Consider the following 922,746-nt stretch of genomic DNA (forward strand, 5'->3'; position numbering starts at 1 on the left):
GTCGTCTTGCCCGCGCCGTTGCGGCCGACCAGGCCGATGCGGTCCCCGGCGGCGACGCGGAAGCTCGCCGACTCGATCAGGATGCGCGCGCCCGCGCGCAGTTCGATGTCATTGGCGGCGATCATGGCGAAGCTACTCCCGGAACGGTACGTGCCGTACGTGCTGGATGCCGACACGACCGACCGGAGGGGGGCCATGCTGCAGGATTCAAGCAATTCTAACGGGCCGTGCAAACGCGTTCTGCGACGGAATGCCCGGTGGCCGGATCCAGGGGGTCCGGCTCGCGCGCGGGCACGGCCAGCAGGCCGACCCCGTCCCCCGCCGCGGCCAGCCGGAGCGCCGTCCCCGGGCGCTGCCAGCGGCGGCCGTCGGGACTGAAACCCTCCAACCGGTCGCCGTCGCCGTCGGCGCAGACGCGCTGGACCACCACCCAGCCGCCGAGGTGCACCGGCGCGTCGAGACCGGACGCGGCGTAGGAGCAGCCGGGCGGCGGCAGCGTCGAGGTGCGGATGGTGCCGTCGCCCGTGTTGTAGGTCATCACCAGCTCGGAGGTCATCACCAGGAACGTTTCTCCCGCGCCCAGCGGCACCAGCAGCAGCGGCGTCCTGGCTTGCACCCCCGGCAGGAACCGGTGCCAGCGGACGGCCGCCGGCTCCGGCAGCATCCCGGTCAGCATGCCGTCGTCCCAGACCGCGACGGTGGTGCCGGCCACCGGCACCAGCCGGCGCGGCAGGACGCCGGCCCTGCGGTAGCTCCACGCGGCCAGCCCGCTGCGCCGGTCGTACGCCTGCACCTCGCCCCCGGGCCCGGTCCGCAGCGCGTCCGCGGCGACGGCCCGCGCCCGCGGGTCGGACGACGCCGCGACGGTGTCACCGAACGGCGCCGGCCGATGCTCCCTCGCTGCCGCGCCCAGCAGCGCAAGCCCCACGACCAGCAGGGCCGACAGGGCTTTGACGGCGGAACGCATGCACGTCACCGTAAGCGCTGGGGCCACTCACAGCGTGACAGCACGACCACGGCGCGTGTCCGTGTCGCACGCTGCCCGGCCCCGGCGGCCGAGCGCCCCCCGCGATCCGGAACACAGGGCTGCTCGGCGCCCGGACGGGCGGGACGACGAGGTGGGAGGGCGCCGTCCGCCCGGCGCGGAGCCAGGGGCGCGGAGGCCGCGTCGCGGCCCGTCCCGCGGCAGGTGGGTCGCTCGGGGGCCTGCGGATCCGTCCCGGCCGGGGGCTACCGCCCGCGGGGGGCGTACATGATGAGGCCGACGCCGACGAGGCAGACCAGGGCGCCGATGACGTCGAAGCGGTCGGGGCGGTAGTGGTCGAAGACCATGCCCCAGGCCAGGGAGCCGGCCACGAAGACGCCGCCGTAGGCGGCCAGGATGCGGCCGAAGTGGGAGTCGGGCTGGAGGGTGGCGACGAAGCCGTACGCGCCGAGGGCGATGACCCCCGCGCCGATCCAGGCCCAGCCGCGGTGCTCACGCACGCCCTGCCACACCAGCCACGCCCCGCCGATCTCCAGGACGGCGGCGAGCAGGAACAGCGGGACAGAGCGTGCGATCGTCATGAGGCAGCAGCCTAGGCAGTCCGCGACCCGGAATCCGCACCGGACGCGGCCCGGCCCTGGGCCAGGACGCGGAGCCTGGAGCGCACCGACCTGAGCCACGGCAGGCGGGTCCGGGCGAAGGCCTTGGCGCGGGCCGTGGCCCGCGCGGCCGCCGCCACCGGGACCACCGCCGTCGTCGAGCCGAGCAGCAGCCGCTCGTTGCGCGTCGGGTCCGGGCGCCAGCGCTGCTTGTACGGCTCGTCGCCGCGCAGCAGGCTCAGCTCCGCGCAGCCGGTGCGGACGGCCTGGGCGAGCGACTCGCCGAACAGCATCCCGGCGATGTCGACCCGCTCCCGTGCCTCGGGGTGCACGCCGTAGACGTAGAGCGCGGCCATGGCGTGGCTCTGCAGCATCAGGTCGCAGGCGATCAGCCGTCCGTCGAGCCGGTACTCCCGCAGCGTGGCCCGCCCGCTCGCGGCCATGCCGGTGGCCGCCGCGCGCAGGTGCCTGGCGAAGCGTTCGCGCATGTGCTCGGGCGTCGCGCCGCGCTCGCGCCACTGCAGGGCGTGCAGCGCGAGCATCCGGTCGACGGCCTCGGGCGCCTCCCACGGCGGCACGCTGCGCACCTCGACGCCCGCCGCGGCGAGCTTGCGGAGCTTCACCTTGGTGCGCTGCGCGGTCCGGCCCGGCAGTCGCGTCAGCAGCTCCTCCATCGGGACCCCGGGCAGGTGCTGGACCAGCGACGCGGGCAGCTGCCGCCGCGCGCGCGGCCAGTGCGGGGCCAGCCGGTGGACCGCCGCGTCCGCGCGGACCTCGCCGAGGTCGAGCCGGGAGAAGGGCGCACGCAGCTCCTCGGCCAGCGCGGCGGCGAGCGCGGCGGCGGCCTCGTCCAGGTGGTCGGCGTCGAGCAGCACGTCGTGGAAGTCGGTCAGCTCCGCGCCGAGCGGGCGCAGGGCCACGCCGTCCCGGTACAGCGGGGCGAGCGCGATCAGCCTCCCGTCCCGACGGACCGTCACCAGCCGCAGCCGGCCCGGCCGCCCGTAGCTGTGCCACCAGGAGGAGAGCCAGGCGTGGCACTGGAAGGGCGTCGCCCCCGGGCTGTGCTCCTGGAGCTCGTCCCACTCCTCCGCGAGGACGTCCAGGGCACGCTCGTCGCGCAGCACCACCGTCTCCACGGCCGGGGGCGCCCCGGCCGCGCCGGACGCCTCGGACCGGACGACCGTGGTCATGCGCCCGCCCCGGCCTTCTCGCGCTGCTGCTCGGGCAGGGGCGCACCGTCGGCGCGCTCGCGGCCGGCCGGCTCCTCGCGCTCGCGCGCGGTGCGACCGGTGCCGCCGGCGCCCGGCCGGGCCAGCAGGGCGAGGCTGCCGAGCAGCACGCCCGCCGCTCCGCCGACGGCGACGTCGAGGCTGCGGGAGGGGGTGGACGCCGTGGCCGGCGCGGCGGCCTGGGCGAAGGCCATCATCCGCACATGCGTCTGCTTCGTCGTCGCGTTGCCGAAGGCGACCAGCGAGCGGGCCACCGCGTTGGCCTCCCTCGCCGCCGCCCCGGCGCCGGTCGCGGTTCCGGTGATCTGGATCATCGGCGCGTCCGGCGAGGTCTGCGCCTGGACCTGCGCGGTCAGCTCCCTGACCGGGACGCCGGTCTCGGCCGCCGCGGCGGCCAGGATCTCCGGCTGCGCCACGACCCGGCCGTACGCCTGGGCGAAGCTGACCGCGGTCGCGCTGTCCGCGCCCTGGTCGGCCACCACCATCACGTAGGCGTCCGCCTGGTACTGCGGCGTGGCCACGAGGGCGTAGCCGCCGCCCGCCACGGCGCCCGCGGGCACCGCCACCAGCAGCGGCCACCACTTGCGCAGGGCCGCCCGCAGGACGGTGCTGCGCCGTTCCGCCGACGCGGACGAGGGGGCCGCGGGTGCTGCGTGTGCGGGCGCGCTCTGCTTCTCGCTATCGGGCACGGGTCATCTCCTTCGGGTGTGCCGCGCGTTGACGTCGGGACAGTTCGGTCACGACGGGCGGTGACGGCTGGGTCAGTTCCGCGTAGATCGAGGCGACGCGCGGGGCGATCCTGGCGATGTCGTAACGGGCCGGGAAGGGCAGCGGGTCGGCGGGGAGGCTGTCGTCGCCGGCCGCCAGCGCGGCCAGGGCGGCGGCGTAGGCCTCGGGCTCCGGCGCGGTCCTGGCGGTGCCGCGCCGGGCCAGGGCCCGCAGCTCCCTCGTCGGAAGCTCCGCCAGGGCCGGTCCGGACGACCAGAGCACCGGCAGTCCTGAGGCCAGGCCCTCGATCAGGGCCAGTCCGAAGGTCTCCCCGGCCGACGGGGCGGCCAGCACGTCCATCGCGCCCAGCAGGGCGGGGACGTCCTCCCTCTCCCCGGTGAAGTGCACGCGCTCCGACACGCCGCGCTCGCGCGCCCGCGCCTCCAGCGCCGCCCGCTCGGGTCCTGCGCCGACGATCAGCAGGTGGGGCGGGCCCCCCGGGACGGCCGGAGTGGCGAGCGGCGGCAGGGCGAGGGCGTCGACGAGGACGTCGAACCGCTTGCCGGGCACCAGGCGGCCGACCGCGCCGACCACGAAGGCGTCCTCGGGCAGCCCGGCCAGGCCCAACTCCCTCCGCGGCCGGGTGGGCGCCCGGTAGGCGGCGGGCTCGATGCCGTTGGGCACCACCCTGATCCGCTCGGCGGGCACGCCCCAGCCGCGCAGCTGGGCGGCGACCGCCTCGGAGACGGCGATCGTCGCCCGGCCGAGCCGCTCGGTGGCCAGGTAGAGCCGCCGCACGCCCGGCCCGGTGCGCCGGCCCTCCAGCACGCCGGGCTGGAGCGAGTGCTCGGTCGCGACCACGGCCCGCACCCCGGCGAGCCTGGCCGCGATCCTGCCGTAGACGCAGGCCCGGTAGAGGTGACAGTGCACCAGGTCGTAGCGCCCGGCGCGGATCAGCCTGACCAGCCGCGGCAGCGCGGCCAGGTCCCTGTTGCCGCGCATGCCGAGCTCGTGCACCCGCACGCCGTCCGCCCGCAGCCCCTCGGCCACCGCGCCCGCCTCGCACAGCGCGACGACCTCGCACTCCACCGAGGTGGGCAGATGCCGCAGCAGCAGCCGCAGTTGCTGTTCGGCGCCACCCGCGTGCAGACCGGTGACGACGTGCAGCACCCGGAGCCGGGTCTGCCGCGACCCGGTGGCCCGGACCGGCGGCTCGGACCCGCCGGGCGGCACGGGCGGGTTCACGATCTCCACCCCCGCAGCGTGTGCCGGAGGCGCTTGGCCCGCAGGCGCAGTCCACCGTCGCGCTCGCCGACGTAGCAGCGCGGCAGCGCCCAGCGGCTGGGCGTGGCCGGGTGGGCGATGCCCACGCCGTAGTCGTATCCGGACCCGCCGACGGCCGCCTCGGCCGCGGCGTCCAGGGCCCCGTAGGGGTAGCAGAAGCCGGTCACCGGCGCGTCGACCACCGCTTCCAGCAGTTCCTTGCTGCGCCTGGTCTCCAGGGCCAGATCCTCCTCGGACAGGCCGACCATCCGCCGGTGGCTGAGCGAGTGCGAGCCGATCTCGACCCCGGCGGAGGCCAGTTGGCGCACCTGGGCGATGGTCAGCAGCGGCTTGCGCGGTCCGTCGGCGTCCCAGGCGTTGTGGCCGCCCATCCGGCCGGCCACGATGTAGGCGGTCGCGTTGAAGCCGTGGCGCAGCAGCACCGGCAGCACCTCCCGGGGGAAGTCCGCATAGCCGTCGTCGAAGGTCAGCCCGACCAGTCCGGCGGCGCTGCCGCGCTCGTGGGCGAGCAGCAGTTCGCGCATGGAGACCCCGCGCCTGCCGGTCCGGCGCAGCCACTCCATCTGCCGGGCGAAGCGCTGGGGGCTCACCGTCACCAGGTACGGGTCGTCCGGTTCGACGTCGACCGAGTGGTACATCAGCGTCCACGGCGCCCTGCCGGTGAACGTCCCGTCCGGACGGGCCGCGTGGGCCACGTCGGGCGGCCCGGCCTGGGCCGCCGTGTCCGCTGCTCCGTCCGGCGTCGCCTGCTGCGTGAGTCTGACCAACTCGCCCGGCGCACTGCGCTCACCCTGGAGCGGTTCAGCAGCCATCGGCTTCTCCCGTCGCCTGTTCGTTCGTTGCGCCGCGCTGACTGATGACGGCCGACCGGGCGGCCAGGCGGCCGTGCAGTCCGGCGAGCACGTCGCTCACTCCTGGCGCGCGCAGCGCTCCGGCCAGGGCGAGGAAGGAGAGGAGTCCGGCGGCCGTGCCCGCGAGCAGCGACGGCAACGGCCCGATCGCGTCGATCCCGGGGATGCCCGCCGCCAGCCAGGCCGGGACGGCCGCGCCGGTCGCGGCGAGCAGCAGCTGGGCCTGACCGCCGAGGACCGCACGGACCCGGACCGGGATGCCGCGGGTGCGGAGTGCGAGCAGCAGCAGCATCGCGGTCACGCTGATGCCGACCGCGTTCCCCGCCGCCAGGCCCAGGGCGCCGACGAAGGGCGTGCTGCCCGCCGCGACGACCACGGTCACCAGCAGTCCCAGCCCCATGGCGCCGATCGGGTACCAGTCGGTCCGGTCCAGCGGCCTGGCCGCGCCGTCCCGGCCGAAGCCGACCGCGGGCCGGGCGGCGAGGAAGGGCCTGATCAGGGCGCCGACCAGCCCCTGGGCCAGCAGGCCGAGGCAGTAGACGCGCATCAACTGGGCCGTGGCCGCGGTGTCGGCGCCGGTGAACTCGCCGCGCTGGAAAAGGACCGCCACCAGCTGCGGGGCGCAGGCGAACAGCACGACCGTCCCGGCCAGCACCACCGCGCCCACGAAGCCGAGATCCTTCTCGACGCGCAGGCGCGCGCCCCTGGTGTCGCCCTCGGCGAGCGCCCTGGCGATCAGCGGGAAGGTCACCGTGCAGACCAGGATCCCGATGATCATCACGTTCTGGGCGACCTTCTCGGCGTAGTTGAGGTGCGAGATGGTGCCCGGCGGAAGGCTGGAGCCGATGAAGCGCTCGACGAAGACCTGCGCCTGCCGGGTCAGCGTGAACAGCACGACCGGCAGCAGCGCCACCGGACTGAGCACCGGAGCTCCGGCCCGGCCGCGCTGGCGCCCGGCCTGACGCACGGTCGGTCGAGTGTCCTTCAGCCCGGTGACGTGGCGGGCGAACGGCGGCAGCAGCACCGCGGTCATCAGCAGGCTGCCCAACGCCACTCCCCCGGCCGCCGCCCGCACGCCCAGGCTGCCGTGCAGCAGCAGCATCACGCCGAGGATCCCGGAGTTGTAGGCGATGTAGACGGCCCCCGGCCCGGTGAAACGGTGGTGCGCGCGCAGACCGGCGCTGAAGTAGCCGGTGAGGCCGAAGGGCAGCACGGTGACGGCGGTCAGCCGGGTGCAGACGACGGCGAGCTGAGGGTCGGCGAGTCCTGGCGCCAGCAGACGCACCAGCAGCGGTGCACCCAGCGCGGTCAGCGCCGCCAGCAGGGCCAGCCCGAGCGCGAGCGGCGGCAGCGTGGCCGCGACCAGCGCCCGGACCGGGTCGTCCGGCCCCTCCGGCTCCCGGTCCGCACGTCCGCGGGCCGCGAGAGCCGCGCTGAAGGCGGGGACGGTCAGGAAGGCCATCCCGTCCTCGATCAGCAGCGGGGCTGCGGTCTCGGGGACGGTCCAGGAGACCAGGAAGGCGTCGGTCGCCGAGCCCGCGCCGTAGAAGCGGGCCAGCAGCAGGTCGCGCACCAGCCCGAGGACCGAACCGCCCGCGCTGAACAGCGCGGTGACCCCGAAGGCCTTGGCGACGAAGCCATGGGCGGGCGCGGCCGATGCGGCGGCTCCGGAAGAGACGGCGGGCGCCTCCCTCCGGGGTGGGACGTTCTCGGTGGCCAGAGTCACAGCGCGGAGGCCTCCCGCCGGGACGACTCCGTACGCGGGGCCGGGATCGTCAGCAGCCCGGTGCGCGCGAGCGCGCTGGCGCACAGGCCGAGCACCACGGAGATCAGCACCGTCGTCGTGCCGCCGATGTCGGCGTAGAGGAAGTCCACCGTCTGCCAGACCAGCAGCCCGACCACGACCGGTGTCCGCCACGCGCCGAGGGCGGTACCGAGCAGCAGCGTGGCGAAGGCGGTGAGGCCGAGCAGGCCCTGCTCGCTCAGCACCAACATGTACATGTTGTGCGGCGAGAGCAGCGGTTCGCGCGAGAAGCCCGCGCCCGCACCGGCCGTGTCGCTGCCGGAGGAGAGCCGCAGCGGCGCGTGGGCGTCGCGGTAGACGGGGAACTCCTTGGGTCCGACCCCCGTGAGCGGATGCTCGCGCCAGATCCTTCCGGCGGTGGTCCACAGGTCGTAGCGGTCGGTGACGGAGTGGTCCGCCGCGCCGGTGACCGAGCCGATGCTGGTCAGCCGGGCGGTCACCGATCCCTCGCCGCCCGAGCCCGCTCCCGCGCCGACCGTCCCGGCCGCCGTCAGCCCGCCCAGCGCCACCACGCCGACGGCGGCGAGCACCACCCCGACCCGCAGCAGCAGCCGCACGTCGGTCAGCAGCAGCACGACGGTGGCGGCGACGGCGGTGGCGATCCAGCTGCCCCGGCTGAACGAGAGCGCCAGCGGCGCGGCCAGGGCCGCGGTCGCCAGCGCCCACCCGCGCATCGCCCCGGTCCGCCGCTCCCTGCGCGCCTCCAGGGCCAGGCCCAGCGAGGCCAGCAGGCCGAAGCTGACGACGACGGACATCGCCATCACGTCCTGGGCCCCGAAGGTGCCGACCGCCCGCTGCGAGCCGCCCGCGAAGGAGGCGCCGGTGCCGGTGACGTACTGGTAGACGCCGACCGTGCCCTCCAGCAGCGCGGCCGCCGCGAACGCCGCCAGCAGCATCCGCAGGTCGCGCCGGTCGCGCACGGCGTACAGCACGGCCGAGGGCACGATGACGAAGATCTGCACGAATCGGACGAAGCCGGAGAGGCTCTGCTGCGGGTCCATCGAGGCCGCGGTCGCCACGCCGACGGCGACCAGCACCCCGGCGAAGAGCAGGGCGGTGGTGGGCGAGAGGGCCGCGCCGGTCCTGGGCGTGCGGGTGCGCCGCCAGAGCGCGAGCGGCAGGGTGACCGCCACCAGCACGAGCGAGCCGACGTCCGCCGGAGTGACGTGCACCGCGGCGGTCACGTCCTGGTCGCCCAGCGGCACGCAGACCAGCAGCACCGTCAGCGCGGCCAGATGCGCCGGCCGCGCGAAGGCCCGAAGGGCCGTCAGGAGCCGGCCCAGGGGGCCGGCTGCGGCCGTCCCGACCCACCCGGCGCGTCCCTCCGGCCTCTCGCCAGGCTCGTCCTGCTCGGGCCCGCCCTGTCCGGGCCTGCCCTGTCCCAGTCGTGGGGACACCCCGTCAACTCCCGTCGGTCCGCAGCACCGCGAGCACCGTGCGGAGCAGGATCTTGACGTCCTGCCACAGGCTCCAGCTGTCGATGTAGTAGTTGTCGAACCGCGTCCTGTCCTCGATGGACGTGTCCCCGCGCAACCCGTTGACCTGGGCGAAGCCCGTCAGTCCGACCGGCACGCGGTGACGCTCGCGGTAGCGCGGGTAGGCCTGCGCGAAACGCATCACGAAGTACGGACGCTCGGGGCGCGGACCCACCAGGCTCATCTCGCCGCGGAGCACGTTCCACAGCTGCGGCAGCTCGTCCAGCGAGGTGCGACGCAGGAAGCGCCCGACCGGCCCGAGCCGGTCGTCGTGGGCGATGTTCCAGCGGGTCGCCGCCTCGTGCTCGTCGACCGGGCGCAGGGTGCGGAACTTCAGCACCGTGAACGTCAGCCCGTCCAGGCCGACCCGCTCCTGACGGAAGATCACCCCAGGCCCGCCCTCCAGCCGCACCGCGACGGCGCAGAGCAGCAGCACCGGCGAGAGCAGCAGCAGGCCGGCGCCGGCGAAGCAGGCGTCGCCCGCACGCTTCACCGCCCAGCTGGGCCGGTTCATCGGGTTGCTGCCGAGTCGCAGACAGGGGAAGCCCCAGAGGTGGTCGCCGACGGCGGTGCGCCGGCCGTTGTGCTCGAACGCCCCGTAGTCGGGGAAGCCCGGCACGAACCAGACGTCGCAGCCGAAGTCGGTGCTGGTGCGCAGCATCTGCGCGGTCCGCTCGTCGTCCACCCCGCCGCTGGTCAGGATGACGTCCCTGATCCCGCGCCGGGGCAGCTCGCGGACCAGGACGCCGGGCCCCCCGAGCACCGGCACGGAGAAGTCCGCGGGCAGGAAGATCGGGTCGGGGTCGATGAAGCCGACCGGCCGCAGTCCGTACTCGGGGTGCTCCAGCAGCGCGGCGGCGATGCGCTGTCCCACGTGGCCGGCCCCGGCGATCAGGGTGGGACGGGGCGCGCGGCGGCGGTTGGCGCGCACGGCGGAGTAGACGAGGGCGCGGCCGATCCCGTCCAGGGTGAGGTGGCAGGCGAGCAGGGCGACCAGGACCCTGATGTCGGCCGGGATCGAGGTCGGCAGCGCGAAGGGCAGCAGAAAGGTCTGCAGGCAGCGTTCCAGGGTGAGCGCGAAGGAGATCGCGATGGTCGCCCGGCCCGCCAGCCCCGGCAGTTCGTCCAGGACGGAGGGGGCCAGCCGCAGCCGGTACTGCCCTCCCGAGGAGTACATCAGCACCATGACGGGCAGCAGGCCGCAGGCCGCCCGCAGCGCGACGGCCGGGCCGCCGGGAAGCACCACGGCGAGTGCGCCGAGCGCGGCCACCACGTCGACACCGAGCAGGGAGGCGGGGATTCCGGTGCCGCCGCGGACGGCGGGGGTGTTCGCGGCGGAGGACAGGCCGGAGGCGTGCGCCCGGGCGGGGGCGAGGCCGACCGCCCGCACGCCCGTGGGCAGTTCCTCGTTGTCGATGGTGGTCATCCGCGCACGTACTCCCCAGATGGAGGTAGCACCTGCCGCCGCGGTCGGCACCGATGCCGTCTCACGGGGAAAGGAATGAAGCAGGCAAATAGGACATTACAGAATTTCTGCTGGGATTTTCACTGGATCGGGCGGTGTCACACTCCGGTGACCATTAGTCAGACTTTCCGGCCCGATGATCATTTGTTGCGACCGGAGCGGCGGGCGCGGGAATCCGCCGCGACTGGATCACCGCGTCGTAGGTCTGTGCCATCAACATCCGTGTGGCGCGCAGGTCGTGACGCTCCATGGTGCGCACGCGGGAACGACGTCCGAGCTCCGCGCAGAGCTCCTGGTCGGCGAGAAGACGCATCAGCGAGGTCGCGAGCGTCCGGGTGTCGCCGACCGGAACCGGGAATTGCTGATCGCCCAGGCACTCCCGCGCCCCGGCGACATCGGTCAGCACCACCGGCCGCCCGCAGGCCATCGCCTCCAGCGGCGACAGCGCCATGCCCTCCCACCGGGAGGGCAGCACCATCAGGTCGCCCGCCGCGTACCAGGGACGCGGGTCGTCCACCCGCCCGGCGAAGACCACGCTCTCCGGCACCGGCAGCGCCGCCGCCTGCTCCTCCAGCGCGCCCCGGTCGGGCCCGTCGCCGACCAGCGCGAGCCGCGCGTGCGGCAGTTCGGCCAGCACCTCGCCCCAGGCCCGCAGCAGCAGATCCTGCCCCTTCTGCCGGCACAGCCGTCCGACGCAGACCGCCAGCGGGGCGTGCTGGGACAGGCCCAGCGAGGCGCGTGCCTTCGGTCGCGGCAGCAGCCGCGCCGGGTCGAAGCGGTCCAGGTCGACGCCGTTCGGCACCAGCGCCCAGCGCCCGCCGAGGCCCGCGGCCTGCCCGCGGGCGCGCTCCGCCGCGCTGACGCAGACCAGCCGGTCGCTCCAGCGGGTCGCCCAGCGCTCCCACCGCTCGATCATCCGTGCGGACGGCCCGCCGACCGCCTCGAACGACCACGCGTGCGGCTGGAACACGGTCGCGATCCGCCCGCGGATCGCGAGTCGGCCCGCGAGGCCCGCCTTGGAGCTGTGCAGGTGCACCAGGTCCGGCCGGGTCTCGGCGAGGATCCGCCGCAGCTCCGTCACCTCGTGCGGCAGCCCGGGCCCCGGCGCGCGGTCCGCGCCCCACGGCGCGATCCTGGCTCCGCCGGCGCCGGCGTCCCGCGACAACCGCCCGCCCTCCGGACACGGACACGCGACCACCACCTCGTGCCCGTCCCCGACCTGACCCCGCGCCAGGTCGGCCACGACCTGGGCGACGCCGCCGTCTACAGGCTGCGATACGTGAAGAATGGTCAAGGATTCACAACTGGGCACGTCGCGCAACCTATGTCGGTGGGCGGGGCGCACGAGACTCGCGCTCACCCGCGCGGTGGATTCTTCTACCTGCTTGGGTGAGCCTGCGTCACCCCGACCCTCCCCCGACCGTTGGACCAACCGGGATCGCACAGTTGCGGTCCTCGCCTCCCGACGACGCGCCAGTGGCACCACCCCAGGGGCGCGAGGAACTGCGCGAGGAACCACCGGCGTGCGGATGGCCCTGCTCGTTCGGCGCGCCATCTGCGTGGGTGGCTTGTCGCGCAGTTCCTCGCGCCCCTGATGGTGCAACTGCACGAGCGCGCCACCTCAGTCGTCCAGCCGATGCGACAGGTGGAGGTCCCGCTCCGTGTGGCCGTCCTCCAGGCGGAGGGCCGTCGCCACCGGCGGGTAGCCCGCGGCGATGACGGTGTACTCGCCCGGCTCCAGGTCGGTGAAGCGGAACGCGCCGTCCTCCCCCGTCGTCGCGGCGGCGACCACCGCGCCGGCCGCGTCGAGGAGGGTGACCCTGGCCTCCGCCACCGGACGGCCCAGCGTGGTCCTGACCGTGCCGCGCAGCGTCCCGCTGCCGGCGAGGGTGACGTCCTGGCGGTTCTCGCCGCTCGGCGCGACGTCCACGGCGAGCGCCGTCGGCCGGTAGGCCCGCGCGCTGACCGTCAGCGTGTAGACGCCGGAGACCAGGTCGCGGAACGCGTACGCGCCGTCCACGTCCGCCTGCGCCGCGGCGACGACCTCGCCGTGGAGGTCCGTCAGCGTCACCGACGCGCCCGACACGGGCGCGCCCTCCGCGCTGCGGATCGCACCGGCCAGCCGGCCCGTGCCGCCGAGCACGACGTCCAGTTCGACCGGGCGGCCGCCCACCGTCACCGTGACCGCCTGCGGCTGGTGACCGGGGGCCGCCGCGATCAGGACGTAGTTGCCGCTGCGGGGCGCGGCCAGCGCCCAACGGCCGTCCCCGCCGCTGCCGGTCCGTGCGATCTGCCGGCCCTCCAGGTCCACCAGGGTCAGCACCGCGCGCGGCACGCCCGCACGGTCCGCCTGGAGCACCGCCCCCGTCACCGGCGTCCCGTTCGAGCCGTTCGGACCGTTCGAACCCTGCGCCACCTGGTGCAACGGCTGTTGCGGGATGGGCGACTCGGTGAAGTCCTCCGGTCCGTGATGGCCGACCAACGGTTTCTCCTTCAGCACGAAACCCAACAGGAAGCCCAGCGCCAGCACCGGCGCCAGACAAAGGAAGACCCGCGGCATCGCCGTCGCGAACGCGTCCACGTACCCGGCGCGCAGCGGCGCGGGCAGGGCGCGGACGAGGGCCGGGGTGATCGAGTCGTTGCGCGGCAGGCCGCGCTGCGCGAGCTGGTGCGCGAAGCGTGAGGCGAAGAGCGTGCCGAAGACCGCCGCGCCGATCGAACCGCCGATCTGCCGCAGGTAGTTGTTGGCCGAGGTGGCCGCGCCGATGTCGCCGGGGGCGACGGAGTTCTGCACGGCCAGGACCAGCACCGGCAGCACCAGGCCGACTCCGAGGCCCAGGACCGCCATCGCCGCGCTCTGCTCCAGGTAGGAACTGCCGGCGTCCAGGCGGCCCAGCAGCGCCATGCCGACCGTCGCCAGGGCGCCGCCGACGATCGGGTAGGGCTTGTAACGGCCGGTGCGGCTGATCAGTTGGCCGGTGCCGATGGAGGCCAGCACGATGCCGGCCATCATCGGCAGCATCTTCAGCCCCGAGTCGGTGGCGCTGGCCCCGTCGACCATCTGCAGGAAGCTGGGCAGATAGCTGGCCGCGCCGAACAGCGCGACGCCGACGACCACGCCGATCAGGCCGGCCACGGTGAAGACGCCGTCACGGAAGAGCCGCAGCGGGACGACGGGCGCGACGCCACGACGCTCGACCAGGAGCTCGACCGGCGCGAAGAGCGCCAGCGCCAGCACCGCGCCGCCGATCAGCCCGAGGATCACCGGCGAGCCCCAGGCGTACCGGCTGCCGCCCCAACTGGTCGCCAGCACCAGGCAGGTCCCGACGACGGCGAGCAGCAGCGCGCCGAGCCAGTCCAGCCTGGCCCGCTCCCGGTTCGCCCGGTCGGGCCGGGGCAGGACCAGGGTGACCACCAGCAGCGCCAGCGCGCCCACCGGCAGGTTGACCCAGAAGCACCAGCGCCACCCGGGTCCGTCGGTGAACCAGCCGCCCAGCAGCGGGCCGGCGACGGAGGAGAGTCCGAAGACGGCCCCGATCAGGCCCATGTACCGGCCGCGCTCACGCGGCGACACGACGTCGGCGATGATCGCCTGCACGCCGATCATCAGCCCGCCGCCGCCGATGCCCTGGATCGCCCGGTAGGCGATCAGCTCGACCATGCTGTGGGCGAAGCCCGCCAGCGCGGAGCCGATCAGGAAGACCACGATGGCGAACTGGAAGACGGGCTTGCGCCCGAGCAGGTCGCCGAGCCTGCCGTAGAGGGGGAGGCCGACGGTGGAGGCCAGCAGGTAGGCGGTGACCACCCAAGACATCCGGCTGAGGCCGTGCAGTTCGCCGACGATGCGCGGCAGGGCGGTGGCCACGATCGTCTGGTCGAGCGCGGCCAGCAGGAGGGCCAGCATCAAACCGGCGAAGACCAGCCGGATCCGCACCGAGGCGGCTCCCCCTGTCCCGGTGGCCCTCGCCCCCACCGCCGTTGCGGCGGTGGGGAGTTCCGGTGCGTCGACCGCTTCGGGCGGGGCCGTGTCCATCACTGGCATGGCCGGGATCCTTGCAGGCTGCACCCATCGGCGCGGACCGGTCCGATCATCGCAACGGCCGCGCCGATCGGGCTTCACCTGCGGAGATGTGACGCCATGTCGACATTGTCGGGCGTCAATCCCCCGCCAGAATCACCCGGAGGGGCGAGTCAGACCGCGGTGGCGGCCAGCTTGTCGAGCACCGCGTCGTGGATCCGGTTCAGGCCCTTGGGGGCGAAAGTGCGCTCGAAGAACCCGCCGATGCCGCCCGCGCCCTGCCAGGTGGTCTCGATCACGACCTTGGACCTGCCCTCCCCCGCCGGAGTGACCGTCCAGGTGATCACCATCGAGGAGTTGGCGTCCGTCTCGACCAGGCGCCCGGGGGTCGGCTCGGTCACGGTGAACAGGCAGTCGCGCACCCGCTTCTCGGTGGCCTGCAGCTTCCAGTGCACGACGGTGCCCGCGCCACGGCCGCCCTGACGCACCTCGTACTCGCTGTACTGGGCCGGCAGCAGGGTGGGGCGGACCTTCTCGTAGTCGGCGACGGCGTCGAAGACCTGCTCGGGCGAGGCGTCCAGGACTCGCTCGGTGACGGCGTAGACCTGACCCATGACGTGCTCCTTGGCTGATTGGACGGTGCGGATGACGACCGCGGACGTTCCCCCGGGGTCCAGCCAACCACATGCGGCCTCTGGCGGGCCGCGCGAGCCCGGTGCCATGGTGTGGTCATGACCGAACCACGTGTACTGACCGTCCGCCCCAAGCCCGACGAGTACGCGTGGACCTTCGGCGGAGCCCCGCCGGTGGCCCGCGTGGCGCCGGGGACGGTGCTGGACCTGACCACGGAGGACTGCTTCGCCGGCCGGGTCACCTCCGAGCGGACCCTGGTGTCCGAGGTCTGCGAGTTCCCCTTCCTCAATCCGCAGACCGGCCCGTTCTGGATCGAGGGGGCGGAGCCGGGGGACACGGTGGCGGTCCACTTCGTCTCGGTGGAGCCGAGCCGCGACTGGGCCGCGTCGACGACGGTTCCCCTGTTCGGCGCACTGACCTCCACACACGCCACCGCGTCGCTGCAGGAGCCGCTGCCTGAGCGGGTCTGGATCTGGGAACTCGACCGCGCCGCACGCCTGTGCCGCTTCACCGCCAGGGACAGCGAGCTCGTGCTCGACCTGCCGATGGCCCCGATGCACGGGACGGTCGGCGTGGCCCCCGCCAACCTGGAGGTCCGCTCCGCCCTGGTCCCCGACGCCCACGGCGGCAACCTGGACACCCCGGAGATGCGCGCGGGGGTGACCTGCTACCTGGGCGTCAACGTCGAGGGCGCGCTGCTGAGCCTCGGTGACGGGCACGCCCGCCAGGGCGAGGGCGAGACCTGCGGGGTGGCGGTGGAGTGCGCGATGCACACGGTGGTGGTCGTCGAACTGCTCAAGGGCCTGGCCACCCCCTGGCCGAGGATCGAGTCCGACACCCACCTGATCTCGACCGGCTCCGCCCGCCCGCTCGAGGACGCCTTCCGGATCGCCCAACTCGACCTGGTGCAGTGGCTGGTGCGCGACTACGGCTTCTCCGCCATGGACGCCTACCAGTACCTCTCGCAGGCCGTGGAGTCCCCGCTGGCCAATGTCTGCGACACCAACTACACCTCGGTGGCGAAGGTGCGGAAGGAGTGGCTCCCCGGGGGCCGGACCACGTACCGCGGTCTGCACGACCGGCTGCGGGGAACAGCGGCATCATGGCTCGCATGACCGAACCACTGATCCCTCTCAGCCAGGACGAGGTCCTGGACGTCGTCGACGACCAGGACCGTGTCGTCGGTCGGGCCAGGCGCGCCGAGGTGATGGCCGAGGGGCTGCTCCACCGGTGCGTCTTCGTCCTGGCCACCGACCCGGACGGCCGGATCTTCGTGCACCGCCGCACCCCGGAGAAGATCGTCTTCCCGTCCCTGTACGACGTCTTCGTCGGCGGCGTCGTCGGCACGGGCGAGTCCTACGACGAGGCCGCGAAGCGGGAGGCGGAGGAAGAGCTGGGGGTGACCGGGATCGAGCCCGAGCACCTGTTCACCTTCCGCTACGAGAGCGCCGAGCACCGCTGGTTCTCCGCCGTGTACCGGGCCCGCACCCCGGTCGAGGTGAACCCGCAGGCGGAGGAGGTCTCCTGGCACGCGTTTCTGACGGAGCAGCAGCTGACGGAAGCGCTGCCCGACTGGGAGGTGGTGCCCGACGGCCTGGAGGCGTGGCGCAGGCTCGCCGCCTGGCGGAACGCCATGGCCGAGCCGCTCGGCCGCCCTGCCGCGTCTGCGGCCGTCGCCGACCTGGGCTGGCGCTATCTGCTGGGCACGCTGCGCACGGCCGTCCCGGTCTCCTCGCTGGCCCGGGCGGCCGAGGTCGCCGCCCGCGCCGTCGCCGTCTGCGGCCAGGACGCCGACCGGAACCTGCGGGTGGACCTGCGGCCCGACCAGGTGGTGCTCACCCTGCAGTCCGCGGACCAGGCCGACGTCACGGTGCGCGACGCCGAGCTGGCGGCGCGGATCAGCTCCGCACTGCGGGAGTCGGGGCTCACGCCCGGCTGGGAGGGCGTGCGGTCGGTGCAGATGCTGGAACTCGCCATCGACGCCCTGGACATCCCCGCGATCCGTCCCTTCTGGAAGGCCGTCCTCGGCTACGCCGACGAACCCGGCCGCACCGACCCGACGGACGCGGTGGTCGACCCGCTCGGGCAGGGGCCGGCGATCTGGTTCCAACAGATGGACGAGCCCCGCCACCAGCGCAACCGGATCCACTTCGACATCTGCGTCCCGCACGACGAGGCCCCGCGCCGGATCGCGGCCGCCCTCGCGGCCGGAGGCCGCCTTCTCGACGAGACCCCGGCCCCCGCGTTCTGGATCCTGGCCGACGCCGAGGGCAACGAGGCCTGCATCACCACCTGGCAGGGCCGCGACTGACGTTCAGTGGGATCCGAGCGCGTCGACGAAGGTCCTCGCCGCGCCGGTGAGGGTCCCGGCCCACAGCGCCTCGGTGCGGTGCAGCAGACCGGGGTCGGCGAGCGGGACCGCGGCGACGTCCGGCGGCAGCGGCGTGCCCGCGGGGACGGCGGCGAGGCCGAGGCCGGCGGCCACGCAGGCCGTCACGGACCGGAGGTCGGGACCGGTGAGGGTCAACGTCGCGGGGAAGGCCTCGGATCCGGTCGCGGCCCGGAGCTCGGCCAGGGGGACGGCCGCCTCCGGGGCGTCGAGCCAGCGGGCGTCGCTCAGCGCGGCGAGCGGGACGCGGTCCCGGCGTGCCAGCGGATGGCCGGCGGGCAGCAGGACGCCGAGTCCGCGTTCGGCGATACGGGTGGCCGAGACCGGCGCGGAGGCCGGCAGCGCGAGCGGGTCGCTGGGCGCGGCCAGGCCGTCGACCACGGCGACGTCTGCCTCTCCCGAAGCCACGGCCGCGACCGCCGCGGCTCGGCCGAGGACGGCGACGGCGATGTCGGCGCGCGGCAGTTCACGGCGGGTCAGGGCCAGGGCCCGCGCCGTGCCTTCCGGGACCGCAAGGGCCGTCACCGCCAGTCGGAGGCGGCCGCGCGCGGACCGGCCCAGCCTGGCGACGTCGGCACGGGCCGCGTCCAGGCGGAGCAGGATGCCGGGGGCGTGCTCCAGGAGTCGCGCGCCCGCCTCGGTAGGGACGACCGGGCGGCGCAGCAGCAGCGGGGTGCGCAGGTCCTGCTCCAGCGCGGCGATCTGCTGGGAGATCGCGGACTGGGTGTAGCCCAGCTCCCTCGCCGCCGCCGAGAAGGAGGCGAGCCCGGCGACGGCCACGAAGGTGCGCAGGTGCTGGGGATCCATCCCATCAGTATCTCTGATGGAGACTGCACTCATCATCGTTGGACGTGAACGAGGGCCCGGGACCAGCATGGAGGACATGACGACGCACCCCGCTCTCCCCGCGCCCCGGATCGCCCTGGTCGGCGACCGCTCCCCGCAGGTCCGCTCGCACCGCCGCATCCCGCGGCTCGCCGCGGCACTGCTGGAGCGCGACTCGCTCCCGCTCGACCTGTACTGGATCGGTACCGACGAGATCGACTCGCCGGAGGACCTGCACGGCTTCGACGGAATCTGGCTGCTGCCCGGCAGCCCCTACCGCTCCGAGGCGGGCGCGTTGCACGCGGTGCGTGCCGCGCGCGAGCACGGCACCCCGTTCCTCGGCACCTGCGGCGGCTTCCAGCACGCGCTGCTGGAGTACGCCCGGGACGTCTGCGGGCTGCCCGAGGCCGCGCACGCCGAGAACGACCCCGAGGCGGAGCGCCCGCTGATCGCACCGCTGGCCTGCTCACTGGTCGGCCACGAGCTGCCGATCGCCGTCGTGCCCGGCACCCTCGCGGAGCGGCTGCTCGGCGCGGAGCGCACCGTCGAGCGCTACCACTGCTCCTACGGCCTGCACCCCGACTTCCCCGCCCTGCTCACGGCCCACGGCCTGGTCTTCAGCGGCCACGACGCCGAGGGCGCGCCGCGCGTCGCCGAGCTGCCGGCCGAGCGGCACCCGTTCTTCCTGGCGTCCCTCTTCCAGCCGGAGCTCGCGGGCGACGGCTCCCGCCCGCACCCCTTCGTCCGCGGCTTCGCCGAGGCGGCCACCCATTGCTACCCGGGGGTAGCGCGGGTACAGTGACGCCACCACCTCTGTCGGCGTTGGGAGCCGCCGCGACGGAGGGTTCGGTTTCTTTTACGCTGAGCCTGCGCCCTCGGCGTCCTCTCTTCCTTTCTCACGGTCCTCAGTCGCGCCGTGTGCTTTCTCCCTCATCCGCCGTCGCGTCGGAGCGGACCGACGACACGGCGGACTCCCCTCGACGAGGACTCACGCCATGACTGAATCCACGCCCCTGTCCGCCGTCCCCTTCGCCACCGTCGCCGTCGTCGGCCTGGGCACCATGGGCGCCGGGATCGCCGAGCTCGCCGCCCGCAGCGGGCGGCAGGTGATCGGCATCGAGGCCACCCCCGCCGAGGCGCACGCCGCCCGGACCAGGATCGAGGAGGCCACCGCGCACTCGGTCGCCCGCGGCCGGCTGACCAAGGCCGAGCGCCAGGAGCTGCTCTCCCGACTGCAGGTCACCCACGAGCTCACCGCCGCCGCAGAGGCGGAACTCGTGATCGAGGAGGTCCCGGAGAACCTGGAGCTCAAGCGCGAGATCTTCGCCGAGCTGGACAAGATCTGCCCGCCGGAGACCGTGCTGGCCACCGGCACCACCGCCCTGTCGGTGACCCGGATCGCCGCCGCGACCACGCGCCCGGAGCGGGTGCTCGGCCTGCACTTCTTCAACCCGGCCCCGGTCATGCAGCTGGTCGAGGTGGTCCGCACCGTGCTGACCGGCCCCCAGGCCGCCGAGGACGCCGCCGCGTTCGCACGGTCGCTCGGCAAGAGTCCGGTCGCCGCCGGGGACCGGGCCGGGTTCATCGTGAACGGGCTGCTGTTCGCCTACCTGAACCAGGCCGCCGCGATGTTCGAGTCGCGCTACGCCAGCCGCGAGGACATCGACGCCGCCATGCGCTTCGGCTGCGGTCTGCCGATGGGCCCCCTCGCCCTGCTGGACCTGATCGGCATCGACACCGCCAAGACCGTGCTGGAGGCCATGTACGCGCAGTCGCACGACCGGCTGCACGCGCCCGCCCCGATCCTCGGCCAGTTCGCCGCGGCCGGCCTGCTGGGCCGCAAGAGCGGGCGCGGCTTCTACAGCTACGCCGCCCCCGGCTCCTCCCAGGTCGTCGCCGAGGAGGGCGCGAGCGCCAAGGTGCGCGTCGCGGGCCGCGAGATCCGCAGCGTCGGCGTCTGCGGCTCGGGCACCATGGCCAACGGCATCGCCGAGGTCTTCGCCAAGGCGGGCTACACGGTCACCCAGGTCGCCCGCAGCCAGGAGAAGGCGGACCGGTCCAAGGCCGCGATCCAGAAGTCCCTGGACCGCATGGTGAGCAAGGGCCGCCTCTCCGCGGAGGACCGCGACGCCACCCTGGCCAGGGTCACCCCGAGCGGCGCCTACGAGGACCTGCACAGCGTCGACCTGGTGCTGGAGGCCGTCGCCGAGGACCTGGCCGTCAAGCGCGAGCTGTTCGCCACGCTGGACAAGATCTGCAAGCCGGGCGCGGTGCTCGCCACGACCACCTCCTCGCTGCCGGTGATCCAGTGCGCGACCGCCACCGGCCGCCCGCAGGACGTGATCGGGATGCACTTCTTCAACCCGGCCCCGGCGATGAAGCTGGTCGAGGTCGTCTCCACGGTGCTGACCGCCGAGGACGTCACCGCGACCGTGCTCGACCTGTGCGCCACGGTGCGCAAGCACCCGGTGGAGTGCGGCGACCGCGCCGGGTTCATCGTGAACGCACTGCTCTTCCCGTACCTGAACGACGCCGTCCGGATGATCGAGGAGCACTACGCCTCGGTCGACGACGTGGACACCGCGATGAAGCTCGGCTGCGGCTACCCGATGGGCCCGTTCGAGCTGCTGGACGTGGTCGGCCTGGACGTCTCGCTGACGATCGAGAAGGTGCTGCACGCCGAGTTCCGCGAGCCCGGCCTGGCGCCCGCGCCGCTGCTCGAGCACCTGGTGACCGCGGGCTGCCTGGGTCGCAAGACCGGCCGCGGCTTCCGCGACCACGCGCGGCGATGAGGCCGGGTAGCCTTCCGGTCATGACCACGGAAGAGCAGCTGCTGGAGCAGGTGGCCGGCGCGGGCGCGTCCGGAGCCGAAGGACCGGCCGGTGGCCCGGCGCGCCGGGCCACCGCCCAGCGACAGCTGATGCGTCAGGAACTGGCCTCCGCGGCGATGGAGCTCTTCGCCGGCCAGGGCTACGAGGAGACCACGGTCGACCAGATCGCGGCCGCCGCGGGCGTGGCCCGGCGCACCTTCTTCCGGTACTTCCGGTCCAAGGAGGAGGCGATCTTCCCGGACCACGACGACACCCTGGTCCGGGTGGCCGACCTGCTGGCCAGCGCGGAGCCCGCCGAGCACCCGCTGGACGTGGTCTGCCGGGGCATCAAGGAGGTGCTGCGGATGTACGCGGCCACCCCCTCGGTCTCGGTGGCCCGCTACCGGCTGATCCGCCAGGTGCCGACGCTGCGCGAGCGCGAGATCGCCGTGGTCGCCCGATACGAGCGGCTGTTCACCCGCTACCTGCTCGGGCGGTTCGACACCGACCAGGGCGACGACGCGATGCTGGCCGAGGTCTCGGCCGCGGCCGTGGTCGCCGCCCACAACCACGTGCTGCGGCGCTGGCTGCGGGCCGGCGGCCGGGGCGAGGTGGAGACCCAGTTGGACCATGCGTTCGAGGCGATCCGCCGCACCTTCTGGGGCGACCTGACCACCAAGCGCTCGGCACTCCCACTGGCACCCAGTGCCAGCAGCTCGGGGGAGATCGTCATCGCCGTCACCCGGACGGACGCGCCCCTCGACGAGGTCATGGCCAGCATCCGCACCGCGCTGACCCGGCCGGACGAGTCGTAATCGCAGGTCAGCACCGCCGAAAACCTTCATATGCAAGAGCCCCTCGCCCCATTCGGCGAGGGGCTCTTGTGTCGTGTTGCGACGTGATGACGCTCACGTGACACTCGATGCAATTGGTGGCACGCAGTGTCTTTACGAGTGGCACAGGGTGCCAGTACGTTGTTACCCACTGGTCGCGGCGCCGCGGCTCCCCACCCCGGCGCGCCGCATCCACAGCCCGCGCGCCACCCCTGCACAGGCTGCAAGCTCGAACCGAAGACCACGCTTCACCCGCTCCACCGCAGCGACTGAACCGACCGGTGTCCGCTCCCGGTACCCCCTCGTCATCACGTCCACAGACGCACCCTGCATCCCTCAGCAGGTACGCCGCCGGAGGCCAGCCATGAAGGAAATCCTCGACGCGATCCTCAACCCGGGGACCAGCGCCGCCGAATACGCAGCGCTGAAGCTCCCCGAGTCGTACCGGGCGATCACGCTCCACAAGGACGAGCAGGACATGTTCGCCGGCCAGGAGAGCCGCGACAAGGACCCGCGCAAGTCCCTGCACCTGGACGAGATCGCCCTGCCCGAGCTCGGCCCGGGCGAGGCCCTGGTCGCGGTGATGGCGAGCGCGGTCAACTACAACACCGTGTGGAGCTCGATCTTCGAGCCGGTCTCCACCTTCGGATTCCTGGAGCGCTATGGACGCCTCTCGCCCGAAACGGCGCGCCACGACCAGCCCTTCCACGTCCTCGGCTCCGACCTGGCGGGCGTGGTGCTGCGCACCGGGCCGGGCGTGCACGCATGGAAGCCCGGCGACAAGGTGGTCGCCCACTGTCTCAGCGTCGAGCTGGAGAGCGCCGACGGCCACAACGACACCATGCTGGACCCCGAGCAGCGCATCTGGGGCTTCGAGACCAACTACGGCGGCCTGGCCGAGATCGCGCTGGTCAAGTCCAACCAGCTGATGCCCAAGCCGGAGCACCTCACCTGGGAGGAGGCCGCCTCCCCCGGCCTGGTGAACTCCACCGCCTACCGGCAGCTGGTCTCCCGCAACGGCGCCGGCATGAAGCAGGGCGACAACGTGCTGATCTGGGGCGCCTCCGGCGGCCTCGGCTCCTACGCCACCCAGTACGCGCTGGCCGGCGGCGCCAACCCGATCTGCGTCGTCTCCAGCCCCGCCAAGGCGAAGATCTGCGAGGAGATGGGCGCCGAGGCGATCATCGACCGCTCCGCCGAGGGCTACACGTTCTGGAAGGACGAGCACAACCAGGACCCGCGCGAGTGGAAGCGCTTCGGCGGCAAGATCCGCGAGCTGACCGGCGGCGAGGACGTCGACATCGTCTTCGAGCACCCGGGCCGGGAGACCTTCGGCGCGTCCGTCTACGTCACCCGTAAGGGCGGCACCGTCGTGACCTGCGCCTCCACCTCCGGCTACATGCACCAGTACGACAACCGCTACCTGTGGATGTCGCTCAAGCGCATCGTCGGCTCGCACTTCGCCAACTACCGCGAGGCCTGGGAGGCCAACCGCCTCATCGCCAAGGGCAAGATCCACCCGACGCTGTCGAAGACCTACACCCTCGCCGAGACCGGCCAGGCCTCGCTCGACGTGCACCAGAACAAGCACCAGGGCAAGGTCGGCGTCCTCTGCCTCGCGCCCGAGGAGGGTCTCGGCGTCACCAACCCGGAGCTGCGCGCCAAGCACCTGCCCGCCATCAACCGCTTCCGCGGCGAATAACAAGGGCGGCTCGGGGACATGACGACTCATCGGGACCGGCCGTGGCTGATGCGGACCTACGCGGGGCACTCCTCCGCGGCCGCGTCGAACGAGCTGTACCGGAAGAACCTGGCGAAGGGTCAGACGGGCCTCTCCGTCGCCTTCGACCTGCCGACGCAGACGGGCTACAACCCCGACCACGTCCTCGCCCGCGGCGAGGTCGGCCGGGTCGGGGTGCCGGTCAGCCATGTGGGTGACATGCGGGCCCTGTTCGAGGGCATCCCGCTGGAGCGCACCAACACCTCGATGACCATCAACGCCACGGCCATGTGGCTGCTGGCGATGTACCAGGTGGTCGCCGAGGAGCAGGGCGCGGACATCGCCAAGCTCACCGGGACGACGCAGAACGACATCGTCAAGGAGTACCTGTCGCGCGGGACGCACGTCTTCCCGCCCGGCCCCTCCGTCCGGCTGACCACGGACATGATCGCCTACACGGTCGCCAACATCCCCAAGTGGAACCCGATCAACATCTGCAGCTACCACCTGCAGGAGGCCGGGGCCACGCCGGTGCAGGAGCTGGCCTTCGCGATGTGCACGGCGATCGCCGTGCTCGACGCGGTCCGCGACAGCGGGCAGGTCAAGCCGGAGCAGATGGGCGAGGTCGTCGCCCGGATCTCCTTCTTCGTCAACGCCGGCGTGCGCTTCGTCGAGGAGATGTGCAAGCTGCGCGCCTTCTCCCAGCTCTGGGAGAAGGTCACGCTGGAGCGCTACGGCGTCACCGACGCCAAGCAGCGCCGGTTCCGCTACGGCGTCCAGGTGAACTCCCTCGGCCTGACCGAGGCGCAGCCGGAGAACAACGTCCAGCGCATCGTGCTGGAGATGCTCGCCGTCACCCTCTCCAAGGACGCCCGCGCCCGCGCCGTGCAGCTGCCCGCCTGGAACGAGGCGCTGGGCCTGCCCCGGCCCTGGGACCAGCAGTGGTCGCTGCGGATCCAGCAGGTGCTGGCCTTCGAGTCGGACCTGCTGGAGTACGGGGACCTGTTCACCGGCAGCGTCGTGGTCGAGGGCAAGGTCGCCGAGCTGGTCGAGGGCGCCGAGGCGGAGATCGCCAAGGTGCTCGGGATGGGCGGGGCGATCCCGGCCGTCGAGTCCGGCTACATGAAGGCGGCCCTGGTCGCCTCGCACGCCGAGCGCCGGGGCCGGATCGAGTCCGGTGAGGACAAGGTCGTCGGCGTCAACTGCTACGAGACCACCGAGCCGAGCCCGCTGACGGCCGACCTGGACACCGCGATCATGGTCGTGGACGGGGACGCCGAGCGCGCCGTCGTCGAGGCCTTCGCGGGCTGGCTGGCCGAGCGGGACGAGGCCGCCGCGCAGGCGGCGCTGGCGGAGCTCAGGGCGCAGGCGCAGACCGACGTCAACCTCATGCCGGCCACCCTCGCCTGCGTCCGCGCGGGCGTGACCACCGGCGAGTGGGCGCAGGCGCTGCGCGACGTCTTCGGCGAGTACCGGGCGCCCACCGGCGTCGGCGGCGCGCCGATCACCGGCGTGATCGACCCGGACTCCGGCAGCGAGCTGCTGACGGTCCGTGCGGCGGTGGACCGGACGGCGCAGGAGCTGGGCAGCGGCAAGCTGCGGCTGCTGGTCGGCAAGCCCGGCCTCGACGGCCACTCCAACGGCGCCGAGCAGATCGCCGTCCGGGCCCGCGACGCCGGCTTCGAGGTGGTCTACCAGGGCATCCGGCTGACGCCCGAGCAGATCACCGCCGCGGCCGTGGCCGAGGACGTGCACTGCGTGGGCCTGTCGATCCTCTCCGGCGCGCACGCCGAACTGGTCCCCGACGTGCTCCGCCGCCTGCGCCGCGCGGGCGTGGAGGACGTGCCGGTCGTCGTCGGCGGGATCATCCCGGCCGCCGACGAGCAGGTGCTGCTTGCCCAGGGCGTGGCGGCGGTGTTCACTCCGAAGGACTTCGGGATCACCGCGATCATCGGCCGTATCGTCGACGAGATCCGTCTGGCCCACGGGCTGGACCCGATCTTCGCCAAGACTGCCCCCACCACGGACATCAAGGAAGAGACCCTCGCCTCATGAGCAACGTCAACCGGCTCCGTCCGCGCCGTTCCTGCCTGGCGGTGCCGGGCTCCAACCCGCGCTTCCTGGAGAAGGCCCAGGGCCTGCCGGCCGACCAGGTCTTCCTGGACCTGGAGGACGCCTGCGCGCCGCTGGCCAAGGAGGGCGCCCGCCACACCATCGTCGACTTCCTGAACAAGGGCGACTGGACCGGCAAGACCCGGGTCGTCCGGGTGAACGACTGGACCACCCACTGGACCTACCGCGACGTGGTCACCGTCGTCGAGGGCGCGGGCCAGAACCTGGACTGCATCATGCTGCCCAAGGTCCAGGACGCCCAGCAGATCGTCGCGCTGGACCTGCTGCTGACCCAGATCGAGAAGACCATGGGCTTCGAGGTCGGCAAGATCGGCATCGAGGCGCAGATCGAGAACGCCAAGGGCCTGATCAACGTCGACGCGATCGCCGAGGCATCGCCGCGCCTGGAGACCATCATCTTCGGCCCGGCCGACTTCATGGCCTCCATCAACATGAAGTCCCTGGTCGTCGGCGAGCAGCCGCCCGGCTACCCGGCCGACGCCTACCACTACATCCTGATGCGCATCCTGATGGCCGCCCGCGCCAACGACCTGCAGGCCATCGACGGCCCCTACCTGCAGATCAAGAACGTCGACGGCTACCGCGAGGTCGCCGGCCGCAGCGCCGCGCTGGGCTTCGACGGCAAGTGGGTGCTGCACCCCGGCCAGGTCGACGCCGCCAACGAGGTCTACTCCCCCTCCCAGGAGGACTACGACCACGCCGAGCTGATCCTGGACGCCTACGACTGGTGCACCAGCGAGGCCGGCGGCAAGAAGGGCTCCGCGATGCTCGGCGACGAGATGATCGACGAGGCCTCCCGCAAGATGGCCCTGGTCATCTCCGGCAAGGGCCGCGCCGCCGGCATGCAGCGCACCACCAAGTTCGAAATTCCGGAGGCGTAAGGCCATGCAGTTCGGACGCACCTACGAGGAGTTCGAGGTCGGCGCGGTCTACAAGCACTGGCCGGGAAAGACGGTCACCGAGTACGACGACCACCTCTTCTGCCTGCTCACCATGAACCACCACCCGCTGCACATGGACGCGAACTACGCGACCACCACCGTGCAGGGCAAGAACGTCGTGGTCGGCAACTACATCTACTCGCTGCTGCTCGGCATGAGCGTGGAGGACGTCTCCGGCAAGGCCCTGGCCAACCTCGAGATCGAGTCGCTCAAGCACGTGGCGCCGACGTTCCACGGCGACACGATCTACGGCCAGACCGAGGTCCTCGACAAGCACATGACCTCCAAGCCGGACCGGGGCATCGTCCACGTCGAGACCAAGGGCTACAACCAGGACGGCACCCTGGTCTGCGTCTTCCGCCGCAAGGTCATGGTCCCCACCGAGCAGTACCTCAAGGAGCGCGGCGGAGACCAGCCCGGCCGCCCCGAGCTGCGCGAGCAGCCGTAACACTCCCCCACAGTGCTCGGGCGCTCCACGGTGTATGCCACGCCCGTGGAGCGCCCGGACCGGCCGGACAGAAGAGAAGGACACGACCCATGGGACGCCTCGCCCAGACCGAAGGTCTCAACGAGATCCAGCAGGAGATCCTCGCGACCGTTCGCAGCTTTGTCGACAAGGAGATCATTCCGGTCGCCACCGAGCTGGAGCACCGCGACGAGTACCCGTCCGACATCGTCGAGGGCCTCAAGGAGATGGGGATCTTCGGCCTGATGATCCCGGAGGAGTACGGCGGCCTCGGCGAGTCGCTGCTCACCTACGCGCTCACCGTGGAGGAGATCGCGCGCGGCTGGATGTCGGTGTCCGGCATCATCAACACCCACTTCATCGTGGCCTACATGATCAACGCCCACGGCACGCAGGAGCAGAAGGACTACTTCCTCCCGCGCATGGCCACCGGCGAGATCCGCGGCGCCTTCTCCATGTCCGAGCCGGGCCTCGGCTCCGACGTCTCCGCGATCTCCACCAAGGGCGTCAAGGACGAGAGCGGCGAGTTCTACGTCCTCAACGGCCAGAAGATGTGGCTGACCAACGGCGGCACGTCCTCCGTGATCGCCTGCCTGGTCAGGACGGACGAGGGCCACGCCTCGCCGTACAAGAACCTCACCACCTTCCTGATCGAGAAGACGCCCGGCTTCGGCCCGAACGAGACGGTCAAGGGCCTGACCGTCCCCGGCAAGATCGAGAAGATGGGCTACAAGGGCGTCGACACCACCGAGCTGGTGCTCGAGGACGTCAGGCTGCCCGCCGACCGGATCCTGGGCGGCGTCCCCGGCCGCGGCTTCTACCAGATGATGGACGGCGTCGAGGTCGGCCGGGTCAACGTCGCCGCGCGTGGCTGCGGCGTCGCGCAGCGCGCGTTCGAGCTGGGCATCCGCTACGCGCAGCAGCGGCAGACCTTCGGCAAGAAGATCGCCGAGCACCAGGCGATCCAGTTCAAGCTGGCCGAGATGGCCACCAAGGTCGAGGCCGCCCACCAGATGATGGTGATGGCGGCCCGCAAGAAGGACTCCGGGCAGCGCAACGACCTGGAGGCCGGCATGGCGAAGTACCTGGCCTCCGAGTACTGCAAGGAGGTCGTCGAGGACTCCTTCCGGATCCACGGCGGCTACGGCTTCTCCAAGGAGTACGAGATCGAGCGCCTCTACCGCGAGGCCCCGATGCTGCTCATCGGTGAAGGAACTGCGGAGATCCAGAAGATGATCGTCGGTCGTCGTCTGCTGGAGGACTACAAGCTCGCCGAGTAGCAGGCCTGGGGAGGCAGCGCATCGGCGCGGATGGGGGCGTGGTCCTAAGGGCTCACGCCCCCATTTTCGAGCGTCCGACCATATGTTTCCCCGTCTGAGGGCTTTGTCACCGTTCGCCCACAGCCCTTGGCCTGGGGCCCTCGACCGGCTTACCGTTGCGAGACAGAGAGAAACGCGGGAAAGCCCCACGCGGGTTCCCGGAGCTTGCTACGGCCCCACCCGCTGCCGATAGCATCCCCCCGGATAGATAGTCGTCACCGGCTCACGTCGTCAGACTCGGGCCGTCGTCGGCACCGTCGTCCCCGAACCCCTCGACTCCGCGACCTCGTCGGTCGCGACAAAGGTCTTCGATGCCCCTTCGTCCGTCCCAACCGACCGACGCCCGCCCGCGTGTGACGCTGGCCCGCGGCGCGTCCCCCTGGCTCGTCCCCACCGTGCTCACCGCTGCCGCGTGCACCGCCCTCACCCGGCGCAACGGCAGATGGGCACTGGCGGCGGTACCGGCCTCCGCGCTCAGCGCCGGGATGCTCTGGTTCTTCCGCGACCCCGAGCGCGAGATCAGCGAGGGTCGGGTGATCTCCCCCGCCGACGGCGTCGTTCAGAGCATCGACGCCTGGCCGGACGGCCGCACCCGCGTGGCGATCTTCATGAGCCCGCTGAACGTGCACGTCAACCGGGCCCCGCTGGACGGCGTGGTGCGCTCCGTCGAGCACGTGCCGGGCGGCTACGTCCCGGCGTTCAACAAGGACAGCGACCGCAACGAGCGGGTCGTCTGGCACTTCGACACCGAGCTCGGCGACATCGAGATGGTGCAGATCGCGGGCGCGGTGGCCCGCCGCATCGTCCCCTACGTCACCAGCGGCACCAAGGTCGACCGCGGCGAGCGCGTCGGCCTGATCCGCTTCGGCTCGCGGGTCGACACCTACCTCCCCGAGGGCGTCGAGCCCGGCGTGGTGGTGGGCCAGAAGACGACGGCAGGGGTGACTCGCCTTGACCGTGACTGAGCCCGAGGCCTACGCCGAGGAGGACGAGGAGCAGGAGCGCGTCGCGCGCCGGCTCCGCTGGGCCCGCGACCGCGAGCTCCGTCGTCCGCTCTCCCCGCAGCACCTCTCCACGGCCGACCTCTTCACGCTCGGCAACGCGGTCTGCGGCTTCCTGGCGATCTACTGCACCACCACCGGCGTGCTGATCCCGCACCTGACCGGCGTCGCCACCACCGGCGACCGGCGCAGCGCGGCGGCCGCGGTGACGCTGCTGCTGATCGGCTCGATGTGCGACCTGTTCGACGGACTGGTCGCCCGCAAGCTGCGCAGCTCGGCGCTGGGCGCGGAGCTGGACAACCTGGCCGACCTGATCAGCTTCGGCATCGCCCCGGCGTACTTCGTCGTGGTCTGGGGCATGACAGCGGGCGGCGCGCACCAGCGCGTCGGCGCGGGCATCGCCATCGTGGTGCTGCTGGCCGTGGTGCTGCGGCTGGCCCGCTTCTCCTGCACGGCCGCCCGTCCTGGCGTCTTCCAGGGGATGCCCTCCCCGATGGGCGCGCTGACGGTCATCTCGATCGTGCTGCTCGACCCGCCGTTCCTGCTGGGCGCGCTCGGCATCGTGGCGGTCTCGGCGCTCATGGTGAGCCAGGTCGAGTACCCGAAGCCGCAGGGCAAGCTGGCCACGGCCACGCTCTGCTGGATCGTGGTCTCGATGGGCTGCCTGACCGCGTGGGCCACCGGCCTGCCCGGCGGCGTCACGCTGCTGCAGGTCGGCGCGAGCCTCCAGGTCGCGCTGGCGCTGATGGCGCCGCTCATGGTCATCCGCCGCAAGGTCGGCGACGTCCGCGCCAAGCGCGCGGAGGCCCGGAGCGCGAACTGATCCGCTGACCCGGCTCTGCACGGAAGGGCCCCCGACCGCCTGGCGGTCGGGGGCCCTTCCGCGTTCCCGCAGGCCCGCCGCGCGGCCTCCGCGCCCCGTTGCGCGCGTCCCGCCGCCGTCCCCGGCGTCCCACGATCCCCGGGATCCCACAGCGTCCCCCGGCCCGTCCGCGTCCCCCGCGCCGGCCGGGGGTGTCCCTCACCGCAGGCCGCGGGGAAGGGACGTCCCGGCGCGTCCCGTGAGGTCGGGGGACTGTCGACCGGGCCGCCCCACCCGATCAAGAGTTGTCCCCGTCGGAGCCGCAGGTCGGCCCGGCGGATCCGTCACCGGATCGAGAGATCGACGACTCACGGGAGACACATCGTGATCAAGCGAGGCATAGCGGCGCTGGTCCTGGCGGCCGGCGCGGCGCTGGGCGGCCTGGCCGTCGCCCCGGCCGCCGAGGCGGCCCCGGCGGGCTGCAACCCGGGCGCCCTCTGCGCCTACTGGCTCACCAACTACACGAACGGTGCCGGGCACTCGGTCCAGCAGGTCTACCAGAACAACGACGACCTGACCATGTACGCCAACTTCTACAGCTCGGCGCACGGTTCGCTGTTCAACAACGGCAACAGCTGCAACGTCGACGTCTACCCCGGCAAGAACCACGGCGGCGGCGTCATGCACCTGGACCGCGGCACCGGCTGGGTCGACGTCTCCCCCGACAACCTGCCGCACATCGAGTCCAACTACTGGTGCACGTACTGACGCGCGCCGACGCCTCGATGCGGGTCAGGACCGGCGTCGCCCTCGGCGCGCTGTTCCTGGGTCTGGGTGCTGCCGGATGTTCCTCGTCCGGCAGCACCACCCCGGCCGACACCGGCGCGCAGCAGGCGCGGCCGCTCGACGGCGTCACCTACTACGACCCCGCGCAACGTGCCCTGCTGCACGACGCGACGGAGCGGCGCGTCGCCCAGTGCATGCGGACGCGCGGCTTCGGCTACCGACCGCAGCCCCTGGCTGCCTCCGACCACACGGCCGACGGCAACCCCTACGGGTTGCTCACCCCGGCACAGGCCAGGAACGACGGCTTCGGCCTCACCAGCTCCGCGCTGGACGCCCGGCCGTTCGTCGACGCCAACGCGGCCGCCGACGGCGGCCAGGCCTGGAAGGACGCGCTGGACGGCACCGCCGCGCACCGCGTCTACCTGGCGATGCCGGGAGGCCGGCAGTTCTTCTACAACGCGGACGCCTGCAGCACCCAGGCGGTCGCCCAGGTCTACGGCGCGGACTACTACCGCCTGTACGAGACCATGGAGGTCCTCGCCGGCCAGGTCGTCACGACGGTCCAGGCCGACGACGGGGTCCACGCCGCGGAGAGCCGCTGGCGGTCCTGCATGGCGGCGGCCGGTGAGCGATCCGCCGATCTGGACGCCCCCCTGTCCGCGGTGACCGCGCAGCTCCACACCGCGCTCGCCTCCGGCGACCGGGCCAGGGTCCACGCCGTGGCCGGCCGGGAACTGTCCCTCGCCGAGACGGACGCCGGCTGCCAGGAGACCTCCGGTCTGGCCGCCGCCGTGGCGACGGCCCAGGCCCGCGCGGAGCAACCGGTCCGCCGGTCCCACGCCGCCGACCTCGCGGCCCTGCGGGCCCTGCAGCGCACGGCCCTCTCCTCGGCCGCCCGCACGGGGTGACCGTTGCGCGCCCTGCATGGAAAGAGTTCTTTCGAAAGAACTCTTTCCATGCAGGGCGCTTCGGGCTACGCTCAGGGGTGTGAGCCAGAAACCGCCACCCGAGCAGCTCCGGTCCGTCCGTGACCCGCGGAGCCTGCGGGCACTCGCGCATCCCACGCGGATCGCGCTCCTGGAGGCACTCGCCGTGCACGGGACGCTGACGGCGACGGAGGCGGCCGAGATCGTCGGCGGGAACGCCTCCAACGCCTCCTACCACCTGCGCACGCTCGCCTCGCACGACTACGTCGCGCCGGCGGAGGGCGGCGCGGGACGCGAGCGCCCGTGGCGGCTCGCGGGCGCGGGAATGACGTTCTCCGAGGACGACGAGGATCCCGCCGTCGCCCAGGCGGCGCGGGCGCTGTCCGAGGTGTTCGCCGAGCGCTGGTCCGAGCGGCGCCGCCTTTACCACGAGACCCGCGACAGCCATCCGGAGGCCGTGCGCCAGGTCTCCGGCGACAGCCAGGCCATGCTCTTCGTGACGCCCGCGGAGATGGAGCAGGTCAAGGACGAGATCCTCGGGATCCTGCTGCGCTACCAGAACCGCGTCGAGGACCCTGCCGCCCGCCCCGCGGGGTCGACCCCCTTCGAACTCGTCCTCTCCACCGTGCCCTTCGACGTCGTCCCCGCCTCCGAAGCGGACACCGCCCGGGACTGACCGAACCTCCGCACGCCCCACCACGCGCTCCGGCAGCGCGTTCACTGTCATGCCCATGATCTCATTGCCCACAGGAGCAACCGTGCGCACCCTGCTCGCCCGACCCCGCATGCGTCTGTACTTCCTCGGCACCACCCTCAGCACCGTCGGTGACTACGCGCTCTGGCTCGCCTCCGGCGTCTGGGTCAAGGAGCTCACCGGCTCCACCGCGCAGGCGGGCCTGTGCATGCTGAGCCTGATCCTCGGCACGCTGCTCTCCCCCGTCACCGGCTTCGTGGTCGACCGGCTGCGCCGCAAACCGCTGCTGCTGACGACCAACGCGGTCACCGGCCTGATCGTGCTGACGCTGACCCAGGTGCACGGCCCGGGCCAGGTGTGGCTCATCTACGCGGTGATGTTCGTGAACGGCGTCGCCGTCTCGCTCAACGACTCGGCGATCACCGCGCTGCTGCCCGCCATGGTCGAACCGGAGCAGCTCGGCGCCGCGAACGGCCTGTCCCAGGCGCTCGGCCAGGGGCAGCGGCTGATCACCCCCGCCCTCGGGCTCGGGCTGCTGGCCGCCTTCGGCGGCGGGGCGGTGGCGGTGGTCGACGCCGCGTCCTTCGCGGCCGGACTGCTCTGCTGGGCGTTCGTCAGGGTCGACGACCCACGTCCCGAGCCCAGCGGACTGAGCCGGCGCGCGGAGACCACGGCCGGCTTCCGGTTCCTGCTGCGCACGCCCGCCCTGCGGCAGCTGAGCCTCGCGCTCTTCGTCGGCCTCTTCGTCGCGGGCATGTTCGAAACCCTCGCCCTGGCCGTCGCGACGGTCGGCCTGCACCGGCCGCCCACCTGGCTCGGCGTCATGGTGACCGTGATGGGCGTCTCCGGCATCCTCGCCGGCCTGCTGGTCGGCTCGCTGATCAAGCCCCTCGGCCCGGGACGCCTGGCCGCCCTCGGCCTCGCCCTCAGCGGGGCCGGCGCTCTGGCCCTGGCCGTGCCGCTCACCGCCGTCGTACTGCTGGGCTCCCTGCTGCTGGGCTTCGCCCTGCCCTGCATCATCGTCGGCTCCATGACGGCGGTTCAGCTCACCACCCCGAAGGAACTGCTGGGCCGCGTCTCCGGCGCCGACATCTTCCTCACCACGACGGGCCAGGCCCTCGGCATGGCCACCGGCTCCGCGCTGATCTCCGTCGTCTTCTACCGCGACCTCGCCTACGCGGCGACGGCGCTCCTCGCCCTCAGCGCCCTCTACCTGCTCACCCGCCGCGAACAGCGGCCGCAGCGCGCCGAGGCCGGCAGCCGACGCATGACGTCCGCGTCGCGCCCCGCCTGACCGGGCGACCGGGCGACCGGGCGACCGGGCGACCGGGCGACCGGGTCAGCCCAGTGGGGGAAGGGCCTCCAGGGCGTGGCGGCCGAGTTCGTCGAGGCCCTCGATGGTCGCGGAGAGGGACTCCGGCGTGAGGACCTGGAAGACGTGCTCGTCGATCGCCTTCGCGTGGCGGCGGGCGGCCTCGGCGAGCTTGGAGGCGCCGAGGCCGGTGATGGTCACGACCTGGATGCGGCGGTCGGCGCGCGAGCGTTCGCGCAGGACCAGCCCCTGGTCGACCATGCGGTCGACCAGGCGGGTGGCTCCGCCGCTGGTGAGGACGGCGTCGCGGGAGAGGTCGCCCATGGTCGCCCCCTCCGGCGCCGCCGCCAGGCGGAGCAGGACCTCGAACATCGGGTGCGAGATGCCGCTCTCCCGCTCCATCGCCGCGCCGAGCAGGCGCTCGAGCCGGGCCGCTGCGGTCAGCAGCACGCCGAAGGCCTGCACTCGTTCGTCGGCGACGGCCTCGGCGGCGGTCCTTATGCCGACAGCGGTCATCTCGCGGCTCCTTCCCCAGGGGATCAGCCACACGTTACCCGCCCCAGGGCCCCCGCCAGGCCTTTCGGTCCAGGTGGCCGACTGCTATCGACCGACGGTGAAGCGGCGGCCGAGGTGCGCGGGCCGCTCGATCTCGTCGACGAGGGCGACCGCGTAGTCCTCCGCGGTGATGTGGCTGCGGCCCTCCGCGTCGACGACCAACTGCTCGGTGCCGGTGCGGTAGACGCCGCTGCGCTCGCCAGGCTCGATCGTGCCGGCGGGGCTGAGGACCGTCCAGGAGACGTCGTCGACGGAGTTGTAGAACGCCTGGGCGTCGCCGTGGGCGTGCATGATCTGCAGCAGCCACTCGGGCAGGCCGGGGGTGTCCCAGACCCTGACGCCGGGCGCGACCTCCAGGCTGCCGGCGCCGCCCACCGCGAGCAGGCGCGGCGCGTTCGCGCCGAGGCCGCGCAGGGCCTCGACCAGGGAGCGGGCCGCAGGCTCGACGGTGGCCTCGTGCCCCGGTCCGTCGCCACCGCCGACGGCGCTGACCAGCACGTCCTGGCCGACGGCGGCCTCGGCGACGGAGGCCGGGTCGAGCACGTCCCCGGCCTGCAGGGCGACGCCCTCGGGGCCGGTCCAGCTCGCGGGGTCACGGACCACGGCGGTGACCTGGTGGCCGCGGGAAAGGGCCTCGGCGACGATGCGGCTTCCGATGGTGCCCTTGGCTCCGATGACGGCGATCTTGGCCATGAGAGGTGCCTCTTCCATGCGTGCGGGAGAGCGGGGTTACCGCCTTGCACCTCTCGAAACATCTGACTGCTCAGAGAATATTCCGGGGCGCGGCACACGGATCGGATCATCCGTGCGCCGCGCCCCGGAGGGTGCTGCTGGGTACTGCCGCGCTACCGCGCTATCCCACGCCGTCCCGCGTCACTGCCCGTTGTCGCACAGTTCGGCCAGCGGCATGCTGTAGATGCCGCGCCCGTGCGTCGCCGCGTAGACGCGGCCGTCCGGGCCGACCGTGATCTGGTCGACGGAGACGGCCGGCAGCTCGCCGATCGCCTTCCACTTGCTGCGTCCGGGCGCCCGGTAGACGGCGCCGAGATCGGTGCCGACCAGCAGGCCGCCGGTCGAGGTGACGGCCAGCGAGTCGACCGGCACGTCCGGCAGGTTCGCCGAGATGTCCGTCCAGGTCGCGCCCGAGTCGTGGCTCTCGAAGACGTGGCCGATGCCCGCACCAGGGCCCTCGTTCCAGTCGCGGGAGAAGCCGCTGAACGTCATGTAGACGTGCGCGCTGTTCGCCGGGTCGATCTTGACGTCGCTGATGTACCGGTTCGGCAGGTTGGCCGGCAGGGTCAGCTGCGACCAGCCGGTGCCGTCGGCGTTGCCGACCGCCAGGCCGTGGGTGAAGCCCTGCGAGTTGCACGGGCCGCACCAGCCGGCGTAGACCTTGCCGCCCGAGGAGGCGACGGCGGTCGCGGTGTGCCCCGCGCCCAGGTCGAACGCGCTGGTCCAGGCGCTGGACGAGCGGATCGCGAAGCCCTGGTTCTGGATCCAGACGTGCTGACCGCCGGCCACCCAGGTGTTCGGGTTCTTGATGTCGGCGGAGAACGGCGCGATGAAGCGCGCCGCGGAGTTGGCGTTGTCCGGCGGCGGCACGTCGAACGTGGTCGGCGCGCCGAGGCCGTTGTTGGCCGCACAGTCCTGGGTGACGTTGATCTCCAGGTAGACGTACTCCTGGGCCTCGTTGCAGCCGTTCGTCGGGTCGACCAGCGTCATGCCGCCGTCGCCGCCGAAGTTGGAGCCCATCACCGTGTCGACGCTCTTGGAGCCGTAACCCCGCAGCACCGACTGGCCGTTGTCCTGCAGACCACCGGTGACGACGACGCCCTTGCCGGTCGGCTCCTTGCCCACGCCGACCGAGTAGTACTGCAGCGAGTCGATCGTGCCGTCGTTCAGCGAGGTCCAGTCGGTGGCGTGGCCCAGCGAGTTGGCCGCGCCGTCGACCGGACGGCGGTAGACGCCGCCGTCGTTGGCCGCGAAGACGTAGCTCTGGCCCTTGTAGCTGCCGACCGCCAGGCCGTGCTGGTCCGGGTGGGTGGTCTGCGGGCAGGTGCCGCTCTGGGAGAGCGGGTCGATGCTCCAGCAGGCCAGCGGGAAGTTCCAGTACGGGCCGGGGGTGGTCCAGGTGGCGCCGCCGTCGGCTGACTCGAAGACCTCCTCCAGACCGGCGTAGACGTGGTCGTGGTTGGCCGGGTCGACCGTCAGCGACTCGTCGTACCAGGACTGCCCGCCGGGGTTGTCCAGCACCGAGCCGGAGCCCGCCAGCTTGGCCTTGTCCGCCACCAGGGTCCACGGCCCGAACGGCGAACCGCTCTTGGACACGTAGATGCCGCCGAGGCCGCCGCCCGCCGCCAGCGAGTTCGGCGACTGCACGACCGCGTAGTAGCGCTGGTGGTCGGCCGAGGGCGCGAAGGTGACGGTGCCGACGTCGCCCGCGTCGGTGGGCAGGTCGCCCATCGAGGTGAGCAGCTGCCAGCTCCCGCCGACCTTGGTGTAGTAGCCGTTGTAGGTGCCGCCGGAGCGCCAGCCCGCCGCGACGACCACACGGCTCGGGTCGGCCGGGTCGAAGGCGATGTCGCTGACGATGTTCTCGTAGGCGGCGTTCGGGTCGTTCGCCAGCGGGTGGCCGGGCAGGTAGTCCGGGCTCGGCGCGAACTCCAGCGTCCAGGGGCCGCCCAGGTGGGTGGTCGAGTGCGACCACAGACCCTCGGTGGTGGCCGCGTAGACCTTGTCGCCGGAGAAGCGCAGCGCGTGGATGCTGGTGCTCTGCAGCTCGTCGCCGCCGATGCGGGTGCGCGGGGAGAAGCGGCCGTGCGCCGGGTCCGCGAGCATGTAGACGCCGCTGCCGAGGTAGGCGTCGGCATTGGTGTTCGCCTCGCCGGTGCCGAGCCAGAGACGGCCCTTGGCGTCCAGCGCGAGGGCGCCGGTGGCCTGGGCGGAGAGCTGGTCGCTGATCGACTTCCACTTGCCGCCGTTGGAGCTGGAGCGCCAGACGCCGCCACCGGCCGTGCCGGCGTAGACGTTGCCGTTCGCGTCCGCGACGACCGCAGCGGTACGGCCGGTCACCAGGCCCATGCCGGCGGTGGAGTTGGAGTTGTAGTCGCGGTAACGCGCGTCGTCGGAGTTGTAGGGCAGCTTGGTCGCCTGCTGCCACTCGCCGCCGGTGCGCTGCAGGTTCTGCATGGACGCCCAGGCCGCGCCGTAGGCGCCGGGGGCGACGATGCCGGGCGACTGGCGCTCCTCGGCGCGCTGGTCGGCGCCCTCGGCGATGGAGTCGGACTCGCCGGTGTCACCGTCGTCGCCGCCGGTGCTCACGAGAGCGTGCTTCCCACCGCTCATCATGTGGCGGTGGTGGATCGGCATGGCGACGGCGGGAGTTGTGGCCACCAGTCCGCCTGCGGCGGCGATGGCGATGGCTATGAGTACGAGACGCCGACTGCCGCGGTGCGGGCTTGTCAACAGGTCCTCCCCGGAGTTTCTGGGTGTACGCCGGATGTGTCGCTGTGTGCACGACCTTCTGGTGCGCAGGCCGCGAGTGACTTGACCACACTGGGGAGGGTGGCAGCTAGTGCCATGGCATTGGGTTTACCCAACCGTTACACCGGCCCCACACATGCTCTTCCGCACCGGGCGGACGGGGCGTCAGCCGTCGGCCAGGCGTTCGCTCACAGGCCGTACAGTGCCCGGGCGTTGCCGCCGCCGACGAGCGCGGCGACCCTGGCCGCCTCCGCGGGCACGGGCAGGGCCTCGGCCAGCCAGGCGTCGATCGCGTCGGTGAAGGCGGCCGCGCCGACCAGGAAGAGCTCCGGCAGACCGTAGGCGTCGCTGGAGAACAACAGCTTGGCGAAGGGCGCGAGTTCGAGTGTCTCCGCCAGCACCCGGCGCGCCCCGGTCCCGACATGACCGAGTGTCAGTCCGAGGTCGACATGGACCGTCGGGAAGGCCTGGGCCAGCCACGCGGCCTGCCGGTGGTAGGGCCAGCAGTGCAGCAGCACCAGCGGCGTGCCGAGCGGCTCGGCCGCGCGGACGAATCCGGTGAGCACCGAGGGGTCCGCCCGGTGCAGGGTCAGGTCGGGATCGCCGAAGCCGGTGTGCAGCTGCAGCGGCAGGCCGAGCTCCAGCGCCTCCCACAGCAGATGGCGCAGCAGCACCGGGTGGTCCAGCCGCCCGGCGCCCGCGGCCAGGTACTCCCCCGCCGCCCGGGCGGTCTCCGCGGCGGAGGGCCGGGCCGGATCGAAGTCCAGGCCGTGGCGGTAGGCGACGACCGACTTGAGCCCGACCGCATGCCGCGCCGCGTGCCGCAGCGCCTGACCGACCGTCGCGGCCCAGCCCGCCGCCGTCGCACCCGGCGTCGCCCGCTCGGCGACGCGCTCGATCCTGACGATCTCGTACACCTCGGCCCCGGCGGACCCGCCGAGCTCCGCGAGCGGCAGCAGCGGGGCCCGGGCGGCCTCGGTGAGGCCCGTGTCCACCAGGCAGGCCGCAGCGGCGCAGCAGGCGCCGGGTGGCCTCGGCCGCGCCGAGTTCCCTCCGGCGCTCCAGATAGGCCTCGGCGGACGCGAAGGCGGGCAGGTCGAGCTCCGGCGCGCACCAGCGCCGAACCGCGAGCCCGAGCGCGGAGTCCCAGGGCGTGGCGCCCGGCGCGGGCGGCCGGTCGGACTCGGTGAGCAGCGAGGCGAACGCGGTCGGCGTCAGCTCCTCGGCGACCACGCTGTGGCAGTGCTGGTCGACCAGCCGGAGCGGGCCGTCCTCGCGGGCCGCCGGCATCAGTAGCGCCAGCGGGTGGCCGCGATGACGTCCTCGGCCGGCCGGCCGCCCAGCGCGGCCTGCTCCGCCGCACGGACCGCGGCGACGGCCTCGAAGAGGACGTCGCCGAGCGCGTCGCGCAGCACGGTGGAGGCGCGGAAGGCGGTGAGCGCCTGGTCGAGATCGGTCGGCAGCCGGCGGGGCTGTCGCGGCTCGGGAAGCAGCGCCGGATCGCCCTGGACGGGGGCGGGGAGCACGGCCCGCGCGTCGATCCCGGCCAGCCCCGCCGCGATCACGCCGCCGACGGCGAGGTAGGGGTTGGCGGCCTGGTCGAAGCACTTGACCTCGGCGTTGGCCGCCGCGTCCGGGCCCTGGATCAGCCGCAGCGCGGCCTCGCGGTTCTCCACGCCCCAGCAGTGGTAGGCGCCGGCCCAGTGGGAGGGCACCAGCCGCAGGTAGCTGGCGACACCGGGCGCGCCGAGGGCGAGCAGGGCCGGCAGTTCGGCCAGGACGCCCGCCAGGAAGGCCTCGCCGTCGGCCTCCGGCAGGGCCAGCAGATTACGGCCCTCCCGCCAGGCGGACAGGTGGAGATGGCCGCCGTTGCCGACGCCGCCGGGCGCGAACGCCGGGGCGAAGGAGGCCCGCAGCCCGTGCTGCGCCGAGACGGCCCGGATGGTGGCGCGGACCAGCACCGCCTCGTCGGCCGCGGCCACCGGGTCGGTCGCCGCCACGGACACCTCGAACTGGCCGGGCGCGTACTCGGGGTGCAGCTGCTGCACGCTCAGGCCGCAGGCCTCCAGGGCGAGCAGCAGGTCGCGGAGGTAGTCGGAGAGGTCGGTGAGGCGGTGCAGGCCGTAGGCGGGGCCCTGGGTGGGGTACCGGCCGTCCTCGGCCCGTTGCACGATCCACTCGGTCTCGAAGGCGGCGCGGAAGGTGATCCCCCGCTCCGCCGCACGCGCCGTCATCTCCGCGGCGAAGCGCCGCTGGCAGGCCGGATGCGGCGTGCCGTCCTGCCGGAACCGGTCGGCCGGGGCGAAGGCCCATCCCGGCTGGGCGGGCAGTGGCACGGCGCGCTCCAGCGCGGGAAAGAGCCGCAGGTCCCCGTCCGGACCGCCGAGGTAGCGGCTGGTGGTGGTCGCGTCGTCGACCAGGAACACGTCGAAGACCGGCGACATGCCGATCCCCTCGACCGCCGCGTCGGCCAGCCGACGCAGCGGGACGCCCTTGACCCTGGCGATCCCCGCGTTGTCCACGTAGGTCAGCGCGACCGCGACGACGCCCTCCCCGCTCAGCCGTGCCGCGGTGAGCCGCGCCTCGGCGCGGGTCTCGTCCCGCGCCCGCCGCTGCTGCTCGTCCACCGGACCCTCCTTCGTGGGCGTCGGCGTCCCCTCGTCGAGACCTGTGGTCAGGCCCCGCCGTCGTGCACGCTGAAGGCGCTGCGCCGGGCGGCGCGCGCCACTCCAGGATCGGGGTGCGCGGACGCCACGGCCGCCAGGACATGCCCGGCACGCGGATGGCCCACCTGCCGCGCGAGCGCGAAGAGCCGTCCTGGATCGCCGTCGGCCGCGCCCTGGACGTGGCGGACCAGCATCCCGGTGTCGCCGTGCTCGAGCACCGCCGCACCCGTGTCGACCCAGAGCCAGGCGGCGTCCTGCCGGTCCAGCACGTCCGCGGGCAGCACGCCCTCGTCGCTCTGCTCGGCGAGCCAGAGCAGCGCGTAGGGGCGCAGCATGGGCTCGTCCAGGACGTGGCGGACGGCGGGCTCGGCCGGGTGCCCGGCGACCCGCAGCGCCTCGAAGGCCAGACCGCGCAGCAGGGCGTCCTCGCCGCGGGCCACGTCGAGCAGGTCGGCGACGGCGCGGTCCACCTGACGGGCCGCCAGCCAGGCCCGGTACTCGGCGCGGGCCGGGCCCGGCGAGTAGCCGGCGCAGGCGGCCAGCAGCTCGAACGCGGACTGCTCGATGTGCCCGGCCGCGGTCTGCGCGACGGTGCAGATCTCCTCGAGCTTGGCCCGCACCGCCCAGTGGCCCAGCGGCGTCAGCTCGACGCTCTCCTCGACCTCCTCGCCGTCGACGCCCTTCCCCGCAGGTCTGCGCACCAGCGCGCCGACGGCCGCGAAGCCGTCCAGCATCCAGCGCAGCACCGCGGCGATCTCGCCCGGCGTCGGCGGCAGCGAGGCGTCCGCGTCGGCGCGGACGGCGGAGACCGCGAGCGCCGCGTGCGGCACCGGCGAGCCGAGCGTCGGGTGCAGCCCGGCGTGCCACTGCTCCTCCATGCCGCGCCGCAGCAGCTCCAGCAGCTCGGGCTCGGCGACCGGACCGGCCACCAGGTGCAGGAAGGAGAGGAGTTGCGGGGCGTGGTCGACGGCCTGCCCGGCGAGCTGGGTCAGCGCGCGGTCGGGCACGGAGACCAGCAGCGTCCAGGCGTCGAACAGCGCCGCCCAGCCGCGCAGCACGGCCTCGTCGTCGTGCTCCCAGGCGTGCAGGCGCCAGCCGGGGCCGGCGCCGCCGCCCCGCAGTTCGATCAGGCCGGTCAGCCTGGCCCGCTCCCAGGCCGCGACGGCCTGGTCGAAGGTCAGCGCGAGGGCCTTGCCGGCGGCCTCGGCGTCGGCAGGCAGCAGGTCGCCCCGGCGGTCGACGGCCGGCAGTTCGCCCGCCCAGCGGGCGATCCGGACGGCGTCCGCGAGCAGACGCCTCGCCGGCGGGGCGAGGCGACCCAGCCCGGGGAGATCGGCGGGCGGCGTGCGGCGCGGCTGACCCTTGGGGCGGGGCAGCCTGGCCACGGGGGCGGCAGGGGCATCACGGTCGCGCGGATTCCGGGACGTCACGCGGTGCAGTCTTCCCCGTCGCACGGCAACTTGTCACATCCTCAGGCGTGGCGCAGGTCAGCTGTGCCCTGAGGGACGGAAGAGACAGCCGGAGGCGCGGCGCCTCACCGCAGTGGGCCCGTTGCACCACCTGAGGGGCGCGGGGAACCGCGCGACAAGCCACCGGCGTGCGGATGGTCCTCGATGGACACGGCCATCCGCGGAGGGTGCTTTCTCGCGCGGTTCCCCGCGCCCCTGGGGGAGTGCAACTGAGCGGCTGCTTCTGCCTTCAGAGCAGAGGTGTCAGGAACCTCCGGAGGAGGTCTTCGTAGGTGTGGGGGTCGGCGTTCCAGAGGGCTTCGTGCTCCGTGCCGGGGAACTCGCGGAAGAGGATCAGATCGTCCCGGCGGGAGGCCAACCCGCGGGCCGGCGCGATCGGCGCCACCGTGTCGTCCGGGCTGTGGAGCAGCAGCGTGGGGACGGAGAGGCCGTCGCCGGAGGCCAGCTGGTCGAAGGCCGCCGTGTCCACGTCCGTGCGGCCCTCCGCCGCACGCATGCCGAGCTCCGCGAGGGCATGCGGGACGCCGCGGCGGGTGGCCTGGCGGCGCACCGTGCTGCGCCAGTCCAGCACCGGCGAGTCCAGCACCAGCCCGCGGACCGCCTCCCGCCACGCGGACCGCTCCGCGGCCTGGAGGGCCATCGTCGCGCCGATGCCCCAGCCGTAGAGCAGGACCCTGGTCGCGCCCGAGTCGACCGCCAGGCGGATCGCCGCCTCCACGTCACGCCACTCGGTCTCGCCGAAGTGGCCCATGCCGTCCGGCGACGGCGGCGCACCCGGGTCGTTGCGGTAGCTGACGCTCAGCACCGGCATCTTGAACTGCTGGAAGACCGGCAGCAACGGCAGCACCTGGCCGCGGTCCGCGCCCGCGCCGTGCACCGCGATGACCCACGGTTCGCGCAACCCGGACAGGTACCACGCGGGCATCGGACCGAGCTCGCCCCTGACCGTGGTCTCGGAGAAGTCCAGGCCCAGCGCCGACGTCGGGTCGCCGCGCAGGACCCACGGCGTGAGCACCACCGTCTCGCCGGTCGGGGGCGGCGTGGATCCTCCGGACTCGAGGACCCTGACGACCGTCTGCGAGGTCGTGGAGACGACGTCGCCGACCACGACATGGCCGTCCGCGCCCCACTCCAGCGCCCAGCGGCCCGGCCGCTGGGTCTCCGGGGTGCGGGTCAGTTCGATCAGATCCGGTGCGACGGAGTGGACCCTGAGCCCGCCGGCCGAGGCCGGCGCGGCGCCACTGCGCCGGACGGAGATCTCGGAGACCACCCGACCCGCCACCAGCGCGACCGCCCCCACCCCGACGGCGGAGACGGTGGCCACAGCGGCTGCCTTGCCCCAACGCATGTCGCTCCCTGATGCCCGGTCGTCTGCTCGGTCCGACGTTCTCTCCATCTCAGTACCCGCCAAGGGCCTCCGCCACCTGAACGGGGCCGGACGGGGCGGGCAACCGCCACGCCCGGAGTCGACGAAGTGTCCGGAAACTCGGGTCCCGGCTTGACACTGTGTGCATTGCCGCAGCTCCCGGCCGCGGATAGCGTGCCCGCACCGAGCACGTCCGAGCATGGAAGCAGGTCTCCTGTGGGCACGTCCGCCACCGCCAACGGCGGTGTCTCGTTCTGGTACTCCGCCGTCGGCCTCCCCGTCCCGCGCTCGCCGCTCGACGGCTCGACGGAGGTCGACGTCGCCGTCGTGGGCGGCGGCTACACGGGGCTGTGGACGGCCTACTACCTCAAGCAGGCGGACCCCTCGCTGCGGGTCGCGGTGCTCGAACAGCGCTTCTGCGGCTACGGTGCCTCCGGCCGGAACGGCGGCTGGCTCTACAACGGCTTCGCCGGGCGCGGCGTCTTCGCCAAGCGGTACGGCAAGCCGCGCGCCGTCGCGATGCAGCAGGCCATGAACGACGCGGTGGACGAGGTGCTGCGGGTCTGCGACGCCGAGTCCATCGAGGCCGACCAGGTCAAGGGCGGCGTGCTGGAGGTCGCCCACACCCCCGCGCAGCTGGAACGGCTGGACGCCTTCGTCGCCGGCGAACACGGCTACGGCGAGAAGGACGTGCAGCGGCTGACGGCGGCGGAGGCGTCCGCGCGGATCGCCGTCTCCGGTGCCCTGGGCGGCAGTTGGACCCCGCACGGGGCGCGCGTCCAGCCGGCGAAGCTGGTCCTCGGACTCGCGGCGGCCGCCGAGCGGCTCGGCGTGGAGATCTACGAGCAGACGACGGTCACCGAGATCCTTCCGGCCTCGGCCACGACCCCGGCGCGCGCGGTCACCCCGCACGGGACCGTCTCGGCACGGTACGTGCTGCGCTGCACGGAGGGCTTCACCGCGAACCTGCGCGGCGAGAGGCGCTCGTGGCTGCCGATGAACTCCTCGATGATCGTCACGGCCCCGCTGCCCGCGTCGTTCTGGGACTCCGTCGGCTGGAACGGCCGCGAGACGCTGGGCGACTTCGCGCACGCGTACATGTACGCGCAGCGGACGGCCGACGACCGGATCGCGCTGGGCGGCCGCGGCGTGCCGTACCGCTTCGGCTCGCGCACGGACAACGACGGCTCGACGGCGGCGAAGACGATCGGGCAGCTGACGGAGATCCTGACCCGCTTCTTCCCCGCGGCGCGGGGTGTGGCGGTGGATCACGCCTGGTCGGGCGTGCTGGGCGTGCCGCGCGACTGGTGCTCGACGGTGACGGTCGACGCGGCGTCGGGCCTGGGCTGGGCGGGCGGCTACGTGGGCAGCGGCGTCACCACGACGAACCTGGCGGCGCGGACGCTGCGCGACCTGGTGCTGGGGCGGACGACGGAGCTGACGGCCTTGCCGTGGGTCGACCACAGGGTGCGCCGCTGGGAGCCGGAACCCTTCCGCTGGATCGGCGTCCACGGCATGTACGCCGCGTACCACGCGGCGGACCGTGCCGAGCTCCGCGGCCGCGCGACGACCTCCCCCATCGCCCGCGTCGCCGACGTGATCTCCGGCCGGCACTGATACCCACCCACGGGACGTTGCACTACCCCAGGGCGCGGGGCTCTGGGGAGGTGCCACCGGGCCGTGTGCCGAGGGGCTGAGCGCAGCTCGACGTGCGGAAACGGCAGGGGTGGCGGACGCTGGTGGAGGGACGGATCGGGGTCCGTCCGGGCCGCAGCATTCGACACCTTGGGGTGCCCATGTCTGTCTTCCTGTGCCTGCTTGTCGCCCCGCTGGGACTGCTCGTCATCCTTGGTCTCTCCTGGTTCGAGGACCACGTCCTCCGCCCGCCCGTCAGCCCCGCCGACCAGGTGGTGCAGAAGACCGTCGAACTGCTGAAGCAGCAGCATCCGCGTGACCCCGTGAGCCGCGCCACCCGCGGCCCCGGTTGACGCTGCCTCCGGCGACATGGTGGGATCTTTACGCCAAACGGAGGCAAGCAGAGGAAGCCGGTGTGAATCCGGCGCGGTCCCGCCACTGTCACCGGGGAGTGCCTGCGAACCACGGCCACGGCAGCCACGCGCTGTTGGAAGGCCCGCAGGTGCGTCGATCCGGAAGCCAGGAGACTCTCGCCTCCGGTACGTCGATCCAGGGCGCGGACCCTGAGTGAGGACACGCACCGGTGCGCAGACGCGCCTTCGCGTTCGGGGCCGCGGTGGGATACGCCGCCGACGCTCTCTTCGGCGATCCCCGGCGTGGTCATCCCGTGGCCGGGTTCGGCCGGTTCGCAGGGGCGCTGGAGCGCCGGCTGTACCGGGACCACCGGGGCGCGGGAGCCGCCTACACCCTCGTCGCCGTCGGTGCCGTCGCCGGCGGCGCCGTTCTCACGCAGCGTGTCCTGCGGCGTTCGCCGGCCGGGCAGGCCGCGCTCGCCGCGGTGTCCGCCTGGGCCGTGCTGGGGGGCGCGTCGCTCGTGCGGGAGGCGCGCGTGATCGCGGGCGCGCTGGAGCGCGGGGACGTCGAGGCGGCGCGCGAGCGCCTGCCGCATCTGTGCGGTCGGGATCCGCGGTCGCTCGACGAGGGCGAGATCGCCCGCGCGGTGGTCGAGTCGGTCGGCGAGAACACCGCCGACGCCGTCGTCAACGCGCTGGTCTGGGGTGCGCTCGCGGGCGCGCCGGGACTGCTCGCCTTTCGGGCCGTCAACACCCTGGACGCCATGGTCGGTCACCGCTCGCCGCGCCTGCTCCGCTTCGGCTGGGCCTCGGCGCGGCTGGACGACGTGGCCGGCTGGCCGGGGGCGCGGCTGACCGCGCTGCTGACCGTCGCCGCGAGCGAGGACCGGGGCCGCGCCTGGCGGGTGTGGCGGCGGGACGCGGGCGCGCACCCGAGCCCGAACGCCGGGCACGCGGAGGCGGCCTTCGCCGGAGCGTTGGGCGTGCGCCTGGGGGGCACGCTCCGTTACGGGGACAGGGTGGAGCACCGGCCGGTGCTCGGCGCGGAACTGCGACCGGTCGCGGTCGCCGACGTGGAGCGGGCCTGCCGGCTCTCCCGGCGGGTCGGCGCGCTGGCACTGGGAACGGCGACGACCGTCGCGCTGACGAGGGGTCTGTTGAGGGGGAAGCGCGGATGAGGGCCGCAACGGGCGCGCTGCTGGTCGCCGGGACGACCTCGGACGCGGGCAAGAGCGTGGTCACCGCGGGCGTCTGCCGCTGGCTGGCGCGACAGGGCGTCAAGGTCGCGCCGTTCAAGGCGCAGAACATGTCGCTGAACTCCTTCGTCACGCTCGACGGCGCGGAGATCGGCCGGGCCCAGGCCATGCAGGCCGCGGCGGCGGGCGTCGAGCCCGAGGCCGCGATGAACCCCGTGCTGCTCAAGCCGGGCGCGGACGGCCGCAGCCAGGTCGTGGTGCTGGGGAAGCCGGTGGCCGAGGTCGGCGCGCTGGACTACCGCGACCGCAAGCCCGCCCTGCTGCGCATCGCCCTGGACTGCCTCGCCGAGCTGCGCGGCCGTCACGACGTGGTGATCTGCGAGGGCGCAGGCTCCCCCGCCGAGATCAACCTGCGCGACCGCGACATCGCCAACATGGGCCTCGCCGTCGCCGCCGACCTGCCGGTCGTGGTGGTCGGAGACATCGACCGCGGCGGCGTCTTCGCCTCCATGTTCGGGACACTGGCGCTGCTCTCCGCCGAGGACCAGGCGCACATCGGCGGCTGGATCGTGAACAAGTTCCGCGGCGACGTCCGGCTGCTGCAACCGGGACTGGACATGCTGCACCGGCTGACGCACCGTCCGTCGCTGGGCGTGCTGCCGATGCTGCAGGGCCTCTGGCTGGACGCCGAGGACTCGCTCGACCTGGCGGGCGTGGTCGCACGTGGCGACGCGGGCCCGCCGCTCGGCTCGGACGTGCTGCGGGTGTCGGTGGTCCGGCTGCCGCGGCTGTCGAACTTCACCGACATCGACGCGCTGGCCCAGGAGCCCGGCGTGCTGGTGCGCTGGGCGACCAGGCCCGAGGAGCTGGCCGACGCCGACCTCGTCGTCCTGCCCGGCACCCGGGCCACCGTGGCCGATCTGGCCTGGCTGCGCGAGCGCGGCCTGGAGGCCCCGCTGCGCGCCCGCGCCGAGCGCGGCCTGCCGCTGCTGGGGGTCTGCGGCGGCTACCAGATGCTGGCCGGGACGATCAGCGACGAGGTCGAGTCGCGGGCCGGGGAGGTGCCCGGTCTCGGGCTGCTGCCGGTCAGGATCGCCTTCGCCAGGGAGAAGACGCTCGCCCGCCCCGTGGGCGCCGCCTACGGCGAGACCGTGCACGGCTACGAGATCCACCACGGCGTGGCGAGCGTCGACGGCGGCGAGCCGTGGCTCGACGGCTGCCGCCAGGGCACGGTCTGGGGCACCACCTGGCACGGCGCGCTGGAGAACGACGGCTTCCGCCGCGCCTTCCTGCGCGAGGTCGCCTCCGCGTGCGGGCGGGACTTCGTCCCCGCGCCGGACACCTGCTTCGCCGCCGCCCGCGAGGAGCGGCTGGACCGGCTGGGCGACCTGATCGAGGAACACGCGGACACCGACGCGCTGTGGCGGCTGATCGAGGGCGGCGTCCCGCGCGACCTGCCCTTCGTGCCGCCGGGGGCGCCGTGACCGACGACAGGCTTTCCGCACCGATGAGCACGACGAGCAAGACGACCGAGGGAGTTGAACGGGTGGACCAGGACCAGCGGCAGGTGGCGGAGACCGGGACCAGAGTGCTGCTGCTGTCGACCGCCGACACCGACCTGCTCGCGGCCCGCGCCTCGGGCGCGGCCTACCTGATCGGCAACCCGACCAGGACCGGTGTCGCCGAGGAGCTGCCGGCGCTGCTCGCGGACGCGGACGTGGTCGTGGTGCGCCTGCTCGGCGGACGGCGCGCCTGGGAGGACGGGCTCGCGGCGATCGCCGCCTCCGGCCTGCCGACGGTCCTGCTCGGCGGCGAGGCGGTCCCCGACGCCGAGCTGATGGGGATGTCGACCGCACCGGCCGGTGTGGTCGCGGAGGCGCTGCGCTACCTGGTGGAGGGCGGCCCGGCCAACCTGGCCGAGCTGGCGCGCTTCCTCTCCGACACGGTCCTGCTGACCGGCGAGGGCTTCGCCGCCCCGCAGGCCATGCCGCAGTTCGGCATTCGGGGGGGTGCTGAACTGCGGCATGGAAAGCCCACGGTGGGCGTGCTCTTCTACCGGGCCCACGAACTGTCCGGCAACACCGCGTTCGTGGACACGCTGTGCGCCGCGATCGAGGCGAAGGGCGGCAACGCGCTGCCGATCTACTGCGGATCGCTGCGCGGCGCGGACCCCGAGCTGTTCGGGCTGCTGGGCCGCTGCGACTCCGTCGTCGCCACCGTGCTGGCCGCGGGCGGCACCGTGGCCGCCGAGGCGTCGGCCGGTGGCGAGGAGGAGAGCTGGGACATCGGCGCGCTCGCCGAGCTGGACATCCCGGTGATCCAGGGCCTCTGCCTGACCACCTCCCGCGCGGCCTGGGACGAGTCCGACGCGGCGCTGACGCCGATGGACGCGGCGATGCAGGTGGCGATCCCCGAGTTCGACGGCCGGATCATCTCCGTGCCGTTCTCCTTCAAGGAGACCGGCCCGGACGGCATCCCCGTCTACGTCGGCGACGAGGAGCGTGCCGGCCGCGTGGCCGGGATCGCGCTGCGGCACGCGACGCTGCGCCACAAGCCGAACGGCGAGAAGAAGCTCGCGATCGTCTTCACCGCCTACCCGACCAAGCACTCGCGCGTCGGCAACGCCGTCGGCCTGGACACCCCGGCCTCGGCCGTCCGGCTGCTGGACGCGCTGCGCGCCGCCGGCTACGCCGTCGACGGCTACCCGGGCAACGGCGACGAGCTGATCCACCGTCTGATCGCGGCCGGCGGCCACGACGTGGAGTGGCTCACCGAGGAGCAGCTGCGGGCCGCGCCCGCGCGGGTGCCGCTCAAGGACTACCAGCGGTGGTTCGACGCGCTCGACCCCGAGCTGCGTGAGGGCGTCCGCGAGCACTGGGGCGAGGCGCCCGGTCAGCTCTATGTCGACGGCGACGAGATCGTGCTGGCCTCGCTGGCCTTCGGCAACGTGGTGCTGATGATCCAGCCGCCGCGCGGCTTCGGCGAGAACCCCATCGCGATCTACCACGACCCCGACCTGCCGCCCTCCCACCACTACCTGGCGGCGTACCGGTGGTTGGAGGCCACGACGTCCTCGGGCGGGTTCGGCGCCGACGCCGTGGTGCACCTCGGCAAGCACGGCACGATGGAGTGGCTGCCCGGCAAGGGCCTCGGCCTGTCGCGCGGCTGCGCGCCGGACGCGGTGCTGGGCGAGCTGCCGCTGATCTACCCGTTCATCGTCAACGACCCCGGCGAGGGCACCCAGGCCAAGCGGCGCGGGCACGCCACCATCGTGGACCACCTGGTGCCGCCGATGGCGCGGGCCGACACCTACGGCGACCTGGCCAAGCTGGAGCAGTTGCTGGACGAGTACGCGCTCGTCAGCGACCTCGACCCGACGAAGGCCCCGGCGGTCCGCGCGCAGATCTGGACGCTGGTCAAGGCGGCCGAGCTGCACCACGACCTGCATGTCGACGAGCAGCCGGACGACGAGGAGTTCGACTCCTTCGTCATGCACATCGACGGCTACCTGTGCGAGATCAAGGACGTGCAGATCCGCGACGGCCTGCACATCCTGGGCGGCGGCCCGGTCGACGAGGCGCGGGTCAACCTGGTGCTGGCGGTGCTGCGTTCGGCGCAGATCTGGGGCGGCAGGGCGGACGCCCTGCCCGGCCTGCGCGCCGCGCTGGCGAGCCACTTCGGGCTGGAGGAGAAGGACCTGCTGGCCGAGCCCGGCGCGGCCGTGGCCGTACCCGAGGCGCTGCGCGCGCTGGTGGACGGGCCCGCGCGGACCGGGGCGGACGCGGTGGACCTGCTGGAGCAGCTGTGCCGCAGGCTCGCCGAGGGCATGGAGGCGCGCGGCTGGGCCGTGGAGGCCGCGGGCGAGCTCGTCGAGCAGGTGCTCGGCGGCGAGCGCCTGAAGTCCGCCGTGGCCGTGCTGGAGTTCGCGGCCGAGGAGGTCGTGCCGCGGCTGGCGCGCACCACCGACGAGCTGGACCACATCGTCAGGGCGCTGCGCGGCGGCTACGTGCCGGCCGGCCCCTCCGGCTCGCCGACCCGCGGGCTGGTGAACGTGCTGCCGACGGGCCGGAACTTCTACTCCGTGGACCCCAAGGCGATCCCCTCACGGCTGAGCTGGGAGGTCGGCCAGGCGCTCGCCGACTCCCTGGTGGCGCGCTACCTCCAGGACACCGGCGCGTACCCGAAGTCGGTGGGCCTCACCGTCTGGGGCACCTCCTGCATGCGGACCCAGGGCGACGACATCGCAGAGATCCTGGCGCTGCTGGGCTGCCGCCCGGTCTGGGACGACGCCTCGCGCCGCGTCACCGGCTTCGAGGTGGTGCCGACGGCCGAGCTCGGCCGTCCGCGCATCGACGTCACCGTCCGCATCTCCGGCTTCTTCCGTGACGCCTTCCCGCACGTGGTCGCGCTGCTGGACGACGCGGTGCGGGCGGTGGCCGAGCTGGACGAGCCGGCCGAGGACAACTACGTGCGCGCCCACGTCGAGGCCGACGCCGCCGAGCACGGCGACCGCCGCCGCGCCACGGCCCGCATCTTCGGTTCCAAGCCCGGCGCGTACGGCGCGGGCCTGCTGCCGCTGATCGACGCCCGCAACTGGCGCTCCGACGCCGACCTGGCCGAGGTCTACGCCGTCTGGGGCGGCTACGCCTACGGCCGCGGCCTGGACGGCCGGGCCGCACGCGGGGACATGGAGCAGGCGTTCCGCCGGATCTCCGTGGCGGCGAAGAACGTCGACACCCGCGAGCACGACCTGGTCGACGCGGACGACTACTTCCAGTACCACGGCGGCATGGTGGCGATGGTGCGCCACCTGACCGGCGAGTCCCCGGCCGCCTACGTCGGGGACAGCGCGGTGCCCAGCCAGATCAGGACCCGGACCCTGGGCGAGGAGACGCACCGCGTCTTCCGCGCCCGGGTGGTCAACCCGCGCTGGATGGCCGCGATGCGCCGCCACGGCTACAAGGGCGCGTTCGAGATGGCCGCGACGGTCGACTACCTCTTCGGCTACGACGCCACCGCCGGCGTGGTCGACGACTGGATGTACGAGAAGCTCGCCGCGGAGTACGTCTTCGACCCGACCAACCAGGAGTTCATGCGCACGTCCAACCCCTGGGCGCTGCGCGGCATCACCGAGCGGCTGCTGGAGGCCGCGGACCGCAAGCTCTGGGCGGAGCCCGACCAGCAGACCCTGGACCAGCTGCGCGCCACCTACCTCGAGCTCGAGGGCGACCTGGAAGGGGACGCGGAGTGAGCGACGTCCAGGACTCCCGTTACCCCTTCACCGCCGTCGTCGGCATGGACGACCTGCGCCTCGCGCTGCTGCTCAACGCCGTCTCGCCGCAGGTCGGCGGGGTGCTGGTGCGCGGGGAGAAGGGGACGGCCAAGTCGACCATGGTGCGCGCGCTGGCCGGGCTGCTGCCCGCGATCGGCGTGGTGACCGGCTGCCGCTTCGCCTGCGACCCGGCCGCGCCGGACCCGCAGTGCCCGGACGGGCCGCACCCGGTCTCCCCGGCCGCCTCGCAGCGGGCCACCTCGCTGGTGGAGCTGCCGGTCGGCGTCAGCGAGGACCGGATCGTCGGCTCGCTGGACCTGGAGCGCGCCCTCGCCGAGGGCGTGAAGGCCTACGAGCCCGGCCTGCTGGCGGCCGCGCACCGGGGCGTGCTCTACATCGACGAGGTCAACCTGCTCCACGACCACCTGGTCGACCTGCTGCTCGACGCGGCCGCGATGGGCCGCTCCTACGTGGAGCGCGAGGGCGTGTCGGTGCGGCACGCGGCGCGGTTCCTGCTGGTCGGGACGATGAACCCGGAGGAGGGCGAGCTGCGGCCGCAGCTGCTTGACCGCTTCGGGCTGACCGTGGAGATCGCGGCGACCCGTGAGCCCGAGCAGCGCGCCGAGGTCGTGCGGCGACGCCTGGCCTACGACGCGGACCCGGACGGCTTCGCCGCGCGCTGGCAGGAGGAGGAGCGGGCGCTGGCCGCGCGGATCACCGCCGCACGGGCGCTGCTGCCGCAGGTCGTCCTGGGCGACGCGGCGCTGCGTCAGATCACGGCCGTCTGCGCGGCCTTCGAGGTGGACGGGCTGCGCGCGGACATCGTGATGGCCCGTACCGCCGTCGCCCTGGCGGCCTGGGCCGGGCGGACGCAGGTGCTGGCGGAGGACGTGCGGACCGCCGCGCAGCTGGCGCTGCCGCACCGGCGTCGCCGCAACCCCTTCGACGCCCCGGGGCTTGACGAGGAGAAGCTGGACGAGACGCTCCAGCAGCACGCGGGCCAGGACCCGCAGCCCGACCCGGACGGCGACCCCGACGGCGACGGACCGGACGACAGCGGCCCGGACGGCGGCGGAGGCGGAGGCGGGCAGCAGGGGCCGACCGAGCCCGAGCAGCCGTCCGCCAGGGACGACGCACCGGCCGAGGCCCCGCCGAGGGTCCCGCGCCGCAGGCGCCGGGCGCGCCCGCACCGCGCGAGGCCGCACCGGTGGCGGCCGACCAGCCTTACCGGACCCGGCTGTTCAAGGTGCCCGGCACCGGGCAGGGCGTCCAGGGCCGCCGCTCCCGCGCCGAGACCGACGGCGGCCACACCATCCGCTCCGCGCGCCCGACCGGCGCGCTGCAGCGGCTGCACCTGGCCGCCACCGTGCAGGCCGCCGCACCGCACCAGCTGGCGCGCGGCCGCAGCGGGCGGGCGCTGGTGCTGCGCAGGGACGACTTCCGGCAGCAGGTGCGGGAGGGACGCGAGGGCAACCTCGTGCTCTTCGTCGTCGACGCCTCGGGCTCGATGGCGGCGCGGCAGCGGATGTCGGCCGTCAAGGGCGCGGTGCTGTCCCTGCTGATGGACGCCTACCAGCGCCGGGACAAGATCGGGATGATCTCCTTCCGCGGCTCGGGCGCGGAGCTGCTGCTGCCGCCGACCTCCTCGGTCGAGGCGGGCGCGGCGCGGCTGGAGCTGCTGCCGACGGGCGGCCGGACGCCGCTTGCCGCCGGGCTGCTGCGGGCGCACGAGACGCTGCGCCTGGAACGGCTGCGGGACCCGCTGCGGCGGCCGCTGGTGGTGCTGGTGACGGACGGCCGGGCGACCGGCTCGCGCACGGCCCTGGACGAGGCGCGGCGCGCCGCGGGCTGCTGGCTGCGGCCGGGACGGCGGCGGTCGTGGTGGACTGCGAGAGCGGACCGGTGCGGCTCGGGCTGGCCGGCGAGCTGGCGGACCGTCTGCAGGCGCCCGCCGTCAGACTGGACGACCTGCGTGCGGACACGATGACCTCCCTTGTGAGGACGATGCAGAAGGAGGCGGCCTAGCCATGCCCCAGGGACAGCCGACCAGCGTTCCCGACGACGGCCTGACCACGCGTCAGCGCCGGACCCTGCCCGTGCTCGCGGTCCACACCGGAGCTGGCAAGGGCAAGTCGACGGCGGCCTTCGGGATGGCGCTGCGCGCCTGGAACCAGGGCTGGCCGATCGGGGTGTTCCAGTTCGTCAAGTCCGCCAAGTGGAAGGTGGGCGAGGAACACGCGCTCAAGGTCCTCGGCGCGAGCGGCGAGGGCGGCACGGTCGCCTGGCACAAGATGGGCGAGGGCTGGTCCTGGGTCCAGCGCGAGATCGCCGAGAGCGAGGACGCGGCCCGAGAGGGCTGGGAGCAGGTCAAGCGCGACCTCGCGGCCGAGACCTACCGCTTCTACGTGCTGGACGAGTTCACCTACCCGATGCACTGGGGCTGGATCGACGTGGACGAAGTGCTCTCGGTGCTGGCCGAGCGGCCGGGCTCGCAGCACGTCGTGATCACCGGCCGCTACGCGCCCGAGAAGCTGGTCGCGGCGGCCGACCTGGTCACCGAGATGACGAAGGTCAAGCACCCGATGGACGCCGGCCGCAAGGGGCAGCGGGGCATCGAGTGGTAGCTCTCCCCCGGCTGGTCCTGGCCGCGCCCGCCTCGGGCACGGGCAAGACGACGGTGGCGACCGGGCTGATGGCGGCGCTGACGGCGCGCGGGCTGCGCGTCTCCCCGCACAAGGTCGGCCCGGACTACATCGACCCCGGCTACCACGCGCTGGCGACCGGGAGGCCGGGCCGCAACCTGGACGCGTTCATGAGCGGGCCGGAGCGGATCGCGCCGCTGCTCGCGCACGGCGCGGCGGGCGCGGACGTGGCGGTGGTCGAGGGCGTGATGGGCCTGTACGACGGCGCGGCGCAGCGGGGCGAGCTGGCCTCGACCGCGCATGTGGCCAAGCTGCTGCGGGCGCCGGTGGTGCTGGTGGTGGACGCTTCCTCGCAGAGCCGCTCGGTCGCGGCCCTGGTGCACGGCTTCGCGTCCTGGGATCCGCAGGTGCGGATCGGCGGGGTGATCCTCAACCGGGTGGCCTCGGACCGGCACGAGCTGCTGCTGCGGGAGGCGCTGGAGGAGGGCGGCGGCGTGCCCGTGCTCGGCGCGCTGCGGCGCAGCGGCGGGGTGGCGACGCCGAGCCGGCATCTGGGGCTGGTCCCTGTCGTGGAGCGGGACGCCGAGGCGCTGCGGGCCGTCCGCGAGATGGGCGAGCTGGTCGCGGCGGGCGTGGACCTGGACGCGCTGCTGGCGCTGGCGCGCAGCGCGCCGGAACTGCACGGGCCCGCCTGGAACGCGGACGAGGAGATCGCCGCTCTCGGCAGCGCCGGGAGCACTGCTCTTGTTCCGGACGCCCCGTCAGGGACGCGACCGGTGGTCGCGCTCGCGGGGGGAGCGGCGTTCTCCTTCTCGTACGCCGAGAACGCCGAACTGCTCACGGCCGCCGGGGCGGAGGTCGTGCCGTTCGACCCCCTCCACGACGAGAAGCTGCCGGAGCGGACGGCGGCGCTGGTCATCGGCGGCGGCTTCCCCGAGGTCTACGCGTCCGAGCTCTCGGCGAACCGGGCGCTCCGCGACGAGATCACCGCTCTCGCGCAGTCCGGAGCACCGCTCGCAGCGGAGTGCGCCGGTCTGCTCTACCTCTGCCGCGAGCTCGACGGAAAGCCCATGTGCGGAGTCCTGGACGCGGAGGCGGCCATGTCGCCCCGGCTCACCCTCGGCTACCGCGAGGCCGTCGCCCTGAGCGACAGTCCGCTGGCCGTCGCCGGCACCCGGCTCGCGGGCCACGAGTTCCACCGCACCGTCACCACCCCCGGCGCCGGGCCCGCGCCCGCCTGGGGCTGGCGCGCCCACGACGGGCGGCCCACGACCGAGGGCTTCACCTCCCCGACCCTGCACGCCTCCTACCTGCACCTGCACTGGACCGCCGCGCCCGCGCTGCCCGCCCGGCTGGTCGAGCACGCCGCCCGGTACCGGCGAGAATGACCCCATGACGCGCAAGACGACGACACCGGCCACCGCCACCTGCCCCTGCGGGCAGCCCCGCCCCTACCCCGAGTGCTGCGGTCCGCTGCACGCGGGCACCGCGCAGGCCGCCACCGCGGAGCAGTTGATGCGCTCACGCTTCGCCGCCTTCGCCAAGCACGACGAGGCCTACCTGCTGCGGAGTTGGGCCCCCGAGACGCGGCCGGTTCGGATCGACCTCGACCCCGGCCTGCGCTGGGAGCGGTTGGAGATCCTCGGCGGCACCGAGGGCGGCCCCTTCCACACCGAGGGCACCGTCGAGTTCCGCGCCCACTACCGCGAGGGCCGCGCGTCCGGTTCCCTGCACGAGAACAGCAGGTTCCGCCGCGAGGCGGGGGCGTGGGTCTACGTCGACGGTGACATCACGGACTGACGCCGGCGCACCCGGAACGGAACCCGGAGCGGAACCCGGCAGTCTCCCGGCCCCCGGCCGGTTCCGGCGTGCTTTCATGGACAGCGTGGGGGGTCACGCCCGAGTGCCGCGCCGGTGGTCCGGCCCGCGCCGACGCCACTGGGCGACGGCCGTCGCCGCGATCCTGGCCCTGGGCTGCCTGATCGCCCTGCTGGGCCGCGGCGAAGGACCCGCCACGGCCGGACCGGGCCCCGCGGCCGCAGGGGCGAGCGGCTCGGACACGGCCCCCGGCTGGGGGCTGACCCACACCCAGTACAGCGCCGACACCGGCGACGCGGCCGCGGACTCCGCCGCCCGGGCGCTGCTCGCGCAGGCCCCGCTCCCCCAGGACCAGGCGCTGATGGGCTGGGGCACCGACAATCCCGAACCCTCCCCCGGGGTCTACGACTTCGGACGTCTCGACGCCCGTATCGCGATGATCACCCGCAGCGGCGGCCGTCCGGTGATCACCCTGTGCTGCGCGCCCGACTGGATGAAGGGCGGCACGCCGGGCCGGACCGACTGGTCCCGCCTGGAGACGGCTCCCTCCCCCACGCACTACGCCGACTTCGCCGCCCTCGCCGCAACCGTGGCCAGGCGCTACCCGCAGGTCCACGCGTACGTGGCGTGGAACGAGTTCAAGGGCTTCTTCGACAACGCCTCCGACCAGTGGGACGCCGCCGGGTACACGGCGCTCTACAACCAGGTCTACCGCGCCCTGAAGGCGGTGCGTCCCGGGATCGAGGTCGGCGGCCCCTACCTCCCGGTGGACGGCTTCGCGCCGGGCTCCGCGACGGACGCCTCCGTGGTGAGCGGCCCCTGGGGCACGCTGGACCAGCGGGTGGTCACCGCCTTCGACTACTGGCTGGCGCACAAGGCGGGCGCCGACTTCGTCGTCGTCGACGGCTCGACCGAGCCCAAGGACGGCGCCCCCGCCCCGGACCCCTTCGCGGCGACGGCGAAGTTCACCGACGTCAGCCGCTGGATCCACGACCGGACCCCGCTGCCCCTGTGGTGGGCCGAGTGGTACGTGGAACCGCCGGACTCCGGCTGGAGCGAGCCCTACCGTGACGCGGTGCTGGCCTCCGGCATGATCGCACTGGCCCGGGGGCGCGTCGCTGCGGCCTTCTACTGGAATCCGGAGACCGGCGCCGCCGACTGCCCCGGCTGCCTGTGGAGCACCTCCGGTGCGGCCCTGCCGCCGCTGGCTCTGCTGCGCGGTTTCGCCCGCTGGTTCCCGCCCTCGGTGACGCCGGTCCCGGTCCAGGTGTCCGACGCCCGCGTGCGGGTGCTCGCCCAGGCCGCCGAGGGCGTGGCGGTGAACACCGCCGACCGGACCCTGCGGGTCGTCGTCGACGGCCGGACGCTGAGCCTCGGCCCGTACCAGGTGCTCTGGTTCAGCCGGTAGCCGTCAGGGCGGCGGTTCGCCTCACCGCAGCGTCAGGAAGCGCTCCATCACCGCGAGCAGGAAGCCGCCGACCAGCACCGTGGCCGTCGCCCCGAACGCCCACCGCCGCCGCCCGGCCCAGGGGCCGGTCCGCAGCCGGACCACCTCGTGCCAGAGCAGCAGCGGAACCAGCACCGTCAGCAGCCCCACCTCGGCCAACGTCCAGCCGGTCCAGCGCAGCACCGGGCCGACGGGTCCCGCCCCGATGTCGCGCGGCGCCGGTCCGGCGGGCGGCTCCGCCAGCCGGTACAGGGCGGCGTCCGGTGCGCTGACGACGGCGACCAGGCGCGGGTCGGCGTCGAGGAACGCTCGGGTGCCGGAGTACCAGTCGGCGGGATAGCCGTCGTTGGAGGAGAGGTCCGCACCCTCGGTGCGGGTGATGATCAGATAGCTCTGCGGGCCGGCCGCGCGCAGCGCCGACTCCCATGCCCCGACGTCCGAGGGATCGGGAGGGGCGGCCGTGCCGACGTAGGCGACGGTGTCCATCGCGCGTTGGTTCCACGGGATCGCGGGCGTCGTCGTCGGGTTGGCCTCCGGGCCCGGGTAGAGCACCCTGGCGCTCGGGGTGGCGTGCTGATAGACCCAGCCGAGCGCCGCGACCTCGCCGCCGGTCACCCGCTCGAACTGCTCGTTGCCGTACCGGGCCACGCCGAACGCCGCGACCGCGAGCACCGCCCAGAGCGTCACCAGCGCCGCCGTCCACCGCGGCGGCCGCGGTCGCCGCTCCTGCGGGTAGAAGAGGAGCGCGGCCAGCGCCGCCACGCCCGGCAGCGCGAAGAGGAAGACGCGCAGCGCGATCTCGCCGCCGTAGCTCTGCATGCCGAGGGTGAAGAACGGCATGAACGCCAGCACCGGCAGCACCCGGTCCCCGCGCCCGCGGGTGCGCCCGGCCCGCCGTCCGCGCCACCAGCCCAGCACCGCCAGCCCGAACCAGGCCCCGCTCAGCAGCACCCGCAGGTACAGCACCGCCTGGTGGGCCGGATCGCCCTTCACGCGCCCTGCCACGCCGCTGCTGACGTTGCCGCCCAGCTGTCCCATGCCGCCGAAGATGGTGCTCAGGTGGCCCGACCAGAAGCCTTCCGCCTCCAGGGAGAGCCAGGCCGCCGCCACCACCGCCAGCAGCACCGCGAACCAGATGCTCAGCGTGGTCCGGCGGACCAGCCACAGCATGCCCACCGCGGCGATCATCACGAACGGCGTCAACTGGTGGGCGGCGACCGCCGCCACGAAGAGCGACGTCAGCAGGCCGAGCAGCAGCGCCCGTTCGAGCGCGCTGCCGGGCCGGTCGGCGCTGCCGGCCGCGTCCGCTCCCTCGCCGGGCCGCCGGAAGACGCTCACCAGCACGGCCACGAAGCAGAGATAGAGCGCGTAGCCGAACGCCTGGGGCGAGAAGTAGTCCTGCCCGACCCACGAGCCCGCCACGAAGAACCAGAGCGCGCACCAACGTGCCCGTCGCGGCAGTCCCACCGCGCGCAGCAGCACGGCGAGCGAGGCGAGGCAGAGCAGTTGCGAGCCGACCTGGCTCCACTGCAGCACCGGCAGCGGGTCGTCGATCCCGCCCACCCTGAGCATGAGCGCCGCCAGCCCGAAGAAGCCCGGCCAGCTGAACCTGGCGTCCCAGAGCGGGAGGGTGTGCCCGGTGCGCTCGATGTAGTCGACGAAGCCGAGGTGCTGCCAGGCGGTGGGGAATCTGGGCAGCGGCTCGACCAGCGCCGCGGCGCCGTGGAGCACCAGGACCGCGGCGAGCAGCAGGAACAGCTGCAGCGCCGGTCGGGCGACGGCGCCGTTGAGGGTCACGAAGAACAGTCCGCCCAGCACGCACGCCGAGACCAGCGCGAGCGGCGGCAGGGCGGAGACCAGCCCGAGCCCGCCCATCCGGTCCAGGTCGACGCCGGTCACGCCTGCCATGGCGACCAGGTAGGCGCCGAGCGCGGCGAGCGCGCAGACCCAGAGCGCGACGGCGGCCGGCGCGCGGCGGCGTGGCGGCGCGTCGCCGAGCCGGTCCGGCGTGGCGTCGAGGCTGACGGGAGGTGCGGTCACGGGCGTCCTCAGGTCAGGGTCGGGGCGTCGGGAAGGGACGGCGTTGCGGGCGGCGGCGGGACCGGCGTCGGCAGCGGGTCGGCCGCGCCGCGCAGCACCCGGAGCAGACCGGGCAGCGCACAGAGCGCGACCGTGGACTGGCTGGCCAGCACCGCCACGCCGACGCCGGCGATGCCCATCCGCGGCATCAGGACCAGCGAGAGGACCAGCACCAGGGCGCACATCAGCCCCTGCAGCAGGGCGACCTGGCGGGTGCGGCTGCGGGCGCGCAGGGTGCCGAAGTAGACCTCGATCAGCACGCGGGTGAAGCCCGCCGCGGCCAGCCAGCGCAGCAGCGGCGCGCCCGCCGCGGCGTAACCGGGACCGAAGACGTCCAGCACCCGCGGGGCGGCCAGGCCGAGCAGGGCGAAGCAGGGCAGCGTCACCCAGGCCATCCGCAGCAGCGCGCCGCGGGTGTGCGCGCCGAGCAGGGCCGGACGGCGCGCGGACTCGACGGTGAGCGAGGCGGCCATGTTGACCGCCAGCAGGTCGAGGGTGCCGCCGATGGTGTTGATGATGTAGTAGACGGCGTTCTGGTCGGCGCTGACCCGGGCCGCCACCAGCACCGGCACCAGGTAGGTGACCACCAGGTTGAACACGGACCCGGTGTAGTCGCCCGCCAGGAAGCGGCCGATCTGCCGGACCGAGGGCGGCGTGACCGCGGGGTCGGCCGCCGCGGCCTGACGCGGCACCAGCCGCCGCACGATGAGCAGCCCGATCGGCACCACCGACAGGGCCACCGCGGCCGCCCAGGAGACGAAGACGCCGGTGGCCGGGATCGTCCCGGCCAGCAGCACCAGCAGCACGGCCTTGCCCACGGAGAAGGAGAGGTTCCCGACCGGCACCCAGACGGCCGCCCGCAGCCCGATCAGCACCCCGTCCTGGAGCGTCAGCCAGGACCAGGCGAGCACGGCGGCCAGGAACCCGGCCGCCCGCGCCCAGCCGCGCAGGAAGTCGTAGTGCGAGCCCCAGAGCGGCAGCCCGGCCAGGAAGAGCAGCGTGATCGCGGTCGAGGCCAGCGCGTTGACGCCGTAGGCGCGCGCCAGCAGCCGCCCGGTGGCGCGTCCGGCGACGGGCACGAAGCGGGCCAGTGCGCCGGTGAAGCCGAGCGCGGTCAGACCGGACAGCAGCTTCATCGCGGCGATCGCGGCGGAGCCCCGGCCCATGTCCGCCGCGCTGTAGTAGCGGGCGGCGAGCCACCAGTAGCCCAGCCCGAGCGCGCCGGAGACCACGGTGTTGAGCATCAGGGCGTAGCCGTTGCGGAAGAGCGGCGCGCGGTCGTCGTGCGCTCGGTCGCCCGGCGGCCCCTCGTCGGGCCCGGGCTGGGTGGCCGCGCCGTGCGCGGAGGTCGTGGTCACCGCCGCCCCTGCCCCCAGCCCCCTGGGCCGGATCCGACGAGGCCGCGGGCGCGCCGGACCACGGCGTAGCCCTTGGTCAGCGTGCGGTCGGCGAGGTAGTGCCGGGTGACCGCGAGCCCCTGGACCACCTGCCGGAAGGTCGCCGGGTCGGTCCGCCGACGGATCGTCAGCCGGGCCAGGGCGTAAGGGCCCTGGTGCGGCCGGGCCAGGGTGTTGGCCACCGCGCAGGCACCGCTCCACCCTGCGGCCCTGACCGCGTCGCGGACCCGGGCGTCGGAGTAGCCGAACGGATAGCAGAACACCTGGTCCGCCCGGCCCAGCCGGTCCTCCAGCAGGTGCCGGGAGCGCGCCAGTTCCTCGCGGAGCGCGGCCGGTCCGACGGCGTCGAGGGCCGCGTGGCTGTGGCTGTGGGCGCCCGTCTCGATACCGGCCGCCTCGATCTCCCTCAGCTGCGACCAGCTGAGGGTGGCGTCGAGCGGCCGCCCCGCGCGGTCCGCGGGGGCGGCGTCGGCCAGCCAGCCGGTGGTCACGAAGAGGCTCGCCGCGAACCGCCGTGCGACGAGCCGGGGCAGCACCTCGCTGTGGAAGTCCGCGTAGCCGTCGTCGAAGGTCAGCACGACCGGGCGGTCGGGAAGCTGCGCCCCCGACCTCCAGTGCTCGACCAGTGCGCCGAACGGCACCGGGGTCAGGCCGAGTTCGGCCAGCACGTCGAGCTGCTCGGCGAACCGGTCCGGGTGCACGGAGAGCCCGTGGGTGGTCGCGGGCGGATCGGCGCGCACCGAGTGGTACATCAGCACCGGGACGGCCGTGCTGCCGCGGATCACCTCCGCCTCCCCTCGACCGGGCGCGCCCGGTGGCGCAGGCCCACGGCGTAGCCGGCCGCCGTGATCAGCGCGCCCGCGCCGATCGCCCCGGCTCGGCCCAGACCGGAGGGCCGCCCGCGGACCGCGTCGCGCAGCCCTCTGACGATGCCCGCGGGCAGCACGCGCGAGACGTACGCGCGTTCGGTGGCCAGCCCGTCCTCCGCGCCGACGCGCGCGGTGACGCGCGCCTTGGACAGCCCCTCGGCCCAGCTGCGCCGGCACAGGTAGCGGAAGCGCTCGCGCTCCCGCGTGACCAGATGATGGATGACGGCGCGGTCGTCGTAGCGGAACTCGGCGTCCGGGCGCGCCTGTTGGATCCGGATGCAGAGCTCGGTCTCCTCCCCGCCGCCCGCGCTCGCGGCTCTCCCGCCGCCGGCCCCGCGCCCGATGCCCTCGGGAAAGCCACCCGCGACGGCGAACGCGCCACGCCGGAACGAGGCGTTGCCGCCGAGCACGTTCCGCACGCGAGCACGTCCGACGGGCATGCCGAGGTAACTGGCGCCGTGGACCCAGTCGAACTCCTCCGGATACCAGGCCGGCCGTCGCCCCGACGCCCAGACCGGCAGGGTCCGGCCGCCGACGCCCATCACGACGGGGTCGGTGTAGCCGGAGACCAGAACGGCGAGCCAGTCCGGCTCGGCGGTGGCGTCGTCGTCCAGAAAGGCGACGACCTCGCCGGCGGCGGCCTCGGCCCCGGTGTTGCGCGCACCGGAGAGCCCCTTGTCGTGGACGTTCGGCAGGACCCGGATCACCTTGTCCCCGTCATGTCGGGCCCGGAGTCTGGCGAGCAGCGCCTCGTTGTGGTCGACCACCACCAGGACGTCCGAAGGCGCGAGCGACTGCGCGACGGCCGAGTCGATCGCCGCGCAGAGCTGCGGCCAGCGCAGCTCGGTGTAGACGCAGATCACGACGGACGCGTTGAGCGCCGCCGAGGCGGCTGCCTCCGGCGTCTCGCTCCCGCGGACCTCGACCCTGAGCACCCCGACGACGCCTTCCGCGGTCACCGCCGCCGCAGACGCGCGGGAGGGGTCCGCAGGCACGGGCACGCGCAACCCGTTCACCTCCGCCGCCGACACCCGCCCCGCAGGCGCAGCCGCCGCAGACGCGCGGGAGACCTCCACGGGCGGGTTGTACGTCGCCGGTCCGCCTGGCTTCGCAGGGACCGGCACGCGCAGCCCGTTGACGCTCGCCGCGGGCGCAGCCGCCGCGGACGGGCGGAAAGCTTCCACGGGCGAGTCGTTCGTCGCTGGTCCACCTGGCTCCGCAGGCACGGCAGCCGAGGTGGCGGGGGAAGCGGTCGGAGGTGCGTCGGGCGTCGTCGCGGCACTGGCCGGCGCCGCGGGTGGGGCGGTGTCGGGCACGGGCTCGGCGCCCGTGGGGGTCGCGGTCATGGCTGGTGGGTTCTCCCCCGGTCGGGACCGTCGGGTCTGCGGGTGCCCAGGGCGCCGACGGCGAGCAGCGCGGCGGTGAGCAGCAGGGCGGCGAGCGCGCCGTGGCGGGGTGACCACCAGCGCAGCGAGAGCATGGTCTGCGCGATCAACGTGTCGGCGGCCAGGCCGCCGAAGAGCGCGACCAGCAGCCGCAGCGGCAGGTCCCGCCCCGGCAGCGCCCACGCCAGCGCCGCGCCAGGACCCGCCGGCAGGAAGAGCAGGGCCAGCGCGGCGACGGGCTGTGAGCGCACGCCCGCGGCGCTGAGCGCCGTGGCCACCGCGGCGAGCCCGAGCAGCGTCGTCACCAGGGCCGTCGCGGAACGTCCTGACGCCCGGAGCACCGCCGTGGACCGCTGGTCCGGCGTGTCGCCGTTCACCTCTGCCCCGGCCCCGTGGACGACGCGGCGCCGCCCGCCTGTCGGCGCTGCTGCCACTCCTCCGCCGACAGGACGATCCCGGGGAAAGGCCGCAGCGCGGCCAGGCGTGGTGCGGCGTCCGAGCGGGCGAGCGAGGGATAGACGGGCAGCACCCGCTCGGCCGCGAAACCGGCCGAGACGAGCCGCAGCGCCACCCGCCCCAGCGCCGCGCCCGTGGACGGCGGTCCGGCGCAGAGCAGGGCGACGCCCCCGATCCGGCGGACGCTCTCCACCAGCCGCGGCTCCTCCGGCAGCAGCACGCCGTCCTGGCGGACGCTGCGGCAGACCACGTGGCGGTAGTCCAGCGCCGTCAGGGCCGCCGCGACCAGCGGGGCGAGGCAGGCTCCCTCGGGGCGGAGGCCGAGCACCAGAAGCACCCGGTCCCGGTCGGGGTGGGCCTGGGCGAAACGGCCCGCGAGGGCGACGCAGTCGGCCGGTCGCAGCCCCAGCCCGGCGAAGCACCGCGGGGCCTCACCCCGCGCGTTGCGCAGCCAGCGGGTCGGGGCGGGCGGCAGGCCGCCGCGTAACGGCCCGAGCGCGCCCTTGAGCGCGGTGAGCGCCATCGCCCGGTCCTCGTCGTCCTCGATCAGCACGGCCTCCGCGAGGACGTTCGCGAGGTCGCGGATCGTCACATGCCAGTCCTCGAGGCCGAGTCGGCCCCGCACCAGGACCGCGCTCCGCGCCAGCCGCTCCGTGCCGAGGCGCACCACGCCCACGCCGGCGCGCACCGGCAGCGGCGCGCCCACGGGGGCGCGCAGGATGCGCGAGCCGGGGCCCTGCAGGCGGTCCGCGGTCAGCTGGCCGAGCGCAGCGGCGGAGAAGTAGGCCGCCGCCGCCTCGGTCCGGTCGGCGGCCTCGACCAGGCGGCGCGCCAGTGTCGGCGCGTCCGCCCCGGACACCGCGCGCGCCGCGGCGGTGAACTCAGGCATGGCGGTTCCTCCGGACCGGTTGCGGGCTCGCACCGGCGGAGCCTGCGGCGCGTTCGCGCAGCAGGGTCCGCAGCACCCGCTGGCCGTCGCGGAAGGTGCGCAGGTTGGACCGCCCGGTGCGGCGCGGCAGTTCGAGGGTGGGCACCTCGGCCACCCGCAGACCCTCCAGCAACGCCCGGCAGACCATCTCGGTCTCGATCTCGAAACCCGAGGAGCGCAGGTCGAGGCGGGCCAGGGCGTCCCTGCGGAAGCCGACGAAGCCGTAGCAGAGATCGGTGAGCGAGGCCTGGTAGAGCAGGTTGGTGAGGGCCAGCAGCGCGCGGTTGCCACCGCGGCGCAGCGCGGTGATGTCGAGCGAGCCGCCGCCCCCGGTGAACCGCGAGCCCTTGACGACGTCGTAGCCGTGCTCGAGGAAGTGCACGTAACGCGGGATCTCCCTGGGCGACATGCTGCCGTCGGCGTCGATCATGATGATGTAGTCGCCCTTGGCGTTCAGGAAGCCCGTACGCAGCGCGTTTCCCTTGCCCGGCCCGCTCTGCGGGACGACCCGCAGCGACGGCAGGCAGGCGAGCGCCCGGCCGGCCGTGTCGTCGCTGGACTCGCCGTCGACCAGGATCACCTCGTCGACGCAGTCAGGGATCCTGCTCAGCACCCAGGCGATGTTGGCGGCCTCGTTCCTGGCCGGAACCACCAGGCTGACCGAACCGCCGGTGGGATGGATGTCGGAGACGTGGTCGGAGCGCGCCGTGGTCGCTCCGGACGAGCCCGTGACGACGCTGACTGTTGTTTCCATGGATGCACCTCGGTCCCCCCACACGGCGCGCGGCGGCGCCGTGAAGGTGCGAAAGATCGTGCCCTGCCCCCTGACGGCTCCCCTCGCCGCCATCCCCAGCACGGTATCCGCGTCGGCCGCTCTGCGAAAGCGGTCCGGCACAATCGGTTAACACCCCGCCAAAACAGGAGCCTCACAAGTGGAACGTGAATTCCCGTACTGAATTCGCTTGCGGCACTTCCGTCACGCCCGTTCACTGCTCCCCCTCGACTGCGCACGCACGACGATGCGCCGCTTGTGCGCCCCCACAGCTGTCGCGCACTCCTTGTAATGCCGTGACAGCCGGGAGTACCTTGCGTTCCGGGTCAGACGCCGAGCTCGGCGTGGTCACCGTATCCCGGGGGGGACTTGTGGCTCTTCGACCTTTGGGGCCCGACACAGCCGTGCCTGCACTCGTACTCAAATTCGGCCATTATCCTTTGCACCACGGAGGAGTCGGAGCGATCCGCTCGCTCGGCCGGCTCGGCGTGCCGGTGCACGCCGTCTCCGAGGACCGGTTCACCCCGGCCGCCGTCTCCCGCTACACCCGCGGCGTGCACGTGTGGCGCACGACCGGCGCCGAGCCGCAGGAGCGGCTGCTGGCCGGACTGCTGCGGATCGGCGAACGCATCGGCCGCCCCGCGCTGCTGATCCCCACGGACGAGGAGGCGGCGGTCCTGGTCGCCGAGCATCAGGACGCCCTCAACCACCGCTTCCTCTTCCCACGGAACCCCGAGGGCCTGGTCAGAGCGGTGGCGAGCAAGCAGGGACTGCACGAGCTGTGCCTGCGCCACGGGGTGAGCACGCCACGGGCGGCCTTTCCGGAAAGCAGGGCCGAGGTCCTGGACTTCGCCCGCACGGCGGTCTTCCCCGTGGTCGCCAAGAACCGTGACCCCTTCGCCCGCCGGGCCAGTCCCGCCGTGCCGGGGACCACCAGGATCGACGACGCGGAGACGCTCGCGGCGCTGGCCGAGGCCTGGGGCGAGCACCCGGGCGTGGTGCTGCAGGAATACCTGCCGCGCGCGGACGCGGAGGACTGGATCGTACACATGCACACGAGTGCGGCGGAGGACGCCCGCGTTCTCTTCACGGCGGTGAAGGCACGTTCCTGGCCACCGCACGCGGGAATGACCGCGATGGCGGTCACCACCCCGAACGATGAACTCGCACAGTTGTCCGCCGATTTCTGCAAGGAGATCGGCTTCGCCGGCGTCTGCGACCTGGACTGGCGATTCGACCGCAGGGACGGCCGATACAAGCTGCTCGATTTCAATCCGCGTATCGGCGCGCAGTTCCGCCTGTTCGAGACGCGGGCGCGCGTCGATCTGGTCCGGGCCCTGCATCTGCACCTGACCGGACGGCGAATTCCGGCCGCACCGCAGATCGAAGGGCGGCGGATCGTCGTCGAGAACATCGACCTGCTGGCCAGGCTCGCCTACCGGGGGTCCGACTACCGCACCCCGTCGCTGCCGCCGCGCTCCCGCTGGACCGAGACCGAGCTGGGCTGGTGGGCGAAGGACGACCCGCTGCCCTTCCCGGTCATGCTGGCGCGCTCGGTCCGGCCCGGCCTGCGCTACGTCGCCGCGACCCGCACCCGGCACGCCTGAGGGCCCGTCGGCCCGCCCCACCAGGCCACGGCCCCGAGGGGCCGCGTCCCACCCTGACCAACCGTCATGTCCTCGTACCGCAACTGGAAGGAGCCGACGATGTCCCGTCCCGCACAGGGAGGCCATCGGAGCCCCCGCACCGCCGTCGTGGTCGGCGCCGGACCCTACGGACTGTCCGCCGCCGCCCATCTGCGGGCCGCCGGGCTGTCGGTGCGCGCCTTCGGCGACCCGATGCACAGCTGGCGCGACACCATGCCGGCCGGCATGTGTCTCAAGTCCACGCCCGACGCCTCCACCATCTCCGCCCCCGCGCCGGGCCACAGCCTGCCGGACTTCTGCCGGGCCAACGGGGAGACCGAGCCGCGGGGCCACGATCGGGTGCCGGTCGAACTGTTCACCCGCTACGGCAGCTGGTTCCAGCAGGAGCTGGTCCCCTACCTGGAGCGCGACACCGTTGTGGCGGTCCGTCAGAGCGGCTCCGTCGACGGCTGGTTCGAGGTGACGCTCGACTCGGGGGAGACCTTCCCCACCCACGCCGTCGTGGTCGCCAGCGGCCTGACCGGCTTCGCGCACGTGCCCCGCCTGCTGGCCGGGGTCGCACCCGAGGGCCCCGGACCCGACGCCCCGGTGTCGCACAGTTCCCAGCACGCCGATCCCGCCGCACTGGCCGGACGGTCCGTGCTGGTCGTCGGCGCGGGCCAGTCCGCCCTGGAGGGCGCGGCCCTGCTGCACGAGTCGGGCGCCCAGGTGGAACTGGTCGCGCGGACCCCGCGGATACGGTTCGGCGCGCCGCCGGCCGACGGCCTGCGCTGGCAGCCTGAATCGCCCATGGGCCCGGCCTGGTCGCTGTGGGCCATGGCCCGGTATCCGCAGGCCTTCCGGTCCCTGCCGCAGCAGGTACGGCTACGGCTGGTCAAGCAGGTGCTCGGCCCCAGCGGCTCCTGGTGGCTGCGCCCGCGGGCGGACGGCGTCTTCCCGATGCACGCCGGCCAGCAGCTGCGCACCGTGCGCCGCGAGGGCGACAAGGTCGTCCTGACCACGAGCGGCCCCGGCGGCGCGACCCGTGAGTTCACCGCCGACCACGTACTGGCCGCCACCGGCTACCGGGTCGACCTGACGGCTCTGCCCTTCCTCTCCACGGAGCTCCGCGCCCGGCTCGACCGCGTCGGCGGCTTCCCCGCCCTGGACGAGGGGATGTGCTCCACCGTCCCCGGCCTCTACTTCACCGGCCTGCCGGCGGCCGCGTGCTTCGGTCCGTTCATGCGCTTCGTCTGCGGGACGGAGTTCGCCTCCGCCAGGATCGCCTCCGCCCTCACCGGCCGGTTCGCGAGGTGACCGGGGAGGCCGGCGCAAGCGCCGCGGCGCGTGGCTCAGCCCACAGGGGGTCCGGTTGACTGCCCGACACGCTGCATGGTGGGATTTCGAGGCCTGATTTGAACGAATACGGCGGCAATGACGAGGAAGTCCGGTGCGAGTCCGGCGCGGTCCCGCCACTGTCAGCGGGGAGGCCGAGTGCCGACCCCGTGAGCCAGGAACTCTGGCCGCCGTCACCACGAGCCGGGGCGCGGACCCCGAGTGAGGACTGCTGCCGTGCGCGAACGCGCGCTTGGCCCACGCCTGGTCGGCGTGGGCATGGGACCGGGTGACCCGGAACTGGTCACCGTCAAGGCCGTGCGTGTGCTGCGCGAGGCGGACGCGGTGGTCGTACCGGTCATGGACACCGGCGAGATCGGGCGGGCCGAGGCCACCGTGCGGCACCACGCCGACGCGGCCAGGATCGTGCGCGTGGTCTTCGCGCTGAACGAGCGTGAGGACCGGGCCCGGCGCGAGGCCGCCTGGGACGAGGCGGGCGCGCGGGTCGCGGAGCTGCTCCGTGCGGGCGACCGCCCGACGGTCGCGTTCGCGACGATCGGCGACCCGAACGTCTACTCGACCTTCACCTATCTGGCGCACACGCTGCGGGAGCTCGTTCCCGACCTGGTCGTCGAAACCGTCCCCGGCATCACCGCGATGCAGGATCTGGCCTCCCGCAGCGGAACCGTGCTGGCCGAGGGCACCGAGCCGGTGACCCTGGTGCCGGTCACGGCGGGCTCCGCCGTGCTCAAGGAGGCCCTGGCCGGTCCGGGCACGGTCGTCGCCTACAAGTTCGGCCGACTGGCCGCGCAGGTCGGCGAGGCGCTGCGGGAGACCGGCCGCGACGGCGACGCCGTCTGGGGCGCGTCGCTCGGGCTGCCGGACCAGCAGTTGAGCGCACCGGGAACACCGATCGACGGCACGCTGCCGTATCTGTCGACGCTGATCGCTCCGGCGCGGCGCGAGGGCCGAGGGGGAAAGCTGTGACCACCACTGACGGCACGACGGGCAAGGTGACCTTCGTGGGCGCCGGACCCGGTGCGGCCGACCTGCTGACCTTCCGCGCCGCCCGCGCGATCGCCGACGCCGACACGGTGATCTGGGCCGCCAGCCTGGTGCAGGAGGAGGTCCTGGAGCACGCCCGCGAGGGCGCGGAGATCCTGGACTCCTCGCTGATCCCGATGGAGGACGTGCTCGCCGTCTACGAGCGCGCCGCCCGCGAGGGCACGCGCGTGGCGCGGATCCACTCCGGGGATCCCTCGCTCTGGGGCGCGGTCCAGGAGCAGCTGGACCGCTGCCGCGAGCTGGGCCTGGAGACGGAGATCGTGCCCGGTGTCTCCTCCTTCGCGGCGGTCGCGGCGCTGGCCCAGCGGGAGCTGACGATCCCCGAGGTGGCGCAGAGCGTCATCCTCACCCGCCTGGGCGGCGGCAAGACGCCGATGCCTCCAGGCGAGGAGGTGCGCGAGTTCGCCCGCCACGGGACCACCATGGCGATCTTCCTCTCCGCGGCGCGGACGAAGCAGCTGGTGGAGGAACTGCTGGAGGGCGGCTACGCGCCGGAGACCCCGGTCGTGGTGGCCTACCAGGCGACCTGGCCCGAGGAGCTGCTGCTGACCTGCACGGTCGCCACGCTGGAGGCGACGGTCAAGGAGCACAAGCTCTGGAAGCACACCCTCTTCCTGGTCGGCCCGGCGCTGGCCGCCGAGGGCACCCGCTCACACCTGTACCACCCGGGCCACTTCCACACCTTCCGGAAGGCGGACCGCGCGGCGAGGCGCACCCTGCGCGCGGTCGGCGCACAAGGCGAGACGCAGCAGACCGGCGCCCTCCCGGAGCGGAGCCGAGCCGGTAGCGCGGCCGAGGGGCCCGCGGTGGCGACCACGCGTGCAGATGGCGCTGCACATTGAGGACCGTCGGCTTGTCAGCGGCTGATCGCGCAGTTCCTCGCGCCCCTGGGCGGTGCAACGTGCCCGCGGGCGAGACGTGCCGCGACAGCGCGCCGGAGGCGCGTTCCTGGCCGCGGCCCCGAGGCGACAGCCATGGCTGAGCTGCGGGAGCCCGACCTTCCGCGTACCGCGAAGGTGCGTCAGGGGCCGCTGCGCAGCGGATGGACCACCGGCACCTGCGCGTCGGCCGCCGCCCGCGCCGCGGCGCTGCTCCTGGTCGGCGGCGAGCAGCAGCGCCAGGTCGACGTCGCACTGCCGTCGGGCAACCGGGTCGGCTTCGCCGTCGAGCGCTGCGAACTGCTGCGGCCGGGGCGGGCGGAGGCGGTCGTGGTGAAGGACGCGGGGGACGACCCCGACGTCACCCACGGCGCGCACCTCACCGCCACGGTGGCCTGGCGCGACGAGCCCGGCATCGCCCTGCACGGCGGGGTGGGCGTGGGCGTGGTGACCAAGCCGGGGCTCGGTCTGGAGGTCGGCGGCCCGGCCATCAATCCGGTGCCCCGGGCGATGATCACGCAGGCGGTCGGCGAGGTCGTGGACCTCACCGGCCGGGGCGTGGACGTCACGATCAGCGTGCCCGACGGCGAGCTCCGGGCGCGCAAGACCACCAACGCCAAGCTCGGCATCCTCGGCGGGATCTCCATCCTCGGCACGACCGGGATCGTCCGGCCGTTCTCGACGGCGTCCTGGCGCGCCTCGGTCGAGCAGGCGGTGTCCGTGGCCGCCGCCCAGGGCGAGCGGGCCATCGTGCTGTGCACGGGCGGGCGGACCGAGAAGGGCGCGATGGCGTTGATCCCCTCGCTGCCCGACGTCTGCTTCGTCGAGGTCGGCGACTTCACCGGCGCCGCGCTGCGGCGCGCGGTGGAGGCGGGGATGGACCGCGCCGTCTTCGTCGGCATGGTCGGCAAGCTGACCAAGCTGGCGGCGGGGGTGCTGATGACGCACTACACGCGGTCGAAGGTGGACACCAACGTGCTCGCCGAGATCACCGGGACGGTCGGCGCGCCGGCGGAGCTCGTCGCCGAGGTCGCCGCCGCCAACACCGCCAGGCACGCCTACGAACTCTGGGACGCCGCGGGGCTGCTGGCCCCGGCCGGGCTGCTGCTCTGCGAACAGGTGGCGGACGTGATGGTGCGTTTCAGCGAGGGAAGGCTGGCGGCGGAGGTCGCCCTGGTCGACTTCACCGGAAGGGCCGTCATCGCCTCGACCGGCGCCGAGGGGGGACTGCTGCCGTGATCACCGTCCTCGGCGAAGCGCAGCCCGCCTCCGGGCTGGTCGCGGACGCCGCCCTCGTCCTCGGGGCCCGACGCCACCTCGACGCCGCGGGCGTTCCCGCCGACCGCGCGCTCGCGCTGGGTCCGCTCGCGCCCGCGCTCGACGCCGTCGCCGCGCTGTGCGAGAAGGACCCCGACGCGCGCGTGCTGGTGCTGGCCTCCGGCGACCCCGGCTTCTTCGGCATCGTCCGGGCCCTGGCCGAACGCTTCGGCGCGGCCGCGCTCGACGTGCGCCCCGGCGTGAGCAGCATCGCGCGCGCCTTCGCCCGCCTCGGCGTGCCGTGGGACGACGCCGTCGTGGTCAGCGCCCACGGACGCGATCCGCGCCGGGCGCTCAACATCTGCCGCGCGCAGCGGAAGGTCGCGGTGCTGACCGCCCCCGGCGCCGGTCCGGCCGAGATCGGCGCGGCCCTGCTGGCGATGCCGGGTCCGCACCGACGTCTGGTCGTCGCCGCCGACCTGGGCGGCCCGGCCGAGAGCGTCACCGCGCTCTCCCCCGCCGAAGCCGCGGCGCGGGACTGGCCCGCCGTCAACGTCGTCCTCTGCCTGGCCGACGAGACGCCCGTGGCCGACGCGATGCGCGCCGTCGCCGGCTACCAGGGGCCGCCCGAGGGCGGCTGGGCGCTGCCCGAGGAGGCCTTCGCGCACCGCGACGCGATGCTCACCAAGGCGGAGGTGCGCGCCTTCGCGCTGGCCAGGCTCGGTCCCCGGCTCGGCGAGCTGGTCTGGGACGTCGGCGCGGGCAGCGGCTCGGTCGCGGTCGAGTGCGCACGTCTGGGCGCGGCGGCCGTCGCGGTCGAGCGCGCCGCCGACGGCGTCGACCGGATCCGCGCCAACGCCGCCGCCCACGGCGTCGCGCACGCCGTGGCCGTCGTCCACGGCAGCGCGCCCGACGCGCTGGCCGGGCTCCCCGAGCCCGACGCCGTGTTCGTCGGCGGCGGCGGGGCGGACCTCCCGGCCGTCGTGGCCGCCGCCACCGCGCGCGCCCGCCGGACGGTCGTGGTCACCCTGGCCGCGCTGGACCGCGTCCCCACGGTGCGACGCACCCTGCTGGACGCCGGATTCACCGCCGACGGCGTGCAGTTGCAGGCCAACCGGCTCGCCCCGCTGCCGGGCGAGGTCACCCGGCTCGCCGCAGCCAACCCCGTCTTCGTCCTCTGGGGCACGCGCCCGTCCCCTCCCCCACACCGCACAGGAGTACTGACGTGATCGGCCTGATCGCCGCCACCGCCGCAGGCCGCCAGGCCGCCGCCCAGCTCGCCGAGGCCCTGCGCCCCGAGGAGACCCGCGTCTACGAGGGCCCGGTCGGTGAGGCGCTGCGCCGCGCGTTCGGCGAGTGCAGCGGTCTGGTCTGCTTCCTCGCCACCGGCGCGACCGTGCGCCTGCTCGCGCCGCTGCTGGCGGCGGAGGGCTCCGACAAGCACGGCGACCCCGGCGTGGTCTGCGTCGACGAGGCGCGACGTTTCGCCGTCGCGCTGGTCGGCGGGCACGAGGGCGGCGCGAACGCGCTCGCCGCCCGGGTCGGCGCGGCACTGGACGCGCTGCCCGTCGTCACCACCGCGACCGACGTCACCTCGCTGCCGGGCCTGGACACCCTCGGCCTGCCGGTCACCGGCGACCTCGCGGCCGTCAGCCGCGCCATGCTCGACGGCGCGCCGGTGCGCCTGGTGGGTGCCGAGCGCTTCCCGCTCCCCGCGCTGCCCGCCAACGTCGGGCCGGTCGCCGCGGCGGACGCGCCGGTCGTGGTGGTCGGCGACGAAGTGCCGGGTCGCCACGCAGGTCCGGCCGTGCACCTCTTCACGCCCAGCCTGGTCGTGGGCGTCGGCGCCAGCAAGGGCGCGCCGACGGACGAGATCCTCACGCTGATCCGCGAAGCGCTCGCCGACGCCGGTCTGAGCGAGCGGGCGGTGCACTGCCTCGCCAGCGTCGACGCCAAGGCGGAGGAGCCGGGCCTGCTCGCCGCCGCTGCCGAACTCGGCGTCCCGGTGCGCTTCTTCGGCGCGGAGGAGCTGGCCGGCGTCGCCGTGCCGAACCCCTCCGCCGCGCCGCTGGACGCGGTCGGCACCCCGAGCGTCGCCGAGGCCGCCGCCCTGCTGGGGGCGGGCGCGGCCGAACTGCTGGTCCCCAAGCGCAAGTCGGCCCCCGAGGGCCGCGCCGCCATGGCGACCGTCGCGGTGGCCCGTCGCCCCGCGCGCGGTCGGCTCGCCGTGGTCGGCCTCGGCCCCGGCGCGCGCGACCTGCTCACCGAGCGCGCCCGTGCGGAGCTGCGCCGTGCCTCGGTGATCGTCGGCCTGGACCAGTACGTCGACCAGATCCGTGACCTGCTGCGTCCCGGCGTCCGGATCGAGGCCACCGGCCTCGGCGCGGAGGAGGAGCGCGCCCGCAGCGCGGTGCGGCTGGCCCAGCAGGGCCTGGCGGTCGCACTGATCGGCAGCGGCGACGCGGGCGTCTACGCGATGGCCTCCCCGGCGCTGGCCGAGGCGGGCGAGGACATCGACGTCGTCGGCGTCCCCGGGGTGACCGCCGCCATGGCCGCGGCCTCCCTGCTGGGCGCCCCGCTCGGGCACGACCACGTCTCGATCAGCCTGTCCGACCTGCACACCCCCTGGGAGGTCATCGAGCGCCGGGTCCGCGCGGCCGCCGAGTCCGACCTGGTCGTCACCTTCTACAACCCCCGCAGCCGGGCCAGGGACTGGCAGCTGCCCAAGGCGCTGGCCATCCTCGCCGAGCACCGCGACGCGCCCGCCACGCCGGTCGGCATCGCCCGCGCCGTGTCCCGCCCGGACGAGTGGCACAAGGTCACGACGCTGGCCGCGCTGGACCCGGCCGAGGTCGACATGTTCACCGTGGTGACGGTCGGCAACACCGCCTCGCGGGAGATCGCCGGACGCTTCGTCACCCCGCGCGGCTACCGGTGGCAGGAGTGAGCCCGGAGCCGGGGGCATCCGTTTTTTCCTCTACCCGGTCGGACGGCTCTGACCGGGTAGACAGAAAAACGCTGCCCCTCCCGGAGAGCGTCGGGCCCGGCGCTCCGGTCGCGGTGAGCACCCGCTGCCAGGGCTGCGGGGCCTGCCTGCTGACCTGCCCCACCCACGCCATCCGGCCGCACGGCAATCCGTTGCTGGTCCTCGCGGACCGCTGCACCGGCTGCCTGGAATGCCTCGACGTCTGCCCGGTCGACGCGATCGACCTTATCGACCTCGCCGACCACCGTCTGGAGAGCCACGCATGACCCGCCGTCAGGTCCACCCCATCGAGCAGGAGTCCTACCGCAGACTGCGGGCCCGCGCGGACACCTCGCACCTGCCGCCGCTCACCCGGGCGGTGGCGGAGCGGGTCGTGCACTCCAGCGCGGACCTCGCCTACCTCGACGACCTGGTCATCGCGGACGAGTCCGTGCTGCGCGCCGCCGCCGACGCGCTCGCGGCCGGCGCGCCGCTGGTCGCGGACGTGGAGATGGTCGCGGCCGGCATCACCAGGCGCAAGGCACTGTGCCGGGTCCGCGAGGCCGTCGGCGACCCGGCCACCGGGCTCACCCGCTCCGCCGCGGCGGTGCGGATGGCGCTGGACGAGGTCGGCCAGGGCGCGGTCTGGGTGATCGGCTGCGCGCCGACCGCGCTGGAGGAGCTGCTGCTGCTCGACGCCCGCCCCGCCCTGGTCATCGGCCTGCCGGTCGGCTTCGTCGGCGCGGCCGAGTCCAAGGAGGCGCTGCGCGCGTCGGGCCTGCCCGCGGTGAGCAACATCTCCGAGAAGGGCGGCTCGGCCGTCGCCGCGGCCGCCGCCAACGCCCTGCTCTACCCGGACCTCTACGAGAACGACCACCACGAGGAGTCCCTGTGACCGCCCAACCTCCCGCCCTGCTGCTCGTCGGCCACGGAACCCGCGACGACGCCGGCGCGGAGGCCTTCCGCGACTTCGTCGAGATCCTGAAGACCCGTCTGCCGGAGACCCCGGTCGGCGGCGGCTTCATCGAGCTGTCCCCGCCGCCGCTGGCGGACGCCGTGGCCGACCTGGTCGGCCAGGGCGCGAAGCAGTTCGCCGCCGTGCCGCTGGTGCTGGTCTCCGCCGGCCACGCCAAGGGCGACATCCCGGCCGCGCTGGTCCGCGAGCGCGAGCGCCACCCCGGCACCAGCTACCGCTACGGCCGTCCGCTGGGCCCGCACCCGTCGCTGCTGACCGTCCTGGAGCGGCGCCTCGACGAGGTCGTCACGCCGGAGGAGCGCGCGGACACCACCGTGCTGCTCGTCGGCCGCGGCTCCACCGACCCCGACGCCAACGCCGAGGTCGCCAAGGTGGCCAGGCTCTTCTGGGAGGGACGCGGCCTCGCGGGCGTCGAGACGGCCTTCGTCTCGCTCGCCGCGCCCGACGTGCCGACCGGGCTGACCCGCTGCCGCCTGCTCGGCGCGAAGCGGATCGTCGTGCTGCCGTACTTCCTGTTCACGGGCATCCTGCCGGACCGGGTGGCGGAGCAGACCCGCGCATGGGCCGCCGCCCACCCGGAGACGGACGTCCGTCAGGCGGGCGTGCTGGGCGCGACCGAGGAGCTGGCCGACCTGGTCCTGGAGCGCTATCGCGAGACCCAGGCCGGGGACCTGCGGATGAACTGCGACACCTGCGTCTACCGGATCGCGATGCCGGGCTTCGAGGCCAAGGTCGGCGCACCGCAGCGCCCGCACCACCACCCCGACGACCCGGGCCACGACCACGGCCACGCTCACGGGGACCACCACGGGCATGGCGACCACCACCACTCCCACACCCATGCCCACTGACCCCGCCGACCCGGCACGGACCGACCCGGCGCCGACCGACCCCGAGCTCGCGCGGCTGCGCCACCACGGCGACACCGAGGTCGGCGGCGGCCTGGTCGACCTCGCGGTCAACGTGCGCACCGGGACTCCCCCGGCCTGGCTCCGCGACATCCTGGTGGACAGCCTCGACGGCCTGGCCGCCTACCCGGACGGAACGGCTGCGCGGGCGGCCGTCGCCGCCCGGCACGGCCGCCCGCCCGAGGAGGTGCTGCTGACCTCGGGCGCGGCCGAAGCGTTCGTGCTGCTGGCGCGCGCCCTGCGGCCGCGTCGGGCGGTGGTGGTGCATCCGCAGTTCACCGAGCCCGAGGCGGCGCTGCGCGACGCGGGCCACCCGGTGGAGCGTCATCTGCTGCGGGCGGGGGCGGGGTTCCGGCTCGACCCTTCGGCGCTCCCCTCCGATGCCGATCTGGTCGTGGTCGGCAACCCCACCAACCCCACCTCCGTACTCCACCCGGCCGCGGCCGTGGCCGCGTTGGCCGCGCCCGGGCGGATCCTCGTCGTCGACGAGGCCTTCGCCGACACGGTCCCCGCCGAGCGGGAGAGCCTGGCCGGACGCCGGGACCTCCCAGGCCTGGTGGTCCTGCGCAGCCTGACCAAGACCTGGGGCCTGGCCGGGCTGCGCGTCGGCTACGTGCTCGCCGAACCCGGGCTCATCGCCCGGCTGGAGGCCGCCCAGCCGCTGTGGCCGGTCTCCACCCCGGCGCTGGCGGCGGCCATCGCCTGCAGCTCCCCCCTCGCGCTCGCCGAGGCCGAGGCCGCCGCGCGGGCGACGGCGGCCGACCGCGCCCATCTGCTCGCGCGACTGGCCGAACTGCCGGGCGTCCGGATCCACGGGACGCCCGAGGCCTCGTTCGTGCTGGTCGAGCTGGACGGCGCGGACGCCGTCCGGCTCGACCTGCGGGCCGCGGGCTTCGCGGTCCGCCGCGGCGACACCTTCCCCGGTCTGGGCGCCGACTGGTTGCGCGTCGCCGTCAGGGACCGGGCCACCACGGACGCGTTCTGCGCCGCCCTGGCCGGACTGCTCAGCCGCGCCGGCGCCGCCGCGTCAGCATGACCGCCGCGGCGCCGGCGCCGACCAGGATCAGCGCGCCGCCGGCGATCACGGGGGTGGCACTGCTGCTGCCGGTCATGGCCAGGTGGGACGAGCCGGAGCCCCCGGTCGAGCCGGTGCCGCCGTTCGTGGCGGGCGTGCTCGCGGAGACCGAGGCGCTGGGCTGGGCGGACGATCCCCCCGAACCGCCCGTCCCGCCCGTGTCGTTGCCTCCGCCCGTGCCGCCGGAGCCGCCCGAGTCGCCCGCACCGACCTGCGAGGGCGAACCGCTGGGCAGCGGCCCGCCGCTGCTGCCGCCGGAGCCCGACCAGGAGCCGTCCCCCTTGGTGCAGGAGACGTCCGCGAGCGTGATCTTCCCGGTGACCGCCGCGACGTTGAGGTTGAGCGGGTTCACCGTCACCTCCAGCTCCAGCGCCGTCGCCGCGGCCGTGGTGGAGGTCGTGGTGCGCTTGGACAGCCAGAGATCCACCTCGCCGACGCCCGGCACGTTCACCTTGGAGGGACCGGCCGTGCTCAGGTTGACTCCCACGCCCAACACCTTGATCTGACCCAGGAGTTCGGACTTCGCCGTGGGCGCTCCGTCGACCGGGCAGTCGGCCTCGGCGGAGACCAGGTGCGCCCCGAGCAGCTCGGTGAGCGGCAGGCCGGGCAGGTGCAGACGGGCGTCGGTGAGCTCGACCGACGCGCGCGCCCCGTGGGCGTCGACCTTCGCCTCGGTGCTGCCGATCTTCGCCAGCAGCAGGTCGACCGGCTTGCCCCCCTCGGCGCCCGACACGACGGCGGTCAGCGCGGCCCCGCTCCGGAACCCGGGGGCGGTGATCTTGTTGAGCGTGACGTCGACCGGCACGTCCACCGAACCGTTGAGCAGTTTGACGTCCAGCCCGACCGCGGCGGTGGTGGCGGTGGCGGTCCCCGCACCGCCACCGGTGGCGTGGGCGGGCTCGGCCACCCCCAGCAGCGAGACGGCGGCGACCGCGCCGGTGAGCGCGAAGGGCATGGCGAAGCGACGACGGGAAGACACGGTGTAACCCCCACCTGGGAACATACGTGCACGCGCGGCGCATCGGGGCAGTGCACGATCTCGGACTCCGCTTATTCTTGCGAACCGTCCGTCACGGAGTCAGCACACGCAGTCAGTTCACTCGTAAGAGTGATACTTCATCAGAAACCCCACCAGGCGCACCAGCTTCGCACATCACTGCTACGCGTCACCCCGGTCCGACAATCCGACCTCGCCACCGGCGCATCGTCGGTCGCCGGATCCCTCCAGCCGCCAGGCGTCGAAAGGCGGCAGCCGTGCGACGTCCGAGCCGACGGCTTCGAGAGACACGGCGAAGTCCTTCTGGAGCGCCCTGCAGAGCGCGAGCAGGTCGGTGCGCGAAGAGATCTCCTTCGAGGGGCGCGGCGCCCAGGAGGTGCGGGAGGCGCACTCCACCTCGACCGTGTCCTGGTCCGGGTACCGGAACGTCAGGGTGCGCTCTATGCCCGGAGGGTAGAGGTCGATTTCGCACTCCCTGCGCGTCTGCAGGCCCTCCACCAGTTCCGGAAGGCTCTCCACGAAGGACGACATGTCGTAGGAGATGTCGAACTCCCAGTCCTCCGCGCCGAAGCCGCCGATCCGGAACACCGCGTCGGTCTCGGCCAGGTCCGCGCAGCCCCGGACGGCCAGGTACCAGTAGTCGTCCGGGTCCTCCAGCGGACCGCGATCCCTCAGGTGGTCCTCGCCGAGTCGGGTCTCGGTGGGCCCGGTCAGGTGGAACCTCCCGGTCGCTGTAGCGGTCGGGCAGGGAGACGTAGTGGGCCAGTCGGTGGGGAGTTGCGGTCACGGGCGTGTCTCCTGGGGGTTGTCCTGCGGCTGCGTCCGGGCACTGCGGAGGTGCTCGGCGGCCTCGGGAGTGAGACGGTCGGCAGGCCATCGCGCAAGGGTCGTGAGGGCGGTTCGGCGAGCTTCGGGGGTACAGGCCGTGAGCGCGGACTTCAGCAGGGGCCAGCCGTGTCCGGGGTGGCGTCCCAGGAAATGCGCAAAGAGAAGGAGTGCCTGGTCACGTTCGGGTCGGGGCATGGTGGCGAGGCGCCGTTCGGCCAGGCCGAGGATGTACCCGGTCTGCTCGCCGTCGCTCGTGCGCAAGGCATGGATCCAGGTCGGGTCGAGCAGGGAAGGAGCGGTTTCCAGGCGTGCCAGGACGAGAGCCGTCGGGCACAGGCCCAGGACGGCGGCGGGTTGCAGGGCGAGGTGGAAATCGGGCCGCTCCGGGTCGGCGAGGTGATCCAGGACCAGCGCCGGCCAACGGGGTTCGTTCAGCAGGGTCTCGTAACGGTCGATCAGGCAACGGGTCTCGGCGGGCGCCCAGGGCAGGTCCTCGGGCGGATTGCGGAGGAAGACCGTGACGCTGATCAGGTCGCTCAGGATCTCGATGGTGGGCGTCCCAGCCCGGACGAGCTCGGCGTAGCGACGCAGCACCGGGACGGCGTCCGGGTAGTCGGCCAGACCGGGCGCTGGACCTCCCTGGCTCATGGCGAGGGCCGCGAGGATGCCGCCGGCGCCGTTCAGGAGCGAGACGTCGATGTCCGTGCCGCTCAGGGCGCTGCGCAGGTCGCCGGTGGTCGCGGCGATGTGCGCGAGGTACTCGTCCATGACGGCGTTGCGGAAGCCCTCACGCAGCAGCCATGCCCTGACAGTGGGGTCCGTCGTGTGACGCAGTGTCCGCACCGCCTGGATGCGTCCCCAGCCGGCCACGCGTTGAGCCAGGGTGTGAACGGCCTGGTCTCCGTCGGGCTGGGAGCGGTGAAGGGCGATGGCGGCGTACAGGGTGAGCTCGTCCAGGGCGCCCAGCAGAAGCAGCAGGTCACGGTCGCGTGCGTCCCCGGCCAGGCCCAGCAGTACCAGGCCGGTCTTCACCGCGGTTCGATGTGTGCCCTGTTCTGCCAGCGCCCGGCCGAGTCGGCGCAGGCCGGCGGACGGCAGGCCGCGGCGACGGACCTCGGCGCTGAGCTCGTCCGCGACATCGATCGGCGAGCAGCCGGCAAGCCGGTCGTGGAGGTACCTGAGCCCGTCTCCGAGGACCGCCTCAGGGGTCAGGAGCAGGTGTTCGAGATGGTCGGCGAGTTCGGCGCCTGTGGGAGCAGGGACCCCGTTCTCATCCTGCGCTCGTCGCACGAGAGCGTCTTCACCACCGCCGACGAAGACGATGTGGTCATCGCCGGAGCGAGCGTCCGGGAGAGGATCACCGAAGTTCGGCCACGGTCCAGGTCCGTGGCGGTCGCGCAGGGCGCGCGCGTGATCGAGAAGAGTGGGCCGGCCGTCGGCGGCTCCGCCGTCGTGCACCCACCGCGAGCCGGTCATCGACCGGAGGGCTGACCGCCCTTTCGTGTCGTCATGACGTGGATGGTGCCCAACACCGCCTCGCGTTGGCAACCGAGAATGCTGCCATGAGGGCCCTCGCCGTCCGGTCACCGGCGGCAGGGTCGATCAGGAGCCGACACCGCGGAGCAGGCCCGGGCCGACGGCCGGCTGCTCGTGGCGGCCGCGCCGAGGAATGACCGGCCCGGAATCGGCTCGGCGTCCTGGCGGCGGGCGTTACGGCAGGCGCCAGTCCAGCGGCTGCGCGCCCTGCCTGGTCAGGAGGTCGTTGGCGCGGCTGAAGGGGCGGGAGCCGAAGAAGCCGCGGTCGGCGGACATGGGGCTGGGGTGGGCCGACTCGACGCAGGGGACCTGGCCCAGCAGGGGGCGGAGGTTGCGGGCGTCGCGGCCCCAGAGGATCGCGACGAGCGGGGTGCCGCGGCCGACGAGGGCGCGGATGGCCTGGTCGGTGACGGCTTCCCAGCCCTTGTTGCGGTGCGCGCCGGGATTGCGGGGGGCCGTGGTGAGCACCCTGTTGAGCAGCAGCACGCCGCGCTGGGTCCACGGGGTGAGGTCACCGTTGGAGGGCGCGGGGAGGTCCAGATCGCGCTGGTACTCGGTGAAGATGTTGACCAGGCTGCCGGGCAGCGGCCGCACCTCGGGGGCCACGGAGAACGAAAGGCCCACCGCATGACCCGGCGTGGGGTAGGGGTCCTGCCCCACGATCAGCACCCGCACGTCCGCCAGCGGCTGCTGGAACGCCCGCAACACGTTCGCTCCGGCGGGCAGGTATCGCCGGCCCGCGGCTATCTCACCGCGCAGGAAGTCGCCCATCGCGGCCACTTGGGGCGCCACCGGCTCCAGTGCCTCGGCCCAGCCTGACTCGACGATCTCACTCAAAGGACGTGCCATCGGGCCAGCTTAGGGCCTGTCGCCGACAGCCCCGTCAACCGCCCAGCCGCGCACGGGCCGCGAGCGCCAACGCGTCCGCCGAGCAGGTCTCGGCGAGCTGCGCCGCGCGCCGGAACACCGGGGCCGCGTCGCGGTCCACTGCGTCCAGCGCGGCGGCCAGATCGAAGACCGCACGGGCCCGCTCGTAAGGGGCGGGGGCCCGCTCCAGGATGGTGACCGCCTCCTCCAGCTGCGCGACCCGCTCCTCCGGATCCACCGTCAGCTCCGCGGCCGCGCGCATCGCCACGCCGATCGCCGTCAACGTCCCGAAGCGCTCGGCGCGATCCAGCTGGTCGGCGGCCAGTTCGCGGGCGCGGGCCAGATCGCCGAGACCGGCGCAGGCCGCCGACAGCGCCCGCTCCCAGCCGCACCAGCCGGGGTTGCGCATCCCCCGACCGTCCAGGCGCGCGCCCGCCTCGCTGAGCTCCGCCTCGGCGTCCACGAACCGCCCCTGGGTGAGCAGCAGTCCGCCGCGCACCGTCTGTGCGTCGGGGAAGACCACGGCGTTGGAGTAGGGGGCGCCGAACTCGTAGCGGCCCGCCAACTCCTCGGCCTGGTCCAGTTCCCCGCGTGCGGTCAGCACCGCGATCAGCGTGCCGACCGCGTACCAGTGGGCAGGGGTGCCCTCCCCCACGCGGTTGGCGAGCTCCAGGCCGAGCCGTGCGCTCGCCTCCGCCGCCGCCAGATCGCCGGTGCGGTAGTGCACGTAGCCGAGGATGGTGTGCCCGAAGGCGAGGTGCGCGCCGCGCCAGCCCGCCTCCTCGTACTCGGCGATGCCCTGCGCGAACAGCTCCAGGGCCCGCTCGGGACGGTCGCCGTACATGTAGGTCATCGCGACCAGCACCGGAACCTCGAAGCCCCACTCCGGATGCGCCCAGCGCAGTTCGCCGCTCAGGGCCAGGTCGCTGTAGTGCAGGGCGACGTTCACCGGTTCGCCGCGCACGGTGGCGTCCCAGGCGCGCAGGCCGAGGATGTAGCGGGCGGCCATGCTGCGGTCGCCCGCGTGGTCGAGCGACTCGGCCAGCATCGCCAGCCGTTTGGAGCGCTCCTCAGAGCCCTGTTCCCAGGCGTCGAAGGCGCACCACATGAAGTTCCACACCTGCATCTTGAGCCGCACGGCCTCGTCCTCGGCGCGCTGCGCCTCGTCGGCCATGGTGGTCGCCGCCTCGGCGAGGCTGTTGCTGTGGGCCAGCGACTGGGCGAGCCTGACGCTGATCTCCTCGCGCAGGCGCACCGGGATCACCGGCTGCTGCAGGGCCGTGCGGAGCTGTCCTGCGGTGGCCGCCGGGTCGTAGAGCAGTGTCGAGCAGCCGAGTTCGAAGAGCACCGCGGCCCGCTCGGCGACCGGCGGAGGCTCCGCGGCCGCCCTGGCCAGGCAGCGCTGCGCGGTCTCCGGCGCACCGGACTGCATGAACAGCCGTGCCGCCGCCCGCAGCTGCTCGACGCGGCCCGCGTCGCCCTGCGGCGGGACCTCAAGCCAGTGCCGCACCGCGACGACGGGGCTGCGGCCTGCCTCAAGGACCGACCAGGCGGCCCGGTCGTGCAGCCGGGCCCGGGTCTCCTCGGGGATGCTGTGGTAGACGGAGGTGGCGATCAGCGGGTGGACGAACTCCAGGATCCGCCGCCCCGTCAGAATGCGGGCGGCGCGCAGCTTCTCGGCCGCAGCCTCGGCCTCCGACGGACGCTGCGAGGCGACGACCGTCGCCAGGTCCATCGGCGTGGCGATGCCCAGCACGGCGACCGCGTGCGCCAGGTCGACGGCCCCGTGGCCCAGCCGCCGCAGGCGGGCGATCAGCCCGTGTCCGGTGTTCTCCGAGGCGAGTTCGCGCAGCTGCCCCCAGGACGCCTCGGCCGGGGCGATGCCGCGGTCGCGCGCCTCGGCGACCAGCTGGACGGTCTCGAAGGGGTTGCCGCCGGTCACCGCCCAGATCTCGCGGGAGAAGCCGTCCTCGACGGTGCTGTGCCCGCCGTCCTGCGTGTACATCTCGCGGACCAGCGCGTCCACGGCCTCGGGGGTGAGCGCGGAGAGGCCGAGCGGCTGCACCCCGTTGTCACCGGCCATGCCGCGGAAGGCGTCGGCCCAGTCGGGCAGTTCGTCCGGCCGGTAGGCGACGACGAGCAGCACCGGCAGTTCGGCCACCCGGGAGGCGAACGCGGCGAGCCAGGTCAGCGACTCGGCGTCGGCCCAGTGCGCGTCGTCCACGAGCAGCACGAGCGGTCCCCTGGACACGGCGAGGTTGGTGACGACCCAGTCCAGGCCGTCCCGCACGCCCTGCGGGTCGGGGGCGCCACCGGTCGCGTCGAGGCCGAGTGCGGCGCCGACGATCTCGTACCAGCCGCCGAGAAGCTCCCGACGGCCCTCCTCGCCGGACTCCTCCAGCAGCGTCCGCAGCAGTCCCCGTACGACGCTGAACGCGGAGCCCTGCTCCTGCTCGCCACCACGGCTGTGGAGCACGAGCAGACCTGCGGCCTCGGCGTCTCTGCGAACGGCGGCGAGCATCGTCGTCTTCCCGAGACCGGCGGCCCCGGTCACCACGAGCAACCGCTCGCTCCCCGCCCCGGCCCGCCCCTCGGCCAGCTCCGCGACGGCCGCGCGTACGGCAGCCAGTTCGATGTCCCGTTCCAACAGCAGACGCACGCTGACCTCCGTGTTCCACGTTCCGCGTTCGAGCGTAGTACGCAGAGAGATCGCGCGATGGGCAGTTGCACCACCTCACGGGGGCGCGGCCCCCTCAAGGGGCGCGGGAGGTGCACGAGTGACCACCGGCGTGCGGACGGTCCTCGACGGCGGAGCCGTCCGCGCAGGGCGGTCGCTCGCACATTTGCTCGCGCACCTCGAGGAAAGTGCAACCTCAGATGGTCAACTGGCGGCCGTTCAGGACGATGGCCCTGGGGTCGAGGAGGACGTCCACGTTCTCGCGGGGGTCCTCCGCGTAGACCACCAGGTCGGCGGGCGCGCCCTCGTCGAGGCCGGGACGGCCCAGCCAGGACCGCGCGCCCCAGGTCGTCGCGGACAGGGCGGCCAGCCGTGGGAGGCCCGCCCGCACCAGCTCGCCCACCTCCTGGGCGACCAGCCCGTGCGGCAGGGAGCCGCCCGCGTCGGTGCCGGTGAAGACGGGGATGCCCGCCTCGTACGCGGCCGCCACCGTCGCGTACCTGCGCGCGTGGAGTGCGCGCATCGTGCCGGCGTAGGCCGGGAACTTGGACTCCCCCGCCGCCGCGTGCTCGGGGAAGTGCGCGATGTTGACCAGCGTCGGAACGATCGCCACGCCGCGCTCGGCGAATAGCGGGATGGTGTCCTCGGTCAGACCCGTCGCGTGTTCGATGCAGTCGATGCCCGCCTCGACGAGGTCCCGCAGGGCCTCCTCGCCGAAGACGTGCGCCGTCACGCGCGCGCCCTCCGCGTGCGCCGCTGCCATCGCCAGTTCGAGTGACTCGCGCGGCCAGCAGGGCGCGAGGTCGCCCCGGTCGCGGTCGATCCAGTCCCCGACGAGCTTGACCCAGCCGTCGCCGCGCCGCGCCTCCTGGGTGACGTAGGCCGCCAGCTCCTCGGGCTCGATCTCGTGCGCGTAGTTCCGGATGTAGCGGCGGGTGCGGGCGATGTGACGGCCGGCCCGGATGACCTTCGGCAGGTCCTCGCGCTCGTCCAGCCAGCGGGTGTCCGCCGGGGAGCCCGCGTCGCGCAGCAGCAGCGCGCCGGCCTCGCGGTCGGCCAGGGCCTGCTTCTCGCTGGTGGCCTCGTCGACCGCACCGTGCCCGTCGAGACCGACGTGGCAGTGCGCGTCGGTGAGCCCCGGCAGCACCCAGCCCCTGATGCTCTGCACCTCGGTGCCAGGGCCCGGAGCGGTGAAGCTGATCCGGCCGTCGATCACCCAGAGTTCGTCCCTGACGTCCTCAGGTCCGACCAGGATCCGGCCGCGGACGTGCAGTACCGGCTTGCCCATCGTCACTTCCCCTCCGTCCCGCCCGACGCCGCCTCACCCGACGCCGTCCCGCCCGAGTCGGTCCCTCCCGATTCGGAGCCGTCCACCGTCCGTCCGCGCACCGCCCGGCGCAGGTCGTCCAGCCGGTCCGTCAGGCCGCGCCGCAGCGCCGCGCCCAGGTCGTCGCGGGAGAGCTGGCGCTCGCCCTGGCCCAGCGTCTCCGCCGTCGCCGCGTACATCGGGAAGCCGGCCTGGGTCGTCAGGGTGCGCGCGACCGCCGCGCCACGGCGCTGGGCCACGGCCACCGCGTCGGGGAAGAAGCGTCCCGGCAGTCCGAGCTCGTCCAGCAGCTCCCGCTGCTCCGGCTGCCACAGGCCGTCGATCGTGGCGGCCAGCAGGTAGTTGGACAGCTCGTCCGCGAACACGGCCTCCCAGGCGGCCAGCTTGTTCTCGCGCGAGGGCAGCGCGGCCCGGCAGCGGGCGGCGCCCTCGGTGCTGGTCGCGCTGGGGTCGCGGGCCACCTCTGCCGCGATCTCGGTCTCTCCGGCCGCGCCGAGCACGCACAGGCGCAGCAGCAGCTGCCAGCGCAGGGCGGGGTCCAGCTCGGGTCCGCCGGGAACCGCGCCGTCCTCCAGCCACTCGCGCAGTTCCGCCTGCTCGGCGGGGGTCGTCGCGGAGCCGAGCAGGCCGCGCACGGCCACCAGGCGCAGGCCGGTCGTGGTCTCGTCGCCCTCGGTGCGGCGCAGCAGCGCCCGGCACACCTCGACGATCACCGCGAGCGCCCACGGGCGGCGGCTCGGCGGCAGGTACTGGTCGGCCACGACGGTGCGGGCGAAGGCGAGCACGTCCTGGACCAGGTGGACGGAGTCCTCACCCGGCAGGTGCGCGGCGACGAGCTCGAGGTAGGCCGAACCCGCAAGCTCGCCGTCGCGGACCTGGTCGCGCGCGCTGTTCCAGAGCACGGCGCGGGCGAGCTCGTCCGGGATCCGGCCGAGCGACTCCCTGACGGCGGACCAGGACTTCTCGTCCAGACGGATCTTGGCGAAGGCGCGGTCGGTGTCGTCGGGCACCAGCAGTTCGCCGCGCGGCTCGGGCAGCGGCGTCGGCGTGCCGGGGACCAGTTCCAGCTCCTTGCGGTGCCGCAGCGTCAGCGCACCGCCCGGCAGCCGGTCGTAGCTGCCGACGGTGATCAGGTGCGGCCGCAGGCTGCCGTCCGCAGAGGTCTGCTGCAGGAAGCCGTCCACCGGCTGCAGGGTGTCCACCCCGGTCGTGCGCAGCCAGCTCTCCGCCCAGCCGTGCACGTCGCGCCCGCTCGCGCCGGCCAACGCCTGGAGCAGGTCGTCGAGCGTGGCGTTGCCGAAGGCATGGGCCTCGAAGTGCCGGTTCACGCCCTCGAAGAAGGCCTCGTCGCCGAGCCAGGCGACCAGCTGCCGCAGGGCGGCGGCGCCCTTGGCGTAGGAGATGCCGTCGAAGTTCTGGAGCGCGTCGGCGGTGTCCGCGACGCCCTCGGGTGCGACGGGGTGGGTCGAGGGGCGCTGGTCGGCGTCGCGGCCCCAGGCCTTGGTGCTCGCGAAGGCGGTCCAGGCTCCGGTGAATCTGGTGGAGTCGGCGACGACGCGGAAGCCCATGTACTCGGCGAAGGACTCGTTCAGCCAGAGGTCCTCCCACCAGCGCATGGTGACCAGGTCGCCGAACCACATGTGCGCCATCTCGTGGGCGACGATCATCGCCCGGTGCTCGCGCTCGGTCTCGGGCACGGCGGAGCGGAAGAGCAGGGTGTCCCTGAAGGTGACGCAGCCGGGGTTCTCCATCGCGCCGACGTTGAACTCCGGCACGAAGCACTGGTCGTAGCCGCCGAAGGGGTACCGCTGCCGGAAGAGGGCGTGGTACGCGTCGAAGCACTGCCGGGTGACGGTGAGCAGCTCCTCGGCGTCCGCGTCGAGGTAGGGCGCGAGCGAGCGGCGGCAGTGCAGGCCGAGGGGGATGCCGTCGTGCTCGGCGCGCACGGAGTGCAGCGGACCGGCGACGACGCAGACGAGGTAGCTGCTGATCGGGGCGGTCGGCGCGAAGCTCGTCCGCACGGCGGAGTCACCGGCCTGCTCGCGCTCGCCGGTGCCGTTGGCGACCACGGTCCAGGCGGCGGGCGCCGTGACGGCGACCTGGTAGGGCGCCTTCAGGTCCGGCTGGTCGAAGGCGGCGAAGACGCGCGGTCCGTCGTCGAGGAACGCCTGGGTGTAGACGTAGACCTCGCCGTCGGCGGGGTCCACGAAGCGGTGCATGCCCTCGCCGGTGCGGGAGTACGCCATGTCGGCGTCGACCACCAGCTCGTTGTCGGCGGCGAGCGCGTCCAGCGGGAACCGGCCGTCGTCCAGGGCGGCCCGGTCCAGCTCCCTGCCGTTGAGCACGACCCGACGCAGCGTGTCGGCCTTCACGTCCACGAAGGTGCGCGCGCCGGGCGTGCGGCAGCTGAACTTGATCACCGTCTCCGAGCGGAACACCTCGGCCCCGACGGTGAGATCCAGTTCGACGGACACGGAGCGGACGTCGAGCAGCCGCCGGCGTACCTCGGCTTCGGCGCGGGTGAGGGCAGACATGGGGATCATGCTATGCGCTCCGCCCACGCCCGTACCCTCTCCGCAACGTCCCGCCACGGCTCCCCCGAGCCGCTCCCTGCCGGGCCCCGACCGCCGCGCCGACCGGCGCCCCGAGGCGCCGCCCGAGCGGCACCCCGGGCGGACCTGGAACGGAACCGTCCGCCGGAGCCCCCACGGCGGACCGGGCTCCGGGCCCAAACGTGACCGCTCGGGGCCGGCCCAGCCACCACGGGCCGGGCCCAGCCACCGACGGGAGCGACCGCCGCTCTCCGGCCTGCGGGCCGAACGGCGCGGTTACGCCTGCGGGTGGAGCTGCGCGGGCAGGCTCTGGAAGGCCACCGGGCGGAGCCAGCGCTGGACCGCCGCGCCGCCGACGGAGGTGCCGGAGGAGGTCGCCGCCGGGTAGGGGCCGCCGTGCTGCATGGCGTCGGCGACCGCGACGCCCGTGGGCCAGCCGCCGAAGAGCACACGTCCGGCGAAGGCGGCCAGCGTGCCGAGCCAGGCGGGGGCGTCCGGGTCGTCGGCCGTGGTGTGCAACGTCGCGGTGAGGCAGCCCTCCATCCGCCCGAGGACCGCCACCGCCTCGACCGCGTCGGCGTAGCGGACCAGCACCGTCGTCGGGCCGAAGCACTCCTCCAGCAGTTGCTCGTGGGAGCCGTGCAGCGCGGCCTCCGCGGGCACGCTGAGCACGCCGGCGCGCACCGCGAGCGGCGCCTCCGCCGTGCCCGCCGCTCCCGCGGGCGCGAGCGTCTGCACCTCGCTCAGCGCGGCGCGAGCCGCGAAGCCGTCCAGGAAGGCCTCGCGCATCCGCTCGTCGAGCAGGACGCCCGCCGGGACCTGCGCCGTCGCGTCGGCGACCGCCTTCGCGCAGGCGTCCCCCGCCGGTCCGGCCGGCAGCAGCACCAGGCCCGGCTTGGTGCAGAACTGCCCCATCCCGAGGGTGAACGAACCGACCAGTCCCGCGGCCAGCTGCTCCGGCGCGGCGGCGGACTCGGCGAGGGCGGCTGGAGTGACCAGGACCGGGTTCACACTGCCCAGCTCGCCGTGGAAGGGGATCGGCCGCGGGCGGGTGACCGCCAGGTCGAACAGGGCGCGGCCGCCGCGCGACGAGCCGGTGAAGCCGACGCCGGACAGCAGTGGGTGCCGGACCAGCTCCGGGCCCGCCGCGAAGCCGTGGACCAGCCCGATGACGCCCTCGGGCAGGCCGGTCCCGACGGCCGCCGCGCGCAGCGCCGCCGCCACGAGCTCGGAGGTCTCCGGGTGGTCGGGGTGGGCCTTGACGACCACCGGGCAGCCGGCCGCCAGCGCGCTCGCGGTGTCGCCTCCGGGGACGCTGAACGCGAAGGGGAAGTTGCTCGCCGCGAAGACCCCGACGACGCCGAGCGGCAGCTGCACCCGGTAGAGGTCGGGACGGGGCGGGGTCAGGCCGGGGTCGGCGGTGTCCGTCCGGATGTCGAGGAAGCCCCCGGCGTCGGCGGCCCGGTCGACCAGGTCGGCGAAGTAGCGCAGTTGGAAGACGGTGCGGGCGAGTTCGCCGGTGAGGCGCACCGTGCCGAGACCCGTCTCCGCGTCCGCGGCCGCGATCAGCGACTCGCTGCGGGCCTGCAGCTGCGCGGCGGCGGCGCGCAGGAGTGCGGACCGGCGCGCGCGGTCGGCGAGCGCCGGCAGCGCGGCGTGCGCCGCGCGGACGGCGGCGTCGACCGCCGCCGGGCCCGCGGCCACGGCGACCGGCGCATCGCCGCGCCGCTCGCCCGTTCGGGGATCGAGACTCCAGACCGACTCGGCGCTCATCGCGCACCCTCCTGCCGCTCGGCGAAAGCATCCAGTGCACTGCTATGTCACATGACTCTACCTCGCCGCCCGGCCGCCGACGGCCCCGGCCGCCCCACCACCGGCCGTCCGTCGCACGAGCGGGCGACGGATCGCGGCCAGGTCGCTCGGCGAGCCGGACGGGAGGTGTGAGCCGGACGGTCGCCCACGGACGCTGTCAGTCCCAGCGGCTAGACCGGAACGCACGCACACCACGCGCAACGCACGGCACGACACCGCCAGGGGGTGGCCATGAACGCCGACACTCCACGCACGCCCCACACTCCCCCTACCCCGCTTTCTCGCGACACCCCACTTTCCGCTCCCTCCCCACGCCCTCCCCTCTCCCCGCCGACCGCCCCCGCCGACCACCGCTGTCTCTCCCTCGCCGGGCTGCGCCACCGCGGCTGGACGCCGAGCATGGTCGGCAAACTGCTCGGCGCGCCCGACAGGACCGTCCGCAATCCGCATTTCCACGGCGCGGCCCCGTCCCGCCTCTACGCCCTCGCACGGGTCGAGGCCGCCGAGGCCACGGACGCCTACGCCGCGCTGGCCTCCGCCGCCGCGCGCCGGGCCTCCTGTTCGCGCGCCGCCGCCGACCGCCGCCGCCGGGCCGTGCTCGCGGAGGTCGAAGGCCTCTGCATCCGGGTCCCTAGGCTCGCGCCGGACGCACTTACCTCCCGGGCGGTCGCCCACCGCAACCGCCGTGACGCGCAACGCGCCTGTCGCCGCGTCGACCACACGCCCGCGCCCGCCAGCCCCGACGCCGCGGAGCCCGGCGCGCTGCGCCGTTGGCAGGTCAACTACCTGCGTCACGCGCTCACCGACTACGACGCCGTCCTGGACGGTCTGGCGGGAACAACCGGGCGGGCCGAGGCGGAGCTGCTGCTGCGCCGCCGGGTCTACGAGGCCATCGGCGCGGCGTATCCGCACCTCGCGGCGGAGTGCCGCAGGCAACTCAACGAGCGTCAACCCCCTCCGTCGGCCGCCCGCAACAGCTACGGTGTGGGCGAGGCCGGGCCCGTCGGCCCGCCCGACCCACGAGACCAGCAGCATCCATGGAGGCCCACGTGACCGCAGTACTCGGCTCCGGCGGCAACGTCCCGCTGAGCGCCCTCCGGGTCACCGTGGAGGTTTCCGCGCCGCGGGCGCTGGACGTCTCCGCGCTTCTGGTCACCGCCTCCGGCAAGGTTCGTTCGGACGCGGATCTGATCTTCTTCAACGCCCCTGAGGGCCCCGGCGTCCGCTGGACGCCGGGCGGCGGGGTCACCGTCGAGACCGGCGCGGTCCCGGCGGAGATCGACAAGATCGTCGTCACCGCCAGCCTGGACGACCCCGCGGCGACCTTCGCGGGCACGGAGCCGACGGCGACGGTGCGCGACGCGGCCTCGGGCGAGACCCTGGCCACCTTCACTCCCGCCCAGCTCGGCGTGGAGACGGCGCTGGTCGTGGTGGAGATCTACCGGCGCGCCGGCGCGTGGAAGCTGCGCGCGGTCGGCCAGGGCTACGCGAACGGCCTGGCGGGCATCGCGACGGACTTCGGCGTCGAGGTCGACGACCCGGGCCCGGCCACCGCCCAGGCCCCCGCCGCACCGGTCACCCCGGCCCCGGTCGCGCCGCCGGCGACCCAGGTCCGGGAGCCCGCCCCGGCACCCGCCGCTCCCCCGGCCTGGGAGCAGCAGCCGGCTCCGGTCGCGCCCCCCGTGTGGGAGCAGCCGCAGTCCCCTGCGCCCGTGACTCCCCCGGCCTGGGAGCAGCCGCAGTCCCCGACGCCGGTCACTCCGCCCGCCTGGGAGCAGCAGCCCGCGCCGGTGGCTCCGCCCGCTCCGCAGGCGCCCGCCGCGCCCGCGGGTCCGCCGCGGGTCACTCTCGACAAGGGCCGTGTCTCGCTCACCAAGGGCGGCTCGGTCTCCCTGGTCAAGGACGGCAAGCCGTTCCTGGCCTCGGTCCGGATGGGCCTCGGCTGGGAGCCCGCCCGGCATGCGCGCAGCATCGACCTCGACGCCTCCGTCATCGCCTACGACGGCCAGCGCAACGAGTTGGAGAAGGTCTGGTTCAGCCACAAGACCGCCTTCAACCACGCGATCCAGCACGCGGGCGACAACCTGACGGGCGAGGGCAGCGGCGACGACGAGACCATCGTGGTCCACCTGTCGGCCCTCCCGCCGCAGGTCTCCGGCCTGGTCTTCACCGTGAACTCCTACAGCGGCCAGAAGTTCACCGACATCAAGAAGGCCTACTGCCGCCTGGTCGACGCGACGACCAACGCCGAACTGGTCCGCTTCGACCTCACGCAGTCCGAGCCGCGCACCGGCGTCCTGATGTGCAAGCTGGTGCGCATGCTGACCGGCGAGTGGGTGATGACGGGTCTCGGCGTCTACGCCGACGGCAAGACCGTCAAGGAGATGATCCGGGTCGGGGCCGCCGCGCTCTGACACGGGCCGGACGGAGCGTCAGTCGCCGAGGTGCGTCCACACCTCGGCCTCGACGCCCTTCTCCCGCAGCCACCGCCGGACACCGGGCGTGATCTCCTCGCTGCGGCCCTCCAGCCGCCGCAGCAGCTCGCGCCCGGTCGTGGCGCCGAGCACCCGCATCAGCTCCGGCACGTGCGCGGCGCGCACGGTGACGACGTACTCGTACTCGGGCAGCCCCGGCTGCAGATCCTGCCCCTCGAACACGAGATCTCCGTCGGCCCGCAGCACCGCGCTGAGGTACCGGTGCGGGGTCGCGCGCAGCCGCACGCGCCGCTCATCCCTGCCCACCGAACTCCCCTCCCAAACAACTCGCGTGCCCGCTGTCAGTGGGACGCGATAGGTTCGACTCATGCTGAACGTGGACACGGTCACCGTCCTCTCCCCCGCCGACCTGGCGAACGCCCGCATCCGGGCGCTCCTCGCCGGCGCGTCCCGCCGTGGCCTCGACGCGGACGAACGCCTCCTGTACGGACGGCTGGTGGACGAGTACCTGCTGGCCAGGCAGCGTGAGCGGCTGCCCGTCCAGATAGCCGTCGCGGCCTGACCGAGGGGGCCTGGGCCGGCCTCAGTCGGCCGGCTTCTCCCACACCGAGACATGCGCGGCACTGTCGTCGGCGAACGGGCGGCGGGACCAGCCCTCCCAGCGGTCGCGCAGCCGCAGCCCGGCGAGCCGGGCCATCAGGTCGAGTTCGGCCGGCCAGACGTACCGGAAGGGAATCTCACTGCGCGTCCCGCGACCGTCCGCGGAGATCTCGATGTAGTGGCAGGTCATCGCCTGGGTGGTGACGTCGTAGACGGAATAGGCCCACTCGGTCTCGCTCGCCTGGAACGGCACGACGTTCTGCCCGGCCGGGAGCTTGCGCAGCTCGGGGACCATGACCTCGACGACGAAGCAGCCGCCCGGTTCCAGGTGCTTCGCGACGTTGCGGAAGCAGGAGACCTGAGCCTCCTGGCTGGTGAGGTTCATGATGGTGTTGTAGACGAGATACGCCAACGAGAAACGACCACCGCCACGCGCCTCGGGTTCCACCTCGGTCGTGGCGAAGTCACCGATGGACACGCCGATCTCCGAGCCCCCGGGCTTGGCCCGCATCCGGGCCACCATCGCCCGGGACAGCTCGATGCCGTGGACCGGCACCCCGCGCCGCGCCAGCGGCAGCGCGATGCGCCCCGTCCCGACACCGAGCTCCAGCGCCCGGCCGCCGCCCGCGAGCTCGGCCAGCACGTCCACGGTCGCCTCGATCACGTCGTGGCGGAACTCGGGGTCCGACGCCCCGTCGTACTGCTCGGCTACGGCCTCTCCGAAGAACCCGTTCTCATCGCTCACCGTCGGACCGTACCGCCGCGACGACCGACCCCGCCGGGATTTTCCACCCACCCCGCCAGACCTCGACGTCGAGGCCCTTCGTACACCCGGCGTTCGTCACCGCTACGGGGCAACACGGCGCTGAAACCGTCACCCCCGCAGCCTCCGCACGGTTGCTCCTGTCATGACGCTCATGCTGCCCAAGCTCGGCACAGGCCTCGTGCCCGTCCAGTACAGCCGCCATCGCCGCCCCCACCCGGACGAGCCGCTCTTCGCCACCCTCGCCGCCGAGTGGCGCACCGCCGGCCGCATGGTGCCGGGCGAACGGGACCGTGAATGGGCCGACCTGACCGTCCGCGCACCCGCGCCGCGCGGGTAACCCGAAGGTGCCCTGCGAAGGATCGTCCCAGACCATCGGGTCCTGGCCCGTCGCCGACCAGCCGGGAGTGGTGTCGTTGGACCAACCGTTGCAGCCGAGGTCGGCGACACAGGTCGTGTTGTTGTCCGCGTTGACCCGGTAGACCTGCATGCACACGTCGATCGGCATGCCGTTCGGGTTCTGGACATACGTGTTGCCCGTGATCACGTCGACGCCCTCCGGCGCCCAGCCCTCCGAGCAGGCTTGAGGAGAATGCCGCCCGGTTCTGGCCTCCCCCGCCAAAGGTCATGGACCCGCCATGAACATGGAAGCCCGGCCACTTCGCGTGCCACCCGACCCACCGAAGCAGCACCGCCCACCCACCGTGGAAAGAGCCGCATCCAGTGCATTGTGAGCAGCCGCCAGGCGCAGGAGCCGAGTGGGCCCCGGCCCGGCGGGAAGCGATGATCAAGGGGGCGGCGGCCGGGGAGGCACTTTGCTCTTGTAGGCTCTGCCGCCGTTGACCAGCAAAGAAAGGGGCAGCCGTGCGCGCAGCCCGTTACCTCGCGGCGAGCCTTCTCGCAGGCTCCGTCGGGATCGTCGGTGTGGTGCCGGCCGCTCATGCGACCGCAGCGAAACCGGCCGCTCTCGACCGCATCGTCGGCCAACTGCAGATGTGGGTCAACGGCCTGCCGCAGGCCGTGAGTCGCGGTCGCACCATCGAGACGACCATCTGGTATCGACAGCAGTCACCGGACCGCCTGGCGGCGGACGCGTTCCTGCTGCACATCCAGAACGCGGCGTCGCCGGCCAACAGCACTCCCCCGGGCGTGTCCGTCAGCTGGCTGGACCCGATCACCGGCAGCTGGACGAAGTCCACGTCCACGGCTGGGGGCTGGTACCAGTTGCACCTCCCGCAGTCGACTCCGGTCTGGGTGACCTCCGGGTATTTTGCCCATGTGCAGGCGCGGATCACGTTCAGCTCGAACGCGCGCCCGGGCACCTGGCACGTCACGCCCTACCTGGGCGAGTGGTGGCTGGCCGGTGGCAACGTGCTCGACGCGGTCACCTACACACCGGTCCAGCACACGCTCTCGCTTCGCTAGCAGGCAGCAGGCCGAGGACCGGGAACACGAATGCGGCGGAGCCGTGAGCAGCTCCGCCGCACTTCAGGTGCCGCTGATCAGTTCTTCGTCGCCAGCGCCCGCAGGAAGAACGTGAGGTTCGCGGGGCGCTCCGCCAGGCGGCGCATGAAGTAGCCGTACCACTCGGTGCCGTAGGGCAGGTAGACGCGCATCGTCGCGCCCTCGCCGACCAGGCGCTCCTGCTCCTCCGGGCGGATGCCGTAGAGCATCTGGTACTCGAAGGAGTCCGCCTTGCGGTCGTTGGCGGCCGCGAGCTCGCCGGCGATGCGGATGAGGCGCGGGTCGTGCGAGGCGACCATCGGGTAGCCCTCGCCCGCCATCAGCACCTTCAGGCAGCGGACGTAGGCCAGGTCGACGTCCGCCTTCTTCTGGAACGCCACCGACGCGGGCTCCTGGTAGGCGCCCTTGCACAGGCGGACACGGCTGCCCGGGCCGCTGAACTCCGCGCAGTCGGCCTCGGTGCGGTGCAGGTAGGCCTGGAGGACGACGCCGAGCCAGGGGAAGTCCGCCCGCAGTTCCCTGGCGATGGCCAGGGTGGAGTCGGTGGTGGTGTGGTCCTCCATGTCGAGGGTCACCGTGGTGCCCACGGCCGCGGCCGCCTCGCAGATGCGGCGGGCGTTGTCGAGGGCGACCTTCTCGCCCTCCTTCGGCAGGAACTGACCCACCGCCGACAGCTTCACCGAGACCTCGGCGCGGTCGGCCAGACCGGTCTCGCCGAGCGCGGCGAGCAGCTTCTCGTAGGCCTCGGCCGTGCCCGCGGCCTGCGCGGCGTCGGCGGTGTCCTCGCCCAGGTGGTCGAGGGTGATCCGGCGGCCGGTGGCGAGCATCCGGTCGGTGACGGCGACGCCCTGCTCCAGGGTCTCGCCGGCGACGAAGCGGTCCACGATGGCGCGGGTGGGCGGCAGCTGCTCGATGAGCTTGCGCGAGCGCGGGGAGCGCGAGGCCGCCAGAAGGGTGGTGCGGAGCATGTCAACCCCAGGGGTGGTGGGAGAAGCGACAGGAAAGTGAGGAGGCCCGGGCCGCGCCCCCTCCGAGGGGTGGTGAGGGGGCGCGGCGGCTCGGTCGGGCCGGACAGGGACCGTCAGGCCATGTGGGGGTAGCGGTAGTCCGTCGGCGGGACGAAGGTCTCCTTGACCGAACGGGCCGAGGTCCAGCGCAGCAGGTTCTGCGCGGCGCCCGCCTTGTCGTTCGTGCCGGAGGCGCGCCCGCCGCCGAAGGGCTGCTGACCGACGACGGCGCCGGTCGGCTTGTCGTTGATGTAGAAGTTGCCGGCCGCGAAGCGCAGCTTCTCCATCGTCGCGGCGATGACCGTGCGGTCCGTGGCGAAGACGGCGCCGGTGAGACCGTAGGTGGAGACGGACTCCATCTGCTCCAGCATCGCGTCCCAGGCCTCGTCCTCGTAGACGTGGACGGCGAGGACCGGGCCGAAGTACTCCTCGCGGAAGTACTCCGCCGCCGGGTCGGCGCAGACCAGCACGGTCGGGCGGACGAAGTAGCCCACCGAGTCGTCGCAGGTGCCGCCGGCCAGGATCTCGACGTCCGCGTCGGCCGCGGCACGCTCCAGCGCGGCGCGGTTCTTCTCGAACGCGCGGGCGTCGATGACGGCGCTCATGAAGTTCGACAGGTCGCTGACGTCGCCCATGGTCAGCGCCTCCGTGGTGGCCCGGACGTCGTCCTTGATCTGGGCCCAGAGCGAGGCGGGGACGTAGGCACGGGACAGCGCCGAGCACTTCTGGCCCTGGAACTCGAACGCGCCGCGGACCAGCGCGGTGCTGAGCGCGGCCGGGTCGGCGCTCGGGTGGGCGACCAGGAAGTCCTTGCCGCCGGTCTCGCCGACCAGGCGCGGGTAGGAGCGGTAGGACGCGATGTTCTCGCCGACCGTCTTCCACAGGTGCTGGAAGGTGGCGGTCGAGCCGGTGAAGTGGATGCCGGCCAGCTCCGGGCGCTTCAGCACGATCTCGGAGACGGCCAGGCCGTCGCCGGTCACCATGTTGATGACGCCCTTGGGCAGGCCCGCCTCCTCCAGCAGCTGCATCAGCAGGTGCGCGGCGAACTGCTGCGTCGGGGACGGCTTCCAGACCACCGTGTTGCCCATCAGCGCGGGCGCGGTCGGCAGGTTGCCGGCGATCGCGGTGAAGTTGAACGGCGTGATGGCGTAGACGAAGCCCTCGAGCGGGCGGTGGTCGGTGCGGTTCCACACGCCGGGCGAGGAGACCGGCTGCTCGGCCAGGATCTGGCGGGCGAAGTGCACGTTGAAGCGCCAGAAGTCGACCAGCTCGCAGGGGGTGTCGATCTCCGCCTGCTGCGCGGTCTTGGACTGGCCGAGCATGGTGGCCGCGGCCAGCGTCTCGCGCCAGGGGCCGGAGAGCAGGTCGGCGGCGCGCAGGAAGACGGCGGCGCGGTCGTCGAAGGAGAGCGCCCGCCACGCCGGACCGGCGGCCAGCGCCGCCTCGACGGCGTCACGTGCGTCGTCCTGGGTGGCGTTGCGCATGGTGCCCAGCACGGCCGCGTGGCGGTGCGGCTGGACGACGTCGATCGGCTCGCCGCCGCCCAGACGCTTCTCGCCGCCGATGGTCATGGTCAGCTCGACCGGCGGCTGCGCACCGAGCCGCTTCAGCTCCGCCTCGAGCCGCGCCCTCTCGGCGCTGCCCGGCGCATAGCTGTGCACCGGCTCGTTCACCGGCGTGGGGATCTGGGTCACAGCGTCCAACACGCGCGTGCTCCTCGTTGAGCTCTCTGGGACATCCCGGACGCAGAGCTCCCGCATACGTTGATTCGTACGGGTAGGTCCGGAAACGCGGTTCTCGCGTCGGGACTCAACCTAGGCCTCGACGCCAGGGCTCCTCTTTGTCCAGTCGCATAAGATCTGGCCATGGAGCATGTCGGACCGGACAACCCGGAGGATCATCACCCGTTCGCCCTCACCCCTTCGGGTGGTTTGGCTGCGGGCCTTTCCGGGATCACCCTGCGGCAGCTGCTGATGTCGCTCGGCGAACCGGTCGTGGAACTCCAGTGCGCCCCGTCCGGGCTGGACGTGGAGACCGTCGACGTCGCCCTGCTCGACCCCGAGGATCCGCCGGACGCCCGCGCGGGCGAGCTGGTGCTGGCCATCGGCGTGCGCGGGCGCGCCGCGATCCCGGCGCTGCGGGCCGCGGCGCGGGCGGGCGCGGCGGCGGTCGCGGTGCGGATCGACTCGGCGGCCCAGCGCGAGACGCTGCGCGACTTCGCCGAGCAGGCGGGCGTCGCGCTGCTCTCGGTGCGCCGCGAGGTCCGCTGGGAGCACCTCGACGCGCTGGCGCGCGCCGCGCTCGGCAGCGGCCGCACCCTGCCGGCGGGCGAGACCGCCGAGGAGGGCGACCTGTTCGCGCTCGCGCAGACCACGGCGGTGCTCACCGGCGGCATCGTCAGCATCGAGGACACCGCCAACCGGATCCTCGCCTACTCCCGCTCGGCGGACTCGGACGAGATCGACGACCTGCGCCGGCTGACCATCCTCGGCTGGCAGGGCCCGGAGCCCTACCTCTCCAAGCTGCGCGAGTGGGGCGTGTTCCAGAAGCTGCGCGCCGGGGACGCGGTGGTCGCCATTGACGAACACCCCGAGCTGGGGCTGCGCCGCCGGCTGGTGGTGGCGATCAGGTCCGGCGAGCGGCAGCTGGGCACGATCTGGGTCCAGGAGGGCGCGACGCCGCTGGCCGAACGGGCCGACCAGGCGCTGCTGGGCGCCGCGCGGGTCGCCGCGCTGCAGCTGATGCGGCGTCGCCGCGAGGTCAGCTCGGAGCTGAGACTGACCCAGAACCTGCTCTCCGGGGTGCTCCAGGGCACGACGGCCGCACAGTCGCTCGCCGTTCACCTGGGCCTGGACGCGAAGCGCCCAGCCGCGGTGCTGGGCTTCGCCCTGCCGGGCTCGGACGAGCTGCACCGCGAGGAGACGCTGAGCCTGATGGCCGTGCACGCGGCGGCGCGCCACCGCAGCGCGCTGGTCGCCTCGGCGGACGACCGCGTCTACGTGCTGCTGCCTGAGCTGCCGCGCGGGATCGCGCCCGCGACGCTGATCGGCTGGGCCCGCGAACTGGCCGACGCCGCGACCCGCCATCTCGCGCCCCCGCCGGCGACCTCACCGGTCCACGGCGCGGTGGGCTCGCTCGCCCCCGGCCTGCCGGGGACCGCGGCGTCGCGCCGCGAGGCGGACCGGATTCTCGACGCGATGGCCTCCGGCCTGGTCGACGCCGAGGTGGCGGACCTGGCCCAGGTCCAGGCCCAGGTGCTGCTCGCCGAGACGCTGTCCCTGCTGGCGGCCGCGCCTGCGGTCCGTGACCCCCGCCTCGGTGCGCTGCTCGCGCACGACGCCGAGCACGGCGGCCAACTGGCCGCGTCCGTCCTGGCCTGGCTGGACGCCTTCGGCGACGTCCGCGCGGCGGCGTCGGCGCTGCACATCCACCCCAACACCCTCCGCTACCGCGTCCGCCGGGCAGAACAGCTGACCTCCCTTGACCTCTCCCGCCCGGAGGAACGGCTCCTCGCCATGCTCCAACTCCGCCTCCCGGCCTGACGCCCGGTCGCGCTCCCCCAGGGGGCGCCAGGCACTGCGCGCCCGGCGCGCGAACGCGAGCCTCTCAGAGGGCCACAAGCGAGCCCTACGCCCTTGTCGGCTTCGACAGGACGTGTGGTGTCGGCCCGGTGCGGCCGGGCGGCCGGCTCCGGACGTGCCGGGTGGCCTCGACGCAGACCTTCGGCCGGTCGGACAACCGACCCACCGGACGGCTGCGCAGCCGTTGTTCAGGAGGGCTCCGACAGGAAGGCGCCGACCTCGGCCGCGAACCGCTCGGGTGCGTCGTGGTGCACGACGTGGCCGGCCTCGAACTCGACCAGGCGCGCCGACGAGCCGCGGCGGGCGATCATCTCCCGCGCGTGTCCGGCATCCAACATGTCGCTGCGCACACCACGGAACAGCAGGGTGCGGCAGGTCACCGCGAGCCAGTCCGCCCAGTGGTCGCCGGCGAGAGCCTTCTCGGACGTCATGGCGTCGTCGATGTCGAAGGAGTAGGCCCAGCCCAGATCCGTCCGACGGAACGAGCACTCGAGGTAAGGCCCGACCCCGCCGAGCGCCGCCACCAGGGCCTCGCGCGACGGAGCGGTCGGGGGAAGACCGCGGGCGAAGCCCAGGTCGCAGTCGACGACGGCGCCGATGTCCTCCACGATCAGCCTGCTGACCCGCTCCGGGTGTCGTGCGGCGAACTGGTAGGCGTTCACGCCGCCGAGCGAGTGGCCCAGCACCGGGACCGCGCCGAGTCCGAGATGCCGGTGGAACGCGAGGAGGTCGGCGACGTAGTCGTCCCGCGCGTAGCCGGTCGGCCTGTCGGACTCTCCGTGCCCGCGCTGGTCGAGCGCGATCACCCGCCACCGCGGCGCCAGCGCGGCCGCGAGCGGCGCGAACGCGCTCGCCTCGTTGAAATGACCGTGCAGGGCGAGCAGCGGCTCGCCCTCGCCGCCGAAGTCGAGGTAGGACATCTTCCGCTCGCCCACCGTGAAGTACTCACGCATGAGCGGATCATAGGAGCCGCCACCGACAATCCAGCCGCCCGCCGCCCGCCCACAGCAGCCTCGCGCCGCCGCGAAGCGCCCTAGCGGCCCGAGTGCCACGCGTGCCAGAGGCTGAGCCAGGAGTCGCGGGACTGGAGGCGGAGTTGGACCCAGAGGCGGCCCTCCTCCGGGGAGGGGGACCGGTCGGGGCGGGAGTCGAGGTGGTAGCGGAACCAGTCCGCGCGCCACGCGCGCTGCGCCGCCGCGCTGGAGACCTCGCTCTCGAACGCCGTGAAGCGGATGCTCTCCTCCATCGCCGCGCGTCCCGCAGGTGAGTCGGGGAACCAGTCCACCGCGCTGGCCAGCGTCGTCATCTGGTTCACCATCGCGGTCACCGCCTCGTTCGCCTCGTCGTGGTCCTCCCCCGCCAGCTTCATCTGCTGGCGCACCGCGTTCTCCCACAGCTCCCCGTGCCGGCCCGTCTCGCCGCGCGGCGTCCGCGGAACCCGGTGCTCGCGCAGCGCCGACTCGGTCCGCAGCGTGCCCGTCACGCAGAACTCGATCAGGCGACGATGGGCCGTCAGGCCCAGCGTCTGCTCTGCCGAGTCCCTCGGCTCGGCCGGGCGGCCGACGCCCGGGCTGCCCGCGCCGCCCTCGCGGCGCCTGCGCCGCAGCAGCAGGGCGCTGAGCAGTTCCTGACGGCCGTGGGCGTACGGGGCGAGGTCGTCGACCGCCCGGAGCGCCACCCGGTCGGGGTCGACGCCCCGGCCGGTGACCGTGAGGACCACGCCACCCGCCTCCGGCCGCGTCCTGGCGGCCCACAGCGGGCCCTCCCGGCGCAGCGTCGCGGCCACCGGCACGCCGTCGACCGGGATCAGGATCTCCGCCTCGACCACCGGCCCGGCCGGCCCCGACTCGTCGATGCCCGCGTGCGTGAACAGCCGGTCGCGTTCGTCCTCGACCAGTTCGGCCAGGCCGTACCCCGGCCCCGCCGACGCGCAGGCCTCCGCGTCCTCGGTGACGACCAGCAGCCACGGGCCCTCGACCGCGAAGGGATCGCCGTGGCAGAGCACGACCTTCGTCAGCGTGCCGTTGGTGAGCTGCCACTCGGTCAGCGCAGGCGCGGGCAGCAGCGGCGCGGTCGGGGCGTAGACGGGGAACCGGCCTCGCGACAGCGTGTCCAGGTCGGCCCGGATCGCCTGCCGCCACATGTCCTCCGGGCTCTCGAACCCTGGATCGTCGCCACCGGAACCCTCGCGATACCTCACCGCGCCTCCCCTTCTGTCGCGCGGTCCCACCCTACGGACCCTCAGGATCGCTGTGCACCATGCTGTCCGTTACCCGTACGCCGTTCGGTTGACGCCCCGCGAACGGGAGCGCACGTCTCCTGCGGGCGGCGCGGGCAAGGCCGCACGGTGTGAACATGACGCTCCTTCGACTCGTCCGGCGGCTCCTCGCCGCCGCCGCGCTCACCGCGGCGCTGGCGCCCGCCGGCACACCCGCCACGGCCGCCGCCCGCACCGCGGACCCGTACCACTGCACCACGCCCGCCCACGTCGGGGCGGGCCGCCACATCGGCGTCGCCCTCGACTGGCCGTCCCGCCCGGTCGCGCCGGGGACGACGCAGGTGCTGCGCATCCACGTCACCAACCTGGGCCGCGTGCCGACGCGGCAGCCGACGCTCGTGGTCGTGCACAACTTCGTGCCGAACGGTTTCAGCGCGCCGCCCGACGTCGACCTGGACAACTTCGGGACCGGCGTCTCCTTCACCGTTCCGGCCAGGATCCCGCCGCACAGGACCGTCACCACCCCGGTCAGGATCACGCTGGGCGCGTCGATCCCGCCGAGGGCGGCCGAACGCTGCGACGTCACCGCGTTCAACGGCGCCGACCAGGCCACCGCCGCGTACGAGGTGGTCACCGGCGACCCGGTGGTCCATCTGAAGGCGGCCGTGCTGCCCGCGCAGGGAAGGCCGGGGCAGACGATCAAGCTCCAGCTGGTGGCCGGCAACAGGGGCCCCTCGAACGAGTACGCCGGTCCCGCCGTCTACACGCTGAAGGCGCCCGAGCACACCACCTGGGCCACCCCGTCCGGCTACCGCTGCACCCCGGACGCCGCGGCGACCACGGTGACCTGCAGCTACGGCAGCGCACCGCTGACCTGGCACGACGTGCTGGAGGAGATTCCGCTCTGCATCGACCCCGACGTCCGGCCGGGCGCCGTCCTGACCGACGGCCGCGTCACCGCCACCGACCCCTTCGACCCGGAGACCTTCGACGGCGCGAACTTCGACGTCAAGGTCACTTCCTGAACCGCCGCCGCTCAGCCGGATGAGCCCGGTCGGCCTGGTCGTTCCGCCGTCCCTGCGCGGCCCGCGACGCCGTCGAGCAGCAGGCGCAGGCCCAGTTCGAAGCCGCGCCCGTCCAGGCCCTGCGCGCCGCCGCCGCGGGCGAAGGAGCCGTCCAGCGCGTCGGCCAGGGCCGGGTACGCGGGGCGGTAGTCCTCGGGGGTGCGGGTGAAGCCCGCGGTGAAGGTCTCCAGTGCGGAGCCGAGGACGAGGTAGTCCAGCGCCGCCGCGGTCTCGGCGGCGTCCGCGGGGGTGAGCCCGGCCCGGCCGAGCAGGGCCAGCAGCGCGTCGTAGCCGCGCAGTGCGCGGTCGGCCTCGACCCGGCGCCGGGCCAGCAGCGCGATCGTGTTCGGGTGCCGCAGGAAGACCGCGCGGTAGCCGCGCGCGTAGGCGGTCAGCCCCTGCCGCCAGTCGGCGGCGGCCAGCGGCGTGTGGTCGATCTCCTCGTTGACCAGCTCGGAGACCGCGTCGACCAGCGCCTCCTTGTTGTCGACATGGTTGTAGAGCGAGGCGGCCTTCACGCCCAGCCGCTCCGCGAGCGCGCGCATGGTGAGGCCGTCCGCGCCCAGCTCGTCCACCACCTGCAGCGCTGTCAGCGCGATCCGCTCACGCGTCAGCAGCGCCTTGCTCGGTCGGCCCACGCCGGAGTCCCCTCTTCCGTTCACCGCTCTCGGCGGCTATCGTGCCAGACCATCAGCACTGACTAACTAAGTTAGTTTTTTGGAGGCGCCGCCGTGACCGACACCGACCAGCACGACAGCGATCGGCTGGAAGCCCTCGGCTACCGCCAGGAACTCAGACGCAGCCTGAACATCCTCGGCAACATCTCCATGGGCTTCGCCGTCGTCTCCCCCGTCGTCGGCCTCTACGCCGCCGCCCAGGTCGGCATGAGCGTGGCCGGCGGGGCCTGGATCTGGGCGCTGCCGATCTGCCTGCTCGGGCAGTCCCTGGTCGTCGCGGTCTACTCCGAACTCGCCTCGCAGTGGCCCCTGGCCGGCGGCGCCTACCAGTGGAGCCGCCGACTGGCGAGCCCCGCCGTCGCCTGGCTCAGCGGCTGGATGTGGCAGTTCGCGGTGATGTTCGGCAACACCACCGTCGCCTACCTCGCCTCGCCCTGGGTCTTCGCCCTGTTCGGCGCGGTCCCGACGCCGACCGAGCAGGTGCTGGTCTCGGTCGGCTTCATGCTCTTCTGCACGCTGGTGAACGCCTACGGGATCAACTTCCTGCGCTGGTTCGTCAGCCTCGGGATCGCCGCCGAGGGCATCGCGTCGGTCCTGGTCGGTCTCACCCTGCTGCTGGTCTTCCGGCAGCACGGCTTCTCCCTGCTGACCGACTTCCTCGGCGCGCCCGCCGGGCTCGGCGTCGGTGACCTGAGCGCCTTCCTCGCCGCGGTGGCCGTCGCCGGCTGGGCCTTCATCGGCTTCGACGCCTGCGTCTCCACCGCCGAGGAGACCAAGGACGCGGCCCGCCAGGTGCCCAGGGCGATGTGGTGGTCACTGCTCAGCGTCGGGCTGGTGGTCGTCCTCAACGCGATCTCGGTCGAACTGGCCCACCCGAACCCGGCCGACGTCGTCTCCGGCAAGGACCTCGACCCGGTGACCACCGCTGTGGTCGGCGCCTTCGGCGGCTGGGCCGACAAGCCCTTCGTGGTCGTGGTGCTGGTCAGCTTCACCGCCTGCCTGATGGCCTCCCAGGGCGGCGCCGCGCGCGGGCTGTACTCGCTGGCGCGCGACGACGTCTTCCCCTTCTCGAAGCACGTCCGCAGGGTCAACCGGCACAAGGCCCCGATCGGCGGCCTGGTCGCCGCGACGGTGATCAGCTGTGCGGCGCTGCCGCTGGGACTGAGCACGTCCGCGATGGGCAGCCTGATCACCTTCGGCAGTGCGGCGACCTTCGTGCCGTTCTTCCTGCTCAGCGTGGTCGCGCTGGTGGCGCGGGTGCGGGGGACGTGGACGCCGTCCGGCGCGGTCCGCTACGGGCGTCTGGGGACGCCGCTGAACGCGCTCGCGGTGCTGTGGACCGGCTTCGAGGTGGCGAACATCTGCTGGCCCCGCAGCATTCTCGCGCCGGCCGGCGCGCCGTGGTACCAGATCTGGGCCGCGCTGCTGGGCGTCGGCGTCGTCTCCGTGGCAGGCCTCGGCTACCTCCTCGCCCGCCGCCCCCACCTCCGCATGCGCTCGGCCGACGCGGACCACCCGACCACCGACGAGCTGGCTCCGGCGGTGATCTGAAGCCCCGATAGGGGCGCGGGGAACTGCGCGAGCAACCACCCGGTGCGGATGGCCCTGTCCGATGGGGACCATCCGCATGCCGGTGGCTTTTCGCGCCCATGCGCCGGAGGCGCATATCGGCAGAGCCCCGCGCCCCCGAAGGGGCCTAGCGGCGCGTGCCGCAACTGGGGCAGAAGGCGGCGCCCTGGGGGACGTCGGCGCGGCAGGAGCCGCAGCTGTCGGACTGGGCGAGGCGGTAACCGCAGCCCGGGCAGAAGTTCGCGCCGTGGGTCTCGGTATGGCAGTGCGGGCAGACCAGCTGCGTCGAGCGATTCACGTCGTACTCCGCGCCCGAGCTTCCGCCGACGTCGTAGGCCCGCTGGGAGGCGACGTCGTTCAGACCGCGCTGACGGGCCGCGGCGACCTCTGCGGCGGTGTCGGGGGCGCAGTTCAGGCAGAGGCCCTGGCCCGCGTTCCAGCACCGGTCACAGACGTAACTCGTGCACCGCGCACAGCGGTTGAAGTGCGCCTGGGCGTCGGTGATGGCCTTCCTGAAGGCGGCGTCCTTGGACGGACCCCAGTTCGCGCCGACCAGCCCGTCCAGCGCGCTGGACGCCTCACTGCCCGCCCGCCCGAACGCGCCCCACGCGCTGCTGACGGCGCGGTCCACCCAGCCGGCCATCCGGCCGCTGGTGTAGGGCTGGAACGCGGAGCGCCAGGTGTCGTGGCAGCGGGAGCAGTTGAACTCGAACTGGAATCCCGCACCTGTTCCCGACTGCTGGCAGAGATCGTGGTAGTTGCCGGCGAAGTAGATTTCGCCGCCCTGGCCGTTCATTCCTTTTTGCCCCCTCTTCGGATCCGCGCACACTGTGGCACAGGGCCCGAAGCCCAGGAAAGTCCTTGTCGACATTTTGTGTCGGACGACCTGCCGGGCCGCCCTCGCAGCCTGCACAACCTTCGACGCGGCAACCGGAAACGCCGGTTCCAGGACGGGAACGAACGACCCTGCGGGGGCCCGGCGGGCCCCCTCAGCGCCCCTGGGACTTGGCCTTGAACGCGGCCTTGCGGGCCTGCTTGGCCACCGACTTGTCCGGGTGCAGCTCGCCGACCGCCTCCAGCACCGCCCGGGTGTAGGTGTGGTCGACCCGCCACAGCTCCTCGAAGAAGTCGTCCGAAGCGCCGGGGCCGGGCAGCATCTCGACCAGCTCGCGCATCGAGTCCGCCTGGCCGCCGGTGTCGATCAGCTGCGCGGCCAGCGCGTCGACCGTCGTCCACAGCACGACCACCCGGCTCGGCACCGGCAGGTCCGTCGCCCCGCGCTCGGTCAGCCACGCGCCGGCGATGCCCGCCAACTCGGGGTCGGCCAGCGCGTCCCGCGCGGCCGGCTCCGCGGACTCGCCGAGGTGACGCAGCGCCACCTGGGCGTAGAGGCGTCGGACCGGGGCGACCAGGTCGTCGCCCCGCGCGGCGGCGAGCAGCTCCGAGGCGGCCGTCAGGTTCTCGCGCCCGGCGAGCCACTCGATGATCTCCTGCTCGGGCAGCACGTTGGGCGACTCGCAGATGCCGCGCAGCAGTTCGACCGCGTCGCCCTGGGCGTGCGCGCCGATCAGCGGGGCGTCGTAACCGTCCTCCAGCAGCCACTCGCGGACGCCGAAGACCCCAAGGTCGGTCAGCCGGACGTGGCCGAAGCGCTCGACGTCCTCCTCGTTCAGCTCGATCTCGCCGGACTCGTCCGCGTCGCCGTCGCTCTCCTCGAACAGGCTCGGGTCGATCGGCCGGTAGTCGAGCATGCCGAGGTCGGCCAGGTCCTGCAGCATCGGGTCGAGCAGCACCATGGTCTCGGTGATCTCGCCGAGCAGTTCGTCGGTCGGGTCCTCGCCCTCGGGAACCACCAGCAGCGCGGCGAGCACGCCCAGCGGGAGCGTCTGCTCGGCCTCGGTCGGGGCAAAGGCGCGGGTCTCGTAGAGGACCTGGAGGGCGTCGTCGAGCAGGCCCTGCGCCTCGTCGCGCGCCTCCTCCAGACGGGCGTACTCCTCCTCCGACTCGTCCTGCTCCTCCTCGGCCTCGGCGACGGCCTCGGCGTCCCCGTCCTCGTCGCCCTCCATGTCGTCGATCGCGGCCTCGACGGCCGTTCCCGCGATCACGGAGGCTGCGGTCAGCCAGTCGTCGAGGACGACGTCGGGGCCGCCCTCGTCGAGCCTGGCCAGCTCCGGACCGGCGATGCCGCGCTCCGGCGCGTCCGCGCCCTCCGTGGCCGACTCCAGCACGACGAGCTCCAGGTCGACGGCGAGCGCCCAGGCGCGCTCGATCTCGCCCACGTCCTCGGTGTCGACGCCGAGCGCGGCGGCCGCGTCGACGGCCTGCTCCTCGGGCAGCTCGCCCCACTCGTCCACCGGCTTGCCCTCGCCGACCCACCGGGCCAGACCCACGGCCTGCGCGAACAGCGGCGACGCCAACGCGGCCTTGGCCAGCGCCGCCGGCTCGGCCAGCCGGACCGGCGGGACCAGGATCATTTCGTCCGCCTCGTCGACGGCGTCGAGGTCGCCGGGGTCGCCCTCGCCCCCTCCGGTGGCGCCGTACAGGGTCTCCAGGTCGAGGTCCGCGGGCAGGGGCAGGCCCTGACCGGCGGTGCTGTCCTTACGACTGCGCGCTGCCATGATCCGACCTGTCTCTCGTTCGCCCGAATCCACTGCCGACCGCGTCGCAGCGCCGCGAAGAACGCCGTGGAGCCGACGCGGATCCGCTCCTGAGCCCGAGGGTAGTCCCTGGTGGGCCCGGTCGTCGTTTCCCTTGACAGTCGACCAGCACGTATCCTCCGCTGGGCTGATGCGCACACCCCCGCGCTGACGTTCCGCACATCCCCCGCACGCCTGCTCCACCCGGACCCTGCGGCCCACCCTGCCGCACCGCCCGGAGCCCAGACGCCAGGAGACCCCTGCCATGGCGGAACTCACCCCTGCCGGGACACGCCTCAGCGAGGCGCTGCTCCCACCCGAGCTCGCCCCCCGCGAGCGCCTGCGCACCCCGGCCCTGAGCCGCTGGAACGCGCTGCGCGGCGTCCGGGTCGGCCTGACGGTCGCGGTCCTGCTGCTCCTGCTGACCGGCGCCAACCTGGCGACGCCCCTCTACCCCGCGCTCCAGGCGCGCCTCGGCCTCACCCCGGTGGACACCACGCTGCTGTTCACCGCCTACGTCTTCGCGGTCGTCCCGGTCCTCGCCGCCGTCGGCCACTGGTCCGACCGGCTGGGCCGCCGGGCGCTGGTCCTGCCCGCCGTCGCCCTCGCCGCGGCGGGCGACGCGGTCTTCGCCTCCGCCGGCACCCTCGGCGAGCTGGCCCTCGGGCGCGCCGTGCAGGGCCTCGCGGTCGGCCTGGCCACCGGCGCGGCGGGCGCGGCACTGGCCGACCTGCTGCCCGACCGCCCCAGCCTCGCCGCGAAGCTGACGCTGGCCGCGTCCGCCGGCGGCGTGGCGCTCGGCCCGCTGCTGGGCGCTGCGCTGGCCCGCGGCGCGGACCCGCTGGTCACGCCGTTCGCGGTGCACGCCGTCGCGCTCCTGGCGCTCTGCGTCCCGCTGGCGCTGCTGCACCCGCGCTCCCCCGGCCACTATGCGGTCGTCCCGCCCAGGATCAGCCTCCGCCCGCGCGCGCTCAGCCTGCCGCGGCGCGGCCGGGCGGCGTTCCTGCTGGCAGCGGCGGCGGGCTTCGTGTCCTACGCGGTCTTCGGCGTCTACCTCAGCCTGGCCCCCGGCTACGCGGCGCTGTTGCTGCACACCCGCAATCCGCTCGGCGGCGCGGGCGTGGCGGCGCTGCTGCTCGGCTCCTCCGCGGTGGCCCAGCTCCTGGCCCGCCCCACGCGCTCACGCGCGGTGCCCGCCCTCGGCATGGCCGGCCTGGCGCTCGGCCTCGGCCTGGTCGTCCTGGCCGGCGGCGCGCAGTCGCCCGCCCTGCTGTTCGCCGGCAGCGTGCTGGCGGGCGGCTGTCAGGGGCTGGCCTTCCGGACGCTGTTCACGACGGCGACGGCGGCGATGGAGCCGGAACACCGCGGCTCGCAGCTGAGCGCGCTCTGGGTGGTCGTCTACATGGGCAGCTCCCTGCCCACCATCGCGGTCGGCTTCCTCGCTCGCGCGTACGGCATCCTCCCCGCCGTCAGCACGTTCGCGGCCGTGGCCGCGACCGCGTGCATCGCCCTGGCCGCGGCGTCCCTCCGCGTCGGCACCCAGCGCTAGACGCCTCCGGCGCGAACGCGACACGTCCCGTCGAAGGGCCACTTGCAACCCCCGGGGCGCGGGGAACTGCGCGAGAAACCACCCTGTGCGGATGGCCCTGTTACTGGAGGACCATCCGCACAGGGTGCTTGTCGCGCAGTTCCCCGCGCCCCTGGACAGTGCAACGTCCAGTGCTCGAAGTGACTCGCCCGCGCGGCGGAGCCGCGCAGTTCCTCGCGCCCCTGGAGGGTGCATCTGATCCGTCAGTGGAAACGGCGGCGCCGGCGGGGGCCGGGGCGGTGGTCGGGGGAGGCGGGACGACTTCGCCGCGGACGACCCAGGGACGGTCATGGCGCCAGGCCAGGCCCGCGCGGCGTTCCTCCGCCATCCGGGCGTGGATGACCAGCAGGTCCACGCCCGCGATCAGTGCCAGCAGCGCGCACAGCGCGGCAAAGCCGATGAACGTGTTGCGGCCGGTGACGTCGTCCGGCTTGGCGTTCGCGGCCATGAAAGCGAAGAGCGCCGCGCCCGCCAGATAGACCGGCCCGAAGATCGCCGCGAGCAGCCGCCGCGCCGGGAGGTCGCTCAGCGCGGTGGTCGGCTCGGTGCCCGTCCGTTCGCGGTGGTGACGGGTCCGGCGCGCGGGTGGGGCCTGTCCCCCGGCCGGCACGGGGGATGTGATCGCCCTGCGGCCCGGCAGGTTCGCCCGGCCGACACCGAAACGCATGCGTCGCCTCCTGCCCTCGCCCCTACCCCGCTTCCGCGCCCCGAACGCACGTGCACGACCGGAACCCACTAGCCTGATCCGCGCCGCGGCAGCAACCGCCGCGCGCACCACGGGGACAGGGGGACGGACATGAAGCAGAGGCGAAGGCGGGCGTTCGGCGTCGGGGCGGCCGCCGCCGTGCTCGCCCTCACGGCCGGAGCCTGCGCCGCGCCGGGCACCCCCGGCGCCGGCCCGAACGGCCCCGGCGGCTCGCCCGGCCCGCACGCCTCGCCGGACGACACCCATGGGACGCCTGCGGCGCAGCTGGGCTACGTCCGCCATGCGAACGCCGTGCAGTGGCCCGCCGCGGGCGACTACGTGCCACCGGGCGAGGGCCTGCAGATGCTGCTGCCCGACGGGAGCTGTGCTCTCGGCATCGGCACCTACGCGAACGGCTACCGCGATGTCCCCACCAACTGGCAGCGCGCGGCCGGCGCGACCGACTGCACCTCGCTGCGGCTCACCCCGGCTCCCGGCAGCGGCGACCCGGCCGTAGGTTCCGACCAACCGCCGGCGCGGTCGGGCGGCCGGAACGGCGGCGGGGTCTTCGGACAGGCCGTGCTTCGCTGGACCGACGGTTCGCTCGTCGCCGTCACCGACCGGATCACCCGGCTCCGCCTGGGCGGCGCGGAGAAGCAGCTCGCGACCCTGGACCTGCCGGTCCCGGAGAACCCGAACAGCGAGTCGGAGGACCAGGGCCGGGTCCACGCCGTCGCCCGGAGCGGCAACCGGCTGCTGATCGCGGGAGAGCTGTTCCTGAACCGGGTCGAACATCCGGCGCTGTGGTCCTCGGACGACGTGGGCGCGACCGTCCACCGGATCGAACTGCCCACCCCGTCAGGCGTGTTCACGGCCAGTCCGATCCTCGGCCTGGGCACCGCAGGACACGAGGTCGTGGCCGTCGGCGCCACCGCGTCCAACTACGCCGACAGGCGACCCGACGGCACGCTCCCGGTCTGGCACTCCGCCGACGGCGGCACGCACTGGACGCTGGCGACCGTCCAGGGGATCCCGCCGAGCGCGACCGTGATCGGCGTGATCCACGCGCAGGGGCGGTGGATAGCCTACGGCGGCGTCTACGGGGTCGGCGCGCCGGACCAGCCGATCGTGCTGACCAGCCCGGACGCGCGGCACTGGCAGCTCGCCGACGCGCGCCTGCTCGGCCGCGGCGACGTGGTCGCGGCGACCGTCGACGGCGGCGGCCGCCCGGTCCTGGTCGGCAGCGAGCCGATCCCGCAGGGCGTGGGCAAGCGGCCCCGGTACTGCGGTGTGCTCTGGCTGCCGGACGGAGCGGGCTGGCGGCGCGGCAGCCTCGGCTGCGGCGCGGAGCCCCCGACCGCCGCCACCACGCTGGCCGACGGGCGGGTCCTGATCGCGGGCAACCGGGATCTCTGGCTCGGTCGCTGATCCCTCAGCGCTGCCGGGTCGGCTGGCGGTCCTGCGGCCGGCTCGGCGGGATGGGGGAGGCGACGAAGTCCCTCGGGCCGCTCCACAGCGCGGGCACCGCGTCGCTCCACCGGCAGAGCTCGTAGGCGATCGACTCGTAGTTCACCCGCCAGCCCCGGAAGTGCACCCACGCCTCCTCGACCGACCGCTCCTTGGCGAAGCCGCTCGCACAGACCATCGCCACCGCCGCGTCGAACTCGGCGTAGGTGAGCCGGATCGGCGCGTTCGGCTCGGGGTCGGGGTCGAACGGGATCCGCGTGGTGCGGGCGATGTCGCGCAGGGAGGTGAACCCGGCCCGCAGGACGAGCCGCGCCTCGGGGGGCGCGGACTTGGGGGCGATGGCCAGCTGGATCGCGGCGGCGTCCAGCACGGCCAGCAGGCTGACGATCCAGCTGCGCTGCGGCTTGGGCGAGCGGAAGGAGAGCAGCAGGGGGTAGTTGGAGTGGCTCTCGCCGATGTCGGCGGCCAGCCGTTCCCAGTCGCGGTAGAGGGCGGGCAGCGCGGTCTGGGTGTCCACCAGCCACTGCCGTGCCAGCAGTTCCGGCCCCCACGCGGGCTCCCCGGCCCGCGACTCCAGCAGGGTGACCTCGGTCTCGCGGCGGTTGTACGCGCCGTAGAGGGTGGGCAGGTAGGCGATCTGCAGGGCGATGATGAGCGGGCCGGTGGCGGCGGCCACGAAGTCCAGCCCGGAGAGCCTGAGCCGCTCACCGCTGGCGAAGCCGAGGGTGAAGAGGCTGGATCCGGCCTCCCTGACGGCGCTGCTCCATCCGAGGTCAGAGAGCCCGCCGAGCAGCATGGAGTAGGCGACGAGCATCCCGCCGAGCCAGCAGGTCAGCATCCCCAGCAGCACGAGCGGCGCGAGCCACGCCTGCGCCCGGTCCGTCGCGCGGTACGTCCCGAGCGGCGCGGCGCTCGCCCGCAGCAGGAAGCGGAGGCCCTTCGTCAGCCGGAACACCAGCGCGGAGTACAGGCCTCTCGGCACGACCAGCGTGCGCAGCACGCTGCTGACAATCAGTATCAGCAGCAACACGCCTGCCAGTACGAACATCCACCTCATGGGTCACATTGTGCTATGCGGCACCACCCCGAGGGGCGCGAGGCTCTGCCCGCCTGCGGCGCCTCAGCTCACAGCAGAGGCCCGGTTGCAGACACCTCAGGGGCGCCAGGCTCTGCCCCGCGCCCCTGAGGTGGTACGACCGGCCCTTGGATCAGACGTTGAAGCCCAGCGCGCGCAGCTGGTCGCGGCCGTCGTCGGTGATCTTGTCCGGGCCCCACGGCGGCATCCAGACCCAGTTGATCCGCAGGTCGGACACCAGACCGTCGGTCGCCGTTCGCGCCTGGTCCTCGATGACGTCGGTCAGCGGGCAGGCCGCCGAGGTCAGCGTCATGTCGATGGTGGCCACGTCGGACTCGTCCACGTGGACGCCGTAGATCAGGCCCAGGTTGACCACGTCGATGCCCAGCTCCGGGTCGACGACGTCCATCAGGGCCTCCATGAGGTCCTCGACGGCGACGCTGCCCTTGCTGACCGACTCGAAGGTCGCGGACTCCTCCGCCACGGCGGGGGTGTCGGAAGTCGTCTCACTCATGCGCTCTCCTTGACGGGCGCTTCGGCCAGGGCCTTCGCCGTGGCGTCCTTCCAGGCCATCCAGCTCAGCAGCGCGCACTTCACGCGCGCCGGGTACTTGGAGACGCCGGCGAACGCGACCGCGTCCTCCAGCACCTCCTCGTCGCCGGCCTGCTGGCCCTTCGACTGCATCAGCTCCAGGAAGGCCTCCTGGATGCGCTGGGCCTCGCCCAGCTCCTTGCCGACGAGCAGTTCGTTCAGCACGGACGCGCTGGCCTGGCTGATCGAACAGCCCTGGCCCTCGTACGACACGTCCTTCAGCACACCGCCGTCGAGCTTCACGCGCAGCGTGATCTCGTCCCCGCAGGTGGGGTTGACGTGGTGCACCTCGGCGTCGCCGTCGCGCAGGCCGCGCCCGTGCGGGTGCTTGTAGTGGTCCAGGATGATGTCCTGGTACAGCGAGTCGAGCTTCATCGCGCCGCCGCTCCCTTTCCGCTATCCGAAGAAAGCGCGGACGTGGTGCAGCCCGTCGATGAGGGCGTCCACCTCCGCCTCGGTGGAGTACAGATAGAACGACGCCCGCGTGGTCGCCGGAATTCCGTAGCGCAGGCAGACCGGACGCGCGCAGTGGTGGCCGACGCGCACGGCGATGCCCTGCTCGTCCAGCACCTGGCCCACGTCGTGCGGGTGGATGTCGCCCAGCGTGAAGGAGATCGCCGCCGCCCGCTCCTCGGCCGTCGTCGGGCCGATCACGCGCAGGTCGGGGACTTCCTGCAGCCTGTTCATGGCGTACTCGGTGATGCGGTGCTCGTGCGCCCAGACGGCGTCCATGCCGACGCCGTTCAGGTACTCGATCGCCGCGCCCAGACCGACCGCCTGCGCGATCGGCGGGGTGCCCGCCTCGAACTTGTGCGGCGCCGGCGCGTACGTCGACGACTGCATCGAGACGGTCTCGATCATCTCGCCGCCGCCCAGGAACGGCGGGAGGTCCTCCAGCAGCTCCTGGCGGCCCCAGAGCACGCCGATCCCGGTCGGGGCCAGCATCTTGTGGCCGGTGAAGGCGACGAAGTCGGCCTCCAGCGCCTGCACGTCCAGCGGCATGTGCGGGGCGGCCTGCGAGGCGTCGATGACGACCAGCGCGCCCACGTCCTGCGCACGCCGGACGATCGCCTCGGCCGGGTTGACCGTGCCCAGGATGTTGGAGACCAGGACGAAGGAGACGACCTTCGTCTTCTCGGTGATGATCTGGTCGATGTTGGACAGGTCGAGCCGGCCGTCGTCGGTCAGCCCGAACCACTTCAGCTTCGCGCCGGTGCGCTGCGCCAGCAGCTGCCACGGGACGATGTTGGAGTGGTGCTCCATCTCCGTGATCACGATCTCGGAGTCGGCGTCGACCTTGTACGGCTCCTCGGCCCAGCCGAGCATGTTCGCGACCAGGTTCAGCGACTCGGAGGCGTTCTTGGTGAAGACGACCTCGTCGCGGCTGGGCGCGTTGATGAACGAGGCGACCGCGTCACGCGCGCCCTCGTACAGCGCCGTGGCCTCCTCGGCGAGCGTGTGCACGCCGCGGTGGACGTTCGCGTTGTGCAGCTCGTAGTAGGCCGTCAGCGCGTCGAGGACCTGCTTCGGCTTCTGCGAGGTGGCCGCGTTGTCCAGGTAGATGAGCGGCTTGCCGTTGGGCAGCACGCGGTGCAGGACCGGGAAGTCCTTGCGGATCGCGTCCACGTCCAGAGTGGTCGAGGTAGGGATCACTCGGCTGCACCGCCCTTCACATACTGCTCGTAGCCGTTCTCCTCCAGCTCGTCGGCGAGCTCGGGGCCGCCGGACGCGACGATCTTGCCGTTGGCGAAGACGTGCACGAAGTCCGGCTTGATGTAGCGGAGGATGCGCGTGTAGTGGGTGATCAGCAGGGCACCGACGGTGCCGGTCTCGCGCACGCGGTTGACGCCCTCGGAGACGACGCGCAGGGCGTCGACGTCCAGGCCGGAGTCGGTCTCGTCGAGGATCGCGATCTTCGGCTTGAGCAGCTCCATCTGGAGGATCTCGTGGCGCTTCTTCTCACCGCCGGAGAAGCCCTCGTTGACGTTGCGCTCGGCGAAGGCCGGGTCCATCTGGAGGTCGGACATGGCCTCCTTGACCTCCTTCACCCAGGTGCGCAGCTTGGGGGCCTCGCCGCGGATCGCGGTGGCGGAGGTGCGCAGGAAGTTGGAGACCGAGACGCCGGGGACCTCGACCGGGTACTGCATGGCCAGGAAGACGCCGGCGCGGGCGCGCTCGTCGACCGTCATGGCCAGCACGTCCTCGCCGTCCAGCAGCACCTCACCGCTGGTGATGGTGTACTTCGGGTGGCCGGCCAGCGAGTAGGCCAGGGTGGACTTGCCGGAGCCGTTCGGGCCCATGATCGCGTGCGTCTCGCCCTGCTTGACGACGAGGTCGACGCCCTTCAGGATCTCGCGCGCGCCGTTCTCGGCCTCGACGGAGACGTGCAGGTCGCGGATTTCAAGCGTTGCCATGGACTCAGGACTCCTGGGTGACGGAGACGAGCACATCGTCCCCTTCGATCTTTACGGGGTACACGGGGACGGGCCGGGTGGCGGGAAGGCCCGAGGGCTTGCCGGTGCGCAGGTCGAAGCGCGAGCCGTGGAGCCAGCACTCGATGGTGCAGTCCTCGACCTCGCCCTCCGAGAGCGAGACGTTGGCGTGCGAGCAGATGTCGTTGATGGCGAAGACCTCGCCCTCGGTCGACACCACGGAGACGGCGACGCCGCCGACCTCGACCCGCTTGGGGGTGTCGGCCTCCAGCTCGCTCAGCGCCGCGACGCGCACGAATCCGTTGTCGCTCATCCGACCGTCGCCTCCAGCTCGGCGTCGATCTTCTCGATCAGGCGCTCCTGGAGCTCCGGCAGGCCGATCTGCTGGACCAGCTCGGCGAAGAAGCCGCGGACCACCAGGCGGCGCGCCTCGTCGGCGGGGATGCCACGCGACTGCAGGTAGAAGAGCTGCTCGTCGTCGAAGCGGCCGGTCGCGGAGGCGTGTCCGGCGCCGACGATCTCGCCGGTCTCGATCTCCAGGTTCGGGATCGAGTCGACCCGCGCGCCGTCGGTGAGCAGCAGGTTGCGGTTGAGCTCGTAGGTGTCGGTGCCCTCGGCCTCGGCGCGGATCAGCACGTCGCCGACCCAGACCGCGTGCGCGTCCTGGCCCTGGAGCGCGCCCTTGTAGGCGACGTTCGAGCGGCAGTGCGGCGTGTCGTGGTCGACGAAGAGGCGGTGCTCCAGGTGCTGGCCGGCGTCGGCGAAGTACAGGCCGTAGAGCTCGGCCTCGCCGCCGGTGCCGCCGTAGATCACCCGCGGGTGCAGGCGGACGACGTCGCCGCCGAAGGTGACGACGACGGACTTGAAGCTCGCGTCGCGGCCGACCAGCGCGGTGTGCTGGGCGGCGTGGACGGCGGTGTCCTCCCAGTCCTGGACCGAGACGACCGTCAGCTTGGCGCCGTCGCCGATCAGGTACTCGACGTTGGCGGCGAGCACGGCGTCACCGGTGTGCTCGATCACCACGACGGCCTCGGCGAACGCGCCGACCTCGATCACCTGGTGGCCGTAGGCGACGCCGCCCTGGCCGTGGATGGTGATCCGGACCGGCTCGGTCAGCTGCGCGTCCTTCGGGATGGAGACCAGGCCGGCCTTGCCGAAGCTGCTGAACGCCTGCGCGGCGACGCGGTCGACCGGCTTGCCGGCGGCGCCCACGCGGGCGTCGTCACGCTCGACGGCGGTGACGAGGACGCCCTCGGGGGCGGTCACGTCGACCTTGATCGCACCGGAGGTGGCCTCGGCGGTGCCGTCGTGCAGGCCCCTGAGGCGGTGCAGCGGCGTGAAGCGCCAGTTCTCCTCGCGGCCGCCGGGGACGGGGAAGTCCGCGACGTCGTAGGAGGCGACGGCCTCGGTGCGCGCGTCCGTCGGCTGGGCGGCGGCGAACTCGCCGGGCACACCGGCGACCTGGATCGAGCCGGAGGTGGTGGACCCTCCGGGGGTGGTGGTGACGTCAGCCATGGCTGTCGTGCTACTCGCTTTCTGGAAGGGAATTCTGGCAGCTGTGCGGGCGGTCGGACGTCAGCCGACAGCGCCTTCCATCTGCAGCTCGATCAGCCGGTTGAGCTCCAGCGCGTACTCCATCGGCAGCTCCTTGGCGATCGGCTCCACGAAACCGCGGACGATCATCGCCATGGCCTCGAACTCGGTGAGTCCGCGGCTCATCAGGTAGAAGAGCTGGTCGTCGGAGACCTTGGAGACCGTCGCCTCGTGACCCATGGAGACGTCGTCCTCGCGGACGTCGACGTAGGGGTAGGTGTCGGAGCGGGAGATCGTGTCCACCAGCAGGGCGTCGCAGAGCACGTTGGACTTCGCGCCCTTGGAGCCCTCGCCGATCTCGATCAGGCCGCGGTAGCTGGTGCGGCCGCCGCCTCGCGCCACCGACTTGGAGACGATGTTGGAGGAGGTGTTCGGCGCCATGTGGACCATCTTGGCCCCGGCGTCCTGGTGCTGGCCCTCGCCCGCGAACGCGATGGAGAGCGTCTCGCCCTTGGCGTGCTCGCCCATCAGGTAGACGGCCGGGTACTTCATGGTGACCTTGGAACCGATGTTGCCGTCGATCCACTCCATGGTCGCGCCCTCGTAGGCCACGGCGCGCTTGGTGACCAGGTTGTAGACGTTGTTCGACCAGTTCTGGATCGTCGTGTAGCGGCAGCGGCCGCCCTTCTTGACGATGATCTCGACGACGGCGCTGTGCAGCGAGTCCGAGGAGTAGATCGGGGCGGTGCAGCCCTCGACGTAGTGGACGTAGGCGTCCTCGTCGACGATGATCAGCGTCCGCTCGAACTGGCCCATGTTCTCGGTGTTGATCCGGAAGTAGGCCTGCAGCGGGATCTCGACGTGCACGCCCTTCGGCACGTAGATGAACGAGCCGCCGGACCAGACCGCGGAGTTCAGCGAGGCGAACTTGTTGTCGCCGACCGGGATGACCGTGCCGAAGTACTCCTGGAAGAGCTCCGGGTGCTCCTTCAGCGCGGTGTCGGTGTCCAGGAAGATGACGCCCTGGGCCTCGAGCTCCTTGTTGATCTGGTGGTAGACCACCTCGGACTCGTACTGGGCGGCGACACCGGCGACCAGGCGCTGCTTCTCCGCCTCGGGGATGCCCAGCTTGTCGTAGGTGTTCTTGATGTCCTCGGGCAGGTCCTCCCAGGACTCGGCCGTCTTCTCGGTCGACCGGACGAAGTACTTGATGTTGTCGAAGTCGATGCCGGTGAGGTCGGAGCCCCAGGTCGGCATGGGCTTCTTGTCGAAGAGCTTCAGGCCCTTGAGACGCAGCTTGAGCATCCACTCGGGCTCGTTCTTCTTCGCCGAGATGTCGCGGACGACGTCCTCGTTCAGACCGCGCTTCGCCGCGGCGCCGGCCTCGTCGGAGTCGGACCAGCCGAACTCGTAGTTGCCGAGGCCCTCGAGCTCCGGGTGAGCGGTGGTGGTCATGCGGGGTTCCTCCCGGATGCGGCGACGTCGTGAGTGGTGCGTGAGTCGGTCGAACGTGTGGTGGTCTCGGTGACGGGCGGTGCGGCCCGCGGCACGAAGGTGGTGCAGACACCGTCTCCGTGGGCGATGGTCGCCAGGCGCTGCACGTGGGTGCCCAGCAGCTGCGAGAAGACCTCGGTCTCGGCCTCGCAGAACTGGGGGAACTGCTCGGCGATGTGTGCCACCGGGCAGTGGTGCTGGCAGAGCTGCTCGCCGAGCGGGGCGCTGCGCACGGTGGCAGCGTAACCGTCCTCGCTGAGCGCTCCGGCCAGTGCCTGCGCCTTGGTCGGGGTGTCCGGGCACTCGTCCATCGAGCCGGCGTAGCGCTCGGCGTCGCGGGCGAGGCGGGCGCGGGCGAAGGCGGCCAGCGCCTCCTTGCCCTTCTCGCCGCCGCCGACGGACTCGGCCAGGAAGCTGAGCGCGTCGGCCGCGAGCTGGTCGTAGGCCTGGTAGAAGGTGCTTCGGCCGGAGTCGGTGAGCACGAACACCCGGGCGGGGCGGCCGCGGCCGCGGTGGCCGTAGACCTTCTGCTCCCGCGAGGTGACGAGGCCCGCGCCGGTCAGCGCGTCGAGCTGGCGGCGCACGGCGGCCTGGGTGATGCCGAGCCGCTCGGCCAGGTCGGCCGCGCTGGAGGGGCCGTGGTCCAGGATCGAGCGGGCGATCCGGTCGCGCGAGGAGGAGGCGTGGGCGTGCGTGGCGGAGGCAGTCGCGTCGACCGCCTCGCCGCCCGTCTCCAACATCTCGCGCATGTATTTCACAACGCCATTGTTGCGTAATTCCTTCCGAGGGAACAAGCGCCGCTGGTCAGCGCCGGACGTGCGGTCCATCACTAAGGGTTACCTAATCAGAGCGCCGCTCGCCCGCCCCGCGGCGGCCGGGACCGGTCTCCCCCAAGGCCGCGACCCAGGCCGTACGGCGGGCCCGGCGGCCCGCCACGGCGGACGGGCGGGGCTGGACCGGGCGGGTGAATCCCGCGCCGCCGACGAGCTTCCTGCCCGCCAGGAACCGGGTCCGCCGCCCCCGTTGGCGGCGGCCGCGCCGCGGCTTCGTAGACTCGTCCGCATGCATGAGCACGCCGCCGCCGAGGAGACCCCCGCGGTATCGATCCGGGGCCTCGTCAAGCGCTACGGCGGCAAGACCGCCGTGGACGGCCTCGACCTCACCGTTCGCCACGGCACGCTGACCGCCGTGCTCGGCCCCAACGGCGCGGGCAAGACCACGACCGTCGAGACCTGCGAGGGCTACCGCCGCCCCGACGCCGGCACCGTCCGCGTCCTGGGCCTGGACCCGGTCGCCGAGGCCGCCGCGCTGCGCCCGCGGATCGGCGTGATGCTCCAGTCCGGCGGCATCTACCCGGGCGCCCGCGCGCTGGAGATGCTCAGGCACACGGCGAAGCTGCACGCCCACCCGCTCGACGTCGACGAGCTCGCCGAGCGGCTGGGCCTCGGCTCCTGCGGCCGCACCGTCTACCGCCGCCTCTCCGGCGGCCAGCAGCAGCGGCTCGCGCTGGCGATGGCCGTGGTCGGCCGCCCCGAGCTGGTCTTCCTCGACGAGCCCACGGCCGGGCTCGACCCGCAGGCCCGCCGCGCCACCTGGGACCTGGTCCGCGACCTGCGCCGCGACGGCGTCAGCATCGTGCTCACCACCCACCACATGGACGAGGCCGAACAGCTGGCCGACGACGTGGCCATCGTCGACGCCGGCCGGGTCATCGCGCAGGGCAGCCCGCAGGAGCTGTGCCGGGGCGGGGCGGGCAACACGCTCCGCTTCCAGGGCCGCTCGGGCCTCGACCTCGGCACCCTGCTCAAGGCCCTGCCCGACGACTGCACCGCCGCCGAGCTGACGCCCGGCAGCTACCTGGTCACCGGCGAGGTCGACCCGCAACTGCTGGCGACGGTGACCAGCTGGTGCGCGCAGTCCGGCGTCATGCCGGAGAACCTCGCGGTGGAGCGCCGAACTCTCGAAGACGTCTTCCTCGACCTGACCGGAAGGGACCTGCGCGCGTGACGACCGTGGTGACCACCGACTACGCCCCGCAGCCGGGCGCGGCGCCCCTCGGCCGCATGCTGCGCGCCCAGACCGCCCTGGAGACCAGGCTGCTGCTGCGCAACGGCGAGCAACTGCTGCTCACCGTCGTCATCCCGAGCGTGCTGCTGGTTCTCTTCAGCGCGGTCGACATCGTCGCCGTGACCGGGCCCGGCAAGCGCGTCGACTTCCTCGCCCCGGGCCTGCTGGCGCTCGCCGTGATGTCGACGGCCTTCACCGGCCAGGCCATCGCGACGGGCTTCGAGCGCCGTTACGGCGTCCTCAAGCGGCTGGGCGCGAGCCCGCTGCCGCGCTGGGCGCTGATGACCGCGAAGACCGGCAGCGTCCTGGTCACCGAGGTCCTCCAGGTCGCCCTGCTGACCCTCATCGCCCTCGCCCTCGGCTGGCACCCGCACGGCAACCCGTTCGCCGTCCTGCTCCTCCTGGTCGCCGGCACCGCCGCCTTCTCCGGCCTCGGCCTGCTGATGGCCGGCACCCTCAAGGCGGAGGCGACCCTGGCCGCGGCCAACCTCGTCTTCATCCTGCTGCTGCTGGCCGGCGGCGTCATCGTCCCCCTCTCCAGGTTCCCCTCCGCCGTCCGCCCGGTCCTGGAAGCCCTCCCCATCAGCGCCCTCTCCGACGGCCTCCGCGCGGTCCTCCAGACCGGCGCCACCATGCCCTGGTCCGACCTCGGCATCCTCGCCGCCTGGGCCGTCGTGGGCCTGACCGCGGCGGCACGCTTCTTCCGCTGGGAGTAGCAACCTCGGGCCGGTCACGAAAAGTGCAGCAGGCTGCCGCGCAGGTGAGCGGCGCAGACTGTCGGCCGGCAGGCCGCAGCCCGACCGCCCCGGCCTGCGGCCCTCGCCGCGGCGGCGGCCCGGCTCCCGAGTGAGATGGGCCCCATCACGGCCCCCCGGTCCGGAGGGCGGGAGGGCGCGAACTACCATGAATCGCGTGCGTACCCCCTTCTCCCTTCTCGCCGAGCGCGTCACCGTCCCGGACCAGTGGGTCCGGCGTGCGGCGCTGGCGACGCTGGTGTGCAGCGTCCTGATCATCGTCACCGGTGGTGCGGTGCGGCTGACCGGCTCCGGTCTCGGCTGCCCGACCTGGCCCACCTGCACGTCGTCGACGCTCGCGCCGACGTCGGCGATGGGCGTCCACGGCCTGATCGAGTTCGGCAACCGGATGCTGACGGACGTGATCTGCGTCGTCGTCGGTCTGGCGATCATCGCCGCGCGCTGTGCGAAGCCGCACCGCAAGGACGTGACGCGGCTCGGGTGGTACCAGTTCTGGATCATCGTGGCCGAAGCCGTCATCGGCGGGATCACCGTGCTGACGCACCTGAACCCCTACGTGGTCTCGCTGCACTTCCTCAGCTCGATGCTGCTGATCCTCACCTCGCTGGCCATGTGGCAGCGCACCCGTGAGGGCGACGGCGCGCCGGTACGCACGGTCGGCCGCCCGATCATCCACCTCTCCCGCGTCACGGTCGCCATGACCGCCCTGCTGGTCGTCGCGGGCACCCTGGTCACCGGCACCGGCCCGCACCCGGGCGACAGCAGCGACGTGAAGCGGATGCCGTTCGACTGGGACAAGATCACCCAGTTCCACGCCGACTTCGCGATGATCAGCGTCGGCCTCGCCGTGGCCATGCTCTTCGTCCTGATGGCCGTCGACGCCCCCCACGCGCCCCGCCGCGCGGCGAAGGAGTTCCTGGCCGTGCTCCTCGCCCAGGGCGTCCTCGGCTTCGTCCAGTACTTCACCCACGTGCCCGAGCTGCTGGTCGGCATCCACCTGCTGGGCGCCGCCCTGTGCTGGATCGCGGTGCTGCGCCTGCACCTCTCGCTCCGCGTCCGCCCCGCAGCCGACGCGCTGCCCCGCCCGGCCGACATCGAGGCCCTGGCCGTCGCCTGAGCGGCACGACCACGGACGCACGAAGAACGCCCCCGGCCGGTCGGCCGGGGGCGTTCTTTCGTGCGTTCCTGGGAGCGTCAGCTGCCGAGCTGGATGCCGGCCATCCGGCGCCACTCGTAGGCGCCGGTCTTCACCCTGAGGCCCAGCTCGCCCTCGAAGTTCTCCGCGCGGTTGACGCCGGACAGCTCCACCGCCCGCTCGGCCACCGCGTAGCTGGGGGCGACCTGGTCGCCCCACGCGCCGTCCGCGCCGACCAGGGCGATCCGGGTGGCGAGCGTGCCGACGTACTCGACGACACCGTCCGCGCTGCCGCCGTGGGCCGCGGCGAAGGCCTTGACGTTCTTGGCGATGCGCGCGGCGCGCTTCTCGTCACGCGGGGACAGGGCGGTGGCGGTGGTCTCTTCGGTCATGGACAGCAGATTACTCAGGGGTAGCCGGACATACGACCGGGCCCCGGTGTGCGGTAAGGCACATCGGGGCCCGGAGGAGCGCGAACGGAGTCGGGACTACTTCAGGAAGGGGTCGATCGCGATCTCGACGAAGAGCAGCGTCAGATAGGTGATCGACCAGTGGAACAGTCGCATCTCCTTGAGCTTCGCGCCCGTGACCCCCGCCTTGGCGCGGGAGAGCAGGCCGTGGGCCTCCTTGAGCCACAGCGCGCCGAGCGCCACCGCGGTCGCCGGGTAGACGACACTCGTGTGGCCCAGCGGCCACAGCGCGAGCGAGACGGCGACCATCACCCAGCTGTAGGCGACGATCTGCTTCGCCACGGCCTCGTTCGTGGCCAGCACCGGCAGCATCGGCACGCCCGCGTTGGCGTAGTCCTCCTTCACCTTCATCGACAGCGGCCAGTAGTGCGGCGGCGTCCAGAAGAAGATGACCAGGAAGAGCACCAGCGGGGCCCAGCCCAGCGAGTTCGTCACCGCCGACCAGCCAATGAAGACCGGCATGCAGCCCGCGATCCCGCCCCAGACGATGTTCTGCGCGGTGCGGCGCTTGAGGCCCAGTGTGTAGACGAAGACGTAGAAGAGGAGCGCCGCCAGCGACAGCGCCGCGCTCAGCGGGTTGACCAGGAGCGCGAACCACGCCGTCGACCCGACGGCGAGGGAGATGCCGAAGACCAGGGCCTCGCGCGGCGAGACGATGCCGGTCACCAGCGGGCGCTGCTCGGTCCGGTGCATCAGCGCGTCGATGTCCCGGTCGATGTACATGTTGAGCGCGTTGGCGCCGCCCGCCGACAGGTAGCCGCCGACCACGACGGTCAGGACCAGCAGCAGGTCGGGAACACCGCGCTGGGCCAGGAACATCACCGGAACGGTGGTGATCAGCAGCAGCTCGATGATCCGCGGTTTGGTCAGTGCGATGAAGGCCCCGACACGGGCCTTCAGCGGCCGATGCCCGGGGTTCCCCTTGACCAGACCGGCCGGACGTGTTTCGACGGCGGTCACGAACACCCCTGGTTGATGAAGCTCAGCAGTACCACGCCACCTTAGACGCTCCGTATCTCCGGCTCGGCGGCGGGGCCCCGTGTCGGGGCAAAGCCCGTCGTAAGCGCACCGAAAACCCCTCGTCGGGCAGCTGTCGGGCCTCGGTAACCGGGTTGCCTCGTTCAGCGGGAACGCTTGCTCGTATGAGCGGTAGGCTCGCTTTTGTAAAGCGGGTCAACGCTCTGAGCCCAGAAACCGCCGCCGTTGTCGGCTCCTCGGGCCGGGTCGAAAGACGTTACGGAAGGAGCCCTGATTCAGGGTGAGCACGACGCCGAGCAACACCTTCGAGTGGACCGAGCTTGACCAGAGGGCGGTCGACACCGTCCGCGTCCTGGCGGCGGACGCAGTGCAGAAGGTCGGAAACGGCCACCCCGGTACGGCGATGAGCCTGGCTCCGGCCGCGTACCTGATCTACCAGCGCTTCCTGCGCCACGACCCCTCCGACGCGCAGTGGGTCGGCCGCGACCGCTTCGTGCTGTCGCCGGGCCACACCTCGCTGACCCTCTACATCCAGCTCTACCTCTCGGGCTACGGCCTGACCCTGGAGGACCTGGAGTCCTTCCGCACCTGGGGCTCGCTGACCCCGGGCCACCCCGAGCACGGCCACACCGTGGGCGTCGAGACCACGACCGGTCCGCTGGGGCAGGGCGTCGGCAACGCCGTCGGCATGGCGATGGCCAGCCGCTACGAGCGCGGCCTGTTCGACCCGGAGGCTCCCCAGGGAGCCTCCCCCTTCGACCAGACCATCTGGGCGATCGTCTCCGACGGCGACCTGGAGGAGGGCATCTCCTCCGAGGCGTCCTCGCTGGCCGGCCACCAGAAGCTGGGCAACCTGGTCTTCCTGTACGACGACAACCACATCTCGATCGAGGGCGACACCGAGACCGCCTTCTCCGAGGACGTGCTGAAGCGCTACGAGGCCTACGGCTGGCACATCCAGCGCATCGAGCCCGCCGCCTCCGGCGACGTGGACGTGCACGCGCTGAACGCCGCGCTGACCGCCGCCAGGAACGAGACGGGCAGGCCGTCCATCATCGCGATGCGCACGATCATCGCCTGGCCCGCGCCGAACGCGCAGAACACCGAGGCCGCGCACGGCTCCGCGCTCGGCGCGGACGAGGTCGCGGCCACCAAGCGCGTGCTCGGCTTCGATCCGGAGAAGTCCTTCGTCGTCGCGCCCGAGGTGCTGGCGCACGCCCGCAAGGTCGGCGAGCGCGGCGCGCAGGCCAAGGCCGAGTGGGAGAAGCAGCTCGCGGACTGGCGCACCGCCAACCCGCAGCGGGCCGCCTCCTTCGACCGGATCACCGCGGGCGAGCTGCCCGAGGGCTGGGAGCAGAGCATCCCCTCCTTCGAGACCGGCTCCTCGATCGCGACCCGCGCCGCCTCCGGCAAGGTCCTGGTCGGTCTGGGCGGCGTGCTGCCGGAGCTGTGGGGCGGCTCGGCCGACCTGGCCGGCTCCAACAACACCACCATCGACGCCTCCTCGTCCTTCCTCCCGGTGGGCAACCCGCTGCCCGAGGCCAGCCCGTACGGCCGCACGGTGCACTGGGGCATCCGCGAGCACGCCATGGGCTCGACCATGAACGGCATCGCGCTGCACGGGAACACCCGGATCTACGGCGGCACCTTCCTGGTCTTCTCCGACTACATGCGTCCGGCGGTCCGCCTGGCCGCGCTGATGAAGCTGCCGGTCACCTACGTGTGGACGCACGACTCCATCGGCCTGGGCGAGGACGGCCCGACCCACCAGCCGGTCGAGCACCTCGCCGTGCTGCGGGCCATCCCCGGCCTCAACATCGTCCGTCCGGCCGACGCCAACGAGACGGCCGTGGCCTGGGCCGAGATCACCCGCCGCCACACCGCCAACCCGGCCCCGCACGGTCTGGCGCTGACCCGCCAGGGCGTGCCGACCTACGCCCGCAACGAGGACGCGGCCAAGGGCGGCTACGTGCACACCGAGGCCGAGGGCGGCGAGGCGAAGGTCGTCCTCATCGGCACCGGCTCCGAGCTGCAGCTCGCCGTCGCGGCCCGCGAGGCGCTGCAGGCCGAGGGCGTCCCGACCCGCGTCGTGTCGATGCCGTCGATCGAGTGGTTCGAGGAGCAGACCAAGGAGTACCGCGACAGCGTGCTGCCGCCCTCGGTCAAGGCGCGCGTCGCGGTCGAGGCCGGCATCGCGCTGACCTGGTACCGCTTCGTCGGCGAGGCCGGACGCATCGTCAGCCTGGAGCACTTCGGCGCGAGCGCCGACGCCAAGGTGCTGTTCCGCGAGTTCGGGTTCACGCCCGAGGCCGTCACCGCCGCCGCCAGGGAATCTCTGGCCGCCGCCGGCAGCTGAACCCTTCGAGACTTGAGGAAAGTGATTCATCATGACCGACTCTCTTGCGCGCCTCAGTGACGAGGGCGTGGCGATCTGGCTGGACGACCTGTCCCGCAAGCGGCTGACCTCGGGCAACCTGGCCGAGCTGGTCCGCGACAAGCACGTGGTGGGCGTGACCACCAACCCGTCGATCTTCCAGAAGGCGATCGGCTCCGGCGACGGCTACGAGGCCCAGCTGGCCGACCTGGCCGTGCGCGGCGTCACCGTCGACGAGGCCGTGCGGATGATGACCTCCGCCGACGTCCGCGACGCGGCCGACGTGCTGCGCCCGGTGTACGACGCGAGCAACGGCCGCGACGGCCGGGTCTCCATCGAGGTCGACCCGCGCCTGGCGCACGAGACGGCGCCGACCATCGCCGAGGCCAAGCAGCTGTGGTGGCTGGTCGACCGCCCCAACACCTTCATCAAGATCCCGGCCACCCTCGCGGGCCTGCCGGCGATCAGCGCGGTGCTCGCCGAGGGCATCAGCGTCAACGTGACGCTGATCTTCTCGCTCGACCGCTACAAGGCCGTCATGGACGCCTTCCTGACCGGTCTGGAGCAGGCGAAGGCCAACGGCCACGACCTCTCCACGATCGAGTCGGTCGCCTCCTTCTTCGTGTCCCGCGTGGACACGGAGATCGACAAGCGGCTGACGAAGATCGGCACCGAGGAGGCGCTCGCCCTCAAGGGCCGGGCGGCCGTCGCCAACGCGCGGCTCGCCTACGAGGCCTACGAGGAGGTCTTCGGCAGCGAGCGCTGGAACGCCCTGGCCGCCGCCGGCGCCAAGCCGCAGCGTCCGCTGTGGGCCTCGACCGGCGTCAAGGACCCGAACTACGACGACACCATGTACGTCGTGGACCTGGTCGCCCCCGGCACCGTCAACACCATGCCCGAGGCCACCCTGGACGCCGTCGCCGACCACGGCGTCGTCCGCGGTGACACCGTCACGGGCGAGTACGCGGACGCGAAGGGCGTGCTCGACAAGCTCGAAGCGCTCGGCGTCTCCTACGACGACGTCGTCCAGCTGCTCGAGGACGAGGGCGTCGACAAGTTCGAGGTCTCCTGGAAGGAACTGCTGGAGACGGTGCAGCAGTCCCTCGACGCGAAGGGCGGCTCTGACAAGTGACCGATCCAGCGGCGGTGGGGGACGACCCCGCCCTCGACGGCTTCACGCCGGACGACGAGTCCGGCGAGACGAACGTGTGGATCAACCCGCTGCGTGACCCGGCGGACCGACGGCTCCCGCGCATCGCGGGGCCGTCCGGCCTCGTCATCTTCGGTGTCACCGGCGACCTGTCGCGCAAGAAACTGATGCCGGCCATCTACGACCTCGCCAACCGCGGCCTGCTGCCGCCGGGCTTCTCGCTCGTCGGCTTCGCCCGCCGCGACTGGGAGGACGAGGACTTCGCCCAGGTCGTGCACGACTCCGTCAAGGAGCACTCGCGCACGCCCTTCCGTGAGGAGGTCTGGCAGCAGCTGGCCAAGGGCATGCGCTTCGTCCAGGGCGAGTTCGTGGACGACGCGGCCTTCGAGAAGCTGCGCGAGACCATCGAGGAGCTGGACAAGGCTCAGGGCACCGGCGGCAACTTCGCCTTCTACCTGTCCGTGCCGCCCAAGTTCTTCCCGCAGGTGGTGCAGCAGCTCAAGGCGCACGGCCTGGCCGACCCGCCCTCCTTGCCCGCCAACGGGCAGGAGGGGCCCAGGGCCTCCTGGCGCCGGGCCGTCATCGAGAAGCCGTTCGGGCACGACCTCGCCTCCGCGCAGGAGCTGAACAAGGTCGTCCACGAGGTCTTCCCGCGGGACGAGGTCTTCCGGATCGACCACTACCTCGGCAAGGAGACGGTCCAGAACATCCTGGCGCTGCGCTTCGCCAACTCGATGTTCGAGCCGATCTGGAACCGCGGCTACGTCGACCACGTGCAGATCACCATGGCCGAGGACATCGGCATCGGCGGTCGCGCGGGCTACTACGACGGCATCGGCGCGGCGCGCGACGTCATCCAGAACCACCTGCTGCAGCTGATGGCGCTGACCGCGATGGAGGAGCCCGCCTCCTTCCACCCGAAGGCGCTGGTCGGCGAGAAGCTCAAGGTGCTCTCCGCGGTCAGGATCCCCGAGGACCTGGGCAAGCACACCGTGCGCGGCCAGTACGCGCACGGCTGGCAGGGCGGCGAGGAGGTGCTCGGCTACCTGGAGGAGGAGGGGATCGACCCCAAGTCCAAGACCGACACCTTCGCCGCGGTGAAGCTGGAGATCAACAACCGGCGCTGGGCCGGCGTCCCGTTCTACCTGCGCACCGGCAAGCGTCTGGGCCGCCGCGTCACGGAGATCGCGGTCGTCTTCCAGCGCGCCCCCTACCTGCCCTTCGACGCCGCGGCGACGGAGGAGCTGGGCCAGAACGCGCTGGTCATCCGGGTGCAGCCGGACGAGGGCGTCACCGTCCGCTTCGGCTCCAAGGTGCCGGGCACCTCGATGGAGGTGCGGGACGTGACGATGGACTTCGCCTACGGCGAGTCCTTCACCGAGTCCAGCCCCGAGGCCTACGAGCGACTGATCCTGGACGTGCTGCTCGGGGACGCGAACCTGTTCCCGCGCCACCAGGAGGTCGAGGAGTCCTGGCGGATCCTGGACCCCATCGAGCAGTTCTGGGACAAGCACGGGCGCCCCGCGCAGTACCAGGCGGGCACCTGGGGCCCCGAGGAAGCGGACGAGATGCTCGCACGAGACGGCAGGAGCTGGCGTCGGCCATGAAGATCGATCTGACGGACACCAACTCCAGCAAGATCAACGCGGCGCTGATCGACGCGCGCCGGGCCATCGGCACGGCGACCGTCGGCATGGTGCTGACCCTGGTCATCGTCACCGACGAGGGCAGCGCCTACGACGCGCTCAAGGCCGCCTCCGACGCCTCGCGCGAGCACCCCTCGCGCATCCTGGCCGTCATCAAGCGTCCGGGGCGCTCGCCCCGGGCCCGGGCCGAGGCCCGGCTGGACGCCGAGGTGCGGGTCGGCTCGGACTCGGGCACCGGCGAGACGGTCGTGCTGCGGCTGCACGGCGAACTGGCCGCGCACGCCCAGTCGGTCGTGCTGCCGCTGCTGCTGCCGGACGCCCCCGTCGTCGTCTGGTGGCCGGAGAACGCGCCGAAGAGCCCGTCCGAGGACCCGCTCGGCGCGCTGGCCCAGCGTCGGATCACCGACGCCGTCACGGCGGAGAACCCGGTCACCCAGCTCGCCGCCCGGGCCGACTCCTACGCCCCCGGCGACACCGACCTGGCCTGGACCCGGATCACCCCGTGGCGCTCGATGCTGGCGGCGGCGCTGGACCAGCGCCACGTGGCGGTCGAGTCCGCCTCGGTCGAGGGCGAGTCGTACAACCCGAGCACCGAACTGCTGGCGCTCTGGCTGGCCGAGCGGCTGAAGATCAAGGTGGAGCGGACGGTCAGCGAGGGCCCCGGCATCACCGCGGTCCGGATGCACACCGCCGACGGCGACGTCTGCCTGGACCGTCCGGACGGCCTGCTGGCCAAGCTGTCCATGCCGGGCCAGCCGGACCGGATGGTGGCGCTCAAGCGACGCGAGACCTCGGAGCTGATCGCCGAGGAGCTGCGCCGCCTGGACCCGGACCTGATCTACGCCTCGGCGGTCCGCTACGGCGTGGACAACCTGCACTCGCAGTCCTCCACCAGCGAGGTCGTCGACCCGCCGGCGAACAAGCCGGCCGCGAAGCCGGCCGCCAAGAAGGCGACGGCGTCCTCCTCCCGGACCCAGAAGTGACCGCGCCGCAACTGGTCGTGCACCGCGACAAGGAGCTCATGGCCCTTGCCGCGGCTGCCCGGCTGATCACCAGGATCGTGGACGCCCAGTCCGCACGCGGCTCCGCCTCGGTGGTGCTGACGGGCGGGCGCAACGGCAACGCGCTGCTGGCCGCGCTCGCCGCCTCCCCGGCGCGGGACGCGGTCGACTGGTCCCGGCTCGACCTGTGGTGGGGCGACGAGCGGTTCCTCCCCGAGGGGGACCCGGAGCGCAACTACACGCAGGCGCGCGCCGAGCTGCTCGACGCGGTCCCGCTGGACCCGGCCCGGGTGCACCCGATGCCGGCCTCCGACGGCCCGGACGGCTCCCCGGAGGCGGCCGCCGCCTCCTACGCCGCCGAGCTGGCCAAGGCCGCGAGCCCGCAGGAACGCCTGCGGGTGCCGACCTTCGACGTGCTGCTGCTGGGCGTCGGCCCGGACACGCACGTGGCCTCGCTCTTCCCCGAGCACCCGGGGGTCCGCGAGACCGAGCTGACCGTGATCGGGGTCCGGGGCGCTCCCAAGCCCCCGCCCACCCGCGTCTCGCTCACCCTCCCGGCGATCCGGGCCGCCCGCGAGGTCTGGCTGCTCGCCGCCGGCGAGGACAAGGCCGCCGCCGTCGCCATGGCCCTCTCCGGCCCCGGCGAACTCCAGGCCCCGGCCTCGGGCGCGACCGGCCGCCAGCGCACCCTCTGGCTCCTCGACCGCCCGGCCGCCGCACGGATCCCCGCACAGCTCTACCCGCCGGACGTGGCCTGAGCGGCACCGTTCGACCTCTTGATGGGGACCGGCGCCGTGCCGGTCCCCATCGACGTTCCCCGGTCCTCGGACGGGGCCTAGACTCGTGCCCCATGGCAGACATGACGGTGCGTCAGGCATTTCGGGCGGATCGGGTCGAGCTCGCGGGGGTGTTGGCGCGGGCGTTCTACGACGATCCGCAGTTCCTCTGGTCGCTGCCGGATCAGCGCAGCCGGCTGCGGCGGATCGAGCGGATCTTCGACACCATCCTGCGGCACGAGGCGCTGCGGCACGGCACGGTGCAGCTCGCCGAGCGGGACGGCGTCGTCCTGGGCGGCACGGTGTGGCTGCCGCCGCACCACTGGCGTGATCCGCTGCACCGGCAGTTGCTCAGCGCGCCCGGGTTCCTGCGCGGCTACGGCCGCCGGATCCGCTACGGCGAGGCGTTCCAGCGCGCCAGTTGGGCGGTGCACCCGCGGGAGGCGCACTGGTACCTGTACATCATCGGCGTCGAGCCGGACCAGCAGGGCCACGGCGTCGGCGCGGCCCTGCTGCGGGCCGGGCTGGAGCGGGCGGACGCCGCCGGACTGCCCGCGTACCTGGAGTCCAGCGACGTCGCGAACGTGCCGCTGTACGAGCACTTCGGCTTCGAGGCGACCGGCTCGCTGACGCTGCCGGCCGGTGCGCCGGAGGTGCCGACCATGTGGCGTGCCACGACAGGGTGTCAATGAGGTGTACGGACGATTGACGCAGTGCCAGGTGTGTTGAGCTGCGGAAACACCGAGACTCAAGTGACTCCGGATCCCCGGAGATGATCGTTCCGCTTGTAGATCGGGGTGGGAATGCCGCCGACCGCCGCTGTCCCGGCCGTGCAGAGACAGACCGCCCCGCGCCGGGTGAAGCTGATGCCCCTGGTGGCGCTCATCTTCTTCAGCGTCTCCGGCGGCGCCTACGGCATCGAGGGGCTCTTCTCCACCTCGGGGCCCGGCATGGGCCTGCTGCTGATCGTGGTCACCCCGCTCATCTACAGCATCCCGCACGCCCTGGTCTGCGCCGAGCTCGGCACCGCCATCCCCGTCGACGGCGGCTTCTACCACTGGGTCCGCCGCGGTCTCGGCACCTTCTGGGGCTTCCAGCAGGGCGTACTGCGCTGGGTCTGCAGCTTTGTCGACATGGCGGTCTACCCGGTCCTCTTCACCAGCTACCTGCAGAGCATGGCCGCCGCCGTCGCGCCGGGCAAGCACGTGCTGTTCAGCCTGGGCAGCTTCCAGTTCGACCTGAACTGGTTCATCTGCCTGGCGGTCATCGTCGTCTTCACCCTGGTGAACCTGCTCGGCGCGGCCTGGGTCGGCGACTCCTCGGTGGTCTTCGCGATCATCTGCCTCACACCGATGCTGCTGCTCAGCGTCGTCGGGTTCGCCCACCTGATCGGCCACGGCGCCGACCCGGTCGGCCAGTTCACCACCGGCCCGGACCAGTCCACCTGGAACGCCTTCGGCGCCGGGCTCTTCCTGGCCATGTGGAACTACAGCGGCTGGGACAGCGTCTCGACCGTCGCCGGTGAGATGGAGAACCCGCGCAAGCACCTGCCCAAGGCGCTCGGCGTCTCGGTCGTGCTGATCGCGATCGGCTATCTGCTCCCCTCCCTCGCCTCCCTGGCCGTGGGCAGGGACGGCCACGCCGGATGGGCGAACTGGGACAGCGGCTCCTTCTCGGACGTGGCCAAGGCGCTGGCCGGGCCGTGGCTGCAGTGGACGGTCACCATCGGCGGCATGTTCGCCTCGGTGGCGATGTTCTCCGCGCTGCTGGCCTCCAACGCGCGGCTGCCCTTCGTGCTCGCCGAGGACGGCTACTTCCCCGGCTGGGTGGCCAAGAAGAGCGCCCGGCGGCAGGTCCCGCTGGTGTCGATCATCGGCTCCTCGGTGATCTACGCGCTGTTCTGCCTCAGCAGCTTCAGCAACCTGATCATCGTGGACGTCTTCCTGACCAACATCAGCCTGCTGCTCCAGGTCGCCGCGCTGATCGCGCTGCGGATCCGCGAGCCCGAGCTGGAGCGCCCCTACCGGATTCCCGGCGGCTGGTTCTCGCTGTCGGCGATCACGCTGAGCCTGCTCGGGGTCTGCGCGTGGGCCGCCTGGAACCAGTACGTGGACAGCGGCACCCAGGCCGTCACCTACTGCCTCTACGTCGTCGGCGGCTCGACCCTGCTGTACCTGCCGCTCGCCTGGCGCCGTCGCCGGCTCCAGGCCCGGCGGCCCAGCCTGGTCGCCGCCGTCGGCACGGGCGAGCACCCCGCCGGGCCGCAGCTCGTCACCGCCGCGTCTGCCACCGCCGGCCGGCCTCAGGACTGAGCGAGCGCCGCCGCCAGCTCGGCACGGGTCGGCGGCTGCGCGCCGGGGCGGGTGCAGGCCAGCGCGCCCGCCACCACGCAGCGCCGCAGCAGCGCCGTCAGCTCGTCGGCGCTCTCCGGCAGCCGGATCCCCGCCGCGTCGAAGAGGCCGTCCAGCAACGACGACTGGAAGGCGTCGCCCGCACCGATGGTGTCCACGACGGCGACCCGCGGCGCCGGGATCTCCGCCCGGTGCCCGGCGGTGAGCGCCAGCGCACCGGCGCCGCCCCTCGTCAGCACGACCAGGCGCGGGCCGAGCGTGAGCAGGCCGCGGGCCGCCTCCTCCGGGGTGCGGTCGGGCCAGAGCCAGGTCAGGTCCTCGTCGCTGGCCTTGACCACGTCCGCCGCCTCCACGACCCGCGCGGCGGCGGCGCGGTAGGCGTCCCGGTCCGGCTGGACGGCGGGGCGGACGTTGAGGTCGACCGAGACCGCGCGGCCGGGCTCGCCACGGAAGGCGGCGCAGGTCTCCGCGACGAGGGTCGCGCCCGGCTCGATCACGACCGCGAGGGAACCGGTGTGCAGCAGGGTGACCTCGGGCTCCAGCGGGAACGCGACCGGATCCCAGGCGGTGAGGAAGTCGTAGTCGGCAGCGCCCGTCCCCGGGTCGAGGTGGGCCAGCGCGATCATCGTCCGCCCCGAGGCGTCGGGCGCGCGGCGCACCCGCAGTCCGGCGGCGGCGAGGTGCTCCGCGACCAGGCCCCCGGGGGCGTCCTCGCCCCAGCTGGTCAGCAGGGTGACCGGCCGGTCCAGCCGCCGCAGCCCGAGCGCGACGTTCGCGGGGCTGCCCCCGGCGTGGGCGCTGAGCGTCGTGGCCCCGTTGGGCCAGACGAGATCGACCAGCGCCTCGCCGATCACCGCGACACTGCGACCGTCCACCGCCATGGCGGGGGCCTCCTTCTGATGACTCGTCGGACCCGTCGACCCCTGCTCAGTGATCGGACGGCGGCTGGGTGATGTGGGCCAGATCGGCGAGCATGGCGTCGATCCGGTCCCGCTCGTCGGTGTAGTACCGCACCGCCCAGCGCAGGGTCAGCGCGGGGAACGTCCACTCCGGCGTCCCCGCGGCGGCCGCCACGTCGGCCTCCGCCTCGGCCCGGCGCTTCTCCGCGGCCGCCCGCTGCGCCACCAGCAACTCCCGCAGCCGCTCGGACTCCTGGAGGTGCCCCAGCCACAGACGCAGCATCGGCCCGTGCTTCAGCACGACCGGCTCGACCGGCGTCTCCCGCGCCCAGGCGCGCAGCGCGTCCTCGCCGGCCGGCGTGATCCGGTACAGCCGCTTGGCGCGGATGTCCCCGGCCACCTCCTCGGAGGCGGTGTACCCGCACGACTCCAGCCGTCTGAGCTCGCTGTAGATCTGACTGTAGGAGGGGCTCCAGTAGAAGAAGCCCAGACTCTGGTCCGCCCACTTCTTGAGGTCGTAGCCGGAGAGCTCCCGCCCGAAGGACAGCAGCCCCAGCACCGCCCAGCTGGTGATCGGCAGAGGGTTCATCCCGGCAGTGTACGTGCTCCGACAAGACGCCTTCCGTTCTTCGGATATGACTGCTAGTCATATACCTGTTAGGCATATCGGAGGCGGAGACGTCAGGTCGGAGGCAACCCGTGAAGTTCTCCATGATCTTCGAGGCGCAACTCGCCCACCCCACCCCCGAACGCGAGCACGCCCTGCTCCACGACAGCGTCGAGCAGGCGGTCCTGGCCGAGGCCGTCGGCTTCGACCGCGTCTGGGCGGTGGAGCACCACTCCCTGCTCCGCTACGCGCACATGAGCGCCTCGGAGATCTTCCTGACCTGGGTCGCCGCGCGCACCTCGCGGATCAGGATCGGCCACGGCGTCGTCACCATGCCCTTCGGCTACCAGCATCCGCTGCGCGTGGCCGAGCGCAGCGCGATGCTGGACGCCCTGTCGGGCGGCCGGGTCGACGTCGGGGCGGGCCGCGGCGCGACGGCCCAGGAGATGGCCATGTTCGGCGTGCGCGCCGAGGACACCTACCCTCAGGTCGAGGAGGCCCTGCGGATCATCGCGGCGGCCTGGTGCAAGGAACAGTTCGAATGGCACGGCTCCCTCGACATCGGCCCCGGCGCGGTCCTCCCCCGCCCCGCCCAACTGCCGCACCCGCCCCTGTTCATGGCCTGCAGCAAGCACGACACGCTGCGCACCGCGGCGGAGTACGGCGTGGGAGCCCTGGTCCTGGGCTTCGCCGGCGCGCAGGACGTCCGCGAGATGCGGGCGGTCTACGACGCCGCCCTGGCCTCACGCGACGGCTCCCGCCTGGTCTCCACCGAGGTCAACGACCACTTCGCGGCGCTCTGCCCGACGATCGTCCTCGACGACGCGGCGGAGGCCTACCGGATCGGCACCCGGGGCCAGCGCTTCTTCGCCGAGTCCATCGCCCACTGGTACGGGGGCGGCCCGGAACCCGCCGAGGACGCCCCCGACGAGGACCACGCGGCGGTGATGGCCACCCACGAACGGCGGTTGGTCGCCGAACTCCACGAGTCCCGGGTCCCGGTCCGTCCCAGCGCGACCGGCACCTTCAACGTCGACCACGCCTACGGCGACGCCGCGACTGCCCTGGCCTACGTGGAGCAGCTCGCCGCCATCGGCGTGGACGAGGTCATCTGCCTCGTCCAAATGGGCACGGTTCCCCAGGAGGCCTGCCTGGAGACCATCCGGCAGTGGGGAGAACACGTCATCCCGCGGTTTCCCGACCGGGGGTGACGTCCGCCGAGGACTCCGTCCGAGGGGGGTTCTGGGCGCGGCGGATGATCCAGGACAGCAACGGAACGCCGATCACGGTGGCCGGAAGCGACTGCCACGTCTCCGGCAGCAGGATGACGCCGCCCGCCGCGAGAGGGACCGTCACCGCAAGGACCAGCAGGAGCAACGGCGGCCGGCGGAGCAGGCGGAGCAGGCGGAGGTTCCTGGCGAACGTCCAGCCGGAGCTGGGCTCTTCGGCGTCCTCGCGTCCCCGTGGACTCATGACGCCATGGTGCCACCGCGGAGCCCGCCCGGAAACGCCCCAGGGGCGCGAGACTCTGCCGATCTGCGCCTCCGGCACACGGGCGCGACACCCCACCGCGAAAGCCGTCCCCGGAAACGCCCCAGGGGCGCGAGGAACGGCGCGACAAGCCACCCACAGGGGGGATGGCCCTCAACGTAAAGGGCCGTCCGTACAGGGTGGTTGCTCGCGCAGTTCCTCGCGCCCCTGGAGGCGGTGCAACTGGGCGGCGAAGCTCAGATCTCGCCGCGGAGCTTGGCGAGGGCCTCGGCGAGGATCGCCTCGCCGTCGGCGTCGCTGCGGCGCTCGCGGACGTAGGCGAGGTGGGTCTTGTAGGGCTCGGTCCGCGGCGGGGCCGGCGGGTTCTCCTCGTCCTGCCCTGCGGGGAACCCGCAGCGCGGGCAGTCCCAGGTCTCGGGGATCTGCGCGTCCGACGCGAAGCTCGGCTTCGTCTCGTGCCCGTTGGCGCACCAGAAGGAGATGCGCAGGCGCGGAGCGGACTCGCCGCGCTCGGCCTCACCCATCGGGCCTGCCCCGACCCTGCTGCCACGGATGGCGTTGCCACTTGCCACGGTCTGACTCCCTGCGTGATGGTGCGGTACTGCGACCGACCCGGTCGGACTCCGCCCGGGCGAAGGTCGTCCTAGTGTACGGAACGCATAAGCGTCGCCCCACACCCCCATCGGTGACGACCGTCACCATGATAGGCGCGGAGGCGACGCTCCGTCAGAACTCCTGACAGCGTCCCGCTGACCTGCGATGTCAGCCGTTCTTGGCCTTCATCAGGAGCGACAGGATGATGATGCAGGCGAACCAGCCCACGCCCATGAAGATGGTGATGCGGTCGAGGTTGCGCTCGGCGACCGCGGAACCGCCACCCGTGGAGGACATACCACCACCGAACATGTCGGAGAGGCCGCCGCCCTTGCCCTTGTGGAGCAGGACCAGAATGATCATCATCACGCTGAAGAAGATCAACGCGATAGAGAAGCCGAGGATCACAGCCGGACCAATCTTTCAGGTGAGTGTCAGCGAGCAGTAAGGCCCAGCACCACGGGGTGCCGGGCCCTACCACCTTAGGCGTGCGACAGCCTACGGGGAAACAGCTGCGCTGGACAGCTCCGACCGAAGCGGTCGGAGGCGATCAGGAAACGCCCTGGTCCCGGTAACGGACGATCCGGACGAACTCCTCCGGGTCCAGCGAGGCGCCGCCGATCAGCGCGCCGTCCACGTCGGGCTTGGCCATGATCCCGGCCGCGTTGCTGCCCTTCACCGAGCCGCCGTAGAGAACGCGCACCTTGTCCGCGACCTCCTGCGAGTACAGCTCGGCCAGCCGCACCCGGATCGCGCCGCAGACCTCCTGCGCGTCCTCGGGGGTGGCCACCTCGCCGGTGCCGATCGCCCAGACGGGCTCGTAGGCGACGACGATCTTCTCGACGTCCTCGGCGGAGACCTCGACGAGCGCGCCGTCGAGCTGGGCCAGGGTGTAGGAGACCTGGTTGCCGGCCTTGCGGACGTCCAGGCCCTCGCCGACGCAGAGGATCGGCACGATGCCGTTCCTGAACGCGGCCTTGACCTTGCCGTTGACGATCTCCTCGTTCTCGCCGTGGTACTGGCGGCGCTCCGAGTGGCCGATCACGGCGTAGGTGCACTTCAGCTTGGACAGCATCGGGCCGGAGATCTCGCCCGTGTACGCGCCGGAGTCCTGCGCGGAGATGTCCTGGGAGCCGTACTTGATCTTCAGCTTGTCGCCGTCGATCAGGGTCTGCACCGAACGCAGGTCGGTGAAGGGCGCGAGGACCGCGACCTCGACCGCGTCGTAGTCCTTGTCGGTGAGCGCGAAGGCGAGCTTCTGGGTGTGGGCGATGGCCTCGAGGTGGTTGAGGTTCATCTTCCAGTTGCCGGCCATGAGCGGCTTGCGAACGTCGGTCATGTCAGTGGTACTCACTTCTCCAGTGCGGCGAGGCCGGGCAGGGTCTTGCCTTCGAGGTACTCGAGGCTGGCGCCGCCACCCGTCGAGATGTGTCCGAACTTGGTCTCGTCGAAGCCCAGCAGGCGCACGGCCGCGGCCGAGTCGCCGCCGCCGACGACGGTGAACGCGTCCGAGTCGAGCAGGCCCTGCGCCACGGCGCGGGTGCCGTCGGCGAAGGCCGGGTGCTCGAAGACGCCCATCGGGCCGTTCCAGAAGACCGTCTTCGCGTCCGCCAGCTTGGCCGCGAACAGCTCCTCGGTCTTCGGGCCGACGTCCAGGCCCATCTTGCCCGCGGGCATGGCGTCCACGCCGACGACCTCGACGTCCTCGACCGGGGCCTTGGCCTTGAGGTCGGGGAAGCTGCCGGATACGCGCGCGTCGACGGGCAGCACGAACTCCACGCCCTCGCGCTCGGCGCGGGCCAGGTACTCCCGGACGACCGGGATCTGGTCCTCCTGCAACAGCGAGCTGCCGACCTCGTGGCCCTGGGCCGCGAGGAAGGTGAACATCATGCCGCCGCCGACCAGGATCCGGTCGGCCTTGCCGAGCAGGTTGTCGATCACGGCGAGCTTGTCGGAGACCTTGGCTCCGCCGAGCACCACGACGTAGGGGCGCTCGACGTCCTCGGTGAGGCGCTTGAGCACGCCCACCTCGGTGCCGATCAGCAGGCCCACCGCGTGCGGCAGCCGGGCCGGCAGGTCGTAGACGGAGGCGTGCTTGCGGTGCACCGCACCGAAGCCGTCGCCGACGTAGAGGTCGGCCAGGGCGGCCAGCCGGTCGGCGAACTCGCCGCGCTCGGCGTCGTCCTTGCTGGTCTCCCCCGCGTTGAAGCGGAGGTTCTCGATGACGGCCACCTGGCCGGGCTCCAGCCCGTCCACGGCGGCGTGGGCGGCCGGACCCACGGTGTCGTCGGCGAAGGCGACCGGGCTGCCCAGCAGCTCGGCCAGCCGCTCGGCGGCCTGGAGCAGCGAGAACGCCGGGTCCGGCGCGCCCTTCGGGCGGCCCAGGTGCGAGGCGACGATCACCTTGGCGTCGGCCTCGACCAGCTTCTTCACCGTCGGCAGGACGGCGCGGATGCGGCCGTCGTCGGTGATCACACCGTCCGACATGGGCACGTTGAGATCGGCGCGGACGAAGACGCGCTTGCCGGCGACTCCCGGGCCGGCGATCAGGTCGTCGATGGTCTGCATGATGCGAGTACTTCCCTTTTCGGGTGGACAGGCCACTTCATCTGGTGAGGCGAGCGAGGTGGGATGCGACACGGACAGGGTCCGGACGACACGTCCGGACCCTGCCTGCTCACACGTGCTTGTGCCAACTCGTCAGAGCTGGCCGCCGACCAGGGCGGTCAGGTCGACGAGACGGTTCGAGTATCCCCACTCGTTGTCGTACCAGCCGAACACCTTCACCTGGTTGCCCTGGACCATGGTCAGGGGCGCGTCGAAGATGCAGGAGAACGGCGAGTTGACGATGTCGCGGGAGACGATCGGGTCCTCGTTGTAGTGGAGGATGCCCTTCAGGCTGCCCTGCGCGGCCTTCTGGAAGGCCGCGTTGACCTCGTCCTTGGTGACCTCACGGGAGAGGGTGACCACCAGGTCGGTGATGGAGCCGGTCGGGACCGGGACGCGCAGCGAGGTGCCGTCGAGCTTGCCCTTGAGCTCCGGCAGCACCAGCGCGGTGGCCTTGGCGGCACCGGTGGAGGTCGGGATGATGCTCAGGGCGGCGGCGCGGGCGCGGCGCAGGTCCTTGTGCGGGAAGTCCAGGGTGACCTGGTCGTTCGTGTAGGCATGCACCGTGGTCATGAAGCCCGTGACGATGCCGAACGCCTCGTTCAGCACCTTCGCCATCGGCGCGACGCAGTTGGTCGTGCAGGAGGCGTTCGAGATGACGGTGTGGCTGGCCACGTCGAGCTTGTCGTCGTTGACGCCCATGACGATGGTGATGTCCTCGTCGGTGGCCGGAGCCGAGATGAGGACCTTCTTGGCACCCGCGGCCAGGTGCTTCTTCGCACCCTCGGCCTTGGTGAAGATGCCGGTGGACTCGATCACGATGTCGGCGCCCAGCTCGCCCCACGGGAGCGCGGCGGGGTCGCGCTCGGCGGTGACCTTGAAGGTCTTGCCGTCGACGGTGATGCTGTCGTCGGTGTGGGTGACCTCGGCCTGGAAGGTGCCCAGGGTCGAGTCGTACTTGAGCAGGTGCGCCAGGGTCTTGGTGTCGGTCAGGTCATTGACACCGACAATCTCGATGTCGGCGCCCTGGGACGCGATCGCACGGAAGTAGTTGCGGCCGATACGGCCAAAACCGTTGATGCCTACCCGGATCGTCACGAACCGATCTCCTCGCTGGTACGCCGGCCTACGGCCGACGAGCTGGAATGGGATGTCCCCGACCGCTTAAGACCCTACCTCCGCCGGGTGGCGAAGAGCACATCCGACGGACCTGTACTAAGAGGACCTTTGGCAGTACATCCAGTTGCACGACGAGGGGCGCGACGGCGGGTGAGTCGCAGCACGCACAGGGGCGCGGGGTTCCCCGCGCCCCTGTGCGTACTGCAACGTCCCGGCTGCCGGAACGATCAGCCGACGACCATTTCCTCGGTGAGGCTCTGCTCCGTGTTCGGCATGCCCAGCTCAATCGCCCGCTTGTCGGCCATCGCCAGCAGGCGCCGGATCCGGCCGGCCACCGCGTCCTTCGTGAGCGGCGGGTCGGCGAGCGAGCCCAGCTCCTCCAGGGAGGCCTGCTTGTGCTCCATCCGCAGCCGGCCGGCGGCAGCCAGGTGCTCGGGGACCTCCTCGCCGAGGATCTCCAGCGCCCGCTGCACCCGCGCGCCCGCCGCGACCGCGGCCCGCGCGGAACGCCGCAGGTTCGCGTCGTCGAAGTTGGCCAGCCGGTTCGCCGTGGCCCGCACCTCGCGGCGCATCCGGCGCTCCTCCCAGGCCAGCACCGACTCGTGCGCGCCCAGGCGCGTCAACAGCGCGCCGATCGCATCGCCGTCACGGATGACCACCCGGTCCACGCCGCGGACCTCCCGCGCCTTCGCGGGGATGCCGAGCCTGCGCGCCGCGCCGACCAGGGCCAGGGCCGCCTCCGAGCCGGGGCAGGTGATCTCCAGGGAGGAGGACCGTCCGGGCTCGGTGAGCGAGCCGTGCGCCAGGAACGCGCCACGCCACGCGGCCTCCGCGTCACAGGTGGCACCGGAGACCACCGCCGGGGGGAGACCCCGGATCGGGCGTCCGCGCCCGTCCACCAGCCCCGTCTGCCGGGCCAGCAGATCGCCGTCCTTGACCACCCGCACCACGTACCGGCTGCCTCGGCGCAGCCCGCCGGGGGCCATCACCACCAGGTCCGAGGAGTGTCCGAAGATCTCCAGCAGGTCCTTGCGCAGCCGCCTCGCCGCGACTCCGGTGTCGAGTTCCGCCTCGATCACGATGCGTCCGCTCACAATGTGCAGACCGCCCGCGAAGCGCAGGATCGCCGACACCTCCGCCTTGCGGCAGCAAGCCCGGGTGACGGGAAGCCGACTGATTTCGTCCTTCACAGCTGCCGTCATCGCCATGGCGCGATCCTTCCATGCGTTCTGAAGATCCGGTCGTACGCTGCGGCCAGAAGCTCCGGGTCGTGTCGCGCGCCGTCACCGGCCGCGACGGGTGCCAGCACCAGTTCGGCGCCGAGGCGCTTGGCCGCCTCGCGGAGCGCCTCGATGTCGGTGGCGGCGCCGACGGCGTCGGCGTCCGCCAGCACGAAGTCCAACTCGACGCCGCGGGCGTGCTCCAGGAAGACCTCCAGGTGCCGCTGCGGCGAGAAGCCCTCCGTCTCCCCCGGCTGGGCGACCAGGTTGAGCGCGAGGACCTTGCGGGCCTGGGTCGTGCTCACCGCGTCACGCAGCTGAGGGACCATCAGATGCGGAAGCACGCTGGTGAACCAAGATCCGGGGCCGAGGACCACCCAGTCCGCGGCGTGCACCGCCGCCACCGCCTCCGGCACCGCGGGCGGGTCCTCGGGCAGCAGCCTGATCGCTTCCACGGTACCCGGTGTCACGGCCACCTCCGCCTGGCCCCTGACCAGGCTCAGCTCCTGCGGGAGCTCCGGGTTCAGGCCGCGCACGGTCGCCTCGATGTGCAGCGGGACCGCCGACATCGGCAGCACCCGCCCGTGCGCGCCCAGCAGCCGGCCGACCCACTCCAGCGCGGCGACCGGGTCGCCCAGCTTCTCCCAGAGCGCGACGATCAGCAGGTTGCCGACGGCGTGACCGTGCAGTTCGCCGTCGCTCTGGAAACGGTGCTGGATCACCTCGGACCAGGTCCGGCCCCACTCGTCGTCGCCGCAGAGCGCGGCCAGGGCCTTGCGCAGATCCCCCGGCGGCAGCACGCCGAGCTCGTCCCGCAGCCGACCGCTGGAGCCGCCGTCGTCGGCGACGGTGACCACGGCGGTGAGCTCGCCGGTGAGCCGGCGCAGCGCCGAGAGCGAGGCGGAGAGGCCGCGGCCGCCGCCCAGGGCGACGATCCGCGGTGCCCGCCTGCCTCGGCGTCGCGACTGCCGGAACGGTCCGCCCGAGCCGCCGGACGAACCGCTGTAGGATCCCGCCACCCGCGCCCCTATCGTTCCGTGAGGCGCCCGGACGTCATCCGCGTCCGTGCCTCTTATTCACGCCCCATGTCCCGGTGGACCAGCACCGTTTCCAGGCCGTCGGCGATCAGGCGCTTCGCCAGCCGTTCCGACATCGCCACACTGCGGTGCTTTCCTCCGGTGCAGCCTACGGCAATCGTCATATAGCGCTTGCCCTCGCGGCGGTACCCCTCGGTGACGATCCGCAGCAGCTCGGCGTAGCCGTTGAGGAACTCCTTGGCGCCCGGCTGGTCGAACACGTACCGGGCCACCTCCTCGTCCGTGCCGGTGTGGGCGCGCAGCTCCGGGACCCAGTGCGGGTTCGGCAGGAACCGGCAGTCCACGACCAGGTCGGCGTCGACCGGCAGGCCGTACTTGAAGCCGAAGGACATCACCGTGGCCCGCAGCTCGGGCTCGGCCTCGTCGGCGAAGTGCGCGTCCATCTTGGCGCGCAGTTCGTGGACGTTGAGGTTGGAGGTGTCGATCACCAGATCGGCCTCGCCGCGCAGCTCGCGCAGCAGCTCGCGCTCGCGCTCGATGCCGTCCACGATCCGGCCTTCGCCTTGGAGCGGGTGCGGGCGGCGGACGTTCTCGAAGCGACGGACCAGGGCGTCGTCGGAGGCCTCCAGGAAGACCACGCGAAGCCGGACGCCGCCCTTCTCCAGATCGTCCAGGGCGGTGCGCAGGTCGTCGAAGAAGCTGCGGCCGCGGACGTCGACGACGGCGCTTATCCGGGCCACCGCACCCTGGGAGCGGGCGCCGAGGTCGACCATGGTCGGTATGAGGGCGGGCGGCAGGTTGTCGACGACGAACCAGCCGAGGTCCTCCAGACACTTGGCGGCGGTGCTGCGACCGGCGCCGGACATGCCGGAGATGATCACGAGCTCCGGCACCTCGGAGGTCTCCTGCGGCTCCTTCGGCCCGGCGGCCTCGTGCGTCCCGTGCAGCGCGTCGCCCGGCTCCGGGGCTGCTGCTTCGGTTCGCCTTTCAGGCGTGCTCACTTCTACTCCCCGCTTTCGGTCGCATCAGTACAAACAACGCTCGCGGTCGTCTGCGGCTTCCCGATGTCACTCTCTCGAGTGACTGGTCCTGCTGACTCTTCCATAATCTCCCCCGTCGCCATGTTGACCGCCGGAGCGGTCGGTGTACGCGAGGCCAACGCCGCGGCAACGGCCTCCGCCGTGCGTCGGCCGACCCCCGGAACCTCGCAGATCTCCTCGATCGTCGCCGCTTTCAGCTTCTTCAGCGAGCCGAAGTGCTTGATCAGCGCCTGCCTGCGGGTCTCCCCGAGCCCCGGAACAGTGTCGAGGGCGCTGCTTGTCGCACGCTTGGCCCGCTTCTGGCGCTGGTAGGTGATCGCGAAGCGGTGCGCCTCGTCGCGGACCCGCTGGAGAAGGTAGAGCCCCTCGCTCGAACGCGGAAGCACAACCGGGTCGTCCTCCTCCGGAAGCCAGACCTCCTCCAGCCGCTTCGCGAGCCCGCACAGGGCGACGTCGTTGACGCCGAGCTCCATCAGCGCCTGCTGTGCCGCGGCCACCTGCGGCTGCCCGCCGTCGACGACGATCAGCTGCGGCGGGTAGGCGAAACGCCTGGCCTTGCCGGTCTCCTCGTCCTTGAGCGGGGCGCTCTCCTGGTGCCGGAAGCGGCGGGTGATCACCTCGCGCATGGAGCGGACGTCGTCCTGGCCCTCGAAACCCTTGATCGCGAAGCGCCGGTACTCGCTCTTGCGGGCCAGCCCGTCCTCGAAGACGACCATGGACGCGACCACGTCCTGGCCCTGCAGGTGGGAGATGTCGTAGCACTCGATCCGCAGCGGCGCGCTCTCCAGCCCGAGCGCGTCGGCGATCTCCTGGAGCGCGACGCTGCGGGTGGTGAGGTCGGCGGCGCGCTTGGTCTTGTGCAGCGCCAACGCCTGGAGCGCGTTGCGCTCGACCGTGGCCATCAGCTCGCGCTTGTCGCCGCGCTGGGGCACCCGCAGGTCGACCTTGCTGCCGCGCCGCTCGGCGAGCCACGCCAGCACCGGCTCGACGGGCTCCGGCAGCGCGGGCACCAGCACCTCGCGCGGCACGCCCTCGCCGCTCTCCTCGCCGTACAGCTGCAGCAGCGCGTGCTCGACCAGTCCGGCGGTGTCGACCTGCTCGACCTTGTCGGTCACCCAGCCGCGCTGCCCGCGCACCCGGCCGCCGCGCACGTGGAAGATCTGGACGGCCGCCTCCAGCTCGTCCTGCGCGAACGCGAGGAGGTCGGCGTCGGTGCCGTCGCCGAGGACGACGGCGTTCTTCTCCATGGCGCGCTTCAACGCCTCTATGTCGTCGCGCAGGCGACCGGCCTTCTCGTACTCCATCTCGGCGGCGGCCTCGCGCATCTGCGTCTCCAGCCGCTTCAGGTACGCGCCCGCGTGGCCGGCCATGAAGTCGCAGAACTCCTCGGCGAGCTCGCGGTGCTCCTCGGCGCTGACGCGCCCGACGCAGGGCGCGGAGCACTTGCCGATGTATCCGAGCAGGCAGGGCCGGCCGATCTGCTCGGCCCGCTTGAACACCCCGGAGGAGCAGGTGCGGACCGGGAAGACGCGCAGCATCAGGTCGACGGTCTCGCGGATCGCCCAGGCATGGCCGTAGGGACCGAAGTAGCGCACGCCCTTCTTCTTGGGCCCGCGCATCACCTGGACCCGGGGGAACTCCTCGTTGAGCGTGACGGCGAGGGAGGGGTAGCTCTTGTCGTCGCGGTACTTGACGTTGAACCGCGGGTCGAACTCCTTGATCCAGCTGTACTCCAGCTGCAGCGCCTCGACCTCGGTGCCGACCACGGTCCACTCGACGGACGCGGCCGTGGTGACCATCGTCCTGGTGCGCGGGTGCAGGCTCGCCAGGTCCTGGAAGTAGTTGGCGAGCCGCTGCCGCAGGCTCTTGGCCTTCCCGACGTAGATCACACGGGAGTGCGCGTCCCGGAACTTGTAGACCCCGGGCGAATCCGGAATCTGCCCGGGGGCGGGACGGTAGGTGGACGGGTCAGCCATGCCTCACAGGTTATCGATCGCCTGTGACGGACGGGGTGACCTGCGCGGATTTGGACATGAGAGGCACGGTCGCTCAGCTCCTGCCCTCCGGCCCCTGCTCCGCCTTCGTCGAGGCACCGCGCCGCCGGACCCATCGGACGGTCTCCCCCACCAGCCACACCGTGCCCAGGCAGGCCGCCAGAAGCCAGAAGACGTGGTGCGAGAGCCAGCCGGGAAGTTTCGCGATCACGATGATCACCGCGACGTAGCCGCAGAAGATCAGGAGCGGCCGCTTGGACACCGAACTCCTCATTCAAGGTCCTCTCGTAACGTTGCACGTGTGGCGGGGTCCGCCCACCCCTTGGCTGGACGGACCCCGGCCCTTGTCGGGCGACCGCCGTAGCCCCGGGTGAGGCTACGGCGGGGACGCCTACAGGTACCTGGAGAGTGCCAACACGAGGCCGGCGACCCTGCTCCAGAGAGCGTTGGACACCTGTCGGCGGATCGCAACGGGAATCCAGCGGGTGAATCCGGCGGTGAAGAGTCCTATGACGAACGCCTCCACCCCGGTGTACACGTAGTCCCAGAACCCGTGGTGCCCCGAGCTCATCCAGAGATCGAAGACCGCGACGGCAGCCGCCGTCGCCGCGTGCCAGAACAGGTAGCCGAAGAGAGTCCCGCACAGCCCGCCGGTCTCTCCGGTGCAGAGGGCCAGGACGACGCCCGCAACTGCGTTGAAGGCGACCATGAGCGCCCAGCGGACGGCACCCTTGACGTAACACTTCCAGTTCCAGCCGCACCACTTGCCATCGATGTCGAAGTTGGTGAGCGGGTTCTGGTACACGTAGTCGTACGGGTTGGCGTTGCCGCCGCTGACCGGGTCCACCTGGTTGAAGCGGCCCGTGTTCGGGTTGTAGACCCGGACGCCCATCAGGATGGTGCCGCCGAGCGGGGTCGAAGCCCGCTGCGCACCACCGAGCCAGCCGTACGTGGATGCGGCGGCGGTCTCCTGGGCGCCGAACTCGGTGTAGGTGTACGTCGCCGTCGGGCCCAGATCGCTCGTCCCGGCGACCTCGGCCGCCATCACGTCGCCGTGGAGATCGACGAGTTGCAGCGTGGTGCCGGCGCCGGAGACCTCGGCCGCGAGCGAACCGAAGGCGGTCACGTTCCGGGTCGAGGTGCCGTCCGAGGCCGTCGTGAGGAACGGGTTGTCGCTGTCGTCGGCGTAGTAGTCGGTCGTGGTGACGCCGGTGACGCTGTCCGTGGAGGACCCGAAGCGCTCCCCCTGCGGGTCGAGCTGGTAGCTCACGGTGTCGCCGGCCTGGCTCTGGGAGGCGACGAGCCCGTTGTCGTAGTAGGAGGCGGTCAGGGCGCCCGTTCCGCCGGCGTCGACCGCCGGCGTGGTGGTGATGTCCCCCAGGGTGTCGTAGGTGTAGCCGGCGTCGGTGATCCGGTCGGCGGCGTCGTAGGCGTGGGACTGCGAGGTCGTCGACGTGGTCTGGCAGGAGCCGTCCGTGGCCGGTGCGCCCGTGGTCCGGGCCGTCCGGTTGGAGTCGGCGTCGTAGCTGTAGCTACGGGTGGTGCACTGTCCTGCCTGGGTGTCGGCGACGGTGGCGAGCCTGTCGTTGGCGTCGTAGGTGTAGGCCTGGCTGCTGCCCAGAACCGTCCGCGCCGCCCAGTCGTCCGCGCTGTTCAGCGTGACGGAGTCGCTGAGCGATCCGGCCCACTGGCTGTTGGCGTAGGTCAGTCCGGTCGCGGTGCCCGTGGCGTCGTAGCCGTACGTGCCGGTGGTGCCACCCGGGTACGCCTCCTGGGCCAGGCGGCCGTCGGGGTTGTAGGAGGCGGTGAAGGTCCCGGCGAGGGTGTCCGTCTCCGAGGTGACGTGGTCGCTGTGGTCGCTTCCCTCGTCGTAGGTCAGCGTGGTCGTGTTGCCGCCGGAGCTGCGACTGGTCAGGGCACCGGCGAGGCTGTAACCGAAGCTGGTGGTGCGGCTGTTCGCGTCGGTGTAGGTGCTGGTCTGGCCCCAGTCGTCGTAGGTGGTCCTCAGGTCGGCGCTGACGTTGCCGGATCCGTCCAGACTCTGGCTGTCGGTGGTCAGGCCGGTGGTCGGGTCGTAGACGGTCTGGGTCGGCGCGACGGCCGCGCCCATGCCCGTGCCGGTCGTGCCGATCACGTTCTTGATCTGACGGCCGGCGGCGTCGTAGGTGACGGTGGTGGTGCGCACGGCCGAGGTGCCGTCGGCGGCGGTGTACGAGTCCGTCTTGGTGACCGGCTCGAGGTAGGTGTTGTAGGTGTACTGGACGACCGGCAGGCCGGCGAGTCCGGTGGTGACGGGCTGTGCGGCGGGCTCGGTCTTGCAGACCAGGTCGGTCCAGGCCGGCTGGTTGCCACAGGCCGAGTCGGCGCTGTTGGAGCCCGCCGTGTAGTAGACGGTCCTGGTCGTTCCGACCCCGGCGCCCCCGCTGTCACTGGGCTGGCTGCTGGAGGTCTGCAGCGGTTCGCCGCCGTAGAGCGAGGAGTCCTCGTTGAAGGCGACGGCCTTGGTGATGTCGAGCTTTCCGGTGCCCGGGTCGGTGATGGTCTGGAGCGGGTTGTGCAGGGTCCAGCCGATGTTGTCGGTGCCGTCGTTGTAGACGTTCTGGGTGGTGCGGACGTCGACGTCGCTGCCGCCGGTCACCGAACTGCCGATGCTGGCACCGACGGTGACGGTGGTCACCAACTGGTAGGGGTTGCCGTTGGCGTCCTTGTCGCCGTTGGGCGCGCCCTGGTCGTAGACGTTGTGGGTGTGGTCACGGACGGTCTGGATGGCCCCCGCGGCCAAGGCCTGGTGGGCCGGCCCGTAGGTGTCGGTCAGCTCGGTCCCGTCGGAGCTGTAGAGGACCTGGGTGTCGAGCTGGGCCGCGACGGCGGCGGACTGGGTGCCGGCGGCCAGGGCGGTGGCCCGGTTGGCGGCGGTCAGTTCGCGGACGGTGTTGCCGAACTGGTCGTGCTCGGTGGTGGAGATGTTCCAGCCGCCGTTGTACGTGGCGGTGTTCACCTGACGGCCCTGCGCGTCGAAGTACAGGATCTGGGCGTAGGTCCAGTCCGTGATCGTGCCGGACGGAGCGTGGTCGGCCGGGAAGACCGCGACGGCCGAGGTCGGCACGTCCTCCTGACCCCAGGTGGCCACGGTGTTCGAGTCCATGTCCGCAGGGCCGCCTGCGGCGATCGTGAGCGGCACGCTGTAGGCGATGACGGTCTTGGCGCTGCCGCCGCCGTTGGTGGCGTTGTGGGTGCGCGTGACCGAGACGAGCTTGCCGTAGTTCGCGTCGGAGGCGTTGTAGTCGTAGGCGAGCTGCCACGGCTGGAGCACGTTGGCGGGCTGGCCGCGGTCCTGGGCCGGGTAGACGGAGGAGATGCGGCCGTAGTCGGAGTCGCTCTGCGTCTCGTCGTACAGGTACATGGCCTTGAGCGGGGTGGTGATGCGCGGGTCCCACTCGTACTTGAGACGACCGGTCGAGTCGTAGGTGTAGTCGGCGACCGGAGTCTTGGTGAGGGTGGTGCCGTCCGAGGTCAGGAAGTCGATCTCGGAGATGTTGCCTGTGGTGCCGTCGTAGGCGAACTGCAGACCGCGGCAGCCGACCGCCCAGGAGGCGGAGGTGGCCGGGTAGGGGCACGCCGTGGTGTTCGGGGCGCTGGTCGCCGCGTCGGGCGCGACCATGAGCATCAGCTTGCCCTGCGTGGCGCCGCTGTTCGGGTCGTAGACGAATCCGGTCGACTTGCCCGAGCCGGGCTGGGTGACCGTGGACGGCAGGTACAGGCCGCCGACTCCGCCGGTGGGCAGGACGAAGGTGACCTGGGTTCCGGTGGTGTCGGTCAGGGTGAAGCCGGCCGATCCCTTCGACAGCGTCAGACCGTCGGCCGCGGCCTCGCCCTGACCCGTGTAGGGGGTGGTGCCGTTGCTCGCGGTGCCCGCGGCGAAGGTCAGCGTGGAGCCGTCCCTGCCGGTGAGCAGCGCGTAGCTGCCGTCGTCGGTGATCGACGCCCAGGAGGCGCTGGTCCCGGCAACAGGGAGCGACGCGTTCCAGCCGGGGCCGAAGCCGGTGTTGACGGTCGGCTTGAGCGAGTTGAAGGTACGCGCGACGCTGAGGCCGGAACCGTAGGACGCGATGTTCACGTCGGTGGCGCTGACCGCGGCGTTACCCGATTGCAGGCCCACGGTGACCGGGCCGATCTGGGTGGTGCCGAAGTCGGTGCCGGTACCCAGGCGGTCCAGGGTGACCGTGGTCGGCGGGGTGGTGTAGCTGTTCGAGCCGTTGGTCACCACCGCCTCGATCTGGACGAGGCCGTCGTCGTTGATCGTGTGCGCCGCGTTCCACACCAGCGTGGGGCTGTACGAGTGCGCGGTGCCGCCGAATACCTCGTTGGCGTCCGCGACCGGCCACGAGGTCAGCGTGGTCCCGTTGTTGGTGACGTCGGAGACGGGGACCGTGGTGAAGGCGCCACTGGTGCCGAGGCGGTACTGGAAGGTCGTGCTCGAGCCGATGCCGTAGGAGCTGGACGCAGAGAGGTTGAAGGTGTTCGAGCTGGAGGACTGGGCGGTCGGCTGGTCCAGGCCGCCGGTGCCCACGCCGAACTGGTAGTAGGTCGGCGCGCTGGCGACGCCGGCGTTGCTGTGTGCGGTGACCCGCAGCGAGTGCCAGCCGTTCCCCGGAGTGAAGGTGACGCTGCCGGTCGAACCGGTGGCGAAGTCGTAGCTGCCGCCGTCGAGCTGCCACTCGTAGCCGTACACGTCCGTCGCCGTGTCGGTCAGGGTGCAGGTGGTGCTCGCCGTGGACGCGGTCCACTGACCGGAGGGGTAGTTGGTGCAGGACACGGTCGGCGCGGTCGGGGTGCTGGTGTCGATGGTGAACGCCTTGGCGGCGGTCCACGCCGAGTAGTCGTGTCCGTCGTACGCCCTCACCTGCCAGGTGTACGCGCCGTCGGCGAGTGCCGTGGTCGGCTTCCAGGTGGCGGCAGAACCGGAGTTCACAAAGGCAGTGGTGCCGGAGGCCTTGACCGTGCTTCCAGAGAGGATCTGGTAGCCGTACTGCACCGTGTCGCTGTTGGCGTCCGTCGCGGACGCGGACAGGGTCGGCGTGCCGGTCGAGGTGTACGTGGTCGAACCCACGACGTTGCTCGGGCTCACCGAGAGGTTCGCCGGGGTGGCCGGCGGGTTGTTGTAGGTGATCGAGAGCGACGGGTTGTCCGCGAAGCGCTTGAACTGGACGTCGTTGGTCTCACTGGAGTTGAGCAGCACGAACGTGACGTTCGTCCAGTGCCCGGCGGCGGCCGAGGTGACCTGGTTGAGCCAGTTGAAGCTGCCCCCCACGTTGCCGCTGCAGGCCGGCCCGAAGTTGGCCGATCCCTGCTGGGTGACCTTCGCCGGGGCGTTGTTCCAGTTCGTGCTGGAGCTGATGCCGTTGGTGGACCAGCCCTGGATGGAGTAGCTGGTCGTGGCGCAGCTGGCCGAGTAGGTCTCGGTCGCGTTCAGCGAGGCGCTGATGACCGTGCTGCCCCAGATGCTGGACGGGATGGCGACCTGGTAGTAGGTGCGCTCGATGCCCGTCGGTGAGGAGAAGCCCTGGTAGCCGACCGCGAGCCCGGTACCGGGGGCGGCGTCGTAGTTCGAGGTGGTCGGGTAGGCCTGCTGGACCTCGTCCCAGTTCATCGTCGCGCCCGAGGTCGGGTGCGGCACGAAGGCCGGGTCCTCGAAGACCGGGAAGACCGTGGTCTTCGCCGACAGCAGCGAGGCGTCCGCGCTCAGGTGCAGCTTGTGGTTCTTGAAGCTGGCCTTCACCCGCGCCTGGTGCGCGTGGTTGCCCGCCGTGCGCGCGGACGAGTGCGTGGCCGGCTGCGGCACGGTCGCCGCCTGCGCGGCGTGCGCGCCCGCGGCCGCCGCAGTCGTGGTGGTACCGGCGGTGGTGGCCGAGTCCCACATGACCGGGGCAGGCGAGTTGACCAGCAGGCGGCCGCCACTGGTGTCACTCAGGTTGCCGCCCGCGTCGGCGCTGACGGTCGTGCCGTTACTGGCGCTGACGGCCTGGGTCAGGTCGGCCAGGCCGGGGTCGGCCGCCGCGGTGGCGTTCTTGATGACCAGGGTCTCCTCGACCCCGCCCGCCACCGTCGCGGTGACCTGCAGGTCCACCCCGGACGGCAGCACGTTCGCGTACGTGAGCGTGGCACCCGAGGCCGTCGGCTTCGGCAGCGCGGTCGGCCACGTCAGGCCGAGTTGCTTGCCGTCGACCGTCATCGTCGCCAGCGCACCGGTGCCACCGCCGGACAGCACCAGCGAGGACTCCGCCGTCGCCGGGGACCAGGTTCCGTTCTTCGCCCGGACGAGCGTGGCGTCCAGGTCCTTCCACGCGCCCTTCTGCTTGACCCACTTGGGTTGCGCGAAGGCGTTGTAGGAGAAGGTGCCGTCGGGGTTGGCGAAGGTCTGCGACGCGTCGGTGCGGTAGTCCAGCACCTCCACCGGGCTCTTCTGCTTCTTCGCCGCCATCATCGCCGCGTAGGCGTCGGGTCGCGACGCCACCGGCACGACCGCCGACTTGCCGGCCTTGGCGGGCGCCGCCTCGGCGGGGGCGATGGTCGCGACCATCGACGCGACCAGGGCGGCGGTCACCGCGACCGCCGCCCGTCTGGTCACCGGCGGGCTTATCAGCCCGCCCGCGAACTGCCGTGAGAACACGGATCAATCTCCTCGGTGTGTGGGAAACGACGTCTGTGACACGTCCTCGGGCATCGGTCCCGGTGACGCGCGCAGCACGAGAAGCCGACCCGGGGCAGCACGACTGCCCCGGAGCCGACCAGCTGTGGGTGGTGGGTGGCGGTCCCGGTGCGGAACGCCTGACGTCATGCAGGGACGAGCGGTGGGCTCACTGCCAGCCGGTGCCGACATCCGGAGTGGTCGTCGGAGTCGGCGTGGCGTCCACGTCCGCGCTGACCTGCGGCCTCGGCGCGGGTGCGGTGTCGGCCGACGACACCGCGCCCGCGGTGACGGCGACGAGGGCGAGCACGACGGCGGCGAGGCGGCGGAACTGGAGCGAGCGAAGCATGACCTACTCCTCGGCTGATGCCCGTAGCTGGACGGTGGCGATGCCGGGTCGACGGTCCGCTGCTCGCGTTCCTTCCCTCGGGGTGCTCCCGACCGGCGGTGATCACACTGGTGGACGTGCCGACTCCGGAACAGGGAGACAGGCTGGACACATCCGTCCCTGGACTCATCTGTCCAGGGACTCGCCCCAGAGCGCTTCCGGTCGCATCAGCGGAGCCTCGGCCCGCACCAGGTCCCAGCCCAGCAGCTCACGGTGGCGGCGCAGCGTCCGTTCCAGCAGCCAGGCCGCCTGCCGTTCGGCCTCGAACAAGCCGCGCGTGGAGAGGTAGAGACCGACCACGGGATCGGGGCGAGCGGCCGGATGCAGGGTCACATGCTCGATGCGGTCGCCGTCGGCGGCGCAGCACAGCACCCAGCGCGGCGTCTCGGCCGGCAGCGCGAGGCTGCCGGGAGGCGGTGAGCGCAGAAAAGCGTGAACGAGGAACACGCTGGATCACTATGGGCGCAAATCAGCCACCCCGACACGAATCACCGCTGGCCACAAGGGTCCTTGGACTGATGTGGCCTCGCTCCTGGATCCGGGTTGACCACGGTCGAGTCGCGGCCTGATCATTCAGTACGGTCGCGAACCTCGCTGAGGTCAGCAGCGAACGCAAGGGGGAGTTCATGATCGGCGCGTTGGGTCTGGACGTCTTCGCCGACGCGGTCTACCGCGCGCTCCTGGCACAACCCGGCGCGGGGATCCAAGCCGTGGCAGCCTCGTCCGGACTCTCCGTCGAACAGGTCCGCGCCGGGCTGGACAGCCTGAGCGAGCTCGCCCTGGTCCACCCGGATCCTGAGGACGCCTCCACACTGCGGGCGATGCCCCCGGATCTGGCCATGGACGTCCTGTTCGCCCACCAGCAGGCACAGCTCGCGGCCCAGCAGGAGAAGCTGACCCGCGCCCGCGCCCAGGCGGCCCAACTGGTCTCGCAGTACACCGCTCTGAGTCCGACGACCGCGACCGCGGGCGTCGAGCACCTCCAGGGTCTGGACCGGATCAGGGTCCGGCTCGCCGGCCTTTCCGCCGAGGCCCGGCGTGAGGTGATGATCTTCGCGCCGGACGGGCCGCAGACCGAGGAGAATCTTCGGGCCTCGCAGCCGCTCGACCAGGAGATGCTGGACCGCGGGATCAGGCTGCGGTCGATCTGCCTCGACAGTGTGGCGAACCATCAGCCGACCATCGAGCACGCCGACTGGCTGGCCTCCCAGGGCGGTGAGATCCGGGTGGTGGCGACGCTGCCCACCCGGATGGTGATCTTCGATCGGGCCACCGCGGTCATCCCGGTCACCAGCGACGACACGGCCGCAGCCGCCGTGGTGCTGACCAGTCAGGGCCCGCTGACCATGCTGGTGGCGCTGTTCGAGAGCACCTGGGCGGCGGCCCGCCCGCTCGGCACGCCCGCTCCCCAGAACGAGCACGGCCTCACCCCGCAGGAGCACGCCGTGCTGACCCTGCTCGCGCAGGGTCACACGTACGAGTCCTCCGCCCGCCGGCTGGGCGTCTCCACCCGCACCGCCCGACGCATCGCGACCGACCTGCTGGAACGCCTCGGCGCGCGCTCCCTCTTCGAGGCAGGAGCCAAGGCCGCGTGGCGCGGCTGGATCGTCCCCGACGCCTCCTGAGCGCCGTTTCAGGCCACCGCCGATGGGATACAGTCGGGCCGCTCGCGCTCGCGGAGGGACGTGGGGCGAGAGGACAGCTGTTCGGGAGGCATGGTGGCGATCGACGACCTACCCGGCCCGGTCGTGACGTTCCTCAACGTGATCGGCGTGCCCTGGCCCTACATCGACGAGGATCAGATCCGCCGGTTCGCCACGATGGTGCGGCAGTTCGGTCAGGCGGTGGAGCAGACCCATCTGGACGCCACCCGGACGATGGCCGACTTCGCGGGCGCCTACCAGGGTGCGGCCACGCAGCGGATGCAGTCGGGATGGGCCGAGATGTCCGCGCGGCACACGCGGGAACTGGTCCAGGGCTGTCGGCTGCTGGCCGAGGCGCTGGAGGTCGGCGCGGACGTGATCGTGGCGCAGAAGGCCGAGGCCCTGGTGGAGCTGGCAGCCATGGCCGCGGCCTTCGTCGCCGACCAGGCGGCTGCCGTGGCGACCCTCGGGCTGGCCGAAGCGGCTGCCCCGGTGATCATCGAGACGGGCAAGAAGCTGCTGGAGACCCTGAAGCAGCAGATCATCCAGTACATCGTCGGCGAGATCATCGAGGCCGCCGCCAAGCCACTGTTCGCCCAGATCGAGCACGCCATGTCGGGTCTGGACTGGTCGCAGAACTCGGGCGGCGGAGGTGCCGAGGCCGGGGACGGCTTCATGCTGCACCACGAGCTGGCCGGCGGACATCTGGACCTGCTGCGCGGGCACGCCGACACCTTCCGCGGGCACGCGCAGACGCTGCGCGGCGGGCTGGAGGGGCTCAGCTTCTGATGGCTGCGGGAGGAGAGGAACGGGCGGTCTTCCGCGCGCTGCGCAAGGACGCGGCCGACGCCCTGCCGAAGATCGCCGAGAAGCATGCCGGCGTCGTCGAGGACGCCGCCGACAAGGGTGCGCAGAACCTCGCGGCGCACGCCGAGAACGAGGCCAAGCTGGTCGAGGCGCTCAAGGGCAGAACACCGGGGAGCGAGGCGGAGGCCGCGGAGCTCGGCGTGCCCGGTGCTCGGGCCGGGGAGACCGCGCTGCCCGGCGGCAGTCGGATCCGACAGGCCCTCGAACCGAGGACCGGGGCGGGTGTTGAGGGGGAGGTCGGCGCCGCGGAGGGCGAGGCCGAGCAGTACGGCAACAGCGCGCTGCGCGACGGTCCCGGCTACCAGCAGGAGATCGACGACCAGGTGGGCGCGCGGGGTCTCGACCGCGCCGAGCACGACCGGCTCCGGCTGTCCCGCACCAACGAGCTGACCGAGTCGCAGGCCCGGGAGGTCGTCGAGGTGCGCGACTCCATCAAGCTCGGCGAGGGCCGGATGGTGACCAAGGTGGTCAAGCCTGAGGTCGCCGAGGCCTATCTGGAGAACGCCACGAAGCTGGGCAAGTACCCCTTCAACCCCGGCGAGTTCCGCGGGTCGATCGCACGTGGCTCGGACACCGCCGACCTCCGCAGCATGGACGATCTCCGCGACGGACTGGCGCTCGACGACGGCGGGGCCGGCTGGACGCCCGTTCCCGCGGGCGCGTCCGAGGCGTACCAGCTGCGCTTCCCCGCGCCGCACGGCCTGCACGCCGACCCGACTCTCGGCGCGGTCGGCGACCAGGCGTTGGCGGACCGGGTGGCCGGCATGGCCGGCCAGACCCCGGGCCGGGCCTGGGACGACCCGTTCCTCGGCACCGGTTACACCGGCGGCGGCGTCCCCGAGTGGGAGGCGGCGACCACCGGGTTCCCGCACCATGCTGAGATCTGGCGTATGCACGCCGACGGCACCGAAGAGGCCGTCGGTTTCTTCGACAAGAACGAAGGACTGTGGAAGTACTATGACTGACCCCTCGGGCCGCCCCTCCCCGGTCAGGGGCGAGGTCGCCGCCTTCCACGGCGAGCGCTACCCGGCGAGGGCCGCGGCGGGCCTCTGGCCCTGCGTCGAGCTGCTTCCCGCGCCGGGCGTCCCGGCGCCGGCGGGACTCACCCCCCGCGAGTCCGCCGACGGGTCGGTCGGCTACCCCGCCCCGCCCGAGGAGCTCGACGCCTGGTACGCCGTGCACTGGACGTTCCGCTGGCGTGGCGAGCCCTTCGCGTGCACCGACGCCGGCGAGACCACGCTGTCCGGCAACTACCTGGGCGACGACCGGCAGTTCGCCGCGGAGCACCTCAAGCGACGGGTCCGCGGCCACCGCGGCGTCTTCCCCCGCGAGGAGGTCACCGAACTGACCGAGCACCAGGAGGACCTGCTCGGGCCGCTGCGCGTGCTGGTCCGCCGACTGGCCGAGGTCGACCACTTCCGCCCGCAGGCCTACGCCGTCCTCCAGGGCCGGAGCTACGCGGCGGCGGCCGAGGCCGACGGCTCGGGCCTCGTCGCCCTGACTGCCGCCGCGGGGAACCCGCCCGCCGCCGCGGTCGCGCCGGAGGAGCTCGACGCGTGGTACCTGACCCACTGGACCTTCCGTTGGCAGAACGGGCCGTTCGACGCCGTCGGCACGGTGGACGGACGGATCAAGGGCGTCTACACCGGCGCGAGCTGGGGCTTCGTCGACAGCTGGCAGCTGACCCCGGAGGAGGCCGCCGACGGAGTCCACCAGCGCTACACGGTGCAGGTCGACCTCGACGGCGTCACCGACCTCGAACAGCACCGCACCGACCTGCTCGCCGGCCGTTAGTCGACCGGCGCTCCGCACTCCGGGCAGCGGAAGGGCTCGCGACGCTCGGCCATGGTGCGGCGCACCCAGTGGTAGAGCCAGGGGAAGGTGACGGCGGGAACGTCCCTGGTCGCCTCCACCGTGCCGTGGCGGGGGCAACGGCCCCTTCTGCGCTGGGTCTCGGTCGCCATGGCCGCGCCTCCTCGGGTCCTCAGCCGCCGCGTCCTCAGCCGCCGCGCGGCAGCCAGCTGAAGCGACGCAGGGCGATCACCAGGCCGGCCAGTCCCCACGCTGCGACGATCAGCAGATCGGTCCAGGCGAAGCCCGCGCCGGTGGTGTGCGGGTTGTAGGCGGTCAGCAACGCCTCGACGAGATGGTGGACGGGGAAGACGTTCCCGACCACCACGAGCCAGTGCGGCAGCACCGAGGAGGCGATGAAGACGCCGGAGATGAAGTACAGCGGCAGCATCACCGCCTGGGTCACCGGCTGGGCCGCGTCCTCGTTGCGGATCACCGAGGTCAGCGCGTAGCCGAGGCAGCAGAACGACAGCGCCCCGAGCACCACCGCGAAGGCCAGCGCCGGGGCGGTCCTGGCGGGGATGTGCGCGCCGTAGGCGGCCCAGCCGATGACCAGCAGCACCAGGGTGATCACGACGGCGACGACGACCGCGGTGAGCGCCCGACCCGCGATGACCGAGGCGGCCGGGACGGGGGTGGCCCGGCGTCGTTTGAGCACCCCGGACTCGCGCTGGGCGGTCACCGAGATCACCAGGTTCACGAAGGACGCGCCGATGATGCCGAGGGTGATGATCCCCGGCACGTAGTAGACGGAGGTGTCGATCGTGCCGCCCGCGACCTTCACCGTGCTGCTGCCGCCGAAGACCGACGCGAAGATCACCAGGAAGAGCACCGGCAGCGCGAGGGTGAAGAAGCGCGACTGCGGATTGCGCAGGAACGCCCGCAGGTCGTAGGGGAACTGGTGCAGGGCGAGCCGGGCCACGTCCCCCGGCGGCGCGCGGTGCGTCGCGGTCGTCACGACGCCTCCTCCCTCTCGGCCACGGCGGCTCTCGCGGACGCGGCGGGCTCCTCCGGCGCGGCGGGCTTGCGGGGCGCGGCGGGCTTCTCCGGTGCGGCCGGCACGGACGGGCCGGTCAGCGCCAGGTAGACGTCCTCAAGGCTGGGACGGCGGACTTCGAGATCGGGCAGATCGTGGCCCCGCTCCTCGGCCCAGCCGATCAGCGGGCCGAGCACGGCGAGCGGGTGGTCGGCCCGGAGCAGCAGCCGCCCGCCCTGGCCATCAGCGGGCCCCGCTTCCGCGAGGGCCGCACGGACGACCGCCGGGAGATCGGCGAGCGCGGTGCGCGGCGGCAGCGTGAAACGGATCTCCGCGGCCGCGCGTTCGCGCCCGCCGATCGTGCCGGGCGTGCCCTCGGCGACGACGAGTCCGTCGGAGATCACCGTCACCCGGTCGGCCAGGTACTCGGCCTCGTCCATGAAGTGCGTGGTCAGGAAGACGGTCACGCCGAGCGCCCGCAGGCCCGCGATCATCTCCCAGGCGGCGCGCCGGGCCGAGGGGTCGAAGCCGGTCGTGGGCTCGTCGAGGAAGAGCAGCTCGGGATCGCCGATCAGCGACAACGCGACGTCCAGACGGCGGCGTTGGCCACCGGAGAGTCGTGTCGCGACGGATTCCGCCTGCTCGGTGAGCCCGACGAGCTCCAGCGTCTCCCCGACCGGGCGCGGCGCCGGGTAGTACCCGGCGTACAGCCGCAGGCACTCGGCCACCGTGAGGTCGCGCTCGGGCTGGGACTCCTGCAGCACCACCCCGATCCGTCCCCGCCAGGCCGGCCCGGCGCGGGCCGGGTCCTCCCCGAGGACCGTCACCTCTCCCGCGGTGCGCCGACGGTAGCCCTCCAGGATCTCCACGGTCGTGGTCTTCCCCGCGCCGTTCGGCCCGAGAAAGGCGAACACCTCGCCGCGTCGCACCCGCAGATCGACGCCCCGTACGGCCTCGAAGGGCCCGTACCGCATCCGCAGCCCGGAGACGTCGATCACCGCGTCCCCGGCCGTCGCCGCGGCCCTCGTTACCGGGGTCATCGCGCCCGGCCTCCGTTCACCGGCTCAGCGCCAGGACCAGATCTTTCCGCCGGCCTTCCCCGACTGGTCCGTCTCCCACTCGAACGCGCCCGCGACCCCGCGCAGGGCGGCGAAGGCGGGCGAGTCGCTCAGGTAGACGATGGAACCGCGCCAGGAGATGGCGCCGCCTTCGGCGAAGACGCCGACGCCGGTGCCCTGCCAACTGGCCGTGGCGCCGTCGGGACTCATGATGATGCCGGTCCCCGTTCCGTACAGCGTGCCGTCGGGACGCAGCGTGCCGACGTAGGTGCCGAGATCGGTGATCGTCACCCCGAGCAGTCGTCCCGAGGCCTGGAACGTGCTCTCGACGGACGGCGGCAGCCCGTGCTCGGACGGGAGGACCCTCTGGGCCGTGATCTGGCCCTGCTCTTCGCCTATCAGGTCGCCAAGCATGGTGTTCCTCCTTGCCTGCTCTCCTGCCCCTCCTCTCAGACTACGCCGGGCCCAACAGCCGCCCCAGGCGAGAAAACCGCTGGCGGCGCGCGGCTCGGGCCCGGCAGGATGATCCGCATGTTCCGGTACGCCATCGCCCAGTTCCCCGCAGTCGCGGGCGCGATGGCCACTGCCCACACTCCGGCAGTCGCGGTCCTCGCAGCCGCCTGCGCAGCCGCTTTCGACGGCGCGCGAAGCTGACCTTCCCCGGGCGCTCCCCCGGGACCTCGGACGGGGAAGGTCGGCCCGTCAACGAGGTCCCGTTCCGTCCTTCACGACTCCCGGAAAAGAAGCAGTCATGGCCAAGCAGGCCTTCGTGCGGACCAAGCCGCACCTGAACATCGGCACCATGGGCCACGTCGACCACGGCAAGACCACCCTGACCGCGGCCATCACCAAGGTGCTGGCCGAGCGCGGCGGCGGCGCGTACGTGCCGTTCGACCGGATCGACCGGGCGCCGGAGGAGGCCGCCCGCGGCATCACCATCAACATCGCGCACGTCGAGTACGAGACGGCCACCCGCCACTACGCGCACGTCGACATGCCGGGCCACGCCGACTTCGTGAAGAACATGATCACGGGCGCGGCCCAGCTGGACGGGGCGATCCTGGTCGTCTCCGCCCACGACGGCGTGATGCCGCAGACCGCGGAGCACGTGCTGCTGGCCCGCCAGGTCGGCGTCGAGCACGTCGTGGTGGCGCTCAACAAGGCCGACGCCGGGGACCCGGAGCTGCTCGACCTGGTCGAGCTGGAGGTCCGCGAGCTGCTGACCGCGCACGGGTACGACGGCGCGGAGCTGCCGGTCGTGCGGGTGTCCGGGCTGCGGGCGCTGGAGGGCGACCCGGTCTGGTCGGCCGCGCTGCTGGAGCTGCTGGACGCGGTGGACGTCCACGTGCCGACGCCGGTCCGCTACACCGACGCACCGTTCCTGATGCCCGTCGAGAACGTGCTGACCATCACCGGTCGCGGCACGGTCGTCACCGGCGCGGTCGAGCGCGGCGTGGTGCGCCTGGGCGACCGGATCGACGTGCTCGGCTTCGGGTCGGAGATCAGCTCCGTGGTCACGGGGGTGGAGACCTTCGGCCGGACCATGGAGAGCGCCGAGGCGGGCGACAACGTCGCGCTGCTGCTGCGCGGTGTTCAGCGCGGTCAGGTGCGGCGCGGGCAGGTGGTCGCCGCGGCGGGCAGCGCCTCCGTGCACAGCGCCTTCACGGCGCGGCTGCACCTGCTCTCCGCGGCGGACGGCGGTCGCCGCACGCCGATCACCAGCGGCTACCGCCCGCAGTTCTACCTGCGGACCGGCGACGTGGTGGGCGACGTGCAGTTGAGCGAGGGCGTGCCGCTGGCGATGCCCGGCGACACGGTCGAGGTGACCGTCTCGCTCGGCCAGGCGGTGCCGCTGGAGGCCGGTCTCGGCTTCGCCGTCCGCGAGGGCGGCCGGACCGTGGCGGCCGGCACGGTCGGCGAGGTCACCGGCTGAGCCGACGGGAGAAAGGACGGCCGGGGTGCGCGGAGCGAGGCTCCGCGCACCCCGGCCGTCCGAGGCGTACCGACGTCAGCTGATCGTGGCGACGAGCTTGCCGTTCTGCACCGCGACCGGGATGGCGGGCAGCGCGGACTGTGCCGGGCCCTGGGCGACGGAGCCGTCGGCCACCTTGAACTGGCTTCCGTGGCACGGGCAGCTGATCACGCCGTTGGCGATTCCGTCGACCACGCAGCCGGCGTGGGTGCAGACGGCGCTGAACGCCTTGTACGTCCCGGCGGTCGGCTGGGTGACGACCACCCGCTCGGAGCGGTAGAGCTTGCCACCGCCGACCGGCACGTCGCTGGTGGGGCCCAGGGTGACCGGGCCCTTCGCGGTGGCGGCGCCGGACGAGCCCGAGCAGGCCGCGAGCGCGACCACTCCGGCCCCGGCGATCCCGGCTGCGGCCGCCCCGCGCAGCACGCTCCGGCGGCAGCAGCCGGCGCTCTCGACGGCGGGGGCGATCTCGGTGCTCATGACGGCAGGCTCCATCGGGTTCGGACAGTGGCGGATCTTCGAAACGACGGCAGCCACCCTACGTGGCCTTCCTGTGCGGAGACTCTGAGGGCATCCGTCCGGGGGACCCGGCCCGACACCCGTGCCCGGGCTCGGCGAACCGGCGGCAGGCGCTCGACCTGATGAGCTCTCAGCACACGGCCGTGCGAGGCCCCGCGAACAAGCGGGGCCTCGCACGGCGGTGGTGCTCCTGCGACTAGCTCTTGGCGGCGGCCTTCTTCGCCGGGGCCTTCTTCGCGGCGACCTTCTTGGCCGCGGTCTTCTTGGCGGCGGGCGCCTTGCGCGGCTTCGGCACCGCGTCGAAGACCCGCTCCTCGCCCAGGATGTCGCGGAGGAACTTGCCCGTGTGGCTTTCGCCGACCGCGGCGACCTGCTCCGGCGTGCCCTCGGCCACGACGATGCCGCCGCCGGCGCCGCCCTCGGGGCCCATGTCGATGACCCAGTCCGCCGTCTTGATCACGTCGAGGTTGTGCTCGATCACGATGACCGAGTTGCCCTTGTCGACCAGGCCGGTGAGCATCTTGATCAGCTTGCTGATGTCCTCGAAGTGCAGGCCCGTCGTCGGCTCGTCCAGGACGTAGATCGTCCGGCCGTTGCTGCGCTTCTGAAGCTCGGAGGCGAGCTTCACGCGCTGCGCCTCGCCGCCCGAGAGCGTCGTGGCGGACTGGCCCAGCCGGACGTAGCCGAGGCCGACCTCCGACAGCGTCTTCAGGTAGCGCGCGATCGCCGGGACCGCCTCGAAGAAGCTCAGCGCCTCCTCGATGGGCATGTCCAGCACCTCGGCGATGGACTTGCCCTTGTAGTGGACGTCGAGTGTCTCCCGGTTGTAGCGGGCGCCGTGGCAGACCTCGCAGGGGACGTAGACGTCCGGCAGGAAGTTCATCTCGATCTTGATGGTGCCGTCGCCCGCGCAGTTCTCGCAGCGACCGCCCTTGACGTTGAAGGAGAAGCGACCGGGCAGGTAGCCGCGGATCTTCGCCTCCGTGGTCTCGGCGAAGAGCTTGCGCACGTGATCGAAGACGCCCGTGTAGGTGGCCGGGTTGGAGCGCGGGGTGCGACCGATCGGCGACTGGTCGACGTGGACGACCTTGTCGACCAGCTCCGTGCCGGTGACCCTGGTGTGCCGACCCGGCACGCTGCGCGCGCCGTTGAGCTCGCGCGCCAGATGCGTGTAGAGGATGTCGTTGACCAGCGTGGACTTGCCCGAGCCCGAGACGCCCGTCACCGCCGTGAACACCCCGAGCGGGAAGCTCACGTCGACGTCGCGCAGGTTGTGCTCGCGGGCGCCGTGGACGGTGATCTGCCGCTTGGCGTCGATCGGGCGGCGCACCTCAGGCAGCGCGATCGACCTGCGACCGGACAGGTAGGCGCCGGTCAGCGACTCCTTGCTGGCCAGCAGCCCCTCGCGGGAGCCCGAGTGGACGACCCGGCCGCCGTGCTCGCCCGCGCCGGGGCCGATGTCGACCACCCAGTCGGCGGTGCGGATGGTGTCCTCGTCGTGCTCGACCACGATCAGCGTGTTGCCGAGATCCCGCAGCCGGACCAGCGTCTCGATCAGCCGGTGGTTGTCGCGCTGGTGCAGGCCGATGGAGGGCTCGTCCAGCACGTAGAGGACGCCGACCAGGCCGGAGCCGATCTGCGTCGCCAGCCGGATGCGCTGCGCCTCGCCGCCGGACAGCGTGCCGGCCGCGCGGTCGAGCGAGAGGTAGTCGAGGCCGACGTCGACCAGGAACTTCAGCCGCTCGTTGACCTCCTTCAACACCCGCTCGGCGATCGTCTTCTCACGCTCGGTCAGCTCCAGCGAACCGAGGAACTCGGCGCAGTCGCTGATCGACATCCCGGCGATCTCGGCGATGGACCGGCCTGCCATCCGCACCGCCAGCACGACCGGCTTGAGCCGCGCGCCGTGGCAGGACGGGCAGGCCGTCTCGCGCATGTAGCCCTCGAAGCGCTCGCGGGCGCTGTCGCTCTCGGCGTCGGCGTGCCGCCGCTGCACGAACGGCACCGCGCCCTCGAAGCCCGTGGTGTAGGAGCGCTCGCGGCCGTAGCGGTTGGTGAAGGTGACCTCGATCTCGGTCTTGTGGCCGTAGAGCAGCGCCTTCTTGGCGCGCATCGGCAGCCCCGCCCACGGGATGTCCGTGCGGAAGCCGAGCTCCTTGCCGAGCGCCTTGATCAGCCGCAGGTGGTAGTCCTTGATGTGGCCGTGCGACCACGGGTGCAGCGCGCCCTCGTCGAGCGACTTCTCCTCGTCGGGGACGATCAGCTCCGGGTCGACCTCCATCCGGGTGCCGATGCCGGTGCACTCCGGGCAGGCGCCGAAGGGCGAGTTGAAGGAGAAGGAGCGCGGCTCGAGCTCCTCGAAGGAGAGGTCGTCGTAGGTGCAGTAGAGGTGTTCGGAGTACATCCGCTCGCGCTCGGGGTCGTCCTCGGGGAGGTCGACGAAGTCGAGCACGACCGTGCCGCCGGAGAGGACGAGCGCCGTCTCCACGGAGTCGGTGAGGCGGCGCTGGGCGCTCTTCTTGACCGTGAGGCGGTCGACGACCACCTCGATGGTGTGCTTCTCCTGCTTCTTGAGCACCGGCGGCTCGGTCAGCTGGACGGTCTCGCCGTCGACCCTGGCCCGGGCGAAGCCCTTGGTCTGCAGATCGGCGAAGAGGTCGACGAACTCGCCCTTGCGGCCCTTGACCAGCGGGCTGAGCAGCTGGAAGCGGGTGCCCTCGGGCAGCTCCAGCACCTTGTCGACGATCTGCTGCGGCGACTGCCTGGCGATCGGGCGGCCGCATTCGGGGCAGTGCGGGTGGCCGATGCGGGCGAAGAGGAGCCGGAGGTAGTCGTAGACCTCGGTGATCGTGCCCACCGTCGAGCGCGGGTTGCGCGAGGTGGACTTCTGGTCGATCGAGACGGCCGGCGAGAGCCCCTCGATGAAGTCGACGTCGGGCTTGTCCATCTGCCCGAGGAACTGCCGGGCGTAGGAGGACAGCGACTCGACGTAGCGTCGCTGCCCCTCGGCGAAGATGGTGTCGAAGGCCAGCGAGGACTTGCCGGAGCCGGACAGGCCCGTGAAGACGATGAGCGAGTCGCGCGGCAGGTCGAGCGAGACGTTCTTGAGGTTGTGCTCGCGAGCACCGCGGACGATGAGGCGGTCTGCCACGCTACTGCGCCCTTCAAAAGCGAGAAGTACCGAGTGGTACGGAGAACCGTTCAAGGGTAATGGGAGCACGTGTTCGATTTTTGAGGCAATCGATGGTGTTCGCCCGAATGGATGACACGCTAGCGCGTGAGGTGCTCCACCCGTGGGAACGACGGGGAAGTGCTCCGGGACACGACCGGGCCCGCTCGGGCCCGAAAGGCCCGGACGACCGGGCCGACGCGCAGGACAGGGGACATAGATTGAGCATCGCACCCGCCACTGACATTCCCGTTCTGGCCGAGGCGACGGCCAGGCTGCTCGCCACCGTCGACGGCCTGAAGGACGACCGCCTCGCCGAGCCCTCGCTGCTGCCCGGCTGGAGCCGCGGCCACGTGCTCGCGCACCTCGCCAGGAACGCCGACGCCCTGGTCAACCTGCTCACCGGGGCGCGGACCTGCGTGCCGACGCCGATGTACGCCTCCCCCGAGGCGCGCGAGCACGGCATCGCCGCCGGCGCCACCCGGCCGGTCGCCGAGCAGGCCGCGGACCTGCGCGCGAGCGCGGCCCGCTTCGACGCGGCGGTCGCCGCGATGCCGGAGGCCGCCTGGGCGGTCGAGGTCCCGCACCGGCTCGGGTCCTTCCCCGCACACGAGGTCGTGGCCAGGCGGATCGGCGAGGTCGAGTACCACCACGTCGACCTGGGCCTGCCGGACGCCTACGCGTCGGCGGACTGGCCGCGGCCGTTCGTCGACGCCGAGCTGGCCAAGCTGGTGACGCGCCTGGACGGCCACCCGGACGTGCCCGACCTGGTGCTGGTCCCGAGCGACCGTGAAGGGAGGTGGGAGACCGGCGCCGCCCGGCGGTCGGACGGACCCGACCTCACGGTCGGGGGCTCCGCCGCCCGCCTGCTGGCCTGGCTCTCCGGCCGCTCCGACGGCGGCGACCTGGAGGTGACCGCCTTCGGCCTGCACCGCGACGCCCCGGCAACCGTCCTGCCGAAGCTCCCGCCGCTAGGCTGATCCCATGACGTATCACGGAGCGGTGAAGGTCGGCGGGGCCCCGGACGTCCGGGAGTTGGCGCACCTGGTGATCACGAAGATCGCCGTCGGCCCCATGAACAACAACGCCTACCTGCTGCGCTGCCGCGCGACGGACGAGCAGCTGCTGATCGACGCGGCCGCGGACGGGCACACGCTGCTGGAGTCGGTCGGCGAGAGTCTGGCCACCGTGGTCACCACCCACCAGCACCAGGACCACTGGAGCGCGCTCGCCGACGTGGTCCGGGCCACCGGCGCGCGCACCGCCGCCGGGCGGATCGACGCCGAGGGCATCCCGGTCCCCACCGACCTCCCGCTCGACGACGGCGACACCCTGCACGTCGGGCAGGTCACCCTCACCGTCCGTCACCTGGTCGGCCACACCCCCGGCGCCATCGTCCTGCTCTACGACGACCCCCAGGGCCACCCGCACCTCTTCACCGGCGACTGCCTCTTCCCCGGCGGGGTCGGCAACACCTGGGGCAGCCCTGAGGCCTTCCGCAGCCTGTTCCACGACGTGACGACCAAGCTGTTCGCCCCGCTGCCGGACGAGACCTGGGTCTACCCCGGCCACGGCGACGACACCACGCTCGGCGCGGAGCGCCCGCACCTGGCCGAGTGGGAGGCCAGGGGCTGGTGAGCGACACCACCGCCCTGGCCGGGCTCGGCGCCCATCCCGGCCTGTGCGCGGGCTGCCGGCACCGGCTGCTGAACGAGACCCGCCGCGGCACCGTCTACCTGCGGTGCGGCCTGGCGGCGACGGACGACCGGCTGCCGCGGTACCCGCGGCTGCCGGTCGGCAGCTGCGTCGGCTTCGAGCCCGGCGCGACCACGGCGGGCCAGGCCGCCGGCGGCGATCAGGCCTTGACGTAGTCGGCGGCACGGCCCGCGGAGTCGTCCGTCGCGCAGGGCCCGTCGCCCACGACCCGGGGGTCGTGACCTGCCGGGATGACGAAAAACGTCACGTCGTCCGTGCGGACGCGGAGCAGGCCGGAGACGCCGAGGCCGTTGTGGTGGACCTGGCAGGTGTCGGCCCCGGCGATGGGCCGGACCGACTCGGACCACCTCCAGGTGACCGCGCGGGAAGTCGCCGCGCACGTCGCGCCGCGACTGGTGCTGCCACAATGACGCGCCGGTCGGTTCGAGGGAGGGAGCGGCTTTGGGCCTGTTCGGAGGGGAACGCGGTCGTCAGAAGCGGGTGGCGGCGGATCTGACCGCGAAGGGGGCCGGCCTGCAGCCGTACTTCGCGGCCGGGCGCTCCGCCGAGACGGAGCCGCGGCTGCGAGCCTGGCTCGACGAGGCGGAGTCGGTGCTGGGCCCCCGGCACAAGGTGACGCTCCAGCTGCGCACCCGGCTCGCCCAGCTCTGCAACGCCAACGGGCGGTTCGCCGAGGCGGAGCACGAGGCCGCGACGGTGCTGGAGCTGACCGACAGGGACGTCGCCGACGCGGCGGCCGGCACGTCCTGGGAGCACTACGCGGCCGCTCTGAACCACCAGGGACGGCACGAGGAGGCCGCGCGCGAGTACGCGGCACTCGGGCGGGCCCTCGCGGAGGACCCGGCGCAGAAGGTCCGTCTGCTCACCGCTCAGGTGAACCGCACCAGCGCGCTGCTCTACCTGGACCGCTTCGAGGAGGCCGAGCACGAGGCGGGCCGCGCGCTGCAGGCCGCGCAGTCCGTCGCCGGGCCGACCGGCCTGTACATCAGGCTGACCGCGGCCAACTCGCTCTCGCGCGTCCTCACCGCCCAGGGCAGGGCGGCCGAGGCCGAGACGGTCGCCCGCCAGGCACTGGTGTCGGCCACAGGATCCGGGCAGCCGGTCGACCGGTTCCAGCGGCTGCTTGCTCTCAACCTGGCCGGCGCGCTGAGCGCCCAGGGGCGCCACCAGGAAGCTCTCGACGCGGTGGCGGAGGCGACGGGCGTCGGAGGCCACGAGTTCGCCGCCGACACCGGAGCCGTCGGCTCGGCCCGAGCGCGGGCACTGCTCGGCCTGGGCCGCAGGGAGGAAGCCGTCGCCGTCGCCGAGGAGGCGCTGGCGGAGGCTCTGGCCCGCTTCGGCGGAACCCATGCCCGGGTCACGGTGCTCCGCGAGCTGCTGGCCGAGGCCGGGGCGGCCCCCGGCCACACCGGGTGGCGCGGGTAGCGTCAGTCCTGCTGCGTCCCGGCGCCCGTTCCTGGGTCCGGCAACCGGACCTCGAAGCGGGTCGCGCCCGGCTCCGAGCGGACCGCGACGGAGCCGCCGTGGGCGGTGGCGACGGCCTGGACGATGGCGAGGCCGAGACCGGTCGAGCCGGTGGCACGGGTGCGGGCGCGGTCGCCGCGGACGAAGCGTTCGAAGACCTGCGAGGCCAGCTCGGGCGGGATGCCCGGCCCCGAGTCCGTCACCGCCAGCACGACCTCGCGCGCCTCGGCGTCGCGGGCCAGGGCCAGGGTGACCGAGGTGCCGGGCGGGGTGTGGGTGCGGGCGTTGGCGAGCAGGTTGGCGATCACCTGGCGGAGCCGGTCCGGATCCCCGGTGACCAGCACCGGCTCCTCGGGGAGCTCCAGCCGCCAGCGGTGCTCGGGTCCGGCGGCCCGGGCGTCGGACGCCCCGTCGAGGGCCAGCCGGGTCAGGTCGACCTCGGTCGAGGCCAGCGGGCGTCCCGCGTCCAGGCGGGCCAGCAGCAGCAGGTCCTCGACGATCGCGCCCATCCGCTGCGACTCCGCCTCGATCCTGCGCAGCGCGTGCCGCACCGGTTCGGGGGCGGGGTCGGGATGCCGCAGGGCCAGCTCCGCGTGGCCCCGGATCGCGGCCACGGGGGTGCGCAGTTCGTGGCTGGCGTCGGCCGCGAAGGCGCGCAGCCGCTCCTCCACCGCCTGACGCTGGGCCAGCGCGTCCCCGACGTGGCCCAGCATCCGGTTGAAGGCGACGCCGACCCGGCCGACCTCGGTCTCCGGGTCCTGGTCGGGGACGCGTTCGAGCGGCGCGACCTCGCCGCTCGCCAGCGGCAGGCCGCTGACCTGCTCCGCCGTCGTGGCGACCCGCTCCAGTGGCCGCAGCGCTAGCCGTACCCAGAAGGTCCCCGCGACGGCCGTGACGGTGAAGGCGGAGGCGAACACGAGCAGCTCGACCACCAGCAGCTGCCGCTGCATCGCTTCGACCTGGTTCAGCGGCAGGCCGGTGATCAGCACGTCCCCGTCGACGCCCGCCTGGGCCATCAGGCGGTAGTGGCCCAGCCCGGCGAGCCGCAGGCTGACCGGGTGACCGCCGACCGGCACCGCCGCGAGCTGCGCCTGGTCGTGCGCGTCGAACCTCGGGTGGTCGTCGGGGTCGCCGCCGATCAGGTCGTCGGCGTCTCCGTCGACCACACCGGCCGCGGTCACCTTGCCGTCCTTGAGACGCGCTCCGAAGGTACCGGTGGCCTGGGCCCGGGTGTCGCCGTGGCCCCCGTGTTCGAGGCTGGCCGCGTAGCGGCCGCCGGTCGCGGCCAGCTGCTGGTCGACCCGGGTGAGCAGGAAGTGCTCCAGCTCCTTGGTGGTCACCAGGCTCACCGCGGCGCAGGCCACGACGAGGAGCGCGAGCAGTCCGGCGATCAGCCGGGCGCGCAGGGTCCTCGGGACGTGCGGGCGGCCCGGCCGTCGGAGCCGCCACCGCATCGATGTCACACCGGCGCCTTGATCAGGTAGCCCGCTCCGCGCACGGTGTGGATCAGCGGCTCCCGGCCGTGGTCGATCTTCTTGCGCAGGTAGCTGATGTAGAGCTCGACGACGTGCGCCTGCCCGCCGAAGTCGTAGGACCAGACCGCGTCCAGGATCTGCGCCTTGCTGAGCACCCGGCGGGGGTGCCGCAGCAGGTAGCGCAGCAGCGCGTACTCGGTCGGGCTCAGCTCGATCGGCTCGCCGCCCCGGGTCACCTCGTGCGCGCGCTCGTCCAGGACCAGGTCGGCCAGGGTGAGCGTGTCCGCCTCCACCTCGTCGGGCTGCGGGGCGGCCCGGCGCAGCAGACCGCGCACCCGGACCACGACCTCGGCGAGACTGAACGGCTTGGTGACGTAGTCGTCGCCGCCGGCGGCGATCCCGCCGATCCGGTCCTCGACCGCGTCGCGCGCGGTGAGGAACAGCACGCGCACCTCGGGACGCTCGGCGTGGATCCGGCGCATCACCTCGAGGCCGTCGAAATCGGGCAGCATCATGTCGAGCACGACGGCATCGGGCCGCCAGCTCGACGCCAACCGCACGGCGTCCTTGCCGCTCTCCGCGCCCTGGACCTCCCAGCCCTCGTAGCGGAGCGCGCCACAGAGCACCTCGACCAGGTCGGGCTCGTCGTCGACGACGAGGATGCGACGCGGTGGCGCGGACAGATCGTTCTCCTGCGACATGGGGCCCATTCTGCGGCAGTCGGCCTAGGGCCCATGAGAATGCCATGAGTTCGCATGGCTCGAAAACCCCGGAACGACTGCCACCGCTTCCGCTCTGACCTGGGCAAACGTATCCCATCAGGGCTCCGTTCCCAGGTCGCACTCATAGCTGATTGAGAGTCTGCGCTGTCAGGGTTGCCGCAGAAGGACCTAGCACACCACCCTCGAACATCGGTCGAGCGTCGCTCGAACGGTGACCCGCCACCGGAAAGGAACCGCCGTGAGCGTCATGACCGAAGCACGCACCCGCCGCAGCGGGCACCGGGCCGCGCCGAACAACCCGATACCGGTGGACACCGTGGCCAGGCTGGTCCAAGCCGCGATCGTCATCGGTGCGCTCGGCGTGCTGGCTATCTGGTGGAAGAACACCCTGGGCGTCGTCGGCGCCGACCAGTGGCTGACCAACGCGGGCCGGATCACCGGCCTGCTCGCCGGTTACACCGCGCCGATCCTGCTGCTGCTGATGGCGCGCCTGCCGCTGCTGGAACGCGAGGTCGGCGCGGACCGGCTGGCCCGCTGGCACGCGGTCGGCGGCCGCTACCTGGTCGGCCTGGTCTTCGCGCACATCACGACCGTCATCTGGGGCTACGCCCTGACCGCGCACCGCAACGTGATCGGCGAGGGCGTCAGCGTGACGCTGACCTACCCGGACATGCTGAAAGCGACCTTCGGCACCCTGCTGCTCCTCGCCACCGGCTTCTTCTCCGCGCGCGCCGCGCGTCGCCGCCTCGGCTACGAGACCTGGTACTACCTCCATCTGGCGACCTACCTCGCCGTCGCCCTCGGCTTCGAGCACCAGCTGAGCAACGGCGCGGACCTGGGCGAGGGCCCGGAGCGGCTGCTCTGGTACGCGCTCTACCTGGGCACGGCCGTCCTGATCGGCTGGTACCGGCTGCTCCGCCCGGCGCTGCTGGACCGCAGGCACCGGCTGCGGGTCGCCGAGGTCCGCCCGGAGGGGCCGGGGACCGTCTCGCTGTTCCTCACCGGTCGACGGCTGGACGAGCTGGGCGCGGAGGCCGGCCAGTTCTTCCGGCTCCAGTTCCTCGCCCCCGGCCTGCGCTTCGCGGCCAACCCCTACTCGCTCTCGGCGCCCCCGGCCCCGAACTACCTGCGCTTCACGGTCAAGGACCTCGGCGGCCACAGCGCGGCCGTGGCCCGGCTGAAGCCCGGCACCAGGGTGCGCGCCGAGGGTCCGTACGGCGCCTTCACCGCCCGTCGCCGCCGGGCGCGGCAGGTGCTGCTGCTGGCGGCCGGGGTGGGCATCACCCCGCTGCGGGCGCTCTTCGAGACGATCCCGGCGCGTCCCGGCGAGCTGACCCTGCTGTACCGGGTGAGCCGCGAGGAGGACGTGCTGTTCCGCCGCGAGCTGGCGGCCATCGCCCACGACCGCGGGGCACGGCTCCAGCTGCTGGTCGGCTCGCGCGCGGAGGTCGGCGACCCGATCGAACCGGCCACGCTGTCCCGGCTGGTCCCCGGACTGGCCAGGCACGACGTCTACGTCTGCGGCCCCGAGGCGCTGACCGCACGGGCCGTCGCCGCGCTGCGGGCGGCCGGGGTGCCGCGCCGTCGCCTGCACCACGAGTCGTTCACCTTCTAGCCCGCCGACCCACCCCGCCCCCGAACCCGGAACCGAACCCGAGCCCGACCGACCGAAAGCCACCCGAGGGAGCAGCCATGCGCCGCGCCATCGTCACCACCACCGCCACGGCGGCGGGCGTCGTCCTGCTGCTCTCGCTCAAGCCGCACGGCACGACCACCGCCGGGCAGGCCCCGATCATCAGCGCTGGTTCGGACACGAGCACAAGCACCGGCACCGGCACCGGCACCGGCACGGACAGCGGGTCGACGGACACCTCCTCCGGCGGCAGCGGCAGCACGGCGTCGTCCACGCCGAAGGCGAGCAGTTCCGCCGCACCCAAATCCACTGCGAAGTCCACTCCCAAGGCCGCGACCACCAGCAGCTACACAGGCAGCGCCGTCGACACCCGCTACGGGCCCGTACAGGTGCGGATCAGCGTCCGCAGCGGGAAGCTCAGCAAGGTCGACGTGCTGCAGTACCCGAGCGGCTCGCAGCGGGACGCGGACATCAACAGCTATGCGCTCCCCGTGCTCAACCAGGAGGCCCTGGCCGCGGGCAACGCGTCGATCGACATGGTCTCCGGCGCGACCTACACCAGCACCGGGTACATCCAGTCGCTGCAGAGCGCCCTCGACCAGGCCGGTCTGAAGTGACCGCGCCCGCCGCGCACGCGGCGTCCTCCCCGCCGGCCCTCACCCACGCCGAGCACGTGATGGGCACCGTCTTCTCCTTCGCCGTCCGCGACCCCGCGCCCGCGGTCGAGGCCGCGCTCGGCGCGGCCGTCGCCCGGCTGCACGCGATCGACGCGCTCTTCTCCCCGTACCGGCCGGAGAGCGAGGTCAGCCGGGTCGCCGACGGCCTGCTCGCGCCGGCCGACGCGGATCCGCAGCTGACCGAGGTGCTGGAGCGGTGCCGGGAGGTCGCCCAGCAGACCGAGGGCTGGTTCACCGCCCACCCCGGCGGGCGGCTGGACCCCAGCGGCTGGGTCAAGGGCTGGGCGGTGGAACAAGCCTGCGAACTGCTGTGCCGGGCCGGATCCACCGACCACTGCGTCAACGGCGGCGGGGACATCCAGTCCGTCGGCGGCCCCTGGCGGGTCGGCGTCGCCGACCCGGCCCGCCCCGGCGCGCTGGCGACGGTGCTGGCCGGACGCGACCTGGTCGTCGCCACCTCCGGCGTGGCCGAGCGGGGCGCGCACATCCTCGACCCGCACACCGGCGCGCCCGCGCGCGGGCTGCGCTCGCTGACGCTGGTCGGCACCGGCCGGGGCCGGATCGCCCGGGTCGACGCCTGGGCCACGGCGGCCTTCGCGATGGGCCCGGAGCTCGGCCTGGCCTGGGCGGAACGGCAGCCGGACCTGGAAGCCTTCGCCCTCCTCACCGACCCGGCCGCTCCGCCACGCTGCACCAGCGGCTTCCTGCGGCACGCCGGCTGAGACCGTCGCCCGCCGGAACGCGATACGCCCCGTCCCGGCACTGCCGGGACGGGGCGCTCGCACATCCGTGGGTCAGATGATGGTGATGTTCTCGGCCTGCGGGCCCTTCTGGCCCTGCGTGACGTCGAACTCGACCTTCTGGCCTTCCTGCAGCTCACGGAAGCCCTGGGCGTTGATGTTCGAGTAGTGGGCGAAGACGTCGGCGCCGCCGCCGTCCTGCTCGATGAAACCGAAGCCCTTTTCGGCGTTGAACCACTTGACGGTACCGGTCGCCATAATCTGCCTTTTCTTCTGTGATGACGTGCAGGTCAAGACCGTACACGGTCCGCGATCGGCCGACCGCGATCCGCGCTCCGCGCCACGCCGACGAGTCGTGACGAGCGGCCGACGAATACCGGATGAGTGACGCAGCGCTCATCCTGTAGGCTTTGCGTCAGTTGCAGTCGTGGTTCCCTAAGCTTCACCGCCCGTGATCGCGATCACGGGCGTTCGTGCTTTCTGAGGTCTCTCCGGACCAGGGTGATCAAGCCGGCGACACGGCCGCCGCGCTCCCTGCGGCAGCCGATCCACTCTGGAGAACGAGGAGATTCCTATGGCCACCGGTACCGTGAAGTGGTTCAACGCCGAGAAGGGTTTCGGCTTCATCGAGCAGGACGGCGGCGGCGCCGACGTCTTCGCCCACTACTCGAACATCAACTCCCAGGGCTTCCGTGAGCTCTTCGAGGGTCAGAAGGTCGAGTTCGACGTCACGCAGGGCCAGAAGGGCCCGCAGGCCGAGAACATCACCGTCGTCTGAACCGGTTGATGCGTGAGCGGCCCGCCCCGGCACTGCCGGGGCGGGCCGCTCTGTCGTTCCGCTCAGGCGGAACCCTGCCGATGGCTGCCCTTGCCCTTGCCCTCGTCGGGGAACTTGAAGCCGCCCATCATCCAGCCCAGCAGACCCACACAGATGATGATCACCGCGATCGAGAAGCCGATCATCGCCAGCACCATCACGTCGTGCCCCTTTCCTCGCCCGGCATGATCGACGCTAGGCCAGTTCGGGCGGATCGGCGAACGCTACGCGGTGCGGCGGCGCAGCGTCGCAGCCCCCAGGGCGAGTGAGAGCAGCGCGCAGCCGAGCACCACCAGCAGGTCCACGGCGACGCTCGCGCCGAATCCCGACTCCGTGGTGAGCTTGTTCATCGCGTCGACGGCGTAGGAGAGCGGCAGCACGTCGGAGATCCAGTGCAGCCAGTTCGCCATCGACTCACGCGGCGCGAAGAGGCCGCACAGCAGCAGCTGTGGCAGCAGGAACGCCGGCATGAACTGGACGGCCTGGAACTCCGTCGCCGCGAAGGCCGACACGAAGAGCCCGAGCGCGGTGCCCAGCAGCCCGTCCGCGACGGCGACGGCGAGCAGCGCCCAGCTGGGCCCCGCCACGTTCAGGCCGAGCAGCCCCACGGTGAGCCCGAAGGCCAGCACCCCCTGCACCAGCGCCACCAGCCCGAAGGCGAGCGCGTAGCCGAGCAGCAGGTCGAGCTTGCCCAGCGGCATCGTCAGCAGCCGCTCCAGCGTGCCGCCGGTGCGTTCGCGCAGCGTGGCGACGGCGGTGACCAGGAACATCACCGTCATCGGGAAGATCCCCAGCATCGGCGCGCCGATGCTGTCGAAGACCTCGGGCTGCCCCTCGAAGACGTACTTGAGCAGCACGATCAGCAGGCAGGGCACGACCAGCAGCATGGCGACGGTGCGCGGGTCGTTGCGGAGCTGGAGCAGCACACGACGGGCGGTGGCGAGGGTGCGGCGGACGTTCATCGGCTCTCTCCTGCGGCGGGCTGCACGGCGGACCGATCGGCCGGCTCCGCGGCCTCGTCGGCGTCGAAGCCGGCGACCAGCTTGAGGAAGGCCGCCTCGATGTCGGGCGCGCCGGTGGCGGCGAGCAGGCCGGCGGGACTGTCCTGGGCCAGCAGTCGGCCTTCGCGCATCAGCAGCAGGCTGGTGCACCGGGCCGCCTCGTCCATCACGTGGCTGGACACGAGCAGGGTCGCGCCCTCGGCCGCGAGCCGGTGGAAGATCTCCCACAGGTCCTGCCGCAGCACCGGGTCGAGGCCGACGGTCGGCTCGTCGAGGACCAGCAGCTCCGGCGCGCCGAGCAGCGCCGCCGCGAGCGAGACGCGGGCCCGCTGGCCGCCGGAGAGCCGGCCGACCAGGTCGTGCTCGCGCCCGTTCAGGCCGACCTGCTCCAGCACCCGCGCGGGGTCGGTCGCGGGCGCGCCGAGCACCTCGGCGAAGTAGCGCAGGTTCGCGCCGATCGACAGGTCGGCGTAGACGGAGGGCGCCTGGGTCACATAGCCGACCTTGTCGCGCAGCTCCGGGCTGCCGGCGGGCCGGCCGAGCACCCGCACCTCGCCCGAGTCGACCCGCTGCACGCCCACGACGGAGCGCAGCAGCGTCGTCTTGCCGCAACCGCTGGGGCCGAGCAGTCCGGTGACCGAGCCACGAGCCACGACGAGGTCGAGACCGTGCAGAACGGGCCTGCCGCCCCTGGTCACCCTGAGGTCGTGGACCTCGATGGCCTGGGAATTCATCATGTGTTGAGTTTTGCGCCGCAGAGCTCTCCCGTCAAGCGTCCGGAAGGGTTCACTCAGCCGGCGAGGTAACGCTGCAGGGTGGGCGCGAGCAGTGGCACCAGCTCCTCGGCGTCGGCGGAGGCGATCGGCTCGGCCGCGATCACATACCGCGCCAGCGCCAGCCCGATGATCTGCGAGAGCACCAGCTCGACGCGCAGCTCGGGCTGCTCCACCTCCAGCGCGGCGGCGAGCCGGGTCACCAACTCACCCACGACGAAGCCCCGCAGCAGTTCCGCGATCTGCTCACTGCCGACGACCGTGCGGAGCACGGCCAGCAGCCGGTCGCGCACCCCGGGCTGCTCCCACATCGCCAGCACGAAGCGCGCGGTCCGCTCGCCCACGTCGGCCCGGTCACCGGCCAGGATCAGAGCGACGACGGCGTCCGGCTGCACGGGGAAGTCCAGTGCGGCGAGGAAGAGTTGCTCCTTGCTGCCGAAGTAGTGGTGCAGCAGCGCGGCGTCGACCCCGGCGAGCCGTGCGATCCCGCGCATGCTGGCCTTCTCGTACCCCCGCGCGGCGAACTCCGTCCGCGCCGCCTCCAGCACGGCCCCCCGCGTGTCCCCCCCACCGGGCCTGCGCCCCGTCCTCTTGGACGACGCCTGCGGGCCTGCTTCCTTCTGACTCATGTCCCCCATCCTCGCGGAACGGCCGGTGGCAATCCCCCCAGGGGCGCGAGGCTCTTGCGGGGAACTCTCTCGCTACCTGCCGGAGCGGGCGCCGCGAGGCCAGGGGCGGCCTTCGGTGGCCTCGATGCTGGTGTTGAGACGGGCCAGGACGCGGGAGAGCTCGGCGACCTCGGGGTCGGTCCAGTCCGAGAGGACCCGGGAGAGGCCCTCGATCGCCCAGTCGCGGTCCTGCTCCAGCCGGCGGAGCCCCTCCGTCGTGACCCGGAGCTTGCGGGCCAGGCCGCCGTCCGGGTCGGGGATGCGTTCCGCCAGGTCGGCGCGGAGCAGCGCCGCCGTCTGGCGGTTGACCGTCGAGGTGTCCAGACCGAAGGCCTCCGCGAGCTGGCCGATCGACATCGGCCCCTGCGTGCGGAGCCGCGTCAGCAGGGTGTACGCGCTGCGGTCGAGGCGGTCCGACGGCTGGTCCCGGCGGAGCGAGGCCATCGCCGTGTGGCGCCCCAGCAGCATCAGTTCGCGTTCGATCTCCGGCAGCTCCCGGTGCACCGTGCCGCCTCCCGTCCTCTTCCGGATCCCGCAGCAGGGTATCGCCAGCAGGCCCGTATGTACGGTACACATTGTGTGCACCATACACATTCCACACCAGGCCAGGAGCGCCGATGAGCAGCACACCCCCCGAGCCCCGGCACCCGCGCACCGGCGGCGCGATCGTCGGCGTCCTCGCCTGCGCCGGAATCGTCGTCTCGCTGATGCAGACGCTGATCGTCCCGCTGATCCCGGACCTGCCCCGCCTCCTGCACAGCAGTGCCACCGACGCCTCCTGGGCGATCACCGCGACCCTGCTCGCCGCCGCCGTGGCGACCCCCGTGCTCGGACGGCTCGGCGACATGCTCGGCAAGCGCCGCATGCTGGTGCTGAGCCTGCTGCTCCTGGTCGTCGGTTCGCTCGTCAGCGCGCTCGGCAGCTCGCTGCCCTCCATGGTCGTCGGGCGCGCGCTGCAGGGCTGCGGCATGGCCGTCGTCCCGCTGGGGATCAGCGTCATGCGGGACGAACTGCCGCCGGAGAAGCTCGGATCCGCCATGGCCCTGATGAGCTCCTCGCTCGGGATCGGCGGCGCGCTCGGGCTGCCCGCGGCCGCGACCATCGCCCAGCACAGCGACTGGCACACCCTCTTCTGGACCTCCGGCGCCCTCGGTGCCGCCGTCGCCGTGCTGGTGGTCGTCGTGGTGCCGGAGTCCCCGCTGCGCAGCGGCGGGAGCTTCGACGTGGTCGGCGCCGTCGGCCTCTCGGCCGGCCTGCTCTGCCTGCTGCTCGGGATCTCCAAGGGCGGCGACTGGGGCTGGGGCAGCGGGACCACGCTCGGGATGTTCGCCGCCTCGGCCGTCGTGCTGGCCGCCTGGGCCTGGTGGGAGCTGCGGCAGGCGGCGCCGCTGGTCGACCTGCGGACCACGATGCGCCGTCAGGTGCTGCTCACCAACATCGCCTCGGTCGTGGTCGGCTTCGCGATGTACGCGATGTCGCTGATCGTGCCGCAGTTGCTGGAGCTGCCGAAGGCGACCGGCTACGGCCTCGGGCAGTCCATGGTCGCGGCCGGGCTGGTGGTCGCGCCGTCGGGACTGGTCATGATGGCCGTCTCGCCGCTCTCGGCCCGGCTCTCCAGGGCACGGGGGCCGAAGGCCTCACTGTTCGCCGGAGCGCTCGTGATCGCCCTGGGCTACGGGCTGGCACTCCCGCTGATGCACCACGTCTGGGGCGTGCTGCTCTTCTCCAGCGTGATCGGGGCGGGCATCGCCTTCGCCTACGCGGCGATGCCCGCGCTGATCATGTCGGCCGTGCCGCCGTCCGAGACGGCCGCCGCCAACGGCCTCAACACGCTGATGCGCAGCATCGGCACCTCCACCTCGGCGGCCGTGGTCGGCGTGGTGCTCGCGCACATGACCGTCAGGATGGGGCCGGTGACGCTGCCCTCCGCAGAGGGCTTCCGGGTCGGCTTCGTGATCGGCGGCGCTGTGGCCCTGCTCGCCGCGCTGCTCACGCTCGCCATTCCCGGGCGGAAGCAGGCCGCCGGCCTCGTCGGCCCCGTTCCGGGCCCGGTCACGGCGGCGGCAGACGCTCCTGCCGACGCGAAGCCCGCAGCGACGTGACGGTGGTGACCGTCAGCACCACGACGATGAAGCCCAGCGAGAAGGGAATGCCGATCTCCGGCGCCCAGTGCGCCCCGGCCTCGTGCGCGGCGTGGAGCAGCAGCTTCACGCCGATGAAGCCGAGGATCAGCGAGAGCCCGTAGGAGAGGTGGACCAGCTTCTTCAGCAGACCGCCGATGAGGAAGTAGAGCTGGCGCAGGCCCATCAGCGCGAAGGCGTTGGCGGTGAAGACGATGTACGGGTCCTGCGTCAGCCCGAAGATCGCGGGGATCGAGTCCATCGCGAAGAGCACGTCGGTGGTGCCGATCGCGAGCATCACCACGAGTATCGGGGTGATCAGGCGCCGGCCGTTCTCGACGACGACCAGCCTGGTGCCGCGATAGCCGTCGGTCGCGGGGAAGCGGCGCTCGACGGCCTTCAGCAGACGGTTCTCCTCGAACTCCTCCTCGGACTCACCGGCCCGCGCCTCCTTGATCAGCTTCCAGGCGGTCCAGATCAGGAAGGCGCCGAAGAGGAAGAAGACCCACGAGAAGGAGGCGATGACCGCCGAGCCCGCGGCGATGAAGACCGCCCGCAGCACCAGCGCTATCAGCACGCCGACCATCAGCACCCGCTGCTGGTAGGCGGCGGGGACGGCGAACTTCCCCATGATCAGTACGAAGACGAAGAGGTTGTCGACGCTGAGCGACTTCTCGGTGATGTAGCCGGCGAAGAACTCCCCGGCGGGCTCGCCGCCCGAGTGCCACCAGACGAAGCCGCCGAACAGCAGGGCCAGCACGATCCAGACCACGGTCCAGGCGCCGGCCTCGCGCAGCGTGACCTCGTGGGGCTTCCGCCCGCCGATGAAGAAGTCGGCGGCGACCAGTGCGACGAGTACGGCGATGGTGGTGACCCACAGGGTCACGGATACGTCCATGAACGACTGCTCCTCCGGCAGACGACAACTCTGCCGGAGGTCTCCTCCGCCCTGCCGCAACAGGGCCGACGCCACCGGACGGTGCCGGGCACCGCCGTGTTGACGAGGACGTCGTTCTAGGGAGTACTCCCCTCCGCTTGCCCTGCCAGGCTAACAAGACAGCAAAGGGGAGGTGAAGCGGGCGGCGGACTCCGGGCGTGTCAGTGGTAGACGCGCAGGTAGTCGGCCGAGAAGGTGATCGGCGTGCTGCCGCTCGGAGCCGCGTGGTACTGGCCGGCGGAGAGGGACAGGTTGAGGATCAGGTAGGCGGACCAGTTGGCGCCCACCCCGTGGCCGTCCGAGTAGACCTTGACGCCATTGACGTACCAGTCGACCGAGTCGGCGCCGTACTTGGTGCCGATGGTGACCCAGCCGCCCGGCTTCACCGCGCTCGCGTCGGTGTAGTAGTCGCCGCCGGAGGTGACGTGGTTGGTCAACTCCAGCAGGTTCGGGTTGTCCGGGTGGTACTCGAAGGAGTCGATCTCGCCGTTGCCGTTCTTCCAGGTCCACAACGCCGGCCAGGCGCCCGTGCCGGTCGGGAGCTTGACGCGGGCCTCGACGTAGTCGCCGGTCCTGACCTGGAAGCCCTCCTTGGAGCCCTCGGTGGTCAGCAGCCCGGTGGTCCACGCCTGCTTGCCGTTCTCCAGCGTGTGCGAACTCGGCTGGGCGGTGAAGGTGGCCACGCCGTTCGCGACGGAGACGTCGTTGGTGTCCAGCCAGTCGAGCTTGTTGTCGTCCGGGTTGTGGTTGCCGTAGCGGTAGGCCGTGGAGGTGTCGCCGACCCAGCGCTGGCCCCAGCTGATCGGGTTGCTGAACTCCTCCGACCAGATCGGGGTGGAGGAGGACGCCACCCCGGCCGGGATCGCGCTGCCGCCGCTCGGGGCGGGCGCGGGCGTCGGGGTCGGCGTGGGGGTCGGCTTCGGCGCGGGGGCCGAGGTGGAGCCGGAGCCCACGATCAGCGTCTTCGCGGTCAGGTTGTGCCAGCCGGAGGCGTCGAGGTAGGCGCCCATCATCGTGTAGTGGCCCGCGGCGAGGGTCCGGGTGCCCGCGTTGACGGTCAGGCCGGTCGGGCAGATGCGCGCGTTGCTGCGCCACTGCGGGAAGTCCAGGTGGCGGCCCGCCGCGTCGCGGACGGCCACGCCGAGGCTGCGCACGGTCACGCAGGAGGTGGCGCTGACCTTGACCGTGGCGGTCGCGCTCGTACCGCTCACCGTCGCGGTCAGGCCGGTCTCGCTGACGCGCGGGGTGGCGGCCTGCGCCTGGGGGGCGAACGCCGCGCCGAGAAGGAGCGCCGGGGTGGCTCCGAACGCGAGTATGCGGGCAGGGGTCGACAGGATGGGGTGCATGGCGCCTCTCCGACGCCTGCGAGGTGAGCTGTCGGATTCGGGCCGCGAGAGTAGCCCGGCCGCGGACGCGGCTTCACCCCAAGCCGCGCCGAAGCGAGGCGTCGTGCACCTGGTTCCCCCGCTCCGGCCCGTGCTGTTCGTTCGACCCGGCGGCGAGGGGCAGGATTCGGCGTTCCCGCGCGCAGGGGTCCGGTTGAGGAAGCGGACCCGCGCAGGTTAGGCAGATTGAATGACCACAACCAATCGTTCTGCGGACAGTTGAGGCCTATCTCACAGGCACTGCTGGATCGCCGGAAGCATGTCCTGGAAGGTCCGCCCCTGGGCCGGCACGCCGATCGCGGCCATCTGCCAGCCGCCGCCCGCGTCCCGGTAGACCTTGGCCATGACCTGGCCGGTGTGCGCGCCGCCGCCGCTGAGCGTGTAGCGGGCGAGCTCCGTGCCGGTGGACTCGTCGACCAGTCGGCAGTGGGCCAGCTCGACCTCCTGGAAGGTCTGGCCGCTGTAGGAGTTCACGGTGAAGACGATCTGGGTGATCTTCTGCGGGACCTTGCGCAGATCCACCATGATCGACTCGTCGTCCTCGCCGCCGCTGCCGCCGACCAGGTTGTCGCCGGTGTGCCGGACCGAGCCGTCGTTGCTCACCAGGTGCTGGAAGAAGACCACGTCCGCGAGCGCGTCCGCGGTGAACAGGACCGCCGAGGCGTCCAGGTCGATCTCGCGGCGACGCGTGCGGAACAGCCCCTTGCGCGGCGCGGCCTGCCAGCCGAGCCCCATCCGCACCACGGCGAGCGAGCCCCCGCCCGCCGCCTTCTCCAGGCTGACGCTCTGCCCCTTGCCCAAACTCACCGACATGCTTCGGCCCTCCCCGATCGATCCGCGACATGCGGTATCCGGTTCCTAGGCTGAACCCTACGACCCCGACACTGATCGAGCCCCGGACGCGCGGCCCGATCAGCGCTGTCGACCGGTCAGGCGATGCCCGCCTCGCGCATCTGGCGCAACTCCTTCTTGAGCTCGTTCACCTCGTCGCGCAGCCGGGCGGCGACCTCGAACTGGAGCTCGGCGGCCGCCGCGTGCATCCGGTCCGTCAACTCGCCGATGAGATCGGCCAGCTCGGCCGCGGGCAGGCTCTTGGCGTCCTGCTTGCCGGCCGCGCCCTTCGCGCCGAGCGCCGGGACCGGCGCCTTCTGCCCCTTGCCGCCCGCGCCGCCGGACTGGCGGTATCCCGTGCTGAGCAGCTCGGCGGTGTCCATGTCCTCGCGGGCCAGGGAGTCGAGGATGTCGCCGATCTTCTTGCGCAGCGGCTGCGGGTCGATGCCGTTCTCGGCGTTGTAGGCCTGCTGGATCTCCCGGCGACGGTTGGTCTCCGAGATCGCCCGGTCCATCGCCGGGGTGATCCGGTCCGCGTACATGTGGACCTGGCCGGAGACGTTGCGCGCCGCGCGGCCGATCGTCTGGATCAGCGAGGTGGGCGAGCGCAGGAAGCCCTCCTTGTCCGCGTCGAGGATCGCGACCAGGGAGACCTCGGGCAGGTCGAGGCCCTCGCGGAGCAGGTTGATGCCGACCAGCACGTCATAGTCGCCGGCCCGCAGCTGACGCAGCAGCTCGATCCGGCGCAGCGTGTCGACGTCGCTGTGCAGGTAGCGGACCCGGATGCCGAGCTCCAGCATGTAGTCCGTCAGGTCTTCGGACATCTTCTTGGTCAGCGTGGTGACCAGGACCCGCTCGTCCTTCTCGGTGCGGAGCCTGATCTCGTGGATCAGATCGTCGATCTGGCCCTCCGTCGGCTTGACGATGACCTCGGGGTCGATCAGGCCGGTCGGACGGATGATCTGCTCGACGTGGCCGTCGGAGCGGGAGAGCTCGTAGGCGCCCGGCGTGGCGGAGAGGTAGACCGTCTGACCGATGCGCTCGACGAACTCCTCCCACTTGAGCGGGCGGTTGTCCATCGCCGAGGGCAGCCGGAAGCCGTGCTCGACCAGCGCGCGCTTGCGCGAGGCGTCGCCCTCGTACATCGCGCCGATCTGCGGCACGGTGACGTGGGACTCGTCGATGACGAGGAGGAAGTCCTCGGGGAAGAAGTCGATCAGCGTGTTGGGCGCGCTGCCCGGGTCGCGGCCGTCGATGTGCCGCGAGTAGTTCTCGATGCCGGAGCAGGTGCCGATCTGACGCATCATCTCGATGTCGTACGTCGTGCGCATGCGCAGCCGCTGGGCCTCCAGCAGCTTGCCCTGCTTCTCCATGGTGGCCAGCGTCTGCTCCAGCTCGGCCTCGATGCCGGTGATGGCGCGCTCCATGCGCTCCGCGCCGGCGACGTAGTGCGAGGCGGGGAAGACGTGCAGCTGCTGGTCCTCGCTGATGACCTCGCCGGTGAGTGGGTGCAGCGTGCTCAGCGCCTCGATCTCGTCGCCGAACATCTCGATCCTGACCGCGAGCTCCTCGTAGACCGGGAAGATCTCGATCGTGTCGCCGCGGACCCTGAAGGTGCCGCGGGTGAAGGCGATGTCGTTGCGGTTGTACTGGATCTCGACGAACCGGCGCAGCAGCGCGTCGCGGTCGATCTCGTCGCCGACGCGGAGCTGGACCATGCGGTCCACGTACTCCTGCGGCGTGCCGAGGCCGTAGATGCAGGACACGGAGGCGACCACGATCACGTCGCGGCGGGTCAGCAGCGAGTTGGTGGCCGAGTGGCGCAGCCGCTCGACCTCCTCGTTGATCGAGGAGTCCTTCTCGATGTAGGTGTCCGTCTGCGCGATGTACGCCTCGGGCTGGTAGTAGTCGTAGTACGAGACGAAGTACTCGACCGCGTTGTTGGGCAGCAGCTCGCGGAACTCGTTGGCCAGCTGGGCGGCCAGCGTCTTGTTCGGCGCCATCACGAGGGTGGGGCGCTGCAGCTTCTCGATCATCCACGCCGTGGTGGCGGACTTGCCCGTGCCGGTGGCGCCGAGCAGCACGACGTCCTTCTCGCCCGCGCGGACGCGACGCTCCAGCTCCGCGATGGCCGCGGGCTGGTCGCCGTTGGGCTGGTAGGGACTGACGACCTCGAAGGGCGCCACGGACCGTTGAAGATCGGTGATGGGTCTCACGGCACCAACCGTACGACCCGCCACTGACAAATCGCCTCCGACGGCGGAAACGCCCCCGGAAATCGGGAGGCGGGGCGGCGCCCGGCCCTGGAATCATCCGGACATGAGTGAGCCTGCCCCGGTCGCCCCCGTCTCGCCCGTCGCCCCGGAAATCATCGACTTCTACACCGACGCCTACGACGAGTCGACCCGGCTGCACCGCAGCGCGGCCGGGCGCGCGGAACGTCTGCGCACGCTGGAACTGCTGGAACGCCACCTGCCGCCCGCGCCGAGCCGGGTGCTCGACATCGGCGGCGGCCCCGGCGTGTATGCGGCGGAACTGGCGGCGTGGGGCCACGACGTGACGCTGCTCGACCCGGTGCCGCTGCATCGGGCGCAGGCGGCGCGGTACGGCGGGTTCGCGGTCGCCGCGGGCGACGCACGCAGGCTGGAGCAGGCCGACGCCTCCTTCGACGCGGCGCTGCTGCTCGGTCCGCTGTACCACCTGCCGGTGCGGGCGGACCGGCTCGCCGCGCTGCGCGAGGCGCGCCGGGTGGTGCGTCCCGGCGGCGTGGTGGCCGCGGCGGTGATCTCCAGGCACGCCCCGCTGCTCGACGGGGCGGCGCGCGGCACGATGGACTCCGAGGCGGAGGCCGAGAGGCTCGGCGCGAGCCTTGCCGACGGCGTCAACGACCCGAAGACCGGTTTCACGGTGGCCTACTTCCACACCGTCGCCGAGCTTCGGGCGGAGTGGCAGGAGGCCGGTCTCGGCGAGGCCGACGTCCACGGTGTGGAGGGCCCGCTCTGGCCGCTGCTGGCCTCGCAGCTGGCGGAGGACCGCGAGGACCTGCTGCTGGCCGCGCTGCGCACGGCGCGCCTCACCGAACGCGACCCGGCGATGATCGCCTCCAGCGCGCACCTGCTGGCGGTGGGCCGCCGCTGAGGCGTGGCGCGCCCGGCCGATCGCAGGCACGGAGCACCGGCGCGCGCCCGGCGGGGATGTCAGGGGCGGGCGGGGACGTCCCAGGGGCCGAGCAGAGGTCGGCGACGGTGCGGCGGGCGCGGGAGGGGCTGGGGTCCTCTGCGGCCCGGCCGACGGCGATCATGGTGACGATCTCCCAGCCAGGGCTCGGCCGGAGCTCGGCGGTGAGGCCGTCGTGGTCGAAGGCGCGGAACTGGTGCGCGGCCAGGCCGAGGGACTGGGCCTGCACGCTGAGATGGGCGACCGCCTGGCCGAGGTCGTAGTCGGCGAACTCGGAGTAGACGATCCCCGGCTCCTCGACCCAGCGGCGGGTCAGCGTGACCAGCAGCAGACCGGCGTCGGCCGCCCAGCGGGCGGAGCTGGGCGCGAGGTGGGGCAGCAGCCGGGCGTGCCCGGGCTCGCCCGGCCGAGCCGGGAAGAAGCCCCACGGCTGGGAGTTGCCGGCGGAGGGAGCCCAGCGGGCGGCCTCCAGCAGCAGTCCGAGGGTCTCGTCGTCCACGGTTCCCGAGGGATCGAACATGGAGGGGCTGAACCGTCCGGCCAGCAGGGGGTGGATCGCCGTGGCCAGTTCAGGAGCGCTGCGCATACGGCAGTCGAACCGGCCGTGGCCCGGAGGTATTCCGGCCGCGCCGCGGCCATGGCGGCCACTGCGGCTACTGCGGCGGCCGGGCCAGGGTGACGGAGGGGAGTGCGGCGAGAGCCCGCAGGCCGCGCAGCAGGCCCGCGCGGTCGGCGGCGGGGAGCGCGGCGAGGAGGCGTTCCTCGCCGGCCTGGATCTCCCGCTGCACGGCGTCCCGCAGGGCACGGCCCTCGGGGGTCAGCGACAGCAGGCGCACCCGCCGGTCCAGCGGGTCGGGCTCGCGGCTGATCAGGCCGCGGTTCGTCAGGTCGTCGAGGACCGCGATGATCCGCGTCTTGTCCGCGCCGATCGCCTCGGCCAGCGCCGCCTGGGTCCGCAGCGGGTCCGCGTCGAGCCGCAGCAGCACCGCGTACGCCCACATGGCCAGGCCGTGCGCGTCGAGGATGGGCTGCTCGGCCGCCATCAGCGCGCGTCCCAGCGGCACCATCATCGCTGCGAGATCGGGGCGGTCCTGCCCCTGCGCGTCCTGAGCCATGTCACGAAAGTACCGGTTGACAATCAATAAGCTTGAGCACATCGTAAGCACATGCCTATTAATTTCACCGCAGCCGACTTCGACGAGCTGCGCCGGATCCACGCACGGACCGTCCGCGACAGCGTCGCCCTGGTGCACCGGATCGACGCCGCCGACCTGTCCCTGCCCACGCCCTGCGACGCGTGGACGCTCGGCGAACTGCTCGCCCACATGACCGCCCAGCACCTCGGCTTCGCCGCCGCCGCGCTGGGCGACCCCGGGGACCTCACGCCGTGGACGGTCCACCCGGTCGACGCGGACTTCGCGGCGCGCTACGAGGCGGCGGCCGAACTGGTGATCGACGCCTTCGCACAGGTCGACGTCCCCGAGCGCAGCATGGTCCTGCCCGAACTGGCCCCCGGCCGCCCCTTCGCCACCGTGCTGGCCCTCGGGTTCCACCTGCTCGACTACGCGGTCCACGGCTGGGACGTCGCCCGCGCCCTCGGCGAGGCCTACGCGCCGGACGCCGGGACGACCGCGGCCGTCCTGCCGGTCGCCCTGGCCATTCCCGACGGCTCCGCACGGCTCGCACCCGGCAGCCACTTCGGCCCCGGACTGGCGACGGCGCCGGACGCCGACACCTGGGCCCGGATCCTGGCGACCCTGGGACGGTCCCCGTCCTGGCGCGCCGACACGATCCGGGCCACCGCCGGGGACGCCGCGTGCTGAGGTCGGGCTGGACGCCCGGGCCGGACCACGGGCGCGGCGGGCCGGTCCTGGTGAGCGTCACGGACTTCACCCTGGACCGCCTCGTCGACCTGCCCGGCGTCCACCGCGCCGCGCGCCGGCTCGCCGCGGGCTGGGCCGAACTGGAGGGAGCCCACGGGATGTGGCTGTGGGCGCTGCCGTCGGAACGCCGCTGCGGCGCCGTCGCGATCTGGACGGACGAGGCCGCGCTCAAGGGGTTCGTCGCCTGGCCGCCCCACGTCGCGATCATGCGTCGCTACCGCGACCGAGGCCGCCTCTCCTCCACCACCTGGCCCGCCGACGCCTTCGACGCGCCGACGGTCTGGTCCCACGCCCGCGGCTTCCTCACGCCCACGTCCCGCCAGGGTCGACGGCGGCCGGGGAGTCCGTACCGCCCGGACCCGGATCGTCCATGACAGGGAGGTCACGGCACGGCGTCACCGGGAGACCGACCGCCCTGAGCCGTCGGCTTTCCTCAGCCGGGCCGCGCACCGACGCAGGCTCCCTACCGGGCGACCGGAGGAACCCGCTGCGAGGACCCGATCGCCCCGCGCAGGGAAGGCAGGGCGCCGGGCCGGCCATGCCCGGCCGGGGAGCACCGCACAGGACACCGCCTTCCGCCCGCCCCTGCCGCATCCCCCAGGGACGCAGTCCCCCGGCCGGAGGCACCCGCCGCGCGGGCTCGGCTCCGGGTCTTCCGCCCGGCTTACCGCGAGGCGGTGTGCTCGGCCGCCCGGTCGGCGACCATCGCGCTGTCGCGGGCGAGGGCGACCAGGCGGGAGACGGCGCGGAGGTACTTCTTCTTGTAGCCCCCGTTCAGCATCTCCTCGCTGAAGATCGAGTCGAAGGCCGTCCCCGAGGCCACCACCGGCAGCTCGCGGTCGTACATCCGGTCGGCGAGGACGACCAGGCGCAGCGCCGTGCTCTGGTCGGGGACGGGGGTGACCCCGTGCAGGAAGACGGCGTCCACGCCGTCCAGGAGCGCGCCGTAGCGGCTCGGGTGCACCTCGGAGAGGTGGTCGAGCAGGGCGTCGAAGCTGTCGAGCGTCGCGCCGGGACCGAAGTCGAAGGCCAGCTTCTCGACCTCGGCGTCGGCGTACGGCGGCGGAGCCTCGGGCAGGCCGCGGTGGCGGTAGTCCTGGCCGTCGATGCGGACGCTGCGGAAGCGGGCCGCCAGGCCCTGTATCTCGCGCATGAAGTCGGAGGCCGCGAAGCGCCCCTCCCCCAGCTTGCCCGGCAGCGTGTTCGACGTGGCCGCCAGCTTCACGCCCGCCTCCGCGAGGCGGGTCAGCAGGGTGGAGACCAGCACCGTGTCGCCCGGGTCGTCGAGCTCGAACTCGTCGATGCAGAGCAGGGTGTGCCCGGAGAGCGCCTGCACCGCCTGCTGGAAGCCCAGCGCGCCGACCAGGTTGGTGAGCTCGACGAAGGTGCCGAAGGCCTTGGGGCCGGGGGCCGCGTGCCACAGCGAGGCGAGCAGGTGGGTCTTGCCGACGCCGTAGCCGCCGTCGAGGTAGATGCCGCCGGGGCCGGCCGCGGCGGCGGGCTGGGACGAACGGCCGAACCAGCGCTTCTTCGTCGCGGGGGCCGCGCCGCGCGGCGTCAGTCCCTCTGCGAAGGCCGAGAGGACGCGGACCGCGTCGCTCTGGCTGGGCTGCTGCGGGTCCGGTATGTACGTGCTGAAGCGCGCACCCTGGAACCGCGGCGGCGGGACCATCTCGGCGATCAGCCGTTCGGCGGCGACGACGGGCCGGCGTTCGGCCAGGGCTATAGGCGACACGATTCCCAAGGGTACGGTCCGCGGGGGCGTGGAAGACTGCCCCTTGTGCGCAGACTGCTTCCGTACGCCCCAGATGTGACCGACCTCACCTCCGCCGAGGACACGCCGTGGACTCTGGAGGCGCTGGCCGACGCCTACGCCTATCCTGCCGCCGCCGTCGACGCCGGCGTGCCGTGGCTGCGCGGCAACATGGTCAGCAGCCTCGACGGCGCGGCCCGCCTGGACGGCCTCTCCGACGGACTCTCCTCCCCCGCCGACAAGCGGATCTTCGGCGTGCTGCGGGCCCTCGCCGACGTCGTCCTGGTCGGCGCGCAGACGGTGCGCGCCGAGGGCTACCGTCCCGCCATGGCCAGAGCCGAGTTCGCCGCCGAACGCGCGGCGCGCGGGCAGGGGCCGGCACCGGTGATCGCCGTCGTCTCCGGTGCGCTCGACCTCGACTTCGACCTGCCGCTCTTCACCGCGCCGCTGGTCCGCACGGTCGTGCTGACCGCCGAGACCGCGCCCGCCGACGGACTCGCGGCCGCCCGGAGGGTGGCCGATGTGGTGATCGCGGGGGAAGCCCATGTGGATCCGGTGCGCGCGGTGGCGGCGCTGGTCGAGCGCGGCTGGACCCGGCTGCTGACCGAGGGCGGCCCGCGACTGCTGGGCCAGCTGGCCGAGGCGGGCGCGCTCGACGAGCTCTGTCTCACGCTGGCGCCGCTGCTGGCGGCGGGCGGCGCGCCGCGGATCGCCTACGGCGCGCAGGCCGTCGCCGAGCGGATGGACCTGGTCGGACTCCTGGAGGAGAAAGGTTTCCTCTTCGCCCGCTACGCCCGTAGCGTGAAGATTGCGCAATAACGGAGCGAGTGCCTCCGGATATTGCGAGAGGATGCAGAAGCAGCGTTGCGGCAGTTCCACGTTCGCCGAGTGAAGAGGGAAGAAGGACGCACGTGTTCACTACCGTTCTGTTGATCGAGAAGGCTCTCTCCGACGCCGACGTCGAACTCGTCACCACGCTCCACGGCGACGAGCGGATTCGCTTCCATGTCGTCATGCAGCCCCGCGGCAAGCAGGACGAACTGCTCCGAGCCATCGACGACGTCGCCTTCGGCTATCTCGACCAGGCGGCCAAGGAGCACGACGAGCCCCACGGCCAGGACGCGCTCACCGTGGCCGACCAGGCGCTCCAGCACACCCTCAGGGCGCTGCGCCACGCCGGCGCGGCGGAGGCCGAGGGCGCGGTGGTGGACCACAACCCGCTCGACGGCCTCAAGGACCTGGTCCAGGAGGTCGAGGCGGACGAGGTGATCGTGCTGGCCGCCCCGCACTGGGTCGAGGGACTCTTCCACCGCGACTGGGCCTCGCAGGCCCGCCACAGGGTGGGCGTCCCCGTCCTCCAGCTCTTCGCCCAGCAGGATTAGCGCCCTTCCGCCCGCCGCCCCGACGCCGTCGCCGGGGCGGCGGGCGGGCGGCTGCACCGGGGAGCAGCCGGGATGCGGCAGAATCGAGGCGACCGCCCGCCCCCGGCACGACCCTCGGAGCCCGACACCATGACCGCCGCCCCGGCAGCCCCGTCAGCCTCGTCCGCGCCCCTGTCCGCCCCGCACTTCATCGGCATCGGGGGCGCCGGCATGTCCGGGCTCGCCAAGATCCTCGCGCTGCGCGGGGCCCAGGTCTCCGGCAGCGACGCCAAGGAGTCCACGGTCGTGCTCGCGCTGCGTCAGCTGGGCGCGGAGGTGTACGTCGGCCACGCCGCCGAGCACGTGCCCGCGGGGGCGAGCTGCATCGTGGTGTCCAGCGCGATCAGGGAGGACAACCCCGAGATCGCCGAGGCCCGCCGCCGCGGCCTGCCGATCATCCACCGCTCCGACGCGCTGGCGGCACTGATGGCCGACCACAGCGCCCTCGCGGTCGCCGGCACCCACGGCAAGACCACCACGACGAGCATGCTCGCCGTCAGCCTCACCGCACTCGGCCTCGACCCCTCCTTCGCGATCGGCGGGGACCTCAACGAGCCCGGCAGCAACGCCCACCACGGCACCGGCCGGATCTTCGTCGCCGAGGCGGACGAGAGCGACCGCAGCTTCCAGAAGTACACGCCCGAGGTCGCGATCGTCCTCAACGTGGAGCTGGACCACCACGCCAACTACGCCTCCATGGACGAGATCTACGAGTCCTTCGAGGCCTTCGCCGACCGCATCGTGCCGGGCGGCGCGCTGGTCGTGGACGTGGACCACGCGGGCGCGGCGGAGCTGGCGCGCCGGGTGGCGGGGCGTCAGTTCGACATCGTGACCGTCGGCGAGGCGGAGACGGCGGACTTCCGCATCCTGCGGATCACCGCACGCGGCATGACCAGCGAGGTCACCGTCGCCCTCCCGGACGGGCGGGAGCTGACCTTCACCGTCAACGTGCCCGGCCGCCACTACGCCCACAACGCGGTCGCGGCGCTGGCCGCGGGTGTCCGCCTCGGCGTTCCCGCGGACGAGCTCGCCGCCGCGCTGAGCAAGTACCAGGGCGTGCGGCGTCGGCTCCAGCTCAAGGGCGAGTCCGCGGGCGTCCAGGTGATCGACTCCTACGCGCACCACCCGACCGAGATCGCCGCCGACCTGCAGGCGATCCGCGAGGCGGCCGGCGAAGGCCGGGTGCTGGTGGTCTTCCAGCCGCACCTGTTCAGCCGCACCCGCGAGCTGGGCCTGGAGATGGGCGAGGCGCTGGCCCTGGCCGACCAGGTGGTCGTGCTCGACATCTACCCGGCCCGCGAGGACCCGATCCCCGGCATCACCAGCGAGATCGTCATCGAGGCCGCGCGGGCCCGGGGCGCCGACGTCCAGGGCGCGCACTCGGTCGCCGCGGTGCCGGAGATCGTCGCGGGAATCGCGAAGCAGGGCGATCTCGTTCTCACCATGGGGGCCGGGGATGTCACCTTCCTCGGCCCGGAGATCCTCACCCGCCTCGACACCCTCGGCTGACCGGCCGGGGCCCGCCTGGAGCGAAGGAGCGCCACGCCATGGGTTACGAGATCGAGAAGACCGACGCGGAGTGGCGCGCCGAGCTCAGCCCGGAGGAGTACGCCGTGCTGCGCCAGGCCGGCACGGAGCGCCCGTTCGTCGGCGAGTACACGGACACCAAGACGGTCGGCGTCTACTCCTGTCGCGCCTGCGGCAGCGAGCTGTTCAGCTCGGAGACCAAGTTCGACTCCCACTGCGGCTGGCCGAGCTACTTCGCGCCGCTCGCGGAGGACCGCGTGCAGTACATCACCGACGACAGCCACGGGATGCACCGCGTCGAGGTCCGCTGCGCGAAGTGCGGCTCCCACCTGGGGCACGTCTTCGAGGGCGAGGGCTACAACACGCCGACGGACCAGCGCTACTGCATCAACAGCATCTCCCTGAAACTGCGCCCGGCCGCCGGCTGAGCCGGCTCCGGCCGCCGGCCGGAGCCCCGGCCGCGAACCGCTCCGCATGTCAACTCGCCCCGTTGTAAGGGTGCTTGGCCAGGTCCTACCATGGCCGCACTGGGGGGAGCATGGACCTTGCGGAGCGGGACGCGGACGGGCGTAACCGACTTGAGCGCGGCGTCGGCTGGGCCCTTCGGAATCTGGACGGCCTGGTCGGGCTCGGGATCGCGGTCGTCGTCGGGGTGCTGGACATCTTCTCGGGTGCCGTCAGCACCGGGGTGACCTCGGGCACCGTCCTGTTGGTGCTCGCCTCCCTGGTCTTCGCCTCGCTGGCGGAGCGCAAGCGGCGCACCACCGACATGCGCCGGGCGATGCAGGGCACCCAGCAGGCCATCGCCGACGCCGGCATGGTGCGCTCGCTGACCGGCCCCGAGGTCGAACAGGCGCTGCGCCGGGCCCGCGCGGACACCGACCGGTGGATCTTCCGCGGCGGGACCGGGACCTACCTGCGCGCCGTGACGCTGCCGGAGTGCGTCCGCGAGACGCAGCGGCTGCGCCGGGCGCTGACCATGAAGATCGATATTGTCGACCCGTCCGACGACCGGGTCTGCGCCACCTACGCCCGCTTCCGGCAGACCTTCGCCGCCCCGCAGGACGCCGGCACGGACCGCGAGTGGACCACCGAGCGGACCCGGGCGGAGTCCTACGCCACGGTGCTGGCCGCCTGCTGGTACCGGCAGCGGATGGACGCGCTGGAGGTCGACGTCTACCTGTCGGCGACGGTGCCCGCGCTGCGCTTCGACCTGTCCTCGTCCTGCCTGGTGATCACACAGGACGATCCGCAGCGGGTCAACCTCTGTGTGGACCACGGGCGTCCGCTGTACGACTACTACGTCACCGAGCTGCGCCTGGCCCGCGACCAGGCGCGCAAGGTGAACCTCGAGGTGCAGGTCCTGCTCGGGCAGGAGCCGACCGTGGACCAGGTGCGGCGGTTCTTCGACGCGATGGATCTGCCGCTGCCGACCGCGTACTCCGACACGGACGTGCGCACCGTGGTCGACAAGGCCCTGCACCCGGAGCACCCGTACCGCATCTGACGTCCGACGAGTCGATGGGCATCGAAGCGATCATGGAGACCGGCTCGAACTTCACGACCTTGGACCAGGCCGCGCGACAGGGAAGGACGGCCGTGCTGGCCGGCTTCGCCGCCGCGGCGCTGGAGGCGCTGGCCTGCGGGCGGCGCGAACTGCGCGCGGTGCGGCACCCGTTGGGCTTCGTCTGCCTGCCGGTGCTGCGGGAGGGCGGTGACGGCGTCTGTGTGCATCTGCACGGCGGTCCCGAGGCGGCCGAGACGGCGGCCGCAGGGCTGACCACCTCGACGATCCACGCGCACAGCTGGGACCTGGCGAGCTGCGTGCTGTTCGGGGAGATCGGCAACGTGCCGGTGCGGGTCCACGACGTGGGGCGGGACCGGGCCACCCACCGGGTCTTCGAGGTGCACAGCAGCGCTTCCGGCGTGGACGAGCTGCGCCCGACGTCGCGCCTGGTGCGCTGGTCGGCCGCCCCGACCGAGATCCACGGGCCGCGCCGGATCTACCGGATGGCCTCCGGCGAGTTCCACAGCACCGTCGAGGCGCCGCCGCGGCGCGGTCCCTCAGGGTGGGTCCGGCAGTCCAGCGCGACGGTGGTCGTCGGCCGCTCGGCGGCGGGCCGCACCGACCTGGCCCTCGGGCCGTTACACGGCCTGCCGCACCAGGTGCAGCGCCGGCACTGCTCGGCGCCCGAGTCGGCGGACATCGCCCTGCGCATCCTGAGGAGAATGAATGAGAGCGAACCCCGCTCCGAACCGTCCGGACTACGCGGGTGAGCACCGGGCGGCGGTCGCGGCCGCGAAGGCCGCGGGGCGGCTGTTGCGCGGCCGGGTCGGGCAGGGTTTCGCGGTCCGCCCGAAGGGCGAACGCGGCGACGTGGTGACCGATCTCGACCTGCTGGCCGAGGAGCTGATCGTCACCCGGTTGCGGGCGCAGTTCCCCGCGGACCGGATCGTGGCCGAGGAGTCCGGCCTGCTGGAGGGCGCGGCGGGCGGCCGGCGGACCTGGCTGGTGGATCCGCTGGACGGCAGCAACAACGTGGCGATCGGCCTGCCGGTCTGGAGCGTCGGGATCGCCCTGTGCGTGGCCGACCACCCGGTGGTCGGCGTGGTCCACGACCCGGTCGTCGGCCGCACGTGGAGCGCCTGGCACGGCGGCGGCGCGCACGGGCCCGACGGCCCCCTCGCCGGTCCCCCCGCCCGGGCGGACGCGTCGGGCCCGCTGCTCGCCTGGACCCAGGGCTACGCGGTCGACCGCGACGACGACCGCGCGGGCGCACTCAAACACACCCTCGAACTCCGCGCCCGCCGCCTGCTGCAGCTGTGGGCGCCCCTCTCCGCCTGGGCGATGCTCGCCCGCGGCGACATCGACGGCTTCGTCGGGTACCGCCCCGAACTGGTCGACCTCCCCGCCGGTCTCCTCCTCGCCCGCGAGGCGGGCGTCACCGTCCGCACCTTCGCCGGCACGGAACTCGCCCCCCGCTTCGGCTCCGACGCGGACTTCAGCTTCGTCGCGGGCCGCGTCGAACTCGTCGACGAACTGCTCGGGCTGGTGGCGGAGCCCCGCTAGCAGCGTGCGGCCCTGCCGACCTGCGGCTCCGCGACGGGGGTCGAGCAACCGCCCGGCCGGCGGGCGCGCGGCCCGGCGCGTCGAGGAGCATCCGCATGCCGGAGGGGCGCCTCCCGGCCGAAGGCCCGGGGACCGTCGCGCACGCGGTCGCTCAAGCGGAGCCTCGTGCCCCCGAGGTCGCACGACTCACCCTCGGCCGATCGGCTCGCGTCCATGCGGCGGAACCGCGCAGTTCCTCGCGCCCCTGGCGGGGATCAGCCCGTCAGCGCCAGCGCCAGGGAGGACGCCGTCACCGCCGTCACGGCGAGGACCGCGCCCGTCGCGGTGAAGCGCTTGAGGGAGACCTGGATGCCGAAGGCGCGGCAGCGTTCGAACCAGAGGAGGATCGCCAGGGAGGCCCAGGGGGTGATCACCGGGCCGACGTTGACGCCGACGAGAAGGCCCAGCAGCTGCTGGTGGTTGGCCACCGGGACGACCGACTCGCCCGCCAGGTAGACCGGCAGGTTGTTGAGGACGTTGGAGAGCGCGCCGCCGACACCGGAGGCGCGGAGCACGCCGAGGGTGCCGCCGTCCGAGCCGATCGCGGAGGCGAGCAGGCGGTGGAGGCCATGGGCGTCGAGGGTCTCCACCACCAGGAACATGCCCGGCACCATGATCAGCAGGCGCCACGGGATCAGGGACAGCCGCAGCTCGCCCCGCCGGCGGACGGCGAAGGCCAGCACGACCACCACCGCCGCGCCGCCGGAGGACACCCAGATCGGCGCGCCACCGACCAGCACGCCGACCAGGAAGCCGACGGTGGCCAGCGCGCAGATCCGGAACAGGAGAGGGTCGCTCGGCCGGTGGACCTCCGGCGGGGTGTAGGCGTCGGCGCCGCGCCGGGAGGAGCGCCAGTAGAACCACCACAGCAGCGCCATGGTCACCGCGATCGAGACCAGCTGAGGGAACCACATCACCTTGGCCAGGCCCACCGCGGAGAGCGCCACCCGGTCCGCGGCCAGCAGGTTGGTCAGGTTCGAGGCCGGCAGCAGCAGGCTGGCCGTGTTGGCGAGCCAGACCGTCGTCATCGCCAACGGGACGGCGGCGATGCCGACCCGGGCGGCCAGTGCCAGCATGACCGGGGTGAGCAGCACCGCCGTGGTGTCGAGGTTGAGCGTGATCGTGATCACCGACGCGAAGACCACGCAGAGCACGAAGAGGCGCGGGTAGCTGCCGCGTCCGGCCTTGGCGACGCCGGTGGCGACGACGTCGAAGACCTCCGCCCTGGAGGTCAGCTCGGCCAGCAGGATCACCGTGGCGAGGAAGGCCAGCAGGGGGGCGATGCGCTGCATCGCCTGGTCCGCGGAGGCGGTCGGCAGCAGGCCGACGGCGAGGGCGAGGAGACCGCAGGCGAGGAGCCCCACGGCCAGCCAGTCGAGCGGATGGGCGCGCCCGAGGAGGGCTCCCGCCCGGCGACGCGACGTCCCGCCCACCGAATCCGCGGAACCCTCGGAACTGCTGTCGCCCTCAGCACTGGAGACCCGGTGTCCTGTCACATCCACGCCCATTCAGCCCATGTTATCGCTACCAACTGCTCACTCTCCGCCACGATCCGCCCCACGCGCAGCTAAAATCACGCCATGGCGAACAGCGATCCGGCCCCGTTCGACTTCTTCATCAGCTACTCCCCCGCCGACGAACGGTGGGCGACCTGGATCGCGTGGACGCTGGAGGAGGCAGGTCACCGCACCATCGTGCAGGCCTGGGATTTCGTGCCCGGCACCGACTTCATGGACTTCATGGACCGGGGCGTCAGCCAGTCCACCGCGGTGATCGCCGTGCTCTCCGACCGCTACAAGACGTCCACCTACGGCCGGATGGAGTGGCAGGCGGCCCTGCGCGCCGACCCGCATCCGCCGTACAGCCGGCTGCTCACCGTCCGGGTGGAGGACACCGACGTCGAGGGCCTCCTCTCGACCATCACCTACATCGACCTGGTGAGCGTCCAGGATGCCACCGCGGCAAGGGAGTTGCTGCTCTCCCGGGTGCAGCAGGCGGTGGCCGGGCGGGCCAGGCCGGAGCGGCGCCCGGTCTTCCCAGGTGATCCCTCCGGGCCGAACCCCGTCCCCGCCGCCACCGGGACCGTGGCCGCGCCGCGCAGTCCGGTCGGGCAGCTGGCCTGGGGCGGACGCCGGCGTCCGGCCGTCGCACCGCGCTTCCCCGCCGCGGACCCCGCACCGCGCGAGAGCGACACCGTCACCGTGCTCCAGCTGGCAGGCCCCGCGTTCGGGCGCGGGCAGGACCCCGACGCGCTGCGCGCCGCGATCTGGAGCGACCTGGTCGAACTCACCGACACCGGCGCGCCCGCCCCCGACCTGGTCGTGGTCACCGGCGACCTGACCGCGACGGGCAGCCCCCGCGAGTGCGACCAGGCCCTCGCCTTCCTCACCAAGCTCCGCTCCTTACTGGGCCTCGATCCCGGCCGTCTGGCCGTGGTCCCCGGCGGGCAGGACGTGAGCCTGGCCGCCTGCCGCGCCTACTTCCACGGCTGCGAGGCGGACGAGATCCCGCCGCGCGCGCCCTACTGGCCGAAGTGGCGTCACTACACGCGCCTCTTCCACGAGCTCTACCAGGGCCTGGACGTGGTCTTCGACGCCGACCAGCCCTGGTCCCTCTTCCCGGTGCCCGACCTGCACACCGTCGTCGCCGGGCTGAACTCCTCGATGGCGTACAGCCACCGCGCCGAGGACCAGCACGGCAGTCTCGGCAACGAGCAGATCACCTGGTTCACCCAGGCGCTGCGGTCCTACGAGGAGGCCGGCTGGCTGCGGATCGGCGCGGTCCGCCACCCGCTGGACCCGAGCGCCCGCCCCCGCCGCGACGCGCTGCGCGACACCGACGCCTTCGTCCGGCTCGCCGCGCCGCGGCTCAACCTGCTGCTGCACGGACCCGACGCCGGTCCGGGCCCCGCCGCGCCCCACCGGCTGCCGACCAGCAGGGGCGAACTGCTCGTCGTCGGCGCGGGCAATCCCGCCGACCACCGGCTGCTGCAGGTCGGCCCGGAGCGGCTCACCTGGTGGCAGACCAGGGACACGGTCACCCCCAACCAGCTGGCGGCCCCGTGGCGCAGCGCCGGAACCGCCTTCCCCACGCACGGCACCGCCGAGGGGCCCGCACCGCAGGAGCCGGTGGCCGTGGACGTGACGGCGGCCGAACCGCGCGTGCTCAGCGATCCGCAGGACCTGCTGATCGAACGGGTCGTCGAGGTGCTGCGCACCCGCCACCAGGCGGTCACCCTGCGTCGGCTGCGCGGCGCGCCCCCGCAGCTGCTGGCCACCTGGCAGGAGTCCGGCTTCGTCCGGCAGCTGCGGATCGCGGTGTGCCTGAGCACCCCGGACGCCGAACTGGTGGAGGCCTTCGCCGACCAGGTGCGGTCCGCCGCGACCGGCTCGGACGCCGAACTGGTCCATCTCGGTCCGCTGCCCGCCCCGGAGCTGCGCGACCGGGCCCGCAGGCTGGGGATCAGGCTGCGCAGCTTCACCGAGTTCCAGGGCCTGCTGGACCTGCGGGACCACACCCGCGCCCAGACCGAACGGCTGCTGCGCGACGACCGGTACCCGCCCCGCCTCTACCTGCCGCAGCGCTACCGGGAGACCGCGCCGGCCGGGGGCGTCGAGCACCAGGACCTGGTCGGCGACATGCTGCGGCTGCTGGACACCGACCACGGCCGCTTCCTGCTGCTGCTCGGCGACTTCGGGCACGGCAAGACCTTCGCGCTGCACGAGCTTGCGCACCGGCTCCCCGAGGAGCTTCCGCACGTCACCCCGCTGCTGATCGACCTGAGCACGCTGGACAAGGCCTACTCGCTGGACGGCATGGTCGCCGCGCACCTGGCCGCGCAGGGCGTGGACACCATCGAGCTGCGGGCGTTCCGCTACATGCTCCGGCAGGGCCGGATCATCCTGCTCTTCGACGGCTTCGACGAACTGGTCAACCAGGTCAGCTACGACCGGGCCGCGGACCACCTGCAGATCCTGCTCGACGCCGCGACCGACAACGCCAAGATCGTCGTCACCAGCCGCACCCAGCACTTCAAGTCCCAGGCCCAGGTGCTGACCGCGCTCGGCGAGCGGGTCGGACTGCTGCCCCAGCGCCGGGTGCTGCAGTTGGAGTCCTTCAACGAGCAGCAGATCCGCCGCTATCTGGAGAACCGCTACGGCGACGCCCAGGCGGCCGACGAGCGGATGCGGCTGCTGCTCGGCATTCCGGACCTGCTGGCCCTGTGCGGCAACCCCCGGCTGCTGAGCTTCGTCGCCGAGCTCGGCCCGGAGCGGCTGCGGGCGGTCGCCGGGGCCGGCCGGGCGCTCAGCACGGCTGGGCTCTACCAGGAGGTCTTCGACGCCTGGCTGCAGTTCGAGGAGCGGCGCGGTTCCGGCGCGCCGGGGTCGCCGCCCGGCCTGAGCCTGGACCAGATGTGGCACGCCACCACCGCGCTGGCACTGCGGCTGTGGGAGTCCGGCCGCACGGCGCTGCGCCTGGACGAGCTCACCGACATCGCCGAGGTGCTGGGTCCGCTGACGGAGCACCGGATGTCGGTGCCGAACACCGCGCACGCGGTCGGTTCGGGCACGCTGCTGGTCCGCTCCAACGACGGCCTCTTCCACTTCATCCACCGCTCGGTGGCCGAGTGGCTGGTGGCCAGGGAGGCCGCGGCCCGGCTCGCCCGCGGTGACCACGAACTGCTGGAACGGAGGGGCCTCAGCCAGCTCGCGGTGGAGTTCCTCTGCGACATGGCCGACCGGCAGGCCTGCCGGGACTGGGCCCGCTCGGTGCTGCGCAACGACGCCGGGGAGAACGGGGAGCACGAGGAGGAACCGAACGCGACGGCCGGATCGGTCGGCGAGACCGCCGACGCGGTGGCCAGGGGCAACGCCGCCAAGATCATCAGCCGGCTGCGGGTCCCCGCCCACACCGATCTGCGCGGCGCCCGACTGGTCGGCGAGGACCTCTCCCACCGCGACTTCACCGGCGTCGACCTGACCGGCGCGGATCTGACCGACGCCCGACTGGACGGAGCCAACCTGTCCGGCGCCAGGCTCCGCGGCACCCGCCTCATCGGCACCACCATGGACGGCACCCGACTGACCGGGGCCGACCTGCGCGACGCCGACCTGCGCCGGTCCCGGCTCACCCGGGCCGGCCTGGACGGCGTCCAGCTGGCCGGCAGCCGCTGGCAGCGGTCGGCGGTGATCGGCTCCACCGGCGACCGTCCCCTCGCGGAGATCCCCGAGCTGCGGGCCGCCGCGATCAGTCCGGGCATGCCGGTCCACTTCGGCCTGCGCCCGGCCACCGTGGGCGTGCCCTACGGCTTCGGCGCCAGCTCGGCACGGCTGCCCGAGCCGCTCACCTACACGCCCGACGGCGAGCTGCTGGCCGTGGGCAACGAGGACGGCAGCGTGCTGGTCTGCGACGCCGTCACCGGCGCCGCGCTGCGCACGCTGACCGGCCACTCGGGCCGGGTCTACTCCGTCAAGTTCCGTGAGGACGTGCTGGCCACCGGCGCGGCCGACGGCACGGTCCGGCTCTGGGACCCGGTCACCGGGGACTGCCGTCACCGGCTGGAGATCCACCCCGAGGGGGTCTGGCCGGTCTCGCTGGACCTGGCCGGACGGCAGCTCGCCACCGGCGACCCGACCGGCGCGGTCACCGTCTGGGACGTCGCCACCGGTACCCCCAGGCTGCAGCTGCCCGGTCATCAGAAACTGACGCTGACCACCCAGTTCAGCGCCGACGGAGGTCTTCTCGCCACCGGCGACGCCAGCTCGCGACTGGAGGTGTGGGACACGGCCACCGGAGCGCTGCTCGCCGCCCTGGAGGGCCACGACGGCACCGTCTACCGGGCCAGGTTCAGTCCCGACGGCCGCCTGCTGGCCACCGGCGACCAGGGTCCGGTCCTCGACCAGCGCACCCATCGCGGCCAGCGGGGCAGCGTCCGGATCTGGTCCACCGAGACCTGGGAGCTGGTGCACCACTTCACCGGCCATCCAGGACGCGTCTACACGCTGGACTTCCACCCCGGCGGCGCCCTGCTGGCCAGCGGGGACACCGAGGGCAGCATCCGGCTGTGGGACCTCGCGGCGGGCCGCCCGGCGGGCGAGGCGAAGGGCTGCAGCGGCTCGGTCTACCAGGTGAGCTTCTCCCCCGACGGCGGCCTGCTCGCGGCCGGCGACAGCGACGGGCACGTCCGGCTCTGGCAGGTGCCGCCCCGCTCCGAGGCCGCGCCCGGCGCGGCGGTGCCGCCGCCGCGGCGCGGACCGGCGTCGGTGCTGACGCCGCTGCCGCAGCAGCCGCCGCAGCACCGCGGTTCGGTCTGGGCCTGCCGCTTCCGGCCGCCGACCGAGGCCGAGCCCGCCGGTGCGGGCCCGGTGCTCATCAGCCTCGCCAACGACGGCCTGATCCGGCTCTGGGACACCGCGACGGGCCGCAGCCGCCGCATCCAGCGCGGCCACGGCCGCAAGATCGGCTCGATCGACTACAGCGCCGACGGCGCGCTGCTGGCCGCCGCCGGCAACGACGGCCAGGTCCGCCTCTGGGACAGCGCCACCGGCGTGCGCGCCGCGCAACTGAAAGGCAACAACGACCAGTTGGTCTCGGCGGTGTTCAGCCCGACCGGCCCGCTGCTGGCGACGGCGAGCAACGACGGCGACGTGTACCTGTGGAACGCGGCGACCGGCGAGTTCCAGCGCGAGATCGACGCCGAGACGGACCACACCTGGGCGGAGGCCTTCGACCGCTCCGGCGAGATCGTCGCCACCGCGAACGACGACGACTCGGTGCAGCTCTGGTACCGCACCACCGGCGCCCGGGTGACCGGCCTGCCCAAGCACCGCGGCCGGGTCCGCTCCATCGCCTTCGACCCCGACGGCGCGCACGTCGCCACGGGCGCGGACGACCGGCTGGTCAGGGTCTGGGACCTCAAGGGCGAGTCGGCCGTCGAGCTGGAGGGCCACACGGACCGCGTCTACGCCGTGGTCTTCGGTCGCGGCGCGGGAGCCGGCGGGGACGAGGGCTGGATGGCCAGCGCCTCCTGGGACGGCTCCGCGATCGTGTGGCGCGACGGCGCCCCCGCGCACCGGCTCGTCGGCCATGTCGGCCGGATCTGGACGGCGGCGGCCCACCCGACGCTGCCGCTGCTCGCGACGGCGGGCGACGACGGCGCGGTGCGCCTGTGGGACGTGCGCTCGGGCGGACTGCTGGAGCGGCTGGAGGGGCCGGTCGGGCGCGTCCTGTCGCTCGCCTTCCGCCCGGACGGCGGCCAGCTCGCCGCGGCGGGCGAGGACGGCGCGATCCGCCTGTGGCGCATCGCGCCGGACACGGTTCCCGCCCTCCAGGCGACGCTGATCAGCACGGCGGAGGGCTGGGGCATGTTCACCCCGGCGGGCCGCTACAAGCACGAGGGCGTCACCACCGGCGAGTTCTGGCAGGTCATCGGCATGTGCCGCTTCGAACCCGGCGAACTCGACCGCCACCTCCCCACCGCCGCCCAACTCCCCCTCCAGCAACCGCTCTGACGCCCGCGACGCGCGGGACCTTCGAGCAGAGGGCCGGTGGCAACACCCCAGGGGCGCGGGGAACTGCGCGAGAAACCACCCTGTGCGGATGGCCCTGCGCGTTCAGGACCATCCGGACGCCGGTGGCTTGTCGCGCAGTTCCCCGCGCCCCTGAGGTAGTGCAACCGGCCCTTTGCTGCGAGGTGACGCGCCCCTGGGGCGCTGCCGGGTTGCTCGCCTGCCGTAGGGGAAAGGTAGCCCGCATGGGTGGACTGCGGGTGGCGGTCGTGGGGGCGGGGCTCGGGGGGCTGTGCTTGGCACAGGGCCTGCGGCGGGTCGGGGTCGAGGTGGAGGTGTACGAGCGGGACGCCGGGCCGGGCGCCCGGCCGCAGGGGTACCGGCTTCATCTGGACGCCAGGGCCGGGCTCGCGCTCCAGCAGTGCCTGCCGCCCGCCCTGTTCGCACTGTTCCAGGCCACCTGCGGCCGGCCCAGCCGGCAGTTCAGCGTGCTCAGCGACCAGCTACGGGTGCTGCACGAGGCCCGCGGGGAGGAGGGCGTCGACCGGTACGCCCCTGCCACCCTCTCCACCTCCGTGCACCGGCAGACGCTCCGCGAAGTCCTCGGGGCGGGCCTCGACGACCGGATCCACTACGGACGCGAACTGCGCGGCTTCGCCGCGGACGCCTCCGGCGTCCGGCTGCGCTTCGCGGACGGCGGCAGCACCGACGCGGACCTGCTGGTCGGCGCGGACGGCGTCGGCTCCGTGACGCGGCGCGCGCTGCTGCCCCACGCCCGGGTCGTCGACACCGGCGGACGCTGCCTCTACGGCAGCACGCCGCTCAACGACGAGGCCCGTGCCCTGCTGCCGCCGGCCCTGCACCAGGGCTTCACCGCCTTCGTCGGCGGGCGCACCGGGATGGCCGCCGGACTGGTCCGCCTGCGGCAGCAGCCGGAGCAGGCGGCGGCGCGGATCGCGCCCGAGGCGCGGCTCTCGCCCGTCGCGGACTACCTGATGTGGGCGGTGACCGCGCAACGCGCCCGGTTCCGCGTCTCCGACGCCGAGCTCTCCGCGGCCGGTCCGGCCACCCTGCACGCGCTGGCCGCCGGCGCGATCCGCGGCTGGCACCCCGACCTGCGCCGGCTGGTCGAGCTCGCCGAGGTCGACCGGACCTTCCTGGCCGTGATCCGCTCGGCCGAGCCCGTCCCGGCCTGGGAGCCGGGACCGGTCACGCTGCTCGGCGACGCGATCCACGCGATGAGCCCGGCTCGCGGGTCGGGCGCGAACACCGCGCTGCAGGACGCCGCGACGCTCTGCCGGGAGCTGACCGCGCACCCCGGCGAACCGGTCCTTGCCGTCGGCGCGTACGAGGCGGCGATGCGGGAGTACGGCTTCGCCGCGGTCGAGGCCTCCCGCCGGGCCGAGGCGGAGGGCGGCGCGCGTGGCGCGGGCCGGCTCGCGTTCTGGCTCTACCGCCGCCTCGCGCGCGGCTGACCCGGCCGCCCGGCGGACTCAGCCGTTCAGCGGCATCGTCATCGTCGGCCTGACCGGCGAGACGTCCGGCCTGACCCGGCTCACGGCCGTGCCGAGGGCGAAGAACTCCACCGCGTGCTCGCCCCAGTAACGGGAGTCCTCCACCCTCGTGCCCACGATGCCGTCCGAGCCCAACTGCTGCCCCTCGTACTGCATCCGGGCCATGGCCAGCTCGCGGGCGTCGTAGAGGGCCTGGGTGAACTGCGGCAGCTCCGCGTTCTGGCCGACCTGGTTGAGCGTCTGCCGCAGCGACTGGTGGGCGACGTGGTAGACGCAGTTGCCGAGGACGAGACGGCGCGGCAGCCAGCCGTGCTGCCAGAGCGTCCAGAAGTCCTGCCCGGAGAGGTTGGTGGTGAACGGCTTGCCGTTGGGCGCGCGGTAGGTGCCGCCGCCCTCGGTGGCGCGCACGGCGGTGCCGGTGGCGACGTACTCGATGACGTCGCCCATGAAGACGTAGTTCATCGGGCGCAGCGTCACGCCGATCACCCCGTCCGCGCCCAACTGCGCCGCCTCCGCCTCCATCCGGCTCATCGCCAGCTCGCGGGCGTTGTACATGGCCTGGGTCAGCATGCCGAGCTCCTGGCTGACCTTCCAGCCGCCGTACTGGGTGCCGACGTGGTAGACGCTGGTGCCCATCACCATGCCCAGCGGGTCGAAGCCCGACTCGGTGACGAGCACGAACTCGTTGACGGAAAGGTCCGAGGTGAAGCAGGGACGCCCCTGCCGCGAACCGTCGAGGCGGCCGCGGGCGATGTCGGAGATCTGGACCTGCGGAGTTCCCGGTGTGCTCATGACTGCTGCTCCCCGTGACGGCGTCTGCCTCGAAAGCCCCGACCCTATCCCTGCCCGGTGAAGCGGCGCGTCACTTCCCGTTCGGACGGCGTTCAGCCGGGGTGCTCTTGGCAGCACGGGTCCCGAGCGGCAAAAGTTGGCTATACAACTTTGCCGCCGGCTTCCCGAAGGATCTCCATGCCCCCGACCGAACCCGCCGAACTGCCCGCGCTGTGGCTGCGGGACAACTGCGGCTGCCCCGAGTGCCGCGACCCGCGCACCGGACAGAAGCTCTTCCAGGTCAACGAGCTGCCCGAGAAGCCGTCCGTCGAAACGGCGGAGCTGACGGCGGGCGCGTGGGAGGTGGTCTGGGCGCCCGACGGCCACCGCTCCCGCTACGGCGCCGAGTGGCTGACCGAGGCGGCCGCGCCCGACGACCGGACCGAGGACGCGAAGGACCTCTGGCCCACGGCCGACGCCCTCGGCGGACGACTGCCGGAGACCACCTGGGCGGCCTATCTGGAGCAGGACGGCGAACGGGTCGGGATGCTCGACGCGGTGCGCCGGCTCGGCTTCTGCCTGCTGCGGGAGGTACCGCCGCACCAGGACCAGGTCCTGGAGGCGGCACACTCCTTCGGCTACGTCCGGGAGACCAACTACGGCCTGCGGTTCGGGGTCAGGGTGGAGGACGAGCCCAACAACCTGGCCTTCACCAACGTGCGGATCACCCCGCACACGGACAACCCCTACCGCGACCCGGTGCCGACCCTGCAGTTGCTGCACTGCCTGGTCAACGACGCCGAGGGCGGCGACTCCGGGCTCGTGGACGGCTTCGCGGCGGCGGCCACGCTGCGCGAGGAACAACCGGACGCCTTCGCCGCGTTGACCCGCACCCCGGTCCCGTTCGTGTTCCGCGACGCGGTGACCGAGCTCCGGGCCGAGCGCCCGCTGATCGGCGTCGACCCGCGCGGTCGGATCAACGAGGTGCGCTTCAACAACCGTTCGCTCGGCACACTGCGCCGGCCCGCCGACGAGGTCGAGGCCTTCTACGCCGGCTACCGCGCGTTCGCGGAACTGCTGCTGCGGCCCGAGCGGCAGCTGGAGTTCCGGCTCTCCCCCGGCGACTGCCTGGTCTTCGACAACACCAGGCTGCTGCACGCCCGCACCGCCTTCGCCCGCGGCGGGGCCCGTCACCTGCAGGGCTGCTACGCCGACCTGGACGGCCTGCTGAGCACGCTCGCGGTGCTGCGCCGCCGCCCGGAGAACTCCATGGAGGCCGCGCGATGACACCCGACCAGATCGTCGACGCGATCGCCGCGCTCTTCGAGGGCGAGGGCGCCGAGGACTATCTCGGCGAGGCGGTCAGCCAGGCGCAGCACATGCTCCAGGCGGCGGCGCTGGCGGAGCGCGAGGGCGCGCCGCCGGCCCTGGTCGCGGCCGCGCTGCTGCACGACGTGGGTCACTTCCGGGGCGCGGTCCACGGCCGCGAGTTGATGGCCGGCGCCCAGGACAACCGGCACAGCCACCAGGGCGCGGACTGGCTGGCCCCCTGGTTCGGCCCCGAGGTCACCGAGCCGGTGCGTCTCCACGTGGCCGCCAAGCGGTACCTGTGTGCGGTCGAGCCTGACTACTTCGACCGCCTGTCGCCCGCCTCGGTCCACACGCTGGGCCTCCAGGGCGGCCCGATGTCAGCAGCCGAGGCGGCGGAGTTCGCCCGTCACCCCCAGGCCGCCGACGCGGTCCGGCTGCGCCGCTGGGACGAGGCGGCGAAGGAGCCGGACGCCGACGACCCCGGCTTCGAGCACTACCGCCCGCTGCTCGCCGCACTGGCGACGGCCGGACCGGTGCCGCCGGTCAGGGCTGACGCCGCCTCGTGAGCGCGGTCGTGGCGGGCGAGTTGTGCACGGTGAAGGCGACGGTCCCCGGGAGGTAGCGGTCCTCGGACCACTCCACCGGGGCGCCGGTCGGATCAGTGGCCCGGCGGCGCTCGCGCAGCAGGGCGGCGCCGGGCGGACAGCCCAGCAGGCGGACGTCGTCCGCGTCGGCGAAGGCCAGATCGACGGTGTGGTCGGCGTCGGCGAGGACGACGCCTTGCGCCTCCAGCAGCTCGGTGACCGACACGGCGTCGTCCGGCATGGCCTCGACCAGCGCGCCGACCGGCCCGGGATAGACGGTCCGCTCGATCATCACCGGCTCCCCGCCGAGGGTCCGGCAGCGCAGCACGGCGAAGACCCGCTCGCCCTCGGCGACGCGCAACTGCCCGGCCTCGACGGCCCCGGCGTCACGCCAGCCCGCCGCGACGACCGCCCCGCCGGGCTCCTCGCCCAGCGAGAGCGCCCATCGGGTGAAGCTCTGCAGCTCGGCGAAGCTCTGCAGCCGCGGCTGCTCCAGCACGACGCGGCGCGTCCCGCGCCGCGAGGTGACCACGCCCTCCGCGCGCAGCAGCGCGAGCGCCTGCCGGACGGTCCCCCGCGACACCCCGTGCGCCGCGGCCAGCGCCTCCTCGCTCGGCAGCCGGCCGCCCTCCCCGTACTGCCCCCGCAGCACGTCCGCGCGCAGCCGCTCCGCCAACTCCCGATACCTCGCCACGCAACGATCCTTTCACGCACGAGGCGCCTCCAGGGGTGCGGGGAACTGCATGAGCAACCGCCCTGTGCGGATGGCCCCGTGACAGGAGGACCGTCCGCCGGCGGTGGCTTGTCGCGCAGTTCCCCGCGCCCCTGGAGGTGCAACCACCTCATGCTGCGAAAACCATCAGGCATTGCGATTCTCGCAACTGCGTCGTACCGTGGAGGCATGGACGAATCCGTCTCCGGGCGGGTACGCACGGTGATCGGCGCGGCGGGGCTGAGCCACGCCGCCTTCGCCGCACGCGTAGGGATCACGCCCGACAAGCTGTCCAAGTCACTCAACGGCGTACGCCGCTTCAGCTCGCTCGACCTCGCGCTCATCGCCGAGGCAGGACAGGTCAGCGTCGACTGGCTGCTGACCGGGCGTCAGGCCGTCCCCGCCGGCGTCGCCGCGCGCGGGGACGCGGCCGCGCACGGGCAGAGCCTGTCCGAGCGGGCCGAGCGCTACACCGCGGCCTACGACGTCCTCGACCTCCTGGGCCGCGCCCCCGAGCTGCCGCCGCTGCCCGCGCTCCCCGAGGGGGAGCCCGAGCAGCAGGGCGAGCGGCTGGCCGCGGGCGTCGCCGAGAAGCTGCGCCGGGTCGGGCCCGAGCCCGCCTCGCTGCTGCCCACCGGCGAGTTGCTCGCACTGGTCGAGCAGACCCAAGGCGTGGACTTCGCCGTCACCGAACTGCCGGGCGCCGTCGACGGGTTCGCCTGGCAGGAGGACGGCTTCCGGCTCGCCCTGGCCCGTCGCGACGAACGGTGGACCAGGCAACGGTTCACCCTCGCCCACGAGCTCGGCCACCTGCTCGCCGGGGACGCCGCGCAGCCGCTCGCCGAGTCCCCCGTCGCGCCGGGCCGACAGGCCGAGCCCGACGAGGTGCGCGCCAACGCCTTCGCCGCCGCGCTGCTGATGCCCGAGGCGGAGGTACGCGAGGCCGCCTCGGAGCTGGACTTCGCCGCGGTGGTGGTCAGGTTCCGTGTCTCGCCGAGCGCGCTCGCCGCGCGGCTGCGCCGGCTCGGGCTCGTCGACGCCGCCGAGCACGCCAGGCTGCGGCGTCGCACCACCGCCGAGTGCCATCTCGCCACCGGCGCCATGGACGCCTACCTCCGCGAGGCGGCGCTGGCCGGCGCCGAACGGCCGCCCGCCAGGCTCGCCGACGGGCTCTGGTCGGCGTTCGAGGCCGGGGAGACGACGCTGCGTCCGCTCGCGGCGCTGCTGGGCATGGCCGCCGACGAGCTGGAGGCCCGGCTGGAACAGCGCGAGGAGCGGCCGGGAAGCAGAGCCGAAGAAGGCGAGTTGGTCTATCAGCCATGACAGCCGCGACCGAGTGGTGGTTCCCCGACAACACGGTGCTCTGCAACTTCGCGGCCGTCGACCGGCTGCCGCTGCTGGAGAAGGTGCTCGACGGCCGGGGCCGCTGGTCCGAGGCGGTCGCCCGCGAGGCCAGGCTCTCCGCCCGGCACCTTCCGCCGCTCGCCGGGCTCGCGGACCGGGGCACACTGGGCGAGCCGGTCGAGATCACCGACCCGGTCACCCGGGCCGAGGTGGAACGTCTGCGCCGGGCCGTCTTCGGCGGTGACCGGCGCCGCCCGACCCAGCACCTGGGCGAGGCCGAGACGCTGGCGCTGATCACCAAGGAGCGCGAGTTCCGCCGCTCCGTCTGGATCTCCGACGACCGCGACGCCACCCGCTACGCCCGCCACCGCGGCATCGTCACCCTGGAGACGTACGACCTGGTCCGCGCCGCTGTCGCGGAGGAACTGGTCGACGCGGGCGAGGGCCACCTGCTGCTGCGGCGGATGACCGAGGCGGGCCGCCGGCTGCACCGGACCAGCTCGGGGCCGGAGGAGTTCCGGTCCCCCGGCGGGGCCGGGAAAGCTCAAATCTAGCTCTGAGAATGGGCCCCGGCTCTTCCGGGCGGAACCCGCGCCCGACATGCTCTCCCCATGGAGCCAGGTGCGGGGGACCTGGCTCCTCCGCTCTTTGGAGGGGTGTCCTGATGAGCCTCGATCCACTGTTTCTCACCGCGGCCGCCGGAATCGGCCTGGCCGCCGCGCCGGTCCTGTGGACCGGCGCAAGGAAGCGCCACGACGACCGGGCCGAACGGGCCTTCAGGACCGCGCTGCGGCTGCTCGCCGGCGCGGCGGTGCTGACCCTGCTGCTCGCCGCGGTGGCGACGTTCCGCTGGGCCGACCAGACCGTGGGCGGCTCCACCCTGGCCGGTGCGGGCGCCGCGCCGCCGGACCGGCCGCCGCTGCTCTCCTTCCTGCTGCTGCTCGTCCCGGCGGCCCTGGTCCTGGCCTTCGCACGACGCCGTCGGAGTGAGGTCCGGTCACGATTGGACATCCCTCCGCACACGGACCTTGAGTCCGGGTCTCCGCTGCGGTTGGTTGGCGCCCATGTCGTACGTGTTCCTGGTCCCCGCCTGCCTGCTGGCGATCGTCTCCTCGGTGAGGCTGTGCCGGCTGGTGGCTGCGAACGACCCGATGCCGACCGGCGGGTCGACCCCCACCCCGTCGGCTGAGGCGGACCTGGTCGACGCCGCGTATCTCGCGGGCGGACCGGAGCGGGTGGTGGATCTCGTGCTGGTCGAGATGGCCCGCGCGGGGCTGCTGCACCTCGCCCACACCGGCTGGACCTCCGTGGCCCGGCCGGAGCCGCGCAGTGAGCTGGAGACCGCCGTGCTGACCGCGATCGGCCCCGAGGGCCAGTGCCGGACGGACGACCTGCGCCGGGAGGTCGCACGCGGGCCGGCGGTGCGCGCCGTCGCGGACCGGCTGGCGCTCGCGGGTCTTGCCGTCCCCGCCGGGGCACGGGCGGCGCTCGCGCACGCGGTGGCGGGCGTCCGCTGGTCGCTGCTGGCCACGGTGGCGCTCTTCGGCGCGGCGGTGGGCGGAGCCGGCGCCCGGATGCTGCTGGGCGGGCCCGCGGCGGCCGGAGCGGTCGGCGAACTGCCGAAACTGGCGGCCTGGTTCGCGCTGCCGCTGATCCTGGGCGCGGGCACGCTGGTCATGGCGAGGATCGAGATCTACCCGGTCACCCCGTGGGCCGCGCCTCCCGGCCAGACCCTGCTGCGGGCCCTGCGCCCCCGCCGCGGCGACGCGGCGCGGCAGGACCCGACGCTCGTGGTGGTGCTGCGCGGCGCGGGAGGGGTCAAGGACCCCTCCCTGCGCGCCGCCCTGCGGGCTAGGCGAGGCCGTTGACCAGCTCGGTGATCGGCTTGCGGCGCCCGGTGTAGAAGGGGATCTCCTCGCGCACGTACAGCCGCGCGCGGCTGGCGCGCAGATGGCGCATCAGGTCGACGATGCGGTGCAGCTCGTCCGCCTCGAAGGCGAGCAGCCACTCGTAGTCGCCCAGCGCGAACGAGGCGACCGTGTTGGCGCGGACGTCGGGGTAGCCGCGCGCCATCTTGCCGTGCTCGGCCAGCAGCTCGCGGCGCTCGGCGTCCTCCAGCAGATACCAGTCGTACGAGCGCACGAACGGGTAGACGCAGACGTACTCACGCGGCGTCTCGTCCGCCAGGAACGCCGGGATGTGCGACTTGTTGAACTCGGCGGGGCGGTGCAGCGCCATGTTGGACCAGACCGGCGTGAGCGCCCGGCCGAGGCGGGTCCGGCGGAAGCGGTTGTACGCCTCCTGCAGGTTGTCGCTGTCGGCGGAGTGCCACCAGATCATCAGGTCGGCGTCGGCGCGCAGCCCGGAGACGTCGTAGGTGCCGCGGACGGTGACGTCCTTCTCGGCGAGCTGCTCGAACAGCTCCTCGACCTCGGCCCCCATCGCGGCGCGGTCCTCCGGCAGCACGTCCTTGAGCCGGAAGACCGACCACAGGGTGTAGCGGATGACGTCGTTCAGCTCACGCGCCTTCGGCTTCTGCTTCTGCTCGCTGTGCTCACTCATGAGCCCATTGTCTCCTTTGCTCGAATCGCTCCGGTCACCAGGTCCGCCGCACGCCGTCCGTCGGCGATGCAGGCAGGGATGCCCACCCCGTGGTAGGCCGCGCCGCACAGCGCGAGGCCGGGCAGCGCGCCCAGCTCCGCCTCGATCCGCTCGACGCGCTGCGGGTGGCCGACCGGGTACTGCGGCAGCCCCGCGCGCCACCGGGTGACCGCCTGCGCGTACGGTCGCGCGGTGATCCCGGCGGCCTCACCGAGATCGGCCAGCGATCGTTCGATCAGGTCGGCGTCGTCGTGGTCGAGCACCTCCTCCTCGCCGTGGCGGCCCAGGGAGGTGCGCAGCAGGAAGCTGTCCGGGGCGGCGTCGTTCAGCCAGCCCCACTTGTTGCTGGAGAAGGTCGAGGCCTTGATCGCCCGGCCGTCGACCGGCGGGACCAGGAAGCCGCTGCCCCGCAGCTCGCCGAGGTCCGCGCGCCGGAAGGCGAGGGTCACCAGCGCCATGCCCGCGTACTCCACCTCGCCGAGCTCGGCCGCGGCGCGCGGCGCCGTCGCCGCCAGCAGCCGGGCGGCGGCGGGCGCGGGCACCGCGAGTACGACGGCGTCGGCCGACAGCGCCTCGCCGTCGGCGGTCACCGCGGTCCAGCCGTCCTCGGTGCGGCGCAGCTCCCCGACCGGCGTCTGCGTCCGGATCTCCACGCCGGCGGCCCGGCAGGCCGCCTCGACCGCGACGGGGAGGCGGCCGATGCCGCCGTCGATGCCCATGAAGACCGGGGCGGGGTTCGGGTTCACCGCGGCGGCCGCGAGCGCGGCGTGCACGCCTTCGATCGCGGAACGATCGCGCTGAGCGATCGCAAGAAGTTGCGGTACGGCCGCTCCGAGCGAGATCCGGTCGGCGTGACCGGCGTAGACGCCGCCCAGGAGCGGTTCGACCAGTCGGTCGACGACCTCCTGCCCGAGCCGCGCGGCCACGTACGCGCCGACGGCGACGTCCTCACCGATCTCGGTGCGCGGCAGCGTCCCGTCCTCGGCGGCCCTGGCCATGCCCTCGGGGGAGATCACACCGGAGGCGCCCAACGCGTCCAGGTCCCCCGGCACACCCATCAGGTGCCCGGTCGGCATGGGGCGCAGCGCGCCACGGGTCCAGATCGCGGCCTTGGCGGTGGTCGGCGGCTGCAGCGCGTCGCTCAGGCCGACGGCCCGGGCGAGCTCGACCGCCTCCGGCCGCCGGGCGAGCACGGACTCCGCACCGAGGTCGACTCCGACCCCGCCCACCTCGCCCGAACGGAGCTTGCCGCCGAGCAGCGGGCCGGCCTCCAGCAGGGTCACCCGCGCACGGGGCGCGCCACCGTCCGCGCCGCTCAGCCGCGCGGCCGCGGCGAGCCCGGCGATGCCGCCGCCGACGACCAGAACGTGCGGGAGCGAGCCGGGGTGGGGGGGACGCTGCACGGTGCTGTTCATGCCTGCCACTTTCGCACACCCGCCTTGCGCCGCTGATCTGCGACCCCAATGGCAACAGCCCCGCAACGACCTTCGGACGACCTCCGGTCCGCCTCCCCGCGAACACCCGCCGAGTCGGCCGCGACCGGATCTCAGCCCGTTCGTTATCGGCTTGTTGACGTTCGGTCGGGAACCTCTCCGCGCAACTACCGGTCCAATGAGGGACCGAGGAGAGGGGACTTGATGAAAGCCACAGACGGCAGACGGCGCTTCGGCGCGGGCCTGACGGCCGGGATCCTGGCCGCAGGCCTGGCCCTGGCCGGATGCTCCGCGTCGGGCACGAGCGCGAGCAGCGCGGGCGGTAACGCCGCGCGGGGACCGGCGGCAGGAGCGGCACCGGCCGGTGGCGGCGCTGCCGCCGGCAACGCGGCCGCCCCGCCCACCACCGGGAGCAAACCGGATTCCGGCAAGGCGGTGGCCGCGGGTCACGCGGTGATCTTCTCCGGCGAGGTCCAGCTGCAGTGCGCCCATGTCGACGCCACCCTCAAGCAGGCCGAGGACGTGGTCTCTGCGGCGGGCGGCTTCGTCGACTCCGAGACCAGCGGCGACAACGGCTTCCTCCCGACCGCCGGCTCGTCCGACGCCTCCGGCCAGCCCCAGGCCCAGCCGCTGCCCGCCCCGACGCAGACCGGCGGCGACTCCGCGCAGGCCGTCTTCAAGGTCCCGACGACCGCGTACGACGCGACGTACCAGCAGCTGCTCGGCCTCGGCGCGGTGCTGGGGCGTGAGCGCGCCAGCCAGGACGTGACCGCGCAGGTGGTGGACCTGGCCAGCCGGATCAGGAGCCAGCAGGCCAGCATCGACCGGGTCAACGCGCTGATGAAGCAGGCGGGCTCGTTGAACGACATCGTCGCCCTGGAGTCCGCGCTGACGCAGCGGGAGACCGACCTGGAGTCGATGCAGTCCCAACTCGCCGCGCTGCAGAACCAGGTGGCGATGTCGACGATCACCGTGCAGCTGTTCCAGAAGGCCGCGCCGCCGGTCGTCGCAGCGCCGAAGCAGCGGGGCGCGTGGAGCGCGGCGGGCCACGCGCTGGCCGCAGGCTGCCACGGGCTCTACCTGGTGGGCCGGGCCCTGCTGGTCGCCTTCTCGGCGATGCTGCCCTTCCTGCTGCTGCTCCTGCCGATCGTGTTCATCGGCTACCGGCTCGCCCGGAGGAGGAAGCCCGAGGCACCCGAGTAGGTCGCAGCCCCATGGGCGCGAGGCTCCGCTTGATCAACTGCGGGCGCGACAAGCCACCGATGAGCGGATGGTCCTCAACGATCAGGGCCATCCGCACAGGGTGGTGGCTCGCGCCCACGCGGCAGAGCGGCCTGTCAGCAGTTCCTCGCGCCCTTCGGGGTGCCGCCCCTACTTCTGGGTGCGTTCGTGGACGTAGGCGACGAGCTTGGTGAGGGCGTCGGGGTCGGTGGTCGGGTGGACGCCGTGGCCCAGGTTGAAGACGTGGCCGCGGCCGGAGGCCTGCGCGGAGGCCAGCACCTCGTCCGTCTTCGCCCGGACCGCGGACTCCGGCGCGAACAGCACCGTCGGGTCCAGGTTCCCCTGCAACGCCTTGCCCGCACCCACCCGGCGCGCCGCCTCGGCCAGCGGGACGCGCCAGTCCACGCCCACCACGTCCGCGCCGGCCTCGCCCAGCAGACCCAGCAGCTCCCCGGTGCCCACCCCGAAGTGGATCCGCGGGACCCCGTAGGGGGCCACCTCCGCGAACACCTTCGCCGACGCCGGCATCACCTGACGCCGGTAGTCCTCCGGCGCCAGCCCGCCCGCCCAGGAGTCGAACAGCTGCACCGCCGAGGCCCCCGCCTCGATCTGCACCCTCAAGAACCCCGCCGTGATCACCGCCAGCCGGTCCACCAGCTCCGCCCACAACTCCGGCGCGCCGTACATCATCGCCTTGGTGTTCTCGTACGTCCGCGACGGCCCGCCCTCCACCAGGTACGACGCCAGCGTGTACGGCGCCCCCGCGAAACCGATCAACGGCGTCGCCCCCAGCTCGGCGACCAGCAGGCCGATCGCCTCGGTCACGTACGGCACGTCGCCCGGCTCCAGCGGACGCAGCTGCGCCAGGTCCTCGCGGCTGCGGACCGGGCGGGCGATGACCGGGCCCACGCCCGGCTTGATGTCCAGGTCCACCCCGATCGCCTTCAGCGGCACCACGATGTCGCTGTAGTAGATCGCCGCGTCCACCCCGTGCCGGCGCACCGGCTGCAGCGTGATCTCCTTGACCAGCTCCGGCATCATGCACGAGTCCAGCATCGCGACACCCTCACGCACCCGCCGGAACTCCGGCAGCGAACGACCCGCCTGCCGCATGAACCACACCGGCGTATGCGGAACCTCCTCCCCACGACACGCACGCAACAACGCGGAGTCGTAGGTCGGCAGGGTCTCGGGGCGGCTGGTGCTCTGGCTCTCGGTCACGGTGGAAATCTTCGCACGGCCGAAGCCGCGCTCCTTCGTGGTGTCGGCGGTGCGCGGACTGGCCGGGCGCATAGTCTTCCGGCATGGCAGGGGTGAACGGCGGAAAGCCGATGCAAGAAGGCGGTTCCGCACTCGGCGAGGGAGCCACGGGGGCGGACACCGCGCCGGCAGCTTTCCGCGCCGCCGTCGCCGATCTCCGCTCCGCGCGGATGCGCCCCGAGGTGCGGATCGGTGACACGCCCGCGCCGCGCCGACTCGCCCCCTATGCCTACGCGCTGACCGCCACGGTCGAGGTCGACGGCGAGGAGCTGGCCGACGGCCGGCTCGTGCTGCTGCACGATCCCTCCGGACACGAGGCCTGGCAGGGCGAGTTCAGGCTGGTGTCGCTGAGCCAGGCCGATCTGGAGCGGGAGATCGCGGACGACCCGCTGCTCGCCGAGGTCGGCTGGTCCTGGCTGATGGACGCGCTGGAGCAGCACGGCTGCCGCTACGCCGAGCCGAGCGGCACGGTCTCGCGGGCCTACTCGCACTACTTCGGCGGGATGGCGGACCGTCCCTCCAGCACGGAGATCGAGATCCGCGCGTCCTGGACGCCGGTGCCCGACGGTGAGCACCTCGGCCTCGGCGCGCATCTGCGCGCCTGGTGCGAGCTGCTGTGCCAGTGCGCCGGACTGCCGCCGCTGCCCGCGCCCACGGCGGGGACGGTCGGCGGCGTGCCCGAGCCGGGCAGCGGCTCGCAGGTGAGCAGCGTGGTGCCGATGCCGCTGCGCCGTCAGCCGCGCGGCGGGGCCTGAGCGATCCACACACCGGGGTCCGACGGCCCGGCGTCCGCGCCGGGGGACCCCTGGAGGGATTTCGCGTACGCGTATCCGCACGAGCGGGTGAAGGATCGTCAGCTTCGGCGTACGCTGAGGTATCCGATTTCGGACATTTAGGTCATGGGTTCGGCGTGTCGACCGCTTTTGATCACTTTCGAGTGACTTAGGCTCACTCAAGCTGAACAAAATATCCGAACTGCCCGATTTGCCCCTCACTCAATCGTGATCATTCGCTAAAGCCGAGCACCGATGGTGCCGAAGCAGACAGTGACCCTTTCCCGGCACCTCAAACAGGAGGCCTGGTGTCCGTTCTCCTTGAGCACCCCGCAAACCTGGTCGCCTACCGTCCGACGAAGCCCACCGCCATGGTGGTCATCGCGGACCCCCGCGTCCGCTCCACGGTCACCCGGCATCTCTGGGCCCTCGGCGTACGCGACGTGATCGAGGCGTCCTCGCTCGCCGAAGCCCGTCCCCGGGTCGGCACTCCGCGGGACATCTGCGTCGCCGACGTCCACCTCCCGGACGGCTCCGGTCTCGCCATCCTCGCCGAGACCCGCGCCGCGGGCTGGCCCAACGGCCTGGCGCTCTCCGCCGCCGACGACATCGGCGCGGTGCGCAGCGCGCTCGCGAGCGGTGTGAAGGGATACGTCGTCACCGGCACCCGCGTCGGCGGCAACGGCATGCAGCAGCGTCCCGGCATGAACGGGATGAACAGTGTGAACGGCCTCGGCGGCGGCCGGCCGGGGATGCCCGGCCACCTGCGTCGGCCGGGGATGCCCGGGGCGCCACTCCCGCAGGGCGCGCCCGGTGCGCAGACCGGCGCTCCCGCCCAGCCCGCGCCGCAGGCGTACCGCGAGCTGTCGGGGCGCGAGGTCGAGGTGCTGCGCCTGGTCGCCGAGGGGCAGTCGAACAAGGCGATCGGCGTGGCCATGGGCCTGTCGGCGCTGACCGTGAAGAGTCACCTGGCCCGCATCGCCCGCAAGCTGGGCACCGGCGACCGCGCGGGCATGGTCGCGGTGGCCCTGCGGACCGGCATCATTCACTAGCCCGAATCTCGGCCCCGCTTGCGACGGAACGTTTCTGTACCCGAACGCTCCGCCACAAGCGGGGCTGAGTGCTGCCCGCGTGACGTCCAGGCGGCGCCCAGGCAGCTCTCAGGCGGCGCGCGCAGGAGCGTGGAGCGTGCGCGGGCGTAGGCTTGGGGGGTGACCGACGCCCGTGAAGACGCCATCGACAGCACCAGCAGCGAAGCCCCCGGGCAAGCGGTCCCCCTGCTCGAACCGCGTGAGGGCATTCCGCCCGTCGTCGCCGACGCGGACGCGCTCGCGGAGGTCGTGGCCCGCTTCGCCGCCGGCAGCGGTCCGGTGGCGATCGACGCCGAGCGGGCCTCCGGCTACCGCTACGGGCAGCGCGCCTATCTGGTCCAGCTGCGGCGCGCGGGCGCGGGCAGCACACTGATCGATCCGGTCGGGTGCCCCGATCTGACCGCGCTCGGGGAGGCACTGGCCGACACCGAGTGGGTGCTGCACGCGGCCACCCAGGACCTGCCCTGCCTCGCCGAGCTCGGCATGCGGCCGACCTCCCTCTTCGACACCGAGCTCGCGGGCCGGCTCGCCGGCTTCCCCCGCGTCGGCCTCGGGCCGATGGTCGAGAGCGTGCTCGGGCTGACCCTGGAGAAGGGGCACTCCGCCGTCGACTGGTCCACCCGGCCGCTGCCCGAGCCGTGGCTGCGCTACGCCGCGCTCGACGTCGAGGTCCTGGTGGACCTGCGGGACGCGCTGGAGCAGGAGCTGCGCGACCAGGGCAAGCTGGAGTGGGCGCTGCAGGAGTTCGCGGCGATCGCCGCCGCGCCGCCCGCCGCGCCGCGCACCGACCCGTGGCGCCGGACCTCCGGCGTGCACAAGGTGCGCCGCCGCCGTCAGCTGGCCGCGGTGCGCGAGATGTGGCAGACCCGCGACAGGATGGCCAGGGAGCGGGACGTCTCCCCCGGCCGGGTCCTCTCCGACGCCGCGATCGTGGCCGCCGCGCTGGTCATGCCGCTGTCCGCGGCCGCGCTGCAGGCCGTGCCCGGCTTCGGTCCGCGGGTGCACCGGCGGGCGCTCGAGCAGTGGATAGCGGCGATCGACGCCGCCCGCGCGATCCCCGAGCACCTGCTGCCGCCCGCGACCGCGCCGCACGACGGCCCGCCGCCGCCCCGGTCCTGGGCCGACAAGGACCCGATGGCCGCGGCACGCCTGTCCGCGGCACGCGCCGCGGTGACCGCGCTCGCGGAGAAGCTGAACCTGCCGCAGGAGAACCTGATCACCCCCGAGCTGGTCCGCCGCGTCTCCTGGGCGCCCCCGCGCCCGCGAGCGCCCCGGCGGTCGCGGACGCGCTGCGGGCGCTGGGCGCACGCGAGTGGCAGGTCGAGCTGGTCTCCCCGGTCATCGCGAAGGCGTACGCGGGCGCCCGCCCCGAGCCGCGGGTCACCACCATGTCCGGTCCGGGCAAGGACGCCGCCGGCCTGGGCACGACCGCGGCCAACGGCAGCCCCCGCACCGCGGCAGCCCCCGGCTCGACCCCCCGCCGCGCCACCGGCACCCGCCCCGGCGGCGAGTGAGGCCTCCTGCCCCGGCTCGCTACCACCTCGGCACGCGAGCCTTCTCGGCAGAGGGTCGGTTGCAACCCCCAGGGGCGCGGGTCTCTGCTTGATCAACTGCGTGCGCGAGAAACCACCCCAGGCGGATGGGTCCTCACCGAACAGTGCCATCCGCACCGGGTGGTTTCTCGCGCAGTTCCCCGCGCCCCTGGGATGGTGCAACTCGCTCCCTGCCGTGAGGCGCCGCGCCGTCGCGCCGAGGCGCGCAGTTCCTCGCGCCCCTGAGGTGGTCCCGGGGCGAGGCCGGCTGGGCCCGTCGCGGCCGTCGCCCCGACGACGAGGCGGAACCCGGCACCCGGTGCGGCCGAGAGTGACCCACGGCTCACTCCGTCCCTCCTTGGCCAGCTGGTTACCGGCGGGTAGCATCACAGATGGGACGTCGCAGTCGCTGTCGCTGGGCACGCGCGCGACTGCCCCATCGTGTCCGCATCGGCGCCCGCGTAAGGCGCGCGCGCCTGGGAGGAGAGCCACCGTGCCTCGTACCGCGAGGGACGTCGTCTTCGTCGACGGCGTCCGCACCCCCTTCGGCAAGGCAGGCCCCAAGGGCATCTACGCCGAGACCCGCGCCGACGACCTGGTCATCAAGGCGATCCGGGAGCTGCTCCGCCGCAACCCGGGCCTGAACCCGGCGCTCGTGGACGAGGTCGCCATCGCCGCCACCACCCAGATCGGCGACCAGGGCCTGACCCTGGGCCGCTCCGCCGCGCTGCTGGCGGGCCTGCCCAAGACCGTCCCCGGCTACTCCATCGACCGCATGTGCGCCGGCGCGATGACCGCCGTCACCTCGGTCGCGGGCGGCATCGCCTTCGGCGCCTACGACATCGCCGTCGCCGGCGGCGTCGAGCACATGGGCCGCCACCCCATGGGCGAGGGCGTCGACCCGAACCCGCGCTTCCTCTCCGAGAAGCTGTTCGACGAGTCCGCCCTGTTCATGGGCATGACGGCGGAGAACCTGCACGACCGGTTCCCGCACCTGACCAAGGAGCGCTGCGACGAGTACGCCGTCCGCAGCCAGGAGAAGGCCGCCAAGGCCTACGCGGACAACAACATCCAGCCGGACCTGGTCCCGGTCGCCATCCGCCGCACCAACCCGGCCGGTGGCGAGACCGGTTGGGGCCTGGCCACCGAGGACGAGCCGATGCGCCCGGGCACCACGCTCGAGTCGCTGACGGGCCTCAAGACCCCGTTCCGGCCGCACGGCCGGATCACCGCGGGCAACGCGGCCGGTCTCAACGACGGCGCCACCGCCTCCCTGATCGCCGCCGAGGACGTCGCGCGCGAGCTGGGCCTGCCGGTCAAGATGCGCATGGTCTCCTACGCCTTCGTCGGCGTGGAGCCCGAGGTCATGGGCATCGGCCCGGTCCCGGCCACGGAGAAGGCGCTGGCCAAGGCCGGTCTGACGATCGCCGACATCGGCGCGTTCGAGATCAACGAGGCCTTCGCCATCCAGGTGCTGTCCATGCTCGACCACTTCGGCATCGCCGACGACGACGAGCGGGTCAACCCCTACGGCGGCGCGATCGCCTTCGGCCACCCGCTGGCCTCCTCCGGCGTCCGCCTGATGACCCAGCTGGCCCGCCGCTTCGAGCAGCGTCCTGACGTCCGGTACGGCCTGACCTCCATGTGCATCGGCATGGGCATGGGCGCCACGGTCATCTGGGAGAACCCGCACTTCGACGGTAACGGGAGCAAGTGATGACCACCACCACCGAGATGCTGCAGCGGGCTCACGAGCTCTTCCCCGACGAGGTCGTGACGACCGCTCACGTGCGTCACCTCGACCTCCCCCTGGGCGCCGGCCGCTTCGCGCTGATCACCCTGGACAACGGCTTCGACCACACCAAGCCGACCACCTTCGGCCCCGGCTCGCTCGCCAAGCTGAGCGAGTCGCTGGACCAGGTGGAGCGCGAGGCCGCGGCCGGCGAGATCGTCGCCGTCGGCATCACCGGCAAGCCGTTCATCTTCGCCGTGGGCGCCGACCTGAAGGGCGTCGAGGTGCTCAAGGAGCACAGCGACGCGCTGGCCATCGGCAAGGGCGGCCACGACGTCTTCAAGCGGATCGCGGCCCTGCCCGTCCCCAGCTTCGCCTTCTACAACGGCGCGGCGATGGGCGGCGGCGTCGAGGTCGGTCTGCACTGCAGCTACCGCACCGTCAGCAGCGGCCTGCCGGCCTTCTCGCTGCCGGAGTGCTTCCTCGGCCTGGTGCCGGGCTGGGGCGGCTGCACGATCCTGCCGAACCTGATCGGCGCGGCCAAGGCCGTCACGGTCATCATCGAGAACTCGCTCTCGCAGAACAAGCAGCTCAAGGGCAAGGACGTGTTCGAGCTGGGGATCGCCGACGCGATCTTCGAGCCGGCCGACTTCGTCGAGCAGTCGCTGCTCTGGGCCGCCCAGGTGCTGACCGGCGCGACCACCGTGGAGCGTCCCGAGATCGACCGCGGCGAGGCCTGGGACCAGGCCGTCGCCTGGGGCCGCGCCGTCGCCGACGGCAAGGTCCACGGCGCCGCGCCGGCTCCCTACCGGGCGCTGGACATCATCGCGCAGGTCAAGGACGGCGACCTGCAGGCGGGCTTCGACGCCGAGGACGCCGCGCTGGCCGACCTGATCATGGGCGGCGAGCTGCGCTCCGGCATCTACGCCTTCAACCTGGTGCAGAAGCGCGGCAAGCGCCCGGCCGGTGCGCCGGACAAGTCGCTGGCCCGCCCGGTCACCAAGGTCGGCGTCGTCGGCGCGGGCCTGATGGCCTCGCAGCTGGCGCTGCTCTTCGCCCGCCGCCTCCAGGTGCCGGTCGTGCTGACCGACATCGACCAGGCGCGCATCGACAAGGGCGTCGGCTACGTCCACGGCGAGATCGACAAGCTGCTCGCCAAGGGCCGCGTCAACGGCGACCAGGCGAACCGCCTCAAGGGCCTCGTCTCCGGCTCGCTCGACAAGGCCGCCGCCTTCGGCGACGCGGACTTCGTCATCGAGGCCGTGTTCGAGGAGATGGGCGTCAAGCAGCAGGTGTTCGCCGAGGTCGAGGCCGTGGTCTCGCCCGAGTGCATCCTGGCCACCAACACCTCCTCGCTCTCGGTCTCCGAGATGGCCTCCAAGCTGGAGCACCCGGAGCGGGTCGTCGGCTTCCACTTCTTCAACCCGGTCGCCGTGCTGCCGCTGCTGGAGATCGTCCGCGGCGAGCAGACCGACGACGCCTCGCTGGCCACCGCCTTCGGCGTGGCCAAGAAGCTGAAGAAGACAGCCGTGCTGGTCAAGGACGCCCCGGCGTTCGTCGTGAACCGCATCCTCACCCGCTTCATGGGCGAGATCCAGCAGATCATCGACGAGGGCACCCCGATCGCCGTCGCCGAGAAGGGCGTCGAGCCGCTCGGTCTGCCGATGTCCCCGATCGTGCTGCTGGAGCTGGTCGGTCCGGCCATCGCCCTGCACGTGTCGGAGACGCTGCACACGGCCTTCCCCGAGCGCTTCTTCGTCTCCGAGAACCTGGCCCGCGTCGTCCAGGCCGGCAAGCGCGGCTTCTACACCTGGGCGTCGGGTCAGCAGGAGCTGGACCCCGAGGTCGTCGCGCTGCTGCAGATCGGCGACAAGGTCCTCACCGAGGAGCAGGTCCGCGAGCGCGCGCTGAACGTCATCGCCCAGGAGATCCAGCTGATGCTGGACGAGGGCGTCGTCGCCGAGGCCCAGGACATCGACCTGTGCCTGATCACCGGTGCGGGCTGGCCCTTCCACCTGGGCGGGATCACCCCGTACCTGGACCGTGAGGGCGTCTCCGAGCGCGTCAACGGCAAGCGTTTCCTCGCCCCCGGCGTGGCGAGCGTTCCCGCCTAGTCGCAGCTGCACAACGCCGAAGGGCGGTTGTCCCGGTCGATCGACCGGGACAACCGCCCTTCGGCGTCGCTCCGGGTTCAGCTCGTCGGCGTCGCCGCGGCGGAGCCGGTGGCAGCGGGCTTCTTCCCGCCGCGGGTGGACGCCTTGTGGGCGCCCGTGGAGGCGCTCGGCAGGGCGCCGGCGGGCACCTTCGCGACCGGCTTGGCCGTCGGCGTGATGCCGGTGGCCGCGACGTAGACCTTGGCGAGCAGCTGCGCGGGCGTCAGGGTCTGTGTGGCGGAGATCAGCACCGTCCCCTGGGCCGCGTCGCCGCCGGCACTGGCGCTGGGGCTCGGGCTCGGCGTCGGGCTCTGCTTGACGTTGCTGCCGTGCATCTGCAGCACCGGGACCGCGCCGAACTGGGCGGCGTCGAACTGGCTGGTGGACGTCTTGACCCAGACCTTGAAGTCGCCGTTGTTCACGCAGGCGCGGAACACGTCCGAGTCCAGGCCCTTGACCTTCTTCGCCAGCGAGATCAGCGTCCCGGTCGAGGCGAAGGCGTCGTCCGACTCGGCGGGCTGGTTGCGCAGCAGCTCGGCGCGGTACTCCGCGAACTTCTTCGCGTTCGCGGCGCACCCGAGCGCGTTGCCGGCCTGCAGCGAGCCGCTGCCGCCCTGCTTGGCGTCGACGTCGGCGACCTCGCGGTAGTTCACCGTCACCAGACCCGCGTGGACGAGCTTGTCCAGGGTCGGGCCGTAGGTGGTCTCGAAGGTCTCCGAGGCCGGGTCGCGCATGTCCTCGTAGACCGTCAGGGTGACCGGCGACTTCCCGACCACCGGGATCGCGAGACCGCTGGCACCCGCGGCGCCGCTGGGCAGCGCCAGCTGGGTCTCCTTGTGCGCCCGCACGACGGACCCGATCAGACCCGCGACGACGAAGACGGCAGCCACCGCACTGCCGATGACCAGCCATCGCTGCCACCGCACCTTGCGGACCTCTGCCCCTGGCGTCTGCGGACTCTTAGCCGTGGAGCGCTTCACTTCCACCCATCCTCAACCTCTGATCACCGCATGCCTCTGCGGATAGGGGTTCAGGATGTCATGCGGCGCTGTGAACCCTTCAACCGGATCCTGGCGTGAGCTGGTAAAGAATCGCGCCGCCGACCGTGCCGACCTCCCGGTACTGCCGGGCGAGCAGGGCCGCGAGCGGAGCGATGTGATCCGGCGCATACGGCGCGCCCCTGGAGTCGTCCACGATCAGCTCCGGCGGCCGCGAGCGGAGCTCCTGCTCGAAGACGGTCCAGGCGCCCGCCATGCCCCTCGCCACGCCGACGCCCCTGCCGTCGCGCCCGCCGGCGAAGTTGGTGAGCAGGCCCGCCGTGAGGTAGCGGCTGGCGGGCGTGCGGTCGGCCAGCCAGTAGATCTCCGGATGCATCCCCCAGACCAGGACCGACTGCCGCGGGGTGGTCCGGGCGTCGATCGCGGCGGCCACGGCCCGGGCCCTGGTCACGTCCGTGGTCGGCGACACGAGCCCGAGTACGAGGAAGACGGCGCTCGCCGCCGCCGTCCACACCACCGCGGTCCGGGTCCAGCGCCCTCCGAGGCGGACCAGCGCGGCGGTGCCGAGCAGGGCCAGCGGCGGCACGAGTTGGAGGTAGTAGTGGCCGAAGAAGTGCAGTCCGGTCATGACGCCGAGTACGGAGCCGCCGAACCAGATCCACAGGTCGCCGTCCTCGCGCAGCGAGGCACGCGGGCGCCGGGCGACGGCGAGGACCAGCACGAGCCCGGCGGCGGCGAGGATCCCGGCGTTGCCGGCGGCACGGCCCAGAGCGGTCAGCCAGGCGCCGTCGAGGGCGGCGTAGTCGCCGCTTCCGGAGACGACCCAGAAGAGGAAGTTCCCCGGCCCGGTGAGCAGCGCGAGGGCCAGGACCGGGAGCACGCAGCCGAGCGCCAGCCGCAGCAGCCCTCGGGCCCGCCCTCCGCCGCGTGTCCGGTACAGCATCCACAGAATCGGCAGCAGCACCGCTCCGCCGGTCTGCTTCACCATCGCGGCGGCGGCGGTGGCGACCCCGGCGGCGCCCCAGAGGCGACGGTCGGCGAGCCAGAACGCGGCCGCGGTGGCGGGCAGCATGAAGACCTCGAAGGTGGCCGCCTGGGTGTCCTCCGGGGCGAGCCCGGTGCTCAGCAGCACGCAGAACACGCCCGCGACCGTCCCCGCACTCCCGCCCCAGCGCCGCCGCGCGACGGAGGCCACCAGCAGCGCGGTGACCAGCAGCGCGGCCAGTGCGAGCACGCGCAGCGGCCACAGGGAGACCGGCCCGAACACCTGGAAGGCGCCCTGGTAGAGCCAGGGCAGCAGCGGCGGCTTCCGGTCCACGACATCGCCGTAGAGCGTCCCCCCGGCCGCGAGCATCCGCGCCTCGGTGGCGAGGTACCCCTCGTCGGGGCTCCAGAACGCCCGCAGGAACATCGGCAGATGCGTGACGACCACCAACGCGCCGAGGAGCAGTGGCAACCACCCGGGGGCGCGGGGAACGGCGCGAGCAACCGCCTGGCCGGGACGGCCCTGCCCGCTCGGCGACCCACCGCCTCGGTGGCCGGTCGCGCCGTTCCTCACGCCCCTGGCGTCCTGCAACTGCCTCTCCGCTCCACCGCGTCGCCCACGCGCCGCTGCGCGGCGCCCGCTGCCCCAGGGGCGCGGGGACACCGCGCGAGGAACCACCCGAAGGGGACGGCCCTGCTCGCCCCGGCGAATCGGCCACCCGGGTGGCTTCTCGCGTCCACACGGCGAAGCCGACAGGCAAAGCCCCGCGCCCCTGAGGAGAGGCAACCGGCTCTTCTCCTCAGGATGCCGCGCCAGGCGCCAAAGGCGCGCGGTTCCCCGCGCCCCTGGCCCGGACGCCGCCGCTACAGCACCGCCGCCGGGTCCAGGGAGATCTTGGCGACCAGCGCGGCCGCCTTCTCCGCCACACCCTCGGCGGTGAGGCCGATCTCGGCGAGGATCTGGTCGCGGCTGGCGTGGTCGAGGAACTGCTGCGGGATTCCCAGATCCCGCAGCGGGACGTCCACGCCGGCGTCGCGCAGGGCCTGGGCGATGGTCGCGCCCACGCCGCCGACGCGGCCGTTGTCCTCGACGGTGATCACCGCGCGGTGACGCGCGGCCAGCGCGGGCAGCTCGGGGTCGACCGGCTTGACCCAGCGCGGGTCGATCACGGTCGCGCTGATGCCCTGGGCCGCCAGCCGCTCGGCCGCGTCCAGGCAGGTCGTGGCCATCGCGCCGATCGCGACGATCAGCACGTCGGCGTCCGCGCCGTCCACGCTGCCGTCGCGCAGCACGTCCATGCCGCCGACACGCCCCACCGCGGGGACCGCCGGGCCGACCGTGCCCTTGGAGTAGCGGACCACCGTGGGCGCGTCCTCGACCGCGACCGCCTCGCGCAGCTGCGCGCGCAGCTGGTCCGAGTCGCGCGGCGCGGCCAGCCGCAGGCCGGGGACGACCTGGAGGATCGACATGTCCCACATGCCGTTGTGCGAGGCGCCGTCGGTGCCGGTGACGCCCGCACGGTCCAGCACGAAGGTCACACCGCACCTGTGCAGCGCCACGTCCATCAGGACCTGGTCGAAGGCGCGGTTCAGGAAGGTCGCGTAGACCGCGACGACCGGGTGCAGGCCGCCGGTGGCCAGGCCCGCCGCGGAGACGGCGGCGTGCTGCTCGGCGATGCCGACGTCGTAGGTGCGCTCGGGGAACTCCTTGGCGAAGGGGGCCAGCCCGACCGGGTGCAGCATCGCGGCCGTGATCGCCACCACGTCGCGCCGCTCGCGGCCGATGGCGACCATCTCCTCGCCGAAGACCGAGGTCCAGTCCTGGCCGGCGGTCTTCACCGGCAGACCGGTGTCCGGGTGGATCACCGGGACCGCGTGGAAGCGGTCCTCCTCGTTCTGCTCGGCCGCGCGGTAGCCGCGGCCCTTCTGGGTGAGGCAGTGCACGATGACCGGGCCGCCGAAGCCGCGGGCGCGACGCAGCGCGGACTCGACCGCCTGGACGTCGTGGCCGTCGATCGGGCCGACGTACTTGAGGCCCAGGTCCTCGAACATGCCCTGCGGGGCGATGAAGTCCTTGAGGCCCTTCTTCGCGCCGTGCAGCGTCTCGAAGAGCGACTGGCCGACGACCGGGGTGCGCTGCAGCGCGTCCTTGCCCCAGGACAGGAAGCGCTCGTAGCCCTGGGTGGTGCGCAGCGTGGCGAGGTGGTTGGCCAGACCGCCGATGGTCGGCGAGTAGGAGCGCTCGTTGTCGTTGACCACGATGATCACCGGACGGTCCTGGGACTCGGCGATGTTGTTCAGCGCCTCCCAGGCCATGCCGCCGGTCAGCGCGCCGTCGCCGATCACCGCGACGACGTGGCGGTCGCCGTGGCCCTGCTGCTGGTTCGCCTTGGCCAGGCCGTCGGCGTAGCCGAGGACGGTGGAGGCGTGCGAGTTCTCGATCACGTCGTGCTCGGACTCGGCGCGCGACGGGTAGCCGGACAGGCCGCCCTTGATGCGCAGCTGGGAGAAGTCCTGACGACCGGTGAGGATCTTGTGGACGTAGGACTGGTGCCCGGTGTCGAAGAGGATCCGGTCCTTGGGCGATTCGAAGACCCGGTGGAGCGCGATGGTCAGCTCGACGACGCCGAGGTTCGGCCCCAGGTGGCCGCCCGTCTTGGAGACCTCCTCGACCAGGAATCCCCGGATCTCCTCGGCCAGAACGGCCAGCTGTCCCGGGCTGAGACGGTCAAGATCGCGCGGTCCCCGAATGCGGGTCAGCAGGGCCACCCGTTCCTCCTCTATCTCTGTCGGCACCGGGCGCCGTCGCCCGTTGCCCTTGCTTCCGGGACGGCCGAGGCGCCCGAATCCGCTCAGTCTAGTTGCCCGTCCCGAACGCGCGACTGCCCGGCACCGGAGCGGTATCGGTGCCGGGCAGTCCTTTTGCGATCCGTCAGCCCCGCGAGCGGGTCCTCCCCCTCAAGAGTCGCCGCTCACGTTGCGGAGGGCCGACGGCGTTCTGCGCCCGTTCGGGCGAACAATCCGGTCGGGGCGGCGGTCAGCCGCGGCCCGAGGACTTCTGGGTGCGGCGGGCCAGCGAGTCGACGATCACGGCGGCGAGGAGCACGATGCCCATGATCATGTACTCGAAGTCCTGGTTCAGGCTCTGCATGTTCAGGCCGTACTGGATCGACGAGATCACCAGCATGCCCAGGAACGCGGACCAGACCCGGCCGCGACCACCGAAGAGGCTGGTGCCGCCGATGACCGCCGCGGCGATCGCCATCATCAGGTTGTTCGGGTCGGAACCGCTCTGGCTGGCCGCACCGGTCTCGGCCGCGATGGCCAGACCGCCGAGGGCGGCGAAGGCGCCCGAGATCGAGTAGACCGAGATCCGGATCGCGGCCACCGAGATGCCCGCGCGGCGGCTCGCCTCGATGTTGCCGCCGACCGCGAAGATCTTGCGGCCGTAGGAGGTCCGGCGGAGCACGAAGTCGCAGATGATCAGCAGGGCGAGGAAGACGATGAGCGCGTCCGGCACGCCGCGGTCCTGGTTCAGCACGTAGGCGGCGGCGAACGCGCCCACGGCCAGCAGCACCACACGGATCAGCAGCTCACCGGTCGGCTTGAACGGCACCCCGGCCTTGCGGCGGCGGGCCTGCTCGCTGAAGTTGCCGTACGCGGCCGAGGCGACGGCCAGCACGGCGAGGATGTAGCCGCCGGAGATGTCGCCGTTGAGGAAGTAGGTGCCACCGGACAGGTAGTGGTTCAGGCCCTGGTCGGTGAGGTTGATGGTGCCGGTCGAGCCCAGGACCCAGAGCATCGCGCCCTGCCAGACCAGGAAGCCGGCCAGGGTGACGATGAAGGCCGGCACGCCGATCTTGGCGAAGATCCAGCCGTGCACCGCACCGATGCCCGCGCCGGTCAGCACCGTGGTGACGACCGCCAGCCACGGGTTCATCCCGTGGGTGACCGCCAGCACCGCGTAGATCGCGGCGGACAGACCGCTGACGGAACCGACCGAGAGGTCGATCTCGCCCAGCAGCAGCACGAAGACGAGGCCGACGGCGATCAGGCCGACGCCGGGCATCCAGTAGGCGACGTAGGTGGCGGTCGACGGGCTGAAGTACTTGCTGTCGTTCAGGCCGAAGACCAGCCAGATCACCGCGAGCCCGACGATGACCGGCAGCGAGCCGATCTCGCCGCCGCGCACCTTGCGCTTGAACTCGCTGAGGTAACCGGCCAGGCCCTCCTCGCGCACGAGCAGGCGCGGGTCGATGGCGGGGGGCGGGGTCTTCTCGGGAGTCTTGGTGTAGTTGCTCACTTCGCTACCTCCGCCGTGCGCGCCTGACGCCGGGTCACCGCGTTGTCGGTGGCGCCGGTGATCGCGGCGATGATGGTCTCCTGGGTGGTCTGCTGGACCGGGAAGGTTCCGTTGTTCTTCCCCAGCCGCAGCACGGCGACGGTGTCCGCGACGGCGCGGACGTCGGCCATGTTGTGGCTGATCAGGATGACGCCGAGGTTGCGCTCGCGCAGCCGCTCGACCAGGTCGAGGACCTGGGCGGTCTGTTCGACGCCGAGGGCGGCGGTCGGCTCGTCGAGGATGACGACCTTCGGGTCGCCGATCAGCGAGCGGGCGATGGCGACGACCTGGCGCTGACCGCCGGAGAGACCCGCGATCGGGATCCGCACGCTGGGGATGCGGATGGACAGGGTGTCCAGCAGCTCCCGCGCCTTCTGCTCCATCGCGACCTCGTCGAGCGTCCCGCGACGCTTGAGCTCACGGCCGAGGAACAGGTTGCCGACCACGTCGAGGTTGTCGCAGAGCGCCAGGTCCTGGTACACGGTGGCCACGCCCAACTGCTGGGCGTCGTGCGGGCGCTGGATCGAGACCGAGCGCCCCTGCCACTCGATCACGCCCTCGTCGATCGGGTGCACGCCCGCGATCGTCTTGACCAGGGTGGACTTGCCGGCTCCGTTGTCACCGACCAGGGCCACCACCTCTCCGGCGTGGACCTCCAGCTCGACGTCGGTCAGCGCCTGGACGGCGCCGAACCGCTTGGAGACTCCGCGCAACGCCAGTACGGGCGCGCTTGTCACGTGAACCAACTCCTTCTCCGCACCCGGTGCCTCGGGTGGGTTGCCGCGCCGTCCGTGGCGCCTGCGAGGTAGTGCATATAGCTCTGACTTGACTGTCCCGCGCCGACTCCCGCACGGGAACCCCGTGCGGGAGTCGGCAACTGACGGACCGGATGCCGGCGGACCGGCTACCTGCTGATCTGCTTACTTGACGCCGGCGGCGGTGCAGGCGGCGGCGAAGTCCGAGGTGCAGATCTGCGCGGCGGTGTAGAGGTTGTCGGCGACGACGGTGCTCTCCACGTTCGCCTTGGTCACCAGGACCGGGGTCAGCAGGTCGGAGGGGACCTGGTCGCCCGAGCCGCTGGTCTTGGTGGCGGTGGCCACCGAGGAGACGCCGGTGCCGTTCAGCAGGTCGACGGCCAGGGTCGCGGCGGCCTCGGCCTCCGGCTTGTACGCCTTGTAGACGGTGTACGCCTGGGTGCCGGCGATGATCCGCTGGACCGCGTCGAGCTGCGCGTCCTGGCCACCGATCGGGGCCTTGACGCCCGCGGTCTTCATCGAGGTGACGATACCGGCGGCCATGCCGTCGTTCGCGGAGTAGACACCGGCGACGTTCGCGGCGCCGAGCTGGTTGAAGGCGGCGGTGGCCTTCTGCGCGGCGACGTCGGGCTTCCACAGGCCCGAGGCGTCGTAGGCGATGTTGACCTTGCCCTGGACGGCCTTGGTGAAGCCGGCCTTGAAGTCGGCGGCGTTCGGGTCGGCCGAGTCACCGTCGATCTCCACGACCTTGGCGCTCGGGGTGGCCTTGGCGCCCATGGCGTCCAGCAGGCCCTGGCCCTGCAGCTCGCCGACCTTCTCGTTGTCGAAGGAGACGTAGGCGTCGACCGGGCCCTGGGCCAGGCGGTCGTACGCGACGACCTTGATGCCCTTGGCCTTGGCGGCCATGACCGAGGACTTGATCTGCGCGGAGTCCTGCGCGTCGACGACCAGGACCTTGACCCCGGCGTTGATCATCGTCTGGACCTGCTGCGCCTGCGTCTGCGGGCTGCCACCGGCGTTGGCGTACTTGACCTCGACGTTCGGGGCGAGGGCCTTGACCTTCGCCTCGAACAGCGGCTTGTCGAACTGCTCGTACCGGGTGGTGGTGTTCTCGGGGAGCAGCAGGCCGATGGCCTGGGCCCCGCCGCTCGCGGCGGAAGCGGAAGAAGAGCTGCTGGCGGTGGTGCCGGCCTTGCCACAAGCGGCCAGGCCGAGAGCGATCGAAACGGCAGTGGTGACCACGACCGTGCGGCGCAGTGTGCTGTTCATCGTTGGGGTGCCTCCCTGACGCGGTCGCAACGTTGCGAACCGAGGTGTGAGGGAGTCAACCCCGCGCAGCCAGATGGCGTCAATAAGTAAAACCGAGGAAGGTTCAATCCGAACCCATTCGTTATCTTCCTGAAGACATGGCGGCGAAGTGGTGCCCGGAATCCGGACGTCAGCCCGTCGGCAATGCGTTGGAATCGCTCATTTCGGACATGACCAACGCCAAGGCTCCAAGGACCTCGGCCCGTCCGCCGAGGGTTCCGGGCACCACCGAGAGCTGCCGCGCGGCGCTCGGGATCGCGTAGCGGGCGACCGACTCGCGGATCGGGTCGAGCACCAGGTCGCCGGCCTCGGCCAGATCGCCGCCGAGGATCACCCGGCGCGGGTTCAGCAGGTTGCACATGTTGGCGACGCCGGTGCCGATCTGGCGGCCCGCGTCCGCGATCACCCGACGGCAGCCCAGGTCGCCGCGCTGCGCCAGCTGGACGACCTTGGGCATGGTCAGGTCCTGGCCGTGGCTCTGCTGCAGCAGACCGAGGATGTGCCGGGCGCTGACGAAGGTCTCCAGGCAGCCGCGGTTGCCGCAGCGGCAGACCGGGCCCGCCTCGTCGAGGGTGATGTGGCCGATCTCGCCGGCGGTGCCGCCCGGGCCGCGGTAGATCTGCCCGGAGATGACCAGCCCGGCGCCGACACCGCTGGAGACCTTGATGTAGGCGAGGTCGGAGAGTCCGCGTCCGGCGCCCCAGACCAGCTCGCCCAGCGCGCCGAGGTTGGCGTCGTTGTCCACCCTGACCGGCATGCCGAGGCGGCTGGAGAGCTCCTGGGCGGGAGTGATCCCGGTCCAGCCGGGCAGGATCGCCGTGGAGCCGAGGGCGCCGGTCTCCACGTCGATCGGGCCGGGGACGCCGAGGCCGACGCCGATGACCTTCTCCGCGGGGAAGCCGGTCTGCTCCAGCAGCCGGGCCACCAGCTGCTCGGTGCGGCCGAAGCCCTGGTCGGCCGAGGCGTCGGTGTCGAGCGGCTCGCTCTCCTCGGCGAGCACCCGGTGGGCCAGGTTGCCGATGGCCACCCGCAGGTGGGAGTGCCCGAAGTCGACGCCGACGACGATGCCCGCGTCCGCGCTGAGCGAGACGCTGCGGGCCCGGCGGCCGCCGGAGGAGGTCGGCGTGACGACCACCGTCCCCGCCTCGCTGAGCTCCCTGACGATGTTGGAGACCGTCGCGGCGGAGAGGCCGGTGCTGCGGGCGATCTCGGCCTGGGTCAGCGATCCCGCCATCCGGACCGCCCGGAGCACACGCTCCAGGTTGGCCCGGTGCAGCGACGACTGGGATCCCGGCGTTTCCACGGACATCTGCGTTCCATCCTCACCGTCGCGCCCTTGCGACGGAGCCCTCGTTGCGGCCTTGGATTCGGCCTTGAATACAACTTCTGAACTCCAAGGAGAGCCAAAGGGGTGAAGTCATGTCAAGGCTGAACGGAGAGGAGATTCGCAAAAGTTGCCGATTGGCGGCCGGAGGCCGGTCGGTGCGCAGGCGGGCAGGCGAAGGCAGTGCCTGACTTCAGGCGACACCCCGGACCCGGCGGACGAGTGCCCCGCCGACGACGGTGACCAGGGCAGTCGCCAGATACAGGCCGGTGTAGCCGCCGAGGTGGGCGATGATCGGCGCGGCCAGGACGGGGGCGAGGACCTGCGGCCCCGAGTTGGCGATATTGATCACACCGAGATCCTTGGCCCGGTCCCGCGCCACGGGCAGCACCTGGGTCACCAGCGCCTGGTCGACGGCGAGGTAGATCCCGAATCCGGCGCCGAGCACCGCGGCGGCGGCCATCGCCGCCCCCCAGCTGTGCAGGAAGGCGAGGATCAGCGCGGCCACGCCCATGATCACCGCACAGGCCACGACGAAGGGCCTGCGCCGTCCGATCCGGTCCGAGAGCACCCCGGCCGGGATCGCGGTGAGCGCCGCGCAGACCGTGTAGATGACGGTGAGGATCAGCACACCCGTGCCGGGGTCGCCGTAGTGGACCGAGTCGGTGAGGTAGTAGAGGAGGTAGAGCGTGCCGAGGGCGTTGCCCAGATTGATCAGGAACCGGGTCAACCAGGCCCAGCCGAAGTCCGGGTGCTGCCGCGGGCTCACCCAGAGCGTCCTGGCGAAGGCACGCGGGTCGAAGGCGGGCCGCAGGGCGCGCGGCAGTGCGGGCTCCCGCTGGCGCAGCACGAAGGGCAGCGCCAGGACGACGGTCAGCAGCGCGAGCAGTCCGTAGCCGGACCAGACGCCGGTCACCAGCAGCGTGGTGATCAGCGCGCCGAGCACCAGGCCGAGCGACTGCATGATCCCGGTCCATCCGCTGACCTGGGCCCGCTGCTCGACCGGCACCCGGTCGGCGACCGGCGTGCTCACCCCGGCGAGCATCGCGTTCAGCCCCGCCTGCGCCAGGCACCACCCGAGCGCGACGCCCCAGACCGTGTGCTGCGCGGCGGTCACCGCGAGCCCGCCAGCCCCGGCGACCGCTCCCCCGAGGATCCACGGCCGCCGCCGCCCGAACCGGCTCACCGTCCGGTCGGAGAGCGCGCCGGCGACCGGGTTCGCGACGACGGCGACGAGCGCGCCGAGGCCGGTGACGAGAGAGAGGGCGTTGTTCTTGTCGTGCGGATCGATGTGTTCGAGCTGCAGCGGGAGCAGGATCTGGATCGGCGTCATGAAGGCCATGAAGACGGCGAGCGTGGCCAGCGACAGCCCCACGGTCCACCCGGGCCGCATCCGCTCGACCGGCTCGGCGAACACCTCGGCGGCGTCGGCGGCGACGCTCTCGTGCACGGCCTGGTTCATGGCGGCCCTTCCAGCCATATGAGCAGTGCTCATGTTTCCCGGAGTTTAGGACCCGCGGAGGCTTTTGGGTAGAGGCAACGCGGCATCCGCGCCCGCCACTCCCGGGCCCGGTGCGAACAGCCGAAGCAGAGCCCTTCACGGCCGACCGCTACCGACCGACCGTCGAGCCGAGAGACCGTGGGAACTTCCCGGTAGCCCACCGATATAGAAGCAGTAGCACCCTTCGGCACGGTGTGGGTGGCGCAGACAAGTACGCCACCCACCCGATGAGATGGGAACTGCCACCACCATGACTCCAGCGCTGAAGCGGAACATGGCACGACTGCTCGGCTCTCTCGCCCTGGCCTCCCCACTGCTTCTCGGGGTGACCGTGCCCGCCCACGCCTCAACGAGCAAGATCTACAACTCCTGCTCGAACGGGGGTTGGGGCACCTGCCTCTACTTCAACTCGAACGGCGCGGGGGCGACCTGGGGGGTCGACGCCTCCGTCCCCGATCTCATCGGCTACTACTACTACTGCGGAGCTGGTGTGGGCGACTGCCTCAACGAGTACGCCTTCTCCGGAGGCAACGGCGCCGGCTACCCGGTGAAGAGCAACGCGGCCTCGATCGACAACGGCTTCACGCTCTCGGAGCAGTACGTCTACACCGGCAGCTCGTACGGCGGTGCCCGACAGGCCATCAACCCCGACTACCAGTACACCTACGGTTGGGTGAACCTCAACTCGACCCTCAAGAACCACGACGCCTCCCTGTACGCCGTCAGTTGCGGCTGCGGCTGATGCGTACTGGTGCGTCCAGAGTTCCATCTGCGGGTGTCGCCGTGGTGCTCGCGTTCATCGCGGCCACAGCGGCGTGCTCGACCTCCGGAAGTTCGTCGTCCTCCACTCGCGGGCCGGGATCGGACCTTCCGACCTCTCTGTCCGGGAACTCGGCCGACAACCTGACCCAAGGTCTCCTGCTTCCGCTCGAAGCCTATATGGAGACCGATTCCGAATCGCTGACGCTGCAGAACGCCGGCCTCGCGCTGGAATCCACGTGCATGGCCCGATACGGCTTCAGGACACCGAGCCGCGTGGTCCACGCGTCCATGCCACCCGGACATGACGCGGCCAACATGGAGCGCCGCTACGGAGTTTCCGATCTCGCGATCGCGCAACGCTACGGATACCACCTCGAAACGCCGATTCCCAAGAACGACCCGGCGAGCGAGCAGATGACTCCGCAGGAGAAGTCGGTGTTCGCCGGAGGCTCCAGGGGTGGGAACGGACTCATGGTGCCCCTGAGAGAGTTCGGCGGCCTGCCCGTGCCGACGGGTGGCTGCGCCGGTGAGGCGATGCGACGGATCGGGGACGCGAACGTCGACTCCGGTCTCCCGGAGCGGCTCGACATGGAGAGTCTGGACCGTTCCGCTGCCGATCCGCGTGTCCAGGCGGCCCTCGGGGCCTGGACAACGTGCATGGCCGCCAAGGGCTACCACGCGGACAGCCCCGAAACCATGGACCGCGTCGTCCCGTTCGCATCGACCCCGTCCGCCACGCCGACGGAGATCAAGGTGGCGGTCGCGGACGTCCTCTGCAAGAAGTCGACCGGTCTGGTCACGATTTGGGCCAACGCCGAGACCAAGGTCCAGAACTCCATGATCGAACAGAATCAGATCCCCCTGACCAACGAGCGGAAACAGCTCGATGCCGCGATCAAGAACGCGGCAGCCCTTCTTGGATGAGCCGATGACGTCCAGCGACAGTCACCGGCACGGGGAAGACAGGCAAACGGGGAAACCATGAGGAATTTTCGACGATCGGTTCATGATCCGAGGGCTCGTCACGTCGTGAGCGCTGCGGTCGTCCTCGGCGCACTGCTCACTGCTTCGGCCTGTTCATCGGGGGTGAGCGCCAGCAGGAGCTCTTCGGTGGGGTCGGGTTCGGCGTCCGCAGGGGCTGTTGCGTCCGGCGCGCCGGACGTCGGCCTGGCCAAGGGGATGGTGCTTCCCCTCGAGGCGTACATGGAGAGCTACGACCAGGAGCAGACGATCTCGGCCGCGCTCGCCAAGGCCGAGACCTCCTGCATGGCCGGCTACGGCTTCAGCTACAGCCCCGACCAGCAGGCCGGCTCGGCCCCGCTGAGCAGCGACGACGCCAACATGCCGCGGCGGTACGGAATCACCGACCGCGCCCAGGCGGCGCAGTACGGCTACCACGTCGCCGGCGACGCGACCAGCCCGCAGCCGCCCGCACCGCTGTCCCCACAGGAGCACCTCGTGCTCACCGGGGCGTCCGCCGGCGGGCGTGTGCCGGCGTCGCTGCCCACCTACGCGGGCCGGGCCATTCCCGCCGGTGGGTGCGCGGGCGCGGCCGGCCGAAAGCTCGGGGTCACCTTCGACACGAGTCTGGCCGACAAGCTGGCCTACGACAGCCTGAATCAGTCACAGGCCAGCCCTCGCGTACAGACCGCACTACGGCAGTGGTCGCAGTGCATGCACAGCCATGGCTATGAGGTCGACGTTCCCTTCCATGCCCCGACGTTGGCACCCTCCAGCGCCGGACCGTCGGCAAGCCGCCAGGAGATCGCGGTCGCCCTCGCCGACGTGGACTGCAAGGCGAGTGCGGATCTCGTACGGACCTGGTTCACGGTCGAGTGCGCGGTCGAGCAGCAACAGATCGAACAGCACCAACTCGCGCTGACCGAGGAACGTGACCAGATCGCGGCCGCGGTCAGGCGATCTGTCGCAGCAGCGGCCTGAAGGACGGACGTTCCGTCTCCCCAACAGTCAGAAACTCAGACAGGAGCAATGATGATCAAGAGCTTCGCCTCCGGTCGCGCCGGAATGGTGTTGAGCGGTGCCCTCATCCTCAGTGGGCTCGCTCTGACCAACCCGACGGCCGCCAATGCGGCGGACTACTACTTCTCGCGCCCCACCAACTGCAATTGGGCCGACTACGGGCTCGTGCTGCACTACAACTCGCTCAACTCGGCAAAGCAGCCGCAGGGGGCGGAGGCAACGATCTGCAGCGACATGCCGGACTACAACAACGAAATCGTTTTCACCGGCGAGCAGACCTGGGACCACTACAAGTACGTCTACGACATCGCCCCCTGGGACCCCTACCTCTCCCAGCCCGGAATGGGTCAGGCCGTGAAGAACAACGCCGCCTCGGCTGCGCTGGACGACTCGGCCCACCACTACGTCATCTACTACAACAGCAACTACCAGGGAGCCTCCCAGGCCATCCACTGGTACCAGGCCACGGCCGGCGGTGTGAACGGTGCGGTGAACCTCGACTCCACTCTGAAGAACAACGACGCCTCGCAGCGCTGGCTGGCCGGCCGGTAGATCGAGGTGACCATTGATGTGAGCACTCACCCCGACCCGCTGCGCCGAAGGCGCAAGGCCGTCCTGGTTGCCGCAGTGGCCGCGCTGCTGGTCTCGGGCGGCGGTGTGGTCGGCGCGGGATTCGTGCAGTCGCCTTCCCAGGCGGCGGCGGACACGCTCCCCCCACGGGCGAGCGTCATCACGGCGCCGGTCGAGCGTCAGGTGCTGCGCCAGACCGTCGTGCTCCGCGGCACGTTCTCGGACGGTCGTACCGTCTCGGCCACGCCGACCAGCGTGGCCGGGACGGCCTCGGCCCCCACCGGGGCAGGGGCCGGGACCGGATTGATGGTCACCGCGGTGTTCGTGTACCAGGGTGATCTGGTCCGCGCGGGTCGGCCGTTGGTCGAGTACTCGGGCAGGCCCGTCTTCGCCCTGCCTGGCGTGCTGCCGATGTACCGCGACCTGGTGCCGACGGCCCGTGGCAAGGACGTGGCGCAACTCCAGGCAGCTCTGCACTCGCTCGGGTACTCGACGGGGCCGGACGGGGAGGGGACCTTCGGACCGGGCACGAAGCGCGCGGTGACGCACCTCTACAGATCCATGGGTTATGACACGCCGGTCACAGGGGCGGCGACGGCAGCCGCCGTTAAGGCGGCGCAACAACAGCTCGACACCCTGCGCGCGCAACACGGGGCGTCCCCGTCCCAGCTGGCACAGGCGCAGACGGACCTCGCGCAGGCCGAGGCCGCTGACGGAACCATGGTGCCGGCTTCCGAGGTGGTGTTCGTGCCCACACTGCCGGCCAGGGTGGCCGGCGTGCCGGTCGCGGTCGGCGACACGGTGAAGGGGCCGGTCATCACGCTGGCGCGTGGCGGCATGACGTTGACCGGAATGCTCGATCCATCCGTCGGTGGACTGGTGAAGGCGGGGATGCGCGTGAGCGTGCTGTCGGAGACGACCGGGCAGCAGGCGGCGGGAACCGTGGACTCCGTGGGTTCGCTGACCACCTCTTCGGGCACGGCATCCGGAGCGGATGCCGCCGCTCCGGGGGGAACCGCGCCGACAGACGCGGGACCGGCCTATCTGCCCCTGATCGTCAGGCCCGACCAACCGTGGCCCAACTCCTTCGCCGGACAGGACGTCCGCATCACCATCACGGCGGCGGCTACCTCGGGACCTGTTCTCGCGGTCCCGGAGGCGGCGATCTCCGCAGGTGCGGACACCCGCACCACGGTGACCGTCCAGGACGGCGGCGGAGCACTGCGAACCGTCACGGTCAGTACCGGCGTCTCGGCGGACGGCATGGTCGAGGTCACCCCGACCGCCGGGGTCCTCGCCACCGGGGACCGGGTCGTGGTGGGCCAGTGAGCGAGGAAGCAACGGCCGACGCCGTACTCGAGCTGCGCGGTGTCAGCCGCACTTACCCGGGGCAGCAACCCGTCCACGCTCTGCACCCTCTCGATCTCACGGTCCATCGGGGTGACTTCCTGGCAGTACTCGGCCCCTCCGGATCGGGTAAGTCCACCTTGCTCAACCTGTTGGGGCTGCTGGACCGTCCGACCTCCGGCATCCTCAAGTTGGCCGGCCACGATGTGGCCAGGTTGAGCGAGCGGGACCGCGCCGCCCTGCGAGGCCGCCGGATCGGCTTCGTCTTCCAGGCCTTCCACCTGCTCCCCTACCGGAGCGCCGCGGAGAACGTCGCGCTGGCCCAGGTCTACCTCCACACCAGGCCTGCCGAGCGCCGTCAGCGAGCCAGTGATGCGCTGTGCCGGGTGGGTCTCGGACATCGACTCACGGCCATGCCGACCACACTGTCCGGCGGCGAGCGACAACGTGTCGCCATCGCGCGGGCACTGATCAACACACCTGACCTGGTGCTGTGCGACGAGCCGACCGGAAACCTGGACAGCCGCACCGCGGAGTCCGTCATGGATCTCCTGGATGAGCTCAACAGGTCCGGCGTCACCTTGGTCGTCATCACGCATGATCCCCAGGTCGCGAGCCGGGCCCACAGGTCCATCCGGCTGCGTGACGGCAGGCTGACGCCCGGGCCGGACGGCAGCCCGTCGGACGCACTCCTCGCGGGGGCCCGCGATGTCTGACCCGGCGCCGATCGACCGCACGCGTCCGCGCGTCCGCGACACCCTCTCCGAAGCGCTGACCGGCCTGGTACAGCGTCCCGCCCGCTCGGCCCTCACGATGCTCGGCACGCTCCTCGGGGTCGGGGCGTTCGTGGCCGTCCTGGGCCTGACCTCCACGGCGACGGGACAGATCGGGCATTCGTTCAACGTCCTGGAGGACACCACCGTCACCATCCACGACAATCCGACACCGGGCCAGGGCGCCACGGCCAGAGGTGCGGCGATGGACTTCCCGCAGGACAGCGACGACCGCCTGCAGGCCCTCAACGGCGTGCTGACCGCCGGAGTGTGGTGGGTCGTCCCGCTGCGCAATCCGCTCGTCTCGGCTCGCCCTGACCTCTCGGGTGCCTCGACGGCCCGGCCGGACAGCGACGTGTCCGTGTACGCGCTCTCCCCCGGCGCCGTCCAGGCGATGCAGCCCCGCCTTGCCGCAGGCACGGTCTACAACGCCTTCCACCAGAGCCACCGCGAACACGTCTGCCTGCTCGGCGCGGCCGCCGCCCGCCAGTTGGGCATCTCCCGGGTCGACAACCAACCTGCGGTGTTCGTCAACGGCGTCGCCTACACCGTGCTGGGGATCGTCGCCGACACCGAGTCGCTTCCGCAGACCCTTCTCGGCATGATGATCCCCTCCAGCACGGCCCTCTCCCTCTACGGCCCACCTGTCGACTCCCCCGCCCAGGCCCTGGTGCACACCCGCCTCGGGGCAGCTCAACTCATCGCCCGCCAGGCCCCGCTGGCCCTCCGTCCCGACCAGCCCGGCCTGCTGCAGGCCGTTCCGCCACCCGACCCGCACAGCCTGCGGGACCAGGTCAGCCGTGACCTGTCCAGCCTCTTCCTGGTCCTGGCCGCCATCTGTCTGGTCATCGGGGCCGTCGGCATCGCCAACACCACGCTGGTCGCCGTCCTGGAGCGGACCGGTGAGATCGGGCTGCGACGATCCATGGGCGCCCGACCACGCCACATCGCGACACAGTTCCTTGCCGAATCGACTGCACTGGGCCTCCTCGGAGGCCTGGTGGGAACGAGCTGCGGCGTGGCCACCGTCGTGGCGACCGCACTGGCGAAGCACTGGACGGCGGTGATCGACCCGTTGACGGTCCTGCCCGCCCCACTGATCGGCGCAGGGATCGGCCTGCTCGCCGGCCTCTACCCGGCTCTTCGGGCCGCCCGCATCGAACCGCTCGAGGCCTTGCGCCACTGACGGCCCGACGCCGCCGACACACCCCCTTTCCACCCGTTCGAGACACGGAGCGACGACAGACATGTCATGGACCCGACGCAAGATCCGCAGTCTGGCACTCGCCGCGGCTCTCCCGGCTGGACTCCTCATCACCGCCCCCACCGCCACAGGCGCCACCAGCCCGTCCTGCACTCCCGGCGGGAGCTACATCACCGCCGCCCGGAGCGGCGCCCACACCGGCTACGACCGACTCGTCCTGGACGTCTCCGGCAGCGCTCTGCCGGCCTGGACCGCCGCCCTGACGACCGACAACACCTACCCGATGCCCTCGGGCGACTCCAAGACCTACCTCATCCCCGGCCAGAAGTACCTCGATCTGCAGTTCACCGGCGTGACGACCACTGACAAGGTCACCGGCGCCGACTGCTACACCACCGCCAATCCGCTGGCCGTCAACCTGCCCGCCCTCAAGGGCATTCAGCGGACCAGCGACTTCGAGGGCTACCTCGACCTCGGCCTCTCCCTGGACGGCGTCACCAGCTTCCAGGTCTTCACCCTCACCTCCCCGGCCCGCGTCGTCATCGACGTCCACCACTGACCATCTCCCGGCACCTCTCTCACCGTTCGACGAAGGCAAAGGAGTAGCGTTGAAAATCCGCATACGCGGGAATCCGCTCAGGGTTGCTGCGGTCGCCGCAGTGATCGGCGGGTTCGTGACCCCCACCAGTGCGGCGGTCGCCTCGCAGCCGCTTCCTGTCGTGGGCGCCCAGACAGCTTCGGCACCGCAGTCCGTCGCCGCGAACGCCGCGGTGAACAATCCGGACGCCACCCTTCCCAAGGGCTGGAAGACCTCGCAGGACCGGGCCGTGACCGTCAGCGGCGACCAGTCGGGCCTGCATGTGATGAAAGCCGACAGCCGCGCAGCGTACGCCTGGAGCACGGTGGCGACCCTGTCCGAGCCAGGATTCTCGACCGACCTCTGGGTGGGGAACTACTGCCTCCCCGACCCCTCCCACGCGGTGGTGGTCTACGCGCCGCGGGGATTCACCAACACGCCGGCACTCATGGAGGAAGGGGCTTTCACGGCGGTCGTCGACCTGGACACGGGCACGACCACCAAGCTGCCCTTCACCGCTTCACTCGCCTACTTCGACCCGTCCTGCAACAGCACGCGCCACACAGCGGTCCTGACTGAGATCAACAGCAAGATCGGCAAGACCCGACTCATCACGATCGACAGTCACGGCAGGACCGTGGCGACTGCGGTGGCCAGTGGTGAGTTGACATCTGCCGTGACGACTCCGACGGGCATCGTGGCGGCCCGCGAAGCGGAGCTCATCGCAGTCAACCAGGACGGCACCACGCACACTCTCGCCCGGACTTCCGGTCCTGCCTTCGACCTGCAGCCGGCGGGCAGCGGGGTGGTCTTCGCCGACCGGAGCGGCTCCACCGAGCGCATCAGGCGCTATACCGGCCGGACCGTCACCACGCTCGCGACCGGGGAGCTCGGGCAGGTCGGGATGGAGGCCGACGCAGTCGGGCACCTGTACCTGACCGGCTCTCCGCAAAGTGTCACAGCCCTCCCCGCGGACATCTCGCGGTTGCACGCGTCGGCCTCCGCGACGCTCTCGACGACCGGAGCGCTGGCGGTCGACAGCGCGATTCCGGCCACCTTGGTCGCCCAGGTCGCTCACCCCTTGGCCGGGATTCCGTCGGCCAGTACCTCCCCGACCAGGATCTCCGTGACGGTTCCGGCTACGGGCAGGACCGTCGGCTTCACCGTCACGCCCGCCTCGGGTGGCACTGGCGCCGAAGGCACGCCGGCGCTGAAGGGAACGACAGTCGGCGGGAAGCCGACCCAGATCAAGCCGATGACCGCCGGCTCACCCAACTCCACCATCGACGCGGACCGGGCCTGCTCCGTTCCGCGAAACGATCCGGCCGAGCAGGCCTACCAACCCACACCGAACCAGGTGGAATGGGCGGTGGACATGGCCATCCGGGGAGATCTGACCTCCGGCTACGTGACGCAGGGCGGCTGGCGCACCTCGGACGGACTGGGCACGGTGAACCCGCAGGGCATGTTTCCCCTGCCCGCGCTGGTCGGCGGTGGCCGCATTCCCGCGCAGATCCTGCTCGGGATCCTGGCTCAGGAATCAAACCTGTGGCAGGCCGAGGGTGGCGCCCTTCCCGGTCAGACGAGCAGTCCGATCAACCCCAACTGGTACGGGAACCCGAAATTCGACCCGACCCACCCCGAAGCCATGTGGCAGATCAACTGGGCCAAGGCCGACTGCGGCTACGGCATCGGACAGGTCACCGACGGCATGAGGATCGGGCAGACCACCTTGACGGCCGCACAGCAGAAGGCGGTCGCCCTGGACTACACGTCCAACATCGCCGAGTCCGCCGCCATCATCGCCCAGAAGTGGAACGAGCTGCAGAGTCTCGCCACGCCGATCACCGTGAACAACAACAGTGCCCACTCCCTGGAGGACTGGTACGCCGCGATCTGGGACTACAACGAGGGCTTCAACGCTCCCGGAACCGACCCGTCGGGAGCCTGGGGCCTGGGGTGGCTCAACAACCCGGCGAACCCCCTCTACCCGGCAGCGCGCGGGCCGTTCCTCGACGGAAACATCAGCTGCACATTCGCCAACCCCGGCGGCACCGTCACCACCTACACGGGTTTTGGCAACTGCTACAACCAGACCGACCTCACGGACGGGCCGAGCTACGCCGACGCGGCGCACCCCCAGGACTGGCCGTATCAGGAGAAGGTGCTCGGCTGGGCCATGGCCCCGATCAACACCGGCCACTCCTACGATGACAACGGCAACCTCAACAATGGGAACACCGCCGGCTACAGCGCCGCGTGGTGGAACAGTGACTACGCCCGCGTCAATGCCAAGCCTCCGCTGAACGCGTTCTGCAACACCACCAATGCCTGCGACATCACGTCACCACCCCCCTGTGAGACGCAGCACCTCCCGAACTGCGACAACTTGCACTGGTACAACAAGCCCGTCACCTGGAAGACCGACTGCGCGACCTCCTGCGGCAACGAGTACCTCACCTACAAGACGCTTCGCGGCGAACCCGGTGACGGCAAGACATCCACGCCCGCCTGCACCACCAGCGGCCTGCCCAGCAACGCGCTCATCATCGACTCCGTCAGCGGGCAGGTTCCGCCCATGGTGGACGGCTGTTCCCGCACCTGGGCGAACGCCGGCACCCTCAACTTCACCTTCACCGCCGACAGCTCCGGCAACTACGAAGGCAAGGAGGACTTCCACCAGATCGGCGGCGGCTTCGGGGGCCACTTCTGGTACGCACAGACCCGTAGCACGACCACGGGCGCATCGAACCTCAGCTCGAACGTCCTCACCCCGAAGGTGAGCACACTCGATCAGGTCAAGGCTCAGCCACAGGTCACCGGGAACATGGCCGTCAGCGGCTCCTGGAGGCTGGCGAACCGTCTCAACGCCTGGACCCGCGTGATCGTCCATGTCCCCGACACGGGGGCCACCACACAGCAGGCGATCTACACCATTCACCTCGGAAACGGGACCACCGAGAACAGGATCATCAACACCCACTACAAGCAGAACACCTGGGTGCCGCTCGGCGTCTTCGACTTCGTCCCCGGCTCCGACTTCCAAGGGGTGACCCTCACCAACTTCACCTACGACGGCAGCGCGGCCTCGACGATCGCCTGGGACGCGATGGCCTTCCAGCCACTCCCGAGCAAGCCGGCCAACCTCGTGGTGCAACTCGGTGAGTCCTACTCGTCCGGCGACGGCACCGGGCCCTACTACACGAACACCGCCACCGGCCCTTACTCCGTCGACACGAACCAGCCGAGCGATCCCGGGTTCAACCGCTGCCTCCGGTCGCAGGTCTCCTGGATCCGGGCGGCCACGCTCCCCGGTCAGTCCCAGACCCTGGGTGCGCTGGCCGACGCATGGGACCCTTCGGTCGATCTGCACTCGGTTGCCTGCTCCGGCGCGGTGGCGAACGACGCCGATCCGGTCATCCCTGACGGAAAAGGCAACACGGGCACCATGAACTTCGCCGCCGACGGAGAGTACGGCGAGGTCCCCCAGGTGTACTCGGGCTTCCTCGACGCGAACACGACGCTCGTGACCATGACGATGGGCGGCGACGACGCCGGCTTCGCCTCCATCGCCACCTCCTGCGCGGCGTTCTGGGCGGTCGTCGAGTGTCCCGACACAGCGACGGTGGATCCCAAGTTGACTGCCGCCACCAGCAAGGTCGGCCAACTCATCGACGCCATCCGCGTGGAGGCGCCGAACGCCAGGATCGTCCTGCTTGGCTATCCCGACCTGTTCGACGCCAACGCGTCCACCTGCGGCAGCGCGATACCCGAAACCTCCCGGATATCACTGGACGGTTGGGGCGACAGCTTCAGCTCGAAGCAGTCGGCCATGGTGGCGGCTGAGCGTGCCAAGGGCGTCAACGTGACGTTCTACGACCCGAACACCCAGTTCAAGGGGCACTGGGACTGCGACTCGGACCCCGGGATCCACGATGTCGTGGCAGGACCGGCTGCGGACGACCCAGGAGACAACTCCTGCCCGGGCAATCCGGTGTGCCCCAGCGTGTCGAGTTTCCATCCGACCGTCCTCGGCTACCAGCTGTACGCTGAAGCGCTCCGCCAAGCCCTGACCGCACCCTAGGAGGCGGCCTGTGCGCCGACCGTCACGACATGCCGTCACCGGGCTCGTGGCCGTGGGAACGTGCCTCATCGTCCTGCTCGCCGGGATGATCTGGATCATGCTCAGCCTGCACCACGGGCTGAGCTCCGTTCCCTGGTAGCCACTGGCCACGACGGGAATCCGGCCCGGCCCCTGAATGCACTACATCCTGGGCCGGGCCGGCTCAGTTCGAGCCGCGAGGCATTCCGCTCACACTCGCCCGATCAATACTGGCCTGCGCACAGTTGACAATCCTTCGGTCTTCGTTGGATCGGCTGCTGTTCGGAAACTCTTCCCAAGCGGTGCCGGAAGCCCAGTGCGCCGGACTGAGGAGTGCCTCCCTCTGGTGCCTCACCGGCGAGGACGGCGGGTCGACTCTCGGCGGATCTCGGCCGTCGCGGTGCTCCTCCTGGTGGTGAGCGGTTATCGGCCGCGTTGGTCCTGCGTCCCGCATTGGTACGTCAGCCTCAGCATCGCTGTGGACATGACCGCCAACAACGGCGGGGACGGCGTCGCCGAGATCCTCTCCATGCTCATGATTCCCCTGTGCCTCAACGACTCGGGGCGTTGGTCATGGCAGAAGCCCGGGCCTCTTCAGCTTCGGATTGATCATGATCGCGCTGGTGCTCACCGCTAGCATCGGTGCACCCCGGCTGCGGCCGAGCTCTGGCGGCGCGTGGCGATCGACCAAGTCTCTTGCGGCCTGAGAAAGGAACACCGCCCATGTCAGTGAACGTCCAGTCGTTCGACGCCGAGCACGCCTCAGGCGAAGACCTCCGTGCCTGGTACGAACTGGCCATGGCCACGACGGCCCTGGACTACCCCGGCAGCCCGGTGACGCCCTACGAGGCGTACGTGCAGCAGCTGTGCCTGCCTGCCTCGTACATGGGCGAGCAGCGGCTGTGGGTCGCTCGCGCGGACGGGGAGCTGGCCGGGATTGCCACCGCGACCTTCCCCGGCGACGAGAACAGCGACCGCGCCGTCCTCTCCGTACGCGTCCCGGCCCCGCTGCGCGGTCGGGGCATCGGCAGCGGGCTGCTCCGCGCGATGCTGCCGGAGATCCGCCGGCGCGGCTGTGCCAGGGTCGCCGGTCAGCTCAAAGCCGGCAGTCAGGGCGATGCGTGGGCCGACGGGCTCGGCTTCCGCACGGTCTCCCGGCGCGCCTCGCACCATCTCGACCTTGCGAGCGCGGACCCGGAGCTGTGGCAGGTGCCGCCCGCTCCCGGCTTCGAGCTGCGCCTGTGGGCGGACACCGCTCCGGACGACCTCGTGGAGAGCTTCGCCCGGGCGCGCGGCGCCATCGCCGACTCGCCCGCCGACGACTCGAGCTACCGGCACCCCGACTGGACCGTGGACCGGGTGCGGCAGCACGAGGCCAGGATGCGCGAGATCGGCGAATCCCACCGGTACGCGGCAGCCGTCGAGCAGAGCTCCGGCCGGGTCGTCGGCTTCACCGAGATCGCCCTGGTCCCCGACCAGTGGAGCTTCTGCCACCAGGAGGACACCGCGGTCCTGCCCGCCTTCCGCGGTCTGGGCCTCGGCCGGGCGATCAAGGCCGGCATGGCCCGCTGGCTGGTCGCCGATCTGCCCCGGCTGGAGCAGGTGCACACGATGACGGCCGCCGACAACATCCACATGATCCGGGTCAACGCCCAACTCGGCTATGTGACCGACCATGTCATCGCCGGCATGGAGGCCGACCTCGCCGCACTGGAGGCGCGTCTGGCCGCCGGGCGCGCGACCTAGCGCCGCGCCTTCTGGGCGGCGATCAGTTCGCGGTACCACTCGAAGGAGGCGCGCGGGGTGCGCCGTTGGGTGGCGAAGTCGACCTCGACCAGGCCGAAGCGCTGGTGGTAGCCCTCGGCCCACTCGAAGTTGTCCAGCAGGGACCAGGTGAAGTAGCCGCGGACGTCCACCCCGCGCTCCATCGCCTGCGCCACCGCGCCGACATGGCCGGCCAGGTAGTCGATCCTGGCCCGGTCGTCGACGCCCGCGGGCTGCGCGCAGCCGTTCTCGGTGATCCAGACCGGGGGCAGCGCCGCGCCGTAGCGGGAGGCGAGGCCGACCAGGAGGTCGGTGAGGCCGTCGGGGACGACCGGCCAGTCGAAGGTGGTGCGCGGGTAGGCCTCCTCCGGCTCGACCATGTCGAAGGGCAGGCCCGAGTCGGGCGAGGCCGGGGCGGTGATCCAGGTGGGGTTGTAGTAGTTGACGCCCAGTCCGTCCAAGGGGGCGGCGATGGTCTCCAGGTCTCCCTCGTGCACCAGGCCGCCCCAGCTCGGGTCCGCCGCGCCGTAGGCCGAGAGGTCCGGATACCTCCCCGTCAGCACCGGGTCGTTGAACAGCCGGTTGTGCAGCGCGTCGTACGCCGCCGCGGCGGCGCGGTCGGCCTCACCGCGGGCGTCCTGCCGCAGCCTGACCGGCGTGCAGTTGTTGGCGATCAGCACCTGCGCGTCCGGCACCGTGGCCCGCAGCGCGGCGGTGGCGAGGCCGTGGCCGAGCAGCTGGTGGTGCGCCGTGGGCAGCGCGTCCAGCATCAGCGCCCGCCCCGGCGCGTGGACGCCGAAGGCGTAGCCGAAGGACATGTGCACGAAGGGCTCGTTGAGCGTGATCCAGCGCTTCACCCGGTCCCCCAGGCGCGCGCCGACCACGGCCGCGTACTCGCCGAAGCGGTACGCCGTCTCGCGCGCCATCCAGCCGCCGCCGTCCTCCAGGGCCTGCGGCAGGTCCCAGTGGAACAGCGTGGGGGTCGGGTCGACGCCGGCCGCCAGCAGCGCGTCGACCAGGCGGTCGTAGAAGTCCAGGCCGCGCGGTTCCACCGCACCCTCGCCGGTCGGCAGCACCCGCGGCCAGGAGAGCGAGAAGCGGTAGGCGTCCAGGCCGAGCCTGCGCATCAGCGCGACGTCCTGGGGGAAGCGGTGGTAGTGGTCGCAGGCGACGTCGCCGGTGTGGCCGTCACGCACCGCGCCCTCGCGGCGCACGAAGGAGTCCCAGACGGAAGGACCCTTGCCGTCCTCCTCCGCCGCGCCCTCGATCTGGTAGGCGGCGGTGGAGGCACCCCAGACGAAGGAGGCGGGAAACGTCAGCGGCAGCGGCGGCATACGGACCACGTCCTTCGGACCAGTGACCAGCGGAGCGAGAAACATGAGAATAACTCATGTTAGCGACTCGCCAAGCCTACACTCGATCGGGCAGAGTGAGCCCATGCACGTTCCCGCTTCCACCGAAGGCATCGTCCGCCGCAGACCGGTGCAGCGGCGCAGCCAGGAGCGCTTCGACCGGATTCTCGACGCCTGCGCGCGGCTGCTCGACGAGGTGGGCTACACCGCGCTGACCACCAAGGAGGTCGCCCGGCGTGCGGAGGTGCCCATCGGCACGCTCTACCAGTTCTTCCCGGGCATCGACGGGCTTCTCGGCGCGCTCGCGGAGCGCAATCTCGAGCACTTCATGGACCGCCTCACCCGCCGGATGGAGGCCGAACGGCCTTCCGACATCACGGGGATGGTCGATCTCGCGGTCGAGGAGTACGTGGCCATGCACCGGGCCGTGCCGGGTTTCGGCGTGGTCGACTTCGGCGCGGTGGGGCGCGAGGACGCCGGCGGCATGCACCTGCTGGACTCGGTGCTGGAGAACAACGCCGCCGTGGCCGACCGGCTCTGGGCCCTGCTCGGCGACCTCATCGGCGGCGCCGACCGGGCCGCCGCCCGGATCTCCCTGCACGTCGCACTGGAGTGCGCGGACGCGGTGCTGCGGCTGGCCTTCCGCAGCGATCCCGAGGGAGATCCGGTGCTGATCGCCGAGTGCAAGCGGCTGCTGCGCGGCTACCTGTCCGAGGACTCCGCCACGGCCACCGGCGCCGGCACGGGGACGGGCGAGGTCACAGCTCCTTGAGCGCCGGCATGACCTGGTCCGCGAAGAGGTGCAGGCTCTCCCAGGCCGCGTCGACCGGGATGCCGCCGCACATCGGGTGCAGCAGCAGGTTGCCCAGCGGACCCTCGGCACGGGCCAGTTCGACGCACTGCTGCGGGGTCAGGCAGCAGTAGGTGCCCTCCGTGCGCAACTGCTCGACGGTGAGCGCCTTGGTGGAGACCGCCGAGCGGATGTCGGGCGTCTGCCAGGACGCGTAGGTGCGCGCCTCGTGCAGGAAGCGGTCGCCGAACTGCGCCCAGGCGCGCTCGGGATCCTCGGCGCAGAAGACCATCCGGGTCGGATCCGGCGGCAGCAGCACGAAGCCGCCGTCCCAGCCGGCCTCCGCCGCCAGCCGGTCGTAGTACTCGACCAGTTCGGGCAGGTGGGCCGCGGTGAAGAGGGGCAGCCGCAGCCGGACCGCGCGCCGGACCGCCGCCTTGGAGGAGCCGCCGACGATGAGCGGCGGGTGCGGCCGGGTCAGCGGCGGCGGGGTGAGCGTGACCCGGCGCCCGCGGTACTCGAACTCCTCGCCGGTCCAGGCGGCCAGCAGGGTCTCCAGCACCTCGTCCTGGATCCGGCCCCGTTCCTTCCACTCGACGCCCATCAGCTCGTACTCGGCGGGCCGGTAGCCGATCCCGGCGACGACGGTGACCCGGCCGTCGCTGAGGTGGTCGAGGACGCTGATCTCCTCGGCCAGCCGCAGCGGGTCGTAGAGCGGGGTGATCAGGGCGCAGAGCATCACCGGGATCCGCTCGGTGGCGCCGAAGACCGCGGCGGCGGTGGCGATCGGAGCCGGGCTCCAGCCGTCCACCACGCCGTGGTGCTCCTCCAGCGTGATCAGGTCGAACCCCTGGGCGTCCGCGAAGGCGGACATCTCGACGGTGGCACGGTAGCGGGCGGAGACGTCCTTGCGGTCCAGGCCGGGGGCGACCTGGTTGAAGCGCAGCGTGGTGACGGTCACGGCAGTCGTCCCTTCATAACTGACTGTCAGTCAGATATCGGCATGGGTATCACCGCGCGCCACAGAGGACAACAGCCAGGGCACCGTGCGGCGCGGAAAAGCGCGGAAAGCGGACCCACCCGAGCGTCCCGCGCATCCCCGCGCAGCTATTCACCATGTGTATACGTGGTGTGTATAGTCCCTCCCATGACCATCGGACACACCCTGCTCGGGCTGCTCGAGTCCGGCCCCCGCCACGGCTACGACCTCAAACGCGCCTTCGACGAGCGCTTCGGCCACGACCGCCCGCTGCACTACGGGCAGGTCTACTCGACGATGGCCCGGCTGCTGAAGAACGGCCTCGTCGAGGTCGACGGCATCGAGCCGGGCGGCGGTCCCGAGCGCAAGCGCTACGCGATCACCGACGCCGGCCTGACCGACGTCGAGCAGTGGCTGGCCTCCCCGGAGAAGCCGGAGCCCTACCTCCAGAACACCCTGTACACCAAGGTCGTCCTCGCCCTGCTGACCGATCGCAGCGCGCAGAACATCCTGGACACCCAGCGCACCGAGCACCTCCGGCTGATGCGCGAGCTCACCCGCCGCAAGATCGACGGCGACTTCGCCGACCAGCTGATCTGCGACCACGCCCTGTTCCATCTGGAGGCCGACCTGCGGTGGCTCGAACTCACCGCCGCCCGCCTCGACCAGCTCCGCGCCGAGGTGACCGCATGACCGAGCAGACCACCACCGAGCCCGTCCTCAGCGCCACCGCGCTGGAGAAGGCCTACGGCGCCACCCCGGCGCTCGACGGCGCCGACTTCGCCATCCACGCGGGCGAGACCGTCGCCGTGATGGGGCCCTCGGGCTCCGGCAAGTCGACGCTGCTGCACTGCCTGGCCGGGATCGTGCGGCCGGACGCGGGAGTGGTGCGGTACCAGGGGCGTGAGCTGTCCGCGATGGGCGACGCCGAGCGCAGCGCGCTGCGCCGGGAGGAGTTCGGCTTCGTCTTCCAGTTCGGACAGCTGGTCCCCGAGCTCACCTGCCTGGAGAACGTCGCGCTGCCGCTGCGCCTGGCGGGCGCCCGGCGCAAGGACGCGGAGCAGCGGGCGGCCCGCTGGCTGGAGCGGCTGGAGGTCGGCGAGCTGGGCCGCAAGCGTCCCGGCGAGGTGTCAGGCGGCCAGGGCCAGCGTGTCGCCGTCGCCCGCGCGCTGGTCGGGGAGCCCCGCGTGATCTTCGCCGACGAGCCGACGGGCGCGCTCGACTCGCTCAACGGCGAGCGGGTGATGCAACTGCTCTCCGCCGCCGCGCGGGAGACCCGTGCCGCCGTGGTGCTGGTCACCCACGAGCCCAGGGTCGCCGCCTACTCCGACCGCGAGGTCGTCGTCCGCGACGGCAGGACCAGGACGAACATCACGGCGGTCGCCCGGTGACCGCCTGGCTCAGGGACCTCCGCCTCGGCGCGCGCTTCGCCGTCAGCGGGCGCGAGGGCTGGTTCCGCACGCTGCTCACCGCCTTCGGCGTCGGCTGCGCGGTCGCCCTGCTGATGCTGGCGACCGCGCTGCCCGGCATGATGAACTCCCGCAACACCCGCGGCGCGGAACGCGACCTCAGCTACTACGGCAACCCGCTCGCCGCCTCCGCCACCACGATCCTGGTCCGCGACGCGAACACCACCTTCCACGGCGACGACGTGCACGGGGAGTGGGTCAAGCCCGAGGGTGACCGGGTGCCGACCCCGCCCGGCCTGCCCGCCTGGCCGACGGACGGCACGATGTACGTCTCCCCCGCGCTGCGCGCGCTGCTCGCCTCGCCGGAGGGGGCGCTGCTCAAGCAGCGGCTGCCGTTCCGCGACGTCGGCACGGTGGGCGACGCGGGCCTGGTCGGCCCGGGCGAGCTCGCCTACTACGCGGGCGACGCCGCGCTCACCGTCCCCGCGGACGGCTCGCGCTCCCAGAACAGCACCTACCGCACGAACAGCATCGGCGGGCATGTCATCACAGACGGGCTGTCGCCCATGCTGATGCTGCTCACCGTGATCACTTTCGTGGTCCTGCTGGTGCCGATCGGCGTCTTCCTCGCCACGGTCGTGCGGATCGGCGGAGAGCGCCGCGACCGCAGGCTGGCCGCGCTGCGGCTGGTCGGGGTCGACATCCGCGGCACCCACCGGGTGGCGGCGGGCGAGGCGCTGGTCGGCGCGGTGCTGGGAGTGGCGTCGGGCTTCGGCATCTTCCTGCTGGCCCGTCAGTTCGTGGCCGCGGTGGACCTGCTGGGCCTCAGCGTCTTCCCCTCCGACATCGCTCCGCAGGCCGGTCTGGTCGGCTGGATCTCCCTGGTCGTGCCGCTGCTCGCGGTGGCCGTCACCACGTTCTCGCTGCGCGGGGTCACCATCGAACCGCTCGGGGTGATGCGCAGCAGCACCCCGCCGCGGCGCAGGCTCTGGTGGCGGCTGCTGGCCCCCGCGGTCGGCGCGGCGCTGCTGCTCTCGACGAGTTTCGGCACCACCTTCAGCAGTACGGCGCAGCGCCAGCTCATCGCCGGCGTGGTGCTGCTGCTGGTCGGCGTCACCATGCTGCTGCCCTGGGTGATGGAGCGGGCCGTCGGCCGGATGAACGGCGGCCCGGTGCCGGTGCAGCTCGGCAGCAGGCGGCTCCAGCTCTCCGGCGGCACGGCGTCCCGTGCCGTGAGCGGCGTGGCCGTGGCGGTGGCCGGAGCGATCGCGGTGCAGAGCCTCTTCTCCGCCGCGTCGGGCCAGTTCACCACCGACACCGGCCGGGACCTCTCCCGCGCCCAGGCCGGGATCAACGGCTCCGTCGAGGACGCCGCCCAGGCGACGGCGGTGGTGTCGAAGCTGCGCGGCACCGCGGGGGTGCTGGGCGCGACGAGTCTGCTCAGCGACTACAGCGTGGCCGTGCCCGGCTCGGACCAGCCGCTCACCGTCCTGGTCGGCGACTGCACGACGCTGGTCGAGTACGCCGCGATCACCGACTGCTCCGACGGCGGCGCGTACCTCGTGAACAACCCGCCTCCGGGCGAGCCCGCGAACGACCAGCAGCCGGCGCTCCACCCCGGCGAGAAGGTGGACCTTCGCGGCGCCGCCCTCGACACCTCGCATCCGATCCGGCCGGACTACTGGAAGATCCCGGCCTCGCTGCGCTCGGCGCCGGCCCGCGTCGGTCCCGATGGCATGCCCAGGACCGGGCTCTTCGTCACCCCGGCGACGCTCGACCCGCAGCGCCTCGGCGGAGTCTTCCTGACCAGCGCGATCCGGCTGGCCCCTGACGACCCGGACGCCATCGAGCGCGCCCGGACGGCCGTGGCCGTGGCGATCCCCGGGCTCGACGTCGACTCCTACAGCGCGACCAAGATCGACCGGAAGTTCTCCAACATCCAGCGCGGCCTGATGGTCGGCGCGATCGTCACCCTGCTGCTGATCGCGATCGGCATGGCCGTCTCGACCACGGAGCAGTTGCGCGAGCGCAAGCGACTGCTGGCCGTGCTGGTGGCCTTCGGCACCAAGCGCTCCACGCTGGCCCTCTCGGTGCTGTGGCAGAGCGCGGTCCCGGTCGTGATCGGCCTCGCCCTCGCCCTCGCCGGCGGCCTCGGGCTGGGCGCGCTGCTGATGCGGATGACCTCCAGCTCGATCCACTTCGACTGGGGCGTGGTCACGACGATGCTCGGCGCCGGCGCGGGAGCGGTGGCCGTGGCCACCCTGCTCAGCCTGCCGGCGCTGTGGCGCCTGATGCGCGCGGACGGCCTCCGCACGGAGTAGCACGAGCGCGTCACAGCCGCGGCACCCACCGCACCCCCGAGAGGGCGTCCTCCACCAACTGCGCCTGGCGTACCAGGACGTTGAGGCGGGCGCCCTCCTCGGCGTACGCGCGCAGCTTCTCCTCGATCGCATGCGGCTCGAAGTGATCCCCAAGCTCCACCCGCGCCCGCGAGTACGCCGTCCGCGCCGCCTGCAGCGCGGCCTCGCTCAGATACCGCACGTCCCTGGCCAGCATCTGCGGATGCTTGTGGAAGACGTGGTACCGCCGCCACTCCCCCGGCGCCTGGTCGTAAAAGCCACCTCCTGGCGGACTCCTCCCAGCCGGGACTGCCGGGCGGTTGCACACGTTCCGGCCAGCCGGGCGGGAGAGGGGAGCTGTTCACCCCTCCAGTATAAGAACAGATTTTCGATTATCTGCCCCCCGTGGGCGTTGATACCGTGCCTCGTGGCCTCCGACGAGCGAGTGACCGTTCTGCACAACGAGAGACTGAGGGCGGCGGGAATCCGTCGCGGCAACGTCGTCGCCTACGACTGGGGCTTTCACCAGGACGGGGCCGATCACGTCCAGCGCACGTTCGTGCTGCTCGACGAGCACATGCAGATCAACCAGCCGGTGCTGTTCCCGCCGGAGCAGCGCGGCTGGTGGTACTGCGACCTCGTGAGCCTGGAGTGGGACGTCTCCAGCCGTGGCCTTCTGCGGACCCAGGACCTGTGGATCGACGTCGTCATCGGTCCACCGGACCACCCATACCGCCTGCTCGACCTGGACGACTATGCCGACGCTCTCGCGGACGGACGCATCGGCCCCGCGCAGGCCGCCGACGGACTGAGGCGAACGCAGCGCTTCCTCGACCGTCGCGTCAACCGTCGGCACGAGGCGACGCAGGCATGGCCGGACTTCCCGCCGGCCGAGGTGGAGGAACTCCTCGGCGCCGACCTGCCGTGCGACTGGCGTCTGCTGGGCTGACATCGCGGCTTCGCCCCCGCCCCACCACCACTTGCGTGGCATTCCCATGTGCTCGGCATTCCCCAGTACTTGACACTGCCTAGTACCTGAGACAGTCTAAGTGGTGTGACCTCCAGCCATGACCCGCAGCTCCTCAAGGGCGTCCTGTCGCTCCTGCTCCTCCACCTGCTCGCCGAGCAGGAGTCCTACGGATACGAGGTGGCCCAGCGCATCCAGGCGGCCGGGTTCAGCGATGTACTGGAGGGCACGGTGTATCCCGCGCTGGCGCGGCTCGAGCGGGAGGGGCGGTTGGCCACCCGGCTGGTCGCCTCGTCGAGCGGGCCGGCGCGGAAGTACTACCGGCTGACCGACGCGGGGCGTGAAGCTCTGGTCGCCGGCACGGCCGGGTGGGCCCGGCATGTGTCGGGCGTCGAGGCCGTCCTGTCCCGTCCCCTGCCCGTCGCACCGCAGAAGGGTTCCTGAGATGCCGCACACTGTCACCTGGTTCGACCGGCTCCGCGTCGAGCGCGTGGTCTGGTCGCTGGACCAGCGCCTGTACGACCTGCCCTCGCGGACCCGGATCGCGCACCGCCGCGAGGTACGGGCCAACCTGCTGACCGCCGCCGCGGAGGTCGGCGCCTCCGAGGCGCTGCGGCGGATCGGCGGCAGCAGGGAACTGGCCCGCCAGTTCCTGGACGCCGAGCTCGGCGAGGGGCCCCGCCACTCCTGGACGGCCGCACTGCTCTTCGCCCTCACCACGCCCCTGCTCCTCAACTTCTTCCTCAGCGAGGCGGCGAACGCCTACGAGCAGGCCCTCGTCACCGGCTCGCACACCGAGGGCACCTTCACCTGGAGCGGCGTCACCTGGCTGCAGAGCCCGATCACGTACGTCGTCCAGCACGACCAGGTCACCCACACCGGCGGCGCCTGGACGCCGCTGGTCTACGTGCTGCTCGTCGGCGGAACCGTCGCCTGCGGCCGGCTCTGGCGGGCGCTGCCGCGCCGCCGCGGCCCGGGGGAGGTCGGGTCCGCGGCGGGCGGCCTGGCGGGCTGAGCCCGCTACCGCAGCTGCAGCACGAGTTCGCGCGGCAGGCCGTGCGTGTCGTGCAGGTAGCGGAGGTCCTCCTCATCGAGCGGGCCTCGGAAGCGGGGGCGGGAGAGCACCTGCCGCCCACGCTCCAGCAGTCGCACGAAGCGGCGCTCCTCGTCGAGCAGCAGCCGCAGCACGAGCTCCGGGTCCCCCTCCTGGCGGAAGTGGTCCAGGGTGTGCCGGACCAGGTCGACGGGCAGGTCGCCCAGCGTGCGCGACCGGTCGTCGCGCCACAGCACGGTGAGGACCCGACGCACCAGACGGCGCAGCACGTAGCCGCGTCCGGTGTTGGACGGGCGCACGCCGTCGCCGACGACGACCACGGACGAGCGGAGATGGTCTCCGACCAGCCGCAGCGAGGGCTCGTCCAGCGACCACAGCGGCGGAAGCAGCCGCCGCCAGGGGTCGAAGACGTCGCACTCGAACACCGACCGGCGCCCCTGCAGCAGTGAGGAGAGGCGTTCCAGTCCGAGCCCGGTGTCGACGTTGCGCTGCGGAAGCGGGACGAGTGAACCGTCCTCGAGTCGGCGGTGCCGCATCATCACGTGGTTCCAGATCTCCACCCAGCGGTCGTCGCGCGTTGGCGTCGACTTCGGACCCGGCGGGGTGTCACCGGTCCACAGGAAGATCTCCGAGTCGGGACCGCACGGTCCCGTGGGGCCGTTGGACCACCAGTTGTCCTCGACGGTGAGCTCGACCGGCACCCCGCGCCGCTGCCACAGCTCCAGCGAGTCGAGATCGGGGCCGACCTGGTCGTCACCGCCGAAGACCGTCACATGGAGCAGCCCGGGGTCGATGCCGAACCCCTCGGTCAGCAGCCCGTGGCCCCAGTCGAGGCTGCTCCGGCCCTCGTAGTCGCCGAGCGACCAACTGCCCAGCATCTCGAAGACGGTCAGGTGCGTTCGGTCGCCCACCTCGTCGAGGTCCGTGGTGCGCAGACAGCGTTGCCGGTTCACCAGGCGCCGGCCGTGCGGATGCGGGCGGCCCTCCAGGTGGGGGGTGAGCGGGTGCATGCCCGAGGTGGTGAACAGCACCGGGTCGCCGGGCGACGGCAGCAGCGTCGAGCCGGTGATCCGGCGGTGGCCGCGCTCCTCGAAGTACTCGACGAACGTGCGGACGATCTCTTCGGTGTTCATGGGACGGCCCCTTCGCGTGCGGCAGCGGGAGGCGCCGGAGACGGGTCCACGCGAGCGTCGGAGCCCCGGGCGGCAAGCGCCCGGACACCACCGGCGGACCGTTTCCGGTCGCCGATGGGAGGGTGACAGTACGTCAGACGGCGGCAACCGGCGAGCTCGTCGCTCGCGCGGCTGCGCTGGTGGTTCGGCCGTTGACGTCCATGACTCCGACGGTAGCCCGGCCCCGACCTGCGCGTCATCCGATTTGATCGCCGATCGGCCGGTCCGCCGGTAACGGTTCGACCACAGACCTTCCCGAATGCCCTTGCGGAAGGACAGAATCCGAGTCGGCCCCCCGCCGGTCAGAGACCGGCGGCGCCGAGGCGGTCCTCGATCGCCTCCAGGCGGTCGAGGACCTGCTGGAGCGCCGCCGCGCCGGTGGCCGGCGCGGACTGGCGGGCCTGGGTAAAGCCGGCCAGGGCTGAGCCGACCGCGCGGCGGACCGCCGCCGCGTCGAGGCCGGCGGCGAGCAGTACCTGGCCCGCCGCGCCCTCCCGGTCGGCCAGCAGGCCGAGCAGAAGGTGCTCGCACCCGATGTAGTTGTGCCCGAGCTCGATCGACGCCTCCAGCGACGCGCCGATCGCGCTCCGGGCCGACATCGTCATCCCGGACCAGAAACCCCCGTCCTCGCCGGGGACGTCGGGCAGCGGCTCCGCGACGGAGGAGTCCAGCGCCGCCTCGCGCAGAGCCTCGGCGTCCACGCCGAGCACCGGCAGCAGCCGCGTCGCGAGGTTCTCGCCCTCGTCGAGCAGGCCGACCAGCAGCTGCGCCGTGCCGAGGGGCCCCTCCCCCGCGGCCTGCCGCCCGAGCCGGACCGCGCCCCGCAGCCGCTCCGTCATCCGCTCACCCAGGCGCCCGGTGAACTCCGGCCTCGTCCCCGGGTCGAAGCCGGGGTCCCGGAGCGCGGCGACGCCCTTCCTGGCGGCCGTCACCACCCGCACGGCATCGGCCAGGGCCTTCTGGCACACGGCGGACACGGGGATCTCGGCGGCCTTCACCGCGGCGGCGAGGTCGTCCGGCAGATAGACGTTGATCTTCGGCATGCGTGCCTCCGCAAGGACGGTATCGATCCCTAACCCCTCCTAGGGTTACCCATGGGGTTACCTCCGTCAACCCCTTCGGGGCGAGGAGGAGCACACGAAAGCGGCCCCGCATCCCCCGAAGGGGAGCGAGGCCGCTCTCGGTGTGCGTCGTGCGCGTGATTACTTGATCAGCGAGCGCAGCACGTACTGCAGGATGCCGCCGTTGCGGTAGTAGTCCGCCTCGCCGGGGGTGTCGATCCGGACCTTGGCGTCGAAGGAGACACCGGTGTCCGTGGTGACCTTGACCGTCTTCGGGGTGCGGCCCTCGTTCAGCTCTGTGACGCCCTCGAAGGAGAAGGTCTCCTCGCCGGTGAGGCCCAGCGTGTCCGCCGAGTGGCCCTCGGGGAACTGCAGCGGGAGCACGCCCATGCCGATCAGGTTCGAGCGGTGGATGCGCTCGTAGGACTCGGCGATGACGGCCTTGACGCCGAGCAGCGCGGTGCCCTTGGCCGCCCAGTCGCGGGACGAGCCGGAGCCGTACTCCTTGCCGGCCAGGACGACCAGCGGGGTGCCGGCGGCCTGGTAGTTCTGCGAGGCGTCGTAGATGAACGACACCGGCGCGTCGGCCTGGGTGAAGTCGCGGGTGTAGCCGCCCTCGGTGCCCGGCGCGATCTGGTTGCGCAGGCGGATGTTGGCGAAGGTGCCGCGGATCATGACCTCGTGGTTGCCACGGCGCGAGCCGTAGGAGTTGAAGTCACGCTTCTCGACGCCGTGGGCCTTGAGGTACTCGGCCGCCGGGGTGCCGTCCTTGATGTTGCCGGCCGGGGAGATGTGGTCGGTGGTGACCGAGTCGCCCAGCTTGGCCAGGACGCGCGCACCGGAGATGTTCGAGACGGGGCTCGGGTCCTTGGCCATGCCCTCGAAGTACGGGGGCTTGCGCACGTAGGTGGACTCGGCGTCCCACTCGAAGGTGTCGCCGGTCGGCACCTGCAGGGACTGCCAGCGGTGGTCGCCCGCGAAGACGTCCGCGTAGTCCTTGGTGAACATGTCCTGGTCGATCGAGGTGGCGATGGTGTCGGCCACCTCCTGCTCGGTCGGCCAGATGTCGTGCAGGTAGACCGGGTTGCCCTCGGTGTCCACGCCCAGCGCGTCACGGGTGATGTCGACGTTCATGTTGCCCGCGAGGGCGTAGGCGACCACCAGCGGCGGGGAGGCCAGGTAGTTCATCTTGACGTCGGGGTTGATCCGGCCCTCGAAGTTGCGGTTGCCGGACAGCACCGAGACCACGGCCAGGTCGTGGTCGTTGACCGCCTTGGAGACCTCCTCGGGCAGCGGGCCCGAGTTGCCGATGCAGGTCACGCAGCCGTAGCCGACCAGGTTGAAGCCCAGCTTCTCCATGTAAGGGAGCAGGCCGGCCTTCTCGTAGTAGTCCATGACGACCTTGGAGCCGGGCGCCAGCGTGGTCTTGACCCACGGCTTGACGTGCAGGCCCTTCTCCACGGCCTTCTTGGCCAGCAGGGCGGCACCCAGCATGACCGAGGGGTTGGAGGTGTTGGTGCAGGAGGTGATCGAGGCGATCACGACGGCGCCGTTGTCGATCTCGTAGACCGAGCCGTCGGGGGCGGTCACCGGGGTCGGCTTGTGGATGCCGTTGGCGGCGGCCGGGGCGTCGGAGGCCGGGAAGGACTCCTCGCCCGCCTCGTCGGAGGTGGAGATGTAGTCGCGCACGGCGGTGCGGAACTTCGAGGCGGCCTCGGCCAGGATCACGCGGTCCTGCGGGCGCTTCGGGCCGGCGATCGAGGGGACGACCGTGGCCAGGTCCAGCTCCAGGTACTCGGAGAAGACCGGCTCGACCGCCGGGTCGTGCCAGAGACCCTGCTCCTTGGCGTACGCCTCGACCAGGGCGAGCTGCTGCTCGTCGCGGCCGGTCAGGCGCAGGTAGTTGATGGTCTCGCCGTCGATCGGGAAGATCGCGCAGGTCGAGCCGAACTCCGGCGACATGTTGCCGAGGGTGGCGCGGTTGGCCAGCGGCACGGAGCCGACGCCGTCACCGTAGAACTCGACGAACTTGCCGACGACGCCGTGCTTGCGCAGCATCTCGGTGATGGTGAGCACCAGGTCGGTGGCGGTGGCGCCCTCCGGCAGCGCGCCGGTGAGCTTGAAGCCGACCACGCGCGGGATCAGCATGGAGACGGGCTGGCCCAGCATGGCCGCCTCGGCCTCGATGCCGCCGACGCCCCAGCCCAGCACGCCCAGGCCGTTGACCATGGTGGTGTGCGAGTCGGTGCCGACGCAGGTGTCGGGGTAGGCCTGGCCGTTGCGGACCATGACGGTGCGGGCCAGGTACTCGATGTTGACCTGGTGCACGATGCCGGTGCCCGGCGGGACGACCTTGAACTCGTCGAAGGCGGTCTGGCCCCAGCGCAGGAACTGGTAGCGCTCCTTGTTGCGGCCGTACTCGATCTCGACGTTCTGGGTGAACGCGTCCTTGGTGCCGAACTTGTCGGCGATGACCGAGTGGTCGATGACCATCTCGGCCGGGGCGAGCGGGTTGATCCGGGAGGGGTCGCCGCCGAGCTCCTTCACGGCCTCACGCATGGTCGCCAGGTCGACGACGCAGGGAACGCCGGTGAAGTCCTGCATGATCACGCGGGCCGGCGTGAACTGGATCTCCTCGCTCGGCTCCGCGTTCGGGTCCCAGCCGCCCAGCGCCCGGATGTGGTCGGCGGTGATGTTGGCGCCGTCCTCGGTGCGGAGCAGGTTCTCCAGCAGGATCTTCAGGCTGTAGGGAAGGCGTGCGGAGCCCTCGACCTTGTCCAGCTTGAAGATCTCGTACGATTCGTCGCCCACCTGCAGCGAGCTGCGGGCGTCGAAGCTGTTCGCGGACACGACTTCTCCCTGTGTTGTCAGATGCGCGGCGTTGTGCGGCTCACGCGATCAGGTCGAGTGTAGCGGCAGATATCTTGATGTCGAGATACCACCCTAGTACACGCCGCGTCCACGTGCGAAACGCACACGCGCGGACGGGGGAAGGGGAGGGCATCCATTTTTCTCTACCCGGCCTCACGAGCCTGACCGGTTAGAGGAGAATGGACGACCTCCTGAAGACACGCGAGCAGGCCGACCCCCGCGGGGTCGGCCTGCTCGGACCGGGGCCTCGACCGTGCTCAGGCCACCAGCACCGGCTCGTCCGCCGGAGTCCCGGACGCGGCCGCGTCCGCCTCGGGGGCGTGCGCGCCGCGCTTCGGCAGCGCGGCCATCAGCAGCACCACGACCGCCAGCGCGCCCACCATCCAGAGCATCGCGTGGCCGAAGGCGTGCACCACCGTGCTGCCGGTGAAGGCGACCGAGACCAGCGCCAGGCCGAAGGCGTTGCCGAGCTGGTTGGTGGTGTTGATCAGGCCCGAGGCCGAGCCCGCGTGCTCCTTGGGCACCTCGGAGAGGATCGCGTCCGTCAGCGGGGCGAAGATCATGCCCATCCCGACGCCCATCACCACCAGCGGCAGCGCCATCTGCCAGGAGTGGATCCCCTGGCCGTAGCGCGCGGACTCCCAGACGTAGATCAGTGCGCCCGCGGCGGTGATCAGCGCGCCGCCCTGGAGCACCTTGCGGCCGAAGCGGGGCACCAGCAGCTGGACCGACATCCCGGCCGCGGCCGAGCAGGCGACGGAGAAGGGGAGGCCGGTCAGCCCGGCGTGCAGCGGGGTCCAGCCGAGGCCGATCTGCATGTACAGCGTCCACACCAGGAAGAAGATGCCGCAGGCCGCACCGAAGACCAGCTGGACGCCGACGCCGGCCGCGAAGCTCTTGGCCCGGAAGAGGGTCAGCTCGACCAGCGGCGAACCGTCCTTGGCGCTCTTGAACCGCTCGTAGCGGACGAAGCCGCCGAGCACCGCGAGACCGCCGGCCATCAGCAGGTAGCCCCAGACCGGCCAGCCCAGCTCGCGGCCCTGGACCAGCGGGTAGAGCAGCATCAGCAGGCCGGCGGTGGCCAGCGCGACACCGACCAGGTCCAGCTTCAGCGCCTGCGGGGCCTTCGACTCGTCGATGAAGCGGCGGCCCAGCAGCAGACCGGCGATACCGACCGGCAGGTTGATCAGGAAGATCGGCCGCCATTCCAGACCGAACAGGTTCCACTGGGTCAGCAGCGCGCCCAGCAGCGGGCCGGTGACCGCGGCCAGGCCGATGATCGCCCCGAACATCCCGAAGACCTTGCCGCGCTCCTCGCCGCTGAAGGTCGCATGGATGATCGACAGCACCTGCGGGACCATCAGCGCCGCCGCGGCGCCCTGCAGCATGCGCGTCGCGACGAGCATCTCCGGGTTGGCGGCGAGGCCGCAGAGCAGGGAGGCCGCGGTGAAGCCGGCGGTGCCGATCAGGAAGACGCGCTTGCGGCCGTAGATGTCGCCGAGCCGTCCACCGGTGATCAGACCGACCGCGAAGGCGAGCGCGTAACCGGCGGTGATCCACTGGATCGCGCTGAACCCCGCGCCGGTGTCCCGCTGGATGCTGGGGATCGCGATGTTCACAATCGTGGCGTCGACCAGGTCCATGAAGCTGGCTGTCATCACGACGGCGAGGGCGAGCCACCGCCTGCGGTCTGTCGTGCTCATCGTCTTGTCTCCCTGCCGTCGCTGCTGCTTTTCGCTTGCAGGACCTAAGCTATGAGGGATATAGGACAGGTCTTGTCCTAGTCGCGACGCAATCTGGAAAACATGATGGACACCTCGGCACGACTGTTGAATCTGCTCTCCCTGCTGCAGACGCCCAGGGAGTGGTCGGGCACGGAGCTGGCCGGACGGCTGGAGGTGAGCACCCGCACCATCCGCCGCGACGTGGACCGGCTGCGGGAGCTCGGCTACCCCGTCGAGGCGACGATGGGCGCGGTCGGCGGGTACCGCCTGGTCGCGGGCAAGGCGCTGCCGCCGCTGCTGCTGGACGACGAGGAGGCCGTCGCCATCGCGGTGGGCCTGCGCGCGGCGGCGGGCAGCGCGGTCGACGGCATCGAGGACGCCTCGCTGCGCGCCCTCACCAAACTGGAGCAGGTGCTGCCGTCGCGGCTGCGCTACCGGGTGGGCGCGCTGGGCTCGGCGGTGGTGACGATGACCGGCGGCGGCCCACGCGTGGAGCCGTCCGTCCTGACGGTGCTCGCGGGAGCGATCGCCAACCACGAGCGGGTCCGCTTCTCCTACCGCGCGGCGGACGGCGCCAGGACGCGGCGTCACATCGAGCCGCAGCGGCTGGTGGCGACCGGTCGCCGCTGGTACCTGGTGGCCTGGGACCTGGACCGGGACGACTGGCGGATGTTCCGCGTCGACCGCCTGCTCTCCCCCGAGGCCACCGGCGGCCGGGCGGCCCCGCGCGAGCTCCCCGCCGCGGACGCGGCGGCCTTCGTCAGCGACAAGCTGCGGAACCTGTGGCCGACGGCCCCGGTGGTCGTCGACTTCGACGCGGACACGGACACCGTGCGCGCGAAGCTGGGTCAGGCCCCGGGCGAGGTCGAGGAGTTGCCCGAGGGCCGGTCCCGCTGGCGGGTCGAGGCGGACCGCCTGGACTGGACGGCGGTCCGCCTGCTGATGCTGGACCTGCCCTTCACGGTGCAGTCGCCGCCCGCCCTCCTCGACCAGCTGCGCACCTTCGGCGAACGCGCCCGGCAGGCGACCGCGTGAGGACGGCAGGGCGACCGGGTCAGGACGACGGGCGCGGGGACACGGACATCAGGTAGGCCAGCACGGCCAGCACCCGACGGTTGTCGTCGTCGGAAGGGACCAGGTCCAGCTTGGTGAAGATGCTGGTGCTGTGCTTGGAGACGGCCTTCTCGCTGACGAAGAGCCGGCTCGCGATCGCGCTGTTGGACCGTCCCTCCGCCATGAGCTCCAGCACCTGGCGCTCGCGCTCGGAGAGCCGGGAGAGGGGTTCGCGGCGGGCCCGGCCGTCCAGCAGCCTGCTGACCACCTGGGGGTCCATGACCGTGCCGCCGGAGGCGACGGTGCGGATCACGTCGACGAACTGGTCGTCGCTGAAGACCCGGTCCTTAAGCAGGTAGCCGACGCCGCCGGCCTGGTCGGCCAGCAGTTCCTGGGCGTAGATCTGCTCGACGTACTGCGAGAGCAGCAGGATCGGCAGGCCGGGGATCCGCGCGCGGGCCGCCAGCGCCGCGCGCAGTCCGTCGTCGGTGTGGGTGGGCGGCAGCCGGATGTCCACGACTGCGAGGTCGGGGCGGTGCTCCAGCAGCGCGTCGAGCAGGGCCGGCGCACCGTCAACGGCCGCCGCGATCTCGAACCCACGCGCCTTGAGGAGCCTGACCAGCCCTTCCCGCAGCAGGAAGAGGTCCTCCGCGACGACTACCCGCACGGCACCTCCAGCACCACGATCGTCGGCCCGCCGGCCGGACTGCTGACCGCCAGGATGCCATCGAAGGCCGCCAACCGCCGTTCCACCCCGGCCAGTCCGCTGCCCCGGGCGGGGTCGGCGCCGCCGACGCCGTCGTCGGTGACCTCGATCCTGAGCACGGTCCCGGTCCGGGCCGCCCGGATCCGCAGGCTGTTCGCCGAGGCGTGCCGCACGGCGTTGGTCACCAGCTCGGCGACCGCGAAGTAGCAGGCCGACTCCACCGAAGGGTCGAGCCGTTCGGGCAGGTCGATCTCGGTCGCGCAGGGCAGCGGCAGGTCCAGCGCGAGCGCCCGGACCGCCTCGCCGAGGCCGCGGTCGGCCAGGACCGGCGGGTAGATCCCGCGGACCAGGCAGCGCAGTTCCTCCAGGGCGGCGGCCGAGGACTCGCGAGCCTCGACGACCAGTGCGGCGGCCTCCGCCGGGCTGGTGCGGATCAGGTCCTCGGCGGTGCGCAGGTTCATCCCGATGGCGACCAGTCGGCCCTGCGCGCCGTCGTGCAGGTCCCTTTCGATCCTGCGCAGTTCGGCGGCGGCCGAGCTGACCGCCTCGGCCCGGGTCTCGGTCAGTTCACGCACCCGCCGGGTCAGCGCCGGGTCGGGGCCGCGCCCCCACAGCCGCCGGGCGTCAGGCAGCACCGTGAGCGGCAGCAGCCACAGGCCGAGTCCGAGCAGCAGCGCCCCCTGGATCCCGCCGATCACGCCGGCGTGGTGGGCGAGCGAGTCGGGGACGGTCGGCGGGGGCGGCCCGCTCGGCGAGCCGACGGTGCGCACCACCGGCAGCCAGCCGCCGAAGCCGCCCTCGACCACGCCGTAGGCGCCGATCGCGAGCAGCCCCAGCGCGGCCAGGTCGGCGGCCGCCCGCGGTCGGCGCGCCAGCCCGAGGCCGAGCGCGGCGAGCACGACCAGCCCCGCGGCGTACCCGGTCAGCGCCGAGCCGAGCCCCGCGCCCGGCGAGGCGGGCGTCCAGAGCGCGAACCCGAGCAGGCCCACCGCGGTGATCAGCACGCCGGGCAGCAGCAGGGCCCAGCGCCCGGACGCCGCCGGGCCGGTCGTGGGCAGCAGCCGGTCGAAGACCGCGCGCCCGGCACGGAACCCCGCAAGGGCGAGGGCCGGGACGACCAGGCTCCCCACCAGGAGGTGGGCCGACGTGCGGTCGGGCGGATTGCCGACCCAGTGCGACCAGGTCATCGCCAGACCGGTCGCCACGGCGACGGCGGGCAGCGGCCATCCCTTCGGCGCCGGCGTTGACGCGTGCAGCGCGGTGGCCAGCAGGCCGATCGGCAGCAGCAGCGAGGCGAGACCGCCGGGGCCGAAGCTGGGCAGCAGGATCGAGTAGCCGGCGGTCGGCGCGGTGTGCCGCAGGTCGAGCTCCAGCACCGTGCCGCCGGTGAACGCGGCCCAGCCGGTCAGCACCGCCAACGCCGGCCAGCCGCCCCGCCCGGCCCTGACCGCCCACGCGGTGCGGTCCGGCGCCCGCTCCGCCGCGACGGCCACCCCGACGCAGATCGCGGTGAGCGCCACCATCACGCCGAAGGGCACCAGCGTCAGCCCGGTGGGAAACGGCCACATGTCCGCTCCTCCTCTCGTCTCCCGGCCGCCGACGGCGGCCTGGAGATCATGCTGCTCGCCGGGGCAGGGCACGCGCCATGGACCGGAACCTACAGCTGAGGTGGGCAAACACCTACCTCTGCGGGGCTCAGTCGCCGAGCGTGGCCACCATGATCGCCTTGATGGTGTGCATGCGGTTCTCCGCCTGGTCGAAGACGATCGAGTGCTCGGACTCGAACAGCTCGTCGGTGCACTCCAGTTCGGTCATACCGGTCGCCGCGTGCATCTGGCGGCCGACCTCGGTGCCCAGGTCGTGGAAGGCCGGCAGGCAGTGCAGGAACTTGGCGGCCGGGTTGCCCGTGGCCCTGATGGTGTCCATCGAGACCTGGTAAGGGGCGAGCAGCCCGATCCGCTCCGTCCAGACCTCCTTGGGCTCGCCCATCGAGACCCAGACGTCGGTGTAGAGGAAGTCGGCGCCCGCCACGCCCGCCGCCACGTCGTCGGTCAGGGTGATCCGCGCGCCGCTGCCGGCGGCGAGGCGGGCGGCCTCGGCCTGGACCTCCGCGGTCGGCCACAGCTCCTTCGGGGCGACGATGCGGATGTCCATGCCCAGCAGCGCGCCGGTCACCAGCAGCGAGTTGCCCATGTTGTTGCGGGCGTCGCCGAGGTAGGCGAGCGCGACCTCACCCAGCGGCTTGGCGCAGTGCTCCTGGATCGTGAGCACGTCGGCCAGCATCTGCGTCGGGTGCCACTCGTCGGTCAGGCCGTTCCACACCGGCACGCCCGCGTGGGCCGCCAGCTCCTCGACCACGGCCTGGCCGTGCCCGCGGTACTGGATGCCGTCGAACATCCGGCCCAGCACCCTGGCGCTGTCCTTGACGGACTCCTTCGCGCCCAGGTGCGAACCGCTCGGGTCGAGGTAGACGGCGTTCGCACCCTGGTCGGCGGCGGCCACCTCGAAGGAGCAGCGGGTTCTGGTCGACGCCTTCTCGAAGATCAGGGCGATGTTCCTGCCGCGCAGCCTCGGCTGCTCCGTCCCGGCGTACTTGGCGGCCTTCAGCTGCGCCGACAGGTCGAGCAGGAAGCGGAACTCCTTGGCGGTGAAGTCCAGCTCCTTGAGGAAGTGCCTGTTGCGCAGATTGAAGGCCATGCCGGTCTCCTGGCGTATGCGTCCGAGCGACGGGTCGACGGGTGAGCGAGTACTATCCAGGAAGCATATACGAGGCTTCGAATGGTTATGCAGTCCCTGCGGTCAGGCGGTCGCCAGGGCCAGCTTCATCTCCAGCTCGTCCGCCGAGGTGTCCAGCGGGTAGGGCCGGGTGCCGCCGGTCCGGACGAAGCCGCGGCGCTCGTAGAAGCGGATCGCCCGCGGGTTGTCCTCGTGCACCTCCAGAAAGAGCTCGGGCGCCCCGGCCGTGTCCCTGGCCCAGGCGATGCAGGCGTCCAGCAGGGCGTCGGTGACCCCGGCCGCCGCGCCCCGGTGGCCCGGATCCACCCAGACGCCGACCAGCCAGGCCCGGTCCGGCGCCGCGCCCGGGTCGGCGGGCGGCACATAGGCGTGCATGCAGCCGACCCACTCGCCGGTCCCCTCCAGCACCGCCGCGTAACCGGCGTTGCCGGAGAGGGAGTTGCGCGCCGCCCTGAAGCGCCACTCGTCCTCGCCGTGGCCGAGCACGGTCTCGTAGGTCTCCAGGTAGGCGAGCGGGGTGTCCTTGGTCATCCGAAGCCGGATGTCCCGCGTCTGCGGCCAGTCCTCGGGCTGGATCGGGTGGATCCGGAAGCGCATCCTCGGGCCTCTCTCGTGCAACAGTCAGATGTTCGACAGTCGGTGTCAGCTTAGGCAGAACGGTCAGAGCCGGGGGTCGACCGGCTCGGACTCCAGCGACAGAACTGCGAACACCGCCTCGTGGACCCGCCACAGCGGCTCGCCCTCGGCCAGCCGGTCCAGCGCGGTCAGGCCGAGCGCGTACTCGCGCAGCGCGAGCGAGCGCTTGTGCCCGAGCGTCCGCGCCCGCAGCCGGGAGAGGTGCTCCGGGCGGGTGTAGTCGGGGCCGTAGATGATCCGCAGGTACTCGCGCCCGCGGACCTTCACGCCCGGCTGCACCAGCCGGCCGCTCTCGGTGCGCACCAGCGACGCCAGCGGCTTGACCACCATGCCCTCGCCGCCGCCCGCGGTCAGCTCCTCCCACCAGGCCGTGCCCGCCGCGCAGGACTCCGGGTCCTCGGTGTCGACGACCAGGCGCCGGGTGCCCTGCAGCAGCCCGCTCCCGTCCGCCTCGACCATCCGGTCGATCCAGGCGAGGTGCTGGTCGTGCGGGCGCACGGCCAGGTTCGCACCCTCCGCGGCCAGCACCTGGAAGGGCGCCAGCCGGACCCCTTCGAGTCCCTCGACCGTCCAGCAGTAGCGCCGGTAGGCCTCGGTGAACGCCGCGGCGTCCGCCGCGCGCTCCGCCTGGCGCTCCGCCAGCCCTGCCACGTCCGCGCCCAGCGCGGCCGCGGCGTCCAGCGCCGCCCGTGCCGCGCCCAGCGCCGCGCCCGAGGCCGCCCCGACCGCCGCGTACTGGCGGCGCAGCAGGCCCGCCGACTTGAGCGACCACGGCATCAGCTCGGCGTCGAGCAGCAGCCAGTCGCTCTCCAGCTCGTCGAAGAGCCCGGCCTTCTCGGCCGCGGCGCGGACCGCGGCCAGCACCCCGGCGGTCAGCTCGGCGTCGTCCAGGAAGGCCCGCCCGGTGCGGGTCCAGATCTGCCCGCCGGTGGGCACGCCGAAGCGCCGCTCCCCCGCCGCGCCCTCGGCGTCCCGGCAGACCAGCACCACCGCGCGCGAGCCCATGTGCTTCTCCTCGCACACGACCTGGCGCACGCCGTCCTCGCGGTAGCCGGCGAAGGCCTGGTCCGGGTACTCCAGCCAGCCCTCACGCTGCGAGGTCGCCACCGGCGACATGGTCGGCGGCAGGTAGGCGAGCAGCCGCGGGTCGATCGCGAAACGGCTCATCACCTCCAGCGCCGCCGCCGCGTTCTCCTCGCGGACGGCGACCCGGCCGTGGTGGCGCGTCTCGATGATCCGCTTGCCCGCGACGTCGGCCAGCGCGAGCGGACGGCCCTCGCGGCCGCCGGGCGCGTCCGTGATGAGCGGGCGCACCGGCTCGTACCAGACCTGCTCGGCCTCGACCTCGACGAGTTCGCGCTCCGGGTAGCGCAGCGCGGTCATCTTCCCGCCGAAGACGCAGCCGGTGTCCAGGCAGATGGTGTTGTTGAGGAAGTTGGCGACCGGCGTCGGGGTGTGACCGTAGACGACCAGCGCCCGGCCCCGGTACTCCTCCGCCCACGGGTAGCGGACCGGCAGCCCGTACTCGTCGGTCTCGCCGGTGGTGTCGCCGTAGAGGGCGTGCGAGCGCACCCGGCCGCTGGTACGGCCGTGGTACTTCTCCGGCAGACCGGCGTGGCAGACCACCAGCCGGCCGTCGTCCAGCAGGTAGTGGCTGACCAGCCCGGCGATGAACTCCCGCACCTGCTGCACGAACTCCGGCGGCTCGGCGGCCAGCTGGTCCAGCGACTCCTGCAGCCCGTGGCTGACCGTCACCTTGCGGCCGGCCAGCGCCCGGCCCAGCTTGTTCTCGTGGTTGCCGGGCACGCAGAGCGCGTGTCCGGCGGCGACCATGCCCATCACCAGGCGCAGCACGCCGGGAGTGTCCGGGCCGCGGTCGACCAGGTCGCCGACGAAGACGGCGGTGCGGCCTTCCGGGTGCGCGGCGTCGACCGCGCGGCCCTCGGCGTCCAGGGTGACCTCGTAGCCGAGCCGCCCGAGCAGGGTGACCAGCTCGGAACGGCAGCCGTGGATGTCGCCGACGAGGTCGAAGGGGCCGGTCAGGTGCCTGAGGTCGTTGTAGCGCTTCTCGTACACCACCTCGACGGCGTCGATCTCGGCCTCCGAGCGCAGCACGTGCACCTTGCGGAAGCCCTCACGCTCCAGGAACCGCAGGCTGCGCCGCAGTTCGCGCTGCTGGCGCTGGAGCACGTGCGGCGGGAAGTGGGCCCGGTCGGGCTTGCGGGAGTTGCGCTCGGCGCAGAGCTGCTGCGGCACGTCCAGCACGATCGCGACGGGCAGCACGTCGTGGGCGCGCGCCAGCTCGATCAGCTGGCGGCGGGCCTCCTGCTGCACGTTGGTCGCGTCGACGACGGTGAGCCGGCCGGCGGCCAGCCGCTTGCCGGCGATGTAGTGCAGCACGTCGAAGGCGTCGCCGGTGGCGGACTGGTCGTTGGGGTCGTCGGAGACCAGGCCGCGGCAGGCGTCCGAGGAGACGACCTGGGTGGGCAGGAAGTGCCGGGCGGCGAAGCTCGACTTGCCCGAGCCGGTGGTGCCGACCAGGACCACGAGGGAGAGGTCGGGCACGGTCACCCTGCGGGTGGTCGCCTCGGGTACGGCGGTCGCCTCGGTGGCGTCGGTCATGGGGGTCACTCTCCCTTCGTGTCGGTGCTGGCGGACGCGTCGGCGCCCAGGGTGAAGGCGGCGAGCTGGGTGGGCGGCCCCACCTCGGGGTCCTCGTCGCCGACCGGGCCGAACTCGACGGTGTAGCCGTAGGCCGTGGCCACCTGGTCGGCCCAGGCGCGGAACTCGGCGCGGTTCCATTCGAAGCGGTGGTCCGCGTGCCGGACGTGCCCGGCCGGCAGCGACTCCCAGCGCACGTTGTACTCGACGTTCGGGGTGGTCACCACGACCGTGCCGGGACGGGCGGCGCCGAACACGGCGTACTCGAGCGCGGGCAGCCGCGGCGGGTCGACGTGCTCGATCACCTCGGAGAGGACGGCGGCGTCGTAGCCGGTCAGCCGCGCGTCGGTGTAGGTGAGCGCGCCCTGGAGCAGCTTGAGCCGCCGGGCCTGACGCTCGGGCATCCGGTCCAGCCGCAGTCGCCGCGCGGCGATCATCAGGGCGCGGGCGGAGACCTCGACGCCGACGATCTCGGTGAAGGCCTTGTCCTTGAGCAGGTCCGCGACCAGCGCCGCCTCGCCGCAGCCGAGGTCGAGCACGCGCTTGGCCCCGGCGGCGTGCAGCCGCTCCACGATCGCGGCGCGGCGTCGCACGGCGAGCGGCGTCGGCTTGGGAGCCTCCGCCTCCTCCTCCGGCCCGTTCTCGGCCGGGACGGCGTTGTCGATCTCCTCCAGCTCGCTGTCGTCGGCCTCGGCCAGCCGGGCCAGCTCCAGCCGCTCGGTGGCGGCGCGCGCCAGCGACCAGCGGCGCGACAGGTAGCGGCGGGTGATCAGCTGCTGCTCCGGATGCCCGGCCAACCAGCCCTCGCCCCGGTTGAGCAGCTTGTCGACCTCGTCGGGGGCGACCCAGTAGTGCTTGGCGTCGTCGAGCACCGGCAGCAGCACGTAGAGCTGGCTGAGCGCGTCCGCCAGCCGCAGCGTGCCGCTCAGCCGCAGTCCCACGTAGCGGGATTCGCCCCACTCGGGGAAGTTCGGGTCCAGCGGGACGGCCTCCGCCTCGACCTGCCAGCCCAGTGGCTCGAAGAGCGCGTGCACCAGCTCCACGCCGCCCTTGGCGGGCACGGCGGGCAGCTCGAAGGTCAGCGGCAGCGCCCGCGCGGCCAGCTCCGGCCGGGCGTTGCAGACACCGTTCATCGCGCTCTTGAAGACCGCGCTCATCGCGACCGCCAGCAGCGAGGACGCCGCGTAGGGGCGGTCGTTCACGTACTGCGCCAGCGCGAAGTCGGGCGATCCGCCCCTACCCTTGCCCCCGCGCCCACGCCGCACGAGCGCGACGGGATCCACCTCCAGCAGCAGCGCGGCCGTGCAGCGCTCGTCGTTCGCCTCCGGATAGAAGACGTGCGCGAGGCCGTGGGCGGTACTGAAGGACTGCGCCTTGCCCGGGTGCTTGTGCAGCAGGAAACCCAGGTCCGTGGCAGGACTGTCGGGGACACCGGTGGTGCTGATCGTCAGGAACACGTGGTCGAGTATGTCCGGACTCGACGACTCAACCCACCGACTTTTCTCGCAACGCCTGCTCTCGTGCCGCGATGCACCGAGCCCTGGTGGCTGCAAGGAGCGCGATCCATGGGTAGCCGCTCAAGAGGCGGTTGACCAGCAGGGTTGTCTCTTCACCGGCTTGGCGTCAGCTGATTGGTAGCCGATTGGTAGTGGGCTTCGCCATATTGAGCCGTGTCGGCCACAAGGGTGACCGAAGTCCAAGGGGGAGGAGTCAGGAGATGAAACGGACGATCGTCTGGGGGGCTGTCGTCGCAGCAGTCCTCATGGGTCTGCTCATCGCAGCCGGGGCGTCTGGGGCACAGGCGGTGCCCATCCCGGACGCCGGCCACAACAAGATGATATGAAGCGCCCTAAGTTGAGGGCCCCCGACGGCCGGCCCGCAGGGCTGGGCGCGGGGGCCCACGGATTCACCTTCACACTCGTGTTGGTGTCTGCATTCGCGGTGACTGCGCTTGTGGCTCAAATGCCGGTTGGCCCCGGGGCTTCCCTGCCTAGCACATACCGAACGACCGCACACACCATGTGGCCGCAAGGCTGGTCGTTCTTCGCAGATGAAGGAGATGTGGACGACGTCACAGCACTCCGCCCGGGTGACGCGGGTGGCGCTCCGGCCAATGCGGCGGCAGTCGGGAACAGTTGGGGCCTGAGCCGACTCCCGGATGCCATCTATCGGCAAGCCGTCTTCGTCTCTGGAGAGGTTCCGATGACAAGGTGGGTGAACTGCCTTGCCCGCTCGGTCCAATCTGCGGCGGAACGCTGCGCCGCGCTAGCGAAGCCAGTCGTTGCCCTCAGCAACCCATTCCGCCCGGCACTCCTCTGTGGAGTCTACATTCTGGTGAAGGGCAAACCGTGGGTCGGACTGGAGCGCCAGGAAAGTTTGGTATCCGTCGTTCGCCTGACCTGTTCTCGGTGAGCCGATTTCTGGATCGAACGGAAGTATTCGATCCCCGCAGCCACTCTTTGGCGATCGGCCGATCGCTGCTCGCCAGCGCCGAAATGACGGTACTGATCTCCTCGCCCGACAGGGTCCTCTTCGGAAGTGGCCCTTACGGATCCTATGGAACACTGTGCACCGGGCTGGGCAGAGCATCCCTGTGGTGTGCATTCGGAAGCACCAACCAAGCCCTTCATCTGGCATCGACTGTGGCGATCCTGGTGCTCGTCGGAGTCATGGTCGGCTTCCGACCCCAGTGGTTGTGCATTCCCCACTGGTACGTGGCATTCAGTTTGGCCACCCGTACCACGGTCCTCAACGGCGGAGACGCAGTCGCCCAGATCCTGACGTTGCTCCTGATTCCGTGCTGCCTGGGCGACCGTCGCGCCTGGCAGTGGAGCCACCCCACCGAGAGGCTGGCGCCCACGTGGAGTGGCAGTTCATACGCGGCAGTGCTCCTTTTACGGTGCCAGTTGGCTGGGATCTACCTCGAGGCCGCAGTCTCAAAACTCGCCCATGCGAGCTGGCGGCAAGGGAAGGCGATGCCCGCGATTCTTCTCGGCGACCCCCTGTTCGCATTGACCGGCAACGCCAGAGAGCTGGTCGAACAGGTCTTCACTTTGGCGTGGACCAAAACGGCAATGTCCTTGTCGGTCATCGGCATTGAGCTGGCGATCGGGGGCGCGATCCTGGGCCGGGCAGGCATCCGTCGACTGGCTCTTGCCCTCGTGATTCTGCTCCACGCCGCGATTATTCTCGCCATGGGACTCTTCAGCTTCGGTCTGATCATGATCGCAGCCATGGTCGTGGCGAGCATGCCAACCCGATATACGCCTTCCCGGCTACTCAGGCCCGCATGGGCAGGCGACCGCGCGTCCGACACAGTACGGTTCCATGAAAGAGAGATGCACCCATGAGTTTTGAAATTGAACTATTCTCGCCCCTTGAAGCGTCCAATGGCGACCTGAGGGAGTGCTACCAGGTCATCGTGTCCGTCGTCGCCGAAGAGTTTCCCGAGCAGCCCATTCCGACCTTTGACGCGTATGTCGGACAAATGCGAACTGGCACGTCACTGCTTGGCGAACGGAGCTATTGGGTCGCCCGGGAGCAGGGTGAGATTCTCGGGGTCGCAACGCTAGAACTTCCCGCATTCGAGAACAGCGATGTGGCCGTCGTCACTGTTCGGGTCAGGCCGACTGCACGGCGCCGCGGCATCGGCCGGGCGCTGCTTCGGACGGCGATCGCCCAAGCCCGTACGGAGTCTCGCGGCCTACTGAACGTTCAGAGCGTGAAGGTCGACGGCGAAGGCGAGCGGTGGGCCACAAAGCTCGGATTCGAGACGGTCCAGAGCTACGTGCTGCAACGGCTGGAGATCGCCGCTGTCGAGCCACGGCTTTGGCAGGTGAGCGTTCCCGACGGTTTCCGCCTGCAGCACTGGAGCGGCCGGGCACCGCATGAGCTGGTCGCCGCCTACGCCCTGGCCCGAACAGCAATCGCGGACGCTCCACTCGGAGATTCGGAATTCAAGTTTCCCGAGTGGACCGTTGACCGTGTCCGTCAGCATGAGGCGGAGATTGAGGAACGCGGTGACATCCACTGGGTGGTTGTGGCTGTGTGCGAGCGCAGCGGGGCGGTTGCCGGTCTGACCGAGATGCTCTTCACCCCGCACCGGCCTGGGTTGGGCCTGCAACAGGAGACAGCAGTGCCTCCAGCTTTCCGGGGACAAGGCTTGGGTCAGCTCGTCAAGGCCGAGATGATGCAGTGGGTGACCCGTCAGCGTCCGGAGATCCATTCGATCGTCACGAACACTGCAGCGGACAATACGTACATGATCAGGGTGAACCGGCAAATCGGCTACGCCACCGACTGCACAGTCGCCGACATGGAAGCGCGAGTCGAAGGGCTCAGCATCTGAGCCGGACCCCCGCAACCCCGTTCGATGACACCACCGAAGCGTAGGCTTCCCACGTGACCAGTACACGATCGTCCGCAGACAGCGACCAGTTGGGGGCCCCGGGCCCTGAGGCCGGTGACGGCACTGGTGTGCGGGTGGAGGTTCGACTCTTGGGCCCGCTGGACTTCATCGTGGACGGCAGGAGCATCGCACTCGGGGGCCCTCGTGCTCGTCGCCTCTTGGCGCTACTGATCCTCCACAACAATGAGGTCGTGTCAGTCGAACGGATAGTCGACACACTGTGGGATGAGCCCCCTTCATCGGCTCGCCAGCAAGTACACAACGTTGTTGGCGGGTTGAGACGAGCACTGCGTGCGGGCGAGCGCTCGGTCGAACTGGTCACCAGCGAGGCTGGCTATTCGCTCAAGGTTGAGCCGGCCATCGTCGACCTCGCCCGCTTCCAGACGAGGGTGCAAGAGGCGGACCTGGCCGCGAGCGCGGGGGACGTCGAGAAGGGCATCCAACTCTTGAGCGAAGCGCTGGATACATGGAGGGGGGAGCCCCTCGGTGGGCTTTCGACGGGGCCCCTGGCCAATGCCGTGACGGTGTTGACGGATCAACGACTCTCAGCCGTTGAACGTCTGGCCGAACTTCGACTGGACCGGGGACGCCCAGCTGAGTCGATTCCCAATCTCGTGGAGTTGGTCGAAGCATTCCCCTACCGGGAATCACTTCGCGCATGGTTGATGCGATTGCTCCAAGCCGCGGGTCGGCAGGCTGATGCCCTGGCGCTCTTCGACGAGGGGCGCCGACTGTTGAGCGAAGAGCTGGGGCTGGACCCCAGTCTCGTGCTGCAGGAAGCGCACTCGTACGTTCTCGCGGGAGCGCCCACCACGGTCCACGGACCACCAAGCCAGCATCAGGGACAGGCTCCGACTCCCCTGGGCACGAGGGTGGGGGCCGAACGAAGGTTCCTGCCTCGCGACATCGTGGAGTTCACCGGACGTGAGGCCGAGCTTCGACAACTTGTTGAAGACGCCCGGCAAGTCGGGACCGGTGCCCTGGTTGTATCGGCAATCAACGGAATGGGCGGGGTGGGAAAGACGACGCTCGCCGTGCGCCTCGCGCACATGCTTACCGAGGACTATCCGGATGGCCAGTTCTTCATCGATCTCCAAGGCTTCAGTGCCGGAGCGGAGCCCGTGGAGCCGACTCAGGCTCTGAAATCGCTACTCCTCAGCGTCGGCACTCCACCCGAGCTGATTCCGATGGACCTTGAAAGTCGCAGTGCCCTGTGGAGGTCACACCTGGCCGGAAGGCGAGCCCTGCTCCTGCTTGACAACGCGGTAAGCGCCGTCCAGGTCCGCCCCCTGCTGCCTGGTACACCCGATTCGCTCGTCTTGATCTCAAGTAGGCGCCGCATGCCGTCGTTGGAGGGGTCTGTCCCGCTCTCCCTCGATGTCATGAATTTCGCGGACGCCATTGCCTTGTTCAGTTGTATCGTCGGCCAGGAACGGACCGAGGCAGAGCAGGATGCCGCAGCGCAGGTCGTCAACTTGTGCGGACGCCTGCCGCTGGCAATCCAGGTGGCAGCCTCTCGGCTGCGAGACCGGGTCCACTGGGCCATCGATGACGCCGTCGGGCAGCTGAAGGATCAGGAGAGCCGCTCACGCTTCCTCACGACAGACGACCGGAGTGTCATGACCGTGCTCACCTGGTCGTACCGTCATCTGTCAGAGCGGCAACAGGCCGTATTCAGGTTGCTCGGCATCCATCCGGGTGCCGACTTCGACGCGTACTGCATCGCTGCGCTGGCGGACATTTCCCTGGCCGAGGCCATCACCATTCTCGATGAACTCTTCGACGTCCACCTCCTTGAGCAGCGTTCACCGGGACGCTACAGCCTCCACGACCTCTTGCGGGACTGCTCGCTCGTTGCCCTGCGGCGAGACGGCCGCCGTGAGGAGAGAGAGGAGGCTACGAGGCGTCTCCTGGACTACTACCTGTGGTCGGTGCACTCGTGGAGCCGCCCGATCATCAGAAGCTGGTTCAGGTTCGAGGTTGGCATCGCCCACATGCCTCGATTCGTGATAGCCATGCCAAGTGCCGAAGAAGCGCTGGACCGCCTGGAGGGCGAGTACCGCAACATCAGGTCTGCCATAACTCTTGCACTCGACACCGGAAGCCATGAACACGTGTGGCAGCTCATCTGTTCGCTACTCCCCTACTTCAGTGCGCGCTTTGACTACGGAGTCGAGACCGAGGAACTCGCCACACTCGGGCTGGGCAGCGCGCGCATCGCCGGGAATTTGGCCGGGGAGTCCATGTGCCTAATGGCCCTGGCGCACAGCCGCAGAACGCGGGGGGACAGTCACGCGGCTCAAGCGCTGGCGGAGCAGGCCATCAGCCTCAGCAGTGAGAACGGCGACAGGGAGCGAGAAGTTTACCAGCGTACCGGGCTTGGCATTGTCCACTTGGATGAGAATCGCTTCGAGGATGCTCTGGAGTGCTTCACCGCTGCCATGGAGTTGTCCCTCGATGTCGGAGATCGCGAGTCGGAGGCTGGCCTCACCAACAACCTTGGGGTGGTGTGTCGCGAGCTCGGTCGGCTTGATGAGGCACTGCGTTACTTGCAGCGTACACTGGCCCTCGAACTGGAGTCTGACTCACGCTCCGCACAGGCTTTCACGCTCTCCAACATCGCGCAGATCTGGTTGCTCCGAGGAGACGGCAGCGCTGCGGAAACGGCTTTCAGCGAAGCGCTCGTCATGAGTAGAGCCGTCCGCAGCAAGCGGGCCGAGACGCTCGCTCTGCTCGGTCTTTGCGCAACCAAACGTTGGACGAGCGACCTAGTGGCCTCGCTCGGGTGCGGACGCGAGGCGTTGGAGACCGCAAGGCAAGCCGACTGGTTCGATCTCGAAGGGGACAGTCTCAATGCGCTGGGCGACACTTATCTGTCCTTGGGAGACCTCGACTCCGCAGAGAACATCTTTATCCAGGCTGGCAGTATCGCGCAGGAACGCAACTCCGAGCGCTACTTGGCTCGGGCACGTGAGGGGCTGGCTCACACGGCTGCAGCACGTGGTGACCTCCTCGTCGGACGCTATCTCTGGCACGAAGCCCTCCGGGCACACCCAGGGGGAGTAGTTGACGCTGCGGCCGCTAGAGGGCATCTGGATGCCGCACACCCAGCGGACTCGCCCTGCTGGAGGTGCGCGCTGGTGCAACCTCGTTCCCATTGAATCGAGCATGTTTTGAGCTGTCATCACTTGATGCCATGACATGGTGCTGGACTGCTGTTCGCGGAGCCGTACGAGCACCGTCCAGACCGCGGTATCTGCTCAGACGCAGTCGACCTTGAGCGCCACACCGCCGGGATCTCGGTCTGCTGAAACCCAGAGCATGGGATCACGCACGGGCGCACGGAGGCACACGGGCGGGCGGCGCGCGCCTCCGGTCGCGGTGGGGCGGGCGCTTCGCGGACGGAGCGCCGGGTACTCCAGCAGGAGTCCCGGCGGCCGTGTTCCGAGGGCCGCCCGAAGCCGACCAAGCGAGGAGTGGCCATGAGCGGTCTGGACGGGCTGGAGCCGGTCGCGACGTTCTGCGGGAGCTGCGACTGCGGCTGCCCGCAGCTGTTCGTCGACGTCGACGCGCCTGCTGAGCGCCGCGTCGTGCTGACCGACGACTTCGGGCAGCGGGTGGAGATGAGCGCCGACCAGTTCTCCTCCCTGCTGGCGGAGGCGAAGGCCGGTCGGCTCGACGCCGCGGCGAAGGCCTGAGCGGCCCGACGCGGCACGGATGTGAGCTGAACCAGGACATCAAGAGAGCGCTAAGACTGCCGGGATCATGCAGTGCGCGAAGGCTCCCCCCGCTGCCACGCTGACCCTCGGCAGCGCGCACCAGGCGCGACTGCCGCGGATTCTGCAGAGGCAGGCGACAGCAGTGGGCGGCTTTCTGAGGGCGGCGACGGGATTTCCCACCGTGCTCTTCACCTTCGCGCTGGTCGTCGTCGTGGCGTACTGGGTGGTGGTGCTCGTCGGGGGCGTGCACCTCCACGGAGGCCACGGGCACGCGGGCCACGCCGGTCATGGTGGTCACGGGGGACACGGGGGACGGGCCGCCGGGGGCGGGCCGGGCACGGGGGGCGTGGTGTGCGTGGGGGGCTGCAGAAAACGCTGGGGCTGGGTGGGGTGCCGATCACGGTGGCGGTGTCGCTGCTGGTCGCCTTCGCCTGGTTCACCGCGCTCGCGGGGCGGGCGCTGCTGGGGGGCGGGGACGGGGGCATCCTGCTGGCGGCGGCCCTGGTCGGGGGGTGGGTCGGGGCCCGGGTGCTGGCCTGGCCGCTGCGGCGGTTCATGCCGACCCCGGCCCCGCCACCCAGCCGCAGGGACTTCGTCGGCCGCACCTGCGTCATCCGCACCGGGCGGGTCGGCCCGGACTTCGGCCAGGCGGAGGTCCGCGCCGCCGACGGCTCCGCCGCGCTGGTCCAGGTCCGCCAGAGCCTCGTCGAGGCCGCCGGCCAGGGCAGTGCGTTGACCTCCGGCGCCGCCGCGCTGATCTACGACTACGACGCAGAGGGCGAGTTCTTCCGGGTCATGCCCGACCTGCCGGCCATGGGCTGAGCCGCTTCGTCGCCACCGTCTTCTTCTCTTCGCTTCATCCACCGCAAGGTTCTCCAAGGGAACAGCCATGTCTGTCGTCACCATCGGTATCGGCGTCCTGCTCGCCGTCCTGCTGCTCATCGGTCTGGGCACGCTGCTGCTCTTCGGCCGGCTGTTCCGCAAGGTGATCCAGGGTGAGGCCCTGATCATCTCCAGGCCCAAGAGCGTCGACGTCACCTTCACCGGCGCCTTGGTCGTGCCGATGCTGCACCGCGCCGAGGTGATGGACATCTCGGTGAAGACGATCGAGATCTCCCGCACCGGCCGTGAGGGCATGATCTGCCAGGACAACATCCGCGCCGACATCCAGATCACCTTCTTCGTCCGGGTCAACAAGACCAAAGAGGACGTCATCAAGGTCGCCCAGGCCATCGGCACCGACCGGGCCAGCCACCAGGAGACGCTGCAGAACCTCTTCAGCGCCAAGTTCGCCGAGGCGCTGCGCACCGTCGGCAAGCAGCTCGACTTCGTCGACCTCTACACCAAGCGCGAGGAGTTCAGGGACCGCATCATCGCCGCCATCGGGACCGACCTGAACGGTTACCACCTCGAGGACGCGGCGATCGACCACCTCGAGCAGACGCCGATGTCGCAGCTGGACCCGGCCAACGTCCTCGACGCCCAGGGCATCCGCAAGATCACTGAGCTCACCGCGCTGGAGCACATCCGCACCAACGACTTCCAGCGCAACGAGCAGATGGAGATCACCCGCCAGGACGTGGACGCCCGCGAGGCCGTCCTGGAGCTCGAACGCCGCCGCGCCGAGGCGGAGATCCGGCAGCGCAAGGGCATCGAGACGCTGAAGGCCCAGGAGGAGGCCGCCACCGCCCAGGTGCAGGAGGAGGAGCGGCTCAAGGCGCACAGCGCGCTGCTGCGCACCGAGGAACTGCTGGGCGTCCAGCGCGAGAACCAGCAGCGCGAGATCGCCGTGGCCGAGAAGAACCGCGAGCGGGTCATCGCCGTCGAGAACGAGCGGATCGAGAAGGACCGGCTGCTCGAGGTGGTCAACCGCGAGCGCGAGGTGGAGCTCTCCCGCGCGGAGAAGGAGCGTCAGGTCGAGGTGGAGCGCCGCGGCGTCGCCGAGGTGCTGCGCGAGCGGGTGGCCGTGGACCGCACGGTCGCCGAGCAGGAGGAGGAGATCAAGCGCGTCCGGGTGGTCCAGGAGGCCGAGCGCACCCGCCAGTCCGTGATCATCGCGGCCGAGGCCGAGGCGCAGGAGCAGCTGGTCAAGGACATCAAGGCGGCGGAGGCCGCCGAGCAGGCTGCGCACTTCCGGGCCAAGGAGCAGCTGGTGCTGGCCGAGGCGGGCCAGAAGAGCGCCGAGCTCGACGCCGCGGCGGCGGCACTCGCCGCCCAGGGCGAGCGGGCCAGGGCGGGCGCGACCGGACTGGCGCAGGCCGAGGTCGCGGAGCGTCAGGCGCTGGCCGAGGCGGCCGGCATCAGGGCGCGGCTGGAGGGCGAGGCCGAGGGTCTCAAGCAGAAGGCCGCGGCGATCGAGAAGGTCGGCCTGGCCGAGGCCGCGGTGACCGAGAGCAAGGCGCAGGCGGAGGCCGTCGGCATCCGCGAGCGGCTGCTGGGCGAGGCCGCCGGCCTCAAGGAGAAGGCCGCGGCGATGGCCGCGCTGGACGAGGTCTCCCGGGCGCACGAGGAGTTCAGGCTCCGGCTGGCCGCGGACAAGGAGATCCGCCTGGCGGCGCTGGATGTGCAGCGCAAGGTCGCCGAGGCGCAGGCGGCGGTGCTGGCGGCCGGGCTGGAGAGCGCGGACATCGACATCGTCGGCGGCGACAGCATGTTCCTGGACCGGCTGGTGAGCGCCGTCTCCTTCGGCAAGGGGATCGACGCGACGGTGCAGAACTCGGAGACCGTGCGGACGCTGGGCGCCGACTGGCTGAACGGCGAGCGGAGCTTCGGCGCGGACGCGACCGAGGTGCTCGGCTCCCTCGCGGCCGGCGGTCCGTGGAACCTCGCCATGCTGACCAAGCTGCTGGCGAGCCAGGGCGCCGACGCCACGGCGGCGGTGGTGCCCGCCGACCCCGCCCAGCTCCTGAACGGCAGCACGGGCAAGTAGTCCCGCCCCGCCCGGCGGCGGCACCACCAGTCGAACAGCGCAGTACGGCAACGCAGTAGAGCAGCAGGAGAGAGGCACCACGAAGATGGGCGTCGAGGACGGCACCTACCAGATCCTGCGGGCACGGCTCGCGGATCGGGCGGCCGAGCTGGGGCGGCGGGCGGGGGAGCTGAACGGTCTCCGGCTGGAGGTCTTCGGCTCCCGGCCGCTGGAGCTGACCGGGGCGGCCAGGCCGCGCACCGCCGGCGAGGCCGTCGCCTGCGGCCTGGTCCCGGTCGGGCCCGGAGTGCTGCTGCTGGGCACCTCGGCGCCCGGCCTCGCCGAGGGGATGCTCTCGCTGCACACGCCGGAGGGCGCGGCGCTGGAGCCGGCCGCCGTCCCCGGCCTGCTCGACGACGAGCGCTTCCACCGCGACCTGGCCGAACTGCTGCGCTACTTCCGCGACTCGCGACTGGTCGACCTGGTGCGGACCGCCCCCGGGCGGCTGCTGGCGGTGTTCCGCACCGGTGAGAACGAGGGCGACCTCAGGGTGCTGCGCTGGCAGCTGTCGGAGTCCGGGGCGGAGTACCTGGACAACCACGGCGAGCGGGACCTGCCGCAGCCCCCGGCCTTCGAGCTGCCGTGGACCACCACCGGCCGCGAGCACCACGACCGGGGCCGGATCAGGATCGAGGGCGCGGGCGGCGCGGTCAGCGTCGCCACCACCGGCGGCAGCCTCACCGTGCAGGCGGTGCCCGGCGGCAGGCCGCTCTTCGAGGAGCCCGTCGACGACCCGCTGCAGAGCCTGGCCGACGCCGCCGTGGCCTACGCGGTGACCGGACCGCTGCTGCTGCTCCGCGTCCGCCCCTACAACGAGCGGGCCGACCGCTACCTGGTCGTCAACACCCGCACCGGCACGGTCCGCCGCCAGGACTCGCTCGGCCTCGGGGCGCGGCTGCTCCCGGCCGAGCAGGGCCTGCTCTTCCCCGGCGGGTACGAGCTGGCCGACGGCAGCCACCGCTCCTTCCGTCTGGACGAGACGGCCGCCGCGACCGCGGCGGCCCCCGCGGAGCCGACCGCTCCCGCCGACGAACTGCGCTTCGAGGCCGTCCTGGCCTCTCCCAACGGCGAGGACCTGCTCTACGTGCTGCGCCGCCCCGGGCGTGCCCAGGTGCTGCTGCTGCCGTGGAACACCGTCCGGCGGGAGGCCGCCGCCGCCCTGCACGGAGCCGGCTTCGCACTGCTGCCCGACGGGAGCCTGGTCCTGCTCAAGCCGGACCGCGAGCCGGTCCGCACCCACGAACTCCAGCTCTGGCGCACCCCGTTCGTCTCGGCCGACCACGCTGCCGCGCAGCCCGTGGGTGACGGGCCGCTGGAACGCATCGGCAACGCCGACCTGGTGCGCGGCATCGCGGACTGCCTCGACGTGGTCCGCAACGCGAGCGTGGACCCGGCCACCGAGGCGGGCTCCGTCTTCTCCCCCGCGCTGATCCTGGACGGCTGCACCAAGGCCGCCGATCGCCACTACTGGCTGGCCGACACCGGCCTGCTCGCACCCCTGGTCGAACTGCGCGACGCCGCCCAGCAGTTGGCCGCCGAGCAGGAGCGGGTCAACGCGCTCGCGGCGCGTGCCGCGGAGGCGCTGGAGCAGGCGGACGAGGAGGCCGCCGCGCTGGTCCGCCGCTCGCACGGCGAGCCGCCGGCCGATGCCGACGGCTGGACCGCGCTGCTGGCCGACCTGCGCCGCGCTCAGGGCCGCGCCCACACACTGCGGGAGCTGCCCCAGCTCGACCTCGCCGCGCTCGACGTCGTGGAGAGCCGGCTCGCGGACGAGCTCGCCGGCGCGACCGACCGCGCCTTCGCCTACTTCGCCGGACCCGACGCCTTCGCCGAGCCGCTCGCCGCCGCCCGCGCGGCCGCCGCCACCGCCGCGGAGACCGCCACCGCCGCCGAGGCCGCCCGGCTGGCCGAGAGCCTGACCGAGCAGGCCGAGTCGCTGGGCGTGGTCACCGATCTGGTGACGGGCGCGGTGAGCGCCGAGCCGGGCGCGGGCACCGCCGTGCTGCTGGCCATCGGCGAGGTGCTGGCCGCCGTCAACCGGGCCCGTGCCGTGCTGGCGACCCGTCGCAGGACGCTGCTGGAGAGCGAGCACCGGGCCGCCCACGCCGCCGAGTCGGCGCTGCTGGCCCAGGCCACCACGGCGGCCCTCGCCGCCGCCGACGCCCCCGCCTCCTGCGACGACCAGCTGGCCAGACTGCTGCTGCGGCTGGACGGCCTGGAGGCCCGCTTCGCCGAGGCCGAGGACCTCGCCGCGGAGCTGGCCGACCGCCGCGTCGAGATCCAGCAGGCCTTCGCCGCACGGCGGCAGACCCTGCTGGACGAGTCCGCCGCCCGCGCGGACCGGGCCGCGGCCTCCGCGACCCGCGCCCTGGACGCGCTGCGGCGCAGGCTGGACGGCCTGGCCTCGCCCGAGGACGTCCAGGCCGCGCTGGCCTCCGATCCGATGGCGCTGCGCGTCCGCTCCGCCGCCGAGGAGCTGCGCGCCCTGGACCAGCGGGTCCGGGCGCAGGAGCTGGAGGACGCGCTGCTCGGCGCGGGCCAGACGGCGGTGCGGGCGCTGCGCGACCGGGCCGACCTGTCCGCCGACGGCGGCGCGAGCGTCCGCCTGGGACGCCACCGCTTCGCGGTCCGCCGCGAGCCGGTCGAGCTGACCCTGTTGCCGGAGGGTGAGGAGCTGGTCTTCGCGGTCACCGGCACCTCCTACCGCCGCGCGGCCCGGCTCCCCGAACTGCTGGCGGGACGCGAGTTCTGGACCCAGCCGCTGGTGAGCGAGTCGCCCGCGCTCTACCGCGCCGAGTACCTGGCCGCCGGTCTGCTGGACGCGGCCACCGACGAGCCCGCGCTGCCGCAGGTACGCCGGGCCGCGGAGCGCGCGTACGACGAGGGCTACGAGCGCGGCGTCCACGACGAGGACGCGGCCCTGATCCTGGAGGCGCTGCTGCGGCTGCGGGCGAACGCGGGCCTGTTGGCGCACCCGGCCGAGGTCAGGGTCACCGCGCAGCTGTTCTGGGCCTTCGGCGCGGCCGAGCCGCGCCGTGCGGCCTGGCGGCGCAGGGCCCGCTCGCTCGCACTGGCCAGGGGGGCCTTCGGCCCGGCCGCGACGCCGGCGGCCGTCGGCCTGCTCTGCGCCGAACTGTCCGCCGGTGCGGCCGAGTTCGCCGCGGCCCACGGCCTGCCGGAGACCGCCCCGGTGGGCGACTACCTGTTCGAGGAGCTGGCAGGCCCGCACGAGGGCTTCGCGACCAGCGCCACCGCCCGCGAGCTCCTGGAGGCCTTCCGACGCACCGACATCGCACCGCGGCTCGTCGACGACCTCGCCGCGCTCGGCGACGACCTGCACGCGGGACACCAGCTCGCCGCCGCCTGGCTGGAGTCCTTCACCGCCGCCACCGGCACGGACGCCGACGGCCTCCCCGAGGCGGTGGCCCAGCTCTGCGCCCCCGAACTGCCCCGCTACGACGTCGCCGCCCCGCTCGGCGCGACCGTCGAGGGACTGCTCGGCACCCACCCCCGGGTCAAGGACGGCAGGCTGACCGTCCGCCTCGACCGGCTGCCCTTCGACGCACGGGCCTTCAGGGAGGAGCGCGCCCCCGCGTTCCGCGCCTTCCAGCGACAGCGCGCGGACGCCCTGGCCGCCGAACGCGTCCGGCTGCGGCTGGACGACTACCGCCCCCGCCCGTTGGCCGGCTTCGTCAGGAACCGGCTGATCGACGAGGTCTACCTGCCGCTGGTCGGCGACAACCTGGCCAAGCAGCTGGGCTCGCTCGGCGGCACCCCGGACCGCAGCGGACTGCTGCTCCTGCTCTCCCCGCCCGGGTACGGCAAGACCACGCTGCTGGAGTACGTCGCCGAGCGGCTCGGCCTCCTGATGGTCCATGTCGACGGGCCCGCGCTGGGCCACGGAACCACCTCGCTCGACCCGTCCCTCGCTCCGGACGCCGCGGCCCGCCGCGAGGTCGAGAAGATGGTCTTCGCCCTGGAGGCGGGCAGCAACGTGCTGCTGCACCTGGACGACATCCAGCACGTCTCCACGGAGCTGCTGGAGAAGTTCATCCCGCTCTGCGACGCGCAGCGCCGGATCGAGGCGGTCAGCGACGGCCGGGCCCGCAGCTTCGACCTGCGCGGCCGCCGCTTCGCGGTCTGCCTCTCAGGGAACCCCTACGCGGGGAACGGGCACCGCTTCCAGGTGCCCGACATGCTCGCCAACCGAGCCGACCTGTGGAACCTGGGCGAGGTTCTGAGCGGGCACCAGGAGCTGTTCGCGAGCTCCTTCCTGGAGAACGCGCTGGCCGCCAACCCGGTCCTGGCCCCGCTGGCGGGCGGCGACCCGGCCGAGCTGCGCCTGCTGATCGCGCTGGCCGACGGCGATCCGGCCGCCCGGGCCGACCAGCTGACCCGTCCCGTCCACGACCTCGACCGGGTGCTGGCCACCCTGGCCCGGCTGCGCCGGATCCAGCACACGGTGCTGGCGGTCAACCGCGCCTACATCGCCTCGGCCGCGCAACAGAGCGCCGACCGGCTGGAACCGCCGTTCCTGCTCCAGGGGTCCTACCGGACCATGGCCCAACTCGCCGCCAGGGTGGATCCGGTGCAGAGCGACGAGGAGATCGAGGCGCTGCTGGACGAGCACTACCTGGCCGAGGCGCAGGCGCTCGGCAGCTCCGCCGAGGCCAACCTGCTCAAGCTGGCCCTGCTCCGCGGCCGGGCCACCGGGGAGCAGACCGCCCGCTGGCGGGCGCTCTGCGCGGGCTACGTCCCCTCGGGCAGCTCGTCGGGCCACCCCAACAGCCTGGCGCCGAAGACGGCCGTCTCCAGGGTGTAGCGCTGCAGCGAGTCGTCCGGGTCGAGGCCGGTGAGCCGGACGATCCTGGCCACCCGGTAGGAGAGCGCCCGGACGCTGAGGCCGAGCCGCCTGGCCGCCTCCGCGGTGACGTAACGCGACTCGGCGTAGGCGGCCAGGGTCTCCAGCAGCGGCTGCGGCCCGCCGCGGGTCTCCCGCAGCGGGCCGAGCACGCCCCGCACCAGCTCGACCAGGGCGTCCCTGTCGCGCAGCAGCACGGGCAGCACCAGCAGGTCGGCCGCACGCAGCAGCTGTCCCGGCAGGGCCAGCCGCTCGGCCTGCTCCAGGGCGCCGCGCGCCTCCTCGTAGGAGCGCACCACCCCGCCGGGCCCGCTGTGCGGACGGCCGATCGCGACCCGCCGTCCCTCCGTCAGCTCGGCGAAGGCCCGCACCGCAGCGGTCTCGCCGGGGCCGCCGGGCACGATGCAGACCAGGCGGCCGTGCTTCACCGCGAGCAGCAGCTCCTGCTCGCCGAAGCGGCCGAGCAGTTGCCGCTCCACGCCGCGCACCAGCGGGTCCTCCAGGCTGTAGCCGTCCCCTTCGGCGACCGCCACCACATGGGAGCAGGCCAGGTTGAGGCCGAAGCGTTCCGCGTGCTCGGCCAGCCGCCCGAGATCGCTGCGGCTGCTGAGCAGGTCGGCGACGAACTCGCGGCGCTCGGCCTCCTCCTGCTGCAGCAGCTCCCGGTAGGCGCGCCCGTAGCCGGCGGCCAGCGCGGCGACGGCCGCGCGCAGCGCCGTCATCGACGCGTCGCCGACGGGCTCCCCGGCCCAGACGCGGCCGCTCACCGCGAGCCGCTCGTCGATCAGCTCGGCGAGCCCGCGTCCCTCGGCGGCGGCCAGTGCGCCGTGGTGGCGCAGCGACTCGACCTCGTCGCGGCGCAGCCGCCGCCCGCTTCTGCCGATCTCGACGAGCAACGGACCCCAGGCGTCGACCGCGGCGCCGGGGCCCCCGGACGACGGCGCGGACGAGCCCGATGCCGGAGTGACCGTGGCCATCTCCGCTTCCTTCCCCCGTGACGACACAGACGCGCCAGCGTACCGGTCGCACCCGGAGCGTTCGCCAGAGGGCGCAACAACATCCGGTCCGCGGGTAGTTGTCGGTGGAAGACGCACGTGGCAGGGTGTGCTGACCGTACTTCCTGAGGCACGCGCGTCGAGTGGCGGATCGGGCTGGATGAACCAGGACATGGGCCGGGAGCCGCCGGCGATCGACACCAGCGTGGCCCACTCGGCCCGCATGTACGACTACTGGCTGGGCGGCCGGACGAACTTCGCCCCGGACCGGGAGCTGGGCGACGCCGTCGAGCGGGTCATCCCGACGATCCGGGCGATGGCGAGGGAGAACCGGCGCTTCCTCGGCCGCGCCGTCCGGCACATGGTGCATCTGCAGGGCATCCGTCAGTTCCTGGACATCGGCACCGGCATACCGACCGAGAACAACACCCACGAGGTGGCCCAGCAGGCGGACCCCAGCGCACGGGTCGTCTACGTCGACAACGACCCGATCGTGCTGGCCCACGCCCGCGCGCTGATGTCCGGCACGCCGACGGGCCGCACGGCCTTCCTCCAGGCCGACCTGCGCGACCCCCGGGCGATCCTGCGCCACCGCTCGCTGCGCGAGACCCTCGACCTGCGCGAGCCGGTCGGGCTGATCCTGGTCGGCGTGCTGATGCTGGTCGCCGACGCGGACGACCCGTGGGACAAGGTGGCCACCCTGCTGGAGGCGCTCCCCTCGGGCAGCTGCCTCGCGCTGACCCACGTCACCGCGGACTTCGACCCGGAGTCCGTCGGCGCGGTGGTCTCCGCCGAGGGCGAGGGCCGGATCACCCTGGCCCCCCGCCCCAGGGACGAGGTCGCCCGCTTCTTCGGCGACTGGGAACCCGTCCAGCCGGGCATCGTCCCCGTCATGGCCTGGCGCCCCGACGGCCCCGCCCCGGCCGACCCGGAGGCCGCGTACTACTGGGCCGGCCTGGCCCGCAAGCGCTGACCCCTGCGGGGAGCCGGGTCGGTGGCCAGGCTGTGCGGCCGCGGGTCAGCGGCCCAGGGCCGTGACGCCCGCCTGGGCGTAGCGCTCGTCCTGGTCGCCGCTGGGGGCGCCGGCCACGCCGACCGCGGCGATCGGCGCGCCCTGGGCGTCGACCGGGGCGCCGCCGGCGAGGAAGAGCGTGCCGGGAATGTCCTTCAGGTTCGGGGCCTGGGCAAGTCGCTTGGCCAGCTCGGAGGTGGGGGCGTTCCAGGAGACCGCCGTGTAGGCCTTCTCCGCAGCCGAGTCGTAGGACTGCGGGCCCGCGCCGTCGCCGCGCAGGGTGACCAGGGTGTTGCCGTCACGGTCCACGACCGCCACGGACACCCGCTGGCCGTCCTTGGTCGCGGCGTCGAGCGCGGCCTGGGCGGCCTTCGTCGCGGCGGCGACGGTGAGGTGGGTGGTCTGCCGCAGCTCCTTCGGGGCCGGCCCGGCGGACGCGGCGTCGGCGCTGGTCGCCATCGCGCCGAGCGAGGCCACGCTGACCGCGGCCACGCCGAGCGCCCCGGTGAGGACGCGGGCCCGCAGCGAGATCGTGTTCAGCTTCTTCATGGCTTCTGCTCCTTGGATCGGGGGGTGTTCCGGGTGTTCCCTTCGCTGATTCGATCCTCCGTCCGGCCCGGGGGCCCGACGGTCGGCGCAGCGGCTCGTCCGGCGTGACCGGACGGAGGACGCGGGGGTCAGCCGATCGGCTGATGCGGAGCCCGGCCCACCGGGTGACGATGGGCCTGTCGGAGCAGGTCGGCGGCCCACTGAGGAGGAGGTGCGGGTGCGGCAGGAGAGCCAGGAGGACGCCGACGCCCGCCGGGTGTCGCTGGTGGCGCACGTCGCCTTCTTCCTGCTGCTCGGCGCCTCGCTGGCGCGCTTCCTGATCCGGCACCCCGGCGACTCCCGGACGCCGTGGATCATCGCGCTCACCGTCCTGCTGGGCGTTCTCCACCTGCTGCCGACGCTGCGGCCCACCGCCCGCAGGCTGCCGTGGCTGGGCGCGGTCGTCGCCGTCTGGGTGACCCTGGTGCTGCTCGCCCCCAGCTTCGCCTGGTGCGCGGTCCCGCTGATCTACACCGGCCTGCGCACCCTGCCCGCCCGCGCGGCGGCGGCCCTGGTGGCGGTGCTCACCGTGCTCGTGGTGATCGCACAGCTGCGTCTGGCGAACGGCTTCGACCCGAGCCTGGTGCTCGCGCCGCCCGCCGTGGCGGCGATCGCCACGGCGGTCTTCCTGTCGATGCAGCGCCAGGCGACCCGCCAGCGGCAGCTGATCGACGATCTGGTGCGGACCCGGCGCGAGCTGGCGGCCACCGAACGCCGCGAGGGCACGCTCGCGGAGCGGCAGCGGCTGGCCATGGAGATCCACGACACGCTGGCCCAGGGGCTGTCCAGCCAGCGCATGCTGCTCCAGGCCGCCGAGCGCACCTGGGACGCGGACCAGCCCACCGCCCGCGGACACGTCAGGGCGGCGGGGGCGATCGTCGAACGCAACCTCGCCGAGGCGCGCCGCTTCGTCCACGACCTCGCCCCCGCCGACCTCGCCGACGGCGGCGGCCTCGACCGGGCCCTGCACACGCTGGCCGCCAGGGAAAGCGCCGAGTCGGGCGTCGCGGTCCGGTGTCATGTCGACGGCCCGCCGGCGCCGCTGCCCGACGGGGTGCAGTCCGCGCTGCTGCGGATCGCCCAGGGCGCCCTCGCCAACGTGCGCGAGCACTCGGGCGCGCGCAACGCCACCATGACCGTCTCCTACCTGGGCGACCAGGTGGTGCTCGACATCGTCGACGACGGGCACGGTTTCGTCCCCGCCGACGAGCGGGAGGGCGGAGCCGGGCGCGGCCACGGGCTGCCCGCGATCCGGGCCAGGGTCCGCCGGTTCGGCGGCGCGCTCACCATCGAGTCCGCACCCGGCGAGGGCACCGTCCTGTCCGTCACGATCCCCCTGGAGACGCCCTGATGTCGTCCCCGTCCCCCTCACCGACCGGGGGCGGTGCGCGAGTGCGCGTGCTGCTCTGCGACGACCACGCCATGGTCCGCGCGGGCCTGCTCGCGCTGCTGGGCAGCGAACCCGACATCGAGGTCGTCGGGGAGGCCGGGAGCGGCGAGGAGGCGGTGGCCCTGAGCGCCAGACTCCGCCCGGACGTCGTGCTGATGGACCTTCAGCTCGGCGAGGGGATGGACGGCGTCGAGGCGACCAGGCGACTGGTCGCCGCCGGGCCGAAGCCGCACGTCCTGGTGCTGACCACGTACGACACCGACGCCGACATCACCCGGGCCGTCGAGGCCGGGGCCACCGGCTACCTGCTGAAGGCCGAGCGCCCCGAGGAGCTGTTCGGCGCGATCCGCGCGGCGGCGCAGGGCCGCACCACGCTCTCCCCGCCGGTCGCCTCCCGCGTGATGGCCCGGATGCGCGCGCCCGGGCCCACCCTCACCGACCGCGAGCGCGAGATCCTGGGCCGGCTCTCCGAGGGCCTCGGGAACCGCGACATCGCCCGTGCGCTGTTCATCAGCGAGGCGACGGTGAAGACCCATCTGGGCCGGATCTACGCCAAGCTCGGCGTCGACACCCGCGCCGGGGCCGTGGCCGTGGCGAAGGAACAGCGCCTGCTGTCCTGAACCGCGTGCACGGGAGCGGGGGAACCTCACGGCTCCCCCGCTCCCTCATCCCGCGTGACGCGCCACACGCCACGCGGAGCCGGTGAGTCAGCCCGACATCGCGCAGCCGCCTGCGGCGTTGCTCCAGGTGGGCTGCATCGCGAAGGTGCCGCTCGGCAGGCTGACCGTGCCGAGGTTCTGCCAGGCGCAGAGGTCGCCGTCCTCCTCGCCGTTGGCGTCGACCCACCCGCTGGAGGGCTGCGGGTCGGTCAGCGACTCGGCGTACTCGTGCCCGCCGACGATGCTGAACCCGTCGAGCTGGCCCTGCACCGAGTTGGCCCCGCAGCCGGAGCCGGCGTCCAGGACGTAGGGCATGTTGGTGTAGGAGACGTTGCCGTTGTAGTCGTGCCAGGCGCAGAAGCCGCTGTTGGGGAAGCCGTCGGGCGAGGTGCCGCTCGGGCTCAGCACGACGATCTGCACGTCGGGTCCGGAGACCCCGAAGTGCGCGGCCCCGGCGTCGGCCTCGGCGGCGATGTCCGCCTGCGCGGCCGAGCCGGGAGCGGCGCTGCCGTCGTCCACCCAGGTGCCGCCCAGCACCGAGCCGCCGAAGCTCGGGCCCTGGCCGCTGTTGTCGGTGTACTGGGAGGTGACGGTGGACCAGTTGTCCTGCGAGGTGCCGAGGCCGTTGAAGAGGTCGGTCTCGTACTGCTGGACGCCGTTGCCGTCGCTGTCCCACTGACTGCCCCAGAACACCAGGTAGACGCTCACCTGGTGCTGGACGGGCCCGCCGTTGTACAGCAGACCGCCGGACGCGTCGGCCGCGTCGGCGTGTGGGTGCGCGGCGCCGTGGGCGCCGCGCATCGGGATCACGCCGTGGCGGCCGTGGGTCTCGACCCGGTAGGTGTGGCCGTGGCTGCGCACCCACTGGGTGTGGGCGGACGGGGCGTGGACGGACTGGCTCTGCACCGACGGCGAGGGGGTGCGCGGGGCAGCGCTGCCGGGTGCGGCCGAGCCGAGCAGGGTGGCTAAGGCGATGCCGCTCGCCGCGGCCAGGAACGCGGTGGTGCCGCGTCGGATCCGGAACATCCTGGTGCCTCCTGGTGGGGACTGGAGTGTTCTGACGAGTCCACATCACACACCACGGCCAGGGGTGTCACAAGCGGGAAAACGGTAAGGAGCACGACAAAACTGTGTGCTCGCTGAGCGTTCGCTGGGAGGAGATTCTGTGCCCGGCCTCGCCTCAGGAGTCGGCCTCGGCGCTCCGGGACCGCAGTCGGCGCAGCATCCTGGCGTCGTCGAAGCCGACCTCGCGGGCCGCCGCCTCCACGGTCGCACCATGGCTGATCAGGTGCTCCGCCCTTTCGACCCGCAGCGTCTGCTGGTAGCGCAGCGGCGTGAGGCCGCCGGTCGCCCGGGTGAAGAGTCGGGTAAGGGTTCGTTCGCTGACCCGGGCCGCTCCGGCGAGCAGCGCCAGCGGCAGCGGCTCGGCGAAGCGCGCGTCGATCAGGTCCTGGACCCGGTGCACCCCGTCGTCGAGGTGGGCGCGGTGCCGCAGCATCGCGCTGGCCTGCGGCTCGTGACCGTTACGGCGGGCGTAGACGACCATGTCGCGGGCGATCTGCGCGGCGACGGCGGGCCCGTGCCGCCCGGCGACCAGGTGCAGCGCCAGGTCGATCCCCGAGGCGATGCCGGCCGAGGTGACCACCCGGTCGTCGGTCGTGTAGAGGACGTCCCGCACCACCTGGGCGCGCGGGTGACGGCGCGCCAGCTCGTCCTGGATGTCGTGGTGCGTGGTGCAGCGCCGGCCGTCGAGCAGGCCGGCCGCACCCAGCGCCTCCGCACCCGCGCAGATGCTCGCGACGGTGCCGCCCGCCTCGTGGTGGGCGCGCAGCGCCTCCAGGGGGCCGGGGCCGAGCGGGAGCGGGAAGCAGTCCGCGGCGCCCTCCCCCGGCACCCGCCAGCCGGGCACGACCAGCAGGTCGTCGCGGTCCAGCACCGGCCAGTCGGTACCGGCCTGCAGCGGGAGCCCCTGCGCGCTCGGCACCAGCTCCCGCTCGGCCACGTAGTCGAGCCGGTAGGGGAACCCGAAGTCCCCGGCCGTGCCGAAGACCTGCGCGGGCCCGGCCAGGTCCAGCAGATGGACCCCGGGCACCAGCAGGAAGACGACGCGGTTGCTCACCCCGCCATCATTCCGCAGCGGCGGCAGCGGCATCACCGGAGGCGACGGCCTCGAGCTCGCCCACCGTCACGATGTCGGCGAAGCGGTCCCGCAGCACCGCCTCGGTGCGCTCGATGATCGCTGCCGCGCTGAGCGTCCCGATCGCGTTGGTGGTGGTGGCGTCGGTGACGAAGGTGCAGCGGTAGCCGAGGTCGCTGCCGACGCGCGTGGTGGTCTCCACGCACTGCTCGGTCCTGATCCCGCAGAGCACGAGCTCGGTCACGCCGCGCTCGGTCAGCTGCTGCTGGAGGTTGGTGGTGGTGAACGCGTTGTGCGAGGTCTTCTGGACCGTGATCTCGCCGGGCAGCGGCTGGTCCAGCTCCTCCATGAGCCGGACGTGGCCGAGCACCGGATCGAAGACGGTGTCCGTGCCGGGCTCGGCGTGCAGCACCCAGACGACCGTGTCACCCTGCGCGCGGGCCAGCCGGACCAGGCGGTTCACCGGTTCGGCGATCTTCGGGTTGTCCACCTCGGCCCACTCCTCGGCGCGAGCACGGAAGGACTCCTGGACATCGATGACAATCAGTGCGCGATTCATGTGCACCAGTCTGGCCTGCCCGAACAGTCATCCAGAAGGCCTCTTCGGGTCTGTACCCGGAACGATCCGGTCAGCCGACACGCCCGTCCGTCCAGCGGGACGGTTCGGCATGCGCGCACCCGATTGGTTAGCGTGCAGGCGTGACTACTGAGACTTCCACCTCCACCTCGCCCAAGGGCGGCGCCGTCGCCACCGGTCTGGCCACCGTCGCCGCCGACGGCACCGTCCTCGACACCTGGTTCCCCGCCCCGCAGCTGGTCGCGGCGGGATCGGACGAGTCCGGCCCGTCCGGGACCGTCCGCCTGAGCGCCGAGGAGGCCGAGGCCGCGCTGGGCGCCGGTGCGGCCGCCGCGCTGCGCGTGGACGCGCGACGCGGCGTCGAGGTGATCGCGGTCCGCACGGTCATCGGCTCGCTGGACGACAAGCCCGCCGACGCGCACGACGCCTACCTCCGGCTGCACCTGCTCAGCCACCGCCTGGTCCAGCCGCACGGCCAGAACCTGGACGGCCTCTTCGGCCTGCTCGCCAACGTCGCCTGGACCAGCATCGGCCCCACCCCGGTCGGGCAGGTCGAGGCCGCACGGCTCGCCGTCCGCGCCGAGGGCGGCCAGCTGGCCGTCTACGGGATCGACAAGTTCCCGCGCATGACCGACTACGTCGCGCCGACCGGCGTGCGGATCGCCCACGCCGACCGGGTCCGCCTCGGCGCGCACCTGGCCGAGGGCACCACGGTGATGCACGAGGGCTTCGTCAACTTCAACGCCGGCACGCTCGGCACCTCGATGGTCGAGGGCCGCATCTCGGCGGGCGTCGTCGTGGGCGACCACAGCGACATCGGCGGCGGCGCGTCGATCATGGGCACCCTGTCCGGCGGCGGCAAGCAGGTCGTCTCGGTGGGGCAGCGCTGCCTGCTCGGCGCGAACGCGGGCATCGGCATCTCGCTGGGCGACGACTGCGTGGTCGAGGCCGGTCTCTACGTCACCGCGGGCACCAGGGTCACCGCGCCCAACGGCCAGATCGCCAAGGCGGTCGAGCTGTCCGGCCAGTCGAACCTGCTGTTCCGTCGCAACTCGCAGAGCGGCGCGGTCGAGGTCATCGCCCGCTCCGGTTCCTGGGGCGGCCTGAACGCCGAGCTGCACGCCCACAACTGACGTGCCGTGAGCGGCTCCGCGGGTGGGGCGATGGTTGATCGCGCCCACCCGGCGGAGCCGCCCTCAGCGGGGCCCGCGCCGCCAGCGGGGCGCGTCCTGCCGCCGGCCAGGGAACAGCGCGGCGGGAATCAGGCAGAGGGCCGACAGACCGAGCGCCCACCAGAACGCCCCGCCGTAGGCCGCGGCGACCGGTCGGCCCTGGTGGGCCAGGCCGTGGCCGAGCACCACCACCAGCACCGCCGTGCCAAGCGAACCCCCGATCCGGTTCAGCACGTTGAGCGCGCTCGACGCCCGCGGCGCCTGCTCCCTGGTCACGCTCGCGAAGACCGCCGTCATGCCGGGCGACATGGTCGCCCCGATGCCCAGGCCGCGCAGCAGCAGCGACAGGGCCAGCACCCACCCGGCCGGGCCCGAGGCGAGCTGGGTGAAGGCGATCGTGCCGAGCAGCGAGAGCGTCACCCCGCCGAGCATGAGTGCCCGGGGGCTGTACCGGCGGCCGAGACGCGGCCCCAGCACCATGGCCACCGCGCTCCCCAGCGCCTGCGGCACCACCAGCAGCCCTGCCTGCAGCACGCTCGCGTGGCGCACCTCCTGGTAGTAGAGCGGCACCAGCAGCATGGAGCTGTAGAGCGAGGCACCGACCAGGAACGAGCTCGCCGTGGCGACCGAGAAGCCGCGTCGGGCGAAGAGCCGCAGGTCGATCAGCGGCACCCGCCGCCCGCGCAGCGCGTGGACCGCGTAGCCGAGCAGCAGCGCCACCCCGGCCAGCAGCGGGAGCAGCACCTGCGCGGACCCCGGGCCCGCCTGCGCTCCGGCCCGGCTGCAGCCGTAGACCAGCGCACCGATGCCGGGAGAGAGCAGCGCCAGGCCGCGCACGTCCAGCCTGGTGGCCGCGCCCCGCACCCGCGACCCCTGCGGCAGCAGCCGCCAGGCGGCGAGCAGGGTGGCCAGGCCGAGCGGCAGGTTGATCCAGAACATCCAGCGCCAGTCCAGGTGTTGCACGATCAGGCCGCCGGCTATCGGTCCGAGCACCGGCGCCAGCGCGACCGGGAGCGAGATGACGCCCATCATCCGGCCCATCCGCGCGGGCCCGGCCTCCTGGGCCAGGAACGCCTGGCCGATCGGCTGCATCAGCGCGCCGCCGACGCCCTGCAGCAGCCGGAAGACGATCAACGCCGCCGCCGACCAGGCCAGCCCGCAGAGCGCCGACCCGACGACGAAGGCCGCGACCGCGAACATCCAGGCCCGCTTGCTGCCGAAGCGCTCGGCCGCCCAGCCGGAGACCGGCATGACCAGCGAGACCGCGAGCAGGTACCCGGTGGAGAACCACTGGGCCGTGTCCAGCGAGGCGTGCAGCGAGTGGGCGACCGACTCGACGCCCACGCTGACGATGGTCGCGTCCAGCATGGACAGGACCGCGCCGAATATCAGCACGAAGGCGATCCGCCAGAGCCGCGCCTCGATGCGCGCCTCGCCAGCCGGTGCGGCGGCAGCGGAGCCGGACGGTGGCGCGAGTGTGGACGGCGAAGCCATGGTTCCCCCTCGGTTCAGGTTTCTGTGTTCGTCATAAAATTAGGCTGCACCCACTTCTTAGGTCAAGCACAAATTTGGGCCGGACCGAATAGACTCGCCTCCATGGGTCAGGGACTTCGGGAACGCAAGAAGCAGGAGCTGCGGCAGGCCATCTCCGACGAGGCGACGCTGCTGTTCGTCGAGCGCGGCTTCGAGCAGGTGACCATCGCTCACATCGCCGAGGCGGTCGGCGTCGCCAAGATGACGGTGACCAACTACTTCCCCCGCAAGGAGGACCTGGTCTTCGACGAGCATGAGCGGCTGACCCGGCGGCTCGCCGGAACCGCCGTGGAGCGCCGCCCCGGTGAGACCGTGCTCGACGCGCTGCGCCGCGACTACGCCGACTCGGCCGCCGCGGGCGACGAACTGCTCGGCGCGACCTCCCGGGGCTTCGCGGGGCTGGTCGAGAGCAGCCCCGTGCTGCTGGCCCGCCTGCGGGAGATCCTGGACCAGCAGGAGCGCGCCCTCGCCGACGCACTCGTCGCCGAGGCACCGGACCAACCGCTCGCCGCCCGACTCGTCGCCGCCCAACTCGCCGCCGTCCACCGGATCCTCTGGTACGAGGCGCACCGCCAGGTGCTGGCCGGCGTCACCCCGGAGCGGATCTTCCCGGTGCTGGGCGCGGCCGCGGAGGACGCGTTCGCGGGCCTGGCCCGCCTCTACCAGGGGGACGACCGCGTGCTCAAGCGGCGTCCCGCCTCGGAGTGAATCGGCGGCAAGCCCGGGCGGCACGGGCCGCCCGTGGGTGTGACAGGCAGTGACCAGCGGCGCGGGCGGCTCGTTGGCCGCACGGGACCGGCGCTGCCCGCCCGGCCCCGTCCGCAGCTTCCTGGAGGGTCAGCCCAGCCATGTCCGACGTACCGGTCGCACCCGAGAGCCCGCAGAACCTGTTGGCGCAGATGGAACGGATGCTGGCGGCACTCAACGCCGACCTGGACCAGCTCGACGCCGACCTGCAGCCGTCCGCGCAGCAGCCCGCCCCCTCGATCACCCCGTCGATCACCCCGGAGGCGGATCGAGCCTGACCCCGGCCCGACCCGACGCCCGCCCGGCCGGACCGAGCGCGGCCCGCTCCGCCTGACGGAAACCCGCACCCTCCCGCGCCGGTTCGAGGCCCTCATCGGGCCCCGGGCCGGTCTCCTCGTCGATCGCGCGCAGCAGCTCGGTGAGGAGCTCACGAGCCTGGAACGCGGCGTCGACCCCGTCCACGCAACTCCAGTACAGCTCCTGCTCGTCCGCCCCGCAGGCGACCACCAGCAGCGACTCGGACGCCTCCTGGATCAGCAGCCGCAGCTCCCGCAGCGCCGCACCCACGTCCGCCAGCTCGGAGAGCCTGGCGGCCCGCTCCCCCGTCACCGGTTCGTCCGGCGGACGCCCGATGCACTCGGCGGCATGCGCGCCCGCCTCGGCCAGAGCCCGTGCGATCTCCACCGGCCCGCAGCCGCCGCCCTCCAGCGCCCGCTCGGTGAGCGCCAGCGCCGCGGTCTGCGCGACGGACTCCACCATCCGGCAGGCCTGCCACGCCTCCACGACCACGTCCGCCGCCGTACGCGCCTCGGCCAGCGCGTGCCGGTTCGCCTTGATCAGCCGCAGTGCGTCCATGACGCCACCCACCCCCATGGAGTCGAGCCGACGGTCCCTCCGTCTGCGCCCACCCTCCGCCTCGCGCCTCCCAGCCGACAGCGAGCGTCCACGACCTGTGGACAACTGAGGGGATGTGGAAAACCCGCCCACCCGAACGAGCGAGTTTCGCCTGCTCCGCGGGTCGGGTCCCGGGCGGCGCGGACCACGGCGAAGCCGACGCCGGACCGCGAGAACGAGCCCTCTCGGGCGGAGTTCGGGCACGCCGGAGCGAAGGCGAGGCGAAGGCGAGGCAGCGCGACGCCACCCGCGCCGGGGGCCGGCCGAGGCCGGGGCCGCGTCCAGGCCGGTGCCGGGCCCGCCGGAGCCGCGGGGCCGTCACGGGGGCCGGTGTTCAGTCCAGGGGTTGGGGTTCCGCGGCGGGGAAGCGGAGTTCGTTGCGGTCGATCTTGGCGGCGAGGGCGGCCAGGGGGTCGACGCCGAGGACGCCGCAGAACTGGAGGAGGTAGGCCAGGACGTCGGCCACCTCGTCCTCGACGCGGGGGGCGCGCTTCGGGTCGGACATCACTGCGGCGGCCTGCTCCGGGGTCAGCCACTGGAAGATCTCCAGCAGCTCGGCCGCCTCCACGCTCAGCGCCGCGACCAGGTTCTTCGGGGTGTGGTACGGCTGCCACTTCCGCGCCGCCGCGAACGCGCGCAGGCGGTCCTGGAGGAGCTCGACGGTGAGCGCGGGCTCCTCCGCACCGACGGCGTCGGAGGCGGAGGCTGGCGTCTGGTCCGGGCGCGAGTCGTCCATGGGGATCATTGTGCCGGAACGCCCGCCGCCGCAGGCTCGGCGACGGCCAGCTCGCTCCGCCCCGTGACCGGCTCCCGCCGGCACAGCACCGAGCCGACCCCCGCCACCGACGCGGCCGCCTCCCCCTCCCCCGCCGTCGCCAGCAGACGGACGTGGCCGCGCGCGGCCACCTCCACCGCCAGCCGCAGCAGCTGCGCCGTCCGCGCCCGGTCCAGGCCCAGGTCGAGGCCCTCCGCCAGCACCGTCAGCAGGCGCTCCGCCTCGGGGATCTCCGCAGCCGGGCTCATCTGCAGCACTCCAGGGCCGGTCAACAGCACCGTCGCGAAGGCCAGTTGCCGCAGCACCGCCGACGGCAGCTCGCCGGCGCCGACCCTGCGGCCGCCGGCCTCGTCCAGCGCGGCGCGCACCGCGATCGACCCGTCCGCCCCCGAACTGCGCAGTGCCCCCAGCCCGGTGACCGGCGCGGCGCTCATCGTCCGTGCCGCCTGGGCGAGTTTGCCGAAGCGGATCCGGCACTCCCCCTCGATCCGCGCGACCACCGCCGAGAGGTTCGCCGCCGAGCCGCGCAGCCGCGCGTCGTCGTCCGCCCGCACCCAGTCGCGCATCAGGGTCGGGACCGGATCCAGGGCGAAGCACTCGCGCAGGGCGGTCAGCAGATGCTCGGCGGCGGCCAGCACCAGCCGCTCCCCCGGCGTCGCCCCGGCGACACGCAGCGGCAGCTGGGCGGTGACCAGCCCGCGCGCCGAGAGCGGGGCGCGGATGTCGCCCTGCCGGCCGTCGCTGTGCCAGGCCACGTCGATCCGGCCGCTCGCCGCGTCGACCGCGCCGGTGGTCACCAGCAGCCGCCCGTCCAGGGCGAGCCGCTCCGCGACGACCAGGCCGCTGCTCGCCCGCAGCACCACGTCCAGCCGCACCTCCCCCGCCGGGGACGCGATCGAGCAGCCCAGGCGGACCTCCGCCTCCCCCCACGGCACACAGCCGTCGAGGCCGCCCCGCACGGGCGCCAGCGCCTCCTCGACCTCCTCGCCGCCGGCCAGCGCGGACAGGGCCAGCAGCCCCTCCAGGGCGTTGGACTTGCCCGCTCCCGAGGGGCCGTGCAGCAGGGTCACCGGCGCCAGCGGCAGCACCGCGTCCCGGTACGACTTGAACGCCGTCAGCCGCAGTTCGACGACGGCGGGACGCTGCACACCAGAGCTCACCCGCTCGACGCTACCGACGCGCGGACCCGCCGAAACGTCACAGCAGCGCCGCCGTCCATCCTCCGGGGAACACGGCTCACCCGCCCAGGTGAACGCCGCGACCAGCGGCGCGGACCAGGGGCCGCGGACCGGTGCCTACCGGGTGAAGCGGCTCACCGTCACCGACACGGTGACCTCGACCGGGTCCGGCAGCGCCGCGATCCGCGCGGCCAGGGCGTCGGCATCGGTGTGCCAGGCGCTGGGACCCATGCCGACCACGGTGGCGACCTCGGCGTGGGTGAGCTTCACGGTGAAGGTGTGCTCGCTCGCACCCGCCGGGGCCAGGTGCGGCGTCAGCGCCTTGGCCAGCCGCTCGTCCTTGCGCTCGTCCACGCCCAGCAGGCCCAGCTCGCCGACCAGTTCGCCGAGATGGCCGCGGTTCGGCGAGACGACCAGCAGCTCTCCGCCTGGCCGCAGCACCCGCCTGATCTCCTCGCCCCGGCGCGGCGCGAACACGTTCAGCACCACGTCCGCGACACCGTCCCGCAGCGGCAGCGGCTGCCACGCGTCGCAGACCACCGCGCCCGCCCGCGGATGCGCCTTCGCGGCGCGCCGCAGCGCGAACTTGGAGATGTCCAGGGCCAGCCCGGCCGCGCCGGGGACCGCGTCCAGCACCCGCGCCAGGTAGAAGCCGGTGCCCGCGCCCAGGTCCACGATCCGACCGGCCTCCGCGGCGCGCACGGCGTCGGCCAGCGCGTCGGCGATCGGCCGGTAGTGCCCGGCGCCGAGGAAGTCCACCCGGGCGGCCACCATCGCGGCGGTGTCGCCCGTTCCGGTGTGCGCGCCGCCGGGCAGCAGGCTGGCGTAGCCCTGCTTCGCCACGTCGAAGCTGTGCCCGACCGGGCAGCGCAGCACTCCCTGACCGAGCGTCAGTCCGCGCTCGGCGGCGGCGCCGCAGATCGGGCAGCGGAGCCAGGTGATCACGTCGTGCAGCATCGGTACTCAGTCCCCGGCCTCGCCGGGCGCGCCGCCCTCGTCGCCGCCGTCGGGGCCGTCGGGGCCGGACTCCTCGTCGTCGTCCTCGTCGTCCTCGGCCCCCTCCGGGGCCTGGTCGACGATCCAGCCGGCCAGCCGCTCGGCCGTGCCCTCGACGCCGGTCCTGCCCTCGCGCACCGCACGGGCCAGGGAGCGCATCTCGCGCGTGGTGGTGGCCACCGTCGCCCCGCCCGCGACCAGGTAGGCGAAGGCCACCGCGGTGGCGAACAGTTCGTTGTTGCGTTCCAGCGCGGGGACCCGGATCAGCTGGTGCATCAGCGCCGCCGCCCGGTCCTCGGGCTCCGGGTACACGAGAACGTCGAAGATCTCCGCCTGATGCCGGGTCACCGCCGCGACCAGTGAGCCGTAGTCGGTGACCCGGGGGTCGCCAGGTGTGTACTGCTCGGCGACCATGAGCAGCCAGGACAGGTCGATCTCGATGTTCAACGGCGCGTACCCGTGCCCTCTCGCTCACCACCGAACTCGGCGAGGAACGCGGCCTCGTACTCCTTCATGAACTGCGCGGCGGCATCCACGAAGGCACGGCCTGTCTCGCCCATGTCCTGCTGGACCAGCTTCTCGATGTACTGGTTCATGCTGATCCCCTCCTGTTCCGCCCTGGCCCGAGCGATCTCCGCCGTGGTGGCGTCGACTCGGACATTCAGCTGTTTCTTACTCATACCTAGAAGCTAGCGCGATTCTGCTAGCACAGGAAGGGGCGGCTTTCGGACACGCTGTATTCGGTCAGATCCGGACAGTAGGGATCTCATTCCCCGCTTGCGGGCTCCAGAATCGCCACGCACTCGAAGTGGTGCGTCATCGGGAACAGGTCGAAGGCCCGCAGCGAGACCGGCCGGTAACCGGCCGCGGCGAAGAAGGCCAGATCGCGGCTGAGCGCCGCCGGGTCGCAGGCGACGTAGGCGATCGCGCGCGGGCTCAGGCTCGCCAGGTGCGCGACGGTCTCCCGCCCCGCGCCGGAACGCGGCGGGTCCAGCACGATCAGGTCCGTCTCGGTGATCCCGGTGCGCGGCAGCAGCTTCTCGACCTGGCCGGCCTCGATCCGCACCCGCTTCTCCTCGATCAGGTCGGCGAGGTTGTGCCGGGCGTCCGCGACCGCCTGCTTCCCCGACTCGATCCCCAGGACCGCGCCCGCCCGTCGCTCGCCACCGCCCTTGTTCGAGTCGCTGCGCGACGCGGCCACCTCGCCCATCCGGTCCGCCAGCGCGCCCGCGAAGAGCCCGACCCCGCAGTACAGGTCGAGCGCGTTCTCGCCCGCCCGCGGCGCGAGGCCGTCCAGGACCGCGCCGACCAGCGTGTCGGCGGCCGCCGGGTGGATCTGCCAGAAGCCGCCGTCGCTGACCCGCCAGGTGCGCCCGGCCGCGCGCTCGCGCACGAAGTTCCGGCCGTGCACCCGGTGCACCCCGCCGTGGTCGTCGATCCGCTGCACCGACACCGGCCGGTCCAGCTCGACGATCGGCAGCCTGCCGCCGGGGGTCGGGACCAGGACGACCGCGCGGTCCGAGGAGCCGGTCGCCGAGATCGCCTCGACCGAGGCGATCTGCGGCCACTCGCGCTGCTCGACGCCGAGCTCCTGCACTCCCGGTGCCGCGATCAGGCAGCGCTCGACCGGGACCACCTCGTGCGAGCGGTGCCGGCGCAGTCCGGCCCGGCCGGTCGCGCCGTCCACCGCGTACTGCACCCGGGTGCGCCAGGCGGGTACCTGGCCGGCCGGGACCTTGTCGCCGGGAGCGGGCTCGACGCTGCCGTCCCAGCCCGCCTCCTGCGGGGTCAGCCCGGCCAGCTTCCGCAGCTGCTCGGTCAGCACGGCCGCCTTGAGCTTGCGCTGGGCGCCCGGCGTCGCGTGCTGCCAGTCGCAGCCGCCGCAGAGCCCGGGCCCGGCGTACGGGCACGGCGGGGAGACCCGCTCCTTCGCCGGCTCCAGCACCTCCACCGCGTCCGCGCGCAGGAAGCGCGAGGCCGCGGTGCCGTCCGTCACCTGCGCCACAACCCGCTCGCCCGGCAGTGCGTGCCGGACGAACAGCACCCGGCCCTCGTGACGGGCGACGCAGTGGCCGCCGTGGGCGACCGGGCCCACCTCGACCTCGTAGCGCTCGCCCACCAGCGAGGGGGACTCGGGCGCGGCGGGTGAGGCGGTGCGCGGGTTGGCGCGCGGGGCACCGCTGCGACGGGGGGTACCGGTACGCCGCGAGCTGCTCTGGCGGGAGGTCACGCCTGGTATTTCCTTAGGCCGAGGTGGTGGTGTCGCCGCTGTTGGCGGCGCTGGAGGCCGCCTTCGCCGGCCGCTCGTCGCGGCGTCCGATGTCGCCGCGCCGAACCTGCCCGGGCGCGACCCACGGGCGCGGCTTGCGGCGGCGCTCGGAGGACTCCAGCTGCCAGGGTACCGAGGTCACCATCACCCCGGGCTTGAACAGCAGGCGGCCCTTGAGCCGCAGCGCGCTCTGGTTGTGCAGCAGGTGCTCGTACCAGTGGCCCACGACGTACTCGGGGATGAAGACCGTGACGACGTCGCGCGGGTTGCGGCTGCGCAGCTGGCGGACGTACTCGACGACAGGCCCGGTGACGTCGCGGTAGGGCGAGTGCAGCACCTTGAGCGGCACCTCGATGCCGCGGGTCTCCCACTCGGCCTGCAGCAGCTTCGTGTCGGCCGGGTCGACGTCCACGGTGACCGCCTCGAGGCGGGCGGTGGAGCGCGAGGAGAGCTGGGCGTAGGCGAGCGCGCGCAGCGTCGGCTTGTGCAGCTTGGAGACCAGCACCACGCCGTGCACCCGGGCCGGCAGCGCCTCCTCCTCGGCCTCGGCGTCGTCGAGCGCGAGCTCGGCGGAGACCCGGGTGTAGTGCTTGTTGATCGCCTTCATCATCACGAAGAAGACCACCATCAGCAGGCAGGACATCCAGGCGCCGGACATGAACTTGGTGGCCAGCACGACGACCAGGACGCAGGCGGTGCAGATCAGGCCGATCGTGTTGATCACGCGGCTGCGCATCATCCGGCGGCGCTCGGCCGGGTCGGTCTCGGTCTTCAGCAGCCTGGTCCAGTGCCGGATCATGCCGGTCTGGCTCATGTTGAAGGAGACGAAGACGCCGATGATGTAGAGCTGGATCAGCCGGTTCGGGTCGGCGCCGTAGCCGACGATGAAGACGATCGCGACGCCCGCCAGCAGGATGATGCCGTTGGAGAACGCGAGCCGGTCGCCGCGGGTGTGCAGCTGGCGCGGCAGGTACCGGTCCTGGGCGAGGATCGAGCCGAGCACGGGGAAGCCGTTGAAGGCCGTGTTGGCGGCCAGCACCAGGATCAGACCGGTGACCGCGGCGATGAAGTAGAAGCCGGGGGTGAAGTTGCTGAACACCGCCTCGGAGATCTGCGCGATCGCCGTCTTCTGCTGGTAGCCCGCGGGGGCGCCGTGCAGCTGGGAGACGTTCTCCGCCATCTTCAGGCCGGTGAGGTTGCCCATCCAGATGATGCCGATCAGCATCGTGACCGCGATCACCGCCATCATCAGCAGCGTGGTGGCGGCGTTCTTGCTCTTCGGCTTCTGGAAGGCCGGCACGCCGTTGCTGATCGCCTCGACGCCGGTGAGGGCGGCACAGCCGGACGAGAAGGTCTTCAGCAGCAGCAGCACCAGCGCGATGCCGGTCGGATCGATGTGACCGGGCTGGGCCACCAACGTGAAGCCGGCGCTGGCCGCGTGCATGTGGGTGCCGAAGAAGAGGTCCCGCACCGCGGCCCAGATCATCAGCAGGAAGACCCCGCCCATGAAGCCGTAGGTCGGGATCGCGAAGGCGGTCCCCGACTCGCGCACGCCACGCAGGTTCATCGCCATCAGCAGCAGCACCAGGGCGACCGAGATCAGCACCTCGTGCCCGTGCAGCGAGGGCAGGGCGGAGACGATGTTGGCGACGCCGGAGGTGGTCGACACCGCCACGGTGAGCACGTAGTCGACCAGCAGCGCCGCGGCGACCGTCAGGCCCGCGTTGCCGCCGAGGTTGACCGTGGCGACCTCGTAGTCGCCACCGCCGCTCGGGTAGGCGTGGACGTTCTGGCGGTAGGACGCGACGACGACGAGCATGACGAACGCGACCACCGCGCCGACCCACCAGGAGAAGTGGATCGTGGCGATGCCCGCCACCGACAGGGCCAGGAAGATCTGCTCGGGGGCGTAGGCCACCGAGGAGAGGGCGTCGGAGGCGAAGACCGGCAGGGCGATCCGCTTGGGCAGCAGGGTCTCGCCGAGCTTGTCGCTCTGCAACGCGCGGCCGATAAGGATTCGCTTCGGCAGGTCAGTGAGTTTTGACACGACAGGGATGGTAGATGCTTCCGTGGGTTCGCAGGCAAGGAGGGTCCAGGAACAGCGGCTTCGCAGGTCCCGGGGCCGGGCCGCCTGGTGTGAGAACACCGTGCAGATGGGTACCGGGTTCGTGCCGAGTGCGTCCCAAAACGCCTCGGGGGTGCCACCCTGGTGACAAGAGGGCGTTAAGAGGGTGTCACTATCGAACACGAGACACCGACACCGGAAGGACGGTCGTGCACATCGTCATCATGGGCTGCGGCCGCGTGGGTTCCACCCTCGCGCGCACCCTCGAGAAGCAGGGTCACTCGGTCGCCGTCGTCGACCAGGACCCCACGGCGTTCCGCCGTCTCGGTTCGGAGTTCGCCGGCAAGCGCGTGACCGGGGTCGGTTTCGACCAGGACACGCTGCGCGAGGCCGGGATCGAAGAAGCCGGTGCCTTCGCCGCGGTCAGCAGCGGCGACAACTCCAACATCATCGCGGCGCGGGTCGCCCGGGAGAACTTCGGCGTGGAGAACGTCGCGGCGCGGATCTACGACCCGCGGCGCGCCGAGGTCTACCAGCGCCTGGGCATCCCGACCGTCGCCACCGTTCGCTGGACGGCCGACCAGATGCTGCGCCGCCTGCTCCCGGCCGGCGCGGAGCCGCACTGGCAGGACCCGAGCGGCGCGGTCCAGCTCGCCGAGGTCCCGGTGGCCCCGGCGTGGATCGGCCAGCGCCTGTCCAGGCTGGAGGAGGCCGCCGAGGTCCGTGTCGCCTTCATCACCCGCCTCGGACAGGGCACCCTGCCCGCCGCCGACACGGTGCTGCAGGAGGGCGACCTGGTGCACATGATGATGCGCACCGCCGACCTGGAGGCCGTCGAGGCCGTCTTCTCGAAGGGTCCGGAGGAGCACTGATGCGTGTTGCAATCGCCGGAGCCGGCGCGGTGGGTCGTTCCATCGCCGGGGAGCTCCTGGAGAACGGCCACGAGGTGCTGCTCGTGGACAAGAACCCGAAGTCCATCTCGGTGGAGCGGGTGCCGCAGGCGGAGTGGCTGCTGGCCGACGCCTGCGAGATCACCGCACTGGACGAGGCGGCGCTGCAGCGCTGCAACGTGGTGATCGCGGCGACCGGTGACGACAAGGTCAACCTGGTGGTCTCGCTGCTGGCGAAGACCGAGTACGGGGTGCCCCGGGTCGTGGCCCGCGTCAACAACCCGAAGAACGAGTGGCTGTTCAACGAGGCCTGGGGCGTGGACGTCGCCGTCTCCACCCCGCGCCTGATGTCGGCACTGGTCGAGGAGGCCGTGAGCGTCGGCGACCTGGTCCGGCTGATGCGCTTCAGCCAGGGTGACGCCAACCTCGTCGAGCTGACGCTCGCCGCGGACGCCTCGGCGGTCGGCACCCAGGTGAAGTCGATCTCCTGGCCGGAGGACACGGCGCTGGTCACGATCATCCGCGAGGGCCGGGTGCTGGTGCCCTCCGGCAGCGACACTCTGGAGGGCGGCGACGAACTGCTCTTCGTCGCGACCGCGGAGCGCGAGTCCGAGCTGGAGGCGCTGCTCTCGCCGAGCGAGAGCTGAGGCGCAGCAGACGGACGGTCGGAGGGCGGTGCGGTCCGTGCGGACCGCACCGCCCTCTCCCGCTGGTGGCGAGCGTTCATGCGGTCAGGCTGCGGACGTTCGACCGGTGTCGCGCCGCCCGGTACGCCCGCTCGGCCGCGACGATGAACCCGGCGGCCTCGTCGACGGTCAGACCCGTCAGCTCGGGCAGCAGCGCCCGCGCCTCCGCCAGGCGTTCCCCGGCGCGGTCGAGCCGGCCCAGCTCGACCAGCACCTCGCCCTGGGAGGCCAGGGCGAACGCCTGCAGCACCCGGTAGCCGGTGCTCGCGGCGACGGCCGCGGCCTCCTCCAGATACGGCAGCGCCTCCTCGTGGCGGCCCTGGCCCTGCCAGGACAGGCCGATGTCGCGCAGCACCGCCGCCTCGCTGGAGGCGTTGCCCGCCTCCCGCGCCCCGGCCAGCGCCCGGGTCAGGCAGGCCCGCGCCTCCTCGTGGTTGCCCAGTGCCAGCTCGGTCTGGCCGAGGTTGCCGTACACCGAGCCGACCGTGAAGCCGCGCGTCGGTCCCTCGGGCAGCTGGAGGGCGAGGGCCAGTCCACGCCGGTGGAAGTCCCTCGCCTCGCTGTTCCTGGCCTCCTGGCGGGCGAGCAGGCCCAGGTTGTTCAGCGCCGCGATCTGCCCGCTGAGGTCCCCGATCCGCTCGCGCACCGCCAGCGCGTCAAGAAAGGACCGGCGGGCCAGGTCGTGCTGGTTCAGGCGCATCAGTGCGGCGCCGCGCGAGACGAGCACCGTCGCCTCGGCGAAAGGCCGGCCGAGCCGCCGGACGCCGGCCAGGCCGGCGTCGGCGGTCGCCAGCCAGTCCTCGATGTGCGAAGTGCGGTAGAAGTAGGCCCAGGCCACCGAGCAGAAGCGCCAGCCGTACTCGTCGAGCGCGTGCCGGCCGGCCAGTTGGGCGGCGTGGACCAGGTTCACCCGCTCCGCCGTGCACCACTCCAACGCCCGGGCGCGGTCCGCGAATCCGAGCGGGCGGTACGGGGGAAGGCCGTCGTCCGAGGTGTCCAAGGCCTCGGGACGGGCCTCGCCGGGGAAGAGGACTTGGTCCGCCTCGGTCATGCCGAGCAGGTACCAGCGCACGATCCTGGCCCGTGCCTGCGCGCGCCCGCTCTCGCTCTCCTCCAGCTCCGCGCGTTCGGCCGCGAAGACCCGCAGCAGGTCGTGCATCCGGTAGCGCCCCGGGGCCGGGCTCTCCAGCAGGCAGGCGTCGACGAGCAGTTCGAGCGCGTCCTCGGTGTCGGCGACCGGCCGGTCCAGCACGGCGGCCATCGCGAGCAGGCTCACGTCGGGTCCCGGCATCATTCCGAGCAGCCGGAAGACCTGCTGCGACCCGGTGCCCAGGTTCTCGTAGCTGGTCAGGAAGCTGGCCCGCACGGCCAGGTCGTCGGCGCGCAGTTCGTCCAGCCTGCGGCTGTGGTCGGCGAGTCTGGCCGCCATCGAGGCGACACTCCAGCCGCGCCGGTGGCTCAGCCGTGCGGCGGCGATCCGCAGCGCCAGCGGCAGTCCGGCGCAGTGCGCCAGCACCTCCTCGGTCGCCTCGGGCTCGGCCCCGGTCCGTTCGGCGCCCACCACGGCGGCGAACAGCTCCCTGGCGGCGCCGTCGTCCAGGCGCTCCAGGTCCACCAGGGTCGCCCCGGCCAGTCCGGGCAGCCGCCGGCGGCCGGTCACCAGCGTGGCGCACTCCGGCGAGCCCGGCAGCAGCGGGCGCAGCTGCGCCGAGTCCCTGGCGTTGTCCAGCACCAGCAGCACCCGGCGGCCGGCCAGCAGGCTGCGGAACCGCGCCGCGCGGGCGTCGACCCCGACGGGTATCGCCTCGTCGGGGACGCCGAAGTCGCGCAGGAAGTCGGCCAGCACGTCCGCGGGGTCGGCCGGGTCGGAAGCGACGCCGCGGAGGTCGACGTAGAGGCGGCCGTCGGGGAAGCGGTCGGCGAGCCGGTGGGCGACGTGCAGGGCCAGGGAGGTCTTGCCCAGGCCGCCGGTGCCGGTGACGGTGCAGACCCGCGCGCCGGTCCCCGCGCCCGCGGCGTCGAGCCGGTCGGCCAGCAGCGCCGCCTCCGCCGAGCGGCCGGTGAAGTCGGCCGGTGCGGCGGGGAGTTGGGAGGGGACGGGCAGCGGCGGCGCGGCGCCGTGGGATTCCGCGGTCCCGGCCGTGCGGTCCGCCAGCGTCCCGTCGGGTGGGTCGGCGGCGTCCGCGGCGTCGGGCGCGGCCGGGTGCTCGGCCGCCAGGATCCGCTGGTGCAGGGCGACCAGCCGGGGACCGGGGTCGATGCCGAGCTCCTCGGCCAGCGTGGTCCTGATCCGCCGGTAGACGGCCAGGGCGTCCGCCTGGCGGCCGACCCGGTGCAGCGCGCTCATCAACTGCTCGTGGAAGACCTCGCGCAGCGGGTGCTCGGCGGCCGCCAGGGTCAGCTCCCTGATCGCGTCCTGCTCCTGCCCCAGGCGCAGCCGGGCCTCGGCGCGCCACTCCAGTGTCTGCAGCCTGGTCTCCTGCAGATGCTGCAGCCGGGGCGTCTCCTGTTCGGCCAGGTCGGGGAGGTCGGCCAGCGGGGTGCCGCGCCACAACGCCAGGGCGGTCGTACAGGCGCGTTCCAGCGCCTGCCAGTCCCCCCGCGACCGCGCCTCGCCGGCGGCCCGCGCCAGGCTCTCGAAGGACTCGACGTCGAACTCGCCGGGTTCGACCGCCAGCAGGTAACCGGGGGCGGCGGTGCGCACCCGCTCCTGGCCCAGCGTGCGGCGCAGCCGGAGCACGGCGTTGTTCAACGCGGCGGTCGCCGTGGCGGGCGGGGTCTCGCCCCAGAGCGCGAGGACCAACCGCTCCCTGGAGACCGGCTGGTTGGCCTCCAGCAGGAGCACCGCCAACAGCGTGCGCACCTTGGGCGAGGAGACGTCGAGGGCGCCGGCCCCGGCCGCGCCGACCGCCAGCGGCCCGAGCAGGCCGAAGCGGAGTCCGGCGTCCGGCGTCGCCTGTGGATGATCCATTATCCGGATGTTATCGGCCCGTGTGCCGGTCACGGCAAGATCGGTGCCGGTGACCCGAACCGCCGGTGCGTCACGTGGGGAACGCTGCCGTAGGCCGGGTCCGCCGACTGCGGGCCCGGTGCGTCAGCGGTGGTCCGACCGGCTCTCGGTCGACCGCCCCGGCACCGGGCCCGAGGCCAGGTCGCGCAGGGCGTCGTCGACGGCGGTTTCGACGGCCTGCGCCGCCTGCGTCTCCGCCGAGGCGCCGTGGCCGGAGGCGGCCTCGTCGTCCGACTCGTCCGCGTCGAGGTTGACCTTGATCGGCGGCGGGGCCTTGGACAGGATCAGCCAGGACAGGTAGATGGCCACCAGCCAGGGCGGCACGCCCAGGCCGATCTTGGCGACGCCGAGCCAGGTCACCTGACCCGCCCAGTAGAGCGGGAAGAGGATCGCCGCCCGCAGCGCGAAGAGCGCCACCCAGACCCAGGTCGCCTTGGTGTAGGCGGCCAGCCGGCCAGGGTTCTGCGTCCGCCAGGTCATGTTCTCGCCCAGGACCGGGCCCAGCATCACGCCGATGAGCGGCCAGCGGACCACGGCGGAGACCGCGTACACGACCATCAGCCCCAGCCCGTAGAGCATCGACGGCAGGTAGAAGTCCTGCGGCTTGCCCGACTGCAGGGCGATGAACGCGCCGATGCCGACACCGAGCACGCCGCCGAAGGCGTGCTTGATCGTCTCTCGCCGCAGCAGTCGCCAGACGACCAGCAGCCCGGTGATGCCGACGGCCGACCAGGTGGAGACCGAGACGTTCTTCGTGATCGTGTAGAGGACGACGAAGACCAGTCCGGGCACGGTCATCTCGACCATGCCGCGGACGCCGCCGAAGGCATCGATCAGCGAGGTGTCGAGCGTCGTCGACGTGCCTTCGGCGCGGTCCGTCGTGGGGGCCGGGGAGCGGTGGCTCACGCGGTCACTCCTGTCCGACGGGACGCAGTTCGTACTTCGGGTTGAAGAGCACCCGCCGGCCGCGCGCGTGGCTGATCCGCCCGTGCGCGATCAGCTTGCGGCCGGGCTCGATTCCCACGATCGAGCGACGGCCGAGCCAGACCACGTCCAGCGCGTCCGTGCCGTCGAAGAGCTCCGCCTCCAGGGCCGGCACGCCGGCGCGCGGGCGCAGCGTCACCGCACGGAGGGTGCCGGTGACCGTGACCTCCTGGCGGTCGCCGCAGGCCGCGATGGGGGTGGCACCGGTTTCCTCGGCGTCCTGGCGCAGCTGCTCCGCGTTCAGTTCCTCGTTGCTGGAACCCAGCCTGTTGAACATGCGGCGCAGCCGGCCCTGGGGGCGCACGCTGGAGATCTCACTGCTCATGCCCGAAGGGTACAGCCCGTCCGGCCCTCGGACAGGCGGCTCGGGCAGGTCTCGTCGGCGGCCGGACTCACACCTCGAAGCGGTACCCCATGCCCGGCTCGGTGACGAAGTGTCGGGGGTGCGCCGGGTCGAGTTCCAGCTTGCGCCGCAGCTGCGCCATGTAGACCCGCAGGTAGTTGCTCTCGGTGCCGTAGGCGGGGCCCCAGACCTCCTGCAGCAGCTGCTTCTGGCTGACCAGCCGGCCGCTGTTGCGGACCAGGACCTCCAGCAGGTGCCACTCGGTGGGGGTGAGCCTGATGTCCGTGCCGTCCCTGACGACCCGCTTCGCGGCGAGGTCGACGGTGAAGGTCGCGGTGCCGACGACGGCGGTCTCCACCTCGGGGCCGGCGGGTGCGCCGCGGCGCACCGCGGCGCGCAGTCGGGCCAGCAGCTCGTCCATGCCGAAGGGCTTGGTGACGTAGTCGTCCGCGCCCGCGTCCAGCGCCTGCACCTTCTCGTCCGAGGTCTGCCGGGCGGAGAGCACGATGATCGGCACCTTGGTCCAGCCGCGCAGGCCGCGGATCACCTCGGTGCCGTCCATGTCCGGCAGGCCGAGGTCGAGCAGCACCGCGTCGGGGTGCCGGGCGGCGGCGAGCTCCAGGGCGGAGGTGCCGTCGTGGGCGGCGTCCACCTCGTAGTGGCGGGCCTTGAGATTGATCACCAGGGCGCGGACGATCTGCGGTTCGTCGTCGACGACCAGGACCCGGGTCATGAACGCTGCTGCCTTTCGGTCTGCGGAAGGGTGTGCTCGAACGGTCGGTCGCCCGGGTGAGCGGTCGGCCGACCGTTCACCCCGCTCTTCACACACGGAAGAGTGAACACCATGGTCAGGCCGCCTCCGGGCGTGTCCTCCGCGGTCAGCGTGCCGCCGGTGGCCTCGACGAAGCCGCGGGCCACCGCGAGCCCCAGCCCGACGCCCGCCCCGCGCGGCGCGTCGCCGTAGCGCTGGAAGGGCTCGAAGACCTTCTCCTTCGCCTCGTCGGGGATGCCGGGACCGTGGTCGGCGATCCGCACCTCCACCAGGCCGTGCAGCACGCTGGCGGAGACGCTCACGAAGCCGCAGGCCGCGCCGGCGTTGTACTTGACCGCGTTCTCCACCACGTTGCCCAGCGCCCGCTCCAGCAGCCCGGGGTCGGCCGAGATCATCGGCAGCTCCTCCGGGATGTCCGTGCGGACCGCGTCCTCGGGGACGCCGAGCAGCGCCAGCGGGACGACCTCGTCGAGATCGATCTCCCTGACGATCGGGACGACCGTGCCGGTCTGCAGCCTGCTCATGTCGAGCAGATTGCCGATCAGATGGTCGAGGCGATCGGCTCCCGCCTCGATCCCGGCCAGCAGCTCCGCCTCGTCCTCGGGCTCCCAGGTGACGTCCTCGGAGCGCAGCGAGCTGACCGAGGCCTTGATCCCGGCCAGCGGTGTGCGCAGGTCGTGCGAGACCGCCGCCAGCAGCGCGGTGCGGATCCGGTTGCCCTCGGCCAGGCGGCGGGCCTCGGCGGCCTCCTCCTCCAGCCTGCGCCGCTCCAGCAGCACGGCGGCCTGCGCGGCGAAGGCGACCAGCACCCGCCGGTCCCCGGCGGGGAGCACCCGGCCGGTCAGCGCCAGCGCCAGACGGTCGCCGACCGGCACGTCCACGTCGGCGTCCTCGGGGCGGGAGACCGGGTTCGGGCCGAGCGCCCCGGCCGTGTGCCAGGGCGAGAAGTCGTCCGGCCGCTCCAGCAGCGCCACGGACTCCATCTGGAAGGTCTCCCGCACCCGCTCCAGCAGCGCGGGCAGCCCGTGCGCGCCGCTCAGCACGCTGCCCGCAAGGAAGCTCAGCGTCTCCGCCTCCGCCCGGCTGCGCGCCGCCTCCGCGGTGCGGCGGGCGGCCAGGTCGACGACGTAGGCGACCGACAGGGCGACGGCGAGGAAGACCGCCATCGCGATGATGTTCTCCAGGGAGTTGATCGTCAGCGTGTGCACCGGCGGGGTGAAGTACCAGTTGATCAGCAGCGAGCCGACCAGCGCCGAGGCCAGGGCCGGGAAGAGCCCGCCCAGCAGCGCCGCGCCCACGGTGAGGCCGAGGTAGAGCAGCATCTCGGTGTGGGTCACGCCGGTGGTCGGGAAGAGCGTGAGCACCCAGGTCAGCAGCAGCGGTCCGGCCACGCCGACCAGCCACCCGGCGATGGTGCGCGGCAGGCCCAGGTTGGCGATCCGCCGGACCGGCCGCACCCGGCCGCGGGCGACCTGCTCGTGGGTGACGATGTGCACGTCGATGTCGCCCGCCTCGCGGGCCACCGTCGCACCCACCCCCGGCCCGAGCATCCACTGCCAGGACTTGCGCCGGCTGCTGCCGAGCACGATCTGGGTGGCGTTGACGCCGCGGGCGAACTCCAGCAGCGCCTCGGCGGCGTTGTCGCCGAGCACGTGGTGGAAGCTGCCGCCGAGGTCCTCGACCAGCCCCCGCTGCACCGCCAGCTCCTTGGGGGAGGCGCCGGTCAGCCCGTCGCTCCTGGCCACGTAGACGGCCGAGATCTCACTGCCGGACCCCTTGGCCGCGATCCTGGCCGCCCGGCGGATCAGCGTGCGGCCCTCGGGTCCGCCGGTCAGGCCGACCACGATCCGCTCGCGGGCCTGCCAGGTGGAGGCGATGTGGTTCTCGGCGCGGTAGCGCTGCAGGTACTCGTCGACCCGGTCGGCGACCCAGAGCAGGGCCAGCTCGCGCAGCGCGGTGAGGTTGCCGGGCCGGAAGTAGTGCGCCAGCGCGGCGTCGATCTTCTCCGGCGCGTAGACGTTGCCGTGCGCCAGTCGGCGGCGCAGCGCCTCGGGCGCCATGTCGACCAGCTCGATCTGGTCGGCCCTGCGCACCACCTCGTCCGGCAGGGTCTCCTGCTGCCGCACCCCGGTGATGCCCTCGACGGCGTCGCCGAGCGACTCCAGGTGCTGGATGTTGACCGTGGAGATCACGTCGATCCCGGCGTCCAGCAGCTCCTCGACGTCCTGCCAGCGCTTGGCGTTGCGGGAGCCGGGGACGTTGGTGTGCGCGAGCTCGTCCACCAGGGCGACGGCGGGCCTGCGGCGCAGCACCGCGTCCACGTCCATCTCGGTGAAGTCGGCGCCGCGGTGGCTGAGGTCCAGCCGCGGCAGCAGCTCCAGGCCTTCGACCTGTGCGGCGGTGTGCTCCCTGCCGTGCGTCTCGACGAAGGCGACGACCACGTCGGTGCCGCGCTCGTGCCTGCGCCTGCCTTCGCCGAGCATGGCGAACGTCTTGCCCACCCCGGGTGCCGCCCCGAGGTAGATGCGCAGCCTGCCACGTCCCATGTCGGCCATTCTCCTCGTCGGGTCGCCCGCCGACCCGCCCGGGGCGCGTTTACGGGCAGGTCCCCCGGACGGACCAGCGGCGGACCCTCCCGGCGGCCGTCCCGACCGGCCGCTGCTACGAAAGTCGGGGGAGCGCCGCAGCCCCCGGTCCTGCTAGATTGGTCTATACCACATGGCGCGTGCGCACCGCCCCCGCACCCTGTGGACCCGAACACGTCTCGAGATCGGTAGGCCAGCGTGGAAGTTGTGATCGTTCCTGACGCCGCAGCGGGCGGAGAGCTCATCGCCACGGCGATCGCCGACCTGCTGACCCGGAAGCCTGACGCGCTTCTGGGCGTGGCCACGGGCTCGACGCCGCTCCCGATCTACGAGGCACTGGCGGCGAAGGTCGGCGCCGGCCAGGTGGACGCCTCCCGGGCCAGGATCTGCCAGCTCGACGAGTACGTCGGCCTGCCCGCCGGACACCCCGAGTCCTACCGCTCCGTGGTGCTGCGCGAGGTCGTGGCGCCGCTCGGCCTGAACGAGTCCTCGTTCATGGGCCCCGACGGCTCCGCCGAGGACATCGTCGGCGCCTGCGAGGCCTACGACCAGGCGCTGGCCGACGCCGGCGGCGTCGACCTGCAGCTGCTGGGCATCGGCACCGACGGCCACATCGGCTTCAACGAGCCCTGCTCCGCGCTCTCCTCGCGCACCAGGATCAAGACGCTCACCGAGCAGACCCGGGTCGACAACGCACGCTTCTTCGACGACGACATCGACCAGGTGCCGCACCATGTCATCACCCAGGGCATCGGCACCATCCTGGACGCCCGCCACCTGGTGCTGCTGGCCACCGGCGCGGGCAAGGCCGAGGCTGTCGCCGCCACCGTCGAGGGCCCGGTCTCCGCACTGGTCCCCGCCTCGGCGCTGCAGCTGCACCGGCACGCCACCGTCGTGGTCGACGAGGCGGCCGCGGCCGGCCTGAAGCTCGCCGACTACTTCCGTGCCACGTACGCGGCCAAGCCGCGCTGGCAGGGCCTGTAGCCGCCGGCCCACGCAGGCAGCGCCCGAAGCCCCCGGTCCGCCCCGGGGGCTTCTGCCGTTCGCACCCTGGCGCGACCTCCACCCCGGTGCGAGGATCGCCACCGGAGCTACCCGCAAGTAGCCCAGGGAACGGCGAGGAGGCCGGGGATGACTCAGCTGCACGATCTGACCGCGTTGGAACAGGGCGAAATGATCGCGACGGGGAAGCTCTCCTCCGTCGAGCTCACGCAGCACTACCTGGACCGGATCGGGCAACTCAACGACACCGTCGGCGCGTTCGTCACGGTCACCCCCGAACTCGCGCTCGGCCAGGCGGCCCAGGCCGAGACCGACGCCGCCGACGCCCGGCGGGACGGACGGCCGCTCTCCCCGCTCCACGGCGTCCCGGTACCGGTCAAGGACCTCAACTTCGTCGCGGGCGTCCGGGCCACCCTCGGCTCGCTCGCCTACGCCGAGAACGTCCCGCTGGTCGACGACCACGTGGTCACCCGGCTGCGCGAGTCCGGCACCGTGATGCTCGGCAAGACGCAGACGCCGGAGTTCGGGCTGCCCTGCTACTCCGAGAACAAGGTCTCCGGACCCGCCCGCACCCCCTGGGACCTTGAGCGCTCGGCCGGCGGCTCCAGCGGCGGCGCGGGCGCGGCGGTCTCCTCCGGCCTCGCCCCGGTCGCCCACGGCAGCGACGGCGGCGGCTCGATCCGCATCCCCGCCTCCGTCTGCGGGCTCTACGGCATCAAGCCGAGCCGCGGCCGGGTCGCCTCCGGCCCCACCTTCTACGACGTCAGCGGCCTGTCCACCAGCGGCCCGCTGGCCCGCAGCGTCGCCGACGCGGCCGCCCTGCTCGACGTGCTGGCAGGCCCGATGCCCGGCGAGCCCTACGCCGCGCCCTCCCTCCCGGCCGGCGAGACCTTCCGCGCCCACGCCGGCCGCGAGCCCGGCGCGCTGCGGGTCGCGGTGCTGACCGCGTCGCCCGCGCCCGGCGTCACCGTCCACCCCGACTGCGTCGCGGCCACCCGCGAGACCGCCGAGCTGTTGAGTGGCCTGGGCCACCACGTCGAGGAACTCGACCTGCCCGCGGACGACACCCTGCGCACGGTCTTCGGCCAGGTCTGGGCCGTGATGGCCACGCAGACCCCGGTCGCGCCGGAGGACGAGGAGAAGCTGATGCCGCTGACGCGGCATCTGCGGCGGATGGGCCGTGAGGTCTCCGGTCCCGACTTCGCCGGCGCGCTGTACGCCTTCCGCGCGGTCGGACTGCTGGTCGCCCAGCTCCAGGCCGCCTACGACGTGATCCTCAGCCCGACCCTGGCCAAGCCCCCGGCGCTGGTCGGCGGCCTGCGCAACGACGCCGACCCTGCGGCGGAGTTCGACAGCCTGGTCCACTTCACGCCGTTCACCCCGCTGTACAACGCGACGGGCCAGCCCGCCGTCAACCTCCCGCTGCACTGGAACGAGGACGGCCTGCCCATCGGCGTCATGCTCGGCGGCCGCTACGGCGACGAGGCCACCCTGATCTCCCTCTCCGCCCAGCTCGAGGCCGCAAGGCCCTGGGCCGACCGCAAGCCGCCGGTCTGGTAGACCCCCACCCGGAGCGGCCCCCCGGGGCGCGGGGCTCTGCCGATACGCGCCTCCGGCGCGTGGGCGCGACAAGCCACCCGCATGCGGATGGTCCTCGACGAACAGGGCCATCCGCGCAGGGTGGTTTCTCGCGCATGCGGTTCCTCAGGCGGAGCCTCGCGCCCCTGGACGGTGCAGCCGACCCGCCTGCCCCAGCGGCCGCGTCAGTCGGTGACGATGCGGCCGTCGCGGAGGTCGAGGACGCGGTCGGCGAGCTCCATGAGGTTCGGGTCGTGGGTGGCCACCAGGGCGGTCACGCCCTCGCTGCGGACGACCGCGCGGAGCAACTGCATGACCGAGCGCCCGGTGTCCGAGTCCAGCTGACCCGTCGGCTCGTCCGCGATGATCAGCGCCGGGCGGTTGGCCAGCGCCCGCGCGATCGCCACGCGCTGCTGCTGGCCGCCGGAGAGCTCGCCCGGTCGCTGGTCCGCGTGGTCCGCCAGACCGACCAGCGCGAGCAGCTCGCGCACCCGCTCCTCCCGCTCCGCGACCGGCGTCCGGCGCAGCCGCATCGGGACGCCCACGTTCTCCGCCGCGGTCAGGATCGGCAGCAGCCCGAAGGACTGGAAGACGAAACCGATCCGGTCCCTACGCAGGTCGAGCAGGCCGTTCTCGCCCAGCTCGGAGAGGTCCTTGCCGTCGACCCTGATCGTGCCGCCGGTGGCCCGGTCCAGGCCGCCGACCAGGTTCAGCAACGTCGTCTTGCCGGAGCCCGAACGGCCCTTCAGGGCCGTCAGCTCCCCGCGCGCCGCGGTGAACGAGACCCCGCGCAGCGCGTGCACGGCCGTCTCGCCGCTGCCGAAGCTGCGGTGCACGTCGATCACCTCGACCATCGCCGCGTCCGCGCTCGCCGCCGCCTCGCCCTCGGCCAGCACGCTGCCCCCGGTCCCCGCCATGCGCTCCCCCTCCAAGGTCCGTGCCCGTACCTTCCGTGCCCGGAAAAATAGCAGGCGCCCACCCCCGGTGGGGGTGGGCGCCTGCAAAGATCCGGATCTCCGGTCGGCCGCCTCAGCGGACCTCGGTGATCTCCGGTCCGCGCTCGAACGGGTTCAGGTCGTCCGCGCCGGGACGGCCCTGCTGCTGCGGCATGCCGTCCGGGACCATCTGGGCGTCCTCGGGCAGGCGCAGCACGATCGGGTCGCGCGGGGCCATCGGGCCCTCGCCGCGGACCACCACGGTCTCGCGGAAGACCTGCTCCAGCACGCCCGCGGCGTCGTCCTGCATCGCGGCCTGGCCGGAGATGACGCCGCGCAGGAACCAGCGCGGTCCGTCGCAGCCGACGAACCTGACCAGCTGCACGCCGGCCGTGCCGTCCGGCAGCTGCACTGGGACGCGGGCCCGCAGGCCCCAGCCCAGCTCGGTCTCCTCCTCGTCGATGGCGCCGCCCTGCTGGGTGATGCCGTCGGCGATCTCCTTGCGGACCTCGCCCCAGATGCCCTCGGACCGCGGCGCGGCGAAGGCCTGCAGCTGGATCGCGCTGTTGCCGAGCACCAGCGTGGCCGCGACGATCGAGTCGCCGGCGACCTCGACGCGGAGCTCCATGCCCTCGACGCCGGGGACCAGCAGTCCGCCGAGGTCGACGCGGCCCTCCTTGGCGTCCTCGACCTCGGAGAAGTCGAAGGGGCCGTCGGGGCGCGGCGCGGGCGGCAGACCCACACGCTCGTCTGCGTCGTCCTCCTCCTCGGAGGTAGCCCCTGCGATCTCCTCGCTGTCGGCGTCGACGAGCTCGTCGAGCTGCTCGACAGCGTCCTCGCCCTTGGCGCGACGACGGAACACGGTCACTGTCCTTCCCGGTCGGGTACCGAAGAGTCTTTCTGCCCGGCCGCGGGAATGCTAACCGCGGCATGGCCCCCCGTCGACCCGAAGCCTCCTGCGGCGCGCGCCGACCCCGGCAGTTCCGCCACCTCGTGGAAGCGGACCTTCTCGACCCGCTGGACGACCAGCTGGGCGATCCGGTCCCCGCGGTGGAAGACCACCCGCTCGCGCGGGTCGAGGTTGACGACGATCACCTTGATCTCACCACGGTACCCGGCATCGACCGTTCCGGGGGCATTGACGAGGGCGATGCCGCAGCGCGCGGCCAGGCCCGAACGCGCGTGCACGAACGCCGCGTAACCGTCGGGCAGCGCGACGGCGATGCCGGTGGGAAGCACCGCGCGCTCGCCGGGCTCCAGCACGGCGTCGACGGTGGTGCGCAGATCGGCCCCGGCGTCGCCGGGGTGCTCGTACGCGGGGGCGGGCAGTTCGTCGTCCAGCCGACGCAGCAGCACGTCCACCGGGTGGGACGGGGAACTCAAACTCACGGATTCACCTCGAAGGCGCGGGCGCGCCTGAACAGATCGGGGTTGTCCATGGCGGCCTTGATGTCCTCGGGCCGGCCATGGGTGACGAAGTGGTCCAGCTTGACCTGGATGAACAGGGCCCGGGCGGTGATCGCCAGCGGCCCGTCCGGGGCGTCCAGCCGCGCCTCGCCCTGGCAGAAGATCTTCCGCCCGGCCACGGCGTCCACCCAGGTGTGCAGGTAGAGCGTGGAGTCGACGGGCACGGGGCGGCGGAAGTCGGTCTCCAGCCGCGCGGTCACCGACGCGGTGTGCAGCAGCCAGTTCAGCGTGCCGAGCGCGTCGTCCATGGCGGTGACCAGCACCCCGCCGTGCGCGAGCCCGGGACCGCCCTGGTGAGCCGCGGCGACGGTGAACTCGGCGAAGATCTCGACGCCCTCGCCCGCCCGCGAGGCCAGGTGCAGTCCGTGGGGCTGGGCGGGTCCGCAGCCGAAGCAGTGCTCGTAGTGCGGCTCGATCAGCTCGCCGGGCGCGGGGGCGTCCGGATGGCGAACGGGCGGAACCGCGCCGGCAGGCGGCGTGAGGCTGGGACGGGCTGGTTCGGTCACCCCGCGACCCTACAGCCAGTGACCGTCCCGACCGCGGACGTGCAGGCCGCGGACGTGCGGCCGGGAAGCCGGGCCCCGGGGCCGGAGCACCCGGCCGCCCGGCGCACAATGGGTGCCATGTACGACGAACGCCTCTCCGCCCCGGCGGTCCTGTGGCTGCTGCCGGCCGGCTGCGGCCTCTCCATGATGCTGATCCTGCTGGTCTTCGGCCCGGTGCCGGCGCTGCTCGGTCTGGTGGTCGGCGGCGTGGGCGGCTCCGTCCTGCTCAGCAGCTACGGCTCGCCCCGGATCCGGATCGTCCAGGGGCACCTGGTCGCCGGCCAGGCCCGCGTCCCGCTGGCCGCGCTGGGCGGCACGGAGGTCCTGGACCGCGAGGCGGCCTTCGCCTGGCGCACCACCAAGGCCGACGCCCGCGCCTTCATGCTGCTGCGCGGCTACATCCCCACCGCACTCCGCGTCGAGGTCACCGACCCGGACGACCCGACGCCGTACCTGTACCTCTCCACCCGCGACCCCCAGCGCCTCGCCGACGCCCTCGCCGCGGCCCGCTGAGGCCTACCGGCAGCACGCGCGGACCGACGCAGCGGGAGCACGGCGCGACCGAGAGCCCGCCGCAGCGCCGAGCGGAGCCCTCGACGGCAGCGGCGCCGGACCGGCTCAGGCTCAATCCCGGCGCCGAAGCTCCGCGCCGGCCGGGCGCCCGAGGGGGCTCATCCGGCACCGGGCCCTGCCGGTCCTCCGACGGGGCGCGGGCAGCCGCGTCATGGTCACCGGCCTCGCAGGTCCGGGACACGCCTGCTCCGCGTCTGCCGGGTGCGGGTGCAGGCGGGTGCCGCAGCCGCCCCGGCGCGGGCCGGGAAGGGCCCGTGGGGGCGCTCGGCGTCCGGCTTCGTGCTCGGTGGCCGCCGCGACGGGTCCCGGTCGTCCTGGGGCAGCCTCGCGGCCTGCGGCTACCGCTCCGGCTCAGGTCCCGGTTTCGGCTTGGGCGTGCGCCCGTAGCGGCGCTTCGCGGGGGGCTCGGGCCGGGCGGGCGGCAGCGCGCGACGCCAGTAGTCCGGGTCGGTCGGGGGACGCTCGCGCAGGTCGCGGCGGATCTCCTGGGCCAGGCGCGCGGTGTCCTTGCGGTTGACGTAGGCGCCGGCCGCCGCGCCGATCATGAACGGCGTCAACGAGGGAAGTTTGCGGACACCCGCGCGGGTCAGTCTTTTGCGCAGCGACGTCCGCAGCGCCGCGCCCTTGCTCAGCGCGACGATCGTGGCGGGTTTGGTGACGTCCAGGCCGCGTCGGTGCGACCAGACGTTCAGGTAGGCGAGGGAACGCTGCTTGGCGTTGCCGTGCGCGGGCTGCCCGTAGGCCTCGTAGAGTTCCGCGATCATCTTGAACTCGACCGCCGCGACGGCCAGCAGTTCGGCCGCGATCTCGACCGGCATGCTCGGCGGGACGGGCATCATCGCCGCCGCGCCGGCTCCCGCGCCGACCGCGCTCGAGGCGCGCGCCCCGGCTGCGGCGATCCGGTCGGCCAGCTCTTCCGCGCTGGCGGCGTCCGGATGATGGGCGCGGAGCGTGGCCACGTCACGAACCTTGATTCGCGGTGCCGCGTCGACCAGACGGTCGGCGAGGCTGACGGCGCCACCTTTGGCGCCGCTGCCGAGGCCACGACCCAGCTTCCTTGCGAGCGAGGCCATGCGGCCCCGCTCGACGGGGACGGAGTCCGCGGTCGCGGACTCGTCCCAGACCTCCATCTCGGCGGCGATCCTGGCCAGGTCGGCCGTGGTCTCATCCACTGATGTCGCGTTCGATGCCGGGTCGGAACCCGGATCAGCTGCTGTCGCATCGCTGGATGAACGGCCGGCCGGGGGCCTGTCCCCGTCCGAGGATCTCTGCGGCTTGCGGAACGGTCCCATGAGTCCCCTTCCTACACCGCTCGATCAGGCGGCGCAGTCCCGGCAGATCGGCTGGCCGTTCTTCTCACTGGCCAGCTGGCTCCGGTGGTGCACCAGGAAACAGCTCATGCAGGTGAACTCGTCGGCCTGGCGCGGCAGAACCCGGACGGAAAGCTCCTCGTTGCTGAGGTCCGCCCCGGGCAGCTCCAGACCCTCGGCCGCCTCGAACTCGTCGACGTCGACCGAGCTGGTCGACTTCTCGTTCCTGCGCGCCTTGAGTTCCTCGATGCTGTCCTCGTTGAGGTCGTCATCTGTCTTGCGTGGGGTGTCGTAGTCAGTCGCCATATCACTCTCCCCCTGTGGGTGCTTGCGGGTATCTCCAGCGCACGTAACGCGCAGGGAGTCGGACTTGTGCCCGACCCGAGGGCGAGATTTTGCCTTACTTCAAGGCCCGTTACTCAATCGACACCCGACTTGCCCCCCGAAGAGGTGATCGGGAGCACGTTTCGCCGGGGTCACGACAGCCATCAGGCCTATGCTTCACTGACCACTTACCGTGATCATGGGCCTCGGAAACCCCGAGACGACGGGCCCGCCCTCCAGGCCCGACGCTCACCCTGCGTGATCGGCGCTTCCGCATCAAAATGGCCGAAACTGTGCGCACACTCACATGATCCCATCACCTTGTGATGCTCATCACAGTTCCAGGAAAGTCCGGACTTGTCGCCCCACCGGAAACGACCGGAGGAACCTCAGGCCCTGGCCGCGTTGGCCGCCCTGCGGGCCAGAATGGCCGCCTGGCGCTCGTCGAAGCGGGTCGCCTGGGCGTCCAGGCCGTCGAGGAACGCGCCGAGCTCCTGCTGGGCCTGCAGGCCCTCCGGACCCAGCCCGGTGACGTCCATGACCTTCAGGTGCCGCAGGACGGGCTGCAGCACGTCGTCGTGGTGGATCCGCAGGTTGTAGACGCCGCCGAGGGCGATCTGGACCGCCGCGCGCTCGAAGCCGGGCATGCCGTGGCCCGGCATCCGGAAGTTGATCACCACGTCGGCGATGGCGCGCATGGTCTGGTCGGGGGCGATCTCCAGCGCGGCCCTGACCAGGTTCCGGTAGAAGACCATGTGCAGGTTCTCGTCGGTGGCGATCCGCGCGAGCATCCGGTCGCAGACCGGGTCGCCGGAGTGGTGCCCGGTGTTCCGGTGCGAGATCCGGGTGGCCAGCTCCTGGAAGGCGACGTAGGCGATCGAGTGCAGCATCGAGTGGTTGTTGTCCGACTCGAAGCCCTCGGCCATGTGCGTCATGCGCGCCCGCTCCAGGGCCACCGGGTCCACCGCGCGCGCCGTCAGCAGGTAGTCGCGCATCACGATGGCGTGGCGGCCCTCCTCGGCCGTCCACTGGTGCACCCAGGTGCCCCACGCGCCGTCGCGGCCGAACATGGTCGCGATCTCGTGGTGGTAGCTGGGCAGGTTGTCCTCGGTGAGCAGGTTGACCACCAGCGAGACCCGGCCGACCTCGCTGACCGGGGACTGCTCCACGGCCCAGGCCTCGCCGCCCATCACGCCGTCGAAGTCGCGGCCCAGGCTCCACGGGACGTACTCGTGGGGCATCCACTCCTTGGCCACGCCCAGATGGCGGTTGAGCTCGCGCTCGACCACCTCCTCCAGGGCGTGCAGGAGCTGCGCATCGGTCCACTGGGTGCGGCCGGCAGGGCGGTCGGGGGCGATGGTCACGTGAATCCAACTCTCGGAACGACACTCACCTACGCTTCCGTAGGTTACGCCACCGTAGGTTGACGACGCGCCCGCTGGCAAGAGCCACGGGCGCACGTCACAGCCTCTTCGCGCGTTGTCAACCGAGTTACTTGCGGGTCACTTGAGCCGCGCCTTCGCCCAGGTCAGAGCCACCCCGGTCGAAGCCGGCACAGCGGCGCGGCGGCGACGGGGCAGCCGCGGGGCGGACCCCGCGCGGCGGTCAGCGCTCGGTGAGGGCACCGCCGCGCGGCCCCGCGGGCGACCCGAGGGACGCCTTGGCGCCCGGGATCCTGACCCGGATCAGCAGTCCGCCGTCGTTGCGCGGCACGGCCTCGATCGACCCGCCGTGGGCCCGCACGACCGAGCGGACGATCGAGAGCCCGAGCCCGACGCCCTTGTCGCTGTGGGTCCGCTCGCGGCCCTTGCCGCGCCGGAAGGGCTCGAAGATGTGCTCCACCTCGTAGCCGGGCACCACCGGCCCGCTGTTGCTCACCACGAGCTCCCCCGACCCGTCGGCGGCCTGGTGCACCTGCACGTCCACCCAGCCGTCCTCGGGCAGGTTGTACTTGACCCCGTTCTGGATCAGGTTGAGCGCGACCCGCTCCAGCAGGACGCCGTTCCCCGAGACCATCACCGCGCCGCCGGGAGCGGGCAGCGTGGTGCTCAGCCTGACGCTCCTGGCCACGGCCTCGCCGCGGGTCTGTTCCAGTGCCTGGCGGGCCACCTCGGTCAGGTCTATCGGCTTGCGCTCGGTCAGCTCGTTGTCGCTCCGCGCCAGCAGCAGCAGGCCCTCGACCAGCTGCTCGCTGCGCTCGTTGGTGGCCAGCAGGGTCTTCCCCAGCTGCTGCAGCTCGGGCGTCGCGGCCGGGTCGGAGAGCTGGACCTCCAGCAGCGTGCGGTTGATCGCCAACGGGGTGCGCAGCTCGTGCGAGGCGTTGGCGACGAACTTCCGTTGCGACTCGAAGGAGCGGTCCAGCCGGTCCAGCATGTCGTCGAAGGTGTCGGCGAGCTCCTTCAGCTCGTCGTCGGGGCCGTCCAGCTCGATCCTGCGGTGCAGGTCGGAGCCGGCCACCTGGCGCGCCGTGCGGGTGATCCGCCCGAGCGGGCTGAGCACCCGGCCCGCCATCGCGTAGCCGAAGAAGACGGCGAGGATCAGCAGCGCGGTCAGCGCCGCCAGCGACTTCAGCACCAGCAGGTGCAGCGCCTGGGCGGCGTGCGCGTGCTGGTACTGGGTGAGGTACTCGTTGAGCTGCTGACCGTTGAGCAGGCCGCCCTCGCTCGTCTGGACCTGGACGTTGGGGCCGAGGGTTATCTTCGGCATCTGCGTCGCGCTGCCGAAGGCCTGGTCGACGAAGAGGTACATGACCAGCACCATGACCAGCCCGGCGAGCAGGAACATCCCGCCGTAGAACATGGTCAGCCTGATCCGCAGCGTCGGTCGGAACGGGAGCAGCGACTCCCGCACGTCGACCCCGGTGTCGTCGGCCACGGCTCAGATCCGGTATCCGGAGCCCGGCACCGTGATGATCACAGGTGGCTCCCCCAGCTTGCGACGCAGCGTCATCACGGTGACCCGCACGACGTTGGTGAACGGGTCGGTGTGCTCGTCCCAGGCCTTCTCCAGCAGCTGCTCGGCCGAGACGACGGCGCCGCCGGCCCGCATCAGCACCTCCAGCACCGCGAACTCCTTGGGCGCGAGCGCGATCGGCTTGCCCTCGCGGAGCACCTCACGCCGCCCCGGGTCCAGGCTGATCCCGGCCCGCTCCAGCACCGGCGGCAGCGGGGTGGTGGCGCGCCGGCCCAGCGCGCGAACCCTGGCCACGAGTTCGCTGAAGGCGAACGGCTTGGGCAGGTAGTCGTCCGCGCCGAGTTCGAGGCCCTCGACGCGGTCGCTGATGTCCCCGGCCGCGGTCAGCATCAGCACGCGCGTCGGCAGCGCCTCCTCGACCAGCTTCCGGCAGACGTCGTCCCCGTGGACCAGGGGCAGGTCGCGGTCCAGCACGACGACGTCGTACTCGTTGACGGCGATCCGGTCCAGCGCGGCCTGACCGTCGTAGACCACGTCCACGGCCATGGCCTCACGGCGCAGACCGGTCGCGACAGCATCGGCGAGCAACTGCTCGTCCTCGACCACGAGAACTCGCACCACAGGTCCCTTCGGGCACGGCACGCCACTCCACGGGCATGCTCACAGGCATCCATCCTGCCTCGGGTGCCCGTAAAGCACTGGTAAGCGGTCCCGTCCCGATCGCGCCGGGCCCGCAGGAATTCCCGGCTCCGCCGAGGTTTCCACCGGATACGCCCTGGGCAGGACGCTCTGTACACCCGCGATGCACGTGCGCCCCGTGCGCTCTGGCGCCCTCGTGCGTCGCACCCGCCCGCCGTGCGGCCATCCGCGCCGGGCTCACTCGTGAACCCGGGGTCGCCCGACACTCAGCAAGGGGGTCATGCCTCATGGACGCCTTCACCGCCGGCATCCTTCAGCGCATAAGGAACGCCGAGCAGGACCTGCATCGGGCCCTGGAGTCGGGTGACGACTTCCTGGCCGAGGTCGAGCAGTCAGAGCTCGACGACCTGCGACGCCTCGCCGCGGAGCACGGCATCGAACTGATGCCTGTCGCTCCGCCGACAGCAGCCTGAACTCCCGCAACTCCTGCCACAACCGCCCCACCCCGGCAGCCGCCACCCCGGCCGAGCAGCCGCTCCGACCCAACGGCCACCCTCGACCCACAGCCACCCCCGACCCGCAGACTTCCGCCCCGGACAGTTCCCTTGTCCGGGGCGTTCCCCTGCGGTGGCCCCGTCAGCGGCGCGAGGCTCGGCCGACATGCGGCTCCGCCGCGTGGGCGCGGCAAGCCTCAGGCCGAAGGCTGGGAAACGAGCCACACATCGGCCGGGCCCCGCGCCCTTGGGGTGGCGCAACCGGTCCCCTGGTCGGGACGCCTCGCCTCAACGCGGCTTTGCCGCGCAGTTCCTCGCGGCCCTGAAGGACACCTGACGGGGCCGTCTCAGTCGTGCCAGGCGCCGAGGGCCTCCAGGGCCTGCTGGAGGGGCTCGAAGAGGCCGGTGGGGGCCGCGACGGTGAGCTCGGGGCCGGGCGGGGTGCCGGGGCGGCCGGAGACGAGAGCGCCGGCCTCCGCGGCGATCAGCGCGCCCGCGCTGTAGTCCCAGGGGTTGAGGCCGCGTTCGAAGTAGCCGTCCAGGCGTCCCGCGGCGACGTCGCAGAGGTCGACCGCGGCCGAGCCGCCGCGGCGGATGTCGCGGAGCCCGGGCAGCAGCGCGGCGACCACCTCGGCCTGGTGAGCCCGGCGGTCCCGCAGGTAGCCGAAGCCGGTCGCCACCAGCGCCTGCTCCATCGGCGGCGCCGGACGGACGGCGAGCGCGCGCCCGTTCAGGAACGCGCCGCGCCCGCGGACCGCCTGCACCCGCTCGCCGCGCGGCGCGATCTCCACGACCCCGACGACCGCCTCGCCGTCCAGCTCCGCCGCGATGCTGACGCACCACGCGGGCAGTCCGTAGAGGTAGTTCACCGTGCCGTCCAGCGGGTCCACGACCCAGCGGACGCCGGTGCTGCCCTCGCGGGACGCGCCCTCCTCGCCCAGCAGCCCGTCGTCCGGGCGGCGTTCGGACAGCACCTCGGTGATCAGCTTCTCCGCCGCGAGGTCCATCTCCGTCACGACGTCGACCGCGCTGCTCTTGGTCGCGGCGACGCCGAGATCCGCCGGACGCCCGTCGCGCAGCAGCGCGCCGGCCCGCGACGCCGCCTCGACCGCGACCTCGAGCAGTTCGGCGTACAGATCCTGATGCTCCGTCATGCGCTGTTTCCCTGCTCTCTGTTCGGCGTTCAGCGGTCGGCCTGGCTCGGTCCGTGCCGTCCCGGTCAGTCCGTCCAGTCCGCGCCGGCCGCCGCCGGGGCCGCGCCCCGCAGTGCGGGGCAGCAGCCGACCGGGCACAGGTCGTGCGAGGCGCCGAGGGCGCCCAGCGCGCACGGGGACACCGACTCGCCCCGCTCGCGCGCCGCCCGCTCCAGCACCAGCTCGCGCACCGCCGCGGCGAAGCGCGGGTCCGCGCCGACCGTCGCCGCACGGGCGACCGGCAGGCCGAGCTCCTCGGCCTTCTCCCGCGCCTGGGTGTCGAGGTCGAACCTGACCTCCATGTGATCGGAGACGAAGCCGATCGGCACCATCACCACGGCCGCCGCGCCCTCGGCCCGCTCGGCCTCCAGGTGGTCGCAGATGTCCGGCTCCAGCCACGGGATGTGCGGAGCGCCGCTGCGGCTCTGGTAGACCAGCTGCCACGGCCGCTCCGCGACCCCGGTCTCCGCCGCGACCGCCGCCGCGACCAGCCGGGCCACCTCCAGGTGCTGGGCCACGTACGCACCGCCCGGCCGCCCGCGGGCCGGGTCGGCGGGGGCGCCGGAGGAGTCGGAGAGCGCCGTCGGGATCGAGTGCGTGGTGAACGCGAGACGAGCGCCTGACCGAACGCTCTCCGGGAGCGAGTCGATCGCCGCCAGCGTGCTTTCGATCATCGGCTCGACGAAGCCGGGGTGGTTGTAGAAGTGGCGCAGCTTGTCCACCCGCAGCTCGGCCGCGCCGGGGGCCCTCTCCTCACGCAGCGCGGTCAGCGCCGCCGCCAGGTTCTCCCGGTACTGGCGGCAGCCCGAGTAGTTGGCGTAGGCGCTGGTGGTCAGGACCAGCACCCGGCGGTGGCCGTCCGCCGCGATCTCGCGCAGCGTGTCGACGAGGTACGGCGCCCAGTTCCTGTTGCCCCAGTAGACGGGCAGGTCCAGGCCGTGGGCGGCGAAGTCCTCGCGGAGCGCGGCCAGCAGTTCGCGGTTCTGCGCGTTGATCGGGCTGACCCCGCCGAAGAGGAAGTAGTGCTGACCCACCTCGGCCAGCCGCTCCTTCGGGATGCCGCGTCCCCGGGTGACGTTCTCCAGGAAGGGGACGACGTCGTCCGGTCCTTCCGGGCCGCCGAAGGAGAGCAGGAGCAGGGCGTCGTACGGAGCATGCGCGTCAGACATGCCCCCGATCCTGCCATCCCTGATCGTCCGGCACGGCCCGGGGAACACGTCGGCTCGCATCCTGAAAAATTCAACATTCCGTTGGGCGCACGACCTACGGCCCACGTAAGCTGTACAAACCACCCACATGCCTTACGGAGCACCTGTGTCCGCCGCGTTGTCCGCGCTCTCCGCCTACCGCCGGATCTTCACCGAGGCCCCGGGCAGCCTGGCCTTCTCCGCTGCCGGGTTCATCGCGCGGATGCCACTGTCGATGGTCGGCATAGGCCTGGTCACGATGCTGTCCACACTCCGCGGGGACTACGGCCTCGGCGGCGCGGTCTCCGCGACCTGCGCACTGGCGGCCGCCGTGCTCGGCCCGCAGGTCGCGCGGCTGGTCGACCGCTTCGGCCAGACCAGGGTGGCGCTCAGGGCGACCGGGGTCACCGTGGCCGCCATGGGCGCGCTGCTGCTCTGCGCCGCCTTCGGCGCGCCGGACTGGACGCTCTTCGTCTGCGCGATCGTGGTCGGCTGCATGCCGGCCATGGGCTCGCTGGTCCGCGCCCGCTGGGCGCACCTCTACAAGGGCTCTCCGCTGCTGCACACCGCGTACTCGTTCGAGTCGGTGGTCGACGAGATCGTCTTCATCGTCGGCCCGATCCTGGCGGTCGGGCTGTCGACCTCCTGGTTCCCCGAGGCCGGTCCGCTGCTGGCGACGGTCTTCCTCGCCGTCGGCGTGCTGCTGTTCTGCACCCAGACCCGCACCGAGCCCCCGGCGCACCCGGCGCACAAGGCCGGCGGCGGGTCCTCCGCGCTGCGCACCCGCGGTCTGATGGTCCTGGTGATCACCTTCGTCGGGGTCGGCGCGGTCTTCGGCAGCGTCGAGGTGACCACCGTGGCCTTCGCCGACCACCTCGGCCACAAGGCGCTGTCCTCGGTGGTGCTGGCGGTCTACGCCCTCGGCTCCTGCGTCATGGGCATCGTCTTCGGCGCCCTGAAACTGCGCGGACCGCTCTCGCGGCGCTTCCTGGTGGGGATCGTCACCCTGGCACTGAGTATGCTGCCGCTCCTATTCGTGAAGAACCTCGTGGCCCTGGCGCTGGCGTTGTTCGTCGCCGGGCTGTCCATCTCCCCCACCATGGTCACCACCATGGGGCTGGTGGAACGGATCGTGCCCGCGTCCAAGCTGACCGAGGGCATGACCTGGACCACCACCGGGCTCGCCGTCGGCGTGGCCTTCGGCTCCTCGGCCGCGGGCTGGGTGGTGGACGCCGCGGGCGCCTCCGCCGGCTTCCGGGTGACCGCGGCCGCGGCGACGCTCGCACTCGCCGCGGCGTTCCTCGGCTCACGCCGGCTCAGGTCGGCGCCGGAACAGCAGGAGCGTGTACGTGTCGACGCAGGACCAGCCGACCCCGCAGACGCCGCGGACGCCGCAGCGCTCAGCGGCTCCACAGCCCTCACCCGCTCCGCAGAGCTCACCGGCCCTGCACCCCTCACCGACGCCGGGGACGCCGCAGGGCCTGCCCGGCCGGTGGAGCAACTGGGCCGGTAACCAGAACGCGCGGCCGCGCCGCGAGGTCGCGCCCGCGTCCGTGGCGGAGCTCGCCGAGGCGATAGGCGCGGCAGCGGCCGACGGGCTGCCGGTCAAGGCGGTCGGCAGCGGCCACTCCTTCACCGCGATCGCCGCGACCGACGGTCTGCTGGTCCGGCCGGACCGGCTCACGGCCGTGCGCGCGATCGACCACGCGGCGGGCACGGTCACCGTCGAGTCGGGGCTCGGCCTGGAGAAGCTGAACCAGCTGCTGGAACACGCCGGTCTGGCGCTGACCAACATGGGCGACATCATGGTGCAGACCGTCGCGGGAGCGACGAGCACCGGCACCCACGGCACCGGCCGGGCCTCCGGCTCGCTGGCGGCGCAGATCAAGGGGCTGGAGATCGTCCTGGCCGACGGAACGGTCACCCGGTGCTCCCCCACCGAGAACGCCGAGCTCTTCCAGGGAGCCAGGCTCGGCCTCGGCGCGCTCGGCGTGGTCAGCGCGATCACCTTCGGCGTGGAGCCGGCGTTCCTGCTCACCGCGCACGAGAAGCCGATGGCCTTCGACGAGGTGGTCGGCCGCTTCGACGAGCTGGCGACCGAGAACGAGCACTTCGAGTTCTACTGGTTCCCGCACACCGAGGGCTGCAGCACCAAGCGGAACAACCGCAGCCAGGGCCCGGCCGCGCCGCTGCCGGGCTTCAGGAAGTGGTTCGACGACGACTTCGTGTCCAACACCGTGTGGGAGGGGGCCTGCCGGGTCGGCCGGGCGATGCCGAGGACGATCCCCGGCATCGCCAGGATCGCCAGCAAGGCCTGGTCCGAGCGCACCTACACGGACGTCTCGTACAAGGTCTTCACCAGCCCGCGCCGGGTCCGCTTCGTCGAGATGGAGTACGCCGTCCCGCGGGAGGCCGCCACGACGGTCCTGCGGGAGCTGAAGCGGCTGGTCGAGCGCTCCGACTGGAAGATCAGTTTCCCGGTCGAGGTGCGCGTCGCGCCGGCCGACGACCTGTGGCTGTCGACGGCGAGCGGCCGTGACACCGCCTACATCGCGGTCCACCTCTACCGGGGCACCGCCGACCAGGGCTACTTCACCGAGGTGGAGAAGATCATGACGGCCCATCAGGGCCGCCCGCACTGGGGCAAGCTGCACACCCGCGACGCCGCCTACCTCGCCGACGCCTATCCGCACTTCGCCGACTTCACCGCGCTCCGCGACAAGGTCGACCCGGAGCGCCGGTTCGCCAACGACTACCTGCGGCGCGTGCTCGGCGACTGACCCCCACCCCACGGCCCTGCCCTCAGGGCGACGCCGTCGCCCCGGGGGTGACCGCGTCGCCCGACGCGCCGGAGCCCGAACCCGAACCGGGCGAACCCGACGGGGTCGTGGACGGGGTCGGGTCGGTGCTCGAGCCCGCGTCGGGGCTGCTGCCGGGATCGGGGCTGCTGCTGCCGTGCGGCGTCGCGGACGCGCCGGCGCTCGGCGTCGTGCGATCGCGGTGCGCGTCGTCCGAGCCGCCGACCCGCTGGTCACCACCGCCCGTGCCGCCGCCGGAGGGGTCGATCGGGGCGGACTCGCCGGCCGGTTTCCCGCCGCCACCGCCGCCCCACTGCCCGGCGGGCTTGCCGACCACCAGTTCCATGACGCCGACGGTCCCCATGGCGAGGGCGAAGACGAGGGTCGCGGTGACGGCGTAGACCTTCCAACTCTTCGGCTTCCAGGTGTTCCGACCGCGATATACGGCCACCGCCTCGGCCGGTTCCGGCGGGCTGATTCGCGCCATCATCCGGGTGCGCTCGCCGCCGGGATCGAAGGGGTCGAAGACCGGGGTCCGCTCACGTCCGCCCTCGCGCGCTCCTTCGGCGTGTCGCCCGGCGTCCGGCCCGGACGCGACCGGCTCGCGCTCGGTCGGATGCACGGACCCGACCGGCGTCGCGCCGCTCGACATCTCCCTCAACTGCTCGCCCGTGCGCCGGAAAAGATGCTGGAAGACGGCGCCTCCCGTGGTCGCGCCGACGCTGACCACGGCCGCGCCGAGAATCGTCCCGTAGACGCCGAGCTGCGACGCCAGCACCGCGCCGACCACCGCCGCGAGGGCGCTCGCCGCCACCTGCGCCAGGCTCAGATCGAGGGTCCTTCGCTTGGGCGTTCGGCCCGTCTTATCCAAATCCTCCATCAATGCCCCTCGATATCCGCCTTTCTCCATCCTGCACCAGGTACGACCGTTCGATGGACGGTGTGGTTCCGGATGGCCGAAATGTGTGAAGATGATCACCGTCCGCCTTTCGGTGGACCGCCATCGGAGTGGCAACCCTTGAGAATCCAGTGATTCGGGGCACACTTGAGCCGCGAGCCGCGCCGTCCCGGCACCACGAATGGAGTACTGTTCGTGAGGCCTGACTGCGCGCGGTCGGCGACGCTCGTCCCGGGGTGGTCGCCGCGCAAGGCGCGACGCCAGGGAGAAGAATGAAGTGACGAAAAGTGACACTGAGTCAAAAGAAGTAACTGTGCCATAACGGTGTGTCGCGTATGGAAGCCGACACGCCGGGTAACTCTGCAATGTTGTGGCCCGCCGCCCATCGGCAGGCCACACTCGTTACGGGAGCAGCGACGCAGGTGACGTCGGCAGGCACCACCCGGGAGGTAACCGTGCCCGAACTGCGTGTCGTAGCCGTCAGCAATGACGGCTCACGACTGGTGCTCAAGGCTGCCGATTCGACGGAATACTTCCTTCCGATTGACGAGCGGCTGCGCGCAGCCGTGCGCGGTGACCGGCCCCGCCTGGGCCAGATCGACGTCGAGAGCCACCTCCGCCCGCGTGACATCCAGGCCCGCATCCGGGCAGGCGCCACCGCCGAGGAGGTCGCCCAGCAGGCCGGGATCTCGGTCGAGCGGGTGCGCCGCTTCGAGGGCCCGGTCCTCGCCGAGCGCGCGTTCATGGCCGAGCGCGCCCGCAAGACCTCCGTCCGCCGGGCCGGCGAGAGCACCGGACCGCAGCTGGGCGACGCGGTCGCCGAGCGGCTGCTGCTGCGCGGCGCCGAGAAGGACAGCACCGTCTGGGACTCCTGGCGCCGCGATGACAGCACCTGGGAGATCGTTCTCAGCTACCGCGCGGACGGCGCGACCCGGCAGGCCCGCTGGACGTACGACCCGCCCCGTCGGCTGGTCCAGCCGACGGACGACGAGGCGCGCGCCCTGATCGGCGAGGCTCCCGAACGGACCGAGGAGCCGACCTTCCCGTTCGTCCCGCGGATCGCCAGACTCCCCGGAGCCGACCGCGGCATGGGCATGCGCCCGCACGCCCCGGAGCGCAGTCCGATCGAGCGGATGCCGGTCGAGCGGATGCCGATCGAACGCATGCCGGTCGAGCGGATGCCCATCGAACGGATGCCCGTCGAACGCGGTATCGGCACGGAGCGCGGTATCGGCGAACGCGGCGCCCCCGAGCGCGGCGCCGAGCCCGCCGCCGCGCAGGTGGAGTCGCTGGAGTCCCTCGACTCGCTGGCCGACATCCTCGACGTGGTGCCAGCGACGCTGCCGTCCGCGCTGCCCGACGAGGCGTCGGCCGCCTCCGTGGTCGAGCCCGAGGCCCCCGCGGCCGCCGCGGCCGGTGCGGGCTCCGCGTACGCGGACATCCTGATGCCGCGCACCGCGTCCCCGCACCGCGACCGGCTGATCGGCTCCACCGACCGCCAGGCCGAGGCCGACGGCGTCCGCCCCGGCCGCCGGGCGGCCGTGCCGAGCTGGGACGAGATCGTCTTCGGTACCCGCAGGAAGAAACAGGAGTAGCGCACCGCGCGACCCTCGCACCGAACGGGCCGGGCTCCCCCAGGGAGACCCGGCCCGCTGCATGCCGCGACAGGGAGCCCACTCCGCCACCGGGCTGTCGGCCCGTCAGGTGTCGGCTCGTCAGGTGTCGGCTCGTCAGGTGTCGGAGCCGTCCGGCCGGGGGCCGATCGCCGCGGGGCGGGCCGGGTCGCCGGACCACTCGCTCCAGGAGCCCGGGTAGAGCGTCGCCTCCCGCCCGACCAGGTGGAGCGCCAGGATCGTGTGCGCCGCCGTCACGCCCGAGCCGCAGTACACGGCGACCTCCGCGTCCTGCCCGGCGCCGAGCCCGCGGAAGCGCTCCGCCAGCGCGCCGACCGGGAGGAAGCGGCCTTCCGCGTCCACGTTCTCCATGGTCGGCGCGGAGACCGCGCCGGGGATGTGCCCCGCGCGCGGGTCGACCGGCTCGGTCTCCCCGCGGTAGCGCTCGCCCGCGCGGGCGTCGAGCAGCAGACCCGGCCAGCCGGCCGCGCCGTCCGTGTCGACCGTCGCCAGCGCGCCCGGCCTCACGGTGAAGTCCCCCGCGCCCCCCGACTCCACCGACTCGTCCCCCGGCTCGCTCAGCGACAGCGGGTGCCCCGCCTCCGTCCAGGCCGCCAGCCCCCCGTCGAGCACCCGGACCTCGCGATGGCCGGCCCAGCGCAGCAGCCACCAGGCGCGGGCCGCCGACGTGGAGTTCGCCGCGTCGTAGACGACGACCTCGCGGTCGGCGGAGACCCCTGCCCGTCGCAGCGCCGCCTGCAGCACCGCCGGCTCGGGCAGCGGATGCCGGCCGGCCGCACCGGGCGGGGCGGCCAGCTCGGTGTCGAGATCCACGAAGTGCGCACCCGGCAGGTGGCCCTTCGCGAACTCCTCGGCGCCGGGCGGCCCGCCGAGGGCCCAGCGGATGTCCAGCAGTACGGGCGGTCGGCCGCCGCCGAGCAGCTCGGCGAGCTCGTCGGGGCCGATCAGGGTGGTCGTCGACTGATTCATGGGGACATTCTTGCGCCGAGCACCACGTACCGGGCCGCTTGGTGGCAGCATCGGAACGTGAGTGACAGCTTGCGGCAGCCACAGGGCACCCCCTGCTGGGTGAGCCTGATGACGCACGACCTCCCCGCGGCGTGCGAGTTCTACGGTGCGCTCTTCGGCTGGGCCTTCACGCCCGGCCCCGACCGGCTCGGCCCCTATGTTCGAGCCACTCTCGAGGGCCGCCTGGTCGCCGGGGTCGGCGGCACGGCCGGGGCGGAGGGCTTTCCCGTCGACTGGGTCACCTACTTCTCCGTGGACAGCGCCGACGAGGTCGCCCACCGGATCCGCGACTGCTCCGGCACCGTCGCGCTCGGGCCGCTCGACTCCGGCGAGGCAGGCCGGATGGCCCTGGCCGCCGACCCCTTCGGGGCGACGTTCGCCCTCTGGGAGCCCTACACCCACGCCGGCTGGCAGCTGCGGCGGGCGCCCGGCTCGGTGGTCTGGAGCGAGCTGTCGGTCCCTTCGGTGCTGGAGGCCGCCGACTTCTACGCGAAGACCTTCGGCATGGCCGCCGTCGCGGACGGCCGGGCCGAGGTGGCCCACGAAGGGGACGCGATACTGCTCAAGGTCGGCGGCCACCGGGTCGCGGGCATCCGCCAGTCCGAACCGCAGCAGCCCCAGCAGCCGCAACCGCCGCAACCGCGCTGGCGGGTCTACTTCGCCGTCGCGGACCTCGACCTCGCGGTCAAGACGACGGAGGCCCTGGGCGGACGTCTGGAGCAGGCCGCGGAGAGCACCAGGTACGGCGAGGTCGCCTTCCTGCGCGACCCGCAGGGCGGACCGTTCGCGCTGGTCAGGCTCGCGGAGGCGTGACCCGGGTCGGCCCGCTCCCTGATCGGGTGACCGGATGATTGTTTCGCGAAAGGGCCGAGGGCCGATTCGCTAGGCTTCGCTGTGCGCGCTCCGGTTCCGTCCCAGCCGGTCGCGGCCGCACACCCACCGTCGCCGAGCTCTGAGGGGGGAACCGTGCGCCTTTCCGTCGACGAACGGCACGAACAGATCCTGCGCCTGGTCCGCGAGCGCGGCTCGCTGCGGGTCACCGACCTGGCCGACGCCATCGGCGTCTCGGCGGTGACCGCCCGCAGGGACGTGGAGATGCTGGCCGAGCTCGGTCGGCTGCAGCGCGCCCACGGCTTCGTGACCTGGCCGGAGCCCGGCGCCCCGGTCCGCGCCGCCACCACCTGGCCCGCCGACACCGTGCTCGGACTGCTGGTGCCGGCCGCCTCGTACTACTACGCCGAGGTCATCCGGGGCGCGAAGACCGCAGCGGCGGCGGCCGGGGTCCGGCTGATCCTGGGGATCTCCGACTACCGGCCCGAGCAGGACAGCGCGCAGATCGCCTCGATGCTCAGCGCCGGGGTCGGCGGCCTGCTGCTCACGCCCACCTGGCCGGACGGCGGCCCCGGCGCCGCCGAGGAGGAGGCGCTGCTCGGCCTCGGCGTCCCGACGGTGCTGCTGGAGCGCCGCGCCGCGCCCGGCTCGGGCCTGGCCGAGCTGGACCGGGTCTGCACCGACCACGTGCACGGGGCCTCGGTGGCGGTGCGTCACCTCGCCGCGCTCGGCCGCCGCCGGATCGCGCTACTGGCCCGTCCCGGCACGCCGACCGCCGAGTTCATCGCCACCGGGTACCGGGTCGGGATGGCCTCGGTCGGCCTGCTCCCCCCGGCGCCGCCGGGGCCGGCCGACTTCGCCGACGCGCTCGCCGCCCTGCCCACCGCCGTCGCCGACGGCCGGGTCGACGCGGCGCTGGTGCACACCGACACCGACGCGCTGGTGCTGCTGCAGCAGCTCCAGGCGCACGGGCTCCGAGTGCCGCAGGACATCGCGCTGGTCGCCTACGACGACGAGACGGCCGCTCTCGCGGACGTGCCGCTCAGCGCGGTCGCACCGCCCAAGCACGCGCTCGGCGGGACGGCGGTCGAGCTGCTGCTGCAACGGATGGCGGAGGCCTCGGCCGCTCCGGCCGGCGCACAGGAGGCGGGAGCGATGGCCCCGCGCCGCCACCTCGACCTGCTCCCCGCGCTGCAGGTCCGCGCATCGACGACGCTCGACTGAGGCCGACCGCCACCGTGAGCGTTTGCCGCCACTTGTTCGGACAACTTTCTTCGTGCGTTTACGGGGAAGCGCTTACCGAGGCCGCCGCGCACCGTTAGGGTGACCACAGCCCAGCCGTCACCCCGGCACGGGCCCCACCCCTCACCCGCCCGGAGCGCCCGCCATGCCAGACTCGCACCAGCCGACCCGCCGCGTCCTCGTCGTCGGCATCGACGGCGTCCGCCTCGATCTGCTCCCCGAGCTGGCCACCCCGCACCTGGACCGCGTCGCGGCCGAGGGCTTCCTCTCCCCGGTCAGGATCGACCCCGGTACCCCGACCATGTCGGGACCCTGCTGGGCCACCGTCGTCACCGGCGTGCACGTCACCAAGCACGCCGTCTGGAACAACGACTTCAGCGGCAACCGCCTGGCGGTCTACCCCGACTTCCTGACCCGGCTGCACCACGGCTTCGGCCGCCGCACCTACGTCGCCGCCGGCTGGGAGCCGCTGGTGCTGGCCCGCAGCGGCGGCCCGCTCTTCAACGGGCCCTCCCGGCTCAGCTTCGCCGCCCCGGCCGAGGAGAGCTGCGAGGAGTGGGAGGCCTGCGACGAGCAGGTGGTCCGCGACGCCGTGCGGGTGCTCGGCGAGGAGGACCCCGAGGCGAGCTTCGTCTACCTGGGCGCGGTGGACGAGACCGCCCACCTGCGCGGCTGCGGGGACGACTACCGCGCCTCGATCCTGCGCGCGGACGAACGGCTCGGCCGGCTGCTCGACGCGGTCCGTTCCCGCCCCACCCACGCCGAGGAGGCCTGGACGGTGATCGTGGTGACCGACCACGGGCACGTGGACGAGGGCGGCCACGGCGGCGACAGCGACCTGGAGCGCACCGCCTGGATCGCCTGCTGCGGACCGGACTTCGCGCCCGGCGAGCCGCTCGGTCCGCTGCGTCACGTCGACGTCGCGCCGCAGGTCTTCGCCGCGCTCGGCCTGCGCGCCGACCGTCACTGGACGCTGGACGGACTGCCGTTCGCCGAGTCCGCCGTCGCGGCGGCGGTCAGCCAGGCCAGCCCGGCCGACAGCATCGGCGCCAACGGCGCGGCAGCCGGGTACCAGCGCGCCTCGTACTCCCACACCACCCAGCCGGTGTAGCCGCCGGATCCGGCCGCGGCCAGCGCCGCGGCCGGGTCGAGCCCGCCCGCGCCGAGCATGACCGGCGTCGGATCGCCCTTCGCCCGCACGTCCTTGACCTGCAGATAGCCGAGGTGCGGACGCAGCCGCGCGAAGGCGTCCGCCGGTTCGTCGCCCGCCAGCCGGGTGTGCAGCACGTCCCAGAGGGCGCCCGCCTGCCCCGACGCCTCTCCCCCCGCGCCCTCGCCCACGGCCTCCAGCAGGCGGGCGGTGTCCGCGGCGGCGCGGTGCGAGTCGTGGGTCTCCAGCAGCACCCGCACGCCGCAGGTGCGCGCCAGGCTCGCGACCGCCCGCAGCCGCCGGGCGGCGCGCGCGTCCGCCCGTGCCCGGGCGGGGGCGTCCCGCTCGACCGCCCCGGCGCCGGGAAAGACCCGCAGGTGCCAGGCACCGATGTCGGCGGCCAGCCAGATCTCGCGGCGCAGCTGCGCGAGCACCGGTCCGTCCGGGCCCGGTTCGGCGATGCGGACGTAGCCCGCCAGCCCGATCGGCGTGATCCCGGCGCGCCCGAGCGAGCGGGCGACGAGCGAACGCTCGGCGCGATCGAGCCCCGGGTGCACCGGCTCCTCCGGCGCACAGCGCAGCTCGACCCCGCCGTAGCCGGCCCGCCCCAGCAGCTCGAGCGTGGCGCCGAGCGGGAGGCCCGGCAGTCCGAGCGTGGACACCCCGAAACGTTCACCGTTCGGCGTCGGACTCATAAGTCTCCTCGGATCGGCGACGGCCGGCTCACGCCGTACGGTCGAGTTCCTCCCGCAGCACCGGGTGGGCGAAGGGCAGGCCGCGGGCGAAGCGGGCCAGTTCGGCCAGGGCCGAGTCCGCCATCCGGTGCAGCTCGCCGCCGACCGACCCGGCGATGTGCGGGGTCAGTACCACGTTCGGCAGTTCGTAGAGCGGGGAGTCGACGGGCAGCACCTCCGGGTCGGTCACGTCGATCACCGCGTTCAGTCGTCCCGTGGCCAGCTCCGCGATCAGCGCCTCGGTGTCGACCAGCGACCCGCGGGCGGTGTTGATCAGGGTGGCGCCGTCCCGCATCAGGGCCAGGCGTGCGCGGTCGATCAGACGGCGGGTCTCCGGCAGCGCCGGGGCGTGGATGCTGACCACGTCCGAGGCCGCGCACAGCTCGTCGGGGCCGACCCGGCGCACGCCCAGGGTCCGCGCCTCCTCCTCGCCCAGATAGGGGTCGCTGACCAGCAGTTCCAGATCGTAGGGCCGCAGCAGTTCGATCACCCGGCGACCGATCCGCGAGGCCCCGACCAGACCGACCGTCCGGCGGTAGTTGCCGACCGCGTGGTAGCGGTGGTGCCAGTCGTCGCCCAGGCGCAACCGCCGGAAGTCGTCCCTGGCGCGCAGCACCCCCTTGTTGGCCATCAGGACGGAGGCGACGGTGTACTCGGCCACCGGCAGCGCGTTCGCCCAGGCCGCCGAGGAGACGACCACCCCACGCTGCCAGCAGGCGTCGGAGACCAGCTGTTTGACGGACCCTGCGGCGTGCACCACGGCCCGCAGCCGTGGCGCGGCGGCCAGGGTCTCGGCGTCCACCCTGGGGCAGCCCCAGAAGGTGAAGAGCACCTCGGTCCCGGCCAGGACGGCCTTGGCCCCTCCGTTGGAGAAGTCGTCCAGCACCGGTTGGTCCGGCGCCAGTTCGGCCACCTCGTGCAGCTGGCGGAGCTGGTCGGGCCCCAGGATGCGCGGCAGCAGCCCCGGGTCCATGGCCAGCGCCGCACGCGGCCGGTGGAGACGGGAGACGGTCATGCGATCAAGCTCCTTGCTCGCCGGCAGCGGCTACTTCACGCTGCCCGCGGTGAGCCCGGAGCGCCAGAAGCGCTGCAGGCAGACGAAGAGGACGACGACGGGCAGCACCGCGATCACCGAACCCGAGATCACCAGGGACACCATCGAGGGAGCGTCCGCGGCCACCCCCTGGTCCCAGTTGTAGAGGCCGAGGCTGACCGGGTAGAGGTTCTGGTCGGAGAGCATCACCAGGGCGAGGAAGAAGCCGTTCCAGATCGCCGAGAACTGGAAGAGCATGATCGTGGTGAAGCCGGACCTCATCATCGGCAGACCGATCCGGCCGAAGATGCGCAGCTCGCCCGCCCCGTCGACGCGCGCGGCCTCGACCACCTCGTCGGGGACGTAGCCCTGGGCGAAGACCCTGGCCAGGTAGACGCCGAAGGGGTTGACCACGGACGGGATCAGCACCGCCCAGACGGTGTTGACCAGGTGTGCCTTGCTGGCGAGCAGGTACAGCGGCAGCACGGTGGCGGCGCTGGGCACCAGCACGCCGAGCAGCACCAGTCCGAACAGCTGCTCCTTGCCGCGAAAGGCGTACTTCTCGAAGGCGTACCCGGCCGCGCAGCTGACCAGCGCGGAGAAGGCCGAGCCCAGGCCCGCGTAGAGCACGGAGTTGAGCAGCCAGCGGAAGTAGATCCCGCCCTCCTCGTGCATCAGCCCGCCGAGGTTGCCCCAGAGGTCCATGTAGGCGAAGTCGAGCGTGTGGCCGCTCATGATGCCGGTGGCGTTCTTGGTCGCCGCGAACAGCATCCACACCAGCGGGAAGAAGGCGTACAGGGCGGCCAGCGCCAGCGCGGCGTTCACCGCCGCCGCGGACATCCAGCGCGGGCGGCGCTTGGGTGGCACGGCGATGCTCATGTCCGCCTCCAGGGGTTCGAGAGCCGGGTCACGGCGAAGGAGAGCAGGCCGCAGACGACCGCCAGCAGAATCGAACCGGCGGCGGCGTAGCCGTAGTTGGAGTCCTTGAAGGCCTGCGCCCAGTTGTAGAGGTTGGGCGTCCACTGGGTGGTGATCACCGCAGGCGCGGACTGCTGCAGCAGCAGCGGCTCCTGGAATAGCTGGAGCACCCCGATCGCCGTGAAGAGCCCGACCAGGCCGACGCTGCTGCGGATGCTCGGCAGCTTGATGCTCCAGGAGGTGCGCAGCTCCGAGGCGCCGTCGATGAGCGCCGCCTCCAGCACCTCGCGCGGGATGGCCTGCAGCGCGGCGTGGAAGACCACCACGTTGTAGCCGAGCACCTCCCACAGCGCCACGTTGACCAGGGACGGCACCGCCACGAACGGCGAGCCGAGGTCGAAGGAGATCCCGCCGCTCTGCAGGGCGGAGACCACCGGGCTGACCCCGGGCGTGTAGAGGTAGAGCCAGACGATCGCGGCGATGATCCCCGGCACCACGTGCGGCAGAAAGAGGGTCAGCTGGAAGAAGCGCTTGGCCCGCGCGAGCGCCGAGTCGAGCAGCAGGGCGGCGGCGAGCGACCCCGCGATCATCAGCGGCACGTACAGCAGCGCGAAGACGGCCACGTGCACGAATCCGTCCCGGTAGGCCGGGTCCTTCAGCACGTCCAGGTAGTTGCCGAGCCCGCTGAAGACCGTGGTCGGCGGGCCGCCGAAGCCGAGTCCCGAATGGTGCTCCTTGAACAGGCTGAGCCAGAGCGCGTAGCCGATCGGCGCGAGCGTGGCAGCCGTGAACAGCACGAAGAACGGAGCGAGCAGGGCCGCGGCCGCGCCGCCGGTCCGGACGCTCCGGCGGCGGGCCGCGGGCGCCCGATCGGGCGCCCGCGGCGTGGCGGCCGGTTTGGTGAGGACAGCCACGGCTGCGACCTCAGCCCTGCGTCAGGTTCAGGCCGGCGGCCTTGATCTGGGACACCGTCTGCGACTGCGCGCTCTGCAGCGCGGCGTCGATGGTGCCGCCCTTGCCGAGCCTGCCCCACGGGTCGGCGAAGTCCGCCCAGGTGCTGACCATCAGCGGGCCCCAGGTCCAGCCGTTCCTCACGGTGGCGGCGGCCTGCTTGTTGGTCGCGTAGATGTCCTGGCCGCCGTAGAAGCCGTTGTCGAAGGCCTTCTGGGCGACGTCGGCCATGGCCGGGTCGGCGGGCAGGGCGCTCGACGCGCCGCCCGCCACCCGGATCGCCACGGCGTCGGCGTTCGTGGACATCCAGGAGGCGAACTCGACCGCGGCGGCGACGTGGGTGCTGTTCTTGCTGACCGCGTAGCTGGAGCCGCCCATGGTGCCGGCGGCGGGGGTACCGTCCCAGGTCGGGACCGGCGCGACGCCCCACTTGCCGGACGAGCCCGGGGCCATCGGCTTGAGGTAGGCGCCCTCGTAGGGGCCGCTGATCATGCCGATGACCTTGTCGTCGCCGATGTCGGCGGTGAGCGCAGGGCTGGTGGACAGGTAGGTGCTGACCTGGCCGGCGTCGATGAGGCCCTGCCAGTAGGCGGAGACCTTCCTGGTGGCGGCGTCGGTGAAGTTCACCTTCCAGCTGTCGCCGGCGGTGCCGAACCACTGGGCGCCCGCCTGCCAGGACAGCGCGGCGAACAGGGAGGCGTCGTCGGTCGGGAAGTTGACCAGGTGCGCCTTGGGGTCGGCCTTCTGCAGGGCGGCGGCGTCGGCCTTGAACTGGTCCCAGGTGGTGGGGACGGTCAGGTGGTACTTCTGGAACAGGTCCTTGCGGTAGTAGAAGACCGTCGGCTCGATGTCGAAGGGGACCGCCCAGGTCTTGCCGCCGAGGGTGGTGAGCTGCATCGCGTTGCCCAGGGCGGAGCTGGTGGCGCCGCCGACCGCCGAGCTGATGTCCTGCACGGCGCCCTGGCTGACGAAGTCGGGGAGCTCGGCGTACTCGACGTTGAAGAGGTCGGGTCCGTTGCCCGCCTTGATGGCGGCGAAGTCCTTGGCGTAGCCGGAGGGGCCGCTGGTGGTCTTGGAGAGGGTGACGTGGACGTCCTTGTGGGTCCGGTTGAACTCGTCGACGACCTTGTCCGCGTTCTTGGTCCAGGTCCAGAAGGAGATCTCGACGGGCTTGCCGGGCGCGGCGTCGGCGGTGCCGCTGCTCTTCGCGCTGCTGCCACAGGCGGTGAGGGCGACCAGGGAGAGCGAGGCGCAGGTCGCGACGGCGAGTGCGCGGCGGCGGGACGAACGGTGCGTCATGGCTGAGCTCCTGTCGGAGGGCTGCCCGCGGGGTGGGCGGGGGCCGCTGGCGGGGTCAGGAAACGTGATCGAGGTTCGTGATCGCCTCGGGGTCGTCGTGAGCGATCCGAGCGGGAGGCGATGAAGCGTCATCCTTGGGCCCGGATCGCTCGCCGTCAAGAGCGAATCATCGAAAAACTTTCATTTGATCACTCGATCGCAATCCATGGAGTCAGCTGAGCACATGCTCACGCAGCGGGGTCGGCACACCGGCAGGCTCCGGGGTGTCGCCGCAGGATACGCGGACCCGCAACGAGGGCAGCAGGTCGAGGTGCCGCCTCGCCCCGCCCTCACCGCACGCCCCGCCGAAAGCCCCGCCGCCGGGCGCACCCAACCGCGTGAGCAGCAACGACACCGCCGTCTCGCCCAGCTGACGCTTCGGCGGCGCCACCGCCGTCAACGGCACGTCGGCGAGCGCGGCCACCTCGTCGTCGTAGGCCACCAGCGCCAGATCGTCGGGCACCCGCAGGCCGTGCCGGTGCAGCGCCTGGAGCAGCCGCAGCGCGTCCTCGTCGGTGTGCACCAGCGCCGCGTCCAGCCCCGCCCGCCGCACCTCGGCGACCACCTGCCCGTCGGACGTCGCGTCGCGGGCATGCGGACCCGGCAGGTCCAGGACCAGCGGCTCCAGGCCGAGCGCGGCCATGGCCGCCGCGTAGCCCCCGGCCAGGTGGCGCGCGGTCGGGGTCTCCGACCTGGCCAGCAGGCCGATCCTGCGCCGGCCGAGGCGGGCGAGGTGACGCACCGCCAGCCCGGCGCCCTCGTTGTGCGCGGTGCAGACCCGGTCCAGTCCGGCCAGCGCGGTGCCCGGCCCCGCCCGGCGCTCCAGCAGCACCGCGGGCAGCCCGAGCTGCAGGATGCGCCGCTCGTCGGCCGCGTCCGGGAGGCCCTCGGGCCAGCTCGGCGTGAGCAGCAGGCCCGCGGCCCCGCTCTCGGCCAGCGCGGCGAGCTGCACCCGGTCGGCCTCCGGCGAGTAGTGCGAGATGCCGAGCACCAGCCGCACTCCGGCCCGTGCCGCGGCCGCCCTGGCCCCGCGGATCACCTCGGCGTAGTAGTAGTCGGCGACCGGCAGCAGCATGCCGACGACCGGAGGATCCGCGCCGGGCCCCGCCTCCGGCGCGGCCGCGTCGTCGCGCGGCCGGCTCACCCGCCCGTGGACCCGGTCCAGCAGGCCGGCCGCGGCGAGCGCCTCCACGTCGCGGCGCGCCGTCGCGGCGGAGACGCCCAGCTCGGCCGCGAGGTCGCCGACTCTGAGACTGGGCCGCTCGCGGAGCAGGCCGAGGATCTGCCGGTGCCGGAGCTCGGCGGTGGCGCGCATGTGCTTCCCCTTGCAGCCGTGACGAGTTTGAGCGATTCTTTCGCTTCGCGATCATACGATCAATCGCTCTTGACGCAAGGGGCACACCTTCCTAGATTCGAGAGGTCCGCGCCCGCCGCCCGCAACCCGAGGAGCGCCGTGCCCCAGCCCTACGTCGTCGACTTCACCCCCGGCTCCGGCTCGATCCCGCCCCGCAGCACCGCCGACTCCGACGCCCCCGCACTCTCCCTCAACGGCACCTGGGAGTTCCGCCTCGACCACGGCCCCTGGACCACCCTCCCCGTCCCCGCCCACTGGCAGTTGCACGGCCACGGCGCCCCCGCCTACACGAACGTCAGCTACCCCTTCCCGATCGACCCGCCGCACGTCCCCGACGAGAACCCCACCGGCGACTACCGCCGCAGCTTCGATCTGCCCGCCGACTGGCCGACCGCCCGCGAGGGCGCCCGCGCGCTGCTCCGCTTCGACGGGGTCGACTCCTGCTTCGCCGTCTCGGTCAACGGCACCCCGCTCGGCCACGCCAAGGGCAGCCGACTGGTCCACGAGTTCGAGGTCGGCGGGCTGCTGCGCCCGACGGGCAACACCGTCGAGGTGCGGGTGCACCAGTGGTCCAGCGGAAGCTACCTGGAGGACCAGGACATGTGGTGGCTCTCCGGCATCTTCCGCGACGTCACCCTGCTGGCCCGGCCGGAGGCGGCCCTCGACGACTTCTTCGTGCACGCGGGCTACGACCACGCCACCGGCGCAGGCCGGCTGGTCGTCGAGACGGCGGGACCCGGCGTCAGGCTCAGCGTCCCCGAGCTCGGCCTGCACGACGTCGACCCGGTCGGCCCGCACCTGATCGACCACGTCGAACCCTGGTCCGCCGAGGTCCCACGCCGCTACGAGGCGGAGCTGCGCGGCGAACGTGAGACGGTCCGGCTGCGGATCGGCTTCCGCAGCGTCGCCGTCGGCGACGGCCTGCTGACCGTGAACGGCGGGCCGGTCACGCTGCGCGGCGTCAACCGCCACGAATGGCACCCGGAGCACGGCCGCGCCCTGGACCGGGAGACCATGCTCGCCGACGTGCTCCTGATGAAGCGCCACCACGTCAACGCGGTCCGCACCAGCCACTACCCGCCGCACCCCGCCTTCCTCGACCTGTGCGACGAGTACGGGCTCTACGTCGTCGACGAGTGCGACCTGGAGACCCACGGCTTCGAGCAGATCGGTTGGCGCGGCAACCCGAGCGACGACCCGCGCTGGCACGACGCCCTGCTGGACCGGATCGCGCGCACCGTCGAACGGGACAAGAACCATCCCTCGGTGCTGCTCTGGTCGCTCGGCAACGAGTCCGGCACCGGCCGCAACCTGGAGGCGATGGCGCACTGGTGCCGCACCCGCGACCCCGAGCGCCCGATCCACTACGAGGGCGACCGGGACAGCGGCTACGTCGACGTGTACTCGCGGATGTACGCCACGCACGAGGAGGTCGACGCGATCGGCCGGCGCGCCGAGGAGCCGACCGGCGACCGGTCCCTCGACCCGCACCGGCGCGCGCTGCCCTTCGTGCTCTGCGAGTACGCCCACGCGATGGGCAATGGGCCCGGCGGACTCGGCGAGTACCAGCAGCTGATCGATCGCCATCCCCGGGTCCAGGGCGGCTTCGTCTGGGAGTGGATCGATCACGGCATCGCCCGCACCGACGACCGGGGCCGCCGCTGGTACGCGTACGGCGGAGACTTCGGCGAGGAGCTGCACGACGGCAACTTCGTCGCCGACGGCCTGCTCTTCCCCGACCGCACCCCCTCCCCCGGCCTGGTCGAGTACGCGAAGGTGATCGCCCCGGTCCGGCTGGAACCCGAGGGCGAGGGCAAGGCCCTGCGCGTCCGCAACGACTACGACGTCCGCTCCCTCGCGCACCTCGCCCTCGACTGGACCCTGGAGCGCGACGGAACCGCCGTCGCCCGCGGCGCCCTCGACCTGCCGCCCCTGGAGCCCGGCGCGGACGTGTCGCTCCCGCTCGACCCCATCCCACGCCCGTCCCCCGGCTCGCCCGGCTCCGAACTGTGGCTCACCGTCAGCGCCCGGCTGGCGAAGGACGAACCGTGGGCCGACGCCGGCCACGAGGTCGCCTGGACCCAGCTCAGGCTCGACGCCGGCGCATCCACCGCATCCACCGCATCCACCGCATCCACCACCGATCCCGCGCCGCGAACCCCCGACCCCGACGGTCTGCTGCGCGCCGTGGCCGACGCCCGCCTGGACGTCTGGCGCGCGCCGACCGACAACGACCGGGGCGGCCAGGAACACGCGCTCGCCCGCGTCTGGGAGCTGGCGGGCCTGCACCGGATGCGGCACCGCACCGTCGACGAGGTCACCGCGGACGGCGTCCGGACCGTCCGCAGCCGGGTCGCCCCGGCCGCCTCCGACCTCGGGCTGCTGGCCACCTACCGCTGGCACGCCGAGGGCGGGGGCCTCCGCCTCGACCTGACGGTCGAGCCGGACGGAGGCCCGGCCCGCTGGGGCGACCTCACCCTGCCCCGCCTCGGCCTGCATCTCGCACTCCCGGACACGCTGGTCGACGTCACCTGGTTCGGCCTCGGTCCGGGCGAGTCGTACCGGGACAGCCGGGCCGCCGCGCGGGTGGGCCGTTGGGCGATGCCGGTCGCCGCGCTGCAGACCCCCTATCTGCGCCCGCAGGAGAACGGCAACCGGTCCGACGTCCGCTGGGCGGAGTTCACCGACCGGCACGGCGCGGGCCTGCGCGTCGAGACCTGTCCGCGAGCCGGGGCTGCGACCGGGGCCGCGACCGGGGCCGCGACCTTCGACTTCGCCGCCCGTCCGTGGACCAACGCGGCCATGGCCGCCGCCCGGCACCCGCACGAACTGGAGCCGGACGGCCTGCTCCACCTCTTCCTGGACCTGGCCCACGACGGCCTCGGCACCGCCTCCTGCGGACCGGGCGCCCTCCCCGAACACCGACTGCACCCGGGGAGGGCGAAGCTGAGTCTGCGCTTCCTGCCGGTCCGGGCGCGGTGACCCCGGCCCCGCCCGTGCTCAGGGGTGCGTGACCACCTCCAGCACCGGACGGTCGGCGGCGTTCTCGCGGCTGTTGAACACCGCCGCGAGACCCGCCGCGCCGAGCGGCCCGAAGACCGTGAGCGACACCTTCCCGTCCCCGCCCGCCCCAGGCAGGGCCGCCGCCACGGCGGCGGTGACGTCCAGACCCACCCAGTCGTAGGCGCTGGAGATCCGGCCGGTGCCCAGCGCCGCGCCAAGGGCTGGCGCGGAGCTCCAGGTCACGCCGGTCTCGGTCCAGGTGTCCGCGCCCGAGGCGAAGGCCTGCACGGTGGTGAGGGTGCCGCCGCTGTCCTGGACCTGCCCGTAGAGCCAGAGCACCGCCCGGCCGACGGCGCCGCCCAGCTGCGACACGTCGAAGGAGAGCAGCGCCTGCCTGCTGTAGCCGGACCCGGAGGTGTCGGTGTTCTTCACCACCAGCGTCGTCGCGGTGCCGTAGTTGACGCCGGCGTAGGCGGACCCGTCGCGCACGTAGGTGTCCGCGGTCGGCGCGAGCAGCACCGCCGTCCCCGGCGCGGGCGCGGTGCCCGAGGTGGTGAGGGTGACCGTGCGGCTCGCCCCGTGCGCGCCGCCGACCTCCACCAGCAGCGTGACCCCGCCCGAGGTGCCCAGCACGGTCACACCCTGGCCGGGCGCCGCCGAGAGGTAACCGGAGCGGGCGATGGTGACCTGGACCGTCGCCGCGGTCCGCGAAGGATCGCTCACCGCCACGGTCAGCGTGCCGCTCTGTTCGCGCATCAGCACGGACGCGGGCGCCGAGACGGTGATCGGCCCCGCGCTGCCCGCCGCGTAGAAGTTGGCTGCCGTGACGCCCGAGGCGCCGTCGCTCACCGCCTGCACGGCCGCCGTGTTGGCCACCACCGTGACCTGCGGTGACGCGGCCCGGGCGGCGGCTGCTGCCGCGTCGGCGCCCGGCATCAGCAGATAGCTGTAGCCGGCGCTGCCCGGGTCGGTGCCGTGGGCGAACCAGAGGGTCAGATAGCGGCGCGTCAACGCGGTGGTGTCGGCCCCGGTGTTGATGTCGGACCAGGCTCCGGTCCTGGCCTCGCGCAGCGCATGGACCGTCGCCCCGCCAGGGAACACGTAGCCGCCGAAGCCGGAGACGACGATCGACTGCGCACCGGTGAAGGTGTTCGACCAGCCCAGCGTGGTCGGCTGGGCGGTTCCGTCGACGGTGAGCGCATGGGTGCCGTTCGCGCCGAGGTTGCGGTTGTCGATCACCGTCTCGACCGGAACCCCGTCGGTGCAGCTGATCCCCGCCCCCAGGCACATGACCGAGTCGTCGAAGAAGAACCACGACTTCTTCCCGGTGATCGTGCTGCTCAGTCCGCGCAGGTCCTGGCCGACCGCGGCATAGCTGCCGTCCGTCGCACCGCCGACCCACACCGCGGCCGGGTGCGAGGCCCCCCAAGCGCCGCCCGCCCCGTCGGCCAGGGCCACCGTGGACACCGTCGTGCCGGGGAGGCGGTACGGGTCGACCGTGGGCCAGAAGGCGTCGGAGTACTGGCCGTTGCCGTAGCCGGCGCCCCACCAGTAGAGCATCCCTTCGTCGGTGTGCCAGCCCCTGAGGTTCTCGCCGTTGCCCGTCTCGTAGTAGGTGGTCCTGGCGCTGGCCATGCTCACCGAGGCGGCCCAGCCGGCCCGGCGGAACACGGCCCGGTCCATGCCGAAGACCTGGGCGCCGACCGGCTCGGCGGCGGCCGTGACCGTCGCGTCGTTCACCAGCGTCTGGGCCCGTGCGAGGCCGGGTATCCCCGCGGTCCGGTCATCGAGCATCGGGCTGTAGTAGTCACGCTGCACCCAGCCCTTGACCATGCCCTTCCAGCTCGCCGTCTGCGCGGCGGGCGCGACGCCGGCGTCGGCGAGCAGCAGGATCCCGTTGATCAGTCCGTGGCCGCGGGTGTGGTCGTCCTGCTGGATCCGCAGCGGGTCGCTGAGCTGCACGCCCCGGCTGATCGCCCGTCCGGACACCCCGTCCATGACCAGCCCGTTGAAGAGGAACGGCGCGTAGGCGCGGGCGACCGAGTCGTAGAGGTTCTGCACGCCGGGGTCGGTGACCGCCCAGCCGGAGCCCGACAGCAGGTAGAGCAGCGACGCGACGCCGCCCAGCAGCACCGCGCCGTAACTGCCGGTGTAGGGCAGGTAGGTGTGCTGGATGAACGAGCCGTCCGCGTACAGGCCGTCGCCGTTCAGCACGTAGGGGAAGACCGGCGAGAGCGCCGCCTGCGCGGTGGTCAGCTTGGCCGAGCTCCGGCCCAGCACGCCGCGCAGCGCGAGCACGTGGCACAGGTCGACGCGGTTGGCCCCGGTGCTGGTGCCGCTGTAGGCGGCGACGGCGGAGTCGGGCACGAAGTGGTCGACGGCGGAGCAGTAGTTCGCGATCTGGGCGGAGGTCAGCTGCGCGTACATGAGCACGCAGATGTCCTCCAGCTGCTCCGGGCTGCCGATCTGCCAGTCCCACCAGTTGTCGTACGTGGTGGTGGTCGGCGTGTAGGCGTGGGCCTGCATCCAGTCCAGGCCGGTGGAGACCGCCGAGGCCAGGGTGGCGCTGCCGGTCTGTCCGGTGCCCGGCTGGACGTAGGCCAGCGCCATGGTCCGCAGCCGGGCGTAGCTGGTGGTGACGTTGGCCGAGACGGTCCCGATCGGCAGGTCGGGCCAGAGCGATCCGCCGGTGGGGGCCATGGCGGCGAGGTCCGTGGCCGCCTGGCTGCCGATCGTGCCGAGCATGGCGGCGAAGGGCGCGGCGGTGGGGTCGAATCCGGTGCCGGTGAGCAGTTGCAGCCAGCGGGCGCGCAGTGCGTCGTACGCGTCGGCCGCCTCGGCGGGTGCGGCCGCACCGAGCAGGCCGCCGGCCGTGAGCGCCGTGACGGCGGCGCCGAGCTGCAGGAAACGGCGGCGGCTGAGCGGGTGCGGGACGGGAGCGTCGGAGTGGGCTGCGGGGGTGGTGGAGCGGCTCTGCATCAAGGCCTCCTTGCCTCGAAACGTCCGTTCCGGGCGAGGGAGGCGCGCCGCCGCGCCGGTCCCGAGAACGGCGCGGGCTGGGGAAGGCCCGCTTCCGTTCCCGGACGGCATGACGGTAAACGCTTTCCAGACGACGGTCAACGCCCCGCACGAAGGGACCGCCGAGCTCGGGAGCGCACCTCCGCAGGCCCCCGCGGCGCTCAGGCTCGCTCTCGACGCACCCGACGCCGACCCGCAGGACGCCGGCCCGCGCCATGCCGACCCGCACCATGCCGGCCCACGCCATGCCGACCCACACCCTGTCGACCCGTACCGCGTCGGCCCACGCCGTCTCGTCCCGGGCTCCGCTACCGGGGCGCCGGCCCCGTGCTCTCCCTGAGGATCAGTTCCGCGGGCAGCTCGACCTGCCGCGGCACGTCCGCGCCCGGCTCCAGGACGAGCCGCAGCGCCGCCTCGCCCGCCTCCTCCAGCGGCAGCCGGACCGTGCTGAGCGCCGGGCGCAGATCCACCGCGAACGGCACGTCGTCGAAACCGACGACCGACACCTGCTCCGGCACGGAGAGCCCGAGGTCGTCCCTGAGCCCCGCCAACGCGCCCGCCGCCATGACGTCGTTCAGCACCAGCACGCCCGTCAGCTCGGGCCGCTCGGTCAGCAGCCGAACCGCGGCCTGCCGCCCGCCCTCGCGGGTGAAGTCCCCGGAGCGCACCGCCCCGGGATCCAGCGGCGCACCCAGCGCACGCAGCGCGCGACGCGCCCCGTCGAGCCGGTGGCGCACCGTCAGCAGGTCGTCCGGACCGGAGACCACCCCGATCCGCCGGTGCCCCAGCTCCCACAGACCGCGCACCGCCAGCCCGCCGCCCGACCGGTTGGCCATGGCCACGGTGTCCAGGTCAGGACCGCGATCGCCGATGCAGACGACCCGGCCGCCGTCGGCCTCGAAGCCGGCGGTCTCCTCCGCCAGCCGTTCCGTCACCGCTGCGTCGACCGTGCCGCTGCCGGCCAGGATCACCGCGCGGGCGCGCTGGGCCCGCAGTCCCCGCAGGTACTCCAGCTCCAGGCCCGGCTCGCGGAAGGTGGCGGCGATCATGACCAGCAGGCGCTGCTCCCGCGCGGCCCGCATCGCCCCGGCCGCGATCGCGCCGAAGTACGGGTCGGCGACGTCGTGGACGACCAGACCCACCACCGAGCTGGTCGAGCGCGCGAGCGCCTGGGCCGGGGCGTTGGAGATGTAGCGCAGCTCCTCGGCCGCCGACTCGACCCGCCGCCGCAGCTCCTCCCCGACGGTCCTGGTTCCGCTGCCGTGGAGCACCCGCGACGCGGTCGCCAGCGAGACGCCCGCGTGCTCGGCCACCTGCAGCAGCGTCACGCCTCCGCCGGTGCGGGCCGGACGGGTCCTTGACCGTGGATTCGCCATGCTCGTAACGTACCCCTTGGAAAGCGCTTTCCCATACTTTCCCGAAGGTGCCACCAGCGGCGCTGCAGACCCGGGACACCCGGCGAAGACCCGGCAGAGACGTGCTGGGGCCACCCGCGTCCACCCTCCGCCGCACCACCATGACGAGCGAACGAAAGAGGACTGCGCCCATGACACACAGGTCCATCGGCATCGTGATGAACGGCGTCACCGGGCGCATGGGCTACCGCCAGCACCTGGTGCGCTCCGTCCTCGCCCTGCGCGAGCAAGGCGGACTCGCCCTCCCCGACGGCACGGTGGTCATGCCCGAACCGGTCCTGGTCGGCCGCAGCGAGGAGAAGCTGCGCGCGATCGCCGAGCGACACGGGCTCACCCGCTGGACCACCGACCTCGACGCCGCCCTGGCCGACCCCGCCAACGAGATCTACTTCGACGCCCAGCTCACCCAGGTCCGCGAGAAGTCGCTGCGTGCGGCGATCGCCGCGGGCAAGCACGTCTACACCGAGAAGCCCAGCGCCGACTCCCTGGACGCGGCCCTGTCCCTGGCCCGCGCGGCCCGCGACGCCGGGGTGAAGAACGGCGTCGTCCAGGACAAGCTCTTCCTGCCCGGCCTGTTGAAGCTGAAGCGCCTGGTGGACAGCGGCTTCTTCGGCCGGATCCTGTCCGTGCGCGGCGAGTTCGGCTACTGGGTCTTCGAGGGAGACTGGCAGCAGGCGCAGCGGCCCTCCTGGAACTACCGGGCCGAGGACGGCGGCGGCATGGTGCTCGACATGTTCCCGCACTGGCACTACGTGCTGGAGCGGGTCTTCGCCCCGGTCCGCTCGGTCTACGCCCAGGCCACCACCCACATCGCGGAGCGCTGGGACGAGCGCGGACAGGTCTACCGCGCCACCGCCGACGACGCCGCCTACGGGGTGTTCGAACTCGACGGCGGCGTGATCGCACAGATCAACTCCTCCTGGGCGGTCAGGGTCGACCGGGACGAGCTGGTCGAGTTCCAGGTCGACGGCACCGAGGGCAGCGCCGTCGCCGGTCTGCGCAACTGCCGGATCCAGCACCGCGGCACCACGCCCAAGCCGGTGTGGAACCCGGACCTGCCGGCCACCGAGCCGTTCCGCTCCCAGTGGCAGCAGGTGCCGGACAACCAGGAGTTCGACAACGGCTTCAAGGTCCAGTGGGAGCGGTTCCTGGCCCATGTCGTCGCCGACGCACCGTTCCCCCACGACCTGCTCGCGGGCGCCAAGGGCGTGCAACTGGCCGAACTCGGACTGCGCTCCTCCCGCGAGGGCCGCCGCCTGGACGTCCCCGACCTCAGCCTCTGACCCACCCGCTCTCGTCCCCACCCCCTTGCTCCCACCCCCGCCGCTGCCCCCGCCCCCGCCGCTGCCTCTGCCCCGACCACCAGGAGCATCCGTGTCCTCCCTCCTGCTGCCGCTCGACGGCGTCGCCACCCGCTACGAACTGCCCCACGTCCCGTCCCCGCTCGCGACACTGCCCGCCACCGCGCCGCCCGCCCGCAGCCGGACCGTCTTCGCCGCCGCGCACGTCGTCGCCGACCCGACCCGGCCGAACGGTCCCGGGCTTCCCGCCGCCCTCGACTGGGAGGCCACACTCGCGTTCCGGCGCCACCTGTGGTCACTCGGTCTCGGCGTCGCCGACGCCATGGACACCGCCCAGCGCGGCATGGGCCTCGACTGGCCCGCCACTCGCGAACTCGTCGCACGCACCGGCGCCGCGGCGCGCGACCTCGGCGGCCTGCTCGCCTGCGGTGTGGGCACCGACCAACTGGGCGCGGTGACCGCCGGTGACGCTCATTCGCTCAAGACGATCGTCTCCGCCTACGAGGAGCAGTGGGAGGTCGTCGAGAACGCCGGCGCGCGGGTGGTGCTGATGGCCAGCCGGGCCCTGGCCCGCACCGCCGCCGGACGTCCCGAGGACTACGCGGAGGTCTACGGCCGGCTGCTGGCCCAGTCGGCGCAGCCGGTGATCCTGCACTGGCTCGGCACCGCCTTCGACCCGGCGCTCGAGGGGTACTGGGGCTCGGACGACCTCGACCGCGCCACCGAGCTGGTGCTCGGGATCGTCCGCGACCACGCCGACAAGGTCGACGGCATCAAGGTGTCGCTGCTCGACGCCGACCGGGAGATCGCGCTGCGCCGGGCGCTCCCCGACGGCGTGCGCCTCTACACCGGGGACGACTTCCACTATCCGGAGCTGATCCTGGGAGACGAGCGGGGCTTCAGCCACGCGCTGCTCGGCGTCTTCGACCCGCTGGCCCGCCACGCCGCCGCCGCGCTGGACGCGCTGGACCGCGGCGACACCGACCGCTACCGGGCGGTCCTCGAACCGACCGTGCCGCTGGCCAGGCACGTCTTCGCCGCGCCGACCCGCCACTACAAGACCGGCGTCGTCCTCCTGGCCCATCTGGCGGGCCACCAGGACCACTTCACCATGGTCGGCGGCCAGCAGGACAGCCGCGACGTCGCCCATCTGGCCCGGCTCTTCGTCCTCGCCGCCGAGGCGGGCGCGCTGCCGGACCCGGATCTCGCCGCCGCCCGGATGCGCGCCTTCCTCCGTACGAAGGGCTTCGACCAGTGACCGTCCACCCCGCGCCGCCCGTTCCCGCCACGCCCGTTCCCGCCCCGCCGGTACGGCTCCCGGCCCCCGGGCTGGAACTGCTCTCCCTCAACACGGCGACCACCAAGCACTGGACACTCGCCGAGGCCGTCGCCGGATGCGTCGAGGCGGGCATCTCCGGCATCGGACTCTGGCGCGACCGGGTCGCCGAAGCCGGGCTCGACCGGGCGGCGCGGCTGGTGCGCGAGGCCGGACTGACCGTCACCAGCCTCTGCCGCGGCGGTTTCTTCACCGGCCCGGGGTCCGACGCGGACAACCGGCGCGCCGTCGACGAGGCGGCCGCGCTCGGCGCCGACACCCTGGTCCTGGTCTGCGGGGGGCTGCCCGAGGGCAGCCGCGACCTGCCTGCCGCCCGGCGCCGGGTCGCCGCGGGGATCGCCGCCCTGGCTCCCTACGCCGAGGCCCACGGCGTGAAGCCGGCGATCGAGCCGCTGCACCCGATGTTCTGCGCGGACCGCGCCGTGGTCTCCACCCTGGGACAGGCGCTCGACCTGGCCGAGGCCGCCGGACACGGCACCGGAGTCGTCGTCGACACCTACCACGTCTGGTGGGACCCGGAGCTGGAGACCCAGCTCGCCCGCGCGGGCGCGGCCGGACTAATCCACGCCTTCCAGGTCTGCGACTGGCTGCTGCCGCTCCCCGCCGACGCGTTGCTGGGCCGCGGCCACGTCGGCGACGGCTCGATCGACGTTCCCCGCATCGCCGGACTCGTCGCCGAGGCCGGCTACGGGGGCTGGACCGAGGTCGAGATCTTCAACCAGGAGATCTGGGACACCCCCGGCGCGGAGACCCTGCGGACCCTGACCGACCGCCACCGCCGCCATCTCGCCCGGGGAGCGCGCCGATGACGCTGACCGTGACCACCGCCGCCACCTCCACCTCCTCCGCCACCTCGGCCGACCCCGCCACCACCGGCTTCCTGCGCGACGGCGTCCCGCACCGGATCGTCTCGGCCGCGGTGCACTACTTCAGGATCCACCCCGACCAGTGGCGCGACCGGCTGCTGCGGCTGCGCGCCATGGGCGTCAACACCGTCGAGACCTACGTCCCCTGGAACCTGCACGAACGCGAACGCGGCAGCTTCGACTTCAGCGGCTGGAAGGACGTGGCGGCCTTCGTCGGGCTCGCGGGCGAGCTGGGCCTGGACGTGATCGTCCGGCCCGGGCCGTACATCTGCGGGGAGTGGGAGTTCGGCGGCCTGCCCGCGTGGCTGCTGGCGGATCCCGCGATCCGGCTGCGCCGCAGCGAGCCCCGCTACCTGGCCGCCGTCGACGCCTGGTTCGACGCCGTGCTGCCCCGGCTGACGCCGCTCCAGGACGACCGCGGCGGGCCGATCGTGGCCATGGGGGTGGAGAACGAGTACGGCAGCTACGGCAACGACACCGCCTACCTGGCCCATCTGCGCGACGGGATGCGCGCCCGGGGCGTCAGCTGTCTGCTGTTCACGGCCGACGGGGCCGAGGACCGCTTCCAGCTGGGCGGACGCCTGCCCGGGGTGCTGACCACGGGCACCTTCGGTTCCCGGCCCGCCGAGGCGCTGGACTGCCTGCGTCGGCACCAGCCGGAGGGGCCGCTGGTGTGCCTGGAATTCTGGGACGGCTGGTTCGACCACTGGGGCCGGCCGCACCGGGTGCGCGATCCCCACGACGCCGCCGCGACACTGGACGCGCTGCTCGCCGCCGGGGCCTCGATCAACATCTACATGGCGCACGGCGGCACCAACTTCGGCTGGTGGAACGGCGCCAACCACGACGGCACGCACTATCTGCCCACCGTCACCAGCTACGACTACGACGCGCCGGTCGGCGAGGCGGGCGAGCTGACGCCCAAGTTCCACGCCTTCCGTGAGGTCATCGCCCGCCATCTGGGCCCGATCCCGCACCCGCTGCCGGCGCCCGCGCCCCGGTCGGCCCCGCAGTCGGTCCGGCCGCTGGAGCGGCTGGCACTCGCCGACTGCCTGGACGAGCTGGGCAAGCCGGGGCACTGGCGCGACCCCGAACCGATGGAGACGGTCGGCCAGTCGCTCGGTCTGATCCACTACCGGACCCGGCTGCGCGGTCCGCTCGCCACGACCGAACTGCGGGTGGACGGGGTGGCCGATCGCGCCCAGGTCTTCCTCGACGGCGAACCGATCGGGCTGCTCGAACGGAACCGACCCGAAGAGTCGATCACGCTGAGCGTCCCCGCCGAGGGCGCCGAGCTGGAGCTGCTGGTCGAGAACCAGGGCCGGATCAACTACGGTCCGCTGCTCGCCGACCGCAAGGGCATCACCGGCGGCGTGCGGCTGGACGGGCAGTACCAGTTCGGCTGGGAGATCCGGCCGCTGCCCCTCGACCCGCTGCCGGAGCTGCCGTTCGCGACAGCCCGGGAAACGGGGAGCGCCCCCGGCCCGGCCTTCCACCGCTTCGAGCTGGACGTCCCGACCCCAGCCGACGGCTTCCTGGCACTGCCGGGCTGGACCAAGGGCGTGATCTGGCTGAACGGCTTCACCCTCGGCCGCTACTGGGAGATCGGCCCGCAGCGCACCCTCTACGCCCCCGCGCCGCTGTGGCGCGCCGGACGCAACGAGGTGGTGGTGCTGGAACTGCACGAGCCCGGTTCCGTGCTGGAGCTGAGGGACCGGCCCGACCTCGGCCCGACCGAGACCGCGCCCTGTGACTTCTGACAGGAGTGACGTCTGACGGGAGTGACGTCTGACAGGAGTGATGCCTGACGGGAGTGACGTCTGACAGGTGCGAGGTCTGACAGGTGCGCCGCCTGACGGGCCGGGCTCGCGGTCGGATCAGATCTGCTGCCCCGAGGCGCTCTCGAACGGAAGCACGTCCGGCGAGAGCGCCCCGGCGCGGGCGGTCGCGGCCGTCATCTGCCGCCGGTGGTGGCGGCGGCACAGCACCTCGTAGCCCACCTGGTCCGCGTTCACGGCCACATCCCCGACCACGACCTGCGCGCCCTCGACGACCATCACCCCGCCGACGGTCCGCGCGTTGTGCGTGGCCCGCGCGCCGCACCAGCACAGCGCCTCGACCTGCAGCACCTCGACCCGGTCGGCCAGTTCGATCAGCCGGGCCGAGCCGGGGAAGAGCCGGGTGCGGAAGTCCGTGGTGATGCCGAAGGTGAACACGTCGATCGAGAGGTCGTCCACGATCCTGGCCAGCTGATCGACCTGTCGTGATTCGAAGAACTGGGCCTCGTCGCAGATCAGGTAGTCGATCCTGGCGCCCGCCGAGAGCAGCGCGACCACGTGCGCGTGGAAGTCGAGGTCGTCGCCGACCTCCACCGCCTCGGTGCTCAGGCCCAGCCTGCTCGACAGGATCGCCGCACCGGCGCGGTCGTTGCGGGTGAAGATGATCCCCTGCCGCCCGCGCGCCCGGTGGTTGTGGTCCATCTGCAGCGCCAGCGTCGACTTGCCGCAGTCCATGGTCCCGGAGAAGAAGACGAGATCAGCCACGACGCACCTCCAGCAGCGGCACCAGCTGCTCCGACGGGTGCATCGACCCGTGCAACCCCACCATCGACGACTCCCCCGGCTCCCGGCGCGTGGCCACCACGGCGGCGTCCGCGGCCGCGACCGCGACGACGTCGCCGATCCGCCCGCGCACCCGCTCCTCCACGACGGGCCCGAACCAGCCCGCCGTGACCGCCTCGTCGCGCGAGGCGATCCAGAACCTGTCCCCCAGCTGCTCCCGCCAGGCGGCCAGCACGTCGGCCTCGGCGCCCGGCTGGGCGTAGACGTGCCGCGCCCGGCCCTCGCCGCCCAGCAGCAGCACACCCTCGCGCAGCTCCTGCTGTTCCGGCGCGTCGAAATCGACGCGCGCCCCCGCCGCCGGGTCGACCGGAAGGTCGACCATGCCGTGGTCGGCGGTCACGTAGAGCGCCGAGCGCGGCGGCAGCTGCTCCGCCAGGCGCTGTGCCAGCCGGTCGACCACCATCAGCTGACCCCGCCAGGCGTCGGAGCCGACCCCGTGCCGGTGGCCCATCGCGTCGAGCTCGCTGTAGTACGTGTAGACCAGGGCCCGGTCGGAGGCGGCCAGCCGCTCGGCGGCCAGGTCCGTCCGCTCCTCGCCGGAGAGCCGGCCGAGGAACTCGCCGCCCGAGAGCGCGACCTCGGTCAGCGGGGTGAACTCGAACATCGGCGAGGAGACCTGGCAGGTCGGGACGCCCGCCGCGTGCGTCTTCCGGAACACGGTCGGATGCGGCTGCCAGGTGCGCGGCGTCACGTGCGGCTGCCAGCGGAGCTGGTTCATCAGCCGCTTCTCGCCGGGGATCCTGACCAGATAGCCGGCCAGGCCGTGCTCACCCGGCGGGCGGCCGGTGCCGAAGGAGGCCAGGCTGGTCGCGGTGGTGGACGGGAAGCCGACGGTGAGCGGGCGGCCGCTGCCCGCGAGCGAGCTCGGCAGCAGTGAGGTGAGGAACGGTGCCTCGTCGGGGTGACTGCGGATCAGTTCCCAGCCCAGGCCGTCCACCAGGAAGACGCAGACCCGGTCCGCCGCCGGCAGTTCCAGCCCGGTCGGGGGCACGCCGTCGGCGCCGGTCAGACCGAACCCCGCCGCCACGGCAGGCAGGACGTCGGCGAGCGAGGCTGTGCCGTAGGCGGGCACCGGCGCGGCGGAGAGAGGGAGAGTCATCAAGTCGTTTCTGTGCGGGCCGCCGGTGCCGGCGGTGCTGCCGGTCGCTCCCGGAAGCAGGAGTACGGAGAAACCCTGGGACAGCGAAACGGCGGGACGGGGAGAACGGGGGACGGAGAACCTGCGGGACGGCGAACCGGGGCACGGCGCAACCGTGGGGCCGGGTGGCGGCCGGCCCGTCACTCCGGTGTGCGGGCCGTGGCCTCCGACAGTGCCTGGGCGAAGGCGAGGGCCTGCGCCACCGTCTCCGGACCGTCCCCCGCCTCGCTCACCCGCAGCGACAGGTCGTCGGCGGTCGAGGAGCCGGTGTAACCGTGGTCGGCGTCGCAGTTCGGGTCGCCACAGGCGGCGGGCTCCAGGTCGATCCGGGAGACCGCGCCCCAGCCGATGGTCAGCACGACCTCGCGCGGCAGGGTGCCGCGCGTGTACTGCTCCGGGTTCGCCACGACGCGGCTGACCACGACGGACGAGATCCGGTCGATCTTGACGCTCTCGGTGGAGGTCGTCGCGTAGGGCACCGGGGAGGTGTCGTCCGCGCCCTGCTCGTCGGTGTGGCTGACGATGAAGCGCGTCCCCGTCAGCACCAGCACGGTGACGTGCCGGCGCACCTCGTTGGCGTCGAAGGTGGTCTCCTGGTGGACCAGGAAGGCGTCGACACCGTCGCTGCCCACGGCCTGCTCGACGGCCTCGGACACGAGGGTCGGGTAGTAGCCGCTGCGCTCGATCGCGGAGCGCAGCCCCTGGGTGGTGGTCGTACCGGTCTTCGCCATACCTACCATCCTGGCACGACCGGGGCCGGACTCATGCCAGCGCGCGCGGCCCCAGATCCGTCCGTGCGGGCAGCCGGGCCAGTCGGACCCCCGCTCCCCGCACGGTCAGGCCCCGCGGCGCGACCCGTACCGGATCGAGTGTGAGCGAGGCGACCTCCGGCAGGTCGTCGACCAGCTGGGACACCCGGAGCAGCAGTTCCTCCAGCGCGGCGGTGTCCACCGGCTCGGATCCGCGCCAGCCGAAGAGCAGCGGGGCCGCCTTGACCTCGCGGATCAGCGACGCGGCCTCGGACCCGGTGGCCGGGATGAGCCGGTGCGCCACATCACCGAGCAGCTCGGAGGCGGCCCCGGCCAGCCCGAAGGAGAGGATCGCGCCGACGGCCGGGTCGACGCTGGCGGAGATGGTGACGTCGACGACCTGCTTCGGGTCGGACCGGGTCGCGTCGGCCTCCTGCGGGGCGTGCGCGTCGAGTCCCACGCCGTAGCAGGCGAGCAGCTGCGCGGTCGTGGCCTCGTCCAGCACCGCCTCGGCCCGCTTGCCCTCCAGCGCCTCGGCGACGATCGCCCGCGCCTGCTGCTCCGCGACGTCCTCGAAGTCGGGGAAGGTCCGCTCCACCGCGCTCCGCTCCCGCCAGGCCGCGTAGCGCACCGCGTGCGCCAGCGCCCGCACCGCCCGCTCCGGCCGCGGATAGCCCGGCACCCGCCATGCCGCACCCGCGGCATGGCCGTCGACGCCCGCGTCGACCTGGTCCCCCCCTCCGACCTGGTTCCCGTCCCCGATCTGGTCCCCGTTCCCGATCTGGTCCAGCAGCTCCGGCATCGCCAGATGCACGATCAGCATCGGCTTGCCCGCCTCGCGGGCCCGCCGCGCCGACTCGCGCAGCGCGGCGGCGAACGGGGCGGTGTCGAGCAGCGGCGCCCGCTCCGGCAGCGGGGCCTGCGCGAGCAGGCCGGAGCCGGGGAAGTGCGGGAATCCGCCCGCGCCGATCGGCGGGATCACCACCGCGACCACGGCGTCGCTGTCCGGTCGGTCGATCGCCGCCTTCAGGCCGCGGCGGAAGTCGTCGGGCCCCGCGCCGGTCGTCAGGTCGTGCGGGAGCAGCGGTTGGAGTCCGGCGCTCAGCGCGGCGTCGTGGGTGAGCAGACCGAGCGAGTCCGAGTTGCCGACGATGGCGATCCGGCCGCCGGGCGGCAGCGGTTGGTGGGCGAGCAGGTCGGCGGCGTCGTAGAGCTCGGTGATGGTGTCCACCCGGATCACTCCGGCCTGCTCGAAGAGAGTGTCGACGGTGCTGTCCGCCATCCGGGTGACGATGCCGGTGTGCCCGGCCGGGATGCTCCTGGTGTCCCGGCCGCCCTTCACCACGACCAGCGGCTTGCGCGCCGCCACCCTGCGGGCCAGCCGGCTGAACTTCCGCGGATTGCCGAAGGACTCCAGATAGAGCAGCGCCACGCCGGTGGCCTCGTCCTCCTCCCAGAACTGCAGCAGGTCGTTGCCGGAGACGTCGGCCCGGTTGCCGACCGAGACGAAGCTGGAGATGCCGAGACCGCGCCGGTACGCCGCCTCCAGCAGCGCCGCGCCGATCGCGCCGGACTGCGAGAAGATCCCCAGCGGCCCGGTGCCCGGCAACTGCGGCGACAGCGAGGCGTCCAGGCGCACCTGCGGATCGGTGTTGATCAGCCCGAACGCGTTCGGCCCGAGCACCCGCATCCCGGCCGCCCGCGCCTGCCCCACCAACTGCCGCTGCCGGGCGCGCCCGTCCACCCCGGTCTCGGCGTAGCCGGCCGTGATCACCACCAGTCCCCGCACGCCCGCCGCGCCGCAGTCGGCCACCACGTCGGGGACCTGCTCGGCCGGTACCGCGACGACCGCGAGGTCCACCGGCTCCGTGACGTCGCCGATGCGCGCGTGCACCGGCACCCCGTCGAGCTCGGTCAGCGGCGCCGCCGCCTTGTTGATCGCGTACAGGCTCCCGGTGAAGCCGCCCGCGACCAGGTTGCGCAGCAGTGTGCGCCCCACCCCGAGCGGGTTCCTCCCGGCTCCGATCACCGCGACCGAACGCGGCGAGAAGAGGCGCTGCATCGACCGGGCTTCCGCGCGGTGCTCACGCGCCCGCATGACCGCCAGGGAATCCTCGGTGGGTTCCAGGTCCAGCTCGAAGTGGAGGACGCCGTCGGTGTAGCTGCGCCGTTGGATGTATCCGGCCTCGGTGAAGACCGTCGCCATCTTCCTGTTGTCCGGCAGCACCTCCGCCGTGAAGCGGAGGATCCCGCGCTCCCTGGCGCAGGCGGCGATGTGCTCCAGGAGCGCCGAGGCGACGCCGCGCCCCTGGTGCGCGTCCTGGACCAGGAAGGCGACCTCGGCCCCCGTCCCCGAGCCGGAGGGCCGTCCGGCGGCGTCGATCCTGTCGTACCGGACGGTGGCGATGAACTCGTCCCTGACCAGGACCGCCAGCCCGACCCGGTCGACGAAGTCGTGGTGGGTGAAGTGCCGCACGTCGCGGGCGGAGAGCCTTGGGTAGGGAGCGAAGAAGCGGTAGTACTTCGACTGGTCGGAGACCCGCTGGTAAAAGGCCACCAGGCGGTCGGCGTCGTCCGGGACGATCGGCCTGATCCGCGCCGTGCCGCCGTCACGCAGCACGATGTCGGCCTCCCAGTGGGCCGGGTAGCTTTCGCTCACGTGCCCAGGTTATCCGCCGTCGCAGGCGGGTACCGTGCGACTCGGCAGGCCCGACGAGGCGGTTGCGCCCCGTCCGGCACTCGGCTCACCACACGGCCGGCGAGGTCGTCGACGACATGAGCGGAAGGGCGGGATGAAAGGCCTGAGTTGCGTCCGACCGGCTGCGAACGCCGCGATGCGGCGGAGACCGTGCGAGAATGGTCTAGACAACATCGGGGCCCGGGCGGACCGGCAGGGCGCAGAAAGCGCCGAATATCCTGAGTTGTCCGATTGAACCTGCACCTCGCGAAAGGCACGCACCATGGCAGAGCGCCGCGTCACCATCGGATGGCCCGAGGGCCTGCATGCCCGTCCCGCCTCCGTCTTCGTCCGCGCCGCGGGCGCCGTGGGCGTTCCGGTGACCATCGCCAAGAACGGCGGCGACCCCGTCAACGCCGCCTCGATGCTGGCCCTGCTGGGCCTGGGTGCCCAGGCGGGCGAGGAGGTCGTGCTCGCCTCCGACGCCGAAGGCGCCGACGCCGCGCTGGACCGCCTCGCGAAGCTGGTCTCCGAGGGCCTGGACGAGTTGCCCGCCGCCTGACCCGCGGGCCCGTCCCATCACTGCACCCGTGCACACGCAGTCCGCAGAGGGCCGCGTCGCTCCCTCCGAGCGGCGCGGCCCTTTGCGTTACCGGCCTCGGCGTTGCGTGCTTGACCGGCCCGCGGTCGGCTGGAACGGTGTGTCCGGCCGGTGCGGCCCCTCGGGAGGAGAAGCAATGGACCTGGCAGACACGCCCGACCGGAGGCCGGAGGGATCCGCGTCCGCGGAGTTCCGCGCCGCACGGGACCATCTCCTCGCCCACCGCGGCGACATCGCCGGCGCCCGCCGTTTCCCACGCCCCCACGCCGAGCACTTCAACTGGGCCCTGGACTGGTTCGACGTCGAGGCCAGGGGCAACGACCGCATCGCACTGCGGGTCGTCGACCTCGCGCCGGACGGCCGGGAGACCGCCGCGACGGCCCTCGGCTTCGCCGAGCTGAGCACCCGCTCGGACCGCGTGGCCGGGTGGCTGCGCGGGCTCGGCGTCACCCGCGGCGACCGGATCCTGCTGCTGCTCGGCAACCAAGTGCCGCTCTGGGAGGTGATGCTGGCCGCGATCAAGCTCGGCGCGGTCGTGATCCCGGCCAGCACGCTGCTCTCCGCCGAGGACCTGGCCGACCGCGTCTCCCGCGGCGACGTCCGGCACGTGATCGCCGAGTCGGGCCTGACCTCAGGCTTCGCCTCCGTCGGCGGGGACTGGACCCGCGTCGCGGTCGGCGAGCCGGTTCCCGGCTGGCTGCCCTACCCCGACCCTTCGGACGACGGCCCCCTCGCCGCGGACGGCGTCGGCTTCACCCCGGACGGCCCGACCCGCGCCGAGGACCCGCTGCTCCTCTACTTCACCTCCGGCACCACCAGCCGCCCCAAACTGGTCCAGCACACCCACCGGTCCTACCCGGTCGGCCACCTCTCGACCATGTACTGGATCGGCCTGCGCCCTGGCGACGTGCACCTCAACGTGTCGTCGCCCGGCTGGGCCAAGCACGCGTGGAGCAACTTCTTCGCCCCGTGGAACGCGGGAGCGGAGATCCTGGTGGTCAATCAGCCGCGCTTCTCCGCCCGTCCGTTGCTCGACGCGATGGTCCGCCACGCGGTGACCTCCTTCTGTGCGCCGCCGACCGTCTGGCGCATGCTCGTGCTGGAGGACCTCGCCCAGTGGAAGCCGCCGATCAGGGAACTCGTGGGCGCGGGCGAACCGCTCAACCCCGAGATCATCGAGCGGGTGCGCGCGGCCTGGGACGTCACCCTCCGCGACGGCTTCGGGCAGACCGAGACCACCGCCCAGGTCGGCAACCCGCCCGGTCTCACCGTCAAGCCGGGCTCGATGGGCGTGCCGCTGCCCGGCTACGAGGTGGCCCTGGTCGAGCCGGTGACCGGCGTGGTCGTGACCGAGCCAGGCGCGGAGGGCGAGCTCTGCCTCCCCCTGACCGGGACCACCCCCGACAGCGCGCCGCTGGGCCTGATGACGGGCTACCAGCAGGACCCCGAACGCCAGGCCGAGGCGACGGCCGGCGGCTTCTACCACACCGGCGACGTCGCCTTCAGGGACGCCGACGGCTATCTCACCTACGTCGGGCGGACGGACGACGTCTTCAAGTCCTCGGACTACCGCATCTCACCGTTCGAGCTGGAGAGCGTGCTGATCGAACACCCGCTCGTCGCCGAGGCGGCCGTGGTGCCCTCCCCGGACCCGGTGCGGCTCTCGGTCCCCAAGGCCTACGTCGTCCTGGTTCCCGGCGCGAAGCCCGACGCGGACGCGGCCCGGGCGATCCTCGCCTTCGCCAGGGAGCGGCTCGCGCCCTACAAGCGGGTCCGGCGGCTGGAGTTCGCCGACCTGCCGAAGACCGTCTCCGGCAAGATCCGACGTGTCGAACTGCGCGGTCGCGAGGGTGAGCTCCACGGCGGCGAGACCCCGGTCCGCGGCGAACTCGAGTTCTGGGAAGAGGACTTCGCCCGCGCCTGACCCGACCACCGGAGGCGCGAGGGCCTATGGCCCCCGCGCCTCCGGCCGGGTGGGACACGTCGGGCCAGGTGCGCCGGACGAGGCAGACCGGATCAGTCGGACTGGGTGTCGCGCTGACGGGTCATCGCCTCGCGGTCGGCCGTGGCGACGGCGGTGTTGAGCAGGGCGACCACACCGAAGACCAGTGCGAAGGTGTGCGAGCCGGTCGCGTACACCGCCGCACTCGAGAGCACGAAGACCAGCACCTTGAAGACGATCACCAGCGGCAGTGCGATCTTGTACTTCGCCCGCGGGGCCGCGATCATCCCCCAGCTCCACGCCATCACCGCCGGAGCACCGAGGCCGAGGAGCAGGTGCACCAGGATGCCGGAGCCGGTGTGGAACCCCCACCACGCCAGTGCGCCGAGCGCCACCAGCTCCAGGGCGAAGGCGAGTCCCTCGTTGAAGTAGTGCAGCGGCTTGGGTATCACGGTGTGCTCCTCAAACTGATCGCACTGGGCCGGGAATCGTTTTCGAGAGCAGTGCTCTCGAACAAGAACAGTGTGCGCGCCGCGAATGCCTCCCGTCAAGAGCACCGCTCTCGATTGGGAGCAGTAGTCACGAATTCCTTCGCCCAGCCGCTTCCGAAGGCTCCCCCGCACGCCCCGCAACATGCCGCGCGCCCCTCCCGAGGCAGCTCGACACGCACGTGTGTACGCGCTCCGTGTTAACGCCCGATGACGCCTGAACTCCCGCGCGTCCCCGCACTCGCGCTACCCCCTCCCCACGTGATCTGATACGCCCACGACCCGCGCGGAGCGCCCCCGGTCGGACCCCATATCCGCTTTCGGCCTTCGTCCCGGAGACCTGCGTGAACGACTCCCTGCGCATCTGGCTGAACCGCACCTACGCGGAGAACGCCTTCTTCATCGGCCTGCTTCGGTCCAACCCCGACGGCCGGCCCGTCACCGTTCACGCCACCCATGTGGATCCCGACTCGCCCGTCCTCCGCGCGGCAGACGTCCCCGGCCTCGAACCCGACGGCCTCTCCGCCGCCGCCTACGTCGAGTTCGCCCTCGACCACTGCGCCCGGCACGGCATTCAACTCTTCCTCCCCCGCCTGCACCAGCACGCCGTCGCGCTCCGGCGAGAGGACTTCGCCGAACTCGGCACCACCGTGCTCACCCCGCCCGCCGAGGCCATCGAACTCTTCGCCGACAAGGCCGCCGCCTATCTGGCCCTCGCCGAGGCCGGACTGCCCGTGCCGCCCTGGTGGCGGGTCCGCGACGCCGCCGGACTGGTCGCCGCGGTCGAGCAGATCGAGGCGGCGGGCGACACCCCCTGCCTCAAGCCCGTGACCGGCGCGGGCGGCGAGGGTTTCCGAGTCCTGACCCGGACGCCCTTCAACCTCTCCCGGCTGGCCGGTTCGCCGAGTTGGCACGTCACCCTGGACCACGTGGTGCAGGCCCTGGAGGCGGCCGAGGCCGACGGCCGGTCACATCCGGTCGACTGGCTGGTCATGCCGCACCTGGCCGGCCCCGAAGTCTCCGTCGACTGCCTCGGCGCCCCCGACGGAAGCCTGCGCGCCGCCGTCGGCCGCACCAAGGACGGACGCCGACGCGGGTTCACGCTCGACAGCGCCTACCTGGAACCCGCACAACTGCTCGCGGAGACCTTCGGCTTGTCGTTCCTGACGAACATCCAGTTCCGGCACCACGGCGGGGTCCCGGTGCTGCTCGACATCAACACGCGCCCCTCCGGCGGCCTGCACCAGGTGTCCCGCTGCGGCCTCAACCTCCCGTGGGCCGCGATGCTCCTGGCCCTCGACGAGCACCCGGGCGACCTCGCCGTCCACCGCCTCGGCGACGACTACACGCTGATCTCCACGCCCTACCCGGCGCTCGGCCCCAGCCACCTGCTCACCCCTCCGACGAGCCTGCCCATCCCGGGCCAGCGCGCGGTCACGGAGTCCGAGGAGAACACCGCCGAAGCCGGCGCGGCCGCGAGCTCCGCCGTCGGCTGAACGACGGCGGGGGTCGGTCGACGGCGGGTGCCCCATCGGCGGGGTGCCGACGGCCGCCTGCGGAGGGTCGTCCTCGGACGGTCGCTCAGGCGGCCACCGCGGCAATGGTCGCCGCCGCGTCAACCAACACGCGCACGGTCGTCATCCCGCCTTCGTGGGCGTGTCCCGCGAGGGCGGGCCGGCAGCGCTTCAGCTCCGGCGCGTACTCCGCCATCACCACGCCCGCGTGATCGGTCGGCGTCTCCGTGTAGACGACCGGCCAGTCGTGCTGCTCCAACGCGGCCGCGAACTCCCGTGAGCAGCGGACGTCGACGACCGCGTCGGCCGTACCGTGCACCAACTGCACCGGAATCGGCGGCTCCTCCGTCACCAGCAGATCCTCGCAGGCCGGAGGCCCCATCCGGGGATCGCTGGAGGTGAGGTAGTTGCCCGCGATCCCGACCACGGCCGCCGGACGCCACCCGTCCCACGCGGCCGGTCGCAGCGTCGTCGCCAGCGCCGTCCGCGCCCCGAGCGACCATCCGGCGAGCACCGCCCGCTCCGCGTCCCCGCCCCAGTCGGCGACGCGCTGCCGGACGAACTCGACCGAGCCACGCAGGTGCGCCCAGCCGCCGTCCTCGGCGTCGGAACGCCAGTCCGGCACGACGACGAGCAGGCCCTGCGCCGACGCCTCCTCTGCCAACGCCCCCAGCACGTCCCGCTCCTGCGGGCCGCGTCCGTGCCACAGGAGAACCGTCCCCTTCGGCTCGTCCTCCGGCACATGGACATCCAGCAACTTGGCCCCCGACCCGTACCGCAGGCCGCTCACCACCGGCATCGCTCTGGCTCCTCGTGTCGCGCGCTGTACCGTCGTCCCGTCGTCCGACAGGGCTGCTGTTGACCATCAGCATGCCCCAAGGCCTCTGCTCCACACCGTTTCGACCGCTCCATTCACACAACCGCGCGAGGCTGTCACCCTGACGAGGTGACCCCGAGACTCGCCTGGGCCCGGATCGCACCACCGCTGCTGCTCGCCACCGCGGTCCTGCTCGCCACCGCGGGCCGCTACGGCTACCACCGCGATGAGCTGTACTTTCTCGCCGCGAGCCGCCATCTCGCCTTCGGCTACGACGACCAGCCGCCCCTGGTGCCGCTGATCATCCGACTGGAGACCGTGATCGGCGGCGACTCGGTGGAGGTGATCCGCGTCGCACCGATGCTCTTCGCCCTCGGACTCGCATTTCTCGCGGCCCTCTGCGCCCGGGAGTTGGCGGGCGACGACCCGGTCCGATCGCGGCGCGCCCAAGGACTGGCCGCGATCGCCGCCTGCTGCAACATCCTCGTACTCTTCGGCGGGCACCTCTTCGTCACGGCAACGCCGGACTTCTTCTTCTGGGCTCTCATCATCTGGCTCGTGCTGCGCTACCTCCGGACCAGGGACGACCGGCTCTGGTACGCCATCGGCGCGGCCGCCGGGCTGGGCATGCTCAACAACAACCTGATCGTCCTGCTCGCCCTCGCGCTGCTCCTGGCCGCTCCCCTCACCGGCCAGGGCGAACTCCTGCGCAGGCGGGCGCTCTGGGGCGGCGCGATCCTGGCCCTGCTCATCGCGTCGCCGGACTTGATCTGGCAGGCCACCCACGGACTGCCGGAGTTCCGGATGGCCCGTCACATCTCCAGCTGGGACGAACGGATCCAGCTCATCCCGTTCCAGTTCGAGGCGGGCACGACGCTGAGCTGGATCTGGATCCTCGGCTGGTTCCGCCTCCGCGCGGACCAACGGTACCGACTGCTCGCGTACGCCTTCCTGCTGTCCCTCGCCCTGGTCCTGGTGACCGGCGGCAAGCGGTACTACCCGGCCGGCTGGTACCCCCTGCTGCTGGCCGCGGGCGCGGTCTGGCTGGCCGAACGCTGGCCCCGCCTGCGCACGACCTTCGTGGTGACGGCGACGATCGGGGCCCTCATCGCCCTGGCCACGGGCCCACCGGTCCTGCCGGTGCCCGTCTACCGCCACCTCATGGGCCTCAACGCTCAGAACGCCGAGACCATCGGCTGGCCACGCTTCGCCGCCACCGTGGCCACCGTCTACCGCGCCCATCCCGGCGCCACCCTGGTCGCCGAGAACTACGGCGAGGCCGGCGCCCTCGCCCACTACGGCCCCGCTCTCGGCCTCCCCACCCCCTACGCCGACCAGAACGGCTACGCCCGCTTCGGGCACCCGGTCGGGTTGTCCGCCACGACCATCGCCGTGGGCTTCCCACCGGGCGGGTTGGCCCAGTACTGGACCTCCTGCATCGTCGCCGCGCACTTCGACAACGGGCTCGGGGTCGACAACCAGGAGCAAGGCCGGACGGTGCAGGTGTGCACGGGGCAGAAGCAACCGTGGGAGCGGATCTGGCCGGCGAGCCTGCGCTATTCGTAAGCGGGCATGCGTGTGGGCGTGCCGATGGGCCGCCGGGTGGGCGGCTCATCGGCACGTTGTGGGGTTGTTCAGCGGGGGTAGCGGGTGTTGGGGGGTGGGGGTGTGTCCGGGGGCGGGACGGCTGTGGGTCTGCCGTTGCTCATTTCGAGTTCCCAGCCGGTGTGGTGGAGGTCGGTGTGGTGTTCCCCGCAGAGCAGGGCCAGGTTGTCGAGGCTGGTGTGGCCGCCGTCGGCCCAGTGGGTCAGGTGGTGGGCCTCGCACCAGGTGGGCGGGCGGGTGCAGCCGGGCCAGACGCAGTGCCGGTCCCTTGCGATGACCGCGTCCCGCAGGTGCGCGGGGACGGTGCGGGTGGCGCGGCCGATGGAGACCGGCTTGCCCTGGCCCTTGGTGAGGATGACGCGGAGCTGGCAGTCGCAGGACTCCTTGCGGGCCTGCCACCGCGGAAGATGGAACCCCCGCGTGGAGGTGGCGACACCGACCGGGTGCAGCAACCCCGACACATCGTCGTCGGCCGGGGACCCTTCGGGGTCGTCGTCGGTGAAGGTGGGGTGGGCGGGGCACTCCTCCCGCAGCGCGTCCAGGTCCGCGATGACCGTGAAGTGGGGGCGCTGACCACCGGTGGTGGGCAGCTTGTCGCAACCCAGCGCCAGGTCGGCGACGGCTTCGAGGGCGTCGCCCATCCGCTCCGAATGCGTCCGGGTCTCCCCCTCCACGGGGGTGCCCATCGCCGCCTCCAGCGCCACACGCAGCTTCTCCCCCGCCACCGCCGACAGCTCCGCCGTCAGCACCCAGAACGGGTCATCGCTCGTGCCGGTCTGCGACAGCCTCGCCGTGGACCGGAACAGCGCCGGGGCATCCTTCACCGCCGGCTCCTGCTCCTCCACCAGATGGGCGCGAACCTGCCGGGCCGCCTGCTTCAGCTGCCCCAGGTGGAGTTCCTTCGCCTGCCCGACCAGGAGTTCTTCGGCCTGGGCGCGGGCCTGCGGGTCCTCCACGTCGGTGATCTCGTGGGCGATGACCTCCGCCTGACTGGCCGAGAGTTCCCCGTCGGTGAGGGCGGTGCGGACGGTGCGCAGGGTGTCCAGGCGGCGGGCCCGCTCGACGAGCTGCTTCGCCGCCCGGTCGCTCAACTGGCCGTGCGTCTGCAGGAACCCCTTCACGGTCCGGGAACGCGTGGCGGCCACCGCACCCGTGCGGTCGAACACCGCCACCCGACGCGCCAGCTCCGCCCCGACCATCTCCTCGAAGCGGACCAGCGCGAGGAGCTGCTCGGCCTGGAACGGGGCACCGGCCGCACACAGGGTGTCGTCGTCCTCCGCCGCCAACGCGGCCAGGAACGTCATGCACGAGGCGGGCAGGGTCCGCAGCGGCTCCGTGCTCGCAGCACGGGCCTGGCGGGAGCTTGAGGGAGTCAGGGGATCCGCACGGAACACGTCCCCCAGCGAGGCGGAAAACACCTCACCCATGGACGCATCTCCGTCTTCACACCCGCCCCCGAACATCGAGGCGTCCATAGAACAATTATGACACCCCACCAAGCCCCACACCATCACTCACAAGAGTGAAAACCCCCAGCTCACACGGCCTTTACCGCCTCACCCACCGCGCTCACCCACCGCGCTCACTCCCCGATCCGAATCGCCATCAAAGTGCCGCGAGTGACCACCAGAGCCACGTCAGGCGCCTCGACCGGACCGGCTGCGTGCACGCCCGCGATGCGGCGGCTCACCGACGTGCGCCGGACGGTGCGGCCGTCGTGGTCCAGCCGGAGCAAGGTGCCCTGGTCGCCCCCGATGAGCAGTTCGGGGCCGGCCGGGACGATTCCCGGTGCCAACCACTGGCCGATGTCGACCCGCCACAGGAGGTGCCCGTCGGCGGCGTCGTAGGCGGTACCGCCCTTGGCGTCCGTCAGCCACAACAGCCCGCCTACCAATCGTGCGCCGGCAGGCGTGAGATCGCTGTCGTGCCGTGCCAGCGTGCGGATCTCGTCGGTGCCCAGCCGGAGTTCGACGACGGTTCGCCGACCCGACTGGACAAGGACCCGCCCCGGTCCGCCGAGGGCGAAGATCCGCGCGTGATCCGCCGACCAGAGCGGTTCCGGGAGGGTCCAGTGGCCCCGTTCGCTGCCGTCGTGGACGTCCAGCAGGCTCATTTCCGAGCTGCCAGGGGCGCCGATCAGCACTCCCCCGCAGTGAGCGAAAGGACGGACGGTGGCAGGGCGGCCTGACCTGCTCCAACGAAGCCGCCCGGTTTCCGAGTCCAGCGCCGTCAGATCGGTGTATCCGCGCCAGCCCCCGATCAGAACGGTGTCCTCGGTGGCGGTGATGTAGCCCGTGAAGCGGGACAGCGGGAGGTTCCACAGGACAGCGCCCGAACGCACGTCCCAGCAGGTGAGCGCGTCGATGTTCTGCGCGATGCCGAAGCATCGGTCACCGGTGACCGCCACGGCACGGGGCCACAGGCCGAAGGGGACGTCCCAGCGAACGCTGCCGTCCGACAGGTCCAGGCAGACCAGCCGGGTCCAGCGCTCGTGGACGACCACGCAGCCGTCGGCGACGGCCAGCGCACTTCCGGAACCGCGCTGGTGCAGGTCACGCTCCCACAGGACTTCTTCCGCCATCTCCGCACCTCAGCTCGGCTCGGCTCGGCTCGGCTCAGCTCGGCTCGGCTCGGCTCAGCTCGGCTCAATGTTGCCGCCCAGGACGACACGGATGCGGGCGCGAACCCTCGCGGTTCGCGCCCGCATCCGTGTGCGTGGCGTCTGTCAGCCCTTGACGCAGACGACCTGCTTCAGCTGGGCCACGACCTCGACCAGGTCGGTCTGCTGGGCCATGACCTTCTCGATCGGCTTGTACGCGCCCGGGATCTCGTCCACGACGCCGGAGTCCTTACGGCACTCCACGCCCCGCGTCTGCTCCTCCAGGTCCCGCACGCCGAACGTGCGCTTCGCCGCCGAGCGGGACATCTTCCGACCCGCTCCGTGCGAGGCCGAGTTGAACGCCGCGGCGTTCCCCAGGCCCTTGACGATGTAGGAGCCGGTGCCCATCGAACCCGGGATGATCCCGAAGTCCCCCGAGCCGGCGCGGATCGCGCCCTTACGGGTGACGAGCAGCTCCTCGCCGTCGTAGGTCTCCTCCGCCACGTAGTTGTGGTGGCAGGAGATGACCTGGTCGAAGGTGACCCTCGCCTTGGCGAACTCCCGCCGGACGATGTCCTGGAACAGCGCCATCATCACCGCGCGGTTGCGCTTCGCGTACTCCTGGGCCCAGAAGAGGTCGGCCCGGTAGGCCTCCATCTGCGGGGTGGCCGCGATGAAGACCGCGAGGTCGCGGTCGACCAGGCCCTGGTTGTGCGGAAGGGAGCGCGCGACGCCCATGTGGTGCTCGGCGAGCTCCTTGCCGATGTTGCGCGAGCCCGAGTGCAGCATCAGCCAGACGGAGCCTGACTTGTCCAGGCACACCTCGATGAAGTGGTTGCCCGAACCGAGCGAGCCCATCTGCTGCAGGGCACGCTCGCGGCGCGCCTTCACGGCAGGGGTGAGCCCGTCGAAGCGGGACCAGAAGTCGTCCCAGCCGCTCGCGGAGAAGCCGTGGATCCGGCCGGGGTCGACCGGGTCGCGGTGCAGGCCCCGGCCGACCGGGATGACCTGCTCGATCCTGGACCGCAGGCGGCTCAGGTTGTCCGGCAGGTCACGGGCGGTGAGCGAGGTCTTGACCGCGCTCATGCCGCAGCCGATGTCGACACCGACCGCGGCCGGGCAGACGGCGCCCTTCATTGCGATCACGGAACCGACGGTCGCGCCCTTGCCCAGGTGGACGTCGGGCATCACGGCCAGTCCGTGGATCCACGGGAGCGAGGAGATGTTGCGCAGCTGCTGCAGCGCCTGGCTCTCGACCGTGGCCGGGTTGGTCCACATGCGGATGGGCACGTTGATGCCCGGAATTTCGGTGTACGACATGGGAAAGGTTCTCCTGGGATCAGGCTACAAGCGTGGAAGCGGCAGAGCACGGGCGTCACGGGCGCCGGGCCCGGATCCGCGTGCGGGCGTCAGCCCTGACGGCCGCAGGCGGTGGAGGGGCGTCGCCGCAGGGAGGCGGCGGCGCTGATGAAACGCCTGCGTCGCAACTCGACCCGCATGGGACTGCCTCCTCTCCACCACCCCGGGGACCGGCCTGTCACGTCCGGTCGCTGTGCCTATGTAGCCATGCCGGACGTCGCCCCCGCAACGGAAATATGCACGGCCGTGTCCACCGCGCACGCCACCACGCGCCACCGCCCACCACCGCCCACGCCACCGCGCCCACTCCCGCGGAACGCGCGAGGCCCCCGCTCGCACACGGTGCGGGCGGGGGCCTCGACGAGCGACCGACGATGCGTCAGTGGGCGATCACCGGGATCGCGTTGGCGTCGGCGTCCGCACCGGCTCCGCCGGCCTGACCCATGTCGGGACGGCCCGCGTTGACCAGCAGGAAGACCAGCGCCGAGGCGACGAGCATGATGCCCACGGCCCACCAGATCGCGACGTCGTAGCCGTGCACCGCCGCGAGCGGGTTCGGCGTGCCCTTGGCCAGGTGGTTCGAGGCGAGCCAGCTCGCCGTCGCGCTCGCCGCGATCGTGTTGAGCAGCGCGGTGCCGATCGAGCCGCCGACCTGCTGCGAGGTGTTGATCATCGCCGAGGCCACACCCGCGTCCTGCGGCTGCACGCCGTAGGTCGACAGGCTCATGGCCGGCATGAAGGAGGTGCCCATGCCCAGGCCCAGCAGGAACTCGGCCGGGAGGATCAGCGTCCAGTAGTTGCTGTCGACGTGCATCTGCGTGAGCATCAGCATGCCCAGCGAGGCGACCAGCAGACCGGGGCCCATCAGCCAGCGCGCCGGGACGCGGGTCATCAGCCTGGTGCCGATCTGGGTGGAGCCGGTGATCATGCCGACGACCATGGGCAGGAAGGCGACGCCGGTCATGACCGGGGAGTACTGCTTGATCCCCTGGAGGTAGTAGGTCATGAACAGGAACAGGCCGAACATGCCGATGATGGCCAGGCCCAGCCCGAGGTAGGCGCCGCCGCGGTTGCGGTCGACGACGACCCGGAGCGGCAGCAGCGGGGCGCTGACACGCGACTCGACGAAGACGAAGAGCGCCAGCAGGACCGCGGAGGCGACGAACAGGCCGATGGTGATGCCGGAGCCCCAGCCGGACTCCTCCGCCTTGGTGAAGCCGTAGACCAGGGCGACCAGGCCGGAGGTGGCCAACAGCACACCGGGGATGTCGAGGCGGTTGTGGTTGCGCTCGCTCTCGCGCTCGTGGACGAAGACCAGCGAACCGGCCACCGCCACCACCGCGAAGATGATGTTGACGTACAGCGCCCAGCGCCAGTTGGCGTACTGGGTCAGCGCGCCGCCCAGGAGCAGACCGACCGCACCGCCCGCGCCGGCGATGGCGCCGAAGATGCCGAACGCCGTCGCGCGCTCCTTCGCCTCGGTGAAGGTGACGGCGAGCAGCGACAGGGCCGCGGGGGCCAGCAGGGCGCCGAAGATGCCCTGGAGCGCACGTGCGCCGAGCAGCATGCCGGAGTTGACCGCCGCGCCGCCGATGGCGGACGCGAGGGCGAAGCCGATCAGCCCGACGATGAAGGTCTTGCGACGCCCCACAGGTCCGCCAGACGACCGCCGAAGAGCAGCAGACCGCCGAAGGCCAGGCTGTAGGCGGTGATCACCCACTGGCGGTTGGCGTCCGAGATGTGCAGGTCGTGCTGGGCGTGCGGGAGTGCGATGTTCACGACCGTGGCGTCCAGCACCACCATCAGCTGGGCGATGGCGATGAAGATGAGCGCCTTCCAGCGCTGCGGGTCGGGCTGCGAGTCGTTCAGCTGTGACCTCTGAAGCTGTGACTTCTCGAGATCGGGCTTGTCCGTGACGGATTCAGGCATGACGGTATCCCCGTAGGTGTGCGGCAGGGCGTGTGAACTCTGACGGTGCGGCGTGTTCAAGCGTGGTCGAACGTGTTCAAACATGGTCGAACAATGTCTTCGGGCCGGTCTTCGGACCGATCGTCGGACGTGGTGAAGGCGGCCGTGGGCGTACTCAAGTCGCTTCGGGCGCTGGGTCGTTCACGAGGGTCGGGGGGGACGGTTTCAGCGGCGGGCCGGCCTCATTGCCGGGTCTCACGTCGCGAGGCCGCGAGGATGCATTCGCGGCGGACGTCCTCCAGCGTCTGCGGACCGCCGGGCAGCGGCGTGCGAGCGGGGGCTCGCAGGCCGTCGAGCAGCAGTTGCAGGTGCCGGTGGACGAAGGGCTGCAGACTGTCGTATCCGGCGCCCGGGAAGGGCCGGACCAGCTGGGCGACCGCCATCATGATGTCGTCGCTGCCGACGTCGGTGCGCAGCGTTCCGGCCTGCTGTGCGCCGACGATCATGGCGCAGACGACAGCGTCCAGCCGTTCACGCGTGGCGAAGATCTCGGGCTCGTCCAGGTCGGTCCACTCGGAGAGCATCGGGCACAGGGCGCCGATCTTCCAGTTGACGGCGTCGTGCACGAGCCGACTGAGAGCCTCGAAGGGGTCCGCCTCCTCCGCGAGGGCCTGCGTGGCCACGCTGATGGCGCGTTCCATGACCGCGAGCACCACGCCGCGCACCAGCGCGCGGCGATCGGGGAAGTGACGGTAGACGGTGGCGTTGCCGACACCGGCGCGCTTGGCGACCTCGTCGAGGGGCACGTCCGCGCCCTGCTCGATGAAGGCGTCCTGGGCCGCGTCGATGATGCGGGCCCGGTTGCGCGCCGCGTCGGCCCGCTGACGGAGGCCCGCGACCGCGGACTTGTCGGTGACTGGTGCCTGGACCACGAGCACTCCTTTCGGGTCGAGCCTCGGAACGTCCATCGGGGAACGTCCATCCGGGACGTTCGCTCCAGTGTAAGCGGGGATCCGATCCCCGCTTTCCATTCAATCTACTAAACGGGGAGGGACTCCCCAGAAATCCCGAGCAGCAATGTGACCTACGTCACACTTGTCTGGAGGCTATAAGGTCTAGTCCAATCGAGAGGGGGCCGGTGCCGGTGTCGGTGGACTTCGGAATCCGGGGCGCGTGCGCACGGGTCGGGGCGGCGCTGCGGCGCAGGGACTTCCGCTGGTGGTTCGCGGGGCAGGTGACCTCGGCCTCCGGGGCGATGACGCAGGGCGTCGCGCTCTCCTGGGTGGTACTGCAGCAGACCGGGGACGCGTTCTGGCTCAGCGCGCTGACCGTCTGCTCCTGGGGACCGCTGCTGCTGCTCGGCCCGTGGGCCGGCGGCCTGGTGGACCGGCGGGACCGCCGCCGGCTGCTGCTGGTGACCCAGACGCTGATGCTCGCCCTCGGCCTGGTGCTCAGCACGCTCGACGCGCTCGGCGGGCTGCGGCTCTGGTCGATCCTCGGGATCGCCGCCTGCTACGGGGTCGTCTCCTCGGTCGACGGCCCCGCGCGGCAGGTGTTCGTCGTCGACCTGGTCGGCGAGGACGCCGTCGCGAGCGCCGTCGGACTGTGGGAGGTCGCGCTCAACGCCTCCCGCGTGATCGGCCCCGCGGCCGGCGGCGCACTGCTGGCGGCCGCCGGATCGACCTGGTGCTTCCTGGTCAACGCGCTCTGCTACCTCGCCCCGCTCACCGTGCTGCGGCGGATGCGGCCCACCGTCGAGCGTCCCGCCCCGACCGACCCCGCACAACCCCGGCCCACCCCGACCAGCCCCACCATGACCGACCCCGCCCCTACCAACCCGGGCCCGACGGGTACGTCCCCCGCCCCGCCTCCCACCGGAGGGTCCACCCGGAAGCAGGGCCGTGTCCGCGCCTCTCTCGGCTTCGCGTGGCGCATCCCGCTGCTGCGGGTGCTGCTGCCGATGGCGGCGGCCTCCGGCGTGCTGTTCACCATGGGCCTGGCCCTCCCGCCACTCGCCGAGCGGGCACTGCATCTGGGGGGCGGCGGCTACGGGGCGCTGATGGCGGCGTTCGGCGTCGGCGGGCTTCCCGGCGCGCTGCTGGCAGCCGGGGCTCCGGTGCCCACCGGGCGCAGGGTCCGTGCCCTGGCGCTGGCGACAGGGGCGTCCGTCCTGCTCACGGCCTGGGCCCCGGTGCCGGCCGCGGCGTTCGCGGCGATGGCGCTGACCGGACTGACCTCGATCTGGTTCATCGCCTCGGCCAACACCCTGGCCCAGCTCTGCTGCGCCCCGGAGCTGCGCGGCCGGGTGATGGGCCTGTGGTCCATGGCGCTGCCGGGAACGGTGCCGCTGACCGGCTTCCTGGTGGCGGCCGTCATCGAGCACGCCGGTGCGCGGGCGGGATTCTCCGTCTCCGGGGTCGGCCTCGCGCTCACCGCACTGCTCGGATGGCGGGTGCTGCGCGGCTCCGGCACGACCCCCACCGGCGCCACCGCCCCCGACGCGACGCCCGACGCCACGCCCACCATGAAGCCGACGCCCGCCACCCCGGCGGCCGAAGCCGCGGCGGGGTGACGGGCGCTCGGTCCGGCGTCGGGGTGGTCAGCCCGACACCACCGTGACCTCGCCGAGGCCGAGGTCCTTCAGCGGCGCGGCGATCGAGGCCGCGTCGCCGACCAGGACCGCGACCAGGCGCTCCGGCGGGAAGGCCGCGACCACGGCCGCGGTGGCCTCCGCGGTCGTCGTCTCGGCCAGTCGGCGGTACACGTCGGCCTGGTAGTTGTCCGGAAGCTCCTGCTCGACCTGGTCGGCCAGGGTCGCGCAGACCGCCGAGGCGGTCTCGTAGCGCAGCGGCGCCACGCCGACGAGGTTCTGCACGGCGATGTCGCGCTCCTCGTCGGTGAGGCCCTCGGCGGCGAGCGTGCGCAGGATCTGCCAGGTGTCGGCGAGCGCCGGGGCCGTCGACTCGGTGTCCACGGAGCCGGAGATCGCCAGCAGCGCCCGTCCCTCGCCGTCCGCCCCGGAGCGCAGCGGCTGGGCGAAGGCCCGCACGCCGTAGGTGTAGCCCTTCTCCTCCCGCAGCACCCGGTCCAGCCGGGAGGTCAGCGTGCCGCCCAGGCAGTAGGTGCCGAGGATCTGCGCCGCCCAGGTGTCGTCGTGGCGGTCCGGGCCGATCCGGCCGATCAGCAGCTGCGTCTGCACGGAACCCGGTCGATCGATCACGATCACCCGGCCGGTGTCGTCGCCGCGCACCGGCGCCGGGGTCAGATGCTCGCCCGGAGTGCCGGTCCACCGGCCCACGGTGGCGTCGAGCACCGCGTCGAGGTCCTTGCCCGAGCTGCCGACGGCGGAGAAGTCGCCGACCACGACGAGCGTGGCGGTCGCCGGACGGACGTGCCGCTCGTAGAACGAAGCCACCGCCGCCCGATCGATCGCGCCGACCGTTTCGGCGGTTCCCGATCGCGGACGCGACAGCCGGTCGCCGGCGTCGAACAGCTCGCCGTAGAAGGCGATCGCCGCGCGCCGGGCCGGGTTGGCCTGCTCGTGGACGATCTCGTCGAGGCGGTTGGCGACCAGGCGCTCGATCTCGTGCTCGGGGAAGGCCGGGATCCTGACCGCGTCGGCCAGCAGCGAGAGACCCCGCTCCAGACGCGAGGCGGGGACCTCCAGCGAGACCCGCAGCACGGTGTGGTCCGCGTGCGCGTCCAGCGTCGCACCGGCCCGCTCCAGTTCGGCCGCGAACTGTTCCGCCGTCAGCGACTCGGTGCCCTCGGAGAAGGCGCGGGCCAGGATCGTGGACACGCCCTCCTGGGCCGAGGGCTCCGCCGACAGCGGCACGTCCAGGATCAGCTCGGCCGCCACCAGCGCCTGACCGGGGCGGTCGCACCGGAGCACGGTCAGCCCGTTGGGCAGCGTGCCGCGGGTGGGCGCGGGGAAGTTCCACGGGGTCGGCTGCCCGGCCTCGGGACGCGGGTGGAAGGTCATGGTGGAGGCGATGGTCATGCCTGCCCCTCCTCGTCTTCAGCGGCGGCGGACTCGTCGTCGGCGCCGGGGGCGGCGGACTGGACGGGCTCGTAGGTGAGCACCGCGCGGTTGTCCGGCGTCAGGAACTTCTGCGCGACGGCCTGGATCTCCGCCGCGGTCACGTCCAGCACCCGCGACAGCGCCTGGTTCAGCAGCTTCGGGTCGCCGAACAGGACCGCGTAGCGGCACAGTTCGTCCGCCCGGCCGCCCACCGTGTCCAACCGGTCCAGCCACTCGCGTTCGATCTGCGCCTGGGCGCGCTCGACCTCCTCCGCCGTCGGGCCGTCGGCCGCGAAGCGGGCCAGCTCGTCGTCGATGGCGGCCTCGACCGCCTCCGCCGTCGCTTCGCCGGAGGTCTTCGCGTCCAGCCAGCCCAGCGAGGGCGCGCCGGAGAGCCGCAGCAGGCCGAAGCCGGCCGTCACCGCGAGCCGGTCGTGGCGGACCAGCCGGTTGTAGAGGCGGCTGGACTCGCCCGAGCCGAGCACCGTCAGCGCCAGGTCGGCGGCGTCGGACTCCCTGGTGCCGTCCTGCGGCAGCAGGTAGGCCTGCATCACCGCGCGCGAGGGCACCTCGGCCACCACGTGCTCGCGCAGGGGCTCACCGCTGCGGACCACGACGCTGCCGTCGCGCGGCGGACGCTTGCCGTCGTGCGCGGGGATGGAGCCGAAGTACTTCTGCACCCAGGCCAGGGTCTGCTCGGGGTCGATGTCGCCGACCACGGAGAGCACCGCGTTGTTCGGGGCGTAGTAGGTGCGGAAGAAGTCCTGCGCGTCGCCGAGCGTCGCGGCGTCCAGGTCCGCCATCGAGCCGATCGGGGTGTGGTGGTAGGGGTGACCGTCAGGGAAGGCCATCGCCGTGAGCCGCTCGAAGGCGGTGCCGTAGGGCACGTTGTCGTACCGCTGGCGGCGCTCGTTCTTCACCACCGCGCGCTGGTTGTCCAGGCTGTCCTGGTCGAGTGCGGCGAGGAGGCTGCCCATCCGGTCCGCCTCCAGCCAGAGCGCGAGCTCCACCTGGTGCGCCGGCATGGTCTCGAAGTAGTTGGTGCGCTCGAAGCTGGTGGTCCCGTTGAGCGAGCCGCCCGCGCCCTGGACCAGCTCGAAGTGACCGTTGCCGGCAACCTGCGCCGAGCCCTGGAACATCAGGTGCTCGAAGAGGTGCGCCAGGCCGGTGCGCCCCGCGACCTCGTGGCGCGAGCCGACGTCGTACCAGAGGCAGACGGCGGCGACCGGCGTCAGGTGGTCCTCGGAGAGCACCACCCGAAGGCCGTTGGCCAGGGTGTGCTCGCTGATGGTGAAGCCTTGGGCCATCCGCGTCGTTCCTTCCGGTCTGCTGCTGTGCGTATCGCCCAGGGGCGCGGTGCCCGGAGCGAGTCGTCGCAGTGAATCGTCGCAGTCAATCTCAGGAAAACCCCATTGTGCTGCACCAGGGGGGACTCGGTGGACGGGTTTGTCAGCAGCCTGGTCCAGAATGGTGCCGACCGTGCCAGCACATGACGCCTCCCCGGAGCCACTTCCGGGGGCGCACATGCCGTCCAAGGGAGCGCCGCCGCGATGGCCCGCCGCAGTTCGCAGACCCCTCCGCCCGAGGACTTCGAGGAGCGCATCCTCGACATCGACGTGGTGGACGAGATGCAGGGCTCCTTTCTGGAGTACGCCTATTCGGTGATCTACTCCCGGGCGCTCCCCGACGCCAGGGACGGGCTCAAGCCCGTGCACCGCCGAGTCCTCTACCAGGCCAACGAGATGGGGCTGCGCCCCGAGCGCAGCCACGTCAAGAGCGCCCGCGTGGTGGGCGAGGTGATGGGCCGGCTGCACCCGCACGGCGACACGGCCATCTACGACACCATGGTGCGCATGGCCCAGCCGTTCTCGATGCGGCTTCCGCTGATCGACGGCCACGGCAACTTCGGGTCGCTCGGCAACGACGACCCGCCGGCCGCGATGCGGTACACCGAGGCCCGGCTGACCGCCGGCGCGATGGCGATGGTCGAGTCGATCGACGAGGACACGGTCGACTTCTCGCCCAACTACGACGGCAGCGAGCAGGAGCCGCAGGTGCTCCCTGCGGCCTTCCCGAACCTGCTGGTCAACGGCGCCACCGGGATCGCGGTCGGCATGGCCACGAACATGCCGCCGCACAACCTGACCGAGGTGGTCGCCGCCGCGCGCCACCTGATCCGGCACCCGAACGCCGACCTGGACGCGCTGATGCGCTTCATCCCCGGCCCCGACCTGCCGACCGGCGGCATCGTCGCGGGTCTCGGCGGCATCAGGGACGCGTACGAGACGGGCCGCGGCACCTTCAAGATCCGTGCCAAGGTCACCGTCGAGGACGTCACCCCGCGCCGCAAGGGGCTGGTGGTCACCGAGCTGCCGTTCACCGTCGGCCCGGAGAAGGTCATCTCCAAGATCAAGGATCTGGTCGGCTCCAAGAAGATCCAGGGCATCGCCGACATCAAGGACCTGACGGACCGTGCGCACGGTCTGCGCCTGGTCATCGAGGTCAAGAACGGCTTCGTGCCGGAGGCGCTGCTGGAGCAGCTCTACAAGCTGACGCCGATGGAGGAGACCTTCGGCATCAACAACGTCGCCCTGGTCGACGGCCAGCCGCTGACGCTGGGCCTGAAGGAGCTGCTCGAGGTCTACGTCGACCACCGCTTCGAGGTGGTGCGCCGACGCAGCGACTTCCGCCGCCGCAAGCGTCAGGACCGGCTGCACCTGGTCGAGGGCCTGCTGATCGCGCTGATCGACATCGACGAGGTCATCGCGATCATTCGATCGAGCGACAACGCCGCCCAGGCGAAGGAGCGACTGATCGAGCGCTTCTCGCTCTCCGAGACGCAGACCGCCTACATCCTGGACACCCCGCTGCGCCGGCTCACCCGCTTCGACCGGGTCGAGCTGGAGGCCGAGCAGGACAAGCTGCACGCCGAGATCGCCGAGCTGACCGAGATCCTGGAGTCGGACACGGTCCTGCGCAAGGTCGTCTCCGACGAACTCGCCACCGTGTCGAAGAAGTTCGGCACCGAGCGCCGCACGGTGCTGCTGGAGGCGGGCGCGGTCGCCGCGGTCGCGGTGCCGCTGGAGGTCGCGGACGACCCGTGCCGGGTGATGCTCTCCTCGACCGGCCTGCTGGCCCGCACGGCCGACCTCGGCCCTGACGCCTCCGCCGACGCGGGTGGCGGGACGGACGGGGGCGGCCCCGACGAGGGCGGCAAGCGGGCCCGCCACGACGTCGTCGTCTCCGCCGTGCCGGCCACGGCCCGCGGCCACATCGGTGTCGTGACCAGCATCGGCCGGGTGCTGCGGCTCCCCGTGATCGACCTGCCGCAGCTGCCGCCGAGCGCCCACGCGCCCGCGCTGGCGGGCGGCGCCAAGGTCGTCGAGTTCCTCAAGCTGGACGCGGGCGAGACGGCGCTGGCGCTGACCACGCTCGACGAGTCCTCGCCGGGGCTCGCGCTCGGCACCGAGCAGGGCGTCGTCAAGCGCGTCGTGCCGGACTGGCCGGACAACAAGGACGAGTTCGAGGTCATCACGCTGAAGGACGGCGACAAGGTCGTCGGCGCGGTCGAACTGCGCACCGGCGAGGAGGACTTGGTCTTCATCACCGACGACGCCCAGCTGCTCCGCTACCCGGCGGGCCAGGTGCGCCCGCAGGGCCGCCCGGCCGCGGGCATGGCGGGTGTGAAGCTCACCGACAACGCGCGGGTCATCTCCTTCACGGCGGTGGATCCGGCCCAGGACGCGCTGGTGGTGACGGTCGCCGGGGCGACGGACGCCCTCGACGGGCTCGGCCAGGGGACGGCCAAGGCCACGCCCTTCGAGCAGTACCCGCGCAAGGGACGCGCCACGGGCGGCGTGCGCTGCCAGCGCTTCCTCAAGGGCGAGGACCGACTGGTCTTCGCGTGGGCCGGCCCGACGCCCGCCCGCGCGGCGACGGCCAACGGCTCGCCCGCGGAGCTGCCGCACCGCGACCCGCGCCGTGACGGGTCCGGCGTCCCGCTGGCGAAGGAGATCTCGGCGGTGGCCGGCCCGGTGTAGCGAGCGGCCGGGGCCGCAGGGCCATCCCGAAGTACGCCGTGCGGCGCGGGACCTCCCGCGCCGCACGGCGTTTCCTTTCCCACGCGGCGACGGACGGCGTCGGCCACCCGCGTCCCGGTCCGAGGGCGCGCCTGCGTGCACGGGGCGCCGGCCCGGGGCCCGCCCCGGCTCCGAACGCCGTGGCCCGAGCGTCGGCCCCGGCCTCCCGCCCGGCCCCGGCCTCAGCCCGCGAGCGGATTGGGCAGCGGCGTGTAGGCGGAGTCGCCGCCGTCCGCGTCGAGCCAGCGCAGCAGCAGATTGGTCTTGCCGGGGATGTGCGGGACGGACAGCAACTCCCGGTAGTCCGACAGGATCTGACGTGCCGCCGGCCACAGCTCCGGGGTCAGCGCCGGGTGCCGCGCGCCGACGGCGCCGGCGATCTCCAGCAGGTTGTTGACCACCAGGCAGTACAGCAGCCGGTCCCTGCCCTTCTCGGCGCTGACGCCCGGCGTCGGCACGTCAGAGCCGAAGCGTGCCAACAGCGCCGCGTGCCGGTCCGCGGTCAGCTTGACGCCCTCGTGGTCACGGAAGAGCACCTGCCCCGGCTGCCCCTGCTCGTCGACGGCCACCAGGACGTTCTGCAGGTGGCACTCCAGCACCACGCCGTGCTCGCGCAGCGCCTCCAGCGCGGGCCTCGCGAGCAGTTCGACGTAGCGGCGCCACCAGGCGAGGGCCTGGTCGGGGCCGAGCGCGTCCAGCGGATTGCCGGGGAAGCCCTCGCTGACCCCGGCGGCGAGCAGCGGCGTCAGCCCCGGCCGCACCCGTCGGCCGAAGCCCTGGCGCTGCAGCACCGCATAGGCCTCCCAGCCGTCCTCGCCGTGACCGGCGAGCGTGCGGTAGCCCTGGTCGGCGAAGATCAGCGGGGCGATCGGCAGGGACGCGAGCACCTCGTCCACGGGCTGCAACCAGCGCAGGTCGCGAAGCCAGAGGCGGCGGATGTCGTTGGTGATCCGCACCTCCAGGCTGAACTTGAGCGCCAGGTCCGCGTCGGGGAGGTAGACGGTGCGCAGCGAGGAGGTCGCCCAGGCCTGCTCCTCGGTCTCGCCGAGGAGCAGGAGGCTGCCGTCCGCCAGCGCCGCCGCGTGCTGCCGTGCCGGGCCGGGTTCCGCGCCGAGCAACGCCAGCTGCCACGGGTGCGCCGGCAGCACCCGGTAGCCTGGCGGCGCGGCGTTGCCCCAGAGCGCGTCGATCGCCCCGGTCGAGCCCTCTCCACCCAGGAGATCCTCCCGGACGCCGAGCAGCGTGAGCGGATAGTGAGCACCGGCCTCGGCCGCGTACGGCAGCCAGCCGACCGGGACTCCCCCGCCGCGGGTCTTCGCCGCCGGGTGGTAGCGGTGTCCGGCCAGCAACGCCTGCTCGGAGCGCAGGTACAGGTCGTCGACGGGCTTCTCGTCCCGCGCCGCGGCCGCCTCCCTGGCCGCGAGCAGCGCGGCGACCACGTCCCTGCTGTCGCGGATCTCCGCGCCCAGGGTGGGGTTGTCGACGCCGGTGCGCGCGCGGGCCTCCTCCTCGACCAGGCCGACCAGGGCGTCGAGGCCGTCGGCCGGCTCGATCGGGTCGCCGTCGAGGTTCAGCGGCGGTTGCGGCCAGCGTCCGTGGCCGACGGTGAGGGTTCGGCCGGTTCCGGTGAGCCGGTAGCCGGGCGCGCCGCAGGGACGGGGCTCGGCCAGCTCCCTGACCAGGCAGTTGAGCAGCGCGGTCGCCGCCGTCGCCTCCTCGGGCCGCCAGCCGGCCCAGGCCCGCTCCACCCCGGTCCCCCAGGACGCTCCGCTGCCCCCGAGCGCCCCGGACCCTGCCGCCGTGACGGACCCGGCCGTCGTCGCCGAACCTGCCGTCGTGGCGGACCCTGCCGTCGCCCTCCCCGTGGGGTGCCCCTGGACCTCCGTGGCTGCCTTCTCGTCCATGCCCGCCTCCGCACCGCCGCCGCGCGGGGACGGTTTGTCCCCGTGAATCCGACAGACGATGATCTGTCCAGACGCATCCTCTCCCAATCCGGGGTAACTCACCTTCATGCGCGCCACGGACTCCACACCCGCTCCGCCGTCCGCCTCCCCGCCGTTCGCCCGCCCCGCCGAGATCGCCTTCGCCGCCGAACTGCACCGCGTCCGCCCGGCCCTCGACGCCGCCTTCGCCGCCGAACTTCCGGGAGCGCGCGCCGCCGTGCTCGCGCGGCTGTGGCGGGCGCTGCTGCTGGAGCCCCTGCCGCTCGACCCCGCCGACCGCGCCGCGCTGAGCGGCCCGGAGCGCCGCGCCCACGACATCGACGCTCCGGCTCCCGGCTACACGGTCAGCCTGCGAGGCGTCGGCTTCACCGATCCGGCCGCACTGCTGCAGACGCTGCGGCTGCCGGGCTCGGCGACGCTGCTGGCGGAGATCGAGCACAGCGTCGTCTCCCTGGCCCTGTCGCGGGCCGGAGCACGGGCGGGCGCGCGCGGTGGGGTGACGCCGGCCCCGCTCGGCGGGATCGACGGAGTCGACCTGCTCGGCACGCTCGAGGACGCCGAACGCTCCGTCGTCGACGGTCATCCGTACCACCCCTGCTGCCGCAGCCGCCCCGGCTTCTCCGTGGCCGACCAGCTGGCCTTCGCGCCCGAGCACGGCGCGGACGTCGAGCTGGAACTGCTGCGACTGCCGCTGGAGCGGGCGCTGCTGGTGGGCGACTGGCCCGCGCGCCTGCGGGAGGACGGCCATGTGCTGCTCCCGGTCCACCCCTGGCAGGCACGCGAGGTCCTGCCCGCGCTCGGCCTCGCGACCACGGCCGCCATGCCCGGGGCCCCGGCCGGAACCCAGGCCGGAGCCCTGTCCGGAGCCGCAGCCGGAGCCCGGGCCGTCTGCTGCCCGGAGCGCGTGACGGCCGCGCCCCTGATGTCCGTCCGCACCCTCGCGCCGGTCGACGGCGGCCCGCACCTGAAGACCTCGCTGTCGCTGCGGATGACCTCCGCCGTCCGCGACATCTCCGGGGCCTCGGTCCGCAACGCCATGGCCGTCTCAGGGCTGCTGGAGGCCGTCGTGGCGCGACTCGACGGCAGCCTCACCGTGACCAGGAACCTGGCCGCCTGCGCCGCCCTGGTCGACGGCGAGCCCAGCCCCGACCTGGCGGCGATCGTGCGCGAGTCCCCCGCGCTGGGCCTCGCGGTCGGCGAGCGCGTGGTCCCGCTCGCGGCGCTGGCGGCCCACCCGGTCAAGACCGTGGACGCGGCCGCCTGGCTCGCCGGCTTCGCCCGGCTGACCTGGCCGCCCCTGCTGCGCCTGCTGGACTGGGGCGTCGCGTTGGAGGCGCACGGACAGAACCTGCTGCTGGTGCTGGACGAGACCGACCGGCCGGTCCGCCTGGTCTACCGGGACCTGGCGGACATCCGGGTGAGCCCGCGCAGGCTCGCACGGGCCGGGATCGCCCATCCGGCGGTCGGCGGGCACGTGGTCGACGACGATCCCGTGGTGCTGCGGCGCAAGCTGCTCGGCTCGCTGGTGGGGAGCGGCTTCGGGGGGCTGGTCTCCGGTTTCGGCGGCGGCGACCGCAGGGAGGAGGCCCGGCTGTGGGACGCCGTGGCCGCCGAGGCACGGCGGGCCGCCGAGCTGCTGCTCACCGACGGTGAGGACCGGCGGGCGCTGCTGGCGGAGCCCTTGCCGGTCAAGGCGCTCACGCTGATGCGGCTCGACGGCCTCCCCGGTGGTCCGGTCGGCGACCGCTGGACCACGGTGACCAACCCGCTCGCCACATCCGATAGTCACAGTCGAGGCTGGTAAGGCTACCCTTGCCAGCGTGAGCATCTGTACGACTGTGTCACGGGAGTTGACGGAGCCCCTGGCGGGCACCGCGCCCCGGGCTGCCGCCTGGCTGGTGATCGAGCAGTCCGGCCCCTGGGGACCGCGGGCGGTCACGGAGAGCCACTTCCACCCGGACCTCGGCCGCGCCCTGCAGCGCAAGGCCCGGGGCACCGGGGTGGAGATCGCGCTGATCCGCCGGCCCGGCAAGCACGCCGACCGCCCGCCGACCGGGGAGCGCACCGTGTTTCTCGCGCACACCGGGCTCGCCCGCCCGGCGGGCGCGGCGCCGGGTTCGACGGCCGGCGGCTGGGTCCGCGAGGCGCGCCTGGCCGATCCTGCGGAGCTGCTCGACCTGGACTTCGCCGCGACGGGCGCCGGTGTGGAGCCCGCCTTCGGCGAACGCTACGAGGGCGACCCGCTCGCGCTGGTCTGCACGAACGGTCGGCGCGACCGTTGCTGCGCGCTGCTGGGGCGTCCCCTCGCCGCCGAACTCGCCGCGGCCGGTCACGCCCAGGTCTGGGAGGTCACCCACCTCGGCGGCCACCGTTTCTCGCCCACCATGCTGGTGCTGCCGCACGGCTACGCCTACGGCCGGCTCTCCGCGCACACCGCCAAGGAGGTGCTGGAGGCCACCCGGGCGGGCCAGGTGATGCCGGAGTGGTGCCGCGGCCGGAGCTTCTGGGAGCGCCCGGGTCAGGCGGCCGAACTGGCGGTGCGCCGCGCCTACGCGGTGGAGGGCGTCGACGACCTGACGGTCGAGCAGGTCGCGGACCCGACCGGCCACCCCGAGGACGTGCCGGACGGCTGGACGGTCCGGGTCACCCACGTCGACGGGCGCGCCTGGCGAGCCAGGGTCCGCCGCACCGTCGCCGAGCCCGCTCGCCCGGAGAGCTGCCTGAAGGCCCCGACCCGTCCTGACCGTTTCGACGTGGTCACCCTGGAGCCGCTGCACGGCGCGTTCGCGTCGGGCGGATGCCGTCAGGCGTAGCGTCAGGCCGGAGAGCGGAGCAGGATCAGGCGGTCGAGCGGTAGCGGTGCTCCGGGCGGCCGGTGGTGCCGTAGCGGAGCTCCAGCCGGGCCAGGCCCTCGCGGACCAGGTAGGACAGGTAGCGCTGCGCGGTCGCCCGTGAGACGCCGGTCAGTTCGGCGACCTCGGCGGCCGAGAGGTCACGCTTCGCCGTCCGCACGGCGTCCCGCACCAGAGCGAGCGTCGGCGCGGAGTGACCCTTGGCCGGTATCGACGGCAGCGGCGCGGAGCGGCCCGCGCTGAACAGGGCGTCGACGTCGGCCTGGTCGGTCTCCCCGCTGTGTCCGAGGGCCTCCATGCGTTGGCGCAGCTCGGCGTAGGCGGCGAGGCGCTGTTCGAGCGCGGCGAAGCCGAAGGGCTTGACCAGGTAGCCGACCGCGCCCAGCTGCATGGCCTCACGGACCGAGCTGAGGTCGCGGGCGGCCGTGATCATGATCGCGTCCGGGCGGGAGGCGGGCGCGCCCGGGCCTTCCGGCGAGGGCCCTCCGCCCAGAGCGTCGCTGAGGGCGGGCGCGCCGACCTGCCCGGGCACGGCCGGGGGGTGCGGGGCGGGCGGACCGGCGGCGAGACGGCGCAGCACGTCCAAGCCCGTGCCGTCCGGCAGGTAGACGTCGAGCAGCAGCAGATCGGGACGGAGCGTCCGGACGCCCTCGAGCGCCGCGGCGACCGTCGCGACCTGTCCGACCACCTCGAAGCCCGGCACCTTGGCGACGTAGGCGGCGTGGATGCCGCTCACTCTGAAGTCGTCGTCCACCACGAGCGTCCTGATCACCAGCGGGTCCCTCCTCCGTCGAGTGCGAGCACCGGCGGCGCGGCGGTGAAGACCGCGCCGAGCGGGGCCGGATCGGAGTCCGGCAGCGGCAGCCGGACCGTGAAGACCGCTCCGGGGCCGGCGCTCACCACGATCTCGCCGCCGTGCCGGGTGACCAGGCGGTGCACCATGGCCAGGCCCAGCCCGCGGCGGGCGGTGCCGCGGTCCGGCCGGGTGGAGTACCCGTCCTCGAAGATGTGCGGCAGCGCCTCGTCCGGCACCCCAGGACCAGTGTCCTGCACCCGGACCGTGATCGACCGGGGCGTTTCGGCGACCAGCAGCTGGACCTGCGCGGGCCGGCTCCCGGCGGCGGCGTCGACGGCGTTGTCGAGCAGGTTGCCGACGACGGTGAGCAGTCGGCGCAGATGACCGGGGTCGGTGCCGAGCTTGGACTCCGGATCCAGGGTGAGCTCGACCCCGCGTTCGGCGGCGACCGTGCACTTGGCCACGATCAGGCCGACCATCAGCGAGTTCCCGATCCGCTCGCGGACCTCCTCGGCACGGGAACGGTCGGCCGAGGCCAGTTCGACGGCGTAGTCGAGTGCCTCCTGCTGCTCGCCGAGCTCCAGCAGCCCGGCGAGGGTGTGCATGCGGTTGGCGAACTCGTGCTGCTGCGCGCGGAGCGCGTCCGTGAGACCGCGCACCGAGTCCAGCTCCCGCAGCATGCCCACGATCTCGGTCCGGTCCCTGACCGTCACGACGGCGCCCAGCGCCCGGCCGTGCAGCACGACCGGCATCCGGTTGACGGCGAGGCAGTGGCTGTCGGTGAGGACATGGATCTCGTCGGGGCCGAGGTCACCGGCCAGCGCCCGCCGCAGGCGCCCGTCGGGAAGCAGCTCCTCCAGGCGCGAACCGAGCGCCGTGCCGAGCCCGAGCAGCCTCCTGGCCTCGTCGTTCACCACGCTGACCCGCCCGCTCGGGTCGAAGGCCAGCACGCCCTCGCGGATGCCGTGCAGCATGGCCTCGCGGTCCTGGAGCAGCCCGGCGATCTCCTCCAGCTCCAGGCCGAACGTGGTCCGCTTGAGCCGACGCGCCAGCGCGTATGAGGCGAGGACCCCGACGCCGAGAGCCGCGCCGATGTAGAGGGCGAAGACGGACAGCTCGCCGAACAGTTCTCGGGTGACCTGGCGCTCGTTGATGCCGACAGATACCTCGCCGATGATCCGGCCGGCGTCGTCCTTGAGCGGGGTGCGCGCGTTTGCGGAGCGACCGGTCGCACCGTTGTCGATCACCAGGTGATTTTGGCCGTCCAAGGCCACCACCGGTTCCTCGATCCGGACGCCGATCAACTGCGCGAGGGGGTGCGAGTGCCGCACCTTGTCCCGGTCGATCACGACCACGTAGGTCGCGTCCGCCGCCGCCCTGATGCTGCTCGCCGCTTCCTGCACCACTCCGCGTGGGCCTATGCCCGGGTCGCCGAGCTCCATGGCGGTGACGATCCGGGGATCCTCGGCGGCGATCTGCGCGATCGAGAGTGCCCGCTGCTCGTTCACCCTGTCGTACTCGTCCCGCTGGGCGAAGGCGAGCAGGACGAAGCCGATCACGCTGGTCACGGCCAGGATCAGCAGTTGACCGGCCAGGATCCGGGTGGAGAGCTTACGTCGGGCGAACAAGACGGCCTCCACCGGGCATTCTGGGGCGAAAGCCCCGTTGCCACGCCCATGTCCCGGCGATTGTGCCTGGTGGGAGGCGCTTTGCCTACCCCTGTCACCATGCGCAGAATGCGCAGAACCGTGAGTAATGCACGAAAAGCCGAAGGGACTCACTCTTCGGGCACGAGAGGACTACGCTGGAATCGCCCCCGGGCGCGCCTCCCCCGTCGCGCCCGGGGGTCTTGTCGTGCGCACGCGGGCGCGGTCTGCCGGGCGAGGTCCGACGGTCACACCGCACCCGCGCCGGTCAGGGAACGGACCTCCAGTTCGGCATAGGCGTCCGGCTCCGCCCGTTCGCGGGAGGTGACCGTGCCCAGCCAGCCGCAGAGGAAGCCGCACGGCACCGAGACCAGCCCGGGGTTCTGCAACGGGAACCAGTCGAAGTGCGCACCGGGGAAGATCGCGGCGGCGGTTCCCGAGACGACGGGCGAGAAGACCACCAGGACCAGCGCCGGAACGAGCCCGCCCCAGATCGCCCAGGCCGCGCCGCGGGTGGTGAACCGGCGCCAGAACAGGTTGAAGAGCAGGGCGGGCAGGTTGGCCGAGGCCGCGACCGCGAAGGCGATGCCGACCAGCAGCGCCACGTTCAGCTTCTGCGCGTACAGGCTCAGCACGATCGCGATCGCGCCGATCACCACGGCCGCGATCCTGGCGACGACCACCTCCTGCCGCTCGGTGGGCGGCTCCTCGTCGGGGTGACGGAAGGCGCGGGCCCACAGGTCGTGGGCGAAGGAGGTGGAGGAGGCCATGGTCAGACCGGCCACCACGGCAAGGATGGTGGCGAAGGCGACGGCCGAGGTCAGCGCGAAGAGAATCGTTCCGCCCAGCGAGTCGGCCAACTGCGGAACGGCCGTGTTCCCGGCCTCGTTCGCGGCGCGGAGAGCGGGCGCGCCGATGAGGGCGGCGGCCCCCAGCCCGAGCACGATCGTCATCAGGTAGAAGCAGCCGACGAGTCCGATCGCCCACATCGCGGAGCGCCGGGCGGCGCGCGCCGTCGGGACGGTGTAGAAGCGGGCCAGGATGTGCGGCAGCCCGCCGGTGCCCAGGACGAGGGCCAGTCCGAGGCTGACGAAGTCCAACTGGTCGGTGAGGGTGTGCCCGAAGCGCAGGCCAGGGACGAGGTAGGCGTTCCCCTGCCCGCTCCCGCTCGCCGCGGCGCGCATCAGCGAACCGACGTCGCCGTGGAAGCGCAGCAGCACCAGCACGGTCAGCAGGATCGTTCCGCCCATCAGCAGCACGCACTTGACGATCTGGATCCAGGTGGTGGCCCGCATGCCGCCGACCGTCACGTAGATCACCATCAGCACCCCGACCGCCACGATCGACCAGGCGCGGGCGGCGGGCGAGTGCAGGTGGAGCAGCAGGGAGACCAGGGTGCCGGCTCCGACCATCTGCCCCAGCAGGTAGAAGAGCGAGACGACGATGGAGGCGACCCCGGCCGCGGCACGGACCGGGCGGCGGCGCATCCGCAGCGAGAGCACGTCGGCCATCGTGTAGCGCCCGCAGTTGCGGACGAGTTCGGCCACCAGCATCAGCACGATCAGCCAGGCCACCAGGAAGCCGATGGTGTAGAGCAGCCCGTCGTAGCCGTAGAGCGCGATCAGCCCGGTGACGCCGAGGAAGGAGGCGGCGGACATGTAGTCGCCGCTGATGGCGAAACCGTTCTGCAGAGGGCTGAAGCCGCGTCCGCCCGCGTAGAAGTCCTCCGCGGCGTGACCGCGCCGCCCGGCCCAGAAGGTGATGCCGAGCGTCACCAGGACGACGAGCACGAAGAGTCCTGCGGCCATGGTCAATCCCCCCTCGGGAAGCGTGCGCTGGACTCCGGCGAGCGCCGCGGCGCGGACGGCGCCATCACCGGAGTCGGTCCTGGGTCTCCCAGCGCAGGCCGAGCGCGGCACGGTCGCGGTGGTCGCGCGCGTGGCGGGCGTAGAGCCAGGTGAGCAGGAAGGTGCTGGCGAACTGGAGCAGACCGAGCAACCAGGCGGTGTTCAAGGGCCCGGCGATCGGACGGGCCATCAACTGCGGCGCGGTGACGGCCAGCACCACGTAGAGCAGGTACCAGAGCAGGAAGGCGGCGGTGGCAGGGAAGACGAAGCGCCGGTACCGGGTGCGGATCTCCCGGAACTCCGGGCTGTCGTGGACGGCACGGTAGATCCCGGCGGCGTCGAGTGCCGACTCGGCTTCGGAGTCGGCTTCGGAGTCCGCTCCGGGGTCGGCGCCAGGGGCCGGCTCGTGGTCTGTTTCGGAACCGGACCGATACTCCTGCACCCGGTCCTGCTCGGGTTTCCGCGTCTGCTGCCTGGCGCGGGAGGCTGGCGGCGCGGACCACCAGTCGAACGAATCCGCCGGCTCGGTGGATTCCGTCTGCGCTTGATCGGCTAGTTCTTGAGGACTCACGCCACAAGAATGGGGAGCGCAGAAGACCAACATGGTCCGGTGTACGGACGTTCACTCCATTAGGTGATGGAGTCCGTGTTTGTACGCGTACCCGACCGCCTGTGCACGATCCCTGACGCCGGTCTTGGCGAAGAGATTGTTGATATGGGTTTTCACCGTGGCCATGCTGACGAACAGTCGCTCGGCGATCTCGGCATTCGACAGCCCGGCCGCGATCAGACCCAACACCTCCGCCTCCCGCCCCGTCAGCCCGTCCGGCAGGACAGCGGGCGGCTGCGGCTGCGCCGCCTTCGGGTCCGCCGTCGGCGCGGCAGGCTGCGGCGGGGTCGGCTCGGGCGTCGCGAGGCGTTCCAGCAGGCGGGCCTGCACCTGGGGCGAGAGGCCGGCCGCGCCGGAGCGGACGTCCTGGATGGCGCGGGCGATCTCCTCGCTGCCCGCGTCCTTGGTCAGGTAGCCGCGCGCACCTGCCTGGAGGGCCGGGAACAGGGAGTCGTCGTCCGCGTAGGTGGTGAGGATGATCACGGCCGTCCCGGGATGCTCCGCCCGGATCCGGCGGGTCGCCTCGACCCCGTCGCAGCGCGGCATCCTGAGGTCCATGAGGACCACCTCCGGGCTGTGCCGCGCGACGAGGGCGACGGCCTCCTCGCCGTCCGCCGCGGCGGCCACGACCTCGATGCCGGGCAGCAGGCTCAGCAGCATCACGATGCCCTCGCGCACCACCTGCTGGTCGTCCGCGACCACCACCCGAACCGGCTGACTCTCCACCCGAGTCATCGTAATCCGCGAACTGATCAACAGGGGACGCGCAACAGCACCCTGAACCCCTCGGCCGTGGGGCCCGCCTCCAGGGCTCCGCCGAGCAGTTCGGCCCGCTCGCGCATCCCCAGCAGCCCCAGGCCGCTCCCCGACCCTGCGAGCTCCGCCGCCAACTCCCCCTCGGGCAGCCCGCCCCGGTTCACCACCTCGAGCTCGACCGTACCGTCGAGGTACGACAACCGGACCGTGCACTGCGCGCCGGGCGCGTGCTTGCGGACGTTGGTCAGCGCCTCCTGGGCCGTGCGCCGCACCGTCACCCCGGCCTCGGCCGTCAGCGGACGCGGCGTGCCGACCACCTCGAGTTCGGCCTCCTGAGCGTCGGCGAGCTTCGCCAGGAACTCCCCGACCGGCGTGAACTCCCCACGCAGCGCGGAGAGTGCGGCACGCGTCTCGTCGAGGCCGTCCTTGGCCATGCCCCGCGCCGCGACGATCCGCTCCCTGACCGCCTCGCGCTCGGCGCCCGCGTCGAGCATGAGGCGGGCCGCCTCCAGATGCACCAGTTGGGCGGAGAGGCTGTGGGCCAGCACGTCGTGGATCTCGCGCGCGATCCTGGCCCGTTCGGCGAGGGCGGCGGACTCCGCCTCGGCGGTGCGCAGCGCACGCTCCTGCACCAGCGCGCGCTGGGTCTGCGCCCGCGACTCCCAGTCGAGCCGGGTGACGTAGCCGAGGACGCCGAGACCGAGAATGCTCAGCAGGTTCTCCCAGTGCCCGATGCTGGGCGGGCTGACGATCAGGAAGACGACGGCGCCCAGCAGCGTGGCGGGGGCGGCGACGACGAGCGGCAGCGTCTGGACCGACCGGACCGCGATCAGGCACATCAGCACAAGTCCGATGACCGGCGCGTGGTTCAGGGCGGCGAGGATCGCCATCACGTAGACCAGGCCGAGCCAGGTGAGGCTGCGCGGCAGGCTCATCCGCGGCGCGGAGCTCATGAAGCCCCAGAAGGCCAGCAGGCCGACGACGGTGACCAGCAGCGCGACCATGACCTGGGGCATCGTCAGCCCGTGGCCGGCGAAGGTGATCCACACTGCCGCGCCCAGGCCCGCCACCCGGGCGATCAGGCCCACCCAGCGGCGACCCGCGGCGAGGCCGTCCCTGGAGAGAGCCTCCGGGGACGGCCAGTCGGTCCAGCTTTCCACGTGGGGTCGTCCGTCTCTTTCTGCGCCCGGCGCCCGGCTCAGAGTGCGCGGGCAGGGCTACCGTACGCCGGGGCGAACTCGCGGGCCCGCCAGGTCACCACCGCGCCGCGGACCAGCAGCAGGGCGGCCAGGGCCAGCAGCAGCCCGGACTGACCCTGCGCGATGCCGAACGAGGCCGCGGCGGCGTAGAGGGCGATCCTGACGATCATCATGCCGATCCAGGCGAAGAAGCTGGCCCTGGTGCCCTTGGACCAGATCCGGCCGTCCTCGCCCTGCCAGATCCGGGTGGTGAAGCCCCAGACGGCGCCGAGGCCGATCTCCAGGACGACGCCGACGATCAGGAAGGCCACGGAGAGTGCCTGGTGCTTCGGGTCGAGCAGGTGCGGATCGCGCAGCGCAAGGAAGGCGAGCACGGCCGGGACGAGCAGCAGTCGGCGCGTGTTGTTGCTGAGCTGCCGGGCCTGGAACTGGCGGACCAGCACGTAGGCGACCACCGCGATGATCACTACTGCATTGGCGACGGCGGGCATCTGAATCACTCCTGCTTCGGCTTCTCCGACCGTCCGCGGGGGCTCCCGCCGACATCTTCGACGGTAGGGACCGGCCGGCTTCCGGGCCTCGGAGCAGGGATGGAGAAGGGGGTGGAGAGGCGGTGCCGCTCGCCTCTCCACCCCCGGGTGGAGCTCGCCCGGGCCGGAGCCCGGCCCCGTCGCCCGCTACGCGTCGATGCGCGAGCGGTCGAGCAGCGCGGCGGAGTCCACGATGAACTCCTTGCGCGGCGCGACGTCGTTGCCCATGAGCAGGTCGAAGGTGCGCTCGGCCGCCTCCAGGTTGCCCAGGTTGATCCGGCGCAGGATGCGGTGGCGCGGGTCCATGGTGGTCTCGGCCAGCTGGTCGGCGTCCATCTCGCCCAGGCCCTTGTACCGCTGGACCGGCTCCTTCCAGCGCTGGCCCTTGCGCTGGAGTTCGAGCAGCGTGTTGCGCAGCTCGTTGTCCGAGTAGGTGTAGACGTACTTGTCCTGGCCCTTGCGCGGGTTGGTGAGCTCGATCCGGTGCAGCGGGGGGACGGCCGCGAAGACCCGGCCGGCCTCGACCATGGGTCGCATGTAGCGCTGGAACAGGGTCAGCAGCAGCGTGCGGATGTGGGAGCCGTCGACGTCGGCGTCCGCCATCATGATCACGCGGCCGTAGCGGGCCTGGTCGATGTCGAAGGTGCGGCCCGAGCCGGCCCCTATGACCTGGATGATCGCCGCGCACTCGGCGTTCTTCAGCATGTCCGAGACGGACGCCTTCTGGACGTTGAGGATCTTGCCGCGGATCGGCAGCAGGGCCTGGAACTCGGAGTTGCGCGCGACCTTGGCCGTGCCGAGGGCCGAGTCTCCCTCGACGATGAACAGCTCGCTGCGCTCCACGTCGTCGCTGCGGCAGTCGGCGAGCTTGGCGGGCAGGGAGGAGGTCTCCAGCGCGGTCTTCCTGCGCTGCGCGTCCTTGTGCTGACGGGCGGCGACGCGGGTGCGGGCGGCCGAGACGATCTTGTCCATCACGGTGCGGGCCTGCGCCTTGGCGTCCCGCTTGGACGAGGTCAGGAAGTCCTTGAGCTCCTTGGCGACCACGGCCGCCACGATCCGCTGGGCCGCGGAGGTGCCGAGCACCTCCTTGGTCTGCCCCTCGAACTGCGGCTCGGCCAGCCGGACGGTGACCACGGCGGTGAGCCCTTCGAGGGCGTCGTCCTTGGTGATGTCGTCCTCGGCGACGCGCAGCAGCTTGGCCCCGCGCAGGGCCTCGTTGACCGTCTTGGCCAGGGACTTCTCGAATCCGCTGACGTGGGTGCCGCCCTTGGGCGTGGCGATGATGTTGACGAAGGAGCGGACGGTGGTGTCGTAGCCGGTGCCCCAGCGCAGGGCGATGTCCACGCCGAGGTCGCGGACGACCTCGGTGGGGGTCATGTGGCCGAGCTCGTCCAGGACCGGCACCGTCTCCTTGAAGGTGCCCTGCCCGGTCAGGCGCAGGATGTCGCAGACCGGCCTGTCCGGGGCCAGGAACTCGCAGAACTCCGTGATGCCGCCGTCGAAGCGGAAGACCTGCTCGTCCACGGGGGCGCCGTCCACCGCCCGGTCGTCGCGGACGACGATGGTGAGGCCGGGCACCAGGAAGGCGGTCTGGCGGGCGCGGTTGTGCAGGTTCTCCAGGGAGAGCTTGGCGTCCTTGAGGAAGATCTGGCGGTCGGCCCAGTAGCGGATCCTGGTGCCGGTCTTGCCGCGCGGCGCCTTCCTCGCCTTGGTCATGCCGTTCGCCGGGGCGAAGTCGGCGTCCGGGCCGTCCCCCTTGAAGGCGCCCGGCGTTCCGCGGCGGAAGCTCATCGCGTGGACGTGGCCGCTGCGGTCGACCTCGACGTCGAGCCGGGCGGAGAGGGCGTTGACCACGGAGGCGCCGACGCCGTGGAGGCCACCGGAGGCGGCGTAGGACCCGCCGCCGAACTTGCCGCCGGCGTGCAGCTTGGTCATGACGACCTCGACGCCGGAGAGGCCGGTCTTGGGCTCGACGTCGACCGGGATGCCACGGCCGTTGTCCCTGACCTCGACCGAGCCGTCGGCGTGCAGCAGCACGTCGATGTGGTCGCAGAAGCCTGCGAGGGCCTCGTCGACGGCGTTGTCGATGATCTCCCAGAGGCAGTGCATCAGGCCCCGGCTGTCGGTGGAGCCGATGTACATACCCGGGCGCTTGCGCACCGCCTCCAGGCCCTCAAGGACGAGGAGGTGCCGCGCGGTGTAGTTGGACCCGTCCTTCGGGGCGCTGGCGGGCACGGTCGGTTCGGCGGTCACGCGCGTGATGCTCCTCTGCTGCTCTCTTGCTTCTGCTGCTTCTTCGCTTTTTCGGCTGCTTCGACTTCTGCTTGCTGCGAACAAGAGCCCCTTCCCTGGCTTCGAGCCGGGGGGCCAAGGCACCATGGCAGGAATGCTGCCGGGATGCAGGCTACCGGTGCGTGGGCTGGGGCTATTGCTTCCACCAAGTTGTGGCTTATGCTACGCGCACCTCGCACGGACGTTCGATAACACGTTCGAGTGATGCAAAGGTCACCACGGCGGCAGGCATGAACCGTTCGCGCTCCGGGCACGTCCTCCACTACAACAACGCACCACAGATCCACCGCACCGAAGACAGCATCGACACCAAGACCGCCGTCTCCATCCACCGAAGCCCCGGAACCACCGCTCAAAAACAAAAGCCGAGCGGGAACGAAAACAGCCTGGTTGGATGTTGACCCTGGTAAGACAGCTCGTCGAGCTAGAGAAGAGGCGACGTGACTACTAACGTTCTCACCCCCGCGACCCCGCTGACCGCTGCCGACCGCTGCGACCGCTGCGGCGCCCAGGCGTACCTCCGCGTCGTGCTCGCGTCCGGTGGAGAGCTGCTCTTCTGCGCTCACCACGGCCGCAAGTTCGAGCCTGAGCTGAAGAAGATCGCCGCCGAGATACAGGACGAGAGCGGCCGCCTGACGGCCACCACCTCCGCCTCGGCCGAGCCGGACGAGCGCTGAGCGCCGAGCCCTTGGGCAATGTCGGCGCGCTGGTGATGACGACGAGCTGAACAGAGCTGTCAGAAGCAGTGGGCGGTGGACCGAGAGGTCCACCGCCCACTGCCGTGTCGTCCGCCGGGCCGGTCGTCTGCCCGCCCTGTCGCGCATCTCACATCCGGGTCGAGCCGGGCTCCAGGGCGGCTCGCGTCAGAGCTGTCCCGTGCTCGTGCCGTCTCGTGTCAGAGCCGTCTCGCCTCAGAGCCGTCTCGCCTCAGAGCTGGCCGCGCACCGCGTCGACCATCGCCGAGAGGCGGGTGTAGACGCCGGGATGCCCGGGCTCCGCACAGCCGGTGCCCCAGGAGACGATGCCGACCAGCTTGCCGGCCACCACCAACGGGCCGCCGCTGTCCCCCTGGCAGGCGTCCCGACCGCCCAGGGTCTGCCGGCCGGCGCAGACCATGGCCCGCGGGTCGAAGGTTCCGTCGGAGCCGGAGTGGTAGTCGGCGGCGCAGGTGGTGTCCGCGATCATCGGCAGCTGCACCCGGTGCAGCGTCGAGGGGTAGGACCCGTTGCCGGTCAGATCCCCCCAGCCGAAGACCGTCGCGGTGGTTCCCGCCGCGTAGGGCGCGCCGGCTCCCCGCGCGACCATCGGCAGCACCCGGTGCGGATCCTGCGGGACGGCCAGTGTGAGCACCGCCACGTCCCACATGTTGGTGGACATGTCGTAGTCCGGATCCACCCAGGTGGAGACGACCGGCACCTCCTCGCCCGCGTCGGTGGTGAGATCGGTCCGGCCGACGATCACCTTGAGATCCGGCCGGTCCACCCGCTGCAGCGTCGACTCGTCGTACAGGCAGTGCGCCGCCGTCACCACCTTGGTCGGGCTGATCAGGGTGCCGCCGCAGAACTGCCCGGAGCGGGTGCCTCCGTAGACGGAGCGGCTGGCGACCGCGACCATCCACGGATCGTCCCCCGTGCTCGCCCGCACGCCTCCCACGATGGCGGAGGCAGGCGTCGCGGGGACGGCCAGGGCCGTGGGCAGCGCGGCGAGCAGGACGAGCAGGGCGCGCCTCCGCCTGGGTGACCTCGTACGTGCTCCCACCGTGATCCTTCCGCCGCGCACACTCCTGTCGCGCCACAGCGTAGGCGTCCGGATACGCAACGTGCCCACCCGCCACGCGAGGTGGCCGATGGGCACATGTGCACTACGGGTGACGCCCCGGCTCGCGCCGGGGCGTCGGACCGGTCAGTCCAGGTAGTCGCGGAGCACCTGGGAGCGCGACGGGTGGCGCAGCTTCGACATGGTCTTGGACTCGATCTGGCGGATGCGCTCACGGGTGACCCCGTAGACCTTGCCGATCTCGTCCAGGGTCTTCGGCTGACCGTCGGTCAGACCGAAGCGCATGGAGACCACGCCGGCCTCGCGCTCGCTCAGGGTGTCCAGCACCGAGTGGAGCTGCTCCTGGAGCAGGGTGAAGGACACCGCGTCGGCCGGGACGACCGCCTCGGAGTCCTCGATCAGGTCACCGAACTCGCTGTCGCCGTCCTCACCGAGGGGGGTGTGCAGCGAGATGGGCTCGCGCCCGTACTTCTGGACCTCGACGACCTTCTCGGGCGTCATGTCCAGCTCCTTGGCCAACTCCTCCGGGGTGGGCTCGCGGCCCAGGTCCTGGAGCATCTGGCGCTGGACGCGGGCCAGCTTGTTGATGACCTCGACCATGTGCACCGGGATGCGGATGGTACGGGCCTGGTCCGCCATGGCGCGCGTGATCGCCTGACGGATCCACCAGGTGGCATAGGTCGAGAACTTGTAGCCCTTGGTGTAGTCGAACTTCTCGACCGCACGGATCAGACCGAGGTTGCCCTCCTGGATCAGGTCCAGGAAGAGCATGCCGCGACCGGTGTAGCGCTTGGCCAGCGAGACCACCAGGCGGAGGTTGGCCTCCAGCAGGTGGTTCTTGGCGCGGCGGCCGTCCTCGGCGATGATCTCCAGCTCGCGCTGCAGACGCGGGGCCAGCTTGTCCTCGGCTGCCAGCTTGTCCTCGGCGAAGAGACCGGCCTCGATGCGCTTGGCGAGCTCGACCTCCTGCTCGGCGTTGAGCAGCGGGACCTTACCGATCTGCTTGAGGTAGTCCTTGACCGGGTCGGCCGTGGCGCCGGCCACGGCGACCTGCTGCGCCGGAGCGTCGTCCTCGTCCTCGTCGGAGAGGACGAAGCCCTCCGACTCCTCCTCGCCCTCGGCGGGCTCGCCCTCGGCCGGAGCGGCGGCGGCCGTCTCCTCGAGCAGCTCGTCCTCGCCGGCCAGCGCCTCTTCGCCCTCGGCGCCCTCGCCCTTGCCGGGAGCAGCCTTGGCCGCGGTCTTCTTCGCGGCGGTCTTCTTGGCAGGAGCAGCCTTCTTGGCGGGAGCGGCCTTCTTGGCCACGGCCTTCTTCGCCGCCTCGGTCCCGCCGGTCACGACCGCCTCGACCGCGACCGGAGCGGCGACGGTCTCGGAGACGGAGGTGGACACCGGGGCCGCCACGGCGGCACGCGGAACAGCGGTACGGGTCGTGCTCGCGGCAGCCGCAGGGCGCGGAGCGACGGACTTGGTCGCCGTCGTCTTCGTGACAGTGCTCTTCGCCGCGACGCTCTTCCGGGGGCGCTTGGGGGCGGACGACTCCGCCGCGCTCACCATCAGCGTCACACCCTCCTCATCGAGGACCTGGTTGAGGCTGCGCATGACGTTCTTCCACTTGGTGACCGGGATCTGGTCCACCTCGAAGGCATGCCGCACGTCATCGCCGGCGATCTGCCCCTGTGCCTTACCCCGCTCAATGAGCGCCATCAGAGCGGCGGACTCGGAGATCTCAGGTGGGAGGGAACGGGATGTGCTGGCCGACACGAACAACCTCTCGGACGTGAGTGGACAGAAGGCCGGCCGCGAAGGCGGCCCTCTGGAAACTTCAGTGCTGTGGTACTGGCTGGAGCTGGCGGAACCGACCGAATCAGTCACCGCCCTGGTACACATCGCTCCGCGCGGCAAAGTGTTACGCCCCACTTACGTGGTGCAGGTCACAATGCCCGGCTGGTTGCCGTTGTTGAGGTGTACCCCGTTCAACGATGCCAGATGGTCCGTCATTCCGAGTGTCGCCTGAATCGCTCAGCGCTCGGGCCCGTTCCCGGAAGCCGGGGGCCCGCAGAGACAGGGAAGGCCGCCACCCTCAAGATCACGACGGGTGGCGGCCGGGCGGGGGTACCGCGGGGCGTTCAGTGCTCGCGGGGGCCGGGGACGAGCGGGTCGACCTCCGGGTGGACGGTGAGCAGCGCCCGCATCGCCGACTCGGCCGCGGTGCCGTCCCCCGTCGCGAGCGCGTCCACCAGCCGGACGTGCAGCCCGACGGAGGGCTCGGACGGGCGGTCGCAGGCGGTGACCGGTCCGCCGGAGACGTGCAGCGCCGAGCCGACGATCCCGGCCAGGTGCTCCAGCATCTTGTTGCCGGCCATCTCCATCAGCACCGCGTGGAACTCGGCGTCCGCGCGACCGTAGGTGAGCGCGTCGCCCTGGGCCGCGGCGTGGCCCATGATCTCGGTCATGTCGTGCAGGCGCTGCTGGACCTCGTCCCGGCCGTGTCCGGCGGCGAGCCTGGCGGCCAGCGGCTCGATCGCCCAGCGCAGCTCGAACAGCTCGCGGCGCTGGTCCTCGCGCTGGGGGCCGAAGGCGCGCCACTCGATGATGTCCGGGTCGAGGAGGTTCCAGTCGGCGACGGGGCGGACCCGCGTCCCGACGTTCGGGCGCGCGCTGACGAGGCCCTTGGCCTCCAGCACGCGCAGCGACTCGCGCACGACCGTGCGGGAGACCTCGAAGCGCTGCCCGATCTCCTCGGGAACGAGCGGGCGGTCGGCGCCGAGGTCACCGGAAACGATCATCTGGCCGAGCTGCTGGACCAGCTGTCCGTGCAGGCCGCGGCCGCGACTGCCGGCGGCCCGCCGTCCGGGGCGGCCGAGCTCGGGGTCGGTCTCCCAGTGCAGCGCGGGGCCGGGCGCGGGATGAGGCGTGCCGTGGGACGCGGCGTGTGGTGCAGCGACGGAGAAACGGTCCAGCTGAGTGGACGTCATCTGGGCGGGGGGCATCGTGGGGTGCGCAACGGTACTCACGTCTCCTTTGTCGGCGATGCGACGCGCGCGCTTGAGGAATTTCGTGAAAAGCACACGAAAGGGTGATCGCCCATTGCTACACAATTGACGCCATATCGGGTGATATCGCCTACTTCTCGCTGTGCGTTGTCCCCTGTGCCCCGGCGCTGGCGCTGGACGCCGACGGCGGTCTCGGTCGGCGAGGGAGCGTCGGGCGGAGTCCGTGGCCGTCGGCCGGGCCGTGGTCGGCGGGCGGCGGGTGTTGGCGGAATCGGCGGTGTTGGCGGGGTGTGAGTCGCAGCCAGGGTGCCGCGAGGCCAGGAAGCCGGGGCGCGCAGCTGCGGCGACGGTGGCCTCGGAGCAAGGCTGTCAGAGCGCGCTGCGGCGCGGAAGCAGCAGCAGGTAGGCGAGGAGAAGCAGCCCCACCGGGGCGGCCACGGCGACCGCGAGCCCCGCCTCGGACACCACGGTGCCGCTGTGGAGACCCGAGAGCGCCCCGTAGAGCCACGCGTGCGTGGCGTCGACCGGGAAGAGCTCGTGGCGGCGAAGCGCACCCAGGCCGCCTGACTGGAGGGCCCCACGGTCGAGCAACGCCACCGCCATCGGTTCCGCCAGGATCGGCACGGTGATCAGCAGCAGCACCCCGGCAGCCGCACTGCGCAGCAGGGCGGCGCCGAGCAGTCCGATCCAGCCGCCGGCGACCACGAGCGCGAGATAACCGCCGAGCGCGGTCGGCAGCCGCCCGTGCCGGGCCGCCGCCTCGAGCGGAGCGGCGGCCGCGTGGTTCCCAAGGTGCAGCAGCAGACCGTCGACCGCGAGCGTGCCCACCCCGAGAAGGGCTGCGAAGAGCCCGACGACGAGCAGCTTCGCCAGGATCAACCCGAGCCTGCGCCGCAACGGCCGCGGCAGCGCGCCGGGGGCCGGGTAGCGAAACTCGTGTCCGGCCGACAGCGCGCCGATCACCCCGGCCCCGAGCGCCGCCACCGGCAGGGGCAGCAGCGGGAGCCCCGCGGTGAGCACCTGCACCGGGTCGACGGCCGATCCGTTGGCGGCGAGGGCGGGCCGACGCAGCGTCAACTCCGCCACGGCCGCGCTCACCGGCAGCACGAGGGCGGGGACCAGCCAGGTGGAGCGCACGCCGGTGAGACGCCGTCGCTCGTAGGTCAGTGCGTGCACGGGTCGTGGCTCACTCTCGTCTCAGCGCTTCGTGTCGGCCGTCGGGGGCCGACCGTTGCTTGCCTCGGGCAGGGCAGTCGGGTGGGGGCAGTCGGATCCGGCCCGCGGCAGGGCGTCGCGGGTCCGTGGGCGCCGGATTGTCCTCGCGGCGCGCGCGGGGCGTGTTCGCGTGGCGGGGTTCGCCGGGCCGCGTGCGCAGGGCAGGACCCACGGGGCGGGGCGGGCGGGCCGGCTCGCACCAGGGAGGTCGTCAGCTGGCGCCGTCGGCAGGATCGTCACGGAACAGGGGCTCACTCACCCGGGTGTCACGGCGCGCCTGACCGACCGCCACCGACGGCGCGGCAGACCCACCGACCTCGGCACGGGCGGCGGGCGACTCGGCGGGCTCGGCGGAGACGACCATCCGAGTCGTGATCGTCTCGCCGGGGCCGAGCGAGACCGTCGCACGGGCGGAAGTCGGCTCGGTTGCCTCCGCTCCCGTGTCGCCCTCGGGGAGGGCGTCGGACCCGGCGGTCGGCGGGATCTGCGCGCCGACGGAGGGGGGCGGAGACGTGGAGGGCTGGGGCGGGACCGGAGCGTGTTCCACGACATGGTCCGCCAGCTCGTGCAGCAGGATGCCGTGGCGGAAGGCCAGTTCGCCGACCTCGGTCCGGGCCATGCCCTCGACGGAGATCACGTTGCCGCCCTCGCGCCGCACGGTGGCACCCGCCGCCGCCAGCACGTCAGCGAGCCTTGCGACCTGGGGACCGCGTACGGAGACCTCGTCACGCAGCCGCGTCCGGCGGAACTCCTCGACGGGCTGGTCCGCGAGCAGCCGCCCGAGTTCGAGCGTGACCACGCGGTCGGCGAGCACCGCCGCCTCCTGCGGGCTGCGCAGGGTGACCAGGACTGCCCCGCCTCCGGCCGCGAAGGCGCGGAGAAAGGCGTGGAACCATTCCACGTTCTTCGGCGAGAGCCCTTCGGTGGGCTCGTCGAGGACCAGCGTGCACGGATCGCCGAGGAGTGCCTGGGCGAGTTGCAGGCGCCTGGTCATGCCGGGCGAGTAGGTCCGCAGCCGATGTTCGGCGGCCGGTCCGAGGCGCGTCTGCTCGAGGAGTTGGTCAGCGCGCCGTGCCGGGACCCCGGCTGCGGCCGCCATCATCCGCAGGTGCGCACGGGCCCTGCGGCCGGGATGCCCGGCGGGCCGGCCGGCGTCGCCGAGAACCACGCCCACCTCGCGCTCGGGGTGGGCCAGCCGCTTGTAGGGGCGGCCGTGGAAAAGAGCCGTGCCCTGGCCCTGCTCGATGCCGAGGGCCAGCCGGAGCGCGGTGCTCCGGCCCGATCCCTCGGGGCCGAGGAGTGCGGTGACCTGACCCGGACGGGCGTCGAAGGACAGGTCCAGCAGGGTCGGCCGACTCCCGCGCCGCGCGTTCCTCGTCAGCCCGATCGCCTGGAAGGGCTGGTAGGTCTGCTGGAGCCGGCGCCCCGAGGAGCCGTCCTCGGACTGCCGCTGGGCGGACTGCCACTGGGCGGGCTGGGGCTGAGCCACTGCATGGGGCTGGGTCTGGACAGACTGAGCCACGGTCGGACACCTCCGCGCTGGTCACCCCCCAACGCCAGCACGATAGACCGACATGGTTACTTTGCGTGGGATTGACTTGTACAGCGCGTAGGAGTCGCCTCGACGGCCGCCCCGGATCAGGCGCCCGACGAGGCACCCGGGTCAGTCGCCGGAATCAGGCGTCCGGACGCAGCATCGGCGGGTTGAGCACGGTGGCTCCCCCGGCGCGGAAGAGCTGGGCCGGGCGCCCGCCCTGGCGGGTGGTGGTGCCGCCCGCGGGCACCAGGAATCCGGGCGTGCCGGTCACCTTGCGGTGGAAGTTGCGGGGGTCCAGCTGAACACCCCAGACCGACTCGTAGACCCGCCTGAGCTCGCCGACGGTGAACTCCTCGGGACAGAAGGCCGTGGCGAGCGCGGAGTACTCGATCTTCGACCGGGCCCGCTCCACGCCCTCCCCGAGGATCGCGCTGTGGTCGAAGGCGAGCAGCAGTCCGTCGTCGCCCTTGCCGCGGCCGAGGAGTTCCTCGACCGGGGCCCACCGCGCGCTGCGCACGTCGCCGCCGGGGCGGGGGGTGGGCAGATCCGGCGCCAGGGCCAGATAGGCCACGCTGACCACGCGCATGCGCGGGTCACGCTGCGGGTCTCCGTAGGTGGCGAGCTGCTCGAGGTGGGCGCCGACCCCGGGGCCCTGGCCGGGGGCGCCGTGCGTGCGGAGCCCGGTCTCCTCGGCGAGCTCTCTGGCCGCCGCCTCCACCAGCCCCTCGTCGGGGCGCACGAAGCCACCGGGCAGCGCCCAGAAGCCCTGGAAGGGAGGCTCCCCCCGGCGCACCATCAGCGCGCACAGGGCATGGTCGCGCACGGTCAGGACCACCAGGTCCACGGTGACCGCGAAAGGGGGAAAGGCCGACGGATCGTAACGCGACATGCGCGCATCATAGTCGTCTCTGTGACGATAAACAGTGGGGCCTCAGTCGGTCGATCGGCCCAGGCAGCGGGGAAACGGGCCACGCCTGCGGCGTCGGGCCCCCCGCTGCCGAGCCGCGCGCTCGGCTCGCAGCGTGGCGCAGAGTGAATCCGGCACCGCACCGCAGTTGATCGCCTCGTAGAGCAACCCCGCGAAGGTGTACCCCGGATCGAGGGCCAGGGCTCGGCCGAGGGCGACCCTGGCGGTGACCGTGTCACCCGTCACCCAGGCCGTCCAGCCGAGCAGGGACAGCGGGGCGGCGGCGTGTTCGGCGAACGGCCCGACGCATCGTCGGGCGAGGTAGCGCCAGAGCCGGGAGGCGTGCGCGACGTCAGGAGGATCCAGCCATTCGGCGGCGCGGTCACGGGCCAGGCGGTCCTGCAGGCCGAGCACGATCCTGGCGGCGTCGTGGTCGTCCAGTTCGTCCTCGTCGCGGCGGAAGCGGGCGACCGCCGCGTCCACCAGTGCGGCGGTCGCCTCGCGCAGGCGCTCCCTGCCTCCGGTGCGGCCGAGTTCGGCGGCGACGGAGGGCATCTCCCGCTCGAAGGCGTGGAGCAGCGGCAGGGCGGACTCGGCCGGCAGTGGCTCCAGCTCCCGGTGGAGGTCCCGCAGGCTGCCCCGGACGTGGATGCCCGCGAAGGCCGCCGCGGCGGCGACCGGAGAGGTGCTGCCGGGCACCCGGACGAGCGCTCCGTCCGCGGGACAGCACTCCGGATCCGAGCAGCTGTACGAGTACCAGCGCCCGTCGGAGAGGCACAGCGACTCGTGGACGGGCACGCCCGCGGCCACGAACCGCTCGGCCAGCAGTGTCGCGAGCGGCCGGAGGCGTTCGGCCACCGCCCGGGGGCTTTCCCCGGGCTCCGGATCCCGGCAGAGGTAGAGGATCACCGCGTCGGGGGACCTGTCCCGCTGCTCCGACAGGGCGAGCAGGAAGCCGACCACCTCGTCCGACGCCGCGGCCCAGGCCGCGGGCGCGGGGATGTCGATCCTGACCGAGCCGCCCTGGCGGCGGCGCGGGCCCTGCAGGCCGAGCGCGACCACGCTGTCGCTCGGGTAGAAACCGAGCAGGTAGGGCAGCGCCTCGGCCATGTCGGCCGGGGTCTTCATCCGGACGACGGGACGCTCGAAGGCGGAGAACGTCCCCGAGGCCGCGGACGCCCCGGAGGACGACGAGGGGGACGACGGGCTTGGGCTGTGCTCGTTCATGGGCCGAGCGTGCCCCGCCGGATCGAGCCGCGCGACGAACCGCTCAGAGCCTGTGGACAACAGGGGGCTGTGGAAAATCTCCTCACTCGAACGAGTGAGAAGCGGAGCGAAGAATCGTTTCTCCACAGGTCCGGCGAGGCGAGTTGGCGCTTTGTCGGTGCGGCCGACTATCAATGACGGCATGGACAAGACCCAGACCCCCGATCGCGCCGCCGTGCGTGAACAGGCCGACGCCGTGCTGCGGCTCCTCGCCGGCGGCGACGCCCGCCTGCGGGAGGACCAGTGGCTCGCCATCGAGGCCCTGGTGGTCGACAAGCGCCGGGCGCTGGTCGTGCAGCGCACCGGGTGGGGCAAGTCCGCCGTCTACTTCGTCGCCACGGCCCTGTTGCGGGCCTCAGGTGCCGGGCCGACGGTCATCGTGTCCCCGCTGCTCGCCCTGATGCGGAACCAGGTCGAGTCGGCGGCCAGGGCGGGCATCGCCGCCCGCACGATCAACTCCTCCAACACCGAGGATTGGGAGTCGATCCAGGCCGAGATCACGGCCGGCACGGTCGACGTCCTGCTGGTCAGCCCGGAGCGGCTGAACAACCCGGATTTCCGGGACGAGGTGCTGCCCAGTCTCGCCGCGGCCACCGGCCTGCTCGTCGTCGACGAGGCACACTGCATCTCCGACTGGGGGCACGACTTCCGCCCCGACTACCGCCGGCTGCGCACCATGCTGGCCGAGCTCCCCACCGGGGTTCCGGTCCTGGCCACGACGGCCACCGCGAACGCCCGGGTCACCGCCGACGTCGCCGAGCAGCTCGGCACCCACGCCGGCGCCCGCACCGCGAGCGGCGAGGCGCTGGTGCTGCGCGGCCCGTTGGACCGCGAGAGCCTCGGCCTGGGTGTGCTCCAGCTGGGCGATCCCGCCCACCGCCTGGCCTGGCTCGCGGACCGGCTGGACGAACTCCCCGGCTCAGGGATCATCTACACCCTCACGGTCGCGGCGGCGGACGAGGTCGCCTCCTTCCTGCGGCAGCGCGGGCACGCCGTGGCCTCCTACTCCGGGCGCACCGAGGACGCCGAGCGGCAGTCCGCCGAGGCGGATCTGCTCGCCAACCGGGTGAAGGCCCTGGTCGCCACCTCGGCCCTGGGCATGGGCTTCGACAAGCCCGACCTGGGCTTCGTGGTCCACCTCGGCTCCCCCAACTCCCCGATCGCCTACTACCAGCAGGTGGGCCGGGCCGGACGCGGGATCAAGCACGCCGAGGTACTGCTGCTCCCGGGCGCCGAGGACGCCGCGATCTGGCGGTACTTCGCCTCTCTCGCCTTCCCCGGCGAGGATCAGGTGCGCACCACGCTCGGCGCCCTGGCGGCGCACACCACCCCCGACGGGGCTCCGCTGCCCCTCTCCACCCCGGCCCTGGAGGCCCGGGTCGATCTGCGACGCAACCGCCTGGAGACCATGCTCAAGGTCCTCGACGTCGACGGTGCGGTGCGCCGCGTCAAGGGCGGCTGGGTGGCCACCGGGCAGCCCTGGTCCTACGAGGCCGACCGCTACGCCCGGGTCGCCGAGGCGAGGGCCGGGGAGCAGCAGGCCATGCTCGACTACGCCGCCACCGGTTCCTGCCGGATGGAGTTCCTGCGCCGCCAGCTCGACGACGACCAGGCGACTCCCTGCGGCCGCTGCGACAACTGCACCGGCAGCCGTCTGCCGACCGAGGTCTCGGCCGAGACGCTGGCGGCCGCTCGCGCCGCGCTCGGTCGGCCGGGCGTCGAGGTCGAGCCCCGCAGGATGTGGCCGACGGGCCTGCCCGCCATCGGGATCGACCTGAAGGGCCGTATCCCCCCGGGCGAGCAGGCGGCCACCGGCCGGGCGCTGGGGCGGCTCTCCGACATCGGCTGGGGCACGCGGCTGCGACCGCTGCTCGCCCCCGACGCCCCCGACACGCCGGTTCCCGCCCCGGTGTTGGACGCCGTCGTCACTCTTTTGGCCGACTGGTCGCGCGGGCCTTCAGCCTGGGAGCAGCGCCCCGTCGCCGTGGTCTCGATCGCCTCGAGGACCAGGCCCGAGCTGGTGGGCAGTCTGGCGGCCGGCATCGCACGGATCGGTCGGCTGCCGCTGCTCGGCCAGGTCGGCTACGCGGCGGGGGCGGACCGCGCGCGGGGCGGGCGCGGCAACAGCGCCCAGCGGCTCAGGCAGCTCCACGGCACGCTGACGGTCCCGGACGAGCTCGCCGCCGCCTTGGCGGATCTGGGCGGCGGCCCGGTCCTGCTGGTGGACGACTACGCCGACAGCGGTTGGACTCTCGCGGTCGCCGCGCGGCTGCTGCGCCGGGCCGGCGCATCAGGCGTGTTGCCCCTGGTTCTGGCCCAGTCCGCCTGAGCGCCGGTGGAGGGACGGCAGGGTTCCGCTGGGCCGGTCGGCTGAGCGCCCCGGCCGAACGGACCAGCACGAACAGCCCGCTCGGGGGACTTATCTGTCGGAATGCCAGAAGCGGTGACACTTCCGGCAGGATCACCGTTGCCGCATGGTGCGCGGGACGTGAGAATTGGCAGGTATCCCAGCCGGACGACGTCCGTGGCTGGTGGTGCGAGATGCCCACGCATGGGCACGGGGAAGGAGGATCTTGAGCATCAGCCATCCCGCCGAGTTGCCTTCGGGCTCGTACTCCTCGGCCGTCGCTCGTTCGCTCGACTCCGCCGACTGGGCGGCGGCCGGGCTCCCGGTCCTGTCGGACCCCCGGTCCGTGGTCGAGGACCTGCACCGGATCCACCTGCCACAGCCGGGAGCCACCGTACTGGGTGTGCTCACCGCCGAGGACAGGGTCGTCGCGGGCGCTTCGTTCGCGGTGCCGGACCGGATCAGCGACGGATGGCATCTGCGCAACATCCTTCTGGCCCACCTGCGTCACACCGTCCCGCACGGCCTGCGCCGCCGGTCGCCGCTGCACAGTGTGGTGCTGCTCCAGTGCCGTCACGAGCCGGCGGGCTGGACCGACCAGGACGGGGCGTGGATGTGGGCCCTGCGTGACGCCGCCGTGCTGCACGGCCTGCGCTGCGGCGACTACATCACCATGACCGACGGCGGCTGGTCGGTGCTCGGCGGCAGCCGGAACGGCCACACCCCGCACGCCGGCTCCTGGGTCCAGCGAATCGTCAGCACCGTCAGCGAACTGCCGAGCCGCGAAGCCGGTGCGGCACAGGCGCCCATGGTCGAGGCGATCCGTCCACGGCTGGCGCTCATGCCGGCCGAAGCGGTCCCCCGCGCAGCGGCGCACTGAAGGCACCGACGGCCGACGGATCGACAGCCGACGTCGCACCGAACCACCACGGGGTGCCGGCTCCGGACGGCCCGGACGGCAGCCCGGCCGGACCGCCGACGACACTGCCCCGGTGCCGGTCCGGCGCTAACCCTGACGCGGGGCGGGCAGCGGGGTGTCGCCGCAGACGATCAACAGCGAGGTGGCCCGTCCGAGAGAAGCGGCCAGGGCGTCCTGGACCGCACCGGTGTCGCCGCCGTTGACGGCCAGCACCACGACCTCCCGACGGACCGGGCGGCAGTCGCCGACGGTCGCGTAGAAGACGTCGTCCGCCGCGTCCAGCTGCGCCCAGTAGCGCTCGGCGCCGAAGGACTGCTCGTGGATCTGCCACGGGTGGGCGGCGGCGGTGGTCAGCACCAGGATCTGGCCCGGCGCACGCCCGGCGTCCAGCAACAGGTCGACGGCCTCGTCGGCGCGCTCGATCGCGGCCTCGGGGGCGGTCGGCAGCAACTGGAGCTCGGGAAGGGTCGGCTCAGCCGCGGCCCGGCGCGGCGCGGGGCCGGGCTTCGGGATACGGGCGGGCCCGGCCGGAGGACCGGGCACCGGGCGCCGCGCCGGGGGTCCCGGCCGGGGCACGGGACGCGGGGCGGCAGCCACGCTAGAGGGTGAGGGCACTACGTTCGCGGCGGTGCGGGCTACAGGGTCCGTCTCGTCGGTGGATGGAACGCCCTGGCCCGAGTCGGTCTTGTGGATCTCCAGCTCCTCGGCACGATTTCCGGCGGCGCACCGGATGGCGTCGCACAGCGCACCAGAGCTTACTCGGTGCCTGTGAGCAGCCGATAGGGGGGCTCACTCGGCGGCGCGGCCGACGACCGAACAGTCATCCAGAGCCCCTCCCGATGCCGCCCCGGCGTTGCCGCCAGGTCATCTTTCCGGCTCTCCCGACGCAGTTGCGCCGGGAATTGACGGAGCATCATTCCAGCGGGCGAGCCGACGCCCTCAGAAGCCCAGGGCGAGCTGCTCCCCCTGATCGGCCGGCGCCTCGCGATAGGTCCGCAGGTGCCGCCACTTCGGCAGCTCGTCGAGGTAGGCCCACGAGAGCCGGTGCTGCTCGGTCGGACCGAGGCGCTCCAGAGCGGCGCGGTGGACCGGCGAGGGGTATCCGGCGTTGTCGGCGAAGGCGAAGTCCGGATAGGACTCCCCCATCTCGGCCATCATCGCGTCCCGGCGGACCTTCGCGAGCACCGAGGCCGCGGCGACGGCGATGCACGACTGGTCGCCCTTGATCACCGTGCGGACCTGCCAGGGGCCGCCGAGGTAGTTGTGCTTGCCGTCCAGGATCACGGCGTCGGGCCGCTCGGGGAGCGCCTCCAGCGCGCGGACCGCGGCGAGGCGGAGTGCGGCGGTCATGCCCAGCTCGTCGCACTCCTTGGGCGAGGCGTGACCGAGGGCGTGGGCGCGGACCCAGCCCGCCAGCACCGGCTCCAACTCCTCGCGCCGACGCTGGGTGAGCAGCTTCGAATCGGTGAGGCCCGGGGGCGGCTTGCGCAGCCCGGTGATCGCGGCACAGACCGTGACCGGCCCCGCCCAGGCGCCGCGCCCGACCTCGTCCACGCCCGCGACCAGCGTCGCCCCGGCGCGGCGCAGCGAGCGTTCGACGGAGTGGGAGGGCGGTTCGACGGCCATGCTCTCAGCCTAGGCCCTCCACGAACCCCGGAGTTCCACCCGGACGTCCCACCCCAAGGCCTCGCTGTGGGCAGCTCCCAGGCTCCTGGCTCCTGACCGCCGACCCCCTTCTCGACCAGGGGCCGTCCTCCGCACCGGCCACGCGGTCCGACTCAGGCGCGGAGCACCGGGAGCAGCACCTCGTCGACCAGCGCCACCGCCTCCTGCTCGGTGAAACGGCCCTGGGCGGTCTTGGCGCGGTACATCATCATGGCCGGGACCAGGTCCAGCACCATCGGTGTCGCCACTTCGGCACGCACCTCGCCTCGGGCCGCGGCCGCGGCGACCACGTCCAGGAACAGACTGTGAGCGGGGTCCAGGACGCGCTGGTGCACCAGCCCGATGAACGCCGAGGCACGTTCGTGGTCCAGTTCGCTGATCACCGCGCGGGCGGCGCAGCCGGGCCGGGAGCTCATCGCGGCGCGCAGCCGCTCCAGGACGGTCAGCAGGTCCTCCCTCAGGCTGCCGGTGTCCGGTGGGGCGCCGACCAAGGGCAGGCTGGTCCGAAGCACGTCCATGACCAGCTCCTCCTTGGAGCCCCAGCGCCGGTAGAGGCTGGCCTTCCCCGTCTGGGCGGCTGCGGCGACCGCCTCCATGCTGAGCCTGGCATAGCCGGAGACGACCAACTGCTCCAGCGTGGCCTCGAAAATCGCCTGCTCCAGAGCCGGCCCCCGGCGGCGGGCCGCCACTCGATGAGCTGTCCCGTGCATGAGCCACCTCCCCGGGGCGCGTGCGTGAGCTCGGCACTGCGGCGCAGAACCTGAGGCTTGTGTACCGGTTTGTCCGGGTTTACCGTCGACATTAGTGAACGCTTCCGTTCACTCCAAGTCAAAGCCTCCCAACCCCGAGCCACCGTGGCGATCCACCCCAGGGGGAGCCGTGGCAACTTCGAAGACCCTGACCCGCAGCGTTCCGGCCCAGGCCAGGCGTGGCCAACATCCGGGGATCTCCCTGGCCGTCATCGCCACCACCCAGCTGATGGTCGTGCTGGACATCACCATCGTCAACATCGCGCTGCCGCACATCTCCACCGCACTGCACTTCACCCCGACCAGCCTGTCCTGGGTGCTGAACGCCTACACGCTGACCTTCGGCGGCCTGCTCCTCCTCGGCGGGCGGATCGGCGACATCCTCGGCCGCCGCCCCACGTTGATCACCGGCGTACTGCTCTTCAGCCTGGCCTCCCTGCTCGGTGGCCTGGCCACCGCCTCGTGGATGCTGCTCGCGTCCCGGGCCCTGCAGGGAATCGGCGGCGCCATCGCCTCGCCGACCGCCTTCGCGCTGATCGCCACCAACTTCAAGGAGGGGCCCGAGCGCAACCGGGCCTTCGGCGTCTACGCGGCCGTGGCGGGCGCCGGCGGTGCGATCGGGCTGCTGCTCGGCGGCATGCTCACCTCCTGGCTCTCCTGGCGCTGGGTGTTCTTCGTCAACGTCCCGATCGGACTGGCCCTGGCCGCGCTGGCACCGCTCTACATCAACGACTCCGAACGCCATCCCGGCCACTTCGACCTCCCCGGCGCACTGAGCGCGACCCTGGGCATGGTCAGCCTCGTCTACGGCTTCATCCGCGCGGCGGACAGCGGCTGGACGGACACCTGGACCCTGGTCTCCTTCGCGGCGGCCATCGTGCTGCTGTCCTCCTTCCTGGTGATCGAGTCGAGGACGACGCAGCCGATCACACCGCTGAAGATGTTCCGGAACCGGAACCGCTCGGGCTCGTACGTGATGATGCTGTGCCTGGCGGCGGCGATGTTCGGGATCTTCTTCTTCATGACCCAGTTCATCCAGGACATCCTGGGGTTCAGCCCCATCAAGGCCGGCTTCGCCTTCCTGCCGATGAGCGCAGCGATCATCGTGGCCGCGCAGATCGCGGCCCGGCAGCAGACGAAGTGGGGCGCGCGGCCCTTCATGATCCTCGGCACGGTGTTGGTCACCGTGGGCGCGTTCTGGGTGACGCGACTGGACATCCACAGCAGCTACGTGGGCGGCGTGCTCGGCCCGACGGTGATCTTCGGCCTCGGCATGGGCTGCATCTTCGTTCCGGTGATGCTGACAGCGGTCTCCGGAGTGGCTCCGCACGAGGCGGGTGCGGCCACCGGCCTGCTGAACACCACCCAGCAGGTGGGCGGATCCCTCGGTCTCGCGATCCTGGTGACGGTCTTCGCCACCGCCGAGCGGAACCAGCTCAAGGTCCAGCATCCGCATCCCGATCCCAACCAGGCCTTCGTCCACGGCATGACGAGCGCCTTCTGGGTCGCGGTGGGCTTCACCCTGCTGGCCTTCGTGATGGCGGTGTTCGTGGTGCGACCGCAGGCCCGACCGTCCGGCGCCCCACCGCCCGCGGAGGCCAAGGAGGCGACCGCCGAAGAAAGCTAGACCGTTCACGAAAGCTGAAGAGTTCAGGCAAGCAGCTCGCGCTGGTCCTTGATCGAGGCGTCGACCAGGCTGGACGAATGAACGACACCTCGCAGGACACCTCCCCGGCTCTTCCTCTCGGTCGCCTCCTGGCCGCGATGGTCACCCCCTTCCACGACGACGGAAGCCTCGACCCGGACGGCGCTCAGCGACTGGCCGGGCACCTGGTGGACCAGGGCTGCGACGGCCTGGTCCTCAGCGGCACCACCGGGGAGTCGCCGACCACGACGGACGCCGAGAAGGAGACGCTGGTGCGCGCCGTCGTGGAGGCGGTCGGCGGCCGCGCACGAGTGATCGCGGGCGTCGGCACCAGCGACACCTCCCACACGGCGGCGCTTGCCCGGACGGCGGAGCGCGCGGGGGCGGACGGGCTGCTCGTGGTGACCCCGTACTACAGCAAGCCGCAGCAGGAGGGAGTCCGTCTGCACCTGCGGGCCGTCGCGGACGCGGTCTCGCTGCCGGTCATGCTCTACGACATCCCCGGCCGCACGGGCACCCGGCTCGCGGCCGAAACCCTGCGGGCGCTGGCCGGGCATCCTCGGATCGTGGCCGTCAAGGACGTCAGCTACGACCTGGCGGGCGTGGCGCGCACCATCGCCGATACCGGCCTGCACTACTACTGCGGCGCGGACGAACTGAACCTCCCGCTCGCGGCGATCGGCGCGGTCGGCGTCGTCAGCACCGTGGCCAACGTGGCGCCGCGCGAGACGCGCGCCGTTCTGGACGCCCACGCGCGCGGCGCGAACGCCGAGGCCCTGCGTCTGCACCAGCAACTGCTGCCGCTGGTCCAGGCGATGATGGACGAGGCCCCGGGAACCGTCACCGCCAAGGCGCTGCTCCGCGAGGCGGGCCTGCCCGCTGGGCCGGTGCGCCTGCCGCTGGCCGAGGCGACGGCCGAACTGCTGGAGCGGCTGCTCAAGGCCCGTCAGGAGGCATGCGGCTCGCGATAGTCGGCCAGGCACGGGGCGGTCTTGGTCGCGGTGAACTCGACCACGTCGTAGCGGGCGACACCGGCCTTCGCGAACGGGTCCTCCGCAAGCAGCACGTCCAGGGCCTCCCGGTCGAGTCCGCCGGCCAGGACGATCCCGCCCGTGCGCGGCACCTTGGCGCCGGAGGCGAGGAGGAAGCCCGCCGCGTACTGGGTGTCCAGCCACGCGCGGTGCTCCTCGATCAGTGCGTCCACCTGCTCGATCGGCGCGGTGTAGGACAGGGTGACGACGAACACGGTGGCTCCTTGCTGCTTGCCTGTTGCTGTTCAGGTCCAACGGTCGAACGGACGGTCCAGGGTATAGCGGCCGTCCGGACCGAGCAGAAGTGTCCGCGTCTCGCCGTTGTCGGGGTTGGACAGCGCCTCGAACTCGTCCACGCTCCAGTGGAACCAGCGCATGCAGAAGAGCCGCATCATCAGCCCGTGACAGACCAGCAGGACGTTGGGCGGGTAGTCGGGCCGTAGGAAGTTGCGGTGCAGCGTCTCGAAGAAGGCGCCGACCCGGTCGTAGACGTCGGCGCCGGACTCGCCCCTGGCGAACCGGTAGTAGAAGTGGCCGTAGGCGTCGCGCAGCTTCTTCTGCCGCCGGATGTCCTCCAGGTCCTGGAGGTTGCCCCAGTCCTGCTCCCGCAGCCGCGGCTCCTCCATCACCCGTACCCGGGCCGGTTCCAGTCCGAGCAGCTCCAGGGTCTGGCGGGTGCGGGTGTAGGGGGAGACGTAGACCTGGATCCGCTCCATGCCGAACATGGTCCGCAACTCGGCGCCGGCGGCGCGGGCCTGCTCGCGGCCCCTGGCGGTGAGGGTCAGCGCGTGGTCGGGTACGCGTTCGTAGATCGACTCATCGACATTCCCCTCCGACTCGCCGTGCCGGATCAGGACAATTCGTCTAGGACGGGCCATAACGGCCACCCTAGCCCAGGGGGTCGGCGGCGGCCCGGAGTATCGGGAGTATCAGCGGGGAGCGCTGTACCAGCGCCAGCGGCCCACACGCTCCCGGCCCGGCAGCTCCCCGCGGCCCGTGGCCCAGAGCAGCGTCGCCCACGGGTCGGTGTCCGTCGGGGCGTCCGGGAAGAGCCGGTGGAGCGACCGCGCGCAGAGCCCGGCGGGCGGCGTCCACTCCAGCCCCAGCCCCTCGGCCACGTCGTGCAGGTGGACGAGCGTCTCGACCAGCCCCATCGCCGCCGAACCCTCCGCGTCGGCGGTCCCGAAACCGTGGAAGGCACGGGCCTCCGGAGCGGCGGTCCTGACCATCGCCACCAGCATCGCGCCGCACGCCTCGAGCACGAGCAGCAGGCCGTCCACCCCCGCCTCCCGCTGCGCGAAGATCGTGCTCCGCGGCCTGCCCTCCCCCGGCCGGGACAGCACGAAGGGCACGAAGTCGGACGCGGGCGGCGACTGCGGACCGAGCTGGGCGGCGTAGGCGAACAGATCGTCCGCGAGGTGCTCGACCGTCTCCCAGCAGTCCCACCTGAGCGACCCGGCCGGGACGGCCCAGTCGGCCGCGTCGCGGGACGCCTGCCGCAGCAACGCGACGCCCCGCCGGACGCCCTCGGCCAGATCGTCGGCGGTCACCGGGCCGGGCGTGCGGGGCTCAGGGGCGTGGGTCATGCGGTGCCGCCTCCTTGGCGATGGCGTCGAGCAGCGGGGACAGCTTGTCCTCCAGACGCTGGTAGTCGCTCGCATGCCCGTCCGACCACTGAGCCATGCCCACCATGAGCAGGTGCCCGTATCCGGCGTAGGACTGGACGATGCCGCTGTCGGCGCCCAACTCCCGCAGACCGGACCCCTTCGGCGGCAACTGGGCGACGACTTCGAAGTCCGTCGGGTGCGTGCCGAGCACCGTGACGAGGTCGATCACGTCGTGCGGGTCGTTCATGGTGAAGACGGCGATGTTGTACTCGTCGCCGGAGACGTCCTTGTAGAGCGCGAGCGCGGCGCCGCGACAGCCGTGGTCCTGGGTGAACATCCCCGCCAGCGTCGGACCGACGGTGTCCCGGCGGACACAGCTCGCGTCCGCGACCGTCGCCACCCGCGCGTAGCCGTCCACCACCACAGGAAACGCCTGCTCGGGCGTGACCGCGCCGAAGGCCTGCACGGTCGGCCTCACCGCCGCAGGCGCCACGCTCCCCCCGCGGGCCGCCGTGACCGGCCTGGCACCGGCCTGCCGCCACGGGCCGAACCAGTAGCCGGCGCCTGCCACCGCCGCGAGGAGACAGAGGACGGAGACCGTCGCGAGCCCCCGCCGCCCACGCTTCGGTTCCGGGCGCGGCGACGCGGCCTGCTCTGCGGCACTCTGCCGGGGTGTCGCACTGCTCCTGTGGAACTCCCTGACGAACTCGTCCCACTGTTCGTCGGAGGTCCCCTGATCACCGGTCACGCGCGCACCCTAATGATCAACTGCGGGCGGTGCAACGCCGGGCGGGGCGGGCGGGAACGCCGTGAGGGCGCCGACCGAAGTCGGCGCCCTCACGGGTCATGCGTTCAGGGGGAGATCAGCTGCAGCCGCTGGTCGAGCCGCAGCCCTCGCAGAGGTAGCAACTGCCGGCACGGCGCATCTTGGTGCCGCAGGAGAAGCAGAGCGGGGCGTCGGAGTTGATGCCCTGCTGGATCTCCAGCAGCTCCGTGGAGTTGTGCGGCGCGGCGGCGGCCGGAGCGGCCGGGGCGGTCTGGATGACGACCGGGGCCGGGGCGGCGGCGCGGGGGGCGGACTGGGCCAGGCCCTCGACGTCCACGTCCTCCTCGTCGCTCGGCTCGTAGGAGCCGGTCTCCAGGTGGCGCTGGCGCTCCTCGACGGAGTGGATGCCGAGCGCGGAGCGGGTCTCGAAGGGCAGGAAGTCCAGCGCCAGGCGGCGGAAGATGTAGTCGACGATCGACTGCGCCATCCGCACGTCAGGGTCGTCGGTCAGACCGGCCGGCTCGAAGCGCATGTTGGTGAACTTCGAGACGTAGGTCTCCAGCGGAACGCCGTACTGCATGCCGACCGAGACGGCGATGGAGAAGGCGTCCATCATGCCCGCGAGGGTCGAACCCTGCTTGGACATCTTCAGGAAGACCTCGCCGAGACCGTCGTCCGGGTAGGAGTTGGCGGTCATGTAGCCCTCGGCGCCGCCCACCGTGAAGGAGGTGGTGATGCCGGGACGTCCCTTGGGAAGGCGCTTGCGGACCGGGCGGTACTCGACGACCTTCTCGGTGACCGCGGCCGGGGCGGCGGCGACCGCGGCCGAGGCCTCCTCCGGCTTCGTGTCCTTCGTCTTCGCCGAGAGGGGCTGGCCGACCTTGCAGTTGTCGCGGTAGATCGCCAGCGCCTTGACGCCGAGCTTCCAGGCCTCGAAGTAGATCTCCTCGACCTCTTCGACCGTGGCGCTCTCGGGCATGTTGACCGTCTTGGAGATGGCGCCGGAGATCCAGGGCTGGATCGCGGACATCATCCGGACGTGGCCCATCGCGGAGATGGAGCGCTCGCCCATCGCGCAGTCGAACACCTCGTAGTGCTCGGACCGCAGGCCCGGGGCGTCCACGACGTTGCCGTGCTCGGCGATGTACGCGACGACCGCCTCGACCTGCTCCTCCTGGTAGCCCAGGCGACGCAGCGCGCGCGGCACGGTGCCGTTGACGATCTGCATCGAGCCGCCGCCGACGAGCTTCTTGAACTTGACCAGGGCCAGGTCGGGCTCGACGCCGGTGGTGTCGCAGTCCATCATCAGGCCGATGGTGCCGGTCGGGGCCAGCACGGAGGCCTGCGCGTTGCGGAAACCGTTCTTCGCGCCCAGGCGGACGACGTCCTGCCAGGCCTCGGTGGCCGCGGCCCAGACCGGGGTGTCCAGGTCGTCCATGCGGGTGGCCGCGTCGTTGGCCTCGGCGTGCTGGCGCATGACGCGCTGGTGCGGCTCGGCGTTGCGGGCGTAGCCGTCGTACGGGCCGACGATGGCGGCCAGCTCGGCGGAGCGCTTGTACGCGGTGCCGGTCATCAGCGAGGTGATGGCGCCGGCCAGGGCGCGGCCGCCGGCGGAGTCGTAGGCGTGACCGGTCGCCATCAGCAGCGCGCCGAGGTTGGCGTAGCCGATGCCGAGCTGGCGGAAGGCGCGGGTGGTCTCGCCGATCTTCTGGGTGGGGAAGTCCGCGAAGCAGATGGAGATGTCCATCGCGGTGATGACCAGCTCGACGACCTTGGCGAAGTTCACCGAGTCGAAGGAGTCGTCCTCGCGCAGGAACTTCATCAGGTTCAGCGAGGCGAGGTTGCAGCTGGAGTTGTCCAGGTGCATGTACTCCGAGCAGGGGTTGGACGCGTTGATGCGGCCGGACTCGGGGCTGGTGTGCCAGTGGTTGATCGTGGAGTCGTACTGGATGCCCGGGTCGGCGCAGGCCCACGCGGCCTCGGCCATCTTGCGGAACAGGCCCTTGGCGTCGATGGTCTCGATGACCTCGCCGGTCATCCGGGCGCGCAGACCGAACTGCCTGCCCTTCTCCACGGCCTCCATGAACTCGTCGGAGACGCGCACCGAGTTGTTGGCGTTCTGGTACTGGACGGACGTGATGTCGTCGCCGCCGAGGTCCATGTCGAAGCCCGCGTCGCGCAGGGCACGGATCTTCTCCTCCTCCTTCACCTTGGTCTCGATGAAGGCCTCGACGTCCGGGTGGTCCACGTCGAGCACGACCATCTTGGCCGCGCGGCGGGTCGCGCCACCGGACTTGATGGTTCCGGCGGAGGCGTCCGCGCCGCGCATGAAGGAGACGGGGCCGGAGGCGTTGCCGCCGGAGGAGAGCAGCTCCTTGGAGGAGCGGATCCGGGAGAGGTTCAGGCCGGCGCCGGAGCCGCCCTTGAAGATCATGCCCTCTTCCTTGTACCAGTCGAGGATCGACTCCATGGAGTCGTCGACGGCCAGGATGAAGCAGGCGCTGACCTGCTGGGGCTGGGAGGTGCCGACGTTGAACCAGACCGGCGAGTTGAACGAGAAGACCTGGTGGAGGAGGGCGTAGGTCAGCTCGTGGTCGAAGATCTCGGCGTCGGCGGGCGAGGCGAAGTAGCCGTGCTTCTCACCGGCGGCGCGGTAGGTCTGCACGACGCGGTCGATGATCTGCTTGAGGCTCCACTCGCGCTGCGGGGTGCCGACCGCGCCGCGGAAGTACTTGCTGGTGACGATGTTGACCGCGTTGACCGACCAGAAGTCGGGGAACTCGACGCCGCGCTGCTCGAAGTTGATCGAGCCGTCGCGCCAGTTGGTCATGACGACGTCACGACGCTCCCAGGCGACCTCGTCGTAGGGATGGACGCCAGGAGTGGTGTAGATGCGCTCGATACGCAGTCCCGCGCCCGCCTTGGCGCCGGCTGCGGCGGGCTTGCCGCCCTTGGCCGCGCCGTTCTTACCGGTACGGGAGCCGCTGGTGGTATCTGTCATTGCCGCCTCCTCCTGGGCAAACGCCCTGAGCGCCCCGCATAGTCCCGGGGTCGCCTGCTGGTTCGTGTGTTGCTGCTGTACTGCGCGCGCACGGCTCCGAAAGTGCCGACGGTTATCCGAGTGCGGGCGCGGGGGGCCGGTCGTCGCGGAGTTCCGCGATCGCGGCCTCGAAGTCCTCGAGCGAGTCGTAGGCCCGGTAGACCGAGGCGAATCGCAGGTAGGCCACCAGGTCCAGGTCCTTGAGCGGGCCCAGTATGGCCAGACCGACATCGTGGGTGGACAGCTCGGCGGCTCCCGTGGAGCGGACGGCCTCCTCGACCCGCTGGCCCAGCAGTGCGAGGGCGTCCTCGGTGACGGGCCGGCCCTGACAGGCCTTCCGCACTCCGGTGATCACCTTGTCGCGGCTGAAGGGCTCGGTCACCCCGCTGCGCTTCACCACCATCAAGGCGGCGGTCTCCACCGTCGTGAAGCGGCGGTTGCAGTCGGGGCACTGGCGCCTGCGGCGGATCGAGCTGCCGTCGTCGGTCGTGCGCGAGTCGACGACCCGGCTGTCCGCGTGGCGGCAGAAGGGGCAGTGCACGTCCCGCTCCCCCTCCTGTGATTCATGTGTCCGCTCGGTCCGGAGCAGCCGCCAGTCTAGGCGATCCCGGAGACGGCCAAGACCACCGGGACCACAACTTGTGGGCTGCGCGCACCTATGTAACCACTAGATCTGGTGCGTCGCGCACCATTCAGGCACCGCGTGTCGTGTCCCTCGGATCACGCTTCGCGATCGGCGCAGGTCAGTCGGCGGGACCTTGGGGAGAGCCGCCGAAGACCGCCGCGAAGGTCTCACCCGAGTGGCCCCGGGCCGCCGACGGGGCCTTGCGCGGGCCCGTTTCGCCCGCAAGGCGCGGTGATCCATGAGAGGATTCGACTCGAACAAGCGATCGCACGAGAGGGTCGAAATACACCCAAAACCTTGATCACTTCAGGGTTTCTGGGAATAATTCACTCGAACGTGTGTTTGGCGCAACCTTTCGATAGGACCTACCGTTGGCCTATTCAAGGGAGAACGTCCGTAGGTTGAGAGGGGCCGCCGTGACCATCGCCGATAGCAGCACCGTCCCGGTGCAGGAACGCTCCCAGTTCGCCAGTCAGGAAGAATCGCGAAACCGAACCTCCGGCCTCGTTCCGGACCAGGCTAGCGGCCCTTCCGCCACGCACTCCTCGGGACACTCCTTGGATATTCAAGAAAGCCCCGCGCGCTCGCTTCCCGGACGCCCACCGGGCATCCGCACGGACGAGGCCGGGCTCACCGAGCGGCAGCGCCGCGTCATCGAGGTCATCCGCGACTCCGTCCAGCGCCGTGGCTACCCGCCCAGCATGCGGGAGATCGGCCAGGCCGTCGGCCTGTCCAGCACCTCCTCGGTCGCCCACCAGCTGATGGCCCTGGAGCGCAAGGGCTTTCTCCGGCGGGATCCGCACCGTCCGCGCGCGTACGAGGTGCGCGGCATGGAGGTCGCCCGGCCGGTCCCCGAGGCCAACGGCGGCCGTCCGGCCACCTCCTACGTCCCGCTGGTCGGCCGGATCGCCGCGGGTGGGCCGATCCTCGCCGAGCAGTCGGTGGAGGACGTCTTCCCGCTGCCGCGCCAACTCGTCGGCGACGGCGAGCTCTTCGTCCTGAAGGTCAGCGGCGATTCGATGATCGAGGCCGCCATCATGGACGGCGACTGGGTCACCGTCCGCCGCCAGCCGGTCGCCGAGAACGGCGACATCGTCGCCGCGATGATCGACGGCGAGGCCACGGTGAAGCGTCTCAAGCGCGAAGACGGACATATCTGGCTGATGCCGCACAACGCGGCCTACGAGCCGATTCCCGGCGACAGCGCGACGATTCTCGGCAAGGTCGTCGCGGTTCTCCGCCGGCTCTGATTCGGTCCGGAACCGGGCAGGGGCGCGACACCTCGGCTCGATCGACAGCTCACGGGCCGTCGATCAAGCGGAGTGTCGCGCCCCTGATTTCCTATCGCTTGCGAATCGGCGCCGCGGACGCGTCGATCGCGGCCAGCGACCTGCGCACCTGATTACGGTCGGTCGTGTACCAGAAATCGGGCATCGACGAACGGAAGAATCCGCCGTAACGCGCCGTCGCCAGACGGGAGTCGAGCACCGCGACCACGCCGCGGTCGGCCGCGGAGCGGATCAGGCGCCCCGCGCCCTGGGCCATGAGCAGCGCGGCATGGGTGGCGGCGACCGCCATGAAACCGTTGCCCCCGTGCTCCTCGACCGCCTTCTGCCGGGCGCTCATCAGCGGGTCGTCGGGCCGGGGGAACGGAATCCGGTCCATCACCACCAGCTGGCAGGCCGAGCCGGGCACGTCCACGCCCTGCCAGAGCGAGAGCGTGCCGAAGAGGCAGCTTTCGGCATCCGCCGAGAAGTTCTTGATCAACTCGCCCAGGGTGTCCTCGCCCTGGAGCAGGATCTCCCCCGGCACCTTGTCCCGCAGCGCCTCCGCGGCATGCTGGGCGGCGCGCATCGAGGAGAAGAGGCCAAGGGTCCGTCCGCCGGCGGCCTGGATCAGCTCGGCGAGCTCGGCCAGCATCTCCGGGCGCTCCGGGTCACGGCCGGGCGGCGGCAGATGACGGGCGACGTAGAGGATGCCCTGCTTCGGGTAGTCGAAGGGCGAGCCGACGTCCAGCCCGCGCCAGACCGGCGCGGGGGCCGTGTCGTCCAGCGTCTCGCCGACGTCGTCGCGACCGGTCGAGGAGAGGCCCAGCGAGGCGGCGACGCCGTTGAAGTCGCCGCCGAGCTTGAGCGTCGCGGAGGTGAGCACCACCGAGCGCTCGGTGTAGAGGTTCTCCCGCAGCAGGCCTGACACGCTCAGCGGAGCGACCCGCAGCGAGGCGGGCGCGGCCAGGAAGCGGTCGTTCCTGTCGATCCACACCACGTCGTAGACCGACCCCTCCAACAGGCGGTCCGTGGTGTCGTGGATCGTCTCCAACGAGGCCATGGCCTGCTTGCGGACGGCGTCCTCGTCCGTCAGACCCTTGTCCCTCACCTCCCCCAGCGAGGTGATCACCTCGCGGCAGGCCTCACGGATCGCGGCGACGGCGTAGTGGAGGTTCTCCGGGAGCTCCTCGACCCGACCGGCGTCGGCGAGGTCCATCAGCCCGTGGTAGTTCTCCGCGGCGGCTTGGAGCCGGTCCACGGCCTTCTCGTTGGCGAGCTTGGCGGCCCGCTTCACAGCGCGGTTCACGGCCGTGGTCGTCAGCTCCGCGGTGGCGATGCCGGTGACCCTGGAGACGAGCTCGTGCGCCTCGTCGACGATCAGCAGGCCGTGCTCGGGCAGGACCGGCGCGCCCTCCAGCGAGTCGATCGCCAGCAGCGCGTGGTTGGTGACGACGACGTCGGCGAGCTTGGCGCGCTCGCGCGCGGCCTCGGCGAAGCACTCGCCGCCGTACGGGCACTTCGTCGCGCCAAGACACTCCCTCGAACTGACCGAGAGCTGCGCCCAGGCCTTGTCGGAGACACCGGGTGACAGGTCGTCGCGGTCGCCCGTCTCGGTCTCGTCGGCCCAGTCGCGCAGGCGCATGATGTCCTTGCCCAGCTTGCTGCTGGGGCCGCCGAGCGCCTCGGCCGGGTCGAAGAGACCGTCCTCGTCGTCGCTCGGCGCTCCCTCGTGGGCGCGGTGCAGGCAGAGGTAGTTGGACCGCCCCTTGAGCATGGCGAAGAGGGGGCGGCGGCGCAGCAGCGGGTGCAGCGCCTCGACCGTGCGGGGCAGATCGCGTTCGACGAGCTGGCGCTGGAGGGCGAGCGTCGCCGTCGCGACGACGACCCGGTCCCCATGGGCGAGGGCCGGCACCAGATAGGCCAGCGACTTGCCGGTGCCGGTGCCTGCCTGGACGAGCAACTGCTCGTTGTTGTCGACGGCTCCGGCCACGGCCTCGGCCATGGCGATCTGACCCGGCCGCTCGACACCGCCCACCGCCGTCACTGCGGCGTGGAGCAGCTCGCGGATGCGCGAGGGCTCGGCCCCGCCTCCGCCTGGCGCGTCCGAGGCTCCGGAGCCGTCCGCACCTTCCGCGTTCTCGGACGGCGCGGCGGAACGCTGCGAGGGGGTGCTGGATTCGGCCGCGGCGGGCTCGAGGATGTCGTCACTCATGGCACGTCCAGCCTAGAGGGCGGCACCGACAAATCTCGGCCCGACCGTCGCGGTGAGCGAAGGATCCACCAGCACGGGTTCCTCCTGCCTCGCCGCGGCGAGCCGCTCGGGGTCGAGCACGGCCACGGCCAGGCCGGGGTCGTCCTCGCCGGCGTCGGCCAGCTGCTCGCCCAGGGGACCCCAGACCGCGCTGTGTCCGCCGCCGACGTACGGACCGCTGGGCCCGCTGTGGTTGGCCAGCAGCACGTAGGAGGTGTTGTCCATGGCGCGGGTCGGCAGCAGGAAGCCGTGGGACCTGGCCAGGAAGGCGGAGCTGAACATGGCCCCGTTGAGGTAGCCGTGGCAGCCGTCGAGGGCGGCGTCGCGCGCGTGCTCGGGGAAGGAGGAGTCCCAGCAGATGCTGAGTCCGAGACGCCAGCCGTCGAGGGTGAGCGTGCAGCCGCGCGTGCCGGAGGTGAAGCCCTCGGCGCGCTCGCTGGGGGTCGCATGCTGCTTGTCGTAGGTGGCCGCCGGCTTGCCCTCCCGGTCGAAGACGAGCGCGGAGATGCGCAACCGGCCCTCGGCGAGCGTGGGTGCGCCCACGACGAGGGCGGTGCGGTGATCGGCGCAGGCCTCGCGCAGCGGATCGAGACGCGAGTCCTCGGGGCCCGTGGTGTGGCGGGCCGGATCGGCGGCGATGCCGGGGAGTTCGTAGCCGCTCAGGAAGAGTTCCGGCAGCACGACCAGGGAGGCGCCGCGATCGGCGGCACGGCGGACGAGGTCGGCGGCGGTGGCCGCGTTGTCGACGAGGTCCAGGGGCACGCAGGCGGCTTGGCCTGCGGCGATGCTGAGCGACGCGGTCGGCGTCCGCTGGAGATCATCCATGGACGGGGAGCGTAGCGGCCCGAGGCGCGGCTTGTCAGGGGTGAACCTGGGCTGCGGGTATTTCACACCGCCGTCGTGGGGCGGTGGTCGGTCGGCGACCGGCGGGCGAGCCTCAGCCGAGGGAGGCCGGAACCGAGTGGGTCGCGGGGATCGCAGAAATCGCGGACTGCACGGACGCCACGGATGGCGTGGGCGTCCCGGAGAGCCCGGCCAGGTCGGACCGTCCGGCCCGGTCAGCATGGTCGGCCCGGTCAGCCTGGTCGGCCCGGTCCGCCCGCGAGGACCGTCCGGCCCGTCCGGACCCGTCGGACCACTCGCCGCGCTGCTCGGGGACGAGGTCCGTCGCGCTCGCCGGGCGGCCGAAGGTCGTCCAGGCCGTGGTTCTCGGCAGCTGGTGCACGGTGCGGCCGAGGATCTCGGCGCTCACCGCGTTGAGGATCACGGCCGCCCGGTGCGCGCCGAGGCCCAGGTCGGGCGTGCCGACGCCGTGCGTGTGCAGCTCCGCGTTCTGCACGAAGAGGCCGCCGGTGACATCCGGCCGGAGGCCGACCCGGTAGTCAGGGCCGACGCGGTAACGCTCCTGCTCGTCCCAGTCGATCAGCGCGTGCATGGGATCGAGCAACGCGGGCCGACGCGGCGCGTAGCCGGTGGCCAGGACGACCAGGTCGGTGCGGAGCGCGTACTCGGCCCCGGTCAGGCCGTGGCCGCAGCGCAGTTCGAGTCCGCCGCAGGGCCCGCGACCGGCGCTGCGCACCTCGGTGCCGGGCACGATCTCCACGCCGGCGTCGCCGCCCGCGCCGATGGTCCGCTCGTAGAGCGCGTCGTGGACGGCCGCCAGAGTCTCCGCGCTGGCCGCCTTGTAGAGCTGCCACTGGCTCGGCACGAGGGCGTCGCGAACCGGCTCGGACAGCCCGTGGAAGAAACGCGTGTAGTCCGGGGTGAAGTGTTCGAGGCCCAGCTTGGAGTACTCCATGGGCGCGAGTGCCGCGCTCCGGGTGATCCAGCGCAGCCGGGGACCTGCGGCCGCTCCCCGGCGTCGGAGCAGGTCGAGGAAGACCTCCGCACCCGACTGCCCGGAGCCGACGACGGTGATGTCAGTGGCGCCCGCCAGCGCGCGAGGAGAACGGGGAGAGGTGAGGTAGTCCTCGGAGTGCAGCACCGGGGCGCCGTCGCCGAGCAGGCCGGCGAACGCGATGGGGACGACGGGCTCGGTGCCGAGGCCGAGCACCACATGGCGGGCCAGGCAGGGTTCCCGGCCCGGGACCTCGACTTCGAAGAGACGCCGCTCGCCGTTCCAGCGGACGGCCTTGACCGGGCTGTCGAAGCGGCAGTTCGGCAGGCCCTCCGCGGCCCAGAGGCAGTAGTCCTCGTACTCGCGGCGGGTCAGATGCCACTGCTCGGCGAAGTAGAACGGGAAGAGGCGCTGCCGTTCCCTGAGGTAGGCGAGGAACGACCACGGGCTGGTCGGATCGACGAGCGAGACCAGATCGGCCAGGAACGGCACCTGCATCCGTGCCCCCTCGATCATCAGACCGGGGTGCCAGTCGAACGTCGGCTTGGCGTCCAGGAAGACGGTGCGCAGGGCCGGGACGCCGTCGGCGAGGGCCGCGAGAGACAGGTTGAACGGGCCGAGGCCCACCCCGACGAGGTCGTAGGGCAGGCCGTCGGGCGGGGGTGTGTCGGCTTCAAAGTCCGACAGGCGTGAGAGTTCCACGGACACGTGCTTTCCGGGTTGGGTGAAGGGAGGGGTCGTGCGGATGCAGGGCGGCTTCGGATGCAGGTCCGCTGCAGTTCCGCCGCGGAGGCGACGCTCCTGCTGCGGTCGCCCCGGCAGGTGGCTGCGGCCGGGCCGAGGCCGGCCTCAGTCGCGGTCGTAGACCATCAGGGCCGCGTGTTTCTCCGGCAGCAGGAGCTCCGAGTCGTAGCGGAAGCCGGCCCGGAGGAAGGCGCGGACGGACGGCAGGTTGCGCACGTCCGGCTCGGCCACGACGCGACGTGCCGCGTGCCGCTCGCGCAGCACGCGCTGTGTCAGCGCGGTCAGCAGGGTTCCGCCGATGCCGCGCCCGCGGCACTCGGCGGGGCCGATCAGCAGGTGCACGCCGGTGTCGTGCGGGCGGGCGGGGTAGTGCCGGGCGAGCGGGTCGAGATCGGCACGGTAGAGCTCCCAGTAGCTCATCGGCGTCCCGTTCAGCAGCCCGATGCACGGGACGCTCCGACCGTCCCCCTCGAGTTGGACGCGCACATGGTGCTCCGTCAGCTCGGCGGGTCCGCACAGCTCCCAGAAGGTGGAGACGACCGGGTCGTTCATCCAGGCGACCAGCAGGGCCAGGTCACGCGCGAGCCGGACCGGCTGCAGTCGGAACTCACCGTGCCGGGTGTGCATGGTGCCCCAGCGCCCCACGCCGTCGAGCAGGTCGTCTCGTTGGCGGGGGTGCGGCCGGTGCGGGGGAACGAGCGGGCGCACCGCCTGCGCGTGACCCGGCTGCTCGGGGTGACCAGGGCGGGCGGGCGTCGGCTGAGGGTGCGCCGACTGCGCGTGGACGGGCGGCGAAGGGGCAGGGCTCCCCGGCTGGGCGGGCACAGCCGGGGGCGCGGCCTTCGGCGGGGGAACCTGGGGAACGGTGGCGGACCAACGCGGATGGTGCTGGTCGTTCACGCGCCGGCTCCGGCCAGGGCCTGGGGACGAGCGCCCGTCGCGGCGGGCTGCCCTGCGGCCTGTGCGAGCGGGTTCGCGAAGGCGACGTACACGGACTGCGTCTCGACGGGGCCGACGAGTTCGTCCATGCCGTGCAGGCGTGTCAGCAGGTTCGCCTTGCAGCGCAGCGTCTCCGCGCCGAGCAGCAGCTCAGGGAGCCGTGATCCCGTGGCCGCGCCGGCTCCGGCGAGGAAGCGCCGGAGCGCGGCGAGCAACAGCCGTTCCTCGGCCAGACCCTGGGAACCGAACGCGCCGACCAGGCCCAGGAGGTGGTTGATGCCGAGGTAGTAGGCGAAGCGCTCGTCGGCCACCTGGTCCGGCACGAAGGTGTCGCTCGCGCGGCCGATCCCCGGCAGCCGCGCCTCCAGTGCGGCTGCCGCCGAGTCGCGGAAGTAGTAGCCCTGGTTGTCGCGGTAGCGGCCGCCGACGGGCCAGCCGTCCTGGTCGAGCAGCACGACGCTGTTCTGCTGGTGCGCCTCCAGCGCGATGCCCGCCCGGCCGTCGAGCCAGAGGATCGGCAGCACGACCGCGTCGAGGTAACGCAGGAACCACTCGGTCGCGACGGTGGGAGCCGGACGTCCGCTGCGGACGGCAAGACGGTGCACCACCTCGGCGAGGTGGGAGCGGTGGCCGCCGGTCCAGGGGCGCTCGGCGACGAGTCCGGCCAGGCAGTGCGCGTGGTCGTCGCCGCCGAAGGGGTTCTGCCGCAGGACGAGGTCGAAGCCGCTCGCGGTCGACTGGTCCTCCGCCGAGCCCGGAAGGTCGACCCCGATCCAGGCCGGGTCGCGGACGATGTCGAAGCCGGGGTGCGCGGCGCGCCACAGCGCGCCGAGGCCGGATTCGAGCAGGCGGTGGACCTCGGCCCCGCGCAGCAGTTCCTTGCGGAGGTTCTCCCGGCGGGAGTTGGTGATGCGCAGGCCCAGGGACAGCTTGAGCATCCACGGCGCACCCGGCCGGTAGAGGGTCCGCACCGAGGAGGTCGGGTGCCAGAGGCCTCCGGCCGCACCGAGGTCGCGGATCCGGCCGTCGTCGATCAGCGCCCGCACGGCCAGTCGGTTGGACAGTTCCCTTGCCTGCCAGGGATGGACCGGCAGGAGCACCGTGCCGTCCGGCGCGTCCGGGGCCTCCGCGCCGCGCAGCCCGGCGGTCAGCGCCGCGACGCCGGACACGCCGAGCTCGGCTCCCCCGGCCCAGGTGGGCGCTCTCCCATCGGCGGCCGCGACGAGCGTCCGGTCCACCGCGAACCAGTGCAGCCTGAGCGCTCCGCGCAACTCGGGTGCGTAGGCGGCGGCTTCGGCGTCTCCGAGACCCTCGCGGCTCTTGGGCGTCGGGTGGAGCGGATGACCGAGGATCAGGGCCTGCTCGGAGCGGAGGAAGGGCGTGGTGGCGGCTGTCCCTGGCTCGGGGGCCGCCCGACGGTACGCGACGAACTGCGCCGTGCGACGGACGGAGTCGGCGACCCGGCCAGTGAGGTCCGCGATGTCCGCGGCTGACGCCGGCGCGACGGCGGCACCGTCGGTGCTGGCGCCGCCCGCGCCCGGGGTGACGCCGACGGGCGTGCGCGCGAGGAGGGAGGCGAGGGTCACCGCGTCGACCGGGCGTCCAGGGACCCCGTCGGACAAGCCGGCCCCTGCTGCGGCGGCCGCCGCCAGGCGAGCCGCGCCGAAGCGGTGCCAGCCGGAGGGCGACCGATAGCGCACCAGGGCGCTCAGCAACAGCCCGTCGCCGAGCACGAGTTGCAGCACGCCACCGGCCGCGGGCAGCTCGGCGCCGGTCTCGCGCACCCAGCAGCGCAACAGGTTCTCGGTGGCGGCGGAGTCGGCTGCGGCTGCCGGATCCGCCTGCAGCAGCGGATCGGCGTCGTCCCCCGCGCAGGGCGGCGGCGTGGGGTGCTGCTGCGAGGGGACAGTGCTCACGCGGGCTTCTCCTGGCTCTTGCTGGGCTTGTCGTCGCTGTTCTGGTCCCCCCGGCGAGCGTTCGTCGTGCCGTCCTGCGAGGACGGCCCCTCCGTGGGGAGCCCGGACGGTCTCGGCCCTGACGGCGTCGGTCCTGACGTCGGTTCCGACGGTCTCGGCCCTGACCGCTCGCGCTCGACCGCCTCGCCCGCCGCCACGACGAGACCGAGCAGTCGGTCCAGGTCCGCCTCGGTGGTGTGCGGGTTGAGCAGGGTCAGCTTCAGACGCACGCGGCCGTGGCCCGTGCCCGGCAACTCGGTCCGTCCGACGACGGCGCTGCCCTCGGCGAGCAGCCGACGACGCAGCTCCGCGTTGACGGCGTCGGCCTCCGCACCGGCCGATGCGACCGATCCCGCTGACGCCACCGGCTCCACCGAATCCTCCGACTTCCCCGACTCCCCTGACTCCGTCTTCGGAACGCTCGGCAGGTAGCGGAAGAGCACGGTGGTGAGCACCGGCTCGGCCACCGCTTCGAGGCGCGGCTGCGCCGTGATGGCGGCCGAGGCGTACCGCGCGAGGGCGTGGCAGCGGTCGACCAGTGCGCCGAGGCCGGAACGTCCCAGTGTCCGCAGCGTCACCGCCACCTTGAACGCGTCAGGCCTGCGGGTGGTGCGAAGGGACCGGCCGAGGAGCGAGACGTAGCCGGCCTCCTCGTCGTCCGCCGGGTTGAGGTAGGCGACGCGCTGCTCCAGCGGAGTCAGCATGGCCGCCTCCCTGGCCAGCAGGGCCCCGGCTGCGACCGGTTGCCAGCCCAGTTTGTGCAGGTCGAGGCCGACGGTGTCGGCGAGTCCCAGGCCGTCGAGCAGCGGCGCGAGCGTGCGCGAGAAGAGCGCGCCGCCACCGTAGGCGGCGTCGACGTGAAGGCGGACACCGTGGCGCGCGGCGACGGCGGCGACGGCGCGGAGCGGATCGATCGCGCCGAGATCCGTGGTCCCTGCGGTCGCCACGACACAGCACAGGACCTGTCCGGCGGTGCGGGCGTCGGCGAGGGTCCAGTCGAGCAGGCGCGGGTCGAGGGCCCCGTCGTCCGTGGTGTCGATGGGCACGACGGCCTGCGCGCCCAGGCCGAGAACGCTCGCGGCCCTGGCGAGGGAGAAGTGCGCGGCCCTGGAACAGTGGATCCGCAGCCGTCCGGCCGCCTCGGGGGGCGGCGCGCCGCCGGCCGGCACGCCGAACTCGCGGGCCAGCACGGCGTCGCGGGCGAGCAGCAGGGCCATCAGATTCGATTCGGTGCCCCCGGTGGTGAGCACGCCCGTCGCGGCGGAGGGCTCTGCGAAGCCGACCAGCTCGGCGAGGACGCGGAGCACCGCGGTCTCGATCGCGACGCCGCTGGGGGCCTGGTCCCAGGAGTCGAGGGAGGGGTTGAGCGCGGCGACGGCGAGATCGGCCGCCGCGGCGACGGCGAGCGGCGGCACCTGGAGATGGGCGGCACAGTGCGGATCGGCCGGATCGGCGGCACCGGCGGCCAGCGCCCGCGTGAATTCCACGAGCGCGCCCGACTCGCCCGTCTCCGGCAGCAAGGCGGCGGGGGCCAGGAGTTCGTGCAGGGCGGCGGCGACGGCGCCCGGTCCGCCTGCCGGCAGCGGGCCGCCGCGCGCGACCGCGCCCTCGCGCAGCGCGTTCAGCGCCTCCGCGACCCACGAGGCGAGCGCGTCCGGCCCGGCCACCCCGCCCGCGAGCGCCGTCGCGGCCGCGGCCCTCGGCGCGACCGGAGCCCCGACCGGAGCCGGACCCGCCGACGTCGCAGGAGCCGCGCCCGCAGGTGTGCGGCCTGCCGCGTGGCCGTCACCCGCCGCCCCGAGCGGGGAAGGCGTCACGCCGCCCCTCCCGCACGGGCGGCGGGCACCCACGTCGCGCGGGCAGCGGCGGCGACCGCCGGAGTCGTTGCCCGAGCTGGAGCGGACGCCCGGGCCGAAGCGGTCGCAGGAGCCGTGGCGTGGGACGACGGGGCGTGTGACGACGAAGCCTGCGCCAACGGGGCGTGGGCGAACCCGGCCTCCGGCGGCGGTGCCTGGGCGAGCGCCGGCTGTGACAACGGGGCTTGCGACAGCGGGCCTTGCCGCGACGGGGCCTGCGACCGCGGGTTGTGCGCGGACCCGGCCTGGGACGAGGCGAAGCCCAGCGCTCGTGCGGCGGCGGCGATCGACTCGGCGAGACGTTCCAGCACCGCCTCCGCCTGCTCGTCCGTCATGGTCAGTGGCGGCAGCAGGCGGACCACCGAGCCGTACCGGCCGCCGAGTTCGACGATCAGGCCACGCCGCAGCGCCTCCCCGCGCACAGCTTGGGCCAGCTCCGGCGCGGCAGGGAAGGCGCCCAGTTCGTCCGGCGCGGCCTCCCGGTCGACGAGTTCGACGCCGAGCATCAGGCCCCGCCCGCGCACATCACCGATGACGGGCAACTCCCTTTGCAGGCCTCGGAGCCGGGCCAGCATCCGGGTCCCGAGCTCGGCCGCTCGGGCGTCGAGCCCCTGTTCCCGCACGAATCGGAGGGTCGCCGCTCCGGCGGCCATGGCGAGCTGGTTGCCGCGGAAGGTCCCCGCGTGCGCCCCGGGCGCCCAGACGTCGAGCTCCGCCCGGTAGACGATGGCGGCGAGCGGCAGGCTCCCGCCGACGGCCTTGGAAACGACCATCACGTCCGGCTCCACCCCGGAGTGCTGCACCGCCCAGAACGCGCCCGTGCGCCCCACTCCGGTCTGCACCTCGTCCACGATGAGCGGGATGCCGTGGCGCGCGGTCAGTTCGCGCTGCTCACGCAGCCAGGCGTCCGGTGCGGGGACGACCCCGCCCTCGCCCTGGACCACCTCGACCAGCATGCCCGCCGGACGGTCGACGCCGCCCTTGGGGTCCTCCAGCAGCGAGCGCGTCCACCGCGTCCCCAACTGCGCGCCCGCCACGCCGCCGACGCCGAACGGGCAGCGGTACGCGTAGGGGTAGGGCAGCCTGGTCACCTGTCCGCCGACGCCGCCCGCGCCGCCGAGCCCGAGCCCGGCGCGGACCGCCGTGTCGCCCGTGGCCGCGAGCGCGCCCGCGGTCTGGCCGTGGTAGCCGCCGGTGAAGGCGAGCAGGCCGTCCCTTCCGGTCGCGAGCCGCACCAGCTTCAGCGCGGCCTCGACCGCGTCCGTGCCGGCCGGCCCGCAGAACTGGATCCGGGCGTCACGCGCCATCGAGGGCGGCAGGGTCTCGAAGAGCGCGGTGGTGAACGCGTCCTTGACGGGCGTGGCCAGGTCCAGCACGTGGAGCGGCGCCTCGGCGTCGAGGACCGCGCGGATCGCCTCCAGTACCACGGGATGATTGTGGCCCAGGGCGAGCGTTCCGGCGCCGGCGAGGCAGTCCAGGTAGCGGCGGCCGTCCGCGCCCTCGACCGTCATCCCTCTCGCTCGCACCGGGACGATCGGCAGCGAGCGGGCGTAGGTCCGCGCGGCGGACTCGCGGGCCGCCTGGCGGCTGAGGATCGCCTCCGCGCCGAGACGGAGCGCGATGTCGGGATGGGCGGGCGACGCCGTGGTGGACATGGCCTGAGTACCTCCTGGCGGTCGGGACGCCGACCGCGCGGGCGTGGCTCTCCTCGGGCGGCCGACCACCCGAACGAGCAGACCCGGTTGCGGTGGCACGCACCCCCTTCGGGTGACGTCCCGTTGGCCTAACGACCCAGTCCGCGTGGAGAAACGGCCGTCCACAATCCCCGCACAAGAGGCGCACGTATGGCAGAACGCCCCGCTGCAGAACGTTCAGGGGCGCGAGGCTCTGCCTGATCGACTGCGCGAGCGGGGCCACCCCTGTCGGGATGGCCCCGCTCGTTCGGCGACTCACCACGCACGGTGACGCACGGTGGCTTGTCGCGCACGCAGTTGATCAGGCAGAGCCCCGCGCCCCTGAGGGTCGGACCTGTTGCGCCGGCAACGCCGGCCTCAGTGCTGTGCGGCGACCGCGAAGGTCTCCAGCTCGGCTGCCAGCTCCGCGCCGACGCGGGCGTGCAGAACCGTGCCGTCGCCGTTGTGGTCCTCGCCCAGCACCTCGCCGTCCCGGTGGACCTTGGCCACCAGGTCGCCGCGTGTGTACGGGACCAGCGCGGTGACCTCGATCGAGGGCCGCGGCAGCTCGGACTCGACGAGCGCCAGCAGCTCCTCGATGCCCTGACCCGTCCGCGCCGAGACCGCGATCGCGTGCGGCTCGCGCCGCAGCAGACGCGCGAGCACCAGCGGGTCGGCGGCGTCCGCCTTGTTGATCACCACGATCTCCGGCACGTTCTGCGCGCCGACCTCGACGATCACCTCGCGCACGGCGGCCAGCTGGGCCTCGGGCTCGGGGTGCGCGCCGTCGACGACGTGCAGGATCAGGTCGGCGTCGCCGACCTCCTCCATGGTGGAGCGGAAGGCCTCGACCAGGTGGTGCGGCAGGTGGCGGACGAAGCCGACCGTGTCGGCCAGGGTGTAGACCCGGCCGCCGGGCGTCTCCGCGCGGCGGACCGTCGGGTCCAGGGTGGCGAACAGGGCGTTCTCCACCAGCACCCCGGCGCCGGTGAGCCGGTTGAGCAGGGAGGACTTCCCGGCGTTGGTGTAGCCGGCGATCGCGACCGAGGGGACCTGGTTGCGACGGCGCTCCTGGCGCTTGGTGTCGCGGCCCTTCTTCATGTCGGCGATCTCGCGGCGCAGCTTCGCCATCTTCTCGCGGATACGGCGCCGGTCCGTCTCGATCTTGGTCTCACCGGGACCACGGGTGGCCATGCCGCCGCCCGAGGAGCCGGAGCCACCGCCACCCATCTGCCGGGACAGCGACTGACCCCAACCGCGCAGACGCGGCAGCATGTACTGCATCTGCGCCAGCGAGACCTGCGCCTTGCCCTCCCGGGACTTGGCGTGCTGGGCGAAGATGTCGAGGATCAGCGCGGTCCGGTCGACCACCTTGACCTTGACGACGTCCTCGAGGTGGATCAGCTGGCCGGGTGTGAGCTCACCGTCGCAGACCACCGTGTCCGCGCCGGTGGAGAGCACGATCTCGCGCAGCTCGGCGGCCTTGCCGGAGCCGATGTAGGTGGCCGGGTCGGGCTTGTCACGGCGCTGGATCACTCCGTCCAGCACCTCGGAGCCGGCGGTCTCGGCGAGGGCGGCGAGCTCGGCGAGCGAGTTCTCCGCCTCCTCGACGGTGCCGTCGGTCCAGACGCCGACGAGGACGACGCGCTCCAGACGCAGCTGCCGGTACTCGACCTCGGTGACGTCCTCGAGCTCGGTGGAGAGCCCGGAGACGCGGCGGAGTGCGGCGCGGTCGGAACGGTCGAACTGGTCGCCGTCGTAGTCGTTGGTGTAGAGGCGCCCGGGAATCCCGTCGATTCCCGCGAGGTCCTCGTCCATCAGTGCCTCTGCGCGCAGATCGGCCGGGCGGCGGTTGCCGCGGCCGGACTTCGCGTCGGCGTCGCGGGTTTCGAACGTGGAGGTCATCGCATCCTTAGAAAGGTGTCTCGGCAATTCGGCCGGGGCGCTACTCCCAGGGGTGTCACTCGCTCGGCGACTCCGGATCGGAGTGCGGCGAGGAATCACCCGTCGAATTCAACGCGGCAGGGATGCCGCGCATTCCCCTTGATGGTCGCATGCCCTCGCCACCGGGGTCATCACCATTTCCGTCACGACCGTTTCCGCCGCCACCACCGTTTCCGGCGCCACCGTTTCCGCTGCCGCCGTGGCGCGCGCCGGCGCCGTCCTCCCCTCCGGCATGACCGGTCGCACCGCTCCCGGCCAGGCCCTGCCCCCGTCCCACGGGCCCGGCCCGGTAGACGTCGTAGACGCCGGGGACCCTGAGCATGACCCGCATCAGCTCGGGGAGCGCCTCGGCATCGGGCAGCTCGACCGTGTACGTGTGCCGGACCCGCAGTTCCTGCGGCGGCTCGACCTCGGCGGAGATGATGTCGACCCCCGCGCCGGACATGGCGGCGGTCAGGTCGGCCAGCAGGCGCGGGCGGCCGAGTGAGTCGGCCTGGACGGTGACCCGGTACCCGGTGGGCGTCTGGCTCTCCAGCCAGTGGACCTCGACCGGAGCCCGGCCGCCGTCGCGCATCGCGGCGCCGGTGGGGCAGTCCGCGCGGTGGACGGCGAGCGCGCCGCCCCGGATGGCGAAGCAGAGCAGGGCGTCGGGCGGGACCGGGGTGCAGCAGCGGGCGAGCCGGACGGGGGCCTCGGGCATGGACGGCGCGGTGATCACGTCGCGACCGGCGTCGACGAGGCCTGCCCCGAGCAGCTGATGGCCGCGCGGCGGTCCGACGAGCGGTCCGGTGGGCAGTCGGGAGGCCTGCTCGTGGTCGGGGTGCTGGGCCAGCCAGCGCTCGATGGCGATCCGCGCGCCGGGGGTGCGGGCGTGGGCGAGCCACTCGGGCGCGGGACCCGCCGTCTCCTCGCCGGGGGGCTCGGTGAGGAGGTCCACGACGTCGCCGTCGCGCAGCGGGGTCGACAGCGCGGTGAGCCGGCCGTTGATCCTGGCCCCGATACATCGGTGGCCGCGCTCCTCGCCCAGCGCGTAGGCGGCGTCCACGCCCGTCGCCCCGGCCGGCAGTTGCACGCGCTCGCCGGCGACGCCGGTGCCCGTCGCGCCCGCGCGGGCGTCCTCGACCAGGACGGTGATCTCGCCGTCGCCGGCCAGATCGGCGGTGAGCTGGGACCAGAAGGTGTCCGGGTCGGGCGTCTCGCGCTGCCAGTCCAGCAGCCGGGAGAGCCAGCCGGGCCTGGCCGGGTCGGTGTGGTCGAGCGGGTCGTGTCCTTCGGCGTCCTCGGCGCCGGCCCCCAGGCCGGTGGCGCCCGACGTGCCGAGGGCGACGACTCCGAACTCGGCGACCTGGTGCATCCGCGCCGTGCGCACCAGCACCTCGACGACCTCGCCGTGCTCCGTCGTGACCGAGGTGTGCAGCGACTGGTAGAGGTTGAACTTGGGCGCGGCGATGAAGTCCTTGAACTCCCCGGCCAGCGGGGTCCAGCAGGTGTGCAGCTCGCCGAGGACGGCGTAGCAGTCGGCGTTCTCCTCGACCACCACGAGCAGCCTGGCGAAGTCCGTCGGGCCGAGCTCGGCGCGACGCAGCCGGGCGCGCTGCAGCGAGACGCAGTGCCGCGGGCGCACGCTGACCTGGGCCGGGACCCTTGCCTCGCGCAGTTGCCTGCGCAGCTGGGCGGCGAAGGACTCCAGCGCGTCCTCCCTGGGCACGGCGGACCGGGCAGGCTCGTCGGTCTCCTCGGCCTCGTCCGCCCCCTCGGGAGCGACGGCTGTGGCAGCCCCGGCGTCCGCCCCGGCCTGCGCTTCGGAGCCGGGGGCCTTACCCGAGGGGGCGACGGCGAGCCGCTCGTCGCGGGCGCGCTGACCGGACGGGCCGGCCGCCGCGGCGGGCTCGGGAGCGTCGGCGGCCTGGCGGAGCAGCAGGGCGGTGACGGCGGCGTGCTCCTCCGGGTGGAGCGTGGCGAAGACGATGTCCTCCAGCTCCGTCTTGACCACCTGGATGCCGAGGCGTTCGGCCAGGGGGATCAGCACGTCGCGGGTGACCTTGGCGATCCTGACCTGGCTGGCCGGCTTCATGTGCCGGATCGTGCGCATGTTGTGCAGCCGGTCGGCGAGCTTGATGACCATGACCCGGACGTCCTGTCCGGTGGCGACCAGCATCTTCCTGAAGGTCTCGGCCTCCGCGGCGGCGCCGAAGTCGACCTTCTCCAACTTGGTGACGCCGTCGACGAGATAGGCCACCTCGTCGCCGAAGCCCTCACGCACCTGATCGAGCGTCATGGCCGTGTCCTCGACCGTGTCGTGCAGCAGGGCGGCCACCAGTGTGGTCGTCTCGGCGCCGAGTTGGGCGAGGATCATCGTGACGGCGAGCGGATGGGTGATGTAGGGCTCGCCGCTCTTGCGCGTCTGGCCGCGGTGGGAGGCCTCGGCGACCTGGTAGGCCCGCTCCAGCAGGGCGAGGTCGAGCTCCGCCCGCGGACGGTGCAGGCGGTGCGCCCGGACGACGGGCTCCAGGGCGTCGGCGAGCTGCGGGCGCCCCCCACCCGCGAGCAGCGCCGCTATCCCCGCACGGCCCAGCCCCGTCTTGCCCAGGGCGCTCCGGCCCAGCCCGGCGCGGCTCAGGGCGCCCTTGCGGAGCCCCGGCAGCGCACGGGCCGCAGAGACGGTTCTGCGCCCCTCGACGGGGACGCCTGGGGCACCCGGGACGCCAGGTACGGCGTGAAGATCACCGGCATTCATGCGCACCTCCGGCAGTGATCACCGGAGCAGGCGGCAGCTCCGATGGTCCATGCTAGCGAGTGCAACACACACCGCGACGCCGTGTGTTCCCAACGTCACCTTGATCACCCATTCGGGGGATTTGAACCGATCCGCAGCGGGCAAGAATTACAGATTTGAGTCCGCACGCGAGCGAGGCCGGTCCCAGGACCGCGCCGGGCCGCGGCGGCGGCTCAGCGCTGCGGGCCCGCAGCCAGCCAGTCGGCGTCGATCTCGCCCTCGGCGAGGATCACCGCGGGGCCGGTCATCTCGATCCCGCCGTCCGGGCGCTCGGTGATCACCAGACGACCGCCGGGGACGTCGACCGTGTAGGTGACCGGCTCGCCGGTGACCGCCGGATCCACGCCGTCGCGGCGGGCGGTGGCGACCATGACCGCGCACGCGCCCGTCCCGCAGGAGCGGGTCTCGCCCGAGCCGCGCTCGTGGACCCGGAGCGCGACATGCCGCGGGCCGCGGTCGACGACGAACTCGACGTTGACGCCCTCGGGGTAGGCGCTCGCGGGAGTGACCTCGGGCGCGGTGAACAGGTGGCCCGCCTCGGCGAGGTCGGCGACGAAGGCGACCGCGTGCGGGTTGCCCATGTTCACGTTCCGCGCCGGCCAGCGGTGCGGGCCCACGGCCACCTCGATGTCGGAGGCGGGGGGCAGCAGCGCCCGGCCCATGTCCACCGTGACGTCGCCCTCGGCCGGGACGCGCACGCGCTTGAGGCCGCCACGGGTGGCGACGGCGAACTCGCCCGGCTCGGCGAGCCCGGCAGTCACCAGGTAGCGCGCGAAGACGCGCACGCCGTTGCCGCACATCTCGGCGATGCTGCCGTCGGAGTTCCGGTAGTCCATGAACCACTCGGCGCCGTCCGCGTGCGCGGACGCCTGGGGGTGCGCGGCGGACCGGACCACGCGCAGCAGTCCGTCACCGCCGAGACCGGCCCTGCGGTCGCAGAGCAGGGCCACCTGGGGGGCGCCCAGCTCCAGCAGGCCGTCGGGGTCGGGGACGATCACGAAGTCGTTCTCGGTCCCGTGGCCCTTGAGGAAGCGAATGCCCTTCACCATGTCGTTCACCTGATCCATGGTACGGGCGAGGCCTGACGCGCCGGATCCGGCCGGAACACGGCGCCGGCCGGGCTGCCCGAGGGCCGGCCGGACCGCCGCGGGCATCGGGGGCCGAGCGAGCGGAGCCGGGGAGTCGCGGCGGTGCCGGGCACCGCGGCCGGGACGGACAGGCCGCGGGTCCCTGAAGACGGGCCGACCGCCGAGCGCGCGGGCGGGAACCGAACCGCCGCAGCGGGCTTCGGGCCCCGAGGGCCGTGAAGGCGGCGGCCGCCGGGAGGCGGGTCAGAGGCCGAGCAGCCGGCCGTGGGGGAACCGAGGGCTGGTCACGGTCGGTCCTGGTCGACGACCTGCCCGCGGCCTACCACGCCCGCCTCGACGGCCGACTCCGGGGCTGTCGTGCTCCACGAGGCGCGCGCCGGGCGGCTCACACGCGCTCTCGCAGGGTTCCCAGTCGCCTGCACGGCCGCCGGCGTCGAGCGCTCGAGTCGGACCGGGCAACCCGAGGAGCGTCAGCCCGCAGGGCGGCGGGCGGAAAACGGGCGAATGGCGGATGGGCAGGCGGGGCAGGTGTCAGCCGTGGAGGTGGGCGACGCGCCAGACACCGAGCGCGAGAAGGGCGACAGCGGTCGCCGTGTAGGCGAGCAGCGGGCGCCAGCCCGCGCGGCGGCCGGAGCCCTGGCGGGGAAGACCGGGCCATGCGTAGCCGGCCCGGCGGGCGGCCATCGCGCCCCAGCCGGCCGAGGCGGCGGTGAGCAGCAGGCCGAGCATGCCGACGAGGCTGCCGCCGGATCCGCCGGTGCCGCCCGCGCCGCCCTCGAAGGCGAGCGGGAAGGCGAACATCAGCGAACCGAGGATGGCGAGGCCGACGATCGGGATGATCTGCCAGACCCGTAGCCGGCCTTCCGGACGCAGTTCGCGTCCGTGCAGCGCGCCCTCGTCCTGGGCGGGCAGCGACGGAAGGGGCGTCAGTTCCCGTGCGGGCAGCTCGCGTGCTTGCACTGCCGCCTGCTCCTCGGGCTCGAAGGGGTCGTCCGGGAGTCGGTGCGTGTCGGGGCCGGTATCCATGGACACGCGGCCTCCCTGCGCTAGAAGTTCCAAAAAACAACCACGACGCAGAGGAGTTCGCACCCCACCGCATCACCGAAGCTCTCGATGCTCGATGATGGCACGCCAGGGCCTTGGGGCGGCGTCCGCAAGGGCCTTCGCGGTGATCCGTGGCCATGACGTGATCAGGTCGTAACCGGGCGCGCTTTCCCGGGCCACGGGCGTGCGAACGGCATCCCACCAGCGCCGGACGCCCGTGCGAAGGACTCCCCTCGGACACCGCCCCGAGGCGGCGCCGACGGCGCGACCGCGACGCGAGGACGAACCCGGCCGGACCCGAGCGGGCCTCCGGCGCAACGCCGTTCCGCCGACCTCCCGTCCCGTGCTCAGAGCAGCGCGAGCGCCTGCTCGACGAGCGCCGTCGGCGGCTCGGAGGTGTCCCGGTCGAGCCAGTGCACGCGAGGGTCGCGGCGGAACCAGGACTCCTGCCGGCGGGCGAAGCGCCGGGTCGCCCGCACCGTCTCGGCGCGGGCCTCCGCTTCGTCGTAGACGCCGTCCAGTTGGGCGAGTGCCTGCTGGTACCCGAGCGCGCGGGCGGCCGTGCGGCCCTCGCGCAGGCCCTGCGCCGCCAGCTCGCCGACCTCGTCGAGGAGTCCGGCCTCCCACATCCGGTCGACGCGGAGTTCGATCCGCTCGTCCAGCTCGGGGCGCGGCAGGCGGACGCCGATCTGCACGGCGTCGTAGACGGACTCGTGGCCGGGGAGGTTGGCGGTGAAGGGCAGTCCGGTGATCTCGACGACCTCCAGGGCCCGGACGATCCGCCGTCCGTTGCTCGGCAGGATCGCGCGCGCGGCCTCGGGATCGACGGCGGCCAGACGGGCATGCAGCGCGCCGGATCCCTCCGTCTCGAGTTCCGCCTCCAGCCTGGCGCGGACCTCGGGGTCCGTGCCGGGGAACTCCAGCTCGTCGATGGCGGCGCGGACGTAGAGCCCCGAGCCGCCGACCAGCACCGGTGTGCGCCCCTGCGCGACCAGCTTGTCGATCGCCTCGCGCGCCAGCCGCTGGTACTCGGCGACGCTCGCGGCCTCGGTGACGTCCCAGATGTCGAGGAGGTGGTGCGGCACGCCCTCGCGCTCGGCCATGGTCAGTTTGGCGGTGCCGATGTCCATGCCCCGGTAGAGCTGCATGGAGTCGGTGTTCACCACCTCGCCGCCGAGGTGTTGGGCGATGGCCACGCCGAGGTCGGACTTCCCGACGGCGGTGGCGCCGACGACGGCGATGACGCGCGGCCCGGCGATGCGGGGCGAGGAGGCACTGATCACCCCCCTAGTCTGGCAAATCCGTCCATCGGAAATACCATATGGGTACGGACGGGCCATATGCCCGGTTTCACGGCCTGCGGGCCTGAGGCGGGCCCGAGAGCGAGAATGGAGCTGCCATGGGCCTCACGGACTCCCTGAAGGACGCGCTGGGCCAGGCCACCAAGAAAGCCACCGAATACGCCGGAAGTCACAAGTCACAGATCGGCGCCGGTCTGGACAAAGTCGGCGATCTGGCGGACAAGGCCACCAAGCACAAGTACAGCGACCAGATCCAGATGGGCACGGGCAAGGCGAAGGAGGCCGTCGACAAGATCGGCGGCCCGAAGGACGTGATCCCTGGCGAGGCGAGCGAGCGGACGGCTGAGAAGCCGACCGACGACGGTCAGGACCAGGACGCGACGAAGTAACCGACGCCGTACGGGGCGTCGTCGTAGAGCAGCCGGGCGGATCCGACCGGCTGCTCGCTCGCGCCGGCGAGGACCTGCCAGGGGGCACGGCCCGAGGCCAGCAGTTCGAAGGCCAGCTCGGCGTCGAGCGGCGGCAGCTCCCCCTCGGCGAACCCGGCGGCCACGGCGGCGTCGAAGGGCTCGGCCCGCTCGTCCAGGTAGCCCGGGGCCTTGAGCGTGCGCCGGGCGCTTCCCTCCCCCAGCACCAGGAAGCCGACCCGCTCGGCGGAAGCGGCCAGCTCCCTTCCGTTCTCCCGGCAGAGTTCCCACTCCAGGTAGTCGGCGACGGCGAGCGCCCGGGTCTCGCCCTGCCAGCCGGCGCGCGCGAGCAGCCAGGCCCCCACGGCCAGCGAGGAGGGCAGGGTCTCCCCCGCGTCCCCGGCGCCCAGCGCGACGCCCAGGTCCACGCCGAAGCCCTGGAATCCGCCGACTCCGCCACGGTCGAAGAGCTTGTGCTCGGGTCCCGGCCCGACCACCCAGATGAGCTCCGGCGCGGCCCCGGTCAGCACCGCGAGCGCCTCGTCGCAGGCGGCCCGCAGCCCGTCCAGCTCCGGTGCGGCTCCGACGGCGACCTCGGGCACGAGCAGTGGCGGGCAGGGGCAGACGGCAGCGGCAACCAGCATGCCCAAGACCCTACCCGGCAGGTCGATCGAATGATCGGATCAATCGGGATCCCTGCCGGGACGCTCGGCCCGCCGTCGGGCCCCGCCTGCGGGCGGCACCCGGCGCGGTGCAGGACACGGCAGGGCACGCACGGACGGCGAAGCGATCGCACCGATCGGCGCGACCGATCGATCATCGTGATCGGTCGGTCAGCTCCGTGCGTCGCCGTCCGTCACGGCTCAGCAGCAGCCCTTCGCGCCGTCCGCCGCCTGCGGCAGCGGTGCCGGAGCACCGATCGTCGGCAGGCCGAGCATCACCCCGGCCGGCTTCGCGGCGTCCCCGGCGGGCGCCGCCTGGCGCTTCTCCCAGGCGTCACCGGCGCGGGTCCGGCGCACGTCCAGCGTCGGGCCCTCGGCCAGCAGGTGGTGCGGGGCGGCGTAGGTGATCTCGACGGTGACCATGTCACCGGGGCGGACGGGCTCGGTCGGCCGGGTGAAGTGCACCAGCCGGTTGTCCGGCGCGCGGCCCGAGAGACGGGAGGTGGCCTCGTCCTTGCGGCCCTCGCCCTCGGCGACCAGGACCTCGAGCCTGCGGCCGACCTGCTTCTTGTTCTCCTCCCAGGAGATCTCCTCCTGGAGTGCGACCAGCCGCTCGTAGCGGGCCTGGACGACCTCCTTGGGGATCTGGTTCTCCATCTCGGCGGCGGGGGTGCCGGGCCGCTTGGAGTACTGGAAGGTGAAGGCCTGGGCGAAACGCGCCTCGCGGACGACGTGCAGCGTCTGCTCGAAGTCCTCCTCGGTCTCGCCGGGGAAGCCCACGATGATGTCGGTGGTGATCGCCGCGTCCGGCATCGCGGCGCGGACCCGCTCGATGATGCCGAGGTAGCGCTCCTGCCGGTAGGAGCGGCGCATGGCGCGCAGCACCGTGTCCGAGCCGGACTGCAGCGGCATGTGCAGCTGGTGCATCACGTTCGGCGTCTCGGCCATGGCCGCGATGACGTCGTCGGTGAAGTCCTTGGGATGCGGGGAGGTGAAGCGCACCCGCTCCAAGCCCTCGACCTCGCCGCAGGCGCGCAGCAGCTTGCCGAAGGCGAGCCGGTCGCCGATGTCCGAGCCGTAGGCGTTGACGTTCTGCCCGAGCAGGGTGACCTCGACGACGCCCTCGTTCACCAGCGCCTGGACCTCGGCCAGGATGTCGCCGCTGCGGCGGTCCTTCTCCTTGCCGCGCAGCGCGGGCACGATGCAGAAGGTGCAGGTGTTGTTGCAGCCCACCGAGACGGAGACCCACGCGGCGTAGGCGGACTCGCGCCGCGTCGGCAGCGTGGAGGGGAAGACCTCCAGCGACTCGAGGATCTCGACCTGGGCCTCCTCCTGCACCCGCGCGCGCTCCAGCAGCGCGGGGAGGTGGCCGATGTTGTGGGTGCCGAAGACGACATCGACCCAGGGGGCCTTCTTGACGATGGTGGCCCGGTCCTTCTGGGCCAGGCAGCCGCCGACGGCGATCTGCATGCCGGGCTGCTGCGCCTTCACCGAGGCGAGCCGGCCGAGGTTGCCGTAGAGCTTGTTGTCGGCGTTCTCTCGCACGGCACAGGTGTTGAACACGACGACGTCGGCGCTGCTGCCCTCGGCGGCCTTCACGTAGCCGGCGTCCTCCATCAGACCGGAGAGGCGCTCGGAGTCGTGGACGTTCATCTGGCATCCGTAGGTGCGGATGTCGTACGTCTTGGAAGTTTCTGCGGTACCCACGCCCCCAAGGGTACGGGCAGCGCCTGCGGGGTCCGTGCGCCAGGTTCCGGCCCCCGGCCCGCCGCGCGGGGCGATCGGCGGGCCGGGCCGGGCGGGGGCGTCCACGGCTCAGACAGGCTCTTCCCGGCGGCGTCCCCGGCTGGCAGGATCCGGGCATGTCTCCGTCCCTTCCGCCGCGGCTCCACCGGCTCGGTCGGCTGCGCCTGGCGCTGGCGCTGCTGACGGTGCTGGCGGTGGCGGCCGCCGGGTGGTTCGGCGCGAGCAGGGGTCCGTCCTACCCCTCGGGGGCCTACCGGATGGCCACCGGCACCCCTTCCGGCGTCTACGCGCTCTACGGGAAGCTGCTCCAGGCCGCCGTCGCCAAGGGGGTTCCCGGCGTCTCGCTGCGGCTCGACCAGTCGGTCGGCGGACCGGACAACCTGGCCAGGGTCGTCGACGGACGCGACGACTTCGGCATCGCGACCGCCGACGCGGTCGCGCACTTCGCGGGCTCGGGCAAGGAGCGCCTCCGCGCGCTCGGCGAGCTCTACGACGACTACGTGCAGCTCGTCGTGCCCACCGGTTCCCCGGTGCGGAGCGTCGGCGACCTCAAGGGGCTGCGGGTCGGCACCGGGCAGCACGGCAGCGGCGTCGAGCTGATCAGTCAGCGGGTGCTGGCGGTCTCCGGGCTCACCCCCGGCCGCGATCTGACCGCGGTTCCGCTGGGCATCGCGGATGCGCCCAAGGCGCTGGAGACGCACAGGATCGACGCCTTCTTCTGGTCCGGCGGCCTGCCGACCAGCGGGGTCACCGAGTTGATGAGCCGCTTCCACGTGCGGCTCGTCCCGCTCGGCGGGCTGGCCCCGAAGATGGACCAGCTGGCCCAGCGGCAGGATCCCGGCGCCAGGTACACCCAGATCTACCGCACCTCGACGGTGCCGAGCTCGGCGTATCCGGGCAGCGACCCCGACACCCCGGTCTCCACGCTCGCCGTCGCGAACCTGCTGGTCACCCGGGCCGACGTGCCCGCGTCCCTGGTCGAGCAGGTGACAGCGGTCGTGATGAGCAGCCGTGACGCGATCGGGCAGCAGGTCCACTCGGCCCAGCTGGTGGACGTCCGATCGGCGATCTACACCGAGCCCCTGCCACTGGCCGAGGGCGCCCGGCGGTACTACGTCTCGGTCAAGCCGTAGCCAGCGCGGGACGCGCGGCGCGCCAGGGCCGGCCACCGGGGTCGAGCACGGGACGTCGGTTGGGCCGCCCATCCTTCAGCGGGAGGGGCGCGAGGCGCGTGCCAGGGGCCGCCCGCCGGAGGCAGGGCGCGGGGCCGGGGTCTTGGGGCGACGCGAACGGCGCGGCCCCGGGGCCCGCCCGTCCCCCGGAGACAGAGACACCAGGCGCGAGCCAGGGCCGCGCCCGCCAGGGGCAGGGCGCGGGGGCATCCTCGGGGCGGAGCGTGAGGCCGGGCCGCCCGACCAGGGCCGGGCGCGTCGCGCCGCGCCGTCGGGCGACGCGCCTCGGTTCGGCACGGGTCGGCGACCCGCTGCGCGGTCGGCCACGCCCGGACGCCCTCGGAGAGTCCTACAGTTCCCCGGCCAGTGCCTCGCGGAGCGGTTCAGGGAGGGTGGCGACGGAGGCCTCGAGGAGCAGGGTCGCCTCGCGGCGCATGGCGCGGGCGAGTTCCGCGTCGACCGCCGCCTGCGCCAGGGGCCGCAGCCTGCGGACCGCCTCGGCCGCGCGGGCGGCGTCCTCGTCGCTGAGCGGCGTGGCGCCGACGTAGCGGGCGAAGACCTGCACCGCGCTGAACTCGACGAAGCGGCGGGCAAGGTGGCCCATGTCGCGGCGCAGTTCCTCGAAGTGGTCGATCACGGCGGCGAGCGGCACCCCGAGTTCGAAGAGGCGGGCGGCGACGTCGAGCAGCGCCGGGCTCGGCACGCGGTAGGCGGTCGCCGCACTCCGCCCGCTGCCGCAGGCTGGGGCATCGGCGTCGGCGTCGGCGGGCGTCTCCAGTTCCAGCACACCCAGCCTGAGCGCGGCCTCGATCGCCGCCGGATCCTCCGTGCCCCCGAAGAGCGCCAGCAGTTCGGCGTGGCTGAGGCGGCCGGGCTTCTCGTCCGTCCACGGCGCCGTGACCTCCGCGACCAGGCCGAGGACGCCGCCGAGGCCCCGGCCGTTCTCCCAGGCGTCCAGCAGCTCCTTGATCCCGGCGAGGGTGTGCCCCCGGTCGAGGAGGCCTGCGATGAGCCGGAGCCGTTCCAGATGCGTGTCGTCGTAGACGTTCGCGCGCCCGCGCCGGTCGGCGCGGGGCAGCAGGCCGCGGTCCTGGTAGGCCCGGACGTTACGGACCGTCGTGCCGGCCGCCTGGGCCAGGTCGTCGATGAGGAACTCCGGGCGCGGGCGCGGCACCGTGCTCATGGGGTCTGCCTCCACTCTTGCGCCTTCTTGCCACTTGCCGACCGCGTGCCGCCCGTCGGCCGCCCGGCCGGGCGCGACCGACGCGCCGTCAGCGCGCGGTAGTTCGGGCCCCGCTCGCGGCGTGGCCCACGGACGGGATGCTACCGACGCGTACCGCGTCCACGAATTCGGCGATCCAACCGGCCAGCAGCTCGGGCCTGCTGAGCGGCAGCCAGTGCCCCGCGTCGACGCTGCGCCGCTGCAGGACCGACGCCCAGCGGTCCAGGTCCTGGTAGAGACGCGGCGACAGATAGGGGTCCCGTTCGGGGACGACCAGTTGGACGGGGACCCGGGCGAAACGGTCCCGCCGGGGGTGCCGGGCGCGGTCGCGGGTGTTGGCACGGTAGAGCCAGAGGCCGTTGACCGCGTCCCTCGTCAACGTCGGCGCGGGATGGCCGGCCACCCGGGTCCCCTCCAGGGTTCGCCAGACCGCGCCCCAGCTGCGTCCGGCCGGCCCGCGCCACAGGGCCTCCGGCAGGCGCGGCAGCTGGAACGCGGTGATGTACCAGGACCGCAGGCCCTGGGCGAGCAGCGCCCACAGGTTCGCGGGGGTGGGCCGCCGCAGCCGGGCCCTGGCCCAGAGCGCGGCGTGGTCCAGGCAGGGCCGGACACGCTGGTGAAGGAGGCGAGGCCGCCCTGCAGCCGGGGCGAGGTCGCGAACTCCCAGCCCTGGACGGAACCCCAGTCGTGGCCCACCAGGTGGACGGGGCCGTACGGCGCGAGCGCGTCGAGGACGGTGAGGAAGTCCTCCTCCAGCCGGTCGAGCCGGTACCCGGCGCGGCCGGGCTCGGGCGCGGAGGAGCGGCCCGCGCCGCGGGTGTCGTAGGCGACCACGTGGTAGGTGGCCGCGAGCGCGGCCATCACCGGCGTCCAGACCTCGCGGGTGTCGGGATAGCCGTGCAGGAAGCAGAGGGTGGGCCGGGTCGGATCCCCGGCTTCGACGACGGCCAGCTCCACACCGTCGTCGGTGACGACGCGGTGTTCCCGAGCGCCGATGATCATGGCTCTCCCCAGGCGTCGCGACCGGACGCCGACCCGTTGCGCGGACGATGACGCTGACAGCGGCCAATGTGTCAGTGGTCGATGACTCGGTCAATCCTTTGCGCGCGATCAACAGAGCGGCCCTGCCCGCGCGGAGTCCGACCGCTCCCGACAGCGCTGCGAACCGGCGCGACGCGCGCCGGAGGCCGGTAGCGACCGGCCCCGCCCGGCCGCAAGGGATGGCCCCTGCGCCGCTCCGGCCAGGCCCTGATCGGCAGCCGCGCCGCAGGGCGGAGCGGCGTCCGGGCTCCACCGACCGCGGGGGCGGGGCGCCCATCGCATCGGTGGCAACTCCGGTCGGCAACTGATCGCACGGGGCGGTGACCGGCCTCCGTCTGCCGCACAGCGCGGCCCGCCCGTCGTGTCGGCAATCCCACGCTGCGTGCGGCCGGACGGCGAATCTCGCGGGCTGCGCTCGAGGAGGCGAACGTCTGCGAACGGCGGCCCACCGCGGGCGCGATCAGCGCCCTGCGCTTCGCGCGCAGGCGGAGCGGCGTCCGGGCGCGTCCGCGGCCGGATGGTCCGGATGGGCGCTGCGGGCGACGGGAGGCCCGGCGGTCAGCCGCGGCGGGGGCGAGGGGGCGTGGTGGCGGCCTCGGCTGCGTCGACGCCGGTGACCGCATCGGGCGAGGGCGGAAGGGTGAGGGTGACGGTGAGGCCGACGGACTCGGTGGGGTCGAAGGCGAGGGAGCCGCCGTTGGCGGTCAGCAGGGCGCGGGCGATGGAGAGGCCGAGGCCGGAGCCGTCGACGTTCTGGTGACGCGGACTGCGCCAGAAGCGGTCGCCGATGCGGGCCAGCTCCTCCTCGTCCAGGCCGGGGCCACCGTCGCTGACCCGGATCGCCACGTCCTCGCCGACCCGCAGCGCCGCCACCGCGACCGTGCCACCCGCCGGGGTGAACTTGAGTGCGTTGTCCAGCACCGCGTCCAGCGCGCTGCCCAGGCCCACCGGCTCGGCCAGCGCCGCCAGCGGGCCCTCCGGTGGCGTCCACTCCAGGCGGACCCCGCGTTCCTGCGCCAGCGCACCCCAGCCGGCCACCCGGTCGGCGACGAGCTCGCCGACCTCGACCGCCGAGGCCACCGGTCCCGCGTTCTCCGCGCGCGCCAGGCCGAGCAGGTCGTCCAGGACCTGCGCCAGCCTGCGGCCCTCGACCCTGACGCCGTGCAGCTCCTCCTCGTGGCCCTCCGGCAGCTCCATACCGAGCACCTCGACCCGCAGCATCAGCGCCGAGAGGGGGTTGCGCAGCTGGTGCGAGGCGTCGGCGACGAAGGCGCGCTGCTGGTCGAGCACCTGCTCGACGTGGTCAGCCATCTCGTTGAAGGCGCGCGCCAGCCGGCGCAGCTCGGGCGGGCCGCCGGCCGGCGCCACGCGGGAGGCGAGACGGCCGGTGGCGATGTCGTGGGTGACCTTGTCCAGGTCGTGCACCGGGCGCAGCACCCACCGCGTCAGCGTGACGGCCGCGCCGATCGCGAAGAGCACGGCCAGCGCCTCGCCGCCGATCAGCCAGAGCCACGCGTGCAGCACCCGCGAGCGCATCGCGTCCGTCGGCGACTCGATGACGACGACCGCGACCACGTCGCCGTCCCAGACCACGGGCGAGGCGATCACCAGCCGGGCGTTCCCGTCGTCCCAGGGCCAGACCTGGGCGGGGTCGTGGCTCCGGCGGCCGTCCAGCGCCTCGCGGAAGGGCTCGTCCGACGCGCCGGTCGCCGCGTCGGCCCAGTCGCTCGGGTAGGCGTGCAGGGCCCGGCCGTTGAGGTCGAAGACCCCGGCCGAGGTGCCGTAGACGTCGTGGTAGCGGCGGAGCTGGGCGTCCAGGGTGAGCTGCTGCTCGACCGCGGCGGACGAGTCCGGCTGCCCGATCGGGTTCTGCGCGAGCGCCGCGAAGCGCGCCGCGTCGTCCATCCGGTCGACGACGACGCGCTGCTGCTCGCGCTGCGCCTCACTGGTGGCCAGCGGGACGCCGAGTGCGGCCAGCACACAGACGAGCAGCGCGAGCAGGATGCCGAGCAGGCGGGTACGCATGGAACGCCGGCCGGCCTACTCGTCGGCCGGCTGCGACGGGACGGCCAGCTTGTAGCCGATGCCGCGGACGGTCTCGATCAGTCCCGGCAGGCCGAGCTTGCGCCGCAGCGAGGCCACGTGGACCTCGAGCGAACGCGCGGTGCCGTCCCAGCTGCTGCGCCAGACCTCGCTGATGATCTGCTCGCGCCGGAAGACCACGCCGGGGCTCTGCGCCAGCAGGGCCAGCAGCTCGTACTCCTTGCGGGTCAGCGCGACGTCCTCGCCGTGGACGGTGGCGCGGCGCGAGGCCTGGTCGAGGTCGAGGCCGAAGGCGCGGCTGAGCAGCGCGGGCGGATCCTCGCGGCGCGGCTGCGGGGCGACCGGGGCGGGGCGCGCCCCCGCGTCGCGGCGGGCCACCGCGTGGATGCGGGCGAGCAGCTCGCCCATGTCGTAGGGCTTGACGATGTAGTCGTCGGCGCCGATGTTCAGGCCGTGGATCCGGTCCCTGATCTCGGCGCGCGCCGTGACCATGATGACCGGGATGCCGCAGCGACGGCGGATCTGGTCGCAGACCTCGAAGCCGTCGCGATCGGGCAGGCCGAGGTCGAGCAGCACCACCCGGAACTGCGGACGGCCGTCGGGGACGAGCGCGTCCAGGGCCTCGTTGCCGGAGCGGGCGTGCCGTACCTCGAATCCGTGCTTGCCGAGGACGGCCATCAGCGCGGCGGCGACGTGCTCGTCGTCCTCGACGAGGAGCAGGCGCATCGGGTCTCTCCTCAGGTTCGGTGTCGTGTCGGTTCTGTGAGTGCTCTGTCGGTGCTCTGGCAGGCATCCACTCCCAGACCACCACCAAAGGTCAAGTGGGAGCGGTCGGCGCGGGGAGACCGTTACCGAGCTGCGATGATCGCCGCGGGCCGATGGCGGGCCCCGATCCTCAAATCCCGCTCAGAAGTGCGGTGACCGGCTGCCTGTGCCCGTAGAGTCGAGTCGTCCGCGGTCTGTACCCGGACTATCCGGACATGTCGGGACCTCCCGGCAGCAGCACCGAGGAGTCGATCCAGCATGGCGTCCGCCCCACGGCAGCAGCCGGTGCTGCTGCGCCTGCGGGGCGTGAGCAAGCGGCACGGGCTGGTGCAGACGCTGCACGAGGTGGATCTCGAACTCTCCCGCGGCGAGGTGGTCACGCTGCTCGGGCCGCCGGGCGCGGGCAAGACCACGCTGTGCCGAGCGATCAACGGCGCGGAGCGGATCGACTCCGGGGTGATTCTGCTCGACGGCGCGCCCCTGCCCGCACGCGGGCGCGCGCGCCGGGCGGCCCGGGCGGACGTCGGACTGGTCCCCGACTCCGACGCGCCGGCGCGCGTGACGCGGCGGACGGACGGACTCCACGAGCCGTACGGGCCGGTGTGGCCCGGGCACCCCGAAGACCCCGAGGGCCCGGAGGCTCCCGAGGGCCCCCGCCGGTGGGGACGGCGGACCGGAGCAACGTTCGGCTCCTCCGCCTCCTACGTGTCGCTCGGACCGCGCGGGCGCGGCGCGCCGACGGGCCGCACGGTCCTGGAGGAACTGACCCGCTCGCAGGTGCGAGCCCGCGGCATCGCCCCCGAGGACGCCGAGCAGCGCGCGCTGGAACAGCTGCACCGGGTCGGCGCGGCGGCGGAGGCGGGCCTGCGCAGGGCGCAGCTCAGCCCGTCCGGCCTGGCCCGGGTGGCGCTGGCGCGAGCCCTGGTGCTGGACCCTAAGCTGCTGCTGGTGGACGAGCCGCCGCAGGAGCTGCGGGAGCTCACCCACGAGCTGACCGGGCAGCTGGTCGCGGAGGGCCTGGCGATGCTGGTCGTCTCCGAGGAGCCGTGCTTCGCGCACGCCGCCGCGGACCGGGTGCTCTTCATGTCGGGCGGGCGGATCGTGGAATCCGCCCCGCCCCAGCAGTTCTTCACCGCGCCCCGCACCTCCCGGGCCCGCGACTTCGTCACCCGCCTGCTCCGACGCTGAGCCCGACGACCCCTCGGCAGGCAGCCCGCAGCCGTCGGCGAGTGTCGCCCGGCGGGGCCGGCGGGACCCACGGTCCAGGTCTCCGGCGTCGGGCGGCGCCCGCGGCGGAGCGCACGCCTCCTCTCCGGGCGTGACCTGGGACGAATCGAACAGGTCGCGCACACGTGTGATGTGAACCGGCGTACGCCCGACGCTGCTTGACGCCGCACCAGCCGATCTGTTGCATTGCCTTCTATGAATGGCCCCGCTCCCTCCGGCCCCGACCCCGTGATCATCGCCGGTGCGGGTCCCGTCGGCCTCGCGCTGGCACTGGCGCTCGCCCGGCACGAGGTGCCGACGCTTGTCGTGGACGAGGGCAGCGGCGTCTGTCCGGAGGGGTCGCGTTCCACGGTGCTGCGCGCCGACACCGTGGGTTTCCTGCGCCGGATCGGCTACGAGCGGGTCGCCGCGGACGGACGCGGGTGGACCGGTTGGCGGACCCTGCGGCGGGGCCGCGAACTGCTCAGCGTGGAGCTCGAACAGGACGACGTGCTGCACCTGGCCCAGCACCGGCTGCTGCGCGGGCTGCGCGACGCCGTCTCGGCCACGCCGCTGGTGGAGCTGCTGCCCGAGTGCGCGGTCACCGACGTCGAGCAGCACGCGGGCGAGGAGGCCGTCCGGGTGCGGACCGAGCGGACCTGGCTGCGCGGCAGCTACCTCGTCGGCTGCGACGGTCCGCGGTCGACCGTCCGCAAGCGCCTCGCGCTGCGCTTTCCCGGGAGGGCCGCCGCCGACCACTACGCGCTCGCGACGATCCGCGCCGACCTCCCCTTTCCCGGGGAGGCCCGGCTGCACCGCGATCCGCCCCGGGCGCCGGGCGCACCGGGCGCGCGGGAGGTGATCGCGCGGCCCCTGCCCGACAGCGTCTGGCGTCTCGACTGGCGGCTGCCGCCGCGCGCGCCCGCGCTCACTCCCGACCAGCTTGTCGACCAGCTCCGCTCCACGCTGGCCGCCTGGAACGGCGGCGCGGTGCCCGGCTACGAGCTGATCTCGAACGCCGACTACGTGGTGCAGCAGCGGCTGGCGACCAGGTTCCAGGTCGGCCGGGTCTTCCTGGCCGGCGACGCCGCGCACGTGCTGGGCTCGCTGGGCATGCAGAACATCGACGAGGGGCTGCGCGACGCGGACAACCTCGCCTGGAAGCTGGCGCTGGTCTGGCACGGCTGCGCGCCCGACCGGCTGCTGACGACCTACCAGCAGGAGCGACGCGGCGCGGTGATCGCCAGGCTGCGGGCCGTCGACCAGGCGATGCCGCTGCTGCAGCCCAGCACCCCGCTGCTGGAGGTGCGCCGCAGCCTGCTCTCCGGCTCGCTGCGCCGCAACGCGGAACTGCTGTCCGACGGCTCGCTCGGCACCGGCCGGCTCGGCGGCGCGCCCGCCTACCCGGGGCGTGCCCGTCCTGGGCTCACCCGCGCGCTCGCCCCGACCAGCCCCGGCGTTCTGGTTCCCGACTTCCCCGTGGTCACCGCCGACGGCGCCGTCGACCGGCTGCGCGCACGGCTCGGCCGGGGCTTCCTGGTCGTCCTGGTGGCGCCCGGCACGGGGGTGTGGGCCAGCGAGCACTGGCTCGGCGCCGGACTGATGCCGCAGCTGACCGAGGCGACCGAGGCCCTGCCGCTCCCCGCCGAACTGCTGGTCACCGAGGACTACCCCGGTGCGGCCGCGCACACGGTGCTGCTGATCCGCCCGGACGGGCATCTGGTGGCGGCGGTGCAGGGCTGCCGCCCGGAGGATCTGTACGACCTGGCCGACCGCGCCCGCAACACCGCCGCCGAACTGCCCGTGCCGCGCGCGGGAGGCACGGACCGGGGAGCGGAGCGGGGGCCGAGGGAGGCCCCGACCGGGCGGCCGACCGTTCCCGCGAGCGACTGACCGCCGGACAATCTTGACGATCAACTGAGCACGTGCTCTACTCCCGCCATGGGGATCATCAGCATGCGGTCTGTCCGCAGCACACGCCTGGACGTCGTCCGGTGCCCCCGCCTGTTCTGTAGCCCGGGCTAACCCAGGGCCTGCACAGAACTCAGGCAGGCTCTGACGCCCGGCTGGAGACGTATCGCTCTCGCCGCCGTCACGGGCAGCCCCTCTCCCGGCACCGGCGCGACACCCCCGCAGGACTCCTCAGGCGTCCCTCGGCGTCGCCCGTCACGTCATGACTCACGGCTCATGACGTGAAGTGCACACCCCTTTCACGTCGTACTTCACGCTGTCGTACCCACTGTCTGCGCGTCGGCTCCCCACCGTGCGAGACTCGGGGCTTGACGGCGTCTCGTCAACTCATCGACGACTCCGAGGACCTCACCGTGCCCGAATCCTCCGTGCTGCACGCACCCGTCGCCCCGAGCCCCAGGCCGGCGCCGCCCGAGCCGGCCACCGCGCCCGACCGCACCGCTCCGCCCGACCTCGCCGACCTGCTGGACTTCGCCCGCGTGGCCGCCGCCGATCCGGAGGTGCTCGCGCGACTCTCCCTGCATCCGACCGAACGCACCTGGGTGCGGCTCGAGGGTCCCGGCGGGAGCGAGGCCTGGATCATCGGCTGGCCGCCGGGGTCCGAGACCGGCTGGCACGACCACGGAGGATCCAGCGGAGCCTTCGTGACCTCACAGGGTGAACTCAGCGAACTCTCCCTGGGCGTGCCGCTGCCGACGGCCGGGTGGCGCAGCCTGGAGCTGGAGGAGGGCGTGGACCGGCAGCGCTCGCTCCCCGCAGGACGCGGGCGCGCCTTCGGACCGCACCACGTCCACCAGGTCGTCAACCCGTCGCGGGACCTGCACGCGGTGTCCGTCCACTGCTACTACCCTCCGCTGCCGCAGCTGCGCCGCTACGCCCGCGCGGGCGACGTGCTCAGGGTCGCCCAGATCGAGGGGCCCGAGGAGTGGTGAGCGCCGAGGACGCGACGCAGGGCCTGGGCATCGACGCGCTGTTGGAGCGGGAACGGGCGAAGCTGGACCGGCTGACTCCCGCTCGGGCGGCCGCCGCGGTCGAGCTGCAGGGCGCGCTGCTGGTCGACATCCGGTACGCGGCGCTGCGTGAGCGGGACGGGCTGATCCCCGGAGCGCTCGTGGTGGAGCGCAACGAGCTCGAGTGGCGGATGGATCCGACCGGCGACCATCGCGCCGCGGAGACCACGGACCACGACCGCCTCGTCGTGGTCGTCTGCAACGAGGGCTACGCGTCCTCGCTGGCGGCGCGGTCGCTGCACGCACTCGGCCTGCACCGCGCCACGGACGTGATCGGCGGCTTCCAGGCCTGGGCGGCGGCCGGCCTCCCGGTGACCGGCGCGCCGAACGCGCCCGACGGCCGGGCGTGATCAGCGGGCGAAGGTGGTGGCGCGGCTCTCGCGGATGACGGTGATCCGGATCTGGCCCGGGTAGGTGAGCTCGTTCTCCACCTCGCGGGCCACGTCCTTGGCGATGACCTGGGCCTGGAGGTCGTCGACCGCCTCCGGCAGCACCATCACCCTGACCTCGCGTCCGGCCTGCATCGCGTAGACCTTGTAGACGCCCTCGTGACGGCGGGCGATCTGCTCCAGCTTCTCCAGCCTGCGTGCGTGCAACTCCACCGACTCGCGGCGGGCTCCCGGGCGGCCGCCGGAGCAGGCGTCCGCGGCCTGGGTGAGCACCGCCTCGACCGTCTGCGGCTCGATCTCGTTGTGGTGCGCGGCGACGGCGTGCACCACGTCCTCGGACTCGCCGTAACGGCGCACCAGTTCGGCGCCGATCTGGGCGTGGCTGCCGTCCACCTCGTGGGTGACGGCCTTTCCTATGTCGTGCAGCAGGGTGCAGCGCCGGACCAGGACCGGGTCCACCCGCAGCTCCGCCGCCAGCATCCCGGCGATGTGCGCGGACTCGACGAGGTGGCCGAGCACGTTCTGGCCGTAGGAGGTGCGGTACCGCAACCGCCCCAGCAGGCGCAGCAGTTCGGGATGGAGCTCGTCGAGACCGACCTCCGCGACGGCGTCCTCCGCCGCCCGCTGGCACAGCCGCTCGACCTCGACCTGGCTGCGCTCGTGGACGTCCTCGATCCGCTGCGGGTGGATCCTGCCGTCCGCCACCAGCTCCTCGAGGGTGAGCCTGGCGACCTCCCGGCGGACCGGGTCGAAGCAGGAGAGCAGCACGGACTCCGGCGTCTCGTCGATGATCAGGTTGACGCCGGTGACCGCCTCGAAGGAACGGATGTTCCGGCCCTCGCGGCCGATGATCCGCCCCTTCATGTCCTCACTGGGCAGGCGCAGTGAGGTGATGACCGAATCCGCGGTCTGACGCGCGGCGACCCGCTGGATGGCCGAGGCGACGATCTCCTGCGCCCTGGCCTCCCCCTCGACGCGGGCCCGGCGCTCGATCTCACGGACCGTCAGCACGGCTTCCCGCTTGGCCTGCTGCTCCACGGTGCGGACCAGTTCGGCACGGGCCTCGGCGGCGCTCAGCCCCGCGGCGTGCTCCAGGACCTCGCGGCGTTCGGCGCGCAGGGCCTCGGCCCCGGCGGCGAGTTCGGCCTGGACCCGCGCGGCCTCGGCCTCGCGCTCGCGCAGGCGCAGCTGCTCCGAGTCGAGCCTGGCCTCGCGTGCGGCCGTCCGCTGCTCCCTGCGGTCCAGGTCGGCGGCCCGCTCGCGGGCGCCGCGCAGGAGTTGGCGAAGGGCGAGGGCGGCGACGCCCAGCACCAGGAAGGCGATCACGGCGAAGAGCCAGGGGCCCAGGGTGCTCGTCATAGCGCCAGCTGCCAGCATTGTCGGCCCTCCCCGTCCCGGTCGCAGGATCACGCTGCGATCACGGTGCGATCTCGGTGCGAGGCGAGCAGAGACCCCTCATCCCTCATGGTGAGGCTAGGTGCGGGTTACGAAACGGTCAAGATGGCGACCAGTCCTGACCGTTCGGAAGCGCGGCTTCCGTGACCCGGGCGTCAGCCCGCGTCCTCCCCGTGGTCACTTCCGAACCCCGCATCGGGCCAGGACTCGGCTTCGGCTTCGTCGACCATGAACTCGTCGACCATGGACTCGTCGACCATGGAACGGACCACGCGCAGGGCGAGCCCCTCCGGGTAGCCGCGTCGGGCGAGCATTCCGGCCAGGCGGCGGATCCGCACCTGCCGGTCGAGCCCCTGCGTCGAACGGAGCTTGCGCTCCACCAGGCGGCGGGCCGCGGCCTCCTCGTCGTCGGGATCGACGTCGGCGACGGCCTGGGCGACCAACGCGCTGTCGACGCCCTTCGCGCGCAGCTCCCCCGCGAGCGCGCGCCGGGCCAGACCCCGGTTGCGTTGGCGCTGTTCGACCCAACTGCGGGCGTAGGCGGCGTCATCGACGAGGCCGACCTCCTCCAGGCGGTCGAGCACGGCCTCGGCGACCTCGTCCGGGATCTCCTTGCGGCGCAGTGCGTCGGCCAACTGGCGCCGGGTGCGCGCGGAACCGGTGAGCATCCGCAGGCAGATGTCCCGTGCCCGGGACGCGGGATCGCTCGGCGCTTCGGGGGCCGCCCCCGCGCCGCGTGTGTCATCGATGCCGGAACGCTCGGGGCCGTCGGAGCGCTCGGCGCGGCGCGAGCGCCGCGTGGTCTGCCGAACCGCTGCCGCCTCCGGCTCGGCCGTGGGCTCAGGGGCGGCGGCCGTGTCGGAGAGGGACTCCGTCCACGTGCCGCCGGCCCCGTTCGAGCTCCAGTCGCGGGGACCCCACCCGCTGTCGCTCGTCATCGGGCTCAGGCCTTGACCTCCGCCGGGACCGGCTCGGCGGCCTTGGCCTTCGAACCACGCGCTGCGGGCGTCTTGGCGGCGGCCGCGACGGCGGGCGCGGCCTCGCCCACGGCGGGAGCGGCGCCCTCGGGGGTGTCCAGCTTGGGACCGACGCCCAGCTTCTCCTTGATCTTCTTCTCGATCTCGTCCGCGAGGTCCGGGTTGTCGCGGAGGAAGTTGCGGGCGTTCTCCTTGCCCTGGCCCAGCTGGTCGCCCTCGTAGGTGTACCAGGCGCCGGACTTGCGGATGAAGCCGTGCTCGACACCCATGTCGATCAGGCCGCCCTCGCGGCTGATGCCCTGGCCGTAGATGATGTCGAACTCGGCCTGCTTGAACGGCGAGGCGACCTTGTTCTTGACCACCTTCACGCGGGTGCGGTTACCGACCGCCTCCGTGCCGTCCTTCAGCGTCTCGATCCGGCGGATGTCGAGGCGGACCGAGGAGTAGAACTTCAGCGCGCGGCCACCCGTCGTCGTCTCCGGGGAGCCGAACATGACGCCGACCTTCTCGCGCAGCTGGTTGATGAAGATCGCGGTGCACTTGGTCTGGCTGAGCGCACCGGTGATCTTGCGCAGCGCCTGGCTCATCAGACGCGCCTGCAGACCCACGTGGGAGTCGCCCATCTCGCCCTCGATCTCCGCGCGCGGCACCAGGGCCGCGACCGAGTCGATGACGATCAGATCGACGGCGCCGGAGCGGATCAGCATGTCGGTGATCTCGAGCGCCTGCTCGCCGGTGTCCGGCTGCGAGACCAGCAGGGCGTCGGTGTCGACGCCGAGCTTCTTGGCGTACTCCGGGTCGAGCGCGTGCTCCGCGTCGATGAAGGCGACGACGCCGCCGGCCTTCTGCGCGTTGGCCACCGCGTGCAGGGTGAGCGTGGTCTTACCGCTGGACTCCGGGCCGTAGACCTCCACCACGCGGCCACGCGGCAGCCCACCGACGCCGAGCGCGATGTCGAGGGCGATCGATCCGGTCGGGATCACCTCGATCGGAGCCCTGGCCTCGTCGCCGAGGCGCATGACGGAGCCCTTGCCGAACTGTCGCTCGATCTGCGCGAGGGCTGTTTCGAGTGCCCGCTCGCGGTCGTTCGCTGCCATGGGTGCCACCTTGGGGGTCTGTGTCTGTGCTGAGCGCTTCATCACCGAAGACGCTAGCGCGCACCACTGACAAACGGCCCTCGTTGAGCACGAGCCTGTGGATAACGTGCCGGAAACAAGTATAGGGAACGCACGTTCGATTATTAAGCAGCCGACGATTTGTCTGCCTTATCCGCGTTTTCCGCGGCACTGCAACAGCGCTCGGCGCGGCCGGGCCCGAGGACTGCGGCGTGAGGAAGGACGCCGGACCGACCCCGGGCCGTCGCGGGGCCTTGCCCGGCCTCGCGTCAGCCCTCCGGAGCCCTGGCCGGCTCCGGAGGGCTGACGCGAGGGCGAGGCGAACCGCTACTGGCGGGAGGCGGGGACGCCCATGGAGGAGCAGACGACTCGCCAGACGTCCTTGGCCTCCCAGCCCGCGTCGAGTGCCTGACGGACGGTGCGGCCGCCGAGCTCGCTCATCACGTGGTCGGTGGCGAAGCTCTCCGCGTAGGACTCACCGAAGTGGGCGTACATCCGCTTCCAGAACTCGGTCAGGCGCATGGGCCCAGTATGACCCGGCCGCCGGTCAGCCCGGATCGGGCGGGCGCAGCTCGCGGAGGGTCAGCGCGGTCAGGACCAGGGCGTAGCCGCGCGGCGAGGTGAGGTCGACGCCGATCAGCTCGCCGGCCCTGGTCAGCCGGTTGTCCACGGTGTTCGCATGCAGGCCGAGTTCGCGCGCGGTGCCGCTGCGACGGATCCTGTTCACCGGGACCTGGATCGTGTGCGCGCTGGCGAGCTTCGCCGCGTACTGGCAGACCAGCTCGGCGCTCACCTGGGGCGCCGACTACCTGCGCACGGTCGCCGGGCTGTCCGCCACCGGGGCCGGTCTGGTCACCATGGGCGCGGGCCTCACCTCCGCCCTGGTGCTGCTGATCTTCGGCTTCCTCGCCCAGCGGTCGCGGCGCGCGGGCGGCACGATCGGGCAGTCGGCCCGCTGGGCGGGCGCGGCGACGGTCGTCGCCGGTCTGTCGGTCGCGGGCTTCGCGCTGACCGGCTCGACCACGGTGAAGGTCGTCCTCGCGGTGGGCCCGACGCTGCTGTCGGCCGTCGTGCTGGTGCCGGCGCAGGCCGCGTGCGGGCGGATCACTCCGCCCGCACAACGTGGCGTCGTCCTCGGGGCGTTGACCTTCGTCTACTCGCTCGCGGGGGTGCTCTCCCCGCTGGTCGTCGGCGGTCTCACCACGGGGGCGCACCTGGCATCCGGCTACCGGACCGACTACCTGCTCACGGCGGCGCCGGTGACCTCGGCCGGGCTGCTCACCGCCCTGCTGGTCCGCCCCGAGCGCGACGCCGCCCGCCTCGGGGTCAGCGCCAGTGCCCCTCTATGAGGCGGCCATGTCGTTGCTTGACCGGTCATACGGGATCTGACCGGTCAGGCAAGAATGGATGCCCCTCTCCTCGCGGTGTCCGTCAGCTCACCGCCCGAATCGCCGCGGTGGCGACGACGGCGGCCAGGACGACCACCAGGAAGGGCGCGCGACGCCAGGCGGCGATACCGGCGACGGCGAGGCCCGCCGCGCGGGCGTCCACGGTGAGTCCGTGCGGGGCCCCGCCGAAGGTCTGCAACGCGGTCAGCGCGGCCAGCAGGGCGATCGGGGCCAGGGCGGCGAAGCGCCGCACCGCCGGGCGGTCCAGCAGGCCCGCGGGAACGGAGAGGCCGAGCAGTTTGAGGCCGTAGCAGCCCGCCGCCGTGCCCAGGACGGCCAACCAGGTCGTGCTCATCGCGTCTGCTCCTCTGCCTGCGAGTTCTTCGCCGGTGCCGTGGCGCGGGTGCGCGCGGATCGGGCGAGGGCCACCGCGGGGACCGCCGCCAGGGCGAGCAGCACCGGGAGCCCGGCCGGCAGGAACGGGACCGCGACCAGGGCCAGCAGCGCGCCGAGCAGGGCGACCGCCCGCTCCTCGCCGCCCTCGCGCAGCCGCGGGGCCAGCAGCGCCAGGAAGACCGCGGGACCGGCCACGTCCAGCCCGTAGCGGGAGGTGTCGCCGAGCGCGTCGGCGCCGACCGCGCCCGCGAAGGTGGTCGCGTTCCAGACCAGGTAGAGGCTGACGCCGGTCACCGTGAAGCCGAGCCGCGCCGAACGGCGGTCGGGCTGGACCAGGGCCACGGCGGCGGTCTCGTCGATCACCGCCTGCGCCGCGAACGGGCGGGCCCAGCGCGGGAGTTGCAGCCGTTCCCCGAGGCGCATGCCGTAGAAGCCGTTCCGCACGCCGAGAAAGAGCGCGCCCGCGATCGCGGCGAACGGCGCGGCGCCCGCCGCCAGCGAGCCGACCAGGGCGAACTGCGAGGCCCCGGTGAAGACGAACAGGCTCAGCGCGCAGATCTGCCAGACCGTGAGGTGCGCCGCCGTACCGGTCACGCCGAACGCGATGCCGGACACCCCGACCGCGAGACCGACCGCGAGCGCGTCCCTGACCACGGCCCGGTCGGACCGGCCGGGAAGGGAGGGAAGGGTGCCGGGAGCGATCGTCGCGCGGTGCGTTTCTTCGACGTGTTCGACGGCCGGGTGGCCGGGTTGCAGAGCGGTCATACGCTCATGCTGCGGGCGATCGACCGATCGTTTCTTGTACGTTCTTGCGCGCCCGCCGGTAGGCGCCGGGCGGCACGCCCACGATGCGGCGGAAGTGCCGGGTCAGATGGGCCTGGTCGACGAAGCCCACGGCCACCGCGACGTCCGCCGGGGAGGCGCCGGTGTCCAGCAGCGTGCGCGCGGTCCGCACCCGCTGCTGCGTGAGCCAGGCGTGCGGCGGGAGTCCGTAGGCGTCCCTGAAGGCGCGCAGCAGCGGGAACGGGCGGGCGCCGACCGCGTCGGCCAACTGCTCCAGCGTGGGCGGCTGCTCCAGCCGGGACGCGAGCAGGTCGCGCGCGGCCGAGGCCGCCTCCAGACCGCTCCCGGACACCGGACGGACCAGCCGCTGCGAGGAGTGCCGGCTCACCGCACGTGCCAGCGCCAGCCGCAGCAGGGTGCTCGCGGCCAGGACCTGGTTCTGCTCGGCGGCCTGGTGCGTCTGCAGCACCAGGCGGGTCAGCTCGTCGTCCTGGACCACGGCCGTGCCGAAGCCGGGCGAGCCGGGAGCCGCCCCCAACTCGGCGGCGACCGCGGCGATCTGGGCCGCGCCGGGATAGAGCACCTGGTAGCTCCAGCCGTCGGGCACCCCCGCGTGTCCGGTGTGCAGCCGGTCCGGCTCGACGAGCGCCACGCTTCCCGCGGGGGCGACCTCGAGGCCGCCGCGGTAGTGGAAGGCCTCGACCCCCGAGGTGATGGAGGCGAGGACGTAGCTGTCGTGCGTGTGCTTGCCGAAGGTGTGACGCACGTAGTGGGCCCGCAGCAGATCGACGCCGGGCAGGTCGGGATGCTGCCAGTAGTGGGCGCTCTCCTCGGTCATGCTCTGTTCCTCACGACGCAGGCCTCCCCGCCTGCCAGTCTGGCACGCGGGGAGGCTGCGGTCGGAGCCCCCGTCCGGGATCCGGGAGCGGCGGGCTCAGGCGCCGGCCAGCGCGCTCTCGTGCAGGTCCTTGCGGCTCAGCGTCAGGAAGGCGATCAGCGCCCCCAGACCGGCGACGCCGCCGCAGACCATCAGCACGTCGCCGAGACCGTGCACGAAGGCCGACCGGGCCGCCTCCGCGACGGCCTGCCGCATGGCCGGGGCCGCCGCCCGCGCCACCTGGTCCCCCGCTCCGGCCGCGACCGCCTGCCGGGCGCTCTCGCTCGCGCCGGGGACGGACGCGCCGAACGCGTCGCCGACCCGGTGCTGGAAGAGCGCGCCGAAGCCGGCGATGCCGATCGCGATGCCCACCTGCTGGAAGGTCTCGCCCATGCCCGCCGCCATTCCGGCGCGGGCGGGCTCGGCGACCCCGATGGAGATCGCGGCGCGCGGCGGGTTGAACATCCCCATCCCCGCGCCGGTGACGATCAGGCTCGGCAGCATCGCGGTCCAGCCGCTGTGCACGTCGACCAGCCGGACCAGCACCAGGCCGACGGCGATCAGCGTGAGCGACACCCCGACCAGCAGCCGCGGCGGCAGCGCGACGGTCAGGCTGCCGGTCACGGCGGCGACCACGAAGAGCACCAGGGTCAGCGGCAGGAAGCGCAGCCCGGTGTCCCAGGGGGAGGAGCCGAGCACGTTCTGCATGTAGGAGACCTCGAGGAAGATCGCGGCCATGCCCGCCGCGTTGCCGAGCAGCGTCGCCGCCGAGATGCCGTTGAAGGTGCGGATCCCGAAGAGCGAGAGGTCCAGCATCGCCGCCGCTCCCGCCCCGCGCTCGATCAGCACGAACACGGCGAGCAGTACGACCGAGCCGGCGAAGAGCGACAGGATGACCGGGCTGGTCCAGCCCTCGGCCTCGCCGCGCAGGAAGCCGAGCACCAGCATCGAGAGGGCGACCGAGAAGACGGTGAGCCCCGCCCAGTCCACCCGCTGCGCAGCGGGCTCGCGGGACTCGCGGATCCGCAGGGCGCCGAGCACCATCGCCACGATGCCGATCGGCACGTTGACCAGGAAGATCCAGCGCCAGCCCACGCCGCTGGTCAGGCCGCCCCCGATGAGCGGGCCGAAGGCGATGGCCAGACCCGCCACCCCGCCGAAGACCCCGAACGCCATCGCCCGGTCCTTGCCGCGGAACTCGTGGCCGAGCAGCGCCGGGCCGACGGCGAAGAGCACCGCCGCGCCGACTCCCTGCAGGCCGCGGGCGAGGTTGAGGGTGACGATGTCCGGCGCGGCGCCGCAGGCCAGCGAGGCGAGGGTGAACAGGCCGAAGCCGGCGATGAAGACCCGCTTGCGGCCGAGCCGGTCGGCCAGGGAACCGCCGGTCAGCAGGAAGGCGGCCAGGGTCAGCGCGTACGCGTCGAGGACCCACTGGAGACCGGAGAAGTCGGCGTGCAGCGCGTTGCGCAGGTCGGGCAGCGCGACGTTCACGACGGTGAGGTCGAGCATCAGCATGAAGGTCGCGATCGAGACGATCGCGAGCGTCCAGCCGCGGCCTGGCGCACGGCCGGCGGCGGGCGGCGAGCCGGGGTCGACCGGCGCGGGTGTGTGGACGGGAGCAGACATGGGTGTCCCCCAGGGCAGAACGGCATGGCAGGGCCGGGAAAAGAACGCGAGCTTTTGCTCGTGTTTCTTGTCTCCGAGATTACGAGTGATTGCTCGCATTAGTCAACGCGCCCTAATATCGGCTGGGTGAGCGCCGAGACCCCCACCCCCGCCGACACCGCCGTCGAAGCCCCGGCGGACGCCGCCGTCGAGCGCCCCAGGAAGCGCCAGGCACGCGGAGAGCGCCGGATCGCCCAGCTGCTGGAGGCCGCCGGCCAGGTCTTCGTCGAGTCCGGCTACGCGGCCACGACCACCAACGCGATCGCGGCCCGCGCGGGGGTCTCCCCCGGCTCGCTCTACCAGTACTTCCCGAACAAGGACGCGATCGCCGCCGCCCTCGCCGAGTTCTACGCCCAGCAACTCGACGAGCTGATGGCCCCGTTCGCGCAGGTGGACCCGGCCACGACCGCACTCGAGGAGGCGCTGACCACCGCGCTCGGCCCGATCGTCGAGTTCCACCGGCGCAATCCGGCCTGCCTGGTCCTCTTCGTGGCCGGGGACGCCCCCGGGCACGTCGCCGACCTGCAGGCGCCACTCGTCGCCCGCACCCACGCGCAGATCCAGGCCCTGCTCGGCGCGTACGCGCCGCGGCTGCCCGAGCGGGAGCTCGAACTCGTCGCGATGGTGACCCTCGCCGCCTACAAGGGCGTGCTCCCGCTGCTGGTCTCGGCGGAGGACGCCGACGTGCCCGCGCTGAGGCGGGAGCTGACCGCCCTGCTGATCGGCTACTTCGGCCAGGTGACCGGGCGGAGGGCGTAGCGCTGCGAGCGGGGTCGGGTCAGCGGACGTCGACCAGCCCGTAGCCGTAGTAGGCGCCGCCGGGGCAGTCCTTGCCGCCGGGCGTGTGCGAGGGGCAGCCGAGCGGCAGCGCCTGCTGTTCGAGCAGTTTCGCCAGCGCCGCACCGCGGACGCCAGGGTGCCGGGCCGCGTCGACCGCGGCCACGCCGCTGACGTGCGCGGCCGCCATCGAGGTCCCGGCCAGTGCCGCGTAGCGTCCGCCCGGCCAGGCGGAGACGACCGCCTGCGCCATCCCGCCGTCGGGGTCGCCGCCGGGAGCGGCCAGGACCACCTGTCCCGCGCCCCAGTTGGAGTACGCGGCCAGACTGCCGTCCTGCACCAGCGCCGTCACGTCCAGCACACCGGGCAGACCGCCGGGCAGCCGGATGCAGTCCTTGCCGAGATGCCGCACCGGCGGGGGGCTGCTGTCGACGCGGTCGTTCGGGCTCCGGTCGTCGACCCGCGGGCCGTCCAGGTCCTGTGCGTCGTTCCCGGCCGACGCGACGACGACGGCGCCCTTGTTCTGCGCGTAGCGCACGGCGCGTCCGACGGCGGCGATGATGGCGGCCTGGTCCGCGTCGTCGGGGCAGTTGTACTTCCACGGATCGGCGAAGTAGCTGTCGTTGATCACCCGGGCGCCGTGGTCCGCGGCCCACAGGAAGCCGCAGACGATGTTCTCGCCGTAGTACTGCCCGGCGTCGCCCAGCAGCCGCACCGCGGCTATCCGCGCGCCGGGCGCGACCCCGACGACGCCGTCCCCGGGCCTGTTGCCCGCGATGATCCCGCTGACGTGGGTGCCGTGACCGCTCTCGCCGAGCCCGGGGTCGGGACGCCAGGCGCCGGCCCGGGTGTCCGGCGAGCCGGTCGCGCACGAGGCCGAACGGCGCGGGTCCACGGCGCTGCGCAGGTCGGGATGGGTGTCGTCGACCCCGGAGTCCAGCACGGCGACGACCACGCCGCCGAGCGCGGCGACGTCGGCGGCGGGCAGCCGGGCGCTCTCGCCGACCATGTTCTGGTTCCACTGGAGCCGGCCGTGCGGGTCGGGTGCCATCGGGATGTCGTCGGCGGTGGCCCCCTCCGCGGAGACGCTCTGGGCCATCAGCCCGACGCCCCCGCCGTGCGGGTCGGGCACCGGAGCGGTCCGGCTCGCCCCGGCGGCGGCGATGCCGTCGTGCCGGCGCACCCGGACCCCGAAGTCGGTCGCCGAGGCGTACGCGAGCACGACGCCGATCTGTGGGTACTCCTGCCCGACGATGCCCTGCTCGGCCCGGATCGCGTCGTCGGCCACGGTGATCCCGCCGGCGTTCGGCTCGGCGGCGACGACGAGATAGGCGAGGTAGAGCCGACCGGTGCCACCGACGTAGGGGACGGCACCACCGAGCAGCAGCGTCACCATCGCCAGCACGATGGCGCAGCGCGCCGTCGCCGATCGCAGGCCCTTCGCGACACGCGCCACCAGGCCTCCACGGTTCGGGGCGCGGAAGCTGCGCCCTGGGCAGGGATATTCATACGATATGGATCACTTTGTCCCCTCGCCCGCCGAACTCCGCCGATCGAGCGCCGCGGCGCGCGTCGGAGGCGCGAGGCTCCCCCCGACCCGCGCCTCCGGCGCGCGTCCCGACGGCCGGAAAGCCGCACCTCCCGAGGGGCGCGAGGTACTGCGCGACAAGCCACCCCGCCAGGCAGAGCCCTCAACTCACAGGCCCGCCCACACGCCAGTGGCCAAACCCCCCGCGTACCCGCGCGGCTGCACGTCGCCGAAGCCGGCCCCGCCGTCCTCCCCCTGCTGCCGGCCCATCCGGCGCAGCCGGTCCGCGGGCCGCCTACGGCGGGGCCGGCGGCAGCGGGGTGACCACGCTGTCCGCCGGGGCGAAGGTGCACGGTGGCGACAAGCCACCCGCGCAGGTGGAGCCCCGATCGCGCAGGGTCGTCCGCATCTCCGTCGTGTCTCGCGCAGTTCCTCGCGCCCCTCGAGGACCCGCCGTCACGGGAAAGCGCACGGCGGGGACCGAATGTCAGTGCCGCACGGCACGATGGGCGCATGGCACGCGTGACTCCCGACACCGCACTCGCCGGCTTCTCCGCGCCCACGCGGGCCTGGTTCGAGGGGGCGTTTCCCGCGCCCACCGCCGCGCAGGAGGGGGCCTGGCAGGCCATCGGCGCGGGAAGCGACGTGCTCGTGGTCGCGCCGACCGGCTCCGGCAAGACGCTGGCCGCGTTCCTGTCCGCGTTGGACGGGCTCGCGTCCACGCCCCCTCCGGCCGAGGCCAAACGGCGCTGTCGCGTGCTCTACGTCTCGCCGCTCAAGGCCCTCGCCGTCGACGTGCAGCGCAATCTCCGCGCGCCGCTCGCGGGCCTGCGGCAGGCGGCGACGCGGCTCGGGCTGCCGGAGCCCGAGATCGAGGTCGCGATCCGGTCCGGCGACACCCCCGCGGCAGAGCGCCGCCGCTTCGCCACGCACCCGCCGGACATCCTGATCACCACCCCCGAGTCGCTCTTCCTGCTGCTCACCTCCGCCGCCCGCGACGCGCTCCGCGGCGTCGAGACGGTGATCCTCGACGAGGTGCACGCCGTCGCGGGCACCAAGCGCGGCGCGCACCTCGCGCTCACCCTGGAGCGGCTGGACGAGGTGCTGGACGCGCCCGCGCGCCGCATCGGGCTGTCCGCCACGGTCCGGCCCGTCGAGGAGGTCGCGCGCTTCCTCAGTCCCGGCCGCCGGGTGAGCATCGTCCAGCCGCCGTCGGAGAAGGAGTTCGACCTCTCCGTCGTCGTGCCGGTCGAGGACCTGGGCGAGCTCTCCGGCGGGCGCGGCACCAAGGAGGACGAACCGGAGCGGGCCGCGTCCATCTGGCCGCACGTCGAGGAGAAGATCACCGACCTCGTCCAGGCGCACCGCTCGACCATCGTCTTCGCCAACTCGCGCCGCCTCGCGGAGCGGCTCTGCAACCGCCTCAACGAGATCGCCCTCGAACGCGCCACCGGCGAGGCGCTCCCGGCCGACCACGGCCCCGCCGTCACCATGGCCCAGGCGGGCGCCGCCAAGGGCGCCCCGCCCGTGCTGGCCCGCGCGCACCACGGCTCGGTCTCCAAGGAGCAGCGCGCCGAGGTCGAGGAGCAGCTGAAGTCCGGCCGGCTGCCCGCCGTCGTCGCCACGTCCAGCCTCGAACTCGGCATCGACATGGGCGCGGTCGATCTCGTGGTGCAGGTCGAGTCGCCGCCCTCGGTCGCCTCCGGCCTGCAGCGCGTCGGGCGTGCCGGTCACCAGGTGGGCGCGGTGTCGACGGGCGTGGTCTTCCCCAAGTACCGGGGCGATCTGGTCCAGTCCGCCGTCGTGACCGAGCGGATGCGGTCCGGCGCGATCGAGGCGCTGCGGGTGCCCCGCAACCCGCTCGACGTGCTGGCCCAGCAGGTCGTCGCGATCACCGCCATGGACAGCTGGGACGTCGAGGAGCTGCTGGCCCTGGTCCGCCGGGCCGCGCCGTTCGCCTCGCTGCCGCACTCCGCGTTCGAGGGCGTGCTGGACATGCTGGCGGGCCGGTACCCCTCCGACGCCTTCGCCGAGCTGCGGCCGCGCATCGTCTGGGACCGCGTCACCGGCACTGTCTCGGCCCGGCCTGGCGCCCAGCGGCTCGCGGTGACCTCCGGCGGCACCATCCCCGACCGGGGCCTGTTCGGCGTCTTCCTGGCGGGGGCCGACCCGAAGAAGGGCGGCGGCCGGGTCGGGGAGCTGGACGAGGAGATGGTCTACGAGTCGCGGGTGGGCGACGTCTTCACCCTCGGCACCAGCTCCTGGCGGATCGAGGACATCACCCACGACAAGGTGCTGGTCTCCCCCGCCCCGGGCGTCCCCGGCAAGCTGCCGTTCTGGCACGGCGACGCGCTCGGCCGGCCGCTGGAGCTGGGCCGCGCCGTCGGCGGCTTCCTGCGCGAGGTCGCCGCACTGCCCGCCGACAAGGCCGCGACGCGGCTGGCCGCCGCCGGCCTCGACACCTGGGCGGCGGGCAACCTGCTCAGCTACCTCGGCGAGCAGCGCCAGGCGACCGGACACCTTCCTGACGACCGGACGATCGTCGTCGAGCGGTTCCGCGACGAACTGGGCGACTGGCGGATCGCGGTCCACTCCCCCTTCGGCGCGCAGGTCCACGCGCCCTGGGCGCTCGCGCTGGGCGCCCGCCTGGCCGAGCGCTACGGCATGGACGCCCAGGTCATGCACGCCGACGACGGCATCGTGCTGCGCCTGCCCGACGCCGACCTGCTCGACTTCCCCGACCCTGACCAGCCGGCACGCGCCGCCGGGGACGAGGCCCCGGTCGGCGCGGACGCCGTCGTCTTCGACGCGACGACGGTCGAACAGACCGTCACCGACCAGGTCGGCGGCTCCGCCCTCTTCGCCGCCAGGTTCCGCGAGTGCGCCGCCCGCGCCCTGCTGCTGCCCCGGCGCAACCCGGGCCGCCGCACACCGCTCTGGCAGCAGCGCCAGCGGGCCGCGCAACTGCTCTCGGTGGCCGCCGAGTTCGGGTCCTTCCCGATCGTGCTCGAAGCCGTCCGCGAATGCCTCCAGGACGTCTTCGACGTCCCCGGCCTGGTCGAGCTGATGCGGGACATCGAGACCCGCAAGGTCCGCATCGTCGAGGTGACCACCCCCGAGCCCTCCCCCTTCGCCCGCTCGCTGCTCTTCGGCTACGTCGCCCAGTTCCTCTACGAGGGCGACTCGCCGCTGGCCGAGCGCCGCGCCTCCGCCCTCGCCCTGGACTCCCGGCTCCTCGCGGAACTGCTCGGCCAGGCCGAGCTGCGCGAACTGCTGGACGAGACGGTGCTGGCCGAGCTGGAGGCGGAGCTGCAGCGGCTCACCCCCGAGCGACGGATCAAGGACGCCGAGGGCGTCGCCGACGCGCTGCGCCTGCTCGGCCCGCTCTCCGACGCCGAGCTCGCCGAACGCGGCGCGGAGCCTGGCTGGGCGCCCGAGCTGCAGGCCCAGCGGCGGGTCATCGACGTGCGGATCGCCGGGGAACCGCGCTGGGCCGCGATCGAGGACGCCGGACGGCTCCGCGACGCGCTCGGCACCCCGCTCCCCGTCGGCGTTCCCGAGGCCTTCACCGAACCGGTCAAGGACCCGCTGGCCGACCTGCTGGCCCGGCACGCCCGCACCCACGGCCCCTTCACCGTCGCCGACGCCGCCGCACGGCTGGGCCTCGGCCCCGCGGTCGTGCTGGGCACCCTGCAGCGGCTGGCCGGGACGGGCCGCGTCGTGCAGGGCGAGTTCCGCCCCGGCGGCTCCGGCACCGAGTGGTGCGACGCGGAGGTGCTGCGCCGGCTGCGGCGGCGTTCGCTGGCGGCGCTGCGCCACGAGGTCGAGCCGGTTCCTCCGCGCGCCCTGGCCACCTTCCTGCCGCAGTGGCAGCACATCGGCGGCGGCAACCGCCTGCGCGGCGTGGACGGGCTGCTGCGCGCCGTCGAGCAGCTCCAGGGCGCGCCGGTGCCCGCCTCCGCGCTGGAACGCCTGGTCCTGCCGAGCCGTGTCGCGGACTACAGCCCCGCGCTGCTGGACGAGCTGACCGCCTCGGGCGAGGTCCTCTGGGCGGGCGCGGGCGCGCTGCCGGGCAAGGACGGCTGGATCGCGCTGCACCCCGCGGACGCGGCCCCGCTGCTGCTTCCGGAGCCGCTGGAGCTGGAGCTCACACCGCTGCACTACGCGGTGCTGGCGGCGCTGGCCCCCGGCTACGGGCTCTTCTTCCGCCAGCTCGCCGACCAGGTCGCCCAGCAGCTGCCGGGCACGGTCACGCCCCCCGCCGAGCTGGCCACGGCCCTGTGGGACCTGACCTGGTCAGGCCGGGTCACCAACGACACCCTCGCGCCGCTGCGCGCAGTGCTCGGCTCCGGGCGCACGCCAGGCTCCACGGCCCACCGCGCGCCCCGCTCGACGCCCCGCGCCCGCTACGGGGGCTCCCGCCCCCTCCCCCGCGCCGCCTCGCTGCCGACGACGGCGGGCCGCTGGTCGCTGCTGCCCGACCCGCTCCGCGACCCGACGCAGCGCGCCCACGCGCTGGCCCAGACCCTGCTGGACCGCCACGGCGTGGTCACCCGCGGCGCGGTCCAGGCCGAGCGGGCGCCGGGCGGCTTCGCCGGCGTCTACCGCGTGCTCTCCGCCTTCGAGGACACCGGCCGCACCCGTCGCGGCTACGTGGTCGACGGTCTCGGCGCGGCACAGTTCGCCTCCGACGGCGCGATCGACCGCCTGCGTGCCGTCGGCACTGCCCTGGAGCGCCGTGCGGACGCGGCAGCGTCCGAGAGCCCGGAAGCCGTCGTCCTGGCCGCGGCGGACCCGGCGAACGCCTACGGCGCGGCGCTGCCCTGGCCCGACCCGCCGGGCGGCGCGGCGTCCGCCCACAAGCCGGGCCGCAAGGCGGGCGCGCTGGTCGCCCTGGTCGACGGCGAGCTGGTCGCCTACGTGGAACGCGGCGGCAAGACCCTGCTCTCCTGGGCCACGGACCACGACCGCCTCGCCCACGCGGCCACGGCGCTGGCCCGAGCGGTCCACGAGGGCGCCTTGAGGGACCTGATGATCGAACGCATCAACGGCGAACCCGCGCTGACCGCCGCGCTCAGCCCGGTCCTCGAATCCGCCGGCTTCCTCCCCACCCCCCGCGGCCTCCGCCTCCGCGCCTGACCCGCACCCCTCCCAGGGGCGCCCGGGCGAGCCTTCCAACAGCCGGCCAGTTGCACTGCCTCAGGGGCGCGAGGAACTGCGCGAGCAACCACTGACATGCGGATGGCCCTGCGCGTTGAGGACCATCCGGTCGCCGGTGGCTTGTCGCGCAGTTCCCCGCGCCCCTGGAGAGTGCAACTCACCCTCGGCAGTCAGGCACCGCGCCCGCGCGCCCCTGGAGAGTGCAACTCACCCTCAGGAGTCAGGCACCGCGCCCGCGCGCCGGAGGAGGTGCACCGAGCCCGGCGAGGAGAAGCGCTACCCCCGCGGGGGGCTTGCGGCGCGGCGCCTCGCGCCCCTGGCGCGCTGCATCGCATGCACCGGCAGGAGGCTGAGGTTCCAGCCGCCCGCGAACATCAGCCCCAGGCCGGCGTCCGCGTGACGCGTCAACAGCAGCGCCCACGCGCCCCCGCTCAGCAGCGCGCACATCACCCATGTCAGTGGACTTCGCCGGGGTATCGACACCAGGAACCCTCCGTACAGGGACAGAAAGGCCATCGTTCCACGCGCCCCGCGCCCCCGCAGCGCAAACGGCCCCTCCCCGGAGTCACCGTGTGACTCCGGGGAGGGGCCGTCCAGTTCGGCCGGGACGAAGCGCGCCTCGCGCGACTACGCCGCGACGACGTCCATCGCGCTCGCCTTCGGGACGAGCGACGGCACGCGCTCGGCCGGAGGCACGGAGACCGGCTCCAGCAGCGCGGGGCGTACCGTCTCGCCCGAGGCGAGCTCCGCGAGCGACAGCTCGTCGCTCACCTCTCGCATGACCTCGGACATACGCACGTCAAGGGCGTCACAGATCGCGGAGAGCAGCTCTGACGAGGCCTCCTTCTGTCCACGCTCGACCTCGGAGAGGTAACCGAGCGAGACCCGCGCGGCAGCCGACACCTCGCGCAGGGTGCGGCCCTGGCGCTGGCGCTGCCGACGCAGCACGTCACCCAACAGACGACGGAGCAGGATCATCGGTTGCTCCCTCCTTGGACCGCGGCTTGAGACCTCACAGCCCCACCGTACCGCCTGCCCCGCATCACGTGCGGGGAGCCTGGTCGTGTTCACTCTGGGCTGCATCCATGGCCCCTCCCCTGTTGTTCGCGGTATGGCCCGCGAATCTTTCCGGCCCGTCCCTTGTGTTCTTCCCGGTAGGAGCACGTTTCCTAACCCACCGGTTTGCCCTCCAGCGCCTGTGCGATCAGTTCCACAGCGGCCGAAACAGCCTTGCGTCGGATTGTGACACGATCCCCTGACAAGTGGAGCGAAGAGACCGATTCTCCACCCTCGCTCGAAACCGCCACGTAGACCGTGCCGACCGGGTGCCCGTCCTGCGGTTCCGGACCGGCCACGCCCGTGGTCGCCAGACCGAAGTCGGCGCCCATCAACCGCCGGACACCCGCCGCCATCTGGGCCGCGACGTCCGGATCCACCGCGCCGCGCGCGGCCAGCAGGGCGACGTCGACGCCGAGGACGGAGCCCTTGAGCTCGGTGGCGTAGGCCGTCACCGAGCCGCGGAACGCCTTCGACGCACCGGGGACCGCCACGAACTCCGCGGCCAGCAGACCGCCGGTCAGCGACTCGGCCACCGCCACGGTCGCACCCGCGCGGACCAGCCGCGCGAGCACCGCCTCGGCCCCGGTCACCTCAGTGCCCCGTCGCCGCGCGTTCGGCCAGACCGGCCCGCCGCAGCACCAGCGCCTGGCGGACGTAGTCGAGGCCGCTGACCACGGTGAGCAGCACCGCGGCGCCCATCAGCCACCAGCGCGCGGAGGCCAGAGGGCCCGTCAGTACCAACACGTACATGCCGACCGCGATTCCCTGGGTCAGCGTCTTGAGCTTGCCGCCGCGGCTGGCGGGGATCACGCCGAAGCGGATCACCCAGAAGCGCATCAGCGTGATGCCGATCTCACGGACCAGGATGACGATCGTCACCCACCAGGCCAGATCGCCGAGCGCGGACAGGCCGATCAGCGCCGTTCCCATGATCGCCTTGTCGGCGATCGGGTCGGCGATCTTGCCGAAGTCGGTCACCAGGCCCATCCGGCGGGCGAGCTCGCCGTCGAAGAGGTCGGTGATCATGGCGATCGCGAACGCCGCCCAGGCGAGCGCGCGCCATTTCGGATCGTGTCCGCCGTTAGCGAACAAGAGCGCCGCGAAGATCGGAACGATCAGCAGACGCAGCATCGTGAGCGCGTTCGGCACGTTCCACAGGTTCGACCGTGTGGACGTGCCGCTCGCGGGCGTGGTCATCGGAGCACCCGTTCTCGCCGCTCCGCCCCCCGGCGTCTGCGTCACGGACACACCTCGGCATACAGGTCGACGCCCTCGCTCGCGGTGACCTTGGCCTCGACCAGATCGCCGACGGCGAGCCCGGCCGTCGAACCGAGCAGGATGGTGATGCCGTCCGTCTCGGGCGCCTGGTGGGCGGCCCGGCCGATGACCCCGTCCTCGCCGTCCTCGCCGCCGAGGTCCTCGACCAGCACGGTGACGCTGCTGCCGATCCGCTCCTCGGCGCGCTGCGCGGTCAGCTCCTCCGCGAGCCTGCTGATCTTCGCGAGCCGCTCGGCGACGACGTCCTCGGGCAGCTTGCCGTCGTACTCGGCGGCCTCGGTGCCCTCCTCGTCGGAGTAGCCGAAGACGCCGATCGCGTCGAGGCGGGCGTGGGTGAGGAAGCGTTCCAGCTCGGCCAGGTCGGCCTCGGTCTCGCCGGGGAAGCCCACGATGAAGTTCGAGCGCGCGCCGGCCTCCGGGGCCTTGGCGCGGATCTGGTCCAGCAGTTCGAGGAAGCGGTCGGTGTCGCCGAAGCGGCGCATCCGGCGCAGCACGTTCGGGGCCGAGTGCTGGAAGGACAGGTCGAAGTAGGGCACGACCTTGTCGGTCCCGGCCAGCACGTCGATCAGACCCGGCCGCATCTCGGCCGGCTGCAGGTAGCTCACGCGCACCCGCTCGACCCCGGGCACCGCGGCGAGCTCCGGCAGCAGGGTCTCCAGCAGCCGGATGTCGCCGAGGTCCTTGCCGTAGGAGGTGTTGTTCTCGCTGACCAGCATGACCTCGCGGACGCCCTGCTCGGCGAGCCAGCGGGTCTCGTTCAGCACGTCGGACGGCCGCCGGGAGAGGAACGAGCCGCGGAAGGCCGGGATCGCGCAGAAGCTGCAGCGCCGGTCGCAGCCGGACGCGAGCTTGACCGAGGCGACGGGGCTGTCGTCGAGCCTGCGGCGCAGGGTCCGCGGGCCGGACGCGGGGGCGAGGCCCTCCGGCAGGTCGGCGACCTCGGCGACGCCGTCGGCGTGACCGGGGGTGGCGACGCCCGCGGCGGCGGCCTGGCGCTCGACGGGCGTCAGCGGCAGCAGCTTGCGGCGGTCGCGCGGTACGTGCGACTCGTGCTTGCCGCCGGAGAGGATGTTCTGCAGCCGGTCGGTGATGTCGGCGTAGTCGTCGAAACCGAGCACGGCGTCGGCCTCCGGCAGGGCCTCGGCGAGCTCCTTGCCGTAGCGCTCGGCCATGCAGCCGACCGCGACGACCGCCTGGGTGCGGCCGTGACCCTTGAGGTCGTTGGCCTCCAGCAGGGCGTCGACGGAGTCCTTCTTGGCGGCGTCGACGAAGCCGCAGGTGTTGACGACGGCGACGTCCGCGTCGGCGGCGTCGGCGACGAGCTCCCAGCCGTCGGCCTCCAGCCGCCCGGCGAGTTCCTCGGAATCGACCTCGTTGCGGGCGCATCCAAGGGTGACAAGGGCGACTGTGCGGCGTTCGGGCATGTCGCCAAGGTTACCGAGGTTTTCCCCGACCCCGAGCATTGGGCAGCGGAGCTGCGCTTCAGGGGCGCGGGGAACTGCACGCGCAACCACCGACGCGCGGATCGCCCTGTTCGTCCGGTGGCCCACCATCTGGGGTGGCCTGTCGCGCAGTTCCCCGCGCCCCTCACGCGCGTGCGGCGCGGTCAGCCGGCGACCGGGTCGCCCGGGGTGTAGGTGACGTTGACCACCTGGCCGTCGGATCCGACCGATCCGAGGTCCTTGCCGTTGGCCCAGACGTGCACCGCCCCGGCGTTCCCGAGGACCAGCTTCAGCTTCTTGCCGTCCGTGAAGGTCTGCGTCTGCCCCTGCGCGAGGTCGCCCTGGAAGAGGACCTTGCCCGAGCTGTCCTTGACCAGGACCCAGCTGTCCGCGCTCGCCGCGGCCAGCTTCACGGTGACCTTGCCCGCCGGAGCGGCCGCGATCGCGCTCGGCTTGACCGGGGCCGCGGACGGCGCGCTCGGGTGGAGGACCGGGCCGATCGACGGCGACGCCGTCACGCTCGGGACCACCGCGGACGCGCTCGGCGCCTTCGAACCGCCGCTCGCCAGGTTGAAGCCGATCACCGCGATGACCACGACGATCGCCGCGACCATCGCCGCCGTCCAGTTCGGGCGGCGTCGCTCGGCGGAGATCCTGCGGTCGCCCGCCGTTTCGAACAGCGGCACCTTCGCCGTCTCCGGGCTCCCGCCGTGCGCGGCGTCGTAACGGCGCACCAGATCGTCGCCGTCGACGCCGACCGCCTTCGCGATCGCGCGGATGTGCCCGCGGGCATAGAAGTCGCCGCCGCATCGGGCGAAGTCGTCGATCTCGATGCCCTGCACGATCGGCACGCGGACGCGCGTCTGCGCGCTCACCTCCTCGACGCTGAGCTCCGCAGCAACGCGCGCGGAACCGAGCACCTGCCCGATCGAGGGCTCGTGCCGGGTGGGCTCGGGCGATCCGGGAGAGGTCGTGCCGGTCGTCACAAGGGGCGCCTTTCCAACGTGGGCGGCCAGGCTTCTTCACGAGGGGTCAGAGGCCCCCGGAGAACGCCGTCGAAACACCAGTCTAGGGGGCGGGTCCGGACCTTGCTCAACCGGGATTCGGCCGAATGTGGAGGTCTGCATCCGGATCGTTACCCGGGCGGTGAGCCCCGGATTCCGCCCTGGGAGAGGAGGGAGATGACGAAGTGTCGGAAGAGAGACGCGAGGGTGCCCCGGTCGGTTCCCTCCTCCCCCGAACAACGTCAAGAAGAACCGACCGGATGCGTGTGCGCGCGCTCATTCCCCCCGGAGGGTGAGCAGCACGCCGTCCAGCTCGTCCGGCTGGACCAGCACGTCACGGGCCTTGGAGCCCTCGCTCGGGCCGACGATCCCGCGCGACTCCATCAGGTCCATCAGCCGGCCCGCCTTGGCGAAGCCGACCCGCAGCTTGCGCTGGAGCATCGAGGTGGAACCGAACTGGCTGGTGACGACCAGTTCGGCGGCGGCGACCAGCAGGTCCATGTCGTCGCCGATCTCCTCGTCGATCTCCTTCTTCGGCGCCGAGCCGACCGTCACGTCGTGGCGGTACTCCGCCTGGAGTTGCGCCTTGCAGTGCTCGACGACGGCCGCGATCTCCTCCTCCGTCACGAACGCGCCCTGCATGCGCAGCGGCTTGCCCGCGCCCATCGGCAGGAAGAGCGCGTCGCCCTTGCCGATCAGCTTCTCCGCTCCCGGCTGGTCCAGGATGACCCGGCTGTCGGCGAGCGAGGAGGTGGCGAACGCGAGCCTGGAGGGCACGTTCGCCTTGATCAGGCCGGTGACCACGTCGACCGAGGGCCGCTGGGTGGCGAGCACCAGGTGGATGCCGGCCGCGCGGGCCAGCTGGGTGATCCTGACGATCGAGTCCTCGACGTCGCGCGGGGCGACCATCATCAGGTCGGCCAGCTCGTCGACGATGACCAGCAGGTACGGGTAGGGCGTCAGCACCCTTTCGCTGCCCGGCGGCGGCTGGACCTTGCCCGAGCGGACCGCCCGGTTGAAGTCGTCCACGTGCCGGAAGCCGAACGCGGCCAGGTCGTCGTAGCGCAGGTCCATCTCGCGGACGACCCACTGCAGCGCCTCGGCGGCCTTCTTCGGGTTGGTGATGATCGGGGTGATCAGGTGCGGCACGCCCTCGTAGGCGGTCAGCTCGACGCGCTTCGGGTCGACCAGGACCAGGCGCACGTCGTCCGGGGTGGCGCGCATCAGCACCGAGGTGATCAGGCAGTTGATGCAGGAGGACTTGCCCGCGCCGGTGGCGCCGGCGACGAGGATGTGCGGCATCTTGGTGAGGTTCGCCATCACCGTCTGGCCCTCGACGTCCTTGCCCATGCCGACCAGCATCGGGTGCAGGTCGCCGGTGGCCGCGCCGGAGCGCAGCAGGTCGCCGAGGTTGACCATCTCGCGGTCGGTGTTCGGGATCTCGATGCCGACCGCGGACTTGCCCGGGATCGGGCTGATGATGCGCACGTCCGGGCTGGCCACGGCGTAGGCGATGTTCTTGGCGAGCGCGGTGATCCGCTCGACCTTGACCGCCGGGCCGAGCTCGACCTCGTAGCGGGTGACCGTCGGGCCGCGGGTGAAGCCGGTGACGGCGGCGTCGACCTTGAACTCGGCGAAGACGCCCATCAGCGAGGCGACCACGTCGTCGTTGGCCTTGCTGCGCGCCTTGCCGGGGCCGCCGCGGGCCAGTACGTCCGGCGAGGGAAGCCGGTAGCTCCCCCCGTCCGGCAGGCGCAGCTGCTCGGAGCGGAGCGGCGGAATGGCGCCCGAGGCCTCGTCCGCCCCGGGGGTTTCCGTGGCGTCCTCGCGGCGGGCGCCGGGCACCGGGACGTCGGGGGCCTGCTCCGGCATCGGCGGGATGTCGGCCTTGTCGAAGTCGACCGGCGGCACGTCGCTGGGCGGTGTGCGGTCCTTGACCCGGCCGAGCACGTCGGCCAGCGCCGGTGAGGGCAGCACGCCGTGCTGCACCGCCCCGTCGAGCTCGGCGGCCGCGGCGGCCGCGACGCCGATCGTGTCGAAGGGATCGGGCTGGTCCTGGTCCGCGCCCGCTCCCACGCGGCGGCGCGGACGCCGGCGGCGGGGCGCGACGGCGCCGTCGCGCTCCAGTTGGTTGCGCTTGGCCAGCAGCACCGCGCGCTCCTCGGGCGTGCCCGGCTCCCCCTCGAAGTCGTGGACCGCGCCGTGGTCGCCTTCCTCGCCGAAGCCGAGGCCCGCCAGACCGGCGTCTTCGTCGAACTGGTCCGGGCCGTCCGGCTGCGGGAGCGGCTCCAGGATGGAGAGTCGCTCGCCCAGCAGCCGCAGCCGCTGCGGGATCTGGTTGACCGGGGTGGCGGTGACCACCAGCAGGCCGAAGAAGGAGACCAGCACCAGGAACGGCACGGCCAGCGCCGGTCCGGCCGCGCCCATCAGCCACCGCGAGGCCGCCAGGCCGATCAGCCCGCCCGACTCGCGGATCCGGGTGGCCCCCGCCTGGAAGCCCGGCGCGCCGCAGCTGATGTGGATCAGCCCGAGCACGCCGACGGTCAGCGCGGTCAGACCGATGACGATCCGTCCGTTGGCCTCGGGACGCTCCGGATGCCGCATCAGCCGCACCGCGATGCCGAACAGGAGCAGCGGCACGACCACGGTCAGCTGACCGAACGCGCCCTTGACCCCGTCGGTGACCAGGATGCCGAGCCAGCCCTGCGGGTCGGACCAGGAGCCGGCCGCGACCAGCAGCGCCAGGCCGATCAGCAGCAGCGCCAGGCCGTCCTTGCGGTGGGCCGGGTGGAGGCCCTTCGCGCCGTTGCCGAAGCCGCGGGCGACCGCGCCCACGCCGTGCGCCATGCCGAGCCAACCGCCGCGGACGGCGCGGTAGGCCAGCGGCTTGGGGGGCGCGGGCTTCGGGGCGGGTGCGGCCGCGGCCTTCTTGGCCGGTGCTTTCCTGGCGGCGCCCTTGGCGGGCGCGGCCTTCTTGGCGGGCGCCTTCTTCGCGGCGGCCTTGGCGGGCGTGGCCTTCTTCGCCGTCCCCGCGCCTCGGGTCTGCGAACCGCTTCCGGACGTGCGTGTGGCCATGGCGTTCAGATTACTAGGGGGAACAGACGCGCAACACGTGTCGCACGCCGTTGCTCCGAACGTGTCGCGCCCCGCACGGTCGCCCGCGCGCCGTCAACGCGACACGCCGGTGGGCGGGCGCGACACGCCGTCAGCTCTCCGGTGCTCCGCCGCGGTTGCCGGCGCCCGGCTCCAACGCGTCCAGGGCGCGGCGCAGGCCGGCCAGTCGACGCTCCAGGTGGGTGGCGGTGGCGAGCGTGGCGGCCTCGGCGCTGTCGCCGAGCTGCTTGGTGAGCGCCTCGGCCTGCTCCTCGACCGCGGCCAGCCGCGCCGACAGCTCGGCCAGCAGCGTCTGCCCCGGCGCCTGCCCCGCCTCCAGCTGCAGCCGCAGCAGCGCCGCCTGCTCCTTGAGCTGGCAGTTCTTCATGTAGAGCTCGACGAAGACGGAGACCTTCGCGCGCAGCACCCACGGGTCGAAGGGCTTGGAGATGTAGTCGACCGCGCCGGCCGCGTAGCCGCGGAAGGTGTGGTGCGGACCGTGGTTGATCGCGGTCAGGAAGATGATCGGGATGTCCCTGGTCCGCTCGCGGCGCTTGATGTGCGCGGCGGTCTCGAAGCCGTCCATGCCGGGCATCTGCACGTCCAGCAGAATGACCGCGAAGTCGTCGTTGAGCAGCGCCTTGAGCGCCTCCTCGCCGGAACCCGCACGGACCAGTGTCTGGTCCAGGGCGGAGAGGATCGCCTCCAGGGCGAGAAGGTTCTCCGCGCGGTCGTCGACAAGGAGGATCTTGGCCTTCTGCACCATGGCCTGCCCTCCTCGTGCCGCCCCCACTGCGGGCGCGACGGCCCCAGCCGCTCCCCGGTACGTGTCGGACCCGTTCGCCGCTCGTGTGTCCACAACTGTCCTGCCGACGGTCATGCTAGCCGCACCTCACTGCCCGCCACCCGGTGACCCAGCCAGTACCGGTAGCAACGCCGAGTGACCTTATCCGGTTCCTGCGTCCCAGAGCCACCACCCTTACGAGTGGGGACACATCGATCCAGCCGGATGCGACGGTGCGGGTTCCGGTCAGATGCCCTCACCCGACCGGTCCCCAACCCCTTCGCCCCGGGGTACGGACGCATATGCCGCCGACCCGTGCGCGGCTGGACGATCGGCTCCGCCGAGCCCGCCGCGCGAGCGCCGGCGCCTACCTCCTCCTCGCCCGCAGCCAGTGCTCCATCACCCCCAGCAGGTGGTCGGTGTCGACCGGCTTGGTCACGTGGTCGGACGCGCCGGCCGCCAGGCTCTTCTCCCGGTCGCCCTTCATCGCCTTGGCCGTCAGGGCGATGATCGGCAGTCCGGCGAACTGCGGCATCCGGCGGATCGCCTCGGTCGTGGCGTAGCCGTCCATCTCCGGCATCATGATGTCCATCAGGACCACCGCCACGTCCTCGTGCTGCTCCAGCACCTCGATGCCCTCGCGGCCGTTCTCCGCGTACAGGACGCCGAGGCCGAACGTCTCCAGCACGCTGGTCAGCGCGAAGACGTTGCGGATGTCGTCGTCGACGATGAGCACCTTCTCGCCGTTGAAACGCCCGGAGAACGGGGCGAACAGCTGCTCGCCGCCCTCCTCGTGCGGCCCCTCGGCGGCCGTCCCCGGCTCCGCGGCCGCCTCCTGCTCCCCGGCCCCGGCCGACGGCGCCGTGGGAGCGGACACGGGCTCCTGCGCGGGCGCGGGCAGCGGCGCCGGAAGGGAGCGCGACAGGCTCGGCATCGCGGCGGCGCGACGGCGTTCGTGCGCGGCCTCGATCACCTCCTGCGCCCAGCGTGCCGCCGGGTTCGGCGACAGCAGGGAATTGGCCGAATGTGCCGACTGCGCGGTGTGCGCGGACTGCCCGGGGCCGGTCCCCGCCTCCGGCTCGGGCTCCTCGCGCAGCGGGAGGTAGAGCGTGAACGTGCTGCCGCGGTCGATCTCGCTCTCGGCGTTGATCTCGCCGCCGAGCAGGCGGGCGATCTCCCTGCTGATGGAGAGGCCGAGGCCGGTGCCGCCGTACTTGCGACTGGTCGTGCCGTCGGCCTGCTTGAAGGCCTCGAAGATCTCCCGCAGCTTGTTCTGCGGGATGCCGATGCCGGTGTCGGTGACCGAGAACGCGATCAGCGGCTCCTCCGGGTCGGTGATCGCGCCGGACTCCAGCAGCTGCTCGCGGATCGCCTGCGGCACCCGGTGCTGGCCGCCGTTGCCGTTGGCGGGCTGGATCAGCAGTTCGACGGCCCCGGAGTCGGTGAACTTCACCGCGTTCGACAGCAGGTTCCGCAGCACCTGCTGCAGCCGCTGCTCGTCCGTGTGCAGGGTGACCGGGAGCTCGGGCGAGACCCTGACCGCGAAGTCCAGCCCCTTGTCCGCGGTGAGCGGCCGGAAGGTCGCCTCGACGTAGTCGACCAGCTGGACCAGCGCGATCCTGGCCGGACGGACGTCCATCTTGCCCGCCTCGACCTTGGACAGGTCCAGGATGTCGTTGATCAGCTGGAGCAGGTCGGAGCCCGCGCCGTGGATCGTCTCGGAGAACTCGACCTGCTTGGGGCTGAGGTTGCCCTCGGCGTTGTCGGAGAGCAGCTTCGCCAGGATCAGCAGCGAGTTGAGCGGGGTACGCAGCTCGTGCGACATGTTGGCGAGGAACTCCGACTTGTACCGGGAGGACAGCGCGAGCTGTTCCGCGCGCTCCTCCAGCACCTGCCGCGCCTCCTCGATCTCGGAGTTCTTGATCTCGATGTCGCGGTTCTGCGTGGCCAGCAGCTCGGCCTTGTCCTCCAACTCCAGGTTGGAGCGCTGCAGCTCCTCCTGTCGGGCCTCCAACTCGGCCGAACGCATCGAGAGTTCGGCGGTCAGTCGCTGCGACTCCAGCAGCAGGCCCTCGGTCTTGGTGTTCACCGCGATCGTGTTGACGGTCACGCCGATCATTTCGGCGATCTGGTCGAGGAAGTCCATGCTGATCTTCGTGAAGGCGTTGAACGACGCCAGCTCGATCACGCCGAGCAGTCGGCCTTCGAACAGCACCGGCATCACGATCACGTTGACCGGGGCGGCCTCGCCCAGGCCGGAGGCGATCTTCAGGTACCCGGGCGGGGCGTCGCGCAGCAGGATCGGCTTCTTCTCCACCGCCGCCTGCCCGACCAGGCCCTCGCCGGGGTGGAAGGTGGTCGGCATGGCCCGGCGCTGGTACCCGTAGGAGCCGATCAGCCGGAGCACCATGTCGTGCTGGACCACGTCGTCCGCGGAGTCCGGCACCAGCTCGGCCGAGCGCAGCGCCGGCATAGCCAGGAAGAACGCGCCGTGCTGCGCCGAGACCACCGGCGTCAGTTCGCTCATGATGAGCGCGGCGACCGCCTCCAGGTCCCTGCGGCCCTGCATCAGGCCGGAGATCCGGGCCAGGTTGGTCTTGAGCCAGTCCTGCTCCTGGTTGGTCCTGGTGGTCTCGCGCAGGTTGGCGATCATCTGGTTGATGTTGTCCTTGAGCTCGTCGAGCTCTCCGGACGCGTCGACGTCGATGCGCAGGCTCAGGTCGCCGCGGGTCACCGCGGTGGCGACCTGGGCGATCGCGCGCACCTGGCGGGTGAGGTTGCCGGCCAGCTCGTTGACGGACTCGGTCAGGTCCTGCCAGGTCCCGGCCACGCCGGGCACGCGGGCCTGGCCGCCGAGCCGGCCGTCGGTGCCGACCTCTCGGGCGACACGGGTGACCTCGTCGGCGAAGGCGGACAGCTGGTCGACCATCGTGTTGATGGTGGTCTTCAGCTCCAGGATCTCGCCGCGCGCGTCGACGTCGATCTTGCGGGTCAGGTCGCCCTTGGCGACCGCCGTGGTGACCTGGGCGATGTTCCGCACCTGACCGGACAGGTTGTCGGCCATCAGGTTGACGTTGTCGGTCAGGTCCTTCCAGATCCCGGCCACGCCGGGCACCCGGGCCTGACCGCCGAGGATGCCCTCGGTGCCCACCTCGCGGGCGACGCGGGTCACCTCGTCGGCGAAGCCGGAGAGCTGGTCGACCATGGTGTTGAGGGTGTCGGCGAGCGCCGCGACCTCGCCCTGCGCGTCGATGGTGATCTTCTTCGACAGGTCGCCGCCGGCCACGGCCGTGGCGACCTGGGCGATGTTGCGCACCTGGAAGGTGAGGTTGGACGCCATGCCGTTGACGTTCTCGGCCAGGTCGCGCCAGATGCCCTCGACGCCCTTGACCCGCGCCTGACCGCCGAGGATGCCCTCGGTGCCCACCTGACGGGCCACCCGGGTCACCTCGTCCGCGAAGACGGAGAGCTGGTCGACCATCGTGTTGACGGTGGTGACCAGCTCCAGGATCTCGCCCCGGGCGTCGACGGTGATCTTCTTCGACAGGTCGCCGCGCGCCACCCCGGTGGTGACCTCGGCGATGTTGCGGACCTGGTTGGTCAGGTTGTTGGCCATCAGGTTGACCGAGCTGGTCAGGTCCTTCCAGGTGCCGGAGACCCCCGGCACCTGCGCCTGCCCGCCCAGCCTGCCCTCGGTGCCCACGTCCGTGGCGACGCGGGTCACCTCGTCGGCGAAGGCGGAGAGCTGGCCGACCATGGTGTTCAGCGTCGTCTTGAGCTGCAGGATCTCCCCGCGCGCGTCGACGGTGATGCGCTGCGTCAGGTCGCCCTTGGCGACGGCGGTCGCGACGGTGGCGATGTTGCGGACCTGGAAGGTGAGGTTGGACGCCATGAAGTTGACGTTGTCGGTCAGTCCGCGCCACACGCCCGCCGCGCCCGGCACCATGGCCTGACCACCGAGGATGCCCTCGGTGCCGACCTCGCGGGCCACCCGGGTCACCTCGTCCGCGAAGGCGGAGAGCTGGTCGACCATCGTGTTGATGGTGTTCTTCAGTTCGAGGATCTCGCCGCGGGCGTCGACCTCGATGGTCTGCGACAGGTCGCCGCGGGCGACCGCGGTGGTCACCTGGGCGATGTTGCGGACCTGGTCGGTGAGGTTGGTCGCCATCTGGTTGACGTTGTCGGTCAGGTCCTTCCAGGTCCCTGCGACGCCGGGCACGGTGGCCTGACCGCCCAGCCGGCCCTCGGTGCCCACCTCGCGCGCCACCCGCGTGACCTCGGCGGCGAAGCCGGAGAGCTGGTCGACCATCGTGTTGACGGTGTTCTTCAGCTCCAGCATCTCGCCGGCGACCTGGGCGGTGACCTTGCGGGACAGGTCGCCCTTGGCGACGGCCGTGGTGACCAGGGCGATGTCGCGCACCTGCGCGGTCAGCCTGCTGGCCATCATGTTGACCGAGTCGGTCAGGTCCTTCCAGGTGCCGGACATGCCGCGGACCCTGGCCTGGCCGCCCAGCTTGCCCTCGGTGCCGACCTCGACGGCCAGCCTGGTCACCTCGTCGGTGAACTCCGAGAGCGACTCGACCAGTCCGTTGACGGTACGACCGATCTTGAGGAACTCGCCGCGCAGCGGGTGCGAGCCGCCGTCCGGGCCGAGCGCCCGCAGTTCCATGCGCTGCTGCAGGTCGCCCTCCGCGATCGACCCGAGCACCCGGCCGACCTCGGCCATCGGCCGGGCCAGGTCGTCGATCAGCGCGTTGCAGTTGTCGATGGCGGCGCCCCAGGCGCCCTCGCCCGCACCGATCTCCAGCCGCTCCCCCAGCCGGCCCTCGCGTCCCACGGTCCGGCGCACCCGCGCCAGTTCACCGGTCAGGTGCTGGTTCCGCTCGGCGACCTCGTTGAAGACCGCGGCGATCTCCGCCATCACGGAGTCCCCGGGAACGGTGAGCCGCCGACGGAAGTTGCCGTCGCGCATCGCGGTGAGGGCGGAGAGCAGCTTGCGCAGATCCGCCGCGTCCGCGCCGCGGTTCCGGCGGCCCCGATTCTGCTGGGTTCCGCCCCGGTTCGCCACAACCGCCGTCGCCCTGCTCGAATCCACCGGCCTGCCTCCAGAGTTGCCTTGACTGCCCCCGCGGTCGCCCCGCGCGGTCGTACGCATGGGACGCATCCCACAATCTAACGACCGAGCGGGGTGTATGAGAGGTGCCGACGGGTATCGACGGGTATCGGCCCCGCACGGACGCTCTTGATCGAACAACCGAGCGGAGCATCCCGGTCTGTCAGGTTCAGATCGAGTCACCGAACGTACCGGCTTCGCTCCCGAAGCGGAACCGGGGTCAGTAACCTGGCGACGAGTACCGACGTTGGGCCAGTGCCGCACAGCAGTCGTGAACAGACGTCGATCGCCGCCCGGTAACGTGTGTGCCCGGTAGCCAGGCCCGGCAGAAGGAGGAGGCGCCTCGTGGGTGACGCCACCGCGCGGGCTGCCGCCACGTTCGAACCGGTCGGCCGCTCGGTCGCCGCCGCCCGCGCCTTCGTGCGGGACACCCTGCAGGGCTGGGGGTTCGCCGAGGTCGTCGACGACGCGGTGGTCCTGGCCAGCGAGTTGGTGACCAACGCCGTCGTGCACGCCGGAACCGCCGCGCACGTGCAGTGCCTGCGCCGCGAGGACTCGGTCAGGGTCGAGGTCGCCGACCGTTACCCGCGCCGCTCCCTGCCGATCTACCCCGGCCACGAGGACGGACCGGCCGGCACCGCGGAGTTGGAGCGCGAGGGCGGACGCGGTCTGCTGCTCTGCGCGGCGCTCGCGTCCCGCTGGGGCGTCGACTACACCGCCACCGACAAGCGGGTCTGGTTCTCCCTCGAACTCCCCGCCCGCGCCGCGGGCACCCGCTTCGCCGGCCCGGTCACCCCGGACAGTCTGCTCCCCGAGGCCGAGACCTCGGTGCACGTGGCGGTGCTGCAGATCGACGCCGAGGGCCTGGTCTCCGGCTGGAACCAGGACGCCGAACTGCTCTTCCAGCACCCGGCCGTCAAGGCGCTCGGCCGCCCGTTCACCGAGTTCGCGGCCTGGCCGCAGACGCCGGGCACCGGCCTGGGCATCGCCGAGGCGCTGCGGCTGTCCCGCTGGGAGGGCAGCTACGCGATCCGCCGCGCCGACGGCCGGCTCCTCGCCGTCTACGCCGCGCACCTGCGTGTCCGCGACGCCCACGGCGCGCCGTCCACGGTCTGCCTGCTGGTGCGCGAGCAGGAACGCGCGGTGCTGCAGTCCCCGTTGCGGGCGCACCCCGCCCCCGCCGAGGGGGCGGGCGGGCGGCACGAGGGCGCGGGCATCGGCGCCGAGGCCTTCCTCAGCTCGCTGATGGGCGGTCAGGCCCCGGACGACCTGGACGGGTTGCTGCAGCGCACGGTCGAACGGGCCCGCGACATGCTCGACGGCGACGCCGCCTACCTGCTCCTCGCGACCGACGACGAGACCGAGTTGGAGGTCCGCGCCAGCTGCGGCCTGCCCTCGGGACGGCAGCGCTTCGCGCGGGTCCCGGTCGAGTCGGGCGCCGGACGTTACGGCTCGGCGCGACTGCCCGCCGTCCACGACGACCTGGCCGACTCGCCCGGCGCCGTACCGCTGCTGAGCGGCACCGGGCTGCGCTCGGTGGTGACCGTCCCGCTCAAGGTCGAAGGCAGGCTGACCGGTTCGCTCGGCGTCGCCGCCCAGAACCCCGGCCAGTACGGCAACGACGACGCGCTGCGGCTGCAATTCGCCGCCGACCGGATCGCCCTGGCGGTCGAGAGCGCCAGGCTCACCGAGCTGGAACGGCTGCGCCGCGGCTCGCTCTCCTTCCTGGTCGAGGCCTCCGACCTGCTGGCCGGCACCCTGGAACGGGACCAGACCCTCGCCCTGATGGCCCAGATGACCGTGCCCACCCTGGCCTCCTGGTGCGCCGTCTACACCACCTACACCGGCACCGACCCCTCGGTCCCCGAGCTGGCCTACGTGCTGCACGAGGACGAGGACCAGATCGACGGCCTGCGCGCGCTGCTGGAGCGCATCGCGCCGCCGGAGCCCCTCAACGCGCCCAGCGCCCGCGACTGGCCGGCCCCGGCGACGCCGCGCAGGACGCCGCCCTGCGCGCCTCGCTGCGCAACCTCGGCGACGTGGACGGAACGGCTCCCGCCGACGAGCAGGGCGCCCAGCGCGCCGCGGCGGCGACGGCCGCGACCGTCGGCGGGGAGACGGTCGTCCTGCCGCTGGTCGCGCGCAACCGGGTGATCGGCATGCTGACCCTCGGCAAGGCGGCGGACGAGAAGTTCCGCAGGGAGATCCTCGAGCTCGCCGAGGACCTCTCCCGCCGGGCGGCGCTCGCGCTGGACAACGCCCGCCTCTACTCGGAGCGCACCGCCATCTCGCGCGCGCTGCAGCGCAGCCTGCTGCCGCCCGCGGTACCGCGCGTGCCCGGCGTCGAGGTCGAGGTCATCTACCGCGCGGCGGGCGAGGGCAACGAGGTCGGCGGCGACTTCTACGACATCTTCCCGATCCGCGAGGGCACCTACGGCTTCGCCATCGGCGACGTCTGCGGCACCGGCCCCGAGGCGGCCTCCGTCACCGGCCTCGCCCGCCACTCGCTGCGGCTGCTGGCCCGCGAGGGCCTGGCCGCGCCCGAGGTGCTGCAGCGCCTGAACGCGGCCATCCTCGACGAGGGCGACCGCGGCCGCTTCCTCACGCTGCTCTACGGCGAGATGACGCCGCACCCCGACGGAACGGTCACCCTCCACTCGGTCTGCGCCGGCCACCCGTTGCCGCTGCGTCTGCGGCCGGACGGCACGGTCTCCCCCGCCGCCTCCCCGCAGGCCCTGCTGGGCGTCATGGACGACCTGGAGCTGGAGGCCGAGACGCTCGTCCTCGAACCCGGGGACGTGCTCCTCTGCGTGACCGACGGGGTCACCGAACGACGCGAGGGCACCCGGATGCTCGGCGACGACGGCCTCGCCGACGTCCTCTCCGCCTGCACCGGGCTCACCGCGGGCGCCGTCGCCACCCGCGTCCTGCGCGCCGTCGAACGCTTCGCGGCCGACCCGGCCTCGGACGACATGGCCATCCTGGCCCTCCGCATCCTCGACCCGCCCGCGCAGCCCTGAGCGGCGCCGCCGCGCGCACCGAGGTCGGTCGCGCGGGGCGCGGCCGGCGCGAACCGGGCCGATCGCCGAAGAGCGTCCGCGCTCCGCTCGCACCGCGAGGCGGATGATCCGGGATCCTGTGGAGTTTTCGCCTCCGCTTCACCCGTCCCCTGCCAAACCTTCACAGGCGGCACCCCACGACTTGTCCGGTTCTGCGGTGCTTGGGGCAAGCGTGGGACAGAAGTGACCCCTGTTGCCGCGGAATGCGCCCTCCTACCATCGGCGAATGTCCCGCCCCTCGCGCCGTGCCCCCTTCGCCGCACTGGTGACCGTCACCGCCCTCCTCGCGGTCTGCCTCGCGGCCGCAGCCGCGGATCCGACCTCGCTCTTCGCACCGCTTCCCTGGTCGGCGCTGACGGTGACACCCGCGCACGGGCTATGGTCCGTCGCCGGGGTGGCGGTGTTCCTGCCGGTGCTGGCCGTCGTGACGGCGTGGGGCACCGTGGTCTCCTACCGGGGCGCCGACCCGGCCACCGGGCGGGCCAGGATGGCCCGGCGGCTCTGGGCCGTCACGGTGCTGGCCGCCGCCCTCGCCCGGCTCGCCCAGTTGCTCGCGGAGACCGCGGGCGCAGCGATCCACGGCGGCGCGCGCACCCTCGCGGCGACCGCGCTCTGGGACTGCGGACTGACCGCCGGACGCACCGCCCTGATCGGCTGGCTGCCCGCGCTGCTCGGCGCGCTCGCCTACCGGCGCCGCCGCGACGCGGAGGAGCCCCGCCGTCGCCGGCACATGCCCCCGCACTACGGCTGGCGCTGGTCGCTCACCGGCACGGCCCTGCCGCTCGCCCTGCTCGGACCGCTGGTCGGCCCGATGCTCTGGGAGGGCTCCCCTGCCGCGTCCTTCTACGGCGAGCAGCTGAGCCTGCGCCGCCTCCCCTTCGGGCTCGACCTCGGCCCCGGCCGCTTCGCCGTGGAGCTCGCCACCGCCGCCGTCGTGGGCGCCGTCCTGCTCTCCCGCTCCTCGCGGCGCTTCGACTACACCCGGCCCAGCCATCTGCTGCTCGGCGGCTGGCTCGCCGCACTCGGCGGCGGCGCGGGCGCCGGCGTGGTGCAGGCGCTGCTTGCGCTGCCCCGCGACCTCGGCCTCAGCGGCGGACCGGGCGGCGGCAGCCTCGGCAGCGGCGACCTGTTCGCCGTCCCCGACGCCGCGCTGCGGATCAGCACCGGACTCTCCCTCGGCGTGGCCTTCGGCTGGGCGATCGTGCCCGCGCTGCTGCTGATCAGCAGACTGCTGGACGTCATCTCCGGGCAACGCCGCCGCTTCGCGACCGTGGTCGCCTCGGCGACCGTGCTGGCCCTTGGCTCCTGGCTGCTGGCCCAGGCCACCCCGACCACCGCGAGCGCGGCCCCCTCGGTCAACGCCGCCGCCCGTGCGACGGCCGACCAGGACCTGCCTGCGCTGACCGTACGCCCCCCGTCCGGCGCGGAGCCTGCGGCGATCACCGACGTCAACGGACGCCAGGTACTGCTGCGCGGCGTCAACGTCAACCAGCTCGTCGACTACTACGCGCCCACGCCGGGGCGGCAGACCGTCCGGCCGCTCGCCGACGGCGACTTCGCCGCCATGGCCTCGCTCGGCTTCGACGTGGTCCGGCTGGACATCTCCTGGTCCGCACTGGAACCGAGCCGCGGCCACTTCGACCGGACCTACCTGGACCGGATCCGCGCCACCGTCGCGGAGGCCGCCAAGCACGGCCTCTACACCGACCTCGACCTGCACGAGGACGCCTGGGGCAAGGCGATCGCCGCACCGGCGGGGACCTCCTGCCCCTCCGGCACCACCCCCGCGCTCGGCTACGACGGCGCACCCGGCTGGGCCACGATCACCGACGGCGCCTCGCGGTGCCAGGGCCTCAGCCGGGACCTCACCCCCGCCAACGCCCGTGCGTTCACCGCCTTCTACCACGACACGGACGGCATCCAGACCGAACTCACCCGCGCCTGGGCACTGTTGGCCCACACCTTCGCCGCAGACCCGGCCGTGGCGGGCTACGGGCTGCTCAACGAGCCCGGCATCGGCGAGGATTCGCCGGCCACCTCCTCCGTCCTGCTCGGCGCCTACTACCATCGCGCCGTTCAGGCCATCCGCGACGCCGAGAGCGCGAGCACCGGCGGCTTCCCGCACCTGGTCTTCGTCGAGCCGAGCGTGCTCTGGTCCGGCCTCGGCTTCGACGCCGCGCCGCCGCGCGGCTTCAGCACCGACCCCTACCTGGTCTTCGCCCCCCACCTCTACAGCCAGTCGATCACCATGGACCAGTCCCTGGGGATCACCCTGGTCTCGGTCGAGCGCGGCTTCGCCCTGGCCCAACAGCAGGCGAAGGCCTACGGGATGCCGCTCTGGGCGGGCGAATGGGGCTGGTTCGGCTCCAACGTCCCGCAGAACGGGGCGATGATGCGCCGCTTCGCCGCCGCCGAGGACCGGGCGCTGATCGGGGACGCCTTCTGGGTCTGGAAGCAGGCCTGCGGCAGCCCGGAGAGCGACCAGCACGCGAGCGAGGCCGGCAACCTGGTCGGCGTCGACTGTGCCACCGGCAAGGACCTCCCCCCGGCGGGCGCCGTCCTGTCCGTCCTCTCCCGCGCCTACCCCCACGCCGCCCCCGGCACGCTCACCCGCCTCGCCACGGGCGCCGACGAAACCGGCCTCTCGCTGGCGGGCACGGCCCCGACCAGCGGCGAAGGGACCGCCTGCACACTCTCGGTCTGGTACCCGGGCAAGGCGAAGCCGACCCCGACCGCCCACGGGATCGCCCGCCTGACGGAGCACCAGGTTGCCGGCGGCTGGCTCGTCTCCGGCTGCGCCACAGGGAGTTACCGCCTCGACCTCGGTTGAGACGACCGGCGGCGGCTCGCAATACACCTCTCGGCTGGTCAGCAGCGGTAGATCTTCGAAATTGCTCGATATCACTCTGATTACGGTAGGTTGACGCCCGGTCACTGTCGGGTACGGAACAACCATCAGAGAAAGGCGGCCACATCTGACCGCCGACCAGCATCACCAGTGAAAGGAGCCCCCGTGAGCAACGAAGCCGCGGTGGCCGACAACCGCTCCCTCACTCTCGGCGCAGCAGCCGGCCCGCTGGGCTACCTCGCCCTCGGCCTGACCCTGCTCGCCTACGGCCTCGTCGCCACCGGCGTCATCTCGAACACCGCCGGCGCGGACACCAAGGACCTCGCGTTCTGGGTCGGCGGCGTCACCCTCTTCATAGCGGGTCTGCTCGAGTTCCGCGCCGGCAGCGCGGGCACCGGCACCGCCTTCGGCGGCCTCGGCGCCCTCTGGGTCGCCGCCTCCCAGATGACCTTCACCTCAACCAACGCGGCCGGACTCTTCTTCGTGCTCTGGGCCCTGCTCGCGCTCTCGCTGACCGCCTCACAGTGGGGCCACGAGAGTCTGCTGGTCCGCGGGGTCTACGGCCTGTTCACCGTCGCCCTGGTGCTCTGGGCGATCGACGAGTTCGCCGGGAACGCCGACCTCGGCAAGATCGCCGGGTGGGTCGCGGCCGTCGCCGGACTGTTCTCCTGGTACGCCGCCACGGTCGCCCTCGGCGGCAACAAGTGGGGCAGGGTCACTCTCCCGGTCCGCTGACGGCCCGGGAACCGGTGACGGCCTCGGAGCCCGTGGCGGACCGAGCAGCACCGGCCATCCCCAGAGGGGCGGCGGGCCGAGACCCGAGGGGAGTCCCCGGCCCGTCCGCCTCCGCACCTCGCAGCAGATACGCGGCCCGCAACCGGGCCGCGTACCACTGCACGCCGTAGGCGAGCAGAAGCAGCCCGACCGCGGCGATCCCGTCGAGCCAGTAGTGATTGGCGGTGACCACGACGACCGCGACGGTCAGGATCGGGTGCGCCAGCACCAGCCAGCGCCAGCGACTCCGGCTCACCTTGATCACGGCGACGGCCACCAGGACGCACCAGGCGACATGGACCGACGGCATGGCCGAATAGGAGTCCGCCTGCACCCCGCCGATCGTGGCCCCGTAGACGGACTGGCCGTACTCGGCCGCCACGTCCGTCATGCCACTGCCGGGCAGCAGCCGGGGCGGAGCGACCGGGATCAGCTGGATCAGCAGCGACCAGGCCGTGACCAGCACCAGCGTCATCCGCACCCGGGGATAGGCCTCCCTGTGCCGCAGGAAGAGCCAGATCAGCAAGGCGATGACCGCGCCGAAGTGCAGCGTCGCGTAGTAGTAGTCGGCCCCCTGGACCACCAGCGGATGCGGCTCCACCCAGGCCTGCAGCGTCGCCTCGCTGGGCAGGTGCAGACTTCGCTCGGCATCCCAGATCGCCTGGCCACGGGAGAGGGCGTCGGCGTTGCTCATCACGGAGAGCTGACCGGCGAACTGCCAGACCGCGAAGAGCCCCAGCACCGTGCCCAGCTCCCGCACGACCAGCCCCACGTTCAGCCGCAGACCGGACGGCGTCCCGATCCGCCGGACGGCGACGGACGCGCCGAAGGCGACCACCGCGACGGCACCCGCGGTCTGCCAGTTGAGCGTGAGGTTCTGCACAGTGCTGTTCCCCTTTCCCAGCGCTCACCGTAGTGCCAAGCGGGGACGAGGGGCGCGGCGGGCCGCTATCCGAGAGGATGCCGGATCAGCAGCGACGCCTGCACCGGCAGGTCGCCCAGCGCGGCATAGGTGTGCGGCGTGTCGGCCGGCCAGGACACGTGCTCGCCGGCCCGTACCGTGAGCGGGCCGCCCACCGGACCGACCTGGGCGGTGCCGGAGAAGACGGTCAGGTACTCGATCACTCCCGGCGGATGCGCGGGCGAGGTCTGCAGCACGCCCGGGCGGATGTCCAACCGGTAGAGCTCGGTGCTGGTGCCGCCGTCCTGGAAGACCTCCAGCAGCCGGGCCGTCACCGCGGTGCCATGGACCTCCGGCGCCCTCGGCGCCCCGCCCGGTGCCGACAGCAGCATCGCGAGGGGAACCCCCAACTGCCCGGCGATCGCATACAGGGTCTCCGCCGTCGGATTGCGCGTACCCGTCTCCAGGCCGGACAGCGTCGCCTTGCCGATCCCGGCCCGACGCGCCAGCTCGGACAGGCTGATCCCGCGCTGCCCGCGCAGGGCGCGGATGCGCTCGCCGGTCGCGGCGGCGGCTGCGGCGGTCCAGGGCCCGGGATTCTCCATGGCGTCGAGTATCCCCAATCCGCTAGCGTTCCATAAACGGAACACCGAGCGAAACGGCCGCCGTCAGGCCGTGCAGACAAGGACCAGAGATGCCGGGCCGCATACCCGCACAACCAGTCGCCGCAGGCGTGATCACCGCCGTGGTCGGATTCAGCAGCTCCTTCGCCCTGGTCCTGACCGGCCTGCGGTCCGTCGGCGCCACCAGGAACGAGGCGGTCTCGGGACTGCTGCTGCTCTGCCTGAGCATGGGCGGGCTCGCGATCTGGCTCGGACTGCGCTACCGGCAGCCCATCAGCATCGCCTGGTCCACGCCCGGCGCGGCCCTCCTCACCGGCGCGGGCGCGCAGACCGGCGACTACCGGTACGCTGTGGGCGCCTTCGTGGTCTGCGGACTGCTGCTGACCGTCACCGGACTCTGGACCCGGCTCAGCCGCGTGATCGCCGCGATCCCGACCGCTCTCGCGACCGGACTGCTGGCCGGCGTCCTGCTGCCGCTCTGCCTCGCCCCGGTCCAGGCCGCCTTCAGACTTCCCGCGCTGACACTGCCCGTCCTGGCGGTCTGGGCTTCGCTCATGCGTTTCGCCCGCCGCTGGGCGACCCCCGGGGCGTTGGCAACGACCCTGGTGGTGGTCGCGGTGCACTCGGGCGGCCACCTCGGCACGGGGACGAGCGCGCTGCTCCCCAGGCTGAGCCTCACCGCACCGGCCTTCGGCTGGTCGGCCCTGATCGGCATCGCCCTGCCGTTGTACGTCATCACGATGGCCTCGCAGAACATCCCCGGCCTGGCCCTGCTCCGCCACTTCGGCTATCAGCCGCCCGTCCGCCCCGTCCTGACGGCAACCGGTCTCAGCACGACGGCGACGGCCCTGGGCGGCGGCTACACCGTGAACCTCGCGGCCATCACCGCCGCCCTGGCCGCAGGCCCCGACGCCCACCCGGACCGCGCCCGCCGATGGATCGCCTCGGTGACGGCCGGCGTCTGCTACATCCTGCTCGGCCTCACCGCGGGCGCCTCGGCAGTCCTGCTGACCACGGCCCCGCCCCAACTGGTCGAGGCGATCGCCGGACTCGCTCTGCTCCCGACCCTCGGCTCTGCTCTCTCCTCCGCGCTGGCCGAGGAGGCCGGTCGCGAGGCCGCGGTGGTGACCTTCGTCGTCGCCGCGTCGGGCGTCTCGGCCTTCGGTATCGGCGCCCCGGTCTGGGCACTGGCCGCAGGACTGGTGATGCGCCGCGTGGTCGCCGCGCGATAGCGCGCCGCGCCAATTGGGTCCGGAACGCAGTGAAGCCCCCTGACCTATGGTCAGGGGGCTTCACTGGAATGGTTGTTCGGCGGCGTCCTACTCTCCCACAGGGTCCCCCCTGCAGTACCATCGGCGCTGTGAGGCTTAGCTTCCGGGTTCGGGATGTAACCGGGCGTTTCCCTCACGCTATGACCACCGAAACACGGTGAAACAAGCGATTGTCGCTGTCTCAGAACAGCACAGTGGACGCGTAGCAACTATGGACAAGCCCTCGGCCTATTAGTACCGGTCAGCTCCACCCCTCACAGGGCTTCCACATCCGGCCTATCAACCCAGTCGTCTACTGGGAGCCTTACCCCATCAAGTGGGTGGGAGTACTCATCTCGAAGCAGGCTTCCCGCTTAGATGCTTTCAGCGGTTATCCCTCCCGAACGTAGCCAACCAGCCATGCCCTTGGCAGGACAACTGGCACACCAGAGGTTCGTCCGTCCCGGTCCTCTCGTACTAGGGACAGCCCTTCTCAATACTCCTGCGCGCGCAGCGGATAGGGACCGAACTGTCTCACGACGTTCTAAACCCAGCTCGCGTACCGCTTTAATGGGCGAACAGCCCAACCCTTGGGACCTACTCCAGCCCCAGGATGCGACGAGCCGACATCGAGGTGCCAAACCATCCCGTCGATATGGACTCTTGGGGAAGATCAGCCTGTTATCCCCGGGGTACCTTTTATCCGTTGAGCGACGGCGCTTCCACAAGCCACCGCCGGATCACTAGTCCCTGCTTTCGCACCTGCTCGACCCGTCGGTCTCACAGTCAAGCTCCCTTGTGCACTTACACTCAACACCTGATTGCCAACCAGGCTGAGGGAACCTTTGGGCGCCTCCGTTACATTTTAGGAGGCAACCGCCCCAGTTAAACTACCCACCAGACACTGTCCCTGATCCGGATCACGGACCCAGGTTAGACATCCAGCACGACCAGAGTGGTATTTCAACGTCGACTCCACAACAACTGGCGTTGCTGCTTCAAAGTCTCCCACCTATCCTACACAAGCCGAACCGAACACCAATATCAAGCTATAGTAAAGGTCCCGGGGTCTTTCCGTCCTGCTGCGCGAAACGAGCATCTTTACTCGTAATGCAATTTCACCGGGCCTATGGTTGAGACAGTCGAGAAGTCGTTACGCCATTCGTGCAGGTCGGAACTTACCCGACAAGGAATTTCGCTACCTTAGGATGGTTATAGTTACCACCGCCGTTTACTGGCGCTTAAGTTCTCAGCTTCGCCCCACCGAAATGGAGCTAACCGGTCCCCTTAACGTTCCAGCACCGGGCAGGCGTCAGTCCGTATACATCGCCTTACGGCTTCGCACGGACCTGTGTTTTTAGTAAACAGTCGCTTCTCGCTGGTCTCTGCGGCCACCCCCAGCTCGGAGAGTAAATCTCGTCACCAGGCGTGGCCCCCCTTCTCCCGAAGTTACGGGGGCATTTTGCCGAGTTCCTTAACCATAGTTCACCCGAACGCCTCGGTATTCTCTACCTGACCACCTGAGTCGGTTTGGGGTACGGGCCGCCATGAAACTCGCTAGAGGCTTTTCTCGACAGCATAGGATCATCCACTTCACCACAATCGGCTCGGCATCAGGTCTCAGCCTATTGTGTGGCGGATTTGCCTACCACACGGCCTACACCCTTACCCCGGGACTACCACCGCCCGGGCTGGACTACCTTCCTGCGTCACCCCATCGCTCAGCTACTACAAGCTCGGGTCGCCGGCTCCACCACTCCCTTCGGTCCGAAGACCTCCGGGCGGCTTCACGGGCTTAGCATCACCTGGTTCGCCGTTGGCGCTTCAAAGCGGGTACGGGAATATCAACCCGTTGTCCATCGACTACGCCTGTCGGCCTCGCCTTAGGTCCCGACTTACCCTGGGCAGATCAGCTTGACCCAGGAACCCTTGGTCAATCGGCGCAAGAGTTTCCCACTCTTGTATCGCTACTCATGCCTGCATTCTCACTCGTGAACCGTCCACCACTGGATTCCTCCGCGGCTTCACCCGGCACACGACGCTCCCCTACCCATCCATGCACCCGTTGGGGCTATAGCATGAATGACACGGCTTCGGCGGTGTACTTGAGCCCCGCTACATTGTCGGCGCGGAATCACTTGACCAGTGAGCTATTACGCACTCTTTAAAGGGTGGCTGCTTCTAAGCCAACCTCCTGGTTGTCTCTGCGACTCCACATCCTTTCCCACTTAGCACACGCTTAGGGGCCTTAGCCGGTGTTCTGGGCTGTTTCCCTCTCGACCATGGAGCTTATCCCCCACAGTCTCACTGCCGCGCTCTCACTTACCGGCATTCGGAGTTTGGCTAAGGTCAGTAACCCGGTGGGGCCCATCGCCTATCCAGTGCTCTACCTCCGGCAAGAAACACGCGACGCTGCACCTAAATGCATTTCGGGGAGAACCAGCTATCACGGAGTTTGATTGGCCTTTCACCCCTAACCACAGGTCATCCCCCAGGTTTTCAACCCTGGTGGGTTCGGTCCTCCACACGGTCTTACCCGCGCTTCAACCTGCCCATGGCTAGATCACTCCGCTTCGGGTCTTGGGCGCGCGACTCATTCGCCCTATTCGGACTCGCTTTCGCTACGGCTACCCCACACGGGTTAACCTCGCCACACACCGCAAACTCGCAGGCTCATTCTTCAAAAGGCACGCAGTCACACCGAAGTGCTCCCACGGCTTGTAGGCACACGGTTTCAGGTACTATTTCACTCCGCTCCCGCGGTACTTTTCACCATTCCCTCACGGTACTATCCGCTATCGGTCACCAGGGAATATTTAGGCTTAGCGGGTGGTCCCGCCAGATTCACACGGGATTTCTCGGGCCCCGTGCTACTTGGGAGTTGCATAAGCGAGCCGAGAACGTTTCGTCTACGGGGGTCTTACCCTCTACGCCGGACCTTTCGCATGTCCTTCGACTACACTCTCGGTTTCTGACTCGCCCAGCCGCCGGCAGACGACTGAAACACAATCCCACGACCCCATGACGGCAACCCCTGCCGGGTCTCACACCACCATGGTTTAGCCTCATCCGGTTTCGCTCGCCACTACTCCCGGAATCACGGTTGTTTTCTCTTCCTGCGGGTACTGAGATGTTTCACTTCCCCGCGTTCCCTCCACACTGCCTATGTGTTCAGCAGCGGGTGACAGCCCATGACGACTGCCGGGTTTCCCCATTCGGACACCCCCGGATCAAAGCTCGGTTGACAGCTCCCCGGGGCCTATCGCGGCCTCCCACGTCCTTCATCGGTTCCTGGTGCCAAGGCATCCACCGTGCGCCCTTAAAAACTTGGCCACAGATGCTCGCGTCCACTGTGCAGTTCTCAAACAACGACCAGAAGGTTCAGACTGTCACCAGCCCGTTCCCTCAGGACCCAACAACGTGCCCGACACACAGCCCTTCCGGCGACCGCGTTCCACGCGCCGAAGCGCAGTACTGACGATCCCACCAGGAATCCGTGTGCCGAATAGTCAACGTTCCACCCATGAGCAACCGTGCGAGACATGCGCTCGCAAGCGGCTATGTGCTCCTTAGAAAGGAGGTGATCCAGCCGCACCTTCCGGTACGGCTACCTTGTTACGACTTCGTCCCAATCGCTGGTCCCACCTTCGACAGCTCCCTCCCACAAGGGGTTAGGCCACCGGCTTCGGGTGTTACCGACTTTCGTGACGTGACGGGCGGTGTGTACAAGGCCCGGGAACGTATTCACCGCAGCAATGCTGATCTGCGATTACTAGCAACTCCGACTTCATGGGGTCGAGTTGCAGACCCCAATCCGAACTGAGACCGGCTTTTTGAGATTCGCTCCGCCTCACGGCATCGCAGCTCTTTGTACCGGCCATTGTAGCACGTGTGCAGCCCAAGACATAAGGGGCATGATGATTTGACGTCATCCCCACCTTCCTCCGAGTTGACCCCGGCAGTCTCCTGTGAGTCCCCGGCATAACCCGCTGGCAACACAGAACGAGGGTTGCGCTCGTTGCGGGACTTAACCCAACATCTCACGACACGAGCTGACGACAACCATGCACCACCTGTACACCGACCACAAGGGGGCGCCCATCTCTGGACGTTTCCGGTGTATGTCAAGCCTTGGTAAGGTTCTTCGCGTTGCGTCGAATTAAGCCACATGCTCCGCTGCTTGTGCGGGCCCCCGTCAATTCCTTTGAGTTTTAGCCTTGCGGCCGTACTCCCCAGGCGGGGCACTTAATGCGTTAGCTGCGGCGCGGACCACGTGGAATGTGACCCACACCTAGTGCCCAACGTTTACGGCGTGGACTACCAGGGTATCTAATCCTGTTCGCTCCCCACGCTTTCGCTCCTCAGCGTCAGTAATGGCCCAGAGATCCGCCTTCGCCACCGGTGTTCCTCCTGATATCTGCGCATTTCACCGCTACACCAGGAATTCCGATCTCCCCTACCACACTCTAGCCTGCCCGTATCGAATGCAGACCCGGGGTTAAGCCCCGGGCTTTCACATCCGACGCGACAAGCCGCCTACGAGCTCTTTACGCCCAATAATTCCGGACAACGCTCGCACCCTACGTATTACCGCGGCTGCTGGCACGTAGTTAGCCGGTGCTTCTTCTGCAGGTACCGTCACTTGCGCTTCTTCCCTGCTGAAAGAGGTTTACAACCCGAAGGCCTTCATCCCTCACGCGGCGTCGCTGCATCAGGCTTGCGCCCATTGTGCAATATTCCCCACTGCTGCCTCCCGTAGGAGTCTGGGCCGTGTCTCAGTCCCAGTGTGGCCGGTCGCCCTCTCAGGCCGGCTACCCGTCGTCGCCTTGGTAGGCCATCACCCCACCAACAAGCTGATAGGCCGCGGGCTCATCCTGCACCGCCGGAGCTTTCCACCCCGGAGCATGCGCTCCAGGGTCGTATCCGGTATTAGACCTCGTTTCCAAGGCTTGTCCCAGAGTGCAGGGCAGATTGCCCACGTGTTACTCACCCGTTCGCCACTGATCCACCCCGAAGGGCTTCACCGTTCGACTTGCATGTGTTAAGCACGCCGCCAGCGTTCGTCCTGAGCCAGGATCAAACTCTCCGTGAATGTATTCCCGTAATGGGGCATTCGCGTTGAGCGGCACGACATCCCACCGGAATAAGGGGGACTCGTGCACAGCGTCCTCGCTGATTTTAAAACATCTCAAAAGTAACTGGCGTTGACTTTTGGCACGCTGTTGAGTTCTCAAGGAACGGACGCTTCCTTTGCTTCCCTTTCGGGCCGCTCCGGGCGCTTCCTTCGTTTTCTACTCTATCAGAACTTTCCGGTCCCGATTTCGCAGTCCCCGTCAACCGAATTTCTCCGATTATCCGAGGGGTTTGGCGCCCCGCTCAGCGGGGCAACTCGAAGAACATTACGGGGCCCGGCAGGCCGAGTCAAATCGGCTGCCGGGCCCCGTGACCTGCTCAGACCTCGACGACCATCGGCAGGATCATCGGGCGGCGACGGTAGGTGTCCGACACCCACTTGCCGAGCGTGCGACGCACCAGCTGCTGAACCTGGCGGGTCTCCAGGACGCCGTCCTGGGCCGACCGGTTCAGGGCCTCCTGGATCTTCGCGATCGCGGGGCCGAAGGCCTCGTCGTCGATGCCGGAGCCGCGCGCCTGGATGTTCGGGCCGCTCAGCACCTTGCCCGTGGAGGAGTCCACGACCATGAACGCGGTGATGATGCCCTCGTCGCCGAGGATGCGACGGTCCTTGAGGGAGCCCTCGCCGATCTCGCCGACCGACAGGCCGTCCACGTACACGTAGCCGGCCTGCACCTTGCCGACGATGCGGGCGACGCCGTCGACCAGGTCGACCGCGACGCCGTCCTCGGCGATGACGATGCGGTCCTTGCGGATGCCCGTCTTCTGGCCCAGGTCGGAGACCGCCCGCAGGTGCCGCCACTCGCCGTGGACCGGCATGAGGTTCCGCGGCTTGCAGATGTTGAAGAAGTAGAGCAGCTCGCCGGCCGAGGCGTGGCCGGAGACGTGCACCTTGGCGTTGCCCTTGTGCACGACGTTCGCGCCCCACCGGGTCAGGCCGTTGATCACGCGGTAGACCGCGTTCTCGTTGCCCGGGATCAGCGACGACGCGAGGATGACGGTGTCGCCCTCGACGATGCGGATCTGGTGGTCGCGGTTGGCCATGCGCGACAGCGCGGCCATCGGCTCGCCCTGCGAGCCGGTGCAGATGAGGACCACGTCCTCGTCCGGCAGGTCGTCCAGCGTCTTCACGTCGACGACGAGGCCGCCCGGCACCTTCAGGTAGCCGAGGTCGCGGGCGATGCCCATGTTGCGGACCATGGACCGGCCCACGAAGGCGACCTTGCGGCCGAACTCGTGCGCGGTGTCGAGCACCTGCTGGATGCGGTGCACGTGCGAGGCGAAGCTCGCCACGATGATGCGCTTGTCGGCGCGGTCGAAGACCTGCTGCAGCACCGGGCCGATCTCGCGCTCGGGCGCGATGAAGCCGGGGACCTCGGCGTTGGTCGAGTCGACCAGCAGGAGGTCGATGCCCTCCTCGCCCAGACGGGCGAAGGTCGGCAGGTCGGTGAGGCGGCGATCCAGCGGCACCTGGTCCATCTTGAAGTCGCCGGTGGCGACGACGAGACCGGCCGGGGTGCGGATCGCGACAGCCAGCGCGTCCGGGATGGAGTGGTTGACCGCGATGAACTCGCAGTCGAAGGCGCCGATGCGCTCGCGCTGGCCCTCCTTGACCTCCAGCGTGTACGGCCGGATCCGGTGCTCGGCCAGCTTGGCCTCGATCAGGGCCAGCGTCAGCTTGGAGCCGATCAGCGGAAGGTCCGGCTTCTCGCGGAGGAGGTAGGGGACGGCGCCGATGTGGTCTTCGTGGCCGTGCGTGAGCACGATCCCGTCGATCTTGTCGAGGCGGTCCCTGATGGACGTGAAGTCCGGCAGGATCAGGTCGACGCCCGGCTGCTCCTCCTCGGGGAAGAGCACGCCGCAGTCGACGATGAGCAGGCGACCGCCGTACTCGAAGACCGTCATGTTGCGGCCGATCTCGCCCAGGCCGCCGAGCGGGGTGATCCGCAGGGCGTTCGGCGCGAGCGCGGGCGGGGCGCCCAGATCAGGGTGCGGATGACTCAAAGGTTCTCCTTCCCGCGCGCGCCGGTCGGAGCTTCCTGGCTCTGGCGCACGCGGCATCGTTTCTGCTGTTCAGGTACTGCGAAACCGGTGGTGCATCACGTCGCCGGCGACCGGGACGTGGAAGTCTGCTGTCAGAGGTGTACCCCTCCGTCGGCGAGATCCCTCCTCAGCTGCGCGATCTCCGCCTCGTCGGCCTCGACCAGGGGCAGCCGCAGCGGCCCGGCCGGGAGGCCCATGAGGTTGAGCGCCGCCTTGGTGGTGATCACACCCTGGGTGCGGAACATACCGGTGAACACCGGCAGCAGCCGCTGGTGTATCTCGGTGGCCTTGGTCATGTCGCCGGCCACGAAGGCGTCGACCATGACGCGCAGCTCTGCGGCCACGACGTGGGCGACGACGCTGACGAAGCCGACCGCGCCCACGGAGAGCAGCGGCAGGTTCAGCATGTCGTCGCCGGAGTACCAGGCCAGGCCGCTGCGGGCGATGCCCCAGCTGGCGGCGGCCAGGTCGCCCTTCGCGTCCTTGTTGGCGACGATCCGCGGGTGCTCGGCCAGCCGGACGATCGTCTCGGTGGCGATCGGGACGCCGGAGCGGCCGGGGATGTCGTAGAGCATGACCGGCAGACCGGTCGCGTCGGCGACGGCGGTGAAGTGCCGGTAGAGGCCCTCCTGCGGGGGCTTGTTGTAGTACGGCGTCACCACGAGCAGGCCGTGGGCTCCGGCACGCTCGGCCTCGCGGGCCAGCTCCAGCGTGTGGTGGGTGTCGTTCGTGCCGACACCTGCGACGACGTGGGCGCGGTCGCCGACCGCCTCCAGCACAGCCCGTACCAGCGCGGCTTTCTCGGCGTCCGTGGTGGTCGGGGACTCACCGGTGGTGCCGTTGACGACCAGACCGTCGTTGCCTGCGTCGACGAGATGGACGGCCAGCCGCAGTGCGCCTTCGAGGTCGAGGGAGCCGTCGGCGGTGAACGGGGTCACCATCGCGGTCAGTGCCCGGCCGAAGGGGGTTTCGGGGGTGGAGGTCGGAGCCATGTGTCCAACGCTACTCGTTGCGGGCGGGGGCAGGCACAGACGGTCCAGCTGAAGGACAGCCGAGCCGTCTGAACAGGCAAGGAGCCCGGCGCCGCCTGCTCGGGGGTTCAAGCGGCACCGGGGCTCGTGCTTTGAGATTAAGGAACCGTGAGATATCCCGCAAATGGGACATAAGGGAAATCTTGCCGAGCGGTCGATCCGTCAGCTCCGGCCCAGGTCAGCGGGGCTGTGGCCTCAGGGCGCGACCCGGCCGTGCGTGTTGAACGCGTCGTGGGTCAGCGGCATGAGCTCGGCCCACAGCGTCTCCATCTTCTCGGCGACCATCTCGATCTCGCGCTGCGGGAAGCTCGGCACCTTCGCCCGCTCGTCCTTGGTGCGCAGCGAGAGGAAGTGCATCAGCGAGCGCGCGTTGCAGGTCGCGTACATCGAGGAGAAGAGCCCGACCGGCAGCACCGCCCGCGCGACCTCGCGCGCGACACCGGCCGCCAGCATCTCCCGGTAGCGCTCGTAGGACTGCCGGTAGGAGTCCTCCATGGCCGCGGTCACGGCCTTCTGCTGCTCCGGGGTGCCCTCGAAGAACTCGTACTTGCCCGGACGGCCCTTCTGCACGAGCTTCCGCTCGGCCGACGGGACGTAGAAGACCGGCTGCAGCTCGCGGTAGCGGCCGCTCTCCTCGTTGTACGACCAGCCCGCCCGGTGACGGTGGAACTCACGGAAGACGAAGATCGGCGCGCTGACGAAGAACGTCATCGAGTTGTGCTCGAAGGGCGTGCCGTGACGGTCCCGCATCAGGTAGTTGATCAGCCCCTTCGAGCGCTCGGGGTCCTTCTGCAGCTCTTCGAGCGACTGCTCGCCCGCCGTCGAGACCCGCGCGGCGAAGAGCACGTCGGCGTCCTGGGCACTGCTGCGCACCAGCTCGACCGTGACGTCGTCACGGAAGAGGGGCTCGGGCGCAGCCGAGGTCTCGTCGGTCAAGGGGGAATTCCTTTCGATCATGGGTCGACTCTGCCCCGGGCTCCGGTCCGATGCCGAGAGCCTGCCGATGCTGGTACCGGCACTACCCGGCGACCCGCCGAACAGCGTATCCGGCGCGGACCCGCGAGGGACATTTCGGCTACAGTGCCGCCCCGAAGGGGGAGACATGGGACAGCTGACGATTCGTGGTGCGGACGAGGCGGACCTCGCCGGTTTAGTGCGGGTACGCATCGACTCCTGGCGGGCGGCGTACGCGGGCCTGGTCCCTCCGGCCTATCTGGACGAGCTCGACCCCGAGGCGTCCCTGGTCCGGACCCGGAACCAGCTGCGGTCACGGCCCGAGGGGTGGCACTTCCTGGTCGCCGAGCGGGACGCGGCGCTGGTGGGCTTCGTGATCGCCGGCCCCGAGCGCCCGGCTGCCGAGGTCGTCAGGGGCGACCGGCCGCGCGGCGGGGAGGTGCACGCGCTCTACACCCATCCGGACGCCTGGTTCACCGGCGCGGGCGCGGCGCTGCTCGACGCGGCCGTGACCGCGCTGAGGGCCGACGGGCACGCCCCGCTGCTCCTGTGGGTGCTGGAGCAGAACACGCAGGCCCGGCGCTTCTACGAGCGGCAGGGCTGGCGACCCGACGGCGGCCGGACCGCCCTGCGGCTGGGCGGAGCCCTGCTGCAGGAGCTGCGCTACGTCAGGGCCCCGGTCAGTGCGCTGCCGCGGCCCCGTGCGCGGACTGCCGCTGCAGTGTGATCGCCCGCTCCATCGCCTTGCGGGCGCGCGGGGTGTCGCGCGCGTCCGCGTAGGCGACGGCCAGACGGAACCAGCTGCGCCAGTCCTCCGGGGCGGCCTCCGTCTCGGCCTTGCGCTTGGCGAACACCGCGTCGGCGGAGTCACGGTCGATGCCGCCGCCGGGCGTGTGCTTGAGCTCGTCGACGGGTAGACCGCCCTCGGCCTCCAGCAGTCGGGAGAGCCGCTGGCTGTCGCGGCCGAAGCGGTAGGTCTTGCCGACGAACCAGAGCGCCAGCGCGACCAGCACCTCGGCGCTGACGCCGATGCCGATCCCGGCCGCGTTGCCGCTGGCCATCAGCTGACCGCCGGTCACCGCGACCACGACCAGGCCGAGCAGCAGCGCGGCGGTGACCACGAAGTACATCACCCGAGCGACCACGACCGCGTCACTCCCCCTCGATGCTCTGCTCGTCGAAGAGGTAGTTCTCAAGCCCGAAGGTGAGCCCGGGAACCTCCACGACCCTGCGCACGCCGGTCAGGATGCCCGGCATGAAGGAACTGTGGTGCAGCGAGTCATGACGGATCGTCAACGTCTCGCCCACCCCGCCGAAGAGCACCTCCTGGTGGGCCAGCAGGCCGCGCAGCCGGACCGCGTGCACGGGGACGCCGTCCACGTCCGCGCCGCGTGCTCCGTCCAGGCCGTGCGTGGTCGGGTCGTCCTGCCGCGGCATCCCGGCCTCGGCGCGGGCGGCGGCGATCAGCTGCGCGGTGCGGGTCGCGGTGCCGCTGGGCGCGTCGGCCTTCTTCGTGTGGTGGAGTTCGATCACCTCGACCGACTCGAAGAAACGCGCGGCCTGCTGGGCGAAACGCATGGTGAGGATCGCACCGATCGAGAAGTTCGGCGCGATCAGCACGCCGGTGCCGGGCGAGGCGGCGAGCCAGCCCTCCAGCAGCGCCAGCCGCTCCTCGTTCCAGCCGGTGGTGCCGACCACGGCGTGGATGCCCTGGGCGGTGCAGTACTCCAGGTTCCGCATCACCGCGTCCGGGTGGGTGAGCTCGACGGCGACCTGGGCGCCCGACTCGACCAGCGTCTCCAGCTTGTCGTCGCGCCCCAGGGCGGCGACCAGTTCCAGATCCTCGGCGGCCTCGACGGCGCGGACCGCCTCCGATCCGATCCGGCCCTTGGCCCCGATGACGGCGACCCGCAGCGGCGTGCTCATTGCAGTGGCTCCTTGCGACAGTTCCTGAGTTCCTGGCGACGGTGGTGGGGGATCAGGCCATGGCTTCGGCGAGGCGCGACGCGCGCTTGCCTGCCACCGGTCCTATCACGGCGAGCGACGGACGCAAGCCGCCGAGCACGTCGCCGGCGACGGCGCGGACGTCGTCCAAGGTCACCGAGGCGATCCTGCCGAGCAGCTCGTCGACGGACAGGTGGGTGCCGTAGCAGAGCTCCGCCTTGCCCACGCGGGACATCAGCGAGCCGGTGTCCTCCATGCCCAGCACGGTGGAGCCGGACATCTGGCCGATGGCCCGCTTCAGCTCGTCCTCCGTGATGCCGTTGGCGGCGACCTTCTCCAGCTCCTCGCGGCAGATCTTCAGCACCTCCTCGACGCGCTTGGGCTGGCAGCCGGCGTAGATGCCGAAGAGGCCCGAGTCGGCGTAGGAGGAGGTGTACGAGTAGACCGAGTAGGCCAGGCCGCGCTTCTCCCGCACCTCCTGGAACAGCCGCGAGCTCATGCCGCCGCCGAGGGCGGAGTTCAGCACGCCGAGCGCCCAGCGGCGGTCGTCGGTGCGGGCCAGGGCCGGCATCCCGAGCACGAGGTGGGCCTGCTCGGTCGGCCGGTCCAGGATCTCGACCTTGCCGGCGGTCCGCAGCGCACGGGCCCCCGCACGGGGAGCGGCGGGCAGCACGTCCTCACGCCCGAGCGCGCCGACGCTCTCGAACGCGCGGCGCACCTGGCGGACCACCTTGGCGTGGTCGACGTTGCCCGCAGCCGCCACGACGAGGTTCTCGGGCCGGTACCGGCGCCGGTAGAAGCCGTGGACCTGGTCGCGCGTGAGCGCGTTGATGGTCTCGACGGTGCCGAGCACGGGCCGCCCGAGCGGCGAGTCGCCGTAGAGAGTCTTGGCGAAGAGGTCGTGCACGACGTCGCCGGGGTCGTCCTCGGTCATCGCGATCTCTTCGAGCACGACGTCGCGCTCGGTGTCGATGTCCTCCTGGCGCACCAGCGAGGAGGTCAGCATGTCGCTGACGACGTCGACGGCGAGCGGCAGGTCGCGGTCGAGCACCCGCGCGTAGTAGCAGGTGTACTCCTTGGCGGTGAAGGCATTCATCTCGCCGCCGACCGCGTCGAGCGCGGAGGAGATGTCGAGCGCGGAGCGCGTCTTCGTGCCCTTGAAGAGCAGGTGCTCCAGGTAGTGGGTGGCGCCGTTCAGCACGGGGGTCTCGTCGCGGGACCCCACCCCCACCCAGATCCCGAACGCGGCGGACCGCACGGTGGGCAGGGTCTCGGTCACGACGCGCAGACCGCCGGGAAGCACGGTCCTCCGGACCGTGCCGGCGCCATCGATGCCCTTGAGCAGCGTCTTCGTGGTCCCTGGACGCTGTTCCTGGGCCGTCGACTGGGTCACTCTTTACTTCCTTCGGGACGTTGCAACTACCTGAGAGGCGCGAGGAACTGCGCGACAAGCCACCCTATGAGGTCGAACCCCGAACGAGCAGGGCCATCCGCACAGGGTGGTTTCTCGCGCAGTTCCTCGCGCCCCCAGAGGGGCGGCCCGACTCCGCCGAAGGGCAGAGCCGGGCCGCAAAGTGCATCTAACGCTTACGCGTCAGCGTCGGCGGCGGCCTCGGCCGCCTCCTCGCCCTCGACGACCGGGATCAGCGAGAGCTTGCCGCGCGGGTCGATCTCGGCGATCTCGACCTGGACCTTGGTGCCGACCGCGAGCACGTCCTCGACGTTCTCCACGCGCTTGCCGCCGGCAAGCTTGCGGATCTGCGAGATGTGCAGCAGGCCGTCCTTGCCCGGCATGAGGGAGACGAACGCACCGAACGTCGTGGTCTTCACCACGGTGCCCAGGTACCGCTCGCCGACCTCCGGCATGGTCGGGTTGGCGATCTGGTTGATCGTCGTCCGCGCCGCCTCGGCCGCGGGGCCGTCCGCCGCGCCGATGTAGATCGTGCCGTCGTCCTCGATCGTGATCTCGGCGCCGGTGTCCTCCTGGATCTGGTTGATCATCTTGCCCTTGGGGCCGATGACCTCACCGATCTTGTCCACCGGGATCTTGATCGTGATGATGCGCGGCGCGTTCGGGGACATCTCGTCCGGAACGTCGATCGCCTCGTTCATCACGTCGAGGATGTGCAGACGCGCGTCGTGCGCCTGCTTCAGCGCCGCGGCCAGCACGGACGCGGGGATGCCGTCCAGCTTGGTGTCCAGCTGCAGCGCGGTGACGAAGGTCTTCGTACCGGCGACCTTGAAGTCCATGTCGCCGAACGCGTCCTCGGCGCCCAGGATGTCGGTCAGCGCGACGTAGTGCGTCTCGCCGTCGACCTCCTGCGAGATGAGGCCCATGGCGACACCGGCGACGGCGGCCTTCAGCGGGACACCCGCGTTCAGCAGCGACATCGTCGAGGCGCAGACGGAACCCATGGAGGTGGAGCCGTTGGAGCCCAGCGCCTCGGAGACCTGGCGGATCGCGTAGGGGAACTCCTCGCGCGTCGGCAGCACCGGCAGCAGCGCGCGCTCGGCGAGCGCGCCGTGGCCGATCTCGCGGCGCTTGGGCGAGCCCACGCGGCCGGTCTCACCGACGGAGTACGGCGGGAAGTTGTAGTTGTGCATGTAGCGCTTGCGCGTCTCCGGCGCCAGCGTGTCCAGCTGCTGCTCCATCCGGAGCATGTTCAGCGTGGTGACACCCAGGATCTGGGTCTCGCCGCGCTCGAACAGGGCCGAACCGTGGACGCGCGGGACGACCTCGACCTCGGCGGCCAGGGTGCGGATGTCCGTGATGCCACGGCCGTCGATGCGGACCTTCTCCTTGACGATGCGCTGGCGGACCAGCTTCTTCGTCAGCGCGCGGTACGCGGCGGAGATCTCCTTCTCGCGACCCTCGAACTCCGGCAGCAGCTTCTCGGCGGCCAGGTCCTTCACGCGGTCCAGCTCGGCCTCGCGGGCCTGCTTGCCGGCGATGGTCAGCGCCTGGGCCAGCTCGTCGGAGACGGCGGCGGTCAGCGCGGCGAGCACGTCGTCCTGGTAGTCCAGGAAGACCGGGAACTCGGCGGTGGCCTTGGCGGCGTGCGAGGCCAGCTCGGCCTGCGCGCGGCACAGCTCCTTGATGAAGGGCTTCGAGGCCTCGAGGCCGGCGGCCACGACGTCCTCGGTCGGCGCGGTGGCGCCGCCCTTGACCAGCTCGATGGTCTTCTCGGTGGCCTCGGCCTCGACCATCATGATCGCGACGTCGCCGTCCGGCAGCGCGCGGCCGGCCACGACCATGTCGAAGACGGCCTCCTCGAGCTCCTTGTGCGTCGGGAAGGCGACCCACTGGCCGCGGATCAGCGCGACGCGGACGCCGCCGATCGGGCCGGAGAAGGGCAGGCCCGCCAGCTGTGTGGAGGCGGAGGCGGCGTTGATGGCGACCACGTCGTACAGGTGGTCGGGGTTGAGCGCCATGACCGTCACGACGACCTGGATCTCGTTGCGCAGGCCCTTGGCGAAGGACGGGCGCAGCGGGCGGTCGATCAGACGGCAGGTGAGGATCGCGTCCTCGGAGGGACGGCCCTCACGACGGAAGAAGCTGCCGGGGATGCGCCCGGCGGCGTACATGCGCTCCTCGACGTCGACGGTCAGCGGGAAGAAGTCGAAGTGCTCCTTCGGCTGCTTCGACGCGCTGGTCGCCGAGAGGACCATGGTGTCGTCGTCGAGGTAGGCGACCGCCGAACCGGCGGCCTGCTTGGCGAGACGCCCGGTCTCGAAGCGGATGGTGCGGGTGCCGAAGCTGCCGTTGTCGATGACGGCCACGGCCTCGTGCATGGTGTTGTCTTCCACCCGGAAGATCTCCTTCTTTTGTCCTCTAGGTGGAGCGCCCCCGCGCTGTCCTGCTGCCGACGGCCTCTGTCCTGGCCGGTCTTCGATCGAAGCTGCCGGGCGGAGCACGCGTCTCGCGTCTCGCTCCTCCGGCGGCCACTACCGAGGACCGGCGCCCGGCGGGCGCTGGCTCGGATGCGTGTGGACGCTCCGCGTCCGGTGTCGCCTCCGCCGTGTGCGGAGTCGGCACCCTTTGTCCTTCACACCTTACGCACGGTCTCTTTCCCACGCGTGCCCAAGGCTCAACCACGCCGCGTGGCGTGGCCTTCTACGTCAGTTGTTCGGCGGAGCCGGCGGTGTCGACCGTTCGGCAGAGCCAGCTGCGTCGACCGTTCGGCAGAGCCGAATGTGCCGAAGGGCGGCTCTCCGTGTGAGAGCCGCCCCCGAGCGGGTCGAACTAGCGAGCGGAGCCCGCGGCGCCGCGGCGGATGCCGAGGCGGTCCACCAGGGTGCGGAAGCGCTCGATGTCGGTCTTGGCCAGGTACTGCAGCAGGCGGCGACGCTGACCGACCAGGAGCAGCAGACCACGACGGGAGTGGTGGTCGTGCTTGTGGAACTTGAGGTGCTCGGTCAGGTCCGAGATACGGCGGCTGAGCATCGCGATCTGGACCTCGGGGGAGCCGGTGTCGCCCTCCTTGGTGCCGTACTCGGCGATGATCTGCTTCTTGATGTTCTGGTCGAGGGCCACGCCCACTCCTTCACGATCAGTGTGCCGAGCGCCCCTGGTCTGCCTCACAGGGTCTGATGTACTCGACGGCGGAGCGCGACACGCGCGTTCCAGCGGTCCAGCCTACCAGTCAGGAGGTGAAGCCCCTGACCGTGGAGTAGACGTCCAGGACCGCGAGGGCCAGCGGGATGAGCGAGGCGAGGGTCAGGCCGTCGACCAGGTCGAGGATCCGGCCCCAGAAGGGGGAGACGCCGCGCTGGGGCACCACCAGGCCGATCCCGACCAGGACCACGGCGACGACGGCGATGCCGGCCGCCATGCCGAGGGTGCGGATGTCGACCGCGGAGGCGTCGCGCATGTTGGTGTAGAGGAAGAGCGGCATGTGCAGCGCGATGCCGACGATCAGCAGCGCCAGGCTGCCGAGACCGGCCGCCAGCAGGCACAGCACCTGCGAGGTGTGCCGGAAGAGCCGGGCCCGCAGCATCGTCGAGACGCCGAGGGCCAGGGCCAGCAGCTCCGGCCAGGTGCTGTCGGTGAAGGCCAGCACCACGCTGCTGCCCAGGACGACGGCGGCGCAGCCGCCGACCATGCCGACGAGCAGTTCGTGGCCTCGACGGGCCTGGGCGGCGATGCGGCTCAGGTCGACCGCGGGGATGCTCTCCTCCCCCTCGCCGCGCAGGGAGGACCCGCGCTGCTGGGGGGCGTGGAAGCCGACGGGCAGACGCGCGAAGCGCGAGGAGAGCGACGGCAGGAAGCCGATCAGCGCGACCGCGACGACCGCGGCGCCGGCCGCGACCTCGCGCGCGGACGCCTGGGTGAGCACGCCGGCGAAGGTCGCCAGGGTGCCGACGCCGGCGACGAGGGCGGCGGCGACGAAGACAGCGTCGCCGGCGGGCATCAGCGCGGCGAGCAGCACGCCGGCGAGCAGCACCACGATGCAGCCGACCAGGAACTGGATCCGGCCGGGGCCGTGCCCTGCCGCGGGGGCGACGACGCCGGTCCCGCCGAGCATGGCGAGCGGAAGCGCGGCCAGCCCGAGCGCGACGGCCGCGCCCCGGTCCGTGTAGACGCGGGCGCGGACGCCCGCGAGGGCGACGAGCACGGCGGCAGCGAGGCCGGCGATCAGGCCGGGGAGGGAGTGCATGTCGTGCTGGAGGTCGGAGAACCACAGCGCGAAGGCCAGCAGCGCGAGGACGATCACCCCGCCGATGAGACCGGCGGTCCGCATGAGCGTGGGGCCCCACTGGCTGCGGTCCTCGCCGACCCCGGCCGCGATCGCGTCCGCGACGTCGTCGTAGACCGCGGGCGCGAGGGACTCGGCGAAAGGCCGCAGGCTGAGCAGGTCGCCGTCGCGGACCTGCTGGGCCTGCAGGGGCAGGCTGCTGTCCAGGACGCTGCCGTCGCGCCGCACCAGGTGGAATCCGGTGGGCGCACCCTCGGCCTGCGACTGCCCGCTGAGACGCAGCACCTCGGGATAGATGTCCGCGAGTGGGACGTCCTCGGGCAGCGCGACGTCGATACGACTGTCCGGCGCGACGACGGTGACCCGGCAGAACCCGGTCGTGGCACTGGCGCTCACGTGGTGGCCTCCCCCATGACGTGGCTGACAGCGGATCACCCTATACGCCCCACTGAGTCGCAGGATCCGGGGCGTGGGGAAGTTGCGGTGCCGAGGGGCGCGAGGAACTGCGCGAGAGGCCACCCACCCGGGTGGAGCCCCGAACGCGCAGAGCCATCCGCCCCGGGTGGTTGCTCGCGCACGCAGTCGATCAAGCAGAGCCTCGCGCCCCCTGACGGAGTGCAACTGACCCGCCGTCGCGAAGCGTGCCTAGGACGACTGGGCCGTCTGCAGGAAGGCCTGCGGCGGGCGGGAGGACGCCCGGGCGGCGGAGGAGCGCGAGGGGCGGCGGACGGGAGGGGAGAGCGGGCGGACCGACGCGCCGTCAGGGGCCAGCGCCGCAGGCATGAGCGCGGCGAGGCCGCCTGAGGTGATCAGGGGGCCGACCGCCTCGCGGAAGACCGACTCCACCGCGATCTCCGGGGTGACGCCCGCCTCGGCGAAGAGCCCGTCGCTCAGCTCGCGCCAGGCGGTGCCCGGCGCGCCGACGGCCAGCGGCACACCCGCCAACTCGGCCACCGGCATCGGCGTGCCGGCGCCGCCCGCGCCCGGCGGCAGCACCGCCACCACCTCCACCTCCCGCAGCGGCTCGACGACCAGCCCCTTGCTCTCCGAGACGGGCAGGTACGAGAGGCCGAGCTGGGCGTCGCCCTCCCGCAGGTCGCGGGTGAGGTAGGGCGGGCGGCCGGGTTCGATCAGGCGGACGGTGACCGCCGGGTGGCGCAGGCGGAAGCGGGCGGTGAGTTCGCCGGCGATGTCGGCCGCCGCCGGTTGGACGACGAGGTCGACACGGCCGGCGACCGAGGCCACGGCCTCCCGCGCGGAGACCAGGTCCAGCGCGACCCGGCGCGCGGGCGCGACCAGCGCCTCCCCCGTCGAGGTCAGCACCACGCCGCGGCCGGCGCGCTGGAACAGCTTCGCGCCCAGGTCGCGCTCCAGCGCGCGGATCGCCTGGGAGAGCGACGGCTGGGCCAGGTGCAGCGTGTCCGCCGCGCGGGTGAAACCGCCGTGTTGTGGTCCACACGCACTGCCATGTGGACCACTTCGCCGGCGTCCGCGGCGTCGTCCGGGACGAGGACGTCGCCTCGGGTGCGGTGCGCGTCATCGGCCCAGAGGGCTTTCTGCAGCACGCGGTGAGCGAGAGCGTCATCGCCGGAACGGCGATGACGCGCCGTGCGCTGTTCATGTACGGGATGCTGCTGCCCTAGGGGCGCGCGTGGACACCCGAGGTGCGCGACGCGCTGGCGTGGTCCGGCTACATCGACGAGGCGCTGCGCGACTACGCGGTCGACGGAGGCGGCGCGCAGGTACGTCGAGTGGATGGGCGGCGCGGACGCGGTGCTCGCCCGGGCGCGGAAGGAGTTCGCGGCGGGCGAGTACCGGTGGGTCGCGGAGGCGGTGAACCATGTGATCTTCGCCGATCCGGGGACCCAGGAGGCACGGCTGCTGCAGGCGGACACGCTGGAACAGCTGGGCTACCAGGCCGAGTCGGGCCCGTGGCGAGACTTCTACCTCACCGGCGCACAGGAGTTGCGCCACGGAACGCCGCAACTGCCGGGCCTGCGCAGCCCGCTCCCGCCCGACGTGCTGCGCGGCATGCCGGGCGCGATGCTGCTGGACTACCTGGCCGTCCGTCTCGACGGCCCGGCACACGCTGCGGCTCGAACTCCGTTTCTCTGACGAGCACAGTGTGGACGGGCACAGCGTGGACCGGCACAGCGTGGACGGGCACAGCTCGGACACCGGGAGCGCGCACCTGGTCGAGCTCTCCCACGGCACCCTGCACCACAGCACCCACCTCGCCGGGCCGACCGACGCGGTCGTCTCGCTGAGCCGCGCGGCCTTGGCGCGCCTCGCGGACGAGCCGTCAGCTCTGGACGCCCTGCTCGCCGATCGAACGGTCGTCGTGCACGAAGGACGACAGGAAGCGATCGCGGAGCTGCTCGATCTTCTGGTCACGTTCGATCTCTTCTTCCCGGTGATCGAGCCCTGACCGAACCCCGATAGGATCGCCGCCTGCGGCCTGCGTTGCCGCGAACAGCGGTGCCACGGGGGCGCAAGCGTCTGCAGGTCACCGGGGGACGATGGGTCTGCGGGCCCGAGGGACGAGGCTGGTGCCGAGTTGAGCGTGGTGACCGTCAAGCGACCGCCCAGGGCGTATCCGCCGGCGGTGCCCAACGAGGAAGTCCGGCTGGAGTCTCCCCCGGAGCTCCCGCGCGAGGACGGCGGCGCCTGGTGGCAGTCGATGCTGCCGATGGTGGCCACGGCGGGCTCGGCGGCCTTCTTCTTCATGCCCGGCATGGCGATGATGATGAAGGTGATGGGCGGCCTGATGGTCGCCTCGACCGTCGCCATGGCCGTCGCCCAGCTGAACCAGCAGCGCAGGGGCGGTGGCGGCAGCATCGACGACGAGCGCAGCGACTACCTCAAGTACCTGACCCAGCTGCGCAAGCAGGTGCGCCGCACCGCGCAGCTGCAGCGCGACTCCCAGCTGTACCTGCACCCGCAGCCCGACCAGCTCTGGTCCGTCGTCGCCGAGGGCCGCCGGCTCTGGGAGCGGCGTCCGAGCGACAACGACTTCGGTCAGGTGCGCGTCGGGCGCGGCCCGCAGCAGCTGCTCTCGCGGATCGTGCCGCCGCAGACCGCCCCGGTGGACGAGCTGGAGCCGCTCACGGCCGAGGCGATGCGCAACTTCCTCACGGCGCACTCCACCCTGCCGGACCTGCCGCTGGCGATCTCGCTGCGCGCCTTCTACCACCTGAGCGTCTCCGGTGACCCCGAGACCGTCTACGGCGTGGTCCGCGCGACGCTCGCCCAGCTGACCACCCTGCACTCCCCCGACGACCTGGTCGTCGGGATCGCGGCCGCGCCCGGCGCGCTGCCGGAGTGGGAGTGGGCCAAGTGGCTGCCGCACGTGCAGCACACGCGGGAGACGGACGGCGCGGGCTCGCTGCGGATGATCTGCACCTCGCTGGACGAGCTGGAGGAGCTGCTCGACGACGAGCTCTCCGGCCGGGCCAGGTTCCACCGCGACGCCGCGCCCGTGCCGGACCAGCCGCACCTGGTGATCGTGCTCGACGGGGCCTCCGTCGGCGCCGACTCGGTGCTGGCCGGCGCCGACGGTCTGCAGGGCGTCACCGTGATCGAGGTGGTCCCCGGCGAGCTCGACGAGCCGCGCGGCGCGCTCGCCGTCACGGTCACCCCGGAGAAGATGCGGCTGCGCTCCGCCTCCGGCGCCGTCTACACCGGCGCCCCTGACGTGCTGAGCGCCTGGCAGGCCGAGGCGCTGGCCCGCCAGCTCGCGCCGCTGCGGGTCTCGGCGGGCGGCGACGACGAGCCGCTGCTGGCCAACCTGGACTTCACCGACCTGATGGGCGTCGGCGACGCCGCCTCGGTCGACACCGCCCGCACCTGGCGGCCCCGCCCGGTCCACGAGCGGCTGCGCGTCCCGATCGGTCTGGGAGCCGGCGGCGAGCCGGTGATCCTGGACCTCAAGGAGGCCGCGCTGGAGGGCATGGGCCCGCACGGCCTCTGCGTCGGCGCGACCGGCTCCGGCAAGTCCGAGCTGCTGCGCACCCTGGTGCTCGGTCTGGCGATGACGCACTCCTCGGAGACGCTGAACTTCGTCCTCGCCGACTTCAAGGGCGGTGCGACCTTCGCCGGCATGGCGGACATGCCGCACACCTCGGCGATCATCACCAACCTCGCCGAGGAGCTGACCCTCGTCGACCGTATGCGCGACTCGATCACCGGTGAGCTCAACCGCCGCCAGGAGCTGCTGCGCGCCGCGGGCAACTACGCGAACATCCACGACTACGAGCGGGCCCGCGCCGCGGGCGCCCCGCTGGAGCCGCTGCCCTCGCTGCTGCTCATCATCGACGAGTTCAGCGAGCTGCTGACGGCCAAGCCCGACTTCATCGAGATGTTCATCCAGATCGGCCGTATCGGTCGATCGCTCGGCGTGCACCTGCTGCTCGCCTCGCAGCGGCTGGAGGAGGGCAAGCTGCGCGGTCTGGACACCTATCTCTCCTACCGCATCGGTCTGCGCACCTTCTCCGCCGCCGAGTCGCGCGCCGCGCTGGGCGTGCCGGACGCCTACCACCTGCCGCCGGTCCCCGGCGTCGGCTACCTCAAGTTCGGCACCGACGTGATGGCCCAGTTCAAGGCCGCCTACGTGTCCGGCCCCTACCGGTCCGGCGGGGCCCAGCAGTCCTCCGGCCGGGTGCGCCGGGCCCAGCCGGTGCTGTTCACCGGATCGCCGGTGGCGCTGCCCCTGCTGCCGCTGGACGAGCAGGTCGCCGCGCCGGTGGCGCGGCAGGACGACGCGCTGGTGGACACGGTGCTCGACGTGATCGTGGACCGGCTGGAGGGCCAGGGCCCGCCCGCACACCAGGTCTGGCTGCCGCCGCTGAACGAGGCGCCCGCACTGGACCAGCTCTACGGCCAGCTCTTCGGCCGTCTCGCGGTCACCCCCGAGCGGGGCCTGACCGCGCCGGACTACACCGGGCAGGGCCGCCTGGTCGTGCCGGTCGGCCTGGTCGACAAGCCCTTCGAGCAGCGCCGCGACCTGATGTACCTGGACTTCTCCGGCGCCGCGGGCCACGGCCTGGTCGTCGGCGGCCCGCTGTCGGGCAAGTCGACGCTGCTGCGCACCACGATGGCCTCCTTCGCGCTCAGCCACACCGCGGCCGAGGTGCAGTTCTACTGCCTGGACCTGGGCGGCGGCGGCATGATCGGCCTGCAGGGCCTGCCGCACGTCGGCGGGGTGGCCGGGCGTCTGGACGGCGACAAGGTGCGCCGCATGATCGCCGAGGTCGCCGGGGTGCTGAACCGGCGCGAGGAGCTGTTCCGGGCGCAGCAGATCGACTCGGTCAACACCTTCCGCTCCCGCCGCAAGCAGGGCCTGCTGCCGGACGAGCCCTACGGCGACGTGTTCCTGGTCATCGACGGCTGGCTCAGCTTCCGGCAGGAGTTCGAGGCGCTGGAGCCGGTCGTCGCCGACATCGTGCAGCGCGGCCTGGCCTACGGCATCCACGTGGTGATCACGGCCAACCGCTACGGCGAGGTGCGGCCGGCGCTCAAGGACCTGCTGCAGACCCGCGTGGAGCTGAAGCTCGGTGACGCGATGGAGTCGGAGATCGACCGCAAGGTCGCCCAGAACGTCCCCGCCAACGCGCCGGGGCGCGGTCTGACCTCCGACAAGCTGCACTTCCTCTCCGGCCTGCCGCGGCTGGACGGTTCCAGCGAGGTCGAGGACCTGGCCGACGGCGTCCTGGCCATGGTGCGCGCGATCTCCGAGAACTGGCAGGGGCCGCGCGCGCCGCAGGTGCGGATGCTGCCCGACCTGCTCCCTGCCGAGCAGCTGCCCAAGGCCTTCGAGACGCCGGAGCTCGGCATCGCGATCGGTGTCGACGAGACCTCGCTCGCACCGGTCTACCTCAACTTCGACACCGACCCGCACTTCATCGTCTTCGGTGACGGCGAGACCGGTAAGACGGCGCTGCTGCGCCTGCTGCTCAAGGGCATCACCGAGCGCTACACCCCGGAGCAGGCGCTGATCGTGATCGGCGACTACCGCCGCTCGCTGCTCGGCACGGTCACCTCTCCGCACCTGCTCGAGTACGCGGCGGCGCAGCCCGCGCTGCAGGCCTTCCTGGCCGACGTGCGGGGCTCGATGGAGCGCCGGATCCCGGGCAAGGACGTCACCCAGGCGCAGCTGCGGGACCGCAGCTGGTGGAGCGGTCCGGAGCTGTTCCTGGTCATCGACGACTACGACCTGGTGGCGACCTCCACGGGGAACCCGCTGTCGCAGCTGCTCGAGGTGCTGCCGTTCGCCAAGGACGTGGGCCTGCACATCATCATCGCCCGCCGCTCGGGCGGTGCGGGACGGGCCCTGTTCGAGCCGGTGATGCAGCGACTGAAGGAGCTGGGCGCCCAGGGCATCGTCCTGTCCGGGGACCGCGACGAGGGCGTGCTGCTGGGCAACATCCGTCCGCAGATCCTGCCGCCGGGACGAGGCGTGCTGGTCACCCGGCGCCGTGGCTCGTTCACGGTGCAGACGGGCTGGACCCCGGCTCAGTAACTGGACAGTAGGGCTGGCCGCGGGCCGGTGGCGCGATCGTTATCCGGACGCTTCGCACCGCCCACCGCTCGATCCGAAGCAGCCGCAGGGGGCCGCTGAGTGTTTCGTCACTCGGCGGCCCTTTGTCGTGCCGCGATCCGGCGGCAACGATCACATGATCATTGGTTGCTGTTAGCATCGATGAGAAGGCGCGTGGGCTCCTCTACTTTCGTTCGAAAGGCATAAGGAGCTATGCGTCATTTCAGACATACCGCTGAGGTGGCATCAGATCAGTTGTGCTAGGAGTTTCCGGCAACGGAATCCGAAGCAAAACGCGCCTTGACGCCTCGTTAACGGCAGGGTTCCATGACTGGGCCAGGGAGCGACTGACAGAAGCGCCAGCTACCCGCCAGGAGGCGATAGCGCTCCCCCGCGAGTCACCCGTTGCACGAGTCGAACGGAACGCCCATGACCGACATCCTGCGCCGCCCCACGGACGGCCCTGCGGATTCCGTGACCTTGATCAAGGCCGCCGAACCGCAGAAGCTCAAGCGTTCCATCGGCGTCGTCGGCGGCACCCTGCTGACGCTCTCCTGCCTGACGCCCGCCTCCTCGCTCTTCGTGATCGTGCCGGCGTCCTTCGCCTCGCTGGGCACCGGCACGGCGCTCACCCTGGTGATCGCGATCGTGCTCTGTGTCGGCGTCGCCTGGTGTTACTCCGAGCTCGGCACCCTGGTCCCCAGCGCCGGCGGCGAGTACGCGATGGCCGGTCACACCGTCGGCCGCTTCGCGGGCTGGCTCGCCTTCATCCAGGCGCTGATCGTCGTGATGATCGTGCCCCCGGTGATCGCCCTGGGCACCGCGCAGTACCTTTCGCCGATCGTGCACGTCGATCCGAAGCTGATGGGCGCGATCGTCATGATCGCCGCCACCGTCATGGGCCTGCTCGACCTGCGGGCCAACGCCTGGATCACCGGCATCTTCCTGGTGCTGGAGGTCGTCGCCGCGGGACTGGTCGCCGTCCTCGGCTTCGCGCACACCAACCGCTCCGCGTCCGTGCTGATCCACCCCGAGCTGCCCGGCACGCACGGCGGCGTCAGCCCGGTCTCCACCGGCACGATCATCGTCGGCCTCGCCGCCGCGCTCTTCATCACCCAGGGCTTCTCCACCGCCGTCTACCTGGCCGAGGAGATGGACAAGCCGCACCGCACCGTCCCGCGCACCGTGCTGTGGACGCTGGGCATCGGCTCCGCCGTCATCCTGATCCCGGTGATCGCGATCACCCTGGGCGCGCCCAGCCTGGACGCCCTGGCCGGTGGCGACATCAGCGGCATGGTGACCGCCTGGAGCAACTCCGCCGTCGGCACCTTCGTCAGCCTCTGCATCGCCCTGGCGATCATCAACGCGGCGATCGTCATGGTCATCCAGAACTCCCGCGTGCTCTACGCCTCGGCCCGTGACAAGGCCTGGCCGGCGCCGGTCAACCGGGCCTTCTCCGACCTGAGCAAGCGCTACGGCTCCCCCTGGATCGCCACCCTGGCCGTCGGCCTCCCCGGCGCGGCCCTGTGCTTCGCCAACCTGGACACCCTCAGCCTGGTCACCGGCGTGGCCGTCACCCTGCTCTACGCCTGCGTCGCCGTCGCCGCCCTGGGCGCCCGCCGCGGCAAGCACAGGGAGGCCAAGGCCTTCCGGATGCCGCTGTGGCCGGTCGTGCCGATCGTCATCCTGGCGGTGCTCGCCTACGTGATGCTGCAGCAGGACACCCTGTCCCTGTGGATCACCGGTGGCATCACCGCGGCGGCCGCCCTGTACTGGGTCGTCTACCTCCGCCCCCGCCCGGAGACCCGCTGGGTCATCACCGTGCCCGAGGACGAGAAGGTCTGACCCGCTCCAGCACGCACAGCCCCCACGAGCCCGCCCCGCACGTCGCGCGGGGCGGGCTCCTGCGTCGTCGCCGTCAGTGCACCGGACGGGTACGGCGGCGGCTGTCGCGGATGACGGTGGCCGCGCCGGTGATCACCACGAGCCCGAGGCCGCCCAGCGCCACCGCGTAGAGCGCGGTGCGCTGGTCGCGCTGCTGCTGGGTCTCGCCGACGGCGAGCGGGCGGGCGTGGACCGGGGAGGCCGAGGAGGGACCGGCGGGTGTGGCCACCGGGGCGTCCTCCGGTGGGGAGTCGTCCGTGACGGCGGCGACCGGGTCGACGACGCCCCAGCCGATGTACGGGTTCCAGCCCGCGTCGGTGCGCAGCGCGGTCTGCTCGATCCGGGCGACGATCTGCGCGGCCGTCCAGCTGGGGTACTTCTCGCGCAGCAGCGCGGCCACCCCGGCCGCGTAGGGCGCGGCGAAGCTGGTGCCGTTGTCGACGCACTGACCGCCCTTGGGGACGGTCGAGACGATGTCCACGCCCGGCGCGGCGACCCCCACCGACTTCCCGGTCTCCGAGAAGCCGTCGGCGCGCTCGTCGTTCCGGTCGGACGCGCCCACGCCCAGCACCCCGGGAAGCGCCGCCGGATAGGTGGGCAGGTCCAGGTTCTCGTTCCCGGCGGCGGCGACCACCACGACGTTCTTGGCCAGCGCCTTGCGGACGGACACCGCCAGCGGACTGCTCGCGGTGACCCCCTCGTAGGGCTTGCCGTCCTGGGTGGTCAGGTCCTGCGAGATGTTGATCACCTGGGCGCCGTGGCCGACCGCGTAGTCGACCGCCGCCGCGAGGGACTTCTCGTCCGCGTGGCCCTGGCCGTCGTTCTGGCGGATCGCGAGGATCGTCGCCCCGGGCGCCAGGCCCTGGAAACCGGTGCGGCGCTGCGGGTCGGGGCGGGCGGCGATGACGCCGGCCACCATGGTGCCGTGCCCGACCTGGTCGTCGGTGGAGCCCCCGTCCGGCGGATTCGACTTCGGCAGGAAGTCCTGCCCGGCCTTCACCGCGCCCGCGAGCTGGCTGTTGGCGTCGCTGACCCCGGAGTCGATGACCGCCACGGTGATGCCGCGGCCGTCGTACCTGGCGTGCAGCTGCGAGAGCAGGATCCGCTGCAGCGCCCACGGGGTGCCGGGGATCTGGTCGGCGGGGAAGTGACACTGCCCGTCGGAGGCCAGCGCGGCGGTGGCGCCGCCGACCGGCAGCACGGGCACGACCGGCACGACGGTGCACGCGAGGGCGCAGGCGGCGACCGCCAGTGCCCTGCGGTGGTGCCTGTTCACGAGTGCGGTTCCCCCAGGGTCGGTGCACGCCGCCGTGCTGCCGCGCCCGTGAGGGGCGCGGCAGCACGGCGGCGTGTGTGAACGCGTGCGTCGCGTCGGACGGTCCTGCCGGACGCGGGCTGTCAGCCCCAGAGCTGGGCGTTGCGGTTCTCGGTCGCCTGGTAGTTCTGGCCGGCGCTGTCGAGCGCACCGGCGATCTGGACCAGCACGGAGTGCAGGTCGGCGGCGGCGCTGTCCCACTCGCGCTGGCGGGCCTGGTAGCCCTCCTGCGCCTTGCCCTCCCAGGACTGCGCGATGCGCTGCACGCCGGCACGCAGGTCGTCGAGCTGCTGCTGGACCTTGGCGGCCGTCTGGCGGACGTCCGAGGCAGCCTGGGACACGCTGCCGAAACTGACAAGGATCTGACCGGAGTCGCTCATGGTGTCTCCCCTTCGGTGGTAAGCAAGTGGCGGATCGGGGCGGGCGAACGGCGCGGCGTCAGCCGAGCGCCGAGGTGATCTTGCTCAGCCCCGAGTGCTGCTCCTGCTCCGTCGCGGTGTACTGCTGCGAGGTGTTGTCGATCGCGTCCTTGATCTCGCTGAGCACCTTGTTCAGCTTGGCGGCGTCCTCGTTCCACTTCTGCTGCAGCTGCTGGTACGCCGTGGCCGCCTGGCCCTTCCAGCCCGAGGTGACCGAGCTGACGACGTTGTTCAGCGAGTTCAGCTCCTGCTGGATCTGGGAGTTGACCTCGGCGATGCGGGCCGAGAAGGCCCGCATCTCATCTGCGGTAGTCCTGAACTGACCCGACATGTGCACCGTCCCCCATGAGACAGACCTGTGGCGACCGGGGTGTCCGGCACGGACCGCCCCCGGTCGACATCACCGAACGATGATGTCCCGTAGCACTGTAGCCGCACCGTCAGACACCCCCAACATCAGGTTCGGAGCAGCTTTGTCCGGGTTCTGTGAAGACCGGACGAAGCGGCGCCCGCGCTGACCCGCGGTCAGGAGCCCTGCTGCTGTTCGGCCGCGTCCTTCGTCAGCGCGGGACCGGAGGGGACCAGGTCCGCCCAGCCGAGCGGCACCGGGTTCGGGCCGGTCCGGCCGTAGCCGAGCCTGGCCGCGGCGGTGTCGCTCTGACCGTTCGCGCCCGCCGCGCCCGCCGATCCTGCCGCCCCCGCCGCGTCCGCCGAACCGTTCGAACCGCCCGACGCCGGGGCCCCGTTGCCGTCGCTGTTCATCTGCACGGGGTAGCGCAGACCGGTGTCGGTCAGCAGGTAGACCTTGCCGCCGCCGCCCGCGCCGCCGTTGACCGCCTGCAGCAGCAGCCCGGTGCCGGGGGTCACGTAGACACCCGCGGTGCCCGAGTTCTGGTTCACCGGGAAGTCGGCGCCGAGCCAGACCCCGAGCTTCGGGCCGTTCTGGTTCATCACGCCGTCGTAGACGGCGCAGCTCGCCATCGCGCCGGCGCTCACGTCGAGGTTGGCCTGGCTGACCGCGGCCTGCGGCCAGTCCTTGCCCGACTCGAAGGGGGTGACCAGATTGGAGTTGAGCAGCTTGTACTGACTGACCGGGATCTCCGCCGTGCTCAGGTGCATGGCGCCGACCAGACCGAGGGCGAAGTCGGAGATCTTGTGCGGACCGTCCTGGAGCAGCACGTAGTGCAGCACGCCGCCGCTGGTGTCGGTCACCTTGAGCAGGTCGCCCACGCGCCGGTCGCCGGCGCCGACGTCGGGCCCGTGGTACGGCTTGCCGAACTCCTGGATGTCCGCGCGGGGCAGCGAGATCGGGTCGCCGGGGACCAGCGTCTTCAGCCACGCCGAGGTCACCTGCTGGGGGCGTCCGGCCGACGCACCGAACGCGGCGACGGCCAGCTTCCGCGCGTCCTTCGCGCTCGCGACCAGTTCGTGCGAGACCCCGGAGGCGTCGACCAGGTAGCCGACCCCGTCCGCGGTCTGCACGTACAGCGCCTGGCCGGACGTCAGCCGTCCGTGACTGTGGACCAGCGCGGCCTGCGCGCCGCCCAGCACGAACAGCTTCTGGGCCACGCCGTCCGTCGCGGTGGCGTCCGAACGCTCGCACGCCGCCCAGGTCTTGGCCACCCCGGCGTCGGCGGCCGTGGGCAGGCTGTCCGGGGCGTAGGGGATGCCGATGGTCGGACCGTGCTGGACCTGCGGGGAGTTGAGCACCGAGTCGTCGATGTACTGGACGCCTGAGTTACCGCTGAGCAGGAGCCTGGCCGAGGACATGTTGAGCACCGGGTGCAGGACCCCGTCGAGCATCACGTACCGGGTCGTCGTCTGCTTGTCCACGATGACCGCGTTCGCCGTCTGCCAGCCGTGCGGCGCGGAGGGCCGCAGCATCCCGTACGCGCCGAAGGCCGCGACCGCCACCGCTCCCAGCACCAGGCTCGGCACGACCGCCCGCAGCGCCCTCGGCGCGTCCTCCACGTTTCCGCCGCCGCTCGGCTGCAGAAACGCCGCCACGGTGCGCTTGCGCGCGAACGTGTAGGCGCTGAGCTCATTTCGGCGTGATGCCATCCCCTTGTTCTCCCCGTCGTCGGAATGGTCCCGGCACCCGTCGGCGCCCCGGCGCCGATGCGCCCTCACGACACCGCGCGCGTGCGGTACGTACGGTACGGGTACGGTGTTGCGATCAGCCAACCGGGCCGGGGTTTTGCTCCACGCCGGTTTTCCGGGAAGCTGCACACGCCACGCACTCGCCACCGTGCTCGCCCACGCGAGCCTGCCGAGCAGACGACCTAAGGGGAGCCTCGGGGGATGCCCAGTCAGACCGCCTCGCGCCACGCGCCGTCAGGGTCGGGCGCAGGCCGCCCGCGCACCTCGAACGCCGTGCCGGACGGGCCCACGGCGCAGTCCGCCCGCGGCGACGTCACGGTCCGCCTGCGGCCGCGGCCCGGACGGCTCGGGCCGGTGCGCCTGGTGACGCTGGTCCTGGTCGAGGCGGTCGCCGCGGCCGCGCTGATCGGGTGGGTGCACGGCCGGATCGCGCTGATCGCGGGCGGTCTGGTGGGCGTACTGCTGCTGCTCGCCGCCCTGCTGCGCTTCGGCGGCCTCTCGCTCGCCGACATGCTGCGCGCCCGTGCGGCCCTGCGCCGACGGATCCGTCGGGCGGCTCTCGCGCCCCACGGTCCCGACGTGGACCCGGTGCTGACGCCGGTGCTGGAGTGCGAGCCCGCGCTGCGCGTGGTGACGCACACCATAGACGCGGACGGCGGCGCGGGCCGCCGTGAGCGCCGCGAGATCGGCATGGTCGGCGACGGGACCTTCCTCAGCGCGCTGATCCAGGTCGAGGCCCCGGACCGGCCGCTGCGTCCGCAGGCGGGCGCGGTGCCGCTGCCGCTCGCCCTGCTCGCCCAGGGCCTGCGCGCGGACGACGTGGTGCTCGACGCCGTGCAACTGGTGCAGTACGCCCAGCCCGCACCGGCACCCCACCTGCCCGAGCAGGCGCTGGCCGCACGCGCGTACCGGGAACTGCCGAGCGGCCCCTCCACCCCGGGGCTGCGGCTCACCTGGGTCGCCGTCAGGCTCGACCCGGAGCTGTGCCGCAGCGCCGTGGCCGCGCGGGGCGGCGGCGAGGGCGGCGCCCGCAGGGCGCTGCAACGCGGGGTGGACCAGCTCGCCAGCCGCCTGGTCGAGGCCGGGCTGCGCGCGACCGTGCTGGACACCGCGCAGGTCACCGCGGCGATCGGCACCGCCGTCTGCCCCAACCCCGTCGCCGTCACGCACGGCCGGGGCTCCTCCGGTGCGGGCGCGACGGAGGGCTCGGCGCCCCGTCGTACCGTCGAGACCGCCAAGTCCTGGCGCTGCGACGACCGCTGGCACCGCAGCTACTGGATCGGACAGTGGCCCAGGCTCAACCCGGCCGCCACCACCGAGCTGGTGAGCGTGCTGACCGGCACCCCGGCGCTGGGCAGCTGCTTCGCACTGACCCTGCGCGAGTCGGGCGGCGGCGCGGTCGCGCTGAGCGGCCATGTCCGGATCACCGCCCGCGGCGAGAGCGAACTGACGACTGCCGCACGGCAGTTGGAGACCCGTGCGCGCAGCGCCGGGGCCGGGTTGGTCCGGCTGGAACTGGAACAGGTGCCCGGCGTCCTCGCGACGCTGCCGCTCGGGGGGACACGCTGATGGCCATGTCGACTTCTCGTCACACCTCGCCGCCCCTGGGGCAGGACGAGAACAATGGCGGCCCGGTGCGCCGCGGCCTGGCCGGCTTCGGCCTGCCGGGTCCGCGTCGCGAGCAGCACGTGCTGACGCTGGACCAGCTCGGCGCGGTGAGCCTTCCGGTCGGCGGCGACGGGGTGGTCGTCGGCACCGAGGGCAGCGGCGCACCGGCGGTGCTGGGTCTGTTCCGGCCGCGCGCCTACGACGTGGTGCTGGTCGGCGGCGTGTGGACGGCCCAGCTGATCGCGTTGCGCGCGGCGGCGACGGGCGCACGGGTGGCCGTCGAGACCGGTCGCGGACAGGCCTGGAGCCCCGTCGCCCAGGCGGCCGGCGGCGGCCAGCCCTGCATGACCGTGCACCCCATCGGGCGCCTCGGCCCGCAGGGCGCGTCCGTGGCGAGCCCGGTCCTGGTCGTCCGCGACGCCGGGCCGCGTCCGGCCCGCACCCGGCTGTCCGCCGCACCCTGGCAGGCGATGCTCACACTGCTCCCTTACCTGGCCGAGGGCGCGGAGCGGCTGCTCACTTCGGCGGACCTGGTGGGGGTGCAACGGGTCGCCCCGCAGGAGGCCTCGCTCATCGCCCGGGCCCTCGGTCTTCCGGCCGAGGAGGAGGCGGCGCTGCCCAACCTCGGTGACGGCGTGACCCTCTGGACCAACCGCCGCAGCCGCGCCTTCGTCCAGGGAGGACCGACGGCCTCCGAGGCCCAGGTGCTGGGCCAGGCACGGCGCGTGGACTGACGGTCCGGATCCGGAGGCCGGGTCAGGTCCCGCCGGGCGGACGAAGGACAGGAGGGGCTCCCGAGCTGTCCGGGCGGGCGATTACGCTGTGAGTCTCCGAGGTCAACGAGAGGGCGGGCACAGTGACGAGCGATCGCGACAACGTCTACGCGGGCGACCAGACGCCCGACGAGGACGAGGAGTGGTCGGACGCACCTGACTACACGCCTCCCGCCTGGTACATGCAGAACGCCCCCCAGGTCGGCGGACCCGCACCCGCAGCCGTCCCCCACCAGGGCGGTTTCCCACCGTCACCCGCCGCTCCTGCGGGTGAAACCGGCGCGCAGCCCGGCGCGTACGCGCCCCCGGCCGGGCCGCCGCCGCAGATCAGCGGCACCTCCTACGGCGCGCCCGGCACGCCCGGGGTGCCGCCGCAGCCGCCCGCGCCCGGCATCCCCTCGCAGGCCGTCCCGCAGCCCGCGCCGGTCCCGGCCCCCTTCGCGCCCCCGACCGCAACGAGCGGCGAGGAGCCCGCTGCCGCGCCCTTCCCTGCGCCCACCGCGCCCGCGTCCGACGAGGCGGTCGAGGCGGAGCACCACGATCCGACGGCGGGCGAGCCCCCCGTGGTCGCGCCGACTCCGGCCGCCCCGAACGAGCCGGGCTCTCTCGGCGGCCAGGCTCCCGTTCCCGCGCCCGACGTGGTCGACGAGGCCCCGCACCTGTCCGCATCCGACGAGTCGGGCCCCGGCGCGCCGGTCGACGAGCGGGTCCCGTCCCCGGCGACGCCGAGCTTCGGCGTCCCGCTGGACCCGCAGGGCATGCCCGGTCCGGCCGCGGCGGCGCTCGAGGCGGGCCCGGGTTCGTCGGGCGACGCGCAGCCACAGCGTCCCGTCCCGCAGGACGCCGTCCAGGACCTGCCGTCCTTCGGCCCGCCCGCAACGCCGACGCCGGAGGCCGACCACGGCACGGCCGAGGCCCGCGACCAGGCCGCGCCGTTCGGCGCGCACACCCCGTACCCCGCCGCACCCGGCCAACCGCCGTTCGGGGCGCCCGGAGCGATGCCGGAGCCCGCCGACCAGGTCCCGCCGTTCGGCACGCAGCCGCCGTACCCCGCCGCACCGGGCCTGCCGCCCTTCGGGCCGCCCGCGGGCACCGGCGGTTACGGTGTGCCCGGCGACGCCCAGCCCCCGTACCCCGCCGCACCGGGCCGGCCGCCGTTCGGCGCGCCCGGAGCGGCGCTGCCGGAGGCCGCCGACCAGGCCGCGCCCGGCGAGGCGTACCCGCCGTACCCCACCGCGCCCGCCCCGGCCGGCCAACCGCCCTACGGGCCGCCCGCAGGTGCCGCCGGTTACGGCATGCCCGGCGACGCCCAGTCCCCGCACCCCGCCCCGCCCGGCCAACCGCCGTTCGGGGCGCCGGAAGCCGGCTACTCGGCCGGCGCGCCGACCGAGAACCCCTACCGCCCCGCCACGCCGCCGGCCGCCCACCCCGAGCAGCCGGTCCACCCGGCCGCGCCGCCCGCCGCCGGTCAGGCACAGCCGAACCCGTGGGCCACGCCGCCGCAGGCCTGGGGTAGTGGCCAGGCGCAGCCGGTCGCGCAGGGAGCACCGCTGGGCTACACGGCCGCCGTGGAGCTCTCCTCCGACCGTCTGCTGCGCAACCAGCCGCCCGAGCGGCGTCAGGGCGCGAACCGGTTCCGCCTGGGCGGCAAGGCGGCCGAGGTCGACCGCCAGCAGAAGCTCGCCGTCATCCGCACCCCGGTGATGACCAGCTACAAGATCGCGGTCATCAGCCTGAAGGGCGGCGTCGGCAAGACGACCACCACGACCGCGCTGGGTTCCACGCTCGCCAGCGAGCGCCAGGACAAGGTCATCGCCATCGACGCGAACCCGGACGCCGGCACCCTCGGCCGCCGCGTGCGCCGCGAGACCGGCGCGACGATCCGCGACCTGGTCACCGCGATCCCGCATCTGCGCAGCTACATGGACGTGCGCCGGTACACCTCGCAGGCGAGCAGCGGCCTGGAGATACTCGCGAACGACGTCGACCCCGCCGTCTCGACGACGTTCAACGACGAGGACTACCGCCGGGTCATCGGGTTCCTCGGGCAGCAGTACCCGATCATCCTGACCGACTCGGGCACCGGCCTGCTCTACAGCGCGATGCGCGGCGTGCTGGACCTCGCCGACCAGCTGATCGTCGTCTCGACGCCGAGCGTCGACGGCGCCAGCAGCGCCAGCACCACGCTGGACTGGCTCACCGCCCACGGCTACGCGGACCTGGTCCAGCGCAGCATCACCGTGGTGTCCGGCGTCCGCGAGACCTCGAAGATGATCAAGATCGACGACATCGTCGCGCACTTCCAGACGCGCTGCCGGGGCGTCGTGGTCGTCCCCTTCGACGAGCACCTGGCCGCCGGGGCCGAGGTGGACCTCAACCGGATGAAGCCGAAGACCCGCGAGGCGTACTTCAACCTCGCCGCGCTGGTCGCGTCGGACTTCGCCCGCATCCAGCCGCAGCCGATCGGCTGGCAGCAGCCTCCGGTGCCGCCGCAGCAACCGCAGCACGACCCGTACGGGCAGCAGCAGCCGGCGTCGCCGCCCCCGGCCGGCGGGTACCCGCCGCAGCAGCCCTACGACCCGCGCCAGCAGTGGGGCTCCTACGGCTACCCGCCGCCCCAGCAGTAGGCACGACCCGCGCCCGCACGAAGGAGGGGCGGCCCGCCACCGGCGGGCCGCCCCTCCTTCTTCGTCCGTGTGCGGACCCGGGCCGGACTCAGACGCCGTCGGTCAGCTCGCGGGCCCGCTTCACGTCGTCGGCCATCCGGTCGAGCAGGGCGTCGATCGTGTCGAACTTCTCCATGCCGCGCAGGTAGGCGAAGAACTCGACGGCGGCGTGCATCCCGTACAGGTCCAGGCCCACCCGGTCGATCGCGTAGGCCTCGACGGTGCGCTCGGTGCCGTCGAAGGTCGGGTTGGTGCCGACCGAGATGGCTGCGGGCATCCGCTCCTGATTCACCGTCAGCCAGCCCGCGTAGACGCCGTCGGCGGGGATCGCGGTGTGCGGGAGGGTGGCCACGTTGGCGGTCGGGAAGCCGAGCTCCCTGCCGCGCTGGGCGCCGCGCACCACGGTGCCCTCGACCTGGTGCGGGCGGCCCAGCACCTCGGCGGCGCCGGTCACGTCGCCCTCGGCGACCAGACGTCTGGCCAGCGTCGAGGAGTACGGCGCGCCGCCTCCCGCGGTACCGCTGATCTGCAGGTCCAGCACGTCGACGGTGAAGTCGAAGCGCTCGCCGAGCTCGGCCAGCAGCTCGACGTTCCCGGCCGCGCGGTGACCGAAACGGAAGTTCGGGCCCTCCACGACGACCTGCGCGTGCAGTCCGTCGACCAGCACCTGACGGACGAAGTCCTCGGCGGAGACCTGCGAGAAGGCGGCGGTGAAGGGCAGCACCAGGACGGCGTCGACGCCGAGTTCGCCCATCAGGTCCGCGCGGCGGTGGTGCGGCGCGAGCAGCGGCGGGTGGCTGCCGGGCCGGACGACCTCGCTCGGGTGCGGGTCGAAGGTGACCACGACGGAGCGCGCACCGAGCTCGCGGGCGCGCGACACGGCATGGCCGATGATCAGTTGGTGGCCCTGGTGCACCCCGTCGAAGGACCCGATGGTGACGACGGATCGCCCCCAGTCCTCCGGAACTTCCTCCAGGCCACGCCAGCGCTGCACTCTGACCGCTCCTCGTCCGTCCTGCTGTCGACGCAGGCCCCAGTGGTTCCAACCCCCTATACCTTGCCATGGGCTTGGTCCTCGATCCGCATCGGACTCGTCACACGGGACGCCAGCAGCCCGCTCAGCTCCCGTCCGAGCGGCGTTCCGTCCGGTGCGAGCGCATCGGAGAAGGCCCGGCGGACCGCCTCGGGATGCTCGGCGGCGAGGTCGCGGACGAAGGAGAGCAGTACCTCGCGTTCGGCCGAGCCGTGCTCCGTCCTGGCCCGCAGCCACTGCGCGACCTGCAGCGCCGCCTCGGGGCGTCGGCGCAGGTGCTCGCGGACCAGGCGCGCGGCGGCGACCCTGGCGTGCGGCGCGGGTGTCGCGCCGAGCGCGACCAGCACCGCGGCGGCCTCCTCGCCGGGCTCGCGCAGCCGCGCGTCGTAGCCCGCGAGAACGTGCACGGGATCGCTGTCGAGCGCCGGGGCGAGCGCGGCCGCGCCGAGCAGCGGGTCGCCGGCGACGTAGCGGGCGACGGCGGCGCGCAGATGGCGGGGGCGCGTGACCGGGTCGTGCAGCAGGGCCGCGAGCGCGGAGCCGTGCAGGGCCTCCTCGTCGGCGCGGGCGAGCAACGCCTCGGCGGCGAGCCTGACCAGCGTCCGGTCGGCCTCGCGCGCGGAGGCGGCCTGGGCCGCCCGCGCGACGTGCGGCAGCACCGAAGCGGCCGCGACGTGGCGCTCGGGCCGCGGATCGTGCGCCCAGCGGTCCACCGCCCGGCAGAGCGCGGACGGCTCCGTGTCGGCCAGTGCGCGCAGCAGGGCGTCCGCTCGGGGGTGCGCGGCCGACACCAGCGCCTCGGCGAGCTCGTCCAGGGCGACGCGTCGATGGGTCAGCAGGATCTCGGTCGCGCGGCCGGCGACCCGCTCGTCGTCCAGCCAACGGCAGAGGGCGGGCAGGGCTCGGGCCGGCTGCTGCGCGATCAGCTCGCCGACGAGCGCGAGCGGCTCGGGGGCCGCAGCCCGGGCGAGCAGCCGCAGCAGGTCCAGCCTGGCCTCGACGCTCAGCGGCACCCGACGCCAGAAGTCCCACGGCAGCAGGGGCACCGCGGCGGCGCCGCGGTAGGCGACGCGTTCCGCGAGCGCCCGCAGCAGTGGGGCGTGGGGCTCCGCGTCGGGCAGTCGCTCCAGGGTCCCGACCAGCAGCCGCTCGGCCCACCAGTGGGCGTCGCTCCCCGGCGCGGCGGCGTCGGGACCGTCCAGCCGCAGGACGAGGCGGCCGAGCGCCGACTCGAACCCGCTCGGATCCGCCCCGGCGGCGAGCCCGAGCAGGGCTTCACGCACCACGCCGATCCGCCACCTGGGCACGCATCCGCGCCCGGCCGGGTCGGCGGCCTCCGCCCCGTCGGGCAACGGCACCGGAGGCACCCAGGCGAGCGGTCCGCCACGCCGGTGCGCTCCCACCGCCCGTGCGCCGGGACGCCGGGACCCGTCATCGCCGGACGGCGCCAGCACGAGGGCGAGCGCGGGCGTGAGGTCGAGATGGGTGCCCTGCAGCCAGTCGGCCAACGCGGCCGAGGCGAAGCGGTAGCCGGAGCCCGCGGAGACCAGCAGCCCCTCCCCCAGCACGGCCTGGGCCCACCCCTCCTCCCACGGGAACAGCTCTTCGAACTCCCCCGCCGCCAACCCCCCGCCCGGCGCCCCCAACATCCTCCGCGCCGCCTCATGGCACCTCCCGGCCACCCGCGCCGCGAGCCGCCGCACGGCGCCGGGGGCGGGCACGGCGCCGGGGGCGGGCACGGCGCCGGGGCGCGGACCGGAGCCGCGCCGCGGCTGTGCGCGGAGCCGTCCCCGGCGCGGAAGGCCGAACCGCGACCCCCTTCCGGTCCCCGCCCGACGCCCTGCCGACGGGCGGCGTCACCGCCGAACGCGGGCTCGGAACCGCTGCCACCTCCGGAACCCCGCCCAGGGCGGATACCGGAACCGTGGCCCCACCCGGGAGCGGCCGTGTGGGTGGGCGCAGAACCGTGGCGCGGGTCAGGGACGCTCGCGCTCGCGCCGGAGGCGAGGAGGCGCTGGGCAACGGCCAGGCAGGAGAGGTCGAGGCGGGCGGCGAGGAGGTCGGGACGGGTGAGGGGGCGGGTGGGTGGCGGCGCGAGCGCGGGCTGGGCGGCCCAGAGGTCGGCGAGGATGCGGAGAGCCACGGGGTCGCCCTGGGCATGGAGACCGGCGAGCGCCGGTGACGTGGCGAGTCCCGCGGCGTCCGGCGCGCACAGCGCCGCCGTGGGCCGGTCCAGGGGTCCGAGGGTGAGGCGTCCGTGGACGTCGTCCGGCGCGAACCCGGCGCCCGTCCGCTCCCAGAACTCCGGCAGGCAGCCCAGGACCAGGCGGCCGTCCACCCTCCGCAGTCGGCGCACCGTCTCGGCGCACCAGCCGGGCCAACGGACGAGCAGCTCCGGCGGGGCCTCCTCGGGGGAGTCCAGCACGATCAGCAGCGGTCGGTGCGCGGCGGCCGCGACCCGCGCCGCCTGCCCGCCGAGCGGTCCGAGGCCGGCGTTGCCCAGCAAGGTGTGGGCCCGGTCCAGGGCCCGGTCGACCGCGTCGAACGCGCTCGTGTCGCCCGCGTGGAGGTCCGCGCCGCGCAGCCAGAGGGTCGGCAGCCGGTACGCGGCCCGGGTCCGGCGCAGTGCCAGCGCCGCGAGCTCGGTGGTGCGACCGCTTCCGGCGTCGCCGACCAGCGCGAACACCGGACGGACCGGGTCCCACCCCTCCGCGGCCTCCGGCAGGCCGTCCGGACGGGGTACCCGCCGGGCCGCCGCCTCCGTCGCGGCGGGGCCGATCCCGGCGGCGGCCAGCTCCAGCACTCCGGCGAGGTTGAGCGCCCGGCCGTGCGCGGGGACGGTCTCCGCGTTCCGCGCCAGCAGGTCCGCGACGACGGCCTCCCCCGCCACCGTGCCGAGCGGCACCGCCAGCACCGCGCCCCGCCGCCTGCTCCGCAGCGCCACGGTGACGACCCCGACGGCGGCCCCGGTCTCCGCGTCCACGACAGGCCCGCCGGCGGCATGGACGGGCAGTCCGTAGGGGGCCTGCTCGACGCCCAACTGCCAGACGTCGGGCACCAGCCAGAAGCGTTCGGAGGCCTCGTAGCCGGCCGTCACCAGCCCGCTGATGCCGCCCTGGAGCACGGAGCCGGGCCCGGGCAGCGCCACGAGCCCCGCCCCCGGCGCGGCGGCCAGCGCCCACGGCCCGCCCGGCGGCGGCACGTCGGCCCGGATCAGCGCCAGCCCGAACTCCGGCAGGGGGACGATCCGCTCGGCCGTCACGCGGGCCGACCGGCCGTCGGCGTAGGTGAGCAGGACGCCGCTGAGGCCGTCGACCACCTCGTGCGCGGTGAGCAGGGTCCCGTCCCGGTCGCCCGCGAAGGCGAGGCCGCGCGGTCCTCCCCGCGCGTCGCCGACCCGCACCAGCCCAGGCCCCACGTCCGCTCCTCCCGCCTGCGGCGCGCGCCGCGCCGAACCGTCGGGAGACTGCCCACGAACGAACGCCCCGCCGTCGTCCGTCCAACCGTCCGCCCCCGCCGCGCCCCGCGCGCCTGCCCGATGGGGTGGAAAACGTTTGGGGACGCCTGGCGTGCGATCTCTAATGCGGTGTCATATGTGAAATGTTAGTGTTCACCGCCAGGAGTCAGCGACACGACCGATCGGAGGCCCGCGGTGGAGCGGCGGCAGCAGAACAACGCGTTGCGCGGAGTCGGAAGCCACGACCGGAGCGTGCCGGCCGCGCTCGCCGAGAACTTCGCCCAGGGCTGGGCCGACACGTCGCTGTCGCTGCCGCGCCTGCCCGGCGCGGCGTACGCCGCCGCACGGCGCGCGGCGCTGTCCGAGCGCTTCCCCGGCGAAAGGATCGTCGTCCCCTCGGGCGGGCTCAAGGTCCGCAGCCACGACTTCGACTTCCACTTCCGCCCGCACTCCGCCTTCGTCCATCTGACCGCCGAGACGGGAACGTGGGCCGTTCCCGACAGCGTCCTCGTGCTGGAGCCCCACGGCAACGGTCACGACGTCACCCTGTTCACCCGGCCCCGCTCGCCGCGCACCGCGGGGCCCGGCGGCGCGGAGCTGTACAGCGACCGCCAGTACGGCGAGTTCTGGGTCGGCCGACGCCGCTCGCTCGCCGAGACGGAGGACGCGCTGGGCGTCGCGACCGCCTCCCGCGACCGGCTGGAGCAGGCGCTGCGCGGCGGCGGCGCGCCGACCAGGGTGATCCGGGGCCACGACGCGCTCGTCGACGCGCTGGTGCCGCCCGCGCCCGAGGCCGAGGCGGAGCTGCTGACCTTCCTGTCCGAGCTGCGGCTGGTCAAGGACGAGTGGGAGATCGAGCAGCTGCGCCTGGCCGTCGACTCCACGGTGGCCGGTTTCCACGACGTCGTCCGCGAACTGCGCCAGGCCACCCGCCTGGAGCGCGGCGAACGCTGGATCGAGGGAACCTTCAACCGGCGCGCCCGGCTCGACGGTTACGGCCTCGGCTTCGAGACCATCGCGGCGGCCGGGGCGCACTCCTCCACGCTGCACTGGATGCGCAACGACGGCCCGGTGCGCGAGGGCGACCTGCTGCTGCTGGACGCGGGCGTGGAGGCCGACTCCTTCTACACCGGCGACGTCACCCGCGCGCTCCCGGTCAGCGGACGGTTCAGCGACGCCCAGCGCAAGGTCTACGAGCTGGTGTACGCCGCGCAGTCGGCCGGCATCGCCGCGCTGCGCCCCGGCGCCCGCTACGGGGACTTCCACGACGCCGCGGTACGCGTCGTCGCCGAGGGCCTGGAGGCCTGGGGGCTGATCCCCGACGCCGAGGCCGCGCTCGCTCCCGACTCGACCCTCTACCGCCGCTACACCCTCTGCGGCTCCGGACACCACCTCGGCCTCGACTGCCACGACTGCGGCGCCGCACGTCAGGAGAGGTACATGGAGGGCGTGCTGGAGGCGGGCCAGGTTCTCACCGTGGAGCCGGGCCTCTACTTCCAGCCCGACGACCTGACGGTGCCGGAGGAGTTGCGCGGCATCGGCCTGCGCATCGAGGACGACTTCCTGATCACCGCCACGGGCGCGGAGTGCCTCTCCGCCGCCCTGCCGCGCGCGGCGGACGAGGTCGAGGCCTGGATGGCCTCGCTGCGATGAGCGGCAGAGGCAATCCCCCGGCCGGCGTGCGGGACGCGGTCCCCGGTCTCGCAGACCCCACGGTGCGACCGCGCCGGGTGCTCACCGCCGCGAGCCTGGCGACGGGCATGTGCGTCATCGACATCAGCATCCTCAACGTCGCGATCCCGGCGATCCGCAACGGTCTGCGGGCGAGCCTGCCGACGATGCAGCTCGCCGTCGACGCCTACGTGATCGTCATGGCCGGGCTGGTGCTGGCCGGGGCCGCAACGGTCGCGCGGTTCGGCGCGCTGCGCGTCTTCCGGATCGGGGTCGCGCTGTTCGGGCTCGCGTCCGTGCTGTGCGGGCTGGCGCCCGACGCGGCCGCGCTCGTCGCCGCCCGCGCCCTGCAGGGGCTGGGCGGCGTGCTGCTCACCCCGGCCACCCTGGTGCTGCTGACCGACACCTACCGGGACGCGGACGGCCGCGCCAGGGCCGTCTCCGTCTGGGCGACGGTCGCGGGAAGCCCGGTCGCCTTCGGGCCGATCCTGGGCGGCGCGCTGGTCGCGGCGGTGGGGTGGCGCAGCGTCTTCCTGGTGAACGTGCCCGCGGTGGCGGCCGTGCTGTGGCTGTCGGCCCGTCACATGCCGCGCGGCGGCCCGGCGAGCGGACGCAGGGAGCCGCAGGACGTGCTGGGCCAGCTGCTCGCGGTCGTGTTCCTCGGCGGGGTCGCGCTGGCGCTCACCGAGGGACGCGAGCTCGGCTGGACCCGGCCCCTCCCGGCCGCCGCCGCGGCGGCGGCCGTCCTGGCGCTCGGCGGGTTCCTGCTGCGCCAGCGTCGCTTCGCCTTCCCGGCGATCCCCGGCGACCTGTTCCGGGCGCCGGGGTTCCGCGGCTTCGTCACGGTCGGTCTGCTGCTCTTCGCCGGGTACTACGGCCTGGTCTTCTCCCTCAGCGTCTACCTCCAGCAGGTGCACGGGTACGGTCCGGTCACCACCGGCCTGTGCTTCCTGCCCTCCGCCCTGCCGATCACGCTGATGCCCTTGGTCGCCGGCCGCGTCCACGCGCGGCTGGGCGCGCCGCGGGTGCTCGGCATCGGGGTCCTGCTGACGCTGGTCGGCGGGGTGCTGCTCGCCCTCGTCGGCGGCGACGTCCCGGTCGGCACCTGCGTAGGGCTGCTCTTCATCGGGCTGGGGTTCGGCCTGGCGACCGTCCCGCAGATCACCCTGGTGATGGCGACGGCCCCGCCCCACCGCTCGGCCATCGCGAGCGGCCTGATGTCCGCGGGCCGCTCCACCGGCACCACCCTCGGCGTCGCCCTCCTCGGCGGCCTCCCCACCGCCCACGGCGGCATCACCGCCCCGGCCCTCGCGGCCGTCCTCCTCTACCTCCTCATGACCGCCACCCTCACCCTGGCCACCCGCCGCCTCCCACCCCCGCCGTCAGCCGACCCGGCGGCGTAGCGAGCCGACAGGGCCGCTGGCCCCGGCCCGACCCCAGCTCGCCCGCGGTCCCGAAGGAGTCCCGCGCGGCACCGCGGGCACCCTGCGCGAGCCGCGCCAGAGGCCCCGAAGGAGAGGCCCGAGCTAAGACCCGAGCCGCGCCCGGTGGAGGGTTGGCCAAGCGCCCTGCGCGAGCCATGCCAGGGCGGTCCCGAAGGAGGCCCAGGCCAAGACCCGAGCGGAACCCGGTGGAGGGCCGGCCAAGCGCCGCGCGCGAGCCATGCGAGGGCAGTCCCATCCCGCGAAAGGACCGGCGCGAGCCCGGCCGCCGGCGGGGGAAGGCCCGGCGGGGCCCTTCTGACCGGTCAGGGATCCAGCAGGGCAACTGGACCCCGGCGCGACCCAGGACCGCACGCGGTCCCGAAGGAGACCCGCGCGGCACCGCTGGAAGGCCGGCCAAGCGCCCCGCGCGAGCCATGCGAGGGCAGTCCCATCCGGCGAAAGGACCGGCGCGAGCCCGGCCGCCGGCCGGCAGGGTCCGGTCGCGGCGCCGCGCGCCGGGGCTAGACGAAGACCGCGAGGGAGCGCGCCTGGCCTGCGCGTTCCTCGATCAGGGCGAGGAAGCGGCCGTCGGGGTCGAAGACGGCGATCGGTTCGGTGGCGTCCATGCGGGGGCCGGCGATGCGGACGCCGTTGGTCAGCAGGCGCGCCTGGTCCGCCGTCACGTCCCAGCGGGGGAACGCCGCGGCCGCGGCCTCGGCGATGGGAAGGACGCGGTCCGCGAAGGACTCCTCCAGTTCCTCCAGCGTGTGGGCGACGTCCAGGCCGTAGGCGCCAACGCGGGTACGCCGGAGGGCGGTGAGGTGGCCGCCGACGCCGAGGTCCGCGCCGAGGTCGCGGGCGAGCGCGCGGATGTAGGTGCCGGAGGAGCAGTCCACCGTGACGTCCAGGTCGACGACGGCCGTGCCGTCCTCGGCCACCGCCGCACGGCGCGCGTGCCGCTCGAAGCGGGAGACCGTCACCGCGCGCGCGGCCAGCTCGAACTCCTCGCCGTCGCGCACCCGCGAGTACGAACGCTTGCCGTCGATCTTGATCGCGCTGACGCTGGAGGGGACCTGCTGGATCTCGCCGGTCAGCTTCGCGATGCCCGCGTCGATCGCCTCGTCCGTCACCTCCGCCGCCGACGCCGACGCGGTCACGTCGCCCTCCGCGTCGTCCGTGACGGTCGTCTGGCCGAGCCGGATCGTCGCCTCGTACGTCTTGGTCGTCAGCGCCAGGTGCCCGAGCAGGCGCGTCGCCCGCTCGCTGCCGACGACCAGGACGCCCGTCGCCATCGGGTCCAGCGTGCCGGCGTGGCCGACCTTGCGGGTGCCCGCCAGCCTGCGGATCCGGGCGACGACGGTGTGGGAGGTGATCCCGGCGGGCTTGTCGACGATGACCAGACCGTCGGGGCCGGTGCCCTTGCGCTTCAAGAGGTGATCAATCTTTCGTCTGGGAGGAAATCGCGCTGCGGAACGCCGCGACGGTCGCGGCCACCCCGATGCGCGAGGTGAAGCCGGCCGCGTAGGCGTGGCCTCCGCCGCCGAGCGCGGCGCAGGCCGCCGCCACGTCGACCGAGCCGTTGGCTCGGGAGGAGCCGCGAAGGCTGCCGTCCGGGTCCTCCTTGAGGACCAGGGCGACCTCGGCCTCCGCCGCCTTGCGGACCACGTCGATCAGGCCCTCGATCTCCTCCGGCGGCACGCCGTGCGCGAGCAGGTCGGCCCAGGGGACCCAGGTCCACACGAGGCCGAGCCCGTCCGCCGCCCGCCGGTCGAGCTGCGCCCGCTCCAGTGCGGCGGCCAGCACCTTCAGGTAGCCGAAGGACTGGGTGTCCCAGAGCCGGCGGGAGATCGCGTCGTGCCGGACGCCCGCCGCGAGCAGCCGCGAGGCGAACTCGTGGGTGGCCGGGGTGGTGGCCGCGTAGCGGAAGGAACCGGTGTCGCTGGCGACCCCGGCGTAGAGGCAGGTGGCGATCGGCTGGTCCAGCGGGATGCCGAGCCGGCGCAGCAGTTCGTCCACCAGGACCGCGGTCGCGGGCGCGAGCGGATCGATCAGTCGGCGGGTGCCGAAGCCGCCGTTCGACGCGTGGTGGTCGATCACGACGAGCGTCCGGGCGGATTCCGCCTTCGTCTGCAGCAGGCCGAGCCGCCGCGGGTCGGCGACGTCGAAGCTGATCATCAGCTCCGGGCGCTCGGGTACCGCGGAGACCGGGACGATCAGCTCCTGGCCCGGCAGGAAGGCGAGCGACGCCGGCACGATCTGCGGGTCGTCGCCGAAGGAGACGCGTACCTCCACGCCGCGCTGCCGCAGCGCCAGGCCGACCGCGAGCGCCGAACCGAGCGCGTCGCCGTCGGGCAGCACGTGGGCCACCAGGTCCACCGAGGAGGCGGACCCGATCGCGTCGAGCACCGCCTGCCAGTCCGCGTCCGTGGGGCGTCGCAGCTCCGCGCGGGGCGCGGGCAGCGACGGCGGGACGGACGGGACCGTCTGTGCGGGCAGCGCGGAAGCGCCCACCTCTCCGGTGGGCGCTTCCGCTGCGCCTTCGTGCCGGCCGAGCACGACTACTCGTCCTCTGCCTCGTCGTCGAGCTCTTCGTGCTCGCCGGGCTTGCGATAGGGGTCGGCGTCGCCGGCGAAGGTCTTGCCGACGGCGACGCTGCGCACCTCGGCGTCCTGCGCCCGCGCCTTGACGAGCAGGTCGTCCAGGTGACGGGCGGTGTCGGGGACGGCGTCCAGGACGAAGGTGAGGGTCGGGGTGAAGCGGACGCCGGTCTCCCGGCCCACCGTGGAGCGCAGGATGCCCTTGGCGCTCTCCAGCGCCGCCGCGGACGCCTCCCGCTCGGTCTCGTCACCGTGGACGGTGTAGAAGACGGTGGCCTGCTGCAGGTCGCCCGTCACCCGGGCGTCGGTGATGGTGACGAAGCCCAGGCGGGGATCCTTGATCCGCCGCTGCAGGGTCTCCGCGACGACCACCCGGATGCGGTCTGCGAGCTTGCGCGCCCTCGCGGTGTCGGTCACTGGTCCTCCTCGTGCTGTGGGCACCAAGGAACGGTACCCGGCCGCGCCCGCCTAGGGGCGCTCTGTCTGATTGTCCTACTCGTCTTCGTCATCGCGAAGCCTCCGCCTCGCCGACAGCAGCTGCACCTCGGGTCTCCCCGAGACCAGCCGCTCACAGCCGTCCAGGATCTCGACGACGTAGGACGCCTCGCCGGACACCACGGCCAGGCCGATCTCGGCTCTGCGGTGCAGATCCTGGTTTCCGGTCTCCGCAGCGCACACGCTGTACTTGCGTTGCAGCTCGGCCACGATGGGCCGCACGATCGATCGCTTCTCCTTGAGCGAGTGAATATCACCCAGAAGAAGATCGAACGTAAGTGTTCCCACGAACATGTGTGACAGGTCACGCCGACCTGTGAGGCCTCGGCACACCAGCGGGACAGCTGGTGCGATCACCGTACCGAGCGAGCAGGGGGCCGGTCGACGGGAATTCCCGCCGACCGGCCCCCACACCACTCAGGCCTTACGAGCGCGGCTTCTCGCGCATCTCGTAGGTCTCGATCATGTCCTCGACCTTGATGTCGTTGAACGAACCGAGCGTGACACCGGCCTCGAAGCCCTCGCGGACCTCGGTCGCGTCGTCCTTGAAGCGGCGCAGACCCTCGATGGTGAGGTTCTCCGCCACGACCTTGCCGTCGCGGATGAGGCGGGCCTTGGCGTTGCGGCGCAGCAGGCCCTCGCGGACCAGGACACCGGCGATGTTGCCGAACTTGGAGGAGCGGAAGACCTCGCGGATCTCCGCGGCGCCGAGGCGCACCTCCTCGTACTCCGGCTTGAGCAGGCCCTTGAGCGCCGCCTCGATCTCCTCGATCGCCTGGTAGATGACCGAGTAGTAGCGGATGTCGACGCCCTCGCGGTCCGCGGCCGTGCGGGCACGACCCTCGGCCCGGACGTTGAAGCCCAGGATGATCGCGTCGGAGCCCATGGCCAGGTCGACGTCGGACTCGGTGATCGCACCCACACCGCGGTGCAGGATCCGGAGCTCGACCTCCTCGCCCACGTCCAGCTTGAGCAGCGCGTCCTCCAGGGCCTCCACGGAACCGGAGACGTCACCCTTGATGATGAGGTTGAGCTGCTGGATGCCGCCGGCGGCGATGGCCTTGTCCAGGTCCTCGAGCGAGACGCGGACCGGACGACGCGCGAACATGGCGTTGCGGTCGCGGGCCGAGCGCTTCTCGGCGATCTGGCGGGCCGTGCGGTCCTCGTCGACGACGATGAAGCTGTCGCCGGCGCGGGGCACCGAGGTGAGACCGAGCAGCAGCACCGGACGGGACGGACCCGCCTCCTGGAGGTGGTTGCCGTTCTCGTCGAGCATGGCGCGGACGCGGCCGTAGCTGTCGCCGACCACGATCGAGTCACCGACGCGCAGGGTGCCGCGCTGGACGAGCAGCGTCGCCATGGCGCCGCGGCCCTTGTCCAGGTGGGCCTCGATCGCGATGCCCTGGGCGTCCTGCTCCGGGTTGGCCCGGAGGTCCAGGCTGGCGTCCGCGGTCAGGACCACGGCCTCCAGCAGCTGGTCGATGTTCAGGCCCTGGCGCGCGGAGATGTCGACGAACATGGTGTCGCCGCCGTACTCCTCGGCCACCAGACCGAACTCGGTCAGCTGACCGCGGACCTTGGTCGGGTCGGCGCCCTCGACGTCGATCTTGTTGACCGCGACCACGATCGGCACACCGGCGGCCTTGGCGTGGTTGAGCGCCTCGACCGTCTGCGGCATGACGCCGTCGTTGGCCGCGACCACGAGGATCGCGATGTCGGTGGACTTGGCGCCACGGGCACGCATGGCGGTGAACGCCTCGTGACCCGGGGTGTCGAGGAAGGTGATGGCGCGCTCGTCGCCGTTCACCTCGGTCACGACCTGGTAGGCGCCGATGTGCTGGGTGATGCCACCGGCCTCGCCCGCGACCACGTTGGTCTTGCGGATCGCGTCGAGCAGGCGGGTCTTACCGTGGTCGACGTGACCCATGACGGTGACGACCGGCGGACGCGCCACGAGGAACTCCTCGCCGCCCTCGTCCTCGCCGAACTCGATGTCGAAGGACTCGAGCAGCTCGCGGTCCTCGTCCTCGCGGGAGACGATCTCCAGCGTGAAGCCCATCTCGCCGGCGAGCATCTGCAGGATGTCGTCGGAGACGGACTGCGTCGCGGTGACCATCTCACCGAGGTTGAACATCACGGAGACGAGCGCCGCCGGGTTGGCGTTGATCTTGTCCGCGAAGTCCGTCAGCGAAGCGCCGCGGGAGAGACGGACCGTCTCGCCGTGACCCTTCGGCAGCATCACGCCGCCGACGGACGGGGCCTGCATGGCCTCGTACTCCTGGCGCTTCGCACGCTTCGACTTGCGGCCACGGGCCGGACGGCCACCGGGGCCACGGCCGAAGGCGCCCTGCGTGCCGCCACGGGCACCCGGACCGCCGGGACGACCGCCGAAGCCGCCGCCGCCACCGGGACGGGCACCGCCGCCGCCGAAGCCGCCGCCACCGCCACCGGGACGCGGACCGCCGAAGCCGCCGCCGCCCGCCGGACGGGCGCCCGGACCTGCCGGACGACCCTGGAAGCCGGGACGCGCGCCGCCGGGACCTGCCGGACGGCCGCCGGGGCCACCGGGGCCACGACCGCCGCCGGGGCCCGGACGCGGGCCGCTGGCGGGACGCTGCGGCATCATGCCCGGGTTCGGGCGGGGCATGCCGGACGGGCTCGGGCCGCCGGGACGCGGAGCGCCCTGCGGACGAGGCATCCCACCGGGAGCACCGGCGCCACCGGGACGGGGCGCGCGGTCACCGGCACCGGGAGCGCCGCCCGGACGCGGACGGTCGCCGCCGGGACGGGGGCCGCGGTCACCGCGGTCGGCACCGGGAGCACCGGCCGGACGCGGGGCGCCCGGACGCGGACGGTCGCCGCCGGGGCCACCGGCGCCGGGAGCACCGGCCGGACGCGGGGCGCCCGGACGGGCCATGCCCGTGTTGCTGGACGTGAAGGGGTTGTTGCCCGGACGGGGACCGGCCGGACGGGCGCCCGGCGTGGCCGGACGGGGGCGCCGGGGCGCGGCGCGTTGCCGGCCGGACGCGGCGCGGCCGGAGCCGCGGGGGTCTCGGGCTGGGCCGGAGCCGGAGCCGAGAACTCGGCCGCGGGCGCGACGGGGCGGGGCCCCGGCGTCGCGGTCGGACGCGGGCCCGGCGTGGCCGGACGCGCGGCGGCGGGCGCGGCAGGAGCCGGCGCCGCCGGAGCAGCCGCTGCGGGCTTGGGGGCCGGCGGCTTCGGAGCCGCGGGCGCGGCCGGACGCGGGGCGCCCGGCTTCGGGCCGGCACCGGCCGGCTTGGGGGCGGCCGACTTGGCCGCGGACTTGGCGGGGGCGGAACCCCCACCGAATGCAAGCTCAAGCTTGCGGACAACAGGCGCCTCGATGGTCGACGACGCCGAACGGACGAACTCACCGAGCTCCTGGAGCTTGGCCATGACGACCTTGCTCTCCACGCCCAAATCCTTGGCGAGTTCGTATACCCGGACCTTAGCCACTTCGCTCCTTCTAGGTCCGGGTTCTCCGCCGGACCGTCGCTACTTCATGCTCGTACTCATCGCGTACTCATCGAGTGCTCATCGCAATCTCGACCTACTTTCGACTTCGCGAGGTACCTGTTACCTGACTCAACTACTGGACAACTGCGGACGCCTCGACGTACCGCTCAAGCGCTGCGGTGTCGAGCGGACCCGTCCGGCGCAACGCCCGCGGGAACGCCCGTCGGCGCACGGCCGACACGAGGCAGCCCGGCTCGGGATGCACGTACGCGCCCCGACCGGGCGACGTGCCGCGGGGATCGGGGACGCAGACGTCCTCGACCGCCGTGACACGCAGCAGATCGTGTTTGGCCGCCCGCTTCCGACACCCCACGCACGTGCGTTCCGGGCATGCTTCTGTACGCGTCCGGCCAGACACGTCCAAGTCTACCCCTCTGATGGTCTTCGTTCCGACTCGGTTATCCGCGAACGATCAACTCTGCGTTCCCGCGTCGGTCCACTTCCGTAACGCGCTCAGGCCTCGGAAGCTTCCACGTCCGGCCGGATGTCGATGCGCCAGCCGGTCAGCCGGGCCGCGAGGCGGGCGTTCTGGCCCTCCTTGCCGATGGCCAGCGAGAGCTGGTAGTCCGGCACGGTCACCCGGGCGGAGCGGGCGTCGTAGTCGACGATCTCCACGTGTGTCACCCGTGCGGGCGACAGGGCGTTGGCGACCATCTCCGCCGGGTCGTCGGACCAGTCGACGATGTCGATCTTCTCGCCCATCAGCTCGCCCATGACCTGGCGCACCCGGCCGCCCATCGGGCCGATACAGGCGCCCTTGGCGTTGAGGCCGGGCTTGTCCGTCCACACGGCGATCTTGCTGCGGTGGCCGGCCTCGCGGGCGATCGCGGCGATCTCGACGGAACCGTCGGCGATCTCGGGGACCTCCAGCGCGAACAGCTTGCGCACCAGGTTCGGGTGCGTGCGCGACAGCGTCACGGACGGACCGCGGACGCCCTTCTTGACCGAGACGACGTAGCACTTGAGCCGGAGCCCGTGCTTGTACTCCTCGTTCGGCACCTGCTCCTGGGCCGGCAGGATCGCCTCGATCTTGCCGATGTCCACCAGCACGTTCTTCGGGTCCTTGCCCTGCTGGACCACGCCGGTCACGATGTCGCCCTCACGGCCGGCGTACTCGCCGAAGGTGACCTCCTCCTCGGCGTCCCGCAGGCGCTGCAGGATGACCTGCTTGGCCGTGCTCGCCGCGATCCGGCCGAAGCCGGTCGGGGTGTCGTCGAACTCGCGGGGGGTCGCCCCCTCCTCGACCTCGTCGGGGTCCTCGGTGGCCCAGACGGTGACGTGGCCGTTCTCACGGTTCAGCTCGACGCGGGCCTTGTGCCGCGAGCCCTCAGTGCGGTGGTACGCAATGAGGAGGGCCGACTCGATCGCCTGGACCAGCAGATCGAAATTGATCTCGCGCTCGCGAACGAGTCCGCGCAGGGCGCTCATGTCGATGTCCATGGCTACGCCTCCTCTTCTCTCTTCAGTTCTCGGTCACGCCTCGTCGGAGGCGTCGTCCTCTTCCACATCTACGTCATCGGCGGCGGAGTCCTTGCGGTTGAACTCCACCTGCACCCGGGCCTTGGCGATCTCCGTGTAGGCCAGGCGGCGCTCGGTGGCCTTGCCCCGGCCCTTGACCGGCGCGATCTCCAGCAGCACGCCCTCTTCGTCCGACTCCAGCACCCGGCCGGTCACGTCGCCACCGGTGCTGAGCTGCGCCTTCACCAGGCGGGTCGCGGCGCGACGCCAGTGGCGGGGCTGGGTGAGCAGGCGCTCGACGCCCGGGGAGCCGACCTCCAGCCGGTACTCGCTCTCGCCCATCACGTCGGAGGCGTCCAGCGCCTCGCCGAACAGGCGGCTCAGCTCGGCCACGGTGTCCAGGTCCACGCCCCCGTCGGCGTCGACGACCACGTCGAGCACGCGGCTGCCGCCCACACGGGTGAGCCTGACCTCCTCCAGATCGGCCCCCGCCTCTGCGGCGAGCGGCTCCAGCAGCTCGTGCAGCCGATCGTTCTGGGTGGTGCTCATCCGGATACTCCTCGGCCACGTCTGCTGTTGTCTGAAGGTCGCAAGTGCGCCCATAGCCTATCCGGTCGGCAGCGCTGCCGCCGATTCGGCACAAATCACCGGCGCGCTCCCACACATCTGGATCACACGGTAACGTCCCTGCTCATGGCCGTCCCTCTTCGTCGCCGCAGCCTGCTCACGGCCGGGCTGCTCGCCGTTCTCACCGCGTGCGGGAGCAACGGTTCCCCCGCCGGCCGCGGCGCCGACGGCCGGCCCGCTCCCACGCCCGCCGATCCCGACCAGACCGCCAGGCAGCGGATCGGCAGCGCGATGACGTCGCTGATCGCCGCGTACGACAGCACCTCCGCCCACGCCGTGCTGCGACGCCAGCTGGCCGAGGAGCTGGCGGCGCTGCACGGGGGGAGACCGACCGCGTCCCCCTCCGCCTCGTCCTCGCCCACCACCTCCTCCTCGGTGCTGTCCCCCGCGACGACGCGGACCGTGGTGTCCGACGCCACGCTCGCCGCACGTGAGCAGGAGCTCGGCGCGCTGTGCGCGACCGAGCTGCTGGCGACCTCCCCCGCGCTGGCCAGGCTGACGGCGTCCGTCGCCGCCGGCGCGGCCCAGCGCGCCGCGCTGCTGGGCGCGAAGCCGGTGGCCGCGGGGTCCTCGGGCGGCGACCGGATCCGTCCGAGCGCCGCCGAGGTCAGCGCGCTGCAGGCCGCACTGGGCGCGGAGCACGCGACGGTCTACGGCTACGGCGTCCTGGGCGCGCTGCTGAGCGACGCGCGCCGCACCCAGGCCACGTCCGACTACCAGCTGCACCGCGCCCGGCGGGACGCCCTGGAGGCGGAGCTCACCACCTCGGGCATCCGGCCGGCGGCGGCCGCGGCCGCGTACGAGCTCCCGTTCGCCGTCACCGACGCCGGCTCGGCGCGCCGACTGGCGGCACTGCTGGAGGAGCGCCTGGCGGCGGTGTACGCCAACGCGGTGCAGGCCGGCGAGAACGAACTGCGCGACCAGGCGGCGACCCAGCTGCGGCTCGCGGCCCTGCGCGCCCTGTCCTGGCGCGGCACCTCGACGCCCTTCCCCGGCCTGCCCGAGCGCTGAGCGGGCCCGGTGCCGGAGGTCCGCCGCGATGGCCGACAATGGAACGGCACGATCCACCACGAAGGGCGAGCATGACGGCACCAGGCTTCAGCGTTCCCGCCCGGCTCAAGGACACGGTCCGCCGCTGGACCTCCGACGCCGGATGCGAGTGGCTCGACGCGCTCCCCGGGCTCGCCGCGGCGTACCTGGACCGATGGGAGCTCAGCCTGGAGCGGGTCTGCGAGCCCGGCGGCCAGATCAGCCTGGTGCTGCTGGTGCGCCGCGCGGACGGCGCACCGGCCGCGCTGAAGATCGGCTACCCGGACCCCGAGGGCGAGCAGGAGCACGCCGCGCTCGCGCACTGGGACGGCCACGGCGCCGTCCGGTTGCTGGAGGCGGCTCCGGACGACCGCGCGATGCTGCTGGAACGCGCCAACAGCGAGGTGCCGCTGCGCTCGCTCCCGGAGAGCAAGGCGATGCTGGAGGCGCTCGGCACGCTGCGGCTGCTCTGGGTCGCCCCGCCGGAGGACCACCCGTTCACCTCGGTGCCCGACTACGTGGCGGACCTGCGCGAGATCCTGGTCCGGCGCAGGGAGATGCCGGCCGCGGCCGAACTGCGGCCCCTGGTCGACGAGGCGCTGGAGCTGTCGGCCGCGCTGCTCGACGACGCCACCGCGCGCGAGGAGCGGCTGCTGCTGCACGGGGACTACCACCACGGCAACGTCCTCGCCTCCGAACGCTCGCCCTGGCTGGCCATCGACCCCAAGCCGCTGGTCGGCGAACGCGCCTACGATCTGGCCTGGCTGGCCCAGGACCGGCTGGAGACGCTGGCCGGCTCCCCCGGCCCGCAGGCCGCCGCCCGCAGACGGCTGCAGCGCCTCGCCGCGGACGCCGCCGTCGACCCCGAGCGGCTGCGCGGCTGGACGCTGTTCCGCTCGGTCGAGGCGGGACTGTGGAGCCTGGACGTGGGCGACACCCAACACGCCTCGCTCTATCTGGAATTCGCGGCGATGCTGTGACCACGCCTCCCCGTACCGAGCCCCGACGTCCGGAGTGATGAACCTGTGGCAGAGCCGCCACGCCGCCGACGCCTGACCGACGACGAGATCGCCCGGGCCCGGCACTTCAGCCCTTACCTGCTGCTGCCCTGGGTCCTGCTGACGCTGGTCCCGCTCTCCTCCGACGTGCTGCACGGCGAGTACCCGCGCCCCTCGGTGGCGCTGGTGGCGCTGGCCGCCTTCGTGGTCCTCTACTGCGGCACGGTGGTCACGGCCCTGCGTCCGCGCCTGCACCACACCCGGCTGCCGATGCTGCTGGCCGCCCTGCTGGTGCCGGTGACGAGCGGTCTGGCCGGGGCCCTGCCGCACGGCTTCCTGCTCTTTCCCCTGCTGGCGGCGGCGGGTGCGCTGGTGGTGCCGGGGCGGTGGTCGCTGCTGGTGCTGCTGGGCGTCCCCGCCCTGTCCGCGCTGACGGCGTGGATGCGCGGCCAGTACGACGTGATCGTCTACGGCGCGCTGGGCAGCTTCCTGGCGGCCGCGCTGGTGCTGGCGCTGTTCCGGCTCTCGGTGGTGACGGAGCAGCTGAAGGAGGCGCGCAGGACCCGCACCGGCGCCGACCACGCGCCCGGCCACGGCCCCGCGTCCGGCCCGCCGCCTGGCGCCGATGCGACCACCGGCGGGGCCGAGGCCGACCCGCGGATCGATCCGGCCGCGGGCGTCGACGCGGTACCGGGCCAGGCGCCCGGCACCGGCTCCGAGGCGGGGCAGACTCCGACGGCCGTCACTGGCTCCGGCTCTGGTCCTGGTCCCGGACCCGGCCCGGACTCTGATCCCGGCTCTGCTCCGGGCCCGGGTCCAGGCCCTGGCCTGGGCCCAGGGACCGGCTCCAGCGCGGGTTCGGACGCGGAGTAGGCAGCGGGAGCGTCGCACCCATCACCGCGTACGGCAGCAGCGTGTTGGGGAACAGCACCCGCCGGGCCAGGTCGCGGTAGCCGAGCGAGCGGTAGAGCGCGCGGGCCGGCGTCTCCCGGTCGACGGCGGACAGGATGCTGCGCGGCAGGCCGGTCGCGCCGCAGAGCGTGGTGATCAGGGACCGGCCGAGCCCGATGCCCTGGAAGCGCGGGTGGACGTGGAGCTCGGTCACCGAGAAGGCGTCGTCGAGCCAGCCCTCGTTGCCGTTCGCGGCGAGACAGGGCTCGATGACGGAGCTCCACCAGTGGGCGCGGTCGTTGGGCATCCCGTAACCGAAGCCGACCAGCGTCCTGGCACGGAACGCCCCGAACGCGTGGACGCCGGGGAGTTGCGCGTGCCGCTCGACGATCTGCAGCCGCACCGCGAACTCGTCGGGCGAGAGCCCGAACGCGGCGGCCTGCACCTCAAGGGCGGCCGCCGCGTACGCGGCGAGATCGATGGGCTCGATCGTGACTTCGTCCATAGGCGGACGCTATCGCCTCACCCTGACCCAGAGCCATGCCGCTCCGTGTCGGGCGAGCGTCAGCGCCTGCGGGCGAAGAGGGAGACGGATCCGGCGAGGAGTCCGAGGGACAGCACGATCCCGGCGTAGGGCCAGGGCGACCGGCCGGGCGCTCCGGCGGCCGTGAGGGCGCCGCGCGCCGGATCCTGGTGCTCGACCGTCGAGGAGCGGGTGGTGGCCGCACCGATCTGCTGGACGCCGGGGATGGCGTCGGCGATCGGCGCCAGCGCGAGGGCGGTCCCCAGGGACTCGTGCGGTGCGGGTGCCGCCGTGGAGGGCGCCGCCGTGGGCGGGACCGACGTGGGCGGGACCAGGGCGGGGACCACGGACGCGGACGCCGCCGGCGCGGCCAGGTCGGTCGGGCGGGGCGAACCGGTCGGAGCCGACGCCGGAACGGCCGGTGCCGTGCCCGATCCCGCGGGGGTGCTTCTCCCCGCGGTGGCCGTCACCGTGACGGTAGCGGTAGCGGTGGCGGCGGCGGTCGCGGTAGCAGTGGCCGTCGCGGACGCGGTGACGGTGGCCGTGGCGCCGACGGAGGCCGAGGCCGAGGCCGAGGTCGACGGCATCCCGGTGGGTGTCTGTGTCGGCGTCTGCGTCGCGGTCGGCGAGGCGGTCGGCGTCGGGCAGCCGAGGTTGGTCAGCGAGGCGCTCAGGCGGTCGGTCAGGAAGGCCAAGAGGTCCTGGCCGTCCTGGGGCGAGACGGCGCCGGTGAAGAACTGCCGGTCCGTCCGCAGACGTGCGGCGCCCACCTGGCCGAGATTCGCGCAGTAGACCTTTGCGCTGCCCGGGTCCGTGCCGGCGCCGTGTCCGAGCAGCGGCTGTCCGACGCCCACGCGGTAGAGGTTGGTCTTGACCCGGCTGGCCGCGCCGCTGTGGCCCAGCACCATCGGGTCGTTCAGCGGCACCAGCGCCACCGGGGCCCGCTGGTCCGCTGCGGCCTGGAGCTCGTCCAGGGCCAGCGAGGTCGTCTGCTGACCGGGGTCGGCGAGGTCCGGCGCGGTCCAGGGGGTGCAGCCGAGGGGCGGGTCCACGAAGGCGGTCAGCAGCAGGTTGTCGCTGCCGTTGAGGATCGTGCTCGCGTGGTTGCCCAGGGCGGCCGCGTTCCTCGTGGTCCGCTGTGCGGTGCGGCCGTCGGCCGTGGCGAGGTACGCGGAGGTCACGTTGTCGCTCTGGTCCTGGTCGACCACGCCGAAGTCGCGGGTCGACGGACAGGGCGCGCCGTCACGGCCGGTGCCGAGCGGCGGGACCTTGAGTCTCCCGGTGCGCTCCGCGGCACGCGCCCCGGCGAAGAACGCCGGCGCGTTGCAGTAGGCGAACTGCCCGAAGATCGAGCCCGGCGTGCCGTTGACGCACCGGCCGGACGAGAGCGGGCCGCGCAGGGTGAGGTTGTCGCCGTTGAAGCCGAACCAGAGCGCCACCACGGCCCGCGCGGGCAGCTTGGGGCGGACGGGGGTGCGGGCCGGACGGGTGCCGCGGTCGACGACCAGCGGGTTGTAGACGGAGAGCGCGCCGGTCGCCGGGTCGAGCACGGTGGCCTGGACGAAGGCCGACTGTGCGGCGTCGGCCTCGTGGCACGGACCCTTCGCCGGGTCGGTGGCGGTCAGCCGGTAGGGGGTGGCCAGGCCGGTCGCGGACAAGGGGTCGGCCGGGACCAGGAGCGCACAGTCGGCGTTGGGGGCGGCCGGGGCAGCGGCCGCGGTGGGCTGCCCGCCGGGTGCGATCGCGGCGATCGCGCTTCCGAGCAGAGTCAACAGGCCCAGCAGGCCCGTCAGTACGCCGGCCAGCAACGGAAGCCGGCGGCGGGTCTTGCGGCGATGGGACAACTCGCGCCGTCCTTAGATCGGGGGCGCCAGGGGACCGGAGGGGAAGAATGGGGACGGGTCGCCCATGGCGAGGACGGCGCGAGTGTATGCACGCCGGACGGTCGTCCGAGCGGACCTCCACAACTTCTACAACTCCCGCACCAGAAGCGAACATCTGACGCACAGAACCCACTCAGGGTTCAGAACAGCACACTCATGAAGGCGCCGATCTCGGTGAATCCCACCCGGCGGTAGGCCGCCCGCGCGATCGCGTTGTAGTCGTTCACGTAGAGACTGACGACCGGGGCGACCTCGCGCAGCGCGACGTCGACGACGGTGGCCATGCCGCTCTCGGAGTGACCGCGACCGCGGAACTCGGGCGCCACCCAGACGCCCTGGATCTGGCAGGCCCGCTCGGTCGCCGCGCCGATCTCCGCCTTGAAGACCACCCGGTCACCCTCGAAGCGGGCGAACGCCCTTCCGTTGGTGACGAGTTCGGCCACCCGGGCGCGGTAGAGCAGGCCGCCGTCACCGGCCAGCGGGGAGACGCCGACCTCCTCGGTGAACATCGCGACGCAGGCGGGCAGCAGCAGGTCCATCTCGTCACGGCGGACCCGCCGCACCCGCGGGTCGGCGGCGATGGCGCGAGAGGGCTCCCAGGTGGCCATCAGCGGCTGGTGTCCGCGGACCTCGCGCGCGGGGCCCCAGTGCGGTTCCAGCAGCGCCCAGAGCTCGGCGGTCGCCTCGGCGGGACCGACGATGGACGAGCAGCGACGGCCCTGGCGGCGGGCACGCTCGGCGAAGGCCTGGACCGCCGCGGAGGAGGCGCTGAGCGGGACCAGGTTGGCGCCCGCGTAGCAGAGCGCCTCAAGCCGGCCGCCGTCGAACCAGCCCCACATCTCCCCGCCCAGACGCCACGCGTCCAGGCCCGCGACGGCGACCCTGGCCGCCACGAAAGCATTCTCGACGGGGTCGCGGTCCAGCACCTCGAGCGCGGCCGGAAGGTCCGCGGGCGTGAGTACTCGCGTCGTCGCCACCGAACTGCTCAACACGGGGGCACCCTATTCTCCTCATCCCGCCCTGGCGACCCCCTCGGCCAGGACGAAGCATTCATCGACACGCGTGGAAAAGCGTCAACCTGGGGTTGACGTTGTCCCGAGAACCACGACAACGTCAACCCCAGGTTGACCATTGAGACACGACGGACGCGTTACTCGCTGACGGCGACCGTCGGCGCTCCGCTCGCGACGCCCGCGTCCTGCATCTGCTCGGCGAGCTTGAGGGCTTCCTCGATCAGGGTCTCGACGATCTTGGACTCGGGGACGGTCTTGATGACCTCGCCCTTGACGAAGATCTGCCCCTTGCCGTTGCCCGACGCGACACCCAGGTCCGCCTCACGCGCCTCGCCCGGACCGTTCACCACACAGCCCATCACCGCGACCCGCAGCGGCACCTCCATGCCCTCCAGGCCCGCGGTGACCTCCTCCGCCAGCTTGTACACATCCACCTGCGCCCGCCCGCACGACGGACACGAGACAATCTCCAGACCGCGCTGACGCAGCCCCAGCGACTCCAGGATCTGGTTCCCGACCTTGATCTCCTGCGCCGGCGGCGCCGACAGCGAGACCCGGATCGTGTCCCCGATCCCCTCCGCCAGCAACGCACCGAACGCCACCGCCGACTTGATCGTCCCCTGGAACGCCGGACCCGCCTCGGTCACCCCCAGATGCAGCGGATAGTCGCACGCCGCCGCCAGCTTCCGGTACGCCGCGATCATCACGACCGGGTCGTTGTGCTTCACCGAGATCTTGATGTCACGGAACCCGTGCTCCTCGAACAGCGAGCACTCCCACAACGCCGACTCCACCAGCGCGTCCGGCGTGGCCCGCCCGTACTTCTCCAGCAGCCGCCTGTCCAGCGAACCCGCGTTCACCCCGATCCGGATCGGCACCCCCGCGTCACCGGCCCGCTTCGCGATCTCCTTGACCTGGTCGTCGAACTGCCGGATGTTCCCCGGATTCACCCGCACCGCCGCGCAGCCCGCGTCGATCGCCGCGAACACGTACTTCGGCTGGAAATGGATGTCCGCGATCACCGGGATCTGCGACTTCCTCGCGATGATCGGCAACGCGTCCGCGTCGTCCTGCGAGGGACACGCCACCCGCACGATCTGACAACCCGACGCGGTCAGCTCCGCGATCTGCTGCAGCGTCGCGTTCACATCCGAGGTGACGGTCGTCGTCATCGACTGCACCGAGATCGGCGCGCCGCCGCCGACCGGCACATTACCCACCATGATCTGACGGCTCTGGCGGCGCGGGGCCAGCGGCTCCAGCGGAACGGACGGCATTCCCAGCGAGATCGCGGTCATTGCTTGCGTAATCCCCAAGGTGAGGCGACGGCCACCCGGTCGATCCGGGCGAGCCGGGCGCGCTGCGTATCGGTCGGCGCACCCGGCCCCACGTTACCGGAACAAGCTGTACGGACTGTGCCCCGCTACCCCAGGCGCACCGGGTTCACCACGTCCGCCACCATCACCAGGAGGGTGAAGCAGACGAAGATCCCGGCCACCACGTAGGCGACGGGCATCAGCTTCGCCACGTCGAACGGGCCCGGGTCGGGCCGCCTGACCAGCTTGGCCGCCCGCCGGCGCACGGCCTCCCAGAGGGCGCCGGCGATGTGCCCGCCGTCGAGCGGGAGCAGCGGCAGCATGTTGAGCAGGAAGAGTGAGAGGTTCAGCCCGGCCAGCAGGTTCAGCATGGTCGCGATCCGCGCGCTCGCGGGGGCGTGCATGGCCAGCACGTCGCCGCCGACCCTGGCCACGCCGACGACGCCGACGGGCGAGTCGAGCGAACGCTTCTTGCCCTCGAAGGCCGCACCCCACAGGGCCGGGATCTTGGACGGCAGGGCGACGATCGAGGAGACGCCCTGCTTGGCCATCCCGCCCATCTTGTCCAGGCTCTCGCCGAGGCCGAGCTGGACGGTCGGAGTGATCGGCTGGATGCCGAGGAAGCCGACCTTGACCGTCTGATCGGTCGGGTTGCCGTTGGAGTCGATCGCGTAGAGCGTGTTCGTGGTCAGCGTGACCGGCTGGCTGATCGACTGACCGTTCCGGGTGATGCCGAGGGTCACCCGGTCGTTCGGGTGCTTGCGGATCTCGTTCTGCAACTGGTCGTAGGTGGTGATCGCGACGCCGTTGAAGGAGGTGATCCGGTCGCCGGCCTTCAGGCCCGCGGCCGCGGCCGGTGTCTCCGGGTTGGCGTGGGTGCAGGTCTTGGTCTGCGCCTCGGTGGAGTTGCTCGCCACCACGCACTGCTGCACGTACGAGACCGTCGGCTGCGCCTGCGGCGTGCCGAAGCCCATCAGCACGACCAGGAAGAGCACGAACGCCAGGATCAGGTTCATGAACGGGCCGAAGAACATGATGATGATCCGCTGCCACGGCTTGCGCGTGTAGAACAGGCGGTCCTCGTCGCCCGGCTGCAGGTCCTCGAAGGACTGCTCGCGCGCGTCCTCGATCATGCTGCGCCAGGGCGAGGTGGAGCGGGCGGTGACCTTGCCGTCCGCGCCGGGCGGGAACATCCCGATCATCCGGATGTAGCCGCCGAGCGGGACGGCCTTGACCCCGTACTCGGTCTCGCCCTTCCTGCGCGACCAGATGGTCGGCCCGAAACCGACCATGTACTGCGGCACCCGCACCTTGAAGACCTTGGCCCAGGTGAGGTGTCCCAGCTCGTGCCAGGCGATGGAGAAGAGCAGGCCGAGCACGAAGACCACGATGCCAAGGATCGTCATCAGTGTCGTCATCGTCGTGCCGCTCCCTCTGCTGCCGCTCGGACCGCTGCTTCTCGCACCGCTGCTGCGGTCGCGCCGTACATCATGCCGTCACCCGGCCGCGATCGCCTGAGCCCGCGAGCGGGCCCAGCTCTCCGCAGCCAGGACGTCCTCCAGGGTGAGTGAGGTTCCCCGGGCCGGCGTGCCGTGCTCCTCGACCACCTTCGCCACGGTATCCACGATCCCTGTGAAGGCCAGCCTGCCCTGCAGGAACGCCTCGACGCACTCCTCGTTGGCGGCGTTGAAGACGGCCGGCGCGGTGCCGCCGAGCGTACCGACCTCACGGGCCAGACCCACCGAAGGGAACGCCTGGGTGTCGAGCGGGAAGAACTCCCAGCTCGCCGCCTTCGTCCAGTCGCAGCCCGGCGCGGCGTCCGGGACGCGGTCCGGCCAGCCGATGCCGAGCGAGATCGGCATCCGCATGTCCGGCGGGCTCGCCTGGGCCATCGTCGAGCCGTCGGTGAACTCCACCATCGAGTGGACGATCGACTGCGGATGGACCACGACCTCGATCCGCTCGAACGGGATGTCGTAGAGCAGGTGCGCCTCGATGACCTCCAGGCCCTTGTTGACCAGGGTCGCCGAGTTGATCGTGACGACCGGGCCCATGGCCCAGGTCGGGTGGGCGAGCGCCTGCTCACGGGTGACCCCGGCCAGCTTCTCGCGGCTCCAGCCGCGGAAGGGGCCGCCGCTGGCGGTCACCACCAGCTTGCGGACCTCCCTGCGGGTGCCGGCGGTCAGCGCCTGGAAGAGGGCCGCGTGCTCGGAGTCGACCGGCACGATCTGACCGGGCTTGGCGACCGCCTTGACCAGCGGGCCGCCGACGATCAGCGACTCCTTGTTCGCGAGCACGAGCACGCGCCCGGCGCGCAGCGCGGCGAGGGTCGGCGCGAGGCCGATGGAGCCGGTGATGCCGTTCAGTACGGAGTGGCACTCCATGCCGGCGAGCTGCGTCGCCGCGTCCGGCCCGACCAGGATCTCCGGCAGCGCGGCGCCCGCGGGCGCGGCGGCGGCGAGCGCCTCCTTCAGCGGCGCGGCGGCCTCCGGCTGGGCGACGGCGACGACCCCGACCCCGAGCCGCAGCGCCTGCTCGGCCAGCAACCCGACCCGCCCGCCCGCGGCGGACAGCCCGACGACCCTGAAGCGGTCCGGGTTGCGCAGCACCACGTCGATGGCCTGCGTCCCGATGGACCCGGTGGACCCGAGGATCACCAACTCCCTCGGCCCCTCGGGGTCGGCCACGACGGGCTCGAAGCGCAGATGCGGGTCGGCAAGAAGTGTCATGCCGCCATCCTCGCACCTCCCGACAAGGCCCAGCCGCAACCAAAGGAGCGCGGGGCTCTACCCATGTGCGCCTCCGGCGCGTGGACGCGACCGTGTCGGCACGCTTCGCGACGGCGGGCCGGTGGCAACCACCCAGAGGCGCGGGACTCCACCGAAATGCGCCTCCGGCGCGTGGGCGCGACCGAGTCGGCACGCTTCGCGACGGCGGGCCGGCGGCAACCACCCAGGCGCGCGGGGAACTGTGCGACAAGCCACCCTCGGTGGTGACTCGCCGAACGAGCAGGGCCATCCGCACCCGGTGGTTGCTCGCGCAGTTCCCCGCGGCCCCGGAGGGGGCTACTGGCCGGTGGGGTGGGCCTTGAACCAGCCGATGAAGCCATCGGCCGGGCTGCCGATGCCCGTCACGTCGTCGAAGCCCTTCGCCGTCGTCAGGCTGCTGTCCTTGTTCTCCAGGAGAAGCAGCGGGTTGCCCTGCTGGTCCGCCGCCCCGAAGCTCGGCTCGTGGCCGAGCGCACCCGCGCCCGGAACCACGTCGTGGAGGCTGGGCGTGCCGTACTGCTTGTACAGGGCCGGGTTCGCGAAGCCCAGCGCGCTGCCGCCGGACTGGATCGCCAGGGCCTCGGTCGCGCTGAACAGCGGGCACGCCAGGCTGGTGCCGCCGACCGTCATCTCCTCGTACTTGCCGCCGCTCAGCCCGAAAGTCACGCCGCCGTCGGAGGCCGGCCGGGACACCGCGGTGCCCACCGTCTGGCCGACGACCAGGCCGGTCAGGCTGTCCGCCTCCATCGACACGTCGGGCAGCACCCGCTGCGGCTGGCTCCCGCCCGACGAGAGCGCGCTCGGCACCACGCCCTTCTGGTACCACGGCTGGGAGAAGACCTGACTGGCCCCGCCGCCGCCGCCGGCGTCGAACGTCCCCTGCGAGGACCAGCCGCCGCCGCTCTGCTTGTAGATCATCGTCCCCCAGCCGGTCTCCCACTGGTAGTGACCGGCCGCGTCCAGGCCCAGCGTGGTCCCGCCCACGCCGGTCACGAAGGCGTCCGACGCGGGGTAGCTGGCCGCGGGGGTGTCCGAGTGCGGCTGCTTGGTGAGGGTGTAGTCGCCCTGGTCGCCCGTCGAGAAGTTGAAGTTGATCCCCTCGACCGCGCCCTGCTCGAAGATCTGCCGGCCGGCCTGGAAGTCGGCGCTGTCGGTCGACGCCTCGGTGCCGCCCCAGGAGTTGGAGACGATGTCGGCGCTGTGGGTCGAGACGATCTTCTGGAAGGCCCGGAAGAACTCCGAGTCGTCCGGCGACTGGACGCCGTAGTAGACGATCTTCGCCGCGGGCGCGAGCGCGTGCACCGCCTCGATGTCGAGCGTCTCCTCGCCCCACCAGCCGCTGGCGTCGCTCGCGGAGGAGCGGGACGGGTCGTAGGACTTCGGCACGTCCTGGACCAGCTGGCCGGACTGCAGCTCGGGCAGGCCCATCGAGCGCGACCAGGCGTTGACGTCGGCCTCGATGGTCGGCGAGGCGTAGGCGTCGACGACAGCGATGGTGACGTTCTGTCCGTTCATCCCGCTGGCCTCGGCGCCGTACGCGGTGCGCAGCTGCTTCGCGGTGTAGCCGCACAGCATCTGCTGCGGCACCCCGTCGGGGCCGGCCGGCAGCGGCGTGGCGCGCTGGCCGTAGTAGCTGCTGCAGTCCGCGCTGCCGGCGTGCAGCAGGTGCGGCTTGGAGACCGGGCTGGAGGTGGTCAGACCGGAGACCGCCGACACGTAGCTGCCGATGTTCGCGGGGTACTGCGGCTGCGAGGTCGGCGCGATGTCGACCCGGCCGTCGTGCCGGAAGCGGTGGATGTGGACCTTGAGCGTCTGCTCGACCTTGCCGATGGTGGTGGAGACCACGATCGACTGCGAGTCCTGGTTGAGGATCTGCATCCCGGCCTGCTGCACCCAGGCGGTGACGGCCGCCCCGGCGCCCTGGCCGGAGGCGTAGGTCGTACCGAACGCGTCCGGGGTGAGGAACTTGTGGTAGTTCGGGTCGCCGGGGGTGCCGACGGCGACCGCGTAGGCGTCCAGGTTCTGCGGCTTGGCCTTGGCGAACCAGACCGTACCGGTGACGACGGTGCGCGGGTTGGCCGAGCCGATGTCGTTGGCCGCGACCGCCCAGGCCGGAGCCGACCAGGAGGTCTGGCTCTGGAAGGCCATGGTCCCGTCGTTGCTGGCGCTGTTGCCGCCGCCACCGCCCTTGGCGCCGGAGCCGTGGTTGGCGATCGCGACGCCGGTGACCACCACGGCGAGCGCGACCAGGGCGCCGCCGACCACCAGCCCGCGCCGACGCCGCGGCGGCTTTCCCGGCCCGCCGGGGCCCATCGGACCGCCGGGGCCGCCGCCGTAGGGCGGCTGCTGCGGCGGACGCGGCGGCGCGCCGTACGGCGGCTGCTGCGGATACCCCTGCGGCGGACGCGGTGGTCCGCCGTAGGGCGGTTGCTGCGGAGGCTGCTGCGGGTACCCGGGCGGCGCGCCGTACGGCGGCCGGGGCGGCTGCTGCGGAGGCGGCTGCGGCGGGTAGCCCTGCGGCGGCTGCTGCGGATAGGGCTGTGGCTGCTGCGGCTGACCGCCGTAGGGGTTCTGTGGAGGGTAGCCACGCGGCGGCTGCTGCGGGTTCTGCCCGTACGGCGGGTAACTCACGCTGGACCTGTCCTCGTCGATGGGAACCACCGGGAGCGCCGGCCGTGCTGTGGTTTCGGCGCGCGAGCCCCCGGTGATCCTCTTTGCTTCGCACGCCCGTGCGGCATCGTAGCGGTGAGCGGGCGTCAGGTGTCCAACGAGAGAGTGGACCGGCGGGTGTGCGGATCAGCCGATCGGGCGGTGCACGTTCGGTCGTTTCGCAGGTCCCGGCGTCGTGTCCGCGATCCACGGACCCTCCCCCGACGGGTCCAACACGCCCTCCTCCAACCAGGTGTAACGTCCCGCCAGCACACCCTTGCTGATCGTTCGGTCGTCGCGATCGGTATTGGTCCAGAGCCGGTCGAACAACTCCTCGGTCCGGATCCGCGCCTGCTTGCAGAAGGTGTCCGCCAGCTCGTACGCCCCCTCCCCGGTCTGCGCGCCCTCCTTCGTCCGCAGCATCTCCGCGCGCACGCAGACCGCGCTCATCGCGAACAACTCGGCGCCGATGTCGACGATCCGGGCCAGGAAGCCCTGCTTGGTCTCCATCCGGCCCTGCCAGCGCGACATGGCGTAGAAGGTCGACCGCGCCAACTTCCGTGCGCTGCGCTCGACGTAGCGCAGATGCCCGGAGAGGTCACGGCACCCGGCCGGGTGGAACTCGCGGTAGGAGGTCGGCACCTGGCCCGGTCCCGCGACCAGCTTCGGCAGCCAACCGGCGTAGAACGCCCCGGCCTTGGCGGCGGCCCGGCCCTTGCGCCGCAGGTCCGCCTCCGGCTCGATCAGGTCACCCGCCACCTTCAGGTGCGCGTCGACGGCCTCACGGGCGATCAGCAGATGCATGATCTCGGTCGAGCCCTCGAAGATCCGGTTGATCCGCAGGTCGCGCAGCACCTGCTCGGTAGGGACCGCCCGCTCTCCGCGCGCGGCCAGCGAGGCCGCCGTCTCGAAGCCGCGGCCGCCGCGGATCTGCACCAGCTCGTCGGCCATCAGCCAGCCCATCTCCGAGCCGTAGAGCTTGGCCAGCGCCGCCTCGATGCGGATGTCGTTGCGCTCCTCGTCGGCCATCTGACCGGAGAGCTCAAGCACCGCCTCCAGTGCGAAGGTCGTCGCCGCGATGAAGGAGATCTTCGTCGCGACCGCCTCGTGCCCGGCGATCGGCTTGCCCCACTGCTCCCTGGCCGCCGACCACTCGCGGGCGATCTTCAGGCACCACTTGCCCGCGCCGACGCACATCGCGGGCAGCGAGAGCCGACCGGTGTTCAGCGTGGTCAGTGCGATCTTGAGGCCCTCCCCCTCCCGCCCGATCCGGTTCTCCGCGGGGACGCGGACGCCGTCGAAGCGGGTCACCCCGTTCTCGATGCCGCGCAGGCCCATGAACGCGTTCCGGTTCTCCACGGTCACGCCCGCCGAGGACGCCTCCACCACGAAGGCGGTGATCCCGCCCCGGTGGCCCTCCGTCTTCGGCACCCGCGCCATCACCACCAGGAGGTCCGCCACCACGCCGTTGGTCGTCCAGAGCTTCACGCCGTCCAGGACGTACTCGCTGCCGTCCGCACTGGGCGTGGCCGTGGTCGCCAGCCTGGCCGGATCACTGCCGACGTCGGGTTCGGTCAGCAGGAAGGCGGTGATCGAGGTGGTGGCGCAGCGCGGCAGGAAGGCGCGCTTCTGCTCGGGCGTGCCGAACATCTTGAGCGGCTGCGGCACACCGATCGACTGGTGCGCGGATACGAGCGCGGCGATCGCCGGACTGACGCTGCCGATGAGCGCGAGCGCCCGGTTGTAGTGCACCTGGGTGAGACCGAGGCCGCCGTAGTCGCGATCGATCTTCATTCCGAAGACGCCCAGCTCCTGCAGGCCCTTGACCACCTCGTCGGGGATCTGCGCGTCGCGCTCGATCACCGCACTGTCGATCTTCTTCTCGCAGAAGTCCCGCAGCCGGGCCAGGAACTCCGCGCCCTCCCGCTCGGCGGCGGCGTCGGGCAGGGGGTGCGGGTGGATCAGGTCCAGACGGAAACGGCCCAGGAACAGTTCCTTGGCGAAGCTGGGCTTTCGCCAGTCCTGTTCCCGGGCCTCTTCCGCGACGCGACGAGCCTCGCGCTCGGTGACCTTGGGGGCAGCCTGAGGGGCGGAGCCGGACATGGGGCATCACCTCACGGTGGGTTACCTGCCAGTATGCCCCGACCGTACGCTGCGTGCATCCATGGTCACCAGAGGTGAGAGCGGAATGTCCTCCGTCAGAGCGCGAGGCCGGTCAGCACCAGCACGCGCTCGTAGGTGTAGTCGGCCATCGCGTAGGCGACGCCCTCGCGGCCGACGCCGGAGTCCTTGACCCCGCCGTACGGCATCTGGTCGGCGCGGTAGGAGGGCGCGTCGCCGACGATCACGCCGCCGACCTCCAGCTCGCGGTGGGCGCGGAAGGCGAGTTGCACGTCGTGCGTGAAGACACCCGCCTGCAGACCGAACTTCGAGTCGTTGACGGCGGCGAAGGCCTCGTCCACGCCGTCGACCTTGGTCAGCGTCAGCACCGGACCGAAGACCTCCTCGGTCGCCAGCGTCACGCCGTCCGGCACGCCGGACACCACGGTCGGCGCGTAGCTGGCGCCCTCGCGCTTACCGCCGGCCAGCAGCTCGGCACCCGCGTTCACGGCCTCGTCCACCCAGGACTCGACGCGCTTGGCGGCGTCCTCGCTCACCAGCGGGCCCACGTCGACGGCGTCGTCGACCGGGTCACCGGTGACCTGCGCGCCGACCTTGGCGACGACCTTCTCCACGAGCCGGTCGTAGACCGACGCGTCGGCGATCACACGCTGCACCGAGATGCAGGACTGACCGCCCTGGTAGTTCGCGAAGGTCGCGATGCGGGTCGCGGCCCACTCCAGGTCCGCCTCGGAGGACCAGTCGGCGAGCACGACGGCCGCGGCGTTGCCGCCCAGCTCCAGCGTGACGTGCTTGCGCGGGACCGAGTCGAGGATTGCGTAGCCGACCTTGTCCGAGCCGGTGAACGAGATCACCGGCAGGCGCGGGTCCTGCACCAGGGCGGGCATGCGGTCGTTCGGAACGGTCAGCACCGACCAGGAGCCGGCCGGCAGGTCGGTCTCGGCCAGGATCTCGCCCAGGACCAGCGCGGAGACGGGGGTCGCCGGGGCCGGCTTGAGGATGATCGGCGCGCCGACCGCGATCGCCGGGGCGACCTTGTGCGCGACCAGGTTCAGCGGGAAGTTGAACGGCGCGATGCCGAGCACGACACCGCGGTTGAAGCGCCGCACCAGCGCGAGGCGGCCCGCGCCGCCGGCGTCGGTGTCGAGGCGCTGGCCCTCACCGCTGTTGAAGCGCCGGGCCTCCTCAGCGGCCCACCGGAACACGCTCACCGCGCGGGCGACCTCGCCGCGGGCCCACTTGATCGGCTTGCCGTTCTCGGCGGTGATCAGCTGCGCGATCTCCTCGGCGCGCTCGCCCAGTCGCCGGGACACGTGGTCGAGGGCGGCGGCCCGTACGTGCGCGGGCGTGGCGGCGAACTCGTCCTTCACCGCGTAGGCGGCGGCGACCGCCTCCTCCACCTGCGCGTCACTGGCGACACTCACCCGGGCGACGACGCTGCCGTCGTACGGGTGGTGCACGTCGAGGGTCTCGGGTCCGGTCTCCTGCCGTCCCGCCAGCCAGAATGCGTAGGTGGTGGTCACCGCGGTCACCGGCCCTTTCCGTCCTAGTACAGGGGTCTCTACGCGTTCCACGGTAGGCCGCGGAAGGGCTGTAGCCGTTTGTCCTTCCCGTACGACTTCGGGCACCGCAACTCGACACATCGGCCACCCCAGAGGCGCGGGGAACTGCGCGACAAGCCACCCACCGAGGTGGAACCCCCAACGAGCAGGGCCATCCGCGCCGGGCGGTTGCTCGCGTAGTTCCTCGCGCCCCCAGGGAGGTGCAACGAGCCCTTGCGCCGAATGATCAGGTCTCGGCGGAAGCGCGGAGCGCCATCCAGAGCTCCATGCGGACGTCCGTGTCGTCCAGCGAGCGCCCCAGCAGCTCCTCCACCCGCCGCATCCGATAGCGCAGCGTATGCCGGTGCACGCCGAGATCCGCCGCCGCCGCGTCCCACTGGCCGTGCCGGGAGAGCCATGCGCGCAGGCTCGCCTCCAGGTCGCCGCGCGACGTGCGGTCGTGCTCGCGCAGCGGTCGCAGCAGGCCGTCGGCGAAGGCCTGGACCGCCTCGTCGCCGAGAAGCGGCAGCAGCGAGCCCGCGCCGACCTCCTCGTGGTCCACACTGCGTCGCCCGCTCCGCAGCGCGACGGCCAACGCGCGCTCCGCCTCCGCCGCCGCCGCGCCCGCCGCCTCCAGCGTGGTCGGCGCGGAGACGCCCACCGCGACCGTGTCCAGGTCGGCCGCCAGGTCCGTGCAGACCTGGTGCACCATCCCGCCGTCCACGGCGACCAGCACCAGGCGCTCGCCCTCCGGCGCCAGCAGCAGCGGTTCGCCGGTCCGCGCAGCGGCCTGCTCCGCGCGGTCGCCGAGCTCGGCGAGGCCGTCGCCGTCGCCCTCGGCGACCAGCACCCGGACGGTCCCCTGCGGCAGTCCGCCCAGCAGTGCTCCCGCCACGTCCTTGGCGATCACCGTCTCCCCGGCCAGCACCAGCCGCAGCAGCGCCGTCCGCATCCGGTCCTCCGCGCTGCGCAGATCGCGCGAACGCTCCAGGGTCAGCGTCAGCAGCGCGACGGCCGCGTTCACCACGTAGCGCTCCCCCGAGGTCAGCCGGTCCTCCGTGCCGACGGCGAGGAAGCCGCGGGCGCGGCGGTCCGCGCCCAGCGACTGCAGCACCACGTAGTCCTGGGTGCCCTGGGTGTCGCCCTGGAGCGCCATGCTCGCCGGCGCGGGCCGGCCGCGCAGCCGCTCGACCTCGGGCCGCAGCCGCCCGGCGCGGCGCGCGGCCCAGTCCGGCGCCACGACCACGGCCGTCCCCGACGCGTCGTACAAGGCGGCCCAGCCCCCGAGCCGGCCGGCCAGCTTCGCGATGACCGCCGTGGTGCCGTCCTTGCCCAGAGCGGCGCGGGTCAGTTCCTCCTGCGCCTCGAAGCTGGTGGCGACGGCCTTGTACTGCTCGGCCGCGAGCGCGGCGGTGACCGCCTTGCTGATCGCGATGAACGGCGTGGGCTGCGGCACCTCCAGCAGCGGGAGCCCGCGCTCCGAGGCCGCCTCGACCAGCATGCCCGGCACCTCGTCGTAGCTGAGCCCGACGCCGATCCCGAGGCCCGCCACGCCAGCGTCCGCCAGCCGGTGGACGTACTGGCGCAGCTTCTCCTTGCCCTTGCCGAGCTTGAGCCCCGTGGTGAGCAGCAGCTCGCCGCCCTCCAGATAGGGGACGGGGTCGTCCAGCTCACTGGTGTGCACCCAGCGCACGGGCCGGTCCAGGGACGCCTCGCCGGCCCGGACCACCAGGCCCAGCCCCGGCATCGCCACCAGGGAGGCGACCGTGACGCTGCTGTGCCGCACCTCGTCCTCGGGGAGCGGCGGCTTCTCTTGAGACATGACACCTTCGGCGGGCGCAGGCGGCGGACCGCGTCGTTGCGGTCCGAGGGTTGGACGACGCGTCCAAGCCTTCTCCGTCGATTCTGCCTCAGCGGCGCAGCTACTCGCGCGTCAGCACGATTTCCCGCCACAGGTCCGACACCAGGACACCGGGCAGGTCACTGCAGGCGGACCAGCAGCGGCGGCACCTGGGTGCCGTCCACGGAGGTCAGCGAGACCACGGCGTGCCCGTGCGGCAGCACCTGGGCGAGGTCCGAGGCGGACCAGCGCCGGCGCTCCACCCGCCGCGTGGTCACGCTCTCGGTCTGCGCCCGCTCGCCCACCAGCAGCGCCCGCATCCCGCGCAGGCCGCGCCGCAGCAGACCGCCCGAGGTGTCCAGCGCGCGGGTGACGTCCCGCTCGTCCACCCAGACGGTGCCCCACGCGTCCTCGAACAGCTTGCCGTCCCACGGCGCGATGCCGGGGAACGCCATCCGGCCGCCGACCGCGCCGAACAGCGGCGTCCGCAGCTGCTCCGGCAGGTCCACGAGGGTGCGCAGGCCCAGGACGGCGCCGGCGTTGGCCGCGCGGAGCCGCTGGAGCGCCCGGACGGTGTGGCTGTCGACGGCCGCCGACGCGTCGTCGACGACCAGGCCGGCGAAGAGCGAACGGTCCGCGCGGCTCGCGGCCGCGTGCAGGAACTGACCCACCGCCAGCCGGCCCAGGATCCGGGCCGCCTCCGGGTAGTTGTGCTCGGGCAGCGCGATGCGCACCCGCAGCGGATGGTCCAGCGCCCGCAGCGCGAAGAGCGGCAGCGGTTCGGGGTCGCCGGCCGAGGCATTGAAGCAGCGGGCGAAGACCGGCCGGTCGAGCAGGGCCAGCCGGTCGGCGAGCAGCGCGCCGGGATCGTCGGCGAGACCGTGCATCCGCTCGCGCTGGGCCAGCTCGTGCTGGTGGCGGTCCAGCTCACCGCTCTCGCGCACCGCCTTGAGCAGCGCGGACCACGCCGTCGGCTCCGCCCGCAGCAGCAGCACCAGCTCCCTGACCCCGGGCAGCCGCCCGTAGCCGGCCTGGAACGGGCCGACGATCTGCTGCAGCGCGAGGCGCGCGCTCTCCGCGCGCAGCGCGAGCTCGTCCGGCAGCAGCGCGTCCGCGAGCCGCGCGGCAGCCTCGTCGAGCTGCCGCGCGCCGCCGAACAGGTCGAGACCGTAGGCCGCGTGCGGATCGCCCGGCGCGACCACGACGTCGTACCAGGACGCCGGACCGAGATCCGCGTCGGCCGCGCCGACGACGGCGACCACCGCGGTGCCGGTCAGCGCCTGCAGACACAGCGCCTCGGCGGCGGGCCGGGTCAGCCTGGACGTCTTGCCGCTGCCCGACGGCCCGACCGCCAGCAGCGAGGTGCCGAGCAGCGCCGGGTCCAACGCGATGTCCGCACCGCGGTACCCGGCCGGGTTCTTCGGCACGTCCTCGGCGGTGCCGATCCGGAACTGACGCAACAGCAGATCGTGCCACGGCCCCCGCCCCGGCAGATCCCGCGCCCCCGACGGATGCCCACACGCCGCCGCCCCGTGCTCCCGCACCGCCTCCAACAACGCCCCGAGCCGGTCGGGGTCGTGCCGGACGACCTCCGCGGCGCGCACGAGCCGCTGGTGGTCCACGTCCCCGACGCGGCGCGCCCGCGTCTCGGCGTCGAGCTGCCCGAGCGCTCCCGTGTGGGCGTACGGGCGGAGCGGCGCCCAGACGTCCGGCGGCGCCTCGACGGTCACGCCGGACTGCGGACGCGCCTGTCGTGCCTCCCTGAGCCGCGCCAGCACCGGGCGGCCGTAGCGCCGCCAGACCAGCTTCCACCGGCCCCAGCGGCCGAAGACCCAGATCAGCAGCACCACGATGAGCGCGTTGAGGAGATAGGCGAAGAGGGTCGCGAGCAGGTCGCCCCGGGTGACCGCGGCCAGCACGCCGTGGAAGAAGAGCTGGAAGAACCAGGTGACCAGGTCGCCGGAGTAGATGAGCGCCTCGTACGCGACCAGGGCGTTGAGCGCGGCGCGCAGCAGCAGCTTCCAGCCCGGGATCGCGTCGTCGGCCAAGGTCTTCTCGTCGGAGGCACGCGGCTCGGGCCCCAGGCCGAACACCCCGGCGGGCTCGCGGTGGCGCGGCGCGCCGACCCAGCCGACGAGGTCGAACTCGGCTCCCTGCTGCGCGGGGATCGCGCCGGTCGGCCGCGGAACGGCGGCCGGCGGAGTCGGCTGCGGCGAGACCGCCCGGTGTCCGTCGAGTGACATCGCAGTCCCGCTCCCTTGCGCCCGCACACAAGCACCGCCGTCTGGGACCGGCGGGCAGACGGGGCGGGACGGCGCCACGGTGCGCGATGCCTCGCACCCCGCTTCCTGCGCCGCCGCCGTCTTCCGGTCGGTCGTGGCTCTCAATCTAGTGGAGCGGACGCGCCCGTTGTGGGGAAGCGCGCGTGTCATGATCAGTATCCGTCCCGGACAAGTCCGACCCGCGATCACGCCCCTTCGGCGTATGCCGGAGCCCCCTCCCCGCCGTAGCCTGCTGAAAGGGGACGATCCCCTCGGACCACCCCCCGGCGTGCGATCCACACAGATCCCCTCGCCGACGACACACACGCATGGGAGACCACCTCATGAGCGCTGCTCAGCTTCCCGGCGGCCCTTCGCTTCCGCAGGAGCGCCGCCTCGTCACCGCGATCCCCGGGCCGAAGTCGCAGGAGCTGCACGCACGCAAGCTCGCAGCGGTGGCCGCCGGCGTCGGCACCACGCTGCCGGTGTACATCACCCGCGCGGGTGGCGGCGTCGTCGAGGACGTCGACGGCAACTCCCTGATCGACTTCGGCTCCGGCATCGCCGTGACCAACGTCGGCAACGCCGCCGAGCTGGTCGTCGAGCGCGCCTCCGCGCAGCTCGCCGCCTTCACGCACACCTGCTTCATGGTCACCCCCTACGAGGGCTACGTCGCCGTCGCCGAGCAGCTCAACGAGCTGACCCCGGGTGACCACGAGAAGCGCACCGCGCTCTTCAACTCCGGCGCCGAGGCCGTCGAGAACGCCGTCAAGATCGCGCGTGCCTACACCAAGCGCACCGCCGTGGTGGTCTTCGACCACGGCTACCACGGCCGCACCAACCTGACCATGGGCATGACCGCGAAGAACATGCCCTACAAGCAGGGCTTCGGTCCGTTCGCCCCCGAGGTCCACCGCGTTCCGCTGGCGTACCCCTACCGCTGGCTGACCGGCCCGGAGAACTGCGCCGCCGAGGCCGCGGCCCAGGCCATCGACATGATCAACAAGCAGATCGGCGCCGAGAACGTCGCCGCGATCGTGATCGAGCCCATCCAGGGCGAGGGCGGCTTCATCGAGCCGGCCAAGGGCTTCCTGCCCGCGATCGTCGAGTTCGCCAAGGCGAACGGCATCGTCTTCGTCGCCGACGAGATCCAGACCGGCTTCTGCCGTACCGGCCAGTGGTTCGCCTGTGACGACGAGGGCATCGTCCCCGACCTGATCACGACCGCCAAGGGCATCGCCGGCGGCCTCCCGCTCGCCGCCGTCACCGGCCGCGCCGAGATCATGGACGCCGCCCACGCGGGCGGCCTCGGCGGCACCTACGGCGGCAACCCGGTCGCCTGCGCCGCCGCCCTGGGCTCGATCGAGACCATGAAGACGCTCGACCTCAACGCCAAGGCCCAGGCCATCGGCGAGACCATGCTGGCCCGCCTGCGCGCGCTCCAGGAGAAGTTCGAGGTCATCGGCGACGTCCGCGGCCGCGGCGCGATGATCGCCGTCGAGCTGGTCAAGCCGGGCACCAAGGACGCCAACCCGGAGGCCGCCGCCGCACTGGCCAAGTTCTGCCACAACGAGGGCCTGCTGGTCCTCACCGCCGGCACCTACGGCAACGTGCTGCGCTTCCTGCCGCCGCTCGTCATGCCGCAGGAGCTGCTGGCCGAGGGCCTGGACATCCTCGAGAACGCCTTCGCCGCGCTCTGATCCACCCTCTGCTCCACGCGCTGTGCCCCCGTCGGATGCGTCCGACGGGGGCACAGCGCTGTAGGGACGACGCCTGAGCGGGTACGCATCACCGCCATGAAGCCGTGGCGCCCCCTCCTCCCGCTCGTCCTCGCCCTCGTCCTGACGCCGGTCATGACGCTGGTGCCGGGCGCGAGCACGCCCGCACACGCCGCGCTCGCGTTCGCACCCGCGGACCGCGCCTCGGACACCGCCGAGGAGCTGCGCGGCTTCCAGGCCGTCCAGGTGGCCCTGGCCCAGCTCGGCGTCCCCTACGCCTGGGGCGGCGGCAGCCTCGCCGGGCCGACCCTCGGCTTCTGCGACGGCGTGAACGGCTACCGCGACGGCGTCTGCCTCGCGGACCACACCGTCGGCTTCGACTGCAGCGGCCTGGTCCGCTACGCCTGGTACCAGGCGAGCGGCGGCGCCGTGGTGCTCCCCCACTACAGCGCCGCCCAGGCCCTGCTGGGCCGGCGCGTCATCGACCGTCGCGCGCTGCTCCCCGGGGACCTGCTCTTCTTCGCGGAACCCGGCGGGCGGGTCCATCACGTCGGCCTCTACCTCGGCGACGGCGCGATGATCCACGCGGAGCACACCGGCACCCGGGTCGCCGTGCTGCGCGACGTCTTCGACGATCCGACGTGGGGCCCGCGACTGGTGGCCGCCACCCGGCCCGAACCGGGACCCGACGCGCCCACCACGCGGCGTGAAGAACGTGTGCGGACCTGATGGCGGGTGGGTGAGGCGGATCGATCGACGGTGCGCCGTGACGTACTGTCATGACAGATGGAGAAGCACGACACCACCGAGGACACCACAACGGACTCGTCGCGGAGTCCCCTCAGCCGATCGACAGCACGCCGAGCTCAAACCCCCCGGGCCAAGCGGAACGTCGATCACATCAGCCGCCCCGGAGCTCTCCCCCCTGCTCCGGGGCGGCTACATGCTGCCCTGGTGTCGGTCTGGTTCCCGGTCGTGCTCGCGGTCCTCCTCGTGTTCCTCACCGAACAGGTCCTGACCCACGGCCCGCTGCTGGCGGTGGACCGCTGGACCCGTGACACCGTGTACGGCGGCTGGGCGACGCACACGTCCTGGGCCTGGGTCGAGCTGGTGGCCGAACGGTGGACCGACATCGGGCTCGCGGTCTGCTCCGGCACCGCCCTCACGCTGGTCGCCCTGGTCACGGCCGCCCGCCTCCGCTCCTGGCGCCCGATCGGCGTGGCGCTGCTCGCGGCAGCGGCCCTCTTCGGGACAGTCATCCCCGGAAAGATCATCATCGCCCGGCCCGGCCCGCACGAAGCACCGGTCCCTCCGGGCGCCTGGGGCTGGTTCCCCTCCGGCCACACGGCGACCGCGTCGATCTGTCTCGGCACGGCCGCCCTGCTGCTGGCGTCGATCCTTCCGCGACTACGCCGGCTGCTCTACGGCGCGACCGCCTTCGTCTGCGTGGGGGTCGGCTTCTTCCTGCTCTGGCGCGACTACCACTGGCTCCTGGACGTCCTCGCCAGCGGCTGCCTCACCGGCATCGTGCTCTGGTGCCTGGCCAGGATCCGCCTCCAGGCGTGACTCGGCCACGGCGAGACCCACGATCGACGTGAGCATCAGCATCGTGCCGACGACCGTGGCCACGGTGAGCCGCTCACCGAGAAAGAGCACGGCGAGCACCGTCGCGCTGACCGGCTCGATCAGCATCACCACCGACACCGTGGCCGCACGGACCGCCGCCGCCCCGGCGAAGTACAGCGGATAGGCGAGCGCCGTCGTGAAGACCACGACATAGAGCAGCAACAGCAGCACCCTGGCCGGGTGGGCGGTGTGCGGCACGAGCCCCTCCACCCAGGCGAACGGCAGCAGGACGAAGGCCCCGATGGCGAACGACCACAGCGTGAGGGTGTAGGAGTCCACGCCGGTCCCGTCCCGTCCGGCCCACCGGCCCAGAACGTTGGAGACCGCGAACCCGGCGGCGGACAGCAGAGCCAGACCCACGCCGAGCGGGCGGACCACACCCTGCTGGTTGCCCAGCACCAGCACCGACAGCCCGGCGAGCGCCCCACCGACCGCCAGCACCCCGCCGCGGCCGATGTGCTCGCCAAGGAAGAGCCGCGCGCCGGCGGCGGTCAGCACCGGACCCGCGCCCAGCGTGACGATGGTTCCGACGGCCAGCCCCGTGTCCTGCACGGCCGCGAAGTAGGCCGCCTGGAAGACGGCCAGGCTGACGCCCGTGCCGGTGAAGAGGAGCGCCCGGCGGAGAACCGGCTGTTCCCGCCTCGGCAGGCGGCGGGCGGGACGGAGGACACGAGCGGCGATCAGCAGCGCCATGCTCGCGAGCAGACGCCAGAACGACAGGGCCAGCGGCCCGAAGTCACTGGACCGGTAGACGAGGTCCGCCGCGGCCCCGGTCGTCCCCCAGGCCGTTCCGGCGACGGCGAGGCAGACGAGGCCGCGCCGGACCGGTCGCACAGATCGCGCGGACGGCCCCGGTCCGGACGGGGTCAGCGGGACAGGATTGGTGGCAACTGCAGTCTTCGACACAGAAGAGTCTCCAGACGGAGCGAATGGTCGTGGTCTCCTCTGCGGGGCACGACCATTCGGCGCGGAGCGCGGCCCGAGGCCTGCGGTCTACGCGCTGGTGTCGGTGGCGACCCGCCCTACAGGGCGGGAGGCGGAAGAACTGCGGCGCACGTGCACATGCGACGCACTCTACGCCATCGTCCCGCCGGCGACTGGGTCCGGAACGCAGTGAAGCCCCCTGACCTATGGTCAGGGGGCTTCACTGGAAAGGTTGTTCGGCGGCGTCCTACTCTCCCACAGGGTCCCCCCTGCAGTACCATCGGCGCTGTGAGGCTTAGCTTCCGGGTTCGGGATGTAACCGGGCGTTTCCCTCACGCTATGACCACCGAAACACGGTGAAACAAGCGGTGATCGCTGTCTCAGAACAGCACAGTGGACGCGTAGCAACTATGGACAAGCCCTCGGCCTATTAGTACCGGTCAGCTCCACCCCTCACAGGGCTTCCACATCCGGCCTATCAACCCAGTCGTCTACTGGGAGCCTTACCCCATCAAGTGGGTGGGAGTACTCATCTCGAAGCAGGCTTCCCGCTTAGATGCTTTCAGCGGTTATCCCTCCCGAACGTAGCCAACCAGCCATGCCCTTGGCAGGACAACTGGCACACCAGAGGTTCGTCCGTCCCGGTCCTCTCGTACTAGGGACAGCCCTTCTCAATACTCCTGCGCGCGCAGCGGATAGGGACCGAACTGTCTCACGACGTTCTAAACCCAGCTCGCGTACCGCTTTAATGGGCGAACAGCCCAACCCTTGGGACCTACTCCAGCCCCAGGATGCGACGAGCCGACATCGAGGTGCCAAACCATCCCGTCGATATGGACTCTTGGGGAAGATCAGCCTGTTATCCCCGGGGTACCTTTTATCCGTTGAGCGACGGCGCTTCCACAAGCCACCGCCGGATCACTAGTCCCTGCTTTCGCACCTGCTCGACCCGTCGGTCTCACAGTCAAGCTCCCTTGTGCACTTACACTCAACACCTGATTGCCAACCAGGCTGAGGGAACCTTTGGGCGCCTCCGTTACATTTTAGGAGGCAACCGCCCCAGTTAAACTACCCACCAGACACTGTCCCTGATCCGGATCACGGACCCAGGTTAGACATCCAGCACGACCAGAGTGGTATTTCAACGTCGACTCCACAACAACTGGCGTTGCTGCTTCAAAGTCTCCCACCTATCCTACACAAGCCGAACCGAACACCAATATCAAGCTATAGTAAAGGTCCCGGGGTCTTTCCGTCCTGCTGCGCGAAACGAGCATCTTTACTCGTAATGCAATTTCACCGGGCCTATGGTTGAGACAGTCGAGAAGTCGTTACGCCATTCGTGCAGGTCGGAACTTACCCGACAAGGAATTTCGCTACCTTAGGATGGTTATAGTTACCACCGCCGTTTACTGGCGCTTAAGTTCTCAGCTTCGCCCGGACGAATCCAAGCTAACCGGTCCCCTTAACGTTCCAGCACCGGGCAGGCGTCAGTCCGTATACATCGCCTTACGGCTTCGCACGGACCTGTGTTTTTAGTAAACAGTCGCTTCTCGCTGGTCTCTGCGGCCACCCCCAGCTCTGGCAGCAAGTGCCGTCACCAGGCGTGGCCCCCTTCTCCCGAAGTTACGGGGGCATTTTGCCGAGTTCCTTAACCATAGTTCACCCGAACGCCTCGGTATTCTCTACCTGACCACCTGAGTCGGTTTGGGGTACGGGCCGCCATGAAACTCGCTAGAGGCTTTTCTCGACAGCATAGGATCATCCACTTCACCACAATCGGCTCGGCATCAGGTCTCAGCCTATTGTGTGGCGGATTTGCCTACCACACGGCCTACACCCTTACCCCGGGACTACCACCGCCCGGGCTGGACTACCTTCCTGCGTCACCCCATCGCTCAGCTACTACCCTGTTGGGCCGGCGGCTCCACCACTCCCCTTTGTCCGAAGACTCCGGGGCGGCTTCACGGCCTTAGCATTCAGAGGTTCGCCGTTGGCGCTTCAAAGCGGGTACGGGAATATCAACCCGTTGTCCATCGACTACGCCTGTCGGCCTCGCCTTAGGTCCCGACTTACCCTGGGCAGATCAGCTTGACCCAGGAACCCTTGGTCAATCGGCGCAAGAGTTTCCCACTCTTGTATCGCTACTCATGCCTGCATTCTCACTCGTGAACCGTCCACCACTGGATTCCTCCGCGGCTTCACCCGGCACACGACGCTCCCCTACCCATCCATGCACCCGTTGGGGCTATAGCATGAATGACACGGCTTCGGCGGTGTACTTGAGCCCCGCTACATTGTCGGCGCGGAATCACTTGACCAGTGAGCTATTACGCACTCTTTAAAGGGTGGCTGCTTCTAAGCCAACCTCCTGGTTGTCTCTGCGACTCCACATCCTTTCCCACTTAGCACACGCTTAGGGGCCTTAGCCGGTGTTCTGGGCTGTTTCCCTCTCGACCATGGAGCTTATCCCCCACAGTCTCACTGCCGCGCTCTCACTTACCGGCATTCGGAGTTTGGCTAAGGTCAGTAACCCGGTGGGGCCCATCGCCTATCCAGTGCTCTACCTCCGGCAAGAAACACGCGACGCTGCACCTAAATGCATTTCGGGGAGAACCAGCTATCACGGAGTTTGATTGGCCTTTCACCCCTAACCACAGGTCATCCCCCAGGTTTTCAACCCTGGTGGGTTCGGTCCTCCACACGGTCTTACCCGCGCTTCAACCTGCCCATGGCTAGATCACTCCGCTTCGGGTCTTGGGCGCGCGACTCATTCGCCCTATTCGGACTCGCTTTCGCTACGGCTACCCCACACGGGTTAACCTCGCCACACACCGCAAACTCGCAGGCTCATTCTTCAAAAGGCACGCAGTCACACCGAAGTGCTCCCACGGCTTGTAGGCACACGGTTTCAGGTACTATTTCACTCCGCTCCCGCGGTACTTTTCACCATTCCCTCACGGTACTATCCGCTATCGGTCACCAGGGAATATTTAGGCTTAGCGGGTGGTCCCGCCAGATTCACACGGGATTTCTCGGGCCCCGTGCTACTTGGGAGTTGCATAAGCGAGCCGAGAACGTTTCGTCTACGGGGGTCTTACCCTCTACGCCGGACCTTTCGCATGTCCTTCGACTACACTCTCGGTTTCTGACTCGCCCAGCCGCCGGCAGACGACTGAAACACAATCCCACGACCCCATGACGGCAACCCCTGCCGGGTCTCACACCACCATGGTTTAGCCTCATCCGGTTTCGCTCGCCACTACTCCCGGAATCACGGTTGTTTTCTCTTCCTGCGGGTACTGAGATGTTTCACTTCCCCGCGTTCCCTCCACACTGCCTATGTGTTCAGCAGCGGGTGACAGCCCATGACGACTGCCGGGTTTCCCCATTCGGACACCCCCGGATCAAAGCTCGGTTGACAGCTCCCCGGGGCCTATCGCGGCCTCCCACGTCCTTCATCGGTTCCTGGTGCCAAGGCATCCACCGTGCGCCCTTAAAAACTTGGCCACAGATGCTCGCGTCCACTGTGCAGTTCTCAAACAACGACCAGAAGGTTCAGACTGTTTCACCAGCCCGTTCCCTCAGGACCCAACAACGTGCCCGACACACAGCCCTGCCGGCGACCGCGTTCCACGCGCCGAAGCGCAGTACTGACGATCCCACCAGGAATCCGTGTGCCGAATAGTCAACGTTCCACCCATGAGCAACCGTGCGAGACATGCGCTCGCAAGCGGCTATGTGCTCCTTAGAAAGGAGGTGATCCAGCCGCACCTTCCGGTACGGCTACCTTGTTACGACTTCGTCCCAATCGCTGGTCCCACCTTCGACAGCTCCCTCCCACAAGGGGTTAGGCCACCGGCTTCGGGTGTTACCGACTTTCGTGACGTGACGGGCGGTGTGTACAAGGCCCGGGAACGTATTCACCGCAGCAATGCTGATCTGCGATTACTAGCAACTCCGACTTCATGGGGTCGAGTTGCAGACCCCAATCCGAACTGAGACCGGCTTTTTGAGATTCGCTCCGCCTCACGGCATCGCAGCTCTTTGTACCGGCCATTGTAGCACGTGTGCAGCCCAAGACATAAGGGGCATGATGATTTGACGTCATCCCCACCTTCCTCCGAGTTGACCCCGGCAGTCTCCTGTGAGTCCCCGGCATAACCCGCTGGCAACACAGAACGAGGGTTGCGCTCGTTGCGGGACTTAACCCAACATCTCACGACACGAGCTGACGACAACCATGCACCACCTGTACACCGACCACAAGGGGGCGCCCATCTCTGGACGTTTCCGGTGTATGTCAAGCCTTGGTAAGGTTCTTCGCGTTGCGTCGAATTAAGCCACATGCTCCGCTGCTTGTGCGGGCCCCCGTCAATTCCTTTGAGTTTTAGCCTTGCGGCCGTACTCCCCAGGCGGGGCACTTAATGCGTTAGCTGCGGCGCGGACCACGTGGAATGTGACCCACACCTAGTGCCCAACGTTTACGGCGTGGACTACCAGGGTATCTAATCCTGTTCGCTCCCCACGCTTTCGCTCCTCAGCGTCAGTAATGGCCCAGAGATCCGCCTTCGCCACCGGTGTTCCTCCTGATATCTGCGCATTTCACCGCTACACCAGGAATTCCGATCTCCCCTACCACACTCTAGCCTGCCCGTATCGAATGCAGACCCGGGGTTAAGCCCCGGGCTTTCACATCCGACGCGACAAGCCGCCTACGAGCTCTTTACGCCCAATAATTCCGGACAACGCTCGCACCCTACGTATTACCGCGGCTGCTGGCACGTAGTTAGCCGGTGCTTCTTCTGCAGGTACCGTCACTTGCGCTTCTTCCCTGCTGAAAGAGGTTTACAACCCGAAGGCCTTCATCCCTCACGCGGCGTCGCTGCATCAGGCTTGCGCCCATTGTGCAATATTCCCCACTGCTGCCTCCCGTAGGAGTCTGGGCCGTGTCTCAGTCCCAGTGTGGCCGGTCGCCCTCTCAGGCCGGCTACCCGTCGTCGCCTTGGTAGGCCATCACCCCACCAACAAGCTGATAGGCCGCGGGCTCATCCTGCACCGCCGGAGCTTTCCACCCCGGAGCATGCGCTCCAGGGTCGTATCCGGTATTAGACCTCGTTTCCAAGGCTTGTCCCAGAGTGCAGGGCAGATTGCCCACGTGTTACTCACCCGTTCGCCACTGATCCACCCCGAAGGGCTTCACCGTTCGACTTGCATGTGTTAAGCACGCCGCCAGCGTTCGTCCTGAGCCAGGATCAAACTCTCCGTGAATGTATTCCCGTAATCGGGCATTCGCGTTGAGCGGCACGACATCCCACCGGAATAAGGGGGACTCGTGCACAGCGTCCTCGCTGATTTTAAAACATCTCAAAAGTAACTGGCGTTGACTTTTGGCACGCTGTTGAGTTCTCAAGGAACGGACGCTTCCTTCGGCCCCGTTTCACCGGGCCCTCCGGGCGCTTCCTTCGTTTTCCAGCTTATCAGAACTTCCGGCCTTCGCTTTTCGCTCCGGCCCGTTCCGACGAGTGAAACTCTAGCTGATTTCCTCGGTGCGAACCAAATCCACCAACCACACCCGAAAATGGCAGCACGAATTGCTCATTCGTACGATCAGATTCCTGGGGTTTGGCTGCCTCCAGACCCGCTCAGCGGGCGTGGCAACTCGGAGAACATTACGCATGCGCCCCAGGCGTGTCAACCCAGCACCAGCTCCAGTTGGAGCAGTCTGAACGGGTGCGTGACGCCGAACGCAGCCGCGCGTTCCGCTTCGTCGATGACGTCGAAGGGGCGGATCAGGCTCTCCCGCACGGCGAAGACCGCGTCGGAGTCGAGGTAGGGGCTGTCCGCGACGAAGGCGTGCGTCGTCACCGGGTCATGTCCGTCCGCTGCCGCGATCACGTGGATGTGAGCCGGGCGGTAGGGATGGCGGCCGGCCGCGCGCAGCAGTTCACCCGCGGGGCCGTCCGTCGGGATCGGATAGTGCGAGGGCACCACCGTCCGGAACCAGAAGCGGCCCTCCGCGTCGGCGGTGAAGAGACCTCGCCCGTTTCCCTGTGGCTGCCGGTCCGGCTGCTGGACGTCGTAGTAGCCGTCGGCGCTCCACTGCCAGATGTCGACCGTCGCTCCCCGGAGTGGGGTTCCGTCCAGGTCGACGACCCTCCCCGTCACCACGCACGGTTCGCCGACGCCGAGCAGGTCGATGGACGCTCCCAGCTCCCTGACCGGCGAATCGCCGACATGGAAGGGGCCCACCACGGTCGACTCCGTGCCGGCGTCCCCGGCGTTCAGCTCCTCGACCAGCATCGAGACGCCCAGTACGTCCGAGAGCAGGATGAACTCCTGGCGGGTGTCGTCGCACCTCTGCCCGGTCCGGGTCAGGAAGTCGATGGCCGCGGCCCACTCCTCGCGACTGGGCCGGACCTCCTTGACGAAGGCGTGCAGGTGTCGGGTGAGACTGTCCAGGATCAGCCTGGCGCGGGGGTCCGCCGCCTGGGCGAAGCTCCTCCGCACCTCTTCCGTGCCACCGTCGCGCAGCATGTCCGCAGCGTAGGCCGCGCGCGGCGCTGTGGACAGCGTCCGCGCCCCGGATGCCGGAACGGCCCGGTCCCGCGCGGACGGATGCGCGGGACCGGGCCGTTGCCGGAAGGGCGGGAGTGGCGTGGATCAGGCGTTGGTCGGGAAGCCCAGGTTGATCCCGCCGTGGCTCGGGTCGAGCCAGCGCGAGGTCACGGCCTTGCCGCGGGTGAAGAACTGGACGCCGTCCGCACCGTAGGCGTGGGTGTCGCCGAAGAGCGACGCCTTCCAGCCGCCGAAGGAGTAGTAGGCGACCGGGACCGGGATCGGCACGTTGATACCGACCATGCCGACCTCGACCTCGTTCTGGAAGCGCCGGGCCGCGCCGCCGTCGTTGGTGAAGATGGCGGTGCCGTTGCCGTAGGGGTTGCTGTTGATCAGCTGCAGGCCCTCCTCGTAGGAGTCCACGCGGACGACCGACAGCACCGGGCCGAAGATCTCGTCGTTGTAGACGGACATCCCGGGCTTGACGTTGTCGAACAGCGTCGGGCCGAGCCAGAAGCCGTCCGCGGTCGGGTCGCCGGAGGCGTCCTCCGCGCTGATCGGGTGCTTGCGGCCGTCGACCACCAGGTCGGCGCCGTCGGCGACGCCGGACTCCAGGTAGGAGGTGACCTTGTCGCGATGCACGCCGGTGACCAGCGGGCCCATGTCCGAGTCGCCGTTGCAGCCCGGGCCGACCTTCAGGGTGGCCATCCGGGACTTGATCTTCTCGATCAGCTCGTCCGCGATCGGCTCGACCGCGACCAGGACGGAGATCGCCATGCAGCGCTCGCCCGCCGCGCCGAAGCCGGCGTTGATCGCGGCGTCGGCGGCCAGGTCGAGGTCCGAGTCCGGCAGGACCAGCATGTGGTTCTTGGCGCCGCCGAGCGCCTGCACGCGCTTGCCGTAGCGGGTGCCCGTCTCGTAGACGTAGCGGGCGATCGGGGTCGAGCCCACGAAGGACACGGACTTGACGTCCGGGTGCTCCAGGAGGCGGTCGACCGCGACCTTGTCACCGTGGACGACGTTGAAGACGCCGGCCGGGAGGCCCGCCTCGGCCCACAGGTCCGCGAGGAACTGCGCGGCGGACGGGTCCTTCTCGGAGGGCTTGAGGATGACCGAGTTGCCCGCCGCGATGGCGATCGGGAAGAACCACATCGGGACCATCGCCGGGAAGTTGAACGGCGAGATGATCGCGACCGGGCCCAGCGGCTGACGGATCGAGTAGACGTCGATGCCCGTGGACGCCTGCTCGGTGAAGCCGCCCTTGAGCAGCTGCGGGATGCCGCACGCGTACTCGACGACCTCGAGGCCTCGGGCGATCTCGCCCAGGGCGTCCGAGTGCACCTTGCCGTGCTCGGAGACGATGATCGAGGCCAGCTCGTCCTTGCGCTCGTTCAGCAGCTCGCGGAACTTGAAGAGCACGGTGGTGCGCTTGGCCAGCGAGGCGTGGCGCCACTCGCCGAAGGCGGTGACGGCGGCGCTGACGGCAGCGTCCACCTCGGCGATGGTGGCGAAGTCGACCTGACCGGAGACCTTGCCGGTCGCCGGGTCGAAGATGTCACCGCGGCGCGGGGCGGCGCCGGCCGTGGCAACGGCCGCGCCGCCGATCCAGTGGGTGATGTGCTTGCTCAAGGGTCTGCCTCCGAGTCCAGGCGGGGCACGCATGAGTCTGATTCCGTGCAGTGCAGGTGCCGCGCTCTCTACATTCTGTTTCGACCGGACGCCTCCCTCAATCAGCAGGTTGTCGGTCGATTCCGGATCCGCCTTACACCCCGTCGGGCCCGCTGTCCTCGGCGCCGTCCCCCAGCAGGCTGCCCTCCCCCGTGAGCAGCGCCGCCGCCTCGTGCATGGCCAGTTCCAGCATCACCGGATCACCCAGTCGGCCGCTGCCGTCCGGGGGTACCAGCCAGCGCAGGCCCCGTCCGGCACGGGAGGGATGCGGGACGGCGAGCCAGGTTCCGGGGCCCGCCGTGCGGACGCCGGTGCCGACCCAGCGCGCGGCGGTGCCGGGCGGCACGAAGAAGCCGAAGCGGTAGTCGCCGAAGTCGACCAGCACCGGACCCGGGTCGTTCTCCAGGCGCAGCAGCACGTCGACGGTGAGCCGGCCCAGCTCGCCCGGCACTATCAGCACGTCCCAGAGCCGACCGGCCGGGAGCAGCGCGATGCCCATGGCGCTGCGCTCCCACTCCCATCGGCAGGCCTCCGGATCCGGTGCGGCAGCGGCGAGCCATTCCACCGCGCCCCTCGACTCCAGACTTCCCATAGCTTTCGCCCTCCACATCCGCGAGCTGGCGCCCGGGGTGGGCCAGGGGGTGGCCGACCCCGGGGTCACCATGAGAGAGCGGTTCGCTGTCCGGCTCTTACAGCGGTCTCGCACAATCGTGGGTGCGACCCGGCTCGGAGGGGCGAGAAGGCGCGTAAGGATGCGAAAGCGGCGCACACCCGCTATGAGGTGTGCGCCGTCGTTTCGGATCGCAGGTCGCCGACGACCGTCCGGGCGACGATCCCTGTTTCCTCGTCAGCTGCCGCCCGTCAGCTGTCGAAGCCGAGGCCCAGCGCGTCCATGGTCTTCAGCCACAGGTTGCGCCGGCCCGCGTTCTTGTCGGCGCGGTCGAGCGACCACTTGGTCATCTCGATGCCGATCCACTTGACCGGCTCGGGCGGGAACGGCAGCGGCTTGCTCTTCACCATCTCCAGCTCGGTGCGCTCGGTCTGCTCGCCCGCGAGCAGGTCGAGCATGACCTCGGCGCCGAAGCGGGTCGCGCCCACCCCGAGGCCGGTGTAGCCCACCGCGTAGGAGACGCGGCCCTTGTGCGCGGTGCCGAAGAAGGCGGAGAAGCGGCTGCAGGTGTCGATCGCCCCGCCCCAGGCGTGGCTGAACTTCACCCCCTCCAGCTGCGGGAAGGCGGTGAAGAAGTGCTCCGCCAGCTTGGCGTAGGTCTCGGGGCGGTGGTCGTACTCGTCCCGGACCTTGCTGCCGTAGTGGTAGACCGCGTCGTAGCCGCCCCACAGGATGCGGTTGTCGGCCGAGATCCGGAAGTAGTGGAACTGGTTGTTGCAGTCGCCCAGGCCCTGGCGGTTCTTCCAGCCGATCGAGGCGAGCTGCTCGTCCGTCAGCGGCTCGGTCATCAGGGCGTAGTCGTAGACGGGGGCGAGGAACGGCCGCACCCGCTTGACCAGGTTGGGGAAGATGTTGGTGCCGAGCGCCACGTGCCGGGCGAAGACCCGGCCGTAGGGGGTGCGGACGGCCATGCCCTCGCCGTTCGGGACGAGGTCGGTGCCGGGGGTGTTCTCGAAGATCCGGACGCCCAGCTCCAGGCAGGCCCGCTTCAGGCCCCAGGCCAGCTTGGCCGGGTGGACCATCGCGACGCCGTCGCGGTCCCAGAGTCCGGCGAGGAAGGTCGGCGAGTTCACCTCGGCGCGGACCGCGTCGGCGTCGAGGAACTCGGCGTGCACGCCGTACTCGCGCATCGCCTCGGCGCCCTCGCGCAGCTCCTCGACCTGGTGCGGCTCGGTGGCCACGTCCAGCTCGCCGGTGCGCTCCCAGTCGCAGTCGATGGCGTAGCGCTCGACCGTGTCCTCGATCGCCTGGAGGTTCTCGTGGCCGAGGCGCTCCAGGGTGCGCAGCTCGTTCGGCCAGCGCTCCAGGCCGTTGAAGAAGCCGTGGGTCAGGCTGGCGGCGCAGAAGCCGCCGTTGCGGCCGGAGGCGGCCCAGCCGACCTCCTTGCCCTCCAGCAGGACGACGTCCAGCGAGGGGTCGCGCTCCTTGGCGATCAGCGCGGTCCACAGTCCGGTGTAGCCGCCGCCGACGACCAGCAGGTCGCAGTGGGTGTCGCCGACCAGGGCCGGCTCGGGCTCGGGCTTCGCGGGGTCCGCGAGCCAGAAGGAGGTGTACTGGACGTCGGCGAGGGAGTGGGCCGGATCCATGCTCTCACTGCTTTCCGGTGCCCCGGCGGCCTGTCGGCGGCCGGGGCGTAGAAGGGTGTGGTGGGGCCGGACCGGCTCAGCGCCGGTCTGGCGGGCAGGGCCTAGCGGTCACCGAAGATGGTGCGGTGCCAGTCCTTGCGGGCGATCGCGGTGATGTCCTGCATCACGTGCTTGACCTGCGTGTACTCGTCGAGCGAGTACTGCGACATGTCCTTGCCGTAACCGGAGGCCTTGTAGCCGCCGTGGGGCATCTCGCTGATGATCGGGATGTGGTCGTTGACCCACACGCAGCCGGCCTGGATCTCGCGGGTGGCGCGCAGCGCGCGGAAGGTGTTGGTGGTCCAGGCGGACGCGGCCAGGCCGTAGGGCGTGTCGTTGGCGAGCTCGATGCCCTCGTCGTCGGTGTCGAAGGGCAGCACGACCAGGACCGGGCCGAAGAGCTCCTGCTGCACGATCTCGGCGTCCTGCGCGACGTCGGTGACCAGCGTCGGGCGGTAGTAGGCGCCCTGGGTGAGGTCGGTGCCGTCGTGGCCCTTCTCGGGGGCGAAGCCGCCGGCCGCGACGGTGGCGCCGTAGCCGCGGGCGCGCTCGACGAAGCCGGCGACGGAGTCGCGCTGGCGCTCGGAGACGAGCGGGCCGAGGTCGGTCTGCGGGTTGAACGGGTCGCCCAGGCGGATCGAGTCGAAGATCTCGGCCGCACCGGCCACGAAGGCCTCGAAGAGCGGCCGCTGCACGTAGGCGCGGGTGGCGGCGGTGCAGTCCTGGCCGGTGTTGATCAGCGAGCCGGCCGCGGCGCCGTTGATCGCGGCCTCCAGGTCGGCGTCGTCGAAGACCACGAAGGGCGCCTTGCCGCCGAGCTCCAGGTGGGTGCGCTTGACGGTCTGGACGGCGACCTCGCCGACGCGGGTGCCGACGCCGGTGGAGCCGGTGAAGGAGACCATGGAGACGTCGGGGTGGCCGATCAGGTACTCGCCGACGCTGCGGCCCTTGCCGGTGATCACGTTGACGACGCCGTCGGGGATGCCCGCGTCGGTGCAGGCCTGGGCGAACATCAGCGAGGTCAGGGGGGTGAGCTCGGCCGGCTTGAGCACGATGGTGTTGCCTGCGGCGATGGCCGGGAGGATCTTCCAGGCGGCCATCTGCAGCGGGTAGTTCCACGGCGCGATGGAGCCGACCACGCCGATCGCCTCGCGGCGGATCGAGGAGGTGTGCGAGCCGGACCACTCGCCGGTCGCCTTGCCCTCCAGGTTGCGGGCCGCGCCGGCGAAGAAGGCGGTGTTGTCGACGGTGCCCGGTACGTCGAACTCGGTGGTCAGCTTGATCGGCTTGCCGGTCTGCGCGGACTCGACGCGGGCGAAGTCCTCGGCACGCTCGGCGAGGATCGCGGCGAGCCTGGTCAGGGCCTCGCTGCGGAAGGCCGGAGTGGCGCCGGACCACTCGGGGAAGGCCCGCTTGGCCGCGGCGACCGCGACGTCGACGTCGGCCGTCGAGGCGAGGTCGACGCGCTGGACCAGGCTGCCGTCGGCGGGGCTGGTGACGTCGTAGGTGTCTCCCGAGGTGCCCTTGCGCAGAGCGCCGTCGATGTACTGGGCTCCGGCGTCGAAGCGGGTGCCGACGATGGTCCGGTCCATGGGTATCTCTCCTCGGGAGCGCGATGGGCTGCCTGCCCATCCTGCGACGATGCCCCGTCCCGGCAGGGGCGGGCAAGCGACAGTCTGCAAGGCGGATCCCCACCAGCATGACACGATGACAAGCTGCTGCATGGCGACACCTCGTTGCCGGAATGTCGCCCCGGCCTGACACTATGAAGGCAGCTCAGCGCCGTCCCTTCCCGAAGGATGACCCATGTTCCCCACCGTCGCCCGCGTCCTCGAACTGGACGTGGTCAGCCGCGGCCTGCCCGAGGTCGTGGCCGGGGCGCAGCATCTGGAACGGCCGGTGCGCTGGGTCCACGTCTCCGAGCTGGCCGACGTCGCGGGCGTGCTGCAGGGCGGCGAGCTGATCCTGACCACCGGCATCGCGCTGCCCGAGGACCGCGAGGGCCTGGCCCGCTACGTCCGCGAGCTCGCCGACATCGGCGCGGCCGGGCTGGTCGTCGAGTTCGGCCGCCGGTACTTCGACAGCCTGCCGCGCGCGCTGGTCCACGCGGCGGAGCAGCGCGGCCTGCCGCTCATCGTGCTCCGGCGCGAGCTGCGCTTCGTGGCGGTGACCGAAGCGGTGCACGCGCTGGTCGTCAACGCGCAGCTGGAGGAGCTGCGCTCCTCCGAGGAGATCCACCAGACCTTCAACGAGCTCGCCGTCGAGGGCGCCGAGCCGGTCGAGGTGGTCCGCCAGGTGGCGCGCATGGCGGGCGCGCCCGTGGTGCTGGAGAACCTCTCGCACCAGGTGCTCGCCTACGACACCGCCGGGCAGAACGCCCAGGTCGTACTGGCCGGCTGGGAGTCGCGCTCGCGCGGCATGCGGGCGAGCGGACGCACCGGCCACGACCCGCGGACCGGCTGGCTGGTCACCTCGGTCGGCGCGCGCGGGCACGACTGGGGACGGCTGGTCCTGATCGGGCAGCCGAGCTCCGCCCAGGAGGACGCGGCCCCCGCCGCCGCCTCGCACCGCCACACCATGCTGGTCGAACGCGCGGCGGCGACGCTGGCGCTGAACCGGCTGATGGTCCGCGACCGGGAGACGCTGGAACGCCAGACCCACCGCACGCTGCTCAGCGGCATCCTGACCCACGCGCTGACCGTCTCCGACGTGGCGCTGCGGGCGTCCGCGCTGGGCGTGCCTCTGGAGGGCCGGAGGCTGGTCGGCGTGGTGCTGCGCCAGCGGCGCGGCCCGCTGCCCGCGGCGCTGGAGGCACAGGCACGGCTGCGGGACTTCACCGAGACGGCGGCGGCCGCGGTACGGGAACGCCGGCTGACGGCACTGGTCGGCGCGCTGGACGACGAGGCGGTCGGGGTCCTGGTCTCGCTCGGCCCGAAGGACGACGAGCACGCGGCACTGGACGGCTTCGCCGGCGTGCTGCGCCGGCTGGTCAAGGAGCAGGAGGACGGCCCCGAGCCGGTCATCGCGGTGGGCTCCTCCGTGGGCTCGGTCCGCGACGCCCGCCGCACGCTGGTCGAGGCGACCCAGGTCGCCGACGCGGCCCTGCACGACACCCCCGCCGGCGCGGGCGGCCGCTCGGCCTCCTACTACCGCCTCCCCGACGTCCGGCTCCGCGGCCTGCTGCACCTGCTGCGCGACGACGCGCGCCTGCAGACCTATGTGGAGCGGGAGTTGGGCCCGCTGCTGGCCTACGACGCGGAGCACAACAGCCAGCTGATCTCGATGCTGCGGATCTACCTGGAGCAGGGCCGCAACAAGTCCGCGGCGGCGGACGCGGCGCACCTGTCCCGGCCGTCCTTCTACGACCGCCTGCACAAGGTGGAACGCGTGCTGGGCGTGGACCTGGACCAGGTGGAGTCCTGTCTGTCCCTGCACGTCGCCCTGCTCGCACTGGACGCGGTGCGGCGCTGATCTGACAGGGTGGGGCGCGTGGACGACATCGACCGGGCGATCCTTCGCGAGTTGCAGAGCGACGGGCGCATTCCCTACGCCGAGCTGGGGCCGAAGGTGGGACTCTCCCCCTCCGCGGCGCGGCAGCGGCTGCAACGACTGATCGACGCGAAGGCCGTGCAGGTCGTCGGCGTGACGGACCCGATGGCGATGGGCGGCCAGGCGATGGCCCTACTCGGCATCAGGGTCGACGGCGACGCGCGGGCAGTGGCGGATGTCCTCGGCGGACGCGAGGAGGTCGTCTACTCGGTGCTGACCTCGGGCACGTTCGACCTGTTCGCCGAGGTGGTCTGCCGGGAGCCGCGAGCACTGCTGGACTTCATCAACGACGTGGTGCGGCCGATCGAGGGCGTGACCGCCGTGGAAAACTTCCCCTACTTCGGCATCCACACGCACCGCTTCGCCTGGGACGTCGGCTAGGACGCGCTACCGGGACGCGGGGAACCTGATGCAAGCGGGCAACCACAACAGGGGCGCGGGGAACTGCGCGAGCAACCACCCTGTGCGGATGGCCCTGCTCGTTCGGCGACACACCACACCGGGTGGCTTGTCGCGCAGTTCCACGCGCCCCTGGAGGGGCAACGGACCCACGTCCTGACCTGTCGCGCCCACGCGCCGCAGGCGCACATCAGCACAGCCCCGCCCCCCTGGAGGGGCAACGGACCCACGTCCTGACCTGTCGCGCCCACGCGCCGCAGGCGCAGATCAGCACAGCCCCGCGCCCCTGGAGGTGCAGCTACTGCCGGAGCGGACCGCAGACGAAACTCAGCCCTCGATGGACGTCATCACGTGCTTGACGCGGGTGTAGTCCTCGAAGCCGTAGGCGCTGAGGTCCTTGCCGTAGCCGGACTTCTTGAAGCCGCCGTGGGGCATCTCCGCGACCAGCGGGATGTGGGTGTTGATCCACACCGCGCCGAAGTCCAGGCGCTTGGCCATACGCATGGCCCGCGCGTGGTCCTTCGTCCAGACCGAGGAGGCCAGCGCGAACTCGACGCCGTTGGCGTTGCGGACGGCCTCGGCCTCGTCGGAGAACTTCTGCACGGTGATGACCGGGCCGAAGACCTCGTTCTGGATGATCTCGTCGTCCTGGTTCAGGCCGGAGACGACGGTCGGGGCGTAGAAGTAGCCCTTGTCGCCGACCCGGTGGCCGCCGGCCTCGACCTTGGCGTGCGCCGGGAGGCGGTCGATGAAGCCGGTCACCTGGGCGAGCTGGTTGGCGTTGTTCAGCGGGCCGTAGAGCACGTCCTCGTCGTCCGGCTGACCGGTCTTCGTCTCGGACGCGGCCTTGGCCAGCGCCGCGACGAACTCGTCGTGGATCGACTCGTGCACCAGCACGCGGGTGGCGGCGGTGCAGTCCTGGCCGGCGTTGAAGTAGCCGGCCACCGAGATGCCCTCGACGGCGGAGTCGATGTCCGCGTCCTGGAAGACCACGACCGGGGCCTTGCCGCCCAGCTCCAGGTGGACGCGCTTGACGTCCTTCGCCGCGGAGCCCGCGACCTGGATGCCGGCGCGGACCGAGCCGGTGATGGAGGCCATCGCCGGGGTCTCGTGCTCGACCATCAGACGGCCGGTCTCGCGGTCGCCGCATACGACGTTGAAGACGCCGGCGGGCAGGATCTGCCCGATGATCTCGGCCAGCAGCACCGTGGAGGCCGGGGTGGTGTCGGACGGCTTGAGCACGACCGTGTTGCCCGCCGCGATCGCCGGGGCGAACTTCCACACGGCCATCATCATCGGGTAGTTCCACGGCGCGACCTGCGCGCAGACGCCGACCGGCTCACGGCGGATGATCGAGGTCATCCCGTCCATGTACTCGGCGGCGGACTTGCCCTCCAGCATCCGGGCCGCACCCGCGAAGAAGCGGATCTGGTCCACCATCGGCGGGATCTCCTCCGAGGCGGTGAGCCCCAGCGGCTTGCCGGTGTTCTTGGACTCCACCGCGACGAGCTCCTCGGCCCGCGCCTCGATCGCGTCGGCGATCTTCAGCAGGGCCAACTGGCGCTGCGAGGGGGTGGTGTCGCGCCACGCCTCGAACGCCGCGGCCGCGGCGTCCATGGCCGCGTTCACGTCGGCCTCGGCCGACAGCGGGGCGGTGGCGTAGACCTCGCCCGTCGTCGGGTCGATGACCTCGGTGGTGCGGCCGTCCGCCGCATCCGTGAACGCGCCGTTGATGTAGTTGCGCAGCTTCAGAAGCTCGCTCACTTCGGACCTCTCCTCGACTTCGTGCTCGGGCGACGTCGTTGTCGTCGCGCCAAGGGTAGCTCTGTACTGCGGTAATCGACAGACCCGCCGGAGAACAACGATGGATTCAGTATCCATTTCAAGCGTTCGCGACGGATTCACTTGCGAACGCGCGATCGATCAGGCATCGTGAGGGCCGTGGCCAACCGTGACCGGAACGCCAGCGTTCCTCTCGACTCCGTCTCCAAGGCGATCATCGAACAGCTCCAGGAGGACGGGCGACGCCCGTACGCGAGCATCGGCAAGGCCGTCGGCCTGTCCGAAGCCGCCGTGCGCCAACGCGTCCAGAAGCTGCTCGACCAGGGTGTCATGCAGATCGTCGCCGTGACGGATCCGCTGACCGTCGGCTTCGCCCGACAGGCGATGGTCGGCATCACGGTGGAAGGTGATATCGAGCCGGTCGCCGACGCGTTGGCCGCCATGGACGAGGTGGCGTACGTCGTGGTCACCGCAGGCTCGTTCGACCTGATGGCCGAACTGATCTGCGAGGACGACGAAGACCTCCTCGACCTGATCAACAAGCGCATCCGCGCGCTGCCCGGCGTGCGGAGAACCGAGAGTTTCGTTTACCTGAAGCTCCGGAAACAGACCTACACCTGGGGTACCCGATGAGCGCCGAGCCGGTCGCCAAGGACCTTTCCAAGTCCGCCTACGACCACCTGTGGATGCACTTCACCCGCATGTCGTCGTACGAGAAGAACCCTGTGCCGACCATCGTGCGCGGCGAGGGCCAGTACATCTTCGACTCCAACGGTCGCAAGTACCTCGACGGCCTCGCCGGCCTGTTCGTGGTGCAGGCCGGCCACGGCCGCAAGGACCTGGCCGAGGTCGCCCGGAAGCAGGCCGAGGAGCTCGCCTTCTTCCCGATCTGGAGCTACGCCCACCCGAAGGCCGTCGAGCTGGCCGAGCGCCTGGCGAACTACGCCCCGGGCGACCTGAACAAGGTCTTCTTCACCACCGGTGGCGGCGAGGCCGTCGAGACCGCGTGGAAGCTGGCCAAGCAGTACTTCAAGCTGACCGGCGAGCCCACCAAGTACAAGGTGATCTCCCGCGCGGTGGCCTACCACGGCACCCCCCAGGGCGCCCTGTCCATCACCGGCCTGCCGGCCCTGAAGGCCCCCTTCGAGCCGCTGGTCCCGGGCACCCACAAGGTCCCGAACACCAACATCTACCGCGCCCCGATCTTCGGCGACGACCCGGAGGCCTTCGGCCGCTGGTGTGCCGACCAGATCGAGCAGCAGATCCTGTTCGAGGGCCCGGAAACCGTCGCCGCCGTCTTCCTGGAGCCGGTGCAGAACGCCGGTGGCTGCTTCCCGCCGCCGCCCGGGTACTTCCAGCGCGTGCGCGAGATCTGCGACCAGTACAACGTGCTGCTGGTCTCCGACGAGACCATCTGCGCCTTCGGCCGCCTCGGCACCATGTTCGCCTGTGACAAGTTCGACTTCATCCCGGACATGATCACCTGTGCCAAGGGCATGACCTCGGGCTACTCCCCGATCGGCGCCTGCATCATCTCCGACCGCCTGGCGGAGCCGTTCTACAAGCAGGACAACACCTTCCTGCACGGCTACACCTTCGGCGGCCACCCGGTCTCCTCCGCGGTCGCGCTGGCCAACCTCGACATCTTCGACAACGAGGGCCTGAACAAGCACGTCCTGGAGAACGAGAACGCGTTCCTCACGACCCTGCAGAAGCTGCACGACCTGCCGATCGTCGGCGACGTCCGCGGCAACGGCTTCTTCTACGGGATCGAGCTGGTGACCGACAAGGCCACCAAGGAGTCCTTCACCGACGAGCAGTGCGAGCGTGTGCTCTACGGCTTCCTCTCGAAGGCGCTCTTCGAGAACGGCCTGTACTGCCGCGCCGACGACCGTGGCGACCCGGTCATCCAGCTCTCGCCGCCGCTGACCTCGGACCAGGCGACCTTCGACGAGATCGAGGGCATCCTCCGCAGCGTGCTGACCGAGGCGTGGACGAAGCTGTAAGGCTTCCCCAGGGCTTTTCGTCACCACCCTCCGCCGCAGGGCGGTCCTGACCGGTAAGGTCGGGGCCGCCCTGCGGTGTTTCCGTGAGGATTCCGTGCACATCTCGCAGGTATTCGGGCGAGAATCGGACACCCGAACGAGTGATAAACGCGACACGACGCCGAAAACGCCACGCAACCGGCACGGGGCTCCCTCGTTCTAGTCTGTGAGCCACCATCTCGCTGCAGCGGAGGAAGCCGTGAGCGTCGCCCCACCTGACAACGACGTGCTGTGGGCACGCGCGCTGGTCAAATCGCATCACGGCACCCCCGCCCTGCGCGGCATCTCACTCGGCGTGCGCGAGGGCGAGGTGCTGGCCGTCGCCGGCCCGCGCGGCTGCGGCAAGTCCACCCTGCTCGACGTGCTCAGCGGCCTGCTCCCCGCCGACGAGGGGGAGATCTGGTTCAACAGCTCCCCCGTCCACACCCTCGGCCGGGCCGGCCGCGAGCGGCTGCGCCGGGAACGCTTCGGCTACGTCGGCCCGCTGCCGCAGCTCGTGCCCGAGCTCAACGCCAGGGAGAACGTCGCACTGCCGATGCTGCTGGCCGGGCTGCCCAGGAAGGCGGCCGCCACGACGGCGAGCGAGTGGCTGGAGCGCCTCGACGTCGCCGACTGCGCCAAGCGCCGTCCGGCCGAGCTGCTGCAGGACCAGCGCCAGCGCATCGCCGTCGCACGCGCGCTGGCTCCGGCCCCGGCCGTGGTCTTCGCCGACGAGCCGACGGCCCCGCTGCACCGCGAGTCGCAGGACCAGGTGATGCGGATACTGCTCGCCGCGTCGCGGTCCCACAAGATCACCCTTATTCTGGCGACACACGACGCGAGCGTGGCCAGATACGCCAACCGGGTGGCGGTGATGGCGGACGGAAGGCTCGCCACCCCTGTCGACGCCCGGGACGCCGTCGCGCTGAGTGAGCTCGAAGAGGACGCCCGCACGTGTTCTACCTCCGCGTAGCGCGCGGATACCGCGCGCTGGACCTGCTGCGCTGGACGCTGACCGCCACCGCCTCGGCCGCCGTGGCGGCCCTGCTGCTGCGCGCGCTCGGCCGGGCGATGTCCGCGGGCGCGCCCTCCCCGGCCGGGCCGGGGGTCGACCGGCTGCTCTGGTGTCTGCCCGCACTGGCCGCGGTCACCTACCTGGCGGCGGCCTGGGCCAGGGCCCTGCCGCTGCAGCAGCCGGAGCGGGTCGCCGGGCTGGTCGCGGCGGGCGTGGGCCCGGTGCGGCTGCGGCTGCTGCTGGCCGGCGAGATGGCGCTGGCCTGCGCCTTCGGCGCGCTGCTCGCCCTGGTCGGCTTCCTGCTGCTGCGCGGCCACGTGGTGGAACTGATGCCGGACGGCAAGCTCGACGCGGCGCTCGGCGTCAGCGGCACGCTGCCGGTCGCCGGCACCCTCACCCTCCTGGCCGTGGTGCCGCTGCTCGGCGGCGCGGCCGCCGCGGCGGCGGTCAGGCCGACCGACGTCATCCCCGTCGACGGCTCGGACGAGCCGCAGCGTCGCCCCAGCCTGCTGCGCATCGCGATGGCGGCGGCGCTTCCCGCGGCGGGAACGCTCGTCGTGGTGACCGCCGTCCGGGTGAACGGCGCCGAGGCGGGCGCGGTCGGCTGGGTCATCGCGGTCGTCGGCATCGCCGTCGCGGTCCCGGTCCTGCTCTACGGGGCGGGCCAGGCCCTGGCCTGGGGCCGACCGCGCGCGGCCAGGCTGATGGCGGGGCGCGGCCTGCAGGCACAGGCGTGGCGTCTGGGCACCCCGCTGGCGGTGCTTTCGGTCGCGGGCGCGGTCGGCGTGGTGGCGGCGCTCCGCTACGCCTCGTCCGCGCACCGGCCGGAGGGGCCGCTGCCGCTGATCGAGGCGGGGCTCGTCGCGCTCTGCGTGATCGGCGCGCTCATCACCCGCCTGGCCGAACTGGCCGGTGCGCATCGCGCGGCCTACGCGCCGCTGCGGCGCATGGGTGCGCCGACCTCGATGCTGCAGGGCTCGGTGGCGCTGCGCACCGGCGCTGCCGGCCTGGTCGTGCTCGCGGCGGGCAGCGGCGCGGGCCTGCTCGCAGCCGCAGTGCTCAACATCTGACCGGGTCGCCCCGGACGCCAGGCCCGTCCCGCCCCGGTCAGCCCTCGCCGTGCTCCGCACCCGCGCGCGGCTTGGCGCGCGGCTGGGCTCGGACGTGCATGCGCTCGCCCTGTCGGCCGAAGAGGCTGAGCACCTCGACCGGACGGCCGTCGGCGCTGCTGAACCAGTGCGGCAGACGGGTGTCGAACTCGGCGGCCTCCCCGGGGCCCAGCACCAGGTCGTGCTCGGCCAGGACCAGGCGCAGCTTGCCGTCCAGGACGTAGAGCCACTCGTAGCCCTCGTGCGTCCGCAGGTCGGGCTCGCCGCCACGGTCATTGATGATCATCTTGTAGGCCTGGAGCGGGCCTGGACCGCGGGTCAGCGGGACGGCCGTCCCGCCGTTCGCCATGGCGCGCGGCGTCAGCCTGACCCGGGGATCGCCCACCTCGGGCGCGCCGACCAGGTCGTCCAGCGGCACCCGGTACGCCCCGGCCAGCGGTAGCAGCAGCTCCAGGCTGGGTCGGCGCTGACCGGACTCGAGCCGGGACAGGGTGCTCCTGGAGATGCCGGTCGCCTCGGAGAGCGCGGCCAGGGTCAGCCCGCGCCTGGCGCGCAGCGCCCGCAACCGTGGGGCGACCTCGTCGAGGACCGCCTGGTAGGCCGTCCCCTCCTCCGCTCGGGCCGGAGCGGGGTCGGTTCGAGCGTCGTGCGTGTGAGCGGGGTCCATGCGGGCATCTCACCCCGCCGTCCCGGAATTGGCAACAGAAGTTGCCAGGTCCGCGCAGGCGGGTGCACGCTCCCTGGCATGAGCGCACATCAGGACTCCGGACACGCACACGGCCACCGTCAGGGCCACGCCGATCATGCCGGCGGGAACGGCCACGGTCACCGCCACGGCAGCACCGACATCGACTGGGGGCAGATGGCCGCCCAGCTGGTCCAGGGCGGGGAACTCCAGTTGCCGGTGCTGCGCGGCACGGCGGCCAGGCTGAGCGAGTCGTTCGCACCGGAGCACCGGGTGCGGCGGATCCTCGACATCGGCAGCGGGCCCGGCGTGATGACCTGCGTCCTGGCCGAGGCCTTCACGGGCGCCGAGGCGGTCGCGGTGGACGGCACGCCCGAACTTCTGGAGCACAGCCTGACCCGCGCCGGGCAGCTCGGTCTCGGCGACCGGGTGTCCGTCCTGCACGCGGAGCTGCCGGAGGGCCTGGACCGTCTGGGCGAGGCCGACCTGGTCTGGAGCAGCAAGGCCGTGCACCACCTGGGCGACCAGCAGGGCGCCCTGGACGCGCTGGCCGGACTGCTGCGGCCGGGCGGCGTGCTCGCCGTGTCGGAGGGCGGGCTGCCGATGCGCTTCCTCCCCCGTGACATCGGAGTCGGCCGCCCCGGACTCCAGTCCAGGATCGACGTCGTCATGGAGGACTGGTTCGCGGTGATGCGGTCGGAGCTGCCGGGCAGCAAGCCCGTGGTCGAGGACTGGCCCGCGATGTTCCGCGCCGCCGGTCTCACCGACGTCCGCAGCTTCACCCTGCTGCTCGATCTCCCGGCCCCGCTCGACGCGGCGGCCCGCACCTTCCTGCGCGGCCATCTGAACCGGGCGCGGGAGTCGATGGGCGAGGTCCTGGACGCGGACGACCTGGGGACACTCGACCTGCTGCTCGACCCCGACGCACCGGAGGGCGTCATGCACCGTCCGGACGCGTTCCTGCTCTCCGCCACCACGGTCGTCACGGGCGTGCGTGCGTAGCGGGAGTGAGGACACGCAGAGGGCCCGGAGCGCTTCGCGCGCTCCGGGCCCTCTCGCGTCGGTTCAGCCCGCCGCGGCGAGCTGGCCGCAGGCGCCGTCGATCTCCTGGCCGCGGGTGTCCCGCACGGTGACCGGGACGCCGTGGGACTGCAGCCGCCGGACGAACTCGCGCTCGTCCTCCGGGCGGGAGGCGGTCCACTTCGAGCCCGGGGTCGGGTTCAGCGGGATCAGGTTCACGTGGGCGCGGTGGTTCTTCAGCAGCCGGCCCAGCAGGTCGGCCCGCCACGCCTGGTCGTTGATGTCCTTGATCAGCGCGTACTCGATCGAGATCCGACGGCCGGACCTGTCCGCGTAGTCCCACGCGGCGTCCAGCACGTCCGCGACGTTCCAGCGGGTGTTGACCGGGACCAGCTCGTTGCGCAGCTCGTCGTCCGGCGCGTGCAGCGAGACGGCGAGGCGGACGCTCAGGCCCTCCTCCGACATCCGGTTGATCGCCGGCACCAGGCCCACCGTGGAGACGGTGATGCCGCGCTGGGAGAGTCCGAAGCCGGACGGAGCCGGGTCGGTCAGCCGGTGGATCGCGGCGATCACGCGCTTGTAGTTGGCCAGCGGCTCGCCCATGCCCATGAACACGACGTTGGACAGCCGCACCGCGCGCGCCTCGCCGTCCTCGCCCGCCTTCGCCCCGCCGAAGTCGCCGTCCCGGATCGCGCGCATGCCCGCGGCGATCTGCTCGACGATCTCCGCAGTCGACAGGTTGCGGGTCAGCCCGGCCTGGCCGGTGGCGCAGAACGGGCAGTTCATGCCGCAGCCCGCCTGCGAGCTGATGCACATGGTGACCCGGTCCGGGTAACGCATCAGCACGGACTCGACCAGCACGCCGTCGAAGAGCTTCCAGAGCGTCTTCCTGGTCGTGTCGTCGTCGCAGGAGACGTGCCGGACCTCGGTCATCAGCTCGGGCAGCAGCGCCTCCGCGAGCTTCTCCCTGGACGCGGCGGGAATGTCCGTCCACTCCTCGGGGCGCCCGGCGAGCCGACCGAAGTACTGACGCGAGAGCTGGTCCGCGCGGAACGGCTTCTCGCCCAGCGCGGCGATCGCCTCACGCCGCTCGGCGGCACTGAGGTCGGCAAGATGCCGCGGCGGCTTGGCACCGCGCGGCGCGACGAAGGTGAGTTCACCCGGGAGTGGTTTAGGCATGATTCACCCAGTGTCTCAGATCGGGAACGTGTGCCGGACTGGCCGACGGCGCGTCCCGTCGTCGGCCCTCGAACGTCCGGCCCGGGAACCGGAGCGGCAGGCCGGGCGGTAGCATCTGCGCGATCACTGAAGGCCGAGCCCGGGGGACCCTGTGAGCACCGAACCGAACGGACTGGGCGGTCTGCCCAGATTCGAGCACCGGACCCGGCCGGACGAGATGCTGCCGCCGCCGTCGGACGTCAACGCCCGGGCCCTGAAGGCTCTCATGTTCTCGCTCGTCCCAGGCGTGTCCGTCCTGGCGATCCTGTACGCCGTCATCGCCCTCGGGCAGATCAGCGACACCGGGCAACGCGGCCGCAGCCTGGCGGTCATCGCCCTGGTCCTCGGCCTGGGGTGGGTCGCGGCGGGGATCTGGCTGATGGCGCTCAGGAACTGAAGAAGCGCCCCCGCACGCCCCTCACCCCGTTCACTCCGTCGACGGGGAGGTGAGCGCGAACCAGGCGTTCGCCTCCTCGGCGGACAGGACGCTGCTCAGTTCGGCCGTGCCCGGCAGCATCGGGAAGAAGCGGTCGGCGTTCCAGCTCCGCCGGTAGGCAGGTTCGTCCAGCACGAGGAGGCGGCGTCCCTGCACGACCGGGATGTCGTCGGGTAGCCCCTCGTTCCAGATCCGCTGCCCGTCCGCGGCGAAGAGCTCGAAGGCGCCCGTCGCGACGACTCCGCTGCGCCCGCGGGCGGGCGAGGGGTCCGTGGCCAGCCGGACGCTCTCCGCCGACGGCGCGGTGCCGGGCAGGTGGCCACCGCCGATGAGGACGTGGGCGAGCAGCGTGTGCAGCTGGAAGTTGTCGCCGATGCCGCCGATGCGGATCGTGAACCCGGTGCCCGTGGGCCGGTGCAGTACCACCAGGGGCTCGTCGTCGAGGACCGCCAGCGCGTAGGCCAGGCACTTGAGGTCGTGCCGCTCCAGCGCCGCCAGGTCGCGGCAGACGGGGATCAGGGTCTCCGCGTGCTGCCGGCGCACCGAGGCGCTGCGGCACAGCACGGCCAGCGCGGGGGCCTGCCACTGCTCGACCGAGCACCAGGCGAGCGCCAGTCGCAGCGCCTCGTGGGCCTCGCCGCCCAGCCGGGCCTTCAGCGCTTCGTCGATGATGTTCTCGTCCGGCTCCGGCAGCTCCCCGGCGCCGTCGCCGGCCGCGGTCCAGCGGCGGGCGAACTCCAGCGCGTCGAGCAGGTCGCGGCGGACGCCGTCGAGTATCGGCTCCGCACAGGCGGCAGGATCGGCCCCGCGCTCCACGCAGAAGCCGGCCGCCGTCGCCAGCATCGCCCGGGGACCCGTGGGCGGGAAAGCCGGGACCAGGGCGGCCAGCCGGGGCCCCGCCGACACGCAGGCGGTCTCGTCCGCCGACCGAAGACCGTTCATCACGGCACCGAAGGCACGCTCGGTGCGGGCGCCGTCGCGGGCGCTCACCGCCTGCTCCAGCTCGGACACGACGGCGGCCAGGTCCGGGCTCTGCTGCTTCCTCTTGAAGATCACCGGCACACCCTAGGGCCAAGGACCGACAGTCGTCCGGAGACGCCGCAGACCCCCGGCCGGTGGGGGCAGGGGGTCTGCGGTTCGCGGATCAGACCGCCGGGGCCGGAGCCAGCTTCGGGTTCGCGCCGTAGCTGTTCTCGGCTGCCTCGCCCTCGGTGGCCCAGAAGACGAGCAGGGCGATGTAGCCGACACAGGTCAGCGCGATCAGCAGCCACCAGCCGCTGCGGCCGGTGTCGTGCAGGCGACGGATGGCCACCGCGAGGTACGGGAGCAGCACCGCCAGGCCGTAGATCCCGACCAGGATCGGCGAGCCGATGGCCGAGTCGACCGCGTAGAGCACGGCCTCGATGATCGCGTTGAACAGGAAGAACATCCAGAATTCCTGGCGGCGTGCTCTACCGCTGAATCCGACGTAGTTCTTGATGACCGCCAGGTACCAGTTCACGGGTCCCCTCCATGGCTCAAAAGTGAGCCTCTGCGCATTGATGTTCGAGCAGCGCAGAACCTAGGGACCCGTGAACCACCTGGTCAAGGGTATTAACGAACTGTTCCTCAACCCGCCCCGACAAAACCGACCAGAACCAGCCAGACCACCGGCGCGGTGGGCAGCAGGGAGTCCAGCCGGTCCATGATCCCGCCGTGACCGGGCAGCAGCGTGCCCATGTCCTTGATGCCGAGATCGCGCTTGATCATCGACTCGCCGAGGTCGCCCAGGGTGGCACTGACCGCGACACAGGCGCCCAGGACCAGGCCCTGCCACCAGGAGCCGCCGGTGATCATCAGCTGCATCCCGGCCGCGCCCGCGGCCATGCACAGCAGCACGCCGCCGACCAGGCCCTCGCGGGTCTTGCCGGGGCTGATCCTCGGAGCCAGCTTGTGCCTGCCGAAGCGCGAGCCCGCCGCGTACGCGCCGGTGTCGCTGCAGACCGTCAGGACCAGGAACAGGGCCACCCGCTGCGGCCCGTCGTGGGCGGCCAGCATCAGCATCACGAAGGTGGCCAGGAACGGCACGTAGAAGGCCGTGAAGATGCCCGCCGTGACATCCCGCAGGTAGTTCTCCGGAGGTTCGGTCATCCGCCAGACCAGGACCGCCAGCGAGGTCAGCGCGAGCGTCACCACCGCGGCCTGCGGACCGCCGAGGTACGCGGCGACCTGCATCGCCGCTCCGCCGACCAGCAGCGGGATCAGCGGCACCCGGATGCCCTTGGCCTCCGTGAGCCGGCTGGTGAGCTCCCACATGCCCACGCAGACCGCCGCCATGACCACGCCGACGAACAGCCACTTGACCCAGAAGAGCGAGGCCACGATGACCACGCCCAGGCCGAGGCCCACCCCGACCGCGGCCCGGAGGTCGCGGCCGGCCTTGGGCGCCGCCTTGGCGGGCGCCGCCGGAGCGGGAGCTGCGCCGGGCTGCTGCTCAGGTGGGGGCGCGGGCTGCTGCTCGGGCGCGGGAGGCATGTACTGAGTGTGCGCCATCGCCTGGTCGCCGTGCAGAGCGGAGTGCTCCGACGGCGGCCCGTACGGCGGCTGGTGCTGCCCCTGCGGCGGCTGCCCGTAGGGCTGCTGCTGGGGCTGTCCGTACTGCTGCGGGTGGCCGACCTGGTACGGATGGTCGACCACCGGCGGCATGAGCGTGGTGGCCTGATCGTCGCCGTACGGCGACGATCCCTCCGGCGGCGTTACCTGGCCCTGTGCGCGGGCCCCGGCACCCTTGTCTCCAAGAGTCGGCCCCCAGAAGGAATCGTCGTTCATCAGACCTCGAGCAGCTCGGCTTCCTTGTGCTTGAGCAGCTCGTCCACCTGGGCGACGTAGCGGCTGGTGACGTCGTCGAGCTCCTTCTCGGCGCGGCGCACCTCGTCCTCGCCGGCCTCACCGTCCTTGACCATCTTGTCGAGCGTGTCCTTGGCCTTGCGGCGGACGTTGCGAATGGAGATCTTCGCGTCCTCGGCCTTGTTGCGCGCGACCTTGATGTACTCCTTGCGGCGCTCCTCCGTCAGCTGCGGGAAGTTCACGCGGATGATGGAGCCGTCGTTGCTCGGGTTGACGCCGAGGTCGGAGTTGCGGATGGCCTCCTCGATGACCCGGAGCGAGCTCTTGTCGAACGGCGAGACGACCGCCATCCGGGGCTCCGGCACCGAGAACGAGGCCAGCTGGTTGATCGGGGTCATCGCGCCGTAGTACTCGGCCACGATCTTGGCGAACATCGCGGGGTGCGCACGGCCGGTGCGGATCGCGGCGAAGTCGTCCTTGGCCACGCTGACGGCCTTCTCCATCTTCTCCTCGGCCTCGAGGAGGGTCTCTTCGATCACAATCTGCTCCTGTCCGGGCGACCCGGTCTCGAACTGCTGGAACTGCTTCGCTACTACCGGGCACGTTTGCCGAGGAGTGCCCGGTTGTCCATCCCCCGCGTCGGCGCGCGGCCCCCGTCAGACGGAGGGCGCGTCGGCGCTGATCAACGTGCCGATCTTCTCACTGCGCACGGCCCGGGCGATATTGCCCTCCTTCAGCAGCTCGAAGACGCGGATCGGCAGGTTGTTGTCCTTGCAGAGCGTGATCGCGGTCAGGTCGGCGACCTTGAGGTCCCTGGCGATCACCTCGGAGTATTCCAGGGCGTCGAACTTGACGGCGTCAGGGTTGCTGCGCGGGTCGGAGTCGTAGACCCCGTCGACGCCGTTCTTGCCCATGAGCAGGACCTCGGCGTGGATCTCCAGCGCACGCTGGACGGCCGTCGTGTCCGTGGAGAAGTAGGGCATGCCCATACCGGCGCCGAAGATCACGACGCGGCCCTTCTCCAGGTGCCGCACCGCGCGCAGCGGCAGGTAGGGCTCGGCGACCTGGCCCATCGTGATCGCGGTCTGGACCCGCGTCTCGATGCCCTCCTTGTTGAGGAAGTCCTGGAGCGCCAGGCTGTTCATCACGGTGCCGAGCATGCCCATGTAGTCCGAGCGGGCCCGGTCCATCCCGCGCTGCTGGAGCTCGGCGCCGCGGAAGAAGTTGCCGCCACCGATGACCACGGCGACCTCGGTGCCGCCGCGCACCACCGTCGCGATCTCGCGGGCGATCGCGTGGACCACGTCCGGGTCCACCCCGAGGCCGCCGCCGCCGGCGAATGCCTCGCCGGAAAGCTTGAGCAGTACGCGGCGACGCGTGGTTCCCTCGTCAGCGGTCATCTGCATCGGCTCCTCCTTGAAGCACTGTGAAGCTGGGTACACAAGAAGAGGCCACCGCCGTCGGCACCAGTTCGGTTACCTGCACGGCAGTGGCCTCCTTGTCGTTCTCACGACTCACATCGTAGGGGCTGGCCGGGGCCTGCCCCGTCGCACGATCCGAAGGATCAGGCGCCGACGCGGAAGCGGGCGAAGCGGACCAGCTTGACGCCGGCCTCGTCCAGGACCTTCTGGACGGTCTTCTTGTTGTCCTTGGCGTAGGCCTGGTCCAGGACCGCGTTCTCCTTGACGAAGCCGGTCACGCGACCCTCGACGATCTTCGCCAGGGCAGCCTCGGGCTTGCCCTCCTCGCGCGCGGTCGCCTCGGCGATGCGGCGCTCGTTGTCGAGCACCTCGGCCGGGATGTCCTCGCGGGAGAGGTAGCCGGGGCCGAACGCGGCGATGTGCTGCGCGACGCCCTTGGCGACCTCTTCGTTCTCGCCGTCCAGCTCGACCAGGACGCCGATGGCCGGCGGCAGGTCGGGGTCGGTGCGGTGCATGTAGACGTTCACGTACGCGCCGCCGGTGAACTGGGCGAAGCGACGGAAGACGATCTTCTCGCCCAGGGAGGCGTTGGCCTCGTCCACGAACTGCTGGACGGTCTTGCCGGGCTCGATCTCGGCGGCCAGGGCGGCCTCGATGTCGGCCGGGGAGGTCTTGGCGACGAAAGCGGCCAGCTCGTTGGCGACAGCCACGAACTTGCCACCCTTGGCGACGAAGTCGGTCTCGCAGTTCAGCTCGACCAGAACGCCGGAGGTGCCCTCGATCAGGGAGACGACGGCGCCGTTGGAGGCGTCGCGGCCCTCACGCTTGGCAACGCCCTTCTGGCCCTTGATGCGGAGCAGCTCGACGGCCTTCTCGACGTCGCCTGCGGCCTCCTCGAGCGCCTTCTTGCAGTCCATCATCCCGGCGCCGGTGAGCTCACGGAGCTTCTTGACGTCCGCGGCGGTGAAGTTCGCCATGGTTCCTGAATCTCTTCTCGCGTTGTCTTGGAAGGAAGCGAAAGTTCGCGACCGTTCGACACACGGGAGGGGTACGCCGGCGAGTGCCGCCGTACCCCTCCCCGGTCAAGCGGTTCAGGCCTGCTCGGCCTCGGTGACCTCGGCAGCGGCCTCGGCGGCGGGGGCCTCGGCGGCCTCGGCGTCGGCGACCTTCTCGGTCTCGGCGGAGGTCTGGACCTCGGCCTCCTCGGCCTTCTTCTCGGCGCCGGCGAGCTGCTCGAGCTCCCACTCGGCCAGCGGCTCGGCGGCACCGGCGTCAGCCGGCTTCACGTCGCCCTTGGCGGCACCGGAACGGGCCATCAGACCCTCGGCGACGGCGTCGGCGACCACGCGGGTCAGCAGGGTGACCGAGCGGATGGCGTCGTCGTTGCCCGGGATCTTGTAGTCGACCTCGTCGGGGTCGCAGTTGGTGTCCAGGATCGCGACGACCGGGATGTTCAGCTTGCGAGCCTCGCCGACGGCGATGTGCTCCTTCTTGGTGTCGACGATCCACACGGCGGACGGCACGCGCTGCATGTCGCGGATACCGCCGAGGGTCTTCTCCAGCTTCTCGTACTCACGCTGGAGCACGAGGAGCTCCTTCTTGGTGAGCCCGGAGCCGGGCACATCCGTGAAGTCGATCTCGCTGAGCTCCTTGAGGCGCTGCAGACGCTTGTAGACGGTGGAGAAGTTGGTCAGCATGCCGCCGAGCCAGCGCTGGTTCACGTAGGGCATGCCCACGCGGGTGGCCTGCTCGGCGATGGCCTCCTGGGCCTGCTTCTTGGTGCCGACGAAGAGGACGGAGCCGCCATGGGCGACCGTCTCCTTGACGAACTCGTAGGCGCGGTCGATGTAGTTCAGCGACTGCAGCAGGTCGATGATGTAGATGCCGTTGCGCTCCGTGAAGATGAAGCGCTTCATCTTCGGGTTCCAACGACGGGTCTGGTGACCGAAGTGGACGCCGCTCTCCAGCAGCTCCCGCATCGTGACGACGGCCATGGCCGTACTCCTTGAGATTGCTCGGTTGTCCCGCCGCGGCCGGTGGCCGTGGCGCCTGACGCCCTGGGTCGTGCCGTCTCCTGCGGGCGCTCCGATCGGATCGTGATCAGATCGGGGGGCCGAAGGACCGAGCGGCACTGCGTCGGAGGCCGACGCCGGGCGTGCGAAGTCGACCCGGCACGCCGGGTCGCGAAAGAAGTGTACGGGAAGCACCGGAGGGCTAGCGACCCGCGACGGTCACCCGGGCTCACCCGTCCGGGTGGCGAGGTTGTCCACAGGGGCCGGGTTGTCCACAAGTGGACTGCGGAAACCGGGGGTTGTCGGCGGACGGGAGCAAAGTGCGGTCATGACGCGCACCGCTTCCCCTTCCGCTCCCTGCTCCGCTCCCCATCCTCCCCCGCCGCCGCTGCCGGGCGGACGCCGCGCGCTGCTGGCCCTCGGGCTGCTGCTCTGGCTGGTCATGGCGCTGCTCGGTCCGCCGGGGCGGGCGCACGCGCACGTGCACGCCCCCCTGGACGCCCCCCTGGACGCCCCCCTGGAGGCACAGGGGTCGCGGGCCCGGAGCGGCAGCGGGCTGCTCGTGCGGCCGCTGCCCACCGGCGGCACGCTCGCCGACGTGCTGCGGCGCTTCGATCCGCCGCCGGTGCGGTGGGCCGCCGGGCACCGCGGGGTGGATCTGGCCGCGCCGGTGGGCGCGGCGGTGCGCTCGGTCCGGGCCGGGGTGGTCTCCTACGTCGGCGAGATCGCCGGAAAGCCGGTGGTCGCGGTGGAGCTCACCGGGTCGGGTGCACCCCCGCTGCGGACGACGTTCGAGCCGGTGGAGCCGAAGGTCGCGGTCGGCGAGGCCGTGGGAGCCGGCCAGGTGCTCGGGACGATCGCCGCGCGGGGCGGACACTGCCCGGTGAGCTGCCTGCACTGGGGGCTGCTCAGGGGCCGCCACTATCTGGACCCGCTGGCGCTGGTCGCTCCGGGTCAGGCGCGGCTGCTGCCGCTGACGCCGTCGAGCACCAGGGCGACGGTCGCGTCGATGATCACCTCGTCGCTCTCGACGGCGCCGCCGAGCTCCAGTCGCTTGGCGGCAGCCTCGACGGCCCCCTGGAGCAGCACGGCGGCGAGCGCCGGCTGCGGGTGCCCGAGTTCGGCCAGCGCGTCGACGATGGGCCCGACGAGCTGCCCGTGCGCGGCCCGGATCCGGGCCCGTGCGGCGTCGTCCAGTTCCATCGCCGAGATCGCGGCGACGGCGCGGTGGCGCGGATCGCCCGCCAGGGCGAGCTGCGCCCTGACATAGGCCTCGACGCGCGCCGCGGGGGTCGGCTCGGCGGCGACGGCGTCGGCCACCTCGGCGGCCCAGGCGGGGAAGTCGACGGCGCAGAGCTCCTCGACGACGGCGGCCCGGGACTTGAAGTACTCGTAGACCGAGGAACGGGCCAGGCCGGTACGGGCGGCCAGGCGGGGGAAGGTCAGCGCCTCCATGCCTCCGGCGGCGAGCAGTTCCCGCGCGGCGGCGAGAAGGGCGTCGCGCTGGAGCCGACGGTGTTCGACGAGAGTGGCAGCTCGGATCTTCGGCACCCCACCAGGTTAGCGTCGGGCCCTCGGCGTCCGTGGGGAGACCGACCCGCGGTCGACGGTGCCGCGAGCGGGCGCGGCCGGCCCGCACGAGCATGCCTGGACGCGCGCTCGGTGTGTCCCAGGATGTCTCAACGCGCGTCGGAGAGCTTGGCCCGCAGTTGGAGAACGGCCTTGGTGTGGATCTGACTGATCCTGCTCTCCGTCACACCGAGCACCCCGCCGATCTCGGCCAGCGTCAGTCCCTCGTAGTAGTACAGGCTGACCACCGTCTTCTCCCTGTCGGGAAGGGTGTTGATCGCGCGCGCCAGCAGCCGGCGCACCTCACGGCTCTCGGCGACCTCCTCGGGATCGTCCGCGGCCTGGTCCGCCAGGGTGTCGACGAGGCTGCCGCGGTGCTCCCCGCTCTCACCGGAGCCGTGCAGCAGTTCGTCGAGGGCGACGACGTTGGCGAGGGAGAGCTGACTGAAGATGCCGTGCAGCTCCTCGATCTGGATGCCCATCTCCGCCGCGACCTCCGAGTCGCCCGGTGTGCGGCGCAGGCTGACCTCCAGCGTCGCGTAGGCGCGCTCCACGGCGCGCGCCTTCTGCCGGATGGAGCGGGGGATCCAGTCCAGTGCACGCAGTTCGTCGATGATCGCGCCACGGATCCGGCTGATGGCGTAGGTCTCGAACTTGATCGCCCGGTCCGGGTCGAACTTCTCGATCGCGTCGATCAGTCCGAACACGCCCGACGAGACGAAGTCGGCCTGTTCGACGTTGGCGGGCAGCCCGACGCCGACGCGGCCGGCCACGTACTTCACCAGCGGCGAGTAGTGCAGGATCAGTTGCTCCCGCAGCCGCGGATCCCCGGTCTGCTTGTAGGCGCGCCACAGCTCGTCCACCGTGCGCACCCGCGCGCTGCGGGGGCCGGGGATGCTGCGGGGCTCCCCCGCAGGGGAGCTGGCGTACCTGGGCATACGTCGCTTGAGCCGTTCTACCGATCCCATTGGGCCATTCAACGGAACGGTTGTGAGCGTAGCGTGACGGAGTGCTTTCTGAGCGCTATCAAGCCGCCTTGCACGCCGGATTCAGCCTCCAGTGCGCCCCCAGCCGTTCGACCAGACCGAGCGAAGCGAGCTCGTAGAGACGAGGGAGCACCACGTCGGGGCCCAACAGCGAGCGCTGGACCAGCGATTCCACGGTGGTCCCGCGCGCCGCGGCGGGGAGCGATTCGAGCACGCGCAGAGTCTCGGGGGCCAGCGCGTCCCGCAAGCGTTCACGCCCCTCCGGGGTGGCGGCGAGATCGGCGCCGATCGCGCCGATCTGCTCGATGATCTCCGGGACGTCGCCGACCAGCAGACCGCCCCGGCGGATCAGCTCGTGCGTGCCGGCCGAGAGCGAGCTGGTGACCGGTCCGGGCACGGCCATCACGTGACGGCCCAGATCCCCGGCCCAGCGTGCGGTGTTGAGCGAGCCGCTGCGGCGCGCCGCCTCGACGACCACGGTGCCACGGGTCAGCGCGGCGATGACCCGGTTGCGCTGCAGGAACCGCGGACGGTTCGGATGAGCGCCGAGCGGCAGCTCGCTGAGCAGCAGCCCGCGTTCCGCGATGCGGCGCACCAACTGGTCGTTGGCGCGCGGGTAGACCTGGTCCACGCCGCAGGCCAGCACGCCGACGGTCGGCCCGCCGACGGCGAGCGCGCCCCGGTGCGCGGCGGCGTCGACGCCGAAGGCCGCGCCGGAGAAGACCGTCCACCCCCGTTCGGTGAGACCCGCGGCGAAGTCCGCCGCCATCCGCTGGCCGTAACCGGTGCAGGCCCGCGCGCCGACCACCGCCACGGACCGCACGGCCAGCACCCGCAACGATCCGGCGCCCCGCGCCCACAGCGCGACCGGCCGTGCCACCCCGAGATCGTCCAGCTGCGTCGGCCACCCCGGCTCCCCGGGACAGATCAACCTCGCCCCGATCAGCGCCCCACGGGCCAACTCCCGCTCCCCCTCCGGAGCGGCCACTCCGGCGGGCAGCGCCCGGACGAACCGCCGCAGCGCCTCCACCGGCCCCCACTCCGCGATCACGCCCCCGGCCCGCTCGTCGCCGGGCTCCACCACCCGCGTCAACGCGGCCCAGGCGACACGTTCGGGGGTGACGGCATCCCCTGCGGGGCTGGTCATGGCGGCTCCTCACGACGACACGGACGGGTTGGGGACCGGCAGGGTCCCGTGCCGAGGGCTCGCTTCTGGACGAGGCTCGGCACGGGACCGGTCTGGGGCGGGGCGGATCGGGTCTGGGGCGGGGCGGCCCGCGCCCGCCGGCGCTAGAAGCAGGGTTCGAGGGGTGGGGCGTCGCGGATGTGGGTGCCGCGGAGGGCGAGGGCGGTGCGGACGTGGGCGCGGGCGGGGCGGTCGGCGGCGGAGAGATCGGCGACCGTCCAGGCGACGCGGAGGACGCGGTCGAGGCCGCGGGCGGTGAGGAAGCCGCGTTCCATCTCGCGCTCCGCGTCGCGCAGCGCCTCGGGACCGAGCGGGTAGCGGGTGCGGAGCTCGTGGCCCGGGACCTCGCCGTTGACGCGCCACGGGGTCTCCGCGTAGCGGGCAGCCGCGCGGTCGCGGGCGGCGAGCACGCGGGCCGCGACCACCTCGGTGGACTCCGCCGGGGACTCGCGCCGGAGCAACTGCGCCCGGCTGACCGCGTCGACCTCGACGCGGAGATCCACCCGGTCGAGCAGCGGTCCGCTCAGCCGGGCCTGGTAGCGGTTGACCATCGTCGGCGTGCATTCGCAGAGCTCCCCGCGTCTGGACCACCGGCCGCACGGGCACGGGTTCGCCGCGAGCAGCAGCAGGAACCGGGCGGGCAGCCGCATCGACCCGGCGGAGCGGGCCACCAGCACCTCGCCCGATTCGAGCGGCTGACGCAGCGCGTCGAGGACCCGGACCGAGAACTCCGGCGCCTCGTCGAGGAACAGCACTCCCCGGTGGGCCAGCGACGCCGCTCCGGGCCGCGGCAGGCCGCTGCCGCCGCCCACGATGGCCGGCATCGTGGTCGAGTGGTGCGGAGCGCAGTAGGGCGCGCGCTGGACGAGCGGGCGGCCGGCCGGAAGCAGGCCGGCCACCGAGTGGATCGCGGTGACCTCCAGCGCCTCGCGCGGGAGCAGCGGCGGCAGGATGCCGGGCAGGCGTTCGGCCAGCATCGTCTTTCCGGCGCCCGGCGGGCCCTTCAGAAAGAGGTGGTGGCCGAAGCGCAGGGAATTGCATCTGATGCGTGATGCCGAGAGGTGCAAGCCGGTGATCTGCGACATCTTGCCTCCAGCCTTGGAATCGATTGAAAGCCTCTGACCTGCCACATTGCGCCCAGATGTGCATCTGATGCATGATTCGCGCGTTCGGCGGAAGGGGCGGGGATGGGCAAAGTGGAGGCCGGACCGGGGTCCGCCCGGCTGGTGCTGGTCGACGGAGTCGCGCTCCTGCACCCGGAGGACGCGGTGCTCGACGCGATGCTTGTGGGCTGGGGTCGGCAGCAGCGCGGAGGGCGCCGACTGGAACCTGACACCATCGAGGACCGCGAGCGGACGGTGCGCCGGTTCACGGAGTTCGCCGGCGAGTACCCGTGGCGATGGACGGCCGCCCACATGGACGAGTGGACGACGTACCTGATCGCCGAGCTCGGTCGGGCAAGCTCCACGATCCGCAACTACCAGGCCGCGGTTCGCCTGTTCTGCGACTACATCACGTCGCCGTACTACGAGTGGCCCGAGCAGTGCGAGGCCCGCTTCGGCACACACCCGGTGCAGATCTGCCACGAGTGGAACACCGCAGCCCATCTGCTCGACTACGAGGGCGACGCGGAACGTCGGCCGATGACCCGCGAGGAGATCCAGGCCTTCCTCGACTACGCGGACGACCGGGTCGAGTTCGCGGTCCGTCGGCACCGCAAGGGCGCCCAGGCCGCCTACCGGGACGCGACCGTCTTCAAGGTCATCTACGGCTGGGGGCTGCGGTGCACCGAGACGTCGAAGCTCGACATCACCGACTTCTACCGGAACCCCAAGGCTCCTGAACTGGGCCGCTTCGGGTCGATCAGCGTCCGTTTCGGGAAGGGCTCCAAGGGCTCCGGTCCCAAGCGCCGCATGGTGCTCAGCGTCATGCCCTGGGCGGTGGAGGCCCTGGAGGACTACGTCGTGAACCTCCGACCCCGCTATCGGGCGTCCCACAAGCCCGCGCTGTGGCTGACTGAGCGTGACGGCCGACTGAAGGCTCGGGAGATCGAGGATCGGTTCGCCGAGTACCGGGACGCCCTGAAGCTGGACGAGGCCCTGACGCCGCACTGCCTGCGGCATTCTTACGTGACACACCTGATCGAGGACGGGGCGGACCCGCAGTTCGTCCAGCAACAGGTCGGACATGACTACGCCTCGACGACCGCCATCTACACCGGCGTCAGCGGCGACTTCATGAACACGATGATGCGCAAGGTCCTGGACGGGGCCATGGCCGCGGAACGGTAGGGAGACGACGTGAAGGCCAAGCTGGACTACCACTGGCACCTGCGGGAGATCATGGCCAACCGGGGCATGTTCTCCACCACCGACCTGCGCCCGCTGCTGGCTGAACGCGGGATCGACCTGTCCGCCAGCCAGGTCTACCGGCTGGTGACCGAGAAGCCCGAGCGGCTCAGCCTGAAGATCCTCATGGCTCTGCTGGACATCCTGGGCTGCACGATGGAGGAGCTCATCGAGCCCATGGCCGCGGCCGGTGCCGGTCGCCGCAAGACCGCTGTCGGCGAGTCGAGCGGCGAGCCCGGGGTGGGCGACCTCCGCCCCAAGCGAGCTCGCGTACTGCCGAAGTGACCCGGCATGACGATCTCGAAGGACACCGTCGCTTCCCGCTGTGACACCGAGCCGGTCGCCGCCATCACGGACATCGTCCTCGCCGTCGAACCGACCATGAGCCAGGCCGAGGCCGAGAGAGCCGTCCTCGACGTGGTGACCCGACGCGACTACCAGCGCGAGCTTGCCAGGGCGCTGACCGCAGCCCCGGACCTGCTCACCTCGGGGCGCCCCGAAGGGCCGAGGTCCGTCGAACGGCTGATACGCGCCCTGCTCGCTCACGGCGCCCGCCAAGTCGTACTGCCTCGCTGCCCGCGGTGCGGGAACGCCCGCCCGCTGCTCTGCCGAGACGGTGACCTGCGGATCTGCAACAAGTGCTCCCACCGGGCGGCCAGCCGCAACCAACCGTGCGCCGGCTGCGGCAAGCCACGAATCACCGCATACCGTGACCATCTCGGGCAACCCTGGTGTCAGTACTGCCGTCCCGGCGCCGGAACACCCACCGACGATCCGCTCCGGGAACTCGTCGAAATCGTCTGCAGCATCGAACCGGGCATGCCGCAGCAGGCTGTGATCGACGCGATCAGCGAGGCCATCCCGCTGCTGTCCCAGATCCGCCAGACCGCTGGCGCACTGCGCGACGCTCCCGACCTGCTGACCGGCCGGGGAGCACACGGCTCGCCGCGTGTCATCGCTCTGATCGGCGCCCTCGTCTCCCGAGGCGCCGCCAACGTCGTCGCGCCGCCGTGCACCATTTGCGGCGTGGTCAAGCCACTGCGGTCCACCCTCCACGGTCTGCGGTGCTGCAGACACTGCTACCAGCTCAGCAACCAGAAGGCCTGCGCCGACTGCGGCCAGGTCCGCAGCATCTCCTTTCGCACCATGGAGGGACGTCTTCTCTGCCGCCCCTGCTCCAACAAGCAGCCCTCGGCCTACGACGACTGCGCTTCGTGCGGCCGCCGGAAGCGCATCGTCACCCGCGCGAAGGGCGCCCCGCTCTGCAAGACCTGCTACCTGCCGGTCGTCACCTGCTCGATCTGCAACAAGGCCAAGCCCTGCTACTTCGCCGACACCGACGCACCCCGCTGCCCGAACTGCTCGCGCAACCTTGCGACGCCGGAGCCCTGCACCCGCTGCGGCCGCGTCCGGCTGGTCCGCGCTCGCGCCAAGGACGGCGGCGCGATCTGCCAGGCCTGCGGAGTGGTGCGCGAAGCCTGCGGGGACTGCGGCAGGAAGCGCCCCGTCAGCTCCAGAACCCCGGAGGGCTCCCCGCTCTGCCGCAACTGCTACGAAAAGAGCCCCCTGTCCTACCGCGAGTGCACCGGTTGCGGCAGCCTCGAACGGCTCTACCACCACGGACTCTGCGACTCCTGCGCACGCGCGGCCGCAGTCCAGGACCTGCTCGCCGATGCGGACGGCGTCGTGCCTGCTCGGTTGTCCGGACTCGCGTCCGCCCTGCTGGCCGGCGAGCCGCTCGCGGCCCTGCGCTGGACCAACATGCCCACGAGCCGGGCGATGCTCGCCCACCTCATCGCCAGCCGTGAACCGATCACGCACGAGGCCCTGGACGCCGCCCCGTCCGAGAGGGCCGCCCGCCACCTGCGAGCGATCCTCGTCGCCCACGGTGTTCTTCCCGAGCGCGACGAACAGCTCGCTGCCCTGGAACGCTGGATCACCAGGGCCCTCGCGGAGATCAGCAACCCGGAAGACCGACGCGTCGTCCAGAGCTTCGCGACCTGGCACCACCTGCGGCGCTATCGACGAAAGTCCTCCGTTAAACCCCTGACTCACCCGCAGACCACCCAGGCCCGCCGAGAGATCACCACGGCGATCAGCCTGCTGACCTGGCTCTCCAAGAGCGACCGGACCCTGGAAACCTGCACCCAAGAACACATCGACCACTGGCTCGACACCGACCGGGCCGCTCGCCCCTTCGGCCGCACCTTCATCCTCTGGGCGACCCGGAACCGGCACTGCCGACCGCTCACGATCCCCGTCGTCAAGCCGAAAAAGGGCACGCTCTTCATCGGCCAGGACGACCGCTGGACGCTGATCCGCCGACTGCTGCACGACGATGAGATCGACCTCACCGCCCGAGTTGCGGGCCTGCTCCTGCTGCTGTTCGCACAGCCGCTGACCCGCATCGCGCGCATCACTCCAGGCGACATCACGGTCAGCGCCGAGAAGGTCACTCTCACCCTCGGGCGTGAACCGCTGGAACTTCCTCCACCCGTCGACCAGCTCGTGCTCCAGCTGCGAGACCTTCCCGACCTCAATCCCCGAGCTGACGACCGGACGAAACGGTGGCTGTTCCCCGGCATCTCGCCCGGGACTCCGCTGAGCAATCAGGCCCTGATGGATCGCCTCAAGCCGCTCGGGATCCAGTCCAGGCCGTCCCGGAACACGACGATCCAGGAGCTGGCCTCCGAGCTGCCCGCCGTGGTCCTCAGCAAGCTCCTCGGCGTTCACATCACCACCGCCACTCGCTGGTCCCGCACCACAGGCGCGAACCGAACCGAGTACGCCGCCGAGCTCTCCCGCAGACGGGCATTCCGCAAGTCCTGATAGCCGGACCTACCAGTACCCGCCGCGGCGATTTCGAGCGCATGGCGGGCCTCGAACTGGCCGGCCACGTCCGCCATGTCCTTCTTCCAGTCGGCGCCGTGCCGGACGCCGATCCCCGGCAGGGACAGGCCCGCGAGGGCGGGATCGGGCCCCGAGGGGAAGAGCGGATCCGGGGGCTCCTCCGGCTCGGGCTCGCCGCAGAGCAGCGCGATGAGCTGCCGCAGCGAACGCACCGCGAGCACCTCGACACCGGGCACCAGCGCGGCCTCCGCCGCCGTCGCCTCGGGGACGGCGACCTTGGCGTACCCGGCCTCGGCCGCCGCCAGCACGGAGGGCAGCACCCCGCGGACCGGGCGGGCGCGGCCGTCCAGGCTGAGCTCGCCGACCAGCAGCAGGCGCTCGATCGCCTCCGGCCGCAGCCGCTCCGCCGCCGCCAGCACCGCGCAGGCGATCGCCAGATCGAAGCCGGAGCCGCTCTTGGGGACCGAGGCCGGCGACAGCCCGACCGTCAGCTTCTTCAGCGGCCAGCGCTCGCCGCTGTTCACCACGGCGGCCCTGACCCGGTCGCGGGACTCGTTGATCGCCTTGTCCGGCAGGCCGACGATCGTGAACGCCGCCAGGCCGGGCTCCAGATCGGCCTGGACCTCGACGACGACGCCGTCCACCCCGATCAGGGCGACCGAACCGGTGCGGGCGAAGACCATCTCAGCCCACCGCCCCACGCAGGTGGGTGATCCGCGCCGGACCGCGGCGGCCGTGCACGACGCAGATCAGATCGACCCGGACGCCTCCCGGCGGGGGCGGGCCCGACCAGCACTCGGCGAGCCAGCGCTCGGCCAGGACGAGGAGGCGTTCCGCCTTGGCCGGGCCGACGGCCTCGGCGGGGCTCTGCACGCCGTGCTCGCTGCGGGTCTTGACCTCGCAGACGGCGAGAGCCGGGCCGCCCGGCGGCCGGGGATCGAGTGCGACGATGTCGAGCTCGCCGGCGCGGCAGCGCCAGTTCCTGGCGAGGACGCGCAGTCCGGCCGCCTCCAGATGGCGGGCGGCGGCCTGCTCCCCGTAGCGGCCGAGAGCCTGGGTCCGTGCGGTCATCGGGATCACCTCCGCCGAGAAATCTCCCGGTCGCGGAGGTGCGGAGCCAGCGGCGTCCGCCGGCCTGTGGACAACGAATGGCTGTGGAAAACCCGGCCACCCCGGCGGGTGAAACCGAAGCGCGGCCACCCGCCCCCGGCACCGCACGCCCCCGCAGGCAACCCGCTCCCCCGGGAAACCACCCCCGGCAGCAGGACCGCACGGCGCCCCGACAAACCGACGGCCCGAAAGACCGACGGCCCGGCGGACCTGCGCCCCGACGGCCGCCCCGCGTCAGCGCCCGAAGCCGGGCTCGTCCTGCGGCAGCTCCAGATCGCTCTTGGCGAGCTCCTCCACGTTGACGTCCTTGAAGGTCAGCACCCGGACCTGGCGCACGAAGCGGGCCGGGCGGTACATGTCCCAGACCCAGGCGTCGGCCATGGTGACCTCGAAGAACACCTCGCCCTGCAGCGACTGCACCTTGAGCTCGTAGTCGTTCGTCAGGTAGAAGCGCCGCTCCGTCTCGATGACGAACTTGAACAGCCCGACGACGTCTCGATACTCCCGGTAGAGCTTGAGCTCCATCTCGGTCTCGTACTTTTCGAGGTCCTCGGCACTCATCCCCACGTTCCCCTCAGCTGTGCGTACGTCCAACCATTGTGGACCACAGGCGCGGCCCGGAGAGCCTGACCGGGCGGGCAGGCGGGCCTTCCCGCAGAACCTGCGCCAGCAGCCTCGCCAGCGCGTTCGGATAGATGGTCTCCTTCGTCCGCGACAGCTCCTGGAGCGTCCACCAGCGCAGCGCGTCGGTGGTGCGAAGTTCCAGCTCGGTCTGGCCGGAGGTGTCGGTCTCGACGGTCTCCGTGCGGGCCAGGTAGTACCACTCGTCCTGGGCGTAGCTGCGGCCGTCGAACTCGAACTCGGTCGCCCGCGTGGCCAGCAGCGGGCCCAGGCTGGCGTCGCGGATGCCGGTCTCCTCGGCGATCTCGCGGTGCGCCGCCGCCGCCAGGTCCTCCCCCTCCTCGACTCCGCCGCCGGGGGTGAACCACCACTCCCGGCCCGGCTGCTGCGGGTCGAAGCCGTGCAGCAGCAGGATCCGGTCGTCCGGATCGAGCAGCAGCACGCGCGCCGCGCGGCGGCGCTTCGGTGTCATCCGGCGGTGCTCCTCATGCGTTCGCGGGCGCCGGACGCGGGCGCCTCCGACCTGCCATGCCTGCGACCGTACCCGCCGCAGCGGTGATCAACACCAGTGCGGCGCCGCCGACCGTCGCCAGTGCGGCCTGGCCCAGCGGCCCGTGGTCGCTCGCCCGTGCCCCGGGCAGGGCGTCGAAGACACTCGTGCGGTCGATCGTCCCCATGGCCCCGAGCGGCCAGGCGACCCCCTCCACCCGGCCCAGCACGGCCGAGGCGGGCACACTGCCGCCCAGCTGGTCGATGTGGACCCGGGAGTCCTCGGAGATCGCCCGGTTGTCGCCCATCAGCCAGAGCCGACCCGCGGGGACCTTCGCGGTGAACTGCTGCGACGCCGGGCCCGCGCCCAGCTGCGTGCGGCCCGAACCGCCCGCGCCGGTCCCCGCCGTCCCCGCGGTCGAGGCGGGCTCCAGGTAGCTCTCGCCGAGCGGGACGCCGTTGACCGTCACCCGGCCCTGCGGGTCGCAGCACACGACCGTGTCGCCGCCGACGCCGATGACCCGCTTCACCATCGCGGTGTTCCCCCAGTCGGGGTCCTTGAAGACGACGACGTCCCCGCGGCCGATCGCGGAGGCGGAGGTGTGCGTCGCGAGCACGGTCTCGCCCGCCTTGATCGTGGGCTCCATCGAACCCGTGGGCACCGCGTAGGGCCGGTACTGGACCGCGAGCAGCACGAAGCCGCCGACCATGGCCAGCAGGCCGATGCCGATGCCCAGTGCCTGGAGCACTCCGCCCGCCGAACGCTTCCGTCCCGCCATGCCTGCCGCTCCCCGCACTCGTCCGCGCCCGTTCGATTCTGTCGCGCGCCACAGCGGAGGGCCGTGGTACGTCCGAGCAGATTACTCGTGGGTACCACGGCCCTCGCAAGAGCTGAGCGGTGAGTTCCGGGCGACACCCGGCGACCGCCGGCTACTTCCTGCGCAGCTTCCTGCGGCGGTTGAGCAGCGTGATCGGCACCGCGCCGACCAGCGCGGCCACGGCCGGGTGGCCGTCGACCAGAGCGGCGGCCTGGTTGGTGATGCCGGGCTGCGAGAAGGTGTCCGGGATGGGCAGCGTCTTCCAGTTGGACGGCGGCCAGGCGACGACGATGGCGCGCCCGATCACCTTGCTGTCCGGCACGGAGCCGCCGCCGGGCTCCTCCATGTGGTAGCGGGAGTCCGCCGAGTCCTGTCGGTGGTCGCCCATCACGAAGATCGAGTTGGCCGGGACGGTGAACTTGGGGATGTTCTTGTCGCCGCAGGGCGTGTTGCCCGGGTAGAGGTAAGGCTCGTTCAGCGCCTTGCCGTTGACGTAGACCGGGCCGGTGCCCGAGCAGCTGATGGTGTCCCCGCCGACCGCGATGACCCGCTTGATCAGGTCCTTCTCGTTGGCCGACGGCATCAGGCCGATCCAGGAGAGGACGTCCTGCATGCCGCGGACGAAGCCGTTGCTGCTGGGCTGCTCGCCCGGCTCGCCGGCCAGCCAGTTGCTCGGGTCGTGGAAGACCACGACCTGGCCGCGCGAGGGCTTCGCGCCGAGGCTCGGCGTCAGCTTGTCGACCAGCACCCGGTCGCCGATCTTCAGGGTGTTCTCCATCGAGCCCGAGGGGATCGAGAAGGCCTGCACCAGGAAGGTCTTGATCAGCAGCGCCAGCACCAGCGCGACGCCGATCAGGATCGGCAGTTCCTTCCAGAAGGAACGCTGCTTCTTCCCCTTCGACTTGGTGGACCCCGCGTCGCCGTCGGCGTCGTCGTCCTTGCCCAGAACGACGTGAGAGCCCTCGGTGAGGTCGTCCACCGGGGTCTCGGCCTGCTCGCCCATCTGTGATGCCTCGCTGTTCTCCTGGGCGGCTTCCCCGCGTCCCTTGTCGTCCACGGACCCTACGGTACGGCCGCTGGAGTCCTCGGGCTCGCCGACACCAGAGCGGGCACCGATCACCACGTCCCCCACGAAGCCTCCTCAGCTGAACCGCAGCGGGGTCTGTCCCCGCACATGAGTACCATCACGCGCGTCAAACGCGCGTCAGGAGCGGCGGCGCCGGGCTCGTACGGCCCCTGGCGCAGCCGCGACCACACCCATAACGAGCGGGAGTTCCCGGGGAAGCGGCCCGAGGGGTGCGGACGAGGAAACTTGACGAACACTTTGCTGGCCACCGGGAAGGGTCTGCCAGCGCGACAACGGCCAGACCACCGCCATCGCCCGTCCCACCACGTCCTTCTCCGGGACGAAGCCGCCTCCGGGCTCGTTCATGTGGAAGCGGGAGTCGGCGGAGATGTCGCGATGGTCACCCATCACCCACAGCTCGCCGGCGGGCACCGTGACCTTGAAGGGGATCCGTGACGGCGGATTCCCCGGATACAGGTAGGGCTCGTCGATCGGCTTGCCGTTGACCAGGATCCGGCCGTGGCTGTCGCAGCACGCCACGGTGTCCCCCGGCACCCCGATCACACGCTTGATCAGATCACGGTCCGAGGGCAGCAGTCCGAGAAAGGTGAAGGTGTTCTTGACCGCGCCCAGCACCGCTCCGGACTTGGGCACGGGATCGTTCTTCAGCCAGTTGCTCGGGTCGTTGAAGACCACGACGTCGCCGCGCTTCGGCTGCCAGCCGAACCAGGGCGAGAACTTGTCGACCGCGACCCGGTCGCCGATGGCGATGGTGTTCTGCATCGACCCGGAGGGGATCGAGAACACCTGCACCAGAAAGGTCTGCAGCAGCAGGGTGATCACCAGCGCGACGCCGATCACCAGCGGGACCTCGCGGACCAGCGAGCGCTGTCTGCGCCGCTTGGCGCGCTTGGCGCTACGCCGACGCTCGGCGCGGCCGCGCTCGGCCCGGCCGTTGCCGCCCGCCTGCTCCTCCTCCTCGCGCGCGTAGAAGGTGTCCGGATGGGGACCCCGTCGAGGCGGCTCGGAGCGCGGCTTACCCCTGGTGCCCACGCGCTCCGCCTCCCGTCGCCGCGGCCGCGATGGCGCGGTCGAGTTCCGCGAAGACCTCGGGGCGGTCCAGCGAACGCGAGTGACCGAACGGCAGGATCACCCACTCCGCCCGGCCGATGACCCGGTCCACCGGCACGAAGCCGCCGCCCGGGTCGCCGAAGTGGTCGCGCGAGTCGGCCGAGACGGCCCGGTTGTCGCCGAGCACGAAGAGCTTGCCGGCCGGGACGACCACGACGAAGGGGAAGGCGGAGGGCTTGGCCCCCGGATAGAGATAGGAGCCCTCGTCGAGCGGCACGCCGTCCACCGTGATCCGGCCGTGGGCGTCGCAGCACTTGACCGTGTCGCCGGCGACGCCGATCACCCGCTTCACGAAGTCGTCGCCGGAGGCGTCGCGGGTGTCCTGCGTCTCGGTGTCGATGAAGGAGCCGCGGCCGTCGAAGACCACGACGTCGCCGCGTTGCGGCGCTCCGCCGAAGTCGTAGGAGAGCTTGTTGACCAGCACCCGGTCCCCGACGGCCAGCGTGTTCTCCATGGAGCCCGAGGGAATGGTGAACGGCTGCGCGACGAAACGGTTCAGCAGCACGATGCCGAGGACGCAGACCGCCAGCAGCAACGCGAGTTCCTTCCACCGGAGGGCCCTGCCCCCGGCGTCGCCCGCCTCCTCGGCGGCGGCGGCGCTTCCAGATGCGGCCGCGTCGGCGGATCCGGAATCATCCGCCCCGGATACGCCGGAGGACCGCGACGGAGCCGTTGCCACCTCGTCGTCGACGGGTGGCTCGGCGCTGTCGCGGTCCCCGGGAAGCTGCTGCGTTTCCATTGCCGCAGCAGCCTAAGCCATCAGGCTGGGAGGCTGCGGCGGGAAGCAGACGTGAGAGCTCAGCTCTCGCGCTTCTCCTTGATCTTCGCGGCCTTGCCGCGCAGGTCACGGAGGTAGTACAGCTTGGCGCGACGGACCGCACCGCGGGTCACGACCTCGATCTTCTCCACGATCGGGGTGTGCACCGGGAAGGTGCGCTCGACGCCGACGTTGAAGCTGACCTTGCGGACCGTGAAGGTCTCGCGCACGCCCGCGCCCTGGCGACGGATGACGACGCCCTTGAACTGCTGGATACGGGAGCGGTTGCCCTCGATGACGCGAACGTGGACGTTCACGGTGTCGCCGGGGCGGAAGGCCGGGATGTCGGCGCGGATCGACGCGCTGTCGATCTCGCTGAGCAGGTTGCTCATGATTTCTCCATCACAGGCGCCACAGGCCACCCGCGGAATTCGTGATTGATGATTCGCTGTGTGTCCGCCGGTTCCCGTCGTCTCCCCTGTGGCAGAGGCGGCGGTCCTGAGCCGGGGCTCTCACCACGGCTGCGGCCGAGGACAGGCAGCAAGGGGCTATTCTGCCACGTCTTCCACGGCCTGAAGAAATCGGCCGCTCGCCTCGTCCCACCAGACGCCCAGACCGGCCAGCGCCTTGATGTCGTGCTTGTCCATCGCGCCGCGCTCCCAGCGGGCCACCAGATCGGGGCGGTTGGCGAGAGTACGGGCGAAGGCCTCGTCGCGGCGCCAGCGGGCGATCTTGGCATGGTTGCCGCTGAGCAGCACCTCGGGCACGCTCCGGCCGCGCCACTCGGCGGGCTTGGTGTAGACCGGACCCTCCAGCAGATCGGCCATCCGGCCGGGGGCGAAGGAGTCGTCCTGGTGCGACTCGGCGTTGCCCAGCACCCCGGGGAGCAGCCGGGCCACCGCCTCGACGATCACCAGCACCGCGACCTCGCCGCCGGCCAGCACGTAGTCCCCGATCGAGACCTCGACCACGGGCATCCGCTCCGCGGCGTCCTCGATCACGCGGCGGTCGATGCCCTCGTAGCGGGCGGGCGCGAAGGCCAGCCAGGGCTCGGCGGCCAGCTGCTGGGCCAGCTCCTGGGTGAAGGGACGGCCGCTGGGCGTCGGCACGACCAGCGTGGGCACGGCGCCCTCGCCCATGCCCTCGGCGCCGCTGCCGGACGCCACCACGGCGTCCAGGGCCGCGGACCAGGGCTCCGGCTTCATCACCATGCCGGGGCCGCCGCCGTACGGCGAGTCGTCCACGGTGCGGTGCACGTCGTGGGTGAAGCCGCGCAGCTCGTGCAGCCGCACGTCCAGCTGCCCGCGGGCGCGGGCCTTGCCGACCAGGGAGAGGTCGAGCGGGGCGAGGTACTCGGGGAAGATCGTGACGACGTCGATCCGCATCAGGCGTCGGCCTCGCCGGACTTCTCGGACGGCTCCTCGGCCGACGGCGCCGACTCGTCCTCACGGGCGCTCGCGACGACGGCGTCGGCGGGGTCGATCAGGCCCGGCGGCGGGGTGATCACGGCCCGCTGCTCCTCCAGGTCGATCTCCGGCACGATCGCGGTGACGAAGGGGATCAGCACCTCGCTGCCGTCCGGGCGGACCACGGTGAGCAGGTCCTGGTAGGGCAGGTGGACGACCTCGGTCAGCTCGCCGACCAGCGTGCCGTCCTTGAGGAAGACGTCCAGGCCGACCAGCTGGTGGTCGTAGAACTCCTCAGGGTCCTCCGGGCGGTCCTCGGGGTCGATCTCGGCGATCAGCAGTGTGCCGCGCAGGGCCTCGGCGGCGTTGCGGTCCTGGACGCCCTCGAAGCGCAGCAGCAGCCGACCGCTGTGCACCTTGCCGGAGGCGATGGTGAGCGGGCCGGCGGTGGCGGGGTCGGTCATGAGCACGGCGCCCGGGCCGAGCCGCAGCTCGGGCTCGTCGGTGCGCACCTCCACGGTGACGTCGCCCTTGATCCCGTGGGCGCGGCCGATCCGGCCGACGATCAGCTGCACTGTTCTGCGTCTCCTTCAAGAAATGCCCGGCGGGAAATGCAAAGGGCCGGCTGGGATCAAGGATCCCAGCCAGCCCCGAGAGGTGCCTCTCAGCCAAGCCTTTGGCGGCGTGGCCTGGTCAGCGCACGCTGTCCACGTCGACGAGGTCGACCCGGACGCTGCGACCACCGAGCGCGGTGACCACGGTGCGCAGCGCACGCGCAGTGCGCCCGCCGCGGCCGATGACCTTGCCGAGATCCTCCGGGTGCACGCGCACCTCGAGGATCCGGCCCCGGCGGAGCTCACGCGAGCGGACCTGGACCTCGTCCGGGTTCTCGACGATGCCCTTCACCAGGTGCTCGAGGGCTTCCTCCAGCATGATCACGCCTCGGCGGAAGCGTCGGACTCGGCCGCGGCCTCGTCCTTCTTCTCCGTCTTCTTGGCCTTCGGAGTGATGGCCACACCGGTGGTCTCGCTCTCGAAGCCGGCGACGGCCTTCGCGAACAGGTGCGAGAAGTCCGTGACCTTGGGCTCGGCGACCTTGAGCGGCGCCGGGGCCTCCAGGCCCTTGAACTTCTGCCAGTCGCCGGTGAGCTTCAGGATGGCGAGCACGGCCTCGGTCGGCTGGGCGCCGACACCGAGCCAGTACTGGGCGCGGTCGCTGTCGACCTTGATGATCGAGGGGTCGTAGGTCGGCTGGTAGACGCCGATCTCCTCGATCGCACGACCGTCACGCTTGGTGCGGGCGTCGGCGACGACGATGCGGTAGTGCGGGGAGCGAATCTTGCCGAGACGCTTCAGCTTGATCTTGACTGCCACTGGAGTGGTTCTCCTGGATTTGACGTGGGTGAGCAGCCGCGCATTCCACGTGGGGTTGCGGCTGCTGGCTGCTCTACGGACACGTCAGCCGGAAGGAGAGAGGGCCCTGCTCGGCTGCCGAGTACTCAGCTGTCCATTCTGCCATATCGGCGCAGCCCGATTGACCGCCGGGCTCCGGGGGCGGCTTGCGCCGACCCTCGGCGACCGGCGGCGGTCAATCGACTAGCGACGGGTGCGCGGCTCGGCGATCTGGAAGACCTCGCCGCAGTTGCCGCAGACGATCGGGGCCTGCGACAGCACCGACGGCACGACGCGGACGTTGCGTCCGCAGCCGCAGACCGCCTTGACGCGGACGCCGCCGCCCGAGGACCCGTGCCGGGTGGCCGGACCGCGGAAGGTGCGCGACCGGTCGCTCGCGGCGCTGGTCGCGGCCGCGTGGTCGCCCAGGGCGCGCTGCAGGCGATCAATCGTTTCGGCAAAACGCTCGCGGGTCTCCGGTCGCATGGTGACCAGGGAGAAGCCCGAACTCGGATGCGGATCGGCGTTGTGATCGAGGCCGAGCTCGTCGGCCAGCGTCAGGAAGCGCCGGTTGTGGTAGCGCCCGGCCCGGGAGGTGTCCCGGATGCCGCGCGCAGCGGCGAGGCCATGGGCGGCCTCGTGCAACAGCCGTTCGAACCCCAGCTCGGTGCCGCAGGCCGAGGAGGACTCCCCGATCAGCGACTCCGGGGCTGCGAGGTTCGGCAGGTCGGAGTGGTAGCGCTGGATGTCGCCCCAGGCGACGGCCAGCTCGGCGGCGAGAACCAGAGGTTGTGTCGTGCTCACGCAACGCAAACGAGGAAGGGTTCCGGGATGTTCCGCAGAATCGGTAATTGTTGAAGGCTTTATTTTTCCGTGACCTGCGCCACATTGACCGACATGGACGGAAACGGCCGCCCCGACAGTTCATCCGCCCTTCCTGACAGGGCAGTTGACCAGAACGCGACGGCCGGTCCGGCTCCCCCGCACGAGGGAGCCGGACCGGCCGTTCTACGACAATCCGATGAGCGTGGTCTCAACCACCGGGACGAGGCTCAGTACGCGCGGGCCACGATCGCGATGTTGCCCGCCTGGTCGTCCGTCTCCGGGACCGAGCCGTCGGCAGCGACGATGCAGCGGACCGAGACGCCCTGCTCGGCCAGCTTGGCCTCGCCCTCGGGGCCGAGGTCGGCCCAGGAGATCCGGCCCCAGCCGGTCGCCGCGGCCTCGACGGCCTCGTCGATCGTGGCGACCTCGACCGTGCGGGCCTCGCGGCGCTCGCGGGACTGGCGCAGCAGCAGCGCCTGGTCCTCCTCCAGGACGGCCGGCACCAGCGTCGCCAGCGCGTCGACGCTGACCGGCTCCTTGCCGCCGGCGATCCGGCGGACCAGCATGGCCGTGCCGTTCTCCAGGTCGCGCGGGCCGACCTCGATGCGGACCGGAACGCCCTTGAGCTCCCAGTCCACCGCGCGGCGGCCGAAGGGGGTGTCGGTCCTGTCGTCGACGACGACGCGGACGCCGGCGGCCTCGAGCGCGGCGCCGATCTCCCTGACCTTCGCCAGCACGGCGTCATCGCCCTTGATCGCCAGCACGACGGCCTGGACCGCGGCCAGACGCGGCGGGACGCGCAGGCCGTTGTCGTCGCCGTGCGACATGATCAGGCCGCCGACCATGCGGGTCGACACGCCCCAGGACGTCTGCCAGACGTGCTCGCGCTCGCCCTCGCCCTTGAGGTAGGTGGTGTTGAACGCCTTGGCGAAGTTCTGGCCCAGCTCGTGGCTGGTGCCCATCTGCAGCGCCTTGCCGTCGACCATCATGCCTTCGAGCGTCAGCGTGTTGATCGCGCCGGCGAACCGCTCCTTGGCCGTCTTGCGGCCCAGGACCACGTCGATGCCCAGGACGTTGGTCATGAAGTCGCCGTACACGTCGGTGTGGATCATCGACGCGTAGGCGTGCGCGTCCTCGTAGGTGGCGTGGGCCGTGTGGCCCTCCTGCCAGAGGAACTCGGTGGTGCGCAGGAAGACGCGGGGACGCAGCTCCCAGCGGACGACGTTGGCCCACTGGTTGATCAGCAGCGGCAGGTCACGGTGGCTCTGGACCCACTTCGAGAAGTACTCGTTGATGATCGTCTCGGAGGTCGGCCGGACGACGATGGGCTCCTCGAGCTCCTTGCCGCCGCCGTGCGTGACCACCGCGAGCTCGGGCGCGAAGCCCTCGACGTGCTCGGCCTCACGGGTCAGGTAGGACTGGGGGATGAACATCGGGAAGTAGGCGTTCTGCGCGCCCGCCTTCTTGATCCGCGCGTCCATCTCCTGCTGCATCCGCTCCCACAGGCCGTAGCCGTACGGTCGGATGACCATGGTGCCGCGCACCGGACCGTTGTCGGCCAGCTCGGCCTTGTTGATCAGATCCTGGTACCAGCGCGGGAAATCATCCGCCTGGGGGGTGAGAACGGGAGCCTTTGCCATGGGGCGAATGGTACGGGGCAGGCCGGGCTCGGCTCCAATCCGTTGTCCGCCGCGCGTCCGGACGGCGGGGCGAACGGGGCGAAACGTCCCCATGAAGGGTCCGCCTCGCCTATGGACGCCGGGCGGCTCTCGCGCTTGGCTGGATGCAGGATCCCGGGCCCTACCGAGGTGAGGAGCCGTCATCATGGTTTCTGCGCAGTCGACTCAACGGGGGGAGCGCACACGGGCGCGACAGCGGGCGCGCGACTGGGCCGAGATCCAGGAAAGGATGCTGGTCCCCCTCTACGAGGCGGTCTACGACCGGCTGGAGGTGGGCCCCGCGACCTCGGTGCTGGGGCTGGGCTGCCGTTCCGGGCTGGCCCTGCTGCTGGCCGCGGCGCGCGGCGCGGAGGTGGCCGGCCTCGAGCCGGAGGCGGAGCTGCGGGAACTCGCCCAGGACCGCTCACTGCGGGTCCTGGCGGACGTCTACCGCGAGGTGGCGCCGCCGCGCGGAGCGGCGCACACGCTGGTGACGGCGTTCGAGCACCTGTCCTGCACGGCGGATCCGCCCGCCCTGGTCCGCGACGCGGCCCGGCTCACCACCCGCGGCGGGCATGTCGCTCTCGCGACGTGGGGCCCGGAGGAACGGTGCGAGAGCGCGGCGGTCCTCGACGTCGCCCAGCGCCTGGCGGACCCACGGGGGTCCGCGCCCTACGCCCCCTTCGCGCTGAGCGCGCCGGGCGCGCTGGAGTCCCTGATCGACCGCGCCGGCCTCCGCCCGGCCGGCGGCGGCCGGGTCTGCTGCCCCTACGCCTACCCCGACCTGGACACGGCGCTGCGCGGCATCATGTCGACGGGCGTCTTCGACCCGGCGGTGGACTTCTCCGGCGAACGGCAGGTGGCCAAGGAGATCACCGAGACGCTCTTCCCCTGGGTCCGCCCGGACGGCTCGGTCCGCATGGAGAACGTCTTCCGCTACGTCCTGGCCGAACGCGTCCGCTAGTCGCACTGTCCAGGGGCGCGGGGAACTGCGCGACAAGCCACTGACGAGCGGATGATCCCCAACGCGCCGGGCCATCCGCAGAGGGCGGTTCTCGCGCAGTTCCCCGCGCCCCTTGGGCCGTGCAGCTCATTCGCCGTCTTTGGCCATCCGGGGGATGCCGGCGACGCGGTAGGCGTCGGCTTCGTCGAGGGTTTCGTGTTCCATCAGGGCCTCCGCGAGAGCGTCCAGTTGCGCGCGGTGGGCGGTCAGCTTGCGGCAGGCCTCGTCGTAACACTCCGAGACGATCCGCCGGGCCTCGCCGTCCACCGCGTCCAGCGTGCTCGGCGCAGCCGACAGGCCGTACGCGCCCTGGGCGTCGTTCGGGATCGCGGTCAGTCGACCGACCTTCTCGCTCATGCCCCAGCGGCCCGCCATGCCGCGGGCGATGTTCGTGACCTGCTCCAGATCGCTCTCCGCGCCCGTCGTGACGACCCCGTACACCACCTGCTCCGCGGCCATGCCGCCCAGCGCCCCGATGATCCGGCCGCGCAGGTACTCCTCCGTGTAGGAGTAGCGGTCCGCCTCCGGCGTGGAGAGCGTGACGCCCAGCGCCCGCCCGCGCGGCACGATGGTGATCTTGCGGACCGGGTCGGCGCCCGGCTGCAGCATGCCCAGCAGGGCGTGCCCGGACTCGTGGTACGCCGTCCGCAGCCGGTCCGCGTCCGGCATGACCAGCGCGCGGACCGCACCGAGCTGGACCTTCTCCAGCGCGTCGGAGAAGTCCCTGCCCGAGACCTCGTCGTCCTTCCGCTTCACCGCGAGCAGCGCCGCCTCGTTCGCCAGGTTGGCCAGCTCCGCGCCGGTCATGCCGGGCGTGGTCTTCGCGACCTGCTCCAGGTCGACGTCGGCCGACAGCGGCTTGTCGCGAGTGTGGATCTTCAGGATGGCCTCCCGCCCGGTCCGGTCCGGCGGGCTGACCATCACCGTGCGGTCGAACCGGCCCGGCCGCAGCAGCGCCGGGTCCAGCACGTCGGAGCGGTTGGTCGCGGCCAGGACGACGACGCCCTCCGAGCCGGAGAAGCCGTCCATCTCGGTGAGGATCTGGTTGAGCGTCTGCTCGCGTTCGTCGTGACCGCCCATCGCGTTGCCGCCGCCGCGGGCCCGGCCGATGGTGTCGATCTCGTCGATGAAGATGATCGCGGGCGCGACCTTGCGCGCCTCGGTGAACAGCTCGCGCACCCGGGAGGCCCCGACGCCGACGATCATCTCGATGAACTCGGACGCCGAGGCGGAGAAGAAGGGCACGTTCGCCTCGCCGGCGACGGCCCGCGCGAGCAGCGTCTTGCCGGTGCCCGGCGGGCCCGCGAGCAGGACGCCGCGCGGCATCTTCGCCCCGAGCCTGCGGTAGTCGTCCGGGCGCTTCAGGAAGTCCACGACCTCGGCCAGCTCCGCCTTGACCTCGTCGATGCCGGCGACGTCGTCGAAGGTCGTGCGCTTTCCGCCGGGCGGGGTCTCGATCGGCTTCGGCGGGGCCTTCCTGGCGAGCCCGCCCATGCCGCCCCCGCGGCTCATCCGCCGGGCGATGACCACCCAGAGCACGACCAGCAGCAGCATCGGCGCGAGCGAGATCAGCAGGTTCGCCAGGAAGCCGCGCTCCTTGACGACCGGCTCCGCGTCGACCTTGACGTTCTGCTGGGTCAGCGTCGCCCACAGGTTGTCGTCGGCGAAGACCGGACGCTGGGTGGTGAACTGGTCGTAGGTCTTGCTGCTGTCGTCCGGCTGCGGCTGGGCGGTCTTGAGCTTGCCCTGGATCGTGTCGCCCTTGGCGTAGATCTCGGAGACCTGACCGGCGCTCAACTGCTTGGTGAACTCGGTGTAGGGGACGCTGATCTGCTTCCCGCCGCCGAACACGTTCAGCAGCATGTCCACCAGCAGGAAGACGACCAGCGCGGTGAGCAGCAGGCTGAGCCAGTTGCGCCGGGACGGCCTGGGCGGCGGCCCGGGCGCGGGCGGCGGGGCCCCTTCCGACCGCCAGAGCTTGTCGGGATCCTCGCGAGGCGGCACAGGGCTGGTCACGATTGCGACAATACGGATAATCAGGACACCGTGCCACCGCCCGCGCCGGGCCACTCCTCCGCGGTCAGCGCGTAACGCTCGTGGTCACGCCAGGCGTCCTGGAGGAAGAGCATGCGCGGCGAGAAGCCCTCCAGCCGGAAGCCGAGGCGCTTGGCCATCGCCACGGAGGGGGCGTTCTCGGGCTGGACATTGATCTCCAGCCGGTGCAGGCCGAGGCCTCCCCGGGACTCCGGCGTGAAGCAGGCGTCCACGACCAGACGCATGCCCTCGGTCATCCGGCCGGTGCCGTTGTAGGGGAGGTAGGAGTTGTAGCCGAGCGAGGCGTTGCGGAAGCGTCCCCGCACGATGTTGGAGACGTTGCAGGTGCCGACGAAATCGCCGTCCTCGACGGTCACGATCAGGAACGTCCGCAGCGCGTCACCCTGACGCCGCACCATCTCGGGCAGCGCGTCGGGCTCCACCGGGTTCCACCGCCCGATGTGCTCGGCAGAACGGTTCACCGCGGCGGCGTACGCGACGGCGTCGGAGAGTCGAGGATGCCGGATCTCTACACGCATGCGGTGAGCCTAGCCCTTGGGAGATGGGCCAGTTGCAACATCAGGGGCGCGGGGAACTGCGCGAGAAACCACCCTGCGCGGATGGCCCTGTTCAGTGAGGACCATCCGCATGTCAGTGGCCTGTCGCGCAGTTCCCCGCGCCCCGGTGGTGCAACCGCACCTGCTGCCTAGAGCAGGTCCTTGAACTCCTTCGGGAGCTCGAAGTCGGACGGACCCTGGCCGGCGCCGAGGCCGAACGCGCCGCCGGGCTGGGCCGCACCGTCCTGCTTCTTCTGCTCCGCCGCCTGCGCCGCCTGCTGGCGCTTCAGCGGGTTGCCGCTCTGGCGGCGGCCCTTGGCCGCCTTCTGCTGCTTGGGCTTGCGCGACGCCCCGCCGCCCATGCCGGGCATCATCGGCATGCCGGGCACGCCCTTGCCGCCCGCCATCGCCGACATCATCTTGCGCGCCTCGAAGAAGCGCTCGACCAGGCTGCTGACCTCGGACACGTGCACGCCGGAACCCTTGGCGATACGCGCCCGGCGCGAGCCGTTGATCAGCTTCGGGTCGTCCCGCTCGGCCTGGGTCATCGACTTGATGATCGCGCCCACCCGGGCGACGTCCTTGTCGTCGATGTTGTTGATCTGGTCGCGCATCTGCGCCATGCCCGGCAGCATGCCGAGCAGCTTGGTGATCGAACCCATCTTGGAGACCTGCTCCAGCTGGGCCAGGAAGTCGCCGAGGCCGAACTCCTTGCCGCCCTTGCTCGCCAGCTTGGAGTGGACCTTGGCGGCCTCCTCCTGCGAGAAGGTCTTCTCGGCCTGCTCGATCAGCGAGAGGACGTCACCCATGCCCAGGATGCGCGAGGCCATCCGGTCCGGGTGGAAGGCGTCGAAGTCGTCGAGCTTCTCGCCGTTCGAGGCGAACATGATCTGACGGCCGGTGACGTGGGCCACCGACAGCGCCGCACCACCGCGCGCGTCGCCGTCCAGCTTGGACAGCACCACGCCGGTGAAGTCGACGCCCTCGAGGAAGGCCTGGGCGGTGGTGACCGCGTCCTGGCCGATCATCGCGTCGACGACGAAGAGGACCTCGTCCGGGTTGATCGCGGCGCGGATGTCCGCGGCCTGCTGCATCAGCTCGGCGTCGATGCCGAGGCGGCCGGCGGTGTCGACGATGACGACGTCGTACTGCTTGTTCTTGGCGTAGTCGATCGAGTCCTTGGCGACCTGGACCGGGTCGCCGACGCCGTTGCCCGGCTCGGGAGCGAAGATCGCGACGCCCGCGCGCTCGGCCATCACGCCGAGCTGGGTCACCGCGTTCGGGCGCTGCAGGTCACACGCGACCAGCAGCGGGGTGTGCTTCTGGTCCTTGAGCCACTTGGCCAGCTTTCCGGCCAGGGTGGTCTTACCTGCACCCTGGAGGCCGGCGAGCATGATGACCGTCGGGCCGGTCTTGGCGTAGCGCAGACGGCGGGTCTCGCCGCCGAGGATGCCGATGAGCTCCTCGTTGACGATCTTGATGACCTGCTGGGCCGGGTTCAGCGCGGCGGAGACCTCCGCGCCGGCCGCGCGCTCCTTGATCCGGGAGATGAAGGCACGGACCGCCGGGAGGGCGACGTCCGCCTCCAGGAGGGCGATCCTGATCTCGCGGGCGGTGGCGTCGATGTCCGCCTCGGACAGGCGGCCCTTGCCCCGGAGGTTCTTGAACGTCGCTGCGAGGCGGTCGGAAAGTGTGTCGAACACGTCGGTCGCGGGTCCTTGTGACTCGAGGGCGGTTACAGGTTTTCGTCCTCAAGGGTATCCGCCCCGCCGGTCGTCCTCGGAACGCACCCGCAACCCACTCGTACGGGGGGACCGCGCTCGCGCCTCCACCCGTCTGCCGCAGGACGTCACCAGCATGGGCGTATGTCGCTGGTCGCCAAGCTGATCTACGCCCGCCGCCGTCCGCTGCTGCGTCGGGCGGTGCAGGAGCTGCTCGCGCTCTACGGGGTCGAGGTGCCCGCCGCCGCCGAGATCGGACCCGGTCTGGCCGTCTTCCACCGCGGCTTCGGCCTGGTGCTGCACCCCCGCACGACGCTGGGCGCGAACGTCGTCCTCTACAACAACGTCACCGTCGGCCGCGCGGACCCGTGGGTGCCGCAGGAGCTCAGCCGGATGGAGCGGATCGTCGTGGAGGACGGCGCCGTCCTCTGCTCCGGCGCGCGCGTCGTCTGCAAGACGGGCGTGCTGACCGTCGGCCGGGGCACGATCGTCGGCGCCAACGCCGTGCTGACCCGGTCGACCGGGGAGAACGAGATCTGGGCCGGAGTGCCGGCCCGGCGCGTCGGCTTCCGCAGACCGCCGGGCCGGGTCGTCGCTCAGGACAGGGCGCGTTCGACGGACCGCGCCAGCTCGGTGGCTGCCGCGTCCGACAGCGGCCGTCCCTCCTCGTCGGTGAGGTAGAACGCGTCGACCGCGTCCGCGCCCAGCGTGGAGATACGGGCGCGGTGGACCCGCACACCCGTGCCTTCCAGGGCACGGCCGATCCGGTGCAGCAGCCCCGGCGCGTCGTGGGCGCGGACCTCAAGCACCGTCGCGGAGGAACTGCTGCCGCGCGCCACGGTGACCCGCGGCGGCGGGGCGACGCTGCCCCGCCGCCGGGGAGCGGAGGCGTCGCGCTCGGCGAGGCGGCGCGCCACGTCGAGGCCGCCCTCCAGCGCGCGACGGATGTCGGCCCGCAGCCGGGCCGCCTCGGGGACGTCGCCGAACTCGGCGGCGACCTTCCAGGTCAGCACCAGCACCGGACCGGCCCCGATCGGGTCGAGCTCGCGGATCGCCGCCGCCCGCACGGTCAGCCGGTGCAGCGCGAGCACGCCCGCGACGACGGGAAGCACGGACGGGCGGTCCGGCAGGGCCAGGGTCAGCTCGACGCCCATCGGCTCGTGGTCCTCGCCCTGGCCCTCGCTCTCGGCGCGCACCGACAGCACCGGGCCGACGGTGCGGGCGGCCTCGACGGCCAGGCGTTCCTCCTCGGCCGTCGGGTCCATCGCGGTCAGGCCCGTCTCGTGGGCCGACGCCTCGCCGGCGAGCGCCGCCGAGGCGCGCTGCACCAGCTCGCCGACGAGCTGGGCCCGCCAGTTGCTCCACGCCGCCGGGCCGGTGGCCAGGGCGTCGGCCTCGGTCAGCGCGTGCAGCAGCTCCAGCGTGCCGACGTTGCCGACCACCTCGGTGATCGTCGCGACGGTGGCCGGATCGTCGGGATCGCGCCGCATCGCGGTCTCCACCAGCAGCAGGTGGTGGCGGACCAGCAGCGCCAGGGTCTCCACGTCGGCCTTGGGGAAACCGAGCCTGGTCGCGACGTCGCGGGTGATCACCTCGCCGGCCTCGGAGTGGTCGCCGGGCCAGCCCTTGCCGATGTCGTGCAGGAAGGCCGCGACCAGCAGCAGGTCGGGGCGGGCGACCCGGCGGGTCATCGCGGCGGCGCGGACCGCCGTCTCGACCAGGTGCCGGTCGACCGTCCAGCGGTGCACGGCGTTGCGCTGCGGGCGGCAGCGGACCCGCTCCCAGTCCGGCAGCATCCGGGCCACCAGACCCTCGGCCTCCAGCGCCTCCCAGACCGGGATCGCGCTCTCGCCCGCGCCGAGCAGCGTGATCAGCTGCTCGCGTGCCTCGTCCGGCCAGGGCACCGGCATCGGACGGGTCTCCGCGGCCAGATGGCGCACCGTGCTGGGCGCGAGCGGCAGATCGGCCTGCGCGGCGGCGGCCGCGGCCCGCAGCGGGAGCACCGGGTCGTGGCCGGGGCGCGCGGGAGCGGCGAGGACCGCCTCGCCCTCCATCTCGACGACGCCCTCGGCCAGCGGACGGCGCGGCACCGGGCCGCGCACGGCGCCACCGCCGCCGAAGCCGAAGACCCTGCGGCCGCGGCCGCTGCGGGCGCGCAGCACCCGCTCGACCTCGCGCCAGGTGACGTCGGCGGCGTAGGCGATGACCCTGGCCGCCTCGTAGACCTGGCGCAGCAGGATGTCCGCGTCGAGCAGGCCGAGGTCGGCGGCGACGGCGTCCTGCTCCTGCAGGTTGAGCCGGTCGGTGGCCCGGCCGGTGACCAGGTGCAGGGAGTCGCGGACGTCCCTGAGCCGGGTGGCGGCCTCCTTCAGGCCCGCCCGGGGGGCGTCGGCGATCCAGGAGGCGGCGACGGCGTCCAGCGCGGTGACGTCGCGCAGGCCGCCGCGGGCCTCCTTCAGGTCGGGCTCCAGCAGGAAGGCCAGCTCGCCCTGGCTCTCGGCGCGTTCGCGGCACAGTTCGAGGAGTTCCGGGAGCCGCCTGGGTGCGGTGGCGCGCCAGTCGGCGAGGACGGCGGAACGGAGCGAGGCGGTGAGGGTCGGGTCGCCGGCGATGTGGCGGGCGTCGAGGAGGCCGAGCTGGGCCTTGAGGTCCTCGGCGGCGATCTTGCGGGCCTGGCCGAGATCGCGGACCGAGTGGTCCAGCGCGACGCCGGTGTCCCAGACCGGGTACCAGATGCGTTCGGCGAGCGCGGCCACGCCGGGCCCGCGGACGCCGCCCTCGTGCAGAAGCAGCACGTCGAGGTCGCTGCGCGGGGAGAGCTCGCCGCGTCCGTAGCCGCCGACGGCGACCAGCGCGACGCCCTCGGAGGCGGCCCCTGACAGCGCGTCGGCGAGCAGTCCGGAGAGCCAGCGGTCCGTCAGGTCCGCGAGCGCCGCCCGGCGCGGCGCCCCGCCCCCGCCCTCCCCCCGCAGCAGCGCGAGCCGCCGCGCGGCGTAGCCGGTGCCTTCGGTCTGCGGGTCCGTCACCTTGGTTCTCCGTCCGGGCTGCGGATACGGCGGAGCGGACCCGCAGCCTTCGTCGGCTCCGAGCCCGCTTCACCCTTCACGTTCTACCAGGCCGAGCGCCTGGCCGGTCGCTGCGACCGGGTCGTCGAGCCGTGGTGGCCCGGCGACCGGTCAGAGCGCGTCCGGACCGCGTTCCCCGGTGCGGACCCGCACGGCGGAGTCGACCGGGATGCTCCAGACCTTGCCGTCGCCGATTTTGCCCGTTCTGGCGGCCTTGACGATGACCTCGATGACCGGCTCGGCGTCGTCGTCCTCGGCGAGCACCTCGATGCGGACCTTCGGGACCAGGTCGACGGTGTACTCCGCGCCCCGGTAAACCTCGGTGTGGCCGCGCTGACGGCCGTAGCCGCTGGCCTCGGTGACGGTCAGGCCGTGGATGCCGAAGGCCTGCAGGGCCGCCTTCACGTCGTCGAGGCGGTGGGGCTTGATCACTGCAGTGATGAGCTTCATCTCAGGCATCGACCTTCGTGTCGTCAGTCTCGGCGGGGCTCACGGCGGGCTCGGCGGCGGGCGCCGTCGGGGCCAGCGCCCGCGACAGGGCCGCGCCGACCGCGCTGAAGTCGTACGCCGACTCGGCGTGCTCGGCCTGGTCGATGCCGGCCACCTCGACGTCCTCGGAGACCCGGAAGCCGATCGTCTTGTGGATCACCGTGCCGATGATCCACGCCATCACGAAGGAGTAGACGCCGACCACGCCCACGCCCATGGCCTGCTTGCCCAGCTGGGTGAAGCCGCCGCCGTAGAAGAGGCCCTTGGCCGCCGAACCGCCGCCACCGGTGGCGAGCAGGCCGATCAGCAGGGCGCCGGCCGCGCCGCCGACCGCGTGGACGCCCACGACGTCCAGCGAGTCGTCGAAGCCGAGCTTGTACTTCAGGCTGATGGCCCAGGCGCAGAGGGCGCCGCAGACCAGGCCGAGGAAGATCGAGCCCAGCGGGCTGATGTAGGCACAGGCGGGGGTGATCGCGACCAGACCCGCGACCGCGCCGGAGGCGGCGCCCAGGGTGGTGAACGCGCCGTGCTTGATGCGCTCGAAGATCAGCCAGCCGATCATGGCGGAGCCGGTGGCGATCTGGGTGTTCGTGAAGGCGAGACCGGCCAGGCCGTTCGCGGCCAGCGCGGAGCCGGCGTTGAAGCCGAACCAGCCGAACCAGAGCAGGCCGGAGCCGAGCATCACCAGCGGCAGGCTGTGCGGCCGCATCGGGTCCTTCTTGAAGCCGACCCGCTTGCCGAGCACCAGCGCCAGGGCGAGACCGGCCACACCGGCGTTCAGGTGGACCGCGGTGCCGCCGGCGAAGTCCAGCACGCCGTTGCGGTCACCCAGCCAGCCGCCCTTTCCGCCGTCGAACATGAAGACCCAGTGCGCGACGGGGAAGTAGACGATGGTCACCCAGAGCCCGACGAACAGGGCCCAGGAGACGAACTTCGCACGGTCCGCGATGGCGCCGGAGATCAGTGCCGGAGTGATCACCGCGAACATCAGCTGGAACATCGAGAATGCGAACACCGGAATGGTTCCGGACAGTTGGTTCATTCCGATGTGGCGCATGCCGAGCATCGAGAAATCACCGATGAGGCCGTGGAACGAATCCGGGCCGAATGCGAGCGTGTAGCCGTAGAGCACCCACAACACTGTGACGATGCCGAGCGCGATAAAGCTCATGACCAGCATGTTCAGGGCGCTCTTGACCCGGACCATGCCACCGTAGAAGAAAGCGAGGCCGGGGGTCATCAGCATGACCAGTGCCGCGCTTATGAGTACGAATGCGGTGTCTCCGCCGCTGAAGCCGCTGGGCATCGGCGTCTCCTCAGTGTTGGGCCGCTCCGTCCCCGGGTATCCGTCCCGTGCCCCCGGGGTCGTCGGCTGATGCTGAGGAGATTGACGCAGTGCGGTTTCCGCCGATGAATGCAGATGTTTCGCGTGAGTGACGAAGCTGACGCCGGTGTTACACCCCGGTGAACGAAAGCTCACCGAAAACCGGCCGCGAGAACCGTCCTGATGACCTGGCGTGGGGGAGCCGAGTCGGGTGAAGGGGGACGGGCCCCGCGGCCGGAGCTGTGGGCTCGCTTCGCAGGTCAGGCGGTGTTGCGGGTGGCGATGTTCTCGGGCAGCGTCTGGTCGATCTGCTCACGCAGCCGACGCACGCTGTCGACGCCCTTGAACTCCCGCTCGGCCGCCTCGGTCGTCTTGCGCAGCCGCGTATTGACGCGCTCCGAACGGATCCGTGCGGCGATCTCCATCGCCTGCTCGGCGGAGGCCACGGCCGCCTCGGGCTCCTTGCGGAGCAGGTGCACGCTGGCCATGCCGATCAGGTTCAGCGCGTAGGAGCGCTTGTGGTCGGGATCCTCGGAGAAGAGCTCCACGGCCTGCCCGATCTCGGGCTCCGCCTGCAGCGCGTACACCTGGCTGCTGCCGGTCTGGTAGCAGAGGTCGCGGTAGGAGTGGCCGTTCTCGGCGTGCAGTTCGGCCTCGGAGAAGAAGGTCAGCCAGTCGGGCACGACATCGCGCTGGCCGGCGTCGTCGAAGGAGTCCTCGGCGTGCCGGGCGGCCCGGTAGCACTTGCCGGCCTCGCCGAGATTGGCGTAGGCGCGGGCCTCCATGGCGTGCATGAGCGCGAGTTGGCGTGAACTCGCCGTGTCGCGCGAGCCGTACTGGGCGAGGTGGATCAGTTCCAGAGCGTCGGCGGGCCGGTTCAGGTGGATCATCTGCCGGCACATGTCGGTCAGCACCAGCGCGCCGAAGGGGCGGTCCCCCGCCTCCTTGGCGGCGTGCAGCGCCAGCACGTAGTACTTCTGCGCGCTGGGGTGCATGCCGACGTCGTAGGACATCCAGCCGGCGAGATGGGCGAGCTGGGCCGTCGTCTGGAACAACCGCCTGGTGGTCTGCGGGCTGTAGCTCTCCTGGAGCAGGTCGCAGACCTCGTGCAGCTGGCCGACCACGGCCTTGCGGCGCAGACCGCCGCCGTTCTGGGCGTCCCACTGACGGAACATCACGACGGTGGACTCGAGCAGGTCGAGCTCGGGCCCGGACAGCCTGCCGGTCACCGGCGCGCCCTCGCGGGCGGCGGAGAGCGCCGTGGTCGGCAGCCCGTGGGCGTTCGGGCTGAGCCAGCGCTGCATCGGCTCGATGAGGGCGGAGCCTGCGGTGAGGGCGAGGGAGGTGCCGAGGAAACCCCGGCGGTTGAGCATCAGGTCGCTGCGCGAGTACTCGGAGATGAGCTGGACGGTCTGGTCGCCCGTCCAGGGCAGGTCCACGCCGGAGCCGGGGGTGAGCGGCGCGACCGCCTTGAGGCCGAGGTCCTCGACGGGAACGGGTGAGCCGAAGCGGTCCGAGAAGAGCTCGGAGAGGATCTTCGGAATGGGTTCGCGCGGCTGTTCCCCGTCGAGCCAGCGGCGGACGCGTGAGGTGTCGGTGCTGATGTGCGCGGCGCCCATCTGGCGGGCTCGGCGGTTGACCTGGCGGGCGAGCTCGCCCTTGGACCAGCCGCTCCTGACGAACCACGCCGTCAGTTTGTCGTTGGGTTGCTTGTCGCCCACCGGAACGCCCCCATCCCGGGCTCGCGCCGCCACATGTGCCGGCTGCTGTCGGTCCGTCAGTTGGTGTGTGTGCGGGGCGCCTTACTTCGACATGGCGGTCGATCTGCCAGTGGCATACCCGCTGACGTGCTCATGTCGGTAGAGGTTTCCGACCCTGCATCAGGAACGTAGCGCGGTTTGCGCCGTCCGGGGGAGCTTGTCCGCAGAAACGCCACCTTTCGCCACCCCCACGAGTGAACTTCAGGCGACACACTCACGCTTCACTGGTGAGCAGCGCAACCAATCCGACTTCCTGGATAGCACATCGCCCGAACGTCCGCCGGGGCCACCCGAATTGTTCAGGCGCGAGAACCCCGGCACACGCCCCCCGAGCGCCGGCAGCGTAACCAAGGCATCCCCCGATCGGTTGGAGGTGAGTGGACTTGATGAGCACCGAAACCCTGTTCGGCGACAGCTGGCTCCGGGTTCAGCGCCGCCGCGCCCGCACGATCAGGTGCGAGGCCGTGGCGGAGTACACCGCGCGCTGGGGCTGGGCCGTGGAGCACGACGGCCCCTCCATCCGCCTGCTGACGGGTCGCGACTTCGACGTGCTCGACGTCCCCGAGCCGGCCGGCTGCGAGTCGCTGGTCCGCCTCGAACGCATGGGCGTCCGTCCGGGCCCCGTGCTCGCCGCGCACGGCAGGGCGCTCTTCTTCGTCGCCCCCGACACCGCCCGCCGCCTGCCCGAGCTGCTCTACCGCACCGGTTGGGACGGCGCCGACCTCGATCTGCTCTCCCGTGGCGCCGGCTCCCACGTCCCTGCCCCGCCCTCCCCCGGCGCGCGCTGGCTGCGCCCGCCCACGCCCGAGTCCGCCACCCGCCCGCCGGACCCTAAGGTCCTGCTCGGCACCCTCGCCTACGCCAGCCACCGCAGCGTGCCGGAGCTGATCGGCCGCCACTGAGCGAGGCGGACCGCCATGCAGAAGGCCCGCGCCGCCCGGAAGGGCGGCGCGGGCCTCGACAGGCCGGAGCCTCAGCCGAGCAGCGCGTCGACGAAGGCCTCGGGCTCGAAGGGGGCGAGGTCGTCCGCGCCCTCCCCCAGCCCGATCAGCTTGACCGGGACGCCCAGCTGACGCTGGACCGAGACGACGATCCCGCCCTTGGCCGTGCCGTCCAGCTTGGTGAGCACGATGCCGGTGATGTCCACGACCTCGGCGAAGACCTTCGCCTGGACCAGACCGTTCTGGCCGGTCGTGGCGTCCAGGACCAGCAGCACCTCGTCGACCGCGCCGTGCTTCTCGACGACGCGCTTGACCTTGCCGAGCTCGTCCATGAGGCCGGTCTTGGTGTGCAGTCGGCCGGCGGTGTCGACGAGGACGGTGTCCGCGCCCTCGGCGATGCCCTCCTTGACCGCGTCGAAGGCCACCGACGCCGGGTCGCCGGCCTCGGGGCCGCGCACGGTGCGGGCGCCGACGCGCTCGCCCCAGGTCTGCAGCTGGTCGGCGGCAGCGGCACGGAAGGTGTCCGCCGCGCCGAGCACGACGGTGCGGCCGTCGGCGACCAGGACGCGGGCGAGCTTGCCGCTCGTCGTGGTCTTGCCGACCCCGTTGACGCCGACGACCAGGACGACGGCCGGACTGGCCGGGGTCTCCGCGTCGTGGCGCGCGGTGTGCAGGGTGCGGTCGAAGGTCGGGTCGAGCAGCTCGACGAGCTCCTCGCGCAGCAGACCGCGCAGTTCGTCCGGGGTACGGGTGCCGAGCACCTTGACCCGCGTGCGCAGCCGCTCCACCAGCTCCTGGGTGGGCTGGACGCCCACGTCGGCGGTGAGCAGCAGCTCCTCGATCTCCTCCCAGGTGTCCTCGTCGAGGCGGTCCCTGGAGAGCAGGGTCAGCAGACCCTTGCCCAGCGAGTTCTGCGAGCGGGAGAGACGCGAGCGCAGCCGGGTGAGGCGCCCGGCGGTCGGCTCGGGGACCTCCAGCGCGGGGGCCTCGGCGGCTTCCGCGGGGGCGGTCTCGGTCGGGAGTTCGACCTCCTCGACCGTGCGGCGCTGTTCGGGCGCGCTGACCGCCGCGTCCTCGCCGACCTGCGGCTCGGCCTTCTCGGCGGGGGCGGGGGCGGGCTTGGTGATCTGCGGCTGCGCCGGCGGGGCGGGCGGCAGCTGCTTGCGACGTCGGCCGGTGACGACGAGACCGGCGGCCGCCGAAACGGCGACCACAGCGATGATGACAGCGAGAATGACGGTTTCCATGGCCCTCCCAGTATCGGGTACGGCTCAGGGAGGCCCGTCGTCCTGTGACGTTTGTCCAATAAGTCAACCTGTTGGGGTCAGTCCCCGGACGGCTCGGACGGCACCGCCACCGCGGGGGCCGGCTCCTCGGGTGCCTTCTCCTGGACGGGCGGCGGCTCGGCGGCCGGCTGCTCGGGAACCGCCTGCTCGGGGACCGACTCCCTGCGGATCCGGCGCGGCGGTCGGCGCGGCTCGTCGCGCAGTCGCTGGCTGATCACCTGGGAGATGCCGTCGCCGCGCATGGAGACGCCGTAGAGCGCGTCCGCGCACTCCATGGTCAGCTTCTGGTGGGTGATCACGATCAGCTGGGAGCTGTCGCGCAGCTCCTCCATGATCGAGATCAGCCGACGCAGGTTGGTCTCGTCGAGCGCGGCCTCCACCTCGTCCATCACGTAGAACGGGCTGGGGCGCGCCTTGAAGATCGAGACCAGCAGCGCGACCGCGGTCAGCGAGCGCTCGCCGCCGGAGAGCAGGGAGAGCCGCTTGACCTTCTTGCCCGGCGGGCGGGCCTCCACCTCGATGCCGGTGGTCAGCATGTTCTCCGGGTCGGTGAGGATCAGCCGTCCCTCGCCTCCGGGGAAGAGCCGCGAGAAGACGCCCTCGAACTCACGCGCGGTGTCGTGGTACGCGGCGGTGAAGACCTGCTCGACCCGCTCGTCGACCTCCTTGACGACCGTGAGCAGGTCGCGCCGGGTGGTCTTCAGGTCCTCCAGCTGCTCGCTGAGGAACTGGTGGCGCTCCTCCAGCGCGGCGAACTCCTCCAGCGCGAGCGGGTTGACCTTGCCGAGCTGGGCGTAGGCCCGCTCCGCGGCCTTGAGCCGACGCTCCTGCTCCGCCCGGCGGTAGGGACGGGGTCGAGGATCGGCCTCCGGCTCCTCCCCCTCGGCGGGAAGGGACGGCGGAACGAGCTGGTCGGGGCCGTACTCGCCGAGCAGCGCCTCGGCCTCGATGCCGTGCTCCTCCAGCGCCTTGCTCTCCAGCTGCTCGATGCGCAGCCGTTTCTCGACCCGCAGCACCTCGTCGCGCTGGACCGAGTCGGTCAGCTTGTCCAGCTCCGTCTTCAGCTCGCGGATGCGGACGCGCTCCCGGCCCAGCTCGGCGTCGCGGGCGGCGCGCTCCTGTTCGGCGGTGGCCTTGTCGGCCGCAGCGGCGGCGAGCGAGTGCTCGATGTGGCTGAGCAGCTGACGGGCGCCCTCGGCGACGGCGGAGGCGACCTGCGCCTCGTGCTGCGCGCGGGCGGCGCGCGCGGCGGCACGGGCACGGGCCTCCCGCTCGGCGCGCGCGCCCCGGTCGAGCGAGTCCGCCCGACCGGCCAGCCCGCGCACCCGCTCCTCGTGCGTCCGCACGGAGAGCCTGGCCTCCATCTCGCCGGACCGGGCCCGGCTCGCCTCCGCGTTCAGCCGATCGCGCCGCTCGGTGTCCGGCTCCTCGTCGGCGGGCAGTTCTTCGGCGACGTACAGGCGCTCCTCCAGCTCGGCCAGCTCCATCGCGGCCTGTTCCTGCGCGTCCGCGGCCTTCGCCGCGGCGGCGGCGAGCCGCTCCGCCTCACCGGCCGCGCCGCGGGCCTGTCCGGCCAGCCGGCCGACCTGCTGGGCGACGGCGGCCTTCTCCTTCTCCGCGGCCCGCCGGACGACGTTGATCTCCTCGACCCGCGCGGCCAGCGCCTTGCGCTCCGCGGTCGCGGCCTCGACCTGCTCCCGCAGGCTCTCCCGCTGCGAGGCCAGCGCCTCCAGCCTGGCCTCCGCCTCGTCGACGGCGGCCTGCGTCTCCAACAGACTCGGCGCCCCGGCGGACCCGCCGTACGCGTACGCCGCCCCGAGCACGTCCCCCTCGGCAGTCACCGCCACCAGGTCCCGCCGTGCGGCCACCAACGCCTCGGCCTCGTCCAGCCCCTCCACCACGACATATCCCCGCAGCAACGCCCTGACGCTGCCCACCACCTCGGCGGTCCCACTCACCAACTCCCCGGCCCACACCGCCCCCGCGGGAAGAGCGGCATCCCCGACGGAGCCGACAGGCGGAGCAGCGGGGCGGTTCTCGGGACTACTCCCACCCATCGGGCCGGAGGCCGTCGGCGCGGCGGAGCCGACGGCGAGCCAGGCGGGACCGTTCGCCGACACACCGGCGCCCGCCGGGCCGGAGGTGTCGGGGCTGCCGGGCGGCGAGGCGAGGTCTTCGGGGGACGGGGTGGCGATGAGGAGGGCGGCCCGGCCGGCGTCGTCCTTGCGGAGGAGGCGGAGGGCGTCGGCAGCCGTGGCCGGGGTGGCGACCGCGACCGCGTCGGCAGCCCGGTCCAGCGCGGCGGCCAGGGGGGTTTCCGCGCCGGGGGTCAGCGTCAGGTGGGAGGCGGCGGGGCCGAGCAGGCCGACCAGGCGGTCGGCGGCGGAGAGGAGCGCGGCCGTGCCGTCCTTGCGGCGCAGCGCCAGCGCCAGCGCGTCGCGGCGGGCGGTCAGCGCGGCGTGCTCGCGGTCGGCGGCGCTCAGCGCGTCGCGGGCACGGGACTGGGTCTCCTCGGCCGCGGCCAGGGCCTCCCGCAGGGAGGCGTGCTCGGCGTCGCGGGCGTCGTCGGCGGTGTCCAGCGAATCGGACTCCGCCTGCAGCGTCTCGTACTCCTCCTGCGCCGCGGCCGCGCGCTCCAGCGCGGCGTCGCGGGCCTCCGCGAGCCTGCCGATCTCCTCGCCCGCTCCGGCCGCGCGCGAGCGCGCCGCCGCGACCTTGCCCTGCAGCCGGGCCAGCCCCTCGCGCCGGTCGGCCAGCGCCCGCGCCGCCGCACGCAGCGCCTGCTCCTCCGCCGCCAGCTCGCGCTCCAGTTCGGCCCGCCGTTCCACCGTCTCGGCCAGCGCGTACTGTGCCTCCTCCAGTGCCTCGGCGAGCTCCGCCTCCTCGGCGCGGATCCGCTGGGCCTCGCGCTCCATGTCCTCGGGATCGCGGCCGCGCCGCTCCTCCGTCTGCGGCGAGCGGGCGTGCCGCACCTTCGCCTCGGCCAGGCCGATCGTGCCGCGCACCCGCTCGGCCAGCGAGGAGAGCTCGAACCAGGTCTGCTGTGCCTGCTCCACCGCCGGGCCGAGTTGCGCGACCTGCGCCTCCAGCACCGCCTCGCGCTGCTGAAGCTGCGCCAGCTCCTGCTCGACGCCGCTGCGCCGCAGCCGCAGCGCCATCTCGTCGGCGATCTCCTCCTCGACCGCCTTGCGCAGGGTGACCAGGTCGTCGGCCAGCAGCCGCAGCCGCGCGTCGCGCAGGTCCGCCTGGATCACCGCGGCCCGCCGGGCGATCTGGGCCTGCCGGCCGAGCGGCTTCAGCTGTCTGCGCAGCTCGCCGACCAGGTCCTGCACCCGCGTCAGGTTCGCCTGCATCGCGTCCAGCTTCCGCAGCGCCTTCTCCTTGCGCTTGCGGTGCTTGAGGACTCCCGCCGCCTCCTCGATGAAGGCGCGACGGCCCATCGGGTCGGCGTGCAGCACGGAGTCGAGCTGGCCCTGACCGACGATGACGTGCATCTCGCGGCCGATGCCGGAGTCGGAGAGCAGCTCCTGGATGTCGAGGAGCCGGCAGGTGTCGCCGTTGATGGCGTACTCGCTGCCGCCGTTGCGGAACATCGTCCGCGAGATGGTGACCTCGGAGTACTCGATCGGCAGCGCGCCGTCGGTGTTGTCGATGGTGAGCGCGACCTCGGCGCGCCCCAGCGGGGGACGGCCGGTCGTGCCGGCGAAGATGACGTCCTCCATCTTGCCGCCGCGCAGCGACTTCGCGCCCTGCTCGCCCATGACCCAGCTGAGCGCGTCCACGACGTTGGACTTGCCGGAACCGTTGGGGCCCACGACACAGGTGATGCCGGGCTCGAACCGCAGGGTCGTCGCGGAGGCGAAGGACTTGAACCCCCGCAGGGTGAGGCTCTTCAGATGCACCGCGCCGACTCCCCTGTCCCGCTCGGGGTTGTTCCCTTTCGGGGACACCCTAGCTCTCGGCACTGGTGGAGCCCGGTGACGGCTCGGTTTCATCTGTGTGTGCGCCGGGCATCCCACGGTTGAGGGGTCAACGACGTGGGGGCGAGAACGGGGCGAGAACGACGAAGGGACGCCACGAGGGCGTCCCTTGCACTATCCAGGTGACGATGCCGCTGCCTGACCTTCGCGGAAAGGTCAGGAGTAAGCCGGCACCGCCTGGGCTGCGTCCATGCGGAGCAACTGCTCGTGGTCCGCGACGGCCTGCAGCGAGTCGTTCTCGGCCTGCATCCGCACAAGCTCGGATTCCAGGTCCTGGACACGCTGCTGGAGACGCCGCATCTCGGCGAGCAGTCGGGGGTCGGGTCCGCCGACGTAACCGAGAAGCGCCTTTGCCATGATGGATGGTCCTCCACGCTGAGTGACCGACCGCTGATGTGGGGTCGTGTGAAGTGGGCCGCACCGGTGCGTCGCCCTCGCAAGGCTGTACGGGGCCGATAAGCCTTGAGCGGACGTACGGGTGCGCGGGTTTCCAGCGTCTCACCAAACGCGCAGACGGTCAACACGATCACAGCGCGCTACAGCCGCCGAACAACTACGCGGCGGTAACGTCACGCTGCGTGCCTCGGCAACTTCGCTGGTGCGGAGTTAACCACGCTCCCTGGGGAAGCGCAACAGGCGGGCGGTCAACATTGCGCTCCTCGGGGGCCGTTCGGGGCCACTGGGGGCCGTTCGGGGGTACAGCGGTCGCTCAGCGGATGTCGAACCCCGGGTAACTGCCGTCCGGGTCGCCCCAGATCTCCGTGACGCCGTCGACCCGGCCGGGCGTGTCGCCGTGCCGCAGCAGCTCCAGCAGTTGTTCGCAGTCGTCGCGACGGCCCTCGGCGACGACCTGGACCCGCCCGTCGCCGAGATTGGACGCGTAGCCCAGCAGACCGATCTCCAGCGCCCGCGACCGCGTCCACCACCGGAAGCCGACCTGCTGCACCGCGCCGCGCACCCAGGCGGTCATTCGAACGTCCGTCGTCATGAACATCAGTCTCTCATCGCAGGCAGCGCCCACTTTTCCCCATCCGTACCGGATATGCCCTACAGTCCTGAGCGTCACTCGCCTTGAACGGGGTGACGGCAGACGGGGTCGAGACGACCGGGGGCGGGGAGGGCGACAGCGGATGTCGCGTCATGCACGGAACCCCCGGCGGGCAGCTCAGCAGCTGCCCGCCCAGCACGGCGGACGCCGCCGCAAGCAGCGGCGCGGCGCGCGTGGCGGGCGCGGTGTGCCCCGCGCCCTGCTCGCGCTGACCGCGACAGCCGCTGCGGCGACGCTCGGCGCGACGATCAGCGGCGTGCTGCCGATGCCACCGGGCATACCCGCCGGCGTGGTCGTCGCCGGCGATCCGGCGGCCCCGCGCGCGACCGCGACCCCGTCGAGCCGCCCGACCGGGGCGAGTCCGGTCTCCCGCGGCACTCCGCGCCACACCGTCGCTCCGACGGGCCTGCCCGCTCCCGTCGCCTCCCCGAGCCCCACGACGGCGGCGCCTTCCCCTTCCGCTTCCTCCTCGGCGACCATCGGCTCCCCGACGGCCTCCGCCTCCGCGTCCCCCTCGGCGACGGTCTCCCCGTCCGCCTCCACGACGCCGCAGGACCCGGCGCAGATCGCCGCCACGCAGGCGGAGATCCTCACCCTCGTCAACGCCCAACGCGTCCAGCAGGGCTGCACGGCCCTCACCGCCTCCCCCGCGCTGACGACCCTCGCCCAGTCCTTCAGCACCGCGATGGCCACCCGCGGCTTCTTCTCCCACACCGACCCCGACGGCCACACCCCCTGGGACCGCGCCCGCGCCCTCGGCATCACCAACCTCGGCGGCGAGAACATCGCCCGCGGCCAGCAGACCCCCCAGGACGTCATGGACGCCTGGATGCAGAGCCCCGGCCACCGCGCGAACATCCTCGACTGCGACTACCACTCCCTCGGCGTCGGCGTGTACTTCGGCGAGGGCGGCCCGTGGTGGACCCAGGACTTCGGCTTCTGAGAAGGCGGCAGCTCAGAGCACGTGGACGACAGTCGGGCCGTCACCCGGCACGACGGAGCGAAGACAGCGTCAACTGCGACCCGGGTGTTCCTCTCGCTGCCGACCCCTGACACCGGAGTCGTTCCACCTCAGGACTCGCGGCGGGAGACCACGCCGTTCCACGCCGCCGGCTCGTCCGCCCAGCTCCAAACGATCTCCACCGCGACCCCGTGGAACTCCATGGCGAGACCTTCGACCATGGCATGCGCCGCCGACCTCGCCTCGCTCTCACCGGCGTCAACGGGCACGCCGGCCACCCCGCCGCAGACGCGTCCGCCGCCCTCCATCACGATGCTCTGGCGCCATCCCCCGGGAGTGGGGTAGACCGTGATCTGACGAGGGACTCCGCCCCACGAAGGGGCCCTGCTGCGACTCATCGGGCCATCCAAGCACGGGCGGCGACGCGGCAGACGACCCTGTGCGCACCCGGATCTCGCGGCGAGGGTGCAGCGTCCCCGATCCCTGAACGATCGTCGGGACCCCCGCTGTCGCCGCGCAGCGCCGGGCTCGTTCGCGTCTGTGGATGTACAGAATCCTTGACACCGTGTCGCACCTGCTTGACACTCGCCATGTCGGGTTTTCTTTACATGGGGGCAGCTGTGGCATTCGAAGAGAAACGTGCGTGGATTCTCGGGCTGGTGTCGGCGGTCGCGTACGGGGTGTACGTCGCGGTCGTGCTCGGGCGGGCCGAGGGTGGGGAGTTGGCGCGGACTCCGTATGCCGGGGCGTTGCTGTGGACGGTGGGCGGGTCGATCCTCGCGTCGATCGCGTTGAGCATCGGCGTCGCGGTCGTGACGCCGGGAGGGGCTGAGGGCAAGGACCAGCGGGACCGGGAGATCCACCGCTTCGGCATGTACGTCGGGCAGGGCTTCGTGGTGCTGGGCGCGGTCGGCGGGCTCGCGCTCGCGCTGGCGCGGTGCGATCCGTTCTGGATCGCCAATGCGCTCTATCTCGGGCTGGTGCTCTCCGCCCTGCTGAGCTCAGCGGCGAAGATCGCCGCGTACCGGTGGGGGTTCCAGCCGTGGTGAGGCCGCCGACCAGGGTCACCAACAGGATCCGCGCGCTGCGCTTCGCCGCCGACGAGATGACCCAGGCCGATCTGGGACGTCTGGTCGGGGTGACCCGGCAGACCGTGATCGCCATCGAGCAGGGCCGCTACTCGCCGACGCTGGAGCTGGCCTTCCAGATCGCCCGGGTCTTCGGCGTACCGCTCGAAGAGGTCTTCCAGTACCCGGACCAGGACCCGGACCCTGAGGGGGAGTCATGAAGGCCGTCGTGCACGAGGTGTACGGACCGCCCGAGGTGCTGCGCGTCGCCGAGCTCGACCGGCCCGTCCCCGGCCCCGACGAGGTTCTGATCCAGGTCCACGCCGCCGGGGTGGACCCGGGCGTGTGGCATGCGACCGCGGGCCTGCCGTACCTGCTGCGGCTCACCCCCTTCCGGCTGCGGCGCGGCGCCGCCAGGGTCCGGGGCATGGACGTGGCCGGCCGGGTGGAGGCGGTCGGCGCGCAGGTCACGGGTGTGAGTCCGGGCGACACGGTGTTCGGCAGCTGCGACGGGTCCTTCGCCGAGTACGTCTGTGCCCGGCCGGAGCGCCTCGCGCACCTGCCCGCCGGTCTCGACTTCGCGCACGCGGCCGTGGTGGCGGTGTCCGGATGCACGGCGCTGCAGGCGTTGCGCGACACGGGTCGGCTGCGAGCCGGGCAGAGCGTCCTGGTGCTGGGTGCGGCCGGCGGGGTCGGCGCGTTCGCCGTGCAGGTGGCCAAGGCCCTCGGCGCCGGGTGGGTCACCGCCGTCTGCGGCCCGGGCCAGGAGGCTTTCGTGCGCGCCCTCGGCGCGGACGAGGCACTCGACTACACCCGCGACGAACCGGCCGACCGCGACCGCCGCTACGACGTGGTCCTGGACATCGCCGGGCACCGCCCTCTGACCGGGCTGCGGCGCGTGCTCGCCCCCGGCGGCACGGTGGTCATGGTCGGCGCGGGGACGGACGGCCGCTGGCTCGGGGGCCTCGACCGACAGCTGCGGGGGTTGCTGCTCTCGCTGCTCGGCGGGAGGCGGAGGCCGAAGCGGTTCCGCATGCTCTTCTCCACCCAACGCGCGGCGGACCTGCGGCAACTGGCCGATCTGATCGCGGCGGGGCGCCTCACCCCGCCCGTGGCTCGATGCTTTTCGCTCACGGCGGTGCCGCAGGCCCTGCGGCGACTGCGCGAGGGAGGTCTCCAGGGAAAGATCGCGATCGTGGTCCGCGAGGAGGCGTAGCCGATCCGGCTCCTCGGGGCCGGACGCACCCTCACGCGGAGGTCCGGGTCACCAGTTCCGTCGGGAGGATCACCGAGGACGGGGGTTCGCCGGCGATCAGGGCCAGGAGGAGGCGGACCATCTCCGCGCTGATGCGGCTCCACGGCTGACGGACCGTCGTCAGCGGCGGGCGGGTGGCCGCGGCGATGGAGGAGTCGTCGAAGCCGCCGACCGCGACGTCGTCGGGGACCCGGCGGCCGGCGCGGTCGAGGGCGGCGAGCGCGCCGTCGGCCATGAGGTCGGAGGCGACGAAGACCGCGTCCAGGTCGGGGGCCTGGGCGAGGAGGCGCTCCATGGCCAGCGCGCCGCCCGCGCGGCTGTAGTCGCCCTCGACCACCAGGGCCGGGTCGTAGCCGAGGCCGGCCTCGGTCAGCACCTCGCGGTAGCCGGAGAGCCGGTCGACGCCGCCGGGGGTGTCCAGCGGGCCGGTGACGGTCGCGACGCGGCGGCGGCCGGTCGCGACCAGGTGCTGGACCAGCCGGCGCGCACCCTCACGGTCGTCCGCCGCCACGTAGGGGGTGGTGGTGACCTGGCCGAGCGGCTTGCCGCAGGCGACGACCGGCATCCTGGCCTCGTGCAGAAGCTCGACCATCGGGTTGCCGGAGTGCGAGGAGACCAGCAGCACGCCGTCCACGTGCCCGGAGGTGATGTACCGCCCTATCCGGCGGCGCTCCTCCTCCGTGCCCGCGATCATCAGCAGCAGCGGGATGTCGTGGACGGCCAGCGCCTCCGTGCAGCCCCGCAGCAGCAGGTTGAAGTTCGGGTCCTCGAAGAACCTGTCCTGCTGCTCGGTGAGCAGGAAGGCCACCGAGTCCGAACGCTGGGTGACCAGACTCCGCGCATGCCGGTTGACGACGTAGCCCGTCTTCTTGATCGCGGCGTTGACCGCCTTCAACGCCTCGGGGCTGACGTTGTGGCCGCCCTGGAGCACCCGCGACACCGTGCCGCGGGAGATCCCCGCCTCCCTCGCGACGTCGTGGATCGTCGGCGGGCGGCGGCGGCCGGGGGTGTCGGGATCGGTCATCGGCGGCTTTCTCGCGGCGGGGGCGTGAGCGGTCGGAGGCGGGCGGGCGCCGGCCAGGGTGTCGGCCTGTCAGGACTTTACGGCCCCGGAGAGCAGATCGAGACGCCAGAACCGCTGAACCGAGAGGAACAGCGCGATCAGCGGAATCACCGAGAGCAGCGCACCGGTGATCACCAGCGTGTACAGCGCGGGGGCGTTGGCGCCCTGCAGCAGCAGCGTGTAGAGCCCGACCGTCAGCGGGAACTTACGGTCGTCGCCGAGCATCACGAAGGGCAGCAGGAAGTTGTTCCAGATCGCCACGAACTGGAACAGGAAGACCGTGACCAGGCCGGGTGCCATCATCGGCATGACGACGGAGCGGAACAGCCGCCACTCCGAGGCGCCGTCGACGCGTCCGGCCTCCAGCACGTCGTCAGGGATCGCGCCGGCCGCGTAGATGCGGGCCAGGTAGATGCCGTACGGGCTGAGGATGCTCGGCAGCAGGACGGCCCAGTAGCTGTCGGCCATGCCGAGGTGGGCGAAGAGCAGGTAGTGCGGCACCGCCAGCACCACCGGCGGCATCAGCACCCCCGCCAGCAGCACGTTGAACACCGTGGCCCGCCCCGCGAAGCGGTACTTGGCCAGCGCGTAGCCGGTGACGCCGGACAGGAGTGCGGAGAGTGCCGCGCCCAGCCCCGCGTAGAGGGCGGAGTTCAGCATCCACTGCCAGAACTCGCCGCCCCGGTAGGCGCTCAGATCGCGCAGATTGGTCAGCAGGCCGGTGCCGGGGAAGAGCGTGAAGGTCGAGAACAGCTGCGAGATGCTCTTGGTCGAGGCCATCACCACCCACAGGACCGGGAAGAGCGTGTAGGCCGCACCCGCCAGCAGCACCACGGTCGGCACCCAGCCGCCCCTGCGCCGGGTCCGCCTCGCGGCGGCCGCGGCGGTGCCGGTGGTCCTGGCCGAGGTGATGGCGGTGGTGGTGGTCACGAGTCCTCCCCGTAAGCGCGGCGGCCGACCAGCTTGAGGAAGCTGAAGGAGACGGCCAGGGTGACGGCGGCGATGACCACGGAGGTCGCCGACGCCGAGTAGATGTCGCCGCGGGTGAAGGCGTCGCGGTAGACCTTCATCAACGGGCTCCAGGTCGAGGAGATGCCGTTGGTCAGCGGCTTGAGGTTCATCGGCTCGCTGAACACCTGGAGCGTCGCGATCAGCGAGAAGAAGAAGGTCAGCACGAGCGAGGGCAGCACCATCGGGATCTTGACGCGCAGCGCGATCTGCAGCTCGCTCGCCCCGTCCAGCCGGGCCGCCTCGTAGAGCTCGGGAGAGATCGAACGCAGCGAGGTGTAGATGACGATCATGTTGAAGCCGGTGCCGCCCCAGACCGCGATGTTGGCCAGCGCGACGTACATGCCGTTGCCCTGGAGCAGTTGCGGGCCGCTCATGCCCAGCTGGTGCAGCAGGTAGTAGCCGGGGCTGGTGGTCGGCAGGTAGAGGAAGCCCCACAGCAGCGTCGCGACGACGCCGGGGATCGCGTACGGCAGGAAGATCGCGATCCGCGAGAAGGCACGCAGCCTGGTCCGGTCGGCGTCCAGCATCAGCGCGAAGAGCAGGGCGAGGCCGAGCATGACCGGGACCAGCAGCGCGCCGTAGACCAGCACGCGCACCGTCCCCGAGGTGAGCTCGGGATCGGTCAGGGCCGAGGTGTAGTTGGCCAGGCCGGCCCAGCGCTCGGAGCGCGCGCCGGGCCCCAGACCGAGGCCGCTGATGTGCACCTCGCGGAAGCTCAGATAGACGGCGTAGCCGATCGGCACCGCCAGCAGCAGCACGAAGAAGACGACGGCGGGCGCGATGAAGAGGTAGGGCACGCTGCGATGGCGGCGAGCGGCCATGCGGACTCCGTGGGGTGAAGGGTGGACGGTCCCGGGCGCGGCGCAGCAGGCGCCCGGGACCGGAGGGGCCGGCCGGAGGCCGGAAGGACCCTGAGGTCAGCCGGTGACGGTGAAGCCCTGCGTCTTCATGTCGGCGAGGGTCGTCTGCTGCATGCCGCTCAGCGCGGCCAGGAAGTCGCCCTTGTTCTGCGCGGCCTTGCCGAAACCGTCCTTGAAGGCGCTGTAGGCGGTGTTGACGTTCGGCCCCCAGGCGGCGGGCGCGGTGGTCGCGGCGATCTTCGCGGCCTGGGTGTAGAAGTCGGCCTGGTTGCTGAAGTAGTCCGGCGCTGTCGCCAGCGCACCGCCGGTCTGGGCGTCGGTGGCGGCCGGGTAGACGTAGGAGTCCTTGACCAGGGCCGCGACCGCCTGCGGGTCGGTGTTGAGCCAGAGCGCGAACTGCGCGGCGGCGTCCTGGTGCTTGGAGTTGCGTGTCACCGCCGTGGACGAGCCGCCCCAGCTGCCGGTGACGTTCTCGCCCGCGTTCCACTGCGGCAGCGGGGCCATCGCCCACTTGCCCTTGCCCGACGGCGCGCTGCTGCTCAGCACGCCCGGGGCCCACACCGCGCTGACCCACGCGATCTGGGTGCCGTCGTCCAGGGCCTTGCTCCAGGCCGGGGTGTACATCGGCTGGTTGTCGATCGCCCCCTCCTTGACCAGGCCGCCCCAGAAACTCGCGACCTTCTGGGTGGCGGCGTCGTCGATGCCGACCTTCCAGGAGCCGCCGGAGGCGGTCCACCACTGCGCGCCCGCCTGCTGGGCGAGGCCGGCGAAGAGGCCCGCGTCGTTGGCGGAGAAGGTGGTGAGGTACTTGCTGCTGTCCTGGCTGCGCAGCTTCTCGGCGTCGGCCTTGAACTGGTCCCAGGTGGTGGGGACGGTGAGCCCGTACTTCTTGAAGAGGTCGGTGCGGTAGTAGAACATCAGCGGCCCGCTGTCCTGCGGGATCGCGTAGACGGCACTGCCGCCGAGCGTGACCTGCTTCCAGATGCCCGCGGCGAACTTGCCGGAGGCGGCGCCGTCCTGCTTGGAGATGTCGGCGAGCACGTTGTTGCTGACCAGCGTCGGCAGCGCCTGGTACTCGGCCTGGACCAGGTCCGGTGCGCCACCGGCCTTGGACGCGGTGATCACCTTGGTGAGCAGGTCGTCGCCGGAGGCCTGCTTCTCGACGGTGACCTGGATGTCGGGGTGCGCCTTGTTCCAGATCGCGGCGACCTGGTCCAGGCCGGGGGCCCACGCCCAGTACGTGAGCTTCACCGGGCCCGAGGACTGCTGGGTCGCCGAGCTCGCGCCCGTGGATCCGCTGCTGCTGCAGCCGGCGACGAAAGAGGCGGCGACCGCCGCGGACACGACGCCCAGGGCGACGCGCACACGTCTGCCCGACGAAGAGGCGGAAAGCATGGATCCTCCCACTGACGAGGACGTCCGCACGGTGCGGACTGTCTCTCGTGCGCTGTGAACGTTCACAGTACGGAAACGCTCTCGACATCTGTCAAGACTTGTTGCCATCCGGTTATCTGTGGACTCCCACAGCCAGACATATCGGAAATCTCCAGGTCGGAAGGGGCATTCTGCCGCGCAGATTCCAACAACTTCCCACTTGCCAGAACACGGACGGCGTCCGCTACGGTGTGCACGTTCACAGACAGGAGACGCCATGCCGACCGCACGCCGCCTCGCCTTCGGCGGGGACTACAACCCGGAGCAGTGGCCCGAGCACGTCTGGGCCGAGGACATGGCGCTGATGCGCGAGGCCGGGGTCACCACGGTCAGCGTCGGGATCTTCTCCTGGGCGCTGCTGGAGCCCGAGCCAGGAGTCTTCGACTTCGGCTGGCTGGACCGGCTGCTGGCGCTGCTGCACGAGAACGGCATCGAGGCGGACCTCGGCACACCCACCGTGGTGCCGCCGGCCTGGTTCTACCAGCGCCACCCCGAGGCGCTGCCGGTCACCAAGGACGGGCAACGGCTCGCCTTCGGCGGCCGCGGCGCGATCTGCCACAGCTCCCCCGCCTACCGCGCGGCGATCACCGGCATCACCACCGCGCTGGCCGAGCGCTACGCGGACCACCCGGCCCTGACCATGTGGCACGTCTTCAACGAGTACGGCGCACCGGTCTCCGCCTGCTACTGCGACGTCTCCGCCGCCGACTTCCGCCGCTGGCTGCGGGACCGCTACGGCTCGGGCCAGGCCGGGCTCGACCGGCTCAACGAGGCCTGGGGCACCACGTTCTGGGGCCAGCGCTACGGCGACTGGGCCCAGATCGGCGCGCCGCGGCGCACCCCCACCGCGGGCAACCCGGCCCAGCAGCTCGACTACACCCGGTTCAGCTCCGACGCGATGCTCGCCAACTTCGCCGCCGAGCGGGACATCCTGCATCGCCTCTCCCCCGGCGTCCCGGTCACCACCAACTTCATGACGGCGCTGAGCCAGTGCGGCAGCGTCGACTACTGGAAGTGGGGCCGCGAGGTCGACCTGGTGACCAACGACCACTACCTGGTCTCCGAGGCCGAGCGCACCCATGTGAACCTGGCCATGGCGGCGGACCTGACCCGCTCGGTGGCGGGCGGTGAGCCGTGGCTGCTGCTGGAGCACTCCACCGGCGCGGTCAACTGGCAGCCCCGCAACATCGCCAAGCGCGCCGGGGAGCTGGGCCGCAACAGTCTGGCGCACGTCGCCCGCGGCTCCGACGGCGCGATGTTCTTCCAGTGGCGCGCCTCCCGCTACGGCGCGGAGAAGTTCCACTCGACGATGCTCCCGCACGCCGGCACGGAGAGCCGGATCTGGCGGGAGGTCAGACAGCTCGGCGCGGACCTGGGCCGGCTCGGCGAGCTGGCCGGGACCCGGGTGCGCGCGGACGCGGCGGTGGTCTGGGACTGGCAGTCCTGGTGGGCGCAGTCGCTGGAGTGGCGTCCGAGCGAGGACCACCGCGCGGACGAGCGCGCCGACGCGTTCTACGAGACGCTCTACGACCGGCATCTGACCGTCGACTTCGCCCACCCCGAGGCGGATCTCTCCGGCTACCCGCTGGTCGTGGTCCCCGCGCTCTACCTGGCCACCGAAGCGGCGGGCCGCAATCTCACCCGGTATGTCGAGGGCGGCGGCACGCTGCTCGTCTCGTACTTCTCCGGCATCGTCGACGAGAACGACGCCGTCCACCCCGGCCCGCATCCCGGTGTGCTGCGCGACGTGCTCGGGCTGACCGTCGAGGAGTTCCTGCCGCTGCGCGCGGGCGAGCGGGTCACGCTCGGCGGGGACGCGGGACGCACCGGCGGGGCGCGGCTGAGCGGGGACGTCTGGGCCGAGGCCGTCGTCCCGTGCGGCGCCGAGACGATCTGGCACTACGCGGACGGGCCGGCCGCCGGCGCCCCCGCGATCACCAGGAACCTGCGCGGCGCGGGCGCAGCCTGGTACCTCTCCACCCGCCTCTCCCCCGCGCAGCTCGCCGAGGTCCTCGCCCTGGCCTGCGCCGACGCCCGCCTGCCCGACCGCGCGGAACTGCCGCGCGACGTCGAGGTGGTGCTGCGGGAGGGCCCCGAAGCCGCGTACCTGTTCGCCGTGAACCACAACCCCGTCGACGTGAAGGTGCCGCTCGAACGTCCTGGTTCCGAGCTGCTCACCGACGAGCGCGTGGCCGGACGCCTCTGCGTCCCGGCGGGCGGCGTACGCGTGGTGCGTCTGGACCCCGGCAGTCCCCCGTTCCTGCCGGCCTGACGCACCGCAGGTCCGGGGCGCGAGGAGGGTCGCGTCCCGGACCACCCACCCATCCCGACGTCAGAGAGGACGTTGACGATGCGCCACCTCACCGCGAGGACCGCCTGCGTCTCGCTGCTCGCCGCCACTGCGCTGCTGGGCGGCCCCGCCCTGACCGCGCACGCGGCCACGACCGTCGCCAACGGCGGCTTCGAGGCCGACGGCACCGGTACCGCGACCCCCACCGGCTGGTCCGCCAGCGGCAGCACGGCCGCCTCCTACACGGAGGCGGGCGGACACGGCGGCGGCTACCAGCTGTCGCACTGGTCCTCCAGCGCGTACAAGGTCGACACCTACCAGACCCTGACCGGCCTGACGAACGGCGCCTACACGCTCACCGCCTGGGTCCGCTCGGGCGGCGGGCAGAACTCCGACTTCGTCTCGCTCTCCAACTGCGGCGGCAGCGAGAAGAAGACCTATGTCCCGCCCACCGCGGACGGCCAGTGGGTCAGGATCGTCGTCTCCACGACGGTCAGCACCCACCAGTGCACGATCAACCTCTACTCCGACGCCAACGCGGGCGACTGGACCAACTACGACGACGTCTCCTTCGGCTCCGGGTACGCCTCGCTGCCGGTCAGGGGCGGCGACGTCTCCAGCCTGGAACGGGGTCAGGAGCTCGGCGGGGTCTACTACAGCAGCAGCGGCACCAAGCAGAGCGCGCTGACGGTGCTCGGCGACGCGGGCATGAACTACGCGCGGCTGCGGGTCTGGGTCGACCCGGCGGACGGCTTCGACGACGAGACCGAGCTGCTGGCGATGGCCAAGCAGGTGAAGGCCAAGGGCATGGGCCTGCTGCTGGATCTCCACTACTCCGACACCTGGGCCGACCCCGGCAAGCAGGCGATACCGGCGGCCTGGGCGAACGACACCCTGGCGCAGCTGGAGACCCAGGTCGCCGCCTACTCGAAGCAGGTCGTCGCCGACCTGGTCGCCCAGGGCACCACGCCGGACATGGTCCAGGTCGGCAACGAGATCAACGGCGGCATGCTGTGGTCGCTGGGCTCCACGTCCGACTGGGGCAACCTGGCCGGACTGCTGAAGGCCGGCATCAGCGGGGTGAAGGCGGCCGCCCCGAACACGAAGATCATGCTGCACATCGCGAACGGCGCGGCGGACGCGACCGACAAGGCCTGGTACCGGAACGCGGTGAACCAGGGCATCCCGTTCGACGTCATCGGGCTGTCCTACTACGACTACTGGCACGGCCCGCTCGACCAGCTCCAGACCACGCTGGACGACCTGGCCGCGACCTTCGGCAAGCCGGTCGTGGTGGCCGAGACGGCCTACCCGTGGACGATGTCCGACGCGGACGCCGAGACCAACTCGGTGACCGCGACCAACACCACCCTCGACGCCGGCTACGCCGCGAGCCCCGCCGGCCAGGCGGCGAACTTCCGCGACGTCCAGTCGATCGTCCAGGCCGTGCCGAACGGCCTCGGCTGGGGCGCGTTCTACTGGGAGCCGACCTGGACGGCCGTGGCCGGCAACGGCTGGGACCCGACGAACGCCTCCTCGGGCGACGGCTGGGAGAACCAGGCGATGTTCGACTTCTCGGACAAGGCCCTGCCCGTCGTCAGCCAGTACGCCGCACGCTGAGGCGCTGACGCGAGGTCAGGCAGGCCGTTCCGCCGTCGGACCGGGCCATGGGTCCGGCTGGGTGGCGGCGGTCTGCCTGACCTCCTCGGGGAGCAGCGAACCGAAGTACGCGAGGTTGTCCACCAGCGCGAGCATCGCCTCCGCGGGCAGCCGGCTCTTCACCACGGCGATCGCCGCGTACCCGTCCATCCGCCAGTCCGCGCGCAGTGCGCGGGTGCGGGCGAGCAGGTCCGGGGTGAACAGCGCCTCGGCGGCCTGGGGATCGGTCGCGAATCCGCGCATCCCGGCCCACCCCGGCCCGTGTGTGCCCTCGGTCCAGGCGAAGCCGGCGTCCTGCCCCGGCTGCGGCGGCTCGGCGTCGCGCGGGTCGGTGGTCGCGTGCAGGGAGGCCGTGGGGAGCGGGCGGGGGAAGACCACGGTGGCGACGGTGTGGAAGCTCTGGCCGGACTCCCGGTAACCGCCACCGTCAATGATCAGGTGGAAGGTCTCCGCACGCGCACCGTTCGCCAGAGGCCCGTGGAGCAGCGTCCCGAACCTCCGGTTCGACCAGGAGAACGGCGACGCCCGACGGTAGCGCTTGCCCAGACCGGCTCCGGTCGTCGCCTGCCAGCCGGGCCGAACGCCGACCGCGGCCTCGGCCGCACCGCGGCTTCGACGATCGGAGATGCTGCTGAAGACCAAGACCGTGCCTCCGAAGACGACCGCGATGACAAGGACGGTGGCCAAGCCTGCCATCAAGGCGAGGCCTGCACGGCGCCGTCGGCTCCCTGCGGCTGGGCCGGCAGGGTCGGGTTGTTGTTCACGGCGCCCTCCAGGGCGCCGCCCGCTCCGTAGACGCCGCCGTTGGCACCGAGTTCGAAGGGAAGCGGGGTGTACTTCTCACCTGGCTTCGCGTGCCGGCCGCTGCTCGGCAGCGGATCGACCTCGCGGCTGCCCGCGACCCCCGCGCCGCCGGCTCCGGTGATCCCCGACGTCGCCGTGTCCGCGATGATGGTGCGCCCGTCCTTGCCCTCCACACCGTCGGCGAACGCTCCTCCCGCAGCGCTGGAGAGACCGCCGATGACCATGTTCTGCCCGGTCCCCTTGCCCTGGAGCAGCAGACTGATCTTGCTGGGGTCCTCGGCATCGTCTCCGACCAGTTTCGAGCCGATCCTGTCGGCCACACCGCTCACAGCGGCTCCGCCGACTCCCGCCAGCGCGGCCGTCTCCCAGTCCGAACCCTTGAGACCGCCCTGACCGCTCAGCTCGTCGGTCAGACCGGTGCCGAGCAGGTTCATCGCCGTGTTCTTCAGCGCGTCGACGGCGATGCGCGGCAACAGGCCGAGCTTGCGGATGTCGTTGAGGAGCTCGGTGATGACCTTGCCCGCCTTGGCGGCCAGCTTGATGAAACGGTCGACCAACTGGGTGATCTTCCAGGCCCGCTCGCCCGAGGCGGCGGCCGCGATCGCGTCGGACGCCCCCAGGGTGAACACCGTCAGCAGCGCACCGGCCAGCTCGAACTCGGCGATCTCCAGGGCGATCTCCACGATCGCCTCGATGATCTGCTGCGCCTCGTCCGCGTAGGCGTCCAGCTCCTTGGCGACGGCCTCGAAGTTCTGCACGCTGTGCTGCATCGCCTCGTGCTGCTGCTTCCAGTGAGCGGCGAAGGCGTCGGCCGCCGAGCCCCGCCAGGACGAGCCGACGACGGAGTGGACCCTGCCGTCCAGTCGGTCCGCGGTTCCGGAGAGCTCCCCGGCCATCGCCCGCCACTCACCCGCGAAGCGACGCAGCGCCGCCGGGTCACCGCCCGGCCAGGGCAGGTCGAGCAGGGAGAGGACCTGGGCCACCTTGCCCGCGATCGCACCGTTGATGTCCATCGCTTCAGTTCCCCCCGAGCAGACGCGAGTTGTGCTGGTCGACACAGATGTACTGGTCGGCCGTGTGCGTCAGCCCGGCCGCGTCCGCGCCGAGCGCCTGCTCCAACTCGCCCAGTCCGTGCCCGGTGTGGTCGACCAGGGTCTGGTACTGGGTCGCCGCGCCGGTGCACTCGCCCAGCAGCCCGAAGGCGTCGCCGATCTCGAAGACGTTGCTCGCGAAGGCGGGCGCCTGCCCGCCCAGACGGTCCGCGGCCGCCTGGAACTCGTCCGCCAGCGACTTCACCGCCGCCGGGTCGATGTAGAAGTCCGAACTCACGTACATGTCTGCCAGCTCCCCGTTCAGTGCGTGCACAGCAGCCTGTCACAGCGCTGACGGGTCATCGCACCCGGGGCAGCCGTTGGCACTTGGGGCAGAAGTAGCTGGACCGGTTCATCCACGCCGCCCGCCGCATCGGCGTGCCGCAGCGGTTGCAGGGCTGCCCCTCGCGGCCGTAGGCGTCGAGGGAGCGGGAGAAGTAGCCGGACTCGCCGTTGACGTTCACGTAGAGGCTGTCGAAGCTGGTGCCGCCCTGGGCCAGCGCCTCGTTCATCACCGCGCGGGCGGAGCCGAGCAGCAGCTCGGCGGCCGGGCGGGTGAGGGTGTCGGCCGGACGGTCGTAGTGCAGCTTGCTGCGCCACAGCGCCTCGTCGGCGTAGATGTTGCCGACGCCGCTGATCAGCGACTGGTCCAGCAGCGCCCGCTTGACGCCGCTGCCGCGCCGCCGCAGCGCGGCCAGGAAGGCGGTGTCCTCGAAGCGTGCGTCGAGCGGGTCGCGGGCGATGTGCGCGAGGGACATCGGCGCCGCGTCGGGGTCGCTGGGGTCCGCGTCCTCTACGGCCAGGCCGCCGAAGGTGCGCTGGTCCACGAAGCGCAGCTCGGTGCCGGTCGCGTCGGCGAAGCGGAGCCGCACCCGCAGGTGCTTCTCGTCCGGCGCGCCCTCGGGCTGGACCAGCAGTTGCCCGCTCATGCCGAGATGGCCGAGCAGCGAGGAGCCGGTGCCGGGGAGGGAGAGCCACAGGTACTTGCCGCGGCGCTGGGCGGCGCCCAGTTCGCGGCCGCGCAGCTGCGCGGCGAAGTCCTCGGGACCGGCCACGTGGCGGCGGACCGCCCGCGGGTGGAGCACCTCGACCGACGCGACCTTCCGGCCGCTGACCCAGCGCTCGAGTCCGCGGCGGACGACCTCTACTTCGGGAAGCTCAGGCATCAGGGAAGCCTAGCCGTCCTGACTGTCGACGGGGGACCGTCGGGAGCGGACGGTCAGGGGGTGGCGATGCCGTGCTTCTCGCGGATCGCGTGCCAGGCGCTCTCGGCGGCCTTCTGCTCGGCCTCCTTCTTCGAGCGGCCGGAGCCGGAGCCGTAGTCCTCGCCGGCCACGCGGGCGGCGGCGATGAAGGTCTTCTCGTGGTCCGGGCCGGACTCGGTGACCACGTACTCGGGGACGCCGATGCCCACCGTGGCGGTGAGCTCCTGGAGGCTGGTCTTCCAGTCCAGGCCCGCGCCAAGGTTCGAGGACTTCTCGATCAGCGGGTCGAAGAGCCGGTGCACCAGCTCGGAGGCGGAGTCGAGGCCCTGGTCCAGGTAGACGGCGCCGATCACGGCTTCGAGGGTGTCGGCCAGGATGGACGACTTGTCCCGCCCGCCGGTGCCCTCCTCGCCACGCCCGAGGCTGATGAAGGTGCCCAGTTCGAGGCCGCGCGCCACCTGCGCGAGGGCGCGCGAGTTGACCACCGCGGCGCGCAGCTTCGCGAGCTGGCCCTCAGGGAGGTCGGGGTGGATGCGGTAAAGAGTGTCCGTCACCACCAGGCCCAGCACCGAGTCGCCCAGGAACTCCAAGCGCTCGTTGGTGGGCAGCCCGCCGTTCTCGTACGCGTACGAGCGGTGGGTCAGTGCACGCGTCAGAAGGGACGGCTCAAGGGTGTACCCGAGCCGTCCCTCCAGGACGCTGTACCCGGTGTCGGCGTGCGACGCGGACGCTGACGCTGACATCGTGTATATCTCCAGCCGTCAGACCGACAGGACCTGGCGGCGGTTGTAGGTGCCGCAGCTCGGGCACGCGGTGTGACCCAGCTTCGGCTGGTGGCAGCGGTCGCACGCCACGAGCGCGGGGGCAGTGGCCTTCCACTGCGAACGGCGGTGGCGCGTGTTGCTGCGCGACATCTTCCGCTTGGGAACAGCCACAGCTACTTCTCCTGGTTCTCGGCGGCACCCTCCCGGGTGACGCTGTCCTCTTCGCTTCCGGTCGCGCTGGATGCGGCCGAGAGTCCCTGCAGTGCCGCCCACCGGGGGTCGACGGCGTCATGGTGGTGGTCCGGGTCGTCGCTGAGCCGAGCCCCGCATTCGGGACACAGACCCAGGCAGTCGTCCTGGCACACCGGCTGCAGCGGCAGTGCGAGCACCACCGCGTCACGCAGCACCGTCTCGAGGTCGAACAGGTCGCCCTCGAGGCGGAAAGCCTCGTCGTCCTCGTCCTCGTCGGACTCGGACGTGCCCCCGAAGCGGTCGGCCGCCTCGGGGTAGTAGTACAGCTCCTGGAAGTCCGCATCGAGCTCGCGCTCGATCGGCTCCAGGCAGCGTACGCACTCGCCCTTCAGGTCGGCCTCGGCGGTGCCCGTGACGAGCACTCCCTCGATGACCGACTCCAGTCGGAGCTCCAGCTCGATGTCGGCGCCCTCGGGGACGCTGATCACCTCGTTGCCGAAGTTGGCGGGCGCCGGGACCGAGCGGGAGACCTTGCGCATCGCCCCAGGCCGACGTCCCAGCTCATGTGTGTCGAACACGAGCGGGTTGCGGTGGTCGAGGCGGTTCAGGGATCTGTCCTTCTCTGATCGTCAGCGTGCGCCTTCTGCGTTCAGGGCAGCAGGCAGCTCCCAGCACAACAAGCCGGAGAGGTCAGAATACCCGACGCCGGAACCCCCGCCCAACTCCGGTCCGACCGGTCACCCTCCGTGGTCTCAGTGACCCTGCCCGTACTCGCGCAGCTTGGACACGTCGATGAAGCCGGTGTCGAAGAAGCTGGTCACTTCCTGCGGCTGCTGGTGCTGCCCGTGCTGGTCGTAGTGCTGCTGCTGCGGGATCTGCGCCTGCTGCGGATGCATGGGCTGCATCGGCTGCCCGTACGCGTCGTACGCCGGCTGCGGCTCGACATAGCCGCCGGTATAGGGGTCGTAGACCGACTGGGGCTGCGGCTCGACGTACCCGCCCGTGTAGGGGTCGTAGACCGGCTGCTGCGGCTGGCCGTAGGGGTCCTGCGGCGGCCAGTACTCGACCTGCGGCTGCTGCTGGTGCACCTCGTGCTGCTGGTGCTGCTCGTGGCCGGGCATCAGACCCTGGGAGGCGAGCTCGGCGGCGACGGCCGCCTGGCGGGCGTCGCCCTGCTCGATGCCCTGCGCCTGGTCGGCGGCGGCGAGGTAGGCGCCCAGCTCGTCGATCGGGCGCTTGCCCAGCAGCTTGTCGCGGCCGCGGCCGACGGCCTCCAGCGTCTTGCTGAGCGCGGTCTCCAGCGCGGCGAGCTTCACGTCGACGTACTCGTCGACCTCCGGGCTCGGCGAGCGGAACTCGTCCTGGGTGAACTCCTCGCCGTCCTCGCCCTCGACCGGACCGCCGGCCACGCGCAGCTTCGCGCGGCCGCGCCCGATGGCGCCGAGGGTCTTGGTCAGCACGACCTCGAAGTTGGCGAGCTTGCTGTCGACGTAGTCGTCCGCCTCACGGCGCTGCTCCTCCGCCTCGTTGCGGGCCTCGCCCAGCACCCGGTCGGCCTCGGCCTGCGCGCGCATCATCAGGTCGGTGCCGTTGATGAGCTGCTGCCGTTCCTGGTGCGCGGCCTGAACCACGCGCTCGGCCTCGCGCTTGGCCTCCTCGACGACCTGGTCGCCGAGTTCGACCGTCTGCTGCGCCTGCGCGAGCTCGCTGGGGAGCGACTCGCGCAGCTCCGCGAGGAGGCCGGTCAGGTCCGCCTTGTTGACGACGATCGACGCCGACATGGGCATCGACCGGGCGCCGTCCACCAGCTGAGTGATCTCATCGAGCTTCTGCTGCACGTCCACGGAGGGAACTGTACTCAGTCCTGCTGTGCGGCGCGGCGCTCGGCGATGCGCTCACTGAGACGGCGGAACACCAACTCCGGGACAAGGTGGGACACATCGCCGCCGAGGTTGGCGACCTCCTTGATGAGGGAGGACGACAGGAAGCTGTAGGCGGGGTTGGTCGGCATGAAGAGCGTCTCGACGCCGGTCAGCCCGTGGTTCATCTGGGCCATCTGCAGCTCGTAGTCGAAGTCGCTGACGGCGCGCAGGCCCTTGACGATGGCCGGGATCTCGCGGTCCTTGCAGTAGTCGACGAGCAGACCCGCGTGGGACTCCACCTTGACGTTCCCGTACTGCGCGGTGGTCTCCTCGATCATCGCGATGCGCTCCTCGATGGTGAACATGCCCTGCTTGGACTTGTTCACCAGCACCGCGACATGGACGGCGTCGTAGAGACGCGAGGCCCGCTCGATGATGTCGAGGTGCCCTTTGGTGATGGGGTCGAACGACCCCGGACAGACCGCGCGGCGAAACATCGTCATCTCCTCGCTCAGAACCCGACTCCAGTGGCGGCGGCGCGACCGTACCAGAGGGTGGCTTCGCCGTATTTGCGCTCCCTGAGCGCGTCGAAGCCGTCCGGCCACGAGAAGACCCCGCCTCTGGTGCTGCGCTCCACGGTGACGATCACGTCGTCGTCGAGCCAGCCCCCGGAGGCGAGTGTGATCAGGATCTCGCGCAGGTCGTCGTCGCCGACGACATAGGGCGGATCGAGAAAGAGCAGGTCATAGGGGGTGCCGGGCGGCGCCCCCGCGATCACCCGCTCGGCCTTCCCGGCGCGGACCTCCGCGCCGGGAAGGGAGAGCGTGCGGACGTTGGCCAGGATGACCTTCACGGCGGAGGGGTCCTCCTCCACGAGCAGCGCGTGAGCCGCGCCACGGGACAGTGCCTCCAGCCCGACGGCACCGGATCCCGCGTACAGATCGAGCACCCGCGCTCCGGCGAGGCTCCCGCGCAGCGCCTCCCAGCTGGAGAAGAGCGCCTCCCGCGCCCGGTCCGAGGTGGGGCGGGTACTGACGCCCGGCGGCACGGCGAGGCGTCGGCCCCGGGCGGCTCCGGCGATCACGCGGGTCATGCGCGGTGTCCTTGCTGGTGGAGGGCGTACCAGGTCGCATTCCACGCTAGTGCACGTTGCACCGTCCAGGGGCGCGGGGCTCTGCTCATGTGCGCCTCGGACGCCTGAGCGCGACCGGGTTGGCGCGCTTCGCGATGGCGGGCCAGTTGCAGCACGTCAGGAGCGCGGGGAACTGCGCGAGCAACCACCGACGAGCGGATGACCCTGCGCGTTCGGGGACTCTCCACCCGGGTGGCTTGTCGCGCAGTTCCTCGCGCCCTGCATGGTGCAGCCACCTCGCTTGCGAAACGCTCAGCCCTTTTCGAGGTACTCCGCCCGCTCCGCTCCCAGCAGGGAGTCCAGCGCGCTGCGGAGGGCCGGATGGGCGGTCAGGTCGGGGTCGGCGGAGATGAGGGAGACGGCCTCGGCGCGCGCCGCCGTGATGACGTCCTCGTCCTCCAGGACGGAGAGCACGCGCAGGGAGGAGCGCACACCCGACTGGGCCTGGCCCAGGACGTCGCCCTCACGGCGCTGCTCCAGGTCGATCCGGGAGAGCTCGAAGCCGTCCAGCGTGCCCGCCACCGCGTCCAGGCGTTCGCGGGCCGCCGAGGCCGCGGGCATGTCGGTGACGAGCAGGCAGAGGCCCGGCGCCGAGCCGCGGCCCACGCGGCCGCGCAGCTGATGCAGCTGGGAGACGCCGAAGCGGTCCGCGTCCATGATCACCATGACCGTGGAGTTCGGCACGTTGACGCCGACCTCGATCACCGTCGTGGCCACCAGGACGTCCACCGCGCCGGCCGCGAACCGCCGCATCACGTCGTCCTTGGCGTCCGGGGCCATGCGCCCGTGCAGGATCTCCACCCGCAGGCCCGCCAACGGGCCGCCCCTCAGCTCCTCGGCGACGTCCAGCACCGCGAGCGGCGGACGCCGGTCCTCCCCCTCCGCCTTCGCCGCCTTCTTGGCCGCCTTCTCGTCCTCCTCGTCGCCGATCCGCGGGCAGACCACGTACGCCTGGTGGCCCTTGCCGACCTCCTCGCGGACGCGTTCCCACGCGCGGGTGAGGAAGTTGGGCCGTTCCACCGCGGGAACGACATGCGAGGAGATCGGCGAACGGCCGGCGGGCAGCTGGTCGAGGACGGAGGTCTCCAGATCGCCGAAGACCGTCATCGCGACCGTGCGCGGGATCGGCGTGGCCGTCATCACCAGAAGGTGCGGCGGGCGTTCCGACTTCGCGCGGAGCGCGTCCCGCTGCTCGACGCCGAAGCGGTGCTGCTCGTCCACCACGACCAGCCCCAGGTCGAGGAACTGCACCTTGTCCTGGATCAGCGCGTGCGTGCCGATGACGATGCCCGCGTCGCCGCTGACCAGGTCGAGCAGCGCCTGCCGCCGCGCCGGGACGCCCATCGAGCCGGTGAGCAGGGCGACCTTCGTGCCGTGCTCGGCGCCGCCCAGCATTCCGCCCTCGGCCAGCTCGCCCATCATCTCCACGATCGAGCGGTGGTGCTGCTGGGCGAGCACCTCCGTCGGGGCGAGCAGCGCCGCCTGGCCGCCGGCGTCGACGACGCCGAGCATGGCGCGCAGCGCCACCATCGTCTTGCCCGAGCCCACCTCGCCCTGGAGCAGCCGGTGCATCGGGTGCTCCACCGCGAGGTCGGCGAAGATCTCCGCCGAGACCTTCTGCTGACCCTCGGTCAGCGTGAACGGCAGCTTCGCGTCGAAGGCGTCCAGCAGCCCGCCCTGCTGCGGCTTGCGCGCGACCGCGGGCCGCGCCGACTCGTCCGCACGGCGCCGGGCCAGGGCGACCTGGAGGACGAAGGCCTCGTCCCACTTCAGCCGCGCCTGCGCGGCAAGGCGTTCGGCGTGGTTGCGCGGGCGGTGGATCTGCTCCAACGCCTCGCGCAGCGGCACCAGGCCGCGTTCGGCGAGCAGCGCGGCGGGAACCGGATCGGGGACGCGGTCCCAGTCCATCTGGTCGAGGATCGTGTCGACGGCGAGGGCGAGCCGCCAGGAGGGCGCCTTGGCCGAGGCCGGGTAGACCGGGATCAGCCGCCCGGCGAAGCGCCCGACGGCCTCCGGATCATCCGTCTCTCCGAAGAGCTCGTAGTCGGGGTTGGTGAGCTGCCGCGTGCGGTTGAAGACACCGACCTTGCCCGCGAACATGCCGCTGCGGCCGGGCCGCAGATCCTTCTCGCGCCAGCGCTGGTTGAAGAAGGTCAGCGAGAGCCGCCCGCGTCCGTCCGTGACGACGACCTCCAGGCGGTCGCCCTTGCGGCCGCGGAAGGGGATCAGCGTGCACTTCTCGATCCTGGCGATCACCGTGACGTGCTCGTCGACCTCCAGCGAGTCCAGGCTGGTCAGCTCGCCGCGCTCGCTGTAGCGACGCGGGAAGTGGTGCAGCAGGTCTCCGACGGTGTGCAGGTCGAGCCCTTCGGCGAGCTGCTTGGCCGGCGCGCCGAGGAGCTTCTTCAGCGGCTCGTCGAGGGGTGAGGGCAGGGACGGATCAGACACAGGGTCAACGATGCACCATCCCTCGGACAGCTCCGGCCCATTCCGCCCTGCCGCGCCTACTCGACTCCGATCACCAGCGGCGACGCGCCCTGTCCGCCGACGTAGACCACGGTGTCCACCACCGGGTTGCTCCGCCGCACGTGGGCGACCAGCTCGTCCGCCAGCCCCGCGTCGGCGCCGTCGCCGAGGATCAGCGTCACCAGTTCGCCGCCCGCCGCGAGCATGCGGTCGAGGACGACGGCCGCGGTCGGCCCGGTCTCCCCCGGCTCCCCGATGACCGCGACGTCGCCGTCGATCAGCCCGAGCACGTCCCCGGCCTGGCAGACGCCCGCCATGGTCCACGACTCGCCCTCGGCCAGGGCCAGCTCCGCGTAGCGCGTCGCCCCGGCCGCCGAGGTCATCGCGACGACGTCCTCGTCGAAGCGCCGTGCCGGCTCGTGGACGGCGAGCGCGGCCAGCCCCTGGACCGGCGAGCGGGTCGGGATGACCGCGACCCTGACGCCCTCGCCGCGCAGCTGGTCGGCCGCGACGCCGGCGGCCGCCCGCAGCTCGGCGTCGTTGAGCAGCAGCACGACCTCGCGGGCGTGGGCGGTCCTGATCGCGGCGGCGAGCTCGGTACTGCTGGGGGCCCGGTCCGGGTCGGCGTGCAGCACGGTCGCGCCGCTCTCCCGGCAGAGCCCGGCCAGACCCTCGCCCTGCACGACGCTGACGACCGCACGGGCCTCGCTCAGCCCGACGCCGTGGGCGGCCGGGGCCGGGGCCGCCGAAGCGAAGTGGGTGATCCGGATCCGGTGCGGGCGCCCGGCCTCGATCCCGGCCTCGACGGCCGCCCCCGGGTCGTCGACGTGGACGTGCACGTTCCACAGGCCGTCCCCGCCGACGACGACGAGCGAGTCGCCGAGTCCGGCCAGCCGCTCCCGCAGCGCGGGGAGGTTCTCGTCACGCGCGTCGAGCAGGTAGATCACCTCGTACGCGGGGCCGTCCTCCCCGTCCGCGGCGCCGGCGTGCGGCAGCTCGGCCGGAGCCTGGTGCTCGACGACCCTGCGGGCGCCCATCGCGAGCGGGCCCATCGGCGACTGGCCGCTCACCGCGTCCGCGAGCGCGCCGAGCACGGCGACCAGACCGCGTCCGCCGGCGTCCACGACACCGGCCCGGCCGAGCACGGCGAGCTGCTGCGGGGTGCGGGCCAGCGCGACCCCCGCCGCCTCGTACGCGCCCTCCGCGACCTCCACCAGCGCGGCGGCCTCGGGCAGCGCGGCGACCGCGTCGGCCGCCGCGGCGGCGACGGTGAGCACCGTCCCCTCGACGGGCTTGGCCACCGCCTCGTACCCGGCGTCCGCGGCGCGGCGCAGGGCACGGCGCAGGGCCGGGGCGTCGGCCGGCCCCTCCCCGACGGCCGCGGCGATGCCGCGCAGCAGCTGGGAGAGGATCACGCCGGAGTTGCCGCGCGCGCCGATCAGCGCGCCGTGGGCCATCGCCCGCAGCGCGACCTCGACCGAGGGCGCTCCGGAGTCCGGGGTGAACAGCGCCTCGACCTGCTGGGTGGCGGACTCGACGGTCAGGTAGAGGTTGGTCCCGGTGTCCCCGTCGGGCACCGGGTAGACGTTCATGGCGTCGATCTCCTCGCGTGCCTGGCCGAGTGCGGCCAGGGAGAGACGGCACCAGTCGCGCACGGCCTGGGCGTCGAGGGTGTGCGGCACCGGTCTCTCCTCGCGGGCTTGGACGTCCCCCGCAGGCTACCGCCAGGTCGGCGCCCCCCGGACCGGTCCGCGAGGGTCCCTGCAGGTGGGCGATGCGGGGTTGCCCCGCCGGCCATGGTAATTTCGTTGTACGGAGTCAGCCGATGTATGCTGCTCCGGTTGCCTGGACTCCCTCCAGGCCGCCCCCAGGACAGCAGAGCGAGACCGCTGTCGCGGCGCTCGCGCCGTGGGGTTGGAATCGTTAGTGCATCTGAAGTCTTTGGAGTGACTCCCGTGGCTGCCAACTGCGACGTCTGCGGCAAGGGGCCGGGCTTCGGCAACAGTATCTCCCACTCGCACCGCCGGACCCCTCGTCGTTGGAACCCCAACATCCAGACGGTCCGCGCTGTGATCGGGCGTACGCCGAAGCGGCTCAACGTCTGCACCTCGTGCATCAAGGCCGGCAAGGTTTCCCGCTGACGCGGCCACGCCTCCGGCTTCGCAGAGGGCCGGTCCACCTCACGGTGGACCGGCCCTCTGCTTTTTCCTTCTCCGACGGCTAGCGCCAGCGCCAGGCGTGGTCGACCGGGCCGATGCCCGCGCCGAGCGCGAATCCGCCCTTGATCGCGCCGGTGATGTACTCCTTCGACGCGGCGACGGCCGACGGCACGTCCAGGCCGAGCGCGAGGTGGGAGGCGATCGCGCTGGCAAGGGTGCAGCCGGTGCCGTGGGTGTGGTTGTTGTCGTAGCGCGGCGCCCGGAAGGTGTGCTCGCTCCCGTCGGGTCCGCGCAGCAGGTCGACCGCGTCGCCCTCCAGATGCCCACCCTTGATCAGCGCCCAGGTCGCGCCGAGGTCCTGCACGGCCTTGGCCGCGTCGGCGAGCTGCCGCTCGTCGGCGACCTCGATCCCCGTGAGCTGCGCCACCTCGTGCAGGTTCGGCGTCGCGAGGGTCGCCTGCGGCAGCAGCCGGTCCCGCAGGACGCCCACCGCGGAGCGCGCGAGCAGCGTGTCCCCGTGCTTGGACACCCCGACGGGGTCCACGACGACGGGCGCGTCGCACTCCTCCAGCAGGCCCGCGACGGTCTCCACGAGCTCGGCGCCGGCCAGCATGCCCGTCTTGACGGCCTGGACGCCGATGTCGTCGACGACGCTGCGGTACTGGGCGACGACGGCCTCGACCGGCAGCTCCCAGTAGCCCTGCACCCCCACGGAGTTCTGCGCCGTCACGGCGGCGACGACGCTCATCCCGTGCACGCCCAGCGCGAGCATGGTCTTGAGATCGGCCTGGATCCCGGCGCCACCGCCGGAATCCGATCCGGCGATGGTGAGTACGCGGGGCGGAGCAACATTCACAGACATGGGGCCACCCTATGCAGCGCCCCGGCTTGCACTCCCCAGGGGGCGCGAGGAACTGCGCGGGAGACCACCGATGTGCGGATGGCCCTGCGCGTTCGGGATCTCAGGCTGTGGGTGGCTCGTCGCGCGGTTCCCCGCGCCCCTGAACCGTCAGAGGACCGCTTCGGCCTCGGTCCAGCGGTCCTCGGGGACGGTCTTGAGGCGGGCGATCGCGTCGGCGATGGGGACGAACTCGATGTCGGTGCCGCGGAGAGCGGTCATGTGGCCGAAGGCGCCCTTGTGGACCGCCTCCACCGCCTGCCAACCGAAGCGGGTGGCCAGCACCCGGTCCTGGGCCGTCGGCGTGCCGCCGCGCTGGACGTGGCCGAGGATGACCGGCTTGGACTCCTTGTTGATCCACTGCGCGATCTCGCCGGCCAGGCGCGTGCCGATGCCGCCGAAGGTCTGGTGGCCGTAGGCGTCCGTGCCGCCGTGGTGGAAGCGCATGGTGCCGGGGGCCGGCTGCGCTCCCTCCGCCACCGCCACGATCGCGAACTTCTTGCCCCGTGAGAACCGCTCCTCGACCATGCAGCAGACCGCCTCCACGTCGAACGGCCGCTCGGGGATCAGGATGCCGTGCGCGCCCCCGGCCATGCCGGCGTGCAGGGTGATCCACCCCGTGTGGCGGCCCATCAGCTCGACGACCATCACCCGTTGGTGCGACTCCGCCGTCGTCTTCAACCGGTCGATCGCCTCGGTCGCGACCCAGACGGCCGTGTCGTGACCGAAGGTCACGTCCGTCGCGTCGATGTCGTTGTCGATGGTCTTCGGGACCGCGACCACCGGCAGGCCGGCCTCGCTGAACATCCGCGCCGCCGTGAGCGTGCCCTCGCCGCCGATCGCGATCAACGCGTCGATGCCCAGGTTCGCGCCCAACTCGTGGGCGCGCTCCACGCCCTCGCGCATCCGGCCGCGCTCCACCCGCGCCGACCCGAGGACCGTGCCGCCGCGCGTCAGGATGCCGGTCACGTCCTCCAGCCCGAGGGGGCGGCCGCGGCCCTCGATCAGGCCGAGGAAGCCGTCCTCGATGCCGACGACGGAGTCGCCGTGTTCGGCGACCGCCCGATGGACGACGGAACGGATCACCGCGTTCAGGCCGGGGCAGTCGCCGCCACTGGTCAGCACACCGATTCGCATAAGGGAAGCCTATGCGGAAAAAGGGTGATTCGCCCCACTCCCCCCGGGCCCGAACAGGTGGGTTCTAGGCCTGCGCCCCGAAGTGGTCCCAGCCGCCGGTGCGGTCCCAGGGAGCGCCGTCCACGGTGACCGTCCCCTTCTTCGAGAGCCCGGCCGGGCGGACCACCTCGCCCACCACGCGCCAGCGCGAGGGCAGCTGCGTCTCCGCGGGGAAGGTCGCCACCAGGGCGTGGTCCTCACCACCGGAGAGCACCCACAGCAGCGGGTCCACGCCGACCGCCTGACCGATGTCGGCCATCTGCGCGGGGACGTCGAAGTCCGCCGCGCGCAGGTCGATGTGGACGTTGCTGGCCTCGGCGACGTGGCCCAGGTCGGCGACCAGGCCGTCGCTCACGTCGATCATCGACGTGGCACCGAGCTGGGACGCCGCCGGGCCCGCGTGGTACGGCGGCTCGGGACGCCGGTGTGCCTCGACGAAGGCGCGGGGCGAGCGGAAACCGCGCGAGAGGACCGTGAAGCCCGCCGCCGACCAGCCGAGCCATCCGGTGACGGCGACCTTGTCGCCGGGGCGCGCTCCCGAACGGGTGACGGCCCTGCGGCCCTGGAGATCACCCAGAGCGGTGATCGAGATGGTGATCGCGTCGCCGCGCACCACGTCCCCGCCGACCACGGCCGCGCCGGCCACCTGGCACTCGTCGCGCAGGCCGTCCATCAGCTCCAGCACCCAGGTCACCGGCAGCTCGGCCGGGACGACGAGGCCGAGCAGCAGCGCCGTCGGCACGGCGCCCATCGCCGCCACGTCGGCCAGGTTCTGCGCGGCGCCCTTGCGGCCCACGTCGTAGGCGGTGGACCAGTCGCGCCGGAAGTGTCGCCCCTCCAACAGCACGTCGGTGGTGGCCACGACCCGCCCGTCGGGCGCGGCGACCACGGCCGCGTCGTCGCCCGGACCGAGCTCCACGGCCGAGGTCTGCGGCAGCCGGGACGTGAGCTCCCGGATCAGTCCGAACTCACCGAGCTCGCCGACCTGCATGGGTTTCCTTCCGGATCTCTTCGGATCTCGTCAACTTTCGGGCGCGAATGCACGCCTCCCGGCCGCAGCGTACGCCCTACGGGCGTGTCGCAGGGCTCCCAGCGGGCGACCCGGAGCGATAGCGTTGCGGTTCCCCTGTTTCCTTCGTGCCAGCGGGGGAACCACCAAGTCCGCAAGATCTCCGCACCGAGCCGCCAGGAGGTCCATCGTGGTGCAGGCCTACATCCTCATTCAGACAGAAGTCGGCAAGGCGTCCAATGTGGCAGGGACGATCTCCGGGATCACCGGGGTCGTCCAGGCCGAGGACGTCACCGGTCCCTATGACGTCATCGTCCGCGCCGAGGCGGAGACCGTCGACGACCTGGGCCGACTGGTCGTCGCACAGATCCAGCAGGTGGAGGGCATCACCCGCACCCTGACCTGCCCGGTGGTGCACTTGTAGCTGCCGTTAGCATCGCGGGGTGACCAGGATCCCCGCAGCCGCCGCCCTCATAGCCGCAGCCGCCCTCTCGCTGACCGCCTGTGGCGGTGGCGGGAGCGGCAGCGTGCACCTCGCCGTGCCCACGACGACGGGGTCGGTCACCCAGCAGTGCGCGGCGCTCAGCCGCACACTGCCGGCCACGCTCATGGGCCTCTCCAAGCGCGCCACCACCCCCTCCAGCCCGAACACCGCCGCCTGGGGCGACCCCGCGGTGACCCTGCGCTGCGGCGCGGGCCTGCCGGGCGTACTGGACCCGCACTCGAAGGACTACAACCCCGAGGGCGACAACGTCAGCGGCGCGGAGGTCGGCGGTGTCTGCTGGGTCTCGGTGTACAACCAGGCCGACCGCAGCTTCACCTTCTCGTCCGCGAACCAGTACGCCATCGTCGAGGTGCACGTCCCCGCCGACTACTCCGGCAAGCAGTCGCCCATCAGCGAGCTCGCCCCGGCCGTGGCCAAGGCGAGCCCGCGGGATCCCGACCGCAGGTACAACTGCAGCTGACCGGGGCTAGCGCAGCCCGGTCGAGCGGCGCAGCGCGGCCTGCAGCAGGTGGTCGACCAGCTGCGGGTAGGCGAGTCCCGAGGCCTCCCACATCTTCGGGAAGGCCGAGATCGGGGTGAAGCCCGGCATGGTGTTGATCTCGTTCACCACGAACTCGCCGTCGTCCTTCAGGAACACGTCGACCCGCGCCAGACCCTCGCACGAGAGCGCCTCGAAGACCTGCACGGCGAGCGTCCGCAGCCGGGACATCTCGTCCTCGGTGAGGTTCGCCGGGATCTGCACGTCGCTGGAGTCGATGTACTTCGCCTCGAAGTCGTAGAACGAGAAGCCCTCGCCCACGATCACCTCGGCGGCCACACTGGCGCGCGGGCCGTCCTCGAACTCCAGGACGCCGCACTCCAGTTCGCGCCCACGGACACCCGCCTCGACGATGACCTTGGGGTCGTGCGTCCGGGCGAACTCGATGGCGCGGACCAGGTCCGCGGGGTCGTCGACCTTGGTGATGCCCATGCTGGAGCCGGCCCGGGCGGGCTTCACGAAGACCGGGTAGGCCAGCTCGTCGATCCGCGCGAGCGCCGCCTGGCGACCGGCCTCGGTCGCCCACTCGCGGGCACGGATCACGGTGTACGGGCCGACGGGCAGGCCGAAGGCCTGGAGCACGCGCTTGGTGTACTCCTTGTCCATGCCGACGGCGCTGGACAGCACGCCGGAGCCGACGTACGGCACGCCGGACAGTTCGAGCAGACCCTGCAGCGTCCCGTCCTCGCCCCACGGGCCGTGCAGCAGCGGCAGCACGACGTCGACCTCGCCGAGGGCCTTCGGCACGGAGCCGGGCTCGGTGTAGACGACCTCACGGGCGACGGGGCTGGCGGGCAGGTTCACCTGACCGTCGGTGGACTCGGCCAACTGGTCCACGTCGGGCAGCTTGCCGTCGGCGATGGCCATCCGCTCGGGCGCGTCCGCGGTGAGCGCGAAGCGGCCGTCGTGCGTGATGCCGATCGGCAGGACTTCGTACGCGTCACGGTCCAGCGCGCGCAGGACGCTTCCCGCGGTGACGACGGAGATGGCGTGCTCGGAGCTGCGACCGCCGAAGACGACCGCGACACGGGGCTTACGCCCTCCGGAGGGGCTGGGGGAGGAAGGCTGAGTGCTCATATCCCGTAGGACACTACCCGCCCTGTCCACCCCCGGCCCGTCGGGCACCCCGCCACACGTCGGAGACTTCCGCAGGCGGGGACGCCGCACGTGACGGCGAGGAGCCGGTTGCACCATCCCAGGGGCGCGCGGAACCGCGCGGGAAGCCACCCGGCGCGGATGGCCCTGACCGTTGAGGACCATCTGCTCGCCGGTGGCTTTTCGCGCCCACGCGCCGGAGGCGCATATCGGCAGGGCCTCGCGCCCCTGGGAGGGTGCGACGAGCCCTTCGCGGGAAGCGCTCAGCGGCGTTCGGGTTTGGCGGAGCGGCCCATGAGTTCCTTGACCGCCGTCTGGGGCGACTTGCCGCCGTGGACGATGTCGACGACCGTCGCGGCGATGGGCATGTCGACGCCGTGGCGGGTCGCCAGGTCGAGGACGGAGACGCAGGACTTGACGCCCTCCGCGGTCTGCTTCGTCGCCGCGATCGCCTCGTCGAGAGACATCCCGCGGCCGAGGTTCGTCCCGAAGGTGTGGTTCCGCGAGAGCGGGGAGGAGCAGGTGGCCACCAGGTCGCCCATGCCCGCCAGCCCCGCGAAGGTGTGCGCGTCCGCGCCCATCGCCAGGCCCAGGCGGGTGGTCTCGGCCAGGCCGCGGGTGATGAGGGAGGCCTTGGTGTTGTCGCCCAGACCCATGCCGTCGGCGATGCCGACGGCCAGGCCGATGACGTTCTTCACGGCGCCGCCGAGCTCGCAGCCGACCACGTCGGTGATCGTGTAGGGCCGGAAGTAGCCCGTCAGGCACGCCGCCTGGAGCCGCTGCGCGGCGTCCTGGTCCGCACAGGCCACCACGCTCGCCGCAGGCTGCCTGCGGACGATCTCCGCGGCCAGGTTCGGCCCGGAGACGACCGCGATCCGCTCCTTCGGCGCTCCGGTCACCTCCTCGATGACCTCGCTCATCAGCATCGCCGTGCCGAGCTCCACGCCCTTCATCAGACTGACCAGCACCGTCTGCGGAGCCAGCAGCGGCGCCCAGCCGCTCAGGCTGGCCCGCAGCGTCTGCGAGGGGACCGTCAGCACGGTGAAGTCCGCGTCGGCCGCCGCCTTGGCCACGTCGGTCGTCGCGGTGATGCCCGGCGGGAGCTCGATGCCGGGGTGGTAGTCCGGATTGGTCCGGGTGCCGTTGATGGCGTCGACGACCTCCTGCCGACGGCCCCAGAGGTTCACCTCGCAGCCGGCGTCCGCCAGGATCATCGCGAAGGCGGTGCCCCACGATCCGGTGCCGAACACGGCGCAACGGGTGGTCACTCCGCCGCCTCCTTCGTGTCCTTCTCGTCCCTGGCCCCGGCCGCCTCGCTGCGTGCCCTGGCCATGTCGAAGCGCTCGGCCGGTGCCTTCTCCCCGCGCAGCTCCTCCAACTGGGCGGTGATGGCGTCCATGATGGCGTCGGTCGCCTCGCGCAGCACCGTTCCGGTGAGCTCCTTGCCGCGCCAGCGGTCCAGGTCCACCGGCGGGCCGGCCTGGACCCTGACGGTGTGTCGCGGGAAGGGCTTGAAGCGGCGGTTGCCCCGGCCGCCCTTGGCGTAGCGCGGCATGATCTCGTGCGCGCCCCACTGGGCCACCGGGATGACCGGCGCACCGGTCGTCAGGGCCACCCGGGCGGCGCCCGTCTTGCCCGTCATCGGCCACAGGTCGGGGTCACGGGTGAGCGTGCCCTCGATGTAGAAAGCCACGCATTCCCCCGCGTCGACGGCCTCCATCGCGGCACGGAATGCGTGCGCGGCGTCGGCGGAACCGCGGTAGACCGGGATCTGTCCGGCCCCGGTCAGAATCTGCTTGATCCCCGGAACGTTGAAGACCCCGGCCTTCGCCAGAAATCGTGCGGGACGTCCGGAGTCGTACTGATAGTGCCCGTAGACCAGCGGGTCCAAATACGAGTTGTGGTTGATCGCGGTGAGGAATCCGCCCTCGGCGGGAAAGTTCTCGTAGCCACCCCACTCACGCTTGGTGAGCGCGAACAGCGGCGGCTTCGCGATGGCCGCCGCCAGGCGGTACCAGAAGCCGTATCTGCGGCGCGCCGCCCTGGTGCTGGAGCCGGGCACGAGCACTCCTCCTTGCGTCAGTCCTCGCCGGATTCACCGGATTACCGTCGTCAACCGCACAAGTGTCGCCCCTGCCTGGACTGACTGTCGAGGCACCCCCGCCGGTGCGGGCGGACGCCGGGCAGAATGTCCCACGATGACGACGCCGCCGTTCACCCTGGTGATACCCCTCAAGCCGTTGGCCGCGGCCAAGTCCCGGCTGGGCGCCTCCGTCGGCGAGCTCCGGCCGGAGCTCGCGCTGGCCTTCGCCCTGGACACGGTCGCGGCGGCGCGGCGATGCGACGCGGTGGCGGGCGTGGTGGCGGTCTGCGACGACGAGCGGGCCGGGGCGGAGCTCGCGGTGGCGGGAGCGGTGGTGGTGCCCGACGAGCCGGGCGCGGGACTCAACGCCGCCCTGACGCACGGCGTGCGCTACGCGCGCCTGGCCCTGGGCGCGGGCGCGGTCGCGGCGATGTCGGCGGACCTGCCGGCGCTGGTGCCGGCCGAGCTGGGCCGCGTGCTGGCCGCGGCGCAGCCGCACCCGAGGGCGTTCCTCGCGGACACCCAGGGCGTCGGCACGACGCTGCTGACGGCGGCGGCCGGCGTTGCGCTCTCCCCCGCCTTCGGTGGCCCGTCCCGGCGCCGGCACGCCGCCTCGGGGGCGGTGGAGCTGCGCCTGGAGGGTGTGACGAGCGTCCGCAGGGACGTCGACACGGGCGCGGACCTCCGGGTGGCACTGGCGCTGGGCGCGGGACCCCGCACGCTGGCTACGCTTGGGCGCATGCAGGCGACAGCGTTCACGTACTCCCCCGACAGCCGCAGCGGCCAGGTTCTGCTGGACGACGGCACGGCCCTCGGCTTCGACGCTGCCGCGTTCGACGCGGGCGGCCTGCGCCTGCTGCGACCCGGCCAGCGGGTCCGCATCGAGACCGAGGGCGACGGCGGCGACCGCCGCATCACGCTCATCACCCTGCAGACCTTCTAGGCACACGCCGAGCCGGGCAACGCCCAGGGGCGCGAGGAACCGCGCGAGCGACCAACCCGTGCGGACGGCCCTGCTCGATGGGGACCGTCCGCACACCAGTGGCTTGTCGCGCAGTTCCCCGCGCCCCTGGAGAGTGCGACCCGAGCGGTTGCCCGAACTACTTCTTCGCCGCGGCCTTGCGGGCCGGGGCCTTCTTGGCGGTGGTCTTCTTCGCCGCCGCCGTGGTCTTCTTCGCCGCGACCGTCTTCGCCGCCGTCGTCGCCTTCTTGGCGGCGGGGCGGGTGGCGCTCGCGGTGACCGTCTTCTTCGCCGGGGCCTTGACCGCCGCCGTGGTCTTCTTGGCGGTGGTCTTCTTGGCGGCGGCGGTGGTCTTCTTGGCCGCCGTCGCCGTCGTGGCCTTCTTCGCCGCCGTGGCCGTGGTGGTGGCCTTCTTCGCGGCGGCCTTCTTGACCGTGGGCGTGGTCTTCTTCGCCGTGGCCTTCTTCGCGGCGGCGGCGGCCTTCTTCGCCGCCGGGGAGCCGGCCGGGGCCGCCATCCCGCTCTTGCCCGGGGTCAGCGAGCCCTTGGGGGCCTTCTTGACCGAGACGCCGGTCTTCGGCAGCTTCTTCGAGCCGCTGACCAGGTCCTTGAAACCCTGACCCGGACGGAACCGCGGAACCGCGGTCTTCTTGACCTTGACCCGGTCGCCCGTCTGCGGGTTGCGGGCGAACCGCGCTGCGCGGTCCACCTTCTCGAACGTGCCGAAACCGGTCACGGACACGCGGTCACCCGCGGTCACCGCACGCACGATGGTGTCGAGCACAGCATCAACTGCCTCTGCGGCGGCACGACGGCCACCCAGCTGCTCGGCCACCGCTTCAACAAGCTGCGCCTTGTTCACGTCTTCCCCTTCGGAAACGGTTGCCCGGAAGATTCTTTCTGGGCAATTCGCACGTTAGGCATGTATATACGCCATTTCAATAACCAAACGGGCGCATCACCCTTGTGTCGCAATGGATTCGGGTTTCAGCCCGCCGTCGGACCGGGCAGCCTGCCGCTGTCCAGGTCATCCACGAAACGCGCCAACCTCCGTGCGGCTGCCGGGAGATCGCGCTTCGCCGCCTCCGTCACAATGAGCAACGAACGGGTCAACGCGGTCCTCTCCGCGTCCGACACGTCCAGAGCACGCACACGGGCGTGTGCATCCTTGAGTCGTTGCGCGACCAGCTCGTAGAGCTCGGCGTCCGCGGCCTCCTCGATCAGCTCCGCGTCGTCGTCACCCTGGGGGCGGTCACTCGGACTCATGCGGAGATTCTGCCATCTTTGGGCAGTTGTTCCCCGCTGCGCCTGCCTCTGACCTTACACACAGTCACCGTGGGAACAGCAATCAGCCCCCCGGCGCACGCCGGGGGGCTGGCTGAAAAGCAGTGCTGGCGAGGGCTCAGCCGACAGGCTGGGTGGTCGGCTTGAAGCCGGGACGGGCCGCCTCGTAGGCCGCGATGTCGGCCTCCTGCCGGAGGGTGATGGAGATGTCGTCCAGACCGTTCAGCAGACGCCAACGGACGTTCTCGTCCAGCTCGAAGGCGGCGGTGACGCCCGCCGCGCGGACCTCCCTGGCCTCCAGGTCGACGGTGACCTCCGCCTGCGGGTCGGCCTCGACCAGGGCCCACAGCCGCTCGACGGTCTCCTGCGGCAGGATCACCGTCAGCAGGCCGTTCTTCAGCGAGTTGCCGCGGAAGATGTCGGCGAAACGGGAGGAGATGACGGCCTTGAAGCCGTAGTTCTGCAGCGCCCAGACCGCGTGCTCGCGGGAGGAGCCGGTGCCGAACTCCGGGCCGGCGATCAGGACCGTCGCGCCCTGACGCTCCGGGAGGTTGAGGACGAAGGAGTCGTCCTTGCGCCAGGCCTCGAAGAGGCCGTCCTCGAAGCCGTTGCGAGTGACCTTCTTCAGCCAGTGGGCCGGGATGATCTGGTCGGTGTCGACGTTGCTGCGGCGCAGCGGAACGGCCCGGCCGGTGTGCGAGGTGAACTTCTCCATGGCTGCTCAGGCCTCCACGAGCTGCTGGGCGTCGGACAGGTCGGCGGGCGAGGCCAGGTGGCCGAGCACCGCGGTGGCGGCGGCCACCTGGGGGCTGACCAGGTGGGTGCGGCCGCCCTTGCCCTGACGGCCCTCGAAGTTGCGGTTGGAGGTGGACGCGCAGCGCTCGCCGGGAGCCAGCTGGTCCGGGTTCATGCCCAGGCACATCGAGCAGCCGGCGTGCCGCCATTCGGCTCCGGCGGCGGTGAAGACCTTGTCCAGGCCCTCCTCGATCGCCTGCAGGGCGACCCTGACGGAGCCGGGGACGACCAGCATCCGCACGCCGTCGGCGACCTGGCGACCGTCGAGGATCGCCGCGGCGGCCCGCAGGTCCTCGATCCGGCCGTTGGTGCAGGAGCCGACGAACACCGCGTCCACGGAGACCTCGCGCAGCGGGGTGCCGGCGGTCAGGCCCATGTAGGTCAGCGCGTTCTCGGCGGCGATGCGCTCCTGCGGGTCCTCGAAGGAGGCCGGGTCAGGCACGTTCGCGCCCAGCGGCGCGCCCTGGCCGGGGTTGGTGCCCCAGGTGACGAACGGGCTGAGCGTGGTCGCGTCGATGAAGACCTCGGCGTCGAAGACGGCGTCCTCGTCGGTGGCCAGCGTCTCCCAGTACGCGACGGCGGCGTCCCACTCCTCGCCCTGCGGCGCGTGGTCGCGGCCCTGGAGGTAGGCGAAGGTGGTGGCGTCCGGGGCGATCATGCCGGCGCGGGCGCCCGCCTCGATGGACATGTTGCAGACGGTCATCCGGGCCTCCATGGAGAGGCTGCGGATCGCCGAGCCGCGGTACTCCAGGACGTAGCCCTGGCCGCCGCCGGTGCCGATCTTGGCGATGACGGCCAGGATCAGGTCCTTGGCGGTGACGCCCTCGGGCAGTTCGCCCTCGACGGTGATCGCCATGGTCTTCGGCCGGTCCATCGGCAGCGTCTGCGTCGCCAGCACGTGCTCGACCTGGCTGGTGCCGATGCCGAAGGCCAGCGCGCCGAAGGCGCCGTGGGTGGAGGTGTGGGAGTCCCCGCAGACCACGGTGGTGCCCGGCTGGGTCAGGCCCAGCTGCGGTCCCACGACGTGGACGACGCCCTGCTCGACGTCGCCCAGCGAGTGCAGGCGTACGCCGAACTCGGCGCAGTTGCGGCGCAGCGTCTCCAGCTGGACCTTGGAGACCGGGTCCGCGATGGGCTTGTCGATGTCGAGGGTGGGCGTGTTGTGGTCCTCGGTCGCGATGGTGAGATCGGTGCGACGGACCTTGCGCCCGGCCAGGCGGAGGCCGTCGAAGGCCTGCGGGCTGGTCACCTCGTGCAGCAGGTGCAGGTCGATGAAGAGGAGATCGGGCTCGCCCTCGGCGCGCCGAACGACATGGTCGTCCCAGACCTTCTCCGCGAGTGTGCGTCCCATCGCTATCCCTCCGACCGGCAACGTCACCGGTCCAGCTGGTCGGTGCTCTTGTTTCTCCAGAGTGGCGCAGATCCCAGAAGATTGAACTTGCGTCTCGCGATCCGAGACTGCAATATCAGGGCATGGACAACTCTAGTGGCGTCGGCGTTCTCGACAAGGCTGCTCTGGTGCTGAGCGCGCTAGAGGCAGGCCCCGCGACCCTGGCCGGGCTGGTCTCGGCCACCGGCTTGGCGCGCCCCACGGCGCACCGTCTCGCGGTCGCGTTGGAGCATCACCGCTTGGTCACCCGTGACATGCAAGGCCGCTTCATCCTGGGGCCCCGCCTCTCCGAACTCTCCGCCGCGGCGGGCGAGGACCGACTGCTGGCCACGGCCGGCCCGGTCCTGACCCATCTGCGGGACGTGACGGGCGAGAGCGCACAGCTCTACCGGCGGCAGGGCGACCTTCGCATCTGCGTGGCGGCGGCCGAGCGGCTCTCCGGCCTCAGGGACACCGTCCCGGTCGGCAGCACGCTCCCGATGAAGGCCGGTTCGGCGGCCCAGGTACTGCTCGCCTGGGAGGAGCCCGAGCGGCTGCACCGCGGCCTGCAGGGCGCGCGTTTCACCGCGACGGCGCTCTCCGGCGTGCGTCGCCGCGGCTGGGCCCAGTCGATCGGCGAGCGCGAGCCCGGCGTGGCCTCGGTCTCGGCCCCGGTGCGCGGCCCGTCGAACCGGGTCGTCGCGGCCGTCTCCGTCTCCGGCCCGATCGAGCGGCTCACCCGCCACCCCGGCCGGCTGCACGCCCAGGCCATCGTCGAGGCGGCGGGCCGCCTCACCGACGCGCTGCGCCGGGCCTGACATCCACCGAACACCGAAGGGCGGGTCGCCGAGGCGGCCCGCCCTTTCCTCTGCCCGCGGTATTCCGCCGGTAAAAACAAAAAAGGCCCCTCGGGGCCTTGAAAAAATAAGCTGGGGTACCAGGACTCGAACCTAGACTAAATGAACCAGAATCACTCGTGCTGCCAATTACACCATACCCCAATGGTACCCCCGACCGGATTCGAACCGGCGCTACTGCCGTGAGAGGGCAGCGTGCTAGGCCGCTACACAACGGGGGCGTTGGCCCTTGCGGACCGAGTACCCCCGACCGGATTCGAACCGGCGCTACTGCCGTGAGAGGGCAGCGTGCTAGGCCGCTACACAACGGGGGCGTTGATCCTTGCGGATCCAGTACCCCCGACCGGATTCGAACCGGCGCTACTGCCGTGAGAGGGCAGCGTGCTAGGCCGCTACACAACGGGGGCAAGATTTTGAATTGTGGCTGGGGTACCAGGACTCGAACCTAGACTAACTGAACCAGAATCAGTCGTGCTGCCAATTACACCATACCCCATCGCACTGTCCAGAGGATCTTGGTGAGAGCTTCTGGGCTCTCCCCCGCTCCTCCCGGGCGGCGCAACAAGAGGAACACTACCGGATGGTGGGCGGCGCTCCAAAATCGATAAGCCGGAGCACCTCGGGCAGCTCAGCGAGGGTGCCGATGCGAGGGACCCCGTCGCCGCCGCCGAGGCCGCGCCGGTCCAGCCAGACGCCGTGCAGGCCCGCCCCACGGGCGCCGAGGGCGTCGGTGGTCAACCGGTCCCCGACGTAGGCGACCTGGTGCGGCGGGAGGCCGAGCGCGGCGCAGCCCGCGAGGAAGGCCTCGGGCGCCGGCTTGGCGTGACCGATCTCGTCCGAGCAGACCAGTGAGGCGAACCGGTGCCGCAGCCCGATCGCCGTCAGCTTGTCGTCCTGGTACGCCGAGGAGGAGTTGGACAGGAGCCCGTGCCGGTAGCCGGTCAGCGCGTCCAGGGCGGGGACGACGTCGTCGAAGGCGCGCCGGTGCAGGTCGAAGCAGCGGCGATAGCCGGCGAACCAGGCGTCCGGGTCCGCCGCGGTGCGTCCGAGCCGGCCCAGGAACACCTCCACCCTGACCCGGCGCTGCTCGGCGAAGGACAGCTCCCCGGCCAGGAAGCGCCCGTAGGCGGCCTCCATGTCGGCCTGCCACAGCTCGTGCGCGCGCTCCGGCGAGGGGAACGCCCCGAGCAGGTCGAGCGCGGCCAGGTGGTCGCAGATGCCCGCACGCTCGGCGCCGGTGTAGTCGAAGAGGGTGTCGTCGACGTCCCAGAGGACCCCGACGACACCCTCGTCCGCATCAGCCGTGCTCGGCTCAACCACGCTTGACGACACGGTTGGTCAGGGTGCCGATGCCCTCGACGGTGACGGAGACCTCGTCGCCGATCGCCAGCGGGCCGACGCCGGCCGGAGTGCCGGTGAGGATGACGTCGCCGGGCAGCAGGGTCATCGCGTCGGAGATGTGCACCACGAGGTCGGCGATCGAGCGGACCATCTGCGAGGTGCGGCCGGCCTGGCGGAGCTCGCCGTTGACGGTGCAGGTGATGGCCAGGTCGGCCGGGTCCAGCTCGGTCTCGATCCAGGGGCCGAGCGGGCAGGCGGTGTCGAAGCCCTTGGCGCGGGCCCACTGGCCCTCGCGCTGCTGGATGTCACGGGCGGTGACGTCGTTGGCGCAGGTGTAGCCGAGGATCACCTCGCCGACCCTGGCGTGCGGCACCTCCCGGCACATCCGGCCGATGACGACGGCCAGTTCGGCCTCGTAGTGGACCTCGGAGGAGAACGGCGGGTAGGCGATGTTCTCGGTCGGGCCGATGACCGAGGTGGAGGGCTTGAAGAAGGTGAGCGGCGCCTCGGGCACCTCGTGGCCGAGCTCGGCCGCGTGCGCGGCGTAGTTGCGGCCGACGGCCACGATCTTGCTCGGCAGCATGGGCGGCAGCAGCCGCACGTCCGACAGCGACAGCACCTGACCGGTGGGCTGCGGCTCGCCGAACGGGTGACCCGCGAGCACCGCGACGGACTCGGCCTCGGCGTCGATCACACCGAAGGTGACGGCCCCCTCGAAGGAAAACCTGGCGATGCGCACGGTGGGACGTCTCCTCTGGCTGGGCGGTTGAACCGTGGAGCCAGCCTATCCGCGCGCACGCGAAGGCCCCGCCGGCGGGGCCGGGCGGGGCCTTCGGCGTGAACCGGTGAACCTACTGCGCCGCGCGGGGCTCGGGCGCGACCATCAGATTGGTGCGGCGCGGGTTCGCGGTCTGCTGCGGCAGCTCCGCGCCGTCGACGGCGGACGCGCGCAGCGCGGGGCCGCCGTCCTCGGGCAGGGCGGCGAGCGTGGTCCGGCGGGGGTTGGCCGTCGGGCGGAAGCTCATCGTCGTCTTGAAGGTCACCGGGAACCTCACCTTAGAAATCGTTCAGTGGCACATCCAGGATCTCATTCCACATCAAGGTCACCCTGCACTACCTCAACGCCTGTGAGTTTGGTCACTTTTCTACGGGGTACAGCCGACAGTTACGACATTGTGGCCTCTTCCGCAAACCCCGCATAAGGCTCATATCGGACAAAATCATGACGCGGCGTCACCTTGATCCCCGCGAATCGGACGCATGTGTGTCCGAAAGATGCGGTTTCCCCTGCCACAATTCGCACACTGTGTCACCGTGTTCCCACTGATGGTCACAGGTTCGGCTACCCAGCGTCGCCCCTTGTTGGAGCTTCGGGGCTGTGCTGGAATGCCACGGACCGCCGGAGGCCGCCCCTCCATAGCGCCAACAGCACGGCGCCGGAGCCGACTCGACGGCGGCTAACGGGCGCAGCTCGGACCCGACCGGGGTCCACGCCCACCGAGAACTCGACACCGTCCCTACCGCTGCCCACAGCGCGGGACGCCTGGTCCAGAGGTTGCGACGCTAGTGCAGGGACGTATCAAGAGGGGTGGCGGCGCGGGCAACCCGGCGGACCGCGGAGCAGCTGGCCATCAGCAGCCGTCGCCGAATGCCCCCCACGCCGCCGAGGGCTCCCGCCCCGGGCCCACGCAGAGCCAGGCCGGTACCGACGCCCAGGGCGCCAAGCCCGGCAAGGAAACCAAGGCCGGCCAGAGCCGAATAGGCCGGATCACCCCGCAGAAGGTCCGCGGGGCCCGCCGCTACGCGCTCAACAACTGGCGAATCCGGACCAGGCTGACCGCGCTGCTCGTACTCCCCGTGATCGCGGCCATCGTCCTCGGTGGCCTGCGTATCCAGGGCTCCCTGCAGACCCAGCAGCAGCTCGACAACGTCGCCAAGCTCGGTGACGTCGCCCAGGCCGCGACGCTGCTGGCGATCTCGCTGGAGAACGAGCGCGACGACATGGCGCTCGGCGTCAGCACCGGCAACCCGCACGGCGGTCAGTTCCTCTACGACCAGAAGCAGACGGCGACGCACAACCAGAAGCTCGCCAACCTGGTCAACCAGCTGGACCTGACCCAGCTCCCGGGCAACGGTGTCGACATCCAGGACGTCCGGAAGAAGCTCGGCAACATCCGGACGATCGAGCAGAACGCGTTCCAGGCCAACCAGGGCGACCTGCAGAAGACCATCGCGCAGTTCGACGGCCTGATCACGCCGCTCACGCAGGTCACCGAGGACCTCGCCCTCGCGTCCTCGAACGTGCAGCTGGTCCAGGCGACCCGCTCGCTGCAGGCGTTCACGCAGTGGCACGAGGACCTGGCCATCGTCCGGTCGACGATGACCGCCGCCCTGGGTCACATGGACCCGGCGACCGGGCAGATCAGCCCGTTCCTGGCGACCAGCGACCGGCAGTACGCGCTGAGCGCGTTCCAGGACGCCGACCTCGCCCAGCAGGAGTTCAGGGCGCTCTACGGCACCGAGAAGGCCAACAACCTCATCGGTTCCTGGCAGAACAACACCAACGTCAGCGCGTTCAACCGCACCGCGAGTGCGCTGCTGAACAACACCCAGGGCTTCGTCGGCCAGACCCTGCTGCCCGTGCAGGACTGGTTCAGCCAGTCCGGCACGCAGATGCAGCTGATGGTCCTGGACGAGACGGTGCTGGTCCAGGAGCTCAACAACACGGCCGCCCAGCTGCGGTCGCAGGCCCAGACCGACGCCTACGTCAACGCCGGTCTGATCGCCCTCGTCCTCGTCGTCGCCATCGCCGGCGCCGCGCTGGTCGCCCGCTCGATGGTCCGCACGCTGGCCAAGCTGCAGGAGACCGCCGAGGACGTCGCCGAGCACACGCTGCCGGAGATGGTCCGCAAGCTCTCCGAGTCCGACCCGCAGGACGTCGACGTCTCGATCGCGCCGATCGGGATCGACACCACGGACGAGATCGGCCACGTGGCCCGAGCCTTCGACAAGGTCCACAGCCAGGCGGTCCGACTCGCCGCCGAGCAGGCCCTGCTCCGAGGCAACATCAACGCGATGTTCACCAACCTCTCGCGCCGCTCGCAGGGCCTGATCCAGCGTCAGCTGTCGATGATCTCCGAGTTGGAGTCCCGCGAGGCGGACCCGGACCAGCTGGCCCAGCTGTTCAAGCTCGACCACCTCGCGACGCGTATGCGTCGTAACGGTGAGAACCTCCTCGTCCTCGCGGGTGAGGACCCGGGCCGACGCTGGACCCGTCCGGTCCCGCTGGTCGACGTGCTCCGCGCCGCCGCCTCCGAGGTGGAGCAGTACGAGCGCATCGAGCTGGCCTCCGTGCCGACGGCGGACGTCGCCGGCCGCGTCGTGAACGACCTCGTCCACCTGCTCGCCGAGCTGCTCGAGAACGCGACCTCGTTCTCCAGCCCGCAGACGCGCGTCCGGGTCACCGGTCACGCCCTGCCCGACGGCCGGGTGCTGGTCGAGATCCACGACACCGGCATCGGCCTCTCCCCCGACGACCTGGCCGAGATCAACGAGCGACTGGCGAACCCGCCGGTGGTGGACGTCTCCGTCTCCCGCCGCATGGGCCTCTTCGTGGTCGGTCGACTCTCGCTCCGTCACGGCATCCGGATCCAGCTGCGCCCCAGCGACTCCGGCGGCACCACCGCGCTGGTCATGCTCCCGGTCGACGTCACCAACGTCGCCGAGCGCCGCGCCGGCGGTCAGGCTCCGGCCGCGCCCGCGGGCCCGCAGCGCCAGGCGGCCCCGGCCGCTCCGCAGCGCACCCCGCTCGCCCAGGGCGGTCCCGGCGGCGCGGGCGGTCGTCCGTCGCTGCCGCAGCAGTCGCAGCTCGGCCTGCCGCAGGGCCCTGGCGCCCAGGCCGGCGGCCCGCAGGGCGGACTCCCCCGCCGTGGCGGCCAGCCGACCGACGGTCGCGGCACGCCGATGCCCGCGATGCCCGCACAGGCGGACGCCGGCTTCGGCCAGCAGGGCCTGCCGCAGCGCGGCGGCCCGCAGCAGGGCCAGCCCGGCCTGCCGACCCGTGGTCAGGGCCCCGCGCCCGCCCAGGGCCTGCCGCAGCGCGGCGCGCCGCAGCAGCCGGCCGGCTTCGACCCGAGCCGGACCGACGGCCGCGGCATGCCGATCCCGAACGCCGGCCAGCCCGGCGCGGACCAGACCTTCGGTGCGGGCCTGCCCCAGGGCGGCCCTCAGCAGCCCGGCGGCCACCCGCAGGGCGGTCAGGGCCAGCCCGGCTACCCGCAGGCCGGCCGCACCGACGGTCGGGGCCTGCCGCAGCAGGAGTCCTCGCCGTGGGCGGAGCAGCCGCAGCACGGTTCTCCGGCCGGGCAGCCGCTGGGCGCGGTCGACAGCACCGCGCAGTTCGCCCGCCCGCGCTTCGAGGAGGAGCCGCAGGCCCGTCCGGCCGCGCCGGTTCCGCCGCAGCAGCCCATGCCCGCCCCGCAGCCGCCGCAGCAGCCGATGCCGCAGCGCCCGCAGGCGGACTTCGGTTCGGACCCGCTCACCCGGGCCCTTCCGGCCGCGGACCCCGGCAGCACCAGCTCGCCGATCTTCGAGCAGATGGAGACGACCTGGTTCCGCGCCGGCCGTGCCGAGCGGATGCGCGGCGTGCAGGTCTCCGCGCAGGAGGCCGGCCAGGAGCGGAACCGCCCGGAGCAGCCGCAGGCCGGCCGTCCGGTTCAGCCGGCCCAGCCGGGCATGCCGTCCGGGGCGACCGCCGCGTCCGGCATGAGCGACGGTCAGGCGCCGTGGCGCAACTCCAGCAACGACGAGACGTGGCGCCGGGCCGAGCAGGTCCGCGAGCCCAGCGCCGGCGGCGTGATGCCGTCCGGTCTGCCCCGACGCGTGCCGAAGGCCAACCTGGTCCCCGGTACCGCCGAGGCCTCGACGATGCCTGGTCCGCAGGTCTCCCGCTCGCCGGAAGAGGTCCGCGGACGACTCACCAACCTGCGTCGTGGTATCCAGCAGGGTCGTGCCGCGGGGGCGGCCGGTCCTGACCAGGGCAACGGCCCGTACGGCAGCAACCCCCAGGAGCGTTGATCCAGATGAGCCAGATGAGCCAGGCGGCACACAACCTGAACTGGTTGATCACCAATTTCGTGGACAACACCCCAGGGGTGTCGCACACCGTGGTGGTCTCCGCCGACGGTCTGCTGCTGTCCATGTCCGAGGGCTTCCCCAGGGACCGGGCCGACCAGTTGGCGGCGGTGGCCTCCGGGCTGACCTCGCTGACCCAGGGCGCGTCCCGGATCTTCGAGGGCGGCAAGGTCACCCAGACCGTGGTCGAGATGGAGCGCGGCTTCCTCTTCATCATGGCCGTCTCCGACGGTTCGTCCCTCGCGGTGCTCTCCTCGCCGGACAGCGACATCGGCCTGGTCGGCTACGAGATGGCGCTGCTGGTCGACCGTGCCGGCGACGTGCTGACCCCGGCCCTCCGCGCCGAGCTCCAGGGCAGTCTGCTGCACTGACCCGAGTGAGACGTGGACCACCCCGGCCTGCGAATCCTGGCGCCATCGGGACTCGCGGGCCGGAGGCCACGTACACTCCGGTGCCACTCGAGCGCGAGCAGAGCGCCACCCGACCACGCACCATCCCACCCTCGCCGCGGGAAGGCACGACAGCCGCTGCAGCACTAGGAGGACTGATGACTTCACCGCACGGAGGCCAAGGCGGCGCACGCCAGCCGCTGGTGCGCCCCTACGCCATGACGGGCGGGCGCACCCGGCCGCGGTACCAGCTCGCCATCGAGGCGCTGGTCACCAGCACGCCGCAGGCCTACCGCTCGGGGACGCTGCTTCCCGAGCACGCGCGGATCGTGGACCTGTGCCGCGAAGTGAAGTCGGTGGCGGAGGTCTCCGCCCTGTGCCCCATGCCGCTCGGTGTCGCCCGCATCCTCGTCGCCGACCTGGCCGAGGCCGGCCTGGTCGCCATCCACCAGCCCGCGGCCGCCTCCGAATCCGGCGGCGCGCCCGACGTCACACTGCTCGAAAGGGTGCTCAGTGGACTACGCAAGCTCTAGCCCGCCCCTGGCGACCCGCGCCACGACCTCCGCGAAGATCGTGGTGGCGGGCGGCTTCGGCGTGGGCAAGACGACGCTGGTCGGCGCGGTGTCCGAGATCAACCCGCTGCGCACCGAGGCCGTGATGACCTCGGCCTCGGCCGGGATCGACGACCTGACGCACGTCAGCGGCAAGACCACGACCACGGTCGCGATGGACTTCGGCCGCATCACCCTCGATGCGGACCTGATCCTCTACCTGTTCGGCACCCCCGGCCAGGACCGCTTCTGGTTCATGTGGGACGACCTGGTCCGCGGCGCGATCGGCGCCGTCGTCCTGGTCGACACCCGCCGCCTGGCGGACTGCTTCCCCGCCATCGACTACTTCGAGAACAGCGGCCTGCCGTTCGTCGTCGCCCTCAACGGCTTCGACGGCTACCAGGCCCACAACCCCGAAGAGGTGCGCGAGGCCCTGCAGTTGGGGCCGGACACGCCGATCATCAGCACCGACGCGCGGCGTCGCGACAGCGCGAAGTCCGCGCTGATCACGCTCGTCGAGCACGCCCTGCTCGCCCGGCTCCGGTAGCCACCGAAGCCGGTCCCGACCAAGTGCTGAACATTCCATAACAGTTCGGCACGCATTTCCCACCCAGCTCTCACCGCCGGTAGGCGAGCGCACACGCAGCGCAGAACCAAGCGTGAGCATTCGCCGCCCGTGGGAGTTTATGTCCCATTTTTCACCAGGAATCCGGCTCCGCACGGGTGTTTGGCCCAGGCCATGACCCCGTGCTGAAATGCCAGCCACGCCGGTAGAGACCCCCGGATGCACGACAAGGCCGCCCTGGCCGAGAGGTTGAGTCGAGTGAGCCACAACGAGGCAGCTCCAGGTGCCGGCAGCGCACCCCAGGTCCGGCCTGCGGGTCGGTTCTCTCTGAGCAACCGCCGCCTACCCGTCAAGCTGGTCATCATTCTCATGGTGCCCGTGCTGACGGCCCTGGCCTTCGGCGGGCTCCGTGTCCAGAGCTCGTACACCAGCTGGCGCACCGCGCAGGACGCGGAGAAGGTCGCCAAGCTGGTGGAGGCCGCCACGGAGGCCGTGCAGGCCCTCGACCTCGAACGGGACCTCACCGCTCAGCCCCTGGCACAGGGCCATCTCAACAGTCCGACGGTGCTCTCCCTGCACCACGCCAGCGACGCGGCCGTCGCGCACTTCCAGCAGCTGGCCCAGCAGGCGCCGAACGTCGGGCACCTCAAGGAGCGCATAGCCAACGCCAACGAGGAGCTCTCGCACCTCAAGGACCTGCGCAACGTCGCGTACCAGAGGACGGACACGAGCACCGAGGAGAACTACTCCAGCCTGCTCTCCTCCCTCCAGGCCCTGGACAACGAGCTCGTCGTCGGCAACGGAAGCAGCATCAACTCCGACGCCCGGTCCATCTACGCGATCACCCTGGCCAAGGACGCCGTCTCGGTCGACCGCGCCGTCGTGATGCACATGCTCGTGGAGAAGGGCGCGTCCCCCTCCGACCGGCAGGGCCAGGCGGTCCGCGCCTTCAGTTACCTCTTCCTCCAGAACGTCGCGCAGGGCGAGTTCAACAACGCCGCCGACGCCACGTTCAAGCAGGCCCTCCAGAACTCCCTCAACGCCGCCCAGAAGCAGGCCGCCGAGGCGGTGCTCGCCGCCCAGCAGGCCGCCCAGCAGGCGGGCAGGCCGTTCGTCGCGCCGCACGACATCCCGACGATGGTCAACTACGTCACCTCGGGCCTGTCCACCTCGGCGCTGAACGCCAAGGGCGTGACGACCGCCAACTGGATGGCCGCCACCACCCTCGAGTTCAACGCCATGCGCTCGGTCGAGAAGCAGCTGACCGACGCCGCCGTGCAGCAGGCCTCGGCCGACGCCACCAAGGCCCGCAACGACGCGCTCATGAACGCGGCCATCGTGCTCGGCGCGCTGCTCGTGGCCGGTGTGCTCACCTCGCTGATCGCCCGCTCGATGATCCGCAGCATGCGCAGCCTGCGCGACGCCGCGCAGCACATCGCCAACGACCGCCTGCCGGACCTGGTCCGCCAGCTCTCCCGGACCGACCCGGGCAAGGTCGACCTCAACGTCGCCCCCATCCCGGTCAACGGCAAGGACGAGATCTCCGAGGTCGCCCGCGCCTTCGACGACGTCCACCGCGAGGCGATCCGACTCGCCGCCGAGCAGGCCCTGCTCCGGGGCAACGTCAACGCGATCTTCACCAACCTCTCCCGTCGTTCGCACGGCCTGATCGAGCGCCAGCTGGCGCTGATCACGGACCTGGAGAACAACGAGGCCGACCCCGACCAGCTGGAGAACCTCTTCAAGCTCGACCACCTGGCCACCCGCATGCGCCGCAACGGCGAGAACCTCCTGGTCCTCGCCGGCGAGGACGCCGGACGGTCCTGGGGTGAGCCCATCCCGCTGGTCGACGTGCTCCGCGCCGCCGCCTCCGAGGTGGAGCAGTACGAGCGCATCGAGCTGGCCGGCATCCCCGAGACCGACGTGATCGGCCCCGCCGTCACCGACCTCGTGCACCTGCTGGCCGAGCTGCTGGAGAACGCCACCACCTTCTCCAGCCCGCAGACCAAGGTCAGGGTCACCGCGACCCGCCTGCCGGACCAGCGCGTGCTGGTCGAGATCCACGACAAGGGCATCGGCCTCACCTCCGAGGACTTCGCCGAGATCAACGCGAAGCTGGCCGACCCGCCGACCGTGGACGCCACCGTCTCCCGGCAGATGGGCCTCTTCGTGGTCGGCCGCCTGGCGGAGCGCCACGGCGTCCGCGTCCAGCTGCGCCCCTCCGGCGAGTCGGCGGGCACCACCTCCCTGGTGATGCTCTCCGAGCAGCTGACCCAGCTGCCGCGCGTCGGCGAGCCCGAGGAGCAGTTCACCGTCTCCCGGATCTACCCCGAGGGTGCGCAGGGCCAGCACGCCCAGCAGGCCCCCGGCGCCTTCGGCGGCAACGCGATGCCCGGCATGCGGACCGCGAGCGAGCTGGGCTTCGACGACAGCCGCTACGACCGCACGGCCGAGCAGCCGGCCGAGCAGACGCTGGCCCTGGACGCCGTGCAGCGTTCGCTGCGCCTCGGCCAGCGCCGCCAGCAGGCCGCCCTCGAGGCGGGCCCGGAGACGGACGGCTACGCCGAGCCGGGCTTCCAGGAGCAGGGTTACGCCCCCCAGGGCTACCAGGACCAGGCGTTCCAGGACCAGGCGTTCCAGGAGCCGGCCTTCCAGGAGCCGGGTTACGCCGAGCAGGGCTACGGCGCACAGGACTTCGGCTCCGAGTACGGTGGCTCCGAATTCCAGCAGGGCTACCAGCCCGGCGGCGACTTCGGAGCGAACCGCCCGGCCGCGTCCTACCCGGCCCCCGAGGCGGGCTACGAGCCCGGCCGCTACACCCCGCAGCACTTCGAGGCGGGCGTGGCCGACGGCGAGGCCTACGCGCCCGCCGAGGCGGCCGGGGACCGCTACTCCGAGGACACGTACCTGACCCCGGGATCGACCCCGGGCATGGAGCACTACGGCGCCGGCGCCCCGTCCTACGAGCCCGAGCCCACCCACTCCCCCGCGCCGCAGTCGCCCGCCATGGGCGCCAACGGCCTGCCCACCCGCCGACCCGGCGCCGCCCTCGGCGGCGGAGCGATCGGCAGCCGGGCGACCGGCGAGCACCCGAACTGGTTCACCGGCGCCAGGGAGACCGGTCAGCCGACCGGCTCCATGCCGGTCATGCCGTCCGGCAACGCCCGCCCCGCAGCCGCGCTCCCGGCCTCCACGCCGGCGCAGCCGGCCACCCGCGAGCCCGTCGCCGGAGGTACCACCGGCGCGGGTCTGCCGAGGCGCGTGCCCCGGCAGAACCTCCTCCCCGGCCAGATCCAGGACCCGGCGGCAGGAGCAGCCCAGCAGAACCAGCCACAAGCGCCCCAGCTGTCCCGTTCCCCCGAGGAGGTCCGCGGTCGGCTCACCAACCTGCGCCGCGGCATCCAGCAGGGACACAATGCGGGCGACACCCCACAACAGGGCTCTGGCCCGTACGGCACCAACCCCCAGGAGCGTTGATCAAAGATGAGCCAGATGAGCCAAGCGGCCCAGAACCTCAACTGGTTGATCACCAACTTCGTGGACAACACCCCTGGGGTGTCGCACACCGTGGTGGTCTCCGCCGACGGTCTGCTGCTCGCGATGTCCGAGGGCTTTCCGCGTGACCGGGCCGACCAGCTCGCCGCGGTGGCCTCCGGGCTGACCTCGCTGACCCAGGGCGCCTCCCGGATCTTCGAGGGCGGCAAGGTCACCCAGACCGTGGTCGAGATGGAGCGCGGCTTCCTCTTCATCATGGCCGTCTCCGACGGTTCGTCCCTCGCCGTGCTCGCGTCCCCGGACAGCGACATCGGCCTGGTCGGCTACGAGATGGCCCTGCTGGTCGACCGCGCGGGTACCGTCCTCACCCCTGCGCTCCGCGCGGAGCTCCAGGGGAGCCTGCTGCACTGACACGGCGTCAACCCACCTGACGTCCACACGAGCCGCATTCGCCACTCGTACCACTGTGAGGAGGAACCGTGACACCGCCCGAGGACCAGAACGGCCAGTACGGCGCTGCCTATCCGGGAACAGGCCACGACGCGTTCGGCGGTCCCGGCGGCGGCTACGCCCCCGCCCCTGGCTACCCCGGTTACGAGCAGTCGTCGCACCCGGCCCCGCATCAGGCCCCGCAGGGCGGCGGTCAGTCCGGCTACTGGCAGGACCAGCAGCCGGAGTGGCAGCCGCCGACGCGAGGCAGCGCGAGCCAGCCGGTCGAGCCTTCGCCGGAGGACGAGGAGCCGCTCATACGGCCCTACGCGATGACCGGCGGCCGGACCCGTCCGCGGTACCAGCTGGCCATCGAGGCCCTGGTCTCGACGACGGCGGCGCCGGAGCGGATCGGCTCGCTGCTGCCGGAGCACCAGCGGATCTGCAGCCTCTGCACGGACATCAAGTCGGTGGCGGAGATCTCGGCCCTGCTCTCCATGCCGCTGGGCGTGGCCCGCATTCTTGTCGCCGACCTGGCCGAGTCCGGCCTCGTCGCGATCCACCAGCCCGCCGCCGGGGGCGAATCCGGCGGAACGCCTGATGTGACACTGCTCGAAAGGGTGCTCAGTGGACTACGCAAGCTCTAGGCCGACTGCCCCGGCCGCGGCCGCGACCGGGGGCCGCAGCACGACCTCCGCGAAGATCGTGGTGGCGGGCGGCTTCGGCGTGGGCAAGACGACCCTCGTCGGCGCGGTCTCCGAGATCAACCCGCTGCGCACCGAGGCCGTGATGACCTCGGCCTCGGCCGGGATCGACGACCTCAGCCATGTCAGCGGCAAGACGACCACGACGGTCGCGATGGACTTCGGCCGTATCACGCTGGACGAGGACCTGATCCTGTACCTGTTCGGCACGCCCGGCCAGGACCGCTTCTGGTTCATGTGGGACGACCTGGTCCGCGGCGCGATCGGCGCCGTCGTCCTGGTCGACACCCGCCGCCTGGCGGACTGCTTCCCCGCGATCGACTACTTCGAGAACAGCGGCCTGCCGTTCATCGTGGCGGTCAACGCGTTCGACGGGAACCAGTCCCACACCCCGGACGAGGTCCGCGAGGCGCTCCAGCTCGGCCACGACACGCCGATCATCACCACGGACGCCCGCCGCCGCGACAGCGCGAAGTCCGCGCTGATCACCCTCGTCGAGCACGCCCTGCTGGCCCGCCTGCGGTAACTCTCCCGCCCAGGGAACGCTGCAACACCCAGGGGCGCGGGGAACTGCGCGAGACACCACCCGGTGCGGATGGCCCTGACCGTTCGGTCGACCATCTGCGTGGGTGGCTTGTCGCGCAGTTCCTCGCGCCCCTTGGTGCTTCCCGCCTGCCTACCCCGTCGCGCCCACGCGCCGAAGGCGCAGATCAGCAGAGCCTCGCGCCCCTTGGTGCTTCCCGCCTCCTGCCTACCCCGTCGCGCCCACGCGCCGGAGGCGCAGATCAGCAGTTCCTCGCGCCCCTTGGTGCTTCCCGCCTGCCTACCCCGTCGCGCCCACGCGCCGGAGGCGCAGATCAGCAGTTCCTCGCGCCCCTTGGTGCTTCCCGCCTGCCTACCCCGTCGCGCCCACGTGCCGAAGGCGCAGATCAGCAGAGCCTCGCGCCCCTTGGTGCTTCCCGCCTGCCTACCCCGTCGCGCCCACGCGCCGGAGGCGCAGATCAGCAGAGCCTCGCGCCCCTTGGTGCCTCCAACTTGGTGCCTCCAACCTGCCTCGGGCCTCGCTCAGGGGGTGAGGCCGGCGCGGAGGAGGCCGAAGGTGTAGGCGTCGTCGAGGGCCTGCCAGCTGGCGTTGATGACGTTCTCGGCCACGCCGACCGTGGACCAGGTGGTGACGCCGTCGGTGGTCTCGATCAGGACGCGGGTCTTGGAGCCCGTGCCGTGCTGGCCCTCCAGGATGCGGACCTTGTAGTCCGTCAGTTCCAGCTTCGCCAGCTGCGGGTAGAAACGGCCCACCGCGGCCCTCAGTGCCGCGTCCAGCGCGTCGACGGGGCCGTTGCCCTCCCCGGTGGCGATGATGCGCTCGCCCTTGGCCCAGAGCTTCACCGTGGCCTCGTTGGCCGAGGAGCCGTCCGTGCGCTGCTCCGCGATCGCGCGCCAGGACTCCAGCGTGAAGAACCGCTCCTCCGCGCCCTTCGCCTCCGCCCGCAGCAGCAGTTCGAAGGAGGCGTCCGCGGCCTCGTAGGTGTAGCCCGCGAGCTCCCGCTCCTTGACCCGGTCCACCACGCGGCCGACCAGCTCGCGGTCCGCGGACAGGTCGTAGCCCAGCTCCCTGCCCTTGAGCTCGACCGAGGCGCGGCCCGCCATGTCCGAGACCAGCATGCGCATGCTGTTGCCGACCAGGGCCGGATCGGTGTGCTGGTAGAGGTCGGGATCGACCTTGATCGCCGAGGCGTGCAGGCCGGCCTTGTGCGCGAAGGCGGAGACGCCCACGTACGGCTGGTGGGTGGAGGGCGTCAGGTTGACCACCTCGGCGATGGCGTGCGAGATGCGGGTCATCTCCGCCAGCCGGCCCTCCGGCAGCACCCTGCGGTCGTACTTCAGCTCCAGCGCGCCGACCACGGGGAACAGGTTCGCGTTGCCGACCCGCTCGCCGTAGCCGTTGGCCGTGCACTGGACGTGGGTCGCGCCGGCGTCCACCGCGGCGAGGGTGTTCGCGACCGCGCAGCCGGTGTCGTCCTGGGCGTGGATGCCCAGCCGCGCGCCGGTCTCGGCCAGCACGTCCGCGACGATCTCGCGGACGCCGCCGGGCAGCATGCCGCCGTTGGTGTCGCACAGCACGACGACGTCCGCGCCCGCCTCGTGGGCGGCCCGCACCACCGACAGCGCGTACGCGCGGTTCGCCTTGTAGCCGTCGAAGAAGTGCTCGCAGTCGATGAACACCCGGCGTCCCTCGGAGCGCAGGTACGCGACGCTGTCGCGGACCATGGCGAGGTTCTCCTCCAGGGTGGTGCGCAGGGCGAGGTCGACGTGGCGGTCGTGGGACTTGGCGACCAGCGTCACCACCGGCGCGCCGGAGGCGACCAGCGCGCGCAGCTGCGCGTCCTCCTCGGCCTTGCCGCCCGCGCGGCGGGTCGCCCCGAAGGCGACCAGCTGGGCGTGCTCCAGCTTCAGTTCGGCGGCCGCGCGGGCGAAGAACTCGGTGTCGCGCGGGTTGGCGCCCGGCCAGCCGCCCTCGATGAACCCCACGCCGAACTCGTCCAGGTGCCGGGCGATGGTGAGCTTGTCGGCGACGGTGAGGTTGATGCCTTCGCGCTGCGCGCCGTCGCGCAGGGTGGTGTCGAAGACGTGGAAGTCGTCGCTCAGCGGGGTCATGGCCGGGGTCTCCTGTCGGGGCTGCTCGTTCAGCGGCTGTGCTATTTAACGAAAAAGACCCCTCGCGGGATGCGAGAGGTCTGCACGCGGGTCTGGTTCGTCTCAGACCGGCGCGCTGCAGCTAATAATCAGTGCGAGCGTGGGCACGTTCGCAGTCTGACACAGATCCCGACGGGTGGGCCGTGCATCTCGTATCCCAAGATGCACGGCAGCCCTCGTACGGATCAGACGATCGGGTGCATCCAGCCGTGGGTGTCCTCGCGCTTGCCGGTCTGCAGGGCCAGCAGGGTCTCGCGCAGCTTCATGGTGACCGGGCCGGGGGCGCCGTCGCCGACCTGCCAGTCGCCGCGGGCGGACTTCACCGAACCGACCGGGGTGATCACCGCGGCGGTGCCGCAGGCGAAGACCTCCGTCAGCTCGCCGGAGGCGTTGCCCTCGCGCCACTCGTCGGTGGAGATCTTCCGCTCCTCCGTCGCGTGGCCCAGGTCGGCGGCGATGCTGAGCAGCGAGTCACGGGTGATGCCGGGCAGCAGCGAGCCGGAGAGCTCCGGGGTCACGATGCGCGCGTCCTCGCCCTCGCCGAAGACGAAGTAGAGGTTCATGCCGCCCATCTCCTCGATCCAGCGGCGCTCCACGGCGTCCAGCCAGACGACCTGGTCGCAGCCCTGCTCGGCGGCCTGGGCCTGGGCGACCAGCGAGGCGGCGTAGTTGCCCGCGCACTTCGCCGCGCCGGTGCCGCCGGGGGCCGCGCGGACGTACTCCTCGGAGATCCACACGGAGACCGGCTTGACGCCGCCGGAGAAGTACGCGCCGGCCGGGGAGGCGATCAGCATGAAGAGGTACTCGTTGGCCGGACGGACGCCCAGGCCGACCTCGGTGGCGAACATGAACGGGCGCAGGTAGAGGCTGGCCTCGTCCTGGTTCGGCACCCACGCCTGGTCCTGGGTGACCAGCGCCTCGACGGCGGCCACGAACAGCTCCTCGGGCAGCTCCGGCATGGCCAGGCGGCGCGCGGAGGCCTGGAAGCGGCGGGCGTTGGCCTCGGGGCGGAAGGTCTGGATCCGGCCGTCCGCGGTGCGGTAGGCCTTCAGGCCCTCGAAGATCGACTGGCCGTAGTGCAGCGTCATGTTGGCCGGGTCGATCTCCAGCGGGCCGTAGGGCGCCAGCTGCGCGTCGTGCCAGCCGCGGCCCTCGGTCCAGCGGATGGTCACCATGTTGTCGGTGAAGAAGCGCCCGAAGCCGGGAGAGGCCAGCCGGGCCTCGCGCTCGGCGGTGGGCAGCGGGTGGGCCGAGGGCTTGAGCTCGATAGAGAGGGAGGTCATCGACGTTTGTCCTTCACCGTGTCGTCATGGTGGGAACTCGACCTGGGTGAGCTCCCACCGTCGATGGTCGCATTGATCGGGGGGACAGCGACAGCCGGTGGGCCCGCGACGGGCTCACGACACGGTGGAACACAGCACCGGGCCGTCGCCGGCCCGGTGCTGGGATGATGCGGGCCGACGGTCAGCCGGCTACTCGGGCGGCGAGCGCGTCGCCGATCTCCGAGGTGGAGCGGGCGGCGGTCAGCGAGGCGCGCTCCGCCAGGTCGGCGGCGACGGCGGCCTCGATCTTCGCGGCCTCCTCGGTGTGGCCGAGGTGGCTCAGCAGCATGGCGACCGACAGCACGGTGGCGGTCGGGTCGGCCTTGCCCTGCCCGGCGATGTCCGGGGCCGAACCGTGCACCGGCTCGAACATGGACGGGAAGGCGCCGCTGGGGTTGATGTTGCCGGAGGCGGCCAGGCCGATGCCGCCGGTGACGGCAGCGGCGAGGTCGGTCAGGATGTCGCCGAAGAGGTTGTCGGTGACGATGACGTCGAAGCGCTCGGGCTGGGTGACGAAGAAGATCGTCGCCGCGTCGACGTGCAGGTAGTCGGTGGTGACCTCGGGGAACTCGGCGGCGACCTGGTCGAAGACGCGCTTCCACAGGTGGCCGGCGTGGACCAGCACGTTGTTCTTGTGGACCAGGGTGAGCTTCTTGCGGGGACGCGCCTGGGCGCGGGCGAAGGCGTCGCGGACGACGCGCTCGATGCCGAACGCCGTGTTGAGGCTGACCTCGGTGGCGATCTCCTGGTCGGTCCCGGTGCGCAGCGAACCGCCGTTGCCCACATAGGGACCCTCGGTGCCCTCGCGGACCACGACGAAGTCGATGTCCGGGTCGCCCGCCAGCGGCGACTGCACCCCGGGGAAGAGCTTGCCCGGGCGCAGGTTCACGTGGTGGTCGAAGGCGAAGCGCAGCTTCAGCAGCAGTCCGCGCTCCAGCACGCCGGAGGGCACGGACGGGTCGCCGATGGCGCCGAGCAGGATCGCGTCCGCGCCCTTCAGCTCGCCGAGGACGCTGTCCGGCAGCGTCTCGCCGGTCGCGTGGTAGCGACGCGCGCCGAGGTCGTACTCGGTGGTCTCCACCTTGATGTCGGCAGGGAGTGCGGAGGAGAGGACCTTGAGTCCTTCGGCCACGACCTCCTGGCCGATACCGTCACCAGGGATCACTGCGAGGCGGAGAGTGCGAGACATACGGCCGACCATACTCCGCTGTCCATCAGCTGACACCAGGTGTCCGCGATCCGGACGAGTGAGTCGGCCGCGCGTCTCCTACCAGGACGGGGCCGCGACCGCGGCGTCCTGGTGTCCGGTGGAGCCGCCGTTGTCACGGCGGTCCAGCGCCCGCTGCAGGGCGGCGGCGGCCTCGGCGCGCTCGGAGGCGGCGTGGGCGGAACGACGGGTGCGGGGCTTCTGCGTCAGAGAAGGCATGGGGAGACTCCTGAGAAGTGCGGTCCGATCTGGGGAGAGAGGGCCGGACAGGGGTCGCCTGTGCTGGGGCCGAGCCGGAACGGCCGTGGATACGGCAGACCATCCGACTACTGCTTCTTCACGGTACGACAAGCTCCCGCGACTGTCTGCAGAGATACTTGGATTTCCTACTATCCGAGACGCGGCTCACCCGAACAGGCTCCGGGCGCGGCGCGAACGCAGGGCCTAACCTCGCTGTATGAGCTTCCAGGGCTGGCCGGCCGAGGCACTCGAGTTCTACGAGGGCCTCGAGGCGGAGAACACGAAGGAGTACTGGACGTCGCACAAGGACGTCTACGAGCGCTGCGTGCGCGAGCCGATGGCCGCACTGCTGGACGAGCTGCACGACGCCTACGGCGGCGCGAAGGTCTTCCGCCCCCACCGCGACATCCGCTTCTCGGCCGACAAGTCGCCGTACAAGACGCACATCGGCGCGGTACTGGAGAGCGGCGGCTACATCCAGCTCTCGGCGGACGGCCTCGGCGCGGGCAGCGGCTGCTACCAGATGTCCCCGGACGCGCTGGCCCGCTACCGGGCCGCGGTGGCGGAGGAGAAGCCCGGCAAGGCGCTGGAGTCCATCATCGCGAAGCTCGCGAAGGCGGACATCGAGATCATGTCCCACGACCGCCTCAAGAGCGCCCCCCGCGGCTACCCGAAGGACCACCCGCGGATCGAGCTCCTGCGCGCCAAGAACCTGGCCGCGTGGCGCCAGTGGCCGGTCGAACCGTGGCTGGGCACGGCGGAGGCCAAGAAGCACGTGGTGGGCTTCCTCAAGGCCGCCAAACCGCTCAACCAGTGGCTGACCGACCACGTCGGCGACGCGTAGAGCCGCGAGCTGCAAGAAACAACAGGGGCGCGAGGAACTGCGCGACAGGCCACCCCCTGGGTGGTGACTCGCCGAGCGAGCGGGGCCATCCGCAGTCGGCGGTTGCTCGCGCAGTTCCTCGCGCCCCTCGTGGGCCGGTCAGGCCGAAAGGTTCACCGAGCGGGCGAACTTCGCGCCGATCTCGGCGGTGATCTCCGCGAGGAGGTCCTGCGGGATCTCGCTGTCGACCGTCAGGGAGACCAGCGCGTCGCCGGCCTCCTCGTCGCGGGAGACCTGCATGCCGGCGATGTTGATGCCGGCGTCGCCGAGGAGCTTGCCCAGGGTGCCGACGACGCCCGGACGGTCCTCGTAGCGGAAGAAGCCCATGTGGTCCGTCAGGGCGACGTCCACGTCGAAGTCGTCGATGCCGACGATCTTCTGCTGGCGCTTCGGGCCGGTCAGGGTGCCCGCCACCGCGATCTCGCGGCCGTCGTTCAGCGTGCCGCGCACGGTGATGACGTTGCGGTACTCCGGGCTCTCGCTCATCGTGGTCAGCCGCACCTCGAGGCCGCGCTCCTGCGCGAACAGCGGGGCGTTGACGTAGGAGACCGTCTCGGCCACGACGTCCTCGAAGACGCCCTTGAGCGCGGACAGCTCCAGCACCTTCACGTCGTGCTGGGTGATCTCGCCGCGCACCTCGACGTCGAGGCGGACCGCGACCTCGCCCGCCAGCGCGGTGAAGATCCGGCCCAGCTTCTCGGCCAGCGGCAGACCGGGACGGACGTCCTCGGCGATGACGCCGCCCTGGACGTTGACCGCGTCGGGCACGAGCTCACCGGCGAGCGCGAGGCGCACGCTGCGGGCGACGGCGATGCCGGCCTTCTCCTGCGCCTCGTCCGTGGACGCGCCCAGGTGCGGGGTGGCCACGACGTTGTCGAAGCCGAAGAGCGGCGAGTCGGTGCAGGGCTCCTTGACGAAGACGTCCAGGCCCGCGCCGGCGACCCGGCCCTCCTTGAGGGCGGCGGCGAGCGCCTCCTCGTCGACGATGCCGCCGCGGGCGGCGTTGACGATGCGGACCGTCGGCTTGACCTTGTGCAGCGCCTCGTGGCCGATCAGGCCCACCGTCTCCGGGGTCTTGGGCAGGTGCACGGTGATGAAGTCGGCGACCTCGAGCAGCTCGTCCAGCGGGAGCAGCTTGACGCCCATCTGCGCCGCGCGGGCGGCCTGGATGTAGGGGTCGTACGCGACGATCTTCATGCCGAAGGCGGACATGCGCTGCGCGACCAGGACGCCGATGCGGCCCAGGCCGACGACGCCGAGGGTCTTCTCGGCCAGCTCGACGCCGGTGTACTTGCTGCGCTTCCACTCGCCGTTCTTCAGCGCGAGGTTGGCGGCGGGGATGTGACGCGCCGTCGACAGCAGCAGGCCACAGGCGAGCTCGGCGGCGGTGACGATGTTGGAGGTCGGCGCGTTGACGACCATCACGCCCGCCTTGGTGGCGGAGGGCACGTCCACGTTGTCGAGACCGACGCCGGCGCGGGCGACGACCTTGAGCTTGCGGGCGGCGGCGATGGCCTCGGCGTCCACCTTGGTGGCGGAGCGGATCAGGATCGCGTCCACGTCCGCGATGGCGGACAGCAGCTCGGTGCGGTCGGCGCCGTCGCAGTGGCGGATCTCGAAGTCGGGGCCGAGCGCGTCGACGGTGGCAGGCGACAGCTCTTCAGCGATAAGAACTACAGGCTTGCTGCTCACGACAGTTGTCCTTACTGTCCGGTTCTCCCCGGCCGTCGCGGTTGAGGGGTGGACCCGCGAAGTTGGGACGGCATGAAGGGGACGGTGGCATGCCGCGTTGGAGACGCACGACGCTGTGAGCCTGACGCGCAGGATTTGAGTCTATCGGCGCACCGGGGTCCGCCGATCGCCCTTGCGGAGGAATCACCCGCAAGGGACCTTACGATCCGTACAAAGCATCCGTACAAAGCAGCGGGGGCGGCCGATCCGGCCGCCCCCGCCGACGACGCGGCTTACGCCTCCTCGTCGACCCAGCTCATCAGCTTGCGCAGCTTCTTGCCGGTGGTCTCCAGCAGGTGCTCGCTGTCGGCCTTCTTGTACTCGTTGTACTTGGGCAGGCCCGCCTTGTACTCGGCGATCCAGGTGTTGGCGAAGGTGCCGTCCTGGATCTCGCCGAGGACCTTCTTCATCTCGACCTTGGTCTGGTCGGTGATGATGCGCGGGCCGGTGACGTAGTCGCCCCACTCGGCCGTCTCGGAGACGGACCAGCGCATCTTCTCCAGGCCGCCCTCGTACATGAGGTCGACGATGAGCTTCAGCTCGTGGAGGCACTCGAAGTAGGCGATCTCGGGCTGGTAGCCCGCCTCGACCAGGGTCTCGAAGCCGGCCTTGACCAGGGCGGCGGTACCGCCGCAGAGGACGGCCTGCTCGCCGAAGAGGTCGGTCTCGGTCTCCTCGGTGAAGGTCGTCTTGATGACGCCGGCGCGGGTGCCGCCGATCCCCTTCGCGTAGGACAGCGCGAGCTCCAGGCCCTTGCCGGTGGCGTCCTGCTCGACGGCCACGATGCAGGGAACGCCGCGGCCCTCCTCGTACTGGCGGCGGACCAGGTGACCCGGGCCCTTCGGGGCCACCATGCAGACGTCGACGTCGGCCGGGGGCTTGATGAAGCCGAAGCGGATGTTCAGGCCGTGGCCGAAGAAGAGCGCGTCGCCCGCCTTGAGGTTGGGCTCCACGACCTCCTTGTACACGTCGGCCTGGATGGGGTCCGGCACCAGGATCATGATGACGTCGGCCTCGGCGGCGGCCTCGGCGGGCGTGACCACGCGCAGGCCCTGCTCCTCGGCCTTGGCGCGGGACTTCGACTCGGGCAGCAGGCCGACGCGGACGTCCACGCCGGAGTCGCGCAGGGAGAGCGCGTGCGCGTGGCCCTGGCTGCCGTAACCGAGGATGGCGACCTTGCGGCCCTGGATGATGGACAGATCGGCGTCGTCGTCGTAGAACAGCTCGGCCATCGCTGGCTTCTCCTTGCGGGGTCGATTCCTTGTGGACACCGTACGCCGAAGACAATTTCGGGACGGTGGATGTCTCAATGGGCGAGATTACTGTCTCACCAAGGGGTGGTCGCACGATCCGGGGGCGCGGGGAACCGCGCGCCCCGAAGCGCCTACGCGCTTCGCTCGACGGCGCGCAGCGAGCGGTCGGTGATCGAGCGCGCGCCCCTGCCGATGGCGACCATGCCGGACTGGACGAGCTCCTTGACCCCGTACGGCTCCAGCATCTTCAGCATCGCCTCGAGCTTGTCGCCGCTGCCCGTCGCCTCGATGGTGACCGCGTCCGGGGAGACGTCGACCGTCTTCGCCCGGAAGAGCTGGACGATCTCGGTCACCTGCGACCGCGTCTCCGCGTCCGCGCGGACCTTGACCAGCATCAGTTCGCGGCGGACCGCCGCCGAAGGGTCGAGCTCGACGATCTTTATCACGTTGATCAGCTTGTTCAGCTGCTTGGTGACCTGCTCCAGCGGCAGGTCCTCCACGTTGACCACGATGGTCATCCGGGAGATGTCCGGGTGCTCGGTCGGCCCGACGGCCAGCGAGTCGATGTTGAAGCCGCGCCGCGAGAACAGCGCCGCGATGCGGGCCAGGACACCGGGCTTGTTCTCGACCAGGACCGAGAGGGTGTGCTTGCTCATGACGGTCGTGATTCCCCTCAGTCGTTCTCGTCGCCGAAGTCCGGACGGACGTCGCGCGCGGCCAGGATCTCGTCGTTGCTGGTGCCGGCGGCCACCATCGGCCAGACCATGGCGTCCTGGTGCACGATGAAGTCGATCACGACGGGCGCGTCGTTCAGCGCCATCGCCTTGTCGATCACCGAGTCCAGGTCCTCCGGACGCTCGCAGCGCAGCGCGTGGCAGCCCATCGCCTCGGACAGCTTCACGAAGTCCGGGATCCGGGTGCCCGCCGCCGGGCCGCGGCCGTCGTTCTCCGGGCCGTCGTGCAGCACGGTGTTGCTGTAGCGCTCGTTGTAGAAGAGCGTCTGCCACTGGCGGACCATGCCCAGCGAGCCGTTGTTGATGATCGCGACCTTGATCGGGATGCCGTTCAGCGCACAGGTGACCAGCTCCTGGTTGGTCATCTGGAAGCAGCCGTCGCCGTCGATCGCCCAGACCGTGGCCTCCGGACGGCCCGCCTTCGCGCCCATCGCGGCCGGGACGGCGTAGCCCATGGTGCCCGCGCCGCCGGAGTTCAGCCAGGTGGCCGGCTTCTCGAAGGCGATGAACTGGCTGGCCCACATCTGGTGCTGGCCGACGCCCGCCGCGTAGATCGCCTCCGGGCCGACCTTCTGGCCGATCCGCTCGATGACCTGCTGCGGGCTGAGCATGCCCTCGGGGGCCGGGTCGTAGCCGACCGGGTAGGTCTTGCGCCAGGCGTTCAGCTGCTCCCACCAGGCGCCGTACTCGAAGCGGGCCTCGCCGGCCGCCTGTCCGGCGGCCTGTTCCTGCTGGACCGCGACGATCAGGTCCGCGATGATCTCGCGGGCGTCGCCCACGATCGGGACGTCGGCCGCGCGGTTCTTGCCGATCTCGGCCGGGTCGATGTCCGCGTGGACGATCTTCGCGAAGGGCGCGAAGGTGTCCAGCTTGCCGGTGACCCGGTCGTCGAAGCGGGTGCCCAGCGCGAACAGCAGGTCCGACTTCTGCAGCGCGGTGACCGCGGCGACCGAACCGTGCATGCCCGGCATGCCCAGGTGCTGGTCGTGGCTGTCGGGGAAGGCGCCCAGCGCCATCAGCGTGGTGACGACCGGCGCGCCGGTCAGCTCCGCCAGGATCCGCAGCTCGGTGGTGGCCTGGGCCTTGAGCACGCCGCCGCCGACGTACAGGACCGGGCGCTTGGAGGTCGCCAGCAGCTTGGCCGCCTCACGGATCTGCTTGGCGTGCGGCTTGGTGACCGGGCGGTACCCGGGCAGCTGGGCCTCGACCGGCCAGCGGAAGACCGTCCGCGCCTGCAGCGCGTCCTTGGCGATGTCCACCAGCACCGGGCCGGGGCGGCCGGTGGCGGCGATGTGGAAGGCCTCGGCGATGACGCGCGGGATGTCGGCCGCGTCGGTCACCAGGAAGTTGTGCTTGGTGATCGGCATCGTGATGCCGCAGATGTCCGCCTCCTGGAAGGCGTCCGTGCCGATGGCCTTGGAGGCGACCTGGCCGGTGATGGCGACGATCGGCACAGAGTCCATGTACGCGTCGGCGATCGGCGTCACCAGGTTGGTCGCGCCGGGACCCGAGGTCGCCATGCAGACGCCGACCTTGCCGGTGGCCTGCGCGTAGCCGGTCGCCGCGTGGCCGGCGCCCTGCTCGTGGCGGACCAGGATGTGGCGGACCTTGGTCGAGTCCATCAGCGGGTCGTAGGCCGGGAGGATCGCGCCGCCCGGGATCCCGAACACGGTCTCCGCGCCGACCGCCTCGAGGGAGCGGATGAGCGACTGGGCACCGGTCATGGGTTCTGGGCCCGCCTGCTGCGGGACGGGAGCTGCTGCCTGCTCAGTCATCTGCTGATTCCTTCTCGGACTGCTTCGGACTTCTCGGAGGGGTACTCGACGGTCGGATGCGCTGCCTCGCGGCAACAAAAAACCCCTCGTGCCCATGGTGGGCATGCGAGGGGTAGCGCGTCGGCCTGGTCAGCCAGGGAGTGTGCTCCCGGCTCAGCCGACGCGCCCGCCAAGTACGAGAATTCGGGTGCGCATGTTGACGACCTTCCTCCGACGCCCCTGGGGGTGTCAAGCCGAAGCGAATCGTGTCTCATCATGCGGAATTATCCTCGGACGTCCGTGCATCCGCCAGGAGAGCTGCGAGTTCGCCCTCGTCGAGGGCCCCCGCGAAGTGCTGCCCCTGGCCTTTGGCGCAGCCCAGTCGGCGCAACAGCTCGGCCTGTTCCGGAGTGTCCACCCCCTCGGCGACGGTGTCCAGGCCGAGCTCCTGGCCGATGCGCAGCACCGAGGAGGCGAGGGTCCGCAGGAAGGCCGACTCCGGCATGCCGTCGACCACGGCGCGCTCCAGCTTGAGCGCGTCCACCGGGAGCCGGCGCAGGCCGCTGAGCGGGGTGGTGCCGCCGCCGAGGCCGTCCAGGACCAGCCCCACGCCGCGCTCCTTGAGCCGGCCCAGGTGCTGGACCAGCTCCTCGAAGCCCTGCGGCCTGCCCTCGGCGACGCCGGTGCCATCGTCGCTGAGCTCGACCACCAGCCGGGACGGCGCGAGGCCGGTGCGGTGCAGCGCCGCGTCCAGCGTCTCGTACAGGCCCGGTGCGGTCAGCACCCGTGTGGAGAGCCGCACCGCGACCGGCAGGCCGCCCCCGCGCTCGGCCGCCTGCTGGACGGCCTGCTCGACCATCCAGCGGCCGAACCGCAGCACCCGCTCGCCGCCGCCCGCCGCGCGCAGGAACTCGGCCGGGGTCAGCAGCAGCCCCTGGGCCGAGCGCCAGCGGGCCTGCGCGGACAGTGCCCGGACGGCCCCGCTGCGCAGGTCCACGATCGGCTGGTGCAGCAGGGTGAACTGACCCTCGCGGACCGCGACCCGCAGACGCTGGTCAAGCTCGGTACGGCGGCGCAGCTCGGTCCGCAGTTCGGGCGAGTACTCGTGGACGCGGTCCTTGCCGTGCTTCTTCGCCTGGTACATGGCCAGGTCGGCGCTGCGCAGCAGGTCGGCGGCGGCCTCGGGGGCGGCGCCCCGGTCGGCGAAGGCGATGCCGATGCTGGCGGCGACCGAGTGCTCCTCGTTGCCGACGCAGAAGGGGGCGGCGACGGCGGCCCGCAGGCGCTCGGCGATCCCGAAAGCCTGCTCCCGGTCCACCTCCCCGACCAGCAGCACGGCGAACTCGTCCCCGCCGAGCCTGGCCACGGTGTCTCCGGAGCGGACGGCGTCCTGCAGCCGCCGGGCCGCCTGGACCAGCAGTTCGTCGCCGACCTGGTGCCCGGCGGTGTCGTTGACGGCCTTGAAGCCGTCCAGGTCCACGAAGAGCACCGCGACCTCCGACCCCTGGTCGGACCCGCCACCGAGGGCGGCGCGGCTGCGCTGCAGGAACAGCGCCCGGTTGGGCAGGTCGGTGAGCGCGTCGTGGAACGCGTTGTGCTCCAGCTGGGCCTGCAGCCTGACCCGCTCGGAGACGTCGCGGGAGTTGAAGATCAGCCCGTCGCGGTAGCGGTTGACGGTGGACTCCACGTCCATCCACTCCCCCGCGCCGGAGCGGACCCGGCACTCGATCCGCGCGGTCGGCTCGGCCGCCCTGCCGTGGGCGGGGGTCCTGGCGAGGTAGCGCTGCACCTCCCACAGCACGTGACCGAGGTCGTCGGGGTGGACCATCTCCGGCAGCCTGGTGCCGACCAGCTCCTCGGCGGGCCTGCCGTACACGCCGGTGGCGGCCGGGCTGACGTAGCGGAGCACGCCGTCCGGGTCGGCGATCATGATGACGTCGCTGGAGCCCTGGACCAGCGAACGGAAGTGGTGCTCCTGGTGGCTCAGCTTCTGCGCGAGCGAGAGGTTGTCCAGCAGCATGATGCCCTGACGCAGAATCAGTGCCAGCACCACCGTGCAGCTGGTGATCAGCACGAAGCGGTCGAGATGGTGCTGGCCCAGGGCGTTGTAGAGCAGCCCGACGGTGCAGACGCCGGTGGCGGCGTAGGGCGTCAGCGCGCTGAAGGTGGACGCGACGCGGGGGCGTCGCGACGCGGCCGTCGCGCCCGGCGGTCCGGCCCGGTCGGCGGGGCCGTCCCCGGTGCCGGCGCCCGCCCAGGGGGCCCAGGCGAGCAGCATCGAGCCGCAGAACCAGCCGGCGTCCAGGAGTTCGCCGGAGTGGTAGGCGTCCTTGAAGGACTGGCTGGTGAAGACGGCGTCGCAGAGCACCGTCAGGGCGAGTCCCACTATCGCCGTGTGGACCGCCGCCCGGTTGCTGCCGGGCCGCCTGAAGCGCAGCCCGAGGACCATGCTGATCAGCAGGATGTCCAGCAGCGGGTAGGCCAGCCCGACGGCCAGCCGCAGTGAGCTGTGCTCGTCGCCGGCCGCGGTCCTGGCCAGCGCCAGGCTCCAGCTGAGCGTCAGCAGCGACCCGGCGATGAGCCAGCCGTCCAGGCCGAGACAGAGCCAGCCGGCGGCGTTGCGGGGCCGGTTGGCCAGCAGCAGCAGGCCGAGGATGGCGGGCGGGGCGAAGAAGAGGAAGGCGTAGTCGGCGATCGAGGGCGAGGGCAGACTGCGCCCGAGCACGCACTCGTACCACCCCCAGATGCCGTTGCCGACGCCGACCATCAGCGAGCTGAGGCCGAAGCAGAGCCAGGCCGGCCGGGTGCGCCCACGGGAGACGGAGCCGTAGACGAAGCAGGAGACCGCGGCCGTGAGCGCGGCCCCCGACAGGCCGAAGTCGCCCATGACGCGGGCGAGACCGGGTGTCCCCCAGCCGTAGGCCGCCCCGGCCAGGTACAGCAGGCAGACCAGCATGACCAGTATCCGCGGCAGCCTGGCCGCGGCATGGGACAGCCGGAACGGTTCCAGCGCGGGCACCGCGGACTCCGCCGGGGCGACCGGCCCGACCCGGGTCGTCTCCCCGAAGGCGAAGGGCGACGTCGCCGCCGTCGCCGACCTGGACGCGGTCAGCCGCTCGTCGGTCCACGTGGGACCGGGCAGCAAGGTGTCAGTGCTCAGCATGGGCAATCCCCCTCCGGCCCCGGGCGCGTTCGGACCAGCGGGGCGGACAACTCCGAACCGGGTCTCCCGGTCGGGAACCTACACCACAGTCGTCACTCAGAGACATGCACACTCAACTCAGAGTAATGGGGAGGGTCGAGGCAGCTGTACCCGATCCGGACGAAAGCCTGCCGTCCATGCCGATTTGCAGGGGGTGTCCCGGGCGCACGCCGGGGGCGCACGGATGCGCTTCGCGAATCAGATTCTGTTCGCCGGCTCCTCGCCGTTCTCGTAGCGCAGGATCTGTGCCCGCAACAGGCGCTCGGCCCGCGGCAGGAACGCGGAACTGGGCCCGCCGACATGCGGGGTGATGAGCGTGCCCGGCGCGTGCCAGAGCGGATGCCCGGCGGGCAACGGCTCGGGATCGGTGACGTCCAGCGCGGCGCGGAGCCGCCCGGCGTTGAGCTCCTTGAGCAGGGCGTCGGTGTCGACGACGGGACCGCGCGCGACGTTGACGAGCAGTGCGCCGTCCTTCATCCGCGCGAGGAACCCGGCGTCCACGAGGTGCCTGGTCTCGGCCGTCAGCGGTGTGAGCACGACGACCACGTCGACGGTGGGCAGCAACGCGGGCAGCGCGTCCACGCCGTGCACCCCCTCGCCGGGGCGCGGCCGCCGCGCGACCGGCACGACCTCGCACTCGAACGGCAGCAGGCGCGCGGCGAGCGCCTGCCCGATCGACCCGTGACCGAGGATCAGCACACGCCGGTCGGCGAGGGACTGGTGGAACTCCTGGCTCCACCGGCCCTCGGCCTGCAGCCTGCTGAAGTGCGGGATCCCCCGGAGCGAGGCCAGCACGAGCGCGACGGCGAGCTCTGCGGTGCTGGCGTCGTGCAGCCCGCGCGCGTTGCACGCGGCGACACCGGCGGGCACGTGCGGCAGGACGTCGTCCATCCCCGCGGTGAGCGTCTGCACGAGCTTGAGCGCGGGCAGCGTGGGCAGCAGCGGGAGTGCGGCCGCGTGCCGCATGTAGGGCAGGCAGAAGAACTCCACCGCTCGCAGCGCGCCCGCCTCCGGCGCCGGCCCGTTCCCGTCCCAGACGACGGCCTCGATCCCGTCGGGGAGTCCGCCGATGGCGTCGGGAGCGTACGGAAGCAGATAACGCGCACTCATGGCCGCGAGGCTACCTCCTCCCTCCCGTCCCACCACGTCAAGGGGCGCGAGCTTCGCAGCAGAGGGCCGGTTGCACTACCCCAGGGGCGCGAGGAACTGCGCGCCTCCGGCGCGCGGACGCGAGCTCGGAAGCAAACGGACGTTGCACCGTCCAGGGGCGCGGGGACAGTGCATCCTGGCCCCCGCGCAGTTGGTCAGGACGTCGCCACCAGGCGGAGGCGGTGGGCGACCGCGGCGGCCTCGCCGCGGCCGGTGACGTCGAGTTTGGCGAGGATGTTGGAGACGTGGACGCTCGCCGTCTTCGGGGAGATGAAGAGCTCCTCCGCGATCTGGCGGTTCGTGCGGCCCAGGGCGAGCAGCTTGAGGACGTCCTGTTCGCGGGGGGTGAGGTGGAAGGAGTCGTCGTTGTCGTCGGCCGCCGCCGCGGCCGGGCCGCCCTCGGAGAGGGAGAGGCGGGCGCGGTCCGCCAGCAGGCGGATCTCCTGGAGGAGCAGCTGGTCGCCCTGGCGCAGCGCCAGCGTCTCCGCCTCGCGGGCGGCCTCGCTGGCCGCCGCGCGGTCGCCGTCCGCGGCGAGGGACTCGGCCAGGCGGTACCAGGCCAGGTCGCGCGGGTAGGGACACTCCAGCGTGGCCAGCGCGTCCGCCGCGCGCCGCCACTGCTCCGACGTGGCCACGCCCTCCGCGCGGGCGAGCTCCGCGTCGAGGACCGCCGACCAGCCGGCCAGCAGCGGGAGCTCCGTGGTGAGGCCGGTCGCCGCCGCACGGATGCGGCTCAGCACCTCGGCGCGGCCCGGCGCCATCGTCGGGAGGTGGCGGGCGTCCGCCTCGACCGCCGCACCGGCGGCCAGCAGCGACCACCAGACGCGGTCGTGGCCCTCGGCCCGCGTGCCGTCCAGGACGGCCAGCAGCTCCGCACGCGCCTCCGCGTAGCGGCCCTGCGCGGCCGCGATCCGCAGGCCCAGCAGCGCCGTCGGGACGATCTTCTGCGGCTGCCACAGCAGACCGACCCTGCGGCACTCCGCCAGATGCTCGGTCGCGGTGGCGATGTCGCCGCGCAGCAGCGCGATCTCGCCGCGGAGCCGCTCCATGAAGTCGCGGTGCGCCCGTTGGCCGGTCCAGTTGGGCTCCTCGGCGAGGAGCTGGGCGGCCTCGTCGAGCTCGCCGAGCGAGATCAGCGGCTCGGCGAGGTTGCCGAGGATGATCGTGCCCGAGTAGCCGGTCATGCCGTTCGCGCGGATCATGGCCAGGCCCGCGCGGGCCACCTCCACCGCCTTCCGGGAGCGGCCGTGCAGCTCGTGATGGCTGGACAGGTTGGTGTAGACGCGGGAACGCAGGTCCACGTCGCCCGAGGCCTCCGCCTGCTCCAGCAGTTCGCCGAGCAGCGCGGCGCCGCTCTCCAGCTCGCCGAAGGCGCAGTGCAGCATGCCCAGGGTCAGCCGTGCGTGCAGCCGCAGCGAGGTCGCGCCGACCTGCTCGGCGATCTCCGCCGCGCGGCAGGCCATCTCCAGGTGCTCGCGCTTCGGGACGCCGAGCATTCCGTCGCAGGCCTGGCGGTGCAGCAGTTCGGCCAGGACCGCCGAAGGCTTCCTGCCCTCCAGCAGGCCCAGCGCGTGTTCGAGGCCCTCAGGCTCGGCGCCGACGTCGTAGCTGAGCGCGCGGGCGCGGGCCAGCCTGAACCAGGCGGCGCGCTCGGGTGACCTCGACTCGTCGATGAGGCGCAGCGCGCGCTTGGTGTACCGCAGGCCCAGGTCGGTCTCACCGCTGAGCCGGGCCGCCACGGTGGCCTCGGCGAGCAGGTCGATCAGCTGGACCGCGCCGCAGTCGCCGTCGCAGCCGTCACAGCTGCCGGGCTCGCAGGAGCAGGCCGGATAGCTCTCGTCGGCGTGGTCGTAGTCGCGGAGGCCGGCCTTGACCTCGTCGGGGACGTCGTCCCAGAGCTCCAGGGCGCGGTCCAGCATCCGCAGTTGCTCGGCGAAGGCGTTGCGGCGACGGGCCTCACGCCCGGCGTGCAGCACGGCGGGGACGGCGCGGGCGGCGTCGTGGGCGCAGTACCAGTAGCCGGCCAGGCGGGCGGAGCGCTGGTCGGCGGAGACCAGCATCGGGTCCGCCTCGAGGACCAGCGCGTAGCGGCGGTTGATCCGGGTGATCTCACCGGGCATCAGGTCGTCGCTGACCGCCTCGCGGACCAGCGCGTGCCGGAAGCGGTAGCCGTCGCCGTCGGAGGTCTGCTGGATGATGTTGGCGCCGACGGCGGTGCGCAGCGCGTCGATCTGCTCGTCCTCGTCGAGGGTGCCGATCGCGTCGAGGACGGCGGCCAGCAGCCCGTGCTCGACGCGGGAGCCGCCCTGGGCGAGGATCCGCAGCAGGGTCTGGGTGTCCTCGGGGAGGCCCTCGATGCGGACCAGCAGCAGATCGCGCAGCGTGTCGGTGAGTCCGGTGCTGCAGCCCTGCTGGTGCGAGACGGCGAGCTCCTCCACGAAGAAGGGGTTGCCCTCGGAACGCTTGAAGATCTTCTGGACCAGGTCGGCGCTGGGCCGGGCCGGGCTGAGGATGCCGGCCACCTGGCGGGCCACCTCGCGCTGCTCGAGGCGCGGCAGTTCCATCCGCTGCACGGTGCGCAGCCGCTCGAGTTCGGCCAGGTAGGGGCGGACCGGGTGGCGGCGGTGCAGGTCGTCGCTGCGGTAGGTGGCCAGCAGCACGAGCCTGGCCCGGTGCAGGGTGCGGATCAGGTAGGCGAAGAGCTCCCTGGTGGAGCGGTCGGACCAGTGCAGGTCCTCGACGGCCAGGACCAGGGTCCGATCCGCCGTCAACTGCTCGAAGAGCTGGGCGGTGTGCTCGAAGAGCCGCGCGCGGGCGTACTCGTCGTGGGCCTCGGGCAGCGCCTCGCCCATGTCCGGCAGCAGCCGGGCCAGGCTGCTCTCCCGTCCCACGGCGGCTGCCTCGAGCCGGCTTCCCAACGCTCGGTGCAGCCGCCGCAGAATGGTGGCGAACGGTGCGTAGGGCAAGCCCTCCGCACCCACCTCCAGGCATCCCCCGACCACGACCGGAACCCCCCGAGCCCCGGCCGCGCACTGGAACTCCTCCAGCAGCCTGGTCTTGCCGACCCCCGCCTCGCCCCCGATGAGCAGGACCTGAGGCTGGCCCTGCTCCGCGCGCTGCAGCGCGTCGGTGAGGGTCGCCATCTGCGAACCACGTCCGATGAACACAGGACTTACCGATATCCGCTCCACGGTGGGCAGCATCGCATATGTCCTTCGCCGATCAGCAGTGATTTCAGCGTGCGGCGAGATGCAGAGCCCGGCGTACCGAGCCCCTCGCCCCGGAGCGGCGTGCCTCACCCGCCCTCCGGTTCTTGTTCGCGCGCTGGACCTCGCGGACGAGCCGGTCCTGGGCCGCCTCGGCGAGCAGCTCGTTGTTGCGGATCATGACCATCTGGTACTCGAACATCTCGGAACTCCCCTGTGGGTGGTGGTCTTCGGGATTCCTCGGTCGGTCTCCCTGACAACCTCTAATTTCCTCTCCCAGGGGTGTGCGGCGCATGAGGCGCATGCCCGATCTCGGGGGCCATGGGGTGCTTAGAAACGACGGACCGCCGCCCCCGGTGCGCCTAAGCACCGAGAGCGGCGGTCCGTCTCACCTAAGGAGGGCCTGAGCAGGCCTTACTCCGGGGTCACCCCGAGCTTCTCGAAGATCAGCTCCTTGACCCTGGCGGCGTCGGCCTGGCCGCGGGTGGCCTTCATGACCGCGCCCACCAGCGCGCCCGCGGCGGCGAACTTGCCGTCACGGATCTTGGCGGCGACGTCCGGCTGGGCCGCCAGCGCGGCGTCGATGGCCGCGCCGAGCGCGGAGTCGTCGGAGACGACGGCCAGGCCGCGCTTCTCCACGACCGCGTCCGGCTCGCCCTCGCCGGCCAGCACGCCCTCGATGACCTGGCGGGCCAGCTTGTCGTTGAGCTTGCCCTCCCCCACCAGCGCCGCGACGCGCGCGACCTGGGCCGGGGTGATCGGCAGCTCGCCGAGGTCGACGCCGTCCTCGTTGGCACGACGGGCGAGCTCGCCCATCCACCACTTGCGGGCCTGGTCGGCCGGGGCGCCGGCGGCGATCGTGTCGAGGATCAGCTCGATGGCGCCCGCGTTGAGCGCCGACTGCATCTCCGCGTCGGAGATGCCCCACTCGCCCTGCAGCCGCTGCCGCCGCACCCGCGGCAGCTCGGGCAGCTCGCCGCGCAGCTGCTCCACCCACTCGCGCGAGGGGGCGACCGGGACCAGGTCGGGCTCGGGGAAGTAGCGGTAGTCCTCCGCCTCCTCCTTGACGCGCCCCGAGGTCGTGGTGCCGTTGTCCTCGTGGAAGTGGCGGGTCTCCTGGATGATCGTGCCGCCCTCGTCGAGCACCGCGGCGTGCCGCTGGATCTCGAAACGGGCGGCGCGCTCGACGCTGCGCAGCGAGTTGACGTTCTTGGTCTCGCTGCGGGTGCCGAACTTCTCGGCGTCCTTGCGCATCAGCGACAGGTTGACGTCGCAGCGCATCTGGCCCATCTCCATGCGGGCCTCGGAGACGCCCAGCGCGCGGATCAGCTCGCGCAGCTCCGCGACGTAGGCCTTGGCGACCTCGGGTGCGCGCTCGCCCGCGCCGACGATCGGCTTGGTGACGATCTCGATCAGCGGGATGCCGGCCCGGTTGTAGTCCAGCAGCGAGTGCGAGGCGCCGTGGATACGGCCGGTCGCGCCGCCGACGTGGGTGGACTTGCCGGTGTCCTCCTCCATGTGGGCGCGCTCGATCTCCACGCGGAAGACCTCGCCGTCCTCCAACTGCACGTCGAGGTAGCCGTTGAAGGCGATCGGCTCGTCGTACTGGGAGGTCTGGAAGTTCTTCGGCATGTCCGGGTAGAAGTAGTTCTTCCGGGCGAAGCGGCACCACTCGGCGATCTCGCAGTTGAGCGCGAGGCCGATGCGGATCGCGGACTCGACGCCGATCGCGTTGACGACCGGCAGCGAGCCCGGCAGCCCCAGGCAGGTCGGGCAGACCTGGGTGTTCGGCTCCGCGCCCAGCGCGGTCGAACAGCCGCAGAACATCTTGGTCTTGGTACCCAGCTCGACGTGGACCTCAAGGCCCATCACCGGGTCGTACGAGGCGAGAGCCTCCTCGTACGGGACCAGGTCAATGACGCTCACTCGGCGTCCTTTCAGGGTTGGCTCGCGGTCGGTCTCAGTCGGCGAGGATGTCGGGGACGCTGTCCGAGGTCAGCCGGCGCAGCTCGCGGACGAGCAGCAGCGTGCTGGTGACCAGGGCGAGGGCCCCGACGGCGGCGTTGACGAGCTTGAGGGTGTCCGCCTCGGTACGGGCCCTGCGGATGTCCTTGACGATGCCGAAGGCGCCGAACGCACTGCCGCCGATGCCCAGCATCAGGCCCGGCTTGGTGTGCTTGAAGCCCTTGGCCGTGTCCAGCTTGCTCATAGTGCCGGTGCCTCCTCCAGCAGGGGGTGTCCCCACTTGTCGTTGAGAGCCGCCTCGACAGCCGCGCCGACGCGGTAGAGCCGGTCGTCCTTCAGCGCGGGAGCGATGATCTGCAGGCCGACCGGGAGATTGTCCTCCGGCGCCAGGCCGCAGGGCACCGACATGGCCGCGTTTCCGGCCAGGTTCGACGGAATGGTGCACAGGTCCGCGAGGTACATCGCCATCGGGTCGTCGGCGCGCTCGCCGATCGGGAAGGCGGTGGTCGGGGTGGTCGGCGAGACCAGGACGTCGACGTCCGCGAAGGCGCGGTCGAAGTCGCGCGTGATGAGCGTGCGCACCTTCTGGGCCGAGCCGTAGTAGGCGTCGTAGTAGCCCGAGGAGAGGGCGTAGGTACCGAGCATGATGCGGCGCTTGACCTCGGGGCCGAAGCCGGCCTCGCGGGTCAGCGCGGTGACGTCCTCGGCCGAGCGCGAGCCGTCGTCGCCGACGCGCAGGCCGTAGCGCATGGCGTCGAAGCGGGCCAGGTTGGAGGACGCCTCGGAGGGGGCGATCAGGTAGTACGCCGGCAGCGCGTAGGTGAAGGAGGGGCAGGAGATCTCGACGATCTCGGCGCCCAGCGCGCGCAGGAGCTCCACCGACTCGTGGAAGCGCTGCATCACACCGGCCTGGTAGCCCTCGCCGCCGAACTCCTTGACCACGCCGACGCGCAGACCCTTGACGTCCGCCTGGCGGGCCGCGGCCACGACGGGTGGCACGGGGGCGTTGATCGAGGTCGAGTCGAAGGGGTCGTATCCGGCGATGGCCTCGTGCAGCAGCGCCGCGTCCAGGACCGTGCGGGCGCAGGGACCGCCCTGGTCGAGGGAGGAGGAGAAGGCGATCAGGCCGTAGCGGGAGACGCTGCCGTAGGTCGGCTTGACGCCGACGGTGCCGGTGACCGCGCCGGGCTGGCGGATCGAGCCGCCGGTGTCGGTGCCGATGGCGAGCGGGGCCTCGTAGGCCGCCAGCGCCGCGGCGGAGCCGCCGCCGGAGCCGCCGGGGATCCGGGAGAGGTCCCACGGGTTGCCGGTCGGGCCGAAGGCGGAGTTCTCGGTGGAGGACCCCATGGCGAACTCGTCCATGTTGGTCTTGCCGAGGATCACCACGCCCGCGTCCTTGAGACGGCGGGTCAGCGTCGCGTCGTACGGCGGCACCCAGCCCTCGAGGATCTTCGAGCCCGCGGTGGTCGGCACGCCCCGGGTGGTGAAGACGTCCTTCAGCGCGAGCGGGACGCCGGCCAGCGGGCCGAGCTCCTCGCCCTTGGCGCGCTTCTCGTCCACGGCGCGGGCGGCGGCCAGCGCGCCCTCGGCGTCGACGTGGAGGAAGGCGTGCACCTTCTCGTCCACGGCCCCGATGCGGTCCAGGTGCGCCTGGGCGACCTCGACGGCCGAGACCTCGCCGGAGGCGATCGCCTGCGCGGTGTGCGCGGCGGTGTTGCGAATGAGGTCGGTCATCTCGCTCAGTCCTCCCCGAGGATCTGCGGGACGCGGAAGCGCTGCTCCTCCGCGGCCGGGGCGCACGCGAGCACCTCGTCGGGGTTGAGCGAGGGACGCACCTCGTCGGCGCGCATGACGTTGGTCAGCGGCAGCGGGTGCGAGGTCGGCGGGACGTCTTCGGCGGCGATCTCGCTGACGCGGGCGACCGCGTCGACGATGTCGTTCAGCTGCTCGGCGAAGTGGTCGAGTTCTTCGCTCTTGAGCTCCAGCCGCGACAGCCGGGCGAGGTGGGCGACCTCCTCGCGCGTAATGCCAGGCATGCAGCGATCCTCTGGTGAGTGAGTGGTGAAGCGATTCGAGTCGCCCCAGTCTATTGACAGCGGGGCCGGGCTCCATCCTACGGACGCGGCGGCACCGGTCGCGCGGGCGTTTTGCGCAGCGTCTCCGGGCTCTCCACGGTGCGGGTGCGCAGCCAGGCCGTGGCGGCCTCGGCCGGGAGGGCGGCGGAGACCAGCCAGCCCTGGACCGCGTCGCAGCCCATCCGGTGCAGCCGCTCCCAGGTCTCGTCGTCCTCGACGCCCTCGGCGACGACGGTCAGCCCGAGCGAGTGCGCGAGCTGGACGCTGCAGCGGACCACGGCCGCGTCGTGGTCGTCGGCGACCATGCGGCTGACGAAGGAGCGGTCGATCTTCAGCTCGCCGACCGGGAGGCGGCGCAGCCGCACCAGCGAGGAGTAGCCGGTGCCGAAGTCGTCCAGGGACATGCCGACGCCGTGGCCGCGCAGCTCCTCCAGCGTCTCGGCGGCCCGGGCGCCGTCCTCCAGCAGCAGCCGCTCGGTGATCTCCAGCTGCAGCGCGTCGGCGGGGACGCCGTGCCTGGCGAGCCGCTCGGCGACGCCGGTGGCGAACCCCGTCCGCAGCACGTCGCGCGGCGAGACGTTGACGGCGACCTGCACCACGATGCCCTGTTCGCGCCAGCGCGCCAGCTGGCTGACGGCCGCCTCCAGCACGTAGTCGGTGAGCTGCGGCATCAGCCCGCTGGATTCGGCCAGCCCGACGAACTCCTCGGGACTGACCGGGCCGCGCCCGGCGCGGGACCAGCGCACCAGCGCCTCCAGGCCGACGACGCTGCCGTCGAAGGCGACCTTGGGCTGGTAATGGATCTCCACCTCGCCCTGGTCCAGCGCCCGGCGCAGGTCGCCGAGGAGACCGAGCCTGAGCGGGGTGTCCTCCTCCTGCCCGGCCTGGTAGACCGCGACTCCGGCACGGCTGCGCTGCGCGTGGACCATGGCGATGTCGGCGCGCCGCAGCAGCGACTCGGCGTCCGGGGCGTGGTCGGGCAGCACGGCGACGCCGGTGCTGGACTCCAGGATCAGCTGCAGGCCCCCGAACTGGATCGGCACGGCGACCTCGGCGGCGAAGCCGCGGGCCAGCCGCAGCAGCGCGCCGGGCTCCTCCGGCGGCTCGGGGACCAGCACGGCGAACTCGTCGCCGCCGAGGCGCGCGACGAGTGCGCCGGTGTCGACGGCGAGCGACTGCAGCCGCTGGGCGACCTGGACCAGCAGCCGGTCGCCGGCGAGATGTCCGAGCGTGTCGTTGAGCGAGCGGAACCGGTCCAGGTCGATCAGGACCAGCGCGTGCCGCGCCCGGGCGGCGGCGGCCTGCCCGGCGGCGAGGTGCAGGGCGGCGCGGTTGGGCAGCCCGGTGAGCCGGTCGGTGACGCCCTCGCGCAGCCGCTGCCGGCCGAACCACCAGGCGGCGAAGAGGACCGCGATCGGCACGCCGAAGAGCGGCAACAGCTGCGGCGCGTGCAAACCGACCACCTGGGCCAGCGGCACCAGCGGCGCCGCCCCGGCGAACCCCACGCCGAGAAACACCGCCGCCTTGACGGCGAACCCCGCACGGTCGGCACCCAGGCCTGACCGGGACGTGCGCTCCATCGGTGTTCCTCGTGCTTCCCCACTCGCCCGGATCCACCCGCACGGGACCGCGCAGGACAGCACGGACCGACAGGATCGGGCTCAGTCCAGCCTAGGGCGCGTGCCCACCGGTGACGTGGCAATCGACCGGGCCGTGACCGAGCGGTGTCCTGCCAGCGCGATGATATGGCTTTTCTGCCCTGATTTGCCCGACCGCAGCGCCGACAAACAGACTTGACATTCCGCCAGGCCGCCCCGGCCTGCTACTCCTCGACCGGCAGCGCGGCGGCCCGCGCCGCGTCCGGCCCCTCGGCCAGCAGCACGGCGAAACCGGCGTCGTCCAGGATGGCCAGCTTGAGCTGCACCGCCTTGTCGTACTTCGATCCCGGGTTGTCGCCGACGACGACGAAGTCGGTCTTCTTCGACACCGACCCGGTCACCTTGGCGCCACGCGCCTGCAGCGCGTCCTTCGCGCCGTCCCGCGTGTGGTCGGCGAGAGTCCCGGTGACCACCACGGTCAGCCCCTCCAACGGCCGCGGCCCCGACTCCTCCTCCCCGGCCTCGTCGACGAAGCGGACGCCGGCGGCACGCCACTTCTCGATGATCTCCCGGTGCCAGTCCTCGGCGAACCAGTCGACGACCGCCTTCGCGATGCCGGGGCCGACCCCCTCGACCGCGGCGAGTTCCTCCTCACCGGCGCTCGCGATCCGGTCCAGATCACGGAACTCACGCGCGATGGCCTGCGCGGCGACCGGCCCGACCCGTCGGATCGAGAGGCCGTTGAGCACCCGCCAGAGCGGCTGCTCCTTGGCCAGCTGGAGATTGTCGAGCAGTTGCGTGGTGGTCTTCTTCGGCTCGCCCCTGAGGTTGGCGAAGAAGCTGACGACCTTCTGCTCGCCGGTCTCCTCGTCGATCCGGGGCAGCCCCGTCTTCGGATCGCGCACCAGCGCCTTGATGGGCAGCAGCTCCTCGACCGTGAGGTCGAAGAGGTCGCCCTCGTTCACGAGCGGCGGGCTGGCCGGCTCCAACGGCTGGGTGAGCGCGATGGCCGCGACGTAACCGAAGCCCTCGACGTCCAGGCACTCGCGGCCGCCGAGAAAGGCGACGCGCTCCCGCAACTGCGCAGGGCAGTACCGGGCGTTGGGACAGCGGAGATCCTTGTCCCCCTCGGTCATCGGGCGCAGTTCGGTGCCGCACTCGTGGCAGTGGGTGGGCATCACGAACGGGCGCTCGGTGCCGTCGCGGAGCGCCACCACCGGGCCGAGGATCTCGGGGATGACGTCACCCGCCTTGCGGATCACGATCGTGTCGCCCAGCAGGACGCCCTTGGCCTTGACCACGTCCTGGTTGTGCAGCGTCGCGTACTGCACCATCGAACCGGCGACCTTGACCGGCTTCTCCAGCACGGCGTACGGCGTGGCCCGGCCGGTCCGGCCGATGCCGACGAGGATCCGGTCCAGCTTGGCGTTGACCTCCTCCGGCGGGTACTTCCAGGCGATGGCCCAGCGCGGCGCGCGGGAGGTGGAGCCGAGCCGGCCCTGGAGGGCGATCTCGTCCACCTTGACGACCACGCCGTCGATCTCGTGCTCGACGCTGTGGCGCTGCTCGCCGTAGCGGGCGATGAACTCCTTGACCTCCGCCAGGGTGCCGACCACCGCGTTGTGCCGTGCCGTCGGCAGACCCCATCCGTGCAGCAGCTCGTAGGCGTGCGACTGGCAGTCGATGTCGAAACCCCGGCGGGCGCCGATGCCGTGGACGATCATGTGCAGCGGGCGCTGGGCGGTGACGGCCGGGTCCTTCTGCCGCAGCGAGCCGGCCGCGGAGTTGCGCGGGTTGGCGTAAGGGTCCTCGCCGGCCGCGACCCTGGCGATGTTCAGGTCCTCGAAGTCCTCGATCGGGAAGTAGACCTCGCCGCGGATCTCCACCAGCTCCGGCGGGTTCTCACCGGTCAACCGGTGCGGGATCTCCTTGATCGTGCGCACGTTGGGGGTGATGTCGTCGCCGACCCTGCCGGTGCCCCGCGTCGCGGCACGGACCAGCACGCCCCGCTCGTAGGTCAGGTTCACGGCCAGACCGTCGATCTTCAGCTCGCACAGGTAGTGGAACTCCTGCCCCGCGAGATCACGCTCGACGCGCTCGGCCCAGGCGTCCAGCTCCTCGTCGTTGAAGGCGTTGTCCAGACTGAGCATCCGCTCCAGGTGCTCGACCTTGGCGAAGTCGGTGGTCGCGTCGCCGCCCACCTTCTGCGTCGGCGAGTCGGGCGTGCGCAGCTCGGGGAACCGCTCCTCGATCGCCTCGAGCTCGCGCATGAGCAGATCGAACTCGCCGTCGCTGATCGTCGGCGCGTCCTCGTTGTAGTACCGGTACCGGTGCTCTTCGATCTCCTGGGCAAGCTGCGCGTGCCGTGCGCGATCCTCGTCCAACGACACCGGACTCCACCCCTCGGTCGGTTATTCAGGATTGTCGGCCAGACTCTGCGCCGCGATGACGCTGTGTGACAGAGCGGTACGCGCATACGCCGGTGACGCCCCGGCCAGGCCGCAGGTCGGGGTGATCACGACGGAGCGCGGCAGCAGCGCGGGGGCCAGGCCCAGTCGCCGCCACAACGTCCTCACACCACTGACACTACCGGCCGGGTCTGACAATTTTCGGTCGGTGGAAGGCACGACACCGAGCAGAAAGACGGTCCCCGCCTCCACTCCCTCACCGATCGCGTCGTCGTCACGCTCCGTCAGCAGGGATGCGTCCAGCGACACCGCGGAGACGCCCGCCCGGCGCAGGAGCCCGATCGGGACCTGCGGTGCGCAGCTGTGCACCGCAACCGGGACGTCCAGCGCCGCCACGCCGCCGATCAGACCGCGCAGCACCTCCTCGGCCACGCCCTTGTCCACCGCGCGCAGCCGCTGCCAGCCGCTCGCCGTCTTCACCCGGCCGGCCAGCACCGCGGGCAGCGAGGGCTCGTCCAGCTGCAGCAGCACCCGCGCGCCGGGGATCCGCCGGCGCACCTCGGCCAGGTGCAGCCGCAGTCCCTCCGTCAGCGAGGCGGCGATGTCCCTGACCGCGCCGGGATCGGCCAGCGCCTTCTCGCCGCGCTGGAGTTCGACCGCCGCCGCCAAGGTCCACGGGCCCACCGCCTGGACCTTGACCGGGCCCACGTAGTCCTGGGTGAACTCCTCCAGCGCGTCCAGGTCCTCGCCCAGCCAGGAGTGGGCCCGTCGGGTGTCCCGGCCCGGATGGTCGCCGAAGCGCCAACCCGAGGGCTCGACCCTGGCGAACAGCTCGACCAGCATGCCCAGGCTGCGCCCGATCATGTCCGCGCCCGGACCGCGCGCGGGCAGCTCGGCCAGGTGCGGCAGCGCCTCCAGCGAGCCGGTGACGGTCTTCGCCGCCTCGCGCGCGTCGGTACCGGGCATCGACCCGATCCCGGTCGCGCCGGGACCGGTCAGCTCGGGAAAAGGCAGTCCGCTCATCGGCCCGGCCGTACCGTCACATCGGTGATCTCCGCGTCGCGCGGCAGGTCGAGCGCGGTGAGCACCGCCGTCGCGACCGACTCCGGCGCGATCCAGGCGTCAGCCTCGTACGCGCGGCCCTCCTGGGCGTGCACCTTGACCTGCATCGGGGTCGCGGTACGACCCGGGTAGACGGTGGTCACCCGCACCCCGTTGCCGTGCTCCTCCTCGCGCAGCGAGTCCGCCAGCGCCTTCAGCCCGAACTTGGACGCCGCGTAGACGCCCCACTCGGCGCTCGCCCGCAGGCCCGCGCCGGAGTTGACGAAGACCACGTGCCCGCGCGACATCCGGACCGTCGGCAGGAAGAGCCGGGTCAGCTCGGCCGGGGCCACCAGGTTCACGGCCAGGGTGTCCTGCCAGACCTTCACGCCCATGTCGCCGATCGCGCCCAGCTCGACCATGCCCGCGACGTGCAGCAGCGAGTCGATCCGGTCCGGCTGCGCCTGGTGCCCCAGCGCCCAGCTCAGCCGCTCCGGCTGGGCCAGGTCGCCGACCAGCGTCTGCGCGGCGGGGAACCGCTCACGCAGCTCCGCCGCGCGGCGCGCGTCCCGCGCCAGCAGCCACAGCTCCTCGCCGCGCTCGGTCAGCTTCGCGGCGACCGCCGCGCCGATGCCGGAGCCCGCTCCGGTGATCACATGCGTACCCATGGGTTCATCAGTACCACGCCCGAGCAGGCTCCCCGTGCGCCACCATGGTCGTGCGTGGTCATGCGCACGCAGACAACCTGGGGGAACAGGTGCCGGAACCGGCTGCTACGGACGAACGGACCAGCGTGGAGGAGGAGCGCCGCGGCCACATGATCGTGGTGGGGAACGACGCCCTCACCCTCCGGCTCGTCGAGGACCTCGCCGGGCTCTACGGTGAGCGGGTCGTCGTGATCGTCCCCGACGCACGCGCCTCCTACGGACCGCAACTCACCGCGCTGGGCCGGGAGCAGGCCCGGATCACCGTGCTGCAGGGACGGCGCCCGGACGAGGCCACGCTGACCGAGGCCAGGATCGGGGAGGCGGCCTCGCTCGCCCTGGTGGTCGACGACGACCAGGCCGTCACCCAGGCCGCGCTGGTGGCCCGGACGCTAAACGCGACGGTGCGCCTGGCCCTGCGCGTCCACAACCAGGCGCTGGGCGCCCGGCTGACCCGCCTGCTGGACCGCGAGGACGCCCCCGCCACCGCGGCCTCCGCCTCCGACACGGCCGCGCCCGCGCTGGTCTCCGCCGCGCTGCCCAACCGCCGGCTGACCTTCCGTCTCGATGGCGGCACCTGCAGTGTCCTCGGCCGCAACCGGAGCGAGGAGGCGGAGGAGCTCCCCGGCCGGAACGAGATCCCGATCGCCCTGCTCACCGAGGACAGCGGCGTCCTGCTGCCGCGCGAGGAGGACCTCGCCGCGGGCGCCCCCGAGAGCACCGTGCTGCGGATCCTCCACCACCGCGATCCTGACCGCCGCCGGGGCCTGCTCAGGATCGACCACCGGCGCTTCGTGGCGGGCGTGCGCTCCTTCTTCTCCAGGAAGCTGCTCGCGATCAGCCTCGCCCTGGCGCTCGTGGTCGTGCTGCTGACCGTGCTGACCTGGCAGCTGACCGGCAACTCGCTCGGTCTCTCCCTCTTCTACGTGCTGCTCGACCTCGGCTCGGCCGGCAACCCGGCCACCGACCACGGCGACAACGTGGCCCGCAAGGTGCTGCAGATCGTCACGGTCTTCACCGGCATCGTGCTGCTGGGCACGGTCGCCGCCGTGATGCTGGACAACCTCGGCGCGCTGCGCACCACGCCGAGCCCGCGCCGGGTCCCGCGGACCGTGAACAAGCACGTGGTGCTGATCGGCCTCGGCAAGGTCGGCAGCACGGTGGTGGAGCGTCTGCACGACATGCGCGTGCCCGTCGTGGTGGTGGAGCGGAACCCGTCCGTGCCCGGGCTGACCGCGATCCGCGAACGCGGGATCCCGGTGGTCGTCGGCGAGTTCGGCCGCCGCAAGGTCTTCAGGGCCGCCAGGGTGGACCGGGCGCAGGCCCTGATGGCGCTCACCAACAACGACAGCGCGAATCTGCAGGCCGTCCTCTACGCGCGCGAGCAACAGCCCGAACTGCGGGTCGTGCTCCGGCTGTTCGACGAGGAGTTCGCCGCCACGGTGTACCGCTCGCTGCGCGCGGCGCACCCGGACGCCAAGACCCGCAGCCGCAGCGTCTCCTATCTCGCCGCGCCCGCCTTCGCCGCCGCCATGATGGGTCGCCAGGTGCTGGCGGCGATCCCGGCCAAGCGCGAGCTGCTGCTGGTCGCGGACGTGGCGGTGCGGGACCAGAGCGAGCTCTACCACCGCACGGTCGGCGAGGCGTTCCACACCGGCGCCTGGCGGGTGGTCGGCATCCGGCGCTGGGACGGCTCACTGGAGTGGAACCCCGGACCCGACCGACAGCTGCGCGGCAGCGAGCGGGTCGTGGTGGTGGCCACCCGCGAGGGCCTGGGCCGATTATCAGGCCTGCTGCGGCTGGGGCTGCGGGGTGGCCCGCTCGGTGGTCGCGATCGTCGCCGAACCGACGACGCGGGTCCCGTCGTACAGGACCACGGCCTGGCCCGGCGCGATGCCGCGGACCGGCGCGTCCAGGACGACGCGCAGGCCGCCGTCCGCGTCGATCTCCGCCGTCACCGGCACCGGCTCGCCGTGGGCCCGCAGCTGCGCGTGGTAGCGCCCGGTGCCGACCGGCGCCTCCTCCCCGCACCAGCGCGGCTTGACGCCGGTGAGCGCGGCGATGTCCAGCGCCTCGACCGGGCCGACGGTGACCCGGTTGTCGACGGGCGAGATGTCCAGCACGTACCGCGGCTTCCCGTCGGCGGCGGGCCGTCCGATACGCAGACCCTTGCGCTGGCCGATGGTGAAGCCGAAGGCCCCGCTGTGCTCGCCGACGACGGTGCCGTCCACGTCCACGATGTCGCCGGTGGCCGAGCCGAGCCGCTGGGCCAGGAATCCCTGGGTGTCCCCGTCGGCGATGAAGCAGATGTCGTGACTGTCGGGCTTCTTCGCGACCGCGAGGCCGCGGCGCTCGGCCTCCACCCTGACCTGCTCCTTCGGGGTGTCCCCCAGCGGGAACATGGCATGCGCGAGCTGCTCGGCGTCGAGGACGCCGAGCACGTAGGACTGGTCCTTGCCCGGGTCGACCCCGCGGTGGAGCGTGCGCCCCCGGCCCGGCTCGTCGACGATCCTGGCGTAGTGGCCGGTGCAGACGGCGTCGAAGCCGAGGGCGACGGCCTTGTCGAGCAGCGCGGCGAACTTGATCTTCTCGTTGCAGCGGAGACAGGGGTTGGGCGTCCGCCCCGCCGCGTACTCGGCGACGAAGTCGTCGATGACGTCCTCGCGGAACCGCTCGGCGAGATCCCAGACGTAGAACGGGATCCCGATCACATCCGCGGCGCGGCGCGCGTCCCGCGAGTCCTCCAGCGTGCAGCAGCCGCGGGCCCCGGTCCGGAACGACTGCGGATTGCTCGCCAAGGCGAGATGCACGCCGGTCACCTCGTGCCCGGCCGCCACGGCCCGCGCGGCGGCGACGGCGGAGTCCACGCCCCCGGACATGGCCGCGAGCACGCGCAGCTTCCCGCCCGGCAGGGCGGCGGCGAAGGAGTCAGGGGCACCGGGAAAGTCAGACATAGTGCCTCCAAGCCTACGTGCAGTGGCAACCCGCCGGCGGCGCGCGTGCGACTACCGCCTCGTCGTCGCGCCGGCCAGGCGGGCGCGGGCGACGACGGGGGCGATGGCGTCGGCGAGGGCCTTGACGTCCGAGGGGGTCGAGGTGTGGCCGAGGGAGAAGCGGAGGGACGCCCGCGCCATCGCCGGCTCCGCGCCCATCGCGAGGAGGACGTGGCTCGGCTGGGGGACGCCCGCCGAGCACGCGGAGCCCGTCGAGCACTCGATGCCGCGCGCGTCGAGCAGCATCAGCAGCGCGTCGCCCTCGCAGCCGGGGAAGGAGAAGTGGGCGTTGGCGCTGAGCCGGCCCTCCGCGGACGGGTCGCCGTTCAGCACCGCGTCGGGAACCGCCGCGCGGACCTCCGCGATCAGCATGTCCCGCAGCGCCGCCAGTTCCGCCGCGGCCGCGGGTCTCCGCTCCGCGGCGATCGCCGCCGCCGCGGCGAACCCCGCCGCCGCGGGGACGTCCAGCGTCCCCGAGCGGACGTCGCGCTCCTGGCCGCCGCCGTGCAGCAGCGGGACCGGGCTCGCCCCGCGGGACAGCACCAGCGCGCCGACCCCGTACGGGCCGCCGACCTTGTGGCCGGTCACCGTCATCGCGTCCAGGCCCGAGTCCTCGAAGGAGAGCGGGACCTGGCCGAAGGCCTGGACCGCGTCCGCGTGCATCGGCACGCCGAACTCCCGTGCCACCGCCGAAAGTTCACGGATCGGCTGGATCGTGCCGACCTCGTTGTTGGCCCACATCACGGTGACCAGTGCGACGTCCGCCGGGTTCGCCTCGAGCGCCGCGCGCAGCGTCTGCGCGTGGACGCGGCCCAGCGGGTCGACCGGGAGCCAGTCCACGACGGCACCCTCGTGCTGCTCCAGCCAGTGCACCGCGTCCAGGACCGCGTGGTGCTCGACGGGGCTGCAGAGGATCCGGCGGCGCACGGGATCGGCGTCCCTGCGGGCCCAGTAGAGACCCTTCACCGCGAGGTTGTCGGACTCGGTACCGCCGCCGGTGAGGACGATCTCGCTCGGGCGGGCGCCCAGCGCGGCGGCGAGGGTCTCGCGGGACTCCTCGATCACCCGGCGGGCGCGGCGTCCGGCGGCGTGCAGGGACGAGGCGTTGCCGGTCTGACCGAACTGCGCGGTCATCGCCTGGACCGCCTCCGGCAGCATCGGCGTCGTGGCGGCGTGGTCGAGGTAGGGCATGGCGGGACAAGTCTAGGGCCACCCGCACGCCCTCTCCGCCCCGCACGCCGTTTCTCCCCGGGACACGGCCCGTTCGGACACGGGCCCCGCCGGCCGTACATTCCGAATACGCATCATCCATTGCAGCCTGTGCAACGGCGTCCCTATGATCCCTGCAACTGTCGGGGGCAAGCGTCGGGGCTGGTGGGACATGTCGCAGTCGGTGGACCGGGCGCTCACCGTGCTCGCCTCGCTCGCCGAGGGCCCGACCTCGCTGGAGCAGGCCGCCGCGCGCCTCGGCGTGCACAAGTCCACCGCGCTGCGGCTGCTGCGGACGCTGGAGGAGCACGGCTTCGTGCACCGCCAGGCGGACTACCGCTACCGGCTCGGCGGCGGACTCTTCTCCCTGGCCCAGTTGGCGCTGGAGAGCATCGACGTCCGCGGTGTCGCGGCCCCGCACCTCGCCGCGCTGAACGACCGCTGCGGGCACACGGTCCACCTGGCCGTGTACGAGGACGGCGAGGCGACCTACGTCGACAAGCTGGAGAGCCGCTATCCGGTCAGGATGTACTCCCGCATCGGCAAGCGCGCCCCGCTGACCGCCTCCGCCGTCGGCAAGGTGCTGCTGGCCGGCCTGCCGCCGGCCCGCCGCTCCGAGCTCGCGTACCGGCTGGAGTACCCGGCCTACACGCCCCGCTCGCTGCGGACGGCCGAGGCGCTGCTCGCCGAACTGGAGACGGTCCGCGAGCAGGGCTGGGCGATGGACCGCAGCGAGTACGAGGAGAGCGTCAACTGCGTGGCGGTCCCGATCCGCGGCATCGACGGCCGGGTGATCGCCGCGTGTTCCATCTCCACTCCCACGGTGGTGGCCCCGCTCGCCGCCCTGCGCCGGCTGGTCCCCGAGCTGACGGCCACCGCGGACGCGATCTCCCGCGAGTACGGCGGACGCTCCCGCTGAGACCGGAGCCCGCTCAGGTCTCACCGGTGTTGGAACTGCCCCGGTGCCAGGCGCGGGGCGCGCGCAGGTCGTACTTGATGGCCAGCATCCGCAGGCCGAAGGCGAGCAGCACCGCCGCACTGCCGGTCACGGCGCCGAGCGTGCCGGTGCTGATCAGCGCCGCCGTCACACCCGCGCCGAGCAGCGCGGGGACGGCGTAGAGGGAGCGGTCCCAGCGCAGCAGCGAGGGGATCTCCATGGCCAGCAGGTCACGGATCACGCCGCCGCCCGCCGCGGTGATCATTCCCAGTGCGATCGAGGCGACCACCCCCAGACCGTAGTCGTGGGCCTTCGCCGTCCCGGTCACCGCGAAGAGGCCGAGCCCCAGCGCGTCGAGCGTCTGCACGGTGAGGTTGATCCTGGCGACCTCGGGGTGCAGGAAGAACACCACCAGCGTCGCGATCAGGGGCGTCACGAAGTAGCCGATGTTCGTGAACGCGACCGGGGGCACCGCGCCGATCAGCTCGTCGCGCAGCACGCCCCCGCCCAGCGCCGTCGCCTCCGCGAGCACCGCCATGCCGAAGACGTCGAAGTTCTTCCGCACCGCGAGCAGGCTGCCGGAGAGGGCGAAGACGAAGATGCCGGAGAGGTCGAGCACCTGCTCGACCCCCGGGGAGAAAAGCTGCGAGGTCACCCCGCATTTCTATCGTGAAATACGGGATGACCTCGCGTGGCGGCCTGGGCCGCGGGAGACCTCGGGAACCTCGGACGTGCTCAGGTGTTCTCGGGGAAGTGACAGGCCACCTGGTGGCCGGTCTTGAGCGCCACCAGCGGCGGCTCCTCCGTCGCGCACTGCTCCGTCGCCTTCCAGCAACGGGTGCGGAAGCGGCAGCCGGAGGGCGGGTTGACCGGCGAGGGCACGTCACCGGTGAGCAGGATGCGCTCGCGCTGCTCCTTGCGGTTCGGGTCCGGCACCGGCACCGCGGACATCAGCGCGTTGGTGTACGGGTGCATCGGCGACTTGTAGAGGGAGTCCCGGTCCGCGATCTCGACGATCTTGCCCAGGTACATCACCGCGACGCGGTCCGACACGTGGCGCACCACGGAGAGGTCGTGGGCGATCACCACGTAGGTGAGGCCCAGCTCCTGCTGCAGGTCGTCGAGGAGGTTGACGACCTGCGCCTGGATCGACACGTCCAGCGCCGAGACCGGCTCGTCCGCGACGATCATCTTCGGCCGCAGCGCGAGCGCGCGGGCGATGCCGATGCGCTGGCGCTGACCGCCGGAGAACTCGTGCGGGTAGCGGTTGTAGTGCTCGGGGCTGAGCCCGCACAGCTCCAGCAGGTCCTGGACCGCGGTCTTGATGCCGTTCTCGGTCTTGATGTTCTGCAGCCGGAACGGCGCGCCGACGATCGTCCCGATCGTGTGCCTCGGGTTCAGCGAGGAGTACGGGTCCTGGAAGATCATCTGGATGTCGCGTCGCAGCGGACGCATCTGCGCGGTGTTCAGGTGCGTGATGTCCACGCCCTCGAACTCCACCTTGCCGCCGGTCGGCTCCAGCAGACGGGTGATCAGCCGGCCCATGGTCGACTTGCCGCAGCCGGACTCGCCCACCACGCCCAGGGTCTCACCGCTGCGGACGTCGAAGGTGAGGCCGTCCACGGCCTGCACCGCACCGACCTGGCGCTGCAGCAGGCCCTTCTTGATCGGGAAGTGCTTGACCAGGTTGGTGACCTTGAGCAGCGCCTCGCCCTCGGACGCGGGGGGAGTCGCGGGCGCCGGGACGGTCGCCGTCGAGCTTTCTTCACTCATTGTTTCTTCGTCTCCTCGACTTGCTACCGGCTAGAGCCGGGGAGCGATCTCCTCGGTGAAGATCTGCTGACGGGCCTCCAGGGACATGTGACAGGCCGCCAGGTGGTTCTCGCCCACGCTGACCAGCTGCGGAGTCACGGTCTGCGACTTGCCGTCGGTGCGGTCCGCGTAGGGGCACCGGGGGTGGAAGGCGCAGCCGTTCGGCAGGTTGATCAGCGACGGCGGGTTGCCCTGGACCGGGACGAGCCGCTCCTGCAGCTCACGGTCGATGCGGGGCATCGAGCCGAGCAGACCCCAGGTGTAGGGGTGCTCGGGCTCGGTGAAGAGCTTGTCGGCCGGGCCCTTCTCCACGCACTTGCCGCCGTACATCACCAGGATGTCGTCGGCGAGCTCGGCGACGACGCCGAGGTCGTGCGTGATGATGATGACCGAGGAGCCGAACTCCTTCTGCAGGTCCCGGATCAGGTCCAGGATCTGCGCCTGCACGGTCACGTCGAGCGCGGTGGTCGGCTCGTCGGCGATCAGCAGCGAGGGGTCGTTGGCCAGCGCCATCGCGATCATCGCGCGCTGACGCATACCGCCGGAGAACTCGTGCGGGTGGTTGTCCACGCGCTTGTCCGGCTGCGGGATGCCGACACGGTCCAGCAGCTGGATCGCGTGCTGGCGCGCGGCGGCCTTGCCGGCCTGCGGGTTGTGCTGGCGGTAGCCCTCGATGATCTGCTGGCCGACCGTGTAGTACGGGTGCATGGCCGTCAGCGGGTCCTGGAAGATCATCGCCATCTTCTGGCCGCGGAGTCTGCGCACCTCCTCGGGGGAGGCGCTGATCAGCTCCTGGCCGTCCAGCCAGATCTCGCCGGAGAGCTTCGGGCCGCGCTTCTTCCCGACGTTGCGGTGCAGACCCATGATCGACAGCGAGGTCACCGACTTGCCAGAGCCGGACTCGCCCACGATGCCGAGGGTCTTGCCGCGCTCCAGGTCGAAGCTCAGGCCGTCGACGGACTTGACCAGACCGTCGTCGGTGGGGAAGTGGCAGCGCAGGTCGCGCACCGAGAGGAACGAGGTGGGAGCCACGCTGCCGACCGTCGTCTTGTCGTTCTTGGGGTCGGTCATGCGAGCCTCACACGGGGGTCGACGACCGCGTAGAGCAGGTCGACGATCAGGTTTGCCATCACGATGAAGAAGGCGGCGAAGAGGGTGACGCCCATGATCATGGGCAGGTCGTTCTTCGTGATGCCGTTCAGCGCGTCGTAGCCGAGGCCGTGCAGGTTGAACACGGTCTCGGTGAGGATCGCGCCGCCGAGCAGGCCGCCGAGGTCCATACCGAAGACGGTCATGATGGGGGTCAGCGTGGACCGCATGGCGTGCTTGCCGATGACGGTCCGCTCGGGCAGACCCTTGGCGCGAGCGGTGCGGATGTAGTCCTCACCCATGACGTCGAGCATCGTGGCTCGCGTCAGTCGCGCGTAGGTCGCCGCGAAGAGGAAGGCCAGGGTGATCCACGGCAGCAGCATTCCCTGGAACCATCCCACCGGATCGCTGGTGAGCGTGGTGGCGGGGTTCGTCGCGGGTAGCCAGCCGAGGTTGTAGACGACCAGCGCCGAGCTGGCGAGGCCGGTGAAGTAGATCGGCAGCGAGACGCCGGCGAGCGCGGTGACCATGGTGATGCGGTCGATCGCGGTGCGCTTGCGCAGCGCGGAGACGACGCCGGTGCCGACGCCGAGCACCAGCCAGATCACGGCCGCGCCGGCGGCGAGCAGGCCGGTGACCGGGAAGTCGCCGGTCAGCTGACCCCAGACCGGGGTCTGCGTCGCCGTCGAGATGCCGAAGCACGGAGCCGGGCAGTTGATGACGTCATTGCCGTTGGCGTAGGTGCGGCCGGCGACAAGACCCTTGAGGTAGAGCCAGAACTGCTCATAGATCGGCTTGTCGAGGCCCAGCTTGACCTTGATCCCGGCGATGGCCACCGGGTTCGCATTCTTGCCGACGTATCGCATGACCGGATCGGTGTGCTGGAGCACCGGCACCAGGAAGAAGATGCCAAAGGTGATCGTGGCGACCACCAACAGCATGACGACCACGTTCAGGAGCCGTCGGAAGATATACAGGAGCACTGCGGTCGGCTTGGCCGGGATCCGGCGCCGCCCCTTGTGGGAGCGGCGCCGGACACCGACCCGCCTTCACCTGCCCTTCGGTCTAGCTGTGCTTACAGGTGAGACGGGGTGAGGTCACTTACCGTCGGACAGACCCAGAGTCGAGAAGTCGATCATCCCGAGCTGCTGGTTGAAGTACACGTTGGTCAGGCGCGGGTTGTAGTAGTTGAGCGACTGCTCGACGACACCCGGGAAGTACAGCGCCAGGTCCATGACGCGGTGGTTGATCTTGGTGTAGTCCGCCGCGGCCACAGCCGGGTCGGTCGCCTTCGCCGCGTCGTCGATCCAGCCGTTGATCTGCGGGTCGTTGACCTCGGTGAAGTTGTTGTTGCCGGACTTCGTGATCAGGCGGCCGTCGATCAGCACGGACAGCATGCCGGAACCGGTCGGGTAGTCGGAACCCCAGCCGAAGACGTTCAGGCCGATGTTCTTCGAGTGCATGACGTCGGGCGAGCCGACGGTGGAGCCGGACTGCGAACCGTCGTACTGGAAGATGTCGGCGTTGATGCCGACGGCCTTCAGCGCGGCCTGGGCGGCGACAGCCTGCTTGACGTCCTTCGGGCTGGTGGAGCGAGCCGCGATGGTGGTCGAGAAGCCGTTCGGCTTACCGCACTTGGCCAGCTCGGCCTTGGCCTGGGCGATCTGCGGCTGGCCGGCGGCCAGGTTGTACGGGTCGTAGTTGTCCGAACCCGGGATCGACGGCGGCAGCATGTTGGTCGCCAGCGCGCCGGCCCACTTACCGCCACGGGCGGTCTGCTGGTCCGAGCCGCTGATCGCGTACTCGACGGCCTTGCGGCAGTCGACGTTGTCGAACGGCGCGACCTTGGTCTGGATGGAGATGTAACGGATCGTCGCGGCGGGCGCGTCGACGGTGTCGGCCTTCAGCGACGGGTTCGTCAGGATCTTGCCCTGAGCGGCCGTCTGGACTCCACGCTGGCCGGCGTCGAGGTCGATGGAGCCGTCGAGGAGGCGGCTGTCCAGGTCATCGGCGTTGGAGGTCACCGTGAAGGTGATCTTGTCCGGCAGCGCCGTGCGCAGGCTGTCGGTCGACTGGTCCCAGTTCGGGTTGCGAACCATGTCGAAGCCCTTGTTGGCGACATAGTTCTCGACCTCGTACGGGCCCGAGGAGACCGGGTGCTTGGCGTAGTTGGCGCCGTCGTCCTTGGACTGCTCGACCGGGGCCGCGCCACCCATGGCGAGGTGGTTGAGGAAGTCCGAGTTGGCCTGGGCCAGGTTGAAGACGATGGTGCTGTCGTCCGGCGTCTGCACGGACTTCAGACCGGCCGGGTCCTTGTCCTTGTACGGGCCGGGGTACTTCTGGCCCTCGTCCAGGTCGCTGAGCAGGTAGATCGGGCCGTTCGGCAGGACGTCCTGCGCGAAGACGCGCTCGATGCCGTACTTGATGTCCTTGGACGTGATCGGGGTGCCGTCCTGGAACTTCAGGCCGGACTTCAGCTTGAAGGTGTAGGTCTTGCCGTCGTTGGTGATCGTCGGCATGGCCTGCGCCAGGTCGGGCTGGAGGACCAGACCGTCCTTGCCCGGCTTCGAGGGGTACTGGACCAGCGTGCGGGTGTAGAAGCGCTGCAGGTCCCAGACGAAGGCGTAGTAGCCGATCGCCGGGTCGAGCGAGTCGACGTCCTGCGTGCTCCAGAGCTTGAGAGTGCCGCCCTTCTTGGTGGACGGGTTCACGATGCTGGTGGCAGCGGCGTTGAAGGACGAGCCGCCGGGGGTGGTCCCACCGGTCTTGGGGGCAGAGGAGCCGCCGCAGGCCGAGGTGGTCAGGGCGATGGCCCCGATCAGACCCACGGCAGCAAGCGCCTTGTTGCGGGTAATCACTTTGGTGTCAACCTCCGAGAGTGCCCAGTGCCCGGATTGAGGGGGCGCTGGTCGTCTGATGGATGAGCCGCTGCTCTCCACCGGATTGAGGGCCGCGCCGTGAGGCGCAGGCGGTCTAGTTGCCCTTCGGGTCCAGCGCGTCGCGCAGGCCGTCGCCGAAGAGGTTGAAGGAGAGCACGGTGACGAAGATCGCGAGACCGGGGATCACCATGTAGGTCGGGTCGACCGTGTAGTACTGGATCGAGTCCGAGAGCATCTGCCCCCAGGAGGGGGTCGGCGGCTGGACACCGACACCGAGGAAGCTGAGGGCAGCCTCGTTGAGGATGTTGGTCGGGATCATCAGCGTCGTGTAGACGAGGATCGGGGCGACCAGGTTGGGCAGCAGTTCCTTGAACAGGATGTGGATGTTGCCGCCGCCGAGGCTGCGAGCCGCCTCCACGAACTCGCGCTCACGCATGGACAGGGCCTGGCCACGGACGATGCGGCCGATGTAGGGCCAGCCGAAGAAGCCGATGACGAAGATCAGCACGAGGATGCGCGGACCGCTGCCGGAGAGCCCGAGCAGCTTGGTCGGCATGACCGAGAGCAACGCGATGGAGAAGAGCAGCTGCGGGAAGGCCAGCAGGATGTCCATGATCCTGCTGATCGCCGAGTCGACCCACCCGCCGAAGAAGCCGGCCGCCAGACCCAGCACCACACCGATGACCACCGCGAGGGCTGCTGCGCCGAAGGCGACGATCAGCGAGATCTGGGCACCGTAGACGATACGGGCGAAGATGTCGCGGCCGTAGGTCGGGTCGATGCCGAGAAGGTGGGTGGAGCTCATGCCGCCGAAGGAACCTGCCGGCGTGCCGATGCCCAGCGAGGCGTCGAGCAGCTTCGTGTGGAAGGTGTCGGGGTCCTGCCCGACGATCTTGCACAGAAGCGGCGCGAAGACACCCACCAGGATCAGCAGGATCACCACGAAGCCGCCACCGAGGGCGATCTTGTCGCGCTTCAGCCGCTCCCAAGCAATGCGGCCGGGCGAACGGCCGACGATCTTCTTAGGAGCGACCGTCGGGTCAGCTGGAACCTCCAGTGTTGCGGTCCCGGAGTCGTGGAGTGGCGCAGTCATATGGAGAAGACCCCCAAGCCGGTGGTGACCGGCACACGGTGCCCGGCCGACCTGCCAGGACGCGCTCCGGGTAGAGGAGCAGGCCCGCGGACACGGTCGCAGTTCACTAGTGGTGCCAAGTGCTGAGTGCGGAAAGCTGAGCTGCCGGACGGACTTGCCCGGGAAGCTGATGGTGCGTCAATGCATGGGTGTAGCTGGTGCAGCGGTGAAGCAGGTGCATCAGTGGATATGCGGTGGTTCCACGTACTCCCGTCGGCCTGCTGACCGCTCAAGTCGGGTGTGACCGAGGCGTTCGACGGGGACGGCAAGCGAGAGCGACACCTGGCCGCCCCGGCTTGTTGCAGAAGCTTTCATCAACGGCACATAAGTCCGAAAGACCCGCCAGTGAATGGTTTCCTAACCGTGACCTGCATCGATGCAAAGCCGCAACCTGCGAATACGTCGATTCAGGAGCCTCTCGGCGCCCGTGCGCCACAGGCGTCAACGCGCGTAGAGGATATTTCCGCTGGTCAGAGCCTCGGATGACACCACTCCGGGAAGTGTCAGACCCGCTGATAGCACGCCGGCATACGCGCGGAAAGCCATGACGCGACCTGGTCATAAGGGTCCGCCAGTGCGACGGTCGACACGGCGAGACCGTCGGGGGCGGCCGGCAGGGCGCGGTGCATCATCTGCCGGACGGCGTCGACGGACTGGGCGGACGAATCGGTCAGTTCCAGACCAAGAACGACATAAGGCTCACCGACGGACGGTTCCACCCAAGCACGCCGCAACGACTGCACAGCGGATGTTTCGCTTGCGGCAGCGATGAGTTGACGGAAGAACGGGGCCGTCGCGGCGGGGCTGCCGACGCTCTCGGGGACGCTGCTCGGCGGCGCGTCCACGGCGGTCAGCGAGAGCGGGCCGGCGGGCAGCCGGTCGAGTCCGCCGGCGATCCGGCGCAGATCCGCCCACGGGATCCCGACCCCGCCGCCGCTCGCGTGCGGGTCGAGCCACAGCCCCCACCGCTCGCGGTAGAGCGCGGCCGCGACCTCGACGCCGGGCACGACCTGGTGCTGCCGGGTCCATCCGGACGCGGCGAGCTGCTCGGCGGAGGTGACACAGGGGGCGTAGCCGTACCCGCCGACCTCGAGGTTGCCGTACTGGACGTCGGGGCTGCCGGGGAGGCCGTGCCACAGCAGCATGAAGAGCTCGCCGGCGGCGATCTCCTGCAGCAGCGCCTCGTACCGGTCGTAACGGCCGGGCGCGAGCTCCCGCAGTGCCGCTTCGATCATCGTCTCCGCCCCCCTCACGATCCGCTCACCCCAGGATCGCCCACGGCGATCCTTCGCCGCGGTGCAGCCTAGTACTCGCGCGACACCGGACGATCACGCCACGGGCTCGGTCGGAAACCAACTCTGCAGGCGACTGCCCGGCGCGCTCAGGGGCGCGTGCAAGCGCTCCGCCGTCGTCAGGCCTGGGAGTAGAAAGGTGCGACCGTTCGGAGCATCCACTGCGCCGTGGGGTCCTCGGCCACCGCGTCGAGGAGGACCAGGGAGACCTCGAACGGCAGCGGGACCGCGCCCAGCGCGCGGCCGAGCGCGAGGCCGACGGCCTCGTGGTCCGCCGCGTCGTAGCGGGCGAGCTGGACGCCGACGAAGAGCTTCGGGGCGTCGCCCTCCACCTGGACGTACGCGCGACGCGCCGTCAGCACGACCGGCAGGGAGGCCAGTTCGCCCACCGCCGCGGCCAGGAAGTCGTACGGCTCCTCGTGCGCCTCAGGCTCCCACGCCGTCGCGCGGACGCCCTCCTCGGCCGGGTCGCCGCACAGGTCGGGGACGCCCGCCGCGGGGACGGGGAGTCCGACCGCGCCCTCGGGGTTGACCGCCAGGCCGACGCCCTGCGGGAGCCCGCGGGCCAGCTCGCGGACCGGGGCGATCGCGTACGGCATCTCCGGGCCCGCCACCGCGCGCAACTGCGCCTCCGAGCTGAAGACCGGGACGAAGGGCTGTCCCGCCAGCTCCGTGGTGGGCAGGTCGAGGGTGACCCCGTCACGGCTCGGGCCGGACGGCATCGGGACCCAGACGTGGCTGCGGCCCAGCACCTCCATCAGGCGCGGCGTCGCCCCCGGGTCGCCGACGGAGGCGGCGAGCGCGAGTTCCAGCTCGTTCTCCGGCCACCTCCCCACCTGCTGCTGCGGGACCCCCGGGTACTCCTGCACGGTCTCCTCCACCTGTTCGCCAGCGCCCGTGTGCCATGCCATGATGGGCCCACTCACAATCGCATACCGGCCGTTCGAACCCGCGCGGGAGAGCTCGGCGACACACCCCGTCCCGGGGCGGGTCGTCGGCGCCGAAGGAGCAAGCCCTCCCCCGAATCTCTCAGGCACAACACCGCACGGGCGAGGCAGTTCTGGAAAGCGACCAGTCACGTTCGGCGTGCTGGTCCACCCACGGTGCAAGCCGTGCCCACGGGCGCGGTGAAGCTCTCAGGTCGCAGCGACAGACGGGGAGGGACCCTGCCGCAGCATGCCCTGAACCGCTTGGAGATCCTGCTATGTCTCTCCGCCTGACCGCGCTGGACGCCGTCCATCGCTCCCTCGGCGCCACCATGACCGACTTCGCCGGCTGGGACATGCCGCTGCGCTACGGCAGCGAGCGCGAGGAGCACAACGCCGTCCGCACCAAGGCCGGCCTCTTCGACCTCTCCCACATGGGCGAGATCACGGTCACCGGTCCGCAGGCGGGCGAGCTGCTGGACCACGCGCTGGTCGGCTTCGTCTCCGCGCTCGCGGTGAACAAGGCCCGCTACACCATGATCTGCGCCCCCGACGGCGGCATCCTGGACGACCTGATCGTCTACCGCACCGGTGAGGCCGAGTTCATGGTCGTCGCCAACGCCTCCAACGCGCAGCTGGTGCTCGACGAGCTGACCGCCCGCGCGGAGGGCTTCGACGCCGTCGTGCGCGACGACCGCGACGCGTACGCGCTGATCGCCGTCCAGGGCCCCGACTCCCCCGCGATCCTCGGCTCGCTCACCGACGCCGACCTGCCGGGCCTGAAGTACTACACCTCCCTCCCGGCCACCGTCGCGGGCCGCCCGGCGCTGCTCGCCCGGACGGGCTACACCGGCGAGGACGGTTTCGAGCTCTTCCTCGCCCCGGCCGACGCCGAGGCGGTCTGGGCCGCGCTGACCGAGGCCGGCGCCTCCTACGGGCTGATCCCCTGCGGGCTCTCCTGCCGCGACACCCTGCGCCTGGAGGCCGGGATGCCGCTGTACGGGCACGAGCTCAACACCTCGCTGACCCCCTTCGACGCCGGCCTGGGCCGCGTCGTGCGCTTCGACAAGACGACCAACGACGGCGCCTTCGTCGGCCGTGAGGCCCTGGAGAAGGCCGCCGAGCAGGCCGCCGCCACCCCGCCGCGGGTGCTGGTCGGCCTGGTCTCCCCCGGCCGCCGGGTCCCCCGGGCGGAGATGAACGTCGTCGACGCCGAGGGCACGGTCATCGGCTCGATCACCTCCGGCGCGCCCTCCCCGACCCTGGGCAAGCCGATCGCCATGGCCTACGTGGACGCCGCCCACGCCACGCCGGGCGGCAGCGTCGCCGTGGACGTGCGCGGCACGCACGAGCCGGTCGAGGTCGTCGCGCTGCCGTTCTACAAGCGCGCCCGCTGAGCCGCGGCGCGCCCGCGCCGCAAGAATCACTCTTCGGGGTCACCACATTCTGGGACGACTGGCCCCCGTTTCGCCGTACCCACACCTCATCCGGGAGAATCACGTCATGAGCAACCCCCAGCACCTCACGTACAGCAAGGAGCACGAGTGGCTGACGGCCGCCGAGGGTGGCGTGGCCACCGTCGGGATCACCGCCTTCGCCGCCGACGCTCTCGGTGACGTCGTCTACGTCCAGCTGCCCGAGGTCGGCGACACCGTGGCCGCCGGCGACACCTGTGGCGAGCTGGAGTCGACCAAGTCGGTCAGCGACCTCTACACCCCCGCCTCCGGCGAGGTCGTCGAGGTCAACCAGGCCGTCATCGACGACCCGGCCCTGGTCAACTCGGAGCCCTTCGAGGGTGGCTGGCTTTTCAAGCTCCGTCTCGACGGCGAGCCGGAGGGTCTGCTCAGCGCCGACGAGTACACCGCCCACACCGGCGGCTGACCGCCTGTCTGACGAGCCGAGGGATCCCCAGAACGCCATGACCGTCCTCAATCAGTCCCTGCACAGCCTCGACCCCGAGGTCGCCGCCGCTGTGGACGCCGAGCTGCACCGCCAGCAGTCCACCCTGGAGATGATCGCCTCCGAGAACTTCGCCCCGGTGGCGGTTCTGGAGGCCCAGGGCTCGGTGCTCACCAACAAGTACGCCGAGGGCTACCCCGGTCGCCGCTACTACGGCGGCTGCGAGCACGTCGACGTCGTCGAGCAGCTCGCGATCGACCGGATCAAGGAGCTCTTCGGCGCCGAGCACGCCAACGTGCAGCCGCACTCCGGCGCGCAGGCCAACGCCGCCGCGATGTTCGCGCTGATCAAGCCCGGGGACACGATCCTCGGTCTGGACCTGGCGCACGGCGGCCACCTGACCCACGGCATGAAGATCAACTTCTCCGGCAAGCTCTACAACGTGGTCGCCTACCACGTGGACGCCGAGACGAACCTGGTCGACATGGACGAGGTCGAGCGCCTGGCCAAGGAGCACCAGCCCAAGCTGATCGTGGCCGGCTGGTCCGCCTACCCGCGTCAGCTGGACTTCGCCGCATTCCGCCGGATCGCGGACGAGGTCGGCGCGCTGCTGATGGTCGACATGGCCCACTTCGCCGGCCTGGTCGCCGCGGGGCTGCACCCCTCCCCGGTGCCCTACGCGGACGTGGTCACCACGACGACGCACAAGACCCTCGGCGGTCCGCGCGGCGGCGTGATCCTCTCCAAGGCCGAGTACGCCAAGAAGATCAACTCCGCGGTCTTCCCCGGCCAGCAGGGTGGCCCGCTGGAGCACGTGATCGCCGCCAAGGCCGTGGCCTTCAAGGTCGCCGCCACGGAGGAGTTCAAGGACCGCCAGCGCCGCACCCTCGAAGGCGCCAAGATCCTCGCCGAGCGGCTGACGCAGTCGGACGCGGTCGAGGCCGGCGTCTCCGTCCTCTCCGGCGGCACGGACGTGCACCTGGTCCTGGTGGACCTGCGCAAGTCCGAGCTGGACGGCCAGCAGGCGGAGGACCGCCTGCACGCGGTCGGCATCACGGTCAACCGCAACGCGGTGCCGTTCGACCCGCGCCCGCCGATGGTCACCTCCGGCCTGCGCATCGGCGCTCCGGCGCTGGCCACCCGCGGCTTCCAGGCCGAGGACTTCCGTGAGGTCGCCGACATCATCGCCGAGGCGCTGAAGCCGTCCTTCGACGAGGCCAAGTCCGCCGAGCTCGCGGCGCGCGTCAGCGCGCTGGCGGCGAAGCACCCGCTCTACCCCGACCTGTAAGTCGTCGGGGGCCCGGAGTTTTCGGGCAGTTCGTATGAAATCGGCGGGGCACCGCGCACACTGGAACCACACGGTGGCGCGCGGTGCCCCGGCGCGTGTTCCCTCCGTTCGTCCCCCACCACAAGACAAGGGCGTCCTCGTGGCCATCAGCGTCTTCGACCTCTTCTCCATCGGCATCGGCCCGTCCAGCTCCCACACGGTCGGCCCGATGCGGGCGGCGCGCATGTTCGCCCGCCGGCTGAAGTCGGAGGGCCTGCTGGCCGACACGTGCTCGGTGCGCGCGGAGCTCTTCGGCTCGCTCGGCGCGACCGGCCACGGCCACGGCACCCCGAAGGCGGTGCTGCTGGGTCTGGAGGGTCACTCGCCGCGAACGGTCGACATCGCGCAGGCCGACCTGGACGTCGAACGGATCAGGGCGACCAAGCGACTCTCGCTGCTCGGCACCCACGAGATCGGCTTCGACCCCGAGAACGAGCTGATCCTGCACCGCCGCAGGTCGCTGCCGTACCACGCCAACGGCATGACCCTGTGCGCCTACGACGCGGCGGGCGTACCGCTGCTGGAGAAGACCTACTACTCGGTCGGCGGCGGCTTCGTCGTCGACGAGGACGCCATCGGCGCGGACCGCGTGGTGCTCGACGACACCGTCCTGAAGTACCCCTTCCGCACCGGCACCGACCTGCTGCGGCTGACCAACGAGACCGGCCTGTCCATCTCCTCCCTCATGCTGGAGAACGAGAAGGCCTGGCGCACCGAGGCGGAGATCCGGACGGGCCTGCTGGAGATCTGGTCCGTGATGCAGGAGTGCGTGCGCAACGGCATGCACCACGAGGGCATCCTCCCCGGCGGCCTCAAGGTCCGCCGTCGCGCCGCCTCCGGCGCACGGGCCCTGCGCGTCGAGGGCATCGGCCCGGCGAACGCGATGGAGTGGGTCACCCTCTACGCGATGGCCGTCAACGAGGAGAACGCGGCTGGCGGCCGCGTCGTCACCGCCCCGACCAACGGCGCGGCGGGCATCATCCCGGCGGTCCTGCACTACTACCTGAACTTCATCCCCAGCGCGGACGAGGACGGCGTCGTCCGCTTCCTGCTCGCCGCGGGCGCGGTCGGCATGCTCTTCAAGGAGAACGCCTCCATCTCCGGCGCCGAGGTCGGCTGCCAGGGCGAGGTCGGCTCCGCCTGCTCCATGGCCGCCGGCGGCCTCGCCGAGGTCCTCGGCGGCACGCCCGAGCAGGTCGAGAACGCCGCAGAGATCGGCATCGAGCACAACCTCGGCCTCACCTGCGACCCGGTCGGCGGCCTGGTCCAGATCCCCTGCATCGAACGCAACGGCATGGCGGCCGTCAAGGCCGTCACCGCCGCCCGCATGGCGCTCCGCGGCGACGGCCGCCACCACGTCTCGCTGGACAAGGCGATCAAGACGATGAAGGAGACCGGCGCCGACATGAAGATCAAGTACAAGGAGACCTCCCGCGGCGGCCTGGCCGTGAACGTCATCGAGTGCTGACGGGGCAGGCGGTCCCCTTTGGCCTCAGGGAAGCCTGAGGCCCTACCGTCTCTCCCATGAGCATGGAGAGCACCGCCTGGATGCAGCTGCACAGCGTCATGAACGCGCAGCAGGAGCGCCGCCCCTTCGACCGCGCCACACTGCGGCGCATCGGCGCCTTCGCCCGACCGCACCGCCGCCGTATCTGGCAGTTCGTGGTGCTGAGCGTGGCGACCGCGCTGCTCGCCGTCGCCACGCCGGTGCTCGCGGGGCGCGTCGTCGACGCGATCGTCTCCCACGGCGACCAGAGCACCGTCATACGACTCGCCCTGCTCATCGCTCTCATCGCGCTCGCCGAGGCGGGCTTCGGGATCCTCGGGCGCTGGCTGTCCTCGACGCTCGGTGAAGGACTCATCCTCGATCTGCGGACAGCCGTGTTCGACCACGTGCAGCGGATGCCGGTCGCGTTCTTCACGCGTACGCGTACGGGCGCCCTCGTCAGTCGCCTCAACAACGACGTGATCGGCGCGCAGCGCGCCTTCAGCAACACCCTCTCCGGAGTCGTCAGCAATCTGGTGACCCTGCTGCTGACCCTCGTCGTGATGCTCACTCTCTCCTGGCAGATCACGCTGCTCGCGCTGGTGCTGCTGCCGCTGTTCGTGATCCCCGCGCGGCGGACGGGCAGCCGGATGGCGAAGCTCCAGCGCGAGGCCGCCAACCTCAACGCGGCCATGGGCACCCGGATGACCGAACGGTTCTCGGCACCCGGCGCCACCCTGGTCAAGCTCTTCGGGCGGCCCGAGGACGAGTCCGTCGAGTTCGCCGCGCGGGCCCGGCGGGTGCGGGACATCGGGGTGCGGACGGCGATGGCACAGTCGGTGTTCATCACCGCTCTGACGCTCGTCTCCGCCCTGGCGCTCGCGCTCGTCTACGGGCTCGGCGGCTGGTTCGCCCTGCGCGGCACCCTGCAGCCGGGCGCCGTGGTGTCCCTGGCACTGCTGCTGACCCGCCTCTACGCGCCGCTCACGTCGCTCGCGGGGGCGCGCGTCGAGGTCATGAGCGCTCTGGTCAGCTTCGAGCGCGTCTTCGAGGTCCTCGACCTCAAGCCGCTGATCGAGGAGAAGCCGGAGGCCCGCGCCGTGCCCGAGGGGCCCGCCGCCGTGGAGTTCGACGACGTCCGTTTCGGCTACCCGTCCGCCGACAAGGTCTCCCTCGCCTCGCTGGAGGAGGTCGCCGCCCTGGACACCCGCAGCGGCGCGGAGGTCCTGCACGGCATCAGCTTCCGCGCCGAACCCGGCCAGACCGTCGCCCTGGTCGGCTCGTCCGGCGCCGGGAAGTCGACCATCGCGCAGTTGCTGCCGCGCCTGTACGACACCGACGAGGGAGCCGTCCGCATCGGCGGCGTCGACGTACGTGACCTGAGCGCCGAGTCCATGCGGGCGACCCTCGGCATGGTCACCCAGGACGGGCACCTCTTCCACGACTCCGTGCGCGAGAACCTGCTGCTCGCGCGGCCCGGGGCCGACGAGGACGAGCTGTGGGACGTGCTGCGCCGGGCACGCCTCGAAGATCTCGTACGCTCGCTGCCCGACGGCCTCGACACCGTGGTCGGCGAGCGCGGCTACCGCCTCTCCGGCGGCGAGCGCCAGCGCATGACCATCGCCCGGTTGCTGCTGGCCCGCCAGCGCGTCGTGATCCTCGACGAGGCCACCGCCCACCTGGACAACACCTCGGAAGCGGCCGTCCAGGAGGCACTCGCGGAGGCCCTGGAGGGGCGGACCGCCGTGGTCATCGCCCACCGACTGTCGACGATCCGCGCGGCCGACCTGATCCTCGTCGTCGAAGCCGGCCGGATCGTGGAGCGCGGCACGCACGAGGAACTGCTGGCGGCGGCCGGCCGGTACGCCGAGCTCCACCGGACGCAGTTCGAGAGGCACACGCACGGGACGGGCGTGAAGGAGACCGCGGGAGCGGGCCTCGGGGAGCCGGTGGCCTAGATCAGGCCGGCGGGGACACGCCCGTTCAGCGGGCGGCCGGGGTGGTGAGCTGGACCTGACGGAGGAACTCGGCGTTGGTCGAGGTCTTCTTCAGGCGTTCCAGCATCAGCTCCACGGCCTGCTGCGGCTGCTGGGCCGCGAGGGCGCGGCGGAGGCGGTGGAGCGCGGTCAGTTCGTCGGGGTGGGTGAGGAGTTCCTCGCGGCGGGTGCCGGTGCCGGTCGGGACGACGGCGGGGAAGACGCGCTTCGCCGCGAGGGCGCGGTCGAGGCGGATCTCCAGGTTCCCGGTGCTCTTGAGCTCCTCGAAGTAGTAGTCGTCGGCGCGCGATCCGGTCTCCACCAGGGCGGTGGCCAGGATGGTCAGCGAGCCGCCGTTCTCGATGTTGCGGGCCGCGCCGAAGAACTGCTTCGGCCCGAGCAGCGCGCCGGCGTCGACGCCGCCGCTGAGCGTGCGGCCCTGGCCGGCCGTGGCGATGGCGTTGTGGGCGCGGCAGAGGCGGGTCAGCGAGTCGACCAGCATCACCACGTCCTGGCCGGCCTCGACCAGGCGCTTGGCCCGCTCGACCGCGAGCGAGGCGAGCCTGGTGTGCTCCTTGGCCGGCCGGTCGAAGGTGGAGGCGAGGACCTCGCCGCGGACGGAGCGGGTCATCTCGGTGACCTCCTCCGGGCGCTCGTCGACCAGGAGCACCATGAGGTGGCACTCGGGGTGGTTGCGGGCGATCGCGTCGGCCAGCGCCTGCAGCACGGCGGTCTTGCCGGTCTTGGGTGGGGCGACGATCAGGCCCCGCTGGCCCTTGCCGACCGGCGCGAGCAGGTCGATGACGCGGGTGGTCAGCCGACCTGGGTCGGTCTCCAGGCGCAGCCGCTCCTGCGGGTGCAGCGGGGTCAGCTCGGCGAACGCCGGTCGGCCGGAAAGCGTCTCGGGCGCACGGCCGTTGACGCGGGCGATGCCCTCCGGGCCGGTCTCGACCAGGTCGCCGCGGCGCAGCCCGAAGCGGCGGACCTGCTGCGCGCTGACGGACACGTCGTCCGGCCCGGGGAGGTATCCGCCGACGCGCAGCACGCCGCGGTTGCCGTCGAGGTCGAAGACCCCGGCGGTGAGGGTGAGTTGGGTCTGGGTGGGGGTTTCGAGAAGGGTGGTCACGCGAATTCCTTTCGCGGAGAAGAAGAAGTAGGCGGGTGGAGCGGGTGATGCGAGGGAGGTGCGGCGGATACGCCTGACGACCACGGCGGCGGGCTGCGGGCGGCGAAGGACGCCGACGGCAACGGGCCCGGGGTGGCGAGGAAAAAGCGACGTGCGACGTGCGAACTGCGGACTACGCCTGGAGGCCGGCCACGAGGAGGACGGGCTGCGTCAGGTGAGTCGGTGGTGGAACCAGCACCGGCGCCGACAGAAGGGCGAAACTGGGGTGCTGCTCCCCACCATAACAGGCCGCTCCGGCGACCGGGCGGGAATTAGGCTCCGTCCATGACCGATTCCTCCTGGGCCACCATCGCCGAACTGGAGCGCTGGCTGTCCGAGAACGGCCCCGAGCCCGCACCGGCCGACAGGACTCCAGCGGCCGACAGGACCCGGCTGCTGCTGCAGATCCTCAAGATCTCCGAGGAGGCCGGCGAGGTGGCCGAGGCCGTCATCGGGGCGATGGGGCAGAACCCCCGCAAGGGCTTCTCGCACAGCTGGGAGGACGTGGAGAGCGAGCTGTACGACGTCATCATCACCTCGATGGTGGCGCTGACCAGCCTCAACCCCGATGCGGGGACCGTGTTCGCACAGCATCTGGCACGGGTCGCCGAGCGCGCGTTCGGGCCGTCTCGATGACGACGGAAGGCTCGCAGCCGTAGCGCAGCGCCACGGCCAGCGCGCGGACCGAGGCCCGCTCGGCGCTGGCGCGCAGAGCGGACCGGCGGGGCAGACCCAGTTCGACGAGGGCCCAGTGCGGCAGCAGGTCGATCCCGCCGTTGACGAGTATCCGCAGCGCCGCGTCCCCTCCCGCGGACGGGATCAGCGCGCCGGGCGTGCGCAGGAAGGCCACCGCGGCCAGGGCCGCTTCCGTGGCCGCGAGTCGGGGCCTGACCTCGCGCAGGTAGGCGTGCACCTCGGCGAGCGAGCGCGGAACCTCCGTCGCACCGAGGCGCTCGGCGGTCAGCGCGACCTCGTCGAAGTAGCGGTCCTGCTCGGGCCGGGTCAGCGGGCGGCGGGCGTAGCGCTGGTAGCCGGCCAGGAAGCAGGCGGTCTCGGCGACGTGGACCCAGCGCAGCAGTTCGGGATCGCTCGCGTCGTAGGGGCGGCCGTCGGGGGCCGTGCCGCGCACGTACGCGTGGATCCGTCGGACCCGGGCGATCGCCGCCTCGGCCTCCTCGGTCGAGCCGTAGCTGGTGACGGTGACGAACCCCGCGGTGCGGTTGAGCCGGTCGATCGGATCATCGCGGTAGAGCGAGTGCTGGTCGACGCCGGCCATGGCCAGCGGATGCAGCGACTGCAGCAGCAGGGCGGCGACACCGCCGGTGAACATGCCGGGGAGGTCGCCGTGCACCAGCCAGACCACGCTGTCCGGACCGAAGAGTCCGGGATCGCCGACGGGCCGGTCGTAGCGCGTCAGATCCAGGCCCTGGCCGTGGACCGTCGCGTAGACCTGCCGCCTGATCCGCTCACGGAGCCACACAGCTCCAGTTGTACTCCGTGGATCCAAGGTTTACCAGGCGAAAGCCAAGGGAATTTTAAGCAAACACATGAGCGCGCCTTGTGATCCACGGCTCACTATGGCGAAATAACGCCATCTATCCCTTTTGTCCGTTGCCCGCATGCCGAGACACGTGCCATAGTCGGTGAACGGAACGCCTCCGACCCGAGCGCGTCCACACGCCGCCGCGGCACCACCCCCTTGGCCGCGCGGCCCAAGGCAGGGGCCCCTGATCGACACACGATCCCAGGGGCCCCGCATTGCCTTCCGGCCCCTCCGCCACCTGCGCGCTACGCGACCGCGGCGGTCCGCACCTTCAGCTCGAACCAGACCGACTTGCCGCGCGACAGCAGATCCACGCCCCAGCGGTCGGCCAGCAGGTCGACCAGCCGCAGCCCGCGCCCGGCGTCGTCGTCGGCATCGCCCTTGATCAGGCAGGGCAGCGCCCGCGAAGGATCCCGCAGCTCGACCCTGACCCGCCCGGAGCCGCACAGGACGCGCAGCGCGAAGCTCCGTCCGCCGGTGTGCCGCACCGCGTTCGCGACCAGTTCGGCCACCAGCAGCTCCGCCACCTCACCGAGGCCGCCCAGCCCCCAGGACTCCAGGGCGGACAGGGTGAGCCGACGGGCGTGCGCCGTGACCCCGGGGGCCGCGAGTAAACAGACCCCGTCGCCCTCGGGCGACAGCAGCCGGGCCACCCCGTCGAGCTCGGTGGTCGACGCGGTCTCTGCAGCCTCAATGATCACTCTCTGCTCCCGCGCCACTTCACGCTGTACTGCCATGACCCCATGATGGCGTCTCCTGGCCGCCTCGGGGAGCGCAAACAGCAAAAAATCATCTATTGCTTCGGGCATATGCCAAAGCGGTTTGCATACGCGCAGCTCAGGCGCGGCAGGGCCCGGCAAACCTTTCCCACGGCTCGACGCGGGCCCAGCGGACGGGCAGCGGCCGTCAGTTGAACTTGGCCTTGCCCGGCCCCTCCTCGACGAAGCTGCGCATGCCGATCTCGCGGTCCTCGGTGGCGAAGAGGCCCGCGAAGAGGTTCCGCTCGATGGTCAGTCCGGTGTCGAGGTCGGTCTCGATGCCGCGGTCCACGGCCTCCTTGGCGGCGCGCAGCGCGAACGCGGGGCCGGCGGCGAGCCTGGCGGCCCAGGCGTGGGCGGTCGCGAAGACCTCCTCCGCCGGGACGACCTGGTCGGCCAGGCCGATCCGGTGCGCCTCGGCGGCGTCGATCATGCGCCCGGTGAAGATCAGGTCCTTGGCCTTGGCCGGGCCGACCAGCCGCGACAGCCGCTGGGTGCCGCCGGCGCCGGGGATCAGCCCGAGCAGGATCTCCGGCTGACCGAACTTCACGTCGTCCGCGGCGATCCGGATGTCCGCGCAGAGCGTCAGCTCGCAGCCGCCGCCCAGGGCGTAGCCGGTGACCGCGGCCACGACCGGCTTCGGGATGCGCGCCACCGCGTCGAAGGCCCCCTGCAGCGCACCGCCGCGCTGCACCATGTCGGTGTAGCTCATGCGCTGCATCTCCTTGATGTCGGCGCCGGCCGCGAAGACCCGCTCGCCGCCCCAGAGGATCACCGCACGCACGTCGGCGCGGGCTGCCGCCTCCTCGGCGACCTCCTTGAGCTTGTCCTGCATCGCGACGTCGAGCGCGTTCATCTTCGGTCGGTCGAGCCGGATGACGCCGACGGCGTGCTCGTCGACCTCGAGCTTCACGAAACGGTCCATCTAAGAGCCTCCCCGGGAGGGATGAGAGAAGCGGCGCAGAGTGAACCGATGTTAACGCGCGACCGGGCCGGTCGGACCGCCCGGTGGGGGCAGCCCGACCGGCCCGGTCGGGGTTCAGCGGACCTGGGTCAGTTGGACGTCCAGGCCGACCAGCTCATGTTCCACCCGTTCAGGCCGTTGTCCGGGGAGACGATCCGGTCCGGCGAGTTCACGACCTGCACCACGTCGCCGATCAGCGAGGCGTTGTAGAACCAGGCCGCCGGGGTCGACGGGTCCCCGCCGCCCTGGACGTCCCTGAGGCCGACGCAGCCGTGGCTGGTGTTCTCACTGCCGAACACCGACGCCGGACGCCAGTAGTTGCCGTGCACGAAGGTGCCGGAGGTGGTGAGCCGCATGCCGTGCGGAACGTCCTTGATCCGGTACGCGTTGCCCAGGCCGACCGTCTGGGAGTTCATGTCGACGGTGGGGTCCTTCTCGGAGATCACCATCTTGCCGTTGTACGTGGTGTGGTCCGGGTCACCGAGGCTGGCGGGCAGCTTCTTCCGCACCACGCCCGGCCCGGAGTAGATCGTGAGCGTGTGCGCGGAGTTGTCCGCGACGCTGACCTGGTAGCGGCCGATGCTGAAGCTGACGTCCTTGTCCTGCTTGCCGTAGCCGGTCTGGCCGGTGCGCACGCCGTTCAGGTGCAGGTGGAGCGTCACCTTGGTGCCGGGCGCCCAGTAGTCCTGCGGACGGAAGTCCAGGCGGCTGTTGCCGAACCAGTGGCCCTGGACGTCCACGGCCGGGTCGGCGGTCACGGTGACCGCCTTGAGCACCGAGGCTTTGTACGCGTCGGCGACGACGGAGGTGAAGTTGAGCGAGACCTCCATGCCGACGCCGTAGGTGTCGCCCGGGTTCACGTTGAAGTTGGCGATGTTGGTCGCCGAGGGCGTCAGCGTGGTGAACGAGGAGCGGTCGGTGACCGCCTTGCCCTGGGTGTCGGTGGCCGTGGCCACGACGCTGTACTTGGTGCCGGTGTGCAGCGCGCCGGTCGGCGTCCAGCTGCTGCCGTCGCCGGACATCGTCCCGTCGATCTTGCTGCCGTCGTCGCCGGTGACGGCGATGCCGCTGAGCTTGCCCGAGGCGGCGCTGATCTTCAGCGTGCCGTTGGTGTCGACGCCGGTCGCACCGTTCTTGGGCAGGATCGTGACCACAGCAGCAGAATTGGCCTCGGCCGACGCGCTCGGACTCGAACCTCCGGGCGCTCCGGGTACGCCCCCCTGCTGACCGTGGGTGCCGCTGGACCCCCCGCAGGCCGCGGCCGCGAGTATCGCGGCCCCGGTGGCTATCGCGACCAGACCTCGCCGGACGCTGCTGTGCACGAACAACCGTCTCTCCCCTCCCGGATGGCGCCCTGGATCCAGGTGGCGCCGCACCGCCGCGAGCATATCCCGGCAGTCTGGGTACTCCCCGTATGTCTTGACGCCGCGGGAGCGCGAGAAGTTGCTGTGGAGTTCTACGGGCCTGCTTCGCCTACCGTGCTACCGCGCCGGGTTCGCGGTCCAGTCCTTCCAGGACATGTTCCAGCCGCTCATGCCGTTGTCCGGCGCGACCTGGTCGCCCGAGGAACCGACGACCCTGACCACGTCGCCGATGATCGAGTGGTCGTAGAACCAGCCGGCCGGGGTGGTCCCGCTGCGCCCGCCGGGGGCGTCGTACAGGCCGACGCAGCCGTGGCTGGTGTTGGTCCGGCCGAACACGGAGGCCGGACGCCAGTAGACGCCGTGCACGAAGGTGCCCGAGTCCGTCAGCCGCATGGCGTGCGGGACGGCGGGGATGTCGTACTCGCTGCCCAGCCCGACGGTGTGCGAGTCCATCCGGGTCACCTGGTCCTGCTCGGAGATCACCATGACGCCGTCGTAGGTGCTGTGGCCGGGCCCGCCCGCGGAGATGTAGAGGGTGCGCAGGGTGCTGCCGTCGCGGACCACGGTGAGAGTGTCCGCGTCGGTGTCGGCGGTGCTGATCTGGCTGCGGCCGACGGTGAAGACGATCTGCTTCTCCTGCGTGCCGTAGACGCCGGGGGCCCCCTCGACGTGCTTCAGGTGCAGCGCGAGGGTCACGGTGGTACCGGGGGCCCAGTAGTGCTCCGGACGGAAGTCCACCCGCTGCGAGCCGAACCAGTGCGGCGCGACGGGCACCGGCGGGTCGGCCGTGACGCTGATCGCGCGCTGGACCGCGGCGCGGTCGGCGATCGAGCGGTTGAAGCGCAGCGTCACGATGAAGCCGACGCCGACGGTGCTGCGGTCCACGGGGTTGTAGAAGCCGATGAAGGTGTTCCTGGGCACGAACGTGGTGAAGCTCGCGTGCTTCGCGGCTTGGAGGCCGTCCTTGTCCGTGGCGACGGCGTCGAGCGTGTAGCGGGTCTCGGGCAGCAGCTTGCCCGTCGGCGTCCAGCTCGCCCCGTCGGCGGTGACCGCGCCCGGCACGGTCACGCCGTCGGCGTCCTTGAGCCGCACGTCCGTGAGCCGCCCCCCGCGCACGGACGCGAGCACCCCGCCGACGGCGGGCACCTCGGCTGCGCCGTCCACCGGCGTCAGCGTGACCTGCGCGGCGGAGACACGGGCGGCGTCGCTGCCACTCGGCGCGGAGGAGGAGCCGGAGCAGCCCGCAAGCAGCAGGGTCGCCGGGAGCAGCGCCCCGACGACCGCTCGCTTGATCCGTCCGGCCCACAGGTTCACGTGCACGTCCTCGCTCCTCGCTCACTCGCCTCGCGAGGATCAACGAGAGCGGCCCCGACACGTCACAGCCGAGGGCGAGTTGCGCCGCCCCACGGGCGCGGGGGCTCCGAAGAAGGTGCAAGCGCAGCTTCGCGGGGAACCTATCCGTAAGCCGGAGGATCGGGACGTCCACCGGGACGGGGAGGTGCTGGTCATGGCGGTGCCCGCGGAGCTGCGACTGCCGCAGGAGGAGCCGGATCCCGACGCGGGGAGGGTCGTCGCCGCGCGGGAGCGCGTGCTGCCGGGCAGTTGGCAGCCGCTCGGCGCGCGGTTCCACCTGGGGCCCGACGGGCGACCAGGGACCAACTTCGCCGTCTGGGCGGGCGGCGCGGAGGGCGTCGAGCTGTGTCTCTTCGACGAGGAGGGCGGGGAGACCCGGCACACCCTGCGCGAGCAGAGCTTCCAGGTCTGGCACGGGCACGTGCCGGACGTGCTGCCGGGTCAGCGCTACGGCTTCCGCGTGCACGGGCGGTGGGACCCGTGGACCGGCGCGCGGTGGAATCCGGCCAAGCTGCTGATCGACCCCTACGCCAGGGCCGTCGACGGCTCCTTCGAGCTGCACGACGCCGTCTACGGCCATGTCCGCAACTGGCCGGAGGCCGACGTCGCCGACACCGTGCGGGACAACCGTGACTCCGCCCGCTACGTCCCGAAGGCCATCGTGGTCCACGACACCGACGACTGGCTGGACGACCGGCGGCCGAAGACCCCGTGGGCCGACACCGTCCTGTACGAGCTGCACGTCAGGGGCTTCACCCGGACCATGCCCGGGGTCCCGCCCGAGCTGCGCGGCACCTACGCCGGTCTGGCCCACCCCGCCGCGATCGGCTACCTGACCCGGCTCGGCGTCACCGCCGTCGAACTGCTTCCGGTGCACCAGTTCGCCGACGAGGAGCATCTGCGACGGCGCGGACTGGGGAACTACTGGGGCTACAACAGCATCGGCTACTTCGCGCCGCACGGTGCCTACGCCGCCGGCGGGACCGCGGGCGAGCAGGTCGGTGAGTTCAAACGGATGGTCAGGGCCCTGCACGCGGCCGGGATCGAGGTCATCCTCGACGTCGTCTACAACCACACCGCCGAGGGCGGCGAGGGCGGGCCGACGTGGTCGTTCCGCGGGCTGGACAACGCCGGGTACTACCGGCTGCAGCCGCACAACCGCCGGGCCTACACCGACTACACCGGCTGCGGCAACAGCCTGGACGCCACCCAGCCGCAGACGCTCCGGCTGATCACCGACTCGCTGCGCTACTGGGTCACCGAGATGGGCGTCGACGGCTTCCGCTTCGACCTCGCCGCCGCCCTGGCCCGCACCGGCTTCGACGTCGACATGCGCGCGCCCTTCCTCTCCACCGTCTTCCAGGACCCGGTGCTCAGCCGGGTCAAGCTGATCGCCGAACCCTGGGACGTGGGCCTCGGCGGCTACCAGGTGGGCAACTTCCCTCCGCTGTGGACGGAGTGGAACGACCGCTACCGCGACACCGTCCGCGACTTCTGGCGCGGCGTACGGCCCGACGTGCGCGAGCTCGGCTACCGGCTGGCCGGCTCCTCCGACCTCTACCAGCGGGGCGGCCGGCGGCCCTTCGCCTCGGTCAACTACGTCACCGCCCACGACGGCTTCACCCTGCGCGACCTGGTCTCCTACAACGGCAAGCACAACGAGGCCAACGGTGAGGACAACCGCGACGGGACCAACGACAACCGCTCCTGGAACTGCGGGGCCGAGGGCGAGACGGACTCGCCCTCGATCAACGCGCTGCGCCGCCGCCAACTGCGCAACCTGACGGCGACGCTGCTGCTCTCGACCGGGGTCCCGATGCTGCTGGCCGGGGACGAGTTCGGGCGCACGCAGGGCGGCAACAACAACGCCTACTGCCAGGACAACGAGGTCGGCTGGATCGACTGGTCGCTGCTGGACTCGGACGAGTGGCGGCCGCTGCAGGAGCTGACCACCAGGTTGATCCGGCTGCGCCGCGAGCATCCGGTGCTGCGCCGGCGGGCCTTCTTCTCGGGACGCCCCGCGCTTCCCGGCGGCCTGCCGGACCTGACCTGGTTCACCGCGCGAGGCCGCGAGATGACCGAGGCCGACTGGTACGCGCCCGGCGCGACCCTGGCCATGCTGCTCTCCGGCGACGACCTGACCGAGCGCGACGCGGACGGCGAGCCGCTCACGGACGACAGCTTTCTGCTGATCCTGCACGCCCACCACCGGGCGATCCGCTTCACCTTGCCGGGCCTGCCGTGGGCGCGCTGCTACGAGACCGTCGTCGACACCTCGGTCGAGGAGCAGTCCGCGCCGGACGGCCGGCACTGGCCGGCCGGGGATGCGGTCACCGTGCCCGGCCGGTCGCTGCAGCTGCTGCGGGTCTGCGCGGAGGACGGCCGGTAGCCGGGCGGAGGCGGCGGGAGATCCGGCCGAAGAATCCCCGGTCCGCGGTTGAACCGACCCGGCCGGGGGCGCGTACTGGAGATGTGGACCACGCACCGACCCCGGATGCGGCCTTCGTCTCCGCGCTCTACGCGCGCTACGGAAGGTCGGTGCTGGGGCACGTCCTGCGGCTGGTGCACGGCGACTACCAGCGGGCGGAGGATCTCACCCAGGAGACCTTCCTCAAGGCCTGGCAGCACCGTGACTCGCTCGACCTGGACCGGGCCGCGCCGTGGCTGCACACGGTCGCGCACAACCTGGTGGTCTCCGCCTACCGCAAGGCGAAGGCCAGGCCCGCCGAGGCGCCCTTACCGGACGACGACCGGGGTGGCCTCGAGGACCTCGGCGGCGAGGCGGAGCTGGACCGGATGCTCGAACGCTGGCAGCTGCTGGAGGCGATGCGCGGACTGCGGACCGAGCACCGCGAGGTCCTGATCGAGGTCTACTACCTGCGCCGCACCGTCGCGGAGACGGCGGAGCACCTGGGCATCCCGGTCGGCACGGTCAAATCCCGCTGCTACTACGGTCTGCGGGCGCTGAGGAACGTTCTTGAGGAGAGAGGAGTGACATCCCGATGACGCCATGCGAGGAGAGCGTGCAGCTCGGCGCCTACCTGCTCGGGGCCCTCGATCCCGAGGAGCGGTCGGCGCTGGAGCGGCACATCGCCGGGTGCGACCGGTGCAAGGCCGAGTTGGTGGACATGGCGCCGCTGCCCGGTCTGCTCCGGCACACCCCGTTCGAGGAACTGGACGAGACGGCTGCGGCCGCCGAGTCGCTGACGCCGGCCCGCTGGCTGCAGCCCGGCGTCCCGGAGGGACCGGACGGCCGAGAGGGACCGGGCGGCCGGGAAGGACGAGAGGGACGCACCGACACCGGGGAGCCTGGCGAGTCGACGGCCCCCGGGCGCGCGGGTCTGCCGCCGCAGCGGCATCGGCGTCCGCGCCGCCGGATGGTGTCGGCCGGCCTGGTGCTGGCGGGAGCGGCGGCGGTGGCGGGCGCGTGGGTGTACGCGGGAGGCTTCCACTCCACGCCGTCCGCGCCCCCTGCCGCGGCCGCGGCGATGACCTGGACCGGCCAGGACCCGACGACGCACGTGACCGCCACGGCCGCGCTGACACCGGAGGCCTGGGGCACCCAGATGGACCTGAGGCTGGGCAACCTGCCGGTCGGCATCACCTGCCATCTGGTGGTGCACTCCAGGGACGGGCGCACGGAGACCGCGGGAACCTGGGGCTCCGGCTACGGGACGAAGGCGGACGTCCCCGCGTCGACTTCCATCAGTCCGTCCGACATCAGCCGACTCGACATCGTCGGTGGGGACGGAAACGTCCTGGTTCATGTGCAGGGGTGAGCGGGAACCGGACATGTAAGGGGCGGAAATTGGGATGAGGGCTGTCACTGGTCCGGTCTAGGCTCCGGAACGATGCCCCCGAAACGCCCGACGACCTGGATGCCGAGCTGATGACTGAGCTGTCCACCCAGCCGCAGACGTCCGAACCCACTCCGCCCCCCACACCCGACCTGCCGCTCTCCACAGCCCCCACCGAGGAGCCGACCGAGCCCGACCGGCTCGCGCCGGCCAAGCACTCGGCGATCCGTTCGCTGCTCCGGCTGTGGCCCTACGCGCGCCCGATCCGCTGGTTCCTGGTCGGCTCGACCACGGCCGCGCTGCTCGCCTCGCTCTCCGCGCTGGTGATCCCGCTGGTGCTGAAGAACATCGTCGACGGTCCGGTCGCGCACCGGGACACCTCCGGCCTCTGGCTCCAGGGCGCCCTGCTGCTCGTCCTCGGCATGCTGGAGGCGGGCCTCTTCGGCATGCGCCGCTGGCTGGTCGCCCGACCGCTGGCCACCGTCGAACGGCAGATGCGCGCCGATCTCTACGCGAAGCTGCAGCGGCTTCCGGTCTCCTTCCACGACCGCTGGGCCTCGGGGCAGCTGCTCTCGCGGGCGACGTCGGACATGTACACCATCCGGCTCTTCCTGGCCTTCCCGCTGATCTTCCTGATCGTCAACTCGATGGTCTTCCTGACCGGTATCGCCATCATGTTCGGCCTCGACTGGCAGCTCGCGCTGATCACGGTGCTGCCCGCCGTGCCGCTGATCCTGCTCTGCTCCTACTTCGAGCGCCGTTACTCGGCCGCCGCCCGCCTCTCCCAGGACCAGAACGGCGACCTCGCCACGGTCCTGGAGGAGTCCGTGCTCGGCATCCGGATCCTCAAGTCCTTCGGCCGGCACCGCACCATGGCCGCCCGCTACCGCGACCAGGCCGAGCTGCTGCGGGGCACGGAGCTGCGGAAGGCCCGGCTGCTGGCGGACCTGTGGGCGGTCATCGTCGGTCTGCCCGAGCTCGCTCTGGGCATCTCGCTGGCGGTCGGCGTGGTCCAGGTCGCGCACGGCAGCACCACGGCCGGCACCCTGGTCGGCTTCCTGTCCACGGCGCTGTCGCTGCGCTGGCCGGTGGAGTCGCTGGGCTGGCTGCTGGCCTACAGCAACGAGGCCGCGACGGCGACGGACCGCTTCTTCGAGGTCATGGACGCCCGCCCGGCCGACGCGGAGGACGTGGCGAAGGCCGACGTCGCCGAGCGGACGGTTGCGGTCGGCGCACCCACCGCATCCGACGCGTCAGACGCACCCGCCGCGTCCGCGCCGACGGAGCGGGATGGCATCCGGCTGGAGGGCGTGCGCTTCCGCTACCCGGACGCCCCCGCCGACTCCCCCGACCTGCTGTCCGGCGTCGACCTGCACATCCGTTCCGGCGAGACCATGGCGCTGGTCGGTCTGACCGGCAGCGGCAAGACCACGCTGACGGCACTGCTCCCCCGCCTCTACGAGACCGAAGGCGGCCGGATCACGCTGGACGGCACCGACGTCCGCGACATCTCCCGCGCCAAGCTGCGCGAGCTGGTGTCGATGGCCTTCGAGGAGCCGACCCTCTTCTCCGCCTCCGTGCGCGAGAACGTGCTGATGGGCGCGCCCGACGCGTCAGACGAGTCCTTCGAGCGAGCCCTGGACGTGGCGCAGGCGCAGTTCGCCCGCAGCCTCCCCGAGGGCCCGGACACCCAGGTCGGCGAGCAGGGGCTGAGCCTCTCCGGCGGCCAGCGCCAGCGCCTCGCCCTGGCCCGCGCGGTCGTCGGCGCACCGGACTTCCTGGTGCTGGACGACCCGCTCTCGGCCCTGGACGTGCACACCGAGGCCCTGGTCGAGCAGGCCCTGCGGCAGGTGCTGGCCGAGACGACGGCGCTGGTCGTCGCCCACCGGCCGAGCACGGTGATGCTGGCCGACCGCGTCGCCCTGCTGGCGGACGGCAGGATCACCGCCGTGGGCACACACCACGAGTTGCTGGAGTCGAACCCGGACTACCGGGAGCTGATGTCGGGCGAACGAGCCGAGGACGGGGGCCTCACGCGATGAGCGTGACCGAGACGGAACAGACCGGACAGACGGAACAGACGGAACAGACGGAGGAGGAACAGCGGTCCCGGCGGCCCGACACGTCGGCGGACGGCGCAGCGGCTGAGGGCGCAGCGGACGGTGCGGCGGCCGCCGCGTCCGAGCCGGGCTCCCCCGCCGAGGACGCGGTGGCCGACGGCGAGGACATCCCGGTTCCGCCGGGCGCGCCACGCGCCCTGCTGCGCTCGCTGCTCGGCCCGCACAAGGCGCGGATCGCCCTGGCGATGGTCATGATCATGGTCCAGCAGGCGGCGCTGCAGGTCGGCCCGCTGCTGGTCTCCTACGCCATCGACCGCGGCATCCCCGCCCTGCGGGCGCACGACTGGGGCCCGCTGGTCGCGGTGACGGCCGGCTATCTCGGCTGCGCGGCGCTGGCCACCCTGCTCCAGCGCTCCTTCATCCGCCTCTCCGGCGTGGTGAACCAGGCCATCCTGCTGGAGATGCGCCGCCGGATCTTCCGGCACGCCCAGGCGCTGAGCCTGGACTTCCACGAGCGCTACACCTCCGGCCGCATCATCTCCCGCGCCACCAGCGACGTGGACACCGTCCGCGAGCTGCTGAACGAGGGCCTGCAGGAGCTGCTCTCCGTCGTGCTCTCGCTGGTCTACATCAGCCTGCTGCTGGTGGTCATGGACTGGAGGCTGGGGCTCGCCTCGCTCGCCTCGGTGGTGCCGATCTACCTGTTCACGCGCGGCTACCGACGGCGCTCGCAGGTCATCTACCGCCGCTCGCGCACGGCCGTGGCCAGCGTGATCGTCCGCTTCACCGAGACGATGAACGGCATCCGCCCCGTGCAGGCCTTCCGCAGGGAGGCAGCCAACGAGAAGGCCTTCGCGGTCTCCAACGACGACTACGCCGACTCGAACGCCCTCGGCCTGCTCTCGATGGCGCGCTTCGTCGCGTCCTCGCGGGCGACGGCGAACGTGTGGATCACCGGCATCGTCGTGTGGGGCGCGTTCCTGGTCGCCCAGGGCAGCCTGCAGCTCGGTGTGCTGGCGGCCTTCGTGCTCTACCTGCGCCGGCTGTTCGACCCGATCGACCACGTGGCGATGTTCCTGAACAGCTATCAGTCGGCCTCGGCGGCACTGGAGAAGATCGCGGGTCTGCTGGCCCACGAGCCCTCCGTCCCCGAGCCGGCCGAGCCCGTCGCCCTGCCGGAGAAGACCGAGGACGCGATCCCCGGCCGCGAGGTCGACTTCGCCGACGTCGCCTTCTCCTACCGCACCGGCAAGCAGGTGCTGCCCACCTTCGACCTGCGCATTCCCGCAGGGCAGAGCGTGGCGGTGGTCGGCGCGACCGGCGCGGGCAAGTCGACGCTGGCCAAGCTCCTGGCCCGGTTCTACGACCCGACCCAGGGCGAGGTCACCCTCGACGGCGTCGACCTGCGCGCGCTGGCCACCCCGGAGCTGCGGCGCGGCGTGGTCATGGTGACGCAGGAGTCGTTCCTCTTCTCCGGCACGGTGGCGGAGAACATCGCCATCGGCCGACCCGACGCGACCCGCGAAGAGGTCGAGTCGGCGGCCAAGGCCATCGGCGCCTACGAGTTCATCGCGGCGCTCCCGGAGGGCTTCGACACCGACGTCCGCAAGCGCGGCGGCCGCATCTCCGCCGGCCAGCGGCAGCTGGTCGCCTTCGCCCGCGCCCTGCTGGCGGACCCGGCGGTGCTGATCCTGGACGAGGCGACTTCCTCATTGGACGTCCCCGGTGAGCAGGCGGTCCAACGCGCGATGCACACCGTCCTGGCCGGACGCACGGCCGTGATCATCGCCCACCGACTCTCGACGGTGGAGATCGCGGACCGCGTCCTCGTCATGGAACAGGGCCGCATCGTCGAGGACGGCACCCCCACCGAACTCATCGCCGGCACGGGCCGCTTCGCCAGCCTCCATCAGGCCTGGCGGGACAGTCTGGTCTGACCGTCCGTCTGCTTCAGCCCCTCAGCAGCACCTGACCGTCACATGGGCGTGCCGATGGGCCGCCGGGTGGGCGGCTCATCGGCACGCTGTGGGGTTGGCTACCGGTTGGGGTAGCGGGTGTTGGGGGGTGGGGGTGTGTCCGGTGGTGGCACCGCCCTCGGCCTGCCGTTGGTCATCTCCAACTCCCAGCCGGTCTGGTGCAGGTCGGTGTGGTGTTCCCCGCAGAGCAGGGCGAGGTTGTCGAGGCTGGTGTGGCCGCCGTCGGCCCAGTGGGTGAGGTGGTGGGCCTCGCACCAGGTGGGTGGGCGGGTGCAGCCGGGCCAGACGCAGTGCCGGTCCCGGGCGATGACCGCGTCCCGCAGGTGCGCGGGGACGGTGCGGGTGGCGCGGCCGATGGAGACCGGCTTGCCCTGGCCCTTGGTGAGGATCACCCGGAGCCGGCAGTCGCAGGACTCCTTACGGGCCTGCCACCGCGGCAACCGAAACCCCCGCGTGCTGGTGGCGACACCCACCGGGTGCAGCAACCCCGACACATCATCGTTCCCGTCCGTTTCCGGGTCGTCGGTGAAGGTGGGGTGGGCCGGGCACTCCTCCCGCAGCGCGTCCAGATCCGCGATCACGGTGAAGTGGGGGCGCTGACCACCGGTGGTGGGGAGCTTGTCGCAGCCCAGCGCGAGGTCGGCGACCGCTTCGAGGGCGTCGCCCATCCGCTCCGGATGCGTCCGGGTTTCCCCCTCGACGGGGGTGCCCATCGCCGCCTCCAGCGCGACGCGCAGCTTCTCCCCCGCCACCGCCGACAGTTCGGCGGTCAGCACCCAGAACGGGTCATCGCTCGTGCCGGTCTGCGACAGCCTCGCGGTGGACCGGAACAGCGCCGGGGCGTCCTTCGCCTGCGGCTCCTGCTCCTCCACGAGGTGGGCGCGGACCTGCCGGGCGGCCTGCTTGAGCTGACCCAAGTGGAGTTCCTTCGCCTGCCCGACCAGGAGTTCTTCGGCCTGGGCGCGAGCCTGCGGGTCCTCCACGTCGGTGATCTCGTGGGCGATGACGTCGGCCTGGCACCCCGACAGCTCCCCCGACGCCTGCGCGGCGCGGACGGTGCGCAGGGTGTCCAGGCGGCGAGCGCGCTCGACGAGCTGCTTCGCCGCCCGGTCACTCAACTGGCCGTGCGTCTGCAGGAACCCCTTCGCCGTCCGGGAACGGGTGGCGGCCACCGCGCCGGTGCGGTCGAACACCGCCACCCGGCGCGCGAGCTCCGCCCCCACCATCTCCTCGAACCGGACCAGCGCGAGGAGCTGCTCGGCCTGGAACGGGGCACCGGCCGCGCACAGGGTGTCGTCGTCCTCCGCCGCCAACGCGGCCAAGAACGTCAGAGAAGAAGAGGGCAGGGTCCGCAGCGGCTCGGTCGAAACGCGGGCCTGGCGGGAGCTTGAGGGAGTCAGGGGATCCGCACGGAACACGTCCCCCAGCGAGGCAGAAAACACCTCACCCATGGACGCATCTCCGTCTTCACACCCGCCCCCGAACATCGAGGCGTCCATAGAACAATTATGACACCCCACCAAGCCCCACACCATCACTCACAAGAGTGAAAACCCCCAGCTCAGACCCTAGTTGATCAGGTCATCCGCCGACTCTCACGAGTACAGCGGGACGCCGGCGCGGACCAGCCGCCAGCCGTTCTGGTAGAAGTCGGCCGGGTTGATCTGACCCTTCGCCTTGACCCAGGCGATGATCGTGTTGCGGATCTCGTCCGACGCGCTCCAGACCAGCTGCGCCGAGGCGACATGCGGGAAGTTGCCGCCGCCGTTGGCGCGGTAGTTGTTCACCGCGAGCACGAACTGCGCCGCGTCGTCGATCGGCTGCCCCGCGTACTTCACGTTCACGATCCGCGAGCCGACCGGCTGCGAGACGTCGATGTCGTAGCTCAGGCCGTAGATCTCGTCGAAGTTGTAGTCCGGCGTACCGTTCGCGTTGGTCAGCGCGGACTCGACGATCGGAGCGCCCACCGCCAGCGTGTTGAAGTACTCGGCGGTGAATTCCAGGTAGTCCCGGAGCTGGGCGCCCGTCATCAGCTTCGCTTCGAGGGTGTTCTCGTAGATGTACAGCCCGGCCGCGTCCCGCAGGCGCACCGTGCCGGCCGGGATGTCCGCGGTCCGGTTGAACGGGGCGGCCTGGGCCAGGACCGGCAGGTTGGCGTAGGAGGTCGAGGCCAGGGCGGCCTTCACCGTGTCGGCCTGGACCTTGCCGATCAGGTCCACGATCGGCACGCACTGGAACGGGGCCCGCGCGATCGAGAGGTCCTCGGTGCAGGTGCCGATGGTCTGGTTGACGTAGGTCCGCACCGCGGCGTGCTCCTGCTGGACCAGGGCGGCGATCTTCGGGTCCTCGTCCACCGTGTTGCTGTTGAGGACGGTCGCCGTGCAGGAGACGACCTGCCACTGGTGGTCGACCAGCTCGACGACGAAGTCGAAGCGGGAGAGCCGGAAGCCCCAGCAGTAGGGCTCGGAGAGGACGACCGTCTTGCCGGTCGCGGTGTTGGTGACCAGTCGCTGCGCCACCTCCTTGTGGGTGTGGCCGACGAGCACCGCGTCGATGCCGGGGACGCTCGCCGCCATCGCCGCCGAGGCGTCCTCGGCGTACGGCAGCTGGTCGCCCCAGGAGCTGGGCTCGTCGATGCCGGAGTGGGCGGAGACGATGACCACGTCCGCGCCCGCGCTGCGCACGCGGGGGACGTGGATCGCGGCCTGCTCCGGGATGCCGTTGAAGGTCATCTTCCCGGCGACGTTGTCCTTGTCCCAGATGGCGATGCCGGGGTTGGTCAGACCCAGGATGCCGACCTTGAGGTGCGGGCCGTGCGGGACGTGGATCTTCTTGATGATGTACGGGGAGAACGCCGGACGGTTGGTCTTGGCGTCGATCGCGTTCGCCGCGAGCAGCGGGAAGTCGCACTGGCGCTCGAAGGCGCGGACCGTGTCGATGCCGTAGTTGAACTCGTGGTTGCCCAGCGCCGCCGCGTCGTAGCGCATGGCGTTCATGGCCAGCGCCATCGGGTGCCGCGGAGCCTTGTGCTCGGGCTTGGCGGTGATCGGGTCGACCCTGGCGTAGTAGTAGCTGAGCTGGGTGCCCTGGATGATGTCGCCGGCGTCGATCAGCAGCACGCGCTCGTGGCCGACCTCCTCGCGGATCTGCTTGACCAGGGTGGAGATCTTCGCCAGGCCGACGTCGTTCTGGGCCTTGTCCTCGTACTCCGCGTCGGTGAAGTAGTCCCAGTTGAGCGCGTGTCCGTGCACGTCGGTGGTGCCGAGGACAGTGAAGGAGAAGGTCTTCGGCTGCTTGCCGCCGTGGGCGCCGGGGGCGTCGACCGCGGCGGCGGGCGTGGCGGCAGCGGTGCCGGCGACGGCGACTCCCGCCGCGACGGCCGCGGTTCCGGCGACGAACTCTCTGCGCTTCAGGGACATCGGGGCTCCAGTTCACAAATGGGATCTACGCGCGCTGTGCAACGCGCGTAGAAGTCTGCCCGGCAAAGTGTTGCGGCGGAAGCCCTTTGACGTTGCGTCCGGGAAAACAGACGGTGTCCGGTCAAGAACGAGCGGCGTCCCCCGACAGGCCGGCCAGCAGCGCGCGCTCCTGCTCCTCCGAGAGGCCGCAGCTCAGCGGCGGTTCGCCGCGGCCGCGGTCCCACGCGAGCACGTCGGCGGCCGTGCGCGCCAGCGGCGTGCCGGGCAGTCCGGCCGCGCGGGCCAGAGTCGTGTCGCGCTGCTGACTGGCCCAGGCGGCGCGCACGAAGGGCAGGCGCGGGGCTCCGGCGGCGGCCTCCGCGGGGGTCCGTACCAGCTCCACGCTGGTGCCCGCCGCGGCCGCGCAGGTCTCGACGAGTCCGCCGAGCGTCGTCGGTTCGGCCGGTCCCATCGCGTTGAAGACACCGCCTCTGTCGTCCTCGACCAGGCGGCGCACCAGCACGGCCAGGTCCCGCACGTCCAGCACCTGGACGGGCTGGGCCGGGTCGGCGGTCATGGCCACCCGCCCGCCGCGCGCGGCCCGGCGGACCCAGTAGGCGAAGAGCTCGTTCTCGTCGTGCGGTCCCACCAGCTGCCCTGCCCGGACGATGGTCGCCCGCCCGCCGAAGCGGTCTCGGATGTCGTCCTCGCAGGCCACCTTGGACGGCCCGTAGGTGGCGTTGTCCAGATCGTCGACGCGCGCGACGGTCCGCACCGGCGGCCGGGTCGGCGTGGACTCGTCCGCGCCGGGGCCGACGCCGTCCTCCTGGTAGACGGCGTTGGTGGAGATGAAGAGGTAGCGGCCGACCCGGTCGCCCAGCGCGTCCATCGCCGCGCCGACCTGCCCGGGGAGATAGCCGCTGACGTCGACGACCGCGTCCCAGCTGCCCGCGCGCAGCGCGTCGAGGTCGCCGGTGTCCCGGTCCCCCACGAGGCGGGCGGCCTCGGGGAAGAGCTCGGTCCCCGTCCTCCCCCGGCCGAACAGGGTCACGTGCGCGCCGGCGTCGAGGGCCTCCGCCACGACGGCGCGGCCGACGAACGCGGTACCGCCGAGCACAAGGATTCGCATGCGCTCGACCCTACTGAGCACGCCGGGCGCGGGCACCGGGTTTCCGGAGCCCGCGCCCGACCGTGCGTCAGCGCCGTCGGCCGCCGTCTACCGCAGCACGCCGTCGCTGAGTCCCGTCGTCTCCGCAGGGACGGCGATCAGGCCGAGCTCCGCCTCGGTCGCCAGCAGCCGGTGGCTCGGCAGGATCCGGACCGTGTACCCGAAGGGCCCCGTCCGGCTCAGCTCCAGCGGGCCCTCGTAGCGCCAACGCCCGTCGACGTCGGCGCGGTCGGCCGGCTTCAGCGAGACCGTGGCGACGTCCGAGATCACGTCGGCGTCGTCCACCCGGCCGGAGACCGCCTGCACGTCCACGTCCGAGGGGTCGAGGCCGTCGAGCTGCACCTGGACCCGCAGGGTGAGCGTGCTGCCGAGTTCCGGGGCGTCCGCGCTGCCCACCGCCTCGACGTGTTCGACCCTGATCTGCGGCCAGTGCGCGCGGATCCTGACCTTCCAGGCCGCCAGCTCCCGGGCGCCGGCGTAGGGCTCGCCCGAGCCGCCGGGACCCCCGAGCGCGCGCTGCGCCTCGGCCGCCGGGGCGTACAGGCGCTCGACGTACTCCCTGACCATGCGTGCGGCCAGCACCTTCGGGCCGAGGGTGGCCAGGGTGTGGCGCACCATCTGGATCCAGCGCCGCGGCAGCCCGTGGCCGTCGCGGTCGTAGTAACGCGGCGCGACCTGGTGCTCGATCAGGTCGTAGAGCGCCGCCGACTCGATCTCGTCACGACGGTCCTCGTCGGGCTCGCCGTCCGCGGTCGGGATCGCCCAGCCGTTGCCGCCGTCGAACCACTCGTCCCACCAGCCGTCGAGCACGGACAGGTTGAGTGCGCCGTTGAGCGCCGCCTTCATTCCGCTGGTGCCGCAGGCCTCCAGCGGGCGCAGCGGGTTGTTCAGCCAGACGTCGCAGCCGGGGTAGAGCTTGGCGGCCATGTCCATGTCGTAGTCGGGCAGGAAGACGATCCGGTGGCGCACCGCGGGGTCGTCCGCGAAGGCGACCAGCTTCTGGATCAGCGCCTTGCCGCCGTCGTCGGCGGGGTGGGCCTTGCCCGCGACGACGATCTGGATCGGCCGGGTCGGGTGCAGCAGCAGTCCGCGCAGTCGCTCCTGGTCGCGCAGCATCAGGGTGAGCCGCTTGTAGGAGGGCACCCGCCGCGCGAAGCCGATGGTCAGCACGTCGGGGTCGAGCACCTGCCCGGTCCAGCCGAGCTCGGCGTTGCCCATGCCGCGCTGCCGCCAGGAGGCGCGCACCCGGGCGCGGGCCTCCTCCACGAGCTGGGCCCGCAGGCGGCGGCGCAGCTCCCAGATCTCGTCGTCGGCGATGGCGTCGATGCCGTCCCAGCGCCGGGACTCGCCGAGCACCATGGCGTCGTCGATCCGGTCGGTGCCGAGCTCGCGCGAGGCCAGCCGGACGACCTCGGGATCGATCCAGGTGGGAGCGTGGACGCCGTTGGTGATGGAGGTGATCGGCACCTCGGCGGCGTCGAAGCCCGGCCACAGGCCGCTGAACATGCCCCGGCTGACCTGGCCGTGCAGCAGGCTGACGCCGTTGGCCCGCTGGGCGAGGCGCAGACCCATCGCGGCCATGTTGAACAGCGCGGGGTCGCCCCCGGTCCAGCTTTCCACTCCGAGTGCGAGCACCCGGTCCACCGGGACGCCGCCCAGCGGCTCCCCCTGCGCGCCGGAACCGCCGGTCCCGGACCCGGCCCCGGACCCGCCGCCGACACCGCCCACGCCGGACGCGCCGTCAGCCGCGAAGTGGCGGTGCACGATCTGCCGGTCGAAGCGGTCGATCCCGGCCGGGACCGGCGTGTGCGTGGTGAACAGGGTGCCGGCCCTGACGGCTTCCAGCGCGGCGTCGAAGTCCAGGCCGGCGCCGCCCGCCTCGACCGGACGGGTGAGCTCGCGGATACGCTCCACGCCGAGGAAGCCCGCGTGGCCCTCGTTGGTGTGGAAGACCTCGGGCTCGGCGTGTCCGGTGAGCCGGCAGAAGGTGCGCACGGCGCGGACGCCGCCGATGCCGAGCAGCATCTCCTGGAGCAGCCGGTGCTCGCTGCCGCCGCCGTAGAGCCGGTCGGTCACGTCGCGCGCCCGCGCGTCGTTGACCTCGATGTCAGAGTCGAGCATCAGCAGCGGCACCCGGCCGACCTGGGCCTTCCAGATCTGCGCGTGCAGCTGCCGGCCGCCGGGCAGGGCCAGCACGACGGTGCTGGGGCTGCCGTCGGGCTCACGCACCAGGCTGACGGCGAGTTCGTTGGGGTCGAGCAGCGGATAGCGCTCCTGCTGCCAGCCGTCCCGGGAGAGCGACTGGCGGAAGTAGCCGTGACGGTAGAGCAGGCCGACGCCGATGATGGGCACGCCGAGGTCGCTGGCGGCCTTCAGGTGGTCGCCGGCCAGGATGCCGAGGCCGCCGGAGTACTGCGGCAGCGCGGCGGTGATGCCGAACTCGGGCGAGAAGTAGGCGACGGCGGCGGGCAGCTCGCTGCCGCGCTGGCGCTGGTACCAGCGCGGTCCGGTCAGGTAGTCGCGGAGGTCCTCCTCGGCGTCGTGCAGGCGGCGCAGGAAACGTCTGTCGGCGGCCAGGGCGGCGAGCCGCTGGCCGGAAACGGCGCCCAGCAGGCGCACCGGGTCGCAACCGGTGGCCTCCCACACCTCGGGATCGACGGAGCGGAACAGCTCGCGCGTCTCGGGGTGCCAGGACCAGCGCAGATTGAGTGCCAACTCACCGAGGGCCTGGAGGGGTTCGGGCAGGACGGTGCGGACCGTGAAACGTCGGATTGCCTTCACCCAAGCGAAGATAGCCGCGCGGCAGGTCGGCTGCGTAGCCACTCAGGGGCGCACTGACCGCCGTTCGGCGCATTGGTGCGATCGGCGGGGTCACGCTTCACTCTTACGGGGGTACGGCGTGCGCGGGCGCACGCCGGTGCAGGGGGGCGTGCAGTCGTAGGAATTCACAACGCCGTCACACCGCCGTCCACCCGAGTGCGTCGAACTGCCTTGATCTGTGGCCGAAATGAGCACTTACCCGCGCGTAAGACTTCCGTTCGGTGCGAGGATCGAAGCAGGTCGGAACGGACGTGACGACCAGTGGGACGCGGATGCCGTGCGGTCTCTTCTGCGTGTCCACCAGTCCCGCGCGATCGTTGTCAACACGACGGCGTTCGACCGACGGCAGGTTGCCGGACGGGAAGGCGGGGGAAGGCTCTCTGGGCCCTCCCTCTCGGCCTCACTGTCAGGCATCCGCGCAGCTCATCACCGTGCGTCACACCTCACTCCGCGTCATATCTCACTCAGAGTCACTGAAGTCCGGGCATGGGTACCCCTTTTGCCCCGTCTTTACCAGTTGTGCCGTTGACAGCTCGCCCCGTTCGCCCCGTTCGCCCTCGCCCTGCCCCGCCCCTCGCCAGCCAGGAGCGTCGATGCGTGACACCGCACGAAAGGACGACCAGCCCCAGATGATCGGCCGAATTCCCGTACTGGATGTCAGCCCCTCGGTGGACTGCGGACGCCGTCCGGCCAAGTCCGTCGTCGGGGAGGTCTTCGAGGTCAGCGCCACGCTCTTCCGCGAGGGCCACGACCTGATCGGAGCCAACGTCGTGCTGCGCGACCCGCGCGGCCGCAGCGGACCGTGGACCCCGATGCGGGAGCTCGCCCCCGGCACGGACCGCTGGGGCGCGGAGATCGCCGCCGGTGCGCCGGGGCGCTGGACCTACACCGTGGAGGCCTGGGCCGACCCGGTCGCCACCTGGGAACACGCCGCCCGGATCAAGGTCCCGGCCGGGATCGACGTCGGCCTGATGCTGGAGGAGGGCGCACTGCTGCTGGACCGCGCCGCCACCGGGGTGACCAAGAAGGACGGCAAGGCGCACGTGCTCGCCTCCGCCGAGGTGCTGCGCGACGCCGACCGCGACCCGCTCGAACGTCTGGAGGCCGCGCTGACGCCCGAGCTGGCCGCCGCGCTGGCCAGGCATCCGCTGCGGGAGCTGGTCTCCGCCTCCCGGCCGCAGCCGCTGCAGGTCGACCGGCCGCGGGCGCTGTACGGGTCCTGGTACGAGTTCTTCCCGCGCTCCGAGGGAGCCGTGGTCGACCGGGACGGTCGCGGCAAGCCCGTGCCCGGCACCCTGCGCACCGCGGCGGAGCGGCTTCCGGCCATCGCGCGGATGGGCTTCGACGTGGTCTACCTGCCGCCGGTTCACCCCATCGGCCGAGCGTTCCGCAAGGGACCCAACAACGCGCTCGAAGCCGGCCCCGACGACGTCGGCTCGCCCTGGGCGATCGGCTCCCCCGAGGGCGGCCACGAGGCGATCCACCCGGACCTCGGCACCATGGACGACTTCGACGCCTTCACCGCCCGCGCGGCGGAGCTGGGTCTGGAGGTCGCGCTGGACTTCGCGCTGCAGTGCTCACCCGACCACCCGTGGGTCGAGAAGCACCCGGAGTGGTTCACCGCCCGTGCCGACGGCACCATCGCCTACGCCGAGAACCCGCCCAAGAAGTACCAGGACATCTACCCGGTCAACTTCGACCAGGACTTCGACGGCATCGTCGCCGAGACCGTCCGGCTGCTGCGCCACTGGATGTCCCACGGGGTGCGGATCTTCCGGGTCGACAACCCGCACACCAAGCCGGTGGTGTTCTGGGAGAAGGTGCTCGGCGAGATCGCCCGCACCGACCCTGACGTGCTCTTCCTGGCCGAGGCCTTCACCCGCCCGGCGATGATGCACACCCTGGCCAAGGTCGGCTTCCACCAGTCCTACACCTACTTCACCTGGCGCACCGGCAAGCAGGAGCTGACGGAGTACCTGACCGAGCTCTCCGGCGAGGCCGCCGCGTACATGCGGCCGAACTTCTTCACCAACACCCCGGACATCCTGCATGCCTACCTGCAGCAGGGTGGCCGGGCCGCGTTCGCGATCCGCGCGGTGCTGGCGGCGACCCTCGCCCCGAGCTGGGGCGTCTACGCCGGTTTCGAACTGTACGAGAACGCGCCGGCACACCCCGGCTCCGAGGAGTACCTCGACTCGGAGAAGTACCAGCTCCGTCCGCGCGACTGGTCGCGCAAGGACAGCCTCGCCCCGCTGCTGACCACCCTCAACCGGCTGCGCCGCGAGCACCCCGCGCTGCAGGAACTGCGCAACCTGCGGTTCCACCCCACGGACAACGACCAGCTCCTCGCCTTCAGCAAGACCCGCGGCGAGGACACCGTGCTCACCGTGGTGACCCTCGACCCGCACCACCCACAGGCGGGCACGGTCACCCTCGAACCCGACTGGATGCCCGGCGACGCAGGGACCTACGAGGTCCACGACGAACTGACCGGGGCCGTCTACCGGTGGGGCCGCCACAACTACGTCCGGCTGGACCCCCACTCCATGCCGGCCCACCTCTTCACGGTCCGGAGGGCCGCTCAGTGATCGTCAACGAACCTGTCCCCGACACCTTCGCCGACACTCCACAGCGGGACCGCGACCCGGAGTGGTTCAAGCGCGCCGTCTTCTACGAGGTGCTGGTCCGCAGCTTCCAGGACAGCAACGGCGACGGGGTCGGCGACCTCAAGGGCCTGACCAGCAAGCTCGACTACCTCCAGTGGCTGGGCGTGGACTGTCTCTGGCTGCCGCCCTTCTTCGCCTCGCCGCTGCGCGACGGCGGCTACGACGTGGCCGACTACACCGCCGTGCTGCCCGAGTTCGGCGACCTGGCCGACTTCGTCGAGTTCGTGGACGCCGCCCACCAGCGCGGCATGCGGGTCATCATCGACGTCGTCATGAACCACACCAGCGACCAGCACCCGTGGTTCCAGGCCTCCCGCAACGACCCCGAGGGGCCGTACGGGGACTACTACATGTGGGCCGAGAACGACAAGCAGTACCAGGACGCCCGGATCATCTTCGTCGACACCGAGGTCTCCAACTGGACCTACGACCCGGTCCGCAAGCAGTACTTCTGGCACCGCTTCTTCTCCCACCAGCCCGACCTCAACTACGAGAACCCTCGGGTCCAGGAGGAGATGCTGGCGGCGCTGCGGTTCTGGCTCGACCTCGGCATCGACGGCTTCCGGCTGGACGCCGTGCCCTACCTCTACGCCGAGGAGGGCACCAACTGCGAGAACCTGCCCGCCACGCACGAGTTCCTGAAGCGGGTGCGCTCCGAGATCGACCGCGAGTACCCGGACACCGTGCTGCTGGCCGAGGCGAACCAGTGGCCCGAGGACGTGGTCGACTACTTCGGCGACTTCGCCGCCGGCGGCGACGAGTGCCACATGGCCTTCCACTTCCCGGTGATGCCCAGGATCTTCATGTCGGTACGCCGGGAGTCCCGCTACCCGGTCTCCGAGATCCTGGCGAAGACCCCGGCCATCCCGTCCGGCTGCCAGTGGGGCATCTTCCTGCGCAACCACGACGAGCTGACCCTGGAGATGGTCACCGACGAGGAACGCGACTACATGTACGCGGAGTACGCCAAGGAACCGCGGATGCGCGCCAACGTGGGCATCCGGCGACGGCTGGCCCCGCTGCTCGACAACGACCGCAACCAGATCGAGCTCTTCAGCGCGCTGCTGCTCTCGCTGCCCGGCTCGCCGGTGCTCTACTACGGCGACGAGATCGGCATGGGCGACAACATCTGGCTCGGCGACCGCGACGGCGTCCGCACGCCGATGCAGTGGACGCCGGACCGCAACGCCGGCTTCTCCGTGGCCGATCCCGGGCGGCTCAACCTGCCGACCATCATGGACCCGGTCTACGGCTACCAGGTGACCAACGTCGAGGCGCAGATGGCGAACCCCAGTTCGCTGCTGCACTGGACCCGGCGGATGATCGAGATCCGCAAGCTCAACCCGGCCTTCGGGCTCGGCTCCTACGCGGAGCTGCCGTCGAGCAACCCCGCGGTCCTCGCCTACCTGCGCGAACTCGGCGACGACCTGGTGATGTGCGTCAACAACTTCTCCCGCTTCGCCCAGCCCACCGAGCTGGACCTGCGGGAGTTCGAGGGCATGCACCCGGTCGAGCTGATCGGCGGGGTCCGCTTCCCCGCGATCGGTCAACTGCCGTACCTGCTGACGCTGGGCGGTCACGGCTTCTACTGGTTCCGGCTGCGGCCCGGCGACACGAGCGTCCAGACCGGGGCTCCGGTCGTGCCGCCCGGTCAGGTCCGCCCGGCCGGCTGAGCCGCCGACGCCCGGCCCGCTGTCCCCCGTCCTGCGCAACGACGTCCTCCGACGGGCGTGCCGACGATGTCACGCCCACACATTCCGGAAAAATGGTTCAACCGGCGACCAACCACCACGGCCGCCGGTTGCACCGGCCTTTCCGGGGAAGGGGAGAAATGTCCGACACCTCCCGCCCGCGTGGCGTCACCACGCCGGTCCCGCCCACCACGGCGGACGGCTGCCGGCCGCTCGTCGAGGCGGCGCTGCCGCTGCTGCGCGACTGGTTGCCACGTCAGCGCTGGTTCGCCGGCAAGGGCCATCCGATCTCCGCGATCACGCCGGTGACGGTGACCCCGCTGCCGGGGCCGACCGGCCTGGCCCGCGCCACCGGCACGCTGCTGCACCTGCTGCTCCGCGTGGACCAGCGCAGCTCCGGCGGCGGCGCGTCCACCAGCGACATCTACCAACTGCTGCTCGGCGCGCACCCCGACGGGCTGCCGGGACTGCGCAGCAGGGACGCGGTGATCGGCCGGATCACCAACGGTCCCCACGACGGCCTGGTCACCTACGACGCGGCCTACGACCCGGCGCTGACGCGCCGGCTGTTGGCGCTGCTCAGCACCCCGCAGCGGCTCGGCGCGCTGCGCTTCGGTGCGCTCGGCGACCGGGTGCCCGCCTCCGCGGCCGGCCGGGTCGGCACCGCCGAGCAGAGCAACACCTCGATCATCTACGACGGCGGCAGCCCCGCCGAGGCCGCGATCCTCAAGCTGTTCCGCCGGGTCAGCCCGGGGCTCAACCCGGATCTCGAACTCTCGCTGGCCCTGGGCCGGGCGGGCAGCAGCCGAATCCCCGCGCCGCTGGCCTGGTTCGAGGCCGAGCTGCCGGACGCGCCCGACCGGGCCCCGGCCACCCTGGGCATGCTGCAGCACTTCCTGCGCGACGCCGAGGACGGCTGGGAGCTGGCCCTGCGTCAGATGCAGCAGCTCGACGCCGACCCCTCCCGGGTGGGCAACTTCGCCGCAGAGTCGTTTCTGCTCGGCCGGGCCACCGCCGACGTCCACCTGGCACTGGCCCGCAGCCTGCCGGTCACGGTGCTGCGGCGCGGCGAGATCGAGACGATGGCCGAGCAGATGGCGCTGCGCCTGGACGCCGCCTGCCTCGCCGTCCCCGCGCTCGGGCAGCACCGGGCGGCACTGCGGCAGATCTTCCGCGACCTGGCCGCCTCCGCGCGCGGCGGGCTGCGGCTGCGGGCCCAGCGGGTCCACGGGGACCTGCACCTGGGCCAGGTCATGCGCAGTGCCAGGGGCTGGGTCCTGCTCGACTTCGAGGGAGAGCCGGCCAAGTCGCTGGAGGAGCGTCGCCGTCCGCAGCCCGCGGTGCGGGACGTGGCGGCCATACTGCGCTCCTTCGACTACGCCGCCGCCCACGCCCGTCTCGCCGACCCGGTCACCACCGCCGCCTGGGTGGCCCGCAACCGCGAGGCGTTCACCGCCGGCTATGCCGCCACCGGCGCGCCCGACCCGACCCTGGACCCGGTGCTGCTGCGCGCCTTCGAGACCGACAAGGCGGTCTACGAGGTCGTCTACGAGGCACGTCACCGTCCGGACTGGGTCGGCATCCCGCTGAGCGCCTGCGCCCGCCTCGCAACGACGCCCCTCACCCCCGCCGCGACGGCCGCCGCCGCGCCCGCCGTCCCCGCTGTCCCCGCCGTCCCTCCGGCGAACCCCTCATACGTGGCACCCCCGTCCGCAGGCCACCGGTCCGCGGCACCCACGACCCCACGGGAGGCATAGATCGTGACCACGTTCCACGAACCCGACACCCTTCTCGACCCGACCGCCGTCGACCCGACCGCCGTCGCCGGGACGGAGCGCGAGCCCGAGGGCACGCCGCTGCCCACTCCGGAGGCGCCGCTCGCCCCCGGGGAGGTGGAGCGTCTGGTCGGCGGCTGGCACCACGATCCGCACGGCCTGCTCGGCGCCCACGACACGGTGGAAGGCACCGCGGTCCGGGTGCTGCGGCCGCTGGCCGAGCGGGTGGTCGTCGACACCGGGGTGGAGCGCCACGAGCTGACGCACCAGCAGGACGGGCTCTTCACCGGCCTGCTCCCCATGGGCTCGGTCACCGAGGGCTACCTGCTCCAGGTCCGCTACGCGGGCGACTGGTACGAGCAGGAGGACGGCTACCGCTTCCTGCCCACGCTCGAGGAGACCGACCTGCACCTGATCGGCGAGGGGCGGCACGAGCAGCTGTGGCGGGCGCTCGGCTCGCACCCGCGCGTGATCCGGGGCACCACCGGCACCTCCTTCGCGCTCTGGGCCCCGAACGCGTCCGGCGTCCGGCTGGTCGGCGACTTCAACGGCTGGAACGGCGCGGCCCACCCGATGCGCTCGCTGGGCGCGAGCGGCGTCTGGGAGCTGTTCGTGCCGGGGATCGGCGAGGGCGCCCGCTACAAGTACGAGATCGCCACCCGCGACGGCCGGATGGTGCAGAAGGCCGACCCGCTGGCCCGCGCCACCGAGGTCCCCCCGTCCACCGCCTCCGTCGTGCACGCGTCCCACCACCGCTGGAACGACGCGGAGTGGATGTCCACGCGCGGCCGGCTCCCCCACCACGAGGCGCCGCTCAGCATCTACGAGGTACATCTGGCCTCCTGGCGGCCGGGGCTGACGTACCGGCAGCTGGCGGAGGAGCTGCCCGCCTACGTCCGCGACCTCGGCTTCACCCACGTCGAGCTGATGCCGGTGATGGAGCACCCCTTCGGCGGCTCCTGGGGCTACCAGGTCACCGGCTTCTACGCGCCGACCTCCCGGCTGGGTTCCCCTGACGACTTCCGTTTCCTGGTGGACTCGCTGCACCAGGCGGGTCTCGGCGTGATCGTCGACTGGGTGCCCGCGCACTTCCCCAAGGACGACTTCGGCCTGGCCCGCTTCGACGGCGAGCCGCTGTACGAGCCGGCCGACCCGCGCCGGGCCGAGCACCCGGACTGGGGCACCCTGGAGTTCGACTACGGCCGCACCGAGGTGCGCAACTTCCTGGTCGCAAACGCGGTCTTCTGGGGCGAGGAGTTCCACGTCGACGGCCTGCGCGTGGACGCGGTGGCCTCGATGCTGTATCTGGACTACTCCCGCGAGCACGGCGAGTGGGCGCCCAACGAGCACGGCGGGCGGGAGAACTGGGACGCCGTCCGGTTCCTGCAGGAGATGAACGCCACCGTCTACCGGCGCTGCCCCGGCATCGTGACCATCGCCGAGGAGTCCACCGCCTGGCCGGGCGTCACCGCCCCCACCGACCACGGCGGCCTCGGCTTCGGCCTGAAGTGGAACATGGGCTGGATGCACGACTCGCTGCAGTACATGAGCCACGAGCCGGTGCACCGCAAGTACCACCACAACGAGATGACCTTCTCGATGGTCTACGCCTACAGCGAGAACTACGTGCTGCCGATCTCGCACGACGAGGTGGTGCACGGCAAGCGCGCGCTGGTGAGCAAGATGCCCGGCGACTGGTGGCAGCAGCGCGCCGACGAGCGCGCCTACCTGGGCTTCATGTGGGCCCACCCGGGCAAGCAACTGCTCTTCATGGGCCAGGAGTTCGCCCAGGGCGCGGAGTGGGACCACGAGAGCGGACCGCAGTGGTGGGTGCTGGACGAGTCCTGGCCCGCGCACGCCGAGCACGCGGGGGTCCGCGAGCTGGTCCGCGACCTGAACCGGCTCTACCTGGACACCCCGGCGCTGTGGCAGCAGGACTCGGTCCCGGCCGGCTTCGCCTGGCTGGACGGCGGCGCGGCGGAGGACAACGTCTTCTCCTTCGTCCGCTTCGACCGGCAGGGACGCCCGCTGGTCTGCGTCAGCAACCTCTCGCCTGTGGTGCGGCACGACTACCGGGTGGGGCTGCCGACGGTCCGGGCGGACGTGCGCGACGCGCGCTGGCTGGAGATCCTCAACACCGACACCCTCGTCTACGGCGGGAGCGGCGTCGGCAACCCGGATCCGGTCAAGGCCGAGCCGCTGCCGTGGAACGGCCGCGACACCAGCGCGGAGCTGGTCCTGCCGCCGCTTTCCACCATCTGGTTGAGCCCGGCGTAGGCGCGGGCGGGCCCGTATCCTCGCGGGCATGACCGTCGTCCAGATCCCCGGTTCCAAGTCGATCACCGCCCGCGCGCTCTACCTCGCGGCGGCCGCCGAGGGCGTCACCACGCTTCGGCAACCCCTGCTCTCCGACGACTCCGAGGGCTTCGCCGAGGGGCTGATCAGCCTTGGCTACGCCGTCGACCGGCAACCGGGGGTCTGGACGATCACGGGCCGCCCGTCCGGCCCCGGCGTGTCCTCGGCGGACGTCTTCTGCCGCGACGGCGCGACCACCGCGCGGTTCCTGCCCGCGCTGGCCGCCGCCGGGCAGGGCAGCTTCCGCTTCGACGCCTCCGCGCAGATGCGGCGGCGTCCGCTCGGCCCGCTGACGCAGGCGCTGCGCGAGCTCGGCGTGGACCTGGTGCACGAGGAGCAGGAGGGCCACCACCCGCTGCGGATCGAGGCCGCCGGCATCAAGGGCGGCGCGATCACCCTGGACGCGGGGCTCTCCTCGCAGTTCCTGACGGCGCTGCTGCTGACCGGCCCGCTCACCAGGGAGGGTCTGGAGATCACCGTCACCGACCTGGTCTCGGTGCCGTACGTCGAGATCACGCTGGCGATGATGAACCGCTTCGGCAATCCGGCCCGGCGCGAGGGCGACACCTTCGTGGTGCCGCCGGTGCCCTACCGCGCGGTGGACTACCTGATCGAGCCCGACGCCTCGACGGCCAGCTACGTCTTCGCGGCGGCGGCCCTGACCGGCAACACCGTGACCGTGCCCGGTCTGGGCGGCGACTCGCTCCAGGGCGACCTGCGCTTCGCCGAGGTGCTGCGGACGATGGGCGCGGACGTCTCGATCACCCCGGAGGCCACCACGGTGACCGGCACCGGCCGGCTGCGCGGCGTCACGGTCAACATGCGGGACATCTCCGACACGGTCCCCACCCTGGCGGCGATCGCGCCCTTCGCGGACGGGCCGGTGCGGATCGAGGACGTCTACAACACGCGCATCAAGGAGTGCGACCGTCTGGCCGCCTGCGAGCAGAACCTCAAGGCCCTGGGCGTGCCGGTGACGACGGGTCGGGACTGGATCGAGATCCAGCCCGCGCAGCCGACCGGCCCGACCCTGATCGCCTGTCACGGCGACCACCGCATCGCGATGTCCTTCAGCGTCACCGGCCTGCGCACGGACGGGATCACCCTGGACGACCCCGGCTGCGTGAAGAAGACCTTCCCGCGGTTCCACGAGGCGCTCGCCGAGCTGAAGGCGACCTGGGGTCTGTAGCTGCCGCCCCGCGGGGGCGAGGGCGGCGACGCGGAGTGCGGCGGACGGGGACGAGATCGTTCCGTAACCGCGAGTTCAGTTCCGTCGTCTTTCCTGTGCGACGGTTTCCGTTCCACTTCGGCGATCACGCAACTGATTCCGTAATCCAGGAAGCAACATAAACGAATTCCGCCAAAGCATTGCCAGCCTCGTCCGCCAAACGGCACCATGTGGCACGCGCAGGCACCAGAGGTGTCCGAGCGGTGACCCCGCCTCCGGAAACACAAGCGTCACACGGCTGTTGCCCAGCTCGCGCTCCCACCTGCTTGAGTGCGGTCCACGTCCCCCCGCGCGCACGCCGCACCACCGTTCCCATGCACCGTGACCCGAGGCCATGTCCCCACGCGCACCTCCGGTCACGCAGGAGAGGCCCCCCTTGAGCGAGTACACCCCGACGGAGACCAGAGGCGGCCTCAAGGCCAACGTCCTCGGCACGTTCGACACCATCGTCATGGCCATCGCCGGCAGCGCCCCCGCGTACTCGCTCGCCGCGAGCTCCGCCGCGCTCATCGCCGCGGCCGGCCTGTTCAGCCCGGCCGCCCTGCTGTGGTGTGCGATACCGATGCTCGGCATCGCCTGGGCCTTCAACTACCTCGGGCGTCTCGACGTCAACGCCGGCGCCAGCTACTCCTGGGTCGGCCGCGCGCTGCATCCCTCGCTCGGCTTCGCGGCGGGCTGGTCGCTCGTCGTCTCTGCGCTGATCTTCATGGTCGCCGGCTCGCTGCCCGCCGGGCAGTACACGCTCTCGCTCTTCTCCGACAGCCTGGCCGCCAACACCTGGGCCTGCGTGGGCGTCGGCGCCTTCGTCTTCCTGGTGATGGCCCTGCTGGTGCTGCTGGGCGCGCGGATCACCGCGCACGCGCAGTGGATCATGACCGGCGTCGAGATCGCCATCCTGGCGATCTTCGGCATCCTGGCGCTGTTCCACCACCGCCCGGGCGCGAGCTTCCACCTCTCCTACCTCTGGGGCTTCGGCCACTTCGGCGGCATGGCGGGCTTCGCCACCTCGGCGCTGGTCGCCGGCTTCTACTTCTGGGGCTGGGACGTCACCGCCAACCTGAGCGAGGAGACCACCGACTCCAAGCGCAACTCCGGCCTCGGCGGCCTGCTCGGCGTGGCCGTGGTCTTCGCCATCTTCGAGATCTTCACCATCGCGCTCAACATGAACGTGACGGACAAGCAGATCAGCAGCGGCACCTTCCTGAGCGACCTCGGCGAGATCATCATGCCGGGCGCGGGCGGCAAGATCATGGTGCTGGCCGTGGTGCTCTCCACCGTCGCCACGCTGGAGACGACGCTGATCCAGATCAGCCGCTCGCTCTTCGCCATGGGCCGCGACAACACGCTCCCCGCCGCCTTCGGCAAGACGCACCCGAAGTGGCAGACCCCGTACGTCGCCATCGGCGTCATCGTCGCCATCTCGCTCGGCCTGTTCCTGGCTGCCAGCCAGATCGGCTCGGTGAACAACATCCTGCAGGACGCGGTGCTCGCGATCGGTCTGCAGATCTGCGTGTACTACGCGCTGGCGGGCATCGCCGTCGTGGTCGCCTACCGCAAGGTCGTCTTCAAGTCGGTCTCCAACGCAATCTTCGTGGGCATCTGGCCCGGCGCGGGCGCGCTGTTCATGGCCTTCCTGTTCGTCGAGAACTGCAAGACCCTGGACACCGAGGTGCTGCTGATCGGCCTGGGCGCGCTGGCGATCGGGATCATTCCGCTGGCGATCTACTGGGCCAAGGGCAGCGAGTTCTACACCAACCCGCCGGCCCGCCTGGACGCGGCGCTCGCCGAGGCCGTGGACGCCGAGTTCGGCGGCTCCACCCTGGCGAAGGCCTCCTCCGGCAACTCGGGCGGCATGGCGACCGACCTGTAGCCCGCGGGGCTTCCACGGTCCGCAACTTTGGCACGACGTTCGACAGTTCACTGAGTTCCTGAGCACGACGACCGGCAGTCATCCGACTGCCGGTCTGTCGGCTTTCCCGCCACCGAGCCCAGGGGGGCCTCTGACATGGCCAGAGCATCACGACGTCGCACGACCGCACCGCAGTTCGACCCCACCTACGGCGACCGCGAGCTCGCCACGGCGCGGCAGGACCTGATCGTCGGCCGCTGGCAGGGCGCGCGCGACCTGCTGCGCGACACCGGCCGCGACTGGGACCGGCGCACGCACCGGCTGCGCCTCCTCGCCGACACGGCGGCCTCCGCCCGCACCGTCGAGACCTGGCAGATGGCCGAGCCGAACAACCCCGACGCCCTGGTGCTGCGCGCCGAGACCGAGGTCCAGCGGGTCTTCTCCGCCGTCGCGGAGTCCAACAACCAGAACGGGACCCCGCCGCCGACGCAGGACGCTTTCGACCGCCGCGAGTTGGACCGCGTCGCCCGGATCTGCCTGCAGGCGTCCGAACGGCACCCGGCCGACCCCGTCCCGTGGGTGTCCCTGATGACCCTGGCCCGTCTCTACGGCCAGGGTCATCCCCATGTCTGGCACTGGTGGCGCGAGCTGCAGGCCAGGGACCAGTTCAACCGCGAGGGCCACCACCAGGTGCTGCGTCACCTGTCCGCGCGCTGGCACGGCAGCCACGGCGAGATGTACAACTTCGCCCGCGACAGCGCGGCGTTCGTGCCGCCCGGTTCGCCGCTGGCCGCGCTGACGCAGGCCGCCCGCGCGGAGCACTACCGCCAGCGCACGCAGGCGGAGGGCGAGAGCGCGGTCGGCCTGACCTACCACTGGACCCACGAGGTCGCGGTGCAGGCGCTGGGCACGACCATGCGGCAGTGGATCGGCCACCGCTCGGGCATCGAGTACGCGCAGGACGTCGCCGACCTCAACCTCCTCCTCCACGGCCTGGTCTTCGCCGGACTCCTCACCGAGGCGAAGGAGGTCTTCGCCCAACTCGGCGACCGCCCCACCCGCGTCCCGTGGGCCTACTGCGGCGATCCCATGCCCCTCTTCCAACACTGGCGCACCCAACTCGGCGGCTGACGCTCCCGGCCGGCGGGCCGGTGGCACCACCCCAGGGCCGCACGGCCCCGGGGGTGGGGACCATGGTCATCAGTTCTCACGCGGGCACGACAGTGTCCGAAATGCGAAGGTAGTCTCGAAGCCGTTCGGAACTTCCATCAGCGACTCGAACGGAGGGCCCCGGTGGCCCGCAGTGTCTATGTGACCGGGATCGGCAGGGGCGACGGCCGACAAGCCGTCGAGCTGGGTGTGATGGAACTCCTCACCCGGCACGTCGACCGGGTCGGCATCTTCCGGCCGCTGCTGCACCCGCCCACCGACCACGTCGTCGACCTGCTGCGCGGCCGCTACCGTGTCGAGCTGCCCTCGCAGGACATGTACGGGCTCGGCTACGACGAGGCCGCCGCGCTCCAGGCCGAGCGGGGCCAGGACGAGCTCGTCGGGCTGCTCGTCGACCGCTTCCGAGCGGTGGAGCGGGAGTGCGAGGCCGTCCTCGTGCTGGGGACCGACTACGCGTCCACCAACATCCCCGACGAGCTCGCGCTCAACGCCCGGCTCGCCAACGAGTTCGGCGCCGGCGTGCTCGCGGTCGTCGGCGGACACCGCGAGACCGCGGACACCGTGGTCAACGAGGTGCGCAACGCCCACCGGTCCTTCACCGACCTGGGCTGCAACATCATCGCCATGATCGCCAACCGGGTCGCGGGCAGCGACAAGCAGGCGGTCGCCCGCCGCCTCTCGAGCAAGCCCGACGTGCCCTGCTACGTGATACCCGACGACCCCGCGCTCTCCGCCCCCACGGTCACCCAGGTGGTCGAAGCGACCGGGGCGGAGGTGCTGCTCGGCGACGCCGCGGGTCTCGCCCGCGACGTGCGCAGCTTCGTCTTCGGCGGTGCCATGCTGCCGCTGTTCCTGGACGCGCTGTCCGAGGGCTGCATGGTGATCACCCCGGGCGACCGCGCCGACCTGCTCACCGGCGCCCTCGCCGCGCACGCCGCCGGCGCGCCGCCGATCTCCGGTGTGCTGATGACGCTGGGCGAGACCCCCGGCGCGAACGTGATGAACCTGGCCGCCAGGCTCGCGCCGGGCACGCCGGTGCTCTCCGTCCCCGAGGACAGCTACTCGACCGCCCTCGCCCTCTCCGCCCTGGAGGGCCGGCTCACCGCGGCCAGCCCGCGCAAGGCGGAGACCGCCCTGGGCCTCTTCGAACTGCACGTCGACTCCGCGGAGTTGACCGACCGGATCGAGCTGAGCCGGTCCGCGAGGGTCACCCCGATGATGTTCGAGCACGAGCTGCTCGAACGGGCGCGCGGCGCCGCGCTGCGTGACATCGTGCTGCCCGAAGGGGTCGAGGAGCGGGTGCTGCGCGCGGCCGAGGTGCTGCTGCGCCGCAACGTCTGCCATCTGACGCTGCTCGGCGGCGAGGACGCGGTCCGTCGCAGGATCGCCGAGCTGGGCCTGAACATCTCCCTGGACGCCGAGCCCGCCGAGGGCCGGGCCCGGGTGCGGATCATCGACCCGGTCACCTCGCCGCTGCGGGACCGCTTCGCCGAGGTCTACGCGGAGTTCCGCAAGCACAAGGGGATGACCGTCGAGGTCGCGGGCGACGTGGTCACCGACGTCTCGTACTTCGGCACCCTGATGGTCCAGGAGGGCCTCGCGGACGGCATGGTCAGCGGCGCGGTGCACTCCACCGCCGCCACGATCCGGCCGGCCTTCGAGGTCATCAAGACCTCGCCGGACGCGAAGATCGTCTCCTCGGTCTTCTTCATGTGCCTGGCCGACCGGGTCCTGGTCTACGGCGACTGCGCGGTCAACCCGGACCCGGACGCCGAACAGCTGGCCGACATCGCGATCCAGTCGGCCGAGACCGCCGCCCGCTTCGGCGTCACGCCGCGGGTCGCGCTCCTCTCCTACTCGACCGGCACCTCGGGCAGCGGTGCGGACGTGGACAAGGTCCGCAAGGCCACCGAGCTGGTCCGCTCGCTGCGCCCGGACCTCCTGGTCGAGGGCCCGATCCAGTACGACGCGGCGGTGGAGCCCTCCGTCGCGGCGACCAAGCTGCCGGACTCGGAGGTGGCCGGCCAGGCGACGGTGCTGATCTTCCCGGACCTGAACACCGGCAACAACACCTACAAGGCCGTCCAGCGCTCCGCCGGCGCGGTGGCGGTCGGCCCCGTCCTGCAGGGGCTGCGCAAGCCGGTCAACGACCTCTCCCGGGGCGCGCTGGTCCAGGACATCGTGAACACCGTCGCGATCACCGCCATCCAGGCCCAGCAGGCGGCCCAGGCCGCCCGGTCCGCCGCCGCCGCAGTGCAGAAGGAGCAGGTCCAGTGAGCGACGCGACCCGGGTGCTGGTGCTGAACTCCGGCTCCTCGTCGGTGAAGTACCAGCTCATCGACATGGCCGACGGATCCCGGCCGGCCTCGGGGCTGGTCGAGCGGATCGGGGAGAGCCAGGGCAGGATCAAGCACGAGCCCGCCCACCACGCACCGCGCGAGCGCTACGAGGCCTTTCCCGACCACGCCGCCGCGCTCGGCGCGGTCGCCGACGAGCTCGCCGCGGACGGCCTCGGCCTGGACTCGGACCGGCTCGCCGCGATCGGCCACCGCGCGGTCCACGGCGGCACCCGCTTCACCGAGCCGACGCTGCTGACCGACGAGGTCGTCGAGGCCCTGCGCGAGCTGATCCCGCTGGCCCCGCTGCACAACCCGGCGAACATCACCGGGATCGAGGTCGCCCGCAAGCTGCGCCCGGACCTGCCGCAGGTGGCCGTCTTCGACACGGCGTTCCACGCGACCATGCCGGAGTCCGCCGCCCGCTACGCCATCGACCGGGCGACCGCCGACGCGTACCAGGTGCGCCGCTACGGCTTCCACGGCACCTCGCACCAGTACGTCTCCCGCCGCACCGCACAGCTGCTCGGCAGGTCGCCCGAGGCGGTCAACGTGATCGTGCTGCACCTGGGCAACGGCGCCAGCGCGTCCGCCGTCGCCGGCGGGCGCTGCGTGGACACCTCGATGGGCCTGACGCCGCTCGAAGGTCTCGTCATGGGGACCCGATCGGGCGATCTCGACCCGGCGATCCTGCTGCACCTGCACCGGGTCGGCGGCATGAGCGTGGACGAGATCGACACCCTGCTGAACCGCCGCAGCGGCCTGCTCGGGCTGTGCGGGGACAACGACATGCGTGAAATCGGGCGCCGCACCGGCGAGGGCGACGCGGAGGCCAAGCTGGCGTTCGACGTCTACATCCACCGGCTGCGCAAATACGTCGGCGCGTACTACGCGGTGCTGGGCCGGGTGGACGCCATCGTGTTCACTGCCGGGGTGGGCGAGAACTCGGCGGAGGTCCGCGAGGCCGCGGTGACGGGCCTGGAGGCGCTGGGCATCGAGCTGGACCCGGTGCGCAACGCGGTCCGCGGCAGCGCGCCGCGGCTGATCTCCGCGGATTCCTCGCGGGTCGCCGTCGCGGTGGTGCCCACGGACGAGGAACTGGAAATCGCCCAGCAGACCTTCGCAGTGGTGCGTCGGACCGCCGGTTGATGTGCAAGAAAAGCGTGGAATGCGTGGAATGCGCCGAAAGCGCTCGAAAGGTGAGCCGATAAGATGAGCCATATGCGCCGAGCCAAGATCGTTTGTACTCTGGGTCCCGCGACGGACGGATTCGAACAGCTGAAATCGCTGATCGAAGCCGGCATGAACGTCGCCCGTCTGAATATGAGCCACGGCAGCCACGCCGAGCACGAGCAGCGTTACGCCAACGTCCGCGCAGCCGCCGACGCCGCCGGCCGCGCCGTGGGCGTCCTCGCTGACCTGCAGGGCCCCAAGATCCGTCTGGCCACCTTCGCCAGCGGTCCGGTCACCGTCGAGAACGGTGACACCTTCACCATCACCACCGAGGACGTCCCCGGTGACCAGAACATCTGCGGCACGACCTACAAGGGTCTGCCGGGAGACGTCAAGCCGGGCGACCCGGTCCTGATCAACGACGGCGTGGTCGCCCTGGAGGTCGTCAGCGTCGACGGCCCCCGCGTGGTGACCCGGGTCGTCGAGGGCGGAGTCCTCTCCAACAACAAGGGCATCAACCTTCCGGGCGCGGCGGTCAACGTCCCCGCGCTCTCCGAGAAGGACAAGGAGGACCTGCGCTTCGCCCTGGAGATGGGCGTCGACATGGTCGCACTCTCCTTCGTGCGCAACGCCGCCGACATCGAGGACGTGCACAAGGTCATGGACGAAGTCGGGCGCCGCGTCCCGGTCATCGCCAAGATCGAGAAGCCGCAGGCCGTCGACGCCATGGAAGAGATCGTCATGGCCTTCGACGCGGTCATGGTCGCCCGTGGCGACCTGGCCGTCGAGTACCCGCTGGAGCGGGTGCCGCTGGTCCAGAAGCGTCTGATCACCCTCTGCCGCCGGAACGCGAAGCCGGTCATCGTCGCCACCCAGATGATGGAGTCGATGATCACGGCCTCCCGGCCGACCCGCGCCGAGGCCTCCGACGTCGCCAACGCCATCCTGGACGGCGCGGACGCGGTCATGCTGTCCGCGGAGTCGTCGGTCGGCAAGTATCCGATCGAGACCGTGCAGACCATGAGCCGCATCGTCGAGGCGGCCGAGCAGGAGCTGCTCTCGCAGGGTCTGCAGCCGCTGAACCCGGGCCGCAAGCCGCGCACCCAGGGCGGCTCCATCGCCCGCGCGGCGTGCGAGCTGGGCGACTTCCTCAACGCCAAGGCGCTGGTGGCCTTCACCAAGTCCGGCGACACCGCCCGCCGCCTGTCCCGCTACCGCTCGCCGATCCCCGTCCTGGCCTTCACGCCGGACGTCTCGACCCGCAACCAGCTCGCCCTGAGCTGGGGCGTGGAGACCTTCGTGCTGCCGCAGGCGGAGAACACCGACGCCATGGTCGAGCAGGTCGACACGGCCATCCTGGCCCAGGGCAAGTACGGCAAGGGCGACACCATCATCGTCACCGCCGGCTCCCCGCCCGGCATCGTCGGCACCACCAACATGGTGCGCGTCCACCACCTGGGCGCCGACGACTGACATCCGTCCCGATGACGGACCGGGCCCCTCGGTGCAGCGCGCCGAGGGGCCCAGTCCGTCAGGGGGCGCCGACCACGACTGCACTCCGCAGGGCCCGCCACTGCTCCGTCGTGATCCGGGGAGGCACGGAGGCGGGGTGGGTCAGCAGCTCGAAGACGTAGGCGCAGGCCTCGCCTTCGCTCCGGAAGCGCAGATGGATGTCGGGCTGGGCCCCGGCCCTCCTGCTGCCGGTGGTCCACAGCTCGTCGAAGGGGTCCCACGCCAGCACGAAGACGTCAGGCGGCCATGGGCGCGGGTCGGGAAGCGTCCAGGTCTCCTCGTCGTCCGGATCGAAGGCGGAGAGATCCACCGGCTCGGCAGGTCCCTCGTCGATCCAGTAGGGCTCCTTCGCTCCGGACGAGGACAGGGCGTCCCGCAGACCCGCGCGGGTGTCCGGCGTTCGACCAGCGGCATGACGCCGGCGCTGCTCCGCGCGTCCCGGGTGAGTGATCGCCAGCTCCGCCTCGGCCCTGGCGCGCAGCCCGGCGGCCTGCAGCACCCAGGCGCCGCGCTCGGCGGCCAGGGCCGGCCGCTCGGACCGCGCCAGCTCGTCGAGGAGGAAGCGACAGGCCTCCCCTTCCTCCTCGAACACCCGGAGTACTCCCGGCCAGCCCGGCACCGCCTCCTGACCGCCCTTGAGCAGCCAACGTCCGGTGCGCGCGCTGTGGGTGAGCAGCAGGACGTCCTCGGCCCACTCCTCGTGGACCGTGGGCTCCGGCCGCTCTCCCGCGATCCGGAGCCGGCCCGGATCGACGCCGGCCGAGGCGAGGGCTGCTCGGAGTTCCTTCGTGTTCATCGTCCCCACCTCCGATCAGTGCTCCGTGCCCCGGTACTCGACCCGCCAGGACGCCCCCAGCTCCGAGGCGAGCATCCCCGCGAGGCGTGCGCCGGTGGCCGCGACCACATCCCGGTCCGCGCCGCCGACCACCAGGCCGCGCACCGATCGGTCCCACGCGTAGAGCCCATCCACCAAGCCCTGGGACAAGCCGAGGCCGACGACCGGGTCGTCCGGGGCGAAGTCGAAGCCGCCGGAACGCAACGGCCAGTATCCGTACTCGCCCCTGACCTGGATCACCCGCGTGAGCTCGAAGGGCGGATGCACCTCGGCTCGCCAGTGGAATCCTCCGCACTGTCGGCAGACCACGTGGACGATGTCGTGCCGCTCGTCATGACACCGCAGCACCCACTCCGGCCCGAGCTCGGCGGCCAGACGAGCCGCCAGCTCCGCCGTGCCGTCGGCGTTCCCCGCCGCCCAGGCGCGGACGTCGTCCGCGAGGTCTTGCGACAGACCGAGCACCGGATCGTCCGGAGACACACCGAAGCGCTCGTCGGCGGATCGGCGGAGCGGAAACCCCTCCACCGCGCCGACTCGCTTGAGCAGCAAGGGATGGGCCGAAGCCGACGCGGGCGCGCTCATAGGGGGTTCGCTTCCTTCACACCGCCATTCTGGCCGACGGTGATCGCCGCGACGAACTGTCAGAGCGTCAGGTGGCCCGGCACGGCCCAGGGATTGGGCAGTTCGCCGGCTGTCGCGTAGCCGTGGACGCCGGCGTCCGGCGGGGCCGCGTAGACGAGGTGGGTGCCCGCGTCGGGGGTGCGGTGGGCGTAGGCGGACCAGGGGCCCTCGAAGGTGACCACGAGGTCGGCGAGGGCGTGGTAGGCCGGGTCGGGGGGCAGGCCGGGGTTGAAGGCCAGGCAGAGGGCGTCCAGGGCGCGGGCGGCGACGGCGAGGCGGGTGTAGTGGGGCAGGCCGTCGGCGGAGGCGGGGGTCTGGTCGAAGAAGACGCCGTCGACGGCGTACCGGTCGCGGTAGGTCGCGATCTCGGCCACCACCGCGTGGTGCGGGCGGCGGGCGTAGTCGGTGTCGACGTACCCCAGCACCCGTACGCCTGCGGCCCGCAGGCGTTCCGCGACCGCCGCGTAGGCGGGGTCGTGGGCGGGGCCGACGCCGCTGTCGGGGTTGATCACGACGGCGTCGAGCCGGGGCGCGGCGGCGACCAGCGCGTCCCAGGCGGCCGGCTCGACGGCGGGGTGGAAGTACGCGGGTACGAGGAGGCGGGATATCGCGTGGCTCATGCGGGTTCAACGAGAGCCCGGACAGAAGGAAACCCTCCCCCGGCCGTCGAGGGCACAGGGGAGGGTCTCCGGTTCGCGTGGGCCGCTGCTACTGGCCGAGCGGGGTGTAGTACAGGTGCATGCCCGGAATGGTCAGGTTGCCGCCGAACTGTCCGGCCTGAACCGCCGTCATGTCACCCAGCTCCAGCGTCAGCGGGATCGGGATCGCGCCGATGAGGTTGTAGAGCCACTGCGGCAGCGTGTCGGGCGTCAGGTCCAGGCTCACGTTGAGCAGGCTCAGCGGGATGCCCTCGGCCGCCAGCAGGGTGCCCTTGAGCTCCTTGACGTACATCGTGACGGTGCCGCCGCGCATCGTCGAGGTGGTGCTGGGGCCGCCCTTGACGTGGATCTCCTGGCCGCGCTGGTTGGCGGACATGTCCAGGTTGCCGATGTTGACCTCTTCGGCGGTGAACTTCAGGACGCGCTCGGTGCTGCCGTCGGCCAGCTGGATGGTGACGACGCCGTGGAACTCGGTGTTGATCAGCTTGAGGTCGTTCGACTTCAGCGTCCACGGCTCGATCGGCATGGTGCCGCCGGGGAGCTGCGAGGTGATCGAGGTGTCCAGCGGCGCGGCCAGGTGGCTGATGTCGCACGGCTTGCTCGGGTCCGTGTTGGGTGCGGCGGCCGTCGAGCCGGTGGCCCCGGCGCCCGTGCCCGAGGGCTTGCCCGTCGTCGGCGCGGCCGGGTTCGACGCGGACGGCGTGGCACTGGCCGTCGGGGTCGGGGCGGCCTTCGTCGGCGCAGCAGTCGCGGTCGGCTGGGCCGAGGGCGTCGCGGCGGCGGCCGCGCGGTGCGCCGCCGTGTGGGTCGCGGCGGACGAAGCGGTCGCGGACGGCGAGGGCGCGGGCGCCGCGGTCGCGGTCTTGGCCGTCGTCACCGGCTGGCTGGTCAGGCCGAGAATGCCGCCGAGGCCGTTCAGGATCGTGGTGACCGGGTCCGTCGGAGCGGACTTGGCCGGAGCCGACCTGGTCGGAGTCGGCGTGGGCGTCGGCGTCTTGGCGGTGCCGCCCGAGCCGGTGGTGCTGCCGCTGCCGGTCGTCGTCGCCGGGGGCGTGGTGCGCTGCTGCGGCACCGACCCGCCGCCCTGCGGGCTGGGCGCGGTCACGGTGTGGGACACGCCCGAGCCGGCGGCCGGCTTGCCGGTCGTCGCCTTGGTGCCGGAGGCGCCCTTCGCGCCGGTCGTCGGCGTGCCCGTGGTGGCGCCCGTGCCGGTGCCGGGCGCGCCCTTGGTGCAGGCCTCGCCGGACGGACCGGACTTGTCGGGGACCGAGTTGGGGGCGACCTTGGCCTTGGCGTCCGCCGCGAAGGCCAGCTTCGGGGCGAGCGTGCCCATCAGCAGGGCCGTCGGCATGGCGGTCAGTGCGATGGCCCGGCCCACGGGACGCGAGAGGCGCCCGCGGACCGTGTCACGGGGAGCAGCGTGGCGACCGACGGTGCGGCGCAGCGGCTGCTCGTTCTCACTCGACACTCTTGCTCTCCTCCTGCGGCTCCGGCGCGGCTGAGGGCTGCTGCGCCGTGTCGGCCTCGGCGGCCTGCTGGGACGGAAGAACCACGTCGGTGTCCGCGTGCGCGGCCGGCGTGTGGGCCGGGACCGGCTGGGTGGCGACCGACTGCGCCACCTGCGCGGCGGCGGCCTCGAACTGCTCCTCCGTCTCCAGCGGCTCCTCCTTCAGGGGAGCCCAGGAGCAGACGAGCGCGCCGCCGAGGATCCCGAAGATGAGGCCAAGGCCGAAGCCGCCGAAGTTGGACACCGGCAGCGAGACCAGGCTGAGCACGATCGTCGCGATGCCCGCGAACACCCGGATCAGCGGCTGGAACCAGCACGAGATGCCGAGGGCGATCAGCAGCAGGCCGATGACGGCCGAACCGGCGCCCGCCGTGGTGGCCATCTGGATCCGGAGCGCGCCGAGACTCAGCGACGCGTAGGGGAAGTAGAGGATCGGCCCCGCCGCGAGCAGGATCAGCAGCCCACCCCAGAACGGCCTGGTCCGGCGCCAGGTGCGGAAGGCGCTGCGGGTCTTGGCGGTGGTGCTGGGCGGCACGGGCTGCGCCGGCGTAGTCGCGCTGGTCACGTGGCGGCTCCCTGGGAAGTGCGGGGATCTGGAGACTGCGGGGTCTCGGAAGAACGGAGCGGGGAGGGGGTGGCCCTCCCCGCCGGTCGACGGAACGTCACCGAACCGTCAGATGCCTCAGTGGCAGGGGTTGTCGCCGGCGGCGACGTTCAGGCTCATGCCGTTCAGCGTGAAGGTGTCCGCGGTGGTCGCCCACGCGGTCTGCTTCACCCCGTACAGGTCGGCCGAGTCGGCCTCCTGCGCGAAGCTGCTGCCGAAGCCCGGCTGCTTGGCCGAGGTCGGGTCGACGTTGCCCTTGGTGATGGCGCCACCGGCGACACCGATGTTGATGTTGTTGAAGACCGCGCTCTGGGCCTGCAGGTCCGTCATGTCGATGACGAGGTTGCTGGCCTTGACCGGGTTCGCCGCGTCCTTGCCGGCCGTGATGGTCAGGGTGTACGTGCCGAAGGGCAGCGGCACCTTGACCGACTGGCACAGGTTGTTGATCGTCGCGTCCTTGAAACCGGAGACGGCGACAGGGAGCGGACCCTGGCTGTCCTTGCCGGTCGTCGGGTCGGTCTTGACGACCGTGTCGACCGTTCCGTACTGGACGAACCCGTTGCCGTGCAGGTGATCGGCGGTGACGGTGAACGACGCGCCGGAGACGGCGAAGGACGCCGCGAGCGCGCCCTGGGCGATGCTGACGCCGACGGCGGCCGTGGCGGCCAGAGTCGGGACCATGACGACGGCGAACCGCTTCCAGCGGGTCTTACCGAAGGTCTGGGACATGAGTCGAGATCCTCCTTCTCGGACGTACACCTCCCGGCCCGCCCCGCTGGGGCCCCCGGCCGGAGATGGGGAGAAGAACTACGTCCTCGGGAGGCAGGTGCACCCCCGAGCGACAACCACTCGGTCGCGCCGGCAGGCACGACTGCGGTGAGAGCAGGCTCCGCCTGGGTGGACGAAGACCCCCCTGCCCTCCGGGCGCCGGCGGACCGACACCCCGCCCGGTGGGGATTCCACTTCCCGTCCCCGACCGGCTGCCGGGGGTATGGGTAATGAACCGAGCGTGCTGATCGTGGTCCATGTGGAGCCGCTGCACAAGTAGTTCATTACCGATGAGTAAGGAATGGGTGAACCCGAACCGACCCCCATGACACCCCCACCTGACTCAGCGTGACCGTCTTCACGGACCCGCCTGCATCAAGCCGCTGGAAACACGGATGTAACAGACGAAGGCGGCCACCCAGGGTGACCGCCTCGTCAAAGTGTCAAGATTTGATAAACGCAATCGGAGTGTCGACAGATCACCACAACACACTCACCGACGTGACACCCGTCAGAAGAGTTTGCGTGCCAGCGCCCCGCGCGCCTTCACCACACGCGGATCCTCCGCACCGATGACCTCGAAGAGACTCAGCAGGTGCGTACGCGCCTTGTCGCGCTCCTCGCCGGCCGTGCGGCCGACGGTGTCGACAAGGCGCCCGAAGGCGTCGTCGACGTGACCGCCCACCAGATCCAGGTCCGCGGCGGCGATCTGCGCGGCCACGTCCCTGGGACGCTCGGCCGCAGCGGCCCGCACGGCGGCCGGGTCGGCGCCCTCGATCCGCTGCAGCAGCTCCGCCTGGGCGAGACCGAGCTTGGCCTCCTCGTCGCCCGGGCGGTCCGCCAGCACGTTGCGGTAGGCCTGGATGGCGCCGCCCAGGTCCCCGCGGTCCAGCGCCTCGTGGGCGAGGGCCAGCGCCGGGTCCTGCGGGGGCTCGACGGCGGTGTCCGCGCCGCCGGCCTCGCCGCGACCGCTGCGCAGACCGGGCTGACCGGCGATGCCGAAGCGCTCGGCGGCCTCCTTGATCAGCTGGTCCAGCAGCGGGCGGATCTCCTCGGCCAGGGCCGGGCCCTCGAAGAGCGGGATCAGCTGGCCCGCGACCACGACCAGGACGGTCGGCAGGTCGCGCAGCTGCAACTGCTGGGCCAGGCGCTGGTTGGTGCGGACGTCGACCTCGGCGAGCACGAACCGGCCGTCGTACTCCTCGGCCAGCGCCTCCATGACCGGGACCTGCTGCTCGGCCGGGCCGTAGCCCTCGGCCCAGAACAGCAGCAGCACCGGGACCTCGGCGGAGAGCGGGACGACCTGGGCCTCGAAGTCGGCCTCGGTGACGGAGAAGATCAGCGGCTCGGCCGCGGCGTCCCCCTCGCCCGACTCGGCCTTTCTGGCGCGCTCGGCGCGCATCTGCTCCGCCTTGGCGGCGGCGTCGGCGGCCGCCTTGACCGCGGCGAGGTCGACCGCGCCGCGCAGGGACATGTTGTTCCGTGGCTGCATGGGCCTATCCTCCCCCGTCCGCGAGTCGCTTCGCACCAAGACCCTCGCAGTCCGGCTGGTTTGCGGGACGTACGAGGGTGAGGCGCGCGCAAAGTCGTCGTGCGCGGATCCCCATCCGCGCGGCAGCGTGGTTGTCGCTCTTTCGCTACGAGTCGTAGCGTATATGCACCGGGGACGGCCGCGCAGCAGGGCGCGCGTGAGCTGTACCACTCTTCGGTCCGCCACTCTCTGCGGGGCCGGGTACCGGCGAGTAACCTGCGTTGACCGCGATTGACATTCCGACCTGCGCAAAGGAGCCCGCCGTGACCACAGCCGTCCCGCGCAAGGGCCGCCCGCGCAACGCGGACGCGGACGACGCGATACTCGCGGCCACCCGTGAGGCACTGGCGGAGCTGGGCTGGGGCGGGCTCACGATGGGCGACGTGGCGGTGCGGGCCGGCGTCGCGAAGACGACGCTGTACCGGCGCTGGCCCTCGAAGAACGAACTGGTCGTCGCGGCGGTGGCGGAACAGCTGAACGGCCTGGAGATGGCCGACCTGGGGAGCCTGCGCGCGGACATCGAGGACGCGGTGGCGCAGTTCGCGGCCCTGCTGTCCGCGCCGGAGACGCAGGCGGCGCTGCTCGCGCTCTTCGCGGAGGCCACCCGGGATCCGCTGCTGCGTCAGCGGGTCCGCGAGGCGATCATCGATCCGCAGAAACGTCTCGTCCTGGCCGGGCGCGCCGCCGCGCAGGCCCGCGGCGAACTCCCCGCGGACGCGTGCGAGGCCGCCGCTCAGGCGGACGTGGACATCATCTTCGACACGGTGGCGGGCACGGTCGTCCACCGCATGCTGGTCAGCGGCGAGCCCGCCACCCCGGAGTGGATCACCCGCTTCACCACCCTCCTGCTGCACCCCCTCACCGACCTCGCCACGGCGTAGCCCGACAGGGGCGCGGGGAGCTGCGGCGGTCTGGCGCAGCCAGAAAGGGGCGCGGGGAACTGCGCGACCAGCCACCCGGTGCAGATGGCCCTCAATGGACAGGGCCATCCGCCTCGGGTGGTTTCTCGCGCAGCTCCCCGCGCCCCTGAGGTGAGTGCAGGCGCCGCGGGTGCCGAATCAGAAGCCGGCGGGCTCCACGTAGACGCCCCACTCGGCGCGGAGCGCGTCGCAGATCTCGCCGAGGGTGGCCTCCGCGCGGACGGCGTCGAGCATCGGGGGGACCATGTTGGCGCCGGAGCGGGCGGCGTCCAGCATGGCGGTGAGGCCGGCCTGGACCGCGGCCTCGTCGCGGGAGGACTTGCGGTCGGCGAGGACGCGGACCTGCTCGCGCTCGACCTCGTGGCTGACGCGGAGAATCTCCAGCGGAGGGGTGACGCTGCCGGTGTGGCAGTTGACGCCCACGACCCGCTTCTCCCCCTTCTCCAGCGCCGTCTGGTACTGGAAGGCCGCCTCGGCGATCTCCCCGGTGAACCAGCCGTTCTCGATGCCGCGCAGGATGCCCGCGGTCATCGGGCCGATCGGGTGCTCCGCGCCGCCGGCCGCCGTGCCCATGTCGATGATCTTCTGGAAGATCTCCTCCGCCTGGGCCTCGATCCGGTCGGTCAGGGCCTCGACGTACCAGGAGCCGCCCAGCGGGTCGGCCACGTTGGCGACGCCGGTCTCCTCCATCAGCACCTGCTGCGTGCGCAGCGCGATCTCCGCCGCCTGGGCGCTCGGCAGCGCGAGCGTCTCGTCCAAGGCGTTGGTGTGCAGCGAGTTGGTCCCGCCGAGGACCGCCGAGAGGGCCTCGACCGCCGTGCGGACCACGTTGTTGTACGGCTGCTGCGCGGTCAGCGAGACGCCCGCCGTCTGGGTGTGGAAGCGCAGCCACTGCGCCTTCTCGGTCTTCGCGCCGTAGACGTCGCGCAGGCGCTTGGCCCAGATCCGGCGGGCGGCGCGGAACTTGGCGATCTCCTCGAAGAAGTCCAGGTGCGCGTCGAAGAAGAAGGAGAGACCCGGCGCGAAGACGTCCACGTCCAGACCGCGCGAGAGCCCCAGCTCCACGTAGGCGAAGCCGTCGGCGAGGGTGAACGCCAGCTCCTGCGCGGCCGTCGAGCCCGCCTCGCGGATGTGGTACCCGGAGACCGAGAGCGGCTTGTACGCCGGGATGTTGGCGGCGCAGTACTCCATCAGGTCGCCGATCAGGCGCAGGTGCGGCTCGGGGGCGAAGAGCCACTCCTTCTGCGCGATGTACTCCTTGAAGATGTCCGTCTGCAGCGTGCCGTTGAGCACGCCGGGGTCGACGCCCTGGCGCTCCGCGGCGACGAGGTACATGCAGAAGACCGGGACGGCCGGGCCAGAGATGGTCATCGAGGTGGTGACGTCGGCCAGCGGGAGGTCGCGGAAGAGCACCTCCATGTCGGCCGCGGAGTCGATCGCCACGCCGCAGTGGCCGACCTCGCCCAGCGAGCGCGGGTCGTCGGAGTCGCGGCCCATCAGCGTCGGCATGTCGAAGGCGACCGAGAGGCCGCCGCCGCCGGCTTCCAGGATCATCCGGTAGCGCTCGTTGGTCTGCTCGGCGTTGCCGAAGCCGGCGAACTGGCGGATGGTCCAGGCGCGGCCGCGGTAACCGGTGGCGTAGAGGCCACGGGTGTAGGGGAACTCGCCCGGCCAGCCGATCCGGTCGAAGCCCGGGTGGTCGCCGCTGGGACCGTAGGCGGGAGCGACCTCGTCGCCGGAGAGCGTGGTGAAGTCCGCGTCCCGCTTGCGCGAGCGGTCGTAACGCTGCTGCCAGCGCTCCTGGGCGGCTGCGGTCTGCTGTGCGTCCATCGGTGGTGGCCTCGCCCTTCGGCAGAATATTCGGACGTCCTACTACTTCAATTTACTAGGACGTCCGAGTATCTGTCGACAAGCAAACGCGCCCTGGCCGATTCGACCAGGGCGCGCTGGGGTGTCGCTCGAATGCGCCCACCGGCGCCCCCTGCGTCCGCGCGGGGCGGCGCTCAGGCGCTGACGAGGCTCTCGGACTCCTTGGCCGCGAGTTCGGCGCGGATCTCGGCGACGACGCGGCGCTCGACGAAGAAGACGGCGGTCGGGATCGTCCCGGCCAGCACCGTCCAGGCGATCTTGCCCATCGGCCAGTTCAGCTTGTTGCCGAGGGTGAAGGCGACCACGACGTAGGCCATGTACAGCCAGCCGTGAAGGGTGCCGATGATCATCACCGGCGTCTTGGACGCGCCGAAGCCGTAGTAGGCGACGCAGGCGACGCAGAGCAGGACCAGGCCCACGCCGGTCACGTACGCCAGTGCACGGTAGGCCGTGAGCAGGGGGTTGGACTTGTTCATAGCCAACGAGCGTAGACCCACGAAAGTGGATCTCTCACACCGCCCCGGCCGGGGCGTCCGCCTGGGCGCCGTCCTCGGCCTCCTCGAAGTCGCCCGCCGCTATCCGCAGCGGCCGCAGCATCTCGAAGAGCTCCTTGCAGCCCTCGGCGTCGTAGCCGACCAGGCCGAAGTCCATCGCCATCAGGTCGCGCGTCGCCCGCTCCACCACCTCGCGGCCCTTCGGGGTGATCGCTGCGAGCACCCCGCGACCGTCCTGCGGATTGGGGCGACGGGTGACCAGTCCGGCGGCCTCCAGGCGGTCGACGGTGTTGGTGACGCTGGTCGGGTGGACCATCAGCCGCTGGCCGATCTTGGAGAGCGGCAGCTCGCCGGCCTGGCTGAAGGTGAGCAGCACCAGCGCCTCGTAGCGGGCGAAGGTCAGCTTGTACGGCTTGACCACCGCGTCGACCTGGGCGAGCAGGATCTGGTGCGCCCGCATCACCGAGGTGATCGCCGCCATCGAGGGGACCGCGCCCCAACGACGGGCCCACAGCTCGTCGGCGCGGGCGATCGGATCGAAGGAGAGGCTCAGCGGCTTTGACACGGGGACACGTTACCGCCTGGTCAGTCCGCCATCACCGGGCGTCTCACGCCATGGCCGGGGCGGTCTCCCGCTCCTCGCGGCCGAGGATCCGCTCGGCGAAGAAACCGCCGGTCGGGAGCACCGAGAGGACCATGATCCAGGCGAAGCGGCCGAAGGTCCACCGCTGCTCGCGCCAGGCGATCAGCGCGAAGACCGCGTACAGGACGAAGAGGATGCCGTGCAGCATGCCCATCACCGGCACCGCGTTGAACGTGGTCGTCCGCTTGAGCACCGAGCAGGTGAGCAGCAGCAGGAAGGACACGCCCTCCGGCATGGACACCAGGCGGAGACGATGGACGGCGGTGGTCTTCACAGCTACCTCACGGAACGGTCTCAAGCGTCGCAATCTCGCGACGACTCGTCGCATCAGTATGACCGACCGCCCTTTTGTCCCCGCACTTGGCTATTCTCCCGGCCATGACGAGGGACTGGGACCACCGCCACTGCGCCCGCAAGGGCCACACCACCTACGCGCCGACCGAGCCGGAGCTGCGCGAGCGACTGCGGGTGGAGACGGCCGTCGGCGAGGCGTGGCGCTGCCTGCGCTGCGGCGACTTCGCCCTCGGCGAGCCGCACAGCAGCGGCAAGGCGGAGGACGCGCCCTACGTCCCGCGCGGCAAGGCGCTGCGCGACCTGTTCATCCTGCGCTTCCTGGCGGTGGAGCGGCTGGTGCGCGGGGTCTTCATCGTCCTGGTCGCCTGGGCGGTGTGGAAGTTCAGCAACAGCCAGACCTCGGTGCAGCAGCTCTTCAACGACAACCTGACCCTGTTCCGGCCGATAGCCCAGCACTTCCACTACGACCTCGACCACTCCCCGGTCGTGGACACCATCCAGAAGACCTTCGCCTACAAGCACAACACGCTGCTGATCACCGCCGCGGCGCTGCTGGCCTACGCGCTGATCGAGATCGTCGAGGCCTTCGGCCTCTGGGCGGCGAAGCGCTGGGCCGAGTACCTGACCGTGGTCGCGACGGCGGCCTTCCTGCCGCTGGAGATCATGGAGCTGACGCACAAGGTCAGCGCCTTCAAGATCGCGACGCTCACCCTGAACCTGCTGGCCGTCCTCTACATCCTGCTGGCGAAGCGGCTCTTCGGCCTGCGCGGCGGGGCGAAGGCCTTCGAGGCGGAGCGGCACGGCGCCTCACTGCTGGAGGTCGAGACGGCGGCGCACGAGGCCTCACTGAGGGCCCGCGAGATCCATGTGGCCGGGGTGGCGGCCAACGTCCACCAGAGCATGCCACTCGAAAGGGTGGCACCGCCGCGGGCGGAGGCCGAGGCCGGGCCTTCGGGGATCGTTGAATAGTACAAGTTTCAACAAAACGGCGTATCATCGGGGCATGGAGACGACCGCCACCCCCACTGCCCTCACCGAGCCCGACAAGGACGCTCGCGAGGACGACGCCCCATGGCTCACCGCCGAGGAGCAGCGCCTGTGGCGGGCCCACCTCGAGGTGAGCCGGCTGCTCATGTACCAGCTGGAGCGCGAGCTCCAGCCGCACGGGCTCTCGAACAACGACTATACGATCCTGGTCGAGCTCTCGGAGGCCCCGCAGCGACGGATGCGGATGACGGACCTCGCGGTGGCCACGCTCCAGTCGAAGAGCCGCCTCTCGCACCAGATCACCCGCATGGAGGCGGTCGGTCTGGTCACCCGCGACAGCTGCCCCGGCGACCGCCGGGGCCTGTTCGCGGTGCTGACCGAGCAGGGCTGGCAGACCATGCGCCGCATCGCCCCGCAGCACGTCCGCAGCGTGCGCGAGCACTTCATCGACCGCTTCGACGAGGACCAGGTCGCCGCCATGTACGAGGCCCTGGCCCCGATCGCCGAACACCTGCGGGAACTGCGCGGCCGCGGCTGACTAGCCGAGCAGGCGGTAGCGCAGCTGGTCGAGGTTGCCGCGGAGCAGCAGGCGGAGCATGTCGCGCTTGCGCGGCTCGTTGTAGATGACGAAGTCGTCGAACCGGTGCACGCCGCGGCGGGCGGCGACGGCGCGGGCCGCGTCGCGGACACGGGTCAGGTCGGCGTGCGTGAACGACAGGGCGCGCTCGTCCGGCTGGTACAGCGTGCCGATCGGGTACTCGTGGCCCGGCGCGCTCCCCATCTCGACGTGGCAGCCGAGGACGTGGGTGACCGGGTGGGCCGCGGCGAAGTCGACCAGCCGGTCCAGGGTCGCCAGGAAGGCCGGGTAGTCCTCGGCGTAGAGGCGGCCCGGCAGGACCGTGTCGCCGGTGAGCAGGAAGCCCGTCCACGGGTCGTAGGCGGTGACCGAGGCGCGGTGATGGCCGGGCGAACCGATCAGGGTCAGCACCCGCCCGCCCAGGTCGAACTCGACCCTCCCGGTCGGCCGGTCCACGCCGAAACCGAAGAACTCCCTGACCGCCTCCGCCTCGCGGGGAACGATCACCGTGTCCGGCCGGTCGTCGAACTGGACGTCGCCGGCGACGTGGTCGCCGTGGCCGTGGGTGTGCGCGACGACCAGGCGGTAGTTCTCACGCGGGTTCCGCTCCAGCCACTCGGCGATCAGCGCGTCCACCGTGGCGCGGAGCGGGAAGCGCTCGGGGTCGGCGGTGGCGCCGGTGTCGAGCAGCAGCGCGCGCTCGTTGCCGAAGAGCAGGAACATGAACGGGGCCTCGTAGTTCACGGCCTTGCTCTGCCGCAGGACCACCGTGTGCTCGTCGTAGCGGTGGACCTGGATCTTCGGCTGCCCGGCCCGCAGCCGCCTGGGCGCGCCGTGGATCCAGGCGACGTCCAGCGTTCCGGCCACCGGTGCGGCGGCGGTGAAGTCGATCTCGTTGACGCTCATGGCGCTGATCACTTTCCGGTTCCCCCGTTGTCGTCGAGTTCCGCGGCCGTGTCGGCCTGCGGCAGCGGCGTGGCCGCAATGAAGTAACGAACGGCGCGCTCACCGGGACGCAGCGCGCGGGCATCCGCCCCGGCGGACACCAGGTGGGGCCGGATCAGCTCCCACATCTGCTCCTTGAGCTCGGCGGCCTGCTCGACGGTGAGCACCGCGATCGCGTCCACCACGTCCGAGGCCGCGCGCCACTCGGCGCTCTCGTCCTCGCGGCGGTCGATCCAGGCGAGGACCTCGCGCAGTCCGCGCTCGACCACCAGCCGTTCGAGTCGGCCGCGGAGCAGGTCACCGGCCGGTCCGCCGTCGGTGATCCGCAGCTCGGGCTGCGCGCGCGGGATCTGCCAGACCCGCTCGCGCCGGTCCGGCCCGGGCGCCGCCTCCTCCACGAAGCCGTACTTGCCCAGCTGCCGCAGATGGAACGAGCAGCTGGCCTGCGAGGCCCCGAGCGCCCGCCCGCACTGGGCGGCCGTGGCCGGACCGCCGGTGGTCAGCAGGTCGATCAGGTCGAGCCGGAGCGGATGCGCCAGCGCCCTGATCGCCCTTGGGTCGTTGATCTCCATGCCCCAAAGAGTACTTTGGCATTTCGAGATGTCAACGCTTTCTTTGACATCCTTGGCAGGCATGGCAGAAAAGGTGGGAAGTTCGTCATTGCTGCCATCCGGACGCCACGCCAGGCTGGAGGCATGACGACAGCCAGGACCGTCCTGTTCGTGCTCTACGACGGCCTCCAGAGCCTGGACCTGACCGGTCCGCTGGAGGTCTTCCACGCGGCCGGACGGATCGCGGCGGCCGACGGCGCTCCAGGGGCGTACCGGCTGGTGACCGCGTCACTCGGCGGCGTTCCGGTGACCACCGGCAGCGGGCTGCGGCTGACGCCCGACCAGGACCTGGCCCGCAGCGAGGCGCCGCACACCCTCGTCGTGCCCGGCGGGGACGGCACCCGCGATCCCGATCCGGCGCTCGTCGCCGCGCTCCGGGCGCTGGCTCCGGACGCCCAGCGGGTCGCCTCGGTCTGCACCGGGGCGTTCCTGCTCGCCGAGGCGGGGCTGCTGACCGGCCGCCGGGCCACCACCCACTGGGGCTACGCCGGCACGCTCGCCGCGCGCTTCCCCGGGATCGAGGTCGATCCTGAGCCGATCTTCGTCCGCGACGGCCCGGTGGCCACCTCCGCCGGGGTGACCGCCGGCCTCGACCTGGCACTGGCCCTGGTCGAGGAGGATCTGGGCGGGGAGGTCGCCCTGCGGACGGCCCAGGCCCTGGTGATGTTCCTGCGCCGTCCCGGCGGCCAGGCCCAGTTCAGCGCGCAGCTGACGGTGCAGCTGGCCGAGCGGCAGCCGCTGCGGGAGGTGCAGCAGTGGATCTCGGAGCATCCGGAGGCCGACCTCTCGGTGGAGACGCTCGCCGGGCGGGCGGCCCTGTCGCCGCGCCAGTTCGCCCGCGCCTTCGCGGCCGAGACGGGCCGCACACCCGGCCGCTACGTGGACGACGTCCGCCTGGAGACCGCCCGGCGGCGGCTGGAGGAGAGCGCGGACAGCGTCGAGAGCATCGCCCGCGGCTGCGGCTACGGCACACCGGAGGCGATGCGCCGCGCCTTCCTCCGCACGCTGGCGGTGCCGCCGGGCGAGTACCGCAGGCGTTTCCGTCCCGGTTCCGCTCCCCGTTCCGCCCCCGACGACCCGCAGAAGGAGACCGTGCGATGAAGATCGCCGTCCTGCTCTACCCCGACATGACCGCGCTGGACGCGGTGGGCCCCTACGAGATCCTCGGGCGGATGCCCGGTGCCGAGATCGTCTTCGCGGCCGCGCGGCGCGGCGAGATCCGCACCGACCTCGGCAGCCTGGGCCTGACCGCGGACGCGGCCTTCGACGAGGTGACCGGGGCCGACCTGTTGCTCGTCCCCGGCGGCCCGGGCACTCGCGAGGCGCTGGGCGACCCGGCGACCTTGGAGTGGATCCGCCGGGTGGACGCCACGACGCGGTGGACCACCTCGGTCTGCTCCGGCTCGCTGCTGCTGGCCGCCGCCGGACTGCTCAAGGACCGCCGCGCCACCACGCACTGGAACGCGATGGAGCACCTGGCCGCGTTCGGGGCCGTGCCGACCGCCGAACGCGTCGTGTTCGACGGCCGCTACGCCACCGCGGCGGGCGTCTCCGCCGGGATCGACCTGGCGCTGAGCCTGGCCGGCCGGCTCGCGGGCGACCGGGTGGCGCAGAAGATCCAGCTGGTCGTCGAGTACGACCCCACCCCGCCGTACGCCTGCGGCTCGCCCGCCCAGGCTCCGGCGGAGTTCGTCGCCGAGCTGCGCGCCGACGAGCTGCGGGTCACGTCGTGATCGAGGCGATCAGGTCGTCGGCGGCGGTGTAGGAGTCCAGCTCGCCGGCGGCGACCTTGCCCGCCAGGGCGTCGAGGTGCCGGTCGCCGTGCAGGCTGCCGAAGCGCTCGCGCAGCGCGGTGACGGCGATCGCCTCGATCTCGGCGGCGGCGCGGGCGACGCGGCGGGTGGCCAGCGTGCCGCTTCCGGTCATCCAGGCGAGGTGCTTCTCCAGGGCCTCGACGACCTCGGTGACGCCCTCCTGCTTGGCGGCGACGGTCTTCACGATCGGGGGACGCCAGTCCCCCGCGGCGCGGGCCTCGCCGAGGCCGAGCATGTGGTTGAGCTCACGGGCGGTCGCGTCCGCGCCGTCCCGGTCGGCCTTGTTGACGACGTAGAGGTCGCCGATCTCCAGGATGCCCGCCTTGGCGGCCTGGATGCCGTCGCCCATGCCGGGCGCGAGCAGCACGATGGTGGTGTCCGCCTGGGCCGCGATCTCCACCTCGGACTGCCCGACGCCGACCGTCTCGACGAGGATCACGTCGCAGCCCGCCGCGTCCAGCACCCGGATCGCCTGCGGCGCGGACCAGGCCAGACCGCCGAGGTGGCCACGGGTGGCCATGGAACGGATGAAGACCTCGGGGTCGGTGGCGTGCTCCTGCATCCGCACCCGGTCGCCCAGCAGCGCACCGCCGGAGAACGGCGAGGACGGGTCCACGGCGAGCACCCCGACCCGCTTGCCGAGTCGGCGGTACGCCGACACCAGCGCGGACGTCGAGGTCGACTTGCCGACCCCGGGCGATCCGGTCAGCCCGACGACGTAGGCACGCCCGGTCAGCGGCGCCAGCGTGGCCATCACCTCGCGCAGCTGCGGGGACGCGCCCTCCACCAGCGAGATCAGCCGAGCGACCGCGCGCGGCCGCCCCTCTCGGGCCTGCTCGACCAGCGAGGGAACGTCGATCATCGTGCGGAACTCCAGCCTGGGAACGAACGGTCAGAAATGGTCAGAGGCTCGGATGCACCTTCCAGGGGCGCGAGGAACCGCGCGACAAGCCGCTGACGTCCGGATGGTCCTCAACCCGCAGGGCCATCCCGACAGGGTGGTTGCTCGCGCAGTTCCTCGCGCCCCTTCAAGGGCCCTGCGGGCCCTTGAAGGCTTACGCCTTCGGGACGCGGACGATCAGGGCGTCGCCCTGGCCGCCGCCACCGCAGAGCGCGGCCGCGCCGACGCCGCCGCCGCGGCGCTGCAGCTCCAGCGCCAGGTGCAGGACCACGCGCGCGCCGGACATCCCGATCGGGTGACCCAGGGCGATCGCTCCGCCGTTGACGTTCACCTTGTCGAGCGAAATCCCCAGGTCCTTCACCGACTGCACCGCGACCGCCGCGAACGCCTCGTTGATCTCGACCAGGTCGAGCTCCTCGACGCCGATGCCCTCCTTGGACAGCGCGTGCTTGATCGCGTTGGACGGCTGCGACTGCAGCGAGTTGTCCGGGCCCGCGACGTTGCCGTGCGCGCCGATCTCGGCGATCCAGGTCAGGCCCAGCTCCTCGGCCTTGGCCTTGCTCATCACGACCACCGCGGCAGCGCCGTCGGAGATCTGCGAGGAGGTGCCCGCGGTGATGGTGCCGTCCTTCTTGAAGGCCGGGCGCAGCTTCGCCAGCGACTCGACCGTCGTGTCCGCGCGGACGCCCTCGTCCACGGAGAAGACGACCGGCTCGCCCTTGCGCTGCGGGATCTCGACCGGAACGATCTCGGCCTCGAAGACGCCGTTCTTCTGCGCGGCGGCGGCCAGCTGGTGCGAGCGCGCGGCGACCGCGTCCTGCTCCTCGCGGCCGATGCCGAGGCGGGTGTTGTGGGTCTCCGTCGACTCACCCATGGGGATGTTGTCGAAGGCGTCGGTCAGGCCGTCGTACGCCATCGCGTCGAGCATCTCGACCGCGCCGTACTTGAAGCCCTCGCGGGACTTGGGCAGCAGGTGCGGCGCGTTCGTCATCGACTCCTGGCCGCCGGCCACGACGATGTCGAACTCGCCCGCGCGGATCAGCTGGTCGGCCAGCGCGATCGCGTCCAGGCCGGAGAGGCAGACCTTGTTGATGGTCAGCGCCGGGACGTTCATCGGGATGCCGGCCTTGACGGCCGCCTGGCGGGCGGGGATCTGGCCCGCGCCGGCCTGGAGCACCTGGCCCATGATCACGTACTGGACCTGCTCGCCGGTGATCCCGGACCGCTCCATCGCGGCCTTGATCGCGAAGCCGCCGAGGTCGGCGCCCGAGAAGCCCTTGAGCGAGCCGAGCAGGCGGCCCATCGGGGTGCGGGCGCCCGCGACGATCACGGACGTGGTGGCGCTGCTTGCCGTGTTGCTCATGGTGGTCGAGCCCCTTTGCTGCGACAGGAACTGGCCGCGCGGTGTGCCACGGCACCGCGTGCCAGTCGGGAGGTTTCCGCTCAATGTATCGACCGGTCGACAGGGCGTCATCCGGCGAACAGTGTGATCACGGGCACGGTCGGCACGGGTTTCGCCCCCGCGCGAGTTGCGCTCTATTGGAGCGTAAGGCCGTCGCGGCCCATTCCCTCACTCCCTCAGGAGGACCTCCCCGTGCTGACGCGCATCGACCACATCGGCATCGCCTGCTTCGACCTCGACAAGACGGTCGAGTTCTACCGCGCGACCTACGGCTTCGAGGTGTTCCACAGCGAGGTCAACGAGGAGCAGGGCGTCCGCGAGGCCATGCTCAAGATCAACGAGACCGACGACGGCGGCGCGAGCTACCTGCAGCTGCTGGAGCCCACCCGCGAGGACAGCGCCGTCGGCAAGTGGCTCGCCAAGAACGGCGAGGGCGTGCACCACATCGCCTTCGGCACCGCCGACGTCGACGGCGACGCAGCGGACATTCGCGGCAAGGGTGTGCGGGTTCTCTACGACGAGCCGCGTATCGGCTCGATGGGCTCCCGGATCACCTTCCTGCACCCCAAGGACTGCCACGGCGTGCTGACCGAGCTGGTGACCTCCGCGTCCCGGCCAACTCACGAGTAACAGCGGAATCAGGCCCGAACGGGCCCGGAATCCGTCCCAGCCGACGAGAAAAAGCGGCCGACCCCCCTGCACTCACCCTCGATGACGTGAGAAAATGCGCCGGTGCCACGGCCCGGCGGGCGGGGGGTGCGGGAGGGGTGCGCGGGGACCGCGTGGCCCACTCTTCCTCACGATCTGCCACCATTCTCCGTAAGGCACAGTGTTCATCAAGGAGCTCACCCGGACGGCGGAGCGGGATACACCCGAACCGCCGACCGGTGGCGACGTGATCAGGAGACGGATGGGACCGCGGAGTGCGGGGCAACGACGGCTACGAGGTTGACGATCACCTCGCCAAATTCGAGGCCGAGATGGATCGGCTTCGCAAGGAGCGCGAGAAGGCCGTCACACATGCCGAGGACCTCGCCTACCAGGTCGAAGTCCTCCGAGCCAAGCTGCACGAATCGCGTCGGCAGCTGGCTCAGCCGCGCGCGTTCGACTCCGTCGCCGGCCAGGCCGAACAGATCCTGCGCAACGCCGAGGCCCAGGCCGAGCAGCTGCGCCAGGAGGCCGAGCGCACCCGGATGGAGGCGCAGAACGCCACCGCCCGGCTGATGCAGGAGGCGGCCGACCGCAGCGCCAGGCTCCAGGCCGAATGGCAGGCCGAGGCCGAGGCCCGCCGTCGCCATCTCGAGAACGAGCTCGCCGAGCTGCGCCGCAGCGCCGAGATGCGGGTCAACGAGAACGTCAACTGGGCCGAGCAGACCCGGGCCGGCACCGAGGCGCAGGCGCGGCAGGTGCTGGACCAGGCCCGTGCCGAGGCCGAGCAGATGCTGGCCGGCGCCCGCGCCGAGGCGATGGCCGTCTCCGAGTCCGCGACCTCCCAGGTCGCCGCCGACGTCGAGTCCACCCGTGCCGAGGCCGACGCCGTCCTGCAGCGCGCCCGCACCGAGGCCGAGCGGCTGCTCAACGCCGCCGCCGCACAGGCCCAGGACGCCACCGAGCGGGCCGAGCGGGTCCGCCTCGACGCCACCAGCGAGGCCGACGAACAGCTGACCGCCGCCCAGGCCGAGATCCACCGCCTGCGCGGCGAGGCCGAGGGCCTGCGGGCCGAGGCCGAGCAGCGCCTGGCCAACGCCGAGGTCGCCGGCGAGCAGCGCGCCAGCACCGCCAAGGCCGAGGTCGCCCGCATGGTCGCCGCCGCGACCAAGGAGGCCGACGAGGTCAAGGCCGAGGCCCAGCGTCTGCTGGAGGAGGCGCGCGAGGAGATCGAGCGGCTCCGCAACGAGGCGCTGGAATCCGCCCGCACCGAGGGCGCCGCCAGCGCCACGGTCCACCTGGCCAAGGCCGCCAGGACCGCCGAGGACGTCGTCTCGCGCGCCACCACCGAGGCCGAGGCCGTCCGGGCCGCCGCCGCCGAGGAGGCCGAGCGTCTGCGCGCCGAGGCCAAGGCCGAGGCGCAGCTGCTGCGCGAGCAGGCCAAGGCCGCCACCAGCCAGGCCCAGGGCATGGCGATGGACGAGATCGCGGCGCACCAGGACGCCGCCGCCCAGCTGCGCGCCGAGGCCGAGCAGCTGCGGGCCGACTCCGCCGTCGAGGCCGAGCGGATCCGCGGCGAGGCGCGCCGCCAGGCCATAACGCAGATCGAGGAGTCGGCCCACACCGCCGAGGAACTGCTGGTCAAGGCCAAGGCGGACGCCGACGAGCTGCGCGGAGGGGCCGCCGAGGAGGTCGCCGGGGCGAAGGCCCGCGCCGCCGAGGAGGCCCGCGAGGTCCAGGCCCGCGCCGAGGCGGTGCTGACCCGCGCCCGGGCCGAGGCCGAGCGGATCCGCGGCGAGGCCGAGGGTGTCCGCGACGCCGAGGCCGCCAAGGGCGTCGCCAAGGCGGAGGAGCTGCGCGCCGAGGCCGCGGCCGCCGCCGAGCAGCAGCACCAGGCCGCCGTGGCGGCCGCCGAGGAACTGCGGACGAACGCCGCCGCCGAGGCCGAGCGGGTGCAGGCGGAAGCGCGTCAGGAGCGCGCCGAGATCCTGGACGCCGCCGAGCGGCTCGCCGCCGAGCGCGCCGAGGAGGCGCATGCGGCGGGCGAGCGGGCCGTCGCCGACGCGAACGCCGCCGCCGAGCTGCGCGAGCGCACCGCCGTCGAGGTCGCCGAGTCGCGGGCGCAGGCCGAGGCCGAGCTGGCGCTGATGCGGGCGGACCTGGACAGCGAGATCGAGCGGCTGCGCGCCGAGGCCCGCGAGGCGGCCGCCGCCGACCTGGCGGAGGCGAAGGCGAAGCACGAGTCCGCCGAGTCGGACGCCGAGCAGATCAGGGCCGCGGCCAGGGAGGCCGCCGACGCGGATCTCGCCGAGGCCCGGGCCCAGCGCGAGGCGGCCGGCAGCGATGCCGAACGCATCCGCACCGAGGCCGGCGAGCGTGCCGAGGTCGACCTGGCGGAGGCGAAGGCCGCCCGCGAGCGGGCCGAGGCCGCAGTCGCCGAGGCCGAGGCGGAGGCCGAGCGGGTCCGTGCCGCGGCCGCCGCGCAGGAGAGCGAGATCGCCGAGCGCCGGGTGGTGCTGCTGGCCACCGCGCAGGCCGACGCCGAGTCGGTGCGGGCCAAGGCCAGGGAGGCCGCCGAACAGGCGGAGCAGGAGCGGATCCGCCAGGCCGCGGAGGACGCCGCCCGGCGCGAGGCGCTGCTGGCGACCGCCCAGGCCGACTCCGAGCAGCTGGTCGAGCAGGCCAGGCTCACCGCCGAGCAGGCGGAGCAGGCCGCGACGCAGCACGCCGCCGAGCTGGCCGCGCTGCGCGCCGAGGCCGAGCAGGAGCACGCCGACCAGCGGCAGACCGTGCTGAACCAGGCCCACGCCGACGGCGACCAGGTCCGCGCGGAGGCCCGCGAGGCCGCCGCACAGGATCTCGCCGAGGCCAAGGCCTCCCGCGAAGCGACCGCCCAGACGCTGATCGAGGCCCAGGCCGCCGCCGAGGAGACCCGCGAGGCCGCGGTCGCCGAGGCCGAGGAGATCCGCGACCAGGCCCGCCGCGAGCAGGAGGAGGCCGCCGCCGAGCTGGCCAGGCTACGTGCCGAGGCCGACGCGGCGATGGCTGCCGAGCACGAGGCGATGGTCGAGCAGCGCGCCCAGGCCGACGCCCGCGCCGCCGAGGTCGTCGCGCAGGCCGAGCAGTCCGCCGCCGAGCACGCGGCCGACCTGGCCGCGCTGCGCGCGGAGACCGAGCGCGAGCTGGCCGACCGCCGCGACGCGGTGCTGGCCGAGGCGCACGGCGAGGCCGACCAGGTCCGCGCCGAGGCGCGGCAGGCCGCGTCGGTGGACCTGGACGATGCCAAGGCCTCCCGCGAGGCCGCCGCCAAGGCGCTGACCGAGACCGAGACGGCCGTCGCCGAGCTGCGCGAGGAGGCCGCCAAGGTCCTCGCGGACGCCGAGCAGCAGACCGCCGCCGACCGTGAGACGCTCCAGGCCGAGCTGACCCGGCTGCGCACCGAGGCCGACCTCGCCGCCGCCGAGACCCGGGAGGCCGCCGAGCGCGAGGCCGGACAGGTCCGTCAGCTGGCCACCACCGAGGCCGCCAGGGTCCGCGCGGAGGCCGCGTCCGACCGCGACCGGGTCACCGCCGAACTGGCCGGGCTGCGCGCGGAGGCCGCCGAGGCCTTCGCCGAGGAGCGCGCGAAGATCGAGGCCGAGCGGGCCGAGGGCGAGCGGGAGGCCGCCGCCAGGATCGCGGCCGCCGAGGACGAGGCCGCAGAGATCCGTCAGGGCGTGGCCGGCATGTACGAGGCGGCGGAGGCGCAGACCACCCAGCTGCGCGCCGACGCCGAGCGCGAGGCCGCGCAGATCCGCGAGCTGGCCACCGCCGAGGCGGCCAGGGTCCGCGCCGAGGCCGAACAGGCCCGCGAGCAGGCCGAACAGGACGCCCAGCGACTGCGTGCCGAGGCCGAGGAGCTGCGCGCCGAGGCCGCCGAGGAGAGCACGCGGGCGCTGGCCGAGGCCCAGGAGCTGGCCGAGGCGGTCACCGCCGACGCCGAGACCGCCGCGCTCGCCACCACGGCCGCCGCCGAGGAGCAGGCCGACGCGATGGTGTCGGCCGCCCGCAAGGAGGCGGAGCGGATCGCGGCGGAGGGCGCCGCCGAGGGCAGCACCCTGGTCGAGCAGGCCCGCAGGGACTCCGACCAGATCCTGGTCGAGGCCCGGGGCGACGCCGCGCAGATCCGCGAGCGCGCCGAGGAGCTGCGCGAGCGCACCCACGCCGACGTCGAGGCGCTGCACGAGCGGGCCCGCAAGGAGTCCGCGGAGGCGCTGCGCGCCGCGGGCGAGCGCGTCGACAAGCTGATCTCGGAGACCTCCGAGCAGCTCGACGCCTCGAAGGCGGAGGCCGCCAAGGCACTCGCCGACGCGCAGGAGAAGGCCGCCGAGCTCCAGACCGAGGCGTCCGCCGAGGCCAGCAAGGTGCGCATCGCCGCCGTCCGCAAGGCGGAGGGGCTGCTCAAGGAGGCGGAGGCGCGCAAGGCGGACGCCGACGCGTCGGCCGAGGCCGCGGCGGCCGAGTCCGAGGAGCTGCGCGCGGCGGCGGCTACCGCGGCGGAGAAGACCCGTCAGGACGCCGTCGAGGCGGGCGAGTCGGAGCTGGCGCGGGCCAGGGCCGAGGCCGAGCAGACCATCGAGGAAGCACGGGCCGAGGCCAAGCGGATCACCGACGAGGGCCGCAGGGAACTCGACGAGCTGGTCAGCCGGCGCAAGGACATCAACACCGAGATCGCCCGCGTGCAGGACGTCCTGCAGGCGCTGGAGTCGTTCCAGGCTCCGGCCGGCGCGGGAACGCCCAACGGGGGAACGGCGGGTGCCGGCAGCGGCTCCGCCAACGGTTCAAGCAGGGCGAACGGGGACAGCAGGGACAGCAACAGCAGATCGGGCGGCGGTCGCGGAGGCGCCACGGCAGGCGTCGGCGCGGGTGCAACCCGTCCGGGTGGCAAACGCGGTGGCACGCAACCACCCGATTGAGCGGTCATTCTCCACTCTTCATCGGCTTTACACCGATGACACTCCGAATCCGTGTCAGGATTCGCCCTATCACCTCACCTCAACCAACCGACTCTCCGGGCATACGACAGGAACTCCACCCCCATGAGCGATACACACTCTCCGCACGGCTTCGACGTTGTGCGCCGCGGGTACGAGAAGGCTCAGGTCGACGAGCGCATCAGCAAGCTGGTCTCGGACCGGGACGGCGCCCTCAACCGGATCGGCGCGCTGGAGAAGCGCATCGAGGAACTGCACCTCGAGACCCAGAGCGCGCAGGCGCAGATCACCGACGCCGAGCCGTCCTACGCGGGCCTGGGCGCCCGGGTCGAGAAGATCCTCCGCCTCGCGGAGGAGGAGGCCAAGGACCTGCGTGACGAGGCCCGCCGCGCCGCGGAGCAGCACCGCGAGCTGGCCGAGGCGGCCGCTCAGCAGGTGCGCAGCGAGGCCGAGGGCTACGCCAAGGACCGCAAGGCGAAGAGCGAGGAGGAGGGCGCTCGCATCGTCGAGAAGGCGAAGAGCGACTCCACGCAGCTCCGCGCCGAGGCGACGAAGGACGCGCAGAACAAGCGCGAGGAGGCGGACGCCCTCTTCGAGGAGACCCGCGCGAAGGCCGCGCAGGCCGCCGCGGACTTCGAGACGAACCTGGCCAAGCGCCGCGAGCAGTCCGAGCGGGATCTGGCCGCCCGTCAGGCCAAGGCGGAGAAGCGCCTGGCCGAGATCGAGCACCGCGCCGAGCAGCTCCGTCTGGAGGCGGAGAAGCTGCGCACGGACGCCGAGCGCCGCGCCCGCCAGACCGTCGAGACGGCTCAGCGCCAGGCCGAGGACATCGTCGCCGACGCGAACGCGAAGGCGGACCGCGTCCGCAGCGAGAGCGAGCGCGAGCTCGCCGCGCTGACGAACCGTCGCGACAGCATCAACGCCCAGCTCACCAACGTCCGCGAGATGCTCGCCACCCTCACGGGCGCGGCGGTCGCCGCGGCGGCGGCCCCCGACGACGACGTCATGGGCCGCGGCGTCCCCGCCCAGCAGAGCCGCTGACTCGCTGACGCGAGTCAGTTGCACTACCTCAGGGGCGCGGGGAACTGCGCGACAAGCCACCGGCAGGCGGATGGTCCTCAACGCGCAGGGCCATCCGCACAGGGTGGTTCTCGCGCAGTTCCCCGCGCCCCTGTTGTGGCTGCTCATCGCGCACGGGTTCCCCGCCCCCTGTTGTGGCTGATCGCCGCGCGCAGCGCCCCTGGTGGGGCTAGTCGATGCGCGCGAGCAGTCCGCGGACCGCCGCGTTGAAGGCCTCCGGCACCTCGAGTGCCGAGAGGTGGCCCGTGCCGGGGAGGATCGTGAGGTCGGCCTGCGGGAGGGCGGCGGCCAGCGCCTCGGCGTCGGAGGGTGGGGTGAGGGTGTCCTCCGCGCCGACGAGCACCAGCGCGGGAACGTCGGCGCCGCGCAGGGACGCCAGGGAGTCCGGGCGGGCCGCCATCGCCCGCTGCGCCCAGGCGACCGAGGCCGGCGCTGACTCCAGGATCATCGAGGCCACGTGCTCGGTCAGCTTCGGATCGCGCGTCGCCGTCGTCGCGCCCAGCAGCGGCGCCGGCAGTTGTTCGTCCACCAGGAGGCGGACGCTGTCGCGGGCCAGGACCGCCGCCGCGACGCGTTCGCGGTTCGCGCGGGCCGTGTCCGTGTCCGCGGTTCCCTTCGTGTCCGCGAGCAGCAGACCGCTGAGCCGGTCGCCGTGGCGGCGGGCGAAGGCCATCGCCACGTAGCCGCCCATGGAGAGCCCGCCGACCACCGCCCGGTCGATGCCGGCGCGGTCCAGCAGCAGCGCGATGTCGTCCGCCAGCAGATCCAGTGACGGCTCGTCGGCGCCCAGCTCCGTCCCGCCGAAGCCGCGCAGGTCCACCGCCAGGACGCGGGCGTCCGCGCCTTCCGCGCCGGGAAGCTCGTCGAGCTGGGCCTGCCACATGCGGGAGGAGAGCGGGAAGGCGTGCAGCAGGACCAGCGGAGTGCCCGAGCCCGCCTCGCGGACGGAGAGTCGTTCGGTCATGCGCACAGACTATGCGCCGCTCGGCGCAGTTCCGGGGCAGGAGAGGCATCCCTGATCTAGTGTGAACCTATGATCGAGGTCCAGGAACTGACCAAACGCTACGGCGACAAACTCGCCGTCGACCATCTCAGTTTCGCCATCCCCACGGGGGTGGTGACCGGCTTTCTGGGCCCCAACGGCGCCGGCAAGTCGACCACCATGCGGATGATGCTCGACCTCGACCGGCCGACCTCCGGCTCGGTCAGGATCGACGGCAAGCACTACGGCCAACTCCGCGAACCGCTCAAGTACATCGGGGCGTTGCTGGAGGCGAAGGCCATGCACCCCGGCCGCAGCGCCTACAACCACCTGCTCTGGCTGGCCCAGAGCAACAGCATCCCGACCCACAGGGTCGACCAGGTCCTCGACCTGGTCGGGCTGACGGCCGTAGCGAAGAAACGGTCCGGCGGATTCTCGCTCGGCATGGGCCAGCGCCTCGGCATCGCCGCGGCGCTGCTCGGCGACCCGAAGATCCTCATGTTCGACGAGCCGGTCAACGGGCTGGACCCGGAGGGCATCCTCTGGGTCCGCAACCTGATGAAGGGTCTCGCCTCCGAGGGGCGGACGGTCTTCGTCAGCTCCCACCTGATGAGCGAGATGGCGCTGACCGCCGACCACCTGATCGTCATCGGACAGGGCCGACTGCTGGCCGACCTGTCGATGAACGAGTTCATCGACCAGAACTCGCACAGCTTCGTCCGGCTGCGGTCCCCGCAGCCCGAGCAGCTGCTGGACATGCTGTCGAAGAACGGCATGACCGCCACCGCGGACGCGGAGGGCGCCTGGGAGGTGATCGACGCCGACCCCGCCCGCATCGGCGATCTCGCGGCCGCGCACGGCGTGACCCTGCACGAGCTCAGCCCCCAGCGCGCCTCGCTGGAGGAGGCGTTCATGCGGATGACGGCGGACTCCGTCGAGTACCACACCGGACCGACGCCGGTCGCGGCGGCCGCTCCGCAGTGGGGCGCGGACTGGAACAAGAAGAAGGAGAGCTGACGATGGTTCCGGTGCTGCTCTCCGAGTGGACCAAGGTCAAAACGGTCCGCTCCACCTTCGTCACGCTGATCACGACCGTGGTGGTGACGGTCGGGCTCGGCGCAGTGATCAGCTTCTTCACGAACAGCAATTTCAAGAACATGAGCGCCAGTGAGCGTCTGACCTTCGACCCCACGGCTACCAGCTTCTCCGGGGTCTACCTGGGGCAGCTGGCGCTGATCGTCTTCGCGGTCCTGGTGGTCGGCAACGAGTACAGCACCGGCATGATCCGGGCGACGCTGGCCGCCGTGCCGCAGCGGGTCACGCTGCTGTCGGCCAAGGCTCTGACCGTACTGGCCCTGGTGCTGCCGGTCGCCCTGGTGACCAGCTTCGCGTCGTTCTTCATCGGGCAGGCGCTGCTCGGCAGCCACAAGGCACAGCTCGGGGACCCCGGCGTGCTGCGGGCGGTCTTCGGCATGGCGGTCTACATGACGCTGATCGCGCTGTTCTCGCTGGGCATCGGCTTCATCCTGCGCAAGCCGGTGCTGTCGCTGGGCCTGCTGATGCCGTTCTTCTTCCTGATCTCACCGATCCTGAACGCGGTGCCGAAGGTGAAGAACATCGCGCACTACTTCCCCGACCAGGCCGGCAGTCGTCTCGTCTACGTCCACGAGACGTCGAACATCCCCTACGGTCCGCTCGCCGGATTCTTCATCTGCCTGGCCTGGGTCGTGGTCGCGCTCGGCGTGGGCCTGCTGCTGCTCAGGCGCAGGGACGCATAGCCCCGTCAGTACCTCGGCGCGCCGCGGCCTCGCAGCAGGTTCGCGGCGCGCCGTTCGCGTGCCGACCAGCAGGCGCGGTGCCAGTGGCGGCGGTCGTCGACCCCGCCGGCGCCGCTGATGGAGGAGGCCGGCCAGGCGACGACGTGGCCGACGCCGGGCGGGATCTCCTGGTCGCAGCCGGGGCAGCGGTAGCGCTTGCCGCTGTCGCCGGCCACCGAGCGGACCTGCCACTCCTCCCCGCCGTAGGACTCGGTCTGCTCGATCCAGTTCGCGCCGGAAACCGGACGCGCGTTCCTGGGTTCGTCCCCACGGGGGCGACTTCGGCGAGGAGACACGATTCCCCCTTGGAGGGCGGGATGCTGGTCCTCCAAGGGTAGTGGAACGGGAGCCCGACGGAGGACGAGGGCTTTTACCACAGGCGGCGTCGATCGCACCAGAGGGCGACGGTAATTCCACCCTTAATCAGGGTGAGTGGAAGGTTCCGCTGTGCCCATGGCACATGACATGAGTTACTCCAGTGGTAGACGCGGGGTCGAAGTTCCCCGCGGGGCCAAGGAGTTGATTCCATGTCCGCCGTCCACGCCAGCGCCGCTCCGACACTCGCGCCGTACCGGCTGCCGAGGCAGCGGTCCGCGTGGAGCGCACCGGGTCGGCTGAGCACCGGGGCGTTCCTGCTGTCGGCGCAGTTCCCGGGCCAGGGCCACGCGGAGGCGCTGGACCGCACCGTGTCCGCCGCCATCGCGGCGGAGCAGGCGGGGCTGGACAGCGTCTGGCTGGCCGAGCACCACTTCGTCCCTTACGGCGTCTGCCCGGACGCCGCGACGCTGGCAGCCCTGCTGCTGGGACGCACCCGCCGGGTGCGGATCGGGACGGCGGTCAGCGTGCTGCCGACGCATCACCCGGTGAAGCTGGGCGAGCAGGCCGCCCTGCTGCACCTCACCTCGGGCGGGCGGTTCACGCTCGGGGTGGGCCGGGGCGGGCCCTGGGTGGATCTCGCGGTCTTCGGCGGTGGGGCCGAGGCCTACGAGCAGGGCTTCCCCGAGTCCCTCGACCTGCTGCTGCGCTGGCTGCGCTCCTCCAGGGTGGGCGCCTCGGGGCCGCGCTACTCCTTCCCCGAGGTCGCGGTGGTCCCCAGGGCCACCGAGCAGCCGCTGCAGCCGCACCGGACGGGTCGTCAGCACGCCTACGGGGACGCCCCGGTCGCCGCCCCGGCGGGATCACGGACGGCCGGGGGGCCGCCCGTGGTGGTCGCCTGCACCTCGCCGAACTCGGTGCGGCTGGCCGCGCAACGCGGCCTGCCGATGCTGCTGGGCATGCACTCGGGCGACGAGGACAAGATGGAGATGGTGGCCACCTACCGCGCGGCCGCACTGGAGGCCGGCCGGAGCCCGGAGCAGGTGGCCAGGATCGAGGCCGAACACGTCGCCGCCGGCGTGGCCCAGATCGCCGACACGACGGCCGAGGCCCGGTCGGAGCTGCTGCGCAGCATGCCGGGGTTCTTCCAGTACGGCCTGGGCGCGCACCGCACGGTGGACGGCCGCGAGCGCCGGATGCGCGACCCCGAGCAGTACACCGAGCTCCTGTGCGACCTGCACGCGGTCGGCACGCCGAAGCACTGCGTGGACCGCCTGACGGCGACGGCGGAGCGTACGGGCATTCGCCGCTTCGCCCTGCTGGTGGAGGGCTCCGGGGACCGGGCCGGAACGGTGGACAACATCGCCCGCCTGGGCGCGGAGGTCCTCCCCCAGCTTCCGCAGGAATGACCGAAGATCAACCGTCTGTCAGCAGTCGCGCAGTTCCTCGGACTGGTTCAGCAGCTGCGCCCGGATCGAGGTGAATCGGGCGAAACGGGCGTCCGACTCGGGCCCCGGCGGGAAGACGGCGACGCGGTGGCAGTTCTGGAAGGCGAGTCGGACACCGAAGTGCCGCTCGAGCGATCCCCTGATCGCGTCGCTCGCCATGGCACGCAGCAGCTGGCCGCGGGCCTGCTCGGACGGCGGGGGAACCTGGTTGTCAGCGAACTCGCTGCCGTCGACCTGCTGCTGGACGACCAGCGAACTGATCAGATCCCAGGCGTAGGGCAGGGAGGTACGGACGCAGTCGACGAACTCCCTCTCGTCGACCTCGCCTCGCTCGGCCTTTTCGAGCAGGGCCGGTGAGACGTCGAGCGACATGGGTTCTCCTCTCGCAGGGCCTCCGCGGGCGGACTCCCGCGGGGGTGTGGTGCAGAGCGGACGGTGGCACCCGCGATCCCGCGATCGGGTGGGAAGGCGTATCTACCAGCGTCCCAGGGAACGGCCGAACAGGCAGCGGAATGTGGCAATCCCCCTACCCTGAGTGGCCGTGACTCACCGTAATGCCCCGTACGCAGCGACACCAGAGTGCGACGTTCGGATCAAGCCAGACTTGTGGTGACCCGTGCGTCACACGGCGCGTGCTCTCCGTAGTCGGCGCTCCGTACGACAGACAACGCGCCCGCGCACGCGGTCGGTTTCGCCCAGGCGGATTTCGCGTGGAATCGCTTCGAATGGCCTCGGTGGGCTAGCGTGGTCGGCCGTGCGTCTCGTCATTGCCCGCTGCTCCGTCGACTACGCAGGCCGGCTCACCGCCCACCTGCCGTCGGCCCCTCGGCTCATCCTGGTCAAGTCGGACGGAAGTGTCGCCGTGCACTCCGACGACCGCGCCTACAAGCCGCTCAACTGGATGTCGCCCCCCTGCTCCCTCAAGGAGGAGGACGGGCGATGGACGGTCGAGAACAAGGCCGGCGAAAAGCTGATCATCACCTTGGAAGAGGTGATGCTGGATTCCTCGCACGAGCTGGGCGTGGATCCCGGCCTGATCAAGGACGGTGTGGAAGCACACCTCCAGGAACTGCTCGCGGACCGGATGGAGGTCCTCGGCGAGGGCTGGAGCCTGATCCGCCGCGAGTACATGACCGCCATCGGCCCGGTCGACATCCTCGGCCGCGACGACAAGGGCGCCACGGTCGCGGTGGAGATCAAGCGCCGCGGCGAGATCGACGGCGTCGAGCAGCTGACCCGCTATCTGGAGCTGCTCAACCGCGACCCGTTGCTGGCCCCCGTGCGCGGCGTCTTCGCCGCCCAGCAGATCAAGCCCCAGGCGCGCGTGCTCGCCGCCGACCGCGGCATCGACTGCGTGGTGCTGGACTACGACGGGCTGCGCGGCATCGAGGACGACAAGCTCAAGCTGTTCTGAGGCGGTCCTCAGCCCGTCGGCGAGGCCGAGCCACTGTCGGCGCCGGCGGAAGGGGTGCCGGCGCTCGCGCCGGCGCTCGGGGTCGGCGAGGCACTGCCGGACGGCGTCACCGGAACGGCCTGGGTGGTCGGCCCTGAGGGGGTGGCCACCTGCGTCGTGGGTGTCGTCGTGTCGGTCGCCGTCGCCGTCGCGGTCGCCGTGTCGGTCGCGGTCGCCGTCGCGGTCGCCGTGTCGGTCGCGGTCGCCGTGGCCGTGGCCGTGTTGGTCGCCGTCGCCGTGGGCGTGCTCGAGTGGCTCGGCGGCTTCGTCGGGCCGGTGCCTGAGCCTGCGGTCGGGCCGGAGGTGTCGTGCGGCTGACCGGCCGGGGCGGTGACGCCCGCCGTCGGCGTCTTCGCCGTCGTGGAGGCGGACGGCGTGCCGCCGGCCGAGGCGGACGCGGAAGCCGAGTCCGTGCCGTCCGAGCCGGACGAGAACGACGGGTCCGAGCCCGCGCCGGGGGGTGCCACGGTGACGCCGGCGGGCTTGGGCGTGCCGTCGCCGTTCCACGCGTTCACACCGAAGGCGACACCCGCGCCCAGCGTGCCCATCAGCACCACGGTGGCGGCGGCCAGCAGGATCTGACGACGCGTCGCGGGCGGCTCGCCCTCCTGGGCGGCGTGGCGGCCGACGACCCGGCGGACCACCAGGGGGGCGAAGCGGCGCAGGCCCTCCTCGCGGACCCGGCCAGCGCCCACCGCCGTGGCCCCGGCCAACACCACGGCCTGGTCCAGCAGTTCCAGCACCTGGCGGCCGTTGGCGGTACCGCGGGCGTCGGCGAGCGCGCCGCGCAGGGCGACGGAAGCCTCGAGTTCGGCGCGGGAGCGGTCGAACGCGCCCGCGCAGAAGGTCAGTACGCCCAGCTCGTGGTGGAACCAGGCCTCCTCGGCGACCGCGGCGGTCGCCCGCGCGGACTCCAGGCCGAAGCGCAGCGCCCGCTCCCACGCGCCCCAGCGCAGCGTGAGGGCGAAGGAAGGCGCGCAGGCGCGCGCCAGCAGGACGACCTGCGCATGCCGGCCGGCCTTCTGGTCCGTGCCCATGACGGCGAGCAGGACCTCAGCCTCGGCGACGATCTGCGCCTCGGTCACCGAGGCGTGGCCGGTCCACCAGGCGAAGTGCTGGGCGGCGTCCTGCAGTCCGGTCTCCGGCCACTCCGCCGCGAGCAGTTCGGCGGTGCCCTCCACCAGGCGGTGCGTGCCGCCCCCGGCCTCGGGCCGCAGGGACGGCCCCGGCACGGACTCGGCCAGGCCGCACTCGACCAGTTCCTCCAGTGCCGCCTCGCCGTGGCCGACGTCGATCAGCGCGGGCAGGTGCGGCGGGGTGGGGATCGCGCCGCCGAGCGCGGTGGCGAGCTTGAGCGTGGCGCGGGCCGGCGCGGCCATGCCGCGGGCGATCCGCTCGGCGGGCGCGGCGCTCTCGGCGACCGAGGGCAGCGGGACCGGGTCCTCCTCCGGATCCACCAGTCCCCCGGCGAGCGCGTCGATCGCGACCTCGCGGTGCCGGAGCAGCGCCGCCGCCTGGACGAAGCGCAGCGGCAGGCCCTCGGACTCGAACCAGAGGTCCACGGCCCAGGCGCGCTCGCTGTCGTCGAGCGAACGTCCGGCGAGCTTCGCCAGCAACGCGAGGCTGCCCGCCCGGCTGAGGCCGGCGATCCTGGACTCCTCGATCCTGGCGCCGGCGGCCGGGGTGGGCGCCTCGGGGGTGGCGGCGATCAGGAAGGCGCAGTCGGGCGCGGCGGCGAGCAGGTCGTCCAGTGCCTCACCGCCGAAGTCGACGTCGTCGACGAGCACGATGGCTCGGATCCCGGCCAGCAGGTCGGGAAGTTCACGGCGGTCCGGGCGGTGCCCGGCGGCTCCGCCCAGCGCGGCGTAGAGATCCTGGAGCAGGTCGCCGAAGGAGCAGTTCCTGGCGTTGAGCCGGACGACGCCGCCCGGCAGCAGCCCGGTGCACGAGGTGGCGACGGCCTCCAGCACGGCACTGCGGCCGGACCCGTGCGGCCCGGTGAGCCGGACCGAGCGGCCCTGGCCCAGGAGCTCCCGCAACCGCGCGGACTGCTCCTCGCGCTCGATGAGCCCGGCGAGGGCGTAGCGGACCGGTCCCTGCACGGCCGGGCGGGGCACCGGCGGCTGCGGTCGGCGGTGCGGGGGGAGCTGCTGGACCGTCGAGCCCTCGGGGGCGTTGACGGTCAGCAGCAGGTTGCCGACGACGACCTCGCCGGTGCGGGAGCGGCCGTCAGGGCGTGGCTCGCCGGGGAGGTGGTGGTCGGACGCGTTGCTGCTCGCAAGGACGCCGCCGCCCGGGTTTCGGAGCACCAGCTCGCCGCCGCCGGATATGCGTGCGGGGTGGTGGCCTGCTGCTTCGCTCATGATCCTCTTCCGGCCCCTCCGCGCCTGGGCGGGGCGCGGTGCGGGGGTCATTCTGCGATACGGAAGTGAACCATGGGGAGTGGTGCAGGCAGACTGTTATGGGATGGACACCGGCAGGGGGCTTGCCTCGGGGTGGTAGCTCTCGATCGCGAGGATCCGGTGCAGCTTGGTGGCCACCAGCAGGCGCTGCAGCTGCAGCGGCACGCCCCGCAGCACCAGGCGCCGGCCGCTGCGTCCGGCGCGGCGGTGGGTGCCCATGATCACGCCCAGTCCGGTGGCGTCCCAGGAGGCCAGCCCGCTCAGGTCGAGCACGAGGTCGCCGACGCCGTCGTCGACGGCCCGGTGCAGCGCGGTGCGCGCGTCCGCCGCCGAGCGGACGTCGAGCTCGCCCTCGACGGCGAGGTGACGGTGGTCACCGCGGATGAACATGCGGGCTCCCCTCGCTCTCGTTACTTCTCTCATCTGACGCAACGACAGGCGAGCAAGTTGCTGGCCACGGCGAGATCTGAATGGAAATCACCCGTTCGGGTGCGCGAAATCAGATCACGTCCCTGACTTTCGGATGGTCGTTTGATTATCGGGGAATCCCAGGCCGAGGTGGGGCCCGGGTGAGCCAGCTCACCTGGGGCCCGCGTCACATCGGACCCCCGGCTAACGCTCGCCGTAGGTGTAGAAACCCTGACCGCTCTTACGGCCGAGATCCCCCGCGGTCACCATTCGGGCCATGATCTCCGGCGCGGCGAACTTCGCGTCCCTGGTCTCTTCGTAGATGTTGTTCGCGGCGTGGAGGAGGATGTCGACGCCGGTCAGGTCGATCGTCGCCAGCGGTCCCATCGCGTGCCCGAAGCCGAGCCGGCAGGCGGTGTCGATGTCCTCGGCGGAGGCGACGCCCGACTCGTAGAGCTTGGCGGCCTCGACGGCCAGCGCGGTGATCAGGCGGGTCGTCACAAAACCCGCGACGTCCCGGTTGACGACGACGCAGGTCTTGCCGACGCTCTCGGCGAAGTCGCGGGCGGTGGCGAGCGCGGCATCGCTGGTCTTGTAGCCGCGGACCAGCTCCACCAGCTGCATCATCGGCACGGGCGAGAAGAAGTGCACCCCGACGACGTCCTCCGGACGCTCCGTCACGGCGGCGATGCGGGTGATCGGAATCGCGGAGGTGTTGGTCGCCAGCACCGCGCCGGGCTTGGCGATCTTGTCGAGCTCGCGGAAGACGCCCTCCTTGACCTCCAGCTGCTCGAACACCGCCTCCACGACGATGTCCGCGGAGCCGACCGCGCCGAGGTCGGTGGTCGTGGTGATCCGCGCGAGGGCGGCGTCCATCGCCTCCTCGGTCATCTTCCCCTTGGCGACGAAGCGGGCGTAGCTGTCACGGATGCCGGCCAGCCCCCGGGCGATCGCAGCGTCGGTCACGTCGCGGAGCACCACGTCATGTCCGGCGGCGGCCGAGACCTGCGCGATTCCGGAGCCCATCAGCCCGGCTCCGACGACGGCGATGCTGCTGCTCACGGTGGTGTCCTCCGCTGGGTTGGGTACCGCACGACGAGGATCGCCCGCGCACGGCGTCGTGCCTCGCAGGAATCTACACACTTCGGGGCCCGCGGAAGCAGAATGGGAGCGTGATCGCGCTCACCCTGCGGATACTGGCTCCGTTCCTCGTCGTAGCGGTCCTGGTCCTGCTGCTGCGCTGGACCTTCAGCCGCGGTCGCCACAACGTCGCCCCCCGCTCGGCGCGCTCCGGCGACCCGGGCGAGTACGGCCTCCTGATCCCCGTCGCCGCGCCCGCCGACGCCGCGGAGGCGCTGGCGCTGGGCGCGCGCCTGGACGAGGCGGGCATCCGCTACACCGTCGTGGACACCACGTCAGGCCCCCGCGTCATGGTCTGGGAGGACGACGCGGTCCGCGCGAGAGCCGCGTTGCGGTAGGCGAGCAACCAGGCAGTTCCTCGCGCCCCTGGGCAGTGCGACTCGCTCTCGCTGCTAGCGGAGCGCGCGCAGCGCTGCCGCCGTTTCGTGCATGGCGGTGGCGAAGTCGATCGCCGCGTCCGCGGAGATCCAGCGGGCGAAGGCCACGTGGAAGACCGTCACCGCGCTGTGCGCGGCCAGGCTCGCGGTCGGTTCGGGGACGCCGCGCGTCCGCAGCGCGTCCGCCGTGGTGTCGACCATGGACGCCAGCTTCAGCAGCTCGCGTTCCCGCAGGGCCGGGTTCGCCGCGACCACGCCGGCCCGGCGCGCCGCGTACTCCCGCCGTTCCTCCAGCAGCCTCCCGCCCGCGACCATGCCGACCAGCGCGGCGTCCAGCGGGGTGAGGTCGGGGTCCGCGGCCAGGATCGCGTCGCGCGCCAGCGCCTGCATCGTGCCCGAGCCGTCGAAGAGGACCTCGCGCTTGTCCGCGAAGTGCCGGAAGAACGTGCGCTCGGTGACGCCGGCCCGCTCGGCGATGTCGCCCGCGGTGGTCTGTTCGAAGCCGCGTTCCGAGAACAGCTCCATGGCCGCGACGAGCATCCGCCCCCGCGCGTCCGGCTTCCAGCGACCCATGCCGGGAGTCTAGTCGATGACAGTCGCTGACATGAGTGCTAGCGTTGATGTCAGTCACTGACATTCTCATCCACCCCAGGAAGGGGACCCGTCATGCGCGTCTTCGTCACCGGTGCCTCCGGCTGGATCGGCTCCGCCGTCACCGACGAACTCCTCGCCCACGGCCACAAGGTCGTCGGTCTCGCCCGCTCGGACGCCGCGGCGGCCGCCCTGGACGCCAAGGGCGCCACCGTCCACCGCGGCGGCCTGGACGACCCCGACGGCCTCGCCGCAGCCGCCGCGGCCGCCGACGGCGTGATCCACCTCGCGTTCAACCACGACTTCTCCGACTACGCCGGTGCCGGGCGTACCGAGCACGCGGCGGTCCGCGGGATGCTCGACGCACTCGCGGGCGGCGACCGGCCGTTCCTGCTCGCCTCCGGACTGGCCTCCGACGTCGCCGGCAGGCCGCTGACCGAGGACGACCCGTCGCCGCACCACGGCGTGGACTCGATGCGCGGGGGCAGCGAGAATCTCGCCCTGTCGTACGCGGACCAGGGGGTCCGCCCGGTGGCCCTGCGCTTCTCCCCCACCGTGCACGGCATGGGCGACCACGGCTTCACCGCATGGCTGACACGGATCGCCAAGGAGCACGGCGCGGCCGGCTACATCGGCGACGGCTCGACCCGGTGGGCCGCCGTGCACCGCTCGGACGCGGCCCGGATGGTCAGGCTCGCTCTGGAGAAGGCCCCGGCGGGCTCGCGGATGCACGCCGTGGCCGAGACGGGCATCCCCTCCCGCGACATCGCCGCCGCCATCGGCCGGAGTCTGGGCCTGCCGACGGTCTCGGTCGCGCCCGACGACGCCGCGGCGCACTTCGGCTGGATCGCGCGCTTCTTCGGCATGGACGTCACGGCGACGAACACCCGCACCCGCGAGCTGCTCGACTGGACCCCGACCGGCCCGACGCTCCTGGAGGACATCGCCGCCGGTGCGTACCGCCTTGCCGAGTAGGCGCCGGCCCGTCAGCCCCTGACCAGCTCCGACTCGCGGGTGATGCGGGCCCCCAGCGAGGTCAGCTGGTCGGCGAAGCCGGCGTAGCCGCGGTCGATGTGGTGGATCTCCGAGACCAGGGTGTCGCCGTCGGCCACCAGGCCCGCCAGCACCAGGCCCGCGCCCGCGCGCACGTCGGAGGCCACCACGGGCGCGCCGGAGAGCCGCTGGACGCCGCGCAGCACGGCGTGGTGGCCGTCGGTGCGGACGTCGGCGCCGAGGCGGGCCAGCTCCTGGAGGAAGACGAAACGGGCCTCGAAGATGTTCTCCGTGATCATCGACGTCCCCTCCGCCACCGCGTTCATCGCGGCGAACTGCGGCTGCAGGTCCGTCGCGAAGCCCGGGTAGGGCAGGGTCACCACGTCGACCGAGCGCGGACGGCGCTCCATCGCGACCCGGAAGCCCTCCGGGTCCGCGCTGACCTCGGCGCCCGCCGCCGCGATCTTGTCCAGGGCGATGCGCAGATGCTCGGGGCGGGCCCCGTCCACCCGCACGTCGCCCATCGTCATCGCCGCCGCCACTCCGAAGGTGCCCGCGACGATGCGGTCGGGCAGCGTGTCGAAGGCGACCGGGTAGAGCCGGTCCACGCCCTGCACCTCGATGGTGGAGGAGCCCGCCCCGCCGATCTTGGCGCCCATCGCCTGCAGCATCTCGCAGAGGTCGACGATCTCCGGCTCGCGCGCGGCGTTGTCGATGACGGTGTCGCCCTTGGCCAGCACGGCGGCCATCAGGATGTTCTCGGTCGCGCCGACGCTCGGGAAGTCCAGCTCGACGCCGGCGCCGATCAGCCGGCCCGAGAGCGCTTCGGCGACCAGGAACCCGTGCTCGGTGGTGATCCGCGCGCCGAGCCGGGTCAGTCCGTCGATGTGCATGTCCAGGCCGCGCGAGCCGATCGCGTCACCGCCCGGCCGGGCGACCCGCACCCGCCCGCAGCGGGCGAGCAGCGGCCCGAGCACGGCGATGGAGGCGCGGAAGCGGCGCACCAGGTCGTAGTCGGCCTCGTGGCCGATCTCCCCCGGCACGGCGACGACCGCCGCGCCGACGTAGGCGTCCTCCCATTCGAGGCGGACCTCGCAACCCATCCGCCGGAGCAGCTCGGCCATGATCTCGACGTCGAGGATCCTCGGCAGGTTGCCGATCCTGAACTCGCCTTCCGCGAGCAACGTCGCCGCCATCAGCTTCAGCGCGCTGTTCTTCGCGCCGGGCACCCGCACCCGCCCCGCGAGCCGCGCGCCACCGACCACCCGGAACCGTTCCATGGTCAGGCATGGTACGTGGCGCACCTGGAGTGTCACGCCACCGGAGCGACCGGGCCAGGCGGCGATTCGGCTCAGGAGGAGTAGACCTCGGCCAGGAAGTCCTCCACCAGCCGGTTGAACTCCTCGGGCCGCTCCATGGTCGGGTAGTGCGCCGTGCCCCGCATCGCGACGGTGTCGCCGTCGGGGACGGCGCTCATCAGGCGCTCCACGGTCTCGATCAGACCGGGGGCGTCCAGGTCGCCGTAGAGGCCGAGCACCGGGACGGCGATCTCCTTCGCCCGGGTGCAGACGTTCTCGACGGCCACCGTGTGGTCGGTCTCGTCCGGGGTGTGCTTGGAGAGCGTCCGGATCACCATCTCCCGCAGGCGGGCCACGATCGCCGGGCCGACCTCGTCGATGGCCCGGTGCGGCCCCGCCGCCCAGAGCACCCAGGCGTCGATCCAGCCCTGGATGTCGCCCGCGGCCATCGCCCGGTTCTGGGCGTCGTGGACGGACTGCGCCCACGGGTCCGTCAGGTCAGGGTTCCCGGTGCCCCGGCCGACCACAACCAGGCCGCGCACCAGCTCGGGGTGCTCGAGCGCCGTGTCGACGGCGATCAGCGCGCCCATCGAGGTGCCGACCAGGACGGCCGGTTCCAGCTCCAGATGGCGCAGCAGGGCGGCGAGGTCGTCCGTCTGCCGGAAGGGCCTGCTCGCGTTGGCCGAGCCGCCGTGGCCCCGGGCGTCCGGAGCGATCACGCGGTAGCGCTGGGCGAGGTCGGCGAACTGGGCGTCGAACATGGTGTGGTCGACGAAGACGCTGTGCAGGAGGACGACAGGACGGCCGGTGCCGGCGTCGCGGTAGACGAGGGAACCGTCCTCGGATTCGAAGCTGAACACGTCGGAGCTGGAGTTCGCAGTCATGACAACCAAGGTGTCATAGTGCTGCAACTTTGGCAACCGAGGTGTCATCATGGTGTCATGACCGACCCGGGCACCCCCCTCTCCCCCGACGAACTGCCGCAGCGACTGATGGACGTCTTCGGCCTCGTGGGCCCGCTGTACCGGCGCGTGCAGCGCCGGATCGAGCTGGACGCCGCCCAGGGCCTCTCCGTCGGCGTCCGCGCCGTCCTCGACCTGCTGCGCGAGCACGGCCCGATGACCGTCCCGCAGATGGGCCGCGCGCAGTCGCTCAGCCGCCAGTTCGTCCAGCGCATGGTCAACGACGCCGCGGCGCGGAACCTGGTCGAGAGCATCCCCAACCCCGCGCACCAGCGCTCCTCGCTGATCCGGCTGACCGGCGAGGGCGTCGCGGCGATCACGGCGGTGACCGCCCGCGAGCACGCGCTGCTGCGGCAGGTCGGCGGCGAGCTGACGGAGGCCGACGTCGCCACGTGCGTCCGCGTGCTCAGCCGGATGCTGGAGCTGTTCGACGACGTCGAGGTGACCGGCGAACCTCCGTGCTGAGCCCGTCCGCGTGAGGGTCTAGCGGTTCTCCCCCGGCACCCAGAGCACGTCGCCGACGGCCTTGTTGGCCGAGCGGGCCAGGATGAAGAGCAGGTCGGACAGCCGGTTCAGGTACTTCGCCGTCAGCGGGTTGATCCCGTCGCCGTACTCCTCGATCGCGGCCCAGGTGCTGCGCTCGGCGCGCCGCACGACGGTGCAGGCGACGTGCAGGTACGCCGCGCCCGGCGTGCCGCCCGGCAGGATGAAGCTGCGCAGCTTCTCCAACTCCTCGTTGAACCGGTCGCAGTCCGCCTCCAGGCGGTCGACGTAGCTCTCCAGCACGCGCAGCGGCGGGTACTTCGGGTCCTCGACGACGGGGGTGGCCAGGTCGGCGCCGACGTCGAAGAGGTCGTTCTGGACCCGGGTCAGCACGGCCGCGATCTCGGCGTCCAGGCCGCCGCAGGCGAGGGCCACGCCGATGGCGGCGTTGGCCTCGTTGCTGTCGGCGTAGGCGGCGAGTCGGGTGTCCGTCTTCCGGGTGCGGCTCATGTCGCCCAGCGCGGTGGTGCCGTCGTCGCCGGTACGGGTGTAGATGCGGGTGAGGTTGACCATGCCCGGAGCCTAACGCTCACCACGAAGGGTGGGATCGACGCGGGTCAGCAGGGCGTGGAGCTGACGCCGCTGCGCGGGGGTGAGAGGGCCGAGCACCTCGTCGTCCAGGCGCGGGGTGTGGGCCTCGATGCCGGCCCGCAGCAGCCGTCGGCCCTCGCCCGTGAGCTCGACGAGATACGCCCGCCCGTCCTCAGGATCCGGACTGCGGACGACGAGTCCCTTGCGCACCAGCCGCGCGACCAACTTCGTCGTCCCGGCCGAGGTGAAGCCCATCTGCTCACCGACCCGCGTGGCCATCCCCCGCGCGTCGGGAAAGCGGGCAAGCCGGAGCAGGAACTCGAACTCGGAGCCGTCGAGGCCGGTGGCCTCGTGGATGTCGTGCCGCAGCCGCTCGTTGATCACCCGGTACACATTGCCCAGCAGGCCCCAGAGGACGACGCCTTCGTCCTCGACCAGCTCCTCCAGCCGGAGCTCAGCCACGCAGCCTCCTCAGGGTCGGGGGGAACTGCGCGACAAGCCACCCAGGCAGGTAGGGCCCCGAACGCGCAGGGCCGTCCGCACAGGGTGGTTGCCCGCGCAGTTCCCCGCGCCCCTGGAGGTGCAACCGGGCCGTGCGCGGAGCGCCGGCGCTCACGCCACGTTGACCCGCTGGCCGGGGGGCGCCGCTTCGAGCCAGGCCAGGAAGCCCGTCAGAGCGTCCTCGCTCATGGCAAGCTCCAGCGGCTCGCCCGCGTGGCTGCAGTTGAGGACGACCGCGCCGGAGAGGAGCGCCAGCTCCTCCTGGCCCTCGGGCGTGCGGCGGTCCAGCACCTCGATCAGCGAGCGCTGCAGCACCCGCCGCGGACGCGGCGCGTAGCTGAAGACGCGGAACCACTCCACCGCGTCGTGGTTGTACCGGGCGATCCCGAAGATCCACCCCTTGCCCTCCGCCTCGGCGGAGGAGGCCGGCACGCTCAGGCGCGCCGAACAGTCGAACGTCCCCCCCCGGACGCTGGATCAGCCGTCGGCGTACTGCGAAGGCCCCCAGCCCGAGCAGGCAGACCAGCAGCACCGCGATCACCACGACCACCGCGAGCACCATGCCCGGCTCCCTCCTCGTCGGCCGCCCCTGAGCCGACGTGCGCGCCACGCCTCGAAAACGCAGCTGCCTTCACAACTGATACAGCAGTCCCGGGGTCACCCACTGGGCGCCCCGGGACTGCCGGTGAAGCTACTCCGCCTCGGTCAGCGGCCGGTCGCGGCGACGAGCCGGACCTCGGCGCGGCGCTGGGCCGCTGCCTCGCTCTCGGCCTTCGCGCCGGCCAGCGCCCGCTCGGCGCGGTCGACGTCGATCTCGTCGGCCAGCTCCGCGACCTCGGCGAGGATCGACAGCTTGTTGTCCGCGAAGGACAGGAAGCCGCCGTGCACCGCGGCGATCACCGTGGTGCCGTCCGCCTGGCGGATGGTCACCGGCTGGGTGTCCATCGCGCCCAGGACCGGGGTGTGCCCCGGCTGGATGCCGATGTCACCGGACTTGGTACGGGCAAGGACGATCGTGGCCTCGCCCGACCAGACCTTTCGGTCGGCCGCGACCAGCTCGACGTGCAGCTCAGCCACAGGGGCTCCTCGGTCTCTGCCCCCCGCCGGAAGACGGGGGTGGGGAAAGAATAACGGGTGCGAAAGGGGCGGTCCCACTCAAGGGCCCGCCCCGTTCACTGCGAACCTCTAGGACGCTCGGCGAACCGAACCGGGAAGAATTACTTCTTCGCCAGCTCAGCGGCGTTGCGCTCCAGGTCGTCGATGCCACCGCACATGAAGAACGCCTGCTCCGGGACCCCGTCGTACTTGCCGTCGGCGATCGCGTTGAACGCGTCGATCGTCTCGGACAGCGGCACGGTCGAGCCCTCGACGCCGGTGAACTGCTTGGCGACGTAGGTGTTCTGCGACAGGAAGCGCTCGATGCGGCGCGCCCGGTTGACGGTGACCTTGTCCTCCTCGGACAGCTCGTCCATACCGAGGATCGCGATGATGTCCTGGAGGTCCTTGTACTTCTGGAGGATCCCCTTGACGCGCACAGCGGTCTCGTAGTGGTTGGCCGAGATGTACCGCGGGTCGAGGATGCGGGACGAGGAGTCCAGCGGGTCCACGGCCGGGTAGATGCCCTTCTCCGAGATCGGACGGGAGAGAACCGTCGTCGCGTCGAGGTGGGCGAAGGTGGTGGCCGGGGCCGGGTCGGTCAGGTCGTCCGCGGGGACGTAGATCGCCTGCATCGAGGTGATCGAGTGACCGCGGGTCGAGGTGATGCGCTCCTGGAGCTGGCCCATCTCGTCGGCCAGGTTCGGCTGGTAACCCACCGCGGAGGGCATACGGCCGAGCAGGGTCGACACCTCGGAACCGGCCTGGGTGAACCGGAAGATGTTGTCGATGAAGAGGAGCACGTCCTGCTGCTGCACATCGCGGAAGTACTCCGCCATGGTCAGCGCGGACAGGGCGACGCGGAGACGGGTGCCCGGCGGCTCGTCCATCTGGCCGAAGACCAGCGCGGTCTTGTCCAGAACGCCCGAGTCGACCATCTCGTGGATCAGGTCGTTGCCCTCACGGGTGCGCTCGCCGACGCCGGCGAACACGGAGACACCACCGAAGTTCTCGGCGACGCGGTAGATCATCTCCTGGATCAGAACGGTCTTGCCGACACCGGCGCCACCGAACAGACCGATCTTTCCACCCTGGACGTACGGGGTGAGCAGGTCGATGACCTTGATGCCCGTCTCGAACATCTCGGTCTTGGACTCGAGCTGGTCGAAGTTCGGGGCCTTGCGGTGGATCGGCCAGCGCGTGGTGACCTGGGCCTCGAACTCGGCCTTGTCCGTGTTCAGGACCTCGCCGAGGGCGTTGAAGACCTTGCCCTTGGTGATGTCGCCGACCGGGACGGAGATCGCGGAGCCGGTGTCGGTGACACCCGCGCCACGGGTCAGGCCGTCGGTGGGCTGCATGGAGATCGCGCGGACCACGCCGTCACCCAGGTGCTGGGAGACCTCGAGGGTCAGCGTCTTCTTGCCGGTGCCGTCGGGCGAGTCCACCTCGACGTGCAGCGCGTTGAACATGTCCGGCATGGCGTCGACGGGGAACTCCACGTCGACGACCGGGCCGATGACCCGCGCGACGCGGCCCGTCGCCGTGGCCGTCTCTACAGTGGCAGTCATTTCAGTCACTCCCCGCGTTCGCATCGGCCAGGGCGCTCGCGCCACCGACGATCTCGCTGATTTCCTGGGTGATCTCGGCCTGTCGGGCCGAGTTGGCAAGCCGCGAGAGCGACTTGATGAGCTCGCCGGCGTTGTCCGTCGCGCTCTTCATCGCACGACGGCGGGCGGCGTGCTCGGAGGCGGCCGACTGCAGCAGTGCGTTGTAGATCCTGCTCTCCACGTACCGCGGCAGCAGGGCGTCCAGGACGCCCTCCGCCGACGGCTCGAAGTCGTAGAGCGGGAACGGTCCCTGCTCCTCGGCGTTCGCCTCGGTCTCGGCCAGCGACAGCGGCAGGAGGCGGGCCTCCACCGGGTTCTGGGTGAGCATCGAGATGAACTCCGTGGAGACGATGTGCAGCTCGTCCACGCCGCCGGCCGACGTCTCCGTCACGAAGGCGTCGATCAGCGCCGCGGAGGCCTCCTTGGCGTCCTGGTACGTCGGCTTGTCGGAGAACCCGACCCACGAGCCCGCGACCGCGAGGTTGCGGAACCCGTAGTAGCTGACGCCCTTGCGGCCGATGATGTAGGTCTCGACGGCCTTGCCGTCCGCCTCCAGCCGCTTGGTCAGGTCCAGCGCCTGCTTGATCGCGTTGCTGGAGTAACCGCCGGCCAGGCCGCGGTCCGCGGTGATCACGAGCACGGCGGCGCGGGTGGCGCCGACGGGCTCGTCGGTCAGCGGGTGCTTGGCGTTCGATCGCGTCGCGACCGCGGTCACCGCACGGGTGAGCTCGTTCGCGTACGGGGAGGAGGCGGCCACCGCGCGCTGCGCCTTCATGATGCGCGACGCGGAGATCATCTCCATCGCCTTAGTGATCTTCTTCGTCGCGGTGACAGAGCGGATCCGGCGCTTGTAGACCCGAAGCTGTGCTCCCATGGGTCGTTACGTCCTTTCCGTCTCGTCAGGCGTCTTCGCCGAGCAGCGCACCGGTGTGCGTGGTGAACTCGCGCTTGAAGGCGGTGATCGCGTCGGTGAGCGACTCGATCGTGCCGTCCTCGAGCTTGCTCGTCTCGACGATGGTGGTCAGGACGCCCTTGTGCTCGCGGCGCAGGTAGTCCAGGAACTCACGCTCGAACTTGCGGATGTCCGCGACCGGGACCTCGTCCAGCTGACCGGTGGTGCCGGCCCAGATCGAGACGACCTGCTCCTCGACCGGGAAGGGCTGGTACTGGCCCTGCTTCAGCAGCTCGACCAGGCGGGCGCCGCGCTCCAGCTGGGCCTTGGAGGCCGAGTCCAGGTCGGAGGAGAAGGCGGCGAACGCCTCCAGCTCGCGGTACTGGGCCAGGTCCAGACGCAGACGACCGGCGACCGACTTCATCGCCTTGATCTGGGCGGAGCCACCGACGCGGGAGACCGAGATACCGACGTTCACGGCCGGGCGGACGCCGGCGTTGAACAGGTCGGACTCCAGGAAGCACTGGCCGTCGGTGATGGAGATGACGTTGGTCGGGATGTACGCCGAGACGTCGTTGGCCTTGGTCTCGATGATCGGCAGACCGGTCATCGAACCCGCGCCCAGCTCGTCGGAGAGCTTCGCGCAACGCTCCAGCAGGCGGGAGTGCAGGTAGAAGACGTCACCCGGGTAGGCCTCGCGGCCCGGCGGACGGCGCAGCAGCAGGGAAACGGCGCGGTAGGCCTCGGCCTGCTTCGACAGGTCGTCGAAGATGATCAGGACGTGCTTGCCGTCGTACATCCACTCCTGGCCGATGGCGGAGCCGGTGTAGGGGGCCAGGTACTTGAAACCCGCCGGGTCCGACGCCGGGGCGGCGACGATGGTCGTGTACTCCAGCGCACCGGCCTCCTCCAGCGCTCCGCGGACGGAGGCGATGGTGGAGCCCTTCTGGCCGATGGCGACGTAGATGCAGCGGACCTGCTTCTTCGGGTCGCCCGAGCGCCAGTTGTCGCGCTGGTTGATGATCGTGTCGATCGCCACCGCGGTCTTGCCGGTCTGGCGGTCGCCGATGATCAGCTGACGCTGGCCACGGCCGATCGGGGTCATCGCGTCGATGGCCTTGATGCCGGTCTGCATCGGCTCGTGCACCGACTTGCGGACCATGACGCCCGGGGCCTGCAGCTCGAGGGCGCGGCGACCGGTGGACTCGATGTCGCCCAGGCCGTCGATCGGCTGGCCGAGGGGGTCCACCACGCGGCCGAGGTAACCCTCGCCGACGGGCACGGACAGGACCTCGCCGGTGCGGCGGACCGTCTGGCCCTCCTCGATCGCACCGAACTCACCGAGGACGACGACACCGATCTCGCGGGTGTCGAGGTTCAGCGCGAGGCCGAGAGTTCCGTCTTCGAACTTCAGCAGCTCGTTGGCCATGACCGAGGGAAGACCCTCGACCTTGGCGATGCCGTCAGCCGTGTAGGTGACGGTGCCGACCTCTTCACGCGAGGCGGCGTCCGGCTGGTACGACTGGACGAAGTTGTCCAGAGCGTTCCGGATCTCCTCCGGCCGGATCGTGAGCTCCGCCATCTGGGTTCCCTGCTCTCCTAGTTGCGATCCTCGGCCCGCCCGTGGAGGGCCGCAAGTATTCGACTCTCGGTCAGGTCCTGCGGTGAGGCTCTGACCGTCCTCTGTTGAAACCGACCGAGGGTCGGATGCTGCTCCCCTTGACGGGGGTGGGCGTCAGCCCGCCAGGCCACGCTGCGCGGAGTCGAGACGACTCGCGATCGTGCCCTCAATGATCTCGTCACCGATCTCGACCCGGACACCGCCGAGGACCGAGGGGTCCACGTCGAGGTTCAGGTGCACCTGACGGCCCACGAGGGACGCCAGGGAGACGGCGAGTCGGTCCTTCTGCGCGTCGGACATCGGCACCGCGGTGGTCACCAGGGCGACCACACGGCCACGACGGCCGGCCGCGAGCCGGGAGTACTCCTCCAGCCCGCTCTCCAGGCTACGTCCACGCGGCTGCGTCACCAGAGCGGTGACCAGCGCGACGGTCGCGGCCTTGGCCTTGCCGCCGAGCAGGTTCTGGACCAGCTGCGCCTTCGCGCCGCTGCCCGCGGCCTGGTCGGTCAGCGCCGAGCGGAGCTCGACGTTGCTCGCGACCACGCGGCCGAAGCGGAACAGCTCGTCCTCGACCTCGTCCAGCTCGTTCGCCTTGTCCGCGCTGATGATCAGCGACAGCGCGGCCAGCTGCTCGGTCGCGTCCGCGAGGTCGCGACCGGCGGCCCAGCGGGAGCGGACCATGCCGGAGACCAGGTCCTGCGCGTCCGCGCCGACCTTGCCCTGCAGCAGGTTGCCGACCAGGTCGGCCTTGGCCTGCCCGGGGGCGGCCGGGTCCGTCAGGATCCGGCGCAGCGAGACCTCGCGGTCCAGCACCCGGGTGACGTCCAGCAGGTCGCCGCTGAGCGCGTCGAGGTCGACGGACGCGTTGTCCGTCAGCGCCTCAAGACGCTCGCGGGCGGCCGCGGTCGACTGTCGGGTGGCGCTGCTCACTTGGCACCCGCCGACTCCGCAGCCTTGGCCTCAAGCTCGTCAAGGAAGCGGTCGATGGTGCGGCTCTGGCGGGCGGAGTCCTCGAGGGACTCGCCGACGACCTTGCCGGCCAGGTCGAGCGAGATACGACCGATGTCGTGGCGGAGCGCGGTGGTCACCTGACCACGGGTGCGCTCGATCTCCGCCTGGGCGTGCGCGACGGTGATCGCAGCCTGACGCTGCGCCTCCTCGCGGGCCTCGGCGACGATCATGGAACCCTGCTCACGGGCGTGCTCGGTGATCCGAGCGGCCTCGTGGCGAGCCTCCGCCAGCTGGGCCTTGTACTCCTCCAGCGTCCGGGTGGCCTCGGCCTGCGCCGCGGCCGCCCGCTCCAGGCCACCCTCGATCGCATCGCGCCGCTCGTCCAGAGTCTTCTGGATGTTGGGCAGGAGCTTCTTGCCGAGGACGCCGAAGACGATGAAGAAGGCGATCAGGCCGATGATCAGTTCCGGCAGGGCGGGGATCAGGGGGTTCTGAGGCCCCTCCTCAGCCAGGAATGTGCTCAGCATGTCTGAACCTTTCGTCGAGCGTGGCTACTGGTGTGTACGCCGACTCAGGAAGAGAAGATGAAGGGGACGACCAGGCCGAGGAGGGCCAGAACCTCACAGAGGGCGAAGCCCAGGAACATGTTCTGGCGGATGATCGGCATGGCCTCGGGCTGACGCGCCATGGCCTCGATCGAGTGGCCGAAGACCAGACCGATACCGACACCCGGGCCGATGGCGGCGAGACCGTAGGCGATGGCGCCCATGCGGCCGGCGACAGTGGCGCCACCGGCGGCCAGGAAGGTGGAAGCGGCAGACATGTTGTCTTCCTTCTTGTGATGCGATCCGCTGGGGGGCTTCCCGGCGGAAGTCTGGATGGGTTCGTGGCAGGCGGGGTGGGTCAGTGACCCTCTTCGAGCGCTCCGCTGATGTAGAGCGAGGCGAGCAGCGTGAAGATGTAGGCCTGCAGGAACTGGATCAGAACCTCGAAGGCGGTCATGCCGACCGCGAGCACGAAGGACGCGCCCGAGAAGAGCGACATGATCGAGGGCGTCAGCAGGTACCAGGTCGCGGCGCTGAACATGACGATCAGCATGTGGCCGGCGAACATGTTGGCCCACAGTCGCACCGCGAGGGTGAACGGACGCGTGATCACGTTCTGGAGGAACTCCAGGAAGATGATCAGCGGCACCAGAGGCTTGGGAAGGCCCTCCATGTACGTCAGGTGCTTCCAGCCGCCGGCGAAGCCGTGCGTCTTGAAGGTGAGGTACATGTACGTGATCCACACCAGCAGGGCGAGAGCCACCGGGTACGCGAAGCGCGACGCCACCGGGAACTGGGCCAGCGGGATGATGGACATGATGTTCATCAGCCAGACGAAGAAGAAGATCGAGGCGAGGAAGGGGACGTACTTGTCGCCCTTCTTGCCGATCACCTCTCGGGCGATGCCGCGGGCGATGAAGGTGTAGCCGATCTCGCCGACCAGCTGCAGCTTGCCGGGGACCAGCTTCGGCTTGGCGAAGGCGGCCCAGAAGAAGCCGATGACCAGGACCATGCAGAGCAGGGCCAGCAGCATCGGCTTCGTGAAGTGGAAGCTGCCGATGCTGAAGATCGGCTTGAAGATGAAGGAGTTGAGCCCCGGGGCCGGGAAACCGCAACCGGAGGGGGTGATGTGACACCCGCTCGCAATGAGCGTCGTGGAGGGGCTACTCACCCTTGACTCCTTCGTCGTGAAGCATCAGAACTGCAACCTTGTGTGTCGGCGCGGCGGGTATGCCGCAGTTCGGCACCGTGATCGGGTTGACCGGAGCCACGCGGTCCTCTCGACGCACGCGGTCGTGAAGGGGGCTCCGGATTCCGGACGATAGCAGATGTCTTGGTCATACCTTTACGCGGGCCTTACTTCCCCTTGCTGGGCCCGTCGGCCTTGCCGTCGGACCCGCCGAGGCTGGGATCCACGTAGAGGGTTTTGCTCTTGAGCGTGAAGTACACCTGGCCGCCGACCCATGCCAGCAGGGTGGCCAGCAGGGAGAAGCCGAAGGCCTTGCCGTTGAAGAGCGTCGTGTTCTTGAACACCACGATGAAGACGCCGGCCATCAGCATCTGCACCGCGTAGACCAGGAGTCCGGCCATCAGAACCAGCTGCGGCCGGTCCCGGGTGAGCCGCATCAGCGCCCAGAATCCGAGACCGAACACCACCACGACCACGGCCAGCGCGACCAGCGCGCCGATCAGGCCCTTGGAGCCGGCGAAAACCGTGCTGAGCACCACGGCGAGGATGCCCACCGGCGCCGCCACAAGGGCGCAGCCACGCAGGATCCGGGCGTCGTTGGACAGCATTGTCAGGACTCCGGGCGGTGAGGGTCGAGCAGACTATTCCTTCAGGGAGCGGGGGCTGAACGACCTTCTCCCATAAGGTCCTTCGGCAGCTCTCCTGATGTCGTGAACGGTATCACAAGCTATTTGGTGCAGTCTTTACTTTCTTGGTGTGCTCCTTGACACACGGGCTGCACCACTGCCGGATCGTCCCGATGTGCCCGAATGGCGACCGAGGGCGTGAGCGCCCGTTCCGATCTTGTCCAACAGGGTCCCATCTGCGACGGCGTGCTCGGAACCGGGGGAAATCGGCTGCTCCGCGATCTCCTTTACCAAGTCATCGGTAAGAACCTCACTTACCTTTGCCGTGCGCCGGTACCTGGGCGGCAGCAGGCGCTGCGCGACCCGTGGCGCGTGCGGCCGGAACCGGGGGAAGAGCAGCATCATGATGCCGAGCATGCACAGCGCCATGGCCACGTAGGCGGCCCGTGCCTCGGTCCGGTTGACCGAGAAGGCGACGGTGCCGAAGGCGAAGAGCGCCGCCCAGAAATACATGATCAGAACTGCGCGGCTGTGGGAATGGCCGAGTTGCAGCAGCCGGTGGTGCAGATGCTGCTTGTCCGCGGCAAAGGGGGACTTTCCCGCCCAGGTCCGGCGAACCACCGCGAGGATCAGGTCCGTCAGCGGAATGGCGATAACGGTCAGCGGCAGCAGCAGCACGACATAGACGGGCACCATCGCGTGGACCGCGCCGGTCTGGTTCACCGCGTGGGCGCTGCCCGCCTGGCTGGCGATCTGCGAGGCCAGCACGTCGGGGTCGACACGGCCGGTGATCGAGATCATGCAGACCGAGAGCACCAGGCCGATCAGCAGGGCGCCCGAGTCGCCCATGAAGATCCGCGCGGGATGGAAGTTGTGCGGCAGGAAGCCGATCACCATGCCGACCAGGATCACGCTGAACAGCGCGGCCGGTGCCGCGTCGGGCACGGAGAACCCGTACCAGAGCCGGTAGGCGTAGACGAAGAAGGCGAGGGCGGCGATGCACACCATGCCCGCGGCCAGACCGTCCAGGCCGTCGATGAAGTTCACCGCGTTCACGCTTATGACGACCAGCGCGACCGTGATGAAGGTGCCCCACATCTCCGGCAGCGCGACCGTGCCGACGCCGGGGATGGGCAGCCACAGGACGGTGAGGCCCTGGTAGACCATGACGCCCGCGGCGACCATCTGGCCGCCCAGCTTCACCAGGGCGTCCACGCCCCACTTGTCGTCCAGCACGCCGAGCACCCACATGATGGTGGCGCCGGAGAGCAGGGCGGGAACGTCGCCGGTGCCCTGGAAGACGTGGTGGAGCGCCTCCAGGTGGTCAGCCGTGAGCAGGCCGGCGCAGAGCCCGCCGAACATGGCGATGCCGCCGAGTCGTGGCGTCGGCTCCTTGTGCACGTCGCGGTCCCTGACCGCCGGCATGGCGCCCGCGATGATGGCGAACTTCCGTGCCGGACCGGTCAGCAGATAGGTCACCGCTGCGGTCACGCAGAGCGTCAGCAGGAACTCACGCACCAGAGTCCTCCTGTGCTGCGCTGGACACCCCCGTGGTACCGGCAGAGCATAGCCGCCACGCCACGGGGTCGATGCGGTAATGGAGGTGCGTCACAGGGCACACCCTATTCAGGGAGACGCAGAGTCACCGCATTGAGGTTTTGTCGACAGGGTGGGAAATCTCTCCGCGAGCGAACGGATGCGTTCCGTGACGGCCGGATTATCCGGTTCTGCGGCGGCGGAATGGATCAGCCCGGCGATCTCGGCCATCTCCGGCTCGGCCATCCCCTGGGTGGTCACGCAGAGCGTCCCGAGCCGCACTCCGGAGGCGGCGGCCGGCGGAGCCTCCTCGAAGGGGACGGCGCAGTGCCCGAGCAACAGCCCGGCCCGCTCGCAGCGCTGCTCGATCTCCCGCCCGGTCAGTCCCAGGGAACGGGCGTCCACGGTGACGAGGTGGGTGTCGGTGCCGCCGGTCAGCGGCCGCAGCCCGTACCCGTCCAGCGCGGCGGCGAGCGCCCGCGCGTTGGCGACGCAGCGCCGGGTGTAGTCGGCGAAGCCCGGCGTCGCGGCCCGGCCCAGCGCGTACGCCTTGGCGGCGAGCTGGTTGACCATGGGCCCGCCCTGGATGAAGGGGAACACCGCCCGATCGATCCGCTCGGCCAGCTCCGCCGTGCACAGCAGCAGCCCGCCGCGCGGCCCGCCCAGCACCTTGTGGGTGGCGCCGCAGACGACATCGGCGTACGGCACGGGGGACGTCACCGTTCCCGCCGCGGCCAAGCCGAGCGTCTGCGAGGCGTCCGCCACGAAGTAGGCGCCGACCTCGTCGGCGACGGCCCGGAACGCCTCCCAGTCGATGGCCCGGGGGTAGGAGATGGTCCCGGCGACGATCACCTTCGGCCGCAGCGCCCGCGCCTGGTCGCGCACCTGCTCCAGGTCGATCAGCCCGTCACCGGGCCGCACGCCGTAGCCGGAGACGGAGAACCACCGCCCGGAGAAGTTCGCCGACGAGCCGTGGGTGAGGTGCCCGCCGTGGGCCAGCGACATGGCCAGCACCGAGTCCCCCGGCCGCAGGAGCGCCGCGGCGGCGGCGAGCACGGCGATGGAGCCGGAGTACGGCTGCACGTTGGCGTGCTCGGCGCCGAAGAGCGACTGCGCCCGCGCGACGGCCAGGGCCTCGACCGCGTCCGCGGGGCCGCAGCCGGTGTGGTGCCGCCGGGCGGGGTAGCCCTCGGCGTACTTGTCCGCGAAGTCACTGGCCAGCAGGGCGCGCACCTGCGGAGAGGTGAAGTTCTCCCCCGCGAGCAGATGGATCTGGCTGCGCCGGCGGATCGCCTCCCGCTCCAGCAGTTCGTCGAGGGCGGGATCGGGCTCGTCGATCATGGCCACCCGCGCGGAATTCTCGCTCGTCACCAGCGTCGCCATGGCCGCGTGCACCTCCGCTGGCCACGGTACGCCGCAGCACGCCTGGCGGCGCGCCGGCGGCCCCGGAACGACCCGGTTGCAGTAGGCCGTGCCTCCCGAGGGCGGCCCGGTTGCACCATCAGGGGCACCGGGGAGACCTGCGCGCGAAGGCCGGCCACAGCAGGGGCGCGGGGAACTGCGCGAGAACCACCCTGTGCGGAGGGCCCTGCGCGTTCGGGACTCACGTCGTGGGTGGCGTGTCGCGCAGTTTCCCGCGCCCCTGGGGTGGTGCAACTCGCCCTTTGCTGAGAGGTGTCGCGCCGGAGGCGCGCGGTTCCTCGCCCCCAGGGGTCAGACGCGGACGCGGTCGACGCCGGTGAGGGCGGTGACGATGGGGTCGAGGGCGTCGAAGATCTCTTCGCCGCAGTTGCGGAACATGCCCAGCGGCGCGCCGTAGGGGTCGTCCACCTCGTCCGCCTCGGGGGAGGCCGCGAGGAGCCAGCCGCGGAGCGCCGCCGCCGCGCGGACGAGGACACGGGCCCGCTCGGCGAGAGCGCCGGGCTCGTCGGAGTCCTCCGGCAGCGTCGTCGGGTCGATCGCGCGGACGAGGCGGGTGAACTCCTTCAGGGTGAAGGTCCGCAGACCCGCGTCGTGGCCCATGGAGATGACCTGGGCCCGGTGGTCCCGCGTCGCGGTCAGCACCAGGTCCGCGTCGATCACGTGGTCGTCGAGCAGCTCGCGGCCCACGAAGCCGGAGGAGTCCGCGCCGAACTCCCCCAGGATCTCCGCCGCGTTGGTCTCCATCGGCGCGCCCTCGTGCCCCCACGTGCCCGCGCTCTCGACCGATATCTCCGCGCCCGCGCGCAGGCCGAGGCGCAGCGACAGCTCATGGCGCGTCAGCCGCTCGGCGATGGGCGAGCGGCAGACGCCGCCCGTGCAGACGTAGAGGATCCGGAACGTCCCGACGCGCCGCTCCGCCCCGTAGGAGTACGGGCGCGGGACCGGGCGTATCGGCCGGACACGACCGGTCAACTGCCGGCCTCCAGGTCGGGTACGACCTCCCTCAGCTGGGCCAGGGAGACCGCGCCCTCGCGCAGCAGAACCGGGATCTTGCCGGTGACGTCGACGATGGACGACGGCACCGCGTGGTCCGCCCGGCCGCCGTCGAGGTAGACCGAGACGCTCTGGCCGAGCTGCTCCTCGGCCTCGTCGCAGGTGGCCGGGGACGGGCCGCCGGTCAGGTTCGCGCTGGAGACGGCCAGCGGGCCGGTGGTGTTCAGCAGCTCGATGGCGACCGGGTGCAGCGGCATCCGGACCGCGACGGTGCCGCGGGTGTCGCCCAGGTCCCAACGCAGCGACGGCTGGTGACGGGTCACCAGGGTCAGGCCGCCCGGCCAGAACGCGTCGACCAGCTCCCACGCGGACTCGGAGAAGTCGGTCACCAGGCCGTGCAGTGTCGTCGGCGAGCCGACCAGCACAGGGGTCGGCATGTTGCGGCCGCGGCCCTTGGCCGCGAGCAGGCCGGCCACCGCCTCCGCGGAGAACGCGTCCGCGGCCAGGCCGTAGACGGTGTCGGTGGGGACGACCACCAGCTCGCCCCGGCGGATCGCGGAGGCGGACTCGCGCAGACCGGCGGCACGCTCGGTCGCATCGGCGCAGTCGTAGCGACGACTCATCGGTGGTGTTCCCTTCCCTACAGGACGGCGCGGCGTGCGGTGGCGAAGCGGGGGCGGTTGTTCAGGTCGCGGTGGTCGGCGGCGTCGGTCCAGCCCGCCTCCTCGCGGAAGATCCAGGGCACCAGCCCGCCCTGGGTGTCCGCGTGCTCGACGACGACCACGCCGCCGGGCCGCAGCAGGCGCGCGGCGACGCGCTCGATGCCGCGGATGGTGTCGAGGCCGTCCTCGCCCGAGAAGAGTGCCAGCTCCGGGTCGTGGTCGCGAGCCTCCGGAGCGACGTACTCCCATTCGGTCAGCGGGATGTACGGCGGATTGCTGATGACCAGGTCGAACTGGCCGGTCAGCTCGGGCCGGTCGGCGAAGGCGCGGGTCGCGTCGCCCTGGATCAGCTCGATCCTGGAGGCGTCCGGACTGGCGTCCACGTTGCGGCGGGCCCAGGCGTAGGCGTCGTCGGAGAGCTCGACCGCGTGCACCCGGCTGCGCGGCACCTCCTGCGCCAGCGCCAGCGCGATCGCGCCGGACCCGGTGCACAGGTCGACGACCAGCGGCTCGGCGACGTCCATGTCCCGCAGGGCGTCTATGGCCCAGCCGACCACCGACTCCGTCTCCGGGCGCGGCACGAAGACGCCGGGGCCCACCTGGAGCTCCAGGTAGCGGAAGAAGGCCCGGCCGGTGATGTGCTGCAGCGGCTCGCGGGCCTCGCGGCGCGAGACGGCCTCCCAGTAGCGGGCGTCGAAGTCCGCGTCGGCGACGGTGTGCAGCTCGCCGCGCTTGACGTCGTGGACGTAGGCCGCGAGCTCCTCCGCGTCGAAGCGCGGCGAGGGCACACCGGCGGCGGCGAGCCGCTGGGTGGCCTGGGCCACCTCGGCGAGGAGGAGGTTCACGTGCGCGCCTCTCTGAACGGGCCTGTGCGGGTCGGACTCGGCCGGCCGGCCGATCGGGTGGCCGGCCGCTCGGCTCAGGTGGCTTCGGCGAGCCTGGCCGCGGCGTCCGCGTCGACCGCCGACTGGATCACCGGGTCGAGCTCGCCGCCGAGCACCTGGTCCAGGTTGTAGGCCTTGTAACCGGTGCGGTGGTCGGAGATGCGGTTCTCCGGGAAGTTGTAGGTGCGGATCCGCTCCGAGCGGTCCACCGAGCGGACCTGGCTGCGGCGCGCGTCGCTGGCCTCACGGTCGGCCTCCTCCTGCGCGGCCGCCAGCAGGCGGGAGCGGAGGATGCGCATGGCCTGCTCCTTGTTCTGGAGCTGGCTCTTCTCGTTCTGGCAGGAGGCGACGATGCCGGTCGGGAGGTGGGTGATCCGGACCGCGGAGTCGGTGGTGTTGACCGACTGGCCGCCGGGGCCCGACGAGCGGTAGACGTCGATGCGCAGGTCGTTGGCGTTGACCTCGACCTCGACCTCCTCGGCCTCCGGGGTGACCAGCACGCCCGCGGCGGAGGTGTGGATGCGGCCCTGCGACTCGGTGGCCGGCACGCGCTGCACGCGGTGGACGCCGCCCTCGTACTTCAGCCGCGCCCAGACGCCCTGGCCGGGCTCGGCGGGGGCGGAGCCCCGGAGCTTCACGGAGACCTGGACGTCCTTGTAGCCACCGAGGTCGGACTCGTTGGCGTCGATGATCTCGGTCTTCCAGCCCATCTTCTCCGCGTACCGCAGGTACATGCGCAGCAGGTCGCCGGCGAAGAGCGCGGACTCCTCGCCGCCCTCCCCCGCCTTGACCTCCAGCAGCACGTCCTTGTCGTCGCTCGGGTCACGCGGGACCAGCAGCAGCCGCAGGCGCTCGGTGTACTCCTCGCGCTGGGCCTCGAGCTGCTTGATCTCGGCGTAGAAGTCCGGGTCGTCGTCGGCGAGCTCGCGGGCGGTCTCGATGTCCTCGCCCGCCTGACGCCAGGCGCGGTAGGCGGCGGTGATCGGGGTCAGCTCGGCGTACCGCTTGGAGAGCTGGCGTGCGGCCGCCGGGTCGGCGTGGACGGCCGGATCGGCCAGGCGCTCCTCCAGCATCGCGTGCTCGTTGAGGAGCTCCTCGACTGCCTCGAACATGGGAGCTGGGCCTTCTTCCGCAGAGATCTTGATGGCGTGGGTCAACGCGAACGGCGCCGACCAGGCAGCACCCGTGAAAGACCACGGGTACGCCCGGCCGGCGCCGAAAGCGCGCTACTGCACCTTGGCAGCGTGCTTCTTGCCGAAGCGAGCCTCGAAGCGGGCCACGCGGCCACCGGTGTCCATGAGCTTCTGCTTACCGGTGTAGAAGGGGTGGCAGTTGGAGCAGATCTCGGCGCGGATCACGCCGGACGGCTCGGTGCTGCGGGTGGTGAACTCGTTGCCACAGGTGCAGGTGACCTGGGTGACGACGTACGTGGGGTGGATCTCGGGCTTCAAGGGATGCTCCTATGTTCTGGGAGGGCACCGGGTCGGACGGCGGGCTGCCGTTCGTGAACCGGGACCGACGTACCAGTCTGCCAGGACCGGCGTCATTCACCCAAACCGAGAACCCCCCGCAGGTATTCCAGGGCCTGAGGTCGCCCCTCCCGGGGGGCGCGCGGCTCTGCCCGTGCGCCGCCTGCGTGCGGCCCCGCGGGATTTCGTCCGGTTGTCGGACATGGCCGCGAACGTACGTGATGCGGCTTACCAGCCGTTTCAGGAAATGCCGCAGCCCCGGGCGAATTACCCGGGGCTGCGTGGTGACTCAGGCGCGATTCCGGCGTGCGCCGGTCACGACTGTGAGATCAGTCATCCTGACCCGGAGTCGTCTTCGCGATCTGCATCAGGAATTCGCCGTTGCTCTTGGTCTGCTTCATCTTGTCCAGGAGCAGCTCGATCGCCTGCTGCGAGTCGAGCGCGTGCAGCACCCGGCGCAGCTTCCAGACGATCTTCAGCTCCTCCGGCGACATGAGGATCTCTTCCTTGCGGGTGCCGGACGGGTCGACGTCCACCGCGGGGAAGATGCGCTTGTCGGCGAGCTTCCGGTCGAGCTTGAGCTCCATGTTGCCGGTGCCCTTGAACTCCTCGAAGATCACCTCGTCCATCCGCGAGCCGGTCTCGACCAGCGCGGTGGCAAGGATGGTCAGCGAGCCGCCGTTCTCGATGTTGCGCGCGGCGCCGAAGAACTTCTTCGGCGGGTAGAGCGCGGTCGAGTCGACACCACCGGACAGGATGCGGCCGGAGGCGGGCGCCGCCAGGTTGTAGGCGCGGCCCAGGCGGGTGATGGAGTCCAGCAGCACGACCACGTCGTGGCCCAGCTCCACCAGACGCTTCGCACGCTCGATGGCGAGCTCGGCGACCGTGGTGTGGTCCTCGGCGGGACGGTCGAAGGTCGAGGAGATGACCTCGCCCTTGACCGAGCGCTGCATGTCGGTGACCTCCTCCGGACGCTCGTCGACGAGGACGACCATCAGGTGGGTCTCGGGGTTGTTGTGGGTGATCGCGTTGGCGATCGCCTGCATGATCATCGTCTTGCCGGTCTTCGGCGGGGCGACGATCAGACCACGCTGGCCCTTACCGATCGGGGCGACCAGGTCGATGATGCGGGTGGTCAGCACGCCCGGGTCGGTCTCCAGGCGGAGCCGGTCCTGCGGGTACAGGGGGGTCAGCTTGTTGAACTCGGGGCGGTTGCGGCCGGACTCCGGGTCCATGCCGTTGACCGAGTCGAGGCGGACCAGCGCGTTGAACTTCTCGCGACGCTCGCCGTCCTTGGGCTGGCGCACCGCACCGGTGATCGCGTCACCCTTGCGCAGGCCGTTCTTGCGGACCTGGGCCAGCGAGACGTAGACGTCGTTCGGGCCGGCCAGGTAGCCGGACGTCCGCACGAAGGCGTAGTTGTCCAGGATGTCCAGGATGCCCGCGACGGGGATCAGCACGTCGTCGTCGCTGACCTGCGGCTCGGCCGGGCCCTCGAAGCGCTCGCCGCGGCCGCGACGGTTGCGGTCGCGGTAACGGCCGCGGCGACGGCCGCCGAACTCGTCGTCGTCGAAGTCCGGCCCTTGGTTGCCCTGGTTCTGGTTCTGGTTCTGCCGACCGCCCTGACGGCCGCCGTCCTGACGCCCGCCGTCCTGACGACCGCCCTGGCCCTGCTGCGGCTGGCCGCCGCCCTGGCCGCCCTCGCCCTGCTGCTCGCGACGGTCACGGCGGCTGCGACGCTCGCGACGGCCCTCGCGGCCCTCGCCGCGCTCCGTGCGCTCGCCCCGCTCGCGGGTCTCGGTGGCGACACCGGCGGTGGCCTGCTGCTCGGCGGCCTGCGCCTGGGCCGGAGCGGCCTGGGCGGACGCCTGCGCGGCCTCGGCAGCGACCGCGGGAGCGGTGCCGTCCGGGGAGCCGGCCGGAGCGGTGGCCCGGCGGCTGCGGCGCGCGGGGCGCTCCGCGGCGGGAGCCGCGGCGCTGTCGGTGCTGGTCTGCACCGGAATCTCGATCTGCTGCTCGGCCGGGGCGGCAGCGGCCGCGCGGGAACGCGCGGTGCGGCGGGCCGGGGCCTCGGACGCGGCGGGCGCGCTCTCGGCGGCGGCGGCCGGAGCGGTCTCGGCCGCGGCCGACGCGGCGGCGGCGCGCGGCGCGCGCTTGGCGGCCGGGCCGCCGGGGCGGAGGCGGCGAGCAGCGGGTCCCCGCCGCTCTTCTCCTTGATGGCGTCGATGAGCTGGCTCTTGCGCATCCGGCCCGTGCCGCTGATGCCGAGGCCGGAGGCGAGCTGCTGCAGCTCGGCGAGCACCATGCTGTTCAGCCCGGTGCCCGTGGTCCGACGGCGCTTCGGCGCGGTGGCCGTGGCGTCCGACGCGTCTGCGTCCGGGCGCGCGCCCATCAGATCGGTGGTGTCGCTCACGAAGGGTCCTTCCCTGGAGCGGACGTCGGCCTTTCTGGCTCGGCGACCGGTCGTGCTGTCCGCCCTGTGGTCTTTTGGCAGGGCGTGGCTGCGATGTGTAGCGGTTGAACGAGGCAACCCGAGTGCGGACGTGCGTTGTGTCCGATGGCGCTGCGCACGAACGCGTCCGGGCCCCCATGCACGTGTACGGCAACGGCTCGGAGGCGGTCTTCGCCGACACGGCGTCGGGATGCGGTCACAATGGCGCAGGCAGGCTGCGTACGCGATGTGGCGGGCTCCCGGAGAATTGCTGTCCCAATGGTGGGGACGCTGCGCACCGGACCCCGAAGGGCGCCTGGTGCAGCCATGAGATTAACACTACTGGACCCAACAAACATTCCCCCACTCTGCGAGTGTCAATCGTGTTCCCACTTCTTGCAGAAGTCGTGACCCCGGAATCCCCCGCCTACTGCGCCAGAGGCAGAACCACAGCTCCTCGGGTGTCCAGCGCCAGCCGGTGCGCGGCCCAGCCCTCCCCGGCGAATCCGAGCACCTTCTCCGCGGTGCTCTCGTCGGTCAGGGCCAGCACCGTCGGTCCGGCGCCGGAGATCACGGCGGCGACGCCCTCCGCGCGCAGCGCGCCGACCAGCGCGGCGCTCTGCGGCATCGCCGGAGTGCGGTAGTCCTGGTGCAGCCGGTCCTCGGTCGCCGGCAGCAGCAGCTCGGGGCGCCTGGTCAGCGCCTCCACCAGCAGCGCGGCCCGGCCGACGTTCGCGGCGGCGTCGGCGTGCGGGACGGTCGCGGGCAGCAGGCCGCGGGCGACCTCGGTGAGCACAGGGTCCGCGGGGACGAAGACGACGGGGACGACGTCGGCGCTCGGCGCGAGGGTGACGGCGTGGGCCCCGGCGCCGGGCGCGACGCTCTCACCGTCCAGTCCGGCCAGGCCGTCGGTCCAGGCGATGGTGAAGCCGCCGAGCAGACAGGCGGCGACGTTGTCGGGGTGGCCCTCGATCTCGGACGCCAGCGCGAGGGCGCCGGCCTGGTCGAGCTGCTCGGTGCCGCCGACGGTCACGGCGCGGGCGGCCATGATCCCGGCGCAGATGGCGGCGGAGGAGGAGCCGAGGCCGCGGCCGTGCGGAATGCGGTTGGCGCAGACGACCTCGAGTCCGCGGGGCTGGCCGCCGAGCCGCTCGAAGGTGGCCCGCATGGCGCGCACGACCAGATGCCGCTCGTCGCGCGCGAGCGTGTCCGCGCCCTCTCCGGCGATGTCCACGTGCAGGCCCGCGTCGGCGACGCGGACGACGAGGTCGTCGTAGAGGCCGAGGGCGAGGCCGAAGGAGTCGAAGCCGGCCCCGAGGTTGGCACTGGTCGCGGGCACCCGCACCCGTACGGCGGCGGCGCGGAAGGCGGGACCTGCCATTGCGTGGACACTCCTGCGAGAAGGGCGCGACATTCAGGCGCGACGTACAAAGGGGAACATGCGCCTGGGGTATGACGCCAGCGTAGCGAAAAGGGGCTGCTCAGCGGTACACCCCGGCGACGGGTGTCGTCGGACTTTCCCACCGAGGGGACACTTGCACGCCTCAGGGGCGCGAGGAACTGCGCGCCTCCGGCGCGCGGGTGCGGCACCTGACAGCAGAGGGCCCGTTGCACCATCAGGGGCGCGGGGAACTGCGCGACAAGCCACCGGCATGCGGATGGTCCTCATCGCACAGGGCCATCCGCCCAGGGTGGTTTCTCGCGCCCGCGCGGCGGAGCCGCATATCAGCAGAGCCCCGCGCCCCTGGAGGTGCATGGCACCTCGCCTGCAGAAGCCCCGCGTCCCTCAGGGCGGCTGCAACTTACGCCAGGCCGAGGCGTTCGGCCGCGGCGGTGGCGTCGATCGGGACCACCGTCGGCTGCGGCGCGCCCGCGACCGCCCAGTCCGGGTCCTTGAGGCCGTTGCCGGTGACCGTGCAGACGATCCGCTGGCCCGGGTCGATCAGACCCTGCTCGTGCGCCTGCAGCAGCCCGGCGACCGACGCCGCCGACGCCGGCTCCACGAAGACGCCCTCGCGAGAGGCCAGCAGCCGGTACGCGGCCAGGATCTGACGGTCGGTCACCTTGTCGATGAGCCCGCCGGACTCGTCCCGCGCGGCCAGCGCGTAGTCCCAGGAGGCCGGGTTGCCGATCCGGATCGCCGTGGCGATCGTCTGCGGCTTCAGCACCGGCGCGCCGTCCACGATCGGGGCCGAGCCGGAGGCCTGGTACCCGAACATGCGCGGGGTCCTCGTCGACAGGCCGTCCGCCGCGTATTCGCGGTAACCCTTCCAGTAGGCGGTGATGTTGCCCGCGTTGCCCACCGGCAGCACGTGGATGTCGGGGGCGTCGCCCAGCGCGTCCACGATCTCGAACGCGGCCGTCTTCTGTCCCTCGATGCGGACCGGGTTCACCGAGTTGACCAGGGCAACCGGGAACTTGTCGGAGAGGTCCCGCGCCAGCGTCAGGCAGTCGTCGAAGTTGCCGTCGACCTGGAGGATCTTCGCGCCGTGGATCAGCGCCTGACCCATCTTGCCCAGTGCGATCTTGCCCTGCGGCACCAGCACCGCGCAGACCATCCCGGCCCGCACCGCGTACGCCGCCGCCGAGGCGGAGGTGTTGCCGGTGGACGCGCAGATGACCGCCTGCGCGCCCGCCTCCTTCGCCTTGGAGATGGCCATCGTCATGCCGCGGTCCTTGAAGGACCCGGTCGGGTTGGCGCCCTCGACCTTCAGGTAGACGTCGCAGCCCGTGCGCTCGGACAGCAGCTGGGCCGGGACGAGCGGCGTGCCGCCCTCGAGCAGGGTCACCACGGGCGTCTCGGCGGTGACCGGGAGTCGGTCGCGGTACTCCTCGATGAGGCCGCGCCACTGGTGGGTGTGCTGGAGGGTGGTGCTCATATCGGGTTACTCCCCTTCGACACGCATGATGCTGGCCACGCCACGGACGTGGTCGAGAGTGCGCAGTTCGGCAACGGTGGCGGACAGCGCGGCGTCGGTGGCGCGGTGCGTCACGACGACAAGTGAGGCGTCGCCGTCCCGGCCCTGCTGGCGGACGGTGTCGATGGACACCCCGTGCTCGGCGAAGACCGTGGCGACCTGGGCGAGGACACCTGCCTTGTCGGCGACGTCCAGACTCACGTGGTAGCGGGTGACCACGTCGTCCATGGGATTGACGGTGAGCTGAGCGTACGCGCTCTCGCCCGGACCGGTCGCACCGGCCACCTTGTTGCGGCACACCGCGACCAGGTCGCCGAGGACCGCGGACGCGGTCGGGCTGCCGCCTGCGCCGGGGCCGTAGAACATCAGCTGGCCGGCCGCGTCGGCCTCCACGAAGACGGCGTTGTACGCGCCGCGGACGCTGGCCAGCGGGTGGCTGAGCGGGATCATCGCCGGGTGGACGCGGGCGGTGACGGACTCCTCGCCGTTCTCGTCCCTGGAGCGCTCGCAGATCGCCAGGAGTTTCACCACGCAGCCCATGGCCTTGGCGGAGGCGATGTCCGCGGCGGTGACCTCGGTGATGCCCTCGCGGAAGACGTCGTCGGCGGTCACCCGGGTGTGGAACGCGATGCCGGCCAGGATGGCGGCCTTGGCGGCGGCGTCGAAGCCCTCGACGTCGGCGGTCGGGTCGGCCTCGGCGTAACCGAGCGCGGTGGCCTCCTCCAGTGCCTCGGAGTAACCCGCGCCGGTGGAGTCCATCTTGTCGAGGATGAAGTTGGTCGTGCCGTTGACGATGCCGAGCACCCGGTTGACCTTGTCACCCGCCAGGGACTCGCGCAGCGGGCGGACCAGCGGGATCGCCCCGGCGACGGCGGCCTCGTAGTAGAGGTCCGCCCCGGCCTTGGACGCGGCGGCGTGCAGCGCGGCCCCGTCGGCGGCGAGCAGCGCCTTGTTGGCGGAGACGACCGAGGCCCCGCTCTCGAAGGCGGAGAGGATGAGCGATCGGGCGGGCTCGATCCCGCCGATCACCTCGATCACGACGTCGATGTCCTCGCGCTTCGCCAGCGCCTCGGCGTCGGTGGTGACCAGATGCTCGGGCACGCCCGGGCGCGGGCGTCCGGCCCGGCGCACGGCCACCCCGGCGAGCTCGACCGGCGCGCCGATCCGCGCCTCCAGGTCGGCCGCGTGCGTCGTCATGATGCGTGCCACCTCGGAGCCCACTACTCCACAACCGAGGAGCGCCACCTTGAGCGTACGCATCATCCGACTCCGTCCTGCACGGGTTAGCTTGCTTGGCCTGCTGACTGATTCAGTTCCTGCTGTCCCAAGTCTCCGTGACTCGGCCGCCGAATCTGCGGCTGTTCCACGGATTGAGACGCAAATTCCGCTGACCGATACCGGGCGACCGGAAATCCTGCTGGATCCGTCGGCCGCCCGGGTGTCCACGGGTCCCGCGTCCTGCGTCCCACGCCCCGCTCAGCCCACGTCCAGGCGCAGCAGGTCCTCCTCCGTCTCGCGGCGCATGATCACGCGCGCCTGGCCGTCGCGCACCGCGACGACCGGGGGCTTGAGCGCATGGTTGTAGTTGCTGGCCATCGAGCGGCAGTACGCGCCCGTGGCAGGGACGGCGAGCAGGTCGCCCGGGGCGAGGTCCTCGGGAAGGAAGGCGTCGCGGACGACGATGTCGCCGGACTCGCAGTGCTTGCCGACGACGCGGCTCAGCATCGGCTCGGCGTCCGAGGTCCGGGAGACCAGCGCGACGCTGTACTCGGCGTCGTAGAGCGCGGTGCGGATGTTGTCCGACATGCCGCCGTCGACGCTGACGTAGGTGCGCAGGCCTTCGAGCGGCTTGATGGTGCCGACCTCGTAGAGCGTGAACGCGGTCGGGCCGACGATCGCGCGGCCCGGCTCCACCGAGAGACGCGGAACGGCCAGGCCCTCGGCCGCGCACTCGCGCCGCACGATCCCGGTGAGCGCGGTGGCGATCTCCTGCGGCTCACGCGGGTCGTCGTCGCTCGTGTAGGCGATGCCCAGGCCGCCGCCGAGGTCGATCTCCGGCAGTTCGACCCCGTGCTCGGCCTTGATCTCGGCGAGGAGCCCGACGACGCGGCGGGCGGCGACCTCGAAGCCGGCCATGTCGAAGATCTGTGAACCGATGTGCGAGTGGATGCCGACCAGCTCCACTCCGTCGAGCGTCAGCGCCCGGCGCACCGCCTCGGCGGCCTGGCCGCCGGTCAGCGAGAAGCCGAACTTCTGGTCCTCGTGCGCGGTGGCGATGAACTCGTGCGTGTGGGCCTCGACGCCGACGGTGACCCGGAGCAGGATCTTCTGCCGCACGCCCTGCTGGTCGGCGGCCCAGGCCAGCCTGACGAGCTCCTCGAAGGAGTCCACCACGACGTGCCCGATGCCGGCCTTGACGGCGTACTCCAGCTCGGCGACGGTCTTGTTGTTGCCGTGGAACGCGATCCGCTCCGGCGGCATGCCCGCGCTGAGCGCGACGGTCAGCTCGCCGCCGCTGCAGACGTCGACGTTCAGGCCCTCCTCGTGCAGCCAGCGGACGACCGCACGCGAGATGAAGGCCTTGCCCGCGTAGTAGACGTCCGCGTCGACGTGCGAGAACGCCTGCTGCCAGGCGCGGCAGCGGGTGCGGAAGTCCTCCTCGTCGAGGATGTACGCGGGGGTGCCGAACCGCTGCGCCAGCTCCCGGACGTCCAGCCCGGCGACGGTCACCGCGCCGGTCGCCTCGTCGCGGGTGACGGTCTGCGACCACACCTTCGGGTCGAGCAGGTTGAGATCGGCGGGCGGGGCGGCGTAGTGCCCCTCGGGCAGCACGTCACCGTGGCGCGGCCCGGCGGGGTGGGCGGAGCGGCTCATGTCTGACTCTCTCGTCTGTCAGTGCTTGCACAAAGGGCCCGAAACCGTCGACTCGTTGACGGTTTCGGGCCCCTCACGCCGACTACATGCGTTCGGGGGCGGACACACCCAACAGGTCGAGCCCGTTGGCGATGACCGTTCGGGTGGCCTCGAGCAGCCAGAGCCTGGCCCGCATCAGGTCGGTGACCTCTTCGTCGCCGCGCGGCAGGATCCGGCAGTTGTCGTAGAAGCGGTGGTAGTCCCCGGCCAGCTCCTCCAGGTACCGGGCGACCCGGTGCGGCGCGCGGAACTGGCCGGCCTCGGCCAGCTCGCCGGGGAACTCACCCAGACGGCCCAGGAGCTGGTTCTCCCACTCGGTGGCCAGGAGCTCGGGTTTGAACTGCTCCGCCGTGCCCTTGTCGATGCCCAGATCTGCCGCGTTGCGGGCGATGGAGGCCATGCGGGCGTGGGCGTACTGGACGTAGTAGACCGGGTTGTCCCTCGACTGCCTGGTGAGCACGTCGATGTCCAGCGTCAGCGTCGAGTCGGTGGGGACGCGGGCGAGAGAGTACCGGGCGGCGTCGACGCCGACCCAGTCGACGACGTCGTCGATCGTGATGATGTTGCCGGCGCGCTTGGACATGCGAACCTCTTCGCCGTCCTTGAGCATCTTCACGAACTGCCCGATCAGCACCTCGATGTTGTGCGTCGGGTCGTCGCCGGCGCAGGCGACGATCGCCTTGAGGCGGCCCACGTAGCCGTGGTGGTCGGCGCCCAGCATGTAGACGTTGACGTCGTTGCCGCGGTCGCGCTTGTTCAGGTAGTACGCGGCGTCCGAGGCGAAGTAGGTGGTGTCGCCGTCGGCCTTGATCAGGACGCGGTCCTTGTCGTCGCCGAAGTCGGTCGTGCGCAGCCAGACCGCGCCGTCCTTGTCGAAGACGTGGCCCTGCTCGCGCAGCCGCTCGACGGCCTTCTCCACGGCGCCGGAGTCGTGCAGCGACTTCTCGGAGAACCAGACGTCGAAGTGCGCGCCGAACTCGGCCATGGAGCGCTGGATCTCCGCGACCATGAGGCGCAGGCCCTCGGTGCGGAACCGCTCCAGCTGCGCCTCGTCGTCGAGGTCGAGGATGCCCGGGTTCTGCTTGACGATCTCGGCGGCGATGTCGGTGATGTACTCGCCGACGTAGCCGTCCTCGGGCACCGGGCGGCCGTTGGCGGCGGCGAGGAGCGAGCTGCCGAACTTGGAGATCTGCACGCCGGCGTCGTTGATGTAGTACTCGGTGGTGACGTCGGCCCCGCAGGCGCGCAGGATGCGGGCGAGCGAGTCGCCGACGGCGGCCCAGCGGACGCCGCCGATGTGGATCGGGCCGGTCGGGTTGGCGGAGACGAACTCCAGGTTGATCTTCAACCCGGCGAAGGCGTCGCCGTGCCCGTAGTGGGCGCCCTCGGCGACGATGGTCCGGGCGAGCTCGCCCTGCGTCGCGGTGTCGAGGGTGATGTTCAGGAAGCCCGGTCCGGCGATGTCGATCTTCGCGATCCCGGGCAGCTCTCGCAGGCGTGCGGCGACCAGCTCGGCCACCTGTCGCGGCGGCTTGCCGGCGGCCTTGGCCAGCTGGAGCGCGACGTTGACGGCGTAGTCGCCGTGGTCGCGGTTCTTGGGACGCTCGACGTTCACCGTCTCGGGGATGTCGACGGTCAGCTCGCCCGCCTCGACGGCGGCGCGAACGGCGTCCTGGACTGCCTGGGAAAGCTCTGCGGGTGTCACGGGGCAAGCCTAGGCGAGAGGGGCGAAATCCCTGGCATCAGTTCTGCCGAGTGAGACACGGCATCCCGACCGCGGATGCCGCCGCCCCACCCTCACAGCGTTCGCCGAGAGCGAACACTGTGCCGCCCTTCGCCGACCGCGTGCGCCGGGGCGACGCCCATGTCCGGATGCTCCGCGCGCTCGGCCGGCGCCGACTCCGCGTCCGCCCGCTCCGCCGTACGGTGACCCTCGCGGCGGTGGTCCTCACTGCGGCGCTCCTCCGCGAGCCGCCGCACCAGGGCGACAAGATCCATCGGCTCGAACGGCTTGGCGAGGTACCCGTCCACCCCGACGGACTCCCCGCGCTCAAGATCCAGCTGAGTGCAGGCGCTGACGATCGCTATCCGGAGATGGCTCGTCCGCGGATCGGCCCTCAACCGCGCCGCCGTCCGCAGCCCGTCCAGCCGGGGCATCACCACGTCCAACGTGATCACATCCGGCCGCACCGCATGCACCACGTCCAAACACTCGGCCCCGTCCGCGGCGGTCACCACCTGAAAGCCCTCGAGCTCCAGATTGACCCTGATCAGCTGACGGATCACCGCGCTGTCATCGACAACGAGCACCCGCCCCGACTCGCCTGACACATCACTGAGGGTATGCGCACCGTCCACCCTCCGTCCCCGTTTTCGGAACTTCCGCCGGAACCGGTGACGCGCCCTTCCGAAAACCCTGTGCACGAGCAGGGGGTGGGGACTGGTAGTGTTCTGCACGTCGCAAGACAGTGCGCCCCCGTAGCTCAGGGGATAGAGCACCGCCCTCCGGAGGCGGGTGCGTAGGTTCGAATCCTACCGGGGGCACTTCGCAGGAAACGCAACAAAAGCCCAGGTCAACCGGGATATCCGGTCCGCCTGGGCTTTCGTCGTTTCTGAGGCCCGATCAGGCCCGTGCCCCTTGCGTGCCCAACTCGTCGGGCGGGGTGCCCTTCTGACCCGGCTTGCGCCGCTTCGGGGCGAGCGCCTTGGTGATCGCGTCGCCGATGCCGTCAGCGATCAGCCGGTCCCGTTCCCCCCGCATGTGCTGGTAGCGCAGGGCCGCGTCCATGGTCGAGTGGCCCATCCGGTGCATCAGCTCACGGGTGCTCGCCCCGGCGTCGGCCGCCATGGCGTTGCCGAAGTGCCGCAGGTCGTGGAAGCGCACCTTGCGCACCTCGGCCTTGACCAGCGCGGCTGTCCACAGGTGGTGGAAGTTGCTCCGTCGCAGCAGGCCGGAACGCGGACCCACGAACACGCGGCCGTCCGGACCGTCCTCGGCGAACCAGCGCAGATGCGTCTCCACGTCTCGGGCGATGGGCTCGGGGAAGGCCACCGGCCGGACGCCGGCCGCACTCTTGGGCAGCTTTACCCGCAGGTCTCCGGTCGCGAGCTCCGCTTGGGCCTGACGGATCCGGATGATCCTGTGCTCCAGGTCGATGTCCGCCCGACGCAGCCCGGCCAGCTCCCCGAACCGGAGGCTGGCGAAGGCCGCCAGGAGCACCATGGCCCGGTACCGGGGCTGGATGGCCCCCGCCACGGCGTAGACCTCTTCCACCGTCAGCACAGGACGCTCCGGGGAGTTCTCCTCTCCCTCACCCTTGATCCGGCACGGGTTGCGTTGGATCAGCCCGTCGTCCAGGGCCGTGTTCAGGATGGCCCGGAGCACGCGGTACGCCTTGGCCACCGTCGCCTCACCCACGCCCTCCGCGAGCAGCCGCGAACGCCACGCCCGGACCCGAGCCGGGCTGAGCGCTGCCACGGGCCCCGCGCCGAAGGTCGGCTGGATGTGCATCCGGATCACGCCCTCGTAGCGCTCACGGTGGAACCGCCAAGGCCAAGCGCAAGCGTCACGCGGTGAGCCTTGGCGGCTCCTGGAGAACCCTGGCTCGGCAGAGCTGCCCGATCGAGGAGGTACCACCCCACTCAGGCCCGCAGCCTGGCGAAAGTGCCGCCGGATCAGAACGACTCCGGGCCGCTGGGCAGCCGGCAGAGTCTCCCCATTCGCGACGGCCCGGGGACGACGGCGCGGATGTGTGCCAGCCAATTCGGCAAAAACCCCACAGCGGGCGGCTCTACGTTGCACCGGCCAGCGGAGATGAGTATGCGTACTCAGGCGAAAGCGGGCCCTCATGAGCAAGACTCCGGCGCTGACGTAAGTGGAGGAGCGCATAGTGGCACTGTCGTCCCCACCAGACCCCAAGCGAAAAGGCAGCGGCTGCGCGATCTCCGTTGCCGCTGTCGCCCTGGCCGCCGTCCTGCTCATGGTCTGGGCCTACGTCAGCGTTCAGAACTGGATCAACCCGCCGCCGCCTGACGTCCACAAGATTGCCACGTCGGCGGATGTCGCGGGAGCTGACCAGACGGCTACCGTCCAGCTCAACAACACCTTGGCCGAGGTCCACACCACCATCCCGTGGATCGCCGCCGTCGGCCGAAGCGCTGACGACGTCTGCTCCACCAGTGACAACATCGCCTTCATCGGCGAGAAGCCGAAGTGGTCTCCCGTCAGCTGCATCCGCACCACAGCGTGGTTCGGGGCCTTCGACGGTGACCTTCCTCAACAACTAGCTCGGATCAACCAGGCGCTGAGCAAGGCCGGCTGGATGCCTCAGGGCACCCCTATGGACCAGCTCTTCCAGATCGATCAGGCCCATGCGGCGACCGCCTCCCCAACCCCCGGCCGACCACGGCTGGCCTACGCCTACGGGTCCTACTCGAACGGCGGTCAGGTCCTGAACATCGAGGTGACGCAACTTCCAGGCATGCCGTTCAGTGACATCCCCCAGGTTCGCCCCACGGCCACCCTTCCTGCCGAGACCCCGCTGAACGGGCCGAGCACATTCGACCGCGAGCACCAGTCCGTCTCCATCGCCAGCCTGACCCAGAAGGCCGGTGGCGGGAACCGCTACATCATTGGCGTTGAGCTCAACAGCCGGTACTACACGGCACCGGTCCCGAGCACATCGGCGCCAGCGGCACCGTCGCAGGGCACCGGATACGCCTGCCGCACCGGCAGTGCTTGTGTCGGCGGCTAAATTCGTCTGGGGCTTCGGCGACGCGCGATACGGTGCTGCCAGCACCAGGAGGGCAACCGACCGCCGTAGGCTTTCGCATCGAGGGGGTCAGAGTGCGCGGCCGGCACAGACAGGCTGCACTCTTGGCCATCGGCGAAGCCTGGTCGTCGGTTAGGTCCCGAGCCTGACTATCGGGCCGCCCCCGGACAGAACCAGGGATGCAGCTGCACTTCAGAGCTGGATGCCTCGTTGCCGACCGCGCACCTGGACGGTATCGAGCACGACTGACAGCCACGAGTGCAGCCTCTCCCGCAGACCTACCGGCGCAATTCCGTCTGATCGAGCAAGATCCGGACCAGTGACGGACCAGCGCTTGGAACCCGGCACGCGGGACTGCCTCTGTCGCAGGTCAGAGGTCCGGGGCAGGTCACATGCCGAGCCGACTGTAAAGCCGCTCAGCAACTTGCCTCAGCGGGCCTCAGGAGCTGGCCAAGCCTCCAATACGTGATTACCCCATCCGCGCGCTGCGATCATCGGAGCCAGCCGTTCGAGCAGCTTCTCGGGCACGGGACGCCCTCCGTTCGCGCGCTCCGAATTCGGTGGCACACGTGGCCCAGGAAGTTGTCCAGGTGCAGATCTGTCCAGCCCTCGAAGAGGGCGAGATCCGCAGCCACCCCGAAGACAGGCCGTTCGCTCTCGTTCGACACGTCAGGCATCCAAGCCGAAGAGTCGCCGTGCCACAACCGTGCCAGAAGGAGCGGGGAATCAGAGGCACTGGCGGCGACGGGCGGGCTACTGACATGCGGAAGGCCCTGGACCGTTCTTGCTGGTCACAGGGCCTTCCGACTTCCACGTGGCGGGTGCAGGGTTCGAACCTGCGTAGCTTGCGCGACAGATTTACAGCCTGTCACAGGCTGCTCGATCGAAAGGAGGCTGTGACACGCGCGCTTCGGCAGGGCGGAGGCCCAGCAGTCTGCGCCCTGCAACCTTCACCCTGAGACTGCCTACTGGTTCTTGCCGAGGCAGAGCACCACGTTCGTGCCCCCAGTCTCGGTGTACCAGGCCACCACGCCAGGAACGTTCTTGCACTCGTCGCTGCTGCCGGAGTCCTCCTTCAGGACCTTGTACGCGGCCTTGGGGTTCGTGCAACCGATGACGTGGACATCGGGATTCGTGTCCGTGCCGCTGACCTGGACGCAGTCACCGACGCTGGCCGAGGCCGGCGCGCCGGTCACCTTGTCGTAGACCAACCAACCCACGAGAAGAATCAGCCCGATACCGAGACGAATCATCAACTTCTTGGCGAAGATGGCGAACTTCTTGGGCGGCTGCGGCGCGGGAGCCTGCGGGGGTGCGGGGTAGGTGGAGTCTTGGTATGTGGGGGTTGTTGTCACTGGTTCCTCGCAGGTCAGCCACGGCGGGCGGGAATGAGCCCGGGCAGGCTAGCGATCAAAATGAGTTCGCTCCGGCTCTGAGATGAAACTGAGGCCGCGTCGCATTTGCATCGTGATCAAATTGCGTCGGCGGGGGCCTGTACTGTACTGCCGCTCCAAGGAGCAGAGGGCTTTGAAGCCGTCGGCGTACAGCACGGAAGTACCGCAACCGCGTCGCTCTTGGCTGATCGCAGCCGACCGCAGGAGCCTCGTTGAACGGGACAGGAGACCACAGCGATCGAACTGCCGGTAGTTCGCATCGAGAGGGTCAGCGCGCGGCCGGCACAGACAGGCTGCACTCTTGGCCATCGGCGAAGCCTGGTCGTCGGTTAGGTCCCCGCCTGACTCTCGGGCCACCCCCAGACAGACCCTAGGGTCCACAAGGCCTGATAGAACCCGCGGCCTGCTGGCCCCGCCCGAGCCCACAGGAGAGCAACCTTGAATGTCCTCGCGGTGACCGGACATGTGGACCCCTCGTCCGAGCCCTTCGTCCGCGCCGAGTTCGCGAGCCTGCTGGCCGCCCTGGCCGTCGATGACCCGCTCGACGGCTGGTGCTGCATCGCGGAGGGCGTCGGCAGCATCTTCGCCGAGGAGTTGCTCGCTGCCGGCGGTCGCCTGCACATCGTCATGCCTTCCGAGGACTACCGCGAGACCACGGTGGAGCCCGGCCACGCCGAGACGTTTGACCGGCTGGTCGCCAGTGCCGTCGAGGTCGTCACACTGCCGCACGCCACCGTCAGCCGCGAGGCGTACGGGGACGCGAACCGGCTCCTGCTGGAGCGTGCCAGCGGGCTCGTCGCCGTGTGGGACGGGGAGCGGTCGAGCGAGAAAGGCGATGCGGGCGACATGGTGACGCAGGCTGAGGCGGCCTGGCGCGGCGTGTTTCGGATATGGCCAGGCAGGCCGTGGGGCACACCCGTGTAGCGCAGCGCCACCGGCACTCGGGGCGGTTCGGTTGGGCCGTCTCTGGGCCGTCCGACATCAACCAGCAGTACTCGACAATAACAAGGCCGACCACGTCTCCGCAGGTCAGGGACCATGGTCGGCGTCCGCGTCGCAGGCCGAAGGACCGGCCGGTCAGAACTTGTTCAGCTGATCAAAGCGCGATCGGTTGGTACGCGCGCGCCCGCTCGACTACCTGCCGCGCCGTAGGTTGGGGATCTTTCGACCAAAAGACCAGATCCGAGACATATCCGGGTGTACAGCTCGCTACCCGAGCTACCTGCAAACACAGCTCGTACGCCTCGGCATCGTCCGCGTAGTCGCCGTCCATGATCCGCTGCACGACACGGATCAGTTCTCCGTCGGCCTCTGGCTCCCTCACACGCGCATCCAAGCTGTTACGTCGGCGTGCCACAACCGTGCCAGTACGGCCGATACAGCACGGGGAATCGCGGGGACCTTCGGAACCCAGCCCTGAGAGCCTCCAAGGCCGCATTTGCGCAGGTCGGTGCACTTCGCAGGAAGCGCACACTCAAGGCTCAGCTCGGCGGTCTCCCGCACAGCTGGGCCTTTGTCATGTCTGACACGCGGTCAACACGAAGCGCGGCCGCTCACACCTTGGCGGGATCACCGACGAAGTCCCGGCGCTAGCCTGAGGTCAACGGCGAGACTCCGTCCCATGGGAGCTTCGATGAGCGTCCGACCCGAGGCGTCCGACCACCACTGGCCCATCCCGCCGGCCGGCGGATGGACGGCCGACGACCTGGATCGAATCCCCCGACTGCCTCCCCACACGGAGCTGATCGACGGGAGTCTCGTCTTCGCGAGTCCGCAGACCGTCTTCCACACGCGGGCGCTGAGCTTCTTCGAACGGCACCTGGACGCAGCCGCCCCGCCGCATCTCGAGGTGCTGCGGGAGTTCTCGATCGACATCGATCCGCAGAACCGCCCGGAACCCGACGTCGTGATCGTCCTCGGCGACGCGATCGCCGGGCCGGGGCAGACCCGTCTCCCGGCGGAAGCGGTGAAGCTGGCCCTTGAGGTCGTCTCCCCCGAGTCCAGGTCCCGCGACCGGGAGACAAAGCCCGTGAAGTACGCGCGGGCCGGGATCCGGCACTACTGGCGGGTCGAGAACGACGAGGGTCGCGCCGTGGTCTACGTCTTCGAGCTCGAGCCCGTCAGCCGGACCTACGCGCCGACGGGCATCTTCCGTGACCGCCTGAAGACGTCGGTGCCCTACCCGCTGGATCTCGACCTCACCGAGATCACCGCTCGACGCGTCGCCCCGGAGGGGTAGCCGGCAGTCGTCCCGCTCGCTCGGATGCTGCGGGCTGCGCATGGGCATTGACGGGCAGTCAGTTCGCACCCGGCTGCGGTCCCGCCAACCCGAAACGGATCACGGCGTATCGCCGGCGGGTATCGTACCGGCGTGACCCAACCACTCTCCGCCGGCCTGTACGAACACGTCGTGACCGAGGCCCTGGCTCGACTCCTGAAGGAGCCGACGGAGCAGGGGCGTGTGTTGCGGGAGCCGCTCGACCCGGAGGACGCGCCGGAGATATTCGGTCGATACGTCGGCGCCCTGGTTCGGCAGGCGCTGCGGGCGCACAGCAAGGCCGAAGGAAACCGCAGCGATGCACTGGCCCGCCAGGTGGCCACGGTGAATCGCATCGTCCATCTTCTCGGAGATCTGGCCCCTGATCAGGCGGGCGGCGGAGCCATGATCGCGGCAGCCCAGGAACTGCTGCTCGCCGTCTCGGCGAAGGCGGGCCTGCCCGGCGAGACCGTCTTTCCTCCGCGACCCACCGTGTCGCTCGCCACGAGCGCGCTGTTCGCCAACCGGGGCCGCGAGCGGATCGGGCACGCGCTCGAACGGGAGATCCGCTCGGCCGACCGGATCGATCTGATCTGCGCCTTCATCAAGTGGTCCGGACTGCGGCTGCTGCGCGAGCCCTTGGCCGAACTCACGGCTCGCGGGGGGCGTCTGCGCGTCATCACGACGACGTACATGGGCGCCTCCGATCAGCGGGCCATCGACGAACTCACCCGGCTCGGCGCGGACGTCAAGATCTCCTACGAAACCCAGGCCACCCGGCTGCACGCGAAGGCCTGGCACTTCCACCGTGCGTCGGGCACCTCCACCGCCTACGTGGGCTCCTCCAACATGTCGCGCCCTGCCTTGACCGACGGCATCGAGTGGAACGTCCGGTTCTCCGAGATCGAGTCCTCGAATCTGATGCCCGCCTTCACGGACACGTTCGAGTCCTACTGGGAGGATCCGGAGTTCGAGCGCTACGACCCCGAGAGTCCGGAGCTGCAGCACCGGCTGGGCGAGGCTCTGAAGCTGGAGCGGAGAGGGCCCAGCCGGCTTCCGCTCGACCTGGCACTGTTCGACATCACTGCGCATCCGCACCAACAGCAGGTGCTGGACGAGCTGAGCGCAGAACGGGATCTGCACGGCCACCACCGGAACCTCGTCGTCATGGCGACGGGCACCGGCAAAACAGTGGTCGCCGCACTCGACTACCGCCGTCTTCGCGCCGAGGGCAAGGTGGACAGCCTGCTGTTCGTGGCACACCGCAAGGAGATCCTCGACCAGAGTCGGTCCATCTTCCGGCATGTGCTGAAAGACCCCGCCTTCGGCGAGCAGTACGTGGGAGGACAACGTCCCGAGCGCTGGCGTCATGTCTTCGCCTCGGTCCAGTCGCTCGCCACCGTCGACCTGGACGACCTGCACCCCGAGCAGTTCGACATGGTCATCGTCGACGAGTTCCATCACGCCACCGCCACCACCTACGCCCGGCTGCTGGACCACATCCAGCCCGGCGAACTACTCGGGTTGACGGCGACACCCGAGCGGACCGACCAGGCCGACATCACGCGCTGGTTCGGCGGACGCACCGCCGTGGACCTGCGGCTGTGGGAGGCGATCGAGCGCGGGCTGCTGGTGCCCTTCCACTACTTCGGCATCAACGACGAGACGGACCTCGCCAGGCTGCGCTTCTCCCGGCGCGGCGGTTACGACACCGCGGCGCTCACCTCCCTCTACACCGGCGACGACGCGAGGGTGCGGTTGGTCCTGGCCGCTGTGGAACGGCACGTGCTCGACGCCCGGCAGATGCGGGCCATCGGATTCTGCGTGTCGATCGAGCACGCAGAGTTCATGGCTGCGCGCTTCGATGCCGCAGGCATCCCGGCCCGCGCCATCACCTCCAGGTCCGTCGACGGCGAACGAGAGGGCGCGCTGTCCGCGCTGAAGGACGGTGACGTGAACATCCTGTTCACCGTCGACCTGTTCAACGAGGGTGTCGACGTGCCGACCGTGGACACCGTCCTGTTTCTGCGCCCGACGGAGAGCTCGACCGTCTTCCTGCAGCAGCTCGGCCGCGGTCTGCGCCGCGCACCCCACAAGGAGGCGCTGACCGTGCTCGACTTCATCGGCGCCCAGCACGCGGAATTCCGCTTCGAACCGAAGTTTCGCGCCCTGTCGGCCGGCAGCAGGGCTCACGCGCTTAGAGCCGTTCAGGAGGACTTCCCGTCACTGCCCTCGGGATGCGCCGTACAACTCGACCCGGTTGCCCGTCGCGTGGTCCTCGACAACCTCAGGGCGAGTGTCAACCCGCGCTGGGCGAGGACGGTCGCGGAACTGCGCGGACACGAAGACTGGACGCTTGAGCGGTTTCTCGAGGAGACCGCGATCCCCTTGGAGGACGTGTACCGGCCCAAGGACGGAACGTGGACCGGCCTGCGTCGGGCCGCCGCGTTCAGCCTGCCCGAAGCGGGCCCCATGGACGGCAGGCTGGACGGCGCTCTCCGCCGCATGCTGCACACCGACGACCTCGAACGGCTCGACCTTTTGGGCGCTCTGGCCGAGAACGGCGCTCCGCGTTCCGACCCCGGTGATCCGCGGACCCTCCGGCTCCTGGCGATGGCCAACACCATGCTGTGGGACGACCCGTTTTCCGGCGACACTCCGCTGGAGCACGCGCTGCGACTGCTGGTCGCGGAGCAGCGGCGCGTCTCGGAGCTGCGGGAGTTGGTTCCGGTGCTCCGCCGCCGGATGCACAGGTTGACCCGCCCGGTGCAGCCGGGCGGCCCCGTCCCGCTGCACGTTCACGCCCACTACAGCCGCGCCGAGGCGGTGGCGGCCTTCGGTGGCCGGTACCGCGGTCAGCCGACCGGTGTGGAGTGGTTCCCCGACGCCAAGGCTGATGCCTTCTTCGTGACTCTGGTGAAGTCGGAGCACCACTTCTCGGAGTCCACGCGCTATGAGGACCGAGTGGTGACACCGACCTTGTTCCAGTGGGAGACCCAGGGGCGGACGTCCGCCTCCTCGCCGGAGGGCCAGCGCTACATCCATCACGAGGAGCGTGGGTCGAGCCTGCACCTGTTCGTGCGGGAGACGAAGAAGGCCGACGGCAAGCTGGGGGCACCGCCGTTCCTCTACCTCGGGCCGGCCACGTACGAGGGCCATGTGAACGACCGCCCGATGCGGATCAGCCTGCGACTGGCGCACCCGCTGCCCCTGGACGTCTACACACGCTTCGCCGAGCTGAGCCGTTAGACGCCCGCGCTGCGCGCTCTGCGGCGGCGACGCCACCTGACCGCCGCGCCGGTGACGCAGGCCGTCGCAAGTACGGCGATCAGCGCCCACGCGCCGTCACGCGGCAGCCACACCGCGGACGTGACCACTCCGGTGAACGTCACAAGCCAGACGGAGAAGGCCAGCAGCGGCCGCTTCAGGGCGAAGGCCAGGACTCGTTTGTCGGCCTTCGGCGCAGTCTCGTTGATGAGGACCTCCGGGTCATCGCGTCTGCTGCTCGCTGGCGGCAGGACGGGATCGTAGAGCACGCGAGGGTCAGCAGGGTCAGATGTGCCCGATGGCCGTGCTGAGCGCGAGCGCACCGGCGAAGGCGGCAGCCAGTGTGCGGCGGCGCGCCGGCGGGGCCGCGGCGAAGAGGGCCGCGAGGCCGGCGGCGTACCAGGCGAGCTCGACCGCGGCGCGGGCGGGGCCGTGGAGGGGGTGGGCGGCGGCCGGGGCGCAGAAGGTGCCCCAGACGGTGGCGAGGAGGGTGACCGCCGCGAGCGCGGTGAGCGGTTTGAGCCGGCGGCGGCCGGTGCGGGTCCACGCGCACCAGGCGGCCGAGGCGTAGACGGCGAGTTCGAGCAGCAGGGCGAGGAGCAGGTTGGCGTCCTTGACGGCGGTCCAGAGCATGGCGACTCTCACTTCTCTCTTCAAATCATTCGAGCTGTGAACGATATTTTCAATGTATCGTTCTCGATGTGACTGATGTCAAGGGAACCGGGCTGCCGTCCACCGCCGTCTTCCAGCTCGGCACGCTCGGTGCCGTCGCGGAAGCTCGATTCGCCCGCGCCGTCGAGGAGTTGGGGCTCAAGCCCAAGCACGCCGGGTTGATGACGGCGCTGGCCGCGGTCGCCGCGGAGTCGCAGCAGGAGCTGGCGGCGCGGCTGGGTGTGGCGCCGAGCCTCGTGGTGAGCCTGGCGGACCAGCTCGAAGCGCTCGGCGCGGTGCGGCGGACGCGGGACCCGAACGACCGCCGGCGGCAGGTGCTCACCCTGACCGAGACGGGACACGCGCTGCTGGCGCGCTGCGAAGCGCTCGCGCACACCCTGGACGACGAGCTGCTCGCGGACCTGACGCCGGATCAGCGGGCGGCACTCGCGGAGGCGCTCGGCATCGTGGCGCAGGGGGGCCGCGGGCCGCGGTGAGCCTCAGCGGCCCGGCTGTGGGCTGCCGTCGCGTGGAACCGTGGCGGCCGGGTCTGCGTCACCCTTCCGCAAGAGATCGAAGGGCGGGGGTGCGGGAATGCGACGGCGGCAGGGATTCGGCCATCGCCGGGGCGGTGGCACGGGGATCGCCGCGGTCGCGGCCGTCGTCGCGATGGGCGTCGCGGGCCTGAGCGGGTGCGCAGCGCGTTCCGGGCCCGAGCCGGTCGGGGATCCGGATCCGGGCCATCGGCTGCTCGCGGCGGTACAGCCGGTGCTGTCCGTGGTGCCGCCCGGCGCGCAGGTGGCGATGAAGCAGAGCGTCGAGCCGTACTGGGACTCGTGCGACGGGGTCGAGTCGACCTACGGCTGGGATCCGGTCACGGTCCTCGTCACCTTCGGGGGCGGAGGTTCGGCGGACCAGGTCGCCGACCACGTGCGGACGGCCATGCAGAACCTGGGCTGGGAGGCCGACGAAGGCCCTGTCGGCCCCGGCGGGTCCTGGCACAAGTCGCTGCCCGGTGGCGGCATGGCCTCGGCGCAGCTGACCCACGGACCGGGCGACTCTCCGCCCGACTGGATGCTGCAGGCGACCGCGCCCCCGGCCGCGCAGCCGTCGCAGGGCTGCTGAGCACCGGGCCGCTCGGCACAGGGCTGCCGGGCACGGGGCGAGGCCGTCTCCGGCCTCAGGCGGTCAGCAGGTCCGCCGCCGCGGTGACCGCGCCGGTGAGGTTGCGGTCGGCGACGGTGGGGTCGAGCACCGAGTCGGCGTGGTCGTAGAACGCCCGGAGTTCGCCGTCGCCGGAGGGGGCGAGGCCGCGGAGGCGGAGGGCGCGGACCGCGGCGAGGAGTTCGCAGGCCAGCACGAGCCGGAAGGGTTCGACGGAGTCGAGCAGCCGCCGGGCGCCCGTGGAGGCGAAGCTCGCGTGCTCCTCGACGCCGCGGGAGAGGACCGCGTGGCCGAGGGTGACCGGCTGGGCGAAGGCGCGGAGCTCGGCCAGGGCGGACTGGGCCGCATACTCGGTGATCATGATGCCGCTGCTGCCGTGGACGTCGGCGGCGAGGTAGGGGGCGAGGCCGGTGAACGCCGGCTCGACCAGGACGCCGAGGCGAGCCGTCGACAGCTGGGCGGTGCCCAGCAGGGCGAGCCTGAACTGGTCGCCGGCCAGGGCGAGTCCGGCCTGGTGGAAGCCGCCGTGGTGGTGGTAGTCCAGCCCGTCGGCGTCGAGCAGCGGGTTCTCGGCGGCGGCGTTGAGCTCGACGCCGAGGATGCGGTCGAGCGCCTCGGCCGCCTCCAGCGCCGCGCCGTGGACCTGGGGCAGGCAGCGCAGGCCGAAGGGGTCCTGGACGAGCGGGGCCTCCCAGTCCGCGTCCGCGAGCAGCGTGCGCATCCGGGCGGCGAGACGGGTGGCGCCCGGGTGCGGGCGTCGGGCGTGGACCTGGGCGGCGTACGACTCCGCGGAGCCGCGGACGGCGGTCAGGGTCAGCGCGGCCACGAGCGGCAGCCGGTCCAGCAGCCGTGCCAGATCGGTGGCGGCGAGCGCGGTCTGGCCGATCGTCAGGGCGCTGCTGGACATCAGCGGGAGCGCGTCCCAGTGGGTCAGCACGACGGGTGCGGGCGGCGGCGTCCACGGGTCGCCGCCCGACCAGGGCAGTTCGCCGGCGAGAGTGAGGCCCAGCTCCCCGAGCGCGGAGAGGTCGGCGGTGCCCACGGCTCCGTAGGCGTGCAGGGTCGGGACGTGGCCGGAGGCGAGGGCGTCGGCGATCCGGTCGACGACGTCGAGGCCGAGGGCGGATCCCGCGCCGAGCAGCTGGTTGAGCCGGACGGCGAGCATGGCGCGCGCCTGCTCGTCCGGCACCACCGGGCCGATGCCGCCGCTGTGGCTGCGCAGCAGGTTCATGCCGAACGCGTCGGCGGCGGAGGCGGGCACATCGGTGGTCCGGTTGGCGCCGACGCCGGTGGTGTGCCCGTAGACCCGCTTGCGCGCGGTGGCGCGGAGTGCGGCGTCGCGGGCGCCGGCGACCCGGTCCCGAGCCGTGGCGTCGACGGCGGGACGCAGGGTGCGGCGGGCGAGGGCGGCGACGTCGGCGGGGGTGAGCGCGTCTCCGGTGAGCGTGAGCACGCGGGCCTGCCCGGCCGGGGCGGCCGGGGCGGCCGCCTGCGCGCCGACCGGAGCGCCGGCCGGGGTCCGGGCCGGGGTCTCGGCCGGAAGGTCGGCCGGGGTCCGGGCCGGGGTCCGGGCCGGGGTCTCGGCCGGAAGGTCGGCCGGGGTCCGGGCCGGGGTCCGGGCCGGGGTCTCGGCCGGAAGGTCGGCCGGGGTCCGGGCCGGCGGTATGGGCAACGGGACGGCGTCGGTGCGCATGGAGGTCCTGTGGGAGAACGGCGGAGGCGGCGTGAGCGTGTCGCACCATTCAGCGGCGCGAACGGCTCCCTGCGCAACCGTCGTTCGGTAACGAACTGTGCGCGGTTCGGGATGGGCACGAAGGGAACCCGGCGGAAGGCCCGATCACTCGGTGCGTTCCAGCACGAGGACCACGGCGTCGTCCTTGAGGTGTTCCGCCCAGACGGCCACGTCGTGCTCGATGAACTCCGCGATGCGGGCCGGCGTGCGGCGCTGCGCCGACCGCCCGGTGAAGGCCGCGCCCAGGCGGCCGCTGAGGGGGTAGAAGTTGTCCTCCGCATCCCGCGCCTCGGTGATGCCGTCGGAGTAGGCGACGAGCAGGTCGCCCTCGGCGAGCCGGTGGGTGACCTCGTGCTGCGCCGGGCTGCCGAGCATCGACCCGAGGCCCAGCGGGAGCGCGAAGGGCACGTCGAGCGGGCGGACCCCTTCGGCGTCCATGATCAGTACCGGGGGGTGGCCGCGGTTGAGCAGCCGGACGACGGGTTCGTCGGTGGGGAACTCCAGCAGCACCGCCGTCACGAAGAGTTCGTCGTCGTGCGCGTCGGCCGAGTCGAGCGCGAGGGCGTGCTCGATCCGTTCCGCGACGTCGGTCAGGGTCTCCTGCACGGCGGCCGCCTCCCGGAAGGTGGCCAGGGCGGTGGAGACGGTGGCGACCGCGCCGTTGCCCTTGCCCCGCACGTCACCCAGGATCATTCGGGTCCCCCAGGGCGACTGCCGGACGCCGTACAGGTCGCCGCCGACCAGGGCCTCGGAGTCGGCCGCGCGGTAGAAGCCGGCCAGCGCGACGACGCCCACCCGGCGCGGCAGCGGACGCAGCAGCGCCCGCTGCGCGGCCTCGGCGAGGGCCTGGACCCGTTCGAGCCGCTGGGACGAACGCTGGGTGCTGACCGTGAAGAAGATCGCGACCCCGGCGATCAGCGCGTTCGCCGCGAAGTCGACGAGGAAGTGGTTGCTGTACTCCCGCCCCTGGTCCACCTGGAGGGCGATCATGCCCAGGGCGCCGGTCACGGCGACCGCGACGACCCAGCGGATGCTGTAGTACAGCGCTGCGAGCGGCGTGGCCGCGCTGAGCAGCGACAGGTAGGAGAGCGCCGAGGGCGTCGTGAGTTCCAGGGTCACGCTGGCCGCGATGAGCGCCCAGGGCAGCGGAGCGAGCCACTGGGCGCGTCCAGCGGAGTCAGTCATACCCTCCTGATTACCACGCGCCCCGGCCCGCGCCCGGCAGCCGCTCTGACCGACGCCCGGGGTGAACGCGTGTGCGCGTCCTCGCACGCCCACCCGGCGGACGCGGCGGGCGACGGCACCCCCGCGGCGAGGGCGTCCCCACCGAGGTCAGACCAGCAGGGCCAGCAGGGCGCCGGTCATCAGGAAGGGTCCGAAGGCGAGCTGGCTGCGGCGGCCGACCCTGCGGGCGACGAGCAGGGCGACGGCCCAGACGCCGGCCAGCAGCATGGCGTAGACCGTGCCCGCCAGCACCGAGCGCCAGCCCAGGTAACCCAGCACCAGGCCGACCAGGGCCGACGCCTTCACGTCGCCGAGCCCCGCACCACCGAAGAGGGCCAGCAGGTAGTAAACGAACGCGAGCACGAGCGAGGCGAGGACGGCTCCGAGCAGCGGACCGCCCGCGCCGGGGAGGCAGAGCAGGAGCAGCAACAGCGGGTACGCCGGATACGTGAGCGCGTCCGGCAGACGGCGGAGGCGGGCGTCCAGCGCCGTGAGCGCGACGGCGACCAGCGCGAAGGCGACGTGCGCCGGGAGCCGCAGGGACCAGCCGTCGTGCAGGACGAGCGCGGCGACGGCGAGAGCCGCGCCCAGAGCGAGCGGGAGTGCGTCCGCGCGCAGCACCCCGAGCGTCTCGGCGTCGGGGCGCGGGAAGACGCGCAGCCACCGCCCCGCCTGCTCCGCGACGGCGGTGTCCCCGTCGTCGGGGCCGGCGGCGTCGGCGGTGTCGGCGTCGGCGGTGTCGGCGTCGGCGGTGTCCGCAGCGGTCTGCGCCTGGGCCTCCGGTACGTCGGCGGTCTCCCCCGCGACCCCGGACAGGGCGGCGGTGTCGGTGGCGGGTGCGGGGACGGCATCGGACATGGCGGCGCTCCGTTCTGCCCGGACCTGCGGGGCTGCCGGCCCGGTGACGCTCGGCGCAGGCGGTCGCTGTGGGGTCATCCTTGCGCAGGGTCGGTTCCGACGTGCTCGTTTTCGGCAAAGTACGACGAAGTCCGCTCATCGGGCGGCTGTTACTGTGCTGGGATGTTCCGTGATCTCCGTGATCTTCGTGCCGCCGTCCTGCCCCGCCGGGGCGCCGAGAAGGGGCCGGGCGCGCAGCCCGCACGCTCCGGGGAGGCGCTCGTCGACTGCGCGCTCTACCGCGACGGCAAGCGGGTGGAGAGCGCCTGCGTCGGCCGGGACGCCGTCGCCGAGGCGGCCGAGCGGCTGCGCGGCGGACGATGGCGCGGCAGGGACGAGCGGGGCGGCAAGGGCTTCGTCTGGATAGGCCTGTTCGAACCCACGCAGCAGGAGTTCGCCGGCATCGCCGAGCTCTTCGGGCTGCACCCGCTCGCCGTCGAGGACGCGGTCAACGCCCACCAGCGGCCCAAGCTGGAGCGCTACGGCGACGTGCTGTTCACGGTGTTCAAGACCATCCGCTACGTCGAACACGACCACCTGACGCCGACGAGCGACGTGGTCGACACCGGCGAGGTGATGGCCTTCCTCGGCACCGACTTCGTCATCACGGTGCGCCACGGCCGGCACGGCGGGCTGAGTCCGCTGCGGCGGGAGCTGGAGCAGAACCCGACGCAGCTGGCCAAGGGCCCCTCGGCGGTGCTGCACGCGCTGGCCGACCACGTGGTGGACGACTACCTCGACGTCATCGAGCGGCTGCAGACCGACGTCGACGAGATCGAGGAGAGCGTCTTCTCCAGCCGCCGCAGCTCCGACGCCGGCCGGATCTACCAACTCAAGCGCGAGGTCCTGGAGTTCAAGCGGGCCTGTGTGCCGATGGAGCGGCCGCTGGCACGGCTCGCGGGCATCGGCCTGGGCACGGGGGTCGCCGCGCAGACGGCCGAGGCCGACGCGGGACCGGTCTCGCCGGAGGTGCGTCCGTACTTCCGCGACGTGGCGGACCACCTCGCCAGGGTCAACGAGCGGGTGGCCGGCTTCGACGAACTGCTCAACTCGATCCTGCAGGCCAACCTGGCGCAGGTCTCGGTGACCCAGAACGAGGACATGCGGAAGATCACCGCTTGGGCGGCGATCCTCGCGGTGCCCACCATGGTCTGCGGCGTCTACGGCATGAACTTCACCAACATGCCCGAGCTGCACTGGCGCTGGGGCTATCCGACGGTGATGGTCGCGATGGTCGCGGTCTGTGCGGGACTCTGGCGGATGTTCAAGAAGAACGACTGGCTGTAGCGCCCGCGGACCGACCATCGGGCCCGCCGCCGGGCCGGCGGGCCGAAGGGCCGACACCGGCCCGGCGGCTCGCGGGCCCCTCGGCCCGTTCCGGCCGCTCAGTCGGGCATGGCGACGCTGCGCGCGGCGACGAGGTCGTAGCGCAGCAGCAGCGAACGGCGCTCGTCGGGGGCGAGCGTGAGCTCCCAGCGCACGATGCCGTCCGCGTCGACGGCGTCGGGCGGCGGGGCCGTCCGCTCCTTGTCGACGCGGACCTCCACTGCCGCGACCTCCGAGACCGGGATCCGCTCGCGCAGCACCACGCGGGCCTCGCCCGCACCGGGGGGCGCGAAACGCGAGAGCGAGACGCCGACCTCCCGGCTGCGCACCGACCGGCCGGTGAGCGCCCCGGTGAGGGTGCCCGAACCGCGCGCCTCGGTGACGGTGCGCACCACCCTGAAGGTGTCCTCGCTGCCGAAGCACAGCTCGGCGGGCGCGTCTGCGGCGGTGAAACGCAGCTCGCCGCGGCCGACGAAGCCGCTGCCGCGGACGAGGTCGACCGGCCCGGAGAGCAGCACCTGGCCGCTGGTGTTACGGAAGCGCGCGGTCCGGAACACCAGCGGCGAGAGCTCGGGCGCGCAGCTCAGTTCCAGCGTCGCGGCCGACTCCGACCGGCCGAGCGGGACGCGGTGGGCGCGCCCGTCGCTGGGCAGCGTCACCGGCTGCGCCACGACGAGGCGTCGGGCCTCCCCGCCGTCGTCGACGCCCGGGAGGGTGGAGAGCACGGCCGGGACGGGCCCCGCTCCCTCCCCCATGCTCTCCGGGCTGTCCGGGCCCTCGGGGCCGAGGTCGGGGATCTCGACCTCCCGCAGGTCGACCTCGATGGTCCGGCGTTCCTCCGCGCTGCGGTCGCGCAGCGTGAGCAGGTCCTGCGGCAGGTGGGGCGGCGCTGCGGCACGGGCGGGGCGGGCGGTGGAGAGGGTGACCGTGACATCGGTCCACGGCTCACCCGTGCGCTGCCAGAGGAACGCGTCGCGCTCCAGCTGGAGTCGCCCGGTGTCGCCCTCGTCGAGCGTGGCGCGGTAGGCGGGACGCCACAGCGCGCAGGGCACGAGGTGGTGGACCGTCAGCTCGACGGCGGTGTCCGCGGGAGGCGGCGTCCCGCCGCCGATCTCGATCGTGGCCTCCAGGTGCGCGGTCAGCACCATCGGTCGGTCCTCGGCCTGCTCCCAGGCCACTTGGGCCTCGATCAGCTTCTGCTTGAGCTTGGTGAGGCGGAAGCGTGCGGCGCGCACCGCCTCCGCCTGGGCGTCCTGGGCGGCCTCGGCGCGGTCCAGACGCTCGGCCCAGGCCTCCGGCCGGGTCTCCCCCGCCCCCGCGCCCTCGGTGATCTCCCGTCGCAGCTCGGGCAGCAGCTGGTCCAGCACCGCCGCCCGGCTCTCGTTGCGCGCCAGGTCCAACTCGGCCACGCGCAGTTGCTCGGAGAGCTCGTGGACGCGGCGTTCCACCTCCGGGGCGTCCGCCGCCGGGCCGCCGACGGCGGAGGCGGGCGGCTCGGCCGACCAGCGCCGGACCACGCGCAGTTCGAGCACGCGACCGGGCTCGCGTCCGTCCCGAGCGGCGACCGGGACCACGCTCAACTCGCCACGCAGCGAGCGGTCCACGGTGAGCGGCGTGACCGGGCCGAGCCGCAGCCGGTGGACGCCCGGCGGCAGGGCGCCCAGCAGGGCGGTGCGGGTGAGCTCGGCGCGGTCCTCCAGCAGCGTCGCGGCGGTGACCGGAAGCGGGAGCGGGGCGGCGTCGGCGGTCGGAACGGCCTGCGGCGTCCGCCCGGTCGGCGTGGTCCGGGGCGGGTGCGACTCGGTCATGCGTCCCTCCGGTTGCCGCCGAGAACGGCCTTGTCGGCCGGAAGGCGGAGCTCGTAGCCGCCCCGCAGGGCGGTGGTGCCTCCTGGCGGGACGGCGACCCGCCAGCGGCGCAGCCCGCGGCGCCGCTCCGGGTCCTCCTCCGGCGGAACGACGGTCCAGGGCGGTGCGGCCACGGCGTCCTCGATCCTCACGTCCCTGTCGTCGCTGACCGGGACCCGTTCGAGGATCTCCAGCGAGATCGCGCGGCCGAGACGGTTGACGACGTCGATCTCCACCGCGCGGGCGACCACGCTGGTGCCGCCGCGCAGACCGGTGGTCGACTCCTCGGTACGGGTGCGGCGGGCGACGCGCACGCCCTCCTCGACGCCGATCCCGATCCGCCGGCTCTGGCCGGGGGCGAGCGGAGGCAACTGCACGGTGGCGGTGTACTGACCGTCGACCAGCACGTCGACGGGGCCGGCGAGCAGCGGGTGGCGGCTGGTGTTGGCCACCTCGACGGCGGCGTAGACCTGCGGGTCCAGCGCGGGCACGCAGAGGTGCTGCTGGGTCAGTCCGACCGGGAAGTCGTCGACGGGCACGCTGTGCCAGGCCCCGTCCGAGGGCACGTCGACCGGCGCGGCGGCCTCGAACCGGTAGGCGAAGGACGCCTGCAGGCGGTTGACCGGCACCGCATGCCGCGGCGCGGCGAGCGAACCCACGGCCTGGGCCCGGCGCCGGTACTCGGCCCGGACCGGCGAACTCCCGTCGGCAGCGCCGGGATCGGGCACGAGCGTGCCGCGGGTCCCGGGGTCGGCGGTGGGGCCGAGCAGCACCAGGTCGGCGTAGTCGCCGAGTGCCGCGTCGAGCACGGGCGGAGGCGGCGGGGGCGGTGCGGCCGCCGGCATCGGCATGGACGCCTGGGGAGCCGCCCCGAAGGCCATGGGCGGCGGTCCACCGGGCGCCGCGGGCATCGGGCCCCGAACCATGGGCGGAGGCGGCGCGTACCCCACGGCCGCGGCGGGCGCGACCATGGCCTTGCGCGCCGAGCGCACGACGCCACCTGCACCCGCGCCTGCGCCACCGGCCACGGCGATCGCGCCGACGCCGAAGCCCGCATGCCGTACGGGCGGAGTGCTGCTCTCGTAACCGGCGAAGAGCTCGGACAGCCCGGCCGGGGGTTCGCGCCATATCGGGACGACCGCCTCGTCCTGACGTCGCCCGATGCGGATCGAGCGCAGCTCGGGCAGGGTGGTCCGACGCTGCAGGTCCGCGGTGGAGAGGCTGAGCCGGACCCCGGTCCAGTCCTCACCGGTCCGCTGGGCGACGTTCGCCCGCAGCGCGAGCCCGCCGACGCCGGTCTCCTGGGCGAGGCTGAGCTGGTAGGCGGGGAACCAGGTGGCGCCGGGGACGATGTACTCCAACTCCAGCTCGAACTCCCGCGCGTCGTCGGAGTCGTCGGAGTCGTCCGCGGCGTCCGCGGCGTCCTCGTCCTGCGTGCGGGTGACGGTGACGACGGCGTCGACGGTGGTCCGGGTGGACTCGGTCGTCAGCGCGTCGGAGGCCTCGGCCAGGCGCTGGGAGGCGGCCTCGTGCTCGTGCTCGGCGAGGGTCAGCGCGTCCTCGGCGGCGAGCAGCCGCGTGTGCAGGGAGGCGAGGCGTTCGTCGACGAACGCGGCGAGCTCGATCACCGCGTCGAGCGGTGCGGAGCGCGGCGGGTCGCCGCGGCGGGGTGTCGGCGGGACGGCGCGGAACGCCGCGGTGGCGTCGACGTGTGCGGCGATCCGGTCCCGCCGCGCACGGGCGGCGTCGTAGGCCTCCTCGGCGGCGTCGACGTCCCGCTGCAGGGTCGCGAGCCGCTCCTCCTCGACGACCTCCGCCCGGATCTCCCGGCGTGCGTCGGTCACCCGGAGGGCGGCGGGCCCGCCGAGGAGCCGCGCCCGGAGCGACTGCGTGTCCATCGCGATCGGGAGCCCGGCCACCCGGATCCGCGTGACGCGCCCGGTGGGCGCGAAGACGAGGCGTCGGCGACAGACCGCGCCGACAGCATGGACGGTGACGGAGTCCAACCGCGACTCCCCAACCACTTCGCGCTCCACCTGACCCCCTCCGGTAACCGTGGCCTTCACGGTAACCCCAACGAGGGATCCCCTCCCGAAGTGCGCACGAAAAGCCCGAAAGCGTCGCGCGCACCCGGCAGAGCCGGCCTGCGGCGCGAGCAGGCCGGAACCCGTCGCGCCGACGGGCCCGTTGCACCCATCGGGGGCGCGGGGCTCTGCTTGATGAACTGCGTTCGCGAGGAACCACCCTGTGCGGATGGCCCTGCGCGTGCGGCGACTCGCCACACAGGGTGGCTTGTCGCGCACGCAGTCCATCGAGCAGAGCCCCGCGCCCATGGGGAGTTGCCACTGCCCCGAAGCGATGAGCGGTCGCGCCCCGAGGTGGGTGCCGCTACAGCGCAGTCAGCTCCGCCACCAGGTCGTCGAGGCCGAAGGAGCCCTGCGCGAGAGCGCGCATGTGCCAGGCCTTCAGGTCGAAGGTCTCGCCGCGGGCCTCCGCCGCGGCCTGCGCGGCGGCACGGCCCGCGCGCCACGCGCGCTCGCCGAGCTTGTAGCCGATGGCCTGGCCCGGCCAGCCCAGGTAGCGGACGATCTCGCTCTCCCGCATCTCCGCGGGACTGCCGCTGTACGCGGCGAAGAACTCCGCGGCCAGCTCCGGCGTCCAGGTCTCGCCCGGGCGGAACGGCGCGTCGGCCGGGATGACCATGCCGAGGTGCATGCCGATGTCCATGATCACGCGGATCGTGCGCAGCATCTGCTCGTCGAGGAAGCCGAGGCGGCGCGCCGGGTCCTCGAAGAAGCCGAGCTCGTCCATCAGGCGCTCCGCGTACAGCGCCCAGCCCTCCAGGTTCGCGCTCACCGCGCCGAGGGTGACCTGGTAGGTGGAGAGCGAGTCCGCCGCCGCCACCCAGGAGGCCAGCTGCAGGTGGTGGCCGGGAACGCCCTCGTGGTACCAGGTGCTGACGAGCTGCCAGGTCGGGAAGGACTCCCGGTCCAGCGTCGGCAGCCAGGTGCGGCCGGGGCGGGAGAAGTCCAGGCTCGGCTGCGAGTAGTAGGGCGCCGCCGCGCTGCCCGCGGGGGCGATGCGGGACTCGACGCGGCGGATCCGTCCCTGGATGTCGAAGTGCGTGCCGTCCAGGGCCTCGATGGCCTCGTCCATGATGTTCTGCAGCCAGGCGCGGATCTCCTCCACGCCCTCGATGGCGTGGCCCGCGGTCTCCAGGTACTCGACGGCCTCCATCGGCGTCGCACCGGGCTTCACCTTCGCGGCCTCGGCCTGTATCTCGGCGTTGAGGCGGTGGAACTCGGTCCACGCCCAGCTGTAGGCCTCGTCGAGGTCCAGGTCCGCGCCGGTGTGGAAGCGGGCGGAGCGGAGGTAGAGGTCACGTCCCGCGGTGTCGGGGCGGTTCGCGGCGACCGGCGCGTAGGTGCCGCGCAGCCAGGCGCGGAACTCCGCGACCGCGGCGGCCGCCGACTCGGCGGCGGTGTCGAGGGCGGCGCGGTGCGCGGCGGGGCAGTCCTGGGCGAAGGAGGCGTACCAGTTGTTCTCGTCCTCGAACCAGGTGCCGAGCTGGCCCAGGACGGTCTCCACCTGACGCGGCCCGCTCACCAGGTCGCGGCGGAGGCCCTCGGCCAGGGTCTCCTGGTAGCCGCGGAGCGACTCGGCGATGTTGGCCATCCGGCTGACGTGGACGGCCCAGTCCGCCTCGGTCTCGCTCGGCGTCGAGGAGAAGATCTCGCGGGGCCAGTGGACCGGCGAGGCGATGTTGTTCAGCGAACGCAGGTGGTCGCCGGCGTCATGGACGGCGAGCTCGGCGGTCAGCCGCTCGCGCAGCAACCGGGCGCAGGCGGACTCCGCAGGTGCGGCGGACGCCTCGGCCGGCAGCTCGTCAAGACGCGCCAGGGCCTCGCGGGCGAGCTCGGCGGCGGCCTCGAAGCCGGCCGGGGTGAGGTCGGGTTGACGCGGGTCGGTCGGGTTGACGCCGAGCTCCGCGGCCACGATCGGGTTCAGGGTGACCATCGCGTCGACATAGGCGTCTGCGATCTGTCGCGGCGTCGCCGGACGGTCCCCGGACGCGGCCTGCGGGGACGTGGTGAGGGAATCTGCAGCCATGCCCGTCATCCTGCACCACGGAGAGGGGTGCCACACCTGCCATTCACGGTTCCGCCCGGCGGAAGGATGCGCGCTCCTCGACGGGCGCGCTCCGGCGTGCGCGCCCGAACGTCCGCCGCAGCAGGTCCGGGGTCCACGAACCGCCAGGCCGGCGGCGGGTCAGGGGGTAGCAGGCGACACCGATCAGGTAGGCGCAGAGATGGCCCAGGTTGGTGAAGTTGGTGCTCACGCCGAGCAGCACGCCGTAGAAGGCCGTGGCCGCACCGAGGTACCACCACCGCCACGGCCGGGCCAGGGCCCAGACCAGTACGCCGACGCCGCCCGACAGTCCGTAGCTGACGCCGATGTCGACGACGAACTCCTCCCGGCGCGGAAGCATGTGCGCATCGATGAGCAGCCGCACCGTGCCCTCGCTGATCAGCGTGGCGCCCACATGGGCGAGCACCACGACGAGCAGCCAGCGGAGGGTGCCGAGCCAGCGCTCGGCGGGCACCAGGAAGAGGTTGAACATCAAGAACCAGAAGAAGAAGCTGGGCGTCTGGGTCCAGAACGCGCTGCTGACCAGCACTTTGACGGGGTGGTGGCTGAGCCCGGCCAGGTTGGTGCTGTGCGTGCGCAGGTACCAGTGCCGGTAGCGGGGTGACATCTGGGTCAGCGCGATCGTGTTGAGACCGAGCACCAGCAGCCACAGGTACGTGCCGGGCGCGGCGCGGACGTAGGACCAGGCCCGGTGGGCGGCACGGATCATGGGGCCATTCTGCACAGATGACCTGTGTGTCCGCTGATGCCCGGATGGCGCGCCGGAGATGATGACGCGCCGCCCATTGACAGCGTTGCTGACAAGCAGTCTCATAACAGCATGGCGACGACGACCTCACCGAGCGCAGGAGGCTCCCCGCTCAGCGACCGCGAGCAGGTCGCCGAGCGCCTGCTGGCTGCCTCCGCCCGGCACTCCTTCGATCCCGACACCGAGCTGGACTGGGACGCGCCGCTCGTCCCCGGGCTCTGGTTCATGCCCGCCCACCTGGTCTCCCTCTACGGCACCCCGCTCTGGGAGCGGATGAGCGAGGAGCAGCGGATCGAGCTCTCGCGCCACGAGTCCGCGAGCATCGCCTCGGCCGGCATCTGGTTCGAGATCATCCTGATGCAGCTCCTCGCCCGTCACATCTACGCCATGGACCCGCGCACCGGTCACGTCCGCTACGCCCTGACCGAGGTCGCGGACGAGTGCCGGCACTCGAAGATGTTCGCCAGGCTGATCACCAAGCTGGACACCCCCTGGTACGGACCGAGCGGCACGACGCGGTTCCTCGGCCGGATCATGAAGACGACGGCCCCGACCCCGGCCGCGTTCATGGCCACGCTGCTGGCGGAGGAGATCCTCGACCGCACCCAGCGGGTCACCTTCCCCGACGAGACCGTGCAGCCGCTGCTGCGCGGGGTCACCCGGATCCACGTGGTCGAGGAGTCCCGCCACGTCCGCTACGCCCGCGAGGAGCTGCGCCGGCAGATGGCGGCGGCCCCGGCCTGGGAGCGCGCGTACACCCGGCTGACCTCGGGCGAGTCGGCGGTGGTGGTCTCGCGCTCGTTGATCCACCCGAAGGTCTACGGGGCGGTCGGCCTGGACATCGGCGAGGCGCTGCGGCAGGCACGCGGGAGCGAGCACCGGCGGGAGACGCTGCGCTGGTCCGCCGAGAAGCTGGTGGAGTTCCTGGAGGAGATCGGGGTGATCCGCGGCCGCGCGGCGCGGGCGCGGTGGCGACAGTCGGGCCTGCTGTGACCTCGCGCGTGCGGGCTTGAAGGCAGGCCGCAGGCCGTAGGGTGGGTGGGTGACCCGAGCGACCGCCGACGAGACTCCCGCGACCGCGCCGCGCGCCCGCCGCGGACCGTACCGGCGGCTGCCGGTGGAGCAGCGCCGCGAGCAGTTGATCGCGGTGGCGCTCGAACTCTTCAGCCGGCACGCGCCGGAGGAGGTCTCGCTGGACGAGGTCGCCGCGGCGGCGGGCGCGTCGCGCCCGCTGGTCTACCGCTACTTTCCCGGCGGGAAGCAGCAGTTGTACGAGGCCGCGCTGCGCACCGCGGCGGACGAGCTGAGCAGCCGCTTCATAGAGCCGTCGGAGGGCACGCCCACCGAACGCCTGGCGCACGTGCTGGACCGCTACTTCTCCTTCGTCAGCGAGCACGCGGCAGGGTACGGCGCGCTGCTGCGCGGGGGCTCCGCGGTGGAGACGCAGCGGACGACGGCGATGGTGGACGAGGTCCGCAGGGCCGCGTTCGCGAGCATCGTGGAGCATCTTGAGGTCGACGCACCGGGACCGCGGCTCGGCCTGCTGATCCGCTCGTGGGTGGCGGTCGTCGAGGCGGCGGCGCTGACCTGGCTGGACGAGGGCGACGTCGGCAGCATCGAGTCGCTGCGCGACTGGCTGGTGGACGAGTTCGTGGCGATGTTCGCGGTGACGGCCCTCCACGACCCCCAGAGCGCGACCGTCCTGCGCCGCCTCCTCGCCCACTACGACGGCGCGGGCCCGGGCGCCCAGCTCATCGAAGGCCTCGGCGGCCTCCTCCTGCCGGAGGCGTAGGGCTCCACGCCTACCGGCGGTTGCAGCACGCAAGGGGGCGCGAGGAACCGCGCGAGCAACCACCCCGTGCGGATGGCCCTGCGCATTGAGGACCACCCGCATGCCGGTGGCTTGTCGCGCAGCTCCCCGCGCCCCTGGACAGTGCGACTCACCCTCCGCCCGAGAGCCCGCGACCGCGCGCCGGAGGCGCGGAGGGACTACGCCTTGCCGAGGGGTTGGCGTTGGGCGCCGAGGCCGTCGATTTCGAGGTGCATGACGTCGCCCGGGCGGAGCCACGGCTGGCCCGGGGTGCCCATGGCGACGCCCGCCGGGGTGCCCGTGTTCACCACGTCGCCCGGGTGGAGGACCATGAACTGGCTGAGGTACCAGACCACGTGGTGGACGCCGAAGATCATGTTCGCCGTCGAGCCGTTCTGCCGGAGCTCGCCGTTGACGCGGAGGCGCAACCCCAGGGCCTGGGGGTCGGCGACCTCGTCCGAGGTGACCAGCCAGGGCCCCATCGGGTTGAAGGTCTCGCAGGACTTGCCCTTGTCCCAGGTGCCGCCGCGCTCCAGCTGCCACTCGCGCTCGGAGACGTCGTTGGTGATCGTGTAACCGGCGATCACCGCGGCCGCGTCCTCCGGCGAAGCCAGGTAACGGGCCTCCGCGCCGATGACGACGGCGAGCTCGATCTCGTAGTCCGTCTTCTCGCTGCCGCGTGGGACCAGGACCTCGTCGTCGGGGCCGACGACGGTGTCGGGGGCCTTCATGAAGACGACCGGCTCCGCCGGGATCGCCGCGCCGGTCTCGGCGGCGTGGTCGCTGTAGTTGAGGCCGATGCAGACGACCTTGCCCGGGCGCGCCACCGGCGCGCCGACGCGCCGGCCGGCCAGCGGCACCAGCGGGAACTCGCCCGCCTCCGCGCGCGCGGCGATCTCCGCGCGGCGCTCGGCCGTGAGCGAGGCGAGAAACGTGCCGTCGATGTCCGGCGTGAGCCCGGACAGGTCGAAGGCGCTCGCCGCGTCCGCGGCGAGCAGCGCGGGCCGCTCGGCGCCCGCCGGTCCTATACGCAGGAAACGCACCTGCGATCACCCACCTTGCGATCGGGACGGTCCGGTCGCCCACCGTCGCTTGGAGATAAGAGATCCGTTTCTATCAAAGGGTTCTGTACGCACCGAGGGGCAGCCCGGCATACGGACGGGTAACCAACGGGACGGCAAAAACTGAATGGGCCCATTCACTGCTCCGGCCGGAGATGACAGGATGGTCCGGACGTCGGCGACAAGACGACCGCACAGAAGACCGCACAGGTGAAAGGTGAGGCGCATGGCCCGCAAGGCTCCCGCGACGGACCCGGCGCAGGACGCGCCCTCGACCGGCATGCCGCAGCACGCCGCGGCCGGCCTTCCCGCACTGCGGCACACCACACAGATCGCCGCCGCGCAGATGGGCCTGCCCCGCGCGGTCAAGACGCTGCTCAAGCTGAACCAGCCGGACGGCTTCGACTGCCCCGGCTGCGCCTGGCCCGAGCCGGACCACACCCACGTCGCCGAGTTCTGCGAGAACGGCGCGAAGGCCGTCGCCGAGGAGGCGACGCTGCGCACGGTCGGGCCGGCGTTCTTCGCCGAGCACCCGGTGGCGCAGCTCGCCGAGCGCAGCGGCTACTGGCTGGGCCAGCAGGGGCGTCTCACCACGCCGATGCTGCTGGACGAGGGGGCCACCCACTACACGCCGGTCTCCTGGGAGGACGCGCTGCAGCTGGTCGCGGACGAGCTGCAGGCGCTGGACTCCGCCGACGAGGCCGCGTTCTACACCTCGGGCCGCACCTCCAACGAGGCCGCCTTCGTCTACCAGCTCTTCGCCCGCCAGCTCGGCACCAACAACCTGCCGGACTGCTCGAACATGTGCCACGAGTCCTCCGGCTCGGCGCTCACCGAGACGCTCGGCGTCGGCAAGGGCAGCGTCAGCCTGAAGGACCTCTACCAGGCGGATCTGATCATCGTCGCCGGGCAGAACCCCGGCACCAACCACCCGCGGATGCTCTCCGCCCTGGAGCGCGCCAAGCGCGCGGGCGCGACGATCGTCAGCGTGAACCCGCTGCCCGAGGCCGGTCTGGAGCGGTTCAAGAACCCGCAGAACGCGCGCGGCCTGGTCGGCGGCGGCACCAAGCTGACCGACCTGTTCCTGCAGATCCGGCTCGGCGGCGACCTGGCGCTCTTCCGTGCACTGAACCTGCTGCTGCTGGAGGCCGAGGACAAGGACCCCGGCACGGTCCTGGACCGGGCCTTCATCGAGGAGCACTGCGCCGGGTTCGAGGAGTTCGCCGCCGAGGCCCGCGCGACCGACTGGGACGAGGTGCACGCGGCCACCGGGCTGCCGGACAGCCAGATCCTTGAGCTGGCCGAGCTGGTGCTGAAGTCCGAGAAGGTCATCGTCTGCTGGGCCATGGGCCTGACGCAGCACCAGCACTCGGTGCCCACGATCCGCGAGGTCGTCAACTTCCTGCTGCTGCGCGGCAACGTGGGCCGTCCCGGGGCCGGGGTCTGCCCGGTGCGCGGGCACAGCAACGTACAGGGCGACCGGACCATGGGCATCTTCGAGCGGCCCAGCACCGCCTTCCTGGACGCGCTCGGCAAGGAGTTCCACTTCGAGCCGCCGCGCGAGCACGGCCTGGACGTGGTGGACACGATCCGGGGCATGCGCGACGGCAAGGTCAAGGTCTTCTTCGCCATGGGCGGCAACTTCGTCGCGGCCTCCCCCGACACCGAGGTCACCGAGGCGGCCATGCGCGGCTGCCGGCTGACCGTGCACGTGTCCACGAAGCTGAACCGCTCCCACGTGGTCACCGGCTCGCGCGCGCTGATCCTGCCGACGCTCGGCCGCACCGACCTGGACCGGCAGGCCTCGGGGCCGCAGCAGGTCACCGTCGAGGACTCGATGGGCATGGTGCACGCCTCCCGCGGCGCGCTCCGGCCGCCCGCGCCCGAGCTGCACTCCGAGGTCGCCATCGTCTGCCGGCTGGCCCGCCGCACCCTCGGCCCGAAGAACACCGTGCCGTGGGAGGACTTCAACGCCTCCTACAGCAACATCCGCGACCGCATCGCGCGGGTGGTCCCCGGCTTCGAGAACTACAACACCAAGATCCAGTCGCCCGGCGGCTTCGCCCTCCCGCACGCCCCGCGCGACAAGCGGGCCTTCCCCACCACGACGGGCAAGGCCAACTTCACGGTGAACACGATGACCGCGCCGGTCGTCCCCGAGGGCCGGCTGCTGCTGCAGACGCTGCGCTCGCACGACCAGTACAACACCACGATCTACGGCCTCGACGACCGCTACCGCGGCATCACCGGCGGCCGCAGGGTCGTCCTGCTGCACCCGGAGGACGCCGCGGCGCACGGGGTCGCCGAAGGCGCCTACGTGGACCTGGTCAGCGAGTGGACCGACGGCGTGGAGCGGCGTGCGCCGCACTTCCGGGTCGTGCACTACCCGACCACCCGCGGCTGCGCGGCGGCGTACTACCCGGAGACGAACGTGCTGGTCCCGCTGGACAGCACGGCCGCCACCAGCAACACCCCGACCTCCAAGTCGGTCGTGATCAGGCTGGAGCCCGACTCGCAGCCCGGCGCGGAGTAGGGAGCGGGACGACGCGACGGCGGGCGGCACCCTCTGGGTGCCGCCCGCCGTTTCTGTCGTCGTGGGCCGCTACCGCCCCGCGGCGGCCGAACCGGAGGCCGAGGCCGCAGGCGTTCCCGACGGCTCCCCCTTGGCCGACGGGGAGGCGGCGGCCGAGGAGCGGGAGGAGGCGGAGACGCTCGCCGAGGGCGAGGCGGAGACCGAGGTGGAGTCGCTGGGGCTGGGCGAGGGCGTCCCGCTGGGGCTGCCGCTCGGCGCGCCGGTGGGCGTCCCGGTCGGGGTCGGCGTGGGCTTCGGGGTCGGCGACCCGGTCGGCGCTCCCGTCGGCTTCGGGGTCGGCGTCGGGACCGGCTTGGGAGTCGGGGCCGGCGGGGCGACGGGGCCGATCGGCTGCGGGTTGGACGCGCCCGCGGGCGCGGTCGGCGGCGTGTAGCTGCCGAGCGAGGGATTCTGCGGGTCCGGGCGGACCGCGCCGAGGATCGGGTTCTGGGCGATCGGCGCGATGTCCACGAAGGCGCCGGGGTGCGGGGACTGGATCACCAGGCCGCCGCCGATGTAGATCGCGACGTGGCTGGCGCCGGTGAAGTAGAGGATCAGGTCGCCGGGACGCAGCTGGTTCAGCGGGACGTGGGTCAGCTGGGCCCACTGCTCCTCGCTGGTGCGCGGGATCGGCACCCCGGCGTGCAGCCAGGCCTGGGAGGTCAGCCCGGAGCAGTCGAAGACCGTCGGCCCCGAGCCGCCCCACACGTAGGGCTTGCCGAGCTGGGCGAAGGCGTAGGCGACCGCCGCCGCGCCCGCCGCGGAGGGCTTCGCGCCGTCCTTGCCCAGCACGCCCGAGGCCAGCAGCGCGAGCTGGGCCGCGCTCGCCTGCTGCTGCTCCAGCTGCGACAGCTCCGAGCGCTGTGCGCCGGTCAGGTTGGAGACCAGCTGCTCGACCCCGGTGAGCTCCTTGTTGATGCCGTCCTTGACCTTGCCCTGGGCCGTGACCAGTTGCGCGACGCGCTGCTGTGCGTCGACGGCCGCGCTCTGCGCGCCGACCAGGGCGGCCCGGTCGTCGGCGAGCTGGGTGATCAGCTGAGCCTGTGAGTGGGCGGCGGCGTCGAGCAGTTCCTTGTTGCTCATCAGGGCCTGCGGGTTGTCCGCGAAGAGCAGCCGGGTGAGGTCGGAGATGTCGCCGTCCCGGTACTGCTGCGAGGCGAGCGCGCCGGCCAGCTCGGTCCCGGCGTCGAGCTGCGTCTGCGCGTTCTGGACCTGGACCTGGAGCTCCAGCACGTCGGTCTGCGCCTGGGTCAGCTGCTCGGACATGGCGTCGTACTTCTGGGTCGCCGTCTCCATCTGCTGGTACAGGGAGTGCAGGCGGTTCAGGATCGGCAGCAGGGTCTGCTCGGCCTGGGTCAGAGCGGCCGTGCCGCCCGTCGCCGTCGTCCCGCCGCTGCCGCCCGTGGGGGCCGCGGTCGCCGTACCCGCCGGCAGCACCGCCAGCGACACCGCCGCGAGCAGCAGGCCGCAGCGCAGCACACCCCGCAGCCATGGACGTCGGCCCATACCCCCGCTGCCCAGCACTCCGCCCCGCCCTTCGTCTCGCTTCGCCAGGTCGGCCCCTCCCCGGGAGCCCGCTCGTGATGAGCGACCCGGGCGATCCTCCCATGTCGGCATCGCCATGGGCAGTGCACGTCCTGGATTCTGAGAGCTCTCACACCTGGACCGTTGCCTGCCAGCGGACCATCGACCCGTGAATGTGATGCACGACTCACCTTCCCGCGCGCCCAACGGGAGTTGAACGCTGGATCCCAGGCGCCGGACGGGTGCCGCATGCCACGGAAGATCAACCTATGCCCTGTTTGTCATGTTTCCGCAGCTGCATCAACCTCGAATAGTGCGTCAGTTAACCTTCCGTTCACCGAAGGTCCCTACGGTCACGCTCGCGGCGACCGCCGTATCCGCTGAGACGATTGTTTGGGCATGGAACACATCTCGTTCCTGGTGACCGCCGTAGTGATCACGGCTCTCGCCTTCGACTTCACCAACGGCTTCCACGACACGGCCAACTCGATGGCCACCTCGATCGCCACTGGAGCTCTGCGGCCCAAGGTCGCCGTCGCGATCTCCGCGGCGCTGAACCTCGGCGGAGCGTTCCTCTCCGTCGCCGTCGCCAAGACCATCTCCGGCGGAATCCTCGACGAGAAGGCGGGCCTCAAGCCGCAGATCGTCTTCGCCGCCCTGATCGGCGCCATCGTCTGGAACCTCGTCACCTGGCTGCGCGGCATCCCGTCCAGCTCGTCCCACGCGCTGTACGGCGGCCTGCTCGGCGCGACGCTCGCGGCGGTCGGCACCAAGGGCGTCCACTTCGACGTCGTCGCCACCAAGATCCTGATCCCGGCGATCGCGTCGCCCGTCGTCGCGGGCATCGCCGCCTGGGGCGCGACCAAGCTGGCCTACCGGGCGACCCGCAGGAGCGACGGCGCGACCAGCGCCAAGGGCTTCAAGGCGGGCCAGATCGCCTCGTCCATGCTGGTCTCCGTCGCGCACGGCACCAACGACGCGCAGAAGACCATGGGCGTCATCACGCTGACCCTGATCACCGCCGGTTCCCTGGCCCCGCACTCCAGCCCGCCGCTCTGGGTCATCCTGGCCTCCGGCGTGGCGATCGCGGCCGGCACCTACATCGGCGGCTGGCGCATCATCCGCACCATGGGCAAGGGCATCACCGAGATCGAGCCCGCCCAGGGCTTCACCGCGCAGACCGCGGCCGCGACGGTCATCCTGACCTCCTCGCACATGGGCTTCGGCCTGTCCACCACGCACGTCTGCTCCGGCGGCATCATGGGCGCCGGCAAGGGCCGCGCCGACGGCGTCGTGCACTGGTCGACCGCGCGCCGGATGGCCTACGCCTGGGGCCTGACCCTGCCCGCCGCGGGCGCCGTCGGCGCGCTCGGCGTGCTGCTGGCCGACCAGGGCGCCTGGGGCGAGATCGCGCTGGCCGTGCTCGGCGCGGGCTTCTCCGCCTGGATCTACCTGGTCTCGCGCCGGCAGAAGGTCGACGCCGGCAACGTCGTCGCCGAGGAGATCACGGTCGCGGCCGAGCTCCAGCCGACCACCCCCACCACCGCCCCCGTCGCGGCCTGAGGAGGACACCCGAGATGAAGATCGACTGGGCTGCCCTGGGCAACACCTTCGGCGTGAGTCTGCTGATCACGCTGGCCGTGGTCGGCGCGTTCTGCGCCGGCATCATGGCGCTGAGCCGCAAGGAGCGCGTCTCCGGCGGCGCGGCGACCGCCTCGCTGGGCGCGGCCGTGATCTGCTTCGCCGCCTGCGCGGCGGCGGTCGGCTACGGCTTCTACATGATCGCGCAGAAGTGACGGCCTGATCGCTCGTACGCACGGGGCCCGCGGGCCCGTCGCTCCACCCGGTGGTGGAACGGCGGAGCCGCGGGCCCCGTCGCGTCTCCCGGCCGGTACCGGAAGAACGTGCGCCGGGCTCAGAAGGAGGTGGCTCCGGTCGACTGCTGCGCTCCGGAGGCGGCGGCAGGCGGATCGGCCCGGTCGAGGTCCGGACGGCCGCCGCGCGGCTTCATCGCGGTCGCGACCAGCGTCGCGGCGACGCCGACGACGACCCAGGCGATCAGCACCAGCAGCGGCTTGGTGATCGCGGTCCCCTCGAAGTAGGCGATCGAGCGGTTCAGGCTGGTGCCCGCGCCGTTCGGCAGCCACGGGCCGATGGCGCGCCAGAAGGGCGGCATCAGCGGCGGCGGGAAGACCCCGCCCGAGCTCGGGTTCCCGAGGATCACGAAGAGCAGCACCGCGATGCCGATGCCGACGACGTCGAAGAAGCACTCCAGCGCCATCGTGACCGCGCCGACGCCGAAGACCACCAGCGTGCCGACGCCCCACAGGGCCATCAGGCTGCCCGGCAGCGCGTGCAGGATCGGTCCGGCGACGAGCGCGCCGCCGATGCCGGCCGCGATCGAGTAGAGCAGGAGCGTGCCGAGCCGGATGACGGCCCGCTTCAGGTTGGCCGGCCGGGTGCCCGCGCTGATGCCGAGCAGCGAGGCGACCAGGTAGCCGCCGACGCACCAGCCGATCGCCAGGTAGAAGCCGGACAGGCCCTCCGCGTCCCCGGCCGCGAGCGGCACCACGTCGGTGACGGCGAGGGTGCGGTGCTGCTGCTGCTCGACGCCGGTGACGATCCGGATGATCGCGGTGGCCAGCGCGGGGCCCGAGGCGTTGGCGACGAGCAGCCTGTCCTGGGTTCCGGCCGGGTTGACGACCAGCGCGGAGTAGAGCTTCTGGTCCTTGATCTGCCCGATCGCGGTGGCCTCGTCCGGGAGCGGCCTGGCGTCGAGCACCTGGTCGGGCAGCGCGTTCAGGCCCGCCACCGTCTGCGCGGCGACCTGCGGCGGGGCGACGACGCCGATGGACGCGCGGTCGGGGTAGGGGCGGTGCAGCGCGCCGATGTAGGACACGATGAAGCCGAGTTGGAGCAGGAGCACCGCCACGACCAGCAGGGCCGTCCGACCGTTGACGGCGTCCTTCAGTTCGGCGCCGAAGCCGCGCCTCCCGCCCGGCTCCCTGTTTCCGCTCAGTCCACTGGCCATCGGGTCGTCCGTTCGTCCTTGAGGCATGAAACGGACAGAACATTACATTTCGGAACATCGTCACAGGCGGAGGCGCGCCGATCGTTTGCAGACGCCCCTTGTGCGGCGGGAGGTCCGTGCGAAATGATCCGTCCCGGTCAAAAGCGAACTGAAACAGCGTCAACTTGCGCTAATTCCGGAAAGGTTGTGCAGAGTGACCGAGACGCCCCTCTGGCTCCAGGGCCGCGAGGCAGTCATCGCCGCCGCCTCCCCCGAGGTGTGGCGCGCGGAAGCGCCGGACTACCACTTCTCGCACGAGGTCATGCCCGCACAGCGCACGACCAGTTTCGACGCCGGTTCGCTGGAGTCGGTCGTGGAGAGCCTCGTGCAGGTCTTCGAGATGGAGGTCTCGCACAAGAAGGACCCGGCCACCTGGCTCTCGATGGTCACCGAGAAGTTCCGCACCCGCGTGAACGGCGGCGCGTGGGCGTCCGCGCAGGACATCGCGGACACCGGCAGCTACAACATCCTGGTCGGCGACAGCGCGTTCTATCCCCGGCTGGACTTCGACGGCTCGCACGAGATCTTCCACAGCGCGTTCCCGAAGGGCTTCTTCTGGGAGGTGCTGGAGGTCCTCACCCCGCCGCCGGTGGTGACCTTCAAGTGGCGCCACTGGGGCACGTTCGAGGGCGAGTACGCGGGGCACAAGCCGGACGGCAGCGTGATCGAGATGTTCGGCGTCAGCATCGCCAAGGTGAGCGAGGACGTGAAGCTGCTGGAGGTCGAGCACTTCTACGACCCCAACGCCTTCCTGTCCAAGCTCACCGCCGGCTGCCCGATCGCCCACTGACGCGCCCAAGGGGCGCGAGGCTCTGCTTGATCAACTGCGTGCGCGAGCAGAGCCTCGCGCCCCTGAGGTGCAACCACATGTCCGAGCGCCGGTGGCTCTCAGAAGCGGGGAGCGCGGCCTTCCAGGAAGGCGGCGAGGCCCTCGCGGACGTCGGGGGTGACGCGGGAGGCGCGTTCCCAGGGGGCAACCGCCGCCTGGGGGTCCGCGTCGGTGACCGTCGCGTCGACGACGGCCTTGGCCGCGCCCTGGGTCTGGGCGGAGCGGGCGGCGAGTGTCCGGGCGAAGGTCAGCGCGCGGGCGTGCAGCGTGGGCGCGTCCGCCGTCACCTCGTCGACCAGGCCGAAGGTCAGCGCCTGCTCCGCCGTCACCAGTTCGGCCGAATACAGCAGGTACTTCGCCCGCGCCGGACCCAGCAGGCGGGCCAGCCGCGCCGTGGGGACCGCCGGGTAGACGATGCCCAGCCGGGCCGGGGTGATCCCGAACCTCGCGCCCCGCGCGGCGAAGCGCAGGTCGCAGGCCACCGCCAGCTGGCAGCCGCCGCCCACGCAGGGACCGTCCACGACCGCCAGGGTCGGATGCGGGAAGTCCGCGAGCGCGGTCTCCGCCGCGACGTTGGTCGCGTGGTACTCGTCGGCCGCCTCCGGGCTCGCGTAGACGTCGGCCAGCTCAGCGATGTCCGCTCCGGCGCTGAACGCCCCGCCGGAGCCCGTCAGCAGCAGGACCCGGACACCGGGCTCCTCGGCCAGCCGGGTCAGCAGCGGCGGCAGCGCGGCCCACTGCGCCCGGGTCAGCGCGTTGCGCTTCTCGGGCCGGTCGAGGGTGAGCACCGCGACACCGTCCTCGCCCAGGCCGAGCCGGAGGCCGGGAACGCCGTAGTCGAGCTCCTTGCGGTCGCTTGTGAGCACCTGTTCTCCTCGATCGGTCGGACTGCCGCACTCCGATCGTCCGTCAGATGCTCGGCGCGCGGATATGTGACGTTCTGCATATCGTCGGGACAGTGAGCTCCCTGGACCGACGAACCGTGCTGCGCGGCGCCACCCTCGGCGCCGCCGCCTCGCTGCTCGGCGCCTGCGCGAGCGGCGCGACGCCGCACGCGAACCCCGGCCCGAGCCGCAGCGCCGGTGCGGCGACCACCGCCGGTGGGAGCCCGGCCGCCGGCTCCCCGTCAGCCGCTCCGGCGCTCTCCGCCGGGCTCCCCTTCGAGATCCGCAGTGGGCCGACCACCACGCAGCGGCTCGCGCTCACCTTCCACGGCCAGGGCGACCCCGCCGTCGCCCGCAGCCTGCTGGCCGAGGCCGAGCGGGCCGACGCCAGGGTCACCGTGATGGCCGTGGGCAGCTGGCTGGACGCCTACCCCGAGCTGGCGAAGCGCGTCCTCGACGGCGGACACGAGCTCGGCAACCACACGCAGAACCACCGCGCCATCTCCGACCTGCCAGCCGACCAGGCGTACGCCGAGATCGCCCGGTGCGCGCAGCGGCTGCGCGAGCTGACCGGCAGCATCGGCACCTGGTTCCGGCCCTCCCAGGCGCAGGACTGCACCCCCGCCGTCGCCGCCCAGGCGCGCCGCGCCGGGTACGCGCACTGTCTCTCCTACGACGTGGACTCGCTCGACTACCAGGACCCCGGCGCCGCCGCCGTCACCCGGACGGTGCTCGACCAGGCCCGGGCCGGGTCCGTGGTCTCCCTGCACTTCGGGCACGCCGGCACCGTGGCGGCACTGCCCGGAATCCTTGACGGCCTGCACCGGCGCGGACTCCGCGCTGTCACGACCTCGGAGCTGCTGAGCTGATGCGCACTCACCGCCTTGCCACCGCCGCTGCCCTGAGCGCCACCGCGCTGCTGGTCAGCACCGCCTGCTCCACCGGCGGGGCGTCGACCGGGAACGCCGTGGGAAAGCCCGCCGCAAAACCGGCCGCGGGCTCGGCGGCGGCGGGCGCCGCCGAGCAGGCCAAGAGCGGGGACGCGTATCTGCCGGGTATGCCGCCGCCGCTCTCCCCCACCGACGTCTACGCCGCCGACCGGCCGAACGAGCTGTCGCCGGTGGTGAAGAGCTTCCCCTCCCGGGTCTACGTGCCGAACACGCTCAGCAACACGGTCACCGTCATCGACCCCGCCACCTACAAGGTGATCGACACCATTCCGGTCGGCGACCAGCCGCAGCACGTGGTGCCCTCCTGGGACCTGAAGACGCTCTGGGTCAACAACGACCTCGGCAACACCCTCACCCCGATCGACCCGGCCACCGGCAAGGCGGGCGCGACGGTCGACGTGCACGACCCGTACAACCTCTACTTCACGCCGGACGGCAAGTACGCCGTGGTGATGGCCTCCGCCGACCACCAGCTGGTCTTCCGCGACGCGCACACCATGAAGGTCGTGAAGGCGATCCCGTCCCAGTGCGCCGGCGTCAACCACGCGGACTTCTCGCCCGACGGCAAGTACTTCATCGTCTCCTGCGAGTTCTCCGGCGACCTGCTCAAGGTCGACACCGCGAAGATGGAGATCGTCGCGAAGCAGAAGATCCCGATGAACGGCTCGATGCCGCAGGACGTCAAGATCTCCCCGAACGGCAAGGTCTGGTACGTCGCCGACATGGTGGCCAACGGCGTCTGGGAACTGAACGGCGACACCTTCTCGAAGCCGCAGCTGCTGCCGACCGGCGCCGGCGCGCACGGCCTCTACGTCAGCCGTGACTCGAAGGACCTGTACATCTCCAACCGCGGCGAGGGCTCCGTCTCGGTCCTGGACTTCGCGACCGGGCAGCTCGTCCACAAGTGGTGGATCCCCGGCGGCGGCAGCCCGGACATGGGCGGCGTCTCCGCGGACGGCAAGGTGCTCTGGCTCACCGGCCGCTACAACAGCGTCGTCTACGCGATGTCGACGGCCGACGGCAAGCTGCTCGCCAAGATCCCGGTCGGCGACGGCCCGCACGGTCTCTGCGTCTACCCGCAGCCCGGCCGCTACTCGCTCGGGCACACCGGCGTCTTCCGCTGAGGCACAGAGCCGGTCAGCAGGTCAGCCGGACTGCTCCAGCTCGGCGCGGGCGCGGGCGATCTCCTCGGCGGAAATGGTCAGGGTCTCGGCCGGGTCGGGCTTGGGTTCGAGCTCGGCGCGGCCCGAGGCGTCACTGAGCTTGATCAGCAGCGCGACCATCACCCAGTTCGCGACGGTGGAGGAACCACCCTGGGCGAGGAACGGCAGCGCCTTTCCGGTCTGCGGGATCAGTCCGATGACGCCGCCGGTGACGACGAAGACCTGCAGCACGAGCGCGGCCGCGAGGCCCGCCGCCAGCAGCTTGCCGAAGGGGTCGGTGAGCCGGACGGCGGTGCGCAGTCCACGCTGGGCCATGACCAGGTAGAGCACCAGCACGACCATGATCCCTGCGGTGCCGAGCTCCTCGCCGACGGTGGCGAGGATCCAGTCGCTGCGCCCGGCGAAGCCGATCAGCCAGGAGTCGCCACGGCCGAGGCCGGTCCCGAGAAGACCGCCGTGCGCCAGGCTGAACAGCGACTCGGCGAGCTGCGGGGAGGAGCCGAGCGGCGGCTTGCCGGTGACCGGATTGGTCGTGTACGCGGCCATCGGGTCGAGCCAGTTGTTCACGCGGTAGGTGACGTGCGTGACCAGCGTGCCGGCCGCCACCGCGCCGCCGACGGCCATGACCGCACCGAGGACGACCCATCCGGTGCGCTCGGTGGCGACGTACAGCATGATGATGAACGCGCCGAAGAAGATCAGCGAGGTGCCCAGGTCGGACTCGAAGACGAGGACGACGAGGCTGACGGCCCAGACCACGAGGATCGGGCCCATGTTGCGGCCGCGCGGCAGCGCGATGCCCATGAACTTGCGGCCGACCAGTGCGAGCGCGTCGCGGTTGGCCATCAGGTAGCTGGCGAAGAAGACGATGATCGCGAGCTTGGTGAACTCACCCGGCTGGAACGAGAGCGGGCCGAGCCTGATCCAGCGGCGCGCGCCGTAGACGTCGCCGCCGAAGAAGGCCGGGGCGACCAGCGCGATCAGCGAGACGGCCATCAGCAGGTAGGTGTACCGGGACAGCTGCCGGTGGTGCTTGATGAGGACGATCATCCCACCGAAGATCACGATGGCTATGCCGGTCCACATCACCTGGTTCGGAACCGCCGGGGTCGAGTTGTAGACCTTGGCGTAGGAGATGTCGAGCCGGTGGATCATCACCAGGCCGAGACCGGTCAGGACCACCGCGAGCGGCAGGATCAGCGGATCCGCGTACGGCGCCCAGCGCCGCACGATCAGGTGCGAGACCACGGCCATCAGCGAGAGCCCGACCACCTGCAGGACGAAACCGCTGGGGAGCTTGCCGTTCAGGCCCAGCTCCGCGTTCACGTCCGCGAACACGCACACGATGATCGCGAACAGCAGCAGGAACAGCTCCAGGTTCCGCTTCCGCTTCGCCCCCGGTGCCACGTCCACGGCTGCACTCCGCGAGCCACGTGCGCCCATCTTCTGCACCCACCCAACACTTCGCCGACGCTCTGAGAACCGTCGCATTCTCGCAGGTCCCCTGTCCCCCTGGGGAACGCACCTGCGAGCGCTCCGGTTCTGGCCGTTGCCGCTCTGTGACGCAAGCTACGCTCGGGGCCCTGGGCATGGGGAGGGAGCTGGGATGATCCGCTGGGTGTACGCCTTCGTCGACCGGCCGCGGGAGAGCTTCGAGCGGGCCGCGGAGTTCTGGACCGCCGTCACGGACACCGCGCTGAGTCCGCGCCGCGGGGAGGACGGCGAGTTCGCGACGCTGCTGCCCGGCGGGGGCGCGGACGCGTGCGTGAAGCTGCAGGGCGGTGGCGGCCACGGCGCGCACCTCGACTTCCACGTCGACGACGTCCGGGCCTGGGTCGACCACGCGGAGGCGGCGGGCGCGCGGGTGGTCGCGGACCACGGTCGCTGGGCGGTGCTGGCCTCACCGTCGGGCCAGCAGTTCTGCGTGGGGGCGTGGGCGGGCGAGAAGGTCAGGCCGGAGGTGTTCGACGGCACCCGCCTGGACCAGGTCTGCGTCGACATCGCACCGGAGGCGTTCGAGGAGGAGTCGACCTTCTGGGGCACGCTGACCGGCTGGCCGGTGCTGACCGGCTCCCGCTCGGAGTTCCGGGTGGTCAAGCCGCCGGCGGACCTGCCGGTCCGGATCCTGCTGCAGCGCCTGGACGCGCCGCGGGCCACCGGCGCCCACCTGGACTTCGCCTGCGAGGATCGCGAGGCCGCCCGCGCGGCCCACGAGAAGCGGGGAGCGACGTTCGTCGCCGCGTTCTCCCACTGGACCGTGATGCGCGACCCCTCCGGCGGCGTCTACTGCCTCACCGCCCGCGACCCGCACACGGGCGCCCTGAAGTAGTTGCACCTTCAGGGGCGCGAGGAACTGCGCGAGAAACCACCCGAGGCGGATGGCCCTGCCCGTTGAGGACCATCCGCATGCCGGTGGCTTGTCGCGCAGTTCCTCGCGCCCCTGGGAAGTGCAGCTGCCTGTTCACCGTGAGGCGACCCGGCCGCGCGCCAGGGGCGCGCAGTTCCTCGCGCCCCTGGGGTGGTGCACGCTACGCGGCGATCGTCTCCTTACGGAGCTGGACCGCCGGCTCCAGGGCCAGGTCGAGGACCTGGCGGACGTCGGAGACCGCGTGGACGGTGAGGCGGGAGAGGACCTCGGCCGGGACGTCGTCCAGGTCGGCCTCGTTGCGGGAGGGGATCAGGACGGTGGTGATCCCGGCCCGGTCCGCCGCCAGCAGCTTCTGCTTGACGCCGCCGATCGGCAGCACCCTGCCGGTCAGCGAGACCTCGCCCGTCATCGCGACATCCGGCCGCACCTTCCGGCCGGACAGCAGGGAGGCCAGGGCCGTCGTCATCGTGACGCCCGCGCTCGGGCCGTCCTTCGGGACCGCGCCCGCCGGGACGTGGAGGTGGACGCCGCGCTCGCGCAGCGAGGTCACCGGCAGTTCGAGCTCCGCCCCGTGCGACCGCAGGAAGCTGAGCGCGATCTGCGCCGACTCCTTCATGACCTCACCCAGCTGACCGGTCAACTGCAGGCCGCTGCCGCCCGTCTCCGGGTCGTTCAGCGAGGCCTCGACGAAGAGGACGTCGCCGCCCGCGCCGGTGACCGCCAGGCCCGTCGCGACGCCCGGCACCGCGGTCCGCCGCTCCTCCGGCTCCTGCGCGTGCTCCGGGGTGAACCGGGGCCGGCCGATCAGGCCGCGCAGGTCGGACTCGGCGACGGTGCGCGGCAGCTCCGCGCCCTCCTCGCCGAGCTCCTGCTGGGCCGCGACCTTGCGCAGGATCCGCGCGACCGCGCGCTCCAGCGTGCGGACGCCCGCCTCGCGGGTGTACTCGGCCGCGAGCTTGCGCAGTGCGTCCTCCTCGACCACGACCTCGTCGCTGCCCAGGCCGGCCCGCTCCAGCTGGCGCGGGAGCAGGTGGTCGCGGGCGATGACGACCTTCTCGTCCTCGGTGTAGCCGTCCAGGCGCACCAGCTCCATCCGGTCGAGCAGCGGCTCGGGGATGGCCTCCAGCACGTTGGCCGTGGCGAGGAAGACCACGTCGGAGAGGTCGAGCTCGACCTCCAGGTAGTGGTCGCGGAAGGTGTGGTTCTGGGCCGGGTCCAGGACCTCCAGCAGCGCCGCCGCCGGGTCGCCGCGGTAGTCGGAGCCGACCTTGTCGATCTCGTCGAGCAGCACGACCGGGTTCATCGAACCGGCCTCCTTGATCGCCCGCACGATGCGGCCGGGCAGCGCGCCGACGTAGGTGCGCCGGTGGCCCCGGATCTCCGCCTCGTCGCGGACGCCGCCGAGGGCGACGCGGACGAACTCACGTCCCATGGCCCGCGCGACACTCTCGCCCAAGCTGGTCTTTCCGACCCCGGGCGGACCGACCAGGGCGAGCACCGCACCGCCGCGGCGGCCGCCGACCAGGCCGAGACCGCGGTCGGCCCGGCGCTTCCTGACCGCGAGGTACTCGACGATCCGCTCCTTGACGTCGTCCAGACCGAAGTGGTCCGCGTCCAGCACGGCCCGCGCGCCGGCGATGTCGTAGGCGTCCTCGGTCCGCGTGTTCCAGGGGAGCTCCAGGACCGTGTCCAGCCAGGTGCGGATCCAGCTGCCCTCGGGGGACGCGTCCGAGGAGCGCTCCAGCTTGTCGACCTCCTTGAGGGCGGCCTCCTTGACCTTCTCGGGCAGGTCGGCGGCCTCGACGCGGGCGCGGTAGTCCTCCTCCTCGGAGTCCGGCTCGCCGTTGAGGTCGGCCAGCTCCTTCTTCACCGCGTCGAGCTGGCGGCGGAGCAGGAACTCCTTCTGCTGCTTCTCCATGCCCTCCTGGACGTCCTTGCGGATGGTCTCCTGGACCTCCGCCTCGGCCAGGTGGTCCTTCAGCAGCTGCAGCGAGACCTTGAGCCGGGTGATCGGGTCGAGCTCCTCCAGCACCTGGACCTTCTGGGCCACGGTCAGGAAGGGGGCGTACCCGATGTTGTCGGCGAGCTCGGAGACGCCCTCCATCTGGGCGACCCGGTCGACGACCTGCCACGCGCCGCGCTTCTGCAGCCAGGTGGTGGTCAGCGCCTTGTACTCGCGGACGGTCTCGGCGACGGAGCCGGGCAGCGGCGAGGGGACCGGGGTCTCCTCGACCGCGACGGCCTCGACCCAGAGGGCCGCGCCGGGGCCCGTCGTGCCCGCCCCGATCCTGACCCGGCGCACGCCGCGCACCAGCGCGGCAGGGTCGCCGTCGGCGAGACGGCCGACCTGCTCGATCGTGGCCAGCGTGCCGATCGCGCCGTAGGCGCCGTCGACCCGCGGGACGAGCAGCACGCGCGCCTTGCGGGCGTTGGCCACCGTCCTGATGCCGGGGGCGTGCGCCCCCGTCTCCCGGACCGCCGCCTGCGCGGCCTCCACAGCGGCACGGACGTCCTGGTCGGAAAGGTCGAGCGGAACGACCATGCCGGGGAGTACCGCGTCGTCGTCGAGCGGCAGCACCGGCAGGGTGAGCGTTGCGGAAGTCGAAGCCATGATCTCTCCCCTGGCATGCAAGTTGAGTTACCTGCACTAAAGGTTCATGACCCTCGCATTGTTCCCCGGGGGCTGTTCGCTCTGAGCGATCAGCGGCGTCGGGCACGATAGTGCCCATGTCCACCCACCACGAGGGCGCTCGCGACACCGACGCCGACGCCACCCCCGAACTGCTCGACCGGCGCGAAGGCCCCTTCGGCGAGGTCGCGCTGCGGCGCCGCGGCGCGCACTTCGAGATCATCGCCAACGGGACCTTCCTGATGGACACCTCCGACGGCCGGTCGGAGCGCATGCTCATCAGCGCCGCGCTGGACGCGCTGGATTCCCCGCGCGGGGCGCACCTGCTGATCGGGGGGCTCGGCGTGGGCTTCTCGCTCGCCGAGGCCTCGCAGGACCGGCGCCCCGGACGGATCACCGTCGTCGAGCGGGAGGCCGCGATCATCGAATGGCATACGGAGGGTGACGCCCCGTTGGCCCCGTTCGCCGGTACCGGGCACGCGGACCCGCGCACCGAGATCGTCCACGCGGACCTGCTGGAGCACCTGCGCACCACCGAGGTCCGCTACGACGCGCTCTGCCTCGACATCGACAACGGCCCCGACTGGACCGTGACCGAGTCCAACGACTCCCTGTACAGCGAGGCAGGCCTGGACCTGCTCGACCGGACGCTCTCCGACGAGGGGGTGCTGGCGGTGTGGAGCGCGGCGCACTCGAGGGAGTTCGAGTCACGGCTGCGCGCCCGTTTCGCCCGGATCGAAGTGATCGAGGTGCCGGTCCATGTGGAGCGCGGCGCTCCCGATGTCGTGTACCTGTCCTCGCGCGTCTAGGTGACGCACGGTATGGTCTCGGACCGTGCCCACCCCCCGAAGGGTCGGTTTATCCCACGACGGCCTGCCACAGCGGGCCTCCGGTCCGTACGCTGCGATTGCGAGTGAATGGCAGCGGCTCGGTGGGGGCACCGTACGAACCGTACGAACCGGAGGGTCCGATTCAGCCCGGACCCGAGAACGCGAGGCCCTGGGGGCGGTGGCGTGACCGTGACGGATGTACAGCAGCAGACGAACAATGGCCTGGGCAACCAGCGCAGAGTGCTGGTGGTCGAGGACGAACCGACGATCGCCGAGTCGATCGCCGCCCGGCTGGGCGCAGAGGGCTTCCGCGTCGCCGTCTCCCACGACGGCCCGACGGCCGTGGACTGCTTCCAGACCTGGCAGCCCGATCTGGTCGTGCTCGACGTGATGCTGCCCGGCTTCGACGGCCTGGAGGTATGCCGCAGGATCCAGGCACAGCGCCCCGTGCCGGTGCTGATGCTCACCGCGCGTGACGACGAGACGGACCTGCTGGTCGGCCTCGGCGTCGGTGCGGACGACTACATGACCAAGCCCTTCTCGATGCGAGAGCTGGCCGCACGGGTCAACGTGCTGCTCCGCCGGATCGAGCGGGCCCAGCTGGCCGCACGCACCCCGATGGGCGGCACGCTGCGCCTGGGCGATCTTGAGATCGACCACATCCAGCGCCGGGTCAGGGTCTCCGGTGACGACGTCCACCTGACCCCCACCGAGTTCGACCTGCTGGCCTGCCTGGCGCAGCAGCCGCGCGCGGTGCTGACCAGGGAGCAACTGCTCGCCGAGGTCTGGGACTGGACCGACGCCTCGGGCACCCGCACCGTGGACAGCCACGTGAAGGCACTGCGCCGGAAGATCGGCGCGAACTGGATCCGGACCGTCCACGGCGTCGGCTACGCGCTGGAGTCGCCGAACCCGTGAGCCTCCCCGGCCCGTCGGCCCCCGACCGGAGGCCCCGAGCCGGGAGGCTCGACCCGAAAGCCCCCGACCTGTGAGGACCTGGTGAGCAGGAAGGCCCCACACCCACGCACCACCGCGACGCCGCCCCGGGCGTCGCGCTCCGAGCCGCGCCCGGGCCGGGCCGAGCGGTTCTGGGCCGGGATGCGCCCCCTGGACCCGCTGCGCTCGGTCAAGGCCAGGCTGAACGTGCTCGTGCTGACCTCGGTCTGCATCTCCACGCTGATGGTCGTCCTGGCGCTGAACTCCTCCACCCAGATCCGGGTGGTCATGGTCTTCTCGGTGATCGCCTCGCTGCTGATCACCCAGCTGCTGGCGCACGGCATGACCGCGGGGCTGCGCGAGATGACCGCCGCCGCGCGCGCCATGGCCGCCGGCGACTACACCCGCCGCGTGCACACCCGCTCGCTCGACGAGGTCGGCGAGCTGGCCGTGGCCTTCAACACCATGGCCGACGACCTCGCCGCCGCGGACCAGCAGCGGCGCGAGCTGATCGCCAACGTCTCGCACGAGCTGCGCACCCCCATAGCCGCGCTGCGCGCCGTGCTGGAGAACGTCGTGGACGGCGTGGTGGAGCCGAAGCCGGCCACCATGGCCGCCGCCCTGGAGCAGACCGAGCGGCTCGGCCGCCTGGTCGCCCACCTGCTGGACCTCTCCAAGCTGGCGGACGGGGTCGCCTCGCTGGAGCTGCGCGACTTCGAGGTGGAGCCCTTCCTCGCGGGCGTCGTGCGCGGGCTCACCGTGGACGGCTCGGTCTCCGGCGGGGCCAGCAGGAGACGCACGGACGTCTCGCTGCGCCTGGACGTCTCCGCCAGGCTCACCGCCACCGCCGACCCGGAGCGGCTGCACCAGGTCGTCGCCAACCTGGTCGACAACGCCTGCCGGCACAGCCCCAAGGACGGCACCGTCACGGTCCGCGCCCGGCGCGCCGAGGACGGCGGCCTCCAGGTGGACGTCGCGGACGAGGGCCCCGGCATCTCCCCCGAGGACCGGGCCCGGGTGTTCGAACGCTTCGGGCGCGGCAGCGTGGCCACGGCCCAGGGTCCGGGGGCCGACGGCGGCACCGGCCTCGGTCTGGCGATCGCCCGCTGGGCGGTCGAGCTGCACGAGGGCACCATCGCGGTGGCCGACGCCCCCGCGGGCTGTCTGATCCGGGTCAGCCTGCCGGGACCCCGCCGCCCGCAGACGATCCTGCCGCACGGGCAGTCCTGAACCGCAAGAACGCCCGAATCAGGCTCCCCCCACCGCACGAACAGCCACTCGTTCTCCCCCATCACGTCCAAGATCTAACCTTGTTTTTCGGCCAATGTTTGCGGCCGGACTGTGATCTGGGCGACGCTTGCTCTGCGGGACCTGCGCGGACGTGCGGCGGAGGCGTAGCCTTACTACCCGCTGTCCACCATCCACACGGAAGCGGAAGAGGGCGGTTGCCGCCGTGTCGTCACAGTCCCCCCATAACTCGAACAGCTCACCTGCCACAACGGTCGAGGCCGGCCCCGGTGCCGCCTTCGGACCGAACGAGTGGCTCGTGGACGAGATCTACCAGCAGTACCTCCAGGACCCGAACTCGGTCGACCGGGCCTGGTGGGATTTCTTCGCCGACTACAAGGCGAGCGCTGCGAAGGCAGGCTCCGCCACCGCCGGCACGGCCCAGAACGCGGGTGCCACCGCCGTCGTCGTGACCGGGGCGTCCGCAGCGCCGACGGCCCCGGCAGCGGCAGCCGTCCCCGCACCGGCTGCCCCTCCGGCCGCCGTCCCCGCACCGTCCCCCGCAGCCGCTCCGGCTGCCGCGGCCGCGCCTCTCACCCAGAAGCCGGCTGCGCCCTCCGCGCCGACCCAGCGCGTTCCGGCCACTCCGGCCCAACCTGCCGACACCGTGAAGGACAGCACCAACGTGACCGCCGCCGCCGAGGCACCGTCAGGCCCTGAGCTCGTCGCACTGAAGGGCCCCGCGGCCCGCATCGTGACGAACATGGACGCCTCGCTCTCGATGCCCACCGCGACCAGCGTGCGCGCCATCCCGGCGAAGCTGCTGATCGACAACCGCATCGTGATCAACAACCACCTCAAGCGCGCCCGCGGCGGCAAGGTGTCCTTCACGCACATCATCGGCTACGCCATGGTCCAGGCGATCAAGTCGATGCCGGCGATGAACCACGGCTTCACGGAGAAGGACGGCAAGCCCTTCCTGGTCAAGCCGGACCACATCAACCTCGGCCTGGCGATCGACCTGACCAAGCCGAACGGCGACCGGCAGCTGGTCGTGGCCGCGATCAAGAAGGCCGAGACGCTCGACTTCTTCGGCTTCTGGCAGGCCTACGAGGACATCGTCCGCCGCGCCCGGCAGAACAAGCTCACCGTCGACGACTTCTCCGGCGTGACCTGCTCGCTGACCAACCCCGGCGGCATCGGCACCGTCCACTCCGTGCCGCGCCTGATGCCCGGCCAGGGCACCATCCTCGGCGTCGGCTCGATGGAGTACCCGGCCGAGTTCCAGGGCTCCGCCGAGGAGACGCTGGCGCGGATGGGCGTCTCCAAGGTGATGACGCTGACGTCCACCTACGACCACCGGGTCATCCAGGGCGCGCAGTCCGGCGAGTTCCTGCGCACCATGCACCAGCTGCTGCTGGGCCAGGGCGAGTTCTACGACAAGATCTTCGAGTCGCTGCGCATCCCGTACGAGCCGGTCCGCTGGGCCACCGACGTGGCCCGCGGCCACGACAACGAGGTCAACAAGACCGCCCGCGTGATGGAGCTGATCCACTCCTTCCGCGTGCGCGGCCACCTCATGGCCGACACCGACCCGCTGGAGTACAAGCAGCGCAAGCACCCGGACCTCGATGTCCAGGCGCACGAGCTCACCCTGTGGGACCTGGAGCGCGAGTTCGCCGTCGGCGGCTTCGCCGGCCACACGATGATGAAGCTCCGCGACATCCTCGGCGTGCTGCGCGACTCGTACTGCCGCACCGTCGGCATCGAGTACATGCACATCCAGGACCCGAAGCAGCGCCGCTGGATCCAGGCCCGCGTCGAGCGCGGCCACGACCGCCCGGAGCGCGAGGAGCAGCTGCGCATCCTGCGCCGCCTGAACGCGGCGGAGGCCTTCGAGACCTTCCTGCAGACCAAGTACGTCGGCCAGAAGCGCTTCTCGCTGGAGGGCGGCGAGTCCGTCATCCCGCTGCTGGACGCGGTGCTCGACTCGGCCGCCGAGGCCCGCCTGGACGAGTCCGTCATCGGCATGGCCCACCGCGGCCGCCTGAACGTGCTGGCCAACATCGTCGGCAAGTCCTACGCGCAGATCTTCCGCGAGTTCGAGGGCAACCTCGACCCGAAGTCGATGCACGGCTCCGGCGACGTGAAGTACCACCTGGGCTCCCAGGGCACCTTCACCGGCCTGGACGGCGAGACGATCAAGGTCTCGCTCGCCGCCAACCCGTCCCACCTGGAGGCGGTCGACCCGATCGTCGAGGGCATCGCCCGCGCCAAGCAGGACATCCTGGACAAGGCCGGCGACTCCTTCGACGTGCTGCCGATCCAGATCCACGGCGACGCGGCCTTCGCGGGCCAGGGCGTGGTGGCCGAGACGCTGAACATGTCGCAGCTGCGCGGCTACCGCACCGGCGGCACCGTGCACGTGGTGATCAACAACCAGGTCGGCTTCACCGCCGCCCCGGCCGCCTCGCGCTCCTCGATGTACTGCACCGACGTGGCGCGCATGATCGAGGCCCCGATCTTCCACGTGAACGGCGACGACCCCGAGGCCGTGGTCCGCGTCGCGCGGCTGGCCTTCGAGTTCCGCCAGGCGTTCCACAAGGACGTCGTCATCGACCTCATCTGCTACCGCCGCCGCGGTCACAACGAGGCCGACAACCCGAGCTTCACCCAGCCGCTGATGTACGACCTGATCGACAAGAAGCGCTCGGTGCGCAAGCTCTACACCGAGGGCCTGATCGGTCGCGGCGACATCACCCTGGAAGAGGCCGAGCAGGCGCTCAAGGACTACCAGGACCAGCTGGAGAAGGTCTTCGCGGAGGTCCGCGAGGCCAACGTGACGCCGGTCCCCGCCGTGTCCGAGCGTCCGCAGGCGACCTTCCCGGTCGCGGTGGGCACCGGCATCTCCCAGGAGATGGTCAAGCGCATCGCCGAGTCCCAGGTCGCGCTGCCCGACTGGCTGACGGTGCACCCGCGTCTGCTGCCGCAGCTGCAGCGCCGCGCCGCCATGATCGAGGACGGCACCATCGACTGGGCCATGGGCGAGACCCTCGCCATCGGCTCGCTGCTGATGGAGGGCCACCCGGTCCGTCTGGCCGGCCAGGACAGCCGCCGCGGCACCTTCGGCCAGCGGCACGCGGTGCTGGTCGACAACAAGACCGGCGAGGACTACACCCCGCTCCTCTACCTGACGGAGGACCAGGCCCGCTACACCGTCTACGACTCGCTGCTCTCCGAGTACGCGGCGATGGGCTTCGAGTACGGCTACTCGCTGGCCCGTCCGGACGCGCTGGTGATGTGGGAGGCGCAGTTCGGCGACTTCGTGAACGGCGCCTCGACGGTGGTGGACGAGTTCATCACCTCCGCCGAGACCAAGTGGGGCCAGAACTCGGGCGTCACGCTGCTGCTCCCGCACGGCTACGAGGGCCAGGGGCCGGACCACTCGTCCGCGCGTCCCGAGCGCTTCCTGCAGATGTGCGCGGAGAACAACATGACGGTCGCGATGCCGACGCTCCCGTCGAACTACTTCCACCTGCTGCGCTGGCAGGTCCACAACCCGCACCACAAGCCGCTGATCGTCTTCACCCCGAAGTCGATGCTGCGTCTGAAGGCGGCGGCGTCGAAGGCGGACGAGTTCACCTCGGGCGGCTTCCGCCCGGTCATCGGCGACTCCACGGTCGACCCGGCGAACGTGCGCAAGGTCGTGATCACGGCCGGCAAGTTCTACTACGACCTGGAGGCCGCCCGCACCGAGCGCGGCATCACCGACACGGCGATCGTCCGCGTCGAGCGGCTGTACCCGCTGCCGGTGGCGGAGCTCCAGGAGGAGCTCAAGCGCTACGGCGCCGACGTGCAGTACGTGTGGGCGCAGGAGGAGCCTTCGAACCAGGGCGCGTGGCCGTTCATCGCGCTCAACCTGGTGGACCACATCGACGTCGTGGTCGGCCCCTCCGCCAACCGCGGCCGGCTGCGCCGGGTCGCGCGCCAGGCCTCGTCCGCCCCGGCGGTCGGCTCGGCGAAGCGGCACGCGCAGGAGCAGCAGGGCCTGGTCGACGAGGTGTTCTCGCTCTGACTCGCCGGTCCTGACCGGCGGCCCTGACGTAGTGTGAGGGCAGTACCGACGGGCCCGGTCCCGCGTTCGCGCGGGACCGGGCCCTTCTGCTTGGGAGACATGGATGTACTTCACCGACCGTGGCATCGAGGAACTGCAGAGCCGCCGTGGCGAGGAGGAGGTCGGCTTCGACTGGCTGGCCGACCGGCTGCAGGAGTTCGTCGACCTGAACCCCGAGTTCGAGGTGCCCATCGAGCGTCTCGCCACCTGGCTGGCGCGGCTCGACGACGAGGACGAGGAGTAGCGGCGGCCGGCGGCGGTTGGTACCGGAGGGCGAGGCGACCCTGACGCGTCCCTGAGGCGGACCCTGACTTTCGCGATATAGCTTGACTCTCGTCCGGCGCGATATATCGTGAATACCAGAGGGCGCGCCTCAGGTGGCGCGGCCAGACCCATCGGGGAGTCCGATATGTCCGAGCAGTGGACCGTCAGCGAGCCGCAGAAGCTCACCTTCGGCGAGCCGGTGCGGCGCGTGAAGGTGCGCACCATGGCGGGCGCCGTGAACGTCGTCGCGGGCGACAGCCCGGCGCGGCTCGAGGTGTCGGAGGTCGAGGGCCCGCCGCTCCAGATCACGCTGAACGGCGGCGAGCTGGAGATCACCTACGAGGATCTGCACTGGAAGGACTTCCAGTGGAAGGCGCTGGGCCGCTGGTTCGAGGGCCTGCGGCAGAAGCGCCGCGCGGTGGTCTCCCTCGTCGTCCCCGCCGACGTCGACGTCGAGATCGGCTCGGCCTCCTCCGACGCGATCGTCTCCGGCATCACCGGCCGGGTCCACGCCAACTCCGCCAGCGGCGGTCTGACGCTGGTTCGGGTCAGCGGCCCGGTGGACGCCAACACGGTTTCCGGCGCCGTGGAGGCCCACGAGACGTCCGGAGGGCTTAAGATCAATACCGTGTCCGGCGCGCTCACCGTCTTCGCCGGTACCAGCGGCGCGCTGAAGGCCAACTCCGTCAGCGGCGCGATGACGGTCGACCTCGACCGTCCGGCGGCCGCCGACGTGGAGCTGACCAATGTCTCCGGTGAGGTGGCCGTTCGCATCCCCGCCCCGGCGGATGCCCAGGTCCGCGCCGACACCACCAGCGGCGCCATCTCCTCCTCCTTCGACCAGCTACAGGTCAGCGGCATGTGGGGAGCCAAGCGGATCACGGGTACGCTCGGCGCGGGCACCAGCCGTGTGAAGATCACCACGGTCTCCGGCTCGGTCGCCGTCCTGCGCCGGCCCGACGAGGAGGACGCCCCCTCCGACGCCGCACCGCTCGCGATCGACTTCCAGAAGGGGGCTGACGAGGCATGAGCCGTCCTGTCTTCGCCCATGGCCGCCTGCGTCTCTACCTGCTCAAGCTGCTCGACGAGGCGCCGCGCCACGGCTACGAGGTGATACGCCTGCTGGAGGAACGCTTCCACGGGCTCTACGCCCCCTCCGCCGGGACGGTCTATCCCCGTCTGGCCAAGCTGGAGCAGGAGGGCCTGGTCGAGCACTCGGTCGAGGGCGGCCGCAAGGTCTACCGGATCACCGAGGCCGGCCGGGCCGAGCTGACCGCGCGCGGTGCGGAGCTGGCCGACCTGGAGGCAGAGATCCACGACTCCGTCTCCCAGCTCGCCGACCAGATCCGCGAGGACGTCCGCGACTCCGCGCAGGTGCTGCGTGAGGAGATGCGGGCGGCCGCGAAGGAGTCGCGCCGTCAGGTCCGCTTCGGGGACGACGCCTGGCGTGCCGACCACGACTCCTGGCAGCGCGCCAAGGAGGAGTGGCGCGTCGCCAAGGAGCAGGCCCGCGAACAGGCCCGCGAGGCCAAGGAGCAGGCCCGCTCCGCCAAGCAGGAGGCCCACGAGGCCAAGGAGCAGGCCCGCGCGGTCCGCGAGCAGGCGCGGCGCGAGGCGACGCGCATCGGCGAGCAGATCAAGTCGCACGTCAAGAGCGGCGACTGGCCGACGGGCCTCTCCGAGAGCCTCTCCGAGCTCACCCGCACCCTGAGCGGCCTGGCCGACCCGTCCCGTTGGACGCCTCCGGCGGACGGCACCACCTCCGCCGAGGAGAAGGTCGGCTTCGAGAAGGCGACGGCACCCGAGGATCTCCCGAGCTGGACCCGAGTCGACACCGAGGGCGAGCCGCTGCGCGAACTCAGCGCCCTGCTGGACCGCTTCCGCGACGAGGTCCGCGACGGCGCCCGCGACGCGGGCGTCACGCCGGCAAGCCTCCAGCGCGCCCGCGCCGTGCTGGCCGAGGCGGCCAAGCGCCTGCGCTGAGCGCGATCCTGAACGCGACCGTGCCCCGGTGAGCAGTTGCTCACCGGGGCACGGCACTGTTGTCGCTAGGGCTGAAGGACGATCTTGCCGAAGACGTCGCCCTTGGCGATGCGGGCGAAGCCCTCGCGGGCGTCGGCGAGGGGCAGCACGGAGTCGATGACCGGGCGGACGCCCGCCGTCGCGCAGAGGTTGAGCAGGCCGGCCAGCTCGTCCTTCGTGCCCATGGTCGAGCCCACGACCTTGAGCTCCAGGAAGAAGATCCGGGTCAGCTCGGCCGCAGGCGGGTTCGGGCCGCTGGTCGCGCCCGAGATGACGAGCGTGCCGCCCGGCTTGAGCGACTTGATGGAGTGGGACCAGGTCGCCGCGCCGACGGTCTCCATCACCGCGTCCACCCGGTCGGGCAGCCGCGCGCCGCTGGGGAACCAGGCGTCGGCGCCCAGCTCGACCGCCCGCACACCCTTCGCCTCGTCGCGGCTGGTCGTCCAGACCCGGAGGCCGGCAGCCTTACCGAGGACGATCAGCGCCGTGGCGACGCCGCCGCCCGCGCCCTGGACCAGGACGGTGTCGCCGGGCTTCACGTCGGCGTTGGTGAAGAGCATCCGGTAGGCCGTCAGCCAGGCCGTCGGCAGGCAGGCGGCCTCCTCGAAGGAGAGCTCGGCCGGCTTCGGCAGCAGGTTCCAGGTCGGCACCGCGACCTTCTCCGCGAAGCTGCCCTGGTACTTCTCCGTCAGGATGGTCCGCGGCTCGCGAGGGCCGACTCCGTGACCGCTCTGGCCGACGACGGAATGGAGGACGACCTCGTTGCCGTCCTCGTCGACGCCCGCCGCGTCACAGCCCAGGATCATCGGCAGCTTGTCGCCGGAGAGGCCGACGCCGCGCAGGGACCACAGGTCGTGATGGTTGAGCGAGGCGGCCTTGACGGTGACGACGCTCCAACCGGGCCGAGCCTCGGGCTCGGGACGCTCCCCGAGCTCCAGGCCGCTCAGCGGGTCGTCCGGCGTGATACGTGCGGCATAGGCAGCGAACATGCCTCGACCCTAGGGCCGCGCGCGCCCGCCGCGGAACCGCGCCACGATGTGATCTACGGCTCCGCGGCAGGCCCGTGGCGGCGCCACGATGCGATCCACGGCTCCGCGGCGGGCTTGACGCCGCGCCGCTTACGCGCGGGCGACGCCCTCGGCGCGGGCGGCTTCGGCGACGGCCTTGGTGACGGCCGGGGCGACCCGCTCGTCGAACGGGCTCGGGATGACCTTCTCCGCGGAGAGGTCGTCGCCGACCAGCCCGGCCAGCGCGTCGGCCGCGGCGATCTTCATGCCCTCGGTGATGCGGGAGGCCCGCACCTGGAGCGCACCGGCGAAGATGCCGGGAAAGGCCAGCACGTTGTTGATCTGGTTCGGGTAGTCCGAGCGGCCCGTGGCCACGACCGCCGCGTACTTGTGCGCGATGTCGGGGTGCACCTCGGGGGTCGGGTTGGCCATGGCGAAGATCAGGCAGTCTTTGGCCATCGCCGCCACCGCCTCCTCCGGCACGTTGCCGCCGGAGACGCCGATGAAGACGTCCGCGCCGACCAGCACGTCCGCGAGCGAGCCGGTCAGGCCGCCGCGGTTGGTGAGCTCGGCGATCTCGCGCTTGACGTCGGTCAGGTCGGTGCGGCCGACGTGCACGACGCCCTGGCGGTCGCAGAGCGAGACGTCGCCGATGCCCGCGCCGACCAGGATCTTGGCGATCGCGATGCCGGCCGCGCCCGCGCCGGAGATGACGGCGCGGAGGTCGGCCAGCGTGCGGCCGGTCAGTCGAGCGGCGTTCCGCAGCGCCGCGAGCGTGACGACAGCGGTGCCGTGCTGGTCGTCGTGGAAGATCGGGATGTCGAGGGCCTCCTGGAGACGGCGCTCGATCTCGAAGCAACGCGGTGCCGAGATGTCTTCGAGGTTCACTCCACCGAAGGACGGCGCGAGCCGCACGACGGTCTCGATGATCTCGTCGGTGTCCTTGGTCGCCAGCGCGATCGGCACGGCGTCGACGCCGCCGAACTGCTTGAAGAGGATCGCCTTGCCCTCCATCACGGGCAGGGAGGCCTCGGGGCCGATGTCGCCGAGTCCGAGCACGGCGGTGCCGTCGGTGACCACGGCGACCACGTTGGACTTCCAGGTGTAGTCGTTGACGAGCTCCGGCTGCTCGGCGATGGCCGTGCAGACCCGCGCGACACCGGGGGTGTAGGCAAGGGAAAGGTCGTCCGCGTCACGGACCGGGACCGTCGCGTGGATCTCCATCTTGCCGCCGCGGTGGAGAGCGAAAGCGGGGTCGATCGGCTCCTGGTCGTCGAGGGGACGGGGACTGATGATCTCGGCTGCCACGAGGACCTCTTCGTCGTCGTTCTGTGAGGGTGGGTTGAGCTGGTTACGCGTCCGGTTCGATGCCGATCTCGACACTAGTCGGGACAATGCCGCCGCAGCTTCGTCTGTTCGTCCCCCAGGATCGGTCTTCCGACCCTGCCGTGTCGTGAGATCCGCCCGCACAGACGGGGACACAAACACACATAAGTGGACAAACGGTAACGAATGCCTAACGGCGAGAGGCCGGAGGTACGGACGGTGCCTCGGCTCCGGAGCGCTGTCCTGGCTTCCGGTCCTGTGCACCACCCGGATCGGTCCCGATCCGGTAGGCCTGCTCGACTGACGGGGGTCACCCGTGTGCCGATTTTGACACAGCCCAGCTGGTTCTGGGCAGCCGGGTGCCCTCGAGAATCGGTCGGGTTCATCACAGACGACCCGAAGCGCCATACTTCTGGGACCCGCCGACCGCCCATGTCATGCAACCGCGATTCGTAATACCCTGCTCAGCAGAAGAGTCATTACTGCTCCGAGGACGCCGACTCATGGAACTCACCACCTACGCGGACTACGCCGTCAGGCTGGTCAACACCGAGGAGCCCGAGCGCGGAAAAGACGCCCTGACCAGCGTCGAAGAGATCCGCAGGCTGTTCAGTCCCGGCGGTCGCGGCGCGAAGCTGGCCGAGGAGGCCGACATCGCCCGGCTGCGCGGGGTCCGCGCGCGACTGCGCGGCGTCTTCGAGTCCGCGGCGGAGGACGAGCAGGGACGCGCTGTGGATCTGCTCAACGAACTCCTGATCGAGTACCCGGTCAGCCCGGTCATCTCGGGCCACGGCTACCTGGACGACGCGGGCCGGCCGCAGTGGCACATGCACCTGGCGGAGAACGCGCCCACCGCCACCGCGCTGTACGCGGCGCTGGCGAGCATGGGCCTGGCCATGCACCTCACCGCGCACGGGGTGGACCGGCTGGGCATCTGCCAGGCGTCGCCGTGCCGCAACGCCTACCTGGACACCTCCACCAACCGGAGCCGCCGCTACTGCAGCGACCGCTGCGCCACCCGCGCCAACGTCGCCGCCTACCGCGCCCGCAAGCGCGAAGCGGCGAGCGCGTAAGCGCTCCCCAGGGGCGCGCGGAACTGCGCGAGCAACCACCTGTGCGGATGGCCCTGCGCGATCGGGGCTCCACCTGCGCGGGTGACTTCCGCGCACGCAGTTGATCAAGCAGAGCCCCACGCGCCGAAGGCGCACATCAGTCCGCGAGGCGGCGGAAGTCGCCGAGGCGGCGGGCGAAGGGGTAGGGGAGGGCCCGGAGGACCGGGTGCCACCAGGCGGAGGGGGCGAGCCAGGAGAGTCCGGGCGAGTAGCGCAGCAGCACACGGCCGAGGATGAGGTCGTCGGGGACCGCGCCGTAGTCGCGGCTGTCGCTCTCCACCTGACTGTTGTCGGACAGCAGCCACCAGCCGTCCGCGCGGCGCTCCACCGCGCGTTTCACCACCAGCAGATCCTGCCGGAGCGGGTGCTGGGCCACGACCACCGAGCCGGGGCGCACCCGCGCCCCGTAGTGGCAGAGGAGGCGGTCGCCGTGCGTGAGCGTCGGCACCATGGACGGCCCGTCGACCACGAGCACGCCGAACCGCCCTGTCACGACTCCGCCCTCCGGCGGTTCCTGCGGGTCCTGCGGATCCTGCACGCGCGCCTGTCCTCCGGCTTCACCCATTCGCTCGGCCATCCGTTCAACCTCGCCCAACGCTCCGGCTTCGTCCCGCTTCCATCTTCGCAAGCAGCGGAGGCAAGTCCACCTCTTCTACGACCTTTGTCCTAAGCACTCGGGGTGGACGCGAGTCTGCGCGCTTTCGGCGGTAACCTCCTCCTGGGAAGACGATCACAGGAAGGACTCCCATGTTCTCTCGGCTCTTTGCACCGCGGGTCACCGTCCACGCTCACTGCGACCTCCCCTGCGGCGTCTACGACCCGGCCCAGGCTCGTATCGAGGCTGAGTCCGTCAAGGCCACCCAGGAGAAGTACCAGGCCAACGAGGACCCGCACTTCCGCGCTCGCGCGATCGTGATCAAGGAAGAGCGCGCGGAGATGGCCAAGCACCACGTCTCCGTGCTGTGGAGCGACTACTTCAAGGCGCCCCACTTCGAGAAGTACCCGCAGCTGCACCAGCTGGTGAACGACACCCTCAAGGCGCTCTCCGCGGCCAAGGCCTCCACCGACCCGGCGACGGGCCAGAAGGCTCTCGACCTGATCGCGGAGATCGACAAGATCTTCTGGGAGACCAAGAAGGCCTGATCTTCCGGCCGTACTCGAGGAGGGCCCGACCAGATCTCTGGTCGGGCCCTCCTCGCGTCACCACCGGTCAACCCACCGGGTGGCATCCGCCCCAGAGCTTGGCGAGGGCGTCCGGGATCTGCTTGACGCAGCCGGACATGTCGGGGAAGTCGGCGGAGGCCACGTAGGTCCAGGCGCCGGAGGCGGTCATGGTGAAGTACTTGCGCACGCTGCCATCGTCCTGGGCGGACACCTGCTCGTTGTAGGTGGAGCCCTTCGTGGGGTCGAAGGCGGTCGCCGCGTACTTCGTGCCGCCGCACTCGCCGTAGAGGAACCCGCCGGGACGGGGAACGAGGTGACCGCGCCCGCTCTCCTTCGTGAAGGCCTGGGTGACCGCCGTCTTCACGTCCGCGCTGACGACCAGGTTCTGGCAGCCGGCGGCGGCGCCGGTCGCGGCGGTCCCACCCGAGGTCGACCCACTCGAAGTCGATCCGCCCGTCGACGACCCACCCGTCGGCGTGGCGCCCGGCGACTGCGGGGCGGCCGCCGGCCCGGAGGCGGCCGGGGACTGAGCACCGCTCGCCCCTGCGGTGCCGCTGGAGCTGCACGCTCCCAGGAGAAGCACGGCGGAGACGGCCGTGGCCGCGGCGACGACGGAACGGTGTGCGGTGTCTCGCATGGGAATCCCCCAGGTCAACGGTGAGTTCCGGGGACTGACTCCGACCGGACGACCACAACGTAGCGCCGCGGGGATCGCCCGAACTCTCCGCTCCGCTACACGGTCGCAACAGCCGTGTCACAGCGAGAGCCAATTCCGGACAAAGCCACCCCCGACCGTTGCTCGGCATAGGGTCCACTCGGAGCCGATTCCCGGCCCCGGCCGTTCAACTGACGGATCGAACGAGGAGACCCCTTGGCTGTCGTCCACCACACCACGATGAGCCCCACCAAGCTGGAACTGCTCACCGACTGGCTTCCCGGCCAGCCCTGGTACCGGGGCGCACCGAGCGCCGAGCTCACCAGGGCGGGCGGCTTCCGGCTCGACGACCCGGCCGGCGAGGTGGGCATCGAGTTCATGATCGTCACGGTTTCCGGCGCGGACGCCCAACCCGATCCGACGGAGGCCTACCTGCTGCCGCTCACCTACCGTGGAGCCCCGCTCGACGGCGCGGAGCGGGCGCTGATCGGGACCTCCGAGCACGGCGTGCTCGGCACCCGGTGGATCTACGACGGCACGCACGACCCGGTGTTGCTCGCGCAGCTCGCCGCTCTGCTCAGGGGCGAGGCCGTCGCGCAGGCCCAGAGCGAGAGCGACACCCCCGACCCCACCGTCCGCGTGCGGGTGACCGATGTCGAGGAACGCGAGCTCGTGATCCACCGCCTGCTCCCCCAGCCGGCCGACGACGGCTCCCGCGGAACCGTCGTCGCCAACTGGCAGCAGCCGGACGGCAGCCGGGCGGAGAGCGTGATCGCCTACCGCTGACCCGACGCGAGCCGACCCGAGCCGAGGGTTCGTCTACGACTGCGGGAGGAGACCGACCGTCGCAGACGAACCCTTCCGTGACTCCAACGGGTAGTCCGGCAGCTGGATCGCCTCGGCGGCGCCGGTGGTGAGCTTGTCGAAGAAGGAGCGCAGCAGCCTGCTGCAGAGCATCCTGTAGACCCGGTTGCGCTGCTTCAGCTTCTTCGCGGTGGGCGGCGCCAGGAACGGGCCCGCCCCCTTGCCCTGCTTCTGGCACTTCGCCACATAGGGGCGCATGCGCTCCTCGTAACGGGCGAAGGCGGTGGCGTGGTCGGGCGCCGTGGCCAGCTCGCCCGCCAGCACGTACGCGCCGACGACCGCGAGCCCGTTGCCCATGCCACCCGGCGCCGGCGCCCAGGCGGCGTCGCCGAGCAGCACCACCCGGCCGCTGGACCAGCGGTCCATCACGATCTGGCTCAGCGAGTCGAAGTAGAAGTCCGACGCCGACCACATCGTCCGCAGCACACCCGGCACCTCCCACCCGGCGTCGGCGAAGTGCTCCTGCACGATGGCCCGCTGTCCGGCCACGTCCCGGTGGTCGTAGCGCAGTTCGGGGTCGTGGAAGACGAGCATCGCGCCGTCCTCGCCGAGCGTGTTGGAGAGGCCGACCATCCGGCCCGGCACGTTCCACAGCACGCCGCTGTCGCGCAGGCCGAGGCTCGCCGGAGCCTCGGTCGAGAAGGTCGCGAAGAAGTAGCCGGAGTCGCGCCGGAACCGGCTCTCGTCGCCGAAGGCGAGCCGCCGGGTCACCGAGTGCATGCCGTCGGCGCCGACCACGAGGTCGAACTCCTCGGTGCCACCCTGCTCGAACTCGACGGTGACGCCGTCGGCGTGCTCGGTCAGGGTCCGGACGGAGTCGCCGAAGACGTAGCGGGCTTGGGCCAGACCGGCCTCGTAGATGGTCCGGGCGAGGTCACCGCGGGTGACCTCCAGCTCCCCGCTCATGAAGGACGCCGGCAGCCGGACGGCCTCACGGCCGGACTGGTCGAGGACGACCTGCTCGCCCATCGCGGTGTCCAGACCGCGCAGGGTCTCCAGGACGCCCATCCGCGAGAGCACCGTCCGGTGCACGGACCCCCGGTAGTCGACCGCGCCGCCGCCCTCCCGGAACGAGGTGGCCCGCTCGACGACGGTGACGTCGAAACCGGCACGGCCCAGCCACAGGGCGAGGGAGGGGCCGGCGATGCTGGCGCCGGAGATCAGGACGCGCTTGCTGTTCATGGTTCCCACCTCGGAGTCTCTCGCGCTGCGGTCTGCCGCGCTCACGGGAAAGAGACTCGCCCCCACCCCTGACCCCGCCCTGACCGCACGCGCACCGCCCCCGCACCGCCCCCTCGGACGGCGGGGAAGTTGCACTCACCTCAGGGGCGCGAGGAACTGCGCGAGAAACCCACCGGGGAGGACGGCCCTGCTCGGCGAGGACCATCCGCACGCCCGTGGCTTGTCACGCAGTTCCTCGCGCCCCTGGAGAGTGCAACGGACCCCTTGCTGAGAAGTGCCCCGCCCGCGCGGTGGAGCCGCGCAGTTCCCCGCGCCCCTGAGGTGAGTGCAACTCATTCCTCGGTGTGGACCATCAGGGCTTCTTCGAAGTCCAGGCGGCGGACGAGGCGGCGCAGCATCTCGTCGTCGAGGCGGTCCTCCGCGCGCAGGGCGACCAGGGCCTGGCGTTCGGCCGCGAGCGTCTCGCGGGTGAGGCGGCGGTACGCGCTGTCGACGGACTCGCCCGTCGACTCGTGGACGGGCGCGCCCATCCGTTCCCAGACGGAGTTGCGGCGGCGGTCCAGCAGCCGCCGCAACCGCGCTTCCAGCGCTTCGGGCAGGCGGTTGCGCGGGTCCTCCAGCAGGGCGTCGAGCCGGGCCTCGGCCTGGGCCGAGGCCTCGTACTGGGCCTGGGCCTCCCGCAGGGTCTCCGCCTGGGGGTCGGGACGCGGCAGCCGCAGCCGTCGGACCAGACCGGGCAGGGTCAGGCCCTGCACCAGCAGGGTGCCGATGACCAGCGCGAAGACCAGGAACAGCAGCAGGTCCCGGTCAGGGAACGGCGAACCGTCGTGCGTCGTCACCGGGATCGAGAAGGCCACCGCCAGCGAGACCACCCCGCGCATCCCGGCCCAGGAGACGATGAACGGCCGGGTCCACGGCGGTCTGCCCTCCCGCTCCCTGACCCTGCGGCTCAGCAGACTCGGCAGGTACGTCGCGGGCCAGGACCAGACGAAGCGCAGCCCGATCAGCGCCACCAGCAGCACCGCCACCCACACGGTCAGCTGCCCCGCCGTGTAGCCCTTCAACTGCCGTACCACCACTGGCAACTGCAGGCCGATCAGGGCGAAGACGGCCGACTCCAGCACGAAGGCGACCATCTTCCAGACCGCCTCCTCCTGCAACCGCAGTTCGAAGTCGACGCAGTTCGCGTAGTGGCCGAGGTAGAGCCCGACCACGACCACCGCGATCACCCCGGACGCGTCGAAGGCCTCGGCCGCCGCGTACGCGGCGAACGGCACCAGCAGCGAGAAGGTGTTCAGCAGCAGGGGGTCGCGCAGCCGCGAGCGCAGCCACTGCAGGGGCCACATGACCGCCAGGCCCACCGCCGTGCCGCCGAGCGCCGCCAGCAGGAACTCGCCGAGCGCGCTGCCGAAGGAGAAGCCCTCCCCCACCGCCGCCGCGACGGCGACCCGGTAGGCGGTGATCGCCGTCGCGTCGTTGACCAGGCTCTCGCCCTGGAGGATCGAGACCAGTTGGCTCGGCAGGCCGACCCGTCGGGCGATCGCGGTCGCCGCCACGGCGTCCGGCGGGGCGATGACCGCGCCGAGGACGAAGGCCGCCGGCAGCGGCAGCGAGGGGATCAGCGCGTGCGCGACGAGACCCATGGTCAGCGTGCAGAAGAGCACGTAGCCGATGGAGAGCAGCGCGACCGGTCGCACGTTCCTCCGCAGGCTGCGGTAGGACGCGTCCTGGGCGGCGGTGTACAGCAGCGGCGGCAGGACCAGCGGCAGCACGATCTCCGGGTCCAGCGAGTAGTCCGGCAGCCCCGGCAGGTACGCCGCACCGAGCCCCGCGAGGACCAGCAGCAGGGGCGCGGAGAGCCGGTACCGGCGCGCCACCCCGGCCACCGCCGCGCTGCCCGCGACCAGCAGGAGGAGTGCGCTCGGGCTGCTCATCGGCCGCTCATTCCGCTCATGGCGACACAGAACCACACACACCGGACCACGCGCCTTACCCTGGGGCCCATGTCCCCCTCACGACCCTGCCCGCACCTGGACCGGCTCTCCGCCGAGGAGCCGGGGGAGCTCACCCCCACCTGCGAGCACTGCCTGAAGCTCGGCCAGCGTCCCGTCGCCCTGCGCAAGTGCCTGCACTGCGGGCACGTCGGCTGCTGCGACTCGACGCCGGGCCGCTGGGCCACCGAGCACCACCGGCAGACCGGCCACGCGGTGATGCGCAGTTTCGAGCCGGGCGAGAGCTGGCGCTGGTGCTTCGAGGACCAAAGGCTCGTCTGAACCGGTCTGCGACGTTCTAGGCTTCAGTCATGATCCGACCTGCCACCCCTGCCGACGTTCCCGAGATCCACGCGATGGTGCGGGAGCTGGCCGACTACGAGAAGTCACTGAGCGACGCCAAGGCCACCGAGCAGCAGTTGCACGACGCGCTCTTCGCCGACCACCCGGCGGCGTTCGCGCACATGGCCGAGGACGAGCGGGGCCGCACCGTCGGCTTCGCGCTATGGTTCCGCAACTTCTCGACGTGGACCGGCACCCACGGCATCTACCTGGAGGACCTCTACGTCCGTCCGGAGTCGCGCGGCGGCGGCCACGGCAAGGCGCTGCTGACCGAGCTCGCCAGGATCTGCGTGGAGCGCGGCTACGGGCGCCTGGAGTGGTCGGTGCTGAACTGGAACGAGCCCTCCATCGCCTTCTACCGCTCGCTCGGCGCGGTCCCGATGGACGAGTGGACGGTCTACCGGCTCGCCGGTGATCCCCTCGCCGCGCTCGGCACGTCCTGACCCGCGGACCCCACCGGCCCCGGCCGCGTGATCCCTGCTCTCCCTGCGCGGATTTCGCCACGCCCATTGCCACGGTGCGTATATGGCGACCTACTATGAGTCACCGAGGTGGCCCGGCCATCGGGATGGGCGACATCACACACGGGATCGCGATAGCGTCACCGGCACGGACGAGACGTCCGGCTGCTCCACCCGACAGCACAGCACCACCCAACAGCACAGCACGGAGGTGAGGGTGTCCCAGATCGACGGCGAGCCCGGCGCACAGGACTTCGTCGAGGTCCGACTTCCCGCGGCGGGTGCCTACCTCTCGGTTCTGCGAACCGCGACGGCCGGTCTCGCGGCGCGGTTGGACTTCACGCTGGACGAGATCGAGGACCTGCGCATCGCGGTGGACGAGGCCTGCGCGATCCTGCTCCAGCAGGCCGTACCAGGCTCCATCCTCAGCTGCGTGTTCCGCCTGGTCGGCGACTCGCTTCGGGTGACCGTCTCGGCCCCGACCACGGACGGCCGCGCCCCCGAGCGCGACACCTTCGCCTGGACGGTCCTCTCCGCCCTCGCCGGCGAGGTCGAGTCCACGGTCGAGGCGGACAAGACGGTGACCATCAGCCTGCACAAGAAGCGCGGTGCCGGCCCCGGCCAGCAGTGACGCAAGGAGATGGGAGCGGGGGATCGCCGTGAGAGACCTGAACCACAGGCCCGGAGCGGACCGGGCTGTCGTGCCCGCGCAGGCGGACGCGAGCGACCAGCAGCAGACGGAGGCAAGGGTGTTCGCGGACGATGCCGAACGCGCCGACGCGGACCAGGCCTTCGACGCGAAGCAGCCTGAGGACGGCGGCGCGAAGGCGGAGGAGGCGGTCGACTTCGAGGTGGAGCCGGACGTCGCCGAGCCCGGGACCACGGCCGAGCCGTGGGGCCCCGGCATGCGCGTGGCCACGCCCCAGCGGCACGGCGCGCCGGACCGCGAGGCCGCCCGTGCGCTTTTCGTCCGTCTCGCTCAGTTGCCCGACGGGTCGCCCGAGCGGGTGGAACTGCGGAACCAGCTGGTGCGGATGCACATCCCGCTGGTCGAGCACCTCGCCCGGCGCTTCCGCAACCGCGGCGAGCCGCTGGACGACCTGACGCAGGTCGCCACCATCGGCCTGATCAAGTCGGTGGACCGGTTCGACCCGGAGCGCGGCGTCGAGTTCTCCACGTACGCGACGCCGACCATCGTCGGCGAGATCAAGCGGCACTTCCGCGACAAGGGCTGGGCGGTGCGGGTCCCGCGCCGGCTGCAGGAGCTGCGGCTGTCGCTGACCTCGGCGACGAGCGAGCTCTCGCAGCGCCACGGCCGCTCCCCCACGGTGCACGAGCTGGCCGAGCACCTGGGCATCTCCGAGGAGGAGGTGCTGGAGGGCCTGGAGTCCGCGAACGCCTACAGCACGCTCTCCCTGGACGTGCCGGACACGGACGACGAGTCCCCCGCCGTCGCCGACACGCTGGGCGCGGAGGACGACGCGCTGGAGGGCGTGGAGTACCGCGAGTCGCTCAAGCCGCTGCTGGCGCAGTTGCCGCAGCGCGAGCAGCGGATCCTGGTGCTGCGGTTCTTCAGGAACATGACGCAGTCGCAGATCGCGGCGGAGGTCGGCATCTCGCAGATGCACGTCTCCCGGCTGCTGGCCCGCACACTGGCCCAGCTCCGGGAGAAGCTCCTCATCGAGGAGTGAGTCGCTCCTACTGACCCGAGGGCCACAGCGCGGCGGTGGTCCTCGGGTGCAGGAGCAGCACGACGCCCGCGACGCCGGCGAGTCCGACGAGCACGCCGACCGCGATCTGGGCTCCGCCGTTCTGGACGGTGAACCACGCCACGGCGAGGCAGAGCGTGTCTATCATCACGGCGGGGCTGCGGCCCCACCGCTTGAGGCGCAGCAGCGCACGGCCCGCGACGAGCGGCAGCAGGCCCATCAGCAGGAGCAGCGCGCCGGCGAACTCGGCCATGCCGACGCCGGTCTTGCTGGCGGACGTCAGCGGGGACGCCATGACGTACACGCCGTAGGCGGCGATGAGGACGCCCTGGGCGACGGAGAACCACGCCCCGACGCTCAGCGTCCAGGGCCGGGCGGCAGCGGGGGCGGCGGCAGGCGCGGCGGCATTCACGGTCACCTCTCCAGGCTAGCCCCAGCCGAATCGCGATCTTCCCCAGGGCCAGTTGCACTCACCTCAGGGGCGCGGTGCATCTCCAGGCGAGAAACCAGGCAGTGCCCCAGGGGCGCGAGGAACTGCGCGAACAACCACTCCGCGCGGATGGCCCTGCTCGATGAGGACCATCCGGACGTCGGTGGCTTGTCGCGCAGTTCCTCGCGCCCCTGAGGTGGTGCAACTGGCTGGCCTGCCTCGTGTGCTGCCTACCGCTAGGTAGGCTGTCGGCTATGCGTGCGCTCCTGGTCGTCAATCCGAAAGCGACCACCACCAGTGGACGGACCCGGGACGTCCTCGCGCACGCCCTCGCGAACGATCTGAAGCTGGACGTCGTCGCCACCGGTTACCGGGGGCACGCGCGCGATCTCGCGCGCGAGGCCGCGGTCGGGGGGACGCACGATCTCGTCGTCGCGCTCGGTGGCGACGGGACCGTGAACGAGGTCGTCAACGGGCTGCTGCACGACGGGCCTGCCGAACACCTGCCCAGCCTGGCCGTGGTGCCGGGCGGGAGCACCAACGTGTTCGCCCGGGCGCTCGGGCTGCCGAACGATCCGGTCGAGGCGACCGGCCAGCTGCTCGACGCGCTCAGCGGTCCCGGCGCCCCGCGGGAGCGCGCCGTGAGTCTGGGCCGCTCCGGCGGCGAGGGGCTGCCGGACCGGTGGTTCACCTTCACGGCGGGCTTCGGGTTCGACGCCGGCGTCGTCGGACGGGTCGAGCAGGCGCGGCGCAGCGGCCGGCGGTCGACGCACTCCCTCTACGTCGGACAGGCGCTGCGGCAGTTCGCCGGCGAGCGCCACCACCGCAGGAACGGGCCGATCACGTTCAGTGCCGAGGGCCGGGAACCGGTCACCGGTCTGGCGGTGTCGATAGTCTCCAACACCTCTCCGTGGACCTATCTGGGCAATCGCCCGGTCTACGCCTCGCCGGAAGCCGGCTTCGACACGAACCTGGACCTCTTCGGCATGACCCGGATGTCACTCGTTCAGACCCTGCGCACGATTCCCCAGTTGCTCGACTCCACGGGGGCCGGGCCCCACGGCAAACATGTGGTCGCTTACCACGATCTGCCGGAATTCACCTTGCATTCGCAGGAACCGCTGCCGTTCCAGGTCGATGGGGACCACCTTGGAGAGCGTAAGAGCATCAGCTTCACAGGCGTATCTCGGGCACTGCGTGTGATTGTGTGAACGGATGGGCCATTCGGCCTTGTTCTCGAACGCGCGACCCGCTTCACTCCATCGAAGTACAGGGTGTGACCCAAGCGACACCGACGATTCAAAATTTCCTACCCGAAGGGGGTTGTATCCCCGGTCGAGGTTTGCGAACCTTTACATGGCGATCGGGACAGTCCGTTACCGGAACCCGCCTGAGTCGCCCGAATCCACGCAACGCTGCGAGCATCCGTACGCCGACCCACCCGTCGGCCCTGTGCCTGCCAACGGGTTCGTGAAAGCGTTCACATTCACAAGCTGCCATTGACGCAGGTGGGGGATCCCCCGCCCTTTAGAGGAGTTGGACAAGATGGACTGGCGCCACCGCGCTGTCTGCCGGGAAGAGGACCCCGAGCTGTTCTTCCCGATCGGCAACACCGGGCCTGCCCTGCTCCAGATCGAGGAGGCGAAGGCCGTCTGCCGTCGCTGCCCCGTCATGGAGAGCTGCCTGCAGTGGGCCCTCGAGACCGGTCAGGACGCCGGCGTCTGGGGTGGCATGAGCGAGGACGAGCGTCGTGCGATGAAGCGTCGCGCCGCCCGCAACCGCGCCCGCACCGCCTGACACGCTGAGTAGTCGCACCACCCGCACCACTTCTGATCAACACGTGATCGAGTGCTCGTGCGTATCCGGGGCCCACAGCTCCGTGACAACGCTCTGAGCATTTTCCGAAGCAACGCACACTCGGTGCGTTGCTCACTGGCCCCGATGATTTGATACCGTCGGAGCCGAGGGCAGTGGCCCGTGCCGTGCACGGAGCGCTACGCTCTCATCAGAGCCCCTGCTCCGGCCGACTCCCCCCGACGGCCGGAGCAGGTCAAGAGGCCCTGCCGAACCTCCCCCCCGTTCGGCAGGGTCTCGCTTCTTCTCCCGGTGCTTCCTTCCGGGACGGCCGACCCACGACGAAGCCCCGGTCCCTCCCGCGTGTGCGGCAGGGACCGGGGCTTCGCGGTTCTCGCGGACCCGAACGGCTCAGGCCCAGCGGCGGACCGGGTTGCCCAGCCAGCGGGTGCCGGCCGGCAGCGTCTCGCCGCGCATCACCAGCGAGGACGGGCCCACCACGGCCCCCTCCCCCAGCGTCGAGCCGAGCAGCACGATGGAGTGCGGGCCGACCGTCGCGCCCACCCCCACCTCGATCGCGTCCATCCGCATCAGCCGGTCGTGGAAGAGGTGAGTCTGCACCACCACACCGCGGTTGACGGTGGCTCCGTCGCCGAGGCTGATCAGGTCGGTCTCGGGGAACCAGTGCGACTCGCACCAGACCCCGCGGCCGATCCTGGCGCCCAGGCTGCGCAACCACGCGGTGAAGAACGGCGTGCCGACCAGCGTCCCGCCGAGCCACGGCATGGCCAGCTCCTCGACGAAGGTGTCGAAGAGCTCGTTACGCCACACGAACGAACTCCACAGCGGCTTTTGGCCCGCACGGAAGCGGCCCATCAGCAACCACTTGGCGGCCGTGGTGATCAGACACGCCGTCACCCCGAGCGCCAGCAGCAACACCCCGGCCAGGACCGCGGCGGCCGTCAGGCCGTCCCAGTCGAACAGGGCCTGGAGGCCGGTCGCCGCCAGGTCGCCGAGCAGGACGGCGATCAGGACCGGGACGATCCGGCACAGCTCCACCGCGGCGCGGGCACGCACGAGTCGGCGCGGCGGGTCGTAGGTGCGCGCGGTGTCCTCGCCGCCCTCGGCGACCCGCTGCACCCGCATGCCCGGACGGCCCAGCCAGGAACCGCCGGGCTCGGCGACCGGCGGCGCGTCGGAGAGGACGCCGACGAGGCAGTCGTCCGGCAGCGACCGCCCCGGAGCGACGATGCCGGAGTTGCCGACGAAGGAGCGCTTGCCGACCGAGGAGACGCCCAGGCGCAGCCACCCGCCGCGGAGGGCGAAGGAGCCGACCATGGTGTCGTCGGCCAGGAAGGCGTGGTCGTCCACCCGCATCAGGCCCGGCAGGCCGATCGCGGTCGAGGCCTCGACCCTTCGGCCGATCCGCGCCCCGAGCGCCCGCAGCCACAGCGGCGTCATCAGGCTGGCGTAGAAGGGGAACAGGGCGACCCGCGAGGAGGCCATCAGGTTGTGGACGGCCCAGACGCAGAATCCGACCCTGCCGTGGGCCGGGTGCAGACCCGGCTTGATCGGGATCGACAGCAGCCGGACCGTCACCACCACGGCCAGCGCGTACAGGCCCATGGTGAGCAGCGCCAGCGGGACGGAGGCGGCCAGGATCGAGTCGAAGACCCCGAGGTAGGAGGGGTCGTGCCCGATCAGGGTCCAGACGACCACGACGGCCGGCAGCGCGGAGAGCAACGGCAGCAGCTGGAAGCCGGGCAGCGCCAGCGCGAAGGCCAGGTTCCAGGCGCGCGCATTTCGGTGGGCCGGCGCGGGCCACAGCTCGGCGGGGAGCACCGGGTTCTCGTCCGCGACGGCGGGGCTGCCGTGGACCCGGGCGTGCGCGGGGACGCGGCCGACGACGCAGCTGCCGGGCAGCACCTCGGCGTCGTAGCCGATCTCCGCGCCGGGCATCAGCATGGTGCGGGTGCCCACCCTGGCGCCCTTGCCGATGCGGACCGTGCCCAGGTGCAGCACGTCGCCGTCGAGCCACCAGCCGGCCGTGTCGACCTCGGTCTCCACCGCGCAGCCGTCGCCGTAGACGGCCATGCCGGTGACCGGCGGCATGCTGTGCAGTTCGACGTCGCGCCCGACGGAGCACCCGAGCAGCCGGGCGTAGCGGCGGGCGAGCGGGGTGCCGATGACGGCGGCCACGTTGAACATGCCGACCAGGCGCTCCGCCGTCCACAGCCGCAGATGGGCCGCGCCGCCGCGCGGGTGGCTGCCGGGCCTGAGGCCCGCCGTGAGCAGGCGGGCGCCGAGCGCGCCGATCAGCGAGCGGCCGACGGCGCTGGAGAGCAGCACCCAGCCGCCGACGATCAGCGCCCAGGAGGTGTGCGGGGCCCAGGGCAGCGGCCCTATGAGGTTGTCGACGGCGGCCAGGGCGAGCACCCAGCGCAGGCCGGTGACGGTGTAGAGGACGGCCAGCACCACGGCCTGGTAGAGGCCGACGTACCGCGGCACCGGCCGGACCTGGCGGACCTCCTGCGTCTCCGCGTCGCCGGCGTCGAGGTGGTCGGCCAGCGACTCGAGCCGCGGCTGCTGGTACAGGTCGGCGACGGACGCGCCGGGGAAGCGCTGCCGCAGCAGGGAGACGAGCTTGGCCGCGGCCAGGCTGGTGCCGCCCAGGGCGAAGAAGTCGCTGTCCGGGCCGACCGGCACGCCGAGGACGGCCTGCCACTGCTCGCCCAGCCATGCGGCGGTCCCGTGCAGCGGCCCGCCCGCCACCGCACCGGGGTCGGCCCCGACGCCGGACAGCGGCCACGGCAGCGCCTTGCGGTCGACCTTGCCCGAGGTGCGGGTGGGCAGTTCGGGCACGAGGGCGAGCACGGGCACGAGGGCCTGCGGCAGCCGGTCCAGCAGTTGGGTGCGGAGCGCGGCGAGGTCGGGCTCGTCCCAGCCGTCGGCGACCAGGTAGCCGACCAGGAGCTGGCCGCCGGCCGGGGTCTCCTTGACCGCCGCGGCGGCGGCGCGGATGCCCGGCAGCGCCTGCAGCGCGGCGTCGACCTCGCCGAGTTCGATGCGGCGTCCGCCGAGCTTGACCTGTTCGTCGGCGCGGCCGACGAACACCAGACCCTGCGGGTCGGCCCGGACCAGGTCGCCGCTGCGGTAGACGCGTTCGGGGCGGCCGTGCCACGGGGGCGCGCCGAACTTCTCTGCGTCCTTGGCCGGGTCGAGGTAGCGGGCGGTGCCGACGCCGCCGATGACGAGTTCGCCGGTCTCGCCCCAGGCGACCGGGCGGTTGTCGGCCCCGACCACGGCGAGCTCCCAGCCGTCGAGCGGGGCCCCGATTCTGACGGGCTGTCCGGCGCGCATCAGGGAGGCGCAGGCGACGACGGTGGCCTCGGTCGGGCCGTAGGTGTTCCAGAACTCGCGGCCGGGCACGTCCAGTCGGTCGACCAGCTCGGCCGGGCAGGCCTCGCCGCCGACGATCAGCAGCCGGACCGCGGCGAGCGCCTCCTCGGGCCAGAGCGCGACCAGGGTGGGCACGGTGGAGACCACGGTGATGCCGCGCTCGACCAGCCAGGGGCCGAGGTCCGTCCCGGCCTTGACGAGCGCGCGAGGCGCGGGGACCAGGCAGGCGCCGTGCCGCCAGGCCAGCCACATCTCCTCGCACGAGGCGTCGAAGGCCACCGAGAGCCCGGCCAGCACCCGGTCCCCCGGGCCCATCGGCGCCCGCCGCAGGAAGAGCCTGGCCTCCGCGTCGACGAAGGCGGCGGCGCTGCGGTGGGTGACCGCGACGCCCTTGGGGCGGCCGGTGGTGCCGGAGGTGAAGATGATCCAGGCGTCGTCGCCGATGCCGGCCGTGCCGGGGTCGCCCCCGGTCGGACTGGGGCCGGCCAGGACCTGCAGGCCCGCGCCGATGACGGCGCAGACGCCGGCGTCGGTCCAGATCATCTCGGCGCGCTCGTCCGGGTCGTCCACGTCGACGGGTACGTAGGCCGCGCCCGCCCGGAGCACGCCGAGGATGGCGAGGTAGAGGTCGGCGGTGCCGCTGGGCACGCGGACGCCGACGCGGTCGCCGGGGCCGATGCCGTATCCGGCCAGCTCGGCGGCCAGCCCGCCCACGGCGTGCAGCAGCGCGCGGTAGGTCAGGACGGCGCCGTCGGCGTCGAGGGCGGGCGCGTCGGGGTACCGCCACGCGGTCTCGTCCAGGATGTCGAGCAGGGTCCTGGCCGGTGCCGGGTCGGCCACCGGCCAGACCGCTCCGGTCTGCCAGGCCGGCGCCGTGGCGGTGCCGGCCTGCCCCGGGGGGCGGGCAGGCGCGATGAAGTTCTGTTGTTCCACGTGTGCTCTCGCCAGGCGTCGGGTGAAAGTCCAGCACGGCGCCTGCGAGGGATGCGTGTGGCGCCTGGGACTGTAGACGAATCAGCATCCACCGTGGTTGGCGGCCTAATGGTGAGTAACGGGTAAAAAACGCCCAACAGTCAGTCAAACGGGCCGCCACCCACCAAAGGTGTCATTCGCAGGGGATGGCCAACGCGACCCTGGTGCCGCCGTCGGGCACGGGTGTCATGTCGAACTGCCCGCCCAACTCGCCTGCCGCCAGTGTACGGACGATCTGCAGCCCGAGATTTCCCGCGGTCTGCGGGTCGAAGCCCTCGGGCAGACCCGATCCGTCGTCGGTGACGGTGATGTGCAGCACACCCTCGGAGCGCCGGGCGGCCACCTCGACGGTTCCGCCGGCCTTCGGCCCGTAGGCGTGCTCCAGGGCGTTCTGCAGGATCTCCGTGAGGATCATGCTGAGAGGGGTGGCCACCTCGGCCGAGAGGATGCCGAAGCTGCCCTTGCGGCGGGCGGTCACCCGGCCGTCCTGGGAGAGCTCCATGACCATCGCCAGCACCCGGTCGGCGATCTCGTCGAAGGCGACCTGCTCGTCCAGGGCCATGGACAGGGTCTCGTGCACGATGGCGATCGAGCCGACCCTGCGCACCGCCTCGTCCAGGGCGCCGCGCGCCGCCTCCGAGTCCATCCGGCGGGACTGGAGGCGCAGCAGCGCGGCGACCGTCTGCAGGTTGTTCTTGACCCGGTGGTGGATCTCGCGGATCGTCGCGTCCTTGGTCATCAGCTCGCGCTCACGGCGGCGCAGCTCGGTGACGTCGCGGAGCAGCACCAGCGAGCCGATGGGCTCGCCCTTGGGCTTGAGCGGGATGGCGCGCAGCTGGACCACGGCCTCGGGGTGCTCGATCTCGGTCTGCCGCGGCGCCCAGCCGCTGGCCAGCTTGATCAGCGCCTCGTCGACCGCGCCGCGGGTGGGCGGGATCAGGTCGGCCGTGGTCTTGCCCAGATGCAGGCCGACCAGGTCGGAGCTGAGGCCGAGCCGGTGGTAGGCGGAGAGCGCGTTGGGGCTGGCGTACGTGACCACGCCGTCGGCGTCGAGCCGGATCAGGCCGTCGCCGGCCCGCGGCGAGGCGTCCATGTCGACCTGCTCGCCGGGGAAGGGAAACGTCCCGTTGGCGATCATCTGGGCCAGGTCGGAGGCGCTCTGGAGGTAGGTCAGCTCCAGCCGGCTGGGGGTACGGACGGTGAGCAGGTTGGTGTTGCGGGCGATCACGCCGAGCACCCTGCCCTCCCGGCGGACCGGGATGGATTCCACTCGAACGGGTACGTCCTCGCGCCACTCGGGGTCACCCTCACGGACGATGCGGCCCTCGTCGAGAGCCATGTCGAGCAGCGGCCTGCGGCCCCGCGGGACGAGATGGCCGACCATGTCGTCCTGGTAGGAGGTGGGGCCGGTGTTGGGACGCATCTGGGCCAGCGAGACGTAGCGGGTGCCGTCCCTGGTCGGCACCCAGAGCACCAGATCCGCGAACGAGAGGTCCGAGAGCAGCTGCCACTCGGAGATCAGCAGGTGGATCCACTCCACGTCGGCGGGTTCCAGCGAGGTGTGGTGGCGCACCAGCTCGTTCAGGGAAGGCATGCAGCGAGCCTAGCCGGAGCACGCGCAGGTGGGCGCGGTCGCCGGGCGGGGACGCGGGAGTCCGTGGGACGTGGGCGGATTTCCTCGCCATTGGTCTGGACAACGTCGAATGGTCTAGTCCACAATCGAAGCAGCACCAAGGAGCGACACAGTCCGCGCTATCTGCCCTGACCGCGCGGCCGCCGCTCCCACCGTCGGCCGAACCTGCCGCGCGTCCCGGGCCCGCACACCCGCCACGCTGCGACGGCTTCCTTCTCCGACGAGGCCGGAGGCCGCGGTGCCGAACGGGTTGAGGGTCCCGTCCGGCGCTCGCGGCCTTTCGTGCGTCCTGCGTCCGTTGCGCCCCGGCGGCCGAAGCCGCGAGCGGGCCGGGCCCGGCGCTCCCCCCGCGCCGGCCCGGCCCGCTCGTCGTCCGGTCAGTTCCAGGCCAGCCTGGTCGTCATCTCCGTGTCGGCCGCCTGCGCGGCGGCCGAGGCGTCGTGACCCTGGAGGATCGGGCCGAGGTAGAGCGTGATCACCGGGTTCGGCGAGGTCTCCACATTGCCCCAGGTGGGCAGCAGCGGGGTGTAGCCGGCGTCGGGCGCGGACTTCGCCGCCGCCTGCGCGTAGGTGTTGCCGGCCAGCGCGCCGTAGAGGCTGGTGCGGTTCGGCAGGAACCCGGAGGTCTTGGCCATCAGCGACTCGTTGACGTCATTGAGGGCGATCTTGAGAAAGCCGAGCGCGAGGTCCTTGTTCTGGGTGTTGAGCGAGACGGTGAGGTTCGAGCCGCCCAGGAAGGTCCTGGCGGGACGGTTCGCGGTCTTGCCGGGGATGGGGAACCAGCCGATGTCGTCGGCGCTCACGTTCTTGCTCACCGCAGTGGCGGCCTCGTAGCCCATGGCGATCATGCAGCCGACGTTGCCCTTGGCGAACTCCGCGGCCTGGTTCGCCTCGTTGACGTCGACCGGGGCCTTGCCGAAGCTGCGGAGCTTCTTGAAGAAGGCGGTGGCGCGCAGCGCCTGCGGGCTGTCGAGGTTCCCGCTCCAGACCCCGGGCGAGTCCTCGCGCACCAGCTGGGCGCCCTCGTCCTGGAGGAAGCCGTCGAAGGCGTACCAGTTCTGTCCGGGCAGCCACATGGCCGAGCTGACGCCCGAGGTCTGCTGCAGTGTGGCGAGGTCGCTCAGCCACTGCTCCTGGGTCGTGGGGGTCGGCCCGAGTCCGGCGCGCTTCCAGAGCTTCTTGTTGTACATGACGACCCGGTTGCCGGCGTACCAGGGGGCCGCGTACTGCTTCTTCTGGTAGATCGTCGACTTGTTCATGAAGCTGTTCCAGGTGGAGGCGCCGAGCCCGCCCAGATACGGCGTCAGGTCCATGAGCCCGCCGGAGGCGGCGTAGTACGGGGTCTGCGTGTTCCCGATGTCGATGACGTCGGGCGGGGTGAGCGAGGCGAGGGCGTCGGTCACCTTCTGCTGGATGCCGGTCCAGTCCTGGACCTGGAAGTCGATCTTCGCGCCGGCGTACTGCTGCAGGAACGCGCTCTTGACCGAGTCCATCCAGGCGGCGGAGTCGTCGCCCTTCATGAGCCAGACCACGAGGGTCTTCCCCTGCCAGCTGGTGGGCGACGGACTGCTCTTGGCCTGCCCGAGCCCGGAGAGGCCGCAGCCGCTCAGGCTCAGCGCGACCGCTGCCGAACAGATCCCCAGAACCGCCTGACGATGTCTCATGCCCGCACCACTCCCCAATGGTCTCGACCAATTTCCGGGAAGTTTGGTCCAGACCATTGGGGCCGTCAATGCGCCCGTGCTACGGGAGGGGATCCGTTACTCGACTGGGACCTCGGCCGGTCCCGGCGCGTGATGCTCGGTGTACTGCTCAGTGCTGAACCGTGGGCTGACCTGTCAGGACCTCGACAGCCGCCAGGCCGCAGACCCGCGCCGCGCCGTGCGTGGCGATGTGCAACGCGCCCCGCGCGGCGGCCTGGGGCACGCCCATCTCGACCACCGCGGCGTCCGGGCGGCCGGCCAGCAGGCCGTCCAGCGCCCGCGCGATCCACTCGTGCCGGTGCAGGTCCCGGACGACCACGACGAGGCGGCGTCCGGCCGACTCCCGGCGCAGCCGCTCGACCAGCGCCGGCAGCAGCTCCGGCGTGGCGTCCCGAGGGCCGACGCTCTCTGCGCGCGTCCCGGGGAAGCGCGCGGCGAGCATCCCCGCCACGCCCCAAGGCGTCTCGTCGCCGACCGCGATGTTCGCGATCGGGCTGAAGGAGACCACGTAGGGGCGCTCGGTGATCGGCACGAAGCCGGAGCCCGGCGTCCTGGTGACCCGCAGGGCACGGCGCGCCGCCCGGAGCCCGATGGCGAGGTCGGGGGCCAGCCTGCCGCTCGCCTCGACCTGCTCGGTGGTCCACTGACCCAGCGCGCGGACCCGGCCCGCGGCCTCGGCCAGCCGTTCCTCGCTCAGCTCGCCGTCGCGCACCGCCTGGACCAGCGCGTCGCGCAGCAGCAGCACCGTCTCCTCGTCGGCCAGACCGCCGCCGACGCAGATCGCGTCCACGCCCGCGCCGATGGCCAGCACGCTGCCGCGGGTGACGCCGTAGGTGTCCGCGATGGCGCCCATCTCGATGCCGTCGGTGACGATCAGGCCCTGGTAGCCGAGGCCGCCGTCGGCCGGGGAGTTGCGCAGCAGCTGCAGCACGGCCCGGCTCAGCGTCGCGGGCCGGTCCCCGTCCAGCGCCGGGACCATGATGTGGGCGGTCATGACGGCCTTGGCCCCGGCGGCGATCGCCGCCTTGAACGGCACCAGGTCGCGCGAGCGCAGCAGGTCCACGTCGATGTCGACCACCGGCAGACCCAGGTGCGAGTCGACGGCGGTGTCGCCGTGGCCGGGGAAGTGCTTGGCGCAGGCGGCGACGCCCACCGACTGCAGCCCCTCGACCCAGGCGGCGGTGTGCCGCGCGCAGAGGTCGGGGTCGGCGCCGAAGGAGCGGACCCCGATGACCGGGTTGTCGGGGTTGGAGTTGACGTCGGCGGAGGGCGCCCAGTTGTAGTTGACGCCGCACTCGGCCAGGGCCCGGCCGAGCTCGCGGGCGACGTCCCTGGTCAGGCCCGGGTCGTCGACCGCGCCGAGGGCGAGGTTGCCCGGCCAGGACGAGCCGCTGCCGGCCTCCAGCCGGGTGACGTCCCCGCCCTCCTCGTCGATGGCGACCAGCACGTGCGGGTTCTCCGCGCGCAGCTCGGCGGTGAGCGCCGCCAGCTGCTCGGGGTCGGTGACGTTGCGGGCGAAGAGCGCCACCGAGCCCAAGCCGTCGCCGAGGTGGCGGCGCAGCCAGTCGGGCGGGGTGGTGCCGACGAATCCGGGCTGCAGCACCGTGAGCGCGTCGCGGTGGAGCCGGTCCCTCGTCCGAGCGGTCCTGGCTGACGACGGGTCGAGGATGCTCACGTTCACGTCAGCCCTTCACCGCACCGGCCGTGAGGCCGGACGCGATCCTGCGCTGGACGAGCAGGAAGAGGATGACGACGGGAACGGACATCATCGTGGAGCCGGCCATCATCGGGGCGAACTCGGTGCCGTGCTGGGTGGTGAAGTTGCCCAGCCAGACGGTGGCGGTGGTGTTGTGCTGGTCCATGAGGACCAGGGCGTAGAGGTACTCGTTCCAGGCCTGGATGAAGCCGTAGATCGAGGTCGCCACGATGCCGGGGGCCAGCAGCGGGAAGACCACGCGCAGGAAGGCGCCGGTCCGGGTGCAGCCGTCGACCTGAGCCGACTCCTCCAGCTCCTTCGGGATGTTCACGATGAACCCGCGCAGGGTCCAGACCGTGAAGGGCAGCACGAAGGTGAGGTAGGTGATGATCAGGCCGGTGATCTTGTTGGTCTGCTGGAAGTCGTTCAGCAGCAGGAAGACCGGGATCACCATGGCGACCAGCGGGATCATCTGCACGGTGAGGATGCCGATGATGACGACCTTGCGGCCGCGGAAGGCGAAGCGCGAGATCGCGAGCGCCGCCAGCAGGCCGACCACCATGCCGATGGCGACGGTGGAGAGCGAGACGATCAGGCTGCGGGTGACCGGGCCCCAGAAGTCGGAGATGTTCAGGGCCCGGCTGAAGTTGTCCAGCGTGACGCTGGTCGGGAAGAGCTTCGGGTTCGCGTCGATCGCGTCCTTGGCCGGCTTGAACGCGGTGTTCAGCATCCAGTAGACGGGGAACCCGGCCACGACGAAGACCACGACGCCGATCAGGTTCCAGACGCTCTTGCCGGCCGTGCGGCCCCAGTTGCGGCGGCGGAGCGCGGGGCGGGCGATCGAGGCCGGCGTCGAGTGCACGGCCCTGGCGGTTCCGGCTGCGGTGTCGGTCATCGTCACTCCACCTCTCCGATCTTCAGCATCTGGCGCATGTAGACGGCGATCACACCGAGCAGCAGCAGCACGGTGATCACCGCGATGGCCGCGCCGGCGGCGTAGTTGCCGGTGACGAAGCCCTGGTTGAACGAGTAGGTGCTGAGCAGCTGGTACTGCGGCTCGGGGTGGCCGCCGCGCATCAGGTAGACCTGTGCGAAGACGCCCATGTCCCAGATCACCGAGAGGGTGCCGAGCATCACCAGGATCGGCTTGAGCAGCGGCAGCTTGACGTGGCGGAAGACCTTGAAGGCGCCGGCGCCGTCGAGCCTGGCGGCCTCCTCGAGCTCACCGGGCACCTGGGTCAGGCCGGCGTAGAGGGTGATCGCGACGAAGGGCACGGCTCCCCAGACGACCAGCGCCATGATGACGGCGAAGCCCTCCCAGGTGTTGACGAACCAGTCGTGCCCGAGCAT

The 922,746-nt window shown here is 72.0% G+C and carries 750 protein-coding genes, 6 tRNA genes, 6 rRNA genes, 18 pseudogenes and 4 riboswitches (2 of these 784 only partly in view); of the genes and pseudogenes, 298 read left to right on the forward strand and 482 right to left on the reverse strand.

The window, feature by feature from the left end:
* The 13 genes from BS83_RS34130 to BS83_RS34190 all read right to left on the reverse strand — a co-directional run.
* A protein-coding gene (locus BS83_RS34130; protein WP_037607250.1) for an ABC-F family ATP-binding cassette domain-containing protein crosses the window boundary here: on the reverse strand, nucleotides 1–125 show its 5' end (the start). The gene continues 1,474 nt to the left of window position 1, outside the view; 125 of the gene's 1,599 nt are visible here — the first part of the coding sequence; the start codon lies at nucleotides 123–125; the stop codon falls past the left edge of the window.
* Between the two features lie 92 nt (nucleotides 126–217).
* Nucleotides 218–967 carry a PQQ-binding-like beta-propeller repeat protein gene (locus BS83_RS42500; protein WP_051944522.1) on the reverse strand — a complete coding sequence of 250 codons (750 nt, stop codon included), beginning with the start codon at nucleotides 965–967 and terminating at the stop codon, nucleotides 218–220.
* A gap of 263 nt (nucleotides 968–1,230) precedes the next feature.
* On the reverse strand, nucleotides 1,231–1,566 hold the full coding sequence (locus BS83_RS34140; RefSeq protein WP_037607251.1) for a YnfA family protein: 336 nt from the start codon (nucleotides 1,564–1,566) through the stop codon (nucleotides 1,231–1,233).
* An 11-nt stretch (nucleotides 1,567–1,577) separates the two neighbouring features.
* Nucleotides 1,578–2,774 carry a GNAT family N-acetyltransferase gene (locus BS83_RS34145; protein ID WP_051944523.1) on the reverse strand — a complete coding sequence of 399 codons (1,197 nt, stop codon included), beginning with the start codon at nucleotides 2,772–2,774 and terminating at the stop codon, nucleotides 1,578–1,580.
* Entirely contained in the window at nucleotides 2,771–3,502 is a 732-nt protein-coding gene (locus BS83_RS34150; RefSeq protein ID WP_051944524.1) for a Wzz/FepE/Etk N-terminal domain-containing protein, read from the reverse strand. The genes BS83_RS34145 and BS83_RS34150 overlap by 4 nt, the downstream gene beginning before the upstream one ends.
* On the reverse strand, nucleotides 3,492–4,754 hold the full coding sequence (locus BS83_RS34155; protein ID WP_084715190.1) for a glycosyltransferase: 1,263 nt from the start codon (nucleotides 4,752–4,754) through the stop codon (nucleotides 3,492–3,494). The genes BS83_RS34150 and BS83_RS34155 overlap by 11 nt, the downstream gene beginning before the upstream one ends.
* Before the next feature lie 8 nt (nucleotides 4,755–4,762).
* Nucleotides 4,763–5,617 (reverse strand): polysaccharide deacetylase family protein, encoded by an 855-nt coding sequence (locus BS83_RS34160; protein ID WP_232248584.1) that lies wholly within the window; start codon nucleotides 5,615–5,617, stop codon nucleotides 4,763–4,765.
* A complete protein-coding gene (gene murJ, locus BS83_RS34165) occupies nucleotides 5,607–7,382 on the reverse strand; it encodes a murein biosynthesis integral membrane protein MurJ (protein WP_051944525.1) in 1,776 nt (591 codons plus the stop codon). Before murJ ends, BS83_RS34160 begins: the two co-directional genes overlap by 11 nt.
* Nucleotides 7,379–8,857, reverse strand: a complete 1,479-nt coding sequence (locus tag BS83_RS34170; protein WP_063774283.1) for an O-antigen ligase family protein — start codon at nucleotides 8,855–8,857, stop codon at nucleotides 7,379–7,381. Before BS83_RS34170 ends, murJ begins: the two co-directional genes overlap by 4 nt.
* A 4-nt stretch (nucleotides 8,858–8,861) precedes the next feature.
* Nucleotides 8,862–10,361: a sugar transferase gene (locus BS83_RS34175; protein WP_037607252.1), complete on the reverse strand. Its 1,500-nt coding sequence runs from the start codon at nucleotides 10,359–10,361 to the stop codon at nucleotides 8,862–8,864.
* Nucleotides 10,362–10,515: 154 nt separating this feature from the next.
* On the reverse strand, nucleotides 10,516–11,760 hold the full coding sequence (locus tag BS83_RS34180) for a glycosyltransferase (RefSeq protein ID WP_408641057.1): 1,245 nt from the start codon (nucleotides 11,758–11,760) through the stop codon (nucleotides 10,516–10,518).
* Nucleotides 11,761–12,021: 261 nt separating this feature from the next.
* A complete protein-coding gene (locus BS83_RS34185) occupies nucleotides 12,022–14,442 on the reverse strand; it encodes an MFS transporter (protein ID WP_084714555.1) in 2,421 nt (806 codons plus the stop codon).
* A gap of 149 nt (nucleotides 14,443–14,591) precedes the next feature.
* Entirely contained in the window at nucleotides 14,592–15,032 is a 441-nt protein-coding gene (locus BS83_RS34190; protein ID WP_037607254.1) for an SRPBCC family protein, read from the reverse strand.
* Nucleotides 15,033–15,149: 117 nt separating this feature from the next.
* On the opposite strand from BS83_RS34190, the gene BS83_RS34195 reads away from it, so the two are divergent.
* Nucleotides 15,150–16,166 carry an acetamidase/formamidase family protein gene (locus BS83_RS34195; protein WP_037607255.1) on the forward strand — a complete coding sequence of 339 codons (1,017 nt, stop codon included), beginning with the start codon at nucleotides 15,150–15,152 and terminating at the stop codon, nucleotides 16,164–16,166.
* The gene (locus BS83_RS49035; protein WP_157597437.1) at nucleotides 16,163–17,362 is read left to right on the forward strand and encodes a VOC family protein; all 1,200 of its coding nucleotides are present in this window, start codon (nucleotides 16,163–16,165) and stop codon (nucleotides 17,360–17,362) included. The genes BS83_RS34195 and BS83_RS49035 overlap by 4 nt, the downstream gene beginning before the upstream one ends.
* Nucleotides 17,363–17,365: 3 nt before the next feature.
* On the opposite strand, the gene BS83_RS34205 is transcribed toward BS83_RS49035, so the two are convergent.
* Nucleotides 17,366–18,247, reverse strand: coding sequence for a LysR family transcriptional regulator (locus BS83_RS34205; protein WP_037607256.1), 882 nt, complete (start codon nucleotides 18,245–18,247; stop codon nucleotides 17,366–17,368).
* 76 nt (nucleotides 18,248–18,323) lie between these two features.
* On the opposite strand from BS83_RS34205, the gene BS83_RS34210 reads away from it, so the two are divergent.
* The 14 genes from BS83_RS34210 (at nucleotide 18,324) to BS83_RS34275 (ending at nucleotide 33,990) form a co-directional block, all read left to right on the forward strand.
* The gene (locus BS83_RS34210; RefSeq protein WP_037610478.1) at nucleotides 18,324–19,067 is read left to right on the forward strand and encodes a CTP synthase C-terminal region-related (seleno)protein; all 744 of its coding nucleotides are present in this window, start codon (nucleotides 18,324–18,326) and stop codon (nucleotides 19,065–19,067) included.
* A 193-nt stretch (nucleotides 19,068–19,260) separates the two neighbouring features.
* On the forward strand, nucleotides 19,261–21,057 hold the full coding sequence (locus BS83_RS34215) for a 3-hydroxyacyl-CoA dehydrogenase family protein (RefSeq protein ID WP_037607257.1): 1,797 nt from the start codon (nucleotides 19,261–19,263) through the stop codon (nucleotides 21,055–21,057).
* Between the two features lie 20 nt (nucleotides 21,058–21,077).
* A complete protein-coding gene (locus tag BS83_RS34220; protein WP_051944527.1) occupies nucleotides 21,078–21,890 on the forward strand; it encodes a TetR family transcriptional regulator in 813 nt (270 codons plus the stop codon).
* A 382-nt stretch (nucleotides 21,891–22,272) separates the two neighbouring features.
* Entirely contained in the window at nucleotides 22,273–23,610 is a 1,338-nt protein-coding gene (gene ccrA / locus BS83_RS34225; RefSeq protein ID WP_037607258.1) for a crotonyl-CoA carboxylase/reductase, read from the forward strand.
* Nucleotides 23,611–23,628: 18 nt separating this feature from the next.
* A complete protein-coding gene (locus BS83_RS34230; protein WP_084714560.1) occupies nucleotides 23,629–25,683 on the forward strand; it encodes a protein meaA in 2,055 nt (684 codons plus the stop codon).
* Nucleotides 25,680–26,642, forward strand: a complete 963-nt coding sequence (locus BS83_RS34235; protein WP_037607260.1) for an HpcH/HpaI aldolase/citrate lyase family protein — start codon at nucleotides 25,680–25,682, stop codon at nucleotides 26,640–26,642. Before BS83_RS34230 ends, BS83_RS34235 begins: the two co-directional genes overlap by 4 nt.
* A gap of 4 nt (nucleotides 26,643–26,646) precedes the next feature.
* Nucleotides 26,647–27,150 carry a MaoC family dehydratase gene (locus BS83_RS34240; protein ID WP_037607261.1) on the forward strand — a complete coding sequence of 168 codons (504 nt, stop codon included), beginning with the start codon at nucleotides 26,647–26,649 and terminating at the stop codon, nucleotides 27,148–27,150.
* 89 nt (nucleotides 27,151–27,239) lie between these two features.
* Nucleotides 27,240–28,448, forward strand: a complete 1,209-nt coding sequence (locus BS83_RS34245) for an acyl-CoA dehydrogenase family protein (protein WP_037607262.1) — start codon at nucleotides 27,240–27,242, stop codon at nucleotides 28,446–28,448.
* A gap of 350 nt (nucleotides 28,449–28,798) precedes the next feature.
* Entirely contained in the window at nucleotides 28,799–29,452 is a 654-nt protein-coding gene (locus tag BS83_RS34250) for a phosphatidylserine decarboxylase (RefSeq protein ID WP_037607263.1), read from the forward strand.
* A complete protein-coding gene (gene pssA, locus BS83_RS34255; protein WP_037607264.1) occupies nucleotides 29,439–30,311 on the forward strand; it encodes a CDP-diacylglycerol--serine O-phosphatidyltransferase in 873 nt (290 codons plus the stop codon). Before BS83_RS34250 ends, pssA begins: the two co-directional genes overlap by 14 nt.
* Before the next feature lie 363 nt (nucleotides 30,312–30,674).
* Nucleotides 30,675–31,058: a peptidase inhibitor family I36 protein gene (locus BS83_RS34260; protein WP_232248585.1), complete on the forward strand. Its 384-nt coding sequence runs from the start codon at nucleotides 30,675–30,677 to the stop codon at nucleotides 31,056–31,058.
* On the forward strand, nucleotides 31,046–31,984 hold the full coding sequence (locus tag BS83_RS34265) for a hypothetical protein (RefSeq protein WP_232248588.1): 939 nt from the start codon (nucleotides 31,046–31,048) through the stop codon (nucleotides 31,982–31,984). The genes BS83_RS34260 and BS83_RS34265 overlap by 13 nt, the downstream gene beginning before the upstream one ends.
* 79 nt (nucleotides 31,985–32,063) lie before the next feature.
* A complete protein-coding gene (locus BS83_RS34270) occupies nucleotides 32,064–32,678 on the forward strand; it encodes an ArsR/SmtB family transcription factor (protein WP_037607265.1) in 615 nt (204 codons plus the stop codon).
* Nucleotides 32,679–32,760: 82 nt separating this feature from the next.
* The gene (locus BS83_RS34275) at nucleotides 32,761–33,990 is read left to right on the forward strand and encodes an MFS transporter (RefSeq protein WP_051944530.1); all 1,230 of its coding nucleotides are present in this window, start codon (nucleotides 32,761–32,763) and stop codon (nucleotides 33,988–33,990) included.
* Nucleotides 33,991–34,035: 45 nt separating this feature from the next.
* On the opposite strand, the gene BS83_RS34280 is transcribed toward BS83_RS34275, so the two are convergent.
* From BS83_RS34280 to BS83_RS34295, 4 genes are all read right to left on the reverse strand, one after another.
* Nucleotides 34,036–34,524 carry a MarR family winged helix-turn-helix transcriptional regulator gene (locus tag BS83_RS34280; protein WP_051944531.1) on the reverse strand — a complete coding sequence of 163 codons (489 nt, stop codon included), beginning with the start codon at nucleotides 34,522–34,524 and terminating at the stop codon, nucleotides 34,036–34,038.
* 84 nt (nucleotides 34,525–34,608) lie between these two features.
* Entirely contained in the window at nucleotides 34,609–35,256 is a 648-nt protein-coding gene (locus BS83_RS34285) for an NAD(P)-dependent oxidoreductase (protein WP_037607266.1), read from the reverse strand.
* 180 nt (nucleotides 35,257–35,436) lie between these two features.
* The gene (locus BS83_RS34290) at nucleotides 35,437–38,028 is read right to left on the reverse strand and encodes a WD40/YVTN/BNR-like repeat-containing protein (RefSeq protein ID WP_037607267.1); all 2,592 of its coding nucleotides are present in this window, start codon (nucleotides 38,026–38,028) and stop codon (nucleotides 35,437–35,439) included.
* Between the two features lie 206 nt (nucleotides 38,029–38,234).
* Nucleotides 38,235–39,041, reverse strand: coding sequence for an amidohydrolase family protein (locus BS83_RS34295; protein WP_332262364.1), 807 nt, complete (start codon nucleotides 39,039–39,041; stop codon nucleotides 38,235–38,237).
* Between BS83_RS34295 and BS83_RS48640 the strand changes: the two genes are divergently transcribed.
* On the forward strand, nucleotides 39,034–39,342 hold the full coding sequence (locus BS83_RS48640) for a hypothetical protein (RefSeq protein WP_332262365.1): 309 nt from the start codon (nucleotides 39,034–39,036) through the stop codon (nucleotides 39,340–39,342). The genes BS83_RS34295 and BS83_RS48640 overlap by 8 nt on opposite strands.
* Here BS83_RS48640 and BS83_RS34300 read toward each other — a convergent pair.
* The 3 genes from BS83_RS34300 to BS83_RS34310 form a co-directional block, all read right to left on the reverse strand.
* Nucleotides 39,336–40,673 carry a type I glutamate--ammonia ligase gene (locus BS83_RS34300; protein ID WP_037607268.1) on the reverse strand — a complete coding sequence of 446 codons (1,338 nt, stop codon included), beginning with the start codon at nucleotides 40,671–40,673 and terminating at the stop codon, nucleotides 39,336–39,338. The two genes, BS83_RS48640 and BS83_RS34300, sit on opposite strands and share 7 nt — an antisense overlap.
* A gap of 47 nt (nucleotides 40,674–40,720) precedes the next feature.
* A complete protein-coding gene (locus tag BS83_RS34305) occupies nucleotides 40,721–42,142 on the reverse strand; it encodes a hypothetical protein (RefSeq protein WP_084714566.1) in 1,422 nt (473 codons plus the stop codon).
* Between the two features lie 268 nt (nucleotides 42,143–42,410).
* Nucleotides 42,411–43,529: an alpha/beta hydrolase family protein gene (locus tag BS83_RS34310; protein WP_037607269.1), complete on the reverse strand. Its 1,119-nt coding sequence runs from the start codon at nucleotides 43,527–43,529 to the stop codon at nucleotides 42,411–42,413.
* A gap of 234 nt (nucleotides 43,530–43,763) precedes the next feature.
* On the opposite strand from BS83_RS34310, the gene BS83_RS34315 reads away from it, so the two are divergent.
* From BS83_RS34315 to BS83_RS34360, 10 genes and pseudogenes are all read left to right on the forward strand, one after another.
* Nucleotides 43,764–45,164, forward strand: a complete 1,401-nt coding sequence (locus BS83_RS34315; RefSeq protein WP_037607270.1) for an NAD(P)/FAD-dependent oxidoreductase — start codon at nucleotides 43,764–43,766, stop codon at nucleotides 45,162–45,164.
* Nucleotides 45,165–45,343: 179 nt separating this feature from the next.
* The gene (locus tag BS83_RS34320) at nucleotides 45,344–45,535 is read left to right on the forward strand and encodes a hypothetical protein (protein WP_037607271.1); all 192 of its coding nucleotides are present in this window, start codon (nucleotides 45,344–45,346) and stop codon (nucleotides 45,533–45,535) included.
* A 24-nt stretch (nucleotides 45,536–45,559) separates the two neighbouring features.
* A riboswitch (cobalamin riboswitch) is annotated at nucleotides 45,560–45,734 on the forward strand.
* Nucleotides 45,735–45,765: 31 nt separating this feature from the next.
* On the forward strand, nucleotides 45,766–46,713 hold the full coding sequence (locus BS83_RS34325; RefSeq protein WP_037607272.1) for a cobalamin biosynthesis protein: 948 nt from the start codon (nucleotides 45,766–45,768) through the stop codon (nucleotides 46,711–46,713).
* Nucleotides 46,710–48,215 carry a cobyric acid synthase gene (locus BS83_RS34330; RefSeq protein ID WP_037607273.1) on the forward strand — a complete coding sequence of 502 codons (1,506 nt, stop codon included), beginning with the start codon at nucleotides 46,710–46,712 and terminating at the stop codon, nucleotides 48,213–48,215. Before BS83_RS34325 ends, BS83_RS34330 begins: the two co-directional genes overlap by 4 nt.
* 113 nt (nucleotides 48,216–48,328) lie before the next feature.
* On the forward strand, nucleotides 48,329–51,982 hold the full coding sequence (gene cobN / locus BS83_RS34335; protein ID WP_232248775.1) for a cobaltochelatase subunit CobN: 3,654 nt from the start codon (nucleotides 48,329–48,331) through the stop codon (nucleotides 51,980–51,982).
* A gap of 44 nt (nucleotides 51,983–52,026) precedes the next feature.
* Nucleotides 52,027–54,028: pseudogene (locus BS83_RS34340) on the forward strand (putative cobaltochelatase).
* Nucleotides 54,029–54,030: 2 nt separating this feature from the next.
* The gene (cobO, locus tag BS83_RS34345) at nucleotides 54,031–54,627 is read left to right on the forward strand and encodes a cob(I)yrinic acid a,c-diamide adenosyltransferase (RefSeq protein ID WP_037607274.1); all 597 of its coding nucleotides are present in this window, start codon (nucleotides 54,031–54,033) and stop codon (nucleotides 54,625–54,627) included.
* A complete protein-coding gene (locus tag BS83_RS34350; RefSeq protein ID WP_037607275.1) occupies nucleotides 54,621–56,033 on the forward strand; it encodes a cobyrinate a,c-diamide synthase in 1,413 nt (470 codons plus the stop codon). The genes cobO and BS83_RS34350 overlap by 7 nt, the downstream gene beginning before the upstream one ends.
* Before the next feature lie 4 nt (nucleotides 56,034–56,037).
* Nucleotides 56,038–56,445: a YchJ family protein gene (locus BS83_RS34355; RefSeq protein ID WP_037607276.1), complete on the forward strand. Its 408-nt coding sequence runs from the start codon at nucleotides 56,038–56,040 to the stop codon at nucleotides 56,443–56,445.
* A 76-nt stretch (nucleotides 56,446–56,521) separates the two neighbouring features.
* Nucleotides 56,522–57,871 (forward strand): GH39 family glycosyl hydrolase, encoded by a 1,350-nt coding sequence (locus BS83_RS34360; RefSeq protein ID WP_051944533.1) that lies wholly within the window; start codon nucleotides 56,522–56,524, stop codon nucleotides 57,869–57,871.
* A 21-nt stretch (nucleotides 57,872–57,892) separates the two neighbouring features.
* Here BS83_RS34360 and BS83_RS34365 read toward each other — a convergent pair whose 3' ends face one another.
* From BS83_RS34365 to BS83_RS34395, 7 genes are all read right to left on the reverse strand, one after another.
* On the reverse strand, nucleotides 57,893–59,950 hold the full coding sequence (locus BS83_RS34365; RefSeq protein WP_051944534.1) for a hypothetical protein: 2,058 nt from the start codon (nucleotides 59,948–59,950) through the stop codon (nucleotides 57,893–57,895).
* An 8-nt stretch (nucleotides 59,951–59,958) separates the two neighbouring features.
* Entirely contained in the window at nucleotides 59,959–61,347 is a 1,389-nt protein-coding gene (locus BS83_RS34370) for a lipopolysaccharide biosynthesis protein (RefSeq protein ID WP_051944535.1), read from the reverse strand.
* Complete coding sequence (locus tag BS83_RS34375) at nucleotides 61,344–62,171, reverse strand: polysaccharide deacetylase family protein (RefSeq protein ID WP_332262366.1); 828 nt, start codon at nucleotides 62,169–62,171, stop codon at nucleotides 61,344–61,346. Before BS83_RS34375 ends, BS83_RS34370 begins: the two co-directional genes overlap by 4 nt.
* On the reverse strand, nucleotides 62,168–63,118 hold the full coding sequence (locus BS83_RS34380) for a glycosyltransferase (RefSeq protein ID WP_051945725.1): 951 nt from the start codon (nucleotides 63,116–63,118) through the stop codon (nucleotides 62,168–62,170). The genes BS83_RS34375 and BS83_RS34380 overlap by 4 nt, the downstream gene beginning before the upstream one ends.
* A 479-nt stretch (nucleotides 63,119–63,597) precedes the next feature.
* Nucleotides 63,598–64,017, reverse strand: a complete 420-nt coding sequence (locus BS83_RS42505) for a hypothetical protein (RefSeq protein WP_157597439.1) — start codon at nucleotides 64,015–64,017, stop codon at nucleotides 63,598–63,600.
* On the reverse strand, nucleotides 64,014–64,985 hold the full coding sequence (locus BS83_RS34390; protein WP_037607278.1) for a hypothetical protein: 972 nt from the start codon (nucleotides 64,983–64,985) through the stop codon (nucleotides 64,014–64,016). Before BS83_RS34390 ends, BS83_RS42505 begins: the two co-directional genes overlap by 4 nt.
* Complete coding sequence (locus tag BS83_RS34395) at nucleotides 64,978–65,778, reverse strand: glycosyltransferase family 2 protein (protein ID WP_084714568.1); 801 nt, start codon at nucleotides 65,776–65,778, stop codon at nucleotides 64,978–64,980. Before BS83_RS34395 ends, BS83_RS34390 begins: the two co-directional genes overlap by 8 nt.
* A 458-nt stretch (nucleotides 65,779–66,236) precedes the next feature.
* On the opposite strand from BS83_RS34395, the gene BS83_RS34400 reads away from it, so the two are divergent.
* The 11 genes from BS83_RS34400 (at nucleotide 66,237) to cobC (ending at nucleotide 77,841) form a co-directional block, all read left to right on the forward strand.
* The gene (locus BS83_RS34400; RefSeq protein ID WP_232248593.1) at nucleotides 66,237–67,403 is read left to right on the forward strand and encodes a carboxylate--amine ligase; all 1,167 of its coding nucleotides are present in this window, start codon (nucleotides 66,237–66,239) and stop codon (nucleotides 67,401–67,403) included.
* 99 nt (nucleotides 67,404–67,502) lie between these two features.
* Entirely contained in the window at nucleotides 67,503–68,738 is a 1,236-nt protein-coding gene (locus tag BS83_RS34405; RefSeq protein WP_051944537.1) for an FAD-dependent oxidoreductase, read from the forward strand.
* 95 nt (nucleotides 68,739–68,833) lie between these two features.
* Nucleotides 68,834–68,963, forward strand: a riboswitch (cobalamin riboswitch).
* Between the two features lie 30 nt (nucleotides 68,964–68,993).
* Nucleotides 68,994–69,743, forward strand: coding sequence for a precorrin-2 C(20)-methyltransferase (cobI, locus tag BS83_RS34410; RefSeq protein WP_037607280.1), 750 nt, complete (start codon nucleotides 68,994–68,996; stop codon nucleotides 69,741–69,743).
* Nucleotides 69,740–70,663, forward strand: coding sequence for a precorrin-4 C(11)-methyltransferase (gene cobM, locus BS83_RS34415; RefSeq protein ID WP_084714574.1), 924 nt, complete (start codon nucleotides 69,740–69,742; stop codon nucleotides 70,661–70,663). Before cobI ends, cobM begins: the two co-directional genes overlap by 4 nt.
* A 132-nt stretch (nucleotides 70,664–70,795) precedes the next feature.
* Nucleotides 70,796–71,938 carry a cobalt-precorrin-5B (C(1))-methyltransferase gene (locus BS83_RS34420; protein WP_037607281.1) on the forward strand — a complete coding sequence of 381 codons (1,143 nt, stop codon included), beginning with the start codon at nucleotides 70,796–70,798 and terminating at the stop codon, nucleotides 71,936–71,938.
* Entirely contained in the window at nucleotides 71,935–73,185 is a 1,251-nt protein-coding gene (locus BS83_RS34425) for a bifunctional cobalt-precorrin-7 (C(5))-methyltransferase/cobalt-precorrin-6B (C(15))-methyltransferase (RefSeq protein ID WP_037607282.1), read from the forward strand. The genes BS83_RS34420 and BS83_RS34425 overlap by 4 nt, the downstream gene beginning before the upstream one ends.
* Nucleotides 73,182–74,903, forward strand: coding sequence for a precorrin-3B C(17)-methyltransferase (gene cobJ, locus BS83_RS34430; RefSeq protein ID WP_037607283.1), 1,722 nt, complete (start codon nucleotides 73,182–73,184; stop codon nucleotides 74,901–74,903). Before BS83_RS34425 ends, cobJ begins: the two co-directional genes overlap by 4 nt.
* Nucleotides 74,904–75,016: 113 nt before the next feature.
* Nucleotides 75,017–75,208 carry a 4Fe-4S binding protein gene (locus tag BS83_RS34435; RefSeq protein ID WP_232248594.1) on the forward strand — a complete coding sequence of 64 codons (192 nt, stop codon included), beginning with the start codon at nucleotides 75,017–75,019 and terminating at the stop codon, nucleotides 75,206–75,208.
* Nucleotides 75,205–75,816, forward strand: coding sequence for a precorrin-8X methylmutase (locus BS83_RS34440; protein WP_037607284.1), 612 nt, complete (start codon nucleotides 75,205–75,207; stop codon nucleotides 75,814–75,816). Before BS83_RS34435 ends, BS83_RS34440 begins: the two co-directional genes overlap by 4 nt.
* A complete protein-coding gene (locus BS83_RS34445; RefSeq protein ID WP_037607285.1) occupies nucleotides 75,813–76,748 on the forward strand; it encodes a sirohydrochlorin chelatase in 936 nt (311 codons plus the stop codon). Before BS83_RS34440 ends, BS83_RS34445 begins: the two co-directional genes overlap by 4 nt.
* Nucleotides 76,711–77,841, forward strand: a complete 1,131-nt coding sequence (gene cobC / locus BS83_RS34450) for an Rv2231c family pyridoxal phosphate-dependent protein CobC (RefSeq protein ID WP_051944538.1) — start codon at nucleotides 76,711–76,713, stop codon at nucleotides 77,839–77,841. The genes BS83_RS34445 and cobC overlap by 38 nt, the downstream gene beginning before the upstream one ends.
* Here the strand turns inward: cobC and BS83_RS34455 are convergent.
* From BS83_RS34455 to BS83_RS34490, 8 genes are all read right to left on the reverse strand, one after another.
* Complete coding sequence (locus tag BS83_RS34455; RefSeq protein ID WP_232248595.1) at nucleotides 77,810–78,859, reverse strand: SCO1860 family LAETG-anchored protein; 1,050 nt, start codon at nucleotides 78,857–78,859, stop codon at nucleotides 77,810–77,812. The two genes, cobC and BS83_RS34455, sit on opposite strands and share 32 nt — an antisense overlap.
* Nucleotides 78,860–79,039: 180 nt before the next feature.
* Nucleotides 79,040–79,465, reverse strand: a complete 426-nt coding sequence (locus BS83_RS34460) for a hypothetical protein (RefSeq protein ID WP_037607287.1) — start codon at nucleotides 79,463–79,465, stop codon at nucleotides 79,040–79,042.
* A gap of 195 nt (nucleotides 79,466–79,660) precedes the next feature.
* On the reverse strand, nucleotides 79,661–80,995 hold the full coding sequence (locus BS83_RS42510) for a hypothetical protein (protein ID WP_157597441.1): 1,335 nt from the start codon (nucleotides 80,993–80,995) through the stop codon (nucleotides 79,661–79,663).
* A 420-nt stretch (nucleotides 80,996–81,415) separates the two neighbouring features.
* Nucleotides 81,416–82,090 carry a uracil-DNA glycosylase gene (locus tag BS83_RS34470; protein ID WP_037607288.1) on the reverse strand — a complete coding sequence of 225 codons (675 nt, stop codon included), beginning with the start codon at nucleotides 82,088–82,090 and terminating at the stop codon, nucleotides 81,416–81,418.
* Between the two features lie 34 nt (nucleotides 82,091–82,124).
* Nucleotides 82,125–84,767: an ATP-binding protein gene (locus BS83_RS48455; protein WP_051944541.1), complete on the reverse strand. Its 2,643-nt coding sequence runs from the start codon at nucleotides 84,765–84,767 to the stop codon at nucleotides 82,125–82,127.
* A gap of 214 nt (nucleotides 84,768–84,981) precedes the next feature.
* Nucleotides 84,982–86,073, reverse strand: coding sequence for an amidohydrolase family protein (locus BS83_RS34480; protein WP_037607289.1), 1,092 nt, complete (start codon nucleotides 86,071–86,073; stop codon nucleotides 84,982–84,984).
* 2 nt (nucleotides 86,074–86,075) lie between these two features.
* Nucleotides 86,076–88,646: an aminopeptidase N gene (pepN, locus tag BS83_RS34485; protein WP_084715200.1), complete on the reverse strand. Its 2,571-nt coding sequence runs from the start codon at nucleotides 88,644–88,646 to the stop codon at nucleotides 86,076–86,078.
* A gap of 294 nt (nucleotides 88,647–88,940) precedes the next feature.
* Entirely contained in the window at nucleotides 88,941–90,437 is a 1,497-nt protein-coding gene (locus BS83_RS34490; RefSeq protein ID WP_051944542.1) for an aldehyde dehydrogenase family protein, read from the reverse strand.
* A gap of 438 nt (nucleotides 90,438–90,875) precedes the next feature.
* Here BS83_RS34490 and BS83_RS34495 point away from each other — a divergent pair, with 438 nt between their 5' ends.
* Both BS83_RS34495 and BS83_RS34500 read left to right on the forward strand, forming a co-directional pair.
* Nucleotides 90,876–91,529 (forward strand): hypothetical protein, encoded by a 654-nt coding sequence (locus BS83_RS34495; protein ID WP_063774285.1) that lies wholly within the window; start codon nucleotides 90,876–90,878, stop codon nucleotides 91,527–91,529.
* The gene (locus BS83_RS34500) at nucleotides 91,526–92,890 is read left to right on the forward strand and encodes a TerD family protein (protein ID WP_232248596.1); all 1,365 of its coding nucleotides are present in this window, start codon (nucleotides 91,526–91,528) and stop codon (nucleotides 92,888–92,890) included. Before BS83_RS34495 ends, BS83_RS34500 begins: the two co-directional genes overlap by 4 nt.
* A gap of 18 nt (nucleotides 92,891–92,908) precedes the next feature.
* On the opposite strand, the gene BS83_RS34505 is transcribed toward BS83_RS34500, so the two are convergent.
* On the reverse strand, nucleotides 92,909–93,217 hold the full coding sequence (locus BS83_RS34505; protein WP_157597443.1) for a hypothetical protein: 309 nt from the start codon (nucleotides 93,215–93,217) through the stop codon (nucleotides 92,909–92,911).
* Nucleotides 93,218–93,278: 61 nt separating this feature from the next.
* Between BS83_RS34505 and BS83_RS34510 the strand changes: the two genes are divergently transcribed.
* A complete protein-coding gene (locus tag BS83_RS34510) occupies nucleotides 93,279–93,473 on the forward strand; it encodes a hypothetical protein (RefSeq protein ID WP_037607291.1) in 195 nt (64 codons plus the stop codon).
* Nucleotides 93,474–93,494: 21 nt separating this feature from the next.
* Here BS83_RS34510 and BS83_RS34515 read toward each other — a convergent pair whose 3' ends face one another.
* On the reverse strand, nucleotides 93,495–94,256 hold the full coding sequence (locus tag BS83_RS34515) for a class I SAM-dependent DNA methyltransferase (RefSeq protein WP_037607292.1): 762 nt from the start codon (nucleotides 94,254–94,256) through the stop codon (nucleotides 93,495–93,497).
* Nucleotides 94,246–94,821, reverse strand: a complete 576-nt coding sequence (locus tag BS83_RS45950; RefSeq protein WP_157597444.1) for a hypothetical protein — start codon at nucleotides 94,819–94,821, stop codon at nucleotides 94,246–94,248. The genes BS83_RS34515 and BS83_RS45950 overlap by 11 nt, the downstream gene beginning before the upstream one ends.
* Nucleotides 94,822–95,138: 317 nt before the next feature.
* Between BS83_RS45950 and BS83_RS34525 the strand changes: the two genes are divergently transcribed.
* Nucleotides 95,139–95,699 carry a hypothetical protein gene (locus BS83_RS34525; RefSeq protein ID WP_037607294.1) on the forward strand — a complete coding sequence of 187 codons (561 nt, stop codon included), beginning with the start codon at nucleotides 95,139–95,141 and terminating at the stop codon, nucleotides 95,697–95,699.
* Between the two features lie 77 nt (nucleotides 95,700–95,776).
* Here the strand turns inward: BS83_RS34525 and BS83_RS34530 are convergent, their stop codons facing one another.
* Both BS83_RS34530 and pruA read right to left on the reverse strand, forming a co-directional pair.
* Nucleotides 95,777–96,706 carry a proline dehydrogenase family protein gene (locus tag BS83_RS34530; protein ID WP_037607295.1) on the reverse strand — a complete coding sequence of 310 codons (930 nt, stop codon included), beginning with the start codon at nucleotides 96,704–96,706 and terminating at the stop codon, nucleotides 95,777–95,779.
* A 113-nt stretch (nucleotides 96,707–96,819) separates the two neighbouring features.
* A complete protein-coding gene (gene pruA, locus BS83_RS34535) occupies nucleotides 96,820–98,448 on the reverse strand; it encodes an L-glutamate gamma-semialdehyde dehydrogenase (RefSeq protein WP_037610523.1) in 1,629 nt (542 codons plus the stop codon).
* 162 nt (nucleotides 98,449–98,610) lie between these two features.
* On the opposite strand from pruA, the gene BS83_RS48460 reads away from it, so the two are divergent.
* Entirely contained in the window at nucleotides 98,611–100,287 is a 1,677-nt protein-coding gene (locus tag BS83_RS48460) for a PucR family transcriptional regulator (protein ID WP_269664881.1), read from the forward strand.
* A gap of 227 nt (nucleotides 100,288–100,514) precedes the next feature.
* Here the strand turns inward: BS83_RS48460 and BS83_RS34545 are convergent, their stop codons facing one another.
* Together BS83_RS34545 and BS83_RS34550 are read right to left on the reverse strand one after the other, a co-directional pair.
* On the reverse strand, nucleotides 100,515–101,279 hold the full coding sequence (locus BS83_RS34545; RefSeq protein ID WP_037607298.1) for an alpha/beta fold hydrolase: 765 nt from the start codon (nucleotides 101,277–101,279) through the stop codon (nucleotides 100,515–100,517).
* Nucleotides 101,280–101,359: 80 nt separating this feature from the next.
* Nucleotides 101,360–102,526 carry a hypothetical protein gene (locus tag BS83_RS34550; RefSeq protein WP_157597445.1) on the reverse strand — a complete coding sequence of 389 codons (1,167 nt, stop codon included), beginning with the start codon at nucleotides 102,524–102,526 and terminating at the stop codon, nucleotides 101,360–101,362.
* Between the two features lie 155 nt (nucleotides 102,527–102,681).
* On the opposite strand from BS83_RS34550, the gene BS83_RS34555 reads away from it, so the two are divergent.
* Entirely contained in the window at nucleotides 102,682–103,569 is an 888-nt protein-coding gene (locus tag BS83_RS34555; RefSeq protein WP_037607301.1) for a hypothetical protein, read from the forward strand.
* A gap of 11 nt (nucleotides 103,570–103,580) precedes the next feature.
* Here BS83_RS34555 and BS83_RS34560 read toward each other — a convergent pair whose 3' ends face one another.
* Entirely contained in the window at nucleotides 103,581–104,246 is a 666-nt protein-coding gene (locus BS83_RS34560; protein ID WP_051944543.1) for a TetR/AcrR family transcriptional regulator C-terminal domain-containing protein, read from the reverse strand.
* A 93-nt stretch (nucleotides 104,247–104,339) separates the two neighbouring features.
* On the opposite strand from BS83_RS34560, the gene BS83_RS34565 reads away from it, so the two are divergent.
* A complete protein-coding gene (locus BS83_RS34565) occupies nucleotides 104,340–105,836 on the forward strand; it encodes an APC family permease (RefSeq protein WP_037607302.1) in 1,497 nt (498 codons plus the stop codon).
* 145 nt (nucleotides 105,837–105,981) lie between these two features.
* On the opposite strand, the gene BS83_RS34570 is transcribed toward BS83_RS34565, so the two are convergent.
* Entirely contained in the window at nucleotides 105,982–106,650 is a 669-nt protein-coding gene (locus BS83_RS34570) for a double zinc ribbon domain-containing protein (RefSeq protein WP_037607304.1), read from the reverse strand.
* A gap of 193 nt (nucleotides 106,651–106,843) precedes the next feature.
* Nucleotides 106,844–108,472 carry a hypothetical protein gene (locus BS83_RS34575; RefSeq protein ID WP_084714578.1) on the reverse strand — a complete coding sequence of 543 codons (1,629 nt, stop codon included), beginning with the start codon at nucleotides 108,470–108,472 and terminating at the stop codon, nucleotides 106,844–106,846.
* A gap of 283 nt (nucleotides 108,473–108,755) precedes the next feature.
* Here BS83_RS34575 and BS83_RS34580 point away from each other — a divergent pair, with 283 nt between their 5' ends.
* On the forward strand, nucleotides 108,756–110,039 hold the full coding sequence (locus BS83_RS34580; RefSeq protein WP_051944544.1) for an MFS transporter: 1,284 nt from the start codon (nucleotides 108,756–108,758) through the stop codon (nucleotides 110,037–110,039).
* Nucleotides 110,040–110,139: 100 nt separating this feature from the next.
* Here the strand turns inward: BS83_RS34580 and BS83_RS46805 are convergent, their stop codons facing one another.
* A complete protein-coding gene (locus BS83_RS46805; protein ID WP_063774286.1) occupies nucleotides 110,140–110,745 on the reverse strand; it encodes a hypothetical protein in 606 nt (201 codons plus the stop codon).
* Nucleotides 110,746–110,874: 129 nt separating this feature from the next.
* Between BS83_RS46805 and BS83_RS34590 the strand changes: the two genes are divergently transcribed.
* Nucleotides 110,875–112,191, forward strand: a complete 1,317-nt coding sequence (locus BS83_RS34590) for a beta propeller repeat protein (RefSeq protein ID WP_037607305.1) — start codon at nucleotides 110,875–110,877, stop codon at nucleotides 112,189–112,191.
* Between the two features lie 4 nt (nucleotides 112,192–112,195).
* Here BS83_RS34590 and BS83_RS34595 read toward each other — a convergent pair whose 3' ends face one another.
* The 9 genes from BS83_RS34595 to BS83_RS34635 all read right to left on the reverse strand — a co-directional run bounded on the left by BS83_RS34595 (nucleotide 112,196) and on the right by BS83_RS34635 (nucleotide 120,104).
* Nucleotides 112,196–113,287, reverse strand: coding sequence for a hypothetical protein (locus tag BS83_RS34595; protein ID WP_037607306.1), 1,092 nt, complete (start codon nucleotides 113,285–113,287; stop codon nucleotides 112,196–112,198).
* A gap of 151 nt (nucleotides 113,288–113,438) precedes the next feature.
* Nucleotides 113,439–113,726: a metal-sulfur cluster assembly factor gene (locus BS83_RS34600; protein ID WP_051945733.1), complete on the reverse strand. Its 288-nt coding sequence runs from the start codon at nucleotides 113,724–113,726 to the stop codon at nucleotides 113,439–113,441.
* A gap of 89 nt (nucleotides 113,727–113,815) precedes the next feature.
* Nucleotides 113,816–114,271 carry a Fe-S cluster assembly sulfur transfer protein SufU gene (sufU, locus tag BS83_RS34605; RefSeq protein ID WP_037607307.1) on the reverse strand — a complete coding sequence of 152 codons (456 nt, stop codon included), beginning with the start codon at nucleotides 114,269–114,271 and terminating at the stop codon, nucleotides 113,816–113,818.
* A 21-nt stretch (nucleotides 114,272–114,292) separates the two neighbouring features.
* A complete protein-coding gene (locus BS83_RS34610; RefSeq protein ID WP_037607308.1) occupies nucleotides 114,293–115,549 on the reverse strand; it encodes a cysteine desulfurase in 1,257 nt (418 codons plus the stop codon).
* Nucleotides 115,546–116,310, reverse strand: a complete 765-nt coding sequence (gene sufC, locus BS83_RS34615; RefSeq protein WP_037607309.1) for a Fe-S cluster assembly ATPase SufC — start codon at nucleotides 116,308–116,310, stop codon at nucleotides 115,546–115,548. The genes BS83_RS34610 and sufC overlap by 4 nt, the downstream gene beginning before the upstream one ends.
* A gap of 4 nt (nucleotides 116,311–116,314) precedes the next feature.
* Nucleotides 116,315–116,641, reverse strand: coding sequence for a non-heme iron oxygenase ferredoxin subunit (locus BS83_RS34620; protein ID WP_037607310.1), 327 nt, complete (start codon nucleotides 116,639–116,641; stop codon nucleotides 116,315–116,317).
* Nucleotides 116,638–117,843 (reverse strand): Fe-S cluster assembly protein SufD, encoded by a 1,206-nt coding sequence (gene sufD, locus BS83_RS34625; protein ID WP_037607311.1) that lies wholly within the window; start codon nucleotides 117,841–117,843, stop codon nucleotides 116,638–116,640. The genes BS83_RS34620 and sufD overlap by 4 nt, the downstream gene beginning before the upstream one ends.
* Before the next feature lie 60 nt (nucleotides 117,844–117,903).
* Complete coding sequence (sufB, locus tag BS83_RS34630; protein ID WP_037607312.1) at nucleotides 117,904–119,316, reverse strand: Fe-S cluster assembly protein SufB; 1,413 nt, start codon at nucleotides 119,314–119,316, stop codon at nucleotides 117,904–117,906.
* On the reverse strand, nucleotides 119,313–120,104 hold the full coding sequence (locus tag BS83_RS34635; RefSeq protein WP_084714584.1) for a helix-turn-helix transcriptional regulator: 792 nt from the start codon (nucleotides 120,102–120,104) through the stop codon (nucleotides 119,313–119,315). The genes sufB and BS83_RS34635 overlap by 4 nt, the downstream gene beginning before the upstream one ends.
* Before the next feature lie 313 nt (nucleotides 120,105–120,417).
* Between BS83_RS34635 and BS83_RS34640 the strand changes: the two genes are divergently transcribed.
* From BS83_RS34640 to BS83_RS34650, 3 genes are all read left to right on the forward strand, one after another.
* On the forward strand, nucleotides 120,418–121,362 hold the full coding sequence (locus BS83_RS34640; protein WP_037607314.1) for an ABC transporter ATP-binding protein: 945 nt from the start codon (nucleotides 120,418–120,420) through the stop codon (nucleotides 121,360–121,362).
* Between the two features lie 56 nt (nucleotides 121,363–121,418).
* Nucleotides 121,419–122,138, forward strand: coding sequence for an ABC transporter permease (locus BS83_RS34645; protein WP_084715204.1), 720 nt, complete (start codon nucleotides 121,419–121,421; stop codon nucleotides 122,136–122,138).
* 187 nt (nucleotides 122,139–122,325) lie between these two features.
* Complete coding sequence (locus tag BS83_RS34650; RefSeq protein WP_037607316.1) at nucleotides 122,326–123,294, forward strand: COX15/CtaA family protein; 969 nt, start codon at nucleotides 122,326–122,328, stop codon at nucleotides 123,292–123,294.
* A 77-nt stretch (nucleotides 123,295–123,371) separates the two neighbouring features.
* Here the strand turns inward: BS83_RS34650 and BS83_RS34655 are convergent, their stop codons facing one another.
* Together BS83_RS34655 and BS83_RS34660 are read right to left on the reverse strand one after the other, a co-directional pair.
* On the reverse strand, nucleotides 123,372–123,704 hold the full coding sequence (locus BS83_RS34655) for a hypothetical protein (RefSeq protein ID WP_037607318.1): 333 nt from the start codon (nucleotides 123,702–123,704) through the stop codon (nucleotides 123,372–123,374).
* Between the two features lie 96 nt (nucleotides 123,705–123,800).
* Complete coding sequence (locus tag BS83_RS34660; protein ID WP_037610536.1) at nucleotides 123,801–124,742, reverse strand: heme o synthase; 942 nt, start codon at nucleotides 124,740–124,742, stop codon at nucleotides 123,801–123,803.
* Nucleotides 124,743–125,040: 298 nt separating this feature from the next.
* Between BS83_RS34660 and tkt the strand changes: the two genes are divergently transcribed.
* The 7 genes from tkt to BS83_RS34695 all read left to right on the forward strand — a co-directional run bounded on the left by tkt (nucleotide 125,041) and on the right by BS83_RS34695 (nucleotide 134,019).
* Nucleotides 125,041–127,116, forward strand: a complete 2,076-nt coding sequence (gene tkt / locus BS83_RS34665) for a transketolase (protein WP_037607319.1) — start codon at nucleotides 125,041–125,043, stop codon at nucleotides 127,114–127,116.
* Between the two features lie 31 nt (nucleotides 127,117–127,147).
* Nucleotides 127,148–128,266, forward strand: a complete 1,119-nt coding sequence (gene tal, locus BS83_RS34670; protein WP_037607321.1) for a transaldolase — start codon at nucleotides 127,148–127,150, stop codon at nucleotides 128,264–128,266.
* A gap of 74 nt (nucleotides 128,267–128,340) precedes the next feature.
* The gene (zwf, locus tag BS83_RS34675) at nucleotides 128,341–129,891 is read left to right on the forward strand and encodes a glucose-6-phosphate dehydrogenase (RefSeq protein WP_037610537.1); all 1,551 of its coding nucleotides are present in this window, start codon (nucleotides 128,341–128,343) and stop codon (nucleotides 129,889–129,891) included.
* On the forward strand, nucleotides 129,888–130,913 hold the full coding sequence (opcA, locus tag BS83_RS34680) for a glucose-6-phosphate dehydrogenase assembly protein OpcA (protein ID WP_037599741.1): 1,026 nt from the start codon (nucleotides 129,888–129,890) through the stop codon (nucleotides 130,911–130,913). The genes zwf and opcA overlap by 4 nt, the downstream gene beginning before the upstream one ends.
* Nucleotides 130,914–130,951: 38 nt before the next feature.
* Nucleotides 130,952–131,689 carry a 6-phosphogluconolactonase gene (gene pgl / locus BS83_RS34685; protein WP_051945737.1) on the forward strand — a complete coding sequence of 246 codons (738 nt, stop codon included), beginning with the start codon at nucleotides 130,952–130,954 and terminating at the stop codon, nucleotides 131,687–131,689.
* Nucleotides 131,690–131,781: 92 nt separating this feature from the next.
* Nucleotides 131,782–132,399 (forward strand): GNAT family N-acetyltransferase, encoded by a 618-nt coding sequence (locus BS83_RS34690; RefSeq protein WP_037607323.1) that lies wholly within the window; start codon nucleotides 131,782–131,784, stop codon nucleotides 132,397–132,399.
* A gap of 138 nt (nucleotides 132,400–132,537) precedes the next feature.
* On the forward strand, nucleotides 132,538–134,019 hold the full coding sequence (locus BS83_RS34695) for an APC family permease (RefSeq protein ID WP_232248597.1): 1,482 nt from the start codon (nucleotides 132,538–132,540) through the stop codon (nucleotides 134,017–134,019).
* Here BS83_RS34695 and BS83_RS34700 read toward each other — a convergent pair.
* Together BS83_RS34700 and BS83_RS34705 are read right to left on the reverse strand one after the other, a co-directional pair.
* Complete coding sequence (locus tag BS83_RS34700; protein WP_051944547.1) at nucleotides 134,010–134,939, reverse strand: PfkB family carbohydrate kinase; 930 nt, start codon at nucleotides 134,937–134,939, stop codon at nucleotides 134,010–134,012. The two genes, BS83_RS34695 and BS83_RS34700, sit on opposite strands and share 10 nt — an antisense overlap.
* A gap of 46 nt (nucleotides 134,940–134,985) precedes the next feature.
* Nucleotides 134,986–135,546, reverse strand: a complete 561-nt coding sequence (locus BS83_RS34705) for a PadR family transcriptional regulator (protein WP_037607325.1) — start codon at nucleotides 135,544–135,546, stop codon at nucleotides 134,986–134,988.
* 110 nt (nucleotides 135,547–135,656) lie between these two features.
* Here BS83_RS34705 and BS83_RS34710 point away from each other — a divergent pair, with 110 nt between their 5' ends.
* Nucleotides 135,657–136,775 carry an LLM class flavin-dependent oxidoreductase gene (locus BS83_RS34710; RefSeq protein ID WP_037607327.1) on the forward strand — a complete coding sequence of 373 codons (1,119 nt, stop codon included), beginning with the start codon at nucleotides 135,657–135,659 and terminating at the stop codon, nucleotides 136,773–136,775.
* On the opposite strand, the gene BS83_RS34715 is transcribed toward BS83_RS34710, so the two are convergent.
* The 14 genes from BS83_RS34715 to BS83_RS34780 all read right to left on the reverse strand — a co-directional run bounded on the left by BS83_RS34715 (nucleotide 136,747) and on the right by BS83_RS34780 (nucleotide 154,189).
* Nucleotides 136,747–137,037 (reverse strand): hypothetical protein, encoded by a 291-nt coding sequence (locus BS83_RS34715; protein ID WP_037607329.1) that lies wholly within the window; start codon nucleotides 137,035–137,037, stop codon nucleotides 136,747–136,749. The two genes, BS83_RS34710 and BS83_RS34715, sit on opposite strands and share 29 nt — an antisense overlap.
* 254 nt (nucleotides 137,038–137,291) lie before the next feature.
* A complete protein-coding gene (locus BS83_RS34720; RefSeq protein ID WP_084714586.1) occupies nucleotides 137,292–137,627 on the reverse strand; it encodes an RNA polymerase-binding protein RbpA in 336 nt (111 codons plus the stop codon).
* Between the two features lie 190 nt (nucleotides 137,628–137,817).
* Complete coding sequence (gene secG / locus BS83_RS34725; RefSeq protein ID WP_037607331.1) at nucleotides 137,818–138,057, reverse strand: preprotein translocase subunit SecG; 240 nt, start codon at nucleotides 138,055–138,057, stop codon at nucleotides 137,818–137,820.
* A 142-nt stretch (nucleotides 138,058–138,199) separates the two neighbouring features.
* Complete coding sequence (gene tpiA, locus BS83_RS34730) at nucleotides 138,200–138,988, reverse strand: triose-phosphate isomerase (protein WP_037607332.1); 789 nt, start codon at nucleotides 138,986–138,988, stop codon at nucleotides 138,200–138,202.
* Between the two features lie 11 nt (nucleotides 138,989–138,999).
* Nucleotides 139,000–140,217 (reverse strand): phosphoglycerate kinase, encoded by a 1,218-nt coding sequence (locus tag BS83_RS34735; protein WP_037607333.1) that lies wholly within the window; start codon nucleotides 140,215–140,217, stop codon nucleotides 139,000–139,002.
* A gap of 132 nt (nucleotides 140,218–140,349) precedes the next feature.
* Nucleotides 140,350–141,354: a type I glyceraldehyde-3-phosphate dehydrogenase gene (gene gap / locus BS83_RS34740; protein ID WP_037607334.1), complete on the reverse strand. Its 1,005-nt coding sequence runs from the start codon at nucleotides 141,352–141,354 to the stop codon at nucleotides 140,350–140,352.
* Nucleotides 141,355–141,602: 248 nt separating this feature from the next.
* Complete coding sequence (whiA, locus tag BS83_RS34745; RefSeq protein ID WP_037607335.1) at nucleotides 141,603–142,583, reverse strand: DNA-binding protein WhiA; 981 nt, start codon at nucleotides 142,581–142,583, stop codon at nucleotides 141,603–141,605.
* On the reverse strand, nucleotides 142,574–143,614 hold the full coding sequence (locus BS83_RS34750) for a gluconeogenesis factor YvcK family protein (protein ID WP_051944548.1): 1,041 nt from the start codon (nucleotides 143,612–143,614) through the stop codon (nucleotides 142,574–142,576). The genes whiA and BS83_RS34750 overlap by 10 nt, the downstream gene beginning before the upstream one ends.
* Before the next feature lie 53 nt (nucleotides 143,615–143,667).
* Nucleotides 143,668–144,579 (reverse strand): RNase adapter RapZ, encoded by a 912-nt coding sequence (rapZ, locus tag BS83_RS34755; protein ID WP_051945739.1) that lies wholly within the window; start codon nucleotides 144,577–144,579, stop codon nucleotides 143,668–143,670.
* 56 nt (nucleotides 144,580–144,635) lie between these two features.
* Entirely contained in the window at nucleotides 144,636–146,648 is a 2,013-nt protein-coding gene (gene uvrC, locus BS83_RS34760) for an excinuclease ABC subunit UvrC (protein WP_051944549.1), read from the reverse strand.
* A gap of 73 nt (nucleotides 146,649–146,721) precedes the next feature.
* Nucleotides 146,722–146,928, reverse strand: coding sequence for a hypothetical protein (locus BS83_RS34765; RefSeq protein WP_037607337.1), 207 nt, complete (start codon nucleotides 146,926–146,928; stop codon nucleotides 146,722–146,724).
* 129 nt (nucleotides 146,929–147,057) lie between these two features.
* A complete protein-coding gene (locus BS83_RS34770; RefSeq protein ID WP_037607338.1) occupies nucleotides 147,058–153,336 on the reverse strand; it encodes an RHS repeat-associated core domain-containing protein in 6,279 nt (2,092 codons plus the stop codon).
* A 187-nt stretch (nucleotides 153,337–153,523) separates the two neighbouring features.
* Nucleotides 153,524–153,703: a hypothetical protein gene (locus BS83_RS34775; protein WP_037607339.1), complete on the reverse strand. Its 180-nt coding sequence runs from the start codon at nucleotides 153,701–153,703 to the stop codon at nucleotides 153,524–153,526.
* 165 nt (nucleotides 153,704–153,868) lie between these two features.
* Nucleotides 153,869–154,189: a hypothetical protein gene (locus BS83_RS34780; RefSeq protein WP_051944550.1), complete on the reverse strand. Its 321-nt coding sequence runs from the start codon at nucleotides 154,187–154,189 to the stop codon at nucleotides 153,869–153,871.
* Nucleotides 154,190–154,368: 179 nt separating this feature from the next.
* On the opposite strand from BS83_RS34780, the gene BS83_RS34785 reads away from it, so the two are divergent.
* The 4 genes from BS83_RS34785 (at nucleotide 154,369) to BS83_RS34800 (ending at nucleotide 158,046) form a co-directional block, all read left to right on the forward strand.
* Nucleotides 154,369–155,367, forward strand: a complete 999-nt coding sequence (locus BS83_RS34785) for a LuxR C-terminal-related transcriptional regulator (protein ID WP_037607340.1) — start codon at nucleotides 154,369–154,371, stop codon at nucleotides 155,365–155,367.
* 90 nt (nucleotides 155,368–155,457) lie between these two features.
* Nucleotides 155,458–156,174, forward strand: coding sequence for a WXG100-like domain-containing protein (locus BS83_RS34790; RefSeq protein ID WP_051944551.1), 717 nt, complete (start codon nucleotides 155,458–155,460; stop codon nucleotides 156,172–156,174).
* Nucleotides 156,174–157,217 (forward strand): hypothetical protein, encoded by a 1,044-nt coding sequence (locus BS83_RS34795; RefSeq protein ID WP_037607341.1) that lies wholly within the window; start codon nucleotides 156,174–156,176, stop codon nucleotides 157,215–157,217. Before BS83_RS34790 ends, BS83_RS34795 begins: the two co-directional genes overlap by 1 nt.
* A complete protein-coding gene (locus BS83_RS34800) occupies nucleotides 157,210–158,046 on the forward strand; it encodes a hypothetical protein (protein WP_037607342.1) in 837 nt (278 codons plus the stop codon). The genes BS83_RS34795 and BS83_RS34800 overlap by 8 nt, the downstream gene beginning before the upstream one ends.
* Here BS83_RS34800 and BS83_RS45955 read toward each other — a convergent pair.
* The 4 genes from BS83_RS45955 to BS83_RS34815 are packed head-to-tail and all read right to left on the reverse strand — an operon-like array spanning nucleotide 158,043 to nucleotide 160,551.
* Complete coding sequence (locus BS83_RS45955; protein WP_157597446.1) at nucleotides 158,043–158,216, reverse strand: hypothetical protein; 174 nt, start codon at nucleotides 158,214–158,216, stop codon at nucleotides 158,043–158,045. The genes BS83_RS34800 and BS83_RS45955 overlap by 4 nt on opposite strands.
* A gap of 35 nt (nucleotides 158,217–158,251) precedes the next feature.
* Nucleotides 158,252–159,061 (reverse strand): ABC transporter permease, encoded by an 810-nt coding sequence (locus BS83_RS34805; RefSeq protein WP_051944552.1) that lies wholly within the window; start codon nucleotides 159,059–159,061, stop codon nucleotides 158,252–158,254.
* The gene (locus BS83_RS34810) at nucleotides 159,058–160,119 is read right to left on the reverse strand and encodes an ABC transporter ATP-binding protein (protein ID WP_051944553.1); all 1,062 of its coding nucleotides are present in this window, start codon (nucleotides 160,117–160,119) and stop codon (nucleotides 159,058–159,060) included. The genes BS83_RS34805 and BS83_RS34810 overlap by 4 nt, the downstream gene beginning before the upstream one ends.
* A 24-nt stretch (nucleotides 160,120–160,143) precedes the next feature.
* Nucleotides 160,144–160,551, reverse strand: a complete 408-nt coding sequence (locus BS83_RS34815) for a hypothetical protein (protein ID WP_037607343.1) — start codon at nucleotides 160,549–160,551, stop codon at nucleotides 160,144–160,146.
* Nucleotides 160,552–160,888: 337 nt separating this feature from the next.
* On the opposite strand from BS83_RS34815, the gene tuf reads away from it, so the two are divergent.
* Nucleotides 160,889–162,070, forward strand: a complete 1,182-nt coding sequence (tuf, locus tag BS83_RS34820; protein WP_037607344.1) for an elongation factor Tu — start codon at nucleotides 160,889–160,891, stop codon at nucleotides 162,068–162,070.
* Nucleotides 162,071–162,145: 75 nt separating this feature from the next.
* On the opposite strand, the gene BS83_RS34825 is transcribed toward tuf, so the two are convergent.
* Nucleotides 162,146–162,589: a Rieske (2Fe-2S) protein gene (locus BS83_RS34825; protein ID WP_037607345.1), complete on the reverse strand. Its 444-nt coding sequence runs from the start codon at nucleotides 162,587–162,589 to the stop codon at nucleotides 162,146–162,148.
* Between the two features lie 235 nt (nucleotides 162,590–162,824).
* Nucleotides 162,825–165,779, reverse strand: a complete 2,955-nt coding sequence (gene uvrA, locus BS83_RS34830) for an excinuclease ABC subunit UvrA (RefSeq protein WP_037607346.1) — start codon at nucleotides 165,777–165,779, stop codon at nucleotides 162,825–162,827.
* A gap of 239 nt (nucleotides 165,780–166,018) precedes the next feature.
* Here uvrA and BS83_RS34835 point away from each other — a divergent pair, with 239 nt between their 5' ends.
* The 4 genes from BS83_RS34835 to BS83_RS42520 all read left to right on the forward strand — a co-directional run bounded on the left by BS83_RS34835 (nucleotide 166,019) and on the right by BS83_RS42520 (nucleotide 168,938).
* Nucleotides 166,019–166,777 carry a maleylpyruvate isomerase family mycothiol-dependent enzyme gene (locus BS83_RS34835; protein ID WP_037607347.1) on the forward strand — a complete coding sequence of 253 codons (759 nt, stop codon included), beginning with the start codon at nucleotides 166,019–166,021 and terminating at the stop codon, nucleotides 166,775–166,777.
* Between the two features lie 4 nt (nucleotides 166,778–166,781).
* Complete coding sequence (locus BS83_RS34840; RefSeq protein ID WP_037607348.1) at nucleotides 166,782–167,435, forward strand: MBL fold metallo-hydrolase; 654 nt, start codon at nucleotides 166,782–166,784, stop codon at nucleotides 167,433–167,435.
* On the forward strand, nucleotides 167,432–167,668 hold the full coding sequence (locus tag BS83_RS34845; RefSeq protein WP_157597447.1) for a hypothetical protein: 237 nt from the start codon (nucleotides 167,432–167,434) through the stop codon (nucleotides 167,666–167,668). Before BS83_RS34840 ends, BS83_RS34845 begins: the two co-directional genes overlap by 4 nt.
* A gap of 286 nt (nucleotides 167,669–167,954) precedes the next feature.
* Nucleotides 167,955–168,938 carry a tetratricopeptide repeat protein gene (locus BS83_RS42520; protein ID WP_051944554.1) on the forward strand — a complete coding sequence of 328 codons (984 nt, stop codon included), beginning with the start codon at nucleotides 167,955–167,957 and terminating at the stop codon, nucleotides 168,936–168,938.
* A 2-nt stretch (nucleotides 168,939–168,940) separates the two neighbouring features.
* Here BS83_RS42520 and BS83_RS34855 read toward each other — a convergent pair whose 3' ends face one another.
* Complete coding sequence (locus tag BS83_RS34855; RefSeq protein ID WP_037607350.1) at nucleotides 168,941–170,431, reverse strand: sensor histidine kinase; 1,491 nt, start codon at nucleotides 170,429–170,431, stop codon at nucleotides 168,941–168,943.
* A gap of 5 nt (nucleotides 170,432–170,436) precedes the next feature.
* Entirely contained in the window at nucleotides 170,437–171,153 is a 717-nt protein-coding gene (locus BS83_RS34860) for a response regulator transcription factor (protein ID WP_037607351.1), read from the reverse strand.
* Between the two features lie 268 nt (nucleotides 171,154–171,421).
* On the opposite strand from BS83_RS34860, the gene BS83_RS34865 reads away from it, so the two are divergent.
* The 3 genes from BS83_RS34865 (at nucleotide 171,422) to BS83_RS34875 (ending at nucleotide 174,206) form a co-directional block, all read left to right on the forward strand.
* On the forward strand, nucleotides 171,422–172,789 hold the full coding sequence (locus BS83_RS34865) for a ferredoxin reductase family protein (protein WP_037610555.1): 1,368 nt from the start codon (nucleotides 171,422–171,424) through the stop codon (nucleotides 172,787–172,789).
* 77 nt (nucleotides 172,790–172,866) lie between these two features.
* A complete protein-coding gene (locus tag BS83_RS34870; protein WP_037607352.1) occupies nucleotides 172,867–173,424 on the forward strand; it encodes an FMN-binding protein in 558 nt (185 codons plus the stop codon).
* On the forward strand, nucleotides 173,421–174,206 hold the full coding sequence (locus BS83_RS34875) for an FAD:protein FMN transferase (RefSeq protein WP_037607353.1): 786 nt from the start codon (nucleotides 173,421–173,423) through the stop codon (nucleotides 174,204–174,206). The genes BS83_RS34870 and BS83_RS34875 overlap by 4 nt, the downstream gene beginning before the upstream one ends.
* Nucleotides 174,207–174,278: 72 nt before the next feature.
* Here BS83_RS34875 and BS83_RS34880 read toward each other — a convergent pair whose 3' ends face one another.
* Nucleotides 174,279–174,482 (reverse strand): cold-shock protein, encoded by a 204-nt coding sequence (locus BS83_RS34880; RefSeq protein ID WP_037607354.1) that lies wholly within the window; start codon nucleotides 174,480–174,482, stop codon nucleotides 174,279–174,281.
* Nucleotides 174,483–174,798: 316 nt separating this feature from the next.
* Between BS83_RS34880 and BS83_RS34885 the strand changes: the two genes are divergently transcribed.
* On the forward strand, nucleotides 174,799–175,002 hold the full coding sequence (locus tag BS83_RS34885; protein WP_037607355.1) for a cold-shock protein: 204 nt from the start codon (nucleotides 174,799–174,801) through the stop codon (nucleotides 175,000–175,002).
* 62 nt (nucleotides 175,003–175,064) lie between these two features.
* Here the strand turns inward: BS83_RS34885 and BS83_RS45960 are convergent, their stop codons facing one another.
* The 5 genes from BS83_RS45960 to BS83_RS34905 form a co-directional block, all read right to left on the reverse strand.
* On the reverse strand, nucleotides 175,065–175,202 hold the full coding sequence (locus tag BS83_RS45960) for a hypothetical protein (RefSeq protein WP_157597448.1): 138 nt from the start codon (nucleotides 175,200–175,202) through the stop codon (nucleotides 175,065–175,067).
* 63 nt (nucleotides 175,203–175,265) lie between these two features.
* Complete coding sequence (locus BS83_RS34890; RefSeq protein ID WP_037607356.1) at nucleotides 175,266–176,003, reverse strand: ABC transporter permease; 738 nt, start codon at nucleotides 176,001–176,003, stop codon at nucleotides 175,266–175,268.
* On the reverse strand, nucleotides 176,000–176,779 hold the full coding sequence (locus tag BS83_RS34895) for an ABC transporter ATP-binding protein (RefSeq protein WP_198035370.1): 780 nt from the start codon (nucleotides 176,777–176,779) through the stop codon (nucleotides 176,000–176,002). The genes BS83_RS34890 and BS83_RS34895 overlap by 4 nt, the downstream gene beginning before the upstream one ends.
* A 53-nt stretch (nucleotides 176,780–176,832) precedes the next feature.
* The gene (locus BS83_RS34900; protein ID WP_037607357.1) at nucleotides 176,833–177,444 is read right to left on the reverse strand and encodes a TetR/AcrR family transcriptional regulator; all 612 of its coding nucleotides are present in this window, start codon (nucleotides 177,442–177,444) and stop codon (nucleotides 176,833–176,835) included.
* Nucleotides 177,445–177,516: 72 nt separating this feature from the next.
* Complete coding sequence (locus BS83_RS34905; RefSeq protein ID WP_232248778.1) at nucleotides 177,517–177,951, reverse strand: MarR family winged helix-turn-helix transcriptional regulator; 435 nt, start codon at nucleotides 177,949–177,951, stop codon at nucleotides 177,517–177,519.
* Between the two features lie 149 nt (nucleotides 177,952–178,100).
* Here BS83_RS34905 and BS83_RS34910 point away from each other — a divergent pair, with 149 nt between their 5' ends.
* Nucleotides 178,101–179,585 carry an MFS transporter gene (locus tag BS83_RS34910; protein ID WP_037607359.1) on the forward strand — a complete coding sequence of 495 codons (1,485 nt, stop codon included), beginning with the start codon at nucleotides 178,101–178,103 and terminating at the stop codon, nucleotides 179,583–179,585.
* Here the strand turns inward: BS83_RS34910 and BS83_RS34915 are convergent.
* From BS83_RS34915 to uvrB, 4 genes are all read right to left on the reverse strand, one after another.
* Complete coding sequence (locus BS83_RS34915; RefSeq protein WP_037607360.1) at nucleotides 179,536–180,501, reverse strand: TerC family protein; 966 nt, start codon at nucleotides 180,499–180,501, stop codon at nucleotides 179,536–179,538. The genes BS83_RS34910 and BS83_RS34915 overlap by 50 nt on opposite strands.
* Before the next feature lie 200 nt (nucleotides 180,502–180,701).
* Nucleotides 180,702–181,886, reverse strand: coding sequence for a glycoside hydrolase family 16 protein (locus tag BS83_RS44515; RefSeq protein WP_084714594.1), 1,185 nt, complete (start codon nucleotides 181,884–181,886; stop codon nucleotides 180,702–180,704).
* Nucleotides 181,885–182,068: riboswitch (cyclic di-AMP (ydaO/yuaA leader) on the reverse strand. It overlaps the preceding gene by 2 nt.
* 88 nt (nucleotides 182,069–182,156) lie before the next feature.
* Nucleotides 182,157–182,738, reverse strand: a complete 582-nt coding sequence (locus BS83_RS34925; protein ID WP_037607361.1) for a TerD family protein — start codon at nucleotides 182,736–182,738, stop codon at nucleotides 182,157–182,159.
* 116 nt (nucleotides 182,739–182,854) lie between these two features.
* Nucleotides 182,855–184,972: an excinuclease ABC subunit UvrB gene (gene uvrB / locus BS83_RS34930; RefSeq protein ID WP_037607362.1), complete on the reverse strand. Its 2,118-nt coding sequence runs from the start codon at nucleotides 184,970–184,972 to the stop codon at nucleotides 182,855–182,857.
* Between the two features lie 103 nt (nucleotides 184,973–185,075).
* Here uvrB and BS83_RS34935 point away from each other — a divergent pair, with 103 nt between their 5' ends.
* Entirely contained in the window at nucleotides 185,076–185,894 is an 819-nt protein-coding gene (locus BS83_RS34935) for a class I SAM-dependent methyltransferase (protein WP_051944556.1), read from the forward strand.
* Here BS83_RS34935 and BS83_RS34940 read toward each other — a convergent pair.
* Complete coding sequence (locus BS83_RS34940; protein WP_084714596.1) at nucleotides 185,830–186,519, reverse strand: nitroreductase family protein; 690 nt, start codon at nucleotides 186,517–186,519, stop codon at nucleotides 185,830–185,832. The genes BS83_RS34935 and BS83_RS34940 overlap by 65 nt on opposite strands.
* A 67-nt stretch (nucleotides 186,520–186,586) precedes the next feature.
* The gene (locus BS83_RS34945; RefSeq protein WP_037607363.1) at nucleotides 186,587–187,048 is read right to left on the reverse strand and encodes a MarR family winged helix-turn-helix transcriptional regulator; all 462 of its coding nucleotides are present in this window, start codon (nucleotides 187,046–187,048) and stop codon (nucleotides 186,587–186,589) included.
* 51 nt (nucleotides 187,049–187,099) lie between these two features.
* On the opposite strand from BS83_RS34945, the gene BS83_RS34950 reads away from it, so the two are divergent.
* The gene (locus tag BS83_RS34950) at nucleotides 187,100–187,756 is read left to right on the forward strand and encodes a TIGR03086 family metal-binding protein (RefSeq protein ID WP_037607364.1); all 657 of its coding nucleotides are present in this window, start codon (nucleotides 187,100–187,102) and stop codon (nucleotides 187,754–187,756) included.
* Nucleotides 187,750–188,190 (forward strand): hypothetical protein, encoded by a 441-nt coding sequence (locus BS83_RS34955; protein ID WP_063774287.1) that lies wholly within the window; start codon nucleotides 187,750–187,752, stop codon nucleotides 188,188–188,190. The genes BS83_RS34950 and BS83_RS34955 overlap by 7 nt, the downstream gene beginning before the upstream one ends.
* A 290-nt stretch (nucleotides 188,191–188,480) precedes the next feature.
* Here BS83_RS34955 and zapE read toward each other — a convergent pair whose 3' ends face one another.
* Nucleotides 188,481–189,488 (reverse strand): cell division protein ZapE, encoded by a 1,008-nt coding sequence (gene zapE, locus BS83_RS45965; protein WP_408641106.1) that lies wholly within the window; start codon nucleotides 189,486–189,488, stop codon nucleotides 188,481–188,483.
* A gap of 108 nt (nucleotides 189,489–189,596) precedes the next feature.
* Between zapE and BS83_RS45970 the strand changes: the two genes are divergently transcribed.
* From BS83_RS45970 to BS83_RS34995, 7 genes are all read left to right on the forward strand, one after another.
* On the forward strand, nucleotides 189,597–190,388 hold the full coding sequence (locus BS83_RS45970; protein WP_051944557.1) for a pyrimidine reductase family protein: 792 nt from the start codon (nucleotides 189,597–189,599) through the stop codon (nucleotides 190,386–190,388).
* Nucleotides 190,389–190,480: 92 nt separating this feature from the next.
* Nucleotides 190,481–190,951 (forward strand): hypothetical protein, encoded by a 471-nt coding sequence (locus tag BS83_RS34970; RefSeq protein ID WP_037607367.1) that lies wholly within the window; start codon nucleotides 190,481–190,483, stop codon nucleotides 190,949–190,951.
* Nucleotides 190,952–191,080: 129 nt separating this feature from the next.
* Nucleotides 191,081–192,499 carry a UDP-N-acetylmuramate--L-alanine ligase gene (murC, locus tag BS83_RS34975; protein ID WP_051944558.1) on the forward strand — a complete coding sequence of 473 codons (1,419 nt, stop codon included), beginning with the start codon at nucleotides 191,081–191,083 and terminating at the stop codon, nucleotides 192,497–192,499.
* A 38-nt stretch (nucleotides 192,500–192,537) separates the two neighbouring features.
* Complete coding sequence (msrB, locus tag BS83_RS34980; RefSeq protein ID WP_037607368.1) at nucleotides 192,538–192,945, forward strand: peptide-methionine (R)-S-oxide reductase MsrB; 408 nt, start codon at nucleotides 192,538–192,540, stop codon at nucleotides 192,943–192,945.
* Nucleotides 192,946–193,055: 110 nt separating this feature from the next.
* The gene (locus BS83_RS34985; RefSeq protein ID WP_051944559.1) at nucleotides 193,056–194,024 is read left to right on the forward strand and encodes a hypothetical protein; all 969 of its coding nucleotides are present in this window, start codon (nucleotides 193,056–193,058) and stop codon (nucleotides 194,022–194,024) included.
* 14 nt (nucleotides 194,025–194,038) lie between these two features.
* A complete protein-coding gene (locus tag BS83_RS34990; RefSeq protein WP_198035371.1) occupies nucleotides 194,039–194,794 on the forward strand; it encodes a hypothetical protein in 756 nt (251 codons plus the stop codon).
* Complete coding sequence (locus tag BS83_RS34995; RefSeq protein ID WP_037607369.1) at nucleotides 194,751–195,587, forward strand: inositol monophosphatase family protein; 837 nt, start codon at nucleotides 194,751–194,753, stop codon at nucleotides 195,585–195,587. The genes BS83_RS34990 and BS83_RS34995 overlap by 44 nt, the downstream gene beginning before the upstream one ends.
* 254 nt (nucleotides 195,588–195,841) lie before the next feature.
* On the opposite strand, the gene BS83_RS35000 is transcribed toward BS83_RS34995, so the two are convergent.
* Nucleotides 195,842–197,134, reverse strand: a complete 1,293-nt coding sequence (locus tag BS83_RS35000) for an ArsB/NhaD family transporter (protein WP_084714602.1) — start codon at nucleotides 197,132–197,134, stop codon at nucleotides 195,842–195,844.
* Between the two features lie 72 nt (nucleotides 197,135–197,206).
* Here BS83_RS35000 and BS83_RS35005 point away from each other — a divergent pair, with 72 nt between their 5' ends.
* A complete protein-coding gene (locus BS83_RS35005) occupies nucleotides 197,207–203,137 on the forward strand; it encodes a TIR domain-containing protein (protein ID WP_037607371.1) in 5,931 nt (1,976 codons plus the stop codon).
* Between the two features lie 242 nt (nucleotides 203,138–203,379).
* Nucleotides 203,380–204,609, forward strand: coding sequence for an FAD-dependent oxidoreductase (locus BS83_RS35010; protein ID WP_051944560.1), 1,230 nt, complete (start codon nucleotides 203,380–203,382; stop codon nucleotides 204,607–204,609).
* 18 nt (nucleotides 204,610–204,627) lie between these two features.
* On the opposite strand, the gene BS83_RS35015 is transcribed toward BS83_RS35010, so the two are convergent.
* Nucleotides 204,628–205,440 (reverse strand): heavy metal-binding domain-containing protein, encoded by an 813-nt coding sequence (locus tag BS83_RS35015; RefSeq protein ID WP_037607372.1) that lies wholly within the window; start codon nucleotides 205,438–205,440, stop codon nucleotides 204,628–204,630.
* Between the two features lie 177 nt (nucleotides 205,441–205,617).
* On the opposite strand from BS83_RS35015, the gene tmpA reads away from it, so the two are divergent.
* Together tmpA and BS83_RS35025 are read left to right on the forward strand one after the other, a co-directional pair.
* A complete protein-coding gene (gene tmpA / locus BS83_RS35020; protein WP_051944561.1) occupies nucleotides 205,618–206,706 on the forward strand; it encodes a 2-trimethylaminoethylphosphonate dioxygenase in 1,089 nt (362 codons plus the stop codon).
* Nucleotides 206,703–207,296 (forward strand): phosphonate degradation HD-domain oxygenase, encoded by a 594-nt coding sequence (locus tag BS83_RS35025; protein WP_051944562.1) that lies wholly within the window; start codon nucleotides 206,703–206,705, stop codon nucleotides 207,294–207,296. Before tmpA ends, BS83_RS35025 begins: the two co-directional genes overlap by 4 nt.
* Here BS83_RS35025 and BS83_RS35030 read toward each other — a convergent pair.
* Nucleotides 207,274–208,008 carry a GntR family transcriptional regulator gene (locus BS83_RS35030; RefSeq protein ID WP_037607373.1) on the reverse strand — a complete coding sequence of 245 codons (735 nt, stop codon included), beginning with the start codon at nucleotides 208,006–208,008 and terminating at the stop codon, nucleotides 207,274–207,276. The genes BS83_RS35025 and BS83_RS35030 overlap by 23 nt on opposite strands.
* Nucleotides 208,009–208,215: 207 nt before the next feature.
* Between BS83_RS35030 and BS83_RS35035 the strand changes: the two genes are divergently transcribed.
* The 4 genes from BS83_RS35035 (at nucleotide 208,216) to BS83_RS35045 (ending at nucleotide 211,238) form a co-directional block, all read left to right on the forward strand.
* Complete coding sequence (locus BS83_RS35035; protein ID WP_063774288.1) at nucleotides 208,216–209,349, forward strand: helix-turn-helix domain-containing protein; 1,134 nt, start codon at nucleotides 208,216–208,218, stop codon at nucleotides 209,347–209,349.
* The gene (locus tag BS83_RS35040) at nucleotides 209,346–209,924 is read left to right on the forward strand and encodes a hypothetical protein (RefSeq protein ID WP_051944563.1); all 579 of its coding nucleotides are present in this window, start codon (nucleotides 209,346–209,348) and stop codon (nucleotides 209,922–209,924) included. The genes BS83_RS35035 and BS83_RS35040 overlap by 4 nt, the downstream gene beginning before the upstream one ends.
* 110 nt (nucleotides 209,925–210,034) lie before the next feature.
* Nucleotides 210,035–210,559 (forward strand): hypothetical protein, encoded by a 525-nt coding sequence (locus tag BS83_RS48045; protein WP_051944564.1) that lies wholly within the window; start codon nucleotides 210,035–210,037, stop codon nucleotides 210,557–210,559.
* Entirely contained in the window at nucleotides 210,444–211,238 is a 795-nt protein-coding gene (locus tag BS83_RS35045; RefSeq protein WP_232248779.1) for a TIGR04222 domain-containing membrane protein, read from the forward strand. The genes BS83_RS48045 and BS83_RS35045 overlap by 116 nt, the downstream gene beginning before the upstream one ends.
* Here BS83_RS35045 and hemQ read toward each other — a convergent pair.
* Nucleotides 211,222–211,932 carry a hydrogen peroxide-dependent heme synthase gene (hemQ, locus tag BS83_RS35050; RefSeq protein ID WP_037607375.1) on the reverse strand — a complete coding sequence of 237 codons (711 nt, stop codon included), beginning with the start codon at nucleotides 211,930–211,932 and terminating at the stop codon, nucleotides 211,222–211,224. The genes BS83_RS35045 and hemQ overlap by 17 nt on opposite strands.
* Complete coding sequence (hemG, locus tag BS83_RS35055; RefSeq protein WP_051944566.1) at nucleotides 211,929–213,386, reverse strand: protoporphyrinogen oxidase; 1,458 nt, start codon at nucleotides 213,384–213,386, stop codon at nucleotides 211,929–211,931. The genes hemQ and hemG overlap by 4 nt, the downstream gene beginning before the upstream one ends.
* A 222-nt stretch (nucleotides 213,387–213,608) precedes the next feature.
* Between hemG and BS83_RS35060 the strand changes: the two genes are divergently transcribed.
* Nucleotides 213,609–214,607 (forward strand): DUF4349 domain-containing protein, encoded by a 999-nt coding sequence (locus tag BS83_RS35060; protein ID WP_037607376.1) that lies wholly within the window; start codon nucleotides 213,609–213,611, stop codon nucleotides 214,605–214,607.
* Between the two features lie 168 nt (nucleotides 214,608–214,775).
* Here the strand turns inward: BS83_RS35060 and hemE are convergent, their stop codons facing one another.
* The gene (gene hemE / locus BS83_RS35065; RefSeq protein WP_037610571.1) at nucleotides 214,776–215,846 is read right to left on the reverse strand and encodes a uroporphyrinogen decarboxylase; all 1,071 of its coding nucleotides are present in this window, start codon (nucleotides 215,844–215,846) and stop codon (nucleotides 214,776–214,778) included.
* Between the two features lie 83 nt (nucleotides 215,847–215,929).
* On the opposite strand from hemE, the gene BS83_RS35070 reads away from it, so the two are divergent.
* From BS83_RS35070 to BS83_RS35085, 5 genes and pseudogenes are all read left to right on the forward strand, one after another.
* Nucleotides 215,930–216,640: a DUF3000 domain-containing protein gene (locus BS83_RS35070; RefSeq protein WP_084714608.1), complete on the forward strand. Its 711-nt coding sequence runs from the start codon at nucleotides 215,930–215,932 to the stop codon at nucleotides 216,638–216,640.
* A 326-nt stretch (nucleotides 216,641–216,966) separates the two neighbouring features.
* Nucleotides 216,967–217,710 carry a response regulator transcription factor gene (locus BS83_RS35075; protein WP_037607379.1) on the forward strand — a complete coding sequence of 248 codons (744 nt, stop codon included), beginning with the start codon at nucleotides 216,967–216,969 and terminating at the stop codon, nucleotides 217,708–217,710.
* Between the two features lie 159 nt (nucleotides 217,711–217,869).
* A pseudogene (locus BS83_RS46810) lies at nucleotides 217,870–219,107 on the forward strand (HRDC domain-containing protein); the annotation flags it as partial.
* 667 nt (nucleotides 219,108–219,774) lie between these two features.
* Complete coding sequence (locus tag BS83_RS46815; protein WP_037610572.1) at nucleotides 219,775–220,998, forward strand: thiolase family protein; 1,224 nt, start codon at nucleotides 219,775–219,777, stop codon at nucleotides 220,996–220,998.
* The gene (locus BS83_RS35085; protein ID WP_037607381.1) at nucleotides 220,998–223,127 is read left to right on the forward strand and encodes a 3-hydroxyacyl-CoA dehydrogenase NAD-binding domain-containing protein; all 2,130 of its coding nucleotides are present in this window, start codon (nucleotides 220,998–221,000) and stop codon (nucleotides 223,125–223,127) included. The genes BS83_RS46815 and BS83_RS35085 overlap by 1 nt, the downstream gene beginning before the upstream one ends.
* Before the next feature lie 77 nt (nucleotides 223,128–223,204).
* On the opposite strand, the gene BS83_RS35090 is transcribed toward BS83_RS35085, so the two are convergent.
* From BS83_RS35090 to BS83_RS35125, 8 genes are all read right to left on the reverse strand, one after another.
* Complete coding sequence (locus tag BS83_RS35090) at nucleotides 223,205–224,146, reverse strand: DsbA family protein (RefSeq protein ID WP_157597449.1); 942 nt, start codon at nucleotides 224,144–224,146, stop codon at nucleotides 223,205–223,207.
* Nucleotides 224,147–224,225: 79 nt separating this feature from the next.
* Nucleotides 224,226–225,575 (reverse strand): glycosyltransferase family 39 protein, encoded by a 1,350-nt coding sequence (locus BS83_RS35095; protein ID WP_157597593.1) that lies wholly within the window; start codon nucleotides 225,573–225,575, stop codon nucleotides 224,226–224,228.
* Nucleotides 225,576–226,012: 437 nt separating this feature from the next.
* Nucleotides 226,013–227,917, reverse strand: coding sequence for a 1-deoxy-D-xylulose-5-phosphate synthase (dxs, locus tag BS83_RS35100; RefSeq protein ID WP_037607384.1), 1,905 nt, complete (start codon nucleotides 227,915–227,917; stop codon nucleotides 226,013–226,015).
* Nucleotides 227,918–228,185: 268 nt separating this feature from the next.
* The gene (locus BS83_RS35105) at nucleotides 228,186–229,451 is read right to left on the reverse strand and encodes a sugar ABC transporter permease (RefSeq protein WP_051944569.1); all 1,266 of its coding nucleotides are present in this window, start codon (nucleotides 229,449–229,451) and stop codon (nucleotides 228,186–228,188) included.
* Nucleotides 229,448–230,236 (reverse strand): ATP-binding cassette domain-containing protein, encoded by a 789-nt coding sequence (locus BS83_RS35110; protein ID WP_198035372.1) that lies wholly within the window; start codon nucleotides 230,234–230,236, stop codon nucleotides 229,448–229,450. Before BS83_RS35110 ends, BS83_RS35105 begins: the two co-directional genes overlap by 4 nt.
* A gap of 174 nt (nucleotides 230,237–230,410) precedes the next feature.
* Complete coding sequence (locus tag BS83_RS35115) at nucleotides 230,411–231,514, reverse strand: sugar ABC transporter substrate-binding protein (protein ID WP_037607387.1); 1,104 nt, start codon at nucleotides 231,512–231,514, stop codon at nucleotides 230,411–230,413.
* A gap of 169 nt (nucleotides 231,515–231,683) precedes the next feature.
* Complete coding sequence (locus BS83_RS35120) at nucleotides 231,684–232,856, reverse strand: ROK family transcriptional regulator (protein ID WP_037610575.1); 1,173 nt, start codon at nucleotides 232,854–232,856, stop codon at nucleotides 231,684–231,686.
* 214 nt (nucleotides 232,857–233,070) lie between these two features.
* Nucleotides 233,071–234,270, reverse strand: a complete 1,200-nt coding sequence (locus BS83_RS35125) for an MFS transporter (RefSeq protein ID WP_232248780.1) — start codon at nucleotides 234,268–234,270, stop codon at nucleotides 233,071–233,073.
* Between the two features lie 358 nt (nucleotides 234,271–234,628).
* Here BS83_RS35125 and BS83_RS35130 point away from each other — a divergent pair, with 358 nt between their 5' ends.
* The 11 genes from BS83_RS35130 to BS83_RS35175 all read left to right on the forward strand — a co-directional run bounded on the left by BS83_RS35130 (nucleotide 234,629) and on the right by BS83_RS35175 (nucleotide 247,439).
* Nucleotides 234,629–235,120 (forward strand): hypothetical protein, encoded by a 492-nt coding sequence (locus tag BS83_RS35130; RefSeq protein ID WP_157597450.1) that lies wholly within the window; start codon nucleotides 234,629–234,631, stop codon nucleotides 235,118–235,120.
* 41 nt (nucleotides 235,121–235,161) lie between these two features.
* On the forward strand, nucleotides 235,162–236,064 hold the full coding sequence (locus BS83_RS35135; RefSeq protein WP_157597451.1) for a hypothetical protein: 903 nt from the start codon (nucleotides 235,162–235,164) through the stop codon (nucleotides 236,062–236,064).
* A gap of 186 nt (nucleotides 236,065–236,250) precedes the next feature.
* Nucleotides 236,251–237,081 (forward strand): hypothetical protein, encoded by an 831-nt coding sequence (locus BS83_RS35140; RefSeq protein WP_157597452.1) that lies wholly within the window; start codon nucleotides 236,251–236,253, stop codon nucleotides 237,079–237,081.
* A gap of 48 nt (nucleotides 237,082–237,129) precedes the next feature.
* The gene (locus tag BS83_RS42530; protein WP_051944572.1) at nucleotides 237,130–237,672 is read left to right on the forward strand and encodes a hypothetical protein; all 543 of its coding nucleotides are present in this window, start codon (nucleotides 237,130–237,132) and stop codon (nucleotides 237,670–237,672) included.
* A gap of 18 nt (nucleotides 237,673–237,690) precedes the next feature.
* A complete protein-coding gene (locus BS83_RS35150; protein ID WP_037607390.1) occupies nucleotides 237,691–239,019 on the forward strand; it encodes a peptidoglycan-binding protein in 1,329 nt (442 codons plus the stop codon).
* Nucleotides 239,016–239,753, forward strand: coding sequence for an ABC transporter ATP-binding protein (locus tag BS83_RS35155; protein ID WP_084714614.1), 738 nt, complete (start codon nucleotides 239,016–239,018; stop codon nucleotides 239,751–239,753). The genes BS83_RS35150 and BS83_RS35155 overlap by 4 nt, the downstream gene beginning before the upstream one ends.
* Nucleotides 239,746–240,996, forward strand: a complete 1,251-nt coding sequence (locus BS83_RS35160; RefSeq protein ID WP_037607391.1) for an ABC transporter permease — start codon at nucleotides 239,746–239,748, stop codon at nucleotides 240,994–240,996. The genes BS83_RS35155 and BS83_RS35160 overlap by 8 nt, the downstream gene beginning before the upstream one ends.
* 61 nt (nucleotides 240,997–241,057) lie before the next feature.
* Nucleotides 241,058–241,573 (forward strand): AMIN-like domain-containing (lipo)protein, encoded by a 516-nt coding sequence (locus BS83_RS35165; RefSeq protein ID WP_037607392.1) that lies wholly within the window; start codon nucleotides 241,058–241,060, stop codon nucleotides 241,571–241,573.
* Between the two features lie 49 nt (nucleotides 241,574–241,622).
* Nucleotides 241,623–245,675, forward strand: coding sequence for an SGNH/GDSL hydrolase family protein (locus tag BS83_RS35170; RefSeq protein WP_157597453.1), 4,053 nt, complete (start codon nucleotides 241,623–241,625; stop codon nucleotides 245,673–245,675).
* Between the two features lie 10 nt (nucleotides 245,676–245,685).
* The gene (locus tag BS83_RS48465; protein WP_269664882.1) at nucleotides 245,686–245,814 is read left to right on the forward strand and encodes a hypothetical protein; all 129 of its coding nucleotides are present in this window, start codon (nucleotides 245,686–245,688) and stop codon (nucleotides 245,812–245,814) included.
* Between the two features lie 602 nt (nucleotides 245,815–246,416).
* Nucleotides 246,417–247,439 (forward strand): GNAT family N-acetyltransferase, encoded by a 1,023-nt coding sequence (locus BS83_RS35175; protein ID WP_037607393.1) that lies wholly within the window; start codon nucleotides 246,417–246,419, stop codon nucleotides 247,437–247,439.
* Here BS83_RS35175 and BS83_RS35180 read toward each other — a convergent pair.
* On the reverse strand, nucleotides 247,436–248,791 hold the full coding sequence (locus tag BS83_RS35180) for a GH1 family beta-glucosidase (RefSeq protein ID WP_037607394.1): 1,356 nt from the start codon (nucleotides 248,789–248,791) through the stop codon (nucleotides 247,436–247,438). The genes BS83_RS35175 and BS83_RS35180 overlap by 4 nt on opposite strands.
* 103 nt (nucleotides 248,792–248,894) lie before the next feature.
* Here BS83_RS35180 and BS83_RS35185 point away from each other — a divergent pair, with 103 nt between their 5' ends.
* Nucleotides 248,895–249,581, forward strand: coding sequence for a TetR/AcrR family transcriptional regulator (locus BS83_RS35185; protein WP_051944575.1), 687 nt, complete (start codon nucleotides 248,895–248,897; stop codon nucleotides 249,579–249,581).
* Here BS83_RS35185 and BS83_RS35190 read toward each other — a convergent pair.
* Entirely contained in the window at nucleotides 249,568–250,560 is a 993-nt protein-coding gene (locus tag BS83_RS35190; protein ID WP_037607395.1) for an LLM class flavin-dependent oxidoreductase, read from the reverse strand. The two genes, BS83_RS35185 and BS83_RS35190, sit on opposite strands and share 14 nt — an antisense overlap.
* 186 nt (nucleotides 250,561–250,746) lie before the next feature.
* Here BS83_RS35190 and BS83_RS35195 point away from each other — a divergent pair, with 186 nt between their 5' ends.
* The 3 genes from BS83_RS35195 to BS83_RS35205 are packed head-to-tail and all read left to right on the forward strand — an operon-like array spanning nucleotide 250,747 to nucleotide 254,308.
* Complete coding sequence (locus BS83_RS35195) at nucleotides 250,747–251,271, forward strand: PadR family transcriptional regulator (protein WP_037607396.1); 525 nt, start codon at nucleotides 250,747–250,749, stop codon at nucleotides 251,269–251,271.
* Nucleotides 251,268–251,969, forward strand: coding sequence for an ABC transporter ATP-binding protein (locus BS83_RS35200; RefSeq protein WP_037607397.1), 702 nt, complete (start codon nucleotides 251,268–251,270; stop codon nucleotides 251,967–251,969). Before BS83_RS35195 ends, BS83_RS35200 begins: the two co-directional genes overlap by 4 nt.
* On the forward strand, nucleotides 251,966–254,308 hold the full coding sequence (locus BS83_RS35205) for an FtsX-like permease family protein (protein ID WP_037607398.1): 2,343 nt from the start codon (nucleotides 251,966–251,968) through the stop codon (nucleotides 254,306–254,308). The genes BS83_RS35200 and BS83_RS35205 overlap by 4 nt, the downstream gene beginning before the upstream one ends.
* A 10-nt stretch (nucleotides 254,309–254,318) precedes the next feature.
* Here the strand turns inward: BS83_RS35205 and BS83_RS44530 are convergent, their stop codons facing one another.
* Complete coding sequence (locus tag BS83_RS44530; RefSeq protein WP_051944576.1) at nucleotides 254,319–254,543, reverse strand: hypothetical protein; 225 nt, start codon at nucleotides 254,541–254,543, stop codon at nucleotides 254,319–254,321.
* A 210-nt stretch (nucleotides 254,544–254,753) separates the two neighbouring features.
* Between BS83_RS44530 and BS83_RS46820 the strand changes: the two genes are divergently transcribed.
* The 3 genes from BS83_RS46820 (at nucleotide 254,754) to BS83_RS35225 (ending at nucleotide 256,308) form a co-directional block, all read left to right on the forward strand.
* On the forward strand, nucleotides 254,754–255,275 hold the full coding sequence (locus BS83_RS46820) for a DUF402 domain-containing protein (protein ID WP_037607399.1): 522 nt from the start codon (nucleotides 254,754–254,756) through the stop codon (nucleotides 255,273–255,275).
* Nucleotides 255,276–255,380: 105 nt separating this feature from the next.
* A complete protein-coding gene (locus BS83_RS35220) occupies nucleotides 255,381–255,737 on the forward strand; it encodes a PadR family transcriptional regulator (RefSeq protein WP_051944579.1) in 357 nt (118 codons plus the stop codon).
* Nucleotide 255,738: 1 nt separating this feature from the next.
* Nucleotides 255,739–256,308 (forward strand): hypothetical protein, encoded by a 570-nt coding sequence (locus BS83_RS35225; protein ID WP_051944581.1) that lies wholly within the window; start codon nucleotides 255,739–255,741, stop codon nucleotides 256,306–256,308.
* Nucleotides 256,309–256,313: 5 nt separating this feature from the next.
* Here the strand turns inward: BS83_RS35225 and BS83_RS35230 are convergent, their stop codons facing one another.
* The 4 genes from BS83_RS35230 to BS83_RS35245 all read right to left on the reverse strand — a co-directional run bounded on the left by BS83_RS35230 (nucleotide 256,314) and on the right by BS83_RS35245 (nucleotide 263,154).
* Complete coding sequence (locus BS83_RS35230) at nucleotides 256,314–257,480, reverse strand: alanine--tRNA ligase-related protein (protein ID WP_037607400.1); 1,167 nt, start codon at nucleotides 257,478–257,480, stop codon at nucleotides 256,314–256,316.
* Nucleotides 257,481–257,821: 341 nt separating this feature from the next.
* On the reverse strand, nucleotides 257,822–258,562 hold the full coding sequence (locus BS83_RS35235; protein WP_037607401.1) for a Clp protease N-terminal domain-containing protein: 741 nt from the start codon (nucleotides 258,560–258,562) through the stop codon (nucleotides 257,822–257,824).
* A gap of 159 nt (nucleotides 258,563–258,721) precedes the next feature.
* Nucleotides 258,722–261,430 carry an aconitate hydratase AcnA gene (gene acnA / locus BS83_RS35240; RefSeq protein WP_037607402.1) on the reverse strand — a complete coding sequence of 903 codons (2,709 nt, stop codon included), beginning with the start codon at nucleotides 261,428–261,430 and terminating at the stop codon, nucleotides 258,722–258,724.
* 278 nt (nucleotides 261,431–261,708) lie between these two features.
* Nucleotides 261,709–263,154 carry an MFS transporter gene (locus BS83_RS35245; RefSeq protein ID WP_037607403.1) on the reverse strand — a complete coding sequence of 482 codons (1,446 nt, stop codon included), beginning with the start codon at nucleotides 263,152–263,154 and terminating at the stop codon, nucleotides 261,709–261,711.
* A 102-nt stretch (nucleotides 263,155–263,256) separates the two neighbouring features.
* Between BS83_RS35245 and BS83_RS35250 the strand changes: the two genes are divergently transcribed.
* Nucleotides 263,257–264,210 (forward strand): helix-turn-helix transcriptional regulator, encoded by a 954-nt coding sequence (locus BS83_RS35250; RefSeq protein WP_037607404.1) that lies wholly within the window; start codon nucleotides 263,257–263,259, stop codon nucleotides 264,208–264,210.
* 19 nt (nucleotides 264,211–264,229) lie between these two features.
* Here the strand turns inward: BS83_RS35250 and BS83_RS35255 are convergent, their stop codons facing one another.
* From BS83_RS35255 to BS83_RS35280, 6 genes are all read right to left on the reverse strand, one after another.
* Entirely contained in the window at nucleotides 264,230–264,895 is a 666-nt protein-coding gene (locus BS83_RS35255) for a LuxR C-terminal-related transcriptional regulator (protein WP_037607405.1), read from the reverse strand.
* Nucleotides 264,886–266,502 (reverse strand): sensor histidine kinase, encoded by a 1,617-nt coding sequence (locus tag BS83_RS44535; protein ID WP_051944583.1) that lies wholly within the window; start codon nucleotides 266,500–266,502, stop codon nucleotides 264,886–264,888. The genes BS83_RS35255 and BS83_RS44535 overlap by 10 nt, the downstream gene beginning before the upstream one ends.
* 127 nt (nucleotides 266,503–266,629) lie before the next feature.
* Nucleotides 266,630–267,631, reverse strand: coding sequence for an ornithine carbamoyltransferase (gene argF, locus BS83_RS35265; RefSeq protein ID WP_037607406.1), 1,002 nt, complete (start codon nucleotides 267,629–267,631; stop codon nucleotides 266,630–266,632).
* 102 nt (nucleotides 267,632–267,733) lie between these two features.
* Nucleotides 267,734–268,267, reverse strand: coding sequence for a GNAT family N-acetyltransferase (locus tag BS83_RS35270; RefSeq protein ID WP_037607407.1), 534 nt, complete (start codon nucleotides 268,265–268,267; stop codon nucleotides 267,734–267,736).
* Nucleotides 268,268–268,330: 63 nt separating this feature from the next.
* Nucleotides 268,331–270,928 carry a polynucleotide kinase-phosphatase gene (locus tag BS83_RS35275; RefSeq protein WP_051944585.1) on the reverse strand — a complete coding sequence of 866 codons (2,598 nt, stop codon included), beginning with the start codon at nucleotides 270,926–270,928 and terminating at the stop codon, nucleotides 268,331–268,333.
* A 5-nt stretch (nucleotides 270,929–270,933) separates the two neighbouring features.
* Nucleotides 270,934–272,424, reverse strand: coding sequence for a 3' terminal RNA ribose 2'-O-methyltransferase Hen1 (locus BS83_RS35280; RefSeq protein WP_037607408.1), 1,491 nt, complete (start codon nucleotides 272,422–272,424; stop codon nucleotides 270,934–270,936).
* Between the two features lie 505 nt (nucleotides 272,425–272,929).
* Here BS83_RS35280 and BS83_RS49040 point away from each other — a divergent pair.
* The 8 genes from BS83_RS49040 (at nucleotide 272,930) to BS83_RS35315 (ending at nucleotide 286,884) form a co-directional block, all read left to right on the forward strand.
* Complete coding sequence (locus BS83_RS49040) at nucleotides 272,930–273,379, forward strand: hypothetical protein (RefSeq protein WP_408641107.1); 450 nt, start codon at nucleotides 272,930–272,932, stop codon at nucleotides 273,377–273,379.
* Nucleotides 273,376–274,317 (forward strand): HTTM domain-containing protein, encoded by a 942-nt coding sequence (locus BS83_RS35285; protein WP_157597456.1) that lies wholly within the window; start codon nucleotides 273,376–273,378, stop codon nucleotides 274,315–274,317. The genes BS83_RS49040 and BS83_RS35285 overlap by 4 nt, the downstream gene beginning before the upstream one ends.
* Complete coding sequence (locus BS83_RS35290) at nucleotides 274,314–275,315, forward strand: GNAT family N-acetyltransferase (RefSeq protein ID WP_037607410.1); 1,002 nt, start codon at nucleotides 274,314–274,316, stop codon at nucleotides 275,313–275,315. Before BS83_RS35285 ends, BS83_RS35290 begins: the two co-directional genes overlap by 4 nt.
* Nucleotides 275,316–275,485: 170 nt before the next feature.
* Nucleotides 275,486–278,536 carry an AfsR/SARP family transcriptional regulator gene (locus BS83_RS42545; RefSeq protein WP_269664897.1) on the forward strand — a complete coding sequence of 1,017 codons (3,051 nt, stop codon included), beginning with the start codon at nucleotides 275,486–275,488 and terminating at the stop codon, nucleotides 278,534–278,536.
* A 321-nt stretch (nucleotides 278,537–278,857) separates the two neighbouring features.
* On the forward strand, nucleotides 278,858–279,073 hold the full coding sequence (locus tag BS83_RS35300) for a hypothetical protein (protein WP_037607411.1): 216 nt from the start codon (nucleotides 278,858–278,860) through the stop codon (nucleotides 279,071–279,073).
* Between the two features lie 411 nt (nucleotides 279,074–279,484).
* Nucleotides 279,485–279,916, forward strand: a complete 432-nt coding sequence (locus tag BS83_RS48050) for a hypothetical protein (RefSeq protein ID WP_051944589.1) — start codon at nucleotides 279,485–279,487, stop codon at nucleotides 279,914–279,916.
* A 67-nt stretch (nucleotides 279,917–279,983) separates the two neighbouring features.
* Nucleotides 279,984–282,023 (forward strand): SPFH domain-containing protein, encoded by a 2,040-nt coding sequence (locus BS83_RS35310; protein ID WP_051944591.1) that lies wholly within the window; start codon nucleotides 279,984–279,986, stop codon nucleotides 282,021–282,023.
* 85 nt (nucleotides 282,024–282,108) lie between these two features.
* Nucleotides 282,109–286,884, forward strand: coding sequence for a DNA repair ATPase (locus BS83_RS35315; RefSeq protein WP_051944593.1), 4,776 nt, complete (start codon nucleotides 282,109–282,111; stop codon nucleotides 286,882–286,884).
* On the opposite strand, the gene BS83_RS35320 is transcribed toward BS83_RS35315, so the two are convergent.
* A complete protein-coding gene (locus tag BS83_RS35320; protein ID WP_051944595.1) occupies nucleotides 286,812–287,900 on the reverse strand; it encodes a PucR family transcriptional regulator in 1,089 nt (362 codons plus the stop codon). The genes BS83_RS35315 and BS83_RS35320 overlap by 73 nt on opposite strands.
* A gap of 178 nt (nucleotides 287,901–288,078) precedes the next feature.
* On the opposite strand from BS83_RS35320, the gene BS83_RS35325 reads away from it, so the two are divergent.
* Nucleotides 288,079–288,891: an SAM-dependent methyltransferase gene (locus BS83_RS35325; RefSeq protein ID WP_037607412.1), complete on the forward strand. Its 813-nt coding sequence runs from the start codon at nucleotides 288,079–288,081 to the stop codon at nucleotides 288,889–288,891.
* 45 nt (nucleotides 288,892–288,936) lie between these two features.
* Here the strand turns inward: BS83_RS35325 and BS83_RS35330 are convergent, their stop codons facing one another.
* Entirely contained in the window at nucleotides 288,937–289,479 is a 543-nt protein-coding gene (locus BS83_RS35330; protein ID WP_037607413.1) for a GlcG/HbpS family heme-binding protein, read from the reverse strand.
* A gap of 217 nt (nucleotides 289,480–289,696) precedes the next feature.
* Here BS83_RS35330 and BS83_RS35335 point away from each other — a divergent pair, with 217 nt between their 5' ends.
* Nucleotides 289,697–290,869: a sensor histidine kinase gene (locus BS83_RS35335; RefSeq protein ID WP_232248600.1), complete on the forward strand. Its 1,173-nt coding sequence runs from the start codon at nucleotides 289,697–289,699 to the stop codon at nucleotides 290,867–290,869.
* Nucleotides 290,869–291,528, forward strand: coding sequence for a response regulator (locus BS83_RS35340; RefSeq protein WP_037607415.1), 660 nt, complete (start codon nucleotides 290,869–290,871; stop codon nucleotides 291,526–291,528). Before BS83_RS35335 ends, BS83_RS35340 begins: the two co-directional genes overlap by 1 nt.
* A gap of 87 nt (nucleotides 291,529–291,615) precedes the next feature.
* Here the strand turns inward: BS83_RS35340 and BS83_RS35345 are convergent, their stop codons facing one another.
* From BS83_RS35345 to BS83_RS35355, 3 genes are all read right to left on the reverse strand, one after another.
* On the reverse strand, nucleotides 291,616–292,593 hold the full coding sequence (locus BS83_RS35345; RefSeq protein WP_051944597.1) for a hypothetical protein: 978 nt from the start codon (nucleotides 292,591–292,593) through the stop codon (nucleotides 291,616–291,618).
* Between the two features lie 154 nt (nucleotides 292,594–292,747).
* Nucleotides 292,748–293,686: a GlxA family transcriptional regulator gene (locus BS83_RS35350; RefSeq protein ID WP_037607416.1), complete on the reverse strand. Its 939-nt coding sequence runs from the start codon at nucleotides 293,684–293,686 to the stop codon at nucleotides 292,748–292,750.
* 7 nt (nucleotides 293,687–293,693) lie between these two features.
* Nucleotides 293,694–294,263, reverse strand: a complete 570-nt coding sequence (locus tag BS83_RS35355; RefSeq protein WP_037607417.1) for a cysteine hydrolase family protein — start codon at nucleotides 294,261–294,263, stop codon at nucleotides 293,694–293,696.
* A 140-nt stretch (nucleotides 294,264–294,403) separates the two neighbouring features.
* On the opposite strand from BS83_RS35355, the gene dapD reads away from it, so the two are divergent.
* Nucleotides 294,404–295,414, forward strand: a complete 1,011-nt coding sequence (gene dapD, locus BS83_RS35360; RefSeq protein ID WP_037607418.1) for a 2,3,4,5-tetrahydropyridine-2,6-dicarboxylate N-succinyltransferase — start codon at nucleotides 294,404–294,406, stop codon at nucleotides 295,412–295,414.
* 63 nt (nucleotides 295,415–295,477) lie between these two features.
* On the opposite strand, the gene BS83_RS35365 is transcribed toward dapD, so the two are convergent.
* Nucleotides 295,478–296,947: an MDR family MFS transporter gene (locus BS83_RS35365; RefSeq protein ID WP_084714618.1), complete on the reverse strand. Its 1,470-nt coding sequence runs from the start codon at nucleotides 296,945–296,947 to the stop codon at nucleotides 295,478–295,480.
* Between the two features lie 102 nt (nucleotides 296,948–297,049).
* On the opposite strand from BS83_RS35365, the gene BS83_RS35370 reads away from it, so the two are divergent.
* Together BS83_RS35370 and BS83_RS46830 are read left to right on the forward strand one after the other, a co-directional pair.
* Nucleotides 297,050–297,694, forward strand: coding sequence for a TetR/AcrR family transcriptional regulator (locus tag BS83_RS35370; RefSeq protein WP_037607419.1), 645 nt, complete (start codon nucleotides 297,050–297,052; stop codon nucleotides 297,692–297,694).
* A 140-nt stretch (nucleotides 297,695–297,834) separates the two neighbouring features.
* Entirely contained in the window at nucleotides 297,835–298,011 is a 177-nt protein-coding gene (locus BS83_RS46830) for a hypothetical protein (RefSeq protein ID WP_198035375.1), read from the forward strand.
* On the opposite strand, the gene BS83_RS35375 is transcribed toward BS83_RS46830, so the two are convergent.
* From BS83_RS35375 to BS83_RS35410, 8 genes and pseudogenes are all read right to left on the reverse strand, one after another.
* Nucleotides 297,986–298,588: a DUF6099 family protein gene (locus tag BS83_RS35375; RefSeq protein ID WP_157597457.1), complete on the reverse strand. Its 603-nt coding sequence runs from the start codon at nucleotides 298,586–298,588 to the stop codon at nucleotides 297,986–297,988. The two genes, BS83_RS46830 and BS83_RS35375, sit on opposite strands and share 26 nt — an antisense overlap.
* A 373-nt stretch (nucleotides 298,589–298,961) precedes the next feature.
* Nucleotides 298,962–299,363, reverse strand: coding sequence for a nucleotide pyrophosphohydrolase (locus BS83_RS35380; RefSeq protein WP_051944608.1), 402 nt, complete (start codon nucleotides 299,361–299,363; stop codon nucleotides 298,962–298,964).
* A gap of 5 nt (nucleotides 299,364–299,368) precedes the next feature.
* On the reverse strand, nucleotides 299,369–300,562 hold the full coding sequence (locus tag BS83_RS35385; protein ID WP_198035376.1) for an AAA family ATPase: 1,194 nt from the start codon (nucleotides 300,560–300,562) through the stop codon (nucleotides 299,369–299,371).
* A gap of 135 nt (nucleotides 300,563–300,697) precedes the next feature.
* Nucleotides 300,698–301,537, reverse strand: coding sequence for a putative RNA methyltransferase (locus tag BS83_RS35390; RefSeq protein WP_037607420.1), 840 nt, complete (start codon nucleotides 301,535–301,537; stop codon nucleotides 300,698–300,700).
* A gap of 123 nt (nucleotides 301,538–301,660) precedes the next feature.
* Nucleotides 301,661–302,023: pseudogene (locus BS83_RS35395) on the reverse strand (fic family toxin-antitoxin system, toxin component); the annotation flags it as partial.
* Nucleotides 302,020–302,256, reverse strand: a complete 237-nt coding sequence (locus tag BS83_RS35400; protein ID WP_037607421.1) for a toxin-antitoxin system HicB family antitoxin — start codon at nucleotides 302,254–302,256, stop codon at nucleotides 302,020–302,022. The gene BS83_RS35400 and the pseudogene BS83_RS35395, both read right to left, overlap by 4 nt.
* An 86-nt stretch (nucleotides 302,257–302,342) precedes the next feature.
* On the reverse strand, nucleotides 302,343–303,698 hold the full coding sequence (locus BS83_RS35405; protein ID WP_037610616.1) for a class I SAM-dependent RNA methyltransferase: 1,356 nt from the start codon (nucleotides 303,696–303,698) through the stop codon (nucleotides 302,343–302,345).
* A 121-nt stretch (nucleotides 303,699–303,819) separates the two neighbouring features.
* Nucleotides 303,820–305,892: an APC family permease gene (locus tag BS83_RS35410; RefSeq protein WP_037607422.1), complete on the reverse strand. Its 2,073-nt coding sequence runs from the start codon at nucleotides 305,890–305,892 to the stop codon at nucleotides 303,820–303,822.
* 227 nt (nucleotides 305,893–306,119) lie between these two features.
* On the opposite strand from BS83_RS35410, the gene BS83_RS35415 reads away from it, so the two are divergent.
* Together BS83_RS35415 and BS83_RS35420 are read left to right on the forward strand one after the other, a co-directional pair.
* On the forward strand, nucleotides 306,120–306,782 hold the full coding sequence (locus BS83_RS35415; protein ID WP_037607423.1) for a potassium channel family protein: 663 nt from the start codon (nucleotides 306,120–306,122) through the stop codon (nucleotides 306,780–306,782).
* Nucleotides 306,782–307,447: a potassium channel family protein gene (locus tag BS83_RS35420; protein WP_037607424.1), complete on the forward strand. Its 666-nt coding sequence runs from the start codon at nucleotides 306,782–306,784 to the stop codon at nucleotides 307,445–307,447. The genes BS83_RS35415 and BS83_RS35420 overlap by 1 nt, the downstream gene beginning before the upstream one ends.
* A 76-nt stretch (nucleotides 307,448–307,523) precedes the next feature.
* On the opposite strand, the gene BS83_RS35425 is transcribed toward BS83_RS35420, so the two are convergent.
* From BS83_RS35425 to BS83_RS35445, 5 genes are all read right to left on the reverse strand, one after another.
* Nucleotides 307,524–310,457: an AfsR/SARP family transcriptional regulator gene (locus BS83_RS35425; protein WP_051944613.1), complete on the reverse strand. Its 2,934-nt coding sequence runs from the start codon at nucleotides 310,455–310,457 to the stop codon at nucleotides 307,524–307,526.
* 123 nt (nucleotides 310,458–310,580) lie between these two features.
* A complete protein-coding gene (locus BS83_RS35430; protein WP_051944616.1) occupies nucleotides 310,581–311,402 on the reverse strand; it encodes a DUF3159 domain-containing protein in 822 nt (273 codons plus the stop codon).
* A gap of 4 nt (nucleotides 311,403–311,406) precedes the next feature.
* On the reverse strand, nucleotides 311,407–311,805 hold the full coding sequence (locus BS83_RS35435; protein WP_037607425.1) for an OB-fold nucleic acid binding domain-containing protein: 399 nt from the start codon (nucleotides 311,803–311,805) through the stop codon (nucleotides 311,407–311,409).
* Nucleotides 311,806–311,872: 67 nt separating this feature from the next.
* Complete coding sequence (locus tag BS83_RS35440; protein WP_037607426.1) at nucleotides 311,873–312,556, reverse strand: response regulator; 684 nt, start codon at nucleotides 312,554–312,556, stop codon at nucleotides 311,873–311,875.
* Nucleotides 312,553–315,141, reverse strand: coding sequence for a sensor histidine kinase (locus tag BS83_RS35445; RefSeq protein WP_084715208.1), 2,589 nt, complete (start codon nucleotides 315,139–315,141; stop codon nucleotides 312,553–312,555). Before BS83_RS35445 ends, BS83_RS35440 begins: the two co-directional genes overlap by 4 nt.
* Before the next feature lie 237 nt (nucleotides 315,142–315,378).
* Here BS83_RS35445 and nagB point away from each other — a divergent pair, with 237 nt between their 5' ends.
* The gene (gene nagB, locus BS83_RS35450; RefSeq protein WP_037607427.1) at nucleotides 315,379–316,164 is read left to right on the forward strand and encodes a glucosamine-6-phosphate deaminase; all 786 of its coding nucleotides are present in this window, start codon (nucleotides 315,379–315,381) and stop codon (nucleotides 316,162–316,164) included.
* Nucleotides 316,165–316,311: 147 nt separating this feature from the next.
* Nucleotides 316,312–317,742 carry an amidase gene (locus BS83_RS35455; protein WP_037607428.1) on the forward strand — a complete coding sequence of 477 codons (1,431 nt, stop codon included), beginning with the start codon at nucleotides 316,312–316,314 and terminating at the stop codon, nucleotides 317,740–317,742.
* Between the two features lie 203 nt (nucleotides 317,743–317,945).
* Here the strand turns inward: BS83_RS35455 and BS83_RS35460 are convergent, their stop codons facing one another.
* From BS83_RS35460 to BS83_RS35475, 4 genes are all read right to left on the reverse strand, one after another.
* Complete coding sequence (locus BS83_RS35460) at nucleotides 317,946–318,677, reverse strand: ABC transporter ATP-binding protein (protein ID WP_063774289.1); 732 nt, start codon at nucleotides 318,675–318,677, stop codon at nucleotides 317,946–317,948.
* 112 nt (nucleotides 318,678–318,789) lie between these two features.
* On the reverse strand, nucleotides 318,790–319,557 hold the full coding sequence (locus BS83_RS35465; RefSeq protein ID WP_037607429.1) for a DUF3710 domain-containing protein: 768 nt from the start codon (nucleotides 319,555–319,557) through the stop codon (nucleotides 318,790–318,792).
* 2 nt (nucleotides 319,558–319,559) lie between these two features.
* The gene (gene dut, locus BS83_RS35470; protein WP_084714622.1) at nucleotides 319,560–320,078 is read right to left on the reverse strand and encodes a dUTP diphosphatase; all 519 of its coding nucleotides are present in this window, start codon (nucleotides 320,076–320,078) and stop codon (nucleotides 319,560–319,562) included.
* A 2-nt stretch (nucleotides 320,079–320,080) separates the two neighbouring features.
* A complete protein-coding gene (locus BS83_RS35475; RefSeq protein ID WP_037607431.1) occupies nucleotides 320,081–320,668 on the reverse strand; it encodes a PaaI family thioesterase in 588 nt (195 codons plus the stop codon).
* A 117-nt stretch (nucleotides 320,669–320,785) separates the two neighbouring features.
* On the opposite strand from BS83_RS35475, the gene BS83_RS35480 reads away from it, so the two are divergent.
* On the forward strand, nucleotides 320,786–321,220 hold the full coding sequence (locus BS83_RS35480) for a DUF3093 domain-containing protein (protein WP_408641059.1): 435 nt from the start codon (nucleotides 320,786–320,788) through the stop codon (nucleotides 321,218–321,220).
* A 398-nt stretch (nucleotides 321,221–321,618) separates the two neighbouring features.
* Here BS83_RS35480 and BS83_RS35485 read toward each other — a convergent pair whose 3' ends face one another.
* The 5 genes from BS83_RS35485 to BS83_RS35505 all read right to left on the reverse strand — a co-directional run bounded on the left by BS83_RS35485 (nucleotide 321,619) and on the right by BS83_RS35505 (nucleotide 326,445).
* Nucleotides 321,619–322,452, reverse strand: coding sequence for a hypothetical protein (locus BS83_RS35485; RefSeq protein WP_198035377.1), 834 nt, complete (start codon nucleotides 322,450–322,452; stop codon nucleotides 321,619–321,621).
* Between the two features lie 144 nt (nucleotides 322,453–322,596).
* Nucleotides 322,597–322,896, reverse strand: a complete 300-nt coding sequence (locus tag BS83_RS35490; protein WP_037607432.1) for a DUF4193 domain-containing protein — start codon at nucleotides 322,894–322,896, stop codon at nucleotides 322,597–322,599.
* A 407-nt stretch (nucleotides 322,897–323,303) separates the two neighbouring features.
* Nucleotides 323,304–324,278 (reverse strand): acyl-ACP desaturase, encoded by a 975-nt coding sequence (locus BS83_RS35495; protein ID WP_037607433.1) that lies wholly within the window; start codon nucleotides 324,276–324,278, stop codon nucleotides 323,304–323,306.
* Between the two features lie 241 nt (nucleotides 324,279–324,519).
* The gene (locus tag BS83_RS35500) at nucleotides 324,520–325,788 is read right to left on the reverse strand and encodes a sensor histidine kinase (protein WP_063774290.1); all 1,269 of its coding nucleotides are present in this window, start codon (nucleotides 325,786–325,788) and stop codon (nucleotides 324,520–324,522) included.
* Between the two features lie 3 nt (nucleotides 325,789–325,791).
* The gene (locus tag BS83_RS35505) at nucleotides 325,792–326,445 is read right to left on the reverse strand and encodes a response regulator transcription factor (RefSeq protein WP_037610632.1); all 654 of its coding nucleotides are present in this window, start codon (nucleotides 326,443–326,445) and stop codon (nucleotides 325,792–325,794) included.
* A 308-nt stretch (nucleotides 326,446–326,753) separates the two neighbouring features.
* Here BS83_RS35505 and BS83_RS35510 point away from each other — a divergent pair, with 308 nt between their 5' ends.
* The gene (locus BS83_RS35510) at nucleotides 326,754–326,939 is read left to right on the forward strand and encodes a hypothetical protein (RefSeq protein ID WP_037607434.1); all 186 of its coding nucleotides are present in this window, start codon (nucleotides 326,754–326,756) and stop codon (nucleotides 326,937–326,939) included.
* A 368-nt stretch (nucleotides 326,940–327,307) separates the two neighbouring features.
* Here BS83_RS35510 and BS83_RS35515 read toward each other — a convergent pair whose 3' ends face one another.
* Nucleotides 327,308–328,114, reverse strand: coding sequence for an inositol monophosphatase family protein (locus BS83_RS35515; RefSeq protein ID WP_037610634.1), 807 nt, complete (start codon nucleotides 328,112–328,114; stop codon nucleotides 327,308–327,310).
* Nucleotides 328,115–328,179: 65 nt separating this feature from the next.
* On the reverse strand, nucleotides 328,180–329,322 hold the full coding sequence (locus BS83_RS35520; protein WP_037607435.1) for a ferrochelatase: 1,143 nt from the start codon (nucleotides 329,320–329,322) through the stop codon (nucleotides 328,180–328,182).
* Nucleotides 329,323–329,467: 145 nt separating this feature from the next.
* Here BS83_RS35520 and BS83_RS35525 point away from each other — a divergent pair, with 145 nt between their 5' ends.
* On the forward strand, nucleotides 329,468–330,853 hold the full coding sequence (locus BS83_RS35525; protein ID WP_063774291.1) for an MFS transporter: 1,386 nt from the start codon (nucleotides 329,468–329,470) through the stop codon (nucleotides 330,851–330,853).
* On the forward strand, nucleotides 330,786–332,120 hold the full coding sequence (locus BS83_RS35530; protein ID WP_084715212.1) for a D-arabinono-1,4-lactone oxidase: 1,335 nt from the start codon (nucleotides 330,786–330,788) through the stop codon (nucleotides 332,118–332,120). Before BS83_RS35525 ends, BS83_RS35530 begins: the two co-directional genes overlap by 68 nt.
* Nucleotides 332,121–332,142: 22 nt before the next feature.
* Here BS83_RS35530 and BS83_RS48470 read toward each other — a convergent pair whose 3' ends face one another.
* Nucleotides 332,143–333,018: a hypothetical protein gene (locus tag BS83_RS48470; RefSeq protein ID WP_157597459.1), complete on the reverse strand. Its 876-nt coding sequence runs from the start codon at nucleotides 333,016–333,018 to the stop codon at nucleotides 332,143–332,145.
* Nucleotides 333,019–333,458: 440 nt separating this feature from the next.
* Between BS83_RS48470 and sepH the strand changes: the two genes are divergently transcribed.
* On the forward strand, nucleotides 333,459–334,631 hold the full coding sequence (gene sepH, locus BS83_RS35540; RefSeq protein WP_084714624.1) for a septation protein SepH: 1,173 nt from the start codon (nucleotides 333,459–333,461) through the stop codon (nucleotides 334,629–334,631).
* 135 nt (nucleotides 334,632–334,766) lie between these two features.
* Here sepH and BS83_RS35545 read toward each other — a convergent pair whose 3' ends face one another.
* A complete protein-coding gene (locus tag BS83_RS35545) occupies nucleotides 334,767–335,639 on the reverse strand; it encodes a sulfurtransferase (RefSeq protein WP_037607438.1) in 873 nt (290 codons plus the stop codon).
* A 57-nt stretch (nucleotides 335,640–335,696) separates the two neighbouring features.
* On the opposite strand from BS83_RS35545, the gene BS83_RS35550 reads away from it, so the two are divergent.
* From BS83_RS35550 to BS83_RS35560, 3 genes and pseudogenes are all read left to right on the forward strand, one after another.
* Nucleotides 335,697–336,491, forward strand: coding sequence for a VOC family protein (locus tag BS83_RS35550; protein WP_037607439.1), 795 nt, complete (start codon nucleotides 335,697–335,699; stop codon nucleotides 336,489–336,491).
* 153 nt (nucleotides 336,492–336,644) lie between these two features.
* Nucleotides 336,645–337,733, forward strand: coding sequence for a LacI family DNA-binding transcriptional regulator (locus BS83_RS35555; RefSeq protein WP_037607440.1), 1,089 nt, complete (start codon nucleotides 336,645–336,647; stop codon nucleotides 337,731–337,733).
* 163 nt (nucleotides 337,734–337,896) lie between these two features.
* Nucleotides 337,897–338,553 (forward strand): annotated as a pseudogene (locus BS83_RS35560) (alkaline phosphatase family protein); the annotation flags it as partial.
* A gap of 161 nt (nucleotides 338,554–338,714) precedes the next feature.
* On the opposite strand, the gene BS83_RS48060 reads toward BS83_RS35560, so the two are convergent.
* The 6 genes from BS83_RS48060 to BS83_RS35585 form a co-directional block, all read right to left on the reverse strand.
* A complete protein-coding gene (locus BS83_RS48060; RefSeq protein ID WP_157597460.1) occupies nucleotides 338,715–339,596 on the reverse strand; it encodes a sugar phosphate isomerase/epimerase family protein in 882 nt (293 codons plus the stop codon).
* A gap of 28 nt (nucleotides 339,597–339,624) precedes the next feature.
* Nucleotides 339,625–340,650 (reverse strand): hydroxyacid dehydrogenase, encoded by a 1,026-nt coding sequence (locus BS83_RS35565; protein WP_157597461.1) that lies wholly within the window; start codon nucleotides 340,648–340,650, stop codon nucleotides 339,625–339,627.
* A gap of 30 nt (nucleotides 340,651–340,680) precedes the next feature.
* Nucleotides 340,681–341,547 carry a carbohydrate ABC transporter permease gene (locus tag BS83_RS35570; protein ID WP_084714626.1) on the reverse strand — a complete coding sequence of 289 codons (867 nt, stop codon included), beginning with the start codon at nucleotides 341,545–341,547 and terminating at the stop codon, nucleotides 340,681–340,683.
* Nucleotides 341,544–342,500, reverse strand: coding sequence for a carbohydrate ABC transporter permease (locus BS83_RS35575; RefSeq protein WP_037607441.1), 957 nt, complete (start codon nucleotides 342,498–342,500; stop codon nucleotides 341,544–341,546). Before BS83_RS35575 ends, BS83_RS35570 begins: the two co-directional genes overlap by 4 nt.
* A gap of 10 nt (nucleotides 342,501–342,510) precedes the next feature.
* Entirely contained in the window at nucleotides 342,511–343,836 is a 1,326-nt protein-coding gene (locus BS83_RS35580; protein ID WP_037607442.1) for an ABC transporter substrate-binding protein, read from the reverse strand.
* A 211-nt stretch (nucleotides 343,837–344,047) separates the two neighbouring features.
* Entirely contained in the window at nucleotides 344,048–345,190 is a 1,143-nt protein-coding gene (locus BS83_RS35585; protein ID WP_051944628.1) for a substrate-binding domain-containing protein, read from the reverse strand.
* A gap of 138 nt (nucleotides 345,191–345,328) precedes the next feature.
* Here BS83_RS35585 and BS83_RS35590 point away from each other — a divergent pair, with 138 nt between their 5' ends.
* A complete protein-coding gene (locus tag BS83_RS35590; protein ID WP_037607443.1) occupies nucleotides 345,329–348,211 on the forward strand; it encodes a glycoside hydrolase family 2 TIM barrel-domain containing protein in 2,883 nt (960 codons plus the stop codon).
* 18 nt (nucleotides 348,212–348,229) lie between these two features.
* Here BS83_RS35590 and BS83_RS35595 read toward each other — a convergent pair whose 3' ends face one another.
* Together BS83_RS35595 and BS83_RS35600 are read right to left on the reverse strand one after the other, a co-directional pair.
* The gene (locus tag BS83_RS35595) at nucleotides 348,230–351,211 is read right to left on the reverse strand and encodes a polysaccharide lyase family 8 super-sandwich domain-containing protein (RefSeq protein WP_063774293.1); all 2,982 of its coding nucleotides are present in this window, start codon (nucleotides 351,209–351,211) and stop codon (nucleotides 348,230–348,232) included.
* A gap of 347 nt (nucleotides 351,212–351,558) precedes the next feature.
* Complete coding sequence (locus tag BS83_RS35600; protein ID WP_051944631.1) at nucleotides 351,559–352,626, reverse strand: LacI family DNA-binding transcriptional regulator; 1,068 nt, start codon at nucleotides 352,624–352,626, stop codon at nucleotides 351,559–351,561.
* 170 nt (nucleotides 352,627–352,796) lie between these two features.
* Between BS83_RS35600 and BS83_RS35605 the strand changes: the two genes are divergently transcribed.
* The 4 genes from BS83_RS35605 (at nucleotide 352,797) to BS83_RS35620 (ending at nucleotide 357,928) form a co-directional block, all read left to right on the forward strand.
* A complete protein-coding gene (locus tag BS83_RS35605; protein ID WP_037607445.1) occupies nucleotides 352,797–353,948 on the forward strand; it encodes a Gfo/Idh/MocA family protein in 1,152 nt (383 codons plus the stop codon).
* A gap of 91 nt (nucleotides 353,949–354,039) precedes the next feature.
* Nucleotides 354,040–355,224, forward strand: coding sequence for a dihydrodipicolinate synthase family protein (locus tag BS83_RS35610; RefSeq protein WP_084714628.1), 1,185 nt, complete (start codon nucleotides 354,040–354,042; stop codon nucleotides 355,222–355,224).
* A 71-nt stretch (nucleotides 355,225–355,295) separates the two neighbouring features.
* On the forward strand, nucleotides 355,296–356,111 hold the full coding sequence (locus tag BS83_RS35615) for a sugar phosphate isomerase/epimerase family protein (protein ID WP_051945754.1): 816 nt from the start codon (nucleotides 355,296–355,298) through the stop codon (nucleotides 356,109–356,111).
* Entirely contained in the window at nucleotides 356,108–357,928 is a 1,821-nt protein-coding gene (locus tag BS83_RS35620) for a glycoside hydrolase family 35 protein (protein WP_084714632.1), read from the forward strand. Before BS83_RS35615 ends, BS83_RS35620 begins: the two co-directional genes overlap by 4 nt.
* A gap of 117 nt (nucleotides 357,929–358,045) precedes the next feature.
* Here BS83_RS35620 and BS83_RS35625 read toward each other — a convergent pair whose 3' ends face one another.
* The 4 genes from BS83_RS35625 to BS83_RS35640 form a co-directional block, all read right to left on the reverse strand.
* Nucleotides 358,046–358,711: a thymidine kinase gene (locus tag BS83_RS35625; RefSeq protein WP_037607446.1), complete on the reverse strand. Its 666-nt coding sequence runs from the start codon at nucleotides 358,709–358,711 to the stop codon at nucleotides 358,046–358,048.
* The gene (locus BS83_RS35630) at nucleotides 358,704–359,888 is read right to left on the reverse strand and encodes an alkaline phosphatase family protein (protein WP_037607447.1); all 1,185 of its coding nucleotides are present in this window, start codon (nucleotides 359,886–359,888) and stop codon (nucleotides 358,704–358,706) included. The genes BS83_RS35625 and BS83_RS35630 overlap by 8 nt, the downstream gene beginning before the upstream one ends.
* A 179-nt stretch (nucleotides 359,889–360,067) precedes the next feature.
* Complete coding sequence (locus BS83_RS35635; protein WP_037607448.1) at nucleotides 360,068–360,658, reverse strand: DUF5998 family protein; 591 nt, start codon at nucleotides 360,656–360,658, stop codon at nucleotides 360,068–360,070.
* 31 nt (nucleotides 360,659–360,689) lie between these two features.
* Nucleotides 360,690–363,335, reverse strand: a complete 2,646-nt coding sequence (locus tag BS83_RS35640) for a bifunctional acetate--CoA ligase family protein/GNAT family N-acetyltransferase (protein ID WP_037607449.1) — start codon at nucleotides 363,333–363,335, stop codon at nucleotides 360,690–360,692.
* 301 nt (nucleotides 363,336–363,636) lie between these two features.
* Between BS83_RS35640 and BS83_RS35645 the strand changes: the two genes are divergently transcribed.
* Nucleotides 363,637–363,915 (forward strand): HPr family phosphocarrier protein, encoded by a 279-nt coding sequence (locus tag BS83_RS35645; RefSeq protein WP_037607450.1) that lies wholly within the window; start codon nucleotides 363,637–363,639, stop codon nucleotides 363,913–363,915.
* A 175-nt stretch (nucleotides 363,916–364,090) separates the two neighbouring features.
* Complete coding sequence (locus BS83_RS35650; protein ID WP_037607451.1) at nucleotides 364,091–365,878, forward strand: AMP-binding protein; 1,788 nt, start codon at nucleotides 364,091–364,093, stop codon at nucleotides 365,876–365,878.
* 92 nt (nucleotides 365,879–365,970) lie between these two features.
* Here the strand turns inward: BS83_RS35650 and BS83_RS46835 are convergent, their stop codons facing one another.
* Complete coding sequence (locus BS83_RS46835; protein ID WP_232248602.1) at nucleotides 365,971–366,348, reverse strand: YrdB family protein; 378 nt, start codon at nucleotides 366,346–366,348, stop codon at nucleotides 365,971–365,973.
* A gap of 380 nt (nucleotides 366,349–366,728) precedes the next feature.
* On the opposite strand from BS83_RS46835, the gene BS83_RS35660 reads away from it, so the two are divergent.
* The gene (locus tag BS83_RS35660; RefSeq protein ID WP_037607452.1) at nucleotides 366,729–367,880 is read left to right on the forward strand and encodes an ATP-grasp domain-containing protein; all 1,152 of its coding nucleotides are present in this window, start codon (nucleotides 366,729–366,731) and stop codon (nucleotides 367,878–367,880) included.
* A gap of 85 nt (nucleotides 367,881–367,965) precedes the next feature.
* Here BS83_RS35660 and BS83_RS35665 read toward each other — a convergent pair whose 3' ends face one another.
* Nucleotides 367,966–368,697 carry an alpha/beta hydrolase gene (locus BS83_RS35665; protein WP_037607453.1) on the reverse strand — a complete coding sequence of 244 codons (732 nt, stop codon included), beginning with the start codon at nucleotides 368,695–368,697 and terminating at the stop codon, nucleotides 367,966–367,968.
* A 147-nt stretch (nucleotides 368,698–368,844) separates the two neighbouring features.
* Here BS83_RS35665 and BS83_RS35670 point away from each other — a divergent pair, with 147 nt between their 5' ends.
* Nucleotides 368,845–370,281 (forward strand): glycosyltransferase family 39 protein, encoded by a 1,437-nt coding sequence (locus tag BS83_RS35670; RefSeq protein WP_051944634.1) that lies wholly within the window; start codon nucleotides 368,845–368,847, stop codon nucleotides 370,279–370,281.
* A gap of 68 nt (nucleotides 370,282–370,349) precedes the next feature.
* Here the strand turns inward: BS83_RS35670 and BS83_RS42555 are convergent, their stop codons facing one another.
* The 5 genes and pseudogenes from BS83_RS42555 to BS83_RS35695 all read right to left on the reverse strand — a co-directional run bounded on the left by BS83_RS42555 (nucleotide 370,350) and on the right by BS83_RS35695 (nucleotide 377,118).
* Entirely contained in the window at nucleotides 370,350–371,747 is a 1,398-nt protein-coding gene (locus BS83_RS42555; RefSeq protein WP_198035379.1) for an HNH endonuclease signature motif containing protein, read from the reverse strand.
* 155 nt (nucleotides 371,748–371,902) lie between these two features.
* The gene (locus tag BS83_RS35680) at nucleotides 371,903–372,901 is read right to left on the reverse strand and encodes an outer membrane protein assembly factor BamB family protein (protein WP_037607454.1); all 999 of its coding nucleotides are present in this window, start codon (nucleotides 372,899–372,901) and stop codon (nucleotides 371,903–371,905) included.
* Nucleotides 372,902–373,045: 144 nt separating this feature from the next.
* Nucleotides 373,046–374,239: an RtcB family protein gene (locus BS83_RS35685; protein ID WP_037607455.1), complete on the reverse strand. Its 1,194-nt coding sequence runs from the start codon at nucleotides 374,237–374,239 to the stop codon at nucleotides 373,046–373,048.
* A 418-nt stretch (nucleotides 374,240–374,657) separates the two neighbouring features.
* A pseudogene (locus tag BS83_RS35690) lies at nucleotides 374,658–376,207 on the reverse strand (MFS transporter).
* A 221-nt stretch (nucleotides 376,208–376,428) separates the two neighbouring features.
* Complete coding sequence (locus BS83_RS35695) at nucleotides 376,429–377,118, reverse strand: TetR/AcrR family transcriptional regulator (protein ID WP_051944640.1); 690 nt, start codon at nucleotides 377,116–377,118, stop codon at nucleotides 376,429–376,431.
* Between the two features lie 218 nt (nucleotides 377,119–377,336).
* Between BS83_RS35695 and BS83_RS35700 the strand changes: the two genes are divergently transcribed.
* Entirely contained in the window at nucleotides 377,337–378,758 is a 1,422-nt protein-coding gene (locus BS83_RS35700; protein WP_232248603.1) for an MFS transporter, read from the forward strand.
* Between the two features lie 27 nt (nucleotides 378,759–378,785).
* Here BS83_RS35700 and BS83_RS35705 read toward each other — a convergent pair whose 3' ends face one another.
* Both BS83_RS35705 and BS83_RS35710 read right to left on the reverse strand, forming a co-directional pair.
* Entirely contained in the window at nucleotides 378,786–380,186 is a 1,401-nt protein-coding gene (locus BS83_RS35705; protein ID WP_037607456.1) for a M16 family metallopeptidase, read from the reverse strand.
* On the reverse strand, nucleotides 380,183–381,514 hold the full coding sequence (locus BS83_RS35710) for a M16 family metallopeptidase (RefSeq protein ID WP_037607458.1): 1,332 nt from the start codon (nucleotides 381,512–381,514) through the stop codon (nucleotides 380,183–380,185). Before BS83_RS35710 ends, BS83_RS35705 begins: the two co-directional genes overlap by 4 nt.
* Before the next feature lie 243 nt (nucleotides 381,515–381,757).
* Between BS83_RS35710 and BS83_RS35715 the strand changes: the two genes are divergently transcribed.
* A complete protein-coding gene (locus tag BS83_RS35715; RefSeq protein WP_037607459.1) occupies nucleotides 381,758–384,247 on the forward strand; it encodes a DNA gyrase/topoisomerase IV subunit A in 2,490 nt (829 codons plus the stop codon).
* Nucleotides 384,248–384,468: 221 nt separating this feature from the next.
* Here BS83_RS35715 and BS83_RS35720 read toward each other — a convergent pair whose 3' ends face one another.
* Nucleotides 384,469–386,190, reverse strand: a complete 1,722-nt coding sequence (locus BS83_RS35720; protein WP_084714640.1) for an IucA/IucC family protein — start codon at nucleotides 386,188–386,190, stop codon at nucleotides 384,469–384,471.
* 106 nt (nucleotides 386,191–386,296) lie between these two features.
* On the opposite strand from BS83_RS35720, the gene BS83_RS35730 reads away from it, so the two are divergent.
* Nucleotides 386,297–388,033 (forward strand): IucA/IucC family protein, encoded by a 1,737-nt coding sequence (locus BS83_RS35730; protein ID WP_037607463.1) that lies wholly within the window; start codon nucleotides 386,297–386,299, stop codon nucleotides 388,031–388,033.
* A 16-nt stretch (nucleotides 388,034–388,049) separates the two neighbouring features.
* Nucleotides 388,050–389,042, forward strand: coding sequence for a sucrase ferredoxin (locus tag BS83_RS35735; RefSeq protein WP_037607464.1), 993 nt, complete (start codon nucleotides 388,050–388,052; stop codon nucleotides 389,040–389,042).
* 25 nt (nucleotides 389,043–389,067) lie between these two features.
* On the opposite strand, the gene BS83_RS35740 is transcribed toward BS83_RS35735, so the two are convergent.
* From BS83_RS35740 to BS83_RS35775, 8 genes are all read right to left on the reverse strand, one after another.
* Entirely contained in the window at nucleotides 389,068–389,853 is a 786-nt protein-coding gene (locus tag BS83_RS35740) for a response regulator (protein WP_037607465.1), read from the reverse strand.
* Nucleotides 389,850–391,505 carry an ATP-binding protein gene (locus tag BS83_RS35745; RefSeq protein ID WP_157597463.1) on the reverse strand — a complete coding sequence of 552 codons (1,656 nt, stop codon included), beginning with the start codon at nucleotides 391,503–391,505 and terminating at the stop codon, nucleotides 389,850–389,852. The genes BS83_RS35740 and BS83_RS35745 overlap by 4 nt, the downstream gene beginning before the upstream one ends.
* Before the next feature lie 266 nt (nucleotides 391,506–391,771).
* The gene (locus tag BS83_RS35750; protein ID WP_037607466.1) at nucleotides 391,772–393,331 is read right to left on the reverse strand and encodes a solute symporter family protein; all 1,560 of its coding nucleotides are present in this window, start codon (nucleotides 393,329–393,331) and stop codon (nucleotides 391,772–391,774) included.
* A 64-nt stretch (nucleotides 393,332–393,395) separates the two neighbouring features.
* Nucleotides 393,396–393,812: a DUF485 domain-containing protein gene (locus BS83_RS35755; protein WP_051944643.1), complete on the reverse strand. Its 417-nt coding sequence runs from the start codon at nucleotides 393,810–393,812 to the stop codon at nucleotides 393,396–393,398.
* A gap of 180 nt (nucleotides 393,813–393,992) precedes the next feature.
* Nucleotides 393,993–394,706 (reverse strand): response regulator transcription factor, encoded by a 714-nt coding sequence (locus BS83_RS35760; RefSeq protein ID WP_232248606.1) that lies wholly within the window; start codon nucleotides 394,704–394,706, stop codon nucleotides 393,993–393,995.
* Nucleotides 394,707–394,732: 26 nt separating this feature from the next.
* A complete protein-coding gene (locus tag BS83_RS35765; protein ID WP_037607468.1) occupies nucleotides 394,733–395,896 on the reverse strand; it encodes a sensor histidine kinase in 1,164 nt (387 codons plus the stop codon).
* 38 nt (nucleotides 395,897–395,934) lie between these two features.
* Nucleotides 395,935–396,426, reverse strand: a complete 492-nt coding sequence (locus BS83_RS35770) for a CcdC protein domain-containing protein (RefSeq protein ID WP_037607469.1) — start codon at nucleotides 396,424–396,426, stop codon at nucleotides 395,935–395,937.
* Nucleotides 396,427–396,612: 186 nt separating this feature from the next.
* The gene (locus tag BS83_RS35775; protein ID WP_037607470.1) at nucleotides 396,613–398,718 is read right to left on the reverse strand and encodes a DNA gyrase/topoisomerase IV subunit B; all 2,106 of its coding nucleotides are present in this window, start codon (nucleotides 398,716–398,718) and stop codon (nucleotides 396,613–396,615) included.
* A 479-nt stretch (nucleotides 398,719–399,197) separates the two neighbouring features.
* Between BS83_RS35775 and BS83_RS35780 the strand changes: the two genes are divergently transcribed.
* Nucleotides 399,198–399,434: a DUF7455 domain-containing protein gene (locus BS83_RS35780; RefSeq protein WP_037607471.1), complete on the forward strand. Its 237-nt coding sequence runs from the start codon at nucleotides 399,198–399,200 to the stop codon at nucleotides 399,432–399,434.
* A 250-nt stretch (nucleotides 399,435–399,684) separates the two neighbouring features.
* On the opposite strand, the gene BS83_RS35785 is transcribed toward BS83_RS35780, so the two are convergent.
* Together BS83_RS35785 and BS83_RS35790 are read right to left on the reverse strand one after the other, a co-directional pair.
* Entirely contained in the window at nucleotides 399,685–400,515 is an 831-nt protein-coding gene (locus tag BS83_RS35785) for a S1 family peptidase (protein WP_051944646.1), read from the reverse strand.
* 144 nt (nucleotides 400,516–400,659) lie between these two features.
* Nucleotides 400,660–402,300 (reverse strand): RNA polymerase sigma factor, encoded by a 1,641-nt coding sequence (locus BS83_RS35790; protein WP_084714644.1) that lies wholly within the window; start codon nucleotides 402,298–402,300, stop codon nucleotides 400,660–400,662.
* Between BS83_RS35790 and BS83_RS45980 the strand changes: the two genes are divergently transcribed.
* Entirely contained in the window at nucleotides 402,281–402,547 is a 267-nt protein-coding gene (locus BS83_RS45980; RefSeq protein ID WP_037607473.1) for a hypothetical protein, read from the forward strand. The genes BS83_RS35790 and BS83_RS45980 overlap by 20 nt on opposite strands.
* Before the next feature lie 112 nt (nucleotides 402,548–402,659).
* Here the strand turns inward: BS83_RS45980 and BS83_RS35800 are convergent, their stop codons facing one another.
* From BS83_RS35800 to BS83_RS35820, 5 genes are all read right to left on the reverse strand, one after another.
* Nucleotides 402,660–403,601, reverse strand: a complete 942-nt coding sequence (locus BS83_RS35800; RefSeq protein ID WP_037607474.1) for a FadR/GntR family transcriptional regulator — start codon at nucleotides 403,599–403,601, stop codon at nucleotides 402,660–402,662.
* A 294-nt stretch (nucleotides 403,602–403,895) separates the two neighbouring features.
* The gene (locus BS83_RS35805; RefSeq protein WP_037607475.1) at nucleotides 403,896–404,702 is read right to left on the reverse strand and encodes a hypothetical protein; all 807 of its coding nucleotides are present in this window, start codon (nucleotides 404,700–404,702) and stop codon (nucleotides 403,896–403,898) included.
* Between the two features lie 250 nt (nucleotides 404,703–404,952).
* Nucleotides 404,953–406,230, reverse strand: a complete 1,278-nt coding sequence (locus tag BS83_RS35810; protein WP_051944650.1) for an ATP-binding cassette domain-containing protein — start codon at nucleotides 406,228–406,230, stop codon at nucleotides 404,953–404,955.
* 187 nt (nucleotides 406,231–406,417) lie between these two features.
* Nucleotides 406,418–407,167, reverse strand: coding sequence for an NUDIX hydrolase (locus BS83_RS35815; RefSeq protein ID WP_037607476.1), 750 nt, complete (start codon nucleotides 407,165–407,167; stop codon nucleotides 406,418–406,420).
* 42 nt (nucleotides 407,168–407,209) lie between these two features.
* Entirely contained in the window at nucleotides 407,210–408,412 is a 1,203-nt protein-coding gene (locus BS83_RS35820) for a DUF4192 domain-containing protein (RefSeq protein ID WP_198035380.1), read from the reverse strand.
* 181 nt (nucleotides 408,413–408,593) lie between these two features.
* On the opposite strand from BS83_RS35820, the gene BS83_RS35825 reads away from it, so the two are divergent.
* Together BS83_RS35825 and BS83_RS35830 are read left to right on the forward strand one after the other, a co-directional pair.
* Entirely contained in the window at nucleotides 408,594–410,780 is a 2,187-nt protein-coding gene (locus BS83_RS35825) for a RecQ family ATP-dependent DNA helicase (protein WP_037607477.1), read from the forward strand.
* A gap of 244 nt (nucleotides 410,781–411,024) precedes the next feature.
* Entirely contained in the window at nucleotides 411,025–411,678 is a 654-nt protein-coding gene (locus BS83_RS35830) for a hypothetical protein (protein ID WP_157597465.1), read from the forward strand.
* Between the two features lie 126 nt (nucleotides 411,679–411,804).
* Here BS83_RS35830 and BS83_RS35835 read toward each other — a convergent pair whose 3' ends face one another.
* From BS83_RS35835 to BS83_RS35845, 3 genes are all read right to left on the reverse strand, one after another.
* Nucleotides 411,805–412,260: a hypothetical protein gene (locus BS83_RS35835; protein ID WP_051944656.1), complete on the reverse strand. Its 456-nt coding sequence runs from the start codon at nucleotides 412,258–412,260 to the stop codon at nucleotides 411,805–411,807.
* Nucleotides 412,261–412,656: 396 nt separating this feature from the next.
* Nucleotides 412,657–413,343 (reverse strand): ribonuclease HII, encoded by a 687-nt coding sequence (locus tag BS83_RS35840; RefSeq protein ID WP_037607478.1) that lies wholly within the window; start codon nucleotides 413,341–413,343, stop codon nucleotides 412,657–412,659.
* Between the two features lie 152 nt (nucleotides 413,344–413,495).
* A complete protein-coding gene (locus BS83_RS35845) occupies nucleotides 413,496–414,092 on the reverse strand; it encodes a TetR/AcrR family transcriptional regulator (protein WP_037607479.1) in 597 nt (198 codons plus the stop codon).
* 169 nt (nucleotides 414,093–414,261) lie between these two features.
* Here BS83_RS35845 and BS83_RS35850 point away from each other — a divergent pair, with 169 nt between their 5' ends.
* Both BS83_RS35850 and dapA (BS83_RS35855) read left to right on the forward strand, forming a co-directional pair.
* On the forward strand, nucleotides 414,262–415,758 hold the full coding sequence (locus BS83_RS35850) for an MFS transporter (RefSeq protein WP_051944659.1): 1,497 nt from the start codon (nucleotides 414,262–414,264) through the stop codon (nucleotides 415,756–415,758).
* A gap of 77 nt (nucleotides 415,759–415,835) precedes the next feature.
* Complete coding sequence (dapA, locus tag BS83_RS35855; RefSeq protein WP_037607480.1) at nucleotides 415,836–416,747, forward strand: 4-hydroxy-tetrahydrodipicolinate synthase; 912 nt, start codon at nucleotides 415,836–415,838, stop codon at nucleotides 416,745–416,747.
* Here dapA (BS83_RS35855) and BS83_RS35860 read toward each other — a convergent pair.
* From BS83_RS35860 to nrdR, 6 genes are all read right to left on the reverse strand, one after another.
* Entirely contained in the window at nucleotides 416,723–417,022 is a 300-nt protein-coding gene (locus BS83_RS35860) for a YciI family protein (RefSeq protein WP_037607481.1), read from the reverse strand. The two genes, dapA (BS83_RS35855) and BS83_RS35860, sit on opposite strands and share 25 nt — an antisense overlap.
* 30 nt (nucleotides 417,023–417,052) lie before the next feature.
* A complete protein-coding gene (locus BS83_RS35865; protein ID WP_037607482.1) occupies nucleotides 417,053–417,685 on the reverse strand; it encodes a histidine phosphatase family protein in 633 nt (210 codons plus the stop codon).
* Between the two features lie 51 nt (nucleotides 417,686–417,736).
* The gene (locus BS83_RS35870; RefSeq protein ID WP_037607483.1) at nucleotides 417,737–418,393 is read right to left on the reverse strand and encodes a hypothetical protein; all 657 of its coding nucleotides are present in this window, start codon (nucleotides 418,391–418,393) and stop codon (nucleotides 417,737–417,739) included.
* Nucleotides 418,377–419,162 (reverse strand): hypothetical protein, encoded by a 786-nt coding sequence (locus tag BS83_RS45985; RefSeq protein ID WP_157597466.1) that lies wholly within the window; start codon nucleotides 419,160–419,162, stop codon nucleotides 418,377–418,379. Before BS83_RS45985 ends, BS83_RS35870 begins: the two co-directional genes overlap by 17 nt.
* 115 nt (nucleotides 419,163–419,277) lie before the next feature.
* The gene (locus BS83_RS35880) at nucleotides 419,278–422,181 is read right to left on the reverse strand and encodes a vitamin B12-dependent ribonucleotide reductase (RefSeq protein WP_037607485.1); all 2,904 of its coding nucleotides are present in this window, start codon (nucleotides 422,179–422,181) and stop codon (nucleotides 419,278–419,280) included.
* A 112-nt stretch (nucleotides 422,182–422,293) separates the two neighbouring features.
* A complete protein-coding gene (gene nrdR, locus BS83_RS35885; RefSeq protein ID WP_051944663.1) occupies nucleotides 422,294–422,761 on the reverse strand; it encodes a transcriptional regulator NrdR in 468 nt (155 codons plus the stop codon).
* A 500-nt stretch (nucleotides 422,762–423,261) separates the two neighbouring features.
* Between nrdR and lexA the strand changes: the two genes are divergently transcribed.
* A complete protein-coding gene (gene lexA, locus BS83_RS35890) occupies nucleotides 423,262–424,095 on the forward strand; it encodes a transcriptional repressor LexA (RefSeq protein ID WP_232248608.1) in 834 nt (277 codons plus the stop codon).
* A 91-nt stretch (nucleotides 424,096–424,186) separates the two neighbouring features.
* On the opposite strand, the gene BS83_RS35895 is transcribed toward lexA, so the two are convergent.
* The 12 genes from BS83_RS35895 to miaA form a co-directional block, all read right to left on the reverse strand.
* Nucleotides 424,187–426,325: an ATP-dependent DNA helicase gene (locus BS83_RS35895; protein ID WP_084714651.1), complete on the reverse strand. Its 2,139-nt coding sequence runs from the start codon at nucleotides 426,323–426,325 to the stop codon at nucleotides 424,187–424,189.
* A gap of 12 nt (nucleotides 426,326–426,337) precedes the next feature.
* Nucleotides 426,338–427,189 (reverse strand): carbon-nitrogen hydrolase family protein, encoded by an 852-nt coding sequence (locus BS83_RS35900; protein ID WP_051944666.1) that lies wholly within the window; start codon nucleotides 427,187–427,189, stop codon nucleotides 426,338–426,340.
* Nucleotides 427,190–427,301: 112 nt separating this feature from the next.
* Entirely contained in the window at nucleotides 427,302–428,903 is a 1,602-nt protein-coding gene (locus tag BS83_RS48475) for a lysine N(6)-hydroxylase/L-ornithine N(5)-oxygenase family protein (protein ID WP_269664883.1), read from the reverse strand.
* Nucleotides 428,904–429,050: 147 nt separating this feature from the next.
* Complete coding sequence (locus tag BS83_RS35910; protein ID WP_408641061.1) at nucleotides 429,051–429,845, reverse strand: GNAT family N-acetyltransferase; 795 nt, start codon at nucleotides 429,843–429,845, stop codon at nucleotides 429,051–429,053.
* On the reverse strand, nucleotides 429,842–431,800 hold the full coding sequence (locus BS83_RS35915; RefSeq protein WP_051944671.1) for an IucA/IucC family protein: 1,959 nt from the start codon (nucleotides 431,798–431,800) through the stop codon (nucleotides 429,842–429,844). Before BS83_RS35915 ends, BS83_RS35910 begins: the two co-directional genes overlap by 4 nt.
* Nucleotides 431,797–433,506, reverse strand: coding sequence for a pyridoxal phosphate-dependent decarboxylase family protein (locus tag BS83_RS35920; RefSeq protein ID WP_063774297.1), 1,710 nt, complete (start codon nucleotides 433,504–433,506; stop codon nucleotides 431,797–431,799). The genes BS83_RS35915 and BS83_RS35920 overlap by 4 nt, the downstream gene beginning before the upstream one ends.
* Before the next feature lie 146 nt (nucleotides 433,507–433,652).
* Nucleotides 433,653–435,350, reverse strand: coding sequence for a diaminobutyrate--2-oxoglutarate transaminase family protein (locus BS83_RS35925; protein ID WP_084714659.1), 1,698 nt, complete (start codon nucleotides 435,348–435,350; stop codon nucleotides 433,653–433,655).
* A 396-nt stretch (nucleotides 435,351–435,746) separates the two neighbouring features.
* Nucleotides 435,747–437,273, reverse strand: a complete 1,527-nt coding sequence (gene hflX / locus BS83_RS35930) for a GTPase HflX (protein ID WP_037607487.1) — start codon at nucleotides 437,271–437,273, stop codon at nucleotides 435,747–435,749.
* A gap of 55 nt (nucleotides 437,274–437,328) precedes the next feature.
* The gene (locus tag BS83_RS48075) at nucleotides 437,329–440,049 is read right to left on the reverse strand and encodes a RelA/SpoT family protein (protein WP_063774298.1); all 2,721 of its coding nucleotides are present in this window, start codon (nucleotides 440,047–440,049) and stop codon (nucleotides 437,329–437,331) included.
* Between the two features lie 212 nt (nucleotides 440,050–440,261).
* Nucleotides 440,262–441,137, reverse strand: a complete 876-nt coding sequence (dapF, locus tag BS83_RS35940; protein WP_037610696.1) for a diaminopimelate epimerase — start codon at nucleotides 441,135–441,137, stop codon at nucleotides 440,262–440,264.
* Between the two features lie 570 nt (nucleotides 441,138–441,707).
* Nucleotides 441,708–442,202, reverse strand: a complete 495-nt coding sequence (locus BS83_RS35945; RefSeq protein WP_051944675.1) for a hypothetical protein — start codon at nucleotides 442,200–442,202, stop codon at nucleotides 441,708–441,710.
* A 365-nt stretch (nucleotides 442,203–442,567) separates the two neighbouring features.
* Nucleotides 442,568–443,500, reverse strand: coding sequence for a tRNA (adenosine(37)-N6)-dimethylallyltransferase MiaA (gene miaA, locus BS83_RS35950; RefSeq protein WP_037610700.1), 933 nt, complete (start codon nucleotides 443,498–443,500; stop codon nucleotides 442,568–442,570).
* A 119-nt stretch (nucleotides 443,501–443,619) separates the two neighbouring features.
* Between miaA and BS83_RS35955 the strand changes: the two genes are divergently transcribed.
* Nucleotides 443,620–443,910 (forward strand): antitoxin, encoded by a 291-nt coding sequence (locus tag BS83_RS35955; RefSeq protein WP_037607488.1) that lies wholly within the window; start codon nucleotides 443,620–443,622, stop codon nucleotides 443,908–443,910.
* Here the strand turns inward: BS83_RS35955 and BS83_RS35960 are convergent.
* Nucleotides 443,886–444,572, reverse strand: coding sequence for a class III extradiol dioxygenase subunit B-like domain-containing protein (locus BS83_RS35960; RefSeq protein WP_037607489.1), 687 nt, complete (start codon nucleotides 444,570–444,572; stop codon nucleotides 443,886–443,888). The genes BS83_RS35955 and BS83_RS35960 overlap by 25 nt on opposite strands.
* 219 nt (nucleotides 444,573–444,791) lie before the next feature.
* Entirely contained in the window at nucleotides 444,792–446,297 is a 1,506-nt protein-coding gene (gene miaB / locus BS83_RS35965; protein WP_037607490.1) for a tRNA (N6-isopentenyl adenosine(37)-C2)-methylthiotransferase MiaB, read from the reverse strand.
* Between the two features lie 155 nt (nucleotides 446,298–446,452).
* Here miaB and BS83_RS35970 point away from each other — a divergent pair, with 155 nt between their 5' ends.
* Entirely contained in the window at nucleotides 446,453–447,469 is a 1,017-nt protein-coding gene (locus tag BS83_RS35970; protein ID WP_037607491.1) for a TAXI family TRAP transporter solute-binding subunit, read from the forward strand.
* Nucleotides 447,470–447,857: 388 nt separating this feature from the next.
* On the opposite strand, the gene BS83_RS35975 is transcribed toward BS83_RS35970, so the two are convergent.
* The 5 genes from BS83_RS35975 to BS83_RS35990 all read right to left on the reverse strand — a co-directional run bounded on the left by BS83_RS35975 (nucleotide 447,858) and on the right by BS83_RS35990 (nucleotide 452,540).
* Nucleotides 447,858–448,691: a MerR family transcriptional regulator gene (locus BS83_RS35975; RefSeq protein ID WP_051944681.1), complete on the reverse strand. Its 834-nt coding sequence runs from the start codon at nucleotides 448,689–448,691 to the stop codon at nucleotides 447,858–447,860.
* A gap of 88 nt (nucleotides 448,692–448,779) precedes the next feature.
* On the reverse strand, nucleotides 448,780–449,133 hold the full coding sequence (locus BS83_RS43015; RefSeq protein WP_063774299.1) for a hypothetical protein: 354 nt from the start codon (nucleotides 449,131–449,133) through the stop codon (nucleotides 448,780–448,782).
* The gene (locus BS83_RS35980; protein WP_063774300.1) at nucleotides 449,106–449,732 is read right to left on the reverse strand and encodes an alpha/beta fold hydrolase; all 627 of its coding nucleotides are present in this window, start codon (nucleotides 449,730–449,732) and stop codon (nucleotides 449,106–449,108) included. The genes BS83_RS43015 and BS83_RS35980 overlap by 28 nt, the downstream gene beginning before the upstream one ends.
* A 597-nt stretch (nucleotides 449,733–450,329) precedes the next feature.
* On the reverse strand, nucleotides 450,330–451,796 hold the full coding sequence (locus BS83_RS35985; RefSeq protein ID WP_051944684.1) for a sensor histidine kinase: 1,467 nt from the start codon (nucleotides 451,794–451,796) through the stop codon (nucleotides 450,330–450,332).
* A 15-nt stretch (nucleotides 451,797–451,811) separates the two neighbouring features.
* A complete protein-coding gene (locus BS83_RS35990) occupies nucleotides 451,812–452,540 on the reverse strand; it encodes a response regulator transcription factor (protein ID WP_037607492.1) in 729 nt (242 codons plus the stop codon).
* Between the two features lie 297 nt (nucleotides 452,541–452,837).
* On the opposite strand from BS83_RS35990, the gene BS83_RS42560 reads away from it, so the two are divergent.
* The 4 genes from BS83_RS42560 (at nucleotide 452,838) to BS83_RS36015 (ending at nucleotide 457,116) form a co-directional block, all read left to right on the forward strand.
* Entirely contained in the window at nucleotides 452,838–453,767 is a 930-nt protein-coding gene (locus BS83_RS42560) for an ATP-binding cassette domain-containing protein (RefSeq protein ID WP_051944688.1), read from the forward strand.
* Nucleotides 453,768–454,001: 234 nt separating this feature from the next.
* Complete coding sequence (locus tag BS83_RS36005) at nucleotides 454,002–455,678, forward strand: FAD-dependent monooxygenase (protein WP_084714665.1); 1,677 nt, start codon at nucleotides 454,002–454,004, stop codon at nucleotides 455,676–455,678.
* Between the two features lie 449 nt (nucleotides 455,679–456,127).
* Nucleotides 456,128–456,688, forward strand: a complete 561-nt coding sequence (locus tag BS83_RS36010; protein WP_037610710.1) for a cupin domain-containing protein — start codon at nucleotides 456,128–456,130, stop codon at nucleotides 456,686–456,688.
* The gene (locus BS83_RS36015) at nucleotides 456,685–457,116 is read left to right on the forward strand and encodes a rhodanese-like domain-containing protein (protein WP_051944691.1); all 432 of its coding nucleotides are present in this window, start codon (nucleotides 456,685–456,687) and stop codon (nucleotides 457,114–457,116) included. The genes BS83_RS36010 and BS83_RS36015 overlap by 4 nt, the downstream gene beginning before the upstream one ends.
* On the opposite strand, the gene rny is transcribed toward BS83_RS36015, so the two are convergent.
* The 5 genes from rny to BS83_RS36040 all read right to left on the reverse strand — a co-directional run bounded on the left by rny (nucleotide 457,117) and on the right by BS83_RS36040 (nucleotide 461,369).
* Nucleotides 457,117–458,514: a ribonuclease Y gene (rny, locus tag BS83_RS36020; RefSeq protein WP_232248610.1), complete on the reverse strand. Its 1,398-nt coding sequence runs from the start codon at nucleotides 458,512–458,514 to the stop codon at nucleotides 457,117–457,119.
* Between the two features lie 191 nt (nucleotides 458,515–458,705).
* The gene (locus tag BS83_RS36025; protein WP_063774302.1) at nucleotides 458,706–459,488 is read right to left on the reverse strand and encodes a regulatory protein RecX; all 783 of its coding nucleotides are present in this window, start codon (nucleotides 459,486–459,488) and stop codon (nucleotides 458,706–458,708) included.
* A 5-nt stretch (nucleotides 459,489–459,493) separates the two neighbouring features.
* A complete protein-coding gene (gene recA, locus BS83_RS36030) occupies nucleotides 459,494–460,624 on the reverse strand; it encodes a recombinase RecA (RefSeq protein ID WP_037607495.1) in 1,131 nt (376 codons plus the stop codon).
* 345 nt (nucleotides 460,625–460,969) lie between these two features.
* Complete coding sequence (locus BS83_RS36035; protein ID WP_037607496.1) at nucleotides 460,970–461,164, reverse strand: DUF3046 domain-containing protein; 195 nt, start codon at nucleotides 461,162–461,164, stop codon at nucleotides 460,970–460,972.
* A 25-nt stretch (nucleotides 461,165–461,189) separates the two neighbouring features.
* Complete coding sequence (locus BS83_RS36040) at nucleotides 461,190–461,369, reverse strand: helix-turn-helix domain-containing protein (protein WP_198035381.1); 180 nt, start codon at nucleotides 461,367–461,369, stop codon at nucleotides 461,190–461,192.
* Nucleotides 461,370–461,382: 13 nt separating this feature from the next.
* Between BS83_RS36040 and BS83_RS36045 the strand changes: the two genes are divergently transcribed.
* A complete protein-coding gene (locus BS83_RS36045) occupies nucleotides 461,383–461,991 on the forward strand; it encodes an MFS transporter (RefSeq protein ID WP_037607498.1) in 609 nt (202 codons plus the stop codon).
* An 82-nt stretch (nucleotides 461,992–462,073) separates the two neighbouring features.
* On the opposite strand, the gene BS83_RS36050 is transcribed toward BS83_RS36045, so the two are convergent.
* The 4 genes from BS83_RS36050 to BS83_RS36065 form a co-directional block, all read right to left on the reverse strand.
* Entirely contained in the window at nucleotides 462,074–462,385 is a 312-nt protein-coding gene (locus tag BS83_RS36050; protein ID WP_037607499.1) for an AzlD domain-containing protein, read from the reverse strand.
* Nucleotides 462,382–463,191: an AzlC family ABC transporter permease gene (locus BS83_RS36055; protein WP_084714669.1), complete on the reverse strand. Its 810-nt coding sequence runs from the start codon at nucleotides 463,189–463,191 to the stop codon at nucleotides 462,382–462,384. Before BS83_RS36055 ends, BS83_RS36050 begins: the two co-directional genes overlap by 4 nt.
* A gap of 4 nt (nucleotides 463,192–463,195) precedes the next feature.
* Nucleotides 463,196–464,047 carry an AraC family transcriptional regulator gene (locus BS83_RS36060; protein WP_037607500.1) on the reverse strand — a complete coding sequence of 284 codons (852 nt, stop codon included), beginning with the start codon at nucleotides 464,045–464,047 and terminating at the stop codon, nucleotides 463,196–463,198.
* A gap of 96 nt (nucleotides 464,048–464,143) precedes the next feature.
* Nucleotides 464,144–465,712: an MFS transporter gene (locus BS83_RS36065; RefSeq protein ID WP_051944694.1), complete on the reverse strand. Its 1,569-nt coding sequence runs from the start codon at nucleotides 465,710–465,712 to the stop codon at nucleotides 464,144–464,146.
* A 126-nt stretch (nucleotides 465,713–465,838) separates the two neighbouring features.
* Here BS83_RS36065 and BS83_RS36070 point away from each other — a divergent pair, with 126 nt between their 5' ends.
* Nucleotides 465,839–466,510, forward strand: a complete 672-nt coding sequence (locus BS83_RS36070; RefSeq protein WP_037607501.1) for a TetR/AcrR family transcriptional regulator — start codon at nucleotides 465,839–465,841, stop codon at nucleotides 466,508–466,510.
* Between the two features lie 19 nt (nucleotides 466,511–466,529).
* On the opposite strand, the gene BS83_RS36075 is transcribed toward BS83_RS36070, so the two are convergent.
* The gene (locus BS83_RS36075) at nucleotides 466,530–467,984 is read right to left on the reverse strand and encodes a S8 family peptidase (RefSeq protein WP_051944697.1); all 1,455 of its coding nucleotides are present in this window, start codon (nucleotides 467,982–467,984) and stop codon (nucleotides 466,530–466,532) included.
* Nucleotides 467,985–468,569: 585 nt separating this feature from the next.
* Between BS83_RS36075 and BS83_RS36080 the strand changes: the two genes are divergently transcribed.
* Nucleotides 468,570–473,195 (forward strand): ATP-dependent helicase, encoded by a 4,626-nt coding sequence (locus BS83_RS36080; RefSeq protein ID WP_037607502.1) that lies wholly within the window; start codon nucleotides 468,570–468,572, stop codon nucleotides 473,193–473,195.
* A gap of 648 nt (nucleotides 473,196–473,843) precedes the next feature.
* Here BS83_RS36080 and BS83_RS36090 read toward each other — a convergent pair.
* The 8 genes from BS83_RS36090 to BS83_RS36125 all read right to left on the reverse strand — a co-directional run bounded on the left by BS83_RS36090 (nucleotide 473,844) and on the right by BS83_RS36125 (nucleotide 486,848).
* Nucleotides 473,844–474,194 (reverse strand): helix-turn-helix domain-containing protein, encoded by a 351-nt coding sequence (locus BS83_RS36090; RefSeq protein ID WP_037607504.1) that lies wholly within the window; start codon nucleotides 474,192–474,194, stop codon nucleotides 473,844–473,846.
* 191 nt (nucleotides 474,195–474,385) lie between these two features.
* Entirely contained in the window at nucleotides 474,386–474,865 is a 480-nt protein-coding gene (locus tag BS83_RS36095; RefSeq protein ID WP_037607505.1) for a CinA family protein, read from the reverse strand.
* A gap of 1 nt (nucleotide 474,866) precedes the next feature.
* Nucleotides 474,867–475,472: a CDP-diacylglycerol--glycerol-3-phosphate 3-phosphatidyltransferase gene (gene pgsA, locus BS83_RS36100; RefSeq protein WP_037607506.1), complete on the reverse strand. Its 606-nt coding sequence runs from the start codon at nucleotides 475,470–475,472 to the stop codon at nucleotides 474,867–474,869.
* Nucleotides 475,473–475,513: 41 nt separating this feature from the next.
* Complete coding sequence (rimO, locus tag BS83_RS36105) at nucleotides 475,514–476,977, reverse strand: 30S ribosomal protein S12 methylthiotransferase RimO (protein WP_037607507.1); 1,464 nt, start codon at nucleotides 476,975–476,977, stop codon at nucleotides 475,514–475,516.
* A gap of 182 nt (nucleotides 476,978–477,159) precedes the next feature.
* A complete protein-coding gene (locus tag BS83_RS36110) occupies nucleotides 477,160–477,981 on the reverse strand; it encodes a helix-turn-helix domain-containing protein (protein ID WP_037607508.1) in 822 nt (273 codons plus the stop codon).
* A gap of 294 nt (nucleotides 477,982–478,275) precedes the next feature.
* Nucleotides 478,276–481,074, reverse strand: coding sequence for an FtsK/SpoIIIE family DNA translocase (locus tag BS83_RS36115; protein WP_037607509.1), 2,799 nt, complete (start codon nucleotides 481,072–481,074; stop codon nucleotides 478,276–478,278).
* A 130-nt stretch (nucleotides 481,075–481,204) separates the two neighbouring features.
* Nucleotides 481,205–481,858: a response regulator gene (locus tag BS83_RS36120; protein ID WP_037607510.1), complete on the reverse strand. Its 654-nt coding sequence runs from the start codon at nucleotides 481,856–481,858 to the stop codon at nucleotides 481,205–481,207.
* Nucleotides 481,859–482,243: 385 nt separating this feature from the next.
* On the reverse strand, nucleotides 482,244–486,848 hold the full coding sequence (locus BS83_RS36125; protein WP_084715230.1) for a HAMP domain-containing protein: 4,605 nt from the start codon (nucleotides 486,846–486,848) through the stop codon (nucleotides 482,244–482,246).
* 444 nt (nucleotides 486,849–487,292) lie between these two features.
* Here BS83_RS36125 and BS83_RS36130 point away from each other — a divergent pair.
* The 3 genes and pseudogenes from BS83_RS36130 to BS83_RS36140 all read left to right on the forward strand — a co-directional run bounded on the left by BS83_RS36130 (nucleotide 487,293) and on the right by BS83_RS36140 (nucleotide 493,631).
* A pseudogene (locus tag BS83_RS36130) lies at nucleotides 487,293–490,009 on the forward strand (SpoIIE family protein phosphatase).
* 265 nt (nucleotides 490,010–490,274) lie between these two features.
* A complete protein-coding gene (locus BS83_RS44555; protein ID WP_051944703.1) occupies nucleotides 490,275–492,878 on the forward strand; it encodes a cellulase family glycosylhydrolase in 2,604 nt (867 codons plus the stop codon).
* 183 nt (nucleotides 492,879–493,061) lie between these two features.
* The gene (locus BS83_RS36140; RefSeq protein WP_063774303.1) at nucleotides 493,062–493,631 is read left to right on the forward strand and encodes a GPR1/FUN34/YaaH family transporter; all 570 of its coding nucleotides are present in this window, start codon (nucleotides 493,062–493,064) and stop codon (nucleotides 493,629–493,631) included.
* Here BS83_RS36140 and BS83_RS36145 read toward each other — a convergent pair.
* Both BS83_RS36145 and BS83_RS36150 read right to left on the reverse strand, forming a co-directional pair.
* The gene (locus BS83_RS36145; protein ID WP_037607511.1) at nucleotides 493,612–494,553 is read right to left on the reverse strand and encodes a phosphatase PAP2 family protein; all 942 of its coding nucleotides are present in this window, start codon (nucleotides 494,551–494,553) and stop codon (nucleotides 493,612–493,614) included. The two genes, BS83_RS36140 and BS83_RS36145, sit on opposite strands and share 20 nt — an antisense overlap.
* A 65-nt stretch (nucleotides 494,554–494,618) precedes the next feature.
* Nucleotides 494,619–495,176, reverse strand: a complete 558-nt coding sequence (locus BS83_RS36150; protein WP_037607512.1) for a helix-turn-helix domain-containing protein — start codon at nucleotides 495,174–495,176, stop codon at nucleotides 494,619–494,621.
* Nucleotides 495,177–495,265: 89 nt separating this feature from the next.
* Here BS83_RS36150 and BS83_RS36155 point away from each other — a divergent pair, with 89 nt between their 5' ends.
* Complete coding sequence (locus BS83_RS36155; RefSeq protein ID WP_037607513.1) at nucleotides 495,266–496,426, forward strand: benzoate/H(+) symporter BenE family transporter; 1,161 nt, start codon at nucleotides 495,266–495,268, stop codon at nucleotides 496,424–496,426.
* A gap of 74 nt (nucleotides 496,427–496,500) precedes the next feature.
* Here BS83_RS36155 and rrf (BS83_RS36160) read toward each other — a convergent pair.
* The 6 genes from rrf (BS83_RS36160) to thyX all read right to left on the reverse strand — a co-directional run bounded on the left by rrf (BS83_RS36160) (nucleotide 496,501) and on the right by thyX (nucleotide 505,587).
* A 5S ribosomal RNA gene (rrf, locus tag BS83_RS36160) occupies nucleotides 496,501–496,617 on the reverse strand.
* A gap of 59 nt (nucleotides 496,618–496,676) precedes the next feature.
* Nucleotides 496,677–499,777 (reverse strand): 23S ribosomal RNA (locus BS83_RS36165).
* 240 nt (nucleotides 499,778–500,017) lie between these two features.
* Nucleotides 500,018–501,536 (reverse strand): 16S ribosomal RNA (locus BS83_RS36170).
* The 16S, 23S and 5S rRNA genes sit together here, the layout of an rRNA operon.
* A 359-nt stretch (nucleotides 501,537–501,895) precedes the next feature.
* Nucleotides 501,896–503,581: a ribonuclease J gene (locus BS83_RS36175; protein WP_037607514.1), complete on the reverse strand. Its 1,686-nt coding sequence runs from the start codon at nucleotides 503,579–503,581 to the stop codon at nucleotides 501,896–501,898.
* Nucleotides 503,582–503,712: 131 nt separating this feature from the next.
* Entirely contained in the window at nucleotides 503,713–504,612 is a 900-nt protein-coding gene (gene dapA, locus BS83_RS36180) for a 4-hydroxy-tetrahydrodipicolinate synthase (protein ID WP_037607515.1), read from the reverse strand.
* A gap of 234 nt (nucleotides 504,613–504,846) precedes the next feature.
* Nucleotides 504,847–505,587, reverse strand: coding sequence for an FAD-dependent thymidylate synthase (gene thyX, locus BS83_RS36185; protein WP_037607516.1), 741 nt, complete (start codon nucleotides 505,585–505,587; stop codon nucleotides 504,847–504,849).
* A gap of 166 nt (nucleotides 505,588–505,753) precedes the next feature.
* Here thyX and BS83_RS36190 point away from each other — a divergent pair, with 166 nt between their 5' ends.
* The gene (locus BS83_RS36190; RefSeq protein ID WP_037607517.1) at nucleotides 505,754–506,332 is read left to right on the forward strand and encodes a GNAT family N-acetyltransferase; all 579 of its coding nucleotides are present in this window, start codon (nucleotides 505,754–505,756) and stop codon (nucleotides 506,330–506,332) included.
* Here BS83_RS36190 and BS83_RS36195 read toward each other — a convergent pair.
* The 8 genes and pseudogenes from BS83_RS36195 to BS83_RS49045 all read right to left on the reverse strand — a co-directional run.
* Nucleotides 506,286–506,750, reverse strand: a complete 465-nt coding sequence (locus tag BS83_RS36195) for a tetratricopeptide repeat protein (RefSeq protein WP_037607518.1) — start codon at nucleotides 506,748–506,750, stop codon at nucleotides 506,286–506,288. The genes BS83_RS36190 and BS83_RS36195 overlap by 47 nt on opposite strands.
* Nucleotides 506,751–506,757: 7 nt before the next feature.
* Nucleotides 506,758–507,531, reverse strand: a complete 774-nt coding sequence (gene dapB / locus BS83_RS36200; protein ID WP_037607520.1) for a 4-hydroxy-tetrahydrodipicolinate reductase — start codon at nucleotides 507,529–507,531, stop codon at nucleotides 506,758–506,760.
* A gap of 52 nt (nucleotides 507,532–507,583) precedes the next feature.
* On the reverse strand, nucleotides 507,584–508,942 hold the full coding sequence (locus tag BS83_RS36205) for a M16 family metallopeptidase (protein WP_037607521.1): 1,359 nt from the start codon (nucleotides 508,940–508,942) through the stop codon (nucleotides 507,584–507,586).
* A gap of 194 nt (nucleotides 508,943–509,136) precedes the next feature.
* Complete coding sequence (locus BS83_RS36210) at nucleotides 509,137–511,341, reverse strand: polyribonucleotide nucleotidyltransferase (protein WP_037610720.1); 2,205 nt, start codon at nucleotides 511,339–511,341, stop codon at nucleotides 509,137–509,139.
* A gap of 451 nt (nucleotides 511,342–511,792) precedes the next feature.
* Nucleotides 511,793–512,083, reverse strand: coding sequence for a 30S ribosomal protein S15 (rpsO, locus tag BS83_RS36215; RefSeq protein ID WP_037607522.1), 291 nt, complete (start codon nucleotides 512,081–512,083; stop codon nucleotides 511,793–511,795).
* A 109-nt stretch (nucleotides 512,084–512,192) separates the two neighbouring features.
* Nucleotides 512,193–513,641 (reverse strand): type VII secretion integral membrane protein EccD, encoded by a 1,449-nt coding sequence (gene eccD / locus BS83_RS36220; RefSeq protein ID WP_037607523.1) that lies wholly within the window; start codon nucleotides 513,639–513,641, stop codon nucleotides 512,193–512,195.
* A gap of 249 nt (nucleotides 513,642–513,890) precedes the next feature.
* Nucleotides 513,891–514,571, reverse strand: a complete 681-nt coding sequence (locus BS83_RS36225) for a LysR family transcriptional regulator substrate-binding protein (protein WP_051944711.1) — start codon at nucleotides 514,569–514,571, stop codon at nucleotides 513,891–513,893.
* Nucleotides 514,560–514,682, reverse strand: a pseudogene (locus BS83_RS49045) (helix-turn-helix domain-containing protein); the annotation flags it as partial. The gene BS83_RS36225 and the pseudogene BS83_RS49045, both read right to left, overlap by 12 nt.
* An 11-nt stretch (nucleotides 514,683–514,693) precedes the next feature.
* On the opposite strand from BS83_RS49045, the gene BS83_RS48080 reads away from it, so the two are divergent.
* From BS83_RS48080 to BS83_RS36245, 5 genes are all read left to right on the forward strand, one after another.
* Nucleotides 514,694–514,888: an MBL fold metallo-hydrolase gene (locus tag BS83_RS48080; RefSeq protein WP_408641062.1), complete on the forward strand. Its 195-nt coding sequence runs from the start codon at nucleotides 514,694–514,696 to the stop codon at nucleotides 514,886–514,888.
* 112 nt (nucleotides 514,889–515,000) lie between these two features.
* Complete coding sequence (locus BS83_RS48085; RefSeq protein ID WP_037607524.1) at nucleotides 515,001–515,360, forward strand: alkyl sulfatase dimerization domain-containing protein; 360 nt, start codon at nucleotides 515,001–515,003, stop codon at nucleotides 515,358–515,360.
* 10 nt (nucleotides 515,361–515,370) lie between these two features.
* Nucleotides 515,371–515,673, forward strand: a complete 303-nt coding sequence (locus tag BS83_RS36235; RefSeq protein WP_037607525.1) for an alkyl sulfatase C-terminal domain-containing protein — start codon at nucleotides 515,371–515,373, stop codon at nucleotides 515,671–515,673.
* 129 nt (nucleotides 515,674–515,802) lie between these two features.
* Nucleotides 515,803–519,762 carry a type VII secretion protein EccC gene (locus tag BS83_RS36240; protein WP_037607526.1) on the forward strand — a complete coding sequence of 1,320 codons (3,960 nt, stop codon included), beginning with the start codon at nucleotides 515,803–515,805 and terminating at the stop codon, nucleotides 519,760–519,762.
* A gap of 447 nt (nucleotides 519,763–520,209) precedes the next feature.
* Complete coding sequence (locus BS83_RS36245) at nucleotides 520,210–521,625, forward strand: APC family permease (RefSeq protein WP_037607527.1); 1,416 nt, start codon at nucleotides 520,210–520,212, stop codon at nucleotides 521,623–521,625.
* Between the two features lie 73 nt (nucleotides 521,626–521,698).
* On the opposite strand, the gene mycP is transcribed toward BS83_RS36245, so the two are convergent.
* From mycP to eccB, 4 genes are all read right to left on the reverse strand, one after another.
* On the reverse strand, nucleotides 521,699–522,940 hold the full coding sequence (gene mycP, locus BS83_RS36250; RefSeq protein ID WP_037607528.1) for a type VII secretion-associated serine protease mycosin: 1,242 nt from the start codon (nucleotides 522,938–522,940) through the stop codon (nucleotides 521,699–521,701).
* 122 nt (nucleotides 522,941–523,062) lie between these two features.
* Entirely contained in the window at nucleotides 523,063–523,359 is a 297-nt protein-coding gene (locus tag BS83_RS36255) for a WXG100 family type VII secretion target (protein WP_037607529.1), read from the reverse strand.
* A gap of 58 nt (nucleotides 523,360–523,417) precedes the next feature.
* Nucleotides 523,418–523,729, reverse strand: a complete 312-nt coding sequence (locus BS83_RS36260) for a WXG100 family type VII secretion target (protein WP_037607530.1) — start codon at nucleotides 523,727–523,729, stop codon at nucleotides 523,418–523,420.
* Between the two features lie 194 nt (nucleotides 523,730–523,923).
* Nucleotides 523,924–525,459: a type VII secretion protein EccB gene (gene eccB, locus BS83_RS36265; protein ID WP_037607531.1), complete on the reverse strand. Its 1,536-nt coding sequence runs from the start codon at nucleotides 525,457–525,459 to the stop codon at nucleotides 523,924–523,926.
* Between the two features lie 240 nt (nucleotides 525,460–525,699).
* On the opposite strand from eccB, the gene eccE reads away from it, so the two are divergent.
* From eccE to BS83_RS36280, 3 genes are all read left to right on the forward strand, one after another.
* Nucleotides 525,700–527,067, forward strand: a complete 1,368-nt coding sequence (gene eccE / locus BS83_RS36270) for a type VII secretion protein EccE (RefSeq protein WP_037607532.1) — start codon at nucleotides 525,700–525,702, stop codon at nucleotides 527,065–527,067.
* Nucleotides 527,067–527,840, forward strand: a complete 774-nt coding sequence (locus BS83_RS36275; RefSeq protein ID WP_408641063.1) for a hypothetical protein — start codon at nucleotides 527,067–527,069, stop codon at nucleotides 527,838–527,840. The genes eccE and BS83_RS36275 overlap by 1 nt, the downstream gene beginning before the upstream one ends.
* 122 nt (nucleotides 527,841–527,962) lie before the next feature.
* Entirely contained in the window at nucleotides 527,963–530,506 is a 2,544-nt protein-coding gene (locus BS83_RS36280; protein ID WP_051944717.1) for a nucleotide-binding protein, read from the forward strand.
* 88 nt (nucleotides 530,507–530,594) lie between these two features.
* Here the strand turns inward: BS83_RS36280 and BS83_RS36285 are convergent, their stop codons facing one another.
* Nucleotides 530,595–531,539: a bifunctional riboflavin kinase/FAD synthetase gene (locus tag BS83_RS36285; RefSeq protein ID WP_037607534.1), complete on the reverse strand. Its 945-nt coding sequence runs from the start codon at nucleotides 531,537–531,539 to the stop codon at nucleotides 530,595–530,597.
* Between the two features lie 56 nt (nucleotides 531,540–531,595).
* Nucleotides 531,596–533,227: a hypothetical protein gene (locus BS83_RS36290; protein WP_157597468.1), complete on the reverse strand. Its 1,632-nt coding sequence runs from the start codon at nucleotides 533,225–533,227 to the stop codon at nucleotides 531,596–531,598.
* A gap of 299 nt (nucleotides 533,228–533,526) precedes the next feature.
* On the opposite strand from BS83_RS36290, the gene BS83_RS42570 reads away from it, so the two are divergent.
* From BS83_RS42570 to BS83_RS36305, 3 genes are all read left to right on the forward strand, one after another.
* On the forward strand, nucleotides 533,527–533,760 hold the full coding sequence (locus BS83_RS42570; RefSeq protein ID WP_051944724.1) for a hypothetical protein: 234 nt from the start codon (nucleotides 533,527–533,529) through the stop codon (nucleotides 533,758–533,760).
* A 1,470-nt stretch (nucleotides 533,761–535,230) separates the two neighbouring features.
* A complete protein-coding gene (locus BS83_RS36300) occupies nucleotides 535,231–536,688 on the forward strand; it encodes an aminopeptidase P family protein (RefSeq protein ID WP_408641064.1) in 1,458 nt (485 codons plus the stop codon).
* Nucleotides 536,685–538,109, forward strand: a complete 1,425-nt coding sequence (locus BS83_RS36305) for an MFS transporter (RefSeq protein ID WP_051944731.1) — start codon at nucleotides 536,685–536,687, stop codon at nucleotides 538,107–538,109. The genes BS83_RS36300 and BS83_RS36305 overlap by 4 nt, the downstream gene beginning before the upstream one ends.
* Before the next feature lie 542 nt (nucleotides 538,110–538,651).
* Here BS83_RS36305 and truB read toward each other — a convergent pair.
* The 8 genes and pseudogenes from truB to rimP form a co-directional block, all read right to left on the reverse strand.
* Nucleotides 538,652–539,560, reverse strand: a complete 909-nt coding sequence (truB, locus tag BS83_RS36310) for a tRNA pseudouridine(55) synthase TruB (protein ID WP_037607535.1) — start codon at nucleotides 539,558–539,560, stop codon at nucleotides 538,652–538,654.
* Nucleotides 539,561–539,567: 7 nt separating this feature from the next.
* Nucleotides 539,568–540,641 (reverse strand): DHH family phosphoesterase, encoded by a 1,074-nt coding sequence (locus BS83_RS42580; RefSeq protein ID WP_084715236.1) that lies wholly within the window; start codon nucleotides 540,639–540,641, stop codon nucleotides 539,568–539,570.
* Nucleotides 540,642–540,688: 47 nt separating this feature from the next.
* On the reverse strand, nucleotides 540,689–541,144 hold the full coding sequence (gene rbfA / locus BS83_RS36320) for a 30S ribosome-binding factor RbfA (protein ID WP_037607536.1): 456 nt from the start codon (nucleotides 541,142–541,144) through the stop codon (nucleotides 540,689–540,691).
* Between the two features lie 75 nt (nucleotides 541,145–541,219).
* On the reverse strand, nucleotides 541,220–541,516 hold the full coding sequence (locus BS83_RS36325; protein ID WP_037607537.1) for a DUF503 domain-containing protein: 297 nt from the start codon (nucleotides 541,514–541,516) through the stop codon (nucleotides 541,220–541,222).
* Between the two features lie 130 nt (nucleotides 541,517–541,646).
* Nucleotides 541,647–544,699, reverse strand: a pseudogene (gene infB / locus BS83_RS36330) (translation initiation factor IF-2).
* A gap of 133 nt (nucleotides 544,700–544,832) precedes the next feature.
* Nucleotides 544,833–545,117, reverse strand: a complete 285-nt coding sequence (locus BS83_RS44565) for a YlxR family protein (RefSeq protein ID WP_084715238.1) — start codon at nucleotides 545,115–545,117, stop codon at nucleotides 544,833–544,835.
* A gap of 95 nt (nucleotides 545,118–545,212) precedes the next feature.
* Entirely contained in the window at nucleotides 545,213–546,199 is a 987-nt protein-coding gene (nusA, locus tag BS83_RS36335) for a transcription termination factor NusA (protein ID WP_037607538.1), read from the reverse strand.
* A gap of 33 nt (nucleotides 546,200–546,232) precedes the next feature.
* Complete coding sequence (rimP, locus tag BS83_RS36340; protein WP_037607539.1) at nucleotides 546,233–546,766, reverse strand: ribosome maturation factor RimP; 534 nt, start codon at nucleotides 546,764–546,766, stop codon at nucleotides 546,233–546,235.
* A gap of 144 nt (nucleotides 546,767–546,910) precedes the next feature.
* On the opposite strand from rimP, the gene BS83_RS48645 reads away from it, so the two are divergent.
* The 3 genes from BS83_RS48645 (at nucleotide 546,911) to BS83_RS46845 (ending at nucleotide 549,744) form a co-directional block, all read left to right on the forward strand.
* Nucleotides 546,911–547,855 carry a ferritin-like domain-containing protein gene (locus tag BS83_RS48645; protein WP_332262369.1) on the forward strand — a complete coding sequence of 315 codons (945 nt, stop codon included), beginning with the start codon at nucleotides 546,911–546,913 and terminating at the stop codon, nucleotides 547,853–547,855.
* A 71-nt stretch (nucleotides 547,856–547,926) separates the two neighbouring features.
* Nucleotides 547,927–548,853: an aminoglycoside phosphotransferase family protein gene (locus BS83_RS36350; RefSeq protein WP_037607540.1), complete on the forward strand. Its 927-nt coding sequence runs from the start codon at nucleotides 547,927–547,929 to the stop codon at nucleotides 548,851–548,853.
* A 45-nt stretch (nucleotides 548,854–548,898) separates the two neighbouring features.
* Nucleotides 548,899–549,744, forward strand: a complete 846-nt coding sequence (locus tag BS83_RS46845) for a hypothetical protein (protein WP_051944734.1) — start codon at nucleotides 548,899–548,901, stop codon at nucleotides 549,742–549,744.
* Nucleotide 549,745: 1 nt separating this feature from the next.
* Here the strand turns inward: BS83_RS46845 and BS83_RS36360 are convergent.
* From BS83_RS36360 to BS83_RS36415, 11 genes and pseudogenes are all read right to left on the reverse strand, one after another.
* A pseudogene (locus tag BS83_RS36360) lies at nucleotides 549,746–550,267 on the reverse strand (GNAT family N-acetyltransferase); the annotation flags it as partial.
* Nucleotides 550,268–550,326: 59 nt separating this feature from the next.
* A complete protein-coding gene (locus tag BS83_RS46850) occupies nucleotides 550,327–552,129 on the reverse strand; it encodes a hypothetical protein (RefSeq protein ID WP_063774304.1) in 1,803 nt (600 codons plus the stop codon).
* A 179-nt stretch (nucleotides 552,130–552,308) separates the two neighbouring features.
* Nucleotides 552,309–553,157, reverse strand: a complete 849-nt coding sequence (locus BS83_RS36375; protein ID WP_408641109.1) for a GNAT family N-acetyltransferase — start codon at nucleotides 553,155–553,157, stop codon at nucleotides 552,309–552,311.
* A gap of 161 nt (nucleotides 553,158–553,318) precedes the next feature.
* Nucleotides 553,319–554,479, reverse strand: coding sequence for a flavodoxin-dependent (E)-4-hydroxy-3-methylbut-2-enyl-diphosphate synthase (gene ispG, locus BS83_RS36380; RefSeq protein ID WP_037607542.1), 1,161 nt, complete (start codon nucleotides 554,477–554,479; stop codon nucleotides 553,319–553,321).
* A gap of 125 nt (nucleotides 554,480–554,604) precedes the next feature.
* Complete coding sequence (locus BS83_RS36385; protein WP_037607543.1) at nucleotides 554,605–555,915, reverse strand: M50 family metallopeptidase; 1,311 nt, start codon at nucleotides 555,913–555,915, stop codon at nucleotides 554,605–554,607.
* A gap of 78 nt (nucleotides 555,916–555,993) precedes the next feature.
* A complete protein-coding gene (gene dxr, locus BS83_RS36390; protein WP_037607544.1) occupies nucleotides 555,994–557,226 on the reverse strand; it encodes a 1-deoxy-D-xylulose-5-phosphate reductoisomerase in 1,233 nt (410 codons plus the stop codon).
* Nucleotides 557,227–557,562: 336 nt separating this feature from the next.
* A complete protein-coding gene (locus tag BS83_RS36395) occupies nucleotides 557,563–559,896 on the reverse strand; it encodes a S53 family peptidase (RefSeq protein ID WP_084714683.1) in 2,334 nt (777 codons plus the stop codon).
* Between the two features lie 165 nt (nucleotides 559,897–560,061).
* The gene (locus BS83_RS36400; RefSeq protein WP_037607545.1) at nucleotides 560,062–562,017 is read right to left on the reverse strand and encodes an acyl-CoA dehydrogenase family protein; all 1,956 of its coding nucleotides are present in this window, start codon (nucleotides 562,015–562,017) and stop codon (nucleotides 560,062–560,064) included.
* Nucleotides 562,018–562,112: 95 nt separating this feature from the next.
* A complete protein-coding gene (locus tag BS83_RS36405; protein ID WP_037610738.1) occupies nucleotides 562,113–563,558 on the reverse strand; it encodes an aldehyde dehydrogenase family protein in 1,446 nt (481 codons plus the stop codon).
* A 265-nt stretch (nucleotides 563,559–563,823) separates the two neighbouring features.
* Complete coding sequence (locus BS83_RS36410) at nucleotides 563,824–565,398, reverse strand: PucR family transcriptional regulator (protein ID WP_051944740.1); 1,575 nt, start codon at nucleotides 565,396–565,398, stop codon at nucleotides 563,824–563,826.
* A 158-nt stretch (nucleotides 565,399–565,556) separates the two neighbouring features.
* Nucleotides 565,557–567,659, reverse strand: a complete 2,103-nt coding sequence (locus BS83_RS36415; protein ID WP_037607546.1) for a hypothetical protein — start codon at nucleotides 567,657–567,659, stop codon at nucleotides 565,557–565,559.
* Between the two features lie 362 nt (nucleotides 567,660–568,021).
* On the opposite strand from BS83_RS36415, the gene gabT reads away from it, so the two are divergent.
* From gabT to BS83_RS44570, 3 genes and pseudogenes are all read left to right on the forward strand, one after another.
* Entirely contained in the window at nucleotides 568,022–569,377 is a 1,356-nt protein-coding gene (gene gabT / locus BS83_RS36420; protein WP_037607547.1) for a 4-aminobutyrate--2-oxoglutarate transaminase, read from the forward strand.
* Between the two features lie 96 nt (nucleotides 569,378–569,473).
* Nucleotides 569,474–570,124 (forward strand): C40 family peptidase, encoded by a 651-nt coding sequence (locus BS83_RS42590; protein WP_051944743.1) that lies wholly within the window; start codon nucleotides 569,474–569,476, stop codon nucleotides 570,122–570,124.
* Between the two features lie 57 nt (nucleotides 570,125–570,181).
* A pseudogene (locus BS83_RS44570) lies at nucleotides 570,182–570,886 on the forward strand (phosphatase PAP2 family protein); the annotation flags it as partial.
* Here the strand turns inward: BS83_RS44570 and BS83_RS36435 are convergent.
* The 9 genes from BS83_RS36435 to BS83_RS36475 form a co-directional block, all read right to left on the reverse strand.
* Nucleotides 570,803–571,891: a DMT family transporter gene (locus BS83_RS36435; RefSeq protein ID WP_084715240.1), complete on the reverse strand. Its 1,089-nt coding sequence runs from the start codon at nucleotides 571,889–571,891 to the stop codon at nucleotides 570,803–570,805. The pseudogene BS83_RS44570 and the gene BS83_RS36435 overlap by 84 nt on opposite strands.
* 288 nt (nucleotides 571,892–572,179) lie before the next feature.
* A 5S ribosomal RNA gene (rrf, locus tag BS83_RS36440) occupies nucleotides 572,180–572,296 on the reverse strand.
* A 59-nt stretch (nucleotides 572,297–572,355) separates the two neighbouring features.
* A 23S ribosomal RNA gene (locus BS83_RS36445) occupies nucleotides 572,356–575,455 on the reverse strand.
* 242 nt (nucleotides 575,456–575,697) lie between these two features.
* A 16S ribosomal RNA gene (locus BS83_RS36450) occupies nucleotides 575,698–577,216 on the reverse strand.
* A 423-nt stretch (nucleotides 577,217–577,639) separates the two neighbouring features.
* Complete coding sequence (locus tag BS83_RS36455; protein WP_037607549.1) at nucleotides 577,640–578,482, reverse strand: dioxygenase family protein; 843 nt, start codon at nucleotides 578,480–578,482, stop codon at nucleotides 577,640–577,642.
* 126 nt (nucleotides 578,483–578,608) lie between these two features.
* Nucleotides 578,609–580,132, reverse strand: a complete 1,524-nt coding sequence (locus BS83_RS36460; RefSeq protein WP_037607550.1) for a CoA-acylating methylmalonate-semialdehyde dehydrogenase — start codon at nucleotides 580,130–580,132, stop codon at nucleotides 578,609–578,611.
* A 133-nt stretch (nucleotides 580,133–580,265) separates the two neighbouring features.
* Nucleotides 580,266–580,763, reverse strand: coding sequence for a hypothetical protein (locus tag BS83_RS36465; RefSeq protein WP_051944751.1), 498 nt, complete (start codon nucleotides 580,761–580,763; stop codon nucleotides 580,266–580,268).
* A 269-nt stretch (nucleotides 580,764–581,032) separates the two neighbouring features.
* Entirely contained in the window at nucleotides 581,033–582,427 is a 1,395-nt protein-coding gene (locus BS83_RS36470) for an NAD(P)/FAD-dependent oxidoreductase (RefSeq protein ID WP_037607551.1), read from the reverse strand.
* Between the two features lie 101 nt (nucleotides 582,428–582,528).
* On the reverse strand, nucleotides 582,529–584,058 hold the full coding sequence (locus BS83_RS36475) for a gamma-aminobutyraldehyde dehydrogenase (RefSeq protein ID WP_037607552.1): 1,530 nt from the start codon (nucleotides 584,056–584,058) through the stop codon (nucleotides 582,529–582,531).
* Nucleotides 584,059–584,272: 214 nt separating this feature from the next.
* On the opposite strand from BS83_RS36475, the gene BS83_RS36480 reads away from it, so the two are divergent.
* Together BS83_RS36480 and BS83_RS36485 are read left to right on the forward strand one after the other, a co-directional pair.
* Entirely contained in the window at nucleotides 584,273–585,937 is a 1,665-nt protein-coding gene (locus BS83_RS36480) for a PucR family transcriptional regulator (protein WP_037607553.1), read from the forward strand.
* A gap of 18 nt (nucleotides 585,938–585,955) precedes the next feature.
* Nucleotides 585,956–586,396: an Lrp/AsnC family transcriptional regulator gene (locus BS83_RS36485; protein WP_037607554.1), complete on the forward strand. Its 441-nt coding sequence runs from the start codon at nucleotides 585,956–585,958 to the stop codon at nucleotides 586,394–586,396.
* A 345-nt stretch (nucleotides 586,397–586,741) separates the two neighbouring features.
* On the opposite strand, the gene BS83_RS36490 is transcribed toward BS83_RS36485, so the two are convergent.
* Nucleotides 586,742–588,178: a gamma-aminobutyraldehyde dehydrogenase gene (locus tag BS83_RS36490; protein WP_037607556.1), complete on the reverse strand. Its 1,437-nt coding sequence runs from the start codon at nucleotides 588,176–588,178 to the stop codon at nucleotides 586,742–586,744.
* A 177-nt stretch (nucleotides 588,179–588,355) separates the two neighbouring features.
* On the opposite strand from BS83_RS36490, the gene BS83_RS36495 reads away from it, so the two are divergent.
* From BS83_RS36495 to BS83_RS36510, 4 genes are all read left to right on the forward strand, one after another.
* Nucleotides 588,356–588,829: an Lrp/AsnC family transcriptional regulator gene (locus BS83_RS36495; protein WP_037607557.1), complete on the forward strand. Its 474-nt coding sequence runs from the start codon at nucleotides 588,356–588,358 to the stop codon at nucleotides 588,827–588,829.
* On the forward strand, nucleotides 588,826–590,202 hold the full coding sequence (locus BS83_RS36500; protein WP_408641065.1) for an aspartate aminotransferase family protein: 1,377 nt from the start codon (nucleotides 588,826–588,828) through the stop codon (nucleotides 590,200–590,202). The genes BS83_RS36495 and BS83_RS36500 overlap by 4 nt, the downstream gene beginning before the upstream one ends.
* 238 nt (nucleotides 590,203–590,440) lie before the next feature.
* Nucleotides 590,441–591,193 carry an ABC transporter ATP-binding protein gene (locus BS83_RS36505; protein WP_051944754.1) on the forward strand — a complete coding sequence of 251 codons (753 nt, stop codon included), beginning with the start codon at nucleotides 590,441–590,443 and terminating at the stop codon, nucleotides 591,191–591,193.
* On the forward strand, nucleotides 591,175–592,305 hold the full coding sequence (locus BS83_RS36510; protein ID WP_051944757.1) for a hypothetical protein: 1,131 nt from the start codon (nucleotides 591,175–591,177) through the stop codon (nucleotides 592,303–592,305). The genes BS83_RS36505 and BS83_RS36510 overlap by 19 nt, the downstream gene beginning before the upstream one ends.
* Before the next feature lie 37 nt (nucleotides 592,306–592,342).
* Here the strand turns inward: BS83_RS36510 and BS83_RS36515 are convergent, their stop codons facing one another.
* Nucleotides 592,343–593,011 carry a helix-turn-helix domain-containing protein gene (locus BS83_RS36515; protein ID WP_084714689.1) on the reverse strand — a complete coding sequence of 223 codons (669 nt, stop codon included), beginning with the start codon at nucleotides 593,009–593,011 and terminating at the stop codon, nucleotides 592,343–592,345.
* A gap of 78 nt (nucleotides 593,012–593,089) precedes the next feature.
* Here BS83_RS36515 and BS83_RS36520 point away from each other — a divergent pair, with 78 nt between their 5' ends.
* Nucleotides 593,090–594,031: a class I SAM-dependent methyltransferase gene (locus BS83_RS36520; protein ID WP_037607559.1), complete on the forward strand. Its 942-nt coding sequence runs from the start codon at nucleotides 593,090–593,092 to the stop codon at nucleotides 594,029–594,031.
* A 63-nt stretch (nucleotides 594,032–594,094) separates the two neighbouring features.
* Here the strand turns inward: BS83_RS36520 and rlmN are convergent, their stop codons facing one another.
* On the reverse strand, nucleotides 594,095–595,228 hold the full coding sequence (gene rlmN / locus BS83_RS36525; protein ID WP_037607560.1) for a 23S rRNA (adenine(2503)-C(2))-methyltransferase RlmN: 1,134 nt from the start codon (nucleotides 595,226–595,228) through the stop codon (nucleotides 594,095–594,097).
* A gap of 151 nt (nucleotides 595,229–595,379) precedes the next feature.
* On the opposite strand from rlmN, the gene BS83_RS36530 reads away from it, so the two are divergent.
* Nucleotides 595,380–595,664: a DUF4190 domain-containing protein gene (locus BS83_RS36530; protein ID WP_037607561.1), complete on the forward strand. Its 285-nt coding sequence runs from the start codon at nucleotides 595,380–595,382 to the stop codon at nucleotides 595,662–595,664.
* A gap of 30 nt (nucleotides 595,665–595,694) precedes the next feature.
* Here BS83_RS36530 and BS83_RS36535 read toward each other — a convergent pair whose 3' ends face one another.
* The 7 genes from BS83_RS36535 to rpsB form a co-directional block, all read right to left on the reverse strand.
* Entirely contained in the window at nucleotides 595,695–596,759 is a 1,065-nt protein-coding gene (locus BS83_RS36535) for a hypothetical protein (RefSeq protein ID WP_232248614.1), read from the reverse strand.
* 88 nt (nucleotides 596,760–596,847) lie between these two features.
* Nucleotides 596,848–597,204, reverse strand: coding sequence for a DUF805 domain-containing protein (locus tag BS83_RS36540; RefSeq protein WP_037607564.1), 357 nt, complete (start codon nucleotides 597,202–597,204; stop codon nucleotides 596,848–596,850).
* 107 nt (nucleotides 597,205–597,311) lie between these two features.
* Nucleotides 597,312–598,511: a phosphatidate cytidylyltransferase gene (locus tag BS83_RS36545; protein WP_084714691.1), complete on the reverse strand. Its 1,200-nt coding sequence runs from the start codon at nucleotides 598,509–598,511 to the stop codon at nucleotides 597,312–597,314.
* Nucleotides 598,511–599,068: a ribosome recycling factor gene (frr, locus tag BS83_RS36550; RefSeq protein ID WP_037607566.1), complete on the reverse strand. Its 558-nt coding sequence runs from the start codon at nucleotides 599,066–599,068 to the stop codon at nucleotides 598,511–598,513. The genes BS83_RS36545 and frr overlap by 1 nt, the downstream gene beginning before the upstream one ends.
* A 117-nt stretch (nucleotides 599,069–599,185) precedes the next feature.
* Complete coding sequence (gene pyrH / locus BS83_RS36555; RefSeq protein WP_037607568.1) at nucleotides 599,186–599,935, reverse strand: UMP kinase; 750 nt, start codon at nucleotides 599,933–599,935, stop codon at nucleotides 599,186–599,188.
* A 158-nt stretch (nucleotides 599,936–600,093) separates the two neighbouring features.
* Nucleotides 600,094–600,927 carry a translation elongation factor Ts gene (gene tsf, locus BS83_RS36560; RefSeq protein ID WP_037607569.1) on the reverse strand — a complete coding sequence of 278 codons (834 nt, stop codon included), beginning with the start codon at nucleotides 600,925–600,927 and terminating at the stop codon, nucleotides 600,094–600,096.
* A 114-nt stretch (nucleotides 600,928–601,041) separates the two neighbouring features.
* Nucleotides 601,042–601,944: a 30S ribosomal protein S2 gene (gene rpsB / locus BS83_RS36565; protein ID WP_037607570.1), complete on the reverse strand. Its 903-nt coding sequence runs from the start codon at nucleotides 601,942–601,944 to the stop codon at nucleotides 601,042–601,044.
* A 460-nt stretch (nucleotides 601,945–602,404) separates the two neighbouring features.
* Between rpsB and BS83_RS44575 the strand changes: the two are divergent.
* Nucleotides 602,405–602,884: pseudogene (locus BS83_RS44575) on the forward strand (peptidoglycan DD-metalloendopeptidase family protein); the annotation flags it as partial.
* Between the two features lie 32 nt (nucleotides 602,885–602,916).
* Here BS83_RS44575 and BS83_RS36570 read toward each other — a convergent pair.
* The 4 genes and pseudogenes from BS83_RS36570 to BS83_RS36585 form a co-directional block, all read right to left on the reverse strand.
* Nucleotides 602,917–603,513, reverse strand: coding sequence for a TetR/AcrR family transcriptional regulator (locus BS83_RS36570; RefSeq protein ID WP_084714693.1), 597 nt, complete (start codon nucleotides 603,511–603,513; stop codon nucleotides 602,917–602,919).
* A 128-nt stretch (nucleotides 603,514–603,641) separates the two neighbouring features.
* Nucleotides 603,642–604,469, reverse strand: a complete 828-nt coding sequence (gene whiG / locus BS83_RS36575; RefSeq protein ID WP_037607571.1) for an RNA polymerase sigma factor WhiG — start codon at nucleotides 604,467–604,469, stop codon at nucleotides 603,642–603,644.
* Between the two features lie 88 nt (nucleotides 604,470–604,557).
* Nucleotides 604,558–605,664, reverse strand: a complete 1,107-nt coding sequence (gene dprA / locus BS83_RS36580) for a DNA-processing protein DprA (protein ID WP_037607572.1) — start codon at nucleotides 605,662–605,664, stop codon at nucleotides 604,558–604,560.
* Nucleotides 605,665–605,807: 143 nt separating this feature from the next.
* Nucleotides 605,808–606,725, reverse strand: a pseudogene (locus tag BS83_RS36585) (ATP-binding protein); the annotation flags it as partial.
* Between the two features lie 165 nt (nucleotides 606,726–606,890).
* Here BS83_RS36585 and BS83_RS36590 point away from each other — a divergent pair.
* From BS83_RS36590 to BS83_RS36600, 3 genes are read left to right on the forward strand one after another with little or no spacing between them, the layout of a single operon-like run.
* Nucleotides 606,891–607,994, forward strand: a complete 1,104-nt coding sequence (locus BS83_RS36590; RefSeq protein WP_037607573.1) for a tyrosine-type recombinase/integrase — start codon at nucleotides 606,891–606,893, stop codon at nucleotides 607,992–607,994.
* A 9-nt stretch (nucleotides 607,995–608,003) separates the two neighbouring features.
* Nucleotides 608,004–608,336, forward strand: a complete 333-nt coding sequence (locus tag BS83_RS36595; RefSeq protein ID WP_037607574.1) for a helix-turn-helix domain-containing protein — start codon at nucleotides 608,004–608,006, stop codon at nucleotides 608,334–608,336.
* Nucleotides 608,337–608,342: 6 nt separating this feature from the next.
* Entirely contained in the window at nucleotides 608,343–610,880 is a 2,538-nt protein-coding gene (locus BS83_RS36600; RefSeq protein WP_037607575.1) for a hypothetical protein, read from the forward strand.
* Nucleotides 610,881–610,897: 17 nt separating this feature from the next.
* Here BS83_RS36600 and BS83_RS44580 read toward each other — a convergent pair.
* From BS83_RS44580 to proS, 15 genes and pseudogenes are all read right to left on the reverse strand, one after another.
* Nucleotides 610,898–611,584, reverse strand: a pseudogene (locus BS83_RS44580) (magnesium chelatase domain-containing protein); the annotation flags it as partial.
* 1 nt (nucleotide 611,585) lies between these two features.
* Nucleotides 611,586–611,972: a YraN family protein gene (locus BS83_RS36610; RefSeq protein WP_037607577.1), complete on the reverse strand. Its 387-nt coding sequence runs from the start codon at nucleotides 611,970–611,972 to the stop codon at nucleotides 611,586–611,588.
* A gap of 273 nt (nucleotides 611,973–612,245) precedes the next feature.
* Complete coding sequence (locus BS83_RS36615) at nucleotides 612,246–612,572, reverse strand: DUF2469 domain-containing protein (protein WP_037607578.1); 327 nt, start codon at nucleotides 612,570–612,572, stop codon at nucleotides 612,246–612,248.
* A gap of 13 nt (nucleotides 612,573–612,585) precedes the next feature.
* Nucleotides 612,586–613,104, reverse strand: coding sequence for an NUDIX hydrolase (locus BS83_RS36620; RefSeq protein ID WP_037607579.1), 519 nt, complete (start codon nucleotides 613,102–613,104; stop codon nucleotides 612,586–612,588).
* Nucleotides 613,105–613,117: 13 nt separating this feature from the next.
* Complete coding sequence (gene lepB, locus BS83_RS36625; RefSeq protein ID WP_037607580.1) at nucleotides 613,118–613,900, reverse strand: signal peptidase I; 783 nt, start codon at nucleotides 613,898–613,900, stop codon at nucleotides 613,118–613,120.
* A 151-nt stretch (nucleotides 613,901–614,051) separates the two neighbouring features.
* Entirely contained in the window at nucleotides 614,052–615,071 is a 1,020-nt protein-coding gene (gene lepB, locus BS83_RS36630) for a signal peptidase I (protein ID WP_037607581.1), read from the reverse strand.
* A gap of 72 nt (nucleotides 615,072–615,143) precedes the next feature.
* Complete coding sequence (gene lepB, locus BS83_RS36635; RefSeq protein ID WP_051944759.1) at nucleotides 615,144–616,058, reverse strand: signal peptidase I; 915 nt, start codon at nucleotides 616,056–616,058, stop codon at nucleotides 615,144–615,146.
* Nucleotides 616,042–616,875 (reverse strand): signal peptidase I, encoded by an 834-nt coding sequence (gene lepB, locus BS83_RS36640; protein WP_037607582.1) that lies wholly within the window; start codon nucleotides 616,873–616,875, stop codon nucleotides 616,042–616,044. The genes lepB (BS83_RS36635) and lepB (BS83_RS36640) overlap by 17 nt, the downstream gene beginning before the upstream one ends.
* Before the next feature lie 59 nt (nucleotides 616,876–616,934).
* Entirely contained in the window at nucleotides 616,935–617,285 is a 351-nt protein-coding gene (gene rplS / locus BS83_RS36645) for a 50S ribosomal protein L19 (protein WP_037607583.1), read from the reverse strand.
* A 156-nt stretch (nucleotides 617,286–617,441) separates the two neighbouring features.
* Nucleotides 617,442–618,278 (reverse strand): tRNA (guanosine(37)-N1)-methyltransferase TrmD, encoded by an 837-nt coding sequence (trmD, locus tag BS83_RS36650; RefSeq protein WP_037607584.1) that lies wholly within the window; start codon nucleotides 618,276–618,278, stop codon nucleotides 617,442–617,444.
* Nucleotides 618,278–618,874: a ribosome maturation factor RimM gene (gene rimM, locus BS83_RS36655; RefSeq protein ID WP_037607586.1), complete on the reverse strand. Its 597-nt coding sequence runs from the start codon at nucleotides 618,872–618,874 to the stop codon at nucleotides 618,278–618,280. The genes trmD and rimM overlap by 1 nt, the downstream gene beginning before the upstream one ends.
* Nucleotides 618,875–618,992: 118 nt before the next feature.
* Nucleotides 618,993–619,232: an RNA-binding protein gene (locus BS83_RS36660; protein ID WP_037610750.1), complete on the reverse strand. Its 240-nt coding sequence runs from the start codon at nucleotides 619,230–619,232 to the stop codon at nucleotides 618,993–618,995.
* Nucleotides 619,233–619,234: 2 nt separating this feature from the next.
* Nucleotides 619,235–619,672, reverse strand: a complete 438-nt coding sequence (gene rpsP, locus BS83_RS36665) for a 30S ribosomal protein S16 (protein ID WP_037607587.1) — start codon at nucleotides 619,670–619,672, stop codon at nucleotides 619,235–619,237.
* 222 nt (nucleotides 619,673–619,894) lie between these two features.
* The gene (locus BS83_RS36670; protein ID WP_037607588.1) at nucleotides 619,895–620,494 is read right to left on the reverse strand and encodes a hypothetical protein; all 600 of its coding nucleotides are present in this window, start codon (nucleotides 620,492–620,494) and stop codon (nucleotides 619,895–619,897) included.
* Nucleotides 620,495–620,742: 248 nt separating this feature from the next.
* The gene (proS, locus tag BS83_RS36675) at nucleotides 620,743–622,155 is read right to left on the reverse strand and encodes a proline--tRNA ligase (protein WP_037607589.1); all 1,413 of its coding nucleotides are present in this window, start codon (nucleotides 622,153–622,155) and stop codon (nucleotides 620,743–620,745) included.
* A gap of 268 nt (nucleotides 622,156–622,423) precedes the next feature.
* Between proS and BS83_RS36680 the strand changes: the two genes are divergently transcribed.
* Nucleotides 622,424–623,137, forward strand: a complete 714-nt coding sequence (locus tag BS83_RS36680; protein WP_037607590.1) for a class I SAM-dependent methyltransferase — start codon at nucleotides 622,424–622,426, stop codon at nucleotides 623,135–623,137.
* A 126-nt stretch (nucleotides 623,138–623,263) separates the two neighbouring features.
* Here BS83_RS36680 and ftsH read toward each other — a convergent pair whose 3' ends face one another.
* The 3 genes from ftsH to ffh form a co-directional block, all read right to left on the reverse strand.
* Entirely contained in the window at nucleotides 623,264–625,192 is a 1,929-nt protein-coding gene (ftsH, locus tag BS83_RS36685; protein ID WP_037607591.1) for an ATP-dependent zinc metalloprotease FtsH, read from the reverse strand.
* A gap of 20 nt (nucleotides 625,193–625,212) precedes the next feature.
* Nucleotides 625,213–625,749 carry a GNAT family N-acetyltransferase gene (locus tag BS83_RS36690; protein WP_037607592.1) on the reverse strand — a complete coding sequence of 179 codons (537 nt, stop codon included), beginning with the start codon at nucleotides 625,747–625,749 and terminating at the stop codon, nucleotides 625,213–625,215.
* 167 nt (nucleotides 625,750–625,916) lie between these two features.
* A complete protein-coding gene (ffh, locus tag BS83_RS36695) occupies nucleotides 625,917–627,470 on the reverse strand; it encodes a signal recognition particle protein (protein ID WP_037607593.1) in 1,554 nt (517 codons plus the stop codon).
* Nucleotides 627,471–627,632: 162 nt separating this feature from the next.
* On the opposite strand from ffh, the gene BS83_RS36700 reads away from it, so the two are divergent.
* Nucleotides 627,633–628,169 (forward strand): LbetaH domain-containing protein, encoded by a 537-nt coding sequence (locus BS83_RS36700; protein ID WP_037607595.1) that lies wholly within the window; start codon nucleotides 627,633–627,635, stop codon nucleotides 628,167–628,169.
* On the opposite strand, the gene BS83_RS36705 is transcribed toward BS83_RS36700, so the two are convergent.
* The 4 genes from BS83_RS36705 to nsdA all read right to left on the reverse strand — a co-directional run bounded on the left by BS83_RS36705 (nucleotide 628,085) and on the right by nsdA (nucleotide 634,087).
* Nucleotides 628,085–630,514 (reverse strand): [protein-PII] uridylyltransferase, encoded by a 2,430-nt coding sequence (locus tag BS83_RS36705; RefSeq protein ID WP_037607596.1) that lies wholly within the window; start codon nucleotides 630,512–630,514, stop codon nucleotides 628,085–628,087. The genes BS83_RS36700 and BS83_RS36705 overlap by 85 nt on opposite strands.
* A 150-nt stretch (nucleotides 630,515–630,664) precedes the next feature.
* Nucleotides 630,665–631,003, reverse strand: a complete 339-nt coding sequence (locus tag BS83_RS36710) for a P-II family nitrogen regulator (protein WP_037607598.1) — start codon at nucleotides 631,001–631,003, stop codon at nucleotides 630,665–630,667.
* Between the two features lies 1 nt (nucleotide 631,004).
* Complete coding sequence (locus BS83_RS36715) at nucleotides 631,005–632,348, reverse strand: ammonium transporter (protein WP_037607599.1); 1,344 nt, start codon at nucleotides 632,346–632,348, stop codon at nucleotides 631,005–631,007.
* Between the two features lie 278 nt (nucleotides 632,349–632,626).
* Entirely contained in the window at nucleotides 632,627–634,087 is a 1,461-nt protein-coding gene (nsdA, locus tag BS83_RS36720) for a transcriptional repressor NsdA (RefSeq protein WP_037607600.1), read from the reverse strand.
* A 425-nt stretch (nucleotides 634,088–634,512) separates the two neighbouring features.
* On the opposite strand from nsdA, the gene BS83_RS36725 reads away from it, so the two are divergent.
* Entirely contained in the window at nucleotides 634,513–635,028 is a 516-nt protein-coding gene (locus BS83_RS36725) for a bifunctional DNA primase/polymerase (RefSeq protein WP_051944769.1), read from the forward strand.
* A gap of 71 nt (nucleotides 635,029–635,099) precedes the next feature.
* Here BS83_RS36725 and ftsY read toward each other — a convergent pair whose 3' ends face one another.
* From ftsY to BS83_RS36745, 4 genes are all read right to left on the reverse strand, one after another.
* Nucleotides 635,100–636,314 (reverse strand): signal recognition particle-docking protein FtsY, encoded by a 1,215-nt coding sequence (ftsY, locus tag BS83_RS36730; RefSeq protein WP_037607601.1) that lies wholly within the window; start codon nucleotides 636,312–636,314, stop codon nucleotides 635,100–635,102.
* Between the two features lie 77 nt (nucleotides 636,315–636,391).
* Nucleotides 636,392–640,255, reverse strand: a complete 3,864-nt coding sequence (locus BS83_RS36735) for a chromosome segregation SMC family protein (RefSeq protein ID WP_084714697.1) — start codon at nucleotides 640,253–640,255, stop codon at nucleotides 636,392–636,394.
* Between the two features lie 234 nt (nucleotides 640,256–640,489).
* The gene (locus tag BS83_RS36740; RefSeq protein ID WP_037607603.1) at nucleotides 640,490–640,690 is read right to left on the reverse strand and encodes a hypothetical protein; all 201 of its coding nucleotides are present in this window, start codon (nucleotides 640,688–640,690) and stop codon (nucleotides 640,490–640,492) included.
* 352 nt (nucleotides 640,691–641,042) lie between these two features.
* A complete protein-coding gene (locus BS83_RS36745) occupies nucleotides 641,043–641,321 on the reverse strand; it encodes an acylphosphatase (RefSeq protein ID WP_037610752.1) in 279 nt (92 codons plus the stop codon).
* A gap of 142 nt (nucleotides 641,322–641,463) precedes the next feature.
* On the opposite strand from BS83_RS36745, the gene BS83_RS36750 reads away from it, so the two are divergent.
* A complete protein-coding gene (locus BS83_RS36750; RefSeq protein WP_084714698.1) occupies nucleotides 641,464–642,324 on the forward strand; it encodes a CAP domain-containing protein in 861 nt (286 codons plus the stop codon).
* Between the two features lie 128 nt (nucleotides 642,325–642,452).
* Here BS83_RS36750 and BS83_RS36755 read toward each other — a convergent pair whose 3' ends face one another.
* Entirely contained in the window at nucleotides 642,453–642,740 is a 288-nt protein-coding gene (locus tag BS83_RS36755; RefSeq protein WP_157597471.1) for a hypothetical protein, read from the reverse strand.
* 222 nt (nucleotides 642,741–642,962) lie between these two features.
* Between BS83_RS36755 and BS83_RS36760 the strand changes: the two genes are divergently transcribed.
* The 3 genes from BS83_RS36760 to BS83_RS36770 are packed head-to-tail and all read left to right on the forward strand — an operon-like array spanning nucleotide 642,963 to nucleotide 644,625.
* Nucleotides 642,963–643,391: a hypothetical protein gene (locus BS83_RS36760; RefSeq protein ID WP_198035382.1), complete on the forward strand. Its 429-nt coding sequence runs from the start codon at nucleotides 642,963–642,965 to the stop codon at nucleotides 643,389–643,391.
* The gene (locus BS83_RS36765) at nucleotides 643,385–643,630 is read left to right on the forward strand and encodes a helix-turn-helix transcriptional regulator (protein ID WP_084714700.1); all 246 of its coding nucleotides are present in this window, start codon (nucleotides 643,385–643,387) and stop codon (nucleotides 643,628–643,630) included. Before BS83_RS36760 ends, BS83_RS36765 begins: the two co-directional genes overlap by 7 nt.
* Nucleotides 643,627–644,625: an NAD(P)-dependent alcohol dehydrogenase gene (locus BS83_RS36770; protein WP_037607607.1), complete on the forward strand. Its 999-nt coding sequence runs from the start codon at nucleotides 643,627–643,629 to the stop codon at nucleotides 644,623–644,625. The genes BS83_RS36765 and BS83_RS36770 overlap by 4 nt, the downstream gene beginning before the upstream one ends.
* Before the next feature lie 31 nt (nucleotides 644,626–644,656).
* On the opposite strand, the gene BS83_RS36775 is transcribed toward BS83_RS36770, so the two are convergent.
* The 4 genes from BS83_RS36775 to BS83_RS36790 form a co-directional block, all read right to left on the reverse strand.
* The gene (locus BS83_RS36775) at nucleotides 644,657–645,688 is read right to left on the reverse strand and encodes a LacI family DNA-binding transcriptional regulator (RefSeq protein WP_037607608.1); all 1,032 of its coding nucleotides are present in this window, start codon (nucleotides 645,686–645,688) and stop codon (nucleotides 644,657–644,659) included.
* Between the two features lie 69 nt (nucleotides 645,689–645,757).
* The gene (locus tag BS83_RS36780) at nucleotides 645,758–646,639 is read right to left on the reverse strand and encodes a carbohydrate ABC transporter permease (RefSeq protein WP_037610754.1); all 882 of its coding nucleotides are present in this window, start codon (nucleotides 646,637–646,639) and stop codon (nucleotides 645,758–645,760) included.
* Between the two features lie 14 nt (nucleotides 646,640–646,653).
* Nucleotides 646,654–647,559, reverse strand: coding sequence for a carbohydrate ABC transporter permease (locus BS83_RS36785; protein WP_037607609.1), 906 nt, complete (start codon nucleotides 647,557–647,559; stop codon nucleotides 646,654–646,656).
* Nucleotides 647,560–647,655: 96 nt separating this feature from the next.
* Nucleotides 647,656–648,993 (reverse strand): ABC transporter substrate-binding protein, encoded by a 1,338-nt coding sequence (locus BS83_RS36790; RefSeq protein ID WP_037607610.1) that lies wholly within the window; start codon nucleotides 648,991–648,993, stop codon nucleotides 647,656–647,658.
* 256 nt (nucleotides 648,994–649,249) lie between these two features.
* Here BS83_RS36790 and BS83_RS36795 point away from each other — a divergent pair, with 256 nt between their 5' ends.
* Nucleotides 649,250–651,304 (forward strand): beta-galactosidase, encoded by a 2,055-nt coding sequence (locus BS83_RS36795; RefSeq protein ID WP_037607611.1) that lies wholly within the window; start codon nucleotides 649,250–649,252, stop codon nucleotides 651,302–651,304.
* A 78-nt stretch (nucleotides 651,305–651,382) separates the two neighbouring features.
* Nucleotides 651,383–652,942 (forward strand): glycosyl hydrolase 53 family protein, encoded by a 1,560-nt coding sequence (locus BS83_RS36800; protein WP_037607612.1) that lies wholly within the window; start codon nucleotides 651,383–651,385, stop codon nucleotides 652,940–652,942.
* Nucleotides 652,943–652,957: 15 nt separating this feature from the next.
* Here BS83_RS36800 and BS83_RS36805 read toward each other — a convergent pair whose 3' ends face one another.
* The 12 genes and pseudogenes from BS83_RS36805 to BS83_RS36860 all read right to left on the reverse strand — a co-directional run bounded on the left by BS83_RS36805 (nucleotide 652,958) and on the right by BS83_RS36860 (nucleotide 664,179).
* Nucleotides 652,958–653,668 carry a hypothetical protein gene (locus BS83_RS36805; RefSeq protein ID WP_157597472.1) on the reverse strand — a complete coding sequence of 237 codons (711 nt, stop codon included), beginning with the start codon at nucleotides 653,666–653,668 and terminating at the stop codon, nucleotides 652,958–652,960.
* Nucleotides 653,669–653,676: 8 nt separating this feature from the next.
* Nucleotides 653,677–654,798 (reverse strand): WXG100 family type VII secretion target, encoded by a 1,122-nt coding sequence (locus BS83_RS36810; protein ID WP_037607614.1) that lies wholly within the window; start codon nucleotides 654,796–654,798, stop codon nucleotides 653,677–653,679.
* Nucleotides 654,799–654,802: 4 nt separating this feature from the next.
* Nucleotides 654,803–655,120, reverse strand: coding sequence for a WXG100 family type VII secretion target (locus BS83_RS36815; protein WP_051944772.1), 318 nt, complete (start codon nucleotides 655,118–655,120; stop codon nucleotides 654,803–654,805).
* A gap of 55 nt (nucleotides 655,121–655,175) precedes the next feature.
* A complete protein-coding gene (gene mutM, locus BS83_RS36820) occupies nucleotides 655,176–656,042 on the reverse strand; it encodes a bifunctional DNA-formamidopyrimidine glycosylase/DNA-(apurinic or apyrimidinic site) lyase (RefSeq protein WP_037607615.1) in 867 nt (288 codons plus the stop codon).
* A gap of 80 nt (nucleotides 656,043–656,122) precedes the next feature.
* Nucleotides 656,123–656,824: pseudogene (gene rnc / locus BS83_RS36825) on the reverse strand (ribonuclease III); the annotation flags it as partial.
* 18 nt (nucleotides 656,825–656,842) lie between these two features.
* The gene (rpmF, locus tag BS83_RS36830) at nucleotides 656,843–657,016 is read right to left on the reverse strand and encodes a 50S ribosomal protein L32 (protein ID WP_037607617.1); all 174 of its coding nucleotides are present in this window, start codon (nucleotides 657,014–657,016) and stop codon (nucleotides 656,843–656,845) included.
* Nucleotides 657,017–657,018: 2 nt separating this feature from the next.
* Nucleotides 657,019–657,576, reverse strand: coding sequence for a YceD family protein (locus BS83_RS36835; protein WP_084714702.1), 558 nt, complete (start codon nucleotides 657,574–657,576; stop codon nucleotides 657,019–657,021).
* 213 nt (nucleotides 657,577–657,789) lie between these two features.
* On the reverse strand, nucleotides 657,790–658,881 hold the full coding sequence (locus BS83_RS36840) for a DivIVA domain-containing protein (RefSeq protein WP_037607620.1): 1,092 nt from the start codon (nucleotides 658,879–658,881) through the stop codon (nucleotides 657,790–657,792).
* Nucleotides 658,882–658,895: 14 nt separating this feature from the next.
* Nucleotides 658,896–659,402: a pantetheine-phosphate adenylyltransferase gene (coaD, locus tag BS83_RS36845; RefSeq protein WP_232248615.1), complete on the reverse strand. Its 507-nt coding sequence runs from the start codon at nucleotides 659,400–659,402 to the stop codon at nucleotides 658,896–658,898.
* Nucleotides 659,403–659,410: 8 nt separating this feature from the next.
* Nucleotides 659,411–659,992: a 16S rRNA (guanine(966)-N(2))-methyltransferase RsmD gene (rsmD, locus tag BS83_RS36850; RefSeq protein ID WP_037607622.1), complete on the reverse strand. Its 582-nt coding sequence runs from the start codon at nucleotides 659,990–659,992 to the stop codon at nucleotides 659,411–659,413.
* 291 nt (nucleotides 659,993–660,283) lie between these two features.
* Nucleotides 660,284–662,479 carry an ATP-dependent DNA helicase RecG gene (gene recG, locus BS83_RS36855; RefSeq protein ID WP_232248617.1) on the reverse strand — a complete coding sequence of 732 codons (2,196 nt, stop codon included), beginning with the start codon at nucleotides 662,477–662,479 and terminating at the stop codon, nucleotides 660,284–660,286.
* A gap of 56 nt (nucleotides 662,480–662,535) precedes the next feature.
* Nucleotides 662,536–664,179, reverse strand: a complete 1,644-nt coding sequence (locus BS83_RS36860; RefSeq protein WP_037607623.1) for a DAK2 domain-containing protein — start codon at nucleotides 664,177–664,179, stop codon at nucleotides 662,536–662,538.
* Nucleotides 664,180–664,452: 273 nt separating this feature from the next.
* Here BS83_RS36860 and rpmB point away from each other — a divergent pair, with 273 nt between their 5' ends.
* A complete protein-coding gene (gene rpmB, locus BS83_RS44585) occupies nucleotides 664,453–664,638 on the forward strand; it encodes a 50S ribosomal protein L28 (RefSeq protein WP_014138233.1) in 186 nt (61 codons plus the stop codon).
* A gap of 79 nt (nucleotides 664,639–664,717) precedes the next feature.
* Here rpmB and thiD read toward each other — a convergent pair whose 3' ends face one another.
* From thiD to BS83_RS36875, 3 genes are all read right to left on the reverse strand, one after another.
* Nucleotides 664,718–665,518 (reverse strand): bifunctional hydroxymethylpyrimidine kinase/phosphomethylpyrimidine kinase, encoded by an 801-nt coding sequence (thiD, locus tag BS83_RS36865; protein WP_037607625.1) that lies wholly within the window; start codon nucleotides 665,516–665,518, stop codon nucleotides 664,718–664,720.
* Between the two features lie 147 nt (nucleotides 665,519–665,665).
* Nucleotides 665,666–666,691 carry an ATP-dependent 6-phosphofructokinase gene (locus BS83_RS36870; protein ID WP_037607626.1) on the reverse strand — a complete coding sequence of 342 codons (1,026 nt, stop codon included), beginning with the start codon at nucleotides 666,689–666,691 and terminating at the stop codon, nucleotides 665,666–665,668.
* A gap of 64 nt (nucleotides 666,692–666,755) precedes the next feature.
* On the reverse strand, nucleotides 666,756–667,721 hold the full coding sequence (locus BS83_RS36875; protein WP_037607628.1) for a thiamine-phosphate kinase: 966 nt from the start codon (nucleotides 667,719–667,721) through the stop codon (nucleotides 666,756–666,758).
* A gap of 208 nt (nucleotides 667,722–667,929) precedes the next feature.
* On the opposite strand from BS83_RS36875, the gene BS83_RS36880 reads away from it, so the two are divergent.
* The gene (locus BS83_RS36880; RefSeq protein ID WP_037607629.1) at nucleotides 667,930–668,163 is read left to right on the forward strand and encodes an Lrp/AsnC family transcriptional regulator; all 234 of its coding nucleotides are present in this window, start codon (nucleotides 667,930–667,932) and stop codon (nucleotides 668,161–668,163) included.
* 19 nt (nucleotides 668,164–668,182) lie between these two features.
* Complete coding sequence (locus BS83_RS36885) at nucleotides 668,183–668,704, forward strand: DUF3515 family protein (RefSeq protein ID WP_084714704.1); 522 nt, start codon at nucleotides 668,183–668,185, stop codon at nucleotides 668,702–668,704.
* 6 nt (nucleotides 668,705–668,710) lie between these two features.
* On the opposite strand, the gene BS83_RS36890 is transcribed toward BS83_RS36885, so the two are convergent.
* The 3 genes from BS83_RS36890 to BS83_RS36900 all read right to left on the reverse strand — a co-directional run bounded on the left by BS83_RS36890 (nucleotide 668,711) and on the right by BS83_RS36900 (nucleotide 671,939).
* A complete protein-coding gene (locus BS83_RS36890) occupies nucleotides 668,711–669,859 on the reverse strand; it encodes a D-alanine--D-alanine ligase family protein (protein ID WP_037607630.1) in 1,149 nt (382 codons plus the stop codon).
* Between the two features lie 281 nt (nucleotides 669,860–670,140).
* On the reverse strand, nucleotides 670,141–671,145 hold the full coding sequence (locus tag BS83_RS36895; protein ID WP_037607631.1) for an NAD(P)H-dependent glycerol-3-phosphate dehydrogenase: 1,005 nt from the start codon (nucleotides 671,143–671,145) through the stop codon (nucleotides 670,141–670,143).
* Complete coding sequence (locus BS83_RS36900) at nucleotides 671,142–671,939, reverse strand: lysophospholipid acyltransferase family protein (RefSeq protein ID WP_051945778.1); 798 nt, start codon at nucleotides 671,937–671,939, stop codon at nucleotides 671,142–671,144. Before BS83_RS36900 ends, BS83_RS36895 begins: the two co-directional genes overlap by 4 nt.
* A 136-nt stretch (nucleotides 671,940–672,075) precedes the next feature.
* Here BS83_RS36900 and cofC point away from each other — a divergent pair, with 136 nt between their 5' ends.
* Entirely contained in the window at nucleotides 672,076–672,903 is an 828-nt protein-coding gene (gene cofC, locus BS83_RS36905) for a 2-phospho-L-lactate guanylyltransferase (RefSeq protein ID WP_063774307.1), read from the forward strand.
* Between the two features lie 157 nt (nucleotides 672,904–673,060).
* On the opposite strand, the gene BS83_RS36910 is transcribed toward cofC, so the two are convergent.
* The 4 genes from BS83_RS36910 to leuC form a co-directional block, all read right to left on the reverse strand.
* On the reverse strand, nucleotides 673,061–673,783 hold the full coding sequence (locus BS83_RS36910; protein WP_037607632.1) for an HU family DNA-binding protein: 723 nt from the start codon (nucleotides 673,781–673,783) through the stop codon (nucleotides 673,061–673,063).
* A 125-nt stretch (nucleotides 673,784–673,908) separates the two neighbouring features.
* Nucleotides 673,909–674,187 (reverse strand): SCO5555 family protein, encoded by a 279-nt coding sequence (locus BS83_RS36915; RefSeq protein WP_232248618.1) that lies wholly within the window; start codon nucleotides 674,185–674,187, stop codon nucleotides 673,909–673,911.
* Nucleotides 674,188–674,323: 136 nt separating this feature from the next.
* Nucleotides 674,324–674,920, reverse strand: coding sequence for a 3-isopropylmalate dehydratase small subunit (leuD, locus tag BS83_RS36920; RefSeq protein WP_037607633.1), 597 nt, complete (start codon nucleotides 674,918–674,920; stop codon nucleotides 674,324–674,326).
* A 6-nt stretch (nucleotides 674,921–674,926) separates the two neighbouring features.
* Nucleotides 674,927–676,351 (reverse strand): 3-isopropylmalate dehydratase large subunit, encoded by a 1,425-nt coding sequence (gene leuC / locus BS83_RS36925; protein ID WP_037607634.1) that lies wholly within the window; start codon nucleotides 676,349–676,351, stop codon nucleotides 674,927–674,929.
* 122 nt (nucleotides 676,352–676,473) lie between these two features.
* On the opposite strand from leuC, the gene BS83_RS36930 reads away from it, so the two are divergent.
* Nucleotides 676,474–677,187, forward strand: coding sequence for an IclR family transcriptional regulator (locus BS83_RS36930; RefSeq protein WP_037607635.1), 714 nt, complete (start codon nucleotides 676,474–676,476; stop codon nucleotides 677,185–677,187).
* A gap of 111 nt (nucleotides 677,188–677,298) precedes the next feature.
* Here the strand turns inward: BS83_RS36930 and BS83_RS36935 are convergent.
* From BS83_RS36935 to BS83_RS36970, 8 genes are all read right to left on the reverse strand, one after another.
* Nucleotides 677,299–677,370: transfer RNA gene (locus BS83_RS36935), tRNA-Gln, on the reverse strand.
* A 1-nt stretch (nucleotide 677,371) separates the two neighbouring features.
* Nucleotides 677,372–677,447: transfer RNA gene (locus tag BS83_RS36940), tRNA-Glu, on the reverse strand.
* Between the two features lie 20 nt (nucleotides 677,448–677,467).
* A tRNA-Glu gene (locus BS83_RS36945) sits at nucleotides 677,468–677,540 on the reverse strand.
* A 20-nt stretch (nucleotides 677,541–677,560) separates the two neighbouring features.
* Nucleotides 677,561–677,633: transfer RNA gene (locus BS83_RS36950), tRNA-Glu, on the reverse strand.
* 14 nt (nucleotides 677,634–677,647) lie between these two features.
* A tRNA-Gln gene (locus BS83_RS36955) sits at nucleotides 677,648–677,722 on the reverse strand.
* 77 nt (nucleotides 677,723–677,799) lie between these two features.
* Entirely contained in the window at nucleotides 677,800–678,546 is a 747-nt protein-coding gene (locus tag BS83_RS36960; protein WP_051944779.1) for an HAD family hydrolase, read from the reverse strand.
* A complete protein-coding gene (locus BS83_RS36965; protein ID WP_037607637.1) occupies nucleotides 678,539–679,306 on the reverse strand; it encodes a fumarylacetoacetate hydrolase family protein in 768 nt (255 codons plus the stop codon). The genes BS83_RS36960 and BS83_RS36965 overlap by 8 nt, the downstream gene beginning before the upstream one ends.
* 112 nt (nucleotides 679,307–679,418) lie before the next feature.
* Nucleotides 679,419–679,610, reverse strand: coding sequence for a hypothetical protein (locus BS83_RS36970; protein ID WP_157597473.1), 192 nt, complete (start codon nucleotides 679,608–679,610; stop codon nucleotides 679,419–679,421).
* 523 nt (nucleotides 679,611–680,133) lie between these two features.
* Here BS83_RS36970 and BS83_RS36975 point away from each other — a divergent pair.
* From BS83_RS36975 to BS83_RS37010, 8 genes are all read left to right on the forward strand, one after another.
* Nucleotides 680,134–683,643 carry an ATP-binding protein gene (locus BS83_RS36975; RefSeq protein ID WP_037607641.1) on the forward strand — a complete coding sequence of 1,170 codons (3,510 nt, stop codon included), beginning with the start codon at nucleotides 680,134–680,136 and terminating at the stop codon, nucleotides 683,641–683,643.
* Nucleotides 683,644–683,648: 5 nt separating this feature from the next.
* The gene (locus BS83_RS36980) at nucleotides 683,649–684,071 is read left to right on the forward strand and encodes a roadblock/LC7 domain-containing protein (protein WP_037607643.1); all 423 of its coding nucleotides are present in this window, start codon (nucleotides 683,649–683,651) and stop codon (nucleotides 684,069–684,071) included.
* 176 nt (nucleotides 684,072–684,247) lie between these two features.
* Entirely contained in the window at nucleotides 684,248–684,622 is a 375-nt protein-coding gene (locus BS83_RS36985; protein ID WP_037607645.1) for a DUF742 domain-containing protein, read from the forward strand.
* Complete coding sequence (locus BS83_RS36990) at nucleotides 684,603–685,187, forward strand: GTP-binding protein (protein ID WP_084714706.1); 585 nt, start codon at nucleotides 684,603–684,605, stop codon at nucleotides 685,185–685,187. The genes BS83_RS36985 and BS83_RS36990 overlap by 20 nt, the downstream gene beginning before the upstream one ends.
* Before the next feature lie 387 nt (nucleotides 685,188–685,574).
* Nucleotides 685,575–688,682: a sensor histidine kinase gene (locus BS83_RS36995; protein WP_037607648.1), complete on the forward strand. Its 3,108-nt coding sequence runs from the start codon at nucleotides 685,575–685,577 to the stop codon at nucleotides 688,680–688,682.
* Between the two features lie 15 nt (nucleotides 688,683–688,697).
* Entirely contained in the window at nucleotides 688,698–689,111 is a 414-nt protein-coding gene (locus tag BS83_RS37000; protein WP_037610761.1) for a roadblock/LC7 domain-containing protein, read from the forward strand.
* A 68-nt stretch (nucleotides 689,112–689,179) separates the two neighbouring features.
* Nucleotides 689,180–689,776, forward strand: a complete 597-nt coding sequence (locus BS83_RS37005; RefSeq protein ID WP_051944782.1) for a DUF742 domain-containing protein — start codon at nucleotides 689,180–689,182, stop codon at nucleotides 689,774–689,776.
* The gene (locus tag BS83_RS37010; RefSeq protein ID WP_084714710.1) at nucleotides 689,757–690,359 is read left to right on the forward strand and encodes a GTP-binding protein; all 603 of its coding nucleotides are present in this window, start codon (nucleotides 689,757–689,759) and stop codon (nucleotides 690,357–690,359) included. The genes BS83_RS37005 and BS83_RS37010 overlap by 20 nt, the downstream gene beginning before the upstream one ends.
* Nucleotides 690,360–690,898: 539 nt before the next feature.
* Here BS83_RS37010 and cimA read toward each other — a convergent pair.
* The 4 genes from cimA to BS83_RS46855 form a co-directional block, all read right to left on the reverse strand.
* Complete coding sequence (cimA, locus tag BS83_RS37015; protein WP_037607651.1) at nucleotides 690,899–692,488, reverse strand: citramalate synthase; 1,590 nt, start codon at nucleotides 692,486–692,488, stop codon at nucleotides 690,899–690,901.
* A gap of 224 nt (nucleotides 692,489–692,712) precedes the next feature.
* A complete protein-coding gene (locus tag BS83_RS37020; RefSeq protein WP_037607653.1) occupies nucleotides 692,713–693,810 on the reverse strand; it encodes a branched-chain amino acid aminotransferase in 1,098 nt (365 codons plus the stop codon).
* Between the two features lie 181 nt (nucleotides 693,811–693,991).
* A complete protein-coding gene (locus BS83_RS37025) occupies nucleotides 693,992–695,038 on the reverse strand; it encodes a 3-isopropylmalate dehydrogenase (RefSeq protein WP_037607654.1) in 1,047 nt (348 codons plus the stop codon).
* 78 nt (nucleotides 695,039–695,116) lie between these two features.
* A complete protein-coding gene (locus tag BS83_RS46855; RefSeq protein ID WP_198035383.1) occupies nucleotides 695,117–695,275 on the reverse strand; it encodes a hypothetical protein in 159 nt (52 codons plus the stop codon).
* A gap of 238 nt (nucleotides 695,276–695,513) precedes the next feature.
* On the opposite strand from BS83_RS46855, the gene BS83_RS37030 reads away from it, so the two are divergent.
* On the forward strand, nucleotides 695,514–696,140 hold the full coding sequence (locus BS83_RS37030; RefSeq protein WP_037607655.1) for a DUF2461 domain-containing protein: 627 nt from the start codon (nucleotides 695,514–695,516) through the stop codon (nucleotides 696,138–696,140).
* Between the two features lie 138 nt (nucleotides 696,141–696,278).
* On the opposite strand, the gene serA is transcribed toward BS83_RS37030, so the two are convergent.
* From serA to BS83_RS37105, 16 genes are all read right to left on the reverse strand, one after another.
* Complete coding sequence (gene serA / locus BS83_RS37035; RefSeq protein ID WP_037607656.1) at nucleotides 696,279–697,871, reverse strand: phosphoglycerate dehydrogenase; 1,593 nt, start codon at nucleotides 697,869–697,871, stop codon at nucleotides 696,279–696,281.
* A 272-nt stretch (nucleotides 697,872–698,143) separates the two neighbouring features.
* The gene (gene ilvC / locus BS83_RS37040) at nucleotides 698,144–699,142 is read right to left on the reverse strand and encodes a ketol-acid reductoisomerase (RefSeq protein WP_037607657.1); all 999 of its coding nucleotides are present in this window, start codon (nucleotides 699,140–699,142) and stop codon (nucleotides 698,144–698,146) included.
* 152 nt (nucleotides 699,143–699,294) lie between these two features.
* Nucleotides 699,295–699,819 carry an acetolactate synthase small subunit gene (gene ilvN / locus BS83_RS37045; RefSeq protein WP_037607658.1) on the reverse strand — a complete coding sequence of 175 codons (525 nt, stop codon included), beginning with the start codon at nucleotides 699,817–699,819 and terminating at the stop codon, nucleotides 699,295–699,297.
* 17 nt (nucleotides 699,820–699,836) lie between these two features.
* Nucleotides 699,837–701,672 (reverse strand): acetolactate synthase large subunit, encoded by a 1,836-nt coding sequence (locus BS83_RS37050; protein WP_037607659.1) that lies wholly within the window; start codon nucleotides 701,670–701,672, stop codon nucleotides 699,837–699,839.
* Nucleotides 701,673–701,925: 253 nt separating this feature from the next.
* Nucleotides 701,926–704,814, reverse strand: a complete 2,889-nt coding sequence (locus tag BS83_RS37055) for a putative bifunctional diguanylate cyclase/phosphodiesterase (protein WP_051944785.1) — start codon at nucleotides 704,812–704,814, stop codon at nucleotides 701,926–701,928.
* A gap of 237 nt (nucleotides 704,815–705,051) precedes the next feature.
* Nucleotides 705,052–705,963 carry a 2-hydroxyacid dehydrogenase gene (locus BS83_RS37060; protein WP_037607660.1) on the reverse strand — a complete coding sequence of 304 codons (912 nt, stop codon included), beginning with the start codon at nucleotides 705,961–705,963 and terminating at the stop codon, nucleotides 705,052–705,054.
* Nucleotides 705,964–706,157: 194 nt separating this feature from the next.
* The gene (locus BS83_RS37065; protein ID WP_037607661.1) at nucleotides 706,158–709,205 is read right to left on the reverse strand and encodes a helix-turn-helix transcriptional regulator; all 3,048 of its coding nucleotides are present in this window, start codon (nucleotides 709,203–709,205) and stop codon (nucleotides 706,158–706,160) included.
* Nucleotides 709,206–709,236: 31 nt separating this feature from the next.
* Nucleotides 709,237–709,410, reverse strand: coding sequence for a hypothetical protein (locus BS83_RS45995; protein ID WP_157597474.1), 174 nt, complete (start codon nucleotides 709,408–709,410; stop codon nucleotides 709,237–709,239).
* Between the two features lie 212 nt (nucleotides 709,411–709,622).
* Nucleotides 709,623–711,134: an Asp-tRNA(Asn)/Glu-tRNA(Gln) amidotransferase subunit GatB gene (gene gatB, locus BS83_RS37070; protein WP_037607662.1), complete on the reverse strand. Its 1,512-nt coding sequence runs from the start codon at nucleotides 711,132–711,134 to the stop codon at nucleotides 709,623–709,625.
* 34 nt (nucleotides 711,135–711,168) lie between these two features.
* On the reverse strand, nucleotides 711,169–711,417 hold the full coding sequence (locus tag BS83_RS37075) for a hypothetical protein (RefSeq protein ID WP_037607663.1): 249 nt from the start codon (nucleotides 711,415–711,417) through the stop codon (nucleotides 711,169–711,171).
* On the reverse strand, nucleotides 711,414–712,907 hold the full coding sequence (gene gatA / locus BS83_RS37080; RefSeq protein ID WP_037607665.1) for an Asp-tRNA(Asn)/Glu-tRNA(Gln) amidotransferase subunit GatA: 1,494 nt from the start codon (nucleotides 712,905–712,907) through the stop codon (nucleotides 711,414–711,416). The genes BS83_RS37075 and gatA overlap by 4 nt, the downstream gene beginning before the upstream one ends.
* A 5-nt stretch (nucleotides 712,908–712,912) precedes the next feature.
* Nucleotides 712,913–713,209 (reverse strand): Asp-tRNA(Asn)/Glu-tRNA(Gln) amidotransferase subunit GatC, encoded by a 297-nt coding sequence (gene gatC / locus BS83_RS37085; RefSeq protein ID WP_037607666.1) that lies wholly within the window; start codon nucleotides 713,207–713,209, stop codon nucleotides 712,913–712,915.
* Nucleotides 713,210–713,286: 77 nt separating this feature from the next.
* On the reverse strand, nucleotides 713,287–714,828 hold the full coding sequence (locus BS83_RS37090) for a putative bifunctional diguanylate cyclase/phosphodiesterase (protein WP_051944789.1): 1,542 nt from the start codon (nucleotides 714,826–714,828) through the stop codon (nucleotides 713,287–713,289).
* Nucleotides 714,829–715,070: 242 nt separating this feature from the next.
* Complete coding sequence (ligA, locus tag BS83_RS37095) at nucleotides 715,071–717,236, reverse strand: NAD-dependent DNA ligase LigA (RefSeq protein WP_037607667.1); 2,166 nt, start codon at nucleotides 717,234–717,236, stop codon at nucleotides 715,071–715,073.
* Nucleotides 717,237–717,257: 21 nt separating this feature from the next.
* Nucleotides 717,258–718,277, reverse strand: coding sequence for a methionine synthase (locus tag BS83_RS37100; protein WP_037607668.1), 1,020 nt, complete (start codon nucleotides 718,275–718,277; stop codon nucleotides 717,258–717,260).
* On the reverse strand, nucleotides 718,274–718,963 hold the full coding sequence (locus tag BS83_RS37105) for an SDR family oxidoreductase (protein WP_037607669.1): 690 nt from the start codon (nucleotides 718,961–718,963) through the stop codon (nucleotides 718,274–718,276). Before BS83_RS37105 ends, BS83_RS37100 begins: the two co-directional genes overlap by 4 nt.
* A gap of 149 nt (nucleotides 718,964–719,112) precedes the next feature.
* On the opposite strand from BS83_RS37105, the pseudogene BS83_RS49050 reads away from it, so the two are divergent.
* Nucleotides 719,113–720,390, forward strand: a pseudogene (locus BS83_RS49050) (NAD-binding protein); the annotation flags it as partial.
* Nucleotides 720,391–720,783: 393 nt separating this feature from the next.
* Here the strand turns inward: BS83_RS49050 and mnmA are convergent.
* Nucleotides 720,784–721,953, reverse strand: coding sequence for a tRNA 2-thiouridine(34) synthase MnmA (gene mnmA, locus BS83_RS37115; RefSeq protein WP_037607671.1), 1,170 nt, complete (start codon nucleotides 721,951–721,953; stop codon nucleotides 720,784–720,786).
* A gap of 51 nt (nucleotides 721,954–722,004) precedes the next feature.
* Nucleotides 722,005–723,183, reverse strand: a complete 1,179-nt coding sequence (locus BS83_RS37120; protein WP_037607672.1) for a cysteine desulfurase family protein — start codon at nucleotides 723,181–723,183, stop codon at nucleotides 722,005–722,007.
* 190 nt (nucleotides 723,184–723,373) lie between these two features.
* Between BS83_RS37120 and BS83_RS37125 the strand changes: the two genes are divergently transcribed.
* The gene (locus tag BS83_RS37125; protein ID WP_037607673.1) at nucleotides 723,374–724,120 is read left to right on the forward strand and encodes an IclR family transcriptional regulator; all 747 of its coding nucleotides are present in this window, start codon (nucleotides 723,374–723,376) and stop codon (nucleotides 724,118–724,120) included.
* A gap of 13 nt (nucleotides 724,121–724,133) precedes the next feature.
* Here BS83_RS37125 and BS83_RS37130 read toward each other — a convergent pair whose 3' ends face one another.
* The 8 genes from BS83_RS37130 to BS83_RS37165 form a co-directional block, all read right to left on the reverse strand.
* Nucleotides 724,134–724,793 (reverse strand): trimeric intracellular cation channel family protein, encoded by a 660-nt coding sequence (locus BS83_RS37130; protein WP_037607674.1) that lies wholly within the window; start codon nucleotides 724,791–724,793, stop codon nucleotides 724,134–724,136.
* An 80-nt stretch (nucleotides 724,794–724,873) separates the two neighbouring features.
* Nucleotides 724,874–725,911, reverse strand: coding sequence for an ABC transporter ATP-binding protein (locus tag BS83_RS37135; protein WP_051944792.1), 1,038 nt, complete (start codon nucleotides 725,909–725,911; stop codon nucleotides 724,874–724,876).
* 30 nt (nucleotides 725,912–725,941) lie between these two features.
* Nucleotides 725,942–727,021, reverse strand: a complete 1,080-nt coding sequence (locus BS83_RS37140) for an ABC transporter ATP-binding protein (protein WP_037607675.1) — start codon at nucleotides 727,019–727,021, stop codon at nucleotides 725,942–725,944.
* Nucleotides 727,018–728,022 (reverse strand): ABC transporter permease, encoded by a 1,005-nt coding sequence (locus BS83_RS37145; RefSeq protein ID WP_037607676.1) that lies wholly within the window; start codon nucleotides 728,020–728,022, stop codon nucleotides 727,018–727,020. The genes BS83_RS37140 and BS83_RS37145 overlap by 4 nt, the downstream gene beginning before the upstream one ends.
* A gap of 114 nt (nucleotides 728,023–728,136) precedes the next feature.
* Nucleotides 728,137–729,867 (reverse strand): ABC transporter substrate-binding protein, encoded by a 1,731-nt coding sequence (locus tag BS83_RS37150; protein ID WP_037607677.1) that lies wholly within the window; start codon nucleotides 729,865–729,867, stop codon nucleotides 728,137–728,139.
* 145 nt (nucleotides 729,868–730,012) lie between these two features.
* Complete coding sequence (locus BS83_RS37155; RefSeq protein ID WP_037607678.1) at nucleotides 730,013–731,011, reverse strand: ABC transporter permease; 999 nt, start codon at nucleotides 731,009–731,011, stop codon at nucleotides 730,013–730,015.
* A gap of 542 nt (nucleotides 731,012–731,553) precedes the next feature.
* A complete protein-coding gene (locus BS83_RS37160) occupies nucleotides 731,554–732,285 on the reverse strand; it encodes an enhanced serine sensitivity protein SseB C-terminal domain-containing protein (protein WP_051944798.1) in 732 nt (243 codons plus the stop codon).
* A 176-nt stretch (nucleotides 732,286–732,461) separates the two neighbouring features.
* Nucleotides 732,462–733,253: an enhanced serine sensitivity protein SseB C-terminal domain-containing protein gene (locus tag BS83_RS37165; RefSeq protein ID WP_084714714.1), complete on the reverse strand. Its 792-nt coding sequence runs from the start codon at nucleotides 733,251–733,253 to the stop codon at nucleotides 732,462–732,464.
* A gap of 33 nt (nucleotides 733,254–733,286) precedes the next feature.
* A riboswitch (glycine riboswitch) is annotated at nucleotides 733,287–733,396 on the forward strand.
* 150 nt (nucleotides 733,397–733,546) lie between these two features.
* On the opposite strand from BS83_RS37165, the gene gcvT reads away from it, so the two are divergent.
* The 5 genes from gcvT to BS83_RS37190 all read left to right on the forward strand — a co-directional run bounded on the left by gcvT (nucleotide 733,547) and on the right by BS83_RS37190 (nucleotide 739,938).
* The gene (gene gcvT, locus BS83_RS37170) at nucleotides 733,547–734,665 is read left to right on the forward strand and encodes a glycine cleavage system aminomethyltransferase GcvT (RefSeq protein ID WP_037607680.1); all 1,119 of its coding nucleotides are present in this window, start codon (nucleotides 733,547–733,549) and stop codon (nucleotides 734,663–734,665) included.
* Nucleotides 734,666–734,771: 106 nt separating this feature from the next.
* Entirely contained in the window at nucleotides 734,772–735,149 is a 378-nt protein-coding gene (gene gcvH, locus BS83_RS37175; RefSeq protein WP_037607682.1) for a glycine cleavage system protein GcvH, read from the forward strand.
* 37 nt (nucleotides 735,150–735,186) lie between these two features.
* Entirely contained in the window at nucleotides 735,187–736,455 is a 1,269-nt protein-coding gene (gene glyA, locus BS83_RS37180; protein ID WP_037607683.1) for a serine hydroxymethyltransferase, read from the forward strand.
* Between the two features lie 139 nt (nucleotides 736,456–736,594).
* Nucleotides 736,595–737,962: an L-serine ammonia-lyase gene (locus BS83_RS37185; protein WP_037607684.1), complete on the forward strand. Its 1,368-nt coding sequence runs from the start codon at nucleotides 736,595–736,597 to the stop codon at nucleotides 737,960–737,962.
* Between the two features lie 56 nt (nucleotides 737,963–738,018).
* The gene (locus tag BS83_RS37190; protein ID WP_037607685.1) at nucleotides 738,019–739,938 is read left to right on the forward strand and encodes an ABC transporter ATP-binding protein; all 1,920 of its coding nucleotides are present in this window, start codon (nucleotides 738,019–738,021) and stop codon (nucleotides 739,936–739,938) included.
* Between the two features lie 25 nt (nucleotides 739,939–739,963).
* On the opposite strand, the gene rho (BS83_RS37195) is transcribed toward BS83_RS37190, so the two are convergent.
* Nucleotides 739,964–741,082: a transcription termination factor Rho gene (rho, locus tag BS83_RS37195; RefSeq protein ID WP_037607686.1), complete on the reverse strand. Its 1,119-nt coding sequence runs from the start codon at nucleotides 741,080–741,082 to the stop codon at nucleotides 739,964–739,966.
* A 324-nt stretch (nucleotides 741,083–741,406) separates the two neighbouring features.
* Here rho (BS83_RS37195) and BS83_RS37200 point away from each other — a divergent pair, with 324 nt between their 5' ends.
* On the forward strand, nucleotides 741,407–741,757 hold the full coding sequence (locus tag BS83_RS37200) for a MazG-like family protein (protein WP_037607687.1): 351 nt from the start codon (nucleotides 741,407–741,409) through the stop codon (nucleotides 741,755–741,757).
* On the opposite strand, the gene BS83_RS37205 is transcribed toward BS83_RS37200, so the two are convergent.
* From BS83_RS37205 to BS83_RS37225, 5 genes are all read right to left on the reverse strand, one after another.
* Nucleotides 741,681–742,601: an oxygenase MpaB family protein gene (locus BS83_RS37205; RefSeq protein WP_051944801.1), complete on the reverse strand. Its 921-nt coding sequence runs from the start codon at nucleotides 742,599–742,601 to the stop codon at nucleotides 741,681–741,683. The two genes, BS83_RS37200 and BS83_RS37205, sit on opposite strands and share 77 nt — an antisense overlap.
* Nucleotides 742,602–742,909: 308 nt before the next feature.
* On the reverse strand, nucleotides 742,910–743,401 hold the full coding sequence (locus BS83_RS37210; protein ID WP_037607688.1) for an ATP-binding protein: 492 nt from the start codon (nucleotides 743,399–743,401) through the stop codon (nucleotides 742,910–742,912).
* A 169-nt stretch (nucleotides 743,402–743,570) separates the two neighbouring features.
* Nucleotides 743,571–744,347: an enoyl-CoA hydratase-related protein gene (locus tag BS83_RS37215; protein WP_037607689.1), complete on the reverse strand. Its 777-nt coding sequence runs from the start codon at nucleotides 744,345–744,347 to the stop codon at nucleotides 743,571–743,573.
* 128 nt (nucleotides 744,348–744,475) lie between these two features.
* Nucleotides 744,476–745,540, reverse strand: a complete 1,065-nt coding sequence (locus BS83_RS37220; protein WP_232248620.1) for a L,D-transpeptidase — start codon at nucleotides 745,538–745,540, stop codon at nucleotides 744,476–744,478.
* Between the two features lie 327 nt (nucleotides 745,541–745,867).
* Nucleotides 745,868–747,070 carry a L,D-transpeptidase gene (locus tag BS83_RS37225; protein WP_051944804.1) on the reverse strand — a complete coding sequence of 401 codons (1,203 nt, stop codon included), beginning with the start codon at nucleotides 747,068–747,070 and terminating at the stop codon, nucleotides 745,868–745,870.
* Nucleotides 747,071–747,257: 187 nt separating this feature from the next.
* On the opposite strand from BS83_RS37225, the gene glgX reads away from it, so the two are divergent.
* From glgX to BS83_RS37250, 5 genes are all read left to right on the forward strand, one after another.
* A complete protein-coding gene (gene glgX, locus BS83_RS37230; protein WP_037610771.1) occupies nucleotides 747,258–749,492 on the forward strand; it encodes a glycogen debranching protein GlgX in 2,235 nt (744 codons plus the stop codon).
* Between the two features lie 83 nt (nucleotides 749,493–749,575).
* Complete coding sequence (locus BS83_RS37235; protein WP_037607690.1) at nucleotides 749,576–750,109, forward strand: sigma-70 family RNA polymerase sigma factor; 534 nt, start codon at nucleotides 749,576–749,578, stop codon at nucleotides 750,107–750,109.
* On the forward strand, nucleotides 750,106–750,882 hold the full coding sequence (locus BS83_RS37240) for an anti-sigma factor family protein (RefSeq protein WP_037607691.1): 777 nt from the start codon (nucleotides 750,106–750,108) through the stop codon (nucleotides 750,880–750,882). Before BS83_RS37235 ends, BS83_RS37240 begins: the two co-directional genes overlap by 4 nt.
* Before the next feature lie 110 nt (nucleotides 750,883–750,992).
* On the forward strand, nucleotides 750,993–752,942 hold the full coding sequence (locus tag BS83_RS37245; protein ID WP_084714718.1) for an ABC transporter ATP-binding protein: 1,950 nt from the start codon (nucleotides 750,993–750,995) through the stop codon (nucleotides 752,940–752,942).
* Nucleotides 752,939–754,897 carry an ABC transporter ATP-binding protein gene (locus BS83_RS37250; protein ID WP_084714720.1) on the forward strand — a complete coding sequence of 653 codons (1,959 nt, stop codon included), beginning with the start codon at nucleotides 752,939–752,941 and terminating at the stop codon, nucleotides 754,895–754,897. The genes BS83_RS37245 and BS83_RS37250 overlap by 4 nt, the downstream gene beginning before the upstream one ends.
* A 98-nt stretch (nucleotides 754,898–754,995) precedes the next feature.
* Here the strand turns inward: BS83_RS37250 and BS83_RS42595 are convergent, their stop codons facing one another.
* The 4 genes from BS83_RS42595 to glgP all read right to left on the reverse strand — a co-directional run bounded on the left by BS83_RS42595 (nucleotide 754,996) and on the right by glgP (nucleotide 762,283).
* Nucleotides 754,996–756,387 (reverse strand): HNH endonuclease signature motif containing protein, encoded by a 1,392-nt coding sequence (locus BS83_RS42595; RefSeq protein WP_198035384.1) that lies wholly within the window; start codon nucleotides 756,385–756,387, stop codon nucleotides 754,996–754,998.
* Between the two features lie 144 nt (nucleotides 756,388–756,531).
* Nucleotides 756,532–758,355: a bifunctional metallophosphatase/5'-nucleotidase gene (locus BS83_RS37260; RefSeq protein ID WP_037607692.1), complete on the reverse strand. Its 1,824-nt coding sequence runs from the start codon at nucleotides 758,353–758,355 to the stop codon at nucleotides 756,532–756,534.
* A 121-nt stretch (nucleotides 758,356–758,476) separates the two neighbouring features.
* Entirely contained in the window at nucleotides 758,477–759,463 is a 987-nt protein-coding gene (locus BS83_RS37265; protein WP_037607693.1) for an NAD-dependent epimerase/dehydratase family protein, read from the reverse strand.
* Nucleotides 759,464–759,550: 87 nt separating this feature from the next.
* A complete protein-coding gene (gene glgP / locus BS83_RS37270; RefSeq protein WP_037607694.1) occupies nucleotides 759,551–762,283 on the reverse strand; it encodes an alpha-glucan family phosphorylase in 2,733 nt (910 codons plus the stop codon).
* 668 nt (nucleotides 762,284–762,951) lie between these two features.
* Between glgP and BS83_RS37275 the strand changes: the two genes are divergently transcribed.
* The 10 genes from BS83_RS37275 to pyk all read left to right on the forward strand — a co-directional run bounded on the left by BS83_RS37275 (nucleotide 762,952) and on the right by pyk (nucleotide 780,038).
* On the forward strand, nucleotides 762,952–764,910 hold the full coding sequence (locus BS83_RS37275; protein ID WP_037610775.1) for an alpha-1,4-glucan--maltose-1-phosphate maltosyltransferase: 1,959 nt from the start codon (nucleotides 762,952–762,954) through the stop codon (nucleotides 764,908–764,910).
* Nucleotides 764,907–766,661, forward strand: a complete 1,755-nt coding sequence (gene treS / locus BS83_RS37280) for a maltose alpha-D-glucosyltransferase (RefSeq protein WP_051944809.1) — start codon at nucleotides 764,907–764,909, stop codon at nucleotides 766,659–766,661. The genes BS83_RS37275 and treS overlap by 4 nt, the downstream gene beginning before the upstream one ends.
* Nucleotides 766,662–766,819: 158 nt before the next feature.
* A complete protein-coding gene (locus BS83_RS37285; RefSeq protein ID WP_063774308.1) occupies nucleotides 766,820–768,436 on the forward strand; it encodes a maltokinase N-terminal cap-like domain-containing protein in 1,617 nt (538 codons plus the stop codon).
* A 99-nt stretch (nucleotides 768,437–768,535) separates the two neighbouring features.
* The gene (gene glgB / locus BS83_RS37290) at nucleotides 768,536–770,731 is read left to right on the forward strand and encodes a 1,4-alpha-glucan branching enzyme (protein WP_037610778.1); all 2,196 of its coding nucleotides are present in this window, start codon (nucleotides 768,536–768,538) and stop codon (nucleotides 770,729–770,731) included.
* Between the two features lie 28 nt (nucleotides 770,732–770,759).
* Nucleotides 770,760–771,998, forward strand: coding sequence for a 3-phosphoshikimate 1-carboxyvinyltransferase (gene aroA / locus BS83_RS37295; protein WP_037607695.1), 1,239 nt, complete (start codon nucleotides 770,760–770,762; stop codon nucleotides 771,996–771,998).
* Nucleotides 771,999–772,413: 415 nt separating this feature from the next.
* On the forward strand, nucleotides 772,414–773,907 hold the full coding sequence (locus BS83_RS37300) for an APC family permease (protein ID WP_037607697.1): 1,494 nt from the start codon (nucleotides 772,414–772,416) through the stop codon (nucleotides 773,905–773,907).
* Between the two features lie 135 nt (nucleotides 773,908–774,042).
* Nucleotides 774,043–775,017 carry a hypothetical protein gene (locus BS83_RS37305; protein ID WP_037607698.1) on the forward strand — a complete coding sequence of 325 codons (975 nt, stop codon included), beginning with the start codon at nucleotides 774,043–774,045 and terminating at the stop codon, nucleotides 775,015–775,017.
* A gap of 162 nt (nucleotides 775,018–775,179) precedes the next feature.
* Nucleotides 775,180–777,333, forward strand: coding sequence for a phosphate acetyltransferase (gene pta / locus BS83_RS37310; protein ID WP_037607699.1), 2,154 nt, complete (start codon nucleotides 775,180–775,182; stop codon nucleotides 777,331–777,333).
* Entirely contained in the window at nucleotides 777,330–778,541 is a 1,212-nt protein-coding gene (locus tag BS83_RS37315; protein ID WP_037607700.1) for an acetate kinase, read from the forward strand. Before pta ends, BS83_RS37315 begins: the two co-directional genes overlap by 4 nt.
* A gap of 72 nt (nucleotides 778,542–778,613) precedes the next feature.
* The gene (gene pyk, locus BS83_RS37320; RefSeq protein ID WP_037607702.1) at nucleotides 778,614–780,038 is read left to right on the forward strand and encodes a pyruvate kinase; all 1,425 of its coding nucleotides are present in this window, start codon (nucleotides 778,614–778,616) and stop codon (nucleotides 780,036–780,038) included.
* A 58-nt stretch (nucleotides 780,039–780,096) separates the two neighbouring features.
* On the opposite strand, the gene BS83_RS37325 is transcribed toward pyk, so the two are convergent.
* The 7 genes from BS83_RS37325 to BS83_RS37355 form a co-directional block, all read right to left on the reverse strand.
* Nucleotides 780,097–780,873 (reverse strand): hypothetical protein, encoded by a 777-nt coding sequence (locus BS83_RS37325; protein ID WP_037607703.1) that lies wholly within the window; start codon nucleotides 780,871–780,873, stop codon nucleotides 780,097–780,099.
* A 15-nt stretch (nucleotides 780,874–780,888) separates the two neighbouring features.
* Complete coding sequence (locus BS83_RS37330; RefSeq protein ID WP_051944815.1) at nucleotides 780,889–781,494, reverse strand: hypothetical protein; 606 nt, start codon at nucleotides 781,492–781,494, stop codon at nucleotides 780,889–780,891.
* A 59-nt stretch (nucleotides 781,495–781,553) separates the two neighbouring features.
* Complete coding sequence (locus tag BS83_RS37335) at nucleotides 781,554–782,153, reverse strand: spherulation-specific family 4 protein (RefSeq protein WP_037607705.1); 600 nt, start codon at nucleotides 782,151–782,153, stop codon at nucleotides 781,554–781,556.
* Nucleotides 782,154–782,241: 88 nt separating this feature from the next.
* A complete protein-coding gene (locus BS83_RS37340; RefSeq protein WP_051944818.1) occupies nucleotides 782,242–783,660 on the reverse strand; it encodes a hypothetical protein in 1,419 nt (472 codons plus the stop codon).
* On the reverse strand, nucleotides 783,650–784,264 hold the full coding sequence (locus BS83_RS37345; protein ID WP_063774309.1) for a DUF6114 domain-containing protein: 615 nt from the start codon (nucleotides 784,262–784,264) through the stop codon (nucleotides 783,650–783,652). The genes BS83_RS37340 and BS83_RS37345 overlap by 11 nt, the downstream gene beginning before the upstream one ends.
* A 117-nt stretch (nucleotides 784,265–784,381) precedes the next feature.
* The gene (locus tag BS83_RS37350) at nucleotides 784,382–785,032 is read right to left on the reverse strand and encodes a DUF6230 family protein (RefSeq protein ID WP_037607707.1); all 651 of its coding nucleotides are present in this window, start codon (nucleotides 785,030–785,032) and stop codon (nucleotides 784,382–784,384) included.
* A 550-nt stretch (nucleotides 785,033–785,582) separates the two neighbouring features.
* Nucleotides 785,583–786,563, reverse strand: coding sequence for a tetratricopeptide repeat protein (locus BS83_RS37355; RefSeq protein ID WP_037607708.1), 981 nt, complete (start codon nucleotides 786,561–786,563; stop codon nucleotides 785,583–785,585).
* A gap of 302 nt (nucleotides 786,564–786,865) precedes the next feature.
* On the opposite strand from BS83_RS37355, the gene BS83_RS37360 reads away from it, so the two are divergent.
* The gene (locus BS83_RS37360) at nucleotides 786,866–787,483 is read left to right on the forward strand and encodes a TetR/AcrR family transcriptional regulator (protein ID WP_037607709.1); all 618 of its coding nucleotides are present in this window, start codon (nucleotides 786,866–786,868) and stop codon (nucleotides 787,481–787,483) included.
* A 177-nt stretch (nucleotides 787,484–787,660) separates the two neighbouring features.
* On the opposite strand, the gene BS83_RS37365 is transcribed toward BS83_RS37360, so the two are convergent.
* The 4 genes from BS83_RS37365 to BS83_RS37380 form a co-directional block, all read right to left on the reverse strand.
* The gene (locus tag BS83_RS37365) at nucleotides 787,661–789,352 is read right to left on the reverse strand and encodes an acyl-CoA mutase large subunit family protein (protein ID WP_037607711.1); all 1,692 of its coding nucleotides are present in this window, start codon (nucleotides 789,350–789,352) and stop codon (nucleotides 787,661–787,663) included.
* Between the two features lie 173 nt (nucleotides 789,353–789,525).
* The gene (locus BS83_RS37370; RefSeq protein WP_232248621.1) at nucleotides 789,526–789,867 is read right to left on the reverse strand and encodes a DUF3817 domain-containing protein; all 342 of its coding nucleotides are present in this window, start codon (nucleotides 789,865–789,867) and stop codon (nucleotides 789,526–789,528) included.
* Nucleotides 789,868–789,901: 34 nt separating this feature from the next.
* On the reverse strand, nucleotides 789,902–790,450 hold the full coding sequence (locus BS83_RS37375) for a MarR family winged helix-turn-helix transcriptional regulator (RefSeq protein WP_051944821.1): 549 nt from the start codon (nucleotides 790,448–790,450) through the stop codon (nucleotides 789,902–789,904).
* 43 nt (nucleotides 790,451–790,493) lie between these two features.
* Nucleotides 790,494–790,802: a DUF3817 domain-containing protein gene (locus tag BS83_RS37380; RefSeq protein WP_408641067.1), complete on the reverse strand. Its 309-nt coding sequence runs from the start codon at nucleotides 790,800–790,802 to the stop codon at nucleotides 790,494–790,496.
* Between the two features lie 104 nt (nucleotides 790,803–790,906).
* On the opposite strand from BS83_RS37380, the gene BS83_RS37385 reads away from it, so the two are divergent.
* Both BS83_RS37385 and BS83_RS37390 read left to right on the forward strand, forming a co-directional pair.
* Nucleotides 790,907–791,791 (forward strand): DUF2127 domain-containing protein, encoded by an 885-nt coding sequence (locus tag BS83_RS37385; protein ID WP_084714724.1) that lies wholly within the window; start codon nucleotides 790,907–790,909, stop codon nucleotides 791,789–791,791.
* 34 nt (nucleotides 791,792–791,825) lie between these two features.
* A complete protein-coding gene (locus BS83_RS37390; protein ID WP_037607714.1) occupies nucleotides 791,826–792,347 on the forward strand; it encodes a MarR family winged helix-turn-helix transcriptional regulator in 522 nt (173 codons plus the stop codon).
* On the opposite strand, the gene BS83_RS37395 is transcribed toward BS83_RS37390, so the two are convergent.
* Both BS83_RS37395 and BS83_RS42600 read right to left on the reverse strand, forming a co-directional pair.
* A complete protein-coding gene (locus BS83_RS37395; RefSeq protein ID WP_084715248.1) occupies nucleotides 792,348–793,292 on the reverse strand; it encodes an MBL fold metallo-hydrolase in 945 nt (314 codons plus the stop codon). It abuts the gene before it with no gap.
* An 8-nt stretch (nucleotides 793,293–793,300) separates the two neighbouring features.
* Nucleotides 793,301–793,903, reverse strand: coding sequence for a winged helix-turn-helix domain-containing protein (locus tag BS83_RS42600; RefSeq protein ID WP_051944827.1), 603 nt, complete (start codon nucleotides 793,901–793,903; stop codon nucleotides 793,301–793,303).
* A gap of 123 nt (nucleotides 793,904–794,026) precedes the next feature.
* On the opposite strand from BS83_RS42600, the gene BS83_RS37405 reads away from it, so the two are divergent.
* Nucleotides 794,027–795,043: a GlxA family transcriptional regulator gene (locus BS83_RS37405; protein WP_051944830.1), complete on the forward strand. Its 1,017-nt coding sequence runs from the start codon at nucleotides 794,027–794,029 to the stop codon at nucleotides 795,041–795,043.
* Nucleotides 795,040–795,675 carry a DJ-1/PfpI family protein gene (locus tag BS83_RS37410; RefSeq protein WP_037607715.1) on the forward strand — a complete coding sequence of 212 codons (636 nt, stop codon included), beginning with the start codon at nucleotides 795,040–795,042 and terminating at the stop codon, nucleotides 795,673–795,675. Before BS83_RS37405 ends, BS83_RS37410 begins: the two co-directional genes overlap by 4 nt.
* Here BS83_RS37410 and meaB read toward each other — a convergent pair.
* Together meaB and BS83_RS37420 are read right to left on the reverse strand one after the other, a co-directional pair.
* Entirely contained in the window at nucleotides 795,665–796,618 is a 954-nt protein-coding gene (meaB, locus tag BS83_RS37415; RefSeq protein WP_037607716.1) for a methylmalonyl Co-A mutase-associated GTPase MeaB, read from the reverse strand. The genes BS83_RS37410 and meaB overlap by 11 nt on opposite strands.
* A 193-nt stretch (nucleotides 796,619–796,811) precedes the next feature.
* Complete coding sequence (locus BS83_RS37420; protein ID WP_037607717.1) at nucleotides 796,812–798,020, reverse strand: acetyl-CoA C-acetyltransferase; 1,209 nt, start codon at nucleotides 798,018–798,020, stop codon at nucleotides 796,812–796,814.
* 231 nt (nucleotides 798,021–798,251) lie between these two features.
* Between BS83_RS37420 and mce the strand changes: the two genes are divergently transcribed.
* From mce to BS83_RS37435, 3 genes are all read left to right on the forward strand, one after another.
* Nucleotides 798,252–798,689: a methylmalonyl-CoA epimerase gene (gene mce, locus BS83_RS37425; RefSeq protein WP_037607718.1), complete on the forward strand. Its 438-nt coding sequence runs from the start codon at nucleotides 798,252–798,254 to the stop codon at nucleotides 798,687–798,689.
* 350 nt (nucleotides 798,690–799,039) lie between these two features.
* Nucleotides 799,040–803,662, forward strand: coding sequence for a hypothetical protein (locus BS83_RS37430; protein WP_157597476.1), 4,623 nt, complete (start codon nucleotides 799,040–799,042; stop codon nucleotides 803,660–803,662).
* Nucleotides 803,663–803,785: 123 nt separating this feature from the next.
* On the forward strand, nucleotides 803,786–804,721 hold the full coding sequence (locus BS83_RS37435; protein ID WP_037607720.1) for a coiled-coil domain-containing protein: 936 nt from the start codon (nucleotides 803,786–803,788) through the stop codon (nucleotides 804,719–804,721).
* A gap of 208 nt (nucleotides 804,722–804,929) precedes the next feature.
* Here the strand turns inward: BS83_RS37435 and BS83_RS37440 are convergent, their stop codons facing one another.
* The gene (locus tag BS83_RS37440; protein ID WP_037607722.1) at nucleotides 804,930–805,724 is read right to left on the reverse strand and encodes an alpha/beta fold hydrolase; all 795 of its coding nucleotides are present in this window, start codon (nucleotides 805,722–805,724) and stop codon (nucleotides 804,930–804,932) included.
* A gap of 69 nt (nucleotides 805,725–805,793) precedes the next feature.
* Here BS83_RS37440 and BS83_RS37445 point away from each other — a divergent pair, with 69 nt between their 5' ends.
* Nucleotides 805,794–806,759, forward strand: coding sequence for an ABC transporter ATP-binding protein (locus tag BS83_RS37445; RefSeq protein WP_037607724.1), 966 nt, complete (start codon nucleotides 805,794–805,796; stop codon nucleotides 806,757–806,759).
* Nucleotides 806,756–807,520, forward strand: coding sequence for an ABC transporter permease (locus BS83_RS37450; RefSeq protein ID WP_157597605.1), 765 nt, complete (start codon nucleotides 806,756–806,758; stop codon nucleotides 807,518–807,520). The genes BS83_RS37445 and BS83_RS37450 overlap by 4 nt, the downstream gene beginning before the upstream one ends.
* A 5-nt stretch (nucleotides 807,521–807,525) precedes the next feature.
* Here BS83_RS37450 and BS83_RS37455 read toward each other — a convergent pair whose 3' ends face one another.
* On the reverse strand, nucleotides 807,526–807,855 hold the full coding sequence (locus tag BS83_RS37455) for a hypothetical protein (protein WP_037607727.1): 330 nt from the start codon (nucleotides 807,853–807,855) through the stop codon (nucleotides 807,526–807,528).
* 318 nt (nucleotides 807,856–808,173) lie between these two features.
* Between BS83_RS37455 and BS83_RS37460 the strand changes: the two genes are divergently transcribed.
* Nucleotides 808,174–809,283: an LLM class flavin-dependent oxidoreductase gene (locus BS83_RS37460; protein WP_037610786.1), complete on the forward strand. Its 1,110-nt coding sequence runs from the start codon at nucleotides 808,174–808,176 to the stop codon at nucleotides 809,281–809,283.
* Between the two features lie 18 nt (nucleotides 809,284–809,301).
* On the opposite strand, the gene BS83_RS37465 is transcribed toward BS83_RS37460, so the two are convergent.
* Nucleotides 809,302–809,694, reverse strand: a complete 393-nt coding sequence (locus BS83_RS37465; protein ID WP_037607729.1) for an SCO5389 family protein — start codon at nucleotides 809,692–809,694, stop codon at nucleotides 809,302–809,304.
* Nucleotides 809,695–810,076: 382 nt separating this feature from the next.
* On the opposite strand from BS83_RS37465, the gene nucS reads away from it, so the two are divergent.
* The gene (gene nucS / locus BS83_RS37470) at nucleotides 810,077–810,736 is read left to right on the forward strand and encodes an endonuclease NucS (RefSeq protein ID WP_037607730.1); all 660 of its coding nucleotides are present in this window, start codon (nucleotides 810,077–810,079) and stop codon (nucleotides 810,734–810,736) included.
* 8 nt (nucleotides 810,737–810,744) lie between these two features.
* Here the strand turns inward: nucS and BS83_RS46000 are convergent, their stop codons facing one another.
* The 3 genes from BS83_RS46000 to BS83_RS37485 form a co-directional block, all read right to left on the reverse strand.
* On the reverse strand, nucleotides 810,745–813,138 hold the full coding sequence (locus tag BS83_RS46000) for an ATP-binding protein (RefSeq protein WP_051944833.1): 2,394 nt from the start codon (nucleotides 813,136–813,138) through the stop codon (nucleotides 810,745–810,747).
* Between the two features lie 96 nt (nucleotides 813,139–813,234).
* A complete protein-coding gene (locus tag BS83_RS37480) occupies nucleotides 813,235–813,567 on the reverse strand; it encodes an STAS domain-containing protein (protein ID WP_037607731.1) in 333 nt (110 codons plus the stop codon).
* Between the two features lie 222 nt (nucleotides 813,568–813,789).
* Nucleotides 813,790–814,647: a 3-hydroxyacyl-CoA dehydrogenase family protein gene (locus tag BS83_RS37485; RefSeq protein ID WP_037607732.1), complete on the reverse strand. Its 858-nt coding sequence runs from the start codon at nucleotides 814,645–814,647 to the stop codon at nucleotides 813,790–813,792.
* 110 nt (nucleotides 814,648–814,757) lie between these two features.
* Here BS83_RS37485 and BS83_RS37490 point away from each other — a divergent pair, with 110 nt between their 5' ends.
* On the forward strand, nucleotides 814,758–815,063 hold the full coding sequence (locus tag BS83_RS37490) for a hypothetical protein (RefSeq protein ID WP_051944836.1): 306 nt from the start codon (nucleotides 814,758–814,760) through the stop codon (nucleotides 815,061–815,063).
* 54 nt (nucleotides 815,064–815,117) lie between these two features.
* Here the strand turns inward: BS83_RS37490 and BS83_RS37495 are convergent, their stop codons facing one another.
* Nucleotides 815,118–815,675: a TetR family transcriptional regulator gene (locus BS83_RS37495; protein ID WP_037607733.1), complete on the reverse strand. Its 558-nt coding sequence runs from the start codon at nucleotides 815,673–815,675 to the stop codon at nucleotides 815,118–815,120.
* A 93-nt stretch (nucleotides 815,676–815,768) separates the two neighbouring features.
* Between BS83_RS37495 and BS83_RS37500 the strand changes: the two genes are divergently transcribed.
* Nucleotides 815,769–816,668 (forward strand): SDR family oxidoreductase, encoded by a 900-nt coding sequence (locus tag BS83_RS37500; RefSeq protein ID WP_037607735.1) that lies wholly within the window; start codon nucleotides 815,769–815,771, stop codon nucleotides 816,666–816,668.
* 11 nt (nucleotides 816,669–816,679) lie between these two features.
* On the opposite strand, the gene murA is transcribed toward BS83_RS37500, so the two are convergent.
* Nucleotides 816,680–817,966, reverse strand: a complete 1,287-nt coding sequence (gene murA / locus BS83_RS37505) for a UDP-N-acetylglucosamine 1-carboxyvinyltransferase (RefSeq protein WP_037607736.1) — start codon at nucleotides 817,964–817,966, stop codon at nucleotides 816,680–816,682.
* A gap of 71 nt (nucleotides 817,967–818,037) precedes the next feature.
* The gene (locus tag BS83_RS37510; RefSeq protein ID WP_037607737.1) at nucleotides 818,038–818,868 is read right to left on the reverse strand and encodes an alpha/beta fold hydrolase; all 831 of its coding nucleotides are present in this window, start codon (nucleotides 818,866–818,868) and stop codon (nucleotides 818,038–818,040) included.
* Nucleotides 818,869–818,925: 57 nt separating this feature from the next.
* Between BS83_RS37510 and BS83_RS37515 the strand changes: the two genes are divergently transcribed.
* Nucleotides 818,926–819,411, forward strand: a complete 486-nt coding sequence (locus BS83_RS37515) for a MarR family winged helix-turn-helix transcriptional regulator (protein ID WP_037607739.1) — start codon at nucleotides 818,926–818,928, stop codon at nucleotides 819,409–819,411.
* A gap of 18 nt (nucleotides 819,412–819,429) precedes the next feature.
* Here the strand turns inward: BS83_RS37515 and BS83_RS37520 are convergent, their stop codons facing one another.
* The 26 genes and pseudogenes from BS83_RS37520 to BS83_RS37645 form a co-directional block, all read right to left on the reverse strand.
* Nucleotides 819,430–820,002, reverse strand: coding sequence for a cob(I)yrinic acid a,c-diamide adenosyltransferase (locus tag BS83_RS37520; protein ID WP_037607741.1), 573 nt, complete (start codon nucleotides 820,000–820,002; stop codon nucleotides 819,430–819,432).
* Between the two features lie 9 nt (nucleotides 820,003–820,011).
* Complete coding sequence (locus BS83_RS37525; RefSeq protein ID WP_198035385.1) at nucleotides 820,012–820,482, reverse strand: MarR family winged helix-turn-helix transcriptional regulator; 471 nt, start codon at nucleotides 820,480–820,482, stop codon at nucleotides 820,012–820,014.
* 150 nt (nucleotides 820,483–820,632) lie between these two features.
* Nucleotides 820,633–821,083, reverse strand: a pseudogene (locus BS83_RS37530) (DUF2550 domain-containing protein).
* A gap of 143 nt (nucleotides 821,084–821,226) precedes the next feature.
* Nucleotides 821,227–821,598: a F0F1 ATP synthase subunit epsilon gene (locus tag BS83_RS37535; RefSeq protein WP_037607743.1), complete on the reverse strand. Its 372-nt coding sequence runs from the start codon at nucleotides 821,596–821,598 to the stop codon at nucleotides 821,227–821,229.
* 140 nt (nucleotides 821,599–821,738) lie between these two features.
* Nucleotides 821,739–823,184: a F0F1 ATP synthase subunit beta gene (gene atpD / locus BS83_RS37540; protein WP_037607745.1), complete on the reverse strand. Its 1,446-nt coding sequence runs from the start codon at nucleotides 823,182–823,184 to the stop codon at nucleotides 821,739–821,741.
* 1 nt (nucleotide 823,185) lies between these two features.
* Nucleotides 823,186–824,097, reverse strand: a complete 912-nt coding sequence (locus BS83_RS37545) for a F0F1 ATP synthase subunit gamma (RefSeq protein ID WP_037607746.1) — start codon at nucleotides 824,095–824,097, stop codon at nucleotides 823,186–823,188.
* A gap of 25 nt (nucleotides 824,098–824,122) precedes the next feature.
* Complete coding sequence (atpA, locus tag BS83_RS37550; RefSeq protein WP_037607748.1) at nucleotides 824,123–825,697, reverse strand: F0F1 ATP synthase subunit alpha; 1,575 nt, start codon at nucleotides 825,695–825,697, stop codon at nucleotides 824,123–824,125.
* A 153-nt stretch (nucleotides 825,698–825,850) separates the two neighbouring features.
* A complete protein-coding gene (locus tag BS83_RS37555; RefSeq protein ID WP_037607750.1) occupies nucleotides 825,851–826,666 on the reverse strand; it encodes a F0F1 ATP synthase subunit delta in 816 nt (271 codons plus the stop codon).
* On the reverse strand, nucleotides 826,663–827,214 hold the full coding sequence (locus BS83_RS37560) for a F0F1 ATP synthase subunit B (protein WP_037607752.1): 552 nt from the start codon (nucleotides 827,212–827,214) through the stop codon (nucleotides 826,663–826,665). The genes BS83_RS37555 and BS83_RS37560 overlap by 4 nt, the downstream gene beginning before the upstream one ends.
* Nucleotides 827,215–827,258: 44 nt before the next feature.
* Entirely contained in the window at nucleotides 827,259–827,510 is a 252-nt protein-coding gene (gene atpE / locus BS83_RS37565) for an ATP synthase F0 subunit C (protein WP_037607753.1), read from the reverse strand.
* Nucleotides 827,511–827,590: 80 nt separating this feature from the next.
* The gene (gene atpB / locus BS83_RS37570) at nucleotides 827,591–828,403 is read right to left on the reverse strand and encodes a F0F1 ATP synthase subunit A (RefSeq protein WP_051944839.1); all 813 of its coding nucleotides are present in this window, start codon (nucleotides 828,401–828,403) and stop codon (nucleotides 827,591–827,593) included.
* 185 nt (nucleotides 828,404–828,588) lie between these two features.
* Nucleotides 828,589–829,029, reverse strand: coding sequence for a hypothetical protein (locus tag BS83_RS37575; RefSeq protein WP_051944843.1), 441 nt, complete (start codon nucleotides 829,027–829,029; stop codon nucleotides 828,589–828,591).
* Between the two features lie 135 nt (nucleotides 829,030–829,164).
* Nucleotides 829,165–830,565 (reverse strand): MraY family glycosyltransferase, encoded by a 1,401-nt coding sequence (locus tag BS83_RS37580; RefSeq protein ID WP_037607754.1) that lies wholly within the window; start codon nucleotides 830,563–830,565, stop codon nucleotides 829,165–829,167.
* Between the two features lie 108 nt (nucleotides 830,566–830,673).
* Complete coding sequence (locus BS83_RS37585) at nucleotides 830,674–831,966, reverse strand: serine hydroxymethyltransferase (protein ID WP_084714730.1); 1,293 nt, start codon at nucleotides 831,964–831,966, stop codon at nucleotides 830,674–830,676.
* 330 nt (nucleotides 831,967–832,296) lie between these two features.
* Entirely contained in the window at nucleotides 832,297–832,956 is a 660-nt protein-coding gene (locus tag BS83_RS37590) for an arsenate reductase/protein-tyrosine-phosphatase family protein (protein WP_051945792.1), read from the reverse strand.
* A gap of 17 nt (nucleotides 832,957–832,973) precedes the next feature.
* Nucleotides 832,974–833,621 carry an L-threonylcarbamoyladenylate synthase gene (locus tag BS83_RS37595; RefSeq protein WP_037607755.1) on the reverse strand — a complete coding sequence of 216 codons (648 nt, stop codon included), beginning with the start codon at nucleotides 833,619–833,621 and terminating at the stop codon, nucleotides 832,974–832,976.
* 17 nt (nucleotides 833,622–833,638) lie between these two features.
* Nucleotides 833,639–834,505, reverse strand: a complete 867-nt coding sequence (prmC, locus tag BS83_RS37600; RefSeq protein WP_037607756.1) for a peptide chain release factor N(5)-glutamine methyltransferase — start codon at nucleotides 834,503–834,505, stop codon at nucleotides 833,639–833,641.
* A 74-nt stretch (nucleotides 834,506–834,579) separates the two neighbouring features.
* Entirely contained in the window at nucleotides 834,580–835,656 is a 1,077-nt protein-coding gene (prfA, locus tag BS83_RS37605; RefSeq protein ID WP_037607757.1) for a peptide chain release factor 1, read from the reverse strand.
* Nucleotides 835,657–835,770: 114 nt separating this feature from the next.
* Entirely contained in the window at nucleotides 835,771–835,995 is a 225-nt protein-coding gene (rpmE, locus tag BS83_RS37610; RefSeq protein WP_037607758.1) for a 50S ribosomal protein L31, read from the reverse strand.
* A gap of 347 nt (nucleotides 835,996–836,342) precedes the next feature.
* A pseudogene (rho, locus tag BS83_RS37615) lies at nucleotides 836,343–838,426 on the reverse strand (transcription termination factor Rho).
* 445 nt (nucleotides 838,427–838,871) lie between these two features.
* Nucleotides 838,872–839,825 (reverse strand): homoserine kinase, encoded by a 954-nt coding sequence (gene thrB / locus BS83_RS37620; protein WP_037607759.1) that lies wholly within the window; start codon nucleotides 839,823–839,825, stop codon nucleotides 838,872–838,874.
* A gap of 421 nt (nucleotides 839,826–840,246) precedes the next feature.
* Nucleotides 840,247–841,323, reverse strand: a complete 1,077-nt coding sequence (thrC, locus tag BS83_RS37625; RefSeq protein ID WP_037607760.1) for a threonine synthase — start codon at nucleotides 841,321–841,323, stop codon at nucleotides 840,247–840,249.
* Between the two features lie 6 nt (nucleotides 841,324–841,329).
* Entirely contained in the window at nucleotides 841,330–842,625 is a 1,296-nt protein-coding gene (locus BS83_RS37630; RefSeq protein WP_037607761.1) for a homoserine dehydrogenase, read from the reverse strand.
* A gap of 213 nt (nucleotides 842,626–842,838) precedes the next feature.
* The gene (gene lysA / locus BS83_RS37635) at nucleotides 842,839–844,236 is read right to left on the reverse strand and encodes a diaminopimelate decarboxylase (RefSeq protein WP_037607762.1); all 1,398 of its coding nucleotides are present in this window, start codon (nucleotides 844,234–844,236) and stop codon (nucleotides 842,839–842,841) included.
* 82 nt (nucleotides 844,237–844,318) lie between these two features.
* The gene (gene argS / locus BS83_RS37640; protein WP_037607763.1) at nucleotides 844,319–845,980 is read right to left on the reverse strand and encodes an arginine--tRNA ligase; all 1,662 of its coding nucleotides are present in this window, start codon (nucleotides 845,978–845,980) and stop codon (nucleotides 844,319–844,321) included.
* Nucleotides 845,981–846,072: 92 nt separating this feature from the next.
* Entirely contained in the window at nucleotides 846,073–846,606 is a 534-nt protein-coding gene (locus BS83_RS37645) for a response regulator (RefSeq protein ID WP_084714734.1), read from the reverse strand.
* Between the two features lie 141 nt (nucleotides 846,607–846,747).
* Here BS83_RS37645 and BS83_RS37650 point away from each other — a divergent pair.
* A tRNA-Arg gene (locus BS83_RS37650) sits at nucleotides 846,748–846,819 on the forward strand.
* Nucleotides 846,820–846,898: 79 nt separating this feature from the next.
* Here BS83_RS37650 and BS83_RS37655 read toward each other — a convergent pair.
* A pseudogene (locus tag BS83_RS37655) lies at nucleotides 846,899–847,813 on the reverse strand (tyrosine-type recombinase/integrase); the annotation flags it as partial.
* A 352-nt stretch (nucleotides 847,814–848,165) separates the two neighbouring features.
* On the opposite strand from BS83_RS37655, the gene BS83_RS37660 reads away from it, so the two are divergent.
* A complete protein-coding gene (locus tag BS83_RS37660) occupies nucleotides 848,166–849,029 on the forward strand; it encodes a hypothetical protein (RefSeq protein ID WP_037607764.1) in 864 nt (287 codons plus the stop codon).
* Between the two features lie 983 nt (nucleotides 849,030–850,012).
* Here BS83_RS37660 and BS83_RS37665 read toward each other — a convergent pair.
* A complete protein-coding gene (locus BS83_RS37665) occupies nucleotides 850,013–850,402 on the reverse strand; it encodes an LppU/SCO3897 family protein (protein ID WP_157597477.1) in 390 nt (129 codons plus the stop codon).
* A 477-nt stretch (nucleotides 850,403–850,879) separates the two neighbouring features.
* On the opposite strand from BS83_RS37665, the gene BS83_RS37670 reads away from it, so the two are divergent.
* The 3 genes from BS83_RS37670 to BS83_RS37685 all read left to right on the forward strand — a co-directional run bounded on the left by BS83_RS37670 (nucleotide 850,880) and on the right by BS83_RS37685 (nucleotide 855,947).
* Nucleotides 850,880–851,365: a hypothetical protein gene (locus BS83_RS37670; RefSeq protein WP_037607766.1), complete on the forward strand. Its 486-nt coding sequence runs from the start codon at nucleotides 850,880–850,882 to the stop codon at nucleotides 851,363–851,365.
* Between the two features lie 709 nt (nucleotides 851,366–852,074).
* Complete coding sequence (locus tag BS83_RS37680; protein WP_037607770.1) at nucleotides 852,075–852,680, forward strand: Uma2 family endonuclease; 606 nt, start codon at nucleotides 852,075–852,077, stop codon at nucleotides 852,678–852,680.
* Nucleotides 852,681–852,812: 132 nt separating this feature from the next.
* Nucleotides 852,813–855,947: a DUF3427 domain-containing protein gene (locus tag BS83_RS37685; RefSeq protein WP_037607772.1), complete on the forward strand. Its 3,135-nt coding sequence runs from the start codon at nucleotides 852,813–852,815 to the stop codon at nucleotides 855,945–855,947.
* On the opposite strand, the gene BS83_RS37690 is transcribed toward BS83_RS37685, so the two are convergent.
* On the reverse strand, nucleotides 855,944–856,234 hold the full coding sequence (locus BS83_RS37690) for a hypothetical protein (RefSeq protein WP_037607774.1): 291 nt from the start codon (nucleotides 856,232–856,234) through the stop codon (nucleotides 855,944–855,946). The two genes, BS83_RS37685 and BS83_RS37690, sit on opposite strands and share 4 nt — an antisense overlap.
* Before the next feature lie 16 nt (nucleotides 856,235–856,250).
* Nucleotides 856,251–856,598 (reverse strand): YrdB family protein, encoded by a 348-nt coding sequence (locus tag BS83_RS37695; protein ID WP_051944849.1) that lies wholly within the window; start codon nucleotides 856,596–856,598, stop codon nucleotides 856,251–856,253.
* A 68-nt stretch (nucleotides 856,599–856,666) separates the two neighbouring features.
* Between BS83_RS37695 and BS83_RS37700 the strand changes: the two genes are divergently transcribed.
* A complete protein-coding gene (locus BS83_RS37700) occupies nucleotides 856,667–857,113 on the forward strand; it encodes a MarR family winged helix-turn-helix transcriptional regulator (protein ID WP_037607777.1) in 447 nt (148 codons plus the stop codon).
* A gap of 97 nt (nucleotides 857,114–857,210) precedes the next feature.
* Nucleotides 857,211–857,741 carry a hypothetical protein gene (locus BS83_RS37705; RefSeq protein WP_037607779.1) on the forward strand — a complete coding sequence of 177 codons (531 nt, stop codon included), beginning with the start codon at nucleotides 857,211–857,213 and terminating at the stop codon, nucleotides 857,739–857,741.
* A gap of 55 nt (nucleotides 857,742–857,796) precedes the next feature.
* Here the strand turns inward: BS83_RS37705 and BS83_RS37710 are convergent, their stop codons facing one another.
* The 3 genes from BS83_RS37710 to BS83_RS37720 form a co-directional block, all read right to left on the reverse strand.
* Nucleotides 857,797–859,473: an aromatic amino acid ammonia-lyase gene (locus tag BS83_RS37710; RefSeq protein ID WP_084714736.1), complete on the reverse strand. Its 1,677-nt coding sequence runs from the start codon at nucleotides 859,471–859,473 to the stop codon at nucleotides 857,797–857,799.
* Nucleotides 859,474–859,617: 144 nt separating this feature from the next.
* Nucleotides 859,618–860,697 (reverse strand): PP2C family protein-serine/threonine phosphatase, encoded by a 1,080-nt coding sequence (locus tag BS83_RS37715; RefSeq protein ID WP_051944854.1) that lies wholly within the window; start codon nucleotides 860,695–860,697, stop codon nucleotides 859,618–859,620.
* A gap of 147 nt (nucleotides 860,698–860,844) precedes the next feature.
* A complete protein-coding gene (locus BS83_RS37720) occupies nucleotides 860,845–861,594 on the reverse strand; it encodes a prepilin peptidase (RefSeq protein WP_051944857.1) in 750 nt (249 codons plus the stop codon).
* Between the two features lie 162 nt (nucleotides 861,595–861,756).
* Here BS83_RS37720 and corA point away from each other — a divergent pair, with 162 nt between their 5' ends.
* A complete protein-coding gene (gene corA, locus BS83_RS37725; protein WP_037607781.1) occupies nucleotides 861,757–862,920 on the forward strand; it encodes a magnesium/cobalt transporter CorA in 1,164 nt (387 codons plus the stop codon).
* 98 nt (nucleotides 862,921–863,018) lie between these two features.
* On the opposite strand, the gene BS83_RS37730 is transcribed toward corA, so the two are convergent.
* The 4 genes from BS83_RS37730 to BS83_RS37745 all read right to left on the reverse strand — a co-directional run bounded on the left by BS83_RS37730 (nucleotide 863,019) and on the right by BS83_RS37745 (nucleotide 869,664).
* Nucleotides 863,019–864,767, reverse strand: a complete 1,749-nt coding sequence (locus BS83_RS37730; protein ID WP_051944859.1) for a mucoidy inhibitor MuiA family protein — start codon at nucleotides 864,765–864,767, stop codon at nucleotides 863,019–863,021.
* Nucleotides 864,764–866,812 (reverse strand): DUF4139 domain-containing protein, encoded by a 2,049-nt coding sequence (locus tag BS83_RS37735; protein ID WP_051944862.1) that lies wholly within the window; start codon nucleotides 866,810–866,812, stop codon nucleotides 864,764–864,766. The genes BS83_RS37730 and BS83_RS37735 overlap by 4 nt, the downstream gene beginning before the upstream one ends.
* A gap of 382 nt (nucleotides 866,813–867,194) precedes the next feature.
* On the reverse strand, nucleotides 867,195–868,916 hold the full coding sequence (locus BS83_RS37740; RefSeq protein ID WP_037607784.1) for a DUF885 domain-containing protein: 1,722 nt from the start codon (nucleotides 868,914–868,916) through the stop codon (nucleotides 867,195–867,197).
* A gap of 43 nt (nucleotides 868,917–868,959) precedes the next feature.
* A complete protein-coding gene (locus BS83_RS37745; protein WP_051944865.1) occupies nucleotides 868,960–869,664 on the reverse strand; it encodes a rhomboid-like protein in 705 nt (234 codons plus the stop codon).
* A 111-nt stretch (nucleotides 869,665–869,775) separates the two neighbouring features.
* Here BS83_RS37745 and BS83_RS37750 point away from each other — a divergent pair, with 111 nt between their 5' ends.
* Nucleotides 869,776–870,696, forward strand: a complete 921-nt coding sequence (locus BS83_RS37750) for an AurF N-oxygenase family protein (RefSeq protein ID WP_051944868.1) — start codon at nucleotides 869,776–869,778, stop codon at nucleotides 870,694–870,696.
* A 49-nt stretch (nucleotides 870,697–870,745) separates the two neighbouring features.
* Complete coding sequence (locus BS83_RS37755; RefSeq protein WP_037607785.1) at nucleotides 870,746–871,495, forward strand: TetR/AcrR family transcriptional regulator; 750 nt, start codon at nucleotides 870,746–870,748, stop codon at nucleotides 871,493–871,495.
* 197 nt (nucleotides 871,496–871,692) lie between these two features.
* Here the strand turns inward: BS83_RS37755 and BS83_RS37760 are convergent, their stop codons facing one another.
* The gene (locus BS83_RS37760) at nucleotides 871,693–872,556 is read right to left on the reverse strand and encodes a fumarylacetoacetate hydrolase family protein (RefSeq protein WP_037607787.1); all 864 of its coding nucleotides are present in this window, start codon (nucleotides 872,554–872,556) and stop codon (nucleotides 871,693–871,695) included.
* A gap of 244 nt (nucleotides 872,557–872,800) precedes the next feature.
* On the opposite strand from BS83_RS37760, the gene BS83_RS37765 reads away from it, so the two are divergent.
* Nucleotides 872,801–875,107 (forward strand): FdhF/YdeP family oxidoreductase, encoded by a 2,307-nt coding sequence (locus BS83_RS37765; protein WP_037607788.1) that lies wholly within the window; start codon nucleotides 872,801–872,803, stop codon nucleotides 875,105–875,107.
* 69 nt (nucleotides 875,108–875,176) lie between these two features.
* Here BS83_RS37765 and BS83_RS37770 read toward each other — a convergent pair whose 3' ends face one another.
* Nucleotides 875,177–876,652 (reverse strand): C40 family peptidase, encoded by a 1,476-nt coding sequence (locus BS83_RS37770; protein ID WP_084714740.1) that lies wholly within the window; start codon nucleotides 876,650–876,652, stop codon nucleotides 875,177–875,179.
* Nucleotides 876,653–877,069: 417 nt separating this feature from the next.
* Here BS83_RS37770 and BS83_RS37775 point away from each other — a divergent pair, with 417 nt between their 5' ends.
* On the forward strand, nucleotides 877,070–878,233 hold the full coding sequence (locus tag BS83_RS37775) for an inorganic phosphate transporter (RefSeq protein ID WP_051944875.1): 1,164 nt from the start codon (nucleotides 877,070–877,072) through the stop codon (nucleotides 878,231–878,233).
* A gap of 14 nt (nucleotides 878,234–878,247) precedes the next feature.
* Entirely contained in the window at nucleotides 878,248–878,466 is a 219-nt protein-coding gene (locus BS83_RS37780; RefSeq protein WP_037607790.1) for a hypothetical protein, read from the forward strand.
* 119 nt (nucleotides 878,467–878,585) lie between these two features.
* Here BS83_RS37780 and BS83_RS37785 read toward each other — a convergent pair whose 3' ends face one another.
* Nucleotides 878,586–879,701: an ABC-2 transporter permease gene (locus BS83_RS37785; protein ID WP_051944877.1), complete on the reverse strand. Its 1,116-nt coding sequence runs from the start codon at nucleotides 879,699–879,701 to the stop codon at nucleotides 878,586–878,588.
* Between the two features lie 193 nt (nucleotides 879,702–879,894).
* Between BS83_RS37785 and BS83_RS37790 the strand changes: the two genes are divergently transcribed.
* The gene (locus BS83_RS37790) at nucleotides 879,895–880,530 is read left to right on the forward strand and encodes a hypothetical protein (RefSeq protein ID WP_051944880.1); all 636 of its coding nucleotides are present in this window, start codon (nucleotides 879,895–879,897) and stop codon (nucleotides 880,528–880,530) included.
* 98 nt (nucleotides 880,531–880,628) lie between these two features.
* Here the strand turns inward: BS83_RS37790 and BS83_RS37795 are convergent, their stop codons facing one another.
* Entirely contained in the window at nucleotides 880,629–881,435 is an 807-nt protein-coding gene (locus BS83_RS37795; RefSeq protein WP_232248624.1) for an enoyl-CoA hydratase/isomerase family protein, read from the reverse strand.
* A gap of 92 nt (nucleotides 881,436–881,527) precedes the next feature.
* Here BS83_RS37795 and BS83_RS37800 point away from each other — a divergent pair, with 92 nt between their 5' ends.
* Both BS83_RS37800 and BS83_RS37805 read left to right on the forward strand, forming a co-directional pair.
* Nucleotides 881,528–882,322, forward strand: coding sequence for a polysaccharide deacetylase family protein (locus BS83_RS37800; protein ID WP_037607793.1), 795 nt, complete (start codon nucleotides 881,528–881,530; stop codon nucleotides 882,320–882,322).
* Complete coding sequence (locus tag BS83_RS37805) at nucleotides 882,322–883,527, forward strand: YVTN family beta-propeller repeat protein (RefSeq protein WP_051944883.1); 1,206 nt, start codon at nucleotides 882,322–882,324, stop codon at nucleotides 883,525–883,527. The genes BS83_RS37800 and BS83_RS37805 overlap by 1 nt, the downstream gene beginning before the upstream one ends.
* 21 nt (nucleotides 883,528–883,548) lie before the next feature.
* On the opposite strand, the gene BS83_RS37810 is transcribed toward BS83_RS37805, so the two are convergent.
* Nucleotides 883,549–884,979 (reverse strand): FtsW/RodA/SpoVE family cell cycle protein, encoded by a 1,431-nt coding sequence (locus BS83_RS37810; protein ID WP_037607794.1) that lies wholly within the window; start codon nucleotides 884,977–884,979, stop codon nucleotides 883,549–883,551.
* A gap of 193 nt (nucleotides 884,980–885,172) precedes the next feature.
* Here BS83_RS37810 and BS83_RS37815 point away from each other — a divergent pair, with 193 nt between their 5' ends.
* Nucleotides 885,173–885,895, forward strand: a complete 723-nt coding sequence (locus BS83_RS37815; protein ID WP_037607795.1) for a VOC family protein — start codon at nucleotides 885,173–885,175, stop codon at nucleotides 885,893–885,895.
* A gap of 199 nt (nucleotides 885,896–886,094) precedes the next feature.
* Here BS83_RS37815 and lon read toward each other — a convergent pair whose 3' ends face one another.
* Nucleotides 886,095–888,545 (reverse strand): endopeptidase La, encoded by a 2,451-nt coding sequence (lon, locus tag BS83_RS37820; RefSeq protein WP_037607796.1) that lies wholly within the window; start codon nucleotides 888,543–888,545, stop codon nucleotides 886,095–886,097.
* Nucleotides 888,546–888,661: 116 nt separating this feature from the next.
* Here lon and BS83_RS37825 point away from each other — a divergent pair, with 116 nt between their 5' ends.
* From BS83_RS37825 to BS83_RS37855, 7 genes are all read left to right on the forward strand, one after another.
* Nucleotides 888,662–889,372 (forward strand): spermidine synthase family protein, encoded by a 711-nt coding sequence (locus BS83_RS37825; RefSeq protein ID WP_051944886.1) that lies wholly within the window; start codon nucleotides 888,662–888,664, stop codon nucleotides 889,370–889,372.
* 210 nt (nucleotides 889,373–889,582) lie between these two features.
* Nucleotides 889,583–890,311 carry a response regulator transcription factor gene (locus BS83_RS37830; RefSeq protein WP_051945796.1) on the forward strand — a complete coding sequence of 243 codons (729 nt, stop codon included), beginning with the start codon at nucleotides 889,583–889,585 and terminating at the stop codon, nucleotides 890,309–890,311.
* An 81-nt stretch (nucleotides 890,312–890,392) separates the two neighbouring features.
* The gene (locus BS83_RS37835; RefSeq protein ID WP_051944889.1) at nucleotides 890,393–891,559 is read left to right on the forward strand and encodes a sensor histidine kinase; all 1,167 of its coding nucleotides are present in this window, start codon (nucleotides 890,393–890,395) and stop codon (nucleotides 891,557–891,559) included.
* Between the two features lie 223 nt (nucleotides 891,560–891,782).
* Nucleotides 891,783–895,631: a multifunctional oxoglutarate decarboxylase/oxoglutarate dehydrogenase thiamine pyrophosphate-binding subunit/dihydrolipoyllysine-residue succinyltransferase subunit gene (locus BS83_RS37840; protein WP_037607798.1), complete on the forward strand. Its 3,849-nt coding sequence runs from the start codon at nucleotides 891,783–891,785 to the stop codon at nucleotides 895,629–895,631.
* A 103-nt stretch (nucleotides 895,632–895,734) separates the two neighbouring features.
* Nucleotides 895,735–895,914: a DUF6104 family protein gene (locus BS83_RS37845; protein WP_037607800.1), complete on the forward strand. Its 180-nt coding sequence runs from the start codon at nucleotides 895,735–895,737 to the stop codon at nucleotides 895,912–895,914.
* Nucleotides 895,915–896,079: 165 nt separating this feature from the next.
* Nucleotides 896,080–896,964 carry a DUF4097 family beta strand repeat-containing protein gene (locus BS83_RS37850; RefSeq protein WP_051944892.1) on the forward strand — a complete coding sequence of 295 codons (885 nt, stop codon included), beginning with the start codon at nucleotides 896,080–896,082 and terminating at the stop codon, nucleotides 896,962–896,964.
* Nucleotides 896,961–897,917 (forward strand): PadR family transcriptional regulator, encoded by a 957-nt coding sequence (locus BS83_RS37855; protein WP_037607801.1) that lies wholly within the window; start codon nucleotides 896,961–896,963, stop codon nucleotides 897,915–897,917. The genes BS83_RS37850 and BS83_RS37855 overlap by 4 nt, the downstream gene beginning before the upstream one ends.
* Before the next feature lie 65 nt (nucleotides 897,918–897,982).
* Here BS83_RS37855 and BS83_RS37860 read toward each other — a convergent pair whose 3' ends face one another.
* Together BS83_RS37860 and BS83_RS37865 are read right to left on the reverse strand one after the other, a co-directional pair.
* Nucleotides 897,983–898,945 carry a zinc-binding dehydrogenase gene (locus BS83_RS37860; protein ID WP_037607802.1) on the reverse strand — a complete coding sequence of 321 codons (963 nt, stop codon included), beginning with the start codon at nucleotides 898,943–898,945 and terminating at the stop codon, nucleotides 897,983–897,985.
* Nucleotides 898,946–899,074: 129 nt separating this feature from the next.
* The gene (locus BS83_RS37865; RefSeq protein WP_037607804.1) at nucleotides 899,075–900,271 is read right to left on the reverse strand and encodes an NAD(P)-dependent malic enzyme; all 1,197 of its coding nucleotides are present in this window, start codon (nucleotides 900,269–900,271) and stop codon (nucleotides 899,075–899,077) included.
* Nucleotides 900,272–900,792: 521 nt separating this feature from the next.
* Between BS83_RS37865 and BS83_RS37870 the strand changes: the two genes are divergently transcribed.
* Nucleotides 900,793–901,362: a CGNR zinc finger domain-containing protein gene (locus BS83_RS37870; protein ID WP_037607805.1), complete on the forward strand. Its 570-nt coding sequence runs from the start codon at nucleotides 900,793–900,795 to the stop codon at nucleotides 901,360–901,362.
* 136 nt (nucleotides 901,363–901,498) lie between these two features.
* Here the strand turns inward: BS83_RS37870 and sodX are convergent, their stop codons facing one another.
* The gene (gene sodX / locus BS83_RS37875; RefSeq protein ID WP_232248790.1) at nucleotides 901,499–901,852 is read right to left on the reverse strand and encodes a nickel-type superoxide dismutase maturation protease; all 354 of its coding nucleotides are present in this window, start codon (nucleotides 901,850–901,852) and stop codon (nucleotides 901,499–901,501) included.
* 296 nt (nucleotides 901,853–902,148) lie between these two features.
* Here sodX and sodN point away from each other — a divergent pair, with 296 nt between their 5' ends.
* Nucleotides 902,149–902,544 (forward strand): superoxide dismutase, Ni, encoded by a 396-nt coding sequence (gene sodN, locus BS83_RS37880; protein ID WP_037607807.1) that lies wholly within the window; start codon nucleotides 902,149–902,151, stop codon nucleotides 902,542–902,544.
* Between the two features lie 67 nt (nucleotides 902,545–902,611).
* Here sodN and BS83_RS46005 read toward each other — a convergent pair whose 3' ends face one another.
* On the reverse strand, nucleotides 902,612–903,202 hold the full coding sequence (locus tag BS83_RS46005; RefSeq protein ID WP_157597479.1) for a hypothetical protein: 591 nt from the start codon (nucleotides 903,200–903,202) through the stop codon (nucleotides 902,612–902,614).
* A 234-nt stretch (nucleotides 903,203–903,436) separates the two neighbouring features.
* Here BS83_RS46005 and BS83_RS37895 point away from each other — a divergent pair, with 234 nt between their 5' ends.
* On the forward strand, nucleotides 903,437–904,006 hold the full coding sequence (locus BS83_RS37895; protein WP_037607814.1) for a maltokinase N-terminal cap-like domain-containing protein: 570 nt from the start codon (nucleotides 903,437–903,439) through the stop codon (nucleotides 904,004–904,006).
* A gap of 33 nt (nucleotides 904,007–904,039) precedes the next feature.
* On the opposite strand, the gene BS83_RS37900 is transcribed toward BS83_RS37895, so the two are convergent.
* On the reverse strand, nucleotides 904,040–905,266 hold the full coding sequence (locus BS83_RS37900) for an FAD-dependent monooxygenase (RefSeq protein ID WP_037607816.1): 1,227 nt from the start codon (nucleotides 905,264–905,266) through the stop codon (nucleotides 904,040–904,042).
* Between the two features lie 332 nt (nucleotides 905,267–905,598).
* A complete protein-coding gene (locus BS83_RS37905) occupies nucleotides 905,599–907,200 on the reverse strand; it encodes a Na+/H+ antiporter (protein ID WP_037607817.1) in 1,602 nt (533 codons plus the stop codon).
* 69 nt (nucleotides 907,201–907,269) lie between these two features.
* Between BS83_RS37905 and BS83_RS37910 the strand changes: the two genes are divergently transcribed.
* From BS83_RS37910 to BS83_RS37925, 4 genes are all read left to right on the forward strand, one after another.
* Complete coding sequence (locus BS83_RS37910; protein WP_037607819.1) at nucleotides 907,270–907,539, forward strand: UBP-type zinc finger domain-containing protein; 270 nt, start codon at nucleotides 907,270–907,272, stop codon at nucleotides 907,537–907,539.
* A gap of 29 nt (nucleotides 907,540–907,568) precedes the next feature.
* On the forward strand, nucleotides 907,569–908,042 hold the full coding sequence (locus tag BS83_RS37915; protein WP_084714746.1) for a GNAT family N-acetyltransferase: 474 nt from the start codon (nucleotides 907,569–907,571) through the stop codon (nucleotides 908,040–908,042).
* 235 nt (nucleotides 908,043–908,277) lie between these two features.
* Nucleotides 908,278–908,691, forward strand: coding sequence for an ATP-binding protein (locus tag BS83_RS37920; protein WP_037607822.1), 414 nt, complete (start codon nucleotides 908,278–908,280; stop codon nucleotides 908,689–908,691).
* 118 nt (nucleotides 908,692–908,809) lie between these two features.
* On the forward strand, nucleotides 908,810–909,751 hold the full coding sequence (locus BS83_RS37925) for an RNA polymerase sigma factor SigF (protein ID WP_332262372.1): 942 nt from the start codon (nucleotides 908,810–908,812) through the stop codon (nucleotides 909,749–909,751).
* Between the two features lie 7 nt (nucleotides 909,752–909,758).
* Here BS83_RS37925 and BS83_RS37930 read toward each other — a convergent pair whose 3' ends face one another.
* Nucleotides 909,759–910,187: a hypothetical protein gene (locus BS83_RS37930; RefSeq protein ID WP_051944897.1), complete on the reverse strand. Its 429-nt coding sequence runs from the start codon at nucleotides 910,185–910,187 to the stop codon at nucleotides 909,759–909,761.
* 266 nt (nucleotides 910,188–910,453) lie between these two features.
* Between BS83_RS37930 and BS83_RS37935 the strand changes: the two genes are divergently transcribed.
* Together BS83_RS37935 and BS83_RS37940 are read left to right on the forward strand one after the other, a co-directional pair.
* Nucleotides 910,454–911,410 carry a diacylglycerol/lipid kinase family protein gene (locus BS83_RS37935; RefSeq protein WP_037607824.1) on the forward strand — a complete coding sequence of 319 codons (957 nt, stop codon included), beginning with the start codon at nucleotides 910,454–910,456 and terminating at the stop codon, nucleotides 911,408–911,410.
* 334 nt (nucleotides 911,411–911,744) lie between these two features.
* Nucleotides 911,745–911,996 (forward strand): WhiB family transcriptional regulator, encoded by a 252-nt coding sequence (locus tag BS83_RS37940; RefSeq protein WP_030257455.1) that lies wholly within the window; start codon nucleotides 911,745–911,747, stop codon nucleotides 911,994–911,996.
* Between the two features lie 408 nt (nucleotides 911,997–912,404).
* On the opposite strand, the gene BS83_RS37945 is transcribed toward BS83_RS37940, so the two are convergent.
* From BS83_RS37945 to BS83_RS37970, 6 genes are all read right to left on the reverse strand, one after another.
* Nucleotides 912,405–916,325, reverse strand: a complete 3,921-nt coding sequence (locus tag BS83_RS37945) for a Pls/PosA family non-ribosomal peptide synthetase (protein ID WP_408641069.1) — start codon at nucleotides 916,323–916,325, stop codon at nucleotides 912,405–912,407.
* A gap of 172 nt (nucleotides 916,326–916,497) precedes the next feature.
* Complete coding sequence (locus tag BS83_RS37950) at nucleotides 916,498–917,958, reverse strand: sensor histidine kinase (protein ID WP_037607826.1); 1,461 nt, start codon at nucleotides 917,956–917,958, stop codon at nucleotides 916,498–916,500.
* 416 nt (nucleotides 917,959–918,374) lie between these two features.
* Complete coding sequence (locus BS83_RS37955; RefSeq protein WP_037607827.1) at nucleotides 918,375–919,661, reverse strand: extracellular solute-binding protein; 1,287 nt, start codon at nucleotides 919,659–919,661, stop codon at nucleotides 918,375–918,377.
* Between the two features lie 148 nt (nucleotides 919,662–919,809).
* On the reverse strand, nucleotides 919,810–921,375 hold the full coding sequence (locus tag BS83_RS37960) for a glycoside hydrolase family 3 protein (RefSeq protein ID WP_051945800.1): 1,566 nt from the start codon (nucleotides 921,373–921,375) through the stop codon (nucleotides 919,810–919,812).
* Nucleotides 921,376–921,382: 7 nt separating this feature from the next.
* Nucleotides 921,383–922,291: a carbohydrate ABC transporter permease gene (locus BS83_RS37965; protein WP_051944901.1), complete on the reverse strand. Its 909-nt coding sequence runs from the start codon at nucleotides 922,289–922,291 to the stop codon at nucleotides 921,383–921,385.
* 2 nt (nucleotides 922,292–922,293) lie between these two features.
* A protein-coding gene (locus tag BS83_RS37970; RefSeq protein ID WP_037607830.1) for a carbohydrate ABC transporter permease crosses the window boundary here: on the reverse strand, nucleotides 922,294–922,746 show its end. It continues 480 nt past the right edge of the window; 453 of the gene's 933 nt are visible here — the last part of the coding sequence; its start codon lies beyond the right edge, outside the window; its stop codon occupies nucleotides 922,294–922,296.

This window comes from Streptacidiphilus rugosus AM-16, assembly GCF_000744655.1.
GTDB classification, from domain to species: Bacteria; Actinomycetota; Actinomycetes; order Streptomycetales; family Streptomycetaceae; genus Streptacidiphilus; species Streptacidiphilus rugosus.

What these genes read in the sequence shown, in the direction of transcription:
- dapB (WP_037607520.1), bottom strand. Translation starts at nt 507,531, where the DNA reads ATGAGCACGCCGCTGCGGGTCGCCGTCATCGGGGCCAAGGGCCGGATC.
- BS83_RS49040 (WP_408641107.1), top strand. Translation starts at nt 272,930, where the DNA reads ATGCCGGTTGGCCCCGGGGCTTCCCTGCCTAGCACATACCGAACGACC.
- BS83_RS37215 (WP_037607689.1), bottom strand. Translation starts at nt 744,347, where the DNA reads ATGGACCGTTTCGTGAAGCTCGAGGTCGACGAGCACGCCGTCGGCGTC.
- BS83_RS35355 (WP_037607417.1), bottom strand. Translation starts at nt 294,263, where the DNA reads ATGAATCGCGCACTGATTGTCATCGATGTCCAGGAGTCCTTCCGTGCT.
- BS83_RS37560 (WP_037607752.1), bottom strand. Translation starts at nt 827,214, where the DNA reads ATGCTGAGCACATTCCTGGCTGAGGAGGGGCCTCAGAACCCCCTGATC.
- BS83_RS36290 (WP_157597468.1), bottom strand. Translation starts at nt 533,227, where the DNA reads ATGTTGGGGGCGCCGGGCGGGGGGTTGGCGGCGGGGGAGTTCGAAGAG.
- BS83_RS35390 (WP_037607420.1), bottom strand. Translation starts at nt 301,537, where the DNA reads ATGCTGCACGACGTGATCACCTGGCTCCGCTGCCCGATCTGCGGCGCC.
- BS83_RS37515 (WP_037607739.1), top strand. Translation starts at nt 818,926, where the DNA reads ATGACCGACCCGGGCACCCCCCTCTCCCCCGACGAACTGCCGCAGCGA.
- BS83_RS37355 (WP_037607708.1), bottom strand. Translation starts at nt 786,563, where the DNA reads ATGCAGCCACGGAACAACATGTCCCTGCGCGGCGCGGTCGACCTCGCC.
- BS83_RS34855 (WP_037607350.1), bottom strand. Translation starts at nt 170,431, where the DNA reads ATGCGGTGGCGGCTCCGACGGCCGGGCCGCCCGCACGTCCCGAGGACC.
- BS83_RS35345 (WP_051944597.1), bottom strand. Translation starts at nt 292,593, where the DNA reads ATGTTCCGGATCCGACGCGGCACCACCGCGTTCCTGGCCGCGGCGAGC.
- BS83_RS35820 (WP_198035380.1), bottom strand. Translation starts at nt 408,412, where the DNA reads ATGAACGAGCACAGCCCAAGCCCGTCGTCCCCCTCGTCGTCCTCCGGG.
- BS83_RS34690 (WP_037607323.1), top strand. Translation starts at nt 131,782, where the DNA reads ATGGCAGACATGACGGTGCGTCAGGCATTTCGGGCGGATCGGGTCGAG.
- sufC (WP_037607309.1), bottom strand. Translation starts at nt 116,310, where the DNA reads ATGGCAACGCTTGAAATCCGCGACCTGCACGTCTCCGTCGAGGCCGAG.
- rsmD (WP_037607622.1), bottom strand. Translation starts at nt 659,992, where the DNA reads ATGACCCGCGTGATCGCCGGAGCCGCCCGGGGCCGACGCCTCGCCGTG.
- BS83_RS37940 (WP_030257455.1), top strand. Translation starts at nt 911,745, where the DNA reads ATGGACTGGCGCCACCGCGCTGTCTGCCGGGAAGAGGACCCCGAGCTG.
- BS83_RS36545 (WP_084714691.1), bottom strand. Translation starts at nt 598,511, where the DNA reads ATGAACGACGATTCCTTCTGGGGGCCGACTCTTGGAGACAAGGGTGCC.
- BS83_RS35970 (WP_037607491.1), top strand. Translation starts at nt 446,453, where the DNA reads ATGTCTCCGTCCCTTCCGCCGCGGCTCCACCGGCTCGGTCGGCTGCGC.
- BS83_RS35880 (WP_037607485.1), bottom strand. Translation starts at nt 422,181, where the DNA reads ATGACAGATACCACCAGCGGCTCCCGTACCGGTAAGAACGGCGCGGCC.
- BS83_RS36060 (WP_037607500.1), bottom strand. Translation starts at nt 464,047, where the DNA reads ATGACCGAGGAGAGCGCCCACTACTGGCAGCATCCCGACCTGCCCGGC.
- BS83_RS35185 (WP_051944575.1), top strand. Translation starts at nt 248,895, where the DNA reads ATGCACGTTCCCGCTTCCACCGAAGGCATCGTCCGCCGCAGACCGGTG.
- BS83_RS37020 (WP_037607653.1), bottom strand. Translation starts at nt 693,810, where the DNA reads ATGACCTCCCTCTCTATCGAGCTCAAGCCCTCGGCCCACCCGCTGCCC.
- BS83_RS34985 (WP_051944559.1), top strand. Translation starts at nt 193,056, where the DNA reads ATGGACCTTGCGGAGCGGGACGCGGACGGGCGTAACCGACTTGAGCGC.
- BS83_RS36055 (WP_084714669.1), bottom strand. Translation starts at nt 463,191, where the DNA reads ATGACCGCTCTGCAACCCGGCCACCCGGCCGTCGAACACGTCGAAGAA.
- pyrH (WP_037607568.1), bottom strand. Translation starts at nt 599,935, where the DNA reads ATGCAGATGACCGCTGACGAGGGAACCACGCGTCGCCGCGTACTGCTC.
- BS83_RS36710 (WP_037607598.1), bottom strand. Translation starts at nt 631,003, where the DNA reads ATGAAGCTCATCACTGCAGTGATCAAGCCCCACCGCCTCGACGACGTG.
- BS83_RS34405 (WP_051944537.1), top strand. Translation starts at nt 67,503, where the DNA reads ATGTCCCGTCCCGCACAGGGAGGCCATCGGAGCCCCCGCACCGCCGTC.
- BS83_RS35925 (WP_084714659.1), bottom strand. Translation starts at nt 435,350, where the DNA reads ATGTCCACCACGGCGTCGCCCGCCCATCCCGACATCGCGCTCCGTCTC.
- tuf (WP_037607344.1), top strand. Translation starts at nt 160,889, where the DNA reads ATGGCCAAGCAGGCCTTCGTGCGGACCAAGCCGCACCTGAACATCGGC.
- aroA (WP_037607695.1), top strand. Translation starts at nt 770,760, where the DNA reads ATGACCGTCGTCCAGATCCCCGGTTCCAAGTCGATCACCGCCCGCGCG.
- cofC (WP_063774307.1), top strand. Translation starts at nt 672,076, where the DNA reads ATGACGACGCCGCCGTTCACCCTGGTGATACCCCTCAAGCCGTTGGCC.
- BS83_RS34420 (WP_037607281.1), top strand. Translation starts at nt 70,796, where the DNA reads ATGGCTGAGCTGCGGGAGCCCGACCTTCCGCGTACCGCGAAGGTGCGT.
- BS83_RS36785 (WP_037607609.1), bottom strand. Translation starts at nt 647,559, where the DNA reads ATGGCCGCTCGCCGCCATCGCAGCGTGCCCTACCTCTTCATCGCGCCC.
- BS83_RS35680 (WP_037607454.1), bottom strand. Translation starts at nt 372,901, where the DNA reads ATGGCGGAAGAAGTCCTGTGGGAGCGTGACCTGCACCAGCGCGGTTCC.
- BS83_RS35085 (WP_037607381.1), top strand. Translation starts at nt 220,998, where the DNA reads ATGACCACCACCACCGAGATGCTGCAGCGGGCTCACGAGCTCTTCCCC.
- cobO (WP_037607274.1), top strand. Translation starts at nt 54,031, where the DNA reads ATGCCCCAGGGACAGCCGACCAGCGTTCCCGACGACGGCCTGACCACG.
- BS83_RS45995 (WP_157597474.1), bottom strand. Translation starts at nt 709,410, where the DNA reads ATGTTCGAGTACCAGATGGTCATGATCCGCAACAACGAGCTGCTCGCC.
- gcvH (WP_037607682.1), top strand. Translation starts at nt 734,772, where the DNA reads ATGAGCAACCCCCAGCACCTCACGTACAGCAAGGAGCACGAGTGGCTG.
- rpsB (WP_037607570.1), bottom strand. Translation starts at nt 601,944, where the DNA reads ATGGCCGTCGTCACGATGCGGGAGCTGCTGGAGAGCGGCGTCCACTTC.
- BS83_RS35565 (WP_157597461.1), bottom strand. Translation starts at nt 340,650, where the DNA reads ATGACCGTCTCCCGTCTCCACCGGCCGCGTGCGGCGCTGGCCATGGAC.
- BS83_RS37910 (WP_037607819.1), top strand. Translation starts at nt 907,270, where the DNA reads ATGTCCCCCTCACGACCCTGCCCGCACCTGGACCGGCTCTCCGCCGAG.
- BS83_RS34575 (WP_084714578.1), bottom strand. Translation starts at nt 108,472, where the DNA reads ATGGCAGCGCGCAGTCGTAAGGACAGCACCGCCGGTCAGGGCCTGCCC.
- BS83_RS36750 (WP_084714698.1), top strand. Translation starts at nt 641,464, where the DNA reads ATGTCGCGTCATGCACGGAACCCCCGGCGGGCAGCTCAGCAGCTGCCC.
- BS83_RS37055 (WP_051944785.1), bottom strand. Translation starts at nt 704,814, where the DNA reads ATGCTGAGCACTGACACCTTGCTGCCCGGTCCCACGTGGACCGACGAG.
- BS83_RS34705 (WP_037607325.1), bottom strand. Translation starts at nt 135,546, where the DNA reads ATGAACCCTCTGCCGATCACCAGCTGGGCGGTGCTGGGGCTGCTGTCC.
- tal (WP_037607321.1), top strand. Translation starts at nt 127,148, where the DNA reads ATGACCGACTCTCTTGCGCGCCTCAGTGACGAGGGCGTGGCGATCTGG.
- BS83_RS35630 (WP_037607447.1), bottom strand. Translation starts at nt 359,888, where the DNA reads ATGACTCTCCCTCTCTCCGCCGCGCCGGTGCCCGCCTACGGCACAGCC.
- BS83_RS34735 (WP_037607333.1), bottom strand. Translation starts at nt 140,217, where the DNA reads ATGCAGACCATCGACGACCTGATCGCCGGCCCGGGAGTCGCCGGCAAG.
- BS83_RS34355 (WP_037607276.1), top strand. Translation starts at nt 56,038, where the DNA reads ATGACGCGCAAGACGACGACACCGGCCACCGCCACCTGCCCCTGCGGG.
- BS83_RS36590 (WP_037607573.1), top strand. Translation starts at nt 606,891, where the DNA reads ATGGGCAAAGTGGAGGCCGGACCGGGGTCCGCCCGGCTGGTGCTGGTC.
- BS83_RS35440 (WP_037607426.1), bottom strand. Translation starts at nt 312,556, where the DNA reads ATGACCCGGGTCCTGGTCGTCGACGACGAACCGCAGATCGTCCGCGCC.
- BS83_RS34950 (WP_037607364.1), top strand. Translation starts at nt 187,100, where the DNA reads ATGCCTATTAATTTCACCGCAGCCGACTTCGACGAGCTGCGCCGGATC.
- dapA (WP_037607480.1), top strand. Translation starts at nt 415,836, where the DNA reads ATGAACGACACCTCGCAGGACACCTCCCCGGCTCTTCCTCTCGGTCGC.
- tmpA (WP_051944561.1), top strand. Translation starts at nt 205,618, where the DNA reads ATGCCCCCGACCGAACCCGCCGAACTGCCCGCGCTGTGGCTGCGGGAC.
- BS83_RS35545 (WP_037607438.1), bottom strand. Translation starts at nt 335,639, where the DNA reads ATGAATCAGTCGACGACCACCCTGATCGGCCCCGACGAGCTCGCCGAG.
- thrC (WP_037607760.1), bottom strand. Translation starts at nt 841,323, where the DNA reads ATGAGCACCACCCTCCAGCACACCCACCAGTGGCGCGGCCTCATCGAG.
- BS83_RS35330 (WP_037607413.1), bottom strand. Translation starts at nt 289,479, where the DNA reads ATGAAGAAGCTGAACACGATCTCGCTGCGGGCCCGCGTCCTCACCGGG.
- BS83_RS34440 (WP_037607284.1), top strand. Translation starts at nt 75,205, where the DNA reads ATGACCCGCCGTCAGGTCCACCCCATCGAGCAGGAGTCCTACCGCAGA.
- BS83_RS37585 (WP_084714730.1), bottom strand. Translation starts at nt 831,966, where the DNA reads ATGGCGACGCTGGTGACGAGCGAGAATTCCGCGCGGGTGGCCATGATC.
- BS83_RS48060 (WP_157597460.1), bottom strand. Translation starts at nt 339,596, where the DNA reads ATGAGTCCGACGCCGAACGGTGAACGTTTCGGGGTGTCCACGCTCGGA.
- BS83_RS34815 (WP_037607343.1), bottom strand. Translation starts at nt 160,551, where the DNA reads ATGCTTGGCGACCTGATAGGCGAAGAGCAGGGCCAGATCACGGCCCAG.
- BS83_RS44530 (WP_051944576.1), bottom strand. Translation starts at nt 254,543, where the DNA reads ATGCTGGCCAGGGACGTGCGGTATCTGAGCGAGGCCGCGCTGCAGGCG.
- BS83_RS36690 (WP_037607592.1), bottom strand. Translation starts at nt 625,749, where the DNA reads ATGCGTGTAGAGATCCGGCATCCTCGACTCTCCGACGCCGTCGCGTAC.
- BS83_RS36245 (WP_037607527.1), top strand. Translation starts at nt 520,210, where the DNA reads ATGACCGACATCCTGCGCCGCCCCACGGACGGCCCTGCGGATTCCGTG.
- BS83_RS37385 (WP_084714724.1), top strand. Translation starts at nt 790,907, where the DNA reads ATGACGAGGGACTGGGACCACCGCCACTGCGCCCGCAAGGGCCACACC.
- BS83_RS34990 (WP_198035371.1), top strand. Translation starts at nt 194,039, where the DNA reads ATGGGCATCGAAGCGATCATGGAGACCGGCTCGAACTTCACGACCTTG.
- dapF (WP_037610696.1), bottom strand. Translation starts at nt 441,137, where the DNA reads ATGGTGAAGGGCATTCGCTTCCTCAAGGGCCACGGGACCGAGAACGAC.
- BS83_RS37120 (WP_037607672.1), bottom strand. Translation starts at nt 723,183, where the DNA reads ATGCCCTACCTCGACCACGCCGCCACGACGCCGATGCTGCCGGAGGCG.
- BS83_RS35710 (WP_037607458.1), bottom strand. Translation starts at nt 381,514, where the DNA reads ATGGCCCAAGGCTTCACCATCAGCGAGCACACCCTGGCCAACGGCCTT.
- BS83_RS37480 (WP_037607731.1), bottom strand. Translation starts at nt 813,567, where the DNA reads ATGTTCATCCGCGGTGACCACCGTCACCTCGCCGTCGAGGGCGAGCTC.
- BS83_RS35000 (WP_084714602.1), bottom strand. Translation starts at nt 197,134, where the DNA reads ATGGGCGTGGATGTGACAGGACACCGGGTCTCCAGTGCTGAGGGCGAC.
- BS83_RS36660 (WP_037610750.1), bottom strand. Translation starts at nt 619,232, where the DNA reads ATGCTGGAGGAAGCCCTCGAGCACCTGGTGAAGGGCATCGTCGAGAAC.
- BS83_RS37390 (WP_037607714.1), top strand. Translation starts at nt 791,826, where the DNA reads ATGGAGACGACCGCCACCCCCACTGCCCTCACCGAGCCCGACAAGGAC.
- BS83_RS35425 (WP_051944613.1), bottom strand. Translation starts at nt 310,457, where the DNA reads ATGGATCATCCACAGGCGACGCCGGACGCCGGACTCCGCTTCGGCCTG.
- BS83_RS37275 (WP_037610775.1), top strand. Translation starts at nt 762,952, where the DNA reads ATGATCGGCCGAATTCCCGTACTGGATGTCAGCCCCTCGGTGGACTGC.
- BS83_RS37825 (WP_051944886.1), top strand. Translation starts at nt 888,662, where the DNA reads ATGTCCACCCACCACGAGGGCGCTCGCGACACCGACGCCGACGCCACC.
- BS83_RS37595 (WP_037607755.1), bottom strand. Translation starts at nt 833,621, where the DNA reads ATGAGTCGTCGCTACGACTGCGCCGATGCGACCGAGCGTGCCGCCGGT.
- BS83_RS34940 (WP_084714596.1), bottom strand. Translation starts at nt 186,519, where the DNA reads ATGCGCAGCGCTCCTGAACTGGCCACGGCGATCCACCCCCTGCTGGCC.
- BS83_RS37815 (WP_037607795.1), top strand. Translation starts at nt 885,173, where the DNA reads ATGATCCGCTGGGTGTACGCCTTCGTCGACCGGCCGCGGGAGAGCTTC.
- BS83_RS36415 (WP_037607546.1), bottom strand. Translation starts at nt 567,659, where the DNA reads ATGTCACTCGACGGACACCGGGCGGTCTCGCCGCAGCCGACTCCGCCG.
- BS83_RS36930 (WP_037607635.1), top strand. Translation starts at nt 676,474, where the DNA reads ATGGACAACTCTAGTGGCGTCGGCGTTCTCGACAAGGCTGCTCTGGTG.
- BS83_RS36995 (WP_037607648.1), top strand. Translation starts at nt 685,575, where the DNA reads ATGGTGCCCGTGCTGACGGCCCTGGCCTTCGGCGGGCTCCGTGTCCAG.
- BS83_RS34795 (WP_037607341.1), top strand. Translation starts at nt 156,174, where the DNA reads ATGGCTGCGGGAGGAGAGGAACGGGCGGTCTTCCGCGCGCTGCGCAAG.
- BS83_RS35165 (WP_037607392.1), top strand. Translation starts at nt 241,058, where the DNA reads ATGTCATGGACCCGACGCAAGATCCGCAGTCTGGCACTCGCCGCGGCT.
- BS83_RS36500 (WP_408641065.1), top strand. Translation starts at nt 588,826, where the DNA reads ATGAGCGCCGAGCCGGTCGCCAAGGACCTTTCCAAGTCCGCCTACGAC.
- BS83_RS34205 (WP_037607256.1), bottom strand. Translation starts at nt 18,247, where the DNA reads ATGGATCCCCAGCACCTGCGCACCTTCGTGGCCGTCGCCGGGCTCGCC.
- BS83_RS35815 (WP_037607476.1), bottom strand. Translation starts at nt 407,167, where the DNA reads ATGTCGCGTTACGATCCGTCGGCCTTTCCCCCTTTCGCGGTCACCGTG.
- BS83_RS37330 (WP_051944815.1), bottom strand. Translation starts at nt 781,494, where the DNA reads ATGAGCGCGCCCGCGTCGGCTTCGGCCCATCCCTTGCTGCTCAAGCGA.
- BS83_RS34900 (WP_037607357.1), bottom strand. Translation starts at nt 177,444, where the DNA reads ATGAGTCAGAAGGAAGCAGGCCCGCAGGCGTCGTCCAAGAGGACGGGG.
- BS83_RS37545 (WP_037607746.1), bottom strand. Translation starts at nt 824,097, where the DNA reads ATGGGAGCACAGCTTCGGGTCTACAAGCGCCGGATCCGCTCTGTCACC.
- ftsY (WP_037607601.1), bottom strand. Translation starts at nt 636,314, where the DNA reads ATGGAAACCGTCATTCTCGCTGTCATCATCGCTGTGGTCGCCGTTTCG.
- BS83_RS34785 (WP_037607340.1), top strand. Translation starts at nt 154,369, where the DNA reads ATGATCGGCGCGTTGGGTCTGGACGTCTTCGCCGACGCGGTCTACCGC.
- BS83_RS42595 (WP_198035384.1), bottom strand. Translation starts at nt 756,387, where the DNA reads ATGGGTGAGGTGTTTTCTGCCTCGCTGGGGGACGTGTTCCGTGCGGAT.
- BS83_RS35665 (WP_037607453.1), bottom strand. Translation starts at nt 368,697, where the DNA reads ATGCCGGTGGTGAGCGGCCTGCGGTACGGGTCGGGGGCCAAGTTGCTG.
- msrB (WP_037607368.1), top strand. Translation starts at nt 192,538, where the DNA reads ATGGGTTACGAGATCGAGAAGACCGACGCGGAGTGGCGCGCCGAGCTC.
- BS83_RS37365 (WP_037607711.1), bottom strand. Translation starts at nt 789,352, where the DNA reads ATGGACGCACAGCAGACCGCAGCCGCCCAGGAGCGCTGGCAGCAGCGT.
- lepB (WP_037607580.1), bottom strand. Translation starts at nt 613,900, where the DNA reads ATGGCGGGACGGAAGCGTTCGGCGGGCGGAGTGCTCCAGGCACTGGGC.
- proS (WP_037607589.1), bottom strand. Translation starts at nt 622,155, where the DNA reads ATGGCAAAGGCTCCCGTTCTCACCCCCCAGGCGGATGATTTCCCGCGC.
- BS83_RS34145 (WP_051944523.1), bottom strand. Translation starts at nt 2,774, where the DNA reads ATGACCACGGTCGTCCGGTCCGAGGCGTCCGGCGCGGCCGGGGCGCCC.
- BS83_RS37065 (WP_037607661.1), bottom strand. Translation starts at nt 709,205, where the DNA reads ATGCTGCCCACCGTGGAGCGGATATCGGTAAGTCCTGTGTTCATCGGA.
- BS83_RS37105 (WP_037607669.1), bottom strand. Translation starts at nt 718,963, where the DNA reads ATGGGTACGCATGTGATCACCGGAGCGGGCTCCGGCATCGGCGCGGCG.
- BS83_RS34910 (WP_037607359.1), top strand. Translation starts at nt 178,101, where the DNA reads ATGAGCAGCACACCCCCCGAGCCCCGGCACCCGCGCACCGGCGGCGCG.
- BS83_RS37440 (WP_037607722.1), bottom strand. Translation starts at nt 805,724, where the DNA reads ATGACCGAACGACTCTCCGTCCGCGAGGCGGGCTCGGGCACTCCGCTG.
- cimA (WP_037607651.1), bottom strand. Translation starts at nt 692,488, where the DNA reads ATGACCCCGCTGAGCGACGACTTCCACGTCTTCGACACCACCCTGCGC.
- BS83_RS36800 (WP_037607612.1), top strand. Translation starts at nt 651,383, where the DNA reads ATGCGCCACCTCACCGCGAGGACCGCCTGCGTCTCGCTGCTCGCCGCC.
- prfA (WP_037607757.1), bottom strand. Translation starts at nt 835,656, where the DNA reads ATGTTCGAGGCAGTCGAGGAGCTCCTCAACGAGCACGCGATGCTGGAG.
- BS83_RS36035 (WP_037607496.1), bottom strand. Translation starts at nt 461,164, where the DNA reads ATGCGCCTGACCGAGTTCTGGAAGCGGATGTACGCCCACTTCGGTGAG.
- BS83_RS37125 (WP_037607673.1), top strand. Translation starts at nt 723,374, where the DNA reads ATGTCGCAGTCGGTGGACCGGGCGCTCACCGTGCTCGCCTCGCTCGCC.
- BS83_RS34905 (WP_232248778.1), bottom strand. Translation starts at nt 177,951, where the DNA reads ATGCTGCTGGGGCGCCACACGGCGATGGCCTCGCTCCGCCGGGACCAG.
- BS83_RS35650 (WP_037607451.1), top strand. Translation starts at nt 364,091, where the DNA reads ATGGACCTGGCAGACACGCCCGACCGGAGGCCGGAGGGATCCGCGTCC.
- tpiA (WP_037607332.1), bottom strand. Translation starts at nt 138,988, where the DNA reads ATGACCGACGTTCGCAAGCCGCTCATGGCCGGCAACTGGAAGATGAAC.
- sufB (WP_037607312.1), bottom strand. Translation starts at nt 119,316, where the DNA reads ATGACCACCACCGCTCACCCGGAGCTCGAGGGCCTCGGCAACTACGAG.
- BS83_RS37520 (WP_037607741.1), bottom strand. Translation starts at nt 820,002, where the DNA reads ATGGTCAACCTCACCCGCATCTACACCCGTACCGGCGACGACGGCACC.
- BS83_RS37780 (WP_037607790.1), top strand. Translation starts at nt 878,248, where the DNA reads ATGAAGATCGACTGGGCTGCCCTGGGCAACACCTTCGGCGTGAGTCTG.
- BS83_RS34230 (WP_084714560.1), top strand. Translation starts at nt 23,629, where the DNA reads ATGACGACTCATCGGGACCGGCCGTGGCTGATGCGGACCTACGCGGGG.
- sodX (WP_232248790.1), bottom strand. Translation starts at nt 901,852, where the DNA reads ATGGTGCCGACGCTCACGCACGGCGACCGCCTCCTCTGCCACTACGGG.
- BS83_RS35705 (WP_037607456.1), bottom strand. Translation starts at nt 380,186, where the DNA reads ATGACCATCGCCTCCACCATGACCTTCCACCCGCGTCCCGAGGCCGGG.
- BS83_RS36255 (WP_037607529.1), bottom strand. Translation starts at nt 523,359, where the DNA reads ATGAGCGACTCCGGTCAGATCCTTGTCAGTTTCGGCAGCGTGTCCCAG.
- BS83_RS35275 (WP_051944585.1), bottom strand. Translation starts at nt 270,928, where the DNA reads ATGACCGACGCCACCGAGGCGACCGCCGTACCCGAGGCGACCACCCGC.
- BS83_RS36470 (WP_037607551.1), bottom strand. Translation starts at nt 582,427, where the DNA reads ATGGATCCGGCCCACTCCCTCGCCGACGTCCAGTACACCTCCTTCTGG.
- BS83_RS34650 (WP_037607316.1), top strand. Translation starts at nt 122,326, where the DNA reads ATGAATCGCGTGCGTACCCCCTTCTCCCTTCTCGCCGAGCGCGTCACC.
- BS83_RS34395 (WP_084714568.1), bottom strand. Translation starts at nt 65,778, where the DNA reads ATGGAAACAACAGTCAGCGTCGTCACGGGCTCGTCCGGAGCGACCACG.
- BS83_RS34700 (WP_051944547.1), bottom strand. Translation starts at nt 134,939, where the DNA reads ATGGCGGTGGACGGTCGCAGTGTCGCGGTGATCGGCGAGGCGCTGGTC.
- BS83_RS37135 (WP_051944792.1), bottom strand. Translation starts at nt 725,911, where the DNA reads ATGAGTGAAGAAAGCTCGACGGCGACCGTCCCGGCGCCCGCGACTCCC.
- BS83_RS35445 (WP_084715208.1), bottom strand. Translation starts at nt 315,141, where the DNA reads ATGGGACGTGGCAGGCTGCGCATCTACCTCGGGGCGGCACCCGGGGTG.
- BS83_RS37325 (WP_037607703.1), bottom strand. Translation starts at nt 780,873, where the DNA reads ATGAACACGAAGGAACTCCGAGCAGCCCTCGCCTCGGCCGGCGTCGAT.
- BS83_RS35035 (WP_063774288.1), top strand. Translation starts at nt 208,216, where the DNA reads ATGGACGAATCCGTCTCCGGGCGGGTACGCACGGTGATCGGCGCGGCG.
- BS83_RS35895 (WP_084714651.1), bottom strand. Translation starts at nt 426,325, where the DNA reads ATGAGTGACGACATCCTCGAGCCCGCCGCGGCCGAATCCAGCACCCCC.
- BS83_RS34160 (WP_232248584.1), bottom strand. Translation starts at nt 5,617, where the DNA reads ATGGCTGCTGAACCGCTCCAGGGTGAGCGCAGTGCGCCGGGCGAGTTG.
- BS83_RS36980 (WP_037607643.1), top strand. Translation starts at nt 683,649, where the DNA reads ATGAGCCAGATGAGCCAGGCGGCACACAACCTGAACTGGTTGATCACC.
- BS83_RS34220 (WP_051944527.1), top strand. Translation starts at nt 21,078, where the DNA reads ATGACCACGGAAGAGCAGCTGCTGGAGCAGGTGGCCGGCGCGGGCGCG.
- dprA (WP_037607572.1), bottom strand. Translation starts at nt 605,664, where the DNA reads ATGACCAGCCCCGCAGGGGATGCCGTCACCCCCGAACGTGTCGCCTGG.
- BS83_RS36725 (WP_051944769.1), top strand. Translation starts at nt 634,513, where the DNA reads ATGAGCACCGAAACCCTGTTCGGCGACAGCTGGCTCCGGGTTCAGCGC.
- BS83_RS34790 (WP_051944551.1), top strand. Translation starts at nt 155,458, where the DNA reads ATGGTGGCGATCGACGACCTACCCGGCCCGGTCGTGACGTTCCTCAAC.
- BS83_RS37350 (WP_037607707.1), bottom strand. Translation starts at nt 785,032, where the DNA reads ATGTCCCAGACCTTCGGTAAGACCCGCTGGAAGCGGTTCGCCGTCGTC.
- BS83_RS34885 (WP_037607355.1), top strand. Translation starts at nt 174,799, where the DNA reads ATGGCCACCGGTACCGTGAAGTGGTTCAACGCCGAGAAGGGTTTCGGC.
- BS83_RS34925 (WP_037607361.1), bottom strand. Translation starts at nt 182,738, where the DNA reads ATGTCGGTGAGTTTGGGCAAGGGGCAGAGCGTCAGCCTGGAGAAGGCG.
- BS83_RS34195 (WP_037607255.1), top strand. Translation starts at nt 15,150, where the DNA reads ATGACCGAACCACGTGTACTGACCGTCCGCCCCAAGCCCGACGAGTAC.
- BS83_RS46805 (WP_063774286.1), bottom strand. Translation starts at nt 110,745, where the DNA reads ATGCGTTTCGGTGTCGGCCGGGCGAACCTGCCGGGCCGCAGGGCGATC.
- BS83_RS34655 (WP_037607318.1), bottom strand. Translation starts at nt 123,704, where the DNA reads ATGACCGAAGAGACCACCGCCACCGCCCTGTCCCCGCGTGACGAGAAG.
- BS83_RS36520 (WP_037607559.1), top strand. Translation starts at nt 593,090, where the DNA reads ATGAGCGCACATCAGGACTCCGGACACGCACACGGCCACCGTCAGGGC.
- BS83_RS36155 (WP_037607513.1), top strand. Translation starts at nt 495,266, where the DNA reads ATGCCGGGCCGCATACCCGCACAACCAGTCGCCGCAGGCGTGATCACC.
- BS83_RS35160 (WP_037607391.1), top strand. Translation starts at nt 239,746, where the DNA reads ATGTCTGACCCGGCGCCGATCGACCGCACGCGTCCGCGCGTCCGCGAC.
- BS83_RS34945 (WP_037607363.1), bottom strand. Translation starts at nt 187,048, where the DNA reads ATGGCTCAGGACGCGCAGGGGCAGGACCGCCCCGATCTCGCAGCGATG.
- BS83_RS36005 (WP_084714665.1), top strand. Translation starts at nt 454,002, where the DNA reads ATGAATGGCCCCGCTCCCTCCGGCCCCGACCCCGTGATCATCGCCGGT.
- coaD (WP_232248615.1), bottom strand. Translation starts at nt 659,402, where the DNA reads ATGACGATGTTTCGCCGCGCGGTCTGTCCGGGGTCGTTCGACCCCATC.
- BS83_RS36080 (WP_037607502.1), top strand. Translation starts at nt 468,570, where the DNA reads ATGGCACGCGTGACTCCCGACACCGCACTCGCCGGCTTCTCCGCGCCC.
- eccE (WP_037607532.1), top strand. Translation starts at nt 525,700, where the DNA reads ATGCCCAGTCAGACCGCCTCGCGCCACGCGCCGTCAGGGTCGGGCGCA.
- hemG (WP_051944566.1), bottom strand. Translation starts at nt 213,386, where the DNA reads ATGAACAGCACCGTGCAGCGTCCCCCCCACCCCGGCTCGCTCCCGCAC.
- BS83_RS36835 (WP_084714702.1), bottom strand. Translation starts at nt 657,576, where the DNA reads ATGCGCAAGGTCTCCCGCTCGGTCCCGGCGCCCGCCAACTTCGGCAAC.
- BS83_RS35320 (WP_051944595.1), bottom strand. Translation starts at nt 287,900, where the DNA reads ATGGCCACGGTCACTCCGGCATCGGGCTCGTCCGCGCCGTCGTCCGGG.
- BS83_RS37395 (WP_084715248.1), bottom strand. Translation starts at nt 793,292, where the DNA reads ATGAGCGTCAACGAGATCGACTTCACCGCCGCCGCACCGGTGGCCGGA.
- BS83_RS35125 (WP_232248780.1), bottom strand. Translation starts at nt 234,270, where the DNA reads ATGCGGCCCGGGTGGACCGTGGGGCTGTCGCTGGCCACGCTCGCCGTC.
- murC (WP_051944558.1), top strand. Translation starts at nt 191,081, where the DNA reads ATGACCGCCGCCCCGGCAGCCCCGTCAGCCTCGTCCGCGCCCCTGTCC.
- BS83_RS35635 (WP_037607448.1), bottom strand. Translation starts at nt 360,658, where the DNA reads ATGGCGAAGACCGGTACGACCACCACCCAGGGGCTGCGCTCCGCGATC.
- BS83_RS36775 (WP_037607608.1), bottom strand. Translation starts at nt 645,688, where the DNA reads ATGACCGATCCCGACACCCCCGGCCGCCGCCGCCCGCCGACGATCCAC.
- BS83_RS36810 (WP_037607614.1), bottom strand. Translation starts at nt 654,798, where the DNA reads ATGGACATCAACGGTGCGATCGCGGGCAAGGTGGCCCAGGTCCTCTCC.
- BS83_RS35490 (WP_037607432.1), bottom strand. Translation starts at nt 322,896, where the DNA reads ATGGCGACTGACTACGACACCCCACGCAAGACAGATGACGACCTCAAC.
- BS83_RS36680 (WP_037607590.1), top strand. Translation starts at nt 622,424, where the DNA reads ATGCTGGTCCCCCTCTACGAGGCGGTCTACGACCGGCTGGAGGTGGGC.
- BS83_RS34590 (WP_037607305.1), top strand. Translation starts at nt 110,875, where the DNA reads ATGAAGCAGAGGCGAAGGCGGGCGTTCGGCGTCGGGGCGGCCGCCGCC.
- BS83_RS36400 (WP_037607545.1), bottom strand. Translation starts at nt 562,017, where the DNA reads ATGTCCGGCTCCGCCCCTCAGGCTGCCCCCAAGGTCACCGAGCGCGAG.
- BS83_RS35515 (WP_037610634.1), bottom strand. Translation starts at nt 328,114, where the DNA reads ATGACGGAGCATCAGGATCTGTACGCCGAACTGCTCGAGGTCGCGGTC.
- BS83_RS36795 (WP_037607611.1), top strand. Translation starts at nt 649,250, where the DNA reads ATGCCGACCGCACGCCGCCTCGCCTTCGGCGGGGACTACAACCCGGAG.
- BS83_RS37965 (WP_051944901.1), bottom strand. Translation starts at nt 922,291, where the DNA reads ATGACCGACACCGCAGCCGGAACCGCCAGGGCCGTGCACTCGACGCCG.
- BS83_RS37250 (WP_084714720.1), top strand. Translation starts at nt 752,939, where the DNA reads ATGAGCGTGACCGAGACGGAACAGACCGGACAGACGGAACAGACGGAA.
- BS83_RS34870 (WP_037607352.1), top strand. Translation starts at nt 172,867, where the DNA reads ATGCGCCGCGCCATCGTCACCACCACCGCCACGGCGGCGGGCGTCGTC.
- BS83_RS34895 (WP_198035370.1), bottom strand. Translation starts at nt 176,779, where the DNA reads ATGATGAATTCCCAGGCCATCGAGGTCCACGACCTCAGGGTGACCAGG.
- BS83_RS35595 (WP_063774293.1), bottom strand. Translation starts at nt 351,211, where the DNA reads ATGCAGAGCCGCTCCACCACCCCCGCAGCCCACTCCGACGCTCCCGTC.
- BS83_RS35955 (WP_037607488.1), top strand. Translation starts at nt 443,620, where the DNA reads ATGGGCCTCACGGACTCCCTGAAGGACGCGCTGGGCCAGGCCACCAAG.
- BS83_RS34280 (WP_051944531.1), bottom strand. Translation starts at nt 34,524, where the DNA reads ATGACCGCTGTCGGCATAAGGACCGCCGCCGAGGCCGTCGCCGACGAA.
- BS83_RS35070 (WP_084714608.1), top strand. Translation starts at nt 215,930, where the DNA reads ATGGCAGGGGTGAACGGCGGAAAGCCGATGCAAGAAGGCGGTTCCGCA.
- BS83_RS36770 (WP_037607607.1), top strand. Translation starts at nt 643,627, where the DNA reads ATGAAGGCCGTCGTGCACGAGGTGTACGGACCGCCCGAGGTGCTGCGC.
- BS83_RS46830 (WP_198035375.1), top strand. Translation starts at nt 297,835, where the DNA reads ATGTCCGACGTACCGGTCGCACCCGAGAGCCCGCAGAACCTGTTGGCG.
- BS83_RS37850 (WP_051944892.1), top strand. Translation starts at nt 896,080, where the DNA reads ATGTCCGAGCAGTGGACCGTCAGCGAGCCGCAGAAGCTCACCTTCGGC.
- BS83_RS37500 (WP_037607735.1), top strand. Translation starts at nt 815,769, where the DNA reads ATGCGCGTCTTCGTCACCGGTGCCTCCGGCTGGATCGGCTCCGCCGTC.
- BS83_RS37845 (WP_037607800.1), top strand. Translation starts at nt 895,735, where the DNA reads ATGTACTTCACCGACCGTGGCATCGAGGAACTGCAGAGCCGCCGTGGC.
- BS83_RS34890 (WP_037607356.1), bottom strand. Translation starts at nt 176,003, where the DNA reads ATGAACGTCCGCCGCACCCTCGCCACCGCCCGTCGTGTGCTGCTCCAG.
- BS83_RS34495 (WP_063774285.1), top strand. Translation starts at nt 90,876, where the DNA reads ATGGTCGGCAAACTGCTCGGCGCGCCCGACAGGACCGTCCGCAATCCG.
- BS83_RS37030 (WP_037607655.1), top strand. Translation starts at nt 695,514, where the DNA reads ATGAGCTTCCAGGGCTGGCCGGCCGAGGCACTCGAGTTCTACGAGGGC.
- BS83_RS35175 (WP_037607393.1), top strand. Translation starts at nt 246,417, where the DNA reads ATGTCAGTGAACGTCCAGTCGTTCGACGCCGAGCACGCCTCAGGCGAA.
- BS83_RS36465 (WP_051944751.1), bottom strand. Translation starts at nt 580,763, where the DNA reads ATGGGAAGTCTGGAGTCGAGGGGCGCGGTGGAATGGCTCGCCGCTGCC.
- rlmN (WP_037607560.1), bottom strand. Translation starts at nt 595,228, where the DNA reads ATGCCTAAACCACTCCCGGGTGAACTCACCTTCGTCGCGCCGCGCGGT.
- BS83_RS37860 (WP_037607802.1), bottom strand. Translation starts at nt 898,945, where the DNA reads ATGTTCGCTGCCTATGCCGCACGTATCACGCCGGACGACCCGCTGAGC.
- ilvN (WP_037607658.1), bottom strand. Translation starts at nt 699,819, where the DNA reads ATGAGCAAGCACACCCTCTCGGTCCTGGTCGAGAACAAGCCCGGTGTC.
- BS83_RS34470 (WP_037607288.1), bottom strand. Translation starts at nt 82,090, where the DNA reads ATGGCACGTCCTTTGAGTGAGATCGTCGAGTCAGGCTGGGCCGAGGCA.
- glgX (WP_037610771.1), top strand. Translation starts at nt 747,258, where the DNA reads ATGGCGGTGCCCGCGGAGCTGCGACTGCCGCAGGAGGAGCCGGATCCC.
- BS83_RS35685 (WP_037607455.1), bottom strand. Translation starts at nt 374,239, where the DNA reads ATGTCGTACACCGAAATTCCGGGCATCAACGTGCCCATCCGCATGTGG.
- BS83_RS34825 (WP_037607345.1), bottom strand. Translation starts at nt 162,589, where the DNA reads ATGAGCACCGAGATCGCCCCCGCCGTCGAGAGCGCCGGCTGCTGCCGC.
- BS83_RS34480 (WP_037607289.1), bottom strand. Translation starts at nt 86,073, where the DNA reads ATGGGCAAGCCGGTACTGCACGTCCGCGGCCGGATCCTGGTCGGACCT.
- BS83_RS37770 (WP_084714740.1), bottom strand. Translation starts at nt 876,652, where the DNA reads ATGGGCCGACGTCCATGGCTGCGGGGTGTGCTGCGCTGCGGCCTGCTG.
- BS83_RS35580 (WP_037607442.1), bottom strand. Translation starts at nt 343,836, where the DNA reads ATGACGCACCGTTCGTCCCGCCGCCGCGCACTCGCCGTCGCGACCTGC.
- BS83_RS36620 (WP_037607579.1), bottom strand. Translation starts at nt 613,104, where the DNA reads ATGACACCGAAGCGCCGCCGCGCGGCGCGCGTGCTGCTGCTCGATCCG.
- BS83_RS36210 (WP_037610720.1), bottom strand. Translation starts at nt 511,341, where the DNA reads ATGCACGAGGCCGTGGCCGTCATCGACAACGGCAGCTTCGGCACCCGC.
- BS83_RS34210 (WP_037610478.1), top strand. Translation starts at nt 18,324, where the DNA reads ATGACGACGCACCCCGCTCTCCCCGCGCCCCGGATCGCCCTGGTCGGC.
- BS83_RS48075 (WP_063774298.1), bottom strand. Translation starts at nt 440,049, where the DNA reads ATGAATGCCGGTGATCTTCACGCCGTACCTGGCGTCCCGGGTGCCCCA.
- BS83_RS34185 (WP_084714555.1), bottom strand. Translation starts at nt 14,442, where the DNA reads ATGCCAGTGATGGACACGGCCCCGCCCGAAGCGGTCGACGCACCGGAA.
- lepB (WP_037607582.1), bottom strand. Translation starts at nt 616,875, where the DNA reads ATGGAAACGCAGCAGCTTCCCGGGGACCGCGACAGCGCCGAGCCACCC.
- BS83_RS46000 (WP_051944833.1), bottom strand. Translation starts at nt 813,138, where the DNA reads ATGAGCGAAGCAGCAGGCCACCACCCCGCACGCATATCCGGCGGCGGC.
- thrB (WP_037607759.1), bottom strand. Translation starts at nt 839,825, where the DNA reads ATGGCAGGTCCCGCCTTCCGCGCCGCCGCCGTACGGGTGCGGGTGCCC.
- tsf (WP_037607569.1), bottom strand. Translation starts at nt 600,927, where the DNA reads ATGGCGAACTTCACCGCCGCGGACGTCAAGAAGCTCCGTGAGCTCACC.
- BS83_RS37465 (WP_037607729.1), bottom strand. Translation starts at nt 809,694, where the DNA reads ATGTCGCTCGACGTCTCACCGGCCCTGCTCGAAAAGGCCGAGCGAGGC.
- BS83_RS35870 (WP_037607483.1), bottom strand. Translation starts at nt 418,393, where the DNA reads ATGACCCACGCCCCTGAGCCCCGCACGCCCGGCCCGGTGACCGCCGAC.
- BS83_RS34510 (WP_037607291.1), top strand. Translation starts at nt 93,279, where the DNA reads ATGCTGAACGTGGACACGGTCACCGTCCTCTCCCCCGCCGACCTGGCG.
- BS83_RS34810 (WP_051944553.1), bottom strand. Translation starts at nt 160,119, where the DNA reads ATGACCCCGGTAACGAGGGCCGCGGCGACGGCCGGGGACGCGGTGATC.
- BS83_RS34235 (WP_037607260.1), top strand. Translation starts at nt 25,680, where the DNA reads ATGAGCAACGTCAACCGGCTCCGTCCGCGCCGTTCCTGCCTGGCGGTG.
- BS83_RS37705 (WP_037607779.1), top strand. Translation starts at nt 857,211, where the DNA reads ATGCGACGGCGGCAGGGATTCGGCCATCGCCGGGGCGGTGGCACGGGG.
- BS83_RS36350 (WP_037607540.1), top strand. Translation starts at nt 547,927, where the DNA reads ATGACGGCACCAGGCTTCAGCGTTCCCGCCCGGCTCAAGGACACGGTC.
- leuD (WP_037607633.1), bottom strand. Translation starts at nt 674,920, where the DNA reads ATGGAGAAGTTCACCTCGCACACCGGCCGGGCCGTTCCGCTGCGCCGC.
- BS83_RS36260 (WP_037607530.1), bottom strand. Translation starts at nt 523,729, where the DNA reads ATGTCGGGTCAGTTCAGGACTACCGCAGATGAGATGCGGGCCTTCTCG.
- BS83_RS34915 (WP_037607360.1), bottom strand. Translation starts at nt 180,501, where the DNA reads ATGGACGTATCCGTGACCCTGTGGGTCACCACCATCGCCGTACTCGTC.
- BS83_RS35960 (WP_037607489.1), bottom strand. Translation starts at nt 444,572, where the DNA reads ATGCTGGTTGCCGCTGCCGTCTGCCCCTGCCCGCCACTGCTCGTGCCC.
- BS83_RS35770 (WP_037607469.1), bottom strand. Translation starts at nt 396,426, where the DNA reads ATGCCCGCCGTCGCCAATGCAGTAGTGATCATCGCGGTGGTCGCCTAC.
- BS83_RS42590 (WP_051944743.1), top strand. Translation starts at nt 569,474, where the DNA reads ATGAAGCCGTGGCGCCCCCTCCTCCCGCTCGTCCTCGCCCTCGTCCTG.
- recA (WP_037607495.1), bottom strand. Translation starts at nt 460,624, where the DNA reads ATGGCAGCGAACGACCGCGAGCGGGCACTCGAAACAGCCCTCGCGCAG.
- BS83_RS36875 (WP_037607628.1), bottom strand. Translation starts at nt 667,721, where the DNA reads ATGCAGGTCGGCGAGCTCGGTGAGTTCGGACTGATCCGGGAGCTCACG.
- BS83_RS34935 (WP_051944556.1), top strand. Translation starts at nt 185,076, where the DNA reads ATGAGTGAGCCTGCCCCGGTCGCCCCCGTCTCGCCCGTCGCCCCGGAA.
- BS83_RS35060 (WP_037607376.1), top strand. Translation starts at nt 213,609, where the DNA reads ATGAAAGCCACAGACGGCAGACGGCGCTTCGGCGCGGGCCTGACGGCC.
- BS83_RS37160 (WP_051944798.1), bottom strand. Translation starts at nt 732,285, where the DNA reads ATGATCGAAGCGGCACTGCGGGAGCTCGCGCCCGGCCGTTACGACCGG.
- BS83_RS45955 (WP_157597446.1), bottom strand. Translation starts at nt 158,216, where the DNA reads ATGGCGACCGAGACCCAGCGCAGAAGGGGCCGTTGCCCCCGCCACGGC.
- BS83_RS37370 (WP_232248621.1), bottom strand. Translation starts at nt 789,867, where the DNA reads ATGAACAAGTCCAACCCCCTGCTCACGGCCTACCGTGCACTGGCGTAC.
- BS83_RS34555 (WP_037607301.1), top strand. Translation starts at nt 102,682, where the DNA reads ATGACGCTCCTTCGACTCGTCCGGCGGCTCCTCGCCGCCGCCGCGCTC.
- BS83_RS35620 (WP_084714632.1), top strand. Translation starts at nt 356,108, where the DNA reads ATGACGCTGACCGTGACCACCGCCGCCACCTCCACCTCCTCCGCCACC.
- BS83_RS35900 (WP_051944666.1), bottom strand. Translation starts at nt 427,189, where the DNA reads ATGGATGATCTCCAGCGGACGCCGACCGCGTCGCTCAGCATCGCCGCA.
- BS83_RS35180 (WP_037607394.1), bottom strand. Translation starts at nt 248,791, where the DNA reads ATGCCGCCGCTGCCGCTGACGTTTCCCGCCTCCTTCGTCTGGGGTGCC.
- zapE (WP_408641106.1), bottom strand. Translation starts at nt 189,488, where the DNA reads ATGGTCCCGCCGCCGCGGTTCCAGGGTGCGCGCTTCAGCACGTACATA.
- BS83_RS36275 (WP_408641063.1), top strand. Translation starts at nt 527,067, where the DNA reads ATGGCCATGTCGACTTCTCGTCACACCTCGCCGCCCCTGGGGCAGGAC.
- BS83_RS48045 (WP_051944564.1), top strand. Translation starts at nt 210,035, where the DNA reads ATGAGCCTCGATCCACTGTTTCTCACCGCGGCCGCCGGAATCGGCCTG.
- BS83_RS34140 (WP_037607251.1), bottom strand. Translation starts at nt 1,566, where the DNA reads ATGACGATCGCACGCTCTGTCCCGCTGTTCCTGCTCGCCGCCGTCCTG.
- BS83_RS36065 (WP_051944694.1), bottom strand. Translation starts at nt 465,712, where the DNA reads ATGTCTGCTCCCGTCCACACACCCGCGCCGGTCGACCCCGGCTCGCCG.
- BS83_RS34635 (WP_084714584.1), bottom strand. Translation starts at nt 120,104, where the DNA reads ATGCGCGAGATGTTGGAGACGGGCGGCGAGGCGGTCGACGCGACTGCC.
- BS83_RS36120 (WP_037607510.1), bottom strand. Translation starts at nt 481,858, where the DNA reads ATGGTGCAGAAGGCCAAGATCCTCCTTGTCGACGACCGCGCGGAGAAC.
- BS83_RS37950 (WP_037607826.1), bottom strand. Translation starts at nt 917,958, where the DNA reads ATGCCTTCCCTGAACGAGCTGGTGCGCCACCACACCTCGCTGGAACCC.
- BS83_RS37955 (WP_037607827.1), bottom strand. Translation starts at nt 919,661, where the DNA reads ATGAGACATCGTCAGGCGGTTCTGGGGATCTGTTCGGCAGCGGTCGCG.
- BS83_RS35095 (WP_157597593.1), bottom strand. Translation starts at nt 225,575, where the DNA reads ATGTTCCTGCGGGCGTTCTGGAGCCCCGACGAGGGGTACCTCGCCACC.
- BS83_RS36475 (WP_037607552.1), bottom strand. Translation starts at nt 584,058, where the DNA reads ATGGACCGGACCATCGTCGGCACCCGCTTCGACGCCGGAGCCCAGTAC.
- BS83_RS35370 (WP_037607419.1), top strand. Translation starts at nt 297,050, where the DNA reads ATGGGTCAGGGACTTCGGGAACGCAAGAAGCAGGAGCTGCGGCAGGCC.
- BS83_RS42555 (WP_198035379.1), bottom strand. Translation starts at nt 371,747, where the DNA reads ATGGGTGAGGTGTTTTCCGCCTCGCTGGGGGACGTGTTCCGTGCGGAT.
- BS83_RS34190 (WP_037607254.1), bottom strand. Translation starts at nt 15,032, where the DNA reads ATGGGTCAGGTCTACGCCGTCACCGAGCGAGTCCTGGACGCCTCGCCC.
- glyA (WP_037607683.1), top strand. Translation starts at nt 735,187, where the DNA reads ATGACCGTCCTCAATCAGTCCCTGCACAGCCTCGACCCCGAGGTCGCC.
- BS83_RS36985 (WP_037607645.1), top strand. Translation starts at nt 684,248, where the DNA reads ATGACTTCACCGCACGGAGGCCAAGGCGGCGCACGCCAGCCGCTGGTG.
- BS83_RS35245 (WP_037607403.1), bottom strand. Translation starts at nt 263,154, where the DNA reads ATGAGCACGACAGACCGCAGGCGGTGGCTCGCCCTCGCCGTCGTGATG.
- BS83_RS35585 (WP_051944628.1), bottom strand. Translation starts at nt 345,190, where the DNA reads ATGCGCGCCACCGCCGAGCTCCGGCACCGGCAGATCCTCGGCCTGCTC.
- hemQ (WP_037607375.1), bottom strand. Translation starts at nt 211,932, where the DNA reads ATGAGTGAGCACAGCGAGCAGAAGCAGAAGCCGAAGGCGCGTGAGCTG.
- BS83_RS34595 (WP_037607306.1), bottom strand. Translation starts at nt 113,287, where the DNA reads ATGAGGTGGATGTTCGTACTGGCAGGCGTGTTGCTGCTGATACTGATT.
- BS83_RS35040 (WP_051944563.1), top strand. Translation starts at nt 209,346, where the DNA reads ATGACAGCCGCGACCGAGTGGTGGTTCCCCGACAACACGGTGCTCTGC.
- BS83_RS35195 (WP_037607396.1), top strand. Translation starts at nt 250,747, where the DNA reads ATGACCATCGGACACACCCTGCTCGGGCTGCTCGAGTCCGGCCCCCGC.
- BS83_RS35435 (WP_037607425.1), bottom strand. Translation starts at nt 311,805, where the DNA reads ATGAGCAGTGAGATCTCCAGCGTGCGCCCCCAGGGCCGGCTGCGCCGC.
- leuC (WP_037607634.1), bottom strand. Translation starts at nt 676,351, where the DNA reads ATGGGACGCACACTCGCGGAGAAGGTCTGGGACGACCATGTCGTTCGG.
- BS83_RS36305 (WP_051944731.1), top strand. Translation starts at nt 536,685, where the DNA reads ATGAGCGGCAGAGGCAATCCCCCGGCCGGCGTGCGGGACGCGGTCCCC.
- BS83_RS37420 (WP_037607717.1), bottom strand. Translation starts at nt 798,020, where the DNA reads ATGAGCAACACGGCAAGCAGCGCCACCACGTCCGTGATCGTCGCGGGC.
- meaB (WP_037607716.1), bottom strand. Translation starts at nt 796,618, where the DNA reads ATGATCGACGTTCCCTCGCTGGTCGAGCAGGCCCGAGAGGGGCGGCCG.
- BS83_RS34865 (WP_037610555.1), top strand. Translation starts at nt 171,422, where the DNA reads ATGACCGAAGCACGCACCCGCCGCAGCGGGCACCGGGCCGCGCCGAAC.
- BS83_RS37695 (WP_051944849.1), bottom strand. Translation starts at nt 856,598, where the DNA reads ATGCTCTGGACCGCCGTCAAGGACGCCAACCTGCTCCTCGCCCTGCTG.
- BS83_RS34645 (WP_084715204.1), top strand. Translation starts at nt 121,419, where the DNA reads ATGCTGCGCGCCCAGACCGCCCTGGAGACCAGGCTGCTGCTGCGCAAC.
- corA (WP_037607781.1), top strand. Translation starts at nt 861,757, where the DNA reads ATGTTCCGTGATCTCCGTGATCTTCGTGCCGCCGTCCTGCCCCGCCGG.
- BS83_RS37200 (WP_037607687.1), top strand. Translation starts at nt 741,407, where the DNA reads ATGACCGATTCCTCCTGGGCCACCATCGCCGAACTGGAGCGCTGGCTG.
- hflX (WP_037607487.1), bottom strand. Translation starts at nt 437,273, where the DNA reads ATGACCTCCACGTTCGAAACCCGCGACGCCGACGCGAAGTCCGGCCGC.
- BS83_RS35730 (WP_037607463.1), top strand. Translation starts at nt 386,297, where the DNA reads ATGCGCGCCACGGACTCCACACCCGCTCCGCCGTCCGCCTCCCCGCCG.
- BS83_RS37775 (WP_051944875.1), top strand. Translation starts at nt 877,070, where the DNA reads ATGGAACACATCTCGTTCCTGGTGACCGCCGTAGTGATCACGGCTCTC.
- BS83_RS34285 (WP_037607266.1), bottom strand. Translation starts at nt 35,256, where the DNA reads ATGGCCAAGATCGCCGTCATCGGAGCCAAGGGCACCATCGGAAGCCGC.
- BS83_RS36480 (WP_037607553.1), top strand. Translation starts at nt 584,273, where the DNA reads ATGTTCCCCACCGTCGCCCGCGTCCTCGAACTGGACGTGGTCAGCCGC.
- BS83_RS37050 (WP_037607659.1), bottom strand. Translation starts at nt 701,672, where the DNA reads ATGACTGAGCAGGCAGCAGCTCCCGTCCCGCAGCAGGCGGGCCCAGAA.
- BS83_RS35250 (WP_037607404.1), top strand. Translation starts at nt 263,257, where the DNA reads ATGATGGACACCTCGGCACGACTGTTGAATCTGCTCTCCCTGCTGCAG.
- BS83_RS35720 (WP_084714640.1), bottom strand. Translation starts at nt 386,190, where the DNA reads ATGGACGAGAAGGCAGCCACGGAGGTCCAGGGGCACCCCACGGGGAGG.
- BS83_RS36410 (WP_051944740.1), bottom strand. Translation starts at nt 565,398, where the DNA reads ATGTCTCAAGAGAAGCCGCCGCTCCCCGAGGACGAGGTGCGGCACAGC.
- BS83_RS37260 (WP_037607692.1), bottom strand. Translation starts at nt 758,355, where the DNA reads ATGTCCCTGAAGCGCAGAGAGTTCGTCGCCGGAACCGCGGCCGTCGCG.
- BS83_RS35340 (WP_037607415.1), top strand. Translation starts at nt 290,869, where the DNA reads ATGTCGTCCCCGTCCCCCTCACCGACCGGGGGCGGTGCGCGAGTGCGC.
- gcvT (WP_037607680.1), top strand. Translation starts at nt 733,547, where the DNA reads ATGTCTCTCCGCCTGACCGCGCTGGACGCCGTCCATCGCTCCCTCGGC.
- BS83_RS37000 (WP_037610761.1), top strand. Translation starts at nt 688,698, where the DNA reads ATGAGCCAAGCGGCCCAGAACCTCAACTGGTTGATCACCAACTTCGTG.
- BS83_RS35460 (WP_063774289.1), bottom strand. Translation starts at nt 318,677, where the DNA reads ATGGCGGGGACCGGGGGCAGCGTGCTGGCCGAGGGCGAGGCGGCGGCG.
- BS83_RS37855 (WP_037607801.1), top strand. Translation starts at nt 896,961, where the DNA reads ATGAGCCGTCCTGTCTTCGCCCATGGCCGCCTGCGTCTCTACCTGCTC.
- BS83_RS42560 (WP_051944688.1), top strand. Translation starts at nt 452,838, where the DNA reads ATGGCGTCCGCCCCACGGCAGCAGCCGGTGCTGCTGCGCCTGCGGGGC.
- BS83_RS34715 (WP_037607329.1), bottom strand. Translation starts at nt 137,037, where the DNA reads ATGAGTCCACGGGGACGCGAGGACGCCGAAGAGCCCAGCTCCGGCTGG.
- BS83_RS35480 (WP_408641059.1), top strand. Translation starts at nt 320,786, where the DNA reads ATGTACGACGAACGCCTCTCCGCCCCGGCGGTCCTGTGGCTGCTGCCG.
- BS83_RS37060 (WP_037607660.1), bottom strand. Translation starts at nt 705,963, where the DNA reads ATGAGTGCGCGTTATCTGCTTCCGTACGCTCCCGACGCCATCGGCGGA.
- cobC (WP_051944538.1), top strand. Translation starts at nt 76,711, where the DNA reads ATGGCGACCACCACCACTCCCACACCCATGCCCACTGACCCCGCCGAC.
- BS83_RS35845 (WP_037607479.1), bottom strand. Translation starts at nt 414,092, where the DNA reads ATGCACGGGACAGCTCATCGAGTGGCGGCCCGCCGCCGGGGGCCGGCT.
- BS83_RS35420 (WP_037607424.1), top strand. Translation starts at nt 306,782, where the DNA reads ATGCGTGTTGCAATCGCCGGAGCCGGCGCGGTGGGTCGTTCCATCGCC.
- pyk (WP_037607702.1), top strand. Translation starts at nt 778,614, where the DNA reads ATGCGCCGAGCCAAGATCGTTTGTACTCTGGGTCCCGCGACGGACGGA.
- ispG (WP_037607542.1), bottom strand. Translation starts at nt 554,479, where the DNA reads ATGACCGCGATCTCGCTGGGAATGCCGTCCGTTCCGCTGGAGCCGCTG.
- BS83_RS34310 (WP_037607269.1), bottom strand. Translation starts at nt 43,529, where the DNA reads ATGCGTTGGGGCAAGGCAGCCGCTGTGGCCACCGTCTCCGCCGTCGGG.
- BS83_RS37750 (WP_051944868.1), top strand. Translation starts at nt 869,776, where the DNA reads ATGGCGACGACGACCTCACCGAGCGCAGGAGGCTCCCCGCTCAGCGAC.
- BS83_RS37745 (WP_051944865.1), bottom strand. Translation starts at nt 869,664, where the DNA reads ATGATCCGTGCCGCCCACCGGGCCTGGTCCTACGTCCGCGCCGCGCCC.
- BS83_RS48645 (WP_332262369.1), top strand. Translation starts at nt 546,911, where the DNA reads ATGGCCGTCCCTCTTCGTCGCCGCAGCCTGCTCACGGCCGGGCTGCTC.
- BS83_RS48460 (WP_269664881.1), top strand. Translation starts at nt 98,611, where the DNA reads ATGGAGCATGTCGGACCGGACAACCCGGAGGATCATCACCCGTTCGCC.
- argF (WP_037607406.1), bottom strand. Translation starts at nt 267,631, where the DNA reads ATGGCCTTCAATCTGCGCAACAGGCACTTCCTCAAGGAGCTGGACTTC.
- pgl (WP_051945737.1), top strand. Translation starts at nt 130,952, where the DNA reads ATGGCCCTTGCCGCGGCTGCCCGGCTGATCACCAGGATCGTGGACGCC.
- BS83_RS44555 (WP_051944703.1), top strand. Translation starts at nt 490,275, where the DNA reads ATGTCCCGCCCCTCGCGCCGTGCCCCCTTCGCCGCACTGGTGACCGTC.
- BS83_RS46855 (WP_198035383.1), bottom strand. Translation starts at nt 695,275, where the DNA reads ATGCCTTCTCTGACGCAGAAGCCCCGCACCCGTCGTTCCGCCCACGCC.
- BS83_RS37140 (WP_037607675.1), bottom strand. Translation starts at nt 727,021, where the DNA reads ATGACCGACCCCAAGAACGACAAGACGACGGTCGGCAGCGTGGCTCCC.
- BS83_RS35980 (WP_063774300.1), bottom strand. Translation starts at nt 449,732, where the DNA reads ATGATCATCGGCGCTCGGGAACACCGCGTCGTCACCGACGACGGTGTG.
- BS83_RS34175 (WP_037607252.1), bottom strand. Translation starts at nt 10,361, where the DNA reads ATGACCACCATCGACAACGAGGAACTGCCCACGGGCGTGCGGGCGGTC.
- BS83_RS37720 (WP_051944857.1), bottom strand. Translation starts at nt 861,594, where the DNA reads ATGTCCGATGCCGTCCCCGCACCCGCCACCGACACCGCCGCCCTGTCC.
- lysA (WP_037607762.1), bottom strand. Translation starts at nt 844,236, where the DNA reads ATGAGCCGCTCCGCCCACCCCGCCGGGCCGCGCCACGGTGACGTGCTG.
- BS83_RS34600 (WP_051945733.1), bottom strand. Translation starts at nt 113,726, where the DNA reads ATGGAGGCCCTGATGGACGTCGTCGACCCGGAGCTGGGCATCGACGTG.
- BS83_RS37190 (WP_037607685.1), top strand. Translation starts at nt 738,019, where the DNA reads ATGAGCATGGAGAGCACCGCCTGGATGCAGCTGCACAGCGTCATGAAC.
- BS83_RS37305 (WP_037607698.1), top strand. Translation starts at nt 774,043, where the DNA reads ATGGCCAGAGCATCACGACGTCGCACGACCGCACCGCAGTTCGACCCC.
- BS83_RS34775 (WP_037607339.1), bottom strand. Translation starts at nt 153,703, where the DNA reads ATGCTTCGCTCGCTCCAGTTCCGCCGCCTCGCCGCCGTCGTGCTCGCC.
- BS83_RS35715 (WP_037607459.1), top strand. Translation starts at nt 381,758, where the DNA reads ATGGCCCGCCGCAGTTCGCAGACCCCTCCGCCCGAGGACTTCGAGGAG.
- BS83_RS37090 (WP_051944789.1), bottom strand. Translation starts at nt 714,828, where the DNA reads ATGGAGCGCACGTCCCGGTCAGGCCTGGGTGCCGACCGTGCGGGGTTC.
- BS83_RS37430 (WP_157597476.1), top strand. Translation starts at nt 799,040, where the DNA reads ATGGATCGGCTTCGCAAGGAGCGCGAGAAGGCCGTCACACATGCCGAG.
- BS83_RS37915 (WP_084714746.1), top strand. Translation starts at nt 907,569, where the DNA reads ATGATCCGACCTGCCACCCCTGCCGACGTTCCCGAGATCCACGCGATG.
- BS83_RS36050 (WP_037607499.1), bottom strand. Translation starts at nt 462,385, where the DNA reads ATGAGCACGACCTGGTTGGCCGTCCTGGGCACGGCGGCGGGCTGCTAC.
- BS83_RS44535 (WP_051944583.1), bottom strand. Translation starts at nt 266,502, where the DNA reads ATGTGGCCGTTTCCCACCGGGCTGACGCTGGTGCCCTTCGGCGTGATG.
- BS83_RS35520 (WP_037607435.1), bottom strand. Translation starts at nt 329,322, where the DNA reads ATGTCTGACGCGCATGCTCCGTACGACGCCCTGCTCCTGCTCTCCTTC.
- BS83_RS37575 (WP_051944843.1), bottom strand. Translation starts at nt 829,029, where the DNA reads ATGCTGTCCAACGACGCCCGGATCCTGCGTGGCTGCGCCCTTGTGGCG.
- BS83_RS35310 (WP_051944591.1), top strand. Translation starts at nt 279,984, where the DNA reads ATGTCTGTCGTCACCATCGGTATCGGCGTCCTGCTCGCCGTCCTGCTG.
- BS83_RS37680 (WP_037607770.1), top strand. Translation starts at nt 852,075, where the DNA reads ATGAGCGTCCGACCCGAGGCGTCCGACCACCACTGGCCCATCCCGCCG.
- thiD (WP_037607625.1), bottom strand. Translation starts at nt 665,518, where the DNA reads ATGTCTGTGAATGTTGCTCCGCCCCGCGTACTCACCATCGCCGGATCG.
- BS83_RS44515 (WP_084714594.1), bottom strand. Translation starts at nt 181,886, where the DNA reads ATGCACCCCATCCTGTCGACCCCTGCCCGCATACTCGCGTTCGGAGCC.
- nusA (WP_037607538.1), bottom strand. Translation starts at nt 546,199, where the DNA reads ATGGACATCGACATGAGCGCCCTGCGCGGACTCGTTCGCGAGCGCGAG.
- BS83_RS35645 (WP_037607450.1), top strand. Translation starts at nt 363,637, where the DNA reads ATGGCAGAGCGCCGCGTCACCATCGGATGGCCCGAGGGCCTGCATGCC.
- BS83_RS36190 (WP_037607517.1), top strand. Translation starts at nt 505,754, where the DNA reads ATGGGACAGCTGACGATTCGTGGTGCGGACGAGGCGGACCTCGCCGGT.
- BS83_RS35975 (WP_051944681.1), bottom strand. Translation starts at nt 448,691, where the DNA reads ATGAGCACGGTGCCGCGCCCGCGCCCGGAGTTCCTCATCGACGACCTG.
- BS83_RS35005 (WP_037607371.1), top strand. Translation starts at nt 197,207, where the DNA reads ATGGCGAACAGCGATCCGGCCCCGTTCGACTTCTTCATCAGCTACTCC.
- BS83_RS37510 (WP_037607737.1), bottom strand. Translation starts at nt 818,868, where the DNA reads ATGACTGCGAACTCCAGCTCCGACGTGTTCAGCTTCGAATCCGAGGAC.
- opcA (WP_037599741.1), top strand. Translation starts at nt 129,888, where the DNA reads ATGAAGATCGATCTGACGGACACCAACTCCAGCAAGATCAACGCGGCG.
- BS83_RS35600 (WP_051944631.1), bottom strand. Translation starts at nt 352,626, where the DNA reads ATGGCGAATCCACGGTCAAGGACCCGTCCGGCCCGCACCGGCGGAGGC.
- uvrC (WP_051944549.1), bottom strand. Translation starts at nt 146,648, where the DNA reads ATGGCTGACCCGTCCACCTACCGTCCCGCCCCCGGGCAGATTCCGGAT.
- BS83_RS37740 (WP_037607784.1), bottom strand. Translation starts at nt 868,916, where the DNA reads ATGGCTGCAGATTCCCTCACCACGTCCCCGCAGGCCGCGTCCGGGGAC.
- ccrA (WP_037607258.1), top strand. Translation starts at nt 22,273, where the DNA reads ATGAAGGAAATCCTCGACGCGATCCTCAACCCGGGGACCAGCGCCGCC.
- rimP (WP_037607539.1), bottom strand. Translation starts at nt 546,766, where the DNA reads ATGAGCACCACCCAGAACGATCGGCTGCACGAGCTGCTGGAGCCGCTC.
- BS83_RS37245 (WP_084714718.1), top strand. Translation starts at nt 750,993, where the DNA reads ATGACTGAGCTGTCCACCCAGCCGCAGACGTCCGAACCCACTCCGCCC.
- BS83_RS34545 (WP_037607298.1), bottom strand. Translation starts at nt 101,279, where the DNA reads ATGCGTGAGTACTTCACGGTGGGCGAGCGGAAGATGTCCTACCTCGAC.
- BS83_RS36700 (WP_037607595.1), top strand. Translation starts at nt 627,633, where the DNA reads ATGTCGCTGGTCGCCAAGCTGATCTACGCCCGCCGCCGTCCGCTGCTG.
- BS83_RS37765 (WP_037607788.1), top strand. Translation starts at nt 872,801, where the DNA reads ATGGCCCGCAAGGCTCCCGCGACGGACCCGGCGCAGGACGCGCCCTCG.
- dapA (WP_037607515.1), bottom strand. Translation starts at nt 504,612, where the DNA reads ATGGCTCCGACCTCCACCCCCGAAACCCCCTTCGGCCGGGCACTGACC.
- BS83_RS36150 (WP_037607512.1), bottom strand. Translation starts at nt 495,176, where the DNA reads ATGGAGAATCCCGGGCCCTGGACCGCCGCAGCCGCCGCCGCGACCGGC.
- BS83_RS35365 (WP_084714618.1), bottom strand. Translation starts at nt 296,947, where the DNA reads ATGGCTTCGCCGTCCACACTCGCGCCACCGTCCGGCTCCGCTGCCGCC.
- BS83_RS35115 (WP_037607387.1), bottom strand. Translation starts at nt 231,514, where the DNA reads ATGAACAGCACACTGCGCCGCACGGTCGTGGTCACCACTGCCGTTTCG.
- BS83_RS37805 (WP_051944883.1), top strand. Translation starts at nt 882,322, where the DNA reads ATGCGCACTCACCGCCTTGCCACCGCCGCTGCCCTGAGCGCCACCGCG.
- whiA (WP_037607335.1), bottom strand. Translation starts at nt 142,583, where the DNA reads ATGGCGATGACGGCAGCTGTGAAGGACGAAATCAGTCGGCTTCCCGTC.
- BS83_RS34800 (WP_037607342.1), top strand. Translation starts at nt 157,210, where the DNA reads ATGACTGACCCCTCGGGCCGCCCCTCCCCGGTCAGGGGCGAGGTCGCC.
- BS83_RS34245 (WP_037607262.1), top strand. Translation starts at nt 27,240, where the DNA reads ATGGGACGCCTCGCCCAGACCGAAGGTCTCAACGAGATCCAGCAGGAG.
- BS83_RS46005 (WP_157597479.1), bottom strand. Translation starts at nt 903,202, where the DNA reads ATGCGAGACACCGCACACCGTTCCGTCGTCGCCGCGGCCACGGCCGTC.
- BS83_RS35605 (WP_037607445.1), top strand. Translation starts at nt 352,797, where the DNA reads ATGACACACAGGTCCATCGGCATCGTGATGAACGGCGTCACCGGGCGC.
- BS83_RS37445 (WP_037607724.1), top strand. Translation starts at nt 805,794, where the DNA reads ATGATCGAGGTCCAGGAACTGACCAAACGCTACGGCGACAAACTCGCC.
- BS83_RS36715 (WP_037607599.1), bottom strand. Translation starts at nt 632,348, where the DNA reads ATGCCCAGCGGCTTCAGCGGCGGAGACACCGCATTCGTACTCATAAGC.
- BS83_RS37405 (WP_051944830.1), top strand. Translation starts at nt 794,027, where the DNA reads ATGACGACAGCCAGGACCGTCCTGTTCGTGCTCTACGACGGCCTCCAG.
- BS83_RS35375 (WP_157597457.1), bottom strand. Translation starts at nt 298,588, where the DNA reads ATGGACGCACTGCGGCTGATCAAGGCGAACCGGCACGCGCTGGCCGAG.
- BS83_RS37100 (WP_037607668.1), bottom strand. Translation starts at nt 718,277, where the DNA reads ATGAGCGGACTGCCTTTTCCCGAGCTGACCGGTCCCGGCGCGACCGGG.
- trmD (WP_037607584.1), bottom strand. Translation starts at nt 618,278, where the DNA reads ATGCGGATCGACGTCGTCACGATCTTCCCCGAGTACCTCGCCCCGCTC.
- BS83_RS36515 (WP_084714689.1), bottom strand. Translation starts at nt 593,011, where the DNA reads ATGGACCCCGCTCACACGCACGACGCTCGAACCGACCCCGCTCCGGCC.
- ilvC (WP_037607657.1), bottom strand. Translation starts at nt 699,142, where the DNA reads ATGGCCGAGCTGTTCTACGACGACGACGCCGATCTGTCCATCATCCAG.
- BS83_RS42530 (WP_051944572.1), top strand. Translation starts at nt 237,130, where the DNA reads ATGATGATCAAGAGCTTCGCCTCCGGTCGCGCCGGAATGGTGTTGAGC.
- gabT (WP_037607547.1), top strand. Translation starts at nt 568,022, where the DNA reads ATGAGCGCTGCTCAGCTTCCCGGCGGCCCTTCGCTTCCGCAGGAGCGC.
- BS83_RS35455 (WP_037607428.1), top strand. Translation starts at nt 316,312, where the DNA reads ATGACTCAGCTGCACGATCTGACCGCGTTGGAACAGGGCGAAATGATC.
- gatA (WP_037607665.1), bottom strand. Translation starts at nt 712,907, where the DNA reads ATGACCGACCTCATTCGCAACACCGCCGCGCACACCGCGCAGGCGATC.
- BS83_RS35750 (WP_037607466.1), bottom strand. Translation starts at nt 393,331, where the DNA reads ATGGCCGCAGGACTCTTCGTGCTCGTCGTCCTGGTGACGCTCGGCATC.
- BS83_RS35990 (WP_037607492.1), bottom strand. Translation starts at nt 452,540, where the DNA reads ATGCGCCTGCTCCTCGTCGAGGACGACGAGCACGTCGCCGCCGCGCTG.
- BS83_RS37870 (WP_037607805.1), top strand. Translation starts at nt 900,793, where the DNA reads ATGGAACTCACCACCTACGCGGACTACGCCGTCAGGCTGGTCAACACC.
- BS83_RS36115 (WP_037607509.1), bottom strand. Translation starts at nt 481,074, where the DNA reads ATGGCCACACGCACGTCCGGAAGCGGTTCGCAGACCCGAGGCGCGGGG.
- BS83_RS35290 (WP_037607410.1), top strand. Translation starts at nt 274,314, where the DNA reads ATGAGTTTTGAAATTGAACTATTCTCGCCCCTTGAAGCGTCCAATGGC.
- BS83_RS34490 (WP_051944542.1), bottom strand. Translation starts at nt 90,437, where the DNA reads ATGAGCGCCGAGTCGGTCTGGAGTCTCGATCCCCGAACGGGCGAGCGG.
- BS83_RS37410 (WP_037607715.1), top strand. Translation starts at nt 795,040, where the DNA reads ATGAAGATCGCCGTCCTGCTCTACCCCGACATGACCGCGCTGGACGCG.
- BS83_RS35985 (WP_051944684.1), bottom strand. Translation starts at nt 451,796, where the DNA reads ATGCGTACCCGCCTGCTCGGCATCCTGCTCGCGCTGCTCGTCTGTGTG.
- BS83_RS36385 (WP_037607543.1), bottom strand. Translation starts at nt 555,915, where the DNA reads ATGACGACACTGATGACGATCCTTGGCATCGTGGTCTTCGTGCTCGGC.
- BS83_RS36090 (WP_037607504.1), bottom strand. Translation starts at nt 474,194, where the DNA reads ATGATCCTGCTCCGTCGTCTGTTGGGTGACGTGCTGCGTCGGCAGCGC.
- BS83_RS36815 (WP_051944772.1), bottom strand. Translation starts at nt 655,120, where the DNA reads ATGTACGTGAGTTCGGACTTCTACATCGACCCGGCGGCGGTGAAGTCG.
- BS83_RS35380 (WP_051944608.1), bottom strand. Translation starts at nt 299,363, where the DNA reads ATGGACGACTCGCGCCCGGACCAGACGCCAGCCTCCGCCTCCGACGCC.
- BS83_RS34860 (WP_037607351.1), bottom strand. Translation starts at nt 171,153, where the DNA reads ATGTCGCAGGAGAACGATCTGTCCGCGCCACCGCGTCGCATCCTCGTC.
- dxr (WP_037607544.1), bottom strand. Translation starts at nt 557,226, where the DNA reads ATGACACTTCTTGCCGACCCGCATCTGCGCTTCGAGCCCGTCGTGGCC.
- sufU (WP_037607307.1), bottom strand. Translation starts at nt 114,271, where the DNA reads ATGAAGCTCGACTCGCTGTACCAGGACATCATCCTGGACCACTACAAG.
- BS83_RS36325 (WP_037607537.1), bottom strand. Translation starts at nt 541,516, where the DNA reads ATGTTCGTGGGAACACTTACGTTCGATCTTCTTCTGGGTGATATTCAC.
- BS83_RS36790 (WP_037607610.1), bottom strand. Translation starts at nt 648,993, where the DNA reads ATGCTTTCCGCCTCTTCGTCGGGCAGACGTGTGCGCGTCGCCCTGGGC.
- BS83_RS37710 (WP_084714736.1), bottom strand. Translation starts at nt 859,473, where the DNA reads ATGCGCACCGACGCCGTCCCGTTGCCCATACCGCCGGCCCGGACCCCG.
- BS83_RS42500 (WP_051944522.1), bottom strand. Translation starts at nt 967, where the DNA reads ATGCGTTCCGCCGTCAAAGCCCTGTCGGCCCTGCTGGTCGTGGGGCTT.
- sodN (WP_037607807.1), top strand. Translation starts at nt 902,149, where the DNA reads ATGTTCTCTCGGCTCTTTGCACCGCGGGTCACCGTCCACGCTCACTGC.
- BS83_RS36615 (WP_037607578.1), bottom strand. Translation starts at nt 612,572, where the DNA reads ATGAGTGCCGAGGACCTCGAAAAGTACGAGACCGAGATGGAGCTCAAG.
- atpA (WP_037607748.1), bottom strand. Translation starts at nt 825,697, where the DNA reads ATGGCGGAGCTCACGATCCGGCCGGAGGAGATCCGGAACGCTCTGGAC.
- BS83_RS34330 (WP_037607273.1), top strand. Translation starts at nt 46,710, where the DNA reads ATGAGGGCCGCAACGGGCGCGCTGCTGGTCGCCGGGACGACCTCGGAC.
- BS83_RS35315 (WP_051944593.1), top strand. Translation starts at nt 282,109, where the DNA reads ATGGGCGTCGAGGACGGCACCTACCAGATCCTGCGGGCACGGCTCGCG.
- BS83_RS48470 (WP_157597459.1), bottom strand. Translation starts at nt 333,018, where the DNA reads ATGGAGGATTTGGATAAGACGGGCCGAACGCCCAAGCGAAGGACCCTC.
- BS83_RS37785 (WP_051944877.1), bottom strand. Translation starts at nt 879,701, where the DNA reads ATGGCCAGTGGACTGAGCGGAAACAGGGAGCCGGGCGGGAGGCGCGGC.
- BS83_RS48085 (WP_037607524.1), top strand. Translation starts at nt 515,001, where the DNA reads ATGGGCGGCGCGGACGCGGTGCTCGCCCGGGCGCGGAAGGAGTTCGCG.
- rplS (WP_037607583.1), bottom strand. Translation starts at nt 617,285, where the DNA reads ATGAGCAACCTGCTCAGCGAGATCGACAGCGCGTCGATCCGCGCCGAC.
- BS83_RS35200 (WP_037607397.1), top strand. Translation starts at nt 251,268, where the DNA reads ATGACCGAGCAGACCACCACCGAGCCCGTCCTCAGCGCCACCGCGCTG.
- BS83_RS34880 (WP_037607354.1), bottom strand. Translation starts at nt 174,482, where the DNA reads ATGGCGACCGGTACCGTCAAGTGGTTCAACGCCGAAAAGGGCTTCGGT.
- BS83_RS34570 (WP_037607304.1), bottom strand. Translation starts at nt 106,650, where the DNA reads ATGAACGGCCAGGGCGGCGAAATCTACTTCGCCGGCAACTACCACGAT.
- atpE (WP_037607753.1), bottom strand. Translation starts at nt 827,510, where the DNA reads ATGTCTGCCGCTTCCACCTTCCTGGCCGCCGGTGGCGCCACTGTCGCC.
- rimO (WP_037607507.1), bottom strand. Translation starts at nt 476,977, where the DNA reads ATGCCCGAACGCCGCACAGTCGCCCTTGTCACCCTTGGATGCGCCCGC.
- BS83_RS37630 (WP_037607761.1), bottom strand. Translation starts at nt 842,625, where the DNA reads ATGATGCGTACGCTCAAGGTGGCGCTCCTCGGTTGTGGAGTAGTGGGC.
- BS83_RS36740 (WP_037607603.1), bottom strand. Translation starts at nt 640,690, where the DNA reads ATGGCAAAGGCGCTTCTCGGTTACGTCGGCGGACCCGACCCCCGACTG.
- BS83_RS34320 (WP_037607271.1), top strand. Translation starts at nt 45,344, where the DNA reads ATGTCTGTCTTCCTGTGCCTGCTTGTCGCCCCGCTGGGACTGCTCGTC.
- BS83_RS37905 (WP_037607817.1), bottom strand. Translation starts at nt 907,200, where the DNA reads ATGAGCAGCCCGAGCGCACTCCTCCTGCTGGTCGCGGGCAGCGCGGCG.
- BS83_RS35010 (WP_051944560.1), top strand. Translation starts at nt 203,380, where the DNA reads ATGGGTGGACTGCGGGTGGCGGTCGTGGGGGCGGGGCTCGGGGGGCTG.
- BS83_RS37730 (WP_051944859.1), bottom strand. Translation starts at nt 864,767, where the DNA reads ATGACCGAGTCGCACCCGCCCCGGACCACGCCGACCGGGCGGACGCCG.
- BS83_RS36890 (WP_037607630.1), bottom strand. Translation starts at nt 669,859, where the DNA reads ATGAGCACTCAGCCTTCCTCCCCCAGCCCCTCCGGAGGGCGTAAGCCC.
- rny (WP_232248610.1), bottom strand. Translation starts at nt 458,514, where the DNA reads ATGACGAGCACCCTGGGCCCCTGGCTCTTCGCCGTGATCGCCTTCCTG.
- BS83_RS37240 (WP_037607691.1), top strand. Translation starts at nt 750,106, where the DNA reads ATGACGCCATGCGAGGAGAGCGTGCAGCTCGGCGCCTACCTGCTCGGG.
- BS83_RS34640 (WP_037607314.1), top strand. Translation starts at nt 120,418, where the DNA reads ATGCATGAGCACGCCGCCGCCGAGGAGACCCCCGCGGTATCGATCCGG.
- BS83_RS37165 (WP_084714714.1), bottom strand. Translation starts at nt 733,253, where the DNA reads ATGGCATGGCACACGGGCGCTGGCGAACAGGTGGAGGAGACCGTGCAG.
- BS83_RS35400 (WP_037607421.1), bottom strand. Translation starts at nt 302,256, where the DNA reads ATGAGTAAGAAACAGCTGAATGTCCGAGTCGACGCCACCACGGCGGAG.
- BS83_RS35945 (WP_051944675.1), bottom strand. Translation starts at nt 442,202, where the DNA reads ATGGATACCGGCCCCGACACGCACCGACTCCCGGACGACCCCTTCGAG.
- BS83_RS37210 (WP_037607688.1), bottom strand. Translation starts at nt 743,401, where the DNA reads ATGGCAGTACAGCGTGAAGTGGCGCGGGAGCAGAGAGTGATCATTGAG.
- BS83_RS49035 (WP_157597437.1), top strand. Translation starts at nt 16,163, where the DNA reads ATGACCGAACCACTGATCCCTCTCAGCCAGGACGAGGTCCTGGACGTC.
- BS83_RS35235 (WP_037607401.1), bottom strand. Translation starts at nt 258,562, where the DNA reads ATGCCGAAGATCAACGTCTATCTGCCGGACGACCTCGCCGCCGCGGTG.
- BS83_RS37155 (WP_037607678.1), bottom strand. Translation starts at nt 731,011, where the DNA reads ATGACTGCGCCACTCCACGACTCCGGGACCGCAACACTGGAGGTTCCA.
- BS83_RS36610 (WP_037607577.1), bottom strand. Translation starts at nt 611,972, where the DNA reads ATGACCGCACGGACCCAGGCTCTCGGCCGCTACGGGGAGCAGGCCGCC.
- BS83_RS37715 (WP_051944854.1), bottom strand. Translation starts at nt 860,697, where the DNA reads ATGACTGACTCCGCTGGACGCGCCCAGTGGCTCGCTCCGCTGCCCTGG.
- BS83_RS34620 (WP_037607310.1), bottom strand. Translation starts at nt 116,641, where the DNA reads ATGAGCGACAACGGATTCGTGCGCGTCGCGGCGCTGAGCGAGCTGGAG.
- mutM (WP_037607615.1), bottom strand. Translation starts at nt 656,042, where the DNA reads ATGCCTGAGCTTCCCGAAGTAGAGGTCGTCCGCCGCGGACTCGAGCGC.
- BS83_RS36745 (WP_037610752.1), bottom strand. Translation starts at nt 641,321, where the DNA reads ATGACGACGGACGTTCGAATGACCGCCTGGGTGCGCGGCGCGGTGCAG.
- BS83_RS35300 (WP_037607411.1), top strand. Translation starts at nt 278,858, where the DNA reads ATGAGCGGTCTGGACGGGCTGGAGCCGGTCGCGACGTTCTGCGGGAGC.
- lon (WP_037607796.1), bottom strand. Translation starts at nt 888,545, where the DNA reads ATGGCTTCGACTTCCGCAACGCTCACCCTGCCGGTGCTGCCGCTCGAC.
- BS83_RS42600 (WP_051944827.1), bottom strand. Translation starts at nt 793,903, where the DNA reads ATGGAGATCAACGACCCAAGGGCGATCAGGGCGCTGGCGCATCCGCTC.
- BS83_RS36025 (WP_063774302.1), bottom strand. Translation starts at nt 459,488, where the DNA reads ATGACGAGCGACAGCGGGTGGGGTCCCCGCGACTGGAGCTCGAACGGG.
- BS83_RS36125 (WP_084715230.1), bottom strand. Translation starts at nt 486,848, where the DNA reads ATGCGCGACGGCAACTTCCGTCGGCGGCTCACCGTTCCCGGGGACTCC.
- BS83_RS37075 (WP_037607663.1), bottom strand. Translation starts at nt 711,417, where the DNA reads ATGAGCAAGCTGGACACGGCCAAGGGCTTCAAGCACACCAAGCCGGGC.
- BS83_RS34995 (WP_037607369.1), top strand. Translation starts at nt 194,751, where the DNA reads ATGAGAGCGAACCCCGCTCCGAACCGTCCGGACTACGCGGGTGAGCAC.
- BS83_RS34240 (WP_037607261.1), top strand. Translation starts at nt 26,647, where the DNA reads ATGCAGTTCGGACGCACCTACGAGGAGTTCGAGGTCGGCGCGGTCTAC.
- BS83_RS34250 (WP_037607263.1), top strand. Translation starts at nt 28,799, where the DNA reads ATGCCCCTTCGTCCGTCCCAACCGACCGACGCCCGCCCGCGTGTGACG.
- BS83_RS37265 (WP_037607693.1), bottom strand. Translation starts at nt 759,463, where the DNA reads ATGCGAATCCTTGTGCTCGGCGGTACCGCGTTCGTCGGCCGCGCCGTC.
- BS83_RS35325 (WP_037607412.1), top strand. Translation starts at nt 288,079, where the DNA reads ATGAACCAGGACATGGGCCGGGAGCCGCCGGCGATCGACACCAGCGTG.
- sufD (WP_037607311.1), bottom strand. Translation starts at nt 117,843, where the DNA reads ATGGCTGACGTCACCACCACCCCCGGAGGGTCCACCACCTCCGGCTCG.
- BS83_RS34215 (WP_037607257.1), top strand. Translation starts at nt 19,261, where the DNA reads ATGACTGAATCCACGCCCCTGTCCGCCGTCCCCTTCGCCACCGTCGCC.
- BS83_RS34390 (WP_037607278.1), bottom strand. Translation starts at nt 64,985, where the DNA reads ATGCCTGAGTTCACCGCCGCGGCGCGCGCGGTGTCCGGGGCGGACGCG.
- whiG (WP_037607571.1), bottom strand. Translation starts at nt 604,469, where the DNA reads ATGCCCAGGTACGCCAGCTCCCCTGCGGGGGAGCCCCGCAGCATCCCC.
- BS83_RS35840 (WP_037607478.1), bottom strand. Translation starts at nt 413,343, where the DNA reads ATGGCCGTCGAACCGCCCTCCCACTCCGTCGAACGCTCGCTGCGCCGC.
- BS83_RS34530 (WP_037607295.1), bottom strand. Translation starts at nt 96,706, where the DNA reads ATGCTCCGCACCACCCTTCTGGCGGCCTCGCGCTCCCCGCGCTCGCGC.
- BS83_RS35025 (WP_051944562.1), top strand. Translation starts at nt 206,703, where the DNA reads ATGACACCCGACCAGATCGTCGACGCGATCGCCGCGCTCTTCGAGGGC.
- BS83_RS36455 (WP_037607549.1), bottom strand. Translation starts at nt 578,482, where the DNA reads ATGCTGCGCGACGGTGGCACGGAAGAGGTGCGGAGGAGCTTCGCCCAG.
- mnmA (WP_037607671.1), bottom strand. Translation starts at nt 721,953, where the DNA reads ATGTCTGACTTTCCCGGTGCCCCTGACTCCTTCGCCGCCGCCCTGCCG.
- BS83_RS35825 (WP_037607477.1), top strand. Translation starts at nt 408,594, where the DNA reads ATGGACAAGACCCAGACCCCCGATCGCGCCGCCGTGCGTGAACAGGCC.
- BS83_RS34360 (WP_051944533.1), top strand. Translation starts at nt 56,522, where the DNA reads ATGGACAGCGTGGGGGGTCACGCCCGAGTGCCGCGCCGGTGGTCCGGC.
- BS83_RS35865 (WP_037607482.1), bottom strand. Translation starts at nt 417,685, where the DNA reads ATGGCCCGTCCTAGACGAATTGTCCTGATCCGGCACGGCGAGTCGGAG.
- BS83_RS36870 (WP_037607626.1), bottom strand. Translation starts at nt 666,691, where the DNA reads ATGCGAATCGGTGTGCTGACCAGTGGCGGCGACTGCCCCGGCCTGAAC.
- BS83_RS34840 (WP_037607348.1), top strand. Translation starts at nt 166,782, where the DNA reads ATGACGTATCACGGAGCGGTGAAGGTCGGCGGGGCCCCGGACGTCCGG.
- BS83_RS35225 (WP_051944581.1), top strand. Translation starts at nt 255,739, where the DNA reads ATGCCGCACACTGTCACCTGGTTCGACCGGCTCCGCGTCGAGCGCGTG.
- BS83_RS35015 (WP_037607372.1), bottom strand. Translation starts at nt 205,440, where the DNA reads ATGAGCACACCGGGAACTCCGCAGGTCCAGATCTCCGACATCGCCCGC.
- BS83_RS35570 (WP_084714626.1), bottom strand. Translation starts at nt 341,547, where the DNA reads ATGAGCATCGCCGTGCCACCCAAGCGCCGCCCGCGCTGGATGTCCGCG.
- BS83_RS35230 (WP_037607400.1), bottom strand. Translation starts at nt 257,480, where the DNA reads ATGAACACCGAAGAGATCGTCCGCACGTTCGTCGAGTACTTCGAGGAG.
- eccB (WP_037607531.1), bottom strand. Translation starts at nt 525,459, where the DNA reads ATGGCATCACGCCGAAATGAGCTCAGCGCCTACACGTTCGCGCGCAAG.
- BS83_RS35130 (WP_157597450.1), top strand. Translation starts at nt 234,629, where the DNA reads ATGACTCCAGCGCTGAAGCGGAACATGGCACGACTGCTCGGCTCTCTC.
- atpD (WP_037607745.1), bottom strand. Translation starts at nt 823,184, where the DNA reads ATGACTGCCACTGTAGAGACGGCCACGGCGACGGGCCGCGTCGCGCGG.
- BS83_RS34580 (WP_051944544.1), top strand. Translation starts at nt 108,756, where the DNA reads ATGGCGGAACTCACCCCTGCCGGGACACGCCTCAGCGAGGCGCTGCTC.
- BS83_RS35510 (WP_037607434.1), top strand. Translation starts at nt 326,754, where the DNA reads ATGGACGCCTTCACCGCCGGCATCCTTCAGCGCATAAGGAACGCCGAG.
- BS83_RS37935 (WP_037607824.1), top strand. Translation starts at nt 910,454, where the DNA reads ATGCGTGCGCTCCTGGTCGTCAATCCGAAAGCGACCACCACCAGTGGA.
- BS83_RS36600 (WP_037607575.1), top strand. Translation starts at nt 608,343, where the DNA reads ATGACGATCTCGAAGGACACCGTCGCTTCCCGCTGTGACACCGAGCCG.
- pepN (WP_084715200.1), bottom strand. Translation starts at nt 88,646, where the DNA reads ATGTCTGCCCTCACCCGCGCCGAAGCCGAGGTACGCCGGCGGCTGCTC.
- BS83_RS37335 (WP_037607705.1), bottom strand. Translation starts at nt 782,153, where the DNA reads ATGAGCCACGCGATATCCCGCCTCCTCGTACCCGCGTACTTCCACCCC.
- BS83_RS37435 (WP_037607720.1), top strand. Translation starts at nt 803,786, where the DNA reads ATGAGCGATACACACTCTCCGCACGGCTTCGACGTTGTGCGCCGCGGG.
- gatC (WP_037607666.1), bottom strand. Translation starts at nt 713,209, where the DNA reads ATGCCTGGCATTACGCGCGAGGAGGTCGCCCACCTCGCCCGGCTGTCG.
- pgsA (WP_037607506.1), bottom strand. Translation starts at nt 475,472, where the DNA reads ATGACCACGCCCGCGAGCGGCACGTCCACACGGTCGAACCTGTGGAAC.
- murA (WP_037607736.1), bottom strand. Translation starts at nt 817,966, where the DNA reads ATGGAACGGTTCCGGGTGGTCGGTGGCGCGCGGCTCGCGGGGCGGGTG.
- BS83_RS37900 (WP_037607816.1), bottom strand. Translation starts at nt 905,266, where the DNA reads ATGAACAGCAAGCGCGTCCTGATCTCCGGCGCCAGCATCGCCGGCCCC.
- BS83_RS37025 (WP_037607654.1), bottom strand. Translation starts at nt 695,038, where the DNA reads ATGTCTCGCACTCTCCGCCTCGCAGTGATCCCTGGTGACGGTATCGGC.
- BS83_RS37285 (WP_063774308.1), top strand. Translation starts at nt 766,820, where the DNA reads ATGTCCGACACCTCCCGCCCGCGTGGCGTCACCACGCCGGTCCCGCCC.
- BS83_RS36755 (WP_157597471.1), bottom strand. Translation starts at nt 642,740, where the DNA reads ATGAGTCGCAGCAGGGCCCCTTCGTGGGGCGGAGTCCCTCGTCAGATC.
- BS83_RS37495 (WP_037607733.1), bottom strand. Translation starts at nt 815,675, where the DNA reads ATGGGTCGCTGGAAGCCGGACGCGCGGGGGCGGATGCTCGTCGCGGCC.
- BS83_RS35270 (WP_037607407.1), bottom strand. Translation starts at nt 268,267, where the DNA reads ATGCGCTTCCGGATCCACCCGATCCAGCCCGAGGACTGGCCGCAGACG.
- BS83_RS36915 (WP_232248618.1), bottom strand. Translation starts at nt 674,187, where the DNA reads ATGAGTCCGAGTGACCGCCCCCAGGGTGACGACGACGCGGAGCTGATC.